Origin of the sequence: Achromobacter sp. B7 (genome assembly GCF_003600685.1) — a bacterium.
GTDB classification, from domain to species: Bacteria; Pseudomonadota; Gammaproteobacteria; order Burkholderiales; family Burkholderiaceae_B; genus Achromobacter; species Achromobacter spanius_B.
In genome coordinates this window covers 2,339,931-3,262,676 of the sequence record NZ_CP032084.1, presented here as the reverse complement: position 1 = coordinate 3,262,676, position 922,746 = coordinate 2,339,931, and the positions used below count along the sequence as shown (strand labels likewise).

Sequence of the window (922,746 nt, the reverse complement as noted above, 5' to 3'; positions counted from 1 at the left end):
TGGGCGGCGCCATTGGCGGGCTGGACTCCGCAGTCACCGGTCTGGACTCGGCAGTGGCTGGCCTGGACTCTGCGGTTTCCGGTTTGGACTCCGCGGTTTCGGGCTTGGACTCTGCGGTTTCTGGCCTGGACTCCGCAGTTGCCGGCCTGAGCAGCGGCAACATCGGCCCCTTTGTGTCGGACAACAGCGTGACGACGACGCAGGCCGTCGCGTCGGGCGCCGACGCGTCGGCGGGTGGCTTCGGGGCTTCGGCAACGGGCGCCGCGTCGACGGTCCTGGGCAATTCCGCGACGGATAACGCGGTGGCGGATTCGACTGTCCTGGGTCAAGGCGCGTCGATCACGGCGGGGCTGACGGGTTCTAACGTGGCGCTGGGTCAAGGTTCGATGGCAACGATCGGTGCCGAAACCGGCTACACCGCAATCGGACTGACGGCACCCCAAAGCTCCAGCGGTGAAGTGTCCCTTGGCTCGGCAGGTGCCGAACGCAAGATCACGAATCTTGCAGCGGGCAGCGCAGCCACCGATGCCGTGAACGTCGGTCAACTGACGGGCGTGTCGAACGCGGCAACGTCTGGTTTGAATACGCTGGGCATTAGCGTGGCATCCAACCTGGGCGGCGGATCGGCATTCGATCCGACGACCGGCTCGGTGACCGCGCCGGCCTACAGCGTGCAAGGCAATACGTACTCCAATTTGGGCAGCGCCATCGGCGGGCTGGACTCCGCGGTCACCGGTTTGGACTCCGCCGTTTCCGGCCTGGACTCGGCAGTGGCTGGCCTGGACTCCACTGTCTCCGGCCTGGACTCCGCAGTTGCGGGCCTGAGCAGCGGCAACGTTGGCCCCTTTGTGTCGGACAACAGCGTGACGACGGCGCAAGCCGTGGCCTCCGGCGCTGATGCGTCGGCGGGTGGCTTCGGGGCTTCGGCAAGCGGCGCCGCGTCGACCGTCTTGGGTAACTCTGCGACGGATAATGCCGTGGCCGGTTCAACCGTCCTGGGTCAAGGCGCGTCGATCACGGCGGGCCTGACGGGCTCTAACGTGGCGCTGGGTCAAGGTTCAACCGCAACGATCGGTGCTGAAATCGGCTACACCGCGATTGGCTTGTCGGCAGCCCAAAGCTCCAGCGGTGAAGTGTCCCTTGGTTCCGCAGGTGCCGAACGCAAGATCACCAACCTTGCAGCGGGCAGTGCGGCAACCGATGCGGTCAACGTCGGGCAACTGACGGGCGTGTCGAACGCAGCGACAGCGGGCTTGAACACGCTGGCCACCAGCGTGGCAACCGGCCTGGGCGGCGGATCGGCCTATGACCCGGTCACCGGTTCGATCAGCGCGCCCACCTACACCGTGCAGGGCAATACCTACACGACGTTGGGCAACGCAATCGGTGGGCTGGATGCCACCGTGTCGAACATCAGCAGCGGCAAGTCGGGGCCGTTTGTGGCGGACGCGTCGGTCACCACCGCGCAACCATTGGCAGCAGGCGCCAACAGCGCGGCGGGCGGCTTTGGCGCGCTGGCCACGGGTGCGGCATCGGTCGTGCTGGGCAACCAGGCTACCGACAACGGCGTGGCCAAATCCACGGTGCTGGGCCAGGGGGCGACCGTCAATGCCGGCTTGACCGGCGCCAACGTGGCCTTGGGCCAGGGGTCGGTGGTGTCGATGGGCGCGCAGAACGCGTATGTGGCCTTTGGCCTGGCGGGCACGATCAGCTCGGCGGGCGAAGTCTCGGTGGGCTCGCCGGGCAACCTGCGCAAGCTGACCAACGTGGCGCCGGGCAGCGACCTGACCGATGCGGTCAACGTGCGCCAATTGCAAACCGTGAATACGCGTCTGGCGCAGGTGAATACCGACGCCTTGATGTGGGACCCGTCGTCCAACGGTGGCGTGGGCGCCTACACGGCCGCGCACGGCAGCATCGGCGGACCCAGCATCATCACCAGCGTGGCGCCGGGCGTGCTCAGCGCAACCAGTTGGGATGCCGTGAACGGAGCGCAGCTGTTCGCCACCAACGAAGCGATGTCGGAGTTGACCACGACCGTAAACAACTTTGCGGGCACGGTTGACCCGACCACCAACGGTCAGGGCGTTCGTTACGAGCGCACCAACGACACCGGGATGACACCGAGCAACGCATTTGCAAGGGGACAGGGCTCGACCGCCATCGGCTACAACGCCCAGGCGGACGGCGCGGGCAGCCTGGCCTTGGGCGCCAACACGCAAGTCACTGTGGATGGCGGTATCGCCATCGGCGAAGGCTCCATCTCGGATCGGGCCGCCGTGACGCGCGCCGCGACACGCGCCGTGGCGCCGGGGGCGTTCTCGGTGGGCGCGCCAGGCATGCTGCGCCAGGTCATCAACGTGGCCGATGGCACACAAGCGCAGGACGCCGTGACGGTGCGCCAACTGCAAGGAGCCATCGCGTCGGTTGCAGTAACGGGCACCCAGTACTTCCACGCCAACAGCACGTTGGTGGATTCGTTGTCGGTGGGCACGGACGCCATCGCCGTCGGACCCGAAGCGGTGGTCAACGGGGACTCGGGCATCGGCATTGGGCTGGCGGCGGAAGTGGACAGCACTGCCACCAACGGCATTGCCATCGGGTCCTCCGCGCGATCCGCGCTGGACTCGGCCGTGGCCTTGGGCTCGTCGGCCCTGGCCGGGGGCTCGCAGTCGTTGGCCTTGGGCGCCTCGGCGAGCGCCGCGGGTGATCGCAGCGTGGCGCTGGGCGGCTCCGCCAGCGCCGCCGGGGATAACACCGTGGCGCTGGGCACTGGTGCGCAGGCATTGCAAGCGGGCGACGTGGCGCTGGGCGCCGATGCGGTGGCCGACATGGGCGCGGCGCCGGCCTACACCGGCAAGTACTCGGGCGTGTCCAACACCATCGCTGGCACGGTGTCCGTGGGCACGGCGGGCGCGGAACGCACCGTCAGCAACGTGGCCGACGCGCAAAACGCTACTGACGCCGTGAACCTGCGGCAGCTGGATGGCGCGGTGACGCAAGCCAACCTGTACACCGACCAGCAGATCGCCACCGTCAATAGCGGCTTGACGCAAGGCGGCAGCGGCATGTTCCAGGTGAACCAGGCCAGCGCCACACCGGCGCCCACGGCCACCGGCGCGGATGCCACCGCGGCCGGCGCGGGCGCCGTCGCCTCGGGTGACGGTAGCACCGCGTTGGGCAACGGCGCCGAAGCGCGTGGCGCCAACTCGGTGGCGCTGGGGGCGGGCAGTACCGACGGCGGACGTGCCAACGTCGTGTCCGTCGGGGCGGCCGGCAAGGAACGCCAGGTGACCAACGTGGCGGCCGGCACGGCGCAGACGGACGCGGTCAACGTGCAGCAGTTGGACGCGGCCAAGCAGGGCTCGGTGCAGTACGTCACCACGCCGGGCACGGGCGCGGTTGACTACTCGCGCGTCACGCTGGGCAACGGCGGGGCACCGGTCACGCTCAGCAACGTGGCCGATGGCGTCGACAACAACGACGCCGTCAACGTGCAGCAGTTGAACGCCGGGCTGGGCGGCGCGGTGCAGCAGTCCAACGCCTACACCGACGGCAAGTTCCAGAACCTGCGCAACGACGTCGATCGCTATCGCCGCGATGCGGCGGGCGGCACGGCCACGGCGTTGGCGGTGGCGGGTCTGGCGCAAGCCTACGCGCCGGGCCGGGGCATGTTCTCCATCGCCGGCAGCACGTACGACGGGCAGCAGGGCTTTGCGATGGGCTTGTCCACCGTGTCGGCCAGCGGCAATTGGGTCTACAAGCTGTCCGGTTCCACCAACACGCGCGGTACGTATGGCGCGGTGATCGGAGCGGGCTATCAGTGGTAAGGGAACGTCGGCTTGCCGGAACGATTTTCCGGCAAGCCGGTGGGCTTGTGCAGTGCTTGTGCCAATGCGGTGTTTATCTTTTCACAGTGAGGATTTATGCAACAACAAACTCTGATTTCTCGCGCCTTGCGCGTCGGCCTCTTCAGCGGCGCCCTGTTGCTGGCGGCGCCGGCGCTAGCGGCCGATCCGTCGCTGGACAGCGCGGTGACGGCGGCCCAGCAATGGGCGTCGATGTCGGATAGCGGCGCCACGGACAAGATGTGGAGCGCCAGCAGCGACATCATGAAAAAGAGCGTGGACAAGCAGGGCTGGTCCGAATACCTGAGCCAGTTGCGCAATGAAGTCGGCCGCCACACGAAGCGCGAGTGGCTACAGGTGGTGCGCGTGTCCGACCCGGCCGACCTGCCGCAAGGGCAATACGTGAACGTGATTTTTTCCACCAAGTTCCTCAATATGCCCGCCACCGAAACCGTATCGATGGTGGCCGGCAAGAACCGCTGGATACCGATGGGCTACGTGGTGCGCAAGATTGCACCGGATGGGCAAGCGCCCATGTAAGCCGGCGGCGCGCGCGGGGCGGTGCCTCGGGGATGCGCCCCGGGGCCAGCCCAGCCGGGCCAAGTTTGATTTGCGACAAGGCCCGCGTGTGCGCCGGACTCTAGACTGCCGGGCATGGAAACCTCTTCCCATCCCCTGGAACTGGTGGCGCCGGCCGGTAGCCTTGCGGCGCTGACCGCCGCATTGGATGCCGGCGCCGATACCGTCTATCTCGGCCTGCGCAACGCCACCAACGCCCGCAACTTCGCCGGGCTGAATTTCTCTGAAAACGACATACGCCTCGGCGTCGAGCTTGCGCATCGGCGCGGACGCCAGGTGCTGTTCGCCATCAACACCTTTGTGCAGGCGGGCAGGGCGGCCGAGTGGCACGCGGCGGTGGATGCCGCGCACGCCCTGGGCGCCGACGCCGTCATCATGGCCGACCCAGGCCTGTTGGCCTATGCCAGTGATCGCTATCCCGACCTGCGCCTGCACCTGTCAGTGCAAGGGTCGGCCACGCACGCCGACGCCATCGAACTGATGAAGGAACAATTCGGCATCCGCCGCGTGGTGTTGCCGCGCGTGCTGACCTTGTCGGAAGTGGCGCGCATCTGCGCCAACGTCAGCGTCGAAGTCGAAGTGTTCGGCTTTGGCAGCCTGTGCGTGATGGCCGAGGGCCGCTGCCTGCTGTCGTCGTACGCCACGGGCGATTCCCCCAACAACAAGGGCGTGTGCTCGCCCGCCCATGCAGTGCGCTGGGTGGAAGCGAACGGCCGCATGGACGCACGCTTGTCGGGCATTTTGATCGACCGCTACGAACCCGGCGAACCGGCCGCGTACCCCACGCTGTGCAAGGGGCGGTTTCAAGTTGATGGCCGCGACGATCATGCGCTGGAAGAACCCACCAGCCTGAACGCCATCGGCCTGTTGCCGCGCCTGGCGCAGATGGGCGTGCGCGCCATCAAGATCGAGGGCCGCCAGCGCAGCCCGGCCTATGTGGCGCAGGTGGTCGCCACACTGCGCGCCGCGCTGGACAGCGCGCAGGCCGACCCCGCGCGCTTTGCCCCGCTGGCCAAGTGGAACGCCTTGCTGGCGCGCCACGCGGAAGGATCCCAAGTCACACAAGGCGCATTTGAACGGCCATGGAAATGAATCCCAAGCAATATCAAATATCGGTCGGGCCGCTGCTGTACTACTGGACTCGGCGCGACACGCTGGACTTCTACGCCGCCTTGGCGGACGGCCCGGCTGACATTCTTTATGTGGGCGAAACCGTCTGTAGCCGCCGCCATGAATTGCGCGCGGACGACTGGCGCGACCTGGCGCACGACCTGCGCGCCGCAGGCAAGACGGTGGTGCTGTCGGGCCGCACCTTGATCGAGACGGGGGCGGAAGCCAGCGCCTTGAAGAAGCTGTGCGCGCAGGACGACTTCATGATCGAAGCGGGCGAGCTGGGCGCGGTGCGGCATCTGGCCGGGCGGCCATTTGTGGCGGGGCCGCACGTGAACGCGTATCACGGCGGCACGCTGCAATGGCTGGCGCAGCAGGGCGCCATGCGTTTTGTGGCGCCGCTGGAGATGGACGGCGAAACGTTGGCGCGGCTGCTGCAAGAGCGGCCCGTCGGGCTGGCCGCCGAAACGCTGGTGTGGGGTCGCATGGCGCTGGCGTTCTCGGCGCGCTGCTTTACCGCGCGGCATTTTCGCTTGAAGAAAGACGAGTGTGGCTTTCGCTGCATTGAGCATCCCGATGGCCTGGACATGCGCACGCGTGAATCGCGTGAATTTCTCAGCATCAACGGCATCCAGGTGCAGTCCGCCGCGTGCCTGGATCTACTGGCGCAGGCCAGCGAGCTGGCGCGGATGGGCGTCGACGTCTTGCGCGTCAATCCGCAGTCGGCCGGCACGCACGAGGCCATTGCCGCGCTGGATGCCATACGCCATGGCCAACCCGCGGGCACGGTGCTGCCACCGGCCGGCATGGGGCGATGCAACGGCTATTACCACGGCCGCTCGGGCATCGAACTGCTGGAGGCCACGGCATGACGGCGCCCGCGCACATTCCGGCCTTTCTGGCGGCGTTGGGGCGCCGCGTGCCGGCGCCGCTGGCGTCGTTGCACATGGCGGCGGGGCTGGAACTGGCGCGTCGCGTCAAGTGGCTGGCGCCACCCGCCGAACTGGACGGCCGTACTTTTGCCATCACCATCGACGACCTGGGCGTGCGTGCCGGCTTCTCGGTGCAAGGCGGCGCATTCCGCCCGGCCTGGACCCGCGCGCCGGCCGACCTGGAGCTGGGCGCGGTTTTGGCGGACCTGATCGGCATGGCGCGCGGCGACACCGATGCCGATACCCTGTTCTTTCAACGGCGCCTGCGGATATCCGGGGATACCGAACTAGGGTTGATCGTGAAGAACTGGCTGGACGCCGCGCCGCGCCCGGCCTGGATGCGGGCAGCAATATAAGGTCTCGGGCGGGCCTGAAAACCCGCTAAAACTAGGGGTTTCCACTCATTAGGCAAAGTAATTCAGAGGATAAGAAATAAGAATTTTTCTTATGGCGGGGCCGGGGCTATAACGATTGGCTGATAGACCTCAACCTACGTAAGAGAGATAAGCCATGAGGGGAAATTCCGTGACGGGCCACCAACCGGTGCGCGCGTCGACCGCCGCTTTTGTCGGCACCATGATCGAGTGGTACGACTTCTACATCTACGCCACTGCTGCCGCGCTGGTGTTCGGCAAGTTGTTCTTTCCGTCCGCGTCGGGCTTTTACGGCACCTTGGCCGCGTTCGGCACTTTTGCCGTGGGCTTTTTCGCGCGGCCGTTGGGCGGCGCGATCTTTGGCCACATCGGCGACAAGATCGGCCGCAAGAAATCCCTGGTGATCACCTTGGTGATGATGGGCTCGGTCACGGTGCTGATCGGCCTGTTGCCCACACACGCGTCCATCGGCGTCTGGGCGCCCGTGCTGTTGATCCTGCTGCGCATCGTGCAGGGCATTGCCGTGGGCGGTGAATGGGGCGGCGCGGTGCTGATGGCGGGCGAACATTCGCCGGACAAAAGCAAGCGCACGTTCTTTGCATCGTTTGCGCAGCTGGGCAGCCCGGCCGGGCTGATTTTGTCGATGCTGATGTTCAAGCTGGTCACCGGGCTGGATGACGAGGCGTTTCTCAGCTGGGGCTGGCGCGTGCCGTTCCTGTTCTCGGCCGTGTTGCTGGTGGTGGGGTTCGTGATCCGCCTGAGCGTGAACGAATCGCCCGACTTCGTGGCCGAGCAGGCCGCACAGGCCACGCGCGCCAAGTCCGCCGCGCTGGCCGGCGCCAAGCCCGCGCAGGCGCCGCTGGCACAGGTGCTGCGCGGCGCGCCGGGCCTGCTGGCGCTGGCCGTGGGCGCGAATGTGCTGGGCATTGCCGGCTTCTATTTCACCAACACGTTCATGATTGCCTACACCACGCAGTACGTGGGCCTGAACCGAGCGGTGATCCTGGACTGCCTGCTGGTGGTGTCGATCATGCAGTTCTTCATCACGCCGCTGTCGGCCTACATTGCCAGCCGCGTGGGCAACCTGCGCTTTCTGGGCGCCATGGCGTTTGCATCGATCTTCACGCCCTACGCGATGTTCAACCTGGTCGACCAGGGCTCGCTTACCAGTATTACGCTGGGGGTCGGCGTGGCGGTACTCTTCATGGGCGCCTACTACGCCGTTATCGCCGGCTACGTCAGCGACAGCTTTCCCACCCGCATCCGCTACACCGGTATTTCGATGGCATATCAGTTGTCGGGCGCCATCTTCGGTGGCTTGACGCCGCTGCTGGGTACGGTGCTGGCCGAGAATTTCAAGGGCCAGTGGTGGCCGCTGGCGCTGTTGTTCTCGGCGATTTCGTTGCTTTCCCTGGTTTCCGTCCTGCTGCTGGGCACTGTCGGCCAGCGCACCCAGAATTTTCAACTGAAGGATCAGCAAGCATGAAGGCATTTTTTCACGACGACCAGAAGCTGCATCATCCCGAGACCTATTTTTCACGCGGCAAGATGCGCACGCCGCAAGAAGTGCCGGCCCGCCTGGACGGCCTGGTGCAGGCGGCGCAGAAGCTGGGCTTTGACGTGCAGGCGCCGGCCGATCATGGCGCGGGCGCGCTGGCGGCGGTGCATTCGCTGGACTACCTGCGTTTTCTGCAGGACGCGCATGCCGACTGGATGAAGCTGCCGGGCGACTGGGGCGGCGAAGTGGTCTCGAACGTGTTCGTGCGCGAACCCAACGCCTTGCGTGGCGTGCTGGCCAAGGCCGGGCGTTACCTGGCGGACGGCAGCTGCCCCGTGGGCCCGCATACCTGGCAGTCGGCCTACTGGGCGGCGCAGTGCGCGGTGGCCGGCGCCGAAGCCTTGCTGGCCGGCGACCCGCACGCCTACGCCATCTGCCGCCCACCGGGCCACCATGCGCGGCGCGATGCGGCGGGTGGCTTTTGCTACCTGAACAACGCGGCCATCGCGGCGCAGCGGCTGACGTCGAAGTTTCCCCGCGTGGCCATCCTGGACACCGACATGCATCACGGGCAAGGCATCCAGGAGATCTTCTACGAACGCAACGACGTGTTGTACGTGTCGATTCACGGCGATCCTGAAAACTTCTACCCGGTGGTCGCGGGCTTTGAAGACGAGCGTGGCGCGGGCGCGGGCTACGGCTACAACATCAACCTGCCCATGCCGCACGGCTCCAGCGAAGCCGTGTTCTTTGACCGGCTGGCGCAGGCGCGCCGCGCCATCGAGCTATTCCAGCCGGACGCGCTGGTGCTGTCGCTGGGTTTCGACATTTTCGAGAAAGACCCGCAGGCCATGGTCAGCGTCACGGAAGACGGTTTCGAGCGCTTGGGCGGCGAGGTCGGCGCGCTGCGCCTGCCCACGCTGATCGTGCAGGAAGGCGGCTACTATATCGACGGATTGGAATCCAACGCGTCGCGCTTCTTCGCGGGGCTGACCGGCGTCTGAAACACGGGGCATCGGCGGGGCCGGCGTGGATTCCACCCGGCCTTTTTTTCGCCCTTGACCCCACGCCATGCCCCAGCCGCCCGTTCGCACTGTTCCGTCACAACCGCTTGCCCCCGAACGCATGGACTGGAACCTGCTGCGTACCTTCATGTTTGTCGTGCAAGAGCGCGGCGTGGGTCGCGCGGCGCAGGCGCTGCACCTGAGCCAGCCGGCCGTCAGCCAGGCGCTGAAGCGGCTTGAAGATGCAGTGGGTGGGCTGCTGCTGCACCGGCGCAACGGCGAATTCCGTCTGACCGGCCTGGGCGATGAAATCTACGCCATTGCCCGCGACATGTACGGCACGATGGCGCGCATTGAAAACGCCACCACCCAGGACCGCGCCGAAATTGCCGGTACGCTGCGGCTGCTGGTCATGAGCAAGGTGCAAAGCCCGGCCTACGACGATTTCCTGGCGCAGTTTCACCGGCGCTATCCCAAGATTGAATTCCACGTGGATGTGCTGCCCAGCGCCGCCATCCTGGACGCCCTGGCCAAGCGCGTGCCGGCCCTGGGCATCTGTCTGTGCCGCAAACCGGTTGACGCGTTGGAGCGGCGGCTGTTTCTGCGCCACCATTACGCGGTCGTCTGCGGCCGTCATCATCCGCTGTTCTCCAAGCCGCGCGTCAGCCTTGAAGACCTGATGGACCAGAACTTCGTGTGCTTCGCCAGCGACCAGATCGGCGATACGCTATCGCCCTTGACGATCTTTCGCGATCAGCAGGGGTTTACCGGTCGCATCGTGGGCACCTCGCCCAATATCGAAGAAATACGCCGCATGGTGGTGGCCGGCATCGGCCTGAGTTTCCTGCCGGAACATTTGATACGCCAGGATGTGATGAGCGGTGACCTGCGCCGGCTGCCGCCCGCGGAGTCGGTGGCCGAGATCGATGTGTTCCTGACCTGGCACAAGCAACGCAAGCTGAGCACGGTGGAAGTCGCGTACCTGAGCGCCTTCGACCGTTTCCTGAACCGCATCCCGCTGGATTCGCGCGCGGGGTGATGGCGCCGGGCCGCGGCGCGCCTGCCAAGCGCGGCTACCGAAGGCGCTAACCCGCGCGCGTTTCCATGCGCCGGGCCACGCGTGACAGCGCCAGGCTGGCGCCGAAATACAGCAGCGCCACCGCCAGGTAGACCTCAACGTGATAGGGCCGCCAGTCGGTGCCCGCGACCACCGCCTTGGCCGCGCCCAATACGTCGAAGACGCCGATGATGCTGACCAGCGAGGTGTCTTTTACCGCGCCCACGAACACGCCCAAGGCGGCCGGCGCGGCGATGCGGCGGGCTTGTGGCCAGATCACCGTGGCATAGGCCGTGAACGGCCGCATGCCCAGCGCGCGCGCCGCCATCATCTGGCCGGGCGGAATCGCTTGCAGTGCGCCGCGCAGCACCTCGGCCAACAGACACGCCGTATGCAGGGTCAGCGCGGCCAACGCCATGCTGAACTTGGACACGTTGCCGCCTAACAGCATGGGCAACACGAACGAGGCGAACAATAGTTGGGTCACCAGCGGCACGCCGCGCACCGCTTCGATCAGGCCGGCTGCCGCCATCGACCCGGCCCGGCTGCCGGACCGGCGCAGCAGCGCCAGCGCAAAGGCCAGCGGCACGGCGGCGGCCAGCGCGGCAATGGCCAGGATCAACGTGACCAGCAAGCCGCCCCAGCGTTGCGGCCCGATTGGCGTGCCGCCCCAGGGCCACCCGGACAAGGCGGAAACGGCGATGGCCAGCAGCGTCAGAAGTAATCCAGGCAGCAGTGCCGGCAGGAACTTCGGTGGCAGCTTGGGTAGCAGCTTGGGCAGAAACTTCGGCAGCCACTTCGGCAGCCACTTCGGCAGCAACGCCGGCAGCGAACCTGGCGTCCACCTTGGCTGCAACGCGGCGAGCGAGCCCAGCGGGTGCCCCGGCACCGACCCGACCCGGCGCGGGCGCGCGGCCAGGCCGCCTGCGCCCAGCGTCAGCGCGATGCCTGCGACCAGTGCCGCGCAGGCGACCAGCGCGGCGCTCCGGTCGCCCGGAGCCATCGTGCCAAAGACCAGCAGCGGCAGGTTTTGGCCCACGGCCGCCCAGCATGCGCCGGCGGCGCGCGCGCAGGCTTCGGGCTCGCCATGCCATACCGCGCCCAGCACGGCCCAGTCCAGCAACGCCCACGCCGCCATCGCAAGCGCAAGTGTGATTGCCACCGTCATGGCAAGCCGGAATCCGGCGACCAATGCCGCCGTGATTGCCGAGGCGTACGTCGCCCTTGTTGCCAAGGTCAATGGCGCGGTGATTGCCGATGCCAAGGCTTGCCGTGTTGCTGGCGCCGTCAGCCCGTTCAGCGCGACCTGGCCAAGCTTGCCACGCCTGCGTCGGTGGCCGTCCGTGGGGTTCCAGCGGGATCGGTCACCCAGGCGCGGCCCGTGCGTGTCGCCCGGACCATGCCGTGCGTGGCGCGCATTCCAGGCCGACAGGCCGCCGCCCACCAGCAGCGCCAAGCTCAGGTAAATGGCCAGCGCCAGCGCAATGCCTTCCAACGCCAGCCCCGTCTGCGTGATGACTGTGTTGATGACGGCCATCAATTCCTGGTAGCCGATGGCAATGGCCAAGGTGCTGTTCTTGATCAGCGCCAGGCATTGGTTGGCGTAAGGCGGCAGCGCCACCCGCACGGCATAGGGCGCAATCACCCGCTGCATCACGGCGCGCGGCGTCAAGCCCATGGCCTGGCCGGCTTCCACCAGCCCCAGCGGCACCGCGCGCACGGCGGCGCGCACGATGTCGGCGATGTAGGCGGCGTGAAAGACCACCAGCCCGATCAGCAGCGCCACGAACTCGATGCTGGGTTGCCAGCCGCCATGCAGCCCCAGGCCACGCTTGACCGGCAAGTCTATCTGCACGGCGGGCAGCAACGCCCAAGCGAACAGGACGGCGGCGGCCAACGCCGCATACACCGCGCGCGGGCAGGCGCGGCGTCGCGCCCAGGCGGCTAGCGCCAACGCGGCCAGCACCACGGCGGCATACGGCAAGCAGCCATGCAAGGCAGGCAAGGCCAAGCCCCGATTGGACAGCAATACGGACGGCAACGGCGACCAGGCTTGCCGTGCATCCGGCAGCCGCAACAGCAGCCCATACCAGACGAACAATTGCAGTAACACCGGCGTGTTGCGCAGCGGGGCGATGATGGCGGCTGCGGCGCGCGCCGCCAAGGCGTTTGCCGATAGCCGCATCAAGCCCAGCGCGATGCCCAGCAACGTCGCCAGCGCAATCGCCAGGACGGCCACGGTCAGCGTGTTGACCAGGCCCGCCGCGATCGACATCCAGTAAGGATCGTCAGGCGTGACGCTCAACAGGCTTTCCGAAATGCGAAAGCCCGACGGCTGAAGCAGGAAGCCGAATCCGCCTTGCACCCCGCGCGCGGCCTGTACGCCTTCGATGTGCGCCAGCAACACGGCGGCCATGCCGCCCAGCACCAGCGTCCATGCCAGCGTGGGCAGCCAGCGGCGCAGGAAGCCGGGCGGCGCAAAGGGAAGTGTGGTTGCAGTCATTGAAGTCTTGCCCATGCAAAAGGCGGGCCGGTGGCCCGCCCGCCGCGTTCAGTCCTTAGCGCTTCACTGGAATGGCGGCGAATACAGCAGGCCGCCCTTGTTCCATTGCGCATTCAGGCCACGGTCCAGTTTCAGCGGGGTGTTGGCGCCCAGGTTGCGGTCCCACACTTCGCCGTAATTGCCCACGGCCTTGATGGCGTTCTTGGCCCAGCTTTCGTCCAGGCCGAAGCTTTTGCCGATGCCCGGGTCCACGCCCAGCAGGCGGCGTACCTGTGCGTCGGTGCTTTGCGATTGGGCGTCGGCATTGGCCGACGTCACGCCCAGCTCTTCGGCGGCCACCAGCGCGTTGACCGTCCACCGCACAATGGCGGCCCAGTTGGGATCGTCCTGCCGAACGAAGGGGCCAAGCGGCGACTTGTTGATGCGTTCGGGCAGGATGACGAAGTCGTCCGGCTTGGCGGCGCGCGCCGCGCGGCTGGCGGCCAGCGTGGACGCGTCCGACAGGTACACGTCGCAGCGGCCGGCGTAGAACGCCTGTTCCAGTTCGACCAGGTTTTCAATCACCACTGGCCGATACGTCAGCTTGTTCTTCTTGAAGTAGTCGACCAGGTTCTGTTCATTGACGGTGCCCGGCTGCACGCAGACCTGCGCGCCTTCAAGCTCGGTGGCGCTTTTGACGCCCAGCTTGCGTGGCACCAGAAAACCCTGGCCGTCGTAGAACACGATGCCGGCCGACGCAATGCCCAGGCCCGCGTCACGGCTGGACGTGATGGTGGTGTTGCGGTTCAGTACGTCGATTTCGCCGGACTGTAGCGCGGGAAAGCGCTGCTGCGAACTCAACGGCACGAAGCGGGTTTTGTTCGCGTCGCCCAGCACGGCGGCGGCCAGCGCGCGGCACAGGTCGGCGTCCAGGCCGGTCCAGCGGCCGTCCTTGTTCGCAATCGACAAGCCCGCCGACCCTTGGCTGACGCCGCAAACCAGTTCGCCGCGCTTCTTGATGGTATCGACGGTGCCTGCCTGCGCCACGCCCGCGGCCAGCGCCACCGCCACGCCCGCCGTCTTCCAGAATTGAATCAATCGCATGCCGTTCCCGTATCGTATGTATGCAAGAAAGGCATGAATTCTAGGGGCGCGCCCGCGATATCCGAGCGACTGTATCGTCATATCAATATAAGAACTAAGCCTTATCCAGATGTGCATCGGGTCCCTAGAATTCGGCCATACCAAGTTGCAATCCACAGGAAGGCCGCGCATGAGCTGGCAGGACGAATTCAGGCAGTTATTTCCCATCACGCGTGACAAGGCCTACGCCAACATTGCCTACACCAGCCCGCTGTCGCCCAAGGTGGCCGATGCGGTGGCACAGTTTTTTGAGGGCATCACCCATGCCCGCAGCGACAAGCCGCAATGGCTGCGCGATGCCGATGCGTTGCGCGTGCGCCTGGCACGTCTGATCGGCGGCGACGCCCGGCGGCTGGCCTTCACCAAGAACACCACCGAAGGCTTGAACACCGTGGCGCAGGGCCTGGCCTGGCAACCCGGCGACAACCTGGTCGTGGATGATCAGGAACATCCCACCAATGCCTTGCCGTGGTTGAACCTGCGCCGCCACGGCGTGCAGGTGCGCGTGGCGGCGGCGACGTCGCATCGCTATACGGTGGACGATTTATGGCAGCACGTGGATGCGCGCACCCGTCTGATCGCGGTGTCATGGGTGCAGTACGGCACCGGCCTGCGTACCGACATTGCCGAGCTGGGCCGCCGCTGCGCGCAGCGCGGCATCTGGCTGGTGGTCGATGGCATCCAGGGGGCAGGGCTGCTGCGCGCGCGGGTAGACGAATGGCAGGTGGACGCCTTCGCCAGCGGCGCGCACAAGGGCATGCTGGGTCCGCTGGGCGTGGGCCTCTTGCATGTGTCGGAAAAATTGCTGGACGCGCTGGACCCGCTTTACGTGGGGCCATCGGGCGTCACTACCTTGGACAAGTCGGGCCTGCAATGGCAGGTGGGCGTGGCGGACGCGGGCGACGCGCGCCGTCTGGAAACGGGCAACCTCAACTACCCGGGCATCGCGGGTTGGGCGGGCGCGCTGGATCTGATCGAAGGCGCCGGCCCGGATCGCATCGAACCCTGGGTGCTGGAACTGTCGCACGCCTTGCACGACGGCTTGCGGGCGCAGGGGGTGGCCGTGGTATCGCCGTCCGACCCCGAATTGCGCAGCACCACAACGGCGTTGCGCGTGGCCGACCCGGCCGGCGCGCTGGCGCATTTGACGCGCGCCGGTGTGGTGGCCAGCGTGGTGGAGTATGGTTACGTGCGCTTGTCCGTCGGCGCCTATAACAATCACGCGGACATCGACCGTATCCTGAGCGCCACGCGCGCCTTGGCGGCCTGATCCGCAAACTCGAATCAACGACATTCCTGGAGAGACACATGACTGAACCGAAGAAGCCCAACTGGCGCCTGGAAACCGTGGCCGTGCATGGCGGCTACCGCCCCGACCCGACCACGCGCGCCGTCGCCGTGCCCATCTATCAAACCGTTGCCTACGCGTTCGATGACACGCAGCATGGCGCCGACCTGTTCGACCTGAAGGTGCCGGGCAACATCTATACCCGCATCATGAACCCCACGACCGACGTGCTGGAGCAGCGCGTGGCGGCCCTGGAAGGCGGCATTGCCGCGCTGGCGCTGGCCTCGGGCCAGTCGGCCGTGACCTATGCCATCCTGACCATCGCGGAAGCGGGCGACAACATCATTTCGTCCAGCACGCTGTATGGCGGCACCTACAACCTGTTCGCGCACACGCTGCCGCAATACGGCATCACCACGCGCTTTGCCAACCCCAGCGACCTGGCCGCCTTCGAAGCGCAAATCGATGACCGCACCAAGGCCATCTTCGCGGAATCGGTCGGCAACCCGCTGGGCAACATCACCGACATCGCCGCGCTGGCCGACGTCGCGCACCGCCATGGCCTGCCGCTGATCGTGGACAACACCGTGCCGTCGCCATACCTGCTGCGCCCCATCGAACACGGCGCCGACATCGTGGTGCAATCGCTGACCAAGTACCTGGGCGGCCACGGCACCAGCCTGGGCGGCGCCATCATTGATTCCGGCAAATTCCCGTGGGCCGAGCACAAGGCGCGCTTCAAGCGCCTGAACGAACCGGACGTGAGCTACCACGGCGTGGTCTACACCGAAGCATTCGGGCCGGCCGCCTACATCGGCCGCGCGCGCGTCGTGCCGCTGCGCAACACGGGCGCGGCGATCTCGCCGTTCAACTCGTTCCAGATTCTGCAAGGCATCGAAACGCTGGCGCTGCGCGTGGACCGTATCGTTGAAAACGCGGTCAAGGTGGCGAACTTCCTGCGTGAACATCCGAAGGTGGAATGGGTGAACTACGCGGGCCTGCCGGACCACCCCGACCACGCGCTGGCGCAGAAGTACCTGGGCGGCAAGGTGCCGGGCCTGTTCACCTTCGGCGTGAAGGGCGGCCGCGACGCGGGCGCGCGCTTCCAGGACGCGCTGCAACTGTTCACGCGCCTGGTCAACATCGGTGATTCCAAGTCGCTGGCGACCCACCCGGCATCCACCACGCACCGCCAGCTGAATCCCGAAGAGCTGCAAAAGGCAGGCGTGCGCGAAGAAACGGTGCGCTTGTCCATCGGCATCGAACACATCGACGACCTGATCGCCGATCTGGAACAAGCGTTGGCGCAGGTTTAAGCGCCGCCCGGCGGACGCTTGCGCAGGGCCGAGGGCGCAACGCCCTCGGTGCGCTGAAACACCCGGCTGAACGCCGCCTGAGATTGATAGCCCACCCGCTCCGCTGCATCCTGTATGCCCATGCGCTGGCTCAGATACCGGCGCGCCACGCGCATGCGCAGCAATTGCAGCAGCTGCGCGGGCGTGGTGCCGCTTTGCAGCGTGAAGCGTCGGTGGAACGTGGCCTTGGACATATGCAGGCGGTCGGCCATGTCCTGCATGCTCCAGGGCGCGGCGGGCTGCGCCAGGATGGCTTGCAGCAGGCTGGCCATGGCGGGGTCGCGCGCCAGCACGAACAGCCCGTAGGCCTGACGATCATGCACGGCCAGATGGCGCAGCATGAAGAAGATCAGCAGATCGGTCAGCCGTTCCAGCACCACGGGCGAGCCGCCCGGCGTGGGCGCGGTGTCGGCGGTTTCTGCCAGGATCAGGTCGAACACGCCGCGCGCCGTGCGAAAGCGCTCGTCCTGGGCGCGCAGCACCAGGTAGTCGGGCAGGGTGTCGGCCAACAGGTCGGCCAGCCCCGGCCGGAATTGGAAAAAGCCGCAGGCCAGGCCCGTGCCATCGGCCTGCCGGGGCAGCAGCGGCTCCATGGCGCGGCACAGCGCGGTGCCGGGCGCCACGGCATCAAGCGGCGTCAGCGCATGCGGAATATCCCGCAGGAAAAATATGCCGTCGCCGGCGGCAAGCGTCAGCGTGTCCAGCTCGGCGCCCTGGCCGTCATGCAGTGCAACGCGGCATTGGCCATGCAGAATCAGATGAAAGCTGGCGCGCGCGCGGCCGCTGGTGCTGGCGGACCAATTGCCGCAATACTGGCCCAGGTGATACAAGCTGGATTGCACTTCCAGGCTGGACAGAAGCAGCGCGTCGACGGCGGCTTGATCGGTAGGGGAGGCGTCGTTGGGCAAGGTCGGCAGGCGTGGCGGTGGCGAAGGTGGGGGCGGAGCTTGGGGGCGGTGCTGGTGACGGTAACTCGCAACTGATCTGGTCCAGTGACCGTCGCAGTTTCGGCTGGTTATAAGCGCATAGCTGAAAGTCGATAAGATCTAGCATCAAGTTGCGATCTTCGCGCATTGTCGCTTGTGGCCGGGCGCCCGCACAATATTGTTTTCAACCTTGTCTTGAACGACACCCAGGAGATCCACATGGCCCGTTTGCCCGTCCATACCGCGCAAAGCGCTCCCGAACCCACGCGCGCCGCGCTGGCCGCCGCGGAGCAGGGCGCGGGATACCTGTCCAATCTGCTGGGCGTGCTGGCCAATGCGCCGGTGGCGCTGGAAGCCTATCAAACCCTGTCGCAATTGAACGCGCGCGCCGGCCTTAGCTTGCAGGAACGCGAGGTGGTGCAACTGGTGGCGGGCACGCGTCACGGCTGCACGTTCTGCGTGGCGGGCCACACCGCCATCGCGCGCAACAAGGCGCGCTTGTCGCCCGAGGTTGTCGATGCGCTGCGGGCGCAAGGCGTGCTGCCCGACCAACGCCTGCAAGCGCTGGCGGCGTTCACCGAAGCGGTGATCGACACCCGCGGGCGCGTCAGCGACGACGCACTGCAAGCGCTGCGCGATGCCGGCTATACGGACGGCAACGCGCTGGAAGTAATTGTGGGCGTGGGGCTGGCCACCATCTGCAACTTTGGCAATAACCTGGCGCAGACCCCGCTGAACGAGCAGCTGCGTGACTACGCCTGGAGCGGCGCGTGATGGCGGCGCAAGCCTTGAACCCCGACGCAGGCCTGCGCCTGCCTGACGATCTGGCAGCGTGGCTGGCCGACCATGCCGACGCGCTGGACGACGGCACCCAGGACGCCGCCACCGTGCTGCCCAGGCTGGCGCGGGCCGGCATCTTTCGTATCGGCGTGCCGCAAGCGCAGGGCGGGCTGGCCGGTACGGACATTGGTGACGCCATCGAAGCCGTGTCGCAAGTGGCCGAGTATTCGGTCGCCAGCGCCTTCGTGGCGTGGGGTCAGCGTGTCTTTATCGAATACCTGTTGCGCAGTCCGAACGCGGGCTTGGCGCAACGTTGGTTGCCCGCGCTGTTGTCGGGCGAACAAGCCGGCGCCACCGCGCTGTCGAACGCGATGAAGTTCTTGTCGGGCATCGAATCGCTGCAAATCAGCGCGCGCGAATCCGAGGGCGCCTGGGTGCTGGACGGCCGCATGCCGTGGGTGACGAATCTGCGGCCCCAGGGCTTTCTGGTGGCGGCCGCCGTCAGCGCACCCGACGGCACGCCGGCCGTGGTGGCGTTGCCGCACGATATCGCGGGGCTGGTGCGCAGCCCCGACCTTTCCCTGATGGCCTTGCAGTCCAGCAACACGGCGGCGTTGGAGGTGCAGGGCGTGCGCATCGCTTCGGAGTGGCTGATCCACCCTGACGCGCGCCAATATCTGCCCGGCGCCCGGCCGGCTTTTGCGGGGCTGCAATGCGGCTTGTCCATCGGCCTGGCGCGGCGTGCCTTGCAGGCGGCGGCGCAAAGCGGGCAGGGGCAGGCGTCGCGGGGCATCCTCGGCGAACCCCTGGCGGCGTTGCGCGCGCAGGTGCAAGCCCAAAGCGCAAGCCTGATCGATGGGGTGCGCAGCGGGCGTTTCGTCACCGAGCCCTGGGCGTTGTTCGAGATCCGCATCGCGCTGGCCGAGGCCGCGCAGCAGGCGGTGCAACTGGAACTGCAAGCCAGCGGCGGCGCAGCGTATCTGACCAGTGCCGGCGCGGGGTTCGCCCGGCGGTGGCGCGAGGCGGCTTTCCTGCCCATCGTCACGCCCAGCCTGGTGCAGTTGAAAACCGAATTGGCCAAGCGCCAGGCCAAGCTGGCGGCCGAAGCGGCCGGGATCGCGGTATGACGGCGGCTGAGCCGCCGGTGAGCACGACGACGGGCGAGCGGCCGGGGCCCACGACGGCGGGCGAACTGCCTGTGCGTAGCCCCAAGGGCGCGCCGCCGCTGCACCTGACGGCGGGCGCGCCGCCGGTGTTGCAGGCGCGCGGCCTGGCCCTGCGCTACCCCGCCGCGCCGGCGCCGGTCTTTGAAGCGGTCGACCTGGACTTGGCGCGCGGCGAAGTGGTGGCGGTGCTGGGCGCCAGCGGCGCGGGCAAATCCAGTCTGCTGCGCGTGCTGGCGGGCTTGCAAGAGGCCACTGCCGGATCGCTGCTGATGGAAGGCGCGCCGCTGACTGGCGTGCACCCGCGCGTGGCGGTGGCGTTTCAAGACCCCAGCCTGCTGCCGTGGCTGTCCCTGGAACGCAATGTGGCGTTCGGGCTGGACTTCAAGCATCAACCGGCGTTGACGGACGCGCAGCGCCGCGCGCGCGTGGACCAGGCCATTGACGAAGTCGGCCTGTCGCATGCGCGGCACCTGCGCCCCGCGCAATTGTCCGGTGGCATGGCGCAGCGCACCGCCTTGGCGCGTTGCCTGGCGCGCCAGCCGTCGGTGTTGCTGCTGGACGAGCCGTTCGGCGCGCTTGACGAAGTCACGCTCGGCGACATGCAACTGCTGCTGCGCAAGGTGGTGGCAGATTTCCAGACCGCCGCCGTGCTGATCACCCACGATATCGACGAAGCGCTGGTGCTGGCTGACCGCATCGTGCTGCTGGGCGGCGCGCCCGGCCGCATCCTGGGCACCTGGCAGGTTGACCTGCCGCAGCCGCGCGCCGACCTGTTGCCTGAAATGGGCGCGCTGCGCCTTGAAATCCTGACCCGCTTGCGCAGTGCGCTGCGCGCGGGTCATGTTGCGTCTGTACCGGCCTGACCGGATTCCGATTCCCAAGCAAGGAGTATTTGATGTGCCTGGAACACATGTCGCGTCGCGACTGGTTGAAACTATCGGCCCTGCTGACGGCAGGTGGCGCAGCGTCCTTGCTGTCGGCGTTCAACGCCCGCGCGCAAACCGAGCCGGACGCGCCCGTGCGCATCGGCTATCTGCCCATTACCGACGCCGCGCCGCTACTGGTGGCGCATAACAATGGCCTGTTCGAGAAGGCCGGCGTCAAGGCAGAAAAGCCCACGCTGCTGCGCAGTTGGGCGCAGGTGATCGAAGCGTTTATTTCCGGGCAGGTCAACGTCGTGCATCTGCTGTCGCCCATGACCGTGTGGGCGCGCTTTGGCAGCCAGGTGCCGGCCAAGGTGGTGGCATGGAACCACGTGGGCGGGTCCGGCCTGACCGTGGCGCCTGCTGTCAACAGCGTCAAGGAACTAGGCGGCAAGACGGTCGCCATTCCGTTCTGGTATTCCATCCACAACGTCATGCTGCAATACCTGCTGCGCGAAAACGGCTTGACGCCGGTAGCGCGCAAGGACGGTTCGGCGGGCGCCAATGAGGTCAACCTGGTCGTCATGGCGCCCGCCGACATGCCGCCCGCGCTGGCGCAGAACCGCATTGCCGGCTACATCGTGGCCGAGCCGTTCAATGCGCTGGCCGAAACGCTGGGCGTGGGCAAGGTGCTGCGTTTTACCGGCGACGTCTGGCGCAACCACGCGTGCTGCGTGGTGTTCATGCACGAGCGTGACCTGGAACAGCGGCCGGCGTGGTCGCAAAAGGTGGTGGACGCCATCGTGCAGGCGCAGCTGTGGATTCGGGACCATCGGGCCGAGACGGCGCAACTGCTGTCCAAGGAAGGCATCAACCGCTACACGCCGCACGCCCTGCCGGCGCTGACCAAGGTGCTGGCGCCGCCCGCGTCCGACCGAGAGCAGTACCTGGCCAGCGGTGCCATTCGCCATGCCGATTGGGATGAGCGCCGGATCGACTTCCAGCCGTATCCCTTTCCCAGCTACACCGAAGAGCTGGTGCGCCGCCTGCGCGACACGGTGATCGAGGCCGACCGGGGCTTTCTTGCCGACCTGGACCCAGCCCGCGCGGCGCGCGAGTTGGTGGACGACCGCTACGTCAAGCGCGCCATCGAATCCGTGGGCGGCCTGAGCCGCTTCGGCTTTCCCGACGCCTACAGCCGGACTGAAATGGTGCAGGCGTGACGGCACGGGAATCGCTTGCCGGCGCGGCGGTAGACGGTATGGCACAACCGGCACAACCGGCACAACCGGCACAACCGGCACAACCGGCACAAACCGAGCACACCGAGCACACCGAGCGCACCGAGCGCACCGAGCGCACCGGGCACAGCGGGCACACCGGGCAAACCGAGCACACCGAGCGCACCGGGCAAACCGAGCACGCCGGGCAATCGCCACAATCGCCGTCCGTGGCATCCACGACGCGGGCCGGGCGGACGGTTCGCGCCGGGGCGGGATCCCTGGGCCTGGGCGCGCGATGCGCGCTGGGCCTGGGGGGCCTGGCTGCGCTGCTGGCGCTGTGGTGGCTGGGCACGGACGTGCTGTCGCCGGCCGGCGGCATGGCGCGGCGCTTTTCGCCGGGCGCCACATTCATCAGCCTGGCCGAATTGCTGACGGCGTCCGACCTGCCGATGCACATCCTGGTCAGCCTGCGGCGCATCGGCGTGGGCCTGGGGTTTGCGCTGGCCATCGGCGTGCCGCTGGGCCTGGCCATCGGCAGTTGGCGCCGCCTGGAAGCCACGGTGTCGCCCGCCATGCAGTTCCTGCGCATGATTTCGCCGCTGTCCTGGATGCCGATAGCCGTGATGGTGTTCGGCGTGGGCGACGATCCGGTCTATTTCCTCCTGACGTTCGCCGCCGTCTGGCCCATCGTGCTGAACACGGCGGCCGGCGTGCAGCAGCTGGACCCGCGCTGGTTACAGCTGGCGCAAAGTGTGGCGGCCACGCGTTGGGAGACCTTGCGCAGCGTGATCCTGCCCGGCGTGCTGGGCCACATCCTGACCGGCGTGCGCCTGGCCATCGGCATTTTGTGGATTGTGCTGGTGCCGTGCGAGATGCTGGGCGTGTCGGCGGGGATGGGGTATTTCATCCTGGACACGCGTGACCGGCTGGCCTATTCAGAACTGATGGCCATGGTGTTGATGATCGGCGTGCTGGGCTTTCTGCTGGACGCGGCGGCGCGCGGCTTGTATCGGTACTGGCGCGGATAGAGCGCAGGCAGGGCGCAGGCAGGGCGCAGGCAGGGCGCAGGTAGGGCGCAAGCAGGGCGTGGATAGGGCGCGGATAGGGGCGCAGCAAGCGATGCCACTGCGCGGCGGGGTCGGCGCCCGCCGCCTGTCACTTGCGCGCGTTCTTGCCCGGCGCCGGGCAGACCACGCCGCGCAACTTGCGTTGCACGGGGTCCCGGGCGACCGGCGCATTGTGAATGCCCGCCACGGGTATCGATTCCACCAGCGCGCCGGTGGCGTTGTTGCCGGCGTAGTGCTGGGTCTGCGTGACGGTGTAGGTGTTGGCGCTGCAATTCAAAATGATGGGCTGCGACACCGACGCGTAAGCCTGGCCGTTGGTCTCGGACACGCGCGGCTGCGCGTAAAACCAGGCCACGGTCACCGCCATCACCACCGGACGGTCGGACATGGGCGCGATGGACGCGCTGTCGTAGAACACACCGGGCATCGCTTGCGGGTCCAGCGGCGTCCAGACCGGGTCGCCGCCAAAGGTCATGCCGGATACGCCCAGGTCGCGCGGCACGATGTTGACGGCGCACGCGTCGGCGGGAATCGGATCGCCTTCGCGTACGGTCACCGCCGCGCAAACATCCGGCGCGACGGCTTTTGCGGGCTGCCCCCAGGCGGCTGCCCCGAAAACGAGCAGGGCTAGGGTAAGCGGGGCGAGCCTTGCAATCATGTCCGGGTTCCGTGTGTGGCCGATGCGGCGTAAGAGTATGTCACGCCAGTATAGAGAACGTTGCGCAACGCGCTATAGTTTCGCCCATTCTCCAAACGCCACCGGCCAAATGGTCGGTCTTCATCCCCAGTATGTGTTGTCGCCATGAACCTTAGACTGCTTGCCAGCGGCGTCGCCATCGCCGTCGCGGCGGTCTTGGGCTATGGCATCTACCAGTTGGTGCCGATGGGCCAGCCGTTGACCCGCAGCGAAGTCATCGGCGAACTTAACGGCTTGCCGCTGGCCTCGTCCTCGCGCGTATCGCTGCAACGGTTCGGTGAACGACAACTGTTGATTGGCCAGCGCCTGGTCGGCGCCAAGGACCTGGCCAACCTGGAACGCGCGCCGCTGCTGGACGCGCAACTGCCCGGCTACGACGCGCGCCAGCCCCCGCCCTGGCAACTGGCCGACACGCGCAACCTGATCTATGGCGGGCAGGGCACCGGCGTGTTCGAGCTGCTGGGGTCGGTGCGCGGGGATACCGGCGTCAGCGTGATCGGCGCGCCCGACGGCGGCACGCTGTATCTGGTGACCGCTGCGCCTTCGGCCGGGCAGGGCGAGTCGCCCTCCGGCTGGGACACCCTGCGGTCGGACGACCTGGGCAAGACCTGGACCTACGCGCCCGATGTCACGCTGGGCGGCTCGCGCCAGTACACCGTATTCCTGACCGGGCAGCGCGTCATCGCGCTGGAACGCCACGAATCCGGGCAGCGCCTTTTGGTCAGCGAAGATGGCGCCCGCCACTGGGCGGCCACGCGGCTGGACGATCAGGTCTGGCCCGACGCCAGCGCGTTCGATCGCGCGTTCCGCGAAGCCGCCGAACGGCCCGGCAATCCGCGCGCCGACGACCAGTTGGCCTACGACTGGTCGCTTTATCCGCTGGACGACACGCACGCCGTCGGCTGGAGCTGGCGCACGCGGGTCAGCCTGAATGCGTCCCACGGCAACGAAGTGCTGGAGACGCGGCGTTTCGAAGTGGAATTCCAGGACGGCGCACCGCCCGGCTTTCGCATCACGCAGGGCGTGCCGCCCGTGCCCGCGCCAGCGCCGGACGACCTGTACACGCGCGACCAGGCCGTGTTTCAGACCCAGGGCGACGCCATCTATGAACTGGACAAAGCGGATCGCTCATGGCGGCGCCGCGCGGTATCGCCCAGCGTGCAGGGCACGCCAAGCTGGATCGGCGACGCCTGGTTTGGCCCCAACGCGTGGGTCATCAAGACCTACGCGGACCATTTGTTGTCGTTCAACGAATACACCAAGACGTACTTCTATACGCGCGACCACGGCAAGACCTGGCGCCCGTTTCAAATGCCGCAGGATGTGGAAACCGGCCTGATCGGGCTGGACTTGTCCGGCGACGGCCTGTTGTCGCTGGCCGAGCGCGACGGCAAGACGGTCATCCGGCGGTATCCGCTGGACTAGGCGCAGGCCGGGCCGCGCTGGCAGGCGGGAAGGCTGGCTGGCGGGCAGGCAGGCACGAAGGCAGGCCGGCGGGCAGGAAGGCCGGCAGGCACGCAGGCCGGCAGGAGGGCAGGCAGGCAGGCTGATAGGCGTTTGGCCGTCGCGCTATCCCCGCCGATCTATCCCGCTATTGCTCCAGCACGTATTCCGGATACCGCTTGCAGATCTCGGCCACCTGGCTCAGCGTGCCCGACAGATGCTCGCGCAGCACGCGCTGCGCGCCGGCCGGGTCTTGCGCCACGATGGCGTCCAGCAGGCGTTGATGGTCGTCCATGATGCGTTCCGCCTTGCCGGCCTCGGGCAGATGCAGGCGGCGCAGGCGATCCAGGTGCCCGCTGTAGCGCTGCTCCAGTTCCCACAGGCTGTGCACGCCCGCCGCCGTGTGCATGTCGCGGTGAAACGCCTGATCGGCGTTGATGAACTGCTGGTATTGCCCGCTGGCGTGGCTGGCGTGCTGCAAGTCGATGCTGGCTTGCAGGCGCTGGTGCAGGATGGGGTCGGGCCGTTGCGCCAGCATGTGCACGATTTCAAGCTCCAGCGATTGCCGCAGGAAATGCGCCTGGCGGGCCGCCGGGATGTCGATGCGGCTGACCACCGTGGTGTGCTGCGGATAAATCTCCACCAGCGCCTCTTCGGCCAGCCGCATCAGCGCGTCACGAATCGGCGTCTGGCTCAGGCCATACGTTTCGGCCAGCGTCACGCGGGACAGGGGCGCGCCGGGGGCGAGCTCCAGCGACACGATCTGTTCGCGTAGATGTTCGAAGACCTGGGGCGCCGCGTGGCGCGAACGGTCCAGTCTTAGCTTGGGGCTTTGCATCGCTGGCCTGGCGGGGTACGGGGTAAAGCCCGCAGTGTAGCGGGTTTCCACCTAGCTGACGCACTAATGTATTAGTGTTTAAATGGCTCCATCCCCACCACGCCTTTCTTTATTTCCCCATGAAACGTACCTACGAAAGTCTGCGCAGCGCCGCCTGGATGGCCAAGGATGACCTGCGTTCGTTCGGCCACCGTTCACGCATGATGCAGATGGGCTACGGCCCGGACGACTGGGTCGGCCGGCCCATCATCGCCATCATCAACACCTGGTCGGACCTGAACCCCTGTCACAGCCACTTCAAGCAGCGCGTCGAAGACGTGAAGCGCGGCGTGTTCCAGGCGGGCGGCTTTCCGGTGGAGCTGCCGGCGATCTCGGTGTCGGAATCGTTCGTCAAGCCCACCACCATGCTGTATCGCAACTTCCTGGCCATGGAAACCGAAGAGCTGCTGCGCAGCCACCCGGTCGATGGCGCGGTGCTGATGGGCGGGTGCGACAAGACCACCCCGGGCCTGTTGATGGGCGCCATCAGCGCCGGGCTGCCGTGTGTGTACGTGCCCGCCGGCCCCATGCTGCGCGGCAACTGGAAGGGCAAGATACTGGGATCCGGCTCGGACGCCTGGAAGCTCTGGGACGAACGCCGCGCCGGCAAGATCACGCAAGAACAATGGACCGAAGTGGAAGGTGGCATCGCGCGCAGCTACGGCACCTGCATGACGATGGGCACGGCCAGCACCATGACGGCCATTGCCGAAGCCATCGGCATGACGCTGCCCGGCGCGTCGTCGATTCCGGCGGCTGACGTGAACCACATGCGCATGTCCGCCGAATGCGGCCGCCGTGTGGTGGAAATGGTCTGGGACGATCTGACCCCGCAGCGCATCCTGAACATGGCGTCGTTCAAGAACGCCATCAACGTGGCCATGGCCATGGGCTGCTCGACCAATGCCATCATCCACCTGGTGGCCATGTCGCGCCGCGCGGGCCACGCCGTCGGCCTGGAAGACTTTGATGCCGCCAGCCGCAAGGTGCCCGTCATTGCGAACATCCGGCCCAGCGGCGACACCTACCTGATGGAAGACTTCTATTACGCTGGCGGCCTGCCCGCGTTGATGACGCGCCTGGAAGGGCACCTGGACCTGTCGGCCATGACGGTGACGGGCAAGACGCTGGGCGAGAACATCGCGGGCGCCGAGGTCTATAACGATGACGTGATCCGCAAGCTGGACACCGCCATCTACGACGAAGGCGCGCTGGCGGTTTTGCGCGGCAACATTGCGCCGGACGGCTGCGTCATCAAGCCCAGCGCCTGCGCCCCGCAGTTCTTGCAGCACACCGGCCCCGCGCTGGTGTTCGACGACTACCCCAGCATGAAGGCGGCGGTCGATGACGAGAACCTGGACGTCACGCCCGAACACATCATGATCCTGCGCAATGCCGGCCCCCAAGGCGGCCCGGGCATGCCGGAATGGGGCATGCTGCCGATCCCGACCAAGCTGGTCAAGCAGGGCGTGCGCGACATGCTGCGCCTGTCTGATGCACGCATGAGCGGCACGAGCTACGGCGCCTGCATCCTGCACGCGGCGCCCGAGTCCTACGTGGGCGGCCCGCTGGCCTTCGTCAAGACGGGCGACCTGATCACCGTCGACGTGCCAGCGCGCAGCATCCACCTGAACATCAGCGACGAAGAACTGGCCGCGCGCCGCGCCGCCTGGACGCCGCCGCCCAAGCGCTATGAGCGCGGCTACGGCTGGATGTATTCCAAACACATCCTGCAAGCCAACGACGGCTGCGATTTTGACTTTCTGGAAACCGAATTCGGCGCACCCGTGCCGGAGCCCGAAATCTTCTAAGCGCAACGGCGGGCCACTGCCCGCCGCGCCGATCAGTTATCGCCTTTCATTTTTGCGAATTCATTCTTTGTGATTTCATTTTTGTGATTTCAATTTTGTTTTCCGCATTTTGCCCGGAGCCATCGTGTCCCAAATGAATCCCGAAACCCGTGCCCGCCTGTCCGGCATCAGCACGGCCACCCTGTGCACGGCGCTATTCAAGCGCGGCCTGCGCAACCAGTTCATCCAGGATGTGCGTCCGCTGAACGCCAACCTGCCCAACATGGTCGGCCCCGCGTTCACGCTGCGCTACATCCCGGCCCGCGAAGACCTGAACACCATCAAGGTGTTCGAAGACCGCTCGCACCCGCAGCGCGTGGCGGTTGAGACCTGCCCGGAAGGCGCGGTGCTGGTCATGGACAGCCGCAAGGACGCGCGCGCCGCGTCCGCCGGCTCCATCCTGGTGACGCGGCTGATGAAGCGTGGCGTGGCCGGCGTGGTGACCGACGGCGGCTTTCGGGATTCGCCTGAAATCGCCGAGCTGGGCTTTGCCGCGTATCACCAGCGCCCCTCGGCGCCTACCAACCTGACCTTGCACCAGGCGCTGGACATCAACGCGCCCATCGGTTGCGGCGACGTGGCTGTGTGGCCGGGCGACATCGTCGTGGGCGACCGCGAAGGCGTGGTGGTGATCCCCGCGCATCTGGCCGATGAAATCTCGGTCGAAGCCGTGGAAATGACCGCGTTCGAAGACTTCGTGACCAGCCAGGTGCAGCAGGGCGCGTCCATCCTGGGCCTGTACCCGCCCACCGACCTGGGCACCAAAGATAAATTCGCCGCCTGGCGCAAAGCGCAGGGGCGGTAAGCCAAAACACCAGGCCAAACACCAGGCCAAACCCTCAAGCCAAGGCCACCGAGCCTTGCCGCCGGCCATGCGGCCGGCGACCCCATACCTATAAGCAATAAATCAAGGCAGGAGACAAACCATGAACATGCAACGACGCAGTGCGTTGGCCGGGCTGCTGGCCGGCGCCGTCCTGGGCACGCTGGCCACCGCGGCAAGCGCCGCCGACTGGCCCGCGCAAAAGCCTATTTCCTATGTGGTGCCCTTTACCGTTGGCGGGTCCACCGACGTGGTGGGCCGCGTGCTGGCCCAGAAACTGGGCGACCGCCTGCACCAGAACGTGATCGTTGAAAACAAGCCCGGTGCGGCCGGCGGCATCGGCGCCACTTACGTGGCCAAGGCGGCGCCCGACGGCTACACCTTGTTCGGTGGCACCATCAGCACGCACGCCATCAACGCCAGCCTGTACAAGAACCTGAAGTACGACCCGGTCAAGGATTTCGAACCCGTTTCGCTGATCGCGTATCTGCCCAACGTGTTGCTGGTGGACCCGAACCTGGGCGTGAACTCGGTGGCCGATCTGATCGCGCTGCTCAAGCGCGACCCCGCCAAGCGTACGTTTGCCTCGTCCGGCGCGGGCACGTCCACCCATCTGGCGGGCGAATTGTTTTCCAGCATGATCGGGGTGCCGCTCACGCACGTGCCGTACAAGGGCACGCCGCCCGCCATGGTCGATGTGTCCTCGGGCGCGGTCACCTTCATGTTTGACCAGATGACCGCCGCGCTGCCGCTCTTGCAAACGGGCAAGCTCAAGCTGCTGGCCGTGACCACCAAGGACCGCATTTCGCTGGCGCCCAACGTGCCCACGATGCAGGAAGCCGGCGTGCCGGGCTTTCAGATGGCGTCCTGGCAGGCGGTGTACGCGCCCAAGGGCACGCCCAAGCCGATCCTGGACAAGCTGGCCGCCGAAATCGCCATCATCCTGAAAGAACCCGACGTGCAGGAAAAGCTGGGAAAGACCATGGGCATGGAACTGGTCGGCAGCACGCCCGACCAGTTGCGCGCCTTGATGGCCACCGAGATTCCGCGCTGGGCCGAAGTGGTGAAAAAATCTGGAGCGACGGTGGAATAAGCCGTATCAACGGATGGCAAAACGCCCACGGACGCGAAAGCGGCGTGGGCGTTTTTCTTGGGGCGGGACGTGGCCCCGGTCAGTTGATCTTGATATTGCGTTCCTTCACCAGCGTCTTCCACTGCGCCGTTTCCTTGGCCAGATGGTCGCGTAGCGCGTCCGGGGTGCTGCCGATCGATTCCGCGCCGATGGAATCCAGCGTCGCCTTGACCTTCGGTTCGGCCAGCGCGTTGCGCATGGCTTGGTTCAATTTCGCCACCACCTCAGGCTTGGTGCCGGCCGGCGCAAAGGCCGCAAACCACGGCATCAGTTCATAGCCCGCCACGCCGGCCTCCTGCATGGTGGGCACGTCGGGCAGGGCGGCCGAACGCTTGGCGGTGGTGACGCCCAGCGCGCGCAGCTTGCCCGTGGCGATGTGCGGCTTGGCCGACGTGATGCTATCGAACATGTAGTCCACCTGGCCGCCCAGCAAGTCGGCAACGGCCGGGCCGCTGCCCTTGTACGGCACGTGCAGCATGTCGACCCCGGTCATCGACACGAACAGTTCGCCCGCCAGATGAATCGATGTGCCGACCCCCGCCGACGCGTAGGTGTAGTGGTTGGGCTGCGCGCGGGCTTTGGTGATGACGTCCTGCACGCTGGTCGCGCCCGTGCGTGCCGGGTTGGTCACCAATACGTTGGGCACGACCGCCAGCAACGAGATCGGCGCAAAGTCCTTGATGGGGTCGTAGTTCAAATCCGCGTACAGCGCGGGGTTGACCGCCATGCCGTTGGCCACGATCAGGATCGTGTAGCCGTCCGGCTTGGCACGCGCGACGCTGGCCGCACCGATGTTGCCGCCCGCGCCCGCGCGGTTTTCCACGATGACCGAGGTATTGAGCTGCTTGCTCATCGATTCGCCCAACGTGCGCGCGATGCTGTCCATGGCGCCGCCGGGCGGGAACGGCACGACCCACTTGATGGGATGGTCGGGGTAGCTGTCGGCCAGCGCGGCCGACGCGCCGCTTATCAGCGACAGGGCCACGACGGCGCGGGCTAAGGGTTTGGTCACATGGCGCAGGCGCATGGTTGTCTCCAAGGTGCTTGGTTTATTCAGGACGCGCTCTTGTCGGGCGGCGCGGCTTTGTCTTTGTGTGGGCGGCCCCACGCTTGCTGGATTCATACTTTTCCAGCCGAAGGGCCAGCAATCTTCGCAGTATGGCTTGTGCTTTTCCTTGGCGTCCAAGACTATATGGGTTTCCATTCATACCTTTCCAGTCTAGGTGACCCATGCAACTGAGGCACTTGCGTTACTTTCAGGCCGTGGCGGAAGAGGGCAGCTTCACCCGCGCCGCCGCGCGTTTGCATATCGCCCAGCCGCCGCTTAGCCGTCAGATCCGCCAGTTTGAAGACGAGCTGGGCGTGGTGCTGTTCGAACGCACCACGCGCGCGCTGCGGCTGACCGAAGCCGGCCGCTTTCTGCTGGAACAGTCGCGGCTGTTGACCGCGCGCCTGGAAGAAGTGCTGGAAGGCACGCGCCGCCTGGGCCAGACCCAGCGCCGCTGGTTCGGCATCGGGTTTGTGCCGTCGACGCTGTATGGTTTTGTGCCGGAACTGATCCGCCAGCTGCGCAGCGCCGACCCGCAAGTGGAAGTGGGCCTGACCGAGATGACCAGCCTGCCGCAGATCGAAGCGTTGAAGGCCGGGCGCATCGACCTGGGCATCGGCCGCATCCTGCTGGATGACCCGGCCATCGAACGCCGGGTGCTGATGACCGAACCGCTGATGGCCGCCGTGCCCTTGCATCACCCCTTGGCGGGACTGGCCAGCGTGTCCGTTGACCGCCTGGCGCAAGAACCCTTCGTGCTGTATCCCGCGCGCCCTCGCCCGAACTTCGCGGATCACGTGCTGGGGCTGTTTCGCGCGGGCGGGCATGCGCTGCAAGTCGTGCAGGAGGCCAACGAATTGCAGACGGCAATCGGCCTGGTGGCCGCGGGTCTGGGCGTGTCCGTGGTGCCGGCGTCCGTGCAGCGTTTGCAGCGGCAGGACGTGGTGCACGTGCGCATCGAGGGGGACGGCTTCGTGTCGCCGGTTATCGCCAGCTATCGCAAGGACGACGGGTCGGAATTCCTGGCGCATGCGCTTGGGCTTGCACAGTCGCTGGCCGTGCAAGGCGCGGCGGACGCCTGACCGCTTTGCGCGCGTCAGAAGCTGACCGCCAGCCCCACTGAAAACCCCGACACGTTGTTGCCGAACACATAGCGGCCCACCAACCGCGTGCGGGTGATGATGACGTCATACGCGCTGGAATCAAGCTCCAGCCCGGCGCCCACCGACGTCAGCCTGTCAAACCCCAACACGCCGCGCTGGTCGCCCAGGAATTCCGAATGCGTCAGCTCCAGCACATAGCGCAAGGGGCGTTGCAGCAGGGTGATGCCCGTGGGTGCCCGGTAGCGTGCCCACAGGTTGGCCGATTGCGCGATGGCGCTGCCCTGCACGGCCGCCGAACTGGAAAAGCTCTGCAGGCGGATGTCCGAATAGCGCAGCTCTACGTCCACCTCGTAGCCCGGCCGGTAATGCTCGTAGTCCAGCATCAAGGACCCGCCCAGACCATAGGCGTTTAGCGATCCGCGGTCCAGGAAGGTGACGTCCTTGCCCGTCTGGCGGCCCACGTACCAGCTTGCCGCGCGCAGGTCGCTGGTGACGTTGCCCAGCGCAACGTTGAAGATGGGTCGCAGCTTCAACTCGTCGGTCAGCTTGAAGTCCCAACCGATGCCGCCGGTGGCCGACAGGCTGTTCCATTTGGTCGGGATGTTGCGCGACTCGGTGCCCTGGGTGGCCACGAAGGTGGGGTCGTAGCGGCTGCCGGCCAGCACCCCTTCCAGGTAGATCGGCACCGACTTTGAAATGGTGTCGCCGCCGCCCAGCTGCGTCATGAAAAATTCGCTGGACCCCGACGTGGACCCGCCGCCGCCAATGGACAGCGAACTGGTCGTGATGTCGGGCACGATGGAATACGACATCAAGGCCAGCACGCCGTTGGCGCGCTTTTGCAGATCGTCCTGCGTCAGGCGCAGCGTTTGCGCGCCTGCACCCGCGCCCACGACGCAAGCCACCGCCGCGACCACGCACGCCGACGCACGCGCCGACAGGGCGGGGGCGCGTGTCACGGGCGCGCCCCGGATGGCTCGCCGCCCATGGCCTGGCGCTGCGCCATCAGCAGGACGTCGCTTTGGTCGATGCGTATCACGCCGATGCGCGGAAATTCAAAGTCGACAATGATGTACAGCGCCGCCGTCATGACCAGCGCATAGATGATCTGGTGTAGCAGGGTGTCGCGATGCGCGCTGGCCAGGTTCAGGCCGATCAGGCAGGCGCACACCAGCGCCAGGAATCCCAGGAACACATACGTCATCGCGGGCGGGTGCACCTTCTGCGCGACGATTTGGGCCGAGGACACGTCGAACATGTCGTTGACGGCGCCGATGTAGGATGCCGCGAACGGCGGCACGGCGTTCCTGGCAGCCGCCATGGACGTCTTCCATATTTCGTTCTGCAAGGCCGACGCCTTGGCCGCGATGGCGTCGCGCTGATCCAGGTCGGCCACGTGCCGGTAGTAGTTGATGCGTTCGTCTACGTAGCGGCGAAACTGGTCGCGCAGCGGCGGCTGGTCGGGCGCGTTCAGCATATCGATGCGCAGCCACGCGGTGCCGATGGCGTTGACCTCTTGCACCAGCAGGTTGCGGCGGTCGGCCATGCGCTGGGCCGCGCCCGAAAAGGTGAAGGCGATCAGCAAGCCCAGCAACGCGAAGACCGACGCTTCGATCGCCGCCGAACCGGCGCGGCTTTTCTCGTCCATGTCGTGCCGATGGCCCAGGTAGCGGCCGACGCGGATCGCGCCAAGCAGAAGAAAGAAGAATACGGCTGCGCACAATGCCAGGATCAATGAATAGCTCACGTTGCCACCTTGCCTTCGGGGTTGGTTGTATGGACGTGCCGGGTATTCCATCGGGTAACGCGGTTGCGCCCGTTTTGTTTGGACGCGTACAAAGCCTGATCGGCGCAGGTAACGGCGGCTTGGGGCGATGCCGCGTCTTGTGGCCACAAGGCCAGCCCCACGGACACCGTCACCTGGCCCACGCCGGGCGGCATGTCGGTGCGCGCGACTCCCGCGCGGATGCGCTCGGCCGCGGCCATGGCCACGGCTTCGGCGGCGTCCGGAACGATCACCACGAACTCCTCGCCGCCCACCCGAAACGGCCGGTCTTGCTGGCGTACGCTGGCGCTCAACGTGCGCGCCAGTGCAATCAGGACCTGATCACCCGTGGGGTGGCCGTGGGTGTCGTTGATCTGCTTGAAATGGTCGACGTCCAGCGCAATGATCGCGAACGCGGTGCCCGCGGCCACCAGTTCATCCAGCCGCAAGCGCATGGCGCGTCGGTTCATCAGGCCGGTCATTGGGTCCGTCAGCGATTCCGTATTCAGCCTGCCGACTTCGTGCCGGTGCTGCGCCAGCCGGGCCGCCAGGGCGGTGCGCAAGGCATCGGCCTCGGCGTACCAGGCGCGGGGGCCGTTGGAGGTCAGCCCCGGGGCGTCGGCCGCGACGGGGGTGGCCAGCGCGCGGGTCAGGCGCGTCAGCGGGCGGGCGATGGCGTAGGCCAGGGCACTAACCGCAATCAAGGTCAGCAACACGGCGGGGATGGCCAGGCGCAGGGACTCGTACAGCAGCGCCTTCAACGGCGACAGCGCATGGTCCAACGGCCGCTGCACGACCACCGCCCATTTACCCTTGCCCAACGGCGCATAGCCGGTCAACAGGACATGGCCGTCGGCGTCTGTCACCTGAGCCGAGCCGGGGGCGGTCATGGTCGGCGTGCCGGCGGGGGTGTTGCCGGGCACGATGGCCAAGGGCGTGTTGGCGTCGCGGCTGTACAGCGCTTGGCCGGCGCTGTTCACCAGGTATACCTGGGTGCCGTCGGCATAGGGATGCTGGCCGATCAGCTTGTCGATCTGGCTGCCGCGTTCCAGGATCACCACGGCCGCAAGCGCGCCGCCATCGGGAAGGGGATTCACCAGCGTCAGCGTCGCGTGTCGGCCGTCGGGCTGGCCGTCGGGCTGACCGTCTGGTTGACAGCACGGGCGGACCCATTCGCCGATGCGATGTTCCGCAACGCGCAAATCGTTCAGGCTATTGATGGCGGCTAGCGTGCCAGGGCTGTTCGCGCCGCGCGCCGTGACCGTGCCCTGCGCGTCGGTCAGCAGCACGGCCGAAACGCCCTCGATCCTTGAGGCCAGGCGGGCAAGTTCGGTTTGCCGCTGCGCCCCGGACAGTTGGCCGGCCGTAAACGCGTCGGCGCCCACGTCCAGCTGACGGTGGACGGCGGCAAGGTACAGGGTGATGACTTCGGAGAGTTTCTGGGCGTACGCCCGGTTCGATTCCAGCGCGTTGCGCACGGCTTGCGCCTTCTGGACCTGGTAACCGGCGACCAACGCGTTGGCAAAGCCCACCGCTACGCTGAGTACGGCCAGCGCAATCAGGACCGCCAGCAAGCTCACTTTCCTTTGTGTCGCCATGTCGTTGGACAGTCCTGGTCTGCGGCCGCAGGATTCGGATGCGTTGCCGTTCCGGTGAATGGCGGCGCGGGCGGAATGGTGAAATCCGCGAATGCAGAATAACGAAGTCTCTTTGGTTTTTCCAGACTTTCAGTTTGTGGCCGTTGCTTTTTTCGGGCGTACGCCAAGAAACAGAAGGGAACCCGCAATGGCCGCGACCAGGCTGGGCAGGGCGCCAATCTGCAAGGAATCACTGATCGAACGCAGCCGGTCCACGCCGGTAAGCTGCAACATGAACACGAAGCCGTACAGCGCGCCGGCGCCGCATACGGCCGCGAACACCGGCCAGCTGGGCGCGGACCGCTTCAGCGCGCCCGCCGTCATGCCGCAACACAGGGCGGGCAGGCCGCCCAATAGATACGCCGCCCATACGCCTTCCAGGTTTTGCAGGCTGTCCGGAATTTTCACGACCAGCGGCACGACAGCCAGACCGATCAGGGGCCCGATGGCGGCATACAGCAGCCCACCGGTCACCACGCGCAATTCCAGCAGGCGATAGGGTTCGGCCGGGCGCGGGCGCGCGACCCGATAAATGAGGATGGCCGCAGTCATCACGGCGGGAAAACCGAGCAGGAATACATTCATCGCGCGATTGTTGCACGCGCCGTTTGCATCCGACCAGGGGCTTCAGGCGGCGATGGCCCAGGAGGTGTCGGGGCCGGGGCATTCCGGCAGCGCGATGTCGCTATGGCCCGGCCGCACCCACCGCACTCGCTCACGCGTTGCATCAATGCAGCCGCCTTCGGCGTACACCCCTTGCGGGTCGCGGATGCGCGCCATGCGCGACAACACGGCGGCGGTGGCGGCGGGGTCCGCCAGGGTCTGCCGCACCCGATCCTGCACGATCGCTTCGTCCATGCGCGGGGTGCCGGCGTCATCCCTGAACAGGCCATGGCGCCAGTGAAAAATCTCCACGCACTTGGACGTCAGGGTGTAGGGGCGGCCGCGTTCCCAGAAATTGTTGAACAGCCCGTTGCCCAGATAAAACACCCAGGACCCTTCAAAGCCTTCCACGTCGGACGAGGCCGCGTCGGGGTTGCGGAACCACAGGCGGTCGCCGGGAACATAGAAGCGTTGCGGCAGCGGCGCGTCCATCGACCCGTACTCGTGCAGGAACGCCTCATGAAAGCGCCCCGACATGACGGCGCGCGTTTCCCATTGGCGCTGAAGCCGGCGGCCAAGTTCAGGGTTGGCGTGCTGAAGTTCCTGCGCAATGCCCAGCACCGTCACGTACTCGGTGGCGCGATAGCAGGAAAACGCGTACCGCTGGCCCGACGCGTCGGGCTGGGTGGCCTTTTGCAGGCCCTGGATCAAGGACCGCCCGGGCAGCACGGTAAAGCCGCGCGCTTCGTCGTAGGTCCAGTAATCGTCCGGGCGCTCGGCGTGTTCGGTGTCGAAGGCCAGCGCGGTCTTGCGCGCGGCCTGCACGATGTAGCGGCGGATGCGCACCGCCGACTGCAATTCGGCTACATCGGGAAAGGTGAACGCCACCGGGCTGGCCAGCATGGCCAGCAGGATTTCGCAGTCCAGGTCGCCGTCATGGGTCTCGGTGCGCAAGCCCAGCTGCCGCGCAAACTGCGTGGTGTCATGGTCCGGGGCGTAGGCCCGCGCAAAGGCGTGGTGCAACCAGGCATGGGCGCCGGGCGAAGCGCCCGTCAAACCCGAACAGTTCGCTGCCTGACGCAGGCCGGCCTGCGCCAGGAACTGCGTCAACTCGTGCAGCGCGATGCCTGCGTGGTGAAAATCCGGGGACTCAATGCGTATCCCGCCCCGATGCTGGGAAACCAAAGCCTGCTGCAACAACCGCATGAACATCCAACCCGAAAAGCGGAATAAATTCCATGCGGAAATTGTAGGCAGGCGGGCTTAATAGCACCTGTACGAAAGCTGTATTGCAGCTGTATTGAAGCGGTATTGAAGCGGTATTGAAGCGGTATTGCCGCTGGGGGCAGCGGCATTGCCTTACTTCGCGACGTACCCCTTGCTGGCCGGGTCGAAGACATAGGCCGTGATGTCGGCCGCGCCCAGCTGACGCGTCTTGTTGGGGCCTGAAATCGTGGTGCCGCTGGGTTTGACGGTCACGGTGGGCATGTCCTGCTTGCCATCGTTGGAAAACACCAGCTCGCCCTTGCTGGACGTGCACGGCATGACGTCGCCGTCGGCGCAGGCCGCGCTGTTGTCCTCGCCGGTCAGCAGGCTGCCCACGTAGGTCCAGACGTGGCCGTCCTCTTCTTCCTTGAGCCGCTCGGGGTTGAAGACCAGCAGCGCGTAGCCGGTGCTGGTGATGCCATTGTCGAAATTGGTGGTGGGCACGGCCAGCAGCAGCTTGCCGGCGGGCGTGCGAAAGTCCAGCGGCTTGCGGCGCGTGTCCACGTCTTCGCCGCGTTCGTACGCGCCGAATTCCCCGATGGTGGGCTCCATGCCGCGAAACTTCCAGGGCCGTTCAGAAGCCGGGTCCGTCAGCACGAAGGTCGCTTCGGTCAGGTTGACCCGGGTGCCCGGGCCCACATCGTCTTCGCCCGGCTTGCCGTAGCGGTCCGCCGTGTCCCACGCAAAGCCGGTGTAGTAATGCGTACCCTCGGATTCGAAGGCGTGCCCGAACCAATACGTGGCGACACTGCCGTTGGCCACTTCGTATGTCGTCTCGCCCTTGCCGTCTACGTCGTAGATGGCGTACAGCATGGACGGCACATCCGGCGGCGCTACGCGGGCAGCGGCGGCTTGGGATATCGGGGCGGGCGCGTCGCTCGCGGCAACGGCGGGCGACGCCGCCAAGGCCACGCTGGCGGCGGCAAGCAAGCTCGCCAGGATGCTGCGAACGGGCAGGTTGGCCTTCGAAGAGGGTGTCATAAAGGTCGCGCTTTCCTTTTTGTTTTCTTGGAATGCAAAGGCGGGTCGGGCAGACGGCATGCCCACGCGGCAAGCCGGAAAACCACCATGCCCCACCGCGTGCGCTGGCGAGTATAAGGGCGCGTGTTTGCCCCTGGGCTTCACGATATTTCAGGTATTACGACACCGTTACATTTGGGTCGCGGCAGGCTGCGCGACGGCTAATCCGCACCGGATCGGGCGACGTAGGGCTCGGGGGTGGCGGACAGCACCGGTTCGGCGGCGTCGGTGCCTGGGACGACGTTGGTCAGGTCTTCGGTCATTTCGTGGTCCAGCGCGCCTTGCACCAGGTCTTCGGTGACGCGCATTTCCACGCCGGCCGGGGACATCTGCGCGGCGGCGGCGAAGGGGGCGACGGGGGCGGGGGCGGGGCGTTCGCCGCGTCGCCACACGAAGAAGGCCAGCAGGCCCAGGTTCAGGGCGGTAAAGCACCAGAACAGGCCGGCGGCGCCGAACTTGTCCATCACTTGTGAGATCGCAAGCGGGCTGAGGGCCGAGCCCAGCGAATTGATCAGCAGCAGGCCCTGGATCATGCGCACCAGCGCGTCGGCGGGCGCGCGGTCGGCGGCGTGGCTGACGGCTACCGGATAAATCGCGAACACGCCGCCGCCCAGCAAGAACAGCAGCACCATCAACAGCGGCGAGCCGGCGGGTAGCAGCAGGATCAGCAGGCTCAGGACGGTGCAGAACACCGCCAGGGCGATCAGCACCACCTGGCGGTCACGCAGGTCGGACCAACGGCCCACGGGATATTGCAGCACCATCGCGCCCAGGATCACCGCGCCCATCATCTTGCCCACATCGGCCACGTCCAGGCCGATGCGTTGCAGGTACAGCGGCAGCAGCGTGTATACGGCGGCAATCGCCACGCCGGAGCCGAAGCAACCCATCACGCCGGTGGGCGTCATGCGGATCAGATGCTGCGGCATCAGCGGTTCGACGCGTTCGACCAACGGCGAGATGCGCGGAATGATCACCATCGGCATGACGGACAAGGACGCCAGCAGGCCCGCGATCATGAAGGGCGCCATGTCGCCCAGCTGTGTGATGGCGCCCAGTTGCACCTGCCCCAGCATGCCGGAGCCATACAGCGCAATCATGTACAGCGCCAGCAGGCGGCCGCGCATCTTCGGGTCGCCGGCCAGCAGCAACCAGCTTTCCACCACCAAAAACACGCCCACGCAGGCCCAGCCGTTGATCAGGCGGAGCACAAACCAGGCGGTGGGGCCGTAGACCAGGCCCTGCAACAACACGGTGACGGCAATCAGCGACGCAAAGCTGCTGTAGGCGCGGATGTGGCCGATACGCACGATCAGGCGGTCGTTGAAGATCGCGCCCAAGGTCAGCCCGATAAAGTACGACGACGAGACCAGACCGATGACGGTGGCCGATTCACCGGCCGCGTCCAGGCGCAGGGAGGTCAGGGAGGAAATGAACGCGTTGCCGATACAGACAACGAACAGACCGAGTAGCGGCCCAAGGACTAGGGCCAACAACTGCCGAAACATGAAATTCTCGAGGCGGGGAGCTAAGCGATGCGGCCGGGGCGGCCGAAGGCGAGGAAGGAAGGGGCGGGGCGATTGTAGCGATATCGCCGTCCATCCGCTTGGCGGCGGCCACATCACCCCCCGGCCAGCACCGTTTGGCGAAATTCTTCCATCAACGGCGACCACGTCGTGCCGCGCCGGGAGATCAGGGCGATGCTGCGCCGTAGCGGCGGCCCCAGCGACACCGGCAACGCCACCACGTCGGCGCTTGCGGCCAGCGCGCTTTGCGGCAGCACGGCCAGCAGCTCGGCGTCGGCCAATATCTTCAGCGAGCCTTCGGAGAAATGTTCCACTTCCAACGCCGCTGCCGGCAACGCCAAGCCGGCTTCCGCGAAACGCGCGTCCAGCATCTGCCGCGCGACCGACGTCGGGCGCGGCAAGATCCAGCGTTGGCCCGCCAGGTCGCGCAGCGGGACGCGGGCCTTCGCGGCCAGGGGATGGCGCCTGCCTGCCGCGACGCACAGCGGGTCTTCAGCCATGATTTCGTGGTGCAGGGTAGGCGGGCCGTCGGCGTAGATCGGGGTCACGGCAAGGTCAAGCTTGCCGCTTTCCACTTGCGCGTTCAGATCGTCCGACAGGCCTTGCACCAGTTGTACGCGCAGCGCCGGCCGGCGCGGCAGTACGCGCTTGAGAACAGGCATGACCACGCTGTCCACCGTGGCGCCAGTGGCGCCGATGCGCAGCAAGCCGGCTTCGCCCACGCGCAGCTCCATGGCGTGGCGCACCGCGTCGCGGTACTCGGCCCACAGCCGCTTGGCGTGTTGCAAAAAAACCGTGCCTTCGGAGCTAAGCGCCAGGCCGCGGCCGTGCCGCTGCATCAGGGTCAGGCCGGTGTCGGCCTCCAGCCGCCGCAACGACTTGGACAGCGCCGGTTGGCTGACGCCGCACGCCGCCGCCGCGCGTTCCAGGTGGCCGTGCTCGACCGCAGCCAGGAAATACTCGATGTCGCGCAGGGATAGATTCATGAACGCCAGGAATTCGAGAACACACTTTTTGGAATATTACGCGCGGCGCCCGACCCTAGAATCCGGACATACCCCAGACCCGTACCCATAGAGAGCCGCGCGTATGCCGAACCGCCCCAACATCGTTTTGATCGTCGCCGACAACCTGGGCTGGGGCGAGCTGGGTTGCTACGGCGGCGGCGCATTGCGCGGCGCGCCCACGCCCAACATCGACCGCCTGGCCACCCAGGGGCTGCTGCTGCACAACTTCAACGTTGAAAGCGATTGCGTGCCGACGCGCTCGGCGTTGATGAGCGGGCGCCACCCCATCCGCACCGGCTGCCTGCAATCGGTGCCGCCCGGCCTGCCGCAAGGGCTGACCCGCGACGAAATCACGCTGGCGCAACAACTGTCCGGCCAAGGCTACGCCACCGCCCATTACGGCAAATGGCACTTGGGCGATATCCCGGGACGTTATCCGTCGGATCGCGGCTTTGACCATTGGTACGGCATTCCGCGCACCACCGACGAAAGCCAGTTCACGTCATCCATCGGCTTCGATCCCAGCGTGGCCGAGCTGCCCTACATCATGGAAGGCCGGGCCGGGCAGCCGTCCAGCAATGTGAAGCTGTATGACCTGGACAGCCGTCGTGGCATCGATGCGGACCTGGTGCAACACGCCCAGACCTTCATGCGCGACAACGCACACGCTGGCCGCCCCTTCTTCTTGTATCTGCCGCTGGTGCACCTGCACTTTCCCACGCTGCCGCACCCGGACTTCGCGGGGCGTACCGGCGCGGGCGACTTCGCCGATTCCATGGTGGAAATGGATCATCGCGTGGGCCAGGTCGTGGACGAGGTCGACCAGCTTGGCCTGGCCGAGAACACCGTGTTCATTTTTTGCAGCGACAACGGCCCGGAATATCGTCGGCCCTATCGCGGCACGGCCGGCCCCTGGAGCGGCACCTATCACACCGCCATGGAAGGCAGCCTGCGCGTGCCGTTCATCATCCGCTGGCCGGGCAAGGTCAAGCCGGGGCAAGTGTCGAACGAGATCGTGCACGTGACGGACCTGTACACGACCTTGTCGCACATCGGCGGGGCCACCGTGCCCACCGACCGGCCCATCGACGGCATCGACCAGACCGATTTTTTCACCGGCGCGCGCCCGGACTCGGCGCGGCAAGGCTTTCTGTTCTACATCAAGAACGAATTGCGCGCGGTGAAATGGCGCGACTGGAAGCTGCACTTTTATTGGGAGCCCGAGGTCAACGAAGGCAAGGGCAAGCTGGAATCTCCGTATCTGTTCAACCTGAAACAAGACCCCAAGGAAGAAAGCGATATCTTGATTTTCAATACCTGGGTGCTGGGCCCGATGCTCAAGATGGTGCAAGCCTTCAACGCGTCTTGCGCGCAGCACCCCAACACCACCCCCGGTCGGCCTGACGGGGAATGAACGGCCCGCGATAGACGGCGCCAAGCACAAGGGGAACTCATGAAATTCATCAGTCGTCGCGCCTTCACTCGTCGCGCCTACACTCGTCGCGCCATCGCGGGGGCGGGCCTGGCCTGCGCCGTGGCCTTGTCCGGGGCCGCTTCCGCTCAAGCCACGCTGCCCTGGCCGGGCAAACAGATCAACTGGATTGTGGGCTTCGTTCCCGGCGGCACCGCCGACGTGCTGACGCGGGTGGCCGCGCAAGACCTGGCGCAGCGTACGGGCCTGACGGTCGTGGTCGAGAACAAACCCGGCGCGTCCGGCGCCATCGCGCTTCAGATGGTGGCCCGAAGCAAGCCCGGGGACGGCTATCTGATTACCGTGCCTGGCCCGCTGATCTATCCCACGCCGCAGCCGGCCATCGGCAAGGAACTGGCGCCCGTGATGTTGATGGCGCAGGGGCCGATGGTGGTCGTCGGGCCGGCGCAGCACGCCTTGCCCGGATTGGCCGACGTGCTGGCCGATGCGCGTCGGCATCCTGAAAACTGGAGCTACGGCAGTTCCGGCAACGGCACCTCGCAACATCTGGCGGGCGAATTGCTGAATCAAACCGCGGGCACGCACATCGTGCATGTGCCGTACAAGGGGGGCGGGCAGGCCGTGTCGGATGTGGCGGGCGGCCAGATTCCGCTGGCCATCCTGGGGTCGTCGCCGGTATTGCCGCAGATCAAGGCCGGCACGCTCAAGGCCTATGCCGTGACCACGCGCGCGCGGCTCGACGCCTTGCCCGACGTGCCCACTGTGGCGGAATCCGGCTTTGCGGGATACGAAGCCAGCCAGTGGTTTTCGGTGGCCGCGTCGCCCGGGATCGACAAGGCGGTGCTGGACCAGTTGAACGCCGCCTTGCAGCAAACCGTGCAGTCCGCGGCGTTCAAGAGCGCGGTCGAGAACGCGGGCATGATTGCGGCGGGCGGCTCGCGCGCGGACTTGCAGCAGTTCATTGCAACCGACAGCGCCAAGTGGCAGAAGCTGCTGGACAGCGGAGCCATCAAGCTGGCGAACTGAGGCCGTTCGCCAAGCCGCAAGCGGGCGCAAGGCAGCGCCCGGTTGCGACTGCCGCGGTCACGGGCCTAACGCTGGCCCCCGCCGGTGCGCGGCTTGATGGCGGACAGGCGGATCAGTTTGATGCCCCGCGCCGCGTGATAGCCGTGGATCTCCTTCACATCCAGCTTGCGCATGAATTCGATGGTGTCTGAATCAATGACCTGGCCGGGCACCATGATGGGAAACCCGGGCGGATACGGGATGACGAAGTTCGCGGATACCAGCTCCGGGCCATTGGCCAGCCGGTCGTCCAGGGTGGGGCTGGTCAAGGGCAGGTACTCGCATTCCGCTTCGTCGTACGCAGCAAAAAACGCGGTGCGCATGTCGCCTTCCGCCGTGCTGCTGGCGGGATTATCGCGATAGCCATCGTGGAAGCGGCTGAAATTGGGCAAGCTGGGAACATCATGCATCAGCGCTTTGACCCTGGCGTCGAACTCCGGCCTGCCCGCACCGTTGTCGGCGCTGAGGCGGGCGTCGACGGCCTCTGAAATTTCAAGCAGCACCTTGATCAGCGCGGCGACATCACTGCGGGTGTTGTTGATATTGCTTTGCAGCAGCACGCTGTTGCGCGACGTCTTGTTCAATTGGATGTTGTATTTGGACGCCAGCAGATTCTTGAACGCCGTGCCATCGAACCCCGCCGTGCCGCACACCAGCGTGAGCCGGGTCGGGTCCAGGCAGAACTCGTCATCCTTCAGCGATTTCACGGCGGTCAGCCAGTTGGCCCCGGGTTGCAGGTAGTCGACAAAGCCGGATGCGCGGAATCCGTCCGGAATCATTTTGTCGGCGCCCAGCACGCTGAAGTATCGGGAAATCAGCGGGTGGCTCGCGACTTCGCGGCGGATGGCCAACGCGACTTCGATCGCGCGCATCACCAGTTCATAGCCTTCCAGCTCCATCTGGCGGCGGGCCACGTCCAGCGACGCAATGATCTGCGCATTCGGCGACGTCGAGGCATGGATGAACACGGCTTCGTGAAACGCGGAAATGTGATGTTCGTAGTCTTCGTCGCGAACCGCCACGATGGACCCTTGCCGCAGGCTGGACATCGATTTGTGTACCGAATCCGTTTCGTACACGCGTATCCGCATGGTTTCGGGGTTAGGCACCAGCTCACGCTCCAGCAGGCGCGAATCCTTCGGGTCCAGCTCGTCGCCCAACTCTCGCACCTGTGCCTGCCAGGCGGCCGTGGCGGCCGGGTCGTCGCGCCATTGTTGCAAGGCGGCCGCCGCGCCCATGGCCGTGCGCGGGCGCAGAAAGGGCGACCACCGGGCAAAGCCGAACCAGGCTTCGTCCCACAAAAAGATCAGGTCCGGCTTGATGGCCAGGCATTCGGCCATGACCCGGCGCGTGTTGTAGATGTGCCCGTCGAACGTGCAATTGGTCAGCGTCACCATGGCGACTTTGTCCAGCCGCCCTTCGGCCTTCAGGTCCAGCAAGGCCTGTTTGATGGTGCGTAGCGGCACCGCCCCATACATCGAATATTCCGTCATGGGAAAGGCTTCGACGTACAGCGGTTGCGCGCCGGACAGCACCATGCCGTAGTGGTGCGACTTGTGGCAGTTGCGGTCCACGATGACGATGTCGCCCGGCTTGGTCACCGCCTGATAAACCATCTTGTTGGAGGTCGACGTGCCGTTGGTCACGAAGTAGACGTGGTCGGCGCCCACGGCGCGCGCGAACTTCTCCTGCGCCACCTTGATGTTGCCCGTGGGCTCAAGCATGCTGTCCAACCCGCCGGTGGTCGCGGAGGTTTCGGCCAGGAACAGGTTCAGCCCGTAAAACTCGCCAAAGTCGCGGATCCAGTTGGATTTGATGATGGACTTGCCGCGCGCGATGGGCAGGGCGTGGAAGGTGCTGATGGGGCGGTTCGCATAGCGTTTCAGGTTGTCGAAATGCGGGGTGGCCTGGCGGTCTCGCACGCCTTCCAGAATGTTCAGGTGCACTTCCATGGGCTCTTCGGCCTCATAGAACACCCGGCGTATGCAGTCGGCGGCCGGGTCGCCGGCCAGTTGCTCGACCTTGCGATCCGTCAGCAGGTAGATATCCAGCTCGGGCCGGATGTTGGCGATGAAGCGGGCCAGCTTGACGCCCGCTTGCCGCGTGTCGTCCGGCTGCGTATCCAGATGCTGGTAGGCCGACAGAAAATCGCGCAGCAGCGGGGCCTCGTGGGTGGATGCAAAAGGCACGCCCTCGTAGATCACCACGGCTTCGATCTTGCCGTTCATGATCGTGGCAAGCAGGGCGTCTTCCACGCTGCCGACTAAAACGGGCTCATAGATCAAGCCATCGTCGGGTCGACGGAACTGACGGATCTCCTGGCAAATGGCTGCCGTGCGCGATGCCGACATCGGCGTGACGAACAGGGTTTCGAAATAGGGTTGACGCCCGCCGTTCTCGCCCAAGCCCGCGGGCAGGCGGTCGGGCGCGTCGTACGAGGCGTCCTCGGCCACGTTCCATTCGCCGGCGTCGTAGCGGTAGCTGCCCGACAGCATCGCATTGCTCATGCGCAGTATGAGGCGCGCCGCGCCCATGGCGTCGCCCTCGGCCAGGCGCTCGTCCAGTGCACGCAGCAGCTGCGCGCCGGGATAGGCAAAATAGGTTTCCATCGGGCGCAGCGCGGCCAGGGCCTCTTGCACGGCGGTGGCCGCGCTGCGCCCGTTGCCGCCACGCGCTTGCGCCGCCCAGGCCTGCGCCTTGGCGTTCATGTCGCGCCACCGATCCATGCGCGCGGCCGAATTCGAAAACAGATGGTCCAGATCGCTGCCGTTGGTTTGACGGTTCATCATGGTGTACCCCTGGCGTTGCAAGGCGCAAAGCGCCCCGCAAATACGGAGAAAACGAAAGAAGACGGAGATAGAGGCGGGCGTCTGGATGGGCGGCTTTCTCAGGAAAGCAGCATGATCACGATCATTCCCCAGATGGTCAGCAAGGTGTTGCCGACCGCGTAGGTGACCGTATAGCCCAGCCCCGGGACTTGGCTTTTGGCGGCTTCGCACACCATGCCGAGCGCGGCGGTGGTGGTGCGCGCGCCGGCGCAGATGCCCAGGATCAGCGCCGGATGAAAGCGAAACACAAATTTGGCCAACAACATGCCGACGACCAGCGGTACGGCCGTGGCGAAAATGCCCCACAGGAACAGGCTGATGCCCAGTTTCTGCAGGCCCGCCACAAAACCCGGCCCGGCGGATATGCCGACCACGGCAATAAACACGTTCAGCCCCACCGAATTCATGAACCACAGCGTGGGCTCGGGGATGCGTCCAAAGGTGGGATGAATGGCGCGAAACCAGCCGAACACAATGCCCGCGATCAACGCGCCACCCGCCGTGGACAGCGTCAGCGGGATGCCGCCCACATTGATCACGATCGCGCCGATCAGCGCGCCGGCGGTAATGGCCAGCGATACGAACGCCACATCGGTCACTGTTGTGGGCCGATCCACATAGCCCAATTCTTTCGCGGTGATATTGATGTCTTGCGTGCGCCCGACCACGGTAATGACGTCGCCCCGGTAGAGCTGCGTTTTGGGCAACACGGGAATTTGCGTTTCGGTGGGGCCGCGCCGGATCTTTTTAAGAAACACGCCGCGCGCGCCCGGCCACCGGGCCAATTCCTCCAGCCGTTTGCCGTCCACCTTTTTGTTCGAGACGTAAATATCCACGCCTTCGGTCTTGATGTTGAGCAGCTCGGGGTCTTCGACTTCGCGCCCGCTGGGCCCCAGCCGCAGAATCATCTGATCGCGCTTGCCGCCGATGACCACCACGTCGCCCGCCTGGATAAGCGTGGCCTGGTCCACTTCCATGATGTCGCCGTCACGCCGTATGCGTTCGATGAACGCGCGCACGCCTTCCCGGGTGCCGGCTTCAAGTTCGCCGACTGATTTGCCGATGAATGGGCTTTCGGGCGCCACGGAATAGGCCCGCATCTCGAATTCATGCCATTCGGTGGCGCCTTGCGCGGCCTCGCCCGCGCCCAGCATTTTTTCGTATTCCTTACAGGCCGCCACCAGATCGATGCCCAACAGCTTCGGGCCGATCTGCGCCAGGATGATGGCCGAGCCCACCGTGCCGAAAATGTAGGTCACCGCGTAGGCGATGGGCATGGCGTCCAGCAAGGCCTGGGTTTCTTCCGGCGACCGGCCCAGGCGGTTGATTGCGTCGGTGGCCAGCCCCATCGATGCCGAGATGGTTTGCGAGCCGGCCAGCAAGCCGGCCGCCGAGCCCAGGTCATACCCGGCAATGATCGCGGCGACGGCCGCGGCGCCTAGGGAAAGCAGCGCCATGACCACGGCAAAGATCGCCTGCGGCAGCCCGTCCTTGGCGATCCCCCGCACAAACTGCGGGCCAACCCCGTAGCCGACCGCGAACAGGAACATCAGGAAGAACACGGATTTGACGTTGGGCGAGATCTTCACACCCAGGATGCCGATGACGATGGCGACAAGCAAGGTCGCGGTCACTGCCCCAAGGCTGAATCCCTTGAAGCTCTTTCCCCCGATCCAGTAACCGATACCCAGTGCCAGGAAAATGGCGATTTCCGGATAAGCCTTAAGCGTAGAAACGAACCAGTCCATGGTCTTCTCCTCGAAGGGGCCACTCGATGATCTTGCTTCGTACAAACGCGGGCATACTGGCCCGCTGCGCTGCAACGGACGCGGCGGCGGGCACATCGGGCCAATCTAATCGGGGGAAAAAACAGGCGCCATACTCAAATTTGGGTATGGCGCGGGCGGGGCAGCGGGGGGGCGTTGTTGCGGGGCGGTCGGCGCGGGCGGCCGGGCGTCGCGAGGCGCGTGCGACGCTTGTGGGTTACTTCACCACGTAGTTGTTGGCTTCGGCTTCACCCGACCATTTGCGCAACGCCGCGATGAATTCCGGGCACACGTTGCCGTCCACGCTGGTGCTGGTAATGATGCTGTTTTCCATGCGCATCAGCACAGTGCATTCATACACGCGGGTGCGGTTTTGATAGTGGCCGGTGCTGTTGGTTTGAAAAACAGGCGTGGCCGCGGAGGTGTTGGTGGCCGGGATCATCCCTACTACTTGCTGGCTGGTCCCCGTGGTGACCCACTCCGTGTAGGGCGCGGCCTGGTAGTCGGACCATTCCAGTTCCATCGTGTTGCCTACAGCGCGCTTTTTAGACGGCTCGCCCAGGGCAGCGATGGCGTCATTGATGGACCGGCCCTCCATGTTCTTGGCCACGTTCACGCTGGGCGAGAACGACAGGCCCGACTTGAACACATTGCCCAGGGACGGCAAGCCCGAGCTACCGCCGTCAGGCATGGGCGCGCAGCCCGACAAGCCCAGGGCGGCGGCAATCAGGGTGGCCGGCAACAGCAGCGTTTTGCGGCGGGTCGAACAATGCAAGGGCGACGTCATGGTGGGCGGTCGGTGTTCCGTGGCAAAGGGTCCGGTCGGCCTGTGATGCCGGCGGGGAGTCGGGGGATAACGCAGTCTGATTGTTTCTCTTCGTGACAGGCGGCCGGTTGATGCGGGCAGGGCATCAAGCCGACGACGCCGTGCCAAGCATCGATACACGTAAGAAAAGTCCGACATTTTTACCGGAAAACGGGGCCAGCAATCTCATCACGGTATGTGAAATTTGTTACTCAATATGCCTGGAAGGCGGCAAATCAGGGGGACGGAGCCCGCGCGCTTCTTGCTAACATCGTCCCCGCTTCGCTTCCGCATTCCTCTCTTTCATTGACCATGACGATGATGCCTGCCCGCTTTCACCCCCTGATCCGCGCTGCATTCGCCGCTATCGCCTTGCTGGCCGGTTTGGCTGCAAGCCCCGCGTACGCCGACAAGCAGTTTGGCGGCGTCGCCACCGATGGCAATCACGACAAAACGTACTGGACCCTGCCCGAGGCGTCGCAAAAAGACGCCGAGGCCTCGTCGCTGGCCGAGTGCCGGCGCCAGGGCGGCAAGGACTGCAAGAAGCTGAACTGGTTTTCGGACAGCTGCCTGGCCTATGCGCGCAACTCGCGCCAGGACCTGTTTCCGGGCAACAGCGTGTCGTCCGAACTGGCCGCCAAGAAAGCCATGCGCCGCTGCACGGCAGGCAGCCCCGACGGCAAGTGCCGCCTGGTGTCGCTGCCGTATTGCGTGGGCCCCGGCTACAGCGCCGCCGACCTGCAAGGCGCCAAGCGCGCCAAGCCCGCCGATGTGGAAGCGTTGTCGGCCAAGGTCAATGACCGCCAATACTGGGGCGCCGTGGCCGAAGGCGCCGACGGCGGCCTGGTCTATTCGGACGGCTACCCGAAAGAAGACGACGCGGTCTCGACGCTGCTCAAGTGGGAAGAATGCAAGGACTGCCGCAAGGTGCTGACCTATAAGGACACCTGCGTCGGCATGGCTTGGGTGAAGGGCAGCGAAGGGCGCGGCACGCGCTTCACGGCGCTGAACCCCGACCCCGTTGCCGCGCGCGAGCAAGCGCGCAAGGAGTGCTCGGCCAAGACGGGCGCGCCGGCCTGCGTGGCAATGCTGCGCTGCTCGGGACGCGCCTACATCGACGGCTACCCGGGCGAAGACGTGAAGCCGAAGTAAGCAGCCGGCCCGAAGCAAGATATTACTTATCCAGCCACGGCGCTTCCTTCCACAGCTTCTGGAATTCCGCCTCGCCGTTCGTCAATTCGCCGGCATAGTCGGCGGGCGGCAGGTAGCGCAAGGGGGCGAACATTTCTTTCGCCTTGGCCTGGAACGCCGGATCATCGACCGTGCGCTTGACGGCGTCCGTCAGCTTCTCGCGCACCTCGGGCGGCAAGCCCTTCGGCGCCGCCAGGCCGCGCAGCGACGCCAGTTCAAAGTCATAGCCCTGTTCCTTGAAAGTCGGCACGTCGGGCAGCGCGGCGGATCGCGTCTTGCCCATCTGCCCCAGGAACCGCAGCGGCGTGCCGCCTTTCTGGTACTGCAAGGCCTCGCCCACGTTGATGGCGCCGATCGTGATTTCGCCACTGGCCAACGCGCCACGCACTTCGCCCGCGCCCTTGTACGGAATGTGGCTTAGCTTCGTGCCCGACGCTCGCTCAAAGCGCAGCATGGCCAGGTGGTCGTCGGACCCCGTGCCCGTCGTGCCCACGGTGACCTTGCCCGGGTTTTTCTTGGCGTAGGCCAACAGGTCCGCCAACGTTTTCAGCTCGTTATCGTTGCGCACGGTAAAGGCGCCCGGGTCATCGATCAAATTGCCCAACAGGTCATAGCTTTGCCACGTGAAGCTGGACTTGCGTTCGATGGGGATGGTCAGCAGGTTCGGCGTGTTGATAAAGCCGATGGTGTAGCCGTCCGGTTGCGCGCGGGCCAGTTCGGTAAAGCCGATGGCGCCGCCCGCGCCGGGGCGGTTCAGCACCACGATGCGCGCATCGTTGCCCAGGTACTTTTGAAGGAACGGCGCCATCATGCGCGCCACCAGGTCCGTGCCGCCGCCGGGGCCGTACGACACGATCAGATTGATGGGGTGTTCGGGGTAGCCGGCCGCTTGGGCGCCGGCCGAGTACAAGGTGGCGCCGGACAGCAGGGCGATGGACGCCGCCAGCGCGCGCAAGGTGCGGCGCTTGTTGTGGGGATATTGCATGGTGTCTCCTCTTGGGGTGGGTCGGCGGCTTGATGCCGCACTGTGTTTTTCAACGCCGCGCACGGTGTTTTTTCATATGCCGCGCACGGCGGGGTGCTACGACTGCAAGGCGGCAATCCGCGCGGCCGCTACCGGCCACACCTCGGGGTTGACCAGTTGCGGCGGACGCTCGCCGCGCAGCATGGCCGTCAATTGCTGCGCGGAAGACCGCGCCACATTGCGACGGGCCTCGTGCGTGACGCCCGCGGTATGAAAGGTGGCAACCACGTTCGGCAGCGCCAGCAGCGGCGCATCGCGCGGGGGCGGCTCTTGCTGCCAGACGTCCAGGCCCGCGCCGCGCAGGTGGCCGCCACGCAGCGCGTCGCACAGCGCGGCCTCGTCGTGGATGCCGCCACGCGCGGTGGATACGAACACTGCCTCCGGCTTCATGGCGGCGAAGGCGCGGGCATCGATCATGCCGCGCGTCGACGCGTCCAGCGGGCAGTGCAGCGACACGACGTCGGCCTGGGCCAGCAGGTCGGGCAAGGACACCGGTTCCGCGCCGCGTGCACGGATGGTGTCGGCGTCCAGCAGCGGATCATGCGCAATGACGCGCATGCCGAATCCTTGCGCAATGCGTGCCACCCGCGAGCCGATCTGGCCGATACCCACCAGCCCGATCACCGTGCCGTGAATTTCGTGGCCCATCAGATCCTCGCGTGAGAATCCGGTGTCGTGGCGCAGGCGTTGGTGCGATTCGACCACGCGGCGCTGCACGGCCAGCAGCAGCGCATAGGTATGCTCGGCCACCGAAGCGGCGTTGCCGCCCGCCTGGTTCACCACGGCAATGCCCGCTGCCGTGCAGGCGGGCACGTCCACGGTGTCGTAGCCGGCGCCGCCGGACGACACGCAAACCAGATCAGGGCATTGCGCAATCAGCTCCGCGTTGACGAACCACTGGCGCGGCAGTTCGTCCTTGGCAGCCGACACATGGTAGGCGTGGGCCGTGCGCAGGCTCGCCAGCGTGCGGGCGTCATCGCCGTGCGCGGGCAGCACCGATAAGGCTATGCCGGGTTCGGCGCCGACGATCTCGTCGAAGATCGGGTTCAGCCACAGGTCAAGGCGACACAGGCGTTTGGGGAAGTCTTGCGAGGGGGTACCGATATGCGGCATTGCACCTAGTCTCCGGTGGGCGGTCATCGTTTGAGGCGACTCTACGCGTGCGAACACCGGAGATAAAGCGAATAATTTTCTGATTCGTGCGCGACTTTTTCGAAACAGTGGTGTCGCGGTGTGGCTGTGCCACAGGGCCGCGCTACAGCATCCCGGCGGGCGCGCCGAAGTCCAGCGCGTCCTGCGCCAGCGCACGCAGGTTGGCCAGCATGGGCCGTGTGTCGTCGCGCCGCCATTGGAAGGTGTAGGGCAGGGGGCGTAGAGGCGGCAGGCCGGGCAGCGCGTACAGGTCGCCGCGTTGGATCATGATGCGCGCCCATGCCGTGGGCAGAAAGCCCAGGCCCAGCCCCTGCCGCAGCATCCCCGCGATGGCGCCCCAGCTGTTGCAGCACTGGGTGCGGCCGGGCGAGATGCCTTGCTCGGTCAGCCAGTCGTCCAGCATGCGGATCACGCCGGAGCTTTGCGGCTGCGTAATCAGCGTCAGCCCGGGCAGGTCGGCCACGGTCAGCGCGGTGGGGTCCGGCACCGCGCGCGGGGCGGCCACCCACTCGAACGACGCGCTGCCGATCAGGTGCGAGGCAATCGCCGCGCGCGAAGACGGCCCCGCGATCACGGCGAAATCCAGGTCGCCTTCTTCCAGGCCGCGTTCAACCAGTTCACCCACGCCCACATAGGGCTCGACCAGCAGGTTGGGATGTGCGCGCTGGATGTCGTCGATCAAGCGGGGCATCCACGTCATCGACGTCAGCTCGCCCGCGCCAAAGCGGCAGCGGCCGGAATAGGTCAGGTTGTTGCTGGCCTGCTGCATGAACTGGTCGGCGTTGCGTAGCAGGTCCTTGGCATGGGGAACCAGCTGTTCGCCCAAGGCCGTCAAGGTGGCGCTGCGCGCGCTGCGGCTGAACAGATCGGCGCCGATGGACGCTTCCAGTTCACCGATGCGCTTGGACAAAGACGACACCGAGATATTGAGCCGGTTGGCGGCGATTGCAAAGTTCTTGCAGGTGGCGGCCCAGTAAAAGGCTTCGAGTTGCTTGAGGGTCATGGCGGGGCTGGGGCAGGATCGGGTCGGCTTAAGGGCGAAGAAAAGTGTAATAAGCAATATCGATAAAGTCACTTTATTCAAACAAGCGCTGCGCCTATAGTCGTGCGCCATTGCCCAAACCACCGCGCGACGGCCGCTCCCGCAAGAGGCCCGCCGCCGCCAGGAGACCGCCATGCCCGACCCGTTGCGCCATCTGCTCTGCCTGCACGATTTCCAGGCAGCCGCAAAGAAGCGCCTGCCTGAACCGATCTATGCCTATGTGTCGGGCGCGGTGGAAGACGGGCAGTCCGAGCGCGGCAACCGGCAGGCCTTTGCGCACTACGGTTTCCGGCCCAAGGTGCTGGTGGACGTCTCGCAACGCTCCACACGCGCCACCGTGCTGGGCCGCGACTACGCCGCGCCCGTCGGTGTGGCGCCCATGGGCATCGCGGCCTTGTCCAGTTATCGCGGCGACATCGTGCTGGCGCGCGCCGCCGCTGCCGCCGACGTGCCCTGCATCATGAGCGGGTCGTCGCTGATCCGCTTGGAAGAAGTGATGCAGGCCGCGCCGGGCACCTGGTTCCAGGCATACCTGCCGGGCGATGACGCGCAGATCAGCGCCTTGGTCGACCGCGTTGCCGCCGCCGGCGTCACCACGCTGGTGCTGACCGTGGACACCCCCGTTGCCGCCAATCGCGAGAACAACGTACGCGCCGGCTTCTCCACGCCGTTGCGGCCCAGCGTGGGGTTGGCGTGGCAGGGGCTGACGCATCCGCGCTGGCTGTTCGGCACGTTTCTTCGCACGTTGTGGCGTCATGGCATGCCGCATTTTGAAAACAACTACGCCACGCGCGGCGCGCCGATTCTGTCGGCCAACGTGCTGCGCGATTTTTCAGATCGAGGCCATCTGAACTGGCGCCACGTGGCGGCCATCCGCCGCCGTTGGAAAGGGCAGATGGTCATCAAGGGCATCTTGCATCCCGACGACGCGGGCACCGCGAAGGCGCAGGGCATGGACGGCGTGATCGTGTCCAACCATGGCGGCCGTCAGCTGGATGGCAGCGTGTCGCCGCTGTTGGCGCTGCCCGCCGTGGTGGACGCCGCGGGCGGCATGGACGTGATGCTGGACAGCGGCGTGCGGCGCGGGTCCGACGTGCTCAAGGCCATCGCGCTGGGCGCGCGCTGCGTGTTCGTGGGGCGGCCGTTCAACTACGCGGCCACCGTGGCGGGGCAGCGGGGCGTGGCGCACGCCATCGATCTGATCGTGGAAGAAGTCAGGCGCAACATGGGCATGCTGGGCGTGGTGGCGTTGCGCGACGTGGTGCGCGACACGCTCGTGCGCTTGCCGCCGGGGCAAGACGGCGCGGGCGGCGACGGCGGGCAGGGCGGGTAGGGCGGCCGGTGCGGGCAGGGCGGTCAGTGCGGTCATTGCGGGCAGCGCCGCGACGGGGCCATGCGCACTTAGCCTAGAATGCCGGCACCCTGACTTTGCGCGGCTTCGTCCGCACTGCCGCTGTGTTCCGTTGTTCCTGCGTACTGGCGTGGCCTTGTTTGAAAATCTGGCGTCGCCGCGCGCTTGCCTGCTCTGTGGCGATGTCCGCCGTGATGGCCGCCATCGTGCCCGCCGTCGTGCAAGCGCAACCGGCCTCCAACGCCGACCATCTGAAAGCCGTTGAGCCCATCGGCGGCGATTTCGCGCTGCAAGGCTATCCAAAATCCCACCTGCGAACGATCCTGTATCGCGGCAAGATCTACCGGCCCTTGAACGCCTATGAGTTCGTGCACGTCAAGCCGCTGGGGCCCACCCAGGGCGGCCAGCCCATGCTGCTGGCGGTGTCCAACGACTTCATGGGCGTGGGCACGATCTTGATCGCGGTGCAAAACGGCACGCCGCTGGCGCGCGTGCTCAGTCCCACGGTGGACCTGCGCGACCCGGACATGGGCCTGGCGCAGCCCGGCCGGCAAGACGTGCTGCTTTTCACGGCGGGCGCGCGTGCGCTGGTGACCTCGACCGGGCAGGTGCTGTGGTTCGAGCACAAGCGCCCGAAGGAGTACATCCATTCGATCCCGTTGTTGGTGTCGGTGTCGCCGGACAACAGGCAGGGCGCGTTGCTGTTGGATAACCAGATCCGGCTGGCGCGCTTTGACGACGGTCCCTATGCCAGCGTGCCGTTCACCAAGGACCGGCAGGCCAAAGCGTTCGCCGGTCTGTGGGAAGAGAGTTCGCAAGCGGCCAAAAAGGCCTTGGACGCCGGCCAGCGCATCGACCAACGGCGGCTATACAACAACCTGAAAGCGGCATGGATCAATCAACATTTTGCATGGCGACAGGGCAAGGACGGCTGGCAGTTCACGGGGCTGGACCTGACGTCCGCGCCCCTGCCCGCACTGACCGCGCGGGAGCATTGACATGACGCACGTTGCAAAGCGATTGCTGCTGCAAGGCGTGGGCCTGCTTGCGGTATTGCTGTTGGCGGGATGCGCGGGCAGTGCCGCCCTCTACGAAGAGCATGTGCGCACCGAAGACGCCAACCCCAAGGATGTCGTCCTGACGCTGGACGTGACGTTCGCGCGCGCGCCCGATTTCGACCCGAAGCAAGATACCCGGGCAGGGCCGCCGCCGCACGTGGAATATTCCGGCGGCCCCAGCCTGGACGTGCCGTTCTATCAAAAGGGCATAGGCTTTGACCTGGGCGTGGTGGGCGACCCGCGCGCCTTGCTGGCCTTGCCGTATCCGTCGCCCGCCACGCGCACCACGTCGGCCAAATTAAAGATCTTCGGCGAACGGCGTAATGCCACGCTGTACCGCTTTGTCGTGCTGCCCCGCGCCGGCTGGAACAGCTACAACAGCTTCCAGGTGTCTTTCGCCATCAATGGCCGCCAAGAGGGCATGACGTTTGCCTACAGCGCCAAGGCGGTGTGCGACAACGCGTTCGACGTGACCACGCCCACCTATGGTTTCGGCATGTCGGTGTCCGCCAGATTGCCCGACGGCAAACCCGCTTGCCTGATGGCCTGCGACGCGCGGCCCGGCTACCTGGGCTATTGCGCGTTCGGCGCCGACGTGGAATCCATGTTGGTCCGTTGATGCGGGCCGGGCGGTCAGCCGCCCATGTCTTTCACCGCCCGTTCGATCAACCCTTGCAGCCAGGCCAGCGCCGCGTCCGTCGGCGCGCGCCGGCTGCTGATCATGTCGACGGCAAATGGGCCGGGGTCCACTTCCTGCGGCAAGGGCCGCAGGCTTAGGCTTTGCCCCGCCAGGCGCTGCGCCGCGCGGCGCGCCAATGTGGCGATCAAGTCCGTACCGGCCACGGCGTGGGGCAGGGCGACGATGTGTGCAAACGTGCATGCGACGCGGCGCTTGCGGCCCAGGCGTGCCAGGCCGGCGTCCACCACCCCGCGCGCGGAACCATCGTCGCTGGGCACGAACAGCGCGTGTGGCAAGGCGACGTAGCGTTCCAGGGTCAGCTTGCGGCCACGCAGGCCGGCATGCTGTTTATCGGCAATGCAGATGAAGGTTTCTTCGTATAGCCGCGTGGCGCGCATGCGCTTGGGCGGGCTCAGGTGCCCGCCGATGGCGATGTCGACGGTGCCGTTATCCAGTTGTTCGTAAATGGCGGCGCGGTCCAGGCGGGCGACGCGCAAGTCCACCGCGGGCGCTTCACGCCGCAGGCGCGCCACGATGTGCGGCACGAGCACCACGTCGGCATAGTCGCTGGCGGCCAGCGTAAAACGCCGCCCGTGCGCCGCACCCGGGTCAAACCCCACCCCTTGGGCCAGCGCGCGCCGGATCTGATCCAGCGCGCTGCTTACGGCGGGCATCAGCGCGATAGCGTGGTCCGTGGGCTGCATGCCGTCGGCGGTGCGCAGGAACAGTTCGTCGTTGAACAGGCGACGCAACCGGCCCAGCGCGCTGCTTACCGAAGGCTGTGCCCGGTGAATGCGCTGCCCGGCCAACGTCACGTTGCGGGTTTCGTACAGGGCTTCGAAAGCCACCAACAGGTTCAAGTCCACGGCAGATAGATTCATGCGGTCAATAGTACGTATAGCGGATATCGATTTCAACAATGGGTGCTGTCGCTTCTACCATGGTCTGCATGGACACAAAAAAAGGGAAGCAGGCATGGCAACCGTATTGATTACCGGCATTGAGCCGTTCGATGGCGAAACGCTTAACCCCTCGTGGGAGGCCGCGCGCCGCCTGGACGGGCAGACCGTGGCGGGCGCGCACTTGGTTGCGCGCCAACTGCCCTGCGTCATCGGCAAGGTGGTGGATCGCTTGCGCCAGGCAATCGATGACGTGCAGCCGGACGTGGTGATCTGCCTGGGGCAGGCGGGCGGTCGCGTGGACGTGTCGGTCGAGCGCGTGGCGATCAACGTGATCGATGCGCGCATCCCCGACAACGAGGGCCGCCAGCCCGTCGACGAGCCCATCGTGGCGGGCGGCCCGGCGGCCTATTTTTCCACCTTGCCCATCAAGGCCATCGTCCGCGACCTGCGCGCGGCCGGCATTCCCGCTTCGGTGTCGTCCACGGCGGGCACCTACAACTGCAACACCATCTTCTACGGCCTGGCGCATCTGATCGCCACGCAGCGGCCCGCGTTGCGCGGTGGCTTCGTGCACGTGCCTTACCTGCCCGAGATGGCCACGCGCCATCCCGGCGCGCCCAGCCTGGCGCTGGACGTGCTGGTGCAGGGGGTCAAGATCATGGTGGCCACGACGCTGGCGGTGTCGCAAGACATCAAGCTGGGCGCGGGCGCGCTGCACTAACCGACGGACATCAACATGAACACAACATTGGCAAACGCCGACACCTTTGCGCTGGACGGCACGCCGTTCCATCATCGCCGCGTGGTGGTGGACGGCTTGGGATACCACGTGGTGGAAGGGGGCACGGGGCCCGCGCTGATCTTGTTGGCGGGCTTTCCGCAAAGCTGGTACGCGTGGCGGCGCGTGATGCCGCTGCTGGCGCCGCACTTTCGCGTGTTCGCCGTAGACCTGCCTGGGCAGGGAGACTCCGACAAGCCGCTGGATGGCTACGATACGCGCACCGCCGGCGAACGCCTGCATGGCTTGTTCCACGCGATGGGCCTGACGCGCTATGCGCTGGCGGGGCACGATATCGGCGCGTGGATCGCGTACCCCTACGCCGCGCGCTATGCGCACGAGGTCGATCACGTGGTGCTGCTGGACGCGAACATTCCTGGCGTCACTCTGCCGCCCGCCATCGAGCTTGGCGCGGATAACTGGCGCAGCTGGCACTTCCTGTTCAACAGCGTTCCCGACTTGCCCGAAGCCTTGCTGGCCGGGCGCGAGCGCATCCTGATCGAATGGTTCTTCTCACGCAAGACGGCCAACAAGCCGGGCGTGTTCAGCCGTGCCGACATCGATGAATACGAACGCGTGTACCAGACCTTGGGGGGCTTGCGCGGCATGCTGGGCTACTACCGTGCTGAACCGGAAGACCGCGAGCAGAACCGCGCGCTGCGCGATACGCCGTTGACCGTGCCGGTGCTGGCGCTGGGCGGAGAACAGGGCAGCGCGCCCGGCCTGCACCGAGCGCTGCGGCCCCTGGCACGCGATCTTCAGGGCGGCGTGTTGGCCGATTGCGGCCACTATCTGCCCGAGGAACAACCGCGAGAATTGGCGCGGCGCATGTTGGCGTTCTTGACGGACAAGCGCGCCTAGCCGGGCTATTTTCACATTGCGTATCGGTATTTGTTGCGCGCCGGCGCCGCCCCTATCCTGAATTTTTGCAAACACACAGGGGCGGCAAATGAGCACACTGGAACACACGCGGCTGGACATCCGGCCGCTGTCGGTTTTTACGGGCGCCGAGATTCACGGCGTGGACCTGACGCAAGCGCTGACCGAAGACGAGGTCGAGCAGATCCGCGCGGCGCTGCTGCGCTGGAAGGTCGTTTTCTTTCGCGACCAACACATCGACCACGCCCAGCACCTGGCTTTTGCGCAGCGTTTTGGACGCCCGACGTCGGCGCATCCGTACGACGCGAATCCACCCGAAGGCTATCCCCAGATCCGCACGATTTCATCGCGGTCCACTACCGGGCGGCGCGGTGAACGCTGGCACACCGACGTAACGGGCGTGGTCAATCCGCCCGCCGGGTCCATCCTGCGCGCGGGCCGGCAAGTGCCTGCGTATGGCGGCGACACGATCTTCACCAATCTGGTGGCGGCTTACGAGCATTTATCGCCCGCGTTGCGCGCGCTGGCAGACGGCCTGTGGGCGCGCCACCAGTTTGGCGGCTACAACGGCGACTTCGACAACCAGACCGTCTATGCCCAACGGGTGCAGGCGAGCCCGCTGGTGTCCGAGCACCCGGTGGTGCGCGTGTTGCCCGAGACGGGCGAGCGCGCGCTGTTCGTGAACCCCGGCTTCACGCGGCGGATCAAGGACGTCAATGAAGAGGAAAGCCGCCATCTGCTGAACCTGTTCTTTGAAGAAATCACTCGGCCCGAATACACCGCGCGCTTCCGTTGGGAGCCCGGCAGCATTGCGTTCTGGGACAACCGTGCGACGGCCCACCAGGGGCCGGGTGACTTTGCTTATCTGGACACCGAGCGCGTGCTGTACCGCATCACGCTGGAGGGCGACGTGCCCGTGGGGGTGGACGGCCGGCATTCAACGGCGGTGCTGGGCAAGCCGTTCAGCGCGTTCGGCGCGGACTCGGGAGCCACGGCATGAGCAGCAAACGCAAATCCGCATGGCGCTTGGGGCTGGGTCTGGCGGCGGGCGTGGTGGTGGGCGCCGGCCTGTTGAGCAATTTTGCCGGGTCGGCGCCGGTGGCCTCGGAAGACGCCAACCGCTACCCGAACCGACCCGTCAAGATTGTGGTGCCGGTTGCGGCGGGCGGCAGCGCCGACAAGCTGGCGCGCACCCTGGCGCAAAAGCTGGGCGAGAAATGGCGCCAGAGCGTCGTCGTCGAAAACCAGCCGGGCGCCAGCAGCGCCATCGGCAACGCGGCCGTGGCGCATGCTCGCGGCGATGGCTACACGCTGCTATTGGCCGGCGACGCCTTGTCGCTCAATGCCTTGCAGGCCAGCGTGCCGTACGACCCGGTCAAGGACTTGCAGGGCGTGACCAAGGCCGTGGTGAACCCGCAGCTGCTGGTGGTTCGCCCCGGCCTGGGCGTGAAGACCTTTCAGGAGTTCGTGGCGCTGGTCAAGCAACGGCCCGGCGAGATTTCGCTGGCCTTGCCTGGCGGCACGGGCAGCTTGCAGCACCTGGCGGTGGAACTCTTGAACGAGCGCATGGGCGCGAAGACGAATCAAATCCCTTACCCAGGCGGCGGCCCGGCCACGCTGGACGTCTTGGGCGGGCACGTGGACGCGATGTTGATCACCTTGGCCGCCGCCACGGAAAACGTGCGCAGCGGCAAGCTGGTGGCGCTGGCCGTGACCACGCCGACGCGCTCTGGCGCGTTGCCCGACGTGCCCACCATGCAAGAGGCGGGGCTGCCCGACTACGCGGTGGAAAGCTGGCAGGGCTTGTCCGTGCCGGCATCCACGCCGCGCGCGGTGGTCGACCGGATCAACCGCGACGTCGTGGCGGTGCTGCGCGAGCCCGATACGGCGGCGTTGCTGGAAAACCTGGGCTTCACCATCGCCGCGACGGCGCCCGAAGCGGTGGACCAGACGGTGCGCGACGACATCGCAACTTACCGCCGCATCATCGCGTCGGCGGACGTGAAGCTGAAGTAGCGCGCAGCCGCGCCGCACGGACGCCGCCGCACGGACGCCGTCGCACGGATGCCGTCGCACGGATGCCGTCGCACGGATGCCGTCGCACGGACGCCGCCGCCCGGATGCCGTCCCCGCCCGGACCTTCCGCATATTGATATCTGAAAGTCTTCTTTGTCTTGCCGGCCTGGCGCCCGCAGCATGGACGCACGTTCACATCAACCGACAAGACAACAACATGACGATACGCAAAGCAGCCTCCCACCAGGCCGTCGGCATCGCCGGCGGCTACATCAGCCTCACCCTTACCCTGGCGCTGGCGCTTGCCGCCGGTGCGGCCCACGCCGACGCCACGCTGGACAAGATCAAGCAGCGCGGCACGGTCACCATCGGCGTGCTGGCCAACGGCGGCGTGTTCGGCTCGCTGGACCCGGCCACGCAGCAGCTGGTGGGCTGGAACCCCGAGCTGGCGCGTGAGCTTGCCAAGGGCCTGGGCGTGAAAGCCGAACTGGTGCAGGTGCAAACCGCGACCCGCACGCAATTCCTGATTTCGGGCAAGGTGGATCTGCTGATCGCCTCGATGGAGCTGAACCCGGAACGCGCCGAAATCCTGGGCTATGCGCCTACGCCGTTCTTTCGCGTGGGCGGCGCGGCGGCCACGCTGAAGACCAGCGGCATCGCCAAATGGGAAGACCTGCGCGGCAAGCCGGTGTGCGTGTCGCAAGGCAGCAGCTTCGCCAAGCCCTTGTCGTCGGACTATGGCGCGGTGGTCAAGGGCTACAAGAGCTCTTCCGATTCGCTGCTGGCGCTGCGCGGCGGCCAGTGCGTGGCGGCCGTCCACGACTCCACCTTGATCCATCCGCTGCTACGCAACAACCCGGAATGGGCCGACTACCACGCGCCCATCGCGACCGAGGTGCTGCCCGCCAATTCCGTGGTGTGGACGCGCAAGGGCGAAGCCGACACGATTGCCGCCGTCGACAAGGTGGTGCAGGACTGGCACCGCTCGGGTTGGCTGATTGCCACCGAAAAGCGGCTTGGCATCGAGCCCGCCCAACCCTTGTTGCAGGAACTGCACGCCAAAGCCAAGCAGGGCGGCTGAGCGCGCCTGAATACGGATCGGACATACGAAGATGAAGCATCTGGGCATGAGCAATTCGGGCAAGAACAACTGGGGCAAGAATAATTCGGACAACGCGGGTTCGGCGAAGTATCCCCGTGTTCGCACCAAGGGTGATGCCGGCAAACGCCCCGCGCTGCCGTCACGCGCCGCCATGGCGGTCGCGCTGGTCGCGGGCTTGGCGACCTTGGGCACGGCCGGCATTGCGCACGCCGACGCCACGCTGGACAAGATCAAGCAGCGCGGCAAGCTCGTGGTGGGGGTGGACGGCGCCAGCCCGCCGTTCGGCCTGCTGGACCCGGCCACCGGCAAGGTCGGCGGCTTTCAGACGGACCTGGGCGCGGACATCGCCAAGCGCCTGGGCGTCACACTAGAGACGGTGCCGGTCACCGCGTCCACGCGCGTGCAGTTCCTGCAAGCCGGCAAGGTGGATTTGCTGATCGCCAACATCCAATGGACCCAGGAACGCAGCGAAATCCTGAGCTACGCGCCCACGCCCTACAACCTGGTGGGCGGGGCGGCCATGGTGTCCAAGAAAAGCGGCATCAAGCGCTGGGAAGACCTGAAGGGCAAGGTGGCGTGCGTGTCGCAAGGCAGCAACTTCGCCAAGCCCTTGCAGGACACCTATGGCGCGGTGGTAAAGGGCCTGCGCAATATTCCGGAATCGTTGCTGGCGTTAAAGGGCGGCAGCTGCGACGCGTCGGTGCACATCCAACCGGCGCTTTATGAAACGCTGCACGGACCCAGCGCAGGGCAATGGAACGACTTTGAACTGGCGACGCAGGATCAATTGATTCCATCGCCCACGGTGATCTGGACGCGCCGCAACGAGGCCGACACGCGCGCCTTGGTGGACGGCGTGATCCGCGACTGGTTGACCACGGGCTTGCTGGTGCAAGCGGCCGAACGCTATGGCGTACCGGCCGATTACCTGAAGCAGGCCACCGCCCGGGCGCATGCCGGCCAATTCGACAGCGCGCCGCCCGAAGCCAACGCCAAGCCGTGACGCTCTGCCAGGACGGTAAGCAGTGCCCCCAACGCTTGACGCCTTCGGATCCTCCGACCGCAAAGGAAGTGACATGACCACGAACCTGTTCCCCGACGCCTTGTCGCGCCGCGCCCGCGGCGCCCAGCTGTCTCCCATTGCCGCCGCCGGCGCCCGCGCCGCGCGGTTGGCGGCCGAGGGCCGTTCCATCATCGTGCTGACCTCGGGTGAACCCGATTTCGACACGCCCGACGCCATCAAGCAGGCGGCTCGCGTCGCGATGGAACAGGGCCAGACCAAGTACACACCCACCGCGGGCACGGCGGCGTTGCGCCGCGCCGTGGCGCAAGGCTACCGCCAGCGAGACGACGTGGACGTGGACGCCTCCAACGTCATCGTTTCCAACGGCGGCAAGCAGGTGATCTACCTGGCGCTGAACGCCACGCTGGACGAGGGCGACGAGGTGATTGTGCCGGCCCCATACTGGCCCACGTTCCCGGACGCGGTGCGCATCAACGGCGGCCAGCCGGTGGTGGTGCCCACGCGCGCCGAACAGGGTTTCAAGCTGACGCCGCAGAGCTTGCGGCAAGCGATTACGCCGCGCACCAAATGGCTGGTCCTGAATTCTCCCGGCAACCCCTCGGGCGCGGTCTATACCGCTGACGAGCTGGCCGCGCTGGCCGCCGTGCTGCGCGACGCGCCGCATGTGCTGGTGCTGTGGGACGAGATGTACGAAGCGATCTGGTTCTTGCAGCCGCCCGTGTCCCTGCTGCGCGTGGCGCCTGATCTTGCCGGCCGCACGCTGGTGGTCAACGGCGTGTCCAAGGCGTATGCCATGACAGGCTGGCGCATTGGTTGGGGCACGGGGCCCACGCCGTTGATTCATGCACTGGAAGCCGTGCAGTCGCAGGTGTCGTCCGGCCCCAGCTCGTTGGGGCAGGCGGCGGCGCTGGCTGCGTTGCAAGGGGCGGCGGACGGCTTTGTGATAAATGCCAGGCACGCGTACGCCGCGCGTGCGCAGCGCGTGGTGGATGGCCTGGGTGCGGGGCCGGGCTTGCAGGTGCACGCGCCGCACGGCTCGTTCTTTGCATGGGTCGGCGTGGCGGGCCTGATTGGCGCGGTGCGGCCGGACGGGCGCCGCATCGAGCACGACGGTGACGTGGTCGACTGGCTGTTGGAGTCGGCGGGCGTGGCCGTCGTGCAGGGCAGCGCCTATGGCTTGTCGCCGTATTTGCGGCTGTCATTCGCGGCGTCCGACGCCGATATCAACGCGGCCATCGAACGTATCGGCCAGGCCGTCGCGACGTTGGCGCCGCAGGCATCGCTGGAGGCCGCCGCATGATGGAAAAGCTGTTGCAAGCGTGGGTTGATGTCTTCAAGCCGCTGGGCCTGAACTACAGCTTTGTGCAGGACCCGGGCGAGCTCTCGGCGTTCGGGCATGGCCTGTTGGTGACGCTGCAACTGTGCGCATGGACCATCCCCGTCAGCCTGTTGTTCGGCGTGCTGATCGCAGCGGGGCTGACCAGCGGCCGCCGATGGTTGGCGGCACCCTTGCAGGCCTTTGTTGAACTTACGCGCAACACCCCTACGCTGGTGCAGCTGTATTGCGCGTTCCTGGTGTTGAACATGCTGATCACGCAGAAGCTGGGCGGCGGCAATCCCATCACGCCGTTCGCCTGGGTGGTGATCGTGGTGGCGCTGCACAAGGGCGTGTTCCATGCGGAAGCGCTGCGCGCCGGCATCCAGACCGTGCCGTCGGTGACGATGGAGGCCGCGCGGTCGCTGGCGTTTACAAGGCGCCAGATCCTGACGCAGGTGCAACTGCCGCTGGCCGTGCGCTTTGCCTTGCCGGCGCTGGTCAACAACCTGGTGGACCTGGTGAAAATGACCGCCATCGCGTCGGCCATTGCGGTGGGTGACGTCACGTACGAATCGATCATGATCTGGTCGCATCGAGACAACGTGCTGGAACTGCTGCTGCTGATCCTGCTGTACTTCGGCTTGTTGACCTGGCTGGTCAGCGTGGCGGGCCGTCGCCTGGAAGACCGCCTGAGGATGCCCGGCTATGGCCAATGATCTTGCGTTCAAGGGCGCCGATGCCAAAGCGCCCGGCGTCGACGGACAGCAACGCCGCCGTCGGGCCACCGCCGGATTTTTGCCGGCGTTGTTGCCAGCATTGTTGCCCGCGTTGTTGCGCGACCCGTGGTTTTTGCTGTTGGTGGCCCTGGTCGCGCTGGGCTTGACCTGGGCCGTCACCGGCACCACGCCCGAAGCCGTGGCGGCGTTATGGCACTGGTCGCCCGCCTTGCTGCGTGGGCTGGCGATGAACATCCAGATCAGCCTGCTGGCGATGGCGCTGGGCACGCTGGTGGGGCTGGTGATCGGCGCGCTGTCGCTGTCGCCCTCATGGCTGTTGCGCAGGCTCACGCGCGCCTACGTCCTGCTGTTCCGTAACGCGCCGATTCTGGTGCTGGTGTATTTCACCACCTACGTGTTTCCGTTCGAACTGAACCTGGGCGGCTGGTATGTGCCGTTCCCCGATTGGATCAAGGTGGTGATCGGCCTGGGGCTGCCCGCCAGCGCCAATGTGGCCGAGATCTTCCGGGGCGCCATCCAGTCGATACCCAGCGCGCAGTGGGAAGCGGCGCAGTCGCTGGCGTTCAAGCGGACGCAGATTTTTCGCATGGTGGTATTGCCGCAGTGCGTGCGGCGCATGTTGCCGTCGTGGATGAACCTGATGGCCAGCATCACGATGAGCACCTCGCTGGCGTCCTTGGTAGGCGTGCACGACCTGGTGGATACCGCCACCGTCGCCAGCAACACGGTGGCGCGCAGCGACTTCACCATTCTTGTCTATTTCACGCTATTGGCGCTGTTTTTCGCCTATTGCTATCCCATCGCGCGTTGGACGCGGTACCTGGAACGACGCCATGAACATCATTGAACTGAATCCGCTGGTCAGCCTGCGCGACGTGCACCTGGCGTTTGGCGATACCGAAGTGCTGCGCGGCATCGACCTTGAAGTCAAGCAAGGGCAGGCGGTGTCGATCATCGGCCCGTCTGGGTCGGGCAAGTCCACCATCCTGCGTTGCATCACCGGCCTGTTGCGTGCGCAACGCGGCGCGATCCAGGTGGGTGGCGTGCGCGTGGACGGGCTGAAAACAGAATCCGACTTCATCGCCTTGAGAAAGCGCGTGGGCTTCGTGTTCCAGCAATACAACCTGTTCCCGCACCTTAGCGTGCTGGAAAACCTGGTGATCTCACCCGTGAAGGTGGCCGGGCTGCCGCGCGTGCAGGCCGAGGCCCGCGCGCGTGAACTGCTGGCCAAGGTGCGCATGGAACACAAGGAAGGCGCGTATCCCGGCGAACTCTCGGGCGGCCAGCAACAGCGGGTGGCCATCGCGCGCGCGCTGGCGCTGCAACCTGAGTTGATTTTGTTCGACGAGGTGACCTCGGCGCTGGACCCCGAAATGGTCGGCGAAGTGCTGACCGTGATTCGCGATCTGGTCCAGGACGGCATGACCTGCGTGCTGGTCACCCATGAAATGCGCTTTGCGCAAGAGGTGAGCGACACCGTGTACTTCACCGAAGCGGGCCGCATCGTGGAATCCGGCCCGCCGTCGCGCCTCTTCGGCGCGCCTGACAGCGACCGTACCCGCGCCTTCTTGCAGCGTTCGCTGGGCGCCTCGCCCGCCCGCCGGTCCACGTCGGATCCGATCGCGAACGCGCTGTCTTTCGACCCGCTGCGCCTGGCGGTGTAACCCACAAGGAATCTGATCATGACTTTCCCATCCGCCATGTTGGCAGGCCACCGAGAGGTGCGCGCATGAGCCTGGATCACGCCCACGTCCAAACCCGGCTGGTACACGCCGGCTCCCCCGCATTGACGCAGGGAGCGGGCCCGGTCAACGTGCCGGTCGTGCGCACCAGCACCGTGCGTTTTGCCGACACCGCCACGCAGGCCGCGCTTAACCAGCAACGCGCGGCGGGTGACCGCGTTGCCACCTACGGGCGCCACGGCCTGGACACGCACCAGGCGCTGGAAGAGGCGGTGGCCTTGCTGGAAGGCGGCTATCGAACGGTGCTGGCGCCGTCCGGCCTGGCCGCGATCACGTTGGTGCTGCTGGCGACGCTTGCGCCGGGCGATCACGCGCTGGTGGCCGATAGCGTGTATTCGCCGGTGCGCAAGGTCGACAAGTCCTTGCTTGCGCGCTATGGCATCGAAGTGGAATATTTTTCACCGGGGCAAGATGCGCTGGAACCGTTGATCCGGCCCAGCACGCGGCTGTTGTATCTGGAGTCGCCCAGCTCGCTGCTGTTCGAGGTGCTGGACTTGCCCGCGCTGGCGGCCACCGCGCGCCGTCATGGCCTGTGGGTGGCGGCCGACAACACCTGGAGCGGCGGCCTGTACTACCAGCCGTTGGCGCTGGGCGCGCACATCTCCATCCAGGCCGCCACCAAATACCTGGCCGGCCATTCGGATGTGATGATGGGCGTGGTCACCGTGGACAGCGCCGAACTGGCGCAACGGATTGGCGCGACTTACGACGCGCTGGGCTTGTCGGTGGGCGCGGACGACGCCTATCTGACGCTGCGTGGGCTGCGCACGCTGGACGTGCGCCTGGCGCGCCATCAAGTCAACGCGCTGGCCGTGGCGCAATACCTGGCCACGCACCCGGACGTGTCGCGCGTGTTTCATCCGGCCTTGCCCGAAGACCCTGGCCACGCGTTGTGGCGGCGAGACTTCAGCGGTGCAAGCGGCTTGGTGTCTTTTGCCTTCGATCACCCGGACCCGACGGCGGCATCGCGCTTCATCGACGCGTTGCAGTACTTTTCGATCGGCGCGTCCTGGGGCGGTTATGAAAGCCTGGCGCTGGAAGCCGCGCCGCAACGGCTGGCGGAACACAGCCTGTGGAAGCAGGTCCCTGGGCAGCAGTCCGTGGTGCGGCTGCACATCGGTCTGGAGAATCCGCAAGATTTGATCGGCGACCTGGAACGTGCGTTCAGCAGCACGCGCGAGGCGTTGCGACGCAGCGCCTGAGGCGGGCTGCAAACATCAGCGCAACGATAAAAAAACAGCTGCGCGTATTTGCTAATAAGCGGCGCGCTTTAAGGTTTCTGGCTATGTAGAAGCAATTACAACCTCTTTGTCCGGTTGTGCCTTCGGGTACTAAGATTTGCCCTGTTCCATGGCTGGCAGCAGGGCATGACTTCACTTCTTTCGATCGATTCGGTACAGCTTCCATTCCTGTCGCGCCGGCTTCACGCCGTGCGCGAGTTTTATCACCGCGTCATCGGCCTGGACGAGATGCCCGCGCGGGATGGCCAGCGCCTGCTTTTCTCTTTGGGCGACGCGACGCTGTCGCTATCTCCTGTCCAGGAGCTGAGCAGCGGCGTCAAGCCCGACTACCTGGCGCTGAAGACGCGCGCCTACGACGAGATCCTGGCGCGTCTGCGTCAGGCCGGGCACTTTCCGGTCTGTTCCAAGCCCGACGCATCGCCGCGCGTGATGTACGTAAAAGACCCGTCCGGCAATCAACTGGCCTTCCTGGGCTGAGGGCGCGCGATGAACTTTCAGCAACTACGTTCCGTGCGCGAAGCCGTGCGCCAGGACTTCAACCTGACTGACGTCTCGGAAAGCCTGCATACCTCGCAACCCGGTGTCAGCCGGCAGATTCGCGAGATTGAAGAGGAAGTGGGCGTCGACATTTTTGTGCGCTCGGGCAAGCGGCTGATCGGCCTGACGCCGCCCGGCGCGCTGATCTTGCCCTTGGTCGAACAAATCCTGCAATGTGCGGACAACATCCGGCATGCAGGCGCCGAATACGCCGATAGCCGGCAGGGCGTGCTGTCGATCGCGGCCACGCATTCGCAGGCGCGCTACGCCTTGCCGCCGGTCATCAAGGAATTTCGCCAGCGCTATCCGGACGTGGTGCTGCACCTGCATCAAGGCTCGCCCAAGCAGGTGTCTGAAATGCTGCTGGAAGGCGAGGCCGACATCGGCGTGGCAACCGAAGCCGTCGCCAACTATCCGGGGCTGGTCAACCTGCCGTGCTACCGCTGGAGCCACAGCATCATCGTGCCGCGCGGCCATCCGCTGGAAGGCCGGCACGACGGCATCAGCCTGTCGCAGTTGTCCCGCTATCCCATCATCACCTATGGCCAGGGCTACACCGGCCGCGCCCACATCGACGAAGCGTTTGCCCGGGCCGGCCTGACCCCGGACATCGTCATGACGGCCATGGACGCCGACGTGATCAAGACCTATGTAGAGCTGGAGCTGGGCGTGGGCATCGTGGCCGCCGTGGCCTGGGACCCCGAACGCGACACGCGGCTATGCGCCATCGACGCCCGCCACCTGTTCGAGATCAACCTGACCCGCCTGGCCATCCGCCGCGGCGCCTGGCTGCGCGGCTACGCATTCCACTTCATCGAGATGTTCGTCCCAACCCTGACGCGGGAAGTGGTGGAACGGGAGCTGAAGGGAGAGGGCTGAGGGGCTGTGCGGCTGACGTTTCGGTGAAAGCGGCTGAGCGTGCAGGGTCGATGCAGCGCCATGCGGCGCGGGCGTTGTCAACGCAGGAACGATACCAGCACCCAGGTGACGTCCTGGCCGTTCACTTGTGGCATGGGCGTCTGATAAGCGAACGTCCGGGGACCCGTGGGAAAGGCTTCGCAGGTCCATGTGCCCGGGTAGGGGCAAGGCTGGCCGGACCGTACGCGGGTTTTCGGGCTTGTGGCAGGGTCGTCCATCCAATGCCAGGTGATGGATTGCCCTTGATACCTGGGCAGCGCGCCGTGCCTGCCAACGACGCACAGTATTTCGCCCTTGTCGTCGCCTTGCCATAGGCCGGCGCGAGGCGCTGACTCACCGCTTTGGGCGCGGCGTGCGGGCTCGGGCAGCGGGTCACGTTGATCTATGTCCCGCTGCCAGATCACGCGGCCGTGCGATGGACTTTGTGAGATCGACGGAGCCGCTTCCCCAGCCTTGAAATAGCGCCGCGAACCGGTTTTTGCAAGGGTGTACCACCAGCCGTCCGACGGGATATCTTCGCCGACGAGGATGTGTGTGGGCGTGGGTTCGTTCGGCGCGGCCCCGGGCGTCCGGCCTCGAATTTCAGGCGTGGGCCAATCACTGTCGTCATCGAACCGGCCAAGCCAACGCTGCGTGTCGGAGCGATTGAAACGCTCATTCGGATCGCCATCCCATTCGCCCGAGCCCACCAGGTCCAGCAGGGGATGGCGGATACGGCGAAGCAAACGGTTGGCCAACACGGGAAGCTCGGGCACGCCGTTTTCGACGGGGTAGAGTTCCGGTTGCGGGCCAAGTTCGATCCACTGGCCGCAGTGCAACGAGTCGATGCGGATGCGGGGGTCGGCAAGGTGCGCGGCAACGTCGTCGCGCGATATCCCAAGCTTTTCGCGCCAGATGTCGGACAGGAAAAAGCCCCAGGTGGGGGGGCGGATGCCGGAGGGTAGTTCCGGTGTGAAAGTCATGCCGAACGTGTCGTCGGTGTCCAAACCATAGAAATGGGGCGTCAGCGCGCGATCCCACACGGCAACTTCGGACCGCATGCCGAACTCCAAGGGATTGGCTATCGCAAAGCCGCTGTAGACCTGAGCTGGCGACAGGAGCGTGATCGTTTGAATAACGAATTTTCGCCATGCGTCCTTATTGTCCAGCCACCACTGCCATCGAAAATACAATTGGATCGAAGAGTAGGCGCGGTCGTCGTCCCCCCAGTCTGACGTTCTCCATAGGTACGCAGCGTGGGTGGGCGAGCTCGCATGGTTCGCTTCGTCAGTGAAATTGACTGTAAACGCCTTGTCTACAGCGATCTTTCTCGCCCAATCGCGTAGGTCTCCAAGACGCGGCGACCCGTAACGATGGGGTCGAGACGTGCCTGGATGGGTTGCGACGGTATAGGGAAAGTCCAAGAGCCGTTCGAAAGCCTCGTGTATATCGATCATGTCCGTTGCGGTCTTTGAGGCCACTGCGGGATCGTACGTAAAGTAAAAGGTAATAAACGGCGTGATCGAGAGCTCGAATTGGCCATTATCGATTGCAGTGTTAGGCCATTTCTTCAAGTCGGCAATCATGCCCGCGAGGTCGTCATGTTCGATCAATGGATGGGCGGTACTCACTTTCCTCTCCTGGCCGGCTGCTTGCGGCTGTCCCCATCGTTTGTTGCGGCGGGACGATATCCCGTGCAATCTTCAGGTACCCGAAGGAGCGCGACCTTGTGGGGTTTATCGCCCATTAAATGGACGTAGTTCTTCATCTATTCCGGGTTAACCCAATCATTCGGAAACTTGATTTCCACAGCGGCAAACACGTTGCCGACGACAAACGGTTCCTGGCGGTATTCCACTATGACAAGGTCCGGTGCCAAGCTTCCTTTAGGGCGAGGCCAAAAAGGGAAGAACTCGCTGATGCGTTTCGGTCGTGTCGACGGGTTGCCCAGCATGGCGGCGTGAGACTTCCTGTCATAGTTCGGCTCCGCCTTCAACGGGCTTTGCCATCCCAGCAAATCGTCCACGACTTCAAACACCAGCGACGCGGTCGTTTGCTTCAACGCCACATCAATCGTGGTTTCGATGATCTCTCCGGGAATTTTCTTGCGTATTCGTCGCGGTACGGTCAGCGGAGATTTCAGCGCCCACTGGCATACCGTGCTGATCACCGGCCGAAACGGAATTTTTCGCTCGATATATTGTCGGTACGTGACGTTCTCGCTGCGTCCGCGCGATACCGTGCTGTTGCCACCCGTGCGCACGAACGTCGAACTCTTGATGTCGATTTCATCCTTCATCCCCTGAATCACGTCTTTCAAGATCGATTGCACTTCCTTTTTCCGCTGACCGATCTGCGCCAGGGTCTCGGCGGCTTCAATAGCGGTTTGTGCGGTCTCGTAGGCGGCATAGGCGCGATAAGCGCGGTAGCCCCAGATGAGAGCGGCGGCGACAGGGGCGGCCGTTGGGTTCTCCTGATGTGGGGACGCGGTCAATACCCAGGGGGTGTCCCGATGATTGAGTTGCGGGTTGGCCAATCGCTGCCGTCATCGAACCGGGCTAGCCAACGCCGGGTGTCGCGGCTATCGAAGTGCTTGCCGGGTTCTACGTCCCGAGGGCAGAAGCCGAGCAGATCCAGTCGCGGATGGCGGATCTTGCGCAGCAGGCGGTTGAGCACAGCGGGCAGCCTGGGCATGCCCTGTTGAACGGGATAGAGCTCCGGCCGCGGTCCCAGTTCGATCCATAGTCCGCAATCCAAGGGCTCGATACGGATAAGCGGGTCGGCAAGCTGGGCCGCCACTTCGTCGCGGGAGGCGCCGAGCTTCTCGCGCCAAATGTCAGACAGAAAGAAGCCCCAAGTGGGCGGGCGTATGCCGGACGGCAGTTCGGCTGCGCGCATCATGCCTGGCGGGTGGTCGATGTCCAGGCCGTAGAAATGCGGTGCAAGCGCCCGATTCAGGATGGCCGCTTGTGAGCGCATGCCAGGTCCCAAAGGGTTCGCGACTGCAAAGCCGCTATAGACCTGCGCGGGCGCCAGATACGCGATGCTCTCCAGCACAAACTGCCGCCACTCGTGCTGGTGGTCCAGCCACCACTGCCAACAAAAGTAAAACTGTAGAGATGAGTAATACGGCGCTTTCCCCGCGATGGCGGGTTCGCGGCGCAAATATGCAGAATGCCCGGGTGAAATCTGGTGGTTGTCCTGGTCCGTGAAGTTCACCGTGAACACTTGGTCAACCGGGCAACTGCGTGCCCACTCGTGCAGTTCCTCCAAGCGAATCGAGCCATATCTAAGCAGCCGCTCGGAACGGGGATGGGTAGCTGTCGTGTAAGGGTGTCCTAGAAGTCGCGCGAACGCATCTTGTACGTCGAGCATATCCAAGGTGGTCCGCAAGCTCTGGTCGGGCAAGTAATGAAGGTAGAAGGTGAGAAAGAAGCGAGGCCAAAGGGGAAATGAACCGTCATCAATGGCCATGCCAGGCCACGGCTTCAACGCATCAACCCTGCACGTCAGATCGTTATCGTTGAGCAAAGGAGGGCGTGTATTCATTTTTCGCTCCTGCGTGAATGTTGGGCCTAGGTGCTTGATGCGTGCGCCGGCCCGTGTCGATGACTACGCCGGGAATCTGTCGGCGTGTTCCCAGCCAACATGGGAAGCAGTCGCCGATGGGTTTGCGGAGTGCGGCCGGATCTCGAAGCATCGCTCGATCGGCGGTTCCGTTGTGGTTCGGTTTCGACTTCAATGGGCTCTTCCACGACAACAAGTTATCGGTAGCGTCGATAGATGGGCGATATAGGCGATGTAGGCGATATAGGCTGGATATCCGGGATATCCGGGATAGGCGCGATAGGCGCGATATTCGGGATAGGCGGGATACAGCGGTAGCCCCAGACGAAGGCGGCTGCGGCGGCGAATGCGGCCATGGCTTGTCTCCTAGCGTAAGAAAGAAACCAGCGCCCACGTCACGTCCTGCCCGTTCACTTGTGGCATGTGGGCTTGATAAGCGAACGTTTGCGGACCCGTTGGGTGTTCTTTGCAGGTCCACGTGCCGGGATAGGGGCATGGCCGCCCAGAGCGCACGCGGGCGGCGGCGCGTTGGGCGGTGTCGTGCATCCAGTGCCAGATAAGGGATCGGCCTTGATATGAGGGCAGCACCTCATGCTTGGCGACCACGCACAGGACTTCGCCTTTTTCGTCGCCACGCCATAGCCCCCCCCGTGGGGCCAGCTGACCGGTTTCGGCCTGGCGTGCCGCTTCGGCTTCGGGTGGGCGTTGATCGATGTCGCGTTGCCAGATGACGCGGCCGCGCGATGGGCCTTGATGGATGGCGGGCGCCGGCTCGCCCGCCTTGAAGTACTGGCGCGAGCCTGTCTTTGCCAGCGTGTACCACCAGCCGTCCGACGGGATGTCTTCGCCGACGACGACGTGGGTGGGGGTGGGTTCGGCAGGTGCCGGGCCAGGGGTGCGGCCTCGGATTTCAGGAGTTGGCCAATCACTGTCGTCGTCAAACCGGGCCAGCCAACGCTGCGTGTCGCGGCGATCGAAGCGCTCGTTGGGGTCGCCATCCCATTCGCCGGAGCCCACGAGATCGAGTTGCGGGTGCCGGATGCGGCGCAGCAGGTGGTTAAGCATGACGGGTAGTTCCGGCACACCTTCTTCGACGGGATACAGTTCCGGCTGCGGGCCAAGCTCTATCCATTGGCCGCAGCTGAGGGTGTCGATTCGGATGCGGGAATCGGAAAGCTGGGCAACAACCTCGTCGCGCGAGATGTCCAGCTTCTCGCGCCAAATGTCGGACAGAAAGAAGCCCCAGGTGGGCGGCCGTATGCCGGAGCCCAACTGCGCGGGGATATCCATGGCAAATGGATAATCGGTGTCCAATCCGAAAAAGTTAGGCGCCAGGGCCCGGTCCCACACCGCAACTTCGGAACGCATTCCAAATTCCAAAGGATTGGCCATAGCGAAGCCGCTATAGACCTGCGCCGGCATCAAGCGAGCGATGCTGTCGAGCACGAACTTTCGCCAGGCGTCCTTGTTGTCCAGCCACCAGCGCCACCGGAAGTAGAACTGAATCGACGAGTAATACTGCAACTGGTCACCAATGGTGGGTTCCCTCCACAGGTACGCCGAATGCGTGGGTGAGCTCTGGTGGTTCGCCTGGTCGGTAAAGTTCACTGTGAAGGCCTTATCCACCGGCGTCTTTCTGGCCCAGTCGCGCAGGTCGCCCAAACGAACCGAGCCGTACCGATGTGGTCTTTCCGAACTCGGGTGGGTGGCTATCGTGAAAGGCCGGCCGACCAGTCTTTCGAACGTTTCGTATACGTCCACCATGTCGAGCGTCGTGCGCAAATATTGTGCGGGGTCGTAATGGAAATAAAAGGTGAGAAACGGACTGATCGACAGCTCGAACGACCCATTGTCGATGGCGGTATTGGGCCAGTGTTTCAGGTCTTCGATCATGCCCGCCAGATCTTCGTCGCTGATCAAAGGATGGGTGGTACTCATTTTCCGCTCCTCGGTGAATGTCCGTGCTTCCCGCGCGTGCTGCCCCGGTCTGGGCGATACCCGGTGCAGTCCTCTGGTACGCGAAGTAGCGCCACCTTGTGGGTATCGCCATCCATCAGCCTGACGTAGCTTTTCATCTGTGCGGGCTTGGCCCAATCGTTAGGAAACTTGATTTCAACTGCCGCGAACACGTTGTCCACGTCAAACGGTTGCTGGCGGTATTCCACGATGACCAGATCCGGCGCCAAGCTTCCTCTAGGGCGCGGCCAGAATGGGAAGTACTGGCTGATGCGCTTCGGACGTGTGGAAGGCTCTCCCAGCATCGCCTTGTAAGACGTGCCGTCGTAATTCGGCTCTGCCTTCAACGGGCTTTGCCACGCCAACAAATCATCAACCACCTCAAACACTAACGACGCGGTGGTTTGTTTCAGCGCGATATCTATCGTGGTTTCAATAGCATCGCCCGGTATCTTCTTGCGTATGCGTCGGGGCACCGTCAACGGGGACTTCAGCGCCCATTGGCATACCGTGCTGATCACTGGCCGAAAGGGAATCTTGCGTTCGATGTACTGCCGGTACGTCACGTTTTCGCTACGTCCGCGCGACACGGTGATGTTGCCGCCCGTGCGCACGAACGTGGAGCTTTTGACGTCGATTTCTTCCTTCATGTTCTGGATCACGTCCTTAAGAATGGCTTGGACTTCCTTCTTGCGGTCATTGATCTGCGCCAAGGTTTCGGCGGCTTCGATGGTGGTTTGCGCCGCTTCGTGCGCGGCGTAGGCGCGATAGGCTCGGTAGCCCCAGACGAGGGCGGCTGCGGCGGCGGGGGCGGCCATGGCTTGTCTCCTAGCGTAAGAAAGAAACCAGTGCCCACGTCACGTCCTGCCCGTTCACTTGTGGCATGGGGGTTTGATAAGCGAAAGTTCTTGGACCCGTAGGGTGTTCTTCGCAGGTCCACGTGCCGGGATAGGGGCATGGCTGCCCAGAGCGCACGCGGGCGGCGGCGCGTTGGGCGGTGTCGTGCATCCAGTGCCAGATAAGGGATCGGCCTTGATATGAGGGCAGCACCTCATGCTTGGCGACCACGCACAGGACTTCGCCTTTTTCGTCGCCACGCCATTGACCGCCCCGTGGGGCCAACTGACCGGTTTCGGCCTGGCGCGCCGCTTCGGCTTCGGGTGGGCGTTGATCGATGTCGCGTTGCCAGATGACGCGGCCGCGCGATGGGCCTTGATGGATGGCCGGCGCCGGCTCGCCGGCCTTGAAGTACTGGCGCGAGCCTGTCTTTGCCAGCGTGTACCACCAGCCGTCCGACGGGATGTCTTCGCCGACGACGACATGGGTGGGGGTGGGTTCGGCAGGCGCCGGGCCCGGGGTGCGGCCTCGGATTTCAGGAGTTGGCCAATCACTGTCGTCGTCAAACCGGGCCAGCCAACGCTGCGTGTCGCGGCGATCGAAGCGCTCGTTGGGGTCGCCATCCCATTCGCCAGAGCCCACCAGGTCCAGCAAAGGATGGCGGATACGGCGAAGTAAACGGTTGGCCAACACGGGGAGCTCGGGCACACCGTCTTCGACGGGATAGAGTTCCGGTTGCGGGCCAAGTTCTATCCATTGGCCGCAGCTGAGGGTGTCGATTCGGATGCGGGAATCGGAAAGCTGGGCAACAACCTCGTCGCGCGAGATGTCCAGCTTCTCGCGCCAAATGTCGGACAGAAAGAAGCCCCAGGTGGGCGGGCGTATGCCGGCAGGCAGCTGTGGCATGAACGTCATGCCGAACGTGTCATCCGTGTCCAAGCCATAGAAATGCGGCGTCAGCGCCCGATCCCACACGGCCACCTCCGAGCGCATGCCAAACTCCAGCGGGTTCGCCATCGCAAAGCCGCTGTAGACCTGAGCCGGCTTTAACCGAGCGATGGCGTCAAGGACGAATTGCCGCCACGCCCCTTTGTTGGCCAACCACCAGCGCCATCGAAAATAGAGCTGAAGCGATGAATAGTTTTGGTCGCCACCGCCCCAGTCGGAAGCTCTCCATAGATATGCGCCATGGGTGGGCGAGCTTTTGTGTTCGGCTTCGTCCGTAAAGTTGACGGTGAAATTCTTGTCTACGGGAGTTTTCCGGGCCCAGTCTCGCAGTTCGCCCAGGCGCTCCGAGCCGTACCGATGGGGTCTTTCTGAACGCGGGTGTGTCGCGACCGTGTAAGGATGGCCTAACAGGCTTTCAAACGACTCGTGCACGTCGATCAGGTCCAGCGTTGTGCGCTGATATTGATCGCGGTCGTAGTTGAAATAGAAGGTGAGAAACGGGCTGACAGACAGTTCAAAAGACCCGTTGTGAATGGCAGTGTTTGGCCATTTCTTCAGGTCTTCGATCATGCCGGCCAGATCCTGATCGTCGATCAATGGGTGGGTAGTACTCATTTTCCGCTCCGGCTTGAATGGCCTGGCTTTGCGCCGGATGTGCGCGCCGAGCCGGAAGCTCCGGTGCAGTCTTCCGGTACTCGAAGCAGCACAACCTTTTGGACGTCGCCGCCCATCAGGCTGACGTAGTCCTTCATTTGGTCGCGCTTTACCCAGTCCTTCGGAAACTTGATTTCCACCGCCGCGAACACGTTGCCCACGTCAAACGGCTGCTGCCTGTATTCAACGATTACAAGATCCGGGGCCAGGCTGCCCTTAGGGCGGGGCCAGAAGGGGAATACCTCGCTGATGCGCTTCGGACGTGTGGAAGGCTCTCCCAGCATCGCCTTGTAAGACGTGCCGTCGTAGACCGGCTCCGCCTTGAGCGGGCTTTCCCATTTCAACAAGTCATCAACCACTTCAAACACCAACGACGCGGTGGTTTGTTTCAGTGCGATATCTATCGTGGTGTCGATGAATTCGCCCCGAATCTTCTTGCGCAGACGTCGGGGCACCGTCAACGGTGACTTCAGCGCCCATTGGCATACCGTGCTGATCACCGGCCGAAAGGGGATCCTGCGTTCGATGTATTGCCGGTAGGTCACGTGTTCGCTGCGTCCGCGCGACACGGTGCTGTTGCCGCCGGTGCGCACAAACGTGGAGCTTTTGACGTCGATTTCTTCCTTCATGTTCTGAATCGTGTCTTTAAGGATGGCTTGGACTTCCTTCTTGCGTTCATTGATTTGCGCCAAGGTTTGGGCGGTTTCAATGGCGGTTTGGGCCGTTTCGTGCGCGGCGTAGGCGCGATAGGCTCGGTAGCCCCAGACGAGGGCGGCTGCGGCGGCGGGGGCGGCCATCAGAGGTCTCCTTCAACGTGGGAATCCAGAAAGGCTTCGTCCATCGGTCCGTGCTCGGCGTGATGCGGATTGATGTTGTCGACACGCTCGGCGAGCTGCCCAGGGTCGTCTGGGATCTTCTGGTCCTCGCGCATGATCGTCTTGTAGGTCTGCACGTCGCGGGCGCGCGGGGTGTCCAGGAAATCCGTCGCGCCGTCGTTGTCGGTGGTGCCTTCCAGGAGCAGCGTGGCGCCTGTCATGACGCGGTACCGATAACGTTCGAACAGGCGGTTGTCGGTCTTGTGCAGGCGGAACCGGCCGGCGTAGTCGCCGGCGGCGACGTCGGGGGATTTGAAGACGGGCAGGGCGGCGCTTTGGCCGCCCGGGCCTGAGAAATTGTGCGAGGCGGCCTTCACCGTAAACGTGCCCGGCATGCCCAGCTCGATGTTGCCGTCGGCAATCTTGATCGTCGCCCCGCCGCACAACAGCGTGATGTGTTTGTCGGCGGCGATCAGCACGTGTTGTTGGCTGGACGTGATTTCCGCGCTTTGATCGGCCTGGATGCGAATGGCGTTGTGCTGCGCCTGTAGCAGCATTTCGCCTTGATGCGCGATCTGTCGCAGCGCGCCGCTTTGCGAGAACAGGCCTACATCGCCGCCCGCGTTCAGCACGATCTTGTCGCCCGCGCTGACCTGCTGATGCTGCTGCGCGACGCTGTCCACATTGCCCCCGGCCGACATCACGATGCCGGCCGGCGTGGCGGCGGCGATGCCGGCTGGCGCGCTTAGCGCGATGGCGCCAACGTCGCCTAGGCCGTTACCGTCCGACTGGTTGTTGGCGCCGTGGCCCAGGTCGCGCACCGCATCCGATAGTGACTGCTGCGGCTGGGCGTCGTGGGCGACGCCTTCATGCTTCTCGGCGTAATCCCCCAGGTTGCGGGCAAGTTCCAGCGCCGCTTGCAAAGCCGCTACGATATCGGATCTATCCAACTGCCCGCCCTTGGCGTGTAGTTGCGTCTCGGCCGTCAGCAACAGTCCCTTCGCCGCCCGCAGCGCTCCATGTTCGTCCGTGCGCAGTTCGAACCCTTCACCGCGAGCTTGCCCACCGCTTGGACGCGGATGGGTCAGATACCCCAGATGCAGCTGCGTGTCGCCGTGTTCGCTCATCAACGCCGCGCTGATCTGCGCGGACGTGTCATCCAAGCGCAATTCGTTGGCGCGATTGCCCCGGAATTCCTTGCTCTTGATGGTGTTCAGGACGTTGTGGCGCGGCAGTTCATAGGGCGGCAGATTGGTCGCCCGGAAAGTTCTGCCGATTATCAGCGGCTGGTCCGGGTCGCCGTTTGCGAATTGCACGATGACCTCTTGTCCGATGCGAGGTATCGCCATATGACCCCACTGCGCACCGGCCCAGTTCTGCGATACGCGAATCCAGCACGGGCTATGTTCGTTGTGCTTGCCTACGCGATCCCACGGGAATTGGACTTTGACGCGGCCCCAGTCGTCGCAATAGATTTCTTCATTGGGCGGGCCAACCACCGTCGCCATCTGGTGGCCGTCGATGCGGGGTTTGGGTAGGGGCTCGGGCTTCCAATCGACCTTGTCGGGAACCAGTTCAGCGGTGTAGCGGTATTGTGTGCCGTGCTCCGGGCGATATTCCGAGCGGTGCATCAGGCCTTCGCCCAGTCCGCCTTGCTGACCGTATTCGGCTCCGAACCCGTCTTCTTCCTGGCTGGCAGGCTGCACGCCCCGATGTTGCATCCGCACCGGTCGCCAACCGTGGTTCCAATCTTCGCGAGGATGACCGACAAGATCGAACGCCACGCCAGGAATCAAGCGCGCGTCATCCCCTTCGACCAGTGCAACGCGCGCATCGCGGCGGTGTCCCAGCAAACGGGCCAGGGTAAACGGCTGACCCGCCTCGTCGCGTTTGTAGCGGCCGGGGTAGTCGTAGCGTTCGTAGCGGGCATCCTGATGAGAAAGATCCGATGCAACCGGCGAATGTTCCTGGCTGTAGCGCGGATGCGTGTAGGTGTAGTCGCGCTGCGTCTGCACGGCGGTGCGCACGCGCTCGGCATAAGAAAACCGATGCAACGCGGGTTCTGCCTGATCGCCTCCCGGCATCGGGTTGTAAACCACCGGCCCGCCCGCGATCTCGCCGTGGATATAAACCCGGTCACCGTGAATCAAACGGTGCCCATGCTCCGAATGCGCATAGCGGTAGAAATAGCCTTCTTCTGCCGCCAGCCTGTCCAGAAACGCCAAGTCGGTGTCGCCGGCCTGCACACAGTATTCGCGCGGCAGGTGTTCCTGCGTCGTCACCTGTTCGTAATCGGTAATCCCCTGCCGTTTGATGACGTCAGCCAGGATCTCGGGCGCGGACAGATGCTGGTAGATGCGCCAATCGGAACACAGCGCGGCGCGCGCCAATGACGGTTCCAGCACCAGCCGATACCGCGTGCGCCGAAAGCCCGTGTCGCCCTGGACAAATTCGGTGACGACGCCGTGCACGTGCCGCACAGCCACCGCCCCGCGCCATATCGTGAAGAGCGCAGGCTGATCCAGCAACGCGCCGAAATCCACCGCGGGATCAAAGCTGGACAACTCCACGCATAGCCGATAGGTCTCGGACAGCGCTTCGTCCAGCGTGAATTCAATGACGTCGAATGCCGCGCCACTGGCGGGCGTAAAACTAAAACGAAAATCGTTCGCGTGCGATGACACAGGCGCCTCCGGACGAGTCAGGTTGACTGATCATCTTGCGCAGGCCGCCACCCGGCCGTCTATAGAACTTCTCTGATATTTCGGGCCGGGCGATTCCAGATAGGGCGCGCCGGAACCCGTGCGACAACGGTTCGCATATCCATAGACGCATTTCTACGTTGTCGGCGGCGCACGGGGCACGTAGCCTCAGCCATTCCCTTATCCGACACCGCGGGTCACCTCATGAGCACCTCTTACCAAACGGCCAGCCAAACTGCCAGCCAAACGGCCAGCCGAGCCGCCAGCCCGGCCACCGGCAAGCACACCGAGCGCGCGCAGGCCGTGCGCGAATTCATCGCCGACGTGCGCAAGCGCGTGCCCGACGCGGCACGCGCCTCGCCCCAGCAGCTGGCCGAGGCCGCCGCCTTGTTGCAGGCATTGGGCAGCCGACGCGACTTGTTTCCGGCAGAGGAATTTCCGCTGGTAGCGGACCGTCCCGGTACGCTGTACCGCCTGGCGGAAGACGTGGACGGCGGCTATGCGCTCTACCTGTCGCTGGGCGAGGCCGGCAAGGCCCAGCCGCCGCACGACCACACCACCTGGGCCATCATTGCCGGCGTGCACGGCAACGAGCGCAACGAGGTCTATCGCCGCGCGCCCACGGCCGACCCCTTGCGTGACGCGCTGACCCATGTGCGCCGCGTGGACGTGGGGCCGGGCAGTTCCATCGTGCTGGGGCCGAACGATGTGCACACCATTGAACTGATCGGCGACGAGGCCGGCGCGCACCTGCATTTCTACGGCCTGGCGCTGGACCGGCTGCACGGTCGGGTGGTGTTTGAAAGCACGGCCGGCGGCACGTACCGTACGTTCTCGCCGCCGGCCGCCATCTACCACGCGCGCGTGTCGCCCGACGCCTTGCAAGAGGCGCTGCGCGGTGACGCCGAGATCGCCGTGCTGGATGTGCGCGAGGCGGGCCGCTATGCCCGTCGCCATCTGCTGTACGCCGTGCCCGCGCCGCTATGGCGGCTTGAAGTGTTGGCCGACCGGCTGGTGCCCCGGCGCGACACCCGCATCGTGCTGGTGGACGACGACGAATCGCAGGCCCACCTGGCCGCCGCCAAGCTGACGCGTTTGGGTTGGTCGGACGTGTCCGTGCTGGCCGGCGGCACGGATGGCTGGGCGCGTGCCGGGCTGGAGGTGTTTACCGGAACCAACGTGCCCAGCAAGGCGTTCGGCGAAGTCATCGAACATGAAAAGCAAACGCCCTGGATCGATGTGGACGAGCTGCACGAACGCATCTCGCGCGGTGACGATATCGTCGTGGTCGATAGCCGCACGCCCGAGGAATTCCATCACTTCACGCTGCCGTTCTCGCACAGCCTGCCGGGCGCTGAACTGGTCTATCGCATCCGCGAGCTGGCGCCGGACCCGAACACGTTCGTGGTCGTCAATTGCGCGGGACGCACGCGCAGTATCGTGGGCGCGCAGACGCTGATCGACGCGGGCATTCCGAACCGGGTGGCCTCGTTGCGCAATGGCACGATGCAGTGGCTGCTGTCCGGGCGCGAGCTGGCCTATGGCCGCCACGCGGCCTTGCCCGAGCCGGGCGAAGCCGCGCGGGATGCGGCGCGGCAGCAGGCGCGCGACGTCGCGCAGCGCGCCGGCATCGGCTATGTGGATGCAGCGACCCTGCATGCCTTTGAGGCCGAGCAGGACACGCGCACGCTGTACAAGTTTGATGTGCGCACGCGCGAGGAATACGAAACGGGGCACCTGGAAGGCTGGCGCTGGGCGCCGGGCGGGCAACTGGTGCAGGCCACCGACGACTATCTGGCGACCCGCCGCGCGCGCGTGGTGCTGGCGGATTGGGATGGCGTGCGGGCGTTGACGACGGGCGCATGGTTGGCGCAACTGGGCGCGGTGGAAGTCTATCTGTATCAGCCGCCGGCGTGGGCCGCGCTGCAAAGCGGTTCCGAGCCGCGCCGTGTGTTGCGCCATCGGCCCGAGGCGGCCAGCGTGCGGCCACAGGCGCTGCGCGCGGCACTGGATGCGGATGAAGTGATTGTGTTTGACGTGGAATCGCGCGTGGCCTACGAGCGCGGCCATGTGCCGGGCGCGCGCTTTGCGGCGCCGGACAGATTGGCGCAGTTCCTGTCGCCCGACGATCATCGCACCGTGGTGTTGACGTCGTCCGACGGCGTGTTGGCCAGCGTGGTGGCCGCCGAATTGGCGTGGCGCGGCAAGCACGCGGTGCAGTATCTGCTGGGCGGAACCCGGGCCTGGAAGGCGCAGGGTTTGGCCTTGGACACCGGCGCGGCGGGTGTGCTGACCGGCGATGACGATCAGAGCATCAGCCCCTATCTTTTTGAAGACCTGTCGGCGCGCGACGAAGGATTTCGGGAGTACCTGGATTGGGAGTTGGGGCTGGTGGCGCAGCTGGAGCGCGACGGCAGCGAACACATCCGCTTGATTCCCGCTGCGCGATAAGGAGGGGGGCAAGCGAGGTAGCGCTACGCCCGCTATCTTTACCGGCGCGCGGGCGCTACGCCAGTTCCAGCCGGTTGCCGCCCATTGCCTTGGCACGGTACAGCGCGCGATCGGCCGCCGCCAGGCTGTCGGCCAGCGGCGGCACGTCACATTCGTAAGACGCCAGGCCGATGCTGACCGTGGCGCGGATTGCGCTGCGGTCGCCGGGTTCGGACGTGGATTCGGCGAAGCGCCGCGCGACCGTCTCACCCAGCGCTTGTGCGCGGCGCGCGTCGTCTCCCAGCAGCAAGGCGGCGAATTCCTCGCCACCGATGCGGGCCAGCAGTACGCCCGCTCCGGCCTCGCCCTGGGCGATATCGGCAAACGTCTTCAGCACCTGATCGCCGGCCTGATGGCCGTGGCGGTCGTTGATGGACTTGAAGTGGTCCAGGTCGAAGGCCAGCACCGCGGCCGGCTGCTGTGCGCCCTTGGTTCGCAGCAGCCGCGCGCCTTCCTCGAAGAACCAGCGGCGGTTGCCCAGGCGGGTCAGGTAGTCGGTCTGCGATTCGAGCAGCAGTTGCCCATGCGCTTCTTCGCGCACCAGCTTGAGCAACGCCATGGGCAGCAACACGGAATACAGCACGCCTTCGTACATCGTGATGCTGCTGGCCGCACCCTGCACGGACGCCCCGTGGCGGGCAACGAGCCAGGGCAGGATCAGCGCCCGAAAGGCGTAGAACAACGCATGGATGCCGGCGATGCCGACGACAAAGCGGCGCGGCGTCAGCGCCTTCATGGGCGTGCAGCGCCACATTTCCCAGGCGGTCAACGCGGACGCGATGGCGATGGGCGCCGCGCTGACGTAGGCCCAGACGAGGCCTTGCCAACGGGTCCCGGCGATGGCCCAGATCAACGCCATGACGACCAGCAATGCCACCGACCCGCCGCGATAGCGCCGGCCGTTGAAGGCGGCCACGCCTTGCAGCACAAGCAGATAGCCGCCAAGGATGACCAGGTTGCTTAAGGCCGGGCCCAGCCAGGCGGGCAGATACCCGCGCAGCACCACCCCGGTACAGCCGACGGCGATGGTGGCAAAGCCTGTGGCCAGCCGCCGCAGTTGTTTGCCGCGCTTGGCGTTGGTCCGGTGTTCCCAATAGGTCATGCCGGCGCTGGCAAGCAGCGTTCCGATGACTAGGAAATAAAGGGTGTAGAGATCGACGTGCATCCCGGCGGGTATCAGCGTAGTGCCGACACGTGTTGCCGACTGCGGGATTTTACGGGGAAAAAAAGCAGCGCCGACGGTTACATCACAGCCTGTTGCGCGGCCGCCAACAGGTCATCGGCATGCACCATCAGCTCGCGCACGAGGTACAGCTGCGGGTACTGATTCAACACGCCCGCCCACTGGGGCGATGTCAACAACGACTGCCAGACGGCTTGCAGCCCGCGTGTGTCGGCCGGCCGCCCTTGGGCAAGCTCGCTGGCGTAGGCGACGCTTGCGGGCGCGGATAGCAGTTGCATGCGGCAGGCGGCGTTAAGCAGGCGCGGCGCGGGGTCGGCCGGCGCGTCGCTGCAATACAGCACGGCGCCGGACAGGTCGGTGTCGCCGGTGGGCAAGGCGGCCAGGGACGCGCCGCGTATCGGCACGGGGCCCTGGTGGGTGTGAAACGGATACGTCATGCCCGGTTCGGCCTGTGCCAGGCGCGCAAGGCCGCGCAACAACCGGGCGAAGTCGGTGCTGGCGGCGTCCACGGAAGCCTTGGCTTCGACAAGCAGGCAGACGTCCCAGGCGGCGGGCTGGGCGGCGGGCGCGTTCCGCACGTTTGGCGCATCCACACGGCGCAGCAGCGCGGCGTCCCATTCGCTTTTGGCGCGGTCGGCATCGCCGGGCAATGCGGGCGGCACGCGCATTGACGTCACGACGCGGTAGGCGGCGTTGCCGTCCGGCCCCGCGTTGAGTCGGTCTGCCAGGGCTTGCAGCGCCTGTGAGGCGCGCGCTTCGACCGCCGCGCCGCGCTGCTGCGCGGCCACGCCTTGTGCCACGGCCCCGGGGCTGCCCGAGCGGGGGCCGTTGCGGTTCCATAACGCCTGGTAGCGCCGTACCCAGGAATCCAGGGCCAGCTCGTCCAGGCGTTGCAAGCGTTCCAATGCGGCGCCGTCGCGCAAGCGGGACAGGCTGCGCGCCAGGGCGGGGTCGTTGGTGGGGTCGGTGGCTGGGTCGGAGGCTGGGGCGTTGGCCGAGGCGTTGTCAGGGGCGGTGGCCGAGGCGTTGTCAGGGTCGTTAGCTGCGGTGTTGTCGGGGGCATTGGCCGGGCCGTCGGCAAGGTCTTTGCCTGGGTCGCTAGCTGTGCCCTGCAGCGATTCCAGTTGCGCCACCGCAGCCGCCAGCGCGGGCCAGGACGCGGCCGAGGCAGCCGCCTGAAGCCGGGCCAACACTGTGCGCAGCGCGCCCGCGGGCATGCGTTCCAGCTTGGCGGGGTGGGCGATGGCGTTGACGGCGGCGACTACGTCGCGTCGGTCGGCCTCGGCCCCAGCGGACAGGGATGCGTATTCGCGAACCTGCGGCGCCTGGTGGCGCAGCACCATCGCCTGGATGGCGGGGTCGCCCTGGTCAGGGCGCATGGCTTCATGGATCAGTTGCGCCAGCGCGTCGATAAAGCACTGCTTGACCGAGGCCGGCGGGGTGTCGGCGCGGGCCAAGGCCTGGCGGGCTTGGTCAATGGCCACGGCCAGGCGGGTCGCGCAATGGCGCTGTGACGACACGGTTGGGTCCGTGTCGCCGGCCAGGGTGGCCGGGACCCGATAACGTCGGGCGACGATGCGTAGCGTTTCGTCCAGCAAGGCGGGGCGCGGCGGCAAGGGCATGGGCGGCTAGGGCGATCGGGGCGTTTTTCTGATGGGGCGCCCGTAAGCCTAGCCTGTTGACGCCGCGCGCGCCAATCGCCACCCGGAAACCCGAAACCGGAACCCGAAACGCGGGCGGATCGCCTTGACCGCGCCCGCCGTCGATCACTTGAACAGCGCGGCGTTCTCTTCCAGCACGGTGTCGGCGCATTGCGCATCCAGGTTGCCGCCAGGCGCGCCGGCCACGCCGATGGCGCCGATCACGTTGCTGCCTGCCTTGACCGGCACGCCGCCGCCCAGCAGCAGAAAGCCCGGGATGTCGGTCAGGTTGGCGGCGCCGGGGTTCTTTTGCGCGTTTTCCATCATCGTCAGCGTGGGCGTCTTGGCCGACACCGCCGTGAAGGCCTTGGCGCGGCTGGCCTCGATCGTGTGCGGGCCGGCGTTGTCGGCGCGGGCAAAGGCCTTGAGCAGCCCGGCGCGGTCCACAACCGAAGCGCTGACGTTATAGCCCTTGGCCTGGCAGGCGGCGACGGTGGCGGTGGCCAGCTTCTGCGCATCGGCCATCGACAGGTTGCTTTCCGTCAGTACGGCAGCGTGGGCGGCGCCGGCAAAGGCCAGGGTGGACAACAGGGTGGCTAGGGTGACACGGTTCATGGTCTGCATCCTTTGATTTCAGAGCGTTCGGTAGGAGCAGTCAGTGTGGCCAAATCCGGCGTTGCGCGGTATACGCCCGACTACGCGCGCGCCTCCGTAGGGTTACGGAGGCCCTGGCGCGCTAGTCGAGCAGGGTGGCGTATTGGCGGATCAGTTGCGCCAGCGAGTCGGCTTCCAGCTTGGCGAAGACGTTGGCGCGATACGTTTCGACGGTGCGGGGCGACAAGTCGAATTCCCGTGCGATTTCCTTGTTGCTCATGCCGCGCACGATGCGTTCCAGCACCTCGTGTTCGCGGCCGGACAGGCGCGCCAGCCGGTCGGCGGCGGCCTGCGTCACGGCCAGCCTTTCCCGGCTGGCCACATGCGTGCGCACGGCGGCCTGCACCGCGTCCAGGAAGACATCGTCGTCCACCGGCTTTTGCAGGAACTCCATGGCGCCGCCCTTGAAGGCGCGGCGGCACAGGTCCACATTCGCGTGGCCGGTCAACATGACGACGGGCAGGTCGGACTGGTCGGCCAGGCGGCTCAGCACGTCCAGGCCGCTGATGCCGGGCATGCGGATGTCCAGCACGACGCAACCGATAGCGCTGGCGGGCAGCGCCGACAAAAAGGCCTGCGGGTCGGCAAAGCCGCTGCTGGCCAGGCCCACGCTGCGCAGCAGCAGCGCCAGCGCGTCGCGCACGGCGTCGTCGTCGTCCACCAGGTAGACCCGGGGTGACAGTTCGGGCGTGCGGTTGGGGGCAGGGTCGGGTGCGGGGTTCATGCGGGGCTCTTGTTGCAAGGCAGGCTGACGGTGAAACACGCGCCCGAGGGTTTGAGGTTGTGCGCGGCCACGCTGCCGTCCATCGACCCGGCCAGCGTTTCGCACAAGGCCAGCCCCAGGCCCATGCCTTGTGCCCGCGTGGTGTAGAACGGAGTGAACAGCCGCGGCAGTGCGTCGGCGGCAATGCCGGGGCCGTTGTCGCTGATGCTGAACCGGTAGACGTCGCCCGAGGCGCGGCTGTCCAGCCGGCCTTCCAGCTGGATCACTCGGGGGCCGTCAGTGCCGGCCAGCGCGTCGGCGGCGTTTTGCACCAGATTGTGCAGAATCTGTTCCAGTGCTACGCGGTCGCCCAGCGGCCGCGCGCCGGGGCTGGCGTTGTGCCAGACAACGCGAATGCCCTGCCGGGCGAGTTCGCTTTCCCGCAGAAAGCGTAGCGCGGCCACCAGCGCGTCGGGATCCAGCGCTTCGCGCCGCGCGGGCGGGCGGGGTTGGACCAGCGCGCGCATGCGGCTGATGATGTCGGCCGCGCGCTTGGCCTGCTCGGCGCTGGCCAAGAGGGCGTGGCGCACGGCGGGGCGCTCGTCCTCGTCGTCCAGCAGGCGTTGGGCGGCGCGCGTCTGCGCCAGGATGGCGGTCAGGGGCTGGTTCAATTCATGCGCGATGCCGGCGGCCATTTCGCCCAGCGTGCCCAGGCGCGCCATCGCGGCCAGCCGCGCCTGTTCCTGCTGGCGGCGGGCCTCGGCGCGGGAACGCTGCCATGCGGCGGCGCCGGCCACCAGCAGCGCGCTGGCAAGCGCCCACGCGGTCCATGCCGTCCAGGGCCAATAAGACGGCGTCAGGGTGCGGCTGCTGCGCATCTGAAACGGTTGGCTGGCCGCGCCCAGCGGCTTTTGCAGCGTCATGGGCAAGCCGCGCGCGTCCTCGGGCTGCTTGTCCAGCAGCGCTAGCGGGCGCTGATCCACCAGCAGGCTCAGGTTGCTGAGGTTGGGCGGGAAGTCGGCGGGCGGCACCAGTTGGCGGGCATCGATCAACAGGCTCCAGCTGGACGGCGCTATCAGCCAGTAGCGGGCGGCGTCCAGCGGCAATGTCACCGGCCGGCCCAACTGCGTGGCGCGCGTCACGGCGGCGGACAGATCCGGCGGCGGCGGCAGGCTGCCGGCCCACGCGCCATCGGCCAGATAGCCCAAGCCCAGCAGCTGCGGCATGGCCGGGTGCAGGCTGGGGTAAAGACGTTCGGGGGTGGGCGGATGCGACAGGGCCGTCAGCGTGGCCAGCACGGCCTCGTGCTGCACGGTCTTCTGGCTCAGCATGCGCTGGGCGATGCTGGTGCTTTGAAAGAAGCGGTCGTGCTGGTCCAGGTATTCCTGGCGGGCGATCCAGGCGGCGCCCAGCAAGAACAAAACGAGCCAGCAGAGGAGGGCGCGGGAGCGCGATAGGGGATTCACGCGTGAAATTATGCCTTGCGGCAAGCGCGCCCCGACATCCGTAGGGTTACGGAGGCGTGGGTTACGAAGGCAATGGCTTCGGGGGCGATGGCTACGGCGGCGACGGCTTCGGCGGCGATGGTCAGGGAGGCGATGGTTACGCAGGCGTCAGGCCGCGCGCTGGGGGGCATGGTCGCCGGTATCGGCCTGCGAGCTGGCCGACACCGCCATTTGATACAGCGCCGCCACCAGGTCCGACTGCGTCACCAGCCCCTGCAAGGTGCGCGAAGCGTCCAGCACCGGCACGCAATGCACGCTGTCCGACATGGGGCGGGCCAGTTCGATCACGGGTAGGCCGGGCGTGGCGAAGGGCACTTCGCTGCGCATGCAATCGGCCACCAGCAGTTCTTGGGCAGGGGTGCCGTCCGGCATGGCGACCAGCGGACGCGTCTTGCGCGCCAGCACGTCCGCCTGCGCGACCATGCCCGCGTAACGACCGGCTGCGTCCAGCACCGGCAAGGCTTGCAGCCGGTGCTTGTCGAACAGGCGTACGGCGTGGTCCAGCGGGGCGTGTTCCTGCACGGTGACGACGTCGCGCGACATGATGTCCGCGCACGAAACGTCGCCAAAGCGGCGTACGCTGGCGCGCAGCTCGGCGGCCAGCACGATGTCTTCCAGGTCTTCCTTGCTGATGTCCAGCAGTTCGCCGCGCTGCGCCAGGGCTTCGTCCAGGTCGGCGCGGGAAAAGCCCAGGCGGGTGCTGGGCGCGGCATCGCGTGTGTGGTGGCTTTGCGCGGGGTCGGCGTGGCGGCGCGGGTAGTTGCGCTTGAAGGCGCCGTTGAACGCCACGGCAATGCACAGCAGGATCAATGAATTCAAGCCCACGGGCCACAGGGCGAAGCCATAGCCCAGGGCGGCCACCGGCGGCCCGCCCAGCACGGCCGTCAACGCCACCGCGCCGCTGGGCGGATGCAGGCAGCGCAGGCTGAACATGGCGCCGATGGACAAGGCCACCGCCACGGCGGCCGCCACGCCTGGCACGGGAATCATCTGCGCGCAAAACACGCCGATCAGTGCCGACACCAGGTTGCCCGCCATGATGGACCAAGGCTGCGCCAGCGGGCTGGCCGGCGCGGCAAACAGCAGCACGGCCGATGCGCCCATGGGGGCGATAAACCAGGGGCTGGCCGCGCCCAGCGCGTGTCGCCCCACCCATTCCGTGCAGAACAGCCCGACCAGCGCGCCCAGCACGCCAACCAGCTTTTCGCGCCCGTTGACGCCCACCGGCGCTGGCGCGAATGCGCCCAGCCAGCGCTTTAATGCCACACCCAAAACGATCTCCTCGCGTGCTTGAAATATGTCGCGGGACGACAATTTATCACGCGGCGCGGTGTGGGCCGGTTATGAACTTATGGGCAGGGGCAGGCGGCAGGGGCGGCACAGGAGGCGCGCTCGCCCCTGGCGCCCGTTAAGCCGTGTCGTCGCCGATGCGCGCCAGCAGGCGGCCCAGCAAGGGCCGCATGGCGCGCAGTTCTTCCAGGTGCGAGGCCGACAGGCTTTCCAGCAAGCGTTCGGCCTTGGGCGTCAGAATGACTTCTACGCGGCGCCCATCTTCGGGATCCGCCTCGCGGCTGACCAGGTCCAGACGCGCCAGACGGCCGACCAGCTCGGCCGCCGTATGCGGCCGGATCAACAGTCGGTCGGCAATTTCACCGACATACAGGCCGCGCCGGTCGGGCGCGTTTTTGCGCGTGCCCTTGATGGCCAGCAGGGTTTGATGCTGCTGCGGCGTCAGCGCCAATTCGGCGGCGGCGCCTTCGCTGAACGCGGCGAACGTGCGCAGCGCGTAGCGAAAGTCGGCCAACAGCTCGTAGTCGGCGGGGGACAGCGGAGTGGGGGACGGAGACGTTTTCACAAGCGCAATTCTAATATATGTCGTGATACGATATAAATAAGTGAAACCGAACCCGTTCTTGCTCTCCCATGCCTTCATCGTCCACCCCTTCAGTGCCCGCAACATCGCGCGCGTCTGCCACCTTGCCGACGGTCGCGGCATCTACGACTTTCCCGACGTCTCCATTGTCCCCGCCGTCCCAAACGTCCCCAACGTCGCCACCGTCCGAAACGTCCCCACCGTCCCAATCGTCCCAATCGTCCCCGCCGTCCCCATCGTCCCCAACGTCTGGCCGCCCCGAACCCGGCGCATCCACCCGCGCCCACCGCCTGGGCGACTTCACCACTGACCGCCGCGTGGTGATGCTGATGGCGCTGGCCGTGCCGGTGGGCCTGGCCAGCGTGCTGGCCGCGTGGGCCTTGCTGCGGTTGATCGCCCTGTGCACCAACCTGGCCTACCACGGCCAGTTTTCCTTTGTCGACCAACCCATCACGACCGGTGCGCTGGGCTGGGCGTCCGTGGCCATTCCGGTCGTGGGCTGCCTGATCATCGGTTTGATGGCGCGGTACGGCTCCGAGAAGATTCGCGGCCACGGCATACCGGAAGCGATGGAAGCCATATTGATCGGCAAGAGCCGCATCCAGCCCAAAGTGGCGGTGCTCAAACCCGTGTCGTCCGCCGTGTCGATCGGCACCGGCGGGCCGTTCGGCGCGGAAGGGCCCATCATCATGACGGGCGGCGCCATCGGGTCGCTGCTGGCGCAAACCATCCACCTGGACGACGGCGAGCGCAAGACCTTGCTGGTGGCGGGCGCCGCCGCCGGCATGACGGCCATCTTCGCCACGCCGCTGGCCGCCATTCTGTTGGCGGTGGAATTGCTGCTGTTCGAGTGGAAGCCGCGCAGCTTCCTGCCGGTGGCGGTCGCGGCGCTGGTGGCCGCCGCCGCGCGCGCCTTCGTGCTGGATGCCGGGCCGATCTTTGCCTATGCCGGGGCCTTGTCCTTTACGCCGGGCCACCTGCTGGCGTGCGCGGCGGTCGGCGTGCTGGCCGGCCTGGGGTCGGGCGTGCTGACGTCCTTGGTGTACGCAGCCGAGGACCTGTTCGAAAAACTCCCTTTGCATTGGATGTGGTGGCCCGCGTTCGGCGGGCTGGCCATCGGCATCGGCGGCCTGATCGACCCGGCGGCACTGGGCGTGGGCTATGACAACATCCGCCACCTGCTGGCGGGCGACCTGGCGTTGCAAGCCGTGCTGGTGTTGCTGGCGGTCAAGGTGGCGATCTGGTCCATCGCGCTGGGCTCGGGCACCTCGGGCGGGGTGCTGGCGCCCTTGCTGATTTTTGGTGGGGCGCTGGGCGCGCTGGCCACGCCGTGGCTGCCGCAGGCCGATCCCGGTTTCTGGGCCCTGGTGGGCATGGCAGCCATGATGGGCGGCACCATGCGCGCGCCGCTGACCGCAACGCTGTTCGCCGTCGAACTCACCGGCAACCTGAGCGCGTTGTTGCCCGTGCTGGCGGCCTGCGTGTTCGCCTACGGCATGACGGTGCTGCTGTTGAAGCGGTCCATCCTGACCGAGAAAATCGCACGGCGCGGGCATCACGTCAGCCGTGAATACCATGTGGATCCCTTCGAACTGCTGCGCGCCGAAGCGGTGATGACGCATCCCGTTGAAACCTTCGCGGCAAGCATGACGGTGGGGCAGGCCATTGCCCATTTCACGACGCTGGGCCACGTGCATACCAGCTACCCGGTGGTGGACGACGATGGCGTGGTGGTAGGCACGGCGACCCGCGCGGATTCGCTGGCGTGGGCGTTGGATGAAGCCGAGGACACGCGCACCCTGGCCGATGCGCTGGCCGGGCGCGAGCCGGTGCTGGGGTATCCGGACGAACTGGCCAGCCGCATCGCCGACCGCATGGCGTTGTCTGGCGTGGGGCGAGTGCCAATTGTGGACCGCGCCAGCCACCGCTTGCTGGGGCTGGTGGGCCGGCGCGACCTGTTCCGCGCGCGGGCTCAACGGCTGCGCGATGAAACGCGGCGCACGGCGTATTTCCGCCGCGCTTGCTGACCGTTGCTGTGCTTTTGGACCGCCGCGCGCGTCCCGCTTTCGGACGCGTTTCCTGTTTTCAGACGCGCCTATCGCAGGCGGGCGCGCATCCCGCTTTCAGACGCCCCTTTCGCAGCTGCCCGCGCGTCCCGCTTTCAGACGCGCTACGTCGCTACGTGCCGCTTGCCGCCCGCAGTTGCCACAGTACGTCCAGCACATGCTGGGTTGACCGTTCCACTTTTTCGGCCCGATGCGCAATGCCCAGCGGCCGCCACAATGCCGGGCGCAGCGCGCGCATGATGATGCGCGCGTCCGCCTGTGGCGCGGTCGCTTCGTGCGGCAGCAGGGTCGCGCCGTAACCCGCCGCCACCAGGCTCTTGATGGCATCGTTGTAGTTGAGCTGGATGCGCGCGCGCGGGTTCAGCCCGGCGGCGGCAAACCATTCACCCGTCTGGCGCGACAGCCGCGTGGTGGCGTCATTCAGGATCAGCGGGCGGGTGGCCAGCCACGCGGGCGTGACGCGTGCCGGCGCGCTCCAGCCGGCCGGCAAAAACGCCATGACCGGATCACGCCGCCACGGCTTGATCACCAAGCCATCGATAGGCGGTTGCGGCAACGCCACCAGGCCCACGTCCAAGCTGCCATCGTTCAAGCGCTGCAAGGTTTCCTGCGACGTCAGTACCGCCACCTGCACGTCAATGCCGGGGTGATGCTTGCCCAGGGTTTCCAGCGCACGCGGCAGCAGATGCGCGATGGCGCCGGTGGATGCGCCCAGCCGTACGCGGCCGGACAAGCCCTGCACCTGGCGCTGCACATCATCCAGCGCTTGATCGGCTTCGGCCAGCAAGCGGCGCGCGCGTTCCAGCAGCGTGTCGCCGATGGCGGTGGCGCGCACCTGGCCACGCTTGCGCGTCAGCAGCGGCGCGCCCACGCGGGCTTCCAGGTCGGCCACGTGCAGGCTGACGGTGGGCGGCGCCAGGTGCAAGGCCCGCGCCGCCTCGGCGAAGGAACCCAGGTCGGCAATGGCAACCAGGGTGCGCAAGCGGTCTAGGCTTATTTCACGCATGAGGTGATCTTCCGTCGTTCAGAAAAGATGAATTTGACGGTCATGATATTCGACTTTTCTTATGCATGGCGCGGGTCGATGATACGGCTTGCACCCAGCCCCCATTCCTTTTCCTGACGGAGCAGCCATGACCCAACCCCTAGTCTTTATCGACGGCGACCAAGGCACGACCGGCCTGCAAATCCATGAACGTTTGAATGGCCGCACCGACCTGCGCCTGCTGACCTTGCCGGCCGCCGAGCGCAAAGACGCCGCTCGCCGCGCCGAAGCCATCAACGCCAGCGATGTGGCCATCCTGTGCCTGCCCGACGAGCCGGCGCGCCAGGCGGCCGCATCCGTCGTCAACCCCGCCGTGCGCGTGATCGACGCCAGTTCGGCGCATCGCACGACGCCGGGTTGGGTCTATGGGTTTCCGGAAATGGCGGCGGGCCAGGCCGACGCCATCGCGCGGGCCAAGCGGGTCAGCAACCCGGGTTGCTATCCCACCGGCGCCATCGCCTTGCTGCGGCCCTTGATCCAGGCGGGGCTGGTGCCCGCCGACTATCCGGCGGTGGTGCATGCCGTGTCGGGCTATTCGGGCGGCGGGCGCGCCAGTGTGGACGCGTACGAAGGCGCCGATGCGGCGTCCCAGCCCGCATTCCAGCTGTACGGCCTGGGCCTGGCGCACAAGCACACGCCCGAAATCGAAGCGCATGCCGGGCTGACGCAGCGGCCCGTGTTCGTGCCCGCTTATGGCGCGTTCCGCCAGGGCATTGTGCTGACGATTCCGCTGCAACTACGGTTGCTGCCCGCCAGCGTCACCATCGCGCAGCTGCATGACGCCTTGCAACAGCACTATGCGGACACAACGCACGTGCAAGTGGTGGCGCCGCAAGACGCCGCCACCCATACGAATCTGGATCCGCAAGCGCTGAACGGCACCAACGACCTGCGGCTGGCCGTCTATGGCAACGCGCAGCATGGACAGGTGTTGTTGACGGCCGTGTTTGACAACCTGGGCAAGGGCGCGTCCGGCGCGGCGGTGCAGAACCTGGACTTGATGCTGGCGGCGATGCGCTGAGGCCCGCTGCGCGGGATGGGGGCACGGGCTGCGCAGCCACTTTCAGTGACCGCGTAGCCTGGGCTTCGTCGCCAAGGCCACGCGGTTGGGGCAATGTTGCGGTGGCGACGCTTCTGTCGCGTCGTCAGTGCGGCGTGCTTGCCCCGCGCCTGCCTACCACTTCATTTCGCCCTTGGCGACCTTGGCGCTCAGTTCCAGCGACGCGGCGCCGCCCGCTTGCGGGTACTGCGCCTTCATGGCCGCGACCAGCGCCGCGCTGTCGGCGGCCTTGGCGGTTTGCGCGTCAAAGGCGCGGATATATCCCTGCGTGTAGCGCACCGATTCCAGCGTCAGCGGCGCGCCGGGAGCGTAGTGGCCGGGAATGACCGTGACCGGCTTGAGCGCTTCGATGTGTTGCAGCGTGGCCAGCCAGTCTTTATGCGACTGCGGCGTCTGCGTGTCCGCCATCCACACGTGCAGATTGCCGAACACCACAACGCCGCCCACCACTGCCTTTAGCGACGGAATCCACACATAGCTGCGATCAGGCTGCGCGCCGTCCAGGCCGGTGATTTCAAGCTGATGACCTTCCAGCGTGAGTGAGTTGCCAGCCAGGACCTGCGGGATCACGGCCTTGGCCGGCGCGTCCGCACCCAGCTTGGGACCCCAGAACGCCAATTTGCCATCAACGGTTTCCTTGATGTGCCGCACGGTCGGCTCAGTGGCAACAACGCGCACGCCCGGGAAGGCTTCCAACACGGTGTCCAGGCCGAAGTAGAAGTCAGGATCGCCGTGGCTGATGTAGATGGTGGTCAGCGTCTTGCCGCTGTCACGCACCATCGCCACCACCTTTTCCGCCTGCGACTTGCCAAATTGCGCATCAATCAAAATGGCATCGCGCTTGCCGGCGACCAGGACGGAAGACACCGGAAAGATGGCGTCGTTGCCCGGGTTGAAATGGGTCAGCGTCAGGTCCGTGCCGGCGGCGCGGGCGGGGGCATTCAGCACGGGGGCGATCAACAGCGCCAGCGCGGCGGTCTGTAGCAGGCGGCGTGCGAAAGGGAAGAGGGTCATTGCGGCTCGCAGGGTGGGATCAGGGAAGCGGCCAGTCTAGTGGCGTGAATCCCGTCGATCTATCCCTGTCTTTGCCAGAGTCTGTTGCGCGCTTCGAGCAGATCAGGCGCGGTCCGCCAAGGCGGCGTCCGGCGCGGCGTCGGCCAGCGTGGCCTGGACCTGCCGCCGCAGCCACATCGTGCCCGGGTCGCTCTCGAAGCGCGCATGCCAGTGCACGGTGACCGACAAGGGCGGCAGCGCAATCGGCAGCGGCCGGATCTCAAACGCCTTGTCGCGGTTGAACCAAAGCGCTGCGCGATGCGGCAGCGTCACGGTCAGATCGGTGCGCCGCACGATCTCGGCGGCGGCCGAGAAATGCGGCAGCGTCAGGTACGGCTGGCGTTGCAAGCCCGCTTCGCCCAGCACATCGTCCAGCAGCCGGTGGGCACTGGCGCGCGAGGCCACCAGGATGTGATCCAGCCGCTTGAACTGCCCGCGCGTCAAGCCCGCCGACAGCACGGGATGGCCGCGCCGCCCCATGCAGGCATAGCGTTCACTGAACAGGTCGGCGTGGCACGTATGGCGCGCCAGCCCGGCCAGGTTGCCAATGGCCAAGTCCACCTGGCCGTCCTTCAAAGCCTGCGGCAGTTGCTCCAGCGGAACCTCAAGCACCTCGACCCGCAGGCGCGGCGCCAAGGCGTGCACGCGTTCCATCAACGGCGGCAAAAACACCATTTCACCGATGTCCGACATCGACAGCCGAAACCGTCGGGTACTGGTGGCGGGGGTGAACTGTTGGCGCAGGCTGACCGCCTCGGCAAAGCTGTTCATGCCGCGTTCGATGGGGTCGGCCAACGCAAACGCCACCGGCGTGGGCTGCATGCCGGTGGCGGTGCGCACGAAAAGCGGGTCGTCAAACTGTTCGCGCAAACGGGCCAGCGCGTAGCTGACGGCCGGCTGAGTCAGGTTCAGCCGTTGCGCCGCGCGCGTCACGCTGCGCTCGTGCAGCACGGTCAGGAAAACCCGCATGAGATTCAAGTCGAAGTCCACGCATGCCCCTGATATCAATCGCATTTATAAGATAAATAATACCCATAAATTTGACACATAAATAGTTGATTCCTAGACTAATTTCACGCTACACACCGGCCGCGACGTGCCTGCACGCTGATGCGACCGCAACTACACAAGAGTGCAACAGGGGAACCGTCGTCATGCATGCGTTGACATTACCGTCGCTGTTGGTGGAACAGGCGGCCCGCTTGGGAGATCGCCTGTGGGTGCAGGCGCCGGGCGGTGCGTTGCGGTTTGGCGATGCGCCGGCGCATGCGGCAAGCTGGGCCGCGCGGCTGGCTGCCGCGGGCGTCAAGCGCGGCGATCGCGTGGGCCTCATGGCCGGCAACCGTCATGAGTTCCTGTCGATAGTGTTGGGTTGCGGCTGGCTGGGCGCGGTGGTGGTGCCCATCAACACCGCGTCGCGCGGCATGCAGTTGCAGCACATGTTGGGCAACAGCGGATGCGTGTTGTTGGTGGCGGACGCGGCGTCCTGTCCGGCCGTGGCGGCGCTGGCGTCGCTGTCGCACGCTGGGCAGCCGGCGCAACCAGTGCAACCCGTGCAGGACGCGCAACCCGCGCAACCCGCGCCTGCCGGTCGGCAACCCGCGCACGATGCGCCGTTGGCCCTGCGCGCGATCTGGTTGCTGGATCCCGCCGACCCCGATTGCCAATTGCCCGTACCCGCCAGCGCGCCGCCGCCGGCCCCGCACGCCGACACGCCGCCATTGCCTGCCGCCACGATCCAGCCGGGCGACATGCTGGCCATTCTGTATACGTCGGGCACGTCTGGCCCGTCCAAGGGCGTGTGCTGTCCGCACGCGCAGTTTTATTGGTGGGGCAAGATCGCCGCGCGCAATCTGGAAATCTCGGATGCCGACGTGCTCTACACCAGCCTGCCGCTGTTTCACACCAACGCCCTGAACGCCTGCTTCCAGGCGTTGGTGACGGGCGCGTCCATCATCTGCGACGAACGGTTTTCGGCCAGCCGTTATTTCGACCGCCTGCAAGCCACGGGCGCCACCGTCACGTATCTGTTGGGCGCCATGGTGCCGATGTTGCTGGCGCAAGAATCCCGCCCGTCAGAACGCGGACACCGCACGCGCATTGCCTTGGCGCCCGGCGTACCCGAACGTTTTCATGCCGTGTTCGCCGAGCGCACCGGCATGGCGTTGCTGGAAGGCTATGGGTCCACGGAAACCAACTTTGCATTGGGCGGCGTGCTGGCCGACCAGCGCGCGGGCACGATGGGCCGGGTGGCGCCGGAATTTGACGCCATCGTCGCCGACGACCATGACGCGCCCGTGCCGGATGGCGAACCGGGCGAACTGCTGCTGCGCGCGCGTCCGCCGTTTGCGATTGCCACCGGCTATTTCGGCATGCCCGACAAGACCGTCGAAGCCTGGCGCAACCTGTGGTTTCACACGGGCGACCGCGTCGTGCGCGATGCCGATGGCTATTTCCGCTTTCTAGACCGCATGAAAGACGCCATCCGCCGCCGGGGCGAGAACATTTCGTCGTACGAAGTGGAACAGGTGCTGCTGTCGCATCCCGCCGTCGCCACGGCGGCGGTGTACGCCGTGCGTTCCGAACTGGCCGAAGACGAAGTGATGGCCGCGCTGGTCTACAAGACCGGTCACGCGCCCACGCCCGAAGGCCTGCTTGATTTTTGCCAGCCCCGCATGCCGTATTTCGCCGTGCCGCGCTACGTGCGCGTGCTGGACGATCTGCCGCGCACCGAGAACGGCAAGGTCCGCAAGTTCCGTTTGCGGGAAGAAGGTATTACCGGCGACACCTGGGACAGGGATGCGGCCGGTTATCGCGTGGCGCGCTGACGCGCCATTCATCCATTCAAAAATCCAAGGGGCGGCAATGACGATGGCATACAAAGGGGCGGCGCTGTCCGCCGACGACGAAGCAAAGCGCAAGCGAACCCGGCGCGTCGTGGCGGCATCCGTCGCGGGCAACGCGATGGAGTGGTACGACTTTTTCATCTACGGCACGGCAGCCGCGCTGGTTTTCGGCGACCTGTTCTTCCCCAAGGGCACCGACCCCTTGCTGGGCACCATGGGCGCGTTCGCGGGCTTTGCCGTGGGATTTCTGGCGCGCCCGCTGGGCGGCGTGATCTTCGGCCACATCGGCGACCGCTACGGCCGCAAGCTGGCGTTGGAATGGACGCTGGGCCTGATGGGCGCGGCCACGTTCCTGATCGGGCTGTTGCCCACGTACGAGCAGATCGGCTTCTGGGCGCCGGTGGCGATGGTGGTGCTGCGCGTGTTGCAAGGCGCCGCGGCGGGCGGTGAGTGGGGCGGCGGCGTGTTGCTGATCAGCGAAGCCGTGGGCGGCAAGCGGCGCGGCTATTTTTCGTCGTTCAGTCAATTGGGCGTGGCGGGCGGCTTCGTGCTGTCGTCCGGCATTTTCATGCTGGCGCAGCAATTGCCCAAGGACATGTTCATGAGCTGGGGCTGGCGCCTGCCGTTCCTGCTTAGCGTGCTGATCTTTGGCGTAGGGCTGTACATCCGCAAGCACATTCCGGAAAGCGAGGAATTCGTGCAGGCCAAAAAAACGGCCAAGCGCGGCATGCCGGCCGTAGAGGTGTTTCGCCGCTATCCGCGTCAGGTGCTGACGGCGATGGGCTTGCGCGTGGCGGAAAACGGCGGCTCGTACATTTTCCTGGCCTTTGCCCTGGCCTACGGCAAGTTCCTGGGCATCTCGAATGATGTGATGCTGGGCGGCGTGCTGGTGTCCATGTTCATCGAACTGGGCACGCTGGTGTGGTTTGGCCATCTGTCCGACCGCATCGGGCGGCGCGCGGTGTATTTGATCGGGTCCGTCGGCCTGGTGCTGGTGGCGTTTCCTTTCTTCTGGATGGTGCAGACCAAAGAGCCCCTGTGGATTTTCCTGGCGTTCTTTTTGGGCAACACCGTGTGCCACGCCGCCATGATCGGCACGCAGCCCGCGTATTTTGCCGAGCTGTTCCCGGCCGAAGTGCGCTACACGGGCTTGGCGTTGGGGCATGAACTGGCGTCGGTGTTTGCCGGTGGCCTGTCGCCGTTGATTGCCATGGCGCTGCTGCGCAAATATGAATCGGCCACGCCCGTCGCGTGGTTTCTGGTGGGCATGGCGGCCATCACGGTGGTGACCTTGCTGCTGACCCGTAACCCGCCCAGGCAGGATACGGAATGAGCCCGGCCGGCACAGACGGGCCCGGCATCGTCGCGGTGGGCGAAACCCCCGCGCTGCGCCATCCCGACGCCGAGTGCACCACGGCGGGCTTGATGGCACAGGCGGTGGGGCAGGCGTTGCGCCACGCGGGCCTGTCGCCCGCCCAGGTGGATGGGCTGGGCGTGGCATCGTTCACGTTGCGGCCGGATCGCGCCATCGACCTGGCCTGGCAGCTGGGGCTGCGGCTTCACTGGTGCATGCAGGACGAACTGGGCGGCGCCAGCGCCATCAACCTGCTGCGGCAGGCGTGGCTGGCATTGCAAGCGGGGCAGGCGCGGACCATTGTGCTGGTGTCTGGTGACCATTTCACCGGCGCGGACTTCGCGCAGCTGGTGCGCGGATACAACCGCAGCGCGCAGGACTATCTCAGTCCGCTGGGTTGCCAGGGGCCCAATCCCTTGTTCGCAATGCTGACCCAGCGGCAGATGGCCCAAACGGGGCTGCGCCGCGAAGACTACGGCGCGCTGTGCGTTGCGCAGCGCGCCTGGGCCGCCGACAACCCCAACGCCGCTTATCGCGCGCCCTTGACGCTGGCGCAGTACCTGGACGCGCCGGTGGTGGCGCCACCGTTGGGGCGGCTGGATTGCGTGCCGGTTGTCAGCGGGGCCAGCGCCCTGCTCTTGCAGGCCCGGCCCACGGGTGTGCACCTGCGGCTGGTGTCCAGTGGCGCGCGCTATAACCACGACCAGCAGGAAGGCGACGGCCTGCAAACCGGCGTGGCCGAGCTGGCCGACGGGCTGTGGCAAGAGGCGGGAATGGGTCCCCAAGACATGGATGTGGTCAGCGTGTACGACGACTATCCGGCGATGGCCGTGGCGCAGCTTTGCGACCTGGGCTATGCCGACGCAAACGACTTGCCCGGGTTCATCGCCCGCCGTATCGCCACGCGCCAGTTGCCCGTGAACACGGCGGGCGGGCAGTTATCGGCCGGGCAGGCCGGGACGGCGGGCGGCATGCACGGCGTGGTCGAAGTGGCGCGGCAACTGTTGGGCCAAGCGGGTGCACGCCAATTGCCGGGCGCACGGCATGGCGTCGTCACCGGCTACGGCATGGTGCAGCTGCGCTACGGCATGTGCGCCAACGCCGCCGTGTTAAGCCGGGAGGAATCATGAGCCTGCATGTGCACGAATGCCGCGCTTGCGGCCATCGCGTCTATCCCGCCCGCCTGTGGTGCCCGGCGTGCGGCCACGACGGCGCCCAGGCGGTGGCGGTGAATGAGGGCGAGGTGCTGGCCTGGACGACGCAACCCAGTGCCGAGGAGGGCGCGGACACCGCCGTCGCCATTATCGGGACGGCGCGTGCACTGCCCGACGGGCCGGTGTTGGTGCTGCGGCTGCAAGACAGCCCGACGCATATCGGCCAGCGCCTGCGACTGTTCGAGCGCACGGTAGCCGGACGCGCGCTGCCTTGGGGGGCGCTGTAGGCATTCAGTCACCCGCGCCCGGCACATCGGCGGCGCGCGCGCTTGCTGCCCGCGTCGCCTCTACCCGCTGCGCCAGTGATGCAGCAGACAGCTCGCCCACGCGCACATCGATCACGCGCCCCTGGGCATCCAGGAACAGCGTGGCGGGCAGCCCGCGGTTGCTGAATTCGCGCGACGCTTCGGCGCCCGGGTCGATCAGCACGTTACGCAACGTCGGCGCATGGTCCTTCAAGAACCGCGTCACCTCGGGCTTGGCCTCGGCCTGGTTCAGAAAGACGAAGTTGACGTCCGGATTGGCGGCCTGCGCGGCGGCAAAGGCGGGCATCTCGCGACGGCAGGGCGGACACCAGCTGGCCCACAGGTTGATCACGGTAGGCTTGCCGCGAAAGTCGGACAGGTCGGCCATCGCGCCGTTCATGTTATGGACGAATATATCGGTCATCTCCGGATGCGCCTGCGGCGTGGGCGCCAGCCAGCGGCTGCCGCCGAGCCAGGTTGCGCTGGCCAGGGCCAACGCGCCCAGCAACGCCGCGCGCGGCGCGTGCCGGCGCAGCACCACGGCCAGCGCATAGACCCAGGCCGCCGCCAGCCCGGCCATGCCGTTCCAGCCGCCGTCGCGGATGTCCAGGATGTTGATGGGGTCGGGCAGGTAACTGTTTCGGTAGCGCCAGACGAAAGCCAGCCGGGCGACCAACAGCCCGATGATCAGCGCGCGCCACAAGACCGTGGACAGGCGCGCGGCCTCGTCTTGCCGGCGGTTGATCAAACGCGCCGCCACTATCGCGACAAGGCCGGCGGCAATCAACACCGCCAGTTCGGTGGGAAATACCAGGGGGCCGATACGGATGGCGGGGCTCATCCGTCGGCCTTGGCGGTCAGCGGGTGTTGCAAGGTAAAGCGGATTCGGTCGCCCGCGATGCGCAGCGCCTGGACGGCAGTGGTGCCGGGCAGCGGCATCGGGCCTTGCGCCACGAAGCCGTGGCCATCGATATCGCGCTGAAGGCGGTCGGCTGCGTCGTTCATACCGGAGGATGGCGCTGTGTCAGCCGGGTTGGCCGCGTCAGCCCGGTCGGCCGCGTCAGCCCCGGGCGCGTTCTGCGCCTCTTCGCGGGCGGCGAACAATGCCGCGTAGGGCGCGAAGTCGGGCATGGGCGTGAAGCTGCCTTCCATCACGGCGCCCGTGCCCGTGCTCACCTTTGCCACGCCGATGAGGCGACCGCCGTTGTCCTTGATGTTCAGTTGCATGCCTGTCCTCCGTGTGTATACCGTGGGCTCCGGGTGTTCCGGGTGTTCCGGGTGTTCCGGGTGTTCCGGGTGTTTCGAGTGTTCCCCGTGTTCCCCGCGTTCCCCGCAGCCCAGCCGCTCCAAGCGACCAAAGCCTAGCATGGCTTGCATTCCTTCCCGGCCCGCGCTGCCGCCTTGACATCTCGTTCCCACACCAATCCTGGCCGCCCCGGGCGCTTTCCGGCACGGTCTTGCAGTAACGCTAAAATGGCGGCTCGCGGCTGACCGGCCAGCCATTCCGGCATTCTTATTCCGGCATTCTTATTCTTACGCTTCGCACACCTGAACCCATGAAAAAACTGACTGCTGTTTTCCTCGTGTCCGCAACCACGATGCTGACCGCCTGCGGCCCCAGCGATGACGCCAAGCCGACCGCGGGCGCCCAAACGCCGGCCGTCGCCAAGAAGGTCGTGGTGGGCCTGGATGACAACTTTCCGCCCATGGGCTTTCGCGACGCCAGCAACCAGATCGTCGGTTTTGACATCGACATGGCCAAGGAAGCCAGCAAGCGCCTGGGCATCGAAGTCGAATTCAAGCCCATCGACTGGAGCGCCAAGGAAGCCGAGCTGAACGGCAAGCGCGTCGACGTTCTCTGGAACGGCCTGACCATCACCGAAGAGCGCAAGAAGAACATCAGCTTCACCGCGCCGTACATGGCCAACCACCAGATCATCATCGTGGGCACCGCATCGCCCATCAAGGTCAAGAACGACCTGGCCGGCAAGACGGTCGGCGCGCAGGACGGCAGCAGCGCCACGGACGCCATCGCCAAGGATCCGGTTGCCGCGCAGATCAAGGACGTGAAGAAGTTCGGTGACAACGTCACCGCGCTGATGGACCTGGCCGCCGGCCGCCTGGACGCCATCGTGGTGGACGAAGTGGTGGGCCGCTACCTGATCAGCAAGCGCGCGGGCGAATATCGCGTGCTGGAAGAAAACTTCGGCACCGAAGACTACGGCGTCGGCGTGCGCAAGGACGATACCGAGCTGCTGGGCAAGCTGGACAAGACGCTGGATTCGATGAAGCAGGACGGCACCGCCGGCCGCATCGCCACCCAGTGGTTCGGCGCCAACATCATCAAGTAAGCGGCGCGCGACCTCTCTTAAATGGACTACGTTCTCTCTCTGTTGGGGCCGATGGCGGAAGGCGCGAAAGTGACCTTGACGCTGTTTTTCATCACCTTGGCCCTGGCAGTGCCGCTGGGGTTGGTGCTGGCCCTGGCGCGCATTTCGAAGTGGCCGCTGCTTAGCAACCTGGTCAACGGCTACATCTGGCTCATGCGCGGCACGCCGCTCATGCTGCAAATGCTGTTCATCTACTTCGCCCTGCCTTTCGTGCCGGTGGTGGGCGTGCGGCTGCCGGACTTTCCGGCGGCCGTGGTGGCGTTTGCGCTGAACTACGCCGCGTACTTTGCCGAGATCTTCCGCGCGGGCATCCAGTCGGTGGACCGGGGCCAGTACGAAGGCAGCAAGGTGCTGGGCATGACCTATCTGCAAACGCTGCGCCGCATCGTGCTGCCGCAGATGGTGCAGCGCGTGTTGCCCCCGATGAGCAACGAAACCATCACGCTGGTCAAGGACACGTCGCTGATCTACGTGCTGGCGTTGAACGATATCCTGCGCACCGCGCGCGGCATCGTGCAGCGCGATTTCACCACCACGCCGTTCCTGGTGGCCGCCGCCTTTTATCTGCTCATGACGCTTGTCCTGACGTGGTTCTTCCAGCACATGGAAAAGCGCTATGCCAAATATGACCAGTAATCCGCCGCTTGCCGCGGGCACCGCCGGCACCCCCGGCGCCCGCCCGGTCATGATCCAGGCCACCCACATCACCAAGTCCTTTGGCGCCAACCGCGTGCTGGACAAGGTTTCGCTGACGCTGGGGCAGGGCGAGGTGGTGGCGGTGATCGGCCCGTCCGGCTCCGGCAAAAGCACCTTTCTGCGGTGCCTGAACCACCTTGAGACCATCGACGAAGGCAGTATCGAAGTCGAAGGCGAAGTGATGGCGCGCGCCGTTGACGGCGGCCGCAGCCACTACGCCAGCGACGCCGAGGTGCGGCGCATCTGCCGCAAGATGGGCATGGTGTTCCAGTCGTTCAATCTGTTCCCGCACATGACGGTGCTGCAAAACATCATCGAAGCGCCGATCACCGTCAAGGGCATGAGCAAGGCGCAGATCATCCCCAAGGCGGAAGAGCTGCTGCGCAAAGTCGGCCTGCTGAACAAGCGCGACAACTATCCCACGCGCCTGTCGGGCGGCCAGAAGCAGCGTGTTGCGATTGCCCGCGCGCTGGCCATGGAGCCCGACATCATGCTGTTCGACGAACCCACCTCGGCGCTGGACCCGGAACTGACGGGCGAAGTGCTGCGCACCATGAAGCAGCTGGCCGACGAACGCATGACCATGCTGGTCGTCACGCACGAAATGGGCTTTGCGCGCGAAGTGGCGCATCGCGTCATCTTCATGGACGAAGGCCGCATCGTCGAAGAAGCGCCGTCGGCCGCGTTCTTCAGTGCGCCGCAACACGCTCGCAGCCGGGAATTCCTGGCCCACATGCTGTAAGCAACGCCGGTGCGGGCATCGCGCCGCGCACCGGTACCGGAGGGGTGGATGCGCTCTGACATCATGCCGATGCTGCGATTGCGTGGCGTGTATAGCCAGCGCCTTGCCCCGGTCAGCCTGGATCTTGCCGGCGGCGAGTGCGGCGCCATTGTGGGCCCATCGGGTTCAGGCAAGTCGCTGCTGTTGCGCCAGGTCGCGGACCTGGACCCCGGCCATGGCGAGGTCGAACTGCTCGGCAGGCCGCGTTCGGCAATGCGCGGCCATGAATGGCGGCGTCAGGTCGTCTATTGCCAGGCCGAGGCAGGGTGGTGGGACGATCACGTCGCGCCGCATTTCACCGACCGCGCGCAGGCGCAACGCCTGATGCAGCCGCTGGGCCTGGCGCCCGAAAAGCTGGACGCCCTGGTCCACGAACTCTCCACTGGCGAAAGGCAGCGCCTGGCGCTGGTGCGCGCGTTGGCCCTACAGCCGCGCGTGCTGCTGCTGGATGAACCCACGGCGGCGCTGGACCAGGCCGCCACCGTCACCGTGGAAGCCGCGCTGCAACAGTTCCTGGACAGTGGCGGCGCCATGCTGATGGTGACGCACAATGCCGAGCAGGCCCGGCGGCTGGCGCGCCGGACGTGGCGCATGACCAACGGCCAGCTGGAGCCGCTATGGACGTGATCAAACTGCAAGCGCTGGACCTGGTCATTGCCTCGCTGCTGGTGCTGCTGTGCGCGGCAATTTCGTTCGCCCTGCGGCTGAACCTGCAACGTCAGGTCTTGTGGGCGGCGGTCCGTACCGTGGTGCAGCTGTTGCTGGTCGGCCATATCCTGCGCGTGGTGTTCGCGCATGCCACGCCGATGCTGACGGCGCTGGTGGTGGCGGTGATGATGGCGCTGGCCGCGCGCGAGGTGGCCGCCCGCCCCAAGGCGCGGCTGGCCGGGCATGGCAATGGTTGGGTCGGCACGCTGGCGGTGGCGGCCACCACCTTGATCACGGCCATGTTCATCCTGAGCACGGCGTTGCGGCCAGAACCCTGGTTCGACCCGCGCTACGCCATCGCGCTGGTGGGCATTGTGCTGGGCAGCGTGCTTAACGCCGCCAGCCTGGCGCTGGACGGCGTTCTTTCCGGCGTGCGCCGCGAAAAGCTCGCCATCGAGGCGCGGTTGGCTTTGGGCGCCACCCCGCATCAGGCGTTTTCGACGTTGCTGCGCGAATCGGTCCGGCGCGGCATTGTGCCCAGCGTCAATCAGATGTCGGCGGCCGGCATCATCACCTTGCCCGGCATCATGACCGGGCAGATCATCGCGGGCATGGACCCCATCGACGCCGCCAAATACCAGATCCTGCTGATGTTCCTGCTGTGCGGCGCCAGCGGCATGGCGGCCATGGGGGCAGCTTACGGCGCCATGCGCAGGCTGACGGACGAACGGGGACGCTTGCGGCTGGACCGCTTGTCGGCATCGAAATAGGGCAGCCAAGGCAGGCAGGGCGGCGTAATATTTCAGATCGGTTTAAGAAATTTCATGAGAACTCGACGCTACCCTTTTCATAATAGGTGCCATGTTGAGCCTTTCCGAACGTTTCTTACCCAGGACTTTCATGTCTTTTGAGTCTGGTTCGCCCCGCCTGGCGGGCGACTTTCCCAGCGCCTTTCCCCGCGCCTTTCCCCTTGCCGCGCACCCGTCGGCGCAGGATCACGCGGCATGAGCGCCGTGCTGACCCCCGCCGCCCGGTCTGTTCCGCGCGTGGCGACGCAAGCGTCCATTCCCGGCTGGCAAGTGCTGCTGGGCCTGGCCGTCTGGCTGGCCGCGTTGGCATGGGCGCGCTGGCTGACCTTGCCCGACGAAGGGCGCTACGCCGGCGTCGCCTGGGAGATGCTGCGCAGCCAGTCTCCCATGGTGCCGCTGCTGGACGGCATGCCATATTTTCACAAGCCGCCGTTGTATTACTGGCTGGCGCAAATCAGCTACGCCTTGTTCGGCGTGCATGAATTCAGCGCGCGCGTGCCGTCGTTGCTGGGCGCGTGGAGCGCGGGGGCGGGGCTGTATGCGTTCGTGTCGCGCTATCGCAATGTGGCGCAGGCGCGCTGGGCCGTCGTGATCCTGGGCTTGATGCCGCTGTTCTTTGGCGCGGCGCAGTTTGCCAACATGGACATGCTGGTTGCCAGCATGATCACGCTGTGCGTGCTGGCCGCCGCCGACACGGCTCTGCGGCGCGCCGACGGCCGGCCGTTTCGCGGCATGTCGATCGCAACCGGTGTGCTGGCCGCGCTGGCCGTGTTGGCCAAAGGGCTGATCGGGCTGGCGCTGCCCGGCGCAATCGTGCTGGCCTGGCTGCTGCTGCGGCGAGATTGGCGCGGCATGCGCGCCTTGCTGTGGGTGCCGGCCTTGCTGGCGTTCGCCGTGGTTGCCGTGCCGTGGTTCGCGCTGATGCAGATGAAGTTTCCCGGCTTCTACCATTACTTTTTCGTCTACCAGCACTTTGAACGCTTCGCGCAAAGCGGCTTCAACAATGCGCAGCCGATCTGGTTCTATGTGCCGATTGTGGTGGGGCTTGCCTTGCCGTGGTCGATCTGGGGCGCGGCGATTTTCACGCGCGCGTTCTGGCGTGACGCCGATCCGCATGGGCTGCGCCGGCTGATGGCGATCTGGATCGCGGTGGTGATGGTGTTCTTTTCCATCCCGCAATCGAAGCTGATCGGCTATGTGCTGCCGGTGTTTCCGCCGCTGGCATTCCTGATCAGTGAGCGCATCGCGCCCGCCTGGGCAGCCGGCAAGCGCCGGGGCGTGGGCATTGCCATCGTCGTGGCGGCCATCATCTGCTTGGGCGCGATCATCGTGGCATCCAACAACCCGCGCGGTAGCGTCGGCCCCACCATGAAAGAACTGCGCGGCGACATGCGGCCGCAAGACATGCAAGTGGCGCTGCATGCGTTGCCGTTTGATCTGGGCTTCTACACGAAGGCGTCCGAACCTTCCTGGATCGTCGATAACTGGAACGATCCCGAGATTCCCACGCGCGACAACTGGCGCAAGGAACTGTACGACGCGGCGGTGTTCGACCCGGTCGTCGGCAAGCGGGTATTGATTCAGAACGAAGATTTGACCGCGCGGCTTTGCGCGTCGGCTGATGGCACGCGTTTCTGGATCTGGGGCCGCGACGACGACGCCGGACGCTATCCCGCACTGAGCGGCGTGGCGCCGCGCCTGCCCGGCGCTACGCGCGCGGTCTGGCGGCTGGATATCGACACCGCTTTCCGCCAACGGATGTGCGGCGGCGCGCGCTGATCCGATACGCCCGATACGCCCGCTACCACTGCCTTGCACCCATAAAAAAGCCGGCAGCCTTACCAAGGCTGCCGGCTTTTTTGTGCCGGCGGCGAGCGCCGCCGGACAGTGACGCTTAGCCGATCGAGGCCAGCACCTGGTTCAGCGTGGCGCTGGGGCGCATGGCCTGGCTCGCCAGCGCTTCGTTGGGCTGGTAGTAGCCGCCGATATCCACCGGCTTGCCCTGCGCGGCCTTCAGTTCTTCAACGATCTTGCCTTCGTTTTCAGCAAAGGCGCCCGCCGCACCGGCGAACTGCGCAGCCAGCGCGCGGTCGTCGGTTTGCGCGGCCACGGCCTGGGCCCAGTACATGGCCAGGTAGAAGTGGCTGCCACGGTTGTCCAGGCCGCCGACCTTGCGGTCCGGCGACTTGTTCTCGTCCAGGAACTTGGCGGTTGCCTGATCCAGCGTCTTGGCCAGGATCTGGGCAGTCGGGTTCTTGTACGCGCGGCCCAGGTGGTCCAGGGATTCAGCCAACGCCATGAATTCGCCCAGCGAATCCCAGCGCAGGAAGCCTTCTTCCAGGAACTGCTGCACGTGCTTGGGGGCCGAGCCGCCCGCGCCCGTTTCGAACAGGCCGCCACCGGCAACCAGCGGAACGATCGACAGCATCTTGGCGCTGGTGCCCAGCTCCATGATGGGGAACAGGTCGGTCAGGTAGTCGCGCAGCACGTTGCCGGTAACCGAGATGGTGTCCAGGCCTTCGCGGATGCGCTTGACCGAGAACTTGGTCGCTTCAACCGGGTTCAGGATGCGCAGGTCCAGGCCGCTGGTGTCGTGGTCGTTCAGGTACTGCTTGACCTTGGCGATGACCTGGGCGTCGTGGGCGCGCTTTTCGTCCAGCCAGAAAACGGCCGGCGTCTTGCTGGCGCGGGCACGGGTAACGGCCAGCTTGACCCAATCCTGGATGGCGGCGTCCTTGGTCTGGCACATGCGCCACAGGTCGCCCGCTTCCACGGCTTGTTCCAGCAACACCTTGCCCGAGGCGTCGGTGACGCGCACGGTGCCCGATGCCGGGACGACGAAGGTCTTGTTGTGCGAACCGTATTCTTCGGCGGCTTGCGCCATCAGGCCGACGTTGGGCACGCTGCCCATCGTGACCGGATTGAAGGCGCCGTTCTTCTTGCAGTCGTCGATGACGGCCTGGTAGACGCCCGCGTAGCTGCGGTCGGGAATGACGGCCTTGGTGTCTTGCAGCTGGCCCTCGGCGTTCCACATCTTGCCCGAGTCGCGGATCATGGCCGGCATGGACGCATCGACGATGACGTCGCTGGGCACGTGCAGGTTGGTGATGCCCTTGTCGGAATTGACCATCGCCAGTTGCGGCAGGGTCTTGTAGGCGGCGTCGATGTCGGCGGTGATCGCGGCTTGCTGGTCAGCGGGCAGCGATTGGATCTTGGCGTACAGGTCGCCAATGCCGTTGTTGGGATCGAAACCGGCTTGCTTGAGCACGGCGGCGTGGCGGGCCAGCACATCCTTGTAGAACACGGATACCACGTGGCCGAAGATGACCGGGTCGGACACCTTCATCATCGTGGCCTTCAGGTGCACCGAGAACAGCACGCCGGTGGTCTTGGCGTCGTCGATCTGGGCTTGCAGGAAGGACTTGAGCTTGGCGGTCGACAGCACGGCGGCGTCGATGATCTCGCCGGCCTTGACCGGGGTCTTTTCCTTCAGGACCGTCTTGGTGCCGTCAGCGGCGGTCAGTTCGATCTTGACGTCGCCGGCCTCGGCGATCAGCGCCGACTTTTCGGTGCCGTAGAAGTCGCCGTCGGACATGTGAGCCACATGCGACTTCGAATCAGCCGACCAGGCGCCCATCTTGTGCGGGTGCTTGCGGGCGTAGTTCTTCACCGACAGCGGCGCGCGGCGGTCGGAGTTGCCTTCGCGCAGAACCGGGTTCACGGCGCTTCCCTTGACCTTGTCGTAGCGCGCTTTCACGTCGCGTTCGGTGTCGTTGGTGGGGGCGTCCGGGTAGTCGGGCAGCTTGTAGCCCTGGTCTTGCAGTTCCTTGATGGCCGCCTTCAGCTGGGGCATCGAGGCGCTGATGTTGGGCAGCTTGATGATGTTGGCTTCGGGCTTGACGGCCAGCGCGCCCAGTTCGGCCAGGGCGTCCGACAGCTTCTGGCTGTCTTCCAGGTAATCCGGGAACAGGGCGATGATGCGGCCGGCCAGGGAGATGTCGCGCGTTTCCACCGTGACGCCCGCGGGCTTGGCGAATGCCTGGACGATGGGCAGCAGCGAACGGGTTGCAAGGGCCGGCGCTTCATCGGTGAGGGTATAGATAATCTTCGGAGTAAGAGACATGATCCTTGAATCTGTTCGGCGCGTAGCGCTTTCGGCGCAAACCCGAACATGCTAAGCGGCGTACGCCGGTAGATGTTGTCGAGAGTGGGTTCGTATGGGCAGATGCGAAGCAGGCTCCGGATCCGCGCAAATTGGCGGTTGCCCGTCCTTTATTAATGAGCCGGTTTAACCGGTCATTCTGGAAGGTGCGAACTGCCACGAAGCCGGTATTGTAATACCGCGACACGCTTGACGCGCAGGGAAATCACCGATAAAGCCTGCGTTATGGGCTCGATATCGCATCAATACGGCCAGGATATGGCGCAAGGGCGCCGGGCCCGCAAGCCACCAGGCGGGCAATGACGCGAACGAGAGGGGCTCGGTGGCCCGCAGCACAAACCCCATATCGCCGTCAGGCCGCCGCGTCCGATTTGACAAATTCGCGCGCCCGGCGCAAGCTTTGCGCCATGAATTTCCCCGCCGTCCGCATTGCGCTGATTATTACCATCATTCCGAAAATGGTGGGTTAGCGCGCGACCGCAACAGTCACAGCCACCCGCCCCACGAGGCGGGTTTTTTGTGGCCGCCTCTGCCGGGCAAGTCTTCCCCAAAGCAGAGAACCCCCCCATGCAAACCGCTACCCCCGACACCGCATTCCAGCACGGCAACGCCTCGCCCATGGAATACCTGCGCCAGATTCTGACGGCCCGGGTGTACGACATTGCCCGCGAGACCGAGCTGGACCTGGCGCGCGGCCTGTCGACGCGGCTGAACAATACGGTCTACCTGAAGCGCGAAGACAACCAGCCGGTTTTTTCCTTCAAGGTGCGCGGCGCCTACAACAAGATGCGCAACACGCCGCAGGCCGCGCTGGACCGGGGCGTGATCACCGCGTCCGCCGGCAACCATGCGCAGGGCGTGGCCATTTCGGCGGCGCGACTGGGCGTGCGCGCCATCATCGTGGTGCCGCAAACCGCGCCGCGGGTGAAGGTGGACGCGGTGCGCGCACACGGCGGGCCCACCGTCACGGTGGTGCAGGCCGGCGATTCCTATAGCGACGCCTACGCCCATGCCCAAACGCTGGCGCAGCAACACGACATGACTTTCGTGCCCGCGTTTGACGACCCGTATGTCATCGCCGGGCAGGGCACCGTCGGCATGGAGATCCTGCGCCAGCACGCCGGCCCGCTGCACGCGGTGTTCGTGCCCATCGGCGGCGGCAGCCTGGCGGCCGGCGTGTCCGCCTATGTGAAGGCAGTGGACCCCAGCGTCAAGGTGATCGGCGTGCAGACCGAGGATTCCTGCGCGATGGCGCAGTCCATCAAGGCCGGCGCACGCGTCAACCTGGCCGAAGTCGGCCTGTTTTCCGACGGCACGGCGGTCAAGCTGGTGGGCGAGGAAACGTTCCGCCTGTGCCGCGAATACCTGGACGAAATCATCCTGGTGAATACCGACGCGGTGTGCGCGGCAATCAAGGACGTGTTCCTGGATACGCGCAGCGTGCTCGAGCCTGCGGGGGCGCTGGCGTTGGCGGGGCTGAAGCAATACGTTGAACGCGAAAACGCGCAGGGGCTGTCGATGGTGGCCGTGACGTCAGGCGCCAACATGAACTTCGATCGCATGCGCTTTGTGGCAGACCGTGCCGAAGTCGGCGAGGCGCGCGAAGCGGTGTTCGCCGTGACCGTGCCCGAGGAGCGCGGCAGCTTCCGGCGGTTCTGCCGCGTGTTGGGGCAGCGCAGCGTCACGGAGTTCAACTACCGGATTGCCGACGCGCACACCGCGCACATCTTTGTCAGCATGCAGATCGCGCGGCGTGGCGATGCCGCCGACATCATGGCGGCGCTGCAAGAGCAGGGGTTTTCGGTCAGTGACCTGACGTACAACGAGGTGTCCAAGCAGCACATCCGCTACATGGTGGGCGGCCGTTCGCCGCTGGCGGGCGGAGAGCGGCTGTTCCGCTTCGAGTTCCCCGAGCGCCCCGGCGCGCTGATGAAGTTCCTGTCCGAGATGGCGCCCAACTGGAATATCAGCCTGTTCCACTACCGCAACCAGGGCGCGGATTTCAGCTCGGCGCTGGTCGGCATCCAGGCCCCGCTGGCCGACAGCGCGGCGCTGGACGCCTTTCTGCGGCAACTGGGCTACGCGCATTTCGAGGAAACGGATAACGAGGCGTATCGGCAGTTTCTGATCTGAGGCGGGTAGGGCACGCGGCAGGTGCGAAGCGCTGCCGGGCCACCCTTCACGGCAACAGGGCGGGCCTTGGCCACGCGGCGGCGTCAGCCCCGTTTGCAGTTCGGCTTGGTCGGCAAGGTCACGCCGGGTTTCAGCTGCAACGTGGCGCGGCCCGCCGTCTGCGTCAATTGCAGCGTGGCCGCGCGCCAGGCGGGCACGTCGTCGAACAGCACGTCGCGCCTGGCCGAGGACGGGTACAGCGGGTCCGGCTGGTTGAATTCGATGGCCGGCAGGGCGGCGCACGTGTCCTTCACATCCAGGCGCGCCAGCTCCTGGCCGGTGGACAAACGCACCGCGCGAAACGCCAACGGCGTGTCTACAAACTTAACGACCTCCGGCACGATCCGCATGTCGCCCTGTGCGTCCTTGATGCGCGTTGCCGGCTCGACCACCACCACATCGCGGCCGGGCGGAATGGCCAGATAGACCACGTCGCCATCCACGTCCAGCAGCTTGCCCGCGCCCAGGTTGATGACCCCGGGGCGCGTGGCTCCTGCGCCCGTTGCTCCGGGCGCGGACCCGCCAGGTTTGACCGAGAGTTGCGCAGGCGCGAGCGACGCGTGCCGGATCATCACCGTTTCGGCCCACGCGGTTTCCACGCGTGTCCAGCCCGGCAGGCGCGCGTCTTCAAAGCGCGTGCCACTGGGTTTGTCGCGATCAGGCTGGCGGGACAAGGCCAGCCGGTTCACCCGCAGCGCGCCGTTGACCACCTGCAAGTGCGCCAGTGCCGCATCGGCGCTGGAGCTAGTGAAGTAGGCCAGCACCGCGTCCGTTTCCAACGCTCGCGCGTTGGCCGCGCAGAAGAACGCGTTGGCGGCCATGTTGCGGCCGTCGGGGTACAGCAGCTTGCCGACGTCTTTGCCGCACAGCTTGTTGCCCTGGAACGAAATGGTGGTGCTGCGCGTGTTCTGGCGCTGGCCGGTATTCCAGTCCCGCTGGCCGCCGGTAGTGATGTCGACGACAAGGCCATGGTTGTCGTAGATCACGCCGGCGCCGGCCGGCGCGGCAAGCAGGCTGAGAAAAAACGCCATGATGCGGCTTCTCGTCATTCGGCAGGTTCCCTGGGTGGCGTGCATGGTGACGCGTACCGGGGTGACTATATACCGCCTTCGATCCGGCGCCCGCGCTCCGTGACCCGGGTTTGCCACCTTCAGCCCGGCATGGTCCCGGCCGCTTACGCCGATAGCCAGCTGCCGTCGCCTTCGATCAGCGTGCCGCCGTGGCCGGTGGTATCGCCTTGGCGAGCCACCGGCTGTCCTTCCACTTTGGCCACTGCCGAGCCGGTGACGATCACCGCCCCGCAACTGATGCGGTCGCCCACCCGCGCGATGGGCCGGCCATTGACGGCGGCGCTGGACGCCCCGCTGACGATGGTGCCGGGGCCATGGAGGGGGCAGGAATGCGCGTGTCCGACTAGGGCGATGGGAGTCATGAATATTCCAGGTGGAAATCGATAAAGGGCGCAGTCAAACGGGGTCGCGGGGAGTAACCCGGGGCCGTTTGCGGCGGGTCAATGAAAACTTGGGCCGTGGCGGCGGCGAACCCGGCCGCACGACCCATCGATGTGCATTTTCCAGCAGCGCCGCACGAACGTCCGGCGGGTAGTCGTCGATGGTGGTCAACGGCGGGGTCGGCTTGCCGGGCAAGCCGGCTTCCCGAATGATCTTTGGCCAACGCGGACGCCAGCACAACATGAGCGACACCCAATGCCCCAGGCCGATAACCAGCAGGGCCGGAGATATCAATAGCATTCCAAGCCACGTCAGTGGGCCGCTGTGACGCAGGTACGGACCCAACGCCTCAAACTGCGCCGCGAAGGCGGGCCAAGGCAAAGGCAGGTGCGAACTCAGGCGCGGCGGGGATACCGCATCCAGACCGCCTTCATCCATGTAGCGGCGGATGTACTCCCATTCGGCTTTCATATCGAATTCGCTGACGCTCTTCTTGCCGACGAAAACCATGTTGGGAAAAGGCAGCGGGGAATAGGGCGGGTACCAGCCAACGACAAGGTTCACGCCGGGGACTGCATCGTGATGAATGTCATCCCAGGGCAGTACGGCGATACCGCCGCAACTGGGTGGGCGGTGCAGGTAGACCTGGCGGGTGATGCGGTTGAATCGGATGAGCAGGTGGCGGGACGTGAAGGATTCCAGGCGGGTGAAGCGGAAGAGGTATTTGAAGTAGATGTAGGGTGCGCCGAGGCTACCGATCAATAAAATGATCAGAAGAATCGTGTCGTCGTAATCCCAGGTTTCCCATGTCGATAGCGAAAATGACAAGCACATGAGGTCGATGCCCGCGATCGTCGGCAGCGAGAAGAATGCGGAGATTAATGTGATGAATCCTCGCTTTTCTTCCATAGCGCCGCAACGCATCTCGAGGATGGTATTGTCGCAGGCATATACCGGGCTTCTGGATTTGGCGTGGTCAGATCGCGCGGCACGCAATCGTGCATATTCCGCGACGAGTAGATCCTCATAAACCGGTTCCAAAGGCCTGCTGGCAAGGTCGTTCGGATTCTCATCCGCCTGTTCCTGCAGCCAGGCATCGGATTTGATGACGGAAAGCCACAAAATCCATTCCATCAGGTACATCAGATTATCTCCAGCAAGGCGCTGTACAAATCGGCTAACTCATTCTCCAGTGCGTTGTGCGGGCTGTTGCCTTGGTACTCGACGCCGCGATAGGTAGAGCGCTTGCACCATTTTTCTAGCGCGTCGTCATCAAAAACGGCTATAGCCAAGGTGGCGGCAATCCCAATCAACGTGCTGCGCAGAAGCAGACTACGCAATAGTGCGAGCATGGCGGGCCTTCCCAGGAATGAGGAAGCCCTTGCCGCCACGAGAAGGAGCGAGGTCAACGCGTATGATTTTCCTCCTCGCTCTGCCAGGATCTTCAGCATCGGACCGGCGGCGGCGAAGGCAATGCTGGATTGGCTGCCCACCATCGCAAAGGCCGCGGCAAATCTGAGGTAGTACGCAGACGTCAACCTTTTTTTTGCTTCTTGCCGTGATTGGTCTGCGTCCTTCCAGTCACACCCCATCAACACCACCCCACCCACCGCCGCCAACGCGCCACCTACCAGCTTCAGCTGCCCCAGAAAGACCGTCGCTCCCGTACCGGTGACGCCGGCGGCGCTGTAATGCTGCAATACCAACTCCGTCCCGGCCGCCAGTATTTCCGTCCCCGCAGCGCCGGCCAGCAGCCCATGGGCGATCAACTCCCCGGCGCCGCGTTCATCGTCGGGCATATCCCGCACCCGCATTGCAATCAACGCCGCTTCAAAGAACAGCAACCAACTGCTGGCGCGCAGCTTGTAAAAGTCGCTGCGATGGGCGTCCACAAGTTCGGTGGCAAATGCGAATCTGGTGTTCCGGCCAATCTGTGCGCGCAACTGCTTGGGATCCGTGCTACGCCCTAGTTTGGTCAGTTCGTCGATACGCAAGTTCGTGGCCCGCTTGCTGACGCTGGCCGCCAGCCAGCTTCGGGTGATGCCATGGAAGGCCCATTCCTTGCCGGTCGAGGCGTAGCGCAGGGATTGGCGGCCCAGGCTGGAGTACCAAGCCAGGGCGCCACCCGCCAGGTTCGTTTCGCCTGCAGCTGACAAGGCTTCGAACAACCCGTTCGCCTTGTCGAATAGATCAGCCAGATGTTGAACGGCGACGAACCCGGCCTGAACCTGCTGGATCATCCTGTCGTTAGACAGAATAGGATCACGCGCCTGGGTTTGCGCGTGAAGGCGCGCCGCGTCCAGCGTGCGTTGCAATTCCGCCTGAATCTCTGTTTGGTTCAGCGCAAAGCCGCGCATCGCCAGGTTGGCGCGGTCGGTCGGGTTTCCCGTCCACCATTGTTCGATCAGATCCGCCGTGCTCGCGCACCCGTCCGCGCCCAGCACGCACAAGCCCGTCTGGCCCGCAAAGCGCCAGCCGCTTGTCAGATCCCGGTCGTCGTAGACGTCCAGCGCGCTCAGCAGTTGTTCGCTGGTGAGCCATCGTTCGTGATCCTTGGCGCGCTTGACGCCGACGTTTTCGGCGGCCGCCGACACGGCGTCGAACGTCGTTAACTCCACGTCCATGTCTGCCACGCGCACCGCCTGCCCCGGTGTTGCCGGAGACAGATATTTGCTGTCGAACCTGCGCCGGTACTCACCGCTGTCCAGCTTCGCCTGCATCTTGGCGCGCATCGTGTCTTCGAACTGGGTGATGTACTGGTCTGCTTCGTTGTCCCAGCGTTCACGCTCGTCGTCGTTCAAGACCCAGTTACGGCCCACCGCCATGCCGGGGTCGTAAACCCTGGCGCGCTCGATATCGATGAAATGTTGGGCTTCCAGCGCCGCCGAGCGGGTTTCGAACTGCTGCTTGACGTCGATAAACGCCTGGGCCACCAAGACCTTGCGCTGGTTCTCGACGCCTTTGCCGTCCTTCTTGTCCAAGTACCGCTGCACGGCTTCATAGGCGTCGTTGCGCCAGCTATTGAGCTGCTGCGTGATCCCGATGGCGTCGTGGAGCACGATGCCAAAGCCGCGAGCACGGCGTGCGCTTTCCTTCAGATCCAGGGCGACGATTTGGCGCGCGTAGCGGTTCTCGGGATCGGAATAAAGCTGGCCTGCCAGGACCGACGCGGTGTCAGGCTGATCTTGTGCGATGGCGTCCGCCAGCGTGTCGTCGATGGTGCTGGGGTCCAGCACGTCCGGCGTACGCGAGCACGACATCAGCAGCTTTCGGATATCGAAGTTCTGTAGTTGATTGCGTAGCGGGCTGAAGCTGGATATCAAGTCCAGCATGCGCTTGGTCAAGGGATCGGGCGTGAACAGCGCGCGAAGTTCTTCAATGTCTTCGGGGGCTTTCAGGCACACGGTCCAGGCACCGGGGCCGCTTTCGGCCGGGCCGTGCAGATCGTGCACACGGGCTGTGGGTTCATGAATCGGCTCAAGAGCGTTGTGCTGGGGCGCATAGGGAAAGACACGCTTGAACAGACCGGTGTCATAGGTGCGATAGGCACTTTCGCAGAACCAGTCCTTCATGTAGCGCTTCGTGAACAGGTACAGATAGCCTCTGCGCATCGTGCGTACGGCGTAGCGCGCGTGCTTGCCCTGTAGCGGCGGAAAATTGGCGCCAAGGTGGGGCGGTAGCGCAGGCGCCAAGGTATCCAGGCCCGGGCCGGCGTCGGTCACAACGGCATAGCGCAGGGGCAAGATGGCGACTTCGCTCTTGCACGCGACCACGGCGCTGGGGCCCGCGTCGCAGCGCGTTTGATCAGCGATGCGGAGAATTTCCGGTACCAGGGATTCCAGACTGGGTTCGGTCGTCATGGTCGAAGCGGAAACACCCGCTACAGGAAGGCGTAAAACCCACCATGTTCCCTTGCATGCAGGCGTGTATCTATAGGAGGGTTACGAAATCGTGGCCAATCAGTGCTACGCGGCCCCTTCGGGATTTTTCCAGCCTCCCCATCGCCCGATTCGCTCGATTCGCCCTTGCAACCTACTTGCACCGTTCGCGGCGAGGCCACGTACCCGCCCAAAAAAATGCCGCCCTTCAAGGACGGCATTTCATGTCAGACGCGCACCGACGCCAGTCACGCTGATGAGAGGCGCCTCAGTGCAATATCTGGCTCAGGAACAGCTGTGTCCGCTCGTTCCGCGGGTTATCGAAGAACGCATCCGGGTTGTTCTGCTCGATGATTTCCCCGCGGTCCATGAAGATCACGCGGTTGGCGACCTTGCGCGCAAAGCCCATTTCGTGCGTCACGCAGATCATCGTCATGCCGCTTTCCTGGGCCAGCGTCACCATCACGTCCAGCACTTCCTTGACCATTTCGGGGTCCAGCGCCGAGGTGGGCTCGTCGAACAGCATGACCTTCGGGTTCATGCACAAGGATCGGGCAATCGCCACGCGCTGCTGCTGGCCGCCCGACAACTGGCCTGGAAACTTCTTGGCCTGATCGGGAATGCGCACGCGTTCCAGGTACTTCATCGCCGTGGCCTCGGCCTGTGCGCGCGGCTGTTTGAGCACCCACATGGGTCCCAGCGTCAGGTTCTCCAGCACCGTCAGGTGCGGAAACAGGTTGAAGTGCTGGAACACCATGCCCACTTCGCGGCGGATGGTCTCGATGTGCTTGAGGTCGTTGGTCAGCTCGGTGCCGTCAACAATGATCTGCCCTTGCTGGTGTTCTTCCAGCCGGTTGATGCAGCGGATCATGGTGGACTTGCCCGAGCCCGACGGGCCGCACACCACGATGCGTTCACCGGGCGCGACGTCCAGGTTGATGTTGCGCAGCACGTGGAATTGGCCGTACCACTTGTTCACGCCCTGCAATCGAATAATGGAATCCGACATGCTTGGTCTCCGTAAGGTTTACCGGGGGCTACGCGGCGCAATCAGCGCGCGTGCCCGGTGGCCAGGCGCTTTTCCAGCGCTTGACTGTATTTGGACATGGAATAGCAAAAGGCGAAGTAGATCAGCGAGATAAAGAGATAAGCCTCTACCCCGAAACCTCGCCACGCCGCGTCGGACAGGGCCGCCTTGGCCGCCAGCGTCAAATCGAAAATGCCGATGATGACAACCAGCGACGTGTCCTTGAACAGGCTGATGAAAATGCCGACGAGCGGCGGAATCACGATCTTCAGCGCTTGCGGCAGGATGATCTTGCGCATCTGCTGCCAGTAGTTCAGGCCCAGCGAATCGGCGCCTTCATACTGCCCCTTCGGAATGGCCTGCAAGCCGCCGCGCACCGTTTCCGCGATGTAGGCGGCGGCGAACATGATGATGGCGATCTGCGCGCGCAGCAGCTTGTCGATGGTGAAGCCTTCCGGCAGGAACAAGGGCAGCATCACCGACGACATGAACAGCAGGCTGATCAGCGGCACGCCGCGTATCAGTTCGATGTACACGACGCACAGCGCCTTGATGGCGGGCATTTTCGAACGCCGGCCCAGGGCCAGCATCACGCCGATAGGAAAGGCAAACGCAATGCCGAACGTGGCCAGGATCAGCGTCAACGGCAGGCCGCCCCAGCGCGAGTTCTCGACATAGGTCAGGCCGAACACGCCGCCCCACATCAACAGCGCCACGGCCGTCAGGCCGGCCGTCCAGATCAGCGCCAGCTTGCCATTCCAGAAGCGGCGCATGCCGCTGCACGCGATCACGCCAACCAGGATCAGCGTCGCGATCAGCGGCCGCCATTGCTCGTCGAACGGATAGGTGCCGAACAGAATCAGCCGGTGCTTTTCAACGATGAACGCCCAGCAGGCGCCGCCGACGGACGCGCGGCATTCCATGGCATTGGTGGCGGTGAAATTGGCCTTCAGGAAAGCCCATTCCACCAGCGCCGGCAACGACATCAACAAAAACCAGGCCAGCAGTACCGTGATCAGGATATTCAGCGGCGACGAAAACAGGCGCGACCGTACCCAGGCCCACGCGCCCACCTGGGTGCTGGGCGGGGGCAGGGCGTCGGTGAAGGAATGCGTAGTGCTGCTCATATCAACGCTCCACCAGCGCGATGCGCTTGTTGTACCAATTCATGAATATCGAGATCGACAGGCTGACCGTCAGGTAGGCGCCCATGATGATAAGGATGCCTTCGATGGCCTGGCCGGTCTGGTTCAGCGTGGTGTTCACGACCGACACGATGTCCGGATAGCCGATGGCAACCGCCAGCGAACTGTTCTTGAGCAGGTTCAGGTATTGGCTGGTCATCGGCGGGATGATCACGCGCAAGGCCTGCGGCAGCACCACCAGCCGCAGCACTTTCGCGCGTGGCAGGCCCAACGAACCGGCCGCTTCCCACTGGCCGTTGTTGACTGCCTGGATGCCCGAGCGCACCACTTCGGCGATGAACGCCGAGGTGTAGACGGTAAGACCCAGGAACAGGGCGACGAACTCCGGCGACAGCGTCAGCCCGCCGACGAAGTTGAAGCCCTTTAACGCCGGCATGTCCAACGTCAGCGATGCACCGCCCGCCAGCCAGCCCACGATGGGCAAGCCGATCAGCAAGCCGATGGCGGCGCGGCCCAACGGAAACGCGCGCCCCGTGGCTTCCTGGCGCTTGGTGCCCCAGTGGCCCAGGAACAGAATCGCCACGATGGCCAGCGCCAGGCCGCCCAGCACCCAGTCCAGCGACGCGCCTTCCAGCCCGGGCACTTTCAGGCCCCGGTTGGAAATGAACACGCCCGGCAAGGGGTTGTGCGCCTGGCGCGGGCCGGGCATGTTTTCGGTGATCAGCGCATACCAGAAGAACAGTTGCAGCAAGAGCGGCACGTTGCGCATCACCTCGACGTACACCGAGGTGATTTTCTTGACGAGCCAGTTCTTCGACAGGCGGCCGACGCCGATGAAAACGCCCAGTATCGTCGCGGCGACCAGCGCCAGCAGGCCCACGCGCAGCGTGTTCAACACGCCCACGAAGATCGCGCGGCCATAGGTGTCGGCCGGGCCGTAGGTGATGACGGATTCGCCAATCGCAAAGCCTGCCTCGCGGTCCAGGAAGCCGAACCCCGTGGCGATGTTGCGCATCGACAGGTTGTGCAGCGTGTTGTGCACCAGGAACCAGACACCGGCCCCGACCAGCGTCAGGGCCAGCACCTGGTAGACCAGCGCGCGCGTGGCCGGGTCGTTCCAGGAAACCCGGTGCGCGGGCCGCGGCGCCGGGGATAGCGCGGTGTGCTTGGCCACGACTTAGTCCGCCATCAAGACTTTGACGGCCGCTTCCAGGCGGTCCATGCCTTGTTCGATGACTTCGGTGGACGTCGCGAACGAGAACCGCACGTAGGGCGACAAGCCGTACGAGCCGCCGTCGATGACGGCAACGCCGGCTTCGCGCAGGAAGAACAGGCTGACGTCCAGGTCCGTCTTCAGTTCGCCGGCCGGGCCGGTGCGGCCGATCAGGCCTTGCACGTTGGCGTACACGTAGAAGGCGCCGTCGGGCATGGCGCACGAGATGCCGGGAATGGCGTTCAGGCGGCGCACGATCAGGTCGCGGCGCGCCTTGAAGATGTCGACCATCTGCGTCACGCTGGACTGGTCGCCTTCCAGGGCGGCCTGCGCGGCCACTTGCGAGATCGCGCTGGGGCACGAGGTGCTTTGCGACATGACCGTGCTCATGGCCTTGATCAGCTCGGCCGGGCCCGCGCCGTAGCCCACGCGCCAGCCCGTCATGGCGTAGGACTTGGACATGCCGTTGACGATCAGCGTGCGGCCGATCAGTTGCGGCTCGACCTGCACGGGCGAGGCGTGCGCCTGGCCGCTATAGCAGAAGGGTGCGTAGATTTCGTCGCTAAGAATCCAGACGTGCGGATGGCGCACCAGCACGTCGGTCAGCGCGCGCAGCTCGGCGGCGCTGTAGACGGCGCCGCTGGGGTTGCTGGGCGAATTCAGGATCAACCAGCGCGTGCGCGGCGTGATGGCGGCTTCCAGCGTGGCGGCGTCCAGCTTGAACCCTTGCGATTCCGGGCCGGTCACAACCACGGGCTTGCCTTCGTTCAGCAGCACCATGTCGGGGTAAGACACCCAGTACGGCGCGCACACGATCACTTCGTCGCCCGGTTCCAGGCTGGCCGTCAACGCGGCGCCGATGATCTGCTTGGCGCCCGCGCCCACGGTGATCTGGTCCATGCCGTAGGACACGCCCAGGCCTAGTTGCAGGCTGTTGGCGATGGCGCGGCGCAGGCCCACGGTGCCGTTCGGGCTGGTGTAGCGGATGTCGCCGCTGGCGATGGCGTCCTGGCCGGCGCGCGCGATGTGGGCGGGCGTCGGCATGTCGGGCTCGCCCAACGTGAAGTCGGCGATCTCGCGGCCCTGGCGGCGCAGTTCGTCGACGACGATCTTGGCGGCCATGCTGGGCGAGGGTTTGATCTGTTTCAGGCGGGCATTGACGATGCTGTTCATGATTACAACGTAAAAAGGGCAAACCAGGCCGTGCGATGGCCGGGCTTGCGGGTAAAGAGAAAAGCGGCTTTGCACCAGGGCGAAGTCGCGCAAGGGCGGGATGCCGCGACGGCGGGTATTGCCAGAGTGCGGTTGCGCCGTCGCTAAGGCAGAGCAGGTGGGGCTTAACGCACCGGCCAGCCGTACATCAGGCCGCCTTGCGTCCACTGCTTGTTCAGGCCGCGTTCCAGCTTCAGCGGGCTGTCCTTGCCCATGGCGCGGTCATAGCTTTCGCCGTAGTTGCCCACCTGCTTGATGATGTTGTAGGCCCACTTGTCGTCCAGCCCCAGGTTCTTGCCCATGCCCGGCGTCACGCCCAGGATGCGCTGCACGTTCGGGTTGGTGCTCTTGAGCATGTCGTCCACGTTCTTGGACGTGATGCCGTATTCCTCGGCTTCCAGCATCGCGTTCAGCGACCAGCGCACCACGTTGAACCACTGCTCGTCGCCCTGACGAACCATCGGGCCCAAGGGTTCCTTGGACAGATTTTCGGGCAGGATTTCCCAGTCTTCCGGCTTGGCCAGGCGCGTGCGCATGTTGGCGGCGGTGTTGGACTTGTCGTTGGTATAGGCATCGCAACGGCCCGATTCCAGCAGGCGGAAGTTCTCGTCGTAGTTTTCGACCAGCACGGGCTTGAACGTCAGGCCGCGGCTACGGAAGTAGTCGGCCAGGTTCAGCTCGGTGGTGGTGCCGGGCTGCACGCAGATCGTCGCGCCGTCCAGTTCCTTCACGGTTTTCACGTTCATCGACTTCTTGACGATCAGGCCCTGCGCGTCATAGAAGTTCACGCCCACGCCGATCAGGCCCAGCGTGGTGTCGCGGGTCAGCGTCTGCGTGGTGTTGCGCGACAGCATGTCGATTTCGCCGGACTGCAAGGCGGTGAACTTGGCTTGCGCGGTCAACACATTGCCCTTGACCTTGGAAGCGTCGCCGAACATGGCGGCCGCGACGGCGCGGCACATGTCCACGTCCAGCCCCGTCCATTCGCCCTTGCTGTCCAACACCGAGAAGCCGGGAATGCCGGCAAAGCCGCACTGCAAGAAACCCTTTTTCTTGACGGCATCGAACGTCACGCCGGCTTGCGCGCCAGAGGCGGCGCACAGCAAAGTCGCCGCAACGGCGGTGGTCAGAAACTTACGCATGAAGAATGCTCCTGGGGAGGGGTCGAAAACGCTTGGAATAAGCGAAAGGGAAAGCGGGGTCCGTCGCGCAGGCGCAGCCGATCGCCGGCCGGGGCCGGGCGGGTAGGGCACGCGAAGGCGCGAAGGAAAGGGAAGCGGGCCCGGAAGGGGCGCGGTTGACCGGCTCAGGCGCTCAGGTCAGGGGGTATGCCGATGGATACGCGTCGTGTAGCGCTGGAACGTCGTGCGTAGAGATAGGATCGGACTCATCGGCGGTACTTGTACAACGAGGGTCATAACGAAAGTCATGCTTGGACGGCGCTTGATCGGGGCTTGGGCCGGCAAAACCGGCATGCGCTCAATCCGTCAAGTCATGAGACGTATGATGGCAGCTGTCATACAAGCTAGCAAGTAAGGGGATTCCCGTAATTTCCGTGCCGGGCAGTGACAACGCCGGCACGGTTTCCCCTGGCGGGCGTTCTATTGCGCGGGCGCCTGCGACAGCAGCTTGCGGTATCGGGCGATGCTGTCGCCCAGGTGGCGGGCCATGGCGGCGCGCGCGGCGCCCGGGTCGCGGCGCATGATGGCGGTCAGGATGGCTTCGTGTTCGCGCACGTTGCGGGTTTCGTAGGTTTCGAGCTCTTCGGGGGTCTTGCCGCCGTGCTTGATGTTCAAGTCCAGCATGACGTCGCGCACCGCCGCGCGCAGCAGCGCGGGAAAGTGCGGGTTGTTGGACGCCTTGGCAATGGACAGGTGGAACTCGTAGTCGGCCTTGACGGCGGCTTCCATGTCGCGCGTGGCCCGGTTGAACGCGTCGAACGCTTCCACGATGCCGCTCAGGTCAGAGGCGCTGCGGCGCTCGGCCGCCAGGCCACAGGCTTCGACCTCAAGCCCGGCGCGCAACTCCATGATGTGCAGCGCCCAGCGCGGGTCGGTAGCGGGTTCGATGACAAAGTCGATGGGCTTTTCGCGGTCTTCGGTGACGAATACGCCGATGCCGGGCTTGCTGACCAACCGGCCGCTCAGGCGCATCGACGCAACCGCTTCGCGGATGACCGTGCGGCTGACGTTGAATTCATCGCACAGCGCATGTTCCGACGGCAGCTTGTCGCCGGCGCGATAGGTGCGGGCGTCCAGGCGCTTGTTCAGTTCCTGGATGACCACGTCTGTCAGGCGCGAACGCTGGCGGGGCCGGGCGGGAGTTTCCATCGTCTCTCTTATAAGGGTGGGGCAGTTGCAGCGGGCGTTAGGCCCGCGTCCGGAGCCGCAAGTGTACGCTTTCCGGGCATCGCGGCCGCTTGTACGAAGGGGCGATCGAGGTGGCGTTGAAGGCCCGGACAAGGCGCGGACCAGGGGCTTTCACGCCGACACGGCAACGGTAAGGACGTTCAGAACATCAGCCTGTATGACAACATACAGGCTGAGTATTCGGCAATGGCTCGTTGCGCGGGATGCGTAAGCAAAAAAAACGCCCTCAAACCAGAGGGCGTTCTTTCTCAGCCGAGCGGCGGGTACGTGGCCGCTTACTGCGGGCCAAGCTTCTTGATCAGGGCGTTAAGCATTTCCAGCTCTTCGCCGGTCAGGTCGGTCAGCGGCGCGCGCACCGGGCCGGCGTCGTGGCCGACCAGCTTGGCGCCAGCCTTGACGATGCTGACGGCGTAGCCGGCCTTGCGGTTGCGGATTTCCAGGTACGGCAGGAAGAAATCATCCAGCAAGCGGTTGGTGGTGTCGGAATCGCCTGCGGCAATGGCACGGTAGAAGTCCATGGCGGTCTTGGGCACGAAGTTGAAGACGGCCGACGAATACACCGGCACGCCCAGCGCGCGGTAGGCGGCGGCATAGACTTCAGCCGTGGGCAGGCCGCCCAGGTACGAAAAGCGGTCGCCCATCTTGCGGCGGATGCGCACCATGGCTTCGATGTCACCAATGCCGTCCTTGAAACCGACCAGGTTCGGGCAGCGTTCGGCCAGGCGTTCCAGGCTGTCGGCCGACAGGCGGGACTGGGCGCGGTTGTAGACGATGACGCCGATCTTGATGGACTTGCAGACTTCTTCCACGTGCGCGGCGATGCCGTCTTGCGAGGCTTCGGTCAGGTAGTGCGGCAGCAGCAGGATGCCCTTGGCGCCCTGGCGCTCGGCTTCTTGTGCGTAGGCGATGGCGGTGCGGGTGGGGCCGCCTGCACCGGCCAGGATCGGCACCTTGCCGGCGCAGGTCTGCACGGCGGTGCGGATGACGTCGGAATATTCCTGGGGCGCCAGGGAGAAGAACTCGCCAGTGCCGCCCGCAGCGAACAGCGCGGTGGCGCCATACGGGGCCAGCCATTCCAGGCGCGCGGCGTAGGTCTTGGCGTTGAAATCGCCGTTCTGGTCAAAGTCCGTCACGGGGAAGGACAGCAAACCTTCCGATACGATTTCTTTGAGTTCCTGGGGAGTCGTCATGCCTGTCATCCAATAAAAAAGGAGGGGGTAGAACCATGGGACGGCCTGGAAAAATCCTTGGCCTGGAGTAGATGTATGTCATCGTACAACATACAACCCGTTCGATGCAATGGCAGCGAAAATTCCATGTCGTCCCTATGAGACACCGCCTACAGAGGCACCCCGAATTCGGAATTACCCTAGATTGAAACGCGGTCCGCCAACGAAGTATTCTCCTTTCTCCATAAGTCGTACGACAACGTACAAGACTAGAAGAACCCCCTAGGAGACACGCTTGAAGGCATTCCCCCTGCTGCGCCGCACGTTCGCCGCTTTGGCCCTGACCACCCTGGCCGCCGCCTCGGCCCATGCCGCCGACGACTGGCCGCGCGCCAAGCCCATCACCTTGGTGGTGCCATTTGCAGCGGGTGGCACCTCGGACATTCTTGGGCGCCTCATCGCACAGGAACTCGGCGCCAGCCTGAGCCAGACCGTGCTGGTGGAAAACAAGGGCGGCGCGGGCGGAGTGCTGGGCGCCGACGCCGTCGCGCGCGCCAAGCCGGACGGCTACACGCTGCTGCTGGGCACCATCGCCACGCACGCCATCAACCCGTCGTTGTTGCCCGGCATCAACTACAACGCCGCCCGCGATTTTGCGCCGGTGATCTTGCTGGGCAGCATTTCGAACGTGCTGCTCGTCGGCGCAAACCAGCCGTACAAAACCGTGCAGGACGTGGTGGCGGCCGGCAAGGCCAACCCTGACACCATCGCGTTCGGCTCGGCCGGGCAAGGCACGTCGCAGCATCTTTCCGGCGAGGTGTTCAAGCAATTGACCGGGGCGCATCTGACGCATGTGCCGTATCGGGGCAGCGCGCCGGCCATCCAGGATTTGATCGGCGGCCAGATTCCCAGTTCGTTCGAAACCGCGCTGGTTGCCTTGCCCTACGTTCAAAGCGGCAAAGTGCGCGCGCTGGCAGTCACGTCCGCCAAGCGCACCGACGTCATGCCCGACGTGCCGACCATGCAGGAGGCGGGTGTCGCGGGCTTTGACGTCAGTAGCTGGCAGGCCATCTACGCGCCTGCCAACACGCCGCCCGCCGTTGTCGACCGATTGAACCAGACCATTGCGGCCATCATCGCCAAGCCCGAAGTCAACGCCAAGATGAAGGCGTTGGGCCTGGCCTACACGCCGAATACGCCCGCGCAATTCACGGCGTTCCAGACCGGTGAGCAGGCCAAATGGGCCAAGATCATCGCGGACGGCAAGCTGCGGGTTCAGTAAGGCAATCCAGCGGCAAAGCGGTGGCGCGGGGCGTAGTCGCGGCCCGCGTTTCGCCGCGCGGGCAGGGTGGATGGTTTCAGCTCTGTTCCACATGTTGAGACGCGTTCAAAACAGGTATAGTCCAGCGCTTAAGGCCGTTAGCCACGACCGCGCCTCGTTCATGTTCTGGGGCCGCCGCGTCGTCGGGCAGCGGCACTCGCCCCTACCTTGAACCGCCACCGCTACCATGCCGAAATCGTCGTCGCAGCCTGCCAACCGTTCTGCCTTTCCTCGGACTTTGTTGGTCGGATTCCTGACGGCCGCGCTAGCCACTTTGGTGATCGCCTTCGTCAATGTGCGGTCTACCGACAGCCGCACCGAAGCCGTCAAGGCAATGGACCGCAGCACGGAAACGTTGCGCCAGCTCAGCCTGTTCAATTCGGCCGTCAAGGATGCCGAGATCGGCCAGCGCGGGTACCTGCTTACGGGCGAACTGCCTTACCTGCAACCGTATTTGCGCGCGCTGCCGCTGATTGAACAGCGGCTGGCCATCATCAAGGCCGCCACGTCCGACGACCCTTCGCAGCGCCGCATCGTCAACGACATCGAAGGCATCACCCGCCAGAAACTCGAAGAGCTGCGCGAAACCATCGACATGCAAAAGGCCGGCAACGCGGAAGGCGCCATAGCCATGGTGCGTACCGACGCGGGCAAGGACGCGATGGACCGGCTGCGCGAGCTGGTCAGCGACCTTTATGCGCGGCAGATGGAAGAGCTGGCCGCTGGGCGCGACGCCTGGGCGTCGGCGGCCATCACGTCGGCCTATTACTCGTGGGGCGGCTCGATCCTGTTGCTGGCGCTGATTGCGCTGTCGGCCGGCATGACCGTGCGTGAATACCAGGCCAAGGCGCGGCAGTCGTGGGTTACCACCGGTTTGTCGGGTCTCAGCATGCGCTTGCAGGGCGACTTGCGCCTGGATGAAATCGGCAAGCGTTCGCTGGATTATCTGGCCGAGTACCTGGGCGCCGAGGTGGGCGCGGGCTACGTGGTGGATCGCGCCACCGGCGAACTTGAACTGTTCGGCGGGTTCGCCTTGCCCCCCGAGCGACTGGCACGCAAAATCTTGCCGGCTGAAGGGCTGACCGGCCAGGCCGTCACGTCGCGCCGCCTGTTGCATGTGCGCGACGTGCCGGCGAGCCATCTGGAATTGGCGTCCGCCGTGGGCCGTTCCAACCCGGCCGAACTGGTGCTGGCGCCGGCCATGATGAACGGCCGCGTCTACGCCGTAATCGAACTGGGCTTTAACCATCCGGTGGGTGAAGTGGAACGCGGCCTGCTGGAAGGCGCCTCGGAAATGCTGGCCTCGGCCATCCGCTCCGGCCAGGACCGTACCCGTCTGGAAGCGCTGCTGGAAGAAACCCAGCGCCAGGCCGAAGAGTTGCAAACGCAGCAGGAAGAACTGCGCGTCAGCAACGAAGAGCTTGAGCAGCAAAGCCGCATCCTGCAGGAATCGCAGGCGCGCATGGAATTGCAGCAGACCGAGCTTGAGCAGACCAATACCAACCTGGAAGCGCAAGCCGAACAACTGCTGCGGGTGCAGGGCGCGCTGACCGAGAAGGCCCGCCAACTGACGCAGGCCAGCCAGTTCAAGAGCGAGTTCCTGGCCAACATGAGCCACGAGCTGCGCACGCCGCTTAATTCCACGCTGATCCTGGCCAAGCTGCTGTCGGACAACAAGCCCGGCAACCTCAGCACCGAACAGGTCAAGTACGCGCAAACCATCTACGCCGCCGGCAGCGACCTGCTGACGCTGATCAACGACATCCTGGACCTGGCCAAGATCGAGGCCGGGCAGGCCACGATGGAAGTCGAGCAAGTGACCATCGCCTCGAACCTGCAACGCCTGCTGGAACCCCTGCGGCCGATGGCGCTGGAAAAGGGCCTGGCGCTGGAATTGGATATCGACTCCGCCGTCCCGCCGGCTATGCACACCGACCCCAAGCGCCTGGGCCAGGTGCTGAAGAACCTGTTGTCGAACGCGCTGAAATTCACCGAGCGCGGCACGGTGGCGCTGCGCGTTTCGCGCGCGGGCCGCGACCGCCTGCTTTTTGCGGTGCACGACACCGGCATCGGCGTGCCGGCCGAGCAGCAAGAACTGATCTTCGAAGCGTTCCGGCAGGCAGACGGCAGCACGCATCGCAAGTACGGCGGCACGGGGCTGGGGCTGTCGATCTCGCGCGATCTGGCCGAACTGCTGGGCGGCAAGCTGACCGTGGCCAGCACACCGGGGCAGGGCAGCGTTTTCACGCTGGAAGTGCCGGTGCGCCTGGAAAACGCGCCGCCGCCCGCGCAAACGCGTAGCAGCGTGGCGCCGTTTCCCCGCATCGCCAAGCCGGTGTGTGCCGCGGTCGAAACGCGGCAGTCGCCGGCGGCCGCCAAGGTGCCCGATACCCCCGCGCCCGCCGGCGACAGCGACAGCGCCCAGCCGGAACGCAGCATTCTCGTCATCGAGGACGACGAGCGCTTTGCCGGCATTCTTGCCGACCTGGCCCGCGAAATGGGCTTTGGCTGCCTGACGGCGCACACCGCCACCGACGGCCTGGAGCTTGCGACGCAAAAGCGCCCCAACGCCATCGTGCTGGACGTGAACTTGCCTGATTTTTCCGGGCTAGGCGTCCTGGATCAACTGAAACGCAACCCGCAAACGCGCCACATCCCCGTGCACGTGGTGTCGGTAGCGGACTACGCGCAGGAAGCCATGGGCCGGGGCGCCGTCGGCTACGCCCTCAAGCCCGTCAAGCGCGAAGAGCTGGTGGAAGCCTTGCGGCGCCTGGAAGCCAAGTTCACCCAACACGTGCGACGCGTGCTGGTGGTGGAAGACGACGACCGCCAACGCGAAAGCGTGCGCCAGCTGCTGGCGCGTAACGATGTCGAAATCGTGCCCGCCGCCACTGCTGCCGCGGCGCTGGAACTGCTGCGCGGCACCACGTTCGATTGCGTGGTGATGGACTTGAACCTGCCCGACATCAGCGGCTATGAGTTGCTGGAGCAGATGGCCGAGCAGGAAAGCGTGTCGTTTCCGCCGGTCATCGTGTACACGGGCCGCGCGCTGTCGCGCGATGAAGAGCAGCACCTGCGCCGTTTCTCGAAGTCCATCATCATCAAGGACGCGCGTTCGCCCGAACGCCTGCTGGACGAAGTGACGCTGTTCCTGCACCAGGTTGAAGCCGAACTGCCGCCCGAGCATCGCCAGATGCTGGAGCTGGCCCGCAGCCGCGATTCCACGCTGGAAGGCCGTACGGTGCTGGTGGTGGAAGACGACGTGCGCAACGTGTTCGCGCTGTCCAGCATTCTTGAACCCACCGGCCTGCGCGTGGAAATTGCGCGCAACGGCCGCGAGGCGCTGGATGCGCTGGAGCGCGCCGGTTCGGACGGCATGGCCGCGATCGACCTGGTTCTGATGGACATCATGATGCCGGAGATGGATGGCTACACGGCGATGCGTCACATCCGCAACCGGCCGGAATGGCGGCGCCTGCCGATCATTGCGCTGACCGCCAAGGCCATGAAGGACGACCAGGAGAAATGCCTGGCGGCCGGCGCCAACGACTACATCGCCAAGCCCCTTGATGTTGAACGCTTGCTGTCCCTGGTGCGCGTCTGGATGCGCAGCTAACGCCGCGTCCGCGCTTTTTTACGCTGAACACCACCATGCCTGCCTCTGCCAAAGCGCGTATTGCCGACATCGAGCAGCGTCTGCTGCTTGATGCCATCTACCACCACTACCACTACGATTTTCGGGAGTACGCGCAGGCGTCCCTGAAGCGGCGGCTGCAAACCGCGCTAACCCAATTCGGCTGCAAAACGCTATCGCAGTTGCAAGACCGCGTGCTGCATGAACCGGCGGTATTCACCGCGCTGTTGCAGTTCCTGACCGTGCAGGTCAGCGACATGTTTCGCGACCCCGGCTACTTTCAGGCGCTGCGCACCGAGGTCATTCCCATCCTGCGCACCTACCCGTCGATCAAAGTGTGGGTGGCCGGATGCAGCGCCGGCGAAGAGGTCTATTCGCTGGCCATCCTGTTGGCCGAAGAGGGCTTGCTGGACCGCGCGCTGATCTACGCCACCGACATCAACCCGCATGCGCTGCGCGCCGCCGAGCAAGGCGTGTTCGACCTGGACCGCGTAGCCGCGTTTTCCAGCAACCACGCGCGCTCGGGCGGGTTGAGCTCGCTGTCTGACTACTACACGGCCCGATACGGACGGGTGGTGTTCGACAAGCGGCTGCGCGAACACATGGTATTTTCCGATCACAGCCTGGCCACCGACAGCGTGTTCGCCGAAGTGCACTTGATATCGTGCCGCAACGTGCTTATCTACTTCGAGCGCGACTTGCAAAACCGCGCGCTGGGCTTGTTCCATGACGCACTGGTGCACCGCGGCTTTCTTGGCCTGGGCTCGCGCGAATCCCTGCGGTTCACGGGGCAGGCCGACAACTTTGACGACTTTGTGCTTGAAGAACGCATCTACCGCAAAAAGGCGGGGCTGTGAGCTCGGGCGCGCCGACCCTTCCGGCAAGCGCGGCGGCAAGCGCGGCGACAAGGACGCCGTCGGGCCCGTGGGACGCCATCGTCATCGGCGGCTCGTCGGGCGCGCTTGACGCGCTGAACGTGCTGATTCCCGCCTTGCCGGCGCGCCTGTGCGCGGCCGTGATCATCGTGCTGCATTTGCCGCGTGACCGACGCAGCCTGCTGGTGGATATTTTTCGTGAACGCTGCGCCTTGCCCGTGCTGGAGGCGGAAGATCAGCTTTGGATACAGCCGGGTCATCTGTACTTCGCGCCGCCGGATTACCACCTGTTGGTGGACCAGGGGCCGCGATTGGCGTTGTCGGTCGGCGCGCCCGTGTATTTTTCACGGCCGTCGATTGACGTCTTGTTCGATTCGGCTGCCGACTGCTATGGCGACCGGCTGATGGGCATCCTGCTGTCCGGCGCGAACGAGGACGGCGCGCAGGGCCTGGCTGCCATTCATGCCGCCGGCGGTCGCACCGTGGTGCAGTCGCCGTCGTCCGCCTCAATGCCCACCATGCCGCAAGCGGCGTTGGCCCGGCACGCGGTTGATGACCAATTGGCCCCCGACGAGATCGCCGCGATGCTTGCCCGCTTGCCGACGCAGCCCGCGCTGTAACCCTTACCCCCCGCTTTGACACCATGTTCCTGACATCTGCCAAACCGCAAGAAGAAAGAATCAAATGCCTGCTCGTCGACGACATTCCCGAAAATCTGATCGCGCTGGAAGCGCTGCTGCAAAATGAAAAGATCCAGGTGCTCAAGGCCCAATCCGGCCCCGAAGCGCTTGAACTGCTGCTGAACCACGGCGACGTCGCGCTGGCGCTGTTGGACGTGCAGATGCCCGACATGAACGGCTTCGAGCTGGCCGAACTGATCCGGGGCAGCGAGCGCACGCGCCACATTCCGCTGATCTTCATCACCGCCGGTTCGCGCGAACACAACTGGCAGTTTCGCGGCTATGAAAGCGGCGCCGTGGATTTTCTGTACAAGCCCATCGACCCGCACATGCTGCGCATGAAGGCAAACGTCTTTTTCGAGTTGCATGAGCGCAAGCGCGCGCTGGCGCAGCAGCTGGAAGAGCGCACCGAAGCCTTGCGCATCAACGAGATGTTCATGGCCGTGTTGAGCCATGACCTGCGCACGCCCTTGCAGTCGATCGTGATGGGGGCGTCCTTGTTGCAGCGGCAGACGGACCCCGGCCGCGTGGCGGGCCTGGCCCAGCGCATGTTGCAAAGCAGCGAGCGCATGGCGCGGTTGATCGAAGACCTGCTGGACGTTACGCGTATCCGGCAGGCGGGCGGCTTGACGCTGGCCTCGGCCCAGCAGCGCATGGATGCACTGGTGCGCCGCACCGTGGACGAAGCGCAGACGGGCCGGCCCGACCGGCAGATCGAATGCGAATTCGTGGGCGACATGGCGGGCGTCTGGGACGGCGACCGCCTGTGCCAGGTGTTTGCCAACCTGATCGGCAACGCCCTGCATCATGGCGACCGCGACATCCCGGTGCATGTGCACGCCGACGGCACAGTGGCCGACCGCGTCACGGTCACGGTCAGCAACGGCGGCACGATTCCACCGGCGTTGCTGCCGCACCTGTTCAATCCCTTTCGTAGCGGGGAGCGTCGGGCTGACAGCCACAACGGGCTGGGGCTAGGCTTGTTCATCGCGCAGCAGATCGTGCTGAGCCATCACGGCCGCATCGGCGCCGAATCGCGTAACGGCGTGACGCGCTTCCGGGTGGACCTGCCGCGCGACAGCCAGCGCGGCGCGCCGGCGTAGATCGAAGCCGGTGTAGATCGAAGGCGGTGCAGATCGAAGCCGGCGCAGATCTCACCCGGTGTAGATCGAACCCGGCGCGGACCAGACCCCGGCGTGGGTCAGAACTCGGCCGAGACCGACAGCAGCACCGTGCGCGGTGCGCCGACGGTCAAGCCTTCCCGCGCGGCCGACTGCCAGTAGTTCTTGTTGAACACGTTTTCCACCGTCGCTCGCACCACCATCGGCGTGCCGCTGGCGTTGAACGCGTAGCGCGCGCCCAGATCAAAGCGCGTCCAGCCGGGAATCGTCTGCGTGTTGCCCACGTCGACATACTGCTGGCTGGTGCGCAACATGCGCGCCGTGACGGTCAGGCCGGGCAGAAAGGGCGTGTCCCATTCCGCTGCCGCGTTGAACTGAAAGCGCGGCACGGCCGGCGCCCAGTTGCCATCATTGGCACCGCCTTCGGTGCGCGTCAGGCGCGCGTCGGTATAGGCCACGCCGCCCAGCAATCGCACGCCGGGCGCGGCGTCGCCTTGCACCAACAATTCCAGGCCGCGATTGCGCTGCTGTCCGTTGGATACGTAGCGGCGGGTGTCGGGGTCCAGAAAGCTGCTGGGTTTTTCGATCTGGAACGCGCTTAACGTCGTGGAGAATTCGCCAAAGTCGTATTTGCCGCCCACTTCGATCTGCTTGGCAATTTCTGGCGCGAACATTTCCCCCGCATTGACCGAGCCTTCGGGCGCGGTGCCGCCCTGGCTCAAGCCTTCGATGTAGTTACCGTATAGGGACAGGCGCTGGGTGGGGCGCACGGTCAATGCGAAGGCGGGCGTGACGGCCGACTTGGCATATTCCGACGTGCTGCGCCCGGTGGCGGCGTCAAAGTTGGTGGACTCGATGCGCTGGTGCCGAAAGCCCGCAATGACCTGCACGCGGTCATCCAGAAACGAGATCTTGTCGGCCAGCGCCACGCTGTACAGGCGCGACTCGCTGGTCTTGGGCAGGTCGCCCGGTCGCGCGATGTCCGGCTTGGGCAGGTCGGCCGGGTCGTACAGGTTTGAGAACACGGTGCGCGAACGGATGCGGGCCGACGAATAATCGATGTCCAGCGCGCTGGCGCTGATGGATGGCTCATGCTTGACGGCGCCGGTGTTAAAGCGCCCGCGCAGGCCGACTTCGCCTGTCTTGCTCAACAGGTTCTCGTTCAGCCGGGCCGGCACGGCGCCGATGTCGCCGTTGCCGTCCAGCATCAGCCAGCTGGTTTGCAGGCTTTCAAAGTCGTGCTTGCGCGCGCCGATGGCGCCGTACACCGTCCAGTCGGGCGTCAGGTCGTATTCGGCGCGCAGGGCGCCCGACCATTCCTTGGTCTTCCAATAGGTCCATGACGGAAAGAAGTTGCGGCGCGCGTCGGGCGCCGCGCCGATGTCCACGCCCGGCGGCGGCGGAAACAGCAAGCCGCTGCGCGCATCGGTGGTGCGGTTCTGATAGTTGATGTCGCCGTCCAGCCGGAAACGTTCGGCCTGGTAATCCAGGCCCAGGGCCACGGCGCCCAGGTTTTCCTTGGAGCCGTCTTGCGGCAGGTCGCCACCGCTGCCGGCCACGTTCAGGCGCACGCCGAACTGTTGGGTGTCGCCATAGCGGCGCGCCAGGTCGGCGTGCACGCCAAACTGCGAGTCGCCAATGTAGTTGACGGTGTAGCGGTTCAGCGGCTCGGCGCCGGCGCGCTTGGGCACCAGGTTGATCGCGCCGCCCACCGAACCGTACGGTGCCATGCCGTTGAGCAAGGCGTTGGGGCCGCGCAGCACTTCCACGCGTTCGACGCCGATCAGCGAACTGGCGTTGCGCGGCGACACGCCGTACAGGCCGTTGAACGACACGTCGTAGTTGAACAGGGTGAAGCCGCGGATATTGAATTCATCGCGTCCCGCGCCGCGTGAATACGTGTTGCGCACCGACGGGTCGTTGACCAGTACGTCGCCGATGTTCTGCGCCTGCTGGTCCTCGATCAGCTTGGACGTGTATTGCGTGGCGCTGAAGGGGGTGTCCATGTCGCTCATGTTGCCCAGCAGGCCGATGCGACCGCCGCTGGCCACCTGGCCGCCTGCGTAGACGGGGGGCAGGCCGGTGTCCACGGCGCTGCCCGTGACGGTGACGGCTTCCAGCGTGGTGGCGCCGGCGGCGGGCAGGGCGGACAGGCGGAACTGGTTGGGCGCCTCGCGCGTGGCGCGCAGGCCGGTGCCGGCCAATGCCTGGGTCAATGCATCGGCGCGTGTATAGCGGCCCCGCACGCCGCCGCTCAGGCGGCCGGCCAGCAGGTCGGGCGGCGCGGCCAGCAAGATGCCGGTTTCATTGGCCAGCCGGGTCAGCACCTGGCCCACCGGGGCGGCGGGGATGTCGAACGACCGCAGGTCGGCGGCGGGCGCCGACTGCGCATGCAAGGTCGGCGCCCAGGGGGCGAAGACGGCGGCGATGGCCAGCGCCAGCGCTGGCGCGGAGGGAAAGCGGTGAGACATGACGGAAACCTGTGCGCTCGTGCGAGGGGTCAATGAAGGAAGCGGGTGGAGAGGCAACGAAGCCGGCCAACGAAGCCGGCCAACGAAGCGGCCAACGAAGCGGGCTAACGAAGCGGCCAACGAAGCGGCCAACGAAGCGGCCAACGAAGCGGCCAACGAAGCGGCCAACGAAGCCGGACAACGAAGCCAGACAACGAAACGGACGTTGCTAGAACTCTTGCTTCCTAAATCGAACGACGCATCGAATTGCGGAACCGCATGCGTGAATATTTTTCAGGCGTCGCGTGCTTCGATGCTGATCCACCAAGGCAAGGGGCGTTGCAGGCGGATGGGCAGCACCGAGGCCAGCATGGCCAGCGCGCGGTCCACATCGGTAAGCGGATAGCTGCCGAAGACGGGCAGGCGGCCCAGCTCGGGCGACAAGCCCAGGTGCCCCGGGTGGTAGCGGCGCAGTTCGGCCACCACGTCGGACAGCGGCGTGCCATTGGCCAGCAGCAAGCCCCGGCGCCAGCTTTCACGGGCGGGGTCGGCCGGCATCAAAGGCTGCAAAGCGTCAGCGGTAAAGCGCGCCTGCTGGCCCGCGTTCACGACCTCGCTGGCGTCCGAGCGCAACAGGTTTACGCGCACCGCGCCGTCATACACCGCGACCAGCGTGCGCGCATCGCCCTGACTGACCGAAAAGCGCGTGCCCAGGGCTTGCACGCGGCCTTGGCCTGTTTCCACGAAGAACGGCCGCAGCGGGTCCTGGGCGGTATCGATCAGAATTTCGCCTGCCACCAGTTGCAGGCGGCGTTCGGTGTTGCGGTACGCCACATTGAACGCGCTTAGCGCATTGATCCAGACCGTCGTGCCGTCGGCCAGTGTCACCTGCCGGGTTTCGCCCACCCCGGCCTGGTATTCGTTGCCCCATAGCGTGGCCAACGCGGACAAGGGCGTCTGGCGCCATGCGGTCCAGCCGATCCACGACAGCCCCAGCGCGCCGGCCAGACCCAGCACCACCTGACGGCGACGACGGGGCGCATCGCTGCGCGCCTGGCGAAATGCCGTCACGGCGGCGTGACGGTCAGGGCTGGATTGCAAGGGGGTGAAACGCCGGTCGATACGTTCAACGTAGCTCCACGCTTGCCGCTGTTCGGCGCCCCGGTCCATCCATTGCCGCCATTGCTGCTGCTCGGCGGCGGACGCTTGCCCGGTGCGCAGACGCGCGTACCACTCGGCGGCTTCTTCCATGACGCGGTGCGACGGTTCGACAGCGGTCACGGCCGTCATGGCGATACGGGCGATACGGGCGATGCCGACAATGCAGGCAGTGCAGGCTTTGCAGGCAGTGCAGGCGTTGCGTGCGTTGCGGGCAGCGCGGGCAGTGCGGCGGCGGGAGCCGCAACGCGTTCCTCCGGTAGCCCGGCGGCCAGTCGCGCTTCCAGCTTCATGCAGCACAGCATGGCGCGCGCCACGTACTTGCGCACCATGCGCGCCGACACGTTCAGCGTGGCCGCCACCTCGTTATCGGTCATTTCGCACGCCACCGCCATGACGAATGCGTGCGCGACCTTGGGCGGCAGTTCGCGCAGCATCGTGTCGATTTCGCCCAGCGCTTCCAGGACCATCGCCTGGTCTTCGGCGGACGACACGGTGGGTTCGGGTTGGGTGGCCAGCGCGTCCAGCCAGGCTTGTTCCAGGCTGCGGCGGCGCCAAAGATCCACGCACATGCCGTTGGCCATCTTGCGCAGATAGCTGCGTGCTTGTTGGGGGCTGTCGAAATGGCAGGGGCGGGTCAACAGGCGCACAAAGGCGTCGTGCGCCAGGTCGGCCGCATCCGCCGCGTTGCCCAGGCGCCAGTTCACCCAGGCCAGCAACCAGTGATGATGGTTGCCGTACAGGTGTTCGAAGTCCGTGGACAAAGGGGGTGCAGCGCTCAAGGGTCCCGCCCGCTCACGACAGGTGTTGGCATTAATGCTAATGCGAACACTTATCAATTATTTACCGAGGGCAGATTATTGCGCGGCGCCGGGCGGCTTGGCAACCCGGGCAAAAACCAGTGTGGCGCGGGGGCGTCACGGCCCGAGGATGGAACACGGACCGGCGACTCGAAGCACCGGCCCGAACCACCGACCCGAACCACCGGCCCAAACCACCGGTCCGGACCACCGGCAACCCGCGTCCCGCGTTGCGCGGACGCGGGTTGCCGTTCTTCGCTAGCTCAAGCGGGCGTCAGCACGCCGTCGACCATGCGGGCGATCGACAGGGGGTTGGCGCGCTTGACGCCGTCGGGCAGCAGCGCGTCGGGCAGGTCCTGATAGCAGACCGGACGCAGGAAGCGGCGGATCGCCGTGGCGCCCACCGACGTCGAGGCCGGATTGGACGTGGCCGGGAACGGGCCGCCGTGCACCATGGCGTGGCTGACTTCGACGCCGGTCGGGTAGCCGTTGGCCAGGATGCGGCCGGCCTTGCGCTCCAGCACGGGCAACAAGGACTTGGCCTGGGCCACGTCGGCATCGTCCACGAACAGGGTGGCGGTCAACTGACCTTCCAGGTGCTCGGCCACGGCCGTCATCTGGGCCACGTCGCGGCAGCCGACCACCAGCGAGGCCGGGCCGAACACTTCGGCTTCCAGTTCGCGCGATGCCAGGAAGCGGTCGGCTTCGGTGCCGAACACCACCGCGCCCGCCGCGTTGGCGGCCGGCTTGGACGCTTCGCCACGGCCCAGGGTGGCCACGCTGGCGTGCTTGGCCAGCGCATCGGCGCCTTCCTGGTAGGCCGCGAAGATGCCCGGGGTCAGCATGGTGGCCGCGCCCTTGGCGGTGACCGCCTCGGCGGCGGCTTTACGGAAGCGGTCCAGCGCCGGGCCTTCAACGCCCACGACCAGGCCGGGGTTGGTGCAGAACTGGCCCACGCCCATGGCCAGCGAATCCACGAAGCCCTTGGCGATGGCTTCGGCGCGCGCTTCCAAAGCGGCCGGCATCAGGAACACGGGGTTGATGCTGGACATTTCGGCGTACACGGGAATCGGCACGGGGCGGGCGTTGGCGGCGGCAACCAGCGCCAGGCCGCCACGGCGCGAACCCGTGAAGCCCACGGCGGCAATGGCCGGGTGCGACACCAGCGCGGTGCCGATTTCGCTGCCGGCGCCAAACAGCAACGAGAACGTGCCTTCGGGCAAACCGTGCTTGGCGACAGCGGCCTGGATCACGCGGCCAACCATTTCCGAGGCGCCGGGATGCGCGTTGTGCGCCTTGACGATGACGGGGCAGCCGGCGGCCAGCGCCGACGCGGTGTCGCCGCCGGCCACCGAGAAGGCCAGCGGGAAGTTGCTGGCGCCGAACACGGCAACGGGACCCAAGGCCACGTTGGCCAGGCGCAGGTCGGCGCGCGGCAGCGGCTGGCGTTCGGGTTGTGCGGGGTCGATCGTGGCGTCCAGGAAGTAGCCGTCGCGCACGACCCGCGCAAACAGGCGCAGCTGGCCCACGGTGCGGCCGCGTTCGCCTTGCAGGCGGGCGACGGGCAGGCCGGTTTCCAGGTGCGTGCGTTCAATCAGTGCGTCGCCCAGCGCCAGGATGCCTTCGGCGATGCTTTCCAGGAACTGCGCGCGGGTTTCCAGCGGGGCGGCACGGTACGTGTCGAAGGCGGCGCGGGCCAGTTCGGCGGCGCGCGCAACGTCGTCGGACGAGCCGGCGGGGAAGGCCGGTTCCAGGCGTTCGCCCGTGGCCGGGTTGATGGCGTATTGCGCGGCGCCCGCGCCCAGGACGGCGGTCGAGCCGATCAGCATTTGGCCGGTCAGTGTCATGATGAATTCTCCGAAAAAAACGCCCCCGAGTCCGGGGGCTGATTGCAGTTCAGTCGGGCCGCTTACTGCGGGCCAAGCTTCTTGATCAGGGCGTTAAGCATTTCCATTTCTTCGCCGGTCAGGTCAGTCAGCGGCGCGCGCACCGGGCCGGCGTCGTGGCCGACCAGCTTGGCGCCGGCCTTGACGATGCTGACGGCGTAGCCGGCCTTGCGGTTGCGGATTTCCAGGTACGGCAGAAAGAAATCATCCAGCAAGCGGTTGGTGGTGTCCGAGTCCCCGGCAGCAATGGCGCGGTAGAAATCCATGGCGGTCTTGGGCACGAAGTTGAAGACGGCCGACGAATACACCGGCACGCCCAGCGCGCGGTAGGCGGCGGCATAGACTTCAGCCGTGGGCAGGCCGCCCAGGTACGAAAAGCGGTCGCCCATCTTGCGGCGGATGCGCACCATGGCTTCGATGTCACCAATGCCGTCCTTGAAACCGACCAGGTTCGGGCAGCGTTCGGCCAGGCGTTCCAGGCTGTCGGCCGACAGGCGGGACTGCGCGCGGTTGTAGACGATGACGCCGATCTTGATGGACTTGCAGACCTCTTCCACGTGCGCGGCGATGCCGTCTTGCGAGGCTTCGGTCAGGTAGTGGGGCAGCAGCAGGATGCCCTTGGCGCCCTGGCGCTCGGCTTCTTGTGCGTAGGCGATGGCGGTGCGGGTGGGGCCGCCGGCGCCGGCCAGGATCGGCACCTTGCCGGCGCAGGTCTGCACGGCGGTGCGGATGACGTCGGAATATTCCTGGGGCGCCAGGGAGAAGAACTCGCCAGTGCCGCCCGCGGCGAACAGCGCGGTGGCGCCATACGGGGCCAGCCATTCCAGGCGTGCGGCGTAGGTCTTGGCGTTGAAATCGCCGTTCTGGTCAAAGTCCGTCACGGGGAAGGACAGCAAACCTTCCGAAACAATTTCCTTGAGTTCCTGCGGGGTGGTCATAGCGCGATCGTCCGGTGTGGTCGCGCCCAGCCTGCTTGAGGGGGCTTGGCGCGAGGGGGGCGGTGGTGAAAAGGTAAGTCATCGTACAACACGTTTACACCCGTTTCAAGGGCGTCTGCTCTATGGTTTCACTTGTAGACAAGGGGAAACCCGAAATTTATTTTTGACCGCGTTCAAGGATATTCTCACGGTTGTACGATAACGTTTTGGATGCCGGATTTGCCTGCATCCCTATGCAAAAGGACTTTTCATGCAGGTTGCGCAACCCCAGGCGCCCGTGCTCATCAAGATACACGCGGATGACAACGTGGCCATCGTCGCCAATGAAGGCGGCTTGCCCGCCGGTACGGTGTTGCCCGATGGATTGCAGTTGGTGGACGCCGTGCCGCAAGGCCACAAGGTCGCGTTGCGCGATCTGGCCGAAGGCGATGCCGTGGTCCGCTACAACGTGGTGGTCGGTTACGCGGCCAAGGCCTTGCCGCGCGGCAGCTGGGTGAACGAACGCGTGACCACCATGCCGTCCGCGCGCACCTTGGAAGACCTGCCGGTGGGCACGCGCGTGACGCCGTTGCCGCCGCTGGAAGGCTATACGTTCGAAGGCTATCGCAATGCCGACGGCACCGTGGGCACGCGCAACATCCTGGCCATCAGCACCACCGTGCAATGCGTGCAGGGCGTGGTCGAACACGCCGTGGCGCGAATCCGCCAGGAACTGCTGCCGCGCTATCCCAACGTGGACGACGTGGTGGGCATCGAACACACCTACGGTTGCGGCGTGGCCATTGACGCGCCGGGCGCCGCCATCCCCATCCGCACGCTGCACAACATTGCGCGCAACCCGAACTTTGGCGGCACGTCCATGGTGGTCAGCCTGGGGTGCGAAAAGCTGCAACCCGAACGCTTGCTGGCCCCCAACGCCATTCCGATCCGCGCGGGCGAGGGCATGGGCAAAAGCGGTGATGACGTCGAAGGCGTCGACACCATCGTCTTGCAAGACGAAGAGAACGTGGGCTTTCAGTCGATGATCGACCTGATCATGCGCACCGCCGAACGCCATCTGCAAAAGCTGAACGCGCGGCGCCGCGAAACCTGCCCCGTGTCGGACCTGACGGTGGGCGTGCAGTGCGGTGGAAGCGACGCATTTTCGGGCGTCACGGCCAACCCCGCCGTGGGGTTCGCCACTGACCTGCTGGTGCGGGCGGGCGGCACCGTGATGTTTTCCGAGAACACCGAAGTGCGCGACGGCATCGACCAGCTGACCGCGCGCGCCGCCACGCCGGAAGTGGCCGACGCGCTGGTGCGCGAGATGGCCTGGTACGACGACTACCTGCAACGCGGCATGGCGGACCGCAGCGCCAACACCAGCCCGGGCAACAAGAAGGGCGGCTTATCGAACATCGTGGAAAAAGCGATGGGGTCGATCGTGAAGTCGGGCTCCTCGCCGATCCACGGCGTGTTGTCGCCCGGCAACCGGCTGACGCAAAAGGGCCTGATCTTTGCCGCCACGCCCGCCAGCGATTTCATTTGCGGCACGCTGCAACTGGCCGCGGGCATGAACCTGCACATCTTCACCACCGGGCGCGGCACGCCTTACGGCCTGGCGCAAGTGCCGGTGATCAAGGTGGCCACGCGCGACAGCCTGGCGCGGCGCTGGCACGACCTGATGGACGTGAACGCGGGGCGCATCGCCACCGGTCAGGCATCGATCGAAGACGTGGGCTGGGAACTGTTTCGCCTGATGCTGGACGTGGCCAGTGGCCGCCAGCAGACCTGTGCCGAAAAACTCAAGCTGCACAACGCCCTGGCGTTGTTCAACCCTGGGCCGGTGACTTGACGCGGCGCTGATCCGCGTCCAGGCCGGACCCTACGCTGACCGCATTGCCATCGCACTACACCGACAAGAGGAGACACCGATGGAGCATGCCCCCTTGGCCCAACCCGGCCGCCGTCGACTGCTGGGCGCCGCATTGGCGTTGGGACCGGCCGCGCTGGCCCAGGCGCAGTCGTTCAACTTCACGCCGCAGCAGCGCTACCCCGACCCGTCGGTGCGCATCCTGGACCCAGAGTTTTCCAAATACCGCATCTACAGCAGCAGCGTCGAGCAACTGGCCAGCGGCTTCCGTTGGCTGGAAGGCCCCGTCTGGGTGGGCGACGGCCGCTATCTGCTGGTGTCCGACATTCCCAATGACCGCATTCTGCGCTGGGACGAAACGACGGGCGCGATCAGCGTGTTTCGCCAACCGGCCAATTTCAGCAACGGGCTGGCGCGTGACCGCCAGGGGCGTCTGCTGGCCTGCGAACACTTGACGCGCCGGGTCACGCGCACCGACTACGACGGGTCCATCACCGTGCTGGCCGACGGCTATGACGGCAAGCGCCTGAATTCCCCCAACGACATCGTCTGCCAGCGCAACGGCGCCATCTGGTTCACCGACCCGCCGTTCGGTATCGGCGGGCATTGGGAAGGTGACAAGGGAAAGCCCGAACTGCCGCATGGCGTTTACCGCATCGACCCGGCCGACGGCCGTGTGACGCGCGCGCTGGACGATCTGGCCGGCCCCAATGGCCTGTGCTTTTCACCCGACGAAAAAATCCTTTATGTGGTCGAGTCGCGCCATCAACCGAACCGCGTGGTGTGGGCGTATGACGTGGGCGCGGACGGCGCCTTGTCGGGCAAGCGCGTGCATATCGACGCGCAAGGCCCCGGCGCCATCGACGGCATCAAGTGCGACGAAGACGGCAACCTGTGGTGCGGCTGGGGCAGCAATGGCGCGCCCAATGCCAAGTCCGAAGAGCTGGACGGCGTGATGGTGTTCAACCCCGCCGGCAAGCCTATCGGCCACATCCGGCTGCCGGAACGCTGCGCCAACCTGTGCTTTGGCGGCGCCAAGCGCAACCGCCTGTTCATGGCCAGCAGCCATTCGTTGTACGCGCTTTACGTGGAAACGCGCGGGGCGGCCTGAGTGCAGATGGGCTGAACGCAGGCCACTGAACGCAGGCCACTGAACGCAGGCCACTTTGATTTTCGTGCGCGGCGACGCAGGCGGGGCGCCGCGCCGGTATTACCCCAGAACACCTCAAACAGTGTGGAGACAGCATGGACGTAAGCAAGAGACATTTCCTGGGCGGCGCCGCGGCGCTATGCCTGTCGCCGCTGGTGCCGGCATGGGCGCAGCAAGCCGGCGCATCCGCCGGTGGCAATGCGGCGAACTGGCCCACGCGGCCGGTGCGCATCATCGTGCCTTACCCGCCCGGGGGCTCGTCGGACATCATCGCGCGCATCCTGGCGCCGCGCCTGTCCGACGCGCTCAAGCAGACGGTGGTCGTTGAAAACAAGCCCGGCGCCAACGGCAACCTGGGCGCGGGCCTGGTGGTGCAATCGGCGGCCGAAGGCCACACCGTGTTGTTGTGCGATGTGGGCGCGCTGGCAATCAGCCCGTCCGTATACACGAAGCTGTCGTTTGACCCGTCCAAGGACCTGCGCGCCGTCAGCATGCTGGCGTATTCGCCGCACGTGCTGGCCGTGCATCCCGACGTGCCGGCCAAGACGGTTCAAGAACTGGTGGACCTGTCGAAGAAGCAGCGGCTGAATTTTGCCGTGACGGCGATTGGCAGCGCGCCGCACCTGGCGGCCGTGGCCGTGCAGCAGGCCACCGGCGCGCAGTGGGAATACGTGCCGTACAAGGGCGGCTCGCAGGCGGTCACCGACACCATCGGGGGCCAGACGCAGATCATCATGAACGGCCTGCTGGCCACATTGCCGCACATCAAGGCCGGCAAGCTGCGCCCCATCGCCATTTCCAAGGGCGAACGCATGCAGCTGGTGCCCGATATCCCGACCATTTCCGAACAGGGCGTCAAGGGCTTTGAATCGGGCACGTGGCAAGGCGTGATGGCGCCGGTCACCACCACGGACCCGGTAGCCGAACGCCTGGCCGTGCTGCTGGCCCAGATCGTCAACCAGCCCGACGTGAAGGCGCAATTGAACGAGCAGGGCGCCGAGATCGTGACACGCAACCCGGCCGAGCTGACGCAGTTCTTCAACAGCGAACGCGCGCGTTGGGCCAAGGTCGTGAAAAGCGCGGATATCCGGCTGGATTGATCCGCGCGGGCGCGGGTGCTGGCCGGGTTGTTGGCTGGCTTGCTGGCCGCGGGTTGGCTGTGGGCTGGCGCGGGCGGTGCGAACTGCGCGCACCGCACGGACCGCACCGATCCCACGGGTTGCGAAGGCGGGGCGGATGGGCGCACACTCGTGCCAGGCTTACCCCGCATTCGTCATCCTCTGGAGCCACGATGAAAGCCCTGATCCTGGCCGCGTCCCTCGCGCTGGCGGCTGGCCCCGCGCCAGCGTGGGACGGCGTGCCCAGCGTCCCGCAACCCCCCGCCTCCGCGCGCACCTTGCCTGACACGTGCCTGGGCACGTCATGCCCGAAGACGGTTGATCCGAACCGCAGCGGGCAATCCTGCCTGGGCACCTCTTGTGGCGGCACCGGCTACCCGCCACCCGGCTCCCGCACCACGCCCGCCAACCCGCCGTGGAGTGGTCCGGCACAACCGAAACTGCCGCCGATGCCCTCGCGCTCGGGGCCGCCCGTTGGGCCATTGACGCCCGGCCCAGTGTTACCGCGTTAGTGTCGGCGACGCCCGCCGTGACACCATGTTGAAAAAATGCGTGACGATACTTGTTGCAGGGCAACACGGCCTGTTATCTTCCCGCCGATAACAAGATTGTTGCGTTTCTTTGCACCGGTCGCGACCCTGGGGAACCCATCCATGCCTGCCCGACTACGCCTTATGTCCGAGCCCGCCCCAGGGCCTGAACCCTTCTTGCTGGCTGCTGCCGCGCCCAAGCCCGCGCCGTCCACCGACGCCCTGGGATGTTCGGCCAGCAAGCTGGTCATCAACCAGCATTTCGAAGGCGGCGGGCTGACGTTTTATCGCAAGCGCACCGACAACGAACGCTTCGGCACCGTGGAGACGCCTGCGTCCGACCGGGGTTTTCTGGTGGGCGTGGCGATGCAGGGGGGCCACCGCCGCCGCATCCTGCAAGGCCAGCATGCAACGGCCCACGATTTCGACATCGGGTCGGTCTACATCCGCGACTTCAACGATGATTACCGCGCCGATCTGACCGGCGGTTTTGACTTTGTGCTGATTGAATTGCCGCGCGCCTTCATCGAACGGGTCAACGATGAAAAAGGCGGGTCCCGGGTCAGCAGCCTGCTGCCGCGCACGGGCAAGGGCGACCCCGTGCTGGCAAATCTATCGCAAGTATTGACAACGGTGCTGGCGCAGCCCGCGCCGGCCAACAGCTTGTTTGTGGAACACCTGAGCCTGACGATCGGTGCGCACCTGCTGGCGCATTACGGCGCCGGCGCCACGACCGGCTGGGAGCCCGCGGGCGGCACGCGCGTGCTGTCGCGCAAGCTGGAAGCGCGCGCCAAGGACATGTTGCTGTCGACCCTGCGCGAAGATTTGTCGATGACGGATATCGCCGAAGCCTGCAACCTGTCGCGCAGCTATTTCATCAAGGCCTTCCGCCAGACGGTAGGCACCACGCCACACCGATGGCTGCTTGAGCAGCGCGTGCAAAAGGCACAGGAATTGCTGCGGGTGCCGGGACAGTCGATTACCGACATCGCGCTGCTGTGCGGTTTTGCGGACCAGGCCCATTTGACACGCGTGTTCACCAGCGTGGTGGCCGTATCGCCGGGCGCTTGGCGCAAGGTGCACGCCTAGGGCGCCTGCCCGTTGTGCGATCATTGCTCTTTCGTACAAAGCAACACCCAAGTACGCAAGACCCACCGGCAGCCCGAAGCTATCTTGATAGCGTATCTTGCCGCTTTCTTCGGACTACCCGGACGTGAATCTCATGAATCGCCCAGCCATCGACCTTGCCTGCCGTCCGCCGGACTTGCCGGCCTTGCATGCGCAGGCGTTTCCCATGCTGACCGCCGCCCAGATCGCGCGGGCCACGCCTTACGGTGAACCCATGCTGGCGCCGGCCGGCAGCGTGCTGCTGCAAAGCGGCGGCCAGGAGGCCGCCTTTCACATCCTGCTGCAAGGCACGGTTGAAGTGCTGGAATGCGAGGCCGACGGCGCCATGCAAAGCCTGCTGGTGCATCGCGATGGCGAATTTACCGGCAGCCTGGACTTGTTCACCGACCGCCCCAATGCCGTCACGGCACGCGCCGCGTCGGACAGCCGGCTGCTGCGCCTGTCGCGCGAGGCCCTGGCGCGGCTGTTGCTGGCCGAACCCACGCTGGCGGACATCGTGCTGCGGGCGTTCATGCTGCGCCGGATCAGCTATTTGCGCCAGCGCCCGTATGGCGGCGCGATCCTGCGGTCGGCCATGGGGGTAGGGCGGGTGGACCCGGTGTTGGACCTGGCGGTTATCGGCGGCGGGCCGGCCGGGTTGGCGGCCGCCGCCTATGCCGCGTCCGAGGGGCTGCACACCTTGCTGGTGGGCGGTTCGCTGTGCGGGTCGCAAGCGCCGGGCGCCTACGCCTTGCCCGCCTTCCCGGGCACCCTCACGGGCTTGTGCGATGGCGGGCTGCTGCGCCGCGCCGAAACGCAAAGCCGCCATTTTGGATCGCACGTCATGCCGCAACGGCTGGCGACCGCGTTCGACAGCGCCAGCTATCCCTACCAGGTGTGGCTGGATGATGGCCAGGTGATCGAGGCGCGCAGCCTGATCGTGGCGACCGGCCTGGCCGAAGACGGATCGGGTCAGGGCAATACCGACTGGCTGGAGGGCTGCCTGGACACCGATGACCGGGGCCGCATCCACACCGGTCGCGCCGCCGCCGGCTCCATGCAGGCACGCGCCTATGAAAGCTCGCAGCCCGGCGTGTTCGCGGCCGGCTCGGTGCGCGCCGGCTGCGTGCCGCAAGTGCTGGCGGGCATCGCCGAAGGCGCGGCGGCGGTGCGCGTCGTGCACCGCTTCCTGGACGCCTCGGCGCACTAAGCCGGCGGCTTGGTCACTACGCCGGCGGTTCCGCCACCAAGCACGCGGCTCGGTCACTAAGCCGGCGGTTCCGCCACTAAGCCGGCGGCTCGGTCATCCAGCCGGCGGCCCGCCCCTCACACCGGCGGGTCTCCCGACCGTGGCCTTCAACCGGCCTGGCTGCCCCCGGCCTCCGATGTAGCCCCAGGTTTCCCCTGCCGCAAGTCCAGCGCCAGGAAATGATGCACCACCGGCTTTTCCGGCCCGATATGAAAGCGCTGGGCTTCGCCCTGCAAGTCGGCATCGGCCTGCGAGACGCGCTGATGTTGGCGCAAATGTTCCGCCCACGATTCCACCAGGAACCATTCCTGCACGCGCTCGGGTTCGCCGGTGTGCTCGGCCACGCCCCAGGCATAGGCGCCATCGCGCCGCCGTTCTTCCGCCACTGACTTGAGCGCGGCCAGGAACGCGGGGCGGTCCTGCACGCGGATGCGGTATTCGATCTGCACCATGACCGGTCCGCGATCGTGTTCCACCGGTGTGTCCAACAGCGGTTCGGGCCAATGGTTGGACGGGTCCAGATTCGCTTCGCCCTGCGGCAAGCGCATGCGGTGCAGCAGCACGCCCGCCACCAGCAGGCCCGCCGCGCCGGCCAGCAAGGTGGCCGGCACGCCGATCTCTTGCGCCAGCAGGCCCCAACCCAGGCTGCCCGCCGCCATGGCGCCGTTGAAAACCATCAGGTAGATGGCCAACCCACGGCCGCGCACCCAGTTCGGCAGGATGGCCTGCGCGACGCCGTTGAACGTTGTCAGCGCCACGATCCAGCCCATGCCCAGCAGCAACAGCAGCAGCACGGCGGCCCATTGCGGCGGCGCGAACGACAGCGCGGCCATCACGGCGGCGGCCACGACGGCGGCGGCCAGCACCAGGCCATCGGTGTTCAGGCGTGCGCGCAGACGCGGCAACACCACCGCGCCCAGGATCGCGCCCACGCCCACCGCGCCCAGCAGCACGCCATAGAAGCCGGCGCTGCCGCCCAACATGCGGCGCGCCACCAGCGGCAGCAACGCCCAGACCGAGCTGGCAAAGATGAAGAACACGGCCGCGCGCAGCAACACCACGTGCAGCTCGCGGCTGGCGCGCGCAAAGCGCACGCCCGCGCGGAAGGCGCCGAAGAACTGTTCCGACAAGCCGTCGTCCACTTTCTTGGGCCGCTTCCACCAGATCAGCGCGCCGATCACGAACACGTAGCTGAGCACGTCCGCGCCATAGGCGGCGGCCGCACCGAACGCGGCCAGCAGCAATCCGCCCACGGCCGGGCCCAACGCGCGGGCGATGTTGATGCCCAGCGAGTTCAAGCCCACGGCGGTTTTCAGTTCGGCCTTGGGCACCAGTTCGGGCACGATGGCCTGCCAGGTGGGGCCCATCAGCGCCGTGCCCACGCCGCCCAGGAAGGTCAGGGCGATCAAGGTTTCGACGGTCAGCGTGTTGGTCTTGGCCATCATCAGCAGGGTGAAGCTGACGCAGGCCAGCAGTACCTGGATGATGATCAGAAAGCGCCGCCGGTCCAGGATGTCGGACAGCACGCCGGCCGGAATGGCCAGCAGGAACACCGGCAAGGTGGCCGCCGTCTGCATCATGGCGACGGCGGCGGGGTTGGTGGACAGGTCGGTAACCAGCCACGCGCTGGCCACGTCGCGCATGAAACTGCCGATGTTGCCCAGGATGGTGGCGCCCCACAGCACGGCGAACAGCGTGTGCTTCAAGGGCGCCATGCCGCTCACGGCGGCGGCGGGCGGGGTGATGCGATCAGGTCCGGCCATGCAGGCGCTCCGTCAGGTCATGCCAGGCGACCAGGACGAACGCCCCGGCCAGCCCCAAGTGTTCATAGAACGCGTTCATTGTCATGAAGCGCGCGTCGGCGGGCGCTTGCCAGTAGCGGTTGGCCATCAGCGCCGCCACGGCGGTGAACAGCGCCAACGCCAGCGCGCCCAGCCAGCGCAGCCGCCCGGACAGGATCAGGGCGCTGGCGCCCAGTTCCAGCACGATAACGGCGACGGCGGCCGGCGCGGCGGGTTGCAGGCCAAAATGCGCCATCTCGGCCTGCGCGCCCGCAAAGTCCAGCAGCTTGACCAGCCCGCCCTGGATATAGGCGCCACAAAGCGCCAGCAGGGCCAGCCAGCGCACCGCCTTCGAGGTCAGCGGACGGGGCACGGTCATACCGCCCAGCACGCGCAACCGAGCGCGCCCCAAAAGCCTTTCAGGTCCGACACCGGCAGCTTGCTGGCCCAGGCGCCCGCATGCTGGTGGCCGTGCACATTGCAGTCGTTCGCGCAGGCGCAGCCGGCGGCCGCTTCGCGCAGCGAGGTCTGCAAGGGCTTGCCTTCGGTGTCTGCCCAGGCGCCGTAGCCGCCGAACAGGCGCGTGGGCGACCAGTCGGGCATGGCGGGCGGGGGGGCCGCGTCGTCATGGGCCGAGAATTCGCCCGCGCCCCACACCACCTTGCCGCCCACCACGGTGAGCAGGCTGCTGGTGTCGGCGATATCGGATTCCGGGCACGCGAAGAAGTCGCGATCGGGCACCACCAGGTCAGCCAATTGGCCCACGGCGATGCGGCCTTTCTTGCCTTGTTCGTTCGAGAACCAGGTGACGTTCTCCGTCCACATGCGCAGCGCGGCGTCGCGGTCCAGGCAGTTGCGTTGCGGCGTCAGGCGCATGCCGCCCACGGTCTTGCCGGTGATCAGCCAGGACAGCGACACCCACGGGTTGTAGGACGCGACGCGCGTGGCGTCGGTGCCGGCCGACACGTTGACGCCTTTCTCCAGCATGCGCTTGACGGGCGGGGTGGCCTCGGCCGCGCCGGCGCCGTAGCGTTCAACAAAATACTCGCCCTGGTAGGCCATGCGATGCTGCACGGCCACGCCGCCGCCCAGCGCCGCGATGCGGTCGATGGACTTTTCGGAAATGGTTTCCGCGTGGTCAAAGAACCAGTTCAGCCCGGCCAGCGGCACGTCGCGGTTGACGCGTTCAAACACATCCAGCGATCGGCTGATGGTTTCGTCATAGGTGGCGTGCATGCGCCATGGCCAGCGGTTCTGCGCCAGGATGCGCACCACTTCTTCCAATTCGCCTTCCATCTCGGGCCCCATCTCGGGGCGCGGCTGGCGGAAGTCTTCGAAGTCGGCGGCCGAGAACACCAGCATTTCACCCGCGCCGTTATGGCGGAAGTAGTCGGTGCCTTGCTTGTATTGCGACGTGGCCGTCCAGTTCAGGAAGTCTTCTTTTTCCTGCTTGGGCTTTTGCGTGAACAGGTTGTAGGCCAGGCGGATCGTCAGCTGGTTGGCGTCGGCCAATTGCTGAATCACCTGGTAGTCCTCGGGGTAATTCTGAAAACCGCCGCCCGCGTCGATGGCGCCGGTGACGCCCAGGCGGTTCAGTTCGCGCATGAAGTGGCGCGTGGAGTTGACCTGGTATTCCAGCGGCAGCTTGGGGCCCTTGGCCAAGGTGGCGTACAGGATCGACGCGTTGGGCTTGGCCAGCAGCAGGCCGGTGGGGTTGCCGACGGCATCGCGCACGATTTCGCCGCCCGGCGGGGCGGGCGTGGTCTTGTCGTAGCCCACCGCGCGCAAGGCGGCCGCGTTCAGCAGCGCGCGGTCGTACAGGTGCAGGATGAACACGGGCGTATCGGGCGCCACGGCGTTTAGTTCCTCGATGGTGGGCAGGCGTTTTTCGGCAAACTGGTGCTCGGTGAAGCCTCCCACCACGCGCACCCACTGCGGGGCGGGGGTAATGGCGACCTGACGGCGCAGCATGGCCATGGCGTCGGACAGGCTGCGCACGCCGTCCCAACGCAATTCCATGTTGTAGTTCAGGCCACCGCGGATGATGTGCAGGTGGTTGTCGATCAGGCCCGGCAGCACGCCGCGCCCGTTCAGCGCGATGACCTTTGTCGCGGGACCGGCCAGCGGCAGGATGTCGGCGGCGGCGCCCACGCGCGTGAAGCGGCCTTCGCGGATGGCGACGGCGTCGGCCACGGGGTTGGCCGGGTCCAGCGTGGTGAAGCGGCCCTGGTGCAGGATCAAATCGGGGGCTTGGGTGTCAACCATGGCGCTTGTCTCCACATGCATCGGCGGTTGTTTCAGAGGGGGCGGACGCCTTGGGGCAACTGGGCAGCTCGCCGAACATATGCGGCTTGACCTGCTCGTGCAGCCAGGACGTGCGCGTGGCAGGTTCAGCCATCATGCGCTTGACCAGCGGGGGAATCTGTTCGCCCGCCAGGATGCCCAGAAGGCCTACCAATGCAATGACCGGTGGCGCGGGCGAGCGCACGTTGAACAGCGCATAGATCACGCCGACCAACAGGCCAAGCGCCAGCGAAACAAGGTAGACCTTCATGGGCAGCTCCTATCAGGCTTCGTGCGCGTTGAACATGGACTTGGCGTAGATGATGCCCAGGCCATAGGCGCCGCCAAACTTCTTGGCGATGCCGGTGGTCATTTCATAGCTGTCGGTGCGCGCCCAGTCACGCTGCATTTCCAAGAGGTATTGCAGCGCGGTGATCGGCTGGCCGCCGGCTTGCACGATGCGTTCGATAGCGCGGTTGTGCGCTTCCACGGACACGTCGCCGCAAGCGTCGGTGATGACATAGACCTCAAAGCCCTGGTCCAGCGCCGACAGCGCCGGGCCGACGATGCACACGCTGGTCCACAAGCCGGCCAGCACGATGCGCTTCTTGCCGATTTCGTTGACCTGCTTGATGACGGCGGCGTCTTCCCAGGTGTTCATGGACGTGCGGTCCAGCAGGGCCTGGCCGGGGAACGGCGCGGTGACTTCGTCGAACATCGGGCCCGAAAAGCTCTTTTCGGCAACGGTGGTCAGGATGGTGGACGCCTTGAAACCGGCGGCGGCGTGCGCGACCAGCGCGGCGTTGTTGCGCAGCGTGATGGCGTCGATGGAATGGGTGGCGAACGCCATCTGCGACTGGAAGTCGATCATGATCAGCGTGTGGTCCTGCGGGGACAACAGCTTGGCGCCGGGTTTGGCGAAGGCGGTAACGGACATGGTGGGGCTCCTTGGGATGCCGTTTGGAAACCCCCGCAATGTGCCTGCGTTACGTAGCGATGTATTGAACGATTGTCCGGCGCTTTGAAGATTGTGGCTGCCCACGGCCCTGCGGTGCGGCGTTCCGGCGTTCCGGCGTCCCGGCGTCCCGGCGTTCCGACTTCCCGACTTCCCCGCGCCCCGGTGCGAGAGCCCTGTTGTGCGCGGAACAATTTTGCAATGGCTTGTAAAAAAGTCGCGCGGCGGCTTTGCGGCCATCGCACCGGTTTGGTGCCCGGCGCCGGATATCGGGCATGGCCGCGCGTCAAAGCGTGCGCCGGCGCCGCGCGCGGGGGTGGGTTTCAAGGGCGTCGGGGCGCTGCGCGGGCGCGCGGAACGCGGCTTTCGCGCTGGCACACATGTTGCTTGGTCATTGCATGGTTATGGCTTTTTCATTGTTTTTGCATTGCTTTTTCGTCGCACGCACAGGGCATGCGCATGACCTGTTCAACGCTTGCGTATTGCTGATTTATTTCATTGGCTTGTTGCTACTATCGACCGTCGTGCCCCGCCGGTAAATAGCGAACGGGCAGGGTGCGCCGCCCGGACGTGACCAGCGTGACCGCAGTGTGGAGATTTTCATGAAGCATCTCATCAAGCACGTGACCCGCTACCGCTATGCCGCCCCGGTCAACTACACCATCCAGACGCTGCGGCTGACGCCCCGGCGCGACGACCATCAACATGCCTTGCGATGGCAGATCCAGACCCCGGGCGAAATTCAGCCGCAGGTGGACGCGTATGGCAACGTCACCCACACGCTGACGCTGCACCGCACCCATAGCGAAATCGAGATCCATGCGGTGGGGCAGGTCGACATCCATCCGCTGGCGCAGGGCCGCGTGGGCGATGAAGACGAACGCCTGCCCGTCTACATCTATGGCGTGCCGACCGCGCTGACCCAATGCGACGATTCCATCCGCGCGTTCTGCCGGCGTGTGGTGCCGCGCGGCGTGCACAGCGCGGACGACGTGCTGATGCTTAGCGCCGCCATCCGCGAACACGTGGCGGTTCAACCCGGGCTGGGCGGCCCCGCCATGACCGCCCCGCAAGTGCTGGCCGCGCGGCGCGGCGGCAGCCAGGACCAGACCCATCTGCTGTTGGCGTGCGTGCGTGCCCTGGGCACGCCGGGCCGCTTTGTCAGCGGCTATTGGCACGAAGCCGGCGACGACGCCGCCAGCCACGGGTGGGCCGATGTCTGGCTGGCCGGGCACGGCTGGGTCAGCGTGGACGTGAGCCACGCCGCGTTTGCCTCCGACGGCCATTGCCGCCTGGCCGTTGGCCGCGACTACGAATCTGCCTCGCCCGTGCGCTGGCTGCACGGCGCGGCGGCCACGCTGTCGATGGACGTATCGGTACAGGTGCAGGTGCAATCAAGCCACTGATTCCTTTGATCTTCCCTTTGCGCCCCCGCGTTTGCTCCCCGCGCCCCCATAATCCAAGACGGCCACCGCCGACCCGGAGAAGGCTTTGACGATCCACGTAGCGCTCAAGCACGTCACGCAATACAACTATGACCGTCTGGTCAGCCTTTCCGCCCAGGTGCTGCGCCTGCGGCCCGCGCCGCACAGCCGCACACCCATCCTGTCGTACTCGCTGACGGTGGAGCCGGCCGAGCACTTCCTGAACTGGCAGCAGGACCCGTTCGCCAATTACCTGGCGCGGCTGAATTTTCCGAACAAAACGCGCGAATTCAAGATCACCGTGGACCTGGTCGCCGAAATGGCGGTCTACAACCCCTTTGACTTCTTTCTGGAACCCGACGCCGAGGAATTCCCCTTTACCTACGACGACGGGCTGGCGCGCGAACTGGCGCCGTACCTGATCCGCGACGTGGCCACGCCCCGGTTCGCGGAATTCTTGTCGCGCGTGGACAAGCGGCCGCAGCGCACCGTGGATTTCCTGGTGGGGTTGAACCAGCAGGTGCACAAAGAAATCAGCTACCTGATCCGCATGGAGCCCGGCGTGCAGACGCCGGAAGAAACGCTGGCGCGGGCGGCGGGATCGTGCCGCGATTCGGGTTGGCTGCTGGTGCAGGCGCTGCGCCACCTGGGGTTGGCGGCGCGTTTCGTGTCGGGCTACCTGATCCAGCTCAAGCCCGACGTGCGCGCGCTGGACGGCCCCAGCGGCGCGCAAACCGACTTTACGGATCTGCACGCGTGGTGCGAAGTCTATCTGCCGGGCGCCGGCTGGATCGGGCTGGACCCCACGTCCGGCCTGCTGGCGGGCGAAGGCCATATTCCGCTGGCCGCCACGCCCGAACCCGGCAGCGCCGCGCCGGTGACGGGCGCGGTCGACGAGGCCGAGGTGGAATTCACGCACACCATGTCGGTCACGCGGGTGTTCGAATCGCCGCGCGTCACCAAGCCGTATAGCGACGAGCAGTGGCGCGCCATCCTGGACCTGGGCGACAAGATCGATGACCGGCTGGACCACATGGACGTGCGCCTGACGATGGGGGGCGAGCCCACCTTCGTTTCGGTGTCCGACCGCGAAGGCGCGGAATGGAATACCGCCGCGCTGGGGCCCACCAAGCGCGGCTATGCGCTGGAACTCTTGAACCGCCTGCGCACGCGCTACGGCGGCAACGGCTTTGTGCACCTGGGGCAGGGCAAGTGGTATCCGGGCGAACAATTGCCGCGCTGGGCGCTATCGATCTATTGGCGCGCCGATGGCCAGCCGTGTTGGGACGACCCCACGCTGTTCGCCGACGAACGCCAGCGCAGCGCGTACACGGTGGCGGACGCCAAGCGCTTCGTCATGCGGCTGTGCGAGCGGCTTGAGGTGGACGCGGGCCATGTCGTGCCGGGGTATGAAGACGTCTTCTATTACCTGTGGCGCGAACGCCGGCTGCCGGCCAACGTGGACCCGTTCGATTCCCGGCTGGACGATGAAATGGAACGCGCGCGCCTGCGCCGCGTGTTCGAGCAGAAGCTGGATAGCATCGTCGGCTACGCGTTGCCGATCCAGGCGGGCGAGGGCGGGCCGTGGGTGTCCGGCCCCTGGTTCTTGCGCGACGAACGCATGTACCTGTTTCCCGGCGATTCGCCGATGGGCCTGCGCCTGCCGCTGGATTCGCTGCCCTGGGCGGCCGAGGCCGACGCGCCGGTGCTGACCGAGCGCGACCCCTTCGATGCGCGCCGTTCGCTGCCCGGGCCGTCGCAGCTGCTGGCACAGAGCCGCCGTATGGGGGCATCCGCAACGCCGGACGCCCACCCGCCCGCCAAGTTCGAATCCGCCGCCAACCTGACCCGCACCGCGATGTGCGTGGAAACGCGCAACGGCATCCTGTATGTGTTCATGCCGCCCTTGCCGCGCCTGGAAGATTACCTGGCGCTGGTGGCGCAGGTGGAAGGCACGGCGCGCGATCTGGGCGTGAAGATTGTGCTGGAAGGCTACCCGCCGCCGCGCGATCCCCGCCTGAAGGTGCTGGCGGTGACGCCCGACCCCGGCGTCATCGAAGTCAACATCCACCCGGCCGCCAATTGGGCCGAACTGGTCGACCACACGGAATTCCTGTACGAAACCGCCTTCGAGACCCGGCTGTCCACCGAAAAATTCATGGCCGACGGCCGCCACACCGGCACCGGCGGCGGCAACCACTTCGTGCTGGGCGGCGCCACGCCGGCCGATAGCCCCTTTCTGCGCCGCCCCGACGTGCTGGCCAGCCTGTTGGCGTACTGGGTCAACCATCCGTCTTTGTCGTACTTGTTTTCCGGGCTGTTCATCGGCCCCACCAGCCAGGCGCCGCGCATCGACGAGGCGCGCAACGACCAGGTTTACGAGCTGGAGCTGGCTTTTCAGGAAATCCACCGGCGCCGCGCCGAACAGGGCGAGCAGGTGCCGCCCTGGATGATCGACCGCGCGCTGCGCAATATCCTGGTCGACGTGACCGGCAATACGCACCGCTCGGAATTCTGCATCGACAAGCTGTATTCGCCCGACAGCGCCACCGGCCGCCTGGGCCTGCTGGAACTGCGCGCCTTTGAAATGCCGCCGCATGCGCGCATGAGCCTGGCCCAGCAGCTGCTGCTGCGCGGCCTGGTGGCGCATTTCTGGAAAACGCCCTATACCGCGCGCCTGACGCGCTGGGGCACCGAGCTGCATGACCGCTTCCTGCTGCCCACCTTTGTGAAGATGGATTTCGAGGACGTGCTGGCGGATCTTAACGAGGCGGGTTACAGCTTTGACGCCGCCTGGTTCGCGCCGCATTTCGAGTTCCGCTTCCCGCTGTTCGGGGACGTGGCGGCGCGCGGCATCCATCTGGAACTGCGCGGCGCGCTGGAACCCTGGCACGTAATGGGCGAAGAGGGCTCGTCCGCGGGCACGGTGCGTTACGTGGATTCGTCGTTGGAACGGGTGGAAATCCGGGTATCGGGCTTGAACGACAACCGCTATGTTGTCACGGTCAATGGCCGCGCGCTGCCCTTGCAGCCGACCGGCCGGGTGGGCGAGTACGTGGCGGGGGTGCGCTACAAGGCCTGGTCGCCGCCGTCGGCGCTGCATCCGACGATACCGGTGCATGTGCCTTTGACGGTGGACATTGTCGACACCTGGAATCAACGCTCATTGGGGGGCTGCAAATATCATGTCGCGCATCCGGGCGGGCTGAATCCGGAATCGTTCCCGGTCAATTCCTACGAGGCCGAGAGCCGGCGCCTGGCCCGGTTCGAGAAAATCGGGCACACGCCGGGCCGCATGGACGTGGCGCCGGCGCAAGTGGGCCGTGAATTTCCGTTCTCGCTGGATTTAAGGCACGATTGACCCCTTGTTGGAATTTGAACCCCGGCGCCCCCGTCGCCTCTTGAAGCCCCATGCCGCAATTTCTTTTTCAGACCGATCCGTCGCAGGATGTCGCATCCCTGGCGGTTCATGCGGCGCTGCCCGCGCGGCCTGGGCACTATGACGAACTGCGCGCGGCGCCCGATGCGTCGGGCGCGACGCAGCTGCGCGACCCGTGGCCCCAATTCTTCGAGCTCCTGGGCACCAGCGGCTTTGCCGACCTGGACCGGCGCGTGGACGGGGTGGCGCGGCAAATCCGCGAAAACGGCATCACCTACAACATCTACGCCGAAGCCAACGGGTCGGCTCGGCCATGGTCGCTGGACCTGCTGCCCTTTGTCATCAACGACACCGACTGGGCGGCCATCGAACAGGGGGTGTGCCAGCGCGCCAGCCTGTTGAACCGCGTGCTGGCCGATGTCTACGGCCCGCAAACCCTGCTGGCCGACAAGCTGATTCCGCCCGCGCTGGTGTTCGGCCATCCCGGTTATCTGCGGCCCTTGCGCGGCTACCAGCCGCCGGGCGGCACGTATCTGCACATTGCCGCGTTCGACCTGGCGCGCGCCAGCGATGGCGGCTGGTGGGTGGTGTCGCAACGTACACAAGCGCCATCCGGGCTGGGCTATCTGCTGGAAAACCGGCTGACCATTTCGGGCATGTTCCCCGAGGCGTTCAAGCAGTTGCGCGTGCAGCATCTGGCCACCAGCTACCGGCGGCTGATGGACATGCTGTACAAACTGAGCCCGGGCGGGCTGCCCGCGCACACGCCGCCGCGCATCGTGCTGCTGACCCCGGGGCCGTACAACGAAACCTATTTCGAGCAGACCTACCTGGCGCGCTATCTGGGCGTGACGCTGGTCGAAGGCGGCGACCTTGTCGTGCGCGACAAGATGCTTTACCTGAAAACGCTGCACGGGCTGGAACGCGTGCACGCGGTGCTGCGCCGCCTGGACGACGATTTTTGCGACCCGCTTGAGCTGCGTTCCGATTCCACGCTGGGCGTGCCGGGGCTGTTGCAGGTAATGCGCGCCGGCAACGTGCTGGTGGCCAATTCGCTGGGCGCGAGCTTCCTGGAGTCGCCCGCGATCAACGGCTTTTTGCCCGCCATCAGCCGCCGCCTGTTCGATGCCGATCTGCTGTTGCCGTCGCTGCCTTCGTGGTGGTGCGGCGAGGCCGCCGCGCGCGAACAGGCGTTGGCGAACCTGCCGGGCATGGTCATCAAATCCACCTACCCCAGCAATATGCGGGGCGGTTTCGAGCCGGTCATCGGGCGCGCCGTGCCGCCGTCCGACACCGCCGCGCTGCATGCGCGCATCGCCGACAACCCCGACGCCTACACCGTCCAGGAATATCTGCCCCTGTCGCAGGCGCCCAGCTGGAGTTCGGGCCACATCGTGCCGCGCGCGGCGATGCTGCGCGTCTTCGTCATCGCCGATGGCGAGGGCGGCTGGAACGTCCTGCCGGGCGGCCTGACGCGCATCGCCAGCCGCGAACAGCAGATTGTGTCGATGCAGCGCGGCGGCAGCAGCATGGACACGTGGGTGACCACGCGCGGCGCGGTGGACACATTTTCAATGCTGCCCGTGCAGTTGCGGCTGGAAGACATCGCCCCCGCGCATCGTCCCGTGTCCAGCCGCGCCGCCGAAAACCTGTTCTGGATGGGGCGCTACACCGAACGCGCGGAAAACGATGTACGCCTGGCCACGGTGGCGCTGACCTGGCTGAACAGCGATGAAGACAATGCCGGCGAACTGTTTGCCGCCGTCGACACGCTGTGCCGGCGCAGCGGGCTGGTGCCTGCCGCGCCCACCTTGTCGGCACGCATGTTCGAGTCGACGCTGGTGGCCCAACTGGTCAGCGACGAGGCGCAGGGCGGGGTGGCGCGCAACCTGGGCGCGCTGGCGTTTGCCGCCGGCCAGATCCGTGACCGCCTGTCGCCCGAGCATTGGCGGCTGGTGGTGACGGCGCATGAATGGTTCATGCGCATGGCGTCGGCGGGCAGGGGGCGCGATACCGCCGCGCCGCTTTCTGCCGCCGTTTCTGCCCCCGTTTCTGCGTCCGTTTCTGCCCCCGTTTCTCCGTCCATCTCTGCGTCCATCTCTGCGACCATTTCCGCGCCGGACGTCCTGCGCGGCTTGCGCAGCCTGGGCATGCAGCTGTCGGCCATCACCGGCTCGCAAACCGACCGCATGACGCGCGACGACGGCTGGCGCCTGTTGACCATCGGCCGGCAGATCGAACGTCTGGCCGCCATGGCCGGTCTGCTGGGCGAGCTGTTCCGCCGCAACGCGGTGCTGGGCGATAGCGGCTTCAACATGCTGCTGGACCTGTTTGACAGCAAGATCACGTATCGCGCCTATTACCCGGGGCGCCAGGAAGTGCCCGCGCTGCTGAATCTGTTGGTGCAAGAGCCCGCCAACCCGCGTTCACTGGCCTGTGTGCTGAGCGTGCTGCGCAAAGAACTGGCGCGGCTGCCCGATACCGTCGCGGGGCCGGGCAAGGACCTGGTGAACCTGCTGCCGTCGGAAGGGGTGGGCGTATCGTTGGCGGACCTTTGCCTACAGACCCAGGGCCTGTACGCGGGCGTGCTGACGTTGTGCACGCAGCTGGAACTGGCCGCCAGCAGCTTGTCCAACGAGATCAGCCTGCGATATTTCAGCCATGCGGCCGGCCATGACCAAACGCTTACCGCGTAATTTCCGAGGCATGCCGACATGAATGGGGTGACGCTGATCGTCGATCACGAAACCGCGTATCGCTACGATTCGCCGGTGGAACTGGCCCACCATCTGGGTTATCTGCGCCCGTTACACGACGCGTGGCAGGTGCTTGAGGCCTACGCGCTGGAGGTGACTCCCGTGCCGCCCGGCATCACCGAGGCCGTGGACGGCTTTGGCAACACGCGCTGCACCTTTGCGCTGTACGCGCCGCACGAGGCACTGACGGTGCGCGCCACCAGCCGCGTCACCGTCCATCCGCGCTTTGATGCGCTGGACGAAACACAGGGTTTGCCGTGGGAAGCCGCGGCGCAGCGCCTGCGCTACGACCCGGCCTCGCCCTACGCGCCCGAAGTCGAATTCACCTTCGCTTCTCCCTATGTTCCGCTGCATGCCGAGCTTCGGGCATACGGCTTGCTGTCGTTCACCCCGGGTCGCCCCGTGGCCGAGGCGGCGATGGAGCTAATGCACCGTATCCACGCGGATTTCACCTACCGGCCCGCGCACACCCAGGTGTCCACGCCGGTACTTGACGCGTTCCAGGAACGTATCGGCGTCTGCCAGGATTTTGCGCACGTGATGATCGGCTGCCTGCGCGCCCTGGGCTTGCCGGCGCGCTACGTCAGTGGCTACCTGATGTCGCAACCGCCGCCAGGCAAACCGCGCCTGATCGGCGCCGACGCCTCGCACGCCTGGGTGTCGGTGCACTGCGCGGGGGTGGACATCAATGGGGGTTGGATCGATCTGGATCCCACCAACGACGTGGTGCCGGGCACGGCGCATGTGGCGCTGGCGTATGGCCGCGACTATGGCGACGTTACGCCGTTGCGCGGCGTGATCCGGGGCGGCGGCCATGAATTGAATGTGCGCGTAACCGTCGCGCCCATAGACGAGTTTCCGACAGGGACTGATGCATGAGCTATTTCTTCGACGCGATCAACCGCCAACTGCGCGCCCCGAAACGCCAGCGCGTGCGGCATGCGCGCGCGAAGGCTTTTCAGTGCGTGTGCGGACAGCCCGTTTTCTTCAGCAATACCGAATGCCTGAACTGCCACCGGCAATTGGGTTTTGACCCGAAGCGCGGCCACGTGATCGCGCTGGACGATGCCCCCGGCGGCATCCTGCGCGAATCGGGCAAGGTGCGCGGCAAGACGTACAAGCGCTGCGGCAATTTCAGCCTGCCGGCGCTGTGCAACTGGCTGGTGCCCGCGCAGTCGCCCGACACGCTGTGCCTGGCCTGTAACCTGAACCGCACCATCCCCGATCTTTCCGTACCGGAGAACGGCCCGCTGTGGTTCAAGGTGGAAGCCGCCAAGCGCCAGATGATCGCCCAGGTGATGACGCTGGGTTTGCCCATCCGGCGCTCGGTGGCGCCTGACGACGGCGGCCTGGCGTTCGACCTGCTGGCGCCCGTCGATGACGGCACCCCCTTGCTGACCGGCCACGCGCAGGGGCTCATCACCATCAACATCCGCGAGGCCGACGACGCCTACCGGGTGAAGGTGCGTGAAGACATGCACGAGCCGTACCGCACGCTGCTGGGCCATTTTCGCCACGAGATCGGCCATTACTACTGGGACCAGCTGATTGCACCCGGCCCCTGGCTGGAACCGTTTCGACAAGTTTTCGGCGACGAACGCGCCGACTACGGCGAGGCCCTGCAACGCAACTACGAACAAGGCCCGCCCGCCGATTGGGAACTGCACTACATCAGCACCTACGCGTCGTGCCACCCATGGGAAGACTGGGCCGAAACCTGGGCGCATTACCTGCACATGATGGACACGCTGGATACCGCCATCAGCTTCGGCGTTACGCGCACCGCCGTCGAACAATCCTACGAGCCCTTCACCAAAGAAGCGCTGTACGACCCGGAAGACCCCGACGGCCAAGCGTTCCTGGATCTGGTCAACGCCTGGGTCGCCCTGACCGGCGTCCTGAACGAGCTGGCCCGCAGCATGGGCCAACGCGACTTCTACCCCTTCGTCCTGCCCGCAGACGTGATCGGCAAGCTTCAGTTCGTGCACCGGGTAGTGAAGGGCGCTTCGGCGGGGTGAGAGAGGCGGTGGGCGCGGAAAATAAGAGGCAAATGAGGCGGCAAATCAGCCAGCAAATGAAGCGACAAATGAAGCGGCAACTCAACCGGCAAAAAACATGGCCCGCCTGCTGGCTCTGGACTCCATGAAAGCCAAGATCAGCGCGGTCGTGCAGGTGGAAACCTCGCATGGCCGGTTGCGGAAAGGAGCCGCCTTGCCGATCTTGCTGCCCGCCCTGTATGGCGGGGTGGATGACGCTCCGTGACCGGACTGCACCAAGCGCTACGCCTGCCCGACTGGGTATGCATGGCGTCCATGCCCGTTGCCCAGGCCGCGGCGCACCTGCTTGCCGCCGTGGGCGATGAGGCCTTGGCGTGGCGCCAGGCAACCGGGGCGATGAGCCCCGGGCGGCGCGCCGAGTTCGTGGCGGGTCGGGTGTGTGCGTGGCGGGCGTTACTAGAGGCGAGGGCGAAGGAGGCGAGAGCGAAGGAGGCGGGGGACAAGGACGCGGGGGCGAAGGACACAGCGGCGAAGGACACAGGGGCGAAGGACACAGGGGCGAAGGACACAGGGGCGAAGGACACAGCGGCGACGGTTCGCGGGCCGGTGTTGCCCGTGCACGAGCGGTTGCCGGTGTGGCCGGCGGGGTGGTTGGGCAGCATCAGCCATAGCGGGGCGTGGGCGGTTGCGGCGGTGGCTTCGGAAGCGCGGTGCCAGGCGCTGGGGCTGGACTTGCAGGATCTGATCGCCCCGCAAACCGTGGCCGACGTGCAGCCGCTGGTGGCGACCGAGCGCGAGCTTGCCCGCATGGCGCCGGCGTGGGATCGCCGCCATGCGCTGACCTTATTGTTTTCCGCCAAGGAAGCGCTGTACAAGGCGCTGTATCCGCGCCTGCGCAGATTCCAGGATTTCGATGCCGCCGAATTGACGGCAATAAGCGCAAGCAGGGCCGAAGTGACGCTGACCCTGACCCGCGATTGGGATGACGTCGCTTGGCGGGCCGGGCAGGCGTTAAGCGTGCGCTACGCGTGGGCGGCCGAAGGGGTGCTGACGGCCTGCTGCGTGGCGGCGGGTGGGACGGCGGCGGGTGGGGCCGGCGGGGGCGTCTGAGCGCCCGCGGCTCCATTCGGCCGGCCCCGCCACGCCAGTCACACCGTCAGGCTGATCCAGGTCGTCTTCAAGTCCGAATATTTGTCGAGCGCGTGCAGGGACTTATCCCGGCCCGACCCCGATTGCTTGACGCCGCCGAACGGCACCGTGATGTCGCCATCGGCGTAGCAGTTGACCCAGACCAGACCCGCGCGCAGGCGGCGCGACAGGCGATGCGCGCGCGACAGGTTGGCCGTCCACAGGCCCGCGCCCAGTCCGTAGACCGAGTCGTTGGCCAGCGCAATGGCTTCGTCTTCGGAGCCGAAACGTTGCGCGGCCAGCACCGGGCCGAAAATTTCTTCGCGGACCAAGGCGGAATCCTGGTGCGCGCAATCGAAAATGGTGGGTTCGATGTAGTAGCCGCCCGTGTCGCTGCGCGCCTGCTTGCCGCCGATGCGCAACGTTGCGCCTTCGGACTGGCCGGCGGCAATGCGGTCCAGCACGCCCTGCATCTGGCGTTCGTCCACCATCGCGCCCATGGCGGTGGCCGGGTCCAGCGGGTCGCCCGGCTGCAACGTGGCCGCCACCGCCGCGACTTTTTCCATGAAGGCGTCGTAAATGCCGTCCTGCACGTACAGGCGCGACCCGGCGATGCACACTTCGCCCTGGTTCGAGAAGATGGCCAGCGCGGCGGCTTGCGCGGCGCGGTCCAGGTCTGGGCAGTCGTCAAACACGATGTGCGGCGACTTGCCGCCACATTCGAGCCACACCCGCTTCAAGTTCGATTCGCCCGCATAGCTCATGAAGCGCTTGCCCGTGGCGGTGGACCCGGTGAACGCCACGCAGTCCACGTCGGGGTGGCGGCCCAGCGCCTGCCCGGCCACGGCGCCCAGGCCCGGCACCACGTTGAAGACGCCGGCCGGAATGCCGGCTTGTTCCGCCAGCGCCGCCAACCGGATGGCCGATAGCGAGGCCTGTTCGGCCGGTTTCAGGATGACGCTGTTGCCCGCCGCCAGCGCGGGCGCCACTTTCCAGGCGGCCATCATCAGCGGGTAGTTCCACGGCACCACGGCGGCGACCACGCCCAGCGCTTCGCGCGTGATGGTGGCCAGCGCGTCCGGGCCGGTCGGGGCGATTTCGTCGTAGATCTTGTCGATGGCTTCGGCGTACCAGGCGTAGCAGCGCGCGGTCTCCGGCACATCGAAAGCCAGCGCGTCGCGGATGGGCTTGCCCATGTCCAGCGTTTCCAGCAGCGCCAGTTCTTCGGTGTGTTCGTCGATCAGGCGGGCCAGGCGCAGCAGGCGTTCCTTGCGTTGGCGCGGGGCCAGCTGGCTCCAGACGCCGGCTTCGAACGCGCGGCGCGCGGCGGCCACGGCGCGGTCTACATCCGCCTGGCCGCAAGCGGCCACGTCGGCCAGCCGGCGGCCGTCGATGGGGCTGGAGGCGGCGAACGTAGCGCCGTCGGCGGCGTCGCAGTAGGCGCCGTCGATGTAGGCGCGGCCGTCGATGCGCAGCGTGGCGGCGCGGTCATGCCAATAGGCGCGGTCGTGTTGGCTCATGCGGGTTCTCCGGAATGAAGGCGGGATGGGGGGGCGGAGGCGGCGGGCGTATCGCTGTGCGCGTTGGCGCGCGCAACCATCGCGTCCAGCAGCACGTTGCAGCCCGCTTCCAGGTCGGCGGGCTTGGCGTCTTCGATCTCGTTGTGGCTCACGCCATCCTTGCAGGGCACGAAGATCATGGCGGTGGGCGTGACGCTGGCCATGTAGACGGCGTCGTGGCCGGCGCCCGTCACGATGTCCATGGCGGCCAGGCCACGGCGCGTGGCGCCGTCGCGCACCTTTGCCACCAGGTCCGGGTCGAACGGGGTGGGCGGGAAGTACTGCACCTGCTTGACGTCAACGGTGACGCCGTGGCGTTCGGCTACGTCGGTGCACGCGGCCAGCCAGCGCGCGTCCATCTGCGTCAGCGTGGCTTCGTCTTCATGGCGCAGGTCCACGGTGAAGCGGACCTGACCGGGGATGACATTGCGCGAGCCCGGATGCGCGTGGATTTCGCCCACCGTGCCGCGCCCATGCGGTTGGTTGTCGTTGGCGATGCCGATCACCGCCTGCAACAGGAACGTGGCGGCGTACAGCGCGTCGCGGCGGATGGGCATGGGGGTCGGGCCGGCATGCATTTCCATGCCGGTGATCACCACGTCGTACCAGCGCACGCCCAGCGACCCGGTCACCACGCCGACCACTTTGTCTTCATGTTCCAGGATGGGGCCTTGTTCGATGTGCGCCTCGAAGTACGCGCCCACCGGCCGCCCGCCCACGGGGTCCGCGCCCGCGTAGCCGATGGCGGCCAGTTCGTCGGCCACCGACTTGCCGTCGTGGTCGCGCGCGTTCAGCGCCACTTCCAGCGGGAATTTACCGGCGAATACGCCGGAGCCCATCATCACGGGCAAAAAGCGCGAGCCTTCTTCGTTGGTCCAGATGGCCACTTCCAGCGGCGCCTCGGTGACGACGCCGTGGTCGTTCAGGCTGCGCATGACTTCCAGCCCGGCCAGCACGCCGTAGCAGCCGTCGAACTTGCCACCGGTGGGCTGCGTGTCGATGTGGCTGCCGGTCATGACGGGCGGCAGGTCGTTGTTGCGGCCGGCGCGGCGGGCAAAGATGTTGCCCACCTGGTCCACGCGCAGCGTCATGCCGGCCTCGCGCATCCAGCCGGTGACCAGGTCGCGGCCCTGGCCGTCCAGCGCGGTCAGCGCCAGCCGGCAGTTGCCGCCCTTGGGGGTGGCGCCGATCCGCGCCAGGTCCATCAGCGACTGCCACAGCCGCTGTCCGTTGATCGAAATCGTGCTTGTCATGGGTTCACGTCCTGTCAATGGCCATTGTTGGCGGAGTTCGGGTTGCCGTTGCCGCGCGCGATGCGGGCTTGCGCGGCTTGGCGGATGCCCATCAGCGTTTCGCCCGGGGCGATGCCGTTGGCGTCGTAGCGGATTTCCAGCAGCGCGGGCAGGCTTTCCTTATCGGCAAAGGCCAGCGCGCGTTCAAAAGCGGGTCCGAAATCTTCCGTGGTTTCCACGGCTTCACCATAACCGCCGTAGCCCCGGATGATCTGTGTAAAGTCGGGGTTTTCAAAGCCCAGCGCAATCGTGCGGGCGGGGAACTCGCGTTCCTGGTGGGCGCGGATGGTGCCCCAGATACTGTTGTTGAACACCAGCACGACCACGCCCAGCTTGTACTGCAAGGCCACGCCCAGTTCCTGCATGTTCATCTGAAAGCAGCCGTCACCCGCGTAGCACACCACGGTGCGGGCACGGTCTTGCAGCTTGGCCGAAATGGCGGCGGGCAGGCCGTAGCCCATCGACCCGACGGTGGGCGTCAGGCTGGTGCCCGGGCCGGTGTAGCGGCGATAGCGGTGCGGATACAGCGCGTAGTTGCCCGCGCCCACGGTGATGCAGGCGTTGGGCGGCACGTGCGCGTCCACGTAGGCGGCCGCCGCGTCCAGGCTCATCGGGCCGGGCGCGGGCAGCGGGGTCAGGCTGTCCACCAGTTGCTGATGCGCGATGCGCACGGCCTCGCCGCGCGGCTTGGCATGACCGGGCGCCAGGTCCGCCACGCTGGCGGCAAAGCTGGCCACGTCGGCCACGATGGCCTGCGTGGGCGAAAACACGCGACCCAGCTCGGCGGCGTCCGGGTAGACTTGGATCAACTTCTGGCGCGGCAGCGGGCTTTCGATGACGGTATAGCCTTCGGTCGTGGCTTCGCCCAGGCGCGTGCCCACGGCCAGCACCAGGTCGGCGTCCTTGACGCGCTGGCGCAGTTCCGGCGTCATCGCCCAGCCGACGTGGCCGGCGGCGTTGGGATGGCGCTGGTCAAAACACTCCAGGCGGCGCCACGCGGTGCCCACGGGCAGCTCGAAGCGTTCGGCAAAACCGGCAACCTGGTCGATGGCGGTCTGGTGCCAGCCATTGCCGCCCAGCAGCAGGAAGGGGCGTTCGGCGGCGTTCAGCAATTCGGTCATGCGCGTCAGATCGGCGGCGCCCGGGTGGCTGTGCACGCGCGGGTAGCGCGGCAGGTCCGCCACGCGGGCCGTGCCCCACAACGTGTCTTCTGGCAGCGCCAGCACCACGGGGCCGGGCCGGCCGCTGGTGGCGACGGCGAAGGCGCGCGAAATGAATTCGGGGATGCGGTCGGTGCGATCGATCTGCGCCACCCACTTGGCCATTTGCCCGAACATGCGGCGGTAATCGATCTCCTGGAAGGCTTCGCGTTCCATGAAGTCGTTGCCGACCTGGCCCACGAACAGGATCATCGGCGTGGAGTCCTGGTAGGCGGTGTGCACGCCGATGCTGGCGTTGGTGGCGCCCGGGCCGCGCGTGACGAAGCAGATGCCGGGTTCGCCCGTCAGCTTGCCATAGGCCTCGGCCATGTAGGCCGCGCCGCTTTCCTGGCGGCAGACCACGGGTTCGATGGCGTCGGTGTGTTCGTTCAGCGCGTCGATGCACGGCAGGTAGCTTTCGCCGGGAATCATGAACACGCGGCGCGCGCCATGGATGCGCAACTGCTGCATCAGGATTTGGCCGCCGTTGCGTTCGGGAAGTGCGGATGACGTCATGCAAGGTCTCCTTGTTGTGGCACGGCCTGCGCGCGGCGCTCGGCGGCCCATCGTTCGAATTGGTCGTGGCGCGCCAACAGGCGGCGCGCGGTGTTGTAGGTGGGCGGGTCGATGCGTTCGGCGTCGTGGCGGCCGGCGCGTTGCGCCTCGAAGCGCGCCACGCAGTCGCGCGCGGCGTCCACGTCTGGCGGGGCCGGAGTGAACACCTGGTGGATCAGGGGCACCTGTTCGGCCACCGTGGCGCATTTGGATTTCAGGCCCAGGCGGCGCGCCCAGCGCAGGTCCGCTTCCAGGGCGGGCAGGTCGCGGTAATTGAACGGGCAGTCGATCGGCACGCAGCCGGCGGCGGTGCAGTCCACCAGAAAGCGGGCGCGCACGGCGTGCAGTTCAATGCCGTCCTTGCCGCGCTCGGCGCCCAGGCTGGCCGTCAGGTCTTCGGCGGCCAGCAGGCAGGCGGACACGCGCGGGCTGGCGGTCAGGATGTCGTAGGCGCGCACCAGCCCCAGCGCCGATTCCAGCGTGGGCACGATCTCGGTACTGCCGGCGGGCAAGCCCAGTTCGGCTTCCAGCGCCGTGATGGCCTGATCCAGCGCAACGATCTGCGCGGCGCTTTCGGCGTGCGGCAGGAACACCGCATCCGGCGCGCCCGGCATCACGCCGCGCAGGTCGGCCAGCCCGTCGTCTTCCAGCTTGTTGATGCGCACGGCCGCCACGACGCCCTGCGCGCGGCACGTGGCAAACAAGGCCGCAATGCGTGGCCGGGCGGCGGGCCGTTCCACCGCCGCGGTGAATTCTTCCAGGTCGGCCACCAGCGCGTCCGTGCCGCTGGCCAGGCCCGAGGCCTGCGCGGCGGCGTCCATGCCGGGTACGAACATCCAGCTGCGGCGCAGCGCGGCGGGGCGGCGTAGATAGGTGTGGGTGGTCATTGCACGTGCCTCGGCAGGAACAGCACCAGTTCAGGAACAAACGTCAGCAGCAACATCACGCTGGTCATGGCCAGCATCATCCAGGACAGCGGGCGCAGCGTTTGCATCATGTTGATGCCGCCGATCTTGCAGGCGGCCATCAGGTCTACCCCGACCGGGGGCGTGTTGGCGCCGATGGCCATGTTGATGGACAGCAGAATGCCGAAATGCACCGGGTCGATGTTGTAGTGTGCCAGCACCGGCATCACCACGGGGGCCACGATGATGATGACGGGGATGGCCTCCATGAAGGTGCCCAGCAGCAGCAATACCACCGTCAGCACCAGCAGCACGGCCGTCTTGCTGTCGGTCCATTCCACCAGCAGGGTGGATAAGGCTTGCGGCACCTGTTCGGCCACCAGCACCCAGGCAAACAGGCCGGACGCGCCGATGATAAGCAGGATGGACGCGCTGCTTTCGCCGGTGGATTTCAGGTTGTCCCACAACGATTTCACGCTTAGCGTGCGGTACCAGAAAAAGCCGATCAACAGGGCGTAGACAATCGCGCTGGAGGCGGCTTCGGTGGCGGTGAAGATGCCGAAGCGGATGCCGCCGATGATCAGCACCGGCACCATCAGCGCGGGCAGCGCATCGATGGCCGCGGCGCGCAGTTCGCCCCAGGAAAACGGCTGGCCGCCCGCCCAGTTGTGCTTGCGCGACTGCCAGATGGCCACGCCGATCAAGGACAGGCCCAGCAGGATGCCGGGGATGATGCCGGCCACGAAGAGCTTGCCCACCGACGTATCGGTGATGGTGCCGTAGACGATCAGCACGATGCTGGGCGGGATGATGGTGGACGTGGCGCCCGCGCTGCCCACCAGCGCGCAGGAAAAGCCCTTGTCGTAACCGCTGCGCGCCATGGCGGGCAACAACAGGCTGCCGATGGCGACCACGTCGGCCACGCCCGAGCCGGACAGCGCGCCGAACATCAGGCAGGCCAGCACGGCCACGACCGCCAGGCCGCCCTTGATGTCGCCGACGATGGCGGCGCACAGGCGCACGATGCGCTGCGTCAGGCCGGCGCCGTTCATCAGCTGCGCGGCCAGGATGAACAGCGGAATCGCCAGCAGGGTGAAGCTGTCCAGCCCCACCACGTACTGCTGCGCCGCCACCATCATGGGCGCCGAGTCATACACGGCCAGATAGGCCAGGCACGACAGCACCAGGCCGAACGCGATGGGCATGTCGATCAACACGGTGATCGTAAACACGCCCATCAGGAAGAGAGCACCCGAAGACATCTTGTTATTCCTTTGCCGTGGCGGGGGTGGGCGCGAACAGCTGCGCCAGATGGACGACGATGGTGACCGCGCACGCAAACGGCAACGCCAGGTAGACCGTGCCGGCGGACACGTCCAGCGCGGGCAGCGTCTGGTCGCCCGTGAGTTCGGCCAGTTGCCAGCCCGCGTAGCCCAGCGCCGCCAGGCCCACGATGACCAGCAGCTGGTTCAGCCGCTCGAAGGCATTGAGCACGCGCGGGCTGCGCACCACGAAAGGCAGCAGGCCGGCCATCAGGTGAGAGCGTTCGTAGCTGCACGCCACGCCGCCGATGAAGGCCGACCACACCAGCACCAGGCGCGGCAATTCCTCGGCCCAGTGCGGCGTGGTGTGCGTGACAAAGCGCGAGAACACCACGTAAGAGATCAGGATCGCCAGCAAGGCCACCGCCAGGGCGGCAAAGGCCTTGCTGATGCCCGACAGGATGGCGGACAGTCGGTTGAGCATTACTGGGCCTCGCGGTACTTCTGCACAATCGCCATCAGCTCGGGGCCGTAGGTGACCGAGTAGGTCTTCCACACGGGCTGCACGGCGGCGGCAAAGGCGGCCTTGTCGACCTCGTTGACCTGCATGCCTTTTTCTTTGAGCTGGGCCACGAACTGCTGGTCGCCGTCGGTGATCATCTTGCGCTGGGCGTCGCGCCACTTGTCGGCGGCGGCCTGCACCACCTTCTTGTCATCGGCGGAAATGCGGTTCCAGACCGGCTTGGAAATGATCAGGTTGGCCGGGCCCCACACGTGACCCGTCAGCGACAGGTACTTCTGCACTTCAAAAAACGACGACGTGTAGATGATGGACAAGGGGTTCTCTTGCGCGTCGAACACCTTTTGCTGCAACGCCGAGTACAGCTCGCCAAAGGCCAGCGGGGCCGGGTTGGCGCCCAGCGCGGTAAAGGTGTCCAGGCGCATCTTGTCGGGCGTGACGCGGGTTTTCAGGCCGGTCAGGTCGGCGGGCTTGTTCACGGGGCCGCGATTGTTGGTCACGTGGCGAAAGCCGTTTTCCCACCACGAAATGATCGTCAGGTTCTTCTTGTCGGCCAGCTTGGCCAACGCCTCGCCCAGCTCGCCGTCATAGGCCTTGTAGGCTTGCTGCGACGACGACCACGTGTACGGCAGTTCCACCACGCCGAACTTCGGTTCAATCGGCTGCAACGAACCCGAGCCGATGATGGCGGCGCCCTGGCTACCGATCTGCAAGCCTTCCAGCATGGTCTTTTCGTTGCCCAGCTGGCCGCTGGGGAACAGCACGAAGTTGACGCGGCCGGCGGTCTTTTCCTTGACCTCGGCGGCAAAACCCTCGGCCGCCTTGTTCCAGCTGTGGCTGGGAGCCAGCACGTGGCCCAGCTTGATGTCCAGGGCATGGGCGGACAGCGGCGCAAAACCGGCCACGGCAAGCAGAGCGCCGCCGATCAGGGCGCGAAACGTTTGGGGAGCGTGGGTCATGAAGTAACTCCAGATGCAAGAGAGAAGTAGGGGTGGTGGGTTCAACAGGCGGCGGGGTGCGGCCCCGCTCAGTAGGATTGCGCCCGCATGGATGCGGGGTGGCCGGGCAGGGGGATACACGTACCGGTATCGGTCAGGCCGTTGTCTCCCACGGCCAGCACCTGCAAGGTTGCGTCCAGAAAATTGCCGACATACAGGTAGCGGCTGTCGGGGCTGAAGGCGATGCCTTCGGGCAAGGCGCCCACATCGATGGCGCCCGCGCGGGTGACGCGCAGGCCGTCGATGTGCAACAGCACGATCTGGCCGTGTGGATGGTGGAACCAGTCGGACGACGGGTTGTTGGAGCCCTGCACAATGGCCACGGCGGCGTGGCGGCCATCGGGGCTGATGGCGATGCCTTCGGGGCCGTCTTCCACCATGATGCGGTCGACGACGCGTGGCGGATCGCTTTGCAAATCCACCACGCTGATGGAATCGGCATGGCCGTCGGACGCCGTGGGGCTGCCCATGTCCACCACCAAGGCCAGCGCGCCATCGGGCGACACGACCAGGTTGAACGGCACCAGCCCGGTGGTCAGGTCTTCGGACGGATCGTGCGTGACGCGGGGCGTGGGGCCGGTGTCGTCGACGTGCAGCACGGCCAGCCGGTGCGTATCGGTTTTGACGACGTAGGCGCGGCGGCCATCGGCCGAGAACGACACGGCGACCACGGGCGTGCCCAGGTCGATTTCCCCGCAGACGGCCACGCGGCCATCGCGGATGGTCAGCACGGATACCGAGCAGCCGGCCTTGTTGGCGACGAGGGCCATCGTGCCCGCGCGGTTGATCGACAGGCCGGACGGTTGCAAGCCCACTTGCAGCGTCTGCACGATGGCCGGCGGCGTGGCGGTCAGGTCCACCACATACAGGTCACGGCCCGGGGTGGGCTGCCAGCCCTTGCTGTCGGCGCGTTCGGGCCACGCCATGGAATCGGCGATCAAGGCCAGGCGCTGGTCTGGCGTGACGGCCAGATTGACGGGCGGACCGAACAGCGAATTGGGTAGCGGCAGGGTGGCCACCAAGGCGGGCGCGGCGGGGTTGGCGGCGGCGTCGAAGATGCTGAGCGAGTCGCGGCCGGGCGCCAGGAAGCGGATCCGGCCGTCGTCCCAGGTGACTTTCTCGTCGTTGCCGACCAGCAGGTAATGCGGGGCGGGGGCAGGCGGTTGCGCGGCTGGCATCGGCGCGCTGCCGGGTGTGGCGGCCAGGGGCGTTGTCGCGGGGCTGGTCACGACAGGGCTGGTCATCACCTGGCTGGTCGTCACTGTGGTCGCGTGTGCGTTCATGCCGCCAGCTCCCGCGCTTCGGGCACGGCCAGCGTCGCGCCGATCAGTTGCCGGGTGTACGGGTGCTTGGGTGCAAAGTAAACCTGGTCCGCCGCGCCGCGCTCGACCACGCGGCCGCCTTGCAGCACGACGATCTCATCCGCAATGTGCTGCACCACCGCCAGGTTGTGGCTGATGAACAGATAGCCCAGGCCGCGTTCGCGTTGCAGTTCCATCAGCAGGTTCAGGATCTGCGCCTGCACGGAAACGTCCAGCGCGGAAGTGGGCTCATCGCAAATCAGCAGCTGGGGTTCCAGCATCAGCGCGCGGGCAATCGCCACGCGCTGGCGCTGGCCGCCCGACAGTTCACGCGGGTAGCGGCCGGCAAACGCGGGCACCAGCCCCACGGCGTCCATCATGCGGCGCACGGCCGCCGCCTGCGACGCGGCGTTGCCGATGCCATGCACGCGCAACGGCGCGGTCAGGATTTCGTTGATGGTGCGGCGCGGGTTCAGCGACGAATAGGGGTCCTGGAACACCATCTGGATGCGGCGTGCGCGGGCGCGGGCGGGCATGGCGGTCAGCGGCTTTCCGTCCAGCAACGCCTGCCCTTGGGTGGGCGCCAACAGGCCCAGCATCAGTTTGGCGATGGTGGACTTGCCGCTACCGGATTCACCGACCAGGCCGATGGTCTGGCCGGCGGGTACATGCAGGTCGATGTCATGCAGGATGCGCGGCGCGGGGCGGCGCGAGAACAGGCTGGCGCGGCCGTATTGGAACGACAGCGCGTCCAGGCGGATGCTGCCGGGCGCGGTGCTTGGCGGGGCGGTGGGCGCGCTGGTGGGCGGGGTGGCCGACGGCATGGCGGTGGCCTTGTTCATGGAAGTATTCATGCCAGGGCTCCTGCGCGCAGCGCGCCGGGTTTGACGCACAGGCAGCGGTGTTCGCCCTGCACGCGCGGGGCGATCGGCTGCGCGCAACGCGGTTCGGCCACCGGGCAACGATCCCGAAACGCGCAGCCCCGGATGGCGGTGTCCAGCGACGGCACGGCCCCGGCGATGGTCGGCAGGTCGGTATGCGGCGCGGTGCGGCCGGGTTGAGGGATGCAGTTCAACAGCATGGTGGTGTAGGGATGGCGCGGGTCCGCCAGCACCTCGGCCACGCTGCCGCCTTCGACGATGTCGCCCGCATACATGACGATGACGTGGTCGGCGATGCGCGCCACCAGCCCCATGTCATGCGAGATGAACACCATGCCCAGGCCGAACTCGGCCTGGATGTCGCGCAGCAGGTCCAGCAATTCGGCCTGCACGGTAACGTCCAGCGCGGTCGTGGGCTCGTCGGCAATCAGCAATTCCGGGCCGCACATCAGCGCCATGGCGATCATCACGCGCTGGCGCAGCCCGCCCGACAGCTCAAACGGATACTGGCGCATGCGTTCTTCCGGGTTGGTGATGCCGACCCGGCGCAGCAGGTATTGCGCGCGCTCGGCGGCCTGGCGGCGGCTGACGCGCTTGTGCCGGCGCATCACGTCGATCAGCTGCGTGCCAATCTGAAACACCGGGTTCAGCGACGTCATCGGATCCTGAAAGATCATGGCGATGCGCGCGCCGCGCAGTTCGGCCAGCTGGCGCGGCGTCAGCGTGGACAGGTCTTGCCCGGCGAACTCCAAGCGCGTCATGCGGCGGCGCGCGGCGGCGGGCAGCAGGTCCAGCAGCGCCAACGCCGTCAACGATTTGCCGCAGCCCGATTCGCCGACGATGCACAGCGTCTTGCCGCGTTCCAGCGTGAAGTCCACCGCGCGTACGACGTGCTTGGTGTGCGTGGCGGTATGGATGTCGATATACAGGTTTTCAACCCGCAGCAGGGGGTGGGACGTCGCAGTCATGGCCTCAGCCCTTTTTCATCTGGATGGCGCGCAGCGTTTCGCCCGCGCGGTTCACGCACAGCACCAGCACGAACAGCACGATGCTGGGGATGACCACCAGCGACGGCTGGAACAACATGTTTTCCTTGCCCTCGGCAATCATCAGGCCCAGCGACGGCATCGGCGCGGGCACGCCCAGCCCCAGGAATGACAACGACGCTTCCAGCGTGATGGCCATGGCCGCATCCACCGTGCCGATGATGAGCAGGTTGCCCACCAGGTTCGGCAGAATGTCGCGCCAGATGATTTGTAGAGGCGTGCAACCTTGCAGCCGCGACGCGGTGACGAATTCGGCGTTGCGCAGGCCGGCGGCCATGGTGCGCGCCACCAGGGCGTAGCGTTCCCACAGCAGCAGGCCCAGCACCAGCACCACCACGGTCAGCGATGCGCCCACCACCGACACCACCGCCAGCGCCACCAGGATGATGGGCAGCGCCAGGCGGGCGGTAATCAGAAACGACACGGCGCGGTCCACGGCGCCGCCGAAGTAGCCGGCGACCACCCCCAGGGTGGTGCCGATCAGCCCGCCCATCAGCGCGACCGACAAGCCGATCAGCGCCGACACCCGCACGCCGTACAGCGCGCGCGCCAACACGTCGCGGCCCAGCTGGTCGGTGCCCAGGATGTGGTTCCAGTCACCGCCCTCAGCCCACACGGGCTCTTGCAGACGCGCCAGCAGGTCTTGCGAATAGGGGTCGTGCGGGATCAGGTACGGGCCGATCAGGCCGGCCAGCACCAGCAGGGCCAGCACGGCCAGGCCAAGCAGTCGGCCGGCGCGCGCCAGACGGTCGCCGCGCGTGGCGGCGGGCAGGGAAGTCGCGGTAGCGGTCATAGCGGTATTCATCAGGCGGCTCGCACGCGGGGGTCCAGCCAACCGTTGACCAGGTCGGCAAGCAGGGTCAGCACGATGTAGATCAGCGCAAAGATCAGGATCAGTGCCTGCATCGTGGGGAAGTCGCCACGCAGGATGGACGTCCAGGCCAGCAGCCCGGCGCCATTGATGGCGAACACGGTTTCGATGACGACGGAGCCGGCCAGCAAAGTGCCCATCTGCGCCGCCGCCAGGGACACCAGCGGCCGCAGCGCGTTGCGCAGCGCGTACTTCAACACCACGCTGGCGCCGCCCAGGCCCATCGCACGCGCGGTGCGGATGTAGTCGGTGGCCAGCACGGTTTCCATTTCGGATTTCATCAGCCGCAGCATCGCGGGCATGGCGAACAGGCCCAGCGCCACCACCGGCATCACGTAGTGCTTCCACGTGTCAAAGCCCGAGGCGGGCAGCCATTGGTTGCGCACGCTGAACACGATGATGAGTAAAAACGCCAGGCAGAACGGCGGCATGGCCTGTGCGCAGGCGGATAGCAGCATGGTGGCGCGGTCCACCAGCGAGCCTTTGCGCAAGCCGGCCAGCACGCCCAGCGGTATCGCCAGCAGCAAGGCAAAGGCCATCGCGGCCAGGCCCAGTTTGGCGGTGGCGGGGAAATGCTGGCCCAGCAATTCGGCCACGGGGCGGCTGAAGTACAGGCTGTCGCCAAAATCACCGCGCACCACGCCCGCCAGCCAGCGGCCGTATTGCACCAGGATGGGATCGCCAAAGCCGTGCTGTTGCGACAGGCGGGCGGCGTCGGCCGCGCTGCCTTCACCGGCAAGGCGCGCGGCCGGGTTGCCGGACGCAAACACCAGCGAAAAGCTGATCAGCGATACGAACGCCACCAGCAGGGCGGCGACCAGCAAGCGGCGAAACAGGAATGCAATCATGGGTCAACCTATAGAGCTAGCGTCGGCTGGCGGCGGCGCATCGGCAAGCATCGACATGCCGCGGCTTGCGTCGGCGCGCGCCGTTCCGCCCAGGCGCATCAAGCGCCTGGATCGGACGGGCACAACGGTTGGAACAACGCCTGGGCGCGATGGCCGCCGGATCAGTTCCAGGTGGCCTTGTAGAAACGCGGAAACTCGTCGCCATCCACCGAGAAGTTCAGGTCCTTGGCCTGCACGGCGTTCAGCGAGTGGTTCCACAGCGGCACCCAGTACGCCTGGTCGGCCACGATCTTTTGCGCGGCGGCGTAGTTCTTCGCGCGCAGGTCCCGGTCGACCGACGTGTCGGCGGCTTCCAGGTACTTGATGACGTCCGGGTTGCGCGCCTGGTCGTCCGGGCCGCCACGGAAAAAGTTGCTGGTGGACAGCGCCGCGTCGGCAATGCCGTACGAGCCCCAGTTGGACGCCAGCATGGCGATCTTGCCGTCGCGCCAGTTGGTCATGGCGGCGCCGTATTGCTGTTCCACCAGGTTCACCTTGATGCCGGCCTGCGCCATTTGCGCGGCGGCCGCATCCAGGATGCTGCGCGGCGGGGCCGAGATCACCAGGTCCAGCGTGATGCCGTTGGGGTAGCCGGCCTGGGCCAGCAATTGCTTGGCACGGGCGGGGTCGAACTTGTAGGTCTGCACATCGGCCGAGCAACCGAACTGCGCCGGGTTGCAGGCGGCGTTGATGACCTTGGACGCGCCGCCGACCAGCGCCTTGCGGATGGCTTCGCGGTCGATGGCGTGGTTGATGGCCTGGCGCACTTCCTGCTTGGCCAGCGGCGATTTGCCGTCGTCAAAGCGCGGGTTCAGCGAGATATAGCTGATGCGCATGATGCTGCTGCTTTTCACGGCAACCGACGGCGTTTTCTCCATGCGCTTGGCCACGTCGGGCGGCACGCGCCAGATCCAGTCCAGGCCGCCGGACAGCAGCTCGGCGTACTGCGTGTTGGCGTCCGGCAGCACGCGCACCACCAGTTTCTGCACGGCGGGCTTGGCGCCGAAGTAATCGTCAAAGCGTTCGTACACGTAGCGGCTGCCGGGCTGGCTGTCGGTCAGGCGGTAGGGGCCGGTGCCGATGGGCTTGGCGCCCATGTCGGACTGGTTGGCCTCGTAGTACTTGCGCGGATAGATCGGCAGGTTTTCCGACAGCATTTCCAGCGCCAGCGGGTAGGGCGTCTTCATCTTGATGCGCACGGTGTCGTCGCCGACTTTTTCGGCGCGGGCAATCCAGGCCACCTGGTTCTGAAAGCGCGCCTTGTAGGTGTCGGACGACACCAGGTTCAGCGTGTACAGCACGTCGTCGATGGTCAACAGCGAACCGTCGTGAAATTTCACGTCGCGGCGAATCGGCAGGTCGATCGTGGTGTCGTCCACGAACTTGTAGCCGGTGGCGATGGAGGGGCCGAATTCACCCGTGTCCTGGTTTTTTTGCAGCAGGCCCGAAAACACCATGCGCGCCAGCGCCAGGCCGGGGCGGTCTGATTCCTTGTAGGCGTCCAGCGTGGCGGGCGCCGCGTCGAACGCGATGTTGAGGGAATTGTCGGCCTTGTTGGCCTGGGCGGCATGAGCGCCTAGCGCCAATAGCGCCGCGCTTATTACCTTCACGGTACGGGTCAGCTGCATGTTTTTCACCTTGAACTGTTTTTATGTGTGTGGACGACGGGTGCTGCGGGGACTGCGAATTCACGTTTCAACGGACAAGCCGATCCCCTTGCCGCGGGCGGCGCTATCTGCGCCGGCGGTGCTTGCACGGTCGGTAAGGGGAGAGGCCCGGGCGTCAGGCCATGGCGGGTTAGCGCGTTATGAGGTCATGGGCTCATCGAATCCCAACGTTGCCGAAATCTTCCCGCAGACGCGCCAGGATGCCGACCAGGTGGTCATGCATGGCGTGGCGCGCGCGGATGGGATCGCGGTCGACGATGGCCGCGAGGATGCGTTCGTGTTCTTTCTGCGCTTCGATCCACACCTTGGTGGTCACGAAGTGCTCTTCCAGACGGTGGAACACCGGGCTCAGAGTGCTCAGGTGCCAGATGTGCGAAATGGCGGCGGCCAGCGCGGCGTTGCCGCACGCCGCGCCGATGGCGCTATGGAAGGCGCGGTCGTGCACGCTGGGCGATTCGGTCAGCGACATGCCGTCGTGCGCGGCGCGGATGGCGGCAATCTGTGCGGGCGACGCTTTCTGTGCGGCCAGTGCCGCGCATTCCGGCTCGATCAGCAGGCGGGTTTCCAACAGGTCGAAGGGACCGATGTCGGTGGCTTCAGCGCTGCCCGCCGCACTATCGGCGGCCGTTGCCGGTGGCGTGGCCGCGTCACGCGCGTCGTGATATTGGCCGTCTTCGCGCGGGGCGCAGACGAACACGCCCGTGCCCACGCGCACATCCACATAGCCCTCGATTTCCAGGGCGATCAGCGCCTCGCGCACCGACGCCCGGCTCACTTGCAGCTGCTCGGCCAATTCCCGCTCGGCCGGCAGGCGGCCGCCAACGGGAAAGTGGCCCGCCTTGATGCGCGCGGCGATCTGGTCGGCAATCATGCGGTAAAGGCGGGTGGGGGCAACGGCCTGAAGGGAATTCATCGTGGCGTGAAAGTGGGTTCCGGGGGGTAGAGCGTAATAGGTCTGGGGCGGATGTGTCTTGGATAACGATTTGACGGGCTTCGGCTTCGGGTTTGGCTTCGGCTTCGGCTTCGGCTTCCGTTTCAGCTTCAGGGGCCGCGTGGGACGCGCCGGCCTCTGTTCGGCTGCCTGATGGTCCGGTGGTCAGGCCACTGGACGAAATGTACCGGAGCCAGACGCGCTTGGGAATGCGGGTGACCGCCTATTTGCCCGTTTTCAGGGAAAACCACTAGCGGGCTCATCGTTTATGCTTCGCGAAAATCTCCTTGAACCGCAGACCCTTACCCCTTCCATGACTGACTCCCGCTATCCCTCGCTTGCGCACTGGGGCGCGTTCACCGCCGTAGTGAAAGACGGGCGAGTCGTCGGCTGCGAGCCCTTTCATGCCGATGCCGCGCCGTCGCCCATGCTGGACTCCATCGCCGAAATGCAGCATTCGCCGTTGCGCGTGCAGCGGCCCGCGGTGCGCCGGGGCTGGCTGGCGGGCAACCGCGAGCGCGAAGGCGACGATTATGTGAAAGTGGAATGGGACCACGCGCTGGACCTGGTGGCGGGGGAGCTGGCTCGCGTCCGCGCGGAGCACGGACCCGGCGGTATCTTTGGCGGCTCGTATGGCTGGTCGTCGGCCGGTCGCGTCCACCACGCGCGCAGCTTGATCCGCCGGTTCCTGTTTCTAGGCGGCGGTTGCGTCGATCAGGTCGGCAACTACAGCTGGGGCGCGGCGCAATTCCTGTTGCCGCACGTCATCGGCACCTTCAGCCCGGTCAGCGGCGACGTTACCGACTGGGACAGCGTGCTGGCCAACACGCGCGTCATCGTGGCCTTTGGCGGCATCCCCACCAAGAACAGCCAGGTGACATCGGGCGGCGCGGGGCTGCACAACTTGCCGGCGTGGTTGGCCCGCGCGCAGGCGGCCGGCATCCGCCTGGTGGTGCTCAGCCCCACGCGCGCCGATGTGCCGGACGGCATCGCCGCCGAGTGGATCCCGATTCGGCCCAACACCGACACCGCGCTGATGCTGGCCATGGCGCACGCCTTGCTGGCCGAAGGGCGGCACGACGCGTCGTTTCTGGCCAGCCACTGTGTGGGCGCCGATACCTGGGCCGACTACCTGACGGGCGCGGCCGACGGCCAGCCCAAGGACGCGCAATGGGCGGCCGGCATCTGCGGTGTGCCGGCGCCCACCATCACCGCACTGGCGCGCGCCATCGTGGCGCAACGCAGCCTGTTGACGGCGGCGTGGTCGTTGCAACGCGCGCAACATGGCGAACAGCCGTACTGGGCCTTGATCGGGCTGGCCGCGTTGGCCGGTCAGATCGGTTTGCCGGGCGGGGGCTTTGCGTTCGGCCACGCGTCCTTGAACGGCATAGGCGAGCCGCGCCGGCGGGTGCCCGGCCCCGAAGTCCCGGTGCCGAAGAACCCGGCACAGTTGGCCATCCCCGCCGCGCGCATCGCCGACATGCTGCTGTCGCCCGGCCAGCCATATGACTTCAACGGCGCGCGCCACACGTATCCGGACATCAAGCTGATCTATTGGGCGGGCGGCAACCCGTTCCATCACCATCAGGACCAGAACCGCTTGCGGCAGGCGTGGACCAAGCCCGATACCGTGATCGTGCATGAATCGTGGTGGACACCCTTGGCGCGCCGCGCCGACATCGTGCTGCCCGCCACGACATCACTGGAACGCTGCGACGTGGGCGGCTCGTCGCGCGATCCCTACGTGTTCGCCATGCACCGCGCGGTGGCGCCGCAAGGGCAGGCGCGTAACGACTTCGGCATCTTCGCGGACCTGGCGCGGCGCGCGGGCTTTCACGAGGCCTACACGGCCGGGCGCGACGAAATGGGCTGGTGCCGCCACGTGTACGACGGCATGCGCGGGGGCTGCGCCGAGCGCGGCGTGACGTTGCCGCCCTTCGATGAATTCTGGGCGCGCGGCTACGCCGAGGTGCCCGCGCCCGACTCGCCGTACGTACTGTTCGAGGACTTTCGCCGCGACGCGCAAGCGCATCCGCTGCGCACGCCCAGCGGCAAGATCGAACTGGCCTCCGAGGTGGTGGCGGGCTTTGGCTACGCCGATTGCCCGGGGCATCCGGTGTGGCTGGCGCCATCGGAATGGCTGGGCGCGCCCGGTGCCGACAGGTGGCCGCTGCATCTGCTGACGAACCAGCCGCGCCATCGCCTGCACAGCCAGCTCGACCCGGCCGCGTTGTCGCGGTCAAGCAAGATCCAGGGCTGCGAGCCCATCTCGATGCACCCGGAGGACGCCGCCGCGCGGGGCATCGCCGACGGCGACCGCGTGCGTGTCTTCAATGCGCGGGGCGCCTGCCTGGCCGGCGTGCGGCTGGATGCCGGCATGCTGCCGGGCGTGGTGCAGATGTCCACCGGCGCGTGGTCCGACCCGGACGGCGATCTGGACCGGCACGGCAATCCGAATACGCTGACTGCCGACATCGGCACGTCGCGACTGACGCAGGGGTCCAGCGCGCAGACGGCGCTGGTGCAGGTTGAGGCTGCTCCGAACCTGGACCAGAACCTGGACCCGAACCCGAACCCAACCCTTGACGTGGCCGCGCCGCATCGCGCGTGGGAATTGCCCCGCATTTCGCCGGCGGCAGCATAGAAGCGTGCGCTGACGAACCCGATGATTTTGCGACCTTGATGACGTCTTGACCCTTATGACTTGAAGCGGCAGTCACCACCGCGTCAAGGATTTCCCAGGCATATCATTACAACGGCACGTTCTGATTTCTAGCGGCAAACTCCGGATTCCTAATTTACCGACCTGCGACATCGTGCCCCGCACTCGCATGTCTTTCTGATCCGGAGTGCACAATGAGCCGTCACCGCTACCAGGGCTTGGCCCTGGCCCTGTCAGCGTCCGTGTTGTCAGCGTCCGTGCTGTCGACGGCCGTGATGTCGGCGGCCCAGGCGGCCGACATCACGTTGGCGCTGGGCACCGAACCGTCAACGCTGGACCCGCAGACCGCGCAGGACGGTTCCGAGCGCGCCGTGTCGCGCAACATCTTCGAAACCCTGATCACTCGCACCGCCAAGGGCGAATTGGTGCCGCAACTGGCCACCGAGCTGCCGCGCCAGACCGGCGCGGACACCTGGGAAGTGACCCTGCGCCCCAAGCTCACATTCAGCGACGGCCAGCCGCTGGACGCGGCCGCCGTGGCCGCCAGCATCAACCGCATCGTCGACCCCAAGACCGCGTCGCGTCAGCGGCCGTTCTTTCTGGGCATCAAACGCGCCGAGGCGGTCGATGCCGTCACGGTGCGCGTGTTCACCAACGGCGCCGATCCCGCCTTGCCCGCGCGCCTGTCGTGGCTGACCATCGTGTCGCCCGCGGCCGCCGCCGACGGCAGCCTGGGCCAGAAGCCGGTGGGCAGCGGCCCGTACGTGTTGACGGAATGGGCCAAGGGCAACCGCATCGTGCTGTCCCGCAACCCGAACTACTGGAATCCGCAAGCGGTAGGCAACGTCGACCGCGCCACCTATCGGTTCGTGGCCGAGCCGGGCACGCGCCTGTCCGGCCTGCGCGCCGGCGACTTCGACTTCATCACCAACGTGTTGCCCGAGGACACCAAGCGCGTCGCCCGCGCCGTCACCCTGCAAGGCACCGACCTGCCGTTCGTGTCGCTGAACGCCTTGAAGGGGCTGACCCGCGATGTGCGCGTACGCCAGGCCTTGAACTACGCGGTGGACAAAGAGGCGCTGGCCAAGGACCTGTACGGCGGCTATGCGGCCGTCTCGCGCGGGCAGCTGCTGGCACCCGGCTGGTTCGGCTACGACGCCAGCATCCAGCCGTATCCCTATGACCCCGCGCGCGCCACCGAGCTGCTCAAGGCGGCGGGCGCCTATGGCAAGTCCATTGACCTGTACGCGCCGTCCGGCCGCTGGCTGAAAGACAAGGAACTGGCCGAGACCATCGCCGCCTACTGGGAGGCGGCCGGCCTGAAGGTGAATTTCCGCGTGCTGGCCTGGGCCGAATACCTGGAAGCCATCAACAAGAACCGCGTGCCCACCGAAGCGCAGATCAGCAGCAGCCATTCGAACCAGTTGCTGGACGCCGACCGCACCCTTAGCGCCTATTACGCCGACGGCGGCGTGGCCGCCGCCAACGACAACGCCGAGCTCAAGGGCCTGATCGACGCCGCCCGCCAGGAGGCTGACCCGGTCAAGCGCCAGGCGCTGTATACGCGCGCGCTGAAGATTGGCCGCGACGAAGCCTATCTGGTATTTCTTTTGGAAGGGGGCGAGATCTTCGGCTTGTCCAAGCGCATTGATTTTGCGCCGCGCGTTGATGGCCTGATTCCGCTGAAGGACATCCGTGTCACCCAGTAATCACAGCGGGCGCGGCTTGCCGCGCTTCTTGTTGGGCCGCTTCACGCAAGGCTTGCTGGTGGTGTTTGGCGTAACCACGATCGTGTTCATCGTGACGCGGTTGGTGGGCGACCCCGTCCAGGCCATGTTGCCGGTGGACGCGTCCGCCGCCGACCGTGCCGTGCTGGCGCGCGCGCTGGGCATGGACGGGCCCATCTGGGCGCAGTATCTGCACTACCTGCGCGACATCGCCTCGTTCGACTTCGGCAATTCCATCTGGCAGCAGCGGCCCGCCATGGACATCGTGCTGGAACGCCTGCCCAACACGCTGACGCTGTGCCTGGGCGCGCTGAGCCTGGCCATTGTGGTCGGCGTGCCGCTGGGCATCGTGGCCGCGCTGCGCCCCGGGCAGTGGGCCGACCGCATTTCCGTGGTGTTGAGTCTGGGCGGCCTGTCATTGCCGCAGTTCTGGCTGGGCCTGTTGCTGATCCTGCTGTTTGCAGTGACCTTGAACTGGTTGCCGTCATCGGGCGCCGAGGCGCCGGGCAGCGCCATCCTGCCCATGCTGACGCTGGCCTTGCCCGCGCTGGGCCGCATCGCCATGATGCTGCGTTCCGCCCTGATCGACGAATTGAATTCCCTGTACGTGCGTACCGCCCGCGCCAAGGGGTTGCGGTCCGGCCGCATCGTACTGGTGCACGCGCTTCGCAATGCCGCCGTGCCCACCGTGGCGCTGCTGGGATGGGAATTTGCCGGCATGCTGGCGGGCCACACCGTCGTCGTTGAAACCGTTTTTGCGTGGCCCGGCCTGGGCCAGACCGCCATCCAGGCCATCGAGCGCCAGGACCTGGTCCTGTTGCAGGCGGTGGTCTTCTTCATTGCGTTCCTGATCGTGCTTATCAACTTCTGCCTGGACATTGCGTACCGGCTGCTAGACCCCAGGATCGCGGTATGAGCAGCGTTCCGGCCTGGATGGGGAATGTGGCGCCCGCGCCCGACGCGCCGCGCACACGCGGCTGGCAGGCGCTGTCCGATCGGCAGCGCGGCTGGGTGCTGGCGGCGGCGCTGCTGCTACTGCTGGCGGTGGTGGCCATCGTGCTGCCCTGGCTGGCGCCATATGACCCGGCGGCCATCAAGCTGTCGGCGCGCCTGCGGCCCCCGGTCTGGGAAGCGCGCGGCACGGTCGCCAATCTGTTGGGCACCGACAACCTGGGCCGCGACGTCCTCAGCCGGATCCTGCACGGCGCGCGGCTGTCAATCCTGATCGGCGCGGCCGTGGTAGCCGTATCGGCAAGCTTTGGCGTGCTGGTCGGCCTGATTGCCGGGTTTGCCGGGGGGCGTGTGGACGCCGCCTTGATGCGCTGGGTTGATGTGCACGTGGCGTTTCCGGGCCTGCTGTTGTCGCTGGTGATCCTGGTGATCCTCGGCCCCGGGCCGGGCACAGTGATACTGGCACTAGCCTTGAACGGCTGGATGGTCTACGCGCGCCAGATCCGCAGCGTGGTGCTGTCCGTGCGCCAGCTGCCCTATATCGAAAGCGCCGAGATGATCGGCGCGCGCGCGGGCCGCATCCTGCTGCGCCACATCCTGCCCAACCTGGCAGCGCCGCTGATCACCTTGATGGTGCTGGAGTTTGCGCGCGTGGTGCTGGCGGAAGCAGCGCTGTCGTTCCTGGGCGTCGGGGTGCAGCCGCCCGCGGTGTCCTGGGGCCTGGACGTGGCCAACGGCCGCAATTACCTGACCAGCGCGTGGTGGCTAGCTACATTTCCGGGCTTGTCGATCGCGCTGACGGTGTTGATCGTCAACCTGGCCGCGAGCCGCTTGCGTCTGGCGCTGGACCCCCGCGAACGAGAAAAAGACTTTGCCCGCCGTCTGATTGCGAAGGTGCGTCGATGAGCGCGCGGCCCTTGCTACGCGTGCGCGACCTGCACGTGCAATTCCTGACCCGGCATGGCACCGTGAACGCCGTGGACGGCGTGTCGTTCGACCTGCATGCCGGGGAAACCTTGGCGCTGGTCGGAGAAAGCGGTTCCGGTAAAAGCGCCTGTGCGCTGGCCTTGATGGGCTTGACCACCTTGCCGGGCCGCGTGGCCGGCGGGCAGGTGTGGTTCGACGACATCGACCTGCTGGCTGCGCCGCCCCGGGTGCTGCAAGACCTGCGCGGCAATCGCATCGCCATGGTGTTTCAGGACCCCATGAGCGCGTTGAACCCGCTGTTGACCATCGGTACGCAGATCGACGAAGTGCTGCGGCGTCACACCAAGCTGGATGCCAGCCGCCGCCGCGCGCGCATCGTCGAGCTGCTGGCGCAGGTGGGCATACCCAAGCAGTCCGAGCGCCTGGGGCGGCTGCCGCACGAGTTCTCAGGCGGCCAGCGCCAGCGCATCCTGATTGCCATGGCGCTGGCCTGCGAGCCCCGGATTTTGATCGCGGACGAGCCCACGACGGCGCTGGACGTCACCATCCAGGCGCAGATCCTGGAACTGCTTGCCACGCTCAAGCAGCGGCTGGGGCTGGCCTTGTTGCTGGTCACGCATGACCTGGGCGTGGTGGCCAAGGTGGCCGACCGCGTCGCCGTCATGTACGCCGGCCGCCTGGTGGAACTGGCGGACGCCGACGCGCTGTACGCGGCGCCTGCGCACCCCTACACCGCGGGGCTGTTGCGCGCCACGCCGCGTCTGGACGACACGCGCCACCGCATGATCGCCATCGAAGGCGTGCCGCCGGATCTGCGCCAGCGTGCCCAGCACTGCGACTTTGCGCCACGTTGCCCGGCGGCGGATGCCGCGTGCGCGCGCCGCCCGCCGCTGCAAGACGTCGGCCAGGGGCGCTTGGCCGCTTGCGTGCGTCCGTATACGCCAGCTTGGACAAACGTGTGATGAATACCGCCTGATGAATAACGCCTGATGAGTATCACCTGATGAGTACCGCCTGATGAGCACCGCCTGATGAGCACCGCCCGATGAATACCCCCCAGTGAATTCCGCTCGATGACCGACGCCAACGTATTGCTACAGGCGCGCGACCTGCGCGTGCATTTTCCGGTGCGATCGGCCGGCTGGTTCGGCAAGCCCGTGCTGGCGCGGGCGGTCGATGGCGTGTCGCTGGACCTGGCGCGCGGTGAAACGCTGGGTCTGGTCGGCGAGTCCGGTTCCGGCAAGACCACCCTGGGGCGGGCCGTGCTGCGGCGCGCGCCGCTGGCCTCGGGCTCATTGCATTTCCGGGGCGAAGACATCACGCGCGCCGGCAACACGCAGCTGCGCCAGTTGCGGCGGCACATGCAGCTGGTGTTCCAGGACCCGTCCACCAGCCTGAACCCGCGCCACACCGTATTCGACGCCATTGCCGAACCGCTGATCGTGCACGGTTGGAGCGCGGGCCGGGACGCCTTGCGGCGGCGCGTCGCCCAGCTGATCGGCCAGGTCGGCCTGCCCGCCGATGCCGCGCAGCGGTATCCGCACGCGTTCTCGGGCGGCCAGCGACAGCGCGTGGGTATCGCGCGTGCCCTGGCCGTGCAGCCCGACTTGATCGTGGCGGACGAACCCGTGTCCGCGCTGGACGTATCGGTGCGCGCCCAGATCATCAACCTGTTCCAGGACCTGCAACAGGAACTGGGCCTGTCGTTCCTGCTGATCGCGCACGACCTGGCGGTGGTGCGGCACGTGTCGCATCGCATCGCCATCATGTATGCGGGGCAGATTGTCGAGACGGGCCCGCGTGATGACATCTATCAACGCCCCAGGCATCCGTATACCCGCGCGCTGCTGGCCGCCGTGCCGGAGCCGCGACGTGGGGCGGACGCGCAGCGCGAGCCCTATCGGGTCGCCCCAGGCGAGCCGCCCAGCCCGATGTCGCCACCTTCGGGCTGCCGCTATCACCCGCGCTGCCCGCTGGCCACGGAACGCTGCCGGCAGGAGGCCCCGCCGTTGTTGACGGGGGCGTCCGGCCCGCCTGCAGAGCCGGCCATCCCGGTCACCCCGACCGCGCCGGCCACGCCCCGGTCATCCGTCGCGCCCCATTCATCCGTCGCGCCCGCCCATGCCGTGGCGTGCTGGTTCGCCGACCAGATTCCTGCTACACCCTGATTCATTACTTTATTGGAGCGATATTCATGTCCGTGCAAGCCCTGGCCCCCGTTGACGCCGCCGATGCCGCCGCCGTGCGCGCCTGGTTCAAGGAACTGTCCGACCACGTGCAAGCGGTGGACTACGCTGCCGCCCGCCACCTGTTCGCCGAAGACTTCGTCGCCTTCGGCACCTACACCAACTTCGTCACCGGCCGCGACCACGCCGAAAAGACGCAGTGGCGCAACGTCTGGTTCACAATCGACGACTTCATCTGGCGCCTGGACGACGTGCAAACGCTCGTGTCGCCCGACCGCCTGTTCGCCGTCGGCATGGCCGTATGGGATTCCACCGGTTACCACCCCGACGGCAAACCCTTCGACCGCGTCGGCCGCGCAACCGTGTCGTTTGCGCGCGTAGCCATCGGCGACCCGTGGGTTGCCACCCACACGCATATGTCCTTGTTCCGCGACACCCCCAGCGTCTCGCACGGCAACAAGCCGGCACGCAGCTGAGGCAAGGATGCGGCGCGGGCCTGCGCCTGCGCATCCGGTGTTTTACCGCGACGGCGGATCGTCGGGCGGCGGATCGTCGTCCGGCGGCGTCCAGGGCCGGCCGTCTTCGTCAGTGCTAAGAAATTCATCCAGCGCCTTTTGATCGGCAGCGGCTTTTTCCGGGTTGCCCTGGTCAAAAGCGGAAGGCGGCCTGGGCGCGACGGCCAGGTAGCGCAGCCGCACCGACGCCACGATCGCGTCCCACAACTTGCCGGCTTCTTTGTCGCTTAAGGTTGCATCCACGCGGGGCGGGGGAGGCGGCCGCTTCCAAAGGGGAATCTCGTGCTTGTTCGGTACGAAGCGGGGCAGGGACCAACGGACAAGGTCGGGTTGGTCATCCGGACGGGCCGGCGGGGTAAGGGCGCCGCCGCCGCTCATCCGCATGTGAATAGACGGTTGAGTGAATGCGCGCTTGTCGCGATAGGTTTCGGCCAGGAATAGAAACGCGTGGTGATTGGTTTCGGTGAAGCCGAAGGCAAATTGTTCTGCTTGCATAGAGGCAAGAGTCAGCTTTCCCGCCCGCAAGGTGTTGTAGGCCATACCAGCCATCTGTTGTTTTGCGCGTGCCTGAAGGCCGGTCGATGGACTGGGCTGCAAGGCCGTAATGCGCGTTTCCAAGCTGACATTGGAACCGTCGATGAAAAATTCGATCACTCCGACCTCTTGATCGTGGTGGTCGCGGATGATGATGGGCCCAAGGCCAAAGCCAGGACCGGCGCTGAGTGGGTCGGAGATTTTGGTGATAGTTTTGGCCAGCGCCTGGATGCGGGCCTCTACGGGGGCCATGACGTTTTTGAAGGAGTCAGCCCTGATCAAGACATAGACGTCACCAACCAGAAGGTGAAGCTCATGGGTGTGGTAATTCTTCAGTTCGGGACTGTGAAAGAAGCGTAGCAATATTTGCGTTTCGCTCAACTGCATCTTGGCAAGCATCATCGAGCCGCCCGAATCATGATCGACGAGCGCGATCTGCGATGCCCTGTCGTTGACTGCATCCGCAAATCGGCCAGCGGACACTTCGGTGCCCAGAACCCGGACTTGGGCGGTTTTGAAATCGGTATCCAATCCGTAATACAGCGTCACGTAGCTGCTGGTGCTGTAAAGCCAGTTCGAAGGAAAATCAATCAAATGCCTGCCGAACACCCAGGTTTGAATGTCTGCGGTATCTGGAGTCACTGTTGTGTCCTTGCGAAGAAATAAATCATTGCTGCTTCCTATGATCCCGACGATCAGGAGTCCGGCAAAAAAGAAGCGCGATTTCATGACGGCTTCTTCGCCTGGGCAGCAATTTTCAGGACCCACTGAAGCGTGACAAGCTGAACCCGCTCGTCGTGGAATGGGCCTTCATGGTCAAAGCCTTGCATTTTCAGTTGTTCTCGAACTTCGCCACGTTCGACCTGATCGATCGGAGCACGGCCCGAACTCGTGGGTACTGTCCCGTCGCCGACGCCATCCTGCATGCCGCAGTGAAGTTCCCAATCGCTATATATCCGCGGTCCCTGGTCATGTGGCGTGGACGTATCTCCGACGAACTTTACTGAGGCGCGCCCAAGGGCACTATGCGGGCCCACGCGGACTATTGTGCGACCGCGGTGCTGAACATCGGTGTGCCGTGCCGTAATGAGCGATTCGATCGGAGCTGGTGCTCTTACGGTACCGGGCGACCGCAACCCTGGCCGTATGTTCCATCGGATGGTTTCGAAGCTTGGAAACTTAGCATCGGACCCATAGAGAACATAAGTGTTGGGATGGAAATACGTATTCAACTCGGCGTGGAATTCGCGGGCAAATTCGATAGCACGTTCGTAGAGGGTCCATTCAATAGCCGTGCCACCTGCCGGCGCCAGCCATTCCTCTTTTACCAAGCCCCACCACCGATGCCTTTCAAGGTAAATCGAGTCATACGGGCATTGATCAAGCGCTGGCATCGCGGACAGGGCGCGAGACTGGTTTTCGCGCAGCAGCTTCAGCCATCCCGGTGCGTATCGCGTGGTCGGCAGTAACTGCAACGCTCCGGGCGACTGGGCAAAAACCGCTGTTACTTCCTGACCGTTGCCGCCAATAACCAACGAAGCGCCGAAGCTCTCGTCTCGCATACCGACCTTGCACCGTCTGTAGGCCACGGGCGCACCGTTAGTCGGCATGACGCCGTGGACGATGCCGCAAATGGCGGTCTCCATGCCGGGCAGCGTGGCGCACATCCTGGCAATCAGGCCACCCATCGAATGCGTCACCAGCAAAACCTGTTTGCAGCGTTTTCCATACTGCTCCAGCAGCGTCTCAATGCGCTGCTTGAGTCGTCTGGCGGAATCGGCGTTTGACGCCAACCAGTTATACCCAAACGCGTGCACCGGCATATTGAATCGAACCCCGGCCAGCAGATCGTCTGTCGTCAACGGCTTGACGCCTTCAGTTTCGTCATCGATACGATCCATTCCGTTCAAGCCCGGCATAAAAACATCCACGCCAGGTTTCAATCGTCGATATGCGGCTTGCGGGTCTTCCCAGTGCTGGTCGTTCAGCTCCAGCGCATAGTTTTGATGGCGAGGAACAGTGGGGGAGTTCAGCACATGTTCCAGCCAGATCAAGAAGCGTTCGTAGCTGGCCTGTCCGACCTCGCCCCAGCCCCGCTCGCGATATCGCTTCATCAGGGCGGCCTTGCGTTCGGCGGGCAGCATTTGCTGGTTCTCTTGCACCATCCCCCACGGCACATTGGGAACGCCGCCCTGGTCATCGACCTCTACGCGGTCGGGGTGCAAGGTGGTCTGTCGGAAGCCGGCGTCTTTGGCCACCCATTGGGAGGCCAAGGGAGTCCGTAACCCCGCGAATCCATAATCAAGGGTCCAGACCTGTCGGGAATCCTGTCCGATGCGTTCGGGCACCGACTTCAAATTACTGCCCATCACCCCGGGAATAAAAATCACCGGCAGGATCAGATCCGGGCCGATACGCAGTTGCACGGGGTCGGTAATGTCGCAGTCGGTCAAAGTCCAGGTGAAGCACTGCTGTCCCCTGGCGTTGTAATGAAACGGCGCCACGCGTTCCTCTGGTGGGCCGGTGGCGGGTTGGTTGTCGGTCACTTTTTCCTCCATTTGATTGGCCTTTCTTTGACCGCGGGCCTTTACCCGGTCGCTTCAAGACGCTGACCACGCGAGAGGATTACCGCGCGGGCACGTCGTCGTCGGTAGGCGGCGTCCAGGGCCGGCCGTCTTCGTCGGTGCTAAGAAATTCATCCAGCGCCTTTTGATCGGCAGCGGCTTTTTCCGGGTTGCCCTGGTCAAAAGCGGAAGGCGGCTTGGGCGCGACGGCCAGGTAACGCAGCCGCACCGACGCCACGATCGCGTCCCACAACTTGCCGGCTTCTTTGTCGCTTAAGGTGGCATCCACGCGGGGCGGGGAAGGCGGCCGCTTCCAAAGGGGAATCTCGTGCTTGTCCGGTACGAAGCGGGGTAGGGACCAACGGACGAGGTCGGGTTGATAGTCAGGGCTTTGGACCTTCATGATGGTGCCGCCTCCCCGCAATCGCATGTTGATGGACGGCCAGGCAAACCCGGGGTTGTCACGATAGCTTTGCACGACGAACAGAAAGGCATGGTGATCCCCGTTCCGGTAGCTGAAGCCGCTTTGCTCGGACTCCATGCCGGCAAAGGTCGGCGCGCCGGAACGCAAGGAGTTGTAGCGGATGCCAGCAAGCGTTTGCTTTTCCTGTTCCTTCATGTTGATTCTTTCTTGCTCCTGGATCGCGCTTGTCGCGGCGTCCAGTTCGAGGTTTGTCCCGGGCGCGCGAAACTTCAACATCCCGATTTCCTGATCGTGGTGGTCGCGGATGATGACGGGCCCCAGCCCGAAGCCGGGGCCGGCGGTTTGTGGGTCGGAGATTTTGGTGATTGTTTTTGCTAGCGCCTGGATGCGGGCCTCTACGGGGGCCATGACGTTTTTAAAGGAGTCGGCCTTGATCAGGACATAGACGTCGCCGACCAGAAGGTGAAGCTCATGGGTGTGGTAATTCTTCAGTTCGGGACTGTGAAAGAAACGTAGCAATGTTTGCGTTTCACTCAACTTGATTTGAGCGAGCATCATTGATCCGCCCGCATCATGGTCTACGTTTCCGATCTGCGTTGATCTGTCCTCTACTGCATTCTTGAAGCGTTCAGCGGAAACTTCGGTGCCCAACACCCTGACTTCAACGGTTTTGAAATCGGTATGCAATCCGTAATACAGCGTGACGTAACTACCCGTGCTGTATATCCAGTCCGAAGGAAGGTCAATCAAATGCCTGCCGAACGCCCAGGTTCGAGTATCTGCGGGATGTGGAGCCAATGGTGTGTCCTTACCAAACAACGAAAGGTTGCTGCCTGCGATCAGCCCAATGATCAAAAGCCCGGCAGCCAAGAAGCGCGGGTTCATGACGGCTTCTTGGCCTGGGCCGCGATTTTCAAGATCCATTGAAGCGTGACGAGTTGAACCTGTTCCATCCGGAACGGACCTTCATGATCAAAGCCTTGCATTTTTAGCTGCTCCCGAACTTCGCCGCGTTCCGCCTGGTCAATCGGCGCACGGCCCGAACTTGTCGGTACCGTCCCGTCTCCCACTCCGTCCTGCATTGCACAGTGAATTTCCCAGTTGCTATATGTCGGCTTTCCGGGCGTTGACGTGCCGTCAACGTAGCTTGGCGAGGCGTTATTGAGGGCGCTACGACTGCGCACGTGGATGATGGTGCGACCGTCGTGCTGAACATCCGTGTGCCGCGCGTTGAAAATGGATTCGATCGGGGCGGCTGCCTGTGCGGTACCGGCCGCCCGCAAACCCGGGCGTATGTTCCACCGGATGGTTTCGAAGCTTGGATACTTCGCATCTGAACCATAGAAGACGTAGGTGTTGGGATGGAAGTAGGTATCCAGCTCTGCGTGAAATTCGCGGGCGAATTTAATAGCTCGCTCGTAGAGGGTCCACTCAATCGCCGTCCCACCTTTGGGCGCCAGCCATTCTTCCTTTACCAAGCCCCACCACCGATACCTCTCAAGATAAATCGCGTCATACGGGCATTGATCGAGCGCGGGCATCGCGGACAGGGTGCGAGATTGGTTCTCGCGCAGCAGTTTCAACCATCCCGGTGCGTATCGCGTGGTCGGCAGTAACTGCAACGCTCCGGGCGACTGGGCAAAAACCGCTGTTACTTCCTGACCGTTGCTGCCAATAACCAGCGAGGTACCGAAGCTCTCGTCCCGCATACCGACCTTGCATCGGCGGTACGCCACCGGGGCTCCGTTTGTCGGCATGACGCCGTGGACGATGCCGCAAATCGCGGACTCCATGCCGGGCAGAGTTGCGCACATTCTGGCAATCAAACCGCCCATTGAATGCGTCACCAGCAAGACCTGCTTGCAGCGGGATCCATACTGTTCCAGCAAGGTTTCAATGCGCTGCTTGAGTTTCTTGGCCGAATCGGTGTTCGACGCCAACCAGTTATATCCAAACGCATGCACCGGCATATTGAATCGAACCCCGGCCAGCAGATCGTCCGTTGTCAAGGGCTTGGTGCCGTCGTCTTCGTCGCCGTTGCGATCCGCCCCGTTCAATCGCGGCATAAACAAATCCATACCGGCTTTAAGCCGTCGATATGCGGCTGTGGGGTCTTCCCAGTGCTTGTCCTCGAGTTCAAGCGCATAGTTCAGGTGGCGGGGAACCGTCGGGGAATTCAGCACATGTTCCAACCAAATCAGAAAGCGTTCGTAGCTGGTCTGTCCGACTTCGCCCCAGCCCCGCTCGCGATATCGCCTCATCAGGGCGGCCTTGCGCTGAGCGGGTAGCAGCTGTTGGTCATCCTGCACCATCCCCCACGGCACGTTGGGTACGCCGCCCTCGTCATCCACTTGCACTCGGTCGGGATGCAAAAGGCTCTGCCGTATCCCTGCCTTCTGGCTGGCCCATTGGCCCAGCAACGGAGTGGGAACGCCCGCAAAACCATAATCTAGCCGCCATACAGATCTGGTTTTGTCGCTGTCCGGTTCGGGCACCGACTTCAAATTACTGCCCATCACCCCCGGAATAAAAATCACCGGCAGGATCAGATCCGGGCCGATACGCAGTTGCACGGGGTCGGTAATGTCGCAGTCGGTCAAAGTCCAGGTGAAGCACTGCTGCCCCCTGGCGTTGTAATGAAACGGCGCCACGCGTTCCTCTGGCGGGTCGGTGGCGGGTCTGGTCTCGGTCATTCTTCGGCCTTTGTCCATTCGATACGGACGCCGTCGCGGCGCATGTCGCGTTGCAGCGTCAGGTAGCCTTCGCTGTCCGTGCGGCCGGTGATGCGCGAGCCGTCGTTGCGGATCAGGGTGTAGGCAAGGTTGCAAGCGCGGGAACCGTCTTGCAGCGTGGCTTGAAAGCGGTCGTTAAAGGGGGTTGCGTCCCAGGTGTTGAACGTCATCGAGGCGCTGCTCGGCCCGGTGAAGTTGTGCCCCGCAGCCTTTACCGTCAGCTTGCCGGGCATCGAGAACTCGATATTCCCGTCGGCGATCTTGATGGCCGCGCCGCCACACAGCAACGTGATGTGCTTGTCGGCGGCGACCAGCACGTGTTGTTGGCTGGACGTGATTTCCGCGCTTTGATCGGCCTGGATGCGGATGGCGTTGTGCTGCGCCTGTAGCAGCATCGGGCCTTGGTGGGCGATGAGGCGCATGGCGCCGCCTTGCGAGAACAAGCCCAGGTCGCCGCCCGCGTTCAGCACGATCTTGTCGCCCGCGCTGACCTGCTGATGCTGCTGCGCGACGCTGTCCACATTGCCACCGGCCGACATCACGATGCCGGCCGGCGTGGCGGCGGCGATGCCGGCTGGGGCGCTTAGGCCGATGGCCCCTGCGTCGCCTTGGCCCGGGCCGTCCGACTGGTTGTTGGCGCCGTGGCCCAGGTCGCGCACAGCGTTCGATAGGGATTGCTGCGGCTGGGCGTCGTGGGCAACGCCTTCGTGTTGCGCTGCGTAGTCGCCCAGGTGGCGGGCTAGATCCAGCGCGGCTTGCAATGCCGCGACGATATCGGATCTATCCAACTGCCCGCCTTTGGCGTGCAGTTGCGTCTCGGCCGTCAGCAACAACCCCTTCGCCGCCCGCAGCGCTCCATGTTCATCCGTGCGCAGTTCGAACCCTTCACCGCGAGCTTGCCCACCGCTTGGACGCGGATGGGTCAGATACCCCAGATGCAGCTGCGTGTCGCCGTGTTCGCTCATCAACGCCGCGCTGATCTGTGCGGACGTGTCATCCAAGCGCAATTCGTTGGCGCGATTGCCCCGGAATTCCTTGCTCTTGATGGTGTTCAGGACGTTGTGGCGCGGCAGTTCATAGGGCGGCAAATTGGTCGCCCGGAAAGTTCTGCCGATTATCAGCGGCTGGTCCGGGTCGCCGTTTGCGAATTGCACGATGACCTCTTGTCCGATGCGAGGTATCGCCATGTGACCCCACTGCGCACCGGCCCAGTTCTGCGATACGCGAATCCAGCATGAGCTATGTTCGTTGTGCTCGCCTACGCGATCCCACGGGAATTGGACTTTGACGCGGCCCCACTCGTCGCAATAGATTTCTTCATTGGGCGGTCCGACCACCGTCGCCATCTGGTGGCCGTCGATGCGGGGTTTGGGTAAGGGCTCGGATTTCCAATCGACCTTGTCGGGCACCAGTTCAGCGGTGTAGCGGTATTGTGTGCCGTGCTCCGGGCGATATTCCGAGCGGTGCATCGGGCCATGATCCAGCCCGCCTTGCTGACCGTATTCGGCTCCGAACCCGTCTTCTTCCTGGCTGGCAGGCTGCACGCCCCGATGTTGCATCCGCACGGGTCGCCAACCATGGTTCCAGTCTTCACGAGGATGGCCCGCGAGATCGAACGCCACGCCAGGAATCAAGCGCGCGTCATCCCCTTCGACCAGTGCCACGCGCGCATCGCGGCGGCGGCCCAGTAAGCGCGTCTGGGTAAACGGCTGGCCCGCCTCGTCGCGTTTGTAGCGGCCGGGGTAGTCGTAACGTTCGTAGCGGGCATCCTGATGAGAAAGATCCGATGCAACCGGCGAATGTTCCTGGCTGTAGCGCGGATGCGTGTACGTGTAGTCGCGCTGCGTCTGGACGGCGGTGCGCACGCGCTCGGCATAAGAAAACCGATGCAACGCGGGTTCTGCCTGATCACCGCCCGGCATCGGGTTGTAAACCACCGGCCCGCCCGCGATCTCGCCGTGGATATAAATCCGGTCGCCATGAATCAAACGGTGCCCATGCTCCGAATGCGCATAGCGATAGAAATAGCCTTCCTCGGCCGCAAGCCTGTCGATAAACGCCAAGTCGGTGTCGCCGGCCTGCACGCAGTATTCGCGCGACAGGTATTCCTGCGTCGTCACCTGTTCGTAATCGGTAATCCCCTGCCGTTTGATGACGTCGGCCAGGATCTCGGGCACGGACAGGTGCTGGTAGATGCGCCAGTCGGAACACAGCGCGGCGCGCGCCAGTGACGGTTCGAGCACCACGCGATAGCGCGTGCGCCGAAAGCCCGTGTCGCCCTGGACCAATTCAGTGATGATGCCGTGCACATAGCGCACCGGCAGCGCACCGCGCCATATCGTGAACAGCGCGGGCTGATCCAGCAAGGCGCCGAAATCGACGGCAGGGTCAAAACTGGACAAGTCCACGCATAGCCGATAGGGCTCGGACAGGGCCTCGTCCAGCGTGAATTCAATAACGTCGAACGCCGCGCCGCTGGCGGTCGTGAACGTGAATCTGAACGTGGATGTGAGCGTGGGGCGCGGGTCGGACAGCCGTGGCACGGCGGTGCTCCTTTTCTGTCAGGCAAGATCGAATCCAGCATCTTGCCCAGCCACGAAAGGCGCTGTCCATGAGACGACTACGAAACTTAAGCTAACGCTCTGCTAGGCGGCCAAGTTGCGTTTGAGCGCGTGGACCAGGTCCGCGCGCGCTTCTTGCGCCTGGGCAAGCAGGCGCGTCATGCCGATAAAGCTGTGGGGCACGCCGGAATAGACCACCAGCATGGGCGCGGCGCCACTGGCGAACAGCTTGTTGGCCAGGTCCAGCGTGTCGTCCAGCAGGGGGTCCAGCGCGGCGGCTTGCAGGATCAACGGCGGCAGTCCGGCAACGTCGGCATGCAGCGGGGCCACGCCGGGGTCCGTCAATTGGGCGGCGTCGGCAACGTATTGGTCCCAGAACCAATCCAGCTTTTCCGTGGACAGCCCAAAGCGTCCGTCGCCAAACGATTCCTGCGACGGCGTATCGCGGCGGGCCGACAGCATGCCGTAGATGACCACGCCGGTCTTGATGAACGCATCGCCCTCATCGCGCAGGCGTTGCAGCGCGGCCAGCGTCAGGTTGCCGCCCGCCGATTCACCGCCCACGGCCAGGCGCTGCGCGTCCAGGCCCAGTGCCGGCGCTTCGTCGCGCAACCAGCGCAAGGCGCCCAGCACCTGTTCCAGTGCAACGGGGTAGCGCGCTTCGGGGGACAAGGCGTAGGACAGGCCGGCCGTGACGATGCCCGCGTCGGCCGCGATTTCGCGCTTCCAGCGGTCCAGCGTGTCCAGGTCGCCTTGCGCGAAGCCGCCACCGTGCAGGTGCAGGTACAAGGGCAGGGGCTTGTCGCTGGCGCCTTCGGGGTAGTACAGGCGCAGCGTGGCCGGCACCGGCAGATGATCCAGCCGATGTTCCACCACGCGGCCGACCGGTGGCGCGGGCTGGCTTAACCAGTGTTGATAGGCGCGGCTTTTTTTGCGGCATTCGGCGATGGGCGTTGTCAGCACGTTCGGCGTGCCGACGCCGTGTTGCTTGGCCAGGGCTTGCGCCGCCAGCACGTCGGGCGCCAGGGTGGGGATGGGGGATGAGCTCATGCAGTTACCAGTCGGGGGTGGGGCGGTGTCGCTTACCCGTGAAGGATACCAATGCCCGGAACCCGCGAGTATGACGCGGTTTGGCGGCCAACGGGGGCCGAAGCTGGGGCCGGCGGCGCGACATGGGCGGCCGTCGCGGCGGGCAGGGCAGGCGCGGCGGGCACGGCGGCCAATAGCGTGCGCGTGTAGGGGTGCGCCGGCTGGCGCCAGATGGTCTCGGGCGTTCCGTGTTCCACGATGCGGCCCTGGTTCATGACCATGACCCGGTCGCACAGATAACGCACCACGGCCAGATCGTGGGAGATGAACAGGTAGGACAGGCCCAGCTCGTTCTTCAAGTCGACCAACAGATTCAGTATCTGCGCCTGCACCGACACGTCCAGCGCCGACACGGGTTCGTCCAGCACTACCAGGGACGGGCGCGTGATCAGCGCGCGGGCGATGCCGATGCGTTGGCGCTGCCCGCCCGAGAACTCGTTGGGATAGCGTCTGGCCGCGTCGGCGGGCAAGCCGACGTTGTCAAGCATCCGAGCCACGTGCCGGCCTCGTTCGGCGCGGTCGCGCACGCCGTGCACCTTCAACACGGCGGCCAGGATGTCGTGCACGGTATGGCGCGGGTTCAATGAGGCGTAGGGGTCCTGGAACACCATCTGTATATGCCGCCGCGATGCTTTTAGCGCGCGTTGGGACAGGGCCAGCAGATCGGTGCCACGCAGCAGCGCCTGGCCGGTATGCGCGGGTGTCAGGCGCAGCAGCGTGCGCGACAGGCTGGATTTGCCGCTACCTGATTCGCCCACCAAACCCAGCGTTTCGCCGTGAGCGATATCGAAGGACACGTCATCGACCGCCAGCACGTCGACGCCTCGGCGTCCCGCATAGCGCGTGGTCAGGCCCCGCACGCTGAGCAGCGGCGCGGCGCTGTGCTGCCCGGTCGCACCGTGCGCTTGGCCAGCGCCCGTGGACGTGCGCAATGTGAAATGCGGTTCGCCATCGCCATGTCCATGACTGACCACGATCTCCGGCAGCCGTGCCTGACGGTAGTGCAGCCCGCCGCGCGCGTGTAGCGATGCGCCCAGCAGCCCCTGCGTATAGGGGTGCGACGGCGCGGCGAACAGTTGGACGGCCGGCGCTTCTTCCAGTTTTTTGCCACCGTGCATGACGAGGACACGATCGGCCCATTGCCGCACCACACCGAGATCGTGCGTGATCAGCAGCACGCTCATGCCCAGGTCGCGCCGCAGCTCGTCCAGCAATTGCAGGATCTGCGCCTGGATGGTGACGTCGAGCGCGGTGGTGGGCTCGTCGGCAATCAGCAGTTTCGGCCGGCAGGCGATAGCCATGGCGATCATTACACGCTGGCGTTGGCCGCCCGACAACTGCATCGGGTAGTCGTCGATGCGGCGTTCGGGGTCGGGGATGCGAACGCGCGCCAGCAGCTCCAGCGTGCGGTGGCGCAACGCGGTACGCCCGATGTCCTCGTGGCAACGGATGGCTTCGGCGATTTGCCGGCCGATGGTCAGCACCGGGTTCAGTGAGGTCATGGGCTCCTGGAAGATCATGGCGATGTCGCGGCCGCGCACCTGGCGCAGCTGCCGGTCCGGCAGGGCGGCCAGGTCCACGTCGTTGAACAGGATGCGGCCCTGCACCCGGCTGCCGGGCGCAAGCAGGCGCAGCACGGCCAGTGCCGTAGTCGACTTGCCGCAGCCGGATTCACCGACCAGCGCCAGCGTTTCGCCCGCCGCTACGTCAAAGCTCAAACCGTCGACGGCGCGGCGCTGCCCGTCGTCGGCGCGAAACGACACGGTCAGGTCTTGCACGCTTAAGAGCGCACGGGTGTCGGGGGGGTGGGACGTGCGTGTCATGCGGACAGCCTCGGGTTAAAGGCATCGTTCAAGGCGTCGCCCAGCAGGTTCAGCGACAACACGGTCAGCACGATGGACAGGCCGGGCAGGGCGGCCAGGTACCACGCGGTGCGCAGCATCTCGCGCGCGTCGCCGATCATGCTGCCCCAGGACACGGCGTTCGGATCGCCCATGTGCATGAACGACAGGGCGGATTCCATGAGGATGGCGTTGGCCACCAGCACCGAGGTCGTCACGATGACGGGCGGCAGCGCGTTGGGCAAAATTTCCAGCAGGGCGATGCGTGCGTGGCCAAAGCCGTTGCTGCGCGCGGCCAGCACGAATTCGGTTTCGCGCAGGGTCCGAAATTCAGCGCGAACCAGCCGCGCCACCACGGGCCACGAGGCCGCGCCGATCGATAGCGCGATGACGCCGACCGACGGGCGCCCGATGGCCACGATCACCACCACCAGCAAGAACGAAGGAATTGTTTGCAGCAGTTCGGTGACGCGCATCAGCACCACGTCCACCCAGCCGCCGAAGTAGCCGGCCGACGCGCCTACGGCAATGCCGATCGCCAAACTGAGCAGCGCGGCCGTCACGCCGACCGTCAACGACACGCGGGCGCCGTGCGCCAGGCCGGCCGCGATGTCGCGGCCCATCGTGTCGGTGCCCAGCCAGAACTCCGGGTCTTGACCGGGCCACTGGATCGGCGGACCGACCATGTCGAGCGGGTCGTGCGGAAACACCCAGGGCGCGGTAATGGCGGCGCACAGGATCAACAGCAACAGCACGCCGCCGACCACCGCGCCAGGGTTGGCCAGTAGCCGGCGCAGCGTGCGCGCACGGCGTGGGGGGCTCATGGCCAGGGCCAGGGGCGCGGGCGGCGGCAAAGACGGGGACGAGAAATCAGGCGGCATGAAATGAAGTGAAGGAAAGAGGGAACAAGGAACGTGGGCGAAGGCCCCAGGACCAAATACGAAGGACCCAAGGCCAAAGACCCACGGCCAAGGACCCAAGGCCAAGCAATGCATAGCGGCCAGGCGGCCAAGCGGCCAAACGCCAGAACGCCAGAACGCCAGAACGTCATCAGCCGACGCGAATGCGCGGATCCAGCAGCGTCTGCAACAGATCGACCAGAATGTTGGCCACGATCACCAGCAGCGAAGACAGCACCAGGATGCCCAGCAACACGACATAGTCGCGCGCCATGACCGACTCGTAGGCCAGGCGGCCCAGCCCGGGCCAGCTAAAGACCGTCTCGACTACCACCGCGCCGCCCAGCAGCGTGCCGAAGTTCAAGCCGGCAACGGTGGTAACCGGAATCAGCGCATTGCGCAGCACGTGCCGCAACGCCACGGCCGTGGGCGCGACGCCCTTGGCGTGCGCGGTGCGCACGAAGTCCTGCCGGCTGACCTCCAGCATGGCCGCGCGCGTCAGCCGCGCGAAGATGGCCACGTAGAAGCCCGCCAAGGCCAAGGTCGGCAGTACCAGGTGGCGCGCCACGTCCAGCAGGTGCGCCAGGCCGGTGGCGGGCGCGCCGATCGTCGACACCCCGCCCGGCGGCAGCCAACCCAGCTGCACGGAAAGCAGGATGATGGCCATCAGCCCCAGCCAGAAGCCCGGAGTGGAATACAGCAGCAACGCCGCCAGCGACAGCACGCGGTCCGGCCAGCGGCCCACAAAGGTGGCCATGACCGCGCCCAGCGTGATACCGGCGGCCAGCGCGCATCCCAACGCGCTGAACATCAGCAGCACCGTGTTGCCCAAGCGGCTGAAGATCAGGTCGGACACCGGCAGGTTGTAGCGCGGCGATATCCCCAGGTTCAGGCTGGCCAGATTGCCCAGGTAGGCGCCAAGTTGCTGCAACACCGGGCGGTCCAGCCCGAACTGGCTGCGCATGGCCGCCATGCCGGCTTCGGTGGCCGACCCGGACTCGGCCGCGATCACGTCGGCAGCATCGCCCGGCACGGCTTGCAGCAGGAAAAAACTCAGCAGGATGACCCCGATGACGGTCGGGATCGCCTGGACCAGGGACAAGCCCAGCGTGCGGGCGGCGCGTCGCGGGTTCATTGCAGGTAGACGTCCGCCAAGTTGGATTCCACGCCGTCGGCCGTCAGCGAATGGTCGTGCACACGCTGGTTGGCGATGGTGATGAATTCGGGCTGATACAGGTTCAGGTCGGGCACCTCGCGCGCGACGATCTGCTGAAAGTCCTTGAACAGCTGGACGCGCCGCGCGGGGTCGTTTTCAACGGCGGCGGCTTCCAGCAAGGCATCGACCTGCGGGTTCTGATAATGCGTGCCGTTGGAAAAAGGCACGCCCCGGATGAAGTTCCTGGACCAGTACAGCCGCTGCACGCCGACCGTGGGGTCGAACAGATTGCTGGCGCCATTGGTGGTGAAGGCGAAGTCGCGATCGGTATAGACGCGCTTGATGAAGGCCGAGGCGTCTTGCGAGCGCACCGTCACGGCGATGCCGGTGCGCGCCAGCGTCGTGCGCAGATAATCGGCCAGCCGTGCGCCGTCAGAGCCGATCGGGTTGTAGTCCAGCGGCACCCGAAAGCGCACGCCGTCCGGCCCCTTGGGGTAACCGGCTTCGTCCAGCAGCGCGTTGGCGCGCTTCAGGTCAAAGGCGTAAGGCGACGGCGTGGGGTCGTTATAGGCTTTCAGGCCGGGCGCAATCGGCGAATACGCCACCTGGCCCACGCCGTAGTTCACAACTTTCAGGATGACGTTGCGGTCGATGGCGTGGGCCACCGCCTGCCGCACTTTCTCGTTCTTGAAATGCGGCTCGTCCAGGTTGAATTCCAGCCGCGTCACGTTGTACGAATAGCTGTTGCCGCGCGTTTCGAACCGCAGTGACGGCACGGCTTTCAGGCGCGCCAGGTCGGCCAGTGGCACGGGCGTGCGGTAGCCCAGGTCCACGGTGCCGGTTTCAAACGCGATGGCGGCGGCGGCGGGGTCGGCCACCACGCGCACGATCAGGCGGTCGATATAGGGCTTGGGCTTGTCCCAGTAGTCCGGGTTGCGTTCATACACGATGTGGCTGCCGCGCACCCATTCCTTGAACTTGTACGGGCCGGTGCCGATGGGTGCGGAGATCGCCGGGTTGGTCAACGGGTCGGGGCCATCAAAGATGTGCTTGGGGATGATGGGCGTCTCGGTGGCGACGAAGGCGCGGATGAGGTAGGGCGCCGGCTTGGCCAGGCGCAGCACCACGGTGTGGTCGTCCGGCGTTTCGATGGCGGTGACGTTGGCGAACGTGTTGCGCCCGCGCGGGTGGATCTTCTTGAGCAGCCCGATAGAAAACGCGACGTCGGCGGCGGTGAACGGCTTGCCGTCATGCCATTTCACGCCTTGGCGTAGCGTGAAGGTGTAGACAGTGCCGTCGGGGCTGACCTGCCAGGCGGTGGCTAGTTGCGGCTGGGGATTCAAGTCGTAGTCGTACTTGAGCAGGCCTTCGGTGACCTTGGCGCTGACGCTGAGGATGGGCGTGGCGACGTTGCCCACCGTCACCAGCGCGGTCGGTTCGGAAGGCAATAGCAGGGTCAGCGTACCGCCCCGGGTGGGCTCGGCGTGCAGGGCGGGCGCAAAGGCAAGCAAGGCGCCGGCCAGCAGCAGGCCGAGACGGGCGCGTCGAGTCGTGGTGGCGATGCGGCGGGTGATGCGGGTCGCGATCCGGGTCGCGATCCGGGGGGAGCTTTGGGTCAACGTTGGGGTCAAGATCGGGCTCGGGGTCTGGTTCAAGGTCAGGTGCTGGGTCGGGATCGGGTTCTGTTTCGGTTTCGGGATCGGGATCGGTTTCCGGATCGGTTGCGGCGTCGGTGTCACGCTTGTGGCTCCCGGTAGGCCATGCGCGCCTGGTCGGCGCTGACCAGGCCGTCGCGCACATCGCGATCAATGCGCTCGGCGTCGCGGCCGGCGGGGTCGCCCAGTCCGCCGCCGCCGGGTGTTTGCACGACCAACCTTTCGCCGGGGGGAACCAGCTGTCGCCCCTTGGCGCGCAGTGTGGCGCCGCCGGCCAGGCCCAGTTGGCCGCCCGCGCCGGCGTGGCCGCCCAGCGCGCCGCGCGCCGGATGCACGACGCGGTCGAACGCGGCGGCAATGATCATGGCGGCTTGTGGGTCGGCGTGGCGCACCACGATGGTTTGGCCCAGCCCCCCGCGCTGCGTGCCGGGGCCGCCCGAGTCCGGCCGGTATTCCTTTTGTTCGAAGACCAGCGGGTTGGCGCTTTCCAGGATCTCAAGCGATACATTGCGCACGCCGCTGGGGTAGGACGTGACGGACAACCCGTCCTTGCCGGGCCGCGCACCGGTGCCGCCGGTCGAAAAACTGACGGCGTTAAAGCGCGGGCCGGCCAGCAGCGCTTCCTGCTGTTCGGGCGTGGCGCCCGCCAGGGGCTCGCCGCCGACCAGATGCAGGTTCCACAGCGACGACGCGCCCTCGGCCGGAACCTGATCCGCCCGGGCCTGGCGCAGCGCGCCAAAGACCACGTCGGGCAACATCTGCCCAATGATGTGGCGCGCCGTGACGGCGGCGGGAAAACGCGCATTCAGAATCGAGCCGTCGGGCGCCGCGACTTCGACGCACGACAGGGACCCCGCGTTGTTGGGCACGTCGGCGCCGATCAGGCAGCGCACGCCAAACGAGGTATAGGCGTCGGTGTAGGCCTTCACCACGTTGATGCCGCGCGCCACGCTGGGCGAGGTGCCGGCGAAGTCGATTCGGATCTTGTCGCGCGCGATGCTCACGCTGGCTTGCAAGGTGATCGGCGCGTCGTAGCCGTCGATAACAAGCGTGTTATGCCAGGTGCCTTGCGGCCATTGGGCGATGGCCTGGCGCATGGCGTTTTCGGACTGCTCGATGATGTAGCCGCCCAGGGCGTCCAGTCCGCCCAGCTCAAACTCCGTCAACAACGATTTCAGGCGGCGCCCGCCGATCGCGTTGCAGGCCACCAACGCGTACAGGTCGCCTTCCACCTGTTCGGGCTCGCGCACGTTGGCGCGAATAATGGCCAGCACGCCCGGGTCCACTTCGTGTTGATGGAAGAAGCGCAGGATGGGCAGGAACAGGCCTTCGTGATAGATCTCCAAACCGTCGGCACTGCTGCCGATGCCGCCGATATCGATCACGTGCAAGGTGGAGGCAAACAGCGCCACCAGCGCGCCATCGTGAAACACCGGCGTCACCATGGTCATGTCGAACAGGTGGCCGGTGCCTTTCCAGGGGTCGTTGGTCAGCAGCACGTCGCCATCCTTTAGCGATTCGGGCGGGAAGACGCGCAGAAAGTGTTTGACGGATTCGGCCATGGCGTTGACGTGCCCGGGCGTGCCGGTGACGGCTTGCGCGATCATGCGGCCATCGGGCAGGAACACGCCGGCGGACAGGTCGCCGGCTTCCCGCGTGGCGGTGCCGAAGGCGGATCGGATCAATACCTGCGCCTGCTCTTCCACGACGGACAGCAGGCGGTTCCATGCCAGTTGGAAACGGATGCGCTCTTGTGCCACGGGCGCGGCGGCGGTGGCCGGGTGCAAGCGGTCGGCTTGGGTGCTCATGATGTGTAGTCCTTGTCGGCGGCGTCGGCCTGGCGACGCTGGGCCGCACGGGTATCGTCCAGCACCAGCGAGCCCAGGCGGCTGCGGCGCGCGACGAAGCCGGGCGGCACGAAGGTGGTGGTTTCGTCTTCCACGACCAGCGCGGGGCCGGTCAGCGTCTGTTCGGGGTCCAGCGATTGGCGTTCGTAGACGGGGATGTCGATGCGGCGGCCCTGGGCGGCGTCGTACACCGGGCGCGTGCCTGCGACGCGCGCCGCCGTGCCCTGGCCGGCGGCAATGGGGTCGTGCGGCCGTGCGCGGCGCTGGCCGGCTTGCGCGGCTACGGACCAGCTCACGGCTTCGGGCGCCACGTGCGGCAGGCTGCGTCCATACAGTTCGGCGTAGCGCTGGGCGAAGGCCGCGGCTAGCCGGGCGCTGGCCGACTCGTCGAACGGTCCGTCCGGCAGGTCGACCGCAATTTCGTGCCCCTGGCCGCTGTAGCGCATGAATACCACCCGTTTGTGCGTCAAGGCGGTGTCCGGGGCGGCCCGGCGCACCACGGCGTCGACGCCGGCGGTCAGTTCGTCAAGCAGGCGCTGCACGGCGGCGTGGTCGATGCCATCGACGCGCTGGTGAAAGCTGCGAACGGCCTGATAGGCGATGGGCGCCCACAGGAAACCCACCGCCGATCCCACGCCGGCGGATTCCGGAATGATGACGCGCTCGATGCCCAGCTTGCGCGCCAGCGCCGCCGCATGCAGCGGCGCCGCGCCGCCAAAGGCGATAAGGGTGTGTTCTTCGGCCGTCTTGCCCAGCTCCGAGGCATGGACGCGCGCGGCGTTGGCCATGTTCTCGGTGACGACATCGATGATGGCCTGCGCGGCCTGCGGCGCATCCAGCTCGGCGGGCGTGGCCAGGTGCGCCTGAACGGCACGCTGCGCCAACTCGGGTTGCAGTTTGACCTTGCCCACCGCGAAACGGTCGGGCGTTACGTTGCCGATCACGGCGTGCGCATCGGTCACCGTGGGCAGTTCACCGCCGTTGCAGTAGGCGGCGGGGCCGGGCGCGGAACCCGCGCTGTCGGGGCCCACCTGCACCACGCCCAGGTGGTTGACGCGAGCGATGGAGCCGCCACCGGCGCCGATTTCCACCATCTCGATGACAGGTATGCGGATAGGCAGGCCGGAGCCTTTCAGGTGCCGGTGCACGCGGCCGAATTCAAAGCTGCGGCTGACCTGGGGTTCGAAGTCGTCGATGTAGCAGATCTTCGCGGTGGTGCCGCCCATGTCGAACGATAGCGCGCGCGCGGAGCCGGTCTGCTCGGCGATGTGCTGCGCCAGGATGGCGCCACCCGCCGGCCCCGATTCGACCAGGCGCACCGGTTCTTCCACCCCGGTTTGCAGCGTGGCGATGGCCCCGCCCGAGGTCATCAGAAACGGTTCGTCGCGCAAGCCGCGTTCGCGGGCCGCGTCGTTCAGCCGACGCAGATAGCCCGACACCTGCGGCTGCACATAGGCGTTGGCGCTGACGGTGGACAGGCGCGGATATTCGCGGATCTCGGCGCAGATGTCCGATGACAGCGACACCCACAGGCCCGGCGCGTGGGCCTGCAACAGCTCGCGGATGCGGCGTTCGTGGGCGGGGTAGGCGTAGCTGTGCAGCAGGCAGACCGCCACGCTTTCAATACGCGCGGCGATCAGTTCATGCGCCAGCGCGATGACCTGCGACTCGTCCAGCGGCGTCAGCACCTGCCCGCGCGCGTCGACCCGTTCGGTGACGCCATGGCGCCAGGGGCGGGGCACCAGCGGCTGGGGCTTGTCCAGGAAAATGTCGTATTGCGCGAAGCGGTCTTCCAGGCCGATCTCGACCAGATCCCGAAAGCCCGCCGTGGTCAGCAGGGCGGTGCGCGCGCCCTTGCGTTCAATCAGCGCATTGGTGGCCAGCGTGGTGCCCAGGATCAGCAAGCTGACGTCGGGCCAGCGCAGGCCCGCTACGCCCAGCAGTTCTTCAATGCCTTGCAGCACGGCCGTCTCCGGGGTGGCGGGCGTGGTCAGCAGCTTGGCGGACCAGCGGCGGTCGTCGCGTTCCAGAACGATGTCGGTAAACGTGCCGCCCACGTCGACGGCGACGCGCACGGGTGGGGCCTGGGGCTCCCGAAGGGAAATATCTGGCATGGGGTGACAGCAGGGCGCACGGTGCGCCATCGGCGTTGGAAGAACCCCAGATCCTAAGCAGTCACCGCGCGCACATGAACGATGATTTTCGAGTTTCGATATGCGGTTTGCGCGGCGCGGATGCGTCTGGCGGCCGGCTTGGCGCTATGATCGTTGCGTCTTTGGCCGGCTCCGGCGCCTTCCCGGAAATGCAACGCACGCAGGAAACTCACCGCATGAATGATCGTCTACACCAGACGCTGCTTCGGTTTGACCAGTACAACGGCACCGACCCCAATCTGTTCGCCTGGCAGGGCGAGACCTGTCCGCAGGAGCTATTCCTGGCGCAAAAGCTGCATGAATGGGTGATGAAGCTGGCGCCGGATGCGTCGGAACCGCTGGTGCTGGCCTCGCGCTGCCAGCACATCGGGCGCTGGGAAATCACGCGCAAGAGCTATCCCGACGGGCGCGTGGGTTACCTGACGTGGCGCAAGGCGCTGGCGCGGCATCATGCCGCCATCGCGGAAGGCATACTGCGCGACGCGGGCTACGCCGACGACGTGATCGACCGCGTGAGAACCATCGTGATGAAGCAGGGCATCAAGCAGGACGCCGACGTGCAGACCATGGAAAACGCCTTGTGCCTGGTGTTTTTGCAATACCAGTACGAAGCGTTCCATCCCGCGCATGGGGAGAAGATCGTGGAGATCTTGAGGAAGTCGTTGCAGAAAATGGACGCGGCGGGTCACCAGTGGGCGCTGACGCTGCCGTACAGCCCGACAGGGATGCGGTATCTGGAGCAGGCGCTGGCGGCCTGAGGCAAGGACGCATGCAAAAGCCCGGCCCGCGACGGATCGTTGCGGGCCGGGCTTTTTGCCGTCATCGGGCGATGTGGCCCGATGACGGTGTGACTCAGGACTGCGCGGGCTTGTCGGCGGACGAATCCGTGGACGAATCCGTGGACGAATCCGTGGCCGGCGAAGTCGGCTCGGCGGACGGTGCATCAGCCGCCGGGGTCGACGCATCGCTGGATGCATCCGGCGTGGCGGCGGGCGTTGCGGAGGCCGCGCTTTCAGTCGGAGTTGCAGGAGGAGTTGCAGCCGGAGTTGCAGCCGTCTCGGCCGGCGCTTGCGGGGCCGATTGCACCGGTGCGGCAACATCCGCCGTCACGGGCGCCGTCACGGGCGCAGGCACGGCGGCGTCACCGGTAGCGGCGTCACCGGTACCGGCGGCTGCCGCGGCTTCGGCTTTCTTGGCCTTGTTGCGCGCGGCGGCGTTCTTGGATGCGCTGCGCGAGGCCATGCGCTTGGCATGCTTGGCTTCGTTGGCCGTCACGACGCCCGAGGGTTCGCCGTTCAGGTCCACACGCGGCGCGTCCTCGACCATGCTGGCCCAATAGCGGCGGCCATCGCACCAGGTCTTGACCGCTTCCTTGATCTGCGCTTCGTCCAGTTGCAGCGTCTGGGCATGTTGCACCAAGTCTGCCAGCACGCCCAGCTTCAGCGGAAGCTTCGGCGAGGGGTTCTTGGGGAAGGCCTTGGGAAACTGGCGTTGCAAGCGCGAAATTGCGACCACGACCGGGTCCACGGGCGATTCGCGCCGGTCGGCGCGTTGCGGCCGCTGGCCCTTGTCGCCGCCCTGGGAACGGGCGTTCTTGTCACCGCCTTGCGGGCGCGGGCCCTTATCGCCTTGCGGACGCGGGCCTTTGCCGCCGCCGGGTGGGCGGGGGCCTTTGCCTGCGCCTTGCGGACGCGATTCTTTCTTGGGGGTCGGCTCTTCAGGCGCCTGCTTGGTGATCAAGGCCCGGATCGCGGCTAACTGTTCTAGTCCCATGTGCTACACAAAAAAAAGGTTGAGGCCGTGAGCATCAGCGCTCGGGCGGCTATCCCGACAGCACGACAAGCAGTGCCAGGGATAAAAGAATGCCGAACGCGGCCAGGGCAAACGGCAGTAGTAGAACATACACGCTGCGTTCTTGCCCTTGTCCGTGGGCCAAACCCGCCGCAATTGACATCCTGACGGGTGAAAAAAACCCCATCGACGTGCCTGAAACGTGTAACAGCGCTGCCGCTGCCGGCACATTCAGACCCGCGTGCAGGGCTAATGATAGCTGGGACGGCATGAACAGGCTGTTCGGCGCGTTGCCGCTGTTGGCCAGAATGCCGAAGGCGCCGGCAAGCAGCGGCGTGATCAGGATGGTCCAGTCCCGCAAGGCGGCGAACAGGCCGTCGGCATAGGCTTGCGAGATGCCGGCGCCGGCCAGCACCTCGGCCATCATGGCAAACAGAAAGACGGACATGACGGCATGCCGGCCGGTGCGCCAGGCCGCGCGCGCCTGCGCGGCCAGCGCGCCCGGCTGGCGCCGCCACACCGCCATGGCCAGCGCGCCGGCAACGAGCCAACTGCCGGCATGCAGAAACGGCATCCAGGCGGGCAGGTCGGCAAACGGCCGGATATCGGCCCAGGCGCCCAACGCGCGATTCAGCGTAGGAATGAGCCGCGTGGCCACCAGGCACGCAATCACCAGGATGTAGGGCAACGCGCGGCGGGCGGCCGCAAGCGCCTGGGTGCGATCGGGCCTGCGATCCAGCACGAAGCGCAGCACGATCAAGGGGCCGTAGGCGGCCAGCAGCGCCGTCTCGGGGCCCAACAGGGCTGTGGCGGCGCAAAGCGATGCCAGGCTGGTGACGATCCAGCCGGCTTCCCTGACGTGCTCGGCGGTGCCGACTTTAATGCCCGCAATGCGCGCCGTGCGCCAGAACAGCGTCATCCACACGGCCATCAACAAGGCCACCGCCACCATGCTGTACAACGCCAGCTGCGGGGCTGGAACGCGTGCGTAGGCGGACGCCAGCAAGGTGCCGCTGCCCATCGCGCCCCAAGGGATCAGCGTCTGGCTCAACAGCGCGAAGATCATGATGTCGCGGGGCTTGAGCCCCAGCGGGCGGATAAGCAGCACGGTGCCCAGCATGCCCACGCCAAAACCCGTAGCGGATTCGGCAAAAGGGCCGATCAGGAAACAGGCAAAGAACAAGCGCCGCCGACGCGCCAGCGGGTCGTTCAGTTCTGGAGGATGAACGGCAAAGCGATCACCGCCGGCCGGGGCCGGCTGCGTGGGCGAGGCCATCTGCCAGAACAACAAGCCGCCCAGGATGTAGGGCGTGATGATCCACCCGATCCACCCGCCGCGTTCCAGGGTCACCGCCAGCTGCGCGCCGGTGAAAGCGCCGGGCGCGGTACTCAGCGCTACCGCAATGGCGGCGAACAGTCCCAGCACCGCCGCCATCGTTGTGTTGACTCGCCCGCTGGCGATGGCAACGATCACGGTCAGCGCGGGCAGGGACCACAGCAGGTAGGTCATGGGAACGTGGGTGGGCGTAGGCCGCCTACGGCGCGGCCACTCGGGCCGGTGCGCGCAGCACGATCTGCGTGATTTCGGAAGGGCGGCCCAGGCGGACCGGAAAGCCCGGCCACAGCCCGGTGCCATTACTCACATATAACTGCATGCCGTTCACCTGATATAGGCCGGACACATAGCCCTCGTTGGCCAGTTGCGTCAGCAGGTGCGGTCCCAGGATCTGGCCACCATGCGTATGGCCGGACAGTTGCAGTCCGGCCCCGGCCTGGGCGTTCAGCGCCGCGCCTGGGGGGCGATGGCTCAGCAAAATGACCGGGTCGGTCTTGGGCACGCCCTGCAATGCCCGCGCCACGTCCGGCACGGGCTGGTCGTAGGCGGCCGCCATCTTGTCGGTAACGCCCGCCAGCACCAGGCGCTGTCCATTGGGCGTCAGCGTGACGTGGTCATTGAGCAGCAGGCGCAGGCCCAGCTTTTCGAAGGCGGGCAGCCAGCGCTGGTACTCGGCGTAGTACTCGTGGTTGCCGGGGATGGCGTACACGCCTTGTGGCGCGCGCAGGGCTTGCAGCGGCAGCACATCGGCCGCGCGCGCATCGGTCGTGCCGTCGACCAGATCCCCCGTGATGACGATAAGGTCCGGGTTCAGCGCATTGGTTTTCTTGACCACCGCGTCCATCCACGGCGCTTCCAGAAGGCGGCTGGCGTGCAGGTCGGTCAGTTGCACCAGCCGAAAGCCGTCCAGTTTGGGCGGCAGTTTGGGCAGGGCGATTTCCAGCGTTTTGACATCGGGCACGCGCACGGCCTGCCACACGCCAATGGCCGACAGCAGCGCAGCCGCCACCGCCGCACCCTGCGCCCAACCGCGCGCAGCCAGCAGCCCGCGACCCCGCTTGCGCGAGAACACGTAGACCACCACGCCCACCACGTCGCGCAGCAACAGCAGCATGGCCAGCAGCAGCAGGGCGCCAAAGGCCCAGCCCAGCGCCATCAGCAAGGTGGCGGGCACCTCGGGCGAGGCCATCGAGCCAAAGAAATTGCGCGTCACCAGATGGTGCTCGGCCACACCCAGCAACAACAGGGACAACGCCCCCTTGGCAGGGCGGGATAGCGACAGGGGCAGGACGAAACGCCAGATGACGTAAAGACTGATCAGTCCGGTAAAGACATGGAACACGAAGGGATTCCTACGGAAAACGACTGGAATAAGGGCCGAAGCCAGCGACATTATGCCGATGCGCCGGGTGCCGTGTTGGGTATGCCCACGGCGCGTAGGGACAAATTTGCGTCGTGGATTTATGTGGCATCCCCCGTGGCCGTCCCCCGTCGTAAATTCACAACAGCAAACGTATATGCGAATCAGTCGCATTACACTCCTTTCCCACAACGCAACCCGAAGTGGGAAAGGAAAGCAGCATGCAAGATCAAAGGCCGCTGGGCGGCAGCCCCCGTATTCATTCTTCCGACCGTCCTGCGTGGCGGCTGCGCCGCGCGTCGGCGCTGGTGTTGATGGCGCTGGCGTCCAGCGGCGCGGCGGCCCAGGCGCAGGACGGCGCCGTGGCCACCTTGCCCAGCGTGCAGGTGGTGGGCGACGGTGACCCCACCACCACGGAAGGGACGGGGTCCTACACGCCCCGCGCCACGGCGGCCGGCACGGGCATGGCCTTGACGCTGCGCGAGACACCGCAGTCGGTCACGGTGGTGACACGTCAGCGCATGGAAGACGAAGACATGCGGTCGCTGGCCGACGTCATGGCCAATACACCCGGTATCGCGGTGCAGAACTACGACAGCGAGCGCTATTCGTTCAGCTCGCGCGGGTTCGCCATCAGCAATTACCTGTACGACGGCGTGCCCACGGGCTTTGATAGCGGCTATGCGGCGGGCGAGTCGTCAATGGACACCATCATCTATGACCGCGTGGAAGTCGTGCGCGGCGCCACCGGCCTGCTGACCGGCGCCGGCAATCCGTCGGCGTCCATCAACCTGGTGCGCAAGCATGCCATCAGCCGCGAATTCAAGGCCGACATCAGCGTCAGCGCGGGCTCGTGGGACACCTATCGCGGCACGCTGGACCTTTCCACGCCGCTGAACAAGGACGGCAGCGTGCGCGGTCGCATCGTGTCCGCCTACCAGGACAACCACTCTTATCTGGACGACTACAAAAGCCAGAAGAAAGTGTTCTACGGCGTGGTCGACGCGGACATTACGTCGCGCACCACCTTCAGCGCCGGCTTCAATTACCAGGACAACAGCCCCAAGGGCAGCAGCTGGGGCGGCTTTCCGCTGTGGTACGCCGACAGCGGGCGCACCGACTGGAAGCGGTCGCTGAACACCGGGGCCGACTGGAGCTCCTGGGCCAGCACCACGACGGGCGGCTTCGCCAGCCTGGAGCATCGCTTTGACAATGATTGGCGGGTGCAGGCGGTGGCCTCGCATTCCAAGCACGAAATGGATGGCAAGCTGCTCTATCTGTACGGCTGGCCCGACCGCCAGACCGGCCTGGGCGTGAACGGGTCGCCCTCGTGGTACCTGGGCGACCGCAAGCAGAACAGCCTGGACATCAAGGCCACCGGCCCGTTCACCGCCTTTGGCCGCCGCCACGAAGCCGTGGTGGGCGCCAGCTTCACCCGCCAGTACGCCGACTTTGATTACCGCGCGGGCTTGAACGCCGCGCCGGTGGGCAACTTCTTTGACTGGGACGGCTCGTATCCGGAACCCGACTGGAGCGACACGGCGGTGACCGCCAGCCGCTACACCACCAAGCAGACGGGCTGGTACGGCGCGCTGCGCCTGAACCTGGCCGACCCGCTCAAGCTGATCGTCGGCGGCCGTTACAGCACCTGGAAAACGGATTCCGTGGGCTTTGGCGGTGGCGACCACACCGCGTTCGACAAGAACGCGTTCACGCCGTACGCGGGGCTGCTGTACGACATCAACGACAACTACACCGCCTACGTCAGCTACACCGGCATCTTCAACCCGCAAAGCTACCAGGACCGCAACGGCGGCTGGCTGGACCCGCTGGAAGGCAAATCCTACGAGGCCGGCGTCAAGGGCGAATTCCTGGAAGGCCGCTTGAACGCCAGCGCGGCGGTGTTCCAGGTGGAACAGGACAACGTGGCGCAGACCGACCCGGGTTACCTGGTGCCGGGTTCGATCAACCAGGCTTATCGGGCCGCACAAGGAACGCGCAGCCGGGGCTTTGACCTGGAAGTGTCCGGAGAAGTGACGCCGGGCTGGAACCTGGCGGCGGGCTGGTCGCACTGGACCGCGCGTGATGGCGACGGCGCGGCCATCCAGACCGACCAGCCGCGCACGCTGGTGCGCGTCTTCACCACCTACCAGTTGCCGGGCGACTGGAACCGGTTGACGGTGGGCGGCGGCGTGAACTGGCAAAGCGGCGTCTACACCATCGCCAGCGGCCCAAATGGCGACGAACGCGTGGGGCAGGGCAGCTACGCCATCACCAACCTGATGGCCCGCTACCGCTTCAACCGCAACCTGTCGGCGCAGCTGAACGTGAACAACCTGTTCGACCGCAAGTACTACAGCCAGGTCGGCTTCTACAGCCAGGGCGCGTGGGGCGCCGGCCGCAGCGCGATGGTGACGATGCGGTACCAGTACTGAGCGCGACCGGTACTGGGCGGGAGCAGTGGTAAACGGAAGCAGAAGTAAACGGCAGCAGAAGTAAACGGCAGCAGAAGTAAACGGCAGCCGTACCAAGCGTGACGGGGCTGGGCGCAGCGCGGCGGCTCCGTGGCGCGTCGCCTCCGCACTTGCCTCCGCACTCGCCGCCGCGCTTGCCTTCCCGCTACTCCGTCCTTCCCGCTACTCCGTCCTTCCCGCTACTCCGTCGCCAACAGCGCCACCGGCCCGTCTCGCAGCAGTTGGTCCAGCGCAAGTTCGCCGGCCCCGTTCACGCTGGGACGGCGGCCGGAAAGCACGTCGCGCAAGGCGTCCATGTCCGCGTCCACGTCTGCCGGCAGCGCCACGCGGGTGCCCTCCCAGTAGGCCGCTGCCTGCGCCGGTTTGCCCTGGGCGTAGCCGGCCAGCGCCATGGCGCACAGCCTGGGCGCCACGACCACCACACAGCGCCCGTCATGGCGGCGCAGGTACGCAATGACGTTCGCGGCGCGCGGGCCGTGCACCGCAAGCGGCGTGTAGTCGCCCAGGCGGAAAACGTCGGGGTGACGCGCCCGCAGCGCCAGCGCGCGCTGGATCAGTGACTGCTTGATGGCGCCACTGCGCCATGCCTGCGCGTCGGTGGCGATGGGCGTGTCAACGTGCCCTGCCAGCACGTCCGGGCGCGCGTCTTCCTGCAAGGTCGCGGTGGCATCCGTTGCATCGCCTTCCAAGGTGCCAGGCGGATTCGATTCGGCCAGCAGCGCCGCCCGCTCCGCGTAGTCCACCGGGCGGCGGTTGTCGGGATCGACCAGGCTGAAGTCCCACAGGTCCGCGCCCTGGTAAAGATCCGGCACGCCGGGCACCGTGTTGCGCAGCACCGTCTGGGTCAGGCTGTTCACAAGGCCCGCCGAAGCGATTTTCAGCGCCCAGGTGCCGATGTCTCGCAGCAGGGCCTGCCCGTCGCCGGGCTGTTGCAAGGCCTCGATGCATCGTCGGGCGGCGCCCTCGTAGTCGGCGTTCGGGTCCGTCCAACTGGTGTGCAGCTTGGCTTCGCGCAGGGCTTTTTCCTGCCACTGCGCGATGCGGCCAAGAAAGTCCGCAATGGCCTCGGGCTGTTCGCTTAGCCGCTCGGGTGACAACGACAGCGGCCACGCGCCCACCAGGCTTTGCAAAAGCAGGTAGCGGTCGGCGGGGGTGGGCGGCCCGGGTGGCGCCAGCCGGGCAATCCAGCCGTCCGCGGTGCGGCGCCACTCGTCGGGGATTTCAGACAGCACGGCCAGCCGGGCGCGCGTGTCTTCGCCGCGCTTGTGGTCGTGGGTGGCGGTGGCCAGCATGGCATGCGGGTGCGTGCCCGCACGCGCGGCGCACAGTGCATGGAACTCTTCAAGCGGCAGCGTGAACCGGGTCGGGCTGGAGCCCACTTCGTTGCGGGACAACAGCGGGCCGCGTCGGTAGAACAGCGTATCTTCCAAGGCTTTGGCGGCCAGGGGCGGCGTCAGCTGCTGGAACCGGCGCAAGGCCAGCGTGCGCGCCTCGGCCTGCTGGGAATCGGGGGCGTCCGCCGAGTCGGCGCCGGGGATTGCAGCCGCAGCCGCAGCCGGTGCGGGCGTGGCAGACGTTGAGGGCGTTGCGGACGTTGCAGACGTTGCAGACGTTGCGGGCGTTGCGGACTCGGACGGCGGCGTGCCCCCGCCCAGCCAGTGGTCCAACTGGTCCAGCAAGCGCAGGTCGGCCGACGCGTCGCCCAGCGCCGCGCGCGCCTGGTCCAGCGCGATGCGGCACCAGTGCGTATCGGCGGGGCTGCGGCCGCCGTCCTCTGCATAGGTGCGGTACACCGGGAATGCCGCCAGCAGCGCCGTCAGCACTCGGTCGATGGCGGGCTGGGTCCAATCGCGGGTTCGCGCATCCATGTGCGCGATGCGCGCCAGCGCCGTCACCAGCGCGAGCCTTTCGCTGGGGAAGTGGCGTGCCAGCATGCGGTGGCGGGCGTCGCGCAGTTGGGCCGGGGCATCGCGCGCGTCGCGGCTCAGGCTGGCCCAGAACTGTTCCAGCGGCGCCTGTGCCTGGGGGGCATGCAGCAGCGCGCCCACCTGGTCCATGAAGTCGTAGCCCGTGGTGCCGTGGGTGGGCCAATGCGGTTCCAGCGCTTCGTCGTCCGCCAGGATCTTCTCAATGACCAGATAGCCTTCGCCGGGCAGGCCGGCCTGGCTGCGGGCGTCGTCCGCCTCGCGCATGGCGCGGCGCAAGCGGCGCAGATAGGCACCGGGGCTGGCCAGGCCATCGATATGGTCGATGCGCAGGCCGTCCAGCACGCCTTCGCGGTACAAGCGCAACACCAGCGCATGCACGGCGTTGAACACGGCCTCGTCCTCCACGCGCACGCCCACCAGTTCGCTGATTTCAAAGAAGCGGCGCCAGTTGATGAGGTCGGGCGCGGTGCGCCACCAGGCCAGGCGGTAATGTTGGCGTTCCAGCAAGGCGTGCAGCCGCGCCTGGCCGGCCGCGCTGCCGGGGTCGCAGGCTGCGCACAAGGTGGCCGGGTCCCCGGTGGCCGAGCCGGGCGTTAGCGGCAACTGCTGGCCGCCGGCTTCGATATAGCTGGTGCCCGACTGCGCATCGTGCACCAGCCGGATGCCACCCGCTGCCAGGGTTTCGCTGTACGGGTCGGGCAGCACGGGCAGCAGCACCTTGCCGCGCAGCAGGGGGTCGGGCGCGTCCCAGTTGATGTCGAAGGTGCCGGCTTGCGCGCTTTGCCGGCCCAGCCGCAATACGTCGGCCCACCAGGCGTTGGACGCATGCGCGGCCATGTGATTGGGCACGATGTCGGCAATCAGGCCCATGCCGTGGGCGCGTGCCGCGTCTGCCAGCTTGCGCAGCGCGCTTTCGCCGCCCAGATCGTCACTGACGCGCTGGTGGTCGATAACGTCATAACCGTGCGTGGAGCCCGCCTTGGCCTGGGTGATGGGCGACAGGTACAAGTGGCTGACCCCCAACGCGGCGTAGTAGGGAAGCTGCCGGCGTGCGTCGTCCAGCGTGAAGTCGGCATGCAATTGCAGGCGCGCCGTGGCGCGGGGAATGCTGGGGGCGATGGGCGGGGCGACGGGCTTCATGAGCGGCCCCGCCTGGCGCGCACCGGACGCAGGCGCGCCTGGCTGGCGGGCGCGGTCAGGCAGTCGTCCACCGACAATGGCGCCCGTTGGCGCCAGTTGGGGTGTTCGTCGATGGTGCCGGGCAGGTTGGGCTGATCCAGCTGACCCGTCAGGTCTTCCAGCGTGACCAGCATCAGCGGGCAGGGCGTGGCGGCCACAAAGCCCAGCAGTTCGGCGCTGGGCGTCTGGCGGGGCAAGGGCCGGGTCGAGGCCGTGGGCGAGGACGCCTGTACCGAACGCCACAGCGTGGCGCGTTCTTCCAGGCGGCCGGATCGTTGGGCGGCTTCTTCCTGGCCGGGGCCCAGCAGGTTCAAGCGGGAGCGCCACAGAATATCCTGGGCGTGCCACCAGCCTTCCAAAGTCGGCAAATCGTGAGTCGTGGTCATGGCAACAGCGTGTTTGGGCCATTCCGAAGGGGGCAGGAAGGCCGGGGGGGCGGAAGGGGCGTCGGGCGTGTCGGACGGGTCGGAATTGTCGGATGTGTCGGATGTGTCGGAACTGTCGGAACTGTCGGAACTGTCGGAACTGTCGGAACTGTCGGAACCGTCGGAACCGTCGGAACCGTCGGGCGTGGCAGGGGCGCGCATGAACCACAGTACGTCCATGCCCAGCACGCCGTGTTCTTCCAGCAGCGCGTCAAAGCCTTCCGGCACCGTGCCCAGGTTTTCACCCACGATCAGCGCGCGATGCAGCCACGCTTCCAGGGCAGTCAGGCGCAGCAATTCGCGCAGCGGATAGCGCACATAGCCGCCGTCTTGGGGACCGGCGCCATCAGGGATCAGCCACATCCGGGCCATGCCCAGGATGTGGTCGATACGCAGGCCGCCCGCGTGGGCCAGGCAGGCTCGCAGCATGGCCAGAAACGCCGAATAGCCCGACTTCTGCAAGGCCGCGGGCGACAGCGCGGTCAGCCCCCAGCCCTGGCCCAGCGGGTTGTAGATATCCGGCGGCGCGCCCACGCTGGCGCGCTTGACCAGGTCGGCCTGGCGGCTCCATGCGTGGCTGCCCAGCGGGCTTGCGCCCACCGCCAGGTCCGCCACGATGCCCACGCGCATGCCCGCATCGCGGCCGGCATGCTGCGCCTGCTTCAGGCTGGCCGAGGCCAGCCACTGGGCAAACGCATGCGCGTCCACCTCTTGGGCATGCTGCGCGGCGAACTGTTGCGCGGCGGATGAGCGCGGGTCGCGCAGATCGGCCGGCCATTGCGTCCACGGCACGGGCGTGCCCGCCTCCAGGCTGTGCGCCGCGTGCAGCGCTTCAAACAGCGCGTGGTCACGCAGGTCTTGCCCGCCCGCGTTGCGGAAGGCGTCGTAGGCGCGGCGTTGTTCATCGCCGGCGGCCAGGGTGAAACGTTCATGCAGACGCCGCAGCAGCTGGTGCCGGAACCCGGCGGCCGCGGGCCAATCGATCAACGGCTGGGCATCCAGCGAGCGCAAGCGCGTGTGGGTCATCCCTGCCAGGGCATCGCGCACGGCGTCGGCGCCCAGGACGGCGGCGGGATCGGCGTACAAGGTGTTCAAGAACAGCCGGCTGGACGGCGAATACGGGCTGCACTGCGCCGCGTCGGCGGCAAACATGGCGTGCACGGGGCTGATCGCCAGCGCGTCCGCGCCCGCATTGCCGGCTGCCTCGGCCAAGTCGCGCAGCGCCCCAAAGTCGCCAAAGCCATGCGTGGCCTGCGTGGGATCGGGGTGGGGCCGGCGCAGGCTGTAGACCTGCACGGCCAGGCCCCAGGCGCGCGCGTCCCGCTCTTGCAGCAGCTCGTCCACGGAAGGCGCGCGGGCGGGCGCAACGGCAAGCGTCGTCACGCCGCTGGCCGTGTGCAGCGTGTAGTAGCCCGGCGTGGATGGGGCGCGCAACATTGGCGCGGTGCCGCCCGCCTGCGTGGGTCGGCCGGTACGTTGGTCTGCGCGCAGATCTGTGCGCTTGCCTGTGTGCTGGCCTGCACCTTGTCCTCCGCCTTGGCCGGCAGGCTGGTCCTCGGGCCGGTCAATGTTCTGGTCCGTCGTTTGGCCGGTGATGGCGGGCCCGGCCGGCGGTTCGATGCGATAAGCGCCGGCGCAGTTGCGTGGCAGAAACACGGCTTCACCGGTGACGGCGACCAGCATCGCGGGCAGGTGCGACTGCGATTGCATGTCGGCCAGCCTTTGTCGGCTGTCGCGAATATCCGCCTCGGACCCGGCGGGCAGGTCCATCGCGGCGAGCAGGGCGCGCAGCGTGTCGGGTGATACGCGTTGCGGGCGCTTGTCCGCGTCCGTCCAGTGTTCCGCGATACCGGCCTCGGCCGCCAACTCCGATAGCCCGGCGGGGGCGCCGGCGCTCATGCGGGCTCCTCCAGCAGCCATACCGTGCTTTCCGAGCACAGGTTGCCCTGGCACAACGCGTCGAACGCACCGGCGCGCGACTCAAACAGCAGCGCCGAAAACAAGGGCGCGGCCGACGCTTGTTGACGCGGCAGGGCCTCCGGCACGGGGCCCAGGTTGACGTACGCGGACAGCAGCGCGCCGTCCGCCAAACGCCACCTGGCATGCACGCTGTGTTCACCGACGGCACGCGCGAACACGGTCTTGGCGCCGTCCAGCCGCGGGGCGATGACGCGCTGGCGCATGTCCAGCAGCGCGCGGTAAAGGTCGCGCCACTGCTGCGCGTCGGGGCTGGCCTCGGGCGTCCAGGGGTTGCTCTGGTCCCAGGTGGTTTCGGCGTTGGGGTCGGGTACGGCCTCGCTGTTTGCGCCCGAAAACTCGGGGAAGGCGGCGAATTCGCGCTGACGACCCTCGCGTACCGCCGTGGCCAAGGCCGGGTCGGTATGGCTGGTGAAGTACAGGAACGGCGCGCGGCTGCCGGCTTCTTCGCCCATGAACACCAGCGGAATCTGCGGGGCCAGCAGTTGCAGCACGACGCCAGCGCGCAGCCGTTCCGTGGTTTCGGCCAGCAGGGTCAGCCGTTCGCCGCGCGCGCGGTTGCCGGTCTGATCATGATTTTGCAGGAACAGCACAAACGACGTGGGCGACAGGTGCGCGCTGGGCTCGCCACGGGCGGCGCCCTGGCGGTAGGGCGACGGCTGGCCTTGGTAGACCCAGCCTTCGCCCAGGCAGCGCGCCAGGGCCTGGGCGGGGCGGTCTGCGTAGTCGGCGTAATAGCCGCGCGATTCCCCCGTCAACAGGTGGTGCAGCACGTGATGCGCGTCGTCGTTCCATTGGGCGTCGTAGCCATCGGTCAGCAGGCTGGCGCGGTTGTCATCGTTTTCCAGTACCAGATGGATGTGGCGCTGCGCCGGAATCTGCCCGCGCACAAATTGCGCCAGCTCTACCAGCCATTCCGGGTCCGGGATAGCGTGCACCGCATCCAGGCGCAGGCCGTCAAAGCGGTATTCCGTGAGCCAGTACAACGCGTTCTCTTCGAAGTAGCGGCGCACGGGGGGCTGGCGAAAATCGATGGCCGACCCCCACGGCGTGGCCACGTCATCCCGAAAGAACGGGGCCGCGTACTGCGACAGGTAGTTGCCGTCCGGGCCGAAGTGGTTATAGACCACGTCCAGCATCACGCACAGGCCCAGCCCGTGCGCGGTGTCGATCAGGTTCTTCAGATCATCGGGCGTGCCGTAGGCCGTGTCCGGCGCATAGGGCAGCACGCCGTCATAGCCCCAGTTGCGCGGTCCGGGAAAGTCGGCAATCGGCATCAGCTCAATCACCGTAAAGCCCATGTCGGCCAGCTCGGGCAGCTTTTGCGTCAGGCCCGCAAAGCCGCCCGCCAGGCCGGCGTGCGCTTCGTAGATGACCGCTTCGCGCCACGGCCGGCCCATCCATGACGGGTGCCGCCACGGATAGCTGTCCGCGCCCACCACCACGCTGGCGTCGTGCACGTCGCCGTCTTGCAGGCGCGACGCCGGGTCGGGCGCCAGCAGGCCTGCGCCCAGGCGGTATTGATAACGCGTGCCCGCCGTGCAATCGACGTCCACCTGCACAAAGCCATCGGTCTCGGGATGCAGGGGGATGGGATCACGGCCGGGAATAACCAGCGCAAGGTCGGGCGGAGCGGAGGGGGCCCACAGGCGAAAACGCGTGCGGCCATCGGGCAGCGGCAGCGCGCCGTGGGTATACGGTTCGGGCAACACGGTCATGATCCATTTCCGGAGATGCAGGTAGCAGACAGCAGGACAAGGCTGTGCGCCTGTACGGTGATTTCGTTTTCGGTGACGGGCGCGGCGGGCACTTGCGTGGCCGAGTCCAGCTCTCGCAGCCAGGCTTGGCCGGGCTCGGGCAGGGTGAAGGTGGCGGGTTCGGCACCCGGGTTCATCAGCAGCAAAGTGATGTCCGCGCTGCCGTCCTCGCGCAGCGCCGCGCGCCGCACCGCCATCGTGCGTTGTTGCGGGTCATCCCACGCGCCCTGGTCGATGGGGCCGCCGTGCGTGTCGAACCAGCCGATCGCGCTGACGCCGGGGCACACTTCCTGCGCCGCGTCGCCAAAGCGGGCGGCGCGCAGGCTGGGGTGGTCGCGCCGCAGCGCCACCGCACGGGCGACAAACGTGCTCAGTGCGCGGCCTTCGTCGCTTTGCGCCTGCGTCCAGTCCAGCCACGACACGGGGCCGTCCTGGCAATAGGCGTTGTTGTTGCCGTCCTGGCTGTTGCCGAATTCATCGCCCGCCAACATCATCGGCGTGCCGTCCGACATGAACAGGGTTGCCAGCAGCGCCCGCTGCACGCGGCCGCGCGTTTCCAGAATGGCGGCGTCGTCGGTCGGGCCTTCAACGCCCCAGTTGTGGCTGTAGTTTTCCGAATGACCGTCGTTGCCGCCTTCGCCGTTGGCTTCGTTGTGGCTGCCGTCGTAGCTGACCACGTCCTGCGTGGTGAAGCCGTCGTGCGACGCGATGAAGTTGACGCTGGCCCAGGGGCGGCGGTGGCGGCGGTCGAAAACATCGCGCGACCCGCACAGCCGGGCCGCCATGTCGCCGCGCATGCCTTCGTCGCCGCGCCAGTAGCGGCGCACCGTGTCGCGGTAGCGGTCGTTCCATTCCGCCATGCCGGGCGGGTGGCTACCCAGTTGGTAGCCGTCCGGGCCGATGTCCCAGGGTTCCGAAATGAGCTTCACGCCGGCCAGCACCGGGTCCTGCAACAAGGCGTCGAAAAAGCCGGAGCCCGGGTCAAAGCCCGTGCCCTCGCGGCCCAGCGTCACGCCCAGGTCGAAGCGAAAGCCGTCCACGCCATACGACTGCGTCCAGTAGCGCAGTGAATCCGTCACCATCTGAAGCACGCGCGGGTGCGACAGGTTGACGGTGTTGCCGCAACCGGTGTCGTTGATGTAGTAGCGCTCTTCGCCCGGCATCAGGCGGTAGTAGCTGGCGTTGTCCAAGCCGCGCCACGACAGGGTGGGGCCCAGTTCGCTGCCTTCGCAGGTGTGGTTGTAGACCACGTCCAGTATCACTTCCAGCCCGGCGGCGTGCAGGCGGCGCACGGCCTGGCGCAGGTCGTTCGGGCCGCGTTGCAGATAGGTCGGTTCTGGCGCGAAGAACGACAGCGTGTTGTAGCCCCAGTAGTTGCGCAGCCCGCGTTCCAACAGGAAGCGGTCTTGCAGGAAGGCGTGCACGGGCAGTAGTTCGACGGCGGTGACGCCCAGGCGATGCAGATGTTCGATAAAGCGTGGGTCCGCCAGCGCGGCGCAGGTGCCGCGCAGCGGCGGGCGCAGGTCTTCGCGCTGCATCGACACGCCGCGCAGGTGCACTTCGTAGATCGTGGTGTCCGTCCACGGCGTGTCGGGCGCCTTGCTGTTGCCCCAGTTAAAGGGCACGTCTTCGGTCACCACCGCCTTGGCCATGGCCGGCGCGCTGTCGCGGCGGTCCATCGACAAATCGCCGCGCGCATGGTTCAGGCGGTACCCGAACAGCGCATCGCTCCAGCTGACCGGGCCGGTCAGCTGGCGGGCGTAGGGGTCCAGCAGCAGCTTGTGCGGGTTGAAGCGGTGGCCGTTGCGCGGGTCGTAAGGCCCATGGGCGCGATAGCCGTAGATCAAACCGGGCTGGGCATCGGGCAGGTAGCCGTGCCAGATTTCGTCGGTACATTCCGGCAGGTCGAAGCGTCGTAGTTCTTTGCGGCCGCGCGCATCGAACACGCACAGTTCGATCCGGGTGGCGTTCGCCGAGAACACGGCGAAATTCACGCCCAAGCCGTCACTGACGGCGCCCAGCGGATACGGCTTGCCGGAGGTAAGGCGGGTGAACTGAGTGGGGTCCATGGATTCAGCCTTCGTGCGTGAAGAACAAGGTGGCAAGAGGAGGTAGCGTCAGCGACAAGGATTGCGCGTGGCCGTGAGCGGGCTGATCGGCGGACTGCGCCGCGCCCTGGTTGCCTTGGCCCGAGCCGCCGTACCAACCGGCGTCGGTGTTCAGCGTTTCGGCCCAGCGCCCCGCCAGCGGCACGCCGACGCGGTAGCCGTGGCGGGTAACGGGGGTGAAGTTGCAGATGGCCAGCATGGTCGATGCGCCGCTGCGGCGCAGGAACGCGGCCACGCTGTTGTCGGCGTCGTCCATGACCAGCCACGCGAAGCCTTCGGGCTGGGCGTCCATTTCGTGCAGCGCGGGCGAATCGCGATACACGCGGTTCAGGTCCGCGACCAGGCGCTGCACGCCTTTATGGCCCGCGTCGTCCAGCAGGCTCCAGTTGATGGTGGCGTCGTGATTCCATTCGGCCGGCTGCGCCAGCTCGCCGCCCATGAACAGCAGCTTCTTGCCGGGATGCGCCCACATGAAGCCCAGGTAGGCGCGCAGGTTCGCCAGCTTGGTGCCATGGTCGCCCGGCATTTTGTTCAGCAGCGAGCCCTTGCCGTGCACCACTTCGTCATGCGACAGCGGCAGGATGAAGCGTTCGGAATAGGCGTAGGCCATGCCGAAGGTGATGTCGTGATGGTGATACTTGCGATACACGGGGTCTTCCTCCATGTAGCGCAGCGTGTCGTGCATCCACCCCATGTTCCATTTGTAGTGAAAGCCCAGGCCGCCCTCGGACACCGGCGCCGTCACGCCCGGCCATGCGGTGGATTCTTCGGCCACCACGATGGCGTCCGGCGCTTCGTGGCGTACGGTGCTGTTCAGGTCGCGCAGGAACGCCACGGCTTCCAGGTTCTCGCGGCCGCCGTACACGTTGGGAATCCACTCGCCGGCCTTGCGGCTGTAGTCGCGATAAAGCATCGAGGCCACCGCGTCCACGCGCAGGCCGTCGATATGGAATTGGCGCAGCCAGTGCACCGCGCTGGCGATCATGAACGCTTTGACTTCGGTGCGGCCCAGGTTGTAGACCAGCGTGTTCCAGTCGGGGTGATAGCCTTCGCGCGGATCGGCGTATTCATACAACGGCGTGCCGTCAAAGCGCGCCAGCCCATGCGCGTCGTTCGGAAAGTGCGCGGGCACCCAGTCCAGGATCACGCCCACGCCCATGGCGTGGCAGCGGTCCACGAAGCGGGCGAAGGCCGCCGGCGGGCCAAAGCGCGCCGACGGGGCAAACATGCCCAGCGGCTGGTAGCCCCAGGACCCGCCGAACGGGTATTCCATAATGGGCATCAATTCCACATGGGTGAAGCCCATGGCCTGCGCATAGGCCGGCAGCTTGTCGGCCAACTGGTCCCAGACGCAGCGCTCGTTGTCGGCGGCCACCCACGAGCCGGCCTGCACTTCGTAAATCGAAATGGGCGCGTCGGGCTGTTGGCGCGCGCCGCGCGATTGCATCCAGTCTTCGTCCGTCCAGACGTGGGGCGTGGGGTCGTCCACTACCGACGCGGTCGCGGGTGCGGCCTGCGCGCGCCGTGCCATGGGGTCGGCCTTGAACACGATGGCGCCCGCGCTATCGGTGATGGCGAACTTGTAGCAATCGCCGGCGCATACGCCGGGGATGAACAATTCCCACACGCCGGCGGCGTGGCGCAGGCGCATGGGGTGGCGGCGGCTGTCCCAGCTGTTGAAGTCGCCCACCACCGCGACGCGGCGCGCATTGGGCGCCCAGACCGCGCAACGCAGCCCGGACACGCCGTTCATTTCCACCAGGCGCGCGCCCAGCAAGTCCAGCGCAGCGCGCCAGTCCCCGCTGGACAAGGCGCCCAGGTCCGCGTCCGACAACACCGGCCCGAAGGCATACGGGTCCGCCGTCACCTGCTCCGTGCCGGGCCATTGGATGGCCAGTTGATAAGAGGCCGGGTCGCCGGGGCGGGCGCCGGGTGCGGCGCCGGTGTACAGGCCGTGTGCTTGTTCATGCAGGGGCGTCCGGGTGCCATCCGCGCTGATCACCGCCACCGCGTTGGCGCCGGGCAGCAGCGCGCGAACGGCGCCGTCATGCGGTCCCAGCACGGCGAAGGGGTCGGCGTGCTGGCCCCCGGCCAGGGCTTGCAGCGTGGCCGCGTCAACCTGGCCGGCGGGGGTGGAGGACGGCGGCAAGCCACCGTTGTCAGGAAGGCTCATCGTGTTTTTTCCTCGGCGCTGATCGCCGCATCTTGCAAGAGTTCTCGTGCCAGTCCGGTCAGGGCGCACAGCGGGATAGAGATCCAGTCCGGCCGGTGCGCGGCTTCGTAGCTAACTTCGTAAGCGGCTTTTTCCAGCTGAGCCAGCTTGAGCAGGGTGTCTTCCTGCGCGCCCGGCAGCGCAATAGCCGTGGACGCCGCTTCCTGGTAGCCCTGCAAGAAGGCCTCGACCGCGCGCGAGCCGAAGCGCGCCAGCAGCGTGTCACGCAGATCCTGCGGCACGCCCGGCGCGGCGGCCGAGTCGGCGGCCCCCGCGTTGGCGTCGGTGGGCGCACCGCCCATCGGGTCCGATCGCGCCACCGACGCGGCGGCGTAATCGAACGAGCGCAGCATGCCCGCCACGTCCTTGTACGGCGTGGTGATGTTGCGCCGGGCCTCCAGCGTCTGGATTGGTTCGCCTTCGAAGTCGATCAGGTAGGCGTCGGTCTGCGCCACCAGCACCTGGCCCAGGTGGAAGTCGCCATGCACGCGAATCAGCGGCGCGCCCACCAACGCCTGCGCCATCGTGTCCACCTGCTTGCGCAGCCGGTCGCGATGTTCAAACAGCCACTGCGCGCAAGCGTGCGACGGTGCTTCCAGGCGGTCCATCACCGCGCGCAGGTCCTCGTCGGCGCGGTCCAGTTGCCCGGCGATGCGCGTGGCGTGCGCCTGGGCATCCTCGGCGGTGGCCGTCTGCACCGGAAAGGCCGGGTCGTCCGTGGCTTGCGCCAGCGCGTTGTGCAGCTCGGCCAGACGGCGGCCGATGGTGCCGGCCATCACCGTGTAGCCTTCCAGGCTGGCTTCGAATTCCTCGGGGCTGTTGCCGCCCAGCAGGGCCGCGCCCAGCGTGCGTTTCAGGTAGTCCAGGGTCCACGTCCACGCATCGCCTTCGTTGCTGACGAAGGCGTGCATGACCGCCAGCGTGTGCGGCACCCCTTCGGCGTCCACGCGCACCACCTCGCCCAGCAGCGCGGGAATGTTGGCGTAGCCGGCGCGCGTCAGATGGCGCGACACCTCGACTTCCGGCGACACGCCGGGCTTCACATTGCGGATCAGCTTCAGGATGGCCTGGTTGGCCACGATCACCGAGCTATTCGATTGTTCGGCCCGAATCCACTGCAATTCGGGTTCCGTGCCAAAGTCCACGTCGGCCAGGCCGGGTTCGGGCAGGTAGCGGATGACGCCGGGTTTGTCGCCCGGCTTGCCGCCGTCGCGCCCGTCCAGTTCCTGCTTGGCGCGCAGCGCGTCGATCACGCCCAGCACAAAGCCGGGTTGCAGGAAGGCGTCGGCCAGCGTGCCCACTTCCGGGCCGCGCCGCACCCGCGCGATGGGGTATTGCACCTGCGCGGTTTCGTCCCACACCAACACGAACGGGGCTTGCACGCGCAGGCCGTCGTCTATGCCGTCTTCGGGTTCGACTTCGGCCCAGTAGAACTCGCCACCGGCGCTGCGGCCGCCGCCCATGCCCGCGCTGCTGGCGGCAAAGGGCGTGGCGTAGGCCAGGCGCGCGCGAGATGGCGCCTTCGACCCCGGGAACCAGCGCTGGCGCGCCAGGTACTCGGGCAGCACTTCGTTTTCCAGCACGTTGCGCGACGAGTCCGTCAGCGCGGCGCCACCGCGCGACTTCAACACCAGCGTCGTCAGCTCGGGCATCTGGGCGGGGCCGCTGGCATGCCATCCCGGCGGCGCGGCGTCCATGCTCAGGTCCATCCAGTAAAAGCCGTAGGGCGGCAAGGTCAGCAGATAGGGCAGTTCACCGATGGCCGGAAACGGCGTGCCGCCCAGCATTTCCACCGGCACGCGGCCGTTGAATTCCTGCAAGGGCAGTTCCACCGGCTGCGCCGCGTTCGACAGGTTAGCCACGCACAGGATGGTGGTGTCGTTCCACTGCCGCAAGTAAGCCAGGATCTTGCGATTGCCGGCCTGGATGAAGCGCAGCGTGCCCCGGCCAAACGCATGCGTCTGGCGGCGCTGCGCCAACATGCGGCGCGTCCAGTTCAGCAGCGAATGCGGGTCGCGTTGCTGGGCTTCGACGTTGACCGCCTCGTAGCCGTACAACGGCCCCATCAATACCGGCAGCGGCAGGCGCTCGGGGTCAGCGCGCGAAAAGCCGCCGTTGCGGTCCGGCGACCACTGCATCGGCGTGCGCACGCCGTCGCGGTCGCCCAGATGCACGTTGTCGCCCATGCCCAGTTCGTCGCCGTAGTACAGCACTGGCGTGCCGGGCATGGACAAGAGCAGGCTGTTCATCAGTTCGACGCGGCGGCGGTCGCGCTCCAGCAAGGGCGCCAGACGGCGGCGGATACCCAGGTTGATGCGCGCGCGCGGATCGGCGGCGTAGACGCTCCACAGGTAATCGCGTTCGCGGCTGGTCACCATTTCCAGCGTCAGCTCGTCGTGGTTGCGCAGGAAAATAGCCCACTGGCAGGTGTCCGGAATATCCGGCGTCTGGCGGATGATGTCGGTAATGGGAAAGCGGTCTTCCTGCGCGATGGCCATGTACATGCGCGGCATCAGCGGAAAGTGGAACGACATATGGCATTCGTCGCCCGCGCCGAAATACTCCTGCGCATCCTCGGGCCACTGGTTCGCTTCGGCCAACAACAGCCGGCCCGGGTATTCCTGGTCGATCACCGCGCGGATCTGCTTGAGCACCTGGTGCGTTTCGGGCAGGTTTTCGTTGTTGGTGCCTTCGCGTTCCACCAGGTACGGCACGGCGTCCAGCCGCAGCCCGTCCACGCCCATGTCCAGCCAATAGCGCATGACGGACAGCACTTCCTTGAGCACCTGCGGGTTGTCGTAGTTCAGGTCGGGCTGATGGGAATAGAAGCGATGCCAGAAGTAGGCATTAGCTTCGGGGTCCCACGTCCAGTTGGACTTTTCCGTGTCGCAAAAGATGATGCGCGTGCCGGCGTAGGCCTTGTCGTTGTCGGACCACACGTAGAAGTTGCGCGCCGCCGATCCCGGGCGCGAGGTGCGCGCCCGCTGAAACCAGCGGTGCTGGTCCGACGTGTGGTTGACCACCAGTTCGGTAATGACGCGCAGCCCGCGGGCGTGGGCTTCGCGGATCAGCTTGCGCACGTCGGCCACCGTGCCGTAGTCGGGATGCACCCCGCGATAGTCCGCGATGTCGTAGCCATCGTCGCGCCGGGGCGACGGGTAGAACGGCAGCAGCCAGATCGTGTTCACGCCCAGGCTGGCGATGTAATCCAACTTCATGATCAGGCCGGGCACGTCTCCCACCCCGTCGTCGTTCGAGTCGAAGAACGACTTCACATGCAGCTGATAGATAACGGCGTCCTTGTACCAAAGGCCGTCATCCTTGATGGGATTGGTTTCACTGATCATCGTGGGCTCCGGGCGTCAACCATGCAGGGACAGCCGCCAGACGCGATAGGGTTGGTCGGGGGACAGCGTCACGGTGCGCGTCGCGTCGCGCCAGGTCTCGTGGCTGTCCGTCAACAGGTCTTCGACTTCAAGATGAGCGGGCCTGGCGTCGCCGAACAACCAGAACGGCACCTCCAGATATGCGGTTTGCGGTTGGAAGGGGTCCAGGCTGATGACGGTAAGCACCACGTTGCCCAGACCCGGCGTGGCTTTGACAAAGGCCAGGACGCGGTCGTTGCCACTGCGCAGCGCGGTCAGCCCGCGATGCGTCTGCAAGGCCGGGTTGGCGCGGCGGATCTGGTTCAGCCGCGCGATCTCGGCGCGGATGTTGCCGGGCTGGCGCCAGTCGCGCGGGCGCAGTTCGTACTTTTCGGAATCCAGATATTCCTCTTTGCCCGGCACCGGCGCGGACTCGCACAGCTCGAAACCGCTGTACACGCCCCACAGGCCCGAGCCCATGGCGGCCAGCGCGGCGCGGATCAAGAATCCCGGCCGCCCCGACGTCTGCAAGAACACCGGGTTGATATCCGGCGTGTTCACAAAGAAGTGCGGGCGGAAAAAATCGGCCGGCGGCGGGTTGGAGATTTCTTCCAGATACGCCTGCAACTCGGCCCGCTCGTTGCGCCACGTGAAGTATGTGTACGACTGCGTGAAACCCACCTTGGCCAGGCGGTACATCATCTTGGGCCGGGTAAAGGCTTCAGACAGGAACAGCACATCGGGGTGCTGCCCGTGCACCTCGGCAATCAGCCATTGCCAGAAGGGCAGCGGCTTGGTGTGCGGGTTGTCCACGCGAAAGATCCGCACGCCCTTGTCCACCCAGAACAGCACCACGTCGCGCAGCGCGCGCCACAGCGCCAGCTTGCGCGCGCGGCGGGGCGGCGAGCCGTAGAACGACACGTTGACGATGTCCTGGTACTTCTTGGGCGGGTTCTCGGCGTAGCGGATGGAACCGTCGGGGCGCCATGAGAACCAATCGGGATGCGACTTCAACCAGGGATGGTCGGGCGAACACTGGATGGCAAAGTCCAGCGCCATTTCCATGCCGTGCTCGCGCGCGGCGCTGACCAGTCGCAGAAAATCATCCAGCGATCCCAGCTTGGGCTCGATGGCGTCATGGCCGCCGTCGGCCGACCCGATAGCGTACGGGCTGCCCACGTCGTCCGGCCCGGCGATCAGGCTGTTGTTCGGCCCCTTGCGATTGCGCAGGCCGATGGGGTGTATCGGCGGCAGGTACAGCACGTCAAAGCCCATTTCCTGAATGTCGGGCAGGCGCGCGATGACGTCGTCAAACGTGCCATGGCGGCCGGGCTCGCGGGCTTGCGACCGAGGAAACAATTCATACCAGGCGCTGTGGCAGGCTTGCGGGCGGTCGACCCAGACGGGATACGGGTCGGGCGTGACGGTTTCAAACGGGCGCGCGTCCAGTTCCCGCATCGCCTGCGCCAGCTCGGCGCCCAGCAGCAGCGCAATGTGCGCGTCGGTGGGTGCGATGTCGGCTTTGGCGCCGGGCAGGGCTTTCAACGCGGCCTTCACCACGGCCACGCTGTTGGCCGGATACGCGTGCTGGCTGGCGCGCTTGTCGGCTTCGCGCAGCAACAAGACGCCTTCGGACACTTCCAGGTGCACGTCCACTCCGGCCGCGTGCTTGACCTCCAGGTCATGGCGGTAGGTTTCCCAGACGTCGAACCACGCCGCCACCTGAAACTCGTGCGGCCCGATGCGGCGCGGTCGGAAGCTGGCTTGCCAGCGGTCGTTGGACAGCAGCTTGAGCGGCGTGCGCCGCCAGTTGGCTTCATCGGCGGCGCGCCAGCGGACTTCGCCCGCGATGCGGTCGTGGCCGTCCATCAGCAAGTCGGCCTGGACGGTGATGCGTTCGTGCACCGTGCACTTGATGGGGTGCGCGCCGTCGTCAACGGCGGGCGATACGCTTTCGATGGCGATGCGCAGGCCCGCGCCGCCTTCCGTGCGCGGCCCGGGATGGCGCGAGGCTTCGCGCACGGGCGGCATCGGCGTCACGGCCATCAGGGCGCAACCGCCCGCGGGCAGGGTGTCACCCGCCAGCAGGGGCGCGTCGGTCATGCGTTGGGGCAGGATGTCGCCAGGCGGCAGGCTGGACGCCACGGCGTCCCAATCGATGCGCGCCGGGGCGGCTTCGTTAGGGTTCAACGCCAGCACCGCCGTGGCGCCGTCGGGCTCATCGCGCAGCACCAGCGTGGCGCGGCCGTCGCGGCCGCCCAGCACACGCGGCGGGCCGGCAGGCGCGTCGCGCAGGCTGAGCCACTGGTTGATGTCCTGCAATTGGGGCGACGCGTCGATGTCGGCTTCCGCCGCCATCCACCCGTTGGCGGTAAAGGCGGCGGCCCACGCCAGCCGCGCATCGGCATGCGGCTTGTTCGGGGCGTCGCCGTGCAGCGGCGTCGTGCTGGCCAGCACCGGCGCCACGCGTTGCAGGCGCGAGGCTTCTTCGGCCAGCCAGGCGGATTTGTAATCCCACCACGGCAGGGAAGAAAACACGCCGTCGAAACCGGCGTCGCGCAGCGTGTCCAGCTGATGCGCCGTGAGCCCCGGCGTCCAGGCCAGGCAATGCGGGGCGGTGGCGTGTTGGCGCAGCGGGTCCAGCACGCCGCGCCAGCTGGTGGCGGGCAGGCGCTGGGGGGCTTCGAATACAAAGCCGGCCACGCCGGCTTGCATCCAGCGCGCCAGCCGCGCCGACCAGGCCTGCGCGAACTCCGGCGGCGGCTCGCCGGCCAGGGCCATGACGCCCCACGTGCTTACAGGCAGGCGGGGGTCGCGCGCCGGGTCGTCGGGCGGCGGCTGATACCAGCCGGGCGGCGCGGTGGTGGGCGTGGCGTCCACCGACACGCGGTCCAGCACCACGTGCAGCATCAAGGTCAGCCCTTGTGCGGCGGTGGCGCGCGAAAGGCGGGCGAGCCGTTCGGTAATGGGTTCGGTGCCGTCGCCGGTCGGGCTGGCGTCGGCGTCGATGGGCGCCAGGGTGTGCGCGTCGGCCGACCGGACCCAGGGCGGCGGAATCAACACGGCGTTGAATCCGGCGCGCTGGATACGGGCCAGCCGGGCATCCAGCGCGGCGTCGGCCGTTGCCGCCGGGGCGCCGTCCGGCAAACCCTGTGGCGCGTGGCAGATGCGCAACGCGGTGGGCGGGGAGGGGACGGGCTTGGGGGCAGCGGCCATGCGTGTGCGCCTTGTGATCAGATGGGCATCGGCATGGAGCCACGGGCTTGCCGGGTCCGCCGCTGGCGAGTGTCGGCCGACCGGGCCGGCGCGGGTTCCGCAACCGCTTGCTCTTGAACTTGCGCGCGGCCGGTCAGGGATTGCAGCAATTCTTCGTACGCGCCCACGGCACGCTGCCAGCTGAAGTCGGTGCTCATGGCATTGCGCTGCATGGCCCGCCACAGCATCGGGTGCTGGCGCAAGTGCATCGCGCGCGCCAGCGCAGCGGCCATGGCGTCGGGGTGGTCGCCGTCGAACAGCAGGCCGTTGGCGAACGCCATCGCCGTCAGGGGCGAATCCGAGCCGGGGTCTTCAATGGTGTCGGCCATGCCGCCCACGCGCGAGCCGATCGGCACGGTGCCGTAACGCATGGCGTACAGCGGCGTCAAGCCGAAGGGTTCGAAACGGCTGCCGTGCAGCAGGACGTCGCCACCGGCGTGCAGGCGATGCGCGCCCGCTTCGTTGTAGCCAATGCGCGTGGCGCAACGTTGGGGGTAGCGGTCGGCCAGCGCCTTCAAGGCGGTTTCCAGGCGACGGTCGCCCTGACCCAGGATGGCCACCTGCATTTCGGGGTGGGCATCCAGGGCGCGCGGCAAGGCTTCGGCCGCGACGTCGGCCATCTTCTGGTCGGTCAGGCGGCTGCCCATGACGACCAGCGTGGCTTGCGCATCCGGCGTCAGCCCGAATTCGCGTTGCAGCACCGTCTTGCACAGGCGCTTGTTGGCCAGATCGCCCGCGGTGTAGCGCAACGGGCCCAGATGCGGGTCGCGCGACGGGTCCCACAGGGCGGTGTCGATGCCGTTCGGAATGGCAATCAGGTCGCTCGCGCGCTCACGCAGCAGGCCGTCCAGGCCGCAGCCGAATGCCGGCGTCAGGATTTCACGCGCATAGGTGTGGCTGACGGTGGTGACGCGATCGGCATGGGCGATGCCGGCCTTCATGAAGTTCAGCTTGTTCCAGGCAACGGCGGCGTGCTCGCCCCGGTAGGCGGGCGGGATTCCATAGGCGGCGGCATCCTCTAGCGGGAACTGGCCTTGGAAAGCCATGTTGTGGATGGTCAAGACGGTTTTTACGTCCTGGATGCCGGCCTCGCGCATCAGCATCGGTGTCAAGGCTGCGTGCCAATCGTGCGCGTGCACCACATCGGGGCGCGCCAGGCCCGGCAGGCCGCGCGCAATACGCACGGCGGCGTGCGACAAGGCGGCGTAGCGCAGGCCGTTGTCAGGATGCTCCTGCCCGTCCTCATCCACATACAGGCCGGCGCGGTCGTACAGCGCATCGTTCTCAAGCAGCAGGAAAGACAGCTCGGACGTGGGGCACACGCCGGCCAGCAGGCGCGCGTCGCCGCCCGGCAGGTCTTCCAGCCGCGCCACTTCGCGCAAGCCGTCCAACTGCTTGGCCGCGCCTCGGTAGGCGGGCAGCAGGACGGTGGCGGGGATGCCTCGCTGGATCATCGCCCGCGTCATGCCGGTGATTGCATCGCCCAAGCCGCCCGTCTTTGCGAGCGGGAATGCTTCGGCAGCCACTATGAGAATTGTCGTCGCCATGCTTGTTGCTCCGGGGAAAGTCGGAGGGCCGCTGAAAAAGTGGGCCCGGTTCCGTAAGGCCGTCATATGCGCAAGTGGCGTGCCCAAGGGTGGGCCGCATAGGGAAAAGGCGGGCTTACCCTGGGGTGCGAGTCGTTGTTGCTGACGTTTGTAAATTTGGGAGCGGCGCAACAAACGCCGTCTTTACAGTCGCGGGGAACGGCGGTCGGGGACGGAGCCAGCGGGCCAGCCAGGCATGGCGATTGCGGCGCGCGCAGGCTCTGGTTTTTGCTGAACCGATTGAAGCAATAGAACCGACTGAACCGACCATAAGGAGCGTCAACTTGAAAACCGTTTCCGATTTTGTCCTCGCCCGCCTGGGCGAATGGGGCGTACAGCGCGTGTTCGGATATCCCGGCGATGGGATTAACGGCCTGATTGGCGCGTTTGGAAGAAACAGCGAACTGGAATTCATCCAGGCACGCCACGAGGAAGGGGCCGCGTTCATGGCCTGCGCCCATGCCAAGTTCACCGGGCAGGTGGGGGTGTGCATGGCCACCTCGGGCCCCGGCGCCATCCACCTGCTTAACGGCCTGTACGACGCCAAGATGGACCACCAGCCGGTGGTTGCCATCGTTGGCCAGCAAGCCCGCAGTTCGCTGGGTGGCGATTACCAGCAAGAGGTGGATCTGGTCAGCCTTTACAAGGACGTGGCGCACGACTTCGTGCACATGGTGACCTCGCCCGTGCAGGCGCGGCACATGATCGACCGCGCCATGCGTATCGCCATGGAGCGGCGCGGCGTGACCTGCCTGATCTTTCCCAATGATGTGCAAGACCTGGAAGCCGTGGAAACGCCGCCGCGCGAGCACGGCACCGTGCATACCGGCATTGGCCTGACCGCGCACGCCGCCGTGGCGCCCGAGGCCGCGCTGGATAACGCCGCGTCCATCCTGAACAGCGGCGAACGCGTGGCGATGCTGGTGGGCGCCGGCGCGCTGGACGCGGGCGACGAGGTGCGCGCCGTGGCCGAGCGGCTGGGCGCGGGCGTGGCCAAGGCGTTGCTGGGCAAGGCGGTGGTGCCGGACGAGCTGCCGTACGTGACGGGCGCCATCGGTCTGCTGGGCACGCAGCCCAGCTGGGAAATGATGAACGAATGCGACACCCTGTTGATGGTGGGCACGTCGTTTCCCTATGCCGAATTCCTGCCCAAGGAAGGGCAGGCGCGCGCGGTGCAGATCGACCTGGACGGGCGCAAGCTCAGCCTGCGGTATCCGGTGGAAGTGGGGCTGGTGGGCGATGCCCGCCTGACCTTGCAGGCGCTGTTGCCCAAGCTGCAACCCAAGACGTCGGACCGGTGGACCAAGAGCATTGAAAAGAAGGTGGCCCGGTGGCGCGAAACGGTGGTGTCGCGCGCCATGGTTGACGCCAAGGGCGTGAATCCGCAGCGCCCGTTCCTGGAGCTGTCCAGCCGGCTGCCGCCGCGTTGCATCGTCACCTGCGATTCCGGTTCGGCGGCCAACTGGTACGCCCGTGACGTGCATCTGCGCGAGGGCATGATGGGCTCGGTGTCGGGCGGGCTGGCCAGCATGGGTTGCGGCGTGCCTTACGCGGTGGCCGCCAAGCTGGCCCACCCCGGCCGGCCGGTGGTGGCGCTGGTGGGCGACGGCGCGATGCAGATGCTGGGCATCAATGAACTGATTACCATCGCGCACCGCTGGAAGGACTGGTCCGACCCGACGCTGGTGGTGCTGGTGCTGAACAACGGCGACCTGAACCTGGTGACGTGGGAACAACGCGTCATGGGCGCCGACCCGCGCTTTGGCGATTCGCAATGGCTGCCGCACTTTTCCTATGCGGATTACGGCCGCATGCTGGGGCTGGAGGGCATACGCGTGACGGACCCGGAGGAAGTCGGCCCCGCCTGGGACCGCGCGCTGTCGGCCGGCCGTCCCACGGTGCTGGAGGTGGTGACCGACCCCGAGGTGCCGCCGATGCCGCCGCACATTTCGGCCAAGCAGTTCAAGGCGTACATGACGGCGCTGCGCAAGGAAGACGCCGCCACGGGCGCCGCCGCGCTGCGCGCCACGATCAAGCAGTGGTGGGCCAGCTGAACGCGGCGTCGCGTATCGAGCATCGCGCAATGGATGTCGTCGCCGTGTCCGGGCAGCTGGGCACGGCGCTTGCGGAGTTGCCTGTCCCTACCACCAGTACGCAGGGCCCAAGCCCCGCAAAGGAGATAGAAGATGGAACAACATCAAACCAATATCGTCGGCGGCCCCAAGAGCAGCCCTGGCGGCCCCGGCCCCGAAGTCATGGCCGCCGGCACGCTGGAAGGCAATGACGTCTACAACTCGGCCGGCGAAGAGCTGGGGTCCATCAAGGACATCATGATTGACGTGCCGCGTGGTCGGGTCGCTTACGCGGTGCTGTCGCGAGGTGGCGTGCTGGGCATCGGCGACAAGCTGTTTGCCATTCCCTGGGCGGCCTTGACGCTGGATACCGACCGCAAGTGCTTCGTGCTGGACATCGACGAAGAAACCTTGAAGAACGCCCCGGGCTTCGACAAGGACAACTGGCCCAGCATGGCCGACGAAACGTGGGCGCGCAATCTGCACACGTACTACAAGCAGGACATCTACTGGTAAGGCGTATGGCCGGGCCTGGGTGCCCGGCCGTCGTGCATCACGGCACCGGCCGCGGATCTCCCATCCGCGCGCCGGTGACCATTTCAGTAACCCAGTTCACCAGGATTGCCGTGTAGGCACGCTGCGCGGATTTTTCCGTCAGCGCGTGGTCGGCGCCGTCGATGATGCGATGCGTCAGCGAATGCGAGCGCCGGAACGCCGACCGGTAACTCATGATGGTGGAGTGCGGGATGAAAGTGTCGTGTTCGGCTTCGACGATCAGCACGTCGCCGGCAAATTCGGTGCAGGCCTTCAGCGCCCGGTTCGATTCGGGCGCGACATAGCTATTGCGATAGGCGCGCAGCGTTTCCCGGTTCAACTGGTTTTTTGGCAGCAGCCATTCTTCGTCGCGATACAGCGCCGGCACGTGCAGCGCCAGCCAGCGCACGCGGCGCAGGCCGCTGAGCAGCGCCGCCAGGTAGCCGCCATAGCTGCTGCCCACCACCGCCACCGACCCCGAATCCAGAGACGGGTGCGACGCCAGCCGATCGTACGCCGCCATGACGTCGCGCAGATTATCCTCGCGCGTCACTTGCAGCTGCTGTTCACGCGTGGCGGCATGGCCGCGCAGGTCGAACGTCAGGCAGACGCAACCCAGCGCGGCGATGCCCTTGGCGCGCGCCAGGTCAAACTGCTGGCTGCCGCCCCAACCGTGGATGAACAACACGCCCGGCACCTTGTCTTCCGGTGTCAGAAACGTGCCGTCCAGTTGCTGCCCGTCGACCGACAAGGCGATGGGATCACTATGCGCCGCCATCGGCGTCCTCCTCCAACACGCCCGCCCACTTGCTGATGTGGCCCACGGCCGAATCCACGCCGTGATACACCAGGTGCTGCGGGATGGGGCGAGGTTCTTGTTCGCCATAACGCTCGCGGGTGGCGGCGCGCACCGACATCAGCGACGGCGACAACGCAAACGCCTGCATGGCCGCCAGTTCGGCCAGGCTGGCGCCACCTGCGCGCCAGGATTGTTCCAGCACGCCCGCGCGTGGCTGCCCGGACGGGCTTTGCCCAAACGCCACGTCGTAGTTGCGACGCGACGCCAGCAATTGCGGGTAGGCGGTAGACACGGCGGTGTCGTACTGGCAGGCCAGGGCCACGGCTTGGCGCTCGTGTTCGTTCAGGTCCAGCGCGCGCAGGTCGTCGAACCCGCCGCGCGCCACGCGCAGCACCGAGCCGCCGTAGACCGGTATGCCCTGGTTGTCGGGCGTGAGCGACTGCGTGCCCACGTACGAAATTTCCATCTTGCCCACGCGCGCCCAGCCCACGCTGTAGGTGGACACGTCTTGCAGGTCTTCTTCCAGCACCAGCCCCAGCCGGCGCATGACAAGCGGCCCTTGCTCGGCCAGCGCCGCGCGCAGTTCGTCGGCGTTGCGCACGACCACCTGGCCGCGCCCCGCCGTGGCATCGACGGGTTTAAGGCGTAGCGGCCCCTGGCGCAGCAGCTGCAAGCCCGCGGCTTCGGCATCGGCTACGGTGAACGCGGTGTAGCCGTTCAACACCACGTCGCGCAGGGCGTCGCCCAGCTCGTGCACCCAGGCTTTGGGGGCACGGGCCTGGGCGGTGACCAGGCCGTGGGTGATGGCCTTGCCCGCTACGAACGAATGCGGAGCCACGCCGCCGTACAGGTCGGCAGGGCGCGTAATGCCCAGGCGCGCCGCGCGTATCGCGCCGATGATGGTGCGGTCGGGCACGTAGTACGGAGGCGGCTCGTCGCGGTGCCGGGTGGGCCGGAAGTGGGGGTCGAAACGCCTGCCCAGCAAGGCCGCCAGGCGGGCGGCCATGGCCTCTTGTGAAGCAATCTCGTGTTCGGACGCAGTGGCGCGGCGCGGGTACGCCACCACCAGATCGGACGCTATCAGGGGCGGATTTTTCTTCATGGTCGGGGGTGCAGCAAGTCTTGTTCCCGGCCGGCCGGCGCATGCTTCTTGCGCCACGCGATGCGCGCTTCGAACAAGGGAAAGGCGGCCAGCGCCAGGCACATCGGCGCCAGTGCGTAGCAGGCGCGGTAAGCCAGCGCCGCGCCCAGCACTTCGGAATACGGCAGCCCGGGCGCCAGCACCGCCACGAAGATGGCTTCGGTGGTGCCCAGCCCACCCGGCACCCGGGTCAGCACCGCGGCGAAACTGGAACACAGCAAGATGCCCAGCACGACGGGGTAGGGCGCCTTGCCCTGCAACAGCACATAGGCGACGGCGCCCATGAACATCCATGACAGCCCGGCGAACACGCATTGCATGATCGCCATGCGCGCGCGTGGCAGCGTCACGCGCTGGCCCATCCACGTGGCCGACCGGCGCCGCGCGCGGGCGCATGCCCACACGTAGGCGGCCGCGCCCACCAGCATCACCGCGCCCAGCAGGCGCAGCACGCCGCTGCCCACGTCCCACCCTTGGGGCACCGGCAACGCGCCGCTGACGAACACCGCGCCGGCCACCCAGGCATACCCGATCCAGTTGGATGCAGCCGAGAACACCGCCACGCGCGTGGCTACCGCCTTGCGGCAGCCCAGCCGCGCGTACAGGCGCAGGCGCGCGCCCAGGCCGCCCACCAGCACGCCCAGGCTGAGGTTCAGCGCGTAGCTGACCATGGCCACGCCCAGCACCGTGGGCCAGCCTAGTTTGTGCCCGGTGTAGCGCTTGCCCAACAGGTCCAGCGCGGCGTAGCTCAGATAGCCCAGCACGACCAGGCCGCTGGCCATCAGGATGGCGTCGCGCGGTATGCGGCGCATGGCCTGCCACACTTGCGGCCAGTCCACCGACCGGCCGAAATAAAACAGCAGCGCGGCGACCACCGCCAGGATCAGCCATGGCAGCACTTTCTTGATGCGCGGCCAGCGGTGGCGCAAGGTGCGCATGAATGTCGTTCGATATACCCTCATGCGGTCTCACCTTCGTCGGGGGTGGGCGGCTTGATGGTTTGCAGGCGCGGCTTGTGGGCCGGCAGCGAACCCGCCCACGCCGGAAAGCGCCGCAAGAAGTGAAACACCACCACGCCCACCCAGAAGCGGCGCAGCGCCCGGGTGGACTTGGGGCCGCTGGGCACGGGCTTGCAGTCCTGGGCGATCAGGCGGTCCAGGCTTTCGCGCAGCGCGGCGTTCAGCGAGCGGTCGCGCACCACGACATTGGCTTCCAGGTTCAAGGCCAGGCTTAGCGGGTCCAGGTTGCTGGAGCCCACGGTGGACCAGTCGTCGTCCACGCAGGCCACCTTGCCATGCAGCGGGCGCTTGCAATATTCGTAGATTTCAACGCCCGCGTTCTTCAGGTAGTCGTACAGCATGGTCGCCGCCAGCCGCGCCACCAGCATGTCGGGTTCGCCTTGCAGCAGCAGGCGCACGCGCACGCCACGGCGCGCGGCCTTGGTCAGGTCGCGCAGCAGGTGGTAGCCGGGAAAGAAGTAGGCGTTGGCAATCAGCACGTCGCGCTTGGCGGCGCGCAGGCCGGCGCGGTAGTAGCGTTCGATGTCGGTGGTGTGGCCGTCGTTGTCGCGCACCACCAGGCGGCCGCCGCCGTCGCCCTCGGGCACCGACGCCGCGGCCGCGCGGCGCCAGCGGCGCGGCCGCTTGCGGTTCAGCGCCGAGCGGGCGTAATCGGCAATGTCCGCCGCCAGGGGCCCGTCGATGCGCACGGCATAGTCCTGCTTGGCCTCGGGGCCGAAGTCGGCCAGGTGGTCCGCCGAAAAGTTAATGCCCCCGATCATCGCGCACACGCCATCGATCGCCACGATCTTGCGGTGCATGCGACGGAACACGTTGGTGCGGATGCCCAGCAGGCGAGGGCGCGGGTCGAAGATATGCAGCCGTACCCCGGCTTCGGTCATTTCGCCGATGAATTCGGGCGTCAGCACATCGGAGCCATAGCCGTCCACCAGCAGGTCCACGCTGACGCCGCGCTTGGCAGCCGCGATCAGGGTCTGCTGCAATTGCCGCCCCACCTTGTCTTCAAACAAGATGAAGGTTTCGACCAGGACTTCGCGCTGGGCGGCGTCGATGGCCTCGAACGCGGCCGGAAAATAAGCCTCGCCGTTTTCCAGCAAGGTGTAGCGGTTGCCTTCCCGCCATCCCAGTTCACCGGCACTCATAACGCAATCTCCGCGGATAGGGGTACGTGGTCGGACAGGCGCGACCACACGCGCGAGGCCAGCGGCATCGGCCGCCAGTCGCGCACATTTCGAACATAGATGCGGTCAAGCCGCAGCAGCGGCCAACGCGCGGGAAAGGTGCGGGCCGGGCGGCCCAGGCGGCTGGTGAACACTTCCTCGGTGCCGCAGCCGGCCATCTGCCGGTTCGCCTTGCCGCGCCAATCGTTGAAGTCGCCGGCGATCAACAGCGGTTCGCCTTCGGGCACGTCGCGCGCCACCAGTTCGCACAGGCGGTTCATCTGCTGGCCGCGATGCTTTTCCAGCAGGCCCAGGTGTACGCAGATGGCGTGCACCGGCGCATCGCCCGGCACGCGCAGCACGCAGTGCAGCAGGCCACGGCCTTCATGGCCGTCCACGCTGACGTCATGATTCTCGTAGCGCTCGATGGGGTAGCGCGACAGGATCGCGTTGCCATGGTGGCCGGCCGGGTAGACGGCGTTGCGGCCGTAGGCGTAGTCCGACCACAGCGTGTCGGCCAGGAATTCGTACTGGGACAACGCCGGCCAGGCCTCTTGGTGCCGCTCGGCGTGCACCTGGTGTTCGCCCAGGACTTCCTGCAAGAACACCACATCGGGCGCGGCCAGGCGTAAGGCCTCGCGCAGGTCGTGCAGCATGAAACGCCGGTTGAAACTGGTGAATCCTTTATGGGTATTGACGGTCAGGACCGTCAGGCTCCGGCGGGATTCGTCGGTCGGGGCGGGCATGGACTCTCCGGAGGTGGTAGATCCGCACCCTGCGCAAGTTTCGTGCCTGAGCCCCTGCGCAGGCGGATTTTCATAGGGGAATCCTGTCCGGCGGGGCTCCCTCCTGGTCGCTTGCCGGACACGGAATTGCCCGCGCCGGTCAAAATTCCCCTGGCCCGCAGGGAGCGAACCGTGGCGGAAAAGCGGTGCCAGCGCCTGGCCGGGCAGGCATAAAAAGCGGATTCAGAATCTGTAAAAACAGGGTTGTGCACCGTTTTGGCCGGCGTCACAATCGACAACCTCAACCTGTATATCCGCCCAGTCGGCGCAAGGAGACCCCGCACTATGACGATTGCCCCTCAGCCCTTGGACGCGCGCGTCGTCACGGCCCTGTCGCGCATCACGACGGCCACGCTGACTACCGTGCTGTTGAAGAAAGGCCTGCGCAACGTATGGGTGCGCGGTGCGCGGCCGCTGGCGCCGGGCGCCACCCGTATCGTGGGACGCGCCTTCACGCTGCGCTTTGTGCCCGCGCGCGAAGACCTGGCGACCCCGGCATCGTGGGCCTCGCCCATTTCGACGCGCGTCGCCATTGAAGATATGCCCGAAGGTTGCATCGCCGTGGTCGATGCCATGGGGGTCACGGACGCCGGCATTTTTGGCGATATCCTGTGCGCCCGCATGCACAAGCGCGGCGTGGCGGCCTTGGTGACGGACGGCGTGGTGCGCGACCTGGAAGGCGTTGAAGGCACCGGGCTGCCGGTCTGGTGCGCCGGCGCGGCGGCGCCGCCTTCGGTGGCAGGGCTGACGTTTGTCGGCTGGCAGGAACCGGTGGGCTGCGGCGGCGTGGCGGTGTTTCCCAACGACGTCATCGTGCTGGACCGCGACGGCGCGGTGCTGATCCCGGCCGCGTTGCTGGACGAGGTGGTCGACATAGCCATCGAGCAGGAACGGCTGGAAGGCTGGATCATGCAGCAGGTCGAGGCGGGCGAAAAGTTGCCCGGCCTGTATCCGCCCAATCAAGAAAACCAGGCGAAGTACCAGGCCTGGCGGGAGCAGCAGGGCGGCAAGTAGCCGGCAGCGGAGTGCTACGGCGCTTCACTTTCCGCAGAGCGCCCGGCGAGGGTCAAGCCGGCTTCGGTTGAACCTCAGTCCAGCTTCGGGCGACTTCAGCCTGAGCAAAAAAGCCCGGAACGCGGCGGCTCTCGCCGTGCGTTCCGGGCCTGCCCTGCAGGTGTGCAAGCAGTGGCGGCGTACTAATTGCTGCCGCGGATGTTGCCCGCGACGCCACCGGCTATGCCGCCGATGGCGGCCCCGGTCCAGGCGCTGCCGCCCGCGATGGCGGCAATACCCGCGCCCGCCGCCGCGCCTATCGCCGCGCCGGACATGGTCCCTTGCTGCTTGGACGACATATTCGTGCAGGCCGCCAGCGCGCTGATCGCGACGCATACAAGAATCGATCGGATGACTTTCATGACGGCTCCTTCAAGGCTTGCGCTTGGCGCCAGGAATGACGATCTCAAACCACAGGGTTTCGATCACCGGCCGGTCCAGCCGCGACGGGTTCGCGGCGTACCAGCTGTCCAGCCCCTCGCGCACGGAATCCAGCGTGTGCGTTTGCAGCCCCTTGGCAAAACGGGGCACCAGCGTTTGGTTGTCGGGTGGCGCACGGCGTTCCTGGTACGCGCGTTCCACTTGCAGCAGGTTGGCGATCCCCAATAGGTAGGCCTTCTTGATGTTGGGGTCGGACTCCGACCAGTGCTTGCCGGTGACCATCGGGGCGGGGTCGGCGGATTGCGCCATGCTGGGCGCGGTGCACAGCGTAGACAGCGCGAAGGCTGCCGGACCTAACAGGTGTTTCACTTTCATCGCATCGCTCCTCGCGGGCTTAAAAGATCAAAAACAACCTTTGGACGCCGTCCGCAAGACAGAGCCGCAGCGGGCCTTGAGCGGAAATCGGCAACATCGAATTTATGCCCGAAGCCGGACGGCGGCAAGCAACGTTTGCAGGCGGGCCGGCGGGGCGGGTGTCGCGCAATCCCAAGACGGCGCGTAAAATTCCGCCAAGACGCCGGCGCCCGCCGGCGTTGTGGATTGGACGCATGCGCACCGGATCGCCCCGTCGTTTACCCCATTACCCGCGTTTTGCCACGGCCGCCCATTTCGGGCGGCTGTTGCTGCTGCTGTTGCTGGTGGCGCGGGCGTGGGTGCCGACCGGGTACATGCCCGACGCGCAGGCGCTACGCCAAGGCCGTCTGACCTTGGGCTTTTGCACGGCAGGCGGCAACGCGCTGGCGGCGTTGCAGGCGATGTCGTTACGGCAGGCGTCCACCGGTGGCCATCACGAGATGCACGGCCATCACGATCACCACGGTTCAGGGCAGGGCGATGATCGCGGCGCGGGCCAGGAATGTCCGTTTGGCCTGAGCGCGCATCAAATCCTGAACCTGCCGCCCTTGGCGGCGTTGGCGCCGGTGCTGCTGCTCTGGCTGGCGCAGCCCCCGCTGAAGGTGGACGGCCCGCGCCCGCCCATGCCCGCCACGGGCCCCCCGCTGGGCCCCCGGGCACCACCCTCGATAGACGGTTGACCTTGCACGCATGCGCCTTGCGCGCATGACCGTGGCCGCACTTTCGGTTCGATTTTTGCGGCCCGATCTTTGCGGCTAGTCTTGGCCCCCCGCCTGGGGCGGCCCCGTTTCCTATTCGAGAGTTCCCATGTCCACACAAACCCTGGATACCGCCGCCGCGCCCGCGCGCACGCGAACCGCGGCCCCCAGCGCTTTTCTGGCGCTGATCACGCGCCTGCATTTCTATATCGGCCTGTTCGTCGGCCCCTTCATCCTGGTGGCGGCTGTTACCGGCACGTTGTTCGTGCTGACCCCGCAGATCGAAAACCTGCTGTACGCGGACCAGCTGCGCACCGCCTCCACCGGCCCGGCGCAACCCTTGGCCAAACAGGTTGAAGCGGCGCAGGCCCACCTGGGCGCGGGCGGCCCTCGCTTGTTCGCCGTGCGCCCCGCGCCCACGCCGGGGGAAACCACGCGCGTCATGTTCACGCAGGCCGGCATGGGCGATTCGGAAAGCCGTGCGGTGTTCGTCGACCCCGTCACGTTGGCCATCAAGGGCGACATGATGGTCTACGGCACCAGCGGCACACTGCCGTTTCGCACCACGTTGGATTATCTGCACCGCAATCTGATGCTGGGCGAACTGGGGCGCAACTACAGCGAACTGGCCGCGTCCTGGATGTGGCTGGCCACGCTGGGCGGGCTGGTGCTGTGGTGGACGGGTCGCCGCCGCGCGGCGGCGACCCGCGCGCGCAGCCCGCGTCTGCGAGCGCGCCGTTGGCACACCGTGCTGGGCTTGTGGCTGGCGCTGGGGCTGATATTTTTGTCCGCCACGGGCTTGACGTGGTCGAACTGGGCGGGGGCACGCGTGGATCAGCTGCGCGCGCAACTGGGATGGATCACGCCGGCGATTTCGCTGAAGCTGCCGACGGCAGGGCAGGGAGCCGGGACGGGGGCAGAGGCCGCCTCCGGGCAGGCGTCCGGCGGGGATGAACACGCGCATCATCATGGCGGCATGCAGATGGCAGGGGCGATGTCGCCTACCGGTGCGTCCACCGAGGCGGCCGCGCCGATGAATGCGCCGATGAGTGCATCCACGCATGCGCCCATGAATGCCCCCTCAGACGTCGTCGCGCAGTTCGACCGCATCCTGCAAACGGCCCGGCAGGGTGGCATCGACAGCACGCAGCTGGAGATTCGTCCACCGCGTGGCGCCGGCCAGGCGTGGATGGTGCGTGAAGTCGACCGGTCCTGGCCGACCCAAGTCGACACCATCGCCATCGACCCCACCACCTACGCCATCACCAGCCGTGCCGACTTCGACACCTTTCCGCTGATCGCCAAGCTGATCCGCTGGGGCGTGGACATGCACATGGGCATCCTGTTCGGCTGGCCCAACCAGTTGTTGATGGGCGCCATCGGCCTGGCGCTATCGACCATGATCGTGCTGGGTTATCGCATGTGGTGGCTGCGCCCGCCGGCAGCGGGCGCGAATGGCCAAACGCTGACGCAGGCGTGGGCCGCGTTGGGCTGGCCGGCGCGGCTGGGCGCGCTGGCGGCGGCCGCCGTGCTGGGGTGGTGCCTGCCGGTAATGGGCGTCAGCCTGCTGGTGTTCCTGGTGATCGACGCGCTACGGTCGTGGCGCTTTCAATTGGCCACGCGGCGCGCGTAACTGGCCAGGACGATGCGCTCGGACTGCGCCAGGTAGTCCTTCAGCGCATCGGCCGCCTTGCCAAAATCTCCCGCTTCGACGCGTTGCAGAATCTGCTCGTTCATGTCGGCATACGGGGCGTGCAGGAATTCCGGGTCTTGCAGCAGGCCGAATACCAAGCGCAATTCGGCCAGCAGCAAGGCGAACATCGCGTTCAGGCGTTCGCTGTCGGCAAGTTCGACGATGGCCATGTGAAAGGCCATGTTGGCCGTGCCCACGCCCGCCCAATCCTGCCGCTCGCGACACGCCAGCGCGTCGTCCACCGCCTGCCGCATGCGTTGGCGGGCGGGGTGGTGCGGGTAGGCCTGGGCCAGCGCCTGGCATTCAATCATGCGCCGCACCCGGTAGATGTCGATAATGGACGCCATGCTGGGCACCGCCACCGCCACGCCACGGTTGGGCGCATAAGTCAGCAAGCCTTCCTTGGTCAGGTTGCGAAAGGCCTCGCGCAAAGTGTTGCGCGACACATCCAGCGATTGCGTCAGGGTTGCTTCCGATAGCCGCTGGCCCGGCATGAATTCACCATTGATCAAGCGGCGGCGAATCTGCTCGGTGACTTTGTCGGTCAGGGTCTGGTGCGCGTCGGAGGTGGTCATAGGCGGTTGGGGCAATTACCGATAGCCGCTTGGGCAAGTTTGATCTACCATACTAACCAATTTGTAGAACAATTGTGTAACTATCGTTCCACACTACAAGCGGGGCACCGTGCGGAAATCCGCCTGCCCGGCGTCCGTGGACTAAGGATAAGACATGGCTGGGATCGATTTGAACAGCGACCTGGGCGAAAGCCTGGGCGCATGGCGCATGGGCGACGACGCCGCGATGTTGGCGGTGGTGTCCAGCGCAAACGTGGCGTGCGGTTTCCATGCGGGCGACCCCGCGGGCATTCTGGCCACCCTGAAGTCCGCGCGCGATAACGGCGTGACGGTTGGGGCGCATGTGTCCTATCCCGATCTGTCCGGCTTTGGCCGCCGCAATATGGACGTGGCCAGCGCCGACCTGATCGCCGATGTCATCTACCAGATCGGCGCCTTGAAGGGGCTGGCCGCCGCCGCCGGCACCGACGTGCGCTACGTCAAGCCGCATGGTGCGCTATACAACACCATCGCGCACGATGCGCGCCAGGGTGACGACGTAATTGCCGCCATTCTGGAAATCGACCCCACGTTGGTCCTGGTGGGTCTGGCCGGCTCGCCCCTGCTGACGCGCGCCCGTGAACGCGGGTTGCGCGTGGTGGCCGAAGCCTTTGCCGACCGCGCGTACACGCCCAAGGGCGAGCTGGTATCGCGCCGCGAAAAGGGCGCCGTGCTGCATGACCCGCAAGCCGTGGCCGCGCGCATGCTGCGCCTGGTGCAAGAGGGCGTCATCGAAGCCATCGACGGCAGCCTGACGCGCGTGCAAGCCGATTCCATCTGCGTGCATGGCGACAGCCCCGGCGCGGTCGATATGGCGCGCGAACTGCGGCGCCAGCTTGAACAGTCGGGTGTCGCCATCCGGTCTTTCATTGACGCTGCCCCGGCACAATCCGCCTAGGAGGCCGTGTGCGTTTTCTGCCTGTAAACACCGACGCGCTACTGGTCGAACTGGACGATCTTGACCAGACGCTAGCGCTGTTCGCCGCGCTGCAAAACCGGCCCATTGCCGGCGTCACCGAAATGGTTCCCGCCGCGCGCACGGTGCTGGTCATCTTTCAACCCAGCCTGGTGTCGCGCGATGCGCTGATTGCCGACATCGGCTCCCGCGACACCACGGCTCACGTGGCGCGCGATGGCAAGCTGATCGAAATCCCCGTCCATTACAACGGCGAAGACCTGGACGAAGTCGCGCAGTTGCTGGGCATCACGCCGGACGAAGTTGTGCGCCGTCACACCGGCGGCACGTACAGCGTGGCCTTCACCGGCTTCGCACCCGGCTTCGCGTATCTCAGCGGCGGCGACCCCTCGCTGGACGTGCCGCGCCGCAAGACCCCGCGCACCCGTATCCCCGCGGGCGCCGTCGCATTGGCCGGCACATTCAGCGGCGTCTACCCGCAAGCCAGCCCCGGCGGCTGGCAGATCCTGGGCGTGACCCCGGTCCCCATGTGGGACTTATCGCGCGAGACGCCGGCGTTGCTGCAACCGGGGTATCGGGTGCGGTTCATTGATGCCGGGGCTTCAGCCGGAACTTCGACCGGGACTTTGACCGGAACTTCGACCGGCACTTCGACCGGAACTTTGACCGGGACTTCGACCGGAACCTCCGCCCAGGCTTCGTCCTCGACTTCCGCCGACGCGGCCGCCAGCGATTCCCGCGCCACACCCGCGCTGGAAGTCGTATCGCCCGGATTACAGGCCGTGTTTGAAGACTTGGGCCGGGCAGGGCAGGCGCGTCAGGGCGTGGCCGCGTCCGGCGCCATGGACCGGGGCGCACTGCGCGCCGCCAACCGCCTCGTGGGCAACGCGCCCGGCGAAGCCGCCATTGAAATCGTCTACGGCGGGTTCCAGCTGCGGGCGCACGGCCCCAGCGTCGTAGCCGTGACCGGCGCGCTTGGCGACGTCACGCTGCGCAATGCCGGCGGCACCACGTGGACGGCGAACACGTACCAGGCCATTGCGCTGGATGACGGCGACACGCTGACCCTGGGCCAGCCGTCCGCCGGCATTCGTTATTACCTGGCCGCGCGCGGCGGCTTCGACGTGCAACCGGTGCTGGGCAGCTGCTCAACCGACACCTTGGCCCACGTCGGCCCCGAGCCCTTGGCGGTGGGCGACCGCATCGGCATCCGGCCAGCCGGGCAGGGCGCCATCGTCGGTGCGCCCGAAATTGCCCCGGCGGATCTGCCGACAACCAACGTCGAGGTGGTGCTGGACGTGGTGTTGGGGCCGCGCACGGATTGGTGCGATGCCGAGGCGGTTGCGCTCTTGTCCCGCCAGGCCTGGACGGTGACGCCGCAGTCCAACCGCGTCGGCATCCGCTTGAACGGCGACGCGCCGCTGCAACGCGCCAACCACGCCGAACTGCCCAGCGAAGGCACCCGCAAAGGCTCCATCCAGGTGCCCGCCAGCGGCCAGCCGGTTCTGTTCCTGGCCGACCACCCCTTGACCGGCGGCTACCCCGTCATTGGCTCGGTGGCGCCGTGGCATCTGGACCGCGCCGCGCAAATTCCCATCGGCGCTCGCGTGCGCTTCAATCCCATTTCCGACTTCGTTCCGGTTGATGTTCCGGCCGTGTCCGTCAACCCGACCTAACTGAATCTGCCTGCCATGAAGAAAGTCCTGATTGCCAACCGTGGCGAGATCGCCGTCCGCATCATCCGCGCCTGCGCCGACTACGGCGTCAAATCCGTTGCGGTCTACGCCGACGCCGATTTCGACGCGCTGCACGCGCGCATGGCCGACGAGGCGTACGGGCTGGACGGCGACCGTCCCGCCGATTCTTATCTGAACATCGACAAGCTGCTGGACGTCGCGCGGCGCAGTGGCGCCGACGCCGTGCATCCCGGCTACGGCTTCCTGTCCGAAAGCCCCACCTTCGCGCGGGCTGTCATCGACGCCGGCTTGACGTGGATCGGCCCGTCGCCGGAAACCATCGAACGGCTGGGCGACAAGGTCCAGGCGCGCAAGATCGCGTTGGCGGTCGGAGCCCCGCTGGTCGCTGGCACGGCAGACCCGGTCAACGGCGCCGAAGACGTGCTGGCCTTCGCCAACGAACACGGCCTGCCGATTGCCGTTAAAGCCGCGTTTGGCGGGGGAGGCCGGGGCCTGAAAGTCGTGTGGCGCATGGAAGACGTGGCCGACCTGTACGAATCCGCCGTGCGCGAAGCCGTCACCGCGTTCGGTCGCGGCGAATGCTATGTGGAACAGTTCCTGGACCGGCCGCGCCACGTCGAAGCGCAAGTGGTGGCCGACAAGCACGGCAACGTCGTCGTCCTGGGCACACGCGATTGCTCGTTGCAACGGCGCAATCAGAAGCTGGTGGAAGAAGCGCCCGCGCCGTTCCTGACGGACGACCAGCGCCAACGCATCCACGCGTCCGCCCGCGACATCTGCGCCCACGCCGGCTATGTCGGCGCCGGCACCGTCGAATTCCTGCTGAGCGCATCGGGCGCGATTTCGTTCCTGGAGGTCAACACGCGCCTGCAAGTCGAACATCCGGTCACCGAGGAAACCTGCGGGCTGGATCTGGTTGTTGAGCAATTGCGCATCGCTGACGGTTTGCCGCTGTCGTTCACCACCGCGCCCGCGCCGCGCTGCCACGCCATCGAATTCCGTATCAACGCCGAAGACGTGGGCCGAGGCTTCCTGCCGTCGCCGGGCCGCATTGAGCAGTTTGCGCCGCCGACCGGACCGGGCGTGCGCGTGGACAGCGGCGTGGAGTCGGGTTCGACCATACCGGGCACGTTCGATTCGCTGTTGGCCAAGCTGATCGTCACCGGCGCCACCCGCGAACAGGCCATTGCGCGCGCCCGCCGCGCGCTGGCCGAATTCCGCATTGAAGGCGTGGCCACGGTCCTGCCGTTCCATCGCGCGGTGCTGGCGCATGACGACTTCCTGGGCGACGACACCGGCTTCAAGGTCCACACGCGCTGGATCGAAACCGACTTCGCCAACGACCTGGAGGCGGCAGTGCGCCCGACGCCGCTGGGCACGGTGACACTGCACCGGACCGCCGTCGAAATCGACGGCCGCCGCGTGTCCCTGGGCCTGCCGGCCGAACTGCTCCGAGGCCTGCAATCCGCCGGCGCGGCCGCAACGGCGGACGCAGGGCAGTCTGCCGGCAATGTCGCCAGCGCCGACAGCGTGCCGGCACCCATCGCGGGCACCATCCAAGCCTGGAAGGTGGAAGACGGCGCCACCGTCAAACAAGGCGAACTGATCGCCACGATGGAAGCCATGAAGATGGAAATGCAGGTGCTGGCGCATCGGGACGGCGTGCTCACACAGGAAGCAGCGCCGGGTAAGTCGGTGGCGGCCGGTGCGACGATTGGGCGGATTGAATAAGCGGAAGTCGGGTGTTTGAAAGAGAGGCTTGGACGTTGTCCAATGCCTCTTCTTTCGCCTTGGTGTATTACGCATAATGTATATTATGTAAAGTAAGAATTTGACCTGGTTCTGAATTCCGCCCCGTAACCGCACACCGCACCCTCTACATTCCGACACTTCAACAATTGTTGTAGTATCCGCGAATGGATAAAACCACCGCCGTCACTGTCTTCGAATCGCTGGCCTCCGGTGTCCGGCTGGACATCTTTCGCCTGTTGGTGCGCGCGGCGCCCGACGGCTGCGTGGCTGGCCAGATCGCGGCGGAACTTGACTTGCCCCCGACCAACCTGTCTTTTCACCTGAAGGCGTTGACGCAATCTCGTTTGCTGACCGTCGAACAGGAAGGACGCTACTTGCGCTATCGCGCCAACACCACCCTGATGTTCGGACTGGTTGATTACCTGACCGCCGAATGTTGCAGTGGCGTGGCGTGCGCCAAGTCGCACGACTTAACCGAACCTCACAGGACACCATGAACCCCGTCACCATCTATCACAACCCCAAGTGCGGCACCTCGCGCAACACCCTGGCGCTGATTCGCAACGCCGGCATCGAGCCGCAAGTCATCGAATATTTGAAGACGCCGCCGGATCGCGCAACGCTGGTCGATCTGATTTCCCGCGCCGGGCTGTCGGTAAGAGACGCGATCCGCCAGAAGGAATCGGCGTACCAAGCGCTGGGCCTGAATGACGAATCGCTGTCCGACGCGGCGCTGATCGATGCCATGCTTGAAAACCCCATCCTCATCAACCGGCCCTTTGTCGTCACCGCTGCGGGCGTGCGGCTGTGCCGGCCATCGGAACTGGTGCTGGACATTCTTGACCAGCCGCAGCGCGCCGCGTTCACCAAGGAAGACGGCGAAGTCGTGGTCGACGACAGCGGACGCCGCGTGCGCTAGACCGTCGCCAGGCTGTCGCGGCTGCGCGCCTGCCACCTGCCCTTCCCCATCCCGTTCAAACGGAGCTCTACCCTCGATGGACGACCGCTTGCCCGCTTCAAAGGAAGCCAATTACGCGTTGGACGACGCGTTGGACGACGCCCTGCCCGCGTTGGACGATGCCCTGCTGGACGTGCCCAGCCACGACAAGCTCTCCCTGGCCCATGGCGCCTCCCATCCGCCGCGCATCCTGTTGCTGTACGGCTCGCTGCGCGAGCGTTCTTACAGCCGGCTGCTGGTCGAAGAAGCCGCTCGCATTCTGAACCGATTGGGCGCCGAGACGCGCATTTTCGATCCGCGCGGCCTGCCGTTGCCGGACGGCGCGCCTGCCGATCATCCCAAGGTGGCCGAGCTGCGTGCGCTGTCGCTGTGGTCCGAAGGCCAGGTGTGGTGCAGCCCCGAACGCCACGGCACGTTGACCGGCGTCTTCAAGAGCCAGATCGACTGGCTGCCGCTGGAGACCGGCAGCGTGCGCCCCACGCAAGGCCGCACGTTGGCGGTCATGCAGGTGTCGGGCGGGTCGCAGTCTTTCAACGCGGTTAACGCGCTGCGCGTGCTGGGCCGCTGGATGCGGATGGTCACCATCCCCAACCAATCATCGGTGGCCAAGGCGTTCCAGGAATTTGACGATGCCGGGCGCATGAAGCCTTCCGCCTACTACGACCGCGTGGTCGACGTGATGGAAGAACTGGTCAAGTTCACCTTGCTGGTGCGCGACCGCAGCGACTACCTGACGGACCGGTACAGCGAACGCAAAGGCGTGGCCCAAGAGGTCGCGCGCTTGGCGCGCGAAGCAATGGCGCCTTGAAAACCTTGATCTTTGTCCAAGACTTTCGCCGGATGCAGGACTATATTCATCGAACAATTCGGTGACAGAGAGGGTCGCGGTATCCCGTCACCGCAGAGGTATCTTGATGGCCCGTTCCATCAACCACGTCGACAGCGCTTGCCCGGACCCATGCGCGCGCTGAACCCGAAGGAGCAAGATGCGCGCGATCAAGCTGACACTGGTTTTTTCCTTGCTGTTAGTCGCGCTGTTGTGGGCGCTGGCCGATTCCCGGTTGTGGGACGCATCAAGTCCTTATACGGTGCGCGCCGCGCTGATCCAGTTGTCCGGCTTGCTTGCCCTTGCCTGTATGAGCCTGGCGCTGGTGCTGGCGGCGCGCCCGCGCTGGCCCGAGCGACCGCTGGGCGGCCTGGACAAGATGTACCGGCTGCACAAATGGTTGGGCGTCGGCGCCCTATTCTTCTCGCTGCTGCACTGGTTGTTCAAGAACGGCTTTCGGCCCGCGATCCAGTGGGGCTGGTTCGAGCCCGGCGCCCGGCCGCCGCGCCAGCCCCCGGTTGATGTCGTCGACACGTTTCTGCATCGGTGGCGGCACGACGCGGAAGCGCTGGGCGAATGGGCGTTTTACGGTGTCGTGGTGTTGGTGGTGCTGGCGCTGCTGCGCTTTTTTCCCTATCGGCTGTTCTACAAGACGCATCGGATTATCGCGGCCCTATTCCTGGTGCTGGTCATGCATGCCGTGGTTCTGCTGGACTACGGCTACTGGACGCAGCCGGTGGGGTGGCTTGCCGCCGCACTGATGGCGGCCGGCAGCGTGGCCGCCGTGCTTTTGCTGCTGCGGGCCACCAACAGCGGGCGACAAGTGTGGGCGAAGGTGGTCGGCTTGACGCATTTTCCGGGGGTGGAATCGCTGGAAATCGAGTTGGAAACCAGCCCGGGGTGGCCGGGCCATCGTCCCGGCCAGTTCGTCTTTGCCATGTCGAATGCGTCGGAAGGCCCGCACCCTTATACGATTGCTTCCGCCTGGAAACCCCACGCGGCCCGCATCACCATCATCGCCAAGGCGCTGGGCGACCATACCCGCCGCTTGCCGCAAACCCTGAAACCGGGCCAGGCGGTACGCATCGAGGGCCCCTACGGCGACTTCACGTTTGACGACGGCATGCCCCGCCAGATCTGGGTGGCGGGCGGTATCGGCATCACGCCCTTCGTGGCCCGCATGGACGCGCTGGCCGATGCCAAGGCGAATGTCGATGCGAATGCCAACGGCAATGGCAACGGCAACGGCAACGGCAACTCCCACCCTGCCACGCCGCCAGCAATCGACCTGATTCACGTGACCACCGAAGTCGATGACGCCGCGCTTGCCCGGCTACGGGCGCGCGCCGAGGCAGCCGGTGTGCGGCTGCACCTATTGATTCGCGCGCGCGACGGCAGGCTCAATGGTGAAAGGCTGCGTGCGCTGGTGCCCGCATGGCGCGAGGCCAGCCTCTGGTTCTGTGGCCCCTCCGCATTGGGCGAGGCGCTACGCAAGGATCTGGCCGCCCACGGCTTCCCAGTCGCGCGTCATTTCCATTTCGAGCTGTATAGGATGCGTTAGCGCATTCGTCCGGGCGCCACCGAGGCCGGTGCCCGGTTATCAAAGGAAGCGCGTGACCGTGTGCCGCCGATCACGCCTCCTTTCCCGCCGCAGTCAATCGATCGCGGCGCCCGCCGTTTTCACCACTTTGCCCAGCCGCGTGTATTCCTCGGCGCCAAAGTCCGCCAGCGACTGGCGCGATGTGGGCGACGGGATGGCGCCGCGCGATTCCAGGGCCTTCTTGACCTCGGGCTGTTGCAGCGTGCGCTTGACCGCGGCGTTCAGCTTGTCCAGCACGGCGGGTGGCGTGCCTTTCGGCGCGTACAAGCCGTCCCAGGCGAAGAATTCATAACCCTTCACGCCCGCCTCGTTCATGGTTGGAATGCTCGGGTTGGACGCGACCCGTTCAGGCGTGGTGACGGCCAGCGCGCGCAATTTGCCGGCGGCAATCTGGCCCGACACGTTCGGCATGACGTCGATCAGGAACGAGATGCGTCCGCCCAGCAGGTCCGTCATGGCCGCGCCGCCGCCCTTGTAGGGGATGTGCATGACCTTGATGCCGGCCATCTGGTTCAGCAGTTCACAGGCAAGGTGCGACGACGTGCCGTTGCCGGCCGACCCACAGGTCAAGTCACCGGGGTGCGACTTGGCGTAGGCCAGCAACTGCTCCAGTGTCTTGAAACGGTCATCCGTGCCGTTTACGACCAGCGCGGCCGCAATGACGGTAAAGCGCGAGATCGGTTCGAAGTCGCTCGGAGTGTAGCCGGGAGATTTGTACAGCCAATGGTTGGTGGCCTGCGTGCCGTTGGTGCCGTACGACAGGGTGTAGCCATCCGGGTTGGCCCGCGCCGCGATGGAGGTGCCGATATTGCCGCCCGCGCCGGGGCGATTTTCCACGATGATGGACTGGCCAAGTTCACGCGATAGCGGTTCGGCCACCAGCCGCGCCAGCGTATCGCCGCCGCCGCCGGCCGCAAACGGCACGACCAATGTGATGGCGTGCGCGGGCCAGGCAGCCTGTTGGGCTACGGACTGAGTGAACGGTGCCGCTGCACAGGCGGCGGCCACCATGAAAATCAAGGGCTTAGAGGGTTTCACTGCTTGTCTCCTGTGGGGATATCGAACGCGCCTGCGCTTGGGGTTTAGGGATATCGGGCGCGCTGTTGTGATGCCGGTGTCAAACAAAGCGACAGCTGACCGAACCAAGTGGGCCGTAGTCCACATGGAACGTGTCGCCGGCGTCGGCAAAAACGGGCCGGGTGAACGAACCGCTAAGAATGATCTGGCCGGGTTCCAGCGACACGCCGTGTTCGCCCAGCTTGTTGGCCAGCCAAACCACGCCGTTGGCGGGATGGTTGAGCACGCCTGCGGCCAGGCCCGTTTCTTCAATCACGGCGTTGCGCGACATCATTGCGCCGACCCAGCGTAGGTCCATGTCGCCCACGCGCACCGGGCGGCCCCCCATTACCACGCCCGCATTGGCGGCGTTGTCGGCAATGGTGTCGAAGACCTTGCGGGGCCGCTTGGAATCGGGGTCGATCTGGTGCGACCGCGCATCAATGATCTCCAGCGCCGGAATCACGTAGCGCACCGCGTCCAACACGTCGAACAGGGTCACACCGGGGCCTTGCAGGGCGCGGTCAAGAATGAACGCGAGCTCGACTTCCACACGCGGCACGATGAAGCGGCCGCGCGGAATCTCGGCGCCGTCGGCGAACAACATGTCGTCAAGCAGTGCGCCGTAATCGGGCTCGTCGATCTGCGATGACAGCTGCATCGCACGCGAGGTCAACCCGATTTTGTGGCCGACCAGACGGCGGCCCGACGCAAGCTTGTGCGCGACCCATTCGCGCTGAATCGCGTAAGCGTCTGCAATGGTGATGTCGGGATGGTCCAGCGATAGCTGGCGCACCTGACGGCGGCTTTGCTCGGCTTCGTGCAGCCGTAGCGCCAGTGTTCTTATGGTTGTGGCATCCATTCATGTCTCCTTGGGGGCTGAATTTGTTTTTTCGTGCGTGGGAGGGTCGCCGGCTTACTCCGGTGGCAGATGGCGGCGGCTGCTCTTGTCGGCCAGGCGCCAGCCCTCTTTTGTTGCCACAAGCACGTCCTGGCACTCACGGATGGACACCAGTCTCGGTGCCCCGCCCTGCTCTTGCGGCACGCTTTCGTAGGCGGTCAGGAAGTAGCCCACCGTGGCGTGCGTGCGGTCCGTCGATACCAGCCGAAGGTTAGTGATGACATGGCAGGTGCTGCGCTCGGGCGCGCGGGCCTCCAGCGCCGCCAGGACTTCGTGCGGGCCACTAAGCTTGCGCCCCTGGCGCATCCAGACGCCGTCTTCGGCCATCAACGCGGCGGCGGCGTCATGGCGGCGGGTGTCCAGCGCATGAAAAAAACTCAGAACGACCGCTTCGCAGGCGGCTTTGATCGGCATGACTTCTGAAAGCGGTTCCATCTGGCTTCGGCTCCGTTAGCGGATTTCGGCATTGGCCAGCGGCACGTCGGGCCGCTGCAACAATGCGGGGTTCACAAGCGCACGTTGGGCGATCCACTTGCGTAGCTGCCGCAGATCGCGCGGCGCGTTCACGGTGACGGCTGCCACTACCCGACCGCCGCCGTCCAGCGCCACCGACACCAAGGCTCCCGCGTCCGTTTGCGGGCGCAGCACTTCGCTTGCGGCAAGCGCGGGAAAGCCCACGATTTGCACCATGGCGTCGTATTGTTCGGACCAGACTGCGCCGGTGGGCAGATACGGCGCGGGTTCGCCGAGCGCGGACAGGGCCGCCGCCGTGCCTTGGTCTTGCGCGTTTTGCCAGGACTCCAGGCGCATCGTTCCCCCGGCTTCAGCATGCGTGGACACCGCCACGTCGCCCGCCGCGTACACGTCTGGCGCAGAAGTGCGGCAGTATTGGTCGACCAGCACACCGCGCTGGCAGGCGATGCCGGCCTCGCGCGCCAAGGCATCATTGGCTTGCAGGCCCACGCCCAGCACCACGGCGTCGGCGACAAGGCGTTGCCCATCGGTCAGTTCGGCCAGGGGGTGGGAGCCAGTCAGCTCGGCTACGGACCGGGACTGGGACTGCGATTGGGACGGCCGCCCCGCTTGCGATTCACCTGGTTCGCGCAGCACCGCGCGCAGCCCCACGCCCAAACGAACGTCGACGCCCTGCGCGGCGTGCATCGCGGCCAAATGCGCGGACACGGCGGGAAGCACGCTGCGGGCGCATAGCCGATCGGCTTGTTCCAGTACGGTGACGCGGGTGCCGGCCTGGCGTGCCGTGGCGGCGACTTCCAGCCCGATCCATCCGCCACCCACGATCACGATGTGCTTGCCCGGCCCCAAGCAGGCGCGCAGGCGCAGCGCGTCGTCTCGGGTCCGCAGCACGTGGACGCCATGGGCGTCCGTAAAGGCCCCTGCGCCCTCGCCCCATGCCACGCCGGGCAGCGGCGGCACGATGGGCCGGCCGCCCATGCACAGGATCAGCTTGTCGTAGGCGATTGCGCCACCGTCGGACGTATCCACCTGCTTGTCCGCCAGCCGCAATCGCGTGGCGGCGATGCCTGGGCGAAAGGAAATATCCAGGGCTGCCAGGCGTTCGGCGGAGAACAATTCGGTGCTTTCGGGCGGCACACTGCCACTCAGTACCGCCTTGCTCAAGGGCGGGCGCTCGTAAGGCGCGTGCGCTTCGTCACCTAACAAGATGATGCGGCCTATGTAGCCCCGTTCGCGCAAGGTGGTGGCGGCCCAACCGCCCGCCTGCCCCGCGCCGACGATGACGATCGTGCCGGCGTTCACGGCGTTTGCGCCTTCAAATAAACCGTATCCGCCTCGACGCGGACCTCGTAGCGGCGCAGATCCGTGGTGACCGGCGGGCATTGCGGCTTGCCGGTGCGGATATCGAACACGCCCTGATGCAGCGGGCATTCAATCGTGCCGTCCTCCAGGTAGCCGTCGGCCAGGCTGGCGTTGCCATGCGGACATCGGTCCTGCGTGGCGCAGATTTCGTCGGGCAGCTTGTACAGGCAGACCGCGTCGCCCTCGTGCATCACGCGCAATGTGCCGGTGTCGGGCGAAATGTCCGCAATCCGTGCAACGGGTTTCCAGGTATCCATATCAAAGCCCCATCGCCTTGCGGTAATAGTCATAGAACGACCGGATCAGCACTTCGGTCACCATGTAGTCGGCCGGCTCGGTATCGCGCCCGCCCATCTCGACAATGCCGCGCGCCTCGGGGTATCCCGTGACGCCGATCTGCACCTGGTTCAGCATTTCGCTGTCGTCCATGGACACGAAGCCGGCCGGGCCCAGCAGATTGGCGTGCTTCAAGCGCAGCCGGGTCATTTCCTCGTCGTCATCCTCGTAGCCGTAATAGGTAAAGACCAACTCGTGCTCGGTTGGACTGCGGGGGATCACATGGCGCGTCTTGAGCGAATTGGCCTGGATGCCGAATTGTGCGGCGGGAAATACCCAGGCACCCCCTACGCGGCCTCGGTTGAATTCAGCTCGCGGGGTCACGGTCTCCAGGTCCAGCAGTTCCAGGTCGTCCCGAAAACGGCTCATTTCGGTGGTGGCTTCTGTCTTCTTCTTGCCTTCGTTGTGCGACACCATGACGCTATGCGCGCCGCCGCCCGTGGGGATGCACTCGGACTTGGAATCCGCGCGCCACAGGCCGAACGTGATGTAGAACGTGTGCAGCAAGGTGGCGTGGTACGGGTCTTTCAGGTTTTCCAGGTACATCTTCCAGTTGCTGGGAATCAACTGGCGGCTGTATCCCAGCAGCTTTAGCGGCTTGCCCGGCAGCATGTGGTCGATTTCGGCCAGCACTTCGGGGCCGCAATAGTCTTCAAAGCTGGGCGCTTCTTCGGAGAACGTGGCCCAGATGGACCCGCCTCGATTTACGCTGCGCAGCTTGCGGATGCCGTTCTGCTTGGGGTCGAAATCGCGCGGCATGCCGCCCTTGCCCATGGCGCCACGTCGGAACGGCACGCCTTGCAGGTTGCCGTGCAGATCGTAATTCCATTGGTGATACGGGCAGGTGAAGTCGGTGACGCGGCCGGTGTTCTGCCAGCAGATCTGCGCGCCGCGATGGGCGCAGCGGTTTTCCAGCACATTCACATCACCGGTTTCGGTACGCACCATGATGACCGGGCGGTTGCCGATCCAGTTGCGCTTGTAGCTGCCGGTCTCGGGCACTTCGCATTCCAGGCCCACGTAGTTCCAGGTCTGGCCCGCGAAGAACACGTCCATTTCTTTTTGAAAGATCGCGGGGTCGGTGTAGACCCAATTGGGAATACGCGTGTAGCCCTCTTTGGGCCAGCGGCGTTCCAGGTGAATGGGGGCCGTGGCAGCGGTGTCCAGCACGGCGGAATCGGAACAGGTCATGGCTTTTCCTTAGCAGATTCAGATGGGCACGATCAGCGACGTGCGCACGCGATAGTTGTCGTACACGCAGTCGCGGCGGCTGATCGCCAGGCCGTCGGGGGTGACGCACAGCACGTCCAGATAGCGCCCCACCATGTTCAAGGTGGGTTCGCGGTCGGACAGCGACTCCATCACGGCGAAGTTCGCTTGCGACACGATGTGGTCGCCCTGTAATTCCATGACGCGCACGCCACTAATGAAATGGCGCAGCGAACGCGGTTCGAACATGGTGGTTTCGCGCAGCGCGGTCACTCGGTCGCGGACCATGTTCTTGTTCATGCAATAGATCAGGCCCAGCGGCAGGCCGGCGTCGTGGTTCTCGCGAGACAACACGCGGTAATGGCAGTCTTCGGTGAAGAAGTCGGGCCACTCTTCAAGCCGGCCTTCGTCCAGGCAGAAGGCATAGTCGTCGTAGAAGTCCCGCAGTTGGGCGCGCAAGGCCGGCGCGTCGGACAGGTCAGTCAGAGTCATGGTGGATCCGGATGGCGTTGGATGAAAAGGCGCGGAGATGGCCGGGGTGTGGCGGTGCCCGGCAGTGTTTGACGACGACTGTCAGGACGCCGCGGCCAGCTGCGCGCGGTTGCTTTCAAAGCCGCTCTGGCTGCCCAGCGCCAGGATGGGTTCCTGCATGCGCTCCTGCCAGATCAGCGATTCCATGGCGATCTGCAGCGGGTGGTCCTGTACCGTCAGCGCGGACGTGGTCTCGGTACCGGAATGGTGCGAATGCATCGCCCAGCCGGGCGCCGACAGGATCAGGTCGCCCGCCTTCCAGTCCAGCCGCACGCCGTTGACCTTGCTGTAGCCGTTGCCGCGCAGGTAGTAGTTGATGGCCGACGAGCTGTGCCGATGCGGCACGTGGTGGTTGTCCGGCGGTGATGACGAGATGGTGGCGAAGAAACTGTGCGTGGTGCCGATGCGCCGCTCGGTTGCCGGGTTGTACAGCACGAACAGGCGGCGGCCGTTGTAGCCGCGTGCCATGTCTTCCACCGTCGGCAGATAGCGCGACACCGCCTGCCACGGCCAATGCAGCGCCTTGGATTCCAGCACGTCGATATCGATCAGCCATTCGTATCCCATCAGCCAGGCGCCCTCGGGCGTGATCTGTTCGCGCAGCGCCAGATCGCGCGAGCGAGCCGCGTCAGGGGCGCGGGGCGGCACGGGGCGGGTGTTGGCGTCCGCGGGCGGCACGTCGCCGTCAAACTCCTCGACGTAATGGATTTCCAGCTTTTCCAGTAACGGTGCGTTCGAATACGACAGCCGCACCCAAGGGGTCTTGCCCTCGTTGCGGTAAGCGTGCACCTGCATCGCGGGCGTGTTCCAGACGTCCCAGTGCCCCACGCGGATATCGCGCCCGGCCACCGTCGCGATGCCCTCGCCGCTGATACAGATTTCCAGCATGTTGGAGTTCTTGCGCAGGTTGTAGGTGCGTTCACCGGGGTTGACGACGTTGATGGTCACATCGGTACCTGGCGCCAGGCCCAGGCCGGGTGCGGTGGCCTGTGGGTGCGTAATGAGCGAGGCGCGGCGGCCGTTGTCGGGCCGGGGTGCGTCAATCAACCGCGCGATTTCCAGATCGATGTCCTCTTTCGGGATCACGATCGACGGCCACTTGTTTTGTTCGCGGGGGCTGGCCCCACTGACGTCGACGAACATGTTTGTTTCCTCTGTTTTGTTGATGGATCGGGATCAGGGCTGCGCCAGCAGCAGGTTTTCGCGGGTCTGCGGGGGCAGCGCCACGCCCAGGCCGTGTTCGCGGGCGTGCTCATAGACCACGCGCGCCATCGCCAGGTCGGACAGGCCCATCCCCATGCCCTTGAATATCGTCAGCCTCGCGTCCCTGGGTCGTGCCTTGCCGTCCGCCAGCCACTGGCCCAGCACCGACACGCTGTCCCACGGCGCGGCATCCGATCCAAAGCGTTCGCGCAGTTCGCGCGAGCCCTTGCGGGCGTTTTCAAGGTCGTCGACCACTACCTCGTCGGCCAGCTCGAACACGTCCTGGGCAAACTCGGCCTTGGCGGGCAGGATGGCGCCCACGGCGTTCAGGTGCCGGCAATCGGCCAACATGGCGGCATTGACGAACGGCTCGACGGCGCGGGTGATCAACGTGACGATGTCGCCGCCCTCCAGCGCGTGCTCAAGGCTTGGCGACTCCTGGACGTCGAACCCATACTTGCCCGCCATGCTGGCCACGAAGGCGCGGCGCTTGTCGGGGGTGGGGCTGTAGACGCGGACTCGTCGTAATGGACGCACCGCCGCCAGCGCAGCCAATTGCGTGACGGCCTGCGGGCCGGTGCCGATCAACGCGGCCCGCGTAGCGTCGGCCGGGGCCAGCGCCCGTGTGGCCACGCCGCTGATCGCCGCGGTGCGCAACATGCCCAGCGCCCGCGCTTCGATCACGGCGCGCAAGGTGCCGGTGTGCGCGTCGAACAGACTGAACAGCGACCCGCCGCCCGCCTTCGTGTGCACCCAGGTCTTGAAACCGGCGTAGCCGCCCTGCCCCGTCTGCACGGAACCCAATGCATGCATTGAGCTGCCGTCGCCCCAGGTGGCCAGTGTTTTGGGCAGGTTGCGGGCTTGCTCACGGGCTTGCGCCACCAGCATGCTGTGCAGCGCGTCGATGGCGCGGGGGATGTTCAACGCCGAGACGACGTCCCGCTCTGTCAGATACAGCAGCGCATCATTCATGCGCGTCTCCCGATGCATGGGCCGGTTCGTCGGCCACGGTGTTGACCAGCGTGCCCACGCCGGGAATGTCCACTTCCAAGGTGTCGCCCGCGGCCATGAATCGCGGCGGCTTGCGGCTGGAACCCACCCCTTCGGGCGTGCCGGTGGCGATGATGTCGCCCGGCGATAAAGGGGTGAATGCGCTGATGTAGGCGATCAATTCTGGAATGGGGAAGATCAGGTCCGACACGTCGCCCTGTTGCATCAGTTCGCCGTTCAACCGGGACCGCACCTGCAACCGGATCGGGTTGCCCACTTCGTCCGCCGTGACCAGCCACGGTCCGACGGCGCCGCTGCGTTCGAAGTTCTTGCCAGGCGTGACCTGCGCGTTGTGCTTTTGGAAGTCGCGCACCGAGTTTTCGGCCATGCAGGTGTAGCCGGCCACATGCGCCAGCGCGTCTGCGGCTGCAATGTGACGTCCACCGCGCCCGATTACCACGGCCAGTTCGCCCTCGTAGTCGAAGCGGTCGGAGGCGCGCGGCTTCCACACCGCCTGCCCATGGCCCACCACGCTATCCGCAAAGCGGACAAACAAGGACGGGTGCGCGGGAAGTTCGCGGCCGGCTTCGGCCACGTGGCGTCCGTAGTTCAGCCCGACGCACAAGATTTTGCGAGGGGCCGGCACGGGCGGCAGCCATTGCAGATCAGCCAAAGACCGGCGCGGCATGCCGTCGGCCTGTGCAGCGCCCGCGATCTGCTCCACGCCGGCTTCCAACGCCGCGATGACGTTGGGCCATACGTGAGTCAACACCACGACGTCGGGTCCCTGTACCACGCCCCAGGCTTGGCGCCCGGCATCCAGGAAGCTGATCAGCTTCATTTTGTCTCCTGTACGTTTGGCGGCTAAGGCATGCAGCGGAGTATCCCGTTGCATGCATTGGGCGGGTTATTTGCCCGCCTTCCGTTGTTTTTCCGAATTATTGCATGCAATTTTGAGGATTCGCAATACGCAATCTGTTCTTATCCGTCCGATTGCATGCAATTTTCTGGGTACACTTGAGCCCTTCCGACACTCTTCAGCCTTTGCCACCGCTCTATGGCCGCTCAGATCGATAAAGTCATTTCAGAACTTCGGGACATGGTGCTTTCGGGCGCGTTGCAGCCCGGCGAGCGTGTCGTGGAGTTGCAGTTCTCGGCGCGTCTGGGCGTTTCGCGCACCCCGCTGCGCATTGCCCTGACCGAACTTGAAAAAGAGGGCCTGCTTGAACGCTTGCCTTCGCGGGGTTTTCGCGTGCGGGCCTTTACCGTGGACGAGATCGGCGACGCCGTAGACGTGCGCGGCGTGCTGGAAGGGATGGCGGCGCGGCTGTTGGCTGAGCGCGGGGCTTCGCAAGAGGTGCTGGACCAACTGACGCAGGCGGTGGATGAAGGCCGCGCGCTGTTGGCCCCGGCGCGCCGCGACCCCAACACCACGGTCGACGCCCGCGCCTGGGGGCAAATCAACCGCCGGTTCCACGAAATCCTGTGCGCCGCCGCAGGCAATCGCGCCTTGTTATCGGCGCTCGAACACAACAACAAGACGCCGTTGGCAGGCCCCGCCGCGCTGACATTGCCGTCGACCCCTTCGCTGTTGGAAACGCCGTTTGTGCTGCGTGCGCAAGCCGATCACGAAGATCTGTTGCGCGCCATCTCGCGCCGCGAAGCGGTCCGCGCTGAAAATCTGATGCGCGAACACGCCTACCGAAGCCGGGAGAACAAACGCGTATTGCTGGAATCCCTGCGCGGCGCGTTGCCTGCGCAACCCCTGCTGGCCGACAGCAGCGCGTAGGCGGCCGGCGTCTATGCGCGCGCAGTCAAGCCCGGATCTGCGCGCGCATTTGAGACCGTATTTGAACTCGTATCTCAGGGGCCACACGGCCAGCCCCCCCACAGGCACGGCATTTGCTGCTTCCTCGGCATCGCCGCCCCAGCGCGGCTTACGCGTTGTCGCCACGATGTCGGATATTGCTGAAATTTTTGCGCTTCAAGCCGGGTTCGCGGAAATGATGGTCCGCGGCACCACCATGTATTGGGTGTTGTATGCGTTGCTGCGCATATCGGGGCGCCGCGACATGGGGTCGTTGGGCGTGGCGGACATGCTGGTGTTGGTGCTGGTGGCCGACGCGGCGGGTAATGCCATGTCGGGCGATTCTTATTCCATGGGCGACGGCATCATCGTCGTCACGACGATTGTCGGGTGGAGCTATCTGCTGGATCGCCTGTGCTATTACATCCCGCCCTTGCAGCGCTTTCTGGAACCGCAGCGTATCTGCCTGATCCGCGATGGCCGCATCCTTGTGGCGGGTTTGAAGCGCGAACACATCAGCCGGGGCGAATTGATGGAACAACTGCGCCTGAAAGGCGTGGGCGACATCAGCCGCGTCAAGCGCGCGTATCTGGAACCCACCGGTGAATTCAGCGTAATCAACCAGACCGAACACCCCGTGCCGGAAAATTCCACGCTTGAGGAATCCGAGAACAAGCCATGACGGCGGGAACGCGGTTTGCTGGATAGCACAAGGGTAGTTCTTATCAACGGCGCGTCGCGCCACCCCCTTGGGAGACGTACATGAAAACTCGCACCCTTACTGCCGCCCTGCTTTCGGTTGCCGCGATTGGCGTTGGCACCGCCGCTGTTGCGCAGCAGACTTCGCCCACCGCGCCCGCCGCGCCGATGGCCGCCGATTCCAAGCTGGACAGCAAAGACCGCGATTTTCTGGAAAATGCCGCACAGTCGGGTCATATGGAAGTGGAAGGCAGCAAGCTTGCCCTGCAGAAGTCGCAGAACGCTGAAATCAAGAGCTTTGCGCAGAAGATGATCGACGACCACGGCAAGGCCGGACAAAAGCTGGCCAGCCTGGCGAAGAGCAAGGGCTATGACGCGCCGACCGAGCCGTCGTTGATGCAGCAAGCCAAGCTGAAGACGCTGGGCATGCGCGACGACGGGTTTGACAAGGCCTATGCCGAAGGCGTGGGCGTGTCGGCGCACGAAGATGCGGTCAAGCTGTTTGAAGACGCATCCAAGAATGCCAAGGACCCGGAGGTCAAGCAGTTCGCGACCGAGACCCTGCCCACCTTGCAGCAGCATCTGCAAATGGCGAAGACGCTGGAACAAGGCGTGAAAAAGTAGCCTTGACGCCAGGCCGCTAGCCGCAGGCGGCAACCAGGAAAACCGGCACGGTCTGCCAAACGACCGCCAACGCCGACAACACGCACAACGCCCCGGTCAGCCAAGCGCGAAAGCGCGCGCCGTCCGGGGCGTTTTCACGTCTGGACCGGCGGGCCGCGTGGCGCGCGGCCGCCGCTATTGCCATCCACGCGGCGACGCTGGCGGCAATAATTACCCAGGACGACACTGGCAGGCCGGCCGCCTGCATCGCGAGCGCGGAAGCGGGCCGCGCGCATGCCAATGCGTTGACGATGTAGATACTTAGAAAGTGCACCATCCAGATGAGCGGGCCGGCAATCAGCAACAACAGGTCGCGGCCGAATGGCGAGGTCAGGCGCGGGGTCGGGGGCAGCTTCATCGCCCTACCCCACCAGCCGGGGAAAGGCGTGCATCAGCCCCAACCCCAACAGACCCTGTGCCACGGTGTAGTGCCACATCATCATCGTGGCGTGATAGCAGGCGCGCCGTGTGTAAGACAGCCTGCCCGCAACCGAGCGTGCCACCGTGAACGCGCCCATCGTCATGGCGATCAATGCAAAAAATGCCTGCAAGCCAGACACCGCGTACACGGCCGCCGCATAGGCAGAGGCCTGCGGCCGCAGCCCATGTGCCCAGTGTCCATGGAGCTCAAGCCCGGAGGCCACGCCCAGCAACACCGCGCCCGTTACCATGCCGGCCCTGAACAGGCCATGCTGTTTCACGCGCAGCCAATGCCCGCAGCGCGCCACCAGCGCGGAGCCGCCCAGCAGCAGGCAGGCGGATAGCACGGGGCGCCCCACGCCGGCCAGTTCCGCGACGTCCGGCCAGGCGCCGGGCGCCGTGGTCCACAGGAATAGATACGCAAAGCACAACGATCCGAAAATGCTGGCGCAGACGATCACCAGCAGCGTCATGGCCCAGCCGTAATGGGAAGCCGCGCCCGAGCACATCATCGGCACACGCTCGCTCGCCCCGATGTCTACGGGCGCGTAGTCCGGCCCGGTGTCGGCGTCCCACAACCAACGCCACAACGATGCCACTGCCAGCACGCCGCAGGCTGCTGCCAACGCATGCATCTTGAAGGTAAGCAGCAAGAAGAATCCTGCCGTGCCCAGGGCGGCCAACAGCGGCAACCATCCCGGGCCGGGCAGCGGCAACACGTAATCGGGCTGCGCGTCCACGGCGCTGGTCACCAGCGTTGAGCGCGTTCCCGATGGTGCGGAAGGCAAGAAATAGCGGCCAGCGGCCACATCGCGCGCCAGGCCAGGCTGGTCCCATAGAGGTTCGCGCGAGGTCACGCGTGGAATGCTGCGCACGCCATAGATTTCGCTGGGTAGCCATTCCAGCGTGCCCGCGTTCCAGACGTTGCCGGCGTTACGGCCGATGGCCGGGCGGAAGTTGCGCGCCAGGTCCCAGATGAACACCAGCACGCCGGCCGCGATCAGGTAGGCGCCCACGGTGGACACCATGTTAAGCAGGCCCCAGCCTTGGCTCTCGGCGTAGGTATAGACGCGGCGCGGCATGCCGGCCAGGCCCGTGAAATGCATGGGAAAAAACGTGACGTTAAAGCCCACGAACATCAACCAGAATGCCCAGCGCCCCAGGCGTTCGGACAAGGCGCGCCTGCTGACCAGCGGCGTCCAGAAATAGAACGCCGCGAACAGCGGGAACACCATCCCGCCGAACAGCACATAGTGCAAATGCGCGACGACGAAATACGAGTCGTGCGCTTGCAGGTCGAACGGAATCACGGCCACCATCACGCCGGTCAGTCCGCCCAGCACAAAGATGAAGAAGAACCCCAGGATGAACAGCATCGGCGTCTTTAAAGGCCGCAAGCGCAGCGCCGCCGCTATCGTCGCGATCCAGGCGAATACCTGGATGGCCGTGGGCACCGACACGGCCATGCTTGCCGCCGACGCAAAGCTTAGCGACAGCGCCGGGATGCCGGTGGCGAACATGTGGTGCACCCACAGGCCGAAGCTGAGAAACCCGGTGCCCACCACCGCCATGACCACCCAGCGGTAGCCCACCAGCGGCACGCCCGTCATGGCGGGCACCATCATCGACACCATGCCGGCGGCGGGCAGGAAGATGATGTAGACCTCGGGGTGGCCAAAGAACCAGAACAAGTGCTGCCACAGCAAGGGGTCGCCGCCGCGTTGCGTGATGAAGAACGGCATGTCGAAGGCGCGTTCCAGTTCCAGCAGCGCCGTGGCCACGATGACCGCGGGAAACGCAATGATGACCATGCCGCAAAACACCAGCATCACCCACGCAAAGATCGGCATCTTGTCCAGGCTCATGCCCGGCGCACGCGTGCGCAGAATACCCACGGCCAGTTCGATGGCCCCCGCGATGGCCGATATTTCGATGAAGCCGATGCCCAGCAGCCACAAGTCCGCGTTCATGGCGGGCGAATATTGCGAGCCGGTCAGCGGGGGGTACATGAACCAGCCGCCGTCGGGCGCCAGGCCAAAGAAGATGCTGCAAAAAAACACCAGCCCGCCCACCGCATAGGCCCAGTAGGCATAGGCCGACAGTCGGGGAAACGGCAGGTCGCGCGCGCCCAGCATGTTGGGCAACAACAATACGGCAATGGCTTCCACGGCGGGCACGGCGAACAGAAACATCATCACGGTGCCGTGCATGGTGAACAGCTGGTTGTACAGCGCGTGCCCGATCAGGTGGCTATCGGGCGCGGCCAATTGCGTGCGCATCAATAGCGCCAGTACGCCGGCTAACAGGAAGAAGAGAAAGGCCGTGGCGATATAAAGCAAGCCAATCGACGCGTTATCGACCACGGTAACCAGGCGCCAGCCACTGGGCCGCCACCACGCCCGCAACAGCGCGCCCTCTTCTTCCTGCGGGCGCGGCGAAGGATTGGGCAGCTTGGGGGTCAACAAGGCGCCCACGGGTGGCGCTTGTGGGGTGGCGGTCGCGGGGGGCTGGGCGTTATCGCTCACTTCAGGCTTTCCAGGTAGCGGGCCACGGCGCGCAGATCTTCGCCTGGCAGTTGGTTGAAGGACGGCATGGGGTTGCCCGGTTTGATGTGTTGGCTGTCGGCGATCCACCCGGCCAGCGCGCCTACGTTGTTAGGCAGCACACCGGCTGCCAGTGACAGGCGGCTGCCTACGTGGGTCAGGTCTGGGCCCAGCGCGCCCCGGGCCGCCGTGCCGCGCACGGTGTGGCATTGCGCGCACGCTTGCTGGAAGACTTGCGCGCCCTGATGCAGCGTGGGCGCGGACGCCTCGGCCGGCCGCACCTCAGCCGGCCGCGCCTCAGCCGGCCGCACCTGAGCCGGCCGCGCCTCAGCCGGCCGCGCCTGAGCCGGCCGCACCTCAGCCGGCCGCACCTCAGCCGGCCGCACCTGTGCGTCTTGCCATGCTTGGTACGCGTCGGGTTCCAACGCCACCACGTTGAACTTCATGTTGGCGTGTTGCGCGCCGCAATATTCGGCGCATTGCCCGGTAAACGTGCCTGCCGCCTGCGCGCGTACCCGCAGGCGGTTCACGCGGCCGGGAATCATGTCCAGCTTGCCCGCCAGTTCGGGCACCCAGAAGCTGTGGATGACGTTGTCGGAACTCAGCTCGAACTCAACCCATGCGCCAACGGGTATGCGAATGTCGTTGGCGGTGTCGAACAAGACGGCGCCCGACGCGTCGTGGTAGCGCACCCGCCACCACCAGAGTTCGCCCTTGACGGCGATGCGCACCGCAGGCTTGGCGCCGTCGCCGGCCATGGAAGGCCCTGTGCTCAACACGTAGACCAGCAACGCAGTCAGCGCGACTACCGGAAACGCGATGCCCGCGCCGACGATCAGCGCGGGGCTGGACAGACGCCGACGCGCGGCGGCCGGGCCAAACAGCGCCACGGCCACCAACGCGAACACCACCACGAAAATCGCCGTGGCGCCGATGAACAGGACTTGGCTGATGTCGGCAATGACATGCGCGCCGTCGCCTGCCGGCCCGCGCGAAATTGCAGCAGGCAAGCGCGTCCCGGCGGAATCCGCCTGCGCGGTGGCAAGCACGTAGGAAAGGATGGCGGCCATGCCGCGCGTCAGCATGTGGCATACCTGGGCAGCCTGTGGCATACCCTGGGGCCTTGCAACGCGTTGTATTTTCACGCTGCCGAACGCGGTGAGCGCGCGAGGTCAGCGTCGGGCGGCACGACACTTGCTGGCGGTTGGCAGGTATCTCAGCCGCTGGACGTCAGACCCTCTTGCGCCTTATCGCTCGCCCTCCCCTCATCCTGCTTGGCGCTGCCGCGCTGTCGTTGCTGGCGGCGTGCGGGGACGAGCGTCCGCCATTGGCGCAGAACCTGTCCGCTGACGCCCTGCCCAGCACTGCCAACGCGGCGCGCGGGCGGCAGCTGGTGTCCAACCACGGTTGCCTGGCCTGCCACGCCGTGCCGACGGTGCGCGGTCCGGCATCCGCCGTGGGGCCGCCCCTGGACAATCTGGGGCGTCAGGCCTATTTGACGGGGCTGCTGCCCAACACGCCCGCCAATCTGGTCCGCTGGTTGATGGACCCACCCGCCATCAATCCGCGCACCGCCATGCCGAACGTCGGCTTGAGCCAGGCCGAGGCCCAAGACATTGCGGCGTTCTTGCTGAGCTTGCCCAAGGGACAGGAGGCGCAATGAGACGCTGGCCACGTATCGCTGCCTGGTGTGTCGCCGCGTTGGCGGTTGCGGGCGCGGCGGTCGGCAGCGCGGTTGTCTACTTCGGCTGGTATGACGTCAGCGCCACCGGCCCGCACACCATGCCCGTCTACGCCCTGCTGGACGTGGCGTCCACGCGGTCGGTGAAGTTGCGGTCGGCGGATATCAAGGTCCCGGACCTGGACAGCCCGCAGCGCATACGGCGCGGCGATGCGCTGTACCGCGCGCATTGCGCGCAGTGCCACGGTGGGCCGGGCCAGGCGCCCGAACCCTATGCGCTGGGGCTGAATCCCCCGCCCCCGCCGCTGGTGACCAGCGCTCGGGAGCGTCCGGCGGCCGAGGTCTACTGGATCATTCGCCAGGGCATCAAGATGACCGGCATGCCGGCCTGGCAGTACCGCATGACGGACGAGCAGATTTGGGACGTGGTGGGATACCTGCGGGTGTTGCCGACGCTATCGGCGCAGCAATATCGCGACGCCGCACCGCCCGGTGACCCGGCTTCGGGCGCGGCGTCCTCCGCGTCGATTGCGCCTACAGAGGCGCGGCCAAGCGACGGGCGCGTGGGCGAAATGGGCGCAGGCGAAATGGGCGTAGGCAACATGCCCGCGGGCGACGTGCGCGTAGGCGAAATGGGCGTAGCCAACATGCCCGCAGGCGACGTGCGCGTAGGCGACGTGCGCGTAGACGACATGCGCACAGGCGACATGCGCCTGGGCGATGCCAAGGCCGGGCGCGATGCGTTGCAGCAGTATCTGTGCGTGACCTGCCACGCCGTCCCCGGCGTGCCGGGCGCGCGCCACTATGTTGGCCCGTCGCTGGATGGCATGGCGGACCGTTCGCGCATCGCCGGCGTTGTGCCGAATTCGCCTGATTCCATGCAGCAGTGGTTGCTGGACCCGCAACGTATCAAGCCGGGCACTGCCATGCCCGCCCTGGGCCTGCGGGAACAGGACGCGCGCGACATCGCGGCGTTTTTACAGACCCTGTCCAATGTTGAATAGCGTTGAATAGCGGGCAGGCGGCGGCTCAGACTTGCAACGCTTCCGCCCCCACCTGCAACAACTTTCGGTCGGCCACGCGCAGCGCCGTCAGCACGCCTCCCGTCACGCAGCCGGTGTCCAGGCAGGTGACGTCACGGCGTACCAATAACCCTAGCGTGGCCCAATGGCCGAACAGGATGGGGGTGTCGACGCAGGCCCGCCCGGGCACGTCGAACCACGGCAAGGTGCCTTGCGGCCAATGGCCCGGGGTGGCTTTGGCGCCCAGCGCCATGGCCCCATCGCGCGAGCACAGCCGCATGCGCGTGAACGCGCCTACGATGAACCGCAGCCGCGAGTCGCCATGCAGTTTTGGCGACCAGGCGCGCGGCGAGCCGCCGTGCAATGCGTGCATGACGGCCCGCCAGCGATCTCCGCGTAGCGGCGCCTGCGCTTCATCCGCCAGCGCCTGGGCGGTGCGCACGTCCCAGCTGGGGTAGATACCGGCGTGCACCAGCACATGGCCGGCTTCCATGTGCATCAGGGGCCGCTGACGCAGCCAGTGCAGCAGCTCGTCCGCGTCGGGGGAGGCGAACAGCTCATCCAATGTGTCCCGCCGCCCGGGGCGGATGCAGCCGGCAGCAATCCCCAGCGCGCGCAGGTCATGATTGCCCAGTACCACTGTGGCCCGTTCGCCCAGCGCCATGACGCGCCGCAATGTGGCGGCGGAATCCGGACCCCGGTTGATCAAGTCGCCCACGAACCACAGGCGGCAATGCGGGTCGTCGGCGATCTCGGGGCGTGCCAGCAAGGCGTCCAGCGAATCCACGCAGCCGTGCACGTCGCCGATCACCCAGATCGACGGCGCGTTCGGTGGTGCCTGGATGTCCATGTTTGCCCGCCGTCGCCACGAGTCCGTCAGGCGAAATCGCCCTCGCCCAACTGGATGGGGCCGTCGGCGGGCACCCCCTTTGCGCGTTGGGCGGCGTCTTGCAGCGCCTGGGCGGCGTTTTCGAACGCGTGCAGCAGTTCGGTGGCGGTGTCGTCCGCCGCGCCGAAGCGGCGCCGCAAGACGTCGCCCGAGATCTCAAATTGCCGCGTGACGCCGGCCGTTTCCATGTTGAACAGGACAGCGTCGCCTTGCGTGTGCGCACCGGTGGCTTTGGTGAATTTCATGGGGTCGATCCTCCTTGATCGTTAGGGCTGGGCAGATTGGTTGTTGCTTGTGGCGGGTGGCTTGTCGCGGGTTGCTGGCTTGTTGCTGGACTTGTTGCTTGGCGCGTATGGCTTGTGCCGGCCGCTGCGCTACCCGCCTTCGTCGGCCAGCCGCTTGGCGCGCGCCAGCGCCTTGACGATCGCCTGGTAGGCGGCGTCCCGGCTGTCGTGGCTGGGGCTGCGCAGCGCAAATGACGGATGGTAGGTGGCCAGCACCCGGCTGTTGCCGCGCGTCATCACGTGACCCATCGCGTCCTTCAACGTGCGCTTGGCGTCCTGCATGACGGCGCCCAGGGCCGTTGCGCCCAGCGCCACGATGACGCTGGGCCGGATGTCGTCCAGCTCTTGATCCAGCCAGTACGAACAGGCGCGAATCTCGACCTGCGCGGGCGACTTGTGCATGCGGCGCTTGCCGCGCAGCTGCCATTTGAAGTGCTTCACGGCGTTGGTCACATAGACGGCCTGGCGCTCTACCCCGGCTTCGGCCAAGGCCTTGTCCAGCAAGGCGCCGGCCGGGCCAACGAAAGGTAGCCCGGCCAGGTCTTCTTTGTCGCCGGGTTGTTCGCCGACCAGCATGATGCTTGCGCGGCGTCCGCCTTCGCCCCCCACCGCCTGCGTGGCGTTGCGCCACAGCCCGCAGCGCCGGCAGTCGTCCAGCGCGCGGGGCTGCTGATCGGGGTCGATGTCCCCGTCAGCGCCGTGGGTGGGGGTGGGCTCGGCGTTCATGGCGTGGCGCCGTTATTCCCGGCCGCCGCCAATGGCGGTGTCGCCGGTGGCGGTTGATTCCCCGGCGCCGCCCTTGCCCGCGATGCGGATGCGGTTGTCGACGTCTTGCACGCCCGCGCACGCGTCGGTGCAGTCTTCAATGCGGTGCTTGGTGCGGCGGTCCGGCGCGGTGCCTTCCAACGTGACGCGGCCATCGGTCACGCTGACCGACACGTCGCTGACGTCCAGACCGCTGTGCGCCAGGTATTCGCAGACGTTTTCGCGCACGCGCTCGTCGGACCGGGTGTAGCCCTTGGGGTCGGTGCGAAACGAGCCCCGGTCGCGCCAGGCGGTGGGCCCACGGTTGTAGCCGCCGCGTTCAGCCGTTTCGAAGGACACGCCGGTCTCGTCGCCCCAACGCGGGCGGTCGCCGTAGTAGCCGCCTTCTTCGTCGCCATACGACGTGGGGCCGGAGTAGGACGGGTTGCGCGAGCCATACACCTGTTCACGCTGGTAGGACGGGTCTTCGTTGCGAAACCCGCCGTAGCTGCTTTGGCCGGGGTCGGCGCTGCGGCTGCGCAGGCCGCCGCGCGACTCGCGTGCACCAGGCGCGGGCCGATTGCCATCGCCCTGGTAGCCGTACGAGGGTGCGGGGTCGTGCCAGGGTTCCTGGTCGCCCGCGCCCCGGTTGCCCCGCCCTTGGCCTTGCGAGCCGGGATTGCGATAGGGGTCACGATTGGGATCACGATATGGGTCGCCCTGCGAGCGCCCGCGCTGGTGGGCCTGGCGGTACGGATCACCCCGCCCGGCGTCGGCGCCCGGATCGCGTTCGAAGTCATCGTCATACCGGGGCGTGTACCTGGGGTCACGGTTCATTGTGAGTCTCCTGTGAAGGTGGGTCCTGCCTCGCACGAACCGGGGTGTGGCCCGTGCGGGCGCCTGCCGGGTACGCAGCAAGTGGTGTGCCGCGCAGCGGGGCAACATGCGTTGCGGGGTGCGCCCGGTCCCTTTCGGCTGCCGGGGCCGGCCGGTTTTTGGGGGGCTGCCCTGCCCGGCACTTCTTACAACGGCGGTAATAAGTGCCGGGTCGGCCGGGGGGATACGCGACGGCACGACGCGACGGCACGACGCGACGGGGCTCCGCGAGTGGGCCACGCGACTGGACTACACGACTGGACTACGCGCGTGGTGGCGTCCAGCCTATCGGCACCACGCTGCCGTGGACGCAGGCGGCCAATTGCTGTCCGCCATGCCCCGTCCGCCCCGTCCGCCCCGTCTGCCCCGCTTGCACGGACACGGCGTGGCCCCCTGTGAAATCCGAGAACGCCGGCAGCACGGTGACACCCGCTTGCAGCCAGAATGCGGGCCAATGGCGGGGCACGCCGGGCAATCGGGTTTTGGGATGCACGTGGCCCGCGATCACATGACGGCCTTGCGCGTCGGGCTTGGGCAGGTGCCGGAACAGAAACGGGCCGTCGGCCTGCTCGTCGCCCAGTTGTCGCATGCCCAGCGCATCGCCCTCCAGCGCGCGGTCGTGATTGCCGATCAGCACCGCCACGTCCAGCCCCGCGTGGGCGCGCCGCCATTGCGCCCAGTCCACACGCCAATCGGCCTGCGACATCGGCCCATGCAGCACATCTCCCACAATCCACAACTGCTGCGCGCCTGTGTCGTGGACCAGGCGCGTCAGCCGGTCCAGGTCGGCCTGCGTGGCGCCGCGCGGCACGGCGATACCGGCCTGCCGAAACACGTGGCCCTTGCCCAGATGCAGGTCGGCGATGACCAGCCGCGCGCGCGCCGGCCAATACAACGCGCGCTCGCCCAGCAGCAGCACCGGCTCGCCGGCCAGCGTCGTGGGCAAGGCGTGCGCCGAGGGGTCATCCTGCAATTCGGGCATAGCGTTTCTCTAGTTGGGCGGCCGCGCGCTTGACCCGGGCCTGCCAGGTTTCGGTACTGAGTTGCCCGCGCAGGCTTTCGGTCCACAGCGGAAACGACAGCGGCGTCAGCGCGCGCGGCGTGCACAGGTCCAGCGTACGCGTCTGGCAATCTTGCAACGCCGCCATCAGCCGGGGCGCTTCCAGCTGGTTGTCGAACACCTCGCGTTCGGCCTGCGCCAGCAAAAGATGGTCGGGATCGTAGCGGCGCAGCACGTCGTACAGCAGGCCGCTGGACGCCTGCACCTGGCGCAACGAACGGGCGGCCCTGCCCGGCAGCGACGGCGTCAGCAATCCGGCCACGCGGGCAATCTCGCGAAACTGCCGCCGCGCCAGTTCGCCCAGGTTCACGCCGTCGCGCAAATCAGCGGCCATGTGTTCGGGGCTGAGCAATTGGCGCAGCAAGGCGTCGTCCAGCAGCGCGGGCTCGGCCGACGTCAGCATCAGGCCGTAGTCATTGACCGTATAGGAAAAGGTATTGGGATGGCGCCGGCCCCAGCGCAGCGCCATCATGGCAGCCATGCCTTCGTGCACGGCGCGGCCCGCGAACGGGAACAGGAACAGATGCATGCCGCGCCGCGTGGCAATCTGTTCGGCCAGCAGGCGGCCCGGTGCCGGCAGCGCGCTGGCCTGGCGCTGGATGCGCAGCAGCGGCTCAACGGCGCGCATCTCGGGGTGATCGCCGGGATCGGCATACAGGCTTTGCACTTCGCGCGCCAACTGGGTGGACAGCGGCATGCGCCCGCCCTGCCACGTGGCCACCGGCCCGTCGCCGCCCTTGGCACGCCGCACGTAGGCCGTCATGCCTTCCAGCCGCGCAAGCTCCAGCGTGCGGCCGGCGAACTGGAAGCGGTCGCCGGGGCGCAGCCGGGCCAGAAAGCCCTCTTCCACCGACCCCAGGCTGCCGCCGCGCAGGTACTTCACCGACACCGCGCCGTCGGCCGTGATGGTGCCGATGGACAGCCGATGGCGCAGCGCGATGCGGCGGTCGTGCACGCGGTAGCAGCCGTCGTCGTCCTTTTCCACGCGGCGAAATTCCGGGTAGTTCGACAAGGCGCGGCCGCCCTGCACGATGAAGTCCAGCACAGCCTGCCAAGTGGGCGCGTCCAGGGCGGCATAGGCGTGCGTGCCGCGCACCTCTTCGTACAGTGCGTCCGCCTGGAAACCGCCGCCCAATGCCAGCGTGACGGCGTGCTGGGCCAGCACGTCAAGACTGCCACGCGGCGGGGGTCGCGACTCGATATCGCCGCGCGCGATGGCCTGGCGGGCGGCAGCGTATTCGACCAGTTCCAGCGCCTGCGCCGGCACGCACACCACATGGCCGGATTCGCCGGGCCGGTGCTTGGCGCGGCCGGCCCGTTGCAGCAGCCGGGCCACGCCTTTGGGGCTGCCCACCTGCAAGACCTGATCCACCGCCGGAAAATCCACGCCCAAGTCCAGGCTGGACGTGGCCACCACGCAGCGGATGCTGCCGTCGCGCAGGCCCTGTTCCGCGCGGGTGCGCAGCTTGGGGTCCAGCGAGCCGTGGTGCAGCGCCAGCGTGGCCGGGTCTTCGGGCCAGATCGATTCCAGCGCACGATGCCATAGCTCGGCCTGCGCGCGGGTGTTGGTGAACAGCAGGCTGGCGCGCACGTCGAACAGGCGCTTGTACACGCGCGCCAGTTGCGACAGGCCCAGATGCCCCGCCCACGGCAACGCGCCGCTGCGCTCGGGCAGCAAGGTGGACAGCGTCACCTTGCGCGGCCGTGCGCCGGACACCACTGCGCTGTTCGGCTGATGCGGCAACAACACGTCGCGCGCTTCATCCAGATTGCCCAGCGTGGCGGACAGGCCCCACATGCGCACGTCGGGCGACAGGCGCCGCAGGCGCGCCAAACACAGCTGCAACAACACGCCGCGCTTGTTGCCCAGCAGCTCGTGCCATTCATCCACCACGATGCACCGCAGCGCCCGAAAGCGCGACGACGCGTCCGCGTACGACAAGAGCAGCGCCAGGGATTCGGGGGTGATGACCAGCACATCGGCCTTGCCCTGGCGCGCCAGCCGTTTGTCGCGGGCGCTGGCGTCGCCGGTACGCAAGGCCACCGTCCAGCCCAGGTCCAGGTCCGCCACCGTGTCGGCCAGGGCGCGCGCCGTGTCGGTGGCCAGCGCCCGCAGCGGCGTCACCCACAGCACGCGCGGCCCCGCGCCGGCCGTGGGTGTGGCACCGGCCCGATCGGCCAGCGCTTGCAGCATCGGCCCGCCAAACGCCGCCAGCGTCTTGCCGCTGCCGGTGGGGGTATGCAACAGGCCGGATTCCCCTGCCAGGTAACGCTTCCAGGCCTCTTTCTGAAAAGCCGCCGGGCGCCAGCCGCGCGCTTTGAACCAGGCCGACAGCGGCGCGTCCCAGCCGCGCGGGGGTGCCGTCATCGCGCCAGCGCCTTCAGCGTGTCCAGCTGGTCGGCCTGATCCGCGGGCTTATCGCGCCGCCATCGAAGGATGCGCGGAAAGCGCACCGCCACGCCCGATTTATGGCGCTTGGACAAGTTGACGCCTTCAAACCCCAGTTCAAATACCTGCACCGGGTCCACCGAGCGCACGGGGCCAAAGCGTTCGCGCGTGTGCGCGCGCAGCCAGCGGTCCAGCTCCAGGATTTCCTTGTCGTCCAGGCCCGAGTAGGCCTTGGCGATGGGCACCAGCGCATCGCCCTGCCACAGGCCGAAGGTGTAGTCGGTGTACAGCGTGCTGCGGCGGCCATGGCCCGATTGGGCGTACAGCAAGACGGCGTCGATGGTCAGCGGTTCAATCTTCCACTTCCACCAGTCGCCGCGCCGGCGCCCGCTTTGGTACGGGGCCGACGCCCGCTTCAGCATGAAGCCTTCCACATCGCGTTCGCGCGATTCCATGCGCAAGGCGGCGGCCGCCTCCCAACTGGCGGGCGACACCGCCGGGGATAAGGACAGGCGCGGGTCGGGGTGTAGCCGCAGCAGCGTTTCCAGCATGGCGCGGCGTTCCGACTGGGGCCGGTCGCGCAGGTCGGCGCCGTCCAGCTCCAGCAGGTCATAAGCCAGCATGCGCACGGGCGCTTCCGCCAGCCACTTGGGGCCGGGCTTAAGCCGCTGGATGCGGGTTTGCAACGCGGAAAACGGCATCGGGCCGGCGGCGTCCTCCTGCCAGGCCAGCAGTTCGCCGTCCAGCACGCAGTCCACCCGCAAGGCGTGCGCGGCGGCCTCCACTTCGGGGAACCTTCCGTCCAGCCGCTCTTCCCCGCGCGACCACAGCGCCACTTCGCCATGGCGGCGAATGAGCTGGGCGCGGATGCCGTCCCACTTCCATTCGATCAACCAGTCGTCGATGGGGCCGAGCGTGGCCGGGTCCGCTTCCAGGGGCGAGGCCAGGAAGAACGGGTACGGCTGCTGGCGGTCGCCGGGCAGCGCCTCGGCGCTGAGCAGATCGCGCAGGAACGCCGGGCTGGGCGTCCATGTGCCCAGCATGCGCTGCGCGATCCGGGCGATGGGCACCCCCGACATTTCGGCCAGCGCCTGCTGCACCATGCGTTGCGACACGCCGACCCGTAGCGCGCCGGTCAGCATCTTGTTGAACACCAGCCTTTCCGACAACCCCATGCCGCGCCAGGCGGCCACGATGATGTCGCGGCGTTCGGACTCGTCGCGGTTGGCGATGGGCAGCAGCACTTCTTCGATCCAGTCGGCCAGGCCGCGCTCGGGGTCGGCATGGGCGGGGTCCGGGTCGGGCATCAACAAGGCCAGCGTTTCCGCCAGGTCACCGACCTGGTCGTAGCTGGCGTCCACCAGCCACGCCGGGGTATCCGAGGCGGCAGAGATCCACGCGCGCAATTCGGCCGACCCCGCGATCTTGCGTCGCGCGCTGGTGATCTTGCCGCCCGCCAGCAGGTACAGCGCCCATACGGCGTCGCGCGGCGGTGCGTCGCGAAAATACGTGACCAGCGCCGCCCGCTTGTCCAAGGTGGCGGTACTACGGTCCAGTTCCTGATACAGCGCTGCAAATCGCTTCATGCCGGGGTTGGCCTCCTGGGGGTGGGCTTCGCCGTGTTAGTCATCTTCGCCGTACTGGGTGGCCAGGGTTTCGGCCGCCGTACCGGTTTCGTTCAGGATGCGGACCAGTGCGTCCGTGTCGCCATGGGTGGCAATGACGCGGCGCGCGCCGGTCTCGCGGATGGTACGCAGCAAGGCCGGCCAGTCGGCGTGGTCCGACACGACAAAGCCCCGGTCCATGTTGCGCCGCCGACGGTTGCCACGCAGCCGCATCCAGCCGGACGCAAACCCATGCTGCGCCTTGCGAAAGCGCCGCAGCCAGCTGCTGCCAGCGGCGGACGGCGGCGCCAGGATCAGTTCACCGGCAAAGCCGGATCTGGCGACGTCGGCCGCGTCGGTGATTGCCGAGTCAATCACCAGGCGCGTGTCTGCCATGGCGATGCCGGCTTGGCGGTACACGTCGACCCCGGCCGCGATGGCGCCGTGCAGGTAGACGGGCCGGTCGATCCATGGGGCCAGCTCCGCCAACACGCGCTGCGCCTTGCCCAGCGCGTAGCAATACAGGATGGCGGCCTCGCCACGGGCCGCGCAATGGTCGCGCCATTGAACGATGTCGCGCGCCACGTCGGACGTATCGGGCCACCGGTAGATCGGCAGGCCGAAGGTGGCTTCGGTGATGAACGTGTCGCAGGGCACGACTTCGAATGGCGCGCACGTGGGGTCGGGCTGGCGCTTGTAGTCGCCCGACACCACCCATACCTGGCCGTCGACTTCGATGCGCACCTGGGCCGAGCCCAGCACGTGCCCCGCCGAATGCAAGGACACGCGGGCGTTGCCCAGCGTGAAGGTTTCGCCGTATTCATGCACGCGGTAATCCTGCTGCCCCAGCCGCCATTGCAGAATCGGCAAACCCTGCGCGCTGGTGTGATAGCAGCCCATGCCCGCGCGGGCGTGGTCGCCGTGGCCGTGCGTCAACACGGCGGTGTCCACCGGCCGCCAGGGGTCGATATAAAACCGGCCAGCCGGACAGTACAGGCCTTCAGGCCGTAGTTGCACGACGTCTTGCATCGAACGCCTCCGGGCATGAGTTGTGCTGATAACGGGGTTGTCTGTCTTTGTCACGATACTTCAAGAGGTCTTATGCGCACGAAGCACATCCTGCTGTTCCTGGTACTGGTTGTCGTTCTGTCCGTGGCGATGTCGATGGCGCCATGGTGACGTGAGCGGCGATGCGCGTGCGGGGCGCTAGCCGGTGCTGTCGCCCGCGCCCCAGCCGGCGCGCAGCGCGCTGGCAAAGCCGCCTTCCACACGCGAATGCGGGCGTGCACTGGTCACGACGCGAGGCACGTTCGACCAGGCGATGCGCGCCCCACCCTGCTGCAATCGGTCTACCAAGGCCTGGTCTTCGCTGCACGGCAGCGCATCAAAGCCCCCAATGCGTCGGTACGCCCACGCGGCCACGCCCAGGTTGGCGCCGTACACGTGGCGGTGGCCATCCTTATCCTGATAAGCCCTTTCAAACGCTTGTCGCGCGTGCTGCGCATGCACGCCGTGTTCGCTCCAGCCGGACACGCCGACCGTGCCGCAAACCACCTCTGCATTCAATGACAACTGATCCACCAGCCAGCGTGGCGACACGCGGGTATCCGCGTCGGTAAACGCCAGCCAACGCGCGCCCGCGCGCAGCAGGTGGCGGGCGCCCCGGGCGCGCGCCACGCCAACGTTACGCGCGTCAATTGCCAGGCAATGCACGGGATGGTGGCGCAGCCGTTCGGCCGTGCCGTCTACGCAGTGGTCCAGCACCACAACGATGCGCACCGCCTCGGCACGCAGTTCAGGGTGCTGCGCCGCGCGCAGCACGGCCCGCACACAGGCATCGATGTGCTGCTCTTCGTTATGCGCCGGAATACAGATACCGATCATGCGTCATCCTTTTGCTGTCGTTGCCAGCCGTTCAACAGGAAAACGTCTTCCCGGTGTTCGAACAGCGGCCTCATGCCGGGCAGCGAGCCCAGCGCCTGGTGCAAGGCGTCGGTGCCCTGCTGGCGGTCATCGAAGTCAAGCCGCAAATGGCAGGCAACCAGTTCCCCGCCGGGGGCGAGGCAACCGTCGATGCCTTGCAAGAACGCCGCCAGGGCGGTGTCGTCAAGGTAGTACCCCAGTTCGGACACGATGACGAGGTCGAAGCCGCCTTCAGGCACGGGCGGCCATTGGCGGGGCAGATACAGCGCCAGCGCCTCGACGTGGGCCATGCCCTGCTCCTGGATGCGTGCACGGCATCGTTCGATGGCGGTGCCGGCAAAATCCACGGCGCATACCTGCCCGCACCGGCCAGCCAGCGGCAGGGTCAGGTCGCCGTTGCCACAGCCCGGCTCGAAGGCATGCGCGTATTGCTCGCGGCCCAGCGAGGCCAGCAGCAATGCACGCTTGCGCCGTTCGTACCAGGCGCTGGCGATACGCCAAGGGTCGGGATGCTGCCGGTACAGGGCCTCGAAATGGTCCACGCCTACAGTTGCCATGGCGTCTGCTCCGTGCGCACGATTTGGCCCAGCGCGGCCTGGTCGCGTTCGGCGTGGCTTTGCCGGATGAACACCGGCAGGTCCGCCATCACCTGGGCAAAGCCGGCATCGCGGCACAACGGCCCGGCGCCCAAGGCCCGCCCTGCCCGGGTGATGACCTCGGTGGCGGCGGCTTCCACCGCCAGCCGCGCGCGGCCACAGGCCAGCGAGCAGGCGTCATGGGGGTTCGCATCGATGGCGGCGGCGGTCTCGCGCAGGACGGCACGCGCCTGGTCCAGCGCGACGTCGATCGCGCCCAGATGCGCCAAGCGGTGCGGGTCGGCGGACTGCGCCGGTGTTGCCGCCTGGACGGCGGCGGCGATCCGCGTCAGCGCGCCATACCAGCACGCCGCCACACCCGCGCCACCGTGCTGGAAGCCGGGTCTGTCCACGTACGCGCCGGGCGCGCCCACCGGCACACAGACGGCGTTGTTGAACACCACGTTCACGCTGGCCGATGCGCGCATGCCCACGGCTTGCCAGCCGTCTTTGGTGACGGTAACGCTAGGCTGGTCCATCGACACGGCGGCCAGGCAGGGCCGGCCGGCCTCGTCCCACGCGCTGACCAGGGCGTGGCTGACCGTGGCCGCCCCGGAACACCAGGCTTTCACGCCGCGCAGGCACGCGGTGGTGTAGGGGTCGAGGGTGTGGGGGTTCCCGCCCTCAGCCCCACCATGCAGGCTGACACGGAAGTCCGGCGGTTCGGCGCACCACACGCCCCAGATACTGCCCGGCGCGGCGAGATCCGCTGCGTTCAATTCGGCCAGAATCGCCAACGCGTCAGTGTGACCTTCAACCAGTTTGACCAGGCTCAGGTCGACGGCGGCCACCGCGGCCAAGGCCTGCCAGCGGGCCAGCGTTGCACCGTCACCCGGCAGCGGCAGCGGGTCATATCCCGCCTGTACCAGCAGGCGCAATGCCCGCCCGGGGTCGACCGGAGCGGTCAGTTCGCCAAGCAGTCGGGTGATTTGCGACGGCAATCTTGCGGCGCTCGTCATGAGGCCCCGCGCTTGAAACCCAGCGCGTCCATGGCCTGCCCCACGGATTGCGGCGCATAGTCGTCCCACGGCGCATTGGCGGCATCCAGCCGTTCGTGAATGTTGCTGATGGTCCAGTGCGCGCCGCTGGAAAGCTTGTCCAGTTCGTCCCATGCCACGGGCACCGACACGCCCAGGCCGGGCCGGGCGCGCGCCGACCAGGCCGACACGGTAGTGGCGCCAAAGCCGTTGCGCAGGTAGTCGACAAAGATCTTGCCCACGCGATTCTTCGGCCCGCTCTTGGACACGAATATCTGCGGCAACGTACGGGCCAGATGCACCACGATGGCTTGCGCGAATGACTTGATGGTGTCCCAGTCGTATTGGCGGCGCAGCGGCACGACGACGTGCAGGCCCTTGCCGCCGCTGGTTTTCAGCCAGCTTTGCAGGCCCAGTTCGTCCAGCATGGTGTGCACCAGCCGGGCGGCCTGCTGCATCGTCGCCCACTTCACCCCTTCGCCCGGGTCCAGGTCGAACAGGACACGGTCGGGCTTGTCGATGGCCGTTTTCACGGCATTCCAGGTATGGAATTCCACCACGTTCATCTGCACGGCCGACATGATGGCTTCAGGCGTGGGCACCTCCAGCAACGGCGGATGATCCGGGTCCAGCCGCTTGGGCAAGGGCTTGACGCCCGGCATCGCGGCTTCCAGGTGCTTCTGAAAGAACAGCTGCCCGTCGATGCCGGCGGGCGCGCGCAGGAAAGACACGGGGCGGCCCTTCAGATGTTCCAGCATCAGCGGGGCAACCAGCCCGTAATAGCGCGCCAGGTCCAGCTTGGTAAGTTTGGTGGACGGGTCGATCACGCGGTCCGGGTTGGTCAGCCGCGCGGGCTTGGCGCGCGTGGGCGCCACCGCCGTTGACCGGGCCGGCGCGGGAGCGGCAGTTGTCTTTGTGTTTGTCTGTGCTTTTGCCTTTGCCTCTGTCTTTGCCTGGCGCGCGCTTTTTTTGCCCGACGCGGACGCCGGCTCCTCCTTGGGCGGGGGCGACGGCCGTTCGCGTGTGATCTGGCGGGCGGGTTTATCCTGCCGCAGCCCTCGGAAGACGGAATGGCGGATATGCCCGCCGCTGGTCCATTCGCTGAACGAGACCTCGGCCACCAGCTCAGGCTTGACCCACTGCACGCCGCTGGCCTGCGCGCCACTGACCGTTTTTTTGTCGGTCTGGAGGGCGGCAAGCTGTTTGTGCAAGGTAAGCAGGCCCTGCGTATCAAAACCGGTGCCGACCTTGCCCGCATAGCGCAGCGAGCCATCGTCTTCATGCACCGCCAGCAACAGCGCACCCAGCCCTTCCCGGGAGCCCTGCGGCGCGGTGTACCCGACGATGACGAATTCCTGCCGCTGCGCGCACTTGATCTTCAGCCAGCTGTCCGTGCGCCGCGACACATAGGGCGCCGACGGCCGCTTGGCCATGATGCCTTCCAGCCCCATCTTGCAGGCCGAGGCCACCAGGTTCGACGGCGCTTCCTTGAAGGCCGCGCTAAAGCGCAGGTGGTCGTCGTCAGCGGTTTCCATCAGCTGCGCGAGCAGGTCGCGACGCACGGTCAGCGGTTCGTCGCGCAGGTCTCGCAAGCCGATATAGGGCAAGTCGAAGGCGTAAAAGACGATGTCGCCAGTGCGGTCGTTGTCGAACGCGTTTTGCAGCGCCTGAAAGCTGGGCACACCCTGCTCGTTCAGCACCACCACTTCGCCATCCACCCAGGCCCATTTGGCGGGAAGCTTGGCAAAGGCCTGGACGATGTGCGGCAGCTTGGCGCTCCAGTCGTGACCGTTGCGGGTGTATAGCCTGACCGAATCGCCCTCGATGCGCACCAGCAGCCGGTAGCCGTCGAACTTCAATTCGTACAGCCATTCGTCGGGGTTGGGCGGCATCCCCTCGACCAGCGTGGCCAATTGGGGCTTGAACGTGTCTGGCAAGTCGGACGGGCGGCCGGGCAGCCGGGCGTCGGCGGCGGAATCCGTGTCCGAACCTGGCTGCTGCGCGTCGGGCGTGGCCCGGCGAGCGGCGGGCTGGGTGGTGGCCGCGTTGTCACGCAGCGGCACCACGCTGTCCGGCATTTCGTCGACCACGCTGAATTCGCGTTCGGGGCGGGCATAGGCGTCGCGGTCTTTGATCAGCAGCCAGGGCGGCTGTTTGTCGCTTTCCTTGCCCTTCATGCGCACCAGCGCCCAGCGCCCCTGCATCTTTTTGCCTTGCAGGTCGAACTTCAGGTGGCCCTCGCGATACCCTTTGCGGGCGTCGCCCACGGGGGCCCACACGCCCTCGTCCCAGATGATGACTTTGCCGGCGCCGTACTGCCCTTCGGGTATCTGGCCTTCAAACTGGTTATAGGCAATGGGGTGGTCTTCGACCTGCACCGCCATGCGCTTGACCGACGGATCAAAGCACGGCCCCTTGGGCACCGCCCAGCTTTTCATGGCGCCATCCAGCTCCAGCCGAAAGTCGTAATGCAGCCGGCTGGCCCAATGCTTCTGGATCACAAACGCGCGCGCCTCCTCATTGGCCTGCCCGCCCTCCATCGGCTCGGAGGTCACCTGGAAATTGCGCTTTTGACGATAGGTTTTCAGGCTGTCGGCCATATCACGCCGCCTTGCGCGACCGGGCCGAGGTCTTCGCGCTCTTGGTGGTCTTCTTTGAGGCCGACTTTGAGGTCGACTTTGTGGCGGTCTTGGCGGAGGATTTGGCGGCGGTCTTCGCGGAGCTCTTCGATGGTGTCTTGCCCGACGCCGATTTCTTCGCGGCGGGCTTTTCCTTGTTGCCGTCCCCGGTCGTGTCGCCGGACTTCTTTGCCCCACCCTTCAGGCTGCGTTGCAGCAACTCCGTCAGGTCGATGACGTTATCCGCGTACGCGGGCGCTTCCTCTTGCGGCTCGATCACCGTTTCGGTCTTGCCGGCCTTCACCTTCTTGTCCACCAACTCCATGACGGCGGCCTTGAACTCGTCCTTGTATTGCTCCGGGTCCCATTTGCCCGCCATATCCTCGACCAGCATCTGCGCCATTTTCAATTCGCTGGCGCTCGGCGACATGGCCTTGGAGCCCGCCTTGGGCAGGTCCAGGTCGTCCATGGATTTGACCTCGTCGCCCCACCGCATGAGGTTCAGCACCAGCGCGTCGCCAGACGGGATCAGCGCGGCCAGATGCTGCTTGGTCTGGATCACTACCTTGGCGATGCCGATCTTGCCGGTCTTGGTCAGCGTGTCGCGCAGCAAGGCGTACACCTTCTGCCCTTTGTTGATGGGGGCGATGTAATAGGGGCGCTCCAGGTAGACGAACGGCACGTCGCCGGCATCCACAAATTGCTGGATCTCGATGGTTTGCGTGGTGCGCGGATAGGCGTCGTTGATTTCGTCAGGCGACAGGATGACGTACTGGCCGTCTTCGTATTCCACGCCCTTGACGATGTTGTCCTTGTCGATTTCCTTGCCGGTCCGCTTATTGATGCGCTTGTAGCCCACCGGGTCCATCGAGCGCTTGTCCAGCCAATCGAAATCCACGCCGGAGTCCGTGGTCGCCGTGTGCAGGCCGACCGGAATATGGACGAGGCCAAACGAAATTGCCCCTTTCCAGATGGTTCTAGTTGCCATGATCAGCTCCTCTTTTTTACGCCCATCTCAGCAAGTGGCGTGCCTGCACCCGCGCGTAAACAAAAGAAAAAGCAGAACGATTGTCGGGCCACGCAGCCATGTACAGGCTAGGTACAAGCCATGTACAGCCCTAGAAATTACTTTAACTATTTCACTTCAACAACATCATTTATTAACGTTGAATCAAAGGGTTATGCCTGGATTGTCAGGTGATTTCTACGCACCGGAATGCAGCTGTCGCCGCCCCAGCCCCCTCCGCAAGGGAAAACCCGCAGAAACTTTTTCTGCCACCGTCCAGTCGCAATTTGTTCTTGTTCAGGCAATTGTCAGGCGGGTTCAACGAGCCCGCTTCCGCCCCTTTTCCTAGAGGTTTCCATGACCCTGCCCTGCCCGCGTGTTGTGACGCCGCGTCCGCCCACATTCAGCGACGCGTGGGAGGTCAGGCAATGACCGGCTCCGCCAAGACCATCGACGGCGTCACGCCCGCCGGCTTGTCCGTCATGGACGCCACCGTCGTGCTGATTGGCGTGGTCGTGGGCATCGGCATCTTCGGCTTTCCGCCCCTGGTGGCCCAGCACGCCACCTCTGAAGCGATGTATATCGCGCTGTGGTGCGCGGGCGGGCTGGTGATGCTGGTGGGCGCGCTGTGCTATGCGGAACTGGGGTCCGCCTACCCCGGCGCGGGCGGCGAATACCTGTACCTGACTCGGGCCTGGGGCGCGCGCGTGGGGCTGATGTTCGCCTGGGCGCGGTGCACGGTGATCCAGACCGGCGCCATCGCGGTCGTGGCCTACATCTATGGCGACTACGCCCAACGCCTGATGCCGCTAGGCGCGCACGGGCCCGCCTTGCACGCGGCAATGTCCGTGGTGGCGCTGACCGCGCTGAACGTGGTGGGCACCCGCTATTCCAAACGGCTGCAATGGGTATTTACGGTGTTGACGCTGCTGGCGCTAAGCGCGGTGCTGGTGGCCAGCCTGTCGGCATCGGGCGGCGACACGGCGCCCTTGGCCGCCCCAACGGCGTTGGTGGGCAACCCGGCCGGGCTGATGGGCATGGGCATGGTGTTTGTGTTGCTGACCTACGGCGGCTGGAACGAAGCCGCTTATCTCAGCGGCGAACTGCGCGATCCGGGACGCAACATGAGCCGGGTACTGCTGATCGGCACCGCGGTGGTGACGGGCGCCTATGTGCTGACAAACCTGGCATTGCTGGAGATCTTCGGCTTGCAGGGCTTGCGCGATACCCCCGCGCTGGCCGCCGACGTCATGCAACTGGCCGCCGGCCCCTACGCCGCCGCGCTGCTCAGCCTGACGATCTGCGCCACGGCCTTGAGCACCATCAACGGCACCATCATTACCGGGGCACGGGTGTATTACGCGCTGGGTCGCGACGTGCCCAAGCTGCACGCGCTATCCGGCTGGAGCGCGCGCAATGAAACGCCGGTGGCCGCGCTGCTGGTACAGGGCGCGATCACGCTGGCGCTGGTGGGCTTGGGCGCGTTCAGCCAGAACAGCGTGCAGACGTTGGTGGCTTATACGGCGCCCGTGTTCTGGCTGTTCATGCTGCTGGTGGCTGCGTCCGTGTGGCGGTTGCGCCAGCGCGACCCGCAGCGCGCCCGGCCGTTCCGCGTGCCGCTATACCCCCTTCCCCCTTTGCTGCTGGGCCTGACCTGCGCCGGCCTGGTGGTGTCCAGCGCCGTGTACGCCGGCGCAGGCGCGCTGATCGGCCTGGCGGTGCTGGCGGCAGGTGTGCCGTTGCTGCATCTGCTCAAGCCGGCCCGCTTGCCGGGTTGATGACTTACGCCCTCTGACCGCTGACCTTTCGCCATCCGATCCACAAGGAGCCATCATGCAAGCCTCACCCCGCTCAGCCGTTTCCGTTCGCCGCTCGCCCCCCGCCGATGCCCAGGCCCGGTCACGATTGCGCCTGATTGCCACCGCCACCGCCATGGCGCTGTCCATCGCCTTCGCGGCGTCGGCACTGGCGCAGCCCGCTGCCAAGCCCGCAGGCCAGAACGCGCCGCAAGGCGCGTCCAAGGATGACTATGTGCCGGACGTGGGCCAGGACGGCAAGGACGTCATCTGGGTGCCCACGCCGCAGTCGCTGGTGGACAAGATGCTGGACATGGCCAAGGTGACGCCGCAGGACCGCTTGATGGATCTGGGTTCGGGCGATGGCCGCACCGTCATCACGGCCGCGCAGCGCGGGCTGACCGCGCAAGGTATTGAGTACAACCCCGACCTGGTGGAACTGTCGCGCCGCAATGCGCAACGCGCCGGCGTGGCCGACCGGGCCACGTTTGTCGCGGCCGACCTGTTCCAGACGGACCTGTCCAAAGCCGATGTCATCACCATGTTCCTGCTGTCCACCATCAATGAAAAGCTGCGCCCGACGCTGTTGCAGTTAAAGCCCGGCACGCGGGTGGTGTCCAACACGTTCCGCATGGGCGACTGGGAGCCGGACGCGTCCGAGACGGTCACCAAAGAATGCTCGACCTACTGCACGGCGCTGCTGTGGATCGTGCCGGCCAAGGTGGAGGGTAAATGGGAGGTCGACGGGCAGACGCTGCGCCTGACCCAGCGCTACCAAATGCTGTCCGGCAAGCTGGGTTCAAACGACATTTCGGACGCGCGGATGGATGGCAACGCCATCTCGTTCACCGTCAAGGGGGTGCGCTACAGCGGCCAGGTCAACGGCAAAACGATGAGCGGGACCGCTGACGGCAAGGGCGCATGGACGGCCAGGCGGGCATGATGGCGGCGCGGGTTTGACCCCGCGGCTTCTCATGCAATAGCATCCGTTGCATGAGAAGAGACAGCAAACTTTCCGGCGTGCTTCACGTCCTGCTTCATATGGCCGAGGCGCCCGGCCCGATGACGTCCGAAGACCTGGGCCGGGTGATGCAGACCAACCCGGTCGTTATCCGCCGCATCATGGCGGGGCTGCGCGACCAGCGGTTGGTCAGCTCTGAAAAAGGCCACGGCGGCGGCTGGACGCTGTCATGCGACTTCAACGCCGTGACCCTGCGTGACATCTATGAAGCGTTGGGCGCGCCGGAGATTTTCGCCATGGGCAACCGCAGCGAATCGCCGGGCTGCCTGGTGGAAGCCGCCGTGAACAAGGCACTGGACGGCGCATTTGAAGAAGCCGAAGCCTTGCTGATGGCGCGTTTTGGCGGCGTCACGCTGGCGGCGCTAAGCCGGGATTTTCACGAGGGCATGCTCAAGGATGGGCGCCAGGTGGATTGGCATGGGCCAACGGCGGGCTGACACTTACCGCCCGGCGCGCCACGCCGCCAAGGTGGATTCGACCAGCGCGATCTCCGTCGGCGCCATGCCGGCAGCCTCGTAATACCGGTGGCGCTCGGCCACTACGCTGCGCACCGCGTCCACGATGGACTGCGCGGCGGCCTCGGACCGCAGGCCAAAGCGGCGGTACTGCGTCAGGCAGTTGTCAAACGTGCTGTCGCGCCCGTGCTCGCCGATATGCAGGTAGTGGCGCGCCGAGCCTTCCTGCGTCACCACGTCAAAAAGCGGCGATAGCCGATAGGTGTGCGCGTTCTTGTCCTTCAGGAAACCCATGTTTTTCAGGTGGTCGTCGGTGTTGTGCACGGCCACGTTCAGCACCATGCGGGCGTATAGCTCTTTCAGGTCCTGCACGGGGTTGGACGAAATGCGGCGCGTCACGTCCGCCAGCCGCGCATAGGAATACGTTGCCCTGCCCTCCGGGCCATCCAGATCGCGTTTGCCGATGCGCACGGGCGGGCTGATCAACGATGCGCCGCTAAGAAAATGGCGGCGGGCCACGACCGGCGCGGCGCCAGGCGCCGGCGGCAGCAGCTCGCGGTCAAAGCGGTGCGTCAGCAGCACGGCGCCCAGATGCGTTTCGGTCAGCCGGATGTCCGGCACGGTCAGGCCGATGGCGCGAGCCATTTGAAGGTTGGCGAATTCGATACGCTGGCGGTCATAGGAATCGCCCCGGCGCGGAAACTTCGCGATCCACATTTCGCCGGCTTCGTCGCGCACGATGGTCTTGGGCCGTGCCCCGCCGATATCCCACGAACTGCCCAGGATGTCGCGGTACAGGCCCTTGGGCTTGACGCCCTGGTCGATGTCGGTCAGCAGATCGGCCAGGGATTCCAATTGGCTGACTTCGGGCAGGCGGTAGGTTTTGCGCATGTTGGGCGTCAACAGGCGCGCGCTGAAGAACAACGCCCCGACGCCCATGCCCCGGCCGCGCAGCAGCACTTCGTCTTCCGTGACCCGGGCGCCGGCCTTGTCCACCCGCATCACATTGCGGCCCCAGGCGTCGGGCGCGGCGTCGAAAATGGCGCCCAGCGTTTCATAGCGGCTTTCGGTGCGAAACGTGGTCTTGGCGTCGATCAGCGGCAGGTTCAAGGGGTCCAGCGCGAAGGCGCGGGCGTCGTTCACATACGACTGCACATAGGTGAATTCGGCAAAGAAAAGCGATTCTGATGAGTCGTCCAGCGTCAGTACGCCAGCCAGCACCGCTTCGCCGCGTATGTCGACGTAGACAAAGAGCTCGCTTTCTACCGATTTGAGTTTGCGGGCGCGTGCCATCCCGGGTGCGTCCTAAAGCTTGGACGGATCGGCGCGATGCGCGTGCAGCGCACCGCCGCTGCCCCGGCTTGGCCGCCGCAGCGCGTCCAGGCGCTTGCCCACGCCATCCTGCTCGGGGTCGCCCAACGCAAATACCTGCTCGCTGTAGCCGTATTGCAGCAGCGCTTCAATGGCCAGGGCCAGCGACACGCCGCCATCGCCGCGTTCCAGCCGCGCGACGGTGGCGCGCGACACGCCAAGCCGATCGGCCAACGCGCTTTCGGACTCCGCTCGGCGCAGGCGGGCGGTTCGGATATTGGCGCCCAGGCGTGCCAGCGCCTCGGCGGCGTCAAAACTGGGGGCTAGCTTCTTTTTCATGACGCAATAATAGAACCGCGCGCGCGGAAATGCACGATTAATAACGCATTCAATCGGCGTTTATGAATCATTAATAGCGCAAAAAGTAGACTTCTGCGCTGTTAACGATGCAATTCGTGAGGCCGAAACCCAGCCCTTACACCACCACCGCCTGGTCCAGCCGCAATGCCCCCCGCGCCGTGTCCAACGTCACCTGTGCACCTAGGGGAAGGGTCAGATTGGGGTCGCCATGGCCGCTGGGCCATGCGCCCAGGATCGGTATGTTGCGCGCCCGAAACTGCTCAAGGATCAGCGGGTACAGCAGGCCTTGCGCTTGATCGTCGTCCATGCGCACGCCGAGCCGCGTGAAATTGCCGACCAGCAAGCCCTTCACGCCATCAAACTTGCCCGCTGCCGCCAATTGCGCCAGCAGGCGGTCCACGCGCGGAATGGCTTCGTTGACGTCTTCGATGAACAGGATGGCGTCGCGCGTGTCGATGTCGTTGCGGGTGCCGGTAAGCGCGGCGATCAGCGCCAGGTTGCCGCCCACCAGCCTGCCGCTTGCCACGCCCGGCACCAGCTCGGTAGGCAGCGCGTCTTGCGGGGGCGCGATCCACGAGCCTGGTCCCATCTGCCCGCTGACCATCGCCCACAAATTGGATTCCGTGGGCTCGCGTTTGCCGGCCAAAAGATCCTGCGCCAGCATCGGCCCGTGAAACGTCACAAAGCCGGCATGGCGCTGGATGGCCAGGTGCAGCGCGGTGATGTCGCTATAGCCAATGAAGGGCTTGGCATGCCGACGCAGCAGCCCGTAATCCAGATGATTCAGCAGGCGCCACGAGCCAAAGCCGCCTTGCAGGCACCAAACGGCGCCCACGCCGGGATCGGCAAAGGCCGCGTGCAGGTCGGCCAGACGGTCGGCATCGCTGCCGGCCAGATATTCGTAGGGAGGGTCCAGGCGGGTGCGGCTGGCGGGCATGACCTGGGCGACAAAACCCCGGGCTTCCAGCCATTCGGCCGCATCGTCACTGGCATTGGTGGCGGCCGAGGCCGGCGCCACAATCGCCACCCGCGCGCCGGGCCGCAACGCGGGCACCGGCGTCGCGCCCTTGCCATTCGGGGGCGGTGGCGGCGTGGGCCGCTGCGAGGCCGGATTGGTCGGCGTGTGGCGGCCGCTGGGCGCGCGGCCGGCGCAACCGGCCAGCGCCAACGCCAACGCCGACAGGCACAGGGCCCCGCCCTGTTTCAAAAATCCGCGGCGTCGGGAATCGGCAGGGAACGGGGGCATGCCAGGCAGGGTCATGGTTGCGGTTCGCTTGTGCTGAGGCTGGCAGTGGCTTGCTGTGCTTGCTGTGCATTCAGTGCGTTCAGTGCGTTCGGTGTGTTCAGTGGTGCTTGCTGCGGCTTAAAACCGCTCGTAGTCCAGCCGATAACGCCACTGGCCGGCCGCCATGCCCGCCAGCGGCAGGCGGCCGATGCGGATGCGGCGTAGCTGCTGCAACTGCAAGCCGGCGGTATCGCACACATATTCGATAAAGCCCAGCGGCGGCGTCTTCAGTGCAAAGCGCAGATGGGTTTCGTTCTGCCAGCTGACCTTCATGGGCGTGGCGGCGCGGCCTTCAAAAGCCATGCCGCGTTGCAGGCGGGCCAGGTCGCTGTCGCTGAGTTTGCCCGTGACTTGCGCCACGTATTCCTGCTCGACCAGCTTGCCCTCTTCCATCAGCTTGCGCGACACCGCGTATTCCTGCGTGTAAACGACCAGACCGCTGGCCGCGCGCTCCAGCGGCGTGACGAGTTTCAGGCCGTTGAACATGCGTTTCAGATAGCGCCGGCCCGAGCGGTCGCCGGGCATCAGGTTCTTGGGAATGATCATGTCCAGCGCGGACCCGGGCTCGTTGTCGGCATAGGTGCCGGCCGGTTTGTGCACCAGCACCGTCACGGGCTTGATGTCTTCCAGCTTGGCGCCGGGCAACAGCGCAACGGTCTGGCCGGGGGCCACGCGCGCGCCGGGTTCTTCAACGGTCTTGCCATCCACGGCCACCCATCCGCCTTCGATATACCGTTCGGCGTCGCCGCGCGAGCAAGACAGATCCGCGGCCAGTCGCTTGGCCAGGCGTACGCTTTCGGTCATTGTTGCGGCCCCCGGGCGGCGGACGTAGCCGGGGTTTGAAGAAGGTGAAAACTGCTTGTGTAGGACAAAAGCGGGTGCATCGTCATGGGGTATTGCGCGGGGCGTTGCAAAAAAGCGGGCTGAGCGCCCGCCGTGTCAGGCAGATGTTACGCCTTTTCGCCGGCCGACCCCGCACGAGCCAGCACGTCGCCGGGCGCAGCGGCAGCCGTCGCAGCGGGAATGTCGATGGGCGTGGCGGGCGGCGGGACTTCGTCGATCCAGGCATTGAGCAAGGTCGAGGTCACCGCCAGGATCACCGGACCGATGAACAGGCCAACGATGCCAAACGCGACCATGCCGCCCAGCACGCCCGACAAGATCAGCAGCAAAGACAGGTTCACGCCGCGCTTGATCAGTATGGGCCGCAGCAGGTTGTCCAACATGGCTACCAGCAGCGCCCAGATCAGCAGCAACGTGGCGGCCAGCTTCATGTCATTTTGGAACAGCCAGATCACCCCGCCCAACATGGGCAGGAACGGGCCCAGTTGCGCCAGGCACAGCATCACCATCAGCGCGGTCAGGATGCCGGCGGCCGGCACCCCGGCAATCCACAGCCCTACCCCGCCCAGCACGGATTGCACCACGGCCGTCACCACGATACCCAGCGCCACGGCACGCACGGCGGCGCCGGCCAGCCGTACCGCCGCAACGCCGCGTTCGCCCGCCAGGCGGTTCGAGAATCGCTTGACGAATTCGGCCGCCGCGTCGCCCTGGCTATAAAGAATGCCGGCGATGACGATGGTGACCAGCATGTGCATGACGAACACGCCGACGATGGCCGCATGGCTCAATAGCCAGCGCGCCGCCATGGTCAGATAGGGTTCGAGCCGCGCCAGCAGGCCGCCCGCGCCGGCATCGGACAAGGTCTGCCATTCCTGCGCCAGCTTGGGGCCGGCCACCGGCACACTGCTGATCCAGCTGGGCGGCGCCAGCAAGGTGTAGTCGGGCAGGCTCTTGACGGCCGCCATGATCGCGCCGCTATGCTCTGCCAGCGTCGCAATCGCCTGATACAGCGGCAGCACGATGACGAACAGCAAAATCAGCAGCATGACGATTGTGGCCGCCCAGCGGCGTCCGCCGCAGCGCGCTTGCACCGCCCGCAGCACCGGCCACGTCGCCACCACGATGGTGGTCGCCCAGATCAGCCCCGGCAGGAACGGGCTAAGCACATAGAGGCTGCCGATCATCAGGGCGGAAAGAATGACAATCAGAAGCAGAATGCGGGCTAGATCAACCGTTGGACGTGGATTCACCCGATGCTCCCGGCAGGACGACTGAAGCGCCCCGCATGACGACGCATCGCTACGAATGGGCGGATGCCCGTGAGGCATCGTGGATACGTCTATCGGAATTTATCCCAAATTCATGCTGACTTACAGAGGCAATCGCACGGGTGGGAATGCAGCTTGCTAGGCAGCCGTTTGCCGCCGACGTTGGGTGGCGACGGCCCCGGATTGTCTGGCGGCCGCACCCGTGGCGGCATCTCTTTGGAGGTATGCCATGAGGCCCTTGACCCTTTTTGCCGTCATCCCCGCCGCGCTGCTGGCCGTGACGCTGACCGGCTGCACCGCGCGCAGTTCCTATAGTTCGACCCAGCAAGGCGCGCCGGCCATGCAGCGGGATCACGCCAACTACCATTCGGAGAACTTCGGCGAACCGGACAATACGCCGTTCCAGGGCACCTACCCCGGGCGGTAGTGGCGGGTAGCTGAAAGCGGGACGTCACGAGCGTCTTCGCAAGTCCGTCGCCAAGACTAGGCGGTCGGGCGCTTGAGCTGGGCGGCGTCGGCCATCAGATGGCGGGTCAGCTCGGCCAGTTGCTGGTCCTTTTGCTGCGATTGCGCGAGCAGCGTTCCCGCTTGCGCGTCGGACGCCGCCAAACGCGCCAAGAGCGCCTGCTCGTTCTGCCGGGCCGTTGCCAGCGCTTCCTGGGCGGAACTCAGCGCGCCCTGCAATGCGGCTTGGGCGGCCTCGCTGGCCGCTTGCGCGGTGGCGTACCGCGCCTGCCCAGCCATGGTTTCCGCCCGCGCGTCTTGCGCCGCCTTTTCGGCCATGCCTCTGGCCTCCTGCGCCTGACGCAATGCCGCCGTGTGTTGCTCCCCCTGTTTTTGCGCGGCCAACTGGGCCTCGTCCAGCCGCGATTGCAGCTTCTTTGCGGCGACGCGTTCGGCGTCCAATTCGTTCAGCCAGCGCTTTTCGTGCGCCGCATGGCGCGTTTGCAGCGCGTCCAACGCCTGCGCATGCACGCCTCGCATCTTTTCGGCTTCGGTCAGCAGCGTCTGCACCGCGCTTTGTGCGTCTTGCAACTGCCCGCGCGCCTGCTTGAGTTGTTCGTCGCGCTGGCGCACCGCTCGTTCGGCGGCCTGTAGCCGCTCTTCGGTGGCCGCCAGCTGGGCCGTTGCCACCCGTAGCCCCTCTTCCAGGTCTTTTTCACGATTCGCCAATTGCGCGTCGCGCTGCTGCAATTGTTCGGCTTGTTCGGCCAGCCGCTCCCCCTCGTCCGCCAGTTCCTGCCAGCGTTCGCGGTAAGCATCTGCCTGTTGCGCGCGGGCTTCGGCCAAAGCAGCTTCCCAGAAATGGGTGGCGGCTTGAGCAATGGGGTCGGGCACGGCGGGTGGCGCGGCAAACGCGCCGGGGTCCTTGATGCGGGCGCCCAAGGCGCGAAACCAGGTTTCCAGGTGCGGGCTGACGGTGTTGGGCGAGCCACGGCCGATTTTCTGCCGTACGCGCTCGATGGTGGGGCGCGCCCCTTCCAACAGCAGCGCATCCGCAGCGGTCCAGACGTCGTTTTGGGTGATTCCTGTGGCCATCGCCTTTTCCTCGTCATCGCCGCATTTCGCGCGGCGTCTCGGCTGAATTACTCACGATAATGGAACCTTATCGGGACCTATCCGGTCATGCTGTTAGATATCATACAGCATACATATGTATAAATACATATGACGGGGCGACAGGCTTCTGTGCAGGGAGCGGTGCAAAAAAGCCTCAAAAACCGCCTCTTCGCTCGAGCCAGAGGCCGCGCCGCGCCCGAAACCCGCCCGCTTCCGTATAGTGCTGAAGTCTTTCCCGTTTGCCGCCCCTGCCCGTTCCGATGTCGTTGAAATTGCTGGCTTCGCTGCCCCTGCTTGACCCGCACGCCCTGGATACCCAGGCGGACGCCGCCGTCCGCGGCCTGATGCGCGAAGGCAGTTCCGCCAACACGGCGGCCAGCTACCGGGCGGCGATCCGCTACTGGACCGCCTGGTTCGAACTGCGCTACGGCCAGCGCTTCGCCCTGCCCTTGCCCGAGGCGGCCGTCGTTCAGTTTGTGGTGGACCACGCGCAGCGCGCGACGGATCAAGGCTTGAAATGGGAGCTGCCCTTGGCGTTGGACCAGGAACTGGTGCGCTTGAAAGCCAAAGGCCGGCCAGGGCCTCCCAGCTTGAACACGCTGTTGCAACGCCTGTCGGTACTGTCGAAGGCGCACGAGCTGCACGGCTATCCCAACCCGTGCCGCGCGCCTTCCGTACGCGAGTTGCTGGCCAAGACGCGTCGCGCCTATGCCCGCCGGGGCATGGCGCCCGCCAAGAAAGCCGCCCTGACGCGCGAACCCTTGCAAGCCATGTTGGCCACCTGTGATGCGTCGCTGCGGGGCATGCGCGACCGCGCCCTGTTGCTGTTCGCCTGGGCCAGCGGCGGCCGCCGCCGATCCGAGGTGGTGCGGGCCACCGTTGAGAACGTGGTGCGCACGGCGGACGGCTATCTATATAGCCTGACCCAATCCAAGACCAATCAGGCAGGCGCCCGCCGTGCGGACGACCAAAAGCCCATTACCGGGTCCGCCGCCAAGGCGCTGGACGCCTGGCTTGCCGCCAGCGGCATCCGCCAGGGCCCGATTTTCCGGCGGGTACGGCGCGGCGACGTCGTGGGCGAACCGCTGGCCGCCGCCGCCGTGCGCGACATCGTGCTGGAACGCTGCAAGCTGGCTGGCCTGGATGGCGAGTTTTCGGCGCATAGCCTGCGGTCCGGCTTTGTCACCGAGGCGGGCCGGCAGAACGTGCCGCTGGGCGACACCATGGCAATGACCGGCCATGCCAGCGTTGCCACGGTCATGGGCTACTTCCGGGCCGGCGCCGCGGCCCACTCGCCGGCCGCCCGCCTGTTGGACGAACCGGACGTCAACGCCCTATAGATGCCCGCCGCTTTTGCCGTAAACCTCGGGTTGCGCTACCAGCCACCCGCATCGCGCGTCACCGCCGCGCCGTCGTTGCCCTGTCGTCCTTGTCCTTCCCTGATTCCCGCCTAACCAAAACTCCATGCGAATCAATCTACGCGGGCTTGTGCTTGCGCTTACCGTCCTTAGCGCCATCGCGGCCACTGCCAATGCCCTGTACGCCAGCTACCTGGTGCAGCGCGACCAGCTCATCACGAACACGCTGGAGTCCAACCGGGTCTACGCGGCCAAGCTCGCCGAAAGCACCACGAATTTTCTGAAGTCGGCCCAACAGCAGCTGGCCTACAGCGCGCGGCACCTGGCAACGCAGGTCGACGCGCCCGATGTGCTGGCCGCCGAAGTCGCGCGCTTGCAGGAACAGGCCAACGACTTCAACTCGGTCGGCGTCATCAGCGCGGACGGCACCCTGCTGGCCACCACCCAGACGTTCCGGAATTTTCTGGGCACCCGGCTGGACAGCCCGGGGACTCGCGCCGCGCTGCGCGCACGACAGCCGCTGATCAGCAAGCCGTATGTGTCAGTCGCCGGCAACATGCTGGTCAACCTGTCGCACCCCATCTATTCCAATGACGGCAAATACCTGGGCTACATTGCGGGCACCATCTACCTGCGCAACGACAGCGCGCTGCAACAGCTGCTGGGCAAGCATCATTACCTGGATGGTTCATATCTGTTCGTGGTAGATAGCGACGGCCACCTGATCTATCACGTCGACTCGACCCGGGTCGGCGAAAACGTGATGCGCAATCCGGTCGTCGCGGCCGTCACCCAAGGCAAAGCGGGCTCGCAACGCGTCGTCAACACCAAGGGCGTGGACATGCTGGCGGGCTACGCGCCCGAACCGCTAAGCGGATGGGGCATCATCGCGCAACGCCCCGCCGAGGTGACGCTGGAGCCGATATACGAACTGATCTGGGCATTGATCGGCTACGCGGCGCCCCTGGCCGTGGCGTTCCTGCTGGCCATCTGGTGGTGTGCCCGGCTGATCTCCCTGCCCCTGTCGCAACTGGCCACCAATGTGGAACACCACGACGTGGCCATCGCCATGCAGCGCGTGCAGTCGGTCAGGGCCTGGTACTTCGAGGCGGAACGGCTCAAGCGCGCGGTGATGTCCAGCATTTCAAGCCTGCAGGACAAAATCGGCAAGCTGAACCAGGCCAATATGACCGACCCGCTGACCGCGCTACGCAACCGGCGCGGCATGCAGGAGGCGGTGGACCATCTGCAAACCGCCGGCACGCCCTTCACGGTGGTGGCGCTGGACATCGACCACTTCAAGCGCGTGAACGATACCTACGGCCACCCCAAGGGCGACGAGGTGATACGCGGCATGGCCGACCTGATGCGGCAATGTTCGCGTCCGTCGGATGTGCTTTGCCGCAGCGGCGGGGAAGAATTCTTGATGCTGCTGCCGAATGTGGGCGTGAAAGAAGCGGCCAACGTGGCCGAGCGCCTGCGCAAGCACACGGCCGGCCAGCCTGTGTCCGGCGTGGGCGGCGTTACCGTGTCGGCCGGCGTGGCGCAATGGCGCACCTCTGTCGGCGATGTCGCGCAGGTTTTCCAGGCGGCCGACGCCGCGCTGTATGCGGCCAAGGCGGAAGGACGGAACCGGGTGGTTGTGCACGGCGCGTAAGGCGCCGGGCTTGCCCCGCCCCGCGAGGCCTCGCACCGGACCCAGGATGCGCAACGCATCCTGATTTGACTACCGTGTCTGCCGCGGTCGTTGTTTTCTTACGCTGATTTCGTCCTGCTTAAGGGCAAAGACGACATTCATGCTGCCCCCTGACAGTCATATTCGTAGTCGTCTTATTTGATTACGCGGCGACGCTCACCATAATGCGCCATGGTCATTGCGATGTTAATGACTAGCCGCTGACGGGCGAACGCGTTCCGGGTTTTTTCTGCGCTTGCCGTCGTGTTCACGCGGCGTTCTTTCCACGCGCTTTCCACGTCCTTAGCGACCCGCCTTTTGGCCGGCCGCCGGGGAGCCTTTTGTCCAACGCAACACAACATAAAACCAGGGGTACTCATGAAAGCAGCAAGCATCAAGCGCGGTGCGCTGGCCGTCGCATTGGCCGCCTTGACGGGCGGCATGGCCCACGCTTCCACCACCAGCGTCACGCTGTATGGCGTCATCGACCTAGGCCTGGCCTTCGAACGCCGGCATGACAACGCCGAAAGTGCGTCGCGCTCGCATGTGGGCATGCGCGACGGCACGCAATCCGGGTCACGCTGGGGCCTGCGCGGCGTCGAAGACCTGGGCAACGGCTACAGCGCCTTCTTCCGGCTTGAAAGCGGGTTTCACGCTTCGGATGGCACGCAGGCGCAAGGCCGGCTGTTCGGACGCTGGGCGTATCTGGGCCTGCGGGGTGATTTTGGGGAATTGCGCGCGGGACGCCAGCAGGTCCTCAGCGACAGCTGGGGCGGCATCGCCTCGCCATTCGGCACATCGTGGGGCGGCGCGTCGGCATCCGTCACGTCGGGCTACAACGACGGCGACTTCGGCACCGGCGGTCGCGTCAATAACGCCTTTATCTATCGCACGCCCGTCTGGGCGGGATGGCAGGCAGGCGTGGGCTACAGCTTTGAGGCGCACGACAACGATCAATTCTCCACCGCCAACCACGACCGCGTCTGGACCGCCGGCCTGCGTTATCGCGACGGGCCTTTGTCCACCGCGCTGACCTATGAGCATTTGAATCCGGACGCCAGCGTGCCGGGCAAGCTGACCTCGCGCAACGTACAGTTGGCCGCCGCGTATGACTTCGATTGGATGAAGTTGCATGCCGGCTACGGCAATCTGCGCAATCCGAACGTGGGGCCGTCGGCGGGCGTACGCCGCGTCAATACCTTCGTGGGCGGCGTCAGCGTTCCGGTCAGCGGCAGCAGCAAGGTGTTGGCTGCCTACCAGCGCGCCACCAGCTCGCACATCAAGGGCTGGGGCCTGGGCTACGAACATGATCTGTCCAAACGCACGAACTTCTACGCGCTGCTGGACCGCGTGGACCGCAACCAGTCCCATACCCTGCAATCAGTGGTGGGCATCCGCCACCACTTCTAAGCGCTACCCTGCCCGGCAGCCTGCCGGGCTTGGTTAACAGCGCTGCCCCAGCCGCGAAAGTGGCTGGGGCAGCGGGCTACAGCATGGCCGACAAGCGCGGGCGTTATTAGACCAGCATTGGCCAGTACGTGGGCGACAGGCATAGCCACATGTCGGCGCTCATGCCGTCGGGCTTGCGCTTGGGCAGGCCCGTGCGCCGTTTAAGGGTGTCGCCCCGGCACGCGAAGACGATGCTGTGCGCGCAAGACGTATCGCTGACTTCGATGACCGAGCCCAGGAACTGCTTCTTGATGCGACCCAGGTACGTGCTGAACTGAAAGTTCGAGGCATGGAAGTTGCACACCATCATGCCGTCGGGTGCCAGGGCGTTGAAGCAGGCTTCATAGAAGGCGTCGGTCGTCAGCTGCGTCGGCAGGCCATTGATGTCATAGCCATCGACCAGCACCGCGTCGTACTCGTTTTGATATTGCCGAATCAATTCCGCACCGTCGCCTTGCAGCACCGCAAAGCGGTCGTCGTCGCGCGGCACATGGAAGGAATCGCGCAAGGCGATGACATGCGGGTTGATTTCGTAGACGTCGATGCGCGCGGACGGCAGATGCTGGTAGCAGAATTTGGCCAACGATCCGCCGCCCAGCCCCACCATCGCGATGCGACGAGGGTTCGGGTTGAACAGCAAGAACGCCATCATGATCCGGGTGTATTCCAGATTGAGCGCCGCCGGGTCTTTCGTCCACATGCGGCTTTGGATCTCAGAGTGCGAAAACATCAATGACCGTGACGTCGACGTGGCATACACGAAAGGTCGGACTTGATGATTGCTCGAAGTGTTTTCAGGCATTCCAGGCTCACTGGCAAAGAGGTGATGCTGCGTGCGACGCTTGCGCCCAAACGAAAAGCCGCCGACGCGGCAAGGCGTTGACGGAAGTCGGGCAAAAGGGGGAAGAGAAAGTCGCGCGCTACACGTTCAAACGGCGCACACAAGGCGCGCCGTCTGGGTGTTTGCTAGGCAAGAACTACGCCCGCGTGGGCGGGCGCAGCTAGAAGAACTACTTGGATGACCGCGACGTATCGCTGTCTTCAGAGGTTTCGGAATCCGCGTCGATGGAATCGATTTCCGATTCCTTGTTCGCGTCAGGGGCCGTCCAGTTCAGGGGCGGAACCTCGAAGCGCCACTTTTTACCAACCAGTTGATGCGACATGAGCGTTCTCCTATGCGTGGGTGCGTGGCTTTCCCGCCAAAGCAATGCACCACGGGTTCAAGCGTGCCAAGAATGCCCGGTAATTGCGGGGGGTGCGCAAGGTACTGCGTGGTCTTGCGCGAGGTGCTACTGGATGGCTTAAGCAAAAACTGCTGTGTCAGCCGGGGCATTCAAACGGGGGCAATGCAAAACAAAAAGCAAAATAAGTTTGCCGGCCAAAAGTTCCTGCAACGGTTGTTTTTAGTTGTTCTTGGTTTTTTTCAGCGTTGGTTTATTTTGGCTGGCAATTAAAAGATCTTAACATATTTATCAGTGAAAAAGCAAGCAGATAGTGGGTTAAGCCATAAAGCTTGACGCTTGAGAATGACCGTTCTACAAATCCTGAATCCTATGCAGAATGATCGTTCTCCGTAATGAACTCCAGTTTGGACATGCCCTCTTCGACCCCCGCCGCCGCTGTCACCGCCCCCGAACCCATGACGCAGACGCAGGAACGGCTGCTGCGCGCCACCGAACATTTGATTTACCAAGGCGGCGTCCATGCCACCGGTATGGATCTCATCGTGAAGACCTCGGGCGTGGCGCGCAAGACGCTGTACAAGCACTATCCCAATAAGGACGCGCTGGTGGCCGCGGCGCTGGCCGCGCGCGATGAACGCTGGATGCAGTGGTTCGTTCACGCCACCACGCGGGCCGACGCGCCGCGCGACCGGCTGTTGTCCCTCTTCGACGCGCTGCAAGAATGGTTTGAATCCGACGGTTTTCGCGGGTGCGCCTTCATCAACGCGGCAGGCGAAATCAGCGATCCGGCCAATCCCATCCGCCAGGTATCGCGGCTGCACAAAGCCCGTTTGCTGGACCATGTACGCGGCCTGGCGCAACAGGCCGGCCTGGCCGACCCGGACGAAGCCGCGCGACAACTGCTGGTACTGATCGACGGCGCTATCGCCGTGGCGCTGGTCACGGGCGACGTGTCCGTGACCGCCACTGCGCAACGCGCCGCCGCCGCCCTTTTCCCCCCACAAGAGGTTCGCCCATGACATCCCAACCCAATGTCCGCCCGCCGCTGCCGCCTTTCACGCACCAGAGCGCCGTGCAAAAAGTCCGGCTGGCCGAAGACGGCTGGAACAGCCGCGACCCCGACAAGGTGGCGCTGGCCTATAGCCTGGACACGCAGTGGCGCAACCGCGCGGAATTCGTCAAGAACCGCGACGAGGCCCGCGCCTTCCTGGCGCGTAAATGGGCGAAAGAACTGGACTACCGCCTGATCAAGGAGCTGTGGGCCTACACCGGCAACCGCATCGCCGTGCGTTACGCCTATGAATGGCATGACGATTCCAGCAACTGGTTTCGCTCATACGGCAATGAAAACTGGGAGTTCGGCGAAGACGGGCTCATGACGCATCGTTACGCCTGCATCAACGACTTGCCGATCAAAGAAGCCGACCGAAAATTCCGCTGGCCGCTGGGCCGCCGTCCGGATGACCACCCCGGCTTATCCGAATTGGGGCTGTGACAAGATCATTGCGGGCGGGGCACCCGGGCGCCTGTCCCCCGGGCGCAATCCGCTACCCGCCCGCGCCCCTGCTCCATCGCAATCATTCATCGCAATCATTCATACGCCTTCAGCAACTTTCCCAGCAGGCGGCTCAGCTGCTCCTGTTCAGCCTGCGTCAACGGCGCCAGCACGTCGGCCTGATTTTTCAGGTGGGCCACCAGCGCCTCGTCGATCAGCTTGATGCCGGCGCGCGTCAGCATCACCAAGGTGGCGCGGCCGTCGTTGGGGCTGGGCGTGCGGGCCACCAGACCCGCCTTCTCCAGGCGGTCGATGCGGTTGGTCATGCTGCCCGACGAAATCATGGCGTCTTCGTAAAGCGCCGTCGGGGTCAGCGCGTACGGCTTGCCACTACGGCGCAACGTGGCCAACACATCGAATTCACCCGGCTGTAGGCCAAATTCAGCAAATAGCGGGTTGATGCGGTCGCGCGTGATCACCAACGCGCATTCGCCCAAACGCCCCAGCACACGCATCGTTGATACGTCCAGCTCGGGGCGTTCACGGTTCCATTGCTCGACGGCACGGCTTGCTCTGTCCACGGTTCTCTCTCTCCATTTATCTTGACGTCAAGATAAAATCCAAATATCTTGACGCCAAGATACTTTACCGGACGGCAATGGGGCAACTCCCGCCGCGCGTGCCGCCGGCCATGGAGCTGTTGTGTCATCGACTTATTTGAACGCCTGGCGCGTTGCCGCCATCATCCTGGTGGGCTTGAACCTGCGCCCCGTCCTGGCGTCCGTTCCCCCTTTGCTGGACCGGCTGCAAGCCGCTATTGCGCTATCCGACAGTGCGGCCGGCCTGTTGACGGCGCTGCCCGTATTGGTGATGGGCCTGGGCGCATTGAGTGTCGCGCCGCTGCGCCGCATGATGCGCGAACACCACGCCATCGCCGTCGGCGTAGCGCTGGTGATGGCGGCCACCGCATGCCGCCTGTGGGCCCATGAGGCCAACTTGATGTTGCTGACGGGCGTTATCGCCGGGCTGGGCATCGCGGTCACGCAGGCGCTGCTGCCCTACACCATCAAGGCGCAATTCTCGTCTGGCGTCAGCGCCATCATGGGCCTGTATTCCACCGCCATCATGGGCGGCGCGGCCGTGGCCAGCGTGGCTTCGCCCGTCCTGGCCGAGCGTGTGGGCTGGCCTCAGGCATTGGCGGCCTGGTCCGTGCCCGCGGCGGCGGCTTTGCTGTGCTGGCTGCTGGTGCACCGAGTTGGTACCGTCGCTCCGTTGGCGACGGACGCGACGAAGGCGGCGAAGGCGGCGAACGCGATGAACCCGACGAACGCGACGAAGGCGGCGAACGCGACGAACGCGGCGGGCCAACCGGCCTCCGGGCGTTCGCACCGGTGGTTGCTGGCGGTGTTCTTCGGCCTGGGCACCGGCGCCTACACGCTGGTGCTAGCCTGGCTGCCGCCCTATTACACGGCCTTGGGCTGGACGCCGGTGTCGGCCGGGCAATTGCTGGGCGCGGTGACGGTGGCCGAGATCGTGGCCGGCTTGCTGGTGTCGGCGGCAATCGGCCGGCTGCGCGACCGCCGGGTGGCGCTGTTTGCGGCCGTCGGTTTGCTGACGCTGGGTTTGTTGGGGCTGATTTTCGCGCCCGTCTTGCTGGCGTGGCCTGCCGCCGTGCTGGCCGGGCTGGGCATCGGCGCGCTGTTTCCGCTGTCGCTGATCGTCACGATGGACCATGCGTCCACGCCTGCACAGGCGGGTCGACTGGCCTCTTTCGTGCAGGGCGTGGGCTACTTGATCGCCGCCCTGTTCCCGTTCGTGGCGGGCGTGATCCGTCAGCATCTTTCAGGGCTGCGGCCGGCCTGGATGCTGATGGCCGGCATCTGCCTGATCTTGTTCGCCATCGCCGCGCGGCTGCGCCCGCCTCACGGGAACGGCAAGCCATGACGATATCAGCGCGGCGCCGCACTTCCCGGTCGGCGCGTGGTGCGGCGGACTAGTCGTCCGGCGTGATGGCGGGGTCGGCCAAGGGGTCGGCCAAAGGGCTTGCCAACCTGCCCGCGGTGGGGCCGTCAATATGGCCCAGCGGGCGCGTGGGATCCAGGCGGTCGCGCACGCGCTGCTTCAAGATCTTGGCGTCTGGGAAACCGCCATCGCCTTTTCTATCCCAGATCAGGTCGCCGTTGTAGGTGATCTGGAATATGCCACCGGTGCCGGGCTGCAATACCACTTCGCCCAGATCGGTGGAAAAGGTGGACAACAGTTCTTGCGCCATCCAGGCGGCACGCAGCAGCCACTGGCACTGGGTGCAGTAAAGGATGACGATGCGGGGTCGGAAGGCCGGTGTGCTCATGGCGAAATATTCTATGCCCGGCCTGGCAAAGTCGCCAGATGCACTTGCGTGCGTCTCCAAACACGTCCCACGCGCGCGCCACATGTGCTCCACATGCGCTCCACATGCGCTCCACATGCGCCCTACACGCGTCGCGCATGCATCCCACATCCGCCCCTGCTGCATGCGGCATTCATGGATAATGTCGGGTTTTCCCGGGTGTGCAATGCGCCCAGAGTCTTGCCATGAAGTCTGCTGCATCTTCCTCCAGCCAACGCTGGCTGATCGGCCTGTTGATGGGCCTGGTCACGCTCACGCCGATGGGCATCGATATCTACCTGCCTTCGCTGCCCGCCATGGCCGCCGGGTTTGGTGAACCCGTCAGCGCGTTGCAGGCCAGCATCACGCTGTTCATCTTCGCGGTGGGCCTGGGCCAGATGCTGATCGGGCCCTTGGCCGACCGCTATGGCAGGCGACCCGTCGCGCTGGGCGGCGCGTTGGCGTATCTGGCCGGATCGGCGCTGGGTGCGGCCGCGACATCCCTTGATGTGTTCTATGTGGCGCGGGTGATCCAGGGCCTGGGAGCCTGTTCGGCTTCACTGGTGGCTTTTGCGGCGGTGCGTGACCGTTTCAGCCCTGCCGTGGGCGCGCGCGTCTACAGCTATTTGAACGGAGCACTGTGCTCCGTGCCGGCGTTGGCGCCGATGCTGGGCGGCGCGCTGGCGGTGCATGCGGGCTGGCGCAGCACGTTTGTGTTCATGGTGCTGTTTGCGCTGGGCCTGATGGTGCTGTTGGCACGCCGCTTTGAAGAAACACGCGTGCCGCCCAGCGGCCCGCGCGGCGCGCTCTACAGCCTGCGCCGGTACCTGCCCATCGTGTCCAGCGGACGCTTCCTGTACTTCGCCATGTTCGGCATGGCGGGCATGGCAATGATCCTGGTGTTCGTATCGGCGGCGCCCGTGGTGTTGGTGCAGCAGTTGGGCTATTCCGAGCTGGGCTTCTCGGCCTGGTTCGGCGGCAATGCCGCCATCAACATCGCGGCGTTCTTCCTGGCGCCCACCTTCATTGCGCGCTTTGGGCGCCATACGATGGTGCGGGTCGGCATGGTTGCGCTGCTGCTGGCATCGGCCATGCATGCCGCCGCCTGGTGGTGGATACCGCAAGCGGCCTGGGTGTTCATGCTGCCGGTTGCCGTGCTGACGGTGGGCTTCTCGTTGGCCTTGGGGTCGGGCTTGAGCCTGGCGCTGGAGCCCTTCGCCGAACGCGCCGGCACGGCCGCCGCCGTGTATGGCTTGTTCCAGATGAGCGGGTCGGCCATTGTGGCCACCGTGTTGCTGGACACCGGCGTGGCGCCGCAAGCGGCGATGGCCCTGATCGGCGCGGTCATCGTCCTGCCCTTGCTCTTGCTGTCTCCCGCTATCGCGCGGCGGCTGCGCGGCTGAACCGACGCGCGGGGGCTTGCGCTAGTATCCAGGAATCGACTTTCCTGGAAACGACATGGCCCCGGATTCCCAGAACAACGACGCCCTGCTGTTGCGCATGTCGACCGACGGCGTGGTGACGCTGCGCCTGAACCGCCCCGCGCAATTCAACGCCTTGTCCGAAGGCTTGCTGACCGCCTTGCAGGAACAGATCGACGACTTGGCGGGCGACGCCACCGTGCGTTGCGTGGTGCTGGAATCCGCGGGCCGGGCCTTCTGCGCCGGCCACGATCTGCGCGAAATGCGCAGCCAGCCCAGCCTGGATTACTACCGTGCGCTGTTCCGCCAATGCAGCCGCGTCATGCAGGGTTTGCAGGCCTTGCCCGTGCCCGTCATCGCCAAGGTGCAAGGCATTGCGACGGCGGCCGGTTGCCAATTGGTCGCCAGTTGCGACCTGGCGGTGGCGGCCGACTCTGCGCGATTTGCCGTGTCCGGCATCAACGTGGGTCTGTTTTGTTCAACGCCGGCGGTGGCGCTCAGCCGCAATGTGTCGGCCAAGCGCGCCTTTGAAATGCTGGTCACTGCCCGCTTCATCGATGCCGCGCAGGCCAAGGAATGGGGCTTGATCAACGACGCCGTGCCCGAGGCCGAGCTGGACGCGCGCGTCAACGCCCTGGCGGCCGACATCCTGGCCAAGAGCCCCAGCGCCATCCGCTACGGCAAGCAGATGTTCTACAAGCAGCGCCAGATGGCCTTGGGCGATGCCTACGATTACGCGGGCGACGTCATGGCGCGCAACATGATGGAAGCGGACGCGTCCGAAGGCATCGACGCCTTCCTGCAAAAGCGCGCGCCACGCTGGCAGGCTTAGGCTTAGGCCAGAAAGGCCAGCGCCCAACCGCCCGCCGCCGCCAGCAACACCACCCACACGGCGGACCAGCGGGCATAGACCAGCAACGCGAACAGCAGCAAGGCAAGGCCGAAATCGGCCTTGTTCACAATGGCGCTGGTCCACACTGGGTCATACAGCGCGGCCAGCAAGATCCCGACGACGCTGGCGTTCACGCCGGCCAGCATGTTGCGCACGCCGGGCCGGCGCCGCAGGCTTTCCCAGAAAGGCAAGGCGCCCACGACCAGCAAGGCGCCCGGCAGAAAAATGGCGGCCAACAGCACCAGGCCGCCGACCCAGCCCGTCAGCGGGCCGGTGGACAATGCGCCCAGAAAAGCAGCGAAACCGAACAGCGGCCCGGGCATGGCTTGCGCTGCCCCGTACCCGGCCAGGAAGTCGGCGCTGGAAACCATGCCGCCGGACACCGCCGTTGATTCCAGCAGCGGCAGCACCACGTGCCCGCCGCCAAACACCAAAGCCCCCGCGCGATAAAACCCGGCAAGCTGCGCGGCCGCTGGCGAATCCGACATGGCCGCCCATATCGGCAAGCCCGCCAGCAATGCCACGAACAGGGTCAGCGCCACATAAGCGGCGCCGCGCGACACGGCGTCGGCAGGGTTGGCCAGGATCGGCCGGGGCGGCAATTGCAGCACGGCCACCCCCACGACGACACCCAGCAAGATGGCGCCGATCTGCCCCCACGCGCTGGGCAATACGACGGTAATCAAGGCGGCGGCCACGGCCAGGCCGGCGCGCGCGCGATCGGGACACAGTGTGCGGCCCATGCCCCACACGGCCTGGGCCACGATGGCCACCGCCGCGATCTTCAGGCCGTGTATGACGGCTGACCCCGACAGCCATCCAACATGCGCCAGGCCCATCGCAAAGCCGATCAGCGCAACGGCCGTGGGCAGCGTGAACGCCAGCCATGCGGCCAGCATGCCCATCCAGCCCGCACGGCGCAGGCCGATTGCCATGCCGACCTGGCTGCTTGCCGGCCCCGGCAGGAATTGGCACAAGGCGACCAGGTCGGAATAGGCGTAATCGTCCAGCCAATGGCGGCGGTCGACAAACTCCGTACGAAAGTAAGCCAGGTGCGCCACCGGACCACCGAACGAAGTCAGCCCCAGGCGCAGGAACACCAGAAAGACCTCCAGACAGGACCCGCGCGCCGCCTCCTCGCGTTCATGGGTGGCGGGCTTGTTTGCGACGTGTTCGTCGTGTGATGGGGGGTGCGGCATGAGGTGGCTTCTAAGTCGGTCGGGGCGCCGGGTTTCCGCCCCTGGATCAAGCTTATAGCCGGGGCGCGCGCGTGTTTCAAGGGCCAGGCTTGCCGCCCGCATGGCCTAGAACTAAACATCATTTATGGCACTTTCTGGCTGGACCAATCTACCGCATCCTACGGCTTCCTGATTCCCTTTCCCTAACAGCGTCTTAAAAGGTAGGCCTATGAGCCAGCGGTTGAATTACTTCCAGGTGTCCGCGGAACTGTCCAAGAAGTACATGGACTTCAGCGCGGCAATGAAAAAAGTGCCCGTCATCGAGGAGTTCGGCGATCTGGTCGATATCCGCGCGTCGCAAATCAATGGCTGCGGCTTTTGCCTGGACATGCACGTCAAGCAGGCCAAGCTGCACGGCGAACGCGAACTGCGTCTGCACCATGTGGCCATCTGGCGCGAATCGACATTGTTCTCGGCGCGCGAGCGGGCTGCGCTGGCATGGACCGAGGCGCTGACCACCCTGCCCCCGCATGGCGTACCCGACCCGGTGTACAGCCACGTGCGCGAGCAATTATCGGAAGCGGAAATCTCGGACCTGACCTTCCGTATCGTTGCCATCAACGGCTGGAACCGTTTGAACGTGGCGTTTCGTACCGTGCCCGGCTCGGCCGACGCCGCATTCGGGCTGGACAAGGCCGGGCTCAACTGAACGCTGGGCGCCGCCCTGCATACCTGCAAAGACCTCAAGGTCTGCAATAGGCGCCTATACCCACTACATCAACGCGCGGATTTGCAGGCCATAGTCGTACGCCTGACTCTCCGAAACGATATTGGTGAAGCCCAGCAGCAGGCCGGGTTGCGGATCCGGCAGCGTGGACCATCTGGACAGCGGGTGCGCGTACAGCCCCTGTTCCAACATGCGGGCGGCCAGCGGCTGATCGCGCTGCCCGGCGTCCATGCGCGCCACCAGATGCATGCCGCCCGGCTGAGGTTCGATCCGCATGCGCGAGCCCAGCGCCGCGCTCAGGCCCCGCGCGGTAGCCGTGCGCCGTTCGCTGTATAGGCGCCGCATGCGCTGGATGTGGCGGCCGAAATGCCCTTCGGTGATGAAGGCCGTCAAGATGGCTTGGTTGAACGCCGCCGCGCCGCCCGACAGCAGGCGGCTGATGCGGTCAAAGCGCGGTACCTGCGCCGGGGGCACCACCAGATATGCCAGCCGCATCCCGGGAAACAGCACCTTGCTGAACGACCCCGCATACAGCACCCGCCCCTGCGCATCCAGGCTTTTCAGCGCGGGCAGCGGGCGGCTGACGTAGCGGTATTCCCCGTCGTAATCGTCTTCCACAATCCAGGCCTGACGGCGTTCGGCCCAGTCCAGCAACGCTTGCCGCCGGGGCAACGACAAAGACATCGACAGCGGACTTTGGTGGGCGGGGGTCACCACCGCGGCCTGGGCCAGGTCTGCGCGCGCCAGGCCTTCCGCCACCATCAGGCCATCCGCGTCCACCGGTATCGGCACCGCCTCCAGGCCCGCCTGCGCCAACAGCGCTCGCGTGGGCGGATAGCCGGGGTCTTCCACCCACACACGATCGCCCGGCGTCAGCAGCGCCTGGATGATGAGTTGCATCGTGAAGTTGTAGCCGGACGTGATGTACACCTGGGCCGGCTGGCAATGAATGCCGCGCGCCACGCGCAGATAGGCGGCAAGCGCCGTGCGCAGGCTTGCCAGCCCATCGGCGGGCGGATAGGACAGGTCGGGCGCTTGCAGGCTGCGCAGTTCGCGCGCGCCCAATCGTGCCCACAACTTGCGCGGAAACGCGTCCAGCGCCGGGATGCCCATCTGAAACGGCAGGATGCGCGCCGGCCGATGCCAGCCGTGGTCGTCGTCTGCGGCCTGCACCGGGGCGACGGCGGCGGGTGCGGCGGCAAGGGGCTGCAAGTCAGGCGCGACGATGGTGCCGGCTTGGCCGCGCGCCTGGATGTAGCCCTCGGCGCTCAGCAGCGAATACGCCACTTCGATGGTGCCGCGCGCCACGCCCATTTCCTTGGCCAGCGCGCGAGCCGACGGAATGCGGTCGCCGGGCTTGAGCGTGCCCTCGGCGATGCCGCTGCGAAACCGCTCATAGACCTGCCGATACAGCGGGTCGGAATCGCCGGCGCGTAGCGGCGGCAAGGCATCGGGGCGGCTGATCATGGCATAGTCCAAAGTTCAATTTATGGCTCTTCAAATTATGGCATGGGGTTTCTACGATGACGGCTGACATTTGATGGCCCCCAACACTCCTATGCCGATTACCCATGCCATGACCGACCCCGACCTGAATCACATTGACACCGACGCCGACCTGCGCGCCTGCCTGCCCTTGATGCGCCAGTTGCGCCCACACCTTGCCCACGCCGACGACTTTGTCGCCCGCATCGACCGCATGCGCGGCCAGGGCTATCGGCTGCTTGCCGGTATCGACGCCGGACAGGCGGTGGCGCTGGCCGGCTACCGCTTCCAGGAAAACCTGATCTACGGACGTTTCGTGTACGTGGACGACCTGATCGTGGACGACACGCGTCGCGGCGGTCGCTGGGGCGCGCGCCTGTTGAGCGCCCTGGACGACATTGCGCGCCAGGCCGGTTGCGCCAAGCTGGTGCTGGATACGGGCCTTGCCAATTCCCTGGCCCAACGCTTTTACTTCCGCCAGGGTCTGCTAAGCACCGCCCTGCACTTTTCCAAGAACCTGGACGCCGTCACCGCATGAGCATTCTTCACATTCATTGCAGCCCGCGCGGCCGGGCATCGGAAAGCCACCGCTTGTCGCAACACATCATTGAACGGCTGCTCAGGGTGTCTGGCGATGCCGCGCCCGCCGTCATCGACATCGACGCTACCCGCCTGCCCAATGTCGATGACGATTACGCCGCCGCGTTGAGCTCGCCCGTGGACCCCGCCGACGACGTGCTGGCGCGCGGCGCGTTGCGCCAGTCCAGCGAACTGATCGACGCGTTGCGCCAGGCCAGCCACATCGTCATCGCCACGCCCATGCATAACTTCACGGTGTCGGCGGCGTTGAAAGTCTGGATCGATCACGTGGTGCGCGTGCGCAGCACGTTTCGCATCACGCCCGAGGGCAAGATCGGCAACTTGCCGGACCGGCCCGTGTATGTGGCGGTGTCGTCGGGGGGAGAATTCTCTGGCGAGGCGGCGCGCCAGCCGGACTTTCTGACGCCGTACCTGACGCATGTGCTGGGCACGATAGGCTTGAAGAACGTGACGTTTTTCTCGGTGCAGGGCACGGCGCGCGGCGACGCGGCATTGCAGGCCGCGCGCGCATCGGCCCAAGCCGCCATCGCCGCGCATCCCATGGCCGCCTAGTCCGTTCATCCCGTTGCCCGATCAGGCGCATCAGACGACCGGGCGCAACGTGGTGATTCTTCATAAGTGCTTGTTTACCAAGCCCTTTGGCCACGTCCGCCTATTTAATCGGGTCGCATTGACAGCGCGGAAACGCCGGCACTACGCTAGGCCGCACGCCAGGGCGCCCCATGTCCAAGCCCGCCGCCTTGGCCATCGGATCATCGGGCGCCAGACGTAGCAGCCCCTCCGAAGTTCCCTGCTGGAGACGCGTATGACCTGGCGCCAGCCCTTGTTTCGGGCATTGATCGTGCTTGCTCTATTCGTAGGACTGTCGCCGCCGTCCCAGGCCGCATGCAGCGACAAGAAAATATTGTCTCTGTCCGACGAGGGAAAATCGGTCAAGGCCATTGCCAAGGCCTGCAACATGGCGGCGGCGAAGGTGCGTGCCGTGGTGGAGGCCGATGACAATGCCGCCGACGACGTTGCGGCGGCCGCGCCCGTCGACGTGCCACGCAAGCTGCCTTCCGGTGCGGGCCTGGCCAGCTGCGACTGCCAGGGCACCGTGCCCTACGGCGACAAGGCGCCCGAACAACGCTGCCAAAGCGGCACGTCGATCGCTACCCCGTGCGCCGGCTACTGCCCGCCACGCGGCATCGCCCCGTGGCGCCGCGTGTGCAGTTAGCGGCAGTCGTGGCCGCCGGCATACCGACCCGCGCGGTCCGCGTTGCGGGCGTCACGGCGGGCACAGGTGTTCACAGGTCCGGCCGCGCATGCACTTGATGCAGGCGCAGGCCGTCGCGGCGGGTGATTTCGAAGGTCCATTCATGCATGCGGATCGTGTCGCCGGCATCGGGCAAGCGGCCCGCCGCGCGCAGCAGGCATCCGGCCAAGGTGGCATCGGGGTATTCGTCCACCAGGCCCGGGGTGTTCAGCAGCCGCGCGGCCTCGCCCACCGACAAGCCGCCTTCCAGCAACCACGAGCCGTCGGACAGCTGCAAGGCTTCGGGCTGGTCTTCGCTGTGCTCCGGCAGTTCGCCGCCCACGGCCGTCAAGACGTCCATCGGCGTGACCAGGCCTTCGCACACGCCGTGCTCGTCCACCACGATCAACATGTGGTCGCGCGAGGCGCGCAGCTCTTCAAGAATCTTCAACACCGGCGTGGTTTCCATGACGTAGCGCGGCTCGCGCGCCAGGTCCACCAGGTCGATAGGCCCGGGGTTGCGCAACAGCGGCATCACGTCCTTGAAATGCAGCACGCCCAATACATTGGACGCATCGCCCGCGCATAGCGGCAGACGCGAATGGCCGGTGGCGAATTTGCGCACCACCGCCTCGGGCGTGTCGGCCACATCCAGCCAGGTCATGTCGCCGCGCGGCACCATGATGGAACGCACGTCGTGCGCGCCTACCGACAGCACCCGTTCAATCATGGAGCTTTCCTCGGGCGCGAACGCGGGCTCGTCGCCCACACCATCCACCAGCGCCGCCATGTCGTCGGCCTGCTGACCGGGCTGGCCGGGCTGGCCGCTACGGCCGGCGCGCAGCAGGCGCAGAACCGCCTGCGCCGTGCGTTGGCGGCGGCCCAGCGCATGGGTTCCCTTCACGCGATTGCGCCGGGCCAACTGATTGCACAGCTCGATCAAGATGGAAAAGCCAATCGCCGCGTATAGATAGCCCTTCGGCACGTGGAAGTTCAGGCCTTCGGCGACCAGGCTGAAACCGATCATCAGCAACAGGCCCAGGCACAGGATGACCACGGTCGGGTGGCGGCCCACAAAGGCCATCAAGGGGCGGCTGGCCACCATCATCACGGCCATCGCGACCACCACGGCGATCATCATGATGCTCAGTTCCTGCACCATGCCCACGGCGGTAATCACCGAGTCCAGCGAGAACACGGCGTCCAGCACCACGATCTGCAAAATCACCTGCCAGAAGATGGCGTGCTGCGGCTTCTGGCCGGACTCATGGCCCGCGCTGCCCTCGACGCGTTCATGCAGTTCCATCGTGCCCTTGAACAGCAGGAACAGGCCGCCCAGGATCAGGATCAGGTCGCGCCCGGAGATCTCGCTGCCCAGCACGGTGAACAGCGGCTCGGTCAGCGTCACGACCCACGCGATGCTGGCCAGCAAGCCCAGCCGCATCACCAGCGCCAGGCTCAGCCCGATCAGGCGCGCGCGGTTGCGCTGCTCGGGCGGCAGCTTGTCGGCCAGGATGGCGATGAAGACCAGGTTGTCGATGCCCAGAACAATTTCAAGTACCACCAGCGTCGCCAGGCCAAGCCAGGCGGTGGGGTCGTTCATCCAGTCAAAAATCATTGTTGATCCGCAAGTGTCGGGTGGGCGCGCGAGATGGCGCCGCCCTGAGTAGGGAAAGCGTGGTCAATCAAGGGGGATTGGTTGCGGCCCGGCGGTGCGCGGCACGCTATTTGCGGCGTGGCGCGCGCGATGCAAGCCGGCTGAGCGCGCCGATGCAGTCGGGCGGCCGGTCTTGTGGCAGGAAGAAAAGGTGGGCGCCAAGGCGCCCTGCTAGGAGGCGGGTCTTCAGTCATAAAAGGCCGCGTCCGCGAGGCTGCTTGAGCAAACCTTTATCGCGTACACCGCCGAACTCTCGTTCTTACAGGAAGCTGAATGATACCTGAAAGTTGGATTCCCTCAGATGGCCGCAACCGCCCCGCGCGCAACGAGGCATGTTGCACAAGCCGCGTCTACACAGGCCGCGGCACGCGCCCCTGTCGCGCAAGCGGCAGACGCGACGGGGCCCGCGCAGCGGTGCGCGCCCCCTGCCAGATGGCTCAGCGGGTGTCCGCGCCGCCGCCCGAGCCGGACGTGGCGCCGGCCCCCGGCATGCCCGCGTTGTCGGGCGCGCCCGCCTTGCCGCCGGGCACCGGTTTGCCACTATGGGTGCCGGATGCGGGCGCCTTTTGGCGCGAATCCGGTTCGCCCTTGGGCGGGGCATTCGAATCCTTGGCGCCGCGATCGGGCTTCTTGGTGGTTTCTTCAGTCGACGGCATTTTTTTCTGGTCCTCGGATTGCGCGCCCGGCACCGGCTTGCCGATGGCATTGGCGGGCGCCGTCTTTTCGTCAGCGGTGGGCATGGGCATGGAAGGTGGCGGCGCCGCCTGCGCAACCAGGGTGGTTTGCGACGTTTGGGCGGTGGTGGCCTGCCAGGGCAGCGTCGCCAACATGGCGCACAGCAGTAGCAGTTTGTGGCTTTTCATCGTTGTCTCCCAGTTGAAAACAGTGACAAACTACGCGCCAGCGGATAACGATTTTGTACGGATCTCTTTGAACTCATGGGCAAGTAGCGTGCCTGCCCTGACACTGGAGTGATGCATGGACGATCAATCCCCTAAGGACTTACCCGCGGACGATCAGCCGGTTGCCGGCCGACGCGGCTTGCTCAAGGCCTTGGCCGTGGGCGTGCCCGGTGCGGCCTGGGCCGCCAAGGCGGTCGGCGCGCCGACCGCGCCAGCCCCGGCAGCGGGCAACCCCGAAGGCCAGGCGGCCATCTCGCCGTCCGCCCCTCGCACCCTGCAATTTTTCAACGCTGAGGAAGCGAAAACGATGGACGCCATCGCGGCGCGCCTGATCCCCGCCGATGAGCTGGGCCCCGGCGCCAAGGAAGCCGGCGTCACCTTCTTCATTGACGGACAACTGGCCGGTGCCTGGGGCGCGGGCAGCCAGTTCTACCGCCAGGGCCCCTTTGAAAAAGGCACGCCTGAACAGGGCTACCAGCTTTCTTTCACGCCCGCCGAAATGTTCCGGCGCGGACTGGCTGCGCTGGATGCCGCCGCGCGCAAACAAGACGGCAAACCTTACGCGGAACTCGACGAAGCCAGGCAGGACGCCTGGCTTCATGATTTGCAGGGCGGCAAGGCGGACTTCTCGCCCTTGCCTTCCGACGTGTTTTTCCAGGCCGTGCTGGATGCCACCATTGAAGGCTTTTTTTCCGATCCGCTTTACGGCGGCAACGCCGACATGGTCGGGTGGAAGCTGGTGGGCTTCCCCGGCGCCTATGCCTCGTTTTCCAACGACATCGAACGCCACGGCGTGATCTGGGCGGGCAAGCCCGTATCTATCGCGAACGCACGCGGACACACGATGAAACCGGGAGACCAGCATGGCTAAAACATTACCTCCCGTGGACGTCGCCATCATCGGCGGCGGCTGGACGGGGTCGATCATCGGCAAGGAACTGGCCGCCGCAAAACAAAAAGTGGTGGTGCTGGAACGGGGGCAGGCACGCTGGCCGTCGCCGGACTTCCAGGGGCCCAACGTCCACGATGAACTGAAGTACACGCGCCGCCACGAACTGCACCAGGACGCGGCCACCGAAACCTTCACGTTCCGCAATAACACCGACCAGAAGGCCCTGCCGATGCGGCGCTGGCAATTCGCCTACCCGGGCACGCACCTGGGCGGCGCGGGCAACCACTGGTCGGGCGCGTACTACCGCTTCGACCCCACCGACTTCCGCATCCGCAGCCACTACACCGAACGGTATGGCGCAAACATCTTCGACAAGGAACTGACCTGCCAGGACTGGCCGGTCAGCTACGACGAGCTGGAACCGTACTTCGACCGCTACGACTACCTGATCGGTGCGTCGGGTCAGGCGGGCAACATCAAGGGCCAGAAGCAGGAAGGCGGCAACCCCTTCGAACCGTGGCGCTCGCGCCCCTACCCCAACCCGCCGATGAAAGTGCCCTACGCCCCGGCCTTGTTCGGCGAAGCGGCGCGGGGGCTGGGCTATCACCCCTACGTGCAACCCTCGGCGCTCTGTACCCGCCCCTATGTCAATTCCGAAGGGCTGCACATGAGCGCGTGCGTGTATTGCGGCTTCTGTTCCAACTTCGGCTGTGAACATTTCGCCAAGGCCTCGCCCCAGGTGTGCATCCTGCCCGTGGCGCTGAAGATGGAGAACTTTGAAATCCGCACCGGCGCGCACGTGCTGCGCGTAGAGCTCACGCCCGACAAAAAGCGCGCGCGCGGCGTGACCTATGTAGACGCGGCGGGTGAAGAAGTGTTCCAGCCCGCCGAAATCGTGGTCCTGTGCGCGTTCGGCATCAATAACGTGCGGCTGTTGCTGTTGTCCGGCATCGGCAAACCGTACGACCCGGTCACCGACACCGGCGTGGTCGGCCGCAACTACACGCACCAGACCACGTCGGGCGTGAACCTGTTTTTTGACGAAGCCACCAACATCAACCCCTTCATGGGCGCGGGCGCGGTGGCCGTCACCATGGACGACTTCAGCGCCGACAATTTCGACCACGGCCCGCACGGGTTCGTGGGCGGCGGCTACTTGCAGATCCAGGTGGTCAGCGGCGCGCCCATCGGCTACCACCCCACGCCCAAGGGCACGCCGGCCTGGGGCGCCGACTGGAAGAAGGCCGTCAAGCGCTACTACAACCATTCCGCCTCCATCACCATCACCGGCTCCGCCCAACCCTGGCGCGGCGGCTACCTCAGCCTGGACCCCACCTACAAAGACGCCTGGGGCCTGCCGCTGTTGCGCGTCACGTACGATTTTCCGGACAACGACATCCGCATGTCGGCATTCCTGACGGGCAAGGGGGATGAAATCGGGAAGGCCATGAAGGGCGTCGTGCGCACCGAACCGGGTCCGCGCAAGCGTCCGTTCTCGGCCACCGCCTACCAGTCCACCCACCTGACCGGCGGCGCGGCCATGGGCGACAACCCGGAAACCAGCGTGGTCAACCGCTACGGGCAAAGCTGGGACGTGCCCAATGTGTTCGTGACCGGCGCGGCGCTGTTTCCGCAGAACTCGGGCTACAACCCGACGGGCACCGTGGGCGCCACCGCCTACTGGATCGTGGAAAAAATCAAGGCGGACTATCTGCGTTCGCCGGGACGGCTGGTGTGATCATGATTGAACATCGCAAAGGCATCTCTATCGCCGTGCTGCTGATCGTGGCGCCACCGCTGGTCACGCTGATCGCCACGGCCCACCAGATGATCGGCACCGGCGGCGACGGGCTGATCCGGGCCCGGGCCGTGACGGCATCGGCACCACCCGCCACGCAGGCGCCCGCCAGCGCACCGGCCGCCTCGGGCGCACCGGGCGCCACACCGGGCGCCACACCGGGCGCCACACCGGGCACAGCACCCGGCACGGCACCCGCGCCCACGGCCGCGGCCGCCCCGCCCAAGCCCCCGGCGCCCGTGCCAGGACGCAGCGCGCTGGACTTCAGCGCATCGCGCCCCGCATGGGAAACCTTTCTGCGCGATGCCGACCCGGCGGCCGGCAAGCAATTGGCGGCCAACGGCAAACCCGCCGCCGGTGTGCAAGCCTGCGTGGCCTGTCACGGCCAAGCCGGCATCACGCCGTCGGGCGGTATCTTTCCCAACCTGGCGGGCTTAAGCAGCGAATACCTGGCCAAGCAACTGGCCGATTTCCGCAGCGGCGCGCGAGTACAGCCCTTGATGAATACCGTGGCGCGCGCGTTGTCCGAGCAGGAAATCGGCCAGGTGGCAGCGTACTACGGCACGCTGGCCGGGCCGCCCATGCACGTGGGCGAGTTTGGCGGTGACGCCGCCCGCAAGCTGGACGTGCAAGGCGACGGCGCACGCGCCTTGCCCGCCTGCGCCAATTGCCACGGCCTGCGCGGCATGGGCGAAGGGCCGCTGATACCCAGGCTTGCCGGCCAATCGCGCGAGTACTTCACCGACCAGATGAACGCGTTTCGCAGCGGCTCGCGCCAAAACGATGACGTCGGGGTGATGCGCGCCTTTTCGCAACGCCTGACCGACGCCGAGATACAGGCGTTGGCGGCCTACTACGCGGGGCCGGCGCCTCAGCAACGGTAAGCGCCGCAGCTTGCCTTTCGCGGCGCCGGGGTGGCGGCGGGTGGCGGCGGGTTGCGGCGGGTTGCGGCAGGTTGCGGCAGGTTGCGGCAAGTTGCGGCAGGCTGCCGCAGGTTGCCGCAGGCGGCGGCCCCTTTGGCCGCCGCAACGCCCTACAAGCCCGTCCATGTACAATCCCCACCGCCGTGTCTGCAATGGACGCGGCGATCGCGTTACCGCGATCTTGGTGGACCCGGCATGCCGGGTGGCTCGGCCGGGCGCCTATCCCCCGGACAACTTCAAGCGACTTTGGGTGCGTGCCCGGAACTTACCGCATCGGCCCTGGGCACGATGACGCCCCACCGCTTGCTGACTTCAGGCTAGCTGAACCATGTTTTCGTTTTCCACGCTGCGCCGCGATTGGCTGTCCAATCCCCGCGCCGATATTCTTGCGGGCGTGCTCGTTGCGCTGGCACTGATCCCCGAGGCCATCGGCTTTTCCATCATTGCCGGCGTTGATCCCAGCGTGGGCTTGTACGCGTCGTTCTCGATCGCGTTGGTCATCGCCTTTGCCGGCGGTCGCCCCGCCATGATCTCGGCCGCCACCGCGGCCATCGCCGTGCTGGTCGTGCCGCTGGTGCGCGACCATGGCATCGCGTATCTGTTCGCGGCCTCGGTGCTGATGGGCGTGTTGCAGATCGTGGCGGGCCTGTTGCGCCTGGACCTGCTGATGCAGTACGTGTCGCGTTCGGTAGTCACCGGCTTCGTCAACGCGCTGGCCATCCTGATCTTCATGGCGCAGCTGCCGCAGCTGACCCACGTGACGTGGGTGGCGTATGCGATGGTGGCGGCGTCCCTGGCAATCATCTATGTGCTGCCGCGATTCACCAAGGTGATACCTTCGCCGCTGGTGGCCATCATCGCCATGACCGCGGTGTCCATCTATCTGGGGCTGGACGTCAACACGGTGGGCGACATGGGCAAGCTGCCTTCCGCCCTGCCCTCGTTCGCGCTGCCGGACGTGCCGTTCACGCTGGACACGCTGCGCATCATCCTGCCGTATTCGCTGACGATGGCGGCCGTGGGCTTGCTGGAATCGATGATGACCGCCCAGATCGTGGACGACATGACCGACACGTCCAGCGACAAGCGCCGCGAATGCAAGGGCCAGGGCATGGCCAACATCGTTACGGGCTTTCTGGGCGGCATGGGCGGCTGCGCGATGATCGGGCAGTCGGTCATCAACGTGCGTTCCGGCGGACGCACCCGTTTGTCCACCTTTGTGGCGGCAACGTTCCTGCTGTTTTTGATTGTGGTGCTGGGCCCGCTGGTGGCGCGCATTCCCATGCCGGCGCTGGTGGCGGTGATGATCATGGTGTCCATCGGTACGTTCAACTGGCGCTCGCTGCGCAACCTGACATCGCATCCCTGGCAATCGTCCGTGGTCATGCTGGCCACCGTTCTGGTGGTGGTGTGGACGCACGACCTGGCGCGCGGCGTGTTGACCGGCGTGGTGTTGAGCGGGCTGTTCTTCGCCGGCAAGGTCAAGGGCCTGCTGACGGTGACGTCACAGCGGGCAGACGACCGCGCCGCCCGCGTCTATCGCTACCAGGGCCAGGTGTTCTTTGCGTCGACGGGCCGGTTTGCCGATGCCATCGATTTCAACGATGACGCCCCGGCCGTCGTCATTGACCTTAGCGGCGCGCACTTCTGGGACATCTCAGCCGTGGATGCGCTGGAAAAAACCGTGGCCAAATTGCGGCGCGCGGGCAAGACGGTCGAGGTGATCGGCCTGAACGAGGCCAGCGCCACGATGGTCGGCAAGTACGCATCGCCGGCCCCGGGCTCGCACTGATCGCCTGGCTTAAGGGCTAAGCAGATCCGACAAGGCGTCGCCCAGTTCCTTGACGGCGCCCGTTACGCCTTCGGCGGCGCCTTCCGCGCCCACGCCGATCGCCCGGCCGAACCCGCGCGCCACTTGCGCGGCAAACCCTCGCGCGACCGAGAACTTCGGATTGTCCAGGCTGCCGCGTAGCGCGAATTCAAACCGCAACGCGCCCGTCTTGTCTTTCATGGCGGCCAGCACGGCCTTGCGCGGCAGGGAAAATACCGACCCGTCGCCCGTGAACTTCAGGTCGCGCAGCGCCACCGTGCCGGACGCGCGCAGGTCACGCTTGTCGATGGCGGTGGTCATGTCCAGGTCCATCGCGCCGGCGGCCAGCGTGCCCGCCCCGTTCTCGGACAGGTAGGGCGCGGCATGGCGGATGTCCATATTGCGCACCGCCACTTTCATGTTGGAATCCGTGCTGCCCAAGGCCACCCAACCTTGCGCGCGCACGGTGGATTCGCCGTTGCGGTTGTCTTGCACCGCCCCGCTGAATTCCAGGTCGCTATGCGACCCGTCGCCCGGGATGGCGATCGGGTTCAAGCGCGCCTGAACGTTCTTGAACGCGATGCGATGCGGCGGTTTGGACACGACCGCATCCAGGAAATCCAGGCGCCCGTCGCGCAGCACCAGGTCCGCGATGCGGATCGGCACGGGTCCGCGCGTGCGGCTTTCGCCCGAATGCAATGCGGTCTGCAAGGCCGGCGCAATCTGCATATCGTCGCCGCTGCGCACCACCGCAAAGTCAAAGCCTTCAACCAGCACGGTGTGGAACACGGCTTCGTGGCGCAGAAAAGCCGTCCATTCCGGTTCCAGCGTCACGCGCGTGGCGCTGGCCTTGTTCTGGCCGGCCGCACCCGGCACCACCACGTCTGTCAACACCACTTGCCGCAAGCCCACGCTGATGTCGCCCACCTGGCTGCGCGGCCCCAACAGACTGTAGATGCGCTGCTCGACCATGCGCGTCGCGGCAAACGCCAGTATCGCCACCAGGGCGACAAGCATCAGCAGCACGGCCAGCGTGGTGCCCAGGGCCGAACGCCGGCGCGGAGCTGGGGCGGGAATGCTCATGAAAGATCCTGTGTGGGCGAACGAAAGTACGCGCAAGCGCGCGGGCGCAACCAAGGCATGGTCAAAGATACGGCGACATTATTCAATGGTCGAAATGGATGATGGCAGCAATCCCGGCCGCCAAGCAAATGGCCCCGGCCTCGCCGTGGTTGCTGGCGGGGCCGGGGCCGTCGGGAGTCGCGCTTGCCGTACTGGGAAATCAAGACGCGGTCGAGACGCTAGCGCTGCGTCTTGTTTTGCTGTCCGGGGTTCTGGCCTTGCTGGCCCTGGCCCTTGTCAATTTGCTGACCGGGCTGCTGACCCGATTGCTGGCCCGGCTGTTGACCCGGCTGCTGCTTGTCACGCGAATTTTCCTGGGCCTGTTGCTTCTGCGGCTGCTTTTGCTGGTCGGGCTGGTTCTGGTTGGACATTGCGTGTCTCCTTTAGGGCGGAACGATTCCGCTGGACAGGAGTAGCAACTGGCGTGCCCAAACAACACCGCGCGCTGGATGTGGGGGGCAAAGTTTTGATGACCCTGATTGATTGGTGCCGGGCGCGGCAAGCGCCGCGGCCTGCCGGGGGACGGCCGCTCGGTAAGAATTACCGGCAGCTTCGATTACTGGGTGGTGACGCGCGCGCGCGAGGAAGGCTCGGCGTCGGCGCCGTCGAAGGCTTCGATCCACGAAGAGGCGTAGCTGGCGGAGGCGGCCAGCGGGGATATCCCGTCGCGCTGGGTGCGCAGGCGCACCATCAGCTCGTCCAACACCATGGGGCGGCCCAGCGCAAAGCCCTGTCCATAGCGGCAACCCGCCGCGCGCAAGGCCGGGATGTCGGCCACGTTCTCGACGCCTTCGGCCACCACGCGCCAGCCCATGCGCGTGGCAAGCTCGGCGGCGGTGCGCAGCACTTCAAAGGCCACCGCGCTGCGGCGCATGCGGGTCACGAAATATTGATCGATCTTGACTTCGGACAAGGGGATTGCAGACAGCAGCTTCAGCGACGCATGGCCGGTGCCAAAGTCATCCAGGCTGACTTCGCAACCGGCGTCCTCAAGCTTCATCAACGACGCGCGCAGCACGTCCAGTTCTTTGATGGGCTGGTCTTCGGTAAGCTCCACGCGCACCAGCGAGGCCGGCAACTCGGCGGCCTGGATGCGGTTAAGCAGAAAGTCCACGCAGCGCTCGTCCGACAAGGTCGTGGCCGGCGCGTTGATCGCCACGGGCACGGCAACGCCCATTCTGCGCATGGTCAGCAGCACATCGATGACGCGCAGGCACACGCGTTCGAACAACTGCTTGTCCAGGCCCATGCGATTGACGCCGGGGATGAATTCGGCGGGCATGACGACGCCCAGCCGCGGGTGTTGCCATCGCGCCAGCGCCTCTGCCGACACGATCTTGCCGGTCAGCAGATCCACCTGGGGCTGCAACAGCACGCGCAGCCCGTCCTTACCCGCAATCATGGCCGCGATTTCCTCATCGCTGACCACCGAGCCTGTGGAAGCCTCGTGATTCGGTGTCATGTCTACGCTCCTAGCGTGTTCCCGGATAAAGCCTGCGCTGTCCGGGCGCAGATAGAACACATTGGGACATGAGTATTCACTGTTGGCTTGCCGCAATCGGCGGGGTTAAATTCCACTGCGCGATCGCAAGTGTTTTTTTATGCCATTTTGCGCAATTGTTCCAGGCAAATTTGCGAGTATCTGGCAACGCATTCACATTTATGTAACCGTCCGTATATGCCGGCGCCTTGTCGACATGCTAGGGTTTGCATCCCTGGCCGGTTTGGCTTCCCCCTGCTGCGACTTCCCTTAGCGTGACAAAACTGCTTTCCCGTTGGCGCGCCTCGCTGCGCCACGTCCTGTGGCTGGACGCCCTGCAAGCCGCCGCGATCAGCGCGGCCCCCGTCATTCTTGCCGTGCTGGCGCATGAGCCCCGCCTGGGCTGGACGGCCATCGCGGCGTTCTGGGCCTGCTTTGGCGACCCCGGCGGGCCGCTACGCCAGCGCGCCGGCTCGATGCTCGCCCTGGGGTTGGTCGGCGCCCTGTTCTGCTTTCTGGCCAGCGCCAGCGCGGGGCACCTGTGGCTGCTGCTGCCCCTGACTTTCCTGTGCTGCACCCTCGGGGGACTCTTGCGGGTGCTGGGGCCCGCCGCCGCCATCGTCGGCACATTGTTGTCGGCCGGATTCGTGGTCGCCGCCGAACTGCCCGCGCCCACGCTGGCCGAAAGCCTGTCGTACACCCTGTTCTTCCTGGTTGGCGCCGTCTGGGCAATTTTGATGACCGCCCTGGTATGGCGGCGCCGTCCCTGGAAAGACGCGACGCACGCCGTGGCCCATTGCTATCGCGGGCTGGCCGACTTTGCCGATGCCCTGGCGCGCATGTATTCCGGCCTGACGCCCGCCGGCGGTCCGCAAGCCTGGACGGCCGTTACCAAGCCGCAACGCAGCGCGCAACGCGCTGCCCTGGAGGCGGCCCGCGTGCGCATCCGCGAAGTGCAGGACGCCCGGCCGTCGCGCCGTGCCCGCGCGCATCAACTGATGTATCTGCTGGACAGTGCCGAAGACAGCTTCATTGCGCTGGTGGCCGCGGCCGACCTGCTGGAGTCGAACGCACCGCGCTGGCTGGGGCGCAGCGCGGGCGCGCACCTGTCGCATGCCCTGCACCGCTACGCCAGCGTATGCAACGCCATCGCCAGCACCTCCGACGTCAGCGACGCCAAGCAGGCCGAATGCCTGCGCGAACGCCTGGCGCATTTCGCGGCGGGCTTGCATGACCTGCGGGGCGGCGCCATGGCGTACGCGCCGGATCTGGCGTCCGTCGTCCCGGTGCTGGACCGCATGCTGCACACGGCCCAGTCCGTCATGCAGGCCATGTTCGACCAGGGCGATGCGCCCACCGCGCCTGTCTCGTCGCCCGGCATGGGCAGCCGGGCACGCCAGGCCCTGCGTACGCTGCGCCAGAACATCGGCGTGGAATCAGACGCCTTTCGCCACGCCTGCCGCGTGGGCGTGGGCGCCACCATCGCGGTGGCCCTGTCCAAGACGTTTGCGGTGAATCACGGCTATTGGATGTCGTTGACGCTGGTTTTCATCCTGCAACCCTATTTCGCCACGACCTGGCAGCGCACGGTGGAACGGGTGATTGGCAGCGTGGCCGGCGCCATCGGCGCGTCGCTGCTGGGCTTGCTGCTTAGCACGCCGCTGTCCGTGGCCTTGGCCGTGCTGCCGATTGCGCTGGGCACGTTCGCCGCCCGCACCATCCATTACGCGCTGTTCACCTTCTTTTTGACGTCGCAGTTCGTTCTGGTCAGCCATATCCAGCAGCCGGAAATCTACGAACCCATGCTGGCCGCGCTACGTGCGTTCAACAGCGTGTTGGGTGGCGTGCTGGCGCTGCTGGTGGGTGTTTTGGTGTGGCCGGAAAAAGAGCCGCGCCAGTTGGCCGATGCGCTGACGCGCGCGCTGGAGCGGCATGCGGCCTACGCGCTGGCGCTGCTGCGCCAAAAGAGCAACGCGCCGTCCGCGCCCACCCAGGCGGATATCGTGGGGCTGCGGCGCCTGGCGTGCCTGTCTGCTGACAACGCCGAAGCGTCGTTGCAGCGCTTGCAACAAAACCCGGTGCACCGAGACCGCAAGGTCGACACCGCCGTGAACCTGTTGAACGCCATGCGCCGCATCACCGCCGCCGGCACCGTGTTGGAAATCCAGCCCGCCCTGCCGGCCGACGCGCCGGCGGCTGCCTCGGCGCTGCAAGACTACGCGCGCGTCCTGGCGCACGCCTTGCACCCGCAGGATGAGGCGCCGGGCGTTAGCGCCCGCCAGTTCGCGGTGCCCGCCGCAGTCACGGCGGCAGACCCCGCGCTGGCCGGCCCGCTGGACCGCATTGCGCAACAAGCGCGCCAGGTGCGCCAACTGCGCGATCGCATCGAAAAGGAATCAACGGCGTGACGCGCGCTTGCGCCGGACGCGGGAGATTGCCCACGGGTTGATGCGCGTCAATAGCAAGGCGGCAAGAAAGCGCAACCATGAAGGCATGGGACGCTTATCAAGGAGACCCGCCATGTACCGCCGCATTTCTGTACACCTGGACCACGGCTTCGACTGCAAACGCCGCACCGACCTGGCGCTGTCGCTGGCGCGCCGCCACCAGGCGGAGCTGGTGGGCATTTACGCCAGCGCCGCGCCGCCGCAGTATTACTACGGCGAATCCGTGCTGATGTCTCGCACGCTGGACGTCATGAAGCAATTGCAGGCGCAGAATCGCGACGCAGTGGAAAGCGCGTTCTTGGCCAGCGCTGCCGCATCCGATATTGCCGCCGTCGTCCGCGCGGGCGATGCCGCGCCCAGCGCCACCGTCGCGCTGCATGCGCGCACCAGCGACCTGGTCATCGTCAGCCAATTCAACCCTGACGATATCGAAGCCGCGCACGAAACCGAATTCGTCGAACAGATGTTGCTGACCACGGGGCGGCCCGTGCTGGTGCTGCCCTCAAGTGGCGAATTCAACGCCGTCGGCAACCGCGTGCTGGTTTGCTGGGATGGCAGCCGCGAAGCGGCCCGCGCCTTGGCCGACGCCACGCCCGTCTTGCGCCAAGCCGCAAGCCTGGTGATGTTGACCATGGAAGAAGGCACGGCGCCGTCCAAAGCCGGCGTGGTCGATTTCAACGACGTGGCCACGTACTGCGTGGCGCACGGCATGCCGGCACCTAGCCACGTGCGCCGCGATATCAAGGGCGTGGGCGTGGGCAGCACCATCCTGAACGCCGCCGCCGACCACAGCGCCGACCTGATCGTGATGGGCGCCTACGGCCACAGCAAGTTCCGCCAATGGGCCATGGGCGGCGCCACCGCGTCCATCCTCAAGAGCATGACCGTGCCGATCATGTTCTCGCACTGAGCGCGGACCGCGGCGGCGCTCAGGCCGCCTGGGCGTGTGCGTCCAGGACGGGCGTCAGCACGGGCTGACCGGCAAAGTGCGCCGTGGCGTTTTTCAGGAACAGCGCCACGGTTGCCGCGACCGCTTCGGGCGACCGCCCGGCGCTGTGCGGCGTCAGCACCACGTTGCCCAGCTTGAGCAGGGCCTGCGGGACCTGCGGCTCGCCGTCCACCACGTCCAGCCCCGCGCCCGCGATACCGCCGTCGGACAGCGCCGAGATCAGCGCGTCCGTGTCCACGACGCTGCCCCGCGCGATGTTGATCAGGTAGCCGTTCGGCCCCAGGGCTTGCAGCACTTGCGCGTCCACCAGGTGCCGTGTGCCCGCGCCGCCGGGCGTGGCGATGACCAGGAAGTCGGACGCCGCGGCAAGGTCGCGCGGGTTATCGAAATAGGTGTAGCCCGTTTCAGGACGCGCGCGCCGGTTGAAATAGCCGACCTGCATCCCGAAACCGTTTGCGCCGCGCCGCGCAATTTCCAGGCCGATGGTGCCCAAGCCCAGAATGCCCAGGCGCTTGCCCGTTACTTGCGGCCCCATGAAGCCGCTCCAGTGGCCTTGCCGCACCCAGGCGTCCGCCTGCGGCAGATGGCGCGCCACGCCCAGCAGCAGCGCCATGGCATGGTCGGCCACCGACACGGCGTTGGCGCCAGGGCCGTTGGTCACGATGATGCCGCGCGCATGGGCAGCGGCCAGGTCGATATTTTCATAACCGACGCCCAGCGAACAGACGAGTTCCAGCTTGGGCATGACCGCCATTTCGTCGGCCTTCAAACCCGTGGCGCCGCGCGTCAGAACGACGCGGATGTCCTGGCCGTGTTGGGCGATGGCGTCAGCGCGCGTCTGCGCGGTGGGGGCATAGACGGGCTGGAAGCCGCGCGCCTGGATCTCGGGCAGGTAGTCCTGCACGCTGTCGATCAAAATCAGCAAGGGGATGGTCATGTTGGCGTTGCCGGGTAGCGGGGTCTTGGAAGGACGGGCAAAAAAGCAGGCGAAGAAAGTCGGCCAAAGAGAAGTGGGCCAAAGAATGGCGGGCAAATCTTACGCCTGGCGTTGCCGTCGCGCCACCCGCCGTCCAGCCCTTGGCCACGCCCAAACGCAATGGCCCGGGGCGGCGATGCCACCCCGGGCCACATTGCAAGACCGTCATGTCCGAAGCGTTACCTTCGGCCGCGTCAAGCCCGGGCCTTTCAAGCCCGTAGCGTCAGGTTCGGACCGTTATATCCGTCCCATCAGCAGCATCACGATCAGCACGATCACGACAATGCCGAGCAGGCCGCTGGGGTAATAGCCCCAGCTTCGGCTGTGCGGCCACGCGGGCACGGCACCGATAAGCAGCAGGATCAGAATGATCAGCAGGATGGTCGACATAATGACTCCTCGTCGTTATTGATTTGCGTTGTTCTGGTTGGCGTTGTTCCGCGGCCGCCGCATCAGCGCTGGGGCGGCTCGATTTCCTTGACGGGCGGCGACAGCGGCGGCAGGTCCACTTCCGGCTGGTCGGTATCGGGGTCCACCGGCAAGTCTCCCGGCGGCGACCCGGGCGGAATGGGCTCCGGCTTGGGCGGCACGTGTAGATGCTGTGTGGCTTGCATGGCACTCTCCTGTAGGGACCGTTGCGCCACGCGCTTTGCTGCGCGCTGTGCAACGATCGATTCGCAGACGGTTGTCGCTGGCCCCTGTTCAGCAAGCGCCGTGCCCAAATCCCCTGCTGGCTGCCCGATGGCCGACTGATTCACGGGCACGGCGCTTGCTTCGGGACGCCCGTAAGGTTCCGGAGACAGCATGGACACCCGCAGCAACCCGCTTGCCGAGCCGGCCCCCGGCGCTGGCGACCCGCCCTTGGTCTACGTGGATGACACCCAGCCCGGCTACCGGCGGGTACGCGTCAACGGCAGCACCTTTCATTACCTTGATACCCACGGCAAGCGCATCACGGACGAGGCCGAGATCCAGCGCATTCACAAGCTGGTGATCCCGCCCGCGTACGAAGATGTGTGGATCTGCCCCCTGCCCCACGGGCATTTGCAGGCGACCGGGCGCGACGCGCGCGGCCGCAAACAATACCGGTATCACCCCGCCTGGGCGGCACTGCGCGATGCGGGTAAATACCAGAACCTGCTGGCCTTCGGACAGGCGCTGCCGCGCATCCGGCGGCGCGTGGCGCGCGACATGAAGGAACGCGGCCTGACGCAGAACAAGGTGATCGCCACCCTGGTGCGCTTGCTGGAAACCACACTGATACGCATCGGCGCCCGTGAGTACGCGCGGTCAAACAAGTCTTATGGCTTGACGACGCTGACGCGCCGCCACGCCACCGTGGCCGGCAGCAGCTTTCGTTTTCGCTTCGTGGGTAAAAGCGGCGTGCCACACGACGTGACGGTACGCGACCGCCGCGTGGCGCGCATCATCAAACGCTGCATGGAGATCCCCGGCCAGCAGCTGTTCCAGTATCTGGATGAAGACGGCGCCAAGCACCCCGTGGATTCCGGCGCGGTGAACGCGTATCTGCGCCAAGCGGGTGAAGGCGACTTCACGGCCAAGCATTACCGCACGTGGGCGGGGTCCGCGATGGCCTACGCGGCATTGCAGGCGCACCCCTTCGAGACCGCGACGCAAGCGCGTCAAACGGTTGCCGAGGTCATCAAGCAGGTGTCGAAGCGGCTGGCCAACACGCCCGCCGTATGCCGCGCCTGCTATGTGCACCCGGCGTTGCTTGAGGCCTATCTGGAGGGCCGGCTGCCGCCCAAGGCGCGCGCGCCGGATGGCCCGCGCGGGCTGCATGCGGATGAACGGCGCCTGCTTGAATTCCTGCGCAAGCTGCCGCCCATGGACGCGCCCGCGCCGCCCATGCCTTCAGAAGAGGTGTGAACGTGCATTCTTCGCGCGCGGCTGCGGCGCGTCACCATCGGCCCAGTTCGACTCGGTCTGGTTATCGACCACGGCACGCTTGTCGCGAGCGGCCTCGTCCGGCGTCGAGGCGTCTGGTTTCACCGGTTGTTTCGGCACATCGACGGGCCCGCGCGGCGGCAGTATCTTTGCGGTGTCCTGGGTGGCGTCCGCCTTGGGCGCAGAAGTGTCGGACGCTGCGTTCTCGGGTTTCGAATCGGATCGGGATTTCATGACTACCTCCTGTCTGGGTTCGAGCTTTCATGCTACGGCCGCGCGCCGCATCGAGGCACTGACAGTATCTTCAAATTGCAAGCGGATGTGCCCGGCCGGGCGCGGCCGCGCCTTTGCCAACCGCCATGGGCACTCACAAGGAGATGCAATGCGAGACCCAAACTTCGAGCAATGTGTGCAAGCCTGCTACGAATGCGCGGTGGCTTGCGACCAGTGCGCCGCGGCCAGCTTGGACGCCAATGCAGCGCGGATGAAGCGCTGCATTGCCTTGGCAACCGATTGCGCCGGGGTGTGCCGCTTGTGCGCCGCGATGCTGGCGCGCAACGGCGAATTTTCTACCGCGCTTTGTACGTTGTGCGCTTTGGTTTGCGACGCTTGCGCTCGCGCATGCGCGCCTTACCAAGACATGGAGCACTGCCAGATCTGCGCCGGCGCCTGCCTGGCGTGCACGCTGGCTTGTCAGGACATGCTCGAAGCTTGACGGCTTTGACACGCCACGGGGCCGCACGGGCAGGCCTCGGACCCGGCGCCCTTTTCGCCCGACTGCCAGGAGCTTTTCGATGGCCTCTACGAATACCCCTTTGCCTTCCGATTTTCCCGAGAACGGCCCGGACGATCGTGGAACGCGCAGACGCGCGCGCCATCCGGAAAGTTGGATCGACGAAATCGAAGCGACCTTGCGCGATGCCGACCCGGGCGATCTGGACGCGTTGAAGGCGCGCCTGTCGGATCAGCTGAACGCCACGCGGCGCAGCCTGCGCGATGCCTCGGATAATGCGGGGGATTTGATGCGGGAAACGCTGGACTGCACCGAAGAATACATCCACGCACGCCCGTGGCAAGCCATCGGGCTGGTGGCTGGCGCGGCGTTCCTTTTCGGCGTCATCGTGGGACGCCAGTAACCGCCGCGCCAACAGGGCTCAGGCCGGGCATCAGCCCGGCTTTTGGGCCTTGTCCTTGGCGTCGCCGTAAGCGGCCTGCGTCTTGCCGGCTACTTTTTGCGCCGTGCCTTTGAGCTCGGTAGACGTGCTACCGGTCGCCTTGCCAGCCACTTCCTTTACCTTGCCGGCGGCCTCTTCGACTCTGCCCTTTACCTGGTCCTTGTTCATGGCTCTCTCGCTTTCATCATGTTGATGTGTGCCCGGCGCCACGGTTGACGCCGGTACCGTTCCTACGCAAGCGCCGTGCCCAAACCATTTGGCGCAACAACAGGAACAGGGTTTGCTCCTGCGCGGGGCCAGGCGTGGAATTTCGCGCCATGACCATGACAGGAGCCCAGCCATGAGCAAACCCTCGACCCCGCCCCAAACCGGCGACCGCCCGCACCCCAATCCGCCCATGCCCGGCCAACATCTGGAAAAACCTGGCAATGAAGCCGACATGGTGCTCAAGCCCCAATACCAGGCGCCAGGCTACGAAGGCAGCGGCAAACTCAAAGACATGGTCGCCCTTGTCACCGGCGGCGACTCCGGCATCGGCCGAGCCGTCTGCGTGTTGTTTGCGCGCGAAGGCGCGGACGTCGCCGTGGTGTATCTGGACGAACATGAGGATGCAGAGGAAACCCGGCGCGTCGTCCAGGCCGAAGGCCGGCGCTGCGTGTTGATCCCGGGCGACGTGAAGGACGGCGCCTTTTGCAAAAGCGCCGTGGAGCAGACCGTGAAGGAATTCGGCAAGCTCGACATCCTGGTCAACAACGCGGCGTACCAGCAGCACATAGCCTCGCTGACCGACATCAGCGACGAGCAATGGGAAAAAACGCTGACCACCAATATCACCGGCTACTTTCGCATGGCGCGCGCAGCGCTGCCGCATCTGAAAACCGGTGCGTCGATCATCAACACCGGGTCGGTCACCGGCTTGCAAGGCAGCGCCAAACTACTGGACTACTCGTCGACCAAAGGCGCCATCCACGCCTTTACCCGGTCGCTGGCCGCCAACCTGGCATCACAGGGCATCCGTGTGAACGCCGTGGCGCCCGGACCGGTGTGGACCCCGCTGAACCCGGCGGACCAAAGCCCCGAGGCCATCAAAGAGTTCGGCAAAAAGACGGACCTTGGCCGCCCGGCCCAGCCCGAGGAAATTGCACCGGCCTATGTGTTCCTGGCCTCGCCCGTCTGCGCCAGCTACATCACCGGTATCGTGCTGCCCATCACGGGCAGCGCGGGCGACTGATCAGCGCGCGGGAAGATGCAGCAGGCCGCCCGCGGGCGGCCTGCTGTTTTTTTGATACGGCACGGAACATTCAAGGCGTGGGCGACGGCGCCTCGACGGTTTGCGGCGGCGTGAGCGGGTCGAAGTCCTGCCATTTTCCGTCTCGCCAACGGCCTTGGGCGCGTTCAATGTCTTGTCCACCAGACTCGCGCAACACCCGACGCGCCACCGATTCCTTCTCCGCGGTCACGTGCAACGCCAGCATCACCCCGGCCATGCGCACCACCGGGTGGGATTCCTGCACGACCGGCGTGCTGGGCGTCTTGCGCCGGCCTCGGCCCACGATCCACATGGCGCCGGCCAGCGCGCCGATATAAGCCCCGACACCGGCCGCCGCGATGATGATCAGCACAGGCGCGGACATCTGCGCGGCGATCATGCCACCCAGCAAGGCAAACACCAATCCCAACGCCGACGCGCCGGCCATCGCGCCCAGGTGGCCGCCCTTGGCGTCGGGGTCGGCCGCCCGATCCCCCCCAAGCGGATAGCGCGAATGCCCGCCTGCGGAATTGATATAGAACGTGTGGACGTCGTCTTCCGTAAAGCCTTCTTTGAACAGGTTTTGCGTGGCCACGGAGGCTTGGTCAAAGGTCTGGAATCTGGCGGCAACGATCAAGGACATAGCGTTCTCCCGTATGCGTACGCCCGCTGTCCAGCAACTTGCATACCCGAGGGGCCGCGGCACGCCACTTGCGAGGCCGGCCGAAGCGCGGCGTTGCCACGCGGCTGCGCCATCGCCTATTCAAGACTTACCGGAGACCGTCATGCCCCCTACCCCTGACATCCAATACCCCGACAACAGCGGCCGCCCCGATGTCGGACCCAGCGACACCTCGGACTCTGCCAGCGATGTGCCGCCGGGTCTGGCGCACACCGATAGCGACTCGCAATCCACCGGCGACCGCGAAAGCGTGGACCCGGACTTGCTGGACGACGATGCGGACGGCGATGACATCGCGCCCGATCACGTGACCGACGCTGACGACGCGGGCGTTTCGCGCTCGCCGCCTGACCCGGTTCGCAACGGAGGTTGACCCTGGGCAGTACCCACGCGCTGCGGGCGGCCTCTGCCCGCAGCCGCCCCTCACCGGAGCACGCGCACCATGGACATGTCGGGCCAGAGTGAAGATATTTCCGCAAGCGAAGAAGAAATTGCCGCGCGCCCGCTCGGCCGCCGACGCGATTTGTCGGGGCTGGATTGGGCAGCGCTGATCGCGGTGGTGGCCGGCGGTTTGAATTGCGGCCTGATCGCTGCCGTGAACCTGGATGTGATCGCCCGCGTCATTCCCAACGCCGCCGTCACGCGTGGCATCCAGGGCATCATCGGGCTGGCCGCGCTGCATTGCGTGGTGATGCTGTTCCGCTGGGCAGATGAAGCGGGCGAGCCCGGCGAGCCGGGCTAAGCCCGGCTTATTCAGTTGCCCGGCGGACGCTTACCCGGGTACTGGCCCCCTTCCTCGAATTCAGCGCCCTTGGTATTGGGTTTCTTGTCGGCGGGCCGCTTGGCGGGCTGCCGCTCTTTGCCGAAGCCGGGCTTGTCCGCGCCGAACTGCCCGCTGTCGTGGGCGGCTTCGGTATTGTCCTTGGGCTGGTTGGCCTGGGATTTTCCGGTCTCGGCGCCGGCGGCCTGATTGTCCTGCTTCATATCGTTCTTCATATCGTTGTGGGTCATGGGTAGCTCCGCGTTGACGTGATGGATATCGCCGCGCATCGATTGACGTCGGCGGATATCGCTGGAAATCGCCCACAGCCCGCGCAAGCGCCGTGCCTGACACGCCGGGAACGGGACTTGCTCTGGAGTCCGCAGGTCCGCCCCGTGTGGACCCTTACCCAAAGGAGTCAGTCATGAATCTGTCCAGAACCGTTTGCCCCGCTATCGCCTTGTGCCTGTCCGCCGTCGCCTTCCAGGCCTCCGCGCAAACCACCCAAGGCAGCTCTGCGCCCCTGCGCACGAACGATCAAATCGACAGCCAATACAAGATGGACAAAAAGGCTTGCGATGCGATGAAGGGCAACCAGAAGGACGTGTGTCAGAAGCAGGCGGAAGCCAACCGCGACAAGGCCCGCGCCGACGCCAAGGCCGGCAAGGAAAAGGCCGAGGCCAACCATGACGCGGCCAAGACCAAGAGCGACGCCGATTACAAGGTGGGCAAGGAAAAATGCGATGCCATGTCCGGCAACGCCAAGGACGCTTGCATGGCGGATCTGAAGACCCGCCACAACAAGTAAACCGCCAGTCGGTCAGGCCGCGTCCCTGGAATCGCGCTGGCCGGCGTCTTCGCCGGGCAGCGCGAAGCCGGCCGCGGCATATTCTTCAAGTCGGTTGTAAAGCGTCTTGGGGCTGATGCCCAGCATCATCGCGGCCTGCTTCTTCACGCCGTTGCAGCGTTCAAGCGTCGCGAGGATCAGGCGGCGGTCCGCCTCGGCCAGCGTCTCGCCCACCGGCACGCTGACTTCTCCGCCCACGGGTTCACCCGCCGGCGACACGTGCGGGGCCAGCATGTCCACCCCCAGCACATCCCCATCAGCCATGATGAAGGCACGGCGCACAAAGTTCTTGAGCTCGCGCACGTTGCCCGGCCATTCATACTGCTTGAGTATTTCGGACGCCTCGGGCGAGAAGTATTTGTTCCTGCCCGACTCCTGGTTCTGCGCCTGCAGAAAGCGGCGCGCCAGCAGCAGGATGTCGTCGCCCCGTTCGCGCAGCGGCGGCAGTTCAATCGGGAATACGCTCAGGCGGTAATAAAGATCTTCGCGCAGCTTGCCTTCTTGCACCGCCTGTTCGGGATTGCGGTTGGTGGCCGCAACGATGCGGATGTCGCAGCTGATCTCGCGGTTGGTGCCCACGCGCATGAACTGCCCGGTTTCAAGCACGCGCAGCAGCTTGACCTGTAGGTCCAGCGGCATTTCCGTGACTTCGTCCAGGAACAATGTGCCGCCGTCGGCGCGTTCGAAATAGCCCTTGTGCTGGCGGTCGGCGCCGGTAAAGCTGCCCCGCTCGTGGCCGAACATTTCGCTTTCGATCAGGTTGGGCGAAATCGCCCCACAGTTGACCGCAATGAACGGGCGCTGGCGACGCGCGCTGAGTTCGTGGATGGCGTGGGCAGCAAGCTCTTTGCCGGTGCCGCTTTCGCCGATCAGCAGTGTCGTCACATTGGTGGGCGCCACCCGGCCGATCTGGTGGTACAGCTGCACCATGCGTTCCGACTCACCATACAGCTTGCCGAAACGGCCGGGCTCTTCGAAGGGCATGCCGGGCAGTTCGCCACCGGCGTTCGTAACGACTCGCGTCAGAATTTCGTTCAGCCGTTCCATGCAGATCGGCTTGACGAGAAAATCGCTGGCGCCCAGACGCAACGCCTGGACGGCGTAATCCACCGTGCCGTGCCCCGTCATCACCACGACTTCGGCGCTGGCCACGGCCGCATTCTTGAAAATGTCCATGCCGTTGCCACCAGGCAAGCGGACATCGGTCAACACCAGATCCGGCGCTTGCCGTTCCAGCTGTATCAGCGCATCTTTCACGCTTCCTGCCACTGCCACCGAAAAGCCGCTATCGCGACCCATTTCGGCCAGTGTTTCCCGTATCGCGTCGTCGTCATCGACGACAAGCAGATGAGGCATGAGTTCTCCTGTTGCCGGTGCGCGGTCATCAATCAGCGCGCGCGTTTATCACTGTGAGGATAGACACTCTGGAGCCATAATGCGTAAATAATCGATACTGTCCACTAAAGTTTTCGAATACTTGCAACTGGTCGCAGTCGGGCTACAAACGTACCACTACGATTGTGCTGTCGCGTAAGGCCCCGGCGGCCCGAGGTATCTTTATGGCAAATCGCACCACCGCGCGGCGCGACACTGCGCCCGCGTCTTCGGTCGTCCCCATGGACGTCACCGGCATGTCTGCTGTCATGCAGAAATTGGCAACCCAGTTGCAGCTGGCGGCGGCCACCGACGCCAGCGTATTCATCGTGGGAGAAAGCGGCGCGGGCAAAGAAATCATTGCCCGCGCAATCCATGACGCCAGCGAACGGCGCGCCGCGCCGTTTGTCGCCGTGAACTGCGGCGCCATCAGCGGCACGCTGGCCCATGCCGAATTGTTCGGCCACGAGAAAGGCAGTTTTACCGGTGCGGTTGCGCAGAACGCGGGCTATTTTGAGTACGCCAGCGGCGGCACCTTATTCCTGGACGAAGTCACCGAGATGCCGCCCGACATGCAAGTGCATTTCTTGCGTGTGCTGGAAGCGGGAACGTATCAGCGCGTGGGCGGCACCGACCTGCTTCGCGCAAACGTGCGCATCATCTGCGCCAGCAACCGCGACCCCGCGGCCTCGGTGGCCGACGGCAGGTTGCGCCAGGACTTCCTGCATCGCCTGCTGGTCATCCCCCTTCGGGTACCGCCGCTGCGCGAACGCGGCGATGACGCGCTGATCCTGGCGCAGCGCTTCCTGGACGGTCTGAACGCGCAATATCAAACCGAGAAAACGTTTTCGAAGCGCATGCTGGACGCCATCGCCCAGCATGACTGGCCGGGCAATGTGCGCGAACTGCGTAACGTTGTGCAGCGCGCCTTCATTTTGTCGGACACGCAGCTGGACACCAACCTGCTGGCCCGCCCTGCCACCAGCCAGCACGCCGAGATGCGCGAAGGCGCGATGAACTTTCCGGTGGGCATGCCTTTGGGCCAGGCGCAGCGCGCCTTCATCCTGGCGACGCTGGCCCACCACGGGGGTGACAAGCGTCTGGCGGCCGACACCTTGGGCGTCAGCTTGAAAACCCTGTACAACCGTCTGGACGTCTACGAAAAAGAAGGTTTGTCGGGAGGCTGAGCAGTTCTTACCGTCGGCTTGTAATACGGTCGCTGCGACAGGGCCGCAAGCCTCGCGCCTACGCCCGAAAATCGACCTGGCACGGATCTTGCATGTGTCCTAGGATGCGCCGCCCTTCGGCGGCTTTCATCCAGGAGACTCGATTGGGCCACCCCTCGCAAGAATTGCGCCTGCGCCAACAAATGACGCTTGCGCCGCGCTTGCAGCAGTCTGTCAAGCTGCTGCAGATGTCGGCGCTTGAATTCACGACCGCGGTGGAACACGCGCTTGCCACCAACCCCTTTCTGGAAGATGGCGACGAGCAGGACACCGAACCGCTGCCAAACGGCGATTCCATCAAACCCGGCAATTACGGGGACGAGCCGTCGGCCATGGCCGACGCCGCCCCGCCCTCGCCATCCGAGGCCGATGAGCCTTTGCCTGACGCCCCTTCCTATTCCGGCGACTATCCTACCCAGCTGACGGGCGGTGGCGACGGCAAGGACATGGGGCAATGGGTCTGCGCATCGGTATCGATGCGCGAGCGCCTGTCCGCGGACTTGGGCAACTATCACCTGGAACCGCGCGACCGCCTGCTGGCCGAATTCATTATCGACGCGCTGGACGACGACGGCTACCTGCGCGTGCCGCTGATGAGCCTGTGCGATCCGGAGCACGCCGGTTTCAGCCCGCCGCCAGACGAAGGCGAATGGACGGCCGCCCTGCGCCTGGTGCAGCAGCTGGACGCGCCGGGCCTTGCGGCGCGAGACCTGACCGAATGCCTGTCGCTGCAATTGGCGGCGGCGCAGTCGGTCGAACCCCACGTGCGCGACCTGGCCTTGCGCATCGTGCGCGAGCATCTGGACCGCCTGGGCAAGAACGATTGCGTCGGGCTGCGCCGTTTGCTGGGCTGCACCGATGAGCAAGTGCGCGAAGCGTGCGCGCTGATCCGCAGCCTGGATCCCAAGCCGGGGTCGCGCTACAGCGCTGAAGCGCCGGTGTACGTGGTGCCCGACGTGTTTGTGGACAAATGGCATTCGCGCTGGCGCGTGCTGCCCAACCGCCACGCCATGCCGCAGGCACGGCTACATCGCACGTACGCCGACCTGTTCCGCCGCGCCCGCCTGGATGACCGCAGTCCGATGGCGCAAGAGCTTCAGGAGGCGCGCTGGCTGGTGCGCAACGTGGAACAGCGCTACACGACCATCCAGCGCGTGGCCGAGGCTATCGTCAAGCGTCAGCAGACGTTCTTTGAATATGGCGAAGTGGCGTTGCGGCCGCTGATGCTGCGCGAAGTGGCGGATGATCTGGACATGCACGAATCCACCGTGTCACGCGCCACCGTCGGCAAGTACATGGTGACTCCGCGCGGCGTCTTTGAATTTCGCCACTTCTTTTCGCGCGAGCTGGCCACGGAATCGGGCGGCTCGTGCTCGGCCGCGGCGGTCCGCGCGCTGATCAAGGAAATGGTGGATGCCGAGGACCCGACCATGCCGCTGTCCGACGTTGCCCTGACGCAGCAACTGGCCGCCAGCGGGATCTTGCTGGCACGGCGCACGGTGTCCAAGTATCGCGGGCAATTGCGGGTGCCGCCGGCGGAATTGCGCCGTCAGCATTAAGAGGCGGTCGCCACGCAAGCGGTCGTGCAGGCCGCAGCGTGCGCCTGCTGGAAGCCACGCGATAACACGCGATAACACGCGATACATACCGGCCACGCTTCCTGGAAGCCGTGGCCGGTTTGCTAAAAAATGGTGTTTCAGTTTGCCGGTTCGCATAAAAAAGAAGGCTTCCCGTGGGAAGCCTTCTGCTCGAACGGCGCGACGGCGGTAGTCAAGACCGCCGTCAACGTCAGCCGTTACTTCGAGCCGCCAGTGTTCGGATAGCCCGGAGGCGGCGTGGCGCCTGCGCCCGGCGTGCGGGGCACGTTGTCGTTGGCTTCACGAGGACGCTTCGGCGTTTCGTCGGAGTGCTTCTTGCCCGACGACATGGTGCCGCTTTGGTGAGTGGCGGGCGGCTTGGTCCCGGTCGAAGGCGTCGCGTTGGGCGCCGGAGCCATCTGGCCCGGAGGCTGTGCGCGGTTCGGCTGCGCGGCGGTGGCGTCATTCGGCGTGGAGGACGGCGTGGTCGGGTTGGCCGATTGGGCCATTACCGCGCCGGCAGACGTCAAACCGGCTGCCAATACGAAAGCGCAAGTCAAAGCACGAGATTTCATAGTCAGACTCCTTTGTGGAAAAGCCCAGACCTATGAGCAAGCTGCGTTCCCGCCCCGCTTTCCCACCGGGCTTTTTCCTTGCGGCACCGCTACTCGCCTGGTCTGTTGCCAGACCGGGTATTTTTTACCGGCGATTGCAGTGGGGACATGCAGTGGGGACATGCAGCGGGGGACAGCAGCCCGGTGGCGAGGCCGCGCACGCCACCGGGCCGGTGTGACTACGCCGGACGAGCGTTCTCTGCGTCTGCGCGGGACTCATCAAGCATCCGCTGCACACGTTCACCCAGGACTTCAAGCGAAAACGGTTTCACGATGAGCTCGATGCCGTGCTCCAGAAAGCCCCCGCCCCGCGCCGCGCTTTCGGCGTAGCCCGTCATCAGCAAGACTTTCAACCCCGGGTGCGCGGCGCGCGCCGCATCGGCCAGTTGGCGGCCATTCAGGGCAGGCAGCCCCACGTCCGTCACCAGCAAGTCCATGTCGTGGGTATGCAGGACCAGTTCCAGCCCCGCCTCCCCGTCGGCGGCCGTCAACACCTGCATGCCAAGTTCAGCCAGGCATTCGCGCACCATCTCGCGCACATTGGCGTCGTCTTCCACCACCACCACCACCGACGGATTCGCGGCATCCTGGGCGCGGTGCGCGGCGGGTTCGTGGCGCAGCGTGGCGTCGGGCGCGCCTTCATAGCGGGGCAGCAGCAGCCGGACGGTCGTGCCCTGGCCCACGCTGCTTTCAAGCGTGGCCGTACCGCCCGCCTGCTTGGCAAAGCCGTAGATCATGGACAAACCCAGGCCGGTGCCCTCGCCCAGCGGCTTGGTGGTGAAGAAGGGGTCGAACGCGTGGGCCAACACGTCTGGCGGCATGCCGCAACCCACGTCGCTGACCGACACTTCCACGAATTGCCCCGGGCTGATGCCGGGAAACGGACGGAGCGTGGTTTCGTCCAGGTGCGTATTGCTGGCGGCCACGGTCAGCGTGCCGCCATTGGGCATGGCGTCGCAGGCGTTGATGACCAGGTTGAGCAGCGCATTTTCAAACTGGTTCCGGTCGCAACTGACCGTCCACAGATCGGGTTGCAGATTGAATTGCAGCTGCACCCGTTCGCCGGTGTAGCGATGGAACAGGTCGGCCATCGATTGCAACGTGGGCGCCACGCTGAAGGGCTTGGGGTCAATGGGTTGGCGCCGCGAAAACGTCAGCAGCCGCTGGGTCAGGTGCGCGGCCCGGTTCGCGGAATCCATCGCCACGGTGATGAAGCGCTGGGCCTGCTCCGGCGTGCCGGCGGCGAGCTTGCGCTGGATCAGGTACAAGGCGCCCGTGATGCCCTGAAGCATGTTGTTGAAGTCGTGCGCGATGCCGCCGGTCAAGCGGCCCACGGCTTCCATTTTTTGAGACTGCCGCAGCGCCTGTTCGGTGTCGCGCAGCGTTTCGGCCTGCACCTTCAAATCCGTGTCGTCGCGCCCGGTCATGTAAAGGCTGTCTTGCGACCAGGACATGCTCCAGGTAATCCACCGATACGTACCCTCGCGCGTCAGCAGCCGGTTTTCCATATGGCGCACGGCCTGCGTCGGGTTGCCCTGGGCGGCCTGCGCAATCGCCGCGCGCGTGGCGGCCTGGTCGTCCGGGTGGATCAATTCGGTCAGCCCCATGGACAGAAACTGTTCCGGCGTCCAGCCCAGGATGGGCCGCACGGCCGGGTTGACGCTGACGAAACGATCCTGCCCGTCCACCACCGCCAGCAACTCGGGCGACAAGCGCCAGATCCGGTCGCGTTCCGCGATGGCGTCCTCCACGCGCTGCTCCAGCGTGCGGGCGTATTGCGAGCGCTCGACCGCGTCGCACAAACGTTCGGATACCTCTTCGATGAAGGCAATGTCGCCCGGCTTGAGCCGGCTGCCTGCCTGCGGGCGTACCCACAGTGCCCCGTCCTGCCGACCCCAGCGGCGCATGGGCACCACGATGGCGGACGGCCGAACTTCACCATTCTGTTCGGCCACCATGGGTTGCAAATGCGCCGTGCGCCCCTTGCGCATCGCCGCCTGGAATTCTTCACCGAGCTGCTCGGGCGACAGCGCTTCGCGCGTTGCCAGGTCAGACTCGGACCGCCAACAAGCGGACAGCGTTGCCGGCTCGGTGTCGCCCGGCCAGTCCACCACGGCGACCAAACCCAGCGCCAGGTGCTGGCCCAGCCCCGCGCAAGCCGCATATTCGATCTCTGCCTGATGGTGCAATTCGCGCATGCGGTCCACCAGCGACAACAGGAAATTCTTGCGATGTTGTCCTTCCCAGAGTTCGGTTTCAGCGGCCTTGCGGGCCGTCACATCCAGGAACAACGCCATCATGCAATCATCGCCGTCCTTGCGGGCGCGGGCCTCGTACCACGCCTCTTTGGGCCCGGGCACGGCAAATTCAAACTGGGTGGGCTGCCCGGTTTCCACGACCTGGGCGAAGGCGTCCATGATCTGGCCCGGCACGCCGGGGATCATTTCGCGCAGCGTATGGCCCAGCGTGTCGCCCTCTTTCATGCCGCTTTGACGTTCAAAGGCCGGGTTGACCTCTAAAAAGCGGAAGTCCACGATGCGGCCGCTTTCGTCGCGCAACGCCTCGCTAAGAAAGAAGGCCTCTTGCATGCCGTCGAACATGGCGCGCCAGCGCTCGCCGCTGGCGCGCAGGGCGGCTTCGGTCAGGTGCCTTTCAATGGCCAGCGCGGCGCTGCGCGTCACCAGCGCAATGGCGTCGATGTCATGGGCGGACGGCGAGCGCGCCACCCCGTAGTAATTCGAAAACACACCCAGCAGGCGCCCGTCCGGCGCCTTGATGGGCGTGGACCAGCAGGCGCGCAGTCCGTGCGCCAGGGCCAGCTCACGCCAGGGCTCCCAGTCCGGGTGCGACGCAATATCCTCGGCGTACACGGGGTTGCCCGTGTACGCCGCGGTGCCCCACGAGGCCATGTTCGGGCCAATGGCGGTGCGCTGCACTGCCACGCTGAACTCGGGCGGCAAACTGGGAGCGGCGGTGTGCACCAGATATTTTCCGGTGTCATCCACCAGCGCAATGGCGGCCCGCAGCTGTACGCTGGACTGGGCCTCGATGGCGTGCAGTACGTGCTCCAACACGTGCGCAAGCGGCATACCGGCCGCAATGCGCTGCAACATAATCCGTTCATCTTCCAGACGGGCGAGCGTATCGGTCCACGGGAGGGATACGCGATCCTGCTTCTTCAACATTTCTGCCCCTTTACCAGCCAGTACTGTATTGCGGGGCCCCGCCGCGATGGCGAAACCCAAGGTAACGCAACGCTACCGATCCTGCCCCGTCCGGCGCCTCGGGTTTGTCCACCTGGCGCACTGATCGCTGTGCGCGCGTTATGCATGTGATGATCCCGCACCCGCCAGTATGCGCCGTCGCGCCAGCATCCGGCTTGGCTAGTGGAGGATACGCGCGGCGCAGGCGGTCATCAATCCGGCGCAATGAGACGCCTTCTTTTTTGCGGCACGTCGGCCGGCTCCCCGACGACAAGGGAAATCCATTACTGACGCGTCCCGATGGCTTAAATATGATCGACAGACCATATCGGCACGGCAACCCGCCCCGGGTCTGCAATAGACGTTCGCGTCAGAACGCCGCGCGCCTTTCGCTCCGGTCGCGGCCGGCAAGCGGACTCCACGAGATGAGCGCCCGATGCCGAATTCGACCGAACTTCTGCGCGATATCCACGAAACCAACCTGATGTACCTGTTGCTGCTGCAACGCATGGCGCGCACCTGCGACGCCACGACGCTGGCCGGCATGCAGATGTCTCCGCGCGCCTGTCAGTGGCTGGCCGATCTGGAGCCGCACGCGCTGACCCGGCTGGCGCGCAGCAGCGTGCTGCTGGCACAGCTGAACGTAGCGCCGCACCTGCTGCTGTCTGCGCTGAGCCGAGGCATGGACGCAACGCTGGCCGCCCGTGGCGAGGCGGCGGCCATCCCGCCGCAAGCGGCGTTCAAGACCGAGGTTTGACGGCTTGGCGCGGGCCGTTTGCGGCCAGCCGAAGGCGCCGGGCCAGAATTGACCCGATCGAGCCAAATCTGGCCCACTCTAAGCCATTGATTCATAGATGCTTATTTTTTATCGAGCCAGATTTGGCCTGATTCGTGGGAAAAACTCGGGAATTCGAGCCCCATCGGCTGGTGCACGCTTGACGTAAGCCTCCTGATTTTTACGCAAGTCGATGATCTGAAAGGCTTTATTTTGTTGGCTCGTGGCTTGGCACGGATGTTGCATCAGCCCTGCCATGGCCCACTCATCCGACCTGCGTTTTACCTTCGTGCCCGCTGCCCGTGGCGTGGCGTTCGACGTTATTGAATTCACGCTGGACGAGGCGCTGTCCGAGACCTATCGGTTGGACCTTGAACTATCCAGCTTCGACCCCGCCATCGACTTTGGCGCGCTGCTGGATCAAACAGCGTTGTTCACGCTATGGCGGGGCGATGCGCCCGTGCGCCACGTGCACGGCATCGTCACGGCCTTCGAGCAAGGCGACACCGGCTTTCGGCGCACGCGTTACCGCGCCGTGGTCGAACCGTCGCTGGCGCGCGCGGCGCTGTGTTCGGATTGGCGCATCTACCAGCAACTGTCCGTGCCGGAAATTTTGGCCGATGTCTTCAAGCGCCATGGCATTACCGACTACGAACAGGTCACCACCAACCACCACCTGGTGCGCGAATACTGCGTGCAGGCCGGCGAAACCGATCTGGATTTCGTGGCGCGCCTGGCCGCCGAAGAGGGCTACTTTCACCGCTACGCCCATACCGAAAATTCCCACCGCCTGATCCACGGCGACCGCATCTACATCCATGGCGAGATCGCCGGCGGGCCGGTCCTCTACAACCCCACGCCAGGCGGCGATCAACACCAGCCCGCATTGCATCGCTTCGTCTACACCGAACAGCTACGTACCGCCCGCCAGACGCAACGCGACTACACCTACACACACCCGCAGTACGACCAGGAACACACGCACGTCGCCGCCGACCTGCAACACCAAGACGGCCGCTACGAGCGCTACGACTACCCCGGCCGCTACAAGCGCGACGAGGCAGGCAAACCCTTCACGCAAAGCCGCCTGCTGGGCTTGCGCCGCGATGCGCGCATGGCCCAGGTGCACGGCGACGATGCGCGACTGATTCCCGGCGTGGCGTTCGACCTGACCGGCCACCCGCGTGATGACTGGAATCACGGCTGGCGCCCAGTGCGCATGCGCCACCACGGCATCCAGCACAGCAGCCAGGAAGAAGACGGCGCGGGCGCTGAACAAGGCACGCGCTACGGCTACACCGCCGACATCGTGCCCGACAAGGTCGATTGGAAACCCGCGCCCAGCCGCAAGCCGCTAGTGGACGGCCCGCAGATCGCCAGCGTGGTCGGCCCGCCCAATGAAGAAATCTATTGCGACGAATTCGGCCGCATCAAGGTGCAGTTTCCGTGGGACCGGCTGGGGCAGAACAACGAACACAGCTCGTGCTGGATCCGCGTGTCGCAAAATTGGGCGGGCGCGGGCTGGGGCCACATGGCCATCCCGCGCATCGGCCAGGAAGTCATCGTCAGCTTTCTGGATGGCGATAGCTCGCAGCCGATCGTCACGGGCAGAACGCACCGGTCGATCAACCCGCCGCCCTACGAGCTGCCGCGCCACAAAACGCGCATGACGATCAAAAGCCAGACCCACAAGGGCGAGGGCTATAACGAGCTGCGCTTTGAAGACGAACGGGATCAGGAAGAGATCTACGTTCACGCGCAAAAAGACCAGAACATCCACGTCAACCACAACGAGACCACCTTCGTCGGCAACGACCGCAGCGAACAGGTCGAGCATGACGAAACCATCACCATCGGCCACGACCGCAGCGAATCGGTGGGCAGCGATGAACAAGTCCACATCGGCCAGGACCGCCGCCACACCATCGGCCAGGACGACTTCCTGACCATCGACCGCAACCACACCATCGCCACCGGCCGCGACCGCACGGAAGACGTGGGCAACAACCGGCGCGACAAGACGGTGGCCAATCACTGGATCGAAACGGGCGGGCATGTGGAACATAAGGTCCAGGGGCATTTTCAGGTACATGCGGGCGAGCGGATCGAGGGCAAGACGGTGACACTGGAATTGCAGGCGGCGCAAAGCGTGGTCATCAAGGGGCCGGGCGGCACCATCAACATCGACGATTCGGGCATCACGCTGGACGCAGGCGCCCTTGTATTCAAAGGGCCCATCAATCAGCAATCCGGCGCAGCCAGCGGCCCGTCGATGGCGGGCGCCGCTACCCCGGGGCTTGCCATGGACCTGCTCTGCGCATTGCGCGCCGACGGCACCTGCCCGCGTGTGCCCTGCCCTTGCGGCATGCAAGGAGCCTGACGATGTCCTTCCCGGAACATGCCGGCTGGCCCCGTCAAACCGTCCGCGTCGTGCAAGCGCCCAGCATGGACAGCCTGGCCGACGATCGCGCGAGCGCGGATACGGATTCTTGCCCTGGCTACGGCTCTGCCTCTGCCTGGCTTTGGTTGGATGGCGCACAGTCTGCCACGCTGGAACACGAGGTGTCGTCATTGCAGTCCGGCGTGGATCGTCACTGGTTATGGCGCGGCACCGATTGGGAATACCAGCCGCCGGGGTATCGCCATGGTCCGTTGCTGACGCCCGTCACCGCGCCGCTGCTGCAAGCTTTTATTGACGATTGGGCCCCCAGGCAAATGGGTGTGCTGTTGTTTGCCGGCGATGACGCGCCGGCAAGTGCACACTTGAAGCACCTGCGTCTGATGCGGGCGCCCGATGGCTTGCCCATGCGATTCAACCTGACGGCCACGCGCCAGTTGGAAGAGCTTTGCGAAGGTCTGCCTGCCGATCGCTTGGCGCAATTGCTGGGGCCGATACAAAGGCTGATCTGGCGCACCGCCGACGACGCGGGCGCGCTATGGCTGCAAGCCGATGTTCCTGTTCCGAATGAAACCGCGCCCGACCCTAGGGGCTTTGCGTTGTCGGCGGCTGAGGAAGACGCGGTCAACCGCGCCAGCTTTGCCTGCTTCATGCGCGAGGCCGTGCGCCGCCACGTGCCTGCCGATATGGTGACCAAGCACCCGGCCGCCCACGCCAAGCTGCTGCATCAGATCGCGCTGTTTACCGACGAAGCCGGGCTGATCAACCTGCGGCTCGAACGCGACATTCATCACTACATCGAATTGCGCCTCTACTTTCCCCAATTGCCATTCGAGAAAGATGCCGAATTGCGCGCCAATCTGGCCCGCCGCGACGAATCCGGGCTGTTGCGCCTGAACCACGCTGAACACCGCTTGAACACGATCACCGCCGCGATGGCATCAGGAACGCAATCATGATTCATCTGCAATGTCCCAAGGCGCTGCAACCGCCCCACCCCAGCGCCAAGATACTGGGCAAGGCGATATCCCCGCCGCCTTGCCAGCGTGGCATCCCCTTGTATCCCTTGCGCTATGGCATCACGGACAAGCCCTTTGATGCCAAGGTGTTCCCTACGCTAAGTACCGTCGGCTATCCGGCGTTGAGCGAGGGCAAAGCCTACGGCTTGCGGGTACTGCGGCCACGCAGCTATGTCTACCTGTTTGTGCGCCAGAGCGGACGCATGTGGACGATCCACTATCAGGTCACAGACAACATCCGCTTCGCGCCTATCTGGTGGACCGAAGCCGACTACAAAGGCGACGTGCCGGGCCGCGCGGCCGTACCGGACGAAACGGGCGCAGCGCGCTACCTGCTTGCGCCTCCTGACCTGCAAGACGAGACCGTGCATGTCATGGTCAGCGACACGCTACTGAGCCACGCCGCGCTATGGGCCATTGAAAACAACAAAGAAACTTGGCGCAGCCTGCTGGCCACCCCCGTAAAAATTGCGGGCGGCAAGCAAGCGCACGTCTTTCCCGCTACCTTGCTGCCAGAAGTCCGCGAGCTGTCCCAGACCGTGCTGCGCCAGTATCCCTGGAGTGAAAGCCGGCCACACACCGACGGCGTCCTGTCCACCCAGAACGCCATGACGGCCGCGACGCGGCCCCGCACGGACATCCAACCCCAAGCCGTTGTCGTGCAGGATCTGGCCGGGATGCTAAGTGAATTGAACATGCTGGTGGGCAGCAGGCTGGCGGATTTGCAGACCTACGGCGCCGACGCGGCTCACAAGCTGCGGGTGTCCCAGATGATCGATCAGTTGGGCAATCTGGCCGGCGATGAGGCCGGACACCAAACCCTCCGAAATGACCCTATCGGCAGCGCCATGGGGCCGGGTATCACCGGCCCGGACGTCCTGGCCTCTCGCGACCGCGCCAACCAGGCGCGCCTGGCCGCGTACCGCAAGCGCACTATGCACGCTCGAAATGCCGCACGCGCCCACTTCGTCGAACACCACCCCAAGCAGCTGCAAGCGCACGCCGACGACGTCGTCCGTGCCGCCGCCGATCTTTGGGCGTTGTTCAACAGCCAGCGCAAAGCCTACGACGCCATCGTCGACGTGCACGCGCCCGACACCCAGGGCTATCTGGACCTGCGCTGCCTTGCGGGGCACACCCTGCCCGCCCTGATCCACTGCACAGCCGGCAAGGACTTCTTGCTGGCGCAAGTCGAACCCGACGGCCCGGTGGGCTTATTGCAAAAAGCCGTGCTGGGCGCGCCGGAAGTCGTCAGCTACGCCAAGCTGGCCAGCGGCACCGTCCGCCAGGCAGCGGTCAATGCGTCCTTGGCCGCGCTGCAAAAAGTGCTGGAGACGCTACCGGCGGACGGCGCATCCAGTCAGCTGAGCGTGATGCTGGGCGCCTTGGTCGCGCACGGCCAATTGAAATCGCCCGGCGCATTCTGGACCAGTGTGTACCGCCCGATCATGGAAGTGCTGGACGGCGCCCTGGCGCGCGCCCACGACGTACCGCTGCGCGAAGTGGGCAATTGGGTGCGAAACAGCATGGGCCTCACCGGCGTCAACGGCTTTCGTCCACAGACCGTCGACCGCGCCGTGCAGACCCTTGTCACCTTGTATGACACCGAAGACGTGCAGGAGCGCGTGGAGCAATGCCGAAAATTGCCCGGGCGCTTGCGCTTCTGGCACAACCCCCCGCCTGGCGCTAGGCGGCGTCGCGGCGTTCGCCACGGTCTACAGCGCGGGCGAAGCATTCAAGGCGCTGGGGCGTGAGGATGGATTGACTTTGGGGAATGCGCTGAATGCGACTGGCAAGGTTTTGGGGGTGGGCGCGGCTGGGGCGACGATGACGAGGTTTTGGTTCGAGAAACAGCGGGACTTGGCGAAGGTGCGGGGGGAGACGGGGGTGGCTGCTGCGTTTGATGGGGCGGCCAAGAAGTGGGAATTGCGAGCGATTGGGGTGGCTGCTGTGGCCGCAATCGCGATTGGCGCAAAGGACTGGTGGCAGGCCGCCGTGCAAGAGCGCGGCCAAGTGGCGACCATCAGCTTCGTCAGTGGCTCAGTGCAATTTGCCGCTGGGGGGATTGGCTTCTTGCACCTGTGGGGAAAATTACGTCCTTGGGAGGTAAATAGATTGGCCAGATCAAGCTCATTACTGTTGAAAGGCACAACTGGAGTGGCTCGGCTTAACTCCGGCACGATCGGGTGGATCCTTCTTGGAATCGAAGCGCTTTATCTAGGCCTTCGCCACCTCCACCAAACCACGGTCGACGAGGCGAGGGTCGAGACATGGATCCGACGTAGCGTATGGGGCATGCCAGGCGGGCTTGAGCCCTTTGCTAGCGATGAAGAAGAGCTGCAAGAATTCCATCGCTTGTTCCAGGCGCCCAGCATGCAAAACGACATCGACGTAATGAAGGTCTTGGCTCCTTCCCTCAAATCGGGGCTAGCGACGGTATTAGGAGTGCCGGACGACGTCCGTTCGGTTTCCGTCTTCTTGCCAGGATGGCGGTCGCAAATCAGCCAGTACTCGATCAGCCAGCAGCAGGCCCCGCGCCTGGGCGAGTTCTCAGGCCGCGAGGTGCGTTACGACGACCCGGACCGAGTGACCGTGATAAACGGTGTCGGCGTCGTCAAAATTGCCACGAACGCCCTGTTCGGCACGACGACGGTGAACTATCGCCCCAATGGTTTCACGGACGCCGACTACGAGATGGAGGCCAGCTCGTCATGGTGAAAAAGCTTCGCGCCATCGACCCCGCCACCATCCCGGACGCCGCAGTCGAATTCAAGCGTCAATGCGCACGTCTCGACGAAAGCTTGTATTTCGCCGCCCTGCCCGACATTCGCTACGCCATGGATCCGGAGCAGCTATGGCTGACCGAAGACGTGTCCGATCCAGAGCAGTTCAACGAGCAATATATTGAGCCGCGCATGGAAGGGCAGATTACCTTTCTGCTGCAACTGTCGACGCTTGGCGTGTCCATGTCCGTGACCATCGTGTTCATTCTGGCCCCCCTGTTCGGGGAGTACCAGCACAAGGGCGCCCTCATCTGTATTCCTTTTTTACTGATGGCGGCGGCGGGTTTATGGTTAGGAACCAATTCTGCCATGTCGCGCATCCGATTTAATCGGCAAGCGCAATTGGTGCACGTCTCTTATGGCGATACGGTGCTGCACTTGCCATGGCGCGATGTGCGGCCCTACACCGAATTCGGGCACGGTTACACGCTACGCTTATGTTTCCCGCAGCCTTATCTTGAGACGATGCAAATGCCGTCCCAGGATCCCGAGAGCATCAGAAAGAGTAAAAGGCCGTTTATCGTCGGAGGCGACTTTGACGTGCATGATCAGACGTTCTTCGACAAGAACCTTCACCGGCTGGAGTTCATCCGCCGCTATATGGAGCACGGGCTGAAGGCAATTCAAGCCGACCCAAAATTTGTCGAGCAAGGCCTTGTCCGTAAACCCACCGGTGACAACAACGTCACCAGAACGGGCGGATGGAGCGATATCTTCAACATCTACGACATCCTCTTCAACCTCTTCACCCTCAAGCCTCTTCTCGACCGCTGGATCAAACACAAAGCCAGCACCTTTCGCTGGCCAGAAGAAGTCGAACGCCTATGCACCCCGGGCGCCGACCTATCCGCCTACGACACGCGCCCCGTCAAGTCCAGCGCCCGCTACTTCTATCGCTACGCTGGAATGGACAAGGGTGTGATCTTTGTGGATCACAAGGGGCGGCAGGTTCAGCCGCGCAATCAAGCCGGTTGACCGGCGTCCCCGCGACGTGCGCCGCTGGTGCGCCAGGCCAGGCCGGCGCTGATGGCCAATGCCAATGCCAACAAACCGCCGGCCATCGCGGCCACGCCCGGCCATTGCTGGGCCGCCCAGAAGTGGCCGCCCCAGGCGCCCAGCACGCTGGACCCCACGTAATACACCAGCAGGTACAGCGATGCAGCCAGTGCCTTGTAGCCTCGGGCCATCTGGCCCACCCAGCCGCTGGCGACCGCATGCGCCGCGAAAAAGCCGAAGGTAAACACCACGATACCGGCGATCAGGATGGGCAAGGAGTCCGACAAGGTCAGCAGCAACCCCGCCAAGGCCAGGCCTGTGGCGGCGGACAGCATGGCGCCCCGGCCGTGGCGGTCGGCAAGGCGGCCGAAAAACGTCGAGGCAAAGATGCCGACCAGATACACGACGAAGATGAAGCCGATGAAGGTCTGGCTTAGCGAAAACGGCGGCAGCAGCAGGCGGAAGCCCACGTAGTTGTAGACCGTGACAAACGCGCCCATCAGCAGGCCGCCCATGGCGAACAACGCGCATAAGGACCCGTTCTTCAGGTGCGCGCCGACACCGGCCCGCACATCGCCCAACACACCGGCCCAGCCACGCCCGCGTTGCGGCGTGAAGCGGCGCGAGGCGGGCAGCAACCACATGAACAGCGCCGCGGCCACGATGCCCACGACCCCCAGCGTGCCCATCGCGGCGCGCCAGCCAAAGTGATCCGAGACCAGCCCGGTGATGACGCGGCCGGACAGCCCGCCAAACGCGCTTCCGCTGATATACAGGCCCATCACGAAGCCCAGCGTGTCCGGTTCGACTTCCTCGGCCAGGTAGGCCATGGCGACGGCGGGGACGCCGCCCATCGCCACGCCTTGCAGCGCGCGCAGCGCCAGCAGGCTGTGCCAGTCGGGCGCCACGGCCGCGATGGTGCCCAGCGCGGCGGAAGCCAGCAACGACCAGGCCATGACGCGCTTGCGCGGCAATGCTTGGGAGAACAGGCCAACAAAGAAGATCGCGATCGCCAGCAAGCCGGTGCACAAGGACAGGACCAGGCTGCTTTGCGCGGGCGACACGCCGAAGGCGCCAGTGAACAGCGGCATCAGCGGCTGCACGCAATACAACAGCGAAAACGTGGAAAAGCCGGCTGCGAACAAGGCCCATTGCGCGCGATGCAGTTCTGGCGTGCCGCGCGCCAGGTAAGGGGCGGGCGTGGGAGTGGGAGAACTGGCGCTAGGGGCAGACATGGGAAATCTCTGAAAGACAAGCGGGCGACGCGCCCGCAGACCAAAAGTAGACTTTTCGCCTTGATATGTCCAATATATGAAACCCCTACCGTCCATACTTTAAAACGATGGAATTACGACATCTGCGCTATTTCACGGCGGTGGCCGAAGAATTGCATTTCACGCGGGCAGCGGCGCGCCTGGGAATTGGCCAGCCGCCGTTGAGCCAGCAGATTCAGCAGCTGGAACGGGAAATCGGCACACCGCTATTTCTCCGGCTTCCCCGCGGCATCGAGATGACCGAAGCCGGCGCCCAGTTCCTGGAAGACGCCCGCGCCATTCTTGCCAGCGCCGACCGCGCGATAGACACGGCCCGGCGGCTGGGACGAGGCGAGCGCGGCGCGATTACCGTGGGCTTTACGGCATCGGCCGTATTCCACCCGTACCTGCCTCGCGCCATTCGCGCTTATCGCGACCGCTATCCCGACGTGCGCATCACCTTGACGGAAAGCAACACCATTTCACTGCTGCGCGGGCTGCGCGTGGGCGAGGTAGACATCGCCTTTGTACGGCCGCCCTACCTGCTGGACGCGGAGTTCGAATCCGAACGCGTCCTGGACGAACCCATGCTGGTCGCCCTGCCCCCCGATCACGCCTTAAGCCGCCGCCGCAGCGTACCGATTGCGGCGCTGGCCGATGAGGACTTCGTGCTGTACCCGCGCCCCATCGGCGCCGGCCTGTACGACGCCATCCAGTCCGCCTGCCAGCGCGCGGGCTTTGCACCGCGCGTCATTCAAGAGGCGCCGCAAATGGCGTCCATCGTCAGCTTGGTGGCAGCCGGCGTCGGCATTTCCATCGTGCCCGCCGCCATGCGCCACATGGGCGCGCAGGGCATTGAGTATCGCCCCATCAAGGGCGACGCCCCCCACGCTTTGCTGGACATGGCCTACCGCCGCCATGACCGCTCCATGGCCGCAGGCAACGCCGTGTCGTTGCTGCGCCAACTGGCCCATCCCGAACGCGCGCAGCCGGCCGCATCGCCGCCGTAGTGCCCTGTCGCGTTTGTCATCTTCTGTAAAGCCCGCGCCTTGGACACCAGAGTAAATTGCGCTACCGCTGATCCGTCCCTGAGCCGGGACGCAGCTTCAGATATCAACCTTTTCAAAGGTGAACCCGTGCGACGTACTCTCCTGGCCTTGGCCCTTGCAACGATTCCCGGCTTGGGCGCAGCCGCCGCGCTGACCTCCGCCATCGGCGCGGTGACGGTCTATCAGGACCGCGCGGTCGTCACGCGCTCGGCCACCAGCGAGTTGGCGGCGGGCGAGCATGAGCTGACCCTGGAAAACCTGCCGGCATCGTTGCAGGAGAATTCCCTGCAAGTGTCGGCCAAAAGCACCGGCCAGGCTTCGTTGCTGGACGTCAAGGTGCGCGACGCCTTCAACGCCGACACGGCCAACGAACGCGTTCGCGCCTTGCAAGAGCAGGTGCGCAAGCTGGAAGCCCAGATGGCCGAGCTGGATGACGAGGCCGCCGTGCTGGACAACCAGCGCGAGCTGGTCTTGATGATGCAGCGCGGCGCCACCGAACCCTCCAAGGACAGCGCCCGGCTGACCTTGGAAGAACTCAAGGCCATCCAGACGCTTAGCGCGGACAGCCTGGCCAAGGCACTGGCCGGATTGCGTCAGGTCGCAACGCGCAAAGAAGCATTGGAACGCGAGCTTGCCGCATTGCAAAACCAGCTGAACGTGGTGCAAGGCCAGATGAGCCGCCGCACCAAGACCGTTACGTTGCGGGTCAACCTGGCGCGTGCGGGCAAGGTCGACCTGGCAGTGTCGTACGCCGTCGGCGGCGCGCGCTGGACGCCTGCCTATGACGCCCGCCTGCGTCCCGCCGACCGGAGCGTGGATCTGGGTTACTTCGGCGTCATTCGCCAGAATTCCGGCGAAGACTGGAACAACGTCAAGTTGACGTTGTCCACTGCCCGGCCCGCCTTGGGCGGTGGCGCGCCGACCTTGCAACCGTGGATTATCGATGTGGCCGCCCCACCGCCTCCGCCGCCGCGCCCCATCGCCGCGCCCGCGCCTGCCGTATCCAGCGAAATGGCCATGAAGCGCGCGCCGCGCGGCGCCAGCCAGGCCTATGCCGAAAGCGCACAGGCCGACGTCATGCCGGAACCGATCGACGTGCGCACCGCGCAGGTACAAAACGAGGCCACCAGCGCCTCGTTCCAGATCCAGAACCCGGCCACGCTTCCCTCGGACAACTCTACCCAGCGCGTGGCGATCGCAACCGCCAAGCTGCCGGCCACCCTGCAATATCAATCCACGCCCGCGCTGCGCGAAGCGGTATTCCTGACGGCGCAGGCCAGCAACAACACCGATTTTCCGTTCCTGGCCGGCCCGCTCAACACCTTCCTGGACGACGCGTTTGTCGCGTCCAGCGCCATGAAGGCGGTGATGCCGGGCGAAAAGGTCGAACTGGCGATGGGCGCCGACGACGGCATCTCGATCAAGCGCCAGCTGGTCAACCGCTACACCGAAAGCACGGGTTTTTCGAGCAGCGGCAAGCGGGTGACGTACGAATACAAGATCACGGTCAAGAACAACAAGGCCACCAAGGAACAGGTGTCGTTCAAGGACCGCCTGCCCGTCTCGCGCAACGAGAAAATCGTCGTCAAGCTGCTCTCGCCCGCCGACCGCGACATCAAGCGCGAAGAAGACGGCAAGCTGGTCTGGAATTGGGACCTTGAACCGGGCAAATCGCGCGAGACCGTTCTGAAGTTCTCGATCGACTATCCCGGCGACATCGACGTGTCCGGCATCTGATTGCCCCGCCCGCCGCCGGCCGCTTCAGTGCTGGCGGCAGAATTCGATGAACGCTTGCTGCTCCAGGGGGATGGACAGGCCATAGCCCTGGGCCACGTCGCAACCCAGCTCGCGCAGCAGTTGCAGGTCGCGTTCCTGCTCGACCCCTTCGGCGACCACGCGCCGGCCCAGCACCCGGCCCATTTCGATGGCCGCGGCCACCACCGCGCGCGATGCGGCTTCGCGGTGCATGTGGACGATAAAGTCCCGGTCGATCTTGAGTTCTGTAAAAGGCATGGCGGAAAACAGCCGCATCGAGGCGATGCCCGCGCCGAAGTCGTCCATGGCCAGTTCAAAGCCGCGCACGCGCAGCAGATTCAACGCGGAAGACAGCGCCAGCCAATCGTTGACGGGCTCGTCCTCGGTCAGTTCGATCTTGATCAAGCGCGCCGGCAGTCCCGCCTGCGCTACGCGCTTTTCCAGCACGGCCGGCATATCGCGAGAACACAGCGTGGACGCCGATGCGTTAATGGCGATGGGCACGGCGATGCCTTCGGCGTGCAGCGTTTTCTGCACCTCCAGCACGCGATCCGTCACGCGCAGAAACAGCATGCGATCCATGCCCAGGCGATGCGCGGCCGGCACAAAATCCACGGCGGATATGGCGCCCAGCTCGGGATGATCCCAACGCGACAGCGCTTCGGCGGCCAGCACCTTGCCGGTGGACAGGCTCATTTGCGGTTGCAACACCACGCTCATGCCCACGCCCGTGATCAAGGCCCGGCCAAGTTCGGCCTCGACCACTTCGCGGCGGATGGATGGGTGCTGGGGCGTCGTCACGTCCTCGGCGGCAAGCCCGGCCTTGATGGCCTGGTGCATGGCCGTGCGGGATACCGGCTTGGACAGCGCCTGCGCCGACGGGCAGCCGGCTTGCAGCGCCAGCCGTACATGTGACTGCAACAGCTCTTCGCTCAGGCTGCTGATCCAGATGATGGGAGGCATGCTTTTTAGCCGGCCCACATCCACCAGGCGCCGCAATTCGTTGGGCATGTGGGTGCCGTCGCCGTCGCTCATCACGATGTCGCTGATGACCAGGTCGTAGTACTGCCGGCTTAACGCGCTGACCGCTTCCGTGCTGCTGCCCAATCCGGCAACCCGCCGATATCCCAACGCCAGCAGCATGTTCTGCAGATAAGCGCGTTCAACGGGGTGATCTTCAACGAGAAGAATTCGTCGAGCGGCTCCGGCGTCGGTTTTTGGCATTCGTTTTCGTCCTAGCTTATAGGTCGAGCCCTGGCAGGCGGCCGCTGGTTCTGTTCGGGTTCCCATGCTACGGCATTCACTTGCGCTCTGTCGTCGGCGGCAAAGGGCTAAGGCAATTTCCGGGCCGATAGGCGTAGGTTTAAGAACACCCTGGCCGCAATTGCCTCGTCCCGTTGTCCACGCACAACGCACCGGCTCGTCCAGACGGACGCCGCCCCGCCGCCCGGGGGTGGGCGCGCGGGTGCGATAATGGCCGCCTTTACGCATCTTGCGCAGCTTGCGCAACCACGGCACGGAGCTTCCCTTGACCCGCATTGACGACCCCCAGCACGACCGCGAGGTCGGCACGGCCGACTCGACCCAGGACAACACGCGCACCGACGACACCCGCATCAGCGCCGTTCGTCCCCTGATTTCGCCCGCGCTCCTGCAGGACGAACTGCCCGTATCCACCGCTATCCAGACGCTGGTCGAGGAAAGCCGCGCGCAGATCGCCAACGTGCTGCACGGCCGCGACGACCGCCTGCTGATCGTCGTGGGCCCCTGCTCCATTCACGACCATGGCCAGGCCATGGACTACGCGCGCCAGTTGCGCGCCGCCGTCGATCAGCACAAGAAAGACCTGCTGATCGTCATGCGCGTGTACTTTGAAAAGCCGCGCACCACGGTGGGCTGGAAGGGTTACATCAACGATCCGCGCCTGGATGGCAGCTTCCGCATCAACGAGGGCCTGCGCCGCGCGCGCGAACTGTTGCTGGACATCAGCGGCCTGGGTTTGCCGATTGCCACCGAATTCCTGGACTTGCTCAGCCCGCAGTACATCGCTGACCTGATCGCCTGGGGCGCCATCGGCGCGCGCACCACCGAAAGCCCCAGCCACCGCCAGCTGAGCTCAGGCCTGAGCTGCCCGCTGGGGTTCAAGAATGGTACCGACGGCGGCGTGCAGATCGCAGCCGACGCCATGGTTGCCGCCAGTGCCAAGCACGCGTTCATGGGCATGACCAAGATGGGCATGGCCGCCATTTTCGAGACGCGCGGCAACCAGGACACGCATGTGATTTTGCGCGGCGGCAAGCAAGGCCCCAACTATGACGCAGCCAGCGTCGACGCCTGTTGCGCCGCCCTGCGCGCCGCCGGCCAGCGCGAACAGGTCATGATCGACTGCTCGCACGCCAACTCCAACAAGTCGCACCTGCGCCAGATCGACGTGGCCAACGACATCGCCGCGCAGCTGGCGCAAGGCGATGCGCGCATCACCGGCGTCATGATCGAAAGCCATCTGGAAGAAGGCCGCCAGGATCTGAAGCCCGGCCAACCGCTGCGCCGTGGTGTGTCGATCACCGACGCCTGCCTGGGCTGGAGCCAGACCGAACCGGTGCTGGAAACGCTGGCACAGGCGGTGCGCCAGCGCCGTTTGAAAGTGGCCGGTACGGCGTAAACACACGCCCACGGGGGGGGGCCGTCAACGCGACTGCCCTGCCCCACCGCCACCCCTGCCGCTTGCTTAGCGGCGCAATGCGTAAGGCGCGGGGTCCATGTCTGGCGTCTGGCCGGTGATCAGGCTGGCAAGCAGCTTGCCGGTCACCGGGCCCAACGTGAAGCCATGATGCGCGTGGCCGAAGGCCATCCACAACCCCTTATGCCCAGGCGCGGGGCCGATCACCGGCCTCATGTCCGGCATGCAAGGCCGGCAACCCATCCACGGTTCCTGCTCCACCGCCGCGCCCAGGGGCAGCAATTGCCCAGCCAATACCCGCGTACGCTGGATCTGGATGGGCGACGGCGGCGCATCCCGATGCGCAAACTCGGCCCCCGTGGTCAGTCGCACGCCCCGCGTCATCGGCGTCACCACAAAACCGCTGTCGATGTCCGCCACCGGATGCGACAACGTTGCGCCCGCGTCCAGCGCAAAGTGCTGGTGATAGCCGCGCTTGACCGCCATGGGAATGCGGTAGCCCAACGGCCGCAGAATATCCAGCGACCACGGGCCCATCGCCACCACTACATCGCGCGCCTGGATCCGGCCGTCATCGGCCTGCACCTGCCAACGCCCGGCGCCCGAGCCCTGAAGGGTGCGGGCGTCGCCGCGTACCAGTTGCCCGCCCCGTTGTTGAAACAGCGCCGCGTAGCCGCGCGTGACGGCGCCGGGATCCGACACGTTGACGGGGTCCAGCCAATGCACGGCACCCACCGCCCGCGCCGACAGGGACGGCTCCAGCGCCGTCAAGGCCTGCCGGTCCAGCACGCGGTAGTTCAGCGCATACGGCGCCAGCGCCTCGGCGTCGGCGATTGCCTGCGCCAGGCCGGCTTCGGTGCGCGCGGCGTCAATCCAGCCATTGCGGCGAAACAGCGGCGCCAGATTCGCGTCGTCTTTCAGCGCGTCGTGCTCGGCCACGCTGCGCTCGATCAGCGGCAGCATCGCCTCGGCCGCACGCGCCAGCCGCGTTGGCGACGAATGCCACCAATAACGCAGCAGCCATGGCGCAATGCGCGGCAGAAAGCGCACGTGGTAGCTGACGTCGGGCGTGTTGTTGCGGGCATAGCGCCACAGGCTGCGCCAATCCCTGGGAAAGGCGTACGGAATCACGCTGGCCCGTTCAATCAGGCCCGCGTTGCCATAGCTGGTTTCTTCGCCCGGCCCCTTTCGGTCCAGCAGCACCACCGAACGGCCGCGCGCCAAAAGATGCAGGGCCGTACTGACGCCGACAATGCCAGCGCCCAGAACCACAACGTCTGTTTTCATGCGCCGAATTCTGCGCTTGCGCCCCCATGTTCGGCAAGCGACGCGCATCGTAGAATCGCGCTCGTCGCTCCCCTCATCAAATTCCCGCTGCTTCGGCAAACATCTGAAACAATTGGTATCATGCGCGTCGGCATGGCCGCGTTGACCGTACGCGCCAGCCTCTTCAGATTGCCGGACGCCGTTGTCCGGGCCGCCACTTTCAAGTCAGGTATGGACAGCTCTCCCCTTATTCCCGCCGCCCTTTCCGTATCGCGCCACAGCGTATTCATCTACACCGAAGAACAGCGCGGCAACCAGCTGGTTGAATCCCCGGTCATCGGCATGCTGTCCGATATTTCCGGCTCCGAAAAACTGCTGGTGGTGCAAGACCCGCACAGCGGCTTGAAGTTCATCTACCGTGTGGATCACGAAAGCAGCAATCTGGACGCCGCCGCCATTACGGAACACGAGCCCGCGGCGTTCGACGGCAAGACCTCGGTGCAGATCAACGCCATGTCGTACCGCCTGGGCAGCGCCGAGAGCGCGATGAAATTGCTGCGGGGCAAAACGCAATGGATCCAGGACAAGGGATCGGTGTTGTCGGTGTTGCTGCAAAATGCGGCCGCCCGCAAGACCCGTTTCGCCTCGGCGCGCATCGAGCGCGACCGCATGCGCAAGGTGCCGGCGGGCGTGCCGATCGAATACCTGCCTACATAAATCGGATGGCGCCAGCCGGTCGCGCCTTATCCACAATTTCTGTGGATAAGGCAGCCGCCGATGCAAGGCGGGCGGCCTTTTGGGGGATGCGCAACGGGCTGCGCAAAGTTTGATCAGGCACGGTTTTGGCGCCGCCCGGATGGCATCCGCCAAGTTTGCCGCGCCGCCGCAACGTCGTTGGTGATATTCTCCGCAGGCGCCACGATACGAAACGTATCTGGCCGGCCACGTGCCCGCGCAAGCGGACTCTTTTCCCAAAACAGATAGCCACAGCATGTCAGCAGCCACCCGCGTGCTTGCCCTTGGATCGCGTCACGTGCGTACGCCGGCGCGTACCCCGCCGTGACCATTATCGTTGTCGACGATCACGGTGACTGGCGCGACACCATCGTCGAGACCATCCAGGACCTGGGGCTGGACAAAGCCATCCTGACCGCGGGATCGCTGGCCGAACTGGACCAACTGCTGCTGACCGTCACGCCGGGCATCCTCGTGCTGGACGCCATGCTGCCCGACGGCGACGCCTTCACCCGCATTGCGCATCTGCGGACCTGCTATCCATCGATGGGCATCATCATGCTGACCGGCCGCCTGCTCAGCGAAGACAAGGTGTCCGGCCTGAGCCTGGGCGCCGACCATTATCTGACCAAGCCCGTCAACCTGGCCGAACTGGGCGCCACCCTGGTGTCGTTGTCGCGGCGGCTGCGCGTGGTGCCCGCAACAGGCATGCACGATGCCGAATCCGATGCGTGGCGTTTTGATCCCTCGCGCCGCACGCTGGTTTCGCCCGAGCGCGTCTGCGTGGACATCACCGACACCGAATGCCGCTTGATCGGCGCGCTGATCCAGGCCGCGCCACTGCCGCTATCACGCGGGCGGCTGGTCGAAGCGCTAGGCGCCAGCGTCGACGCCTACGACACCCACAGGCTGGACGCCCACATGCATCGCCTGCGCCGCAAACTGCGCGCGCTGGCGGGCGGCGACATGGGCATCCGCACCGTGTACGGCGTAGGCTATGTCTGCACCACGCCCGTGCAGGTCGTGGGCAATTCCAAACCCTGAGCCGATCCTTCCCGATTTCATGACTTCTGCCATCCGCCCCCGCCGCTCCGTCCTCTACATGCCCGGCGCCAACGCGCGTGCGCTGGACAAGGCCCGCAGCCTGGACGCCGACGCGTTGATTCTTGACCTGGAAGACGCCGTCGCGCCCGATGCCAAGGCCCAGGCGCGCGTGCAAGTGGCCGCGGCGCTGACGGCGGGCGGCTATGGCCGGCGCGAGTGCATCGTGCGCATCAACGCGCTGGACACGCCCTGGGGGCTGTACGATGTAGCAGCCATTGCGCGAGCGGGCGCTGACGCCGTGCTGCTGCCGAAGGTGCAATCCTCCGCGCAGCTGCACGCCCTGGCCGACGCGCTGGATGCCGCCGGCGCGCCGCCGGATCTGCCGCTGTGGGCCATGGCCGAGACGCCGCTGGGCTTTCTGCGCCTGGACGCCATTGCGGCCGGCCACCCCAGGCTGGCCGCCATCGTGGTCGGCACGTCGGACCTGGTCAAGGACCTGCACGCGCGCCACACCCCGGGCCGCGAAGAAACATTGCTGGCGCGGTCGATGGCCGTCATGGCCGCGCGGGCCCACGGCCTGGCGGTGCTGGACGGCGTGCATCTGGACTTACACGACGACGCCGGTTACGCCGCCACCTGCCGCCAGGGGCGCGACCAGGGGTTCGACGGCAAGACGCTGATTCATCCCAAGCAGATCGCGGCCGCCAACGCGGCGTTTGCACCGACCGACGATGAAGTGGCGCTTGCCCACAAGCGCCTGGACGCGTGGCGCGCCGCCCAGGCCCAAGGCTTGGGCGTGGCCGTGGTGGACGGGGCGCTGGTTGAAAACCTGCATGCGCAAGAGGCCGAGCGCGTCTTGGCTTTGGCTGCCGCCATCGCGGGCGCATAGCCCGCTTCTGACGACCCAAAGCCAGCACGCGGGCAATATGCTGCTGTTTTGCCGCAACAATCAGAGCAAAACACGTCTGAATCCTGCCAGGATCCCGCTCGAATCCTGCTCACGGCACAGCGCCGGCTGCGCCAAGGCGCGCGGCCCGGTACAATAGCGCCCACGATTGGACGACGCCCCTACCCTGGGGCGTGTCTTTTTTCTATTCGCGCCCGCTGTCCTGCCGCTGTTTGGTTATTGTCTTGCCGATGTTTTGTCGCTGCCTTTGGCCGCGGCGCCGGCCACCCAGGCATTTGCGCGCGAACTCGCCCGGTTCCCTTTTTTGCGCCGCCCCTTGTGGCGGGAGCCACGCCGCGCGCTTGCCGCGCCACCCCCCTGCCCCAAGATTCATGATCCGCTTCCAACAAGTTTCACTCATGCGCGGCGTCAAGCCCTTGCTCGACAAGGTCGACCTGCTCTTGAACCCCGGCGACAAGATCGGCCTGATCGGCGCCAACGGCGCCGGCAAGTCCAGCCTGTTCGGCCTGTTGCGCGGCACGCTGCACGCGGACCAGGGCGACCTGGACTACCCGTCCAGCTGGCGCATGGCCTACGTGGCGCAGGAAACCCCCGCGCTGGACCGCCCCGCCATCGAATACGCGATTGACGGCGACGTCACCTTGCGCAAGCTGGAAGCCGAACTTGCCGCCTTGGAAGCCGAACCGGAAAGCGCCGAAAACGGCCTGCGCATGGGCGACATCTACGCCGCGCTGGCCGACGCAGATGCCTACACCGTGCACTCGCGCGCCGAACAACTGCTGACCGGACTGGGCTTCACGCAAGAACAGATGCACCTGCCGCTGACCAGTTTTTCCGGCGGCTGGCGCATGCGCCTGAACCTGGCGCAAGCGCTGATGTGCCCGTCCGACCTGCTGTTGCTGGACGAGCCCACCAACCACTTGGACCTGGACGCCATCATCTGGCTGGAAGACTGGCTCAAGCGCTATGCCGGCACGCTGATCGTCATCTCGCACGATCGCGACTTCCTGGACGGCGTGGTCAACGTCATCGTCCATATCGACGAACGCAAACTGCGCCGCTACTCGGGCAACTATTCGTCGTTTGAACGCCAGCGCGCCGCGCAACTGGAATTGGCGCAAGGCATGATGGAAAAGCAGATGCGCCAACGCTCGCACCTGCAATCCTTTATCGACCGCTTCAAGGCCCAGGCCAGCAAGGCACGCCAGGCGCAAAGCCGCATCAAGGCGCTGGCCCGCATGGAAGAGATGGCGCCCCTGCGTGCCGCCGCCGAATTCTCGTTTGAATTCCGCGAGCCGCTGCGCGCGCCCAACCCCTTGCTGACCATGGACAAGGTCAGCGCGGGCTACCGCGTGGAATGCGAAGACACGCAGGCCGTGTCCGACAAGATCATCGTGTCCGGCATCAACTTTTCGTTGCAAGCCGGGCAACGCATCGGCTTGCTGGGCATCAACGGCGCGGGCAAGTCCACGTTCATCAAGACCATCGCCGGCGACCTCACCACGTTGGCCGGCGACACGCAATTCAACAAGGGCCTGTCCATCGGCTACTTTGCCCAGCACCAGGTCGAAATGCTGCGCCACGACGAATCGCCGCTGTGGCACATGACGAAGCTGGCGCCCACGGTGCGCGAACAGGAACTGCGCAACTTCCTGGGCAGCTTCAACTTCAACGGCAACATGGCCACCAGCTCGATCGCGCCGTTCTCCGGCGGTGAAAAGGCGCGCCTGGCGTTGGCGCTGATCGTCTGGCAGCGCCCCAACCTCTTGCTGCTTGACGAGCCCACCAACCACCTGGATCTGGAAACGCGTGAAGCGCTGACTACCGCGCTGGCGCAATTCGAAGGCACCTTGATGCTCGTATCCCACGACCGCCACCTGCTGCGCGCCACCACCGATGAGTTCATCATCGTGGCCGACGGCGCCGTGCGTCCGTTCGATGGCGACCTGGACGACTACAAGGACTGGCTCTACAAAACCAAACTGGCCGCCAAAGCCGCCTGATCGCGATACAATCCCGCGAATTGCCCGCACGCGTCCTTGATGCGTCGTTTGCGAGGCGGCCTTCAACCCCGTCCCGCTGTCCGCGGGACGCGTTTTTTCAGCGCTCGTAGATGACGATCAAAGAACAACTATTTCTCGCCAGCCAGTATCTTGCGCCCCATCACCTGGTGTCGCGCTTCTTCGGATACGCCTCAGACTGCCGGGAACCCGCGGTCAAGAACTGGATGATTTCGCGCTTTGTCCGCAAGTATGGCGTCGACATGCGCGAAGCGCTGCAAGAAGACCCGTTGGCCTACGACTGCTTCAATGACTTCTTCACGCGCGCGCTGAAAGACGACGCTCGCCCGCTGGACGACGAACCCGGTTCCGTGCTCTGTCCGGCCGACGGCGCGATCAGCCAGTTGGGCGCCATCGAGCAAGGCCGCATTTTCCAGGCCAAAGGCCACAGCTACGGCCTGGTTGACCTGCTGGGCGGCGACGTTGAGCGAGCCGCGCCGTTTCAAGGTGGCGAATTTGCCACGGTCTACCTGTCGCCCAAGGACTATCACCGCGTGCACATGCCGGTGGCCGGCACGCTGCGCGAAATGATCCATGTGCCTGGCCGCTTGTTCTCGGTCAACCCACTGACGGCGCGCAACGTGCCGCGCCTGTTCGCGCGCAACGAACGCGTGGTCTGCATCTTTGATACCGAGCATGGTCCGATGGCGCTGGTGCTGGTGGGTGCGATGATCGTTGCGTCGATCGAAACCGTGTGGGCCGGCCTGGTCACGCCCTATAAGCGCCGAGTAAAAGCGGTGCGCTATGACGCCGCCGCGCGCGCGCCGATTCATCTGGAAAAAGGCGCGGAAATGGGCCGGTTCAAGCTGGGGTCCACCGCCATCGTATTGTTCGGCCCGGACCAGATCCGGTGGGCCGACACGCCGTCGGTGCTGGGCCCGGTGCGCATGGGCGAACTGCTGGCCCTGCCCAAGCATCGTTGAATGCGCTGACCCTGGCCGGGTCATTCATTAAAAGCGAATAAGTTCGTCGCCTTTTATTCGCTTTTCGCAGTCATGCTGCGTCGGTAGATTACGGACTTTCCCAGGTCCAGTCTTTCTTCCGACGCCCTACTGCCATGACGACATCCACGCTGACTATGACTCCTGCCGACACCTCGGCGGGCAACGCAGCCACGACCTCGGCCGCTCCGCCCGCCCCATCGGCGGCGACTGCCGCACAGCCGCTGCCGCGCGCGCTGGCCCGAATGCTGTCGTTGGACGATTTTGAAGCCGCTGCGCGCCGACGCCTGCCCCGCCCCATCTTCGGCTACGTGGCGGGCGCGGCGGAAGACAATCAATCCCTGCACGACAACCGACGCGCGTTCGCGCAATACGGTTTTGCGCCGCGTGTGTTGGTCGACGTGTCGAAGCGCACGCAGCGCACCGAGTTGTTCGGACGCAGCTACGACTCGCCTTTCGGCATTGCGCCGATGGGCATCAGCGCGCTGTCGGCCTATCGCGGCGACGTGGTGCTGGCCCGCGCCGCGCGCGACGCCGGCATTCCGGCCATTCTCAGCGGCACCTCGCTGATCCCCTTGGAAGCAGTCATCCAGCAAGCGCCGGGCACCTGGTTCCAGGCCTATCTGCCGGGCGATCCGGCCAAGATCGACGCGCTGGTCGAACGCGCCCGGCGCGCCGGCTACGAGACCTTGGTGCTGACTGTGGATATTCCAGTGTCCGCGAACCGAGAAAACAATGTCCGCACCGGTTTCTCTACGCCGCTCAAGCCCAGCTTGCGATTGGCGTGGGACGGCCTGACCCGGCCGCGCTGGCTGGCGGGCACGTTCCTGCGCACGCTGATGGCGCACGGCATGCCGCACTTTGAAAACTCGTTCGCCACGCGCGGCGCGCCAATCGTATCCGCGTCGGTATTGCGCGACTTCACCGCGCGCGATCACCTCAGCTGGCAGCATGTGGCCCGCATCCGGCGGCAATGGCCGGGCACCTTGATCATCAAGGGCATCCTGCATCCGCAAGATGCGGCGCTGGCCCGGCAGCATGGCGTGGACGGCGTGATCGTGTCCAACCATGGCGGACGCCAACTGGATGGCGCGATCTCGCCGCTGCGCGCGCTGCCCGGCGTGGTGGACGCGGCGGGTGACATGACCGTGATGATGGATAGCGGCGTGCGGCGCGGCGGCGATGTGCTCAAGGCCCTGGCGCTGGGTGCGCGCTTCGTGTTCGTGGGCAGGCCGTTCAACTACGCGGCGGCGGTGGGTGGCCAGGCCGGTGTCGCCCACGCCATCAATCTTTTGCGCGCCGAAGTGGACCGCAACATGGCAATGCTGGGCATCAATAGCGTGCACGAGATGAACGCGGGCTTGCTGTGGCGCGACGCAACGGCTGCCGGCGCGTCCTAAGCCCGCGGCCCGGCATAGAATGGCGTTTCCCTTGCCCGCCCCGCGCCCGCCGTGTCCCTACGCCAATCCTCGTTCTTCCTGCGCTTTTTGACCCTGGGCGCCCTGGCCCATGTCTATGTGGGCGCGCGCCTGATTCCCGACGCGCAACTGTCCGCCGCCGGCGCCGCCGCCGCCATCATCGGCTTGCTGCTGTCGTGCATCCTGATTCCGTTGGGCATGCTGGCCCGCTCTTCCATCAACCCGCCCTGGGGCGACCGCATTGCATGGGTCGGCCTCTTGGCGATGGGGCTGTTTTCGTCCCTGTTCGTGCTGACCGTCATTCGCGACGCGGCATTGCTGGTGACCTGGGGTGTGGCGTGGCTGGCTAATGCCGACCTGCCCTGGCCCGACGTGCGGCGCTACAGTGCGTGGACGGTGGCCGGGCTGGCATTGGCGGGCACGCTTGTCGGCTTCTACAACGCGCGCAGCCGGGCGCGGGTGGTCGATGTGGACGTCCCCATCGACGGCCTGCCGCAAGACCTGGACGGGTTCACCATCGTGCAGATCAGCGATGTCCACGTCGGGCCCACCATCAAGAAACGCTATGTGCAAGCCATCGTGGATGGCGTCAACGAATTGCTGCCGGACATGGTCGCCATCACCGGCGATGTGGTGGACGGCAGCGTCGAGCATCTGTCCGATCAGGCCAGCCCGCTAGGAACCTTGCGCGCCCCCTACGGCGTATACCTGGTGACCGGAAACCATGAATACTATTCAGGCGCCACGGCCTGGATTGCCGAATTTCGGCGCATGGGACTGCGGGTGTTGTTGAACGAGCATGCCGTTATTCACCCCTCGGGCCTGCCCGTGGTGGTGGCGGGCGTAACGGACTACAGCGCCGGTGCGTTCGATCCGCAGCAGCGCAGCAACCCCAAAGCCGCGCTGGCAGGCGCGCCGCCCGATGCCTGCGCCCGCATCCTGTTGGCGCATCAACCGCGCAGCGCCGCCGCCGCGCAACCGCTGGGCTATCACTTGCAGTTGTCGGGCCACACTCATGGCGGCCAGTTCTTTCCGTGGGGTTTCTTCGTGCGCTTTCAGCAGCCCTACACGGCGGGGCTGCATCGCCTGGGCAAGATGTGGGTGTACACCAGCCGGGGCACGGGATACTGGGGCCCGCCCAAGCGGCTGGGCGCGCCGTCCGAAATCACGCGGCTACGGCTGCGGGTGGCGCGGCCGGCGTAGTGAGCCTCGGCCGTCAGCTTCGGCAGTCACGTTTGACCGTCACGTTTGGCCGCTCCGTTCCGCCGTCACGTTCCGCCGTCCCGTTCTGCCGTCCCGTCCCGCCTTCACGTTCTGCCAGCGCGCGCGCTCCCCCCCCTGCACGCCGCCCTCTCCCGGTGCTTCCTAGTCCGCCACTTCCGCCGCGTTGTCGGGCAGCGGCCCGCGTTCCAGATAGCTGGTCAGCGCGATATCGCTGGTGGTGTTGGTGATGCCGTCTATCTGATGGATGCGCGCCAGCAGTAATTCCAGCGCCTGCGTGTCGCGCACCCGCACTTTCAACAGCATGGCGCTCTTGCCGGTGATGGTGTGGATCTCTTCCACCTCGGTCAGTTCGGCCAGGCCCAGCACCTGCTGCGTAATGCTCCAGTTGGCGGTGTCCACATGCACGAAAGCCAGCAATGGTCGGCCAATACGCGCGCCGTCCAGGCGGGCCGCGATGCCTTTGATCAGCCCGTCGCGCTTCAAGCGCTTGACGCGTTCATGCACGGCCGGGGCGGAAAGGTTCAATAACTTGCCCAGTTCGGCGTAACTGGGGGTAGCGTCGCCAGCCAGCAGCGTTAATAGTTTTCTGTCGCGATCGTCTAGGTCTGGCATCGGAATCAAGTTCTGCCTTACGGCATTCGAACTTTTATGGAATAAGGAGTTATCGGCGTAAACCCTTATTTTATTCCAATAAAATTCGGCGCATGCAAAATCCTGGCAATCAAACTTCGAAGCAGGCGTCGCCCGTACCCGCACTGATGTTCGCCGTCAGCGTGGTCGGGTCGAACGGCCTGGCGCTCAGTCCGATACTGACCGATGTGGCGCAGTCCTTTTCGACTTCGGCGTTAACCATCAGCACCGCCATTTCGGCCTACGGCGCAGCCACCGCCGCCAGCGCCTTCTTCCTGGCGGGTCGCATCGACCGCATCGGCATCCGCCGTTCGCTGCTGGGCGCAATGCTGGTGCTGATTGCCGCCCTGCTGCTTTCCGCCACGGCGCCGCACTGGCTGGTGCTGACCGCCGCGCAAGCCTTGGCCGGCGCCGCCGCCGGGGTGATTCTGCCCGCCGCCTACGGGTCGGCGTCGCTGGTGGCGCCTGCGGGCCAAGAGGCGCGCACCTTGGGCCGCGTGATCGCGGGGTGGTCGGTGTCGCTGGTGGCGGGCGTGCCCTTGTCCGCGCTGATCTCGGATGCCGTCGGCTGGCGTGCCACCTATGGCACGTTGGCGCTGTGCGCCACGATTGCGCTGCTTGGCCTGCGCAAGCTGCCCGAGCGTCGCGTGCAGAACGCCGCGCCGCTACGCTTGTCGCGGCTGCTGGCGCCGCTGTCCTATCGCGATGTGCCGGTGCTGTTGTTGGCCTGCCTGGCGTTCTCGTCCGCGTTCTATGGCGTGTACGCGTTTCTGGCCGACCACGTCCGGGCCTTGCTGGCGCTGTCGGCCGGTCAGGTCGGCTTCATTGCCTTCGCCTATGGCGCGGGCTTCATGCTGGCGGGTTTTGCCGGCGCGCCGCTGATCGAAAGGTTGGGACCGCGCCGCGCGTTGCCGCTGGCCCTGGCCACGATTGCCTTGGTGTATCTGGTGTTGCTGCCCGCCGCTCACGCGTTGGCGGCGGTGTTGGCGCTTGCCGTGCTGTGGGGCGCGGCCTCGCAGATCAGCCTGAACCTGCTGGTGTTGCTGCTGTCTCGCGCCCGGCCGGACGAGCGCGGCGCCGTGCTGGGCTTGAACACCTGCACCACCTACCTGGGCGCCAGCGTGGGGACGGCGGTGGCCGGCACGCTGTACACGCATATGGGCTTTGAAGCACTGGGCCTGTGCGCAGCGGCCGCCGTGGGCGTGGCAGCGCTGGGTTTGCACTGGCGCCTGAACGGGCGGCGCGCAGGTCGGCGCGAGGCTGCGGCGTAGGCGGCAGACGGGCTGCCACGCGGTCTGCGACCCAAGGGGCCACACAAGCCACACGAGCCACACGAGCCACACCAGCCACACAAGCCACACAAGCGGCCCCCGGGCAGCCGCGCAGGCCACCTTTTACCAGGGGAAGCTGATCAGGTCGCCGTAAAGACGCTTCAGGGTCGTTTTGACCTCGGGCGAGTTCTGGTAGATCGAAATGAATTTCAACAGGCGCGGGTCCTGCGCCTTGTCGGGCGTGGTCACCCAGCGGATGGCGTAGCGGCGGATGCTGGCCGGGTCCGTATTGTCGAACGCCAGCCCGTCCTTTTCGTTCAGCCCGGCCTGCTTGGCAAACGTGGTGTACGTCACCGAGGCCGTCACGTCGTCAAAGGTGCGGGCCGACTGCGAGCCTTCAATCTGCACGAACTTCAAGCGCTTGGGGTTGGCCACCACGTCTTGCAACGTGGCCTGGTGCGCCACGCCCGGGGTCAGCTGGATCAGCCCGATCGACTCCAGCAGCAATAAGGCGCGGCCGGTATTGACGGGGTCGTTGGGCACGGCAATGGTGGCGCCGTCGGGCACCGTGTCGCCCTTTTTCAGCTTCTTCGAGAACAGGCCGATGGTGGTCGAATAGCCATAGGCAATCGGCGTCAGGTTGGCGCCCCGGCGCTGGTTGAACAGTTGCAGGAATGGCTCGTGCTGAAAGAAGTTTGCATCCACCGAGCCGTCGGCCACGGCAATGTTGGGCAACACCCAGTCGTTGAATTCCACCAGCTTCACGTCCAGGCCTTCTTTCTTGGCCTGGGCAATGGCAATTTCAGTGGCTTCATTGGCCACGCTGGGAATGACGCCAATGCGCAAGGGCTTTTCCTGGGCGGCGGCGGTGGCGCACAGCACCACGGACAAAGCCGCCACGGTAGCGCCGCGCGTCAACGTTGAAAGCAAGGAATGCAAAAGCATGAGAGCCATCCAGAAGTCATGAAGAATCGGCCGGCGTGATCGGTATCGACGTGACGGCGCAGGCGCTATTGTGCAGCAGCCGGCCAAGGCGCGCGTTACTATCCGCCATGATGAACCCCACCGGAGTCCACCACTTGCACACCCCCGCCAGCTTGCCCACCCAAATCACCCTGATCGGCGCGCCTACCGACATCGGCGCGGGCGCACGCGGCGCGTCGATGGGCCCCGAGGCCCTGCGGGTTGCCAACCTGGGCCCCGTCATCGAAGCACAGGGTTTTGAAGTGATCGATCGCGGCAACCTTTACGGCCCGGCCAACCCGTGGCTGCCTCCGGAAAACGGCTATCGGCATCTGGAGGAAGTGGCGGCCTGGAACCAGGTGGTACACGATGCCGTCTATGCCGAACTGACGCTGAACCGCCTGCCGATTCTGCTGGGCGGCGATCACTGCTTAGGCATCGGGTCCATCAGCGCCGTGGCGCGCCATTGCCGCGAGTCCGGCAAAAAGCTGCGCGTTTTATGGCTGGATGCGCACGCGGATTTCAACACACATGCGCTCACGCCCACAGGCAATATCCACGGCATGCCGGTGGCCTGCCTGTGTGGGTACGGACCGGCGCAGATCACGGGCATGTCCGGTCAGACGCCCGATATCGAAGCCGGCTGGGTCCGCCAGATCGGCATACGCAGCGTGGACCAGGGCGAGAAGCGCCTGGTGCACGAAGCCGGCCTGGAAGTGTTCGACATGCGCTATCTGGACGAAATGGGCATGCGCGCCACCATGGAAACCGCCCTGGCCGGGCTGGATGCCGACACCCATCTGCACGTGAGCTTTGACGTCGATTTTCTTGACCCCGACATCGCGCCCGGCGTGGGCACAACGGTGCCCGGCGGCCCCACCTACCGCGAAGCGCAGCTGTGCATGGAAATGATTGCCGACACCGGCCTGATGCGCTCGCTGGACGTGGTGGAGCTGAACCCCGCGCTGGACGTGCGCAACAAGACGGCCGAAGTCGCGGTGGACTTGATCGAAAGCCTATTCGGTAAATCGACGTTGATGCGCCGGGGCAGCTGAGGCCCGCCGCCTGGCGCATCCCTGTTGGTGCGCCGCTGCTGGTGCGCCGCTGCTGGTGCGCACGCTGCCGGCAGCCCGGATGTACACCCCCCGCTGCTAACACTCCCTACCCCGCGCGCGCCCGCCTGATGGCGTCGGCCGCGTCCGTCAGATACGCCAGGTTCTGATCCCGCCGTTCCCACACGCGCGGGGTCGGGCCGGCCATGCACAGCGCGTACCATTCCCCGCCCAGATCCAGCGCCACGGCAAGGCCCGTCAGGTCAGCCACGCTTTCACCCACGTTGGCCGCCCAACCGCGCGTCTGCACTTGCAGAATGTCTGCCAGCAAGGCGTCGCGCGTGGTCAAGGTGCGTTCCGTGTGGCTGGCGTAGCTGACGCTGGCCAAGACGCTGTCGCGCTCGGCGGGCGGCAGGCGCGCCAGCACCGCCTTGGCCACCGCGCTGGTGTGCAGCGGCCGGCGCTCGCCGGGGCGCGCGGCGTAATGCACCGGTTGCGTGGATTCCACCACGTCCAGGAACACCACGGCGCCATCCTGGATCTTGCCCAGCATGACCGTCTCATTGGCCGCGTCGCGCAATGCCAGCAGATGCGGCCGGACCTGTTCCAGCCAGGGGTCACCCGCCTGTATCAGCGCGCTCATTGCTTGCAGCCGCGCCGTGGGGTAATAGCCGCCGCGCCGCCGCACTTCGTACAGATAGCCGCGCGCCACCAACGTGCGCACAAGCGCCAGGCAACTGGACATGGGCGCGCCCAGCCCTTGCGCCAATTCGGTTAGCGGCATGGGCCGGCGCGCCTGCGCAAAAAGCTCGATCAAGTCCAGCGTGCGGGCTACAAGTTTCACTTCCATGGTGGCGACCCCTGTGCGGATTTACCGTCGCAAAAAGTGCAAATCTGCTAGGTATTCCACTATGTTGACTTTTCATATGGGCGAACCTAAATTCTTGCACAGGAATTATCTTTCACCAATAGGAATTCCTTTTCAGCCGGCCAGAGGTCCGGCTGCCCGTCAGCGGTACCGCGTCAACACCAAAAATTCAAACCATACGGCCCGGCAAAGGGTCGGGGAGACAGACAGATGCGTATCAAACCCCTGTTGGCGGCCCTGGCCGCCACGATGGCCGCGTGCGCGGCCCATGCCCAGTCGGATGTCGTGCGCCTTGGCGTGTCCAATGACCGTTCGGGCATTTACTCGGACCTGGGCGGGCTGGGTTCCGAAATGGCCGTGCGGATGGCGGTCGAGGATTTCAACGGCAAGGTCGCTGGCAAGACCGTCGAAGTCGTGGGTGCGGACAATCAGAACAAGGCCGATGTGGCCTCGGCACTGGTGCGGCGATGGTTTGACACGCAGGGCCTGGTTGCCGTGGTGGACGGCGGCGCCAGCTCGGCCGGCTTGGCGGCCCAGGGCGTGGCTCGCGAAAAAGGCGGCACGGCGCTGATCAGCGGCGGGTTTGCCGGAGACTTTAGCGGCAAGCAATGCAGCAACCTCAGCACGCAATGGGCGCCGGACACCTACGCGCTTGCCAACGCCGTGGTCAAAAGCGTGGTCGAGGGCGGCGGCAAGTCCTGGTACTTCATCACCACCGACTACGTATTCGGCAAGTCCCTGGAAAGCAACGCCAGCCGCTTCGTGCAGGACGCGGGCGGCAAGGTGATCGGCAGTACGCGCCACCCGCTGGGGGCCATGGATTTTGCATCGTTCCTGGTGCAGGCGCAGGCATCGAAGGCGGACGTCGTGGGGCTGGCTAGCGCGGGCGGCGACCTGGTCAACCTGATCAAGCAGGCGCAGGAATTTGGGCTGACAGGCGGCAAGCAGCGCCTGCTGACGTTCCTGACCTTCATCAACGACGTGCAAGCCATGGGCTTGCCGGTAGCGCAAGGGCTGACCTTTCCCACCGGCTTTTATTGGGACGCCGACGACGACACCCGCGCCTGGACGCAGCGCTGGCAGAAAAAGATGGGCGTGACGCGCCCGCCTTCCATCGTGCAGGCGCTGAGCTACGTGGCCACCACCCACTATTTGCAGGCCGCCCAGGCGGCGGGCACCTTCGAAGGCGCCGCGGTCAACAAGAAGATGCGCGAATTGCCCATCACCACCAAGCTCATCAAGAACGCCCGCATCCGCCCCGAAGACGGGCGCGTCATCATGGACCTGTATCTGGTCGAAGTGAAAAAGCCCGCCGAATCCAAGTACCCCGGCGACTTCTACCGCATCCTGTCCACCGTGCCGGGCGACAAGGTATTCGTATCCCTGGCCGACAGCGAATGCCCCCTGGTAAAAAAGTGAATATCGTTCCCCCGCGCCCGGGTGTAGTCTGCTGGCTATAAAAAACCACGAAGGAGACCTTTCCATGAAGTGCTATTGCGTTGTGAACTTTCGCGAACCCTTGCAGGAAATGGACGCACCCACGCCGACCCCGCAAGGCACGCAGGTGCTGTTGAAGGTTCGCGCCGCAGGGGTGTGCCACAGCGATATCCACTTGTGGGAAGGCGGCTACGACCTGGGCCAGGGGCGCACCCTGGCGCTGAAAGATCGCGGCGTGTCGCTGCCGCTGACCATGGGCCATGAGACCGTGGGTAGCGTGGCGGCCGCCGGACCCGACGCGCAGGGCCTGTCCAGCGACAAGAATTACCTGGTGTACCCGTGGATCGGCTGCGGAAAATGCGCACCGTGCCAGGCGGGCATGGAGAACCATTGCAGCGCGCCGGCCTGCCTGGGCGTGCATCGCGCCGGCGGCTACGCCGACCACATCCTGGTGCCGCACCCCAAATACCTGATCGACATCGGCGACCTGGAACCGGCACAGATCGCCCCCTATGCCTGCTCGGGCCTGACCACTTATTCCGCGCTGAAGAAGATCGGCGCGGACGTATACCGCGAACATCCCGTGGTGATCTTCGGCGCGGGCGGCCTGGGCTTGATGAGCCTGACACTGATCAAGGCCCTGGGCGGCGCCGGCGCCATCGTGGTCGATATCGACCCGGCCAAGCGCCAGGCGGCCCTGGACGCCGGCGCGCTGGCCGCCATTGATGGCGCCGCGCCCGACGCCGCGCAGCAAATCATCAAGGCCGCCGGGGGCAAGCCGGTGCAGGCCGCTATCGATTTGGTTGGCGCGCCCGCCACGACGTCGCTGGCGTTCGACTTCCTGACCAAGGGCGGCAAGCTGATCATCGTGGGCCTGTTCGGCGGCGCATCGTCGTGGCCCATCGCGCTGATTCCAATGAAGGCCATGTCCATCATCGGCAGCTACGTCGGCAACCTGGCCGAATTGCAAGAGCTGATGGAACTGGTGCGCGCGGGCAAGGTGCCGCCGATGCCGGTGCACCGCCACGCCTTGGCCGAGGCCGACAGCGTGCTGGCCGCGCTGCGGGCCGGCAAGGTGGTCGGCCGCGCGGTGTTGACCAACGATTGACGGGCTGGCCGCGCCATGAAAAAGGGAGCCCCGGGGCTCCCATTTTTTTGCGGCTAGGCACCGTTCACGCCGCTTTCAAGCGCGGGTCATAAACGAAACGTTCGCGACGCACCACCACGATGTTCTCCGCGTCCGGGTGCGCCGGGTTGATCAGCAGATTGCAGTCGGGCACCCCGCGATACGGCACGATCGCGCTGGGCAGCTCCAGCACTGCGGACACGCCGGATGCGACCCAGTTGTCGCCCACCGTCTGCGAGGCCTCGGCAAACGGCACCGCTTCCCAGAACGGATAGTTGCGCTGCAACTGATCCACCGTGAGCACCTGGCGCGCATCATGCACGGCGCGTGGCACCGCCACTTCAATCAGGTAACGGTTGGCCTGCTCGGATGCGCGCGCGGCAAAATGCACCACGGTTTCCAGCACCGCCAGCGCCACGCTGGCCGACGTGTACACCACCGCCGTGCCGGGGCTGTTGTAGCGCCCGCCCACCGCTGCCGCCCCCGCGCCGCTCAGGTCGTCAGCGCGGTATTTTCCCGCCGTGGTGCCAATGCGCCACAGCGAAATGAAGTCGCTCATGCGTACACGCCCGCCGCTGCCCGGGCCAGGGTGTCCTCCACGATCCGGCTGCTGGCGTCGGACGTCAGCAGCGACAAGGGCTTGACGTTGCCCAGCGCGGGCACCGGCGTGTTCAGCCATTGCACCGCTTCTTCATCGCTGCCCAGCACCTGTCGCGCCACACGCGCCACCCGGGCCACGCGCGCCAGGCGGTCGGATTCCCCCAACGGCAGCATCTGCCCTTCGCGGGTCCAACGCGACAGCGACGCCGCTTTGACTTCGGTAATGGCCATGATTTCGGACTTGGGCACCTGAAGGAAATCGGCCGCGTCGTCCACCATCTGCGCAGGCAGGCCGCGCCGCACATCGCGCGCCATATCGCTCAGCGGGCTATCCACCAATTCCTGGAACAACTGCTTGGCGCGCGGCACGGCGCGGCGCGGCGGCCGGGCCGACGAGGCGTCACGCTTTTCGGCGGATTTTCCGGTAATGGACAGGGTCATGTTGCGCTCCGGTTGGCGGCTGGGCGGACAGCGGGCGCCGCTCAAAGTCAAACAAAGATATTCCAAACAGAATTTATAATATCTCATTTGGAATTCGTGTCGCAAGGGCCAAATGCGCCGCTGTTCTGCCGGGCATGCACCGCATTTGGGCATATCATAGGCGGCGTTACACACGAACAACGATAAGGATTGGCAATGACGGACCGGCAGCTGACGATACTTGCGGCGCTTAATCTCATGGTGGCGGTGGGCGCGGGCGCGTTTGGCGCGCATGGTCTGAAGCGGATGCTGACGCCCGAGCTGCTGTCCGTCTGGCAGACCGGTGTGCTGTATCACCTGGTGCATGCGCTGGGCTTGTTCGTTATCGCGCTCCTGGGCGCACGCTTTGGGTCGCCGCTGCTGTCCGCTGCGGGGCTGGTGATGTTCGTGGGCATCGTGCTGTTTTCGGGCAGCCTCTACACGCTGTCGCTGACGGGCATCCACTGGCTGGGGGCCGTCACGCCGCTGGGCGGCACCGCGTTCCTGGCCGCATGGGCCATGGTGGCTTTGGCCGCCTATCGCGCCCAGGGCTGAACACGCCAAGCCATTTCGCTGCGCGCCCGGGTTTATCGCGTTTTTAAGCGGCGCGGTTTTCTACCCCCGGTTTTTACCCGTTTTTCTCTAACGGCGGCAGGAAGCGCCGCCTTTGCAGGTTTCCGATGTCTTCCTCGACTGTATTGCCCGCCGCCCGGGAACACTCCGCCTTTGCAGGCATCGCCTGCGTGGTGGGCGGCATCTTCTTTCTTACTCTCAGCGACGCCAACGCCAAATGGCTGGGCGCCCACTACAACCCACTTCAGATCCTGTTCCTGCGCGCCCTGATCGCGCTGCCCTTCGTCACCGCGCTGGCTTTGTGGCTGGGTGGGCGCCGCGTCATGCGCACCGCGCATCCCGGCTTGCATCTGCTGCGCGGCGCAATCAACGTCGTGTCGGCCTGTTGTTTCTACCTGGGCTTGCGCGCACTGCCCCTGGCCGAAGCCACCGCCATCGCATTTGCCGCGCCCTTGTTCGTGACGGCGCTGTCCGTGCTGATCCTGAAAGAGCGCGTCGACGGCAAGCGCTGGCTGGCGGTGCTGGCCGGCTTCGTGGGCGTGCTGATCGTGGTGCGCCCGGGCTCGGATGCCTTTCAGGCGGCCACGCTGTATCCGCTGACCACAGCCTTGCTATACGCCGTCATGATGATTACCGCGCGCGGCATCAGCCGCGCCGAAGGCATGTTGACAACCACGTTCTATATCGTGCTTGGGCAATTGATTTGTAGCGCGGTGGGCTTGCCGTGGGTGTGGCAGACGCCGGCCGCCGAACACCTGCCCTACTTCGGCGGCATCGCGCTTTTCAGCACATTGGGGCTGGCATTGATCACGCAGGGTTTCCGGATCGGGCCGGCATCGGTCGTTGCGCCGTTCGACTACACCGGTCTGATCTGGGCCACGATCCTGGGGTGGATCTTCTGGCGCGAAGCCCCCGACGCCTACGCTTATCTGGGCGCGCTGATCATCGCCGGCAGCGGCGTGTACATCGCAGTGCGCGAAGCCCGCGCCAAGGGCCGGCGGCGCGGCAAGGCCTGATAGGCCCGGCGCCGCGCGTTTCTTCAAGATTCGGCGGCCCCGCCACCCGGCCATCAACCCAGCGGTGCGACGCGCTATTCGGTCGGCGCCGGGAAATGCCGCCGCAGCACCCGCGCCACATTGGGTTCCTGCGCGGCCTGTCGCGCCACGGACGTCAACGCCGGGCATTCGGCCTGGAACCATGCCTGCCCCGGCCGCCAGTGCGTCATGACCGTCACATACAGGTCCAGCGCCGAGAAGCGCCGCCCCAGCATATGCGGCGCACCGGCCTGCTGCTCCAGCTCTTTCCACAACTCGGCGCGCCGCGTATGGATGCGTTCCCGCAGCAGATCCGCCCCGGCGCCTTCGCCCGCCCATTGCGCGGGAATGTCGCCATAGGTGAACGTCGGGTATACCGCGGCGACCAGCCGCAACAGCAGATTCAGGAAATGCGCTCGCTCGGGCTTGTCGGCGGCCGGCACCAGGCCCGCTTGCGGCGCCACATCGTGCAGATGCAGGATCATCGCGGCGCTTTCCGTCATGACCTCGCCTTCGGGCGTGATCAGCGTAGGCACCTGTCCCAGCGGGTTCAGGGCAAGCAAGCGGTCGCGCTCGGGGCCGGGCTTCAGGTACGGCACGTCCGTCAGCGTGTGCGGCACATTGGCCAGCACCAGCGCCATTTCCACAATGGCCGACCCGCAGCCGGCTGACCCGATCAATTCGTACGTCTTCATCGCTTACCCTCCTGATTGCGCTGGCGCTATCCGCAGCAGTTGCCCCGGCGATGCGTCCGTCAACACATACACATAACCGTCCGGCCCTTGCCGCACGTCACGTATGCGGCTCTTGCGATCCACCAGCAGCCATTCCTGGCCCACGACGCGGTTGCCGTCCAGCGTCAGGCGGATCAAATTCTGATTGCGCAGCGCGCCGATAAAGACGGAATGCTTCCAGGCCGGAAAGCGGTCGGCGTTGTAGAACGCCATGCCGCTGATAGCGGGTGACTTGGCCCACCAGAACAGCGGCGGCTCGGTGCCCGGCGCGGTCTCGCCCTTGGCCTCGGGGATGGGCTGGCCCGAATAGTTGATGCCGTAAGTCGCCAGCGGCCAGCCATAGTTCTTGCCCGGCTGCACCACATTGATTTCATCGCCGCCGCGCGGGCCGTGTTCGTTTACCCAAAGCTCGCCGGTCCAGGGGTTCATCGCCATGCCCTGCGGGTTGCGATGCCCATACGACCAGATTTCCGGCCGCGCCCCGGTCTTGCCCACGAAGGGGTTGTCGTCGGGCACCGAACCATCCAGCGTCAGGCGCACGATCTTGCCTTGCAGCTTGTCCAGGTCCTGCGCCGTGGGGCGCTGGTTGTTCTCGCCCAGCGAGATGAACAGGTGGCCTTTGCCGTCAAACACCAGGCGCGACCCAAAATGCAGACCCGAGGATAGCTTGGGCGCCTGCCGGAACAGCACCTTGAAGTCTTCCAGCGCGGTCGCATCGTCGGACAGCCGGCCACGGCCCACGGCGGTGCCGCTTTTATCACCGTCGGACTCGGCATACGACAAGTACACGTAGCGATCCTTAGCGAAGTCGGGCGACAGCGCCACGTCCAGCAAACCACCCTGCCCGCGCGCCGCCACGTTGGGCACGCCCGCCAGCGGCTTGGACAACCCGCCCGGCGTGCGCAACAGACGCAGATTGCCGGGCCGTTCGGTGATCAGCACGCCGCCGCCATCGGGCAGGAAAGCCAATGCCCAAGGATGATCCAGCCCACCGACAACCGCCGTCACGTTCGCCGGCACCGACGCGGGCTCCTGCGCGGCGCGAGCGGGCGTTGCGGCCCAGATGGCGCCGGCCAGTATCAACGTGGAGAAAGCAAAATAGGGAATCGCGCGCGAGCTTGCGGCGGTGCGTGACTGCATGGACATCTCCGGCGGCAACGAGTGGGAATGCGGGCGCGGGTGGCATGACAAGTTGGCGCCAAGCGCGCCGGGGGTGGCGTACCATAGCGCCCAAGGACGGGGGCCCGCCCGTTCTTTCGTTCAGGAGACCCGATCACATGAAACTTTACTACATGCCCGGCGCGTGTTCGCTCGCTTCCCATATTGTTCTGGAGTGGGTGGGCAAGCCCTATGAAACGCATCAATTGAGCCGCGAAGCGCTCAAGGGGCCCGACTTTCTGAAGGTGAATCCGCTGGGCGCCGTGCCCGCATTGAGCGACGGTGACTGGACCCTTACGCAGAACGTAGCCATCCTGGAATACATCGCCGAGCAGGCCCCGCAGGCCAAGTTGCTGGGCGACGGCAGCGCGCGCTCGCGCGCCGATGTCCGCCGTTGGCTGGGCTTCATCAATTCCGACATCCACAAGACCTTCTCGATGATCTTTGGCGCGTCTCGCTTCCTGGGCGATGAAGCCGCGCAGAAAGAGCTGGCGGGCTCGGCGTCCAAGCTGCTGACCAAGCTGTTCGCGCAGCTGGATGCACAATTGGCCGGCAAGCCGTATCTGGCGGGCGACGCGCCTTCCATCGCCGATGCCTATCTGTACGTGGTGCTGCGCTGGGCGCGCGCCAAGGAAATCGACCTGGCCGGCCAGGACAATCTGGCGGCGTTTGAAAAGCGCATGGAAGCCGACAAGGGCGTCCAGGCCGCATTGAAGGCCGAAGGGCTGGCGTAATCTCAAGTCCGCGGTCCTGCGTCCGGCGTCCTGCGTCCGGCGTCCTGCGTACCGCGCCCTGCGAGCCCCGCACCGCGCCGGAAACACTCCGCGCTTGCTTTGAACCCGCCGACAACGGACGCATTCACTGCGTGTCGGCGGCGCTTTCCAGCTCCAGCGTTTTTTTCACCGCCGCCAAAAACCTGCGCGCCAGCAGCGGCGGCGCGCTCAGGTTCGAATGCGTGGCCCAGATTTCAACGCTGGCCTCGGGCGCGATCGGCCGCAGCACCATGTGCGCGGACTGCTCGGGCGATACGCACCACGCGTCCACCAGCGCCGGCCCCAACCCCTGCTGTACGAACGAACACGCCGTCACCGGCGAATGCACTTCTATGGCGGCGGCATGGCGTGGCCCTGCGCCAAAAAAAGTGACCAGCGCTCGGCCCAGCGGCGTGTCGCGCGGATAGCCGATCCACGCGGCGGATGAAAAATCCTCGGGATGCACCACGTTGTGGCTGGCCAGCGGGTGCGCGGCGGGCATCACGCACACCACGGGAACACGCGCCAGCCGCACCGACGTCAAATTGGGATGATCGGGCGGCTGCATGGAAATGCCGATGTCCGCCTGGCCCGACAAAAAGTACGCCGCCAGTTCGTCGAACGTCACGCTGCGGTAGTCCACCCGGGCGTCCGCATTACGGCCGCGAAAGCGCTCAAGCGCCATCGGAATCAGCCGCTGCCCAAAGCTGGCGCTGGCCACGATCTTCAACATGCCCGCGCCGGATTGACCCAGGCTGGCGGCAAGGTCGTTCACGCGCTGGATGCCGCCATACACCTGCTCTACTTCCGCATACAGCCGCCGCGCTTCAGCCGTGGGCGACAAGCGGCTCTTGACGCGTTCAAACAAGCGATAGCCCAGCCGGCTTTCCGTCAGCGCCAGCACGCGGCTGACGGCCGGCTGCGACACATGCAGCATGCGGCCCGCGCCGCTGATCGAGCCGGCCATCATGATCGCCCGGAAGACCTCGATCTGACGCAGGTTCAACGGCCGCCCCGCGCTGGGTCCGACCTCGTCCGCATAGCCGTCCGCAACCATTTTTTCTTCCCCTTATCGATAACGGCGGATTATAGGATTGCCACATTTTTCGATGATGCAGCGCCGCAACGCGGGTGTAATCTGCGCCCGTCACCACAACAAAACAAGGGGAATACCACCATGCATCGTCAATTTATCCGCAGCCTTTGCGCGCTGGCCGTCAGCGCCACACTGGTGGCCACCGCATCGGCCGCCAACGGCTATCCCGACAAGCCCATCACGTTCGTCGTGCCGTCCGCCGCCGGCGGTTCGCCCGATGTGCTGTCGCGCCTGATCACCACCCAGATCGCCAAGGACACCGGCGCCACGATGGTGATCGAAAACCGTCCCGGCGCGGCCGGCAACATCGGCATTGCGCTGGTCAAGCGCGCCGCCCCGGACGGCTACACGGTGGGCTACGGCAACATCAACACGCTGGCGGTTAACCGCTCGCTGTTCAAGCGCCTGCCCTACGACGTCGACCAGGACCTGACGCCGGTCGCGCATATGTTCGACCTGTACAACGCGCTGATCGTGCCGGCCGAATCGCCCGTCAAAAGCGTGCAAGACCTGATCGACCGCGCGCGCAAGGAACCGGGCCGCTTGTCGTATGGCGCGTCGGGCGTGGGCACCACCGGCCACATGGGCGGCGAACTGTTCAAGAGCATGGCCAAGCTGGACGTCATGTTCATCCCGTACAACGGCGGCCCCGCCGCCATTCAGGACTTGCTGGGCGGTCGCCTGGACTACCTGTTCGTCAACACGTCCGAAGCCGCACCGCTGGTCAAGAGCGGCAAGGTGCGAGCCATCGGCGTCAGCAGCCTGAAGCGCCTGGCGCTGATGCCTGATGTGCCCACGCTGGACGAATCCGGCCTGAAGGGCTATGAAACGGTGGCCTGGGGCGGCGTGGTGGCGCCCAAGGGTACGCCGGCCGACGTCGTTACCAAGCTGAACGCCGCCATCCAGAAAGCCCTGGCCGCACCCGACGTTCGCACCGGCCTGGCCACGCTGGGCGCCGAACCGGCAACGGGCTCGCCGGAAGAGTTCAAGCAGTTGATCGACCGTGAAACCGCCAAGTGGCAGAAGATCATCGACACTGCCGGCATCGAGAAACTGGACTAAGCCTTCATGACGCAGCACACCTTGCAGGCAGACTTCATCGTGGCCGGCGCCACGCTTATCGACGGTTCGGGCGCGCCCGCCCGCCAGGGCGACGTGGCCGTGCTGGGCGAACGCATCGTGGCCGTGGGCAGCTTTGCCCACCCTGCGGGGGTGCCGGTCATCGATGGCCGGGGCCAGGTGCTGGCGCCCGGCTTCATCGATTCCCACACCCACGATGACGGCTACCTGCTGGCGCACCCCGACATGCTGCCCAAGGTGTCGCAGGGCATCACCACGGTGGTGACCGGCAACTGCGGCATCAGCCTGGCGCCGTTGGAATGCGACAGCATTCCCCAGCCGCTGGACCTGCTGGGGCCGCCCGAGCTGTTCCGCTTTGGTACGTTTCGCGCGTGGATGGACGCCTTGCGCGACACGCCCGCCGCCGTGAACGTCATTGCGCTGGTGGGCCACACCACCTTGCGCGTGGCCGTCATGGACGACACGTCGCGCCCCGCCGACGACGCTGAGCGCGCCGCCATGCGGGCGCTGCTGCAAGAAGCGCTGGACGCGGGCGCCTTCGGCGTGTCGACGGGAACGTTCTATCCGCCCGCCAGCGCCGCGCCCACCGACGAAATCATCGACGTGTGCCGGCCTTTGCTTCCCGCGCATAATGCGGGCCGGCGCGGCCTGTACGCCACCCACCTGCGCGACGAGGCCGACCATATCGTGCCCGCCATGCAAGAAGCGCTGCTGATCGGCCGTGAACTGGACTGCCGCGTGGTCTTCTCGCACCACAAGCTGGCCGGCGAACGCAACCATGGCCGCACGCGCGAAACGCTGGACCTGATCAACCGCGCCGCCGCCAATCAGCCCGTTTGCCTGGACTGCCATCCCTACCCCGCCACGTCCACGATGCTGCGCCTGGACCGCGCGCGGCTGGCCAGCCGCACGATGATCACGTGGTCCAAAGGCTACCCCGACGCCACGGGCCGCGACTTCAGCGACGTCATGCAAGAGCTGGGCCTAGACGACGAGGCCGCCGTGGCGCGCCTGGCTCCCGCTGGCGCCATCTACTTTTTGATGGACCCCGCCGACGTCAACCGCATTTTTGCGCATCCGCTGACGATGGTCGGTTCGGACGGCCTGCCGTTCGATCCGCACCCGCACCCCCGCCAATGGGGCACCTTTACCAATGTGCTGCGCACGATGGTGCGCGAACAGCAGCTGCTGTCGCTGGAAGCCGCCATCCACAAGATGACCGGTCTGGCGGCTGACCAATATGGCATCGCCGAACGCGGTCTGCTGCGCCAGGGGTATCATGCTGACCTGGTGCTGTTCGATCCTGCCACGGTAACGGATGTGGCCACGTTTTCAGCTCCCATTCAGGCAAGCCAGGGCATCCACGCGGTGTGGGTCAATGGCCGCCAGGTGTGGGATGGGGAACGGACCACCACGCAACGCCCGGGCCAGGTTTTGACGCCCGGTGATGCCTTAGCCCGGAGTGTATAAAGTGAAGACGTTTTCCCAGGGGTGCTACCTGGGTGTATTGGGCGGTATGGGTCCCATGGCCGGCGCGGCCTTTGCCCTACGCCTGGCGGCGCTGACGCCCGCCGCGATTGACCAGCAGCACATCCCCACGCTGCTGCGCAACGATCCCCGCATTCCCGACCGGTCCAGCGCCTACATGGCCGGCGGCGAAAGCCCCCTGCCCCATATGATCGAAGGCGTGCGCTTTCTGGAACAGGCGGGCGCCCAACTGATCGCCATCCCCTGCAACACGGCGCATCTCTGGTACCACGACATCGCGGCCGCCACCGGCGTACCGGTGCTGCACATCATCCAGGCCGTGATCGACGACCTGCGCCGCCTGGGCTTGCCGGGCGGGCGTATCGGGCTGATGGGCACGGCTGCTACGTTGAAGCTGGGCCTGTACCAGAAGCACCTGCTGGCGCAAGGCTACGAGTGCATCGTGCCGGATGACGACGAGGTCGAACGCTATTGCATGGGTTCGATTCGCGCCGTCAAAGGCAACCGCCTGGAAGACGCGTTCGCGCCCGCCGCGGAATGCATCGCCCGCCTGAAAGCGCGCGGCGCCGACGCCGTGGTGCTGGGCTGCACTGAACTGCCGCTGGCCGTGCCGCACGCGCTGCGCGCCAGTCTGGGCGTGACGCTGACGGACTCCATCGACGCCTTGGCCCGCGCCGCCATCGCGCACTATGAAGCGGATCTGGCCAAGCAGCTGATCGCGGCCTGACCGGAACGGGCGGAAAAAAAAGCGCATCTTTCGATGCGCCCGAATTTCCCTTCGCGGGGAATGTGTCAACGCGGTTCTTATCCGCCCAGGTACGCCTTGCGGACTTGATCGTTGACCAGCAAATTGGCGCCCGTGTCTTGCAACACGACGCGGCCGTTTTCAAGCACATAACCGCGATCGGCCACGCCCAGCGCCTTGTTCGCGTTCTGCTCCACCAGGAATACCGTCACGCCCTGCTCGCGGATTTCGCGGATGATGTCGAAAATCTGCGCAATCACCAGCGGCGCGAGCCCCAGCGTGGGCTCGTCCAGCAGCAGCAGGCGCGGGCGCGTCATCAAGGCGCGGCCGATCGCCAGCATCTGCTGCTCGCCGCCCGACATCAGCCCGGCGCGCTGGGCCGAACGCTCTTTCAAACGCGGGAACAGGCCGTAGACGTGATCGATGCCCTCTTCGATTTCAGCGCGCTTGGAAAAAAAGCCGCCCATCATCAGGTTTTCAGCAACGGTCAGGTCCTTGAACACGCGCCGGCCTTCAGGCGAAATGGCGATGCCATTGCGCATGATGTGGTGCGTGTCCTTGTGGGTGATGTCCTCGCCTTCGAACGTGATCTTGCCTTCACGCGCGCGCGGGTTGCCGCAGACCGTCATCAACAGCGTCGTCTTGCCGGCGCCGTTAGCGCCGATCAAGGTGACGATTTCGCCCTTGTTGACCTCTACCGACACGCCGTTCAACGCCTGGATGGCCCCGTAAAAGGTGTGTATGTTTTCCAGCTTAAGCATCATTCCTCCCCCAGGTACGCTTTGATGACGCGCTCGTCGTTGCGCACCTGCTCGGGGGTGCCGGTGGTGATCGGCTTACCGTGTTCCATGACCAGGATACGGTCGGAAATGCCCATGATCAGGCTCATGTCGTGCTCGATCAGCAGCACCGCCACGCCGAACTCGCGGCGCAACTGGTCAATCAGCGATTGCAGATCGCGCTTTTCCTGTGGGTTCAGGCCGGCTGCCGGTTCATCCAGCATCAACAGACGTGGCTTGGTGATCATGCAGCGCGCGATTTCCAGACGGCGCTGGTGGCCATAGGCCAGGTTGCCCGCTTCGCGGTTGGCGAATTCGCGCAAACCCATGAAGTCCAGCCACTGCGCCGCGCGCGACAGCGCTTCGGCTTCCGACTGTCGATAGCCCTTGAGCTTCAACAAGCCCGGCAGCAGCCGCGATTCCACCTGCGTGTGCTGTGCCACCAGCAGGTTTTCCAGCACGGTCAGCTGCTTGAACAGGCGCACGTTCTGAAACGTGCGCACCAGGCCATGGCGCGCCACCTTGTGGCTGGGCAAACCGGTGATCGGCTTCCCGTCCATGATGATGTCGCCGGCCGTGGGCGCATAGAAGCCGCCCACGCAGTTGAACACCGTGGTCTTGCCGGCCCCGTTGGGGCCGATGATGGCGAAGACCTCGTCGGATTGGACTTCAAACCCCACGCTGTCCACGGCCAACAGGCCGCCGAACCGCATGGTGAGCCCGGATACTTTCAGCAATGCCTCGCTCATTTAGACAGCTCCACGTGGGGACGCTTCATGGGCAACAACCCCTGCGGACGCCACATCATCATCAACACCATCACCAAGCCGAACATCAGCATCCGGTACTCGGCGAACTCGCGCGCCAGCTCGGGCAGCACGGTCAGCAGGATGGCCGCCAGAATCACACCCACCTGCGAGCCCATGCCGCCCAGCACCACAATGGCCAGGATCAACGCGGATTCGATGAAGGTGAAGGATTCCGGGTTCACCATGCCCTGGCGAGCGGCAAAAAACGCCCCGCCAAAACCGGCGAACGTCGCGCCCAGCGTGAAGGCAGACAGCTTGATGCGCGTGGGGTTGAGCCCCAGCGAGCGGCACGCGATCTCGTCTTCGCGCAGCGCTTCCCAGGCGCGTCCGACCGGCATGCGGATCAAACGCGTGGAAACGAACAACGTAATCAGGGCCAGCAGCAACGCCATCATGTACAGATAGATGACCATGTGCTGGTTCTGGAACGTCAGGCCGAAAAAGTCGTGGAACGTGGTGCCGCCTTCGGTGCTGGCGCGACGCGTCATTTCCAAGCCGAACACCGTGGGCTTCGGAATGCCGGAAATGCCGTCCGGGCCGCCGGTCAGCGTGTTCAGGTTGATGAGCAGCAGCCGGATCATTTCACCGAAACCCAGCGTCACGATGGCCAGGTAATCGCCCCGCAACCGCAGCACCGGAAAGCCCAGCACGAAGCCGAACAAGGCCGCCATCGCGCCCGAGAACGGCAGCGCTTCCCAGAAGCTCCAGCCGCCCCAGTGATACAGCAAGGCGTAGGTGTACGCGCCCACGGCATAAAAGCCCACGAAGCCCAGATCCAGCAGCCCCGCAAAGCCCACCACGATGTTCAGGCCCAGGCCCAACATCACGTAGATCAGCACCAGGGTCGCGATGTCGACCGAGCTGCGTCCCGCGAAGAATGGCCAGATGACCGCGATGGCAAGCAGCAACAGCGCCAGCCCCTTGTGGCTCTTGGCGGGCGCCGACGGCAGTGTCGGCAGGCCCGTCTTGAGCTTCTGGAACGGAATGGCGATCCACGGGCGCAGCATCTGGAACACAAACACCACGGCCGCGGCAAGGGCCACCAGGCCCCAGTGCGATTCCATCGACGTGCGCGCACCCTGACGAATCAGTTGCAGGCCAAACACCGGAGTCACGATGACCGCCGTCAGCACGGCCGCCATCGTGGCGTTTTTAATATTGTTTTTGGACATCAGACTTTTTCCACCTCAGGTTTGCCCAACAGCCCGGTGGGACGGAACAACAGAATCAGGACCAGCAGCGAAAACGCCACGATGTCCTTGTACTGTGACGAGATATAGGCAGCCGCGAAGGTCTCGGCCAGGCCCAGCAGCACGCCGCCCAGCATCGCGCCGGGGATGCTGCCGATGCCGCCCAGCACCGCCGCCGTAAAGGCCTTGATGCCGGCCAGAAAGCCGATGAACGGGTTGAGCTTGCCGATGGTGATGGCGATCAGCACACCGCCCACCGCCGCCAGGATCGCGCCCATCACGAACGTGAACGAGATCACGCGGTTGGTGTCGATGCCCAGCAGGTTGGCCATGTGCATGTCTTGCGAGCAGGCGCGCGACGCGCGGCCCATGCGCGAATACTTGATGAACAGCGTCAGGCCGATCATCAGCACCACCGTCACGACGATGATCATGATGCGCGAATACGGCACCGTCACGTCGAAGTCGGATCCCATGTGGAACTGCACGGCGCCGGATACCAGCGAGGGCACGGCCATGTCGCGCGCACCTTGGCCCAGGGCCACCCAGTTCTGCAAGAAGATCGACATCCCGATTGCCGAGATCAGCGCCACCAGGCGGGGGCTGCCTCGTACGGGGCGGTACGCCACGCGTTCGACCGAGAAGCCGTAGATGCCGGTCACGGTAATGGCCACAAGCAGCATGGCGGCAATGATGAACGGCACCGGCAGCCCGCTATTGGTGCCGATGGACGTCAAGGTGACCAGGCCGACATAGGCGCCGATCATATAGATTTCGCCGTGGGCGAAGTTGATCATACCGATGATGCCGTAGACCATTGTGTAGCCGATGGCGATCAACGCGTAGATCGCGCCCAGAGACAATCCGTTGAAGAATTGCTGGGTAAGTTGGGGTATGAGGTCAGACATTATTCTCTTGCTCCAAATGGTTCCGGCCCCGGTGAGAAGACCCGGAGCCGGAAACCTGGGCGTATTTTATAAGGGCCTGTGGTCACCGCTTGCCGGCCGCACAGCGCTTTTGGCGCATCGCTACGCGGATTACGGCACAACGAAGACGACAGGCCCTACACGCCGGCACCGTGCCGGCGGGATCGCGAGTTTACAGCTGGGTCTTCTTTCCGTCCTTGTCCCACTTGTAGACGGCGAATTCGAAGTTCTTCAAATCGCCCTTGGCGTCGTATTCGACCTTGCCGATGCCGGTATTGAACGTGGTCTTGTGCATGTAGTCCGCGACCTTGGCGGGATCTTCGCCCACGGCGTTGATGCTGTCGGCCAGGATCTGCACGGCGGCGTACGCGGGCATCTGGAAGGCGCCGTCCGGATCGCGCTTGGCGTCCTTGAAGGCCTTGACGATGCTTTCGTTGCCGGGCAGCTTGGTGAAGTCAGCCGGCAGCGTGACCAAGAGGCCCTCGATGGCCGGGCCGGCAATCGCCACCAGATCCTGGTTGGCGGTGCCTTCCGGACCCATGAACTGAACCTTCAGGCCCTGTTCCCGCGATTGGCGCAGCAGCAGGCCCAGTTCGGGGTGGTAGCCGCCGAAGTAGACCAGGTCCACCCCCGCCGACTTCAGTTTCGTGATGATGGCCGAGTAATCGCTGTCGCCAACGTTGATGCCTTCGAACATCGCCACGTTGACGTTCTGCTTGGCCAGCGCGTCCTTCACTTGCGTGGCCACGCCCGAGCCGTACGTCTGCTTGTCGTGCAGCACGGCAACCTTTTGCGGCTTCAGCGTCTTGGCGATGTACGCGGCGGCGTACGGGCCTTGCTGGTCGTCGCGGCCGATCGTGCGGAAGAAGAAATGCGGCTTGATGGTGTCGGTAACCAGCGGCGACGTGGCGCCCGGGGTGATGCCGACAATGCCCTCTTCCTCGTAGACCTTCACGGCGGCCACGGTCACGCCCGAGCAAGCGTGGGCCACGGCGAACTTGGCGCCGGAGTTGACCACGCGGTTGGCGGCCGGAACGGCCTGCTTGGGTTCGCAACCGTCGTCGATCAGGATGGGTTCAAGCTTCTTGCCCTTGACCCCGCCCTTGGCGTTGATGGTTTCAATGGCGGTCAGGGCGCCGGCCTGGATCTGGTCACCGTATTGGGTGTTGGGGCCGGTCATAGGCTGGGGAATGCCAATCTTGATCGTGTCGGCGGCGTGCGCGGCGCCAGCCAAGGCAAGTGCCCCAAGCGCCATGGCAACCGGGGTAAGGCGATTCAGAAACTTCATGCGGAGTTCTCCAGCGAGGTTTTGAGCGGCTCTGATCGAAACGGTTAGTCGGGTGGATACCCCGCAATCCGTATCGCGCGTCGCCGGCTTCTTGGGCAAAAACACGGTGTGGGCGGTATTCTGGAAGCAAGCCGCCATACTGTCACTGCGTGTAATCCCCAATATTTAGCGCCAAACGTTTAATCGTGACGGATCAGTTTTGCAAGCCCATGAAATCGCTGGGAAAATCACGGAATTTACAGGCGGGACAGGGTCTGCTTCGCGCCACCGCTGCCGCTCACCGATATATGAATAATCATTAATACAGCGTTCGAATCAGGCGGGGTCTCGCATTTAAATACACTGCTTACGCCGGACTTACGAATAATGATTATCCGGTTAATAAAAAAGCGCGTATGGCAAGCGGAGAAACCGCTGTCCATACGCCCTTTTTTTGGCACTGCGAACCGACGTTGCGATCCGGCCCGTTACCTTCAGGCGTTGGCCGGCCGGGCCAGGTTCCACATCAGCGCACGGAACGGCGCCAACATGCTGATATTGACCACCAGCTTGATGGCCAGATCGCCCATCAGCCAGGTCGTCCAGGGCGCCCCCGTGGCGGCGAACGCCACGCTGAAGAACACCACCGTATCCAGAATGGCGCCCAACACGCCCGACACCAGCGGCGCGCGCCACCAGCGTTGGTCGCGCAAGCGGTCAAACACCTGGATGTCAACCAGCTGCGCGCAGATGTAAGCCAGGCCGGACGCCAGCGCAATGCGCGGCGAGGCCACCCAGAACGACACCACCAACGCGGCCGCAAAGCCGAACCAGACCACGCGCCGCGCGGCGCCCGGGCCAAAACGGCGGTTCAGTACGTCGGTCACCAGGAAGGCGATGGGGTACGACAGCCCGCCCCACGTCAACCAATCGTTTAGCGGCACCTGCACCAGAATGTTGGAGCCCACCACCACCAGCAGCATGCACAACACGGCGATGCCGAATTGCGTGCGGCTCATGGCGGGAAAGCCCCGGCTTGCCTTGATCATTTCCCAAATTCCTCTGCCAGCTCGCCCGACCGGCGGGCCGCGGCGGCCATGGCGTCTTCAACGATGCCGGTAAACCCCGCCGCGCCGAATGCCGCCAGCGCCGCCGCCGTGGTGCCGCCCTTGGACGTAACGCGCTCGCGCAGCACGGACAAGGGTTCGTCAGATTCCGCCGCAAGCTTGGTAGCGCCGGCCAGCGTGCCCAAGGCCAACTGCTTGGCTTGCGCTTCGGTCAGACCGACTTTCAAGCCGCCGGACACCAGGGCTTCCAGGAACAGGAACACATAGGCCGGCCCGCTGCCCGACAACGCGGTCACGCCGTCCAGCGCGGCGTCGTCGGCCACCCACACCACCTGCCCCACGCTGGACAGCAACTGCGCAGCCAGTTCGCGGTCGGCCTCACCCACGCCGTCCAGCGCGGCCAGGCCCGTCATGCCGGCGCCCACCAGCGCGGGCGTATTGGGCATGCAGCGCACCAGCCGCTTGAACGGCGCGTCGGGCGTGCCGAGCCAGCCGGCCAGCGTGTCGGCGCGAATGCCAGCGGCAACGCTTACCACCAAGGTGTCGTCCCGAAGCCACTGACGTGTGGAAGCCACAACATCTTTCATGTTCTGTGGCTTGACCGCGAACACCCAAACGACGCACCGCGCCAGGGCCTCGTCGGGAGCCACCGAGGTGGTCATGCCGCGCGCCTGCCACGCCGCGTGGCTATCCTTATTAATGTCAATGACATGGATGTTCCCGGCGGGGCATACTTTGCCGGCAAGACCGGAGGCCAAAGCGGCCGCCATATTGCCGCCGCCAATGAACGCAATCGAAAGTTCGTTTTTCATAGCGCAGCATTGTAATCGGTCAACTACGTTGGGGAAAAAAAAGAAAATGTTCGTTCGCGCCTGAAACGCGCAATTTGACAGGCGTTTGGAGTGATGTGAAAGTCACGGTTTTGTCACAAACAATTCATAAGGTGTCGTGTTTTCCGTGTCCGGACTACCCGGTCACAACACGCCCATCAGGAGGAACTTCACCATGCGATCACACCGTATTGCTTTAACCTTCGCCGCCGTCATGGCTGCGTTCGCGGGCGCGTCCGCGCATGCCGCCACCGAGATCCAGTTCTGGCACTCGATGGAAGGCGCCCTGGGCGACCGCGTCAACGGTCTGGTTGACGAGTTCAACAAGAAGAACCCTGACTACCAGGTCAAGGCGATCTACAAGGGCAACTACGGCGAATCCATGAATGCCGGCATCGCCGCGTTCCGCGCCGGCAATGCGCCGGACATCCTCCAAGTGTTCGAAGTCGGCACCGCCACGATGATGTACGCCAAGGGCGCCATCAAGCCGGTCCAACAGATGTCGGAAGAAGTCGGCAACCCGATCGATCCGAAGGAATTCATCGGCGCCGTGGCCGGCTACTACTCGTCGGCCGACGGCAAGCTGGTGTCGATGCCCTTCAACAGCTCGACGGTTGTCTTCTACTACAACAAGGACGCCTTCAAGAAGGCCGGCCTGGACGCCGACAAGCCGCCCAAGACCTGGGAAGAGCTGGCCGCCGCCGGTCAGAAGCTCAAGGCCGCCGGCCAGGAATGTGGCTACACCACGTCGTGGCCGTCGTGGGTTCAACTGGAAACGTTCTCGGCCTGGCATAACGTGCCGTACGCCACCAAGGACAACGGTTTCGGTGGCCTGGACGCCCGCATCGCGATCAACACCCCGCTGCACGTGCGCCATCTGGAAAACCTGGCCAAGCTGGGCAAGGAAGGCATCTTCATGTACGGCGGTCGCGGCGACGAGCCGAACTCGCTGTTCATCAGCGGCAAGTGCGCCATGATCACCGGTTCGTCGGGCCTGCGCGCCAACATCGCCAAGAACGCCAAGTTCGAATTCGGCACTTCCACCGTGCCCTACTACGCCGACGTGCAAGGCGCCCCGCAGAACACCATCATCGGCGGCGCTTCGCTGTGGGTCTTCGCCAACAAGAAGCCGGAAACCTACAAGGGCGTGACCGCGTTCTTCAAGTTCCTGGCCAGCCCGGAAATCGCCGCTCGCTGGCACCAGCAGACCGGCTACGTGCCGGTCACCAAGGCCGCCTACGAACTGACCAAGAAAGACGGCTTCTATGAAAAGAACCCGGGTACCGAAGTTGGCGTCAAGCAGCTGAACGTTGAAACCACCGCGCAATCGCGTGGTTTGCGCCTGGGCTTCCTGCCGCAGATCCGCGAAATCGAAGACGCTGAAATCGAACGCATCGTGTCCGGCAAGGTTGCGGCCAAGGACGGCGCCGAGAACATCGTCAAGCGCGGCAACGAGTTGCTGGAAAAGTTCGAGAAGAGTGTAAAGTAGCGCCCTTTCCGGGATTCCGTCAGTCGATTGCCTTCGCGCATTTCTCAAGCGTGACAATGACTTAACGGCCAATCCGGATACGAGCGCAAGGCTTAAAGCCCTGGTTTTTTTAGGGCTTTAAGCCTATCGTATTTTTATGAAAGCGGTTTCAAGCGGCGGTTAATCCAACCGCCGCTTTTCTGTACCTTGGGTACCCCCTATGGAAAAACGCGTTGTATTCGGGCATAAGACCCTGCCCTATCTGCTGCTTCTGCCGCAGCTGATCATTACCGTGGTCTTCTTTTTCCTGCCCGCCGGACAAGCCATGTGGCAGTCCATGCGGTTGGAAGACGCCTTCGGTTTGTCGTCCGAGTTCGTCGGCCTCGACAACTTCATGGAACTGTTCTCGCAACAGGCCTACCTTGATTCCTTCCGTGTCACCGCCGTGTTCTCGGTGCTGGTGGCCGTTGTCGGTCTGGGCGTGTCCTTGCTGCTGGCCGTCATGGCCGACCGCGTGATCCGCGGCGCGGGGCTCTACAAGACCCTTCTGATCTGGCCTTACGCCGTGGCGCCCGCCGTGGTCGGCGTGCTGTGGCTGTTCATGTTTTCGCCTTCCGTGGGCATTCTGGCTGTCGCGCTGCGCAAGTCCGGCGTGGACTGGAACCCGCGCCTGGACGGCAACCAGGCCATGATGCTGGTGCTTGTCGCCGCCGTCTGGAAGCAGATCTCGTACAACTTCCTGTTCTTCCTGGCAGGCCTGCAATCGATTCCGCGCTCGCTCATCGAAGCCGCCGCGATCGACGGCGCCAGCCCGGCGCGCCGCTTCTGGAGCATCGTGTTCCCGCTGCTGTCGCCCACCACGTTCTTCCTGCTGGTGGTCAACATCATCTATGCCTTCTTCGACACCTTCGCCGTTGTGGACACCACGACGCAAGGCGGTCCCGGCACGTCGACCTCGATCCTGGTCTACAAGGTGTACAGCGACGGTTTCCGTGGCCTGGACCTGGGTTCGTCCGCTGCCCAGTCGGTCATCTTGATGTTCATTGTGGTTGCCTTGACGGTCGTACAGTTCCGCTACGTCGACCGCAAAGTGCAGTATTGATTTTGTTCGAGGCTAATAACAATGGTTGAACGCCGTCCCTGGCTGGATATTCTGGCCCACTTCATTCTGCTCTGCGGCGTGGCGATGGTGGCATTTCCGCTTTACATCACTTTCGTCGCGTCCACGCAGACTGCTCAGGAAGTGGCGCAAGCGCCGATGTCGCTGATTCCCGGCCCGCACTTTGTCGATAACTACATGCAGGCGCTGTTCGGCGGCTCGTCCGGCGGTTCGTCGGGCGCGCCCGTCGGCCGCATGATGTACGTCAGCCTGATCATGGCGTTGTCGATTTCCATCGGCAAGATCGCGATCTCGCTGCTGTCGGCTTTCGCGGTCGTGTACTTCCGCTTCCCCGGCCGCATGTTCTTTTTCTGGATGATCTTCGTCACGCTGATGCTGCCCGTCGAAGTCCGGATCGCGCCCACCTACAAAGTGGTGGCAGACCTGGGGCTGCTCAATAGCTACGCCGGTCTGACGTTGCCGCTGATCGCCTCGGCCACCGCCACTTTCCTGTTCCGCCAGTTCTTCCTGACGGTGCCGGACGAGCTCATCGAAGCCGCGCGCATCGACGGCGCGGGCCCCGTGCGGTTCTTCTTCGACGTCCTGCTGCCGCTGTCCAAGACCAGCATCGCCGCCCTCTTCGTGATCCAGTTCATCTACGGCTGGAACCAATACTTGTGGCCGCTGCTCATCACCACGCAGGAAGACATGTACCCCGTCGTCATCGGCATCAAGCGGATGATCAGCGGCGGCGACAGCGTGACCGAATGGAACATCACCATGGCCACCGCCATGCTGGCCATGATTCCGCCGGCGCTCGTCGTCATCCTGATGCAGAAATGGTTCGTCAAGGGTCTGGTCGACACTGAAAAGTGACGCTTGCCCGCCCTCGCCTACCCGAACACGACTCCGAACACGAATAAACATGGCTACTCTCAGCTTCCGTAACGTCAAGAAAACCTATGCCGGTAATGTGCCGGTCATCCATGGCATCGACATGGATGTCAAAGACGGCGAATTCATCGTCATCGTCGGCCCGTCCGGCTGCGGCAAATCCACGCTGATGCGCATGGTGGCCGGCCTCGAAACCGTGACCAGCGGCGACATCGTCATCGACGACAAGGTCGTCAACAACCTGGAACCCGCCGAACGCGACATCGCGATGGTGTTCCAGAACTACGCGCTCTACCCGCACATGACCGTGTTTGAAAACATGGCCTATGGCTTGAAGATCCGCAAGTTCTCCAAGGACGAGATCAAAAAGCGCGTGGACATCGCCGCGCAGATTCTTGAACTGGGCCACCTGCTGGACCGCCGCCCGCGCGCGCTGTCCGGCGGCCAGCGCCAACGCGTGGCCATGGGCCGCGCCATCGTGCGTGAACCCAAGGTGTTCCTGTTTGACGAACCGTTGTCGAACCTGGATGCCAAGCTGCGCGTGGCGATGCGCCTTGAAATCATGAAGCTGCACCGCCGCCTGGGCACGACCAGCCTGTACGTGACGCACGATCAGGTCGAAGCCATGACCTTGGCGCACCGCATGATCGTCATGTACCAAGGCGTGCCCGAGCAGATCGGCACGCCGATGGAAGTGTTCGAAAAGCCCGCCTCGACGTTCGTGGCTGGCTTCATCGGCTCGCCCCCGATGAACTTGATGGAAGTACAGGTGGCAGGCGACGGTACCGTGCAGACGGCCGACGGCACGCCGCTGGAAATCTCGCCGCTGCAAGTGCCCTCGCAAGTACGCGGCCGCAAGATCATCATGGGCATGCGTCCGGAGCACATGCTGCTGAACACGCAAGGCGTGCCGGCCGAAGTCGAAATGGTCGAGACGCTGGGTTCGGAACAGCTGGTGCACTGCCGCTGCGGCAAGACCACGCTGGTCGTGCGCTGCACGACGCGCCAATTGTCGGAGTCGTCCGCCAAGGTGGGCAACCGCGTCAACGTCGGCCCGGACGGCCGCCACCCGCTGCACTGGTTCGAAGCCGACACCGGTCGCCGCGTACAGGGGCTGTAAGCCTATCGGGGCGCGCCCCCGGCCGGCCATTCGGCCGCCGCGTTCCCCCGCCTGCCCGGCAATAAAAAAACGGACCGCACACCTTTTATGGCTTGCGGTCCGTTTTCTTATGCAGCGGCGGGCTTGCGCCCGCCCGCGCATGACTTCCCGGTATTACTTGCCGGGTATTACTTATAGACGGTCTTGGAACCGTCCTTGTGCCAGGTGAACACCTCGAACTGGAAGTTCGTCAGGTCGCCCTGCTTGTTCCACGACACCTTGCCGATCGGCGTGTCGAAGGAATTGGCGTGCAGGTACTTGGCAACCTTGGTCGGGTCGTCGCTACCGGCGCCCTTGATGCCGTCGGCAATGACCTGGGTGGCCGTGTAAGCCGTCATCTGGAACGCGCCACCCGCGTTGCGCTTCTTGGCTTCAAACGCCTTGACGATGTCTGCGTTGGCGGCGTTCTGGGTAAAGTCGGCCGGCAGGGTCAGCAACATGCCTTCGACGGCATCGCCGGCAATGGCGTTGATGTCCGGGTTGCCCGCGCCTTCCGGACCCATCCACTTGGCCTTCACGCCTTGCTCGGCGGCCTGGCGCAGCAACAGGCCCATTTCGGGGTGGTAGCCGCCGTAGTAGACGAAGTCCACGCCTTGGGCCTTGAGCTTGGTGATGACGGCCGAGTAGTCGCTGTCGCCGGCATTGACGCCTTCGAAAATCGCGACGGGCACGCCGCCCTTTTCCAGGTCGTTCTTGACGGCGGTGGCGATGCCCTGGCCATACGACTGCTTGTCGTGCAGCACGGCGGCCTTCTTCGGCTTGATCTTTTCCAGCACGAACTTGGCGGCGGCGGGACCTTGCTGGTCATCGCGGCCGATGGTGCGGAAGATGAACTCGTAGTTCTTGCCGTCGGTGACCGCAGGCGCCGTGGCCGACGGCGTCACCATGACCACGCCTTCGTTGTTATAGATATCAGCGGCAGCGATGGTCGCGCCCGAGCACACGTGGCCCACCACGAAACCGATCTTGCTGTTCACGACGCGGTTCGCGGCAACCGGGCCTTGCTTGGGCTCGCAGCCGTCGTCGATCACCACGGCTTCCAGCTTCTTGCCGTTGACGCCGCCCGCGGCGTTGATGCGTTCAATGGCGGTATCCACCCCTTCGCGGACCATGTCGCCATATTGCGTAACGGCGCCCGTGGTGGGGCCGACCACGCCGATCTTGATGGTTTGCGCGTGCGCTCCCGCGGCAAACGTCAGGCCAGCGGCGACTCCCAGCGCCGCGATGACCGGGGTCAGACGAAATACTGGCTTCATGAGTGGACTCCTTTAATCGCTTTAATCATTGGTTTTCGTAGCGGGCGGACGCCGGATACCAATAAGTTCACGCCCCGCCACGGTGCTTTTGCACGGCAAGCATACACCGAAAAAATGCGGGTTTTATGCCCATCCGGCCCGACTTCCGGCGGGGTCCGGGCGCGGTGGTGCCGCATCGTGCAAAGCCTTCTTCGATACGCGGCGCCTGCTTCAGCCCGGGCAACGTTTGATAGAAAGGGCTGCCTTCCGGTAGGGCTACGTCGGACAGGCAGGCCGCATTCCGGCCTGGCCTGGCCTTATACCCGGTGCGGTATATGCAAAAGACGATTTATTCGTTTGAGTTACAAGCGCCGCGCGGCAAGATGGCCGCCATGAGACTCCAACCGATCATCGTCCCCGGATGGAAAAACTCCGGACCCGAGCACTGGCAATCCCGCTGGGCAGCCACGCTGCCCCATGCCGTGCGCATCGAACAACGCGACTGGGAAAACCCGTCGCCCGCCGAATGGGTGTCCACGCTGGCCGCCGAAGTCGACCGCGCGCGCAGCCCCGTCCTGCTGGTCGCGCACAGCCTGGGCTGCCTGATCAGCGCCTCCCTGCCCATCCCCCTGCGCGCCAAAGTCGCCGGCGCGCTGCTGGTCGCCCCGGCCGACGTCGAACGCCCCGACGCCCCCGCCTGCCTGCGCGCCTTCGCACCTATCCCCCGCCAACCCCTGCCCTTTCAAAGCGTGGTCGTGGCCAGCGACGACGACCCCTACTGCCGATTGGAACGCGCGCGCAAGTTTGCCGAGGATTGGGGTAGCCGGGTCGTGGTGCTTTCGGGTGCGGGGCATATCAACGCGGAAAGCGGGCTGGAGGAATGGCCGCAGGGGTTGAAGATTTTTGGGGCGCTGAGACGCCGGGCGTCCTGGAGGATCCCGACGCCGGCGAAGAGAATCCCGCCGGTGCCGGCGTGTGGGATATTTTGAACTTGCCTTGATAGATAGACGTAGGTGGTTCGCGGGAAAGCCACGTAACAAAACGGCACAGAATGAACACGGCCGCCAGTAGGCGGCCGTTTGTGGTCCCGATTCGGCTTTTGTCAGACTTGCTGGACGGCTATGTCCGTCCGATCAAATCCCCAAGAGATCCGATGTGGAGCTTACTGCAGCAAGCTCCGCAGCATCCATGCATTCTTTTCATGCACATCCAGACGCTGCGTCAGCAGATCAGCCGTGGGCTGGTCGTTAGCCGCATCGGCCTTCTCAAAAGCCGAACGTGCCGTCTTGGCGACCGACTCATTGCCGCTAACCAAAAGGCGGACCATTTCCAGCGCTTCCGGCACCGATTCAGGTTCGGCAATCGACGACAGCTTGGAATATTCGCGGTACGTGCCCGGCGCGTAGTGGCCCAGGGCGCGGATGCGTTCCGCGATGCTGTCCAGCGCGGTCCACTCTTCCGTGTACTGCGTCATGAACATCTGGTGCAGGGTGTTGAACATGGGCCCCGTGACGTTCCAGTGGAAGTTGTGCGTCATCAGGTACAGCGTGTACGAGTCGGCCAGCAGCTTGGACAATTCGCCGGCGACGGCCGCGCGGTCCTTGTCCGAAATGCCGATGTTGATGCGCGGAACGCTCGGGGTCTTCTTGGGGGACTTGGCCATTGCTAGCTCCTATTGGGAAAAGTACGAAAGAAGGATACCACTGCAAAGATGATGAAATGGCGGGGAATCCGCATAAAACAAGGGCTTGCGGGCCGCCGCTTTGACCCTGCGCAAATGTGCCGCAAGGGGCCGCGGACGGCGCTACGGCGCTACGGCGCTACGGCGGTAAGGCGGTAAGGCGGCGACGCGGGCACGGCGCCAGGCAAAAGATCAGTCCTGCACCGCCGCCGCCTCGTCAGACAGCATCTTCACGCCCGGCAACTCGCACTCGTACACCGCTTGCGCCAAGGCTTCGATGGCGGCCAGGCGTGGGAAGCTGCGGCGCCACGCCAGGACGACGCGGCGCTCGGGCACGTGGCCGTCGAACGGAAGATAGCGCAGCAGGCTGTTGCTGGGCGGATGCTCGGGGACGGCGGTGATCGGCAACACGGTCACGCCGATGCCTGCGGCCACCATGTGGCGGATCGTCTCCAGCGATGAGCCCTCGAAGGTGCGCTGGATGCCATCGCTGGCCGCCGAGAACCGCGACAGTTCGGGACAGACCTCCAGCACCTGGTCACGAAAGCAGTGACCGCTGCCCAGCAGCAACATCGTCTGCTGCTTCAGGTCCTGCGCATCGATGGATTTTCTTTGCGCCAGTTCGTGGTCATTGGGTACCGCGACGATGAAGGGTTCGTCGTACAACGGCTGCATCACCAAGCCCGCCTCGGGCAGCGGCAGCGCCATGATGGCGCAGTCGATTTCGCCCTGGCGCAGCAGTTCCACCAGACGCACGGTGAAGTTCTCTTGCAGCAGCAATGGCATCTGCGGCGTGCGGCCGATTTGCACGGGGACGAGCTTGGGCAGCAAGTACGGGCCGATGGTATGAATCACGCCGACGCGCAACGGCCCGGCCAGCGGGTCGTGGCCTTGCCGCGCGATCTCTTTGATGCTGGCGCTTTCTTCCAGCACCTTCTGGGCTTGCGCGACGATGCGTTGGCCGATGGGGGTAACACCGACCTCGGCGCCACCGCGCTCGAACAGCGTCACGCCCAGCTCGTCTTCCAGCTTGCGTATCGCGACCGACAGCGTGGGCTGGCTGACGAAACAGGCTTCGGCCGCCCGCCCGAAATGGCGTTCACGCGCGACGGCGACGATGTACTTGAGTTCGGTGAGAGTCATGGTGGACTGCGCCCCCGGAAGTTACGCGCGGGCCTTGGGGCCGGCGCTTGAATGAGTCAGGTGTAGGACGGGCCGCATCGCATCAGGTCCGCAGGAAGTCTTCGCGGCCGCGCATCCAGCGGGCCAGGTGCGCCTGGACGGCGGCGGGATGTTCGGCGCGCAACCACACCGCGGCATCGCGCGCGTCTTCCGCGATAGAGGCATCGGTTTCCAGGTCGGCAAAGCGCAGCAGCGCCATGCCCGATTGGCGCGTACCCAGGAACTCGCCAGGGCCGCGCTGTTCCAGGTCGCGCCGGGCAATCTCGAAGCCGTCCGACGTTTCAAACATGGCACGCAGGCGTTCGCGCGCAACCTGGGACAACGGGGTCTGGTACAGCAGCACACAAACCGATTCAGCGGTACCGCGCCCTACCCGCCCGCGCAGCTGGTGCAACTGCGCCAGCCCGAATCGTTCGGCGTGTTCAATGACCATCAGCGAGGCGTTGGGCACGTCCACACCCACTTCGATGACGGTGGTGGCGACAAGCAGGTCCACTTCGCCTTCGCGAAATGCCTGCATGACGGCGGCCTTTTCCGCTTGCGGCAAGCGGCCGTGAACCAGGCCGATGCGCAAATCGGGAAGGTCGACCCGCATGCCTTCGTAGGTGTCCACCGCCGTTTGCAATTCCAGCGCTTCGCTTTCTTCGACCAACGGACATACCCAATACACTTGTTGGCCGCCGCGAGCCGCCTGGGCGACGTGGGCGATGACTTCTTCGCGCCGCGCGTCCGACACCAGCTTGGTCAACACAGGCGTGCGGCCGGGCGGAAGTTCGTCAATGACGGACACGTCAAGGTCGGCAAAGAACGTCATGGCCAGCGTGCGCGGAATGGGCGTGGCGCTCATGTTCAGCTGATGCGGCACGATGCGGCCGCGCACGGTTTCGCCCTTCTTGGTCAGCGCAAGGCGCTGCCCCACGCCAAAGCGGTGCTGCTCGTCAACAATAGATAGACCCAGTCGATGAAATTCAACGTGGTCTTGAATAATGGCCTGGGTGCCGACGACCAGTTGCACGCTGCCGTCAGCCGCAGCAGCGGCGGCCTCGCGGCGCGCCTTGGCGGTCAAGCTGCCACTAAGCCACGCGACGTTCACGCCCAGCGGCTGCAACCACGACACCAGCTTGTGAAAGTGCTGCTCGGCCAGGATTTCTGTGGGGGCCATCAGCGCAACCTGCGCCCCGCCCGCGATGGCCTGCGCGGCGGCAATGGCGGCGACCACGGTTTTACCGCTACCCACATCGCCTTGCAGCAAACGGTGCATGGGATAGGGCTTGGCCAGGTCGGCCGAGATTTCCTGCACGACGCGTTCTTGTGCGGCGGTCAATTTGAACGGCAAATTCGCGTACAGCTTGGCGACCAGGCCACCCGGCTCATTGCGCACGGGCAGCGATTCCGCTTCCTTGATGCGACGGGCGGCGCGCGCGGCGGCCAGCGACAACTGCTGGGCTAGTAATTCATCAAACTTGATGCGGCGCCATGCGGGATGCACGCGGTCCAGCAGCGCCTGTTCCGATTCGCCTTGCGCGGGGGTGTGCAGCGCACGAATGGCGGGCTCGAACGGCGGCAGGTCGTAGCGTTCAAGCGCTTCGGGCGGCAAGGTGTCGGACAGGTCGGCGCGGTCCAGCGCCTGGGCGATGGCGCGGCGCAACGTCAGTTGCGGCAGGCCTTCGGTGGTGGGATACACAGGCGTCAGGGCCGTGGGCAAAGGCGCGTCGGCATTGGTCATGCGCGGGTGCACCATCTGGCGCCCGAACAGGTTGCTGCGCACTTCGCCCCGGGCGCGCAGGCGCTTGCCCACGCTGATCTGCTTTTGCTGGCTGGGGTAGAAGTTCAGCCAGCGCAATTGGATTTCGCCGGTCTCGTCCGCCAGCGTGGCAGTAAGTTGGCGCCGAGGCCGGTACTGGACCTCGGACTTGGTGATCTCGCCTTCGACCTGCCCGGCATAACCGGGCCGCAAGGCGCTGATGGGGACAACGCGGGTCTCGTCTTCGTAGCGCAGTGGCAGATGCAGCACGAAGTCCTCGGGCAGCACCAGACCCAGATTCCGAAGCTTGCGCTCGGTATCCGTCATCGGTTTGCCGGCGCCGTTCTTATCGGCGCCGGGTCGCTTGGAAGCCACGGCCGCGGCCGGCATCAAGAAACGAACCTCGGAATGCTGCGTACGGGGCCGCCTTACAGAACCATGATGGCTTCGACTTCAAACTGCGCGCCCTTGGGCAGGCTGGCCACGCCAATCGTCGAGCGGGCCGGGAACGGCTGCGGAATGATCTCGGCCATGATGGAATTGGCGGCGGTGAATTTGCCCAGGTCGGTCAGGAACAAGGTCAGCTTGACGACGTTGTCCAGCGTGCCGCCGGCTTCGGTGATTACGGCCTGCATGTTGGCGAAGGCCTGACGCACTTGCGCGTCGAAGTTTTCAGAGACCAGATCGCCCGTGCCCGGCTCCAGGCCGATCTGGCCCGACAAGTAGACAGTCTTGGTGCCGGTAACGGCAACCGCTTGCGAGTAAGGGCCAACGGCGGCGGGCGCTGCGTCGGTATGGATGATTTGCTTGCTCATGGGCGGAATCCTTCGGTTGACGGATAGAAAGCTACAACTATCGAAGTTTATCCAGCAATAGACATTTGCGAAAGTGGCCGGATGACGCAGGCACGGACGAAATCCGGTTTCATGCAGACGGCTGATGGCCGGCCCCGCCAATATCGCCGCGATGCGCGATCAGCAAGTCGGCCAGCGCCTGCGCCGCAACCGACAGGCTGCGGCCACGGCGCTGCACCAGGTACAGCGGCCGGGTCAATGCGCGACCCGCCAGAGGCACCACGCGCAAGTCATTGCTGGCAAAGTGAAAAAGCGTCATGGCGGGCACAACGCATACGCCCAGGCCGGCACGGACCAGGCCGGTCACAGTGGCCAGATGCTCGACTTCAAATACTGGCAAGGGCGCGTCGGCACCGAACGCTTCGTCCAGATGTTTGCGCACACTGCTGCCGCGCGCAAGCTGGATGACGGGGTATTTTGCGATATCGCGCAGCCGGACGCGGGGCTGGGTCGCCAGCGGGTGGTCGGCCCGGCACACCAGGAAGTAGCGGTCGGCGTGCAGGAATTCGCTGTCCAGGTCGGTCATGTCGGCGCGCCGCGATGCCAGGGCGAAATCCACTTGCCCGCTTTGGACCATGTCCAGGCACGGGTCCAGCAAGGCATCGCGCAGATCCACCACGATACCGGGGTGTGCTTGCCCAAAGCGCGCCAGCAGGCCCGGCAACCAGCCCGCCGCCAGCGACGGCAGCGCGGCCAAGGCAACCCGGCCGCGTCGACGCGCCGCATGGTCCCGCATGTCTTCCATGACCAGGTCCATATCCGCCAGCAGTCGGCGGGCCGAGGCGTCCAGCACCCGCCCTTCGGCGGTCAATTCGACGTGGCGGGTATTGCGGTCGAACAGCCGCAGGCCGGCGCTGTCTTCCAGCTGGCGGATCAGGGCGCTGAACGCCGGCTGCGTCAGGTGGCAGCGCTGGGCTGCGCGCGTGAAATGGCGTTCGTCGGCCAGGGCGACAAACGCGCGTAACTGCCGGGCGGATAGATTCATGGCTTTTCTCTATCAATTGATCCGATCTTTCTATTTTACGGATGATGGGCGCATGCCTATAGTGGCTTGACATCGCAAGGCCCGACTGGACCCCCTATGCCTCAATCTCCCCTGCTTATCGGCTGCGCCTCTGGCTTTTCCGGCGACCGCAGCGACGGCGCCGCCGCCGTGGTGCGCACGTTGGCCGCCCAGGGCGGCGGCACGCTGATCTTCGAAACACTGGCCGAGCGCACGCTGGCGCTGGCGCAACTGGCACGCAACGACGACCCCAATCGCGGCTACGAGCCGCTGCTGGACGACCTGGTGTCGCCCGTGCTGGCCGACTGCCTGCGCCATGGCATCAACATTGTCAGCAACTTTGGCGCGGCCAACCCGGAAGCCGCCGCCCGGCGCATTGCCGCCATTGCGCGCGAACAGGGCCTGCCCACGCCGCGCATCGCCGTCGTCTACGGCGATGCGTTGAACACGCCGGAGCAACGTGCGCTGCTACAAGAGCGGCTGGGCGACGCGCTGACGGGACACGATGTCGTCAGCGCAACCGCCTATCTGGGGGCCACCGAGATCGCGCAAGCGCTGATGGCCGGCGCCCAGATCGTCGTGGCGGGCCGTGTGGCGGACCCTTCGTTGACGCTGGGCCCCGCCCTGGCTCACTTTGGCTGGGACGCGGCGGACTGGCCGCGCCTGGGTCGCGCCACCATGGCCGGCCACATGTTGGAGTGCGGCTTGCAAGTGACGGGCGGCTATTTCTGCGTGCCCGGTTTGAAAGAAGTGCCCGACGTGCACGCGGCGGGCTTTCCGATTGCGCAAATCCATGCCGACGGGGAATTCGTCATCAGCAAGGCGGATGGCACGGGCGGCGCCGTGGACGCGCGCACGGTGAAGGAACAACTGCTGTACGAAGTCCACGACCCGGCGCGCTACCTGACACCCGATGTGGTGGCGGACCTGAGCCAGGCTCGCGTTGTGGAACTGGGCGGCAACCGCGTCGCGGTGCACGGCATTACGGGCCACGCCCGCCCGGACGAGCTCAAGGTCAACGTCTGCTACCGAGGCGGCTGGTTGGCCGAAGCCGAGATTTCCTACGCGGGTGTGCAAGCGGAAGCCCGCGCGCGTCTGGCAGCGGACATCGTGCAAAAGCGGCTTGGGTCCGGCTTCACTCTACGCGCCGACCTGATCGGCGCGATCAGCATCCTGGGCGATGACGCGGGCGAAATGCGGCGCTCCCTGCCCGACTCGCATGCGCGCGACGTGCGCCTGCGCCTGGCTGGCGAACACGCCGACCGCGCCCAAGCCGAACGCATCCTGCGCGAAGTGACCGCGTTGTACACCTGCGGCCCGGCTGGCGGCGGCGGCGTGCGCACCGCGTTGCGCCCGCGTCTGAACATGGTGTCCTGCACCATCGCCCGCGATGCCGTGCACAGCGGCTGGACTTTCCTGGAGGCCATCGCGCCATGAATTCTTCCCACATGCAGGCCGTGCCGCTGTACCGCCTGGCCCATAGCCGTTCGGGCGACAAGGGCGACATCTCGAACCTGAGCCTGATCGCCTGGGACCCGGAGTGCTACGACGTGCTGGTGTCCCAAGTGACTGAAGCGCGCGTGGCCGAGTGGTTTGCGTATCGCCACCCCGCGCGCGTCACGCGCTATCTGCTGCCGACATTGCACGCCATGAATTTCGTACTGGAAGGCGTGCTGGACGGCGGTGTAAACGATGCCCTGAACCTGGACACGCACGGCAAGAGCCTGTCTTTTCGATTGCTGGACCTGACGGTGGAGGTCAGCCCTGAACTGGCACGCCGGCTGCCAGACGTACCCGGTGACCGCCCAGCGGCCGCCTGATTTTTCCACCCCTTATAAAAAAAGCATCACAGGAGACACAACATGCGAATTTCATCGAAGGGCCGCCTGGCCTTGTTGCTGGCCGCCGCCCTGCCCCTGACCGCGCTGGCCCAGTCGTTCCCCACCAAGCCGATCACGTTCATCGTGCCCTTTGCGGCCGGCAGCGCCACCGACCAGATCGGCCGCGCGATTGGCCAGGGTGTCACCGAGCAGACCGGTCAGGCGGTCGTCATTGAAAACAAGCCGGGTGCCAGCGCAATGATCGGCGCCGCGGCGGGCGCGCGCGCCGCGCCCGACGGCTACACCGTACTCATCACCACCAACACCACGCACGCCGCCAACGAACATCTGTACAAATCGCTGACCTACCAGCCGGTCAAGGACTTTGCGCCGATCTCGCTATTGGGCAAAGGCGGCCAGATCATGGTGGTGAACCCCAATTCGCAGGCCAAGACGGTGGGAGACTTCCTGGCGCAAGCCAAGAAGTCACCGGGCAAGCTGAGTTTTGGCAGCGGCAGCTCCAGCAGCCGGATCGCAGGCGAACTGTTGCAGCAGATGGCGGGCGTGCAGCTGCTGCATGTGCCGTACAAGAGCAACCCGCTGGCGGTCACCGACCTGCTGGGCGGCCAGATCGACATGATGATCACCGACACCGCTACCGGCCTGCCGCAGGTCAAGTCGGGCAAATTGCGCGCGCTGGGCGTGACGGGCACCGCGCGTTCGCCGTTGGCGCCCGACGTGCCGACGATTGCGGAAGCCGGTGTGCCGGGTTACGAAATGGGCTATTGGTTCGCGGCCTATGCGCCGGCCGGCACGCCGCCCGATGTCGTCAAGCGTCTGAACGAATTGCTGGTGAAGGCCACCAAGACCAAGCCGGCCCAGCAGTTCTACGCACAGACGGGGACCGACGCCGCCACGTCCACGCCGGACGAGCTGGCAGCCTTCCAGCAAGCGGAATCGAAGAAGTGGGGCGACATCATCAAAAAGGCCGGCATTCAACCGGAATGATCTCCGCCGTCTCCGCCTGACGAACATAAAAAAGCCCCATCGCATGCGATGGGGCTTTTTACTGCCGCAATACGGTGACTTATTTGTCCACGAATGCGCGTTCAACTACGTAGTCACCCGGCTGACCCACGCCCGGCGACACGGTGAAGCCGCGCTTGTCCAGCATGGCGCTGATGTCGGCCAGCATATGCGGGCTACCGCAGATCATGGCGCGATCGGTTTCCGGATTGATCTGGGGGATGCCGATGTCATCGCACAGTTTGCCGTTTTCCATCAGCTCGGTGATGCGGCCCTGGTTGCGGAACGGCTCGCGCGTGACGGTGGGGTAATACACCAGCTTTTCGCGCACGACATCGCCGAAGAATTCATTGTTCGGCAGTTCTTTCTCAATGAAGTCGGCGTAGGCCAGTTCGCTGACCCAACGCACGCCATGCACCAGAATGACCTTGTCGAAGCGTTCGTAGATGTCCGGGTCTTTGATGATGCTCATGAATGGCGCCAGGCCGGTGCCCGTGCCGAACAGGAACAGATGCTTGCCGGGCTTGAGGTCGTCGACGACCAGCGTGCCAACCGGCTTGCGGCTGACCAGGATGGTGTCGCCTTCTTTCAGATGCTGCAGCCGCGACGTCAGCGGGCCGTTTTGCACCTTGATGCTGAGAAATTCGAGGTTTTCTTCGTAGTTGGCGCTGGCGATACTGTAGGCACGCAGCAGCGGCTTGCCTTCAACTTCCAGGCCGATCATGACGAAGTGGCCGTTGTGGAACCGCAAGGCCGCGTCACGCGTCGTGGTGAAGGAGAACAGGGTGTCGTTCCAGTGGTGCACGCTAAGTACGCGCTCTGTGTTGAAAGCAGCCATGTCGGAATTCGCTTATTAGGGTTGTCCCTATTCTACAGGTCTTGTTGGGAACTTGTCTCATTATTCCGTAATACGCTTATGACGTATTGATAGGAATCAAGGCTGGAACAGTGCCGCTTACGAAGAGTTGAACGCGTCTTTGCTTCCTGTTATTGTCGCGTTCTCAGTTGATAATCATTTTCGTTAGCAGACTGTTTTAAGCAGCGGAAAGGCTTGCAAGACCCTGCCCTTTCCGTTGCAGCCCTAGCCGGAGTTTCCCGACATGACCAAGCGTCCCCAATTGAATTCGCTGCTGCGCGCCCTGGCGCTGGCCGGCGCCGCCGCCTTCACCGTATCGGCCAACGCCGCGGAAGAAGTCAGCCTGTATACCACCCGGGAACCCAAGCTGATCCAACCGTTGCTGGACGCCTTCACCAAGGAAAGCGGCATCAAGGTCAACACGGTATTCGTCAAGGACGGCCTGCTGGAACGCGTCAAGGCCGAAGGCGCCAAGTCGCCCGCCGACGTGCTGATGACCGTGGACATCGGCAACTTGCTGGACCTGGTTGACGGCGGCGTGACGCAATCGATCAAGTCGCAAACCCTGGAATCCGTGATTCCCGCCAATCTGCGCGGCGCCGACGGCAAGTGGTACGCCCTGTCGTTGCGCGACCGCGTGCTGTACGTGGAAAAGGATTTGAAGTTGGAATCTTTCCGCTACGAAGACCTGGCCGATCCGAAGTGGAAGGGCAAGGTCTGCATCCGTTCGGGTCAGCATCCCTACAACACCGCCATGGTCGCCTCCATGATCGCGCATGACGGCGCCGAGGCCACTGAAAAATGGCTGCGTGGCGTCAAGGCCAACCTGGCCCGCAAGGCAGCCGGTGGCGACCGCGACGTGGCGCGTGACATCCTGGGCGGCATTTGCGATATCGGCCTGGCCAACGCCTACTACGTCGGCCACATGAAGAACGCCGAACCCGGCACCGACGCCCGCAAATGGGGCGACGCCATCAAGGTCATCCGCCCCACGTTCGCCAGCGAAAAAAGCGGTGGCACGCACGTGAACGTCAGCGGCGCCGCCGTGGCCGCGCACGCGCCCAACAAGGCCAACGCCATCAAGCTGCTGGATTTCCTGGTATCCGAACCGGCCCAGGCACTGTATGCCCAGGCCAATTACGAATACCCCGTGCGCAAGGGCGTGAAGCTGGACCCGGTCATCGCCAGCTTTGGTGAATTGAAGGTGGATCCCCTGCCCCTGACCGAAATCGCCAAGCATCGCAAACAAGCCAGCGAATTGGTCGACAAGGTCGGCTTCGACAACTGATCCCTGGATGGCCGCCTGACGCCACAAGCGTCCGGTGGCCATCGAACAGTATTGGGCCTGTTCCCTTTTTTGAAGGGAACAGGCCTTGCCATTGATGCCATCAACGTTGAAGCATGCACACTGAATCTTTGCCCCGGCCGATGCGTCTGCGCTGGACCGAACGCGGCGCCGGCTGGCTGGCGGGCGCGGGCCTGATTGCCCTGGCCGTCCTGGCCCCGGTGCTGACGCTGGGCTGGTGGGCGCTGGGCGGGGAACTTTCGCACTGGCAGCATCTGGCCAGCTACGTGCTGCCGCAGGCGCTTGCGAACACGGCCATTCTGCTTGCCGGGGTGGGCGTGGTCGTTACGCTATTGGGGACGGGCGCCGCCTGGCTGGTGACCGCTTACGACTTCCCCACGCGTCGCGTGCTGACCTGGGCGCTGCTGCTGCCGCTGGCGGTGCCCACCTACATCATCGCGTTCGCCTACCTGGATCTGCTGCACCCCATTGGCCCCATCCAGACCGCCATCCGAGCGCTGCTGGGCTATGACAGCCCGCGCCAGTTCCGCTTGCCCGACCTGCGTTCCATCTATGGCGCGATTTTCGTGCTGGGCTTCGTGCTGTACCCCTACGTCTACCTCAGCACCCGCGTGATGTTCATGACGCAGGCGGCCAGTCTGCTGGAAGCCGCGCGCACGCTGGGCGCCGGCCGCATCGCCGTGTTCTGCCGCGTGGCCTTGCCGCTGGCACGGCCCGCCATCGTGGTCGGCGTGAGCCTGGCGCTACTGGAAACGCTGAACGACATCGGCGCCTCGGAATTCCTGGGCGTGCAGACCTTGACCGTCTCGGTCTATACCACCTGGGTCACGCGCTCCGACTTGGCCGGCGCGGCGCAGATCGCCCTGACCATGCTGGCCATCGTGATCGGCCTGATCCTGCTGGAACGGCACGGCCGCAAACGCCAGCGTTATGCCAACACGCAGCGCATGCGCCCGATGCAGCCGCGCCGCCTGCGTGGCCCGGCCGCCGCCGTCGCCACGCTGCTGGGGTGGATACCCGTGGTGCTGGGCTTTGTGGCGCCCGCGCTTTATCTGATCGTGGAAACCTATAAGCGCCTGGACCAGGTCGGTGGCGTATCGGACCAGCTCATTAACGGCCTGTCGAACACGCTGATCGTGGCGTTCAGCGCCACCATCGTCACATTGCTATGCGGCCTGATCGTGGCGTGGGCGGGGCGCACCCTGCGCGAAAGCGCCGGCTTCAACCCCGGCCGCGCCTGCGCGCGCATTGCCAGCCTGGGCTACGCCGTGCCGGGCACCGTGCTGGCCATTGGCCTGCTGACGCCGTTCGTTTGGATCGACACGGCGGTGGCCAAGGTCTTTGGCGGAACGGGCCTGTTCCTGATGGGTTCCATGGCGGCGCTGGTGTGCGCATATGTGATCCGCTTCCTGGCCATTTCGACCGGCGCGCTGGAAGCCGGACTCGCCCGCATTCCGCCTTCGCTGGAACAGGCGTCGCGCCTGTTGGGCGAGACCTCCGGCGGCACGCTGCGCCGCGTGCACTTGCCGCTGCTGCGCCCCGCCCTGGCGGCCAGCGCGCTGCTGGTGTTCGTGGACGCCATGAAAGAACTGCCCGCCACCCTGCTGCTGCGCCCCATGAATTTCGACACGCTGGCCACCTGGCTCTACGCCGAAGCCGCGCGCGGCACGTACGAGGAAGGCGCCGTCGCGGCGCTGGCAATCGTGCTGGCCGGCCTTCTGCCCGTCATCCTGCTGGCGCGCACCAATCTGAAAATGGGACATTGATCATCGTGCCCGATCTGCTAGAAATCGAACATCTTTCCCTGGCCTACGACACGCCCAAGGGCCTGAAGCCCGTGGTGCAAGACCTGTCACTGGGCCTGCCTGTCGGGCATATCGGCTGCCTGCTGGGTGAATCGGGCTGCGGCAAAACGACCGTGCTGCGTGCCATTGCCGGCTTCGAGCCGGTGCGCGCGGGCCGCATCCTGCTGGACGGCACCGTCATTTCGTCGGCCACCGAACAGGTCGCGCCCGAGCACCGGCGCGTGGGCATGATGTTCCAGGATTACGCTCTGTTCCCGCATCTGACCGTGGCGCTGAATGTGGCTTTTGGCCTGCGCAAGCTACCGCGTGCCGAGCGTGCGCGGCGCGTCGAAGAAATGCTGGAACTGGTGGGCCTGGCCCACGCCGCCGCCAGCTATCCGCATGAAATCTCGGGCGGGCAGCAGCAGCGGGTAGCGCTGGCGCGCGCGCTGGCGCCCTCGCCCGACCTGTTGTTGCTGGATGAACCGTTTTCAAACCTGGATGTGGACACGCGCGAACGCCTGGCGTTTGAAGTGCGCGACATCCTGAAAACGACCGGCCACACGGCCATCCTCGTCACGCACAACCAGGCGGAAGCCTTCGCTATTGCCGACCGCATCGGCGTCATGACGCGGGGCAGCATCGCGCAATGGGACACCCCATACAACCTGCACCATCAGCCCAGCAACGATTTCGTGCGCGACTTCATCCGCCGCGAAGCGTTGGAAGAACAGCGCGAGCAGGCTTTCGCCCGCGGGCGCTGATTTCCATTCTGCATTTCCATCCCGCATTCGGCGCGCAGTCGTGGCGACACGCGTCGGCGCTTAGTCCGCCGACAGCTTCACCTTTTGCGACAGCGCCTTGAACGACTCGTACTGGCTGGCGGTCAGGCGTTGCACTTCTTCCGGCGTCGAGCCATAGGGCATGAAGCCAGCTTGCTCGAGCTTGTCCTTGACTTCGGGCAACGCCAACGCCCACTGGAAAGCTTCGCTTAAGGCGCGCGTGGCTTCCGGCGACATGTTCGCCGGGCCGTACACGGCGAACCAGGGGTCGACCACCGCACCCGAGTACCCGAGTTCGGCCAGCGTCGGCACGTCCGGCAACGCGGGCGCGCGCTTGCTGCCCGTAACCGCCAGCGGGTGCACCTTGCCGGACTTGATGTGCGGCAGGGACGCCGGCAGGTTGTCGAACATCACAGGCAAGTGCCCGCCCAGCAAATCGTTCAGCGCCTGCGCGCTGCCCTTGTACGGAATGTGCTGCATGCCCGCGCCAGTCAGCTGGTCGAACATCACGCCGGCCAGATGCATGGACGTGCCCGTGCCCGGCGTGCCGAACGACGTGCCCGGATGCTGCTTGGCGTAGGCGACCAGATCCTTCACGCTGTCGACCTTCAAGGCCGGGCCCGTTTCCAGCACCACGGACGACGCGCCCAACATGCTGACGCCCGTGAAGTCCTTGGTGGGATCGAACGGCATCTTCGGATAGACGAAGGGGTTCAACGCGTTGGTCGAAATGGCGCCGAACCCGATCGTGTAGCCGTCCGGCGCGGCCTTGGCCACCGCGTCCATGCCGATATTGCCGCCCGCGCCGGGGCGGTTTTCAACAATGACGGGTTGCCCCAGTTTTTCGGCGACCTTCTGGCCCGCCGTGCGCGCCACCAAATCGGTAGTGCCGCCGGCCGTGTACGGCACGATGAAGGTGATGGGCTTGGCCGGGTAGCCCGCGGCCACCGCCACGGACGCGCCGTGCACCAGCGCCAGCGCGGCCACGCCGCGCACCAGATTGAACGTATAGCGATGCATGTGTCTCCATCCTGTTGTTGTCAAAGATTGGAGGCGCATCATACTGCCGCGCAGGGCTTGCGCGGCAGGGGCGTCGAGACTATTTGCGACGTCTATTCGCGACGTCTATTCGCGATGACTTTCCGCGACGACTACGCGGTCAGGCGCGCGGTTCGGGCAGCGGGATGAATTCCGTCTCGTCGCCAGGCACGACCTGGTCGAAACGGGTGCGTTGCCAATCCTGCTTGGCTTGCTCGATCCGGTCCTTGCTGCTGGACACGAAGTTCCACCAGACATAGCGCGGACCATCCAGCGGCTCGCCGCCAATGACGGCGAAGCGGGCTGCCGTGATGGCGCGGATCTGAACCGGCCGGCCGGGCGCAAAGACCACCAGGCGCCCGCTTTCGAACACCTGCCCGTCCACTTCGACCGTGCCTTGCGCCAGATACGCCGCACGCTCTTCGTATTCCGCCGGCAGCACCGTCGTGGCGCCCGCCTGCAACTGCAGGTCGCCATAGAACAGCGGCGACAGGGTCTTGACCGACGACGTCTTGCCAAACAGCGAGCCCGCCACCACTTGCGCACGCACGCCCTCGCCTTCGATCACCGGCTGGGCATCCAGGCCGTAGTGCGTGAAGCCGGGGTCCGTCTCTTCGTACTTGGTGGGCAGGCCAACCCAGATTTGCAGGCCACAGAGGCGTTGCGGCGCCAGGCGCGCTTCGGGCGACGAACGCTCGGAGTGCACGATGCCGCGCCCTGCCGTCATCCAGTTCACTTCGCCCGGAAGAATGGTTTTGGTATTGCCCGCGCCGTCGCGGTGCACCATCGAGCCTTCGTACAGATAGGTGACGGTAGACAGGCCAATATGCGGATGCGGCCGCACATCAATGCCAGACCCCACGTCGAAATCGGCGGGACCCATGTGGTCCAGAAAAACAAACGGACCAACCGTGCGACGCTGCGCCGACGGGATGGCGCGGCGGACGGAAAAACCGCCCAGGTCGGTGGTGCGCGGCACAACGACGGTTTCGATCTGGCTTTCGCCGGCTTCAGACAAGGTGGACATGGTGCAGTACTCCGCATGAATAGGCCAAGGGCCATGTTAAGGCCCAGCGGCCTTGTCAAAACAAATCGCCGGGCGGAATCCACTTCCGCCCGGCGCTCAAGGCTTACGCCAGGTCAAACACCAGCACTTCGGCGTTCTTGCCGCCGGACAGCTCGACACGGGTTTCGTCCGTGATCGCCACGGCGTCGCCGCCGGACAGTTCAACGCCGTTGACCGTCACGCTGCCACGCGCCACGTGCACCCAGGCGCGCCGGCCGGCCGCCAACGTCAGCGTGGCCGATTCGTCGCCATCAAACAGACCGCCGTAAAGGCGCGCGTCTTGATGAATCTTCATCGACCCGTCATCACCATCCGGCGACACCAGGGCTTGCAGGCGGCCACGCTTTTGCGCATCGCTGAATTCGCGCTCTTCGTATTCCGGGGCAATACCGGTGACGTTGGGCTCGATCCAGATTTGCAGCATGTGCGTTTCGGCATCCGACAGCGGATTGAACTCGGAGTGCATCACGCCACGCCCGGCGCTCATGCGCTGCACATTGCCAGGCTTGATGGTCGAGCCGCTGCCCATGCTGTCCTTGTGGGCGATGGCGCCATCCAGCACATAGGTAATGATTTCCATGTCGCGATGGCCGTGGGTGCCAAAACCGCGAGCGGCGGCGATGCGGTCATCGTTGATCACGCGCAGCGAGCCAAAGCCCATGTGGGCGGGATCGTAGTAGTTGGCGAATGAAAAGGTATGAAAAGAATCCAGCCATCCGTGGTTGGCATGACCCCGTTCGTTAGCGCGGCGAATCGTAAGCATTGTGGACTCCTGTTTCAATAATATGAATGGTTGTAGGGGTGCGGGCCTGGCTTCTTGCTGTTGCCTGTGTGCTGCATCCCTGGCATGAGTGATATTCTGCGCGCGCTGGAACCGCCGTTTGGCGCTATATTTTGACGAGATCATTCAACTTTTTTGAACGCCCCTGGCGATGCCCCTCATGCAGCCCATTACCCCCGAATTGCTCATCCTGGTGGACGCCATTGCCCGTCATGGCAGCTTTGCCAAGGCGGCGCGCGAGTTGGGCAAAGTGCCCTCGGCCGTTACTTATTCCATCCGCAAGCTGGAAGACGGGCTGGATGTGCTGTTGTTCGATCGCTCGGGCCACCGCGCGCTGCTGACGCCGGCCGGCGAAACGCTGCTGAAAGATGGCCGGCACGTGTTGCAGTCGCTGGACGACCTGGCGTGCCGCGTCAAACGCATCGCCACGGGCTGGGAAGTGGAATTGCGGATTGCGGTCAGCGCCGTACTGCCCTGGCGGCCGTTGTATGACCTGATCGAGGAATTCCAGACGCTGGAAAGCGCGACGACGCTGCGTTTTTCCAGCGAAGTGCTAAGTGGAAACTGGGACGCCTTGACGTCGGGCCGCGCCGACCTGGTGATAGGCGCCGGCGCCAATGCCGAGCCCACGGGGCCGTATCGGTCGCAAGCCATCGGCACGACGCAGTTTGCGTTCTGCGTGGCCGCGCATCACCCCTTGGCGTCGTTGCCGCAGCCCCTAAGCCGGGGCGACATCACGCAATACTGTGCCGTGGTGGTCGCGGATACGTCACGCAACCTGCCGCCGCAATCGCGCGGCATTCTGGCCGACCAAGCCACGCTGGTGATGCCGTCGATGCAGGCCAAGATCGACGCGCAGGTGCGCGGGCTGGGTTGCGGCTACTTGCCGATGACGATGGCGGCGCCGTACTTGTCGCAAGGCTTGCTGGTGGTGTGCGAAACCGATGAGGGGATGTCGCTGACCGAGCACGTGGCCTACGCCTGGCGCGCGGAAGCGCCGGGTGAAGCGCTGAAGTGGTGGTTGCAGAAGCTGAAGTCGCCGCGATTGTGCGAAAGCCTGCTGGGGCTGGGGTAGCGGGTGAAGCGGTGAAGGGATGAAGGGTGACGGGGGTGACGGGGGTGACGGGCTGGCGTCCGCGCCACATCACGCCCCGTCACATCACTCGTCCTCAATACCCAGTTCGCGCAGTTTGCGCGTGATGGTGTTGCGGCCAATTCCCAGCCGCGACGCCGCTTCCACGCGGCGGCCCCGGCTGGCGTCCAGCGCGCTTTGCAGCAGGATTTTTTCAAACTGGCGGGTCAGCGTTGCCATGACCGCCGGCTCGCCGCGCTCCAAACGATACTGGGCATCGCGCAGCAAGGAGTCCTGCCAGTTGCGCGGCGCGCCGTCGTCCACGCCCTGCCCCTGCCCGGCCTGCACCACGGTACCAATACCCGAGATGGGCGCGGCCGGACGCAGCGGCGCCATCGCGGGCTGTTGCTGCTGATGTTCCAGTGCGCGGATTTCCGGCGGAAGATCTTGCCGATCCACCGTCTGCCCGGGCGCCATCACCGTCAGCCAATGGCAAAAGTTTTCCAGCTGGCGCACGTTGCCGGGAAAGTCGAACTTGGTCAGCACGGCCAAGGCGTCCGGGGTCAAGCGCTTGACCGGCACGCCCAGCGTACGGGCGCTGGCGGTCAGGAAATGTTGTGCCAGCGCCGGGATGTCTTCGACCCGCTCGCGCAAAGGCGGCAGACGCAGGCGGATCACGTTCAGACGGTGGAACAAGTCTTCGCGGAACAAGCCCTGCTCAACCCGTTGCTCCAGCGGCTGGTGGGTCGCTGCCACGATGCGCACGTCCACGCGCACCGGCTGCGCGCCGCCGACGCGATAGAAGCTGCCTTCGGCCAGCACACGCAGCAATCGCGTCTGCAATTCGATCGGCATATCGCCGATTTCATCCAGGAACAGCGTGCCGCCATGCGCTTCTTCGAAGCGGCCACGACGCAGGTTGTTGGCGCCAGTAAAAGCGCCGCGCTCGTGGCCGAACAGTTCGGCTTCCAGCAGATCACGCGGAATGGCCGCCGCGTTCAGCGCCACGAAGGGGCCGCTGGCACGCACGCCGTGGCCATGCAGCGCACGGGCCACCAGTTCCTTGCCCGTGCCCGATTCGCCGGTGATCAACACCGTCACTTTGGACTGGGCCAGCCGGCCAATGGCGCGGAACACTTCCTGCATTGCCGTCGATGACGACTGCGTCATCATCCAGCGTTCGTTGTTCTGCGCGGACTCGCCCTGCCCTTCGGGCGTTTCGGGCTGCGCGGATTCCTGCATGGCGCGTTGAATCAGCGCCACCGCCTCGTTCACGTCGAACGGCTTGGCCAGGTAGTCGAACGCGCCGCCCTGGAAGGCGGACACGGTACTGTCCAGATCGGCAAACGCGGTCATCACAATGACCGGCAGGCCGGGGTGGCGTTCCTTCAGTTGGCGCAACAGCTCCAGGCCGTTGCCGCCTGGCATGCGGATATCGGAGACCAAGGCGACGGGCGTTTCGCGCGACAGCGCTTCCAGCACATCAGCCGATTGGGAAAAACTACGGGTGGGGACACCAGCGCGGGCCAGGGCCTTTTCGAGGACCCAGCGGATGGCCTGGTCGTCGTCGACGATCCATACGGGTTTCATCAGTGTGCGGGCTCCATCGGTAGGACCAGGCGAAACTCGGTACGCCCGGGTCGGGATTCAAATTCGATGATGCCGCCGTGCTGTTGCACGAAGTCCTGGGCAAGGCTCAAGCCCAGCCCGGTACCGCCGGCCCTGGCCGTGACCAACGGGTGGAAAATGCGGTCGCGGATGTGGTCCGGCACGCCGGGACCGTTATCGATAATGGACAGCACCAGCGCCAGCCGATGCTGCCGATGGGCCAGCATGACCTGGCGGGCCACGCGGGTGCGCAGCGTTACCACGCCGGGCTCCGTCTGCGGCCCCTGCGGGCGCGCGACCAACTCTTGTGCGGCATTGCGGGCCACGTTCAGCACCGCCTGCATCAAGCGGGCCGCATCGCCCTTCAAATCAGGCACCGACGCGTCGTAGTCACGCAGGATCGTCACGTCGTTGCGGAATTCAGCCTGGATCAGGGCGCAGACGCGCTCGCAGATCTCGTGGATGTTCACCGGCCGCGCGTTCAGCGGCACACGTTGCGGGCCGCTCAATCGGTCCACCAGCGCCTGCAAGCGATCGGCTTCGGAAATAATGACTTGGGTGTATTCGGCCAGCGCTGCGCTGGGCAGCTCGGCTTCGAGCAATTGCGCGGCGCCGCGCAAACCGCCCAAGGGGTTCTTCACTTCATGCGCCAGGTTGCGCAGCAGTTCACGATGCGCTTCGATCTCGTCAACCAGGCGATGGTTGCGGTCAGCCAGCACGCGCTGTTCTATCTCGCGCGTCTCGATCAATACCGGCCAGCGTTGACCGGTCAGCCCCACCGTGGTGACGGCGACTTCGACAGATTCGGCGGCGCGGCGCAACGAGGCCAATTGCCTGACGTCGGCGTACCTGCCGGCAGCGGCGCGGTCGATGGAGGACTGGATGTTTTCTGGGGTGTCGAACAGCGTGGCGGCGGAGTGCCCGCAGAGTTGCTTGCGCGAGCGGCCGAACAGATCTTCGGCGGCGGCGTTGGCATACTCAATGTGACCGCGCTCGTTGACCAGGAAAACGGACGTGGCAAGCAGATCGAGAGCTTCTACATTCATTTTTCAACGTACCCGAATGACAGGGGAAAAGCGGAACGCGCCCGCGACGGCGGCGCCGGAACCCGGCGCCCTGCCCGCCAGGCGTGACGCCTGGCGGACAAACCGTCGAGCCGCGACCTGGTGGTGCGCGATGTGTGGGCCCTGGTTTCTGCCGCCATCATCGCGCTCCCCCCCGCCACAGCCTCTAAACGATCAGAGGCTGTAGTACATGTCGAATTCGACCGGGTGCGTGGTCATGCGCAGACGGTTCACATCGCCCATCTTCAGGTCGATGTAGGCGTTGAGCATGTCGTTGCTGAACACGCCACCGCGGGTCAGGAATTCGCGATCGGCGTCCAGGGCTTCCAGCGCTTGTTCCAGCGAGGAGCACACGGTCGGGATCTTTGCGTCTTCTTCCGGCGGCAGGTCGTACAGGTTCTTGTCGGCCGGATCGCCCGGGTGGATCTTGTTCTGCACGCCGTCCAGGCCGGCCATCATCAGCGCCGAGAACGCCAGGTACGGGTTGGCCAGGGGGTCCGGGAAACGCGCTTCGACGCGGCGGCCCTTCGGGTTGCCGACGTACGGAATGCGGATCGAAGCCGAGCGGTTGCGGGCCGAGTAAGCCAGCTTGACCGGGGCTTCGTAGTGCGGAACCAGACGCTTGTACGAGTTCGTGCCCGGGTTGGTGATGGCGTTCAGGGCGCGGGCGTGCTTGATGATGCCGCCGATGTAGTACAGGGCGAATTCCGACAGGCCGGCGTAGCCATTGCCCGCGAACAGGTTCTGGCCATCCTTCCAGATGGATTGGTGCACGTGCATGCCGGAACCGTTGTCGCCAACGATGGGCTTGGGCATGAACGTGGCGGTCTTGCCGTAAGCGTGGGCAACGTTGTGCACCACGTACTTGACGATCTGCGTCCAGTCGGCGCGCTGAACCAGCGTGCTGAACTTGGTGCCGATTTCCAGCTGGCCGGCGCCGGCCACTTCATGGTGGTGCACTTCAACCGGCACGCCCATTTGTTCCATCAGCAGGCACATTTCCGAACGCATGTCCTGGAACGAATCAACCGGGGGAACGGGGAAGTAGCCACCCTTGACGGCGGGACGATGGCCGGTGTTGCCGCCTTCGAATTCCAGGCCGGTCGACCACGAGGCTTCTTCGGACTTGATCTTGACGAACGTGCCCGACATGTCGGTGTTCCACGTCACGCCGTCGAACACGAAGAATTCGGGTTCCGGACCAAAGTAGGCGGTGTCGCCCAGGCCGGAGGACTTCAGGTAGGCTTCGGCGCGCTTGGCCAGCGAACGCGGGTCGCGGTCATAGCCCTTCAGGTCCGACGGCTCGACGACGTCGCACGACAGGATCAGGGTCGGCTCTTCGCGGAACGGGTCCAGGTTGCCGGTGGCGCAATCGGGGATGAGCAGCATGTCGGAAGCTTCGATACCCTTCCAACCCGGAATCGACGAACCGTCGAAAGCCTGGCCGCTTTCCAGCTTGTCTTCATCGATCTGGCTGGTGGGCACGGACACGTGGTGCTCACGGCCAACCGTATCGGTAAAGCGGAAATCCACGAATTTGACTTCGTTATCGGCGATCTGTTTCAGGACGTCTTTCGGGCTTGCCATGTCATCTCCATTAGATAAAAGGGTCGAGGGCTTTGCCGCTCGACTGGCATAAAGAGGGAAGCAATAAGCGTGCCAGGTTTTACCCCAGGGATTCCCAGGGGAAGGCTGCACGGTCACGGAAAAATGTAGCACCGGTATGGTGCAAAGCGTGGGGCATGATTGCCCCGTTTTGGTGCAAAAGCAACTACAGGAACATTTCCTGCAGGTCGTTCAAGAAGCGCCACCCCAAGGGCGTAGCCTTCAAACGCGTCGGGTCCGGGTCCAGCAAGCCCCGTTTCGAGGCTGCCTCCAATTGGTGCGCGATGGCGGCAAGCGACAAACCGGTGCGTTCGTTGAACGTTGTGGTGGGCACGCCCTCTTTCAGGCGCAGTGCATTGAGCATGAACTCAAAGGGCAGCTCGTCCGGCCCGACCTGGCGGCTTTCGGCCAGATGACTGCCGTCGCGCGCCATGGCCGCCTGCATCCAGGAATCCGGGTTGCGCAACCGCGCCTCGCGCACGATACGGTCATGAAATGACAGCTTGCCGTGCGCGCCCGGGCCAATGCCCAGGTAGTCGCCAAATTCCCAGTAGTTCATGTTGTGGCGGCACCGCGCGCCCGGCCGCGCGTAGGCCGACACTTCGTATCGGGCCAACCCCGCCGCCGCCAGTTCGGCTTCAACGGCGTCTTGCATGGCGGCGCTGGTGTCGTCGTCGGGCAATTCAGCGGGCGGAAATTTTGCGAAGACGGTGTTCGGCTCCATCGTCAGGTGGTACAGCGACAGGTGTTCCGTGCCAAACGAAATGGCATGGCGCAGGTCTGCCACACAGGCGTCCAGCGTCTGGCCCGGCAAGGCGAACATCATGTCCAGGTTCACGCGCGAGACCGCGCGCTGGGCCATGTCGATCGCCGCCCGAGCCTGCGCGGCGTCGTGGATGCGGCCCAGCTTCTTTAGCTGCGCGTCGTCAAAGCTCTGGATGCCCAACGAAAAGCGGGTGACGCCGCTGGCGGCATAGTCGCGAAACCGGCTGGCTTCGGCCGTGCCGGGGTTGGCTTCCATGGTGATTTCGGCGTCGGGCCACAGGTTCAGACAGGCGCGCAACATGGCCAGCAGTTCGTCCAACCCCGCCGACGACAGCAGGCTGGGCGTGCCGCCTCCGATGAAAACGGACACGACCTGCCGGCCCCAGATGGACGGCAACGCCTGTTCAAGGTCGCTGCGCAGAGCGTCCAGATAGGCGCGTTCCGGGATTTCGCCGGGCGCGGCGTGGGAATTGAAGTCGCAATACGGGCATTTGCGCACGCACCAGGGCACGTGCACATAGAGGGAAAGCGGGGGCAGGCTGGTCAGCGTCGCGCCCGCGGGGACACGGACGCGCGACGGCGACGCGCCCATGTCGTTGCGGATGGGAATAGTGATGGACATGCGGTTTCGCTTAAGCGCCTAGGCGTGGCTAAGCTTGCTCAACAATTCGCGCAGCGCGCGGGCGCGGTGGCTGACGCGGTTCTTTTCTTCGGGGTCCAGTGACGCCGCGGTCAGTGCCATATCGGGCAGATAGAAGTGCGGGTCGTAGCCAAAGCCATTCGCCCCTTCCGGCACGTCGATGATTTCGCCATGCCACAACCCCTCTCCGATGATCGGGCAAGGGTCGTTTTCGGAACGCACCAAAGCCAGCACGGCCACATACCAGGCGCGGCGGTCGGTAACCCCGGCCAAGTTCTGTACCAGCAGGGCATTGTTCGCTTGGTCTGATTTTTCGCCCCCATGCATCTTGGCGTAGCGGGCCGAATACACGCCGGGCGCGGCATCCAGCGCGGCGACGCACAGGCCAGAGTCGTCGGCCAACGCCGGCAGCCCGGTCAGGCGGCTGGCGTGCCGTGCTTTGGCCAAGGCGTTTTCAACAAAGGTGACGTGGGGCTCTTCGGCTTCGGGCACGCCCAGGTCGCCTTGGGGCACCAGTTCGATGCCGAGCGGCGCAAACAAGGCGGAAAATTCGCGCAGCTTGCCGGGGTTGTTGGACGCCAGCACGATACGACGCAGGGATTCGGGAATCTTGGGGGAAGTCATAGCGCAAATTGTATAGGGCGCAAGGGGTACGCGGCGGCTGTCGCCACTGCGCCGCGTCGGCAAGCAAAGCAAGGGGAAATCTCGGTTGACAGCTATGTAACAGCGGCTGAATATGGCGCGTCGCCGGTAGCGGCAACAACGCAGACATATTTTGTTGTCAACATGACGAATCTTGTCACTGAACGTATCTGACGCCCCCGGCGATGACTTCCCTACAAGCTATGCCACGGCAGGCCACGGCCCGCACGCCCCACTCCATGCCGGGCGATGCGCCCGCACCCGTCGGCCTGGCCGGCATCTTGCGTGACCGCCTGCTGCGGCCACGCTATCAACCGGTGGTGGATCTGTCCCACAGCCGCATCTATGGGCATGAAAGCCTGATCCGCGGCCCTGCCGACACCGCCCTGCACTTTCCCGATGCCTTGTTTGCCGAAGCCCGCCGACGCGGACTGCACCCGCAACTGGAACTGGCCAGTTTTCGGGCGGGCGCCCAGGGTTTTCAGGACGCCCCCGGCAAGCTGTTCCTGAACCTGTCGGGGTCGGCGCTGATCCATTTCTGGACGCTGTGGGGCGCCGACATGCCCGAGCGGCTGCTGAAAGATTGCGCCCTGCCCGCCTCCAGCATCATCGTCGAACTCACGGAACAGGACCCGCTGTCAGACCACATGAGCGAACTGGGCAGCGCGTTTGCCTGCCTGCGCGAACACGGCATGCGCATCGCGCTGGACGACTACGGCGTGGGCAATTCCAATTTGCAGCTGTGGTCGGAAATGCAGCCGGACCTGGTCAAGATCGACCGCTACTTCTTCGATGGCATCGGCCACGACGACCGCAAGCAAAGCATGGTGCGCGCCATTCTGAAAGTGGCGCAGCACCTGGGCACCGCGATCGTCGCCGAAGGCATTGAAACCGCCGAGGACCTGGCCATGGTGCGCGAGCTGGATATCCGCTATGCGCAGGGCTGGTTCCTGGGCCGCCCGGAAGAAACGTTGCTGACCGAACTGACGCCGCCGCTGCGCGACTCGTTGCGCGCGCGCAGCTCGGCGCCCCTGTCGCAGCGCGCAGCGGGCGGCACCGCGGCCAGCCTGCGCGTGGAAGCGCCGGCCGCGCTGCTGGACAAGCACACGAACGATGACGTGCACCGGCTGTTTATCGAACACAAGACCATGCATGCCGTGGCGGTGGTGGACGCCGAAAACCGCCCCGTCGGCATCATCAACCGCCGCGATTTTTCCGAACATTATGCGCAGCGCTACACGCGCGAACTGTTCGGCCGCGACCGTTGCTCCACCTTCATGAATGCCGAACCGGTACTGGTGGACCTGAACGTGTCCATCGACCAGCTCAGCCATGTGCTGATCTCGGAAGACCAGCGCTACCTGATGGACGGCCTGATCATTACGCGCGACGGCCGCTACGACGGTCTGGCTACCGGCGAGACCCTGGTGCGTTCGGTGACCGAAATGCGAATCGAGGCTGCGCGCTACGCCAACCCGCTGACCTCGCTGCCGGGCAACATCCCCATCAGCCGCCACATCGCCACGTTGCTGGAAGACGCCGCCGACTTCACCGTCTGCTATGGCGACCTGAATAACTTCAAGCCGTTCAACGACGTCTACGGCTACTGGCGCGGCGACGACATGATCATGCTGACCGCCGAAGTCATCAAGCAGCATTGCGACCCGCTGCGAGACTTTGTCGGACACGTGGGCGGCGACGATTTCGTGGTGCTGTTTCGCAGCGCCGATTGGGCTGAACGCGTCCAGCGCATCATCGCCGAATTCAACGAACAGGCCACGGCGCTGTACGACGACCAAGGCCGCCATAACGGCGGCATCGAGGCCGAAGACCGCTACGGCGTGCCGCGCTTCTTCCCGTTCGTGACCTTGGGCGTGGGCGCGTTGACCGTTACGCCGTCGCTATGCGAGCGCATCCGCCCGGAAGACATCGCGTCGGCTGCCGCGCACGTCAAGCACAAGGTCAAGCATGGGAACCTGTCGCTGGTGATCGAGCGCTACAGCGGCGGCATCCTGTCCCAGCTGTCCGATTAATTCGCCCACGGACGCCTCGACGGCGGTGGCATTGCGCACAGCCTGTTCGATCTGGAACACGGCCACCGCGCGGCGCAGCCCTTGCGCCTGGCTTTCCAAGGCGGCTGCCGCAGCCGCCGTTTGCTCGACCATGGCGGCGTTTTCTTGCGTAGACCGTTCAATGTCCGCCACCGCGTCGTTCACTGAGGCGATCCCGGCGGCCTGCTCGGCCGTCGCGCTGGAAATCTCGGCGACGATCTGGGTCACGCGATCCACCGACACCACCATGTCACGCATGGTGTCGCCCGCCAGATTCACCTGGCGCACGCCGGCCTGGACACGCAGGGCCGAGTCGTCGATCAAGCCCTTGATTTCCTTGGCGGCCTGCGCGCTGCGTTGCGCCGGTGAACGCACTTCGCCCGCGACCACAGCGAACCCCTTGCCCTGCTCGCCCGCGCGTGCCGCCTCAACCGCCGCGTTCAACGCCAGGATGTTGGTCTGAAAGGCAATGCTGTCGACCACGCCCACGATTTCGCCGATGCGGCGCGCGCTGTCCGCAATGCCTTGCATGCTTTGCACCACTTCATCCACCGCGCGGCCGCCCTGCTTGGCCAGTTGCGTGGCGCTTTGCGCTTGCCGGCTGGCCAGGTCGGCGTTGCCTGCCGTGACCTGCACGGTGTGCGCCAACTGCGTCATATTGGCGGCGGCCTCCTGCAACGAACCGGCCTGGCGCGCGGTGCGGTCCGACATATCGGCCCCACCCGCCGCGATCTCGCCCGAGCCGGTATGGATCTCTTCGACACCCCGGCGCACGGAGGCCACCGCCGCCGACAGCCCCGTTTGCATGCGGCGCATCGCCGAATACAGCACGCCGATCTCGTTGTCGCCGCGCATGGCAATGGCGCCCGTCAGATCGCCGTCGGCGATGCGGTCAAAATGCGCGCCGGCTTCGTTCAGCGGGCGCAGGATGCCGCGCCGAAACGCCAAGCGGATCAGCACGGCCAGCAGCAACACCACGGCCAATACGGCGGCGGCCACCGCGCTTACCCGCTCCAGCGTGCGGCTGGCATCGGCCACGGCGGCCTGGCCCTGCTCGCGCGCATAGAGCTGGTATCCGTCCGCCTGCTTCACGTAGGCCGCGCCGCTGGCGGGCAGCACCTTGTCCACCAACCGGTTGACCTCGATCCCGTTCCAGCCCTGGATGGCGCTGAGCATGGGCGCCAAGGTCTGGTCGGCGAACGCGGCGTGGGCGGCCAGCATCTGGTCGAACAGCGCACCGCCTGCCGCGCTGGTGTCCGGGTTGGCACGCAGGCGCGCCAGGCTGGCGCCGGCCTGCTTGAGCAGCGCGTCCGCCTGCGCCAGCGATGCGTTGCGCGCGTCTTCAAGCCCGCCTTCCATGCCGGTCTTGGCGTCGGTCAACGCCGCGCGTGCCTGGAACAGCCGGCTGGTCAGTTCGGCCAGGTCACTGGCGCGTTCCACGCTGCCCCGGCCCAAGGCTTCGATATCCGCCCGGTTCTCGCGCAGGACGGCGATGCCGGCGCCGGCCGCTATGGCAAACAGCAGCACGAATAACGCCAGAATGGCCGATACCGCCGTGGTGACCCTGAGATTTTTACGCATATCCATCCATCTATAACCAGGCGCCCTGGGGCGCAGTGCCTCGGATTATGGACAAGCAGTTTGGCAATTTCTTGACACAACTGCCGGGGCCGCCGCCCGATGGGCGAACGCACGCCCGTCATGAATGCGCTTTTGCGAACAGGAACCCCGTATTAAGCAATTGTGAATTGGCAGCACCGCGCCCATGCGGCACATTCGATACTGAACCGAACCATCCCTTTGCCTATCACAGCAGCCCTATGCCCCACGCCTCACACGACTATCAGGACATCCGCGAAGCCGTGCGCGACCTTTGCGCGCAATTCCCGTCAGAGTATTTCCGCAAGATCGATGAAGAACGCGGCTACCCCGAAGACTTTGTTCGCGCACTGACCGAGGCCGGCTGGCTGGCCGCGCTGATCCCGCAGGAATACGGCGGTTCGGGCCTGGGGCTGACCGAAGCGTCGGTCATCATGGAAGAAATCAACCGCAGCGGCGGCAACTCCGGCGCCTGCCACGGCCAGATGTACAACATGGGCACCTTGCTGCGTCACGGGTCCGAGGCGCAAAAGCGCGAATACCTGCCGCGCATCGCAGCCGGCGAGCTGCGCCTGCAATCGATGGGCGTTACCGAACCCACCACCGGCACCGACACCACCAAGATCAAGACCACCGCCGTGCGCCGTGGCGACCGCTACGTCATCAACGGCCAGAAAGTCTGGATCTCGCGCGTGCAGCATTCCGACCTGATGATCCTGCTGGCGCGCACCACGCCGCTGGACCAGGTGACCCGAAAGTCCGAAGGCATGTCGATCTTTCTGGTGGACCTGCATCATGCCGTCAAGCATGGCATGACGATCCGGCCGATTCCGAACATGGTCAATCACGAGACCAATGAACTGTTCTTCGACAACCTGGAAATTCCCGTCGAAAACCTGATCGGCGAAGAAGGCAAAGGCTTCAAGTACATCCTGGACGGCCTGAACGCCGAACGCACGCTGATCGCCGCCGAGTGCATCGGCGACGGCTATTGGTTCGTGGACAAGGTCACCGCCTACGCCAAGGAACGCATGGTGTTCGGCCGCCCCATCGGGCAGAACCAGGGCGTGCAGTTTCCCATCGCGCGCGCCCACATCAACGTCGAAGCCGCCAGCCTGATGCGCTATGAAGCCTGCCGCCTGTTCGACGCGCACCAGCCTTGCGGCGCGCAGGCCAACATGGCCAAGCTGCTGGCCGCCGACGCATCGTGGGAAGCAGCCAACGCCTGCCTGCAATTTCACGGCGGTTTCGGCTTTGCCACCGAGTACGACGTGGAACGCAAATTCCGCGAGACGCGGCTGTACCAGGTGGCGCCGATTTCGACGAACCTGATCCTGTCCTACGTCGCCGAACACATCCTGGGTCTGCCCCGCTCGTTCTGACCCGACGCCACCACCAACTGCCCCGGACCATGACCGCCGCCAACGACACGCCCCACCTTAGCGCCGAGCTTGCCGCCTTTGCGGCCAACCTGCGCTACGAAGACATCCCCGCGCCCGTATTGCGCCGCGCCGAAGACCTGCTGCTGGATTGCCTGGCGTCGATACTTGCCGGCGCCTCCGCGCGCGCGGTGCAAGCCATCGACCGCTACGCCGCCACCATGGGCCCGACCGACGGCCCCAGCGAAGTTCTGATCACGCGGCGCCGCACCACGCCCTTGTTCGCCGCCATGGTGAACGCGGCCGCCGCCCACGTGGTGGAGCAGGACGACGTGCACAATGGCTCGGTGTTCCACCCTGCCGCCGTGGTGTTTCCGCCGGCGTTGGCCGTGGCCCAGGCCCTGGGTAGTTCGGGGCGCGACGTGCTGGTGGCCGCCGTGGCCGGCTACGAAGTCGGCATTCGCGTGGGGGAATTTTTAGGACGTTCGCACTACAAGATCTTCCACACGACGGGCACGGCCGGCACCCTGGCCGCCGCCGTCACCACCGGCCGCTTGCTGAAGCTGACGCCTGAACAGATGCTGCATGCGTTGGGTTCGGCGGGCACGCAGGCCGCCGGGCTGTGGGAATTTTTGCGCGATGCCGCCGACTCCAAACAACTGCACACGGCCAAGGCGGCGGCGGACGGCATCACCGCCGCCTATCTGGCGCGCGAGGGCTTCACGGGCGCGCGCCACATCCTGGAAGGTCCGCAGGGGATGGCGGCCGGCATGTCGTCCGACGCGGACCCGTCCAAGCTGTGCGACCGCCTGGGCGAACGCTGGGCGCTGGCCGAAACCTCATTCAAGTTCCATGCGTCGTGCCGTCATACGCACCCGGCAGCGGATGCGCTGCAACAGGTGCTGCGCGAACACAAGCTGGCAGAATCCGACGTGGCGCGCGTGGTGGCGCATGTGCATCAAGGCGCCATCGACGTGCTGGGGCCCGTCGTCAACCCGCAGACGGTGCATCAGTCCAAGTTTTCGATGGGAACGGTGCTGGGCCTCATCGCCCGCCAGGGGCGCGCCGGGCTGGCTGAATTTGATGCCGGCCTGGATGACCCGGCCGTGGCGGCATTCCGGGGCAAGGTCGAGATGGTGCTGGACGAGGAAGTGGACAAGGCTTATCCGCAACGCTGGATCGGCAAGGTCACCGTCACCACGCAAGATGGCCGCACGCTGCAAGGCCGCGTTGACGAGCCGAAGGGCGACCCGGGCAACACCTTGAGCCGCGCGGAAATCGAGGACAAGACGCTAAGCCTGGGCCGCTACGCCGACGCGGCAACGGAAGCCGAACTGCGCACGCTGATCGCGTCGATCTGGGGCTTGGAGAAAACTGACAAGCTTGGCGCGTTGCTGCCCGGCTGAGACGGGCGGGAACCGGTACCGGTATGCCCGCCTACTTATGGGATCCGCGCAGGCTTTGCCCGGATCCCTTTTCACGACAGCTGCTTACACCAACGCCGCGCGCTGGGCACGGACCAGGCTGGCGATGCCGTTTTCGGCCAGCACCAGCATGGTGTCCAATTCGGCGCGGGTGAACGTGGCGCCTTCGCCGGTGCCCTGCACTTCAACAAAGGCCCCGCTGCCCGTCATGATGACGTTGACGTCGGCATCGCACGCGGAATCTTCCTGGTAGTCCAGGTCCAGCACTGAACGCCCTTGCACCAAGCCCACCGACACGGCGGCAACCGCATCGCGGATCGGGTTGACGGCCAGGTCGCCACGCTTCATCAGCAAGGCGACGGCATCGGCCGCCGCCACCCACGCGCCGGTAATGCTGGCACAGCGCGTGCCGCCGTCGGCTTGCAACACGTCGCAATCCAGATGCAGCGTGCGTTCGCCCAGTGCGCGCATGTCGAAGACGGCGCGCAGGCTGCGGCCGATCAGGCGTTGGATTTCCTGTGTGCGGCCACTTTGCTTGCCACGGGCCGCCTCGCGGTCGCCACGCGTATGGGTGGCGCGCGGCAGCATGCCGTATTCCGCCGTGACCCAGCCTTCGCCCTTGCCCTTCAGGAACGGCGGTACTTTTTCCAGCACGCTGGCGGTACACAGCACGTGGGTGTCGCCGGCCTTGACCAGCACCGAGCCTTCGGCATAGCGCGTAAAGCCGCGTTCCAGGCTGAACGGCCGCAGTTCGTCTACAGCGCGGCCGGACGGACGGGCGATGGTGGGCGTAGTGGTCACAAGCAAACTCCAGTCTAGATATTGGTTCGCGGCATTGTACGGGCAGGCGCCGCAGGAAATTCCCGCTTGGAGTATCCTGCCGCGATATATCCGGTTGAAAACACAGACCCGCCCCCCTTTACCGGGGCGCTGCGGGCCCCGGCGCAACCGGCTCTTACCCAAGCTTTATCAGGACACGACCATGATTCGCAGCATGACCGCATTCGGCAACGCCCGAGCAGACCTAGAACAAGGCACGCTTGCCATTGAACTGCGCAGCGTCAACAGCCGCTTCCTTGATTTGTATTTCCGCTTGCCCGACGAGTTGCGGCACGTTGAAACGCCGCTGCGCGAACTGCTGACCGCCAACCTGGCGCGCGGCAAGGTCGAGATCCGGGTGTCATTCACGCGCAACGCCAGCACCGACCTGTCCAAGCTGGACCCGACGTGGCTGGAAAGCCTGGCCGAGCAGTTGCAGGCCGCCCGCCGCATCGTTCCCGACATCGCGCCCCCCCGGCTGGTGGAATTATTCAACTGGCCCGGCCAACGCGGCAACGACGCGTTGGACCCGCAGGTGTGGGGCGCGGCCTGCCTGCAAGCGGCGCAGCAAGCGCTGACCCAATTGCAGGAGGGCCGCGCGCGCGAAGGCGAACGCCTGGCGGGCATGATGCGCGAATGCGCCGACGGCGTCGCCCGCGTGGTCGACATCGTGCAGGCGCATCTGCCGCAACTGCTGTCGGACCACCGCGACAAGCTGGCCGCCAAGCTTCGCGAAAGTGTGGAATCGGCCTTCCCTGGCGGCTTCACGCACATCTCGGGCACCGAGCTGTCCGAACGCCTGTCGCAAGAAGCCAACCTGTTTGCCTTGCGTATCGACGTTGCGGAAGAACTGTCGCGGCTGCGTTCGCACCTGGAAGAATTGCGTCACCTGCTGACCGACGGCGGCGGCAAGTCCGCATCGGGTAAGAAAAACGCCGGCAGCGCGGGCAAGCGCCTGGATTTTCTGTTCCAGGAAATGAACCGCGAAGCCAATACGCTGGGTTCCAAGGCAGGCAGCATGGAGGTCACCCGCGCCGCCATGGACCTGAAACTGCTGATCGAACAGATGCGCGAACAGGCGCAGAACATCGAATAAGCCATGGCGGTTTGATGCGATCCGGGGGGCCGCGCAAGCGGCCTCTTTGCATTCCAGACTTTTCCTATAGGGTCGGCCGCAAGGGCGTGTTGTCATGGGGGGTTTACGTCAAGGCTGTATTCCAAGGCTGTATCCATTAGGAAGCCCCATGTTCCGCAAGACCTTTCTGCCGCCCGTCGCCAACCTGCTGGCCTTCGAAGCAGTCGCCCGGCGCAACAGCGTGTCGCGCGCGGCGGACGAACTTCACCTGACCCAAAGCGCCGTATCGCGCCAGATCCACCAGCTTGAAACCCAGCTGGGCGTGACGATGTTCCACCGCGTGCGCCAGCGCGTGGTCCTAAGCGATGCCGGCCGCGCCTACGCGTCCGAGGTGCGCATCCTGTTGCACCAGCTGTCAGAAGCCACCCGCCGCACCATGGCCTGCACGCGCCGCGACCAGCTCAATCTGGCGGTGCTGCCCACGCTGGGCACCCGCTGGCTGATTCCGCGCCTGGGGGATTTCATGGCCCGCAAGCCCGAAGTCACCATCAACTTCACGTCGCGCACCCTGCCCTTTGAGTTCTCGCAAGAGCCGTTTGACGCGGCCATCCATTTCGGCGCGCCTTACTGGGCCGGCGCCGTGTGCGAGTACCTGATGCACGAAGAGGTCATCGCCGTCAGCAGCCCGCGCTATCAACGCTTGCACGGTATCCGGCACATCGCGGACTTGTCCAACGTCGTGCTGCTGCACCAGACGTCCCGCCCCGCACAATGGGCCTCGTGGTTTGACCAACACGGCGCCAGCGCGGCGCGCGCCATGCAGGGCCCTCAGTTCGAGCAGGCATCCATGCTGGCGCAAGCGGCCGCCTCCAGCTTGGGCGCGGCCTTGTTGCCGCGCTTTCTGGTGGAACGCGAACTGGACACCGGCGAACTCATCCAGCTGTTTCCCCAAGCGCTCAGCAGCGCCGACGCCTACTACTTCGTCTATCCCCATACCCAGGCCGAATCGCCGCTGGTGCGCGAATTTGGCGCCTGGATGCTGGAGCAGTGCCGCGTGGCGCCGTAAGCGCCGCCCCACCCGGTGGGCAGGTTGGCGCCACACGCGCAGGGGCTTGCGCCGCTGCACAGAAGCCGTCAAGCTGCCGCTAAGCCGAACTGGCCCTGGATACAAAACGGGACTACAAGCCTTGCAACGCGTCGTCATCATTGGCGGAGGTGCCGTTGGCAGCTCTATCGCCTACTTTCTAAGCCAAACTCCGGACGCTTTTGACGTCACGGTGCTGGAACGTGACCCGACGTACGCCCAGGCTTCGTCCGCGCTATCGGCCAGTTCCATTCGTCAGCAGTTCTCGACGCCCGTCAATATCGGCATGTCGCAAATGGGCATTGCGTTCCTGCGCGACCTGGCCGCTACCTTGTATGTGGACGATCCGGCGCCCGATATCGGCTTGACCGAGCCCGGCTATCTGTACCTGGCCAGCGCCGCCGGCTGCGCCACGCTGCGTAGCAACTACGACACGCAGCGCTCGCAAGGCGTCGACGTCGCCTTGCTCGAGCCGGTTCAATTGCAAGCGCGATTCCCGTGGCTCAATACTGCCGACTTGGCGCTGGGCGCGCTGGGCTTGTCCGGCGAAGGCTGGTTCGATGGCTACGGGTTGATGCAGGCGCTACGCAAGAAGGCGATCGCGCAAGGCGCAACGTACCGGCGCGCGCAAGCGGTGGGCTTGCTGCGCGACGGCGCACGCGTGAACGGGGTTTGGACAAGCGACGGCGCCGCGCTGCCCTGCGATGTGGCCGTCAACGCGGCAGGCCCGTGGGCGGCACGCGTGGCCCAATGGGCTGGCATAGCGTTGCCCGTGCGCGCCCGCCGGCGTACCGTGTTCAGCTTCAGCTGCCCGCAGGCGCTGCCGCACTGCCCCTTGCTGATCGACCCGTCGGGCATCTGGTTTCGTCCGGACGGCGACAAATTTCTGTGCGGTTATTCGCCTGACGCCGCGGACGACGCCGACGACTTGCCGCTTGACGCCCAGCTCGATGCGTTCGACAACCACGTCTGGCCAGCGCTTGCGGCCCGGGTGCCCGCGTTCGAGGCCGTGCGCGTGCGCAGCGCCTGGGCCGGTTATTACGAAATGAACGTGTTCGACCACAACGCCATCATCGGCGCCCATCCCGATTGCCCCAACCTGTATTTCGCCAACGGCTTTTCCGGCCATGGGCTTCAGCAAGCGCCCGCTACCGGACGAGGCATCGCAGAGCTGCTACGGTACGGCGCCTACCGCAGCCTGGACTTGTCTCCCTTGTCGTTCCAGCGCGTTCTGGACAACCGCCCCCTGCTTGAAAAGAACATCATCTAAGGGCGATTGTCCTGGGGCAAGGAGCGACTAACGCGCCTCGCCTGCCGCCGGTTCGCCTCGCAAGGCGGAATCCAGATATTCGCTGCGCGCCCGCGCATCCGGGAAACGCATGTCGCGGTAGCTGATGAAACGCGAGCCGCGCGTCACGCGATACCCCAGCCAGATCAACAGGAACAGCGGGATGCCGATATACGTGGCCACCACGCCGCCCCAGTCAATACGGTCCTGCAGGAACGCCTGGTAGTTCTGGCCCAGCGTGATGATCAGGCACAGTACAAAGGCAAAAATCGGACCGAAGGGAAAGAACGGCGACACGTACGGCAGGTCAGCCAGGCTGTGACCTTGTTTGACGTAGCCACGCCGGAACCGGTAATGACTGATGGCGATGCCCAGCCAGGCGATGAAACCCGTCATGCCCGAGGTGTTCAGCAGCCAGATGTAGACCGCGTTCGGGCTGAAGATAAACGTGAAGAAGCACAAGGCGGCCACGACGGTGGTCGCCAGCAGCGCCCACAGCGGGACGCCGTTACGCGAAATGCGACCAAAAATGCGCGGTGCCTTGCCCTCGCGGGCCAAGCTGTACAGCATGCGCGTGGCGGCGTACATGCCCGAATTGCCCGCGGACAGCACCGAAGTGAGCACCACGGCGTTCATGACGGAGGCCGCGCCCAGCAAGCCCGCGCGTTCGAAGATCAGCGCGAACGGACTGACGCTGATGTCTTCGACATCGTTACGCAGCAGGTGCGGATCGGTGTACGGGATCAGCAGGCCGATCACCAGGATGGCCATGACGTAGAACAGCAGGATGCGCCAGAAAACCTGGCGCACGGCGCGCGGCAGGTTGCGCGCGGGGTCCTTGGATTCGCCCGCGGCAATGCCGATCAATTCGGTGCCCTGGAACGAAAAGCCCACCACCATCGCCACGCCGATCAGTGCGGCAAAGCCGCCCGCGAAGGGCGCGTCGCCCACCGTCCAATTCGCCAACCCTCCCGTTTCGCCGCCACGGATGATGCCCAGCAGCATCATCACGCCCATCGCGACGAAACCCAGCACCGCCACGACCTTGATCAGCGCGAACCAGAATTCCGCTTCGCCGAAACCGCGCGCCGACATCGCGTTCAGGCCGAAGGTGATGGCCAAAAACAAGGCGCTCCAGTAGAAGCCGGGCACGTCGGGAAACCAGTAGGCCATGACCAGCTGCGCCGCCACCAGGTCCACGGCCACCGTCACTGCCCAGTTGTACCAATAGTTCCAGCCCAGCGCGAAGCCGAAACCGTCTTCGACGTAGCGCGCGCCATAGGTGGAGAACGAGCCCGACACGGGCATGGCGGCGGCCAGTTCGCCCAGGCTGGTCATCAGAAAATAGACCATGACGCCGATCAGCACATAGCCCAGCAGCGCACCGCCGGGGCCGGCGCGCGCAATGGTGGCGCCGGACGCCACGAACAGGCCGGTGCCGATGGACCCGCCCACCGCGATCATTGTCAGATGGCGCGCGGACAAGGTGCGCCGCAGTTCCGAAGGCGGGTTCGCCTTCGCTGCGCGCGTGCCGCCAGAGCGGCGATCATCGTGTTCCGATGGAGCCAAAATGCATTCCTTCACGTCTTGAAGGCGTCCGCGCGGACATCTCGCGAAAGCCTGGGATTACCGAGCAACGCGCGAGAATAGCGCAAACGGGCTCGCCTCGAAAAATGGCGGCCGTTTGGGGACGGATCGCGACTACTGGAAGGCCGTTTCCATGAAGGTGCGCAGCTTGCGGGAATGCAGGCGTTCCGGCGGCATGTCCCGCAGGCGCTCCAGGGCGCGGATGCCAATTTCAAGATGCTGGTTGACCTGCCGGCGATAGAACACGCTGGCCATTCCGGGCAGTTTTAGTTCGCCATGCAGGGGCTTGTCTGACACGCACAGTAACGTGCCATACGGCACCCGGAAGCGGAAACCGTTGGCGGCAATGGTGGCCGATTCCATGTCCAGCGCAATCGCCCGCGACTGCGCAAAACGTTCCACCAGTTCAACGTGGTCGCGCAGTTCCCAGTTGCGATTGTCGATGGTGGCCACGGTGCCTGTACGCATGATGCGCTTCAAGTCCCAGCCCGACAGCCCCGCCACTTCCTGCACCGCCTGTTCCAGCGCCACCTGCACTTCGGCCAGCGCGGGCACCGGCACCCAGGTGGGCAGATCGGCATCCAGCACATGGTCTTCGCGGACATAGCCGTGCGCCAGCACGTAGTCGCCTAAACGCTGGGAATCCCGCAGGCCGGCGCAATGGCCCAGCATCAGCCAGGCATGCGGACGCAGCACGGCAATGTGGTCGGTGATGGTCTTGGCGTTGGACGGACCCACGCCGATATTGACCAGCGTGATGCCGGAATGGTCGCCGCGCACCAGGTGATAGGCGGGCATTTGCGGCAGGCGCACGCCCTGGCCTTCGTCGCCCGGGCCGTTTTCGCCGCGCCGGGTAATACGGTTGCCGGGCTCTACCAGCATCTCGTAGTCCTCGTTGCCGCTGGCCATCAGCGCACGGGCGCGCGCGCAGAATTCGTCGACGTAGAACTGGTAATTGGTGAACAGCACAAAGTTCTGAAAATGCGCCGGCGCGGTTGACGTGTAGTGCTGCAAACGGTGCAAAGAGTAGTCAACGCGCTGGGCGGTGAACGGAGCAAGCGGCTTGGGCTCGCCGTTCTTGCCGCGCCAGGAACCGTTGACGATGGCGTCGTCGGTAACGGCCAAGTCGGGCACGTCAAACAGGTCGCGTAGCGGACGCTTTAAGGCTTCAAGGTGCTCGCCCTCGACATACGCGCCTTCCGGGAAGGCGAAATGCAGCGGGATGGGCGAATCGGACTCGCCGACTTCGACCGCGACGCGATGGTTTTGCAGCAGCTGGCCGACCTGCTCGATCAGGTAGTCGCGAAACAGTTCGGGCTGGGTAATGGTGGTTTGGTAGATGCCGGGTTCGGCCACGTGGCCGTACGACAAGCGAGTGTCGATGGGGTCGTAGGTTTCCACCACGATACGGATCGCCGGGTAGTAGGCCCGCGCACGCTCAGGCGCGGTGCCGCTGCCTTCCTTCGCGCCCTCGTTGGCGCCTTCCTTTGCGCCTTCCTTTGCGTGCTCTTTCGCCCCTTCCTTCAGCACCTCGCGAAATGCCGCCCGCAGGAATGCCGTGTTGCGCGCGTAGATCTCGGCCAGCCGGGCGACGGCGGCGCGGGCGTCCTGAAAGGGTTCAAAGGGCAAGGCATCGGGCCGGTTCATGGAAGACACGGGGTGTACTGCATTCATCATTGAGCTCTGCTCCGCTTCTTATCTGTCTTATCGGTTTGCTCGGCGCCCGGGGTCTGTCAGGCCCGCCAGCGCCGATGCGGTCGATTATGCCCGAGGCGTTCGCGCATGAAGCGTCATATTTGCCACTGCCCTGCCCGGGCGGGGCCGGTCACCGCGTCCAGCCGAAATTGCTGCGCCCGTTACATCGGTTCCCGGGCGGAAAGTAACGACAACGCACCGATAATGCTGCATTGCACTACAAATGTAATGAAACTTTATTCCATTATAATTCAACGGCTTCCGTGGCTTGCGTGGCCCGGGACGCCCCCTTTCCGCCGGCTTGCCCCCGTTAGGCAAAGCCATGCCGCCTACTCCGATTTTTGAAGTGACGTAATGACTCCGCCCACGCGAAAAGTCCGATTTGCCAGTTTCCGCATTCCCGTTTTCCTGTCAGCCCCCCTCTTTGCACTGACCCTTTCGTGGCTGCCCAACGCCGCCCAGGCGTCACTGCCCACCGAACAAGCCCGCCCGACGCTTAGCGGCCTGCGCCTGGCGCAAGAGCCCACCGTTCCCACCCTGAGTGAACGCGTCGTGCAGGCCGGCCTGGACGCCATTGGCACCCCGTACAGCTGGGGTGGCGATGACGCCGAAGGTTTTGATTGCAGCGGCCTGGTGCTGTACGTATTCCGCGAAATCGCCGGTCTTGAACTGCCCCGCACGGCGCGTGCCCAGCGCAGCGAAGGCAAATCCGTGCCCAACAAAAAAGAACTGCGTCCCGGCGACCTGGTATTTTTTGCCACGCGCGGTCGCGGCGTCACCTCGCACGTCGGCATCTATATTGGCCAGAACAAATTCGTTCATGCTCCCCGCCGTGGCACGAAAGTGCGCGTTGACGAGATGAAGAACCCGTACTGGACGAAGCGCTACGTTGGCGCCCGCCGTTATCTGGACACCACGCAAGGCCAGATGCTGGCCCAGGCGTCGCGATAAATCTCGCCAAACCGCGGACGAAAAAAAGGCGCCTGCCGGGCGCCTGACGATCAGGGGTAAGCCAAGCAGCCCGTCGGGAATTTCCCGACAGGCTGTTCCGCATTCAGCCCCGGCCCACGAAGGGCATGTTGGTGGCCATGATGGTCATGAACTGCACATTCGCGTCCAGCGGCAGGCGCGCCATGGCGGCAACGGCCTGCGCCACGTGCGCGACGTCCATGCGCGGTTCGACCTTGGTGCTGCCGTCGGCCTGCAAGATGCCGTTGGCCATGCGCTCGGTCATGTCGGTGGCGGCATTGCCGATGTCGATCTGCCCGCAGGCGATGCCATACGGCCGGCAATCCAGCGAAATCGATTTGGTCAGGCCGGTCACGGCGTGCTTGGTTGCCGTGTAGGCAATCGAGAACGGACGCGGCGCATGCGCCGAAATCGACCCGTTGTTAATAATGCGACCGCCCTGCGGCGTTTGCCCCTTCATCACGCGGATAGCCGCTTGCGCGCACAGGAACATGCCGGTCAGATTGGTGTCGACGACTTCGCGCCACACCGACACGGGCAGTTCTTCGATAGGCATGGCGGGCGCGCCGCGGCCGGCATTGTTAAACAGCACATCCAGCCGGCCATATTCACGCTGCGTCGTGTCGAAAAGATCACGCACCGCATGCTCGTCCGAGACGTCGGTCGGCACCACCAGCGCTCGCACGCCGTCTTCGCCCGCCGCCGTGCGGGTAGCTTCCAGCGGGTCGCGGCGGCGTCCCGCCAGCACGACGCGATAGCCCTGCGCCAGAAATTCCAGCGCCACGGCGCGGCCAATTCCCGTCCCTGCACCGGTTACCAGGGCCACGCGTGGTGGTTCGATCTCGTTTGCGTGCATCGGATTCTCCTTGTTATCAATCGGCGAGATGCTACCGCAATCATTAGCGCGATGCTGCAAGCAAAGTTTCCAAACCAGACACAGTTCCGGCTCGGTTCCTGCGAGAGGAAGCGAGTGGAAGACGCGCGCGCAATCAGACAAATGCGCAGATCTGTCACAAGTCTTTATATAATCTGCGGCAATTAGCTTATTACCCATAGTCAATAACAATATCGGAGCAGGCAACCATGACCCCACGGTCTTTACCCGCCGCGTTGCTCTTGAGTCTGACGGGCGTTGCTGCCGCACAGGCGCAGGGCGCGGCTGGTCCCGACGGCAAGCAGATCAGTATGCAAGGCGCGAACGGCGCGCCTGCCTGTGTGACCTGTCACGGCGCACGCGGTGAAGGCAACCCCGCTGCGGGGTTCCCGCAGTTGGCGGGCATCGGCGCCAAGTATCTGACCGAACAACTGCAAGCCATGGCTAACGGGTCGCGAGTAAGCCCGGTCATGGCGGCAACCGCCAAGGCGCTGAACGCCGAGCAGCAGGCGGCGGTGGCGCGCTATTACGCGTCATTGCCCTCGCCTTTGAACATCGACCGTTTGGCGGCCACGGCGATGAATCCCGTAACGCCGGCCGACACGGGGGCCTGGTTGGCGACGCGTGGGGCGTGGGACAAAAACGTCCCGGCCTGTAATCAGTGCCACGGCCCCGGCGGCATCGGCGTGGGCGAGAATTTCCCTGGTCTGGCCGGCCAGCCGGCCGCGTACATCGCGGGTCAATTGCGGGCCTGGCGCCAAGGTCAACGCCCGCCCGGACCGCTTGCCTTGATGCCGGCGGTGGCAACACGGCTGACCGATGCCGAAATCGATGCCGTTTCGGCCTACTACGCCGGCCTGCCCAAGGCCGCTGATTTACTGGCCGCGCAAGCACCGGCCGTGCCGGGAGCCCGCCCATGACGCCTGTATCCACCCGGACTGCCACGTCCGACAACGTGCGCGAAGCCGCCGTCAAGGCCGAGTCGGCCATCACGTCCGGCGCCATCACGTCGGGCGCAATTCGCCGCGCCGTGCTTGCGGGCGCCGCCGCGCTGGGGCTGCTTGCCGCCGCAAATGCGCCGGCCGCCGAACCGCGCCCGGCCTTCACACCGCCCTCGGCATCGTCGCTGCCCGACACCGAATTCGGCAAGATCGTGCGCCAAGGCGAGCAGATTTTCCTGCACACCCCGCAAATGGCAGGCAAATTCGTGGGCAACGACCTGACCTGCGCCAGCTGCCATCTGGATGCCGGCCGCCGCCCGGACTCGGCGCCGATGTGGGCCGCGTACGTGCTGTATCCGGCCTATCGCGCCAAGAACGAACACGTCAACACGCTTGCGGAACGCCTGCAGGGCTGCTTTCGTTTCAGCATGAACGGCAAGGCCCCGGCGGCGGACGATTCCACGCTGGTCGCGTTGCAAAGCTACATGTTCTGGCTGGCCAGCAAAGCGCCCACGGGCGTCGTCCTGCAAGGCCAGGGATATCGCAAACTGCCCGCGCCGGCGCAGAAGGCCGACTACGTGCGCGGCAGCGAGGTCTATGGGCAGTACTGTGCGGTTTGCCATGGCGCAGAAGGCCAGGGCCAAAAGAACGGCAAGCACTGGGTCTTCCCGGCGTTGTGGGGCGCCGATTCGTTTAACTGGGGCGCGGGCATGCACCAGATCGGCAACGCGGCCGGCTTCATCAAGGCCAACATGCCGCTGGGGCAAGCCGGCATGCTGAGCGACCAAGAAGCCTGGGACGTGGCCTACTTCATGAATGCGCACGAACGGCCGCAAGACCCGCGTTACAAGGATTCGGTTGCGGCAACCCGGGCCAAATACCATGACTCCGACGACTCGCTTTACGGCATCGAAGTCAACGGGCACCTGTTGGGTAGCGATTCCCCGGCACCGGGCGGCAAGTTGATCCAGGCGGCGACCAAACCGGCCAGCTAGGCTGGTCCAGGCGCCACCGCAACGGCGATCAGGCGGCGTGACAGCGGGTTTTCCCCTGCCCTGCCGTCTGATTTGCTAGACTTCCGGTCTTAGCATCACACGCCGGTCTTTATTCATGTACGCCAATCCCGGAAACGTCTTCATGGTCGTCGCCCCCAGCGGCGCGGGCAAATCCAGCCTGGTGAAGGCCTTGCTAGCGCAAGACCCTTCCATCGAACTTTCCATCTCGTGCACCACGCGCGCGCCTCGCCCCGGCGAAGAAGACGGCCGCGAATATCGCTTTGTCTCGACGGACGATTTCAAAGAGATGCGCGACGGGCAAAACCTGCTGGAATGGGCCGAAGTACATGGTAATTTTTACGGTACGCCGCGCGACCGTATCGACACCGCAACGCGCGAAGGCCGCGACGTGCTGCTGGAAATCGATTGGCAAGGCGCGCGTCAGGTAAAGCAGCGTTTTCCGGGCGCAATCGGCATTTTCGTGCTGCCGCCGTCGATCGAAGAATTGGAAAGCCGCTTGAAGGCGCGGGGCCAGGATGCGCCGCAAGTGATCGCGCGGCGGCTCATGGCGGCGGGCGGCGAAATCGCCCACGCGCCTGAATGCGAATATGTTATTATTAATCAAGAATTTAGCGTAGCCTTGTCGGAGCTGATACAAATCGTCAGTGCCGCAAGGCTGCGCTTTTCGTCTCAGGCCGCCCGGCACGCTCAGTTGTTCTCGCAACTTGGCATCCCTGCCGAGCATTGAGCCGACTGCATTCTCCCTATCATCCATCAGCACCAGGTGTCCTAATGGCTCGCATCACTGTCGAAGACTGTCTGAATCAAATCCCCAATCGTTTCAAGCTCACGCTGGCCGCGACGTATCGCGCCCGCGAGTTGGCGCAAGGCCATGCCCCGCGCCTGGACAGCAAAGACAAGCCCACGGTCACTGCACTGCGCGAAATCGCGGGCGGCCTAACCGGCGTGGAAATGCTGCGTAAAGTTCCCACCTGATAGTCTCGGGGGGCGGCAAGTATGGCTTTTCCCGGGCTGAAGTACGCTTCATCTGGTCTGCTTGCCGCGCTACGTGCCGGCTCCCGTCTTGGGCGCCGCACGGGTAAGAAAGGCAAAAACCCCGCTACGCCACCGTCCGTCGCCGCGCAAGAAGCGGCGGACGCGACCGCCTCGCCGGTCGCTTCGCTGGCACCGCTGACCGAAATCATCGGCAGCTATCTCGATCCCAAAGATGTAGAGCGCGTGCGCGAAGCCTATCGCTTCGCGGACCAGGCACACCTGGGCCAGTTCCGCGCCAGCGGTTCGCCCTACATCTCGCATCCCATCGCCGTCACGGAAATCTGCGCAGGCTGGAAGCTCGACGTCAACGCGTTGTCGGCCGCCCTGCTGCATGACGTGATGGAAGATCAGGGCATCGCCAAGCACGAGCTTGCCGAAAAATTCGGCCCTGAAGTTGCCGAGCTGGTTGATGGGCTGTCCAAGCTGGACCGCCTGGACTTCGCCACCAAGGCCGAGCAGCAGGCCGAGAGCTTTCGCAAGATGCTGCTGGCGATGGCGCGCGATGTGCGCGTCATCCTCATCAAGCTGGCCGACCGCCTGCACAACATGCGCACGCTGGACGCGGTCAACCCCGAAAAGCGCCGGCGCATCGCACGCGAAACGCTGGATATTTACGCGCCCATTGCCCATCGCCTGGGCCTGAACCTGCTGTTCCGCGAATTGCAGGACCTGTGTTTCGCGGCGATGTACCCGAACCGTTATCAGGTGCTGTACAAGGCCGTGCTGGCCGCGCGCGGCAACCGGCGCGAAGTCATCACCAAAATTGCCGATTCGGTGCGGGCGTCGCTGCCCGCCGCCGGCATCGAAGCCGAAGTTACCGGCCGCGAGAAAACGCTTTATGGCATCTACCGCAAAATGGTGGACCAGAAAAAATCGTTTTCCGACGTGCTGGATATCTATGGCTTTCGCGTCATCGTGCACACGCTGCCCGAGTGCTATCTGGCGCTAGGTACGCTGCATCAGCTGTATCGCCCGGTGCCCGGCAAGTTCAAGGACTACATCGCCATCCCGAAGGTGAACGGCTATCAGTCGCTGCACACCACGCTGGTTGGCCCGTACGGCACGCCGGTGGAATTCCAGTTCCGCACGCGCGACATGCATCATGTGGCCGAAGAAGGCGTGGCGTCGCACTGGCTGTACAAGGGCGCCGACCTGACGCTGAACGACCTGCAAAAGCGCACGCACCAATGGCTGCAATCGCTGCTGGACATTCAAAGCCAGACGGGCGATTCCGGCGAATTCCTTGAGCACGTCAAGGTCGACCTGTTCCCGGACGCGGTCTACGTGTTCACGCCGCGCGGCAAGATCATTTCGCTGCCCCGTGGCGCAACGCCGGTGGACTTTGCCTACGCCATCCACACGGACATCGGCAACCAGGCCGTGGCGGCCAAGGTCAACGGCGAATTCGTGCCGCTGCGCACTGAACTCAATAGCGGCGACACGGTGGAAATCGTGACCTCGCCGGCCTCGCGCCCCAACGCGCAGTGGCTCAATTACGTGCGCACCGGCCGCGCCCGTTCCGAAATCCGCCATTACCTGCGTACCGTCAAGTACGAGGAATCCGTGGCGTTCGGCGAACGGCTGCTAAGCCAGGCGCTGCAAGAACTGCACATGCCGATGCCGGCAACCGACGACCCGGCCTGGCAAAAACTGGCGCGCAGCACGGGCGCAAGCTCGCGCGAAGAGATCCTGGCCGATATCGGGCTGGGCAAGCGACTGGCCGCCGTGGTGGCCCGCCGCTTCGCGCCTGAACATCAACTGGTTGCCACCACTGCGGCGGCAGTTGACGAACTGACCTCGGCGCGCAGCGCGCCCATCCTGATCCAGGGCAACGAAGGCCAGGCCGTGCAGTTGGCGCCTTGCTGCGGCCCGCTGCCCGGCGACCCCATCGTGGCCGGCATGCGCATGGGTCACGGGCTGGTGGTGCATACCGCCGACTGCCCGGTCGCCATGCGCCAGCGCCTGCGCGAACCCGAACGCTGGATCAATGTGGCCTGGGACGCGCACACGGCCAAGCACCTGGCCACCCGCCTGGACATCATCACCCGCAACGAACGCGGCGTGCTTGGCCGACTGGCGGCGGAAGTCACCGCCGCCGACGCCAACATCATGCACGTAACCATGCACGATGACGCGGTGTCCACGGTGTCTCTGCACCTGACCATCCAGGTCGACAGCCGCAAGCATCTGGCGCAGGTCATCCGCGCCATCCGGCATGTGCCGCAAGTGCAGAAGATCGTCCGGGTAAAGGGTTGAAGCCGGACCCACACCGCACGACATAAAAAAACCGGCAGATGCCGGTTTTTTTATGTGCGCTGAATGCTGAATGCTAAATGGCTCTCGCGTAGCAACTCGGGCTTTCGAACTTTCAGGCGGCGCCTGGGCAGCCATTCGCCATGCTGAATTCGCAATTCCCGCGCCGTCCCACCGCAACCGCCATCAGGCCACGTGTTGCAGAAAGTCCTTCAAGCGTTGGCTGGGCGGGTTGCTGAGCAGTTCAGCCGGCGGGCCGTCGTGCGCGATTTTGCCGGCGTCGATGAAGATCAAGCGGCTGCCCACCTTGCGCGCAAATTCCATCTCGTGCGTGACGACCACCATCGTCATGCCCTCTTCCGCCAGGTCGCGCATCACTTTCAGCACTTCGTGACGCAGTTCCGGGTCCAACGCCGAGGTGGGTTCGTCGAACAGCATCAGCTTGGGTTTGATGGCCAATGCACGTGCGATGGCCACGCGTTGCTGCTGCCCACCGGATAGCTCGGACGGAAAGTGGTTCATGCGTTCGGCCAAGCCCACCTTGTCCAGCAAGCCTATCGCCAGCTCGCGCGCTTCGTCGCGACTTTGGCCACGCGTGTGCACGGGGCCGAACATCACGTTTTGCAGCGCGGTCATTTGCGGGAAGAGGTTGAACTGCTGAAACACCATGCCCGCTTCACGGCGAATTTCGCGCACCTGCGCGGCGTCGCCCTTGACGCTCAGGCCATCGACCAGAAGATCGCCATCGTTGATGGTTTCCAGTACGTTGATGCACCGCAGGAAGGTGGACTTGCCCGAACCCGACGGCCCCACCACCACCACGACCTCGCCCGCATCGATGTTCAGCGAGATGCCGTTCAGCACCATCGATTCGCCGAAGTTCTTGGTGACGTTATGAAATTCAACCATGCTCATAATATGCGCATCCTTCTTTCCACCATATGCAGCGTCAGCGCCATCAGGCCGGTCAGGATCAGGTAGACGATCGCCACGGCGGACCAGATTTCGACGGCGCGGAAGTTGCTGGCCATGATTTCCTGGCCCTGGCGCGTCAGTTCAGCCACGCCGATCACGATGAACAGCGAGGAATCCTTCAAGCTGATGATGCACTGGTTGCCCAGCGGCGGGATCATGCGGCGAAATGCCACCGGTCCGATGATGTGGAACAAGATCTTGTGAAACGGCAGGCCCATTGCCTGCCCGGCTTCCTTCAGCCCCTTGTGCACCGACAACAGCGCGCCGCGCACGATTTCAGAAATATAGGCGCCCGAGTTGATGATCAATGTGACGATGGCCGCCCATTCCGCGTCCACCCGGATATCGGCAAGCAACGGCAAGGCAAAGTAGATGAACATCACCTGCACGACAATCGGCGTGCCGCGAATGACCGCCACATAAACCTGCGCGATGACCGACAGGACAATATTGCCGTAGGCCCGCGTCACGCCCGACAGCGCGCCCAGCAGAAAACCACCAAACAAACCCCAGAACGTGATCTTGATGGTCATCAGCGTACCCTCAAGCAGATTGGGTAACGCGCCCTCGATTACAGTCCAGTCAAACTCCACGATCTTCCCCCCAAGGCACCGACAGGCGCCGCATCATGGCGGCGCCGCGCGCGGGCAATTTCCACGGGCGGCGCCAAAAACACCTATCTGCTTACGGCTTCTTGCCGAACCACTTTTCGTAGATGGCGTCGTACTGGCCGTTGGCCTTCAGTGCGGCCAGCGCCTTGTTCACCTGCGGCACCAGTTCGCTGCCCTTGGGGAAGGCGATACCGTAGAAGTCGCCGCTCTTGACCGAGCCCACGACCTTCACGCGGCCCTTGCCGGCCGAGTTGGCGTAGTACTGCACGTTGGGGGTGTCGTGCACGGCGGCATCGACCCGGCCGGTGGCCAGTTCAAGGTAGGCGTTGTCGATGTTGGGGAACAGCTTCAACTTGGCGTCCGGCACCTGCGCTTTCAGGAAGTCGACGGTGGCGGTGCCCGTCTTGACGGCGACGGTCTTGCCGGCCAGGGACTTGGCGTCCTTGATGTCGGTGTTCTTTTCGCTGACCAGAATGGCCAGGCCGCTTTCATAGTAGGGGTCGGAGAAGTCGATGACTTTCTTGCGGTCGTCGCGGATCGTGATGCCCGCCAGCGCAGCGTCGATATTCTTGGTTTGCAGGCCCGGGATGATGCCGTTGAAGTCCATCGGCTGAAGCTTGTACTTCAGCTTGAGTTCCTTGGCGATCGCGGCCCACAGGTCTACGTCAAAGCCCACGTAGGTATTGCCCTGCTTGAACTCGAACGGCACGAAAGCGGTATCGGTGGCCACCACCAATTCCTTGCCTTGGGCTTGCGCGCCGGAGGCAGCGCCGAACATGGCCACGGACAGGCCGACCAAGGCGGCGGCGACTTTACGTTTGATCATGAAACTCTCCTCTTGGGGACCGTCGGCACCCCGGGGTTGTTGTAGGGGCATGATTCCTGGGCGGCGCCGGGGTCTCCGGCGCGGCTTATCGGCGATCTTAACGCATCCGTCCCCACCCGGCAGAGCTTAGAAAAATTACAATCCGCATGACACCCCGGAGAATCCCCATGCCCTACAAATATGTACGCATTGCCGGAAACCGGCGTCAGGTCGGCCTGGCGCTGGGCAAGTTGGCCCGCCCGCTGATGTCGGTCTACCTGGCGCAAAGCAGCACCTGGGAAGCGCTGCGGCGCTGGCGCGATCATCGATACGTGGAAGAATTGGCCCAGCATGCGCAGACGGCGCTGCCGGCAATATGGGAAGAACTGGAAGGCATGGCGGAAGGGCTGCGCATGCCGGTCCAGGACGTGCTGCTCTGGAACTGCCGTGGCGATCTCTTGCACAGCACGAACGACGGTTGCACGACCGTCGCGTTAAAAGGCGCGGACGGCGCCCGGTGGATCGGCCACAACGAAGACGGCGACCCCTATCTGTATGGACGTTGCCATCTGGTCGACGTGGCGCTGGACGACGCGCCCGGCTACGTCAGCTTTTATTACCCGGGGTCGTTGCCCGGCCACACTTTCGGCGCCAACCGCGCGGGGCTCGTCCAGACCATCAACAACCTGCGCACCCGCCAACGCCATCCCGGCGTGCCGCGCATGTTCCTGGCGCGCGCGGTGCTGGACTGCGCCACATTGGACGAGGCCCTTGCGCTGCTGCGCGACCTGCCCCATTCCGGCGGCTTTCACCACACGCTGGGCAGCGCAACCGACCCGCGACTGATCAGCGCCGAAGTGACCCCGGGCGCGGTGTCGGTGCTGGACATCGGCACGCGCTACGGCCATGCCAACCATATGATTCACGCCAAGACCCGGGCGCAACCCCAGGTGGTGACCGAGTCATCGCGCGACCGGCAGAACAGAATCGAAGGCATCGTGGACGGCTGGTCGCCGCAGACCGGCAGCGCGGACCTGTTGGCCGCGCTGCACGATACGCTGGGCGCCCTGCCCATCCTGCGCACGGACGCCGCGGATCCGGACGGCGAAAACACACTGGCCACCGCCGTGTTCGAAATCCGCGACGATGACGTGACGCTGCGCGTCTATGACCGTCGCACGATGGCGGACATTGCGTTGGATGTGATGTCAGAGCCGGAATGACCCGGCTCTGTAGTCGGCGCCATCACCCCCCCCGCCATCACACCGCGCCGTAGCCTCCGCCCCCGGGGGTTTCGACAACGAAGATGTCGCCCGGATGCAGCTGGGCGCTGTCTTGCGGGCCAAGCTCTTGAATCGTGCCGTCCACCCGTTCGATCAAGTTACGGCCCATCGCGCCCGGTTGCCCGCCCGCCAGACCAAACGGCGCGTAGCGGCGGTTGTTGGACAGGATGGCCGCCGTCATGTCTTCCAGGAAACGGATCCGGCGCACGCCGCCCTCGCCGCCCGGATAGCGCCCCGCCCCGCCCGAACCCTTGCGGATTTCGTAAGACTCAAGCCGCACCGGGAACCGGAATTCCAGCACTTCGGGGTCCGTCAGGCGCGAATTGGTCATGTGCGCCTGGACCACCGACGTGCCGGCGAAGCCTTCGTCGTGCGGGCCCGCCGCGTCGATGCGAACCGGCCCCGCACCCGTACCGCCCGAGATGGTCTCGTAATACTGATGACGCGCGTTGCCGAAGGTGAAGTTGTTCATCGTGCCCTGGCTGGCCGCCAGCACGCCCAACGCACCATACAGCGCGTTCACGATGCACATCGACGTTTCCACGTTGCCCGCCACCACCGAGGCCGGCGGGTTGGGACGCAGCATCGAGCCTTCCGGCAAGATGATCGACAGCGGCGCCAGGCAGCCGTCGTTCAGCGGGATGTCGTCGTTAACCATCGTGCGGAACACATACAGCACCGCCGCCACGGCAATCGCGCCGGGTGCGTTGAAGTTATTGTCCAGCTGCGGCGACGTGCCGGTGAAATCGACCACCGCGCTGCGTGCCTGCGTGTCCACCTTGACGGCCACGCGGATCACCGCGCCGTTGTCCAGCGGGTATTCGTAGCTGCCGTCTTTCAGCACCGAAATCACCCGGCGCACCGCTTCTTCGGCGTTGTCCTGCACGTGGCCCATGTAGGCGCGCACAACGTCCAGCCCGAAGTGGTCGCACATGCGCAGCAGCTCTTGCACGCCCTTTTCATTGGCGGCGATCTGCGCGTGCATGTCGGCGATGTTCTGATCCGGATTGCGCGCGGGCCAACGGCCCGAGCCCAGGATGTCGCGCGCGGCCTGATCGCGGAATTCGCCGTTCTTGACCAACTGGAAATTGGTGAACAGCACGCCCTCGTCTTCCACCGTCTTGGAGTCCGGCGGCATGGAGCCCGGCGTGGTGCCGCCGATATCCGCGTGGTGACCACGCGAACCGACGTAGAACAGGATCTCGCGGCCGGCGTGATCGAACACCGGCGTGATGACCGTCACGTCGGGCAAGTGCGTGCCGCCATGGTAAGGATCGTTCACCACATAGGCATCGCCCGGCATCATGCGCCCGGCGTTGGCGTTCATCACCGTGCGCACCGACTCGCCCATCGACCCCAGGTGCACCGGCATGTGCGGCGCGTTGGCGATCAGGCGGGCCTGCGAATCGAAAATGGCGCAAGAAAAGTCCAGCCGTTCCTTGATGTTCACCGAGTACGCCGTGTTCTGCAGGCGGTAGCCCATCTGCTCGGCAATCGACATGAACAGGTTGTTGAACACCTCCAGCATGACCGGATCCGCTTGCGTGCCGATGCTGCGACGATCCGCGCGCGCTTCGATGCGGCGGATCACGAAATGGTCTTGCGACGTCAATTCCGCTTGCCAGCCCGGTTCCACCACCGTGGTCTGGTTGGGCTCGGAGATGATGGCGGGGCCCGTCACCACGTCACCGCCCGCCATGTCTTCGCGCACGTACAGCGGCGTGTCACGCCACTCGCCCGCGCTGTACATGCTGACGACTCGGCGGGCCGCCAAGGCGCCGTCGCGGGTACGCGGCACGGCCGCTTCGCTGACTCGTTCGCCGCCGCCCGTGGCTTCCACCGAAATGGTCTCCACGACCAATTCGCGGTTGGGCATCAAGAAGGAATAGCGCTGGCGATAGGCGGCCTCGAAGTCGCTGCGTGCCTGCTCCAGCGTGGAAAACGCCACTTCCAGCGCGGTGTCGGTGCCGCGATATTTCAGATGCAGACGGCGTTGCACGGAGATATCGCCGTCGGGCACATGCTGGCGGCGCAGTTCGCCCACGGCTTGTCCGGCCAGCACATCCAGTTCGTCCTGAAGCTCGCCCATCAGGCCGGCGTCCAGCACCTTTTCAACGGTCTTTTGGCGCATGTCGGTCTGGTCGGCCAAGCCCATGCCGTAGGCAGACAACACGCCGCCCAGCGGATGCGCAAACACCGTCGTCATGCCCAAGGCGTCGGCCACCAGGCAGGCGTGCTGGCCGCCGGCGCCGCCAAACACCGTCAAGGCGTATTCCGTGACGTCGTGGCCGCGCTGCACCGAAATGCGCTTGATGGCTTCCGCCATGTTGCCCACGGCAATTTCCAGGAAGCCTTCCGCCAATTGCTCCGGCGTCATCTCGCGGCCAGTGGCCGTGCGCACTTCGTCGGCCATCGCGGTGAAGCGCGAGACCACCGCGTCGCGGTCCAGCGCTTCATTCGCGTCGGGGCCGAACACATTGGGAAAGAAGTCGGGCTGGATCTTGCCCAACAGCACGTTGCAGTCCGTCACGGCCAGGGGGCCGCCACGGCGATAGCAGACGGGGCCGGGGTTGGCGCCCGCCGAATCCGGGCCGACGCGCAGGCGCGCGCCGTCGAAATGCAGGATGGACCCGCCGCCTGCTGCCACCGTGTGGATGCTCATCATGGGCGCGCGCATGCGCACGCCGGCGACCTGGGTTTCGAATTCGCGTTCGAATTCGCCCGCGTAGTGCGACACGTCGGTCGACGTGCCACCCATGTCAAAGCCGATGACCTTGGGAAACCCGGCGATCTCGCTGGTGCGCACCATGCCGACGATGCCGCCGGCCGGGCCGGACAAAATGGCGTCCTTGCCGCGGAAACGGTGCGCGTCCGTCAGGCCGCCGCTCGATTGCATGAACATCAGGCGGATGCCGGGCAGTTCGCCCGCCACCTGATCCACATAGCGCTTCAAGATGGGTGACAGATACGCGTCGACCACCGTCGTGTCGCCGCGCGACACGAACTTGATCAGCGGGCTGACCTCGTGCGAGGCCGACACCTGGGTGAAGCCCACTTCGCGGGCGATGCGCGCCGCGCGCTGCTCGTGGTCCGTGGCGTGCCAGGCGTGCATGAACACGATGGCCACGGCGCGGATGCCGCTGTCATAGGCGGCTTGCATGCCGGCCCGCAAGCCGGCTTCGTCCAGGTCGCGAATGACTTCGCCGTCCGCGGCCACGCGCTCATCGGCTTCAACGACGGATTCGTAAAGCATTTCGGGCAGCACGACGTTGCGGTCGAACAGCCGGGGCCGGTTCTGATACGCAATGCGCAGCGCATCGCGGAACCCGCGCGTGGTCACCAGCAGCGTGCGTTCGCCCTTGCGTTCCAGCAAGGCGTTGGTGGCCACCGTCGTGCCCATCTTCACGCATTCAACCTGGTCCACGGGCACCGGCTGTCCGGGCGCCACACCCAGCAGCTTGCGGATGCCGGCCACGGCCGCGTCGCGATACTGCTCGGGGTTTTCCGACAGCATCTTTGCCGTGGTGGTGGTGCCGTCGGGGCGGCGCGCCACGATATCGGTGAAGGTGCCCCCACGATCGATCCAGAATTGCCACTTCTTCATGCGTAATCCTTGAAAACAAACGGCCACGGCGGGTGCCGCCGCGGTCGGGTTGCGGTGTGCCGGGCCAGGCCCGATCAGGTTCAGAGTGAGGTTGCCGCCCTTGCGGCCTGGTCGTACAGGCCGGACAGCGAGCGCAAGGCGTGGGCCAATTGGCGGCTGAAATCCAGCCCGCCCCCGCCCGGCCCATCCAGGCCGGACGTCAGGCATTGTTCGCGGATGTCGCCGTAGCGCTTGAGGATGTCCGCGCCGTCGGGCGTAACGCTGTAGAAAACTTCCTTGCTGTTGCGTTCGCCCTTGACCACACCCAGCCGCTCCAGCTTTTTCAACGCATAGCTGACGATGTGCGTGTCTTCGACATTGAGCGTGAAGCAGATGTCCGCCAGCTTCTTGGCGCGTTGCCGGTGGTAGACGTGGTGAAACACCATGACGTCGGTGGGCGTCAGGTCCGGCAGGCCGGCGGCTGCCATGCAGCGCACCGTCCAGCGGTCAAAGGCGTGGCTGGCGATCATCAGGCCGAATTCGACCTCGGACAAATCGGGCGCGCTGCCGCCAGCCAAGTGGGCTGACGAGGCGATCAACGTGGGGCTCATGGAACGCTCAAGCCAAGTTTATATGGATGAAATACTAATAATTTATGTGTATTTCATCCATAAAAAATATGACCTGGACGGCCAAAAACGGCCGTAAACGGCCATTTCAAGGGAAATCCCCTAGCGGTTCGAACGTTCCAGCGGGGGGAACGTGGGCACTGGGCCGCCGTTATGACGCCGCTAGACACCTTTATGACGCCGCTATGACACCGTTATGGCGCCGTCCAGCCCTGCGGCAGATTGGCCCGGATCAGCCAGCCGGCAATCGAAATGCGCGGCGCGATGTCCGGCATGGGGTCGCCGGGGCCGAACCAGCGCGCATCGGCAATCTCGTCTTCCTGCACGCGGATGTCACCCGACACGTAGTCGGCGGTGAACGCCACCATCAGCGAATGCGGAAAGGGCCAGGGCTGGCTGCCGAAGTACTGCAGGTTGCCGACCTTCAGGCCGACTTCCTCGAAGACTTCGCGGTGCACGGTCTCTTCGATGCTCTCGCCGGGTTCGACAAAACCGGCCAGCGCCGTATAGCGCGAAGTCGCGGTCGTGGTGTGCCGCGCCAGCAGGATGCTGTCGCCTTTACGGATCAGCACCATCATGGCGGGCGAAATGCGCGGGTACACGGAAAAGCCGCAGGCGGGGCAGCGCAGGCAGAACTCGTGCGGCACGCGCTCGGCGGGCGTGCCGCAGGCGCCGCAGAACCGGTGCGTGCGAGCCCATTCGGCGATTTGATACGCCCGGCCGGCCAGGGCCATGCGTTCATCGTCCAGCACGCCGAACAGCGAACGCAGCTTCTTGAACGCGTAACCCTCGGGCGCTTCAAGCGTGGGATCCACGTGCGCCGTGCGATACGGCGAATCGGGTACGGACCAGATGGCTTGCAAGGCCGGCGACGCCAGACCGATGCGTTCGCACAACGCCAAATCCGGCAACACGCTGGACGCTTCTTCGACCAGCAATTCATCACGGCGGAAAACGAAATTCACTAGAGCCTCTGCAGCACGCTTCGATCCCGCAATCTTAGAAGAAAAATCGGTGCGTAAAGGTGTCGCGGACGGTACGCGCGCAAAGTTTTAGCCTTCAACGATGTGTCGCGTCCGGGCCTAGGATTAACCCGTAAAACCCCATTTTTTGTGCGCGTTGTTGCCGCGCAGCACCATAGAATGGCACGGCTTTTAGGCCGCGCGTCATCCGCGCAGCAGTCTCTTTCAAGAATGCCTATCGGGCAAAACCCGTCTTCACCATTCGCACAGAAGGACCTTCCATGTACAAGAAAATCTCATTGCTGGCCGGCAGCATCGTCCTGGCGTTCAGCGCGGGCGCACAGGCCCAAACCAAATGGGACCTGCCCAGCGCCTACCCCGCCAGCAACTTCCACGTTGAAAACCTGACCACGTTCATCAAGGACGTGGACACGCTGTCGCAAGGCAAGCTGAAGATCCAGCTGCACAACAACGCCTCGCTGTACAAGGCGCCGGAAATCAAGCGCGCGGTGCAAGGCAACCAGGCACAGATCGGCGAAATCCTGCTGACCAACTTCGCCAACGAAGACCCGATCTACGAACTGGACGGCCTGCCCTTCCTGGCCACCGGCTACGAAGCCTCGTTCAAGCTGTACCAGGCGCAAAAACCCTTCCTGGAAAAGAAGCTGGCCTCGCAAGGCATGACGCTGCTGTACGCCGTGGCGTGGCCGCCCCAAGGCATCTTCGCCAACAAGGACATCAAGCAGATCAGCGACATGAAGGGCCTGAAGTGGCGCGCCTACAGCCCCGTCACCGCCAAGATCGCCGAACTGGTCGGCGCGCAGCCGGTCACGGTGCAGCAGGCGGAACTGGCTCAGGCGCTGGCTACCGGCGTGATCGATTCGTACATGTCGTCGGCCTCGACCGGCTACGACACCAAGACGTACGAGTACATCAAGAAGTTCTACGACACGCAGGCCTGGCTGCCCAAGAACGCCATCATCGTCAACAAGAAGGCGTTTGACGCGCTGGACCCGGCTACGCAAGACGCCTTGAAGAAGGCCGCCGCGCAAGCCGAGGAACGCGGCTGGAAGCTGTCGCAGGAAAAGAACAAGTGGTATCAGGAAGAGCTGGCCAAGAACGGCATGGAAACCATCAAGCCGACCGTGGAACTGAAGGAAGGCCTGTCGGTGATCGGCAAGCGCATGCTGGATGATTGGCTGAAGAAGGCAGGCGCCGACGGCCAGGCCATGATCGACGCCTACAAGAAGCAGTGATCTTTTTATGCGCCGCTTTCTAGATGGTCTTTACGGCGCGGCCGGCCTGTTGGCCGGCTTGTGCACGATCGGCGTTCTGGTCTCGGTGCTGGCGGCGATCATCGCCCGCCAGCTCAGCCTGAACATTCCTGGCACCGATGCGTACGCAGGTTACTTCATGGCCGCGGCGGGTTTCCTGGCGTTATCCAGCACGTTCAAGCACGGCGAACACATCCGGGTCACGCTGTTGCTCAATTCGTTGGCACCGGCGGGCAGTCGCCGCCTGGACATTTTTGCGCTGGCTGTGGGCTCGCTGCTGGCCTCGGCCTTTGCCTTCTTCAGCATCAAGCTGACGTACGACTCCTGGCTGTACAACGACATCTCCACGTCCAACGACGCCACGCCGCTCTGGATTCCGCAGATCAGCATGGCGGTGGGCACGGTGTTGTTCCTGGTCGCCCTTGTCGACGAATTGATCCGTCGTTCACGCGGCGTGGCCGCCGCTACTTCGCAGCAAACCCATGAATGAACTTCTTGTCATCACCCTATTGGTCGTTTCGATCTTCGCGCTGTTGGGTTGCGGGGTCTGGGTCGGCCTGACGCTGGCAGGCACGGCGTGGATCGGCATGGAGATTTTCTCCAGCCGTCCGGCCGGCGACGCCATGGCCGTCACCATCTGGGGCGCTTCGTCCAGCTGGACGCTGACCGCCCTGCCCTTGTTCCTGTGGATGGGCGAAATCCTGTTTCGCACGCGCTTGTCCGAAGACCTGTTCAAGGGTCTGGCGCCGTGGCTGAACCGATTGCCGGGTCGGCTGCTGCACACCAATGTGATCGGTTGCGCGATTTTCGCGGCGGTGTCGGGCTCCAGCGCGGCGACGTGCGCGACGGTCGGCAAAATGACCATTCCCGAACTGACGCGCCGTGGCTACCCCGAAGACAAGATCCTGGGCACGCTGTCGGGCGCGGGCACGCTGGGCCTGTTGATTCCGCCTTCGATCATCATGATCGTGTACGGCGTGGCGGCCGACGTGTCGATCGCCAAGCTGTTCATCGCGGGCATCTTCCCCGGCATCGTGCTTGCGCTGTTGTTCATGGGCTATATCGGCTGGTGGGCCATCCGCAACCCCGGGCAGGTGCCGGCGGCGGACCCCGGCATGTCGTTCATGCAGAAGCTGTCGCAATCGCGCCACCTGATTCCGGTCATGGTGCTGATCGGCGCGGTGCTCGGCTCCATCTACAGCGGCATCGCCACCGCCACGGAAGCGGCGGCGGTGGGCGTGGTGGGCGCACTGCTGTTGTCGGCGCTGCAAGGCTCGCTGAACCGCTCGACGTTCATGCAATCGCTGCTGGGCGCCACCCGGCTGTACTGCATGATCGCGCTGATCCTGGCCGGCGCACAGTTCCTGACGCTGGCAATGGGCTATATCGGCCTGCCGCGCGCGTTGGCGGAATGGATCGGCGGACTGGGCTTGTCGCAGTTCGGCCTTATCATGGCGCTGATGGTCTTCTTTGTGGTGCTGGGCTGCTTCCTGGACGGCATTTCCATCGTGGTGCTGACCATGGGCGTGCTGTTGCCGACGGTGCAGGCTGCCGGCATCGACCTGATCTGGTTCGGCATCTTCATCGTTTTCGTGGTGGAAATGGCACAAATCACGCCGCCGGTGGGCTTCAACCTGTTCGTGCTGTCCGGCATGAGCGGGCGTGAATTGCCTTACATCGCGCGGGCGTCAATGCCCATGTTCCTGCTGATGATTGTGGCGGTGCTGCTGCTGTATTTCATTCCGGGCATTGCCACATGGCTGCCCTTGCACATGACGCTGTGACGCTATGACGCTGTAATGCCGTGATGTCGCTGCCTGGACACCCGGGCACGACCTTCAAGAACCCCGGTCCTGGACCGGGGTTTTTTTTTGGAACCATCGCACCATTATCCCGGCGCGCGACTATTTTTTTGATCTGTAAACCAGGGAAAACGCCAAAAACAATTTGGCCCTGCACATCCCGTAACTTTTTTAGAATCCCCAGGCGCTGCCCCCTTGCACCAGTTTGGCGCAATGCCGTGGCAGCCAACCTTTTGGGCCAATGCTCCGGACCCGCGCTGCCATCAAGCAGCGTCGGTGCAACGGCCCAACGTCGGACGATCCGCCCGGCGCGGTCAACCCGGCCACAAGCCAGGTCACACACTACAAAACAGCTACACAGGAGGAGTCCTCAGTGAAACGCATCACTCTTACGCTCGCCGCCGCAGGCCTGGGCCTGGCCGCGGGCGCCGCATCGGCGGAAACCAGCGTCACCCTGTACGGCATCGCCGACGTCAGCATCCGCTACCTGAGCACCAGCGCCGGCAGCGTGGGCGAAGACGGCAGCCGTGTGTCGATGGAAAACGGCGCCATCTCGAACAGCCGCTGGGGCCTGCGCGGCTCGGAAGACCTGGGCAACGGCAACCGTGCCTTCTTCCGCCTGGAAAACGGCTTCAACATGCAGAACGGCAATTCGTCGGCCACGGGCAAGACGTTCGGCCGCCTGGCCTACGTGGGCCTGGACGGCGGCAACATCGGCCAACTGACGCTGGGTCTGCAAAACACGCCGATGTTCGACCTGCTGGCCGACTACTTCGATCCGCTGACCGTGGGTAACTACGATCAGAACGCCTGGTTGCCCGCCGCGATGTCGCGCGTGCGCACCAACAACATGACCAAGTATTCCAACACCATCGGCGACCTGTCGTTGGCGTTGTCGTGGGCCAACGGCGAAAGCTGGGAAGACCACAAGGCCGGCCAGCAATACGGCGCCAGCCTGCGCTACATGATCGGCAAGCTGGGTCTGGGCGCGGCCTACCAGCAGACCTACGACGGCCTGGATTCCGACCTGCGCCAGCGCGTGTGGAACCTGAACGCGTCCTACCAGTTTGAAACCACCAAGGTGTTCGCCGGCTACTTCAATGGCCGCGACGAAACGGGCTGGGTCAACGCCGTCATGGGCGGCACCACCACCGCCAGCCTGGACCGCAAGGACAACGGCTATTTCGTGGGCGCCACGTGGCAAGCCACGCCGCGCTGGGCCATTACCGGCGCGGGCTACTACGACCAAAGCAAGAACGTGGTCGAAGACGGCGACAAGGGCAAGCGTTACGCCCTGGTCGCGGTGGCCGAATATTCGCTGTCCAAGCGCTCGCAGGTGTACGGCACGGTGGACTGGAACAAGGTCAGCAGCGCCGCCAGCGACGAAATCGCCGGCAAGAACCACCAGATCGGCGCCGCCGTGGGCTTCCGCCACATTTTCTAAGCGGCACGCAGGTCGGGCGTTTTCGAAACGCCCGATGCACAAATCAGACCCACAAACCCAAAAGCCCCATCGCAGCGCACAGGCTGCGATGGGGTTTTTGTTTACAGCATCGCCATCCGGCTGTTGACCAGATCGGTCACCAGCATGTGCCCCGGCGCATGCGTGATGCAGAACTCCGGACGCACCGACGACACCACCGATTGCGGCGTGACGCCGCAGGCCCAGAACACGGGCATTTCGCCCGGCCGGATTTCGACCGCGTCGCCGTAGTCGGGCTGGTTGATGTCGGCAATGCCGATCAGCGCCGGGTCGCCAATATGCACGGGTGCGCCGTGCACCGACGGAAAGCGCGAGGTGACCTGGATGGCGCGGATGGCATCCGCCGCCTTCAAGGGGCGCATAGACACCACCAGAGGCCCGCTGAAGGCGCCAGCCGGATGCGTCGGGATGTTGGTGCGGTACATCGGCACGTTGCAGCCTTGCTCGATATGACGCACCGGCAAGCCGTTATCCAGCATGGCCTCTTCGAACGAAAACGAGCATCCAATCAGGAACGACACCAGATCGTCGCGCCAGATATCGCGCACGTCGGTGGGTTCGGCCACCAGCTCGCCGTTCTTCCAGACTCGGTAGCGCGGGATGTCGGTGCGGATGTCGATGTCTGCACCCAGTTCCGGCAGCGCCGGGTTACCGGGTTCGGACATGGCCAGCAACGGGCAAGGCTTGGGGTTGCGCTGGCAGAAATGCAGGAAGTCCGCTGCCAGCGCGCGCGGCAGGATGGCCAGGTTGGCCTGGACGTGGCCCGGCGCCAGATTGGCCGTGGGGCCGGTCAGGCGCCCGCTGCGCGCGTCCAGACGCGCCTGGCGGGCCAGTTGGACACTATTGCGTACGACGTCGACGGGCGACATGAAAAATCCTCTTGATGCAGTTGTGAAGCACCGGGCGATCAGTGCCCGGCAAGCAGCGCCTCGATGGCCAGGCCGACGGCCAGGATGCGGCGGTCGGCGCCGTTGCTGCCGGCGATCATCAAGCCCACGGGGGCCGTATCCGGGGCATGGCAAGGCAGCGACAGCGCGCAGCCATCCAGGAAGTTGATCAGCGTGGGGTTGCGCAGAATCAGGCCATTGGCCGCGTAATAGGCTTCGTCGGAAGCGACCAGGTCGGCCACCGCCGGCGCCACGATGGGCGTGGTCGGCATGATGAGCGCGTCGTAGCCGGCAATGCGGCGATCCACCGCCGCCACCCACGCTTCGCGCGCATCCAGCAAATCGAGGTAATCCGCGGCGCTCATGTCCTGGCCACGCATGATGCGCGAGACCACGCGCGGGTCGTAGCGCTTGCCGGCGCGCGCGATCAGGTCGCGGTGCCAGGCCCAGGCTTCGGCCGCCGTGAAGCCGCCCTTGCTGTTGATGCCGCCAACCTCGGCGAACTCCGGAATGGCGATTTCGTCGACCAGCGCGCCGGCTTCCTTCAGCCGGGCCACGGCCGCGGCGAAACTGTCCGCCACGTGCTTGTCCATGGCGTCCAGCGCCAGCGTGGTGGGCACGGCCAGGCGCAGGCCGCGCAGCGCCATGGCTTCGGGCACGGGGCCGCCGTCGCCTGACAGAATGGCGTCCAGCTCGGCGCAGCAACGCACGCTGGCGGCGATGGGGCCGATGGAATCCAGGTTGGCCGACAAGGGCAGCACGCCCTGCATCGACACGCGCCAGGCGCTGGGCTTGAAGCCCGTCAGGCCGCACAGCGCGGCCGGAATGCGCACCGAGCCACCGGTGTCGGAACCAATGCCGGCCACGGCCATGCCGTCGGCCACGGACACCGCCGCGCCCGAGGACGAGCCGCCCGGAATGCGGCCGGTGGCGCGGTCGTACGGGTTCAGCGGCGTGCCGTAGTGCGGGTTGATGCCCAGGCCCGAATACGCGAATTCGGTCATGTTGGTGCGGCCGATGATGACGGCGCCGGCCGCGATCAGGCGCTGCACGACGTCGGCGTTGGCGTCAGCCGCCGGTTCGCCTTCGCGCGCGACCGAGCCGGCCATGGTGGTTTCGCCTTCGATGTCGAACAGGTCCTTGATGCTGATCGGCAGCCCTTCCACCGCCGAACGCACGATGCCCGCCGCCCGCAGGGTGTCGGAGGCGCGCGCCTGCGCCAATGCCGACTCGGCATACAGCTTGGTGAAAACGCGGGCGCCCTCGCCCGCCGCATCCTGCGCGCGCGCCAGCGCCAGTTCGGTCAGCGCGACCGAGCTGGTACGGCCCTCGTTCAGGGCCAAGGTCAGATCATTCAAGGTCGAAACCATCATTGTCCTCGTGCCGCCTAGCGGCGTAAAAGTGCCGACAGGCGCAGCCTGAATAGGCGCGCCCGGCGTTCAATGCCATGCAGAAACGGAATCAGGCCACCACGGGCAGCGATTCGACATGATAGCGATGGCTGATCGTGCGTTGGCGGCGCGGATCGAACAATTCCATGGTGAAGTCCGCCGCGGCGCGGATGCCGCCGATGGCGCCCACGGTGCCGCAGGTCATGCCCGCGCCTTGCGGCAGCACGGCGGCGCCGCCGGTGTAGCCGGCAATCAGGTCCTGCGGCGTGCGCAGCGTGGACAGCGGGCCTTCCTGGTACAGCACCTTTTCACCGTTTTCGACGATGTACGAGCGGATGACCAATTCGTCCCAGTAGTCGGCCACGTCGGCCAGGCGCCAGGCTTCGCTTGCCACGGGCTTCACGCAGACCTGCTTGGACATGGCGACGCTGACGGTTTCCAGCTTGCGGTCGGTATGGTCCGACGCGATGCTGACGTACATCTCGCCGTCCACGGCGAACACGAACGTTTCCACTTCGCCCGACGAATCCTCGCCCACGGCCTGCACTTGCGTGGCCTGGGTCAGCTGGTTGTCGGCAATGCGGTAGTACAGCGGCACGCTGGTCGGGCGCGGCACGCCGATGGCGGCGAGCTCTTCGATGTGGTGCTCGATGGCGGCCATGTCGCGTCCGGCCCAGCCGGCCACGATCAGGGTGTTGAAGTCCACTTCCACCTGGCGGGGATTGGCGTCGTCGATCTTGAATACGGCTTTCATATCAGTCCTGCGGAAATAACGGGTGGGAAACGGTGCGGCCGCTGTGGGCCACACCCGGTTCAAACAAAAAGTCTTTTCAATCAATCAATCAATCAATTGATCAATCCATCGATCAATTGATCATTCCATTAACCAAACACGCGCGGCAACCACAGCGCGAAGTCCGGCCAGAACGCCAGCAACCCCAGCATCACGAACATGGCGGCCACGAACGGCAGGCTGCCGATGATGACGGCGCTCATCGAGCCGTTCTTGCGCAGGCTTTGCACCACGAACAGGTTCAGGCCCACGGGCGGCGTGATCAACGCGGCTTCAACCAGGATGATGATGACGATGCCCAGCCAGATCGGGTCGTAGCCCAGCGCGATCATGATGGGCGCCACGATGGGAATCGTCGTGATCATCATGGACAGCGTTTCCATGAAGCAGCCCAGCACCAGGTAGAAGATCACCACGATCAGCAGCATCCACCCCGGCGACAAGCCCAGGCCGGTGATCGACTTGGTCAGCGCATCCGTCAGGCCGGTGGCCGACATGATGAAGTTCAGGAAGCTGGCCGCGATGACGATCAGCATGATCATCGCCGTGGACCGCATCGTGCCTTCCATCACTTCGCGCAGCATCTTCCAGGACAGCCGGCGGAACCAGGCGGCCAGGATGAAGGCGCCCAGCACGCCCAGCGCGGCGGCTTCCGTCGGCGTGGCAAGGCCGGCGTAGATGGAACCGACCACCAGGAAGAAGATGCCCATGGGCGGCGCCAGGTGCACCAGGCTGGCAAGACGCTGGCCCCAGGTTGCATGGATCTTCTTGCCGCCCCAGGACGGCTTGGCCACGCAAGCCACGACCACCGTCAGCATGAACAACGCGGCCATCGCAAAGCCGGGGATGATGCCGGCCAGGTACAGCTTGGGCACGGACGAATTCGTCAGCACGCCATAGATGACCAGGTTGATGGACGGCGGAATCAGGATGCCCAACGTACCGCCCGCGGCCAGGCTGCCCAGGAACAGCGGCTCGTTGTAGCCATACTTGCGGATCTGCGGAATGGCCACGGTGCCGACGGTGGCGGCGGTTGCCACGCTGGAACCCGAGGTTGCCGAGAACAAGGTGGACGCGCCGATGTTCGCGTGCATCAAGCCGCCCGGCAACCACGACAGCCACAGGCTCATCGCGCTATACATGCGTTCGGCAAAGCCCGCGCGCAGCAGCACTTCGCCCAGCATGATGAACAGCGGAATCGCCACCAGCAGGAACTCGTTGTTCGAGCTCCAGGAAATTTCACCGATGGCACGCGACAGCGGCAACATCGAAAAGAGCGGGTCCAGGATCAGACCCAACACGCCAAGCGCGGCGCCCACGGGAATGGACAGCCCGATCAGCACCAGCAACAACGTCAATGCGGTGGAAATCATGCTGCGTCTCCCTTGACCATGCGCTCGCCGGCGGCGGCTTCTTCTTCAGCTTCTTCTTGCGCGGAACGCACGCCGCAGATCTGCTTGACCAGTTCGATGTCGCCCGTGACCAGCGCGGCGGAGGCGCGCGCCAGCATCAAGGCCACCGTGATGCACATCCAGGCCAGGCCCAACAGCCACAAACCTTGGGGCACCCACAGCGGCGTGGCCAGCGGGGTGTTGGCGGCGGACTTCTGGGCCCATGAGGTCTGCACCACGTCGTAGGCGTAGTACGTCAGGAACACCATGAAGACGGCCAGCGACACCATGGAAATCCAGTCGAGCACGGCCGACAGGCGCACCGGCAGGTATTGATAAAGCACGTCAACACGCACGTTGGCGCGTTGCAACGTGGCGAACGCCAGCGCCCAGGACGTGCTGATGGCAAACGCGTAGCTGGACAACTCGTCGGCGCCACCGGTGGTGAAACCCAGGAATTTGCGGGCCAGCACGTCGAACGAGATCAGCAGCACGCTGGCCACCGTCAACGCGCCGCCGGCCCATACGGCCACGCGCGAAAAACTCTCGGCGCGCCGCAACAGGCCGCCCAGCAGGCGGAAGTGTTCGGTTTGGGTCATGGATAGAACCTCTGCGGGCTAGCGCCCGGTATGACTTGCGGAAAAGCGCGCCGCCGCGCGATGCGGCGGCGCTGTCCAGCGCTTACTTGCTGGCGGTCAGGCCCAGCGTCTTGCCGATGGTGGCGTTGAAGTCCTTCACGCACTGTGCCGAGCAACGGGCGGCCCACTTGGGCAACACGGCTTCTTGCGCAACCTTCTTGAGCAGCGCGCGGTCGGCATCCGACGGTTGCACCAGAACCATCTTGCCCTTGACCGGGAACGGGCAAGCGGCGGCGCCGGTGTTGCAGTCATAGCCTTCCTGCGTCTGGCGGGCAGCGGCTTCCCAGATGTTGTCCACCAGCGTCTTCACGTTGGCTTGCAGGAACGTGCGCACGGCGGGGTCCAGCTTGTCCCAGGCCTTTTGGTTGACGGCGTGGATCTGCTGGTTCCAGTTGATCGGCAGCGCCACCAGGTGGGTGGACACTTCGTACCACTTGGCCGAGTAGCCCGACAACGATCCGGTGATGGCGCAATCGACCACCTTGTTTTGCAGCGCCGGCACCACTTCACCGAAGGCCATCGTCACGCTGGAACCGCCCAGCGCTTCAACGAATTCGGCCGTGGTGCGGCTGCTGGTGCGAACCTTCTTGCCCTTGATGTCGGCCAGGCCCTTGATGTCCGCGTTGCAGAACAGCACCTGGGCGGGATAGGTCGAGATGCCCAGCAGCTTGACGTTGTTGCCTTCGCCGTAGAGCTTGGCGTAGACGGGCTCGAACGCGTCGGTCACGGCGCGCGCGGTCTTGACGTCGGGGGCCAGGCCGGCCAGGTCGATGGCTTCGTTGATGGGGTTGTCGCTGGCGAAATACGACAGCGTGGCGGTGCCGAATTCAATCACGCCTTGCGACATCAGGCGCAGCAACTCGGGGCCCTTCAGGCCCATTTCGTTGAAGCCCTTGATTTCCGCCGTGACCTGGCCCTTGGACAGCTCGGGAATGGTCTTCGTCCAGAACGGCTTTTCGTAGTCGTTATAGGCGGTCAGGTTGGACAGGCCTCCCACGACCTTCAACTGGGTTTTGGGCAGGTCCTGTGCGTGGACGGCGCCGGCAAGCATGCTGGCGGCGACGGCTGCAAAAACAAGAGACTTCTTCATGGACAAAACTCCTGGCTGGCGGGATGGTCTGTCGCGCGCGGGATCCCGTTACCCGTGTCGCGCGCGGTTTGGTTCAGGTAATCAGGCGCGAAGATCGCGTGCGAGGCGCGGCCGAGGGCTGGGCGCCAAGGTCCGGAATAGGCTCGAAAGATGGTTCATGCTTTTCCCCCGCACTGTGTATCCAGGCGTTGCATTTTTGCTGTTTCGCCATTGCATCGTCCGTGGCGGCAAGCGTCCAATCGTATGTTGCGATGTGGGGGTATAAATATTTCTTGGGTCTCGCCGAATCGTTGTCGGGCCGTTTACGCAAACGACGGCCTGGCGCGGCTTTTCAGGCGGTTGGGCAGGCGGGGACGGGTGTCCGGCTGCCCGGAACGCGGGATGGCTCCGTGCCCCCTCTGGGGGAAAACACCTAGGCGGGAATGCCGTCTCCGGCCTGCGCCGCGACCTTTTGCGCCATCTGCGCAATCACCCTGACCGCGTGGCTATCCGGCCCCTGCACCCAGGTTGCGGTAAAGCTCAGTTCAGGCAAGGGGTCGGCCTGCACACGCAGAATGCGCAGTTCGCCCCGCGCCAGTTCCTTGCCCAGGAACACCGGCGCGATCACGCTGGTGCCGATGCCGTCCTGCGTCATTCGGACCACCATGGACATGGACGCACTGCCATACATACGCGGCGAGGCCACGCCCGCGCGCGTCAGCATGTCGCGCACGACCCGGTACGGCGAGCTGTTGGACGGATACGTGATGATGGGCAGCTTGCCGATGCGTTCCAGCGTCAGCGGCTCGGGGCCGAGGTCCAGCGTGGGGCTGGCCACCCAGGCCAGCGGGTAGCTGCACAGCGGCAGGTTTTCGACACGGGCCTCAAGCACCGGCCCCATCAGGAACGCCAGGTCGATCTGGCGCGACATCAGGTGCGGGCGCAACACGTGGGTGGTATCCACTTCGATCTCGAGCACCAGCGCGGGATAGGTGGAATGGATCAGTTCGATCAGCGTGGGCAGCCACGTCTGCACGATGGTTTCCGCCACGCCGATACGCACCGTGCCGGTCATGACGTTCTGCTCGCGCGCCGCCTCGAACATATCGCGCCGCACTTGCAGCATGCGTTCGGCGTGCGACAGCAGTTCGTGGCCCTTGGCGGTCAGCTTGACGCCGCGCGCGTCGCGCTCGAACAGCCGCACGCCCAGGTCTGCTTCCAGCGAGGCGATGCGCTGCGACACGGCAGGTTGCGTGGTGTTGAGCTTGTCGGACGCGGCGCGAAAGCTGCCCAGCGTGGCGACCCAAAAAAAAGTTTCGACGTTACGTAGTTCGATCATTGGCCTGTTCCCCCGGCGCGATGAGCGTATCATGGCAGCCGCCCATTTCCCCATCAGGAGCCCGTCCATGCCCCCGGCCGATCCAGGTCGCCCACAAGCCCCCGCGCCCGCCTCGCGCGGCCCGCTCGTCGGGATCTTGCTGCTGGTGCTATCGATGTGGACGCTGTCCTGTCTGGACGCCAGCGGAAAGTGGGTCATGAACGCGGGCGTGCCGCTGCTGGTGCTGTCGTGGTTCCGTTACGTGGTGCACCTGATCCTGGTGCTGGCGCTGGTGTTGCCGGCGCGCGGGCTGCGTGTGCTGCGCAGCAACAAGCCGCGCGAACAACTGATACGCGGCGGCTCCATGTTCCTGGCCACGCTGATGTTCTTCACGACGCTCAGCTACATTCCGCAGGCTGAGGCCACGGCCATCAACTTCCTGGCGCCCCTGCTGGTGCTGTCCCTGGCACCCTGGATCCTGAAAGAGCCCGCCCGCCTGTCGCGCTTCGTGGCGGCGGGCATCGCGTTTATCGGCGTCATCATCGTGATCCGCCCCGGCGGCGGGCTGCATCCCATCGGCACCATTTTTGGCCTGCTGACCGCGTGCTGCTTTGCCGCTCAGTTCATCGCCACGCGGCGCGTGGCGGGCGATGACCCGTTCACGTCCTTGATCTGGAGCGGCGCGGTGGGCACCGCCTGCCTCACGCTGACCCTGCCTTTCGTGTTGCCGGCCGCCCTGCCCGTTTTGCAATCGTTGTCCACATTCGATTGGTTCTTGCTGATTTCGACCGGCCTGACGGGCGGGGTTGGACATCTATTCCAGATTGCCGCCTACCGCCGCGCCCCGGCATCCACGCTTGCGCCCTTCATCTACCTGCAAATCATCAGCGCCACCTCGGTGGGCTGGCTGGTCTGGGGACACTTTCCCGACCCGCTTACCTGGTTGGGTATCGCGATCATCTGCGCCAGCGGCATTGGCATCGGCCTGATCGAATGGCGGCGTAGCATGGCGATCAGCGCCGCGGCGGCCCGCGCGGGCGCCCGCTAAGCGCGGGCCTTTCCTGCCCACCCCGCCCCGCCCGCCAGCGCGCGCCAAGCCGCTCCCGTACAATGCTCGACGCTTTTTGCGCTTTGGCGCATCGGCTTTCCCGGCATCCGGCATTTCCCCGAACGAGGTCTTCATGATCATCAAGCCCCGCGTGCGCGGCTTTATCTGCGTTACCACCCACCCCGTAGGCTGCGAGGCCAACGTCAACAAGCAGATCGACTACGTCCGGGCGCAAGGACCCATCGCCGGGGGCCCCAAGCGCGTGCTGGTGCTGGGCGCGTCCACCGGATATGGACTGGCGGCGCGCATCAGCGCGGCCTTCGGCTGTGGCGCGGAAACGCTGGGCGTTTTCTTCGAACGCCCGGCAGAGGCCGCCAAGGCTGGCACGCCGGGCTGGTACAACACCGCCGCATTCCACAAGGCGGCCCAGGCGCACGGCCTGGCGGCGCAAAGCATCAATGGCGACGCGTTCTCGGACGAGATCAAGCAAAAGACCATTGCCGCCATCAAGGCAGGCATGGGCCAGGTTGACCAGGTCATCTACAGCCTGGCCGCCCCGCGCCGCACGCACCCCAAGACGGGCCAGGTGTTCAACTCCACGCTCAAACCCATCGGCCACGCCGTGAACTTGCGCGGCCTGGACACCGACCGCGAAGTCGTCAAGGAGTCCGTGCTGGAGCCGGCCACTCAAGCCGAGATCGACGCCACCGTGGCCGTGATGGGCGGTGAAGACTGGCAGATGTGGATCGACGCATTGCTTGAAGCGGGCGTGCTGGCCGAAGGGGCCACGACCACCGCGTTCACCTACCTGGGCGAAAAGATCACCCACGACATCTATTGGAACGGCTCGATCGGCGCCGCCAAGAAAGACCTGGACGACAAGGTGCTGGATATCCGCGCCAAGCTGGCCGCGCGCGGCGGCGACGCCCGGGTGTCGGTGCTGAAAGCGGTGGTCACGCAGGCCAGCTCGGCCATCCCGATGATGCCGCTGTACCTGTCGCTGTTGTTCAAGACCATGAAAGAGCAAGGCACGCACGAAGGCTGCATCGAACAGGTGTATGGCCTGTACCGCGACAGCCTGTGCAGCGACACGCCGATCCTGGACGCCCAGGGCCGCCTGCGCGCCGACTACAAGGAACTTGATCCGAAGGTTCAAGAAGCCGTGCAGGCGCTTTGGCACCAGGTCACCAGCGACAACATCTATCAGCTGACTGACTTTGCCGGCTACAAGCAGGAATTCCTGCGCCTGTTCGGTTTCGAGATCGATGGCGTGGACTACGAGGCCGACGTTGACCCCGCCGTGGAAATACGCGGCCTGATCTGATCAGGGGCGTTCAGTGCGCGCGCCGGCCGTGCTACGGCCGCGCGCATCGCATCACAGATACTCCAGTGTGACCAGCCGGTGCGGCACATCGCGCGCACCGCCCCTGCCAGGCAAGGGCTGCAATGCCTTCGTGCTGACCTTGACGACGCTGTCGGTCGCGGTGGCCGGGCGGCCGGCGGCAGCCGCACAGACGATGCGCGGCGTGGTCCGCGCAGCTTCGCGCGACGGGCTGGCCTGGCAACGGGTGGGTTCGACAATCATGCCGGAGAACCGGATGATGCCCCCCGCGGCGCTGACCGCCATGGGGGCAAGCATGGCGGCGACAAACACAACAAACGCTGAACAACGAATCATCATGGCGGCTCCAGGGCGTTGGCAACGTCTGGCAAGCGCGTTTGCCCGCCAGAGGGCACTCCCCAGACATCACCTTGGTATCCCCTTGGCATCGCGGCGCGTATCGCAATGCGCCGTTTTCAATTCCATGTCTCGGTTGTCAATCAGACTACTCTGAAGATTTTTTCGTATCAATTTGGATTAAGTCTAAAAACGCCGCTTACTTCGCCTTTTTCGTCAGGATCTCTAATAAGCGGTCCAATCCGCCCTCGTCGATGGCCACATTGACGACCTGGCGCACGGCGGGCTTGGCCCGATACCCGACGGACAGCCCGGCGGCGCGCATCATCGGCAGGTCATTCGCGCCGTCTCCCACCGCGATCGCGCGGTCCAGCCCTACCCCGCGCTGCGCGCACACCTGCTCCAGTTTGCGGCGCTTTTCCTCGCCGTCGCAGATATCGCCCCACGGCTGCGCAAGCAGCCTGCCGGTCAGTTTCCCGTCGACCACCTCCAGCACATTGGCGCGCACGTCGTCCAACCCCAGCCGGGCGCGCAGCCGGTCGGTGAAACAGGTGAAGCCGCCGGTGACCAGCAGGCAGGTCAAGCCCGCCGCCTTGCAGGCCGCGATCAAGGTTTCAACGCCGGGATTGATGCGTACGCGTTCGTCGTAGACCTTATCCAGCCAGGCTTGCGGCATCCCGGCCAGCAAGGCGACGCGATCGCGCAGGCTTTGCTTGTAGTCCACCAGGTCTCCGCGCATGGCGGCTTCGGTCAGCGCCGCCACCTCGGCCTTCTTGCCCATCAGGTCCGCCATTTCATCCAGCGTTTCGATGGAAATCAGCGTGGAGTCCATGTCAAACGCAATGACCTGGTAGTCGGACAGGGACAACGGCGGCGTGATGCCGCGCCAATGCAAGCCGGGTACGGCGGACGATTCAAACATGGGTGCCTCGGTTCAGGTGAAGGTGGGCAGGCTGGGCGATTGCGCGCACAGCCACGCGATGAACAGCTGCGCGGCGGCGGCGGCCGGGCCGTCCTGACGGTACAGCGCGTGGATGCCGGCGTTGGGCAGATGGGGCTGCTCGAACAAGGGGCGCAATCGATCGGCGCGTATATCGTCTTCAAGCAGGCACCACGGCGCCAGCGCGATGCCCAGGTCGTTCATGGCCGCCTGCATGCACAGGAATTGGTGGTCGAACACAGGCCCGGGCAATTGCGGCGGCACATCCACCTTGGCCAGCGCGAACCAGCGGGGCCAGTGGTCCATGCCGCCCGATATCTTCAGCAGCGGATGGCCCAGGCAATCGGCGGGCGCCCGCAAGCGGTTGCGCTCGATAAAGCGCGGCGAGGCCACGGGCACGTGAAAGTCGTCCAGGCAGTGCACGCATGCCAGCTCGGAATGCGCCATGAAGCCGTGCCGGATCAACACGTCGCTGCCCGTGTCGCCACCCCGGTCCAGATAAGGACGGGCCTGTGTCGTCAGCTGTACATCGATGCCGGGGTGCTGGCCCTGGAAGGTGGACAGGCGCGGGATCAGCCACTTCATGGTCAGCGACGGCGTGGCGCACACGCGCAGCACGCCACCATAGGCGGGCGCCTTGAATTTGGCCGTGGCGGCGGCGATGCGTTCCAGGCTGGCCTGCACTTCAGGAAAATATGCCTGCGCGCCCGGCAGCAACGCCACGCCACGCGCCTCGCGGGCGAACAGCGGCTGCCCCAGATAGTCTTCAAGCACGCGTATCTGCTGGCTGACCGCGCTGTGCGTAATGCTGAGTTCATCGGCAGCGGCCGTGAAGCTGCGCAGCCGCGCCGCGGCTTCGAACACGCGCAGGGCTTTGAGCGGCGGCAGGATTTGCCCCGCCATTTCAGCGGCCGCCCGCCCGCACGCCCGCCGGGCGCCAGTGTGTGCTGCTCTTTCCCACGATTTCCCTTGTCGTCTAATTATTGGCGGCGTGGCCGGGCCACACCTGTCCTGTTCTGTTCTGCCGCATTCTATGGGATAGCGGCGTGGCCGACCTCTTAGAAAATCTAACGCCATGCCTTAAAAAACACTGCTGGTCGCGGCCGGGGCGCGTTCCTATGATGCCGGGAACCCAAGCAGGAACTGACATGGCATCGATTACGGTAGACGGCATCGCCAAGACATTTGGCGGACAGCAGGTGTTGAGCAATTTGTCACTGCACATACCCGACGGCGCGTTCTACACGCTGCTGGGACCCAGCGGCTGCGGCAAAACCACCTTGCTGCGCTGCATTGCGGGCTTTTATGCGCCCGATGGCGGCCGCCTGCTGTTCGACCAGGACGATGTGACACACGTGTCCGCGCACCGCCGCGACATCGGCATGGTGTTCCAGGACTATGCGCTATTCCCGGACAAGACCGCGTTCGACAACGTGGCATATGGGCTACGCGCCCGGGGCGTTGCCCGCGCCGAGATCACGCGGCGCGCGAACCAGGCGTTGGACAACGTCGGCCTGCTGGCACTGGCTGACCGCTACCCCGCCCAGATGAGCGGCGGCCAACGCCAGCGCGTGGCGCTGGCACGCGCGCTGGTGATCCGGCCGCGCGTGCTGCTAATGGATGAACCGCTGTCCAACCTGGACGCCAAGATGCGTTTGCAGATGCGCGACGTCATCCTGGACCTGGTGCGGGAAGCGGGCATCACCACCGTATTTGTTACGCATGACCAGGAAGAAGCGCTGGCCATGTCGGACCGCATCGCCATCATGGACCACGGCAACATTGCACAACTGGGCACGCCGGAAGACCTGTACGGCACGCCGGTCAACGCCTACGTGGCCGACTTCATCGGGTCGGCCAACGTCATCCCGGTGCCCGCGCAAACCGGGCTGGCCGGCGCCCCGCAAGGGCATGTGCGCTATGAACTGTGCGGGCAGGGCTTTGATGGGATGCAAGGCAGCGCGCGGCTGGATGCCCACGGCGTGCTGATCGCGCGCCCCGAAGAGCTGGCGCTGATGGCCCCCACGCCCTACGTGCCCAATACGCTGCCCGGCAAGGTGCTGCGCCGCCAATACCTGGGCTTCAAGACCGCCTACCGCATCGCGCTGGACAACGGCACGGAGATCCGCGTCGAGCTGCACGCCGGCAACATGGTGGCGCAGTTCCAGCCCGGCGAGTCGGTGCAGGTGCTGATCCCCGCCGACAGCCGCGTCGTCAACGCCTGAGGACGCGCGCGCCATGAAAATCAAATGGTGGCCCTGGGGCATCCTGACCGCGATCAGCCTGGTCCTGCTTCTTTTCTTTGTGCTGTATCCGCTGGGAGTGCTGTTCGGCAACAGCATCACGGGTCAGGATGGCGGCTTCACGCTGGACGGCTTCAAGGCGTTGCTGGCCGATTCGCAATACCTGGAGGCGTTCGGCAACACGCTGATCCTGGGCCTGGCCGTCACTACCTGCACCGTGCTGGTGGGCGTGCCGTTCGCGTACCTGGTGGCGCGCTACGACTTTCCGTTGAAGAACCTTGTCGCGATCCTGCCGGTGCTGACCATCGTGATTCCCGAGATCATCGTGGGCCAGTCCTGGCTGCTGCTGTTGGGCAATAACGGCTTGTTGACCAATCTGCTGGGCGACGTGGGTATTTCGCTGCCATCGTTCTACGGCTGGACGGGCATGGTGTTTTCCATGACGCTCGTCTACTACACCTACATTTACCTGGGCGTGCTGGCCGCGTTGCGCGGCTTTGACGGACAGCTTGAAGAAGCGGGCCTCAGCCTGGGCACGCCGCCGTTGTTGACGCGCTTGCGCGTACTGGTGCCGGTGCTGCTGCCCGCCGTGCTGGTCAACGCGCTGGTGGTGTTCACGCTGGTGGTGGGCAACTTTGCGTTGGCGATGCTGTTGGGCAGCCGCGTGCCGCTGTTGTCGGTCATGACGTACAACACCTTCGTCAGCGAAATGGGCGGCAGCCCCACGCTGCAAAGCGCCATGTCGGTCGTGTCGATTGCCATCGTGGCCATCGTGCTTTTTTTTCAGAAGCGCGTGGTGGAACGCAAGGTCTACACCATGACGCAGGGCCGCGCGCCGGCCGCCGTGCGGGTGCGTTCCTGGACGGCGGTGCTGTACGCGGGTGGCGTGGGCCTGGTGATCCTGGTGTCGATGTTGCCGCTGATCATCGTGTTCATCGCCGCGTTCACCAAGACCAGCGGGCCGGTCATGCAATGGGGCCAGTGGTCGCTGGCCAGCATGCAGCGCGCGCTGCACGGGGCGCCCGAACCGATCCTGAATTCGCTGAAGTTCGCCTCCCTGGCGACGGTGTTGGGCGTGGCGTTCGCGGTGCTGGTCAGCTACCTGACGATCAAGAAACGCAGCGCCTTCACGCAGGTGCTGGACTACATCGTGGTGCTGCCGCTGACGATTTCGGGCACGGTGCTGGGCATTGCGCTGGTGCAGACGTTCAACACGGGCTGGCTGGTGCTGGCGGGCACCGCCGGCATCATGGTGCTGTGCTACACGGTGCGACGCCTGCCGTTCGCGGTACGCAACGCGTCGTCCGTGCTGTTCAACATTCCAGATTCCATCGAAGAGGCGTCGATCAGCCTGGGCGTGTCGCCGCTGATGACGTTTTTCAAGGTGATCCTGCCCGCCATGAAGGCATCGATCATTTCCGCCGCCATCCTGATGTGGCTGACGACCATCTCGGAACTGTCCGCGTCCATCGTGGCCTATAGCGGCGGCCTGGAAACCATGCCGATCGCCATCTTCCGCCAGGTTGACGGCGGCAGGCTGGGCATGGCGTCGGCCTATGGCGCGGCGCTGGTCACGGTGATCGTGCTGCCCATCATCGTGTCGGTCAAGGCGTTTCGCATCAAGCTGTTCTCCGGCAAATAACCCCCTAAAGCTCTAAAGGTTACCCATGCAAATCAAGCACTTGATCCAGACCAGCCTGTTGGCGGCCACCCTGGCCGCCGGCGCGGCGCACGCCCAGAACGTCGTGCTGTATTCGTCGAACAATACGGAAACCATCGAGACCGCCTTGGACGCGGTCAAAAAGAAGAGCCCCAAGCTGAACGTGCAGCCCGTCACCGGCGGCACCGGCACGATGATGAAGCGTATCGAAGCCGAATCGCAGAACCCGCGCGGCGACCTTTTCTGGAGCGGCGGTTTTGGCACGCTGGGCGCGTATCGCCAGCAGTTGCAGCCCTACCGTTCGGCGGACCTGGACAAGATTCCGGCCGAGTTCCGTGGCCCGGACGACCTGTGGGTGGGCACGAACGTGCACGTGATGGTGATGATGGTCAACGAACGCCAGTTGAAAGGCCTGCCCGCGCCGGCCACCTGGTCGGACCTGATGCAGCCGCAGTGGAAGAACAAGTTTGCGATTACCGATCCGTCGAAAAGCGGCACGGCGTACATGCTGGTGTACGGGCTGTACAAGCAATTCGGTCAGCCCGGGCTGGACAAGATCGCCGCCAATGCCGTCGTTACCGCGTCGTCAGGAACCACCTACAAGGGCGTGGCGGCGGGCGAATATGCGGTAGGCATGACGCTGGAATACGCGGCGCAGGAATACGTGGCGGGCGGGCAAAAAGAGATCAAGCTGGTCTACCCGACCGAGGGCAGCTACCTGGCGCCCGAAGGCATGTTCATCATCAAGGGCGCCAAGAACCTGGACGCGGCCAAGGCGCTGTACGACGGCTTGCTCAGCAAGGAATCGCAGGAAGCGCAGCTGGTGAAGAACTTTCGCCGCCCGACCCGCACGGACGTGGCCGTGGCCAGCCTGACCACCCTGCCCGACCTGGCGTCGATCAAGATCTTCCCGGTCAGCCAGGAAGCGGCCGCCACCGAGTACGAAGCGGTGGTTGCAGCGTGGAACCAGGCGGTGTCGAAGGCCAAGTAAGGCAAGGCCGGGGCCGGGGCCGGGGCCGCCCGGGCGCGTCAGTCGCCCTGCACCATCCGGCCCGCCGCCAACACCAGTTGGCGTGCGCAGCGCGCGGCCAATTGCGGGTCGTGCGTGACCAGCACCAGCGTGGTGCCGTGTTCGCGGTGCAGGTCGAACATCAAATCGATGACGGTGACGCCCGTGGCGGCGTCCAGGCTGCCGGTGGGCTCGTCGGCAAACAGCAGGTCGGGCTCAACCACGAAGGCGCGCGCCAGCGACACGCGCTGTTGTTCGCCGCCCGACAGCGTGCGCGGGTAATGGTGCAAGCGCGCACCCAGGCCCACGCGTTCCAGCATGGCCTGGGCCGGTTCGCGCGCGGGTTGGCCCGCCAACTCCAGCGGCAGCATCACGTTTTCCAGCGCCGTCAGGTTGGGCAACAGCTGGAATGACTGAAAGACAAAGCCCACATGGTTCGCCCGCAAGCGCGCGCGGCCGTCTTCGTCCAGCGCGAACAGGTCCTGCCCGGCCAGATGGACGCTGCCGACGCTGGGAACATCCAGCCCGGCCAACAGTCCCAGCAACGTAGACTTGCCCGAGCCGGAACTTCCGGTGATTGCCACGGCGCTGCCCGCCTGGACCGTAAAATCAATGCCTTCCAGGATAGAAAGCGTCCCGCCGGCATCGGCGACCCGCTTGCCCAGCCCTTTCACCTCGATCGAATTCTTGCTATCCATGCGCCTATTTTCCCTTCTGCGTCTTACGTCCGCCCTGAGTCTCGCCGTCATGGCGCTTCCCGCCCACGCTCAGACCGCCGTGCCAGCCCAGGGTTCCGCGCCTCGCACGGTACTGGTGGTGGGCGACAGCCTGGCCGCCGAATACGGTATCAAGCGCGGCACGGGCTGGGTGCCGCTGCTGGGGGCGCGGGTTTCCGAACAATACCCTAAGTACCAGGTCGTCAATGCCAGCATCAGCGGCGACACCACCAGCGGTGGCGTGGCGCGCTTGCCGGCACTGCTGCGCCAGCATGCGCCGGCCGTCGTGGTGCTGGAACTGGGGTCGAACGATGCGCTGCGTGGTTTGTCGCTGACGATGACTGAACAAAACCTGCGCACCATGGCGCAGGCTGCCAAGCAAGCCGAGGCCAAGGTCGTGATCGTGGGCATGCAGATCCCGCCCAACTACGGCCGGGACTACTCGCAACGCTTTGCGCAGTTGTTTTCCACGGTTGCCAAAAATGAAAACGCCCGGCTGGTGCCATTCCTGATGGAGGGAATGGCAACAAACCGGGCGATGTTCCAGGCTGACGGCATCCACCCTAACGAGGATGCACAGGCCCAATTGCTGGACAACGTGTGGCCGACGTTACAGCCACTCTTGAACTAAAAACCTAAGGGCCGGGGCCTTACCGACCAGGCCCCGGGTGCTGACGGATCAGCCCGCTGCCTGCGGCTGATCGCCGCGAATGACGTCGGCGGCGCTGGGCAGCACCTGCACCTTGTACTGTTCGCGCAGCATCTTGAGCAGCGCTTCGATTTCAGCCTGACCCAGGCCGCCCGACAACTGCTGCGCCAGACGGTCCTTGGCGGTAGCGTCGACCGAACCGGCTTCAACCTTTTCCAGGCGAACCAGCGTGTAGTCGGCGCCCGATTGCACACCGGTGTAACCCGGCAGCGGCGTGGACGGCAGACGCATCGCGGCATCCACCACCGGCTGCGGCAAGTCCTTGGGGTCCTGGCGCGAAATTGTCACGGCGGGCGAGAAGCCTTCCGGCGCGGCGGCCGGGTTGGCCTTGTCGGCCGCCAGCGCGGCTTCGCCGGCTTTCTTGGCGGCTTCGGCCGAACGCTCTTGCAGCAGGCGGGCGCGGATGGAATCGCTGACCTTGTCCAACACAGGCACGTGGGCCGGTTCGATGTTGGCCACGCGCACCGCCATCATGACGGCGGGCGACAGTTCGATCACACCCGAGTTCTGCTTTTCACGCAGCACTTCGGCCGAGAACAGCGCTTGGCGAACGCGCGGGTTGTCCAGCAGCTCGGCATCCGGGCTGTCCGCGGCGGAGCCGGGGCCGGCCTTGTCGGCGGGCAGCAGGCCTTCGCGGGTGACGCCCGAGGCGGTGCGCAGCTTCAGGCCCACCGCGTCGGCGGCCGGTTGCAGGCTGTCGCGCTGGTCGTAGACCTGCTTGTTCAGCTGGCTGGCCATTTCCGAAAAGTGCACGGCGGCCAGTTGCTTGCGCACTTCGCCGGTGATCTGGTCCTTGACCTCGGCCAGCGGCTTGATGGCGGCGGGCTGGATCTCGGTGACCTTGACGATGTGCAGGCCGGCCGGGCTTTCAACCACGCCGGACACCTGGTCCTTGGTTTGGCTGAAAATGGCCTTTTCCAGCGGGCCGGACAACATGCCCGGCGCCAACCAGCCCAGGTCGCCGCCCTTGGCGGCAGAGCCCGCATCCTGCGAATTCTTGGTGGCCAGTTCGGCGAACTTGGCCGGATCGGCGGCGGCTTGCTTGGCCAGATCTTCGGCCTTGGCGCGCGCAGCCTTGCGAGCATCTTCCGAGGCGCCAGGAGCCAGCTCGATCATGATGTGGCTGGCGCGACGGCGTTCCGGCTGGCCGAAGCGGTTCTTGTTTTGCTCGTAATAGGCCGTCAGGTCTTCGTCCTTGACCTGGATGCCCTGCGTGGCGGCGGCTTCGTCCAGCACCAGATATTGCACCTGGACCTGTTCGGGAATTTGCAGCTGCTGCTTGTTGGCGTCGTACCAGGCCTGGATATCGGCCGGCGTCACGGTCACTTGCGAGCGATAGTCTTCGGCGGCGAAGCGGCGCAATTGCACGGTGCGCTGTTGCGTCAACGCCGATTCCAGCGAGGCGACCACTTCGGCGGGTGCGCGGGCCGATTGGCCCACCGGGTCCAGCACGCGGCCCACGGCCAGATCGCGGCGCAGACCGGCTTCGAACGAGGTCGGCGACATGCCCTGCGCGGCCAGCACCTGGCGATAACGCTCGGGCGAGAAGCGGCCGTTGTCCTGGACTTCGGGAATCGCGGCGATGGTGTTGCGCAGCGTTTCGTCCGACACGTTAAAGCGGTTGTCCACGGCAACGTTGGCCAGCAAACGCTGATTGATCAGCTGGTTCAGCAGGCCTTCGCGCAAGGCGGGCGTGTCGGAGACGGCCGGGTCAAAGCGGGCGCCCTGACGCTGACGCATCTGCTCAAGCTGGTTGCGGTGCGCCTGATCAAACTCGGCGCGAGAAATCGGCTGGCCAGCGACCGTGGCCAGCTCCGGCTCTTTGCGCATGAAGCTGTCATAGCCTTGAATTCCGACCAGGAAGAAGGACGGCACAATCAGAAGCAGCAGGATGAGCTGCATCCAGCGCCGATGGCTGCGAATAAATTCGAACATGGAATCCCTGTTGCCGCGCTTCGGGGGTGTCCACCCAAAGCCGCACGAAAACGCAAAAGAAAACGCAAAAAAAAGGGCGAACTTGATTCGCCCTATTCCCATACCGGTTATTACCGGATCAGCGGGCGGATTTTAGCATTTCTCACTTGCATCGGGCCTTTAGATTCTCTTCAGGTTTATCCCGGCAGGGCGTGGACCGGCCGCTTCCCACCGAAGCGCCGCACCGTCAACCCGGGAAATTCCCGTTTCCGCCCCCCGTGGCCACCCGTATCTTGCCCCGTGGGGCCAGCCGATCACCGTGCCACGCCCCGACGCCGGCCGTTCGCCGACGCCCTTTCCTGTGCAACTTTATAAAGGGTTCCATCAATGCCGCTTACCTCTTTCCGCCAGCACGTCCTGCCCGCCTGCCTGGCTCTCGCCTTCCTGGGCGGGGCGCACGGGGCGCTGGCCGCGCCGGTGGCCGCCGTGCACGACGCTGCCAAAGCCCAGCAACAAGCCATGCTGGACACCATGCGCGACCTGGTCAACATTGAATCGGGCAGCAAGGACGTGGAAGGCGTCGAACGCATCGCCGAATTGATCCGCGACCGCCTGAAGGCGCTGGGCGGCACGGTAGAGATCATTCCCGCCACCGATGTGTTCCGCCTGGACGACACGCCGGAAAAGGTCGGCCCGATGGTGCATGCCGAGTTCAAGGGCAGCGGCACCAAGAAGATCATGCTGATCGCCCACATGGACACCGTCTACCGCAACGGCATGCTGAAAGACCAGCCGTTCCGCGTTGACGGCGACAAGGCCTACGGGCTGGGCATTGCCGACGACAAGCACGGCGTGGCGACGATCATCCACACGCTGACGATGCTGCAAAAGCTGGGATTTAAAGATTTCGGCACGCTGACCGTGCTGATCAACGGCGACGAAGAGATCAGCTCGCCTGGCGCGCGCAGCACCATCACGCGGCTGGGTGCGGACCAGGACGCGGTGTTTTCGTTTGAAGGCGGCGGCACCGAGCCCCGCCTGACCCTGGCCACCAGTGGTATCGGCGCGGCATACCTGACGGTGCAAGGCAAGACCTCGCACGCGGGCGCGCGGCCCGAGGGCGGCGTCAACGCGCTCTATGAATTGGCGCACCAACTGCTGCAACTGGACAAGCTGTCCAAACCCGAAGAAGGCTTGAAGCTGAATTGGACGGTGGCGCAGGCCGGCACCAATCGCAATGTGATCCCGGGCCAGGCCACCGCGCAGGCCGATGCGCGCGCCTTGCGCGTGTCCGACTTTGACGCCCTGGCGAAAACGCTGGAAGAACGCGTACAGAAAAAACTGCTGCCCGAATCGAAGGTCAGCGTGAAGTTCGAAGTACGCCGCCCGCCGCTGGAAGCCACCGACGCATCGCGCGCTTTGGCTCAGCATGGCGTCAAGGTCTACCAGGAACTGGACCTGCCGTTGAAGGTGGTGGACCGGGCCAGCGGCGGCGGCACGGACGCGGCGTTCGCGGCGTTGAAGGCGCGCGGCCCGGTCGTTGAAGGCATGGGCTTGAGCGGCTTCGGTGCGCATTCGAATGACGCGGAATACATTCAGATCAACAGCATCGTGCCGCGCCTGTACCTGGCCAGCCGGATGATCATGGATGTGTCCCAGGGCAAAGTGGCGCCCAAGTAAAAAGGGGCCACCCCGCCGCAGCGCCTGGCTGGCGCCCAGCGGCGGGGCCCAGCGCCGAATCGCCCCCCAAGAAGGAGTATCCTTGCAACCCTGTCCCCAAGAACCCCAAGCATCACCAACATGACCGCAAATCTACCCTCCTGGCCCTATTCCCGTTACATCGCGCATCGCGGCGGCGGTCGTCTGGCGCCGGAGAACACCTTGGCCGCCATGCGCGTGGGCGCCGAGCACGGTTTCACGATGTTCGAATACGACGTCAAACTGAGCCGCGACAACGTGCTGGTGCTGATGCACGACGACGACGTCGACCGCACCTCGAACGGCACCGGCCCGGCCGCCGCCAAGACCTACAGCGAACTGGCGCAACTGGATTTCGGCAGCTGGCACTCGGCCGCTTACGCGGGCGAGCCCCTGCCCACCTTCGCCGCCGTGGCCCGCTACACCGTGGCCAACGGCATTGCCAGCAACGTTGAAATCAAACCGTGCCCGGGCCGCGAAGCCGAAACCGGCGCCGCCGTGGCACTGGCCTGCAAGCAGCTGTGGCAAGGCGCAAGCGTGCCCCCGCTGCTGTCTTCGTTCGCTGAAGAAGCACTGCAAGCGGCGCTGGAAGCCGCCCCCGAACTGCCGCGCGCCCTGCTGGTGGAAAAGGTGCCCGCCGACTGGCGCGAACGCCTTGCCAAATACAAGTGCGTTGCGCTGAACATCAACCAAAAAGACGCAACCCGCGAATTGATCGACGCCGTGCACGCCGCCGGCTATCGAATCGCGGCCTGGACCGTCAATGACCCCGAACGCGCCCGCTCGCTGCTGGACTGGGGCATCGACGGCATTTTCACCGACGAGCTGGCCGCGATCCGGCCGGCCAACTGAGGCAGAACGCCCCGTGTTCAGTTATCGCCACGCCTTTCACGCCGGCAACCACGCCGACGTGCTCAAGCACGCCATCCTGGTCCACACCCTGGACTACTTCAACAAAAAAGACGCGCCCTACTGGGTCGTGGACACCCACGCCGGCGCCGGCCTGTACAACCTGGAAAGCGACTGGGCAAACAAGACCTCGGAATTCGAGGAAGGCATTGGCCGCCTGTGGGAAGCCAAGGACCTGCCGCCGCTGCTGGCCGACTACGTCGCCCGCATTCGCGACTACAACACCAATGGCCGCTTGAAGCGCTATCCCGGCTCGCCGTGGCTGGCGCTGGATGTGATGCGCCCGTCCGACCGCCTGCGCCTGTTTGAAATGCACCCGACCGAAATCGACACGCTGGTCGTCAACCTGGAACACCAGGGCCGCACGGCGCAACGCCAGACCACGATTTATGGCGATGACGGCTTCGAAGGCGTGAAGGCCTTGCTGCCCCCGCCCACGCGGCGCGGCATGGTGCTGATCGACCCGTCGTACGAAGACAAGCACGACTATCGCCGCACCCTGATCACCGTGAAGGAATGCATCAAGCGCTTCGCCACCGGCACCATCGCTGTCTGGTACCCGCTGGTGCAGCGTCGCGAAGCCAGCGAAATGGCGCGTCACTTTGAAAACTTGAAGGTCAAGAGCTGGCTGCATGCCACGCTGACCGTCAAGAAAGCCACCATCGACGGCTATGGCCTGCATGGCAGCGGCATGTTCCTGATCAACCCGCCGTGGACGCTGCACGAAGGCCTGAAGCAAGCCATGCCCTACCTTGCCCGCGAACTGGGCCAGGACGAACGCGCGGGCTTCACCTTGCAGTACCGCGAAAACCCGTTCCCAGTGCCGAAGAAGCAATCGGACGACTAAGTCGACCAAGGCGACCAAGACCAGGTCGGCTACGTCGACCCGGTCTTCGGCGACCGGAAAAAAAGGCCCGATCCTGATGGATCGGGCCTTTCTCATTCAGGGGCCGCCGCCCCTGCTTCGCACAGTTAAACCGTTTCTTGTTCCTGCGTTTCGCTGCACACGGACTCACGGGCGGCAGCCAGCTTGGCGGCCGCGTCGCGCAGCGCAGTGCGCAGGCCCTCTTCAATGACGGGGTGGTAGAACGGCATTTCCAGCATGCGCGCCACCGTCAGTTCCTGCTGCACCGCCCAGGCCAGCAGGTGGCCAATGTGCTCGGCGCTGGGGCCGACCATTTCAGCGCCCAGGAAACGGCCCGTGGCAATGTCGGCGTACACGTGCAGCAGGCCCCTGTTCTTGAGCATGACGCGTGAACGGCCCTGGTCGCTGAAGTCCACCTCGCCGACCACGAACGTGCCGGGGATAAGACGGCCATAACCCTGCCCCGCCAACGCAATCTGCGGGTCCGAGAACACCACCGCCAGCGGCGCGCGGCGCAGCCCGTTTTGCAGATCGGGGAAGCGCGCGGCGTTTTCGCCGGCGATGCGGCCTTCGTCCGCGGCTTCGTGCAGCAACGGCGCGTCGGCGTTGGCGTCACCCGCGATGAAGATGGCGGAATCACCGGCCTGCATCGTTTCGCGGTTGAACACCGGCACGCCGTGCACGTTCAGTTCCAACGACGTGTTCTCCAGGCCCAGACCGTCCACGTTGGCGCGGCGGCCGGTGGCGACCAGCGCGTAGTCAAAGCGTTCGATGCGTTCGGCGTTATCCAGCGTGACGTAGCGCACTTCCACTTCGTCGCCCACCCGCGTGGTCTCCAGCACCCGGGCATCCGGGTCCAGATAGAACTCGCGTTGGAAGATCTTGCGGGCGCTTTGGCGGACCTGCGGATCGCTGATGCCACCCAGGCTGCCGCTGACGCCGAACACGCGTACATCGACACCCAGCCGCGCCAGCGCCTGGCCCAGTTCCAGCCCGATCACGCCGGGGCCGAACACCGCCACGCGGCGCGGCAGGTCGTCCCACGCAAAGACGTCGTCGTTCACCACCAGGCGGTCGCCCAGCGCGCGGAAAGGCGGCGGAACCGACGGCCGCGAACCCGTGGCGATCACCACGCGGGATGCATGTACCTCGGTGTGATCGTCGATCCGCAGCACGGTATCCGAGACAAAGCGGGCATAGCCACGCAGCTTGTCCTCTGCAGGAATGTTCTCGACGCCATCCAGCACAAAGCCCACGAAGCGGCCCCGTTCGCGTTTGACGCGATCCATGACTTCCGCGCCGTCCACCGTGATTTCACCGCCCACGTGCACGCCAAAGGCGTCGGTGTGCGCGGCGTTGTGCGCCGCTTCGGCGGCGGCGATCAACAGCTTGGAAGGCATGCAGCCCACGCGGGCGCAAGTCGTGCCGTAGGGGCCGCCTTCGATCAGCAGGGCGCGCTTGCCCGCCGCCTTTGCGGCGCGATAAGCGGCCAGACCAGCCGTGCCGGCCCCAATGATGGCGATATCGGTATGCAGAGTTTTCATGACTGTGGTTCCCCTGTTGCGGGTAGCAAGGTTTCTAAAGGCGAGTTCCGCCTTGTTGCGCATCCTTGGGACGAACACCGTCCGGCGACGCCGCTTCGGGGTCGCAAAAGGAATGCAGTAAGGGTGCGTAAAAAGGGAAGCTCGGGCCGGTGCGGGCCAGGCGGTCTTTCGGCTACCGCCTGCCCTCACCGGCCGGGCACGGGGGGCTACCCCTGCCCGGCTGCTTTGGGCGGTTGCCCGAAGCCCTTAGGCGAAGTGCGCCTTCAGGTCTTCCAGGCCGCCGATCAGCGTGCCGTTGATGAACACCTGGGGCGCGGTGCCCTTGCCCGACACGGCGCCGATCACACGACCGCGCACCTTGTTTTCCAGCGGGATTTCGATCGGGGCGTAGCCCTTTTCGTCCAGCAGTGCCTTGGCTTCCACGCAGAACGGGCAGCCCGGCTTGGAGAACACGACCACCTGGTCAGGCTTCTTGGCCGTCGGAGCAACGTGCGCCAGCATGGTGTCGGCGTCCGACACTTCAAACGGGTCGCCTTCCTTTTCCGGTTCGATGAACATCTTTTGCACGACGCCGTCCTTGACCAGCATCGAATAGCGCCAGCTGCGCTTGCCGAAGCCCAGGTCGCTCTTGTCGACCAGCATGCCCATGCCTTCGGTGAAAGCGCCGTTGCCGTCAGGCAGCAAGGTGATGTTGGCCGATTCCTGGTCCTTGGCCCATTCGTTCATCACGAAGGTGTCGTTGACCGACACGCACACAATGCTGTCGACGCCGGCGTTGAAGAACGCGGGGGCCAGTTCGTTGTAGCGCGGCAAGTGGGTGGACGAGCAGGTCGGCGTGAAAGCGCCGGGAAGCGAGAAGACGACAACCGTCTTGTTCTTGAACAGATCGTCGGTCGTGACCTTCTTCCACGTGTTGTCCTCGCGGACGGGGAACGTTACGTTCGGGACACGTTGGCCTTCGCGGTTTTGCAGCATTCAAATCTCTCCTTGGGTAGCGGTAGCGGGGTTTGTTTAACCACCATGGAAAGAATGATAAATGCCGGCTATCAATTAATCAAATTTAATAAACTTAATTGATCGATAGTTTTCTGCAATCAGACATTGAGAATCGAAAAGCGGTTTCTATCATAACCGCCCTTCGTTGGCTCAGTGGCTTAGACCCGGGCAGGCTCGTAGCCGGCGTCGCGGATGGCGGCTTCTACCTTGTCGGCCTGGTCCGTGCCGGACACCGTGACGCGGTGCGTCGGCAGGTCGACGGTAACGGTGGCCCCAGGTGCCGCTTGCGTCACCGCGCCGGTGATCGTCTTGACGCAGTGGCCGCAGGTCATATCCGGGACTTGGAATTCGATGCTCATGGTGGTTCTCCGTAAAGTCAGGGGCGGCGCGCAACAGATTTCGCACGCCATGCTTCGCAGCTTAAACATTCCCATCATGACAAGGTCAAGCGTAAAATCCGCCTTGACCTTCCCACCATGGGAAGGATGAAACTGCAAGCTCCCCTCCAATCAGAGAACAGCCATGAGCGTTGCCAGCCCCTCCTCCACTCAGTTGGAACTTGCCATTGAAGGCATGACCTGCGCGTCGTGCGTCAAACGCGTGGAAAAGGCCCTGACCCAGGTGCCCGGCGTGGCCCAGGCGCAGGTCAACCTCGCCACCGAGCGCGCGCTGGTGTCGTTTGATGCCAATGCCGCGCAGCCGCAGGCGCTGGTGGATGCCGTTGTGAAGATGGGCTACGAAGCCCGGCCCATCGCCGCCCAGGACGACCATGCCGAACGCCAATCGCAAGCGCGCGATGCCGAAGCCCAGCGTCTGCAACGGGCATTCACCGTGGCGCTGGTGCTGACGTTGCCCGTCTTCCTGCTGGAAATGGGATCGCACCTGATTCCCGCCATGCACCATTGGGTGCTGGGCACGATCGGCCAGCAAAATAGCTGGCTGTTGCAGTTTGCGTTGACGACCGCCGTGCTGGTCTGGCCCGGCCGTCACTTCTTCACCAAGGGCTTTACGGCGCTGTGGCGGCGGGCGCCCGAGATGAATTCGCTGGTGGCGCTGGGCGCCGGCGCCGCGTGGGGCTATTCCGTGGTGGCAACGTTCGCGCCCGGCTGGCTGCCCGAGGCGGCACGCAACGTCTATTTCGAAGCGGCGGCAGTCATCGTCACGCTGATTCTGCTGGGCCGCATGCTGGAAGCGCGCGCCAAGGGCAAGACCGGCGCGGCCATCAAGCGCTTGATCGGCTTGCAGCCGCGCACGGCGCGGGTCATGCGTGACGGGCAGGCCTTTGATGTCGAGATCGAAAAGGTCAAGACGGGCGACGTCGTCATAGTGCGCCCCGGCGAAAAGATCCCGCTGGACGGCGACATCATCGAAGGCAATTCGTATGTGGATGAATCGATGCTGACGGGTGAGCCCGTCCCGGTCGAAAAGCAGCCAGGCATGCAAGCCACCGGCGGCACGTTGAACACGTCGGGCAGCTTCACGCTGCGCGTGACGCATACCGGCGCCGACACGATGCTGGCCCGCATCATCCGCATGGTTGAAGCCGCCCAGGGCGCGCGTCTGCCCATCCAGGCGTTGGTCGATCAGGTCACCGCTTGGTTCGTGCCGGCCGTGATGGCGGCCGCCCTGCTCACCTTCCTGACCTGGTTCTTCCTTGGCCCCACGCCCGCGTTGTCGCACGCGCTGGTCAATGCGGTGGCGGTGCTGATCATCGCCTGCCCCTGCGCGATGGGGCTGGCCACGCCCACGTCCATCATGGTGGGCACCGGGCGCGCGGCCGACATGGGCGTGCTGTTCCGCCAGGGCGACGCCTTGCAGACCCTGCGCGACGTCAACGTGGTGGCGTTTGACAAGACCGGCACGCTGACGCTGGGCAAGCCGACGATGACCGAATTGACGCCGGCCGCCGGATACGCCGAACACGACGTCCTGCAATGGGTGGCGTCGGTGCAGGCGCGTTCCGAGCATCCCATCGCGCTGGCCATTGTGGCGGCCGCCAAGGATCGCAACATGGCGCTGCTGCCCGCCGATGGCTTTGCCGCCATTACCGGCGCAGGCGTGGAAGCTGCCGTGGCGGGCCACAAGATTTTGGCGGGCGCGGCGCGGCTGATGGCCGAACGCGGCGTGGATGTCAGCGTATTTGGCGCGCAGGCCGCCGATTGGGGTAACGAAGGCAAGACCCCGATCTACGTGGCGGTCGACGGCAAGGCCGCAGCCATGATGGCCGTGACCGACCCGATCAAGCCGTCCGCCGTGTCAGCCATTGCCGCGCTGCATGCGCAGGGCTTGAAGACCGCGATGATCACCGGCGACAACCGCTACACCGCGGCCGCCGTTGCGCGTCAACTGGGCATTGATGAGGTGCGCGCCGAAGTGCTGCCGGACGGCAAGGTGCAGGCGATTGAAACGCTGCGCAAAGGCGGCCGCAAGGTCGCCTTCGTGGGCGACGGCATCAACGACGCACCGGCCCTTGCCGCCGCCGATACCGGCATTGCCATCGGCACGGGCACGGACGTGGCCATCGAGGCGGCCTCGGTCGTGTTGATGGCCGACGACCTGCACGGCGTGCCCAACGCCATCGCGCTCAGCCGCGCCACGCTGGCCAATATCCGGCAGAACCTGTTCTGGGCGTTTGCGTACAACGCCGCGCTGATCCCGCTGGCTGCCGGCGCCTTGTACCCCGCCTTCGGCCTGTCGCTGTCGCCCATCTTTGCCGCCGGTGCCATGGCCCTGTCCAGCGTCTTCGTGCTGGGCAACGCGTTGCGCTTGAAAGCGTTCCGGCCGCGCACCGCTCACGTTTGATACCAGGAGCCTGACCATGAATATCGGCGAAGCCGCAAAAAGCTCGGGCATCTCGGCCAAGATGATCCGGTACTACGAAAGCATCGGGTTGATCGGGCCGGCGGTGCGCACGGATTCCGGCTACCGGGTCTACAGCGACCACGACCTGCACACGCTGCGCTTTGTGCGCCGCGCGCGTGACCTTGGCTTCTCTGTTGAGCAAATGAACGAGTTGCTGGCGCTATGGAAGGACCGCAGCCGCGCCAGCGCGGACGTCAAGCGCATTGCGCTGGAGCATGTGCAGGAGCTTGAGCGCAAGGCCGAAGCCCTGCACGACATGGCCGCCACGCTCAAGCATCTGGCGCAGAACTGCCACGGAGACGACCGGCCCGATTGCCCCATCCTGGAAACGCTGGGGCGCTCGCACTAGCAGCGCCGCCCCTGCCCGCACTGGCGCCTATCAGTCTTTTACTGGCGCGACGGGTTCCGCGACGGTGTCGGCGTCGGCTTGCGCAACGTCGGCTTCGGGGGCTTGCCCGACAACGCCCGCTTCGGCAGCCTCGGCGGCAACGCGCGCGTGGTACGCATCGGTTGCCGCTTGCTTGGCGGCCGCTTTTTCAGCGGCGGCAAGCGCCTTGGCCTCTTCTGCCGCGATGGCGTCGGCTTCGGCCTGGATGGCGCGCTGGCGTGCGCGTTCCTTGACTTCGGCCACGCCCTCGGCGTCCAACGATTCGAACACCGCAATCGATTCCACATGGCCCGTGTGCGGGAACATGTTGATGACGCCGGCGCTCTTCAATTCATAGCCCCCTTCGTGCACCAGAATGGCCGCGTCGCGCGCCAACGTGGCCGGGTTACAGGACACGTAGACGATGCGGCGCGGGCGCTCTTGCACGGACAATTCCGCCAGTGCCTGCGACACGGCGTGCGCGCCTTCGCGCGGCGGGTCGATCAGCATGCGGTCGAAATAGCCCAGGCTGCGCAGCCAGTGGGCGTCGACCTCGAACAGGTTCAAGGTGGCAAAGCTGGTGCGTTCGGCCAGGCCATGGCGCGCCGCCGCGTCAAATGCGCGATCAGTCAGTGCCTTGCTGCCTTCCACGCCCACGGCTTCGCGGCCCTGGGTTGCCAGCGGCAAGGTGAAGTTGCCCAGGCCACAGAACAGGTCGGCGACGCGGTCGGTGGGCTGCACGTCCAGCAACTTGAGCGCACGCGAGACCATCGCGCGGTTGATGGCGTGGTTGACCTGCGTGAAATCGGTGGGCCGATACGGCATGCGCAGGCCGAATTCGGGCATGGTGTACGACAGCGTGTCGGCATGCTCGCGCTCTAGCGGGTGCACCGTTTCCGGGCCCTTGGCCTGCAACCACCACTGCACGTCGTGCTTGGCGGCAAAGGCGCGCAGGATGGCGATATCGCCGTCGGTCAGGGGTAGCAGATGGCGCAGCACCAGCGCCGTCACACCTTCACCCAACGACACCTCGATTTGCGGCATGCGGTCAGGCGCCGACATTGAGCCGATCATCTCGCGCAGCGGCAACAGCAGGTCGCTGACGTGGCGCGGCAGCACATGGCATTCGCGCATGTCGGCCACATAGCTGCTTTTACGTTCGTGAAAGCCCACCAGCACCCCGCCCTTCTTGGGCACGACGCGCACCGACAGGCGCGCGCGGTAGCGATAGCCCCAGGTGGGGCCTTGCAGCGGCGGCAGGATGAGCGCGGGGCGCAGCTTGCCGACGTGCCAGAAGGTATCTTCCAGCGACCGTTGCTTGATGGCCACTTGCGTGCTGGGTTCCAGGTGCTGCATGGCGCAGCCGCCACAGACCCCGAAGTGCGGGCAGCGCGGCTGGACGCGTTGCGACGACGGGCGCATGACCTCGTCCACGCGGGCGATTTCGTAGGATGGCTTGCGGCGCAGCGTTACGGTGGTGACCCGTTCACCCGGCAGCGCGCCTTCCACGAACACGACTTTGCCGTCGCGGCGGGCGATTCCCCTGGCTTCCAGATCCAGGGACTCAATACTCAAAACGTCTGACATCTCACGCAGTCCAGAATTACACGCAACCCATGATTGTAGAAGGACTGCGCCCATTCCCGGAAATGGTCTTTGACGGGGCCGGAAGGCCGTGGCGGACGGCCCGGTGCACCAAGGTGCGCCGTCAAGCCGTCCGCGTGATGTCGGCGCAAGTCGATTGCCACCACAACGCCGTCATGGCGGCCAATGCTGCCGCGGCTCCCGCCAGCGGCAACACGGGCAGTCGTGCCCAGGCGATGGTCAGGCTGCCCAGCCCGCCGCCCACAGCGGTGCCCAGGTTGAAAGAGGCGATGTTCAAGCCCGCCGCCACCGCCGTGAACGCCGGCACGTAATGCTGGGCCTGTTTGAGCAGTCGCAGCGTCAGCACGGTCACGATGCAAAAGAACACCAAGCCCAGCGCCCCCGCCAGCGCCAGCACGGCCCAAGACGACGCGCGGAACTGGAACAGGGCCAGCATGGTTGCCACCAGGGCCGCCAATGCCAGCATGGCGGCGCGGTCGGGGTCCATGCGGTCCGCGAGATACCCGCCCAGCAGATTGCCGCCGATGGAAAACAGGCCGAACAGCAGCATGGCCGTGCTAAGTTGCCGCACGCCGGCCCCGGTGACCTGCAACAGGTAGGGCGACACGTAGGTGAAAAAGCAGAACGTCGCCACGCTGACCAGCGCACCGACGCCGGCCGTCATCAACATGCGCGGGTGGGCAATGGCGCGCAAGCCTGCGGCCATGCCGGAGCCGGCTTGGGGTCGCGGCGGGACGCTGCCCCGTCGGCTTGGCCCCTGGCCTGCCAATTGCCCCGGCTGTGAGCCCGCCTGTGAGCCCGGCTGTGAGCCCGGCTGTGAGCCCGACTGTGAGCCCGACTGTGCATCCGGCTGCGGCGGAGTTGACCGACCCGGCATGCAACACAGCAGCCCGCCCAGCCCAACCAAGGCCAACACACCAATCGCCAGGAACACCAGGCGCCAGGACCACAAGCTGCCCAGGAACGTGCCCAGCGGCACGCCAAGCGCCAGCGCCACGGTCAGGCCGATCCACACGACGGCGACGGCGCGGCCCGCGCGTGCCGGCTCCACCAGCCGCGTCGCCGCGTCCGACGCCACGGCCATGAAGACACCATGCGCCAAGCCGACGGCGAAACGCACGCCCAGCAAGACGGGCAGCGTCGCTGACACGCTCATCAAGCCGCTGCCCACTGCCAATATCGCCATCGCGCAGGCCAGAATGCGGCGGTCTCGCCAGTGCGCCACCCACGCAGTCAGGAGCGGTGCGCCGATAGCAGCGCCAAAAGCGTAGGCCGCGATCGCCGTGCCCACCGCTTCAATGCGGGCGTGCAGGCTATCGGCCATCGCAGACACCAGGCCCGCGACAACAAACTCCGACAGGCCAAAAGCGAAGGTGCAAACAGAGAAGAGATAGACGGCGATGGGCATGAGGCTTCCGGGCTCGACAATGACAGTTGCCGAGCTTAGGGCGCCGCCCACTATTCGAAAAATATCTTATTCATGCACGAATAAGACTGTGTACGTCTTGATGGTTTTACTCGCGCTGCGCGTCTTGCGTAACTGAACGGACAACGTCCAGCAGGCGGTCCCGCACCGGAGAATCCCGCGCGGGATTCCACGCCATCAACAGTTCCACCTGCAACAAGGCAGCCGGCGCATCGGTCGCCAGTGGCCGAAACACCACGTCGGCGCGCCCCGCCTGAGCGACCGATGTGGGCAGCAACGCCACCCCGAAACCCGCCGCGACCAGCGCCGCCACGGTCTGCAACTGGCGCGCTTCCTGCGCCACCCGGGGAACAAAGCCGGCCGTCTGGCAAAGCTGGATCAACTGATCGTGAAACCCTTGGCCCAGCCGTCGGGGCGACGCCACAAAGTCCTCGTCTTTCAATGCAGCCAGCTCGACCACCGCGCGCGCTTGCAGGGGATGCCCGGCGGGCAAGGCCACTTGGATGGGTTCTTGCAGCAGCGATTCAAATCGCAGGCTGGGCGTCGTGGTACCGGGCGGCCGCATGAAGCCGATATCGGCGTGGCCGGCCTCAAGCGCCAGCACCTGCTCTTGCGTGGTGGCCTCTTGCAGCGTGAAGGCCACGGCGGGATGCGCGCCACGGAAGTCCCGCAACGCGCGCAATAACGTGGGATACGGCGCAATGTTGATGAACGCCAGCGTCAGATGGCCGTCCATGCCTTGGGCGACGCGCCGCGTGTGGGCGACGCCGTCGTCCAGCGCGTCCAGAATGCTGCGTGCCGATTGCAGGAACGCCGCGCCGGCCGGGGTCAGCGCCACGCTGCGATTGGTACGTACAAACAGGGCCGCGCCGATCTCCGCTTCCAGCCGGCGGATAGCCTGACTGAGCGGCGGCTGCGCCATGTGCAGGCGCTGCGCCGCGCGATTGAAGTGCAGGGTTTCCGCCACGGCGACAAATTGCCGCAACAAACGGGTTTCGATCATCAAGACGCCCAGGATATTGTTCTGACGCCGTGAGTATATTTTTATCCTGGGCGCGGATCAGTCCAGCTCGGCGCGAGAAAACAGATCTTGAATCAGCTTTTTGTCTTCGCACGCAGCCTTGAACGCCAGGGCGAAGGCCTTAAGCGCTTCGCTATCGGACGAATAAGCGCAGAACGTATCGGCTTCCGGATCGAAATCGATCGACTCATCCAGGTCCGGCTGTTTCTCGGTCAGAAAAACGACCGCCAGCGAGGTCCAGTCGTAGCCCGTCCCCAGGAAACCCTCTACCCTTCTGCGGCGGAAAACTTCTTCCTTGTATTCCCCGACATTCAGGCTTACCGAGAAGTTGCCTTCGTATTCCATCCAGGAAAAAGGCTTGATTGCTTCTTCGAAATCGATAGTCACTGCGCTCAAAGCTCCTTGAATCGCCGGCCGCCAACAATAGCGGCCGGGCTGATGCGCGGAACGTGCCCGCCGCATCTTGTGCGCGCCCATTAGAGGCAATTATTGCGATGTGTGCAACGCGCGCGATTTTTGCCCCGACCTGGGGCGCGCGTGCCGGCCCGCCTGACAGCCCCGCTGCAACCGCTCAAAAGGGCGCGGGCCAACGATAAAAAAAGGGGGAATTGAAGGGGACTGCCCCATCAGGCAGTCTCCATCAATCCCCCCAAACGCCGGCGCCCATCAAAGCGCCGCCACGGATTACCGATCAGAACGTACGTGCCACCGAGAACACCGCACCCAGTCGGCCGGACGGGTGGCCGTACTTGGTGGGCAGCCAGTTGTCCTTGGTGGCGCCCACGGCCGCCAGCCCCAGCACCCAGCCCTTGATGTCCTTGGTGACGCCCAGCTTGTAGTCCACGTAGTGGCCGATGGAGTCGCCGTCCATGTTTGTTTGGTTCTTCAGCTTTTGATAGCCCAGGTGTCCCAGCAGGCCCCAGCCATCGCCCAGGTCGAACGTGGCGGTGCCGTCCAGGTACCACGTACCCTTGCTGTCGGGCGTGCTGAAAAAGTCGCTGGGCGTGTAGGAATACTTCAGCGAGTAGTTGCCGTAGGACGCGCCCAGGTAGAGGTCGGTGTTGTTGTAGTTACCGCCCTTGGGCGAGCTGGAACCGGGGTAGTAGTAATGCAGCACGCCGGCGTCCAGCGTGAAGCCGCCGCCCACGTCGCCCTTCCAGCCGCCGTAGAAATCCATTTCCAGGTTGCCGTCGGTAAACACGAAGTCGGAGACGTTGGAGTTCCAGTTGCCCAGGTAGAAGCCCGAACTATGGGTCAGGTCGATGCCAACTTGCACGGCGGGCCGGAAGTCGGTCTGGGAATAGCCGCGGAAGCGATAGTCGCTGGCGATGGTGGCGTTACCGCTAAGAGAAAAACCGCCTCCAAGATCGGTGGGTTCGGCCTGGGCCGTCGAGGCGAAACAAGCGGCAAGCGCAAAAGGCAAGGCTAGCAACGTCTTCTTCATGGTGCGGAGTCCTGATCGGATTTAACGAGGAGGAGGACGGCCGTTGGCGCATCCGTCTGGCCGGCTTTGCTGCGGTAGGTGCCGGCTCTATTCCCTTCAAGCAATGTCCATGCCAGGTTTCATTCGGGTGACAAACCGCTGGCTGCAAGCTGATAGACAGGCTGGTGCGCCCGCCCGGGGCGTCCTGCACCGCCCGTCATGGTTCAAGATGGCGCGCTGCGTGCACTACAAGCGGGCAAGCGCCCACATGACAACGGCGCGCCATGCATCAAGTTGGGGCACGGGACGTAGCGTCGAAATCAAGCAGAGCCGAATCAAGCTGAGCCGAAATCAGCAGGGTTGAATCCTGGTAGAGTCGAATCCAAGCCCAATAAAAAACCCCGGCACGCCGCGTGGCGTGTCGGGGTTGGTCTTGCCCGCGTCCACCCCACAAAGGCGGCGGACGGGACTGGCTTAGTTAGCCGAGGGCGCGGGCGGCGGAGGTGCATCCGCACCGGCCGCAGGAGGCGGCGGCATACCCGGCTTGCCCTTGCCGTGGCGCCCTTCCATCTTGGCGTGACGTTCCTGCATCTTGGCTTCGCGGTCCTTGACCATCTTGGTCACCTGGCCGCGCTGCGTGTCGTTCAGGCTGTCCCACACCGCCAGCCATTGGTCACGCACCTGCTTGGCTTGCGGGCCGAACGCGTCGTGCGACTGCTCGGACTGCGCCGCCAGCGCGCGCGGGTCCAGCTTGCCGCTGTCCAGTTGCGACTTGAGCAGGTCGTGGCGCTTGGCGCCGGCGGCGCGCATCGCCTCGTGCAGGCTGCGCTGGCCGTCCTGCGCGGTCTTGAACAGCGCTTGTTGCTTGTCGTCCAACTTCAGCTGGTCGACCTGCGCCTTGGAAACCGGACCCAGGCCCGGGATGAACAATCCGTCGCGCATGCCCTTGTGGAACTCGCCACCACGCGGGCCTTGGTGATGCATGGCGGCCGGGCCACCGTCGGCCGGCGCCGGGGGTGCAGCCATGGCGGAGCCAGCCACCAAACCGCCCGTCGCGGCGACAAAAGCAAGAGCGGCCAAATTGGAGCGAATAGCGAATCGGGACATGTGTGTCTCCTGAAAGTGAAGAAAGCGAGGCCATTGTGCTGTCGGCCCAGTTTCAACCGGGTTTCGCCGTCGCGTTCCATGTTTCAGTCGATTGCGTGCGTGCCAGACGTGAAAACGGAGCCTTGGAAGGCTCCGTTCTGATCCTGATCCACCACGCCGAAGCTCGCCTCGGGGCGGCGCCGGGTGGCGTCAGGTAGCGTCCCACGCCGCCATGTATTCCTTCCAGTGCGGTGCGTCGCTGGCGGACAGCGTATCGCGCACCAGGGCGATCTCGGCGTCATACGCCGTGCGGTCCAGCTCGCCACGCAGGAAGCGAAAGCGGCAGTACACCAGCCAGGTGTTGACGACGTCGGTTTCGCAATAGGCGCGGACCTCGTCGGCGCGGCCGGTGTGCCATGCTTCCCAGACCTTGCTGCCGTCCATGCCCAGCTTGCCGGGAAAGCCGCACAGCTTGGCCAGGTCGTCCAGCGGCGCGTTGGCGCGGCCGTTGTACTTGGCCAGCACGTCCATCAAATCCAGATGCCGCGTGTGATAACGGGCAATGTAGTTGTTGAACTTGAAATCGCGGTCTTCTTCGCCCATGTCCCAATAGCGGGGCGCGGGCACGCCCAGGATCAGGCTGCGGTAGTGCAGCACGGGCAGGTCGAAACCCGAGCCATTCCAGCTGATGAGCTTGGGCGTATAGCGTTCGATCGTCTTGAAGAAGCCGGCCAGCAAGGCGGCTTCAGGGTCGTCCGCCTGGCCCAGCGTCTTGACGCGAAAGCCTTGGTCGTCGCGGAACACACAGCCCACCACCGCAACCTTGTGCAGATGCAGCGGCAGGAAATCGTGCCCGACGGCTTCGCGGCGCGCGGCCAGCGCGCGTTCCACCACTTCCAGGTCCGAGACCTCTTGGCCCCAGCCGTTGAGCTTGCGCAGCCCATCGGCATCGGGGATGGTTTCAAGGTCGAATACCAGGGTGGGCGTCATCGCGTGGGCAGGTACTGCATCGGGTCGACCGGCGTGCCTTGGCGACGGATTTCAAAGTGCAGGCGCGGCGACGTAGTGTCGCTTTGGCCAAGTTCGGCGATCTTGGCGCCGCGCTTGACGTTCTGGCCCGTCTTCACGAGCAGCGCGCGGTTGTGCGCGTAAGCGGTAATGAAGCCGTTCTGGTGTTCAACGATGATCAGGTTGCCCAAGCCGCGCACGCCGTTGCCGCTGTACTTGACCAGGCCATCCGCCGCGGCGGTGATCGGGTCGCCCAGCGCGCCGGAAATGTCGATGCCCTTGCTGCTGGCGTTAAAGGTCTGCACGATGGCGCCGCTGGCCGGCCATGCCCAGTTGATGACGCTGGCGTCCGCCGCGCGCGGGGCGGGCTTGACGTCGACCGGCGCGGGCGCGGGCGTTGCATCGGGCGGCGGCGTGGTCGTCGTGGCAGCGGGGGTTTCCGGCTGGTCAAGCGGACGCGGTTGCGGCTTGACGCTGGCGATCGGTGCGGGCTGCGCGCCCGTGCTGGAGCCGCCGGACATCTTCAGCACCTGGCCGACTGAGATCTGGTTGGGGTCGCTGAGGTTATTCCAGCGCTTGACGCTTTCGATATCCACGTTGTTGGCGCGGGCGATCTTGTAAAGCGTGTCGCCCGGCTTGACCACATAGCTGCCACCGGGCTGAGCCGTTGACGCTGGCTGTCCGGCGGTCATGTCGACCACCGGAGCGCGAGTTCCTTTTGATGCGCAGCCGGCCAAAATAGCCAGGCTGAGTGCCCCCACGATAAAGAGCGGGCGGCGCAGGCGCGTCATGGACGCGCCCATAGTCATATCGGTCAGTTGCGACTGCCCGTTGAGCATACGTTTCTCCTGTTTGCTCAAGATTGTATTCCGGCGCGTAGCGGCACAAAGCGCACGGCCTCTAATTCAGTGCGTTTCCAGCTGGCCGCGCCGGTGCGTTCGATCAGCACCAAGCGCTGGTTCGTGCCCCCTTCGGGAGCGATCAGGCGTCCGCCCGGCGCCAGCTGCGTAAGCAGCGCTTGCGGAATGGCCAGGCCAGCGGCAGCCACAACGATAGCATCGAACGGCGCCACGCCGGGCAGGCCCAGCGTGCCGTCGCCATAGATCAGGCGGATGCGCGTAGTCAGCCGCAAGGCGCGTAAATGCTCGCGCGCAAGCTCGTAAAGACCACGGATGCGTTCAATGGAATGGACCTCGCGCACGAACTGCGCGAGCACTGCCGCTTGATAGCCGCAACCCGCGCCCACTTCCAACACGCGGGTCGGCGCGCGGTCTTCGCAAGCCGCCGCGATCATGCGCGCGACCACCCACGGTTGCGAGATGGTTTGTGAATGGCCGATGGGCAACGCGGCGTCTTCGTACGCGCGGCTGGCCAGTGCTTCGTCGACAAACAGATGACGCGGCACGGCGGCCATGGCGTTCAAGACGCGCTCGTCGGTGATGCCCTGGCCCCGCAGGCGCTGCACCATCGCCTGGCGCAGTCGGTCCGAATTCAAGCCAAGATTGTTTCCCGCCGCAGGCGCCGGCGCCTGGGTCTGGCGGGGCAGCGTGGCGGCTGAAATACGGGTGTTGCTGTTGGTGGCCGTGACGCCGGGGCTGAGGCGACCCGAGTCGTAGCGGGCCGGGCTGGGCCGGCCGGGCACGGCCTGCGAGACATCGGGTTGGCTTACGCGTTTGCGCATAACGGCTCCGCCCAGGTTCTGATTTCGTCCAGCTGGCTGTGCTGGGTCAGGTCCAGCCGCAAGGGCGTGACCGATACCGTGCCCTGCTCCACCGCATGGAAATCGGTGCCGGGCGTGGCGTCGGCCGCCAGGCCGACCGGGCCGATCCAGTACACCGTGTCGCCATAAGGCGTGGTGGTGCGCACGACGGGCTGCGAGGGATGCCGCTTGCCCAAACGCGTAACCGCGAAGCCGTGCAGGTCTTCAAAGCGGCGGTTCGGGATATTCACATTTAGCAGCACGGGCGCGGCCAGCGGTTGGGCCAGATGGCGTTCCACCACCTGGCGGGCCGCGCGCGCGGCTGACTCGATGTGTTCCCAGCCCTTTTCCGCCAACGAAAACGCAATGGCGGGAATGCCGAACAGATAGCCTTCGCTAGCGGCGGCCACCGTGCCGGAATACAAGGTGTCGTCGCCCATGTTGGCGCCGTTGTTGATGCCGGACACGACCAGGTCGGGCCGGGTATCCATCAAGCCGGTCAGCGCCACGTGCACGCAATCGGACGGCGTGCCATTGACGGCGATGAAGCCGTTCGAGGCCGTGCGCACGGACAAGGGGCGGTTCAAGGTCAGGGAATTGGAAGCGCCGCTGTGGTTGGTCTCGGGCGCAACGACGGTGAGATCGCCCAGGCCTTGCAGCGCCGCTACCAGCGCTTCGAGCCCAGGGGCCGAATAACCATCATCGTTCGAAACCAGAATTCGCATTGTGCATCCGAAAGAAAATAAAACGCGGAAGGACGTGTCGGATTGTACCGTCCGCCGTCCCGCCCTGTATGACTGCGTGCAACCACGGGGCTTGGACGCCACGCTCGATAACCCGTAGCCAGGGGTGGCGCGCGGCGCGGTAGAATCCGCGCCATTACGACAACAACGGACTCCCTTTCCATGGCGATTACCGAACCCTCCCTGGCGTTCACCGCCGCGCTCATCCTGCTGGCTTACCTGATCGGCTCCGTGCCGTTCGCCGTGGTCGTCAGCAAGCTGATGGGGCTGCAGGACCCTCGCAGCTACGGGTCCAAGAACCCGGGCGCGACCAATGTGCTGCGTACCGGCAACAAGACGGCCGCCGCGCTGACCTTGCTGGGCGACGCGGCCAAGGGTTGGTTCGCCATCTGGCTGGCCGAAAGACTGGCCCCCGGCATCGCGCCGGCCGGTCTGGCGCTGGTGGCGCTGGCCGCTTTCGTGGGCCACCTGTATCCGGTTTTTCTCGGTTTCAAGGGCGGCAAGGGCGTGGCAACGGCGCTGGGTGTGCTGGTCGCGATCCAGCCCTGGCTGGCCGTGGCCACCGCCGCCACCTGGCTGATCGTTGCCGTGTTCTTCCGGTATTCGTCGCTGGCTTCGCTGGTGGCGGCATTCTTCGCGCCGGTCTACTACGTGTTCGGCTCGGGCCTGGCCTGGTACGCGCAGCCGGCCATGGGCGTGGCGCTGGCGGTGATCGGCGTGCTGCTGTTCTATCGTCACCGCGCCAACATCACGCGCCTGGTCCAGGGCACCGAAAGCAAGATCGGCGGCAAGAAAAAGCCCGGTTGATCAGGCAATATCGGCAAGATCCCAGCGGGGTTTGACCGTGAAGCTGTGCGCATCGGCGTCCAGTTTCACCAGCCCGGCCTTGACCCTTTCAGCCGCCGCGAAGGCGATCATCGCGCCGTTATCGGTGCACAGTTCCAAGGGCGGAAAATACGCCTGGGCCCGCAAGGGCTTGAGCGCCGCGGCCAATTTGGCCCGCAACAACTGATTGGCCCCCACGCCGCCGGCCACCACCAGACGGCGCAATCCCGTCTGCTTCAACGCCTTGATTGCCTTGGCGGCCAATACGTCCACGATCGCGCCCTGAGTCGCCGCCGCCAGGTCGGCCCGCGTCTGCCCGTCCAGCCCGCCCGCCTTTTCCGCCGCCTTCACGCGGGTCAGCACGGCGGTTTTCAAACCGCTGAAACTGAAGTCCAGGTCACCGCTGTGCAACATGGGGCGCGGCAGGTCGAAACGGCTGGCATCGCCCTGCCCCGCCAGCTTTGCCAGCGCCGGGCCGCCGGGATAGCCCAGGCCCATCAGCTTGGCCGATTTGTCGAAGGCTTCGCCCGCGGCGTCGTCCAGCGTTTCGCCCAGCAGTTCGTAGCGTCCCACGCCGTCCACCCGCATCAGCTGCGTATGGCCGCCGGACACCAGCAACGCCACAAAAGGAAAGTCGGGGCGCGGGTCGGCCAACATGGGCGACAGCAGGTGGCCTTCCAGGTGATGGATGCCGATGGCCGGCAAATGCCGTGACCACGCGAAGGACTGCGCCACGCTGGCGCCTACCAGCAAGGCGCCGGCCAAGCCCGGCCCGGCCGTATAGGCCACCGCGCCGATATCCGACATTTGCAGGCCCGCGTCTTGCAGCACCTGGCGAGTCAAGGGAACCACGCGCCGGATATGGTCGCGCGAGGCAAGTTCGGGCACCACGCCACCATATTCCTGGTGCATGGCGATCTGGGTATGCAGCGCGTGCGCCAGCAGACCGCGTTCCGTACAGACGGCTGCGACACCGGTTTCGTCGCAGGAGCTTTCAAAGCCGAGGATAATCATGGCGGCAGAGTTTACAACTGATGCGAAAATACGCGAGTTTTGAAATGGTGCGGCACCTGTGGGGCGCCGCCTACAACAACCGACAAGCCTGCAAACACACTGGGGACTGGAATGCTGGAGAAGTTATTCAAGCTGCGTGAACACGGCACGAACGCGCGCACCGAGATCGTGGCCGGTCTGACGACGTTCCTGACGATGTCCTACATCATCTTCGTCAATCCGGACATCCTGTCGTCCACCGGCATGGACCGCGATGCTGTCTTCGTGGCCACCTGCCTGGCGGCCGCGCTGGGTTCGCTGGTGATGGCATTGATCGCCAACTGGCCGATCGGCATGGCGCCCGGCATGGGCCTGAACGCCTTCTTCGCGTTCACCGTCGTCAAGACCATGGGCTACACCTGGGAACAAGCGCTGGGCGCCGTGTTCATTTCGGGCGTGATCTTCTTGATCCTGACGATATCGGGCATCCGCGTCTGGCTGGTCAAAGGCATTCCGCATTCCCTGCGCAGCGCGATTGCGGCGGGCATCGGGCTGTTTTTGGCAATTATCGCGCTGTCCAGCGCCGGCATCGTGGTTGCCCACCCGGCCACCAAGGTTTCCCTGGGTAACTTGACCACCCACGGCCCGCTGTTCGCCATCCTGGGCTTTTTCATCATTGCGTCGCTGGATGCGTTGCGCGTGCGCGGCGCCATCCTGATCGGCATCATCGTGGTCACCGTGCTGTCGATGGCGCTGGGCTACAACGAGTTCAAGGGCATCTTCTCGGCCCCGCCCAGCCTGGCACCCACCTTCCTGAAACTGGACGTCATGGGCGCGCTGCACAGCGGTTTCGTGCACGTGATCCTGGTGTTCGTGCTGGTTGAAGTGTTCGACGCGACCGGCACGCTGGTGGGCGTGGCCAAGCGCGCCGGCCTGGTCCCCGAAGGCCGGCCCAACCGCCTGGGCCGCGCTCTGTTCGCGGACAGCACCGCCATCGTCGCCGGCTCGGCCCTGGGCACCAGCAGCACCACGGCCTTCGTGGAAAGCGCATCGGGTGTGCAGGCCGGCGGCCGTACCGGCATGACCGCACTGGTCGTGGCGCTGCTGTTCCTGGCCGCCCTGTTCATCTCGCCGCTGGCCGGCGCCGTCCCCGCCTACGCCACCGCGCCCGCCCTGCTCTACGTGGCCGGCCTGATGATGCGCGAACTGATCGATATCGACTGGAACGAAGTCACCGAAGCGACCCCGGCCGCGCTGACCGCACTGGTCATGCCGTTCACGTACTCGATCGCCAACGGCATCGCCTTCGGCTTCATCAGCTATGTGGTCCTCAAAACCGCCACGGGCAAGGTCCGCGACGTGCACCCGGCCACGTGGCTGGTGGCCGTGCTGTTCGTGATCCGGTACGCGTTCTTTCCGGAATAGCGTGGTGCAATGGCGGGCATAGCGCCCGCCAATACAACCCGCCCGGCCGCAAGGTTGCTGCCTGCTTCGGTTGAATTCGTCGATACACTCCCCATGTATCTCGTATGGAGTTCACCTTGCGCCCTATCCGCTTTGTCCCCGTGTTGCCGTCCTGTCGTGCCGTTGCCTTGAACCAGGAGACGTCCGCATGAGCGCCCTTGCCCGCATCCCGTTTTCGGTCCTGGATTTGGCCCCGATAGTTCAGGGCCGCGATGCCGCGGACGCGTTTCGCAACACCGTGGCGGTGGCCCAGCACGTTGAGAAGCTGGGATACAACCGCTTCTGGTTGGCCGAGCACCACAACATCAACGGCATCGCTTCCAGCGCGACGGCCGTGCTGATCGGCCATGTGGCCGGACACACGAGCACGCTGCGCGTTGGCTCCGGCGGCATCATGTTGCCCAACCACGCGCCGTTGATCATTGCCGAGCAGTTCGGCACCCTTGAAACGCTTTACCCCGGCCGCATTGACCTGGGCCTGGGCCGCGCGCCCGGTAGCGATGGCGCCACGCAGCACGCGCTGCGCCGTGGCCCCCGCAGCGGCCTGGAATTTCCGGCGCTGGTGGAAGAATTGCGCGGCTTCCTGGCGGCTTCCCGCCCTGGGCAGCCCGTGCGCGCCATTCCCGGCGAAGGGCTGGACATTCCGATCTGGCTGCTGGGTTCCAGCGATTTCAGCGCCCGCCTGGCTGCCGAATTGGGCCTGCCGTTTTCGTTTGCGGGGCATTTCTCGCCCGAAGGCATGGCGGCCATGCGCCTGTACCGGCACCTGTTCAAGCCGTCGGCCACGCTGTCGCGTCCTTACGCGATGATCGGCGTGCCGGTCGTGGCGGCCGAAACCGATGAAGCCGCCCGGCGCCAGGCGACCACGCAGCAGCTTAAATTCCTGTCTTTGGTACGCGGCCACCGCCTGCAATTGCAGCCGCCGGTCGACAACATGGATGGTTTGTGGAACGAATGGGAGCGTGAGGCGGTCAATCAAAGATTGGGCGCTTCCATCGTGGGCGGGCCGGACACCGTCAAGCGGCGGCTGGAGGCCCTGGTGGCCGAAACCGAGGCCGACGAAGTCATGATCGTGTCCGACTTCTTCGATATCGCGGATCGCCTGCGCTCTTTCGAGATCGTCGCGTCGTTGAAGAACGATGCCGGCGTCTCTACAAAAACTGCGGTCTAAGCACCGCTGACTGCGCTCTCCACTGCGCCAACCATTGCGACGCTGCCATCGCCGGCTCTACTATTACGCCAGAGCGCGTGGCACATAAAGCGTCGCCGAATCAGGCCGGGGCAGGCACACCCCGGATCTCGACACCGACTTTTTGCGCCGCGCTCCGCGGCAAGGATCCAAAATGAGTATTGTTGAACTCACCAAAGAAAGCTTCCAGGACGCCATCACGCCGGACGGTACCCTGATCGTCGACTTCTGGGCTCCGTGGTGCGGCCCGTGCCGTGGCTTTGCTCCAGTTTTTGAGCAGGCCGCGACCGAGCACACCGATGTCACGTTCGCCAAGGTGAACACCGACGTCGAGCAGGAACTGGCTGGCGCCCTGGGAATCCGCTCGATTCCCACGCTGATGGTCTTCCGTGAGAAAGTCCTGCTGTTCTCGCAACCCGGCGCCTTGTCGGGCGGGCAGCTCAACGAGCTGCTGGCCAAGATCAAGGAGGTGGACATGGAAAAGGTCCACCAGGAAATCGCCGCGGCGCAAGACAGCCAGAACGCGTAAATGACAAAGGGGCCCCACAGCGGGCCCCTTTCCGTTGGGGTGCGCGGTCTATTCGGCGGCTCAGGACACGAGCTCCCACGCCGAGCGTCCGCGCGTGATGTTGGCGACAGTGACCTCGAGGTCACCCAGCGCGCTGCGCGGCACGACGAAGCACAGCGACACGCCGTCCGGGTTGAAGTCTTCCTGTTGCACCACCGCCCCGGCTTGCGCCAGGCGCGACTTCAACAACGCCAATTCCGCGAAACCGCAGGTGCATGTCACCGTGGCAAGATCCACGATTTCGGTACGCTGCCCCAGGCGCAGGCAATTGGCGGCGCAACCGCCATAGGCCCGCACCAGCCCGCCCGCGCCCAGCTTGATGCCGCCATACCAGCGCACCACCAGCACCGCCACGCGGTCCATGTCCTGCCCTTCAATGGCTTGCAGGATGGGGCGGCCGGCCGTGCCGCCGGGCTCGCCATCGTCGTTGAACCGATATTCCTGCCCAATGCGATAGGCCCAGCAATTGTGGGTGGCCTCGGGATCACTGTGTTCGGCAAAGAAACGCATCGCCTCGTCCACGGTGGCAACCGGGGCGGCGTAGGCGACAAAGCGGCTTTTCTTGATGTCTTCCTGATACGAGCAGGAAGCGGTCAACGTGTGCGTCATGCCCGGCATTGTAAGTGCTGGGCCAGGGCCCGCCGCTAGCCGTGGCAGTCGGGCACTTCCTGGTCAAGATAGACGTCGAAGGCCACATCGCGCGCCCATTTCGCGGTCATCGCCTTCCAGGCGCCAGCTTCGCTCCAGGCGCGCATTTCGTTCGCCATCCAGGCCCGGCTGACCGTGTCCGAGGCGGGCAGCAGCCACACCCGTTCACGGGTCTCGCCGTCGGCGGCAAGCGTTGACGAGAACTTCTTCCACTCTGGAAAGCGCACCAGCGGTTCCCAAACGGCGTCATCCACCAGCCCGACGTCGCAAGCGCCTTCGCGCACCGCTACCAGCGCATCGGACGGCACGCGGTACGTGCGCACCGCCGCGCCCCAGCTTGCCGCCAGGGATCGGGCGTGGGTGTCCGCTTCGGCCATGCAGACGGTGTGCCCCTTTGCGTCGGCCGGCTTGCGCAGGCGGGTGTCGCTGCGTATCACCGCCTTGGGGCGCGCGCGGTAGCCCGTGGGTTGCACGGCGACGGTAGCCGGCGCGGGCTGGGCGTCGGCATCATCGGCCAGCACCACGTCCACTTTCCCGGCCGCCAGTGCCGCGTCGGCCTCATCCGCCGTCACCTGTTGCAAACGGACGGGCAGCTTCAGGCTGGCGCCCAGGCGTTCGGCCATGTTCGCGTCCAGCCCGTCGGGCGTACGGATCTTGGCGCCGGCCACGGGCGGCGGCGCCAGATACGGCACGCCCACCACCAGTTCCCCGCGCGCATGGGCTGCGGTAAAGGGGGCCGGCTGGGCATGCGCCGCGCTTGTGCCGACCAGCAGCATGCATGCTGTGGTCAGGGCAAGGCGGCGCAAGAGTCGCGTGGGCTGAAACATGGGCTGGAACTTGAACTAAGGCTGGGACTTTGGCTTTGGACTTGGGTTTGGACTTGGGTTTGGACTTGGGTTTGGACTGCCATGCTGGCTGATCGGCAACCTTGAATTCAGGCGCCAATACTCAGCCAATACTCAGTCAAACGTACTGATACCGAAGCAGACGGTGCTTCAGGTTTTCAAGCACAAACTGGTCGATCAGCGCGGCCAGGACGGCAATGACCAGGATGTTCGTCATCACGCCCGTCATGTCGGCGATTTCGCCCGAGTACGCCAGCGAACGTCCCAGGCCCTTGCCGAAACCGATCAGCATTTCAGCCGAGATCAGCGCGCGCCAGGCGTTGCCGAAGGCCAGCTGCGCGCCGGTGATCAGTTCGGGCATGACGGCGGGCAGGTACACCCGCTTGACCAGGCCCCACCGCGTCGCGCCCATCACGCGCGCGGCCGACACATGCACACGCTGCACGGATTCGGTGGCGTTCATGACACTGAGCGCGGCGGGAAAAAACGCCGACAGCGCGACCACGACGATGATGGGCGTGTTGCCAAAGCCCATCACGATCAGGAACAGCGGCACCCAGGCGATAGAAGGAATCGATTGCAGGATGACGATGGCGCTGCGCAGCACTTCGCGAAAGAAGAACAGCACGGCGGCCACCAGGCCGAAACCGATCCCTGCCACCAGCGCCAGTCCGTAGCCCGCGCCCAGCCGGCCCAGCGTGCCCATCAGGCTTTGATGGAACGACTGCTTGCCCAGGTCCTCGAACAGGCGCTGGACCACGGCCGGCACGCCCGGCATCAGGAAATCAGGCAAGGCGAACGCCGCCAGCTGCCACAACAACAGAATGAACAGGACGCCCAAAACGCCCGCAAGATGCTTGCGGGCGCCGGTCACTCGGGTAGACGAGCTCAAAGTTTGCGCGCCTCTTGCCAGGACAGATCAACAATGCTGGACACGTCGTACGGCTTGCCGTCACGCGTTTTCAGCGACCCCTGGGCTTGCAGGATATCGGCGATTTCCTGCATGCGCGCCGTGTCTTTCTGCGTAAGCTTGGGCGTGAAGACCTGGGTGCTGATGGCCTCGGCGATCACCGTTTCGCGCGGCAGCTCGCCCCGCGACAGCGTCTTGAGCGTAGGCTCGGCAATGAAGTACGACGCGATCAGCTTGGACGCCTGCGCCGGCTCTTTCTGCAGCAGCGTAATGGCCTGGTTCTGCGCGTCCAACGCCTTCCAGACATCGTCCTTGCGCTTGGCCAGCGTCTCACCGGAGGTGATCACCACCATGCACGGGAACGGCCAGGCCTGGCCCACTTCGTAGATCTGCTTGACCGGCGCCACCAGTTGCGCGATGCGGTCATAGGGCTCGAACAGGAAGGCCGCGTCCACGCGTTTGCCCACCAGCGACTGCACGGCAACGGCCGGGCTGACGCCCATGATGTTGACGTCGTCGGCGCTAAGGTTGCCCTGCTTGAGCACCACGCCCTTCAACACCACGTCGGCCGTGCTGCCTTCGGCTTGCGAGGCCAGCGTCTTGCCCTTCAGGCCGGCGATGTCCTTGATGCCGGAATCGTCGCGCACGATCAGCGAGTGATAGCCCTGCTGCGCGCCGCCCACCACTTTCAGGTCGGCGCCCTTGGAGGCCCACGCGACAGCGTTGGTGAAGCCCAGGACGCCGATATCCAGCTGACCGCCGACGATGGCCTTGATGAGATCGGTGCCGGACTTGAATTCGATCAGCTCGGAATCCAGTCCCGCGTTCTTATAAAAACCGCCCTCTTGCGCGACGATGGCTTGCGCGTCGTCCATGACGCGCAGATAGCCCACGCGGAATTTTTCGGCGGCCATCGCGGGGGCCGCGGCCAGCAGCGCGGCCGCTAGCGGCAGGGACAGCCATTGCTTCAATTTCATGGGTAAAGCTCCAGGGAATTCAAAGGTGGCGGCGCGAAAACGCCGCGACGGATAAGGATGGGTTCAAGCCAGGATGGGTCAGGCAGCCAGCGCCATGTCGGCATGGGCTTGCGAGCCGTCCACGGCGATGCCAAGCAGGCGCAGGATCTCGCGCTTTTCAGCGGCCAGGTCAGACAGGTCGTGCGTCTTGGCACGATGCGCCAGGTTGAATTCGCGCAACACACGCGCCGGACGCGGGCTGAAGACCACAATGCGGTCGGCCAGGAACAGCGCTTCGTCGACATCGTGCGTAACCAGCAGGACGGTAGGCTTTTCCTGGGCGATCAGCTGGCGCAGCACGTCTTGCAGGCTAAGGCGGGTCAGCGCGTCAAGCGCGCCGAACGGCTCGTCCATCAGCATGGTTTGGGGCTGGGCGATGAAGGCGCGCGCCAGTGCAGCGCGTTGCCGCATGCCGCCGGACACCTGATGCGGATAGTAGTGTTCGAAGCCGGCAAGGCTGACGCGCGCCAGCCATTGGCGAGCGCCTTCGCGGGCGCGCTTCTTGGGGATGTTTTGAAATTCCAGCGCCAACGCCACGTTGTCTTCCAGCGTCAGCCACGGGTACAGCGCGTGTTCCTGGAATACCAGCGTGCGGCTGGGGTGCGGGCCGGACACGGGCTTGCCGTCGGCCAGGACGCGACCCTGCGTGGGCTGTTCCAGGCCCGCCGCCAGGTGCAGCAGCGTGGACTTGCCGCAGCCAGAGGGGCCGACCAGGGCGACGAGTTCACCGGGCTTGATGTCGCTGGTGAAGTCGTCCACCACGGGCAGGTCGCCGAAGTGCTTGTGGACGTGATCGAAGGTCAGGTTCATGGAACGAATCGTGGGCGCGCGTGAAGACGAGGCCTAAATCTAACAATTCGTTATATGAATTCAAACGATCAATATTGAATGTCTTTAAAGCTTCCCGTTATATGAATAAAGACAGGAAGGCCTAGCGGGTTGCGGTCTGGGCGACGGCTTGCCGGCTGGCGTGGCGTTGCAGCCCGTACGCAATCACAAACCCGATCGCCACCGCCAGGGCGGCGGACAGGAAGATAGGCGGGTAGCCATAGCCGCTGGAGATATAGCCGGCGATGGGGCCGGTGACGCCCAGCGCCAAGTCCAGAAACGCCGAATAGGCACCCAGCGCCGCGCCTCGGCTGCCCGCCGGCACGCGCGCCACCGCTTCGACGCCGATGGCAGGGAAAATCAACGCGAACCCGCATCCCGTCAACGCGGCGCCCAGCAGCGCGGCCGTAGGATTGGGCGCGAGCCACAGCAACAGCAGGCCCGCCGCTTCCACCAGGAAGGAAACCTGCGCCACGCGAAAACCGCCATAGCGCGTAATGGTGCCGGCAAACAGCAGCCGCACCCCGATGAACGCGCACCCGAAGGCGCTGAGCGCGTGGGCCGCGCCTTCCCAGGACATGCTGGTGTAGTAAAGCGCCACGAAGGCAGCCAGGGTGCCGAAACCGACCGACCCCAGCCCCAGCGCCATGCCGTGCGGGAAGACGCGCAGCACCACGCTCTTGAAGGCCATCCGGTGGCCGCCGACGATAGACACCGCCGCGCGGCTGACGGCCAGCCCCAAGCCCCCCAGACCCAGCAGCAACACCGCCCCGCCCAGCGCGCCCATGCTCCATTCCCGCTCAAGCGTCACGCCCAGCGGTGCGCCCAGCGCCAAGCCGCCATACGTGCAGATGCCGTTCCACGAGATGACGCGCGCCGTGTGCAGCGGCCCGACCCGCGCGATGGCCCACGTGGCCGACCCCGTGCCCACCCAGCTTTCCCCGAACCCCAACGCCAGCCGGCTGACGATGATTGCCGTCATGCTCAACCAGGCGCTACGTTCGAAGGCATAGGCCAGCAGCAGGAAAACGCCGCTTGCCGCGCAGGCAATCATGCCGATCACGACGGTTTGCTTCGGGCCCACCGTGTCCGCCATGCGCCCGGCGTGCGAGCGGCTGAGCAAGGTGGCCACGTACTGCACGCTGATCGCCAGCCCGGCCAGCACCGTGCCATAGCCCAGTTTGTCGTGCACATAACCGGGCAACACCGCCAGCGGCAAGCCGATGGCCAGGTAGCAGATGAAGGTGAAGAAGGCGATAGCGACGATGCGAAACGTCAGCGCGTACGTGCTGATCGGCGCGCCGTCCGGCGTGCTGTGCGGTGTGGGGGACATTGGTCTGGAAAAAAAAATGCCTGGCCGAGCGGCTCAGGGTAAACCCGATGATAGCGCAATCAATATTGCAGCTTGCTGAACAGCGGCACGGCTGAAAACAACGCGGCGCGCCCCGAGAGGCGCGCCGTGATGGACGGGATGGGTGGCTGACACGTCGGCCAACGTCAGGCCGACATGCCTCCCAGCGGGCTCAGGCTTCGATGCCGCGCGATTCCAGATAGTCTTCGTAGCCGCCGCGGTAATCGATGATCTCGCCCGAGGGCAGGATTTCGATCACGCGGGTAGCCAGGCCGGACACGAATTCGCGGTCATGCGACACGAACACCAGCGTGCCCTCGTACTTTTCCAACGCGAACTGAAGCGATTCGATCGATTCCATGTCCAGGTGGTTGGTGGGCTCGTCCAGCAGCATGACGTTGTGCCGGCCCAGCATCAGGCGGCCGAAGGTCATGCGGTTCTTTTCGCCGCCGGACAGCACCTTGGGCGCCTTGGGCAGGTCGTCCGCCGAGAACAGCAGGCGGCCCAGCACCGAACGGATCGACTGGTCGTCGTCGCCCGGCTGGCGATGGTCGCCCATCCAGTCCAGCAAGTTGATGTCGGTTTGCAGGAATTGGTCGGAAACGTCCTGCGCCATGTAGCCCAGGTCGGCATTATCGGACCATTTCACCGAGCCTGAATCCGGTTGCAGTTCCGTGGCCAGCAAGCGCAGCAAGGTGGTCTTGCCCACGCCGTTGGCGCCGATGATGGCGATTTTTTCGCCCGCGTCCACCATTGCCGAGAACTTGGTGATGACCGGCGCGTCGTAGGCCTTGGTCAGGTTTTCGACCGTGACCGCCAGGCGGTGCATGACCTTGTTCTGTTCAAAGCGGATGTACGGGTTCTGGCGCGACGACGGCTTGACCACGACCTGGTCCGCCTTGATGCGGTCGATCTGCTTCAAGCGCGAGGTGGCCTGGCGCGACTTGGACTTGTTGGCGGCAAAGCGGCGAACGAAGTCTTGCAGTTCGGCGACGCGTTCCTTGGCCTTGGCGTTGTTGGACACCAGGCGCTCGCGGGCCTGCGTCGAAGCCAGCATGTAGTCGTCGTAGTTGCCCGCGTAGATGCGGATTTCGCCATAGTCCACGTCGGCCATGTGCGTGCACACCTGGTTCAGGAAGTGGCGGTCGTGGCTGATGATGATCATCGTGCTCTGGTAGCTGTTGAGCACGTTTTCCAACCAGCGGATGGTGTTGATATCCAGGTTGTTGGTGGGCTCGTCCAGCAGCAGGACGTCGGGGTTCGAGAACAGCGCCTGCGCCAGCAGCACGCGCAGCTTCCAGCCCGGGGCCACTTCGCGCATGGGCAGGTTGTGCTGGTCCACGGCGATTTCCAGGCCCAGCAGCAGTTCACCGGCGCGCGCTTCGGCGGTGTAGCCGTCGTACTCGGCGAACTTGGCTTCCAGGTCGGCCGCGCGCATGTAGTCGTCTTCGGTGGCTTCCGGGTTCGCGTAGATAGCGTCGCGCTCGGACATGGCGGCCCACATTTCGGTGTGGCCCATCATGACGACGTCCAGCACGCGCAGGTCTTCGAACGCGAACTGGTCCTGGCGCAGCTTGCCCAGGCGCACGCCCGGCTCCAGCGACACGTTGCCGCCGGACGCTTCGAGGTCGCCGCCGATGATCTTCATGAACGTCGACTTACCGGACCCATTGGCCCCGATCAGCCCGTACCGGTTGCCTTCCCCGAACTTGACGCTGACGTTCTCGAAAAGGGGCTTGGGACCGAACTGGATGGTGAGATTGGCTGTGGATATCACGGTATTTTGAGTCTGTAGGCGTCCGAAGACGCATGCGAGGAAACCCGATAGTGTAGCAAACGGGCGCTCGCCTGCCCGGATCAGTGGTGGTGTTCGTCCAGCACCAGATGGGCCAGGCCCTTCTCGGTGGCGATGCCGACCTTCTGGCCGATGGGCAGCGTGGCCTTGGTGGCCACATGGCCGTACGGCAGGCCCGTAATCACCGGCACCTTGACCGTCTTGCGTAGCCACGCCACCACTTCGTGCAGGTCGTAACCCTTGTCGTGCGGGGCCAGCTTGTAGTCGGTGAAACGGCCCAGCACGATGGCCTTTTGCTTGGCCAGCACACCGGCCTGCGCCAGCTGGATCAGCATGCGTTCAACGCGATACGGGTGTTCGGCCACGTCTTCCAGAAACAGGATGCCACCGCGCACCTTCGGGAAATACGGGGTGCCGACCAAGGACGCCACCATGGCCAGGTTGCCGCCCCACAGGATGCCGCGGGCGTCCACCGGGTCGGCGTCCTGGGTTTCGAAGCTAAGGATTTCCAGCTCGCCGCGCATGACTTCGCCGAACAGGGCTTCGGTCAGGTCGTCGACCTTTTTGCCGCCAAAGTCCGCCACGGCGGTGGCGCCGCTGTAGCTGACGGCGCCCGTCTTGGCCAGCAGCGCCAAGTTGAAAGCCGTGAAGTCGCTCATGCCGACAAAGCGCTTGCCGCTGTCGGCCATGGCCGTCCAGTCGATCTGGTCCAGCAGGCGGCCCATGCCGTAGCCGCCGCGCGTGACCATGACGATGGGCAGCTTTTGCTTGGTGGCGCGCACCAGGCTGGCGGCGCGCTGCGCGTCGGTGCCCGCGAAACGCTGATGCACCGCATAGGCGCTGCGGTCCACCGCCGTCTTGAAGCCTTGCTGCTGCAAGCGTTCACGCGCCAATTCAACCGTGGCGGGGTCGCGTACGGCGGAGGACGGCGAGATCAGGTAGATGCCGCGGGCGTCCGGCATGACTTGCCCGTCTGCATGATCGTGGCTGTGATCGTGACCACAGTCCTCGCCGCAGGCGAGCCCATGGTCATGATCGTGGGCGGCGGCCGCCGAGGTAGCCGCCTTTTTGGAGGCGGATTTGGCGGGTTTGCGGGTGCTCATGCGATGGATTCCTTGGCGCGGCGTTCACGGAAAAACCGGCGCAGCAAATCGCCGCAAGGTTCCGCCAGCACGCCGCCGGTGACTGAAGTGTGATGGTTGAGTTTCGGCACGGCGCCCACGTCCAGCACGCTGCCGCAGGCGCCGGTCTTGGGGTCGTAGGCGCCGAAGACGACGCGAGCCAGTCGCGCGTGCAGCATGGCGCCGATGCACATGACGCACGGTTCCAGCGTGACGTAGACGGTGATGCCGGGCAAACGGTAATTTTCCAGGCGCCGCGCCGCGTTGCGCAGCGCCACGATTTCGGCGTGGGCGGTGGGGTCGTGGTCAATGATGGTGCGGTTATAGCCGCGCCCCAGGATTTCGCCTTGCGCGGAAACCACCAGCGCGCCCACGGGTACTTCGCCGATGTCATAAGCGGCCTGGGCTTCTTGCAGCGCCAGTTCGATGTAGCGCGCGTCTTCGGCCGTCCAGGCGGGCACTGCCGCCAGCGGGCCGGCCTCAACCACGGTACACCCGTGACTTCAGGGCGATGCGGCCGGCCAGGCTGGTCACGGCTTCTTCAAGCCACTGATACAGCTCGGCTTCTTCGTCGTAGCGGGCCTGGTTCAGGTTGGACACGCGGCCTTCTTCGATAAAGCCCCAGGCGCGGCTGCGTTTGTCGCGGTGCTTGGGGTCCCAGACGCCAAAGGCGAAGCCGCCCGCGCGGCGGATCAGCGAAAAGCAAGGGATGTCGGTGTAGCCATCGCCCACGAACACCATCTGGTCGAACGGCACGCGCAGCCGGTCTTCGGGCACTTTGCGGTTGACCTCGAAGGGCTTGTTGCGAAAGTCGCGGCCGATGATGCCTTTCTGAATGTGGAACAGATAACGCGTCTTGTCGGTGAAGCTGACGATGCGGCGCGGGAAGGTGATGCCGCCATCGTCGCCGTAGACGAATTCGGAAGCCCAGATTTCGGTGAACTCGTGCGCGATGGGCGTCGAGCGGACCACGTCGCCGATGCCGCTTGAGATCAGGTAGAACTCCAGCTGGACCTGCGGCTGCTCGGCGCGCACCGCCGCGCGCAGCCTGGAAAACAAGGTGGGCACGCCATCATGCAGATCCAGCCTGGCGCCCCACTCTTTCAGGCGCTGCTGCGTGATCAGGCCGTGCTTGCCGGCCTGCGACAGCTGGATCATCTTGTAGAGATAGGCGGGCACCGGGTCCCAGTCTTGCTTGGACAGCAAGGGGTCGACCTCGTCCTTCCAGAACGAGGCCGTGTCCACGCCGATGCTTTCCAGGAAACCGGACGTGCTGTCCGAGGCCAGCGTGTCGTCGAAGTCGAAAATCAGGGCAATGACGTCGGACATGGGTGCGTGATGGGGGCAAGCGTAAAAGCGCGCAAGGCGCAACAGCCGCCATTTTGCCTGAATGTGGCGGCTGTTGCGCCTCGGCCGGGCCGATAGGCTTGCGGCGCGCGCTGATCAGCGCATCGGCGCACCCGGCGCCGCAGGCGGCGGCGCCATGCCGGGGGATGTGGCCGGCGGCATCGCACCGGTCGACGGCATGGTGCCGGCGGGCGGGACAGTGCTGGCGGGCGGGACCGTGCCGGCCGGCACCTGGATCACCGTTTCACGCAGCACGCCACCGCCCTGCACGCTGCCGCGCACGTTGGTGGGCGAAGTCATCTGGGTCAGGCAATCCTGGCGCGAGCCCGCGGGCAGGCGGTTGCAGCGATCCACCATGTTTTGCTGAAGCTGGTCGGAAGAGCCGTCCTTCAGGTTCTGGCGCAGGGCTTCATCGCGCGCCGCACCGGCTTCGCGCATGCAGGTCGTGCGGTCTTGGTTGGTCTTGCCGTTTTTGCAGTTCGCCACGTCCTGCTCGTACTGGGACTGGATGGCAGCGCGGCCGATCGCATCTGCCGCGTGGACCGCCCCCGCAGCCAGCATCAAGCCTGCCGCGCAAAGGGATGCCGCAAGGCGTTTCGTATGCATGGGTCGTACGTTCATGGCCAGCTCCTTACTAGAATTGAACCGAGATTGAACCGAAAGCGGTGCCGTCTTCAGTACCGCTGCGCCGCTTGTTGAAAACCACTATCCCACGACTGTGCGCCGGGCACATGACCAGCGACGTGATTTCGTAAGGTTACGTTTCAAGCCCGCTTCAAGCCCCCCGCCGCCCCGCTGTCGCCGCACAAAGAAAAACAGGGGCGGTTGGCCCCTGTCAGTGATATTGCCGCGTTGCAGCACGATTTCCGGCGTTCACATGCCGTGTCGCTTGTTACAGCCTTAGCGCGCGTCCTGGTCCGCGTCGGCCTTCGTCAGGCGATGACGATAGGTGGCCGCACGCATCAGCAACATGGCGGTCACGGGCGACGAAACCACCAGCAGCAAGGTGATGATGACCTCGTGAAAAACCGGTCGCGCGGACCACGCCGAAAACACCAGGATGGAGGACAGCAGCACGCAGGCGCAGCCCAGCGTGTTGCCCAGCGTGGGCGCATGGATGCGCGCATAGAAGCTGCGAAAGCGCAGCAGCCCGGCCGAACCGGTCAGCGCCAACAGCCCGCCCAGCACCAGCAGCACGCAGGCGGGGATGCCGGCCCACAAGGGAATGGCGGCGTTCATCATGGCTCGATGACCTCGCCGCGCAACAAGAAACGCGCCATCGCCGTGGACCCTACAAAACCGAACAGCGCAATCAGCAGCGCAATGTCGAAATAGAGCGAGGAGCCGGACCGGATGCCGAAGACCAGCATCATCAGCATGCCGTTGATATACAGGGTGTCCAGCGCCAGCACGCGGTCTTGCGCGGTGGGGCCGCGCAACAGGCGGATGGTGGCGCACACCATGCCCAGCGCAAAGCACACCAGGGCGAAGGATGCCGCCCAATACAGTGCGGTATTTATCGTCATTCAAACATCTCCATCAACGGGCGCTCGTAGCGCTGCTGCACCAGGTCGACCCAGTGCTGCTCGTTTTGCAGGTCCAGCACGTGTAGCTTCAGGCGGTGGTCGGCGGTCAGGTCCACCCAGACCGTGCCCGGCGTGTAGGTCACGATGCAAGCCAGCATCGCCAGCCCGTGCGGGTCGCGCATGGTCAGCGGAATCATGATGAAGCCGGGTGAAAATTCATTGCGCCGGGGGCTCAGGATCAGCTTGGCCACGGCGATGTTGGACCGGATGATGTCCGCCGTCACGTGCAGGAAAAGCGGCACGGCCTTCCACAGACGACGCGGGCGCGCGTGCAGCGGGCGCAGGCGCGAGGCCGCCCACGTGAACCACAAGGCCAGCGCGGCGCCCAGCGCAATCTGGCCGGCCGACAGGCTTTCATTCAGCACCAGCCACAAGACAAACAGGAAAACGGGCAGGAACAGGAAGTAAACGCGGCGCATCAGCTTCCCCCTTTCAGGCCGCGCACGGTTTGCGCGGACATGACGGCTTCGATGTAGGACTTGGGTTGGTCCAGCGAGCGCGCCGCGTCGTCAAGATAGGCCGACACCGGGCCCGCGCCCGCCGCCAGGCCCACGCACAACAGCAACAGCACGGCAACCGGCCCGGCTTCGATCAGGCGCAAGCGCGGCGTGCTGCGGTCGTCGCTGGCCCAGAAGACGCGAATGCCGGTGCGCCCCAGCCCCACCAGGCCCGCCAGCCCGGAGACGAGCACGGCGGCAACCAAAATCCATGCGTCCATCGGCGGCGCCGATTCCGTGGCGGCGGACACGGCCGCCGACAACAGCGAGAACTTGGCCACGAAGCCGGACAGTGGCGGCAGGCCGGTCACCAGCAAGGCGCAGCAGATGAACGCCAGCCCCAGAAAGGCCATGGCCGCCGGAATGGCCACGCCGACCACATCGTCGGACCGGTTGACCGACGTGGGGTCGTCCAGGTCGAACGCGTCCAACGTCACGGCCAGCACGTTGGCGCCAAAGCTGCGGGTGCGTTCGATCAATTCGGCCAAGAGGAAAAACGCGCCGGTCGTCAGGACGGAACTAAGCAGGTAGAACAGCGCGGGGCCGGTCAGCGTGACGCCGGGCATGCCCAACGCGGTCAACAAGGTGCCGGCCGAGACGATCACGCAATAGCCCACGATCTTTTCCAGTTGCTGGGTCGCCAGCAACCCCAGCGCGCCGAACAGCAGCGTGGCCAGTCCGGCCGCGAACATCCAGTCCAGGCTGAACGCGGCGGGCGCGCCCGACGGTAGCAGCAGCGAGCCGATACGCAGCAGCGCATAGATGCCGACCTTGGTCATGATGGAGAACATGGCGGCAATGGGCGCGCTGGCCGACCCGTAACCCTTGACCAGCCAGAAGTTCAGCGGCCAGGCGCCGGCCTTGACCAGGAAAGCGATGCCCAGGATGGCCGCCCCGGCCTCGAACAGCATGCGTTCGGCGCCCGTCAGGTTGCCGGCGCGCAAGGCCAGGTCCGCCATGTTCAGCGTGCCGGTCACGCCATAGATCAGCGCAATGCTGATCAACAGCAGGAACGACGCCACCAGGTTCACGGCAATGTATTGCAGGCCGGCGCTGACGCGCGCCACGCCCGAGCCGTGCAGCAGCAAGCCATAGGACGCCGCCAGCAGCACCTCGAAGAAGACGAACAGGTTGAACAGGTCGCCGGTCAGGAAGGCGCCGTTCAGGCCCATCAACAGGAATTGGAACAGCGAATGGAAATGCACCCCGGCGCGGTCCCAGCGGGCCAGCGAATAGGTCAACGTGGCCAGGCCCAGCACGGCCGTCAGCGTCAGCATCACCGCCGCCAGCCGGTCCACGACCAGCACGATGCCGAAGGGCGCGGGCCAGTCGCCCACCAGATAAACGCCCACACCTTGCGGCCAGACGCCCGGCACGCCGCCGCCCGCGACCACCAGCAAGGCGATGGCGGCTGCCAGCTGGGCCAACGTGGACGCCATGGAAATTGCCCCGCGCGCATAACGGCTGGTGTCGGCCAGCAGCAGCATGGCCGCGCCGGCAAACAACGGCACGATGATGGGCAGGACAGGAAGATGTTGCAGCCAGAAACTCAAGATTGGGACTCCCGTCCATCGACGTGGTCGGTGCCGGTCAGGCCGCGCGAGGCCAACAGCACCACCAGGAACAGCGCGGTGGTGGCAAAGCCGATCACAATAGCCGTCAGCACCAGCGCCTGCGGCAGCGGGTCGGCGTACCAGGACGGGTCATGCGCCATGCCCGGGTCGATGACAGGCGGACGAGCCGACGTAAGACGGCCCATGCCGAAAATGAACAGGTTCACCGCGTAGGAAACCAGCGACAGGCCCATGATGAACTGGAAGGTACGCGGCCGCAGCAGCAGCCAGACTCCCGAGCCCGCCAACACGCCGATCGCGATGGCATAAATCAATTCCATCAGGCTTCCCCTGTTTGTATGGCGGCCGCCTGCATCTCGGCGGCGGCCTTGCGTTGCGCGCGCAGCGATTGGTGGGCCAGCGCCACCAGCACCAGCACCGTAGAGCCGACCACCAGCATGTACACGCCCAGGTCGAACAGCAGCACGCTGGACAAATGCACATGGCCGATCAGCGGCAGCGCCACGTCCCAGGCCAGCGCGGCCAGGAACGGCTTGTAGGCCAGCCATGCGGTCACGGCGGCGATGCCGGCGGCCAGCAGGCCGATGCCGATCCAATTCTGCGGATTCAGGCGGCTGCGCGATTCCACCCAGTACACGCCGCCCACCATGTATTGCAGGATGACGGCGGTGGCGAAGATCAGGCCGCCCACGAATCCCCCGCCCGGCTGGTTATGGCCGCGCAGCAGGAAATACACGGAAATCAACGCGGCGGTGGGCAGCAGCAGGCGCACCAGCACGGTGGGCACCATCATCGAGCCGCTGGGCACCAGGGATTTGATGTCCGGCGCGGCCGGCACGCCGCCGTCCTGCTCTTGCTGCTGGCGAGGCAGGTCCGCGCTTTCGGCGGCGGGGCGGAAGCGGCGCAGCAGTGCGTAGACCGTCAGCGCCACGATGCCCAGCACCGTGATTTCGCCAAAGGTGTCAAAGCCGCGGAAGTCCACCAGGATGACGTTCACCACGTTGGTACCGCCGCCGTCGGGCAGCGCGCGGTCAACGAAGAAGGACGAAATCGTGTCGCCTTGCGGGCGCACCAGCACCGCATACGCCAGCGCGGCCATGCCGGTGCCGGCAGCGGTGGCCAGCAGCAGATCCCGCAGCCGGCGGCCGCGAGCCAGCAGCGTGGCCTTCAGGGGCTCTTCGTCGTCCTTCGCGATCCGGCGCGGCAGCCAGCGCAGGCCCAGCAGCAACAGCACCACCGTCACCACCTCCACCGACAACTGGGTCAGCGCCAGGTCAGGCGCGGAAAACCAGACGAACGTCAGGCAGGTGATCAGCCCCGCGCCGCCCGCCAGCGCCAGGGACGCCAGACGGTGGTACTTGGCCTGATACGCCGCACCCAGCGCGCACGCGCCGCCCACCAGCCACAGCAAGGCAAACGCCGGGTCCACGGGCGTCATGCGGCCGGTGCCTTCCAGCCACCCGCCCGCGCGCAGCGGCAGCCAGGCCACGAACAACGAGCCCAGCACGATCAACAGCATCTGCACTTGCAAACGCGACGAGGCCACCCAGCGCAGCAGCCACGCGGCCGCCACGCTGGAGCCGTCCAGCAGCGCTTCGAACGTGCGCCGCCCGTCCAGCCGGTAGATGAAGGGAACGCGGCCCGGGTTGGCGCGCTGGTGCGCACGCAGAACCAGGTACAGCAGCACGCCCGCCGTCGTCGCCACCATGCTCATTACCAGCGGCAGATTCACGCCGTGCCAGACGGCCAGACTGTATTCGGGCATGTTTGCGCCCAGGATGCTCTGCGCGGCGGTCGCCAGGAAAGGGCCGACCGTCAGGCTGGGCACGATACCCACCAACAAGCACATGAACACCAGCAAGGCACTGGGGAACAACATCCAGCCGGGGGGCTCGTGCGGGGCGCGCGGCAGGTCCGTGGCCGGGGGGCCGAAGAACACCTGAAGGATGAAACGCAGCGAATACGCCACGCTGAACGCGCCGGCGATCGTGGCCAGCAACGGCAGGCCGACCTGGGTCCAGCGGTCGCCGCTGACAAAGGTGGTTTCCGCGAAGAACATTTCCTTGGACAGGAAGCCGTTCAACAGGGGCACGCCCGCCATCGACGCGGCCGCCACCATGGCCAACGTGGCGGTGATCGGCATGGCTTTGTACAGGCCGGACAGCCGGCTGAGGTCGCGCGTGCCGGTTTCGTGGTCCACCACCCCCGCCGCCATGAACAGCGACGCTTTGAACGTGGCGTGGTTGATCATGTGGAAGATGGCGGCCACCAGGGCCAATTCACTGTTCAGCCCCAGCAGCAACGTGATCAGGCCCAGGTGGCTGATGGTGGAATACGCCAGCACGCCCTTCATGTCCTGCTGGAAGATGGCCGCGTAGGCGCCCAGCACCAACGTGATCAGCCCTGCCCCGCCGATCACCCAGAACCATTGGTCGGTGCCGGCCAGCACCGGCCAGAAGCGCGCCAGCAGGAATACGCCTGCCTTCACCATGGTGGCCGAGTGCAGGTAGGCGGACACGGGCGTCGGCGCCGCCATTGCGTTGGGCAGCCAGAAATGGAACGGGAACTGGGCGCTTTTGGTCAGCGCCCCCAGAGCCACCAGGACCAGCACGGCGGGATACCACGGGTCGGCGCGCACCAGGTCGCCGGAGGCCAGCACGCGGTCCATGTCGTAACTGCCCACGATATGGCCCAGGATCAGTACGCCGGCCAACAGGCACAGGCCCCCCGCGCCCGTCACCGTCAACGCCATGCGCGCGCCGCGCCGGGCGTCCAGGCGGTGGTGCCAATAGGCGATCAGCATGAAGGAAGCCAGGCTGGTCATTTCCCAGAACATGACCAACTGGATCAGGTTGCCGGACAACACCACGCCCAGCATGGCGGCCATGAAGGCCAGGAAAAACGAGAAAAAGCGCGGGACCGGGTCTTCCGGCGACATGTAGTAGCGCGCATACAGCACAACCAGCGCGCCCATGCCGGAAACGATCAAGGCGAACAGCCAGGCGTAGCCGTCCATGCGCAATGTAAATTGCAGGCCCAGGGCAGGCGCCCAGGGCATGTCGGCGCGGATCACGCCGCCGTTGGCCACGTCGGGGTACAGGCTGGCTATCAAGATCACACAGGCCAGCGCGATAAGGCCGGCCAACCACGCCTCGGCATTGCGGGCGTTGGAAGGCAGCAGCGCGGCGCACAGGCTGCCGGCAAACGGCAGAGCGAGGATCAGGATCAGCGACATGGCGTTCCGAGAATGTCCGGGCCCCCTCCCGCCAGCACGTGGCAGCGAAAGACGAAACAGACCGGGGATTGAAAGACGGACGGAACCCTGGCCCGGTGCGTCGCTGCACTACACGTTGCCCCGCGGGGACATCAACCAACGCCCCATTGAACGGCGCAGACAGAAACAAACGCAATAGCTTTCTTGCAGGACAGGCCAAGAATCTCCCCCGAAAAATATCAGATTCTTGTAAGTTATGCAGAACTTTATGCATTTACCCGGCTAATGACGGCACGATGACTGCGCAATCATTGCGCATTGAAAAACGGGATGAAAACGTTCATGTTGTTGTCAGGCTTGGGATTTTCGCCGAATTGCCGGCATGTTCCGGCAATGTCAAAGGGGCCAAAAAAAGTTTTCGGGCCCTACAGGGTGAATCCTGAGTTGACCGTAGGGGGATTCCTGTGTGGAATTGCGCCCACGAAGCATCGACCAAGCCAGCATCCAGGCAAGGCACGCTTCACCGACGCCGGCCCAAGAAGCCGGTCGGCTCGGAACAACAATATGGAGAAGACTCTTGACCGTGCTGTCTCATGCCAAGGCCGTCCTGGCCGCCGCCATTGCAGGCGTCTGCTTTAGTTCGTCGGCCCTGGCCGCCGACCCCTACCCCAACAAACCCATCCGCCTGATCGTGCCTTTTGCCGCTGGCGGCACCACCGACATCGTGGCGCGCATCGTTGCCGAAGGCCTGGGCCGCGAACTGGGCCAGGCTGTCGTGGTGGAAAACCGGGGCGGCGGCGGCGGCTCGATCGGCGCCGACGCGCTGGTGCGTTCGGCCCCGGACGGCTACACGCTGGGTGTGGCCACCGTCAGCACGATGGCCACCAACCCGGCCACCAACCCGAAAAACCCCTACAACCCGCTCAAGGACTTCACGCCGATCACCAACCTGGTGAACGTGCCGAACGTGCTGACGGTGAACCCGGCGGTGCCCGCCAAGACGCTGGCTGAATTCATCACCCTGCTCAAGGCCAACCCGGGCAAGTACAGCTACGCATCGTCCGGCGCGGGCGGCATCGGCCATCTGGACGGCGAACTGTTCAAGTCGCTGACCAAGACAGATATGGTGCACGTGCCCTATCGCGGCTCGGGTCCGGCGCTGAACGACGTCATCGCCGGCCAAGTCAACGCCCAGTTCGACAACCTGCCGTCTTCGATGCCGCACATCCAGGCGGGCAAGCTGCGCGCGCTGGCCGTGGCCGCCCCCAAGCGCCTACCCGCGCTGCCCGATGTGCCGACGTTCAAGGAAGGCGGCCTGCCAGAAATGGACAACATGGCCTGGTACGGGCTGGTGGCCCCGGCCGGCACGCCGCCGGCCGTGGTCGAGCGCGTGCACGCGGCGGCCGTGAAGGCGCTGCAAGACCCGAAGATTGTCCAGCGCCTGGCCGATGGCGGATCGTTGGTGGACGGCAATACTCCCGCCCAATACGCCGACCAGATCAAGCGTGAACTGGAACTGCGCCAGCGCATCGCCAAGGAACGCAATATCGTTTCGACGAACTGATCGCCCGCGCGGCAAGCTGCCCCCGGTTTCGGGGACAGCTTGCCGACTTGACTAGCGATGCCCGGGTGTTAGCATCTGCCCCCGTGCGATCCAATTTTTCTCCCCTCCCTCCCGCTGCCTGCGTTCTCTGCGCCCTGCGCTCGACTTTGTTGAGCTCGCAGGAAGTCGCCGCGCGTTCCGCCTACGCGCGCTCCAAGCCCGGCTGATTCCCCGGCTTTCCCGCTATCCCAATTTTTGATTCCGGCCTGCCGCCGGCGGCTTTGCACATCCGTGCCGATGCCGTGGCGCGCGCCGGCGTACGCCCTGCCGCGTGGCCGGGCGCAACGCTCGTCTCATGAATCTTCGTCGCTTGCCTCTTGGCGGGCGGCCCGGCCACGCATAGATCTTCATCCAGCGCCATGCAACTCACCAAAAAATTCGTCAAAGCCAAGAACCCCTGCGCGGGCGGCTACAAGTGGTTTATCCGCGATCACAACGGCCAGGGGGATTACCAGGCCGTGCTTGACGCCCTGGTCGCCGATGGCCGCATCAGCGACGCCAACTGGCTGCTGGATCAGTTTGGCCCGACCGATGCCGTGCTCAGGCTGGACTCGCTTGATGCCAGCGCCATCGTCTTCGCGGGCACGCTGGAAATTCGCATGGGCATCAATGTGGACACGGTGGTGCGCGCCGGGCGCAGCATCATCACGGGCGGCGGCATCCGCGCCGGAGAAACCATCATGGCGGGCGAAAACATCACGGCCGCCGCCAATATCGCAAGCAGTGGCGAGATCCACGCGGGCGGCGACATCAGCGCCGACTGGGGCATCGAATCCGCCTCGCGCCTGGAATGCCGTGGCAACGTGCGCGCCAAATGGGACATCTGCGCGGGCCAGGACCTGGCCGTCACCGGCCACTTGCACGCCGGCCAGGACGTGCGCGCGCAAGGCGCCATCCAATGTGGTCAGGGAATCAAGGCGGGCGGCGATGTACGCGCCGACCACGCCATCAACGCCACCTCGGGCATTCAGGCGGGCGGGGCCATTCACTGCGGCGACCACCTGGCCTCGGGCTGGGGCATGATCGCCGGCGCAGACATCCGCGCCGACGGCTCCATCCGCGCCGGTGAAGGCGTGCGCGCGGACGGCGTCATCCAGGCCGGCGACGGCCACGGGGTCTACGCGGGCCTGAGCGTCCGACTGGATGCCTGGTCGGTATGCGCCCGCGTCGTGGCCAAGGAACGGCCCGCGCAGTTGGTCAGCGGCTACTGGGCCGGGCAGGATGCCGGGGGTGGCGTGGACGAGGCGGAGGTGGCCGCCAGCGTGGGCGCCGATGGCGGTGTCGGAACTGTGGCGGCGCCGGCTGCGGATTCCGTCGCCGGGACGGGTGCGGGTTCCGTTGCGGGGTCCGCCGTCGCCGGGACGGTCGCGGGGACGGGTGCAGGTTCCATTGCAGGTTCCATCGCATCCGCCCCTCCCCGCTCCCGTCCGGTTAGCGTCGCGCTGGCCTGATGTTTGGGGCCGGATGCCGCAGCACCAGCATCAGCCCCAGCAAGATTGCCCCCATGCCGGCAAGGCTCAACGCCGACAGGCGGTTGCCCAGCACCAGATAGTCCAGCGCAGCCGTGCCTGCCGGCACCAGATAGAACAGGCTGGTGACGTTCACCAGGTTGCCGGCCTGGATCAGGCGATAGAACAGAAGCGTCGCGCCCACCGAAATCACCAGGCCCATCCACAGCAGCGGCAGGATCAGCCCGATGCTCCATTGCGCCGTCAGCGGCTGGAACGGGGCAAACAGCAGGCACAGCGCCAGGCTTACCGCGTACTGCAACGGCATGACGTCCAGCGGCGGCTGCTCGATGCGCTTTTGCAGCATGGCGCCCAGCGTCATGCTGCCCAGCGCCGCGAACGCGAAGCCCATGCCCGCCACGGAAAAGCGCGCCATGCCGATGCTCTGGTACACCACCATTACCAGCCCGGCCAAGGCCAGCAGCAGCCCCGCGATGCGGGCCTTGTCAAAGCGCCGCTCCATGACCGCCAAGGTCAGGATGGGTTGCGCACCCAGCAACGTGGCCAGTACCCCCGGCGTGATGCCGTGGTCCAGCGCCAGCAGATAGCAGATGGAATAAACACCGATCAGCAGCAGGCCCGTTGCCGCGACGCTGCCGCGCGTGCCCGGCGCGGGCAACCATCGTTTGCGCCGCCACGCCACCAGCCCCAACACGGATAAGGCCAGCACAAAGCGCAGCAACAGGAAGGCAAAGGCCGACGCGTGCGACAGCCCCCATTTGGCGAAGATCGCGCCGCCGCTCCACAGCAGCACGAACAAGGTTGTGGAGCCGTAGGCGGCCCAGGTATTTCGATTCAGAGACATGTTTACACCTGTCAAGGTAAGCACAGGCTCCAGACCGGCAGTCCTTCCGTGTATCGCTTGGCGATGGCGTTGCGATGCGATGCGATGGCGGGGCGATGGCGAGGCGATGGCAATTGCCATGGCCATCACCTGTCGCACTCGCGTGCGATCGGGATCGCGATCGCTACGGCCGCTAGCTTGGCCAAATCGGCCACGCGCGGGTCAACCGCGACGTACGCGGCCGACTCGCGCACGCATCAAGCGTACGGATGGACTGACGATGATTGAGAACTGGAGCCGGGAATGGCGGATCGGCAATCAGCCGAACACGACCACGGCTGGCGGGTTCGCGGCCCGGACCACGCCGACGGGCGGCGAGGCAGGCGGGAATACCGGCGGCGAAACTACCGCGCGAACGACCGCTGAGACGACCGGCGAAATGACAGCCGAAATGACAGGCGGAACGACGGGGGAAATGACGGAAGAAAAGAGAGGAAAAGCGGTCGCCGAAGTAGCAGGCGACGAAATAGCAGGCGACGAAATGGCGGACGACGGAACAGCCGGCGACGAGATAGTCAGCGACGAAGCAGCCAGCGACGAAGCAGCCGACGACGAAGCACCCAGCGACGAGACAGCCGGTGACGATACGGGAAACCGCGCGCGGGAATATCCGCGGCCTGCCCCATGCTTCCTGCGCCAACCCATGCTGGCGTGCGCGACGGCAGCGGCAGTCGCCACGGCAGAGGCACCGACAAGGGTTTCGAAGGACGGCTTGAAGGCAGGCATTCGCGCAGGCTACCGACCGTTGCTTTTGCCGTCAATAGGCGCGCGCGACGCAAGCCTGTCCCAATACCCCCCCCAAAGACGCCGGTTCCTGGATCGCCCCCCTCAGGCGCCGATGCGCCGCTGCTCCACCCCCATGTCGCGCCAGGCCTCGCCGTGGCAGGTGAACATCAGGATCTGATGGCGGGTGGCCGCATCGAACAAGGCGCGCTTCATGAAATCGCGGCGGGCGTCGTCGGTGTGCACCAGCGCGTCATCCAGCAACAGCAAGGTGGGCCGACCGGCTTCGCGAAGCAAGTCCGCATAGGCGAATCGCGCCAGAATGCCCAGCTGCTCGCGCGTGCCGAAACTTAGCGCATCCAGCAGGTCTTCGCCCTGCTCTCGGCGTAGCGCCGTGGGCAGCAACGCGTCGTCCAAGCGCAACGCCGCGTCTGGAAACAGCAGCGCCAGATAATGGTTCAGGCGGCGAGCCAGGGGCGCCTGCAAACGTTGCGTGGCCGCAGCACGCTTGTCGGTCAGCAGTTTTTGCAGCAGGTCCAGCGCAGCGGCGCGGCGTGCCAATTCATCGCGCCGACGCGCCAGCCGTTCGCATGCGGCGGTGGCTTCCGACAAGCGTTCGCCCAGCCCCTGCGCGCCCGCCTGATCCAGCTTGCCCTGCAACTGAAGAATGTCGCCGTGACGCTTGTGCTGCGCGTCGCGTTCGATGGCCGCCGATTTTTCATAGCGTTGTACGTCTTGCTCGGCCAACTCGGGCCGGTGGTCCGCCAAGGCGGCCTGGGCCTCGCGCACCCGGCGGTCCAGGTCGTCGTGCGCGCTGCGCGCTTCAGCCAGACGGCCGGCACGCGCTTGACGCTGTTCGGCGCGCTCGGCCGACTGCATATCGGTGGCGCGCGCGGCGGCCTGCCCTTCCAGCAATTGCGCGCGTGCCAGGTCGGCGTCCAGCGCGCGTTGCGCCGCCGCCAACGACGCGTCCGCCTGCGCGACCACCGCTGTCGCGTCGCGCAGCGCCTGGGTCGCGGCAGGCAGATCGTCTTGACCGGTGCCCGCCACCGCCGGCAACTTGGCCAGCCGCTCTTGCAACGCCACGCGGCGAGCCAGGGCCTCGTCACGCTGCCCACGCAATACATCCAGCCCCTTGGGCGCGTGGATGGCCAGCGTCTTGCGCATGCCGTCAAGCTCGCGCTGCAAGGCCGTATAGCGCGCGTGGCGCTGCTCGGCATCGGCCAGCGTTGCCACGCCCAGACGTTCCAGTAAACCATTCCAGGCGGATTGCAGCCCGCCAAGCTCACGCTGAAGCGCCGGCAGATCCTGGCCGCCCGGCTCGATGCGGAAACTGCCCACACCGGGCAGATCGATGTCAGCGGCAGCCGTCAGCAGCACCTGCCCCGCGCCGCTGATGGCGCGGCCGTCCATGCTGGCCTCACGCCCGGCTTCCAGCTGGTACGACAAACGCGTCGCCACCGCTTGCTGGCGCAGTTGCAGGTTGGCCAGTTCACGTTCGGCTTTGCGCAGCGCGTCGATATCGCCATCGGCAATCTCAATGCGCAACGCCTCGGTCTTCAGCGTCGAGCCTTGTTCGATCAGGGTGGTTACGGCGCGTAGTGCGTCGTCCAGCCGCTCGATTTCGGCGTTCAATTGGCCAAGCTGATGCTCCAGGTCGCGCCGATCAGCCACGGCTTGAACCGCCGCCACGCGCAGGCGGGCCGCATCCAGCGCGGCGGCGTGCGCCTGCTGTTGCTGCTGCGCCCGCACAAGCGGCGCCTGGGCGGCATCGACGCGGGCGCGCGCGGCCTGGGCTTCCTTGACCAGCGCGTGATGGTCGGCTTCGTCTTGTTGGTCACGCCGCACCTGGTCTTGCAGCAAGGCCAGCGTTTGCACCGCCTGGGCCTGCTCGCGGCGCAGGCCTTCCAGCGCTTCGCGCTGTTTTGCCGCCGCGGCCAGCCGGGCGCGCGCGTCAGTGGCGCGCGCTTCAAAGTCCTTCCAGGGTTCAGTGGCCTGGGCGCGCTCGTGATCGCGGCGCAGGCTGGCCAGGCGGTCGACATCGGCGTTCAGTTGCGCCATGGCCTGGGCGCAGTCGTCGCGCTCGGACGTGGCGCGCGCCAACGCGTCCTCGGCCTCTTTATAAATGCCCTTGGGGCGACCATTGCGCGCGTCCAGCAAGGCGGCGCGTTCCGCCGACACGCGTTCAAACAGGCGGTCGCCATCCGTGGCCGTCAGCTCGCCTGACAGTTGCGTCAAGGCGTCGCGCAGATGCGTGCCGGCGTAAGACGCGGCGGCTTGCAGGTTGTGGCCGTCTCCTTGCTGTATCCACAGCAAACCGGGGATGCCGGCCAGATCCGGCTTGCTTTGTCCCCTGCCCGGCAGCTCAAACCCCAGCAGCGCCGCCAGGGCGTTTTCGGCCTCTTCGCCATCCAGGCGCTGAGCCCCATCGTCGATCAGCAATTCACAGCGCGCACGCGACAGGAACTGCTTTTTCAGCACGTACTGATGCCCGCCATGCGCGAACGACAGCTCAACGGTTGGCCGCGCGCCGGACTCGCCGTGGGGCGCCAGATCGGCCACCTTGCTGGTGCTGTAGCGTTCCAGGAACGCCGCCCGTATGGCCGCCGCCACCGTGCTTTTACCGGCCTCGTTTGCACCCACGAACAGGTTCAAGCCGTCTTGCAGCCCATCCAGAACCAAGGGCTGGCGGAACTTGCGAAATTCTTCAAGCGCGATACGGGACAGCTTCATTTGGCGGCTCCCGTGGCGCTTTCGCGTTGAAATCTTAGTAGTAGCCGCAGGGCCTCGGCGGCAATGGCGGCTTGTTCGCCGTCCGCCTGCAAGGCCTGTAGTTGCGCGGCTACTTCGCCCACGTACCCACTTGCGCCAAGCTCGGCCAAATCCGCCTGGTCAGGCTCCAGCCGCAAGCCGGACAAGTCGGGCAACAGTGCGCGCACCTGGGCGGCGGCCTGGTCCATGGCGCGTTGCAGCGCGTCCCAGGTTTCCATGTTGACGTGCCCTTGCACATCCAGGCGAAGCACGTCTTCGGCGCGCAAGGCCGACAATTTTTCAGCCAGCGCGTGCGCGTCGGACGGCAGGCTGATGGTCTCGGCCCACGCCGACCAGCGGTATTTGCCGATGGCCACGCGTTCCACCACGGGTGTGGCGCCCGGTGTATCGATGCGCACGTCCAGCACGTAGCCGGGCTCGTTGTTGCGAAAGCGGTCTTGTTCCGGCGTGCCGGCATACCAGGTGCGGGTATCGATAGCCAAACAACCGTGCCAGTCACCCAGCGCCAGATAGTCCAGGCGGGCGCGCGCGGCGCGGTCAGGCGCGATGGGGTTGGTGGCGTCGATGGTGTCGGGCAAGCGGCCCGCCACGCTGCCATGCGCCAGGCCTACGCGCACGCGCCCAGGTTCGGTATCCAGGAAATCGAACGCCTGCGTGACGTCGTCGTAGGTATGGCGTTGCGTCAGCGGCGCGGCCAGCACCGCCACGTTGATGTCGGGCAGGTCGACCACGCCGATTTGCGTGGGTACGTGCACGTTCGCGGGGATGCAGTCCAGCTGCGCCGCGCGGCTCCAGACGCTGTCGGCCAAGGCCGCGTCGTGGTTGCCGGCGATCATGACCCAGGGGCCGGCATAGGCCGTCATGGCGGCGAACAGGCGGCGGATGGTGCGGTCGGAAACGCCTTGCGTGTCGAAGACGTCGCCCGCGACCAGTACGGCATCGACGCCGCGTTCGGTGGCCAGCGCGGCGAGGCGCGCCACCACGTCGAAACGCGCCTCGGCCAGCAAGGCGGCGTCGTCGGTTTCAAATTGGCCGTACTGACGGCCGATCTGCCAATCGGCGGTATGCAGGAAATGAGTCATGCGGCGATTTTGGCATAAGCCGGCGCACATCAAAAAAGCACAATGCCAAATTGATCACGCCGCATGATCACATCAACGGGCGCCTGCCCACTGATTCTTGCGATGGCCCGTTCGCCCGGGCCGAGCGACCCTCAGGCGCCCTTGCCGCCTAGCACCAACGACGGGTTGGACGACGCGCCGCGCTCGTAGCGCGACAAGCCCAGCCCGTCGGTGCTGATGGCGGGCCGCTGGCCCATGACCTGGTCGGCCACCAGCTTGCCGGAGCCGCAAGCCATGGTCCAGCCCAGCGTGCCGTGGCCGGTGTTCAGGAACAGGTTGCCGTAGCGGGTCGGCCCGACGATGGGAGTGCTGTCCGGCGTCATCGGGCGCAAGCCCGTCCAGAATTCCGCCTGCGCCACATGGCCGCTATCGGGGAACAGGTCGTTGACGACCAATTCAAGCGTCTTGCGGCGCGCGTCTTTCAGGCGCAAGTCGAAGCCGGACAATTCCGCCATGCCGCCCACGCGGATGCGGTCATCGAAGCGGGTCACGGCGATCTTGTAGGTTTCGTCCAGGATGGTGGACACCGGCGCGGCGGCGTCATCCTTCATGGGGATGGTCAGCGAATAGCCCTTGACGGGGTACACCGGCAAGTCCAGGCCCAGCGGTTCAAGCAAGCCTCGCGTGTAGCTGCCGAAGGCGGCCACGTAGCGGTCGGCCGTCAGCACGTCGTTACCCACGCGCACGCCCGTGATCTGGCCGCCCGCGACGTTCAGACCGGAAACGGTCTGGTTGTAGCGAAAGTCCACGCCCAGCGCCGCGGCCATCTCGGCCAGGCGCGTGGTGAACAGGCGGCAGTCGCCGGTTTCATCATTGGGCAGCCGCAAGCCGCCAGCCAGCTTATGGATCGAGCGCGCCAGGGCGGGCTCGGCCGTGACCAGGCGATTGCGGTCCAGCAGCTCGTACGGCACGCCCACTTCTTCCAGCACGGCGATGTCGCGGCGGGCGGCTTCCAGCTGCGCGTCGGTGCGAAACAGCTGCAACGTGCCACGCGTGCGCTCTTCGTAATGGATGCCGGTGGACGCGCGCAATTCGCGCAGGCAGTCGCGGCTGTATTCGGCCAGGCGCAGCATGCGCTCTTTATTGATGGAATACCGGTCGGCCGAACAGTTGGCCAGCATGGCCGCCATCCATTTCAGCTGATACAGGCTGCCGTCCAGGCGAATGGCCAACGGCGCATGTTTCTTGAACAACCACTTGATGGCTTTCAGGGGAATGCCGGGCGCCGCCCACGGCGTGGAATAGCCCGGCGATACCTGGCCGGCGTTGGCATAGCTGGTTTCCTGGGCGGCGGCGGGCTGGCGGTCCAGGACCGTTACCCGGGCGCCCTGACGGGCCAGGTAATACGCGGTGGTGGTGCCGATTACGCCACTGCCTAGGACGATCACATGCATGATTCTTTCCGTATTTGGATTTGCTCAGTAATTTCGGTAGTCTATGGGCCTCCTCGCAGTGAAAAGCACTGATTATTTTGCTTTGGCAGAGCTTTTTCTCGGGCACCCCCTCTTTTTTGATCGCCAAAAGTGAAATGCGCGAGCTAGATAGAATTGACCTGAAAATCCTGGAAATCCTGCAACGCGAAGGCCGCATTTCCGTCACGGATCTGGCCGAGCGGGTCAGCCTGTCGGCCACGCCTTGTTCAGACCGGGTAAAACGGATGGAGCGCGAAGGCGTGATCACGGGTTACCATGCGCGCGTCAATCCGGCGGCGCTGGGCAAGAACCTGCTGGTCTTCCTGGAAATCAAGCTGTCCGCCAAGTCGGGCGACGTGTTCGACAAGGTCAAGAAAGAACTGCTGTACGTGCCGGAAGTGATGGAATGCCATCTGGTGTCCGGCGATTTCGACTACCTGGTGAAGGCCCGGCTGACCGAGATGAATGAATACCGTCGACTGCTGGGCGAGATCCTTAAACGCCTGCCGGCGTCGGCGGAATCGCGCAGCTATGTCGTCATGGAAGAAATCAAGGAAACCTTGTATCTGCCCGTGGATCGCTAGCCGTTCGGCGCGGCTGACCGGCGTGGCGCATACCCGTGTGGTGCCGGCCGGCACGGCCCTGCCTGGCATGCGGTTTGTTACGGGCGCGCGCATCGGCGGCTGCTATGCTGGCGGCCCTCCGACTCGCGCCGCTGGCCCTGTCCGACCCCAATTCTTTAGTCCCTGCCTATGACTCGTCTCTACAAATACTTTTTCCGTGGCCTGATCACCGTCCTGCCGCTGGCCCTGACCATCTACCTGCTGTACATCTTCCTGGCGTGGACGGAAGCCGTGGCGCTGACGTTCCTGCGCCCGTTCATTGGCGGGTTCTACGTGCCGGGCATGGGCCTGGCCCTGGGCATCCTGGGGATTCTGGCGATCGGCTATCTGGTGTCCAAGCAACGTGTGCAGCGGTTCTTGACCGTGGTGGAAATGCCCTTCACCAACCTGCCGGTGGTCAAAAGCATTTATTCGTCGCTAAAGAGCTTTGCCGATTATTTTTCGCCCAGCTCCAAGAACACGGCGCAACAGGTGGTGATTCTGCGCTTGCCGGGACAACAACTGGAACTGGTGGGCCTGGTGACCCGCCGCAGCATGGAAGGCCTGCCCGAAGGATTCACGCAGGGCGACCGCGTGGCCGTTTATCTGCCGATGGGCTACATGATCGGGGGCTACACGGTGTTTGTGCCGCAAGATTGGGTGCAGCCCATTGATATGTCGGTCGAAGAAGCCATGCGTTCGTCGCTGATCGCCTGGATGGCGCGCGCCGAACACCCCCGCCCCGCTGCGCCTACAGTCGTCGAGCCCACCGTCGCGCCGGACGCAGCTGAAGCGTTCGGAGCCGGTACGCCGGCAGCCCGTACGCCCGAAGCCGGTATGCCCGAAGCCGGTACGCCCGAAGCCGGTATGCCCGCCGCCGACGCCCCGCCCGCTGGCGGCCCTCGCTGAATCGCCCTACTTCCTGATACGCGCAATCCATGCCCTTGATCGAATTCACGCTTGCCGAAGGCAGCCCCTATATTGAAATCAACCAGCTCTTGAAAGCCACCGGCGTTTGCGACAGCGGCGGCGCGGGCAAGATGATGGTGGCCGACGGCCACGTCAGCGTGGGCGGCGTGGTTGAAACCCGCAAGACCGCGAAAATCCGTGGCGGCCAGATCGTCACCATCGGCGACATCCGCATCGTGGTGCGCGCCCCGCAAGCGCCCGCCCCCGACGCCTGAGCCGCACCTTTTCCCTACCCCGCCACACCGCGAGCCCTCATGAAATTCAAGATGTCCCAGAACTCCATCTTTGCCGTCCTGCTACGTTCGCCGTGGTGGATGAGCGCGGGGGTGGCGGTGGTGTTAAGCGCGGGTGGCTTTGCCGCCTTGCCGCTGGAATATGCCGCGATGGGCGTCTTCGCGGCGGTGCCGTTCGCGGTGATTGCGATCATGGCTGCCTACAAGCAACTGCGCGCGCCGTCGGGCACGCGCGTGCAAGCCGTGGCCGAAGCCGCGGCCGCCATGACCTGGGCCGACTTTGCCAACACCGTCGAAGCCGGATTCAAGCGCGACGGCTGCGAGGTCCAACGCCTGCAAACGCCGGGTGCGGACTTTGCGTTAAGCAAGGACGGCCACGTGGCCATCGTCAGCGCCAAGCGCTGGAAGGCCGCCCGCGTGGGCGTTGAACCCCTGCGCGAACTGCAAGCCGCGCGTGAAAAGCGCGGGGCGCGCGAAGCCATCTACATTGCACTGGGCGACGTGTCGGACAACGCCTGGGCCTACGCCAAGGCGCAAGGCGTGTCGCTGATGACGGCGCCCGAACTGACCAAGTTGCTGCGCGACTTGAAAACCTGAGCCCGCCCAGGCCTTTCATTACCATCCGGACCTTGCAATGATCTACCGCATCCTGGCCGACCTGGTCCTAGTCGCGCATGGGCTTTTTGTCGCCTTCGTGGTGTTTGGCGGCATGCTGGCCTTGTGGCGGCCGCGCATGGCCTACTGGCACCTGCCCGCCCTGGCCTGGGGCGCGGTGGTGGTCGGCATGGGGCTGATCTGCCCGCTGACGCCGCTGGAGGTGTCGCTGCGCCAGCAAGCCGGGCAGGAAGGCTATGCGGGCGGCTTCATCGAACACTACCTGCTTGGCGTCATCTATCCCGAAGGCATCACGCGCGACACGCAGATGATGCTGGCAGCCGTGCTGATCATCGGCAACATCGTCATCTACACCCTCTGGGCGCGCCGACGCCGCCGCGCCACCGCGCGCGCATAAAGCCTATGCGCGCCTATGAGCGTGTATGAGCCCGCACGAACCCGCACGAACCCGCACGAACCGCATGACCGAGCCTATCGACATGAACCCGACGCCCCAATCCGACAACGCCCCCGCCGACCCTTCCGGCCTGATCCGCGCCTTTGACGCCGACGGACGTGAAGTGCTGATCACGCGCGATGAATGGCGCGACAAGGTATTGCCGGGCGCCATCGAACAGCGCTGGAACGATGCCGACGCGTTGGCGGCGTTGATCATCCAATCCTTGAACGACGACTTCATCGATGACATGGTCGGCCCCGCCGAACGGCTGGTGCAACTGGACCAGAACACCGAGCGCGCCGTGGTGTTGCAAGCCATCGTCTACCTGAAGCAAGGCCGCCTGGACGACAGCGAGCGCGTGTTGACGGACTTCTGCGCGCGGCACGGTGACACCGGCATCGTGCTGACGAACCTGGCGAAGGTGCACGCCGAACGTGGCGACGACGACAAGACGCTGGACACCTTGTGGCGCGCCCTGCAACGGGACCCCAACCAGGACAACGGCCTGGGCTGGTACGAAGCCATTCATCGCGACGTGGGCGGAGACGCGGCCGGCGTGGGCGCCATGCAGCGGGTTGCGGCCCTGCCCGGCAGCTGGCGCGCGCGCTTGTGGCTGGCACGCGGCGAATTGGGCGCGCACAACTATGCAGGCGCGCTGGCCCTGTATCGGGAAGCGCTGGCGCAAGCGGGCGAGCCGGTGCCTGGAGACCTGCTCATGCAGATGACGGGCGACCTGGGCAATGCGGGACGCATTCCCGATATCGTGCAACTGGCCGCCCCGCACTATCGTGCCGCGGTGCACGGCCCGCAGGTCGGCAATAACTTGATCAAGGCCTACTTGCTGCTGGGCCAGCCCGACCCCGCCCGCCATATTCTGGATGCGCTGCACGCATTGGGGCAGCCGGAATGGAAGGAACACCTGGCATATTGGGATGCGGAACTGGCCCGGCTGCAAGCACAGCGCGGCGCCAGCGGCAGCGCCCCCTGACAGGGTGGTGACGGTGTGGTGACGGTGTCTTGTCGGGGTCTTGTCGGGCTCTTGTCGGCTTTCGCGGGACGCGACCGGCAGCGGCAACATCCCCGCGCGCCCCGCTTACCCTACAGCCCGCGCGCAATCACCAGGCGCTGGATATCGCTGGTGCCTTCGTAGATCTGGCAAACGCGTACGTCTCGATAGATGCGTTCGACCGGAAAGTCCTTCAGATAGCCGTATCCGCCCAACGTTTGAATGGCGGCGGAACACACTTTTTCGGCCATCTCGGATGCGAACAGTTTCGCCATCGACGCTTCCATCAGCGCCGGCCTGCCCGCTTCGCGCAGCGCCGCCGCGTGCAATACCATCTGGCGCGCCGCGTGCAGCTGCGTCGCCATGTCCGCCAAGCGGAACGACACCGCCTGATGTTCGAAGATAGGTTTGCCGAAAGCCTGGCGCTCGCGTGCGTAGTCGCGCGCGCATTCGAACGCGGCGCGCGCCATGCCTACCGATTGCGACGCAATGCCGATGCGGCCGCCTTCCAGATTGGCCAGCGCGATCTTGTAGCCCTCGCCTTCCGCGCCCAAGCGGTAGGCGGCCGGAATGCGCATGTCTTCAAAGGCGATGTGGCAGGTGTCCGACGCGTGCTGGCCCAGCTTGTCTTCCACGCGCAGCACCTGGTATCCCGGTGTGTCGGTGGGCACGATGAACGCGGATATGCCGCGCTTGCCCGCGTCCGGATCGGTAACGGCGAAAACGATGACCGTCTGCCCGCTTTTGCCGGACGTAATGAATTGCTTGGCGCCGTTCAGGATGTAGTCGTCGCCATCGCGGCGCGCGCGCGTGCGCAGGCTGCTGGCGTCTGAACCGGCTTGCGGCTCGGTCAGCGCAAACCCGCCGATGTGCTCGCCGCTTGCCAAGGGGCGCAGGAACTGGTCTTTCTGCGCGTCCGTGCCGAACTTAAGAATGGGCATGCACGCCACCGAATTGTGCACGCTCATGATGGTGGAACACGCGCCGCTGCCCGCTGCGATTTCCTCTAGCGCCACCGCGTAGGACACATAGCCGCTGGCGTTGCCGTCCCACTCTTCCGGCACGAGCATGCCGAAGAATCCCAGCTGCGCCATTTCCTGGATGGCGTCGGCGGGATAGTGGTGATCGCGGTCCCAGTGTTCGGCATGGGGCGCCAGCCGTTCCTGCGCAAAGCGGCGCGCCATATCCTGAATACTGAGCTGCTCTTCGTTCAACAACATGTTTTGTCTCCTGGGGTGGCCGTGGCACGCGGGCGCCGGATGGGCGCCGGGTGTCTTAGTTTTACGCGCCGCGCGGGGGATGGGGCGCGGCTTGGAATCGAGAATACACCGTCCGTGGGCGCGGGCGAGCCAGTTCTGGCGGATCGATTCGGCATCAAAGAACATTTCAGATTGCGTGAAATCCGATTGCCGCTTTATCATGCAACTTATTAAGTATCTTGATAACCACCAATAAGGAATTCGCTGATGGATTACGACGTCATCATCGTGGGCGGCAGCTTTGCCGGCCTGTCCGCCGCCATGCAATTGGCGCGCGCCAGAAGACGCATTGTGCTGATCGACGGCGGCCAGCCCCGTAACCGCTTCGCCGCGCATTCGCACGGCTTTCTGGGCCAGGACGGCAAGGCCCCGCACGACATCGTGCAACAAGCGCGCGAACAGCTGGCGCAATATCCCAGCGTGACATTCGTGGACGGCGACGCGCTCAATGCCGGCGGCGAATCGGGTCGCTTTGAAGTCCTGATGGCCGACGGCCAGCCGTTGCGGGCCAAACGCCTGATCCTGGCCACCGGCCTGCGCGACGAATTGCCCGGCGTGCCCGGCTTGCAGGAACGCTGGGGGCAGACGGTCCTGCATTGCCCCTATTGCCACGGCTATGAAACGGCCGATCGGCCGCTGGGCGTAATGGCGGCGCACCCCATGTCCGCGCATCAGGCCGTGCTGCTGCCCGACTGGGGCCCCACCACGTACTTCACGCAAGGCCAGTTTGAACCGGACGCGGAACAAGCCGCCTTGATGGCCAAGCGCGGCGTGCGCATCGAACGCAGCCCCATCGTTGAATTGATGGGCGCATCCCCCCGCCTGGACGCCGTGAAGCTGGCCGACGGCCGACGCCTGGCCATCCACGCGCTGTTCGTCGCCAGCAAAACGCACATGGCCAGCCCGCTGGCCATGCAGCTAGGCTGCGCCTTTAACGATGGCCCGTTGGGGCCGATCATTGGCGTGGACGACCTGCGCCAGACCTCGGTGCCCGGCGTCTTCGCCGCAGGCGACGCCGCCATCCCCATGAGCAACGCCACGCTGGCCAGTGCGTCGGGAGTGATGGCGGGCGTGTGCGCGCATCGGTCGCTGGTGATGGAATAAGCGGGCATTAGCTGCCCAGCACGCCGCAAGCGGTGCTGCGCAGTACGGGATGCAGGGGCGCGGTCAAACGAACGGGAAGGAAAAACCGGGTACACGCAGTACCGGTATTCGGACTTGCCTTGTTGCGGCGGCGCTAAGGCAGAACAATGCGCGCTCACCATGAATATCAGGATGGCTTCGAATGCGTATTTCGTTCTTGCACACCATTGACGGCAACCGGGCCGTATTTGAGCATGCGGCAGCCCAGGCGGGCATGAATGCCGCGCAGTTGCGCCACGATGTGCGCCCAGATCTGCGGCAAGCCATCGACCAAGGGTTGGCAACGGATGGCGCGTTGCGCGATGCCATCCGCGACGCAGTACAGAACCTGGCCACCGATGCGGACGCCGTCCTCGTCACGTGTGCCACGCTGGGGCCGGTGATTGACCAGATGCCCGACTTTCCAGTGCCGGTGATCCGCGCCGACGTGGCGCTGGCCATGGCGGCCACCCGCGATGGCGGATATATCGTCGTGCTTTGCGCGGCCCCTTCCGCCGTGGACGCCAACCGGATGCTGTTCGAGCGCCATGCCAAGGCCAGCGGGGCAACGGTGGCCGTGCACGTGGTACCGCAGGCATGGGCGCTGTTCCAGGGCGGCGATATGCCGGCCTGCCTGCAAGCCTGCGCAAGCGCGGCGCAACAGGCCTATGAGCAAGGCGCCGACGTGGTGGCGTTTGCACATCCGTGGATGGCCGACGCCGCGGCGATGGTGCAGGGACAACGCCTGCCCCTGGACGCGGCACGGGCGGGTTTGCAGGCCGCGTTGCAACTGCCCACCCGCTCAAGCAACATCGCCCACGGATAAGCGCTACGGCCATCCGTGGGCGATGCTTGCCGCCCTGCCCCCTTACCGGACCTTGCCCTCCTTCCAGGCCGCCAGCAGCTTTTCATACGGAATGGTCTCGCCCTTGGGCTTTTCGTTGGCCAGCTTTTTCCACGGCGCGTGCTGGTCCGACAGCCACTTGGACGGGTCGCTCTTGGCGTTCAGCTTGGGCGCGCATTGCGCCATCCCCGCCCGCTCCAGGCGCGCCATCACCTGATCCATCTCGTTGGCCAGGTTGTCCATGGCGGCCTGCGGCGTTTTTTCGCCGGTGACCGCCGTGGCCACGTTCTTCCACCACAGCTGCGCCAGCTTCGGGTAGTCGGGCACGTTGTTGCCGGTGGGCGTCCATGCCACGCGTGCCGGGCTGCGATAGAACTCGATCAGCCCGCCGTAGTTGGGCGCGTTCTTGGTGAAGAACTCGCTGTGGATATCGCTGTCGCGAATGAAGGTCAGGCCCGTGATGGATTTTTTCAAGGACACCGATTTCGACGTGACGAACTGCGCGTACAGCCAGGCGGCGGCCATCTTGTCGGGGTTGGTGGACTTGAAGAACGTCCACGAGCCCACGTCCTGATAGCCGTTCTGCATGCCGTCCTTCCAGTACGGGCCATAGGGCGACGGCGCCATGCGCCATTTCGGCGTGCCGTCCTCGTTCACGACCGGCAGGCCCTTCTTGGTCATGTCGGCGGTAAAGGCCGTGTACCAGAAGATCTGCTGGGCGATCTGGCCCTGGGCGGGTACCGGACCGGATTCCGAAAAGGTCATGCCCATGGCTTGTTGCGGCGCGTACTTTTTCATCCAGTCGATGTACTTGGTCAGCGCGTAAACGGCGGCCGGGCTGTTGGTGGCGCCGCCCCGCGAGACCGATGCGCCTACCGGCGTGCACTTGTCGTCGGCCACGCGGATGCCCCATTCGTCCACCGGCATGCCGTTGGGCAGGCCCTTGTCGGCCGCGCCCGCCATCGATAGCCATGCATCGGTAAAGCGCCATCCCAGCGACGGGTCTTTCTTGCCGTAGTCCATGTGCCCATAGACCTTCTTGCCGTCGATTTCCTTAACGTCGTTCGAGAAGAAATCGGCAATGTCTTCGTAGGCAGACCAATTGGTGGGCACGCCCAGGTCATAGCCGTACTTGGCCTTGAACTTGTCCTTCAAGTCCTGCCGGGCGAACCAGTCGGCGCGAAACCAATAGACGTTGGCAAACTGCTGGTCGGGCAATTGGTACAGCTTGCCGTCGGGCGCGGTCGTGAACTTGGTGCCGATGAAGTCCTTGATGTCCAGGTCGGGGTTGGTCCATTCCTTGCCCGCGCCGGCCATGTAGTCCGACAGCGGCAGGATGGCGCCGTAGCGGTAGTGCGTGCCGATCAAGTCCGAATCGGAAATCCAGCCGTCGTAGATGGACTTTCCCGACTGCATCGACGTCTGCAATTTTTCAACAACATCGCCCTCCTGGATGAGATCGTGGTTGACCTTGATGCCGGTGATTTCACTGAACGCCTTGGCCAGCGTCTTGGATTCGTACTCGTGCGTGGTGATGGTTTCCGACACCACGCTGATCTCGTTGACGCCCTTGGCACGAAGCTTGGCCGCCGCGTCCATGAACCACTTCATTTCGGCCATCTGCTGGTCTTTGGACAGCGTGGAAGGCTGGAACTCGGAATCCACCCACTTCTTCGCTTCCGGCTCGCCGGCCCAAGCCCCTGATGTTCCGATCAGGGCGATAGCGGCCGCCATGGCGTGCATGCGCAATTTCATGACCTGTCTCCTCGAATACCCTTCCCCTTATGTTCTGCTGCGGACCTCTGGCCGGGGAAGATGCGGGCCCGTAGTCCTTCAAAACCTTCCATCCCGATTCGGCAGGGGTCGGTGCGCCCCTTCAGCCTTTTCTCATGATGAATGCCAGCAACAGCATGGACGCCACAAAGCTGATCCACACCGATGGCGGCTCATCCAGCGAAAACCATTCCACCGCCTTTTGGCCAAACCCCAGGAACGCCAGGTTCAGCCAGGCCGCGGCCATCAGGCCGATAAACAGCCTGTCGCCACGTGTGGTGCGCAGCGGCAGAAAGCCCTTGCGTTCGACCGTGGGCGATTTCAATTCCCACACCGTCATGCCCACCAGCATCAGCACGATGCAGGAAAAGAACACGGCGACGGGGGTGGTCCAAACCATCCAGCTGAACATGGCGGCCCCCTTCTACACGCGGCCCATCGCGAAACCCTTCGCGATGTAGTGGCGCACGAACCAGATGACGATGCCCCCCGGCACGATGGTCAGCACACCCGCTGCCGCCAGCACGCCCCAGTCCATGCCCGAGGCGGACACGGTGCGCGTCATGGTGGCCACGATGGGCTTGGCGTTGACCGAGGTCAGCGTGCGCGCCAACAGCAATTCCACCCAGCTGAACATGAAGCAGAAAAACGCCGCCACGCCCACGCCGGACTTGATCAGCGGCAGGAAGATCGTCAGGAAAAAGCGCGGGAAGGAATAGCCGTCCACATAGGCGGTTTCGTCGATTTCACGCGGTACGCCGGACATGAAGCCTTCCAGGATCCACACCGCCAGCGGCACGTTGAACACCAGGTGCGCCAGCGCCACGGCCAGGTGCGTGTCCATCAGCCCGAACGAGCTGTACAGCTGGAAGAACGGCAACAGGAACACGGCGGGCGGCGTCATGCGGTTGGTCAGCAGCCAGAAGAACACGTGCTTGTCGCCGATGAAGCGATAGCGCGAAAACGCATAGGCCGCAGGCAGCGCGACGGCCAGCGAAATCACCGTGTTGATGACGACGTAGATCAACGAATTGATGTAGCCCGAATACCAGGCCGGGTCCGTGAAGATGGTGCGGTAATGCTCGAACGTGAAGTCGCGCGGCCACAGCGTCAGCGTGCTGACGATTTCGGTATTGGTCTTGAACGACATGTTCAGCATCCAATACAGCGGCAGGATGGCGAACACCAGGTAAAGCAGCAGGAAGGCGGAACGCCACCAGGTGGACGAGTCACGCATGGGTCGCCTCCTCGTCGGCGCTGCCGGCCGTGCCCGCGCGCTGCATCCAGTTGTAGAGGATGAAGCACAGCAGCAGGATGATTAAAAAGTAGATGATCGAAAACGCCGCGGCGGGGCCCAGGTCGAACTGGCCCACGGCCTTTTGCGTCAGGTATTGCGACAGGAACGTCGTGGCGTTGCCGGGGCCGCCGCCCGTCAGCACGAAAGGTTCGGTGTAGATCATGAAGCTGTCCATGAAGCGCAGCAGCACGGCAATCATCAGCACGCCGCGCATCTTGGGCAGCTGGATGTAGCGGAACACCGCCAGCCGCGACGCGCCGTCGATGCGCGCGGCCTGGTAGTAGGCATCGGGAATGGCGCGCAGGCCCGCATAGCACAGCAGCGCTACCAGCGGCGTCCAGTGCCACACGTCCATTACCAGCACCGTCACCCAGGCGTCCACGTCGTTGCCGGTGTAGTTGTAGTCCACCCCCAGCCACGACAGCGTCGCGCCCAGCAGCCCGATGTCGGTGCGGCCGAACACCTGCCAGATGGTGCCCACTACGTTCCACGGAATCAGCAGCGACAGCGCAATGATGACCAGCACGGCCGACGCGCGCCAGCCGCCGGCCGGCATGGACAGCGCCAGCAAGATGCCCAACGGGATTTCAATGGCCAGCACCGCCAGCGAAAACCCGATCTGGCGAAACAAGGCGCCGTGCAGTTCTTCGTCTTGCAGCACGGCGGCAAACCACTCCGTGCCGACGAACACGCGGCGTTCGGGCGAGATGATGTCCTGCACCGAATAGTTGACGATGGTCATCAACGGCAGGATGGCCGAGAACGCCACGCACAGCACCACGGGCAGAACCAGGAACCAGGCCCGGTGATCGATAGGCTTCATGGGATCAGCACCTCGTCGCGATAAAAACAGGTGTGCGGGTTCAGCACCGACAGCCAGACGGTGCCGCCGGCGGCCACCGGCACGATGTTGCTGCCCAGCCGGGCGCGCACGGGCGTGCCTTCAAAATCGGCCACCAGCAAGGTGTAGGTGCCCACGTCCTGCACGCGGTCGACGCGCATGGCCAGCGCGCCCGGCGCGTTGGCTTGCTCCACCCGCAGGTATTCGGGGCGCACGCCCAGCTTGATGGCGCCCGTGCCCGCCAGCTTTGTCGCAAGCTGCGGCGCGGCGCCTGGCACGCGCGTGTGGCCGACCCACAGCGCGTCATCGCGCCATTGCGCGGGCAGGAAGTTCATGCCCGGCGAACCGATGAAGTGCCCGACAAAGGTATGCGCCGGCCGTTGGAACAGGTCGTCGGCGCTGCCGACCTGCACGGCGCGGCCACGCGCCATCACCATCACCTGGTCGGCAAAGGTCAGCGCCTCGGTCTGATCGTGCGTCACGTAGATCAGTGTCAGCTTGAATTCGTGATGGATTTCCTTGAGCTTGCGCCGCAGTTCCCACTTCAGCTGCGGGTCGATCACCGTCAAGGGTTCGTCGAACAGAATGGCCGACACGTCGCTGCGCACCAGCCCGCGACCCAGCGAAATCTTCTGCTTGGCATCGGCCGTGAGGCCGCTGGCACGGCGGTCCAGCACATGCGACATCTCAAGCATTTCGGCGATGCGGCCCACGCGTTCGCGGATGCGCTCGGGTGGCACGCCCCGATTGCGCAACGGAAACGCCAGGTTGTCCGCCACCGTCATCGTGTCGTAGACCACGGGAAACTGGAACACCTGCGCGATGTTGCGCGCCTGCGGGCTCTTGGCGGTAACGTCCTTGCCGTCGAACAAAATGCGCCCATGCGACGGCCGCAGCAAGCCCGACACGCAGTTCAGCAGCGTGGTCTTGCCGCAGCCCGACGGCCCCAGCAAGGCATAGGCCCCGCCATCGCGAAAGGTGAAGGTCAGCGGCAGCAGCGCGTAGTCATCATCGGCCTTGGGGTCGGCCACATAGGAATGGGAAAGGTCCAGCTCGATCTGCGCCATCAGGCCGCCTCCCCCGCGCCGGCGGGTTGGCGCGGCGCGGCCAGCAAGGCGCCGCCGGCATCAAAGGCGTAGGTTTGGGCCGGGTCAAAATACAGCTGCACGCGTTCGTCCAGCGTGTAGCGGTGCACACCGGGCAGTTGCGCCACCACGTCGCCCGCTGCCGTGCTGGCGTGTACAAAAGTGTCCGAGCCGGAAATTTCGGCCAGCTTCACCACGCCGGGCAGGCTGATGTGGCCGGGGCGCGGCTCCACGTCCAGCGCCCCCGCGCGCAGGCCCGCCGTGATGTCGGCGCCCGCGTTGCCGGGCAGCGCGCGGTCCACGGCCAACTGGCCTTGCAGGAGGAAACCGGCGTCAGTGCGCCGCGCGGCAAACAGATTCATGGGCGGGTCGCTGAAGGCGCGGGCCACGCGGATGGAGTTGGGGCGGTGGAATACCTGTGCGGTGGGGCCGTATTGCAGCAGTTCGCCAGCGTCCAGCACCGCCGTGTGGCCGCCCAGCAACAGGGCTTCGCCCGGTTCGGTGGTGGCGTAGACGACCGTGGAGCGCCCTTCGGCGAACAATTCCGAAAGCTCGTCGCGCAATTCCTCGCGCAGCTTGTAGTCCAGGTTGACCAGGGGCTCGTCCAGCAGGATCAGCGGCGCGTCCTTGACCAGCGCCCGGGCCAACGCCACGCGTTGCTGCTGGCCGCCGGACAATTCCGACGGATAGCGGGCCAGCAGATGGTCGATATGCAGCCGCGCCGCCATGGCGCGGACTTTTTCGCCGATGTCCTTTTCGCCGCGCAGCGTCAAGGGCGAGGCAATGTTGTCGTAGACCGACATCGACGGGTAATTGATGAACTGCTGGTAGACCATCGCCACGTTGCGCTGGCGCACCGGAACGCCGGTAACGTCGGCGCCATCGACCAGCACGCGGCCTTCGGTGGGCCGGTCCAGCCCGGCCATGATGCGCATCAGCGACGTCTTTCCCGCCAGGGTCACCCCCAGCAGCACCGTCATGGCGCCTGGCACGGGCGCCAGGCTCATAGGAGTCAGGTGCGTTTGCGAGCCAGCCCGCAAGGCAATCCTGTCCAAGGTCAGCTGCATGGTGTCTCCTCTACCTACTTATACGTCCCTGTTTTTTTCAACGGACTTCGGTAATCGGTACAGCGTTCCAACCGCAGCGCGCGAACGCGCCACGCAATGAGCATACTCTTTCAGACGGCTTTCGTTTTTTGTGCGTTTTACTCAAGAAGCGAACAAAAAACAATCTTGCACTGCGGCATTATTTTTCGCTTTTGTTGTTTTATCATGCGAACATGACACTGAATCCACGACAAAGCGCCTTGGTCGAAATGGTGCGAGCCCAGGGCTCGGCCACGATCGAAGAGCTTGCCAAACGTTTTGACGTCACGCTGCAAACCGTGCGGCGCGACGTCAACATCCTTTCCGAAGCCGGCATGCTGTCGCGCTTTCATGGCGGCGTGCGCATCGAAGCGTCGACCATCGAGAACATTGCCTACCGCAAGCGCCAGGGGCTGCACGCCGCCGGTAAGCAGCGTATTGCCGAAGCGGTGGCGCGCGCCGTGCCGGACGGCTGTTCGCTGATCCTGAATATCGGCACCACCACCGAGGCCATCGCGCGCGCCCTGCTGCGCCATCGCGGCCTGCGCGTCATTACCAACAACCTGCACGTGGCGGACATCCTGTCGGACAACCCGGACTGCGAAGTCATCGTGGCCGGCGGCGTGGTGCGGTCGCGCGACCGTGGCATCGTGGGCGAAGCCACCATGGATTTCATCCGCCAGTTCAAGGTCGATATCGGCCTGATCGGCATTTCGGGCATCGAAGCCGACGGCACGCTGCGCGATTACGACTTCCGCGAGGTGCGCGTGGCCCGGACCATCATCGAGCAATCGCGGGAAGTGTGGCTGGCGGCCGACAGCAGCAAGTTCAAGCGCCAGGCGATGGTGGAACTGGCGCACATTTCGCAGATCGACCGCTTCTTTACCGACGCGCATCCGCAAGAACCGCTGGCCCAGGTGCTGCTGGATTCGGGCGTGCGCTGCGAAGTGGCGGCGGCACCTCATGCAGCCAACGCGGCCGGCGCGCCCGACACTTCCAGCACGTCCAACGCGGCCGGCGCGCAAGACTCCACGAACACCTCGGCACCCAACGCTTGAAAAAACGCGCGGGACCCGGGCTCATCCCCCGCCACCCGCGCTTCGCACGAAACCACCCTGCTTTTACCTGGCGGCCCCGCCGCGACAACTTATGAACCAACCCCTAGCCAACGTCACTCCGCCCGATCGCAACCGCCTGCTGTCCACCTTGGACAACACGCCGTCCTGGGACGTCATCGTCATCGGCGGCGGCGCCACGGGCCTGGGCACCGCCGTGGACGCGGCATCGCGCGGTTACCGCACGTTGCTGATCGAAGGCGCGGACTTTGCCAAGGGCACGTCCAGCAAGGCAACCAAGCTGGTGCACGGCGGCGTGCGCTACCTGGCGCAGGGCAACGTCAGCCTGGTGCGAGAAGCGCTGCACGAACGCGGCCTTTTGAACCGCAACGCGCCGCATCTGGTGTGGCCGCTGGGCTTTGTGGTGCCCGCCTACAACCTATTCGACCAGCCCTTCTACGGCATCGGCCTGAAGATGTACGACATGCTGGCGGGCAAGCTGAACCTGGCGCCCAGCCGCTGGTTGTCGCGCCGTGACACCCTGGCGAACGCGCCGACGCTGGCTGAAAAGGTCAACGGGCGCGGGCTGAAGGGCGGCGTGCTGTATTACGACGGCCAGTTCGATGACGCGCGCCTGGCGATGAGCCTGATGCGCACGCTGTTCGACCTGGGCGGCACGGCGGTCAACTACGTGCGCGCCACCGGCCTGACCACCTCCCACGGCAAGGTCGACGGCGTGACCGCGCAGGACGTGATCGGCGGCGCCAGCTTTTCGCTGCGCGCGCGCTGCGTGATCAACGCCACCGGCGTGTGGGTGGATGCGGTGCGCCGCATGGAAGACAAGAACGCGGCCACGATGGTGGCGCCCAGCCAGGGCGTGCACCTGACCTTGCCGCGCGAATTCCTGCCGGGCAATCGCGCCATCCTGATCCCCAAGACCGACGACGGCCGCGTGCTGTTCGTGGTGCCATGGAACGGCCACACCATCGTGGGCACCACCGACACGCCGCGTGGCGACCTGCCGCTGGACCCGCAAGCCGGTGCGCAGGACGTGGACTTCATCCTGAACACGGCGGCGCGCTACCTCAGCCGCAAACCCACGCGCGATGACGTCACCAGCGTGTGGGCGGGCTTGCGTCCGCTGGTCAAGGCCACCGGCGAGGCCGCCACCAAGCAGCTGTCGCGCGAGCACACCATCCTGGTGTCCAACGCCGGCTTGGTGACGGTGACGGGCGGCAAGTGGACCACCTACCGCCGCATGGCGCAGGACGTGGTGGACACCGCGATCCAGCATCAGTTGCTGACGCAGGCGTCGTGCCGCACCGAGTCCTTGCCGTTGCATGGCGCGTCCGGGCTGGCGCCGTCGCAGGAACACGCGGGCACGCCGGACAGCTATTACGGCAGCGATCTGGCCACGTTGAAGGCCCTGCCGGGTGCCGAGCGCATGCTGGTCAAGGCCAGCGGGCTGTCCGAGGCGCATGTGCGCTTTGCGGCGCGTTTTGAATTGGCGCGCAGCGCCGAAGACGTGCTGGCGCGTCGCAACCGCGCGCTGTTCCTGGACGCGGAAGCCGCGATGCTGGCCGCCCCCGAAGTGGCCCGCATCCTGGCCGAAGAACTGGGCCACGACGCGGCCTGGCAACAACGCACGTTGCAGGAACTGGCGGTCGTTGCCGCGACGTATCGGCTGTAGAACGGGTGGGTGGCCGGGGCGCAAAGCACGCCCCGCGCCCGCCCTTGCGCCAACTTTGCGCCAACTTTGCGCCAACTTTGCGCCAACTTTGCGCCGCCTTGACGCAGCTTTACGGCACTTTCAGCCGGCTGTGCTGAATCATGGTTTCGAATACGCGCAGCAGGTCGGGGTCGCATTTTGCGCCGGCCTCGCGATGCAGGATGGCCATGATTTCAGCGTGCGAGCGCGCCGGATGATAAGGGCGTGTATCCCCCAGCGCATCGTAGGAATCCGCCAGCGAAATGATGCGCGACAACATCGGAATCGCGTGGTGCGCCAGCCCCGCGGGATACCCGGACCCATCAAAATGTTCGTGATGGTGGCGTACGGCCTGCGCGATGAGCTCGCGCTGCGGGATATCGCTGTGCATGAGGATGTCGGCGCCCACCGTGGCGTGCGCTTTCATGATGTCCCAATCGTCTTTTTCCAACCTGTGCGGGGCGTACAGCACGCGGTCGGGGGTGCCGATCTTGCCCACGTCGTGCAGGCGCGCGGCAACCGCCACCGCCCGCTGCTCGTCTTGCGTCAAACCACACGCCTGGGCCAACGCCACGCTTAGGGCAACCACGCGGTCGCAGTGCCGGCCGGTGGCCGGGTCTCGCGCCTGCATGGCCGCGAACAATGCGGCCTCGCAGGAACCTGAATCTAGGGGTACGTCTGGGGGCATCAAGGAAGGCGCGGCACCGGGTTGGGACGCCGCATTTGTATCGGAAAGTCGCAATTCTGACACAATGTGCCCCGCCCCTGACCAAGCAGCCGACGGGCGTACAAGCGGCGCAGATCAAAGCTTTGGCCAGGAGCGGCCCCGGCCCGCGCCGCTTACCGGACGATTTCAGCGCTTGAGCCGCTCCAGCAGGGCCTCGGCGACCGCCACCGACGACGCCGGATTCTGCCCCGTGACCAGCAAGCCATCGCAAATCACGTACGGCTGCCAGTCCGGGCCACGGCTGTACACGCCGCCCAAACGCGTGAGTTCGTCTTCGACCAAAAACGGCACCACGTCGGTCAATTGCACCGCCGCTTCCTCGCTATTGGTAAAGCCCGTGACCTGACGCCCCTGCACCAGCGGCTTGCCGTCGGCCGTCTTGGCATGGCGCAGCACGCCGGGCGCATGGCACACGGCCGATACCGGCTTGCCCGCCGCCAGCATGGTTTCGATCAAGGCAACGGACTTGGTGTCTTCCGCCAGATCCCACAGCGGGCCGTGGCCGCCGGGATAGAACACTGCGTCGTAATCTGCGGCCTGCATGTCGGCCAGCCGCTGCGTGTTGGCCAGCACGCGCTGGGCTTCGGCGTCCTGGCGAAAGCGGCGCGTGGCGTCGGTCTGGGCGTCGGGGTCGTCGCTCTTGGGGTCCAGCGGCGGCTGACCGCCCTTGGGCGAGGCCAGCGTCACTTCCGCGCCCGCGTCCAAAAACGCGTAATAAGGCGCGGCAAACTCTTCCAGCCAGAAGCCCGTCTTGCGGCCGGTGTTGCCCAGCGTGTCGTGGGATGTCAGCACGATTAGAATTTTCATGTTGCGCTCCGTTTGATTGCGCGCTTATTCGTCCGGGCCGACGCGCACGATGCGCTTGCCCGCGTTTTCGCCCTTGAGCAGGCCGATCAGGCCGCGCGGCGCGTTCTCAAGCCCGTCGACCACGTCTTCGCGGTACTTGATGCGGCCTTGCGCGATCAGGCCTTCCATGGCCTCGCGGAATTCGCCATAGCGATGCGCGTATTCGTTGAAGATGATGAAGCCCTGCACCTTCAGGCGCTTGGTCAGGATGGTGCGCATCAACAGCGCCAGGCGGTCGGGGCCGTCGGGCAGGCTGGTGGCGTTGTAGGCCGAGATCAAGCCGCAGACCGGCACGCGCGCGCGTGGGTTCAACAGCGGCAGCACGGCATCGAACACCGCGCCGCCCACGTTTTCGAAATAGACGTCGATGCCTTGCGGCACGGCACGCGCCAGTCGGCCGGCCAGGTCGGGCGCCTTGTGGTCCAGGCAGTCGTCAAAGCCGAGTTCGTCCACCACGTAGCGGCATTTGTCCGCGCCGCCGGCAATGCCCACGACCTTGCAGCCGTGGATTTTGGCGATCTGCCCCACCACCGCGCCCACCGCGCCGCTGGCCGCGGCCACCACCACGGTTTCGCCCGCCTTGGGTTGCCCAATGTCCAGAAGGCCCATGTAGCCGGTGAAGCCGGGCATGCCGAGCACCCCCAACGAATACGACGGATGCTGCGGCTTGGCGCCCAGGCGCAGCAGGCCCGTGCCGTCGGACACCGCGTAGTCCTGCCAACCGGACTGCGCAAGCACCCATTCGCCGGCCTTGAATTCGGGGTGGTTGGACGCCTGCACGCGGCAGACCGTGCCGCCCACCATGGGCTGGCCGATCTGGACGGGTTCGGCGTAGGAAGGCGCGTCGCTCATGCGGCCGCGCATATAGGGGTCAAGCGACAAGTAGACCGTGCGCAGCAGCACCTGGCCGGGGCCGGGTTGCGGCACGTCGCCTGTTTCCAGGCGGAAATCGTTGTCGGTGGGTTCGCCGTGCGGGCGTGCGGCAAGCACGATGCGGCGGTTGATTGACGAGGATTGCGTCATTGAAGTCCAGCCTCCTGGGGAAGCCGCCCAAGGTCTTGCAGGCAATGCCCGGGGCAGCAAGATGGGGAACCGAGCCATTACACCATCGATGTCGGCCGACCTGCTTCGTAACCCTGATGCTCGCCCCTCCTTTTAATTAATTAAAAGCTTAATTAAACTGCGCGACATGAACAAATCGCTGTCCACGTCTGCCCCCTCCTCCGTTGACGCGCCGCGCGCGCGCCGCCCCGGCCGCCCGGCGCGACCCGATGCCGCCGCCATGCGCGAACAATTGCTGGACATCGCCACGGGCCTGTTCGCGGCCCAGGGCGTGGCCGCCACCACCATCGCGCACATCGCCCAGCGCGCGGCCGTCACGCCGGCCATGCTGCATTACTACTTCAAAAGCCGCGACCAATTGATCGACGCCGTGGTGCTTGAGCGCGTCGTGCCGGTGATCGGTTTTGTGTGGTCGCCCGTCCCGCTGGCGTCGGATGCCAAAGGCGGCGACGCCGATAGTGGCGACGACGGCAAGTCTACGAAGCCGGCGCCTGCCGCAAGCCCCGACCCGGCCGCTGCCGCGCGCGGCTACCTGGTGGAAATCGTGAAGCGCATCGTGCAAAGCGCCACCGACCGGCCCTGGCTGCCCGCGCTGTGGATCCATGAAGTGGTCAACGAAGGCGGTCAACTGCGAGAACGCGTACTGCCTCATGTCCCCACCGAACGCCTGGCCGCTTTCGCCGCCGTGATCGGTCAGGCGCAGCAACGCGGCGCCATCACGCCGGGCGTCGAGCCGCGCCTGGTGTTTTTGTCCATCCTGGGCCTGACGCTGTTGCCTCTTGCCACGTCGAACCTGTGGCGCCGCCTGTGGCAGGGCAACCCGCCCATGCAGGCCATTGATACCGACGCGATCGCGGACCACGCCATCGCCATGCTGACCGGCGGCCTGTTCTCGCCGCCCGCCCAACCCGCCGACGCGACCTGACCATGCCCACCCTGCGCCCCCGCCCTGCCCTTTTTCGTATCGCTTTCGCCCTGCCGACGCTGGCGCTCGCGCTGCTGGCCGGCTGCGGCCAGGACGCCGCGCCGTTCTACCAAGGCTATGTGGAAGGCGACTACGTTTATGTGGCGTCGTCCGAAGCGGGCCGCCTGGACGCGCTGACCGTCAAGCGCGGGCAACAGGTGGACGCCAACGCGCCGCTGTTCGCGCTGGAGGCCACGCGCGAACGCGCCGCCCGCGACCAGGCCAGCGCGCAGCTTGCCGCCGCCATCGCGCAACTGGAAGACATCGGCACGGGCAAGCGCCCGGCGGAAATCGATGTCAGCCGCGCGCAGCTGGCGCAGGCCGAGGCCGCCAGCCGGCGATCCGCCGCGCAACTGCAACGCGATAACGCCCAGTTTCGCGTCGGCGGCATCGCCCGTGCGCAATTGGATGACAGCCGCGAACAAGCGCAGTCGGACGCCGCCCGCGTGCGCGAATTGCGCGCGCAGCTGGAAGTGGCCAACCTGCCGGGGCGCGAGGATCAGCGCGTGGCCCAGGCGGCCACGGTTGAAGCGGCCCGCGCCACGTTGGCCCAGGCCGACTGGACGCTTGCTCAAAAACAACTGGCCGCGCCGGCGGCCGGCCGCGTGTTCGACACGATGTACCGCGTGGGCGAATGGGTGCCGGCGGGCAGCCCCGTGGTCAGCCTGCTGCCGCCCGGCAACATCAAGGTGCGCTTTTTCGTACCCGAAACCGTGGTCGGCTCGTTAAAAGCGGGCCAACAAGCCAGCCTGCGCTGCGACGGCTGCGGCGATCCGATACCCGTGCATATCGACTACGTGTCGGACCAGGCCGAATACACGCCGCCCGTCATCTACAGCCGCGAAAACCGCAGCAAGCTGGTGTACATGGTGGAAGCGCGCCCGACGCCCGACGCGGCGGCGCGGCTGCATCCCGGCCAGCCGGTCGAGGCCACGCTGCAATGACCGCGCCCCCCAACCACCCCGCTGATCACCCCGCCGACCTTCAGCCGGCCGCGCCCGATTCCGGCAAGGCCGTGATCGACGTGCGAGGCTTGAACAAACGCTTTGGCAACAAGCACGTCGTCAACGATGTATCGCTGCGCGTGCAGGAAGGCGAGATCTTCGGCTTCCTGGGCCCCAATGGCAGCGGCAAGACCACCTGCATCCGCTTGATGTGCGGCCTGCTGACGCCGGATTCCGGCAGCGGCACCTGCCTGGGCTACGACATTGTGAAAGACAGCGCGCAGATCAAGCGCCATGTCGGCTACATGACGCAGAAGTTCTCGTACTGGGACGATCTGACGATCCGCGAAAACCTGGATTTTGTGGCGCGCATGTACGACATGCCGCAACGCCGCCAGACCGTGGACCGCGCGCTGGAAGACCTGGGCCTGCACAGCCGCGCCAACCAGCTGACCGGATCGTTGTCGGGCGGCTGGAAGCAGCGGATGGCGCTGGCCGCCTGCCTGCTGCACGAACCGCGCCTGCTGTTGCTGGACGAACCGACGGCGGGCGTGGACCCCACCGCGCGGCGCGACTTCTGGGAACAGCTGCACGAATTGGCGGCGCGCGGCATCTCGGTGCTGGTCAGCACGCACTACATGGACGAGGCCGAACGCTGCCACAAGCTGGCCTATATCTCGTACGGCAAGCTGCTGACGCAAGGCACCGCCGAGCAGGTGATTGCCGAGCAACGGCTATCCACCTGGGCCATCCATGGTCACAACCTGGTGCCGCTGGGCCAACGCCTGCGCAGCGCGCCGGGCGTGGACCAGACGGTGGCGTTCGGGTCGGCGCTGCACGTCAGCGGCCAGAACGCCGAGCTGCTGGAACGCACCTTGCGGGACGCGATACGCGGCCAGGGCCTGCGTCTGGAACGCATCGACACCAGCCTGGAAGACGTGTTCATCTTTTTGATGAACCGGTCCACTGACAACTTCGCGAGCCCCGCATGATGCGCCATCTGCAAGGCTTTTCGTGGGCGCGCTGGTGGAGCATGGTGCTGAAGGAATTCTTGCAGTTGCGCCGTGACCGCATCACCTTCGGCATGATCGTGGGCCTGCCCATCATGCAGTTGGCGCTGTTCGGCTACGCCATCAACACCGACCCCAAGCAGATGCCCACGGCCGTCATCACGGCCGACCACAGCCCGTTCACGCGCAGCTTCATCGCGGCGATGAAATCGTCGGACTACTTCCACATCACCGAAGAACTGCGCGACGAAGAAGCCGGCCGCGCCGCGCTGGCGCAGGGCCGCGTGCTGTTCGTGGTGACCATACCGCCGGATTTTTCCCGCAGCCTGCTGCGCGGCGAACGGCCGGCGCTGCTGATCGAAGCCGACGCCACCGACCCCATGGCCACCGGCATGGCGATTGGCGCGGCCACGCAGCTGACGCAAGCCGTGGCGCAAAAGGACCTGACCGGCCCGCTGGCCAAGCTGGCGGGGGGGCAACCCCCTTTCGACGTGCGCGTGCACCGGCTTTACAACGAAGAGCAGATCTCGCAATACAACACCGTGCCCGGGCTGATGGGTGTGATCCTGACGATGACGTTGGTGATGATGACGGGCCTGGCCATGACGCGCGAACGCGAGCGCGGCACCATGGAAAACCTGCTGTCGATGCCGGTGCGCCCGCTTGAGGTCATGACCGGCAAGATCGTGCCGTACATCGCCATCGGGCTGATCCAGGCCACGATCATCCTACTGGCCGCGCACTTCGTTTTCCATGTGCCGATCCTGGGCAGCCTGCTGTCGGTGTATCTTGCGGCGCTGCTGTTCGTGGCGGCCAACCTGACGGTGGGCATCACGCTGTCGTCGCTGGCGCAGAACCAGTTGCAGGCCATGCAGCTGACCATGTTTTATTTTCTGCCCAACATGCTGCTGTCCGGATTCATGTTCCCGTTTCAGGGCATGCCCATGTGGGCGCAGTACCTGGGCAACCTGCTGCCGCTGACGCACTTCAACCGGCTGATCCGCGGCATCCTGCTCAAGGGCAACGGCTGGTGGGATCTGTGGCCCAGCATCTGGCCGCTGATGCTGTTCACCGCGGTCGTGATGACCGCCGCCGTGAAGTTCTACCGCCGCACTCTGGATTGACGCGCCATGCCACGTTTTCCCCGTCCCTTTATGGTTTTTCGTTTGCGTGCGGTGGTGCTGGCGATGCCGCCGGCGGCGATCAGCCTGTTGGCCTTGACCACCACCGGCTGCACCGTCGGGCCTGATTTCACTTCACCGAACCCGCCCGCCGTGGCTTCCTACACGGCCGATGACAACGCGCAACGCGCCACTAGCGCACAACGCCTGCAACCCGGCGCGGACATTCCCGCGCAATGGTGGCGGCTGTTCGGTTCGGACGCGCTGGACCAGTTGGTGCGGCAGGCGCTTGAAGCCAGCCCCACGCTGGCCCAGGCGCGCGCCACGCTGCGGCAGGCTACCGAAGAGCTGGACGCCGAAACCGGCGGCAGGCTGCTGCCGTCGGCCGATGCCAACCTGTCCGCCACGCGGCAAAAGGTGGACCCGTCGGCGTTCGGCGTGCCGGTGACGCAGCCGCCTGCGCCCTTCACGCTGTACAACGCGTCAATCGACGTGTCCTACACGCTGGACGTCTTTGGCGGCAACCGGCGCGCGCTGGAAGGCCTGGCGGCGCAGGTGAATTACCAGGCCCACGAATTGCAAGCCGCGCGCATGTCGCTGGCGGCCAACGTAGTAACCGCCGCCATCCGCCAGGCTGACCTGTCCGAGCGCCTGGCCGCCACCCGCGACCTGCTGGACGCCCAGCAGCGCCAGCAGGACATCATGCGGCAACGCGTGGCGCTGGGCGGCGTGGCCGAGGCCGATTTGCGCAACCAGGAAGTGCTGGTGGCGCAAACCCGCGCCACGCTGCCACCGCTGGAAAAGCAGCTGTCGCAGACCACGCATCAGCTGGCCGTGTACCTGGGCGAGCCGCCCGCCGCGCTGCGTACGCCGCCCCTGCGCCTGGCGGAGCTGACCTTGCCGCCCGACATTCCCACCGGCGTGCCCTCCGCGCTGACGCGCCAGCGGCCGGACATTCTTGCCGCCGAGGCGCTGTGGCACAAGGCGTCGGCGGACGTGGGCGTGGCCACCGCCAACCAGTATCCGCAGTTCACACTCACCGCCAGTTTCGGTTCCCAGCGCACGCGCGCGGGCGATCTATCGGACGGCGTGAATGTATGGAGCCTTGGGCTGGGGCTGGTGCAACCGCTGTTTCGCGGCGGCGAACTGCGCGCGCGCAAGCGTGCGGCCGAAGCGGGTTACGAAGCGGCGGCTGCCGCCTACCGCCAAACGGTGCTGGACGGCTTCCGCCAGGTGGCCGACGCGCTGCGCGCCGTGCAGACCGACGCGGACGCGTTCAACGCCTACGACGACGCGTGGCGTCGCGCGGACGACGCGCTGCGCATTGCGCAAGGCCGCTTTCAGGCGGGCGGCATCAGCCACCAAAGCCTGCTGGATAGTCAACGCCAACTGCTGCAAACCCGCATCGCGCGCAGCGAAGCCGATGCGGCACGCTACGCCGACACGGCGGCGCTGTTGCAGGCGTTGGGCGGTGGCTGGTGGAACGAGCCACAAAACCCGTAGAGCGGTTTTAACGCGGCCGCAGGGCCCTTTTATGCACCGTTCGGGTGCGGTTTCGGGCCGTTTTAACACCTGTTGTTCAACCCCCTGTCAGGGGGCGGAGCGCGCCAATACGCCCTGGCGCGCGATTCAAACATTGTTTGGTCCACACCGGGGCGCGCGCCGTGTTGCTGCCGGGCAATCATGTCTGAGAATTCGGGTACGAAAGTGGCGTTGAGCGGGGTTAGGAAACCCTTGTTTTCGTAGCATCATGCATGCGCTGAAGCTGCAAAGATCACTACGATTCATGAACGACCTACTAGACCTGATCGTCTTCTCACCCGATCCCGACCAACGCGCGCGCCGCAGCGACGAACTGGCCGACATGGGTTTCTCGCCCCGCCGGTGCGAGGATTCCAACGGCCTGTTTCGCCTGTTTCAGGCGCGCCGTACGCCGTTGCTGGTGATGGAAGCCGAGCTGACCGATCTTTGCATGGCGGTTGCGGGCCTGCGCGCCATGGACACCACCGCCGGCATCATCGCCGTGTCCAACTTCGATTCGCCCGAAAACCGCATCCTGGGCCTGCACTGCGGCGCCGACGCGTGTTTTCAGCACGACGTGGCCACCGCCGAGATCGCCGCCGCGCTGCAAGCCCTGGTGCGGCGCGTACCCGCCACCGGCCGCCGCCCCATGGCGGCCGACGCCGAACCCCGCTTCGCTGCCACACCCGCGGCGCCCGCCGCGCCCGAACCTCCCGGCAAGTGGCAGTTTCTGGACGCCGCCTGGACGTTGGTCAGCCCGCAAGGCACGCGCTTGTCGCTGACCTTGGCCGAACGCGAATTCCTGCTCAGGTTGACGACGTCGGCCGACAAGCGGCTGCCGCGTGGCGACGCGTCCGGCTCGGACGCCCAGGCGGGCCGAGAATCGGTGCGCCGCACCGACGTGGTGGTCAGCCGCTTGCGGCGCAAGGCGCAGGACGTGAACGTAGAGCTGCCGATTCGCACCGTGTGGGGCTGGGGCTACGCCTTCACCGGCGAAATCTGACCCCGGCGCGGGCGTATCATGCGACTGCGGGGCGGGTGCGCCAAGCCCGGGCCCGCCGTCCATCCCCACCCCCTTTGCCGCCATCGATATGGAAGTCTTTGAACGCCTGCAAGCCCTGCTGGCCCAGCACCAGGCCCGCCATCGCCTGATCCACCACCCCGCCGCCGGCCGCTCGGTCGAAGTGGCCGCCATCCGTGGCACCGAAGTCAGCCAGGGCGCCAAGGCGCTGGTCTGCCGGGTGAAGATCTCGTCAAACCTGCGCAAGAACGTCCTGGCCGTGTTTCCGGCCGACAAACAGGCCGACCTGGACGCCATCGCGCGCGCGGCGGGCGGCAAGAAGGCATCGCTGGCCTCGCAGGAACTGGCCCGCGAACTTACCGGCTGCGAAATCGGCGCCATCCCGCCCTTCTCGTTCAACCCCGACCTGCACCTGCTGGTGGACCCCAGCCTGCGCAGCCGCCACGACGAAATCGTGTTCAACGCAGGGCGCCTGGACGCATCCATCCTGCTGAACACGGAAGACTACTTCCGGCTGGCGGCGCCCGACGTCGCGCCGCTGATCAAGCCCTGACGCCCCGCCATGAGGCCACCGTGTCCCGCCCCCTGACCCGCCACGGCGCGCGCGGCGCCAACATGCGCTGGCTGATGAGCCTGGCACACATGGAGCCTTCGCCCGTCAGCCGCTGGGTGGCGCTGCGCGCAGCGCTGGCCATCGGCCTGCCCTGCGCCGTGGGGCTGGCACTGGGCCAAGGCGCGGCCGCCGCGCTGGTGGCGCTGGGCGCGCTGCCCGCCATCACGGGCGACAACGGCGGCCCGTATCGCAACCGCGCCTTGTCCATCGGCTGCACCGTGCTGGGCGGCGCGCTGGGTTACCTGCTGGGCAACCTGGTAGCCGGCCACGGGCTGTGGACATCGGCCGCCATGACGGTGCTGGTGCTGATTGCCAGCCTGATCGGCACCTTCAACAACATCGCGGCGGTAGCCACGCTGCAATTCGCGGTGTACGTCATCGTCGGCTCCAGCCTGACGTCCACCCTGCCGCCGTGGCTGCCGTCCGTGCTGGTCGGCACGGGCGGGCTGTTCGGCCTGGGGTTGACGCTGGTGGGCTGGGTCATCAACCCGATCGCCCCGGAACGCGCCGCCGTCGCGCTGGCCTACCGCAAGCTGGCCGCCTTGTTTGCCGCCATCGGCACGTCGCGCACGATGATCGCGCGGCGCGACATGGAAGCGGCCATGACCACCGCGTACGACACCGTGTTGGCGGCACGCGGGCGCGCCGCCGGCCCATCGCCGCGCCTGGCCCGGCTGGCGGCCCAATTGCAAGCCTGCACCCCGCTGACCAATGCCGCCCTGGCGCTGGCGCGTGCGGGGCGCCCGGTGCCGCCCACCTGCGCGCGCGTGATGAACCACCTGGCCGACCGTGTCGAAAACGACCGCGAGCCCGCCCCGGATGACGACATCGCCGCCTTGCGCCAGGCCGGCATGCCCCAGCTGGCGGATGCCCTGGCCCAGGCGCTGCCCCTGATGCAAGGGGTCAAGCCGGCTGACGTGGACCCGCTGGATGGCTTGACGCCCGCGCCGCCGCGCACGCCGTGGCGCGTGCTGGCCCGCACCTATCGCCCCGGCCCGACCACCGTGCGTTACCTGGTCCGGCTGGGCCTGTGCCTGATCGCGGCGGAAGCCGTGGCGCTGGCCGCATCGCTGCCGCGTTCGTACTGGGTGCCGCTCATCGTCGTGGTGATCTTCAAGCCGAACTTTGGCTCGGTATTTGCCCGCGCGCTGCAAAGCTGTGGCGGCAGCGTGGTGGGCGTGGCCATCAGCGCCACCGTGCTGGCCGTGGACCAGAACGGCGTCGCCAGCCTGTTGACGGTGGCGGTGCTGGCGTCGTTGCTGCCGTGGTCCATCCGGCGCAACTACGGCTTGTTTTCCGCCATTCTGGTGCCGATTCTGATGCTGTTGATCGGGGCCTTGCAGCCAGGCTCGTGGGCCATCGCGCTGGCCCGGCTGATCGACGTGGGCGTGGCCGCCGGCATCGTGTTGCTGGTGGGCTATCTGCCCTGGATACGCATCGAACGCAACAACCTGGACCACGCGGTTTCCGCCGCGATGGACACACTGGCCGCCTACGTCAACACCGTGTTCCAGGCGGACGCCGCCAACCGCCATGCGTTGCGCGCGCGGGCCTACGCCAGCTTGTCGGACCTGCGCATTGCCTTGCAACGGGGCTTGTCCGAGCCCCGCCTGGTCAGCCGCAGGGCGCTGGCGTGGTGGCCGGTTGAGGTCGCATTGGAACGCGTGGCCAACGCGGTGTCCGACACCGCCTGGTCGCTGCCGCCCGGCCAGCCCGCGCCCACTGCCGCCCAGGTCGGGCTGCTTGCGCAGGCCTTGCATGCGCTAAGCGTGGCGGTGGCCAACGGCACGCCGCCGCCGGACGCCGCCATCACCGCGCCAACGCCCGCCCTGGCCGACGTGGCCGCCGAGATCGAGAACCTGCGCGCCGCGCTGACTGGCCCGGAATTTGCTGCAACGACGCCGGGCGTGCGCCCACCCCACCCAACTTCCCACCAGGTTTGAACCATGTGTCTTGCCGTATTGGCCCTGCACGCCTTGTCGGGCATTCCCGTTTTGATCGCCGCCAACCGCGACGAATTCCACGCGCGACCCACGCATCCGATAGCGCAATGGGCTGATGCGCCCACCGTCTACGCGGGCCGTGACGGCTTGGCGGGAGGCACCTGGATGGGCGTGACCACGCGCGGGCGCTTTGCACTGGTGACCAACTATCGCGAACCGGGCAAACACCTGAACCCGGCCCCGTCGCGCGGAGCGCTGGTTGAAGACTATCTGCGTGGCGACGAGCCGCCCGATGTTTACCTGGCCCGCACGCATGAATCGGACCAGGCGTATAACGGCTTCAACCTGATCGTGGGCGACACGCGCCAGGCCTGGTACCTGAGCAACCGCGACGGCCCGCCACGCCCGCTTGACCCCGGCATCTACGCCTTGTCGAACCATTTGCTGGATACGCCCTGGCCCAAGCTCGCCCGGACCAAGACGGCGTTTACCGATGTGCTGGGCCGCTCGCCGCAACCCGATCTGCCGGCCTTGTTCGACGCGCTGGCCGACCGCCAGACCGCCACGGACGATGACATGCCCGCCACCGGCCTGCCGCCCGACCGCGAAAGGCTGTTGAGCAGCCCGTTCATCGTCAGCCCCGACTACGGAACGCGCAGTTCCAGCGTGCTGGTTCTGTTCGACGGGGGCTCGGGCCAGCTGGACGAACGCCGCTTTTCACCTGACGGCACGCTTAGCGGCGAAAGCCGCCTGGCGTTCGACTGGAAAGCTTGAGCGCGCGGGGATATGCTGGCCGGGCCGGCCAGCCGCGCGGCGGAAACAATCGGTTGATCTTGCAGACGCACCGCTGCGAACTCCTTGCCGGCGCCCAGGTCGAAACGTACTCGTCCACTTCAGGAGAATCAGATGAACAAACGCATTGAACGCTGCACCATGTCGGCCATGATGGCGCTGGGCAGCATGGCGATTGCGGGCGTGTTGTCGACGGCGCAGGCTGCGCTGCCGGCGGTCCAACACCAGGGCTCGGTGCAGTACATCAGCGGCGGTATCGGCATTGATGAATCGGAAGCCATGAAGGCCGCCGCCAAGGATTACCCGCTGTCGCTGACTTTCGCGGCGCAGCGCGAGGGCAAGGCCGACTACGTGGCCAGCGTGGCCGTGGTCATCCGCGATGCACAAGGCAAGGAAGTCTTGAAGACCACGGCCGAAGGCCCGTACATGCTGATCAAGCTACCCGCGGGCACCTACAAGGTCTCGGCAACGTACGAAGGCCGCGCGCAAGAGCGCGAAGTGAACGTGCAGGGCGCGGGCAGCGGGCGCGCGGTATTTGAATGGAAGTGATGGTCTGGAAGTGATGGCCCCCGTCACGACCAGCCCCCCCCCGCTCAGACGCCGGAAAACAGGATCGCGATGACAAAGCCCACGCTGATCGTCCACACCACCGAACGCAGCGCGCCCCAGCCTGCCAGGTACATCGCCAGATAACCCAGACGCACGCCCAACCAGCACGCCATCAACGTGGCGACGTGCGCGGGCGGCGCCTGCGTGTACAGCGCGAACAGCACGGCCGCGTAGAAGAACGGCAGCGATTCAAACGTATTGATCTGGGCGGCATTGGCGCGCGCGCGCCATCCTTCCTGACGCGCCAGCCAGGCCCGGGGGTCGTTGTTGTCGAACTTCTGCCCGCCCGCCTTCGCCACAATTGTTGAGACGAACGGCAAAATGGCCGCCGCCAACATCAACCACGCAATCATCTTCATATCGACTCCTGTTGCGGCCACGTGAACCGGGCCGGATACGGGGCGGGCACGTCGCCGCCGCTGCGGCATGGTCGCCCGAATGCGGCTAAATGAAAAGGCCGGTGTTGGCCGGTGCAGCGTTGCGCGGGTTCTTAGTGCCATGTCGCGCTTACCCGCCGGCTCGGGCCTTACACTTTGCGCTCCGCATTCCCCGCCCTAACGCATTCATGCCTTTGTATAGTCCGTGGCCCGCCCTGTTCCTTGCCGCCTTGATGCTTTGGCCGCCCGCCACGCGGCGCTGGGCGCTGGTGCCGTTGGCGGTGGCCTGGGCGTGGGCGTGCAAGGATGGAGTGATCGAGCCGGTGGCGCTGGCCGCGCCCGCGCTGTTGGCTTTGGCCGCCGTCTGCATCAGGCCGACTTTCCAGGCCAATTCCCCCGCCACGCCCCCGCCCGCCCTGCGCCTTTTCGGCCATCTACTGTTCGTGCTGCTGGCCGCCGCGCTTTTTCTGCATCTGATACCGGGCTTTCACAACCCGCAAGTCATCGCGCCCGCCCCGCTTAGCGCGGATGCCGTGGCGTTTGGCATGTACTTGAATCTGGATAAACCGCTGGTCGCGTTCTGGGTGATCTTGGTGTTGGCGCCGCCCATGGTGGGCGGCTACGTGGGCGGCTACGTGGGCGCGGACGCGAGCCGCGTTGTCGGCAGCGACGCCCGAAGCTATGCGGGCGGCAATGCGGGGGGCATTGCCGTCCACATAGTCGGCCGGACTTTGGCGGCAGCGCTGCTGGCGTGCGCGGCGGCCGTGCTGGTCTGCCTGGGCCTTGCGCTGGCGCTGGGCGTGGTGGGCTGGGCGCCCAAGTGGCCCGACACCGGTTGGATCTGGCTGATCAATAACGCGCTGCTGGTGACGGTGGCCGAGGAAGCGCTGTTTCGCGGCTATGTGCAGCAGCAACTGGCCACGTGTTGGAGGAATCGGCGTTGGGGCGGCTGGGCGGCATTGGGTGTTGCCGCGCTGCTGTTCGGGCTGGCGCACTTTGCCGGCGGCTGGCAATGGATGTTGCTGGCCACGATGGCCGGCGTGGCTTACGGCGTCGCCTATCGCTACGGTGGCCTGGCAGCGGCGGTGCTGGCGCACCTGGGCCTGAACGCCGCGCACTTCGGGCTGTTTACCTACCCGATGCGCGCGGTGTTCTAGCCGTCCCGCGCCTGAGGCGTTGACCGCCCCGGGTGATGGTCCGGGGGATGGCGCGGGGGGATGGCGCGGGGGGATGACGCGGATGTAGGCGCGGGCAGCGCAACAGCGCAACCTGCACCGGGACTTACGGCAGCGCCGGGTAGTCCGTGTAGCCGGTGGCGCCCTGCGCGTAGAACGTGGACGGTACCGGCGTGTTCAGCGGCGCATTCAGTTCAAAGCGTCGCGCCAGGTCCGGATTGGCGATGTACGGCACGCCAAAAGCCACAGCGTCGGCGCGCCCCGCTTCGATGGCCGCTTCGGCCGATTCGCGCGTGTAGCCCTCGTTGGCGATATACACGCCCCCGAACGCGGCCTTCATGCGCGGGCCCAGGCTGTCTTGGCCTTCATGCTCGCGCACGCACACGAACGCAATGCCGCGCTTGCCCAGCTCGGTGGCCACGTACAGGAAGGTCGCGGCGGGGTCCGAATCGCCCATGGTGTGCGCGTCGCCGCGCGGCGACAGGTGCACGCCCACGCGGTCGGCGCCCCAGACGGCCACGCAGGCATCGACCACTTCCAGCAGCAGGCGGGCGCGGTTTTCCAGCGATCCGCCGTACTGGTCGGTGCGGTGGTTGGTGCTGTCCTGCAAGAACTGGTCCAGCAGATAGCCGTTGGCGGCGTGCACTTCAACGCCGTCGAAACCGGCTTCCATGGCCATTTGGGCGCCGTGACGGTAGGCGTCGACCACGCCTGCCAGTTCGGCCGTTTCCAGCGCGCGCGGGGTGACATAGGCGCGCTTGGGGCGCACGTGGCTGACGTGGCCCTCGGCGGCAATGGCGCTGGGCGCAACGGGCAGCTCGCCATTCAAGAAGATCGGGTCGGAAATGCGGCCCACGTGCCACAGCTGGGCCACCATCAGGCTGCCCTTGTCGTGGACGGCGGCGGTGACTTTGCGCCAACCCTTCACTTGCTCGGGCGACCACAGGCCCGGGGTGTCGGCATAGCCCACGCCTTGCGGCGTCACCGCGGTGGCCTCCGACAAGATCAGGCCGGCGCCCGCGCGCTGGGTGTAGTACTCGACCATCAGGTCGTTGGGGACGCGGCCTTCGCTGGCGCGCTGGCGCGTCAGGGGGGCCATGACAATACGGTTGCGCAGGGTCAACGCGCCGACGCGCAGGGGTTCAAACAGCTTGCTCATGAAGTTCCTACATATCCTGGTTCAACTGCCGCAGGAATGCGGCAATCACAACTTCATTGCGACGGAAAAAGACCCACTGCCCCACCTTGGTCGACGTAATCAGGCCCGCGCGCTGCAACACCGCCAGGTGCGAGGACACGGTTGACTGCGACAAGCCGCAGCGGTCGTCGATGTGGCCCGCGCACACCCCGTGTTCGAAGGTGTGGCCCGGACGTTCCTCGAAGTACGCATGCGGCGTCTTCAGCCACGCAAGAATGTCGCGCCGCACCGGATTGGCCAACGCCTTGATGATGGCGTCGGCATCAATGCCGGGCTCTGCGCCGGTCTGGCCTGCGGACGATGCGGAAGCGGAAGCGGGTTGGGTCATATTGGTATATCGCAATTTATCGAATCTTAAATCGAAGAAGTTCGATATGAAGTCATGCCCCTTCGGGCAACAAGGTTTTGCGGCTTTGTTTTTGCTTAATCGCCCTGCACGCGGCCCCGCAGGCGCTTGACCTCGCCGTGCAGCACTTTGCGCTGCACGCGGCGGCGTTGCGATGAGCGGGTGGGCTTGGTGGCGCGGCGCGGTTTGTCGACCTGGATGGCGTTGCGCACCAGCGTCACCAGCCGTTCGATGGCTTCGGCCCGGTTCTTTTCCTGGCTGCGAAACGACTGCGACTTGATGACGATGACACCGTCTTTCGAGATGCGGTGATCGCTGACGGCGCACAGCGCGTCCTGCACCTCTTGCGGCAGATGCGAGGCCCGCACGTCAAAGCGCAGGTGGACGGCGCTGGACACCTTGTTGACGTTCTGGCCGCCCGCGCCCTGGGCGCGGATCATGCTGAACGTCAGGTCGCGTTCGTCGATATACAGGGAATCTTGGACATGAAACATAGGCCGGGAGTCTATACCAAGTAAAATATTCCGCTTTTGCCCGATTCTGATGCTGACCCTGGGTGGCTAGCAACCCCTAGCCAGCAACCTCTATGACCTACACCGCCAAAGAAATCTTCAAGACCCTGCAAGGCGAAGGCGCCCATGCAGGCCGCGCGGCGGTATTTTGCCGGTTTGCGGGGTGCAACCTGTGGACCGGCCGCGAAAGCGACCGCGCCAGCGCCGCCTGCACGTTCTGCGACACCGACTTCATCGGTACCGACGGCGAAGGCGGTGGCAAATTTGCCACGCCGGACCTGCTGGCCGACACCATTGCCGCCACGTGGGGCCCCGGCACCGAAGACCGCTACGTGGTCTTCACCGGCGGCGAACCGCTGCTGCAACTGGACGCGGCGCTACTGACCGCCATCCACGCACGCGGCTTTACCGTGGCCATCGAAACCAACGGCACCGTCAAGCCGCCCGCCGGCATTGACTGGATCTGTGTCAGCCCCAAGGGCACCGCGCCCATCGTCATTGACCGCGGCCATGAATTGAAGCTGGTCTACCCGCAGCTGAACGCCCTGCCCGAGACCTTTGCGCACCTGGATTTCGAACACTTTTTCCTGCAACCCATGGACGGCCCCGCGCGCGTGGCCAACACCGAGAAGGCCGTTCAGTACTGTATGCAGCATCCGCAATGGCGGCTGAGTTTGCAGACCCACAAATACATAGGCATTCCATGATTTACCCCCACGCGCGGCGGACCGCGCGATGATTTCCGTGACCCGCAGGCTGGAATTCGACGCCGGCCACCGCATCCCCGACCACCGCAGCCAGTGCCGCAATCTGCATGGCCACCGCTATGTGCTTGAAATCACCCTGACGGGCGACGTGGTGCAGGCGCCGGGCGAATCCGACAACGGCATGTTGATGGATTTTTCCGAGATCAAGCACATCGCCAAGACCCACATCGTGGATGTCTGGGATCACGCCTTTCTGGTGTTCGAGGGCGATGCCGCCGTGCGCGGTTTTCTGGATACCCTGCCCGACCACAAGACCGTGGTGCTGGACCGCATCCCCACGGCCGAGAACCTGGCCAAGATCGTCTTCGACACGCTGGCCCCGCACTACCACGGCCACTATGGCGCCGACCTGCGCCTGACCCGCGTGCGCCTGTACGAAACGCCCAACTGCTGGGCGGACTGCGCGGCGTAATCCGCCCCGGTCATTGTCCGACTGAATGGCCTGGGGCCGCCTTTGCGGCCCCATTTTTCCGCCCATGGAAAAGTCCGCACTGATCTGACCGATTGGAAAAATCAATGGAGATATTCGCCATATTCAATTATTAGTAAGCTAATAGATAGGATACAATCGATTTCCATGAACACTCCTTCCGACTCCCAACTCATGGCCACCACCGCCAACCTGATGGTGCTGTCCCGGGCCTATCGTGGCGCTGCCGACAAGGCGCTGGCCGACTACGGTTTGTCGCAGGCCACCGCCTGGCCGGTCATCCTGGCCGGCCGCCTGGGAGACGGCGTGCGCCAGGGCGCGCTGGCCGAGGCGCTGGGCGTCGAGGGCCCGTCCCTGGTTCGCGTGCTGGATCAATTGGTGGCCGCCGGCCTGATGGAACGCCGCGAAGACACCCATGACCGCCGTGCCAAAACCCTGCATTTGACCGAAGCCGGCCATGCGCTGCGGGCTCAGGTCGAAAACGTGCTGGTGGAACTGCGCCGGCGTCTGTTCAACGGCGTCAGCGAATCCGACCTGCAAGCCTGTCTGCGCGTATTTGACGCGCTGAGTGTGTCGCTGGGACGCGGCGCCGGGGCCCATCAACAGGACAACGCATCGTGAAATTGCCGAACGTCCGCGAAACCATTTTTTCGCTCAAGAGCTACCTAAGCGCCATCATGGCGCTTTATCTGGCCTACAGCATTGGTTTGCCGCGTCCGTTCTGGGCGATGACCACCGCCTATGTCGTGGCGCAGCCCTGGTCGGGCGCGGTGCGTTCCAAGGCGCTGTACCGGCTGGTCGGCACGTTTGCCGGGTCGGCCGCCACCGTCTACATGGTGCCGCGCCTGTCGAATTCGCCCGTCGTCATGACGGCCGCCATGGTGATGTGGGTAGGCGCCTGCCTGTACATGTCGGTGCTGGACCGCACGCCCCGGTCGTACCTGTTCATGCTGGCCGGTTACACCGCCGCCATGATCGGGTTTCCCAGCGTGACGGACCCGTCGCTGGTGTTCGACACGGCCTTGGCCCGCGTGGAAGAGATCAGCCTGGGCATCGTGTGCGCCACGCTGGTCCACAGCATTGTGCTGCCGCGTGGCCTGGCGCCCGCGCTGACGCTGCAACTGGACAAGGCCGTGCGCGACGCCCGCAACTGGATGCACGACACGCTAAGCGGCAAAACCGCCGAACAGCGCGACCGCGATCGCCGCGTGCTGGCCAACGACATCACCCAGCTGCGCCTGCTGTCCACCCATGTGCCGTTCGACACCAGCAACCTGCGCTGGACGTCCGGCGCGGTGCGCGCGATGCAAGACCAGATTTCGGCGTTGACGCCGGCCGTCTCGGCCGTGGAAGACCGCCTGCGCGCGCTTCAGGCCAATGACCAGCCCTTGCCCGACACGGTGTCCGCGCTGCTGAACGATATTTCAGAATGGATCAACGCCGGCGCCCAGGCCTCGCACGACACCGCCGTGCAACTGCGCGCGGCCGTCTCGCATGCCACGCCCGCCATCGACAGCCATTCCACCTGGCGCGACGCCCTGCTGGCCAGCCTGATGACGCGGCTGCGCGAACTGATCGATACCTACGACGAATGCCTGGCGCTGCGCCGCGAAATCCACGCCGGCCTGAAAGGCGCGCCACGGCGCGGGTCGATGCGGGGCGGGATGCACCACGCCCGCCCTGCCCGCGCCCCCAACGCCGCGCTGCACCGCGACCACGGCATGGCGCTGCTGTCGGCACTGGCTGCGGGCGTGGCCATTTCGGTGTGCTGCGCATTCTGGATCGGCACGGCCTGGAGCAACGGCGCCACGGCCGCGTTGATGGCCGCCATCTTCAGCTGCTTCTTTGCGTCGCAGGACAACCCGGTGCCCGGCATCATGCAGTTCCTGACCTACACGGTGTATTCGATTCCGCTGTCGGCGCTGTACCTGCTGGGCATCATGCCCGCCATACATTCGTTTGAAATGCTGGCGCTGTCGATGCTGCCCACCGCCTTCGTGTTGGGCATTTTCATCGCGCGCCCCGCCAGCACCGGCAAGGCCATGGCGATGCTGTTCGGCTTTTTGGGCACCATGGCGCTGCAAGACACCAACACCGCCGACATCGTGTCGTTTATCGATACGCAGGTGGCGCAGTGCATGGGCGTGGCCACGGCGGCCATCATCGCCGCCATCTTCCGCACGGTCAGCGCCGACTGGAGCGCCCGCCGCATCCAGGCCGCCAACTGGAAAGAACTGGCCACGCTGGCCAGCTCGCCGCGCGCGCCGTCGCGCCATACCTACACCGCCCGCATGCTGGATCGCATCGGCCTGTTGCAGCCGCGCCTGGCGCTGGCCGAGCGGCCCGACGACCTGGTTGCCGCCGACGCGTTGAAGGACCTGCGCGTGGGCCGCGACATCACCGAATTGCAACGGGCGCGTCGTCATCTGCCGATGGCCGAGGCCACGATCCAGCCGGTGCTGAACAGCCTGGCGCAGTTTTTCCGCGCGCGCTCGGCATGGCGCGTGGGGGAAAAGACGCCGGAGTTCCTGGCGCAGATCGACCGCGCGCTATCCAGCGTGGCCGCCACGCCGCAAGGGGTGGCCGCGCGTGACCGCGCGGTGGTGGCGCTGGTGGGCATCCGCCGCGCGTTCTTTCCCGACGCCCCCGACTACCAACCCGCCCATCCCACCATGGAGGGCCACGCATCATGATCGGCGAATTCAATCTGTACGGCATTTACTTCCCCTGGCTGCTGGTGCTGGGCGTGGTCACGCTGGGCGTGGCCTGGGCCTTGCGCCGCGTGCTGGCGCGCATCGGACTGTATCGCCTGGTGTGGCACCCCGCGCTTTTTGATCTGGCGCTGTTCGTGGTGCTGCTGTATGGCGTGTCGCTCATTTCCCCTTATTTTCTTCAGAGATAGGTATGAAACTTCCCAACGCCCTTCGCCCTGCCGCCATCGGCAAGTTCGCGGTGACGGCCATCGTCGTCGCTGCCGCGGCCTACGCCGGCTGGCAGTTGTGGGTGCACTATGAAGTCGAGCCCTGGACGCGTGACGGCCGGGTCAAGGCCTACGTGGTGCAAGTGGCGCCCGACGTATCCGGACTGGTGACCAGCGTGCCCGTGCACGACAACCAGGACGTCAAGGCGGGCGACTTGCTGTTTGAAATTGACCGTGCCCGCTTCCAGCTGGCGTTTGATCAGGCGCAAGCGTCGGTGCGGTCGCAACAGGTGGCGCATGACCAGGCGCTGCGCGACGCCAAGCGCAACCGATCGCTGGGCCAGTTGGTGGCCGCCGAAGCCGTCGAGCAAAGCCAGACCAAGGTGCAGCAGACCGAGGCCGCGCTGGCGCAGGCGCAGGTGCAATTGAACACGGCGCGCCTGAACCTGGAACGCAGCCGCGTGGTGGCCGCCAGCGATGGCCGCATCACCAACCTGGATCTGCGCGCGGGGTCGTACGCCACGGCGGGCCGCGGCGTGATGGCGCTGGTGGACGCGGGCTCGTTCTACGTCGAAGGCTACTTCGAAGAAACCAAGCTACCCGGCATCCACGAAGGCGCACCCGTCACGGTGACGCTGATGGGCGATTCGCGCCACATCCGAGGCCACGTCGAAAGCATCGCGATGGGCATTGCCGACCGCGACCGCAGCACCGGCGCCAACCTGCTGCCCAACGTGAACCCGACCTTCAACTGGGTGCGCCTGGCGCAGCGCATTCCGGTGCGCGTAAAGATCGACGACGTGCCCGAGGGCGTGCGACTGGTCGCCGGCCAGACCGCCACCGTGTCGGTGGACCCCACGCCCGCACCGCGGCAAGCCGCCGCCGACACCGCCAACCGCTGACCCCCGCACCGCGCGCCCATCAACCCTTCTTTCTTCTCATATCAACGCCAAGCCGTAGCTGCCATGAACACCAAATTTCTTCTGCCGTTGACGCTGGCCATTGCGCTGGCCGGATGCACCACCGTGGGCCCTGATTACCAGGTGCCCGCCGCGTCGGTCGCCCAGCGACAGAGCGCGGCCGCCCCCTTCGTCGAGGCAGGCTCCAAGGTGTTTGCACAGGAAGCGGTGACCGGCCATTGGTGGCGTCTGTATAACGATCCCGTGCTGGACGGGCTGGTGGAAAAGGCACTGTCCGCCAACACCGACCTGCGCGTGGCCAGCGCCAATCTGGAGCGTGCCCAGGCCGCCGTGCAGGAATCGCAGGCGCAGCAACAACCCGGCATCGGCGTGAATGCGTCGCCCACGTTCGGCCATGTGTCCGGCTTGCAGGAGCTGCAACCCGGGATCGACCCGCCCAACCACTGGGCCTATTCCGCGGGCGCCAGCGTGTCGTACCAGCTGGACCTGTTCGGCCAGATCCGCCGCGCCATCGAAGCCGCCACCGGCGATGCGCAAGCCGCCCAGGCCGCTTACGATGCCACCCGCGTGACCGTGGCCGCCGAAACCGCGCGCGCCTACGCCAACATGTGCGCGGCGGGCATGCAGCTGGCCTCGGCCCAGCACTCCGTGCAGGTGCAAAAGGAATCGCTGGACGCGGTCAGCCGCTTGCAGCGCGCCGGCCGGGGCACCACGCTGGACGTAACGCGCGCCCGCAGCCAGCTGGAACAATTGCAGGCCAACCTGCCGCCCTTCCAGGCGCAGCAGCGCACGGCGCTGTACCGCCTGGCCGCGCTGACGGGACAAACGCCGAACGACATCCCCGCGTCTTTGCTGCAATGCGCCGCCGCGCCGCGCCTGACCAGCACCATCCCCGTGGGCGATGGCGCCGAGCTGCTGCGCCGCCGCCCCGATATTCGCCAGGCCGAACGCACGCTGGCGGCGGCTACCGCGCGCATCGGCGTGGCCACCGCCGACCTGTATCCCAAAGTCACGCTGGGCCTGTCCGCCGCGTCGGGCGGCCCGACCGCCATGTTCGGCGACCGGGGCACGTTCAGCTGGAGCGTGGGTCCGCTGATCTCGTGGACCCTGCCGAACACGGGCGCGGTGCAGGCCCGCATCGCCGAAGCCGAAGCCAGCACGAAGGCGGCGGTGGCGCGCTTTGACGCCACGGTGCTGAACGCGCTGCGCGAAACGGAAAGCGCGCTGGTGGTCTACGCCCGCCAGCTGGACCGTGACGCCGCCTTGCGCGCCGCCCGCGACCAAAGCGCCGAAGCTGCCTCGCAAGCGCGCCGCCTGTTCCAGTACGGCAAGACGGATTACCTGACCGTGCTGGACGCCGAACGTACGTTGGCCACCAACGAAAGCGCCCTGGCCGCCTCGCAAGCCGAACTTAGCAGCGACCAGATCGCCGTTTTCCTGGCCTTGGGCGGCGGCTGGGAAAAGTAGCCCGACGCGCCTCTCGCACCAAGGCCCCGCCTGGCAGGCGGCGGCTTTCCAAAGCGCCCGACCGGGCGCTTTTTTTCGTCCTGTCCCGGCCGGCCGGAAGCACGCCGAGCCAGCGCCGGGCCGCGATGCCCATCCCGATTCGCCACGTCCATCAAATCCATTTCCATAATATGGATGGATCATTGCCGTACGGCTTTTCGCGCCCGTAGAATCCGGCGTATACCTACATCAAGCTACGAGACAAGCTGGGGCTCCCGCCCTTCGCCTTCGCCCCGCCGGGCAGCAACGCGATAAAACAAAATCCATAATATGGAATCACAAAGCACGACGATCGACGCCAGTGTGCTCGACAGCATCACCAAGCTCGGCAGCGCGGACGCCGGCCGCGTGGTCATCGCCGGGTCCCACGGCGGACGCTATGCCGCCTATTGTGCCGCGCGCGGCCGGGTGCGGGCGGTGATCCTGAACGACGCCGGCTTGGGGCTGCGGCAAGCGGGCATTGCCGGCCTGTCGGACCTGCAACGCTGGGGCGTGCCCGCCGCCACCGCCGACTATCAAAGTTGCCGCATCGGCGACGGCGCGGACATGCTGCGCCACGGCGTCATCAGCCATGTCAATTTACGGGCGCAGGCCCTGGGCTGCGTGCCCGGCATGCGCGTGGCCGAGGCCGCCGCGCGGTTGGCCCTGTCGTCAGCCGTTTACCCGCTGCCCACGTTGCAAAACGAGTCCCGCATGGTGTTGCGGGCGGCGGCCGATGGCACGCCACAAGTCATCGGCGCGGACTCCGTATCGCTGCTGGATCAACGCGACGATGGCCGCATTGCCGTCACGGCATCGCACGGCGAACGCCTGGCCGGCCTGCAAACCGACGGCGTCAAGGCCGCGCCCCGGCTGGTCACCTTCAACGATGCCGGCATGGGCCGTGACGGCGCGGGCACCGGCCGGCTGCCGCTGTTGCAGCAGCGCGGTATCGCCGCGTTGACCGTGTCGGCCGATAGCGCCTGCATTGGCGATGCGCGCTCCTGCTACGAAGAAGGCGTGATCTCGTCAGCCAACGCGCGCGCCCGCGATCTGGGCGGCCGCGTCGGCACCCCACTGAAAACCTTTATCGATGCCCTGCTCAACGGGCGCGCCAACACTTAAGACTCAGGAGCACACCTCGCATGTCGGAAAAACTGGAAATCACGGGCGGCGAAGCCATCGCACGCATGTTCGCCGCGCACGATGTCGGCTTGATGTTCGGCATGGGCGGCTTTCAGCTGCTGCCGTTCTACGACGCCGTGCGTCGCCTGAACCTGAACCATCACCTGATCAACGACGAGCGCTGCGCCGTGTTCGCGGCCGACGCCTACACCAAGGTCAGCGGGAGGCCCGGCGTGTGCGACGCCACGCTGGGGCCGGGCGCCACGAATCTGGTCACCGGCCTGGCCGAAGCCTTCAACGCCGGCACGCCGCTGGTGGCGCTGGTGGGCGATTCGCACCGTCTGCATTCGTGGAAGAACATGACGCAGGAAGCGCGCCAGCTGGAAGTGCTGCGGCCGGTGGTGAAAGATGTGCTGCGCATCGAGATGATCGAGCGCATTCCGGAATTGGTACGGCGCGCCTTCGCCGTCGCCACCAGCGGACGCCCCGGCCCCGTGGTGCTGGACGTGCCCGAAGACATCGCACACGCGGTCCACGCCTTTGATGCCGACGCGTTCTACGCCAGCGCCAACACCCGCCGCGCGCCGGCGCTGCGCTGCCGTCCCGACGCGGACGACCTGGCGCAAGCCGCCAGCATGCTGGCCGGCGCCGCGCGGCCCTTGATGCTGTGCGGCGGTGGCGTGCACATCAGCGACGCCGCGTCGGCAGTGCAGGCCTTCGCGCAGCGCTTCAACATCCCGGTGGCCCACACCATGAGCGGCAAGGGCGCCATCGCGTGCAACGACCCGCTTAACGCCGGCCTGTTCGGCCGCTACAGCCGCATCGCCAACGACTTCATCGCCAAGGCCGATTGCGTGTTCGTGGTGGGCTGCAAGCTGGGCGAAGTGGCCACGCGCCGCTACGAGCTGTTGAGCGCCGGCGCCCCCGTCATTCATCTGGACATCGTGGCCGAGGAATTTGACCGCACGACCACGCCCGCCCTGCGTCTGTGGGGCGACGCCCGCGCCACGCTGCAAGAGCTGGCCCAGCGCATGGCCGACCAGCCGCTGCAAACGGACCGCCAAGCCTACGCGGACGAAGTCGGCCAGGCGATGCACACGTGGCGCGAGTCCGTGCAGGGCAAGCTGACGTCGCCGGATAGCCCCATCGGCATGGCGCGACTGATGCACGAGATCAACGCAACGCTGCCCGAAGACGGCATCCTGGTGGCGGACGGCGGCTTTGCCGCGCACTGGGGCGGCCTGCTGTTCGACACCAAGCGCGCCGGGCGCGGCTTCGTGCCGGACCGGGGCTTTGCGTCCATCGGCTACGGCATTCCCGGCGCGATCGGCGCCGCGGCCGCCGCGCCGGGTCGGCAAGTCATCAGCCTGACCGGGGACGGCGGCTGCAATATGTCGCTGGGCGAATTGGAAACGGCGGTGCGCATGGGCCTGGCCTTCACGCTGGTGGTGGTGAACAACGCGGCGTCCGGGTATATCAAGGCGCTTCAGCATCTGATGTACGGCAGCGGCAGCTATCAATCGTCGGACCTGGTGGAAACCAACTACGCCAATGTGGCGCGCGCGCTGGGCTGCAACGGCATCCGCGTGGAAGACCCCGCCGACATCCAGGCGGCGTTGGCCAGCGCGTACGCCTGCAAGGACCGCCCCACCATCCTGGACGTTGTGGTGACGCGAGACCCGGCGCACATGCTGCCAGGGGTGGACAGCCGCGCGGCGAAGATCAAGCCCGGCGACCGCATCGCATGATCTTCGGCCTGGGCACACGGCGGAACGCAGATAGCAGAACGCACACAGCAGAACGCAGGTAGCAGAACGCAGGTAGCAGCCACCCCGTAGCGGACACACAGGCCGGCACAAGGCCTGGTATCCGCGCAAATGCCGGACGCACAACAATATCAAGCAAGGAGACAACATCATGAAGAGAAGAACCTGGATCACCCTGGCGGCCGCGGCCCTTGCCGTATCGCTGTCGGGCGCGGCCGCCGCGCAGTCCAACTACCCCGACCGCCCCGTGCGGCTGATCGTGCCGTTCCCGCCGGGCGGCACGTCCGACGTGGTGGGCCGCATCTTTGCCGAAGCGCTGGGCAAGCAGTTGGGCCAGCCGGTGGTGGTGGAAAACCGGGGCGGCGCGGGCGGCACGGTAGGCACGCGCGCGGTGGCGTCCGCCGCGCCCGACGGCTACACGCTGCTGCTGGGCACATCCAGTACCAACGGCACCAACTCGGCCGTGTACCAGAACCTGCCCTACGACGCCGTCAAGGACTTCACTCCCGTCACGCAGATCATCCGTGTGCCGGGCGTGATCGTCGTCAACAAGAACTTTCCGGCCAAGGACTACGCGCAGTTCTTTGCGCTGGTCAAGGGCGCGCCGGGCAAGTATTCGTATGCGTCATCCGGCAACGGCGGCGCCACGCACATGGCCATGGAGTACTACAAATCGCTGTCGGGCCTGGACATGATGCACGTGCCGTATCGCGGCACGGGGCCGGCCTTGAACGACGTCATCGCCGGGCAGGTGCCGATACTGTGGGACACCGCCGCCTCGTCCATGGCTCACATCCAGTCGGGCAACCTGCGGGCCATCGTGGTGGCGGCCAAGGCGCGCCTGCCGCAACTGCCCGACGTGCCCACCTTTGCCGAAGTGGGCCTGCCGGATTACGACGCCGAAATGTGGAACGGCCTGCTGGCCCCGGCCGGCCTGCCCAAGGATGTGTTGGCCAAGCTGAACGACGCATCGCGCAAGGCGCTGGCCGACCCCGACGTACAGGCCAAGTACGCGGGCGTGGGCGCCTATGTGGTGGCGGACAAGCCGGATGCGTTCGGCGCGATGATCCAGGCGGACGTGTCCAAGTGGAAGAAGGTGGCCGACTTCGCCCACATCTCGGTGCAATGACATGGGACAACGCGTCAAGGACAAGGTAGCGCTGGTGTTCGGCGCGGGGTCGTCGGGGCCGGGATGGGGCAACGGCAAGGCCGCCGCCGCCCTCTACGCACGCGAAGGGGCACGCGTGTACGCGGTGGATGTGCGGGCAGAGGCCGCCCAGGAAACCGAACGCGTCATCCAGGCCGAAGGCGGGCAGTGCCGCGCGCTGGTGGCCGACGTGACGCAGTCGGCGCAGATCCAGGCCGTGGTGGCGCGGGTGCTGGACGAGGCCGGCCGCATCGACATCCTGCACAACAATGTGGGCATTACGGAAATGGGCGATCCCATCGAGGCGTCAGAGGAAAGCTGGCATCGGGTGCTGGACACCAACCTGACCGGCGTGTTCCTGACCTGCAAGCACGTGCTGCCGGCCATGCTGGCGCAAGGCGGCGGCTGCATCGTCAACATTTCGTCGCTGGCCTCGATTCAGGTCAACACCTATCCGTACACGTCCTACTACGCGGCCAAGGCGGGGCTGAACCACCTGACCCGGTCGCTGGCGGTGCGCTACGCGCCGGACAATATCCGCGTCAACGCGGTGCTGCCCGGCGTGATCGATACGCCGCTGATCTACCAGCAGATTGCCGGCCAGTTCCAGGATGTGGAGGAAATGCGCCGCCGCCGCAACGCCGCCAGCCCGATGGGCCGGATGGGCGACGCCTGGGACGTGGCGCATGCCGCCCTGTTCCTGGCCAGCGACGAGGCCAAATACATCACCGGCGTGTGCTTGCCGGTCGATGGCGGCAAGGCGTGCGCGGGGCGATAGCCGGGGTTGTGGCGCGGGGTGGGGTTGTGGCTGGGGCTGTGGCTGGGGCTGTGGCTGTAGCTGTAGCTGTAGCTGTGGTTGTGGTTGTGGTTGTGGTTGTGGCTGTGGTTGTGGTTGTGCCTGGGGTCGGGGCTGTGGTTGTGGCTGGGGCTGCGACCTGCCTGCGCTCAGGCGCGCGGCAGCAGATCCGCCGACAGTTCGGACGCGGCGCGTTGCAACGCGGCCACCACATCATGCAGCCGTGCCCCCGACAGCCGCGAGCGGATCGCCGCCACGCTCAGCGCGGCCACCACATTCTGTTCACGGTCGAATACCGGCACCCCCACGCCCAGCATGTCGGGGATGATGCGCCCCGGGTTCAGCGCATACCCCTGCTTGCGCGCGGCGGCGATGTCCTCGCGCAGCATGTCGGTGGACGGCAGGTCGGGCGCGGTGGTGGCGTCGTAACGAGCCAGCACGCGGTCGATATCGTCATTGGGCAAAAACGCCAGCAGCGCCAGGCTGCCCGCCCCCACGCCCAGCGGCCGCCGGTGGCCCACTTCCAGGGTCAGGATCTTGATGGGAAAGTCGCCCGTCTTGCGGTCCACGCACACCGCTTCGTGGCCCGAGCGCACCGATAGAAAGCTGGTATCGCCCGTAGACTGCGCCAGCCGCAACACGGCCGATTCGGCGATGGCCTTGATGCCATGGCGGCTTTCGGCAGCCAGGCCCAGGATGTAAGACTCGCGCCCCAGGCTATAGGTCTTTAGCTTGGGGTTCAGCGACAGGAAACCCTCTTGCAGCAAGGCCGACAGCATGCGGTGCGCGGTGGGCGGCGTCAGGCCGATGTCGCGCACGACATCGCTCAAGCCCACGCCACGCGCGGGCGCGGCGCCCACGTATTTCAACAGGCGCAGCACCCGGAAAATGCTTTGTGCGCCGCCCACCGAATCGGCGGCGCGCGGCGAGGCCGGCACGGAAGAACGCGCGGTGCTCATCGCGCGATCAGTGCAGCGTAGTGCCGTCGGGCGGCGTCTGGTTCAGGCCCAGCGCCGCTTCCCAGCTGCGCAGCGGCACGCAGGTCTGCAAGCGGACAATGGCGCGTTCGATCAACGCAGGATGCAGTTCATGGCCGACGTGGCTGGCGATATCGATAGTGGAATCGCCATGCAGCGCCTCCAGCCGCGCCTGGGCCGCCTGGATGTGGGACACGTTCATGATCGGGTCGTCGGCGCCATGCAGCAGGTGCAAGGTGGTGAATTGCGGGGCGGTCTTGGGCAATTGGGCATAGCGCCCCGAAAACGCAATGATGCGGCCGGCCATGCCGTCATGGGCCTGCACCAGTTCCAGCGCCATGATCGCGCCCTGCGAAAAGCCCGCGATCGCCGTGTCCGACTGCAATAGTTTGAAGCGGGCCTGCGCCTGGCGCACATAGGCTTCCAGGGGCGGCATGGCCGCCGCCACGCGTTCGGCGCGATTATCTTCGGTCACGCCGCGCACCGAAAACCACTGGCGCCCGGCGTTGCCGCCGTCAAAGGGCTCGAAACCTTGGGGCACCAGCACCGCCGCCGTCGGAAAGGCCGCGCGCACGGCCTGGGCCAAGGGCCGCAGGTTATCGGGCGACCCGCCCACGCCGTGCAGCAGGATGAACAACTGGCGCACGTCGACGCCCGCCTCGGGTAGGAATTCAAGAGATTCGGTAGATGCCATGAAACTGCTCCGTGCTGGCCCGGGCCGCTGGACTGCGCCGCGATGGCCGCATTGTAAAATGCGCGGCTTTACCGGTGGCGGCCTGCTTGGCGTTGGCGGCCGCGTGGCGACCGGTTGACGGTCGCCTGGCTGCCTGGTCGCCTGGTCGCCTGGTCGCCACCAGCGTGACCAGACCCCGCCCACCCCTTGCCTGAATGCCGCCACGGCGGCCCCTTGACCCCCGCAATGCAAACACAAACCCCCGATTCTGGCGCGACTCCCGCTAGCCGGAATCAGCTGCACCGCGTGCTCAAGGCGCGCCACCTGACGATGATAGCGCTGGGCGGAGCCATCGGCACCGGCCTGTTCGTGGCCTCGGGCGCGGCCATCGCGCAAGCCGGCCCGGGCGGCGCCCTGCTCGTCTACCTGGTGATCGGCCTGATGGTCTACTTCATCATGACCAGCCTGGGCGAGCTTGCCACCTTCATGCCGGTGTCCGGGTCGTTCTGCACCTATGCGTCGCGCTATGTAGACCCCGGCTTTGGCTTCGCGCTGGGATGGAATTTCTGGATCAGCTGGGCCACGGTCGTCGCCGTGGACGTGGTGGCCGCCCAATTGGTCATGGCGTACTGGCTGCCGGACACGCCGGGCTGGATATGGAGCGTGGCCTTTTTGGCACTGACCTTCGGGCTGAACGCGTTTTCGGCGCGCAGCTTCGGCGAGGCCGAATACTGGTTCGCCATCATCAAGGTGGTGGCGGTGCTGTGCTTTATCGCCGTCGGGCTGGGCATGCTGGTGGGCATCATCCACAGCGGCGATCAGGTCGGCCTGGTGAACTGGACCATCGGCGATGCGCCCTTCGTGGGCAACGCGGCCACCTGGGTCGGCGTGGCCATGGTGGTGGCCTATTCCTTCCAGGGCACCGAACTGGTGGGCGTGGCCGCCGGCGAATCCGAAAACCCGCGCCGCAACGTGCCGCGCGCCATCAACAACGTGTTCTGGCGCATCCTGCTTTTCTATGTGCTGGCCATTCTGATCATCGGCCTGCTGCTGCCCTATACCGACCCGCAACTGCTGCGCAACGAAGTGGAAGACATCGCCGTCAGCCCCTTCACGCTGGTGTTCCAGCATGCCGGCCTGCTGTCGGCCGCCACCGTGATGAACGCGGTGATCCTGACGTCGGTGCTGTCGGCGGGCAATTCGGGCATGTACGCCGCCACCCGCATGCTGTTCAACATGGCGGCCGAGGGCCAGGCGCCCGCGCTGTTCAAGCGGCTGACGCCTGGCGGCGTGCCGCTATACGCGCTGCTGGCCACCACGGCACTGGCCTGCCTGTGCCTGTTCAGCGTGGTCTACAGCCCCAAGGCCGTCTATATCTGGCTGCTGAATTTTGCGGGCATGACGGAATTCATCGTCTGGTTAAGCATCGCGATCAGCCATTACCGCTTTCGCCAGGGCTACGTGCGGCACGGCTACGACACGGCCGACCTGCCCTACAAGGCCGGCCTGTTCCCGTTTGGGCCGGTGCTGGCCTTTGTGCTGTGCCTGGTGGTGACGCTGGGCCAGAACTACCAGGCGTTCTTGCAGGATCGCATCGACTGGATCGGGGTGGTGTCCACGTATCTGGCCATTCCGCTGTTCCTGGCGCTGTGGATCGGGCATCGCGTGGTGAAGAAATCGCGCTGGGTGCGCTACGGCGACATGCGCTTTTACGGGCTGGATCTGGATCGGGGATAGGCCTGGCCGGACGGGCCGACACCCGAAAAGGGTGACAAAAGGGCAGCAAAGGGATCACCGAAGGGCGACAAAAAGGAAGCTACAATACTGTATATTCATACAGTAATGATGACTCCTGAACGCATCCATCCCGCGTTGTGGCGCGCCACCCAGTTGGCTAAAGGCGCCGCGCGCAACCTGCCTACCGGGCACGCTTCGCTTTCCGCCGAGCTGCCGGACGGCGGCTGGCCGCTGGGGTCTCTTATCGAACTGTTGACGCCGCATCCGGGCGTGGGCGAAATCCGCCTGCTGCGCCCGGCGCTGGCCCAGCTGGAAACGCGCCGCCCCATTGCGCTGGTCCAGCCGCCGCACGTGCCCCACATCGCCAGCTGGATGAGCTGGCGGCTGGACCCCCGGCAATTGCTGTGGGTGGCGCCGCAAAAACCCGTCGACACCCTGTGGGCAACGGAACAAATCCTGAAAAACGGCAGTTGCGGCGCCCTGATCTGCTGGTTGCCGCACGTGCGCCCCGAATCCCTGCGCCGCCTGCATCTGGCGGCCCAGGCCAGCGACCTGCTGTTCATTGCCATCCGCCCGGCCAGCGCCGCGCAAAACGCCACCCCCGCCCCGTTGCGGCTGGCGCTTGCGCCGGCCCCGGGCGGTTTATCCGTTCATATTCTGAAGCGCCGGGGGCCTGTCTGCGACACCCCGCTGTACGTGGGCCTGGAGCCCGGCGCGCTTACGCCGTCTTCTCCCCGCCATGCGCCTCTGGATCGCCGCCTTCCTGCGCTGCCTGCCGCTGGACGTACTACGCCCGCACTGGCCGCATGAGGGGCACGCGTTCGCCGTCCTGGACCAGGAACGCGTTGCCGCCCTCACCCCAGCCGCCCGCCAGGCCGGCGTCAAACCGGGCATGCGCCGCGCCGGCGCGGCCGTTATCGCCCCCCAGGTCGAGCTCTTGCCCCGCCAGCCCCAAGCCGAAGCCGACACCCTGCACGGCGCGGCGCTGGCGCTGCTGCAATACACCCCTGAAATTGCCCTGGGCGATGCCGACACCGTGCTGTTGAACGTGGGCGCCAGCCTGATGTTCTTTGGCGGCCCGCGCGCGCTTGCCCGGCGCATACGCGCCACCCTGCAAGCGCTGGACCTGCGCGTGTCGCTGGGCATGGCGCCCACGGCCCGGGGCGCCTGGCTGCTGGCGCATCGGGCCGGCCGCCGCATGCCCCGGCGCACGCTCACCCTGCCCACGCTGGCCCGCCGGCTGGACGCCCTGCCAGTGGCGCTGCTGCCCCAGGCGCAGGCGCGGCTGGACTGGCTGGGCGACATCGGCTGCCATACCCTGGCCGACCTGCGCGCCCTGCCGCGCGCCGGCCTGCAACGGCGCAGCGCGCCCGACCTTCTGCCGGCCCTGGACGCCGCCTATGGCCAGGCGCCCGAACTGTATCGCTGGATCGAACCGCCCAACCAGTTTTCCCGGCGCATCGAACTCATGGACTACGTCGAGCACACCGACGCCGTGCTGGCAGTGGCGCGCCGCCTGGCCGAGCAGCTGGGCGGCTGGCTTACCGCCCGGCAACTGGCGGTGCGCCGCGTGGTGCTCTGCATGGAACACGAACGCGGCCGCCATGCCCGCCCGCCCACCGAACTGGAACTGGCGCTGGCGCAGCCGGTCTGGCAGGCGCCGCAGATCTTGCACCTGCTGCGCGAAAAGCTGAACCACGTCACGCTGGAAGCGCCCGTCATCGCCGTATCGCTGCTGGCGCCCGACACCGTGGAACAGCCCGCCGTCAGCACCACCTTGTTTCCCGAGCCCGGCGGCACCGCGGCCGACCACGCCCGGCTGCTGGATCTGCTGGTGGCCCGGCTGGGTCGCGACCAGGTGCGCCATGCCCATCCCACGCCCGACCACCGCCCCGAAGCCGCCAATTCCTGGGGCGATGCGCTGGCCACCCCGCGCCCGCCCCAGCCCCTGCCGCCCTTGCTTGACCGCCCCTTCTGGCTGCTGGAAACGCCGCTGGCCTTGAAGCTGTCGGGTCATCGCCCCCAGTACGGCGGCCAGCCGCTGCGGCTGGTGCGCGGGCCGGAACGCATCGAAAGCGGCTGGTGGGACCCGGCCCTGACCGTGCGCGATTACTTCGTTGCCGAAGACGCGGCGGCGGCGCGCTACTGGATCTACCGCGAACGCGACGCCGAACACGCGCGCTGGTTCCTGCACGGGCTGTACGCTTAAGGCCGGCCCATGCAAGACGATCCCTACGACCCGTCCGACCCGGCCGACCCCGCCGACCCCGCCGCGTTGGCCACCCTGCCCGGCTACGCCGAGCTGCAATGCCAGTCGAACTTTTCCTTCCTGCAAGGCGCCTCGCACCCGGAAGAACTGGTCGCGCGCGCGGCGGAACTCGGCTACGCCGCGCTGGCGCTGACCGACGAATGCTCGCTGGCCGGCGTGGTTCGCGCCCACATGGAGGCCAAGACCCAGAAGCTGCCGCTGATCATCGGCGCCACGTTCCAGCTGCGCGCCGCGCCCGACGCCGCCCCGCTGGGCCTGACCCTGCTGGCGCAAACCCGCGAAGGCTACGGCAACCTGTCCGAACTCATCACGCTGGCCCGCACCCGCGCCCCCAAGGGCGAATACCGGCTGGCCCCCGAAGACCTGACCCACCCGCCCAAGGGCTACGAACACCTGCGCCAGTTACCGGAATGCCTGGCCATCCTGACGCCCGCCTACGGTACCGACGCCGACCGCCTGGCCGAGCAGGCGCGCTGGCTGGCACGCGTGTTTGCCAACCGCGCCTGGGTCGGCTTGAACCTGCTGTACCGGTCGCGCGACGACCAGCACCGCGCCGCCGTCGAACACGCCGCCCGCCAGGCCGAGCTGCCCGTCGTAGCGGTGGGCCAGGTGCAGATGCATGTGCGGTCGCGCAAGCCCCTGCACGACACGCTGGCCGGCATCCGCACCCGCCAGACCGTCGCCCAGTGCGGCTACGAATTGTCCGAAAATGCCGAGCAGCATCTGCGCACCCGCATGCGCCTGGCCAACCTGTATCCGCCCGACGCGCTGGCGCAGACCTTGGTGGTGGCGCGCCGCTGCGCGTTTTCGCTGGACGAACTGCGCTACGAATACCCCGACGAGGTCGTGCCGCCCGGCCACACGCCCGCCTCTTATCTGCGCCAGGAAACCCTGGCCGGCGCCGCCCGCCGCTTTCCTGCCGGCGTCCCGGAAAACGTCGAAGCCCAGATCGAAAAAGAACTCGACCTGATCGGCGAGCTGCACTACGAAGCGTATTTCCTGACCGTCTACGACATCGTCCAGTACGCGCGCAGCCAGGGCATCCTGTGCCAGGGCCGGGGGTCCGCCGCCAACTCCGCCGTCTGTTATTGCCTGGGCATCACCGCCGTCGATCCGGCCCGAGGCAACAACCTGTTTGAACGTTTCATCAGCAAGGAACGCAACGAACCTCCCGACATCGACGTGGACTTCGAACACCAGCGCCGTGAAGAAGTCATCCAATACATCTACGACAAATACGGACGCGACCGCGCCGCCCTGACCGCCGTGGTCATTTCGTACCGGCCGCGCAGTGTGTTGCGCGACACCGGCAGCGCGCTGGGCGTGGACCTGGGCGTCATCGACGCGGTGGCGCGCGCCCATCAATGGTGGGACGGCAAAAAGGAAATGCTGCGCACGCTGGGCACCTGCGGGCTGGACCCGGAATCGCGCGTGGCGCGGCAATGGGCGTCGCTGGCGCAAACCATGATGGGCTTTCCACGCCACCTGTCGCAGCATCCCGGCGGCTTTGTGATTTCACGCGGCAAGCTGTCGCGGCTGGTGCCCATTGAAAACGCCGCCATGCAGGACCGCAGCGTCGTGCAATGGGACAAAGACGACCTGGACGCGCTGAAACTGCTGAAAGTGGACGTGCTGGCGCTGGGCATGCTGTCCGCCCTGCGCCGCACGCTGGAACTGGCCGGCCAGCGCCGGGGCCGGCCGCTGGCGCTGCAAGACATACCCGAAGGCGACGAAGCCACCTACGACATGATCTGCGAGGCCGACACGGTGGGCGTGTTCCAGATCGAATCACGCGCGCAGATGACGATGCTGCCCCGCCTGCGTCCGCGCAAATACTACGACCTGGTCGTGCAGGTGGCCATCGTGCGCCCCGGCCCGATCCAGGGCGGCATGGTCCACCCCTACCTGCGCCGCCGCCAGGGCAAGGAAGCCGAAACCTATCCCAGCGAGAAGGTCCGAGGCGTGCTCAGCCGCACCATGGGCGTGCCGATCTTCCAGGAACAGGTGATGCAGATTGCCGTGGTGGCCGCCGGCTTCACCCCGGGCGAGGCCGACCAGTTGCGCCGCTCCATGGCCGCCTGGAAACGCAAGGGCGGCGTGGACAAATTCCGCATCAAGCTGGTGGGTGGCCTGCTGGCGCACGGCTACAAGCTGGAATTCGCCGAAGCGCTGTTCCGGCAGGTCGAGGGGTTTGGCGAATACGGGTTCCCGGAAAGCCATGCCGCCAGCTTCGCCCTGCTGGCGTACTTCAGTTCCTGGCTCAAGCGCCACGAACCCGAGGCCTTCCTGGCCGCCCTGCTCAATTCCCAACCCATGGGGTTCTACGCCCCCGCCCAACTGGTGCAGGACGCCCGCCGCCACGGCGTCTGTGTGCTGCCCGCCGACGTCACCGTCAGCGGCTGGGAATCCGCGTTGGAAACCCTGCCCGCCGACCACCCCGGCGCCCAGCGCCGCCCCCGCCCGCATTCGCCGCCTGCCGACCAGGCGCGCCCGGCCGTGCGGCTGGGTTTGAACTTGCTGCAAGGCATGCGCGAAGACGCCGCCCGGCGCATCGAACAGGCGCGCGCACAGGCGCCCTTTGCCGACACCGGCGACCTGGCCCGCCGCGCCACCCTGAACCGCCACGACCTGAACGTGCTGGCCGCCGGCGACGCGCTGCGCACGCTGGCCGGCCACCGCCGCCAAGCCAGCTGGGAAGCCGCCGCCAGCGTACAAAGCCGCGACCTGCTGCGCGACGCCGCCATCGTCGAAACGCAGGCCCCCCAGCTGTCGGCCCCGTCCGAAAGCCAGACCGTGGCCGCCGATTACCGCAGCCTGGGCCTGACGCTGCACAGCCACCCGGTCGCGCTGCTACGCCCCCAACTGGCCGCTCGCAACTTCCAACCCGCCGAGGTCCTGAACGGCTACCCCGACAAACGCGTCGCCCGCGCCTGCGGCATCGTCACCGTGCGCCAACGGCCACAAACCTCCAAGGGCGTCATCTTCGTAACCCTGGAAGACGAAACCGGCCCCGTCAACGTCGTCGTCCGTCCCGACCTGATCGAACGCCAACGCCGCGAACTACTCGGGGCCAAACTGCTGGGCGTCTACGGCACCTGGCAAAGCGTCGACGGCATCCGCCACCTGATCGCCCAACGCCTGGTGGACCTGTCCGACCTGCTGGGCGGCCTGGCGGCGCATAGCCGGAATTTTCATTGACGTCACCCGCTTGTCAAGCCCTCGAATCGGCATGCCCACGGGGCAAACCGACGCCAAAACCGATCGGATTTCCGGTGCTCGCTGATCCCTGATTACAGCGCGCCACGGCTGGTCTATCATGGCTTTTTCGTCGTCGAGTAGTTGTAAGGAGCTTTACATGATCCGCAAGCTGATCCCTTTCCTTCTGATTGCCAGCCTGACCGCATGCGCCAATACCGGGACGTCTTCGTCCGGCGCGTCGTCGGCATCCAGCTCCTCCAGCGCGTCTTCCTCTTCCGGCGCATCCAGCGCGTCCGGTGGCTCTACTTTCGGCGGCTCATCCTATGGCGGGTCGGCAGGCGGCTCGGCCATGCCGGGCTACGGCACCAAGACTTGCGATGCGGCCGCGCTGCAATCGCAGATCGGCCAAAAGGCCACGACCTCTACCATGGAAGACCTGCGTACCCGCAGCGGCAGCAGCACGGCGCGCATTTTGCGCCCCGGTCAACTCGTGACCATGGAATACAACGCCACCCGCTTGAACCTGATCGTGGATGACAAAGACGTCATGACCGCGATTCGCTGCGGCTGATCCGGCGGCATCCAAGGCAAGACGGCGCCGGCCGTCGCGCCCATCCCCGTCCCATTCCTCGCCATCCCCGCCCCTGCGGGCCGCCTCAGGCTGCGGGCGGCGTGGGTGGCACGTGGGGCAGGAATGCCCCCGCCACTTCGAACGCGCATTCCTCGCGCGCAATGTCGATCACCCGCGACACGATCGGGTTGACGATGTTTTTCTTGTGCACCGCGTAGTAATTGATCGTGGGCAGATCGGGCTGCACATTCAACTGGCACAGCGCGCCGCGCTCGACCAGCGGCGCAAAGTAGGCGCCAGGCAGATAGCTGATGCCCAGCCCCAGCATCGTCAACTGCGCCATCATCCCCAGGCTGTTGCAGGTCAACACCCGCTTGACGGGCAAACCCTGTTCCGCGAACCAGGCGTCATACAGATGCGACAGCGCGGAGTTGGTCGGCTGCGAAATCACCGGATACGGCGCCAGGTCCTGGGGTGACAAGCGCGCCTGGAAATCAATGTCCAGCGCGGGGCTGGCCATCCAGACGTTGGTGACGGCGCCCAGGTGCGTGCAGTCGTACTGGTAGCTCCAAAAAGGCCCCGGCATGATGGCCAGGTCCAACTGGTCTTGTTCCAGCCGTTCGTACAGCGTGATGCCACCGTCGATCTCGGGCATCAGCTGCACGCGCGGATAGCGCTGGCTGATCTGGTTGATCAGCCGCGCCAGCCAGGTCATGCCGACCAGTTCGGTCACGCCCAGCCGCACCACGCCTTCGAAACTGGCGGGGTCGGCCATGTTCTGGACGATGCGGCTGTTCAGGTCCAGCATCTCGCGCGCCAGTTCGAACAGCTTGCGGCCTTGCGGCGTCATCACCAGTTTCTTGGCGCGCCGCTCGAACAAGGGCGAGCCCGCAAAGGCTTCGAGTTCGCCCACCCGCTTGGCCACCGCCGATTGGGTCGTGTGCAGTTTTCGGGAAGATGCGCTGAAGCTGCCAAGTTCGGAGCTCCAGTAAAAAGCCTCTAGCTGTTTAAGGGTGTACATCGCGGCGGTCGAGGCGAAACGCATGGAAACCCTCACATTACCATCGCGGCAGGCGGCGCTAGCCGCGCGGATGCAGGATGTCGGCCAGGAAGCGCTGCGCGCGCGGATGAGACGGCGCGCTGAAAAAGCGCTCGGGCGTGTCCACCTCCAGGATCTCGCCGCCATCCATGAAAACGACGCGGTCGCAGACGTCGCGCGCGAAACCCATTTCGTGTGTCACGCAGACCATCGTCATGCCGTCCTTGGCCAAGCCCTTCATCACCTGCAACACCTCGCCCACCATTTCCGGGTCCAGCGCGCTGGTCGGCTCGTCGAACAACATCACCGGCGGCTGCAACGCCAACGCACGGGCAATCGCCACGCGTTGCTGCTGACCACCCGACAGCGAACCCGGATAGGCATCGATCTTGTTCAACAGCCCGACCCGTTCCAGCAAGGCACGCGCCAGTTCCACCGCCTGCTTGCGCGGCTGCTTGCGGATGTTGACCGGCGCGAAGATCACGTTTTCCAGCACGCTCATGTGCGGAAACAGGTTGAACTGCTGAAACACGAAACCGATCTTCTGGCGCAGCGCATTCAGGTTGGCGCCCTTTTGGTAGATGTCGGCCCCATCGATCAGGATGCGGCCTTTTTCGATGGGTTCCAGCCGGTTCACCGTGCGGATCATCGTCGACTTGCCCGAACCCGACGGCCCGCACACCACCAGCACTTCACCACGCGCTACCGACAGGTCGACATCCTTGAGCACGTGATGGTCGCCATACCACTTGTTCACTTTTTCAAGCTTGATCATGATTCTTTCCGTTAAGCCATGGCGCGCGAGCGGCGGATATGCAGGTCCAGCCAGCTCAAGCCGCGGCTCAGGCTGAAGCACACCAGGAAATAGATGATGGCCAGGATGCCGAACACTTGCAGCGGCTGCGTCAGCACCAGGTTGTTGATCTGGTTGGCGGCAAACGTCAGTTCATTGACGCTGATGACGTAGCCCAGCGACGTTTCCTTGATCGTGGACACGAACTGACTGGTCATGCTGGGCAACACGTTAAACAGCGCCTGCGGCAGCACCACCTTGCGCATCGTGGTCCAGTAACCCACGCCCAGCGACCGGGACGCCTCGATCTGGCCGCGCGGCACCGCCTCGATGCCAGACCGGATCACCTCCGACAGATAGGCGCTTTCGTAGACGACCAGCGCAAAAATCAGCGTCCAGAAACCGCTGACCACCTGCCCCGTCAGCTTGGGCACCACGAAGTACGCCCAGAAGATCAGCATCAGCAGCGGCATGCCGCGCACCATGTTGACCAGCGCCTTGCTGGCAACGCGCAGCGGGCCGAACGGGCTGACACGGGCCAGCGCAATCAGCAGCGCCAGCGGCAAGGACATCAGCAGCCCCAGCGCCGCCAGAATCAGCGTCAGCGCCAGACCGCCCAGGGGCCCGTTGGGGTATTGGCCGACCAGCAGCGTCGGCCAGTATTGCGACAGCAGATCAAGCACCGTGGCCTCCGCGATTCAAACGATAACGGGCGTAGATGCGCGACCCCACCGCCATGATCAGGAACGATCCCAGCAGGTACATGATCGTTGCCGCGCCGAAGGTGGCGAAGGTGCGATAGGTTTCGTTTTCGATCTCGCGCGCCTGGTAGGTCAGTTCCATCACGCCGATCGCCATCGCGACGCTGGTGTTCTTGAACAGCAGCAACGCGCGGCCGACCAAGGGCGGAATGGAAATGCGCAGCGCCTGCGGCACGATCACGAAGCGCATGCATTGCAGGTAGCTCGCGCCCAGCGCGCGCGCCGCCTCGAACTGGGTCCACGGTATGGCGCGCAGGCCGCTGCGGATGTCCTCGGCGATGTACGCGGCCGAGCCCAGCGCCAGCGCAATCGCCGCCAGCGACATCTCGGCGTTGTGATCGTAGAGCCACATTCGCAGCCCTTCGGGCAGCAGCTCGGGCATGCCGAAATACCAGAACAATACCTGCACCAACAGCGGCACGTTGCGGTGGTATTCGACATACGCGTCCACCACCCAGCGGCACGGCGCCAGGTTGGTGGCGCGCACCACCACCAGCGTCACCGCGATGGCGAAGGCCATGACCCACGCAACGAAGAACAGTTGCACGGTGACCACCATGCCGCTGAACAGCAGCTGGTATTGGGAAGCGTCTAGCAGGCTCATAAAGCGTCGGCCCCTGGCGGTTGCGCGGGCATCAGCCGGCGATGGGGCCGATCTTGAAACCGCGCTCCAGCTTGTAGGGGGTGGTCGGGCCGAACCACTTGTCGAACAGCTTGGCGGCCGCGCCCGAGCTTTCGGCTTCGTCCAGGGCCTGGTTCACCGTTTGCAGCATGCGCGGCTCGGACTTGCGCACGCCCAGGCCCCAGGGTTCGTCGAACACCGACTTGGCAATCACGCTGACGGGCGCCGTGGGCGGGCTTTGCAGCACCAGCCGCACCAGCACCAGTTCAGAGGCAAACTGCGCGTCCACCTTCTTTTGCTGCAAGGCCAGATACGTAGCCGAACTGTCGCCATAACCGATCACCTGCGACTTGTTCAGGATGCGCTTGATCTCGCGTTCCGAGCTGGAACCCTTGGTGGCGCCGATGCGGCGGCCGTTCAGCGCGTCAATCGAATCAAAGCCCGAATCCTTGCGCACCAGCAGCTTTTGCGGGCTGACGTAGTAGGCGTGGCTGAACGCGATCTGTTCGGCGCGATCCGGCGAATAACCCAGGTTGGCGGCCAGGATGTCCACGCGCCCTTCGTTCAGCTCCGGCACGCGCGCCGCCACCGACAGCAGCTTGTAGCTGATCTTCACGCCCAGCTTGTCGGCAACCAGTTTGCACACGTCCACGTCATAGCCCACCAACTGGCGCGTGGCGCCGTCCTGGAAGCTGAACGGCTGCGACGTGCCCAGCGTGCCGCAAACCAGTTCGCCGCGCGCCTTGATGTCGTCGACCTGATCTGCTTGCGCGGCAGCGCCGACGGCCAACGTGGCCAGGCCCAGGCAAGCTGCAAAAAAAGTATGACGTTTCATGGATGATTCCCCTTGTATGTTGTGTTGGTCAAACGGCATTCACGACAGCTTGGCGCAGGCCTCGCGGATCGCGGCACATCCTTGCTTGATATCGTCCATCGACGCCGCGAACGACAAACGGAACGTGCCCGGCGCGCCATAGGCGTTGCCGTCGATCACGGCCACGCCCGCTTCGCGCAGCAGGTAGTGCGTCAAGTCGGTGTCGGTGGCGATCACCTCGCCCGAGGGCGTCTTCTTGCCCAGCAGGCCCGAGCAATCCGGGAACACATAGAACGCGCCTTGCGGCACCACGATGGTCAGCCCCGGCGCGCCGGACAGCTCGGCCACGGCCAGGTCGCGGCGTTGCTGGAAGATGCGCGCAAATTCCGCCACACAATCCTGCGGACCGGACAGCGCTTCCAGCGCCGCCGCCTGGCTGACGGACGACGCGCCGGACGTGCTTTGCGATTGCAGTATCGCCATCGCCTTGATCAATTCGTCGGGCCCGGCGCCATAGCCGATGCGCCAGCCCGTCATGGCGTACGCCTTGGACACGCCGTTGACCACCAGCGTGCGGTCAGCCAGCTCGGGCGCCACCTGCAACGGATGCACCGTCGGTTCACCCGTGAAATTCAGGCGGGCGTAGATGTCGTCCGTCATCAACCACACGTGCGGATGGCGCTTGAGCACATCGGTCAACCCGCGCAATTCCTCGGCGGTATAGACCGACCCCGTGGGGTTGCTGGGCGCGTTCATCATCAGCCACTTGGTGCGCGGCGTGATGGCGGCTTCCAGCGCCAGCGGCGTGACCTTGTAGTCCGACGCGGGAGACGTCGTCACCGCCACCGGCACGCCGCCATTGACCAGCACCATATCCGGGTACGACACCCAGAACGGGGCGGGAATCAGAACCTCGTCGCCGTCATTGAGCGTGGCAGCCAGACCATTGAAAATCACTTGCTTGGCGCCGGTGCTGACGATGATCCGCGCCACGGGATAGTCCACGCCGGTCGCATCCAGCAACTGCGCGCGCGCGGCCCGGCGCAACGCCACGGTGCCCTGCGCGGGCGGGTACTTGGTTTCGCCCCGGTTCATCGCGGCGGTGGCCGCCTGGCGGATATGTTCGGGCGTTGAAAAATCAGGCTCGCCTATGGTCAGGTCGATAATGCGACGGCCCTGTTCGCGCAGCTGCGCAATGATGGCGCGCGCGGCAACGCTGGGCGACAGCTTGATGCGCTTGATGCGGTCGGCAATGATGCTCATTGTGCACCCCCGGTTTTTTCAAGAATGGTCTTGGCCAACCAGGGTTTGGTGTACGTGCCCGCGCGCAGCTTTTCCTTGGCGACGGCTTCGTCGGCTTCTTTCTTTTGCGCCAATGCCAGCACGGCGGCCGCGTGTTCGGCGGGAATCACCACCACGCCATCGGCATCGCCCACGACGACATCCCCGGCGTGGACCACCTGCCCGCCGACCGATACCGCCACATTGATTTCGCCCGGGCCGTCCTTGTAGGGGCCTTTGTGCGCAACGCCGCGCGCGAAGCAGCCGAATTCACCCTGGCCGAAGACGTCCACATCGCGCACCGCGCCGTCGATGACAAAGCCCGCGATGCCGCGCGACTGCGCATCCATCATCATCAGTTCGCCGACCAGCGCGTTGCTGGTGTCGCCGGCGCCATCGACCACGATGACGTCGCCTGCCCCGCCCATGGAAATTGCCTGATGGATCATCAGGTTATCGCCCGGCCGCGTCTTCACGGTCAGCGCCAGGCCGACCATGCGGCGCGTGCCGCCGTGCATCGGACGCAAGTCCGCCACGCCGTAAAGGCGGTTCATGCAGTCGCTGATCTGGGCCGAGCCGATATCGGCAAAGCCGGCCAGTACGTCGGCGGCCACGGCCGGGGCCGACCGGGAAAGAATGCGAAATCCGATGGGAGTCATAAGAAAGTCGATGGGGGTGGATGCGTCTAGCGGTTAAGCGAATACGCATTACAAGGCCCCGGCCGCCTTTCCTCAAAACGATATAAATTCCCAGCCGGCCACGAATTTTTTTCTTATATCCGGACGTTAAGGGTTATCCCTTCCCCTGATCAACCCGGGCCAATCCCCGTCAATCATCCCCGCCGTTGCTCGCGCCCCGCGCCTCGGACAGCGCGATCGTCAGGTGCATGACCTTCTTTTTCAGCTGATCGCGTTCTTCGGTCACGCGCGCCAACACCCCGCGCAGGCGGGCCACTTCGGCGGGCAGATCCGCGATGTGCTCGATGGGGACTTCGGGCGGGGCTTCGCGCGGCGGCGGGGCCTTGGCCAGACGCACTTCGCGGGCGGCCTGTTGCAGCTCTTTCTTGCCGCCGGCCACCGCTGCGGCCTGACGCTCGGGCGGCAACGAGGCCACCGCCGCCGCCGCGTTGATCGAAATGGCGCCCTCTTTCACGGCGCGCACCAGTTCGGGCGCGGCGTCCTTCTGGATTTTTTCGATCTGGCCCAGCGTATTGCTGCTGATGCGCGCGGCGCGCGCCAATGCCTGGCGGCTGGGCACGGGCGGCGTCCACGAGATATTGGGCGGCAGGCGCGGCGCGCCATCCACGCTGGGCGGCGCGTCGGATTCGTCCCAGGGCGGGGACCCGTCCTCCGCTTCGCCTTCCGGCGGCGTCGCGGCTTCCGGCGGCGTGCGCGCCAGCAGGATTTCTTTTTTGCGCAGCGCCAGCACGCCGCGCTGAAAGTCCGACACGCTGCGTCGGCCCAGGTGGTTTTCAATCATCCACAGGTGCACGTCTTCCATCGACTTGAACGTGGTGTTCTGACGCGTCTGAAATTCGATGCCGTGCTTCTTGCACAAGGCATAACGGTTGTGGCCGTCCACCAGCAGGTCGCCCCACAGCACCAGCGCGTCGCGGCACCCCTCGGCAAGCAGGCTGCGCTCCAGTGCCTCGTGCTCGTCTTCGGTCAAAGGGTCTATATAGGCGCGCAGGCCCTCGTCAATCCTGATTTCCATGGTGTCCAATTGGTTTATCTTGCCAAGCAGTGCTACGTCAGCCCCTGGCCACGCAGCAGATCCTGAACCGCCGCCAGCCGTGCCACCGGGTCCGCAAGGCCCAGCAGCCGGGCCTTGTCGTCCGGCGGCAAGGGCAGCAGTTCGCACCAGCGATCCGCCACCCAGCCGCTGTCGTCCAGCCGGAACGGCGGCGCAAGCGGCATCCTGTCTGGCGGCACGCCCTCTTGCTGCCATTGCGCCACCAGCCGTCCCAAGGCATCGGCACTGGGCTGCATGGACGCCGGCACGGGCGTGGGCGGGTCGTCGGCGATGGGCTCGGTCTGGCCCATCCACAGGCCGTATTTTGCCACCTTGCTGGACAACAGCCGGAACCGGCTGCCGCCAATACAGCGCACTTGCAGCAACGCGGGCATGGGCGCCTCCCACGCCACCACGCGCGCCAGCGTGCCGACCGGAGCCAGGGTCTCAACGCCCTCTGGCGAACGCACTTCGCTACCAGCCAGCAAACCCACCACGCCAAACTCGCTGCCCTCCGCGATGCAGCGGCGGATCATATCCAGATAGCGCACCTCGAAGATGCGCAGGTGCAGCACGCCGGCGGGAAACAGCGCGTTGGATAAGGGAAACAGCGGAATCAGCGCCATGGCCGGCTCCTATTTGATGTCGAAGGCGGCGTCCACCGGCACCTGCATGGCCGTCACCATGGCGTTGGTCTGCGCCGCCATGCCGATCACCGCCAGCAATTCGGCGTGCTGGCCGGGGGTCATTCCCTTGGCCTTGGCGGACGCCGTATGCGAATGCACGCAGTAAGAGCAGCCGTTGGCCGTGGACACGGCAATGTAGATCATCTCGCGCACCACAGGCGGCAGTTCGCCCTCGGCGACCATGACCTGTTTAAGCTGCGACCACACGCGCTGCAATTGCGCCGGGTCGTTGGCCAGCGCGCGCCAGAAGTTGTTCACGAAGTCCGACTTGCGCGTGGATCGGATGTCTTCAAACACCGCCCACGCTTCGGGGCTTTTGCGGACCTCGTCGTCCGTCAGCAGTTTTACCGTGCTCATGTCGCCATTCCTTTATGAAGCCGCCCGGCATCCTTCCCAACCGGCTACAGTGCGTAGGTTGCCGGGCCGTGCGGTATTGCGGGTCGGGCCTTCCATCATAGTGCGACGGCGTTTCTTGCAGCTGTCCGCCGTAGAACCAGGAACCATCATGCCCCAGCTATCCGCCTATCTCAGCTTTGACGGCAACTGCGCCGACGCCATGCGCTTTTACGAGCGTGTGCTGGGCGGACGCCTTGACGCCCTGATCCGCTACGCCGACGCGCCCGCCGATGCCGCCATGCCCGCCCTGTCCCCCGAGGACGCCGACCGCATCATGGTCGCCCGGCTGGCGCTGGACGAGCAGACGCTGCTGGGCAGCGACGCCACCAGCGGCCACCCGTACACAGGCAAGAAAGGCATGGCGCTGGCGCTGCTGTACCCGACAGTGTCGGATGCCCAGCGGGTATTTGACCAACTGGCCGAAGGCGGCAACGTGACCATGCCGCTGCAAAAAACGTTCTGGGCCGAGGCATACGGCGCGCTGGTGGACCGCTACGGTACGCGCTGGATGGTCAGCGGCGGCAAGATGACGCACTGATCCGCAAAAGCGCGCAGGCGGACGCACCGGCCCACGTGGCCTTTGATAAGTTTTGCAATTGCCCGCCGAGCCTTGCAGTACTCTGGCAGCGCGCCTTTTTACAGGAAGCGCCCGCCATGACTTTTCTAGCCAGCGCCACGCTGCTTCGCCGCCGAGACGGCCATGAAGCCCGCGTCACCTTCGTCGAGCTGTTCTTTGACCTGGTCTACGTCTTTGCCGTCACCCAGCTCTCGCACAGCCTGCTGCATGACCTGACCTTGATGGGCGCGGTGCACGCGCTGGTGCTGTGGTTCGCCGTCTGGCTGGGATGGCAGTACACGTGCTGGGTCACCAACTGGTTCGACCCCGACGCCATCCCCATGCGCGTCATGCTGTTCGCGGTGATGCTGGTCGGCCTGATCGCCGCCGCCGTGCTGCCGGACGCGTTCGGGGAAAACGGGCTGATCTTCGCCATCTGCTATGCCTTGATCCAGGTCGGGCGCACGGTGTTCATCGTGCTGCACCTGGGGCGCAACCATCCGCTGGCCGACAACTTCCGCCGCATGCTGGGCTGGCTGTGCATCTCGGCGGTGTTGTGGATCGCGGGCGGCCTGGCCTCCGGCGAAGCGCGCCTGGCGCTGTGGATACTGGCCGTGGCCTGCGAATATATTTCGCCCATGTTCGGGTTCCGGCTGCCCGGCCTGGGCCGCTCTTACACCAGCGACTGGACCATCGAGGGCGGCCATATTGCCGAACGCTGCCAGCTGTTCGTCATCGTGGCGCTGGGCGAAACGTTGTTGATCACGGGCGCCACGCTGGGCGGCCGTGGCCATTGGGACATCCCCACGCTGATCGCGCTGCTGGCCGCCTTCCTGGGAACGGCCGCCATGTGGTGGGTGTATTTCGACACCAGCAGCAAGGACGGCAGCCACGCCATCGTGCATTCCAGCGACCCGGGCCGCATGGGCGCCATCTTCCACTATGTGCACGTGATTTTGATCGCGGGCGTGATCGTGTCGGCGGTGGCCAACGAATTGGTCATCCTGCACCCCGATGGCCGCATCACCACGCCGGCGGCCGCCGCATTGCTGGGCGGGCCGGCGCTGTACCTGCTGGGCAACGGCATCTACAAGACGGTGGTGTACGCGCGCTTTCCGTTATCGCACCTGGCCGGGCTGGTGTTGCTGGCGGTGCTGGCGCCGGTGTCTACCGTTACCGACAACCTGATGGTGGGCGGGCTGACCACGCTGATCATGGTGTTGGTGGCCGTGTGGGAAAGCGTGTCGCGGCGCCGGGCGGCCTCGCCCGTCACCGTGTAGCCGTCCGGTGCGCGAGCACTGGCGGGGCCTTGCGACGAAGCTGTCGCCGCACAGACCCGCGCGTCCGCCGATGCCGCAACGCAGCGTCACACGCCCGGGCGATGCAGCGCCAGCACCTCGTGCAGCGACTGCGCCGCGCGTTGCAGCACCGGCACGGCGCGCAGCAAGTCATCCAGCATCACGCGCGCCGTGGGCGCGTGGCAGGCCACCGCCGCCACCACGCGGTCCTCGGCGTCTCTTATCGGCACCGCCACCGCGCTCATGCCGCGCACGAATTCCTCGTTATCGATGCCGATGCCGCGCGCGGCCAGGCGTTCCAGTTCCTCGTCCAGCTTCGTCGGGTCCGTGAAGGTGCGCGGCGTGTTGCGCGTCAGCGGCAGCCGCGCCAGCACCCGGCCTCGTTCCAGCCGGCTCATTGACGCCAGAAACAGCTTGCCGCTGGCGGTGCAGTGCATCGGCACATGGCTGCCCACCGCGAAGAACAGCCGCAGGGGCTCCGACGTTTCCACGCGTTCCATATAGACCACGCGGTCGCCGTCAGGCGCGGTCAAGTTGCAGGTCTCGCCAAGCGTGCCCACCAGCTGGGCCAGCACGGCACGGCAGGCACGGGTGAACGCCGAGGCGCTCAGCGTGGCCAGCGCCAGCGATGTGGCTTGCGGCCCCGGCACATAGCCCTGCTCGGTCGGCGTGGCCGCCACGAAGCCGGCGCGCTGCATCGCCGCCAGCAAGCGCATCAAGGTGGTCTTGGGCATGTCCAGCCGCTGTGCCAGCTGCGCCAACGTGGGTGGATGCTGGGCGCGCGCAAGATGGTCCAGCACCAGCAACGCCCGTAACGAGCGCGCGGCCTCTTGCTGTTGATGTTGGTGCTGCTGTTGCTGGTGCCCGGACGCCGGCTGCCCGGACGCCGGATGCCCGGACGCCGACGGCTCCGGCGCCGATGCTGCACTGCGATTTTGAAACCGAAGTTGCATGTTCCGTTCCATTTGTCCGCCCCCACGCGTGTTGTGCTTTGTTGTACGCGCCCGCTTCCTAGAATCGCCACAGATGCCAGCCGGGTGCGCAACGCAAACCGGCCGGATCAAACCAGTATATAAGTGCGTCCCGCCGCGACAAGCAGGGAAAACGCGCCGTCACCATTGCTTGCGAACACGGTGACGTCAGTCGCGACGGCGATGCGACGACAGGGAGACAAGGCGATATGTCCGATACCGTGGATGTCATCGTGGTGGGCGCCGGCTCGGCCGGATGTGTGATGGCCAATCGGCTTAGCGCCAATGGCGCGCACGCCGTCTGCCTGCTGGAAGCGGGCCCCCGGGATACCTACCCGTGGATCCACATCCCCATCGGCTACGGCAAGACCATGTTCCACAAAGTGGTGAACTGGGGCTACTACACCGACCCCGATCCCAACATGCTGGGCCGGCGCATCTACTGGCCGCGCGGCCGCACGCTTGGCGGCTCCAGCGCCATCAACGGCCTGATCTACATTCGTGGCCAGCGCGCCGACTACGACGCCTGGGAACGCGCGGGCAACCCCGGCTGGGGCTGGGACGACTGCCTGCCCTACTTTCGCAAACTGGAAGACAACGACCTGGGCGCGGGGCCGACCCGGGGCGTGAACGGCCCCTTGAGCGCCACGTCCATCAAGACGCCCCACCCGCTGGTCGAAGCGATGATCGCCGCCGCGCGGACCATGGGCGTGCCCCCCGTGCAGGACTTCAACACGGGCGAGCAAGAAGGCGTGGGCTACTACCAGCTGACCACGCGGCGCGGCCGCCGCTGCTCCACCGCCGTGGCCTATCTGCGGCCCGCGCGGGACCGGCCCAATCTGCGCGTGGAAACCGATGCGCATGCCATGGCCATCCTGTTCGAAGGCGGACGCGCCTGCGGGGTGCGATACCGGCAAGGCGGGCAAGTGCGCACGCTGCGCGCGAGGCGCGAAGTGGTGCTGTGCGCGGGCGCGCTGCAATCGCCCCAGCTGCTGCAACTGTCCGGCGTGGGCTCGGCCGCGCTGCTGCGCCAGTTCGGCATCCGCGTCGTGCGCGACCTGCCCGGCGTGGGCGAAAACCTGCAAGACCATCTTCAGATCCGCCTGATCTACGAAACCACCCGGCCCATCACCACCAACGACCAGCTGCGCAGCCTGCACGGGCGCGTGGGCATGGGCTTGCAATGGCTGCTGTTCCGAAGCGGCCCGCTGGCGGTCGGCATCAATCAGGGCGGACTGTTCTGCCGGGTCGACCCCGCCAGCCGCACGCCGGACACGCAATACCACTTCGCCACCTTGTCCGCCGACATGGCCGGCGGCAAGGTGCACCCCTTTTCCGGATGCACGTATTCGGTCTGCCAGTTGCGCCCGTCATCGCGCGGTTACGTGCGGCTGCGCGCGGCCGACCCGTTCGAACCGCCGTCGATGCAACCCAACTACCTGTCCACGGAATTGGACCGCCGCATGACCGTGGCCGCCGTCAAGCATGCGCGGCTATTGGCGGCAACCGAACCGCTGGCGTCGCTGATGAAGCGCGAATTCCGGCCCGGCCCCAACGTACGCACCGACGACGAGATCCTGCATTTCTGCCGCGAATACGGCGCCACCATCTTTCACCCATCGGGCACCGCCAAGATGGGTCCGCGCAGCGACCCGCTGGCGGTGGTTGACGAACGCCTGCGCGTGCACGGCGTGCAGGGCCTGCGGGTGGTGGACTGTTCGGTGATGCCCACGCTGGTATCGGGCAACACCAACGCGCCCGTGGTGATGTTGGCCGAACGCGCGGCGGATTTCATGCTGGAGGATTTCAAGCTGGCGCGGCGGCGGGCGGATCTGGTCGCGGCTTGATGTACTGGCGGCTTGCTGTACTGGCGGCTGATTTTGCGGCCGCGCGTTTTAAGCAATCAACAAGGATGTGAACGACGAACCTGAAGTCAGACCGGCACGCGGGCGACAACAGAAGCGCCCCCGCCTTCACCAAAGGAGACTGCAATGTCCAAGCAAAACGAAGCCGCGGTACGCAAGGTCGTCACCGCATCGTTGATCGGCGCCACCATCGAGTGGTACGACTTCTTTCTTTACGGTGTCGTGGCGGGCATCGTGTTCAACAAGCTGTACTTCCCCACGGGCGACCCGCTGGTATCCACCATGCTGGCCTACACCACCTTCGCGGTGGGCTTTGTGACGCGGCCGCTGGGCGGGCTGATCTTCGGCCACTTTGGCGACCGCATCGGGCGCAAGAGCATGCTGGTGATGACGCTGATGATCATGGGCGTGTCCACCTTCCTGATCGGCCTGGTGCCCACCTACGAAACCATCGGGCTATGGGCGCCCATCCTGTTGCTGCTGCTGCGCGTGTTCCAGGGCATCGGCCTGGGCGGCGAATGGGGCGGCGCGGTGTTGATGGCCTATGAATACGCGCCACCGGGCAAAAAGGGATTTTACGCGTCGCTGCCGCAGATCGGTCTGGCGATCGGCCTGTGCCTGGCCTCGGGCACCGTGGCGCTCTTGTCCACCTTGCTGACCGACGAACAGTTCATGGCCTGGGGCTGGCGCGTCGCCTTCCTGGCGTCCGCCGCCATGGTGATGGTGGGCATGTACATCCGGCTGAACATCAAGGAAACGCCCGAGTTCACGGCGGTCAAGGCCAACAATGCCGAAAGCCGCATTCCGTTTTTCGACATGCTCAAGCGTTACCCGGGCAACGTCTTCAAAGGCATGGGCGCGCGGTATATCGACGGCGTGTTCTTTAACGTGTTCGGCGTGTTTTCGATTTCGTACCTGACGCAAACCGTGCAGATCACGCGCACCGAGGCGCTGACGGGTGTGATGGCCGCCGCGCTGGTGATGTGCTTTTTCATTCCGTTCTTCGGCCGCCTGTCCGACCGCATCGGTCGCACCCGCGTGTACTTCTGGGGCTCGCTGATTACCGCGCTGGCGTCCTTCCCCGGCTTCTGGCTGATGCTGAACAGCCAGGGCAGCGTCATGCTGATCTGGCTGGCCATCATCATCCCGTTCGGCATCTTCTACGCCGCCGTGTACGGCCCCGAGGCAGCGCTGTTCTGCGAGCTGTTCGACGCCAAGGTCCGCTACACCGGAATTTCGTTCGTGTATCAGTTCTCGGGTATCTTCGCGTCCGGCATCACGCCCATCATCGCCACCGCGCTGCTCAAGACGGGCGGCGGGCAGCCGTGGCTGATCTGCCTGTACGTGCTGTTCGCCGGCGCGGTCTCGGCATGGTGCGCGTGGCTGATCGGACGCGGCAAGCCGGTGACCGAAGCCACCGGCAACACGGCGCCGCCGATTCCCGGCGCGGGATGGCGCAAGGCGTGAGGACAGGCCGCCTGGGATACGGTCGACCCAGGCGGCCTGATTGCGTTGCCTACCGCACAGCGGGGTCGGCGCTGGTGGCCGCCGCCCCGCCGGCGCCGGCATGCGGCGCCTGCACGCCGGGCCAGCCGCCGCCCAGCGCCTTGAACAAGGTCGCCAGCGCAATCTGCCGCTGCGTGCTGATGTCGATGTACGTCAACTGGTCGGTGAAGGCGCTGCGCTGCGCATCCAGATAGCGCAGATGGCTGTCGACGCCGCCGCGATACCGCGCTTCAGACAAGCGCATCGCTTCCTGGCTGGACTCGGCCAAGGCGCGGCGCGACGCGGCCTCGCGTTGCAGGGTGTCGGTGGCGGCCAGGGCATCGGCCACTTCCTTGAATGCCGTCTGGATGGTGGCTTCGTACTTGGCCACCGCGATGTCCTTGCGCACCGTCGCCAGGTCCAGGTTGGCCACATTGCGCCCGCCCGAGAAGATCGGCAAGGTGATCTGCGGCATGAACGACCACGCGCGCTGCCCGCCGTCGAACAAATTGGACAGGTCCGCGCTGGACGAGCCGTACAGGCCGGTCAGCGTGATGCTGGGAAAGAACGCCGCGCGCGCCGCGCCGATGCTGGCATTGCGCGAGCGCAGTTCGTGTTCGGCGGCCAGAATGTCCGGCCGGCGCTCCAGCAATTCGGACGGCGCGCCCGCCGCGATGTCCTGCACCAACACGTTGGACGTGGCCAGCTGCGCGGGCAGATACGGGCGCAGGTCGTTCACGCCCACCAACAGGCCCAGCGCGTTGCCTGCCTGGCGCACTTCGCGTTCCATGCGCTCGCGTTCGGCGCGCGCCTGCTCGGTCAGGCCCAGCGCTTCCTGATAATCCAGCGCCGTGGCGGTGCCGGCTTCGCGCCGCTTGACGATCAGGTTGAGCGACGCCTCGCGGCTGGCCAGCGTTTGTTCGGTGAGCTGCATCTTGCGCATCGCGCTGTCACGCGTCAGATACGCCTGGATCACCTCGGCCACCAGGCTGATGCGCGTAGCGTGCGCGGATTCCTCGGTGGCCAGATACGTTTGCAGCGCCGCATCCGACAGGCTGCGCACACGGCCAAACAGGTCGATCTCGAACGAGGTCAGCCCGATGCCGGCCTGATAGCTGCTCTGCACGGCGGAATTGCCCGTGCTGTTCAGGTCGCCCGGCACCCGCTGGCGCGTGCCCGACCCTTGCGCGTTGATACCCGGCAGCCGGTCGGCGCGCTCGATGCGGTACTGCGCCCGGGCCGCTTCGATATTCAGCACCGCCTGGCGCAGGTCACGGTTGTTGTCCAATGCCAGGGCCACCAGCTGCCGCAACGCATCGTCGGTGACGAAAGTCTGCCAATCCAGCGTGCCGGCGGCTGAGGGGGCGGCATTGGCCGAAACCCCGTCCGATGCCTGGCCAGCCGGGTTCCCGTCAGCCGGGAACTGGGTCGGAATCGGCGCGTCCGGCCGTTGGTAGACCGGCGCCATCGAGCACCCGGCCAGCGCCGCCGTCAAGAGCAGCGCGCCCAGGCTGCGGGGATAAAAAGTTTGCATCATCACGTTCACTCCTGGGTCGCGCGCTGGGCGGGCAAGGCGTCCGGGGCGGGCTGCCCACCTTTCTTGCGCAGCAGCGACAGCACCCAGACAAAGAAAATGGGCACGAAAATCACACCCAGCAAGGTGGCGGTCAGCATGCCGCCGATCACGCCCACGCCCAGGGCGCGCTGGCTGGCCGCGCCCGCACCGCTGGCCAGCGCCAGCGGCACCACGCCCAGGATGAACGCCAGCGACGTCATCACGATGGGGCGAAAACGCAGCTTGGCGGCCTGGATGGCGGCGTCCGCCAGCGAGTGACCCTGTTCAAGCAGGCTCTTGGCAAACTCCACGATCAGGATCGCGTTCTTGGCCGCCAGGCCGATGATGGTGATCAGGCCCACCTTGAAGTACACGTCGTTGGACATGCCCAGCACCGTCACCGCCAACACCGAACCCAGCGCGCCGATCGGCACGATCAGCATCACGGATGCCGGAATGGCCCAGCTTTCGTACAGCGCGACCATCAGCAGGAACACCACCAGGAACGCCAGCGCAAACAACATGGGCGCCTGCGCCCCGGCAAACTTTTCCTGATAGGACAAGCCCGTCCATTCGTAGCCGATGCCATTGGGCAATTCGGAAACGATCTTTTCAATGACGGCCATGGCCTCGCCCGTGCTGTGCCCCGGCATCGCGTCACCCGCGATCTTGAACGCCGGGTAGCCGTTGTAGCGGGAAATCTGCACCGGGCCGTTTTCCCAATCGGTCTTGACGAAGGCCGACAAGGGCACCATGCCGCCCGACTTGTTCGGCACGTTCAGCATCAGGATGCTTTCGGGCGTCATGCGGTCGCGCACGTCGGCCTGCACCACCACGCGCTGCAAGCGCCCGGCGTTGGCAAAGTCGTTGACGGTTGCCGAGCCATAAGCGGACGAAATCGCGGTGCTGATCGTGTCAAAGCCCACGCCCAGCGCCTCGGCCTTCTGGCGGTCAATGTCCAGGCGCAACTGCGGCGCGTCGGCCAGGCCTTCCATCATGGCGTACGCGATAACAGGCGAACTGTTGGCCTTGGCCAGCAGCTGGTTGCGCGCATCGGTCAGCGCCTGGCGTCCCAGCCCGCCCCGGTCTTGCAGGCGCAGCGCAAACCCGCCCGAATTACCCAGGCCGTCGATGGGCGGCGGGTTCACCGCCATGATCGAGCCGTCGTCAATCGCCGCGAAGCGCTGGTTCACGCTTGCGGCCACATCGGACGCGGCTTGGCCCTTGCCACGCTCGGACCAGTCCTTCAGCGTGGGAAAGGCAATGCCCGCGTTCTGGCCGGTGCCCGAAAAGCTGAAGCCCATCACGGTGAAGGCGTCGCCCATTGCGTCCAGCGACATCAGGTGCTGCTCGACGTCCGCCACGACCTTGTCGGTGCGCTTGTAGGTGGCGCCCGGGGGCAATTGCACGTCCACGATGACGTAGCCCTGGTCTTCGGCCGGCACGAAGGATTCCGGCACGCGCACATACAGCACGGCCAGCACCGCCACGATCGCGACGTAGATCACCATATAGCGGCCGGTGCGCTTGACCAGGCGCGAGTTCAAGGCTTCGAAGCGGCCGGTCAGGCGGTTGAACATGCGGTTGAAGCCGCCAAAGAAGCCCTTCTTTTCTTCGTGGTGCCCCTTGGGGATGGGCTTGAGGAACGTGGCGCACAGGGCGGGCGTAAAGGTCAGCGCCAAGAAGCCCGAGAACAGGATCGACACCGCCAACGACAGCGAAAACTGTTGGTAGATCACGCCGACCGAACCGCTCATGAAGGCCAGCGGCAGGAACACGGCGGACAACACCAACGTGATACCGACGATGGCGCCCGACACCTGCTCCATCGCCTTGATGGTGGCCTCACGCGGCGGCAGGCCCTCTTCGGCCATGATGCGTTCCACGTTTTCGACCACCACGATGGCGTCGTCCACCAGGATGCCGATGGCCAGCACCATGCCGAACATCGTCATCATGTTGACCGAGAAGCCCAGCACCGACATCACCGCGAACGTGCCCAGCAGGCACACCGGTACGACGATGGTGGGAATCAGCGTGTAGCGGAAATTCTGCAAGAACAGGAACATCACCAGGAACACCAGCACCATGGCTTCCAGCAAGGTGTGCACCACCTTGGTGATAGCCACGCTGACGAACTGCGACGTATCGAACGGCACCGAGAATTCAACGTCCTCGGGAAACGAGGCGGACAATTCCTGCAAGCGCGCCTTCACGGCCTTGACCGTGTCGATGGCGTTGGCGCCCGGGGCCAGCTGCACCGCCGCGCCCACCGACTTCTTGCCGTTCAAGCGGGTTTCAAAGTCATAGCTCTGGCGACCGACTTCCAGCCGCGCCACGTCCGCCAGATGCACCACCGAGCCGTCCGCGTTCGCGCGCAGCACAATGTTGCCGAACTCTTCCGGCGAATCCAGCATGCCCTTCACCGCCAGCGTGGCCGTCAGCTCTTGCTCCGGCGACCCCGGGCGGCTGCCAAAACTGCCGGCCGGCACCTGCACGTTTTGCGCCGCGATGGCCGCATTGACGTCCGCCACCGACAGGCCCACGCCCAGCAGCTTCTGCGGGTCGATCCACACGCGCATGGCCGCTTCGGCGCCAAAGAACTGCACCTTGCCCACGCCTTTGACACGGCGAATTTCGTTGTTGATGTGGCGCGCGGCGTAGTCGGACAAGCCCACCACGTCCTTGTGCGCGTCTTCGCCCTTGTACGTCAGGGCGTAGATCATCAGGAAGTTCGAGCTGGCCTGCTCCACCTGCAAGCCCTGCTGCGTCACGGCCGACGGCAGGCGCGCTTCGGCCTTCTTGATGCGGTTCTGCACGTCCACCTGCGCCAGGTCCGGGTCCATGCCCGGTTCGAAGGTCACGGTGATTTCAGCGCTGCCGCTGGAACTGCTGGACGACTCGTAATACAGCATGTTCTTGGCGCCGTTCAGCTCTTCTTCGATGACGCTGGTCACCGAATCGACCAGCACCGAAGCCGACGCGCCGGGATAGGTGGCGGCAATCGTCACCTGGGGTGGCGCCACCACCGGAAACTGCGAGACCGGGAGCGACGGAATCGCCAACAGGCCCGCCAGCGAAATGAAGATGGCCACCACCCATGCAAAATTGGGGCGGCCAATAAAAAACTTGGACATGATTTACCTTTGGGTATGCACGCGGGGCACGGGCGGCTGCTTAGTTCGCGGCCGGGGCGGAAGCCGGGTCTGTAGCCGGCTTTGCGGCCGCGACGCGTGCTTGTTCGGCCGCCGGCGCCACGCTGACTTTCTGGCCCGGCACGGCGGCCGACGCGCCGCCCACGATGACGCGGTCACCCGCCGCCAGACCGTCGACGATGTGCCAGTCCGAGCCGCGCATCGTGCCAGTCTGCACGGGGCGCGATTCCACCACGTCGTCCTTGCCCACCAACATCACCTGCGGCTTGCCGTCGGTGCTGCGCGTGACCGCGCGCTGCGGCACCAGGATGGCGTTGGGGTCCACGCCCTGCTGTGTTTCCACCCGCACATACATGCCGGGCAACAGCAACACATCGGGGTTGGCGAACTCGCCGCGCACCGACACCTGGCCGGTTGTTCGGTCCACAGCGATATCCGAGAACAGCAGCTTGCCGCTGCGTTTCTGGTCCGTACCGTCGACAGTGATCGAGATGCTTGCGCCCTCGCCCTGCCCCAGGCTGCCGTTCTGCAACGCCGCCCGCATGCGCAGCATGTCGGCCACGGGCTGGTTGAAGTCGACGTAGATGGGGTCCAGCTGCTGGATCTTTGCCATGACGGTGGCTTCGTTCTGGCCGACCAGCGCGCCTTCAGTCACCTGCGCCCGGCCGATGCGGCCGGAAATCGGCGCCTTGACGGTGGCGTAATCCAGGTTCAGCTGGGCGGTTTCGACATCGGCCTGCGCGGACCGGCGCGCGGCCTGCGCGCTTTTCAGCGTGGTGGTGGCGGTGTCGAAGTCCTGCTGGCTGACGGCTTCGATCTTCACCAGCGGCGTATAGCGTTTCAGGATGGCTTGCGCGTCGGCCACGGCGGCATCGGCCTTGGCCAGTTCGCCCTGGGCGCGCGACAGCGCGGCCTTGAACGGCGCCGGGTCAATGCGGAACAGCACGTCGCCCGCCTTCACATCCGCGCCTTCCTCGAAGTTGCGCGACAGCACAATGCCGGCCACGCGGGCACGCACTTCGGCCACGCGCACCGGCTCCACGCGACCCGGCAAGGTGCTGGACAGCGCGTAGCGCTGCGGTTGCACCTGCACCACCTGCACCGCGCGTGGCGTGTCGGCCTGGGCTTGGCTGGGGTTTTCACCGCCGCAACCGGCCAGGCCCAAGGCCATCGCCAACACCGAACCCAATACCGTCAAGGGCAAGCGCCGCTTCAATTGATTCTTCATTTTTTACCTTGCGCCCCGCGGCACTGTTTTTTCACCAAGCTGCGGATGCTACCTGAACGATTGATTTGAATCAATAAAGATTCATTTGATTATCAAAAGATCATTAAGAAGGTTTTAAAAGGCCTGACTTGTCAAAATCGCAAAAGTTTGCACAAGCTGAATCTCGCATGCTCCAATACGCGGCAATGGGGATTGGACACACAGACAGGGGCGAACAATGGCGGACGAAGCTGGGCAAGGGCACGAGCGGTTTTTAGTGGCGTTGGCATTGGCGATGGTGGACCAGCCGCGCGCCACGTTGCAGGAACTGGCCAAGGCCGTGGGCGTCAGCAAGGCGACGCTATACCGCTTCTGTCAGACGCGGGACCAACTGGTCCTGCGGCTTACCACGCATTGCGCGCACGTCATGAAGAAGGCGTTGGCGGATTCGCATCTGGATACCGCGCCGCCGCGCGAGGCGTTGCACGCGCTGATCCACCAGAACATGGCGCACAAGGAACTGACTGCGTTCCTGATGTACAACTGGAAGCCCGACAACGAGCAGCAGCCCGACATCATGAACAGCTGGTCGGGCTACCAGGAATCGCTGGATGCGTTCTTTTTGCGCGGGCAGCGCGAAGGCGCCTTCCGCGTGGACATCACGGCGGCGGCGCTGACGGAAATGTTCATTGGCGTGCTGACCAGCATGGTGGACGCCGAACGACGCGGGCGCGTCGCGCGGCTGGGCATTGCGTCCGTGGTCGAGCAGATGATGCTGCACGGCATCGCCGGCGAACCGGTGCGCGCACCGGTTGCGGCAGCGCCGGCCTGATCAGGCGCCGGCGACGGGGCGACCGAAGAACGGGTAGTTCGGGTCGTTGTAGCCGTGGCTGGACGCGTGGCCCGGAATGACCCAGCCGTCTACGACAGCTTCGTCTTCGGGCGTGATGGTGACGTCCAGCGCGGCGTAATAGTCTTCCATTTGCGCCAACGTGCGCGGGCCGGCGATCACGCCGGTGATGATCGGATTCGCCAACACCCAGGCGGTGGCAAAATGGCCCGGCTGCACGCCGCGCGTGGCGCTGTGCTGCACCAGCTGCTGGGCGATCTGTAGCGACTCTTCACGAAATTCCGTGGCCAGCATGCGGCGGTCTCCACGCCCGGCGCGGGTATCGGCGGCAGGCGCCTGGCCCGGCAGATACTTGCCCGTGAGCACGCCGCGCGCGATGGGGCTGTAGGGCACGACGCCCAGCCCGTAGTGCTTGCACGCGGGCAAGATTTCAACTTCCGGGCCGCGGTTCAGCATGTTGTAGTACGGCTGGCACACCACCGGCTGCGGCACGCCCATCTTTTCGCATAGCCGCATCACCTCGGCAATGCGCCATCCCCGGAAGTTCGACAGGCCAAAACTGCGCAGCTTGCCCGCGCGGATCAGGTCGCCCAGCGCCCACAGCGCTTCTTCCAGGTTTTCTTCGTGAAAGTCGCGGTGCAGGTACAGGATGTCCATGAAATCCGTGCCCATGCGCGTCAGGCTTTGCTCAACGCCGCGCATCAGCCACTGACGCGAATAATGCGAGTGGTTCGGGCCCTTGCCCACCACGTTGCCGATCTTGCTGGCCAGCACCCAGTCGTGGCGCTGCCCTTGCAGCAGCTTGCCCACCACCTGTTCCGAGCGGCCTTCGTTGTAGACGTCGGCCGTATCGATGAAGTTCACCCCATGGTCACGCGCCGACGCAACGATGCGCGCGGCCTCGTCGTCCGGCGTTTGTTCGCCGAACATCATGGTGCCCAGGCACAGGGGCGAAACGCGCAGGTTGCTGGAACCCAGACGGCGGTATTTCATGGGGCGATTCCTTTCTGATCAATGAAGTCGACGCGGATGAAGTCGACGCGGCGCGAACCCGGTGGCGGCGGTTCGCGCGGCGTTTATCCTACACCTGCGTTTCCTTGTCCGCATCCACCGCCGCCAGGATCTTGCCGAACAGTGCATCCGCGTGGGCGGAATTAAGCCAGCGCACAATCACCACCATCTTGCGTTCCGGTTCCACCCACGTGAACGAGCTGCCCGCGCCCACGCCGAAGAAGCTTGTGGCCGGCACGCTGGGAAACACGCGGCCTTGATCGTTCAGCCAGATCAGGTAGCCGTAATACGGCGCGATGGCGCATGGCGTGCGCATCGCCTGAATCCATTCGCGCGACAAGATCTGCTTGCCGTTGGCCTGGCCGTCGTTCAGCAGCATCTGGCCGATCAGCGCCTGGTCGCGCGCGCTGATGGACATGCCGCCGCCCCAATGCGAACCACCCGGCACGGACGGCATGCGCTGGCCGTCGATCTCGACCCAGGCGGTGTCGTAGCCCACCCATTGCCAATCTTCGCTGGCGCCGATGGGGCGCGTGACGGCTTCGCGGAACACGTCGGGCAAGGGCTTGCGGAACAGGTGCAGCAGCGCGTACGACAACTGGTTGATGCGCACGTCGTTGTATTCCCAATACGTGCCGGGGCGCTGCAAGGGGCGCGCATCGCCCTTCTTGCCATCGGGCGGCACGCCGAAGGTCACGGCGCGATAGCGATCGGCCTGGTCGGACACGCCGAAGCGTTCGCCTTCCCATTCGCTGGTCTGTTGCAGCAGGTGGCGCCAGGTGATGTCAGCGTTCTGGCCTTCATCGAAGCCGATGCCCGGCACGCGCTTGCCCACGGGTTCGTCCACGTCGGGCAACAGGCCACGGTCATGCGCCACGCCCGCCAGGATCGCCAGGTACAGCTTGGCCACGCTGAAGGTCAGGTCGGCGCGTTCGGGCTCGCCCCATTCGGCCACCGTCTTGCCGTCCACCACCACCACGCCCGACACCGGGCCACGGTCGTGGATGGGACCCAGCAGGCGGTTCCAGGGCGGCGGGTCGTTCAGGTGCACGCCAAAGTTGCCCTTGACGCTGCGGTCCCAGGTGGATTCGTGTTCATTGGCGAATTGGATCGCCTGCTGCATCAGCGTGTTCATGGTTTCCCTCGTCGTTGTGTTTGTCTTGGTCTTAAGCCGCCACGCCATCCGGGGCGCGCGCCAGGAATTCCATCGCGGCCCGCACGCCGCCCGCCTGGTGCGGTACTCCGGCGGCGGCCAGCCCCATTTCAACGCCGGCCAGCGTGCCGCACAGCGTCAAGTCATTGAAGTGGCCCAGATGCCCAATGCGGAAAATGCGGTCGGACAGCTTGCCCAGGCCCTGCCCCAGCGACATATCGAAGCGTTCAAGAATGACCTTGCGCAACGCGTCGGCGCCATGGCCTTCGGGCATCATCACGGCGGTCAGCGCGGGGCTGTGGGCAGCCGGGTCCAGGCTTAACAGTTCCAGCCCCCACGCGGCCACCGCCAGCCGCGTCGCGCGGGCATGGCGTTCGTGGCGCGCGAAGACACGCGGCAAGCCCTCGGCCTGCAACATGGCCAGCGCTTCGTGCAGGCCATACAGCAGATTGGTCGACGGCGTGTAGGGGAAATAGCCCTTGGCATTGGCCGTCAGCATTTCGCGCCAATCCCAATACGAACGGGGCAGCCGGGCGGTATCGGCGGCGGCCAGCGCGCGCGCGCTGACGGCGTTGAACGCCAGGCCGGGCGGCAGCATCAAGCCCTTTTGCGAGCCGGCCACGGTAACGTCCACGCCCCATTCATCGTGGCGGTAATCGATGGAGCCCAAGGACGATATCGTGTCCACCATCAGCAACGCGGGATGCGCGGCGCGGTCGATCGCGGCGCGCACGGCGGCAATGTTGCTGGTGACGCCGGTGGACGTTTCGTTATGCACCACGCACACCGCCTTGATGCGCTGCTGCGTGTCTTCGGCCAGCCGCGCGCCGATCACGTCGGGGTCCACGGGGTGGCGCCAGTCGCTTTCGATGTAGTCCACGTCCAGGCCCAGCCGGCCCGCCAGCTTCTTCCACAAGCTGGCGAAGTGGCCGGTTTCCACCATCAACACGCGGTCGCCGGGCGACAGCGTGTTGACCAGCGCGGCTTCCCAGGCGCCGGTACCCGACGACGGAAAAATCACCACGGGCGACTGCGTCTGGAAAACGGCTTTGGACCCTTCCAACACGGCGCGGCCCAGCTCGCCAAACTCGGGGCCACGATGGTCGATGGTGGGTTGATCTATGGCGCGCAAGACGCGGTCGGGCACGTTGGTCGGCCCCGGAATCTGCAAGAAGTGCCGGCCGGACAAATGGGAATTCAGGGAAAGCATGCGTAGCCCCACAGTGGAATTATTTGTATACCAACGAAAGATGCGCGGCGATTCAAACGGCTTTTGACACAGCCCCGGCCGAGCAGGCGGACTTGCGGCATGCGCCACTCTATCCCATTGTTTTTGCACCGATAACCTAGGGTATACACCCATGATTGAAGTCGCTGCGCGGGGTTTATAGTCTAAAAAAATTCGGGGAAAAGTTGGTATACCAATGAGCAGCAATCCTAGCCTCTTGCCGGATCTGGCCGGGTCGGCGCATGCCGATTCCGCCCTGCCCGACGCGCCGCCGCAAGGGGCCGTGTCGCCGGCGCCGCGCGTTGCCGGCAACGGCCGCACGCTGCCCGGGGCCGTCGCCGGGGCGCTGCGCGAACGCATCATCCAAGGGGAATTCCCCCCCGGCTCCCGCCTGAACGAACGCGCGCTGTGCGACCTGTTGGGCGTGTCCCGCACACCGATGCGCGAAGCGTTTCGCGTGCTGGCGGCCGAGGGCCTGGTGCAGATCGAACCGAACCGTGGCGCGCAGGTGGTGGCGCTGTCGGAAGCCAATATCCGTGAAGCGTTTGAAGTGATCGGCGGGCTCGAAGCCATGTCGTGCCGGCTGGCGTGCGAACGCGCCACCGATCTTGAAATTGCCGAGATCCGCGCGCTGACCTACGAAATGATGGCCAGCCACGCGCGCCATGACCTGCCCACGTACTTTCGCACCAACCGCGAAATTCACGAACGCATCAGCCTGGCCTCGCACAACAGCCTGCTCAAGCAGCTGTACGACGCGCAGAACGCGCGCATCCAGAACCTGCGGTTCGTGTCGAACGAGAACCGCCAGAAATGGGATCTGGCCATGCGCGAACACATCGACATGGCCGAGGCCCTGGACGCGCGCGACGCCGACCGGCTGGCCGGCATCATGCGGCAGCACTTGCAGCGCAAGTGCGAGGCCGCGCTGAAAAGCATCAACGCCGATGCAAGCATCAACGCCAATGCGGCGCCCAAGACCGCGCCGTCGTCCGACTCCGGTTGAGCCTGCCCTCCCAGCGCAAGGACGATAACGATAAAACCAGGGTGGCGCGGCCCGGAGCGAGATGATGGATACGCAGTACATGTAGTGCCTTCCACAGGAGCCTTCACCATGGCTGATAGTCGCTTCACACCTGCCTCACCCGCCCGACCCCGCACCCACCGCGTCACTGCCGCCGCCCCACTACGCGCGGCCGTCGCCGCCGCCCTCTTCGCCTGCGCCGGCCTTGCCGCCCAGCCCGCGCTGGCGGGCAAGAAAGACGACACCTTGCGCATGGCGTACGACCAGGCGCCCGAAAGCGTCGACCCGTACTTCAACAACGTGCGTATCGGCGTCATCATCGCCGCCAACGTCTGGGACACGCTGCTGTACCGCGACCCCGTCACCAACGAGTACAAGGGGCAGCTGGCCAAAAGCTGGAAGCAAATCGACGACAAGACCATGGAATTCGAATTGCGCGAAGGCGTGAAATTCCATAACGGCGAAGAGTTCGATGCCGACTCGGTGGTGTACACGCTGAACTACGTGGCAGACCCGAAGAACAAAGCGGTCACGCAGCAGAACGTGTCGTGGATCGACAAGGTTGAAAAAATCGACAAATACAAGGTGCGCCTGACCACCAAGGAGCCCTTCCCTGGCGCCAAGGAATACCTGTCCACCACCGCCGCCATCCACCCCGCCAAGTACTACCAGGAAGTCGGCCCCAAGGGCATGAACGCCAAGCCGGTGGGCTCGGGCCCGTACAAGGTGGTGGACTATCAGCCCGGCAAATCCATCACGCTGGAACGCAACACCGACTACTTCAAGGACTCGCCCAAGGCGCAGCCGAAGATCGGCAAGGTGGTCATCCGCTTCATCCCCGACCGCCAGACGCAGATGGCCGAAGTCATCTCGGGCGGCGAAGACCTGATCATGAGCGTGCCCAAGGACCAGGCCGAACAGCTGGGCCAGATGCCCAACCTGCAAATGGTTACCGGCAACACCATGCGTATCGTGTTCATGCAGATGAACATCCAGGACGGCACCCCCGCGCCGCAACTGAAAGACGAGCGCGTGCGCAAGGCCATCATCCACGCCATCGACCGCGAATCCATGTTGAAAAACATCGTGGGCGAAGGCGGCGGGCTGATCAACACCATCTGCACGCCCTCGCAAGTGGGTTGCACGCAAGACGGCGCGCCCACCTACAAGTACGACCCGGCGCTGGCCAAGAAGCTGCTGGCCGATGCGGGCTACGCCAATGGCTTTGACATCGACATCGTGGCCTACCGCGAGCGCAACCAGACCGAAGCCATCATCAACTACCTGCAAGCCGTGGGCATCCGCGCCAAGCTCAACTTCTTGCAGTACGCCGCCATGCGCGACATGATCCGCGCCAACAAGGCGTCGCTGACCCACCAGACCTGGGGTTCCAACCTGGTCAACGACGTGTCGGCGTCCACCCCCGTGTACTTCGCCTTCGGCAATGACGACATCACGCGCGACCCCAAGGTGCGCGACCTGCTCAACAAGGGCGACCACACCATCGACAGCGAGGCGCGCAAGGCCGCCTACAAAGAAGCGCTGGACCTGATCGCGCAAAAGGCCTACGCGGTGCCGCTGTGGACGCTGCCCGCCTACTACGTCGCCACCAAGGACGTGAACTTCAAGCCGTATTCCGACGAACTGGTCCGCTTCTGGGACATGAGCTGGAAGTAGCCACGCGGGAAGTCACGCGCGGGGTAACGCCGGGCGGGCGCCACGCCCGTCCGGCGGGCTGAAACGTTAGAGGAAGTCCTATGCTTTATTTCACGATCAGGCGCCTGGGCCTGGCGGCGCTGGTGGCGCTGACCGTATCGATCCTGGCGTTCCTGCTGCTGCATCTGTCGGGCGACCCGGCGCTGGCGCTGGCCGGCGAAGGCGCGCGTCAGGCCGATATCGACATGATCCGCAAGACCTACGGGCTGGACCGGCCGCTGGTGGTGCAATACGCCGACTGGCTGTGGCACATCATGCAGGGCGATTTCGGCACGTCGGTGTACTTCAAGACCGAGGCCGGGCCGTTGATTCTGTCCAAGCTCAAAACCACCTTGCTGCTGGGCATGGGCGCGCTGGGCTTTGCGCTGCTGGTGTCGATTCCGCTGGGCGTGCTGGCCGCCATTTACAAGGGCAGCGTGATCGACCGCGTGTGCCTGGCGATTGCCGTGCTGGGCCAGGCGCTGCCAAACTTTTTCTTTGCGCTGATTTTGATCATGCTGTTTTCGATATCGCTGCGCATCCTGCCGGTGTCGGGCAGCGGCACCTGGCAGCATTTCGTGATGCCCGCGATTGCGCTGGGCTACTACGTGGCGCCGGCCTTCATGCGACTGATACGCGCCGGCATGATCGAAGTGCTGGGCGCGGACTACATCCGCACCGCCCGCGCCAAGGGACTGCCCGCGCGCAAGATCATCTTCAAGCACGCACTGCGCAACGCCATCGTGCCGGTTGTGGCGCTGGCCGCCGTGCAGCTGGGCTACCTGCTGGGCGGCTCGGTCGTCATCGAAACCATCTTCGCGCTGGACGGCCTGGGCTATCTGGCCTACCAGAGCATTACGTACAAGGACTATCCGGTGATGCAGCTGATTGTGCTGCTGCTGTCCGTGCTGTACGTGCTGCTGACGCTAGCCGCCGATATCGCCAACGCGTGGCTCGATCCGCGCATCCGGGTGTCCTGACATGACCACGCCTATTCTCACTCCCTCCGTTCCGGGCGCGCCCGCCGCAGCCGCGATGGAACTGTCCGCATCCACCTTGCGCTGGCGCAGGCTGCGCCGCAACAAGGCGCTGCTGGCCGGTGGCGGCATCCTGCTCATCATCGTGCTGATCGCGCTGCTGGCGCCGTGGATTTCCCCGCACGACCCGTACTTTCAGGACCTGGCCTACCGCACCGCGCCGCCCGTCTGGTACGCCAAGGGCACGTGGCTGCATCCGCTGGGCACCGACCAGCTGGGCCGCGACTATCTGTCTCGCCTGTTCTACGGCGCGCGCATTTCGCTGTTGATCGGCGTCAGCGTGGCGTTGATATCCGGAATCATCGGCACCGCCATGGGCATGGCCGCCGGCTACTTCGGCGGCAAGGTCGACATGACCGTGTCGTTCCTGATCACGACCCGTTTGTCCATGCCCGTGATCCTGGTGGCGCTGGCCACGGTGGCCATCGTCGGTGGTTCGCTGTGGGTGGTGATCCTGGTGCTGGGCTTTTTGAAATGGGACCGCTACGCCGTGGTCATGCGCAGCGCCACGCAGCAGGTGCGATCGCTGGAATACGTGGCGGCGGCGCAGGCGGCTGGCGCGTCCACGTGGCGCATCGTGTGGGGCGAAGTGCTGCCCAACGTGGTGCCGCAGCTGATCGTGATTGCCACGCTGGAAGCGGCCAGCGCCATCTTGCTGGAAGCCTCGCTGTCGTTCCTGGGCCTGGGCGTGCAGCCGCCGCTGCCGTCCTGGGGGCTGATGATTTCCGAAGCCAAGGCGTACATGTTCTTTTCGTTCTGGCTGATCGCCATTCCGGGTTCGGCGCTGGCGGTGTTGATCTTTGCGATCAACCTGGCCGGCGATGGGCTGCATCAACTGCTGACGCCTGAAGAGAGGGCCTGACCATGGCCGACAAAGAAATTGTGCTGGACGTGCAAGGGCTGACGGTCGACATCGCCACGCCGCGCGGGCCGCTGCACGCGGTGCGCGACGTGTCGTTCCAGGTCAAGCGCGGCGAAACGCTGTGCCTGGTGGGCGAATCGGGCTGCGGCAAATCGATGACGTCGCTGGCCATCATGGGCCTGCTGCCCAAGGCGGCCAAACGCACGACACGCCGGTTGGCGGTGCTGGGCGAAGACCTGTCCACCGCGCGCAGCCGCCGCATCAATGCGCTGCGCGGCAGCAAGATGGCGATGATTTTCCAGGAACCGATGACGGCGCTGAACCCCGCCTACGCCATCGGCGAGCAACTGACCGAACACTACATCCACCACCGCCATGCCAGCCAGCAACAGGCGCGCGACCGCGCGGTGGAACTGCTGGAAAAGGTGGGCATCGCATCGGCCGGACAACGGCTGACGCAATATCCGCACCAGCTTTCCGGCGGCCTGCGCCAGCGCGTGATGATAGCCATGGCGCTGATGTGCGGCCCGGAACTGCTGATTGCCGATGAGCCCAGCACGGCGCTGGACGTCACCATCCAGGCGCAGATCCTGCGCTTGCTGGCGGACTTGCAGGCCGAGCTTGGCATTGCCATGGTGCTGATCACCCACGACCTGGGCGTGGTGGCGCGCATTGCACAGCAGGTGGCGGTGATGTATGCGGGGCAGATCGTCGAGGAAGGCCCGGTCAAGGACATCTTCGCCACGCCGCGCCATCCCTATACAGAGGGCTTGCTGGGCTGTATCCCCGTGCCCGGCCGCACCCCGCCCGGCGAATCGCTGGGCACGATACCCGGCGTGGTGCCGTCATTGGTGGGCGAGCTGCGCGGCTGCGCCTTTGCCGACCGTTGCCGCTACGTGCAGCCGCAATGCCGCGACACCGTGCCCGTGCACGGCCAGCCGCCGCATCAACAATGGCGCTGCATCCGCGTTGAAGAAGGAGTCCTGGCATGAGCGCGCTGTTGCAAGCCGAAGCCGTCAGCCGGCAATTTTCGATCCGTTCGGGCATGTTCCGGCCGCGCAGCACGCTGCACGCCGTCAACGGCGTGGACCTGGCCGTGGAACGCGGCGCGGTGCTGGGCATCGTGGGCGAATCGGGCTGCGGAAAATCCACACTGGCCCGCATGCTGCTGGGCCTGACGCCGCCCAGCGACGGCGCCATCAAGCTGGACGGGCAAGACATCCGGCAGATGGACCGCCGCGCGCTGGCGCGCCGGGTGCAGCCGATTTTCCAGGACCCGTATTCGTCCTTGAACCCGCGCCGGTCCATCGCGTCCATCGTGTCGCTGCCGCTGGAGGTGCACGGCATCGCCAACCCCAAGATGCACAAGGCCATCGAGATGCTGGAACGCGTGGGCCTGCCGCCCCGGCTGGCGCACAACACGCCGGGGCAGCTGTCCGGCGGCCAGCGCCAGCGCGTGGCGATTGCGCGCGCGCTGGTCATGAACCCGGAAATCGTCATCTGCGACGAGCCGACGTCCGCGCTGGACGTATCCGTGCAAGCGCAGATCATGAACCTGCTGATGGAACTGCGGCGCGAGTTCAACCTGACGTATGTGTTCATCAGCCATAACCTGGCGGTGGTCGAACACATCGCCACGCATGTGGCGGTGATGTACCTGGGGCGTGTGGTGGAATCGGCGCCCACGGCCAAGTTGTTTCACGACCCGCACCATCCCTATACGCAGGCCTTGCTGGCGTCGGTGCTGACGCCCGAACCGGGCCTGGGCATTCCGGACATGGGCTTGGGCCTGTCGTTCCCCGACCCCTTGCATCCGCCGCCCGGTTGCCCGTTTCACCCACGTTGCCAACACGCCATGCCGCAATGCAAGGTGGAGCGGCCCGCGCTGACGCTGCGTGACGGGTCCGTGGTGGCTTGCCATCTGTATCCTGAATCCGGCGCTGCATCGACCGCGGCATCTGCTTCCATTTCTAGTGCGGCTTCCCTTTCCTCTTCAATTCCCAACTCCACCGGAGCCCGATCATGACCCGCGAGCAAGCCATCGCCCAAGCAGAACAGTGTTTTGATTCGGGCGCCTTCCGCGCCCTGCTGGCGCGGCGCCTGGCGCTGCCCACCGAAAGCCAGAACCCCGAGCGCGCCGCCGTGCTGGCCGACTACCTGGAATCCGAGATCCGCCCGGCCTTCGAGGCGATGGGATTCACCTGCCGCACCCTGACGCACCCCAAGGCGCTGGCGCCCTTCCTGTACGCCGAGCGCATCGAAGACGCCGCCCTGCCGACCGTGCTGGGCTATGGCCACGGCGACGTCATCCGTGGGTTGGAAAAGGAATGGAAGGAAGGATTGACGCCCTGGGCGCTGACCGAAGCCGAAGGCCGCTGGTATGGCCGGGGCATTGCCGACAACAAGGGGCAGCACACCATCAACATGGAAGCGCTGCGGCTGGTGCTGCAAGCGCGCGGCAAGCTGGGCTTCAACGCCAAGTATCTGATTGAAATGGGCGAAGAGACGGGCTCGATGGGCTTGCGCGAACTGTGCGCCGACCATCGCGACATGCTGGCGGCCGACTTGCTGATTGCATCCGACGGCCCGCGTCTTGCCCCCCAGCGCCCCACCATCTTCCTGGGCGCGCGCGGCAGCCTGAACGTTGATCTGTCTATCGAGGCACGGGCCGGCGGCCACCATTCGGGTAACTGGGGTGGGCTGATTTCCAACCCCGGCATTCAGCTGGCGCACGCCATATCGACCATCGTGTCGCCCACCGGGCAGATCCGTATTCCGGAATGGGTGCCGACCGAACTACCCGCCGCCGTGCGCCGCGCCTTGGCCGACTGCCAGGTGGACGGCGGCGCCGACGGCCCCGAGATCGAACCGGACTGGGGCGAGCCCGGCCTGTCGCCCGCCGAGCGCGTCTTCGGCTGGTGCTCGTTTGAAGTGTTGGCCTACAAGACCGGCAACCCGGAAACGCCCGTCAACGCCATCCCGCCGCGCGCCTGGGCACGTTGCCAGCTGCGCTTTGTGGTCGGCGTGGACCCGGACGACCTGATCCCGGCCCTGCGCCGGCATCTGGACAGCCACGGCTTTTCGATGGTCAAGATTGCGCTGACGCGCGAATCCATGTTCCGCGCCACGCGCATCGATCCGGACGATGCCTGGGTGCAATGGGCGGTGGATTCGCTGGAACGCACGTCGGGCCAGAAGACGGCGCTGCTGCCCAATCTGGGCGGTTCGTTGCCCAACGACATCTTCACGGATGTGCTGGGCCTGCGCACGATCTGGGTGCCGCATTCCTACCCCGGTTGCTCACAGCACGCGCCCAACGAACACCTGCCGCCCGAACTGCTGCGCCAGGCGCTGGGGTTGATGACGGGCCTGTACTGGGACCTGGGCGCGGGCGACACGCCACCGCTGTCGCGCTGAGGTTTTCCGAGGCTGGGCGCGGGGCGGGCTTGAAGCGGGCTTGGGGCGGGCTTGGGGTTGGGCTTCGGGTGGGCCGCGCGTTACTTCCCCGTTCGCAGGAAATCGATGAACCGCCGCACCTTGGCGCTGACGTGGCGGGTGTCGGGATAGACGGCGTGCACCGGCTGGCGCGGCAACGTGTACGACGGCATCACCCGCTGCAACGTGCCACGGGCCAGGGGCTCTTCCAGCAACCAATCCGGCAAGGCGGCCACGCCGCAGCCGGCCTCGGCAAAGGCCAGCAACGCCGACGCCGTGTCCGCATGCGCCACAGGCGCCACGCGCAACGCGTGGTCGCGCCCCTTGCTGTCCGTCAGCCGCCAATGGTCGATGCGACCCGGCCGGTTGGCCAGCCAAGGCAAGGCGGCCAACGCCGGGAGCGAGCGCGGAGCGCCATGTTCGGCCAGCAGCGCCGGGCTGGCCACCAACAGCAGCCTGAATTCGCCGATGCGCGTGGCGCGGTAGCTGGAGTCCGCCAGCGCCCCCACGCGGATCGCCACATCCAGGCGTTCGCCGATCAGATCCGCTTGCGTGGAGCTGGCCTGGTAACCCACCCGAAGCGCCGGGTGCAAACGCGCGAACGCCGCCAGCGCGGGCACGACGACACGGTTGCCGTAGTCCACCGAGGCCGTCACGCGCAAGCTGCCCGATAAAGCCGCCTGGCCGGATCTTGCCTGGTCCACGGCCGCGTCCGCGTCTTGCAGCAGGCGCACACAGTCAGCATGAAAGCCCTCGCCTGCCTGCGTCAGCGCCAACCGGCGCGTGCTGCGCGTCAAGAGCGCCACGCCCAATTCCTGTTCCAGCTGCTTGACATTGAAGCTGACGACGGCCTTGGTCGTGCCCAACGCATCGGCGGCCGCCGTGAACGAGCCGGCATCGACCACGGCGACGAACATCGACAGACGATTCAGATTGATCATGGCCCGCTTCATTGTCAAAAAAAGACGAACAGTATATCGGCCCACAGGCGGTGTTTCCGCGACATCGAAATTTCTAGAATGGCGTTCTTTGTTGATTACACGGCGTTATTCATGACCGACCTGTCTACCCCTAGCCTGCGCCTGGCGCTGGACGCCCACGCCCGCATCGAGCAATGGATCGGCAACGCCGATACCCCGCCGCCGGTGCTGGCCGCCCTGCTGGACGCCTTTGCGCCCGAGTTCAGCATGATTACCGCAGACGGGCAGCGGCTGCCGCCCGGCGCCCTGCCCGCCTTGTTCGCCGGACTGCGCGGCTTGCGCCCCGACTTGAAGATCCAGATCGACGAGCTGGCCGTGCGCCATGCGGACGCCGGCGCGGCGCTGTTGACGTATCGCGAACGCCACGCCTGGAACGGCGGCGCCACACAGCGGCGCGCCAGCGCGCTGTTCATGGCGGGCGCCGATGGGCAGCCGCAATGGGCGCATCTGCATGAGACCTGGGCCTGACGGGGGGCTATATCCCCGGCGCCTATTCCTCGGCGCCTATTCCCTTGGAGGCTATATCCCCGGCAGCTATAAACAAGCGGCAAATAAATCGTTGGCGGGCGCCACGCGATTCTTTAGAGTCCAACGCCTTCGCCCGCCTCAACACGGGGTGCGGGCCTATCCCAACGAGCCGCTGTCATGCCTACCCGATTCCAAGCCGTACGCCGCACCACCCTGACTACCTTGGCCCTGTCCCTGGCGCTGGCCGGCGCCGGCGCCGCGCACGCCGAACAGCGCGTTGTCCGCATCGTCGTGCCCTACGGCACGGGCGCGGTGCAGGACACCATTGCACGCGCCATCGGCGACGAACTGGGTCAGGCGTTGGGCGCTTCCATCGTGGTGGAAAACCGCGCGGGCGCGGGCGGCACGGTGGGCACCTCGCAGGTGGCGCGCGCCACCCCCGACGGCAACACCCTGGTGCTGGCCGCCGCCAGCCACAACATTGCCGGCTATCTGTACAAGAACCTGAGCTACGACCCCTACAAAGACTTCACCGGCGTGGCGTACCTGGGCAACACCGGCTACATCATCCTGGCGTCCTCCAGCCTGAACGCGAAGACCACCGCCGACTTCATCCAGGCCATCAAGGCCAAACCCGGCGCGTACGACTATGCCTCGGCCGGCAACGGCAGCGCGTCGCACCTGGGCATGGCGTCGTTCCTGGCCGCCTCGGGCGCGCAGATGCAGCACATTCCCATGAAGTCCACCGGCGACGCCGTCACCGAACTGCTGGCCGGCCGCGTCCAGGCCGTCACCGCCGCCACCATCGGCGTAACCGCCTATCGCAACGACCCGCGCGTGACGTTCCTGGCCTACACGGGCAAGACCCGCTCGCGCTTCGCGCCCGACCTGCCCACTGTCGCCGAAAGCGGCCTGCCCGGCTACGCCTTCGATTCCTGGCTGGGACTGCTGGCGCCCGCCGGCCTGCCCGCCGCCGAACGCGACAAGATCAACGCGGCGGTGAACAAGGTATTGGCGGACCCGAAGGTGCAGGCGCGCCTGGCCTCGTTGGGGGTGGAGGCCGACGCCAAGACGCTCGCGCAGTTTCAGGATCTGCTGAAGGCGGATTGGGAAGCGGCGGGCAAGTTGGTCGCGGCCTCGGGCGCTCGGGTGGAATGACGGCGGGCGCGGGGCGGCGCACTGCCCGGCGCCGCCACCGCGAATGCCAGGACAATCCCCTTGCACGCGCACAGAGCCAGGTGTGACTGTGGCCCCAAAAAAACCGGGGCCGATAAAAACGGGCGCCAAAAAAAAGCCCCCGTCAGGAGGCTGGTCGTTGATGCCGGATGCCATCGAGCAGCAGCCGGGTAATGAATTCCGCTATCGCATGCTGCTGGGGCGCATCCGGCATCTGGCGCGTGAAGCGTTCGATGATGCCCATCAAGGACTGCGCCAACCAGTCGGGGGATATTTCGGGCCGGAACAGGCCGGCCTGCTGCTCGGCGCGGACGTTGTCGGCAATCATCGTCACCAGCTCATCCTTGAGCGCTTCCGCCTCGGCCACCTGGAAGAAACCGATGCGTGTCAGGTTGGAGTCTTCCTGCAAGATGCCCAGCAAACGCAGCACGCCGCCCTGGATGCGCTCGGCCAATTCGGCGCCTTCCAGTCCGGCGGGCAAGCGCGCTTCGGTAATCGCCTGGCGCAAGCGTTGCGCGAACATGCCGACCAGTTCATCGTAGGCCGCTTGCTTGCTGGAAAAGTACTGGTAGAACACCGGCTGCGTCACGCTGGCGCGAGCCACGATGTCGCTGATACGCGTGTGCTGGAAACCGCGCTCCGCGAACTCGGCCGCGGCAACTTCAAGTAGCTGTAGGCGGGTGCGTTCGCCTTTGGTAAGACGTTTGTCTTGCGGTGTAGAAAGGGGTCGTGCCGTAATCATCGCGAGAAAGTACACCGCTTCCCCGCTTTTCGCCACTGAATCGTTTTGAAGTCAGTTGAAATCCCCGTAGCTTTTGCAACAACTTTTGGTGCCCGCGCAGCAGTAAAGTAACGCTATCGCCGTGTGCATATTGACCGTAATCCCGCGCGCGGCGGACAGGAGCAAGATCATGAAACGGTTTACAGGCCGGATGCGTGTCGTAGCGTTGGCGCTTGCCGTGGCAAGTGCGCCCGTGATGGCGGGCGGACACGGCGGCGGCTGGGGTGGCGGCGGTGGTGGATACCACGGCGGCGGCTATCACGGCGGTTACTACGGTGGTAATAATTACCACCACCACGGCGGTGGCGGCGGCAGCTCGGCCGGATGGTGGGTCGGCGGCGCCTTTGCGCTGGCGGCGGTGGGCCTGTTGCTGGCGGCCGATTCCGGCCCGACCTACGCACAAACCAGCGTCTACGCGTCGCCCGGCGTGGCCTACACCAGCCCGGTGTACGGCGCGCCGGTCTACGCGGCGCCGCCGGTGTATTCGGCCCCGCTGACGTCCGCGCCGCTGTACGCCGAGCCGCCCGTTGCCTATGCGCAACCCGAGCCGCAATACAAGCCGGTGCAGTACGAAGCAGCGCCCAAGGTCAGTTCGGCGCAGGCCAATGCCACGGCCGAATGCCAGCGCTGGGCCATGAACCAAAGCGGGTACGACCCGGCCACCATCACGCAATGGACCACGCAAGTCATGGTGGACACCTACAACCATTCGCTGGATTCGTGCATGAGCAGCCGGGGCTACCGCGCCAACTGATGCCGCTTTCCGGGTAATCCCGATTGTCCCCGCGCGCCGGCCTGCACACACTGCATGCCGGCGCGTTGCTTTACCGCGCCGTCGACATCCGCGGCGACCCAGCCGCGACACCAAGGGGAAGCCATGTTGAATTTCAAGCGGCTTGCGGGGCTTTGCGCATTCAGCGCGGCCTGCGCCGTCTCATCCACCGCCCTGGCCCAGGCCGACGCCAAGCCACAGGCGCTGACCATCGTCGTGCCTTACGGGGCGGGCGGCATCGTGGACAACACCGCGCGCGCGTTTGCCCAGAAGCTGGCCACGGAACTGGCGCGGCCGGTCGTCGTTGAAAACCGGGGCGGCGCGGGCGGCATGATCGGCATGAATACCGTTGCCCGCGCCCACGACGAGAACACGCTGGGCTTTACCGCCGTCAGCCCGGTTACGCTGTCGCCGCACGTGATGAAGACGCTGTATGACCCCTTGAAGGACCTGGCGCCGGTGGCCGCCGTGATGTATTCGCCGGTGTACCTGGTGGGCGGGCCGAAGTTCACGGGCAAGAATTTCAAGGACATGGTGGACCAGGCCAAGGCGGACCCGGACGGTTTGTCGCTGGCGACGGCGGGCGTGGGGTCGCTGGGGCATTTGATGCTGGAACAGATCAACGGGCAGGCCAAGGTGCGCATCACGCACGTGCCCTACAAGGGCATGGCGCAGATGGTGCCCGATGCGCTGGGCGGGCAATTCACGCTGATGCTGGTCAACGCGTCGGCCCCCGTCAATACGCTGATCCAGGAAGGCAAGCTGAAGCTGCTGGCCGTGGGATCGCCCAAGCGGTTGCCGGGCTGGCCCGAGACGCCGACCTTTGCCGAACTGGGCTACCCGATGGCGAACATGACGTCCACCTTCGGCTTTTTTGCGCCGGCATCCACCAGCGCGGAGTTTCGGCAGCGCATGAACGCGGTGATCAACAAGGTGGCGGCCATGCCCGACATCAGCAAGCCGCTGACGGATGCGCTGAACATCATGTCGCCGGGCAGCGTCGAGCAATTCGCGTCCCAGGTGCAACGCGAATACGTGGACAACGGCAAGATCGTGAAGGCGGCGAACATCCGCGCGGAATAGGCGGGGAAAGAACGCGGAAAAAATCCCGAACCTATGCCGAACGCATGCCGAACGCATGCCGAACATATGCCGAGGAATTGCGGCATACGCGCCGCAACGGCGGCCACCTCGCGCATGCATGGCGGACCGCTCAGCGCCGCCAACCTCGCCAGATGAAGGCCACGCCGGCGGCCAGCAGCAAAGTCGCCGGCAGTATCCAGACAAAGCCGGACGACGTGTAGACCACCTGCTCGACCGGATCGTAGTAGCGGCCCAGCTCATTGAAGTCCCACTTCCAGTAGAACGCGTACCAGGCGTAAAAGAAGAATGCGGACAGGGCCAGGCACAGCACGGCGGCAAGGCGCGGCAGTGGACGTGACGATCGTGATGAATGCGACGATCGCGATGAATGTAAGGGCTGCGAAGAGCGCGACGAATTCGACCGACGCGGCCAATTCGACCAAAGCGACGAATTCCACCAAAGCGACCGACGCCCAGCGGCGGCTTGCGTTGCGCTGGAATCGCTGCCGGCTTGCGTTCCGAGCCGTTTGCGGGATGCGCGGACAGCTGAGGCCGCCACCAACCCCACCAACATCACCAACGCCAGCCCTCCCAGCAGCACCAGAACGCCAACGCTAGCCCACATCCCGGGCCTCCAGCTGTGCCAGCCACGCCTGGGCGTCCGCCCATTGCTTTTCGCTGAAGACGCGCACGCCGGCGCGGGTCAGCAATTGAGCTGTGACGCCCACGCCGGATTGGCGCCGGCCAGCAAAATGACCGTCGTAGACATAGCCGCTGCCGCAAGACGGGCTGCCTTCCTTCAAGACGGCAATGCGAATGCCGTGTTGCCGGGCAAGCGCCAGCGCGGCATGGGCGCCCTGCACGAAAGGCACCGTGACATCCTGCCCCGTTACCGCGATGACGCGCGCGCCGCTGGCCAACACGTCGGCGGCACGCTTGCCCGCTTCGATTTCAGCGGGCGGGCGCGGCACGGGCATGCCGCCCGCCACCTCCGGGCAGACGGGCACGACCCGGCCTTCGTCGCGCCAGCGCGCCAGCACCGCGTCACCGTGAGGCACCCCGCGCCCGTCGTAGCGCACGGGGTTGCCCAACAGGCACGAACTGATGAGCACATATTGCATGGGCAAGCCCCAGGCTGACGATGACGCCCTGACGAATCAGGACGCCGAGTCGTCCGACTTGCGCGTGCGGCGCGTACGGCTGGCCGACTTGGCGGGCGCGGCATCCGCGTCGGCCGGGGCGGCGTTATCGGCCGACTGCGCCGCGCGCTTGCCGGCGGGCTTGGCTGCCGTTTTTGCTGCGGTTTTGGAGGCCGACTTCGTTGCGGTCTTGGCTGCGGTTTTTGTTGCGGTCTTAGTTGCGGTGCCGGTTGCGGTCCCGGTTGCGGTTTTGGACGGCGTCTTCGTTGCCGTCTTGGCTGCGGACTTGGCTGCCGTATCGCTTGCCGTATCGCTTGCCGTGTGGCTTGCCTTACCGGCGGCCTTGTCCAACGCCGTCTCAGCCGTCGTATCGGCCGCTGACTTGCCCGCCGACTTGGCCGGCGTCTTCGCTGCCGACTTGGCGGCAGGCTTGGCTTGCGGCTTGGACGATTCCGATGCGGAAGCGGACGTGGGCGCAGCCGGTTCGGTGATCCGGCGCAGCACGGCGCCCTCGAACGGGTCGGTGACCTTGGCCGGCGCCTTGTTGCCCGGCTCGCGGCGCGCCTCGGCGGGCGCTTCAACAAACGTCCACTCGGCAATGTTCACGGCCGGCAGCGGTTGGCGTGCTTGCGGCAACGGCGTCGGCATGGGCGGCAGGCGCGACGGCTGCACAGGCTTGGACGCCTGGGCACGGGCCAGCGCATCGGCGCGCATGGCGTCAACCTTGGCGGCTTCACGAGCGGCGGCTTGCGCGGCTTGCTCGGCGGCGGCGGCGGTTGCGGCAGTGGCCGCTGCCGCGGTGGCCGCAGCAGCGGCGGCGTCGGCGGCCTTGGCAGTATTGGCCTGGACGTCGTCCGACGGGTTCCCCGGCGACGATTCGCCCACCGCCGACTCACTGGCCAGGGCGTTTACGTGCGTGCCGTGACGGGCGCGATCGCGCCCACGGTCTCGGCCACGATCGCGTCCGCGATCTCGCCCGCCTTCGCGTCCGCCACGGCCCCGATCGCGCTCACCGTGGCGTTCACCCTCGCGCTCACCCTCACGCGTGGCGACGGGGGCTTGCTCGGTAGTGGACGCATCATCCTCTGTGGACACACCCGCCACCGGCGAAGCCTGCGGCGCGGCAAACGTTTCATCGGCGTCGGCGGCAACGGGCGAGGCCGAATCGGCGTCAAACGAAGCAGACTCGTCCTGCGCCAGCGTCTCACCGCCGGCATCGTTGGCGCCCTGCTCGGCCGAATAGCCGGTGCCACGGCCCGACCGGCGGCCCCCGCGCGATTTGCGCGATGACCGGGATTGGGACTGAGATTCTTCCTGGGCGGCGTCGCCTTGCGCGTCGTCGGCATCCGCCACGGCAGCCTGGCGCGATGGCGCGTTGCGCGCACCGTTGCCATTGGCCGCGCGGTTCACCGGCGGCGCGGCGTCGATGCTGTCGCGATACACGTACGTGCCCGATTTTTCTTCGCGGCCCACGTCCAGCAAGCCGCGCGATTGCGCTTCATCCAGCAGGTTGCCGAAGGCGCGAAAGCCGTAGTACGACTCGTTGAAATCCGGCTTGCGGCGCTTTAGCGCATCTTTCAGCGCCGACGCCCAGATCTTGCCGCTGTCGCCGCGTTCGGCCATCAGCGCTTCGAAGGTCTCGACGACCATGTCGACGGCCTGGGTCTTGCGGGCTTCCAGTTCTTCCTTGCGGCGAATCTCTTCGTCAGGCGTGCGGCGCTGCGCGGCGCCTGCGGCGGCGCCCCCGCGATTGTCGCGGCGAGCGTCGGCGGTGCGCTGGCCTTCGCGCGCCAGGTCGTCATAGAAGATGAATTCGTCGCAGTTGGCGATCAGCAGGTCCGACGTGGATTGCTTGACGCCCACGCCGATCACCTTCTTGTTGTTCTCGCGCAGCTTGGACACCAGCGGCGAAAAGTCGGAATCGCCGCTGATGATCACGAAGGTGTTGACGTGCGATTTGGTGTAGCAGAAGTCCAGCGCGTCCACGACCAGCCGGATATCGGCCGAATTCTTGCCCGATTGGCGCACGTGCGGAATTTCGATCAGCTCGAAGTTCGCCTCGTGCATGGGGGCCTTGAATTCCTTGTAGCGTTCCCAGTCGCAATAGGCCTTTTTGACCACGATGCTGCCCTTGAGCAGCAGCCGTTCCAGCACGGGCCGGATGTCGAACTTCTGGTATTTGGTGTCCCGCACACCCAGCGCCACGTTCTCGAAGTCGCAGAAAAGCGCCATGCTGACGTTTTCGTTGGGGGTAGTCATTTTCTTCTCCAAAGCCGCGGCGGCCACGTGCTTCGGGCCGCCAGATAGCGCTCATGATATACATATCCGGCTTCACCCCCCCGCCTTGGCGCAATTTTCCCCACGCGCCGCCTCGACCCGACCCTATTTTCAACGCGGCCGATCAGGTTCCTGACAGCATCCCTTAAGCCGGCGCTTACCGGCCCTTTCCCCCCGCTTTCCGGTGGATTGACTCGGCCGCGCGCTGGCTAGAATTCCCGACAATCCGGCATTCCGGCTCGGCGTGCCATTCCCTTCGGGCAAGATCCATGAATCCGTCTACCCTCATCGGCGCCGCCGTCGGCCTGCTTACCCTTGTCATCGTCGTGGCGCTGTCCGCTACCGACGCCAGCATGTACCTGAACCTGCCCGGCCTGGCCATCGTGCTGGGCGGCACCTGCGCGGCGCTCTTCATCGCCTATCCGCTGCCGGAAGTGCTGCGTATCTTCAAGCTGGTGCGCACCGTGTTCCGCAACGACCAGCACGATCAGCAACGCGACATCGAAGAGCTGGTGTCGATGGCGCAACTGTGGATGAACACGGATGTGCACAAGGTCGAGCAGGAACTGAAGAAGGTGTCGAACCCGTTTCTGCGTACGGGCGTGCAGCTGATTATCGACAACACCCCCGAAGACCAGATCATTGAAGTGCTGCAATGGCGCGTGGCGCGGTTGCGCGCCCGCGAGCAGGCCGAAGCGCAGATGTTCCGCGTCTTGGCCACGTTCGCGCCCGCCTTCGGCATGCTGGGCACGCTGGTGGCGCTGATCAATCTGATGGCCGTGCTGGGCGACGGCAGCATGACGATGATCGGCCAGCATCTGGCCGTGGGGCTGATGACGACGTTCTACGGCATCTTGCTGGCCAACCTGATCTGCAAGCCCATCGCGCTGAAGCTGGAACGCCGCACCGCCCGCCGCGTCGAATCCATGAACATGGTGCTGCAAGGCATCTCGATGATGTGCGAGAAGCGCGGCCCGGCCATGGTGCGCGAAACGCTCAATTCGTTCGTGCTGCACGTTGAAGACGAAATCTATGACGGCGGCCAGGGCGCAGCCAAGGCCAAGGCCAAGACGGAAGGCCAGGTCAAGCCGGTCCCCGCGTCCACCCAAGCCGCCGCGCAGCCCGTGTCCATCACCCGTCCGGCCGCCGTGCGTCAATGAGCCTGATTTCACCTTCCCTGGCGCAGCGGATCGAACAGGCCCGCCAGGCCCAACTGCGCGCCCAGAAAGCGGCGGACAACAGCGGCTGGCGCCCCAGCAAAAGCGACCGCAAGGACCGCTACGCGCGCTGGCACGTGGACGAAACGCCGGAGCAAGACGCCGAGAACTGGCTGCTGAGCTATCTGGACCTGATCACCCTGCTGCTGGCGATGCTGGTGGTGATGCTGGCCGTCTCGCGCCTGCATGGCCAGCCGACGGAAGCATCGGGCAAGCCGATTGAATTGGTGGGCACGCTGGCCACGGCCGGGCTGCCCAAGTACGACGGCGAATACGCCGAGTTCGACGCCGTCGCCATTCCGGCCAGCTGGGCCGAGCCGCCCGCCCCTGCCGCCACGGCTGACGCCGCCCCCGCCGAGGACGGCGAGAAAGTGGCCGATGCCGCGCCGCCGCTGAAGGCGCCGTCCAAGGAATCGTTGGGCCTGGGCGACCTGGCCAAGTCGGTGGACGTGATCATCAACGAGCAGTCGGTCAGCTTCCGCATCAGCAATGAATTGCTGTTCCCGTCCGGCCAGGCCACGCTGAGCCCGTCCGGTCTGGACGTGATCAAGCGCCTGGCCACCATCCTGAACAAGAACGCGTACCAGGTGTCGGTGGAAGGCCATAGCGACCCGGTGCCGATCCAGACGCGCCAGTTCGCCTCGAACTGGGAACTGTCCAGCAGTCGCGCCACCAGCGTGCTGCGCGAGCTGGTGCGCGACGGCGTGGCCGCCGACCGCCTGCGCGCGGTGGGCTATGCCGAAACGCGGCCCATCGAATCGAACGACACGCCGGCCGGCCGCGCCGCCAACCGCCGCGTCGAGCTGATCATGGACATTGCGCCCAAGCAGATCGCCGCCAAGGCCGCGCCGTCTTCGGCGCCGGCGACCGGGGAAAAGGCGGCAACGGCTGCGACGGTGCCCGCTGCCAAAGCGGCCGCGCCTCAGCCGGCCGCACCTATGCCGGTCGCACCTAAGCCGGCCGCGCCTATGCCGGTCGCACCCAAGCCGGCCGCGCCTATGCCGGTCGCACCCAAGCCGGCCGCCACGGCGGACAGCGCAGCCGCGCGATCCTGAGCGTGTCTTGTCAAAGAAAAACCGGCCCAGCCGGTTTTTTTTGCCATTGATTCCCCGGCGCCAAGGCTGACAAAAGCCTCACGCCCTGGGGTGGCGTGGCGCCGCGCGGCGGCGTTAAGCTCGCCCCATCGGCCTGTCGGCCAGAACCGGGAAAAACCATGTCCTATATGTTGCTGATCGTCGAACCCGTGGGCCAACGTGCCCAGCGCACCCCCGACGAAGGCCGCGAGGCCTACGCGCAAATGGTGCGCTATGCCGAAGACCTGAAAGGCCGGGGCCTGCTGGTCAGCGCCGAATCGCTGAAGTCAGAATCCGAAAGCGTCCGGCTACAGGTCCGCAACGGCGAGCGGTCCTTGATGGACGGCCCGTTTGCCGAAGCCAAGGAAATGATCGGCGGCTTTTTCCTGCTGACGGTGGACACGCGCGAAGAAGCGTTGGCCCTGGCGGCCGAGTGCCCGGCGGCCGAATGGGCCACGGTGGAAGTCCGGGAGCTTGGGCCGTGTTTCATGTGAACACGCAGTGTCGTCATTACGACACCCCCACCATTTGCACGAATGACTGCACTTACATAAACTGCATGCATCGAATGCATATGGACGTAACGCATCATGCCTATGTTGACTGTCAGGAACATCTCCGACGAAGTGCACCGCGCGCTGCGCGTGCGGGCGGCCCAGCATGGCCGCAGCACCGAAGCCGAGGTGCGCGCCATTCTGGAAGATGCCGTCAAGCCTGAAGGGCGGGTCAAGCTGGGTTCGCTGCTTGCGCGTATTGGCAACCAAGCCAAACTGACCGACCAGGAAGCCGCCCTGTTCGACCAACGCGACAAAACGCCTGCCGCGCCGCCGAGGTTCGAATGATTCTGCTGGATACCAACGTCATCTCCGAGCCGCTGCGCCAGGCGCCATCCGATGCCGTCATTGCCTGGATCGACAGGCAGCCGCTGGAAACCCTGTTTCTATCGGCGGTCACGGTTGCCGAATTGCGTTTTGGCGTGGCCTGCATGGCTGCCGGCAAACGCCGCAACGTCTTGCAAGACAGCCTGGAGCAACAAGTGTTGGCGTTATTTGCCGGGCGCGTGCTGTCTTTCGACACCGCCGCAAGCCAGCAATATGCGGCTTTAATGGCGCGTGCGCGGGCCTCGGGTCAGGCAATTGCCGCGGCGGATGGATACATCGCCGCCACCGCCGCTGCGCACGGCATGAGCGTCGCCACGCGGGACGTGGCGCCTTTTACGGCGGCGGGCGCTTCAGTGATCGATCCCTGGCAGTCGTAGCGCGTCAGCAATTGCCTTTCTTGGCTTGCCCCGGCGGACAGAAGCCGCCCCGGCCGCCGCCGTCATGCGGATCAACCACCACGGACCCGCTGGGGGTGTAAACGGCGCAGCCGGACAGCAGCGAAACCAGCAAGGCAAAACTACAGAGCATTCTCATATCGATATTCAAGGCAAGGGGTTTGAAACGCTGGCAGTGTATGGGGACAGGCTGCAACCAGGGCTGCACCTTGGTAACAAGCTGTTGATCCTGGTAGTTACCCGAATATTTGCGGATTGATGTCGATCGATGTCGATTTGAAGGAACGCCGTTCGTCGTCTTGATACCCACCCCATCAAGGAGAGACCCATGCGTTTCATGATCCTCGTCCGGGCAACGCCCGACAGCGAAACCGGCATGATGCCCGACGAAAGCCTGCTGGCCTCGATGCTGGCGTACCACGAAGCCTTGGCCAAGGCCGGCGTGCTGCTCGATGCCAACGGCCTGCACCCCACGTCCAAAGGTTGGCGCGTACAGTACTTGGACGGCCAGCGCCAGGTCATCGACGGGCCCTTCGCGGAAACGAAGGAATTGATTGCCGGCTACACCCTGATTCAAGTGCGCTCGCGCGAGGAAGCAATGCAATGGGCGCTGCGCTTTCCGCAGCCCTTTCCCGGCCAACGCTGCGAGATTGAAGTGCGCCAACTTTTTGAGCTGGACGAATTCGAACCCAGCAAGGAAGTGGAACGCTTTCGTGACTTGACCGGCCCCACCCGCTGACCCCGCCTTTGATCCCACCGCCCCTTCCCGGAGACCCCCCCATGCCCAAGAAGATATTCGTCAACCTCGCCATCGGCGACATGCAGAAATCGCAAGCCTTTTTCAAGCAACTGGGCTTCAGCTTCAATCCGCAGTTCACCAACGACCAGGGCGCCTGCATGGTCATCAGCGACGACATCTACGCCATGTTGCTGACGCGCGATTTCTTCAAGGGCTTCACCAGCAAGCCGCTGGTTGACGCCACCAAGGCAACGGAAGTGCTGCTCTGCCTGTCTTGCGACAGCCGCGCCGAAGTTGATGACCTGGTGGCCCGCGCCGTGGCCGCCGGCGGCACCGCGCCGCGCGAACCGCAGGACCACGGCTTCATGTACGGGCACGGCTTCGAGGACCTGGACGGCCATATCTGGGAGCTGGTCTACATGGAGCCCGGCCACGTCGAGCAATCCGGCCAAACCGACAAAGCCGACCAAACCGACAAAACCGATCAGACCGGACAGGCATGACACAAGCGGCCACGCATCGCGCTATCGAGGCGGTCTGGCGGATCGAGGCCGCCAGCGTCATCGCCGGCGTCGCGCGGCTGGTGCGCGACGTCGGGCTGGCCGAAGAACTGGCGCAGGATGCGCTGGTGGCCGCCCTGGAACGCTGGCCCGACACCGGCGTGCCGGACAACCCGGGAGCCTGGCTGATGACGACCGCAAAAAACCGCGCCCGCGACCGCTTGCGGCTGGACGCGCTGCACACCCGCAAGCACGAGCAGATCGGCCACGAACTTGAAGCCTTGCAGGCAGACGTGGAGCCCGACTTTGTCGATGCGCTGGACGCCGCGCGCCAGGACGATATCGGCGACGACCTGCTGCGCCTGCTGTTCACCGCCTGCCACCCGGTGCTGTCCACCGACGCGCGCGTGGCATTGACGTTGCGGCTGCTGGGCGGGCTGTCCACCGCCGAGATCGCCCGCGCGTTCCTGGCGTCGGAATCCACCATTGCGCAGCGCATCGTGCGCGCCAAGCGCAACCTCACGGCGGCCAACGTGCCGTTTGAAGTCCCCGCCGCGCAAGACCGCGGGGCGCGCCTGGCCTCTGTGCTGGAAGTCATATACCTGATCTTCAATGAAGGTTATTCGGCCACGTCCGGCGACCACTGGATGCGCCCGGCGCTGTGCGACGAGGCGCTGCGCCTGGGGCGCATCCTGGCCGAACTGAGCCCGGACGAGGCCGAGGTGCACGGGTTGGCGGCATTGATGGAACTGCAAGCCTCGCGCCTGCACGCGCGCACGGACGCCCAGGGCCGGCCCGTCCTGCTGATGGACCAGGACCGCGCCCGCTGGGACCCCTTGCTGATCCGGCGCGGGCTGGCCGCCCTGGCCCGCGCCGCCGCGCTGGGCGGACTGCCCGGCCCTTACGTCCTGCAAGCCGAACTTGCCGCCTGCCACGCGCGCGCGGCAACGCCCGGCGACACCGACTGGCCGCGCATCGTTGCGCTATACGACGCGCTGGTGCAGTTGGTGCCCTCGCCCGTGGTCGCGCTGAACCGCGCCGTGGCTGTGGGCATGGCGTTCGGGCCACAAGCGGCGCTGGATCTGGTCGACGCGCTGGCCGGCGAGCCCGCGCTGGCCAACTACCACTGGCTGCCCAGCGTGCGCGGCGACCTGCTGGCCAAATTAGGCCGCAAAGCAGAAGCGCACGGAGAATTCGAGCGCGCGGCAGGCATGACGCGCAATGCTCGCGAACGCGAACTGCTGCTGGGGCGCGCGAAAGCGATGCGGGAATAGCCGCTTTGTCTTTGTCTTCGACTTTGGCTCGGGCTTCGACTTTGGCTTCGGCTTCGGCTTCGGCCTCGGCTACAGCTTCGACTTCGACTTCGACTTCGACTTCGACTTCGACTTCGACTCCGGCTTCAACTTCGACTTCGGCTCCGACTTCCCCTTGGCCCGGGGCTTGCATTGGCTTCATACACGCCGACGCATCCACCGATTCCGGACCGTGCTTAAATCCGAAGCATGGCTTCCCCGCTTGCCGCCTCCCCGTCTTCCCCCACGCTCGACGCCCCCGCGCTGACGGGCGTGCCGGCGGCGTTCGATCATCCCAATGACCGCGCCGAATTCCGCCGCGCCGCGCATCTGTCCGGCGTGGAGCTGTACCGCGCGCACATCATCCGCCACGCCTTCGAACCCCACACGCACGAAGCCTATGGACTGGGCGCCATCGAATCCGGCGTCGAACGCTTCCGGTATCGCGGTGCGGACCACCTGGCGCCTTCGGGCTCGGTCGTGCTGATGAACCCCGACGAACTGCACACCGGCCGCGCCGAAACGGTGGGCGGCTGGCGCTATCGCATGGCGTACATCGACCCCGACGTGGTGGCGCGGGTATCTGGCGAAAGCGGCTGGTGGTTCAACGCGGCCGTCGGCCATGACGCGGCCAGCGCGCAGCGCGTCACCGCCCTGCTCGACTGTTTATGGCAGGCACATGAACCGCTGGCTTTCGACAGCGCGCTGTATACGCTGGTCTATGAATTCCGCCGTCACGCCCGGGTGCCGAATAACGCGCCGACCGAGGGCGCGCCGCGTTTTGCGCCCGTCATCGACTATCTGCGGGCAAACCTGTCGCGCCGCTTGACGCTGGACGAGCTGGCGGCGGTGGCCGGACTCAGCCCCTTTCATTTCCTGCGACGCTTTCAGTCGCACTATCACGCCACGCCGCAGCAGATGCTGATGGCACTGCGGCTGTTCGAAGCCAAGCGCCTGTTGGCCGATGGCATTGCGCCGGCACAGGTGGCGCTGGCAGCGGGTCTGACCGACCAGGCGCATTTGACCCGGTCATTTTCACGCCGCTACGGCGTGACGCCCGCCCGCTATCAGAAGCAGGTGCGCCGATAGGCAGGCGCGCGCCCACCTTCGAATCCGGAACAGGATAAGGACCCACCGCAAGCGCCAAGCGCCCAGCGGCTGCGCGCACGCGCCGGCCGCACCGCAATCTGGTACAAGATTTACCGGCCCGCCCTGGCTAGACTGCCCCATCGATACGCAGGAGAGCTAGGCATGTGGGCAGGAACCCTTTACGCGCTGGCCGCGGGCTTGATGTGGGGGCTGGTATTCGTGGGGCCATTGTTGCTGCCGGAATATCCGGCCGCGCTGCAATCGGTGGCGCGCTACCTGGCCTTTGGCCTGATTGCGCTGCCGCTGGCATGGCTGGACCGCAACCGGCTGCGGCAACTGCGCCGTGCCGACTGGATCGAGGCGCTGAAACTGGCCGCCATCGGCAACCTGCTGTACTACCTGTGCCTGGCCAGCGCCATCCAACGCGCGGGCGGCCCCGTGCCCACGATGATCATCGGCACGCTGCCGGTCGTGATTGCCGTGTGCGCCAACCTGCGTAACGCGCGCCGCGACGGCAAACTGCCGTGGAAGCGGCTGGCCCCCTCGCTGGCCTTGATCGCGTTCGGCATCGGCTGCGTCAACCAGGTAGAGCTGCAAGCGTTGCGCCAGGACGCGGATGCCGACTTGTCGCGCTACGCAGTGGGCGCCCTGCTGGCGCTGGTGGCCGTCGCGTGCTGGACTTGGTATCCGCTGCGCAATGCCGACTGGCTGCGGTCGCACCCAGACCGCAGCCCCAGCACCTGGGCCACCGCGCAAGGGCTGGCGACGTTGCCACTGGCGCTGGCGGGCTACGGGCTGCTGTGGATCGGCATGGCCGCCGCCGATAGCGGCTTTGACATGCCGCTGGGTCCCAACCCGGAACGCTTCCTGGGCTTGATGATTGCCATCGGGCTGTTCGCCTCCTGGCTGGGCACGCTGTGCTGGAACGAAGCCAGCCAGCGCTTGCCCACCGCGCTGGCCGGCCAGCTCATCGTCTTCGAAACGCTGGCCGCGCTGGCGTACGCCTTCATCCTGCGCGGCACGATGCCGCAGCCGCTGACAATGGTGGGCATCGCGTGCCTGATCGTGGGCGTGTTGCGCGCGGTGCGCGTCAAGCCGGTGCCGGTCCCCGTGGCGCTATAGCGGGTTCTGCACGCGCACAAGTCGCTCAGCATCAGCTTCAGCATGCAAAACGCAGCCTGCACGGGATGGGCTTTGATAGGCGCCTACAAGCGTGCCGCACGCACGCGCCGCAACGCGGCCGCGATCAACACGCCGCCCAGGCCCGCCGCCAGCACGATGGTCGACGCCGCGCTCCATCCGTAGCGGTCGATCACGCCGCCCACGGTGACCGGCCCGATCACCTGCCCCAGGTTGCTTCCCTGCATCACCAGCCCGACCGACGCCGCCGTCAACGCCGGACGCGGCGCGACCAGCGGCGCCGTGCCCAGCAAGGTGGCGGGGATCAGGCCACCGACTGCCGAGAACAGTACGCACAGCAGAAAGGTCGGCATGGCCGGCAGCACGGAACGGAAAATCAATAGCGCCACCACGCCCATCGTCACGCTGGCGCAGGCAATCAAGGTGGATCGCCGCCAGCCGCGCGCCAGCAGCACGCCCGCGCCCAGGTTGCCGACGATGTTGGCGGCGCTGGCGATGGCGCTGTACAGGCCTGCCTGGGCCAGCGTCAGGCCAAGCTGATCCATCAGCAGCACCGGCAGGAAGGTGAACAGTGCGAAGAACATCAGGCTGTAGAGCGTGAACGACAAGGCCAGCAGCACCGGCCCGGCCGCGCTCAGCGTATCAACGGTATCCTGCCGCATGCCGCGCCAGGACAAGGGCGCGGGCGCAGCAGCTTGCCCAGCCGGCAGCAGCGCGGCCACGCTGGCCAGCGACACGATCACTGCCGCGCCCGCGCACCACCAAACTGCCTGCCAGTGCTCGAACGCCTGCGAGGCCAGCATGGCAATGGCCATGCCGGTGGGCATGTAGCAGCTCCAGAGAGCAAAGGCAAAATCCCGACCGGACGCCGACACCAGGCGCTGCAAGGCGGCCGGGCCGGCCACGGTAATCATCAGAAAACCCAGGCCTTCGACCACGCGGGACGCCAGCAATAGCGGGTAGCTGGGCGCGATGGCGCCCATGGCCGTGCCCAGCGCCGTGGCCAACAAGCCCAGCAGCAGCATGCGGCGCGCGCCGAAACGCGCGATCACGCCGCCGGCGGCGATGCCTCCCACGACGCCTAATAGGGAAAACACGGCGGTCAGCGTGCCGATTGACGCCAGATCCAGGCCCATGTCCTGGCGCAACAGCGGCGCGGCAATGATGACCTTGCCCACCTGTAGCGACGCCACCACGCCCGCGCCCACAATGGCCCCCACGCCGGCCCAACGGGTTTCAACCTGGTTCATGCCTGCCTCATTACCCATGCGAAGGCGCCAGCATGCCCGCCCCGCGCGATCTTGAGAAGTGATTATTTTTCGATGAGAATGATCGACGGAATAGATCAAGCTTCCCGATTTAACCGGACTGAAGCGAAGCGAACCGAACCGAACCCGCCACCGGCCCGCCCGATGATAGATGCCCTGACCCTGGACCAATTGCGTGTGTTCGTCGCCGTGGCCGATGCCGGCAGCTTTCGCGCGGCCGCGCGCAGCCTGTCCCGCGTGCAGTCGGCGGTCAGCCACGCCATTGCGAATATGGAACAGCAATTGGGCGTGACGTTGTTCGACCGCGCCGGCCATCGCCCCGTGATGACGCCCCAAGGCCAGGCGCTGCTGGCCAACGCGCGCGACATCCTGCTGCGGGTGGACGCCATGCGCGCTCGTGCTCAGGGTATGGGCACGGGGGTCGAACTGGAACTGTCACTGGTCGTGGACACCTTGTTTCCCATTGCCGACGTGGGCGCGGCGCTGAAGGCCATGCGCGCCACCTATCCCACAGTGGCCACGCGCGTGGCGGTCTTGCCGCTGGGCGGTCCCGTCGAGGCGCTGCTGTCGGGCAGCCATACGCTTGGGATCATTGCGGGCGAGCACTTCCGCCATCCACGGATCGCCGTGCAGGCCTTGTCGTCGGTGCAGATGGTGGCGGTGGTCGGCGCCGGCCATCCTTTGGCGCGCAAAGTGGTGGGCTACCGGATGGGCAACGCGATGGGCAACGCGGCGGGCCACGCAGCCGGCGACTTGGCTAGCAACCTGGCTAGCAACCCGGCTAGCAACCCGAGTGGCAACCCGGCTAGCAACCCGGCGGGCAACGCCATGCTGGGCGCCCCGGAATTGGCCGACCACTTGCAGATCGTGCAATCCGACTCGTCCGGCTTAAGTGAAGGACGCGACTTTGCCGTGTTGTCGCCGCAGACCTGCCGCGTGAGCGGCCAGGACACCAAACACGCACTGATCTTGTCGGGCCTGGGCTGGGGCCGTCTGCCGCTGTGGCAGGTAGAGCGCGACCTGGCCGAAGGCCGGCTGGTGCGCCTGCCCACGCACAGCCTGGGACGCGGCAGCCAGGTTGAGACCGAGACGTACCTGGCGCACCGCATCGACATGCCGTTGGGTCCCGCCGCCCGCGCCTTTGCCGATGCGCTGCACCACCCCCTCTAAGCGCCGCGCGCGGGCGGCTGTGCGTAGCTGACGCCCATGCCGGCCCGCACGTCGTTCTGTATGCCATACGGCGCAATCGGATAGCGCAAGCCGTTGGCGGCCAGTGCCTTCATGCCTTCGATGGCAATGGGCAGGTAGCGCGGCGGCAGGGCCATCAGCATCTCTTCGTCGGGCACGCCGCCGTAGCGGCGTTCCGCAAAACAGGGCAAGGACAAGCTGGGTTCACCCGTGGCCAGCGCCCGGCCCCAGGAGTCGGCACAGGCGGTCTCGCCCACCACGCTCCAGTCAAAGCGCCGGTAGTTCTTCCACTGCAAGCCGTTGATAAGAATGATCATCTGCCCGGGCGTGGCGTAGATCAGGCAGATGTCGGGCGGGTTGAGCCGGCCCGATGCCAGCGGCGACACCACCAGCCCGCGATACTTGCCCGCCGGCACACAGGACAAGGCTTCCTGGCGTGCCCGCGCATCGGCTTCGGTGGCGTGCCACACGCCCACGTAATCCTTGCCGCTTTTCCAGTCTTCGTCTTGTGGCCCCAGCCCGATCACGGCGCGGCATTGCGCACCGACCAGATCGTTGCCGGTGATGCCCACCGTCCACCCCAGCCGCGCGGCCATGCCCACGATTTGATCCGTGGTGTGCGTGGCTTGCGGCCGGCGCAATCCCTTGATGCCGGCCATGTCGGCCTCGTCTTCGAACAGCTTCATGCCGATGACGGTGGTCTTCAAGCGCAGCAGCTTGTTCAGGTCGTCCACCAGTTGCGGCCAGTTCATGGCCGCGTTTGTTGTTGTCTCTTCCATATCCGTCCTTGGGACTGTTGTGTTTGGCGCATCAAGTTTGGTGCATTGGGTTTGGCGCATCGACGTTGGTGGCGATCCGCTTATCCGTCGCAGCTTAAAGGCAAACACGCATCAGCGCGCCGCAAGCATGTGGCAAATTCGGCACGCATGACGACCACGATCATCAGGAAAAGGCCTCAGGGCAAAGGCGTGGGCACAGGCGCGAGTAAAGGCGCGGACAAAGGCACGGACAAAGGCGCAGGCGCGCGCCGGTCCTCCTGTTGGGATCGCAACATTGCAAACAAGGCCTGAACCGGCGCGCTGTCGGCCGCTTGCGCCGATGCCGCCAGCCCGAACGACCGGTACAAGGGCTGCGCCAGCCGCAGCACGCGCAGGCCGCGACGGTTTTCAGGCAGGGTCAGCGCGGGCACCAGCGCCACGCCCACGCCTTCACGCACCAGCGCAAAGGCGCTGCTCCAGTCGCGCACCGTGGCGCGCACGTCATCGATGGCAAGGCCGGCGTCCTGCGCCACGCTCTGCGCGTGCACGCTGCATCCGCCTGTAGCCAGCACGAAAGGCTGCGCCGCCAGCGCCGCCAGGTCCACGGCGTTACCCGCGCGGGCCAGCGGATGCGCGGCGGGCAGCACGGCCATCCATTCGTCTTGGCCAAGCGGACACACGTGCCGCCCGGGCGCGGCGTTCAGCACCACGCCCGCATCCACGGTGCCCGCCGCCAGCAGGGCTTCGACTTCGTCATCCGAGGCTTCAAGCGACACCACGTCGATGCCCGGATGCTGCTGCCGAAAACGCCGCAGGACCGGCCGCAGGATGGTGGAAAACACCATCGGAAAACTGGCCAGGCGCAACGTACCGCGCGCCGTGCCGCACGCGTCTTGCGCCATATTTTGAATGCGCCCCAGCGCATCCAGCATGGCCCGCGCCTCGTCCGCCACCCGCAGGCCCAATGCCGTGGGCAGCGTCTGCCGACGGTCGCGCGTGAACAGCGGCGCACCCAGCATGTCTTCCAGATTGGCGATGGCCTGGCTGGCGCCGGACTGGGTCATGCCCACGTCGGCCGCCGCGTGCGTGATGTTGCCGGCGTCCACCACGGCCAACACCAGCCGCCAGTGCATCAGGTTCATCATGGCATCAGCTCTGCTTATTTCACATTTTTGAAGAAGTAATTTTACGCATGCCTGGTGCGGCCTCATGCTTGCCCCTCTTGCTGAACCGAAGGACCGACCGATGAAGCTGTACTACGCCCCCGACACCTGCTCGCTGTCGCCGCACATCGTGCTGCGCGAGCTGGATCTGCCCTTTACCCTGGTGCGGGTGAACAACCAAACCAAGCGCACCGAGGACGGCGACGACTTCCTGGCGATCAACCCGAAGGGCTACGTTGCCGCGCTGCAACGGGACGACGGGCAAGTGCTGACCGAAGGACCGGCCATCGTGCAATATCTGGCCGACCTGAACCCGCAAGCCGGGCTGGCGCCGCCCAACGGCACCTGGGACCGCAGCCGCTTGCAGGAATGGCTTAACTTCATCAGCACCGAAATCCATGGCGGCTTTGGCCCGCTGTTCAACCGGGCCCTGCCCGCCGAGGCGCGCCAGTGGTGGCAGGCCCGGGTGGAAAAGCGGCTGGATTATCTGGCGGGCGTTTTGCAATCTGTGCCCTTCCTGCTTGGCGACCGCTTTGGCGTGGCCGACGCTTACCTGTATGCCGTGCTGCGATGGGCCCGGTTTTTTGACATCGATCTGGCGGGCCGACCCGTGCTGGCTGACTATATGGCGCGCATTGAAATGCGGCCGAGTGTGCAGGCGGCGCTGGCGGCCGAAGGCATCGCCCGCGCAGTTTGACGGACGATGTGGCGCGCCGTGTCATGCCAGCGCGATGTGCCGTGTAATGTGCCGGATTAACGGGCCGGGACTCGCACATCAGCGAAACGCATCCACGCCCCGCATCAGCGCCGCCGCCATGGTGGGCTGGCGCAACTGCTCCAGCCACCATTTCAGCGCGCGGCCCTCGTGACTGCCGCGCCATGCCAGGTACAGCATGTTCGGTTCACGCGGTGTCTCGGTGGCCATTTCCAATAATTCCCCGCGCGCCAGCAACGACGCCACACGGTGGCGCGGCACCCAGCCTATGCCCAGGCCGTCGCGCTGCGCCAGGATCTTTGCGCGCATGCTGGGCACGGCCAGCACCGGCTGACCGCTGACCCGGCCATAGCCGCGCGCCGCCGCCCCGCGCGACGTGTCCGCCACCACCACCGCGCGGTACTGCTGAATCTGGTCCTGCCGCAAGGGCGTTTTCAGCTTGGCCAGGGGATGGCGCGGCGCCACCGCGAACAACCATTCCATTGCCCCCAATTGCGCCCACTGAAGATTCGGCATAGCTTGGGGCTCGTTCGTCGCTCCCACAATCAGGTCGGCCCGGCCTTCACGCAGCGCCTCCCACGTGCCGCCCAGCACCTCATGCGTCAAGCGCAGGCTCACCCCGGAATCCAGGCGATCAAACGCATGTATCAACGGCGACATCAATTCAAATTCCAGGATCTCGTCGCTGACGATATGCAGCCGATCTTCCCAACCGCTGGCTACCTGCTTGACGCGTTGCGTCAGCCGGGACACGTCCAGCATCAGCCGCGCGGCTTCGTCCGCCAGCAGCTGCCCGGCGGGCGTCAGTTGCAGCCGATAGCGGCGGCGGTCGAACAGCAGCGCGTCAAAGCGTTCTTCCAGCTGGCGGGCCGCGTGCGACACGGACGATGGCGCTCGGCCAAGCTTTACCGCCGCGCGAGACAGGCTGCCGCTGTCCCGGATGGCTTCCAGCAGCGCCAGTTCATGGGCGGTCAACATGTGCGATTCCTTCGAACGTGTTCGTTCGAAAGATGGTACGACAAAGCGCCGCCCCAGGCGCAACATGGCTACACCTTATCGAACGACTCCCAAGGAGATCACCATGAACCGTTTTGAACACAAGACCGTATTGGTCACCGGCGGCACCAGCGGCATCGGCCTGGCGGCAGCGCAAGCGTTTGCGGCCGAAGGCGCCCGCGTCATCGTCACGGGCCGCGACGAAGCCGCGCTGCAAACCGCGCGGGCCACGCTGGGCGGCAACACGCTGGCCATCCGCAATGTGGCCGGCGCGCCGGGCGCCTCGGCTGCGCTGGCCCAGGCGCTGAAAGACGCGGACGTGCGGCTGGACGCCGTTTTCGTCAACGCCGGCATTGCCAAGTTTGCGACCTTGGCCGAGGCCACCGAAGACCTGTGGGACCAAACTTTCAACACCAACATCAAGGGCGTGTTCTTTCAGCTACAGGCCTTGGACCCGCTGTTGAACCCGGGCGCGTCCATCGTGCTGAACGGCTCGATCAACGCCCACATCGGCATGCCGGCCTCCAGTATCTACGCCGCCAGCAAGGCCGCGCTGATCTCGCTGGCCAAGACGCTGTCGGCCGAGCTGCTGCCCCGAGGCATCCGCGTGAACGTGGTCAGCCCCGGCCCGATCGCGACCCCCATCTACGGCAAGCTGGGCCTGGACGCAGCCACCCTGGAAAAGACGGCCGCCGGCATCCAGGCGCAGATCCCGCTGGGCCGCTTCGGCACACCGCAGGAACTGGCTTCGACCGTATTGCATCTGGCGGCGCCGGAATCCGCGTTTATCGTGGGCACCGAAATCATCGTGGATGGCGGCATGAGCCAGCTTTGAACGCAGCCGCTACGGCCCGACCGACCGCAGTGCGCGCTTGCACAGGCGTTCGGTCGCGGCGGTCGGCGTGCCCGCCAGCCGCCGTGCGCATACCTCGCGCACCCAGGCGGGCCGGTTTTTGCTGGCGTCACACCGATTGGCAAGTGACGATATTGACACTGCCGGTGATCCGGACTGAACGGGGCCGCTATCATCCCGTTGTCATCCGTCTTCCACACTGCGCCATGTTCCCTATCCCGCTTGTCCGTCTGATGCTTGCCGCACTGGCGCTGATCGCATCGCCCCCCTACGTTGAGGCGGCCGGTGCCGCGGCGGCCGGTGCCGTGGCGGCCAATGCCGCGGCGGCCGCACCCGCCGAAACCCGCTTACGCACCGTCTACGTCGGCACGCTTGAAGGCGCGGGCGAGGTGGTGATGGAATTGGAGGGTCAAGGGTCGGACGGCAGCCCCGTGACGGGCCGGTATTTCTATCCGAAGAACGGCGTCGACATCCCCTTGCAAGGCACGCCCGAAGCCCTGGCAGAACCCCGGCTGTTTTATGAACTACAGGAAGCGGGCATCGCCCCGGACGCCAAGGCCGCCGCAGCCGCCACCTGGCAAGGGCACCGCGACGCCGACGGGTATCGCGGCCACTGGGTCGATACCCGCACGGGCAAACAACGCGCCTTCGCGCTGCGCCGCGTGGCGCAGTACGATCCTCGCGCGCTGGCGCCGGGCAGCGGGCAGGCCGTTACCGATGCGATCAGCGGCGGTATGGGCAGCGGCATCGATCACGGCGTAAGCATCAACGCCAACAACGCCCCCTACGAAACCTTGAAGCTGGCCGGCCACGCCCTGCCGGTCGGCGCTGACAGCGGCACGGGCGCCGTCGCCTACCGCATGTGGCGCGACCCCCGCACACAGTTCAGCTACCCGCGCCTGAGCCGCCACCCCGATCCTCAGGTGATGGCCCGCGTCAACGCGCTGCTTGAACAGCGCCACTGGCAGATGAGCCTGGCGGCGCTGGCTTGCAAGGCGTCTGCCTACACCAACGACAATCCGGCCGCCGGCACGCTGGGCAGCTATGACGAGGAAGCCATCACCGTGCAATGGCTATCCACCGCGCTGATGACCGTGACCGAATCCGGCAGCCTGTACTGCGGCGGCGCGCACCCCAACAACCATTTCGAGCCCTACACCTTCGACCTGCTTCAAGGCAAATACCTGGATTGGAACCGCGTGCTGGATGCGTACGTGCCGGGCGAAAACGGATGGCGCGAAGCCAGCCCCGCGCTGCTTGCCTTGATCGACAAGGCCCGCGCGCCGCAAGCCGACATGAAGATCGAGGGCGGTGACGATGATTCGCTGAAGGAATGCTCGGACCTCTGGCCCAGCTACCTGGCCTTGGGAACCGAGGCGCCGGGCGTGCTGACCTTGTCGGTATCCGGCGTGGGCCACGCGATGGGCGTGTGCCTGGGCACGCACGCCACGGTGCCGTTCAAGGACCTGACGCCGTATCTGGCGCCGGGTGGGAAGGCGTATCTGGTGCGCGAGTAAGCGCGGGCAAAGGGTCGGCAAGGCATGGGCATGGCAATGCACGGCAAAGCGCCGGCAATGCGCCGACACAGCGCCGAAACAGCGCCGAGACAGCGTCGGCACATTCCGCCACCGCACGGATCGTCCGGCCTAGCGATACAGCACCGTGGGCAGCCACATGCCGATGCCCGGGAACACGTACAACAGGAAAATCGCCACTACCTGGATCCCCATGAACGGCATCATGCCCAGGAAGATCTGGTTCAACGTCACGTGCGGCGGCGAGACGCCCTTTAGATAGAAGGCCGACATGGCCACGGGCGGCGACAGAAAGGCGGTTTGCAGGTTCAGCGCCACCAGCAGGCCGAAGAACAGCGGGTCGATACCAAAGGCATTCAACAGGGGCACGAAGATGGGCATGAAGATGACGATGATCTCGGTCCACTCCAGCGGCCAGCCCAGCAGAAAGATGATGACCTGCGCCAGCAACAGGAACTGAATCGGCGTCAAGCCCAGCGACAGCACCCATTCTTCGATGATGCGCTGGCCGCCCAGCAGCGCGAACGCGGCGGAAAAGATCGACGAGCCCACGAACAGCCAGCACACCATCGCGGTGGTCTTGGCGGTGAGGAATACGGATTCGCGCAGCACGGGCAGGTTCAGCCGGCGGTAGGCCAAGGCGAGCAAGGCGCCGCCCATGGCCCCCATGGCGGCCGCTTCGCTGGGGGTGGCAAGGCCGAACGCGATCGAGCCCAGCACGGCGGCAATCATCACTGCCAAAGGAAAGAACGAGCCCATCAACATCTTGAAGATTTCCAGCCGCGCCCACGTCAGGGCGGCATAGAACACGGCCAGCACCACCGCGCAGACGGCGACGAATATCCAAAACCCGGTGGGTGCGGGGCGGGACGCAGAGGCGGACGAGTCCGCGGCGCCGGGCGATGGCGGTTCCACCAATTGACCAGCGGAAGGCTGCGCCGACCCGCCGATGGGTGGCTCCGCCAGTCCCCCGACGGGTGGCTCCGCCAGTCCCCCGACGGGTGGCTCTGCCAGTCCCCCGACGGGTGGCTCCGCCAATCCCCCGCCCGGCGGCTCTGCCAAGCCGTCCGCGCCGGGCTCGCTCAGGCCGGAATCAAACCCGCCCGACCCCAACTGCAATTCCGCCGGAATGTCGTATTCCACGATCGGACGCGTCACGCCGTGATGCACCACGGCCACCAACAATACCGTCAGCGCCAGCGGCGCCAACACCGTGACCAGGTTGCGCAGCATGAAGCCGAACGGCACCCCGTGATTGCGCCGGCCCTTGAACAGCGCCGCCACCATGCCCGACAACGCGCGCGTGTAGCCGGCGGCGGCCAGCGTCTTGGCTTCGGGCGACAGCGGCACGCCGCGTTCGCTGACGGGCAGCGGCGGCGCCATGTCGGGACGCAGCTTGGCCACCAGGATCACATACAGCATGTACAGGCCGGCCAGCATGATGCCGGGAAACAGCGCGCCCGCGTACAGCTGCACCACCGACACGCCGGTGGTCGCGCCGTAGACGATGAGCATCACCGACGGCGGCAGCAAGATGCCCAGGCAGCCGCCCGCCGTGATCGACCCCGCCGTCAGGCGCACGCTGTAGCCCGCCTTCAACATGGCGGGCATGGCCAGCAGCCCCATCAGTGTCACCACCGCGCCGACGATGCCGGTGGCCGTGGCGAAGATCGCGCACGTGGCCAGCGTGGCAACCGCCAGCGCGCCCGGCAGGCGCGCCAGCGCCAGATGCATGGACCGGAACAACTTTTCGATCAGGTTGGCGCGTTCGACCAGGTACCCCATGAACACGAACAGCGGAATCGAAATCAGCGAATCGTTGGTCATCGTGGCGTACGTGCGCTGCACCATCAGGTCCAGCGTCTGCCCCACCGACCGACCCGCGTCGGCGCTTTGCATGTAGTACGCCAGGAAGGTGAACAGCACGCCCATGCCCATCAGCGTGAACGCCGTGGGAAAGCCCAGCATGATCGCCACCACGATCAGCGCCAGCATCAACAGCCCGATGTGCCCCGTGGTCAGTTCGCCCCACGGCGTCAGGAACGCGATCATCAGCAGCACGATTCCGATGCACGACAAGCCGAACCACAAGGCCTTGTGAATTTTCATCGGCGCGGCTCCCCGGGCGGGGTCACGTAGCGGTCAAGCTGGACGATGTCTTCGTCTTTGACGTGCACCATTTTCTTGAGCTTGTCCACGTCCACTTCCTCGACATCTTCCTCGCGCGATGGCCACGCCCCGCGTTGCAGGCACAGCACGCAACGCAGCACCTCGGCCACGCCTTGCAGCAGCAACACCGCGCCCGCCACGGGGATGAACGCCTTGAACGGATAGATGGGTGGCCCGTTGGCCATCAGCGAGGAATGCTCGCCGATGGCGATGGAGTAGCCGGCGTAATACCAGCCCGCCCAGACCAGCGCGATGGCGCCGGGAAAGAAGAACACCAGGTACAGCAGCACGTCCAACCCCGCCTGCACGCGCGGCGGCAGAAAGCCGTAGAGAATGTCGCCGCGCACGTGGCCGTTCTTGGCCAGCGTGTAGGCGCCGGCCATCATGAAGAGCACGCCGTAATACATCATCTGCATGTCGAACGCCCACGCGCTGGGTTGGTTCAGCAGATACCGCGCCGCCACCTCCCAGCACACGTGCAGGGTCAGCACAACGATCAGCCAGGCAAAGGTCTTGCCGACGATGGTGGAGACGCGGTCGATCAGGCGGATAAGACGAAGCATCGAGGGGCCTGGGATAAGGTCAGGCCGGCTTGCTGGTGCGCGAAAAATAATGGTTGTAGGCCATCCGGTAGTTGACCGAGGTATCCCCGTGCCAACGCCCCACCCGCTCAGCAAACGCGCGCTGCGAATCCAGCACTTTCTTGAACAGCGGATTCTCGGCGGAACGCTTGGCGATCATCTCGTCCCAGATCTTCAACTGCTGCTGCAAGATGGCGTCCGGCGTCTTGTAGAACTTGACGTTGTGTTCCTTCTGCAGCTTGATGTAGTCCTGCGAATAGCGGTTTGCCGCCTTCCACGACATATCGGCGCTGCTGGCCTGCGCCGCGTAGCTAAGCACGTGCTTCAAGTGCGGCGGCAGCGAGTCGTACTTGGCCTTGTTGAACAGCACTTCAAACTGCTCCGCGCTTTGGTGAAAGCTTTGCAGCATGCAGATCTTGGACACGTCTTGAAAGCCTAGCGCCAGGTCGGACGACGCGTTGTTGAACTCGGCGCCATCGAGCAGCCCGCGATCCAGCGCCGGCACGATTTCGCCGCCGGGCAAGGCGTTCACCGCCGCGCCCATGGCCGTGTACATGTCGATGGCCAGGCCCACCGTGCGGAACTTCACGCCCTTGACGTCTTCCACCTTGGTGACCGGGCGCTTGAACCATCCAAACGGCTGCGTCGGCATCGGGCCGTACATCAACGACACCACGTTCACGCCCATGGCCTTCTGGATTTCGGTCAGCAATTCCTTGCCGCCGCCGTATTCATGCCAGGCCAGCAACATGTTGGCATCCATGCCGAATGACGGCCCCGAGCCCCACAGCGCCACGGCCGTGTTCTTGCCGTACCAATAGGCCACGACGCCGTGCCCGCCGTCCAGCGTGCCGGCCGATACCGCGTCCAGCAGGTCGAACGCCTTGACCACCGCGCCGGCCGGCAAGACTTCGATCTTCAACTGGCCGCCGGCCATGTCGTTGACCTTTTGCGCATAGTCGCGCGCGAACTCGTGAAAGATGTCGTTGGCGGGCCAGGTGCTTTGGAACCGCAATGAAACCGGCGCATTCTGCGCCCGCGTGACGGCAGGGAAACCCAGTGCGGCGGCGCCGGCGACGGCAGCGCCCGAGATGAACTTGCGGCGGGGCTTTGTGACGTGTTGCATGGCTACTTGTCTCCTTGGTGGACTACATGGACCAGCGTGTAGTAACTGCACCTGCGGGGGACGCGGGGAAACGCCTGCTGCGAGCTTCCCGGTGTCGGGGCTACGACTGCGTTGCAACTTTGTGCTGATTAAACCTTCCTGACTAACGGCTGACAATCAGCTGTTTGTCAGGACTTACCCTAGCCGAATGACCTAGCGCGTTTGGTCGCAATAAAGCAAGCGCGCCGCCATGTGCGGACATGGCGGCGCGCGGGCAAGAACGCCGTTCGGCGTGCGGGTGAATCAGGTCGGGCGGCGCACGGCGCGCACCTTGCCCGCGTTGCCGCCGCCGCAGAAAAAGCGGTCGGCGCCGTCGGATTCCAAACCCGACACGCCCACGCCTTCGGGCATGTCGATGCTTTCCAGCACGGCGCCCGTGTCGGGCTCAAGACGCCGCAATTCGCGTGCGTTTTCTTCCCAGGTGCCGTGCCACAGCTGGCCGTCCACCCACGTGACGCCGGTCACGTAGCGGTTGGAATCGATGGTGCGCAGGACGCGGCCCGTCTCCGGGTCCACCTGGTGGATCTTGCGTTGTTGGTACTGCCCGACCCACAACGAGCCGTCGGCCCAGGCCATGCCCGAGTCATCGCCGCCGCCCGGCGCGGGAATGCTTGCCAGCACCTTGCCGCTGACCGGGTCCAGCTTCTGTATTTTTCCTTCGGCGATCTGATAGAGATGCTTGCCGTCGAAGGCCGTGCCGGCGTTGGCCACGACGTCCAGCGTGCGCAGGGTTTCGCCGGACTCGGGGTCCAGCGCAATCAGCATTTCGCCCAGCGCGACCCACACATGGCGACCGTCGTAGCTGACGCCATGCACGGCGTCGGCACCGGGGAACGGGCCGTATTCACGGACGATTTCAGCTTGGCTTCGTTTCATGGTTGCTTCCTTGAAAGAGGGGAAACTTCATCCTACTGACCGGGCATGAGAGTGGGGAGTAACAAGCTTGTCGTGAACGCCGGCACGCTGGGCGTCGTCCAGCGGCGCGCCCTGCCGTGGCCCAGCGGCAGCACCTGGCCCGACGCGGCCAGCGCATCCAGCGCCCGCTGCACGGTGCGCTGACTGGCGCCCAGCGCCAGCGCCAGGGCCGAGCTGGACCAGGCCTGGCCGTCAACCAGGCAAGCCAGCACTGCGGCATGATCCCGGTCGGCCACGTCGACCGGACGCGCCAGCACGATGACGCCCAGATCGGCGTGGGGTCGCAGCGCAAAGCCGTCACGCGTGGCGGTCACCGCCGCCAATGGCCGCAACGCGGTCCGCAAGCGTCCGATTTCCACACGCAGGCGGGCGCGATGCGAATCGTCTTGAAAGCCGGTGCGAAAAGCGCGGGCAATCAGGAATTCGCGGCTGACGTCGTGTGGCCAGCCCTGGGCAAGCAACCGCGCCAAGGCAAACAGAATCGGGCGGCTGGCCAAAGGCACGATCCGTTCGCCTTGCCGCACGGCATTGCGGCACGCGTCGATGATCAGCGCCGGGGACGCCAGCAGCGCCTCGGCGTCAGCCAGCGTCAGGTCGCGCGTGCCGTCCGGCGTGACGTGACGGGCGGCCACCGCATGCAGCGCCTGCACGGCGTGGTCCACTTCGGCCACCAAGGCGGGCACGCCGGCCTGGCGCGCGGCGTGCTCGGCACGGGCCAGCGCCGCTGCGGCGTCGTGCGCGCGCACCCGGCGCAGCGCGATGCCGCCCGCGATCAATTCGTGGATCGCGCGGGACGCGGCAGGCATGGCCGGGGCGTCCACGCCGGCCAGGGCCCGGTCGGCTTCGTCCAGGCGACCCAGCAGCAATAGCCGCCGCGCCTGCAAGTAGGCGGCGTGCGCCGCGTTGACGGGGTCGCCGTGGACGGACAAGGCGGTGCGAGCGGCGGCCAGCGACTTTTCGGGCCACGCCAGATCGCGCGAGGCCAAGGCCACTTCGGCTTCGGCCACGATGCAACGGGCGCGCGCGGCCGGGTTCGCTGGCCCGAATGCACGCGCGGCCTTGCGCAACAGCGCGTTGGCCCGGGCGAAGTCGCCCAGTTGCGCCATGGCGATGCCGCGCAAGGCCAGCGCCGGGGCATCGTCACGCAGCGACACCTGGTTCAGCGCCGTCAATGGGTCGCCGGCGGCCAAGGCACGCGCCGCGCGGGTGATCGGCAAATCGATGGAGTGCTCAGGCAACTGGAGTTTCCCTGTATGGGCTTGGGCTTGGGCTTGGGCCTTGGCTTCGGCTTTGGCCTTGGCATTGGCCTCGGTCTCGCCTGGGTCCGGGCTTCGGCCTTGGCTTCGGCCGCGCACCAATCTACCACCGCTTTCCGTGGCCTGATCTTCTGCTCCGCCAGCCCCGGCCCTGCCGCCGCCGCCCGCCCCCTGCCGCCCTGCCGGCCCGCGCCTTCGGCCCAGGCGCGACGCTGGTGGCAAGCACGACGCGTGCGTGGGGGCAAGGGATGCGACCCCATTTACATGGTCACCATGGTTCCCCCACCCTTGGGCGGCCCGCCAGCGTGTAAACTCCCCCCTTTTTGACTCTGGTGGTATGTTGCAAGCCCCACAGCGCACAGGTTTAAGCGGCCCGACGCTCATTCGCTTGCTGACTCGCCTGACGGATGTCGACGTTCCGGAATCCAGGCAATCGTTGTCCGACCATTTGAGCCAGTGGCTTGGTTGGACGGACGCGATCGCACTGTCCGCGGCCCTGAACACGAGCCCGCCGGTGATCGCCCCCGGCGCGCGCATGTTCGGTAGCGCCGAAGAGCGGGAATGCGCGCGCGTGCGCACGACGCTGGCAGACGCCATCGCCAGCGACACGGCAGCCACAAGCGCCAAGCGGATCGTGCCGGGACAGGCGCCGGCCAAGAAGTCGGCAGCCGTCGAGCAGGCCGAGGCCGATTACTCGAATTTTCGCCAGCGCTACCTGTCGTTGCAGCACACGATGGAAACCAGCGTAGGCAACTTGCGCAGCCGTCTGCGCGGAATGGTTGCGGCCAAAAATGGCGAGATGACCCGTCTGGCCGTGGTGGACGCCATCATGGACCGGGCGCTGCTGCCCAAGGAACGCGCGCTGTTCGGCGCGATCCCCAAGCTTTTGCAGGGGCATTTCGAGCGCTTGCGGCTGGCCGAGGCGGCGGCGTTGGCGCCCGTGGATGCACCCGTGGATGCGTCTGTGGATGCGCCCGTGGACGCACCCGCTGCCGAAGCCGACGCTGCACCGCCCACCGATGGCGCCGCCAAGCTGGAGGACGGCAACGGCAAGGCGCCCGCGCCGGCAACCGCAACACCGCCTGTCACCCCCGGCGCCTGGCTGGACGTTTTCCGCAAGGATATGCGCAGCGTCCTGCTTGCCGAATTGGATGTTCGACTACAACCGGTCGAAGGGCTGCTTGCCGCCCTTCGCGCCAGCTAACCAGGACACCATGTCCAAGACTCTGATCAATTTCGTTGTATTTGTGGCCGGCTTGGCCGTTGTGGGCTGGATTGGCGCGGGCTATGCGGGGACGAACCCGCTGGCGCTGGCCGTGACGCTGCTGATCGGCGTCTGCTATCTGGCGGGCGCTTGGGAACTGCTGCGGTATCAGCAGGCCACCAGCGGGCTGGCGCGCGCCAGCACATCGCTGAACGAACCGCCTGCCAGCCTTGCCTCGTGGCTGGACCAATTACCGGCCAGCCTGCGCAACGCCGTCCGGCTGCGCGTGGAAGGCGAACGGGTGGGTTTGCCCGGCCCGGCGCTGGCCCCGTATCTGGTCGGCCTGCTGGTTTTGCTGGGCATGCTGGGCACCTTTTTAGGCATGGTCGTGACGCTGCGCGGCACCGGCATGGCCTTGGAAAGCGCCACTGACCTGGGCGCCATCCGCGCCTCCCTCGCCGCGCCGGTCAAGGGCCTGGGCTTTGCGTTCGGCACCTCGATTGCCGGCGTAGCCACATCCGCCATGCTGGGCCTGCTGGCCGCGCTGTGCCGCCGCGAACGCGTGCAGGCCGCGCAGCTGCTTGACGCCAAGATCGCCACCACGCTGCGCGTGTACTCGCAAAGCTATCAGCGCGAAGAATCGTTCAAGCTGCTGCAACGCCAGGCCGAAGTCATGCAGCGCCAGGCCGAAGCCATGCCCACGCTGGTTGACCGCCTGCAAGCCATGATGCAGGGCATGGAACAGCAGACGCGTTCCCTGAACGAACGCCAGTTGGCCAGCCAGGACGCGTTCCAGGGCAAAGCCGAGGCGGCGTACGCCCGCCTGGCTGCCGTCATGGAGCAGTCCATGAAAGAAGGCGTGGCCGAAAGCGCGCGCTCTGCCGGCGTGGCCTTGCAGCCAGTGGTGCAAGCCACGATGGAAAGCCTGTCGCGCGAAACCGCCAGCCTGCAAGACACCGTGGCCCAGGCCGTGCAGCAGCAACTGAGCAGCCTGACCTCGGGCTTCCAGGCGTCCACCAGCAATGTGGCCGACATCTGGAACCAGGCGCTGGCCGGCCAGCAACGCGCCAGCGAGACGCTGGCGCAAGATCTGCGTGCCTCGCTGGACCGCTTTGCCGAAACCTTTGAACAGCGCTCGGCCGCCTTGCTGGACGGTGTGTCGGCGCGGCTGGAAGCGTCGTCGGGCAACCTGTCCGAGGCCTGGACGGCGGCGTTGTCGCGCCAGGAACACGTCAGCGAAAAGCTGGCGGGCGACAATCTGCAAGCGCTGACGGCTGCCGCCGCCAGCTTCGAAAAACACTCGGCATCGCTGTTGCGCACACTGAACGATTCGCACAGCTTGCTGCAATCGGAACTGGCCTCGCGTGACCAACAACGCCTGGCCGCCTGGACCGAAACGCTGGGCGCCATGGGCGCCACGCTGCGCCAGGAATGGGAGCAGGCCGGCACGCAAGCCGCCACCCGGCAACAGGCCATCAGCGACACGCTGGCGCAGACCGTGCGCGACATCAACGCCCAGGCCGCCGCGCAAGCCAGCGTGCTGGAAGCGGTGTCGGCCCGCATGGAAGCCGCCGCCAATAACGTGTCTGACCGCTGGAACACTGCCCTGGATCGCCAGAGCGAAGTGGCCGAAAAGCTGGCTGCCGACAACCAACAAGCCCTGACCACCGCCGCCGCCGCCTTCGAGCAGCATTCTGCATCGCTGCTGCGCACGCTGGACCAGTCGCATGCGGAACTGCAAGCGGCGTTGGCGTCCAAGGACGAAGCGCGTCTGGCCGCCTGGACCGAATCGCTTGCCGCTACGGCTGCCACGTTGCGCGCTGAATGGGAACAGGCCGGTGCGCAGACCGCGACTCGGCAGGAAGCCATCAGCGCCGCGCTGGCCGGCACCGCGCGCGACATCGGCGCGCAAGCCCAAGCGCAGGCGCAGCTGCTGCAAAACGTATCGACCCGCCTGGAATCCGCCGCCAACAGCGTGTCGGACCGCTGGAACACCGCGCTGGATCGCCACAGCGAAGTGGCCGAAAAGCTGGCCGCCGACAACCAACAAGCCTTGACGACCGCCGCCGCTGCGTTCGAGCAGCATTCGGCATCGCTGCTGCAAAAGCTGGATCAGTCGCACGCCGATCTGCAAACGGCGCTGGCCGTCAAGGACCACGAACGCCTGGCCGCCTGGACCGGCACGCTGACCGCCATGGCGGCCACGTTGGGGCAGGAATGGAAGGCCGCGGGCGACCATACCGTGGCGCGCCAGCAGGAGATCAGCGATGCGCTGGCGCTGACGGCGCTGGACGTCACCGGCCAGACCGAAGCGCAGGCGCGCCTGCTGGAAAGCGTATCTGCCCGCCTGGAAACCGCCGCCAGCAGCGTGACGCAGGCGTGGACCGAGGCGCAGGCGCGCCAGGAACAGGTCAGCGCCAAGCTGGCCGCCGACAACCAGCAAGCCCTGACGAGCGCCGCCGCCACGTTCGAGCAGCACGGCGCATCGCTGCTGCAAAAGCTGGATCAATCGCACGCCGATCTGCAAGCCGCGCTGGCGTCCAAGGACGAAGCGCGCCTGGCTGCCTGGACCGGCAAGCTGGCCGCGCTGGCCGATGCGCTGGGCCAGGAATGGGAATTGGCGGGCGCGCAGGCCGCCACCCGCCAGCAGGAATTGGCGCAGGCGCTGGCGCACACCACGCAAACCCTCACGGCGCAGGCCGAGGCGCAGGCAAGCGTGCTGGAAACCGCGTCCACCCGCCTGGAGACAGCGGCAAGCCAGGTCACCCAGGCCTGGACGGACGCCCAGACGCGCCAGGAGCAGGTCAACCAGCAACTGGCCGACGGCAACCAGCAGGCGCTGGAGGCCGCCGCCGCCACGTTTGAACAGCATTCGGCATCGTTGCTGCAAACGCTGGACCAATCCCACGCCGATCTGCAAGCGGCGCTGGCCGCCAAGGACGAAGAACGCTTGGCCGCGTGGACCGGCAAGCTGGCCGCCGTTGCCGACACGCTGGCGCAAACCGCCAACGACATCACCGCGCAAACGCAGGCGCATGCCAGCGAAACCATCACCGAAATCGGCCGATTGGTGCAAGCCGCATCGGAAGCGCCCAAGGCCGCCGCCGACGTCATCGGCGAACTGCGCCAGAAGCTTTCCGACAGCATGGTGCGCGACAACGACATGCTGCAAGAGCGCAACCGCCTCTTGGAAACGCTGGACACGCTGCTTAACGCCGTCAACCACACCGCCGCCGAACAGCGCACGGCCGTGGACGCGCTGGTGGCCTCGTCGGCCGAGCTGCTGGAACGCGTGGGCACGCAGTTCACCGACCGCGTCCAAGCCGAGACCGGCAAGCTGACCGATGTGGCTGCGGCAGTGACCAGCAGCGCCGTGGAAGTGGCCAGCCTGGGCGAATCGTTCGGCGCGGCGGTGCAGCTGTTCGGCGAGTCCAACGACAAGCTGGTGGCGCACCTGCAACGCATCGAAGCGGCGCTGGACAAGTCCATCGCGCGCGGCGACGAGCAACTGTCCTACTACGTGGCGCAGGCGCGCGAAGTGGTGGACCTGAGCCTGATGTCGCAAAAGCAGATCATTGAAAACCTGCAACAGCTGGCCACCCAGCGCGCCACCGCCGGAGAGCAGATCGCATGAGCGAGGACATCGACGGCGGCGTCGAAGCCTCCGCACCGGCCTGGGCCGTCTTCGGCGACTTGATGTCGGTGCTGCTGGGCGCGTTCGTGCTGATTCTGGTCAGCGTGATCGGCGTGCAGCTGCAACTGTCGACGCAACTGGAAGAAGAGGTCAAGCAACGCCAGGAAGAAACGCAGCGGCGCGAAACGCTGGAGCAGGCGCTGGCGGGGCCGCTGGCCGCCGGCCGCGTGACCTTGATCAACGGCCGCATCGGCATCAGCGGCAGCGTGCTGTTTGCCTTGAACTCGGACCAGTTGCAGCCCGAAGGGCGCGAGGTCTTGAAGACACTGATCGAACCGCTGGCCGCGTACCTGAAGACGCACGACGAAATCCTGATGGTCAGCGGCTACACCGACGACCAGCAGGTGCGCGAAGGCAACCGCCGCTTTGCGGACAACTGGGACTTGTCGGCGCAGCGCGCGCTGACGGTCACGCGCGCGTTGATCGACGAAGGCGTGCCGTCCGCCACCGTGTTCGCCGCCGCCTTTGGGTCCGAGCAGCCGGTGGCGTCGAACGCCGACGAAGCCGGCCGCGCCAAGAACCGCCGCGTGGAAATCACGCCCATCCCCAAGCCGTCCAATGAGCCGGGAAAGCCGCGTGAACAGTAACGACGATATCGGCGGCGCGGTGGATGCCGTGAATGGCGTGGACGGCGTGGACGCGGCGGATGCCGTGGACTCGGTCGATGCCGTCCAGGCCGCCCACGCCGTGGATACCGCGGGCGCCGCCGACGCGGCGGACGCAGCGGGCGTTGACGTGCCCACGCTGGCGGCACAAGCCACCCTGGACGCCTGGGGCGACAGCGGTGCCGACCGCCTCGACCCGGTGCGCTTTCGCTTTCTTCAAGCCATGGCGCGGCGCACCGCCCCCCTGCAAGGCCTTGCCCGCCAACAGCTGGAGGACAAGTTGGACACGCATCTGCGCGCTTATGCGCAGCTGCTGGAGGCAGTGGAGCCGGACGCTTCGACGATGGATTCGGCCGAGGCATCGCCTGCCGCCTCTGCCACCCCCCAAACCGCCCCCGCCGCGCTGACCGAGCTGCTGGCCTACCTGACGTACCCCGACGCCCCGGACAACGACCCGACCTGGGACCGCGATGCGCTTGGCCTGCGCGAGGCGTATCCCGACGTGCAGATGCTGGAGTATTTTCGCGGTGTCTGGTCGCGCGTCAGCGCCGACCGGCAGGTGCGCCAGTCGCAAGAGCAGGTGCACAAGAACGCCGGTCCGCTCAATTCCAACCAGCTGGTGCACCGCGCACTCTCGCTCATGCGCGAGTTGTCGCCCGGTTACCTGCAACAGTTCCTGTCGTACACGGACGCGCTGATGTGGATGGAACAGATCCACGCGGCCACGGCGCCCGCGCCCAAGGAAAGCACGCGCTCGGGCGCCGCGAAAAAGACCTCGCGGGCCAAGGCGCGGCAAGGCTAGCCCGTGCGCCCGGGTTGCCGGCCCTGCCTATAATTAAGCCCATCCGTATCCGGCCACCCCGTCCGGCCACCCATCGCCCCCACCCGCTTTGACGGCCCCGTCGCCGTGCCTCATGTCCACCTTGCCTATCCGTGTGCTGTCGATCATCCCCCCGATGACCCAGCTCAATACGCCCTACCCCTCCACCGCCTATCTGACCGGCTTTTTGCGGTCGCGAGGGGTCACTGCCTATCAGGAAGACCTGGCGCTTGCGCTGGTGTTGCGCCTGTTGTCGGGCGACGGCCTGCGCGCCGTGGCGGACCGGATCGCCACGTTGCCGCTTGAAAAGCACACGCCCGCCATCCAGGCGTTCGTGGCGATGCAGCCGCGCTACCTGGCCACCATCGGCCCGACCATCGCGTTTTTGCAAGGCCGCGATTCCACGCTGGCGCACCGCATCGTGGGCCGTAACTTTCTGCCGGAAGGCCCGCGTTTCAGCACCTTGGACGTCTATATGGACGAAGACGGTGGCGACCCGCTGGGCTGGGCGTTCGGCGCCTTGGGGCTGCAAGATCGGGCCAAGCACCTGGCCACGCTGTACCTGAATGACCTGGCGGATGTGCTGCGCGACGCGGTGGACTCGCGCTTTGAATTCGTGCGCTACGCCGAATCGCTGGCCGGCAGCCAACCCACGTTCGACCCTTTGGCCAACGCCCTGGCCGGCGCGCCCACGCTGGTGGACGACACGTTGCACGGCCTGACGATCGACGCCCTGGCCCGCCATCAGCCAACGATGGTGCTGCTGTCGGTGCCGTTTCCGGGCGCGGTATACGCGGCGTTCCGCATTGCGCAAACCATCAAGGCGCAGGACCCGGGCATCATCACCGTGCTGGGCGGCGGCTTCGTCAACACCGAACTGCGCGAACTGAAAGACCCGCGCGTGTTCGACTACTTCGACTTCGTCAGCCTGGACGCCGGCGAACGCCCGTTGCTGGCGCTGCTGGAACACGTGCAAGGCAAGCGCTCGCGCCAGCGTCTGGTGCGCACGTTTCTGCGCGACAAGGACAGCGGCGCCGTCCAATACGTGAACCTGGTCGAACCGGACGTGGCCTTTGCCGAAGTCGGCACGCCCACGTGGGACGGCCTGCCGCTGGACCGCTACCTGTCGCTGCTGGACATGCTGAACCCCATGCACCGCCTCTGGAGCGACGGGCGCTGGAACAAGCTGACCGTGGCGCATGGCTGCTACTGGAAAAAGTGCAGCTTCTGCGACGTCAGCCTGGACTACATCGGCCGTTACGAGGGCGCATCCGCCTCGGTGCTGGCCGACCGCATCGAAGCCATCGTGCAAGAAACCGGGCAAACCGGTTTCCATTTCGTGGACGAAGCCGCGCCGCCCAAATCGCTGAAGGCGCTGGCCACCGAACTCATCGACCGCAACGCGGGCATTTCGTGGTGGGGCAATATCCGCTTTGAAAAAACGTTCAGCCCGGAATTGTGCGAACTGCTGGCCGACAGCGGTTGCATTGCAGTGTCGGGCGGGCTGGAAGTGGCGTCCGACCGCTTGTTGAACCTGATGAAGAAAGGCGTGTCGGTGGATCAGGTGGCGCGCGTCACGCGGGCGTTTTCCGACGCCGGCATCCTGGTGCACGCCTACCTGATGTACGGCTTTCCCACGCAAACGGTGCAAGACACCGTGGACGCGCTGGAATACGTGCGCCAGCTGTTCGCCAACGACTGCATCCAAAGCGGCTTCTTCCACCGCTTTGCCTGTACGGTGCATTCGCCGGTGGGCAAGAACCCCGAGGAATACGGCGTCACGCTGCAACCCCTGCCGCCCGTCACGTTCGCCAAGAACGACATCGGCTTTCATGACCCCACGGGCGTGGACCACGACGCGCTGGGCCGCGCGCTGAAAAAAGCCATCTACAACTTCATGCATGGCATCGGCCTGGACGAAGACGTGCGTACGTGGTTCCCATTCAAGGTGCCCAAGACCACCGTGTCGAAAAACCGCATCGCCCGCGCGCTCAGCCAGCAAGGCTGAAGCCGGGGCGAACGCCGGCCAGGGCTGGCTCCGGGTGGCTTCGGTTTGCTCCGCTTTGCCCGGGTTGCCCCGTTTGCCCCGTTTGCCCCGTTTGCCCCGTTTGCACGTGATCGTCGCGCGCAGTACTATACGATCCATATACAAACCATATACGGATCGTTCCTTCATGGGCCTCGTCAAAATTTCCGAGCAGATGCATGAGAATCTGCGTGTCGCCAGCAGCGCGCTCAGCCGCTCGATCAATTCCCAAGCTGAACACTGGATGCGCATCGGCATGCTGTCCGAGCTTTACCCTGAGATGTGCCACGCGGACATCTGCCAGTTGCTGATCCGCATCGAACAAAGCGAAGGCTTCACGATTGCATCGCTGTCCCGGCGCACGCCGGACGCCGCCCAGGAGGTTGCGTAAATGGCGCGCAAGGTTTCCATCAAATCCGCCGCTGATATCGCCATGGCCCGCAAGGCAGGCGCCATGGCGGCCGAAGTGCTGCACATGATCGGCGAACACGTGCGCCCCGGCGTCACCACCGACGAGCTCGACCGCATCTGCAACGAATACATCGTCAACGTGTTGAAGGCCATTCCGGCCAACGTCGGTTACCACGGCTTTCCGAAAACAATCTGCGCGTCGGTCAACCACGTCATCTGCCACGGCATCCCGTCGGCCAAGGTGCTGAAAAACGGCGACATCCTGAACATCGACGTGGCCGTCATCAAGGATGGCTGGTTTGGCGACACCAGCCGCATGTACTACGTGGGCCAGCCCAGCCCCTTGGCGCGCCGCCTGGTCAACACCACGTACGAAGCCACGCGCGCCGGCATCATGGCCGTCAAGCCCGGCGCCACGCTGGGCGACATCGGCCACGCCATCCAGACGGTGGCGCATCGCGAACACTTCAGCATCGTGCGCGAATATTGCGGCCACGGCATCGGCCAGATCTATCACGACGAGCCGCAAGTGCTGCACTACGGCCGCCCCGGCGAAGGGCTGGTATTGCAACCCGGCATGATGTTCACGATCGAACCGATGATCAACGCCGGCAAGCCGGCCACCAAGCAGTTGCCGGACGGCTGGACGGTGGTCACCAAAGACCGCTCGCTGTCGGCGCAATGGGAACACATGGTGGTTGTGACCGACACCGGCTACGAGGTACTGACGCCCTGGCCCGACGGCTACGGCGACTATCCGCCGATACCCTGACGGGAAGTGTGACCGTTGCGGCGGGCCGGGCGGCCTGTCGCCCCAACGTCGCGGGGTCCATGGCAAGGACCGGAGTGCAGGCCATCAAGGGCACGATCATGATCGTGCCCTTGCCGTTTCCGGCGCGATTGCAGCCCCCTGCCCCATTCCTTCATGCCCGTCCCGCCCGTCCTGTCTTCCCTGCCCGCCGCCTTTCGCCGCTTGGCCGCGTCCAACCTGGCCGCCCAGTTTTCCGAACAGATGGCATTGGCCGCTGCCCCGTTGGTGGCGGTTTTGACGCTGGGCGCCACGGCCGCGCAGACCGGCGCGCTGCAAGCGGCGCAGACCTTGCCGTTTCTGCTGCTGTCGCTGCCGGCGGGCGTCCTGGCCGACCGGATGTCGCGCAAGGCGCTGATGACGGGGGCCGAATGCGTGCGCGCGGCCAGCCTGTTGGTCTTGCTGGCGCTGCTTTGGATGGGCGCGCTGAACCTGACGTGGCTGGCGGCGCTGGGTTTCCTGGGTGCAGTGGGCACCGTGGCGTACAACGTATCGGCCCCGGCGCTGGTGCCGCGCCTGGTGCCGGCACGTGACCTGGCCAACGCCAACCGCTGGCTGGAGTTGGCGCGCAGCTGCGCGTTCTCGGCCGGGCCGGCTGCGGGCGGCGCGCTGGTGGGCTGGATGGGCGCGCCCATCGCCTATGTGCTGGCCACCACCTTGTCGCTGCTGGCGGCGGTGTGCCTGGCGGGCTTACCGCAAGAGGCGGGGTCTGATGCAGGGGCGCCTGCCCGGGATGCGCCGCCCGTTGCCGCCCCCTTGCGCCCCGGCATCCTGGCGCAATTGCGCGAAGGCGCTGCGTTTGTCACGGCACATGCATTGCTGCGTCCCGTGCTGATCACCGCCGTGTTCTTCAACACCGCCTGGTTCATCCTGCAAGCCGTGTACGTGGCGTACGCCATCGACCGGCTGGGCCTGAGCGCCACGGGCGTGGGCATCACGCTGGGCGTGTATGGCGCCGGCATGCTGGCCGGTGCGTTGGCGGCGCCGTGGCTGGCGCGCCGGCTGAGCTTCGGCGCGATGATCGCGGCCGGGCCGTTGACGGCGTTGGTGGCAAGCGGCATCTTGCTGACCACCCTGGCCTACCCGTCCGGCGTGTGGGCGGCCCTGGGGTTCTTTCTGTTCGGCGCGGGCCCGATTCTGTGGACGATCACCACCACCACGCTGCGCCAGGCCGTCACGCCCAATGCGCTGTTGGGCCGCGTGTCGGCGGTGATCCTGACCGCCACGTTCGGCGCCCGCCCGGTCGGCGCGCTGATCGGCGCGGGCCTGGCGGCGCGCGTGGGGGTCGAAGCGTGCCTGTGGGCGTCCACGGCGGGGTTCGTGATTCAGTTCCTGGTGCTGTTCGCGTCGCCGGTGTTGCGGCTGCGCAGTCAGCCGGAAAGCGTCGGCGCGGGCGCCTAGCGCGGCGTTGCCATCAGGCGGGCGGGCTGGCCGACCCGGCGTTACGACGAATGCCACGCGGGCTGGATGGCTGGCTGGTGGCTGGTGGCTGGCTGGCTGGCCGGACGTTACGACGAATGCCACGCGGGCTGTTGCGGTCGTCGGTGGGCGTTTCTGTATCTGGCGGGGCACGCCACGGCCCGTTAGACTCGCCCCTGTCCGCGCGCCGGCAAGCCGATGGCATACCCCCTTAGTTGCCTCTCACTTCATTTGCCCTCACTTCATCTGCGCCCACTTCATTTGCGCCCACTTCATTTGCGCCCACTTCATCTGCGCCCACTTCATCTGCGCCCACTTCATTTGCGCTGCCCCCACCAATACGCCGCCCCCGCATGATGCTGAAAATTCTAGGTAAAGCTTCGTCCATCAACGTGCGCAAAGTGCTTTGGACCTGTGCTGAATTGAACCTGCCTTTCATCCGCGAAGATTGGGGCGCGGGCTTTCGGCCCACCAGCGACCCGGAATTTCTGGCGCTGAACCCGAACGGCATGGTGCCCGTCATTGAAGACGGCGACTTCGTGCTGTGGGAGTCCAACAGCATCATCCGCTACCTGGCGGCGCAATATGGCGGCGATGCGCTCTACCCCGCCAATCCCAAGACACGCGCCCGCGTGGACCAATGGATGGACTGGCAGGCTACTGACCTGAACCGGTCATGGAGCTACGCTTTCATGGCGCTGGCGCGGCATTCCCAGGCACACCAGGACGCGGCAAGCATCGACGCCTCGCGCCGGGCATGGGCGTTCTATATGGGGATACTGGACGCGCGACTGGCGGCGACCAAGGCCTACGTCGCGGGCGATGCATTCACGCTGGCGGACATCGCCATCGCCTTATCCGTCAACCGCTGGTTCGCCACGCCCTTCGCTTTGCCGTCCCTGGCGCCGAACGCCGCAGCGCCCGCTGCTACGACCGCTGCACCGTCCGCCGCACCGTCCGCCGCACCGACCGCCACACCGACCACGACGCCGCCCGCCTCGCTGTCCGCCGCGGCGTCATTGCCTGCCTTCGACAAACCCGCGCTGCCTGCGGTGCAGGCCTACTACGATCGCCTGACCGAGCGCGACGGCTATCGGCTGTACGGCCGCAACGGCCTGGCCTGACCCTGGCAGGCGGGCGACGCCGCGCCCGCACGCCCTGTCCGCACGCCCCGCCCTGACGCCCTGTCCGCGCTACTTCACCACGCCGCAAACCAGTCGGCCGCCTCCGCCGCCCAAGGGCGCCGGGGTGTCGCTGTAGTTGTCGCCGCCCACGTGCACCATCACCGCATGCTTTTTCACGTCGGCCAGCTTCAGATGCGGCGCCACCACGGCTTTTTTGGCGGTGCCATCGGCGGCCACCACGATGAAAGGCAGATCGCCTTGATGGCCGTCGGTGGCCATGGGGCCCTTGTGCGCCTTGGTGCCCTTGGGGTCCAGGTGCCCGCCCGCCGCGCCGCCGGGCGCCATCTTGTCGTTCACCATGCCTGGCATGCACGAGCCTTTTTCATGCACTTGAAACCCATGCTCGCCGGGCGGCAGGCCTTTCAGGTGGGGCGTGATCTGCAAGCCGCCCTTGGTGTCCTTCAGGGAAATCGTGCCGGCGCTTTTGCCCAGGCCATCGGCAGTCAGGAACGACATCGTGACGTCTTCGGCCAAGGCCGCGCTGGATGCGCCCGCCAACGTCAGGCCCGCGACCAGCATCGAGATTTTCTTCATGAAGTGCCTCCTGGAATCATGCACGCAAGGTGCGAATGCCCAGCCACGGCGACCGTGCCGCCTGGCCGATGGCGCAGAAAACAATAGCACCGGCGCGCCAACGCACGCCAGCACTCTTCCTTCCTGATACAAGCCATCAGGCTTGTTAACGATTCAGCAGCAGCACCAATGCGTGCAACGCCACGCCGATCAAGCCGCCCACCAGCGTGCCGTTGAAACGGATGTATTGCAGATCGCGGCCCACGCTCAGTTCCAGTTCATCGACCAGATGGCGTTCGTCCCAGTTCTTGACCGTGCGCGAGATGTGCTCCGTCACGCCGATGCGCAGCCGCCCGGTCAGCCGCCGCGCGCTGCCCAGCACGTGGCTGTTGATGGCTTCGCGCAGGCCGGGGTCTTCGGCCAGCTTGCGGCCCAGTGCCAGCAACGCGCTTTCAAGGTGAGCCGCCAGCGCCGAGCCTTCGTCGGACAGATCGCGCCGCAGCGCCGCATGGATGTCATCCCACAAACCTTGCACGTATTCCTGCACCTTGGGGTGATCAATGGCGCGCTGCTTCAGTTCTTCAACCTGGGCGGACAAGGCCGGGTCGGCCTTCAGGCGTTCGATGTAGTTCAACACCCACGCCTCGTAGTCGCGGCGCACGGGATGGTCGGGTTCGGACAGCACGTCGCGCAGCTCGTCCATCAACGCCATCGCCAGCCGGTCCGCCAGGTTGTCGGCGATGCCGTCCACCGACTTCACCGCGTTCACGGCCGCGATGATGCGCGGCCATTCCTTGCGCGCGAATTTCACCAACAGCGTCGACGCGCGATCCTTGACCTCGTCCTGGCCCAGATAGCCGCCCAGCCGTTCCATAGCGGCATCCAGCAATTCCTGATGGCGGCCGTCGCGCGTCAGCAAGCCCAGCACTTCGCCCACCGTGCCCGCCGCGTCCCAACGGCGCAGGTTCTTCACGACGAATTCCTGGATCACGCCGCGAACGGCGTGGTCGTCCAGCATGTCCAGCGTTTGCAGCGCCACGCGGCGCGCGCCGTCGCTCAAGGCCTGCGCCTGCCTGGGCCGCACCAGCCAGCGTGACAGCCGCGCGGCGGGATCAAAGACGCGCAGCTTTTCCATCAAGGTGTCCGGGTCCAGGAAGTGGTCGCGCACGAACACCGCCAGGTTGTCGCCGATGCGGTCTTTGTTGCTGGGGATGATGGCGGTGTGCGGGATGGGCAGGCCCAGCGGGCGGCGAAACAGCGCCACCACCGCGAACCAGTCGGCCAGCGCGCCCACGGTGGCGGCTTCACAGAACGCCCGCACCCAGGCCCACGCGCCTTGTCCGCCCATGACGTGGCTGGTGATGAAGCCGCACACCATGGCCACCAGCAACGCCAGCGCGGCGATTTTCATGCGCCGCAATTGTGTGCGGCGCACATCGGAAGCCAGGGACGAATGCGTGGCGAACGCGGCGGCGGGCGAGGAAGTTTCGGGCATGACGGTTCCGGCGTGGCGAGGCGTCAGCATACCAACAGCGCTATTCGCCCAGGAACTCCGACACGGCCTCCAGCCCTTCGATATGGTCGGCCACCACCTTCGCGATAAAGGCGATGGGCACGGACAGCAGCGTGCCCCAGATGCCCCACAACCAGGTGAACAGCAGCAGCATCATGAACACCGCCACCGAGTTCATCCGGGCAATGCGGCCCGACATCCACGTGGTGACCAGCACGCCGATCAGCAAGGCGATCACAACCGAACTGCCCGCCACCTGAAGCGCCGGCCCGATCTCGCCGAACTGAATCAAGGCGGCCACTCCCGTGCCCACCGCCGTCAGCAGCGGGCCGAAGTACGGAACGATGTGCAGCGCGCCCGCCACCACGGCCCAGGTGGCGGCGTTTTCCAGGCCCAGCAGCCGAAACGCCCCCCACGACAGCACGCCCAGCGCCACATTGGTCACCAGCATCATCGCCATATACATGTGGATAGAGCTGTTGATCTGGTCCAGCATGTGCACGCTGATCTTTTTCTGCGACAAGGTCTTGCCCGCCACCTTGACGAACTTGCGCTTGAACGCGTTGCCCGACAGCAGCAGGAAGAACACCAGGAACACGCTCATCGTCGCCTGGCCCAGGAAGGTGGCCAGGCCCTTGGAGCCCCACAGCAGGAATTCGCTGAATCCCGCGTCCGACTTCGTCACCACAACCTGGCGGCCGGGCGGGATGCCGCCGGTTTCCTGCAGCACGCTGGCCGCGCCCTTGATGCGTTCGATGATGGAGCCGTCGCCGCTGGCAAAGCCGCCCAGCGTGCGCGAGATCTTGCCCGAGATCTCGGGCAAGGCGTCCACGATGGAAGTGACCTGGCTTTGCGTGGCATACACCAGCCCGGCCAGGCCGAAGGCGATCACGGCCATCAGGATGACGATGCCGATGGGACGCGGCACGCGGACGCGCTCCATCAGCGCGACGGCCGGGTCCAGCGCATACGAGACCACGATGGCCATGACCACCGGCACGATGAATTCCTGCGCCATCTTCAGTGAGAACAGCACGGCCAGCACGGTCAGCGTGGTCAGACAGGCGCCGCGGGCCCAGACGTGCGTGACGTCAGGCGCGGGCTCGGGGACGATGCCGGCGTCCTGGACCGTGGCTTTTTCGTCCGAGGCACGATCATCCGGCCCCGACTTTTCCGCCGCGCGTTCTTCGGGTGATTTTGGCTCGGCCGCGCCGGCCGCAACCGCCACGGCCTTCGCCTGGGCGGCGCCCGCTGCGGGGCCTGCCGTGTCAGGCACTGTGGTGTCGCGCGTGCGGTCCCGCGCGCTGTCCTGCGTGCCGTCCCGCGTGCCATCCCGCGTGTCATCCCGCGTGTTGTCACGCGTGTTGTCCGGCATCTTGTTCGCCGGTGTCGCGCTATCCATCCCGCCCCCACTTTCCGTTTTTTGGTTGAGGTGGTCAGCAAGTATCGTGCCCGGCGCTTGTCAGCCCTTCACCGCCAGCAGGCCGGCCTGCCCTTCGTGACTGCGCTGCGCGCGTTCCAGGATGAATTCGATCAGCATCGAAATCGCGCGCGGATGGTGTCGGTTGGGCATGTACAGCATATACATGCCGCGTCCAAAAATGCTTAAACGCCATGGTGTCAGCACCGGCAGCAGTTCGCCCCGCGCAATGTCGTCGTGCACCACGTAATCGGGCACCACGCCCACGCCCAGCCCGGCCCGGATGGCATCGCGCAGAAATGCGTAGTTGCGGGAAATCACCGTCGGTTCCAGCACCACGTGCTGGCGCGGCTGGCCGTCGTAATACGCCGATAGCCGCAGCGGCCTGCCGATCACGGCGGCGCTGATGACCGGCAGTTGCGCCAGGTCTTCCGGGCGTTCGGGCAAGCCTCGGGCGTCGGCATAGGTCTGGGACGCGCATGCCACGTAGCGCACCAGGCCCAATTCGCGCGCCACCAGGTTTTGCGGAGGCTCGGACATGATCCGCACCGCGATATCGACCTCGTCGCGCAGCAGATCGTCCACGCTGTTCTCGAACAGCACGTCCAGCACGATGTCGGGATAGGCCGCCTTGAATTCCAGCAGCCAGGGCGTCATCACGAATTGCCCGTAGCCACTGGGCACGCTCAGCCGCACCTTGCCCTGCGGCGTCTTGCCCAGCGTATCGACGGCTTCGCGCGCCGCCACCAGCTCGTCCTGAATGCTGCGGCCATGTTGATACAGCTTCAGGCCGATCTCGGTGGCCTCAACGTGCCGGGTCGTGCGCCGCACCAGCTGCATGCCCACCGACCGTTCCAGCTGGTTCAGGTGATAGCTGACGTTGGCGCGCGTCATCTTGAGCCTGCGCGCCGCTTCGCTCAGGTTGCCGGCGTCCAGGATGTCGACCAGCAAGGTCAGGGATTTGGTGTCCATGGTGTCTCCTTGCGCGGCATTGTCAAATTTTATTATCCGTAGTGTCAATTCCAGATGTCATTGTCAAGACATCTTTACTGCGAAAGAATAAAGAAATAAGAGATCAGCGATACGCGACAAGCGATCAGCGATAAGCCGTTACCGGCTTGCCCAGGCGCCGCCCCGGCGGACGCCTTACCGGAGACAAGGACCCCATGACGGACAGCAGCACTGCCGGCGCCGCCCACGCGCGCCGCGACGAAGACATCCTGGTCATCACCCTGGACCACCCTCCCGTGAACGCCCTGAGCGCCGATGTGCGCCGCGACCTGTCCGACGCCATCCAGGCAGGCCAGGCCGATACATCCGTACGCGCCATTCTGTTGGTGGGCGCGGGCAAGAACTTCATCGCGGGCGCCGACATCCGCGAATTCGGCAAACCGCCCAGGCCGCCCGCGCTGCCCGACGTGTGCAACCACATTGAGGCCAGCACCAAGCCCGTCGTCGCCGTGCTGCATGGCGCGGCGTTGGGCGGCGGCCTGGAAGTCGCGTTGGCCGCGCACTACCGCGTGGCGCTGGCCAGCGCCAAGCTGGGCTTGCCCGAAGTGAACCTGGGCCTGTTGCCCGGCGCCGGCGGCACGCAGCGCACGCCCCGCCTGATTGGCGCGGCGGCGGCACTGGACCTGATGCTGTCCGGCAAGCACCTGTCAGCCGACGCCGCTTTGCGTGCGGGCTTGGTGGATACACTGGCCGACGGCGACGACGCCTTGGCGGCCGGGCTGGCCTACACCCGCCAACTGTTGGCGCAGGGCGCCGGCCCGCGCCGCAGCCGCGACGCCACCGCCGCGCTGGCCGACAAGGCCGCCGCGCTGGCCCAAGCCGCCGCCGCCGGCGAACGCGTCGCCCAGACCCTACGCGGTTTGTATTCCCCCGCGAAGATCGTCGAAGCCGTGCGCGCCGCCATCGAACAACCGTTTGACGAGGGCCTGCGTACCGAACGCGCCTTGTTCCTGCAATGCCGGGACAGCCCGCAACGCGCCGGCCTGGTGCACGCCTTTTTTGCCGAACGCGAAACCACCAAAATCCCCGAACTGAAGGAAGCCAAGCCGCGCCGCCTGGACAAGATCGGCGTGGTGGGCGGCGGCACGATGGGCGCCGGCATTGCCGTGTCGGTGCTGGACGCGGGCTTGCCGGTGGTCATGGTGGAACAGGACGACGCCGCGCTGGAACGGGGTCGCGCCCGCGTGGCGCAGGTCTACGACCGACTGGTGAAAAACGGCCGCATCAGTGCGCAGGAACGCGATGCGCGGCTGGCGCGCCTGACCGGCGCCACCACCTACGATGCGCTGGACGATGCAGACCTGATCATCGAGGCGGTGTTCGAGGACATGGACGTCAAGCTGGCCGTCTTCGCGCAGCTGGACCGCGTGGCCAAGCTCGGCGCGGTGCTGGCCACGAACACGTCTTACCTGGATATCAACCGCATCGCCTCGGCCACGCGCGGCCCGGCCGACGTGCTGGGCCTGCACTTCTTTTCACCGGCCAACATCATGAAGCTGCTGGAAATCGTGGTGGGCGAACATACCGCCCCCGACACGGTGGCCACCGGCTTCGAATTGGCGCGCCGCCTGCGCAAGACGCCGGTGCGCGCCGGCGTGTGCGACGGCTTCATTGGCAACCGCATCCTGGCCGTCTACCGCCAGGCCGCCGACATGATGATGGAAGACGGCGCGTCGCCCTATGACATCGACGCCGCCGCGCGCGAATTCGGCTACCCGATGGGCCCGTATCAAATGGCGGACCTGGCGGGCGGCGACATCGGCTGGGCCACGCGCAAGCGCCGCGCCGCCACCCGCGACCCGGCGCTGCGCTATGTGCAGATCCCGGACCGCCTGTGCGAACGCGGCTGGTTCGGCCAGAAAACGGGCCGGGGCTTCTACCAATATCTCGACGGCGCGCGCGTGGGCACGCCGGACCCCGAGGTGCTGGCCATCATCGACGAAGAACGCCGCCGCGCCGGCGTTACGCCACGCGCCTTTACCCACGAGGACATCCTGCGCCGGTATCTGGCCGCCATGGTCAACGAGGCGGCCAACGTGCTGCACGAAGGCATCGCGCTGCGGCCGTCGGACGTGGACGTGGTGTTTCTGTCCGGCTACGGCTTTCCGCGCCATCGCGGCGGCCCGATGCACTACGCCGACAGCGTGGGCGCGGCGCAGGTGCTGGCCGACATCCGCGCCTTTGCCAAGGAAGACCCGGCGTTCTGGAAGCCGTCGCCCTTGCTGGTTCGCCTGGCCGAATCCGGCGGCACCTTCGCCAGCTTGAACCAAGGCGCTTGAACGCGGGGCAAACCATGCAAGCCCTGATCGCCACCCAGGATCGCCGCGCCAGGCCGCTGCACCGGATCGCAGCCACTTAGCACGGCTGCCTGATCCCGGCCCCTTACTTTTTACTGGAACTCTTATGCGCGAAGCCGTCATCGTCTCTACCGCCCGCACCCCCATCACCAAGGCGGGGCGCGGCGAATTCAACCAGATTGCCGGGCCCACGCTGGCCGCGCACGCGGTGCGCGCCGCCGTTGAACGCGCCGGCATCGACCCCGCGATGATCGAAGACGCCTTCATCGGCTGCGGCTACCCGGAAGGCGCCACCGGCCGCAACATCGGCCGCCAAGCCGTCATCCGCGCGGGCCTGCCCGTCAGCGTGGGCGGCGCCACCATCAACCGTTATTGCGCGTCGGGCCTGCAAGCCATTGCGTCGGCCGCCGGCCGCATCGTGATGGACGGCGCGCCGGCCGTGATCGCGGGCGGCGTGGAATTGGTGTCCCAGATTCGCACTCGCGATGACGGCGTCAGCGGCATGGACCCGTGGATTCTGGCCAACAAGCCCGAGCTTTACCTGCCCATGATCGAAACGGCCGACATCGTGGCCGCGCGCTACGGCATCAGCCGCGAAGCGCAAGACCGCTTTGCCGCGCAAAGCCAGGCGCGCACCGAAGCCGCACAGGCCGCCGGCCGCTATCGCGAAGAAATCATCGCCGTCACCACCACCATGTCCGTCACCGACCGCGCCACCGGCGTGGTCAGCGAACGCGAAGTCACCGTGGACCAGGACACCTGCAACCGCCCCGGCACCACCTACGAAGCCCTGGCGGGCCTTGCACCCGTGCGTGGCGAAGGCCAGTTCGTCACGGCCGGCAACGCGTCGCAGCTGTCCGACGGCGCCGCCGCCTGCGTGCTGATGGAAGCGGCCGAGGCGCAGCGCGCCGGCATCCGCCCGCTGGGCGCGTTCCGGGGCCTGGCCATTGCCGGCTGCGAGCCCGACGAAATGGGCATCGGCCCCGTCTACGCCGTGCCCAAGCTGCTGGCGCGCCACGGCTTGAAGGTCCAGGACATCGACCTGTGGGAACTGAACGAGGCGTTTGCGTCGCAAGCGCTGTATTGCCAGGAAAAGCTCGGCATCCCCATGGACCGCCTGAACGTGGACGGTGGCTCCATCGCGCTGGGCCACCCGTTTGGCGTCACCGGCGCGCGCCTGGCCGGCCATGTACTGATCGAAGGCCGCCGCCGTGGCGCCCGCTACGCCGTGGTCACCATGTGCATCGGCGGCGGCATGGGCGCGGCCGGCCTGTTTGAAATCTATGCTTGATATCGCCTGAGGATAGTCATGGACCTGGAATTCACCCCCGAAGAAAATGCCTTTCGCGACGACGTGCGCGCGTTCCTGGCGGCCAAGCTGCCGCGCCGCCTGTCCGACAAGGTCAACCTGGGCAAGCTGCTGACCAAGGACGACATGGTCCAGTGGCACGCCATCCTGAATGAACAAGGCTGGCTGGCCACGCACTGGCCCGTGCAATACGGCGGCACCGGCTGGAGCGCCACGCAGAAGTACATCTTTGACAACGAATGCGCGCTGGCCGCCGCCCCGCGCATCGTGCCCTTCGGCCTGAGCATGCTGGGGCCGGTGCTGATCAAGTACGGCAACGACGCGCAGCGCCAGTACTGGCTGCCCCGCATCCTGGACGGCAGCGACTGGTGGTGCCAGGGCTATTCGGAACCGGGCGCGGGGTCCGACCTGGCCTCGGTCAAGACCACGGCGGTGCGCGATGGCGATCACTACATCGTCAATGGGCAGAAGACGTGGACCACGCTGGGCCAGTACGCCAACATGATCTTCTGCCTGGTACGCACGTCGCAGGAAGGCCGGCGCCAGGAAGGCATCAGCTTTTTGCTGATCGACATGAACAGCCCCGGCATTGAAGTGCGCCCCATCATCACGCTGGACGGCGAACACGAAGTCAACGAGGTGTTCTTCTCGGACGTGCGCGTGCCGGTGGCCAACCTGGTGGGCGAAGAAAACCGTGGCTGGACCTGCGCCAAGTACCTGCTTACCTACGAACGCACCAACATTGCCGGCGTGGGCCAGTCCACCGCCGCGCTGGAACGCTTGAAGGCCGTGGCCGCCAAGCAAAAAAAGAACGGCCGCCCCCTGGCCGAAGACCCGGACTTTGCCGCCCGACTGGCGCGCGTGGAAATTGAATTGGCCAACATGCGCACCACCAACCTGCGCGTGGTGGCGGCGGTGGCAGGCGGGGGTGCACCGGGCGCGGAAAGCTCCATGCTGAAGATACGCGGCACGCAGATCCGCCAGGAAATCACGGCGTTGAACCGCCGCGCAATGGGCCCGTACGCGCGCCCCTTCGTGCCCGAAGCGCTGCATGACGGCTATGAGGCCGCCCCCATCGGCCCCGAAGGCGCCGACAGCGCCGCCGCGCAGTACTTCAACAACCGCAAGCTGTCGATCTTCGGCGGCTCCAACGAAATTCAAAAGAACATCATTTCCAAGATGATCCTGGGACTGTAAGGGCCGGCCATGAACTTTGAACATACCGAAGACCGGCGCATGCTTTCCGACATGCTGCGCCGCTTTGTCACCGAGCAGTACGACTTTGCGACCCGCGAACGCAATGCCCAATCGCCCCAAGGCTATAGCGAGCAGTTCTGGCGCCGTTATGCCGAGCTGGGCGCGATCGGCGCCTTGTTCACCGAAGCCGACGGCGGCTTGGGCGGCGCGGGCTTCGATATCTCCGTCGTCTTCGAGGCCTTGGGGCGCGGCTTGGTTGTTGAGCCCTTTCTGGACGCTTTGATGGTGGGCAGCGCGATTGCCGCCGCCGGCACGCCCGCCCAGCGCGAAGCGGTGGACGGCCTGATCGCGGGCAGCATCACGGCCGCGCTGGCGCAGGCCGAACCGGACTCGGGCTACGAACTGTCGCGCGTCAGCACGCGCGCCGAACGGTCAGGCGAGGGCTGGGTGCTGAACGGCGCCAAGGCCGTTGTCACGGCGGGTGAACATGCCGACCTGTTCCTGGTGTCGGCGCGCACTTCGGGCGCGCAAGACGACGAAGCGGGCATCAGCCTGTTCCTGGTCAGCGCGGGCACGGCCGGGCTGGGCGTGCGCGGCTATGGCTTGATCGACGGCGGGCGCGCGGCGGAAGTCACGCTGGACAACGTCAAGCTGGGTCCCGAGGCGCTGCTGGGCGATGTGGATGCGGGCCATGCGGTGCTGGAACGCGCCGTGGGGCGCGGCATCCTGGCGCTGTGCGCCGAAGCCGTGGGCGCGATGGACTGCGCCCGCGACGCCACCTTGGAATACTTGCGCACGCGGCGCCAGTTCGGCACGCCTATCGGCAGCTTCCAGGCCTTGCAGCACCGCATGGCGGATGTCTTGCTGGAAATCGAACAGGCGCGCTCGGCCGTCATCAACGCCGCCGCCGCGCTGGACCACCCGGACCGCGCCACCCGCGAACGCGCGCTGTCCGCCGCCAAGTTCACCATCGGCCGCATCGGCACCCTGGTGGCCGAAGAAAGCATCCAGCTGCATGGCGGCATCGGCATGACCTGGGAATTGCCGCTGGCCCACTACGCCAAGCGCCTCGTCATGATCGACCACCAACTGGGCGACGAAGACCACCACCTGCGCCGCTACATCGCGCTGGCACAGGCGTGAACGGAGGCCGGCACACCATGACGCAGGTCCACGCCGCCCCGCCCCTGTCGCCGCCATTCTCGGCGCCGTTTCCCGTGCGCAGCGCCGCCGACGTGCAGCGCCTGCAAGCGCGGCCGCTGGCGGAAACGCTGACGGTGCAAAGCACCTACGAGATCTTCCGCAACTCGGCCGCGGCCTTCGGCGACAAGACCGCGCTGACCTTCCTGCGATCCGCCGACCCGGACGACGAGGCCATCCGCTGGAGCTACCGCGACTTGCTGGCCGGCATCCACCAGACGGCCAACCTGCTGCACGACCTGGGCGTGCGCGCGGATGACGCCGTGGCGGTCATGCTGCCCGGCTGCCTGGAATACCACCTGGCGCTGTGGGGCGGCGAGGCGGCGGGCATCGTCCAGCCGCTGAACCCGATGCTGACCGAAGACAAGCTCGCGTCCCTGATGACGGCGGCGCGCGCCAAGGTGCTGATCGCCTACGGCGCCGAGGCCGAATGCGAGATGTGGACCAAGGCCCTGCGCCTGCGCGACCGCGTACCGACCTTGCAGACGATCCTGCGCGTGGCGCCCCACACCGAAGCGCTGTCCGACCGGCCCGCCCTGCCCGATTACGCGCTGGACTTCAACGCCAACCGGTCCGCGCAACCCGCCAGCCGCCTGCTTAGCGAACGCGTTATTCGCGCCAGCGACGTGGCGGCGTATTTCCACACGGGCGGCACCACCGGCGCGCCCAAGTTGGCCATCCACACGCACGCCAACCAGGTCTTTACCGCCTGGGCCGCCGTGCAGTTGCAGAACGCCGGACCGACGGACGTGGTCATCAACGGCTATCCGCTTTTTCACGTGGCGGGCGTGTTGCCGGCGTCGCTGGCGGCCTTGTCGGCGGGCGTGGAAACCGTCATCCCAACGCCCATGTTGCTGCGCAACCGCGAGGTGCTGCGCAACTACTGGCGGCTGGTGGAAAAGCACCGCGCGACCTCGCTGCAAGGCGTGCCGACGATTTTGGCGGCCCTGGCAGACATACCGTTGGCCGGCGCCGATATCTCATCGCTACGCTATTGCCGCACGGGCGCCGCGCCCTTGCCCGCTGAACTGGCCGCGCGCTTCAAGCGGCTGTTCGGCTTGCAGGTAAACGAAAGCCTGGGCATGACGGAAATGGCGGGCATATCGTCCATCACCCCGCCCGGCTCGGTATTCCCGGTCAATTGCGTGGGTTACCCGCTGCCTTACGTGCAGGTACGCATCGTGGGGCTGGACGTGCCCTCGGGCCAGGCCGCGCGCGACTTGCCGCCCGGCACGCCGGGCATGGTGCTGTTCAAGGCACCCAATGTGATCCCCGGCTTTCTGGACCCGGAAGACACCGCCCGCGCCTTCACGGAAGACGGCTGGCTGATCAGCGGCGACGTCGGCTTCATGGACGACGAAGGCCGGCTACACCTGCAAGGCCGCGCCAAGGACCTGATCATCCGGGGCGGCCACAACATCGATCCCAAGACCATCGAAGACGCCCTGGCCACGCACCCCGGCGTGCACCTGTGCGCGGCGGTCGGCGCGCCGGACGCCTACGCCGGCGAGCTGCCCGTGGCCTTCGTCACGCTGATGGACGGCATGCAGGTCACGGAGGCCGAACTGGTTGCCTACGCCGCCGCCCATGTGGACGAAGGCCCGGCGCGGCCCAAGCGCGTGATCGTGCTGGACGCCATGCCCATGACCAATGTGGGCAAGATCTACAAACCCGATTTGCGCCGCCTGGCCACTGCCGTCTCGGTAGAGGCCGTGGTGGCGCGCACCCTGCAAGCGGCCGGCCTGACGGAAGACAGCAAGATCTTCCGCGTGCTGGCCGATGCACAACCGGATGTCGCCGTCCAGGCGGACGCCGACGCGCCCACGCCGCTGAAGGAGCAGCTGCGCGAGGCGTTGGCGCGATTGCCGGTCAAGGTGGCCTTGCGCGACTGAACCGACGCCGCCCCCCCGCCCTTTCAGCGACAACCGACGACCGACCACAACACACCACAACAACACCACAGGAGACAACCCATGCTGAAGATGCCTTTGCGCCGCGCCTGCCTGGGCGCATTGCTGCTTGCCGCCGTTGGCGCCGCCGTGCCGCTGGCCGCCAGCGCGCAAGCCGCTTTTCCCACCAAGCCCATCACCCTGATCGTGCCGTTCCCGGCCGGGGGCTCGACCGACCGCCACCTGCGCATCGTGGCGCAGGACGCCTCCAAGTACCTGGGGCAACCGGTCATCGTGGAAAACCGTCCCGGCGCGGGCGGCACGCTGGGCACGGCCACCATGGCGCGCACCGCCAAGCCCGACGGCTACACGATCGCGCTGTACACGCTGGCTATGCTGCGCATGCCCTACATGCAGAAAAGCAGCTGGGACCCGATCAACGACTTCAGCTTCATCATCGGGCTGTCGGGCTATACGTTCGGCTTCACCGTGCGCTCGGATTCGCCGTACAAGACGTTCAACGAATACATCGAGGCGGCTCGCAAGGCGCCGGGCACCATCGACTACGGCTCCACGGGCATCGGCTCGTCGCCGCATCTGCTGATTGAAGAAATCGCCATCAACGCCAAGGTCAAGCTGAACCACGTGCCGTTCAAGGGCAACGCCGACATGCAGCAGGCGCTGCTGGGCGGCCACGTCATGGCGCAAAGCGACGCCACGGGCTGGGACCAGTTCGTGGACTCGGGCAAGATGCGGCTACTGGTGACCTTTGGCGAAAAGCGCACCACGCGCTGGCCCGACGTGCCCACGGCGCAAGAGCTGGGCTACAAGGTCGTGTCCACGTCACCATATGGGTTGGCCGGCCCCAAGGGCATGGACCCGGCCGTGGTCAAGACCTTGCACGATGCGTTCAAGAAAGCGCTGTTCGACCAGGCCAGCATGGACGTGATGAAGCAGCTGAACCAGGAGCCGGCCTATCGCAACAGCGAAGACTACAAGGCGTGGGCGCAGGCGACCTATGTGAAGGAAAAGGGCTTGATCGAATACCTGGGTCTGATGGCCAAGGACTGACCGCCTGGGCGGTGCGCGTGGGGATAAGGCTGCGCGCACCGCGGTATGGCGGCCTTTGGGGGCAAAGGGTATGGAAGCACAACGCGCGCCCGGACCCGGTTTTGCATCCGCGCTTTGTATGCAAAAAATGTTTGTCTTTCCTGTCCGGCTTTTTGATAGACTGGCTGCCCGAAGATTTTGCCCTGCGGCCGCCGCAGCCGCGTCCCATGACCCAGGAAGTTTCCACAGACCCCAGCGCCGACGATATTGCCCGCGAAGTTTCCGCCGCCATCGTGGCGCACAAGCTTCCGCCCGGCACCCGGCTGCGTGAAGAGGCGCTGGCGCGGGTCTACAAGGTCAGCCGCACCAAGATCCGCGCCGCCCTGCTGATGCTGTCCAAGGACAAGCTGATCAATATCGTTCCGGACAAGGGCGCGTTCGTCAGCAAGCCCGATGCGAACGAAGCGCGCGAGGTCTACGCCGTGCGCCGCATCCTGGAAGCCGCGCTGGCCAAGGAATTCGTGGCGCGCGCCACGGCTGCCGATTACCGCCGCATTGACGCCCATCTGGCCGAAGAACGCGCGGCGCTTGAAGCCGGCGACGTGCAAAAGCGCAACCAGCTGCTGGGCCATTTCCACATCCTGCTGGCCGAAGCCGTGGGCAATTCGGTGCTGACCGGCATGCTGCGCGAGCTGTCGGCGCGCAGTGCCGTGATTACCGTGCTGTACCAAAGTTCGCACGATGCCAGTTGCTCGTCGCAAGAGCACCACGCCTTCATCGAGGCGGCCCGCGCGGGCAACACCGAACGCGCCTGCGCGCTGATGGACGAGCATCTGGAACACGTGCAGACAGCGCTGAACTTCACCGACGACAGCCAGGGCGGCAGCGATCTGGTGACGGCGTTGCTTAGCTAAAGCCTGTTTCCAAGGCCGTCTCCCAGCTACGCCGCCCGCTTAGTTCGGCACGGCGGTTCAGCCTTCGAACTGGTGGTAGACCTTGGCGATGACCTTCCAGCCGCCATCGATCTTGATCAACGTCAGAAAGTCGTTGTAATCCGCGCCGATCGCGTCCTTCTCCATATCAACACGCACCACGGCCGTGGTCGGCGTGATTGCCAGCACGTCCAGGCGCGTGGCGATATCAGGCGCCCGACCATTCTTCTTCACAAAATCGAACAGGTTGCCGATGGGGCCACCCAGCAGCGCACCGTTGGTGAATCCGTACATCACGGCGTCGGGATGAAAGGCTTGAGCAACGCCTTCGGCGCTGCCAAGACGCAGGCCATCGACGTATATCTGGGCGACTGCGATAACGGCATCGTAGTCTTGGGTCGCGACGGGTTTGATGTTCTTGCTCATGATGTTGTCCTTTGAGTCGGGGTGGGAAAAAGCAGGTGAAGGGAAGGAACGACGGAAGGGAAGGAACGACGGTCCGCTCAATACGAACCGTTGGGCCAATCGATGTAGCCCTTCGCGCCGCCGCCGTAATACGATTCGCGCGGCGCGACCGTCAGCTCCGCGCCACGACGCAGGCGCTCGACTAGGTCCGGATTGCCGATAAACAGCCGACCGAAAGCCACGGCACCGATCTTTCCCTGTGCGCGCCGCTTGATGGCCATTTCCAGGTCATAGTTGTTATTGCCGATGAAAGGCCCGGCAAAGAGTCCGCTCAGCGCGTCCAGATCCACACCGGCGGGCACCTCCCGCGACGTGGCGGTCGCGCCTTCCACAACATGCAGATAGGCCAGGCCAAACCGGTTCAGTTGCTTGATCAAATACCCGTACATCGCCATCACGTTGCTGTCGGGCGGCGTGTTGCCCGCATCCGGCGTCACTGGCGATAGCCGGATGCCGACCCTGTCGCTACCCCAGATGTTGACGACGGCCTCGGTGACTTCCAGCGTCAGGCGCGCTCGGTTTTCGATCGAGCCGCCGTAACGATCGGTGCGATGGTTGGTGGAGTCGCGCAGGAACTGATCCAGCAGATAGCTATTGGCGGCGTGGACTTCCACCCCGTCGAAACCGGCACGTAGAGCATTCATCGCCGCGATCTTGTATTGCTGGATGATCCCGGCGATTTCCTCGGTTTCCAGTGCGCGGGGCATGGAAACCGGTACAAAGCCGTCGACCGTATACGTGTTGCCTTCCGCCGGAATGGCCGAGGGCGCGACAGGGGCTTGGCCATCGGGTTGCAGCTGCACACTGGAAAAGCGGCCCACATGCCAAAGCTGGCTGACGATCGTGCCGCCAGCGGCGTGCACCGCATCGGTGACTTTCTTCCAGCCCGCTACCTGTTCGTCGTTCCATATGCCGGGCGTCGCGGCATAGCCGCGGCCTTGGGCAGAAATATTCGTCGCCTCGCCAATGATCAGTCCGGCTCCTGCGCGTTGTGCGTAGTAGGTGGCGTGCAATTCGTGCGGGACGCCGTCCTCGCCGTAGCGGCTGCGGGTGACAGGCGCCATAACAATCCGGTTGCTCAGTTCAATCGCCCCAAAGCGTGCGGGAGAAAACAAATCGGTGCGCGTGCTGTTATCAGTCATGGGGCATAGGTCATAAGTCATAAGTCATAAGTCGTGGGATATGGCCGCGGAAAATAGTTGACCAGTCGTCTACAAAGCAGCCAAAAAAAACTACCCGACCAGACGTTGGGTAGTTGCGAAAGCGGTATCGAAAGGCGTGGTGGCTTTGTTCAGCTTGGCAAGAAGCGACGCGCCAAGCCAAAGCTCGTAAAGCGACTGGGCCAGAGCCTCGGCCGGCACGGCTGACGTGATCGAGCCATCGTCCTGCCCTAGCCGCACACAGCGTGAGATCCGTTCAATGATCGCGTCTGTCCCGCGTTGAAGGACGATGCGCATGTCCTCGGAAAGGTCGCACATCTCGGGGCCTAACTTGACCACCAGGCATTTATCGTCCGGCAGGTCCGTGCCTTGCGTGTCAGCCCAGTATTTGAAGTAGCCCAGCAATCGCTCTGCGCCGGAGCCATCCGCTGCCAGCAGGCCGTCCACCGTCCGCAGATAGTCGGCAAAGTACTCGTCCAACAACGCCTGGCCGAATTCCCCCTTCGACTTGAAGTAGTAGTAGAACGAACCTTTTGGTACCCCCGCCGCCGCCACTACCTCGGCCAGGCCGACGGCGGTGTAGCCCTTTTGGGTCATCAGGGCTCGGGTCACATCAAGAATGTGCTGGCGCGTCTCTGCTGCTGGCTTTTTCATTTTGCGAGTGTACAGAAAAAACCGACCAGTCGTCTAGGTTTGTGTAACGACCGCGCGGCGTACGGGGTCGTCAGGTCAGCCAGCGCGAAGCGGCACCGTCATTCGAACGCCTTTTTCTTCCACAGCTCCCATGGCCGGCCCATCACGCCGGCCATCATCTCGTCGGCCATTGAGGCTTCGGCGTCCGACAAAAAGGTGATTTCACCGTTCAGCCCGATAGCCTTCTGCTGAAGCGAAGCGTTCATTTCGGTATAGACGGCGCGATAGACGGCCACTGGCAGGCCGTTGCCCACGGTGACAAAGCCGTGCCCTCGCATCAGCGCTACGTGGCTTTGTTTCAGCGAACTGGCAAGCTCTCGACCGTGGTCGCGATTGCGTACCAGCATGTCGGTATCGCCGAAGCAACAGCGGATGTCGAAGACCGGCGCGCCTGCGCCCAGGAAACCGGCCATATGGTAAATCGGCCGCAACCGCACGTTGGAACCCGCAAAGGGAATGACGGAGGGGGAATGGCTGTGCACCACCGCCTGCACGTCGGGCCGCGCGCGATAGATTTCGCCGTGTATATACCGTTCCAAGTATGGCTTGCGCGTGTCAGCGCCAACGGGCTCGGAGTCCTCGTTGAACTGCATGATGTCGTCGGCCGTCACCAATTCGGGAGCAAGCGAGCGCGACAACAGGAAATGGCCCGGGTTGTCGGGATGACGCACGCTGACATGTCCGAACCCATCCAGAACGCCGAAACGGGCCAGGATGCGGTTGGCTACGACCAAGTCTTCGATGAGGGCATTGATGGGCGATTTGTCGTTCATAAGGGCTCCTTTGATTGCCGGGATCCGACTATTGGTCGAGCGAAATGTTGGCCTTCCTTGCCACGGCTCCATACAGTTCGATATCCGAGTCCAGCTGCCGCGCCATGGCCGCGCCCCCCGTTTCCGAGGTTTCGTAGTAGCGCTCGTGGAACTCCTTGCGCACCGCCGGATCCGCCATGGTGGCGACGACGGCATCCTGGAATTTTTCCTTCACGGCCGCAGGCAGACCCTGCGGGGCGAACAAGCCGAACCACACGGAGATGTCCAGTTCGCCGAAAGGCGCGGTCTCGGCGATGGCGGGCACGTCGGGAAGGAACGAGGCCCGGTTTTTAGAGGCCACGGCGATCAGCCTTAACTTGCCCGCTTGGGCGTGCGGCGCCAGGTTCGGGATGGTGCTCATCAGGATAGGCACCTGGTTGCCCAGGCCATCGTTGATCGCCGGGGCGCAACCCTTGTAGGGCACGTGTACCAAATCCAGCTGCGCCATCCGCTTGAACGACTCTCCAGCGAAATGCTGAGGCGTGCCGTTGCCACATGACGAGTAGCTCAGCTTGGTACTGTTCTGCCGGATATAGCTGACCAGTTCCGGTACGTTGTTCGCGGCGATTGCCGGGTTCACGCCCAAGGCGACCGGTGCCGAAACCAGCAAGGAAATCGGTGCAAGGTTCTTTTTTACATCCGGCGTGCCGCGCATCGTCAGGGCCGCGTTGATGGTAAGCGTGCTGTTCGTCAGCAAGAAGGTATAGCCGTCGGGCGTGCCTCGCGCGACCTGGTTGGCACCGATGTTGCCCGATGCGCCCGGCTTGTTGTCCACGATCACCGTCTGCCCTCCCAGATGGGCTGGCAGCTTGGCGGCGATTAACCGCGCCACGACATCGGCGCCTCCACCCGCCGCGAATGGCACCACTACCGTGATCGGCCGGTTGGGATAGGAGTCATCCGCCCTGGCCGCCGCAAAACCTAGCATCAAAAAACAGGAACTGAGCGCGCACAAGCGCCTGACGAGCGTTGGATGTCGCACGTTTTGTCTCCGTTATGAGTTTTTATGTGCAGCTATTGTCGGCAGGCGGGCATGGCGTTTCCAATGAAATTATCTTATTAGCCATGCCATTTTTTGTATGGCTTGAGCTCGCTTCGACCGCCATCGAACCGAGCTCGCATCACCCCAGCAATTGCCCCATCCGTTCCTGCAACCAAACCTCGGTCGCGCTTAACGTTGCCCCTTGGAGCCACAGCGCGCGCACCGACAGCATCGGCAAGGACAGGCCCGCGCACGGCACGCGCGCCAGCGTGCGGCGAAAGCTTTCGTATTCCGCGATGTTCAGCGGCAGGATCGCCCAGCCCAGCTCGTCCGCCACCATGCCGGCGATGCTGTAGAAGCTGTCCGTGCGCCACACCGTCGGGCTCAGCACCACCTCTTCCACGCCTTCCATCTGCATCACCAGTTGCCGATAGCGGGCCAGATCGCTGCGCGTGACCTCTGCCAGTTCGGTCAGCGGATGCCCCGACGCCACGAACACCGCCTGCGCCACATTGCCCAGGTAACGGTGCGCGAACGCGCTGCCCGGGTCGCCCCGGTCAAAGTGGAACGCGAGGCTGGCGCGGCCTTGCTGCACGTAGTCGGCCACCTCGGTGGCGGTGCCGTTCAGCTGCGTTAATTCCAGGGCGGGAAAGCGGTCGGCCACTTCGACCACCAGCGCGCCCAGCACCTGATACGGCAGCGCTTCGTCCAGCGCGATCGACAGGCGGGCATCCTGCCCGGCGGCAAACGACAGCGCCCGCTGGTCCAGCCCGCCCGCCTGCCGCAGCAGTTCGCGCGCTTCTTGCAGCATGACTTCGCCGGCGGGCGTCAGGGTGGCGTTGCGGCGCGACCGGTCGAACAGTTCCACACCCAGATCCGCCTCCAGCAGGCCCACCGAGGTGCTGATGGCGGACTGTGCCCGCCCCAGCCCGCGCGCCGCCGCCGAGAAAGAGCCGGCGTCGGCCGCCGCGACGAAATGCCGAAGTTGGTCCAGGGTCCATTGCATGAGCGCCTCCTTAATTCATCTATTTTATAGATGGAATCAAACTTTTTAAGGCAAATAAACAGATAGATAATGCGTGCCTTGCGCTTGGCAGCCGCCCTTGCGGCGCAACAACCCAAGCGTGGATTCAAAGGGAGTAGAACTATGCAGCGGACTCATTCGAACGCTGTCGCCACGGCCGATCCGCGCCGTTGGCTGGTGCTGGGCATTGTGTCCATCGCCTTGTTATTGATCGTGGTGGACATGACGGTGCTGTACACCGCCCTGCCCCGGCTGACGCACGAGCTGGGCGTCACAGCGTCGGAAAAATTGTGGATCGTGAACGTGTATGGCCTGGTGGTGTCGGGCCTGCTGCTGGGCATGGGCACGCTGGGCGACCGGCTGGGCCACAAGCGTCTGTTCATGATGGGGCTGGTGGTGTTTGGCGTGGCTTCGCTGGCAGCGGCGTATTCGCCGGCCGCCGCCCCGCTGATCGCGGCGCGCGTGCTGCTGGCCGTGGGCGCCGCCATGATGATGCCCGCCACGCTGTCCATCATCCGGCTGACTTTCGCGCAAGAGCGCGAGCGCGCCATGGCGATCGGCATCTGGGCCTCGGTGGCCTCGGGCGGCGCGGCGCTGGGGCCGGTGGTGGGCGGGGTGCTGCTGGAGCATTTCTGGTGGGGGTCGGTGTTCCTGATCAACGTGCCGATTGTGCTGCTGGCGCTGCCGCTGGCCTGGCGGCTCATTCCGGCCAGCCGCCCCGCCACCGCGCGGCCGTGGGACCTGACCGGGTCGCTGCAAGTCATGGCCGGCTTGATCCTGTGCGCCTATGCGCTAAAGGAACTGGGCCGCGCGTCCACGTCGTGGCTGCATGCGGGCCTGGCCTGCGCCGCCGGGGTCGCGATGCTGACGGTGTTCGTGCGCCGCCAGCGCCGCCGGCCTTATCCGCTGATCGACTTTGCCATCTTCCGCAACGCCACCTTCAGCTCGGGCGTCGCCGCCGCGCTGTTCGCCGGCGCCGCGCTGCTGGGCCTGGAACTGGTCTTCAGCCAGCGCTTGCAGCTGGTGCTGGGCATGTCGCCCATCCAGGCCGCGCTGTTCATCCTGCCGCTGCCGCTGGCCGCTTTCGTGGCCGGCCCCGTGGCGGGATGGCTGCTGGCCTACGTGCGCGGACCTCGGCTGATGTTCCTGTCGCTGGCCGTCTCGGCGGCGGGCATGGGCGCGTACCTGCTGTGCTATGACGGCGCCGTGCTGCCGCAGATGGTCAGCCTGAGCGTGCTGGGGCTGGGTATCGGTGCAACGATGACGGCGGCGTCCAGCTCCATCATGCAAAGCGCCACGCCGGAACGCGCGGGCATGGCGGCATCGATTGAGGAAGTGTCGTACGAGCTGGGTGGTGCGCTGGGCGTGACGCTGATGGGGTCCATCCTGTCGGGCGTGTACGCCAACACGCTGGACGTGCCGCCGGCGTTGGCAGCAGCCCCCGCACTGCGCGACAGCCTGGACGAAGCGTTGATCGTGGCCGAAGGCCTGCCCACCGACCTGGCAGCCACGCTGACCGAGTTGGCCCGGACGGCGTTCGACACGGGCTACGCCGCGGTCATCGCCACCGCCACGGTCATGCTGGTGGCCACCGCCGCGTTCGTGCTGCTGAACCGGTCGCGGCGGCAGGCGGTGGCTGCGTAAGGTGGCTGCGTAAGGTGGCTGCGTAAGGTGGCTGCGTATGTGGCTGCGTATGTGGCTACGTATGTGGCTGCGTATGGTGGCGCAACCCGTCCCCTGCCCCCTAAGCATCCAAGCGCTCAGCGCGTGCGAAACGCGTTGTCCATGTCCGCGATCAGGTCTTCTTCGTGCTCCAGCCCGATCGAAATGCGGATCAGCCCTTCCGACACGCCCGCCGCCTCGCGTTCGGCGGCCGGCACGCCGGAATGGGTGGTGGACGCGGGATGGCACACCAGCGATTCCGTGCCGCCCAGGCTCACGGCCGACTTGAACAGATGCAGCGCGTTGATGAAGCGGAAGGCGCGTTCGCGGCCACCGTCCAGCACGAACGCAAACGTCGAGCCAGGCCCCGTGCACTGCCGCTTGTAGACTTCCTGATAGGCGCGATCCGCAATCATCTCGGGATGAAAAAGCGTGACCTTTTCGTAGGGGTTGCCGGCCAGCCATTGCGCCACCTTGGTCGCCGTGCGCGCGGCCTGCTTCATGCGCAGCACCACGGTTTCCATCGACCGCGTAATCATCCAGCACGAATGCGGGTCCAGCTGCGAACCGAACGCGCTGCGTATCGCGCGCACCTTCTTGATCAGGTCCTTGCTGCCCGTCACCGCGCCCGCCACCAGGTCGCTGTGACCGCCCACGTATTTCGTCAGCGAATACACGCACAGGTCCACGCCATGCTCGGCCGGCTTTTGGAAGATGGGCCCCAGCAGCGTGTTGTCGCACACCGAGACCGGGCGATAGCCGTGCCGCGTTTCGAAGGCGTCCAGCTCGTTCTTCATGCCTTCGAAATCGATCAGCGCGTTGGTGGGGTTGGCGGGCGTTTCCACGTAGAAGACGCGCACCGGCCCCTTGGCCGCCGCCGCTTCCAGCGCCGCGCGCATGTGCTTGGGCGACAGCCCGTCCTGAATGGGGTGCGAGCCAATACCCCATTCCGGGAAAATCTTGGCAATCAGGGTTTCCGTGCCGCCGTATAGCGGCAGCGATTGCACCAATTGGTCGCCCGGGCGCAAAAAGGCCATCAGCACGGCGCTGATTGCGGCCATGCCACTGGCCGTCACGGCCGCCGCCTCGGACCCGTCCAGCAGGGCCAGCCGGTCTTCCACGATTTCCAGGTTGGGATGGTTGAAGCGGCTATAGACCAGCCCGGCGGATTCGCCCTGGGGCAAGGGTTTGCGGCCCGACACCAGGTCGAAAAACGCCGCGCCGTCCTCGGCGGACCGGAAGGCAAAGGTGGACGTCAGGAATACCGGCGGCTTGACCGCCCCTTCGGACAGGAAGGGGTCGTAGCCGTACGACATCATCTGCGTTTCCGCATGCAGCGGACGGCCAAAGATATCTTTCTTGTGATAGGTCGAATACGTCATGGTGTGCCTCTTTCTTCGGGGTTCCAGCCGACCGGGCAGGCGCGTGTCGCATGCTGCGACGATAGCGCCAGCCGCCTCGGGATGTCTTGCAGTATTAATGAGAAATACTGATGAGAAACTTTGTTTCCCATTCGCACTTGTCCCTGAAAGACACTGCCTTGTTACATCAACTGGACGCGATCGATTGGAAAACCATGAAAATCCGTCCGGAAGATGGCCGGCTCAGCAAGGCCGAGCAGGCCGCCCGCGTGTCGCTATCGGCCCTCGCCCTGCTGGAAACGGTTAACGCGCCTGGAGCGCCTTGCGCGCATGAAGCAAAGTCGTCAACCCCGCTTCACCTGTCGCGGCGCCTAGGCAGGCGCTTGCATCTGCCCGGGAACGACGCGGTTGCGGCCGTCGCGCTTGGCTTGGTAAAGGCCGCGATCGGCCACCTGGATCAGGTCGGTGCAGGGTTGGTCGGCCACCGGAGTGGCCGTGGCCGTCCCGATACTGACGGTCAGCCAAGGGCCCGAACCCGTGTCCTTTTGCGGAATCTGCATGGCCTCGACGGCGCGCCGCAGTTTCTCGGCCGCCAGCCTGGCGCTGCCCGCCGGCGAGCCTGGCAGCACCAGCGCAAATTCTTCGCCGCCAAAACGGGCGGCCAGGTCGGTGGACCGGTCGCAGCTGGCGAAGATGGTGTTGGCCACGCGCTTGAGCGCCTCGTCGCCCGCGATGTGGCCATAGGTGTCGTTGTAGGCCTTGAAGTGGTCCACATCGATCATCAACATGCTGATTTCGCGTTGGTCGCGACGCGCGCGTTGCCATTCGGCATTCAGGTATTCGTCGAAATACCGGCGGTTGCCCAGGCCCGTCAGCCCGTCCGAATTGGTCAGGCGGCGCAACTCCATATTGCTTTCCAGCAGCTGCTGCTGGCTTTGGCGCAGCGCCTGGTAGGCCTCGTCGCGCTGCACCAGCGCCAGGTACGAACGCGAGTGATAGCGGATGCGCGCAACCAGTTCGATGGCGTCCGGCAGCTTGACCAGATAGTCATTGGCGCCGGCGGAAAACGCCGCGCTTTTGATGGCTGCGTCTTCCTTGGTGGACAGCACGATGATGGGAATGTCGCGCGTCACCGGATGGCTGCGGTATTCCTTGACCAGGCTCAGCCCGTCCACGCCCGGCAGCACCAGGTCTTGCAGGATCACGGTGGGCCGCGTCTGGATCGCCACCGTCAGCGCTTTGTACGGGTCCGAGCAATAGTGGAAATCGATGTTCCCTTCCGTGGCCAGCGCCCTCCGGATCGCTTCGCCGACCATCACCTGATCGTCAACCAGCAGCACCATGGCTGCGTGCGCGTTCAGGTCGGCCGAGGCTGCGCTGTCGAAAGGTGGGTGCATGGTAAGTCCTTGATGTCGAACGGGATCGAGCGCTCAGGCCAAGGCCTGAATCAAGCGCGGCGCGATCTGGTCCAATGGTTTGATTTCCACCGCGGCCTGCATGGCGGCGGCCGCCTTGGGCATGCCGTAGACGGCACTGGTGGCTTGGTCTTGCGCGATGGTCAGGCAGCCCCGCTCGCGCATGGCCTTCAAGCCACGCGCGCCGTCCTGGCCCATGCCGGTCAGCAGCACGCCAACCGCCGTGCCGCGCCAATGCTGCGCCACGCTGTGAAAGAACACGTCAATGGAAGGCCGATACAGGCTTTCTTTTGGGTCTTGCGTGTAGCGCAGCGTGCCGTCGGGCAGCAGATGCAGATGGTCGTCCGTGCCCGCCAGCAAGATCTGGCCGGGCATCGGCCGTTCGCCCTCGCGCACCAGCCTGACGGGCAGCTGCACCTGGTCGTTCAGCCAGTCCGCCATGCCTGCCGCGAACGAGGCATCCACGTGCTGCACCAGCACGATGCCGGCGGGAAAATCCAGCGGCAGGTCGCCTAGCAGCTGGGCCAATGTGGCCGGGCCGCCCGCCGAGGCGCCGATCACCAGCAGGCGTTGCGCGTCGGCACGCGCCGCCCATTTGGGCACGGGCGTCAGCGTGGGCCGGTTGCCATAGCGCCCGATCAGCCAGCCGATGTTGCGAATCTTGCGCAGCAAGGGCGCGGCGGCGGCACGCATGTCGCCGCCGCTGACCACCGGCGTGTCCACCGCGTCCAGCGCGCCGTGGCCCATGGCGTCGAACACCCGCGCCGTATGGCGGGCGACGTCCACCGTCACCACCACGATGGCGCACGGCGTTTCCGCCATGATGCGGCGCGTGGCCTCTACCCCGTCCATGACGGGCATGATGAGGTCCATCAAGACCACGTCGGGCCGGTCGCGCGCGCATTGCGCCACGGCTTCTTCGCCGTTTGACGCCACCCACGCCACTTCCAGCCCCGGTTCCAGCGCGATGGCGCGGCGCAGGGTTTCAACCGCCATCTGCATATCGTTGACGATGCCGATTCTCACGTCAGTGCCTTCCCGATCAAGTCCTCGACGGCGTCCAACAGCGCGTCATCGTGGAAGCTGCCCTTGGCCAGATAGTAATCAGCGCCGGCGTCCAGCCCGCGCCGCCTGTCTTCTTCGCGATCCTTATACGACACCACCATCACCGGCAAGCCCTGCAGCTTGGGGTCGGCCTTGATGCGCGACACCAGTTCGATGCCGTCCATGCGCGGCATGTCCACATCGGTCACGACCAGGTCGAAATCCTCGCCGCGCAGCATGTTCCAGCCATCCATGCCGTCCACCGCCACGGCCACGTCGAAGCCCCGGTTCACCAGCAGCTTGCGTTCCAGCTCGCGCACGGTCAGGGAATCGTCCACCACCAGCACGCGCTTGCGGCGCCGCTCCTGGGCGATGGGGCCACCGCCGTCCACCCGCGCCAGCCGCCCGCCTTCGATCAGCTTTTGTACCGACAGCAGCATGTCTTCCACGTCCAGGATCAATAGCGGCGTGCCGTCGTCCATCAGCGCGCCCGCCATCACGTCCTGCACTTTGCCCAGCCGGGGGTCCAGCGCTTGCACCACCAGCGTGCGCTCGCCGACGTAGCGGTCAACGGCGATGCCGTACCGCTTATCGTGGTCGCCCACGACCACCACGGCCATGGACTCGGTCGAGGGCGCGGGCTCGCCGCCCCGCAGGATCTGCCGCGCGGACACCAGGCCCACCTGCCGGCCCATGAAGCGAAAGTGCTGGTGCCCTTCCAGCTGCTCGATCTCTTGCGAGCGCACCTGCAAGGCATGGCTGACATAGGCCAGCGGAAACGCGTAGATGTCGCCTTGCACCTCGACCAGCAGGCTGCGCACCACCGATAGGGACAGCGGCATTTCCAGCACGAAACGCGTGCCCTGCCCGGTCGTCTGGTGCACACGCACGGCGCCGCGCAGCTGGCGCACCATGGTCTGGACCACGTCCAGCCCCACGCCGCGTCCTGAAATTTCAGTGACTTCGCCGCGCGTGCTGAAGCCGGACAGAAACAGGAATTCCAGCAGCTCGGCTTCGCTTAGACGGGCGGCCGTTTCCGCCGTGGTCAGCTTGCGCTGCACGACTTCAACGCGTAGCCGATCCAGCGAAATGCCGGAGCCGTCATCGCTCAGTTCAATCACCAGCATGCCGGCCGAATGGCGCGCCGACAGCCGGATCAAGCCTTCGGGCGGCTTGCCGACGTCCATGCGGTCCATCGGCATTTCAATGCCATGATCCACGGCGTTGCGCAGCAGGTGCATCAGCGGCGCGTCCAGTTTTTCCAGGATGTCTCGGTCCACCTGCGTGGCGTCGCCGTCTATTTCCAGCCGCACCTGCTTGCCCAGCGATCGGCCCAGGTCGCGCACCATGCGCGCCATGCCGCCCACGCCGTCGGCAAACGGGCGCATGCGGCACGTCAGCGCGGTGTCGTACAAGCGCTGCGCCAGATGGCTCATGCGCCAGCCGAATTCATCCACTTCATTGGTGCGTTCAATCAGTTCCTGCTGGCATTGGTCCACGATGCGCTGCGCGTCGTCCAGCGCCGCCTGGGCGCGCGCGTCCAGCTGCTGTCCGGCCAGGGCGCTGCGCACGCCGTCCAGCGCTTGCGCGGCGCCCGCCTGCATGCGCCGCAGCCGCAACATGGACGCGCCAAACGGCCCGACCCAATGCGATTCCACCAGCGTTTCGCTGGACAGGCCCAGCAATTTATTGAGCGTGTCGGCCGTGACGCGCAGCACGCGTTCGCCTTCGGAGAGCCCCTGGTCGGAGCTGCGGCGCACCGGCGCCGGGGTGGGCGATGCGGGCGAACCCGGCACGCCCAATGGCATCGGATCGGGCGACCTCGGCGGCGTTGCCGTCAGCGGCTCGTCCTCGACGCGCTTGATGGGCGGCAGGAAATCCGACGGCCGGGGCGCACGCGGCGGCACGGCCGGCGGCGCGTTGGGCGCGCTGCTCAGGCGCACCACCACCTCGTCGATTTCGCCGCCCAGCTCCGCGCCCGGCGTAGCGACCCGCTGCAACAAATCGGTGCCCAGCAGCAAGGCGTCGATATCGTCTGCCTGCAAGCGCAACCGCCCTTCCTGCGCGGCCACCAGGCAATCTTCCATGGCGTGCGCGATGCGGACGGCCGGGTGCAGGTCCACGATGCGCGCGGCCCCTTTCAGCGAATGCGCCGCCCGCATGCAGGCTTCCAGCTGCGCCGCCGAGGTGGGGTCGTGTTCCAGCGCCAACAGGCCGTTGTTCAACACCTGCACCTGGGTGCGGGTCTCAAGCTGAAACAGCTCAAGCAGCGAGGCGTCGCGCATTTCGTCCGGGTTCACGCCAGACTCCGTTCCAAAGCTTGCATCAACTGGGTTTCGTCCAGCACGCCCACGCTGCGGCTGCCGCAGCGCTGCACCCCGCGCGAATATTTCAGGCCCGCGCCCTGCACCGTCGACGGCAGCGGTTCCAGCCGGTCCAGGTCGACGGCGTGTATCCCTTCCACCTCGTCCACCGGCAACACCACGGCCCGGCCCGCGCCGCCGAAGATCAACATGCGCGCGGCGCCCGAGCGTTCGCGCACATCCAGCGGGGCCGGCGTCATGTCCAGCCCCAACAAACGCGCCAGCGACACGCAGACGGTCAAGGTGCCGCGCACATTGGTCACGCCCAACACTGCCGGGTCGCGGCGATGGGGCAGCGCCAGAATGCCGCGCGTGCCGGCCACTTCGTCCAGCGCGCGCGTCGGCAGGCCCAGCCATTCGCGGCCCAGCCGGAAGACCAGCAGCGAAGACATCTGAACGTCTTCATGGGGTTTGTCGTGGTCGGCGTCTGGCGAATCACCATCAAACGCGTCCATCTGCGGCGGCAGGCGGTCCAGGATGCGTTTGGCGGCGGCGGCGTAGACGGGGCAATTGCGGCAATGCACGTGCTCGGGCAATTGCGGGCAGGTTTTGTCGCCCCGGATGCCGATGCGGTTCCAGCAGTCGTCCACGTCGGACAGCAGCGCGATGGGTTCAACCACGTCTGGCCTCCTGTCGCGCCGCGCGCGCTTGCAGGCGGCGCGCGCCTTCGATATCGCCCGCCGACGCGATCAGCGCGGCCAGGTGCAGCAGCGCCTCGCGGTGGGTGGGGTCCAGGTACAGCGCCTTGCGGTAGGACGCCTGCGCCTCGCGCGAGTCGCCCGCCGCATCCTGCAACAGGCCAAGCAGATGCAGCGCGTCGGCGCTGACGCCGTGGATGTCGATATGCGCGCGGCACTGCGCCAGCGCGTCTTGCACGCGGCCCCGGTCGGCCAGCGCGGCGATCTGGCGCAGGGAAGCGTCGGCGCTGGGGGATGGGCTGGTGGATGTGCTGGATGTACTGGTCGATGCGCCGGTCGCCGCGCTGGGCGATGCCTGCCAGCTAGCGGCGTTTGTCGCCCCCGACGTCGACCCGGACGTCGACCCGGACGTCGCGGTCGGGCCGGCCACGGATGAGCGCATCGGCGACGCCCCCGAAGCGGGCGGAATCGCCGCATGCGGCACCGGCAGGTGTCCGGTTGGGACCTGCGCCACCGGCCGTCGGGGCGGCGTCCACGCGTGCACGATCGGCCGGGACGCCGCGGGCATATCGGCTTGGGGCGGCATGGCTTGATTACGGAAGGCGAACGAGCGCGCCATTGCCACCGACGGCAGGCGGCGCGCGGTCAGCAAGCTGGTTTCAGCCGGACCCACGAAGATGACGCCGTCGGCGCGCGTGAAGCGCCGCAGCACCTGCACCGCGCGCTCCTGAGTCGGCCCGTCGAAATAGATCAGCAGGTTGCGGCAGAACACGAAGTCATACGGCGACGTGCCCAGCAGCAACTGGCTGTCGAACACGTTGCCCTGCCGAAAGCACACGCGTTCCCGCACCTGCGCGGATAGTTGATGGCCGTCGGCCGTCTCGGCAAAGTGGCGGTCGCGGTACGCCAGGTCGTCGCCGCGAAACGAGTTGCGCCCATACACGGCGCGTTGCGCAAACTGGACCATGCGTTCGCTGATGTCCACGGCATCGATCTGGAAACGCGCAGCGGGCACCCCGGCGTCCAGCAAGGCCATGGCAATGGAATACGGTTCTTCGCCGCTGGAACACGGCATGCTCAACACGCGCAGCACGCGGTCATCGGGCGCGCCCGCCGCGAAAAGGCGTTCACGCGCCAGCGCGGCCATCGCCGTCTGCGATTCCGGATACCGAAAGAACCAGGTCTCGGGCACGATCACGGCTTCGATCAGCTGCTGCATCTCGGCCGGCGTGGTGTGCAGGCGCGTCAGGTAATCGTGTTCGTCGGCCACGCCCGCCGCGCCCATCCGATGGCGCACGGCGCGTTCAACGGCGGCCTTGCCGATGGAGCCGCTATCCAGCCCCATCTTGCGTTTGAGCAAGGCGCTGAATTCGTCGACCAGCATCATGGCGTGATCTCCCGGTCCGCCGGGTACAGCATCGCGCGCACGGACGGCGGCAGCAGTTCGTTCACGCCCACCGCCTGCACCATGCCGCGCCCGTCGTTCAGCACGGGCCCCAGGTAGCGCGCATTGGCGTTATCCAGCGCAAACGGCTGGAACGCGGCGGGGTCGTAATGCACGGTTTCGGTGGCCTGTTCCAGGATCAGGCCCAGCACATGCTCGGCCGCCGACCCGGCCGCCCGATAGCGCACCAGCGCCAGGCGGGTGCTGGTCACGCGCGCCGCGTCGGCGTGGCCGGCCAGCGCGCTCATGTCGATGGCGGGCACCGCCGCGCCGCGCCATTGCAACAAGCCCGCCACCCACGACGGGGCGCCCGGCACTTGCTTGAAGACGCGCAGGCCCAGCACCTCGATCACATCTCCCGCGTCCAGCGCATAGCGGTCGCCGCCGATGCGGAACAGCAGATACAGCCGCCTGGCCGCCGCGTTGGCGGCGACGCTGGGCTTGGGCAAGGACGCAGTTTCCAGCATGGAAGAATCAGATCTTGAAGCGCGACACGCCGCTGCGCAGGTCGTTGGCCACCAGCGTCAGTTCTTCGATGGCCAGGCTGGACTGACGCAGCGATTCCACCGTTTGCTGGGCCGCATCGCTCAATTGCTGCAAGGCCTGGTTGATCTGCTCGGCGCCCGTGGCCTGCGCCTGCATGCCTTCGTTGACCATCTGCACGCGCGGCGCCAGCGTCTGCACCTGCTGGATGATCTGCGACAGCTGATCGCCCACCTGCTGCATGTCGGCCATGCCCCGGCGCACTTCTTCCGAGAACTTGTCCATGCCCATCACACCGGCCGACACCGACGACTGGATCTCGCGCACCATCTGTTCGATATCGTAGGTGGCCACGGCGGTCTGGTCGGCCAGACGGCGGATCTCGGTGGCCACCACCACAAAGCCTCGGCCGTATTCGCCGGCCTTCTCGGCTTCAATCGCCGCGTTCAGGGAAAGCAGATTCGTCTGGTCCGCCACTTTCGTGATCGTCGTAACCACCTGCGTGATATTGCCGGCCTTCTCGTTCAGGATGGCCAGCTTGGCGTTGACCGAACCCGCCGCGCCCACCACGTTGCGCATCGTGTCTTCCATGCGCGCCAGGCCCACCTGCCCGCTGCCCGCCAGCGACGCCGTCTGCTCGGCCGCGCTGGACACTTCCGTCATGGTGCGCACCAATTCGCGCGAGGTCGCCGAGATTTCGCGCGAGGTTGCGCCGATCTCGGTCGTGGTGGCCGCCACTTCGGAAGCCGTGGCTTGCTGCTGCTTGGAGGTGGCGGCGATTTCCGTGACCGAGGTCGCGACCTGCACGGCCGAGCGCTGCGTCTTGCCCACCAGGCCGGTCAGCTCATCGACCATGCCGTTGAAGCCGGTTTCGATAGCGTTGAATTCGTCTTTGCGGGCCAGCGACAAGCGGCGGGTCAGGTCACCCCCGCCGGTCGATTCCAGCGTCTTGACGATGTCGCGCATGGGGTTGGCGATGGCGCGCATCAGCAAGAAGCCGCACACCAGCGCCGCCGCGATGGCGAACGCCAGCGACACCAGCATGCCGACTTCGGCCGAATCCACGGCGGACTTGATGCTGACGGCGGCATCATCGGCCTGCTTCTTGTTTTCGGCCACCATCTTGGCCAGGATGTCGCGCCCTTTGTAGAAGGCGGGCCGCAGTTCGTTCTTGACCCGCATGCGCGATACAAGCGGATCGGCCGTCGCCGCCAGGATGTCGGCGCGGATGCGTTTGTATTCCTGCAAGTCTTTTTCAAAATCCGCGAACATCGCGCGGTCGTCGTCGCGCGCAATTGTGCGGCGGTAGAAATCGACGTTCTCTTGCAGCTGCTGATCGTTCTTGGGCAGCGTTTCCAGCGTGGCGCGGCGCTCTTGCTCGGTGTCGCTGTTAAAGGCGTCTTGCACCACGACAAAGCCCGCGAACCACGACGCCCGGATCGACGTGCTGTAGTAAATGCCCGGCACGGCATCGGTGTTGATCATCACCACTTCGTCTTCGATGTGCAGCAGGCGCCGGTAATCCACCACCACCATCAAGGCCATGATGGCCAGGATCACCATGAAGCTGGCCAAGATGCGCTGGCGAAGAGTCAGATTATTCATACTGGAAGACCTTTGTGGTGGTGCCACACGACAACGCCCGACCCTGAACCCATGACAGGATGTGGGGAATTTGGCTGATTATTGCAAAGCCCGGTCCACCCAGCCATGAAAAACTAGGGAAATCCCCGCAAAAATGGGGCATTCGTCAGAAAAAAGCAAAGATCGCTTACAAAGCTTGTCTTTTCTGGATGACGGTGCGTAGCGCGGTTGGGGCGCGGCGTGGGGCCGGTCAGGCCCCTATGGCGGCACGGGGGCACGGGGGCACGGGGGCCGGCGCCGGGGCCGACCGGCAGTTCCCGCGCCTACGTCGACGCGGACCACAGCGCAGCAGGCGGATACGCGGCAACCCAATCGCAGGCCTCGTCGTACGCCTGGGCCAGGCGCAACACGTCCAGGTCCGCTTGCGGCGGCCCGATCAGCTGCATGCCCATCGGCAGGCCGTCAGGGCTGAAGCCCACCGGCACGCTGATGACCGGGCAGCCGGCCAGCGTCCACGGCGTGACGGTTTCCATCCAGCGGTGATAGGTGTCCATGGGGCGCCCGTCGATGTGCTTGGGCCAATCCAGCGTGGCGTCAAAGGGGAACACCTGCGCGGACGGCACCGCCAGAAAGTCCACGTCTTCGAACATGCGCAGCACCGTCTGGTACCACGCGCTGCGTTCCTGCGTGGCCTGATAGACATCCAGCGCCGTCATGCCGTCCAGGCCTTCCACTTCCCAGATCAGCGCCGGCTTGACCAGCTTGCGCGTGGCTGGGTCCTGCACCAACGCCTGGAACTGCCCGCCCACCATCAGGTGGCGATGCGTCAACCACATGCGCCACAGCCGGTCGCCGGCGAACGGCACGTCGTAATCCACCACGTCGCAGCCCACGGTGTCCAGCGTGGCCAGGCCCTGCGCGCACACGTCAAGAATGCCCGGCTCCATTGGCAGATAGCCCTTCCAGTCACTCAACCACCCCACGCGCTTGCCGCGCATATCCGCATCCAGCGCGGCAGTGAACTGCGCCGGGTCGTCACGCAAGGACAAGGGCGAACGCTTGTCATAGCCAGCCAGAACGGACAGCAGCATTGCAACGTCGCGCGGGGTGCGACCCATGGGGCCTTCGTAGGACAGCTGTTTCAAAAACACTTCGGGCGACGGCCCAAACGGCACGCGCCCCGCCGACGGCCGCATGCCGTACACGTTGCAGAACGCCGCGGGGTTGCGCAGCGATCCGCCAAAGTCGCTGCCGTCGGCCACCGGCAGCATGCGCGCGGCCAGCGCTGCCGCCGCGCCGCCGCTGCTGCCGCCGGCCGTCTTGGTGGGGTTGTAGGGGTTGCCCGTGGTGCCATAGACCGGGTTGTACGTGTGCGAGCCCAGCCCGAATTCCGGCACGTTGGTGCGGCCGATGAAGATGGCGCCCGCCGCGCGCATGCGCTCGACGATGATCGAATCGTGCTGCGTAACCTGGTCTTTGTAGACCAGCGAGCCCATCGACGTGACCATGCCGCGCACGGCGGTCAGGTCCTTGGGCGCCTGGGGCATGCCGTGCATCCAGCCCAGCCACTGGCCGGCATCCAGCTGCGCATCGCGTTCAGCGGCCTCGCGCAGCAGTTCATCGGCATCGCGGCGCGCGACGATGGCATTGACCTTGGGATTGACCTTGTCGATATGCGCCAGATAGGCGCGCATGACCTCGACACAGGAGAGCTCGCGGCGTCGGATCGCGTCCGACAAGGCATGCGCCGACATGGCGACGATGGGGTTCAGGCTGGCGGCGTCGGCCGGCGTGGCGAGAGGCATGCGAGAGGCTCCGGAGGATCGTGATGGTTGTCACACTGGCAGGCAGTGCCAGTGCGCCCAGGCCACATACTACGCAACCTGGGCGGGCGCAGGCCAGCGCCGCTACGGAAACAAATGCTGCGCCAGGTGGTCAATGAACACGCGCAGCTTGGGCGACGCCTGACGGCTGGCGGGCCACAACGCCCACATCGTGCCGCCGCCGCGCGTGCGGTCTTCCATCACCACGTGCAACTGCCCCGCCGCCAGCTCGCGGCGGATCGTAAAGTCCGGCAAGCAGGCAATGCCCTGCCCGCCCACGGCAAGCGCAATCCGCATTTCCACGCTGTTGCACACCAGCGTCAACGGCAGCTCGGGCGCCTGCGCGTCCGGCCCCAGCTTGAACGGCCATTTTTCCAGGCGGCCCGTGGCGGGATAGCGGTAATGCAGGCAGGCGTGGCCCAGCAGATCGGCGGCGCGTTTGGGCGTGCCGTGCTGACGCAGATAGTCGGGCGAAGCCGCCAGCACCCGGCGGAACGGGCCCAGGCGGCGGCGCTTCAGGCCGGAGTCTTCCATGTCGCCAGTGCGGACCACGGCGTCGTAGCCTTCGCCTATGACATCGACCATGCGGTCGGTGAAGTCCAGGTCCAGCTCCACAAGCGGGTATTGCCGCATGAAGCTGGCCACGGCGGCGTCAAACAGGCCGCTGTAGCGAGGCAGGCTCACGCGCAGCTTGCCCTGCGGCGCGTCCGAGGCGGCGGAAAGTTCCAGCTCTGCCGCTTCGACCTCGGCCAGGATGCGGCGGCAGCGATCCAGAAATTTTTCGCCTTCCGGCGTCAGCGCAAGTTGGCGTGTGCTGCGGTGAAACAGGCGCACCTTCAGGCGCGCTTCCATTCGCGCGATGCTCTTGCCCACCGCCGACGGCGACACCCCCAGCGCGCGCCCTGCCTCGGCAAAGCTGCCCGCTTGCGCCACCAGCACAAACACCCCTATGCCGCTAAGGCTATCCATTTGACGCACTCCAATACGGACATAGGTGTCCGGAATGTCGGGAATCCTAGCCTATTTTTCTTTTATGTATCGCGCCCTAAGCTGGCCGTCCTTTCGTTTTCCCTGGCGCGTTCCATGCCCACCCACGACCATTTACCCCCTTACCGCCGCTGGCTGCAATTGCTGTCGGCCTGCCTGACCGCACTGCTGATTCCGCTGTGCTTTACCGGCCCCGCCGTGGTGCTGCCGTCCATCAGTCACGACCTGGGCGGCACGCCCGTGCAACTGAATTGGATCTTGAACGGCTACATCCTGGCGTACGGCAGCGTCATCATGGTGTCGGGCAGCCTGACCGACCTGTACGGGCCGCGACGCGTATGGCTGCTGGGCCTGGTGGGCTTTTGCGTCACGACCTTCGCCATTGCCTTCGTGCCGACAACGGGCTGGATCAACTTGCTGCGCCTGATGCAGGGCGTGGGTGGCGCGGCCGCTTTCGCCGCCGCCATGTCGTCGCTGGCGCCGCTTTTCCACGGCGTGGCGCGCACCCGCGCGTTCAGCCTGCTGGGCACCACGTTTGGCGTGGGCCTGTCGTTCGGGCCGCTGGCCGCCGGCTGGATGGTGGACGCGGCCGGTTGGCAGTGGGTGTTCCTGGCTACCGGTGCGGTGGGCGTGTTGGGCGCCGCCATGGTCGCCGTCAGCGTGCGTCCCACGGCGCGCGCCGTGCAAGGCCGGCTCGACTGGCCGGGCGCCATCAGTTTTACCGGCGCGCTGGGGCTGTTCACCTACGGCATCCTGCTGGCGCCCGAAGCGGGCTGGACGGACACGCACGTCCTGGCCGCGCTGCTGGCGTCCGTGCTGCTGGCCGTGGCCTTCGTGCGCATTGAACGGCGGGTAGCTCGACCCATGCTGGACTTGCGCCTGTTCCGCAGCCCGCGCTTTGTCGGCGTGCAGGTGCTGGCGGCATCCCCCGCGTTCCTGTTCATTGTGCTGGTCGCGCTGCTGCCCGGCCGCTTTATCGGCATCGACGGCCATAGCGCGCTGCAAGCAGGGCAACTGATGATCGGCCTGGCCGCGCCTTTGCTGGTCGTGCCTTTCGTGGCCGCGTTGCTGACACGCTGGTTCCGGCCGGGCGTGCTGTCGGCCCTGGGGTTGTTGGCGGTGGCGGCGGGTTTGGTATGGCTGGCCGGCATCCTGGACACCGGCACGGCGGCGCTCTGGATGCCGATGCTGTTGATCGGGTGTGGCATCGGTTTGCCGTGGGGGTTGATGGACGCAATGGCGGTCAGCGTGGTCGACGCCCGCAACGTCGGCATGGCGACCGGCATTTTCAATACGGTGCGCGTGTCGGCGGACGGCGTGGCCATCGCCGTGGTCGGCGCGCTGCTGGCGTTGCTGATCCAGACGCAGTTGACGGTGGCGATGCCCGAGGCACAGGCCTTGGCCGCGGCCGCCAACCGCGCGGCGCTGGGGCAGTTGGACGACGCGGCGGCGCGGCTGCCGGCATCCCTGACCGATGCGCTGCCGCTGCTGCATCACGCCTACGACAACGCGTTTCGCCACGTCTTGCATGCCTTGGCCGTCATCGCGGTGCTGACCGCGCTGGCGATAACGCTGCTGCTGGGCCGTCGTGATCCGGTTGCCGCGCCGCTCAGTCCACCCGCCACCAGCTAGGCAGCAGGCCGCGCACCTTCGCGCGGCGGTAACGGTCGTCGATCAGGTGGACCGTGCCCACATCGTTTTCGGTGCGGATAACGCGGCCGGCCGCCTGCACCACCTTTTGCATCCCGGGATACAGGTAGGTGTAGTCGTAGCCGTTTTCCTCGCCGTAGCGCTGGTCCATTGCCCGCTTCATGTTTTCGTTCACGGGGTTGACCTGCGGCAAGCCCAGCGTGGCGATGAACGCGCCGATCAGCCGCTTGCCCGGCAGGTCCACCCCTTCCGAGAACGCGCCGCCCAGCACCGCAAAACCCACGCCCTGCCCTGTTTCGGTGAAGCGCGCCAGGAAGGCCGCCCGGCCCGCCTCGTCCATGCCGGGCGTCTGCAACCAGATCGGCACGGCAGGATGGCGCTCGCGCATCAGGTCGGACACCTGCCGCAAGTAGTCAAAACTGCTGAGAAAGCCCAGGTAATTGCCCGGTCGTTCGGCGTACTGCGTGGCAATCAGGTCGACGATGGGCGCCAGCGAGCGCTCGCGGTCGCGATAGCGGGTGGACACGTTGCCCACCACCCGCACCGCCAACTGTTCGGCCTGGAACGGCGCGGCCACGTCGATCCAGGGCGTGTCGCGCGGCAAGCCCAGCGTGTCGCGATAGAACTGCTGCGGGCTTAACGTGCCGGAAAACAGCACCGTGGCATGCGCCGCGGCGTAGCGCGCCGCCAGATACGGGGCGGGTATCACGTTGCGCACGCACAGGGTCGACGGCCGGGTCTTGGCGCTGGCCACGCCCACGTCAGACAGCGTCACGTCGAACAAGGCGTGCGAACCGAACTGTTCCGCCAGTCGCATGAATTGCAGCGCCTGGAAGTAGAAGGTCAACACCGGGTCGTCTTGCGGCAAGGGGGTTTGGCCCATGTATTCCATGATGGCGCCCACCGCTTTCTGCACCGCCGACAGCACACCGGCCGCCACCGCGTCGTACGCCTGATAGCGTTCCGCCTGCTTCTTGTTCAGCGCATTCCAGGACCGCTGCAAGCCATCCAGCGGCTTTTTCAATTCCTTGGGCGCGGCATAACGCGCCGCCGACAGCGACGCCTGATCCAGCTCACCCGTGTACATGCGACGTGCCCGGTCGACCAAGTTGTGCGCCTCGTCCACCAGCACCGCCACTTTCCATTGATAGGCCTGCGTCATGGCGTACAACATGGCCGACGCGTCGTAGTAATAGTTGTAGTCGCCCACCACCACATCGCTCCAGCGGATCAGCTCTTGCGACAGGTAATACGGGCAAACGCGGTGATCCCGGGCAACGGCTCGCACCGTGGGCGCATCCAGCCGTGCGTGCTGCACCGCCGCCTCGCGCGCTTGGGGCAGGCGGTCATAGAAGCCTTGCGCCAAGGGGCAGGAATCCCCGTGGCACGCCAAATCCGGATGCTCGCAGGTCTTGTCGCGCGCTTGCAGATCCAGCACGCGCAGGCCGGGCGCGGCGGGTTGCGCGTTGACGGTGTCCAGCGCTTGAACGGCCAGCGCCCTGCCCGAGCCCTTGGCCGCCAGGAAGAAAATCTTGTCCAGGCCGGTGCCGGGGCTGGCTTTGAGCAACGGAAAAATCGTGCCAAGCGTCTTGCCGATACCGGTGGGCGCCTGCGCCATCAGGCAACGGCCGTCGCGCGCGGTGCGGTACACGGCCACGGCCAGGTCGCGCTGCCCGGCACGGAATTCGCCATGGGGAAACGCCAGTTTTTCCAGCGCCGCGTCGCGGGCCTGCCGATGCGCCAGTTCGGTCTTGGCCCACGCCAGGAAACGGTTGCACTGTTCCTGGAAGAACGCGCGCAACGCGGCGGCGTCATGCGTTTCGGTCAGCACCGTTTCTTCTTCGGTAACCACGTTGAAGTACACCAGCGCCACGCGCACCTGCTCCAGCCCGCGAGATTCACACAGCAGATGCCCATAGACCCGCGCCTGCGCCCAGTGCACCGCGCGGTGGTTGTCGCGCACGCTGTCCAACTGGCCGCGATACGTCTTGACCTCTTCAAGCTGGTTCAAGACCGGGTCAAAACCATCGGCGCGCCCGCGCACCAGCAGGCCCTCGTGCTGGCCGGACAAAGACACTTCGGTCTCGTACTGCGGGCCGCGCCGCCCCGTCACCACCGAGTGCCCGGCCATACCCTCCAGGCCGGTCGGCGCGGGGGTAAAGCGCAAGTCCAGGTCGCCGGCCCGCGCCGTGAATTCGCACAGCGCGCGCACCGCCACGGCATAGCTCATGCCGCGCCCTCCTGCCAGCTGACGTGGCATACGCGCACCGGCATGCCGTGCGACACGCAGTATTGCAACCACCGAATCTGGTTGTCTTGCAGCTTGTCGCCCGGGCCTTTTACTTCGATGAGTTCATAGCGGCGCTGCGCCGGCCAAAAGCGGATCAGGTCCGGCAAGCCGGATCGGTTGGTCTTGACGTCGCGCAGCAGGCGCGTGAAAACCAGCTTCAGGTGCGCGGGGGGCAGGCAATCCAGCGCCAGCGTCAGCAAGGTTTCTGACAAGGCGCCCCAGAACACAAACGGCGATTGCACGCCGGCTTTATCGGCGTAGCGCTGCAAGATCACGTCGCGATATTCGGGCGTGTCCAGTTGCGCCAGACAGTCGGCGAACAGGTCTTGGCGGCGCAGGTAAAAATCAGGCGCGTCCAGGTCGGCCGGGCCGCGTTGGAACGGATGAAAGAACGCGCCCGGCAATGGCGCGAACACGGCTGGCCAGCACAGCAGGCCGAACAGGGAATTAAGCAGCGCGTTTTCCACGTAGTGCACGGGCGCGTCGTCTTGATGCAGGTGGTCGCGCGTGATGAATTCAACCGAAGCCGGCGTCGCCGGCCGTTGCAGCGTCAGATCGGTGCGCGGCACGGCAGGGACGGGTGGGCGGGCCGGCCGGCCCTGCCCCACCGCCCGATACAGGCGCGGCAACATGCGCGCCACGCGCTGGCTTTCTTCTTCGCTTTCCGGTGCGTCGCGCGCTTGCAGCGCCAGGGTCAGCGCCTGGTCATACCGCGCCATGCGCTCGTGCACGCGGATGCGGCGATGGCGCGCGCCGGGGTACGCGCATTGCTCATAGGCGGCTTGCGCCGTGGGCCAGTCGCGGGCGCGTTCACATGCCTGCCCGATGCGCAGCAGCACCTTGGCGCGGCGCTTTTCCAGCCAGGGGTTCTGGCTGACACAGCCGTGTACTCGGGCCAGCAGGGCAGGCATGTTCGCGCCTTCTTCCAAGGCCGTCCGGCAGGCGTGCAACGCCAGATAAGCGTCTACGTCCGCCCGCGTCTGGAACGCGCGGGACGAGGCATCAAACGGTACGGTTTCATACTGGAAGACGCCCAGGTCAGCCAACACGAATTCCGACCAGTCCTGGTGCAGATTGCCGAAGAACATCAGGCGCAAGCGTTCGCACAAGTCGCCGACCATGACGCGCCAGACGGGTTCTTGCGCAACGGGGTTCCATTCGGAGTAAGGCCGGGGCGCGGCGCGCACGGCACGCAGCGCGATCAGCAGATCGGCTTTGCGCGCGGTGGGTCTGAGGCTGGCGAAGTGATGCGGGCCTGTGCTTGGGCCGCAATTTGATTCCGAATTTGAGCCCGGATTCGATTCCGGATTTGATCCCGGATTTGATCCCGGATTTGATTCCGGATTTGAGCCCGACTTTGAGCCCGAACTTGCGCCGAAAAACAGCCGGCAAAGCTCGGGCTTGGTATGCAGGTCAAACAATTCATCCAGCGTCATCGGCGCTGCGGCATCCAGCCAGCCCAGCGCGGCAAGCGGCGCGGCGGCGCCGACCGCGTTGCCGATTTCCTCGTAAACCAGGCGGCTGGCCCGAAACCAAGGCCCACGGCGCATCAGCATGCGCGCCATCAACGCCTGCGAAGCTTGCGGCAAGGCCTGGAAGTCTGCCAGGAAACGGCGTTCGTCGGCGTCTAGCAGGTCGGCGTAGCGGTCGCCGACCCACGCCAGGGCGCAGAGAAAATTGTGCAGGTAGTAGTAGCGGTGCGGGGGAAACATCGGCCGGGCCGGATAGCTGTGGTTTTATCCAGTAATCATAGCAGGCGGCCCGGCGTTGCACCGGGACATTCTTGCGTCGCTTCTTAGCCCTGCGCGTGCGTCACGATGGTCAGCCCTTCCTGCGGACCGGGCTCGACAAAATAGGCGGTGATGGCGTCGTACTGCGCATCCGATGTGGAAAATGCGTGCGTACCGGACGCGTTGCGCGCGCGCAACCGTGCTTTGCACAGCGCATCCGACGCGCGCAAGTAGTGCAACTGGTGCGGGCAACCCGCTTGCCGCGCCACGTCCAGCAGCCATTGCCGGCCCGCCAGCGTATTGGCCGGAAAGTCCAGCACCACGGATACCCCTGCCCCTACCAATGCCGCCACATGGCTACCCATGGCGTTGCGCAGCCTATCCGCGCAGCGGGCGTAGTCCGCGATGCCCAGGACCTCGCCGGGATACAAAGCCGCCAGCCACGCATCTTCGCTGATCAGCACCGTATGGGGTTGCGCGGCAAGCTGCGCGGCCAAGGTGGACTTGCCGGCGGCAATCTTGCCGCACAGAAAATGCAGGGTGGCAGGCGTGAAGGACGGGCTTCGGGCCTGAGCTTCGGTTTGAGCTGCGGCTTCGGCCTGGAGTTGGGCAGGGGTTTGGGCGGGGGTCGGGGACGGCGGCGTCATGCAAGGCTCTCCTGGGAAATCCATGCCTGGCGAGCCAACAAACAACCCGCCGGTTGGCGGGTTTATGTGGCGATGTACCGATGCGCGCTAACCCACCTTGGTGACAAGGCGGCTAATAATCACGGCGAACGCGTTCAGGGTTTGGCGCATGGGCACAACAGTGCGCCTGGCGCGCTTTGTTGTCAATGGCCGCTCCGAAAAGCGGCCACTTCCCACACTGCCTTAGCGCGCCGGCTGCGCTGCCGCGCCGACGTCCTTGCGGACCTTGGCTACGTCGGCCGCGCTGACCGCCGCGCCCTTGTTGCCCCAGCTGGAGCGCACAAAGGTCACCACGTCGGCTACTTCCTTGTCTGTCATGCGCCAGTCAAAGCCCGGCATGGCGTAGGCGGTCGGGGCCGCCGTCGTGCCCGGCATCTGCGCGCCCTTGAGCACGATGTGGATCAGCGACGTGGGGTCCGCCGAATTCACCGTCGAGCTCAGCGCCAACTGCGGGAACGTTTCCGTGTAGCCCTTGCCCGTGCTGCGATGGCAGGCCGCGCAGTTGTTCAGGAAGGCCATGGCGCCGTCGCCCTTGTCCTTGCCGGTACGCAGCGCTTGCGCCACGGTCTCGTCATAGGCCAGGGGCTTGGTGGCGGCGTCCTTGTTCACCGGCGGCAAGCTCTTCAGATACACGGCGATGGCGTTCAGGTCGTCATCGGTCAGGTGCTGCGTGCTGTCCTGCACCACCTGTGCCATGCCGCCGAACGCGGCCGAATGGCCGTTGCGCCCGGACTTCAGGAAGACGGCGATGTCTTCCTTGGTCCAGCTGCCCAGGCCGTCGACCATGTCGCCACGCAGGTTCTTGGCCAGCCAGCCTTCGACCACGCCGCCCGACAGGAAGGCCGAGCCGTCCGCGTCGCTCAGCGCCTTTTCCTGCAAGGCAAAACCGCGCGGGGTGTGGCAGGTGCTGCAATGGCCCAGGCCTTCAACCAGGTACTGGCCGCGCAGCAGTGCCGCGCGGTCCGCGCCCTTCAGGTCGCTGGCGGCCGGGCCGTTCACGACATCCGGCGCGAACATCCAGCGCCACACCGTCAGCGGCCAACGCATCGACATGGGCCACGAAATATCCGTGTCCTTGTTTTCCTGCTTGACCGGCTCGACCCCGTGCATGAAGTACGCGTACAGCGCCTTCACATCCTCGGGCGTGACCTTGGCGTACGCGGTGTAAGGCATGGCCGGATACAGCGAATGGCCGTCCTTGGCCTTGCCGTGGCGCACGGCCTGGTCGAAGTCCTCGTACGTGTAGTTGCCGATGCCGGTTTCTTTGTCGGGCGTGATGTTGGTCGAATAGATCGTGCCAAGCGGCGATTCAATGCCCAGGCCGCCGGCAAAGGGCTTGCCGCCCCCAGCCGTGTGGCAGGCAATGCAATCGCCGGCGCGCGACAGGTATTCGCCCTGCTTGATCATCTGCGCGTCGTTCGAGGCCGGCGTGCCGTCCGCCGCAAAAGCGGCGCTGGCGACCAGGGCCGAGAAGGCCGCAACAATGGTTTGCTTGAACATTGTTCCGTCTCCTTAAGCCTGGACCAGCGGGCCGGGGTTCTTCAAGTACTGATCGCGGATCGCCTGCGCGGCCCAATAGGCCAAGGCGCCCACCAGCCCGGTCGGGTTGTAGCCCATGTTCTGCGGGAACACGCAGGCCCCCATCACGAACACGTTCGGCACATCCCAGCTTTGCAGGTACTTGTTGACCACGCTTTCCTTGGGGTTCGAGCCCATGATCGCGCCGCCGGTGTTGTGCGTGCTTTGGTAGACGCGCGTGTCATAGCGCGCGCCCTTCTTGCGCACCGCCACGAAGTGCTTTTCCGGATTCATGGCCTTGGCCACGGTTTCCATGCGCTTGCCCATGTAGCCCAGCATGTCGAATTCGTTGTCGTGCCAGTCGAACGTCATGCGCAGCAGCGGTTGGCCGAAGGCATCCTTGTACGTCGGGTCCAGCGACAGATAGGCGTCGCGGTACGACATCACCGAGCCCGAGATGCCGATCGTCATGAAGCGCTGGTACGCGTCTTGCACCCCGGCCTTCCAGGCCGTGCCCCACGACGGCGTGCCCGGCGTGGTGGGCGTCTGCTTGATCGGACGACCGCCGTAACGCACGTGGCGAATGCTGGCGCCACCCACGAAACCCAGCGGGCCGTGATCGAATTGGTCGCCGTTCAGGTCGTCCATGCCGACGCCGCCCGCGCCCGTGCCCACGAAGGGGTTCAGTTGCGTGCCCTTGGGCAGCAGCACGTTGACCGCGCCGTTCATCTGGTAGGCGTAGTTCTTGCCGACCACGCCTTCGTTGGTCTTGGGGTCATACGGCTTGCCGATACCCGACAGCAGCAGCAAACGCACGTTGTGCATTTGATACGCCGACAGGATCACCAGGTCGGCCGGCTGGTCGATCTCTTGGCCCTGGGCGTCGATATACGTCACGCCGATGGCCTTCTTGCCGGTCGAATCCAGATTGACCTTGATGACTTGCGAATGCGTGCGCAGTTCGAAGTTGGTCTTCTTCAGCAGCACCGGCAGAATCGTCGTCTGCGGCGATGCCTTGGAATACATGTAGCAGCCGTAGTTTTCGCAGAAGCCGCAAAAATTACAGGGGCCCAGGCGCACGCCGTACGGGTTGGTGTATGGGCCGGACGCGTTGGCGGCAGGCGCGGGATACGGGTTGAAGCCCACTTCGCGCGCGGCCTTTTCAAACAACTGCGCGCCGTAGGTGGTGGTCAGCGGGGGCAGCGGAAATTCCTTGCTGCGCTTGCCTTCCAGCGGATTGCCGCCTTCCACGATCTTGCCGTTCAGGTTGCCGGCCTTGCCCGACGTGCCGCACACGTATTCGAACTTGGAGAAGTACGGTTCCAGTTCGTCGTAGGTCACGCCGAAGTCCTGGATGGTCATGCCTTCCGGGATGAAGTTCTTGCCATAGCGCGTTTCGTAGCGCGTGCGCAGTTCCAGTTCTTCGGGCAGCACGCGGTAGTGCATGCCGTTCCAGTGGAAGCCCGCGCCGCCCACGCCAGTGCCCAGCAGGAACGAACCATTTTGCCGATACGGCACGGCCACATCGTCCACGCCGTGGCGGATGGTCACGGTTTCTTTCGACAGGTCCTGGAACAGCTTGCCACGCACCGAATAGGCCAGCTCGTCGATCACCTTGGGGTATTCGGCGTCCTTGGGGGTGTCCTGCATGCCGCCGCGTTCCAGCGCCAGCACGTGCAGGCCGGCTTCGGTCAGCTCTTGGCCCAGGATCGCGCCAGTCCAGCCGAACCCGACCAGGACCGCATCAACTTTGTCTTTCTTGATTGCCATGATTGATTACCCCTTTTCCCCAGAAATCGACACGGGGCCATAGGGGTACTTGACGTTGGGCTGGTCGGCCCAGTCCATGTAGTCGGCGCGCGCGCCGGGAAAGCCCACCATCTTCCAGCCCACCATGTTCTTGTTGCCGCCGTAGATCGGGTCGGCAAAGAAGCCTTCTTTGGTGTTGGAAAGCAGAAAGCTGAAGAAGGTCGATGCGGGAACGGTTTCCAGCTTGATCTTGTTGCCTTGCAGGTCTTTCAGGATCTGTTCCTGCAAGGCCTTGTCCAGCTCGGCATACACCTTGCCGTGCGTTTTCACGCACCAGGCATTGCAGGCTTCGATGCCGTGGCGATAGACCTCGCGCGGGTTTTGGTTCAGCTGATAGCCCAGTTCAGGCACCTGGTCGGTGTGGAACGGGCCCTGCATGTACCAGAGCTTGCCGTGGCCGAACGGCGTTTCCATTTGACGGTCGATGAATTCGGGCACACCGGCTTCAATCGCGCCAGGACCGTATTGGTCGGCGGGGATCAGGTGATCCACCGCGGCAACGATGAAGTCCCATTCGGGCTTGGTGAAATAGGTGGGCTCGTAGGGCTTGGCGGGCGCGGCGGTCTTGGTGTCCGCAGCGTTGGTACAGCCGGTGGTCAGTGCACCAACCGCCAATGTCGACGCCGGCACGATAGCCAACGCCTGAAGAAACCGACGACGCGGCTTTGCATCATCTGTCATAGACATCTCCGTGAATTTTCCAAGTTGTCCTAGCGCGCTACCGAACATGAACCCTGGAAACACGAACTGCCGAGCTAGTGACAACACGCTCTGTACTTACAGAAACAAGCTGAACCTTCTCTTCATGGGGGACGCAAGAGAAGGTGCTGCATTATGCGCCTATTCAGGCATCTGATCTGCTCATTGGAGCGGATCAGATCAAAATTCTTGACATGGAAAAGTCTTTTGCTTTAAGGACAAAGTAAGAAGTCCGAAAATGCGGGCTTTTCTGACAACTGGGTGAACGGATTCTGTATATTCCGCGCATGGAACACCACGGATGGCAGGCATGAACGACAAGACCAAGATCTGGAAAAGTTCGACGACAACGCGCAGCTGGAGTTCCACAACGAACTTGACGCCCGAGCAGCAGGCAAGCATCGAAGAACTGTTGGGCGGCGCGCCGGGCAGCGTCAGCGTTCAAGAAAAATGGAGCTACGCCGGCACGGAAAACGGCGAAGCCTTCAAGGTCGATATCGACAACGGCGCGGTCACCGTCAACGGCCGGCACTACGACAGCCTGGACGAAGTCCCGCGCGCCACCCGCGAACGCATCGAGGCGCTACGCGACGGCGAAGGCATGAAAGGCCTGTGGGACATGCTGAAAAATGCCGGGGTGCAGATTGAAGATATGCCTGGTGATCACGTTGCGCGCACTGGCAAACCCGCGTTCACGATTGAGACGGACGGTGATGGCGCGGGTGCGATAGCGGCAACGTCTGCGCCGGTGGCTGACGTGCCGGACGCCGCTGACACCGGCAGGCCCCCAAGCACTGCCGCGGCGCAGGGCGCGCGCGTCGAGATGGACCCCGCCGCGTCTCCCGGCGCCGTGCCCAAAAGCGGCGGCCTGCGGCGCGCGCTTTTAATCGGCATCGCCGTGGGCTTGGCGCTTTGGGTGGCGCGGGCGTTGAATGTGTTTTAGGGCGATTGCCGTCGCGCGACACGACACGAGTGCTTTGCGTCCGCCAATGCATCACGCACGGACTATTTGATCAGGCGCATGCCGGTGGCTTTTGCCGCCTTCACGTCAAACGTCGCCGTGTATTCACACAGCGCCTCGTGTCCGGTGCGCTTGATCAGACAATCGGCAAATTCCGCTGTGGAGGCGGCGTACAAACGCACTGCCTTCCATACCGTCTCGCATTGGTATCCAGGCCGATCATCGCGCTGACTTGCCCTGCTCGGCGATGGCGTCGTTCATCTCTTGAATCGTGACGGGTTTGCGTGGTTTCGCGATGATGCCTTTGAGCGCCGTAACCGAGTACGTTGCCGGCACCATTTCGTAACGGCCGCTTGCCTCGTTTAGAACAAACTCGATTCTGTCGCCAGTCGACAAGCCCAGACGGTTCCGTACATCGACCGGAATGGTGATCTGGCCCTTGGAAGTCAAGGTGGCGGAAGGCATTGGCTAGCTCCTTGGAAGTGCGCCTTACCATAATGTAAGGCACGCGCTTGCGCAAGGCCGCGCCATCGGATTGCAGCAACCCTATGCGCCCCGTCACCCGCGCCGCGCGTAGCACCCCAAGAACATCTCCACCGCCGAATCCGCCACGCGCTTGCGCTCGGTGGCGCTCAATGGCGGTTGCCCCAGCGTGACTTGCGGCCAGAACGCAAAGCTCTTGACCAGCCCCTGCAACTGGTGGCCGGCGAACTCGGGGTCCACGTCCATTAGCCGCCCGTCCTGGATCGCCGCGCGTATCCACGCCGTTTCGCCGCCCTCTTTTTCGCCCATGCGGCACACGATGGCCTGGGCGCGTTCGGGGGAATGGATGATTTCGGCCATGGCCACGCGCGCCAGATCGATGAAGTTGGGGTCCGCCAGCAGGTCCAGCTTTTGCATCAGCAACTGCCGCAACTGCTGATCCAGCGCCACGTCGGGCTGATAGGCCAGCGAAACGCTGTCCGCACTCGTGGCCCAGAGCTCTTCAAGAATCAACGAGAACAGCGTTTCCTTGCTGGGGAAATGGTTGTAGACGGTGCGCTTGGAAACCCCCGCCGCCGCCGCGATGCGATCCATGCTGGTGGCCTCAAACCCGGCCGACCGAAACTCTTCCACCGCCGCGCGCACGATGGCTTGGCGTTTGCGGTCAGTGAGGCGGGTCGGGGGGCTGGACATGAAAAGGCTCGGCTTTTTGGAAGGTGGAATAGGCGGACGGAATGCGCGGACGGAATACGCGGACGGAATGCGCGGACGGAATACGCGGACGGAATGCGCGGATCGGAGTGCGAAAAATTTTACACTGATCGGTGTACTTTTCAGAAAAACAAAACTACACTGCGCAGTGTAATTTTTTTGCCCCCTGGAACCCGCCGTGACCGCCCTCACCTCCTGCCCCACTGCCCAGCCCCGCTATCCGCAGTCGCCCCAACACCACGAGGGCCGTTTTAGAAACCCCTTGCCGCGCCCGTCGCTGGGCTTCTGGCAAGGCGTGAAACTGATGTGGACGTTCTTCTTTGCCAAGCCGCGCGGCACGGTCCCCGAGCAAGCCATTCCCGTGCGCCCCCTCACCCTGGCCGACCTGCAAGCCGCGCCCGACCGCAGCCTGTACCGCCTGGGCCACTCCACCATCCTCTTGAAACTGCGCGGCCGCTTCTGGCTGACCGACCCGGTGTTCTCCAAGCGCGCCTCGCCCGTGCAATGGGCCGGCCCCGCGCGCTTTCACGCCCCGCCCATTTCCATCGAAGACCTGCCGCCCATTGCCGGCGTGATCCTGTCGCACAACCACTACGACCACCTGGACCGCGCCGCCATCGACAAGCTGGCCGCCAAGACCGCCCGCTTCATCACCCCGTTGGGCGTGGGCGACCAGCTGATCGCCTGGGGCGTGGACCCGGCGCGCGTCGAACAACTGGACTGGTGGCAATCCACCGACGTCGACGGCCTTCGACTAACCGCCACGCCGGCCCAGCACTTTTCGGGACGCGGCCTGACCGACTCCGACCGCAGCCTGTGGGCCTCGTGGGTCATCCAGGACGCCGACCTGCGCGTCTTCTTCAGCGGCGACAGCGGCTACTTCGACGGCTTCAAAACCATCGGCGACACCTACGGCCCTTTCGACCTGACGCTGATGGAAACCGGCGCCTATGACAAGCGCTGGGCCTTCGTACACATGCAGCCCGAAGAAACCCTGCAAGCCCACCTGGACCTGCGCGGCCGCTGGTTGCTGCCCATTCATAACGGCACATTCGATCTGGCGCTGCACGCATGGGAAGACCCGTTTGAACGCATTGCCGCGCTGGCAGCGGCCAAAGGCGTCGCGCTGACGACGCCGGTCATGGGGGAACGGGTGGCGATAGAGACCCCGGAGGTGGGTTCCCCCTGGTGGCGAATCGGCGACGCCGCCGCCTGATCGCTCCAGTACAATCCCGCGTTTGGCGACGTTGTGATCGCCCACCTTCTGGACCCGAAGCATGTTGCGACTGACCGAAATCAAGCTGCCGTTGAACCACACGCCCGAGGAATTGCCCGCCGCGATTCTCAAGAAACTGGGCATACCGGCCAGCGACCTGCACGGCTTCACCATTTTTTTGCGCAGTTACGACGCGCGCAAAAAGCACAATATCCTGCTGACCTACACGCTGGATATCGACGTGGAAAACGAGGCCGCGCTGCTTGCGCGCTTTCATGACGACCGCCACGTCAAGCCTACGCCCGACACCGAATACAAATTCGTCGCCCAGGCGCCCGCCACGCTGACCAAGCGCCCCATCGTCATCGGCACCGGCCCCTGTGGCCTGTTCGCCGGCCTAGTGCTGGCGCAGATGGGGTTCAAGCCCATCATTCTGGAACGCGGCAAGGCGGTGCGGGAACGCACCAAGGACACCTGGGGCCTGTGGCGCAAGCGCATCTTGAACCCCGAGTCCAACGTGCAGTTCGGCGAAGGCGGCGCGGGCACGTTTTCGGATGGCAAGCTGTACAGCCAGATCAAAGACCCCAAGCACTACGGCGAAAAAGTCCTGAAGGAATTCGTGCTGGCCGGCGCACCGGAAGAAATCCTGTACGTCAGCAAGCCGCACATCGGCACGTTCCGGCTGGTGGGCATGGTGGAAGTCATGCGCGACACCATCACCAAGCTGGGCGGCGAAGTGCGCTTTTCCAGCAAGGTGGAAACGCTGCATCGCGAAAACGGCCAGGTCACCGGCGTCACGCTGGCCAGTGGCGAGCACATCGAAGCCGACCACGTGGTGCTGGCCATCGGCCACAGCGCGCGCGACACGTTCCAGATGCTGCACGAGCAAGGCGTGTTCATGGAAGCCAAGCCTTTCTCGATCGGCTTCCGTATCGAACACCCGCAGTCGCTGATCGACAAGGCGCGCTTTGGCCCCAGCGCCGGCCACCCCATCCTGGGCGCGGCCGATTACAAGCTGGTGCATCACGCCAGCAACGGGCGGTCGGTCTATAGCTTTTGCATGTGCCCGGGCGGCACGGTGGTGGCCGCCACGTCGGAGCCGAACCGCGTCGTCACCAACGGCATGAGCCAGTATTCGCGCAACGAACGCAATGCCAACGCCGGCATCGTGGTCGGGATTTCGCCCGAAGAAGACTACCCGGAACACGTGCTGGCCGGCGTGGACTTCCAGCGCAAGTGGGAATCACAGGCCTTTGTGCTGGGCGGCGAAACGTACAGCGCGCCCGGCCAGTTGGTGGGCGACTTCATCGCGGGCAAGGCGTCCACGGAATTCGGGTCCGTGCTGCCGTCGTACACGCCCGGCGTGCACCTGACCGACCTGGCCACCGCGCTACCCGACTTTGCGATCACGGCCATCCGCGAAGCGCTGCCCGCGTTCGACAAGAGCATCAAGGGCTTCGGCATGCACGACGCCGTGCTGACCGGCGTGGAAACGCGCACGTCGTCGCCCGTGCGCATCAAGCGCGACAACGACACGCTGCAAAGCCTGAATACCAAGGGACTGTTCCCGGCCGGCGAAGGCGCCGGTTATGCGGGCGGAATCTTGTCGGCGGGCGTGGACGGCATCAAGATTGCCGAAGCCGTCGCGCTGAGCATCATGGGCCGCCAAGGCTGAGGCCGGACAGCCACGGCTGAGGCCGAATAGCCAAAGCTAAGGCCGAATAGCCAAAGCTAAGGCCGAATAGCCAAAGCTAAGGCCGGATAGCTAAGCCCTCCGAGCCAAAGCCCCCCCGCACGTCAAAGCCCCCACGACAAAGGGCGCCAGACAGCAAGGTTGACCTTGCTGCCCGGCGCCCTTTTTTCGCACTGAATCGGGGTGGGCACCCCGATCCCCCTTAGAACGACATCTCAGGCGTGGGCGCCGCGGGTGCCTTGGACTCCTCCGGCAGCTGCGCCACGGTGGCGTCGGTGGTCAGGATCAGGCCCGCGATAGACGCCGCGTTCTGCAACGCGGTGCGCGTCACCTTGGTCGGGTCGACCACGCCCAGGTCCACCAGGTCGCCATAGTTGCCGGTGGCGGCGTCATAGCCGTAGTTTCCCTTGCCTTCCAGCACCTTGGCCACAATCACCGAGGGCTCGTCGCCGGCGTTCGTGACGATGGCGCGCAACGGCGCCTCCAGCGCGCGCAACACGATGCGGATGCCGGCGTCCTGATCGGCGTTGGCGCCCTTCAAGCCGTGAATGGCCGTGCGCGCCCGCAGCAACGCCACGCCGCCCCCGGGCACAATGCCCTCTTCGACCGCCGCGCGCGTGGCGTGCAGCGCGTCGTCCACGCGGTCCTTCTTCTCTTTCATCTCGACCTCGGTCGCGGCGCCCACCTTGATGACCGCCACCCCGCCCGCCAGCTTCGCCACGCGCTCCTGGAGCTTTTCGCGGTCGTAGTCGCTGGTGGCCTCGTCCGCCTGTTTGCGCAGGACCGCCACGCGCGCCTGGATGTCCGCCTGCTTGCCCGCGCCACCGATGATGACCGACTCTTCTTTGCGGACCTCGACGCGCTGCGCGTTGCCCAGCTGTTCCAGCGTGGTCTTTTCCAGCTGCATGCCGGTCTCGTCCGAGATCACCGTGGCGCCCGTCAGGATGGCGATATCTTCCAGCATCGCGCGGCGGCGGTCGCCAAAGCCTGGGGCCTTGACCGCCACCACCTTCAGCACGCCGCGAATCGAGTTCACGACCAAGGTGGCCAGCGCTTCACCGTCCACATCCTCGGCCACAATCATCAACGGCTTGCCCGCCTTGGCGGCAATTTCCAGCACCGGCAGCAGATCGCGAATGTTCGAGATCTTTTTGTCATGCAGCAGCACCAGCGGCTCGTCCAGCTGCGCCACCTGCTTCTCGGGGTCGGTCACGAAATACGGGCTGAGGTAGCCACGGTCAAACTGCATGCCCTCGACCACATCCAGTTCGTTGTCCAGCGACTTGCCGTCTTCCACCGTGATGACGCCCTCGCGGCCCACCTTGTCCATGGCCTTGGCGATGATCTGGCCGATGGTCTCGTCGGAATTGGCCGACAAGGACGCGACCTGCGCAATTTCCTTGCTGGTCGAGATGGGCTTGGAAAGATCCTTCAGCTTGTCCACCACCGCCTGCACCGCCTGGTCCACGCCCCGCTTCAGGTCCATGGGGTTCATGCCCGAGGCCACATACTTCATGCCCTCTTGCACGATGGCCTGCGCCAGCACGGTGGCGGTGGTGGTGCCGTCGCCCGCCACGTCGGCCGTCTTCGAGGCCACTTGCTTGACGATCTGCGCACCCATGTTTTCGAACTTGTCCTTCAGCTCGATTTCCTTGGCGACAGACACGCCGTCCTTCGTGATGGTGGGCGCGCCGAAGCTGCGTTCCAGCAGTACGTTGCGGCCCTTCGGACCCAGCGTGACCTTGACGGCGTCGGCCAGAATGTTGACGCCCTTCACCACGCGGGCGCGCGCGTTATCGTGAAATTGAATGTCCTTGGCACTCATTTCTAAGGCTCCTGCTATTTCTTGGGTAGATTCCTGATAGCGGCTCGGGCAAGCGCGTTATGCCGCTTTCTTGAACGTGTCGCGTGTGGGTTCCAGCACCGCCAGCACGTCGTCTTCGCGCATGACCAAGAGTTCCTGGCCGTCGACCTTGACGGTCTGCCCGGCGTATTTTCCGAACAGGACGTGGTCACCCACTTTAAGTTGCAACTTCTGCACGGCGCCGTCGCGACCGACCTTGCCGCTACCGACCGCCACGACTTCGCCCTGCTCGGGCTTTTCCGCCGCGGAATCGGGAATCACGATGCCGGATGCGGTCTTGCGTTCCTGTTCGATGCGCTTGACGATTACCCGGTCATAGAGGGGACGGATCTTCATGACTCAATCTCCTGAACAATTCAGATCACCAAACACTGCGCCTTCGCGGGCGCGCATCAGGATTTATGGGCAGGGCCGCGCAAGTTCAAGACCCGCAAATTGAATCAAATTGCATCAGGGACGTGCATCACCGACGTACATCACCGACGTGCATCACCGACGAGCATCACCGACGAGCATCACCGCAGACCCAGATGCCGACCGCCTTTCCCAGCCGAAACGTCACGCGCTTTTGCAGCTGGGCGGCGGGCGCGGCATGCACGGGACACGGTTGCGTACGGCCGCCCTCGGCGTCCACCGTGGCGTCATCCGCGTCCGTCTGATTCCAGATGCCGTTCTTGCGCGGCCGGAACATCCAGCGCAGATATCCCTTGCGCGCGGCCAGCTCCATCAGCGCCGAATGATCCGGCGCCTCCAGCGCAACGCGTTCCTGCCCGCCGGGCAGATCGGAATAGTCGGCAAACGCCCGACGGCAAGCCACGGCTTCTTCCAGCGGCGCATTCAGGCGGCACCAACCGGGATGCGCCACGCGTTCCACGTCCCAGGCGCCCAAGCGCCATCCGGCTTCGAGCACCGCTTCATCGATTTCGGCGTAGTGGTTCCAGCGCTGATTCAACTGCAAGGCCGACGCCGCCACCGCCCGCAGCGGCTGTGCAATCGCCGTCCGGTCAGGCTTGAAGCCATGCCAGTGCAGCGTCAACAAAATGGGGGTGTCTGCCTTTTGCACCGCGCTGGCGCTGACCGCATACAGCGGCAGGCCCAGCGCGGCGATGTGCGTGTGGATAGTCGTGAATATGTCCATGGGATCTCCGTTAGCCAAAAGCGGATTTCGCGTGGGGTCATGCCCATCGAACCAACGTGTCGAATGAATTTATCGCGTCTTCACAAGGCGCTCAACCGGCGGGGAAAGGCGCATCGTGCCACGGCCGTTCAACGCCGCCCGCGGGCCACCACCCGCGCTAAAAATCCGCAATTTTTCCCGCCGCCTTGATTGAAGAATTCAATCGCCCCCTCTCTTGAAACCCGCAAACCCGATGCCACATTTGCGCTATGGCGGGGCAGCGCAGCGTAGACACCCCATGCCGCCAAGCCCTACGCCCGTCTGAACCAGACCTTATCGGGAGACGAACATGGCAACTTATCCATTTTTCGATAGCGGCATCAGTTCCGCCCTGGACACCCTGCAACAGCTGGACAAAATCCTGCGATCCTCGACCGCGCCTTCCAACCTGCGGTCCACGGCACGCGGCGACTTTCCGCCCGTGAACGTAGGCGCGTGCGCCGACTCGATTGAAGTCGTGGCGTTTGTGCCCGGCGTAGACCCGGACGCGCTTGAAGTCACCATGGAAAAAGGCCTGCTGACCATTTCGGGTGAACGCCGCGAAGAAGAACCTTCCGGGCAAACCACCCTGTATGCACGCGAACGCGCGCGCGGCCGATTCAGCCGCGTGGTGGAACTGCCTGCCGACGCCGATCCAGAGAACATCCAGGCGCGCTACACCGACGGCTGCCTTTGCATTTCGATCGGCAAACGCGAGTCCGCCAAGCCGCGTTTGATTTCCATCCAATGAACACTGGCCGACGACACAGGAGGATCATCATGGAAGAACGCAACCAACTAGCCGCCACGCGCGGCTCGGAATCCCTGGCCAAGGTCGCTGACGACACCAACCGCCCCGCCACCCTGCCCGCCGTGGACATCTACGAGAACGCCACGGGCATTACGCTCTTGGCCGACCTGCCCGGCGTGTCCAAGGACAGGCTGTCGATCAAGGTGCAGTCGAACGAATTGCTGATCGAAGGCGAAGCCGCGGTGCAGGTGCCGGCCGAGGTGCGGCTGGTGCATAACGAACTGCGCGAACCGCTGTTCCGCCGCAGCTTCACGCTGGGCCACGATCTGGACAAGGACAACATCACCGCCAACTTGAAGCACGGCGTGCTGACCTTGCAGATTCCGCGACTGCGCGAGGCGCAGCCCCGCAAGATCTCTGTCACCGTGACTTGATCGGCAGGCTTGAAACGTTGCGCCCGGTGTATGCCGGGCGCGTTCGCGTTTTAGCCACCATGTGGGGGAGGCCTTATGGAGCATTCCGTCATCACGCAGTATCGCGGCTACGTCCTTAGCGTACGTGCCATCCCGTTGCGCGCGCTGGAAAAACCAGGCTCTTTGCCGGCCGGTTTCATTTCGCTTGTGCAGGTGGTGCGATGCACCGACATCCTGGTTGACTGGTGCATGCCGTGCCCGCACACGCCCTGGGAAACCCCCGCCGAGGCGTTGCGCGAAGGCACGCAGTATCTGCAACGGCTGATCAACACGGGCGCGATCGGACTTGGCGCGCCGATGCTTCAATAGACGAGGCTTGGGCACCAAGACGTCGCTTGCGCACCCACGACCGCAAAGATGGGCGGGCATGTCGGCACCGACGCCCGCCCATCGTCGCCTCAGGCTGCCTGATAGCGCGCGGCCGCGCTGGCCATCTTGATGTCGCCCAACAGCGCTTGGCGCGCCCCGTCCAGGGCATCCCAGCGCGACGCCTCATGCAGCGGCGGGATCGTCACCGTCTCGCGGCGGTCAAATCCGACCAACGCCGCATCCACCAATTCACCCACGTCCATCACTTCCGGCAGCGCATTGATATCGATGCCCGCGCGTTGCCAGATCTCGGTGCGCGTGGCGGCGGGCAGCACCGCCTGCACATAGACGCCAGCGGGCGCCAGCTCTTCATGCAAGGCCTGCGACAAGAACAACATATAGGCCTTGGTGGCGCCATACACCGCCATGCCGAACTGCGGCATGAAGCCCACCACCGACCCCACATTCACGATGGCGCCGGTGCCGGCCCGCACCAGGCGCGGCGCGATGGCGCTGGCCAACCGCGTGGGCGCGGTCGTGTTCAGCGCCACCAATTGGCCGGCCGCCTGGGGCGTCTGCGCCACAAAGTTGCCGGTCTGCGCAGCGCCCGCGTTGTTGATCAGGATCTGGATGCGGGCATCATCGCGCAGCCGGGCCTCGACGGCTTCAATGTCGTCATTGCGCGTCAGGTCGGCCGCCAGCACGTCAACCGCCACGCCATGGTCCTGCCGCAGGCGCGCAGCCAGCGTCTCCAGTCGGGTCAGGTCGCGCGCCACCAGCACCAGGTCGTGGCCGCGCCGCGCAAAGCGCTCGGCATAGGTTGCGCCTATGCCCGAGGACGCACCGGTAATCAAAACAGTAGAGGAATTCATTTTGCAGTTCTCGTTTTAAGTCCGCGGATGACACGCCGCGAAAACGGCGATAGCCCGCCAATCAGCGCGCGTCGGCCAGCGCCGGGTAGTCGATATAGCCTTGTGCGCCGCCGCCATACAGCGTGGCGGGGTCCAGCTGCGCCAGCGCAGCGCCCGTCTTCAGGCGCTGCACCAGATCGGGGTTGGCGATGAACGGACGGCCGAATGCAAACAGGTCGGCATGGCCCTGGGCAAGCTGGGTGGCGGCCAGGTCCAGCGAATACCCGTTGTTGGCGATATAGGTGTTCGTAAAGCGCCTGCGCAGCGAACCGTAGTCGAACGGCGCCACATCACGCGGCCCGCCCGTCGCGCCCTCCACCACGTGCAGGTAGACCACGCCCAACGCATTGAGCTGGTCAGCGATGTAGTCGTACTGCGCCTGCGGGTCGCTGCACGTAATGCCGTTGGCCGGCGACACCGGCGAAATGCGCACGCCGGTACGGTCGGCGCCCACCTCGTTGGCCACCGCCTGCGTCACCTCCAGCAACAGCCGCGCACGGTTCTGCACCGAACCGCCGTACGCGTCGTCGCGATGGTTCGCGCCGTCCTTGGCGAATTGCTCAAGCAGATAGCCGTTGGCGCCGTGGATTTCCACGCCATCGAAACCCGCCGCAATGGCGTTCGCGGCTGCTTGGCGAAAGTCGTCGACGATGCCGGGCAGCTCGTCCAGCGCCAAGGCGCGCGGCATCGACACCGGCTCAAAGCCATTGTTGACAAACGTCTTGGTCTCGGCGCGGATGGCGGACGGCGCGACGGGCGCGGCGCCGTTCTCTTGCAGGTCCACGTGCGACACGCGGCCCACATGCCACAGCTGAAGGAATATCTTGCCGCCCTTGGCATGCACGGCCTGCGTCACTTGCTGCCAGCCTTCGACCTGCGCTGCCGTGTAAATACCCGGCGTGTCCTGATACCCCTGCCCTTGCTGCGAGATCTGCGTCGCCTCGGCAATCAACAAACCCGCCGAAGCGCGCTGGGCGTAATACGTCGCGGCATGGCGGCTGGGCACAAAGCCCGCTTCGGCGCGATTGCGCGTCAGCGGCGCCATCACGATGCGGTTGGAAAGCGTCAGGGTTCCTAAGGTGTAGGGCTGGAACAAAGCGTTGTCGGTCATGGTCGGGTTCCATAAATAGGGGTTGATTGCGGTGCGCAAGGCGGTGGCCTTGGGCTGATCGCGGCAGGGCCAGGTCCGGATTACGGTCCGGGCCGGGCGGCCAACGGCATTAATGATGATGATCAACATCTAAACCGTCAAGTACTTTGATGATGATCGACATCAATGTATATTTGTCACCTGCACATGGCATTAACAGACTGGCACGCGCGGGCGTGTCATCCAACGAGGTTGCAAAAATGAGGGTCACCAAGGCTCAGGCGCAGGCAAACCGGGCGCACATTGTCGAGACCGCATCGACCCTGTTTCGAGAACGCGGGTACGACGGCGTGGGCGTGGCCGAACTGATGGCCGCTGCCGGCTTTACCCACGGCGGGTTCTACAAGCACTTCCGCTCCAAGGCCGACCTGATGGCCGAAACGGCCGCGTCTGGGTTGTCGCAATCCCTGGCGATGACGGGCGACATGGACCCCGCCAAGTTCGTCAACATCTACCTGTCCCGCGCCCATCGCGACGGCCGCAGCGCGGGCTGCACCATGGCCGCCCTGTGCGGCGACGCCGCGCGCCAGTCCGACGACGTCAAGACCACCTTTGCCGCAGGCATCGAGAACATGCTGGCGGCGTTGGCCAAGGACGACGTTGCGCCGCAAGATTCGGGCCTGAACGCGGACCCGGATTCGGGTGCGCATTCGGGTGCGCATTCGGGTGCGAATTCAAACCCCGATTCAAATCCGAACATAGACCCGTCTTTATCCGCCAAGCGCGCGCGCGCCAAGCGCATCGATTTGCTGGCCCACGTGATCGGCGCCGTCGCGCTGTCGCGGGCCTGCCCTGATGACTCGCCGCTGGCCGACGAAATCCTCGAAGCCTGTCGCAGTGAATTGCTGGCGTCCCTGGCTTCGGAATCCCCCCGCTGATTTTTCCTTATTCACGCCTGCCACGCCCACCGACGGAGCAAACCAACATGGCCGTGCACTACCTGGAAGACCTGACCCCCGGACAACGCTTCATCGGCACCGCCCGCGTGCGCGTCACGCGCGAACGCATCAAGGCCTTCGCCAAGGAATTCGACCCGCAGCCGTTCCATCTTGATGAAGACGCGGCCAACGTCACGCTGTTCAAAGGCCTGGCCGCCAGCGGCTGGCACACCGCCGCGCTGACCATGCAACTGCTGGTCGCCAGCGACTTCAAACCCGCCGGCGGCATCATCGGCGCGGGCGTGGAAGAAATGCGCTGGCCGCTGCCGGTGCGTCCGGACGACGAGTTGCGGATAGAAAGCGAGGTGCTGGAAGTGCGGCCATCGAAAACCCGGCCGGAACAGGGCTTGGTGAAAGCGCGCACCACCACCTTAAATCAGAAAGATGAAGTGGTGCAGGTGTTTGTGAGCAATTTGGTGGTGAAGAGTCGCGGGGGGTGATGACCGGCGTTTGCGCGGGGCGGGCTGGCAGCGTCTTCCCCCCGCTCACCCCTGCTCCACCGCCAACGCAAAGTACGCCGCTGCCCCCGCGTCCGTGCCGCGTGTCAACACCGCCCGCACTTGCACCGTTAGCCAGCGGCCATCCTTGCCGCGCATCTTTGCGCCAAACGCGGCGGTGGGCCTGCCGTGCAGCATCTTCTTCAGGCGCGCGCCGCCATCGGCCAGCAGCCCGGCCAGGCCATCGCCCAGCAGCGCTTTCGGGTCGGCCCCCAGCATCCTCGCCAGCGCCCCATTGACGGATTCGCAGCGCAGGTTGGCGTCCAGCAGCGCCATGCCTTGCGACGTCAGCTCAAACACCGCTTCAAAGCGCGCCTGCTGATCGCGCAGGGATTGCTCGGCCAGCTTGCGGGCGGTGTTGTCCATGCTGATGCCGATCACCTTGACGATGCGTCCGTCAAAGTCGCGCACGGGCGTGGCGCGTGAGGAAATCCAGCGCAGGGCGCCATCCGGCTGGATCACGCGAAAGTCGAATTCGTGCGCGTTGCCGGTGCGCAGGGATTCGTCGTAGACGGCCTGCATCATGGCAACGTCGTCGGGGTGCACGTGCAACCAGAAGCTGTCGTTGCTGACAATGCGCCAACCGTATACGGCTTGGACGTTGGGCGAGTAGCTGACGTCGTCCGTGATCAGGTTCCATTCCCACGTAACGATGCGCGCGCCCTCTTGCGCCAGCTTCATGCGCGCTTCGCTTTCCATGATGTCGGCCATGTAGCGGCGGCGCGTATCCGTCATGGGGATGTCCACGGCGCTTGCTGCACCGGCCTCTTCCCGCGCTTGCTCGCCGTATCGCAGCCAGATCCAGTTCACCCCCAGAAACGCCGCCAGCTTGCGCAGCTTTTCGTAGTCGATCTCGCCGCCCTTCGTCCATTTATGGACGGCGGGGCGCGAGACATTCAGCGCGCCGGCCACGGCTTGCAGCGTCAGTTGCTTGTGTTCAAGCAGCTCTTTCAAGCGGAACGCAAAGCTGTCTTCTTTCATGACGACCGTGTCCAGCCGACACAGCGAAAACAAAAACCACCCGTTACAAACGCGCCGTTTTCCGATTGAAGCTTGTGCATGGGCAAGGTTCTTCCTACAGTCCGGGTCAATCATTGGGTTAATCAATGGTTAATGTAAACCGCTGGTTAACACACGACAAGATACCGCGCGCAACGACGCAAGGAAGGAGACAACGTGAAAATAGCCGCGCCACGCCGCGACGGGTTCCTGACGCTTTGCACACTTACCGCCGTGCTGCTCACCGTCATCGCCATGGTCCTCTGGCCCATGCAAGCCGCCGCCACCGCGGCCGATCTATTCGACTGGACCACGCGTTCATTCGGCTCGCTGATCCAGGTGTTTGTCTTCGGCTGCGTCATCGCCTGCATTGGCCTGGCGTTCAGCAAATACGGCAACGTGCGCCTCGGTGACAGCAAGCCCGAATACTCGACGCTGTCCTGGATCTTCATGTTCATCTGTGCCGGCATGGGCTCGTCGACGCTGTATTGGGGCGTGATGGAGTGGGCCTACTACTACCAAACGCCCGGGCTCAACGTCGCGTCGGGCACGCGCGAGGCCCTGGAAACCAGCATCAGCTATTCGTTTTTCCACTGGGGGTTAAGCGCGTGGGCGGTATACGCCCTGCCCTCGCTGGCCATGGCCTACCACTTTCATGTGCGCAAGAAGGCGGGGCTGAACCTGGCATCTATCCTCCAAGCGATAACGGGTTTTCGTGCGACGGGTCCCGTCGGCCGTCTGGCGGACCTGATCTTCCTGCTGACGATGTTCGGCGCGCTGACGGTGTCCATTGCGCTGACGGCATCCACCTTCACGCGCGGCCTGACCAGCCTGGTCGGCACGCCCGACACCTTCGCCATGCAGGTGATCGTGATCGTCGGCGTGTCCGCGCTGTTTTCGGCCAGCGCCTATATCGGCATCGCCAGCGGCATGAAGCGCCTGAGCCATCTGGTCTGTTGGGGCGCGCTGCTGCTGGCTGCCGTCGTGCTGGTCGTGGGCCCCACGCAGTTTTCCGGCAACAACATCGTCAATGGCCTGGGCCTGATGCTGCAAAACTACGTCCGCATGAGCCTGTTCACCGACCCCGCCGGCGACGGGGCCTTCAACCGCGGTTGGACGGTGTTCTATTGGCTGTGGTGGGTGTCGTATTCGCCGGGCGTGGCCATGTTTGTGGCGCGCGTTTCCAAGGGCCGCAAGATCAAGGAAGTGATCTATGCGCTGCTGCTTGGCGGCAGCGCCGGATGCTGGTTCTTCTTCGGCGCGCTGGAAAGCTATTCAATGCACCAGTTCATGACGGGCGCCATCGACGTGCCCCGCGTCTTGCAGGAACAAGGCGGCGAAACGGCAGTGGAAATGCTGCTAAGCGTGCTGCCGGCCGGCAAGCTGTTTTTGGCGCTGTACCTGGCAACCATGCTGGTCTTTCTGGCCGCCCACGTCGACGCCGTGGCCTACGCCGTCGCCGCCACCACCACGCGCAACCTGTCGGAAGGCGAAGACCCCACGCCCGCCAGCCGCGTCTTCTGGTGCATTGCACTGACGCTGGTCCCGCTGGCAATGCTGTTCACCAAGGCGTCTTTGGAAACGATGAAAACGGCCGTGGTGCTGACCGCCATCCCCTTTGTCTTCATTCTGGGCATCAAGCTGTTCGGCCTGTTCCGCTGGTTGATGCAGGACTACGGAGATATCCCGGCGCATCAGATTGAATCGCCCACCCAACCGGCCTTTGTTCCCAGGAGAGCATCATGAACCGCATCCCCAAGCTGCCCGCCGACTTCAACGCCGACGAAGAAAACGCCTGGACGCTGCCCGCCCCGTATTACACCCAGGACGCCGTCTTCCAGTACGAGCAGGAAAAGATCTTTGCCCACAGCTGGATCTGCGTGGCCCACCGTAGCGAATTGGCCGAGCCCAACGACTACGTAACGCGCGACATCATCGGTGAAAGCATCATTGTGCTGCGCGACCGCGACGGCATCCTGCGCGCGTTCTACAACGTGTGCCCGCATCGCGGCCACCAACTGTTGCAAGGCAGCGGCAAAGCCAAAAACGTCATCACCTGTCCGTACCACGCCTGGACGTTCAAGCTGGATGGCGAGCTGGCCTTCGCCCGCAACTGCGACAACGTGCCCAACTTTGACCGGGACAAGGCCACGCTGGTCCCGATCAAGGTCGAAGAAGCCGCGGGCTTTGTCTTCATCAACCTGAACCCGCGCGCGGGGTCGGTAGAAGACCAACTCCCCGGCTTCGAAGCCCGCCTGCGCGCCGCCTGCCCGGTGGTGGACACCCTGCAACTGGCCGCGCGCTTCGTCACCGAAACTCCCGCCAATTGGAAGTCCATCGTCGACAACTACCTGGAGTGCTATCACTGCGGCCCGGTGCACCCCAGCTTTGCGGACTCTGTCCAGGTCGACAAATACACCCACACGATGCACGGCAACTGGACGTTGCAATTCGGCCTGGCGAAATCGTCCGAAAAATCCTTCAAGGTCGATGCCTCGGTGAAGGACCCCAGCTTTGCAGGCTTCTGGGCCTGGCCCTGCACGATGTTCAACGTGCCACCGGGCGCCGACTTCATGACCGTCATCTACGAATTTCCCGCCAGCGCGGGCGTCACGTTGCAGCACTACGACATTTACTTTCTGAACAAGGAATTGACCGAGGAACAGCAGAAGCTGGTGGACTGGTATCGCGACGTTTTTCGGCCTGAAGACCTGCGACTGGTGGAAAGCGTGCAGAAGGGATTGAAGTCGCGCGGCTATCGCGGGCAAGGCCGCATCATGGTCGACCGCCAGCGCAGCGGAATCAGCGAGCACGGCATCGTGCATTTTCATCGCAAGCTGGCCACGGAATACCAGGAAGCCTTGTCTGCCGACACTTCCCCGCCCGCGCTCCATCGCGCCACGGCGCGAGCATGAGCACCATCAGCACCATGAGCAGCCTGAGCACCACCAGCACCGCCAGCACCCTTGGCGCCCAAGCGGCCCTGCTCGTGCGCGTCGCGCGCATCGAGCACGTCACCCCGCTGGTCAAGCGCTACACGCTGGAGGCCATGGACGGCGGCGCGTTGCCGCCCTTCACGGGCGGCAGCCACATCATCGTGCAGCTGCGCGACGGCAGTCGCCATTACAACAACGCTTACTCGCTGATGAGTTCGCCCAACGCCCTTGGCAACTACCAGATCGGCGTGCGGCGCGAAACGCCGTCCAAAGGCGGGTCTGCCTTTATGCATGACAAGGTGGCCGAAGGCGACGCACTCTACATCACCGCGCCCAACAACTTGTTTGCACTGGACGAGGCCGCCCGCCACCACGTCCTGATCGCTGGCGGCATCGGCATCACCCCATTCATGTCGCAGTTGCATGACCTGCTCCGGTGCGGTGGTTCGTACGAACTGCACTACGCCTATCGCGCTGACGAACACGGCGCCTTTCGGGACGAGCTTGCCCGGCTCTGCGGGAATGGCGTCCGTTTCTATGTCGACAGCAAAGGCCAGCGCATGGATCTGGCGGGCCTGCTGGGCGGCATGGAACCTGGCGCGCACGCCTACGTATGCGGCCCCCCCTCACTGATCGATGCCGTGCGCGGCGCCGCGCAAGCAGTCGGAATCGAGTCAGCGCGCGTGCACGTCGAACAATTCGCCGCGCCCAAGCAAACCGGCGGCGCTTTCACGGTGGTGCTGGCCAAGTCCGGCAAGACCGTGGAGGTGGCCGCCGGCGAGTCCATCCTGAACGCCATCGAGCGCGACAGCACCGTGCCGGTGGATTGCCTGTGCCGCGAGGGCGTGTGCGGCACCTGTGAGACCCGCATTCTGGAAGGCGAAGCCGAACACGCCGACCAATATCTCAGCAACGCGGAAAAGGCCGCGCAAAAGACGATGCTGATTTGCGTGTCCAGCGCCAAGGGCAGCAGGCTCGTGCTGGATTTATAAGGCAGCGCCGCCCGGACAGCCTCAACACGTCACCGCCCGCGCGGCCAGCTTTCGTAGAAAAATTCCAGGCCATCGCCCGATGCCGGGTTTATTGCGGGGAGCCCACCGCGTTGTCCGGCTTTGCCATCAACGCGGGCGGGCGTCATCAAGCAAGGCCAGCGCGGGCCGAACCAGACCACGCAGCAACTCCGGTTCCGGCCGCGAGCGCGCCAGCACGCGCAGGCCCATCAGCAAGCCGAGCAGCATGCGCGCAAGGTCATCCGCCGGCTGCGTGGCGTTGATCGTGCCGGCTTGCTGGCCCGCCTGCACGCAGCGCAGGAAGAAAGCCTCCATATCCCGCAGCACAAGCGCCAGCGCCTCTTGGAACTCGGCATCGTGCGCAGACAACTCCAGCGCCGAGTTCACGATCATGCAGCCCTTGCGCTGCTCGTCCGCCAACGATAGTTCGATGATCTCGTCAAAGAACGCGCCGATGGCCTCGCGGGGTGTCATTTGCGATTCAAAACGCCTGACCCGTTCGCAAAAGCCGCGCTCGACGTAATGCGCGAGCGCCCGCTGGTACAGCCGGCGCTTGTCGCCAAACGTGTTGTACAAGCTCGGGCCCACGATGCCCATGGCAGCGGCCAGATCACGCACCGACGTGGCTTCGTAACCGCGCGACCAGAAGCATTCGATAGCGGCATCAAGCGCCGCCGCTTCGTCAAACTCTTTGGGGCGCGCCATGTGCAACCCTACGCGGCTGTGTCGTGCAACAAACAGACGATGGTGACGTCATCCTATTACGCTCGTTCTGGATCTTCATTTCAAACCGCTCGCGACGACGCAGGCGCGAAATTTGAGGGGAACAAGGCCCGCTTGGTCTCGTCGTCGTTGACGGTTTTCCATTGGTGGCTTTTGCTGAGCGCCCGGGCGCGCGCAACCGCCGGGCGTGCATCCACGCCGGCGAACCAGCGCTTCAATTCCGGAAACGGCGCCAGCGGATCTTCCGAGCCCTTGCGCACGCGCGAGGCCCGATCAAGCCAGCCCCACGCCGAAATATCCGCGATGGTGTAGCAGTTACCCACGATGAATTCGCGCCCCTTCAGATGCTCGTCCAGCACCTGATAGTGCCGGTCGGCTTCGCGGCGGTAACGGTTGACCGCGTAGTCCAGACCATCCGGCGCGGCAAACTGAAAGTGCACCGCCTGACCGGAAAACGGACCCAGGCCGGACGCAATGAACAGCAGCCACGACAGCAGCTCAGGCCGATCTTCCGGCGTGCCCGTAAGCTGGCCGGTCTTGTCGGCTAGATAGATCAGGATGGCCGTCGAGTCGAACACGCGCGCTTCCTTGCCGCCAGGGCCGTCAGTGTCAACAATGGCCGGCACCTTGCCGTTCGGGTTGATGGCCCGAAACGCCGGCGTGTGCTGCTCGCCTTTGCTGGTGTCGACCGGCACGGCTTCGTACTCCAGCCCGGTCTCTTCCAGGAAAAGCGCGATCTTTGCGGGGTTAGGCGTCGGATGAAAGTAAAAACGGATCATGGCTGTTGTCTCGCTGTCGTGGTGGTCGATGGGACTGCTGCTTTGCGCTTGGGACGGGCCGCCAGCAGCACGCCGCCAACGACGGCAAGAAGGGCAATGCCCTCTTCCCACGACGGCAGCTCGCCCAGGACGGGAATGGCGGTCAGCGCGGCAACCGCCGGGATCAAGGCAATGATGGCCGTGGCGGCGGACGGCCCCAGCAGCGCAACGGATCGGTTGAAGGACACGATGGCCACGCCGCTCATCAAGACGCCTTGGTAAAACGCCTGCAAAGCAATTTCGCCGGCCGACGCCAAACCAAGGCGGCTGAGGCCGGCAACCAGGTAGATCGGCAGAAACAGCACGGCCGACCAGAAGCAGATCAACGCCGCGGCCTGCACCGGCGTCAGCGCGCTGCGCCGAAACAGCAGCGTATAGACGGCCCACATCGCGGCGGCAGTAATCAGCGCCAGGATCCCCACGGGGTTCGCCACCCCGTGCGCCGAGGCGCCGCCGGCAATCATGCAGACCAATCCGATGACGATGGCCAGATACCCCAGCCAGCGGCCCCAGCCCTGCTTTTCTTTCAGGAAGACCCAGGCAAAAAGCCCGACAAAAACGGGCATCAATGTCGGCGCGACTGCCGCCGCCCGCCCGGCTGACGTGAGCTGTAGTCCCAGAGCTACCGCCAGGACAAAAGGCATGCCCCACAGACAGGCGTACAACAGTCCTTCACCCCATTGTTTGCCGGATATGCGCCCGGAACCCCGCAGCAGCACCGGAAAAAGAATCACAGCGCCGATACCGAACCGCAGCGCGGTGACATCCCACAAGCGCAGTTCGCGCGTCACGCTAAAGCGCGTCACCACAAACCAGCCGGCAAAGATCAACACGCTGAGGCCCGCCCAACAGAGTCCGTGGAGAGTCTTGCGGGAGGGTCGCGGAAGATGGGGGACGGGAACGGGTCCGACGGGGGCATCCTGGACGGGGTCGGCAAGTTGCGTCATGCGGTGGCCTTCCGTGGGGCAAGCGGTTTGACGAAGGCACGTGCGTGGCAGGTACCCGAGAACGTCCGGGGATTTTATATCGATCGCCATAAAACATGCCAGCGTTGATATTTGCGCTGGGCACATGAACGGCTAACGCCGCGTCGCGGCGTCAGCAAAGGCGGACAAATCGCGGTTGAAACGCTCGGCCTCCTCCAGAAAGGGAGCGTGCCCCGAGTCTGCGTAGAACTTGCCGATGGCGCCGGCGTTCAAGGCCTTGGCGCGATTGAAGGACGGTTGGGGCTGCACCAACGCATCACGCGCGCCATAAATCAACAACAGCGGCTTATGCATGGCCCCCAAGCCCTTGGGCGCATTCAGCGACATACCATGCACGGCGTTCTGCATGCTCTGGGAAGCCATGGCGGCATTGGCCAGCAAACGCTGGAACGTCCGCGCGTCAGGCTGGGTGGCAAAGCACAGGGCCACAAATTCGCGTTCAGCATCGAGATGCGTCTTGAGATCTGGCGATGCCATTCCTTTGTAAGCATGCGGCTGCGACACGATTTGTTCCGGTTTCAGTTCGATGACACCCCCCACGTACACAGCACCGCCGATTTTCTCGTCACCATAGGCAGCCAGATAATTCGTGGTAACTGCCGCGCCTAGCGACCATCCCACCAAGACGGGCTGCCGGGCGCCTGACCCCGCAATCACCGCAGCCAGATCATCCGCCCAACGGCGTCCATCACGGTAGGCATCGGCACGCTCAGGTTGCCCGGACAGGCCATGCCCCCGCATATCGAAAGTGATCAGGCGGTACCGCTGCAACTGAGGGCTGTTGACCTGCTTTTCCCAGCTAAGGTGGCTGCCAAGCAAACCGTGAATAAAGATGATGGGCTGACCGTTCGGGTCACCGGCCTCTTGCACCGCGATGCGCACGCCATCAGGCGCCGTCACTGTGTATGGATCTACTGCGGCCCGCGCCAGCGTGGATAGAACCATCAGGGCCATTGCGGCAAACCCCTTGCGCCAATGGATGAAAGCGCTGAAAGACATCATGTTGAAGCTCCTTCGAATGGAAAGAGCCCAGGCTAAAGCCTGACATTAGTGTCACAGTCAAGCACTAGGTGATAAGGTTCGATCCATGAATAAAACTGAGTCCACCACCCTGCTGAAGATCGGCGCGCTGGCGCAAGCAACCGGCGTCAGCGTACGTTCGATTCGTCACTACGATCAGCACGGCTTGCTTGCGTCAACGCGTGCCCAGAATGGCTACCGCGCCTTTGACGCAGTGGCCGTCACTCAGGTCAAGCAGATTCAGCGATTGATCGCCACCGGCTTCAGTTTGGAAGAAATTCGCAGCTTTCCGGGTTGCATGTTGCTGATTGAAGGGGCGAAGGCATGCGCGGATATGAAGGATGCGAAGCGCAAACGGCTGGCGATCTTGGAGAAGCAGATAGCGGCGCTGGAAAGACAGCGCCAGCGGTTGCGAGGCATGCTGATCGAGGGGGGCAGGCACGAGTGAGCCTTCGGCTTTCGTTTATTGCGACATCCAGATCTTCGATGCCTGCGTACTCTACCCCGCGCCGCTGCGTGACTTTCTAATGTAGCTGCGACTGTCAGCACGATTCCGTGCCCGCTGGAGTCGCGACATTCACTGTAGCGCTACCGTGATTGTCCATTGGCTTCTTGCGCCACAGCGGTCGGCGCGTCGGTGCCCGGGTGGCGGGCCAGTTCGATGAATGCCCGCACGTAATCAATGGCGCTGTCCGCTTCGCGCGCACCCAGAAAAATCTGCTTGGCGATGCCGCGTACGCCCAGCCGCACCGGCACCACCTCCATCCGCGCCGCGTATTCCTCGACCAGCCAGCGCGGCAGAGCGGCCACACCGCGTCCGCTAGCCACCATCTGCACCATGATGTCGGTGGTTTCGATGGCTTTGTGGCGCTTGGGCGTGACGCCTGCCGGCAGCAGGAACTGGTTGTAGATGTCCAGCCGCTCGATGTCCACGGGGTAGCTGATCAACACTTCCTGCGTCAGCTGTTGCGGCTTCACGTACGCAGCCGTTGCCAGGCGGTGGCCCTTGGGCACGACCAGCACCTGCTCGTAGTCGAACACAGGCTCGAACTTCAGGCCCGGCTTGAACAGCGGGTCGGGCGTCACCAGCAGGTCGATCTCGTACCCGAACAGCGCGCCGATCCCGCCGAACTGGAACTTCTGCTTGACGTCCACATCCACGTCGGGCCACGCCGCCAGATACGGTGAAACCACCTTCAGCAACCATTGATAGCAAGGGTGGCATTCCATGCCGATGCGCAGCGCGCCGCGTTCGCCCTGCGCGAACTGGCCCAGTCGCTCTTCGGCCAGGTCCAGCTGCGGCAACACGCGGTTCGCCACCGCCAGCAGGTATTGGCCGGCCTGGGTGAGGCGCAGGCTTCGCCCTTCACGCAGCCAGACGTCGGTGCCCAGCTGCACTTCCAGCTTCTTCATGCTGTGGCTAAGGGCCGACTGGGTCAGGTTCAACACGCCCGCAGCGGCCGTCAACGACCCTTGCTTTTCGACCTGCTGGACGATGCTGAGGTGGATGCGTTCAAGCATTCAGATGATTCCTGCTCATGGATAGGTGAAATAAAACCATTTTACTTCATCGTTACCCTCCTCTAGCATGCGGTTCCAGCTTGATGCTGCAACTGCACAAAGACAGATGCCGCGCCGGGCAGCTCTATTCATGTGAAGCAAAGATGACACGTCCACTCCGTCTAGTCGCAGTTTCCGGCGGACTGCAACGCCCCTCGAAGTCAGCGGCCCTGGCAGAACACCTGCTGGACCTGATCGCCGACCATATTCCGTGCGAACAACACCTGGTTGAACTGGGTGAGCTCGCCCCGCAACTGGCCGGCGCCGTCTGGCGCTCTCAATTGCCCGACACGGTGGAGCGCGAGCTTGGCGCGGTCGAACAAGCGGACGTCCTGGTGGTGACAACCCCGGTCTACCGAGGCTCGTACACGGGGCTGTTCAAGCACTTCTTCGACTTCATCCATCAAGACGCCCTCATCGACAAGCCCGTCCTGTTGGCGGCCACCGGGGGCAGCGAACGCCATGCCCTGATCATCGATCACCAGTTGCGGCCCTTGTTCAGCTTCTTCCAGGCGCGCACCTTGCCGCTGGGCGTCTACGCGACCGACAAGGATTTTGCCGACTACCGCCTGCACGACATGGCCCTGATCGAACGGGCCAGACTGGCGGTCCAGCGCGCGTTGCCCTTAATCGAATTGATGCGCCATCCAAGCACCGCCGCCGCACAAGAACCGGTAGCAGCCTGAAGCAAAACCCATTCAACGCCGCCCGCAGCGGCCATAGCGTCCGTCGCCTGGCGGCAGCCGGCTTCGTATTCCATTCGCCAAAATCAGCACACCATCACCATGAGCAACGCGTTCACTTTCAACATCAAGAGCATTCCTTTTGATGAAAATTATCAGCCGTCCGACAACACGCGCATCACGACCAACTTCGCCAATCTGGCGCGGGGCGCGAGTCGCCAACAGAACCTTCGCAACACGCTGAAGATGATCGACAGGCGCTTCAATAGTCTGGCGCATTGGGACAACCCCAAGGCAGATCGCTACACGGTCGAACTTGAAATCATCTCGGTTGAAATGAACATTGCCGCCAACGGCGGCAGTGATGCGTTTCCGCTGATTGAAATCTTGAAGACCAATATCGTCGACCGCCACAACAACGAACGCATCGATGGGATCGTCGGCAATAACTTCTCTTCGTACGTGCGCGACTACGACTTCAGCGTGCTTTTGCAAGAGCACAACAAGAACAAATCCAGCTTTAGCTCGCCTGACGGTTTCGGCGACTTGCACGGCAAGCTGTTCAAGCACTTTGTCAGTTCCAGCGCCTACAAAGAACAGTTCAGCAAGCCGCCGGTTATTTGCATCAGCGCCTCAAGCAGCAAGACGTACCTGCGTACTGAAAATCAGCACCCCATCCTGGGCGTTGAATATCAGCAAAGCGAATTCTCGCCAACGGACCAGTACTTCGAAAAAATGGGCTTGCAGGTCCGTTACTTCATGCCCCCGGGCAGCGCCGCGCCATTGGCCTTTTACTTTCAGGGCGACCTGCTTGGCCACTACACGAACCTTGAGCTGATCAGCATCATCAGCACGATGGAAACGTTCCAGAAGATCTACCGCCCCGAGATCTACAACGCCAATTCCGCCGCGGGCAAGGTCTATCAACCGAGCCTGAAGAATCAGGATTACTCGCTGACACAGATCGTCTATGACCGCGATGAGCGCAGCCAGCTTGCCGTGAAGCAGGGAAAGTTCACGGAAGAGCACTTCATCAAACCCTACAAGCACGTGCTGGAAAGCTGGGCCGCCAACTACGCGCACTAATCACTCAGATAACACACGAGACCAACTGATCATGAAAAAACTACTGCCCACCTCCACCGCCGGCAGCCTGCCCAAGCCCTCGTGGCTTGCACAGCCTGAAAAACTTTGGTCGCCTTGGAAACTGCAAGACGAAGAGCTGGTCGAGGGCAAACAAGACGCCTTGCGCCTGGCGCTGCAAGAACAACAGCATGCGGGCATTGATATCGTCAGCGACGGCGAGCAAACCCGTCAGCACTTTGTCACGACGTTCATCGAGCATCTCGACGGCGTCGATTTCGAAAAGCGCGAAACCGTTCGAATCCGTGATCGCTATGACGCCAGCGTGCCGACCGTGGTGGGCGCCGTCAGCCGTCAAAAGCCGGTGTTTGTTGAAGACGCCAAGTTCCTGCGCCAGCAAACCAAGCAACCCATCAAATGGGCGCTGCCAGGCCCCATGACGATGATCGACACGCTGTACGACGCCCACTACAAGAGCCGCGAAAAACTGGCCTGGGAATTCGCCAAGATCCTGAACCAGGAAGCCCGCGAACTGGAAGCCGCAGGCGTGGACATCATCCAATTCGATGAGCCGGCATTCAACGTGTTCTTCGACGAAGTCAACGACTGGGGCATCGCCACGCTGGAACGGGCGATTGAAGGCCTGAAATGCGAAACCGCTGTGCACATCTGCTACGGCTACGGCATCAAGGCCAACACCGACTGGAAGAAGACGCTGGGGTCCGAGTGGCGTCAGTACGAGGAATCGTTCCCCAAGCTGCAAAAATCCAATATCGACATCATCTCGCTGGAATGCCACAACTCGCACGTGCCGATCGATCTGCTTGAACTGGTTCGCGGCAAGAAGGTGATGGTCGGCGCCATCGACGTGGCAAGCGATAAGGTGGAAACGCCCGAAGAAGTGGCCAATACGCTGAGAAAGGCGCTGAAGTTTGTGGATGCCGACAAGCTGTATCCGTGCACGAACTGCGGCATGGCGCCGTTGTCGCGGGCTATTGCGAAGGGCAAGCTGCTGGCTTTGAGCGAAGGCGCGGAAATCGTTCGCAAGGAACTGTTGGGCTGATACTGAGCTGCACCATGGAGTCAGACTGCATTTTTGCGCTGGCATCGGTGAAATTGCAGTCTGACTCCTTATTTCTTATTTCTCTACTGTTCCTTCAGCCCCAATGACTTCATCAATGGGACGAACAATTTCTTCTCGTCCTGCACACGCGCGGTGTAGTCGGCCACGCTCAGCGGTAGCGCCTCGGCGCCGGCGTCCAGGAATCGCGCCTTGATCTCCGGCCTCGCCAGCACCTTGTTGATTTCGCCGTTCATGCGATCAACCACATCATCGCGGGTGCCAGCGGCGGCATACACGCCGAACAGGCTGTCCGCGAAAACGCCGTCAATGCCCGCCTCAGAAAAGGTTCGTATGTCCGGCGCCACGGCGGCCCGTTGCCGGCTCGCCACCGCCAGCACCTTCAGCTTGCCCGCTTGCACCATGGGGAAGACCGTGGCCGGTCCAAACGCAAAGTCGATCTGGCCCGCGGCCAGGTCTTGTATCGCCGGCGCCACGCCGCGATATGGCGCATGGGTGGCCTGCATGCCGGTAGCCTGCTTGAGCAGCTCGCCAGCCAGATGCGGCGTCGTGCCGTTGCCGGCCGACCCGTAGTTAAGCGGATTGGGCTGCTTGCGCGCGTATTCGACGAACGCTTCAAGCGTGTCGACGCCCAGCGAGGACCGGACAAACAGGAACAACTGGCTGTTGGCCAACAAGGCAACCGGCCGCAAGTCCCGCTGCGGATCGAACGGCATGCTGGTGAACGTCAGCGGGTTGACCGATTCGGTGGTCGATGGATTGAGCAAGAAGGTATGGTTGTCTCCGCCGTTACGCACCACCTCGGCGCCCGCCACGTTGCCGCCCGCCCCGCCCCGATTCTCCACGATAACGGTCTGCTTCAAGCCCTCGGCCAAATGCGGCTGAACCGTGCGCGCCAGCACGTCGACCAGCCCGCCAGGGGCCAATCCCACAACCAGACGCACCGGCTTGGTCGGCCAGGCCTGAGGCGCCGTTTGCGCCTGGCTGCCCGTCGCCCAGCCAGTCAGCGCCAGCATCATCACGGCCAGGCAATGTCTACGCAACAGCATCCGATTCTCCTTCTGGGCCGCCACCGCGCGATCCTGCGTACGGTGCGTCAGGTGCCGCACCCCGGTGAACCACCTTGATGCCTCATCGCGGCGGAGCCCTGCATCTGGCGCTTATTCTTCACAAAAGTTTAAGCATAAAGAATCCCGGATAACCCTAGTTTGCGGGGTAGGAGTGGGCGAGGCTTGGCGAGATTGCTTTGGTTCGAACAAAAAAAAGGGAGGACTCGAATTCGAGCCTCCCATTCTTATTGCAAGGTTCACCGGCAAGCGGCTTAGCTGATCAGCAACAGCCGCTGACCGTTGACTTGGCGTACTTATTTAATATCAATACATGCTGTCCATATGCGCTCGCCAGCGGTAGCGCCCCCAAAGACGTTACTCCCACTCGATCATCAACAAGCCGTCCAAACCCGCATGGTTAAAGGACTTGGCTGTGATCGACATGGGTCTATACCGTCGCTTTTACCGTCATAAACGCAGATCTTTTGCTGGCGCGGGAGATGGAGCGATTCGTGAGGGAGCGACGTTTTTGACTTCATCATCAATCCAGCCAAAGGATACCGAAGAACGTCGCAGCTTGTCATTACTAGGTGTCATTTTCTGCTCGAATCTCGCGTGTGGCTCCAGCGAGACCCAGGTGACTCGGGCAACGTGATCAACTGCGCTTGAACCAGATCCTGTGTTGGCGTCGACGACACCGGCTGCTCACACGGCGTCCGCCCAATCCATTGGCCTGTGCCGTTGGCCGTTCAAACCCTCCGAATCGCGCCGAGCCAGCGCTCCATCACGAAAATCACGACGGTGTGCGATGCATGGACAGCCAAACGCGCCTCAGACGCCACGATTCTGGGCGGTTCGACGCCGCGTCCATGTGCCGACCCAATGTGAGTCCTGTAAGCGCCAACGCCATCGACGATGGAAGCAAGGCCTTGCAAGATTCTTTTTTGGTCATCTTGCAGGGTGCGGTCAATGTTCAGGCCAAGATGCTGCTGCACCACTTTCCAAAGCGGGCCGATGGTCTGAACGGTTGGCATATCCAACTGGCGCGTCTCGATGTAGGTCTTGCACAGCGCCTCAATGATGGCGCTGGATGCCGTGATCGCCGCGTGCGGATCGCGATCAACTTGCGAGATGGCACGTTCGAACTCTGCTTCGATGGACGAAAAGTCGCCCGCCTTGAAAAAATCTGCGAGTGACTTTGCAGCCGGGCTCGCCTCGGCCAGAGTGATGAACCCGTTCATCTGATAGGTCAACTGGTTCTTGGACAAGCTGGCTCGGATGCGCTCCTGGCCGGGGCCAATCTTCTGATTCCAGTCGTTGGGCTCCAGGTCCATGAACTTCTGGATGACCTGGCCAAGCACTAGCATGGGATCGGCGGTGGGATCATCGTTGCAGCGTCGAAGCCAACTGCTGCACTTCGTTTCGCAGTTTCCTTCGGGCACGCTACCCGGAGCACCACTCTCCATAAACAGGGAGTTCAGTGTTGAGTGGCTGTAGTAGTGCTCGGCGAGAACAGACGAAACGGCACCAATGACGGAGTTCGGAATCTTGGTCGTCATGCCTCTTCCCTACTCTGGTCACGACGATGACCGTGGCAGCAAAGGCCAGTCTTCCGGCACCAGTGCTGGGGGCTTCGTCCAAGGCTGCTCAACCAAAGCATCCTGGAACCATTGATCTCGAAGGTTCGCGTGTTCGGTAACGATGAGCTGAAAGCCTGGCACGTCATCCTGCGTGAATTTCAGCAACAGTTCGAATAATCGGCGCACCGCCGCCAGATCGGCGTCCGCTTCCGTTTTCTGAACAGACCCATCGGCTTCCTGATAGACCTTCTCCGACGGGAAATAAACTTGGGTTGGCTGGTCAATAAGCAGAAACTGAGGAATCGGGCAGTTGTTCTTCGCGGCGAAGAGATGCAGAGCCAACAATGCTGAGAGGTGATACGCCAGATGGTTCTCACCGCCGCCAGTTCGACTCATCGGTACCGGACGGTCTGGCCGATCAAAGACGATGGTGAGATGGTTGAGATCGAGCCGCGCAGGGAAGGCGCTGAACTCCGCTTCGAAGGTCTCTATGTAACGTGACACCTGCGCCGAGATGTTGTTCAAGATGGAAATCAGTCGGTCATGGCTGTCGTCGGCGCCAACTTTCTTCTCCAGTTCTTCGACCTTGAACTTAAGGCGGCGCTGTTCTGCCTCACGCGAAGCAAGCTCCGCATTGGGGACGAGGTTCTCTAGAAACAAGCTAACGCGACCTACGACCCGCGCAGCTGCATTGTTGCGCGTCCCCATTTGCGCAATCACCTCATTCGCGGCGATCGCCGCTGAAAGCTCGGCTTCCTTGCTCTTGATTGCGTCTACGACTTCTCGCACCTTGTCATCCTGTTCGGTCAGGTAGGCCTCCAGCTTGGGGCGTTGCCCGGCCACGATGCTCATCTCCTCGTCGAGCGTCGTCAATTCGTCGAGGAGCATTTTCGCAACAGGAGACTCCAAAGCCAGATTCGCTTCGCAGAATGGCCATTGCCATTCACCCGTCTCAGGATTTTTGGGAAGAGCCTTGATGGAAGCGAGCCGATCTTTCTGTTCCAGCGCCTCGCTCTCAAAACCACCAGCCTGCTTCGAAAACAGGCGGGCGGCATCAATCTTGGACTGAACCTCGCGTCGATCCTTGCGTAGCTGGCCGATCTCTTCTTCGAGCCGAGATACTCGGTGACCATCGTCCTCGGGAACCGAGGCTGGCTTCCATTCCAAGGCAGTACGCAAGGCGTCGATCACGCCATCCACCCCAGCCTGTTGGTTCTCCAGCCCGATGATGCCGACCGTCTTGGCCTCTGAGAAAAGACCGATACCCTTCTGCTGGGACGTGTCTATCGCGTCGCGGGCTTGCTCCAATAGCTTTGCATTGAGCTTCAGTTCTCGCTGGGCAGCGCGCAGCTTGACTTCCAGTTCGTACCGATCGCTGGAGGAAATGCCGAGAAGTATCGGCAGCGTGTCACGGATCGCCTGTGACTGAAACCCTTCATTCTGGCGATAGAAGAGCTGATCCTTATTAGCGACAATTCCTTGTTTCTGGAACAGGTAATAGTAGGTGTGCTTGACGTTCGCGTCGTAGCTCACTCGGCTGTGCTCGATCGCGACATCGGTTCGGTTTTCAGGAATGCCGAGCAACCGTGACAACAGTGCAACCACCGCATCGTCATCGGTGTTGACCACTAGATCCTTGAAGTCAGGGACTGCCAGCTGATTTCCCCGTCGCTGCATGGCGGTGCTGCAACTCGTCCCCCCGGCAGTTGGCGTGGGCTTCGCGATCAAGACCTGTTCCTGGGGAAACTGATAGATCACAGCGAACCAAGCCACTTTGTCGCGAATGATGCCTTCGGGGACATTGAAGGTCGAGCGCCCCATGCAGTATTCAACAATCTCAGAGAGTGCTGATTTTCCGGTAGAGGAGCGTCCGGTGATGACGTTCAGGCCATCCACCTTGAACTGAAGATCTCGACGCTGGCCATCGTGGCTGTAGATGTGAATCGACTTGATCTTCATGGGCGTATTCCAAAGGTCGTGTACACCGTCACGCGGTCTGCGATGCGGGCAAATTCTTTTCCAACGATACGTGCGACACGCTGGCAGGAAACGGATTCTTCAGTCCCTGTCACAGACTTTCGAACCCGGCCCGATACGGTCTTCAACCGGCCATCCTGCGATACGTCAAAGCATCCCCGCTCCATCAGCAAGCCGAAGGCCTCCAGTGCGAATGGCAACATGTCGCTGGTCCGCTCGGCGAAGCCAACCAGGAGTTGAGGATTCTTCTCGACGATCTTCAGCAGATAGCTGCGAGAGTTTCCCGAGATCACTTGACGAGCGTCTTTCTGCAGACACAGTGGCAACACGAGCAGCGCGAGAGAAAAAGGCATGCCATCCGGGTTCTCTTCCTCATAGCCCAGCAATGCCCTGAACAACACAAGGCCACAGAAGGCTGGATTGAAAAGATTTCTGACTTCGAATGGCCGTTGATCCCATCGCTTCATTCCGCAGCCCCCAACACCTGACCGACACGGTCGAGGAAGCGAGGGTGCCAGTAGACCCTTGGAAGCGGCCGGCTGTTGGCAAGAATATGAAATCCGCCACGGACCACGTAGGGTTCGGTCACGCGCTCCCGGATGCGAAGCGTGCTGCTGTTGCCACTCTCCAGGTCAACCCAGCGATACAGTGCTTTGCCTGCGTCCAGAAGAACCGCATCGGCGCTTTCGTCATCGAGCTCTTCGAACACCACATCCCGATAGCGGCTCCATTCATCGACAAGGCGGTCTTCGTACTCTTCCATTTCGCCCGAAATCAGGAGGCTCTCGCGAGCCCAGGAAGATCGCTGCTCGAAAGCCCGGTAATAATCCAGGATAGCGTTGCGGATGCGGTTGGAGGCAACACCAATTTCTCGCAGTTGCACAACGAAAAGCCGTGGATCGTTGTCTGCGTCGATTTCTCCAGCCGGCACCTTGCCTCTGAATGTGATCGGGAGGTTGTCTGATTTGTACTCCTCGGAAAATGAGGAAAGCTTGTCTGAGACCTCGTAGCCGAAGATTGGCTCGGTGCGCTTTCCGACCAGCAGATTGACGATGGTGTCATTCCACCAACCTTCGAGACGCTCAAAGATGGCATCTCGGTTGTCACGTTGGATGCTGCGCATGTGCTGGTCTTTGATGATTGATGGCACATCCTCGATGCGAGGTCCGCCATCAAAGATCACGATGCGCGAGAGAAAATCTTCTTTCTCGTCGTCGTTGAGCTTGTGAAACTCTTCGGCGATTGAACTGATGAGTTTCGATTCGGTCTTGGCAAGGACATCGGACGCGACTTGTGACAGCGACGTAGTTCCGCCGCTTTCCGAAGGCGCTTCCAACAGGAAGCGCTGTAAGAAGGACGTGCTTGAAACAGTGCCGGTCGAAAACAAAAAGAAGCGAAGGCTGGCCTCACTACGTCCATCGCGGTTGTAGCGGGCCAGCCAGATTCGGACCGACTTCCAGAAATCCGTGGATAGGTCCGTCAGGCGATCACCAACCCCTTTGTGCTTGAGAGAGGCCAGGGTCTTGACACCATTCTTGTCGATGAAGTCAAGGTCATCATCCTTTTCAATCAGGATCGACGTACTCTCCGGCAGTTGCAAAAGCCTCAGCAGACCGAAGCGAGGCTGATAGATGTACCCCAAGCCTTGCTCGCCCGCGGCGTATTGATCGGCGGAAGCCCCTGCCATGCTCAAGTCTCCATGTCGTTTTCCCTATAGCCTCGCCCCCAAGTCCCTTGGGGTGGCCTTGGAGCATAGTAACAAATAGATTCCTCCATCCAGCGTCAGTCCACAAGTACTGACGTCACGAAGATAGGGCCACCTGTAGTGCATCGTTGCGCATCTCGCTGTCTGGCATGTAGGCGTTGCCCTGTGCCCCATACCAATTGACGACCATGCGGCTTTGACCCTTAGGCACATCCAGCCCTGACGGCCCTGCGCGCCTCGCTTGAGGTGGTCAAGGACGCACGGTACCGCGATGCGACGGCGGCCATCTTGGCGCATAACCCTCTGGGTGGGCATCTTGAGCCCAACAGCACCAGCATGGCATGACTCAGAAAATCAGGGCACATTGACGCTGCCAGAGTTGCCATGCAGGACCACACTATCGCTGTGGGATACGCGACGGCATCATTTCCCAAGCAACGTCTCCGTAAGCCTGGGGACTTCACCTCATTCTCTTACTCGCACCTTGGAGCAACTTGGGCGTCGCACGAAACCCACGGCATATCTCCTGCTTTGTCCCCAAGTGCATGTAATCTTTGCCGATAAACGAAAGGACGCAAAAGACCACGCTATGACAGCTCCTGCCCAAATTGACACCACCAGCTTGCTGACCATATTGGGCGTTATCGCCGCAGTGTGGGCACTGATCTCGCCTGCCAGCAGACTTCGACTTCGCTTCTGCATGACCTGGGCGGATTGGATTGTCGGCGGCGCGGTCTTTCTCATCATCCACTATTTGGTATTTGCGCCTGCTTTGGAAAAGCTCGGGCTGTACTACAGCGCGGGGCCGTGGAAATGGGGGCTCGATAGTTCGAGCGCGGTCTATCTGCTCCTTCTCTCTGTCGTCTTCTACTTTTTCTGGCGGACGAGATCTCCCACGCTGGTCCGGGGAAGAATCCGCGTCTTTCGTGAATTGATTGAAAACTTGCATCTCACCAAGCGCTACGACGAGCTGGTGTTGCTGGTCGAACCACAACTGCCGAAGCTGATTCTCCTGACCAAGCAGCAGTCGCTGCTTGCCGGTTGGGTTGATCGTCTCCATCCGCCCAACATTGACATGGCCGCACTCTTGCGCGGGGAAACACCTCGTGCAAGGCCGGCTTGGCGGCAGCGCTGGAGTGCCGCGCTGCAATCTTTGAAGTCCTGGATATTGACGCGTGACGAAGCCAGCACGCAGGCCCGCGAAGTCCTCTTAAATCTGGTCACCTCTCCCGAGCTGACCATCCACCTGGCCATGGCCCACCCGCACTTCGGCCTCAAGCTCCTTGAAGCTGACGAGGCGATACGCTCTGATTTTATCGAGCACTACATGGATGCACTACTTGATGCGCCAGGTAGCCGTCTTTATGTCGAACTGAAGAACAATCAGAATCTGAATGGTGGGAGTCGCCTGTTCCTGCCGAAGAACAACCGACTGCTTCACTTCTTTTTTTCCGATGCCGCTGCGGCGCTAAAGAATGGCCTGGACAAGGCTATTGGCGACGCGGTATGCCGGCGACTGGATGAAGATCGCAAACTGGTCGAAAAGCTCAACGAATCCTTGGGCTCCTACTACGACGCAGGGAGATTCCGTTGCCCGATCAATTCGGGCATAACGCTCTTTGAGATCATGGTTCACGAGGGCATCCACCAGGGTCTGCAAGACCATATGTGGCTGCACTATTTCGGGCACTTCGCGGAAAAGATCCTGAAGCAGATGTCTGTGCCACCTGACGAAGAGGCCTATCAGGAATGGCCGACGCCGTTTCACTATCTTCTCTACCGCATGGTCAACGTCGCCACAGATTGGGCCGAACAGTGCGCGCGCATCGATGATTCAGAGATTCCAGAGGCCACGCGTACCGCCGATGGCTTTGACCGGCACTACATTTCAAAAGAAGCCACCAAGGTGCTTGGCACTATGCTGGAAGACATCATTCCAAGCGAAAAACTTTCTGCATCGTTCAAGACCTATCTGCTGGAAGTTGCCATTCGCAGTCACATCAAGCTTCAGCGTGACCACAAGCTGGCTGACGTTGCATCCTCGTTCATGACCGCCGTGATCCGGGGCGCGGCTTCTCCGACAGAAGCCTCCTATCGGGTTGAGCTTCGGAATGTGTTCGGCCGAATGGACCACAGGATGAGACACGAAGCGGCGCAATTCGAGGAAGCCCTGGACGCTTCGCTTGCATGATGTCCAAGATGCATAGCATTTAGCGCGTCAGCGCGAGCCTCTTGGCGCCCGAGGGCCGGAAGTTGAAGCATCAAAGCCTGCGCTGCGAACATTAGCAGTCGGCACGACTTGATTGAGGCCGTAGCCTGTCCGCTCATCCCCTTCGGAGATGAGCCGCATGATGGCCTCGTGCAGGTCGCGCGACACCGACGTGCCAGCGTCCGTGTCACGAAAGAAACGCATCGTGGCGCCAGCCACAATATCGGCCAATTGCAGGCCGATCGCCTGGTGCGACTGAGAAAAATCGATGCTGGCCTCTTCCTCAAACCGATAGTCAGACTGTGGCGTGTAGGGCAGGTCCATGGTGCTGCCCAGGTGTTCGGCGGTGGCCTTGCCCTGACGCAGGATGCTCTCCACCTCGAACTGCTGGTCATGCACTAGCCGGAGGCCAGCCAATCGCCGGCCATAGTAGCGATTCATTCGGGCGTAGATGTTCGTGAAGGACGTGAGGTTGGGTAGCATCCAAACCTGCTTTGAATGCTTGTTGATATCGGGAGGCGGAAGAAACCGCCGCCAGGGCTCGCCTTGAGCATCACTTAGCTCCCGGTACTCGGTCTCGGCCATCTCAACCATGTGGCCGATGCCCTGGGCGATTTGCACTGCCGCTCCCTCATAGTTCGATTGTTTCGCCATTTCGCGCAGGCTCGCGAACAACGCACGAAGTGTCGCGTCATCTGGCGTCTGGCAGGACGCGACGAACGTGTCCAGTACGTGCTCTGACGCGTGGAAATGCAGGAAATCGGCAACTGTGTTTCTGAGGAAGTGCAGCTCGACCGACTCCGGGTAGCCGAGACAGGGTGGGAGAAGCTGGAACGACGTGATGCTCATGCAGATGAAGTAACGCTTGTCGACCAGCTCAACGAAAAGAGGCGCCGGGCGGTCCAGTAAGGCGTTAATCACGTCAGCGGAAAACTTTGGCTTGGAGACCAGTGACTTCGACTTGAGTTCACCAGGAGCAACGCGGTGGCGACTTCGCAGTTCACTGACGAGGCCTCCCCAATCATGGCCATCTTCAAGTCCGACGCCGGCCAATGCAAAGTAAGGCTGGCCTTTGAAGTCATAGCCATTACCGCTGTTGATCATGTCGCCGCTGTGGCCGCTTTCATCGATATAGATGGTGGTCATGGTGCCGGCAATGTTCTCCGCAATAGGATTTTCTTCACATCTGCAATATCTTTTGACGTCTCCGGCCAAGAGTACACGGCCGGCCGCGCTGTCGTGCTGCGCATCGAGCCACCTACGGCGTCTCGCCCCATTCGGGCTTCCATCGTTCCCTCACTCTGCTCGGCTGACGCCTCCGGCCCGTTGATTCGGACCTGCGCGCTGCGCTTGCCGAAGAACGGGTGTGTACGGTGGACGGTATGTGGGGCGGTCTTGCTGTTCCCTTCACCGTATCACGGCGTTCTCGCCGTCAAGGGCTTCGCGCCTTTGGCACTTGCGGCCGTGGCCGTCTCCGACCCCTGACTGCTTGCGCTGCGCCGTGCTGCAGCCGGTTCCGGGCAATTCCGCCCGAGCAACTGGAGCACGATCATGTCGCAACTTTCCTTGTCACTCGATTCTTCCCTGCTGGTGCGTGACGACCAGGGGCGTTACCTCATGACGACCGCCGACCAGATCTTGGAAGCCGCACGACAAATCATCGACCAGAAGATCAGACGCGGCGCCTCGTTCACGTCGCCGAGCGAGGTCAAGGACTATCTGAAGGCCAAGCTCTCTGGCTACGAGCGCGAAGTGTTTGCCGTGATGCTGATGGATACCAAGCATTGCCTGATTGAGGACGTCGAACTGTTCCAGGGCACCATCGACCAGGCGGCAGTTTATCCACGCGAGGTGGTGAAGCTGGCCATGCAGCACAACGCGGCGGCCATGATCATTAGCCACAACCATCCGAGCGGGAACCCAGAGCCTTCGCGGGCCGACGAACTGCTGACCAAGCGCCTCAAGGAGGCACTTGCGCTGGTGGACGTGCGCGTTCTGGACCACATCATTGTGGCGGGCAACGACGCGACATCGTTCGCTGAGAGGGGCCTGATCTGATGCATGGGGGCTTTGCCCCCTTTTTTTGCTGTGCCCTGTGTGTCGGTCGCCGGCCTTCGGGCATGCCTCCAGAGGATTGGCCGGCAGCCCATCCCTGCCGCGCGTTGCTTGGCGCCCCTGAAAGCCGCCGAACAGGCTGCGCCTGATCGGCCCGAAACGAAGTCACCGAAGGGCCCCGTCGGCGGCTACTTGGCTCCGTCGCGTTCACGCTGACGGAGCCGCTTCACGTAGGGGCCATCGACCAGATCGTCGGCGCCCAGGTCCAACACACAGCTCGCCAAGGTAGCGAGCGTGTTGTCGGTGACCTTGAAATCGTTGGGCAGTTGGCCGTGGTTGCGCCCCCTGTTCTCGTCGATGGCTGCGAGCAGCGCCTTGATGAAATCCGCGCGGGACGGACGCGACGCCATGGTGGCGGCCGCGGTCAAGGGGTCTGTGGCTTCAATGACCGCGCCCTCGGCATCGGCGGCCAGCTCTTGCAGGAAGTCGCTCAGCGACGGCCAATACTTCAAATCGAACTGGCCGTGAAGAGCGTCGAGGCGCTCCTGGACATACGACGTGAAAAGGTAGTTGCGCTTGGCCGCCGCCTCGATCACATCGCACACGTGGTAGTGGGTGTCGGTGCTGAAGCCAGAGGTGTTGTGCAGATCGGAACGCTGCTGCAGCAGACCGGCCAGCTCTGCCGCCTTCCTCGCAATCTGCTGGTTGACGTTGCCGAGATCGCCTCGTGCGGTACGCGCCTGCGCGATCTTCTCCGGGCTCCAGAATGCGGCGGTGCTGAGGACAAGCCCTAGAAAGACCTGCAGCGCATGCGGATGTGCGTGGAGCTTGCCGTGCAGTTCCTCATAGGCCTCGGTGAGCTCGATGCCACGAGCAAGCAGTCGATCGGCAACGGCATTTTCACTGGGCAGGATGCGGTGCTCGACGTTGTAGCGCTTCCCCTCGATGAGGATGTTTTCGCAGATCTGCTTCGGATTATCGGATTGGAGTGCGCTCATGGCCGGTCTTTGATAGTGAACATGGCTGGTAGCGTATTTGACCAAGCCACTTCTGTCGGTACCCCAGTGCGCGTCATCGAACGGATGCTCAGGTACCCGGATACCGACCTAAGTCTGGACGTCCCCGGCCAAGAAGGCGGCCGGGCGCGCTGTCGTGCTGCGCATCGAGCCACCCTGCCCTGCGGTCCTGGCGTCTCGCCCCTTTCGGGCTTCCATCGTTCCCTCGCTCCGCTCGGCTGATGCCTTCGGCCCGGCGACCAGCTTCGGGCCTGCGCACTTCGCTTGCGTGCGGTCGGCACAAAGGGATGGCCGTTGCCTGTCCAGCCGTCTTCCTTGAACTCATCACCTTCTTCGCGACTGTAGCCCGCGGCCATGTGCCGTCAAGGCGCGCAGGGCCGTGTCCTCTGCAGCGCCTGCGGACCGCACCAACCCTGCGCTTGCCTCCTTGACGGCCCCCGTCCACAGGCTCCCTTCCGTCGCGGGCGATGAACTCAGGAAAGACGGTGGCAACGAGGCCAACCGGGTTCTTCGTGCCGACCGCACCGAACAGCCGAAAGGCTGGGCTCCGAATCTAGGAATCCGGTGAGGTTTCTTCAACAGCCAACTTTGTCAGGAGAAAGACCATGCAACTTGCTTCCCGCTTCGCTTCCCGTTCGCCAGTGCTGCGCTCGGAACGTCCTTTGTCGGATGACCAAATCCGCGCGGTGGCCCCGTCCATCTTTGCGGACGCCCCGCACGAAAGCCGCTCGGATCGTTACAGCTACATCCCCACCGCCACCGTGCTGAAGGAACTGCGCGGGGAAGGCTTCAAACCTTTGATGGTGTGCCAGACCCGCGTGCGCAACGACGACCGCCGCGACTACACCAAGTACATGATCCGGCTGCGCCACGCCAGCCAGATCAACGGCCGTGAGGCCAACGAAATCATCCTGCTGAACTTGCATGACGGCACCAGTAGCTATCAGATGCGCGCTGGAATGTTCCGCTTCGTGTGCCAAACCGGCCTGGTCTGCGACGACACCGTGGCGGACGTGCGCATACCCCACAAGGGCGACGTGGCCGCACATGTCATCGAAGGCGCTTACGCAGTCCTGCACGGTTGACCGGGCGCAGGAATCCCGCGACGCCATGCAGACCATCGCACTGGACGCCGGGGAATCGGAAGTGTTCGCCCGCGCTGCGCTGGCCTTGAAGTACAACGACGACAAGCCCGCGCCCATCACGGAAAGCCAAATCCTAATGCCGCGCCGCGAACGGTCGCCGCCAAGCCACCCGACAGGCCCAGGATCACTTCGTCGTCGCCCACTTGCTTGCGTCTCTATTGGCAAGTTGCATGGTTGATCCAATACTCTCAAAAATCGTTCACTTGATCGATTTCTGCTATGCAAACGCGAGAGGCACCCTGTTTGCCGAAAAAGTAGAGCCGCGCCTTCTTCTTGACGATCTTAATGAAGTCGAGTGTTGTCTTGCCCAGTTGCACTGTTGAAATCGCGCCGTCCTATGTGCCCGAGCTCATCAGATTACCAAACCGAGCAGCACTAGTAAGCCGAACGAACTTCTCTTCTTTGCAAGTCGTCAGGAAACCGAGGTAAATCCCGGAACCTCCATAAATTTTCGCGGTAATAATACGCAATTGCGTTCAAGGTTTCCCGACTCAGCGCTCGGTTCTTTCTGGCTTGGCGCCCATCCGGAATCCAATTTCCGCTTTCCCCCAGGTATGCCGCAAGAAGGCCGACCTGTTTGGATTGGCAATTTTTTAGCAATCGCCCATAAGATCTTTTTATTAGGTCTGCGGGCAGCATATCCACGAAGACCTCTCTCGGTTCCCGAACGCGCCCACTTTCTGCATCAATGACGTCCACGGCATGCATGGATCGCCACGCTTTCATCGGGCTACTGTCCGAAACGATCAGATGGGCAACTCCCACAAACGGAAAACCATGTCGAACCATGCCGTTTGCTTGCGAGAATCCGAAGTCATTAGGCGACTTGCCCTGAGCGTGAAACTTGGCGCGCACAATCTTGACTTCAACCGCTAGCGTCTGAGCTACCAGTAAATGATCACCTACATAAGGAATGATCAAAAGATCGATATCTCCAGGAAAGGACATCGCAGGCAATATGTCTCGAGATGGGACTGTCGTCGCGATCATCACCCCGCTATCAAGTCTCACCTTGTCGAAAAAAGAAGGCATGAGCTGTCTATAGCAATTACCAAACAGCACTGATTGACAGGCAAACCAAACACAGAGCCTCTGCTCGTCGTCTTGCTCCATAACCGACTTAGGCACAAAAAAAACCGGGGCACCATCCGCATCTCGCGGTGGTCTCCCCGGCATTTTCATTCGCACGTTAATTACCTAAAACGCCCAACTCACTCCCACTCAATCGTCGCCGGCGGCTTGCTCGACACGTCATAAACCACGCGGTTAATCCCGCGCACTTCATTAATGATCCGCGAAGAAACGCGAGCCAGCAGCGGGTGCGGCAGCGGCGCCCAGTCAGCGGTCATGAAGTCAAACGTCTGCACGGCACGCAAGGCCACAACGTACTCATAAGTCCGTCCATCGCCCATCACGCCCACCGACTTCACCGGCAGGAACACGGCAAACGCTTGCGAGGTCAGCTCGTACCAAGTCAGACCACTAGCCTCATCCTTGGTGTTCCGCAATTCTTCAATGAAGATCGCATCCGCACGGCGCAGCAGTTCAGCATATTCATGCTTCACTTCGCCCAGGATCCGAACACCCAGACCCGGACCCGGGAACGGGTGGCGGTAGACCATCTGCGGCGGCAAACCCAACGCAACGCCCAGTTCGCGGACTTCGTCCTTGAACAGTTCGCGCAGGGGTTCCAGCAGTTGCAGGTTCAGCGTGTCCGGCAGGCCGCCCACGTTGTGGTGCGACTTGATGGACGTGGCCTTGCCCGTCTTGGCGCCGGCGGATTCGATGACGTCGGGGTAGATCGTGCCCTGGGCCAGCCACTTGGCGCTTTGCTGTTTGCCGGCTTGTTCCTGGAACACTTCGACGAATTCGCGGCCGATGATCTTGCGCTTGGCTTCGGGGTCCGCAACGCCAGACAGCTTGCCCATGAATTGGGCGGTGGCGTCGACGTGAATGATCTTCACGCCCATGTTTTCGGCGAAGGTCTGCATGACCTGCTTGCCTTCGTCCAGGCGCAACAGGCCGTGGTCGACGAACACGCAGGTGAGCTGGTCGCCGATGGCCTTGTGGATCAGGGCAGCGGCCACCGAGGAGTCCACGCCGCCGGACAGGCCCAGGATGACTTCGTCGGTGCCGACTTGCTCGCGGATGCGGGCGACGGCTTCGGCGACGTAGTCGGGCATGTTCCAGTCGCCCTGGCATTCGCAGATCTCGTTCACAAAGCGGGCCAGCATGGCCTTGCCTTGGACGGTGTGCGTGACTTCGGGGTGGAACTGAACGGCGTAGAAGCGGCGTTCTTCGTCGGCCATGCCGGCGATGGGGCACGACGGCGTGGACGCCATCAGTTTGAAGCCCGGGGGCAGCTCGGTGACCTTGTCGCCGTGGCTCATCCAGACCTTCAGCATGCCGTGGCCTTCGGGGGTGGTGAAGTCGTCCAGGCCTTCCAGCAGCTTGGTGTGGCCGTGGGCGCGCACTTCGGCGTAGCCGAATTCGCGGTGGTCCGAGAAGCTGACCACGCCGCCCAGTTGCTGCGCCATGGACTGCATGCCGTAGCAGATGCCCAGCACCGGCACGCCCAGTTCGAACACGGCGTGCGGCACGCGCATCGAGCCTTCTTCGTACGCGGATGCGTGGCTGCCGGACAGAATGATGCCCTTCAAGCCCTGCGCCATTTGGTCGCGCACGAAGGCGTCGTCGACGTCGCCCGGGTGCACTTCGGAATAGACGCCGGCTTCGCGGACGCGGCGGGCAATCAGTTGGGTGACTTGCGAACCGTAATCAAGAATGAGGATGCGCTGGTGCATTGAGCTCTACCGATTAAATAAAACCGCACCGGCAGAACCGCGATTGTTAATGCGATTCTGCCGGTGCGTGATGCATGACATTGTAGTTGACTGTACGGATCAGTCGGCGCGGTAGTTAGGCGCTTCCTTGGTGATCTGCACGTCGTGTACGTGGGACTCGCGCACGCCGGCGGAGGTGATCTCCACGAATTCGGCCTTGGTGCGCATGTCGTCAATGGTGGCGGCGCCGCAGTAGCCCATCGAGGCGCGGATGCCGCCGACCAATTGGTAAATGATGGCCAGCACGCTGCCCTTGTAGGGGACGCGGCCTTCGATGCCTTCGGGGACGAGCTTGTCGGCGTTGTTGGCCGGGTCCTGGAAGTAGCGGTCAGCCGAGCCGTCCGTCATGGCGCCCAGGCTGCCCATACCGCGGTACGACTTGTACGAGCGGCCTTGGAACAACACGACTTCGCCCGGGGCTTCTTCCGTGCCGGCGAACATGCCGCCCATCATGCACGAGAACGCGCCGGCGGCCAGCGCCTTGGCGACGTCGCCCGAGTAGCGGATGCCGCCGTCGGCGATCAGCGGAACGCCCGTGCCTTCCAGCGCCTTGGCCACTTCGGAAATGGCATGGATCTGCGGCACGCCCACACCGGCGACGATACGCGTGGTGCAGATGGAGCCGGGGCCGATACCGACCTTGACGCCATCGGCGCCGTACTCGACCAGCGCGCGCGCGGCGGCAGCGGTGGCGATGTTGCCGCCGATGACTTCAACCTTGGGGTAGTTCTGCTTGACCCAGCGCACGCCTTCCAGCACGCCCTTGGAGTGGCCGTGCGCGGTGTCGACGATCAGGACGTCAACGCCAGCGGCAACCAGCTTTTCCACGCGTTCTTCAGTGCCCGCGCCCACGCCAACCGCTGCGCCAACGCGCAACTGGCCTTGGCCGTCTTTGCTGGCCATCGGATGTTCGGTGTTCTTGACGATGTCTTTGACGGTGGCCAGGCCACGCAGCTCAAAGCCGTCGTTCACGATCAGCACGCGTTCCAGACGGTGCTTGTGCATCAGCGCCTGGGCCTCGTCCAGCGTGGCGCCTTCCTTCATGGTGACCAGGCGTTCCTGCGGCGTCATGATGTTGCGCAGGGGTTGATCCAGGTTTTCTTCAAAACGCAGATCGCGATTGGTCACGATGCCGACCAGCTTGCGGCCTTCAACGACCGGCAGACCCGAAATGCCATGCTGGCGCTGCAACGCAATGGCGTCGCGCACTTTCATTTGGGGGGTGACGGTGACCGGATCGATCACGATGCCGAATTCGTGGCGCTTGACGCGAGCCACTTCACGGGCTTGCTGATCGGCGGTCAAATTCTTGTGAATGATGCCGATGCCACCTTCTTGGGCCATGGCGATAGCCAGGCGCGACTCGGTGACGGTGTCCATGGCGGCGGACACAAGGGGAATATTCAGGCTGATATTGCGGGTCAGGCGGGTGGCCAGGGAGGTGTCGCGCGGCAACACCTCGGAATACGCAGGCACCAACAACACATCGTCGAAGGTGAGCGCTTTTTGAACGAGACGCATGGGTAACTCCGGGCGCAAAGCAAGATTATACGCCGCCCGCTGATTTTTTCTAGGTGTCTACCCTAGGTTTATGCAGGGTTTTTTACAGGGTACGGCGCAGCTAGGCCGGCACGCATGGGCGCCGGAATCAGTGCCCGGGTTATAGCCCCGACTCATGAATCCCACAACTATTTTTACCCGGGCGTTATTGACATGTTATTTTTACCCGGGTCATAATTGCACCACGTTTCCGCCGCCGTTTCACAAAAGGCGTTGGACGCATCCAAGCCGATATTGGCCACCGGAACCCATACGCCATGACTGTCTCTGACCACTCGCCCACCCCCACCTACACCGCCTTTGAAGACCACCGAATACTTGCCGCCGGGCCGCTGGCCGACGTGGCGCTTGCCGTCAAGCGCGCCATGGACGCCGATGCGGCGCAAGCGCTGCTTGTCTATCAAGACGGCAGCGGCACGCAGACGGACCTGAACCTGTCCGGTTCCGACGCGCAGGTTGCCGACCGCTACCGTTCGCCCGATGGCGCGGCGGCCGTTGGCGCGGCGGCCGCTGGCGCGCCCCCCGAATCGAACGAGATCTCCGACAGCGCCGCCCTGGCGCCGCGCGGGCGCGGCCGGCCCAAGCTGGGCGTGGTGGCGCGCGAAGTCACGCTGTTGCCCAGGCATTGGGAATGGCTGGGCGCGCAGCCGGGCGGCGCGTCGGTGGTGTTGCGCAAGCTGGTGGAACAGGCTCGCCGTGACAACGACGCGCAAGGTCGGCAACGTCAGCGCCAGGAAGCCGCGTACCGGTTCATGGCCAGTATGGCCGGCAACCTGCCCGGCTTTGAAGAAGCCACCCGCGCGCTGTACGCCGATGACCGCGACCGCTACGCGCAATGTGTCGCCGCGTGGCCGGAAGACGTGCGCGGCTACGCGATGGGCCTGGCGTGGGATGCGCCGACGACGCCCCGGCCGCAGCCCTAGTCGCCGCCCCAGCAGCAGCCATAAAGGTAAAAAAAGCCATCAAGTTTCTGTACGATTCGGTTTTCGTCCTTCGCCCTTCTTGAACCGGAAAACACAGGCATGCCACAACTTGTATTGCTGCTCTTGGGAGTCCCCTATCTGCGCAAGCGTTGGAAGGGCCTGTTCGCGGCCGGGTTGTTTTTCTTGGTCGCGGGCATCTTCGTTTTCATCGACGCGCTGGACAACGCGCTGTACTTTCCGCTGAACGCCTTCGCCATCCTCTTCATCATCGAAGGGCTGGCCACGCTGATGATCGCGTCCAGCGGCGTGGGCGGGCAGCGTGTGCTGCGCTATGTGAAAGGGCTGTTCGTGCTGCTGGCCGGCAGCTTGATATTGGCGGGCCACCACCACGGGCACTTTGCCCTATCGATGATTTTTGGCGCCTTGTTCCTGACCGACGGCGTATTGCAGTGCCTGGCCGCGTATGTGGTGCGCTACCAGCGTTGGCGCTACGCCTTTGCGGGGGGCATTGCAGAAATCCTGCTGGCCATTTTCTTCTTCCAGCCCTACCCCACCAACTATGTCGGCACGCTGCCGTATTGCGTGGGACTGTTCCTGGGAATCGCGGGCCTGAAGCTGCTGTGGCTGGCGCGGCGCGTCAGGCACCTGGCATCGAACCCGGCGTTCGCCTCCAACCCGTCGCCGGACTTCATGCCGTCGGAGCCCGCTTCTGCGGCGGCTTCACAGGCAGGGTCGACACTGGCGCCCCGCCCCCTTGGCCCCACCATGTGGGATGGCCCGCCCGCCGACTCCGAGCCCGCGCTGACGGTACACGTGTGGACGCCGTCCGGCTCGGCCAAGGCGCAAACACGCAACCTTCCGCTGGTGGACCGCTACATTGCGGCCGTGGACGTCAACGGCGTCATCTCGACCGGGCACGCCGCCCTGGAATCGCCGGAAGGCATCTACATCAGCCTGTACCCGCGCGACGAAATCGACCGCTCGCCCGATGAATTCGGCAACCTGCTGCGCGCCACCGCCGAAAACGATATCCCCGGCGTGTATCAACCCGACTACCCCACGGAATCCAAGGCCTGGTGCCCGTCGACCGTGCGCGTGCGGTTTCGCAATTACGACGCGCAGAAGCTGGCCGATTTCTGGCAGCAGTATCGCCAGGACAGCACCTACAACCTGACTCACCGCAACTGCTCAAGCTCGGTTGCCCGGGCGCTGGATGCCGCGCTGGACGGCGTGGTGGGACGGCTGCATGGCAGCCAGGCCGGCTGGCGCGTATTGCTGCGTCTGCTGTTGACGCCGGAACTGTGGGTGGCCTCGCAGATTCGTAAACGTGCCCTGACGATGGCCTGGACGCCCGGGCTGACGCTGGACTACGCGCGCGCCATGAGCATGCTGGCCGACCCCCGGCCGTTCGGCTGGTGGAAAATGTCGCAAGCGGCGCTGCGCCAGATCGGACAGCTGCGCGCGCGCTGGCGCGACCAGGATCGCGACGCCGCCACGCGCCGCCCGCCCGCGCAAGGGTGAAGGCCCGCGGCTGGCAGAACGCCCCGCGCACAGCGGCACGCATTGCGTTTTAATGGACCTGTATTTTCAACCCAAGGTGCATCATGTCCATCTCCAAGAACTTCCTGTTGTACGACGGAGACTGCCCCTTCTGCTCGAACTACGTGCGGATGCTGCAATTGCAGAAAGCGGTGGGGCCGATCGACCTGCTGAACATGCGCGACCACTCCGACCTGGCCGTGGCCTACAAGGCGCAAGGCTACGACTTGAACCAGGGCATGCTGCTGCACCTGGACGGGCAAGACTACTGGGGCGCCGATTGCATCAACCGGCTGGCCCTGATCAGCACCAGCAACGACCTGTTCAACAGCGTGAACGCCGCCGTGTTCCGCAACCCCTGCCTGTCCACGGCGTTGTACCCGTTCATGCGTACCGGCCGTAGTTTGGCGTTGACGCTGCTGGGCAAGCGCAAGATGCAGCTGTAGGCACGGCGGCCTACGGCGCGCGGCGCCCCGCCCCATCCACCCCCACCACGCGTTCCAGAAACGCGTCCAGCGCGGGATTGTCATGCTGGGCGTGCCACGCCAAATACATATCCGCGTAAAGGTCGCGCTGGCCGATCGGACGAAACTCCACGCCTTCAAAGCGCAGTTCACGCGCGGAATCCGGCACGATGCCCACGCCCAGCCCCGCCCGCACCAGCGCCAGCAAGGTATGGGTTTGCCCCGCGCGCTGCACATAGTCCGGTTGCACATCGGCCAGCCCAAACGCGCCCACGATACGGTCGTAAAAATACTTGCCATCACGCGGCGAATACAGCACGAAGGGCTGCCCTTGCAACAAGCGCAGCGGCACGGTCTCGTGTTCGCATAACGGCGATCCCACGGGCAAGGCCAGCACCAGCGGCTCGCGCTCGACCAAACGCGATTCAATGCCCGCCTGCTGCGGCACGCTGCGCGCCAGAATCGCGTCAAGTTCGCGCGCCACCAGCAAGCGCGCCAGATCGGTGCTAACCGTTTCGCGCAGCTGGATTTCAACATCGGCCAGCAGCTTGCGCGCCCGCATGATCATCGACGGCATCAAGCGGTAGGACGCCACGGCGGTAAAGCCCAGGGTGATATGCCCGGCCTCGCCGCCCGAGGTGCGCCTCGCCGTGGCGGCGGCACGTGCCGAGAACTCCAGCAAATGACGCGCATCGCGCAGAAAGCGGCGTCCGGCGGCACTTAGCAACACCTGCCGGCTGTTGCGCTCGAACAGCGTCACGCCCAGGTCCTGCTCCAGCAACTGGATCTGGCGCGACAGCGGCGGCTGCGTCATGCATAGCCGTTCGGCCGCGCGGCCGAAGTGCAATTCCTCGGCTACCGCAATGAAACACTCGAGCTGACGAAACTCCATCGATTCAATCCTTGAATTGATCAATGCTATTTATAGCTCGAACGGCTATCCATCGAAAGCCGTTTCTATACTCGCAAAAAATGGCCGCACGACGGCATCAGGGATCCAAAGGAGCATCACCGCAGCACGGTAATTTTTCGCGGCGCAAGCCGTTTCCCACCCCAAAAAGAGAAAAGATATGGAGACAACCCCCATCGCACGCCACCGCGTCCGGCTCATCGCCGCGGCGCTGGCCCTGACCGCCACCGCCGCATTGCCGTTCAGCGCGCAGGCCGCCGGGTACCCCGAGCGCCCGATCAACCTGATCGTGCCTTTTTCACCGGGCGGCGGCACCGACATCTCGGCGCGCCTGTTGGCGGCGGCGTTGGGCGACAAGCTGGCGTCGTCCGTGGTGGTGGACAACCGCCCCGGCGCGGGCGGCCAGATCGCCGCCGATCTGGTGGCGCGTTCGCCCGCCGACGGCTACACCCTGCTGTTCGCCAATTCGGGCATGCTGGCGATCAATCCGTGGATCTACAAACTGCATTCGGACCCGGCCACCGCCTTCGCCCCCGTGTCGCTCTTTTCGGACCTGCCCTTCGTGCTGGTCGTGCCCACCACCCTGCCCGCCAAGAATGTGGGCGAGCTGGTCAAGCTGGCCAAGGCGGAACCTGGCAAGCACACGTTCGCCAGCTCGGGCACGGGCGGCGCGCCGCACCTGTCCGGCGAAATCTTCCAACAGGCCACGGGCGTGGACCTGATGCACGTGCCGTACAAAGGCGGCGGCCCCGCCATGACCGACCTGATGGCCGGCCGCGTCGACATGCTGTTTGCGTCCGTACTGGAAACCATGCCCTACGTCACCGGCGGCAAGCTGCGCGCGCTGGCTGTCACGGGCGCCACGCGTTCGCCCGCCATGCCCGACGTGCCCACGATCGATGAGGCGGGCGTGAAGAACGCGCAATCCGGCTCGTGGACCGCCGTGCTGGCGCCTGCCGGCACGCCGCCCGCCGTGATCGAAAAGCTGTCGCAAGCCATTCGCGACGTGGCCAACGATCCGGTCATGAAGACCAAGCTGGAATCGCAAGGCGCCGTCGCGCACGGTTCCACCCCGCAGCAGTTGCAAGAGCTGGCCGCCAGCGAACGCGCGCGCTATGGGCAGATCATCAAGACCCGTAATATCCAGACCAATTGATCGTTGACCGGCCCGATGTTCGGGCCGGTCGCTTTCATTTAGCCATTTTCTTTCAGCCTTTCCAATAAGCCGCATCCATGACAGATTCCACGCCCTCCTCCGCCCCGCACCTGTTGATGGTCGGCCCATTGCTGCCCGATCTGGTCGCCGACCTGGAATCGCGCTATCACGTGCATCGCCTGTGGGAAGCCGCCGACGCCGATGCGCTGCTGCGTGAACACGGCGCCAACATACGCGGCATCGCCACCAGCGGACGCTTTGGTGCTACCGCCGACCTGATCAACGCGCTGCCCGCGCTGGAAGGCATTTTCAGTTTTGGCGTGGGATACGACACGATAGACCTGGCGGCAGCCCGCGAACGCGGCGTGGTCGTCACCAACACTCCCGGCGTGCTGGACGCCTGCGTCGCCGACACGGCGTTGGCCTTGATGCTGGCCGCCCCGCGCCGCATCGCCCAAGCCGATCGCTTCGTGCGCGCCGGCCGTTGGCCCAACGAAGGCTTTCCGCTGGGCACCCGCATGAGCGGCAAGCGCTGCGGCATCGTGGGGCTGGGCAATATCGGTTTGCAGATCGCCCGCCGCGCCGCCGCCTTCGACATGCAAATTCTGTACACCAACCGCAAGCCGCGCGCGGATGCGCCGGCGGAATACCGTTACGTGCCGGACATCGAAACGCTGGCCGCGCAGTGCGAATTCCTGGTGCTGGCGGTGCCCGGTGGCGGCGCCACGCAGCACATGGTGAACGCGCGTGTCTTGGAAGCGCTGGGCCCCGATGGGTGGCTCATCAATATCGCGCGCGGCACGGTCGTGGACGAGGCCGCGCTGGTCAGCGCCCTGGAAGGCAAGCGGATTGCGGGAGCCGGGCTGGACGTGTTCGAACATGAACCCAAGACCCCGGCCGCCCTGCACGCCATGGACAACGTGGTGCTGTTGCCCCACATCGCCAGCGGCACGCACGAAACCCGCCGCGCCATGGCCGAGTTGATGGTGGCCAATCTGGACGGCTGGTTTCGGGAAGAAAAGGTGCTGACGCGGGTGGTGTAAAGCCCGCCCTACTCGCTAACCCATTGCAAGTCTGGTGACGGCGCGCCTTCCTGGTGGAAATGCAGCAGCGCCGCCCTCGCCATGTCGCGGTCCACGCATTGGTATTGCTGGTAGCTGCCCGCCTGCCCGCCCACCACCACTTCCTGGTCGTGGTCTTCGGACCGCGACGGGTCGACCAGCGTATAGATGCGCGCGTCGTCATCCAGCGTGATGGACACGACAAACGCGCCATCGCCGCCCCCGATCGCCATGACGGTGTCGTCTTCCGTCACGAAGGCGATGGAACTGTATTGCGCGCCGTCCAGCTGGTCCAGCGCGGCCAGCGTATCGGCGTGGGTCGGGTCGTCGCGTTCGCTGACGGCGACGCGTTCGCCCAGACGGCGTTCTTCAATCAGTTTTTTTATTTTCACAGCGTTGATGCCCCCTTGATATTGGCGCCTGGCCACCCGCATGGGCCGGCGCCGGTTCGTTGCCCCATTAAAACGGGACGCGAAAGCAAGCAGTCTACCGGCATTAACGCGTGCCGGCGCAAGCTATGGTTTATGCCAGAATGGCGCCATGAAATTGATCATCACCGCCGCCATTTTGCTATTGGCCACCGTGGCATCCGTGGTTTATCGGGTGGCCCGACGCAGCCCGGATGACACCGGCCACCGCATACGCAGCGATATTTTCGCGGGCGGCTTGATGTTTGCGTTCATCGCGCCCGCCATTGGCGGCATCGCCGTCACGCTGGTTCTCAGCGTGCTGTCGCAAACGCCCCAAAACCTGATGATCATGGTCTTTGGCCTGCCCTGGTTTTATCTGTTTGGCGTCATTCCCGCGCTGCTGTGCGGCATCGTGGCCGGCGCGCTACGGCCGGTGCAATCAAACTGGAAAGCCTTGGGCAAGATAGCGCTGGTCGGCCTGGTCTTTGGAATGGGTGCATTCCTGCCGTTCTCCGGCCGCGACGCCGCCGTGCGCGACATGGTGTTTCCGTTATTTGTGGGTGGCCTGCCGGGGATGCTTGCCGGTTTTCTTTGTGCCTACTGGTATTACGGCAAACCCGGCAGCGTGCGTCCGGCTAACGCAGAGGCGTCGCAAACGGCGTGACGTAAAGGGAGTGACCTAAACGGGGTAACGCAAACGGGGTAACGCAAACGACGTCGCGCCCCCGGGTGCAATGACCCAGCGGGGCGCGACTGAAACCGGCCGCTGATCAGCGGTCTTCGCGCTGCTCCTGCTCTTCCGCTGCCGCCACATCTTCCAGCTTTACCGTCTGCGTACAGCCATTGGCTGCCGCGCATTGACCGGGCTGCTGCGAGCTTTTCACGCATTCGGCAAATGCCAGCGCGGCGTCCACCGTGGCGAAATGGTACGAATGGCCGTCCGCGAATGCCACCTTTCCTTCTACCGAACAGTCCATGACGTCTCCAGCTGATTGGATTCGTCCCCATAGCCGAAAGGCCAGCGACGCTTATTTGGTTCGGGTGTCGGCTTCTCGTTATTCATGATGGACTCCTAGTTTCGAATATCTAAATCCTATCGTTGGAGTCGTAACACCGATGTAAGGGATCGAAAACAAGCCCTTCAATAGGGGGGAACCCTCGCTCGGCTGGCGAGCTATCGGCGGGCAGCGCCGCGTCTGGCTTCAGTGATTTTCCTTCGCATGGTTGACCGTGTACTTGGGGATGTCGACCGTCACGTCCTCATCGCCGACGATGGCCTGGCAGCTTAGACGTGACTGCGGCTCGACTCCCCAGGCGCGGTCCAGCAGGTCTTCTTCGCCCTCTTCCACTTCATTCAGCGCATCGAAACCGCTGCGCACGATGCAGTGGCATGTCGTGCAGGCGCGGCTTTGTTCGCACGCGTGTTCAATGGCTATTCCGTGGTCCAGCAGCGCGTCGCAAAGCGACGTTCCCGCGGGAACGTCCAGCTCTGCGCCGGCGGGAGCAAGATCGGGATGGGGAAGAACGGTGATTTTTGGCATAGGGCCCGCCTTATTGGGTGGTCTTGGAACATTCAAACCAGGACCCCCAGCCTAAAGATGCCCACGCTGGCAAGGTCAAGCGCCGGCCAGCCAAAACAATTGTTAAGTCCACACGGGTTACCGCGTCAGAACACAGTTATCGCCGCACAATGATTGCGCACGAATTCTCTGGACATTTGTCCTTTGGGAGAAACCTATGTGCGACTGTGCTGATTGCCTGACTGCTTCCACGCTGGACAACCCCCGCCGCCGCCTGCTGTTGGGCGCGGCGGGTCTGGCGGCTTTTGGCGCGACGGGCTGGGCGGAAACCGCCTATGCCGAAGTCCCGTCGAATGACATTGGTGGCGAAGAGGCGTTGAAACGACTGCTGGCCGGCAACGCCCGGTATGCGGCCAACAAACCCAATATGCGGGACTTTTCAGCGGGCCGGGCGGCTCGCGTCAAAACGCAGAAACCGATTGCCGCGATACTCAGTTGTTCGGATTCCCGGGTGGCGCCGGAATTGGCCTTTGACCAGAACCCGGGCGATGTATTCATCGTTCGCGTGGCGGGAAACTTCGTCAATGACGATGGCTTGGCCAGTTTTGAATATGCCGCCAAGTTTCTGAACGTGCCGCTGATCGTGGTGCTGGGCCATAACAATTGCGGCGCGGTGGATGCCACGGTAAAGGTGCTGAAAGAAAACGCCGAGCTGCCCGGCCATCTGCCCGAACTGGTCAACGCCATCAAGCCCGCCGTTGAACGCGCCAGCAAGGGCGAACCGAAAAACCTGCTGGCCGCCGCCATCGCTGAAAACGTCCGCTTGGCCGTCCAGCGATTACAGAGCGCGCAGCCGGTGTTGAAAAGCATGGTCGAGCAAAAGAAGCTGATGGTGGCGGGCGGCGTGTACGACTTGGCCAGTGGGAAGGTGACGCTGGTTTGATCGCGCGCGCTGATGGTTCAGCCTCATCCGTGTGGGCACGGTCGCGGCCTTCCTCGGTTGGAAGGCCGCGACCGGATAGCAAGGAATGACGAAGAAAGGAATGACGGCCCGCAGTGCCTGGGTCCTTATTCCCTTACTGCTTCGTCGCCAACGGATGCTGGAAGAAAAACCGCAGCATCTCTTGCGTGGCATCCGGGCCAGAAGCATCCGTGTACGAGCCCTTGGGCGACCCGCCTGCCCAGGCATGGCCCGCGCCGTGCACCACCCAATATTCCGCCACCACCTTGCCCGATGCGTCCATATATACGCGCTTGGTGCTGTCGCGCCCCCGGTTAGCGCCCGCCACACGCTGGCTTTGGACCTGGGCATTCGCCCCGGCGCTGGCGGCCACGACCGCATCGCCATTGCTCGGATGCACGGTGGCGTCGCGGTCGCCGTGAAAGACAATCGTCGGCACCGGCGTGCCGGACGCCGCGCCGGGGCGCACGCCGATCCCCTTCATGGCGGACAAGGCCGACGGCAGATCCGTGGCCGCGCCCGCCGCCAGGCCGGAATGCACGCCGGCGGCTGCATACAGCTGCGGATAGGTGTTGGCCAAAATCGCGGCCATCGCGCCGCCTGCTGACAAACCCGCCACGTACACACGGCGCGGGTCGATGCCATATTCGGCGATGACGTGGCGCGTCATGTCGGCCAAGATCGACGGCTCGCCTTTGCCAGCCTGCTGGTGATTGTGCTTGAACCAGTTCCAGCACTTTTGCGGATTGGTCTCGCGCGGCTGCACCGGATACAGCACATAGAAACCTTGCTTGCGCGCGGCCTCATTCATCGCGGTGCCGGCGGCAAAGTCGTCGGCATCCTGCGTGCAGCCGTGCAGCATCACAACCAGCGGCCGAGCTTGCCCGTTTGCACCGGGCGGCACATACAGCTTGTAGGCCCGCTGGCCGGCGCTATTGCGAAACGAGCCGGCCGTGAAGTAATCACCCGGCGTGGCCGAAGATTCGCCGGGCGCCCGGGGCGTGGCGGGGGTGTGGGGGTTTTGCCCGACGTCGTCGTCCCGAGCCCGGGACGGCGCGGGGGTGGAATGGGAGCCGGAGTCAGACGACGCGGCAGCGCTTACCGTCGACGCAGGAACCTCACGCGCCTCGACATCAATGACATCGGCCTCGTCATAGCGCGGCGAAGCAGATGCCGCCGTGGGCGACGCGCCCATCAAGGCGGCCTGGATGGCGGCGGTGGCCGCGGCCAGGTTGCCGGACCGGGTAAGGCGCGTGGCGTGGCTCATCAACTGCTGAAAATCTGGATGCATGGAGTGACCTTTAAAGCGGCAATAACGTGTCAGCGGATGCGCTGACGCAGGGCGGCCTTGACTGCGGGGCTGGCGTGCAACGCGCCCAGCACCGTCACGGATTCAATCGTGGCAAGCGCCAATTCGGGCGTGACGTCGGGCGCGATGGTCGCCAGCCCCAGGATTCGGATCTGCAACATCTGGCCCGCAGCCTGCACCGCCAGCAAGTCGTCGGCCGTGTAGTGCTGAATGCCCAGCACCAAGGTTTTTCGACTGACCGCCTGCCGCACCGCGTCGCCATGGGCGGCAAGCTGGTTGCGGATTGCGGTGCGGATCAGGTCGGTACGGTTGGCGTAGAAGCCTTCCTGGACCAGAAGATCGATCTGCCCCAGGTCGACATAACCGAGGTTGATCGTGATCTTTTCGTCCGAAGGCTTAGGGGCGGAAGCGAGGCTTGGAGGGCGAGGAGGCATGGACGGAATCTTAAAACCATCCAAGTGGATGGCCTATGGATGTTTCAATTTGACGGACTTTCCCGCCACACCCGCGCATTCGCTCCGTCCCTAAGCCCTTGAAATAACGCGGAGTTATGAAAAAGCATAAGGAAATCCCCTATTAGGGAATTTGCTTATGCCTTTTAACTATTTGCTGCGCGCATACTTGCCGGGCAAGAATTCGCCCTGAGCATAAAGCAACACAGATGGAACTTCGCCAACTCGAGGCCTTCGCGGCCGTCATGTCTACAGGTAGCGTCACCGCTGCCGGGCGCCTGCTTGGGCGCTCGCAGCCGGCCATCAGCCGCCTGTTGCAAGAGCTGGAAGCTGAGATCGGCTATGCCCTGTTCAACCGCAGCGGACCGCGCGTCACGCCTACCGAACAGGGCTTTCTGCTGTATGACGACGTAGAACGCGCGCTGGCCGGCTTGCAGCAGATTCGCAGCCGCGCCGAAGAAATTGCGCGGGGCCAAGCCAAGCCGCTGCTGCTGGCGGCAACGTCGGCGCTGGCCGCTGGCCTGCTGCCCGACGCGCTCAAGCGCATCGAATCCCAAACCGGCGCCACGCGCGTGCAAGTGCGCAGCGCCTCGCCCGAACGCGTGGTGCACGCGGTGCTGACCGGCGCCGCGCAACTGGGCGCCACCAGCTTGCCGCTGGAGCATCGCGGCTTGACGGTGCATTGGATTGCCCAAGCCCCCTGCGTCGTGGCACTGCGCGACGACGATCCGCTGGCCGCGCACGACGTGGTGCCCGTTCATCTTCTAGCCGGCCGCCGCCTGATCACCATGGCCAACCCGTACCGGCTGCGTCGCCGCCTGGACGCCGCGCTGGCGCCGGACGGCAATGCGCCGGGCACCATCGAAACCAATTCGTCCGTCAACGCCCTGGCCGTCGTGCGCGCCGGGCTGGGCGTGTCGGTGCTGGAACCGATCACCGCTTACGGCGTCCCGATGCCGGGCGTGGCGATCCGCCCCATCGACCTGGACATTCCTTTTTTCTTCGGGGTCATCACCCCGCAATCGCAACCGCAATCGCAACCGTTGACGCCCGCCTGCCAGGCCATGGCCGACGCCCTGGCCGAAGCCGCCGCCGCCCTGCTGCCCGGTTTTGTGCTGCACGACGCCTGCGAACACGCGGCGCTGTTGCAGTCGATCTACGGTGATGACGCCCCTGTTTTGGACACCCCCACACTATGAATCTGCCCATTGCCACCCCGCCGCAAGGCCTGGATGCGCTGGAAGCGCGTCTGCGGCAAGACCTGTCCTGGCTGGAAATTCCCGCCAAGAACTGGGTTGCGCCCCGTCTGGTTGATGGACAACAGGTACTGGACGTTGTCGTCATCGGCGGCGGCATGGCCGGCCTGGCCGCGGCCGCGTCGTTGACGCACCTGGGCATCACCGCGCCCATCTTCGACCAGGCGCCCGAAGGCTACGAAGGCCCGTGGGCCACCACCGCCCGCATGGAAACGCTGCGTAGTCCCAAGCAGCTGACCGGCCCCGCGCTGGGCTTGCCCGCGCTGACGTTCCGCGCCTGGTTCGAAGCGCAATTCGGCACCGCCGAATGGGACGCGCTGGACAAGATTCCGCGCCTGCAATGGATGGACTACCTGCGCTGGTATCGCCGCGTGCTGAACCTGGACGTGCGCAACAAGCATCGCGTGCTGTCCGTGCAACCCCGCGCCGACCGCCTGGTGCAACTGGACATCGAATCGCCCGCCGGGCGCAGCACCGTGCTGGCCCGCCGCGTGGTGCTGGCCACCGGCCGCGACGGCCTGGGCGGCGCCTATGTGCCTGACTTTGCCAAGAAACTGCCGCGCGACCGCTGGGCGCATTCGTCCGACGTGATGGACTACGCCACGCTGGCCGGCAAGCGCGTCGGCGTCGTGGGCGCGGGCGCGTCCGCCATGGACAGCGCAGGCACGGCGCTGGAAGCCGGCGCCGCCAGCGTCGACCTGCTGATCCGCCGCAACGACATCCCGCGCGTGAACAAGGGCAAAGGCGCGGGCAACCCCGGCCTGACCCACGGCCACCTGACCCTGCCCGACGAATGGAAGTGGAAGATCCGCCACTACATCAACGCCGCGCAAGTGCCGCCCCCGCGCGGCAGCACCTTGCGCGTGTCGCGCTTCCCGAACGCCCGCTTCAACCTGGGCTGTGGCGTGCAAGACCTGGCCTTGGTCGGCGACGACATCCACGTCACCACGCCCAAGGGCGTGTTCGTGCTGGACTTCCTGATCTTCTCGACAGGCTTTCGTATCGACTGGACCGTGCGCCCGGAATTCGCCCCGCTGGCGCCCCACGTGCGCAACTGGGGCGACCGGTTCACCCCGCCCCCCGGCGAAGAAGACCAGGAACTGCATGACTCCCCCGACCTGGGCGCCGTCTTTGAATTGCAAGAAAAAGTGCCCGGCGCCTGCCCGGGCCTGGACCGCGTGCACTGCTTTTCCTACCCCGCCGCGCTGACCCAAGGCACGGTCTCGGGCGACATCCCCGCCATCAGCGACGGCGCCAAGCGCCTGGCGCAAGGCATCGCCGGCCTGTTCTACCGCGAAGACGTCGAAACGTACTACGCCAACATGGAAGCGTTTTCCGAACCGGAAGTGTTCGGCGATGAATGGACGCCGGCCCGGCCGCCCGCGGCAATCGCCACCCCGGCCTCGCAAGCGGAGACCACGCAATGACCGGTTGGTTGATACGCCGTGTCGCGCAAGCGGCGGTGGTGGTGTTGCTGATGACGCTGATCGTCTTCGTGGGCCTGCACGCCATCGGCAACCCCGTGGACATCCTGATCGGCCAGGACGTAGACCAGGTGGACCGCGCCCGCATCATCGCGGAACTGGGCCTGGACAAGCCGCTGTGGCAGCAATACCTGGGCTTTCTGAACGGGGCGCTGCATGGCAACCTGGGCAACAGCTTCGTCTACAACATCCCCGCGATTGAACTGGTGATCCAGCGCCTGCCCGCCACGCTGGAACTGGCGATCAGCGCGCTGCTGCTGGCCGTCATCATCGGCCTGCCGCTGGGCTTGATTGCCGGCCTGTACCCCGACAGCCGCTTTTCCAAAATGATCATGGCCGGCAGCATCGTCGGCTTCTCGCTGCCCACCTTCTGGGTGGCGCTGATGCTCATCATGACGTTCAGCGTGTCACTCGGCTGGCTGCCCGCCAGCGGCCGGGGGCAGACGGTGGAATTCCTGGGCTTTCAGTGGTCGTGGCTCACCGCCGACGGCTGGCGCCACTTGATCTTGCCCGCGCTGAACCTGTCGCTGTTCAAGATTTCGCTTGTCATCCGCCTAACCCGCGCCGGCGTGCGCGACGTGATTCCGCTGGACTTCGTGAAGTTCGCGCGTGCCAAGGGCTTGTCGCCGTTTCGCGTGGTCTGTGTACACGTGCTGCGCAACACGATGATCCCGCTGGTGACGGTGCTGGGCCTGGAGCTGGGTTCGACGATTGCGTTCGCCGTCATCACGGAAAGCATTTTCTCGTGGCCCGGCGCCGGCAAGCTGATCCTGGACAGCCTGAACGCGCTGGACCGCCCCGTCATCGTCGCCTACCTGATCGTGGTGGTGTGCCTGTTCGTTACGCTGAACCTGATCGTCGACATTCTTTATAAAGTGCTGGACCCCCGGGTACGGCTGGAGGGCTCGGCATGAGCACCACTGCAACCCCTGACAAGGTTCCGGCCCTACGCCGCGAATCGCCCTGGCGCCGCAACCTGACCGAATTCCTGTCGTCCAAGACGGCGGTATTCGGCCTGGCCGTGGCCACCCTGCTGATCCTGGCCGCCATCTTCGCGCCGTGGATCTCGCCGCAGAACCCGTACGACCTGCTGCAAATCGACGTGCTGGATTCCCGCATGCCGCCGGGCTCCATGAACGGCCTGGACACCTTCCACTACTGGCTGGGCACCGACGGCCAGGGCCGCGACTTGCTGTCCGGCATTCTGTACGGCCTGCGCATCAGCTTGATGGTGGGCGTGGGCTCGGCCGTTATCGCCGGCATCGTCGGCACGCTGCTGGGCCTGCTTGCCGCCTACGCGGGCGGCAAGGTTGATGCCTTCATCATGCGGCTGGTCGACCTGATTCTGTCGTTCCCGTCCATCCTGGTGGCCATGATGATCCTGGCCTACCTGGGCAAGGGCGTGGGCAACGTGGTGCTGACGCTGGTGATTCTGGAATGGGCCTATTACGCCCGCACCGCGCGCGGCCAGGCCCTGGTGGAACGCCGCCGTGAATACGTCGAAGCCGCCCGCTGCCTGGACATTCCCAACTGGCGGATCATGTTGAAGCACATCCTGCCCAACTGCCTGCCGCCGCTGATTGTGATTGGCACCTTGCAGATCGCGCGCGCCATCACACTGGAGGCCACCTTGAGCTTTCTGGGCCTGGGCGTGCCGGTGACCGAACCGTCGCTGGGCCTGCTGATTTCCAACGGCTTTCAATACATGCTGTCCGGCGAATACTGGATCAGCTTCTACCCCGGCATCGCGCTGCTGATCACCATCGTCGCCATCAATCTGGTGGGCGACCGCCTGCGCGACGTGCTGAACCCAAGGACTCACAAATGACCGACCGCACCGCTTTCGCTGGCGCGCCGGCCACGCTTGAAGTGCGCAACCTGCGCACGCACTTTCATACCCGCGCGGGCGTGCTGCCCGCCGTGGACGGCGTATCGTTCACGCTGGAGCGCGGCAAGATCCTGGGCCTGGTCGGTGAATCCGGCTCGGGCAAATCCGTGACGGGCTTTTCCATCATGGGTCTGGTCGACGCGCCGGGCCGCATCGTCGGCGGAGAAATCCTGTTCCAGGGCCGCGACCTGACCAAGCTGGCCCCGCGTGAACTGCGCAAGTTGCAAGGCAACCGCATCGCCATGATCTTCCAAGATCCGATGATGACGCTGAACCCCGTCTTGCGGGTGGATGTGCAGATGATCGAAACCGTGCGCGCGCATAACAAGATGAGCAAGGCACAAGCCCGCACGCTGGCCCGCGACACGCTGGGCATGATGGGCATCCCCAGCCCCGAAGAACGCTTGCTGGCCTACCCGCACCAACTGTCCGGCGGCATGCGCCAGCGCGTGGCCATTGCCATCGCCATGCTGCACCGCCCTGACCTGATCATTGCCGACGAACCCACCACCGCGCTGGACGTCACCATCCAGGCGCAGATTCTGTCTGAAGTGCAGAAGCTCGCGCAGCAGCACGGCACCAGCCTGATCTGGATTACGCATGATCTGTCGGTCGTGGCAGGCTTGGCCGATGACGTGGCCGTGATGTACGCCGGCCGCATCGTTGAACATGGCAAGGTCGACGACGTGCTTGACCGCCCGCAGCACCCCTACACCGTCGGCCTGATCGACAGCCTGCCCAGCAATAACCAACGCGGCCAGCGCCTGCGCCAGATTCCCGGCATGACGCCCAACCTGCTGCACCTGCCCGCCGGCTGCGCATTTTCGGCGCGCTGCTCGCGCGCCACCGCCGCCTGTGGCCAGCAACCCGGCATCACGCAAGCCCTGCCCGAACACGATGTGCGCTGCTTCCATCCGACTATCCAGATCCACAACGAGGTGACGGCATGACTGTATCCGCCGCCCCCACGCCGCTGATTGACCTTTCTCAAGTCAGCAAGCGCTTTGGCGAAAAAAAGGTCGGCGCAGCCGGCCGCGCCATGCAAAAGCTGGGCTTGTCCAAGCCGCCCGCCATCACGCGCGCGGTCGACAACGTGGACCTGATCGTGAACCCCGGCGAAGTCGTCGGCCTGGTTGGTGAATCCGGTTGCGGCAAATCCACGCTGGGCCGCATCGCCGCCGGCTTGTTGACGCCGTCTGGCGGTGAAGTCCGCATCAACGGCGTGCGCCCGTCCGACATGAACTCGGCCGCCGCCCACGCCGCGCGCCTGACCGTGCAGATGATTTTCCAGGACCCCTACGCCAGCCTCAACCCGCGCCTGCGCGTGGACGAGATCGTGGGCGAAGCGGCCCGCATCCACGGCCTGGTCGACAACGCGGGCTTTGACGACTACGTCAGCGCCCAACTGGAACGTGCGGGGCTCGACCCTGCCCTGCGCCAACGCTATCCGCACCAATTCAGCGGCGGCCAGCGCCAGCGCATCGGCATCGCCCGCGCGCTAGCCGTGCAGCCGTCCATGCTGGTGTGCGACGAAGCCGTGGCCGCGCTGGACGTGTCCATTCAAGCCCAGATCCTGAACCTGTTCATGGACCTGCGCGAAGAACTGAACCTGACGTATCTGTTCATCAGCCATGACCTGGGCGTGGTGGAACACCTGTCTGACCGCGTCGTCATCATGTACCTGGGCCGCGTCGTGGAAACGGCCACGGTGGACGAAGTGTTCCAGCGCCCCAACCACCCGTACACGCAAGCGCTGCTGGCGGAAATTCCCAGCCTGAAGTCCCGCCACAAGATCTTTACCGCGATCAAAGGCGAGATTCCCAGCCCGCTGAACCCGCCCGGCGGCTGCCATTTTCATCCGCGATGTCCGCATGCGATGCCGCGCTGCAAGACCGAAGTTCCCACGTTGAAGGGAATCGCCATCAACCATTTAAGCGCCTGTCATTTGAACGACATGGCCTGAACCTAATTGGCCGCATTGTCCTGAATTCCTTCAGTGGCGCTAATGACAACGCAGCCTTCGGAACACTTAACTCGTTCCCCCCCTACCAAGGACCCCGAACATGAAACGCTTGATTCTTTCGACCCTGACCGCCGCCATCCTCGGCTCCTCTGCCGCCGCGTCCGCCGACAACCTGTCGATCGGTTTCGCCGACCCGCTGTCGTCCCTGGACCCGCAGCTGAACAACCACGCCGGCGACCGCTCGGTGGCCCTGCACTTCTGGGACCTGCTGATCGAGAACAAGTGGAACAAGCTGCAACCCGGCCTGGCCGTCAGCTGGAAACCGCTGGACCCCACCACCTGGGAATTCAAGCTGCGTGAAGGCGTCAAGTGGCAAGACGGCACGCCGTTTACCGCCGACGACCTGATCTATTCCTACACCCGCGCGCGCGCCGTGCCGGGCAGCGTGGCAACGTACGCCGGCTACCTGCGCACCATCGACACGATGACCGCCAAGGACCCGCTGACCCTTATCGTCAAGACCAAAGCGCCCAACCCCGACCTGCCGCTGAACCTGGCATCCGTGCACGTCGTCAGCAAGCACGTCGGTGAAAAGTCCACCACCGAAGACTACAACTCGGGCAAGGCCATGGTTGGCACCGGCCCGTACAAGTTCGTGTCCTACACCCCCGGCGACCGCGTCATCATGGAACGCAACGACGGCTACTGGGGCGAGAAGGCCACGTGGGACAAGGTCAACTACCGCTACATCAACAACGCCGCCTCGCGCACCGCCGCCCTGTTGGCCGGTGACGTGGACGTGATCGACAAGGTGTCGGTGTCGGACCTGGCCAAGCTGCAAAAGGCCCCGAACATCGCGGTGTACCCGTACGACGGCCTGCGCGTCATGATCCTGCAACCCAGCTTCAACCCCGCGCCCAACCAGTACATCACCGACAACAACGGCAAGCCGCTGGACAAGAACCCGCTGCTGGACCTGCGCGTGCGTCAGGCGCTGAACCTGGCCATCAACCGCAAGGCCATTTCGGACCGCATCCTGCAAGGCGCGGCCACCGAAGCCAACCAGTGGATGCCCAAGGGCACCTTCGGCTACAACCCCGACGTCAAAGACATCCCCAACGACGTCGCGCAAGCCAAGAAGCTGCTGGCCGAAGCGGGCTTTCCCGACGGCTTCAAGCTGACCATGCACGTGCCCAACGACCGCTACCCGCAAGGCCCGGAAACCGCCCAAGCCGTGGCGCAGTTCTGGACCCGCGTCGGCGTCAAGACCCAAGTGGAAGTGGTGCCATGGGCCGTGTACTCGGGCCGCGCCAACAAGAACGAATTCGCCGTCAGCATGCTGGCGTGGGGCAACGGCACGGGTGAAGCCAGCTACGCGCTGGTCAACATCCTGGCCACCGTCGACGCCAAGAAGGGCCTGGGCGCGTCCAACTGGGGCCACTACACCAACCCCAAGGTAGACGCCGCGCTGGAACAGTCCACGTCGGAATTCGATGTGGCCAAGCGTGAAGCCATCCTGCGCGACTCGGTCAAGCTGGTGTCCGACGACGTCGGCATCATCCCGCTGTTCCACTACAAGAACATCTGGGCCACCAAGAAGGGCTTGAAGGTGACGCCGATGACCAGCGACCGCACGGCCGCCATGATGGTCACCAAAGAACCCGCCGCCGCGGCCGGTAAATAAGCCATGGCGCCGACCCTGACCATCACCCCCGCGGACGCCTTGATCGACGTGCCGCGCCAGATCCGGGTGGAAAACGTGGCACCCGGCCAAACGGTGCATCTCACCGCGCGCACCCGCCGCAACGGCGTGCTGTGGCAAGCCCAGGCCGCCTACACGGCGGGCGAAGACGGCGTGGTCGACCTGACCCGCGACGCGCCCGTCTCGGGCGACTACACCGGTTTGTCGCCGATGGGCCTGATCTGGTCGCAAGCCCCCGTGGACTCGCCCAGCCGCGAACACTTCAACCACCCGGTGACCGATGCTTTGGTTACCGATGTGGTTGCGCGTGTGGGTGCGGTTGAACGCGGTGCTGAAGGCGGTGCTGATGCCGGCGTTGTAGCCGGCGCTGTGGCCGACATGCAGGCCCAGGCCACGTTCACACAACGCTTGGCGCTGGACGGCGTTACCCGCCACGAGGTCCGCGAAGAAGGCTTGGTCGGCACGCTGTACCTGCCGGCAGGCAGCAAGCCCGGTTCGCACCCCGCCGTCATGATCCTGAACGGCTCGGGCGGCGGCATCAACGAACCGCGCGCGGCGCTATACGCATCGCGCGGCTACGCCGCCTTTGCGCTGGCGTACTTCAAAGCGCCGGGCCTGTCCGACTATATCTCGAACACCCCGCTGGAATACTTCCAGACCGGCCTGCGCTGGCTGCGCAAAAAGGTTCAGCCCAAGCACGACTTCGTCGCCATCAGCGGCCAATCGCGCGGCGGTGAACTCGTGCTGTTGCTGGGCGCAACCTTTCCCAAGGAAGTGTCCGCCGTCGTCGCCTACGTACCCGGCGCCGTCGTCCACAGCGGCCAGAACGCCTGCGACCCCAAGATCGGCCGCGAAGGCCCGACCTGGCTGCTGGGCGGCAAGCCCATCCCCCACGTCTGGGAAAACAACCGCACCGCCACGTGGGCGCCGTTTGACGAAGGCCCGTCGCCGCATCGTCACGAAAAAGCCATCCTGACCGCACTGCAAGACCCCGACGCCGTCGCCCGCGCCCGCATTCGCGTGGAAGACATCGAAGGCCCGGTCATGCTGCTGTCCGGCACCGACGATGGCTCGTGGCCGTCCAGCCTGTACTCGAAGATGGTGCAGGACAAGCTCGTTGAAGTGAAACACCCCTACCCCGTCGAATGGCTCGACTACGAAAACGGCGGCCACTCGATCCTGTTCCCGTACGTGCCCACCACCCAGCTTGTCTACGCCCACCCCGTGTCGGGCAAGATCAGCACCAGCGGCGGGAATCCAAAAGACAACGCACGCGCCGACCAGGAATCGTGGGAAGGCGTGAAGAAGTTTTTGGACGCGGCGGTGAAGGCGCGGGCGGCTGCGGTTGGTTCGGCTGGCCCGGATCCGGTTCGTTCGGATTCCGCAAGCTCGCAATCGGCTGCCGCACATTCGGCAAGCACTTCCGGCAACGCCGGCTGATCAGACACCAAGGAGAACATCCCCATGGCACAACAACCCATCGTCTATGACGCCGTCAATGATCTGGTCGACAAGCTCGTCGGCCTGACGCCCGGCAGCAAAACTTTTGAAGTCCGCCACCAACGCGAAAAAGTCGCCGCCGCCACCCAAGGCAGCTATGACGCACTGTTCGACCCGGCACTGCCCGGCTTGTCGCTGGCCGAACGCCTGCTGGTCGCGCTGTACGCCACCCGCATCAGCCCGTCGCCGCTGCTGGCCTCGCACTACCGCGCCCGCTTGGCGGAAACGGACGCAGCCCCCGCCGACATCGCCGTCGCAGAATCCGGCAAGCCGTCAGACGCCTCCACCCCGCGCCTGGCTGCCGTGTTGGAATTCACGCGCAAGCTGATCGAAAACCCCGTCGAAGGCGACGAAGCCGCGCTGAAGACCCTGCCCGCAGCAGGCGTCTCCACGCCCGCGGTAGTCACCCTGTCGCAACTGATCGCCTTCCTGTCGTACCAGACCCGTCTGGTCGCGGGCTTGATCGCGATGAAAGACCTGGAAGGCCAAGCCCCCCGCGCCGCCGCCGTCCCGCCCGCGCCCTTCGAACCCAACACCGCCGCCACCGAACCCGGCGCCGTCATCAAGGCCCACGGCTTCACCAACGAAGTGCTGGAGTGGAAGGCATGGCTCGACGTCGTCAACGTCGACACCGCCACCCCGGAACAAGTCGCCGTCCTGGAAGAAAGCCACCCCAAGGCCAAGGTCTCGGACTACTACCTGTTCCTGGTCCACCAACCGGAAATCCTGCGCCAGCGCTCCACCGCCTTCAACGCCATCATGTACGCCCCAGGCGGCCTGTCGCGCGCCGAACGCGAGCTGGGCTCCACGGTCGTCTCGCGTGTGAACGGCTGCGTGTACTGCGCATCCGTCCACGCGCAGCGCTTCGAACAACTGGCCAAGCGCAATGAAGTGATCGCGCAAGTGTTCGAAGACCCCTACACCGCCGGCACCACGGCGCGTGAACTGGCGATTGCCCAGTTCTCAATCCAGATCACCGAGGCCCAGGCCGACGTCAACGCCAACAGCATCCAGGCATTGAAGGATGCGGGCTTGAGCGAAGGCGAAGTGCTGGACCTGCTGCACTCGGACGCCATCTTCGCCTGGGCAAATCGTTTGATGCTGAACCTGGGCGAACCGGTTTTTGCCACCGTAGGCTAAGACCCGCTTTACCGCCGCCCTGCGGCCACGTCAGCGTTTTCGTTAAACTGACGCTTTCCGCGCCACTACGCGCCCCGCCACTAGCGGGGCGCTTTGCCTTCCCCATGTCAGAAAAAAACCACGACATCCGCCCCGGCCAGTCCGTCGAACTCCTCAAAGCCCTGCACATCCTGACCCGCGACGGCAAGATGAACCAGGACAGCCGCCGTAAGCTGAAACAGGTCTATCACCTGTTTCAGTTCATCGAGCCGCTGCTGAAAGACGTCCAACAAGAACGCGGTGCGGTGACGCTTGCGGACCATGGGGCGGGTAAGTCGTATCTGGGGTTTATTCTGTATGACTTGTTCTTTAAGGAACAGAAGGATGCCGTCGGGAATGGGTCCCATATTTATGGGATCGAGACGCGCGAGGAACTGGTGAAGTCGTCAGAGGAACTGGCGAAGCGGCTGGGGTTTGCCGGGATGTCGTTCTTGAATCTGTCTGTGGCGGAATCGATTACTTCGGATAAGTTGCCGGCGACGATTGATGTTGTCACCGCATTGCACGCTTGTAATACGGCAACGGATGATGCGATTCACTTTGCGTTGGAGAAGAAAGCCAAGTACATCGTGGTTGTGCCTTGCTGCCAGGCGGAAGTGGCTTCGGTGCTAAGGAAGAATAAGAGCAAGGCGCTGGCTGATCCGCTGGCGGAGATTTGGCGGCATCCGCTGCATACGCGGGAATTTGGAAGCCAGATTACGAATGTGCTGCGGTGTTTGCAACTTGAAGCGCATGGGTATCAGGTTAGCGTGACGGAGTTGGTCGGGTGGGAGCATTCGATGAAGAATGAATTGATCATTGCGCAGTACAAGGATTTGCCGACTCGGAAGCCTGCGGAGAGGCTGACGGAGATGTTGGAGAGGATTGGGTTGCAGGAGTTGAAGGATCGGTTTTTTGTGCCGGTGGCTGCATGAATATGACGAAGGGCTCTGCGGAGCCCTTTGTGCTTTTTGACCGTCGTTTGGGGCGAGACAAAAACGTCACGCGCATCGTTGCGGCTTCCATAGCGTTCCGCCGTATACTCGCCCTGCGGTCACACCAATGACCGTCCGGTTTGACAGCTGGAAATGACAAAAGGCGGACTGCCGCTGCAATAGCGGCATTTTTACGTCCGTAGGCCGACGCACGTCCCTGCTATGGGCGGGCCTTGGCTGGGGCACGCTCGCGTGCGCCGGTTTCTTTTGTCACCGGTCTGTCAACCCGGCCTTGCGCCCGCCCACCCCGATTGACAGCGGGGAGCGGGTCTAACGACAAAAGAGGCTGCTATGAACGATCACCCCTATACCTATGACCGCTGGGCAACGCCGGATGATCCGGAGTTTGCTGTTGTGCGGATGGATAATTTGAGGAAGATGGAGCGGGCTTGCCAAGGGATTTGGGCGATTGCTCGGATTGTGGGGAATGGGGTAAATGAGCCGGGGGCTTCGGGTGCGCAGCCATTAAGTATTTGGGTATTGTCGAACTTAATTGGTAGCGTAGAGAGTCTTTGCAATCACCTAGCGGACCTTGTAGCGGTCGCAATTGATGAACCATTGCCAAATCTAACACAGTCGGCGACGTCGACAGCACCAGTTAAATAGAAGGTGCCCGGATCGAGCCGATATATACAGTGTCGGCTTGTCCTTAAAATCTGTGTCCAGCGCAGCTAAATCGGCGACCGATCCAAAGCTGACATTTTTCCCGGAGTCAGTCGACCAAACTTCTCGAGTCTGCTCTCGCACTGTTGGCGTCCACACGGATCCGACCACCTAAATCAGAAGGTAAACGTATACAACCGACGCGCCTCATCCATCAGGGCACGTGGGTACAGGTCAAAACTCGTTTGATCCTTTTTGTGGGACAAGCTCTTTGGGTCTAAGCAGGCTTATGAGTTCTCGATCACCCGCTTGTCCCGAAACAGTGGCCAACACCCAACCCGATAGTTCGTCATAGTCAGCCGGCTGCAACTTAAGTCTTTCCGTACCAAGAGCGAACGCAAATTCAGAGATAGCCTCCCCCTGCTGCTTTGTTCGAGACGTAAACATTTTCTTCAGAAGCAATACCATGTACCGGCTTTCTGTCGGCATTGACGAATAGTCAAGTTCGGAAGGGTAGGCTTGCCGCAAGATAGCGGCTTGGATAATCCCGTCATTGTATCGATTGAAATTTTGGGGGTCGAGCACGACCTGCTGGAACGCATCTGAAGATAAGCGCTGATCGTCGGACGCGAATTCCTCTGTTCTCGCCCGCTGCAGAATCGCACCTATTGTGACTAGCACCATTGGCGCATGCTGAGCGCCCTCGGTATAGGGGCACCTCCAGAAAGCGAAGTCCGGCCGAAGCCTCAACCGATGATCTCCAACTACAAGGCTAGGTAGCAGAGCATCTTCCACCAGCCCACCTTGTCGGCGAGGATTCCACCGATATTCAAGCGCATCAGCACGCGCGTCTCGGACTCGAATAGCATCCTCCTCGTCCCGGAATGATCGTTGAAGAGCAGCACCGATAGCCAGAGTGTGATGGCAATCAAAGAAACAAGTATTATCTTTGGTTTGCGTCAAATTGCGCTTCAAAAATGATGCATCGGAGCTGGATTCACAGATTTGAATTCCGGCGAGATACGTCTTGGCTCCAGTATGGGCTGCACGCAAATCGCGGGAGACGCCAAGCAGGAGAGAACCTTTGCTGATCACTGCTGCTACAACTAGAAGCGCTCGTTCAGGATGGAGCGATTCGATCGCCAAGTCGAGATTAGAGCTAGAGCGCACGCCCCAGGGTAAAGAAATCGACATCTCCGCAAGGTAGGTCGCGCACATTTCAGCCATCTCTCTACTAGCGGAGTCATCCTGAAACACGATGCCCTGTACGGATACTGGAACATTGGCTCGCAGCTGCTTGTGAAGCCAAGCTATGAACGGCGGTGATTCATTTAGCATACGACCGCGAATGAGATGGGCGCGGCGCTGTCCCTGTTCGTCCAACCCGTTAATTGAGAGAATAGGTCGATCGCAGAAATCCTCTGCAAATTTTGCCGCCTTTTCGCAGCGATGGGCCTTTAGCGCCAACGTAATCTTTTTAGGAAGAATCTGCTCCGGATGAAATCGTTCGCCGTATATACGAAGAGGCCGAACTCCGTCCACGGGGTTGGTACCGTCTTTCCAGGAGGATGGACGCGGAAGCCTGCACAAAGCCGTTTCGGCATCTCGTGCATCCTGAAACGTCAATAGCGTCACGACGTCGTCATTCCTGCAATGTGTGTGCGAAACCCATCTTCGCTGCAAAGACATAGAGGACGATGCAGAAATAATGCAAAAAAAGGTCTTATGAGGCGGAATCTCGATATTATGAATTCCACCGTGCGAATGGAAACTAATAATCTGCGGGCTTCCCCTATTTAATTTGTAGAGCATTTCCCGGAGCGAATAAGCAATCGCCGAAATGGCCATAGAGTCAACAAAAATAACCTTCAAATGCTCAATGCTCATTCTTGACAACAATGCGAACGCCAAGAAATCAACAGACGCGCTTGTCGATAGCGCCTCTTCAGTCCTCAAGAAATGGCTGGATTTTTCGCCTGAGGGTTTTACAAACTCGAATCCCGAAGGAGCCCGAACGACCGCCCTTCCGTCAGCAAAAACTGTTTCTATGCCACGAGATAGAATACTCGGAAATACGTCTAGCAAGTGGTCCAAGGTACACAAGCTCTTTGTCGATACAGAGGATTCCATCCCGATTACCTGTACTGGCCGGCATGTTATATCGACGACCACGAGATGCAAGCTGGTCTTGCCCCTGAATCGATAAACGCTTTGTCGAATCTTCGCCGTAGAAAGCATCGCGAGTGCTTCAGCACTGTCGCTTTGCAAGCAGACGACCAAGACGCCGTCTGGATAGAGGACTCCTTGCGCCGCTTCGTTTAATGCCGTGGCAAAGTCGGCGACGGACGATGTCCCTGGGTGCTTGAAGATCACCTCAAACGTTGCTCCGGATGGGTGCTCCCAATCATACGAAAACAGGACGCTCATTATCGTCCCCGCGACAAAGGAATCGCTATCGTATATGACGCTCCGGGTATTGTAGGAAGCTGAGGACGCTCCAAATGCCACGGCTCGGGTAAGAACTTCGTGGTATCAGGCTTAGAGAAGTCTTGATGCAAAAAGAGGCGGCCAGTACGTAATGAAAGAAATGCGCCCAGTGCTTTTAATGCTTCAAGCGAGGAGTTAAGCCCTTGGCCAAATCCCCGAGATTGCTTTGTAGTCGCGTGCATCTCAAAACACGCTTTGACGTAATCGAGCTCCTGATCGATTGAAATAACATGCAGATCGGCTGGAGATACATGCTGAGCAGCCCACCTTTTGGCGAGCCCAGGACCCGTATCGTAGACGGTCACCTCGAGCATACGTGTCGCCACGAGTGGTGTAATAGTAGACTCCCGACGAGGCCTCATCTTCTCGAACCGTCTCAGGTTCTCTTCCGCGGACGGAGGACGACCTTTTTTTTGCATTGAAGACCAAGCAAGGTACCGGCTCAGGGGGCCGCTATCGTCCCCGGATTCAGTTTTCCTAGCCCGGTATTCGAATGTTCGCATAAATATCCCCCGGATATTTCCAGAAGGAAAGGCAAGTCCGCTCTCATCGAATCTAGCGTGATCGTGAGTATTAGCGAAAAGCTCCTCAATGAGAGTGCTGAGGTACTCTAACTTCTCGTCCGAAATACCACGCAGGGCTAAGGGCTCGAATGACTCAATCATCTGCCGCGTCAGCGTCTGAAAATCATCCGACTTGCGCAGCGTCGCAGCCTCTCGTTGGCTATAAAGAGGAAGCAGAAATTCGTTTGCGGCGCCCTGAAAACAACATAGATGTGCGCCTCTACTCCCGTTAGTGTCGCGAAATCTCGATGACTGCATCGCCATAAGAGTCGGAATAAGGTACTTACGAAGTGCGGGTGACGACGCAGAGAAATCTAATGCTCCGACTGCGCTTGCCGCAAAGTACAAGGCCGCACAACCGTGCGGCTCTAATGCTAGTTTCGTTAGTACTGTACTAGAAGGCGTTCCTACAATCTTCAGTTGGCGTGTAGAGCTATGTCGGGACCATTTCGCGAGACACTGTATTAGCATTCCGCTCATTGCGAACCGTCCGCCGTCCAGAAATCGAGATGGCACAGAAAATTCATTCGCGATCGCGCCAGGTATCGACTCAACCACCTCGAGCAGATGTGTGTAATTTAAATCACGCGGAATGGATATCATTCGACCCTCGGTAAAGAACGCACTCTGCAATCTAGAAGCACATGGCCGCACGAGGAGGCCTGCCCTCTTAACTTCGTCTACGCGGAGATGAAAAGCAAGAACTTCTTCATTTTCGCATCTTTATATCCATCATTTATGAACTTTCTAACACTCGACTTGAAGCCATCCCCAATCGCATAGAACGTATCCACCTCCTTCTCCGCGCTAATGGTTAGGTAACCAGCAGCCAGAAGCTTCTGAAACGCCCTCGCCTTTAGACCCAAGATTCTGTTCGAAAACCGAATATGAACTTTATTATTATCCCTAAATCCACTATTCCTATAGAAACTAGAGAGAAATTGGATGGCTTCGTCCACCAACATCCTATCGCTAATATCCGAGGCCTGGCTCAGCATAGCCAGTGATTCCGCCAAATCTCCAATACTGCACGTAGCTTGATCTATCTTACCCTTCAAGAGGTTTGAATTTCGATAGACATCGTTGTGACAACCTATAAACTCGGTGTATATAAAACTTGAGGAATCAAAATCGGAGGCCAAAAATTTTGGATAATTCTTAAACCTGCTATTGATTACATTAGTATTTGAAAAATCAAAAGCTGGCAAATCACCCTTGATGTACAACCCCTCGATAGCTCCTTCTTTCGACTTATAAATAGATTTTACATCTTGAGTAAAAGTTTCCTTTGTCGAATTTTTAATTAAAAAAATCAACAGAAGGATATTCTCTATAGCCCCAATATAGACACCCCTATCAATTGGAGACAACTGACCTTTCAATACAAATTTGTAATTTTCAATCAACTTCTCGGCCGTCTCAGAAAACTCCGGCCTCCTTGTTTTAAAGAACTTAACTATATCCCTGATCTCTGTAGATTCAATACTGGGACGCGCCAGACTTCGGGCAAAACTGGCTCCAAACTCGATATCAGTTAAACCCTGAAGCAATTTAATTGAATTTAGGTATGAATGCAAAAAATCATACTTGAACTTTGCATCCCTGTCTCCCGCCTTTATTAAAGGATGCTTCTTAATCAAATCTGCCAATCCCTTCCCATTATCGCCATAAAACCCATCGACGGCTTCTTGAACCTTTGAAAATTCCCAGCACTCCCCGTGCTCCTGGTTTAAGAAAGCGAACAGTTCCACATAGTCCGACGGCTCAATATTAAACCCATGGCGAACCTTCTCTCTTTCAAATATGGAATAAATAATGTGGTCAGTTATTTCATTTAAGGATGGATACGGCGTCAAGGAAAGATTCAACTCGAACCCGGGCGAATCGCCACTTTCCTCTAAACTTTCCTCAAAAATATTGGCGATTACGTCCACAAAAAATGGAACAATTCTGTTTTCGGACTGAAAAAGACTGGAATTCACCTTTCTCATTATTTTCGAGCAAATATCCTCCATATCCCCAAACGCTGCAAACCTCCTTCTCAGATATTTTGTGCAATTTTTTTCCTTAAAACCGAGAAGCTCATAACTCTTAAAGCCCAATCTATCGAGATCATTTCTCTTGATTAGAGTCGTATCGCGTGTCGTCAACAGTACTCGCCCGTACCCCAATTCCGTATGGTGCGAAGATATAGAGTCAAGAAATGAACGAAGGTTAAAACTCTCTTTGAATATTGAAGTCAGCTCATCCAAGCCATCAATAATAATTGCAATATTTCCGCTAACAATGGAAAGATCAAAAGTTTTTTTGTCGAATAAGTTTGTGTGCTTTAAGTGCTTAGCCTGCAATACATAGACATCATAAATATCTACAATCTCGGGAGGCATTGCGTTAGTGGACTCTACATACTTCCGAATATCTTCTGAACGAATCAGTATTGTTAGGACGTTATTGCTGTGCTGGGTTATAAGGGCTTTGGCCAGAGATAGTGATAGGGACGTTTTACCAATTCCCCCACCTCCTATCACCAGCTGTGGCGAACAACCCGTTTCGTTCATAAGCTCCGTCAATAGATGATCGACGGCCGACTCGTACACGTTTTCGTCCGATTTCAGCTCCTGAGTCGTATAGAAATCGATAGCATCTGGAGGCTGCACTGATTTAAAGCTCTCGTCTATACAATAGCTCCACACATATTCATCATAAGTCAACTCAGTAAGATTTAATTTTCGCTGAGCGAGCGCAGAACTCTTCTCCGCCAAAAGTTTATCTATCGAAACTGTATTTTTTCTCTTTTCTTTTGGTCGGAGAATGGTAAGGTTGGAGATGTTTATATCTCTCTGCACAATGAGTTCTGCGGCCCTGCCCAACGTCTGAGAGATATTGACATTATTGTGCAATGCCAAAATATGTACCGTTGTTGGAGTTTTAGTTTCCCAAAGCTCGAATTTTATTCGATTGGAGGAAGAGAAATCGGTCCCTTCCTGTTCTGTGATTAGACATTTTCTATTTCTGGCACCTATTCCGATAATGTCTGCTGCTTTCGTCAGCTGATAAACTTTTAGGTCACTCGCAGTTGCTTGCTTTGCAGGACGTTTGTATTTCGGCTTTTCCTTCAACTTACTGATCAACGTCGAGATGCTATGAGGAAAGGCGCAGTCATCGGTGAAGTCAACATAAAAATGGCCCGCTAAGTATGTAGGTGTACTATCCTTTTCTCTCAACACCACAATACTATTAGTTCGCTTGGTTTCCAGCAGACTTGCCCAATGCCTTGCACTATTTAGATAAGTTTCTATTCCCACCCCCCCCTCTCGACCATTTGCCTTCTTAAAATAATTTTCTGTCGCCACTACAATTGTAAAGTCAGCTTGCGCAACAGACTCCTCCATAAATAGATTCTTATCAATAAACGAATCCAAGTCATATCCATCCCAGACTACGTGGAAATCGTGCAATCGCTCAAGCTCTTCAGCCAGTTTCGAGACCCACTGTTGGTGCTCATCCGAATCCCAGCTATAAGATATAAAAACTTTTTTTTGTTCCATATACAATCCAATTTATTTCAAATTTCGTATTATCCGAAGCTAAATTCCGGCTCGACGCCATTAAGAAGATAAGAACTTATGAGTTACGAGTTTTTTTATTTGCATCTGCCGTAATGCGAATCAAAACCTCTTCTAAAAACCTTCTAGCTTAAGTTTTTTAATATAAATTAAAGAGAGTTCCTAACTTGGGCCGATAGAATTGGGAGATTCGTTGGCGCACTCAATTTAGATTCGGGTCCCGCACAGAAAGGCAAGGCAGTCAGCTTATCGACTCAAGGGATATTCTGCCCTGAGAACTTTTAAAGTTTCAAAACCTCCCGAGCCAGCACCTCCGTGCAAGCCTCTCCCGCCTTCGCCAAATATCCCTTCAACATCCCAGCCCCGTTCTCCAGCAACTGATCCTTCGTCGGCGGGTTCTTGTCATCCCCCTGCACCCCTGCGCAGGCCGATTCGGCCACGACAGTCTTCGTCGCCGCATCAATCAGCCGCAACCTTGCCGTATAGCTGACCCGGTAATGCGCCCAATCCGTCGGGTAGTAATTGAACATCCACGTCAGCGTCTTCACGTCCAAAACATAATCGCCGCCTGGACTGGCGGCGACTACCGTTGCGACATCATCTTTAGCGGCCACGCCAGATGCATTCACAGCCGTCGTGTTCTTCAAGCTGGCTAGCTTGCTTTGCAGTCCGGCAGAGATCGCAATCGCTGGATCTTCGATGCCGTTTTCTTTCACGATGGTATTGCCCTCCGTGACCATGGCGGCAGCGCCAAGCATCGCGAATGCAGCCTTGCCAGCGGTAAAGGCAGTGAAGTCGGGCTGGCCGTAGCGGGAGGAAACGATGGATTTTCCTTCCAGCTTGCTCAGGGAATCTTGGGAGATCGGTGCGTGCTTGACGGTCGTGCAAGCGCCGAGGGAGAGGACAACTGCTGCTGCGATAGTGATACGGAACATCAACATCTCGTTCTAAGGTTGCAGGATAGAAACTCTCTATCTCGGAAAGCGCTTATGCGCGCGTTCCTCCGAGTCCCGACCGATGATGCGGATTGTGCTGTCCCGTGCTTGGGCTGCTCTTGCGGTGTGATGCCCGCCGACCTTGCCAAAGCTGATGCACAAGCAAACCGCAAATGACAACTTGGCTTAACGAATCGATGCTGATCGCGTTACCCTGAAGCAAGACTTCAGGGGCCAAGGTCGGCCAAAGATTCTAAATGTTACCTTAGTTACTAACTTTGATCTACGGCAGATCTAAGGCTCCATGCAGGCGGCCATACATAAGCAGATATCGATCTGATGCTTGCGCTCGCTCTTTTCTTAATGTGAATGTCCCGACGCGAGGGCCTCAATACCCTCCAAGCTTTCCTCTCATTTCCCCTCCACCCGCCCCCACCTCCCCGCAATCCCCCCCGCCGCCGCCTTCATCCTCTCCACCACCATCCCAAACCTCTCCACCCCCAACCTCTCCGCCATCGCCGTCACCGTAATCGCCCCCAGCGCCACCCCTCCCTCCGTCAACACCGGCACCGCCACCGCGCTAGTCCCCGGCATCAGCCCGGCCGCCGCATGCGCAATCCCCTCCCTTCTCGCCACTTCAACCCGCGCAATCACATCCTCCACCCGCTCCCCCATTACCTCCAGCCTGGCCGCATTCCCCCGCACCAACTCCACGCTCTCCTCCCTTCCCAAACTCGCCAACAACGCCACCCCCGACACTCCCACGCCCAACGGCCGTCTAACCCCCACCTCAATCGACAGCACCTGTATCGGATGCCTGCCCGTCCGCCGCCCAATACATATCGAATCGTGCCCATGTCGAATACTCAAAAACACCGTATCCCCCACCTGATCGGCCAGCTCGCTCATATACGGGTCCGCCAGCGTCAGCAGCGGAAAGCGCCGCGTCCTGGCAAGCCCCAGCAAACTGATCTCTTGCCCGATCAAATACCGTCGCGTTTCTGCATCCTGTTCAACCGCGCCCTCTTGCACCAGCGTCTTCAGCAGGCGATGCACGGTGGGCCGATTCAAGCCGGACATGCGTTCCAGATCCACCAGCCTTACCCCCCGCTCTTGTCCGCACGCAATTAGCCGCAGCAGCGCCAAGGCTCTGCGTACGGTCTGCGCGCCGGATGCGCTTTTATCTTCTGATTCGCTCACGTGGCCTCCGGTTTGATAATGGATTTGGGCGTCTGCTGAATACCGCGCTTGGTGACGATGGGGCCTAGCGATGCGTAGTTGGGGCCGCCGATGCGGCAGATGGGGCGTAGTAATGCCGAATCGATCTTGCCGTCTTGCAGCAGGCCATCGCGTATATGGAACATCACCACTTCGCCCACGAAGAACTCCGCGCCGGTGTCGCCAAACGGGGTGACGCTATGAAAGCGGCATTCCAGGCTGATGGGCGCGGCGGCAAGTCTGGGCGTTGCGATAACGGCGCCGGGAAGTACGCTTAAACCCAGCACGTCGACTTCGCTGACTTCGGGCGGGTGTTCTTGGGCGCTGTCGTGCAGGGGATCAAGCAAGGTTTCGTCGGCGACGTTGACGACGAAGTGGCGGTTGGCCAGGATGTTCTCGGCGGTGTCTTTGCGTTTGCCGGCTTTGCGGCCGATGTTGACGCCGATCATGGGGGGTTTGTTTGAGACGAAGGTGTAGCAGCTGAACGGCGCCAGGTTGACGCCGCCGTGGGCGTTGACGCTGCTGATCCAGGCGATGGGCCGGGGCACGACGATGCCGCTCATCAGGCGGTAGGTTTGCTCGGGGTTCAGGTCGCTGGCGGGAAAGTGCATGGTGGGTCTGGCTCCGTAGTCCGGATATTGAACATTCAACAATGAATAAAACCGCGTGCGCAATAGGCGCCCAGGGTAATTCTGCGGCGAAACGCGGTCATGCCAAAAGCTGTCCGCAATACAACCTGCCAAAAGAGTCCAACATCCGGAACTTTTCTTGAAATTCGGATTGTTCAGCGGCGCGGGAATTTCTAGAGTGTCGTCAAACACAACAAACAAAACGTGATGACACGACCAGGAGACAAACCATGCATCGCAATGCGCTTCGCGCCTGCGCCACGGTGGCGCTGACCGTTCTGACTTCCATGGCGCACGCCGCGTGGCCCGAGAAACCCGTGAAGATCGTGGTGCCCTATCCGCCGGGCGGCAATGTGGATGTGGCGGCGCGGCTGATTGCGCCGGGTTTGCAGGCGGCGTTTGGGCAGCCGTTTATTGTCGAGAACAAGCCGGGTGCGGGCGGGATGATTGCCGGTGAGCAGGTGGCGCGGTCCGAGCCCGATGGCTACACCTTGTTCATGGCGGCGAACGGGCCGCTGCTGTTCTCGCCGCTGATTTTCAAGCGGGATGCGTACAAGTGGGATCGGGACTTTGCGCCGATCAGTTCGGTGTCGTACACGCCGCTGGTGTTGCAGGTGAAGCCGAGCTTGCCGGCGAAGACGCTGGCTGAGTTGCTGGCGCTGGCGAAGAAGGAGCCGGGCAAGCTGAACATGGCGTCTCCGGGTGCGGGGACCACGAATCATCTGGTCAGCGAGCTGTTGCAGTCGTTGACGGGCGCGCGTTGGACGACGGCGCAGTACAAGGGCAACGCGCCGGCCACGACCGATCTGTTGGGCGGGCAGGTGGATTTCAACTTTGATCAGATTTCGGTGGCGCTGCCGTATGTGAAGGAAGGCCGCTTGCGCGCCTTGGCGGTGACGACGGCCAAGCGCGTGCCGTCGATGCCGGACGTGCCGACGTTTGCGGAAGCGGGTGTGCAGGGCATGGAGGCGGCCACGTTTACCGGGCTGCTTGCGCCGAAGGGCACGCCGCCGGATGTGCAGAAGCGCTTGAGCGAGGCGCTGACCAAGATTCTGGCGCAGCCGACGATCATTCAGCGTTTTGATGAGCTGGGCGCCGAGGCGCGCGGCAGCTCGCCCGAGGAATTCACGCGCTATCTGGCAGCGGAAGACGCGCGCTGGACGCCGATCATCAAGCGTGCGGGCATCACGGCGAACTAAGGGCAGACCACCGCCGCCGGACCGCAGCCTGGCCTGACCCGCCAGCAGCCACGCCCAGAAAACCGAACGCATCGCGGCCTTGCCTGGTCATGGCCGCGATGCCGCCCCACCCTCTTCTTTCCAAACGGAACCCGCCATGAGCAGACGCAGCATTTACGCCGAAGGCTTCAGCCACAAGAACCCCATTCCGGCCGCGTGCCGGATTGGGCCCATGCTGTATTCGGGCAGCATCCAAGGCACCGACCCCGCCACGGGCGCGTACGGCGCGACGTTGGAGCGCCAGTGCGAACTGATGTTCGACCACGTGCGGCGCATTGTGGAAGCGGGCGGCGGCTCGCTGGATCACATCGCGAAGATGACGGTGTGGATGCGCGACCGCAGCCAGCGCGCGGCGCTGAATGCGGTGTGGCTGCAAGCGTTTCCGGATGCGGAGAACCGCCCGGCGCGGCACACGATGCAGGCGGATCTGGATGGCGACAAGCTGATCGAATGCGATTTTGTGGCCGTGATCGGGTAAGGGAGACAGACGATGACTCAAAGCCAAATGACTCAGGGCCAAATGAATCAAAGCCAAAGTTCGCAGAATCAAGCCGTGCAGAATTCAGCATCGAAGCATCAAGCCCCGCAATATTCCCCCTCGCAGTACCAACCCTTTAATCCCCGCCCCACTGCGCCCGCTACCCGGCTACCGCCTAAGGCCTGCGATAGCCAGTTTCACGTATTCGGCTCCGCAGACCGTTACCCGGTTCGCCCCGGCGCGGCGTACGAGATGCCCAGCGCCACCATCGAGACCGCGCTGGGCCTGCACCGCCTGCTGGGCATCGAGCGCGGCGTGATCGTGCAGGCCACCACCTACGGGGCGGATCACCAGGTGGTGCTGGACGGCCTGGCCGCCGCCGGCCCGTCGTATCGCGGTTGCGCGAATGCGGTGGTGCTGGCCGAGCGTGACGACGCCTACATTCAGAAGCTGCACGATGCGGGCGTGCGCGGGGCGCGTTTTACGCGGCAGGGCTTGGGCATCAGCATGGCGCCCGCCGTGTTTGACCGCGCCATTGCGCGCATTCGTGAACTGGGTTGGTACGCCAAGTTCCAGCCAGAGCCCGACGGCATGATGGCGCAGGCGGCGCAGTTTGAACGGTTGGATATTCCGGTGCTGCTGGATCACATGGGGCGCGCCGATCCCACTGCGGGCGCGGCGGACCCGACTCGGCAGTTGCTGGAATCGTTGCTACCTCGCGGCAACTTCTGGGTGATGTTGTCGTTGACGGAAAAGATCTCACGCAGCGGTCCCCCTTGGGACGATGTGACGCCGCTTGCGCAAGCGCTGATCGCCGCCAACCCCGACCGCGTGATGTGGGGCAGCGACTGGCCACATCCCGTCTCCACCAAGCCCACGCCCGACGAGGGCCAGTTGGTGGACCAGTTGGCGCGTTATGCGGGCGACGCCGCGACGCTTAAGAAAATCCTGGTGGACAACCCCGCTCGCTTGTTTGGATTCGACGAATGAAACTGCTGACTTATACGCATGAAGGCCGCACGCACTTTGGTGCGTTGCGCGGCCAGGACCAGATCGTGGCCTTGGATCAACATGGCCATGGTTATGACAGCCTGCGCGCTGCGCTGGAAGCCGATGCCCTGCCCGCGCTGGCCGAATTGGCGGACTCGCTTCCCGCCACGCACAAGCTGAACGAAGTGCGGCTGTTGCCGCCGATTCCTTCGCCAGAAAAAATCATCTGCGTCGGCGTGAACTACGGCAAGCGCAACGAAGAATATAAAGACGGCAGCGCGCCGCCCGCCTACCCCAGCGTGTTCCCGCGCTTTCCGGGTTCGTTCGTGGGCCATGGCGAACCCTTGCTTCGCCCCCCGGAATCCGAGCAACTGGATTACGAAGGCGAGATCGCCATCATCATCGGCAAGGCCGGCCGCCGCATTGCCGCCGAAGACGCCTGGAGCCACGTCGCGGGCCTGACCTGCCTGAACGAAGGCACGGTGCGCGACTGGATCAAGCACGGCAAGTTCAACGTAACGCAGGGCAAGAACTTTGACGCGAGCGGGTCCATGGGGCCGTGGATAGTAACGGCCGACGAGTTCGATCCCACCGCGCCGTTGACGGTGACCACGCGCGTGAACGGCGAACTGCGCCAGCAAGACGCCACCGACAACCTGATGTTTCCATTCGCGGAACTGATCCGCTACATCTCCATCTGGACCACGCTGCAACCCGGCGATGTGATCTCGACCGGCACACCGATTGGCGCGGGCGTGCGCTTCACGCCGCCGCGCTTTTTGAAGCCGGGCGATGTGGTTGAAGTCGAAGTGGCCGGCATCGGCGTGTTGTCCAACCCCGTGGCCGACGAAGTCGCCGCGCACTGATCAGGAGCCTTCCATGCTTAACGACGAAGACCGCGCCCGCGCCGCCAGCCTGCTGCTTGAAGCCGAGCGCAGCGGCGTGCCCACCACGCAGCTTGACAAGGCGTTCCCCGGTATTGAGATTGCCGATGCGTATGCCATCCAGCAACGCAATATCGACCAGAAGATTGCCGACGGCGCCAAGCTGCGCGGCCACAAGATCGGCCTGACGTCCAAGGCGATGCAAAGCACCGTCGGTATCGACGAGCCGGACTACGGCCATTTGCTGGACACGATGTTCTTTCAAGATGGGCAGACCATTCCCACCGACAAGCTGATCGTGCCGCGCGTGGAAGTCGAGCTGGCTTTCGTGCTGGGCAAGCCCTTGCGAGGCCCGGATGTGAGCCTGTTCGACGTGCTGGATGCTACGGATTACGTGGTGCCGGCGCTGGAACTGATCGACGGCCGCAGTAAATACCCGCGCCGCATTGTGGACAACATTGCTGATAACGCCGCGTGCGCCGGCATCGTGCTGGGCGGCCGGCCGGTGCGGCCGATGGATATTGATCTGCGCTGGGTCGGCGCCCTACTGCTGAAAAATGGCGTGATCGAAGAATCGGGTGTGTCGGCGGCGGTGCTGGGGCATCCGGCGTTGGGTATTGCGTGGTTGGCGAACAAGCTTGCGCAGCACGACGCCGGGCTGGAAGCCGGGCACATCGTGCTGGCGGGGTCCTTCACACGCACCGTTGCGGTCAAACGCGGCGATACGCTGCATGCGGACTACGGCAAGCTGGGCAGCATCTCGGTGCACTTCTCATAAGGCGGCGCGCATGGAACTCCCCATCAATACGTTTAAACGCGCGCTGCGTGAACAGCGTCATCAAACCGGGCTGTGGGTCACGCTTGGGAATGCGAACAGTACCGAACTGGTCGCGGCCAGCGGCTTTGATTGGCTGCTGCTGGATACCGAGCACACGCCCGTGGTGCTGCCGACGGTAATGGCGCAGTTGCAGGCGGCTGGCGCGTATAAGAGCCATCCGGTGGTGCGCCCGTCTTGGAATGACAAGGTGCAGATCAAACAGTATCTGGATATCGGCGCGCAGACCTTGTTGCTGCCGTATATGCAGAACGCGGACGAGGCGCAAAGCGCGGTGGCGGGTATGCGTTATGCGCCGCGCGGCGTGCGGGGCGTTAGCGGCACGATGCGCGCAACGCGGTATGGGCGTGTGGCGGACTATATGCGCCGTTGCGAAGAGGAATTGTGTTTGCTAGTGCAGGCCGAGACGGGCGAAGCGCTGGAGAACCTAGACGCCATCATTGCAGTGGATGGCGTCGATGGGGTGTTTATCGGCCCCGCGGATCTGGCTGCCAGCTTGGGATATCCCGGCGAGCCGCAGCATCCGAAGGTGGTGGCCGAAGTGGAACGCGCCATTCGGCGGGTACGCGCGGCAGGCAAGGCGCCGGGCGTGTTGACGGGCGATGAGGCGCTGGCGCGGCGCTATATCGAGGCAGGGAGTTTGTTTACGGCGGTCGGCGTGGACGCGGCGATCTTGGTGCGGCATTGCGATGCGTTGGCGGAACGGTTCGCGGGTATCTAAGGCGGGTGTTTATCGGCACGGCGATCTTGTCTGCCTCGTTCTGGGCGGAGCAAACCCGCTGGGCCACATTTGGCCCGATCAAGCCAAATTTGACCCGCTATAACTCATTGATAAAGCACTGCTAATTTTTAAACGGGCCAGATATGGCCCGTTTTGCGTTGGAAATTCCGGCAATTCCGGGTGATTGGCGCAACGCAGCGCGGGCGGCGTCGCGAAAATAGCCCATAAGTCATTGATAGCGTTGACGGTTTTACTTTTCTCTGTCGGCATGGCACGGATATTGCATTAGTCCTCACAGCACTTCGTTTTGAAAGCGCCGGGTCGATTCATTTACGACGCTGGGCGCTACTGAATGGCGTGACGTGCTTTACACGCCGAATTGATCTCGGAGTTGATGATGAGTTCGCATGCAAGCTCTTTCGCCCACCAGGCTCGGCTGGCGGTGTTGGAAACGATGGCGGTGCCAGCAGGTACTTGCCGCGCTTGCGAGCGCAGCGGAATGCCGATCTTGTTGCTGCGCGATGCGCCATTGCCGCCAAGATCCTCGCCGTCTCGGACATCTTCGTCGCCGTCGTCCCCCTTCGATCCCGAACAAGACCGCGTACGCATCGATATGCAGCCGGGCAACTATCGCCTACTGCGCGAAGGGTTTGTGTATGTGCTGCTGGATCAGGAAATCTGGCACGCGTACCAAGTCACCGCCGACGGGCACATGCGCCAATATGACCCGTACCGAATACCGGAGGGCACTCCCCGCCCCTTGTCCAAGGCTTGCACGGGTGTAGGGCACGACGTGCGCGCTTCGTTCATACACGTCGACACCAAGGCCTACAAGGAAGCGTGGATCGCGTTCTCGCAAGATCGGTGGCCTGAGCCGGTGTTGGATGCCTACAAGGCGCAGACGGCGCCATCCGCGCGGTTCTTGAAAGTGGATCTGACGACGTTGCGAGAAACGCCCCAAACGGTATTGCACGGGTTGAAATTCGCCGATGGGTTTCTGACCGATCGCGTGTGGGAATACCGTTACGACGGCGAGGATTTCGGCAGCCGGCATGCGGTGCGTACACGTACCCCCAGGTTTGTGCCGATAAATGATTACGTCGACGACATCGCAAAGACGCAAGGCCTGCCGCAAGGTGTGCCGGTATTGGCGTTGCCCGATCCGGTGGGCGCGGTGTTGGAATTCAATCAACAACGCCATTTGCTGATTAACGACCGGCTCGCATGGGCGGGCAATGCCGAACGGCAGTATCTGCTGTTTACATCGGCGGCGCTGGTGCAGATCAGAGAGTTGGAGAAGACCTGGGCACACACCCAAGCGGTACAGGAAGTCGAAAAACAGACCGAATACCGCCGACAACATAATGACCATCCGGTGCTGGGCACGCGTTCCCACTTGCCGCCGGTGGATGTCCCACGCGAAACGGAGATCGCAGCCAGGCGCATCACGGCTGAGTATCACGAACGCCTGGAACAACGCTACAGCGAGCCGCGTCGCAAGCAGTTTCAGGACATGCACGATAAGGAATGGCAGCGCAGGCAAGGACTGATAGATACGATGGCGGCCCGCTATGTCGCATGGCTGCAATCCCTGGCCTGGCTGCGCATCGCGCGATACGACTACTCGGCTACCGATCCGCACTCGGCAGCGGCGTACACCAAGATGGTGGCGGCCTGCCTGGACGGCGGCCCCAGCGAAGCGCCCCCCGTTGATGGCGCCGATCTTGGTCCCACGCAGCAGCTGTGGAAGGCCTTGCTGGAAAACCCCGACAGCATTCTGTACCAGGCGCTACTAGCCAAGAACGCACGCCTGCTTGAAGGCCTGCGTCCCACTTTTACGGAAGGCTTCAAGGCCAATGATTCCGGCAAGCTGTATGCCGCAATCAAAGACGTGATGGCCTCGCAAGAAGGCGAGATGTACCTACGCAGCAGCGTGAAAGACGCGGTGGGCCAACTGCAAGGCGCGATGATCAACGCGATGTTGACGATGGACGCACGGGGGCAAGAACAGCTTTTACCCGTGGCCGCCACCGTGCATCAAGCCGCCCTGCTGCTATGCGAGCGCGTCCAAATGCTGCGCGTTCAGATCGAACTGACGCTGGGCGAGTATCAGGAATTACTCACCCAACAGATGCGCCAGGAATACGACAAGGCCGCAAAGGAAACCGGCAAGAAGGCTCGCGCGCTGATATTCAGCGGCATGCTGACCCTGCCGGGTCCGGCACAGAACCACATATTCAAAGCCACGTTCTGGGTGGCGGATACCGCTGAAGGACTGAAAAATAAGCTAACTGCAATGTCCAACGCCACGGCGGAGACCCTGGAAGGCGGTTGGCGCAGCGTGGTGGTGGGCATTGGCGGCCTGGAACCGAAGGCACATGCAATAGCCGGGCAACTACGGACCACTGCTGCGGATGCAAAGCTACGGGCGCATACCGCCTTTGTTGGAATACGCGGGATGGCGAACTTGGATTTGGCGTTGTCCATGGGCGCGTTGTTCTTTCAGCAAGATGGGCTGGCAAGAAGCCTGCAAGACCTGGAGCGCGTGATGGGAGACAAATACCCAGAAGCCATGGCGGGCGTGGCGGCAAGCGCAGTGGGGGTGGTGGGCGTCAGCATTGAAGCGACGGGGTTGGGAATAAGAAGCGTGGCCCGGGCGATGGAGAAAGCCGCTGTCGCTGAAGTACGCGCGGTGAATGCGTTGACGCTGGGCAAAGGGATGATTCGCTTTGGCGGCGTGACAAGTGCTCTGTCGGGTGTGGTTGAGGGGGTGCAGTTAGGACTGGCGTCTTGGCGCGCGCATGCGTCGGGAGATGCATCGGCAAGCAAACTCTTCTTTCGTGCGGCAGCTATCTCTATTGCGGCTGGCCTACTTGGGGGAACTGCCGCATCCCTTGGTGCGACTTCGCTTCTTGGACCTCTAGGTTTAGCAATTGCGCTCGGTATGGTGGCCTATGCCATATCGGTGGAAGCTAAAAAAAACCAGTCGAATTCAATCGAACAATGGGTGCGCCGCTGCTATTTTGGGAACCATGATGAAACGCCTTCGATTTGGTGGAACACGGCTAGAACGCTGTACAGCATCCCCCCATACTCAAGCGAAAGTGTAGAGATTGAGAAAACCAGTGCGGCCATTGCAGACAAAGAAATCGCAATCGGAGCTCTGAATGCTGCCCTATTGGGCGTGGTGACGGATTTCGAATTTTCTTTTGCGCCGCGACTATCGATTGCCCCCGCGATAGGCGCTGGCATGCAATGGGGGACTGTCCTCTCATACTCCGTCGAACTCCCCAGCTGGATTCCCGGACGGTCGGGCTATGCCATGTACCTGGCGGTGAAGCGCCATTCACCTGAGCAAATCGTAATCGCCGAACAGCAGAATTCCGCGGCTATCGCGGCAACAACTGCTATCCCAAGGCGTCCGGGCTATCAACTCGACGACGGCTCAATACGCCGACCCACAAGTGCCGATCCAAGAATCGCAGATTCGCTATTGTTGGACATCGGTGAGACGGAGATCGAATACGCGACATTGAAAATCAAATACTGGCCAGATATCGCTGACCCGGAAGCCTATGCGGAACTCACCGCTGTCGCCATTCGTTAGTACACACAGAAAGGATCGAGTGGCTTGCACAATCGCGAACCCTTTTTCCGAGAGAGGCCAGAATTGACATCGCAGCAAAGAAGCCCTAATCACAGCACTCCTGCTCTGGACAAGCCATATCGCGGGTGGGTGCGGGATCTGCAATTGCCGGATGATTCAGCAGCGTCGCCCAAGCGGAACACTCCGATACCGGTCGTTAACTCAATGAACGGAATCTACCTCGAATTGAGCCGGCGCAATACCATGCGTGGACTTTTGCTTTTCCTGGCCATCTTCCCATTCATCTGGATGTTCTTCGCGATACCCCTTCTGCTGATAAGAAAACCGGATCTGTCATATTTTCTTATGGATATCCCCTGTTTTCTAATGGCGCTTTGGATAACGGCATTGACTGTTCGCATAGACATATCCACGCCGAGCGACGAGCCGATTCGGTTTAATCGCCTTCGTCGAAATGTTTACGTAAATAGCTTCCACCATATTTGGTGGAAACCTTGGTCGCGATGGCACGTCACCACAAAGGTCTACCCCTGGCAGCATCTGCGCGCCGAAGTCTGGAGCCAACGCGGCGCCACCGGGCAAGGCGGCTTGATCTTCACGTGGGGTGTATCCATCGCCGTCGTCAAACCCGGCACGAACCAAGTCATTGATCGCTTTCCGTTAAGCGTCGGGCAAGACGAGGGCAGCTCGTGGGATTACGTCCGTGCCTACATGCAGCACGGACCCGACGCATTGCCTCCCGTCGACACGTTCAACGATCCGGACGAAGTGCCGCCCTACAACCTTGCGCTGCGTCTTGCGCCTAAAGTCAGGTGGCCGGCTCAAATGGATGCGGAGTCGCGTAGTGGACCAGGGTAGAAAGCAAAAAGGGCCTTTATCGAGCCGTCAACGCGCAGATCCGACAATTTGTTCCCAAAGATACACTCGACCCAGGCCGCACCCAAGTGACTAGAAAATTCCCAGCTTTGAATCAAACGTGCGCAGGATGGCAGCGCGACTTGCCGCAGCCCGCTGAAGAATTTACCTCTGAAGTTCGATCTCATTCTCAGCCAGTCATTAACGCGTTGGATGGAGCTTTCCTGGAGATATCTCGTCGCTCTACGAAGATGCGCGGCCTGATGCTTTTCATATCGGGTTTTGGCTTTTTTTTACTGGCGGATTCTGTACCCCGCCTACATGCTTGGTGGACCGTTGGGAGTGGCAGTCCCGTCACGCCGATAGGGACGTTTCTCGTGGATGTGATCCTTATATTCTTCTGCGTTCGCATTGACACTGCTATTCCCCGTGACGAACCCATCCGCTTCAATCGCTTGCGCCGCAAGGTCTACGTCTACAGCTTCCACTACATATTGTGGAACCCCTTCGCCCGCTGGTACGTCACAACCCGCGCCTACAACTGGGACGATCTTCGCGCCGAAGCCTGGCGCCAACGCGGCGCCACCGCGCAAGGCGGTTTGATCTTCACGTGGGGCGTATCCATCGCCGTCGTCAAACCCGGCACGAACCAGGTCATTGATCGCTTCCCCCTAAGCGTGGGCCAGGATGAGGGCAGCTCGTGGGATTACGTTCGTGCCTACATGCAGCACGGGCCCGACGCATTGCCTCCCGTGGAGACGTTCAACGATCCGGACGAAGTGCCGCCCTACAACCTTGCGCTGCGTCTTGCGCCTAAAGTCAGGTGGCCGGCTCAAATGGATGCGGAGTCGCGTAGTGGATCTAGCTAGAACGATGAAAATCCCGATATCAATGCCCGCGCCCGTCGCGGCGCCCAAATTCGCCTTGATCGTAGCGGTCCAGTCACAGAATTAACGCGACGTTTGTTCGTAATCGCAGAGAGGATCAACTGGCTTGCACAATCGCGAACCCTTTTTCCGAGAGAGGCCAGAATTGACATCGCAGCAAAGAAGCCCTAATCACAGCACTCCTGCTCTGGACAAGCCATATCGCGGGCGGGTGCGGGATCTGCAATTGCCGGATGATTCAGCAGCGTCGCCCAAGCGGAACACTCCGATACCGGTCGTTAACTCAATGAACGGAATCTACCTCGAATTGAGCCGGCGCAATACCATGCGTGGACTTTTGCTTTTCCTGGCCATCTTCCCATTCATCTGGATGTTCTTCGCGATACCCTTTCTGCTGATAAGAAAACCGGATCTGTCATATTTTCTTATGGATATCCCCTGTTTTCTAATGGCGCTTTGGATAACGGCATTGACTGTTCGCATAGACATATCCACACCGAGCGACGAGCCGATTCGGTTTAATCGCCTTCGTCGAAATGTCTACGTAAATAGCTTCCACCATATTTGGTGGAAACCTTGGTCGCGATGGCACGTCACCACAAAGGTCTACCCCTGGCAGCATCTGCGCGCCGAAGTCTGGCGCCAACGCGGCGCCACCGCGCAAGGCGGTCTGATCTTCACGTGGGGCGTATCCATCGCCATCGTCAAACCCGGCACGAACCAGGTCATTGATCGCTTCCCCCTAAGCGTGGGCCAGGATGAGGGTAGCTCCTGGGATTACGTCCGTGCCTACATGCAGCACGGACCCGACGCATTGCCTCCCGTCGAGACGTTCAACGATCCAGACCAAGTGCCGCCCTACAACCTTGCGCTGCGTCTTGCGCCTAAAGTCCGGTGGCCGGCGCAAATCGACGCGGAGTCGCGTAGTGCGCCTAGATAGAAAGATGGAAACCTTGATACCGGGTTCCGCGCCAGTGACCGCGCCGAAATTCGCACCTAGCTTGGCGTCCAAGTCAACTCACTTGCACAACCGCTAAAGCTGTCTGAATAACGCGGTCCGACACTTTTTTAGCTGGACATTTGTAAACTGTCTAGCTGCCTTGTTTCCGTCGCCTCGTGCTAAAAAATACAGTCCCGTCCGGAACCTGATATCGATGACGCCACTACCGAAGCGGTATGCCGCGGTGAAACTGCCCGCCTTGTGGAGCCCCCGCCCATGAGCATCCTAGACACCCTCGTGCCCGCCCGCAGCGCGTTGTTGGTCATGCATTATCAGACCGACATCATCAACCTGTTCCCTTCTGTCGCGCCCACCTTGCTAGCGAATACGCGCGCGCTTTGCGACGCGGCACGGCGGCAAGGGATCAAAATCTATTTCGGCCAGATTCGGTTCAGTCCGGGCTATCCCGAAGTCAGTCCGCTAAACAAGAACGGGCGAGGCATCAAGCAACTTGGCCTTTTCACCGGCGACCAGATTTCCCCTGAATTGGGCCGGCAGCCCGACGAGCCGATCATCATCGCGCATCGCGCCAGCGTGTTTTTTGGTACGGACCTTGAATTGCGGCTATCGGCACAAGGCATCGATACGCTGCTGATGGTGGGCATTGCGTCCACTGGCGTGATGCTGTCGTCGATTGCGCATGCCAGCGACGCAGACTACCGATTGTTTACCGTCAAAGACTGCTGCTACGACCCGGATTCGATTGTGCACGAGCACCTGTTTTCCACCGCGTTCGCGTCGCGCACCACCGTGCTGTCGCTGGTTGACGTGTTGGCGTTGCTGACGTAGCGCGCAGGCCCGCGAACGGCGGCACCCCATGGACGCCGCGCGACGACATTGCGGTGTAAATCACTTGGCCGGCGCAAATATCACTTTGACCGGGTTGTCCGCCTTATACGAAGCGGAACGCGGCCCGGACTTTGGATCAAATCCGGGATGCCATGCCCGAAGCTCCGCCTCCGACAACCATTCCAGTTGCAGTTGATCGTCGGGCGCATACGACTGGAACTGCGCCAACGCATTCACCGCAGACTGGCAGTTTTCTGATACGCCGGACTTCAGGACCGAGACCTGGGTTTGCGAAGTCGATGACATGGCGCCGGGCTCAGCGCATTTGCGAACTTCTACGTGGTATTGGCCCTGCGGCGAAGGCAGATCCACAATGATTTTGTTTGGACCGCATCCCGCCAAGAGCGCGGTCGATAAAGCGAAGAGTGCAGAACTTTTTATCATTAAGCTACCTTGAACTTTTCAATGGATTCAGACGGCAAATAACACTTCTGGAAATGCTGCCTGACACCTTTATCACAAGATGGGTGATGCCACCCTGCCCGCCCTCACAAATGCCGGTGGCTCCACACCATTGCCTGGCCCGTAAGATCACCGATCAACTCTGCGATGCCATGCGCGTCTTCTTCGGCCAGCCCTTCCATGCGTACCATCCGAAAACCCATTGCCAAGCTGTAGCGCCAGTCGAGCTCCAGAATTCGATAATCGATGCCGTTTTGTTCGCAATGCCATTTCGCGGCCGGGTCCTTGTACGCTGCGCCGATAAAATCCACGTGCGAATCAAACGGCGGCATGGCTCCCAGCGGTTGATTCGATCCGGGCAGGCAGGGCTCCGACAGGTTTTCACCGACGGCAACGCTCGGATTCGGGCCATCAAACGCCAGCAGCATCAGCGGGAAATTTCGTGGGTCCTGGTCATGGGCGGCGCGGGTGTCGGCGCCTAGGTACGGACGCGCGGCCGGGCCCAGGCAGTATTGCGGGCTGTGCCAGTCGCTGCTTTCGTAGTCTTCGAAAAGCGGATCGGGGGTAATGCCGTGTTGCGCCAACAGGGCCAGTGTTTCTTCCAAGGTGTCGTCGTACCGAATTGGCAGGTCGGCGGGCAGATAGCCGGCCTGTATGTAGCGCGCCACCAGTGCGCCGGTTGACCAAACGCCTTCCGGATTTTGATAAGAGCCTTCGTTCAAGCCGGCCAGCCCGAATACCAGGTTGGAAATGGCGCGATACGGCATTTGCTTGCCTCGCGGTTCCAGCACATAACCGCCTTTCAGCAGTTGCGCTTGCAGCGCGCGCCAATCCGGCGGTGGCAAATGAAAGTCGCGCGGGCAAATGAATTGGTGGTGTTCAGACATTGATCGGTGCGCTTATTAGCTAGGGACTAAGGATGACGTTGCAGCGTATGCCAGGTCTCGCGGGCCACAGCCAGCCGCAAAAGTCTAAATGAAAATCCAGGATGAACGGCGCGCGTGATCGGCATAAACTTGCCACCATGCCTACATCGTCAGACCTCTTTGCCCCGCCCAAAAAGCAGCTTGCTGCGCGCCAGAATTCGCTGCTGTGGGTGCTAGAGCCGCTGGGGCGCGACGCCAATTATCAACGACGGAAGATGTTTGGCTGCGATGCCGCGTATCTGGATGGCGCGCTGTATTTGGTGGTGGCCGACCGTGATGAGCCTTGGAATGGCGTCATGGTATGCACTTCGCGCGAGCGTCATGCGGCGCTGTGCGAAGAGATGCCGAGCCTGTTGCCGCACCCCGTGCTGGGCAAGTGGCTGTATCTACCGCAGTCGAATGATGCGTTTGAGGCGCTGGCCTCACATCTGGCGGCGCTGTCACTGGCGCGCGACCCGCGTTTGGGGGTGGTGCCCAAACCGCGCAAGTCACGCCGGAAATCATGGCGGTCGGACGAATAGGCGGCGCGGTAGGCGCACGGGCGCTGGAACTGTCCTGACCGGGGATGCGCGCCGGGCCAGTCTTGCCCGGCAGCCGGGCCCCGCGCGTTTGGGCTTAAGCGATACCTGTCGGGCCATATTTGGCTCGATCGAGCCAAATATGGCCCGCCGTAAGTCGTTGATAAGGCGGCGCTTAGTTTTTATCGGGCCAAAACTGGCTCGGTTCTCGTTAAAAACCCCGTCAATTTCAAATCGCAGGCATTGCACCACGCTGACTGCCACACACGATACGTTCGTAAGCTATTGATAGCGTTGAGGCTTTTGTGCCGGCGCCGCGCATGGCATGGATATTGCATTAGCCCTGGCAGCACTTCTTTTTGAAAGGCGCCCTGCCCTAGTGGCCGCGCCGCGCAACCAGGACAACGCTATGCCTACGCACGCACTTTGCCGCTGTCCGGCTTCTTGCCGGATGCCGCCACGATGACATCGTTTGCGGCTTTGCTTGCCCGGTCCCGAAACGCCGACCAGGGCTTTTATCTGTTGATCGATCCCCAGGCTGATCGCGCCGACGATAGCCCCTTGCATCCCGACAAGCTGCTGGCGCGGTTTGCAGCGGAGGCTATCGCGCCCGTTTTGCGTGCGGACCTGGCACACGACACGTCCGCCTGTCCCAAGCTGATCACGTTGGCTGAAGCGGGCCAGCGGTTCGATCGGGACGTGCTGCGCCTGACGGTCAACACCGCGCTGGCCGAGCCCATCGGCGGCAAGCGCATGGTGTGCGGTTGGCTGAACAGCCCTTCGCCTTTGGCTGTATTGGCCGAGGACCTGGCGCAGCGCTGCCTGGTGCCCGATCAGGATGCGCAGCGCGTCATACCCCTATTCGAACCGTTGCGGCTGGAGTTGTTGGCCGTCAGTTTGCGCGAGCGCATGGGCTCGTGGTTGAACCCCATCACGCAGTGGATCGTGCCGAACAGCGCGGGCCGCTTGTTGCAGCTGCGCAGCCACAACAACACGCCGACGCCGATTTTCGACACGGCGGACATGAACGCGCAGCACCTGGCGCCGCTGGTGGGCAACGTGTTGACCGCGTGGAAGCGGCTGGCCGATCAGCCGATGCCAGCCGACGCGCGCGCGCTGGCGCCCTTAATGCAGGACAAGCCCGGCCCCGCCACGCACGCGGCTGCCAAGGTCTTGTCGCATCTACGGCGCACCCATGCGCTGGGGCTGCGCAACGCCTCGGACCGCGTGACCTTTGCCTTGAAGCATCTGATGGTGCACCCGCATCTGGAAACGCACCCACGTATTCAGCAGTGCATTCAAGAGGCGGTGGCCGGCAAGGCTCGGCTACTGGATTCTTTTGCGGCGCTGGATACTGCGGAATGGCGCGACGTGCTTTACACCCTGAACAGAGTGCGGAGTTAACGATGAGTTCAAATGCCGATTCTTTCGCCTATCAGGCGCGGCTGGCGGTGTACCTAGGTGGAAATTCGCGCCCAGGTTCGGGTCGTTGAATGACCCCGCAGCTTGTCGGGCATCCCCTGCCTTCCACCGCCACCCCAAAATAAACAAGCCCCACACGGGGGCTTGTTTTAATTGTGTTCACTCAACCTCAGCAGCAGCCGATTCGCTTCTTGCCGCCGTATCGCGCGTCCTGGCGTTCGCGGAAGAAGGCTTCGTAGGTCATCGGCTCCTGGTCCGGGTGGGTGCGCCGCATGTGCTCGACATAGGTTTCGTAGTCGGGCACGCCGACCATCAACCGTAGCGTTTGGCCCAGGTAGCGGCCGGCGGCGCCGGCTGCCGAGGTCATGTTGCTGAACAGCATGCGGCGTCTCCGTTGGGGGTCAGTCGGCGCCGGCGGCGGCCGGCAACGCTTCGTACGGCGTCTCGCGGGACGTCGGCTTGTTCTCGGCGCGGGCGCGCTGCACCGACTTCACACCGAACACCACGATGCTGATCACCACGAACATGAAGATCGCGCACAGGCCGGCGTTGATGTAGTCGTTGACCACGACCCGCGACATTTCCTTGAGCGAATGCGCGGGTGCCAGCACATTGCCTTGCGCGATGGCGGCGTTGTACTTGTTGGCGTGGGCCAGGAAGCTGACGCGCGGATCGGCATGGAACAGCTTCTGCCAGCCGGCGGTCAGCGTGCACGCCAGCAACCACAGCGTGGGCAGGATCGTGACCCAGGCGTAGCGGTCGCGCTTCATCTTGAACAGCACCACGGTGCCCAGCGTCAGCGCAATGGCGGCCAGCATCTGGTTGGCGATGCCGAACAGCGGCCACAAGGTGTTGATGCCGCCCAGCGGATCGACCACGCCCTGGTACAGGAAGTAGCCCCAGGCCGCCACGCACAAGCCGGTGGCGATCAGGTTGGCGGGCAGCGAATCGGTGCGCTTGAGCGAAGGCGCGAAAGTGCCCAGCAAGTCTTGCAGCATGAAGCGGCCGGCGCGCGTGCCCGCGTCGACGGCGGTCAGGATGAACAGCGCTTCGAACAGGATGGCAAAGTGGTACCAGAACGCCATCATGCCCGGGCCGCCAATGGCCTGATGCAGAATGTGCGCCATGCCGACGGCCAGCGTGGGCGCCCCGCCCGCGCGCGAAATGATGGTGCTTTCGCCGACGTCCTTGGCGGTCTGGATGAGGTCTTGCGGCGTGACCACGAAGCCCCAGCTGGAGACCACTTGTGCAACCTGGTCTGGCGTGGTGCCGATGACGGCGGCCGGACTGTTCATGGCGTAGTAGATGCCCGGCTCGATCACGCAAGCCGCAACCAGCGCCATGATGGCCACGAAGGATTCCATCAGCATGCCGCCGTAGCCGATGTAGCGGGCCTGCATTTCGTTTTCGATGAGCTTGGGCGTGGTGCCCGAGGCGATCAGCGCATGAAAGCCCGACACCGCGCCGCAGGCGATGGTGATGAACAGGAACGGGAACAGGTTGCCCGACCAGACCGGGCCGGTGCCGTCCACGAACTGCGTCAGCGCGGGCATCTTCAGTTCCGGCGCCACGACCACGATGCCGATCGCCAGGCCAAGAATCGTGCCGATCTTCAGGAAGGTGGACAGGTAGTCGCGCGGGGCCAGCAGCAGCCACACGGGCAGCACGGCGGCGATGAAGCCGTAGACGATCAGGATCCAGGTCAGGCCCTTGCCGTCGAAATCGAACATGGGGCCGATCACCGGGTGGGCGGCCACGTCCTGACCGAAGGTGATGGCGGCCATCAGACCGACGAAGCCGATGATGGAGACCTCGCCGATCTTGCCCGGGCGGATGTAGCGCAGGTACACGCCCATGAACAGCGCGATGGGGATGGTGGCGGCTACCGTGAAGGTGCCCCACGGCGAATGCGTCAACGCCTTCACCACGATCAGCGCCAGCACGGCCAGGATGATGACCATGATCATGAACGCGCCAAACAGCGCGATCACGCCGGGGATCTTGCCCAGCTCGGACTTGACCAGGTCACCCAGTGAACGGCCGTCGCGGCGGGTCGAGATGAACAGGATGGTGAAGTCCTGCACGGCGCCGGCGAACACCACGCCCGCCAGAATCCACAGCATGCCCGGCAGATAACCCATCTGCGCGGCCAGCACCGGGCCCACCAAGGGGCCGGCGCCGGCAATGGCGGCAAAGTGGTGGCCGAACAGCACGTGCTTATTAGTAGGCACGTAGTCCAGGCCGTCGTTGTACTTCCAGGCCGGCGTCATGCGCGAGGCATCCAGCTGGAACACGTTCTTTGCGATGAAGCGGCTGTAGTAGCGGTATGCGATCAGGTAGACGCAGACGGCGGCAATTACCACCCAAAGCGCGTTGATGGTCTCTCCTCTGGCCAGCGCCACGGTGCCCAGCGCAAACGCGCCCAGTACCGCAACCGCCAGCCAGACCAGGTGCTGACCCAGTCCCTTACTGCTGGTTTGCATAAGTGCTCCTCTTGCCTCCCGCCATGCTTGTGGCGTGAAACGCTTTTTTCGTCTCGCGGAAGGCAGACTCATTGTTGTGGGGTGGCGGGTGCGCAAGCGCCCGCGCTGCGTCCTGCTGGACGCGGGCGTTAGTATTTCGTTTTGCCCCCCCGCCAACAAGCGCGGAACTACGCAATCCGGGTACGTATTACTACGCAATGCGCCGCAACATAAAATGGCGGAATCCGGTGAATCCTCGCTGTTAATCAACATCCTCCGTCAGGCCGCCCCAATGCGGCGGCGCACCAATCACCCCTTAGACAGAATTCCCATGAAGCTGCGCTTGAAGATCCTGCTGCTGGCAGCGGTGCCGTTGCTGGTGGCCTTGGCCGCCATCACCGTGGCCGTCTACGTGCAGGGCTTGCAGCTGGCCCAGCGCGAAAAGCAGGTGGTGGAAAGCGCCTGGCTGGCCAGCAAGGAAAGCGAGTTGCGCCACTATGTCAGCCTGGCCTACAGCGCCGTGGCGCCGTTGCAGGCCACGGGCGACGACGAAGCCACACGCCAGAAAGCGCTGGAACTGCTGGCGCAGATGGAGTTCGGCCACGATGGCTATTTCTTCGTCTACGACCTGCAAGGCAAGAACCTGATGCACCCGCGCCAGCCCGAGCTGGTGGGGCAAGACCTCTGGAACCTGCGCGACACGCGCGGGCAAGCCGTCATCCAGAACCTGTTGGCGGCCGCGCGCCAGGGCGGGCAGCAAGGCGAGGTGGTGCATTACCTGTGGGAAAAGCCGTCCACGCACCAGACCGTGGAAAAGCTGGGCTATGTGGTCGTGCTGGACCGCTGGGGCTGGATGCTGGGCACCGGCATCTATCTGGATGACGTGGAGCAGGCCCTGGTGCGTATCGATGCCGCCGCGCAGGCCAACATCCGCAGCATGTTCGCCTGGGTGGCGGGCATTGCCGTGGTGTCGATCCTGTTTGTGGCGGCCTGTGGGTTGGCGCTGAACATCAGCGACCACCGGCAGTCCGACGCCAAGCTGCGCCTGATGGCCCAACAGGTGGTGCGGTCGCAGGAGGACGAGCGCGCGCGCCTGTCGCGCGAGCTGCATGACGGCATCAGCCAGGTGCTCGTGTCCATCAAGCTATCGGTGGAAGCCGCCCGGGAAAGATTACGGCAGGCGCCGCCGGCCGAACCCCAGGCCCATGCCCATATCGACAAGCCGCTGGGCGGCGCGCTGGACCGGCTGAACACGGCGGTGGGCGAAGTGCGGCGCATTTCGCATAACCTGCGCCCCACCCTGCTGGACGACCTGGGCCTGCCCGCCGCGCTGGAACATCTGGGCAGGGAATTCGCCATTCCCAGCACGGACGGCGCGCCGCCGCTGGCCGTGCGCCTGTCCACCACCGGCCAGCCTGTGAAGCTGCCGGACGCCTACGCCACCGCGCTGTTCCGCGTGACGCAGGAAGCGCTGACCAACGTGATCCGCCATGCCCGCGCCACGCGCGCCGACATGACGCTGGCCTATTCGGCGCACGATCTGCGCCTGACCATCACCGACGATGGGCGCGGTTTTGACTATGCACAGGTGCAGGAAGACCCGCGACGCGGCATCGGGCTGCGCAATATGCGCGAACGCCTGAACGCGCTGTCGGGCAACCTGAGTTTTCATTCCAGCCAGCAAGGCACCACCTTGCAGGCCTGGCTGCCGCTGCCCCCGGCCGCCCTTCCCCCGACCGCCCCTCCCCCGACCGCACCTCCCCCTTCAACGAGCCCCGCATGAATTCCACGCCCGACGCCATTCGACTGTTGCTGGTTGACGACCACCCGCTGGTACGCGACGGCCTGCGGTTGCGGCTGGAAACCGTGCCCCGTCTTCAGGTCGTGGGCGAAGCCGGCAACGCCGCCGCCGCGCTGGCATTCCTGGCCGCGTGCCAGGCCGAAGCCCCGCTTGGCGACACCCTGCCCCACCTGGCGCTGATGGACCTGAACATGCCGGGCGGCGGCGGGCTGGAACTGACGGCGCAGCTGCACGAACGCTATCCGCAGATTGCCGTCCTGGTGCTGACCATGCACGACAACCCGGAATACATGGTGCAGGCGGTCAAGGCCGGGGCGCGCGGCTATCTGCTCAAGGATGAGCCGGCCGAGGAAATCGTGACGGCGATCAGCGCCGTGATGGAAGGCCGCAGCTATTTCAGCGCGTCCGTCGCGGTGCGTTTGTCGCAGGCCAGCGCACCGGCCACCCTGCTGACGCAACGGGAACGCGACGTGCTTCGCCACATCGCCACCGGCCAGGCCAACAAGCAGATCGCGCACGCGCTGGGCCTGTCGGTGCGCACCGTGGAAACGCACCGCTTGAACATCAAGCGCAAGCTGGGTATCGACGGGCAGGCCGAACTGATCAAGTACGCGGTGGAAAACCGGGGGGTTTGACGAGCGTACCGAAGGCTGGGCCGGGCGTCGCATGAATGCGGCTTTTACCTTGCCCTGACCCACCTATGAACCGCCCATGGCGTGGGGTTACCCATGATTGCAAGCGCGCGCTGCGGTAGACTTGCCTGCATTCCCGCGTCGCCGACGCGGCACGCGACAATGCCACGATGAACGTGTTGCCCCTGGAGTCCCCCATGTCATTGGAAAAGAACTACACCGCCATTCTCGAAGCGCTAGGGGAAGACCCAAGCCGCGAAGGGCTGGCCGATACGCCCGCCCGCGCGGCCAAGGCCATGCGCCACCTGTGCCGGGGCTACGCGCAGAACCTGGACGAAATCGTGAACGGCGCGCTGTTCACGTCCGATACGCGCGAAATTGTCCTGGTCAAGAACATCGAACTGTATTCGCTGTGTGAACACCACATGCTGCCCTTCATCGGCAAGGCGCACGTGGCGTATCTGCCGGCGGGCAAGGTGCTGGGCCTGTCCAAGGTGGCCCGCATCGTTGAAATGTACGCGCGCCGCTTGCAGATCCAGGAAAACCTCAGCCGCCAGGTGGCCGAGGCCGTGCAGAAGGTGACCGGCGCGGCCGGCGTGGCCGTGGTGATCGAAGCGCAGCACATGTGCATGATGATGCGCGGCGTTGAAAAGCAGAATTCGTCCATGGTCACGTCCGTGATGCTGGGCGAATTTCATGACAACCCGTCGACCCGCGCCGAATTCCTCAGCCTGATCCGCTGATCGTTCCAGCACGCCACAACGGGCGGTGCGGCCAAGCTGGCTGCACCGCCCGTTTCACTTGGCATTGAATCCGCGGAGATAGCACCCGCCGACGTCCTTGCTCGGTGGATTGCGCGATGGCATTTCGCGCCCATCGCCTCGTTTTGCAGCGTCTGCGCGCACCCGCCCGGATATCCGCCTGAATTGGCGGAATCGACCGGCGTATCACGGGCAATTGAAACGCCCCAAATCCCCACCGCAAGCCTCCGTTTTCAAGCGAACGGAGGGCGCCGACGCGTTCTACATTGAAGTCATTCGCAGCCCCCTCACAATCATTACGCTGCGAACCGCGGCCTAGCCATCGGAGCCGCCACAGCCTCCGAAAGCGAACGTCGTGAGATGTCTAGTTGTTGTTTGAAGTTGCAGTCGTCGCAGCAAAAAACGGTGTCGTCGCCTTCCCCCCCCCGATCTGACACACCGTTCGCAGCAGCTTTACCCCGACCGGCCTGCCGGTCGGGGCATTTTTAAGACTCTTCCAATTCACAAGAGCGTTATTAGCCGTCAGCATGACGGGTCGCCTGGCGTGCACGCTTCATCGCTGCAATCGTTGCGCCAGTCCGTTTGCACAAGACCGCCAATTTGCAGGTTCGCGCCTTGGCGCGGCCCCGCAAGCCAGCGGCGTCCATTCGATGCAGCAACCCATGAAAGTCCTCGTAATCGACAATGACAAGACCTCGGCGGAAGCACTGAGCCATACGCTTGCCGAGCAAGGCCAGATCGTCCACATTGCCACCGATGGAGTAAGCGGCCTACGCATTGCAAAAACATTTCCGTATGACCTGATCCTGCTTGATGTGCAGCTACCCGTGATGGACGGTTTCACCGTGCTGCGGGAACTGCGCAAGGAAAGCAATGTGCCGGTGCTGATAGTCTCGGCGCGCGACGAACTGCAAGCCCGCGTGCAAGGCTTGAGCGAAGGCGCGGACGACTACCTGGCCAAGCCCTATGCCACCTGCGAGCTGGTCGCGCGCATGAAGGCGATCAACCGGCGATCCTCACCGGCCGACGAGCCCAGCACGCAACACGTCTTGCGCGTGGGCGATCTTGAACTGCAACTGCTAAGCCGCAAGGCCTTGCGCGAAGGCCAACGCATCCGGCTGACCGCGATTGAATTCGCGTTGCTTGAACGGCTGATGCGCAAGCATGGCGAAGTGCAGTCGCGCATGAACCTGGCGGCGCACGTGTGGGGCATCAACTTTGACCGTGGCACCAACGCCATCGACGTGGCCGTGCGCAGGCTGCGCATGAAAATGGACGACCCCTTCAGTTCGCGCCTGCTGCACACCGTCTGGGGCCTGGGCTACGTCCTGGAACAACGCGACCCGCCCTACTGATTAATGCGCGCCGCGCTCACGCCCGGCGCGCATCGGCTCATGCGTCACATCATCATCGCGCCACGCTCCTCGCGGACCGTGGCGCGCGGCCGCAGGTAACGGCCCTTGCCCGGTTCGCCTTGCACCTGGCTGCCGTCATACACCAGTTCGCCACGGCGCCACGTGCCAAACACATGCACGGTGTAGGGCCGGCCGAACGCCTGCTCAGGCTGCGCCGCCGACCGCCCGGGCGCCAGCACGACGAAGTCCGCGTCCTTGCCGATATCGAACGAGCCCTTGCGGTCGTCCAGCAGGAAATGTTCGGCGGGCTTTTGCGACAGCAGTCGGACCACGAGCGTGGGCGACAGGCCGCGCGATTCGCAGCCGGACCACAGCGCGGGCAAAAGCAGGTCGGGCCCGTAGTCCACCGTGGGGGCCGAGTCATCACCGGCGTCGTCGCCGCGCGCCTGGTATCCGCTGGACACGAAGGTGCACATGTCGGTGGCCAGCCGCCGCCACAGGGCGTCGACCTCGACACTGGGACGCAGCAAGGGGTAGTCGTCGGCTGATCCGCCAAACTGCTGCATCGCATCTTCGGTGCTCATGACCAGGCTGCGCAGGCTAGTCTCGATGGTGACCCAGTGCCCGGCCTGGCGGTAGCGGGCGCACATGGCATAGCCTTCTTCGGACCACACATCCGCCGCCTGCATGCGCACCCCGGCCGCCGCGCCGACGCGGCACAGCAGGCGCGTGGTCAAGCCTTCGATCAGGGGCAGGTTGGCGCGGGCCAGCACTTCCCGGCCCGCCCGGCCGGCATCCAGCAAGCGCCGCGCGTTACGGCTGGCCGTCAGCCGCGCGTGGTTGTGCATGCTGCACGCCAGGCCGAAGCGCGCAATGCCCTGAAAAGCCTGCAATAAATCGCTTTCGTGATGGGCAAAGCGGTTGCGTTCGTGCTCGAACGTGGGAATGGAAAAGGCGCACACACCACCGCTGGCCAGAGCGTCAGCGGCATCCAGGCCGTGCTGGGTGTTGACGGTGCCCGCCACCGCCACGTCCACATGCGCCTCACGCCCGATGCGCGAGACCATCGCATCCAGCTGCGCGCGGCTGGCGACCACCTCGGCGTGTTCGTAAGGCATGTCCACCAGCGTGGTCACGCCGCCCGCGGCTGCCGCCCGGGAGGCGCGGCGGATGCCGCAACCATCGGCCCAACCGCCGATATATGTACGGCTGTCGACGGCGCCCGGTAGCACCCACAAGCCGCGCGCGTCCACCAAATCCCGCGCGGCCGGCGGGCTGTGGCTGCCCATTGCCGCGATCTTGCCGTCCATGATCCCCAACCAGCCGTCTTCCAGAATGCTATCGGCGTTGACCAGCGAACCGCGTATCACCATGTCGAAATCGCTCATTGTTTTCTTCTTGTCGTGAGGGCACGCGGCCGACCGGCTGCCCGGCTTTGCGCACGTGCGTAGCGTTGATCGACCGCTGGCCTATCCCCACGGAACCGGCCAGCGGATACTACCGGGCGGGCGCCAGATCCTCCTTCCGGCGCCGCTTCGTCAGAACACCTGCCAATCGTCCTGCACGGCCGCACCCAGGCCCGCCGGCGCGGGCGCCGATGCCGGGCGCTGCAACGCCACGCGCTTGCGCGGCGCCCCCGCCCGGGCCGGGTTCGTCTGGTTTGCCGTGGATGCATTCGACACACGCGCATCGGGCATGTCGATGACCACGCGCGGCGATACGGTGAAGACGGCGACGGTTTGCGCCAGACCTTCGGCCTGGTCGCGCAGCGCGCGCGCCGATGCGGCGGCCTGCTCGACCAGCGCCGCGTTCTGTTGCGTGGCCTCGTCCATGCTGGACACGGCCAGGTTCACCTGGTCGATGCCTTGGGCCTGCTCGCTGGATGCCGCGGCAATTTCACCCATGATGTCGGTCACCCGGTGCACGGCGCTTTCGATTTCGCGCATCGTTTCGCCGGCCAGCGCCACCTGCTGCGCGCCCGCCTGCACCCGGCCGGCCGAGTCGGCGATCAGCTGCTTGATCTCGCGCGCGGCCAGCGCGCTGCGTTGCGCCAGCGCCCGCACTTCACCGGCCACCACGGCAAACCCCTTGCCCTGGTCCCCCGCGCGCGCCGCTTCCACGGCCGCGTTCAGCGCCAGGATGTTGGTTTGAAACGCAATGCCGTCGATGACCGACACGATGTGCGTGATCTTGGCCGAACTGGCGCTGATGTCCTGCATGGTGCCGACCACGTCGGCCACCACCGCCGCGCCCCGCCCCGCCACCTGCGACGCGCCTTCCGCCAGCTGGTTGGCGCGCAGCGCGTTGTCGGCGTTTTCCTTGACGGTTACCGCCAGCCGGCCCATCGACAGCGCCGTTTCTTCCAAGGTAGCGGCTTGCTGTTCGGTACGCGACGACAGCAGCACATTGCCTTCGGCGATGTCGCGCGTTCCGTGGCTGATCTGGTGCACGCTTTGGCGGACGGCGGCGACCGTCTTGGCCAGGCTGGCCTGCATGCGTTGCAGGCCAAGAAAAAGTTGACCCATTTCATTGTGCGATTTGATCTCGATCGGGTTGGTCAGATTGCCGTCGGCGATGCTTTGAAAATGCGCGCCGGCGCGCAGCAAGGGGCGTAACACCGAGCGGCTGACAAACAGCGCCGCGCCGATACTGAGCAACACGGCCACGGCAAGCAGCGCCGCGATCAGCGTATTGGCGCGCACGTGCTGGGTGGCGGCGGCTTCGACAAAGCCGTTGGTCTGGGCGTCGACATAGCGCAGATAGCCGGCCACTTCGTGGTCGAACGCCAGGTGGGCGCCCTGCACCGCGTCCATCTGCAAGGCGAACGCCCGGGCGTCCTGGCCGCGCATGGATTCGAACTGTTCGGCGGCCAACGAGTCGTAAAGCTTGAACGCGGCCGCCACCGGGGCCGCTTTTTCCTGCAACGCGGGCGCGCGCACCTCGCTGGCGAACGCATCGAACCGCTCGCGCGAGCGCCGCCACAGGTCTTCGGCACGCGCGGCGTCGGCATCGCTTTCCGTGATGCGGCCGACCTGCCGGTTGATCATCGCGGCGTCCATCGCCAGGCGCGCGCGCAGCATCAGGGTGTAGGCCTCGTAGACGGGCACGACGCGCATTGAATAGGCTTCGTTGACCTGGCCCAGCTTGGCGTTGCTGGAGCGTGTGTCCAGCCAGGCCGCGCCGTTGGCGACCAGCATGCCGGTGAAGAACAGCGCAAGCAAAATGCCCAGACAGCTGCGGACTTTCAAGTGAGTGAACATACGACCTCGAAGGAATTCATGACCCCGGGGCAGCAACGCGCGCCAGCGGGGACTGAGGGCCTGGGGTGTCCACCGCGCCCGCTGGGTCGGACGAAACGAATGTATCCCAGCGCCTCCGACAAATCGTTAACAAATGAATGACATTTCCGTCACCGCGAAAGCGATGCTTTGGTGCTATCGACGAGCGCTGGCGCGGGCCTCGGGCATTTGGCCGATAGCCGCTGGACGATGCCGGGAACCACCATGGGCACATCCCGCCCGCGCGCGGCTCGGGTCGCCGCTTTGGCACCTACTGAACCGCCCATCTGGACCTAGCGTTCTGGCCCTATCCGGGCAAACTGGCACCAGGCCGCACCGGCACAAAGCCGGTCGCGTCGGGGCGCGGCCCACTCTCTTTCGGAGATCACCATGAACGCGATTTACCGCCTCATCCGCCGCTGCACCCTGGCCGGCCTTGCCGCTGCGCTGGTGGCCGCGCCCGCTTACGCCCAGACCAAGCTGGTGGTGGGCTATCAACAGATCGTGGGCCCGTTTTTGTCGTCCATTGCCGATGGCAGTTTCGATGCCGCATTAAAAGAAGCCGGGTACCAGGTCGACTGGCGGCAGTTCACGTCCGGTGGGGATATTTCGACGGCGCTGGCCTCGGGCAATGTGCCGGTGGGGGTGCTGGGGTCGACCGGCATCACATCGGCCGCCACGCGCGGCGTGGACCTGCAACTGTTCTGGATCCTGGACAACATCGGCAAGTCCGAAGCACTGGTGGCGCGTAACGGCTCGGGCATCAACAGCACGGCTGATTTGAAGGGCAAGCGGGTGGCGACGCCGTTTGTATCGACGTCGCACTTTCACCTGTTGGTGGGCCTGGACCAGGTATGGAAGATCAACCCGCGCGACGTGCGAATCCTGAACATGCAGCCGCCACAGATCGTGGCCGCCTGGCAGCGCGGCGACATCGACGCCGCCTACGTCTGGCCGCCCGCGCTGACCGAAATTGAAAAGACCGGCAAAGTGATTGCCGATTCCGAAGCCATCGGCCGCGCCAGCGTGCCTACGTTCGACGGCATCGTCGTGGACCGCGCCTGGGCCGCGAAGAACCCGAAGTTCATGGCCGCCTTCACCGGCGTGCTGGCCAAGTCCTATGCCGACTACCAGGCCAACGGCGCCAAGTGGACGGCCGATTCGCCGCAGGTCAAAGGCATCGTGCGGCTGATCGGCGGCAAGCCGGACGACATCATCGGCGCGCTCAAGCTGCTGGTGTTCCCGACCGCGCAAGAGCAGGCGTCGCCGACATGGCTGGGTGGCGGCAAGGAATCCGGCGCGGTGCGCGCGCTGGACGCCAGCGCCAAGTTCCTGAAGGACCAGAAGCAGATCGACCGGGCGCTGACCGACTACAGCCCGCACGTGACCGACCAGTACGCGAAGGCGGCGGCCAAGTAGGTAGCCCGGCTGTCTTCGGAAAGGACGCCCGCCTAGACGCGGGCGTCCCGTTACAAGGGGAATCCGCATGAACCACCCGACCCTGCCCGCCGCCCAGGCGCTGCGCGCGGACCATGTCAGCGTCACTTATCCCGGCTTGCACGACAGCGGGCCGGTCATCGCGCTGCAAGACGTCAACCTGACCATCGAGCCCGGCGAGTTCGTCGTGGCGCTGGGCGCGTCGGGCTGCGGCAAGACCACCTTGCTTAGCCTGCTTGCCGGCTTTCTGTCCCCTACCGAAGGGCAGATCACGCTAGGCGGGCGGCCCATCATTGGCCCGGGCGCCGACCGGGGCGTGGTGTTCCAGAAGCACGCCCTGCTGCCTTGGCTGAACGTGCTGGAGAACACGGAATTCGGCCTGAAGCTGCAAGGCGTGGACAAGGAAACGCGGCGCGCCCGCGCGCGCCGCAACCTGGAATTGGTGGGCTTGCAGGACTTTCACCGTCACATGATCTACCAGCTGTCCGGCGGCATGCAGCAGCGCGTGGGCATTGCGCGCGCGCTGACCTGCGACCCCGCCATGCTGCTGATGGACGAACCCATGGCGGCGCTGGACGCGCTGACGCGTGAAACCATCCAGGAACTGCTGCTGGATATCTGGCGCCAGACCAACAAGATGTTCTTCTTCATTACCCATAGCGTGGAAGAGGCGCTGTTCCTGGGATCGCGGCTCATCGTCATGTCGCCGCGCCCGGGGCGCATCACGCACACCTTCACGCCGGACTTCAACCGGCGCTACCTGGAGACCCGCGATGGCCGCCGCATCAAATCCAGCCCCGACTTCATCGCCATGCGCGAGCAAGTCCTTGGCATCATCTACGGCGACGAGCTTGCCGCCCACGAGCCCGCCCGCGAGCCGGCCCATGCGTGAACCGCGCGGGGGCCGCAAGCCGGCCGCCCCCGGCAAGGTCTATGGCGCCCCCGGCGCGGGCTACAGCGGCCACATCAGCCTGATCACCAGCATTGCGCTGGTGGCGCTGTGGTTCCTGGTGACCAGCACCGGCTGGGTCAAGCCGCTGTTCCTGCCGTCGCCCTTTGCCGTGTACGACAAGTTCGTGTCGGCCATGACCGACGGCGTGGCCAATTCCACCTTGGCCGAACACGCCATGGCCAGCCTGACACGTGTGTTCTCGGCATTTTTCCTGGCCTGCATCACGGCGGTGCCGGTCGGCATCCTGATGGGTGTCAACCGCTACGCGCGCGGCATTTTCGACCCACCCATCGAGTTCTACCGCCCCCTGCCGCCGTTGGCGTACCTGCCGCTGATCATCATCTGGTTCGGCATCGGGGAATTTCCGAAGATCCTGCTGATTTATCTGGCGATCTTTGCACCCATGGCGATCGCGGCGCGCGCCGGGGTGCGGTCGGTATCCATCGAACAGATCCATGCGGCCTACGCCATGGGCGGCACGCCGATGCAGATCGTGTGGCACGTGATCCTGAAGGCGGCCATGCCCGAGATTTTCACGGGCCTGCGCATCGGCATCGGCGTGGGGTGGACCACGCTGGTGGCCGCTGAAATGGTGGCAGCGGACCGGGGCCTGGGCTTCATGGTGCTGAACGCCGCGCAGTTTCTGGCCAGCGACATCGTCATCATGGGCATCATCGTGATCGGCGTATTCGCCTTCGCCTTCGATCTGCTGGTGCGGTATGTGGAGAAATTTGCCATCCCCTGGAAGGGACGCATCTAGCCGCGCGGGCCGATGTGGCGGGCTGATGGCGCGGCCCCGATTGCCCTGCCCGGCCGCTGCACTCGCCCGGCAGGGCAATCCCCCATTCCGCCCCAAAGGGGCGTCCTCTATCCTACCTACCGGATCGCGCGGCGGCCCTTGCCTTGAGGCCCCGCGCCGCCATCACAAGGAGCCGTCATGTCCAGCCAGGCCGCGATGCAAAAGCCTGTGATGTGGGAACGCCTGTTCGAACGGGAAAGCGCGCCCAACCTCAGCCTGCAAGGCCGCGTGCGCCAGATGCTGGTGTCGGCCATTCTTAGCGGGCACCTGCCGCCCGGCATGCCGGTGCCGTCCAGCCGCCAGTTGGCCGACCAGCTTTGCATTGCGCGCAACACGGTGGTTTTTGCGTACCAGCAGCTGGTCAGCGAAGGGTATCTGGTGTCGCGCCAACGTAGCGGCCATTTCGTTTGCGATTCGGTGATGCAGGGGCATTCGGGGTCGGTGCCCGACCCGACCGCCGCCATGCTGGACGTTGAGGCCCCGCAACGCGTGCGCTGGGACGAGCGCTTGCGCTTTCGGCCATCGCAACAGCGCAATATCACCAAGCCGCAAGACTGGCAGAAGCAGCCCTACCCGTTTGTGTACGGCCAGTTCGACGCAGACCTGTTTCCCACCGCCGAATGGCGCGAATGCTGCATCAAGGCGCTGTCGGTACTGGACATCCGCAGCTGGGCGCCCGACCTGATCACGCACGACGACCCCGCGCTGATCGAACAGATCCGCACGCAGGTATTGCCGCGCCGGGGCGTGTGGGCGGATGCCGAAGAAATCGTGATCACCGTGGGTGCGCAGCACGCGCTGTATCTGCTGGCGGACCTGCTGGTCAACGAAGACACCGTGGTCGGCATGGAAGACCCCGGCTACCCCGACGCCCGCAACATCTTTGCCAGCCATACGCGCCACTTGCTGCCGATGCCGGTGGACGAAGGCGGGCTGTGCACGGGCACGCATCTGCTGGGCTGCGACTATGTGTTTGTGACGCCGGGGCATCAATGCCCCACCACCGTCACGCTGTCGATGGAACGCCGCGAAACCCTGCTGGCCTTGGCGCGACAGGCCGACAGCATGATTATCGAAGACGACTTCGAAAGCGAAAGCCGCTGGGGCGAAGGCGCGATTCCGGCGCTGAAAAGCCAGGACCGTGACGGGCGGGTGATCTATGTCGGCAGCCTGGCGAAGTCGTTCGCGCCAGGCCTGCGCATCGGCTATATCGTTGCCCCGCGCGAGCTGACCCGCGAACTGCGCGCGCTGCGCCGGCTTATGCTGCGGCACCCGTCCGCGTACATCCAGCGCGCGTTTTCGCTATTCATTTCGCTGGGCCATCACCATTCGCTGCTGCGCAAACAGTCGCAAGCGTATCAACGGCGCGGCGCGGAACTGGCGCACGCGCTGGCCCGGCACCTGCCGGACTTCACGCCCACGCCCATCACGGGGTCGTCGTCGTGCTGGCTGCAAGGCCCACCCTGGCTGAACGCGGCGCAGCTGTCCGAGGCGGCGCTGGCCGAGGGCGTGGTGGTGGAACCGGGCGACGTCTTTTTCATGAACGGGGCCGACGCGCCCCGCAACTTCCTGCGCGTGGGATTCACGTCGATACGGCCCGAACTGATCGAACCGGGCATCGCAAAACTGGCGCAGGTGGTGCGCCGGTATCGGCTGCGGGCGGCGGCGTAGGCGCGGGGCGCGTTCGGCACGCGGTTCAGGTGGCACGCTACGGGGGCCCGCCACCGATGCACGACACCTGTGCACGCTACAGATGCTCGTCCCGCAGGTGATACCAGCGATACAGCAGCCCCTGCCCCAGCCGCCTGAACGGGGCGAACAGGTGCCCGGGCAGCGGTGAATCGTAGATGGGCAGGTTCCAGGGCGCGCCGTCCTGGCCCATCATCCGCTGGGCCAGCCGCTTGCCGGCCTGGGCCGAGAACGCCACCCCGTTGCCGCCGTAGCCAAAGGCGTAGTACACGGGCTGGGACGGGTCGGGCTGCGTTACGCGCGGCATCATGTCGTGGCTGACGTCGACCCAACCCCACCACGAATACGCCACCTCGACATCACGCAGCGACGGAAACTTGCGCGCCAGCCCCTCGCGCAGCAAGGCCAGGTGACGCGGGTGCTGGGCGTCGGCGCCGCGCAAGGCGCTACGGCTGCCGATCTGCATGCGGCCGTCGGGCAGCAGGCGGTAATAGAAACGCAAGGTGCGGGTGTCGGTGATGAACACGGTGCTTTTCAGGCCGGCGGCCGCGCGCTCAGCGTCCGAGAGCACACGCGTCACCATGGAATTGGACAGCACCGGCATGATGCGATTGTCCAGCAGCGGGTTGACGCCCTGCGCCGTGTAGCCGCCGGTGGCAAACGCCACGCGGCGCGCACGCACTACACCCGCCGGGGTTTGCAGGGCGATGGCGCCATTGTCGCGGCGCCAGCCCAGCACCGGGCTGGACGGATGCACGCGCACGCCCAGCGCGCGCGCCTGGCGTAAATAGCCATACGCCAGCTTCAAGGGATGCACGCCCACGCCGTCGGGCTCGTGCATGGCTCCGACGGCCTCGTGATCGTGCACATAGCGTTCACGCAACTCGCCCTGGCTGAGCATGCGAGCGTCGTAGCCAAACACCTCGCGCATGACGCGCGCCTCGTTCGCCAGGAACGCCATCTTCTTCTGCCGATGCGCGGTGTACAGATGCCCGCCGGGCTGCGCGTCGCAATCGACCTGGGCCACGAGGCTTTTCCAGTATTCGAACCCTTCGCGGATTTCGGCGTCCAGGCGCTTGGCGGTATCCATGCCCCAGCGGCCGATCCATTGCGACCGGTACAGACGCCCGGAGGCATTCTGCCCCTGCCCGCCATTGCGGCTGGTGCAGCCCCACACCGCGCGGTTGGCGTCCAGCATCAGCGCGCGCACGCCGAAGTCGCGCGCCAGCGTCAGCGCGGCGGACAGGCCCGTGAAGCCGGAACCCACAATCACCACATCGGCATCCACGTCGCCCTGGATGGGGCCATCGTCTTCGGGCGGTGCGCCCGCGGTGGCGACCCAGTAGGTGGGCGCGTAGTCCTGCCCCTGGCCGGGTGGCGACACCAGCGGGTCGTACGTGGGGTTGTAGGCGTTCACGCGTGCGGCGGCGGCCGGGGCCGGGCGCGTAGTGTCGAAGGACATTTGGGTATCCATGCGCGTCTCACGCCCGGGCGGGCAAGGCGGGCCGCTGCTTGCGGAACGCGTTCTTCACGCGGATCTTGCCGTCTTGAAAGGTGAAGATATCGACCATGTCGGCCTCGACGCGCGTGCCGTCGGCCGCCGTTCCCGTGAACGTGCATTCCGACACGCCACGATCGCCCGCCACCCAATGCCGGCCGTTGTTCCATTGCGCATCCGGGAAGTTCTTCCAGGCCGCCGCGAAGGCCGTGCGGACGGCTTCCGCCCCCGTGTGCCGGCTGCCGCAGGCGTCCGGTCCGCCGACGGTCTCGAACACGCAGTCTTGCGTCATGAAGCGCATCAGCGCGTCGATATCGTGGCGGTTCCAGGCGGCCGCGAATTCGGCCAGCATGTCGGCGGTGACGGTGTTTGGCATTGCCTGCTCCCTGTGTCGAAATACCCGTCGCAAAGCGCGCGCGGGCGTCTGGACTCAAGGTACGTGGCGGGGGTGGCAGGGTCTAGAACCAGACGCGGCAAATCGCTTGCACCAGAATTTTCCGGGTTCAAGCGTCGCGTGCTGCCAGCAAGGCACGGGCGTGCAGCACCGCGATGGCGCAGCTGTTGACGCGCGCCTGCACGGAGTCGGACCGGCTGGTCAGCAGCACCGGCACGCGCGTGCCCAGTACCAGCCCGGCGGTGTCCGCGCCGGCCAGCCAGGTCAGCTCCTTGTAGAGCATGTTGCCCGCTTCGATGTCGGGCGCCAGCAGGATGTCGGCGTCGCCCGCCACGCGCGACACAATGCCCTTTTCGTGCGCCGCCTGTCGCGAAATGGCGTTGTCGAACGCCAGCGGGCCATCGATGTCGCCGCCACGTATCTGCTGGCGGTCGGCCATCTTGGACAGGGCCGCCGCGTCCAGCGTGGCGGGCATGGCGGGGTTGACGGATTCCGTGGCGCACAACACCGCCACCTTGGGCCGGCCGATGCCCAGCGCTTGCGCCAGGTCGATGGCGTTTTGCGCGATGTCGGCCTTTTCCATCAGCGTGGGCGCGATGTTGACCGCCGCGTCCGTCAGGATGAACAGCTTGGCGTAGGCGGCAACGCCCATCACAAAGGCATGGCTGACGCGCCGGCTCGTGCGCAAACCGGATTCGCGCGACACCACGGCGGCCATGAAGTGTTCGGTATGCAGGCTGCCCTTCATCAACATCTGCACGGCGCCGTCGCGCGCCAGCCCCGCCGCCGTCTGCGCGGCCAGGCATTCGTCATCCGGTGTGTCGACGATGTCGAAGTCGCCCGGCCGCAAGCCCGCCTGTGCCAAGCGGTCAAGCAGCTTGCGCGCCGGCCCCACCAGCACGGGCTCGATATGGCCGGCGCGCTGCGCCTGCACGGCGGCATCCAGACTGGAGGCCGACATGGGGTACGCCACCGCCGTGCGCAAGCGGCCCGCCGACAGCGCGGCATCGCGCAGCGGCGCGAACAATTGATCGCTAGCCATACGGCGGGCTCCTGGTCTCTGGCGGCGGCTGGCCCTAACGCCCAACCGGATCGATCGGCAACGGCACCTCGCCCGCCTGGAACGGCTGGTTGACGTAGCGCTTGTACTTGTCCAGAAAGCGCACGGGCTGCTTCAGCGCGTCGCGTCGGAACGGATCGCCCAGCTCTTGGCTGACCATCATTTCCAGCACCGTGGTCTTGCCTTCGGACTGCGCCTGGCACGCCGCCTGCAACGCCGCGCCCACCTGGTCCGCGTGTTCGACGCGGATGCCCTCGGCGCCCATGGCGCGCGCCAGCTCGGAAAAATTCGGGTTCAGCAGATTGCTGCCCACGAAGCGGCGGCCATAGAAGTCCACCTGGTTTTTCTTTTCCGCGCCCCACTGGCCGTTGTGGAACACCACGGCCGTGACCGGGATCTTTTCGCGCACGCAGGTCAGCAATTCCTGAAAGCTCATGCACCACGCGCCGTCGCCCACATAGGCCACGGCCGGGCGGTCCGGGCGGCCCAGCTTGGCGCCGATCAACGCGGGCAGCGCGTAGCCGCAGTTGCCGAAGCTCATGGCGGCCAGCATGGAGTTCGGCTCGTCAAAGCGCAGATAGCTGTTGGACACCGAGCAGATGTTGCCGATGTCGGTGGACACCATGACATGCTTGGGCATCGCGCGTTCCAGCTCGCGCAGCATGCGCCGTGGGTGCATGCGGCCGCCGCCTTGTTCGATGATGTCCAGGCTCCAGTCGTCGCGTTCGTGCGACCAGCCATCCAGCTCGGCTTCCCAGGCGGCCTTTTGCGAGGCGATGTCGTCACCGCGCGCGGCCTTGGTGCGCACGCAAGCGACGTCACGCGACTTCAGCTTTTCGGTCAGCGCGGCGGCGGCGGGCCTGGCGTCGCCGCAGATGCCGACCGACACGGGCCGCACCAGCCCCAGCATGCGGTGGTCGGCATCCACCTGAATGATGCGCGCGCCCTGCGGCCAGTAGTCCAGGCCGTGCTGCGGCAAGGTGCCGAACGGCCCCAGCCGCGTGCCCAGCGCCAGCACGACGTCGGCTTGCGACAGCAGCTTCATGCCGGCCTTGGCCCCTTGATAGCCCAGCGGGCCGCACCACAGCGGGTGGCTCGCGGGAAAGGCGTCGTTGTGCAGATAGCTGGTAACGACCGGCGCGCCCAGCAGTTCGGCCAAGGCGACGCATTCCGCCTGGCCCTCGGAAAACAGCACGCCGCCGCCCGCCACGATGACCGGGAATTTGGCCTCGGCCAGCAGCCGCGCCGCCGCTTCCAGGTCTTCTTCGGCGCCCGGCCCCCGGCGCACGCGGCGCGGTTCGGGGATGGCCACATCGATCTCGCCGTAGAAATAATCGCGCGGGATGTTCAGCTGCGTCGGGCCGCGTTCGGCCATCGCGTTGTCAAAGGCCTTGGCGGTGAATTCCGCCATGCGATCCGGCCGGTTCACGTGCGCCTGGTACTTGGTGATGCGCGAAAAAATGGGCAGCTGCTCGGTTTCCTGAAAACCGCCCAGGCCCATGCCGGCCGTGCCGGTTTCGGGGGTGATCGCCACGACGGGGCTGTGCGCCCAGTACGCCGCCGCCACGCCGGTGACGAAGTTGGTGATGCCCGGCCCGTTCTGGGCGATGCACACGCCGTGGCGGCCGGTCACGCGCGAATAGCCGTCGGCCATGTGGGCGGCGCCCTGCTCGTGCACGGTCGGCACGAAGCGGATGCCGGCGGCGGGGAACAAGTCCAGCGCGTCCATGAAGGCCGAACCCACAATGCCGAATACGTCCTTGACGCCCTGCGCGACCAACGTTTCAACGAACGCTTCACTGGGGGTCATGTGTTGCTTGCTGCTCATGGTGTGTCTCCTGGCAGGCCGGCGCTGTGGGAGGTGGCACGCGGGGCGGTTGCCCGCATCGTGCTTGCATCGTGGCCGGGGTGAATCGATACTGCCGGAGAAATCCCGCGTTTCCCATCCCACTGCGTTCCATTTTCTGCAAAATCCGTACGACGATGGCGCCCTGGCAGCTGAATCTTCAAATATTGAAAGATGAAAGACGAATCCTCTGCCGCGCTGCGCGCGCTGACCCTCTTGGAACAGGTAGCCCGGTCCGACGCGCCGGTGTCGCTGGCGGCCCTGACCGACGCGACGGGCCTGCCCAAGCCCTCGGTGCTGCGCATCCTGACGCGGCTGGTCGACGCCGGGATGCTGCTGCGCGAACCCGCCGGCAAAAGCTATGTCAGCGGCCCCCGGCTTAGCGCCCTGGCCCGCGAGACGCTGCTTAATTCCCCCTTGCGCGGTGAACGCCATCGCATCCTGGACAGCCTGGTCGACGAAATCGGCGAAACCTGTAACTGCACCATGCTGGATGGCGACGAAGTCATTTACCTGGACCGCGTGGAAACCGCCTGGCCGCTGCGGGTGAACCTGCAAACGGGCTCGCGCGTGCCGCTGCATTGTTCGGCCAGCGGCAAGCTGTTTCTGGCGCACATGCGGCGCGAGGCGCGCGCGCGCCTGCTGGCCGCCGCGCCCCTGCCGCGTTACACGCCGAACACGTTGTGCGAGGTGGGCGCGCTGGAAAACGAGTTGCGGGCCATCAAGAAGGAAGGCGCCAGCTTTGACCGCGAGGAATTCCTGCTGGGCATCGTCTGCATGGCCGTGCCGATCCTGCGTGGCTCGCGGGTGATCGCCGCCGTGGCGCTGCACGCGCCGGTGGCCCGCTTGTCCATCGACGGGGCGCGCGGCTGGCTGCCCCGCATGCAAGAGGCCGCCCGCGCGCTGGCCGGCACCTACGACGCTGAAGGGTAGCGGCGGGGCTAGCGGCACAGCGGGCGGCTGGGCTGGGGCTGGGGCTGGGCTGGGCTCGGTTGGGCTGGGCTGGACTGGGTTGGGCTGGGCTGGACTGGGCTGGACTGGGCTGTGGGGCTGTGGGGCTGGGGCTGTGGGGCTGGGGCTGTGGGGCTGGGGCTGTGGCCAGGGCCAGGGCTGCGGGCTAGGGTCCGCCCACTCCAGGGCTTACACTGTCGGTCGACTTCGTTTTTTCGCGGTTTTTGCGAACCGCCCTATTGTGACCAACACGCCCTTTTCTACCCTTCCCCTTCTGCCCGCCCTGCTTGATAACCTGCAAAGCCTGGGGTTTGAGCAAATGACGCCTATCCAGGCGCAAAGCCTGCCGCTGATCCTGGAAGGCCGCGACATCATCGCGCAAGCCAAGACCGGCAGCGGCAAGACCGCGGCGTTTGGCCTGGGCGTGCTGCAAAAGCTGGACCCCACCCGCCTGGCGCCGCAAGCGTTGCTGGTGTGCCCCACCCGCGAATTGGCCGACCAGGTTGCCCAGGAACTGCGCCGCCTGGCGCGCCTGATTCCCAACGTGAAGATCTTGACGCTGTGCGGCGGCGCCCCTGCCCGCCCCCAAGCCGAATCGCTGGCGCGCGGCGCGCATCTGGTGGTGGGCACGCCCGGCCGTATCCAGGACCATCTGGAACGCGGCAGCCTGGACCTGGCCGGCCTGACCACGCTGGTGCTGGACGAAGCCGACCGCATGGTCGACATGGGCTTCTACGACGACATCGTGGCCATTGCCTCGCACTGCCCCACCAAGCGCCAGACGCTGCTGTTCTCGGCCACCTACCCCGACAACATCCGCAAGCTCAGCGCGCGGTTTCTGCGCAACCCCGCCGAGGTCAAGGTCGAGGCGCAGCACGACGCCAGCCGCATCGAACAGATCTTCTTTGAAATCGACGAAAAAGACCGCCTGGACGCCGTGGCCCGCCTGTTGGCGCATTACCGCCCCGTGTCCACGCTGGCGTTCTGCAACACCAAGGTCCGCAGCCACGATCTGGTGGAACGCCTGCAAGCCGACGGCATCAGCGCACAGGCGCTCAATGGCGACCTGGAACAGCGCGAACGCGACGAGATCCTGATCCAGTTCGCCAACCAGAGCTGCGCCGTGCTGGTGGCGACCGACGTGGCGGCCCGTGGCCTGGACATCCAGAACCTGGGCGCCGTCATCAACGTGGACGTCACCAAGGACACCGAAGTGCACGTGCACCGCATCGGCCGCAGCGGCCGGGGCGATCAGAAAGGTTTGGCGCTAAGCCTGTGTTCGCCCGACGAGATGCGCTGGGCCAACCTGGTTGAGCAATACCAGGGCTCGCCCTTGAAGTGGGGCGACATCAAATCGCTGAAACCCAAGGCCGACCGCCCCTTGCGTGCGCCCATGGTCACGCTGTGCATCCAGGGCGGCAAGAAAGACAAGTTGCGCCCGGGCGACCTGCTGGGCGCCCTGACCGGCGACGGCGGGCTGACGTTTGAACAGGTGGGCAAGATCAACATCACGGAATTCAACGCCTACGTGGCGCTGGACCGCCAGATTGCCAAGCAGGCGTTTTCGCGCGTGTCCAACAGCAACATCAAGGGCCGGCGCTTCCGTATGCGCTTTCTTGAGGAATTCTGATTATTGGCAGGGTTCGATACGCCCGGTGGTACCGCCAGCAATTACCGCCAGGACGTGACGAAAGCTTGATGATTTTGCAGGGCATTTGCCATAATGGCGCCGCTTGACGCAGCCGCCCCGTCGGATGCGCGGCGGTGTGGGCTTGGAACCAATGGTTCGCGGTGGGTTCCAACGTAGCCTTGTCCTCCTTTAACCATCACAAGAGAAATTCACCATGATCAAGTCCGACGATACCGGCAAGCTGATCCTGCGCCTGGCTTTGGGCATTCTGATTCTGCTGCACGGCTTGTCCAAACTGATGGGCAATGGCGTTACCGGCATCAGCGGCATGCTGTCTTCGCACGGCCTGCCGGGCTTTCTTGCCTATGGCGTCTACGTGGGCGAGATCATCGCGCCCGTTCTGCTCATCGTTGGCGTGTACACGCGCCTGGGTGGCCTGATCATCGCCATCAATATGGTGGTTGCCATCTTGCTGGCGCACACCGGGCAGCTCAGCAGCATGACGAACAATGGCGGCTGGGCACTGGAACTGCAAGGCATGTTCCTGTTCACCGCGCTGGCGCTGGCCTTCATGGGCGCCGGCCGTTTCAGCCTGGCCGGCAACGGCGGACGCTGGAACTGATCGCCTCCACTGCCGCCATCGCCGTTACGCGGCGTGACGCGGCGTGACGCAAAACGGGGTCGCCATGGCGGCCCCGTTCTTTTTTCCGCAACGTTTGATACCAACGACATGCGCCGTCACGCAGGCGCAAACATCGGTCACGCGAAAGCTGTTTCGGATCGATTACAAGAGGCGAACGACTGCCATCCGGTATGGCCTAATCCTTACCAGCGCACCAAGGGCGTATGACACGCCTGGCGCAGGTAGGGAGTCAAGAACATGAAGAAGCGCCTTTTGTTGATGATGGTGATCGCCAGCACGCTGACCGGATGCGTCGTGGTGCCGGCCCGCCCGGCGTACTATCGCCCCGCGCCGGTGTATTACACGCCGCACTATTACTACCCGGCGTATCCCGCGCCGCATTACTACTACCGCGGTTATTGACCGTCGCCGTCGACGCGTCCTGAAGGAACTGCCATGACGCCCCTAGCCCGGATTTCCCGCCTGCGGCCTGCCGCCGCCCATATCGCTCTTGCCGTGTCCTTGCTGGCGACGGGCAGCGCCGCCGTGGCGCAAACCTACGACGCCCCGCCGCCCCCGCCGGGAGCGCCCGCCGCTCCTGACTACGATGGCGGCGACCCGGCATCCGCGAATCTTGCGCTGGTGGACCGCAGCCCGGAACCGCCGCCGCCCTTGCCCCAGTATGTGCAGCCGCCTGCCCCGGCCGACGGCTATCTGTGGGTGCCAGGCTACTGGAGCCGCAACCGCTACGGATTTTTCTGGGTGCCCGGCGCCTGGGTGCTGGCGCCCTATAACGGCGCCTTGTGGACGCCCGGATACTGGGGGTTCTCCAATGGGCTGTACATATGGAGCCCCGGTTACTGGGGCCCCCACGTGGGATTCTATGGCGGCATCAACTATGGCTTCGGCTATGTCGGGCTGGGCTATGTGGGCGGTTACTGGAAGCGCGACCGCTTCTACTACAACCGCTCGGTGACGAACGTAAACGTCACGCGGGTCACCAACGTCTACAACCACACCGTGGTCGTCAACAACATCGACAACCGCCGCGTCAGTTATCACGGCGGGCCGAACGGCATCCGGCGCGCGGCGGACCCGCGCGAGCTGGCCGCCCGCAACGACCGCCATGCGCCGCCGACCGACATACAGCGCAACTACGTGCGCGAAGCGGGCAATAACCGCGCGCAGTTCTACGACCACAACAAGGGCCGCCCGCCGCAGGCGTTTGTGGATCACCCCGATAACGGTCGCGGGCCACAGGGTGGGCGACCGGGCGGCGACAACAACCGCCCCGACCCGAATCGCGGGAATCCGAATCGGCCGGACCACGGCCGAGGCCCGGGCCAGACCGTGGTCGGGACGCAGGCGCAACGGGATGTGCAGCAGCGGGATGTAGAGCGGGTCCAGCAACAGATTCAACAGCGAAATTCGCAACGGGATCAGCAGCAGCGAGACCAACAGCAACGCGATCGCCAGCAGCGAGACGTGCAGCAGCGGGATGTAGAGCGGGTTCAGCAGCAGATTCAACAGCGAAATCCGCAAGGGGATCAGCAGCAGCGGGATCAGCAGCAGCGGGACCAACAGCAACGCGACCGCCAGCAGCGAGACGTGCAGCAGCGGGATGTAGAGCGGGTTCAGCAGCAGATTCAACAGCGCGATCAGCAGCAGCGGAATCAGCAGCAGCGCGATCAACAGCAGCGCCAGCAGCAGCAAGATCGCGAACAACAACAAGTGCGCCAGCAACAGGCGCGCGAACAGCAGCAGCAACAGCAACAACAGGCCCGCCAGCAGCAGGCCCGCGACCAACAGCAGCAACAAGCCCGCCAGCAGCAGGCCCGTGAACAGCAGCAAGGCCGTCAGCAGCAGGCGCGTGAACAACAGGCGCGTGAGCAGCAGCAGCAACAAGCTCGCCAACAACAAGGCCGCGAACAGCAGCAGGCGCGGCAACAGCAGGCGCGTGAACAGCCGCAGCGGCAGCCGGGCGGTGGCGGCGATGGCGGCGGCCGAGGCGGTGGCCCTAACCGTGACTGAACTGGACCCTGGGCCGCGCGCGGACTACAGTAGGCCACTTGCCGCCCACCGCCGCGCGCCCAACGATTGATTATTGGAGACTTCCATGAAGCGCCTTGTTTCTAGCCTGATGCTCTGCGGCCTGCTGGCCGCCGCATCCGCCCACGCCGCCTTGAACGTCGGGGCGCCCGCGCCCGACTTCAGCACCGACGCCTCGCTGGGCGGCAAGGTCTTCACGTTCAAGTTGAACGACGCGCTAAAGCAAGGCCCGGTCGTCCTGTATTTCTTTCCCGCCGCCTTCACGCAGGGCTGCACCATCGAAGCGCACAACTTTGCCGAAGCCACCGACGAATACAAGTCGCTGGGCGCCACCGTCATTGGCGTATCGACGGACAACATCGACACGCTGAACAAATTCTCGGTCAGTGAATGCCGTGGCAAGTTCGCCGTGGCGGCGGATGCCGATGGCAAGATCATGAAGTCGTATGACGCCGTGCACGACAAGCGCCCGGAATACGCACAGCGGATTTCCTACGTGATTTCGCCGCAGGGCAAAATCCTGTACGAATTCACCGACATGAACCCCGAGTCGCACGTGACGAACACCATGCGCGCGCTGCGCGACTGGAAGGCCAAGCAGGAAAAAACCAAGTAAGAGGCGACTTCCGCAAGCCAGAAAAAAAGGCGCCAAACGGCGCCTTCGTTATTTTCCGGCCATCAGCGCGGAACGTCCTACGTGTTAAACGGCCACACGGTCGGATGCGTGCCCGGCGGACTTGACGGGCGGGTCCAACGGGCGGGCGTTTCCGAAAAGCGCGCGCCATGACGCAGGGCTACCAGCTCGCCAAAGCCCGACGCCTCCGTTTCCAGCAAACCGTCAAAGTCCGGCATGCGGCAGTCCAGCCCGCCTTCCACCCTGCCCATCCCGCGCAACCAATGCGCCGTCTGCGCCAGCGACACGCGCACGTGCCAGCTGCCGCCTTCCGTTGCTTGGCGCGCCAACGCCACCTGCGCGCCAAACGCCATCAGGTAGCCCGAGGCATGGTCAAGAATCTGCATCGGCAGGGGCTTGGGCGCTTCCTGGCCAGCTGCCTGCGCTTCGGCGTGGTTGAAGCCCGTGGCGGTCTGCACGAGCGAATCGAAGCCCCGGCGGTTGGCCCACGGGCCCACGTTGCCATAGGCCGATAGCGACACATACACGATGCCCGGGCGGATACGCGCGGCGTCTTCCGGCCCGAAGCCCAGCGCCGCCATCCCGCCCGGCCGATAGCCCTGTACAAACACGTGGGCGCTGCGCAGCAGGTTGCCCAGCGCGATGCGGCCGTCGGCCGTGTCCAGGTCAGCCAGCACCGAGAGCTTGCCCCGGCTGGTGTCGATGATGTTGTCGATGTTGGGCAACTGCGGCGAGTTCACCAGCATCACGTCGGCGCCATAAGCCGCCAGCGCCCGGCCACACACGGGGCCGGCGATGATGCGCGTCAGGTCCAGCACGCGAATGTCTTTCAGCGGCCGGGCGTCGTGCCCATACTTGGGCAAGGGACGCGGGTCGGCATCGCCGATGCGCTCAATGGTCATCAAGGGTTGCGCCGCCACGGCCTGGCCCTGCGGATGGCGGTCCCATTCGTCAAAGCTGCGCATCGCGGCAACCACCAGGCCCGCGTCGGCGGCCACCTGTTCAAAGTCCAGCGCTTTCCAGCGGCTCAACGCCGCCTGGACCGCGTCGCGCGTAGTGCCCTCTCCGACGGGACAGCCCAACAGGGCCAACGCGCCGTCTCGATGGTGCGCAAAGTTGGCATGGATGCGCACCCAGCCCCCGTCACCGCACTGGTAGACGCCGCTGATCGGGTCCCAGATATTGGGCGTGACGCCGTTGATGGTGAAGTGGCTGCGGCATTCCTGCGCCGCGTGCAGCATGTCTACGCTGACCTGCTGGCGCGAGCCGCCTCGCAGATACCAGAGTTCAGCCGCTGCCAGCGCTGCGGCGGCCATGCTGGCTTGCGCGGCCGTCCCCACAGCGAACGAAGACGGCAACACCGGTTCGGCGCCCGTCAGCATCACGTGGTCGAGGGATTCGTCGGGTAAATCGAAAGAACGCCACAACTTTTGCAGGACGTCGCGCGATGTCGTGGCGGCGGATGTGCGTCCCCGTAGAAAGGACGGGCGAAGGTCCATCAGATTTCCCATAGCGTTCAACTTTTTTTCAGTCGTTGAATCGATTACATGGCGGCGGCCCAGGCGCGTCAATACAAACCTCGCGCCAGCGTGTTTCATGGTTTGACCGCTACACGTCGTCTGAACCGGTTTGCCGCCTGTGCCCGGACGCCGCCCGGCCTCCCCCGCTGCCCGGGCGAACGGCGCATCCCGCATGCCGTGTGCAATGCCGGCTGGCGACGCCGGATTCCGTCACGCCGCGCCGTCACATCTACTCGTAGTTTTTACATCGTCTTCCATGCGCCGGGCCAATATAGAATGCCAGCCTCGACGCAGGGCATCGCCCTTCGCCCACTTTTTGCCTGGGATCGCCCTCCATGAATACGCTGCTCTGGCTGCGCACCGACCTGCGCATGCACGACAACCCCGCGCTGGCGGCTGCCCGTGAAAACGGAACGGTGACCGCGCTGTTCCTGGCCGCGCCCGAACAGTGGCGCCAGCATGGCGACGCGCCGGCCAAGGTGGATTTCTGGTTGCGCAACCTGCGTGACCTGTCGCGCGATCTGGGCGAACGCGGCATTCCGCTGAAGCTGCTGACGGTGTCGGACTGGAGCAACGCGCCCCAGGCGATTGCTGATTTCTGCCAGGCGCACGGCATTTCCCAAGTGCACGCCAACACCGAATGGGCGATCAACGAACGCCGCCGCGACGCCGCCGTGGCCGCCGCGCTGGACGGCATCGGCGTGGATTGGACGCTGCATCACGGCGCGACCCTGCTGCGGCCCGGCACGGTTACCACCGGCAAGGGCGATTGTTATCGCGTGTACACGCCCTATGCGCGCACCTGCCGCGAACGGCTGCGCACGGCGCCGGTGGTAGCGGTGCCCGCCCCACGCCCGCAAACCCCGCCCGATTGGACGGCCGACCCGCTGCCGGACGCCTTCGACGGCTTCGCCGCGCCCAGTGACGCGGTGCGCACGCTATGGCCCGCCGGCGAAACTGCCGCGGGAGACCGGCTGGACGCCTTCACCGACGGCATCATCGACGCCTATAAGGACGAACGCGATTTTCCGTCCTTGCCCGCCACCAGTTGCTTGTCGCCTTATCTGGCGGCAGGCGTACTGTCGCCCGGCCAGGCGCTGCGCGCGGCGCTGGCGTCCAATCACGGCGAGCTCGATAGCGGCAAGGCGGGCGCGGCGACATGGATCAACGAACTGCTGTGGCGCGAGTTCTATCAGCATCTGCTGGCTGCCTACCCCTCGCTGTCCATGCATCAGCCGATGAAGCCGGAGACCGCCGCCGTGCCGTGGCGGGACGCGCCGGATGACCTGCAAGCGTGGCAGCAAGGCCGGACCGGTATTCCGATCGTGGACGCGGCCATGCGCCAATTGCTGGCGCTGGGCTGGATGCACAACCGGCTGCGCATGGTCACCGCCATGTTCCTGTCGAAAAACCTGTTGATCGACTGGCGGCTGGGCGAAGCGTGGTTCATGTCGCAGCTGGTGGATGGCGACCTGGCCGCCAACAACGGCGGCTGGCAATGGAGCGCGTCAACGGGCGCCGACGCCGTGCCGTACTTCCGCGTCTTCAACCCGCTATCGCAATCGCGCCGCTTCGATCCGCGCGGCGTGTTCCTGCGCGAATGGCTGCCCGAACTGGCCGACCTGGACGACAAGGCCATCCACGACCCCAGCCCGATGGAACGTGCGGCGGCGGGCTATCCGATGCCGATCGTCGACCTGGCGCAAAGCCGCTTGCGTGCGTTGGAAGCGTTTGGGAATTTGCCGGCGGTGGGGTGAATGCGATCAAGCGCGGCGCGCGGCGGATCACGAACCCGCCGCCGCCTGCTTGTCCAGGCGCTTGATGAAGACCTGCAATTCCTTTTCGACCTGCTTGTCGCCGCGCGCCTGGGCGGCCGCCACGCCCCGGTCCCACGCTGCGCGCGCCTGTTCTACGTCGCCCCGCCCCAGGCAAGCCTTGCCCAGCCATTTCCAAGCGACGGAATACGCGGGGTCGAACGCCAACGCCGCGCGCAAATGGGTTTCGGCTTTTTCAAAGCTGTCTTGTTCGGCATAGGCCTTGCCCAGCGAAAATCGCAGCAACATATTGTCGGTGCCCTTGGCCAACATCGCCTCCAGGCGTTCGATCATTCCTTCCATCGGCGTGCTCCTGCTTTCGTCTTGTGCATCGTCTTGTGCAGCGTTATTGACTGCAAGCGGCCATGATAGGACGACGTGCCGCCAAGCGCCGCAATGGCCCCAGCCCGCGCCGGGTCGGCAGCGAACTGAAAATTGCGGTTTCCGCGCGTTTCAGGACTGCCCGGCGCGGGAATGTTCGGAGGATTATCCTGTCACACCGCTTATTGCCCTTTCAGGGTCTTGCTTCATGATGCGATCACGAATGCTGCTGACCAACGTCGTGCCAATGCTGTGCCTGGCGCTGGCGAGCGTGGCAGCGGCGGCTGCTTCCCCTGCCGCGGCCACTGCCCCGCAAGAAGACACCCGCGCGTATGAAGCCGCCCTGGTCAACCGCATCACTTGGGGCGCCACGCCCGCCGAGCTGGCTCGCATCCGCGAGATGGGCGCGCAGCGCTACGTGCATGCGCAGTTGCACCCGGACGCCCAGGCGCGGTTGCCCGCCGAGGTGCAGTCGGCCATCGATGCACTGCCCATCAACCAGGAAACCGAACAGGACGCCCAGGCGCGGCAGCGCAAGCTGCGACAAGACGCGCGCGATCTGGATCCCCAGGCCAAGCTGCAAGCGCAGCGCGACGCACGCGCGATATCGCGGCAGCGCGCCCAGGACGCCGCCAGCCGCGCCGTGTGGCGCGCGCTGTATTCGCCCGCCCCCTTGCAGGAACAGATGACATGGTTCTGGATGAACCACTTCAATGTGTTCGCGGGCAAAGGCGACGTGGGCACGTATCTGCCGCAATACGAAGAGCAAGCCATTCGCCCACACGCGCTGGGCAAATTCCGCGACATGCTGCGCGCCACCGTCAGGTCGCCCGCCATGCTGGTGTACCTGGACAACACGCGCAATGTGGCGGGGCACATCAACGAGAACTATGCGCGCGAAATCATGGAGCTGCACACACTGGGCGTGGGTGGCGGCTATACGCAAAAAGACGTGCAGGAACTGGCGCGCATCCTGACCGGCCTGGGCGTGCATAACAGCGACAAGCCACCCAAGGTCAAACCCGAATTGCGCGCCGGGCTGGTCCAACAGGGGCTGTTTTTGTTCAACCCCGCGCGCCACGATAGCGGCGACAAGGTGTTCCTGGGCCACACCATTCGCGGCGGCGGCCTGGACGAAGTCGATCAAGCCATCGACCTGCTGGCGCGCCACCCGTCCACGGCGCGCTTTGTCAGCACCAAACTGGCCGCGTACTTCGTGGGGGAATCGCCGCCGCCCGCGTTGGTGGCGCGCATGGCCAAAACCTTTCAGGCCCAAGATGGCGACATCGCGGCAACGCTGCAAACGATGATCGCCTCGCCGGAGTTCGCCAAGTCCTTGAAGACCGGCGTGTTCAAGGACCCGGTGCATTACGTGTTTTCTGCTTTGCGATTGACCTATGCCGACATGCCGCCCATCCGCAATCCCAAGGCGGTGTTGTCGATGCTGCAACAGATGGGCCAGGGCATGTACCAACGCCCCACGCCCGACGGCTATCCGATGTCGCAATCTGACTGGGCGGGTTCGGGGCAGATGACACAACGGTTTGAAATTGCGCGCGCCATTGCCGCCGCACCGCAGCCGTTTTATCGCACGACAGAGGCCCCGGAGCCGGTCGCGCTGCCCAAGGCGACGCCGCTGCTGGATGCCAACCCGGATCTGTTGCGCGTCCTGTCGCCCGCAACGCGCCAGGCCGTGGGCCAGGCCCGAAAACCCGTGGATGCCAATACCTACCTGCTGGCCTCGCCAGAATTCATGCGCCGCTAGGAGAACGCGATGGACCGCCGCCGCTTGCTTCAAATGATGGCCACCGCCCCGCTGCTGCTGGGCGGCAGCCGCTTGTATGCGGCGCCCGCCGCGTCGGGCAACCGCCTGCTGGTCGTCTTCATGCGCGGCGCGTACGACGCCGCCAGCCTGCTGGTGCCCACGTCCAGCGACTTCTATTACGAGTCGCGCCCCAGCATTGCCATCGCCCGGCCCGGCTCAGGCGATGGCGCCGCCCTGCCGCTGGCCGATGGCTGGGGCCTGCACCCGGCGCTGGCCGATAGCCTGCTGCCGTTCTACCGCAACAAACAGCTGGCTTTTGTCCCGTTTGCCGGCACCGAGGACCTGACCCGCAGCCACTTCGAAACGCAGAACAGCATCGAGCTGGGCCAAGGCGCCCGCAAGGATGGCAACTACCGATCCGGGTTTCTGAACCGCTTGACGTTGGCCCTGGGCGCCAACGGTTCGCACCCCGCCGCGTTCACGTCCGATGTGCCGCAAATTTTGCGTGGCGATGCCCGCGTGCCCAACGTGGACCTGGGCGGAGCGAACAGAAAATCCCGCTTGAGCGACGCCGACAACCGCGCCATTGCCGCGATGTACCGCGACACGGACCTGCACGCGGCCGTGGACGAAGGCCAGCGCGTCATGGGCGCCACCCGGCAGGAACTGGACGCCGAAATGCAGGCCGCGAACGGCAACGCCGTGTCGACCGACAAGTTGGAAAAGGAAATCCGCCGCATCGCCCGCTTCATGACCGACCGCTACAACGTCGGGTTTGTGGATGTGGGCGGCTGGGACACGCACGTCGGCCAGGGCGCCGCCACGGGTGCCTTGGCCGGCCGGCTGGGGCAGTTGGGGCGCGCGCTGGCGGCCTATGCCGACGCGATGGGGCCGGCCTGGGGCCAGACCACCGTCGTGGTCATCAGCGAGTTTGGCCGCACGTTTCGCGAAAACGGCAACAAGGGCACGGACCACGGTCACGGCACCGTCTATTGGGTGATGGGCGGCAACGTGCGCGGTGGCCGGATTGCCGGACGCCAGGTCCCTGTCCGCCACGACACCCTGTTCCAGGACCGCGACTACCCTGTTCTGAACGAATACCGCGCCGTTTTCGCGGGCCTGTTCGCGCGCTTGTACGGGCTGGACAAAGCCCGCCTGGCGCAGGTATTCCCGGGTGTGGCCCCCGTGGATATCGGATTGGTCTGATACCCCGGCGTGCGCACGCGGCGCTACACTCCACGAGCCAATTGGCGCACCGACGCGCCCGCGTCGCAACGCCCGACACAGGAGCCCGCATGAGCACGATTTTCGATTTCACCGCCCGCGATATTCACGGGGTGGATCAATCCCTGGACACGTATCGCGGCCGCGTGCTGCTGGTCGTCAATGTGGCGTCCAAGTGCGGCTTCACGCCGCAATACGCGGGGCTGGAAGAGCTGTACCGTTCGTTCCGTGACGACGGCTTCACGGTGTTGGGCTTTCCGTGCGACCAATTCGGTCACCAGGAACCGGGCGACGAAGCCGAGATCCGTAATTTCTGCGCCACGCAGTACGACATCAGCTTTCCGCTGTTTGCCAAGATCGACGTCAATGGGGCCGACGCCCATCCGCTGTACCGCTGGCTCAAGGGCGAAAAGCCCGGCGTCTTCGGCACCGAAGGCATCAAGTGGAATTTCACCAAATTCCTGGTGGGCCGCGATGGCCAGGTCATCAAGCGCTACGCGCCCACCGACACGCCGGCGGGTTTGAAGGACGACGTGGCGCGGGCGTTGTCGGCCCCGGTGTAAGGGCTGGGAGTAGGCGGCTAGGACTACTCGGCTGGGACGACGCCCTTAGCGCAACGGCGGCAGGCGGCGGCGCACCGTATGCGCCTTGACGATGGCGGTGTTGGTTTCGGCGAACTCCGTCACGCGTTCCAGGATGCCGTCCAGATGCGAGATCGACCGCAGCACCACACGGGCGATAAAGCAGTCGTCGCCCGTGACCTTGTCGCACTCGACGAATTCCGGGATTTCCTCGATCAAGCCTTCCACGTGACGCAGCTGACCCGGCAGCGGCCGGATGCGCACGATGGCTTCCAGCGTGTAGCCCAGCGCCACCGGGTCCACATCCAGCGTGTAGGCGCGGATGACGCCGGATTCCTCCAGGCGCCGCAGCCGGTCCGCCACGCTAGGCGCCGACATGCCTACCTGCCGAGCCAGGTCGGCCGTGGTGGTCCGCGCGTTGGCCGCCAGGGTCTGCACCAGGCGGCGATCAATACCATCCAGTACCGGGTTTTCGTTTTTTAGGTCGTTCTGCATAAATTTCACCTAAATGAAGGTTGGCGGATGAAAGCGCCACGCATTCATCATATAACCGCATCGATGCGCCTGGGATAATTTCTCCATCAAGAACGTGGCCAGACGGCCGATGGAGACCCCCTCATGACCCCCGCATCAGAACGCCTTGGCCTGGCGCAAATGGCCGCCGCCATGACCTTATCCGGCACCCTGGGCGTGTTTGTCCTGGAATCCGGTCAAAGCGCCTGGAACGTCGTTTTCTTTCGCTGCCTGTTCGGGGCCATGGCGCTGTTCATCTATTGCTGGTCGCGCGGCCTGCTCAAGCCCGGCCTGTTCACGCGCAAGACGCTGTTCCTGGCGCTGGTGGCCGGCGCCGCGCTGGTCATGAATTGGGTCTTGCTGTTCTCGGCCTACCGGCTGGCGTCCATTTCCCTGGCCACCGCGGTCTACAACGTGCAGCCCTTCTTTTTGATCGGGCTGGGCGTGCTGTTCCTGGGCGAACGCCCGTCACGCGGCAAGCTGGCGTGGTCCGTCGTGGCGTTTGCCGGCCTGCTGCTGGTGCTGCGCCTGACGGACACGCACGCGGGCGGCCAGGCCTATCTGTCGGGCCTGCTGCTGGGCCTGGGCGCGGCCGCGCTGTATGGCGTGACGGCGGTCATCGTCAAGCGCTTGAAGGGCGTGCCGCCGCAGGTGCTGGCGCTGGTTCAGGTGACGCTGGGCGCCGTGATGCTGCTGCCGATGGCGGATTTCAGCGCCGTCCCGACCGCGCCGCTGCAATGGGGCTATCTGGTGGCGCTGGGGTTGGTGCATACGTGCCTGATGTACATCCTGATGTATTCGGCCATCCAGAAGCTGCCGACCACGTCCACCGCCGCGCTCAGCTTCATCTACCCCGCCGTGGCCATCCTGCTGGACCTGGTCGTCTATGGCCAACGCATGGAACCCATGCAGGTGGTGGGCGTGGCGATGATCTTCGTGGCCGCCGCCGGCGTCAGCCTGAACTGGACGTGGCGGCTGCCGGGCGGGTCCCACCGGGTGGTGTAAGGCGCGGGGTTTGGGGGCCGCCAAGAAACCCGCCCCCGGCCCCGGTTATTCGGGGCCGGCGACAATGCCTGCCGCTATCATGGCCTTCCACCCGCCGGCACGGCCGGCGGCGCCTTGATTCCCAGGACGCACCCCATGATCGATCTCTATTACTGGACCACCCCCAACGGCCACAAGATCACGCTGTTCCTTGAAGAAACCGGCCTGCCCTACAAGATCCACCCGGTGAACATCAGCCGCGGCGATCAGTTCAAACCCGAATTTTTGGCCATCGCGCCCAACAACCGCATCCCTGCCATCGTCGACCAGCAACCGGCCGACGGCGGCGCGCCCTTGTCGCTGTTCGAGTCGGGCGCCATCCTGCTGTATCTGGCCGAAAAGACCGGGCAGTTCCTGCCGGCCGACCTGCGCGGCCGCGCGGAAGTGTCGCAATGGCTGTTCTGGCAAATGGGCGGCCTTGGCCCCATGGCCGGCCAGAATCATCACTTCTCGGGCTACGCGCAAGAGCGCATCCCCTACGCCATCGACCGCTACGTCAAGGAAACCAACCGCTTGTACGGCGTGCTGAACAAGCGTCTGGCCGACCGCGAATTCGTGGCGGGCGACTACTCCATCGCCGATATGGCGGCCTACCCGTGGATCGTGCCGCATGCCAAGCAGGGTCAGGACCTGAACGACTTCCCGCATCTGCAACGCTGGTTCAACGCCATCGCGCAACGCCCCGCCACGCAGCGCGCGTACGCGTTGGCCGACAGCGTCAATACCACGCCCTCCATCAGCGATGAGGAATCGCGCCGCATTCTGTTCGGCCAGACCGCGCAGAACCTTGCCCGCTAGCCAGGAGCCCTGCGATGTCCGATCCGCAATTGGTCTTTCGCCGCGCGCGCCAGGAAGACCTGCCGCACATCGTGGCCCTGTTGGCCGACGATGAGCTGGGCGCCAAGCGCGAAGACGCCTCGGTGCCGCTGAACCCGCGCTACACGGCTGCCTTCGCCGCCATCGCGCAGGATTCCAACCAGTTCCTTGCCGTGGTTGAGCAAGGTCCACACCTGGTCGGCTGTTTGCAGTTATCGTTCATACCCGGCTTGTCGCGGTTGGGCCTGTGGCGCGGCCAGATCGAAAGCGTGCGCATCGCCTCGTCGGCGCGCGGCCAGGGTCTGGGTCGGGCCATGTTCGAATGGGCCATCGACCAGTGCCGCGCCCAGGGCTGCGGCCTGGTCCAGCTGACGACCGACCGCGCGCGCCCCGATGCGCGCCGGTTCTACGAAAGCCTGGGCTTTACGGCCAGCCACGACGGCATGAAGCTGAACCTGTAGTTTTTGTTCATTGATTTCGCAAGGAGCGCCCATGCATGGCGAATACAAAGTCCCCGGCGGCAAATTGGTTGTCGCGGATCTGGAAGTGCGCGACGGCCGCCTGGCCAACGTACGCATCAGCGGCGACTTCTTTCTAGAGCCGCCCGAAGCGCTGGAAGCCATCAACAGCGGCTTGAACGGCATGCCGGCCGATGCCGGCGAACTGGAATTGGCGGTGGCGGTGCAATCCGCCCTGCCCGCCGATGCCGAACTGTTCGGCTTTTCGGCCGAAGCCGTGGCCGTGGTGCTGCGGAGGGCGCTTGCATGACGCGCACCGACTGGAACGATTACGACTGGCAATTGATCCACGAAGGCCCGCAGGCGCCGTCGCTGCACATGGCGCTGGACGCCGTCATTACCGATGAAGTGGGCGCGGGCCAGCGCCCGCCCACGCTGCGCATCTGGGAATGGGCGGCGCCCGCCGTCGTTATCGGCCGTTTCCAATCGCTGAAAAACGAAGTGGACCCCGACGGCGCCAAGCGCCACGGCATTGAAGTCGTGCGCCGCGTCAGCGGTGGCGGTGCGATGTTCATCGAACCGGGCAACTCCATTACCTATTCGCTAAGCGCGCCGCAAGCCCTGGTGCACGGCATGAGCTTCCAGGAATCCTATGCATTCCTGGACGCCTGGGTTTTGACGGCGTTACAGGGCCTGGGCATCAAGGCCTGGTATCAACCCCTGAACGACATCGCGTCCGACATCGGCAAGATTGGCGGCGCGGCGCAAGCCCGACGTGCGGGCGCGGTGCTGCACCACGTGACCATGTCGTACGACATCGACGCCGATAAAATGGTCGAGGTCTTGCGCATTGGCCGCGAGAAACTGTCCGACAAAGGCACCACCAGCGCGAAGAAACGCGTGGACCCGCTGCGCACGCAGACCGGTCTGGCGCGCGAAGTCATCATCGAGCGCATGCTGGAAACTTTTGCCGGCATGCATCGTCTGACTCCGGGGCAAATCGGCAGCGACACGCTGGCGCGCGCCCAGCAGCAAGCCGATGAAAAGTTCTCGACGCCCGAGTGGACGGGCGTGGTGCCTTGACGGCAAGATCTTGATTTTGTGGAGGTAGTTCAATGCGTCGCACATTCACGCCGCCAGGCGGGATAAGCGGTCTGATCCTGGGCGCGGCCTTGTTGGCGCTGGCCGGCTGCGGCAGCACGCCGCCTGCCAACATCACCCTGGCCGCGCCCGCTTCGACCACCCCGGAAAAAGTGGGCGACCTGTCCACCGAGCGGATCAAATGGGCGTCGAACAAACCGGGCTGCGAAGGCGACTGCCCGCGCATTGAAATCGACAGCGTGGCGTTTCCGGGCATACCCAAATTGACGGCGTTGGTGGACCACGTGCTGGCCTACATGACCGGCACCGATGCCAATCGGCGTGGCCCCTACAACACGCTGTCGGAATACACCCAATACTTCTGGTCGACCGCGCGCGCCCGCGACGCCACGTATTTCAAGGCGTCGGTGAAAGACACGGTGGGCGACATCGTGGCGATTGAATTGCACACCGAGCAATTTTTGACCGGCGCCGCGCACGGCATTCCGGCCACGCAGTATTTGAACTGGGAGCGTTCGCGCGGCCGCGTCATGAGTCTGGATGAAGCGTTGATCCCAGGCCGGCGCGCGGAATACGTTGCGGCCTTGCAGCGCGCGCATGCCAAATGGCTGACGGGCAACCCCGACGCCAAGCGCGATCCGGCCGCCTACAACAAGATGTGGCCCTTCCAGGAAAGCGACAACTTTGCGTTGACGCGCGACGGCATCGTCGTCAAATACGACGCCTATTCGATTGCGCCCTACTCGCACGGCGAACCGGAACTAAGCATCCCTTATGCCGACCTGCGCGGCATCCTGAAGCCGGAACTGCTGCCCACGTCATAGGCCAATGCCAAGACCGGCAACGGGCGCATGGCCCAATGCCGGTCAAGGATGCGTGCTCAGCGCGGCGCAAGGCCTTGTGCAGGCCGAGGTTCGGGTGAGCGGACTGAGAGTGGAGCTAGGGAGGTGGCCGCTTTTTTCGCGTCTGTGGCCGGGTAAGACGCCCAGTCCGCTCAATGCAACCGCGGCAAGAACGGGCCGGCGGCGCGCGTCGCGCGCGCGTCGCCGGCCTGCCGCGATGGCTTAGAAGCGGTGGCGCACGCCCACGATGCCGACGGTGCTCTTGACGCCGTCAACAAACGCGAAGTCGGTCGCGTACGAACCCAGCGCGTACAGGTTGGTGCGCTTGGACAGGTTGTACGTGTAGCCGATGCTGTAGACGTTCATCGTCGAATCGTTGCCGGCGGTCAGCGGGTTGCCGTTCGGGTCGGCACGCTGCCACGACGCCAGGATGCTGCTGGCGCCCAACGGCACGGTCAGGCCGACCAGGTACGAATTGGCCTTGAAGCCGGACACGGCAACGTTGGTGCCGAAGCTGCTGGCCGTGGGGCTGCCGCTGCCGAACGAGTTGATGCTTTGGCCGGTGAACCAGCCGTCGCGCGTCTGGCCAAAGCCCAAGGCCAGCTTGACGACTTCGAAGTCGTAGGCGGCGGCGATGGACCAGGACTTGGGCGTGGCATCCGTGCCCAGCTGGTTGGCCGGGTTCAGTTGGTCGTACGTGGCGGCGACGTTCAGCGGGCCGTTCACGTAACGCAGGCCGGTCGTGATGGCGCGCGTGTTGTCAGCAGTCTTGAAGCCGGTTTGGGCGGCGGTCGTGTCGGACGCGTTGAACGAGTAGCCCACGCCAAACTGGAAGCCGCTGAACGACGGGGTCGAATACTGGACCATGTTGTCGTAGCGGACGGTGTTGGCGGCGCTGAAGGCCACGCCCACGTTAGCTTGGCCATAGCTGCCCGAGAACGGGTCGATCGAGGCCAGGTACTTGGATGCGATGTTGGTCTGGCGGCCGAATTCCAGCAGGCCCCACGAATCGGCCTTCAGGCCGACGGTGGCTTGGCGGCCGAACAGGCGACCGCTTTGGCCGGATTGGCCGTTGCCCGAATTGAAGCCGCTTTCCAGCGTGAACACGGCAGACAGGCCATCGCCCAGGTCTTCGGCGCCACGCAGGCCCCAACGCGAGCCGCTCGACACGCCGTTAACCATGCCGACCTTGGATTCGTGATAACCGTCGCCCTTGATGCGCTGGTAGCCGATACCGGTGTCGATCAGGCCATACAGCGTTACCGAGGTTTCCGCTTGGGCCACGCCGGTGACGGCGGCCAGGAGCGCGGTTGCGAGCAGAGTCTTTTTCATTACATATTCCCTTTGATTGAACATACCCAGGCCGCGTGCCGGCTTGCTGGGCAAGCGGCGCATGGCGCATGGCAGGAACGAATTCTAGGGACGCTATGTGTCAGAAAATGATGCGGTACGGCTAGTGGCCCCGATTCGCGAAAAAAAAGCCCCACTGTGGTCAGCGCTCCACAACCGGAAAGAATGCCGGTGCGGCCACGAGCACGTCACCAGAGCATGTTATGAAGGGCGCACTGGCAATGCAATCACGGCATCACCGAGCGTGGTTCGGCGCGGGTTGGAGTGTTGTTTCGGCGCAGTTTCGACCTGGGTTTGGGCGTCGACTCAAGCGTCGCTTCGTCCCTTAACGCGGACCTTTCAGCGGCAGCAGGCGGCGGTAGCCCGGCGGCAGTGGCTCGGCCGCGTGTTGGCTTACGGCGCGGGCCAGGCGTTGTTCCAACTCGGGCGGGAACGGCGTGGCGCGACGCGTGTTCAGGTCCACATGCAAGGACAGCTGCTCCATGGTGGCGGCCAGGTAGCCGTCGCGGGTCTGGGTCAGTTCCATCAGGCAGAGCACCCGCTTGTTATCCGATTCCAGCAAGCGCACGCGCAGCATCAGCGGGTCACCGGCCAGCACTTCGCGCAGATAGGCCACGTGCACGTTCATGGTGTAGATGCCGCAGCGCGTGGCCTCGGTGTAGTCCAGCCCCACGCCCACCTGCCCCAGCAGCTCAAAGCCCACACGATCGAAGATGCCGACATAGTGCGCGGCGTTCAAATGGCCATACGCGTCGATCCAGGCGGGGTCCACGGTCAGTGTCGTGGACGGCAGGGCTTGAGTCATGAAGGTCTCCGGGTGGCGAAAGGGGGAAGTGTCGATGAGCGGCGGCGGCCGCGACCGGCCTGGGTACGGGCTCAGCTCGGGTATAGGCCTGGACCTTGGCGTGGACCTTGGTCTGGGTCGGGGCTCGGCTTTGAGCTTGGGCTCCAGCTCCGGCACATTCTATTCAGATTGCGCCGGCCATGCCCCAATGGAAATCGCCCCTTGCGGGGCGATTTCTCTTTTTGTCTGCCTCGGCCTCCTCGGCGCCGCGTCAATGACGCCACGCCGATTCAGTCATCACGGATACAGGCCGCGCACCTGGCGCGCTTGCAGGATGCGCGTGCAAGCCACGATGAACGCGGCGGTGCGCAGCGTTACCTTGTGTTCCTTGGCCACCTGCGACACCGCGCTATAGGCTTCGCGCATGATGCGTTCCAGGCGCTGGTTGATCTCTTCTTCGCTCCAGAAGAAGCTGGAGAAGTCCTGCACCCATTCAAAGTACGACACCGTCACGCCGCCGGCGTTGGCCAGCACGTCCGGCACCACATACACGCCGTGTTCGAACAGGATGTCGTCCGCTTCCGGGGTGGTGGGGCCGTTGGCGCCTTCCACCACGACCTTGGCGCGCACCTTGGCGGCGTTGTCGGCGGTAATCTGGCTTTCCAGTGCGGCCGGGATCAGGAATTCGGTTTCCAGCGTCCAGAACTCGTCCTTGTCCAGCGCCTGACCACCCGAGAAGCCGCCCACGCCGCCATGTTGCGACACGTGCGACAGCAGCTTGTGGACGTCCAGACCGGCGGGGTTGTGCACGGTACCGGTGTGATCCTGGGCGGCAATGACCTTGGCGCCGGCTTCATGGAACAGACGGGCAGCGGTGCCGCCCACGTTGCCAAAGCCTTGCACGACCACGCGCGCCTTGGACACGTCGATGTTCAGGTCGCGAGCGGCTTCGCACGCCACCACGAACACACCACGGCCGGTGGCTTCGACACGGCCCAGGCTGCCGCCCAGCGCGATCGGCTTGCCGGTGACCACGCCCGTGGCGGTGGCGCCTTCGTTCATGGAATAGGTGTCCATCATCCACGCCATGGCCTGGGCGTTGGTGCCGACGTCGGGGGCGGGAATGTCTTTGGACGGCCCGATGATGACGCCGATTTCGCTGGTGTAGCGGCGCGTCATGCGTTCCAGTTCGGATTGCGACAACGTGCGCGGGTCAACGCGGATGCCACCCTTGGCGCCGCCATAAGGCAGGTTCACGGCGGCGTTCTTGACCGACATCCATGCGGCCAATGCCATCACTTCGGAGAGCGTCACGTCTTGGTGGAAACGCACACCGCCCTTGCCCGGGCCGCGCGACACGTTGTGCTGCACGCGATAGCCTTCAAAGTGCGCGATGGTGCCGTTATCGAGTTCGATCGGCACATCGACGATCAAGGCGCGCTTGGGACGCTTCAGCGTCTCGACCCACCGACCCAAGGTGCCGAGGTACGGGGTGACCCGGTCGACTTGTTGCAGGTAATTACCCCAGGGGCCGAGGTCATCGGCATTCAGATAAGACGGCAAGGCATGGGTGGGAGTGTGAGACATGAGCATGATCTCCTGACAAAGTTGCGCCATTTTATCCACGAAAACTATAGCGTCCCTATTTAAAACCTAAATATTTTTAATGGGGACGCATAGCTGTGGCGGATACCGTACGGGTCACGAGCCCGGCTCGAAAACTGACCTATCCTAAGCCGCGAACGCGCACGCGTCCAGCCTCGGTCAACCGCAAGCCGCGCCGGCCGGGCGTTACCGGAACAGCGATGAAAAAAGGGGCAGCCCCGTTCAGGACTGCCCCCCTTTCACCGCGCACCTCTTCACGGCGCCATCAGCTGCCAGGCCAATCGCGCCGCCGCGCGCGCGCCATGGCCGTCCACGTCAAAGCGCGGGCTGTACTCAGCCATGTCGGCCACCCGCAGCTTGCCGCTGGCCTTCACGCGCAGCACGATTTCCTCAACAACGGCCATCGGCACCCCGTAAGGCGCGGGCGCGGACACGCCGGGCATCGCCGCCGCCGGCAACACGTCCAGGTCGATGGTCAGGTACACGTGGCGCGCGCGCGCGAGCAACGCGTCCACGTTGGCCAGCCGAGCTTCCAGATGGCGCTCCTGCATGTCGCGGTCTTCTACCCACACGGCCCCCACCTCGGCGGCACGGGCGTACAACGCCGGCGTGTTCGCCAGCCGCGAGACGCCCAGGCAGGCATATTGCAGCGCCCGCCCCTCGGCTTCGCAGTAGCGCGCGATCTGGTCAAAGGGCGTGCCGGAACTTCCCGGGCGGCCGGTACGCAGGTCGAAGTGCGCATCCAGGTTCAGGACCAGCACGGGTTCGGTGTCGCCACGGGCTTGCAGCCAACGCGCCAAACCCTGGAAAGTGCCCCAGGCAATTTCATGCCCGCCGCCCAACACCAACGGGCGGGCGCCCTGCCCCAGCAGTTCCGCCACGCGCAGGCCCAGGCGTTCTTGCGCGTCTTCCAGCGCATCGCCCTGGCACACCACATCGCCGCCATCCAGCAGCCGGGCAAGCCCATGCGCCGGCAAGCCGGCCAGGAATTTGCGGATGCCCGCCGGCCCTTCGGCCGCGCCGACACGCCCCTGGTTACGCGCCACGCCCGCGTCGCAAGCAAACCCCAGCAGGACGGGTTCGCCCTTGTTTGCCTGGCCGGCTTCCGCCTGAACGATGTGCGCCAAGCGACGCGTGTCGCCCTCTTCGGCGCTGTCGTCGCGCGCCTTCCACACGTTCTGATCCAGCTGTGCCGCGCTCATGCCGCCGTCCCCTGACTCAATACCGCTTGCAGGAATTCACGGGTGCGAGCCTCGCGCGGTTCAGTAAAGATCACTTCGGGCGGGCCGGATTCCAGGATCACCCCGCCATCCATCACCGCCACCACGTCGGCCACATCGCGCGCGAAACCCATTTCGTGCGTGACGACCATCATGGTCATGCCTTCACGCGCCAGCAGTTTCATCACCTGCAGCACTTCGCCCACCAGTTCGGGGTCTAGCGCCGAGGTCGGCTCGTCGAACAACATGACCTTAGGCTGCATGGCCAGCGCGCGCGCAATGGCCACGCGCTGCTTCTGCCCACCCGACAGGCTGGCCGGCATGGCCGCCATTTTCTGCACCAGCCCCACCTTTTTCAGCAGGTCTTCGGCCAGCGCATTGGCCTGGTCGCGCCCCATGCCCCGCAGCGTGCGCGGCCCCACGGTAACGTTATCCAGCACGGACAGGTGCGGAAACAGGTTGAAGCTCTGGAACACCATGCCCACCTGCATGCGCAGCTGGTTCAGCGCGGCCTCGGGCAGCAGCGTGCCGTGGTCCAGCAAGGTCTGGCCGCAGATGTCCACGGTGCCCGCCTCGGCCACCTCCAGGCCGTTGCAGCAACGCAGCAGCGTGCTTTTGCCCGACCCGCTGGGGCCGATCACCACGACTACCTGCGACGGCAGCACGTCAAAGTCGATACCCTTGAGCACGGCATGCTCGCCGTAGGATTTTTCCAGGCCGCGGATGCGGATCATTTCCTGCGGATTGCCTAGCGGGTTCATTGCACCATCCCTCCGGCGCGCAGGTGCTTTTCAACCCTGCGCAAAATCAACATGGCGGCGGTGGTCAGCACCAGGTAGATCAAGGCCACCACCAGATAGGTCTCCAGCGACCGATACGACACGCTGATGATCTTCTGCCCTTCGTGCATCAGGTCGTGAATGGTCAGCAGCGACACCAGCGCCGAATTCTTGATCAGCGCGATGAACTCGTTGCCCAGCGGCGGAATCATGCGCACGACCGCCTGCGGCAGGATGATGATGCGCATGGCCTGGCCGGACGACATGCCCAGCGAACGCGCGGCCTCAGTCTGGCCACGGTCCACCGACTGAATGGCGCCGCGCACGATTTCCGACACGTAGGCGCCCGAATACATGCCCAGGCCCAGCACGCCGCAAGCGAACGCGGGCAAGGTCACGCCAAACTGCGGCAGACCAAAGAACCAGATAAACAGCTGCACCAGCAACGGCGTACCGCGAAAGAACAGCAGATAAACGCTGCACAGGTTGTAGATGACGTAGCGCTTGGGGTTGAGCCGGCCGACGCCGACCAACAGGCCCATGACACAGCCCAGCAGCAAGGCGCCGGCGGTTACCTCCACGGTAACCACCGCGCCCCGCATCAGGCTGTCGAAGTCGGCGAAGACGGGGGCGAATTCCAGGTTCATTTCTTGGGCGCCTCGAACCACTTGTTCACGATGGCCTGGTAGCTGCCGTCCGCCTTCAGCTTTTTCAGGGCGGCGTTCAAATCACGGGTCAGCTCGGGCTTGCTCTTGGGCACGGCGATGCCGTAGTCCTCGGTCGTCACCTGGTCGTCCAGCACGGTCAGGCCGGAGGTGCTTTGGGCGAACAGCTTGGCGGCGGGCTTGCCCGTCACGGCGGCGTCGGCGCGGCCGATCTGCACCAGGTTGAACATTTCCTGGTTCTTCTCGACTTCCACGCGCTGCACGGCCGGCAGGTGCTCTTTCAGGTAGTTGACCGACTTCGTGCCCACCTGCACCGACACCTTGCGGCCGTCCAGGTCCTTGAGCGTCTTGATGGGGCTATCAGTCTTGGTCAGCACGACCAGGCCGCCGGCGTAGTACGGGTCGGTGAAGTCCACCACCTTGCTGCGCTCGGGCGTGATGTAGATGGCGGACACGGCGATGTCGGCACGGCCGGCTTGCAAGGCGGGGATCAGGCCCTTGAAATCGATGTCGATCCACTCGACCTTCTTGCCCATGGCGCCGGCCAGCGCTTCGACCAGCTCGATGTCAAAGCCGGTGCGCTTGCCGTCCTTGACGAACTCCATCGGCGGGAACGTGGCGTCGGTAACGGCGCGGATGGTTTCCTGGGCATGCGCCGCGCCGGCGCTCCAGGCAAGGCCCAGCGTCAGGGCGGCGGTCAACAATGTGCGGCGAGTAGTCATGGTGAGTCCTATGCGAATGGGTACGGCGGTGAGTACGGCTAGAGGGATGCGGCGGAACAGGCGGCTAAAAGGGCCGGCCCGCGGATGCGGCGGAGCAGGCGGCCAAGGGGACGGCTAAACGAAACGGCTGGGGCGACAGTGCAACGACATATTCGATTGGGATCGGGCGGCAGCGCTCGGTCAGAGGCTCTTTAGTGGACCTTCAGGCGGTCGGAAATGCGGCGCGCCGCAGCCACGGTCATGGCGATCAGCGCGTCGGGCCGTTGCGCCGCGCGCGTGGACGGCGCCATCAAGGTGATGGAGGCCACGGCCTGATTGGGCCGCTGGAATATCGGGACGCTTACGCCCCACACGCCGGCATCCACTTCGCTATCGGTGACGGCATAGCCCTGCCCGCGTATCCGTTCCAGCTCGTCTTCCAGGCGGGACGGGTCCACCCCGGCTTCGTCGGCCAGATAGGCCAAGGCGGCTTGCAGACGGCCCAGCGGCATGAAGGCCAACAATGACTTGGCGGATGCGCCGCGCGCCAATGGCAGGCCGCGTCCCTTGGTGAACGAACAGCGCAGCGGGTGCTGGCTTTCGATCATGTCCAGGCACACGGCCTGATCCTTCACGGCGACCAGCAAACCGATGGTCTCGCCGGATGCGGCAGCCAGCGTCGCCATGTCGGGCTGCGCTTCGTGTATCAAAAAGGAAGACTGGTCAAAGCCCCACGCCAGTTGAACGCAGAGCGGCCCCGGGCCGTATTCGCCCTCGTGCTCGGCCACAAAGCCCCAGCGCTTGAGCAAGGCAACCTGGCGATACAGCGTACTTTGGGCCAGCCCGGTTTTGTCGGCCAGCGCGGCGATCGTCAACGGGCCATCGTGCCGGGCCAGCGTGGCCAACACGTACAGGACACGATCCGCGCCCGGCCCTACCGATGGTTCCGACATCCACTCTGCTCCCGCCAATAAGGAGCCGAGATTATCAATTCATGGTGGTTCTTATTTGATTTTTTCCCGAAGAATGAGAATAAGCAGGGAAAACCCCAGATAAGTACGAAAAAAAAGACCGCAATGCGGTCTTTTTGATGTGTCCCTATCAGGGGGGAAAGGGGCAACAGCGCATTGCGATGGCTGGGCGCCCTGCGTCCTGCCTGTTTACGGTGCGGCAGGGGTGTCGTAGTTGTTCAGCTTGACGCCGGACACCCCGCCCACGCTGGGTGCGGCGGCCGGGGCCGAGGCACTGCCAGCGGGTGCCGGAGCCCCGGCCGCCGGCGCGGCGCCCGGCGCAACGCCCATCGACGCGCCAGACGTTTCCCCAGCCGGCTGCGCGGCACCTTGCGCGCTACCCTGCGCGGCGGCATCCGCGCCCGTCGCGGCATCGGCCTCTACCGGCGCGGGGCTGGCCGCGCGGCGCGCGCGCTTGGCCTCGTCCGCCTGGGCCACCTTCGTGGTCAGGTACGTCGCCACCGCCGCCGACTTGCCGTTGCGCGCCCAGTCAGCAGCGCTTTGGCTCTTCAGGTCGCGCGTGGTGACGTCCGCCCCCGCCTTGATCAGCAGATCGACCATTTCTCGGTTGCCGCCCAACGCCGCCATCATCAGGGGCGTTTCACCGCCCGGCGCTGGCGCGTTCACCATGGCTTTCTTGCCCAGCAGCATGCGCGCCATTTCCATCTGCCCCTTGGACGCGGCGTAGTGCAGCGGCGTCCAGCCCAGCCGATTGACCTGGGCGCCCCGGGCGATCAGCTTTTTGGCGCGTTCGGTCTGGCCGGCAATGGCCAGGTACATCAGCGGCGTTTCGCCGGCCGGATTCTCGGCGTTCACGTCCGTGCGCTTGTCGGCCGCAATCACGTCAAACACCTTCCAGGCGCCGTCGACCACCGCGCGCATCAGGGCGGGTTGCCCGTTTTGGTAGCGCACATTGGGGTCGGCCCCCTGCGCCAGCAGGTCCTTGACGTCGTCCGGGTAATCGTTGGCCACGTACACCCACCAATCGCCCGGGTTGGCGGCGTCGGCCACGGGGGCCGCGCAGGCACCGAAGGCGATGGCCAGCGCCAACAGCGCGCCTCGGCATTGCGACAGGACTGGGCGGAAAGTCGGTGTGCGGGCGGTCATGGCTATCCTGGATGGAAAGGAACGAGGGTTAGGTGGGCGGCGGCCTGAAGGCCGGGTTTCTGGCCTGGCCGATGGTGTGCATTCAAACCGTATGTCTTTGAACGGTATGTCTTTGAACGGTATGTCTTTGCGCACCGCCCTTACTGTTTACTGCTTCCTGCTTACTGCTTACTTCTTACTGCTTACTTCTTGATCTTGCCGAACAGCTTGAAGAAGTTCTCCGTGGACGCCCGCGCCACGTCGGCCACCGGGATGCCTCGCAGGTCCGCAATCTTTTCGGCCACGTGGATCACCTTGGACGGGTCATTCAGCTTGCCGCGATACGGCACCGGCGCCAGGTACGGGGAATCGGTTTCGATCAGCAGGCGGTCCAGCGGCACCTTGCTGGCCACTTCGTGCACGATCTGCGCGTTTTTGAACGTGACGATGCCCGACAACGAAATGTAGAAATTCTGGTCCAGCGCGGCCTGGGCCACTTCCCAGGTTTCGGTGAAACAGTGCATCACGCCGCCCACCTCGGCTGCCTTTTCTTCCTTGAGCATGCGCACCGTGTCTTCGGCGGATGAGCGCGTGTGCACGATCAGCGGCAAGCCGGTGTCGCGCGCGGCGCGGATATGCCGGCGAAAGCGTTCGCGCTGCCAATCCAGCGGTTCGGACAAACGGTAGTAATCCAGCCCGGTTTCGCCGATGGCCACCACCTTGGGGTGTCGCGACAAGCGCGCCAGCTCTTCGGGCGACGGATCGGGCGTGTCTTCGTAATCGGGGTGCACGCCCACCGAGGCCCACAGGTTGGGCTGGGGTTCCACCAGCGACATCAGGCCGGGCCATTCGGGCATGTTGACGCTGACGACCAGCGCGTGGCTGACCTGGTTGGCGGCCATGCGCTCAAGAATGGCTGGCAGATCGGCGGCCAGTTCAGGAAAATTCAAATGACAGTGCGAATCGACGTACATGATGTGACTACATAAAGTGATCGCGGCGCGGCCGCTGCGAAAGGAAATCGCGACAGGCAAAGCGCCGCTGAATCAGGGACTTACGCCTGGCAGGATAGCACCACGCGTTGCAGGGTGGCGTGCGCGAAAAGCTTGGCGTTCAGCGGGTGGGTGGCCAGCGCGCGCTGCCGCGTCAGCCAGCGCGCCGCCTCGGCCACGCGGGCCGTGTTCATGCGCGCGGCCACCTTGGCCACGCCCGCGCCCAACGCCGGAAAGTACCGCACGGGCGCGCCGGCGCTGGCCAGCATCAGATCCGTATACAGGCGCTGCAAGGCGTCGATCCATTCCGTGGCCGGCACCTTTTCCAGCGTTTCGGCCATCGTGCCGACATCGGGCGCCTGCCCCTGCGCCAAGGGGTTGATCAGTTGCGACAGCCAAGGCGGGCAAGGCGTATCGCCCGCCTGCGCCAGCCGCAACGCAGCCAGCGGCGCGCCGCCCGCGGCCGCCAGCCATTCCCGCGCCGGCTCTACGTTCTGCGCACGCAGCCATTGCAGCGCGGTATCGGGGTCGGGCGCCGGCAAGGGCAAGCGCCGGCAGCGCGATACCAGCGTGGGCAGCAGGCGGTCAGGCGCATCGGCAACCAGCAGGAAAACGGTATGGGGAGGCGGTTCTTCCAGCACCTTGAGCAAGGCGTTGGAAGACACAACGTTCAGCGCGTGCGCCGGGTACAGCAGCGCCACGCGCCATCCGCCCCGGTGCGTGGCGGTGTTGAACCAGGACTCCAGCGACCGGATCTGGTCGATGCGAATTTCCTTGGACGGGGCTCGCTTGGCCGCGCCCGAAGTCGGTTCGGCGTCCTCGGCAGGCTCGGCGGCGTCCGCGCCCTCTTCCACGGCCACGGCTTCGGGGCGGATGCGGCGCAGATCGGGGTGGTTGCCGCTGGCAAACCAGGCACAGGCGGCGCAGTGGCCGCAGGCCAGGCCGTTATCGGGGGTTTCGCACAGCAGGCTGGCAGCGGCGGCAATCGCGAAATCCAGCTTGCCGATGCCGGCCAGGCCGTGCACCAGCCAGGCGTGCGCAAAGCGGTCGCGGTTGCCCAGCCAGGCACGCGCCGTCTCCATTTGCCACGGCAGGAACTGGGGCGCGCTCATGTCGTCGCGGCCAGCAACGCCCGCAGCCCGGCTTCCAGTTCCGTGCGGATCTGCGCGATGGACTGGGTGGAGTCGATGATGTGGATGCGGTCGGGGTTAGCCTGGGCGCGGGCGTGATACGCCTGCCGGGTGCGCTCGAAGAAGGCAGCGCCTTCGCGTTCGAAGCGGTCGGGCTCGCGCGCATCGGCCAGCCGGGCGCGCGCCACTTCCAGGGGAACGTCGAACAGCCAGGTGCGATCGGGTTGGCCCGCGTGCATCCATTGTTCCAGCACGGCGACCCGCTCGGCGCCCAACTCGCGGCCGCCGCCCTGGTAGGCGTAAGTGGCGTCGGTATAGCGGTCGCACACCACCCAGGCGCCACGCGCCAGCGCCGGTTCGATGACTTGCCGCACATGTTCGCAGCGCGCCGCGAACATCAGCAGGGTTTCGGTATCCAGGCTCATCTGATCGGTCAGTACCAGCGCGCGCAGCTTTTCGCCCAGGGGCGTGCCGCCCGGCTCGCGCGTGGAGACCACGTCCAGCCCCTGGCTGCGCAGGAAGTCCGCGATCCAGTCGGTATGCGTGCTTTTGCCGGCGCCGTCCACGCCCTCCAGCGTAATGAAGCGTCCGCGAGAGGTCATTGGTCTTGTCCTTCAGGTGTGTCGGTTTCGGAGTCCGTCGCCGCGCCGGGGCCGTCCGGCACGGTGACGGGCGCGGTGGCCGGGGGGGTCGCGGGCGTCAACGCGGGGCTCGGCGTAGGCGTCGGGGTCGGGGTCGGGGTCGGGCGGGCGCCCTGGCCCAGGATGTAGCGCGACACGTTGCGATTGTGGCCGGACAGGTTCTCGGAAAATTCGCTGGTGCCATTGCCGCGCGACACGAAGAACAGATACTTGTGTTGCTCGGGCTGCACCGCCGCCAGCAGCGCCGCCCTGCCCGCCGCCGCGATGGGCGTGGGCGGCAGGCCGGGTCGCGTGTAGGTATTCCACGGCGTATCGGTCTGCAAATCACGCTTGCGGATACGGCCCTGGTAGGCGTCGCCCATGCCGTAGATCACAGTGGGGTCGGTTTGCAACAGCATGCCGATCTTCAGGCGGTTGGTGAACACGCCGGACACACGGCGGCGGTCCGGCCCGTGCCCCGTTTCCTTTTCGATGATGGACGCCAGCACCAGGGCCTCGTAAGGCGTGGCCACGGGCAGGTCCGCCTGCCGCTTGGCCCAGGTGTCCTGCAAAATGCGCTGGCCTTCCTGATAGGAACGGCGCAGCAGGTCGTAGTCGGTGCTGCCCGGGGTAAAGATGTAGGTGTCGGGAAAGAACAGCCCTTCGGGGTGCTTGATATCGGAACCCAGGCGCGTCATCAACTCTTCGTCGCTGACTTCGCCCAGCGTCTGCTTGACGTCGGGGTGCTCGCGCAGCGCCTGGCGGATCTGGCGGAACGTCCAGCCCTCAAGAAAGGTGATCTGGCGCTGGGTCATGTCGCCCCGCGCCATGCGTTCCAGCAGTTGCCAGGGCGAGTCGCCATTGATGGCCTGATAGCCGCCGGCCTTCAGCAGTTTGTCCTGCTCGGACAGGCGCGCCATCCAGACAAAACCGGGCTCCCAGATGGGCACGCCCACGGCGTTCAGCGCGCGCGCGACCGTGCGCGGGCTACTGCCCGGGTCCACCACAAAGTCGATTCTGTCGGCGGGTAGATGCATGGGTCGATGCATCCAGCTCCAGGCGGCGCCAACCGCTGCGGCGGCGGCGATCACGATCAGCAGGAATGACCACAAGACGTAAAAACGGAGTCGCTTCTTCATAAGTCCCAGAAGTTTAATGGATCGCGCGGACCTGTCGTGGCAAAACCGGGGCCAGACGTTACGGGGCGGCCCTTTGCGCGGCGTGGGCAAGGGGCCAATGACGCGGTGAAGGCGGCTATCATCTGCACTTTGATGACGTGATCACACCGCCGCCATGCACGCTTTCTATTCTTCGATTCCTGCCAGCGCCGAAGGTTGCGCGACGGGTGCCCCGTCCGCTCCGTGCGCGCCGCTGGATGATTTTCTGGTCTTCAGCGCGTCCGGCGCCGACGCACTTCCTTTCCTGCACGGCCAACTGACGCAAGACGTTACCGGCCTGCCGCTGGACACCGCCCGCCTGGCGGGCTACTGCACGGCCAAGGGCCGCCTTCTGGCCACCCTGGTCATGTGGCGCGCCGCCCCCGGCGCCGACGACGCCCCGCAACTGTATGGGCTGGTCCGCCGCGACCTTTCCGAAGCGTTGCTCAAGCGCCTGTCCATGTTCGTGCTGCGCGCCAAGGTCAAGCTGGCCGCAACCGCCTTGAACGTGGCGGGTGTGCAGGCCACCACCGAACAAGCTGCCGCCCTGGAAGCCGTAACTGGCGCCCTGCCGCGAGCGCCGTGGCAGCGCGTGGACCTGCCGTCGGGCACCTGGATCGCCGCCCCGTCGGCCGATACCCGCCTGCGCTGGTGGTGGATTGCTTCGGACGAACAACTGGCCCAGTCTTCGGCATTGGCCGGCGCGCTAAGCCTGGCGCCCGCTACGCATTGGCAGGTGGCTGATCTTGCCGCGGGCATTCCGTGGATTGCCTCGGCGACGCAGGACGTATTCATCCCGCAGACCGTCAACCTGGAGCTGGTTCAGGGCGTGAGCTTCACCAAGGGCTGTTACCCGGGCCAGGAAGTGGTGGCGCGCAGCCATTACCGTGGCACCGTGAAGCGGCGCATGGCGTACGGCACCATTGATCAGGCCGGCGAGCAAGCGGGCGGGCAAAGCGCGGCGCTGGCCGGCGTGGACGTGTTCGACGCCACCCAGCCGGGCGAGCCCATCGGCCGCGTCGTGGATGCCGCCAGCGAAGCCGGCGTGGCTTCAGTGCTGTTCGAAACCACGCTTGCCGCGCTGCCCCAGGGGGACCTGCGCCTGGGCGCCGAGGACGGCCCGCGCATCACGGTTGGGCCGCTGCCGTATTCCATTACGCCGTAAGTTAAGGCGGACGCGTTAAGGCGGACGCGGACGCGCGCCAGGGCCGGCGGCGCGTTGCTGCAATACGCCGTGGCAAGCGGACGCGGGCGCGCTTAGCGCCGTGGCAACCGGACGCGGGCCTGCTTTGCGCCGCCGCGTGTCCCACATAACGTCAAACCGCCGTCCCACATAACGTCAGACCGCCACCCCGAACAGCGCGCCGACGCCTGCCGTTGCCGCCATTGCAAAAGCGCCCAACAGCGTCACGCGTAGCGCGGCGGGCCCCTTGGGCGCCCCGCCCGCCTGCGCGGCCAGCGTGCCCAAGCCGGCCAGACAGAGCACCGACGCGCCGATTACCCAGCCGATCAGTTGCGGCACCGGCGCCACCACGGCCACGACCAAAGGCAGCGCCGCGCCGCCCGCGAACGACGCGGCGGACGCCACAGCCGCCTGCACGGGCCGCGCGCGGTTATGAACGGAAATGCCTAGTTCATCGCGCGCATGCGCGTCCAGCGCGTCATGGCGGGTCAGTTGCCGCGCCACCTGCGTCGCCAGCTGCCGGGTCAAGCCCCGGTCTACATAGATATCGATCAGTTCGGCAAGCTCTTCTTCCGAGTTGCCCTTCAGCGAGCGCTGTTCCATCCGCAGGTCCGCCGCTTCGGTGTCGGCCTGTGACCGGACGGACACGTATTCGCCGGCCGCCATCGATAAGGCGCCAGCCACCAGCCCCGCCAGGCCCGACGTCAGGATTGCGCCATGCGAGGCCTGCGCGGCGGCCACCCCGGTGATCAGGCTGGCGGTAGACACGATGCCGTCATTGGCGCCCAGCACGGCGGCACGCAGCCAGTTGCTGCGGAAAATTCGGTGATGTTCTTTGGCTGGCATTACCCGGTACCCATGCAACGCGTGACAAGCGCGACACGCACCTGCCCCATGAAAGGGCCAGGCGCGTGGCGCGCCGGAGTCATCGCGGTGTCACGCGCACCGCGGTGAGCAAGCCTATCACGCAAAGCGTGGCTTGCTCACCTTCGTAGGCATGTACTTCCACCTGGCAGATCGACAGACGTTTGCCCGGCTTGACCACGCGGCCGCTGGCCACGTAGCGGTCGCCCTTGGCGGGCGCCAGGAAGTTCATCTTGAACTCCGAGGTCAGTACGTCTTCACCCGGGCCAAACAGCGTGTAGGCGGCGTAACCGCCCGCGCTGTCGGCAATTGTGGTGGAAATGCCGGCGTGCAGAAAGCCGTTTTGCTGGCAAAGGTCGGCCCGGTAAGGCAGCCCGATGTCCACCCTGCCCGGCTCCACCACATCCAGCCGCGCGCCCAGCAGCCGCATGACGGTCTGCTGGTCGAAGCTGGCCTTGACCCGCGCGGCGGGATCAGCCGACGCTTGCGGCGCGGCCATGTCAGTCTTGCTCGCGCTTGACCAGGTTGACGATGCTGGAGAAATCCAGCTTGCCCGAGCCGCCCGCGCTATGCAGCGAATACAGGTTGCGGGCCAGTTCGCCCAGCGGGATTGAGGCGCGCGTGGACAGCGCGGCCTCGGCGGCCAGGCCCAGGTCCTTCAGCATCAGGTCCACGCCGAAACCGCCGGCGTACCCCTTGGACGCGGGCGCATGGTCCATCACGCCCGGCCACGGGTTGTAGAGTTCGGTCGCCCAGTTGCGGCCCGAGCTCTTGGCGATGATGTCCGACAGCACCTTGGGGTCCAGCCCGTTGGCCACGCCCAGCGCCAGGGCCTCGGACGTACCAGCCATCAGGATGCCGAGCAGCATGTTGTTGCAGATCTTGGCCACCTGGCCCGCGCCGCCGGGGCCGGCATGAAAGATGTTCTTGCCCATTTTTTCCAGCACGGGCCGGGCGCGTTCCAGGGCGGCCGCGGGGCCGCCCACAATGAACGTCAGCGTGCCCGCCGCCGCGCCCGCCGTGCCGCCGGAGACCGGCGCGTCGATCATGGCAATGCCACGCGCCTCGGCGGCCTGCGCCACCTTGCGCGCCGTGTCCGGCGCGATGGTGCTGCAATCGATGACCAGCGCGCTGGCCGAAATCTTGCCCAGCAGGTCTTGATCCAGGTACAGCCCTTCGACGTGCTTGCTGGCGGGCAGCATGGTCACGACGACGTCCGCGCCCTTGACCGCTTCCGCCGCCGATGCCGCGGCGCTGGCGCCGGCATCGGTCAGCAGCTTCACCGCTGCCGGCACCAGGTCAAAGACCGTCAGGCTATGTCCGGCCTTGATCAGATTCAATGCCATGGGCGCGCCCATGTTGCCCAAACCGATAAACGCGATACTGCTCATGATGTTTTGTCTCCTGGTGCTATGGCTATGGCTTGCTATTGCTATTGCTATTGCTATTGCTGTTGTTCTTGCTTTAGGTATGGATTCATCGTGACCTGCATGACGGGCGCGGCTCGTCTATCGGGATACGCGGGTACGCGAGGCTACGCGCAGGTTCCTCGGCGGGGTATGCGCGGCACACCGACCCGCGCGTACGGGCCGGCCGAGGCAATCAGCGCCCTTCCTGTCCCAGGTCGGCCAAGGGATGCGGCTCGCCCTCGCGCCAGGGTTCCTCGAAAAACTTTTGCACCCAGGCGTCGGTTGCGACGTCGATCACTGCGGGGTTCCAGCGCGGCTTCTTGTCCTTGTCGATCAGCAAGGCGCGGATGCCCTCGGCAAAATCACCATGGGCCGTGCACGCCAGCGCCGCGATGTATTCGGCGCGGAACACGTCGTCCAGCGAGCGCAGGCGCATGCGCTGCTGCAAGGCGAAGGCCAGGCGCACCGAACCGGGGGAACCGGCCAGCATGGTCGTCGCGGCGCGCGCCAGCCAGGGGTCTTCATGGTCTTTCAGCAGCGCCAGTTCTTCGTAGATCTCGTCCAGCCGGTTGCCCGTGCACAGGTTGTTGATCAGGAACGAATGCTGGCGCAGGTGGCCGGGTTCCAGCGGCGTTTGCGGTTCCAGCGCGGTGAGCGCGCGGCGCAGCAGGCCGTCGTTGATGGAGCGCGGCGCCATGGCCTCGTCCGAGGCGCCGGCCGGCTTGCCCGCCCACGGCTGTTCTTCCAGCGACGCCAGCAAGCGCGGCCAGTCGGCGTGATTCAGGCGGAAGTCCGCCAGGCCCGCAAAGAACGCGTCCGCCGTGTTCATCTGCGCGCCGGTCAGCGCCAGGAACAGGCCGATGCGGCCCGGCATGCGGTTCAACAGCCAGCTGCCGCCCACGTCCGGGAACAGGCCGATCGAGACTTCCGGCATCGCCAGGCGCGAACTTTCGCTGACAACGCGATGGCTGGCGCCCATCATCAGGCCGATGCCGCCGCCCATGACGATGCCGTGGCCCCAGCACAGCACGGGTTTCGGATACGTGTGAATGCGGTAGTCCAGCCGATATTCGTGCTCGAAGAAGCGGCGCGCGTAGGCGTTGCTCCAGCCGCTTTTACCCGCGTTTTCGGTCATGCTGCGGTACAGGCCGTGCAGGTCGCCGCCCGCGCAGAAAGCCTTTTCGCCCGCGCCTTGCAAGACCACCAGGGCCACGCCCGGATCGCGCGCCCATTGGTCCAGGCGCTCTGCCAGCAAGTCCACCATTTCCAGCGACAGGCCGTTCAGGGTTTGCGGCGCGTTCAGCGTCGCAATCCCGAACCGCATGCCGTTCGCCGCGCTTCTTTCTTCGAACAACACCGGTGCATTCATCTTATGTCGGCTCCTTTTTCCAACAATTGGCGGGCAATGATCACGCGCATGATCTCGTTGGTGCCCTCCAGAATCTGATGAACGCGAGTATCGCGCACCAGACGCTCCAAGGGATAGTCCTTCAAGTATCCGTAACCGCCATGAATCTGTTGCGCGTCCAGGCAGATCTGGAAGCCCATGTCGGTAGCGAAGCGCTTGGCCATGGCGCAATAGGTGGCCGCGTCCGGCGCGCCGCCGTCCAGCTTGCAGGCCGCCAGCCGCACCATCTGGCGTGCCGCCACCAGGTGGGTGGCCATGTCCGCCAGCTTGAACTGCAGCGCCTGGAATTCCGCCAGGCGGCGGTTGAACTGCCGGCGTTCGTCCATGTAGCGGCGGGCCGCGTCCAGCGCGCCCTGGGCCGCGCCCACCGAGCAAGTGCCAATATTGATGCGCCCGCCGTCCAGGCCCTTCATGGCGATCTTGAAGCCTTCGCCTTCCTGGCCCAGCAGGTTGGCGGCCGGCACGCGGACGTTTTCAAAAGTGATGGGGCGGGTGGACTGGCTGTTCCAACCCATTTTTTCTTCTTTGCGGCCGTAGCTGATGCCCGGGCTGTCGGCGGGCACGGCAAACGCGCTGATACCGCCCGCCCCCTCGCCGCCCGTGCGTGCCATGACGACCAGCAGGTCCGTGTCGCCCCCGCCCGAAATGAACGCCTTGGCGCCGTTCAGCACGTAGTCATCACCCTGGCGCTGCGCGCGCGTGGACAGGGACGCGGCGTCCGACCCGGCGCCCGGTTCGGTCAGGCAGTAAGAAGCCAGTTTCTGGCCGCTGGCCAAGAGCGGGCCCCAAGCCTCCCGCAGGGCGGACTGGCCCCATTTTCCGACCATCCAGGTGGCCATGTTGTGTATCGTCAGGAACGCAGTCGTGGACGGGTCCACGGCGGCCATTTCCTCGAACACCAGGGTGGCGTCCAGGCGCGGCAGGCCCAGGCCGCCAATTTCTTCGCTGGCGTAGATGGCGCAAAAGCCCATTTCGCCCGCCCGGGCGAAGGCCTCGCGCGGAAAAATGCCTTCAGCGTCCCAGCGCGCGGCGTGAGGGGCCAGTTCGCCCTCGGCGTAGTCGCGGGCGGCTTGCGCAAACGCGCGCTGCTCGTCGGTCAGTTCCAAGTCCACAGCCTGTCTCCTGTTGGTGTCGGTATTGTCTGTTGGCGTTGCGGGTCGTCTCGTGAACGCCCGCCCATCGCCGTGGCAAGATGGATTCTGGCATGACGTTAACGTAAACGTAAATATGAAACCGCGTTTATGTTACGCCGGATGCCGGGGCGGTATTTGTCTTGTTGGTGACAATGTCCGGCGGCGCCGGCCTGCCCCGAGAGCAGCCTGCGGAAGGTGGCCTGCACAAGGCGGCCTGCACAAAGCGGCCTACAGAAAGCGGCCTACAGCAAGCCCGCGGGCCGAACCCGGCCGTTCTTGGCCGTCTTGGTCCGACGGTGTTCGGCGCGGCGGCGGCGCGATTCCTTGGGGTCGAAGCTCAGGCCCCGGTAGATTTCGACGCGGTCGCCCTCGGCCAGCCGGGATTGCGGTTCGGCGGCGCGGCCAAACACGCCCACCCCGCGTTCCCAGGGCTGCACCACCGGAAAGGCCTGCGCAAACCCACTGGCCGCCAGCGCGTCCGCTACCGTGGCACCGTCAGGCAGACGCAGTTCGCGCAGCCACACGTGGCCGGGCAAGGCATAGCAAACGCTGACGTTCAGCAACGCCGCCTCAGACGGCTCATTCGCCATATTTGGCCTGCGCCCGCTTGGTGAAGGAATCAATAAAGCTGGTGGCAATGCGGTTGAATACCGGCCCCACCACCATTTCCAGCGCGCGGTTCGAAAACGCGTATTCCATGGTGAACAGGACTTTGCAGGCATCTTCGGCCAGCGCCTGGAATTCCCAGTGCCCGACCAGGCTGGAGAACGGGCCATCCACCAGTTCCAGGTCGATCCGGTCGGGATAGACGTGGGTATTGCGCGTGGTGAAGCGCTGCTTCATGCCCGCGAAACTGATCAGGATAGAGGCCTGCATGCCATGTTCGTCGCGGCTTTGCACCTCGGCCCCGCCGCACCACGGCATGAACTCGGGGTACTTCTCCACGTCGGCAACCAGGTCGAACATCTGGGCGGCGCTGTAAGGCACCAGGACGGATCGTTGTACTTTGTGCATCGACTATCGCAAATGGCTAGAATGGCAAGATTTTACCGGCACCGCGCAACATGAGCCTAATGTGGCGCTTTGCAGCCCGCAAATTGCCGTTATGAGCAAAAAAGGCGTTATGCGCAAAAAGGCGTTATGAGCATTATCGACAACCGCAAGGCCACGCACGACTATTTCATCGAAGACCGCTATGAAGCCGGCCTTGTCCTGCAAGGCTGGGAAGTCAAAGCGATTCGCGACGGCCGCGTGCAGCTCAAGGAAAGCTACGTCATCGTACGCGATGGTGAACTGTACCTGCTGGGCATGCACGTCAGCCCGCTGCCCACGGCGTCCACCCACATCCACCCCGATGCCATGCGCACGCGCAAGCTGCTGCTCAAGGCCGAAGAAATCAGCAAGCTGATCGGCAAGGTCGAGCAGCGCGGCTACACGCTGGTGCCGCTGAACCTGCACTACAAGAATGGCCGCATCAAGCTGGACTTCGCGCTGGGCCGGGGCAAGAAGCTGTTCGACAAGCGCGACACCGCCCGCGAAAAAGACTGGCAGCGCGAGAAAGAACGCATCATGAAGCACGACACGCGCGCACCCCGCAAAGACAAAGACGATTGATTCAGGCCGCGGCCGGCATGACCAGGCGCTCTGCCTGCTCGGCCGGCCCCACGATGCGGTTGCGCCCCGCCGCCTTGGCGGCATAGAGCTTGCGGTCGGCGCGTTCGAAAAACACTTGCAGGTTTTCGCCGGGCACCCATTCGGCCACGCCCGCGCTGAACGTGTACGAAATGGTGCTGCCGCCATGCGCGCAAGGCGTGCGCCGCACGGAATCGAGCAAGCGCGCCGCCACATCCAGCACGGCGTCGCCGCGCATATCCGGAAACAACACCCCGAACTCCTCACCGCCCACGCGCCCGACATGGTCGCCCGTGCGCAAGGTGGCGGTGGCCAGCAGGCCAAAATGGCGCAGCACGGCATCGCCCGCCACATGGCCATGCGTGTCGTTGATGCGCTTGAAATGGTCGATATCCAATAGCAGCAGGGTCAGCGGACGCCGCGTGCGCAGCGCCTGCGCGCAATAGCGTTCGGCCTGCAACCACCACGCCTTGCGCGACATCAGACCCGTCAGGAAATCGGTGTTGGCCTCTTGCTCGCGGTCGGCCAGCATGCGGTCGTGGATGATCATGATGGTGCCCAGCGTCAGGCACGGCATGATCAGCACGCCCAGCGTCAGGAAGGCGATGTTCCAGACGTTCGGCTCCGTCAAGGATTCGGGCAGCGCCAGGTCCAGCGCGTAGATCGCGGCCCGCAACGCACAGACGGCGGCCGAGATCAGCGCCACGGTCCACACGAAGCGATAGCTGTAGCGCGAACGATGCACCGGCATGTTGCGCTGGACGGTGACCGCCACCGCAATCAGAAAGCCCATTTGCAGCAGCGACATCGCCACGATGCGCGGGCCGATGCGCCAGTCCACATACGTATAGGCCAGCAACACCACCAGCGCCACCAGGCATGCCAGCGTCATCAGGTGCTTGGGCACGCTAAGCCCCAGCAAGCGCCGCACGCCCGAGTAATAGGAAAACAGCGCCAGGCCCACGGCCGCGTTGGGCACCACAACCGACACCAGCCAGGGCGCCGATGTGTTCTGAAGCGCAAACGTAAAAAACGCCAACAGCGTAAGCAAGTTGGCGCGTATGGTTTCGCGGATGCCGGCCATGCCGCTGCGAGCCAGCGACCCCAGCACGCAGAGCGATAGCACCCCCGCCAGTGCTGCTATCAGAAGCAAATTAACGGGAGCGATCATGGGCGGCGCGCCGCTAGGCGCGGTATCAGGTGTTGCGCGTGGACTTCACGATGGTCATGGCCGAGGCGATCATGCCGCCCACGTCGGACATGTTGGCCGGCAGGATCAGCGTGTTGCCTTCCTTGGCCACGTTGGCGAATGCCTCGACGTAGCGCTCGGCCACCTTCAGGTTCACCGCTTCCATGCCGCCCGGCTGACGCACGGCATCGGCCACTTGGGTAATGGCCTTGGCGGTGGCTTCGGCAATGGCCAGCACCGCGGCGGCCTCGCCCTGGGCCTGGTTGATCTGTGCCTGCTTCTCGCCTTCGGAGCGGGCAATGGCGGCTTCACGTTCGCCGGTGGCGATGTTGATCTGTTCCTGGCGGCGGCCTTCCGAGGCCGCGATCAGCGCGCGCTTTTCACGTTCGGCGGTGATCTGCGCCTGCATCGAACGCAGGATTTCGTTGGGCGGCGTCAAATCCTTGATCTCGTAGCGCAGTACCTTCACGCCCCAGTTCAGTGCGGCTTCGTCCAGCGACGACACGATGTTGCTGTTGATCGAATCGCGTTCTTCGAACGTGCGGTCCAGTTCCATCTTGCCGATGACCGAGCGCAAGGTGGTCTGCGCCAGCTGCGTGATGGCCGAAATATAGTTCGACGAACCATACGATGCGCGCATCGGGTCGGTCACCTGGAAATACAGCACGCCGTCCACTTGCAGCTGCGTGTTGTCACGCGTGATGCAGACCTGGCTGGGCACGTCCAGCGGTATTTCCTTTAGCGAATGCTTGTAGGACACGCGTTCGATGAAGGGGATGACAAAACCGGCACCCGGCGACAAGACACGGTCGAACTTGCCCAGGCGTTCGACCACCCAGGCGTGCTGTTGCGGCACGATGGCGATCGACTTGATGACGATCAGGATCGCCAGCGCGACGACGACGAGCAGGACGATAGTGGATGTATCGATCATGATTGAAACCTCTTCTGAGTTAATGCGATGGCGTCGGACAACAAGCCCCCGACGCCTGCTGCGGGCCGCGCGAGGCGCGAGCCGGTCTTACCTGGTTGAACCCGGCGCACCCGTAGGCTTGAGCACCAGGGTCGAGCCACGCAGTTCGGTAATGGTGTGTTCTCCGGCGTGGGGCGCGTGCCCTGGGGCCAGCTCGGCCTGCCAGTGGGCGCCGCGATACCAGACACGCGCCGTGCGCTGTTCGGACCACGATTCCACGGAAACCGTCTGGCCGATGTCCAGGTTCACGTCGGCGTTGCGCGCCGAATTGACCTCGCGCTTTTTCAGCACGCGCGTCTTGCGCAGCGCCAACAGGCCCAGCATCAAGACCACGCCGCACGCCACCAATTGCCATTCAAGCCCAGTGCCAAGCCACGCGGCAGCGCCGGCCGCCGCCAGCCCCAGGGCCACCAGCAGCAAATAGAAAGTACCCGTCGCCAACTCCCCGATAAGGGCCAGCGCGGCCAGTCCCAGCCAGATCCACATAGTCTTAACGTCGCCTGAAAGGATGATTCGTGAGCGGATTGTACGTATTTCCGGGACGTAACGGGAAAGCCCGTTGGCCTCGGTCCCGGCGGCGCTGGATTATGATGTGCGCCTGACGCGACGATCCCACCCGGATGGCCCGCGTCCGCCTTTTCAAGCACATCGATCCATGACCGCTGCAACACCTTCCGCCCTACCCGTCCTGATTCTGCATACCGGCGATCCGGACGACACGCTTAAAAGCCAGTTCGGCGGCTATGCCGAACAACTGACCCAGGCCGCCGGCCTGACGGCCGACGCGGTTGAAATCGTTGCCGTGCACGAAGGCCAGCGCCCACAATCGCCGGCGCGCTATCGCGCCGCGCTGATCACCGGATCGCCCGCCATGGTTACCGATAAGGAACCCTGGAGCGAAGACACGGCCGCCTGGCTGCGCGAGGCCGCCGCCGCCGAGCTGCCCATGTTCGGCGTGTGCTACGGCCACCAGTTGCTGGCTTATGCGCTGGGCGGCAAGGTGGGCTACAACCCGGCCGGCCGCGAAGTCGGCACGCAAACCGTCGAGCTGCTGCCGCCGGCCTCGGGCGACAAGTTGCTGGCCGGCCTGCCCGGCACGTTTCCCGCCCAGATGCTGCATGCCCAGACCGTGTTGCAGCCGCCGCCCGGCTCGGCCGTACTGGCGCGCTCGGACCTGGACGAACACCAGATGATCCGCATCGGCCGCAATGTGTTTTCGACCCAGTTCCATCCCGAATTTGGCCCCGACTTCATTCGCGCCCACCTGGATCGCTATGGCCGACGTTACGCGGCGGAAAACCTGGACCTTCCGGACCTGACCGCGAACGTGCGCGCCACGCCCGTGGCCGGGGGGCTGCTGCGCCGCTTCCTGGACGCTTACGCGCCGGCCTGAACGGCGGCGCGCAACATCCGGAGTGCGGGGCGAGTCGGCAACTGAGACCATGAACCTAAAGCGCAATCCATTACGCGCATGTCAGGAGTCTTCGATGAGCCCCATCGCCGCCGCAAGCAAGCAGCCGCCCGCCGCAGCCGCAGCCGCAGCCGGTTTAAGCAAACAGCTAGTAAGCAAACAGCTTGTAAGCAAACAGCTTGTAAGCAAAGAGCTGTTAAGCAAACAGCATGCCGCCGTCGTCGAACGCGCCTGCCGCGCCCTTGAGGCCGAGCAGCCGCCCGACCTGTCCACGCTGGCCGAACAAGCCGGCATGAGCCGCTTTCACTTTCACCGCGTATTCAAGGCAGCCACCGGCATCACGCCCAAGGCCTACGCCAACGCGCTGCGCGCCGCCCGCGCACGCCAGCAACTGGAAAGCAGCGCCAGCGTCACCGACGCGATGTACGACGCCGGCTTCAACTCCAGCGGCCGGTTCTACGAAGCCGCCCCGGCCATCCTGGGCATGACGCCCACCGCCTTTCGCAAGAACGGCGAAGGCCTCGACATCCGCTTCGCCGTGGCGCAGTGCTCGCTGGGCGCCTTGCTGGTGGCGGCCACCGGCACGGGCATCTGCGACATTTCGCTGGACGCCGATCCGGAACACCTGGTCCGCAACCTGCAAGACCGCTTCAAGGCCGCCCGCCTGATCGGGGCGGATGCCCAGTTTGAGACCTGGGTGGCCGCCGTGGTGAGCTTCGTCGAAGACCCGTCGCGCGGGCTGGACCTGCCGCTGGACGTGCGCGGCACCGCCTTTCAGCGCCGGGTATGGGAAGCACTGCGCGACATTCCGGTGGGCACCACGGTCACCTACACGCAAGTGGCCGAACGCATCGGTGCGCCCCGCGCCGTGCGGGCGGTGGCGCGCGCCTGCGCCACCAACTCCATTGCGCTGGCCATCCCGTGCCACCGCGTGGTGCGCACGGACGGGTCCATGGCGGGTTACCGCTGGGGCATCGACCGCAAGCGGGAATTGATCGCGCGGGAATTGAAAGCGGCGTAGCACTCCCGCCCCCCGCGTCGTTCGCCAAAGAAAAAACCCCGCATCCTGATCGGACGCGGGGTTTTTTATTGGAACGGGCCAGGCGCTTATTGCTTGGCCAGACGCTGCCAGGTGTCGACAACCGTATCCGGGTTGAGCGACATCGACAGGATGCCTTCGTCCTTGAGCCATTGCGCGAAGTCGGGGTGGTCGCTGGGGCCTTGGCCGCAGATGCCCACGTACTTGTTGGCGGCCAGGCAAGCCTTGATCGCGCGGCGCAGCATGAACTTCACGGCTTCGTCGCGTTCATCGAAGTCGGCAGCCAGGAGCTCCATGCCGGAATCGCGGTCCAGGCCCAGCGTGAGCTGGGTCATGTCGTTGGAACCGATCGAGAAGCCGTCGAAGAATTGCAGGAATTCGTCGGCCAGGATGGCGTTGGACGGCACTTCGCACATCATGATCAGCTTCAGGCCGTTTTCACCGCGAGCCAGGCCATGCTTGGCCAGCAGGTTCACGACCTTTTCGGCCTGACCCAGCGTGCGCACGAACGGCACCATGATTTCAACGTTGGTCAGGCCCATGTCGTCGCGAACCTTCTTGAGCGCTTCGCATTCCATGCGGAAGCACTCGGCGAAGTCCTCGGCGATGTAGCGCGAAGCGCCACGGAAGCCCAGCATGGGGTTCTCTTCCTCGGGCTCGTAGCGCGAACCGCCCACCAGCTTGCGATATTCGTTGGACTTGAAGTCCGACATGCGCACGATGACCGGCTTCGGGTAGAACGCAGCGGCAATCGTCGCCACGCCTTCGGCCATCTTTTCAACGAAGAACGCGCGCGGGCTGGCGTGCCCACGGGCAGCCGATTCAACGGCCTTCTTCAGTTCGCCGTCCACGTTCGGGTAGTCCAGGACTGCCTTCGGGTGGATGCCGATGTTGTTGTTGATGATGAATTCCAGACGCGCCAGGCCGACGCCGCCGTTGGGAATTTGCGCAAAGTCGAACGCCAGCTGGGGGTTGCCCACGTTCATCATGATCTTCAGATCGATGGCGGGCATTTCGCCACGGCGCACTTCTTCGACTTCGGTTTCGATCAGGCCGTCATAGATGCGGCCTTCGTCGCCTTCCGCGCAAGACACGGTCACGGCCTGGCCTTCCTTGAGCAGGTCGGTGGCGTTGCCGCAACCCACCACAGCCGGAATGCCCAGTTCGCGCGCAATGATCGCCGCGTGGCAGGTACGGCCGCCACGGTTCGTGACGATGGCCGAGGCGCGCTTCATCACGGGTTCCCAGTTGGGATCGGTCATGTCGGTGACCAGCACATCGCCCGGCTGGACCTTGTCCATGTCGGAGATGTCGCCCACCACGCGCACGGGGCCGGCGCCGATCTTCTGGCCGATCGCGCGGCCGGTAATCAGGACCTGGCCGGTGGCCTTCAGGCGGTAACGCTGCTGCACGTCGTTCACGCCCTGCTGCGACTTCACCGTTTCCGGGCGCGCTTGCAGGATGTAGATCTTGCCGTCAACGCCGTCACGGCCCCATTCGATGTCCATCGGGCGCTTGTAGTGCTGCTCGATGATGACGGCGTAGCGAGCCAGTTCGTTGACTTCGTCGTCGGTCAGCGAATAGCGGTTGCGCTCGGACACGGGCACGTCAACGGTACGCACCGCGCGGCCTTCCGGACGCTCGGGGTCGAATTCCATCTTGATCAGCTTGGAACCGATGCGGCGGCCGACGATGGGGAACTTGCCTTGGGCCAGCGTGGGCTTGAAGACGTAGAACTCGTCGGGGTTGACGGCGCCTTGCACGACGGTTTCGCCCAGGCCGTAGGACGAGGTGATGAACACCACGTCTTCAAAGCCCGATTCGGTGTCGATGGTGAACATGACCCCGGCGCTGCCCTTGTCGGAACGCACCATGCGCTGGATGCCGGCCGACAGCGCCACATCGGCGTGGGCGTAGCCCTTGTGCACGCGATAGGAAATCGCGCGGTCGTTGTACAGCGAGGCGAACACGTGGCGGATCTTGTCCAGCACGTCGTCGATGCCCACAACGTTCAGGAAGGTTTCCTGCTGGCCGGCGAAGGACGCATCGGGCAGGTCTTCCGCCGTGGCGGACGAGCGCACGGCAAACGAGCCCTTGCCGTCAGCGTCGAGCTTGGCAAAGGCTTCGCGGATTTGTGCTTCGAATTCGGCCGAGAACGGCGCTTCGACGATCCATTGGCGGATCTGCGCGCCGGCGGTGGCCAGCTCGCGCACGTCTTCGGGGTTCAGCGTCGTCAGGCGTTCAGCGATGCGCTTGTCAAGGCCCGAGGCCTTCAGAAAATCACGGAAGGCGTCGGCGGTCGTGGCAAAGCCGCCCGGCACGCGGACGCCCGCGCCAGACAGCTGGCTGATCATTTCGCCTAGTGATGCGTTCTTGCCTCCTACCGAGTCCACGTCCGTCATGCGGAGCTGCTCGAACAAAACAACATACGACATTGAAGTCACCTTTTACAATGGAATGAAAGCGAGTTAGGTCAAAGCACGAAACAAGCACAAAAACTGCTTTTTTCAGACGCTGACCAAACTGGCCTTGGACCGCCCTTGGGGTGACTTATAGGGGCCTGATTGTACTCGGTGGAGTACCCTGGGCTATCTGACTGGTTGGAATTTTTTACACATGACATCTACCCCGATCGCACGCACGGTATACATCGTTTCCGACAGTACCGGCATCACCGCCGAGACCTTCAGCCAGTCGGTGCTGTCCCAGTTCGAAGAGGTGGAATTCAAGCCGATTCGGCTGCCGTTCGTCGACACCCTGGAAAAGGCCGCCGAAGTCGCCATGCGCATCGACCGCAGCGCCCTGGAAGCCGGTGTGCCCCCGATTGTGTTCAGCACCTTGGTCAACCCCGAGATCCTGGCGCGTGTTCGCCAGGCGAACGGCATCTTCATGGACCTGTTCGGCACCTTCGTCAGCCATATCGAGCAAGCGCTGGGCCTGAAGTCCAGCCATTCGATCGGCCGGTCGCACATGCAGGCCAATTCCGAAAAGTACCGCAACCGTATCGACGCCATCAACTTCAGCCTGGCCCACGACGACGGCCAGTTCGTCAACCAGCTGGACCAGGCGGACGTCATCCTGGTGGGCGTGTCGCGCTGCGGCAAGACCCCCACCAGCCTGTACCTGGCGATGCAGTACGCCATCAAGGCCGCCAACTTCCCGCTGACGCCGGACGATTTCGAACGCGGCACCCTGCCCTCGACCATCGCCCCGCACCGCGCCAAGCTGTTCGGCCTGTCGATCCAGCCCGAGCGCCTGGCGGAAGTTCGCAACGAACGCCGCCCCAACAGCCGCTATTCCCAGCTGGAACAATGCCGCTACGAAGTGGCGGAAGCCGAACGGATGATGCGCCGTGAAGGCATTTCGTGGCTGTCCAGCACCACCAAATCGATTGAAGAAATCGCGACGACGGTGTTGCAGGAAGTGGGCCTGGATCGGGGCTAAAAAAAATTGGGCGCACCAATGGTGCGCCCAAGCTTGGCCCATTCAAAAGATGGGCGTGGGTCAGAAGCCCGGCATCCGCTCGGGACTTGCCGCGCCCCAATACCGCAGGCCACGCATCTCGTTTTCGGCGAGTTCTGGCGGGTCGACCAGTTGCATCGACAACTTGCCCACGGCGCCGGTGGCGCCGTATACCTCGGCCATGACGCGCACATAACGCGTCTGCCCCGGGTCCAGCATGAAGCTCACGCCGTCGCCCGTCCAATGCAGGTTGGTGACCACATAGCTGCCGGCAGGTCGGTCAACAAAGAAAAAGCTGCCCGGCTTGTTGCGGCCGACCACAACATCATTGACGCGCAGTTTCTGCTGCGCCGCCGCCAGGTTGGTGGGCTGCGGCTGATAGAAATAGATCCGCCCATTGCCTTCCGCGATCGGGGGCAAGCGCCCATGCAATGCATCAAACTTCGGGCCCGCGCATCCGGCCAGCAACACGGCGACGGCAACTGCCGCCACACCCTTGATCCACGACTTCATTGACGCATCTCCACAGGCAAAGTGACGGGACGAGACAGCGCCATATAAGCGCTTTCGCCCGGCAGGTAAAAACCCAGCAGCTTGCCGGATGACGCCACCAGATAAGCCTCACCCTGCCGTCGGGTCTGAATGGTGAACAAGCCGCCCATCGAACGGTAGACGTCGCCTTGCGGCAACGCCCCGACGCGGCGCCACTGCGACGCCGCGGGCAAGGTCACGCTGCTGTCGTTCGGCAAGGCCGCGATGACGACGCGCGACAGCTGGATGGTGTGGACCGGGTCGGCAGAGGCCACGGGCGTCATGCCGACTTTCTGCGTGCTGACCGACATGCACGCGTTCAGTGCAAGCGCGCAGGTGGAAGCCAATAGCAGCGCCCGGCCGACGTGTGCCACACGTGTCACACCCGCCCGCGCCATCCATGCCTTCAGTTTCGGAACCGGCGATGCCGCCATAGCCATCTCGCAGAAATTTAAAGCGTGAAGTATATGAGTGCGACCGGATTTTACAAAACGTGCAGCTTCAATAACGCACGGACAGGCGGTCGTGCCGGCCTGCGGTCCAATAGCGCAGGCGACTTGAAATCGCCTTCATGTTTGGGCCTGTTTGTTCGTCCGCTTGTTCGTCCGCTTGTTCGTCCGCTTGTTCGTCCGCTGGATTCTCCGCTGGATCGTCCGCGTGCCGTCGGTGCAACGTATTTGCGCCAGGCTCGCGTCTTAAGCAAGGCGCGAGTATAAGCGGGGCCGGATCAACGAATCGGCTCAAAAAAGGGACGAAAAATGACGGCTGCGTCAGTATTCCGCGCGGGCAAGCGCTTGGCGCCGCTGCTCGAACAGGCAGATCGCGGCAGCCGCGCCGACGTTCAGGGACTCGACGGCGGCCATGTCGTGGGGGATGCAGACCTTGAGCCGGGCGGCGGCAAGCAAAGCGGGATCCACGCCCTGGCCCTCGTGCCCGAAGACCCAGGCGCACCGGGCCGGCAACGCGCCTTCGTACAGGTTCTGCGCGCCTTCCAGGGCGGTCGCTACCAGCGGCACGCGCAGGCTGGGCAACAAGGCGGGCAGGTCAACGTGTTCGTGGATGGCCAGCGCGAAGTGCGCGCCTTGGCCGCTGCGCAGGACCTTGGGCGACCACGCGGCGGCGGTACCCGTTGCCAGGAACACACGTTTCACGCCCGCCGCCGCGCAGGTGCGCAGCAGCGTGCCGACGTTGCCGGGGTCTTGGATACGGTCGAACAGCACGCAGTTTTCGTCGATGTCGGCCGGCAATTCCAACGGCGTGGGAGTGACCAGAAAGGCCACGCCCTGCGCGCTTTCCACGCTGGCCAGCGACTGCATCAGGCGCGCGTCCAGCGCCAGGCAGCGGGCGTCGGGAACCGCGGCTGCCAATGCAGCGATATCGGGTTGCGCCAGGCGATCCACATCGAAGATGGCCTGGTCCGGCGCATCGTGGTGCTGCAACCAGGCCTGGCACAGGTGCACGCCGTCCAGCAACACGGGCGCGCCGCGCTTGCCGGCCGTGCCGGCCAGTTTGGCCAAGGCCTTGACCGCCGGATTGTCGCGGGAACTGATGTGCTTCATGACGCCAGGCCAAACGCTTTGATCGGAGCGAAGCTGCGGCGGTGTTCCGCGCAAGGGCCGTGTTCGCGCAGCATTTGCAGGTGCAGCGCGGTGCCGTAGCCCTTGTGCTGGTCGAAGGCGTATTGCGGATACAGGCTGTGCAGGCGCACCAGATCGGCATCGCGCGCGGTCTTGGCCAGGATGGAGGCAGCGGAAATTGCCGGCACCAGCGCATCGCCCTTGATGACCGTCTGCACGGTGCAACCCAGCTTGGGCGCCTGGTTGCCGTCCACCAAGGCCAGTTGCGCGGGCAAGGACAAGCCCTGCACCGCCCGTTGCATGGCCAGCATCGTGGCCCGCAGGATGTTCAGGGTATCGATTTCCTGCACGCTGGCAGTGGCAACGCACCAGGCCAGGGCGTATTCCTGGATCTCAAGCGCCAGCGCCTCGCGGGTGGCGGCTTTAAGCACCTTGGAATCGGCCAGCCCATCAATGGGCCGCGCCGGGTTCAGGATCACCGCCGCGGCATAGACCGCGCCGGCAAGCGGGCCACGGCCCGCCTCGTCCACGCCCGCCGTCACCATGGCGGGTTGCACGGGGGCCGCGAACAATTCAGGCTGCTCCACCCGCCACCTCCAGAATCGCCTGAGCCGCCAGGGCCGGCGTGTCGCGCAGCAATTCCTGGTGCATGGCGGTAAAGCGGGCCTCGACGCGGGCGATCAGCGCATCGTCGGTCAAGGACGCCCAGGTCGCCTCGGCCAGCTTTTCGGGCGTTGCGTCGTCTTGCAGCAATTCAGGCACCGCGAAATCGCGCAACAGCACATTGGGCAGGCCCACCCACGGCAGGTAAGGCCGCTGCTGCCCCGACTTCCACGTCATGATGCGGCGCATCCAGGGCGACAACACGTACGAAATCACCATGGGGCGCTTGTACAGCGCCGTTTCCAACGTGGCCGTGCCGCTGGCCACCAACACCGCGTTGGCCGCTTCCATCACGGACCATGCCACGGGCGCCTTGCGATCGCCGCCGGCGCCATGCAGGTCGTCGGCGGTAATGCAGCGAAGGCCGGGCACCGGGTGCTGAGCCAGAATCGCCTGGAATTCGGCGCGGCGCTGGTCGTTAACCATCGGCACGACGCACTGCAGGGCGGGATCTTTCTTCATCAACAGCTGGGCAGCCTGCAAAAAGCGCGGCGCCAGCAGGCGGATTTCGGACGAACGGCTACCGGGCAAAATCGCCAGCACGCGCGCGTTCGGGTCGATGCCCAGGCTTGCGCGCGCGGCGGCGCGGTCCGGCTGCATCGGGATGGCGCCGGCAAGCGGGTGGCCCACGTAGGTGACCGGAATGTTTTCCTTGCGGTAGATCTCTTCCTCGAACGGGAAAAGCACCAGCATGTGCGACACGGATTCACGGATCTTATGAATGCGTTCGTAGCGCCACGCCCAGATGGACGGGCCGACGAAATGCACCGTAGGGGTACCGGCCAGGCGTAGCTGATGTTCCAGCCGCAGGTTGAAGTCGGGGGCATCGATGCCCACGAAGACCTTGGGCGGCTCGGCCAGCCAGCGGCGCTTGACGTCGCGATAGGTGCTCAGCAAGCTGGGCAGGCGCTTGAGCGCATCGACGTAGCCGAACACGGTCAGCGCGTGCATGGGATGCCAGGCGTCAAATTCGCGGGCCTGCATTTGCGGGCCGCCGATGCCTTCGCACTGCACGCTGGCATCGCGGGCTTGCAGACCGGCAATGATCCGACCGGCCAGCAAGTCGCCCGAAGGCTCGCCGGCCACCATGCCGATCCGAGTGTTCATGGGCGAATGATGCCGCGCGAGGCGACGTCCAGGAAATCCAGCAGCGTTTGCAGATGCTCGGCCGCTTCGGGAATTTCTTGTTGGCGCTTGTGCAATTCAGCGCGCGCGGCGTCCAGCGGCAAACCACGGCGGTAGATGATCTTGTAGGCTTCGCGCAGGGCCGAAATCATCACGGGGGTAAAGCCGCGACGCTTCAGGCCTTCGACGTTGATGCCCACCGGCCGGCACGGGTTGCCCGCCGCCAGCACGAACGGCGGCGAATCCTGCATCAACGAGCTGTTGCCGCCCGTCATGGTGTGCGCGCCCACGCGGGCAAACTGGTGCACGCCGGTCAGGCCGCCGATGATGGCCCAGTCGCCCACATGCACGTGGCCGCCCAGCTGCACCGAGTTGGCCAGAATGGTGTGGCTGCCGACGTGGCAGTCATGCGCCACGTGCACATACGCCATGATCCAGTTGTCACTGCCCAGCGTCGTTTCGCCGCCATCTTGGACGGTGCCCGTGTTCAGCGTGACAAATTCGCGCACGGTATTGCGGTCGCCGATCGTCAGGCGCGTCTTTTCACCGGCGTACTTCTTGTCTTGCGGCATGCCGCCGATCGAGCAGTAGCGGTAAAAACGATTGTCGCGCCCGATGGTCGTGACGCCGTCAACCATGCAGTAGGGGCCGATTTCGGTCCCTGCTCCGATGGTGACGTCTGGCCCCACCATTGCGAACGGGCCGATTACGGCGCTCGGGTCAATTTTTGCCGCCGGATCAACGACTGCGGTGGGATGGATGTTTCCTGCCATTTACTCTTCCAGGCTGCGAATCGCGCACATCAGCTTGGCGGACGCCACTTCTTGTCCGTCGACCGTCGCGCGCGCGGCGTACTTACAGATGCTGCGGCTCAGACGTTCGGCTTCGACTTCGATGCGCAGTTGATCACCCGGCACCACGGGGCGGCGGAAGCGCGCGCCGTCGACGCCGACCAGATAGTAGGCCGTCTTGGAGCTATCGCATTTGAGGCCGCCGTTTTCGTCCGTGAACGAGAACAGTGCCGAAGCTTGCGCCATGGCTTCCACGATGAGCACGCCCGGCATCACCGGATGGTGGGGGAAGTGGCCGTTGAAAAACGGTTCATTGATCGAGACATTCTTGATGGCGACAATAGACTTGCCGGGCACCATTTCGACGACGCGATCAATCAGCAGCATCGGATAACGATGCGGCAGCCTCTCCATGATCCCCTTGATGTCGAGTTCCATTTTTCTATGCTTTCCTGCGAGATGAAATAATTTTGGCGCGTGCACGCCCAGGCGGCAATTGCGCGCTCTAGTCTTTTTCCAGCGTGCGCACGCGGCGGCGCAGTTGCGCCAACTGTTGTATCACGGCGGCGTTGCGCTGCCAGTCGCCATGCTCGGCATACGGGAACACCCCGGTATAGCGGCCTGGCTTGGTGATGCTGGAGGTGACCGCCGTGCCACCCGAGATGTGCACGTCGTCGCCCAGGGTCAAATGGCCCGACAGCATCGCGGCGCCGCCGATGGTGCAGCGTTCGCCAATGGTGGTGGAGCCGGCGATGCCGACGCACGCCGCCACGGCGGTATGCGCGCCGATGCGCACGTTGTGCGCCACCATGATCTGGTTGTCCAGCTTGACGCCGTCCGACACCACGGTGTCGTCCAAGGCGCCGCGGTCGACGGTGGTGTTGGCCCCGATTTCGACATCGTTGCCCACGGACACGCCGCCCAGCTGGGGAATCTTGCCCCAGGCGCCCTGCCCCAGCGTCGGGTCCGGCGCAAAGCCGAAACCGTCGGCGCCCAGCACGGCGCCGCTGTGAATGATGGCCCGCTCGCCCACTTTCACGCCTTCGTAAAGGGTGACATGTGCGTGCAGGCGGCTGCCCGCACCAATGGACGAGCCCACTCCGACCACGCAGCCCGGTCCCAGGACCGTGTCGCGACCGATGCGGGCGCCCGCCTCGACCACGCAATTGGGGCCGATACGCACGCCCTCTTCAAGGACGGCGTCGGGCGCAACAACAGCGGACGGATGCGTGGAACCCGGCAACGCAGGACGACGCGCCGCGTCGAACCATTGGGCCACACGGGCATACAGCAGATAGGGATGTTTGCAGACGACCAGCGCAAAGGGCGGCCGATCGGCGCCCTGGGCTTCCAGCGCCTCGGCCACGTCGGCCGAGACGATGACCGCCCCGGCTTGCGTGGTGGTCAGTTGGCTCTGGTAGCGGGGGTTGGCCAGGAACGTGATTTCCTGGCTACCCGCCGAAGACAGCGTCCCGATACCGCAGACCTTGAAAGGTTCCGCGCCCTGGGGCGCGCTGATGCGCCAGTCCATACCCTGGGTATTGGCGGCGCTCAACAGTGCTTCAAGAGTCGGCGCGCGAGCAAGATCCAGTAAAACCGGCATGGTGTGACGGGTGCTGCTTACTTGCCCAGGCTCTGAATCACCTTGTCGGTGATGTCGATGCGCGGGTTGACCGTCACGGCGTCCTGGATGATCAGGTCGTAGCTTTCTTGCTCGGCGATGCGCTTGATGGCCTCGTTGGCCTTCGTGACGATGCCCGAGAACTCTTCATTGCGGCGGCGGTTGAAGTCTTCCTGGAATTCACGACGCTTGCGTTGCAGGTCGGTATCCAGGTTGGACAGTTCGCGCTGGCGCTTGACGCGGTCGGATTCCGACAGAACCGGAGCGTCCTTGTCGAACTTCTCGGCTTGCGAACGCAGGCTGTTGTTCAGGCGCTGGAGCTCGTCGTCGCGCTTCTTGAATTCGGCTTCGATCTTGCTTTGCGCCGTCTTGGCCGGGCCCGATTCACGCAGGATCCGCTCGGTGTTGACGAAGCCGATCTTGGTGTTTTGAGCCTGCGCGGGAATCGCAGCAGCCGAACCGAGAATGAGAGCACCCACCAGGGCAATGGAGCCGCCCAGCTTGCCACGGCGCTTGGCGCGCGGCGTATTCGATGATTTAAGTGCGAAATCAGACATCATGAAAATCTCACCTTCCAGTAAGGCAAAGCCAAAGTGTGTATTGTGCCACTAAACAGCAAGGGAGCCGGGCCATGGGGCCCCTCCCTTGTTTTCAAGCGTAACGGCGCGCTTAGAAACCGGTACCGATCTGGAACTGGAAGCTTTGCTTGTCGTCACCCTGCTTGGAGTTCAGCGGACGCGCGTAAGACAGCTGCAACGGTCCCATCGGCGACTGCCACGACAGGCCGACACCCGCCGAGAAACGCCAGCCGCAAGGATCCTCGACCTCGGTGTTATTGCGGCCGCGGGTGCAGCTCAGACCACTGCCAGCAGCGACCTGGCCTGCATCGCTGAAGATGAACCAACGCAGCGTGCGGTCCTTGGTGGCGCCCGGGAACGGCAGATACAACTGCGCGTTGGCCACGACACGACGCGTACCGCCCAGGTAATCGCCGGTCAGCGTATCGCGCGGACCCAGCGACGACCCTTCATACCCGCGAACGGTGCCGATACCGCCGGCATACACGTTCTTGATGACGGGGTAATTCTTGCTGCCGTAGCTGTTGCCCCAATCGACCATGCCGTTCAAGGCCAGCGTGTACGAGCCACCCAGCGGCACGAAGTACTGCTGTTGGCCGGTCAACATCGTGTATTGCAGGTCGACGGTGGATACGTCGGCCTTCAGGCGCGTGTACGAGCCCTTGGTCGGCGCCAGCGCGCTGTCACGCGTGTCCTTGGACCAGCCGGTGCTGAAGATGACCGCGTTCGTCGAATCGCCGTACTGACTTACGAAGTCGCGGTAGGCCTGCGGCGAGTTCGTGAACAGGTCGATCTGGTTGTGTTCGTAGTTGGCCCCCAGGAAGATCCGGTCGTATTCCGAAATGGGAATGCCGAAGTTCATGCCCAGGCCGAGCGCCTTGACGCGGTAGTCGCCGTCGTTGTTGTTCCAGGGCTCGGTCACGCGGTAGTACGCGGACGTCGTGCGGCTGATGCCTTCCTTGGTCCAGTACGGGTCGGTGTGCGACAGCACGACCGCGCGGTTCGTCTTGCTGGTGTTCAATTGCAGCGTCAGGTTGGTGCCGCTGCCGAAAACGTTGTCTTCGCTGATACCGGCCGACAGAATCGCCTTTTCGGATGAACCGTAGCCCACGCCCAGGTTGATCATGCCGGTGGGCTTTTCTTTCACGTCCACGTTCACATCGACCTGGTCGGGCGAACCGGGGACGGGATCGGTCTTGACGTTGACGTCGCTGAAATAACCCAGGCGGTCGACGCGGTCGCGGGACGTCTTGATGTCCTTGGCGTCGTACCAGGCAGCTTCCTGCTGGCGCATTTCGCGGCGCACGACTTCGTCGCGCGTGCGGGTGTTGCCACCGATCTGGATGCGGCGCACGTACACACGGCGGCTCGGGTCGACGTAGAACGTCAGGTCGGCTTCGTGCTTGGCGCGGTCCAGCTGCGGATTCGGGTTGACGTTGGCGAAGGCGTAGCCCAATTCGCCCAGGTAGTCGGTAATGGCCTTGGCCGAGTCGTTGGCCTTGGCGGCCGAGAACGTCTCGTTGGGCTTGGTCTGCACCAGGGCGTTGATTTCCTTGTCCAGGCCCAGCAGGTTGCCGGCCAGCTTCACGCTGCGCACCTTGTAGGGCTCGCCTTCGTGAACGGTAATCGTAATGCGGATGTCTTTGCGGTCAGGCGAAATGGTGACCTGCGGGGGCTCGACCGTGAACTCCAGGTAACCCTGGTCCAGGTAGAACGAACGCAGGCGCTCAAGGTCGCCTTCCAGCTTTTCGCGGGAATACTTGTCGGTATCGGTGTACCAGGTCAACCAGCCCGGCGTCGTCAGCTTGAACTCGTCAAGCAGGTCGCTTTCCGAGAAGGCCTTGTTGCCGACGAAGCGGATTTCCTGGATGCGGGCAACCGACCCTTCAAACACGTCGAAGCTCACGCCCACGCGGTTACGCGGCAGCGGCGTCACGGTAGAGGTGACTTCAACGCCGTACTTGCCCTTGGACAGGTATTGCTGCTTCAGTTCGTATTCCGCGCGCTCGAGCATCGAGCGATCGAAAATGCGGCCTTCGGCGAAACCGACCTGCCCCAGCGACGTGGTGATCGCCTTGGAGTCGAATTCGCGCATGCCGTTGAAGTTGACAGAGGCGATGGTCGGGCGCTCTTGCACGACGACCACCACGACGTTGTTGTCCGTCTGGATTTGCACGTCGGTGAAAAAGCCCGTGCCGTACAGGCGACGGATGGCTTCGGTGGCCTCTTCTTCGGTGAATTTCTCGCCCACCTTGACGGGGAGATAACCGAAGACGGTGCCGGCGTCAGTCCGTTGAATACCCTCTACGCGGATATCCCGCACGACAAAAGGGTCGAAGGCTTGGGCCATGGCCGGCAGCATTAATGCGGCGATGAGACCCGGCAGTACACCCTTTTTGTGATGAAACATCCGGCGAAAAGACATCCTTGAGTATCCTCGGTCGTGCAAATGGCGGGGGATTTTATGCTAAATCGCGTTTACGTGAATAAACGCGTGAAATCGTTGAACAGCGCAAGGCCCATCAGGCCTGCCAATAAACCTATGCCGGCGCGCTGTCCGATATCGATCCACCTCGCTGGCGGCGGGCTACCCCGCACAATTTCGACGAGATAGTACAGCAGATGGCCGCCGTCCAGCATAGGAATGGGCAGCAAATTTAGTACGCCCAGGCTGATACTGATCAAGGCAATATAGGCGATATACGCAACAATGCCGATCCGGGCGGTCTGGCCGGCGTAGTCGGCGATGGTGACCGGGCCGCTGACGTTGCGCCACGAGACATCGCCGGTGACCATGCGGCCCATCATGCGCAGCGAGAACCAGGCGGTATCCCAGGTGCGGACGGCACCGCGCCATACGCTTTCGAACAGGCCATAGCGAACGGTGACCATCGGCACGTCGCCGCCCAGTTGCACGCCCAAGCGGCCGATTTCCTGGCCGTTGACCGTTTCAGCGCGCGGCGTCACGTTCAGCGAAATATTGGCGCCATCGCGCAGCAGGGTCAGCGTCAGCGTCTGCCCGGCGCTTTGCTGGATCTGCTTGATGACCGAGCCCGTTTCCGGCGTGGGCTGGCCGTTGATGGCCACGATCAGGTCACCGGTACGCATGCCCGCCGCCTGCCCTTCGCCGCCGTCGTTCACGGCGCGCACGCCGGGCTTGGGCTGGGCCAGGCGGATGCCGGCAGCGGCCAGGGGATCGCCCGAGGACGGGTCCATGGCGTTGGGCGGCAGATTGAGCTCGCGTTGCTGGACGGCGCCGGACGGGGTGCTTACTTCGATCAGCGCGCGGCCGCCGGTGGACATGACGTCCATCAGGCGCCAGCGGGCGTCGGACCACGAGGCAATTTCCTGGCCATCCACGGCCAGGATGCGGTCGCCCGCAAGCAGGCCGGCATTTGCAGCGGGCGTCTCGGCAGCGGGTTGGGCGATGATGGCCTGCGGTTCGTCCGTGCCGGCCATGTTCAGGCCGGCGTACAGGAAGACCGCCAGGATCAGGTTGAAGATGGGGCCCGCGGCAACGATGGCAATGCGCTTGCCCACGGATTTGTTGTTGAAGGCGCTGGCGGCCTCGGCCGGGCTGGCCCCGGCGGGCGCGTCGTCCTGCATTTTGACGTAGCCGCCCAGCGGCAACGCCGAAACGGCCCATTCGGTGCCGTTTTTATCCGTGCGACGCAAGATGACCTTGCCAAAGCCCAGCGAAAACCGCAGCACCTTGACGCCGCAAAGCCGAGCCACCCAATAGTGCCCCAGCTCATGGAAGGTGATCAGGGAGCCAAGCGCTACCGCAAAGGCCAGCAGGGTGAAAAGCATCGGGATCGGGATCTAGGGAATCAGAAGCAAGCGGGGCCAGCCATCAGGCCAGCCCAAGGTTACCGGCGAAGATGCGCGCGTCGGCATCCAGCGCCAGCACTTCGTCAAGACTGTTGAGCGTAACAGATGCCCGGGCGGCTTGCCACTCCAGGGTGGCTTCAATGACGCGCGCGATCCAGGTGTAGGGAAGGCGGCCATCCAGGAATGCCGCCACGGCGACTTCGTTGGCGGCGTTCAGCGCCACGCAGGCGCCCTGCCCGGCCCGCAGCGCGGCAAAAGACAGCCCCAGGCAGGGAAAGCGAGCCAGATCGGGCTTTTCGAAATCCAGCCGGCCCAGACGCGTCAGGTCCAGCGGGCCCACGCCGCTGGCCAGGCGGTCGGGAAAGCCCAGCCCGTAGGCGATGGGCGTGCGCATGTCGGGCTGCCCCAGCTGCGCCAACACCGAACCGTCGTCGTATTCGACCATCGAATGCACGACGCTTTGCGGGTGCACCACGACTTCGATGCGATCGGCCGGCATGGCGAACAGCCAATGCGCCTCGATCACTTCCAGGCCTTTGTTCAGCATGGTGGCCGAGTCCACCGAGATCTTGCGGCCCATGCTCCAGTTGGGATGGGCGCATGCCTGGGCGGGCGTCACATCGTGCAGGTCTTCAAGGTCGCGTCCGCGGAACGGGCCGCCAGAGGCCGTCAGAAGCAGACGGCGCACGCCCGGGGCGGGTGCATCGGGCGCTTGCGCCCGCCCGCCGTGAGGCAGGCATTGGAAAATGGCGTTGTGCTCGCTGTCGATGGGCAGCAGCTCGGCGCCGTGGTCGCGGATGGCCTGCATGAACAAGGACCCGGCCGCGACCAGGGCTTCCTTGTTGGCCAGCAACACGCGCTTGCCGCTGCGGGCAGCCGCCAGCGCGGCGGGCAAACCGGCAGCGCCGACGATGGCGGCCATGACCGAATCGCATTCCGGGTCGGCCGCGGTGTCCGCCAGCGCCTGGGCGCCGACGCGGATTTCGGGCATCGGCTGCTTGCCTGTCCAGGCGGCGGTGAATTGCTTGCGCGCCGCGTCATCCGGCACCACGACAACAGCGGCGCCGCTGGCCTGGGCCTGTTGCGCCAAGCGTTCCATCCGGCTGTACGCGGACAGCGCATAAACCGCCAGCCGATCGGGGTGGCGGGCAATCACATCCAGCGTGCTTTCACCGATCGACCCGGTCGACCCCAGCACGACGACGCGTTGAAAAGCCGTCAAAACAACACTCCAGACAAAAGTAGCGCAAACGGCGCAACCGGAAGAATCGCATCGATGCGGTCATAGACCCCGCCGTGGCCGGGCAGCAGCGTGCTGGAATCCTTGCGGCCGGCGCGGCGCTTGAGCAGCGATTCGAACAGGTCGCCAACAATGGACACCACGCCCAGCAAGGCGGCAATGGGCAGCGCCAGCCAGAAGCTCCAGCGTTCAACCAGCGCATGTCCGAACGAGCCGTCCCACAGGCTGGACAAGCCGATCCAGATCACGGCGCCCAACACGCCGGCAACGGCGCCCTCGATGGTCTTGCCCGGGCTGACCCGAGGAGCCAGTTTACGCTTGCCGAATGCACGGCCGGCGAAATAAGCGGCAATGTCGGCCACCCAAACCAGCGCCAGCAGCGACACCACGAACCCCGCGCCGCGCGCGATGAACATCTGCGCCAGCACCGCCCAGGCCGCAAACGCGGCGGGCACCGAGAAGACGGACCAGCCCAGGCTGGCAGGCGATGCGTCGGAACGGCCCTGGATTACGGCCGTGAAGCCGCCCAACAACCAGACGGCCGCCACGGCCGGCACCACATAGCGCAACACCCAAGTAGGGTCGCGCCAGCCCACGCCGTTGCCCGCCAGCCAGGCCGACGCCAGCGCCAGCATGCCGCAAAACAGCAGCACGGCGACGCCGATGGCAATCAGGGGGGACGGGGGCTGGGGCAGCGTCAAGCGCAGCCATTCCCAGTTGGCGCACGCGGCGGCCAGGGCCAGCAAGGCAACAAACCACCAGGGATTCGCGCTGATCATCGCGGCGGCCAGAATGGCCAACAGGATGACGGCGGTAACGATACGCTGGCCCAACATATGACGGTCTCCTCGTGTGCTGCTCTGGAAAGACACGCTTGTCGCGGTCTGCTTACTGCGCCCCGGTTTCGCTGACTTGCGCGCTGGTGCGGCCGAAGCGGCGTTCGCGGGTGCGATACCAGTCAAACGCCGCCTGCAATTCGGCGGCGCCGAAATCCGGCCAATAGCGATCCGTGAAGTAGAACTCCGCGTAGGCCATCTGCCAGATCAGGAAATTGGAAATGCGCTGCTCGCCGCCGGTGCGGATGAACAGGTCGGGCTCGGGCGCCCAGGACATCGACAGGTGCCGGGCCAGCCGCTCTTCGTCGACGCGCTCGGGGTGGGCGGCCAGCTCGGGCTCGGCCGCGAGCATGGCGCGCGTGGCTTGAAGAATGTCCCAGCGGCCGCCGTAGTTGGCCGCCACCGTCAGGTGCAAGCGGTCGTTGTGGGCGGTGCGTGCCTGCGCGGCCAGGATCAGCTCTTGCAAGCGGGGTTCGAACGCGCTGAGGTCGCCGATGACGTGCAAGCGCACGCCCTGCTCGTCGAGCTTGCCGATTTCGCGTTCAAGCGCCTGCACGAACAGGCGCATCAGCAGCGAGACTTCCTCGGCGGGCCGGCGCCAATTTTCAGAGCTGAACGCAAACAGCGTCAGATAGCGCACGCCCGCGCGACCGCAAGCTTCAACCACTCGGCGTACCGCCTGCACGCCCTTGGCGTGGCCGGCCGTGCGAGGCAGCAGCCGTCGCGTGGCCCATCGCCCGTTGCCGTCCATGATGATGGCCACGTGTTCTGGGATGTCGCGAGTATCGGGAACCGCCTGGGTCGAACTGGTTGCCATGGATGTGGGACTTAAGCGCGGAAAGCCGGCCAATATCGAAACTACGGGAGAAAAACCTGCGCCGTCATTCCATTGCTGCGTAAGGGTGCTGCGAAGCAATGGTAAGGACGGCGCATGGGCAAGAAAATCCTGACGCCGGGGCGATACGGCCAAGCCGCTCGCCCCGAAGTAATCACGGATTATACGGTCATGATTTCCGCTTCTTTCTGGACGACCATCTTGTCGATGTCGGCCACGGCGCGATCGGTCAGCTTCTGGACATCGTCCTGCGCACGACGTTCGTCGTCCTCGGAGATTTCCTTGTCCTTGACCAGCTTCTTCAGGGCTTCGTTCGCTTCACGACGCAGGTTGCGCACGGCGATCTTGGCGTCTTCGCCTTCGCTGCGCACAACCTTGGTCAGATCGCGGCGGCGCTCTTCGGTCAGGGCGGGCATCGGCACACGGATGGTATCGCCCATCGAGATCGGGTTCAGGCCCAGATCCGATTCACGGATGGCCTTTTCGATCGGGCCGGCCATGTGCTTTTCGTAGGGCTGCACGCTGATGGTGCGGGCGTCCACGAGGTTCACGTTGGCGACCTGGCCGACCGGAACCGGCGAGCCGTAGTACTCGACCTGCACGTGGTCCAGGATGCCGGTGTGGGCGCGGCCCGTCCGGATCTTGCCCAGGTTGATCTTGAGCGTATCAAGCGACTTGGCCATCCTGGCTTCGGCGGATTTGCGAATTTCTGCTGCGCTCATGGAATTTCCTTTTCTTTAAACGTGTACCAACGTGCCTTCGTCTTCGCCGCTGACCACTCGCTTGAGCGCGCCGGACTTATTGATCGAAAACACTTTGATCGGCAGTTTCTGGTCACGGCACAGTGCGAAGGCCGTGGCGTCCATGACTTCCAGACGGCGCACGATCGCTTCATCGAAGCTGATCCGCGAATAACGCGTCGCGGTGGGATCCTTGTTGGGATCCGCACTGTAGATGCCGTCCACTTTAGTGGCTTTCAACACGATCTCCGCGCCGATTTCCGCGCCACGCAAGGCGGCGGCGGTGTCGGTCGTGAAGAAGGGGTTGCCCGTGCCCGCGGCGAAGATGACGACCTTGCCCTCTTCGAGGTAGCGCAAAGCCTTCGGGCGGATGTAGGGTTCGACGACCTGATCGATGTTCAGGGCGGATTGTACGCGGGTGTCGATGCCCTTGTGCTTCAGCGCGTCTTGCAGGGCAAGCGCGTTCATGATGGTGGCCATCATGCCCATGTAGTCGGCGGTGGCGCGGTCCATGCCCTGCGCACCCGGGGCGACGCCACGGAAAATGTTACCTCCGCCAATGACGATGGCCAGTTCGACGCCCGTGGCGGCGACTTCGGCGATCTCATCGGTCATGCGGACGATGGTGGAACGATTGATGCCAAAAGCATCCTCGCCCATCAGCGCCTCGCCGGAAAGTTTGAGAAGAACCCGTTTGTATGCTCTGCTGCTCATAGGTGATATCCCGAAGAACAATCCGACGAAAGTGTATGACAAGAATGAGGGTGACCCTCAAAGCCCCAGGGCCGGCTATCTGCCGGGCGCTGCTGCACCCGAACCGGCCCCTCGGCGTAAAAAGGCCGGACTAGAATTTAATCTAGTGCCGGCCTTTAAGCACTACCCCAGAAGGTTAGGCGGCGCCGGCGGCGGCGGCGGCAACCTCAGCGGCGAAGTCGCTGGTCTTCTTCTCAATACCTTCGCCGACAACGAACAGCACGAACTTGCTGATCGAAGCGCCATTGGCCTTCAGATGCTGTTCGACCGTGTGCTTGTCGTTCTTGACGAAAGGTTGCGACAACAAGGTCACTTCCTTCAAGAACTTGGCGACCGAACCTTCAACCATCTTGGCGACGATGTCAGCCGGCTTGCCGGATTCGGCGGCCTTCTGCTCGGCAACCGAACGCTCGGCGGCGATGTCGGCCGGGTTCACGCCGTCGGCGTTCAGGGCCTTGGGCTTGGTGGCGGCGATGTGCATCGCCAGGTCCTTGCCCACTTCTTCGGCGCCGGTGTATTCCACCAACACGCCGATCTTGCCGCCGTGCACGTAGCTGGCCAGCGAGTTCGGCGTTTCGATGCGCTCGAAGCGGCGGATCGAGATGTTTTCGCCGATCTTGCCGATCAGGGCGGTACGGGTCGTTTCAACGGTGCCTTCACCGAACGGCAGGGCCGACAGAGCGGCGACGTCGGCCGGGTTCTGCGTGGCAACCAGTTCAGCCAGCTTGTTCACGAAGCCGACGAAGTCGTCGTTCTTGGCAACGAAGTCGGTTTCGCAGTTGATTTCGACCACGGCGCCTTGCTTGGCGTCGGCGGAGATGAACAGACCGATCAGGCCCTCGGCGGTGACGCGGGCAGCGGCCTTGCTGGCCTTGTTGCCCAGCTTGACGCGCAGGATTTCCTCGGCACGAGCCAGGTCGCCTTCGGCTTCCGTCAAGGCCTTCTTGCACTCCATCATGGGCGCGTCGGTCTTCTCGCGCAGTTCCTTGACCAGGGCAGCGGTAATTTCAGCCATGTTTGCTCCAATTTTGCTAAGACACGCCCCGGCTCGCCGGGGCAGTGATTTGATTCGATGGGACGCCCGCCAGTGGCGGGCCAGGAAGATGGGAGCCCACCTTCGCAGTGCCGGCGAGGCGGGAGCGGTTCTGTTTCAAAAGCCGCTCCCGGACACTAACCGCCGGACATGACAACAGGCTTAGGCCTGGTTGTCCTGCACTTCAACGAACTCTTCCTGACCTTCGCCTTGCTCTTCGACCAGACCATTAATGTTCTGTTCGCGGCCTTCCAGCACGGCGTCGGCGATGCCCTTGGCGTACAGCGCGATGGCCTTGGCCGAGTCATCGTTACCGGGGATGACGTAGTCGATACCGTCCGGCGAGTGGTTGGTATCAACCACGGCGACGACGGGGATACCCAGCGTCTTGGCTTCGGCGATGGCGATCTTGTGGTAGCCGACGTCGATGACGAACATGGCGTCAGGCAGACCGTTCATGTCCTTGATGCCGCCGATCGACTTGTTCAGCTTGTCCAGTTCGCGTTGGAACAGCAGACCTTCCTTCTTGATCATGCGCTCGGCGCCGCCTTCGGCGACGACGACTTCCATGTCCTTCAGGCGCTTGACCGAGGTCTTGACCGTCTTGAAGTTGGTCAGCATGCCGCCGAGCCAGCGGGCGTCGACGAAGGGCATGCCGCAACGAGCGGCTTCAGAGGCGACCAGCTCGCGAGCAGCGCGCTTGGTGCCGACAAACAGGATGTTGCCGCCGCGAGCAGCGATCTGCTTCACGAACTTGGTGGCTTCCTGGTACTTATCAACCGTCTTTTCCAGGTTGATGATGTGAATCTTGTTGCGGTGACCGAAGATGTACGGAGCCATCTTGGGGTTCCAGTAACGGGTCTGGTGACCAAAGTGGACACCCGCTTCCAGCATTTCGCGCATCAAAGACATGTAATTCTCCAAGGGTTGGTTTCTTGCGCCGCACCTGCATCAGCATCTGGCTGACACCCTGGGTGGTGAGACGCGCGATTTCCCGCAACATGCGGGATGGACAAAATTTTAACCGGGCCGACCGATCACTGTCGCAATAAAACTACTGCTTCCGCGATAAACCCAGACGACCGACACGACCAGAGCCTTGCACTACACACTTGTTCCCGCTTGTTCTGCACAAGCAGGCGCTGAGCCAGACCCTCCAGGAAATTCCTGGAAGTTTCCGGGGTTCAGCGCACCCGGACTTGTTTTGTTGGCAGCGAAATCCAGCTCTTCGCAGTCAGGCTCAACGCCATCTTGCGCATCAGACCACCAGGGCATTTCTTAAAAAAACCCGAAGGTTTTCAAGAACTTAATCTGGCGTCCATACCGAACCTGCATCGCCGCTCAAAAACATGACCGGGCGTACAAGCACGCCGTGCCCCGGTTTTGCTGATTTCAAATACCCACACAAATCCTGCGTGGCCCCTTTCGCACCTTGCGCTCTTTCAGTACCTGGCAACCTGCCCGATTTCGCTCCACAACCTTCGCTTGCGGTGAAACTTCAGGGCATGCTGCCGATCTCATGAAAGATCGTTCGGGGCAAAGAGACTGGCAAAACTCATGCGGCGCATCTTCGACCACCGCTGCCAGGATCGGCTCTTGCCGTTACCCAGTTACGGTAACAGTACTGTTACCAGCACTACTACCACTGCTGCTACCGGTATCACTACCGATGGCTCCCCAAAATTTTAGGGAAGCCTATAATTCTACTATTCTTTCAAGCAGACATTCAAGCGAGAGATCGTCAAGTTACTCCATGGGCACAATTACCAATCCGGCCGACCTGGCCAAGATGCGCGCCGCCTGCCAGGACGCCGCCAAAGTCCTCGACTTCATCACCCCCTACGTCAAGCCGGGGGTCACCACCGGCGAGCTGGATCGCCTCTGCCTGGAATACCTGACTGACGAATTGAAGGTCAAGTCCGCCACGGTGGGCTACGCCCCGCCCGGCTACCCGCCCTTCACCGGCGCCATCTGCACGTCCGTGAACCACCAGGTGTGCCACGGCATCCCGGGCGACAAGGTCCTGAAAAATGGGGACTCTCTCAATATTGACGTCACCATCATCAAAGACGGCTGGTTCGGCGACACCAGCCGCATGTACCCCGTGGGCGAACAGTCGATCTTGTCGCGCCGCCTGACCGAAATCACCTTCGAATGCATGTGGAAGGGAATTCAGCAGGTCAAGAACGGCGCCACCCTGGGCGACGTGGGCAACGCCATCCAGAAGCATGCAGAATCCAACGGCTTTTCGGTGGTGCGTGAATTCTGCGGCCACGGCATCGGCCAGCGCTTCCATGAAGATCCGCAAGTGCTGCATTATGGCAAGCCCGGCACCGGCGTGAAACTGGAAACGGGCATGTTGTTCACCATTGAACCCATGATCAATGCCGGCCGCCGCGAAATCCGCCAGCTGGCCGATGGCTGGACGGTGGTCACGCGCGACCACAGCCTGTCCGCTCAATGGGAACACGCGGTCTGCGTCACGGAAACCGGCTATGAAGTGCTGACGCTGTCGCCCGGCATGCCGCCCCCGCCGGCGTTCATCACCGAGCCCATCGTCATCCCCGCCGTGTAACGCATCGCCGCCCGCCCATGACCGCCGAATTCCTGAGCTCCCTGCGCGAACGCATCCAGCAGTCCCGGCGCGCCGCGGTGGCGCAGTTTCGCGAACACGAGCGCCCGGACACCCTGCTGTCTGAATTGCGGCGCATCGTGGACGCCGCGCTGCGCGACCTGGTCAAGCACTATCCGCTGCCGCTGGGCGCCACGCTGGCCGCGGTGGGCGGTTATGGCCGGGGCGAACTGTATCCGCATTCCGACGTCGACCTGCTGATCCTGTTGCCGCACGCCCCCACGCGGGAAGAAGAAACGGCGATTGAACGGCTGGTGGCGTCGCTGTGGGACTTGGGCCTGGAGCCAGGCCACAGCGTGCGCACCATTGAAGACTGCGAGCGCGAGGCCGACGCTGACATCACCGTGGAAACGGCGCTGCTGGAATCGCGCTGGCTGGCGGGCAGCCGCATCCTGATGCGCAAGTTCGACGCGGCCACCAAGTCGCGGCTGGATCCGCGCGCCTTCTTCCAGGCCAAGCGGGTCGAGATGCAGCAGCGCCATGCGCGCTATCACGACACGCCCTACGCGCTGGAACCGAATTGCAAGGAATCGCCCGGCGGCCTGCGCGACTTGCAAGTGATTCTGTGGATGGCGCGCGCGGCGGGTTTTGGCGACAGCTGGCGGTCGGTTGCGCAAGCGGGCCTGTTGACCTCATCCGAGGCGCGCGACCTGCGCAAGGCCGAACAGGCGTTCAAACGCCTGCGCATTGAATTGCATCTGCTGTCGAACCGCCGCGAGGACCGCGTGCTGTTCGACTTGCAGCCGGCGCTGGCCGAGGTCTACGGCATTCATGCCACCGCCACGCGGCGCGGCAGCGAACTGCTGATGCAGCGCTACTACTGGGCAGCGCGGCTGGTGACGCAGCTGAACGGCATCCTGGTGCAGAACATCGAAGAACGGCTGTTTCCGCGCCCCGATAGCGACGCGCGCGATATCGACGACGATTTCCGCAACCTGCGCGACCGCCTGGACATCATTCGCGACGACGGTTTCGAACGCAACCCCACCCTGCTGCTGCGCGCCTTCCTGGTGATGCAGCAGCACCCCGAACTGACCGGCATGTCGGCGCGCACGCTGCGCGCCATCTGGCATTCGCGCCATCGCATCGACGCGCAGTTCCGACGCAACCCGGTCAACCGCAAGCTGTTCCTGCAAATTCTTCAGCAGCCGCGCGGCATCGTGCACGAGCTGCGGCGCATGACGATGCTGAACATCCTGCCCCGCTACCTGCCGGTGTTTCGCCGCATTGTGGGCCAGATGCAGCACGACCTTTTCCACGCCTACACGGTGGACCAGCACACGCTGGCCGTGGTGCGCAACCTGCGCCGCTTCACCATGCCCGAGCACGCGCAGGAATATCCGCTGGCCAGCCAGCTGATTGCCGGGCTGGACCGGCACTGGCTGCTGTACGTAGCCGCGCTGTTTCACGACATCGCCAAAGGCCGGGGCGGCGACCACTCCGAATTGGGCGCCCGCGAAGTGCGCAAGTTTGCGCAAGACCACGGCATGGACCCGGAAGACGCCAAGCTGGTGGAATTCCTGGTGCGCCAGCACCTGCTGATGTCGGCCGTGGCGCAAAAGCGTGACCTTTCCGACCCGGCGGTGGTGCAGGAATTTGCCAGCACGGTCAAAGACGAACGCCATCTGACGGCGCTCTATCTGCTGACGGTGGCCGACATCCGGGGCACCAGCCCCAAGGTGTGGAACGCCTGGAAGGGCAAGCTGCTGGAAGACCTGTACAAGTTGACGCTGGCCGCATTGGGCGGCGCCCACGCGGACGCGCACACGGTGCTGACCGAACGCAAGGAAGAAGCGGCCCGCCTGACGCGCCGGGCCGGCCTGCGCGACGACGCCCGCGAGGCCTTCTGGAACCAGCTGGACGTGGCCTATTTCCTGCGCCACGACGCTTCCGACATTGCCTGGCACACGCGCCACCTGTATCACCAGGTGGCTCCCGCGCAAGCCGTGGTCAAAGCGCGCCCCACCGAGCAAGGCGAAGGTTTGCAGATCATGGTCTACACGCGCGATGCGCCGGACCTGTTCGTGGCGATCTGCGGGTACTTCGACGCCAAGAGCCTGTCTATTCAGGACGCGCGCATCCACACCACCCGCCATGGCTGGGCGCTGGACAGCTTTATCGTGCTGCTGCCCGAAGGCGCCAGCGACCTGCGCGCGCAAGCCACGCTGGTGGAACACGAACTGGCCGAACGTCTGAAAGACCCGCAGGCGGCCGCGCAGGCGCAGCCCAACCGGGGCGGCTATTACGGCCGCAACCGGCAATCGCGCGTGTCGCGGGTATTTCCCGTCATGCCGCAGGCTGAACTGCAACCGGACGAGCGCAGCACGTCGTGGCGCCTGTCCGTCACGGCCACCGACCGCCCTGGCCTGCTGCACGCTTTGGCGCGCGTGTTCGCGCGGCACGAAATCAACCTCTTGATGGCCAAGATCATGACGCTGGGTGACCGCGTGGAAGACGTCTTCATCGTGGACGGATCCACCTTGGCCCGCCCCCGCAGCCAGATGCAGTTTGAACGCGACATCCTGGATGCGCTGGCCGGCGACGAGGCGCAACAGCGGGTCGCTTGATCTGACCGCAGCCGCGGCATCGCCAGACGGCACCCGGACCGCATACAATCCGGGTTTTCGGCCACGCGATGCCCGCCCTCATGCAGCTCAACGACTATCTGCGCGTCTTTGGCAGCAGCTTCTTTTTTGCGCTGGCCACGCTCTTGCCCTTCCTGAACCCGCCCGCCATCGCGCCGATCTTCCTGTCGCTGACCGAAGGCGCCTCGTCGGCCACGCGCGTGGTGCTGGCCAAACGCGTGGCTATCAACGTGTGCCTGATGCTGGTCGTGGCCATGGTGGCCGGCAACGTGCTGCTCAGTTTCTTCGGCATTTCGTTGTCGATCGTGCGCGTGGGTGGCGGCATGCTGGTGATTGCCAGCGCCTGGCGGCTGGTGAATTCGCCGGATGCCGATACCGAGCGCGTGGCCCGCATGGCCGAATCGTTTACGCCTGAAATGGCCAAGGCGCGCGCGTTCTACCCGTTAACCTTCCCCATCAGCTGCGGCCCGGGCTCGATTGCCGCCGCCATCACCGTGGGCGTGTCGCTGCGCGACCAGAACCATGTGCTGAGCCTGGTACGCCTGGGCGGCTCGATTCCCGGCATCATCGCCGTGTCGCTGACCCTGTATATCTGCCTGCGCTTTGCCGCCCAGATGCTGCACCGGCTGGGCGACAACGGCACGGCCGTGTTCATGCGGCTGTCCGCCTTCATCATGCTGTGCCTGGGCGTACAAATCTTCTGGGAAGGCGCGCGCGACCTGATGCTGGGTTTGTTGACGCAGGTGATGCAACCAATTCCGGTTCCCAAAGCCTAAGCGTTGGCCGGGCCGCGTGCCCGCATCGACCAATCTCAAGACAAGCTAAAAAAAATGACTACCCGCTCTGAACGCCTGCTACGCCTGATTGCCCTGTTTTGCTTCGGCGCCGTTGGCGTGGCCCTGATTTCACAACACGTCTTTGACATGCCGCCCTGCGCCTGGTGCGTGCTGCAACGCCTGATCTATCTGGTGATCGGGGTGGTGGCGCTGGTGGGCGGTTTTGGTGGCGGCCGTGCGCTCACCCGCATTGCCGGCGCGCTGGCGGCGCTGTTGTCGTTGTCCGGCGTGGTGGCGGCCTGGTACCAGTACACCGTGGCGGCCAACATGCTGTCGTGCGACCAGACGTTTGCCGACCGCTTCATGACGGGCATCGGCCTGGAAGGCAACGTGCCCTGGGTGTTCGGCATTTTCGCCACCTGCATGGACGCCAAGGTGCCGGTGCTGGGCATCGAATACGCCCTGTGGAGCCTGGCGCTTTTCGTGATCCTGTTCTTCATGGCGCTGCCGGTGGTCTTCGGGCGCGCGCCTGCTCGCTCGGCGCTGTGACTACCCTGAAATTTCTTACCGGCTATCCGGAACCCCTGCTCGTCCAGGCCCAGACGCTGCTTGAGCGCGGCAAGCTGGGCGACGCCCTGCTTGCGCGCTACCCGGATGGGCCGCACGACATCCGCACCGACCGCGCGCTTTACCAGTACGTGACCGACCTGAAGAACACGTATCTGCGCAATGGCGACCAGATCAACAAGGTGGCGTACGACAGCAAGATTCATGTGATCCAGCACGCGCTGGGCCAGCACACGTACATCTCGCGCGTGCAGGGCGGGAAATTGCGCGCCAAGCACGAGATCCGGGTGGCGACGCTATTCAAGACCGTGCCCGCGCAGTTCCTGAAAATGATCACCGTGCATGAGTTGGCGCACTTGAAAGAGAAGGACCATAACAAGGCCTTCTACAACCTGTGCCTGCGCATGGAACCGCACTACCACCAATACGAATTTGATCTGCGGCTGTATCTGACGCATCTGGAAGCCACCCGCGAAACGCTGTGGGCGCCGGTTGGCTGAAGGTCAGGCAGCGTAGCTTTACAACAAATTGGTCGTACCAGTTTCGCTTGGCAATATCGCGAATTAAACGAATCTTCCCGCGAGATTGAGCGGCGATTCTTGGGTATCATTGCCTCCGGCGCCTGATTGGCATGCGCCGCCGCCCGCAAGGGACGGCAAATTGGTCGTACCAATATCCAATGCGTCTGTCAGACCAAGTCGCTGAAAAGCTGTTATCCCTGATCCAGGCCCGCAACATCGCGCCGGGTGGAAGGCTGCCGGCCGAGCGCGGCTTGGCGCAAAGCCTGGGCGTGTCACGAACCGCCTTGCGTGAGGCCATCCAGAAGCTGTCCAGCCACGGCATCCTGATCAGCCGCGTCGGCGCCGGCACGTTTTTGGCGGCCGACGCGCATCAATGGCCGCAGGAATCAATGTCGCCGTTGGCCGCGCTGATGCAGCACGATCCGCAGTACCGCTATGACGTGCTGGAAACGCGCTGCGCGCTGGAAACCAGCACCGCCAGCTACGCGGCGCAACGCGCCACCGATGCGGACAAGGCCAAGATCCAGCGCTGCTTCGATCAGATGGTCGACTACCAGCAACGCGGCAATGCCGAGCTCTCGGCCCACGCCGACGCGCAGTTTCACCTGGCCATTGCCGAAGCCTCGCACAACCTGGTGCTGCTGCAAGTCATGCGCGGGCTGTTCGACCTGATGCTGTCCACCGTGGCGCAAAACCGCCGCATCATGGTCATCCAGGACAGCCCGTCCTCGCACGACAAGCTGACCCATCAACATCAGGCGCTGATGCAAAGCATTTTTGATGGCGACGCCGACCAGGCGCGCGCCGTCATCGGCCAGCACCTGGACTACATCCGCGCCACGCTCGTCAAAATGGACGAAGACGCCGCCCGGCGCGACCGCGCCGCCCGCCTGCCCTCCCCGACCCCGCCCTCGCCCCAACCATGACGCCTGCCTCCGCCCCGGACACCGACACCGACACCGGCACCGAATTGCTGACCCAACTGCGCGCCGTGGTCGGCAACGCGCATGTACTGACCGGCGATGCGGCCACGCGCCGCTTTCGTCGCGGCCATCGCACGGGCGAAGGCCGTGTGCTTGCGGTGGTACGCCCCGCCAGCTTGCTGGAGCAATGGCGTGTGCTGCAAGCCGTGGTGCAAGCGGGGCGCATCGTCATCATGCAGGCCGCCAACACCGGGCTGACCGGCGGGTCCACGCCCGATGGCGATCAGTACGACCGCGAGATCGTGCTGATCAGCACGCTGCGCATTCCGGGGGTGCAGGTGATCCGCGACGGGCGGCAGGTGGTGTGCCTGCCCGGCGCCACGCTGGACCGGCTGGAGCAGACGCTGGCGCCGCTGGGCCGCGAACCGCATTCGGTGATCGGGTCGTCCTGCATTGGGGCGTCGGTGCTAGGCGGCGTATGCAACAACTCGGGCGGCGCCTTGCTCCGGCGCGGGCCCGCGTATACCGAACTGGCGCTGTACGCGCGGCTGGACCAAGACGGTTCGCTTAACCTGGTCAACCATCTGGGCATCGACCTGGGCCAGACGCCCGAAGAGATCCTGACCCGTTTGCAGGCCGGCGACTATGGTCCCGGCGATATCAGCGATGACGTGGGCGCGGCGTCAGACCCCAACTATGCCGACCATGTGCGCCAGATTGACGCCCCCACGCCGGCGCGCTTCAATGCGGACCCCTCACGCCTGCACGAGGCATCCGGCTCGGCCGGCCGCGTGTGCCTGTTCGCGGTGCGGCTGGACACGTTCGAGCGCGAACCCAGCACGGTGTTTTATATCGGCAGCAACCTGCCCGATGACCTGACCGCCGTGCGCCGCGAGCTGCTGGCCAATCTTCCACGGCTGCCCATCGCGGGCGAATACATCCATCGCGACGCATTCGATATCGGCGCGCGCTATGGCAAAGACGTGTTTTTGCTGATCGACAAACTGGGCACCGCCCGCGTACCCAAGGCCTTTGCCATCAAGAGCCGGCTGGACGGCATGGCGGAACGGCTGGGCCTGCCAGGCCTGATCGACCGCGCGATACAGGCCGCTGTGGCGCTGCTGCCGAATCATCTTCCGCGCCGCATGCGCGACTACCGCGACCACTACGAACACCACCTGCTGCTGCGCGTGTCCAACGATACGGTCGAGGCCACGCGCGCGTTTTTGACGAAGCACTTCGCGGGGCGCAAGGACGCCGCATTCTTTGAATGCGACGCCGAAGAAGGACGCAAGGCCTTCCTGCACCGCTTTGCCATCGCGGGCGCGGCAATCCGCTATCGCGACACGCATCGCTCAACGGTGCAGGACATCGTGCCGCTGGACATCGCGTTGCGCCGCAATGACCGGGAATGGGTCGAGACCCTGCCGGCCGACATGGAACGCGACATCGTGCACAAGCTGTATTACGGGCACTTTTTCTGCCACGTGTTTCACCAGGACTACATCGTGCGCAAGGGCGTCGACCCGGTCGCGATGGAGCATCGCATGTGGGCGTTGCTGGACGCGCGGCAGGCGGAATATCCGGCCGAGCACAACGTGGGGCACTTGTATGTTGCCAAGCCGGCGCTGGCTGCGTTCTATCGGGAACTGGACCCAACCAACACGTTCAACCCGGGCATCGGGCACACGTCAAAACTGTTGAATTGGGGCGCCTGCTGCGGCCAGCAAGGGTTGCCGGCCGCTTACCGCGGCCAAGAGGATGGCCGCGGCGCGCAGGGGTAGATCAGGCGTCGTTGGCGGCGTAGCCCATGTTGAATTGCAAGCCGCTGGCGCCTTCGTCCTGGCCGGGTTCGGCGCGCGACTGACCCAGGCGGGCCAGGTATTCGGCGGTGATGTCGCCCGTGACGTATTCGCCGTCGAAGCACGAAGCCTCAAAGCGCTGCATCTTGGGGTTCAGGTCACGCACCGACTGCTGCATGTCGGACAGATCCTGGTAGATCAACGAATCGGCGCCAATGGCGCGGGCGATTTCTTCGTCGCTGCGGCCGGTGGCGATCAGTTCCGATTGCGTAGGCATGTCGATGCCGTACACGTTCGGGAATCGCACCGGAGGCGCGGCGGACGCGAAGTACACCTTGTTGGCGCCGGCGGCGCGCGCCATGTCGACGATTTCGCGGCTGGTGGTGCCGCGCACGATGGAGTCATCAACCAGCAGCACGTTCTTGCCCTTGAATTCCATGCCGATGGCATTGAGCTTCTGGCGCACGGACTTACGGCGCACGGCCTGGCCCGGCATGATGAACGTGCGGCCCACGTAGCGATTCTTGATGAGCCCTTCGCGGTAGTCCAGGTTCAGGCGCGCGGCCAGCTGCATGGCGGCGGGACGCGAGGAATCCGGAATCGGCATGACGACGTCGATGTCGCCCAGGCGCATGTTGCGCGCGACCTTGTCGGCCAGGTACTCGCCCATGCGCAGGCGGGCGTCGTAGACCGACACGCCGTCGATCAGCGAATCCGGACGCGCGAAGTACACGTATTCGAAAATGCAGGGCACCAGTTGCGGGTTCTCGGCGCACTGGCGGCTGACGAAGCGGCCGTCCAGGTCGACGAACACGGCTTCGCCGGGCTCGACGTCGCGCACGAAGACAAAGCCGCTGCCTTCCAGCGCCACGGATTCCGAGGCCACCATCCATTCAACGCCTTCGTCGGTTTCCATGCGGCCGATACACAACGGGCGGATGCCGTTGGGGTCGCGGAAGGCCAGCAGGCCGTAACCGGAAATCTGCGCCACGACGGCGTAGGCGCCACGCACGCGCTTATGCACGGCCGACACCGCACGGAAGATCGCGTCGTCGTCTAGCGACACACCGTTGGCCGAGGATTGCAGCTCGTGCGCAAGCACGTTCAGCAGCACTTCGGAATCGGAATTCGTGTTGATGTGGCGACGGTCGACGCGGTACAGCGATTCACGCAGTTCACGCCAGTTGGTCAGGTTGCCGTTGTGGGCAAACATGATGCCGAACGGGGCGTTGACGTAGAACGGCTGGGCCTCTTCCTCGCTGGCGCTGGAGCCCGCGGTGGGATAGCGGACCTGGCCGACGCCGGACGTACCGGGCAACGAACGCATGTTGCGCGTACGGAAAACGTCGCGCACCAGGCCGTGAGCCTTGTACATATTGAATTGGTTGCCTTGCGACGTCGCGATGCCCGCGGCGTCCTGCCCGCGATGCTGCAACAACAGCAAGCTGTCATAGAGCAGCTGGTTGACCGGCCCGCGCCCGATGACCCCTACGATTCCACACATGGTGAGATTTCCTGGTTGATTTGAAGCTAATCAATACGGCAGCCAAGTCGCCAAAGACGGCGGCAGCCACGTTTTGATATGTTTGATGGCCTCGATGGCCGAATGCGAAAACATGGCGTCCTTCCACCACGACTCTTGGGGCAGCGGCGTGTAGCCGGCAGCGGCCACCAACGCCAGCACGATCAGCAGACCACGGGCCAGCCCGAACATTCCGCCCAGGCCGTGATCGGCCGGGCTGAGTCCGGTACTGCGGATCAAGGCGGCTAGCGTCATGTTGACCAAACCCACACCGAGCAGCACTAGGATGAACACCACGGCGTATGAGACTCCCATGCGCAGCAGCGTCGTTTCAATATAGGGCTCTAGCCACGTATACACCGTGGGACCCCACCATATCGCGGCCACGAAGGCCAGCAGATAGGCGACCAGCGACAGCACCTCTTTGAGCAGGCCGCGCACCAGGCCCAGCACACCCGAGACCGCCAGGATGGCCAGCACGACGAAGTCGAAACCGGTCACTATTGGGCGGCGATAAAACCATTGTCATAGCCCAAGGTGCGCAAACGCGCCTGGGCCGCCTGTGCCGCTTCGCGAGAGGGGAACGGCCCCACGCGCAAACGGTACTGCTGCTTGCCTCCGATGGAGGCTTGTTCAACAAATGCGTTGGTGACGCCCGCCTGATGCAGCTTGGCGCGACGCGATTGGGCGTCTTCCGACGTGGTGTACGCCGCGATCTGCAACACGAAATTGCCCTTGGCGGCAGGCTTGGGCGCGGCGGCCGGCGCCGAAGCAGCCGGTGCCGCGCGCCCTTCCAGCAGCGCCAAAGCGCGCGCGCCGTCATCGGAACGCGTGTCGGGCTTGGCGGGGGTAGCCGGTTTGGCTTCCGGCTTGGCCTCGGGCTTGGGTTCCGGCTTGGGCTTGGCTTCGGGCTTGGGCGGCACCAGTGGCGGCGTGACCTGCACGGTGGTTCCTTGCGCGCTGGACGCCGTCGCGGCGGGCGGCGTGGAGGTCACGGCAGGCGGCGTGGGCACCGGGGTTTCGGTAGGCGCGGTGCCCGTGGCGGCGCCATTGGCGGCAGCTGCGCCCGACGCGGCCGTGCCGGACCCGGCGGCCTGCGGCTCGCTTACCTGCGGTTGGAAGGGTGTGTTGCGGTCCGGCACGCGGATGGGAATGTTGTCGGCAACCGGCACCGGTTGCGAATCAAGCACCATGGGCAGGATGATGACCGCCGCCAGCACCAAGGCGACGGCGCCTGCCAACCTGCGCCGCGCACGGCCGCGCAGCTGCGCAGCCTGAACCTCGCTAGGCACTGCCGCCCGTTTAGAGGACTGCGCCTGGTCGGCAGGATCTTTGCGATTGAAAAAACCCATGGAAGAGAATTCCTTGCGGCGCCTTGCGGCAATATGGCGGCGGGCCGCCATGTCCCGTTTTGCCTATGCCTTGCGACCCAGAGCCTGCAAAACCGAGGCCACGGTGAGAAACGACCCAAACACGACGATTCTATCATTCTCGACCGCCCGTTCGCGCGCCGCCGCGTAGGCTTGCGCGGGATCGTCGAAGGCGGCGATGCTGGGGCTTTCCGCCCCCGCGGGCGATGGCGGCAAGGCGGCGGCCACCTTGTCGGCCAGCGCCTGGCCCGACGTGCCGCGCGGCCCCGGCAGCCCTGCGCAATACCAGTGGTCGATGCGGGAGCCCAGCTTGGCGATGACGCCGGCCAGGTCCTTGTCGTTCAGCATGCCGAACACCGCGTGGGTGTACGGATGAAAGCCCATGTTGTCCAGGTTCTGCGCCAGCACGGCCGCGGCATGCGGGTTGTGCGCCACATCCAGGATCACCGACGGCTGACCGGGCAGAATCTGGAAGCGGCCCGGCAGCGAGGCTTGCAGCAGCCCAAGCCGCACCGCCTGCTGCTGCACCGGCAGCCGGTCGCGCACCGATTCCAGCGCGGCCAGCGCGGCGGACGCGTTCAGCAGCTGGTTGGCCCCGCGCAGCGCCGGATACGCCAGCGCACTGCGGCGCTGTTCGCGCCCGCCATACGCCCATTGCTGGCGGTCGCCGGAATAGTTGTAGTCGCGCCCGAACAGCCAGAGATCCGCGCCGATTTTTTCAACGTGGTCCAGCAGCGATTGCGGGGGCACCGGATCGCTGCAAATGGCGGGGCGGCCGGCGCGATAGATGTGGGCCTTTTCGAAGCCGATTTTTTCGCGGGTGTCGCCCAGCCAGTCGGTGTGGTCAAGGTCTACGCTGGTGACGATGGCGCAATCGGCGTCGACGATGTTGACGGCGTCCAGCCGCCCGCCCAGCCCCACTTCCAGCACGATGGCGTCCAGCCGCGTTTGCGAGAACAGCCGCAAGATGGCCAGCGTGGTGAATTCAAAGTAGGTCAGCGAAACCTCGCCCCGCGCCGCTTCGACCGCCTGGAACTGCGCGATCAGCTCGGCGTCCGAGGCGATCTGGCCGTTGACGCGGGCCCGTTCGTTGAAGTCGATCAGGTGGGGCGACGTGTACAGCCCGACCTTGTAGCCGGCAGCCAGCAGGATGGCTTCAAGCATGGCACAGGTGGACCCCTTGCCGTTGGTGCCGCCCACCACGAACTTCACGCCCGACAGCTCAAGCCCCATGCGGGTGGCCACGTCGCGCACGCGGTCCAGGCCCATGTCGATCGCGGTGGCGTGTATGGATTCCAGGTACTGGAGCCAGTCGGACAGGGTGGCGGAAGCGTCAGGCGAAGAAACGGGGGACATGTCGGGGCCGAGAGAGGAGATCAGCCCAGGATTTTAGCAGCCGGTGCCCGGTGTTTTCCCTAATCCCCTAGGGCGCGCCACGGTATCGGTTCCGAAAAAGCGCTTGCCGATGTTTTTCGCATACGTGAAAATGAATTTACGTATGAAAACTTAGACGGACGAACATGACGCAATCTTCACCCCCCCGCTGGCTGGTTCGCGAAGCCGACATCCCCGGCTATCACCCCGCCAATCACACCGGCACCTTGAACCGCCGGCTGATCAGCCCCGACACGGTCGGCGCGCGCGGCGTGGAAGTGCTGCTGGGCGTGATTGAAAAAGGCCAGGGCGCGCTGCCGCATGCGCATCCGGGCATCGAACAGGTCTGTTATCTGCTGTCCGGCACCGCGCGCGCGCAGGTGGCGGACGAAACGGCCGACATGGTGGCGGGCGACTGCTGCTACTTCCCGCCCGACATCCCCCACGTATTTACCGTGACCAGCGACGAGCCCGCCAGGCTGCTGGTGATCTACACCCCTCCGTACGAAGAATCCCCCGACCGCGTGATCCGGGACTTTCCGGCGCCCTCGCCCGCCGCCTGACGCGGCGCGGCACCAGGCAGCGGACGCAGAGCCGCGCTTGCATTCCTATCTATAAAAACTGGAGACAACCCATGCACCCCTTCCGTCTATTCGGTACCGCCCTGCTCAGCGGCGCGGCATTGTTGGCCGCGCCCCTGGCGCAGGCGGCCGACTACCCCAACAAACCCATTACGTTGATCGTGCCGTTCCCGGCCGGTTCAGGCACCGATGCCGTCGGCCGCATCTTCGGGCAGGAGCTGTCGACCATCCTGGGCCAACAGATCGTCGTCGAGAACAAGCCCGGCGCCAACGCGACCATCGCGGCCAGCTATGTGGCGCGCGCCAAGCCGGACGGCTACACCTTGTTCGTCACCACCAATACGTCGCACTCGGCCGCCCCCTGGCTGATGAAGAACGTGTCCTACGACCCCGTCAAGGATTTCACGCCCATCGCGCGCGGCGGCAACCTGCCTTTCATCCTGGTCGTAAACCCGAAACGGCCCTGGAAGAACGTGGCCGAACTGGTGGCTGACGCGAAGAAGAACCCCGGCCGCATCACCTATGCCAGCGGCAACAGCACGGGCATCGTCGCGGGCGCAACGCTGGCCGACCGCGCCAAGATCGACATCCTGCACGTGCCGTACAAGGGCACGCCGCAGGGGCTGACCGACGTGGTCGGCGGCCAGGTGGATTTCATGTTCACCGACCTGGCTTCCGGCCTGCCGTTCGTGCAGTCCGGCCAACTGCGGGCCCTGGCCGTGTCCACCGCCGAGCGCAGCGCCATCGTGCCGGACCTGCCGTCCATGGCCGAGGCGGGCGTGAAGGACTTTGACCTGAATTCCTGGAACGGCTATTTCGGCCCGGCCGGCCTGCCGCCCGAGGTGGTCGCCAAGTTGAACGCCGCGATCAACAAAGTGGTGGCCAATCCCGACGTGAAGAAGCGCCTGGCGGGCCTGGGTTTCGACGCCTTCTCGGGTACGCCGCAGGACTTCGCCACGTTCGTCAGCGAACAGCGCGACCTGTGGGGCAAGCTGATCAAAGACGCGGGGATCCAACAACAATGACGCCGCATTCATCCACTGATGCCGCCGCCGGCGGCCCGCTTGCCGGGGTGCGCATCCTGGACCTGAGCTCGGTCGTGATGGGCCCTTACGCCACCCAGACGCTGGCGGACCTGGGCGCGGACGTTATCAAGGTGGAATCGCCCGCGGGCGACAACATGCGCGCCGTGGGCCCCATGCGCAATCCGGGCATGGGCCACTTGTACCTGCACCTGAACCGCAACAAGCGGTCCATCGTGCTGGACCTGAAGACGCCCGAGGGCCTGGCGGCTTGCTTGAAGCTGGCGGAAAGCTGCGACGCCCTGCTCTACAACATCCGGCCCCAAGCCATGGCGCGGCTGGGCTTGTCGTACGAGGCGGTGGCCGCGCGCAACCCGCGCATCGTTTATCTGGGCGCCTACGGGTTTGGCGAGGCCGGCCCCTACGCCGGCCGGCCCGCGTACGACGACCTGATCCAGGGGCAGACGGGCATCGCGGCGCTGTCGGCCCAGCAAAGCGGCGACGTGCCGCGCTATGCGCCGCTGACGCTGGCGGACCGCGCGGTGGGCCTGCACGTAGGCATCGCCCTGGTGTCGGCCGTGCTGCACGCCAAGACCACGGGGCGCGGCCAACAGGTCGAGATCCCGATGTTTGAAGGCATGGCGCATCTGGTGCTGGGCGATCACCTTGGCGGGGCGACCTTTGAACCGCCTCTGGGACCCACCGGCTACGCCCGGCTGCTGGCGCCGCACCGCCGGCCCTACGCCACGGCCGACGGTTATCTGTGCCTGCTGATCTACAACGACAAGCATTGGCGCAACTTCTTCAAGCTGATCGAGCAGCCGGAATTGGCCCAGGACCCGCGCTTTTGCACGCATGGCGCGCGGGCGGCGCACATCAGCGAGGTCTACGCCTTCGTGGCAGACGTGATTCGCACCCGCTCCACGGACCACTGGCTGGCAGCGATGGCGGGGGCCGACATCCCGGCCTCGCAGTTGTACACGGTGGACGACCTGCTGCAAGACGAGCACCTGGCCGCCACCGACTTCATCTGCCACATCGACCACCCCAGCGAAGGCCCGCTGCGCACCCCCGCGCCGCTGGGCCATTACCAAGGCACGCCGACATCGCTGCGCCGGCCCGCCCCCCGGCTGGGCGAGCACAGCCGCGAGGTGCTGGCGCAGGCCGGCTACGACGACGCCCGGATCGACGACCTGCTCGCCCGTGGCATTACCCAGGACGGAAACGACTGATGGACTTTGCTTTCACCCCCGACCAATTGGCGCTGCGCGACGCCGTTTCGCGCATCTGTGACCGCTACCCCGACGAATACTGGCTGGAACGCGACCGCGAAGGCGGCTTTCCCGAGCCGCTGCATGCCGATCTGGCCCGCGACGGCTGGCTGGGCATCGCCATGCCGCAGGAATACGGTGGCGCCGGCCTGGGCATGACAGAGGCCGCGCTGATGATGCAGACCATCGCCGCGTCCGGCGCGGGTTTTACCGGCGCGTCCGCCGTGCACATGAACATCTTCGGGCTGAATCCGGTGGTGGTCTTCGGCAGTGACGAACAACGCAGCCGCTGGCTGGAACCGCTGATCGCCGGCCGCGAAAAAGCCTGCTTCGCCGTGACCGAGCCCGATGCCGGGCTGGACACCACCAAGCTGTCGACCCGGGCGGTGCGCCAGGGCGATGAATACGTGGTGCATGGGCGCAAGATCTGGATATCGACGGCGCAGGTTGCCACCAAAATGCTGCTGCTGGCGCGCACCACGCCGTTGTCCGAGGTAGACAAACCCACCCAGGGCCTGTCGCTGTTCTATACGGACCTGGACCGCGAAAAGATCGAGGTGCGTGAAATCGAGAAAATGGGGCGCAAGGCCGTGGACTCGAACATGCTGTTCATCGACGGCCTGCGCATCCCGGTGGCCGACCGCATTGGCGAAGAAGGCCGAGGCTTTGAATACATCCTGCACGGCTTGAACCCCGAACGCATCCTGATCGCGGCGGAAGCCGTGGGCATTGGCCGCGCGGCGCTGGACCGGGCGGTGAAGTATGCGGGCGAACGCACCGTGTTCGGCCGCCCCATCGGCCAGAACCAGGGTATCCAGCACCCGCTTGCGCAAGCCTGGATGCAGCTGGAGGCCGCCGACCTGATGGTGTTCAAGGCCGCCAGCCTGTACGACGCCGGCCTGCCCTGCGGCCCCTACGCCAACACGGCCAAATACCTGGCGGCCGAAGCCGGCTACAACGCCTGCCAGACGGCGGTGATGACGCTGGGCGGCATGGGCTACGCCAAGGAATACCACGTGGAACGGCTGCTGCGCGAAAGCTTCATTCCGCGCATTGCGCCCGTCAGCCCGCAGCTGATCATGTGCTTTATCGCCGAAAAGGTGCTGGGGCTGCCGAAGTCGTATTAAGGATCAGGGCGGGGCCCGCGCCCCGTCAGGCCTGCTGTTCCAGGGCCGTGCAGGCCGCCCGCAGGATGCGCGCATACGCCTCTTGCTGCGGCTCGATCCGGTAGATCGGGCCGCCCACCGAAATCGCATAGTGCTCGCCCGACAGCGTGACGGGCCACGCAATGGCGCCCACGTCGGCGATCGATTCCCCACTGTTCATGAACCAGCCGCGTTGCCGCGAGCGCTGAAGATCAGCTTCCAGTGCCTCGGCGGTGACCAGCGTGCGCTCGTTGTAGCGCGTCATCGGCGTGCCGGCCAGGACGGCATGGCGCACGGATTCGTCCATCAGCGACATCAAGGCCTTGCCCAGCGAATTGGCATGTACGTCCTTGAACTCGCCGGCAACGGGCGCGTATCGGATGGTATGTGGCGAATCCAGCACGTCCAGATAGACCACGCGGCCGTCCTGCGTCAGCTTGGCAAAAACAACGGTTTCGCGGGTAGCGTCGCGCAATTCGGCCAGGCTGGGGTAGACGCGATCCAGCACGGGGTCGGCACGCGCGATGCGTTGCGCCATGGCCAGCAGCCGGCCGGTGGGGTAGTACCCCTGGCGCCGCCCCGTTTCGTACAGGTAGCCCAGCCCGGTCAAGGTGCGGATCAGCGCCAGGCAGCTGGACACCGGCACATCCAGCAGACGGGCCAGCTCCGACAAGGGCAACGCGCGCTTTTCGCGGGCAAAGGTTTCGATGATTTCGATGACTCGCAGCGCCGTCTTGACACTCATTGCCCGATCCAAACTGATTAGCACGTGAAAGACCCAGCCCCGCCGGGGGCTAAAGTTCCCTGCAAAGGTGCCGTAATCGTAGCTGAGAATTCCCTGAAAACAGCGCGTTCCTCCGAGACGCCCACATCGCCGCTGGAGTGATCATGGCCGTAACCCCCCTAGCCCCCGCTACGTTCGCACCCGTTGCGCCCGTGTTGGCCCCCGTCGCAGCCGAACCGGCTGTGAGCGTGACGCCCGCGGCCGCCGCCACGAACAGCGGCGCCTCCGACAGTGCCACGTCGGACCAATCAGATTCGCAGAAGCTGCCGCTGGACAAGGCGCTGGACGAAATCAACGACCAGATGAAGGCGTGGTCGACTCAGCTTCAGTTCGAGATAGACCCGAACGTGCATCAGGTGGTGGTGTCGGTGGTGGACGCGGAATCGGGCGATGTCATTCGCACGATCCCCAGCGAAACCGTGCTGAAAATCGCCAAAATGATCGTGAACATGCAAGGCAACGGCATCAAGACTTCCGCGTAGGTGACCCTTTAAAACGGTGTTTTCCATGCAAGTTGGCGCCATTTCGTGAGGGAAACCCCGAATTAGGCCCGCCTTATGCCCTTACCCGGCCAATCGCCGGCATCATATTTTTGACAGAATCGCATCGCTAGGAAGGAATTTCACATGGCTTCTATTACCAACCTTGGGTCCGTGTCCGGCTTGCCGCTGGAAAAGATCCTGTCGGACCTGCAAGACGCCGAGACGAAAAAGCTGTCGGTCTACACGACCCGCGCCGAAAGCTACCAAACCCGTATCGACGCTTACTCGCAGCTGCAAAGCGCGTTGGAAGCCCTTCAGTCGTCTGCCGCCGTGCTGGGCAAGACCGAAACGATGGCTGCCATCAAGGGCAGCGTGACCGGCGGTTCCGCCCTGACGGCCACCGTGGCCGCGGAAGGCGCGGTGGCTGGCGAGTACACCATCGAAGTGAAAAACCTGGCGCGTGCCCAAAGCCTGCAATCGTCGGCCATTGCCGACCGCACGGCCCAGAACGGCGCCACCGGCACGTTTGAAATCGAACTGGCCGACGGCACCAAGCGTACCGTCGACCTGAAAGACGACACGTCGCTGAACGGGATCGTCAAAGCCATCAACGCCGATGACAAGACCGGCCTGCGCGCCACGGTCATCAACGACGGCAATGGCAACAACTTCCTGATGCTGACCGCGCGCGACACGGGCGAGAAGGCTTCGGTCAAGTCCATCACCGTCAACGGCGACCAGTCGCTGAAAGACATCCTGACCTTCAGCACCGACGCCGGCGGTGTCACCAGCGGCATGACGGCCACCAAGGGCCAGGACGCCGAAGTCATCATCAACGGCATCCCGGTCAAGAGCGGTTCGAACAACATTTCGACCGCCATCGACGGCATCACGTTGAACCTGGCTGAAAAGACGGACGCCGACAAGCCGATCACGCTGAAGCTGGAAGCCGACACCTCGGTCGCCAGCAAGGCCGTGCAGGACTTCGTCACCAAGTACAAGACGCTGCAAACCACGATCAAGAACCTGACGTCGTTCGACGCCAAGGCCGCCACCAACCAGCCGCTGACCGGCGACGGTACGACGCGTTCGATCCAATCCGCCCTGTCCGGCGCGCTGCAAGGCGTCTTGGGCAACGGCACGCTGAAATCGCTGGCCGACCTGGGCATCACCACGGATGCCACCGCCCGCGAATTGAAGCTGGACACGACCAAGCTGACCAAGGCCCTGACGGAAAACCCGGCAGACGTCACCAAGCTGCTGACCGGCGAAAACGGCCTGGCCAAGAACATCGACGCCGCCCTCAAAGACGTGCTGGGTTCGACGGGTTCGCTCAAGACCCGCCAGGACGGCTTGGCCAAGTCCATCACTGCCGTGGATGCGCAGAAGGCACGCGCCAAAGCGTCCAGCGACGCTGAAATCGAACGGATGCGCTCGCAGTTTGTTGCGCTGGACACCTTCTACATGAAGATGCAAAGCACAGGCGCGTACCTGACCCAGCAGTTTGAGGCAATGAATAAGTCCAACAAGTAACTTATAGAAGATGCATTAAATGACGTATGCCGCCCGACGGCCCTCAGGGTCTTATTCTGTTCGTTCCTACGCCGATATCGGTCTGGAAACGCAAGTCCTGGGCGCAAGCCCGGAGCGGCTGATCACCCTGCTGTATCTGGGTGCGCGGGCGGCCATCGGGCAGGCACGTATCCATTTGAACGAAGGCCGGATCGCCGAGCGCGGCGCCGCCATCTCGAAAGCGATCAAGATCGTCGATGAAGGTCTGAAGACGGGGCTTAATATGGAGGCCGGCGGCGATATTGCCGCCAACCTCGCCCTGCTGTACGACTACATCATCCGCACGCTGCTGACGGCGAACCTGAAGGCGGATGCCGAACAGCTGGATATTGCCGACCGCCTGCTGGCCGACCTGGCCGAGGCTTGGCAGACTTCCATCGACCGGCCTGCCGGCGGCATGGAGCCGTAATGGCCAGAACCATGTCCCTAGCCAGCCTGCGCACGCCCGAGATTTCCATGACGTCCCTTACCCAGTCCCCTCCCTCCATCCTGGAAAACTACCAGGAGATTGCCGACATCACGGGGGAAATGCTTTCCGCCGCCAAGGCCGGCGACTGGGACCTGGCCATGGTGCACGGCCAGCAATACTGCGAACGCGTCGAACGCCTGCGTCAGACCGAACAAAAGGCGCCGCTGGACGAAGCCACGCGCGCCATGAAGTACGACCTGCTGGTGCGCATCCTGGAAAACGACGCGCTGACGCGTGATCTGGCCATTCCTCAACTGGCCCGCCTGGGCGAACTGCTGGGGCGCATGAAGCGCCAGCAGACGCTGCTGTCGGCCTACGGATACCAGCAGGCGCCTGAAGAATGAGCGTCGGTCCCGCCGCACTCGGTAACGTCCTGGTGCAGCGGTTGGACGCCGTGCTTGGCACGACGATGTCCGCCGCGAATGCCAACCAGGTTTCAGGCGCCCGGCCGGACGCCGTCAGCCAGCCTGGCGGCCCGGAAAAGCCCGGGTCGTCGGACGGGTCCACCCGCGATCCCCGGCAAGGCATACAAACTGGCGGCGCCCGAGGCGACCGCCAGAATACCGTTGTCGACGCCAAGACCGCCGCCGCGCTGGCGCTGGCCGCGCGCGGGCTGGTCACCAGTAGCGACACCACCGCGTCCGCGCCGACCACGCTGGGCACCACCGCCCGCACGATTCTTGCCTTGCTGGCGCAATTTCCGGAGGCCGCGCCCGCCGTCCAGGGACGCGCCCCGCTGTGGAACGCCAATGGCGGCGCGGCGGAGCAAGCCCCCGCCCAAGCCGGATCCCAACCCGCGCCCCCGAACGGCCCGGCCGCCCAGCCCGGACAAGCCGCGCAGACGTTGCCGGGCGCCCCGCAGACGGGCGCTGCCGCGAACACAGCCGCCCCCTCCGCCACCCCTTCCGCCGCGACGGCCGGCGCAGATGCGGCCGCCGGCACCAAGGCCGGCCGCCCCGCCGGCCACGCCGACACGGCTGCCACGCGCGGCGCCGACGCCGCGGCCCATGCCGCGCTTGCCGCCGGGGGCCCGTCGGCACGCCTGCTGGGGCAGGCGCTGCGCCAGGCCTTGCAGACCAGCGGACTGTTCTACGAATCGCACCTGACCGACATGGTGTTCGGCCGCACCAACCCGGACGCGCTGCAAAAAGAGCCGCAGGCCAACCTGACCAAAGACCCCGCCCAGCAGAACGCGATGCTGGCGCGCAACCGCGCCGATGCGCCCGCCGCCAACCGCGCGGCCGGTGGTGGCGACGCGGCAACCGGCGCCGGCTCGTCCAGCGGCCCGGCACCCGGCACGCCCGTGACGGGCATCCACCAGGATCTAACCGTGCTGGTGCGCCAACAGTTGGACGTGCTGGCCAACCAGTCGCTGACCTGGCAAGGCGAAGCCTGGCCCGGCACGCCGATGGAATGGGAAGTAGAACGCGACCCCTACGGCGGCGATCCCGATTCGGCCACGCCCACCTGGGCCACGCGCTTGAAGCTGGACCTGCCGCGCCTGGGGCTGGTGGACGCCCGCCTGAATCTGGCAGGCGACCAGATCGTCCTGCAACTGGTCGCGCCGCTGGCCGCCGGTGAAATCAACGATGCGTCCGACCAGTTGCGCTCGCGCCTGTTGGCCGCCGGCCTGACGCTGAGCAACCTGGCGGTCAGCGTGACCGACCCGCGCCCCGTCATCCCGACCGACTTCTGATGAGCAACATCTCCTATTCCGAGGACGGCGGCCAAATTGGTGGCCCAAATGCCGGCCCCAATGCCGGCCCCAACGCCAACCGCAATGCCGCCGTCGCCATTTCCTACGACGACAAGGACGGCGCGCCCCGCGTGGTGGCCAAGGGCTACGGCCAGCTTGCCGACACCATCGTGCGCGCCGCCGAGGAAAACGGCCTGTATGTGCATGAGTCCCGGGAATTGGTCGGCTTGCTCATGCAAGTGGATCTGGACGCACATATTCCTCCCCAACTGTACGTAGCGGTGGCAGAATTGCTGGCCTGGCTGTATCGCCTGGAATCGCGCGAGCTTCCCCAAGCGGCGCCGCCCGCCTGACCCCACTTTCTAAGGACCACCATCGTGTTGGAAGCCAGCGACCCGGAATTCCTGCTGACCCGGCCGGAAGACATGCGTTCCGCCCTGTTCGAGCTGACGCACCCCGACAGCCACATCCTGGTACGCGACGCCGCCGACCGCGAGATGGCGGTGCTGGTGCTGGGCGCCGACAAGCAGACGCGCCAGTTCTTCTGGCGGCCCCGGGACTACGCCGGCGCCGACTTCGAACAGTCGGACAGCATGGGGTTGTTAAGCGGCACGACGTTCCACTTCCACGCCACCGCCTATGGCGGCGTGCAGATCCGCTTTCGCGTGCAGCGCCCCGAGGTTATTCATTTCGATGACGGCAGCGCGGCGTTGATGTCACCGTTTCCCGATCGCCTGGCCCGCATCCAGCGACGCAAGATGTTCCGCGCCTCGCTGGTTACCGGCGCGGGGCAATGCCAGGCCACGTGGCTGCCCGAACCCAAGGCCCGCCCCTTTAGCTTCACCGTGCGCGATATTTCCGTTGACGGCGTGGGCCTGCGCGCCGGGCTGGCCGTGCCCGCCCTGCCCGAGCGCGGCACCGTCATGGAAGACGTGCAGCTGGACTTCGGCGATCTGGGCAAGCTCAGCGCTAACCTGGAAGTGCGCAACGTCTACCCGATTTCCGGCCAGCCGATGGTCCAGCCCGACAGCCCGGACGAAGCGCCGCGGCATTTGTCGCTGACCGGCGAACCGCCGATGAGCCACGTGGGCGCGGTGTTCCTGAACCTGGACGCGCGCCAGGAAAACTGGCTGCAAAAAGTGGTGTGGCGTCTGGAGAAAGGCGCGCAGCGCAACTGACGCGGCAGCCCCGCGCCAAAAAGCAAAAAGGCCTTTCCAGTGGAAAGGCCTTTTCAAATCGACGCCGCCGTTAGACGACTTACCCGGCTTACCCGGCTTACCCGCCTTACACGGCCATCGACGAGATTTCCTTGTAGGCCGCAACCAGCTTGTTGCGCACCTGCACCGCCGTCTGAAAGCCAAGGCTGGCTTTCTGCATGTCGATGATCACATCGTTGAGCGAAATATCGGGCGCGCCCATTTCAAAGGCCTTCGCCTGCGCCGACGAGGCGTTCTGCGCCGACGTCACGCGGCGGATCGAGCGCTGCAACTCGGCGGCAAAACCGTCGGGCTGGCCGACCGATTCTCCGGCGGCCAGATTGCCGGTTTCCGCCTTGCTTACGACGGTGCGCATCTGCTGGAGCATGCTTTCGATGCCGTTCAAGCCTGATACAGCCATTACCTGATTCCTTGCTGGTGGGGCGATTCGCCAATGTTGCCGCAAAGCGTACCGCCGATCGCGCGCACCCATAGCGATTAAAAACCGCCAAAAACCCCGACATTTCAACGAATGCCCATAGCCGGGGCCGGATCCGCCCATTCGCTATCGACATAGAGGATAAGTAACGCCAAAAACCGGCTGTTTTCATCGATTGGGATTGTCGACCCAACGGCAATAATCCAGGCTCTCCCCAGACCAGAAGCACGTTGCATGTGTAATCTGCCCTACCCAGACATGAAGTCCTTTTCCTTGCGCCGCGCAGCCAGCGGGAGCCGTCGATGAATCAGCAGGCCACTCTGAGTTCGTCGCTGCTGGCGAAGTTCCCTGTGCTGGAAAAGGTCCGCGCACTGCCCAAGCCCGTCTTGCTTGGCGCGGCGGCCGCCGTCGTCGCGCTGATCATCGCCGCGGTGATGTGGAGCAGCGAGCCCAAGTACAAGGTCCTGTTCTCGAACCTGGACGACCGCGACGGCGGTGCCATCGTTACGGCCCTGGGCACCATGAACGTGCCCTACCGCTACAACGAGACGGGCACCGCGCTGCTGGTGCCGGCCGACCGCGTCTACGACGCCCGGCTGCAACTGGCGTCGCAAGGCTTGCCGCGCGGCGGTTCCGTCGGCTTCGAGCTGATGGACAACGCCCGCTTCGGCGCCAGCCAGTTCGCGGAACAGATCAACTACCAGCGCGGTCTGGAAGGCGAGCTGGCCCGTTCGATCGAAGCCATGAATACCGTGCAGCACGCCCGCGTGCACCTGGCCATGCCGCGCCAGTCGCTGTTCGTGCGTGAACGCCAGGCGCCCACCGCGTCCGTGCTGCTGAATGTCTACCCGGGCCGCAGCCTGAGCGACGCGCAGGTCTCGGCGATTTCGTGGCTGGTGGCTTCCAGCGTGCCCGAGCTGACCGCCGAAAACGTCTCCATCGTCGATCAGAACGGCCGCCTGCTGTCCGCGCCGCTGGGCGAAGGACGCGGCATGGACGCCGACCAGATGCGCTTCGTGCGCGAAATGGAACAGCGCACCGTCGAACGCATCCTGACGATCCTGAACCCCTTGGTCGGCCCCGGCAACGTGCACGCCCAAGCCAGCGCCGACGTGGACTTCGCCCGCCGCGAAGAAACCTCCGAGGTCTACCGCCCGAACCAGGAACCTGGCCAGGCCGCCGTGCGCAGCCAGCAAACCAGCGATTCCACCCAGCGCGGCGTCAGCCCCGCTCAGGGCGTGCCGGGTGCATTGTCGAACCAGGCGCCTCCGAACGCGCAAGCGCCGTTGACCAACCCGCCCGCGCAGCAGCCGCCGCGCCCGGGCCAGCCGCCCGCCGCGGCCGGTGCCCAGCAACAGCAGCAACAACAACAGCAGACCGGCACCCAGGCGGCCACGGCCAATCTGAACGAGCGCCGCGACGCCACCACCAACTATGAAGTGGACCGCACCATCAGCCACATCAAGCAGCCGGTGGGCAACCTGAAGCGCCTGTCGGTGGCTGTGGTGGTGAACTACATCCGCGACAAGGACGGCGAGCCGCAAGCCCTGCCGCCCGAAGAACTGAACAAGCTGACCAACCTGGTTCGTGAAGCCATGGGCTATTCCGAAACGCGTGGCGACTCGCTGAACCTGGTCAACAGCCAGTTCAACGATGGCCCGCCGCCGCTGCCGATGTGGCGCGATCCGGAAATGATTGCCCTGTTCAAGACGATCCTGGCGTGGCTGGTAGGTCTGGTGGTTGCGTTCTGGCTGTATCGCAAGATTCGCCGCTCGGTCACCGAGTACCTGTACCCGCCGGTGGATCCGGAAATGGCTGAAGCCGAGCGTCAGGAAGCCGCTCGCGAGGCCCAGGACGCCGCCCGCACCAAGGAACTCAGCCGTTACGAAGACAACCTGGAACGCGCCCGCACGATGGCCAACAAGGATCCGCGCGCCGTCGCGATGGTTCTGCGCACCTGGATGAGCAAAGATGAAAAATGATTCCACTCCGATGGACGGCATGACGCGCAGCGCCGTCCTGATGATGTCGCTGGGCGAAGACGCCGCAGCCGAGGTCTTCAAGTACCTGAGCGCGCGTGAAGTGCAGCAGGTGGGCGCGGCGATGGCCAGCCTGAAGCAGGTCACGCGCAACGACGTGGCCGTGGTGCTGGAAGAATTCCGCCAGGAAGCCGACCAGTTCATGGCCGTCACCCTGGGTTCGGACGACTACATCCGCAGCGTGCTGACCAAGGCGCTGGGCAGCGACCGCGCGGCCGGCCTGATCGAAGACATTCTGGAAGCCGGCGACGGCGGCAGCGGCATCGACGCGCTGAACTGGCTGGACCCGAACACCGTGGCCGAACTGATCGGCGACGAGCACCCGCAGATCATCGCAACGATCCTGGTGCACCTGGAGCGCGACCGCGCGGCCGGCGTGCTGGCCTTGTTGACCGACCGCCTGCGCAACGACGTCATGCTGCGCATCGCCACGTTTGGCGGCGTGCAGCCGGCGGCCTTGTCCGAGCTGACCGAAGTGCTCAATTCCGTGCTGGCCGGCCAAGGCGCCAAGCGCAGCAAGATGGGCGGCGTGCGCACCGCGGCCGAGATCCTGAACATGATGAATTCCTCGGACGAGGAAACCGTCGTGGCCAGCCTGCGCGAACGCGACAACGACCTGGCGCAGAAGATCATCGACGAGATGTTCGTGTTCGACAATCTGCTCGACGTCGAAGACCGCGCCATCCAGCTCATCCTCAAGGAAATCGACAACGACACGCTCATGGTCGCGCTCAAGGGTGCCCAGGAAGAGCTGCGTGCGAAGTTCCTGCGCAACATGTCCAGCCGTGCCGCCGAAATGCTGCGCGAGGACCTGGAAGCGCAAGGCCCGATCCGCATGTCGAAGGTGGAAGGCGAGCAGAAGAAGATCCTGCAAATCGCCCGCCGCCTGGCCGAGAGCGGCCAGATCGTGCTGGGCAATTCCGGAGACGACGCGTATGTCTGAAGCGGACAACGGCGCGACGACGCTCATCTCGCGCAGTGCCGCCTGGCGGCGCTGGCAGATGCTGTCGTTCGACGAGCCGGCGACCGTCGAAGCGGAGCCCGAACCGGAACCCGATCCCGGTCCGGACCCCGCGGTAGTGATGGCGCAACTGCGCGCCCAGGCCATGGCCGAAGGTCGCGAGGAAGGCTACGCGCAGGGCCATGCGGCCGGCGTTGAAGCCGGCCAGCAGGCGGGCCACGAAGCAGGGTACGCCGCGGGCCGCGAAGCGGGTTACGCCGATGGGCTGGCCCAGGCGCGCCAGCAAGGCGCGGAGGAAGCGCAGCGCTTGAACGCGCTGGTGCAAGCCTGCGCCGCGTCCGTGGGCGCGCTGGAAGAAAAGATGGGCCAGAGCCTGCTGACGCTGGCGCTGGACATTGCGCAGCAGGTCGTGCGCACCACCCTGTCCGAACAACCCGACACCGTGATTGCCGCCGTGCGCGATGTGCTGCACATCAACCCGTCGGCCGGCGGCCAGATGCGATTGTGGGCCAACCCCGAAGACATCGAGCTGATCCGCCTGCACCTGGCGGACGAACTGAAAGAAGGCCATTGGCGCGTGCTGGCCGATGAGTCCATCGCGCGCGGCGGCTGCCGTGCCGAAACGCCTTTTGGCGATATCGACGCCACCTTGCAAACCCGCTGGCGCCGCGTGGCGGCCTCGCTGGGCCGCAACGTGTCGTGGGAGGACCCGGCGTGAACGGCGATCAGGCTTCGGCGCAGACCGCCCAACCCACCGTGCCCGCGACCTCCGCGAGCACGGTGCCGGTGCTGGACCGCTGGAAGACGCAGCTGGAGATCGGTTCGATCCGCGCGGCGTCCACCGACCCCTGGCTGGTCAGCGGCAAAATCACCCGCGCCACCGGTCTGGTGCTGCATGCCACCGGCCTGCGCCTGCCCGTGGGCGCGGCCGCCCGCATTGAAATCGCGCGCGGCCACGATCACTGGGCCGATGCCGAAGTGGTGGGCTTTGATGGCCACACCCTGTACCTGATGCCGCAAGCCGATATTTCCGGCCTGCCGCCCGGCGCGCGCGTCGTGCCCGGCGAGCCGCCCGTGCAACGCGCAATTCCGCTGCCGCGCAAGGCCGAATTGAATGGCAATGCCAAGCCGCAGCTGGGACGCCACCTGCCCGTGGGCAACGCGCTGCTGGGCCGCGTGCTGGACGGCGCGGGCCGCCCGCTGGACGGGCTGGGCCCGCTGACCGGCGCCGAACTCGCGCCCTTGTCCGCGCTGCCCATCAACCCCTTGTCGCGCGCGCCGATCGACACCGTGCTGGACACGGGCGTGCGCGCCATCAACGGTTTGTTGACGGTGGGACGCGGCCAGCGCATGGGCCTGTTCGCCGGTTCGGGCGTGGGTAAATCCGTGTTGCTGGGCATGATGGCCCGCTACACCAAGGCCGACGTCATCGTCGTGGGCCTGATCGGCGAACGCGGCCGCGAAGTCAAGGAATTCATCGAACACAACTTGGGCCCCGAGGGCCTGGCGCGCTCGGTCGTCGTGGCCGCGCCCGCCGACGTGTCCGCGCTGCTGCGCCTGCAAGGCGCGGCCTATGCCACCCGCCTGGCCGAGCATTTTCGCGATCAGGGGCTGGACGTCTTGCTGATCATGGATTCGCTGACGCGCTACGCCATGGCCCAACGCGAAATCGCGCTGGCCATCGGCGAGCCGCCCGCCACCAAGGGCTACCCGCCGTCGGTGTTCGCCAAGCTGCCGATGCTGGTAGAACGCGCCGGCATGGGTGCACCGGGGCCGTCCGGCAAGGCCGGTTCCATCACGGCGTTCTACACGGTGTTGGCCGAAGGCGACGACCAGCAAGACCCCATCGCCGATTCGGCCCGCGCCATTTTGGACGGCCACGTAGTGCTGTCGCGCCATCTGGCCGAAGCCGGCCACTACCCCGCCATCGATATCGAGGCGTCGATCTCGCGCGCTATGACGTCGCTGATCACGCCGCAGCAATTCGCCGTGGTGCGTCGCTTCAAGCAGAACCTGTCGCGCTACCAGCGCAACCGCGACCTGATCGCGGTGGGCGCCTACGCGGCGGGCAACGATCCGCAGCTGGACGAAGCCATCGCCCGCTATCCGCGCCTGGAAGCCTTCTTGCAGCAAGACATCGGCGAGAACATCGGCTACGACGAAGCCGTCAACCAGTTGCGCGCCAGTTTCGAGTTAAGGGACACCTATGCCTAGCCAATTGCCCTTGGACATGTTGATCAACCTGGCCAAGGAAAGCACGGACGAAGCCGCGCGCCTGTTGGGCCGCCTCAGCGCCGAACGCACCAACGCCGAGCGCCAGCTGGGTATGTTGAGCGACTATCGCCAGGACTACCTGGAACGTCTGCAACAGGCCATGACGACCGGCATGTCGGCCAGCGATTGCCACAACTACCAGCGCTTTATCGGCACCCTGGACGACGCCATCGGCCAGCAGCAGGCGGTGTTGCGCCAGGCCGATGACAACCTGGCCAAGGGCCGCCAGTACTGGCAACAGGAAAAGCGCAAGCTCAGCTCGTACGACGCCCTGGCGCAGCGCGAACTGCGCGCGCAGGCCGTCGTGGAATCGCGCCGCGAACAACGCGCCAATGATGAATATTCCGCCCGCCTGGTCCAGCGCCAGGCCGGGATGCATTAAGCAATACCTAACAGGAAGCCCCAGATGACCGCTCCCCTGCCCTTGCCCACCGTCGCGCCTTTTGCGCCCACGTCCATCGCCGACGCGCTGGGTGCCAAGTCCGCACCCGCGAACAAGAAAGGCCCGAGCTTTTCCGACGTGCTGGCCCAGCAGCGCCCGAAGCCGTCCGCCGATTCGCGCCCCGCGAACAACGGCGCCAAAACGCCCGCCAAGAATGCAAACACCGGTGACGCTGGCAACGACGCCGCCGGCAAGGCCGAATCGGCCGCCTCGGGCGCCATCGACGAAGCCGTGAAGACCGCCACGTCGGCCGAAGCCGGCGCGCTGGCCGTGGCCGCCGCGCAGCAGCCGGTTGCCGCGCTGCCGCAGCAAACGCTGGAACTGGCGGCGCAGGCCGCCGAACAGGTGCAGCTGGCACGCGGCACCGCCGAGTCCGCCGCCACCGCGATGAGCAACGGCGCAGCCATCCTGACCGCCGCGCTGACCGCCGCCGATGCACCCGCCACCCCGCGCACGCCGGTTGCCGCCACCGCCGTCCAGGCCGAAGCTGCCCTTGCCGCCGCCGCGCGCGACGCCCAGGCCGCGCAACCCATCCTGACCAGCGCCGTCAAACCGGGCAGCGCCGTGCCCCCGGTAGCGGACGCCGCGCCGGCCGCCAAGCCCGCCGCGCCCACCACGGCCAAGGCCGATGCGCCGCGTCTGGCGCCCGAGATCCCCTTGCCGCGCGTGGCGCGCGACACGCACGCCGCTGCCGCCGAGCACACGACGACGTTGCCCGCCCACACCGAAGAGGAATTGACGGCCGCCCTGAACAGCACCGCGCCGCAATTCCAGGCGCCGCAACATGGCGCCACGCCGCAGGACAACCTGGCCCAGGCGCTTGCCGCCGCCAGCCAGCGCCAGGCCGCGCCGGTCGTGAACCAAGCTGCCATCGCTCCGCCGGCCGTACCGCTGGTGATGCAGGTCGCCACGCCCGTTGGCGGCACGCATTGGGGCACCGAGCTGGGCCAGCAGGTCGTCATGATGAGCACCAACGCACGCCAGGGCATGCAGACCGCCGAGTTGCGCCTGGACCCGCCCGACCTGGGCCCCTTGCGCGTCAGCCTGAACCTGTCGGATGGCGTGGCCAGCGCGTCGTTCGTGTCGGCGCATGCCTCCGTGCGCCAGGCCATCGAAACCGCGATCCCGCAACTGCAACAGGCGCTGGGGCAAGCCGGTATCTCGCTGGGCCAGACCAGCGTGGGCGAGCAGGCCGCGCAGCAGGAATTCGCACAGCAACAAGGCAATGGCGGATCGCATCGGCAGTCGGGCAATGGATCGGCGGTCGCCGAGGCATCGGCCGATATCGCCGCGCCCACCGTGACGGTGTCGCGCAACGCCAACGCACTGGTCGACACCTTTGCCTGATAAACACGCGGCCCGCGACCGGCAACGGAAGCGGGCGGTGCAGCAATAGCTTGAGATACGCGGCTTTCGCCCTGTTTTTCGCCTCCAAGGCGAGACGCACTTTGGGGCAGAATGCTTTCATCCACTAAGAATCCGTTTTCACCAGCGGCTTAATACGCATCGAAACCGAGATGGCGACTACCAAACCTATTACCGCGCCGTCGGGCGCCAAGAAATCCGGCGGCATCGGCGTCCTTCGCCTGCTGCTGGGCCTTCTGGTCCTGCTCATCGTTGCAGGCGCCAGCGCCGGCGCAACCTGGTTCATCACGCAGCGCATGCAGCAACCGCCCGCCGGCGCTGCCGTGCAATTGGGCGTGGGCCAGGTGCCCGGCGGCCAGCCCGGCCAACCCGGCCAGCCGGGTCAGCCCGGCCAAGGCCCGCAAGCCACCCCGACCACGTTTGTTGCGCCGCCCGCCGGCCCCATCGCCGTGCCCGCGCCGATCTTCGTGCCCATCGAAGCATTCACCGTCACGCTGCAAAACGCCGACACCGAACGCATCATGCACGTGGGCCTGACCCTGCGCGTCAGCGACGAGCAGACCCGCACGCGCCTGGAAAAGTACATGCCTGAAGTGCGCAGCCGCATCCTGATGGTGCTGTCGTCGCAATCGCCCACCGGCGTGCAGACCCAGCAAGGCAAGACCGACATGGCCAACGCGATCAAGGTCGCGGTCAACCGTCCGTTCTCGCCGTTGCCCGACGGCCAGTATGTCACCGACGTACTGTTCACGGCGTTCGTGGTGCAATAAGTATGGCCTACGAGGCATTTCTTTCGCAGGACGAAGTCGATGCGCTGCTTGCCGGCGTTACCGGCGAGAGCGATAGCAAGTCGGCGGCCGCGAACTCCAATGATGGCGCGCGTGCCTACGACCTGAGCTCGCCCGAGCGCGTCGTGCGCCGCCGCATGCAGACGCTGGAGCTCATCAACGAACGCTTTGCGCGGCATATGCGCAACGTGCTGTTGAACTTCATGCGCCGCAGCGCCGACATTACCGTCGGCTCGATCAAGATCCAGAAGTACGCGGACTTTGAACGCAACCTGCCCGTGCCCAGCAATCTGAACATGATTCAGATGAAGCCGCTGCGTGGCACGGCGCTGTTCACGTATGACCCGAACCTGGTGTTCCTGGTTATCGACAGCCTGTTCGGTGGCGATGGCCGCTACCACACGCGCGTCGAAGGCCGGGACTTCACCACGACCGAGCAGCGCATCATCCGGCGCCTGCTCAACCTGACCCTGGAAAGCTACGGCAAGTCCTGGGACCCCGTCTATCCGATCGAATTCGAGTACGTGCGCTCGGAGATGCACACCAAGTTCGCCAGCATCACCGGCAACAATGAAGTGGTGGTCGTCACCTCGTTCCATATCGAATTCGGCGCGACCGGCGGCGACCTGAACATCTGCCTGCCCTATTCCATGATCGAGCCGGTGCGCGATCTGCTGACGCGGCCGCTGCAGGAAACCACGCTGGAAGAAGTTGACCAGCGCTGGTCGCAGCAGCTGTCGCGCCAGGTGCGCAGCGCCGATATCGACGTGGTGGCGGAATTTGCGCGCATCCCGTCCTCGATCCGCGAACTGATGAATTTGAAGGTGGGCGACGTCCTTCCCGTGGACGTGCCCGAGACCATCATTGCCAATGTGGATGGCGTGCCGCTGATGGAATGCGGCTACGGCGTCTTCAACGGCCAGTACGCGCTACGCGTACAGAACATGTTTACCTACGATACCGATTCAAACGAGGCCCCCGACCATGACTGACAAGAACGAGCCTGGCTCCGGCTCGTCCCCGGCCGACGACTGGGCCGACGCGCTCGCCGAACAATCCCGCGCCAACCCGCCCACGCAAGCCGACGGCTTAAAGCCGCAGGACGACTGGGCGGCCGCGATGGCTGAACAAACCGCCTCGGCGCCCGCTCCCGCTGCTGCGGCACCGGCGCCCGCGCCGGCACCGGCTGCTCCCGCACCGGCCGCTGCCCCCGCTGCCCCCGCCGCGCAATCGGCGGCGCAGTCGGTGTTCAAGCCGCTGGCCGGCGCCACAAGCGGCACCGGTACCGACATCGACCTGATCATGGACGTTCCCGTCCAGTTGACGGTTGAACTGGGACGCACCCGCCTGACCATCAAGAACCTGCTCCAGCTGGGCCAGGGTTCCGTGGTCGAGCTGGACGGCCTGGCCGGCGAGCCGATGGACATCTTCGTGAACGGCTACCTCATCGCCCAAGGCGAAGTCGTGGTTGTGGAAGACAAGTACGGCATCCGCCTGACCGACATCATTACCCCGTCCGAGCGGATCAACCGCTTGAACAACCGCCGCTAGCAGTCCGGCGCCATGACTGAATCCGCCCTGCTGCGCGTCATCATCGGCCTGGTGCTGGTGGTGGCCGCCATCCTGGTATCGGCCTGGCTGGCGCGGCGGGCCGGATTGACCCAGCGCGGCGGCGGCAACCTGCTCAAGCAAGTGGCCAGCCTGCCCGTTGGGACGCGCCAAAGCATCGTCGTCGTTGAAATCGACAACACCTGGCTGGTGGTGGGCGTAGGCCCGAACCAGCTCACCACGCTGCATACCCTGCCCGCCGGCCAGATGCCGGAGGGTTCGCCCTTGCCCGCCGCGGCCTTCGCGGCCAAGCTGGGCCAGGCGCTCAAGCGCCGCTAGCGCGACACGCGCATCTTTGCGACACCCATGAGCTTTCTCTCTCGCACGACACTCCTGCCTGCTCGCCCGCGCGCGCTGCCCCTGCTGGCCGCCGCCGCGGTGCTGGGCCTGGCCCTCTTTCCCGCCGGAGTCGTCGCCCAGGCCACCCTGCCCGCCCTGACGGCCACCCCCGGCCCCAACGGCTCGGAGACGTATTCGCTCAGCATGCAGACGATGCTGCTGATGACGTCCTTGTCGTTCCTGCCGGCCGCCTTGCTGATGATGACGGGCTTCACCCGCATCATCATCGTGCTGGGCCTGTTGCGTAGCGCGATGGGCACGGCGATGTCGCCGCCCAACCATGTGCTGATCGGGCTGGCGCTGTTCCTGACCTTCTATACGATGTCGCCGGTGTTCGACAAGATCTACGCCGACGCCTACAAGCCCTTGTCCGAAGGGTCGATCCAGTTCGAAACCGCCGTGGAACGCGCCGCCGGTCCGCTGCGTACGTTCATGCTGCACCAGACCCGCGAGAACGATCTGTCGCTGTTCGCCAACCTGGCCAAGCAGCCCGCGCTGGAAGACCCGTCGCAGGTGCCCTTGCGCATCCTGGTGCCCGCCTTCATCACCAGCGAATTGAAGACGGCGTTCCAGATCGGCTTCACGATCTTCATCCCGTTCCTGATCATCGACCTGGTGGTGGCCAGCGTGCTGATGGCGCTGGGCATGATGATGGTGCCGCCCGTGACCGTGGCGCTGCCGTTCAAGCTGATGCTGTTCGTGCTGGCCGATGGCTGGAACCTGCTGATGGGCTCTCTGGCCCAGAGCTTCTACCAATAACGCCGGAGCAATCGCCATGACCGCGGAAACCGTCATGACCATGGCCTACCAGGCGATGAAGATCGTCCTGGCGATGGCCGGCCCGCTGCTGCTGGTGGTGCTGGTGGTGGGCCTGGTCATCAGCATCTTCCAGGCCGCCACGCAGATCAACGAAATGACGCTGTCGTTCATTCCGAAGCTGCTGGCCATGTGCGGCGTGCTGGTGCTGCTGGGCCCGTGGCTCATCGGCGTCATGGTCGACTACATCCGGCAGCTGATCGGCCAGATTCCCATGCTGGTGTCCTGAGCGGCCCGCGCCGCCCGGCCCCGGACGTCTCCCCATGATCGCCTTCACGCTCGAACAGCTCAACGGCTGGATCGGCCAGTTTCTCTGGCCCTTCGTGCGTATCCTGGCGCTGATCGGCACCGCGCCGCTGTTCTCGGAATCCGCCGTTCCCGTCAAGGTGAAGGTCGGCCTGTCTTTCGTGCTGGCCGTGGCGGTAAGCCCCGCGCTGGACCCCATGCCGCCGATCTCACCGGGCTCGTATGCCGGGCTGTGGATGGTGATGCAGCAGGTGCTGATCGGCATCGCCATGGGCTTCACGATGCGCATCGTGTTCGCCGCCGTGCAGACGGCTGGCGAATTCGTCGGCCTGCAAATGGGCTTGTCGTTCGCCTCGTTCTTCGACCCCAGCGCCGGCGCCAACACCGCTGTGCTGTCGCGCCTGTTCAACATGGTGGCCATGCTGACCTTCCTGGCCCTGGACGGCCACCTGCTGGTGCTGGCCGCCCTGGTGCGATCCTTCGACACGCTGCCGGTCGCGGCGATCCAGCTGCACCAGAACGGCTGGGGCGTCGTGGTGGAATGGGGCAAGACCGTCTTCGTCTCCGGCCTGCTGCTGGCACTGCCGCTGATTTGCGCGCTGCTGACCATCAACCTGGCGATGGGCATCCTGAACCGCGCCGCCCAGCAACTGTCCGTGTTCTCGGTCGGCTTTCCGGTCACGCTCATCATCGGCGTCACCGTGCTGACGGTGGTGCTTCCCCACGCGGGACCGTTCCTGGAAACGCTATTCGAATCCGGGTTGGGCGCAATGAGCCGCGTGGTGGATGCGTTGGCGGGCCGGTAGGGCCTTGACCCTGTGATGCTGGCGGGTTGGTAGGACTGCGCCGCGCCGTCGCACTTCCAGATGCCAAGCCAGGGGCAAGGCGTACCGGACGCCGCCGTCACCCCGTGCTCGCATTGCCCTGGCTTGACGACGCGCCCGCCGCGCCGGGACGCAGGCGAATGGATTCGACGATCGCGTCCCATAACGCCACGGCTTCAGCGTCCGATGCAAACGCGGGTGGTGGCGCGTTGCCTTGGTTGTCGCGGTTGCGCTCCAGGACGCCCAACTGCGCGGCTAGATTGGGCTCGGTGATCGAGTCATCCTTGCCCTGCGATTCCCAGGTAAAAGAGTAAAGCCGCTGTCCTTCCTGGCTGCCCGCCGTGGCGTATTCCTCCGCCTGGATCGGGCCGATGTTGCGCTCGCCTTTGCGCAAGGTGGTCATGCCCGCGACTAGCTTGGCAACGCCCATCAGGAAGCCGCCCATCCTTTCCAGCAAGCGGTTTTCTTCGGCGCCAGTGCTGGAGCGGAATAGAAATTGCGCGCCGGGATGGTTGGGAAAGGTCACGCCAATTCGAAAGCTCTCGACTTGAAACGCGCTGCCCGCGATGAAGCCGCCGTCGATGCAGAAGCCGGGGTCGGTCGGGATTTCCAGCGGTTCGCGTGAACGCAGGTTGCTGGTCCAGGTCTTTGCGCGTTGCATCGCGCGCTCTTCGCGGTCAGGTGATATCGGAACTTTTAGGCGGAAGACTCGGCCGGCAGGCTCAGCAACAGCGTAGGTGTCTAGAAGATACGCCTCGTCGCTAAAGTCCACGTACCAAGAATAAAGACCCGTTGAGGTCGGGCTAAGCGCAACGCGACGAACGAACATGGTCCCACCTGATCTCAAGTGAGGTTGCGCTTTCAATTCACGCTCTCGAACATTAATGACGTCATCAAGCGCCGATGCCGGACCTTTGAGTGATTCCAGCTGGATACCCCACAGCTTATAACTTGGCCTAACGACAGCATCCGGTGGAAGGTCGATAACATACCGACCAAAGCAGTGCGTGATCCATCCTTCTTTGTTCACGGTGGAACTCCGGGATGGGGTCGGGAAAGCGGTGCAACCGGACAGCGCCAGGGAAGCCGCCACGCCAGCAGCAATCGATGCTCGAAACACGGGATTCATATCGCTGCCTATCAGAACGCTTTGACCAGCCGCCACGGCACTACACGCCCGTCGACCAGCGGCAGGATCTGGCCATGCATGAAGGTCTGCTCAGGTTCCTGCGCCGCGCCGTCGCACTTCCAGATGCCAGGCCAGGGGCAAGGCGTACCGGACGCCGCCGTCATCCCCGTGCTCGGATTGCCCTGGCTTGACGACGCGCCCGCCGCGCCGGGGCGCAAGCGAATCGATTCGACGATCGCGTCCCATAACGCCACGGCCTCCGCGTCCGATGCAAACGCGGGCGGTGGCGGGTTGCCTTGGTTGTCGCGGTTGCGCTCCAGGACGCCCAGTTGTGCGGCTAGATTCGGCTCGGTGATCGAGTCATCCTTGCCTTGCGATTCCCAGGTAAAGGAGTAAAGCCGCTGCCCTTCCTGGCTGCCCGCCGTGGCGTATTCCTCGGCCTGGATCGGGCCGATGTTGCGCTCGCCTTTGCGCAAGGTGGTCATGCCCGCGACTAGCTTGGCAACGCCCATCAGGAAGCCGCCCATCCTTTCCAGCAAGCGATTTTCTTCGGCGCCGGTGCTGGAGCGGAATAGAAACTGCGCCCCGGGATGGTTGGGAAAGGTCACGCCAATTCGAAAGCTCTCCACTTGGAATGCGCTGCCGGCGATGAAGGCGCCGTCGATGCAGAAGCCGGGGTCGGTCGGCATTTCCAGCGGTTCGCGTGAACGTAGGTTGCTGGTCCAGTTTCTTACGTACCCAAAAGTCATCTCTTCGCGATCGGGCGATACAAGATGCTCCAACCGCAAAATCCGTCCCGCCGGCTGCGCCACCGCATAGGTCTCAAGGCGATAGGCCTCCAAACTGTAGTCCGCGTACCAGGAAGAGAGTCCCATCGCGTCGGGACCGAAGGCTATGCGACGTAAGAACAAACTGCCGTTACTCTTTTGATGCGGCTGTGCCTTGAGATCACGCTCTCTTGCAGCAAGGACCTCGCCAAGTGCAGAAGCCCGTTCTGTCATCCACTTCAGCGGGTCACCCCACAGCCTGTAACTGGGTCTGATAACTGCATTCGCAGGAAGGTCGATCACATACCGACCAAAGCAGTGAGTGATCCATCCTTCTTTGTTCACGGTGGAACTCCGGGATGGGGTCGGGAAAGCGGTGCAGCCGGACAAAGCCAAGGAAGCCGCCACGCCAGCAGCAATCAATGCTCGAAACACAGAATTCATATCGCTGCCTATCAGAACGCTTTGACCAGCCGCCACGGCACTACACGCCCGTCGACCAGCGGCAGAATCTGGCCATGCATGAAGGTCCGATCAGGTTCCTGCGCCGCGCCGTCGCACTTCCAGATGCCAGGCCAGGGGCAAGGCGTGCCGGACACCGCCGTCATCCCCGTGCTCGCATTGCCCTGGCTTGACGAGGCGCCCGCCGCGCCGGGACGCAGGCGAATGGATTCGACGATCGCGTCCCATAACGCCACGGCTTCAGCGTCCGATGCAAACGCGGGCGGTGGCGGGTTGCCTTGGTTGTCGCGGTTGCGCTCCAGGACGCCCAGTTGTGCGGCTAGATTCGGCTCGGTGATCGAGTCATCCTTGCCTTGCGATTCCCAGGTAAAAGAGTAAAGCCGCTGTCCTTCCTGGCTGCCCGCCGTGGCGTATTCCTCGGCCTGGATCGGGCCGATGTTGCGCTCGCCTTTGCGCAAGGTGGTCATGCCCGCGACTAGCTTGGCAACGCCCATCAGGAAGCCGCCCATCCTTTCCAGCAAGCGGTTTTCTTCGGCGCCAGTGCTGGAGCGGAATAGAAATTGCGCGCCGGGATGGTTGGGAAAGGTCACGCCCACCTCGAAGTCTTCGACTTGGAATGCGCTGCCGGCGATGAAGGCGCCGTCGATGCAGAAGCCGGGGTCGGTCGGGATTTCCAGCGGTTCGCGTGAACGCAGGTTGCTGGTCCAGTTCCTTACGTACCCAAAAGTCATCTCTTCGCGATCGGGCGATACAAGATGTTCCAACCGCAAAATCCGTCCCGCCGGTTGTGCCACCGCATAGATCTCAAGGCGATAGGCCTCCAAACTGTAGTCCGCGTACCAGGAAGAGAGTCCCATCGCGTCGGGACCGAAGGCAATGCGACGTAAGAACAAACTGCCGTTATTTTTGTGATGTGGCTGTGCCTTGAGGTCGCGTTCTCGTGCAACAACAACGTCTGCGAAGGCTGAAGCCGGTTCTGTCGTCCACTTCAGCGGGTCACCCCACAGCCTGTAACTGGGTCTGATAACTGCATTCGCAGGAAGGTCGATCACATACCGACCAAAGCAGTGCGTGATCCATCCATCTTTGTTCACGGTCGAACTCCGGGATTGGGTTGAGAAAGCGGTGCAGCCGGAAAGAACCAAGGAAGTCGCGACGCCGCCCGCAATCAATGCGCGAGACATGCGGTTCATGTCTGTTCCTTATCAGAAGGGTGCCAATCTGCAAGTTGCGCGATTTTGATCACACCGAATATCGCGGCCCATTGAGCACGTTCGTCGACGTAGCTATCCGCATGCTCATAGCCCATCGCCTTGTTGTATTCGCCAGTACCCTTACTGCCTTGCCTGAAGCTGGCTTTGATACCGCTTCTTCCCGGTATCCGGCCAGAATCTGTTGAAACGGTTCCGTCTCCTCCACTGCCATGTGTGTCCTGCCCCTGCTCCGTCCAGGGTGGTGTAGTGGGGATCAATGTGGGCAGCTTCCGTTCGAACAGTCCTTGGTAACTGCCATTGCCGTCATCACGAGGTTTGGCACCAAAAATTTCCATTGGAGCAGGGTCACCTTGCCAGATAATCTCGCGCCAGCTATGCAAGCCATCATCGGCGCCATAGTGCGCATAGGTTTCGGGGTGGTAGCCTGCGGCCGATAATGCTTGTTGAAACGCCCCTACCCTGCTCAACATCAACTCAAAGGGCACTCGAGGTCCGGAAGGCGCTTTGGAATCTCGTGACTTCTCCAACATATTCAAGTACTTCGTGTTCTGCTCCGGCACCAAGCCATACCACGCTTCGGTTTTATAAATTTCTTCGTACGGATTCCCGCGTTGCGGATAGGCGCGGGGAACACCGGCTGCGTCTTTCAACACCTGCCCCTTGGCATCGCGCAGGAACAGCCATGGCATGCCGCCTCGGTGCTGCGTCGTGGGTAGCAATTCCAGGCCGCCCGGCGAACGCCCCACGACTGCGGTGACCTCGCCGGCGTTGGATCCCAGGATGATCTGAACCGCGCCTTCGTAACCGCAGCGCATGTGGTGATAGGCTGCCGGTGCGCCGCTGGCGGGCTGCACGCCGTGGACTACGCCCAGCACGCGGTCGTACCCCTGCAACTGAGTCAGCGCGCGGCTGACGATGCCGCCCATCGAGTGCGTGACCAGGATCACCTTCATGCTGTCGGCCTGTTCGGCGCTGATCCCGCCTTCTTCGCGGTAATGGGCTAGCACCGTGTTTTCGATGTAGTCGCGGATGTCTGCTGCGGAATCCGCATTGGATTGCAGCCAGTTGTAGCCGCCGCACCAGACGTCGAACTGGTATTTGCCGGCGTGCATTAATTCGCCTTCCGTCAGCGCGGTGACCTGGCCCCGTTCCTCGCCGTATTCCGCGGGGTCGCGCAGGCTTTCTTCGTTCCACCACTTTTGAATTTTTCGCGCACGATAGATGTTGTCCAGCAGTTGTTCCAGGCGGGCCAGGAACGGGTGGTAGTACATCTTGTGAGCGCTGCCCCACCCCCGTCGTCGTGCCGCGTCGGCGTTTAGCCCAGAATCGCCCAGACTGATCGGGCCGCTGCCGTCCACCTCGACGGCCGCCGGATCCAGCAGCTTCTGACGCACCTTTGGACCCCGACTCCACCAGGTGAAGATCGCAGCAATCAGCCCGAAAATATCGGCGATTGAAAAGCTGGTATTTGGCGGTTGCCATACCGACGCCTTGGTCGCTTTATTGCGCAAATTCGTACCCATGATCCCGGGCAGAAACACCACCGGTATCGGCGCCGGCACGGAGCAAAGCAGCACCTTGTCGCGCTTGTCTTCTGTCGGCGTCAGGCGTGTTGAATACACTCGCCGGCCCAGGTCGTCGCGTGTACACGGAATCAGCACCTCGTCATCGGGCAGCATCGGCTTCATGCGTTTTCCTTGCGATTGTCTTGTGCGTCGGAATCAGCCGACACGGTGCGCATGCTGACCAGATCCATCAACAGATCCTGCTGCATGGGCAGGCGGCCCTGGGCGTCGGTGACCACCTGAAAGATGGCGCCGTCACCCCGGCGCAATTCCACCTTGGTGTGCGCCAGCGGCTCTAGGCTGGCGGCGTCTCGCACAACGTAGGCGTCGTCGAACGGGGTTGCGTCCCAGGTGTTGAATTCCATTGACGCGCTGCTTGGCCCCGAAAAAACGTGCTGCGCTGCCTTCACCGTAAACGTGCCCGGCATGCCCAGTTCGATGTTGCCGTCGGCAATCTTGATCGTCGCCCCGCCGCACAACAGCGTGATGTGTTTGTCGGCGGCGATCAGCACGTGTTGTTGGCTGGACGTGATTTCCGCGCTTTGATCGGCCTGGATGCGAATGGCGTTGTGCTGCGCCTGTAGCAGCATTTCGCCTTGATGCGCGATCTGTCGCAGCGCACCGCCTTGCGAGAACAGGCCTACATCGCCGCCCGCGTTCAGCACGATCTTGTCGCCCGCGCTGACCTGCTGATGCTGTTGCGCGACGCTGTCCACATTGCCACCGGCCGACAATACGATGCCTGCCGGCGTGGCGGCGGCGATGCCGGCTGGGGCGCTTAGGCCGATGGCGCCAACGTCGCCTAGGCCGCTCCCGTCCGACTGGTTGTTGGCGCCGTGGCCCAGGTCGCGCACCGCATCCGACAGGGTTTGCTGCGGCCGGGCGTCGTGGGCAACGCCTTCGTGCTTCTGGGCGTAATCCCCCAGGTTGCGGGCAAGTTCCAGCGCCGCTTGCAAAGCCGCGACGATATCGGATCTATCCAACTGCCCGCCCTTGGCGTGCAGTTGCGTCTCGGCCGTCAGCAACAACCCCTTCCCCGCCCGCAGCGCTCCATGTTCGTCCGTGCGCAGTTCGAACCCTTCACCGCGAGCTTGCCCACCGCTTGGACGCGGATGCGTCAGATACCCCAGATGCAGCTGCGTGTCGCCGTGTTCGCTCATCAACGCCGCGCTGATCTGCGCGGACGTGTCATCCAAGCGCAATTCGTTGGCGCGATTGCCCCGGAATTCCTTGCTCTTGATCGTGTTCAGGACGTTGTGCCGTGGCAATTCATACGGCGGCAGATTGGTCGCCCGGAAAGTTCTGCCGATTATCAGCGGCTGGTCCGGGTCGCCGTTTGCGAATTGCACGATGACCTCTTGTCCGATGCGAGGTATCGCCATGTGGCCCCACTGCGCACCGGCCCAGTTCTGCGATACGCGAATCCAGCACGAGCTATGTTCGTTGTGCTCGCCTACGCGATCCCACGGGAATTGGACTTTGACGCGGCCCCAGTCGTCGCAATAGATTTCTTCATTGGGCGGGCCAACCACCGTCGCCATCTGGTGGCCGTCGATACGCGGCTTGGGTAAGGGCTCGGGCTTCCAATCGACCTTGTCGGGCACCAGTTCAGCGGTGTAGCGATACTGCGTCCCCTCCTGCGATCCCGATCCTTCTTCTTCCTGGCTCGACGGCTGCACGCCCCGATGTTGCATCCGCACGGGTCGCCAACCGTGGTTCCAATCTTCGCGAGGATGACCGACAAGATCGAACGCCACGCCAGGAATCAAGCGCGCGTCATCCCCTTCGACCACCGCCACGCGCGCATCGCGGCGGCGGCCCAGTAAGCGCGTCTGGGTAAACGGCTGGCCCGCCTCGTCGCGTTTGTAGCGGCCGGGGTAGTCGTAACGTTCGTAGCGGGCATCCTGATGAGAAAGATCCGATGCAACCGGCGAATGTTCCTGGCTATAGCGCGGATGCGTGTAGGTGTAGTCGCGCTGAGTCTGCACGGCGGTGCGCACGCGCTCGGCATAAGAAAACCGATGCAACGCCGGTTCTGCCTGATCACCCCCCGGCATCGGGTTGTAAACCACCGGCCCGCCCGCGATCTCGCCGTGGATATAAATCCGGTCGCCATGAATCAATCGGTGCCCATGCTCCGAATGCGCATAGCGATAGAAATAGCCTTCCTCGGCCGCCAGCCTGTCGATAAACGCCAAGTCGGTGTCGCCGGCCTGCACGCAATATTCGCGCGGCAGGTGTTCCTGCGTCGTCACCTGTTCGTAGTCGGTAATCCCCTGCCGCTTGATGACGTCAGCCAGGATCTCGGGCGCGGACAGATGCTGGTAGATGCGCCAATCGGAACACAGCGCGGCGCGCGCCAAAGACGGTTCCAGCACCAGCCGATACCGCGTGCGCCGAAAGCCCGTGTCGCCTTGAACGAATTCGGTGACGACGCCGTGCACGTGCCGCATAGCCACCGCCCCGCGCCATATCGTGAACAGCGCGGGCTGATCCAGCAAGGCGCCGAAATCCACCGCGGGATCAAAGCTGGACAACTCCACGCATAGCCGATACGTCTCGGACAGCGCCTCGTCCAGCGTGAATTCAATGACGTCGAATGCCGCGCCACTGGCGGGCGTGAACGTAAAACGATAAATGTGCGCCTGCAAAGACACTGGCCCCTCCAGGACGAATCCAATGAGAGGGGCCAGTGTGCGCAGCGTAGGCGCCGCGCGTCTATAGGAGGCTTACGAAAAAGGCTACGGCTGCCCTGTCAGGCGGAAGACGCGAATCGTCTCGCGCAGCGCGCCGGACTGCGTGCCCAGCTGCATCACCGCACCGCCCAGTTCCTGCACCAGCGCCGTGTTCTGCACGGTCATCACGTCCATCTGCGACACGGCGGTATCGACCTGCTCGATGCCGCTGGACTGCTCTTGGGACGCTTGCGAGATCTCGCCGATGATGTCGGTGACCCGATTGACGGCGGCCACGATTTCTTCCATCGTCGCGCCCGCCTGCTCGGCTTGCGCCGAACCTTCCGACACGCGGTCCACGGAATCCTCAATTAGCCCCTTGATCTCCTTGGCGGCCTGCGCGCTCTTTTGCGCCAGGCTGCGCACTTCGCCCGCCACCACCGCGAAGCCCTTGCCGGTTTCGCCGGCGCGGGCCGCTTCCACGGCAGCGTTCAACGCCAGGATGTTGGTCTGGAACGCAATGCCCTCGATGATGCTGACGATGTCGGCGATCTTGCGCGAGCTGGCCGAAATGCCGTGCATGGTGTCCACCACCTGACCCACCGCCACGCCACCGCGCCGCGCCACGTCCATGCTGCTGGCGGCCAATTGGTTGGCTTGACGTGCGTTGTCCGCGTTCTGGCGCACGGTCGACGTCAGCTGCTCCATGCTGGCGGCCGTCTGCTGCAAGGAAGACGCCTGCCCTTCCGTGCGGCCGGCCAGTTCCTGGTTGCCGCGCGCGATGTGCACGGCCGCATGCGTCGTGCCCTCAATGCCGCGATAGACGTCCTGCGCGATGCCGATCAGGCTCTTGCGCATGACTTCCAGCGAGAACTTCAAGCTGCCGACTTCGTCATCCGAGTCCGCGATGATCTGCGTGGTGAGATTGCCGGCGGCAACCTGGCGCGCCATGTTGGCGGCATCCTGCATCGGGTCCAGCAGCGACCGCGACAAGCTCCAGCCCATGCCGAAAATGGCCATCACGCCCAACGCGATCACCCCGCAACCCAGGCCGGCGCCCCACACGCCCAAGCTGTCCCAATTGGCGTGCAGGCCATAGGCGCCCGCGCCCGCCACGATGCCCGCGGACACCAGGGCATGACGGAACATACGGCTGCGCACGCTGCGCCGGAACGGAAACGCGATCACGTCCAAGCCACGCCGCCAACCAGCGCGCACCGGCCGTCCGCGCTTGATGCGGACGCCGCGTGCCGTGCCTTCGCGGATGCGGGCGTAGAGATCTTCTGCCATCTCGATCTGTTCGTCGGACGGGCGCACGCGCACGGACGAATACGCCACCACTTCGTCGTTCTCGACGATGGGCGTGGCGTTGGCCAGCACCCAGTAGTAGCCACCGTCCTTGCGACGATTCTTGACCAGGCCCAACCACGACTCGCCGGCTTCCAGCGTTTCCCACAGATCTGCGTAGGCTTCGGGCGGCATGTCGGGATGGCGCACGATGTTGTGCGGCTTGCCGATCAGTTCTTCGCGGGTAAATCCGCTGACTTCGACAAAAGCCGGGTTCGCGTAAACGATGCGGCCCTTGGTGTCGGTGCGCGAGATCAGGTACTGATCCTCGCGCAGCTTGGTTTCCACATCGTTGATGGGTAGGTTTACGCGCACAGCTAGTCTCCAGTGACATCTATAGAGCAGCGAATGATTAGCAGCGAGCAAACCGGCCGTAACGCCCCGGATAAACCTGTCCCCGCCCGGTTTGTCTGATGGACGCGCCGCGAGCGCCGCCCTATCGTCAAACACTGTTCACCGCCCTTCCCCAGGCGTTATTGTTATTAACGGACTTATTTTCGAAAACTTAACGTGCGTATTAATTCGCCGCTTGGGCGCGGGCACGTCGGAGCATGGCGACGTCGCAGCATGGCGACGTCACAGCATTGCAACGTCACGACATTGCATCGTGACGCCATCCAGCATGACGTTCCCGCCGAGGCGTGCCCCGGCGGGAAGTCGGTGGCGATCAGCCCTGCGTCAACGTCGGCGACGCGTAGCCGCTGAGTTGATGCGCGGGCACTTCAATGACTTCGCCCGCGTTGATCTTGAACACGGCCACGGCTTCGGCCAGGCGATGCGCCTGATCTTGCAGCGAACCGGCGGCAGCCGCCGCTTCTTCCACCAGCGCCGCGTTCTGCTGCGTCACTTCATCCATCTGCGAGACGGCGCGGTTAACCTGGTCGATGCCGCTGGACTGCTCTTCCGATGCGGCCGAGATCTCGCCCATGATGTCCGTCACGCGCTTCACCGAGGCCACGATTTCCTGCATCGTTGCACCGGCGCGTTCCACCTGCTGCGAACCCGCGCCAACCTTGTGCACCGAGTCTTCGATCAAGCCCTTGATTTCTTTGGCGGCCTGCGCGCTGCGCTGGGCCAACGAGCGCACTTCGCCCGCCACCACCGCAAAGCCCTTGCCTTGCTCGCCGGCACGCGCCGCTTCCACGGCGGCGTTCAGCGCCAGGATGTTGGTCTGGAATGCAATGCCATCGATGACGGACACGATTTCGGAAATCTTGCGCGAGCTGGCGGAAATGCCCTGCATCGTGCTGACCACTTCCGACACCGCCGAACCACCGCGCTCGGCCACGTCCGACGCGCTGGCGGCCAATTGATTGGCCTGGCGCGCGTTGTCGGCGTTCTGCTTCACGGTAGATGCCAGTTCTTCCATCGAGGCGGCGGTTTCTTCCAGCGATGCCGCCTGCTCTTCCGTGCGGCTGGACAAGTCCGTGTTGCCGGCCGCGATCTCGCGCGAACCCACGG

818 protein-coding genes, 10 pseudogenes and 1 other annotated feature (2 of these 829 running past the window's edge) are annotated in these 922,746 nt (G+C 65.0%); of the genes and pseudogenes, 396 read left to right on the top strand and 432 right to left on the bottom strand.

The window, feature by feature from the left end; translation table 11 throughout:
* From DVB37_RS14640 to DVB37_RS14605, 8 genes are all read left to right on the top strand, one after another.
* On the top strand, positions 1-3,830 hold the 3' portion of the coding sequence (locus DVB37_RS14640) for an ESPR-type extended signal peptide-containing protein (protein WP_162941217.1). It extends 7,834 nt beyond the left edge of the window; the window shows 3,830 of its 11,664 coding nt (coding positions 7,835-11,664); its start codon lies beyond the left edge, outside the window; the stop codon is at positions 3,828-3,830.
* Positions 3,831-3,926: 96 nt separating this feature from the next.
* The gene (locus DVB37_RS14635; RefSeq protein ID WP_104145796.1) at positions 3,927-4,388 is read left to right on the top strand and encodes a DUF4019 domain-containing protein; all 462 of its coding nucleotides are present in this window, start codon (positions 3,927-3,929) and stop codon (positions 4,386-4,388) included.
* A gap of 114 nt (positions 4,389-4,502) precedes the next feature.
* On the top strand, positions 4,503-5,519 hold the full coding sequence (locus DVB37_RS14630; RefSeq protein ID WP_120155901.1) for a peptidase U32 family protein: 1,017 nt from the start codon (positions 4,503-4,505) through the stop codon (positions 5,517-5,519).
* Positions 5,516-6,409, top strand: coding sequence for a U32 family peptidase (locus DVB37_RS14625; RefSeq protein WP_046806744.1), 894 nt, complete (start codon positions 5,516-5,518; stop codon positions 6,407-6,409). The genes DVB37_RS14630 and DVB37_RS14625 overlap by 4 nt, the downstream gene beginning before the upstream one ends.
* Positions 6,406-6,825, top strand: coding sequence for an SCP2 domain-containing protein (locus tag DVB37_RS14620; protein WP_120155899.1), 420 nt, complete (start codon positions 6,406-6,408; stop codon positions 6,823-6,825). The genes DVB37_RS14625 and DVB37_RS14620 overlap by 4 nt, the downstream gene beginning before the upstream one ends.
* Positions 6,826-6,979: 154 nt before the next feature.
* On the top strand, positions 6,980-8,329 hold the full coding sequence (locus DVB37_RS14615; RefSeq protein ID WP_046806718.1) for an MFS transporter: 1,350 nt from the start codon (positions 6,980-6,982) through the stop codon (positions 8,327-8,329).
* Positions 8,326-9,345: a histone deacetylase family protein gene (locus tag DVB37_RS14610; RefSeq protein WP_120155897.1), complete on the top strand. Its 1,020-nt coding sequence runs from the start codon at positions 8,326-8,328 to the stop codon at positions 9,343-9,345. The genes DVB37_RS14615 and DVB37_RS14610 overlap by 4 nt, the downstream gene beginning before the upstream one ends.
* A gap of 67 nt (positions 9,346-9,412) precedes the next feature.
* Positions 9,413-10,384, top strand: coding sequence for a LysR family transcriptional regulator (locus tag DVB37_RS14605; RefSeq protein WP_104145800.1), 972 nt, complete (start codon positions 9,413-9,415; stop codon positions 10,382-10,384).
* A 46-nt stretch (positions 10,385-10,430) separates the two neighbouring features.
* Here DVB37_RS14605 and DVB37_RS28675 read toward each other — a convergent pair whose 3' ends face one another.
* A complete protein-coding gene (locus DVB37_RS28675) occupies positions 10,431-12,905 on the bottom strand; it encodes an ABC transporter permease subunit (protein ID WP_240433875.1) in 2,475 nt (824 codons plus the stop codon).
* Between the two features lie 63 nt (positions 12,906-12,968).
* Positions 12,969-13,988, bottom strand: a complete 1,020-nt coding sequence (locus tag DVB37_RS14590; protein ID WP_120155895.1) for an amino acid ABC transporter substrate-binding protein — start codon at positions 13,986-13,988, stop codon at positions 12,969-12,971.
* 169 nt (positions 13,989-14,157) lie between these two features.
* On the opposite strand from DVB37_RS14590, the gene DVB37_RS14585 reads away from it, so the two are divergent.
* Positions 14,158-15,297, top strand: a complete 1,140-nt coding sequence (locus DVB37_RS14585) for an aminotransferase class V-fold PLP-dependent enzyme (RefSeq protein WP_120155893.1) — start codon at positions 14,158-14,160, stop codon at positions 15,295-15,297.
* A 38-nt stretch (positions 15,298-15,335) separates the two neighbouring features.
* A complete protein-coding gene (locus DVB37_RS14580; protein WP_046806723.1) occupies positions 15,336-16,631 on the top strand; it encodes an O-acetylhomoserine aminocarboxypropyltransferase/cysteine synthase family protein in 1,296 nt (431 codons plus the stop codon).
* Here the strand turns inward: DVB37_RS14580 and DVB37_RS14575 are convergent.
* Complete coding sequence (locus DVB37_RS14575; RefSeq protein WP_120155890.1) at positions 16,628-17,578, bottom strand: AraC family transcriptional regulator; 951 nt, start codon at positions 17,576-17,578, stop codon at positions 16,628-16,630. The genes DVB37_RS14580 and DVB37_RS14575 overlap by 4 nt on opposite strands.
* Positions 17,579-17,815: 237 nt before the next feature.
* Here DVB37_RS14575 and DVB37_RS14570 point away from each other — a divergent pair, with 237 nt between their 5' ends.
* The 5 genes from DVB37_RS14570 to DVB37_RS14550 all read left to right on the top strand — a co-directional run bounded on the left by DVB37_RS14570 (position 17,816) and on the right by DVB37_RS14550 (position 22,656).
* Positions 17,816-18,370 carry a carboxymuconolactone decarboxylase family protein gene (locus DVB37_RS14570; protein ID WP_120157503.1) on the top strand — a complete coding sequence of 185 codons (555 nt, stop codon included), beginning with the start codon at positions 17,816-17,818 and terminating at the stop codon, positions 18,368-18,370.
* Complete coding sequence (locus tag DVB37_RS14565; protein ID WP_120155888.1) at positions 18,370-19,503, top strand: acyl-CoA dehydrogenase family protein; 1,134 nt, start codon at positions 18,370-18,372, stop codon at positions 19,501-19,503. The genes DVB37_RS14570 and DVB37_RS14565 overlap by 1 nt, the downstream gene beginning before the upstream one ends.
* A gap of 104 nt (positions 19,504-19,607) precedes the next feature.
* Positions 19,608-20,405 (top strand): ABC transporter ATP-binding protein, encoded by a 798-nt coding sequence (locus DVB37_RS14560; protein WP_120157502.1) that lies wholly within the window; start codon positions 19,608-19,610, stop codon positions 20,403-20,405.
* Between the two features lie 32 nt (positions 20,406-20,437).
* On the top strand, positions 20,438-21,628 hold the full coding sequence (locus tag DVB37_RS14555; protein WP_046806726.1) for an ABC transporter substrate-binding protein: 1,191 nt from the start codon (positions 20,438-20,440) through the stop codon (positions 21,626-21,628).
* Positions 21,629-21,855: 227 nt separating this feature from the next.
* On the top strand, positions 21,856-22,656 hold the full coding sequence (locus tag DVB37_RS14550; protein ID WP_371683141.1) for an ABC transporter permease: 801 nt from the start codon (positions 21,856-21,858) through the stop codon (positions 22,654-22,656).
* A gap of 127 nt (positions 22,657-22,783) precedes the next feature.
* Here DVB37_RS14550 and DVB37_RS14545 read toward each other — a convergent pair whose 3' ends face one another.
* Positions 22,784-23,353 (bottom strand): surface-adhesin E family protein, encoded by a 570-nt coding sequence (locus DVB37_RS14545; RefSeq protein ID WP_104145806.1) that lies wholly within the window; start codon positions 23,351-23,353, stop codon positions 22,784-22,786.
* A gap of 144 nt (positions 23,354-23,497) precedes the next feature.
* Here DVB37_RS14545 and DVB37_RS14540 point away from each other — a divergent pair, with 144 nt between their 5' ends.
* The gene (locus DVB37_RS14540) at positions 23,498-24,817 is read left to right on the top strand and encodes a hypothetical protein (protein ID WP_104145807.1); all 1,320 of its coding nucleotides are present in this window, start codon (positions 23,498-23,500) and stop codon (positions 24,815-24,817) included.
* A 166-nt stretch (positions 24,818-24,983) separates the two neighbouring features.
* Here the strand turns inward: DVB37_RS14540 and DVB37_RS14535 are convergent, their stop codons facing one another.
* Entirely contained in the window at positions 24,984-25,673 is a 690-nt protein-coding gene (locus tag DVB37_RS14535; RefSeq protein ID WP_046806730.1) for a GntR family transcriptional regulator, read from the bottom strand.
* A gap of 119 nt (positions 25,674-25,792) precedes the next feature.
* Between DVB37_RS14535 and araD the strand changes: the two genes are divergently transcribed.
* The 3 genes from araD (at position 25,793) to DVB37_RS14520 (ending at position 29,478) form a co-directional block, all read left to right on the top strand.
* On the top strand, positions 25,793-27,523 hold the full coding sequence (araD, locus tag DVB37_RS14530; protein WP_046806731.1) for an L-arabinonate dehydratase: 1,731 nt from the start codon (positions 25,793-25,795) through the stop codon (positions 27,521-27,523).
* A gap of 133 nt (positions 27,524-27,656) precedes the next feature.
* Positions 27,657-28,367, top strand: coding sequence for a ribonuclease activity regulator RraA (locus tag DVB37_RS14525; protein ID WP_120155885.1), 711 nt, complete (start codon positions 27,657-27,659; stop codon positions 28,365-28,367).
* A 121-nt stretch (positions 28,368-28,488) separates the two neighbouring features.
* Complete coding sequence (locus DVB37_RS14520; protein WP_120155883.1) at positions 28,489-29,478, top strand: tripartite tricarboxylate transporter substrate binding protein; 990 nt, start codon at positions 28,489-28,491, stop codon at positions 29,476-29,478.
* A gap of 79 nt (positions 29,479-29,557) precedes the next feature.
* Here DVB37_RS14520 and DVB37_RS14515 read toward each other — a convergent pair whose 3' ends face one another.
* Complete coding sequence (locus DVB37_RS14515) at positions 29,558-30,544, bottom strand: tripartite tricarboxylate transporter substrate binding protein (protein WP_120155881.1); 987 nt, start codon at positions 30,542-30,544, stop codon at positions 29,558-29,560.
* A 203-nt stretch (positions 30,545-30,747) separates the two neighbouring features.
* Here DVB37_RS14515 and DVB37_RS14510 point away from each other — a divergent pair, with 203 nt between their 5' ends.
* Positions 30,748-31,647 carry a LysR family transcriptional regulator gene (locus tag DVB37_RS14510; RefSeq protein ID WP_104145810.1) on the top strand — a complete coding sequence of 300 codons (900 nt, stop codon included), beginning with the start codon at positions 30,748-30,750 and terminating at the stop codon, positions 31,645-31,647.
* Positions 31,648-31,661: 14 nt separating this feature from the next.
* On the opposite strand, the gene DVB37_RS14505 is transcribed toward DVB37_RS14510, so the two are convergent.
* From DVB37_RS14505 to DVB37_RS14470, 8 genes are all read right to left on the bottom strand, one after another.
* Positions 31,662-32,585: a hypothetical protein gene (locus DVB37_RS14505; protein ID WP_162941330.1), complete on the bottom strand. Its 924-nt coding sequence runs from the start codon at positions 32,583-32,585 to the stop codon at positions 31,662-31,664.
* Positions 32,586-32,623: 38 nt separating this feature from the next.
* Complete coding sequence (locus DVB37_RS14500) at positions 32,624-33,415, bottom strand: hypothetical protein (RefSeq protein ID WP_104145812.1); 792 nt, start codon at positions 33,413-33,415, stop codon at positions 32,624-32,626.
* Positions 33,412-35,013 (bottom strand): sensor domain-containing diguanylate cyclase, encoded by a 1,602-nt coding sequence (locus tag DVB37_RS14495; protein WP_240434147.1) that lies wholly within the window; start codon positions 35,011-35,013, stop codon positions 33,412-33,414. Before DVB37_RS14495 ends, DVB37_RS14500 begins: the two co-directional genes overlap by 4 nt.
* Positions 35,014-35,160: 147 nt before the next feature.
* On the bottom strand, positions 35,161-35,655 hold the full coding sequence (locus DVB37_RS14490) for a hypothetical protein (RefSeq protein ID WP_120155877.1): 495 nt from the start codon (positions 35,653-35,655) through the stop codon (positions 35,161-35,163).
* A 42-nt stretch (positions 35,656-35,697) separates the two neighbouring features.
* Positions 35,698-36,885, bottom strand: a complete 1,188-nt coding sequence (locus tag DVB37_RS14485) for a hypothetical protein (protein ID WP_104145814.1) — start codon at positions 36,883-36,885, stop codon at positions 35,698-35,700.
* A 147-nt stretch (positions 36,886-37,032) separates the two neighbouring features.
* Positions 37,033-37,920, bottom strand: a complete 888-nt coding sequence (locus DVB37_RS14480) for a hypothetical protein (RefSeq protein ID WP_120157501.1) — start codon at positions 37,918-37,920, stop codon at positions 37,033-37,035.
* A gap of 200 nt (positions 37,921-38,120) precedes the next feature.
* Positions 38,121-39,467, bottom strand: coding sequence for an MFS transporter (locus tag DVB37_RS14475; RefSeq protein ID WP_120155875.1), 1,347 nt, complete (start codon positions 39,465-39,467; stop codon positions 38,121-38,123).
* Between the two features lie 113 nt (positions 39,468-39,580).
* On the bottom strand, positions 39,581-40,471 hold the full coding sequence (locus tag DVB37_RS14470; protein WP_120155873.1) for a LysR family transcriptional regulator: 891 nt from the start codon (positions 40,469-40,471) through the stop codon (positions 39,581-39,583).
* A gap of 103 nt (positions 40,472-40,574) precedes the next feature.
* Here DVB37_RS14470 and DVB37_RS14465 point away from each other — a divergent pair, with 103 nt between their 5' ends.
* Both DVB37_RS14465 and DVB37_RS14460 read left to right on the top strand, forming a co-directional pair.
* The gene (locus tag DVB37_RS14465; protein ID WP_120155871.1) at positions 40,575-41,906 is read left to right on the top strand and encodes an arylsulfatase; all 1,332 of its coding nucleotides are present in this window, start codon (positions 40,575-40,577) and stop codon (positions 41,904-41,906) included.
* Between the two features lie 39 nt (positions 41,907-41,945).
* The gene (locus tag DVB37_RS14460; protein ID WP_120155869.1) at positions 41,946-42,950 is read left to right on the top strand and encodes a tripartite tricarboxylate transporter substrate binding protein; all 1,005 of its coding nucleotides are present in this window, start codon (positions 41,946-41,948) and stop codon (positions 42,948-42,950) included.
* A 65-nt stretch (positions 42,951-43,015) separates the two neighbouring features.
* Here the strand turns inward: DVB37_RS14460 and DVB37_RS14455 are convergent, their stop codons facing one another.
* From DVB37_RS14455 to DVB37_RS14445, 3 genes are all read right to left on the bottom strand, one after another.
* Positions 43,016-45,778, bottom strand: a complete 2,763-nt coding sequence (locus DVB37_RS14455; RefSeq protein WP_223265047.1) for a beta-eliminating lyase-related protein — start codon at positions 45,776-45,778, stop codon at positions 43,016-43,018.
* A 98-nt stretch (positions 45,779-45,876) separates the two neighbouring features.
* A complete protein-coding gene (gene aspT, locus DVB37_RS14450; RefSeq protein ID WP_046807913.1) occupies positions 45,877-47,565 on the bottom strand; it encodes an aspartate-alanine antiporter in 1,689 nt (562 codons plus the stop codon).
* A gap of 235 nt (positions 47,566-47,800) precedes the next feature.
* On the bottom strand, positions 47,801-48,370 hold the full coding sequence (locus DVB37_RS14445) for a hypothetical protein (protein WP_046807940.1): 570 nt from the start codon (positions 48,368-48,370) through the stop codon (positions 47,801-47,803).
* Between the two features lie 330 nt (positions 48,371-48,700).
* Between DVB37_RS14445 and DVB37_RS14440 the strand changes: the two genes are divergently transcribed.
* The gene (locus tag DVB37_RS14440; RefSeq protein ID WP_223265048.1) at positions 48,701-49,540 is read left to right on the top strand and encodes a DUF4189 domain-containing protein; all 840 of its coding nucleotides are present in this window, start codon (positions 48,701-48,703) and stop codon (positions 49,538-49,540) included.
* A gap of 22 nt (positions 49,541-49,562) precedes the next feature.
* On the opposite strand, the gene DVB37_RS14435 is transcribed toward DVB37_RS14440, so the two are convergent.
* The 3 genes from DVB37_RS14435 to DVB37_RS14425 all read right to left on the bottom strand — a co-directional run bounded on the left by DVB37_RS14435 (position 49,563) and on the right by DVB37_RS14425 (position 52,758).
* Positions 49,563-50,564, bottom strand: a complete 1,002-nt coding sequence (locus DVB37_RS14435; protein ID WP_120155867.1) for a tripartite tricarboxylate transporter substrate binding protein — start codon at positions 50,562-50,564, stop codon at positions 49,563-49,565.
* 96 nt (positions 50,565-50,660) lie between these two features.
* Positions 50,661-51,716, bottom strand: coding sequence for a hydroxyacid dehydrogenase (locus DVB37_RS14430; RefSeq protein ID WP_120155865.1), 1,056 nt, complete (start codon positions 51,714-51,716; stop codon positions 50,661-50,663).
* 142 nt (positions 51,717-51,858) lie between these two features.
* A complete protein-coding gene (locus tag DVB37_RS14425) occupies positions 51,859-52,758 on the bottom strand; it encodes a LysR family transcriptional regulator (protein ID WP_120155863.1) in 900 nt (299 codons plus the stop codon).
* A gap of 172 nt (positions 52,759-52,930) precedes the next feature.
* On the opposite strand from DVB37_RS14425, the gene DVB37_RS14420 reads away from it, so the two are divergent.
* The 3 genes from DVB37_RS14420 (at position 52,931) to DVB37_RS14410 (ending at position 55,825) form a co-directional block, all read left to right on the top strand.
* Positions 52,931-54,130 carry an alpha-hydroxy acid oxidase gene (locus DVB37_RS14420; protein ID WP_120155861.1) on the top strand — a complete coding sequence of 400 codons (1,200 nt, stop codon included), beginning with the start codon at positions 52,931-52,933 and terminating at the stop codon, positions 54,128-54,130.
* A 158-nt stretch (positions 54,131-54,288) separates the two neighbouring features.
* A complete protein-coding gene (locus DVB37_RS14415) occupies positions 54,289-55,146 on the top strand; it encodes a hypothetical protein (protein ID WP_240433874.1) in 858 nt (285 codons plus the stop codon).
* A gap of 1 nt (position 55,147) precedes the next feature.
* A complete protein-coding gene (locus tag DVB37_RS14410; protein ID WP_120155859.1) occupies positions 55,148-55,825 on the top strand; it encodes a hypothetical protein in 678 nt (225 codons plus the stop codon).
* 14 nt (positions 55,826-55,839) lie between these two features.
* Here DVB37_RS14410 and DVB37_RS14405 read toward each other — a convergent pair whose 3' ends face one another.
* Positions 55,840-56,766 carry a LysR family transcriptional regulator gene (locus tag DVB37_RS14405; RefSeq protein ID WP_120155857.1) on the bottom strand — a complete coding sequence of 309 codons (927 nt, stop codon included), beginning with the start codon at positions 56,764-56,766 and terminating at the stop codon, positions 55,840-55,842.
* Positions 56,767-56,860: 94 nt separating this feature from the next.
* On the opposite strand from DVB37_RS14405, the gene pcp reads away from it, so the two are divergent.
* The 13 genes from pcp (at position 56,861) to DVB37_RS14340 (ending at position 69,040) form a co-directional block, all read left to right on the top strand.
* Positions 56,861-57,508: a pyroglutamyl-peptidase I gene (pcp, locus tag DVB37_RS14400; protein WP_046807690.1), complete on the top strand. Its 648-nt coding sequence runs from the start codon at positions 56,861-56,863 to the stop codon at positions 57,506-57,508.
* 15 nt (positions 57,509-57,523) lie between these two features.
* Positions 57,524-58,426 (top strand): alpha/beta fold hydrolase, encoded by a 903-nt coding sequence (locus DVB37_RS14395; protein ID WP_120155855.1) that lies wholly within the window; start codon positions 57,524-57,526, stop codon positions 58,424-58,426.
* Positions 58,427-58,514: 88 nt separating this feature from the next.
* Entirely contained in the window at positions 58,515-59,444 is a 930-nt protein-coding gene (locus tag DVB37_RS14390) for a TauD/TfdA family dioxygenase (protein WP_120155853.1), read from the top strand.
* Positions 59,441-60,460 (top strand): tripartite tricarboxylate transporter substrate binding protein, encoded by a 1,020-nt coding sequence (locus tag DVB37_RS14385; RefSeq protein ID WP_104145828.1) that lies wholly within the window; start codon positions 59,441-59,443, stop codon positions 60,458-60,460. Before DVB37_RS14390 ends, DVB37_RS14385 begins: the two co-directional genes overlap by 4 nt.
* Before the next feature lie 217 nt (positions 60,461-60,677).
* Positions 60,678-61,541 carry a transporter substrate-binding domain-containing protein gene (locus tag DVB37_RS14380; RefSeq protein WP_120155850.1) on the top strand — a complete coding sequence of 288 codons (864 nt, stop codon included), beginning with the start codon at positions 60,678-60,680 and terminating at the stop codon, positions 61,539-61,541.
* Between the two features lie 172 nt (positions 61,542-61,713).
* A complete protein-coding gene (locus tag DVB37_RS14375; protein ID WP_120157499.1) occupies positions 61,714-62,565 on the top strand; it encodes a transporter substrate-binding domain-containing protein in 852 nt (283 codons plus the stop codon).
* Positions 62,566-62,638: 73 nt separating this feature from the next.
* A complete protein-coding gene (locus DVB37_RS14370) occupies positions 62,639-63,886 on the top strand; it encodes an aminotransferase class I/II-fold pyridoxal phosphate-dependent enzyme (protein ID WP_120155848.1) in 1,248 nt (415 codons plus the stop codon).
* A complete protein-coding gene (locus tag DVB37_RS14365) occupies positions 63,883-64,620 on the top strand; it encodes an amino acid ABC transporter permease (RefSeq protein WP_120155845.1) in 738 nt (245 codons plus the stop codon). The genes DVB37_RS14370 and DVB37_RS14365 overlap by 4 nt, the downstream gene beginning before the upstream one ends.
* Positions 64,610-65,488 (top strand): amino acid ABC transporter permease, encoded by an 879-nt coding sequence (locus DVB37_RS14360; protein WP_120155843.1) that lies wholly within the window; start codon positions 64,610-64,612, stop codon positions 65,486-65,488. Before DVB37_RS14365 ends, DVB37_RS14360 begins: the two co-directional genes overlap by 11 nt.
* Positions 65,475-66,305, top strand: a complete 831-nt coding sequence (locus tag DVB37_RS14355; RefSeq protein ID WP_120155841.1) for an amino acid ABC transporter ATP-binding protein — start codon at positions 65,475-65,477, stop codon at positions 66,303-66,305. The genes DVB37_RS14360 and DVB37_RS14355 overlap by 14 nt, the downstream gene beginning before the upstream one ends.
* A 65-nt stretch (positions 66,306-66,370) precedes the next feature.
* On the top strand, positions 66,371-67,585 hold the full coding sequence (metC, locus tag DVB37_RS14350; protein WP_120155839.1) for a cystathionine beta-lyase: 1,215 nt from the start codon (positions 66,371-66,373) through the stop codon (positions 67,583-67,585).
* A 165-nt stretch (positions 67,586-67,750) separates the two neighbouring features.
* Positions 67,751-68,101 carry a VOC family protein gene (locus DVB37_RS14345; protein WP_046807698.1) on the top strand — a complete coding sequence of 117 codons (351 nt, stop codon included), beginning with the start codon at positions 67,751-67,753 and terminating at the stop codon, positions 68,099-68,101.
* Between the two features lie 9 nt (positions 68,102-68,110).
* Positions 68,111-69,040 carry a CysB family HTH-type transcriptional regulator gene (locus tag DVB37_RS14340; protein ID WP_120155836.1) on the top strand — a complete coding sequence of 310 codons (930 nt, stop codon included), beginning with the start codon at positions 68,111-68,113 and terminating at the stop codon, positions 69,038-69,040.
* 77 nt (positions 69,041-69,117) lie between these two features.
* Here DVB37_RS14340 and DVB37_RS14335 read toward each other — a convergent pair whose 3' ends face one another.
* The 8 genes from DVB37_RS14335 to DVB37_RS14300 all read right to left on the bottom strand — a co-directional run bounded on the left by DVB37_RS14335 (position 69,118) and on the right by DVB37_RS14300 (position 80,519).
* Complete coding sequence (locus tag DVB37_RS14335; RefSeq protein ID WP_205571562.1) at positions 69,118-70,689, bottom strand: type VI immunity family protein; 1,572 nt, start codon at positions 70,687-70,689, stop codon at positions 69,118-69,120.
* Positions 70,690-70,826: 137 nt separating this feature from the next.
* Positions 70,827-71,594 (bottom strand): VRR-NUC domain-containing protein, encoded by a 768-nt coding sequence (locus DVB37_RS14330; protein ID WP_205571561.1) that lies wholly within the window; start codon positions 71,592-71,594, stop codon positions 70,827-70,829.
* Positions 71,549-72,607, bottom strand: a complete 1,059-nt coding sequence (locus DVB37_RS14325) for a type VI immunity family protein (protein ID WP_120155834.1) — start codon at positions 72,605-72,607, stop codon at positions 71,549-71,551. The genes DVB37_RS14330 and DVB37_RS14325 overlap by 46 nt, the downstream gene beginning before the upstream one ends.
* 384 nt (positions 72,608-72,991) lie before the next feature.
* Positions 72,992-74,563 carry a type VI immunity family protein gene (locus DVB37_RS14320; protein ID WP_120155832.1) on the bottom strand — a complete coding sequence of 524 codons (1,572 nt, stop codon included), beginning with the start codon at positions 74,561-74,563 and terminating at the stop codon, positions 72,992-72,994.
* The gene (locus DVB37_RS14315) at positions 74,560-75,399 is read right to left on the bottom strand and encodes a VRR-NUC domain-containing protein (protein WP_120155830.1); all 840 of its coding nucleotides are present in this window, start codon (positions 75,397-75,399) and stop codon (positions 74,560-74,562) included. The genes DVB37_RS14320 and DVB37_RS14315 overlap by 4 nt, the downstream gene beginning before the upstream one ends.
* 10 nt (positions 75,400-75,409) lie before the next feature.
* Positions 75,410-76,981: a type VI immunity family protein gene (locus DVB37_RS14310; protein WP_120155828.1), complete on the bottom strand. Its 1,572-nt coding sequence runs from the start codon at positions 76,979-76,981 to the stop codon at positions 75,410-75,412.
* Positions 76,978-77,817 (bottom strand): VRR-NUC domain-containing protein, encoded by an 840-nt coding sequence (locus DVB37_RS14305; RefSeq protein WP_120155825.1) that lies wholly within the window; start codon positions 77,815-77,817, stop codon positions 76,978-76,980. Before DVB37_RS14305 ends, DVB37_RS14310 begins: the two co-directional genes overlap by 4 nt.
* Positions 77,817-80,519: a type VI secretion system Vgr family protein gene (locus tag DVB37_RS14300; RefSeq protein WP_120155823.1), complete on the bottom strand. Its 2,703-nt coding sequence runs from the start codon at positions 80,517-80,519 to the stop codon at positions 77,817-77,819. Before DVB37_RS14300 ends, DVB37_RS14305 begins: the two co-directional genes overlap by 1 nt.
* A gap of 222 nt (positions 80,520-80,741) precedes the next feature.
* On the opposite strand from DVB37_RS14300, the gene DVB37_RS14295 reads away from it, so the two are divergent.
* A complete protein-coding gene (locus DVB37_RS14295) occupies positions 80,742-82,988 on the top strand; it encodes a rhodanese-like domain-containing protein (protein ID WP_120155821.1) in 2,247 nt (748 codons plus the stop codon).
* 55 nt (positions 82,989-83,043) lie between these two features.
* On the opposite strand, the gene DVB37_RS14290 is transcribed toward DVB37_RS14295, so the two are convergent.
* From DVB37_RS14290 to DVB37_RS28940, 8 genes are all read right to left on the bottom strand, one after another.
* Positions 83,044-84,192 carry a diguanylate cyclase gene (locus DVB37_RS14290; RefSeq protein ID WP_120155819.1) on the bottom strand — a complete coding sequence of 383 codons (1,149 nt, stop codon included), beginning with the start codon at positions 84,190-84,192 and terminating at the stop codon, positions 83,044-83,046.
* 77 nt (positions 84,193-84,269) lie between these two features.
* Positions 84,270-85,832, bottom strand: a complete 1,563-nt coding sequence (locus DVB37_RS14285) for a 3-deoxy-D-arabino-heptulosonate 7-phosphate synthase (protein WP_205571560.1) — start codon at positions 85,830-85,832, stop codon at positions 84,270-84,272.
* A 144-nt stretch (positions 85,833-85,976) separates the two neighbouring features.
* Positions 85,977-86,465, bottom strand: coding sequence for a heme-binding protein (locus tag DVB37_RS14280; protein WP_120157497.1), 489 nt, complete (start codon positions 86,463-86,465; stop codon positions 85,977-85,979).
* Positions 86,466-86,586: 121 nt separating this feature from the next.
* Entirely contained in the window at positions 86,587-87,228 is a 642-nt protein-coding gene (locus DVB37_RS14275) for a response regulator transcription factor (RefSeq protein ID WP_120155817.1), read from the bottom strand.
* Positions 87,225-88,673, bottom strand: a complete 1,449-nt coding sequence (locus DVB37_RS14270; RefSeq protein ID WP_120155815.1) for a sensor histidine kinase — start codon at positions 88,671-88,673, stop codon at positions 87,225-87,227. Before DVB37_RS14270 ends, DVB37_RS14275 begins: the two co-directional genes overlap by 4 nt.
* 147 nt (positions 88,674-88,820) lie before the next feature.
* Positions 88,821-89,984, bottom strand: a complete 1,164-nt coding sequence (locus tag DVB37_RS14265) for an HPP family protein (RefSeq protein WP_120155813.1) — start codon at positions 89,982-89,984, stop codon at positions 88,821-88,823.
* Between the two features lie 136 nt (positions 89,985-90,120).
* Positions 90,121-90,567 carry a MarR family winged helix-turn-helix transcriptional regulator gene (locus tag DVB37_RS14260; RefSeq protein WP_104145926.1) on the bottom strand — a complete coding sequence of 149 codons (447 nt, stop codon included), beginning with the start codon at positions 90,565-90,567 and terminating at the stop codon, positions 90,121-90,123.
* A 141-nt stretch (positions 90,568-90,708) separates the two neighbouring features.
* Positions 90,709-90,822 (bottom strand): hypothetical protein, encoded by a 114-nt coding sequence (locus tag DVB37_RS28940; RefSeq protein ID WP_371683140.1) that lies wholly within the window; start codon positions 90,820-90,822, stop codon positions 90,709-90,711.
* Positions 90,823-90,908: 86 nt separating this feature from the next.
* Between DVB37_RS28940 and DVB37_RS14250 the strand changes: the two genes are divergently transcribed.
* On the top strand, positions 90,909-92,612 hold the full coding sequence (locus tag DVB37_RS14250) for a chloride channel protein (RefSeq protein WP_120155808.1): 1,704 nt from the start codon (positions 90,909-90,911) through the stop codon (positions 92,610-92,612).
* Positions 92,613-92,763: 151 nt separating this feature from the next.
* Here the strand turns inward: DVB37_RS14250 and DVB37_RS14245 are convergent, their stop codons facing one another.
* Positions 92,764-93,657: a LysR family transcriptional regulator gene (locus DVB37_RS14245; protein WP_046807310.1), complete on the bottom strand. Its 894-nt coding sequence runs from the start codon at positions 93,655-93,657 to the stop codon at positions 92,764-92,766.
* A gap of 127 nt (positions 93,658-93,784) precedes the next feature.
* Here DVB37_RS14245 and argC point away from each other — a divergent pair, with 127 nt between their 5' ends.
* Entirely contained in the window at positions 93,785-94,717 is a 933-nt protein-coding gene (argC, locus tag DVB37_RS14240; RefSeq protein ID WP_120155806.1) for an N-acetyl-gamma-glutamyl-phosphate reductase, read from the top strand.
* A 153-nt stretch (positions 94,718-94,870) separates the two neighbouring features.
* Here argC and DVB37_RS14235 read toward each other — a convergent pair whose 3' ends face one another.
* A complete protein-coding gene (locus tag DVB37_RS14235; protein ID WP_120155804.1) occupies positions 94,871-95,770 on the bottom strand; it encodes an MBL fold metallo-hydrolase in 900 nt (299 codons plus the stop codon).
* Positions 95,771-95,872: 102 nt separating this feature from the next.
* Positions 95,873-96,799 carry a LysR family transcriptional regulator gene (locus DVB37_RS14230; protein ID WP_223265061.1) on the bottom strand — a complete coding sequence of 309 codons (927 nt, stop codon included), beginning with the start codon at positions 96,797-96,799 and terminating at the stop codon, positions 95,873-95,875.
* 164 nt (positions 96,800-96,963) lie between these two features.
* On the opposite strand from DVB37_RS14230, the gene DVB37_RS14225 reads away from it, so the two are divergent.
* The 4 genes from DVB37_RS14225 to DVB37_RS14210 are packed head-to-tail and all read left to right on the top strand — an operon-like array spanning position 96,964 to position 101,450.
* Positions 96,964-98,637: an AMP-binding protein gene (locus DVB37_RS14225; RefSeq protein ID WP_120155802.1), complete on the top strand. Its 1,674-nt coding sequence runs from the start codon at positions 96,964-96,966 to the stop codon at positions 98,635-98,637.
* 37 nt (positions 98,638-98,674) lie between these two features.
* Entirely contained in the window at positions 98,675-99,988 is a 1,314-nt protein-coding gene (locus DVB37_RS14220) for an MFS transporter (RefSeq protein ID WP_046807305.1), read from the top strand.
* Positions 99,985-101,139 (top strand): thiolase family protein, encoded by a 1,155-nt coding sequence (locus tag DVB37_RS14215; RefSeq protein WP_120155800.1) that lies wholly within the window; start codon positions 99,985-99,987, stop codon positions 101,137-101,139. The genes DVB37_RS14220 and DVB37_RS14215 overlap by 4 nt, the downstream gene beginning before the upstream one ends.
* The gene (locus DVB37_RS14210; protein ID WP_120155797.1) at positions 101,136-101,450 is read left to right on the top strand and encodes a Zn-ribbon domain-containing OB-fold protein; all 315 of its coding nucleotides are present in this window, start codon (positions 101,136-101,138) and stop codon (positions 101,448-101,450) included. The genes DVB37_RS14215 and DVB37_RS14210 overlap by 4 nt, the downstream gene beginning before the upstream one ends.
* 4 nt (positions 101,451-101,454) lie before the next feature.
* Here DVB37_RS14210 and DVB37_RS14205 read toward each other — a convergent pair whose 3' ends face one another.
* Both DVB37_RS14205 and DVB37_RS14200 read right to left on the bottom strand, forming a co-directional pair.
* Complete coding sequence (locus DVB37_RS14205) at positions 101,455-102,309, bottom strand: TlpA disulfide reductase family protein (RefSeq protein ID WP_120155795.1); 855 nt, start codon at positions 102,307-102,309, stop codon at positions 101,455-101,457.
* Positions 102,306-102,695, bottom strand: coding sequence for a hypothetical protein (locus DVB37_RS14200; protein ID WP_120155793.1), 390 nt, complete (start codon positions 102,693-102,695; stop codon positions 102,306-102,308). The genes DVB37_RS14205 and DVB37_RS14200 overlap by 4 nt, the downstream gene beginning before the upstream one ends.
* A gap of 329 nt (positions 102,696-103,024) precedes the next feature.
* Here DVB37_RS14200 and DVB37_RS14190 point away from each other — a divergent pair, with 329 nt between their 5' ends.
* The 6 genes from DVB37_RS14190 (at position 103,025) to DVB37_RS14165 (ending at position 108,571) form a co-directional block, all read left to right on the top strand.
* Positions 103,025-103,819, top strand: a complete 795-nt coding sequence (locus DVB37_RS14190; protein ID WP_046807300.1) for an amino acid ABC transporter substrate-binding protein — start codon at positions 103,025-103,027, stop codon at positions 103,817-103,819.
* A gap of 21 nt (positions 103,820-103,840) precedes the next feature.
* The gene (locus DVB37_RS14185; protein WP_006219374.1) at positions 103,841-104,494 is read left to right on the top strand and encodes an amino acid ABC transporter permease; all 654 of its coding nucleotides are present in this window, start codon (positions 103,841-103,843) and stop codon (positions 104,492-104,494) included.
* A gap of 49 nt (positions 104,495-104,543) precedes the next feature.
* Positions 104,544-105,296, top strand: a complete 753-nt coding sequence (locus tag DVB37_RS14180) for an amino acid ABC transporter ATP-binding protein (protein WP_046807336.1) — start codon at positions 104,544-104,546, stop codon at positions 105,294-105,296.
* A 48-nt stretch (positions 105,297-105,344) separates the two neighbouring features.
* Positions 105,345-105,962 (top strand): ATP-binding cassette domain-containing protein, encoded by a 618-nt coding sequence (locus DVB37_RS14175; protein ID WP_240433872.1) that lies wholly within the window; start codon positions 105,345-105,347, stop codon positions 105,960-105,962.
* Positions 105,953-106,753, top strand: coding sequence for an iron export ABC transporter permease subunit FetB (gene fetB, locus DVB37_RS14170; RefSeq protein WP_120155791.1), 801 nt, complete (start codon positions 105,953-105,955; stop codon positions 106,751-106,753). The genes DVB37_RS14175 and fetB overlap by 10 nt, the downstream gene beginning before the upstream one ends.
* Positions 106,754-106,987: 234 nt before the next feature.
* Positions 106,988-108,571, top strand: a complete 1,584-nt coding sequence (locus DVB37_RS14165) for a glycosyltransferase family 39 protein (RefSeq protein WP_120155788.1) — start codon at positions 106,988-106,990, stop codon at positions 108,569-108,571.
* A gap of 115 nt (positions 108,572-108,686) precedes the next feature.
* On the opposite strand, the gene DVB37_RS14160 is transcribed toward DVB37_RS14165, so the two are convergent.
* Positions 108,687-110,915 (bottom strand): NADP-dependent isocitrate dehydrogenase, encoded by a 2,229-nt coding sequence (locus DVB37_RS14160; RefSeq protein WP_120155786.1) that lies wholly within the window; start codon positions 110,913-110,915, stop codon positions 108,687-108,689.
* A gap of 606 nt (positions 110,916-111,521) precedes the next feature.
* Here DVB37_RS14160 and ilvA point away from each other — a divergent pair.
* The gene (ilvA, locus tag DVB37_RS14155; RefSeq protein WP_082134651.1) at positions 111,522-113,087 is read left to right on the top strand and encodes a threonine ammonia-lyase, biosynthetic; all 1,566 of its coding nucleotides are present in this window, start codon (positions 111,522-111,524) and stop codon (positions 113,085-113,087) included.
* 83 nt (positions 113,088-113,170) lie between these two features.
* On the opposite strand, the gene DVB37_RS14150 is transcribed toward ilvA, so the two are convergent.
* The 11 genes from DVB37_RS14150 to kdgD (DVB37_RS14100) all read right to left on the bottom strand — a co-directional run bounded on the left by DVB37_RS14150 (position 113,171) and on the right by kdgD (DVB37_RS14100) (position 126,611).
* The gene (locus tag DVB37_RS14150) at positions 113,171-114,157 is read right to left on the bottom strand and encodes a hypothetical protein (RefSeq protein ID WP_240433871.1); all 987 of its coding nucleotides are present in this window, start codon (positions 114,155-114,157) and stop codon (positions 113,171-113,173) included.
* Positions 114,158-114,300: 143 nt separating this feature from the next.
* Complete coding sequence (locus DVB37_RS14145) at positions 114,301-114,558, bottom strand: PAAR domain-containing protein (protein WP_120155782.1); 258 nt, start codon at positions 114,556-114,558, stop codon at positions 114,301-114,303.
* 34 nt (positions 114,559-114,592) lie between these two features.
* Positions 114,593-115,720, bottom strand: coding sequence for a hypothetical protein (locus tag DVB37_RS14140; RefSeq protein ID WP_120155780.1), 1,128 nt, complete (start codon positions 115,718-115,720; stop codon positions 114,593-114,595).
* On the bottom strand, positions 115,720-118,437 hold the full coding sequence (locus DVB37_RS14135; RefSeq protein WP_120155778.1) for a T6SS effector BTH_I2691 family protein: 2,718 nt from the start codon (positions 118,435-118,437) through the stop codon (positions 115,720-115,722). The genes DVB37_RS14140 and DVB37_RS14135 overlap by 1 nt, the downstream gene beginning before the upstream one ends.
* A gap of 286 nt (positions 118,438-118,723) precedes the next feature.
* Positions 118,724-119,464, bottom strand: a complete 741-nt coding sequence (locus DVB37_RS14130; RefSeq protein WP_046807050.1) for an amino acid ABC transporter ATP-binding protein — start codon at positions 119,462-119,464, stop codon at positions 118,724-118,726.
* A gap of 41 nt (positions 119,465-119,505) precedes the next feature.
* Positions 119,506-120,609, bottom strand: a complete 1,104-nt coding sequence (locus DVB37_RS14125; RefSeq protein ID WP_046807051.1) for an amino acid ABC transporter permease — start codon at positions 120,607-120,609, stop codon at positions 119,506-119,508.
* A 1-nt stretch (position 120,610) separates the two neighbouring features.
* Positions 120,611-121,801, bottom strand: a complete 1,191-nt coding sequence (locus tag DVB37_RS14120; protein ID WP_120155776.1) for an amino acid ABC transporter permease — start codon at positions 121,799-121,801, stop codon at positions 120,611-120,613.
* A gap of 3 nt (positions 121,802-121,804) precedes the next feature.
* Positions 121,805-123,013: an aminotransferase class I/II-fold pyridoxal phosphate-dependent enzyme gene (locus tag DVB37_RS14115; RefSeq protein WP_046807053.1), complete on the bottom strand. Its 1,209-nt coding sequence runs from the start codon at positions 123,011-123,013 to the stop codon at positions 121,805-121,807.
* A gap of 164 nt (positions 123,014-123,177) precedes the next feature.
* Positions 123,178-124,194: an amino acid ABC transporter substrate-binding protein gene (locus DVB37_RS14110; RefSeq protein WP_046807054.1), complete on the bottom strand. Its 1,017-nt coding sequence runs from the start codon at positions 124,192-124,194 to the stop codon at positions 123,178-123,180.
* 459 nt (positions 124,195-124,653) lie between these two features.
* Positions 124,654-125,382, bottom strand: a complete 729-nt coding sequence (locus DVB37_RS14105; protein WP_046807055.1) for a FadR/GntR family transcriptional regulator — start codon at positions 125,380-125,382, stop codon at positions 124,654-124,656.
* Positions 125,383-125,696: 314 nt separating this feature from the next.
* Positions 125,697-126,611 carry a 5-dehydro-4-deoxyglucarate dehydratase gene (gene kdgD / locus DVB37_RS14100; protein WP_046807056.1) on the bottom strand — a complete coding sequence of 305 codons (915 nt, stop codon included), beginning with the start codon at positions 126,609-126,611 and terminating at the stop codon, positions 125,697-125,699.
* A 274-nt stretch (positions 126,612-126,885) separates the two neighbouring features.
* Between kdgD (DVB37_RS14100) and DVB37_RS14095 the strand changes: the two genes are divergently transcribed.
* The 5 genes from DVB37_RS14095 to DVB37_RS14075 all read left to right on the top strand — a co-directional run bounded on the left by DVB37_RS14095 (position 126,886) and on the right by DVB37_RS14075 (position 134,203).
* A complete protein-coding gene (locus DVB37_RS14095) occupies positions 126,886-127,872 on the top strand; it encodes a tripartite tricarboxylate transporter substrate binding protein (protein ID WP_082134632.1) in 987 nt (328 codons plus the stop codon).
* Positions 127,873-128,098: 226 nt separating this feature from the next.
* Positions 128,099-131,527: a response regulator gene (locus DVB37_RS14090; protein ID WP_120155774.1), complete on the top strand. Its 3,429-nt coding sequence runs from the start codon at positions 128,099-128,101 to the stop codon at positions 131,525-131,527.
* A 35-nt stretch (positions 131,528-131,562) separates the two neighbouring features.
* A complete protein-coding gene (locus DVB37_RS14085; RefSeq protein WP_046807058.1) occupies positions 131,563-132,402 on the top strand; it encodes a protein-glutamate O-methyltransferase CheR in 840 nt (279 codons plus the stop codon).
* A complete protein-coding gene (locus tag DVB37_RS14080; protein ID WP_120155772.1) occupies positions 132,399-133,040 on the top strand; it encodes a chemotaxis protein CheB in 642 nt (213 codons plus the stop codon). The genes DVB37_RS14085 and DVB37_RS14080 overlap by 4 nt, the downstream gene beginning before the upstream one ends.
* Before the next feature lie 23 nt (positions 133,041-133,063).
* Positions 133,064-134,203: a hybrid sensor histidine kinase/response regulator gene (locus tag DVB37_RS14075; RefSeq protein ID WP_046807060.1), complete on the top strand. Its 1,140-nt coding sequence runs from the start codon at positions 133,064-133,066 to the stop codon at positions 134,201-134,203.
* A 98-nt stretch (positions 134,204-134,301) separates the two neighbouring features.
* Here DVB37_RS14075 and DVB37_RS14070 read toward each other — a convergent pair whose 3' ends face one another.
* From DVB37_RS14070 to kdgD (DVB37_RS14050), 5 genes and pseudogenes are all read right to left on the bottom strand, one after another.
* Positions 134,302-136,692 (bottom strand): TonB-dependent receptor, encoded by a 2,391-nt coding sequence (locus DVB37_RS14070; protein ID WP_120155770.1) that lies wholly within the window; start codon positions 136,690-136,692, stop codon positions 134,302-134,304.
* 273 nt (positions 136,693-136,965) lie between these two features.
* Entirely contained in the window at positions 136,966-137,961 is a 996-nt protein-coding gene (locus tag DVB37_RS14065) for a FecR family protein (RefSeq protein ID WP_120155768.1), read from the bottom strand.
* Between the two features lie 110 nt (positions 137,962-138,071).
* Positions 138,072-138,593: pseudogene (locus DVB37_RS14060) on the bottom strand (sigma-70 family RNA polymerase sigma factor); the annotation flags it as partial.
* A gap of 299 nt (positions 138,594-138,892) precedes the next feature.
* Positions 138,893-140,476: an aldehyde dehydrogenase (NADP(+)) gene (locus DVB37_RS14055; RefSeq protein ID WP_104145781.1), complete on the bottom strand. Its 1,584-nt coding sequence runs from the start codon at positions 140,474-140,476 to the stop codon at positions 138,893-138,895.
* Positions 140,477-140,538: 62 nt separating this feature from the next.
* Positions 140,539-141,453 carry a 5-dehydro-4-deoxyglucarate dehydratase gene (gene kdgD / locus DVB37_RS14050; protein WP_104145789.1) on the bottom strand — a complete coding sequence of 305 codons (915 nt, stop codon included), beginning with the start codon at positions 141,451-141,453 and terminating at the stop codon, positions 140,539-140,541.
* 250 nt (positions 141,454-141,703) lie between these two features.
* On the opposite strand from kdgD (DVB37_RS14050), the gene garD reads away from it, so the two are divergent.
* From garD to DVB37_RS14020, 5 genes are all read left to right on the top strand, one after another.
* On the top strand, positions 141,704-143,287 hold the full coding sequence (gene garD, locus DVB37_RS14045) for a galactarate dehydratase (RefSeq protein WP_104145779.1): 1,584 nt from the start codon (positions 141,704-141,706) through the stop codon (positions 143,285-143,287).
* Positions 143,288-143,366: 79 nt separating this feature from the next.
* Positions 143,367-144,416 (top strand): SMP-30/gluconolactonase/LRE family protein, encoded by a 1,050-nt coding sequence (locus DVB37_RS14040; protein WP_120155766.1) that lies wholly within the window; start codon positions 143,367-143,369, stop codon positions 144,414-144,416.
* A gap of 134 nt (positions 144,417-144,550) precedes the next feature.
* On the top strand, positions 144,551-145,555 hold the full coding sequence (locus DVB37_RS14035; RefSeq protein WP_046807067.1) for a tripartite tricarboxylate transporter substrate binding protein: 1,005 nt from the start codon (positions 144,551-144,553) through the stop codon (positions 145,553-145,555).
* Positions 145,556-146,226: 671 nt separating this feature from the next.
* Positions 146,227-147,192, top strand: coding sequence for a helix-turn-helix transcriptional regulator (locus DVB37_RS14025; RefSeq protein ID WP_240434119.1), 966 nt, complete (start codon positions 146,227-146,229; stop codon positions 147,190-147,192).
* A gap of 133 nt (positions 147,193-147,325) precedes the next feature.
* Positions 147,326-148,420, top strand: a complete 1,095-nt coding sequence (locus DVB37_RS14020; RefSeq protein WP_120157495.1) for a Crp/Fnr family transcriptional regulator — start codon at positions 147,326-147,328, stop codon at positions 148,418-148,420.
* Between the two features lie 146 nt (positions 148,421-148,566).
* On the opposite strand, the gene DVB37_RS14015 is transcribed toward DVB37_RS14020, so the two are convergent.
* The 5 genes from DVB37_RS14015 to DVB37_RS13995 are packed head-to-tail and all read right to left on the bottom strand — an operon-like array spanning position 148,567 to position 153,460.
* On the bottom strand, positions 148,567-150,222 hold the full coding sequence (locus tag DVB37_RS14015; protein ID WP_120155759.1) for an MFS transporter: 1,656 nt from the start codon (positions 150,220-150,222) through the stop codon (positions 148,567-148,569).
* Positions 150,209-150,619: a DoxX family protein gene (locus DVB37_RS14010; RefSeq protein ID WP_046807082.1), complete on the bottom strand. Its 411-nt coding sequence runs from the start codon at positions 150,617-150,619 to the stop codon at positions 150,209-150,211. The genes DVB37_RS14015 and DVB37_RS14010 overlap by 14 nt, the downstream gene beginning before the upstream one ends.
* The gene (locus tag DVB37_RS14005) at positions 150,616-152,505 is read right to left on the bottom strand and encodes an amidohydrolase (RefSeq protein ID WP_046807070.1); all 1,890 of its coding nucleotides are present in this window, start codon (positions 152,503-152,505) and stop codon (positions 150,616-150,618) included. Before DVB37_RS14005 ends, DVB37_RS14010 begins: the two co-directional genes overlap by 4 nt.
* A complete protein-coding gene (locus DVB37_RS14000) occupies positions 152,498-152,794 on the bottom strand; it encodes a XapX domain-containing protein (protein WP_046807071.1) in 297 nt (98 codons plus the stop codon). The genes DVB37_RS14005 and DVB37_RS14000 overlap by 8 nt, the downstream gene beginning before the upstream one ends.
* A gap of 12 nt (positions 152,795-152,806) precedes the next feature.
* Positions 152,807-153,460, bottom strand: a complete 654-nt coding sequence (locus DVB37_RS13995; RefSeq protein WP_046807072.1) for a hydrolase — start codon at positions 153,458-153,460, stop codon at positions 152,807-152,809.
* A gap of 620 nt (positions 153,461-154,080) precedes the next feature.
* Here DVB37_RS13995 and DVB37_RS13990 point away from each other — a divergent pair.
* From DVB37_RS13990 to DVB37_RS28375, 7 genes are all read left to right on the top strand, one after another.
* A complete protein-coding gene (locus DVB37_RS13990) occupies positions 154,081-154,884 on the top strand; it encodes a transglutaminase family protein (RefSeq protein WP_046807073.1) in 804 nt (267 codons plus the stop codon).
* A gap of 85 nt (positions 154,885-154,969) precedes the next feature.
* A complete protein-coding gene (locus DVB37_RS13985; protein ID WP_120155757.1) occupies positions 154,970-158,263 on the top strand; it encodes a DUF2126 domain-containing protein in 3,294 nt (1,097 codons plus the stop codon).
* A 50-nt stretch (positions 158,264-158,313) separates the two neighbouring features.
* Entirely contained in the window at positions 158,314-160,977 is a 2,664-nt protein-coding gene (locus DVB37_RS13980) for a circularly permuted type 2 ATP-grasp protein (RefSeq protein ID WP_120155755.1), read from the top strand.
* 18 nt (positions 160,978-160,995) lie between these two features.
* On the top strand, positions 160,996-161,916 hold the full coding sequence (locus tag DVB37_RS13975) for a transglutaminase family protein (protein ID WP_104145771.1): 921 nt from the start codon (positions 160,996-160,998) through the stop codon (positions 161,914-161,916).
* The gene (locus DVB37_RS13970) at positions 161,913-163,055 is read left to right on the top strand and encodes a putative zinc-binding metallopeptidase (RefSeq protein ID WP_046807077.1); all 1,143 of its coding nucleotides are present in this window, start codon (positions 161,913-161,915) and stop codon (positions 163,053-163,055) included. Before DVB37_RS13975 ends, DVB37_RS13970 begins: the two co-directional genes overlap by 4 nt.
* Before the next feature lie 97 nt (positions 163,056-163,152).
* The gene (locus DVB37_RS28380; RefSeq protein WP_162941133.1) at positions 163,153-163,299 is read left to right on the top strand and encodes a hypothetical protein; all 147 of its coding nucleotides are present in this window, start codon (positions 163,153-163,155) and stop codon (positions 163,297-163,299) included.
* Positions 163,300-163,649: 350 nt separating this feature from the next.
* Positions 163,650-164,144: a 4'-phosphopantetheinyl transferase gene (locus tag DVB37_RS28375; RefSeq protein WP_162941216.1), complete on the top strand. Its 495-nt coding sequence runs from the start codon at positions 163,650-163,652 to the stop codon at positions 164,142-164,144.
* Positions 164,145-164,182: 38 nt separating this feature from the next.
* Here DVB37_RS28375 and DVB37_RS13960 read toward each other — a convergent pair whose 3' ends face one another.
* The 14 genes from DVB37_RS13960 to DVB37_RS13895 all read right to left on the bottom strand — a co-directional run bounded on the left by DVB37_RS13960 (position 164,183) and on the right by DVB37_RS13895 (position 180,018).
* Complete coding sequence (locus DVB37_RS13960) at positions 164,183-165,682, bottom strand: aldehyde dehydrogenase (protein ID WP_104145768.1); 1,500 nt, start codon at positions 165,680-165,682, stop codon at positions 164,183-164,185.
* A complete protein-coding gene (locus DVB37_RS13955; protein ID WP_120155751.1) occupies positions 165,679-166,974 on the bottom strand; it encodes a Zn-dependent hydrolase in 1,296 nt (431 codons plus the stop codon). Before DVB37_RS13955 ends, DVB37_RS13960 begins: the two co-directional genes overlap by 4 nt.
* Before the next feature lie 14 nt (positions 166,975-166,988).
* Positions 166,989-168,728: a thiamine pyrophosphate-binding protein gene (locus DVB37_RS13950; protein ID WP_120155749.1), complete on the bottom strand. Its 1,740-nt coding sequence runs from the start codon at positions 168,726-168,728 to the stop codon at positions 166,989-166,991.
* A complete protein-coding gene (locus DVB37_RS13945) occupies positions 168,725-169,654 on the bottom strand; it encodes a CoA ester lyase (protein WP_120155746.1) in 930 nt (309 codons plus the stop codon). Before DVB37_RS13945 ends, DVB37_RS13950 begins: the two co-directional genes overlap by 4 nt.
* Positions 169,651-170,934 carry a TRAP transporter large permease gene (locus DVB37_RS13940; RefSeq protein ID WP_046807328.1) on the bottom strand — a complete coding sequence of 428 codons (1,284 nt, stop codon included), beginning with the start codon at positions 170,932-170,934 and terminating at the stop codon, positions 169,651-169,653. Before DVB37_RS13940 ends, DVB37_RS13945 begins: the two co-directional genes overlap by 4 nt.
* A gap of 4 nt (positions 170,935-170,938) precedes the next feature.
* Positions 170,939-171,418 carry a TRAP transporter small permease gene (locus tag DVB37_RS13935; RefSeq protein ID WP_046807327.1) on the bottom strand — a complete coding sequence of 160 codons (480 nt, stop codon included), beginning with the start codon at positions 171,416-171,418 and terminating at the stop codon, positions 170,939-170,941.
* Positions 171,418-172,413 carry a DctP family TRAP transporter solute-binding subunit gene (locus DVB37_RS13930; RefSeq protein WP_046807326.1) on the bottom strand — a complete coding sequence of 332 codons (996 nt, stop codon included), beginning with the start codon at positions 172,411-172,413 and terminating at the stop codon, positions 171,418-171,420. Before DVB37_RS13930 ends, DVB37_RS13935 begins: the two co-directional genes overlap by 1 nt.
* 68 nt (positions 172,414-172,481) lie before the next feature.
* A complete protein-coding gene (locus DVB37_RS13925; protein WP_240434118.1) occupies positions 172,482-173,735 on the bottom strand; it encodes a YncE family protein in 1,254 nt (417 codons plus the stop codon).
* Positions 173,732-174,577: an ATP-binding cassette domain-containing protein gene (locus DVB37_RS13920; RefSeq protein WP_120157493.1), complete on the bottom strand. Its 846-nt coding sequence runs from the start codon at positions 174,575-174,577 to the stop codon at positions 173,732-173,734. Before DVB37_RS13920 ends, DVB37_RS13925 begins: the two co-directional genes overlap by 4 nt.
* A 26-nt stretch (positions 174,578-174,603) precedes the next feature.
* A complete protein-coding gene (locus tag DVB37_RS13915; RefSeq protein WP_120155744.1) occupies positions 174,604-175,602 on the bottom strand; it encodes an ABC transporter ATP-binding protein in 999 nt (332 codons plus the stop codon).
* 4 nt (positions 175,603-175,606) lie between these two features.
* Positions 175,607-176,473, bottom strand: coding sequence for an ABC transporter permease (locus DVB37_RS13910; protein ID WP_223265039.1), 867 nt, complete (start codon positions 176,471-176,473; stop codon positions 175,607-175,609).
* 11 nt (positions 176,474-176,484) lie between these two features.
* Positions 176,485-177,399, bottom strand: a complete 915-nt coding sequence (locus DVB37_RS13905; RefSeq protein WP_120155742.1) for an ABC transporter permease — start codon at positions 177,397-177,399, stop codon at positions 176,485-176,487.
* A 161-nt stretch (positions 177,400-177,560) separates the two neighbouring features.
* On the bottom strand, positions 177,561-179,066 hold the full coding sequence (locus DVB37_RS13900; protein ID WP_046807322.1) for an ABC transporter substrate-binding protein: 1,506 nt from the start codon (positions 179,064-179,066) through the stop codon (positions 177,561-177,563).
* A 193-nt stretch (positions 179,067-179,259) separates the two neighbouring features.
* Positions 179,260-180,018 (bottom strand): FadR/GntR family transcriptional regulator, encoded by a 759-nt coding sequence (locus DVB37_RS13895; protein WP_104145760.1) that lies wholly within the window; start codon positions 180,016-180,018, stop codon positions 179,260-179,262.
* A 331-nt stretch (positions 180,019-180,349) separates the two neighbouring features.
* Here DVB37_RS13895 and DVB37_RS13890 point away from each other — a divergent pair, with 331 nt between their 5' ends.
* From DVB37_RS13890 to DVB37_RS13860, 7 genes are all read left to right on the top strand, one after another.
* Positions 180,350-182,680, top strand: a complete 2,331-nt coding sequence (locus tag DVB37_RS13890; RefSeq protein ID WP_120155740.1) for a molybdopterin-dependent oxidoreductase — start codon at positions 180,350-180,352, stop codon at positions 182,678-182,680.
* Positions 182,681-182,892: 212 nt separating this feature from the next.
* A complete protein-coding gene (locus DVB37_RS13885) occupies positions 182,893-184,407 on the top strand; it encodes an ABC transporter substrate-binding protein (RefSeq protein WP_120155738.1) in 1,515 nt (504 codons plus the stop codon).
* Positions 184,394-185,341, top strand: a complete 948-nt coding sequence (locus DVB37_RS13880) for an ABC transporter permease (RefSeq protein WP_223265038.1) — start codon at positions 184,394-184,396, stop codon at positions 185,339-185,341. Before DVB37_RS13885 ends, DVB37_RS13880 begins: the two co-directional genes overlap by 14 nt.
* The gene (locus DVB37_RS13875; RefSeq protein WP_240434116.1) at positions 185,338-186,282 is read left to right on the top strand and encodes an ABC transporter permease; all 945 of its coding nucleotides are present in this window, start codon (positions 185,338-185,340) and stop codon (positions 186,280-186,282) included. The genes DVB37_RS13880 and DVB37_RS13875 overlap by 4 nt, the downstream gene beginning before the upstream one ends.
* On the top strand, positions 186,279-187,265 hold the full coding sequence (locus DVB37_RS13870) for an ABC transporter ATP-binding protein (protein WP_120155735.1): 987 nt from the start codon (positions 186,279-186,281) through the stop codon (positions 187,263-187,265). The genes DVB37_RS13875 and DVB37_RS13870 overlap by 4 nt, the downstream gene beginning before the upstream one ends.
* Positions 187,266-187,376: 111 nt before the next feature.
* Positions 187,377-188,471, top strand: coding sequence for an ABC transporter ATP-binding protein (locus tag DVB37_RS13865; protein ID WP_120155733.1), 1,095 nt, complete (start codon positions 187,377-187,379; stop codon positions 188,469-188,471).
* A gap of 26 nt (positions 188,472-188,497) precedes the next feature.
* Complete coding sequence (locus DVB37_RS13860) at positions 188,498-188,965, top strand: nuclear transport factor 2 family protein (protein WP_120155730.1); 468 nt, start codon at positions 188,498-188,500, stop codon at positions 188,963-188,965.
* Between the two features lie 42 nt (positions 188,966-189,007).
* Here the strand turns inward: DVB37_RS13860 and DVB37_RS13855 are convergent, their stop codons facing one another.
* The 12 genes from DVB37_RS13855 to DVB37_RS13795 form a co-directional block, all read right to left on the bottom strand.
* Positions 189,008-190,267, bottom strand: coding sequence for a T6SS immunity protein Tli4 family protein (locus DVB37_RS13855; RefSeq protein ID WP_162941215.1), 1,260 nt, complete (start codon positions 190,265-190,267; stop codon positions 189,008-189,010).
* The gene (locus DVB37_RS13850) at positions 190,264-192,096 is read right to left on the bottom strand and encodes an alpha/beta hydrolase (RefSeq protein WP_120155723.1); all 1,833 of its coding nucleotides are present in this window, start codon (positions 192,094-192,096) and stop codon (positions 190,264-190,266) included. Before DVB37_RS13850 ends, DVB37_RS13855 begins: the two co-directional genes overlap by 4 nt.
* A gap of 67 nt (positions 192,097-192,163) precedes the next feature.
* On the bottom strand, positions 192,164-193,411 hold the full coding sequence (locus DVB37_RS13845) for a T6SS immunity protein Tli4 family protein (protein WP_162941214.1): 1,248 nt from the start codon (positions 193,409-193,411) through the stop codon (positions 192,164-192,166).
* Positions 193,408-195,219, bottom strand: coding sequence for an alpha/beta hydrolase (locus DVB37_RS13840; RefSeq protein WP_120155718.1), 1,812 nt, complete (start codon positions 195,217-195,219; stop codon positions 193,408-193,410). The genes DVB37_RS13845 and DVB37_RS13840 overlap by 4 nt, the downstream gene beginning before the upstream one ends.
* Positions 195,216-197,801 carry a type VI secretion system Vgr family protein gene (locus tag DVB37_RS13835; RefSeq protein ID WP_205571614.1) on the bottom strand — a complete coding sequence of 862 codons (2,586 nt, stop codon included), beginning with the start codon at positions 197,799-197,801 and terminating at the stop codon, positions 195,216-195,218. The genes DVB37_RS13840 and DVB37_RS13835 overlap by 4 nt, the downstream gene beginning before the upstream one ends.
* 102 nt (positions 197,802-197,903) lie before the next feature.
* Positions 197,904-198,869 (bottom strand): alpha/beta hydrolase, encoded by a 966-nt coding sequence (locus DVB37_RS13830; protein ID WP_120155716.1) that lies wholly within the window; start codon positions 198,867-198,869, stop codon positions 197,904-197,906.
* Positions 198,870-198,901: 32 nt separating this feature from the next.
* Positions 198,902-200,731, bottom strand: coding sequence for an ABC transporter ATP-binding protein (locus DVB37_RS13825; RefSeq protein ID WP_120155713.1), 1,830 nt, complete (start codon positions 200,729-200,731; stop codon positions 198,902-198,904).
* A complete protein-coding gene (locus tag DVB37_RS13820; RefSeq protein ID WP_104145539.1) occupies positions 200,728-201,573 on the bottom strand; it encodes an ABC transporter permease in 846 nt (281 codons plus the stop codon). Before DVB37_RS13820 ends, DVB37_RS13825 begins: the two co-directional genes overlap by 4 nt.
* 226 nt (positions 201,574-201,799) lie before the next feature.
* Complete coding sequence (locus DVB37_RS13815; protein ID WP_120155711.1) at positions 201,800-202,783, bottom strand: ABC transporter permease; 984 nt, start codon at positions 202,781-202,783, stop codon at positions 201,800-201,802.
* Positions 202,780-204,366 carry an ABC transporter substrate-binding protein gene (locus DVB37_RS13810; RefSeq protein WP_120157490.1) on the bottom strand — a complete coding sequence of 529 codons (1,587 nt, stop codon included), beginning with the start codon at positions 204,364-204,366 and terminating at the stop codon, positions 202,780-202,782. The genes DVB37_RS13815 and DVB37_RS13810 overlap by 4 nt, the downstream gene beginning before the upstream one ends.
* Before the next feature lie 173 nt (positions 204,367-204,539).
* Positions 204,540-206,267, bottom strand: a complete 1,728-nt coding sequence (locus tag DVB37_RS13800; RefSeq protein ID WP_120155707.1) for a hydantoinase B/oxoprolinase family protein — start codon at positions 206,265-206,267, stop codon at positions 204,540-204,542.
* The gene (locus DVB37_RS13795; RefSeq protein WP_240434114.1) at positions 206,264-208,381 is read right to left on the bottom strand and encodes a hydantoinase/oxoprolinase family protein; all 2,118 of its coding nucleotides are present in this window, start codon (positions 208,379-208,381) and stop codon (positions 206,264-206,266) included. The genes DVB37_RS13800 and DVB37_RS13795 overlap by 4 nt, the downstream gene beginning before the upstream one ends.
* Positions 208,382-208,635: 254 nt before the next feature.
* On the opposite strand from DVB37_RS13795, the gene DVB37_RS13790 reads away from it, so the two are divergent.
* Positions 208,636-209,217 (top strand): DUF4202 domain-containing protein, encoded by a 582-nt coding sequence (locus tag DVB37_RS13790; protein WP_046807778.1) that lies wholly within the window; start codon positions 208,636-208,638, stop codon positions 209,215-209,217.
* A gap of 94 nt (positions 209,218-209,311) precedes the next feature.
* On the opposite strand, the gene DVB37_RS13785 is transcribed toward DVB37_RS13790, so the two are convergent.
* Genes DVB37_RS13785 through DVB37_RS13775 form a run of 3 tightly spaced genes read right to left on the bottom strand, consistent with a single transcriptional unit; the run spans position 209,312 to position 212,928 of the window.
* Complete coding sequence (locus DVB37_RS13785; RefSeq protein ID WP_240434113.1) at positions 209,312-210,232, bottom strand: ProQ/FinO family protein; 921 nt, start codon at positions 210,230-210,232, stop codon at positions 209,312-209,314.
* Between the two features lie 49 nt (positions 210,233-210,281).
* Positions 210,282-211,760, bottom strand: a complete 1,479-nt coding sequence (locus DVB37_RS13780) for a hypothetical protein (RefSeq protein WP_120155698.1) — start codon at positions 211,758-211,760, stop codon at positions 210,282-210,284.
* 25 nt (positions 211,761-211,785) lie between these two features.
* Complete coding sequence (locus DVB37_RS13775) at positions 211,786-212,928, bottom strand: metallophosphoesterase (protein ID WP_120155696.1); 1,143 nt, start codon at positions 212,926-212,928, stop codon at positions 211,786-211,788.
* Between the two features lie 239 nt (positions 212,929-213,167).
* On the opposite strand from DVB37_RS13775, the gene fhuE reads away from it, so the two are divergent.
* Positions 213,168-215,381, top strand: a complete 2,214-nt coding sequence (gene fhuE / locus DVB37_RS13770; protein ID WP_205571613.1) for a ferric-rhodotorulic acid/ferric-coprogen receptor FhuE — start codon at positions 213,168-213,170, stop codon at positions 215,379-215,381.
* A 218-nt stretch (positions 215,382-215,599) separates the two neighbouring features.
* Here fhuE and treY read toward each other — a convergent pair whose 3' ends face one another.
* The 8 genes from treY to glgA are packed head-to-tail and all read right to left on the bottom strand — an operon-like array spanning position 215,600 to position 235,173.
* Positions 215,600-218,488: a malto-oligosyltrehalose synthase gene (treY, locus tag DVB37_RS13765; protein ID WP_120155692.1), complete on the bottom strand. Its 2,889-nt coding sequence runs from the start codon at positions 218,486-218,488 to the stop codon at positions 215,600-215,602.
* The gene (gene malQ, locus DVB37_RS13760) at positions 218,485-220,851 is read right to left on the bottom strand and encodes a 4-alpha-glucanotransferase (RefSeq protein WP_240434112.1); all 2,367 of its coding nucleotides are present in this window, start codon (positions 220,849-220,851) and stop codon (positions 218,485-218,487) included. The genes treY and malQ overlap by 4 nt, the downstream gene beginning before the upstream one ends.
* Positions 220,848-222,647 carry a malto-oligosyltrehalose trehalohydrolase gene (treZ, locus tag DVB37_RS13755; protein ID WP_120155688.1) on the bottom strand — a complete coding sequence of 600 codons (1,800 nt, stop codon included), beginning with the start codon at positions 222,645-222,647 and terminating at the stop codon, positions 220,848-220,850. The genes malQ and treZ overlap by 4 nt, the downstream gene beginning before the upstream one ends.
* Positions 222,644-224,755: a glycogen debranching protein GlgX gene (gene glgX / locus DVB37_RS13750; RefSeq protein WP_120155686.1), complete on the bottom strand. Its 2,112-nt coding sequence runs from the start codon at positions 224,753-224,755 to the stop codon at positions 222,644-222,646. Before glgX ends, treZ begins: the two co-directional genes overlap by 4 nt.
* A gap of 4 nt (positions 224,756-224,759) precedes the next feature.
* Positions 224,760-226,967 carry a 1,4-alpha-glucan branching protein GlgB gene (gene glgB, locus DVB37_RS13745; protein WP_120155683.1) on the bottom strand — a complete coding sequence of 736 codons (2,208 nt, stop codon included), beginning with the start codon at positions 226,965-226,967 and terminating at the stop codon, positions 224,760-224,762.
* Positions 226,964-230,353 (bottom strand): maltose alpha-D-glucosyltransferase, encoded by a 3,390-nt coding sequence (treS, locus tag DVB37_RS13740; protein WP_120155681.1) that lies wholly within the window; start codon positions 230,351-230,353, stop codon positions 226,964-226,966. The genes glgB and treS overlap by 4 nt, the downstream gene beginning before the upstream one ends.
* A 15-nt stretch (positions 230,354-230,368) precedes the next feature.
* Positions 230,369-233,587: an alpha-1,4-glucan--maltose-1-phosphate maltosyltransferase gene (locus tag DVB37_RS13735; protein ID WP_120155678.1), complete on the bottom strand. Its 3,219-nt coding sequence runs from the start codon at positions 233,585-233,587 to the stop codon at positions 230,369-230,371.
* 17 nt (positions 233,588-233,604) lie between these two features.
* A complete protein-coding gene (gene glgA / locus DVB37_RS13730) occupies positions 233,605-235,173 on the bottom strand; it encodes a glycogen synthase GlgA (RefSeq protein WP_120155676.1) in 1,569 nt (522 codons plus the stop codon).
* A 323-nt stretch (positions 235,174-235,496) separates the two neighbouring features.
* Between glgA and DVB37_RS13725 the strand changes: the two genes are divergently transcribed.
* Positions 235,497-237,266, top strand: a complete 1,770-nt coding sequence (locus DVB37_RS13725; RefSeq protein ID WP_104145451.1) for a thiamine pyrophosphate-requiring protein — start codon at positions 235,497-235,499, stop codon at positions 237,264-237,266.
* A 132-nt stretch (positions 237,267-237,398) separates the two neighbouring features.
* Positions 237,399-237,800, top strand: a complete 402-nt coding sequence (locus DVB37_RS13720; RefSeq protein ID WP_120155673.1) for a PRC-barrel domain-containing protein — start codon at positions 237,399-237,401, stop codon at positions 237,798-237,800.
* A gap of 37 nt (positions 237,801-237,837) precedes the next feature.
* Here the strand turns inward: DVB37_RS13720 and DVB37_RS13715 are convergent, their stop codons facing one another.
* The 5 genes from DVB37_RS13715 to DVB37_RS13695 are packed head-to-tail and all read right to left on the bottom strand — an operon-like array spanning position 237,838 to position 242,683.
* Entirely contained in the window at positions 237,838-238,596 is a 759-nt protein-coding gene (locus DVB37_RS13715; RefSeq protein ID WP_046805719.1) for a S9 family peptidase, read from the bottom strand.
* Positions 238,583-239,719 carry a DUF3182 family protein gene (locus DVB37_RS13710; protein ID WP_120155671.1) on the bottom strand — a complete coding sequence of 379 codons (1,137 nt, stop codon included), beginning with the start codon at positions 239,717-239,719 and terminating at the stop codon, positions 238,583-238,585. The genes DVB37_RS13715 and DVB37_RS13710 overlap by 14 nt, the downstream gene beginning before the upstream one ends.
* The gene (locus DVB37_RS13705; protein ID WP_104145454.1) at positions 239,716-240,720 is read right to left on the bottom strand and encodes a lysylphosphatidylglycerol synthase domain-containing protein; all 1,005 of its coding nucleotides are present in this window, start codon (positions 240,718-240,720) and stop codon (positions 239,716-239,718) included. Before DVB37_RS13705 ends, DVB37_RS13710 begins: the two co-directional genes overlap by 4 nt.
* Positions 240,717-241,919: a cardiolipin synthase ClsB gene (clsB, locus tag DVB37_RS13700; protein ID WP_104145455.1), complete on the bottom strand. Its 1,203-nt coding sequence runs from the start codon at positions 241,917-241,919 to the stop codon at positions 240,717-240,719. Before clsB ends, DVB37_RS13705 begins: the two co-directional genes overlap by 4 nt.
* Positions 241,916-242,683, bottom strand: coding sequence for an endonuclease/exonuclease/phosphatase family protein (locus DVB37_RS13695; RefSeq protein WP_046805715.1), 768 nt, complete (start codon positions 242,681-242,683; stop codon positions 241,916-241,918). The genes clsB and DVB37_RS13695 overlap by 4 nt, the downstream gene beginning before the upstream one ends.
* A 324-nt stretch (positions 242,684-243,007) precedes the next feature.
* Between DVB37_RS13695 and DVB37_RS13690 the strand changes: the two genes are divergently transcribed.
* Positions 243,008-243,736: a ribonuclease activity regulator RraA gene (locus tag DVB37_RS13690; protein WP_120155668.1), complete on the top strand. Its 729-nt coding sequence runs from the start codon at positions 243,008-243,010 to the stop codon at positions 243,734-243,736.
* Positions 243,737-243,918: 182 nt separating this feature from the next.
* Here the strand turns inward: DVB37_RS13690 and DVB37_RS13685 are convergent, their stop codons facing one another.
* Positions 243,919-244,137 carry a YMGG-like glycine zipper-containing protein gene (locus DVB37_RS13685; RefSeq protein ID WP_046805713.1) on the bottom strand — a complete coding sequence of 73 codons (219 nt, stop codon included), beginning with the start codon at positions 244,135-244,137 and terminating at the stop codon, positions 243,919-243,921.
* Between the two features lie 10 nt (positions 244,138-244,147).
* Positions 244,148-244,531, bottom strand: a complete 384-nt coding sequence (locus DVB37_RS13680) for a hypothetical protein (RefSeq protein WP_082134535.1) — start codon at positions 244,529-244,531, stop codon at positions 244,148-244,150.
* Positions 244,532-244,764: 233 nt separating this feature from the next.
* Here DVB37_RS13680 and DVB37_RS13675 point away from each other — a divergent pair, with 233 nt between their 5' ends.
* Both DVB37_RS13675 and DVB37_RS13670 read left to right on the top strand, forming a co-directional pair.
* Positions 244,765-245,250 (top strand): DUF2946 family protein, encoded by a 486-nt coding sequence (locus DVB37_RS13675; RefSeq protein WP_162941213.1) that lies wholly within the window; start codon positions 244,765-244,767, stop codon positions 245,248-245,250.
* Between the two features lie 127 nt (positions 245,251-245,377).
* Complete coding sequence (locus tag DVB37_RS13670; protein ID WP_120155662.1) at positions 245,378-246,901, top strand: PepSY domain-containing protein; 1,524 nt, start codon at positions 245,378-245,380, stop codon at positions 246,899-246,901.
* Here the strand turns inward: DVB37_RS13670 and DVB37_RS13665 are convergent.
* Positions 246,877-247,536 carry a GntR family transcriptional regulator gene (locus DVB37_RS13665; RefSeq protein ID WP_046805711.1) on the bottom strand — a complete coding sequence of 220 codons (660 nt, stop codon included), beginning with the start codon at positions 247,534-247,536 and terminating at the stop codon, positions 246,877-246,879. The genes DVB37_RS13670 and DVB37_RS13665 overlap by 25 nt on opposite strands.
* 154 nt (positions 247,537-247,690) lie before the next feature.
* Here DVB37_RS13665 and DVB37_RS13660 point away from each other — a divergent pair, with 154 nt between their 5' ends.
* From DVB37_RS13660 to DVB37_RS13630, 7 genes are all read left to right on the top strand, one after another.
* Entirely contained in the window at positions 247,691-248,473 is a 783-nt protein-coding gene (locus DVB37_RS13660; RefSeq protein WP_120155660.1) for a LamB/YcsF family protein, read from the top strand.
* Positions 248,474-248,481: 8 nt separating this feature from the next.
* Entirely contained in the window at positions 248,482-250,167 is a 1,686-nt protein-coding gene (locus tag DVB37_RS13655) for a 5-oxoprolinase/urea amidolyase family protein (protein WP_120155658.1), read from the top strand.
* Positions 250,168-250,182: 15 nt separating this feature from the next.
* Positions 250,183-251,919 (top strand): biotin carboxylase N-terminal domain-containing protein, encoded by a 1,737-nt coding sequence (locus DVB37_RS13650; RefSeq protein ID WP_120155655.1) that lies wholly within the window; start codon positions 250,183-250,185, stop codon positions 251,917-251,919.
* Between the two features lie 185 nt (positions 251,920-252,104).
* Positions 252,105-252,437, top strand: coding sequence for a helix-turn-helix transcriptional regulator (locus DVB37_RS13645; RefSeq protein WP_120155653.1), 333 nt, complete (start codon positions 252,105-252,107; stop codon positions 252,435-252,437).
* Positions 252,434-252,859, top strand: coding sequence for an arsenate reductase (glutaredoxin) (gene arsC, locus DVB37_RS13640; protein WP_120155650.1), 426 nt, complete (start codon positions 252,434-252,436; stop codon positions 252,857-252,859). Before DVB37_RS13645 ends, arsC begins: the two co-directional genes overlap by 4 nt.
* A gap of 76 nt (positions 252,860-252,935) precedes the next feature.
* Complete coding sequence (gene arsH / locus DVB37_RS13635; protein ID WP_371683135.1) at positions 252,936-253,706, top strand: arsenical resistance protein ArsH; 771 nt, start codon at positions 252,936-252,938, stop codon at positions 253,704-253,706.
* A 178-nt stretch (positions 253,707-253,884) separates the two neighbouring features.
* Positions 253,885-255,285: a ferric reductase-like transmembrane domain-containing protein gene (locus DVB37_RS13630; protein ID WP_120155648.1), complete on the top strand. Its 1,401-nt coding sequence runs from the start codon at positions 253,885-253,887 to the stop codon at positions 255,283-255,285.
* A gap of 93 nt (positions 255,286-255,378) precedes the next feature.
* Here the strand turns inward: DVB37_RS13630 and DVB37_RS13625 are convergent, their stop codons facing one another.
* From DVB37_RS13625 to DVB37_RS13580, 10 genes are all read right to left on the bottom strand, one after another.
* Positions 255,379-256,335 (bottom strand): tripartite tricarboxylate transporter substrate binding protein, encoded by a 957-nt coding sequence (locus tag DVB37_RS13625; protein ID WP_120157487.1) that lies wholly within the window; start codon positions 256,333-256,335, stop codon positions 255,379-255,381.
* Between the two features lie 106 nt (positions 256,336-256,441).
* On the bottom strand, positions 256,442-257,242 hold the full coding sequence (hpaH, locus tag DVB37_RS13620) for a 2-oxo-hept-4-ene-1,7-dioate hydratase (RefSeq protein WP_104145477.1): 801 nt from the start codon (positions 257,240-257,242) through the stop codon (positions 256,442-256,444).
* Between the two features lie 54 nt (positions 257,243-257,296).
* Positions 257,297-257,716: a nuclear transport factor 2 family protein gene (locus DVB37_RS13615; protein WP_104145478.1), complete on the bottom strand. Its 420-nt coding sequence runs from the start codon at positions 257,714-257,716 to the stop codon at positions 257,297-257,299.
* A gap of 15 nt (positions 257,717-257,731) precedes the next feature.
* Positions 257,732-259,057 (bottom strand): NAD(P)/FAD-dependent oxidoreductase, encoded by a 1,326-nt coding sequence (locus tag DVB37_RS13610; protein ID WP_104145479.1) that lies wholly within the window; start codon positions 259,055-259,057, stop codon positions 257,732-257,734.
* Positions 259,054-259,374, bottom strand: coding sequence for a non-heme iron oxygenase ferredoxin subunit (locus tag DVB37_RS13605; RefSeq protein WP_104145480.1), 321 nt, complete (start codon positions 259,372-259,374; stop codon positions 259,054-259,056). The genes DVB37_RS13610 and DVB37_RS13605 overlap by 4 nt, the downstream gene beginning before the upstream one ends.
* 1 nt (position 259,375) lies before the next feature.
* Positions 259,376-260,644, bottom strand: a complete 1,269-nt coding sequence (locus DVB37_RS13600; RefSeq protein ID WP_104145481.1) for an aromatic ring-hydroxylating dioxygenase subunit alpha — start codon at positions 260,642-260,644, stop codon at positions 259,376-259,378.
* An 18-nt stretch (positions 260,645-260,662) separates the two neighbouring features.
* Entirely contained in the window at positions 260,663-261,154 is a 492-nt protein-coding gene (locus DVB37_RS13595; protein ID WP_120155645.1) for an aromatic-ring-hydroxylating dioxygenase subunit beta, read from the bottom strand.
* A gap of 81 nt (positions 261,155-261,235) precedes the next feature.
* On the bottom strand, positions 261,236-262,336 hold the full coding sequence (locus tag DVB37_RS13590; RefSeq protein WP_120155643.1) for a cupin domain-containing protein: 1,101 nt from the start codon (positions 262,334-262,336) through the stop codon (positions 261,236-261,238).
* A 33-nt stretch (positions 262,337-262,369) separates the two neighbouring features.
* A complete protein-coding gene (locus DVB37_RS13585) occupies positions 262,370-263,368 on the bottom strand; it encodes an ornithine cyclodeaminase family protein (RefSeq protein WP_120155639.1) in 999 nt (332 codons plus the stop codon).
* A complete protein-coding gene (locus tag DVB37_RS13580) occupies positions 263,361-264,227 on the bottom strand; it encodes a fumarylacetoacetate hydrolase family protein (protein ID WP_120155637.1) in 867 nt (288 codons plus the stop codon). Before DVB37_RS13580 ends, DVB37_RS13585 begins: the two co-directional genes overlap by 8 nt.
* 216 nt (positions 264,228-264,443) lie before the next feature.
* Here DVB37_RS13580 and DVB37_RS13575 point away from each other — a divergent pair, with 216 nt between their 5' ends.
* From DVB37_RS13575 to DVB37_RS13565, 3 genes are all read left to right on the top strand, one after another.
* The gene (locus DVB37_RS13575) at positions 264,444-265,175 is read left to right on the top strand and encodes a GntR family transcriptional regulator (protein ID WP_104145486.1); all 732 of its coding nucleotides are present in this window, start codon (positions 264,444-264,446) and stop codon (positions 265,173-265,175) included.
* Between the two features lie 214 nt (positions 265,176-265,389).
* Entirely contained in the window at positions 265,390-265,875 is a 486-nt protein-coding gene (locus DVB37_RS13570; RefSeq protein WP_240434111.1) for a DUF421 domain-containing protein, read from the top strand.
* A gap of 80 nt (positions 265,876-265,955) precedes the next feature.
* Positions 265,956-266,516, top strand: coding sequence for a DUF4142 domain-containing protein (locus tag DVB37_RS13565; RefSeq protein WP_120155632.1), 561 nt, complete (start codon positions 265,956-265,958; stop codon positions 266,514-266,516).
* A 16-nt stretch (positions 266,517-266,532) separates the two neighbouring features.
* Here DVB37_RS13565 and DVB37_RS13560 read toward each other — a convergent pair whose 3' ends face one another.
* Genes DVB37_RS13560 through DVB37_RS13550 form a run of 3 tightly spaced genes read right to left on the bottom strand, consistent with a single transcriptional unit; the run spans position 266,533 to position 270,630 of the window.
* Positions 266,533-266,913 (bottom strand): hypothetical protein, encoded by a 381-nt coding sequence (locus tag DVB37_RS13560; RefSeq protein WP_120155630.1) that lies wholly within the window; start codon positions 266,911-266,913, stop codon positions 266,533-266,535.
* A 4-nt stretch (positions 266,914-266,917) separates the two neighbouring features.
* The gene (locus DVB37_RS13555) at positions 266,918-269,449 is read right to left on the bottom strand and encodes a cbb3-type cytochrome c oxidase subunit I (protein ID WP_120157486.1); all 2,532 of its coding nucleotides are present in this window, start codon (positions 269,447-269,449) and stop codon (positions 266,918-266,920) included.
* Between the two features lie 47 nt (positions 269,450-269,496).
* Positions 269,497-270,630 (bottom strand): c-type cytochrome, encoded by a 1,134-nt coding sequence (locus tag DVB37_RS13550; protein WP_240434110.1) that lies wholly within the window; start codon positions 270,628-270,630, stop codon positions 269,497-269,499.
* A 128-nt stretch (positions 270,631-270,758) separates the two neighbouring features.
* Here DVB37_RS13550 and DVB37_RS13545 point away from each other — a divergent pair, with 128 nt between their 5' ends.
* Together DVB37_RS13545 and DVB37_RS28670 are read left to right on the top strand one after the other, a co-directional pair.
* Positions 270,759-271,181 carry a cytochrome c family protein gene (locus tag DVB37_RS13545; protein ID WP_120155627.1) on the top strand — a complete coding sequence of 141 codons (423 nt, stop codon included), beginning with the start codon at positions 270,759-270,761 and terminating at the stop codon, positions 271,179-271,181.
* Entirely contained in the window at positions 271,178-272,203 is a 1,026-nt protein-coding gene (locus tag DVB37_RS28670; protein ID WP_240434109.1) for a c-type cytochrome, read from the top strand. Before DVB37_RS13545 ends, DVB37_RS28670 begins: the two co-directional genes overlap by 4 nt.
* A 25-nt stretch (positions 272,204-272,228) precedes the next feature.
* Here DVB37_RS28670 and DVB37_RS13530 read toward each other — a convergent pair whose 3' ends face one another.
* From DVB37_RS13530 to DVB37_RS13470, 13 genes are all read right to left on the bottom strand, one after another.
* Positions 272,229-273,071, bottom strand: a complete 843-nt coding sequence (locus DVB37_RS13530; RefSeq protein ID WP_120155625.1) for a symmetrical bis(5'-nucleosyl)-tetraphosphatase — start codon at positions 273,069-273,071, stop codon at positions 272,229-272,231.
* Between the two features lie 26 nt (positions 273,072-273,097).
* The gene (locus DVB37_RS13525) at positions 273,098-273,355 is read right to left on the bottom strand and encodes a DUF1488 family protein (RefSeq protein WP_046805685.1); all 258 of its coding nucleotides are present in this window, start codon (positions 273,353-273,355) and stop codon (positions 273,098-273,100) included.
* 129 nt (positions 273,356-273,484) lie between these two features.
* Positions 273,485-274,120 carry a UdgX family uracil-DNA binding protein gene (locus tag DVB37_RS13520; protein WP_120155623.1) on the bottom strand — a complete coding sequence of 212 codons (636 nt, stop codon included), beginning with the start codon at positions 274,118-274,120 and terminating at the stop codon, positions 273,485-273,487.
* A gap of 12 nt (positions 274,121-274,132) precedes the next feature.
* The gene (locus tag DVB37_RS13515; RefSeq protein ID WP_046805683.1) at positions 274,133-274,975 is read right to left on the bottom strand and encodes a BON domain-containing protein; all 843 of its coding nucleotides are present in this window, start codon (positions 274,973-274,975) and stop codon (positions 274,133-274,135) included.
* A gap of 301 nt (positions 274,976-275,276) precedes the next feature.
* Complete coding sequence (pdeM, locus tag DVB37_RS13510; RefSeq protein ID WP_120155621.1) at positions 275,277-275,996, bottom strand: ligase-associated DNA damage response endonuclease PdeM; 720 nt, start codon at positions 275,994-275,996, stop codon at positions 275,277-275,279.
* Positions 275,977-278,442: a ligase-associated DNA damage response DEXH box helicase gene (locus tag DVB37_RS13505; RefSeq protein ID WP_120155619.1), complete on the bottom strand. Its 2,466-nt coding sequence runs from the start codon at positions 278,440-278,442 to the stop codon at positions 275,977-275,979. The genes pdeM and DVB37_RS13505 overlap by 20 nt, the downstream gene beginning before the upstream one ends.
* Positions 278,439-280,049 (bottom strand): ATP-dependent DNA ligase, encoded by a 1,611-nt coding sequence (locus tag DVB37_RS13500; RefSeq protein WP_120155616.1) that lies wholly within the window; start codon positions 280,047-280,049, stop codon positions 278,439-278,441. Before DVB37_RS13500 ends, DVB37_RS13505 begins: the two co-directional genes overlap by 4 nt.
* 36 nt (positions 280,050-280,085) lie before the next feature.
* Positions 280,086-281,096 carry a ligase-associated DNA damage response exonuclease gene (locus DVB37_RS13495; RefSeq protein ID WP_104145494.1) on the bottom strand — a complete coding sequence of 337 codons (1,011 nt, stop codon included), beginning with the start codon at positions 281,094-281,096 and terminating at the stop codon, positions 280,086-280,088.
* Between the two features lie 177 nt (positions 281,097-281,273).
* Complete coding sequence (locus DVB37_RS13490) at positions 281,274-281,951, bottom strand: glycosyltransferase family 2 protein (RefSeq protein ID WP_120155613.1); 678 nt, start codon at positions 281,949-281,951, stop codon at positions 281,274-281,276.
* On the bottom strand, positions 281,948-282,547 hold the full coding sequence (locus tag DVB37_RS13485) for a bifunctional 2-polyprenyl-6-hydroxyphenol methylase/3-demethylubiquinol 3-O-methyltransferase UbiG (protein WP_120155611.1): 600 nt from the start codon (positions 282,545-282,547) through the stop codon (positions 281,948-281,950). Before DVB37_RS13485 ends, DVB37_RS13490 begins: the two co-directional genes overlap by 4 nt.
* A complete protein-coding gene (locus tag DVB37_RS13480; protein WP_240434108.1) occupies positions 282,535-283,584 on the bottom strand; it encodes an acyl-CoA dehydrogenase in 1,050 nt (349 codons plus the stop codon). The genes DVB37_RS13485 and DVB37_RS13480 overlap by 13 nt, the downstream gene beginning before the upstream one ends.
* Positions 283,581-286,202, bottom strand: coding sequence for a DNA ligase D (ligD, locus tag DVB37_RS13475; protein ID WP_120155606.1), 2,622 nt, complete (start codon positions 286,200-286,202; stop codon positions 283,581-283,583). The genes DVB37_RS13480 and ligD overlap by 4 nt, the downstream gene beginning before the upstream one ends.
* Before the next feature lies 1 nt (position 286,203).
* Positions 286,204-287,208, bottom strand: coding sequence for a Ku protein (locus tag DVB37_RS13470; protein ID WP_120155604.1), 1,005 nt, complete (start codon positions 287,206-287,208; stop codon positions 286,204-286,206).
* A gap of 446 nt (positions 287,209-287,654) precedes the next feature.
* Between DVB37_RS13470 and DVB37_RS13465 the strand changes: the two genes are divergently transcribed.
* The 3 genes from DVB37_RS13465 to DVB37_RS13455 are packed head-to-tail and all read left to right on the top strand — an operon-like array spanning position 287,655 to position 290,480.
* Positions 287,655-289,004 (top strand): APC family permease, encoded by a 1,350-nt coding sequence (locus tag DVB37_RS13465; RefSeq protein ID WP_120155600.1) that lies wholly within the window; start codon positions 287,655-287,657, stop codon positions 289,002-289,004.
* Positions 289,005-289,059: 55 nt separating this feature from the next.
* On the top strand, positions 289,060-289,965 hold the full coding sequence (locus DVB37_RS13460; protein WP_205571612.1) for a cyclopropane-fatty-acyl-phospholipid synthase family protein: 906 nt from the start codon (positions 289,060-289,062) through the stop codon (positions 289,963-289,965).
* 50 nt (positions 289,966-290,015) lie between these two features.
* Positions 290,016-290,480 carry an Rrf2 family transcriptional regulator gene (locus DVB37_RS13455; protein WP_104145501.1) on the top strand — a complete coding sequence of 155 codons (465 nt, stop codon included), beginning with the start codon at positions 290,016-290,018 and terminating at the stop codon, positions 290,478-290,480.
* Positions 290,481-290,483: 3 nt separating this feature from the next.
* On the opposite strand, the gene DVB37_RS13450 is transcribed toward DVB37_RS13455, so the two are convergent.
* The 5 genes from DVB37_RS13450 to ydiK form a co-directional block, all read right to left on the bottom strand.
* Positions 290,484-291,791, bottom strand: coding sequence for a type II toxin-antitoxin system HipA family toxin (locus DVB37_RS13450; protein WP_120155597.1), 1,308 nt, complete (start codon positions 291,789-291,791; stop codon positions 290,484-290,486).
* Between the two features lie 12 nt (positions 291,792-291,803).
* A complete protein-coding gene (locus DVB37_RS13445) occupies positions 291,804-292,148 on the bottom strand; it encodes a helix-turn-helix transcriptional regulator (protein WP_046805671.1) in 345 nt (114 codons plus the stop codon).
* Between the two features lie 136 nt (positions 292,149-292,284).
* Complete coding sequence (locus DVB37_RS13440) at positions 292,285-293,223, bottom strand: LD-carboxypeptidase (RefSeq protein WP_120157482.1); 939 nt, start codon at positions 293,221-293,223, stop codon at positions 292,285-292,287.
* A gap of 309 nt (positions 293,224-293,532) precedes the next feature.
* Positions 293,533-294,258, bottom strand: coding sequence for an RNA pseudouridine synthase (locus tag DVB37_RS13435; protein ID WP_120155595.1), 726 nt, complete (start codon positions 294,256-294,258; stop codon positions 293,533-293,535).
* A 146-nt stretch (positions 294,259-294,404) separates the two neighbouring features.
* Entirely contained in the window at positions 294,405-295,550 is a 1,146-nt protein-coding gene (gene ydiK / locus DVB37_RS13430; protein ID WP_240434107.1) for an AI-2E family transporter YdiK, read from the bottom strand.
* 247 nt (positions 295,551-295,797) lie between these two features.
* On the opposite strand from ydiK, the gene DVB37_RS13425 reads away from it, so the two are divergent.
* Positions 295,798-295,995 carry a hypothetical protein gene (locus DVB37_RS13425; protein ID WP_120155590.1) on the top strand — a complete coding sequence of 66 codons (198 nt, stop codon included), beginning with the start codon at positions 295,798-295,800 and terminating at the stop codon, positions 295,993-295,995.
* Positions 295,996-296,051: 56 nt separating this feature from the next.
* Here the strand turns inward: DVB37_RS13425 and DVB37_RS13420 are convergent, their stop codons facing one another.
* Positions 296,052-297,107, bottom strand: coding sequence for a DNA-binding protein (locus DVB37_RS13420; protein ID WP_120155588.1), 1,056 nt, complete (start codon positions 297,105-297,107; stop codon positions 296,052-296,054).
* A gap of 281 nt (positions 297,108-297,388) precedes the next feature.
* Between DVB37_RS13420 and DVB37_RS13415 the strand changes: the two genes are divergently transcribed.
* The 3 genes from DVB37_RS13415 (at position 297,389) to DVB37_RS13405 (ending at position 301,571) form a co-directional block, all read left to right on the top strand.
* Positions 297,389-298,468 (top strand): site-specific integrase, encoded by a 1,080-nt coding sequence (locus DVB37_RS13415; RefSeq protein WP_120155585.1) that lies wholly within the window; start codon positions 297,389-297,391, stop codon positions 298,466-298,468.
* A 124-nt stretch (positions 298,469-298,592) separates the two neighbouring features.
* Positions 298,593-300,143, top strand: a complete 1,551-nt coding sequence (locus DVB37_RS13410; protein ID WP_120155581.1) for a sensor domain-containing diguanylate cyclase — start codon at positions 298,593-298,595, stop codon at positions 300,141-300,143.
* Between the two features lie 396 nt (positions 300,144-300,539).
* Complete coding sequence (locus tag DVB37_RS13405) at positions 300,540-301,571, top strand: porin (RefSeq protein WP_120155579.1); 1,032 nt, start codon at positions 300,540-300,542, stop codon at positions 301,569-301,571.
* A 106-nt stretch (positions 301,572-301,677) separates the two neighbouring features.
* Here DVB37_RS13405 and DVB37_RS13400 read toward each other — a convergent pair whose 3' ends face one another.
* Together DVB37_RS13400 and DVB37_RS28365 are read right to left on the bottom strand one after the other, a co-directional pair.
* Positions 301,678-302,310, bottom strand: a complete 633-nt coding sequence (locus DVB37_RS13400) for a fused MFS/spermidine synthase (RefSeq protein WP_240434106.1) — start codon at positions 302,308-302,310, stop codon at positions 301,678-301,680.
* Positions 302,311-302,620: 310 nt separating this feature from the next.
* Positions 302,621-302,773 (bottom strand): hypothetical protein, encoded by a 153-nt coding sequence (locus tag DVB37_RS28365; RefSeq protein WP_162941212.1) that lies wholly within the window; start codon positions 302,771-302,773, stop codon positions 302,621-302,623.
* Positions 302,774-303,204: 431 nt separating this feature from the next.
* Between DVB37_RS28365 and DVB37_RS13395 the strand changes: the two genes are divergently transcribed.
* Both DVB37_RS13395 and DVB37_RS13390 read left to right on the top strand, forming a co-directional pair.
* The gene (locus DVB37_RS13395) at positions 303,205-303,813 is read left to right on the top strand and encodes a TetR/AcrR family transcriptional regulator (RefSeq protein WP_120157481.1); all 609 of its coding nucleotides are present in this window, start codon (positions 303,205-303,207) and stop codon (positions 303,811-303,813) included.
* Positions 303,810-304,289: a nuclear transport factor 2 family protein gene (locus DVB37_RS13390; protein ID WP_120155576.1), complete on the top strand. Its 480-nt coding sequence runs from the start codon at positions 303,810-303,812 to the stop codon at positions 304,287-304,289. The genes DVB37_RS13395 and DVB37_RS13390 overlap by 4 nt, the downstream gene beginning before the upstream one ends.
* Before the next feature lie 95 nt (positions 304,290-304,384).
* Here DVB37_RS13390 and DVB37_RS13385 read toward each other — a convergent pair whose 3' ends face one another.
* Complete coding sequence (locus tag DVB37_RS13385) at positions 304,385-304,870, bottom strand: MarR family winged helix-turn-helix transcriptional regulator (RefSeq protein WP_120155574.1); 486 nt, start codon at positions 304,868-304,870, stop codon at positions 304,385-304,387.
* 121 nt (positions 304,871-304,991) lie between these two features.
* On the opposite strand from DVB37_RS13385, the gene DVB37_RS13380 reads away from it, so the two are divergent.
* Positions 304,992-306,233 carry an MFS transporter gene (locus tag DVB37_RS13380; protein ID WP_120155571.1) on the top strand — a complete coding sequence of 414 codons (1,242 nt, stop codon included), beginning with the start codon at positions 304,992-304,994 and terminating at the stop codon, positions 306,231-306,233.
* Positions 306,234-306,282: 49 nt separating this feature from the next.
* Here the strand turns inward: DVB37_RS13380 and DVB37_RS13375 are convergent, their stop codons facing one another.
* Positions 306,283-306,639 (bottom strand): SelT/SelW/SelH family protein, encoded by a 357-nt coding sequence (locus tag DVB37_RS13375; protein ID WP_120155569.1) that lies wholly within the window; start codon positions 306,637-306,639, stop codon positions 306,283-306,285.
* A 224-nt stretch (positions 306,640-306,863) separates the two neighbouring features.
* Between DVB37_RS13375 and DVB37_RS13370 the strand changes: the two genes are divergently transcribed.
* Together DVB37_RS13370 and DVB37_RS13365 are read left to right on the top strand one after the other, a co-directional pair.
* Positions 306,864-308,060 carry a multidrug effflux MFS transporter gene (locus tag DVB37_RS13370; protein WP_120155566.1) on the top strand — a complete coding sequence of 399 codons (1,197 nt, stop codon included), beginning with the start codon at positions 306,864-306,866 and terminating at the stop codon, positions 308,058-308,060.
* A gap of 55 nt (positions 308,061-308,115) precedes the next feature.
* Positions 308,116-308,910 carry an enoyl-CoA hydratase gene (locus DVB37_RS13365; RefSeq protein WP_120155563.1) on the top strand — a complete coding sequence of 265 codons (795 nt, stop codon included), beginning with the start codon at positions 308,116-308,118 and terminating at the stop codon, positions 308,908-308,910.
* Positions 308,911-308,912: 2 nt separating this feature from the next.
* Here DVB37_RS13365 and chrA read toward each other — a convergent pair whose 3' ends face one another.
* The gene (chrA, locus tag DVB37_RS13360; RefSeq protein WP_104145518.1) at positions 308,913-310,169 is read right to left on the bottom strand and encodes a chromate efflux transporter; all 1,257 of its coding nucleotides are present in this window, start codon (positions 310,167-310,169) and stop codon (positions 308,913-308,915) included.
* 208 nt (positions 310,170-310,377) lie between these two features.
* On the opposite strand from chrA, the gene DVB37_RS13355 reads away from it, so the two are divergent.
* A complete protein-coding gene (locus DVB37_RS13355) occupies positions 310,378-310,857 on the top strand; it encodes a carboxymuconolactone decarboxylase family protein (RefSeq protein WP_104145519.1) in 480 nt (159 codons plus the stop codon).
* A gap of 63 nt (positions 310,858-310,920) precedes the next feature.
* Here the strand turns inward: DVB37_RS13355 and DVB37_RS13350 are convergent, their stop codons facing one another.
* Complete coding sequence (locus tag DVB37_RS13350) at positions 310,921-312,342, bottom strand: PLP-dependent aminotransferase family protein (RefSeq protein WP_120157480.1); 1,422 nt, start codon at positions 312,340-312,342, stop codon at positions 310,921-310,923.
* A gap of 109 nt (positions 312,343-312,451) precedes the next feature.
* Here DVB37_RS13350 and DVB37_RS13345 point away from each other — a divergent pair, with 109 nt between their 5' ends.
* From DVB37_RS13345 to DVB37_RS13335, 3 genes are all read left to right on the top strand, one after another.
* The gene (locus tag DVB37_RS13345) at positions 312,452-312,898 is read left to right on the top strand and encodes a GNAT family N-acetyltransferase (RefSeq protein WP_104145520.1); all 447 of its coding nucleotides are present in this window, start codon (positions 312,452-312,454) and stop codon (positions 312,896-312,898) included.
* A complete protein-coding gene (locus tag DVB37_RS13340; RefSeq protein WP_120155561.1) occupies positions 312,895-313,512 on the top strand; it encodes an FMN-dependent NADH-azoreductase in 618 nt (205 codons plus the stop codon). Before DVB37_RS13345 ends, DVB37_RS13340 begins: the two co-directional genes overlap by 4 nt.
* 253 nt (positions 313,513-313,765) lie before the next feature.
* Positions 313,766-314,176 (top strand): hypothetical protein, encoded by a 411-nt coding sequence (locus DVB37_RS13335; RefSeq protein ID WP_046805653.1) that lies wholly within the window; start codon positions 313,766-313,768, stop codon positions 314,174-314,176.
* Between the two features lie 70 nt (positions 314,177-314,246).
* Here DVB37_RS13335 and DVB37_RS13330 read toward each other — a convergent pair whose 3' ends face one another.
* Both DVB37_RS13330 and DVB37_RS13325 read right to left on the bottom strand, forming a co-directional pair.
* Entirely contained in the window at positions 314,247-315,812 is a 1,566-nt protein-coding gene (locus DVB37_RS13330) for a TerC family protein (RefSeq protein ID WP_046805652.1), read from the bottom strand.
* A 476-nt stretch (positions 315,813-316,288) separates the two neighbouring features.
* Entirely contained in the window at positions 316,289-316,714 is a 426-nt protein-coding gene (locus DVB37_RS13325; RefSeq protein WP_046805651.1) for a hypothetical protein, read from the bottom strand.
* Positions 316,715-316,829: 115 nt separating this feature from the next.
* On the opposite strand from DVB37_RS13325, the gene DVB37_RS13320 reads away from it, so the two are divergent.
* The 4 genes from DVB37_RS13320 (at position 316,830) to DVB37_RS13305 (ending at position 322,158) form a co-directional block, all read left to right on the top strand.
* On the top strand, positions 316,830-317,624 hold the full coding sequence (locus DVB37_RS13320) for a gluconate 2-dehydrogenase subunit 3 family protein (RefSeq protein ID WP_120155558.1): 795 nt from the start codon (positions 316,830-316,832) through the stop codon (positions 317,622-317,624).
* The gene (locus DVB37_RS13315; protein ID WP_120155554.1) at positions 317,617-319,383 is read left to right on the top strand and encodes a GMC family oxidoreductase; all 1,767 of its coding nucleotides are present in this window, start codon (positions 317,617-317,619) and stop codon (positions 319,381-319,383) included. Before DVB37_RS13320 ends, DVB37_RS13315 begins: the two co-directional genes overlap by 8 nt.
* A 2-nt stretch (positions 319,384-319,385) precedes the next feature.
* Complete coding sequence (locus DVB37_RS13310; RefSeq protein ID WP_120155551.1) at positions 319,386-320,327, top strand: c-type cytochrome; 942 nt, start codon at positions 319,386-319,388, stop codon at positions 320,325-320,327.
* A gap of 222 nt (positions 320,328-320,549) precedes the next feature.
* Positions 320,550-320,602: a sequence feature (sul1 is cis-regulatory element that is thought to sense ions involved in sulfur or methionine metabolism; They are found in Alphaproteobacteria), on the top strand.
* A 92-nt stretch (positions 320,603-320,694) separates the two neighbouring features.
* A complete protein-coding gene (locus tag DVB37_RS13305; protein WP_120155549.1) occupies positions 320,695-322,158 on the top strand; it encodes a SulP family inorganic anion transporter in 1,464 nt (487 codons plus the stop codon).
* Positions 322,159-322,167: 9 nt separating this feature from the next.
* Here DVB37_RS13305 and DVB37_RS13300 read toward each other — a convergent pair whose 3' ends face one another.
* Positions 322,168-323,259 carry a DUF748 domain-containing protein gene (locus DVB37_RS13300; RefSeq protein ID WP_120155546.1) on the bottom strand — a complete coding sequence of 364 codons (1,092 nt, stop codon included), beginning with the start codon at positions 323,257-323,259 and terminating at the stop codon, positions 322,168-322,170.
* A gap of 98 nt (positions 323,260-323,357) precedes the next feature.
* Between DVB37_RS13300 and DVB37_RS28360 the strand changes: the two genes are divergently transcribed.
* A complete protein-coding gene (locus DVB37_RS28360; RefSeq protein ID WP_162941211.1) occupies positions 323,358-323,714 on the top strand; it encodes a hypothetical protein in 357 nt (118 codons plus the stop codon).
* Between the two features lie 140 nt (positions 323,715-323,854).
* Here the strand turns inward: DVB37_RS28360 and DVB37_RS13290 are convergent, their stop codons facing one another.
* On the bottom strand, positions 323,855-324,760 hold the full coding sequence (locus tag DVB37_RS13290; RefSeq protein WP_046807602.1) for an EAL domain-containing protein: 906 nt from the start codon (positions 324,758-324,760) through the stop codon (positions 323,855-323,857).
* A 293-nt stretch (positions 324,761-325,053) separates the two neighbouring features.
* Here DVB37_RS13290 and DVB37_RS13285 point away from each other — a divergent pair, with 293 nt between their 5' ends.
* Both DVB37_RS13285 and DVB37_RS13280 read left to right on the top strand, forming a co-directional pair.
* Positions 325,054-327,186, top strand: coding sequence for an FUSC family protein (locus DVB37_RS13285; RefSeq protein WP_120155543.1), 2,133 nt, complete (start codon positions 325,054-325,056; stop codon positions 327,184-327,186).
* Between the two features lie 112 nt (positions 327,187-327,298).
* Positions 327,299-328,135: a universal stress protein gene (locus tag DVB37_RS13280; RefSeq protein ID WP_120155541.1), complete on the top strand. Its 837-nt coding sequence runs from the start codon at positions 327,299-327,301 to the stop codon at positions 328,133-328,135.
* A gap of 19 nt (positions 328,136-328,154) precedes the next feature.
* Here the strand turns inward: DVB37_RS13280 and DVB37_RS13275 are convergent, their stop codons facing one another.
* The 3 genes from DVB37_RS13275 to DVB37_RS28355 form a co-directional block, all read right to left on the bottom strand.
* The gene (locus DVB37_RS13275) at positions 328,155-329,111 is read right to left on the bottom strand and encodes a 2-hydroxyacid dehydrogenase (protein ID WP_120155538.1); all 957 of its coding nucleotides are present in this window, start codon (positions 329,109-329,111) and stop codon (positions 328,155-328,157) included.
* A 276-nt stretch (positions 329,112-329,387) separates the two neighbouring features.
* A complete protein-coding gene (locus DVB37_RS13270; protein WP_006219570.1) occupies positions 329,388-329,540 on the bottom strand; it encodes a DUF3309 domain-containing protein in 153 nt (50 codons plus the stop codon).
* Positions 329,541-329,602: 62 nt separating this feature from the next.
* Positions 329,603-329,764 carry a hypothetical protein gene (locus DVB37_RS28355; RefSeq protein ID WP_162941210.1) on the bottom strand — a complete coding sequence of 54 codons (162 nt, stop codon included), beginning with the start codon at positions 329,762-329,764 and terminating at the stop codon, positions 329,603-329,605.
* Positions 329,765-329,954: 190 nt separating this feature from the next.
* Between DVB37_RS28355 and DVB37_RS13265 the strand changes: the two genes are divergently transcribed.
* Complete coding sequence (locus DVB37_RS13265; RefSeq protein ID WP_120155536.1) at positions 329,955-331,040, top strand: DNA topoisomerase IB; 1,086 nt, start codon at positions 329,955-329,957, stop codon at positions 331,038-331,040.
* Here the strand turns inward: DVB37_RS13265 and DVB37_RS13260 are convergent.
* Positions 331,026-331,292: a hypothetical protein gene (locus DVB37_RS13260; RefSeq protein WP_046807597.1), complete on the bottom strand. Its 267-nt coding sequence runs from the start codon at positions 331,290-331,292 to the stop codon at positions 331,026-331,028. The two genes, DVB37_RS13265 and DVB37_RS13260, sit on opposite strands and share 15 nt — an antisense overlap.
* 186 nt (positions 331,293-331,478) lie before the next feature.
* On the bottom strand, positions 331,479-331,616 hold the full coding sequence (locus DVB37_RS28935) for a hypothetical protein (protein WP_205571611.1): 138 nt from the start codon (positions 331,614-331,616) through the stop codon (positions 331,479-331,481).
* Between the two features lie 236 nt (positions 331,617-331,852).
* On the opposite strand from DVB37_RS28935, the gene DVB37_RS13250 reads away from it, so the two are divergent.
* Entirely contained in the window at positions 331,853-332,194 is a 342-nt protein-coding gene (locus tag DVB37_RS13250) for a YqjD family protein (protein WP_046807596.1), read from the top strand.
* Positions 332,195-332,224: 30 nt separating this feature from the next.
* Here the strand turns inward: DVB37_RS13250 and DVB37_RS13245 are convergent, their stop codons facing one another.
* Positions 332,225-332,401: a CsbD family protein gene (locus tag DVB37_RS13245; protein WP_046807595.1), complete on the bottom strand. Its 177-nt coding sequence runs from the start codon at positions 332,399-332,401 to the stop codon at positions 332,225-332,227.
* A 172-nt stretch (positions 332,402-332,573) separates the two neighbouring features.
* Here DVB37_RS13245 and DVB37_RS13240 point away from each other — a divergent pair, with 172 nt between their 5' ends.
* On the top strand, positions 332,574-333,464 hold the full coding sequence (locus DVB37_RS13240) for an SDR family oxidoreductase (protein ID WP_120155533.1): 891 nt from the start codon (positions 332,574-332,576) through the stop codon (positions 333,462-333,464).
* Between the two features lie 70 nt (positions 333,465-333,534).
* Here DVB37_RS13240 and DVB37_RS13235 read toward each other — a convergent pair whose 3' ends face one another.
* Positions 333,535-334,125: a hypothetical protein gene (locus tag DVB37_RS13235; RefSeq protein WP_104145534.1), complete on the bottom strand. Its 591-nt coding sequence runs from the start codon at positions 334,123-334,125 to the stop codon at positions 333,535-333,537.
* Between the two features lie 142 nt (positions 334,126-334,267).
* Here DVB37_RS13235 and DVB37_RS13230 point away from each other — a divergent pair, with 142 nt between their 5' ends.
* Together DVB37_RS13230 and DVB37_RS13225 are read left to right on the top strand one after the other, a co-directional pair.
* A complete protein-coding gene (locus DVB37_RS13230; protein WP_120155531.1) occupies positions 334,268-334,537 on the top strand; it encodes a hypothetical protein in 270 nt (89 codons plus the stop codon).
* Positions 334,538-334,606: 69 nt separating this feature from the next.
* Entirely contained in the window at positions 334,607-334,906 is a 300-nt protein-coding gene (locus tag DVB37_RS13225) for a DUF378 domain-containing protein (protein WP_046807591.1), read from the top strand.
* An 11-nt stretch (positions 334,907-334,917) separates the two neighbouring features.
* Here DVB37_RS13225 and DVB37_RS13220 read toward each other — a convergent pair whose 3' ends face one another.
* Positions 334,918-335,175, bottom strand: a complete 258-nt coding sequence (locus tag DVB37_RS13220; RefSeq protein WP_223265008.1) for a hypothetical protein — start codon at positions 335,173-335,175, stop codon at positions 334,918-334,920.
* Positions 335,176-335,348: 173 nt separating this feature from the next.
* On the opposite strand from DVB37_RS13220, the gene DVB37_RS13215 reads away from it, so the two are divergent.
* Positions 335,349-335,732 carry a hypothetical protein gene (locus tag DVB37_RS13215; RefSeq protein WP_052946137.1) on the top strand — a complete coding sequence of 128 codons (384 nt, stop codon included), beginning with the start codon at positions 335,349-335,351 and terminating at the stop codon, positions 335,730-335,732.
* Between the two features lie 12 nt (positions 335,733-335,744).
* Here the strand turns inward: DVB37_RS13215 and DVB37_RS13210 are convergent, their stop codons facing one another.
* Positions 335,745-337,127, bottom strand: a complete 1,383-nt coding sequence (locus DVB37_RS13210) for a sigma-54 dependent transcriptional regulator (protein WP_046807590.1) — start codon at positions 337,125-337,127, stop codon at positions 335,745-335,747.
* 260 nt (positions 337,128-337,387) lie between these two features.
* On the opposite strand from DVB37_RS13210, the gene DVB37_RS13205 reads away from it, so the two are divergent.
* Together DVB37_RS13205 and DVB37_RS13200 are read left to right on the top strand one after the other, a co-directional pair.
* Positions 337,388-338,332 carry a sigma-54-dependent Fis family transcriptional regulator gene (locus DVB37_RS13205; RefSeq protein ID WP_120157479.1) on the top strand — a complete coding sequence of 315 codons (945 nt, stop codon included), beginning with the start codon at positions 337,388-337,390 and terminating at the stop codon, positions 338,330-338,332.
* Positions 338,333-338,436: 104 nt separating this feature from the next.
* Positions 338,437-339,930 (top strand): RNA polymerase factor sigma-54, encoded by a 1,494-nt coding sequence (locus DVB37_RS13200; RefSeq protein ID WP_162941209.1) that lies wholly within the window; start codon positions 338,437-338,439, stop codon positions 339,928-339,930.
* Between the two features lie 236 nt (positions 339,931-340,166).
* On the opposite strand, the gene DVB37_RS13195 is transcribed toward DVB37_RS13200, so the two are convergent.
* Both DVB37_RS13195 and DVB37_RS13190 read right to left on the bottom strand, forming a co-directional pair.
* Positions 340,167-340,523, bottom strand: a complete 357-nt coding sequence (locus DVB37_RS13195; protein ID WP_046807588.1) for a hypothetical protein — start codon at positions 340,521-340,523, stop codon at positions 340,167-340,169.
* A 218-nt stretch (positions 340,524-340,741) separates the two neighbouring features.
* Positions 340,742-343,747, bottom strand: coding sequence for a PAS domain S-box protein (locus tag DVB37_RS13190; RefSeq protein ID WP_120155527.1), 3,006 nt, complete (start codon positions 343,745-343,747; stop codon positions 340,742-340,744).
* A gap of 454 nt (positions 343,748-344,201) precedes the next feature.
* On the opposite strand from DVB37_RS13190, the gene DVB37_RS13185 reads away from it, so the two are divergent.
* The 6 genes from DVB37_RS13185 to DVB37_RS13160 all read left to right on the top strand — a co-directional run bounded on the left by DVB37_RS13185 (position 344,202) and on the right by DVB37_RS13160 (position 351,715).
* Positions 344,202-344,522 (top strand): flagellar transcriptional regulator FlhD, encoded by a 321-nt coding sequence (locus tag DVB37_RS13185; RefSeq protein WP_120155524.1) that lies wholly within the window; start codon positions 344,202-344,204, stop codon positions 344,520-344,522.
* A 274-nt stretch (positions 344,523-344,796) separates the two neighbouring features.
* Positions 344,797-346,920 carry a type VI secretion system Vgr family protein gene (locus tag DVB37_RS13180; protein ID WP_120155522.1) on the top strand — a complete coding sequence of 708 codons (2,124 nt, stop codon included), beginning with the start codon at positions 344,797-344,799 and terminating at the stop codon, positions 346,918-346,920.
* Positions 346,921-346,922: 2 nt separating this feature from the next.
* On the top strand, positions 346,923-347,897 hold the full coding sequence (locus DVB37_RS13175; protein WP_120155519.1) for a hypothetical protein: 975 nt from the start codon (positions 346,923-346,925) through the stop codon (positions 347,895-347,897).
* Positions 347,894-349,711 carry a toxin VasX gene (locus tag DVB37_RS13170; protein ID WP_120155517.1) on the top strand — a complete coding sequence of 606 codons (1,818 nt, stop codon included), beginning with the start codon at positions 347,894-347,896 and terminating at the stop codon, positions 349,709-349,711. Before DVB37_RS13175 ends, DVB37_RS13170 begins: the two co-directional genes overlap by 4 nt.
* Positions 349,712-349,718: 7 nt before the next feature.
* Positions 349,719-350,675 (top strand): hypothetical protein, encoded by a 957-nt coding sequence (locus DVB37_RS13165; RefSeq protein WP_162941208.1) that lies wholly within the window; start codon positions 349,719-349,721, stop codon positions 350,673-350,675.
* The gene (locus DVB37_RS13160) at positions 350,669-351,715 is read left to right on the top strand and encodes a hypothetical protein (RefSeq protein ID WP_120155511.1); all 1,047 of its coding nucleotides are present in this window, start codon (positions 350,669-350,671) and stop codon (positions 351,713-351,715) included. The genes DVB37_RS13165 and DVB37_RS13160 overlap by 7 nt, the downstream gene beginning before the upstream one ends.
* On the opposite strand, the gene DVB37_RS13155 is transcribed toward DVB37_RS13160, so the two are convergent.
* A complete protein-coding gene (locus DVB37_RS13155; protein ID WP_120155509.1) occupies positions 351,703-352,971 on the bottom strand; it encodes an MFS transporter in 1,269 nt (422 codons plus the stop codon). The two genes, DVB37_RS13160 and DVB37_RS13155, sit on opposite strands and share 13 nt — an antisense overlap.
* Before the next feature lie 107 nt (positions 352,972-353,078).
* On the opposite strand from DVB37_RS13155, the gene DVB37_RS13150 reads away from it, so the two are divergent.
* Together DVB37_RS13150 and DVB37_RS13145 are read left to right on the top strand one after the other, a co-directional pair.
* Positions 353,079-353,999: a LysR family transcriptional regulator gene (locus tag DVB37_RS13150; RefSeq protein ID WP_104143951.1), complete on the top strand. Its 921-nt coding sequence runs from the start codon at positions 353,079-353,081 to the stop codon at positions 353,997-353,999.
* Between the two features lie 126 nt (positions 354,000-354,125).
* Complete coding sequence (locus tag DVB37_RS13145) at positions 354,126-355,775, top strand: mucoidy inhibitor MuiA family protein (RefSeq protein ID WP_240434104.1); 1,650 nt, start codon at positions 354,126-354,128, stop codon at positions 355,773-355,775.
* A gap of 24 nt (positions 355,776-355,799) precedes the next feature.
* On the opposite strand, the gene DVB37_RS13140 is transcribed toward DVB37_RS13145, so the two are convergent.
* Positions 355,800-357,017: an EAL domain-containing protein gene (locus DVB37_RS13140; RefSeq protein ID WP_120155504.1), complete on the bottom strand. Its 1,218-nt coding sequence runs from the start codon at positions 357,015-357,017 to the stop codon at positions 355,800-355,802.
* A gap of 304 nt (positions 357,018-357,321) precedes the next feature.
* On the opposite strand from DVB37_RS13140, the gene DVB37_RS13135 reads away from it, so the two are divergent.
* The gene (locus DVB37_RS13135) at positions 357,322-358,455 is read left to right on the top strand and encodes a 3-deoxy-7-phosphoheptulonate synthase (RefSeq protein WP_120155501.1); all 1,134 of its coding nucleotides are present in this window, start codon (positions 357,322-357,324) and stop codon (positions 358,453-358,455) included.
* Positions 358,456-358,521: 66 nt separating this feature from the next.
* On the opposite strand, the gene DVB37_RS13130 is transcribed toward DVB37_RS13135, so the two are convergent.
* Positions 358,522-359,760: an FAD-binding oxidoreductase gene (locus tag DVB37_RS13130; RefSeq protein WP_120155498.1), complete on the bottom strand. Its 1,239-nt coding sequence runs from the start codon at positions 359,758-359,760 to the stop codon at positions 358,522-358,524.
* Positions 359,761-359,970: 210 nt separating this feature from the next.
* On the opposite strand from DVB37_RS13130, the gene DVB37_RS13125 reads away from it, so the two are divergent.
* The 7 genes from DVB37_RS13125 to DVB37_RS13095 all read left to right on the top strand — a co-directional run bounded on the left by DVB37_RS13125 (position 359,971) and on the right by DVB37_RS13095 (position 368,047).
* Positions 359,971-360,456, top strand: a complete 486-nt coding sequence (locus DVB37_RS13125; protein WP_046806321.1) for a hypothetical protein — start codon at positions 359,971-359,973, stop codon at positions 360,454-360,456.
* Between the two features lie 342 nt (positions 360,457-360,798).
* Positions 360,799-361,518 carry a response regulator transcription factor gene (locus DVB37_RS13120; RefSeq protein WP_046806276.1) on the top strand — a complete coding sequence of 240 codons (720 nt, stop codon included), beginning with the start codon at positions 360,799-360,801 and terminating at the stop codon, positions 361,516-361,518.
* 19 nt (positions 361,519-361,537) lie between these two features.
* Positions 361,538-362,407 carry a CoA ester lyase gene (locus tag DVB37_RS13115; protein WP_120155494.1) on the top strand — a complete coding sequence of 290 codons (870 nt, stop codon included), beginning with the start codon at positions 361,538-361,540 and terminating at the stop codon, positions 362,405-362,407.
* A gap of 389 nt (positions 362,408-362,796) precedes the next feature.
* Complete coding sequence (locus DVB37_RS13110; RefSeq protein WP_120155490.1) at positions 362,797-364,428, top strand: ATP-binding cassette domain-containing protein; 1,632 nt, start codon at positions 362,797-362,799, stop codon at positions 364,426-364,428.
* Positions 364,429-364,538: 110 nt separating this feature from the next.
* Complete coding sequence (gene asd / locus DVB37_RS13105; protein ID WP_120155488.1) at positions 364,539-365,408, top strand: archaetidylserine decarboxylase; 870 nt, start codon at positions 364,539-364,541, stop codon at positions 365,406-365,408.
* A gap of 263 nt (positions 365,409-365,671) precedes the next feature.
* Positions 365,672-366,826, top strand: coding sequence for an alpha-hydroxy acid oxidase (locus DVB37_RS13100; RefSeq protein WP_162941326.1), 1,155 nt, complete (start codon positions 365,672-365,674; stop codon positions 366,824-366,826).
* 51 nt (positions 366,827-366,877) lie between these two features.
* On the top strand, positions 366,878-368,047 hold the full coding sequence (locus DVB37_RS13095; RefSeq protein ID WP_120155482.1) for a metallophosphoesterase: 1,170 nt from the start codon (positions 366,878-366,880) through the stop codon (positions 368,045-368,047).
* Positions 368,048-368,209: 162 nt separating this feature from the next.
* On the opposite strand, the gene DVB37_RS13090 is transcribed toward DVB37_RS13095, so the two are convergent.
* The gene (locus tag DVB37_RS13090) at positions 368,210-368,680 is read right to left on the bottom strand and encodes an Lrp/AsnC family transcriptional regulator (RefSeq protein WP_046806281.1); all 471 of its coding nucleotides are present in this window, start codon (positions 368,678-368,680) and stop codon (positions 368,210-368,212) included.
* 92 nt (positions 368,681-368,772) lie between these two features.
* Between DVB37_RS13090 and DVB37_RS13085 the strand changes: the two genes are divergently transcribed.
* Positions 368,773-369,969 (top strand): MFS transporter, encoded by a 1,197-nt coding sequence (locus tag DVB37_RS13085; RefSeq protein WP_120155479.1) that lies wholly within the window; start codon positions 368,773-368,775, stop codon positions 369,967-369,969.
* Between the two features lie 123 nt (positions 369,970-370,092).
* Here DVB37_RS13085 and DVB37_RS13080 read toward each other — a convergent pair whose 3' ends face one another.
* Positions 370,093-370,914, bottom strand: coding sequence for a MetQ/NlpA family ABC transporter substrate-binding protein (locus DVB37_RS13080; RefSeq protein ID WP_120155476.1), 822 nt, complete (start codon positions 370,912-370,914; stop codon positions 370,093-370,095).
* A 107-nt stretch (positions 370,915-371,021) separates the two neighbouring features.
* On the opposite strand from DVB37_RS13080, the gene rocF reads away from it, so the two are divergent.
* Positions 371,022-371,987, top strand: coding sequence for an arginase (rocF, locus tag DVB37_RS13075; protein ID WP_185975346.1), 966 nt, complete (start codon positions 371,022-371,024; stop codon positions 371,985-371,987).
* A 106-nt stretch (positions 371,988-372,093) separates the two neighbouring features.
* On the opposite strand, the gene DVB37_RS13070 is transcribed toward rocF, so the two are convergent.
* A complete protein-coding gene (locus DVB37_RS13070) occupies positions 372,094-372,834 on the bottom strand; it encodes an IclR family transcriptional regulator (RefSeq protein WP_104143938.1) in 741 nt (246 codons plus the stop codon).
* Positions 372,835-373,062: 228 nt separating this feature from the next.
* Here DVB37_RS13070 and DVB37_RS13065 point away from each other — a divergent pair, with 228 nt between their 5' ends.
* Complete coding sequence (locus tag DVB37_RS13065; RefSeq protein ID WP_046806284.1) at positions 373,063-374,271, top strand: ABC transporter substrate-binding protein; 1,209 nt, start codon at positions 373,063-373,065, stop codon at positions 374,269-374,271.
* Positions 374,272-374,335: 64 nt separating this feature from the next.
* The gene (locus tag DVB37_RS13060; RefSeq protein WP_120155474.1) at positions 374,336-375,397 is read left to right on the top strand and encodes an alcohol dehydrogenase; all 1,062 of its coding nucleotides are present in this window, start codon (positions 374,336-374,338) and stop codon (positions 375,395-375,397) included.
* A gap of 64 nt (positions 375,398-375,461) precedes the next feature.
* Here DVB37_RS13060 and DVB37_RS13055 read toward each other — a convergent pair whose 3' ends face one another.
* The gene (locus tag DVB37_RS13055; RefSeq protein ID WP_120155471.1) at positions 375,462-375,974 is read right to left on the bottom strand and encodes an RES family NAD+ phosphorylase; all 513 of its coding nucleotides are present in this window, start codon (positions 375,972-375,974) and stop codon (positions 375,462-375,464) included.
* The gene (locus DVB37_RS13050) at positions 375,971-376,456 is read right to left on the bottom strand and encodes an antitoxin Xre/MbcA/ParS toxin-binding domain-containing protein (protein ID WP_046806287.1); all 486 of its coding nucleotides are present in this window, start codon (positions 376,454-376,456) and stop codon (positions 375,971-375,973) included. Before DVB37_RS13050 ends, DVB37_RS13055 begins: the two co-directional genes overlap by 4 nt.
* Positions 376,457-376,651: 195 nt before the next feature.
* On the opposite strand from DVB37_RS13050, the gene DVB37_RS13045 reads away from it, so the two are divergent.
* On the top strand, positions 376,652-377,029 hold the full coding sequence (locus DVB37_RS13045) for a DUF423 domain-containing protein (protein ID WP_104143935.1): 378 nt from the start codon (positions 376,652-376,654) through the stop codon (positions 377,027-377,029).
* A 125-nt stretch (positions 377,030-377,154) separates the two neighbouring features.
* Positions 377,155-378,063 (top strand): DMT family transporter, encoded by a 909-nt coding sequence (locus DVB37_RS13040; RefSeq protein ID WP_046806289.1) that lies wholly within the window; start codon positions 377,155-377,157, stop codon positions 378,061-378,063.
* A gap of 74 nt (positions 378,064-378,137) precedes the next feature.
* Here the strand turns inward: DVB37_RS13040 and DVB37_RS13035 are convergent, their stop codons facing one another.
* Together DVB37_RS13035 and DVB37_RS13030 are read right to left on the bottom strand one after the other, a co-directional pair.
* The gene (locus DVB37_RS13035; RefSeq protein ID WP_104143934.1) at positions 378,138-378,776 is read right to left on the bottom strand and encodes a glutathione S-transferase family protein; all 639 of its coding nucleotides are present in this window, start codon (positions 378,774-378,776) and stop codon (positions 378,138-378,140) included.
* A 3-nt stretch (positions 378,777-378,779) separates the two neighbouring features.
* Positions 378,780-379,955 carry a PQQ-dependent sugar dehydrogenase gene (locus DVB37_RS13030; protein ID WP_120155469.1) on the bottom strand — a complete coding sequence of 392 codons (1,176 nt, stop codon included), beginning with the start codon at positions 379,953-379,955 and terminating at the stop codon, positions 378,780-378,782.
* 137 nt (positions 379,956-380,092) lie between these two features.
* On the opposite strand from DVB37_RS13030, the gene DVB37_RS13025 reads away from it, so the two are divergent.
* Positions 380,093-380,707: a glutathione S-transferase family protein gene (locus tag DVB37_RS13025; RefSeq protein ID WP_104143932.1), complete on the top strand. Its 615-nt coding sequence runs from the start codon at positions 380,093-380,095 to the stop codon at positions 380,705-380,707.
* A gap of 124 nt (positions 380,708-380,831) precedes the next feature.
* Here the strand turns inward: DVB37_RS13025 and DVB37_RS13020 are convergent, their stop codons facing one another.
* Complete coding sequence (locus tag DVB37_RS13020) at positions 380,832-381,782, bottom strand: LysR family transcriptional regulator (protein ID WP_120155466.1); 951 nt, start codon at positions 381,780-381,782, stop codon at positions 380,832-380,834.
* 120 nt (positions 381,783-381,902) lie between these two features.
* Between DVB37_RS13020 and DVB37_RS13015 the strand changes: the two genes are divergently transcribed.
* From DVB37_RS13015 to DVB37_RS13005, 3 genes are read left to right on the top strand one after another with little or no spacing between them, the layout of a single operon-like run.
* A complete protein-coding gene (locus DVB37_RS13015; protein ID WP_120155464.1) occupies positions 381,903-382,883 on the top strand; it encodes a tripartite tricarboxylate transporter substrate binding protein in 981 nt (326 codons plus the stop codon).
* A 6-nt stretch (positions 382,884-382,889) separates the two neighbouring features.
* A complete protein-coding gene (locus tag DVB37_RS13010; protein ID WP_120155460.1) occupies positions 382,890-384,371 on the top strand; it encodes an amidohydrolase family protein in 1,482 nt (493 codons plus the stop codon).
* Positions 384,372-384,426: 55 nt separating this feature from the next.
* Entirely contained in the window at positions 384,427-385,116 is a 690-nt protein-coding gene (locus tag DVB37_RS13005; protein ID WP_371683139.1) for an aspartate/glutamate racemase family protein, read from the top strand.
* Between the two features lie 77 nt (positions 385,117-385,193).
* On the opposite strand, the gene DVB37_RS13000 is transcribed toward DVB37_RS13005, so the two are convergent.
* From DVB37_RS13000 to proC, 7 genes are all read right to left on the bottom strand, one after another.
* Entirely contained in the window at positions 385,194-385,895 is a 702-nt protein-coding gene (locus DVB37_RS13000) for an ABC transporter ATP-binding protein (RefSeq protein ID WP_046806297.1), read from the bottom strand.
* A complete protein-coding gene (gene livG, locus DVB37_RS12995) occupies positions 385,895-386,662 on the bottom strand; it encodes a high-affinity branched-chain amino acid ABC transporter ATP-binding protein LivG (protein WP_046806298.1) in 768 nt (255 codons plus the stop codon). Before livG ends, DVB37_RS13000 begins: the two co-directional genes overlap by 1 nt.
* Entirely contained in the window at positions 386,659-387,894 is a 1,236-nt protein-coding gene (locus DVB37_RS12990) for a high-affinity branched-chain amino acid ABC transporter permease LivM (RefSeq protein ID WP_162941207.1), read from the bottom strand. The genes livG and DVB37_RS12990 overlap by 4 nt, the downstream gene beginning before the upstream one ends.
* Positions 387,894-388,820, bottom strand: coding sequence for a high-affinity branched-chain amino acid ABC transporter permease LivH (livH, locus tag DVB37_RS12985; RefSeq protein ID WP_050728699.1), 927 nt, complete (start codon positions 388,818-388,820; stop codon positions 387,894-387,896). Before livH ends, DVB37_RS12990 begins: the two co-directional genes overlap by 1 nt.
* A gap of 190 nt (positions 388,821-389,010) precedes the next feature.
* On the bottom strand, positions 389,011-390,126 hold the full coding sequence (locus DVB37_RS12980; RefSeq protein ID WP_046806300.1) for a high-affinity branched-chain amino acid ABC transporter substrate-binding protein: 1,116 nt from the start codon (positions 390,124-390,126) through the stop codon (positions 389,011-389,013).
* A gap of 473 nt (positions 390,127-390,599) precedes the next feature.
* Positions 390,600-391,154 carry a queuosine precursor transporter gene (locus DVB37_RS12975; RefSeq protein WP_046806301.1) on the bottom strand — a complete coding sequence of 185 codons (555 nt, stop codon included), beginning with the start codon at positions 391,152-391,154 and terminating at the stop codon, positions 390,600-390,602.
* Positions 391,151-391,984 carry a pyrroline-5-carboxylate reductase gene (gene proC, locus DVB37_RS12970; protein WP_120155457.1) on the bottom strand — a complete coding sequence of 278 codons (834 nt, stop codon included), beginning with the start codon at positions 391,982-391,984 and terminating at the stop codon, positions 391,151-391,153. Before proC ends, DVB37_RS12975 begins: the two co-directional genes overlap by 4 nt.
* Positions 391,985-392,177: 193 nt before the next feature.
* Between proC and ugpB the strand changes: the two genes are divergently transcribed.
* From ugpB to DVB37_RS12950, 4 genes are all read left to right on the top strand, one after another.
* Positions 392,178-393,491 carry a sn-glycerol-3-phosphate ABC transporter substrate-binding protein UgpB gene (ugpB, locus tag DVB37_RS12965; RefSeq protein ID WP_046806303.1) on the top strand — a complete coding sequence of 438 codons (1,314 nt, stop codon included), beginning with the start codon at positions 392,178-392,180 and terminating at the stop codon, positions 393,489-393,491.
* A gap of 199 nt (positions 393,492-393,690) precedes the next feature.
* Positions 393,691-394,572 (top strand): sn-glycerol-3-phosphate ABC transporter permease UgpA, encoded by an 882-nt coding sequence (ugpA, locus tag DVB37_RS12960; protein ID WP_046806304.1) that lies wholly within the window; start codon positions 393,691-393,693, stop codon positions 394,570-394,572.
* A gap of 21 nt (positions 394,573-394,593) precedes the next feature.
* A complete protein-coding gene (gene ugpE / locus DVB37_RS12955; protein WP_046806305.1) occupies positions 394,594-395,445 on the top strand; it encodes a sn-glycerol-3-phosphate ABC transporter permease UgpE in 852 nt (283 codons plus the stop codon).
* A 49-nt stretch (positions 395,446-395,494) separates the two neighbouring features.
* The gene (locus DVB37_RS12950; protein WP_046806306.1) at positions 395,495-396,583 is read left to right on the top strand and encodes a sn-glycerol-3-phosphate import ATP-binding protein UgpC; all 1,089 of its coding nucleotides are present in this window, start codon (positions 395,495-395,497) and stop codon (positions 396,581-396,583) included.
* A 167-nt stretch (positions 396,584-396,750) separates the two neighbouring features.
* Here DVB37_RS12950 and DVB37_RS12945 read toward each other — a convergent pair whose 3' ends face one another.
* On the bottom strand, positions 396,751-397,878 hold the full coding sequence (locus tag DVB37_RS12945; RefSeq protein ID WP_046806307.1) for a branched-chain amino acid ABC transporter substrate-binding protein: 1,128 nt from the start codon (positions 397,876-397,878) through the stop codon (positions 396,751-396,753).
* A 371-nt stretch (positions 397,879-398,249) separates the two neighbouring features.
* Here DVB37_RS12945 and DVB37_RS12940 point away from each other — a divergent pair, with 371 nt between their 5' ends.
* Entirely contained in the window at positions 398,250-398,846 is a 597-nt protein-coding gene (locus DVB37_RS12940) for an alpha/beta hydrolase (RefSeq protein ID WP_120157478.1), read from the top strand.
* A 173-nt stretch (positions 398,847-399,019) separates the two neighbouring features.
* Here the strand turns inward: DVB37_RS12940 and DVB37_RS12935 are convergent, their stop codons facing one another.
* The 5 genes from DVB37_RS12935 to DVB37_RS12915 all read right to left on the bottom strand — a co-directional run bounded on the left by DVB37_RS12935 (position 399,020) and on the right by DVB37_RS12915 (position 404,303).
* Positions 399,020-399,520 carry a Dps family protein gene (locus DVB37_RS12935; RefSeq protein ID WP_104143923.1) on the bottom strand — a complete coding sequence of 167 codons (501 nt, stop codon included), beginning with the start codon at positions 399,518-399,520 and terminating at the stop codon, positions 399,020-399,022.
* A gap of 210 nt (positions 399,521-399,730) precedes the next feature.
* The gene (locus DVB37_RS12930; protein WP_046804921.1) at positions 399,731-400,681 is read right to left on the bottom strand and encodes a LysR substrate-binding domain-containing protein; all 951 of its coding nucleotides are present in this window, start codon (positions 400,679-400,681) and stop codon (positions 399,731-399,733) included.
* Positions 400,682-400,763: 82 nt separating this feature from the next.
* Positions 400,764-402,854 (bottom strand): ATP-dependent DNA helicase RecG, encoded by a 2,091-nt coding sequence (recG, locus tag DVB37_RS12925; RefSeq protein WP_046804922.1) that lies wholly within the window; start codon positions 402,852-402,854, stop codon positions 400,764-400,766.
* 38 nt (positions 402,855-402,892) lie between these two features.
* Complete coding sequence (locus DVB37_RS12920) at positions 402,893-403,279, bottom strand: Rid family detoxifying hydrolase (protein WP_046804923.1); 387 nt, start codon at positions 403,277-403,279, stop codon at positions 402,893-402,895.
* Positions 403,280-403,388: 109 nt separating this feature from the next.
* Positions 403,389-404,303, bottom strand: coding sequence for a LysR family transcriptional regulator (locus tag DVB37_RS12915; protein WP_046804924.1), 915 nt, complete (start codon positions 404,301-404,303; stop codon positions 403,389-403,391).
* A gap of 96 nt (positions 404,304-404,399) precedes the next feature.
* Here DVB37_RS12915 and DVB37_RS12910 point away from each other — a divergent pair, with 96 nt between their 5' ends.
* The 3 genes from DVB37_RS12910 to DVB37_RS12900 are packed head-to-tail and all read left to right on the top strand — an operon-like array spanning position 404,400 to position 407,149.
* Positions 404,400-405,758, top strand: a complete 1,359-nt coding sequence (locus DVB37_RS12910; RefSeq protein ID WP_046804925.1) for an acyclic terpene utilization AtuA family protein — start codon at positions 404,400-404,402, stop codon at positions 405,756-405,758.
* Complete coding sequence (locus tag DVB37_RS12905; RefSeq protein WP_104143921.1) at positions 405,755-406,141, top strand: hypothetical protein; 387 nt, start codon at positions 405,755-405,757, stop codon at positions 406,139-406,141. Before DVB37_RS12910 ends, DVB37_RS12905 begins: the two co-directional genes overlap by 4 nt.
* A gap of 42 nt (positions 406,142-406,183) precedes the next feature.
* Complete coding sequence (locus tag DVB37_RS12900) at positions 406,184-407,149, top strand: tripartite tricarboxylate transporter substrate binding protein (RefSeq protein ID WP_104143920.1); 966 nt, start codon at positions 406,184-406,186, stop codon at positions 407,147-407,149.
* A gap of 79 nt (positions 407,150-407,228) precedes the next feature.
* On the opposite strand, the gene DVB37_RS12895 is transcribed toward DVB37_RS12900, so the two are convergent.
* Positions 407,229-408,005, bottom strand: a complete 777-nt coding sequence (locus DVB37_RS12895; RefSeq protein WP_006219651.1) for a ferredoxin--NADP reductase — start codon at positions 408,003-408,005, stop codon at positions 407,229-407,231.
* A 262-nt stretch (positions 408,006-408,267) separates the two neighbouring features.
* Between DVB37_RS12895 and DVB37_RS12890 the strand changes: the two genes are divergently transcribed.
* From DVB37_RS12890 to DVB37_RS12880, 3 genes are all read left to right on the top strand, one after another.
* Positions 408,268-409,311, top strand: coding sequence for a Fe(3+) ABC transporter substrate-binding protein (locus DVB37_RS12890; protein ID WP_120155454.1), 1,044 nt, complete (start codon positions 408,268-408,270; stop codon positions 409,309-409,311).
* Between the two features lie 113 nt (positions 409,312-409,424).
* Positions 409,425-411,095: an iron ABC transporter permease gene (locus DVB37_RS12885; RefSeq protein WP_120155452.1), complete on the top strand. Its 1,671-nt coding sequence runs from the start codon at positions 409,425-409,427 to the stop codon at positions 411,093-411,095.
* A 5-nt stretch (positions 411,096-411,100) separates the two neighbouring features.
* Positions 411,101-411,877, top strand: coding sequence for an ABC transporter ATP-binding protein (locus DVB37_RS12880; RefSeq protein ID WP_104143983.1), 777 nt, complete (start codon positions 411,101-411,103; stop codon positions 411,875-411,877).
* A 60-nt stretch (positions 411,878-411,937) separates the two neighbouring features.
* On the opposite strand, the gene DVB37_RS12875 is transcribed toward DVB37_RS12880, so the two are convergent.
* From DVB37_RS12875 to DVB37_RS12865, 3 genes are all read right to left on the bottom strand, one after another.
* Positions 411,938-412,915 (bottom strand): tripartite tricarboxylate transporter substrate binding protein, encoded by a 978-nt coding sequence (locus DVB37_RS12875; RefSeq protein ID WP_120155449.1) that lies wholly within the window; start codon positions 412,913-412,915, stop codon positions 411,938-411,940.
* A gap of 139 nt (positions 412,916-413,054) precedes the next feature.
* Positions 413,055-413,960: a pirin family protein gene (locus tag DVB37_RS12870; RefSeq protein ID WP_046804932.1), complete on the bottom strand. Its 906-nt coding sequence runs from the start codon at positions 413,958-413,960 to the stop codon at positions 413,055-413,057.
* A gap of 103 nt (positions 413,961-414,063) precedes the next feature.
* The gene (locus tag DVB37_RS12865) at positions 414,064-414,762 is read right to left on the bottom strand and encodes a pirin family protein (RefSeq protein WP_046804933.1); all 699 of its coding nucleotides are present in this window, start codon (positions 414,760-414,762) and stop codon (positions 414,064-414,066) included.
* A gap of 178 nt (positions 414,763-414,940) precedes the next feature.
* On the opposite strand from DVB37_RS12865, the gene DVB37_RS12860 reads away from it, so the two are divergent.
* Entirely contained in the window at positions 414,941-415,855 is a 915-nt protein-coding gene (locus DVB37_RS12860; RefSeq protein WP_046804934.1) for a LysR family transcriptional regulator, read from the top strand.
* An 84-nt stretch (positions 415,856-415,939) separates the two neighbouring features.
* Here DVB37_RS12860 and ntrC read toward each other — a convergent pair whose 3' ends face one another.
* The 5 genes from ntrC to rdgB form a co-directional block, all read right to left on the bottom strand.
* A complete protein-coding gene (ntrC, locus tag DVB37_RS12855; RefSeq protein ID WP_046804935.1) occupies positions 415,940-417,442 on the bottom strand; it encodes a nitrogen regulation protein NR(I) in 1,503 nt (500 codons plus the stop codon).
* Complete coding sequence (gene glnL / locus DVB37_RS12850; protein ID WP_046804936.1) at positions 417,442-418,506, bottom strand: nitrogen regulation protein NR(II); 1,065 nt, start codon at positions 418,504-418,506, stop codon at positions 417,442-417,444. The genes ntrC and glnL overlap by 1 nt, the downstream gene beginning before the upstream one ends.
* Before the next feature lie 192 nt (positions 418,507-418,698).
* Positions 418,699-420,111 (bottom strand): type I glutamate--ammonia ligase, encoded by a 1,413-nt coding sequence (gene glnA, locus DVB37_RS12845; protein WP_006219661.1) that lies wholly within the window; start codon positions 420,109-420,111, stop codon positions 418,699-418,701.
* Positions 420,112-420,295: 184 nt separating this feature from the next.
* Positions 420,296-421,516, bottom strand: coding sequence for a radical SAM family heme chaperone HemW (gene hemW, locus DVB37_RS12840; RefSeq protein WP_046804937.1), 1,221 nt, complete (start codon positions 421,514-421,516; stop codon positions 420,296-420,298).
* Positions 421,517-421,534: 18 nt separating this feature from the next.
* A complete protein-coding gene (gene rdgB, locus DVB37_RS12835) occupies positions 421,535-422,158 on the bottom strand; it encodes an RdgB/HAM1 family non-canonical purine NTP pyrophosphatase (RefSeq protein ID WP_120155447.1) in 624 nt (207 codons plus the stop codon).
* A gap of 203 nt (positions 422,159-422,361) precedes the next feature.
* Here rdgB and DVB37_RS12830 point away from each other — a divergent pair, with 203 nt between their 5' ends.
* Positions 422,362-424,209: an EAL domain-containing protein gene (locus DVB37_RS12830; RefSeq protein ID WP_370638764.1), complete on the top strand. Its 1,848-nt coding sequence runs from the start codon at positions 422,362-422,364 to the stop codon at positions 424,207-424,209.
* Positions 424,210-424,422: 213 nt separating this feature from the next.
* Here the strand turns inward: DVB37_RS12830 and DVB37_RS12825 are convergent.
* Positions 424,423-425,808 (bottom strand): annotated as a pseudogene (locus DVB37_RS12825) (methyl-accepting chemotaxis protein); the annotation flags it as partial.
* A gap of 239 nt (positions 425,809-426,047) precedes the next feature.
* On the opposite strand from DVB37_RS12825, the gene DVB37_RS12820 reads away from it, so the two are divergent.
* Positions 426,048-427,208 (top strand): acyl-CoA dehydrogenase family protein, encoded by a 1,161-nt coding sequence (locus DVB37_RS12820; RefSeq protein ID WP_104143913.1) that lies wholly within the window; start codon positions 426,048-426,050, stop codon positions 427,206-427,208.
* Between the two features lie 29 nt (positions 427,209-427,237).
* Positions 427,238-428,611 (top strand): MmgE/PrpD family protein, encoded by a 1,374-nt coding sequence (locus tag DVB37_RS12815; RefSeq protein ID WP_120155442.1) that lies wholly within the window; start codon positions 427,238-427,240, stop codon positions 428,609-428,611.
* Positions 428,612-428,695: 84 nt separating this feature from the next.
* Here the strand turns inward: DVB37_RS12815 and rph are convergent, their stop codons facing one another.
* Positions 428,696-429,430: a ribonuclease PH gene (gene rph, locus DVB37_RS12810; RefSeq protein WP_046804942.1), complete on the bottom strand. Its 735-nt coding sequence runs from the start codon at positions 429,428-429,430 to the stop codon at positions 428,696-428,698.
* Positions 429,431-429,611: 181 nt separating this feature from the next.
* On the opposite strand from rph, the gene DVB37_RS12805 reads away from it, so the two are divergent.
* From DVB37_RS12805 to DVB37_RS12795, 3 genes are all read left to right on the top strand, one after another.
* Positions 429,612-430,544 (top strand): YicC/YloC family endoribonuclease, encoded by a 933-nt coding sequence (locus DVB37_RS12805; RefSeq protein WP_046804943.1) that lies wholly within the window; start codon positions 429,612-429,614, stop codon positions 430,542-430,544.
* A 148-nt stretch (positions 430,545-430,692) separates the two neighbouring features.
* Positions 430,693-431,589, top strand: a complete 897-nt coding sequence (locus tag DVB37_RS12800) for a LysR family transcriptional regulator (RefSeq protein ID WP_046804944.1) — start codon at positions 430,693-430,695, stop codon at positions 431,587-431,589.
* Between the two features lie 121 nt (positions 431,590-431,710).
* Positions 431,711-432,877 carry an FAD-binding oxidoreductase gene (locus DVB37_RS12795; protein ID WP_046804945.1) on the top strand — a complete coding sequence of 389 codons (1,167 nt, stop codon included), beginning with the start codon at positions 431,711-431,713 and terminating at the stop codon, positions 432,875-432,877.
* A 27-nt stretch (positions 432,878-432,904) separates the two neighbouring features.
* On the opposite strand, the gene DVB37_RS12790 is transcribed toward DVB37_RS12795, so the two are convergent.
* Together DVB37_RS12790 and DVB37_RS12785 are read right to left on the bottom strand one after the other, a co-directional pair.
* A complete protein-coding gene (locus tag DVB37_RS12790; RefSeq protein WP_104143982.1) occupies positions 432,905-434,392 on the bottom strand; it encodes an amino acid permease in 1,488 nt (495 codons plus the stop codon).
* A 204-nt stretch (positions 434,393-434,596) separates the two neighbouring features.
* The gene (locus DVB37_RS12785) at positions 434,597-436,159 is read right to left on the bottom strand and encodes an AMP nucleosidase (RefSeq protein ID WP_371683134.1); all 1,563 of its coding nucleotides are present in this window, start codon (positions 436,157-436,159) and stop codon (positions 434,597-434,599) included.
* A 372-nt stretch (positions 436,160-436,531) separates the two neighbouring features.
* On the opposite strand from DVB37_RS12785, the gene DVB37_RS12780 reads away from it, so the two are divergent.
* Positions 436,532-437,128: a C40 family peptidase gene (locus DVB37_RS12780; protein ID WP_046804947.1), complete on the top strand. Its 597-nt coding sequence runs from the start codon at positions 436,532-436,534 to the stop codon at positions 437,126-437,128.
* Between the two features lie 103 nt (positions 437,129-437,231).
* On the opposite strand, the gene DVB37_RS12775 is transcribed toward DVB37_RS12780, so the two are convergent.
* Complete coding sequence (locus DVB37_RS12775; RefSeq protein ID WP_046804948.1) at positions 437,232-438,002, bottom strand: SDR family oxidoreductase; 771 nt, start codon at positions 438,000-438,002, stop codon at positions 437,232-437,234.
* Between the two features lie 227 nt (positions 438,003-438,229).
* Here DVB37_RS12775 and DVB37_RS12770 point away from each other — a divergent pair, with 227 nt between their 5' ends.
* The 5 genes from DVB37_RS12770 to DVB37_RS12750 all read left to right on the top strand — a co-directional run bounded on the left by DVB37_RS12770 (position 438,230) and on the right by DVB37_RS12750 (position 443,268).
* Positions 438,230-438,940 carry a c-type cytochrome gene (locus DVB37_RS12770; protein WP_120155438.1) on the top strand — a complete coding sequence of 237 codons (711 nt, stop codon included), beginning with the start codon at positions 438,230-438,232 and terminating at the stop codon, positions 438,938-438,940.
* Positions 438,937-439,956: a c-type cytochrome gene (locus DVB37_RS12765; protein ID WP_371683133.1), complete on the top strand. Its 1,020-nt coding sequence runs from the start codon at positions 438,937-438,939 to the stop codon at positions 439,954-439,956. Before DVB37_RS12770 ends, DVB37_RS12765 begins: the two co-directional genes overlap by 4 nt.
* 115 nt (positions 439,957-440,071) lie before the next feature.
* The gene (gene gmk, locus DVB37_RS12760; protein ID WP_082134487.1) at positions 440,072-440,704 is read left to right on the top strand and encodes a guanylate kinase; all 633 of its coding nucleotides are present in this window, start codon (positions 440,072-440,074) and stop codon (positions 440,702-440,704) included.
* Between the two features lie 44 nt (positions 440,705-440,748).
* Positions 440,749-440,952 carry a DNA-directed RNA polymerase subunit omega gene (gene rpoZ, locus DVB37_RS12755; protein ID WP_006219679.1) on the top strand — a complete coding sequence of 68 codons (204 nt, stop codon included), beginning with the start codon at positions 440,749-440,751 and terminating at the stop codon, positions 440,950-440,952.
* Between the two features lie 21 nt (positions 440,953-440,973).
* Positions 440,974-443,268, top strand: a complete 2,295-nt coding sequence (locus tag DVB37_RS12750) for a bifunctional (p)ppGpp synthetase/guanosine-3',5'-bis(diphosphate) 3'-pyrophosphohydrolase (protein WP_046804951.1) — start codon at positions 440,974-440,976, stop codon at positions 443,266-443,268.
* Positions 443,269-443,451: 183 nt separating this feature from the next.
* Here DVB37_RS12750 and glnQ read toward each other — a convergent pair whose 3' ends face one another.
* The 3 genes from glnQ to glnH all read right to left on the bottom strand — a co-directional run bounded on the left by glnQ (position 443,452) and on the right by glnH (position 445,677).
* A complete protein-coding gene (gene glnQ / locus DVB37_RS12745) occupies positions 443,452-444,180 on the bottom strand; it encodes a glutamine ABC transporter ATP-binding protein GlnQ (RefSeq protein WP_046804952.1) in 729 nt (242 codons plus the stop codon).
* The gene (glnP, locus tag DVB37_RS12740; RefSeq protein ID WP_046804953.1) at positions 444,177-444,833 is read right to left on the bottom strand and encodes a glutamine ABC transporter permease GlnP; all 657 of its coding nucleotides are present in this window, start codon (positions 444,831-444,833) and stop codon (positions 444,177-444,179) included. Before glnP ends, glnQ begins: the two co-directional genes overlap by 4 nt.
* Positions 444,834-444,924: 91 nt before the next feature.
* Positions 444,925-445,677 carry a glutamine ABC transporter substrate-binding protein GlnH gene (gene glnH / locus DVB37_RS12735; RefSeq protein WP_046804954.1) on the bottom strand — a complete coding sequence of 251 codons (753 nt, stop codon included), beginning with the start codon at positions 445,675-445,677 and terminating at the stop codon, positions 444,925-444,927.
* A gap of 167 nt (positions 445,678-445,844) precedes the next feature.
* On the opposite strand from glnH, the gene DVB37_RS12730 reads away from it, so the two are divergent.
* On the top strand, positions 445,845-446,879 hold the full coding sequence (locus DVB37_RS12730; RefSeq protein WP_120155435.1) for a C45 family peptidase: 1,035 nt from the start codon (positions 445,845-445,847) through the stop codon (positions 446,877-446,879).
* Between the two features lie 37 nt (positions 446,880-446,916).
* Here DVB37_RS12730 and DVB37_RS12725 read toward each other — a convergent pair whose 3' ends face one another.
* From DVB37_RS12725 to nudC, 3 genes are all read right to left on the bottom strand, one after another.
* Positions 446,917-450,543 carry a hydantoinase B/oxoprolinase family protein gene (locus DVB37_RS12725; protein WP_120155433.1) on the bottom strand — a complete coding sequence of 1,209 codons (3,627 nt, stop codon included), beginning with the start codon at positions 450,541-450,543 and terminating at the stop codon, positions 446,917-446,919.
* Positions 450,544-450,623: 80 nt separating this feature from the next.
* A complete protein-coding gene (locus tag DVB37_RS12720) occupies positions 450,624-451,133 on the bottom strand; it encodes a winged helix DNA-binding protein (protein WP_046804957.1) in 510 nt (169 codons plus the stop codon).
* A gap of 212 nt (positions 451,134-451,345) precedes the next feature.
* Complete coding sequence (gene nudC, locus DVB37_RS12715; protein ID WP_120155431.1) at positions 451,346-452,116, bottom strand: NAD(+) diphosphatase; 771 nt, start codon at positions 452,114-452,116, stop codon at positions 451,346-451,348.
* A gap of 278 nt (positions 452,117-452,394) precedes the next feature.
* Here nudC and DVB37_RS12710 point away from each other — a divergent pair, with 278 nt between their 5' ends.
* The 4 genes from DVB37_RS12710 (at position 452,395) to DVB37_RS12695 (ending at position 456,633) form a co-directional block, all read left to right on the top strand.
* Complete coding sequence (locus DVB37_RS12710) at positions 452,395-453,369, top strand: TRAP transporter substrate-binding protein (RefSeq protein WP_104143906.1); 975 nt, start codon at positions 452,395-452,397, stop codon at positions 453,367-453,369.
* A 7-nt stretch (positions 453,370-453,376) separates the two neighbouring features.
* On the top strand, positions 453,377-453,877 hold the full coding sequence (locus DVB37_RS12705) for a TRAP transporter small permease (RefSeq protein WP_046804960.1): 501 nt from the start codon (positions 453,377-453,379) through the stop codon (positions 453,875-453,877).
* On the top strand, positions 453,870-455,171 hold the full coding sequence (locus tag DVB37_RS12700; protein WP_104143905.1) for a TRAP transporter large permease: 1,302 nt from the start codon (positions 453,870-453,872) through the stop codon (positions 455,169-455,171). Before DVB37_RS12705 ends, DVB37_RS12700 begins: the two co-directional genes overlap by 8 nt.
* 391 nt (positions 455,172-455,562) lie before the next feature.
* Positions 455,563-456,633 (top strand): porin, encoded by a 1,071-nt coding sequence (locus DVB37_RS12695; RefSeq protein ID WP_046804962.1) that lies wholly within the window; start codon positions 455,563-455,565, stop codon positions 456,631-456,633.
* 101 nt (positions 456,634-456,734) lie between these two features.
* On the opposite strand, the gene DVB37_RS12690 is transcribed toward DVB37_RS12695, so the two are convergent.
* The 7 genes from DVB37_RS12690 to DVB37_RS12660 form a co-directional block, all read right to left on the bottom strand.
* Positions 456,735-457,541, bottom strand: a complete 807-nt coding sequence (locus DVB37_RS12690) for a putative hydro-lyase (RefSeq protein WP_104143903.1) — start codon at positions 457,539-457,541, stop codon at positions 456,735-456,737.
* Positions 457,542-457,579: 38 nt separating this feature from the next.
* The gene (locus tag DVB37_RS12685) at positions 457,580-458,929 is read right to left on the bottom strand and encodes an amidase (RefSeq protein WP_120157475.1); all 1,350 of its coding nucleotides are present in this window, start codon (positions 458,927-458,929) and stop codon (positions 457,580-457,582) included.
* 91 nt (positions 458,930-459,020) lie between these two features.
* On the bottom strand, positions 459,021-459,704 hold the full coding sequence (locus tag DVB37_RS12680; protein ID WP_046804964.1) for a DUF2848 domain-containing protein: 684 nt from the start codon (positions 459,702-459,704) through the stop codon (positions 459,021-459,023).
* Between the two features lie 128 nt (positions 459,705-459,832).
* On the bottom strand, positions 459,833-461,116 hold the full coding sequence (locus DVB37_RS12675) for a TRAP transporter large permease (protein ID WP_120155428.1): 1,284 nt from the start codon (positions 461,114-461,116) through the stop codon (positions 459,833-459,835).
* Positions 461,113-461,733 (bottom strand): TRAP transporter small permease subunit, encoded by a 621-nt coding sequence (locus DVB37_RS12670; RefSeq protein ID WP_046804966.1) that lies wholly within the window; start codon positions 461,731-461,733, stop codon positions 461,113-461,115. Before DVB37_RS12670 ends, DVB37_RS12675 begins: the two co-directional genes overlap by 4 nt.
* Positions 461,734-461,815: 82 nt before the next feature.
* On the bottom strand, positions 461,816-462,862 hold the full coding sequence (locus DVB37_RS12665) for a TRAP transporter substrate-binding protein (RefSeq protein WP_046804967.1): 1,047 nt from the start codon (positions 462,860-462,862) through the stop codon (positions 461,816-461,818).
* Between the two features lie 412 nt (positions 462,863-463,274).
* Positions 463,275-464,180 carry a LysR family transcriptional regulator gene (locus DVB37_RS12660; protein WP_046804968.1) on the bottom strand — a complete coding sequence of 302 codons (906 nt, stop codon included), beginning with the start codon at positions 464,178-464,180 and terminating at the stop codon, positions 463,275-463,277.
* Positions 464,181-464,247: 67 nt separating this feature from the next.
* On the opposite strand from DVB37_RS12660, the gene DVB37_RS12655 reads away from it, so the two are divergent.
* Together DVB37_RS12655 and fabV are read left to right on the top strand one after the other, a co-directional pair.
* A complete protein-coding gene (locus tag DVB37_RS12655; RefSeq protein ID WP_120155425.1) occupies positions 464,248-465,207 on the top strand; it encodes a DMT family transporter in 960 nt (319 codons plus the stop codon).
* Positions 465,208-465,340: 133 nt separating this feature from the next.
* A complete protein-coding gene (gene fabV, locus DVB37_RS12650) occupies positions 465,341-466,531 on the top strand; it encodes an enoyl-ACP reductase FabV (RefSeq protein WP_120155423.1) in 1,191 nt (396 codons plus the stop codon).
* Positions 466,532-466,582: 51 nt separating this feature from the next.
* On the opposite strand, the gene DVB37_RS12645 is transcribed toward fabV, so the two are convergent.
* The 3 genes from DVB37_RS12645 to DVB37_RS12635 form a co-directional block, all read right to left on the bottom strand.
* Positions 466,583-466,888 (bottom strand): hypothetical protein, encoded by a 306-nt coding sequence (locus tag DVB37_RS12645; protein WP_046804970.1) that lies wholly within the window; start codon positions 466,886-466,888, stop codon positions 466,583-466,585.
* Positions 466,889-467,084: 196 nt separating this feature from the next.
* Positions 467,085-467,807, bottom strand: coding sequence for a phosphoserine phosphatase SerB (gene serB / locus DVB37_RS12640; RefSeq protein WP_120155420.1), 723 nt, complete (start codon positions 467,805-467,807; stop codon positions 467,085-467,087).
* A 12-nt stretch (positions 467,808-467,819) separates the two neighbouring features.
* Entirely contained in the window at positions 467,820-468,728 is a 909-nt protein-coding gene (locus tag DVB37_RS12635) for a LysR substrate-binding domain-containing protein (RefSeq protein WP_120155417.1), read from the bottom strand.
* Positions 468,729-468,973: 245 nt separating this feature from the next.
* Between DVB37_RS12635 and DVB37_RS12630 the strand changes: the two genes are divergently transcribed.
* The 3 genes from DVB37_RS12630 to DVB37_RS12620 are packed head-to-tail and all read left to right on the top strand — an operon-like array spanning position 468,974 to position 472,719.
* Positions 468,974-470,050 carry an ABC transporter ATP-binding protein gene (locus DVB37_RS12630; protein ID WP_120155415.1) on the top strand — a complete coding sequence of 359 codons (1,077 nt, stop codon included), beginning with the start codon at positions 468,974-468,976 and terminating at the stop codon, positions 470,048-470,050.
* 13 nt (positions 470,051-470,063) lie between these two features.
* On the top strand, positions 470,064-471,710 hold the full coding sequence (locus DVB37_RS12625) for an iron ABC transporter permease (RefSeq protein WP_120155413.1): 1,647 nt from the start codon (positions 470,064-470,066) through the stop codon (positions 471,708-471,710).
* A gap of 25 nt (positions 471,711-471,735) precedes the next feature.
* Positions 471,736-472,719 (top strand): ABC transporter substrate-binding protein, encoded by a 984-nt coding sequence (locus DVB37_RS12620; protein WP_120155411.1) that lies wholly within the window; start codon positions 471,736-471,738, stop codon positions 472,717-472,719.
* A 38-nt stretch (positions 472,720-472,757) separates the two neighbouring features.
* On the opposite strand, the gene DVB37_RS12615 is transcribed toward DVB37_RS12620, so the two are convergent.
* On the bottom strand, positions 472,758-473,435 hold the full coding sequence (locus DVB37_RS12615) for an ABC transporter ATP-binding protein (protein ID WP_046804971.1): 678 nt from the start codon (positions 473,433-473,435) through the stop codon (positions 472,758-472,760).
* Between DVB37_RS12615 and DVB37_RS12610 the strand changes: the two genes are divergently transcribed.
* Positions 473,434-474,084, top strand: a complete 651-nt coding sequence (locus DVB37_RS12610) for an arylesterase (protein ID WP_162941205.1) — start codon at positions 473,434-473,436, stop codon at positions 474,082-474,084. The genes DVB37_RS12615 and DVB37_RS12610 overlap by 2 nt on opposite strands.
* Before the next feature lie 48 nt (positions 474,085-474,132).
* Here DVB37_RS12610 and DVB37_RS12605 read toward each other — a convergent pair whose 3' ends face one another.
* Complete coding sequence (locus DVB37_RS12605) at positions 474,133-476,097, bottom strand: SurA N-terminal domain-containing protein (protein WP_046804973.1); 1,965 nt, start codon at positions 476,095-476,097, stop codon at positions 474,133-474,135.
* 366 nt (positions 476,098-476,463) lie between these two features.
* Between DVB37_RS12605 and DVB37_RS12600 the strand changes: the two genes are divergently transcribed.
* The 3 genes from DVB37_RS12600 to DVB37_RS12590 all read left to right on the top strand — a co-directional run bounded on the left by DVB37_RS12600 (position 476,464) and on the right by DVB37_RS12590 (position 479,530).
* On the top strand, positions 476,464-477,756 hold the full coding sequence (locus tag DVB37_RS12600; RefSeq protein WP_120155406.1) for a M20/M25/M40 family metallo-hydrolase: 1,293 nt from the start codon (positions 476,464-476,466) through the stop codon (positions 477,754-477,756).
* 120 nt (positions 477,757-477,876) lie between these two features.
* Positions 477,877-478,626: a glycerophosphodiester phosphodiesterase gene (gene ugpQ, locus DVB37_RS12595; RefSeq protein ID WP_120155404.1), complete on the top strand. Its 750-nt coding sequence runs from the start codon at positions 477,877-477,879 to the stop codon at positions 478,624-478,626.
* 13 nt (positions 478,627-478,639) lie between these two features.
* A complete protein-coding gene (locus tag DVB37_RS12590) occupies positions 478,640-479,530 on the top strand; it encodes a 23S rRNA (adenine(2030)-N(6))-methyltransferase RlmJ (RefSeq protein ID WP_046804976.1) in 891 nt (296 codons plus the stop codon).
* 125 nt (positions 479,531-479,655) lie between these two features.
* Here DVB37_RS12590 and DVB37_RS12585 read toward each other — a convergent pair whose 3' ends face one another.
* The 3 genes from DVB37_RS12585 to DVB37_RS12575 all read right to left on the bottom strand — a co-directional run bounded on the left by DVB37_RS12585 (position 479,656) and on the right by DVB37_RS12575 (position 482,447).
* The gene (locus DVB37_RS12585; RefSeq protein ID WP_046804977.1) at positions 479,656-481,092 is read right to left on the bottom strand and encodes a dihydrolipoyl dehydrogenase; all 1,437 of its coding nucleotides are present in this window, start codon (positions 481,090-481,092) and stop codon (positions 479,656-479,658) included.
* Positions 481,093-481,338: 246 nt separating this feature from the next.
* Positions 481,339-482,067: a glutathione peroxidase gene (locus DVB37_RS12580; RefSeq protein ID WP_046804978.1), complete on the bottom strand. Its 729-nt coding sequence runs from the start codon at positions 482,065-482,067 to the stop codon at positions 481,339-481,341.
* 179 nt (positions 482,068-482,246) lie between these two features.
* On the bottom strand, positions 482,247-482,447 hold the full coding sequence (locus tag DVB37_RS12575; protein ID WP_120155402.1) for a heavy-metal-associated domain-containing protein: 201 nt from the start codon (positions 482,445-482,447) through the stop codon (positions 482,247-482,249).
* 163 nt (positions 482,448-482,610) lie between these two features.
* Here DVB37_RS12575 and DVB37_RS12570 point away from each other — a divergent pair, with 163 nt between their 5' ends.
* Both DVB37_RS12570 and cueR read left to right on the top strand, forming a co-directional pair.
* Complete coding sequence (locus DVB37_RS12570) at positions 482,611-484,890, top strand: heavy metal translocating P-type ATPase (protein ID WP_120155399.1); 2,280 nt, start codon at positions 482,611-482,613, stop codon at positions 484,888-484,890.
* 16 nt (positions 484,891-484,906) lie between these two features.
* Positions 484,907-485,299: a Cu(I)-responsive transcriptional regulator gene (cueR, locus tag DVB37_RS12565; protein ID WP_046804981.1), complete on the top strand. Its 393-nt coding sequence runs from the start codon at positions 484,907-484,909 to the stop codon at positions 485,297-485,299.
* Between the two features lie 30 nt (positions 485,300-485,329).
* Here the strand turns inward: cueR and rlmD are convergent, their stop codons facing one another.
* The 10 genes from rlmD to surE form a co-directional block, all read right to left on the bottom strand.
* Entirely contained in the window at positions 485,330-486,904 is a 1,575-nt protein-coding gene (gene rlmD, locus DVB37_RS12560) for a 23S rRNA (uracil(1939)-C(5))-methyltransferase RlmD (RefSeq protein WP_240434102.1), read from the bottom strand.
* 121 nt (positions 486,905-487,025) lie between these two features.
* Complete coding sequence (locus DVB37_RS12555; protein ID WP_120155397.1) at positions 487,026-488,330, bottom strand: MFS transporter; 1,305 nt, start codon at positions 488,328-488,330, stop codon at positions 487,026-487,028.
* Positions 488,331-488,436: 106 nt separating this feature from the next.
* On the bottom strand, positions 488,437-489,351 hold the full coding sequence (locus DVB37_RS12550; protein WP_120155395.1) for a LysR substrate-binding domain-containing protein: 915 nt from the start codon (positions 489,349-489,351) through the stop codon (positions 488,437-488,439).
* 57 nt (positions 489,352-489,408) lie between these two features.
* A complete protein-coding gene (locus DVB37_RS12545) occupies positions 489,409-489,756 on the bottom strand; it encodes an Imm51 family immunity protein (protein WP_240434101.1) in 348 nt (115 codons plus the stop codon).
* A 304-nt stretch (positions 489,757-490,060) separates the two neighbouring features.
* Positions 490,061-490,813: a TorF family putative porin gene (locus tag DVB37_RS12540; RefSeq protein ID WP_104143884.1), complete on the bottom strand. Its 753-nt coding sequence runs from the start codon at positions 490,811-490,813 to the stop codon at positions 490,061-490,063.
* Positions 490,814-491,266: 453 nt separating this feature from the next.
* Positions 491,267-491,899: a hypothetical protein gene (locus DVB37_RS12535; RefSeq protein ID WP_046804986.1), complete on the bottom strand. Its 633-nt coding sequence runs from the start codon at positions 491,897-491,899 to the stop codon at positions 491,267-491,269.
* A 189-nt stretch (positions 491,900-492,088) separates the two neighbouring features.
* Positions 492,089-492,868, bottom strand: coding sequence for a 3'-5' exonuclease (locus DVB37_RS12530; protein WP_046804987.1), 780 nt, complete (start codon positions 492,866-492,868; stop codon positions 492,089-492,091).
* Positions 492,865-493,725 carry a peptidoglycan DD-metalloendopeptidase family protein gene (locus DVB37_RS12525; RefSeq protein ID WP_046804988.1) on the bottom strand — a complete coding sequence of 287 codons (861 nt, stop codon included), beginning with the start codon at positions 493,723-493,725 and terminating at the stop codon, positions 492,865-492,867. Before DVB37_RS12525 ends, DVB37_RS12530 begins: the two co-directional genes overlap by 4 nt.
* Positions 493,726-493,742: 17 nt before the next feature.
* Positions 493,743-494,567, bottom strand: a complete 825-nt coding sequence (locus DVB37_RS12520; protein WP_046804989.1) for a protein-L-isoaspartate(D-aspartate) O-methyltransferase — start codon at positions 494,565-494,567, stop codon at positions 493,743-493,745.
* Positions 494,552-495,310 carry a 5'/3'-nucleotidase SurE gene (surE, locus tag DVB37_RS12515; RefSeq protein ID WP_046804990.1) on the bottom strand — a complete coding sequence of 253 codons (759 nt, stop codon included), beginning with the start codon at positions 495,308-495,310 and terminating at the stop codon, positions 494,552-494,554. The genes DVB37_RS12520 and surE overlap by 16 nt, the downstream gene beginning before the upstream one ends.
* A gap of 180 nt (positions 495,311-495,490) precedes the next feature.
* On the opposite strand from surE, the gene plsY reads away from it, so the two are divergent.
* Positions 495,491-496,135: a glycerol-3-phosphate 1-O-acyltransferase PlsY gene (gene plsY / locus DVB37_RS12510; protein ID WP_046804991.1), complete on the top strand. Its 645-nt coding sequence runs from the start codon at positions 495,491-495,493 to the stop codon at positions 496,133-496,135.
* Here the strand turns inward: plsY and tsaD are convergent, their stop codons facing one another.
* Positions 496,136-497,167 carry a tRNA (adenosine(37)-N6)-threonylcarbamoyltransferase complex transferase subunit TsaD gene (gene tsaD / locus DVB37_RS12505; RefSeq protein ID WP_120155393.1) on the bottom strand — a complete coding sequence of 344 codons (1,032 nt, stop codon included), beginning with the start codon at positions 497,165-497,167 and terminating at the stop codon, positions 496,136-496,138.
* 111 nt (positions 497,168-497,278) lie between these two features.
* Here tsaD and DVB37_RS12500 point away from each other — a divergent pair, with 111 nt between their 5' ends.
* The 3 genes from DVB37_RS12500 (at position 497,279) to DVB37_RS12490 (ending at position 500,328) form a co-directional block, all read left to right on the top strand.
* Positions 497,279-498,571 carry an NCS2 family permease gene (locus DVB37_RS12500; RefSeq protein ID WP_046804993.1) on the top strand — a complete coding sequence of 431 codons (1,293 nt, stop codon included), beginning with the start codon at positions 497,279-497,281 and terminating at the stop codon, positions 498,569-498,571.
* A gap of 187 nt (positions 498,572-498,758) precedes the next feature.
* Positions 498,759-499,781: an LLM class flavin-dependent oxidoreductase gene (locus DVB37_RS12495; RefSeq protein WP_046804994.1), complete on the top strand. Its 1,023-nt coding sequence runs from the start codon at positions 498,759-498,761 to the stop codon at positions 499,779-499,781.
* Positions 499,782-499,953: 172 nt separating this feature from the next.
* On the top strand, positions 499,954-500,328 hold the full coding sequence (locus DVB37_RS12490; RefSeq protein WP_006219735.1) for a co-chaperone YbbN: 375 nt from the start codon (positions 499,954-499,956) through the stop codon (positions 500,326-500,328).
* Between the two features lie 60 nt (positions 500,329-500,388).
* Here DVB37_RS12490 and DVB37_RS12485 read toward each other — a convergent pair whose 3' ends face one another.
* From DVB37_RS12485 to DVB37_RS12405, 17 genes are all read right to left on the bottom strand, one after another.
* Positions 500,389-500,976, bottom strand: coding sequence for a YigZ family protein (locus DVB37_RS12485; protein ID WP_120157473.1), 588 nt, complete (start codon positions 500,974-500,976; stop codon positions 500,389-500,391).
* 35 nt (positions 500,977-501,011) lie between these two features.
* Positions 501,012-501,842, bottom strand: a complete 831-nt coding sequence (locus DVB37_RS12480; protein ID WP_120155391.1) for a transporter substrate-binding domain-containing protein — start codon at positions 501,840-501,842, stop codon at positions 501,012-501,014.
* A gap of 136 nt (positions 501,843-501,978) precedes the next feature.
* A complete protein-coding gene (locus tag DVB37_RS12475; RefSeq protein ID WP_046804996.1) occupies positions 501,979-502,752 on the bottom strand; it encodes an ABC transporter permease in 774 nt (257 codons plus the stop codon).
* Positions 502,749-503,747 (bottom strand): ABC transporter substrate-binding protein, encoded by a 999-nt coding sequence (locus tag DVB37_RS12470; RefSeq protein ID WP_046804997.1) that lies wholly within the window; start codon positions 503,745-503,747, stop codon positions 502,749-502,751. The genes DVB37_RS12475 and DVB37_RS12470 overlap by 4 nt, the downstream gene beginning before the upstream one ends.
* Positions 503,748-503,825: 78 nt before the next feature.
* Entirely contained in the window at positions 503,826-504,596 is a 771-nt protein-coding gene (locus DVB37_RS12465) for an ABC transporter ATP-binding protein (RefSeq protein ID WP_046804998.1), read from the bottom strand.
* A gap of 121 nt (positions 504,597-504,717) precedes the next feature.
* Positions 504,718-505,947 carry an MFS transporter gene (locus DVB37_RS12460; protein WP_120155388.1) on the bottom strand — a complete coding sequence of 410 codons (1,230 nt, stop codon included), beginning with the start codon at positions 505,945-505,947 and terminating at the stop codon, positions 504,718-504,720.
* A 190-nt stretch (positions 505,948-506,137) separates the two neighbouring features.
* A complete protein-coding gene (locus DVB37_RS12455) occupies positions 506,138-507,742 on the bottom strand; it encodes an ABC-F family ATPase (protein WP_046805000.1) in 1,605 nt (534 codons plus the stop codon).
* Between the two features lie 80 nt (positions 507,743-507,822).
* Positions 507,823-508,863, bottom strand: a complete 1,041-nt coding sequence (locus tag DVB37_RS12450; protein WP_120155386.1) for an LD-carboxypeptidase — start codon at positions 508,861-508,863, stop codon at positions 507,823-507,825.
* Entirely contained in the window at positions 508,860-509,351 is a 492-nt protein-coding gene (gene tadA, locus DVB37_RS12445; RefSeq protein ID WP_046805039.1) for a tRNA adenosine(34) deaminase TadA, read from the bottom strand. Before tadA ends, DVB37_RS12450 begins: the two co-directional genes overlap by 4 nt.
* A 10-nt stretch (positions 509,352-509,361) precedes the next feature.
* Positions 509,362-510,210, bottom strand: coding sequence for an HAD family hydrolase (locus DVB37_RS12440; protein ID WP_046805002.1), 849 nt, complete (start codon positions 510,208-510,210; stop codon positions 509,362-509,364).
* Between the two features lie 114 nt (positions 510,211-510,324).
* Complete coding sequence (locus DVB37_RS12435; protein WP_240434100.1) at positions 510,325-510,849, bottom strand: hypothetical protein; 525 nt, start codon at positions 510,847-510,849, stop codon at positions 510,325-510,327.
* Positions 510,850-511,128: 279 nt separating this feature from the next.
* Entirely contained in the window at positions 511,129-511,470 is a 342-nt protein-coding gene (gene mnhG / locus DVB37_RS12430) for a monovalent cation/H(+) antiporter subunit G (protein WP_046805004.1), read from the bottom strand.
* Complete coding sequence (locus DVB37_RS12425; RefSeq protein ID WP_046805005.1) at positions 511,467-511,754, bottom strand: K+/H+ antiporter subunit F; 288 nt, start codon at positions 511,752-511,754, stop codon at positions 511,467-511,469. The genes mnhG and DVB37_RS12425 overlap by 4 nt, the downstream gene beginning before the upstream one ends.
* Positions 511,751-512,233 carry a Na+/H+ antiporter subunit E gene (locus DVB37_RS12420; RefSeq protein ID WP_046805006.1) on the bottom strand — a complete coding sequence of 161 codons (483 nt, stop codon included), beginning with the start codon at positions 512,231-512,233 and terminating at the stop codon, positions 511,751-511,753. Before DVB37_RS12420 ends, DVB37_RS12425 begins: the two co-directional genes overlap by 4 nt.
* The gene (locus DVB37_RS12415) at positions 512,233-513,864 is read right to left on the bottom strand and encodes a monovalent cation/H+ antiporter subunit D (protein WP_046805007.1); all 1,632 of its coding nucleotides are present in this window, start codon (positions 513,862-513,864) and stop codon (positions 512,233-512,235) included. The genes DVB37_RS12420 and DVB37_RS12415 overlap by 1 nt, the downstream gene beginning before the upstream one ends.
* Entirely contained in the window at positions 513,861-514,205 is a 345-nt protein-coding gene (locus DVB37_RS12410) for a Na+/H+ antiporter subunit C (protein ID WP_046805008.1), read from the bottom strand. Before DVB37_RS12410 ends, DVB37_RS12415 begins: the two co-directional genes overlap by 4 nt.
* Entirely contained in the window at positions 514,205-517,120 is a 2,916-nt protein-coding gene (locus DVB37_RS12405; protein WP_046805009.1) for a monovalent cation/H+ antiporter subunit A, read from the bottom strand. Before DVB37_RS12405 ends, DVB37_RS12410 begins: the two co-directional genes overlap by 1 nt.
* 556 nt (positions 517,121-517,676) lie before the next feature.
* Between DVB37_RS12405 and DVB37_RS12400 the strand changes: the two genes are divergently transcribed.
* Both DVB37_RS12400 and DVB37_RS12395 read left to right on the top strand, forming a co-directional pair.
* Positions 517,677-518,663, top strand: coding sequence for a tripartite tricarboxylate transporter substrate binding protein (locus DVB37_RS12400; protein WP_046805010.1), 987 nt, complete (start codon positions 517,677-517,679; stop codon positions 518,661-518,663).
* A 398-nt stretch (positions 518,664-519,061) separates the two neighbouring features.
* A pseudogene (locus DVB37_RS12395) lies at positions 519,062-519,928 on the top strand (hypothetical protein); the annotation flags it as partial.
* Positions 519,929-520,133: 205 nt separating this feature from the next.
* Here the strand turns inward: DVB37_RS12395 and DVB37_RS12390 are convergent.
* On the bottom strand, positions 520,134-521,015 hold the full coding sequence (locus tag DVB37_RS12390; protein WP_120155382.1) for a DMT family transporter: 882 nt from the start codon (positions 521,013-521,015) through the stop codon (positions 520,134-520,136).
* Positions 521,016-521,274: 259 nt separating this feature from the next.
* Here DVB37_RS12390 and DVB37_RS28350 point away from each other — a divergent pair, with 259 nt between their 5' ends.
* A complete protein-coding gene (locus DVB37_RS28350; protein ID WP_162941204.1) occupies positions 521,275-521,958 on the top strand; it encodes a hypothetical protein in 684 nt (227 codons plus the stop codon).
* Here the strand turns inward: DVB37_RS28350 and DVB37_RS12385 are convergent.
* The 3 genes from DVB37_RS12385 to DVB37_RS12375 form a co-directional block, all read right to left on the bottom strand.
* Entirely contained in the window at positions 521,883-524,510 is a 2,628-nt protein-coding gene (locus tag DVB37_RS12385) for an AAA family ATPase (RefSeq protein WP_120155380.1), read from the bottom strand. The two genes, DVB37_RS28350 and DVB37_RS12385, sit on opposite strands and share 76 nt — an antisense overlap.
* A complete protein-coding gene (locus DVB37_RS12380; RefSeq protein WP_120155378.1) occupies positions 524,507-525,631 on the bottom strand; it encodes a DNA repair exonuclease in 1,125 nt (374 codons plus the stop codon). The genes DVB37_RS12385 and DVB37_RS12380 overlap by 4 nt, the downstream gene beginning before the upstream one ends.
* A 131-nt stretch (positions 525,632-525,762) precedes the next feature.
* On the bottom strand, positions 525,763-527,064 hold the full coding sequence (locus DVB37_RS12375; RefSeq protein ID WP_046805014.1) for a D-amino acid dehydrogenase: 1,302 nt from the start codon (positions 527,062-527,064) through the stop codon (positions 525,763-525,765).
* Positions 527,065-527,198: 134 nt separating this feature from the next.
* Here DVB37_RS12375 and DVB37_RS12370 point away from each other — a divergent pair, with 134 nt between their 5' ends.
* From DVB37_RS12370 to DVB37_RS12345, 6 genes are all read left to right on the top strand, one after another.
* Complete coding sequence (locus DVB37_RS12370) at positions 527,199-527,666, top strand: winged helix-turn-helix transcriptional regulator (RefSeq protein WP_046805042.1); 468 nt, start codon at positions 527,199-527,201, stop codon at positions 527,664-527,666.
* 168 nt (positions 527,667-527,834) lie between these two features.
* On the top strand, positions 527,835-528,593 hold the full coding sequence (locus DVB37_RS12365) for a DUF502 domain-containing protein (RefSeq protein ID WP_240434099.1): 759 nt from the start codon (positions 527,835-527,837) through the stop codon (positions 528,591-528,593).
* A 29-nt stretch (positions 528,594-528,622) separates the two neighbouring features.
* On the top strand, positions 528,623-528,868 hold the full coding sequence (locus DVB37_RS12360; RefSeq protein WP_046805016.1) for an RNA-binding S4 domain-containing protein: 246 nt from the start codon (positions 528,623-528,625) through the stop codon (positions 528,866-528,868).
* Positions 528,869-528,907: 39 nt separating this feature from the next.
* Positions 528,908-529,483, top strand: coding sequence for a restriction endonuclease (locus DVB37_RS12355; RefSeq protein WP_046805017.1), 576 nt, complete (start codon positions 528,908-528,910; stop codon positions 529,481-529,483).
* A 37-nt stretch (positions 529,484-529,520) separates the two neighbouring features.
* Positions 529,521-529,898 carry a DUF2784 domain-containing protein gene (locus DVB37_RS12350; RefSeq protein ID WP_120155376.1) on the top strand — a complete coding sequence of 126 codons (378 nt, stop codon included), beginning with the start codon at positions 529,521-529,523 and terminating at the stop codon, positions 529,896-529,898.
* Positions 529,899-529,923: 25 nt separating this feature from the next.
* Entirely contained in the window at positions 529,924-530,928 is a 1,005-nt protein-coding gene (locus DVB37_RS12345) for a lipopolysaccharide assembly protein LapB (protein ID WP_240434098.1), read from the top strand.
* 110 nt (positions 530,929-531,038) lie between these two features.
* Here the strand turns inward: DVB37_RS12345 and DVB37_RS12340 are convergent, their stop codons facing one another.
* The gene (locus DVB37_RS12340) at positions 531,039-532,166 is read right to left on the bottom strand and encodes an acyl-CoA dehydrogenase family protein (RefSeq protein ID WP_046805019.1); all 1,128 of its coding nucleotides are present in this window, start codon (positions 532,164-532,166) and stop codon (positions 531,039-531,041) included.
* Positions 532,167-532,412: 246 nt separating this feature from the next.
* Between DVB37_RS12340 and DVB37_RS12335 the strand changes: the two genes are divergently transcribed.
* On the top strand, positions 532,413-533,309 hold the full coding sequence (locus DVB37_RS12335) for an NAD(P)/FAD-dependent oxidoreductase (RefSeq protein ID WP_120155374.1): 897 nt from the start codon (positions 532,413-532,415) through the stop codon (positions 533,307-533,309).
* A 181-nt stretch (positions 533,310-533,490) separates the two neighbouring features.
* Positions 533,491-534,153 (top strand): arylsulfatase, encoded by a 663-nt coding sequence (locus tag DVB37_RS12330; protein WP_120155372.1) that lies wholly within the window; start codon positions 533,491-533,493, stop codon positions 534,151-534,153.
* 42 nt (positions 534,154-534,195) lie between these two features.
* Here the strand turns inward: DVB37_RS12330 and DVB37_RS12325 are convergent, their stop codons facing one another.
* The 6 genes from DVB37_RS12325 to DVB37_RS12300 all read right to left on the bottom strand — a co-directional run bounded on the left by DVB37_RS12325 (position 534,196) and on the right by DVB37_RS12300 (position 540,234).
* Complete coding sequence (locus DVB37_RS12325) at positions 534,196-535,926, bottom strand: ABC transporter substrate-binding protein (protein WP_046805022.1); 1,731 nt, start codon at positions 535,924-535,926, stop codon at positions 534,196-534,198.
* A 121-nt stretch (positions 535,927-536,047) separates the two neighbouring features.
* Positions 536,048-536,356 (bottom strand): DUF2160 domain-containing protein, encoded by a 309-nt coding sequence (locus tag DVB37_RS12320; RefSeq protein ID WP_046805023.1) that lies wholly within the window; start codon positions 536,354-536,356, stop codon positions 536,048-536,050.
* A 12-nt stretch (positions 536,357-536,368) separates the two neighbouring features.
* Positions 536,369-537,181: a carbohydrate ABC transporter permease gene (locus tag DVB37_RS12315; RefSeq protein WP_120155370.1), complete on the bottom strand. Its 813-nt coding sequence runs from the start codon at positions 537,179-537,181 to the stop codon at positions 536,369-536,371.
* Positions 537,174-538,064, bottom strand: a complete 891-nt coding sequence (locus DVB37_RS12310; protein ID WP_046805025.1) for a carbohydrate ABC transporter permease — start codon at positions 538,062-538,064, stop codon at positions 537,174-537,176. The genes DVB37_RS12315 and DVB37_RS12310 overlap by 8 nt, the downstream gene beginning before the upstream one ends.
* Positions 538,061-539,149 carry an ABC transporter ATP-binding protein gene (locus DVB37_RS12305; RefSeq protein ID WP_120155367.1) on the bottom strand — a complete coding sequence of 363 codons (1,089 nt, stop codon included), beginning with the start codon at positions 539,147-539,149 and terminating at the stop codon, positions 538,061-538,063. Before DVB37_RS12305 ends, DVB37_RS12310 begins: the two co-directional genes overlap by 4 nt.
* Positions 539,149-540,234, bottom strand: a complete 1,086-nt coding sequence (locus tag DVB37_RS12300) for an ABC transporter ATP-binding protein (protein WP_120155365.1) — start codon at positions 540,232-540,234, stop codon at positions 539,149-539,151. The genes DVB37_RS12305 and DVB37_RS12300 overlap by 1 nt, the downstream gene beginning before the upstream one ends.
* A 212-nt stretch (positions 540,235-540,446) precedes the next feature.
* On the opposite strand from DVB37_RS12300, the gene DVB37_RS12295 reads away from it, so the two are divergent.
* Positions 540,447-541,310 (top strand): DeoR/GlpR family DNA-binding transcription regulator, encoded by an 864-nt coding sequence (locus DVB37_RS12295; protein ID WP_046805044.1) that lies wholly within the window; start codon positions 540,447-540,449, stop codon positions 541,308-541,310.
* Between the two features lie 91 nt (positions 541,311-541,401).
* On the top strand, positions 541,402-542,997 hold the full coding sequence (locus DVB37_RS12290; protein WP_120155363.1) for a glycerol-3-phosphate dehydrogenase/oxidase: 1,596 nt from the start codon (positions 541,402-541,404) through the stop codon (positions 542,995-542,997).
* A 109-nt stretch (positions 542,998-543,106) separates the two neighbouring features.
* Here DVB37_RS12290 and DVB37_RS12285 read toward each other — a convergent pair whose 3' ends face one another.
* From DVB37_RS12285 to DVB37_RS12275, 3 genes are all read right to left on the bottom strand, one after another.
* Entirely contained in the window at positions 543,107-543,703 is a 597-nt protein-coding gene (locus tag DVB37_RS12285) for an HD-GYP domain-containing protein (RefSeq protein WP_120155361.1), read from the bottom strand.
* A 165-nt stretch (positions 543,704-543,868) separates the two neighbouring features.
* Positions 543,869-544,549, bottom strand: a complete 681-nt coding sequence (locus DVB37_RS12280) for a type 1 glutamine amidotransferase domain-containing protein (protein WP_046805030.1) — start codon at positions 544,547-544,549, stop codon at positions 543,869-543,871.
* A 24-nt stretch (positions 544,550-544,573) separates the two neighbouring features.
* Entirely contained in the window at positions 544,574-545,611 is a 1,038-nt protein-coding gene (locus tag DVB37_RS12275) for an NADP-dependent oxidoreductase (protein WP_046805031.1), read from the bottom strand.
* Between the two features lie 166 nt (positions 545,612-545,777).
* On the opposite strand from DVB37_RS12275, the gene DVB37_RS12270 reads away from it, so the two are divergent.
* The 10 genes from DVB37_RS12270 (at position 545,778) to DVB37_RS12225 (ending at position 556,128) form a co-directional block, all read left to right on the top strand.
* A complete protein-coding gene (locus tag DVB37_RS12270) occupies positions 545,778-546,575 on the top strand; it encodes a TetR/AcrR family transcriptional regulator (RefSeq protein ID WP_162941203.1) in 798 nt (265 codons plus the stop codon).
* A 2-nt stretch (positions 546,576-546,577) separates the two neighbouring features.
* Positions 546,578-547,558 carry an HlyD family secretion protein gene (locus DVB37_RS12265; RefSeq protein WP_120155359.1) on the top strand — a complete coding sequence of 327 codons (981 nt, stop codon included), beginning with the start codon at positions 546,578-546,580 and terminating at the stop codon, positions 547,556-547,558.
* A complete protein-coding gene (locus DVB37_RS12260; RefSeq protein WP_240434097.1) occupies positions 547,555-548,550 on the top strand; it encodes an ABC transporter ATP-binding protein in 996 nt (331 codons plus the stop codon). Before DVB37_RS12265 ends, DVB37_RS12260 begins: the two co-directional genes overlap by 4 nt.
* Positions 548,547-549,692: an ABC transporter permease gene (locus tag DVB37_RS12255; RefSeq protein ID WP_104143866.1), complete on the top strand. Its 1,146-nt coding sequence runs from the start codon at positions 548,547-548,549 to the stop codon at positions 549,690-549,692. The genes DVB37_RS12260 and DVB37_RS12255 overlap by 4 nt, the downstream gene beginning before the upstream one ends.
* A gap of 6 nt (positions 549,693-549,698) precedes the next feature.
* Positions 549,699-551,192: an efflux transporter outer membrane subunit gene (locus tag DVB37_RS12250; protein ID WP_371683132.1), complete on the top strand. Its 1,494-nt coding sequence runs from the start codon at positions 549,699-549,701 to the stop codon at positions 551,190-551,192.
* A gap of 283 nt (positions 551,193-551,475) precedes the next feature.
* A complete protein-coding gene (locus DVB37_RS12245; RefSeq protein WP_120157469.1) occupies positions 551,476-552,213 on the top strand; it encodes a response regulator transcription factor in 738 nt (245 codons plus the stop codon).
* Positions 552,214-552,301: 88 nt separating this feature from the next.
* On the top strand, positions 552,302-552,784 hold the full coding sequence (locus DVB37_RS12240; protein WP_046807890.1) for a YbaK/prolyl-tRNA synthetase associated domain-containing protein: 483 nt from the start codon (positions 552,302-552,304) through the stop codon (positions 552,782-552,784).
* A 20-nt stretch (positions 552,785-552,804) separates the two neighbouring features.
* On the top strand, positions 552,805-554,787 hold the full coding sequence (locus DVB37_RS12235; protein ID WP_240434096.1) for an FUSC family protein: 1,983 nt from the start codon (positions 552,805-552,807) through the stop codon (positions 554,785-554,787).
* A 3-nt stretch (positions 554,788-554,790) separates the two neighbouring features.
* Entirely contained in the window at positions 554,791-555,561 is a 771-nt protein-coding gene (locus DVB37_RS12230) for an NRDE family protein (protein WP_104143865.1), read from the top strand.
* A 132-nt stretch (positions 555,562-555,693) separates the two neighbouring features.
* On the top strand, positions 555,694-556,128 hold the full coding sequence (locus DVB37_RS12225; protein ID WP_120155357.1) for a carboxypeptidase-like regulatory domain-containing protein: 435 nt from the start codon (positions 555,694-555,696) through the stop codon (positions 556,126-556,128).
* Between the two features lie 44 nt (positions 556,129-556,172).
* Here the strand turns inward: DVB37_RS12225 and DVB37_RS12220 are convergent, their stop codons facing one another.
* Positions 556,173-556,547, bottom strand: coding sequence for an MAPEG family protein (locus DVB37_RS12220; protein ID WP_046807893.1), 375 nt, complete (start codon positions 556,545-556,547; stop codon positions 556,173-556,175).
* A gap of 206 nt (positions 556,548-556,753) precedes the next feature.
* Between DVB37_RS12220 and DVB37_RS12215 the strand changes: the two genes are divergently transcribed.
* Positions 556,754-557,722 (top strand): CPBP family intramembrane glutamic endopeptidase, encoded by a 969-nt coding sequence (locus DVB37_RS12215; protein ID WP_120155355.1) that lies wholly within the window; start codon positions 556,754-556,756, stop codon positions 557,720-557,722.
* A gap of 124 nt (positions 557,723-557,846) precedes the next feature.
* Here DVB37_RS12215 and DVB37_RS12210 read toward each other — a convergent pair whose 3' ends face one another.
* From DVB37_RS12210 to arfB, 3 genes are all read right to left on the bottom strand, one after another.
* Positions 557,847-558,899: an alkene reductase gene (locus DVB37_RS12210; RefSeq protein ID WP_120155353.1), complete on the bottom strand. Its 1,053-nt coding sequence runs from the start codon at positions 558,897-558,899 to the stop codon at positions 557,847-557,849.
* A 7-nt stretch (positions 558,900-558,906) separates the two neighbouring features.
* Entirely contained in the window at positions 558,907-559,266 is a 360-nt protein-coding gene (locus DVB37_RS12205; protein ID WP_046807867.1) for a helix-turn-helix transcriptional regulator, read from the bottom strand.
* A 95-nt stretch (positions 559,267-559,361) separates the two neighbouring features.
* Positions 559,362-559,778 carry an alternative ribosome rescue aminoacyl-tRNA hydrolase ArfB gene (gene arfB / locus DVB37_RS12200; protein ID WP_046807866.1) on the bottom strand — a complete coding sequence of 139 codons (417 nt, stop codon included), beginning with the start codon at positions 559,776-559,778 and terminating at the stop codon, positions 559,362-559,364.
* A gap of 92 nt (positions 559,779-559,870) precedes the next feature.
* Between arfB and queE the strand changes: the two genes are divergently transcribed.
* From queE to DVB37_RS12145, 11 genes are all read left to right on the top strand, one after another.
* Positions 559,871-560,503, top strand: a complete 633-nt coding sequence (queE, locus tag DVB37_RS12195) for a 7-carboxy-7-deazaguanine synthase (protein WP_104143859.1) — start codon at positions 559,871-559,873, stop codon at positions 560,501-560,503.
* Positions 560,504-560,531: 28 nt separating this feature from the next.
* Positions 560,532-560,975 carry a 6-carboxytetrahydropterin synthase QueD gene (gene queD / locus DVB37_RS12190; protein ID WP_046807864.1) on the top strand — a complete coding sequence of 148 codons (444 nt, stop codon included), beginning with the start codon at positions 560,532-560,534 and terminating at the stop codon, positions 560,973-560,975.
* Positions 560,976-561,140: 165 nt separating this feature from the next.
* On the top strand, positions 561,141-561,614 hold the full coding sequence (locus DVB37_RS12185) for a MarR family winged helix-turn-helix transcriptional regulator (protein ID WP_046807863.1): 474 nt from the start codon (positions 561,141-561,143) through the stop codon (positions 561,612-561,614).
* On the top strand, positions 561,611-563,686 hold the full coding sequence (locus tag DVB37_RS12180; protein WP_046807862.1) for an FUSC family protein: 2,076 nt from the start codon (positions 561,611-561,613) through the stop codon (positions 563,684-563,686). Before DVB37_RS12185 ends, DVB37_RS12180 begins: the two co-directional genes overlap by 4 nt.
* Positions 563,683-563,895: a DUF1656 domain-containing protein gene (locus DVB37_RS12175; RefSeq protein WP_046807861.1), complete on the top strand. Its 213-nt coding sequence runs from the start codon at positions 563,683-563,685 to the stop codon at positions 563,893-563,895. Before DVB37_RS12180 ends, DVB37_RS12175 begins: the two co-directional genes overlap by 4 nt.
* Positions 563,896-563,897: 2 nt before the next feature.
* A complete protein-coding gene (locus tag DVB37_RS12170) occupies positions 563,898-564,815 on the top strand; it encodes an HlyD family secretion protein (RefSeq protein WP_046807860.1) in 918 nt (305 codons plus the stop codon).
* Positions 564,816-564,878: 63 nt separating this feature from the next.
* A complete protein-coding gene (locus tag DVB37_RS12165; RefSeq protein WP_104143855.1) occupies positions 564,879-566,300 on the top strand; it encodes an efflux transporter outer membrane subunit in 1,422 nt (473 codons plus the stop codon).
* Positions 566,301-566,609: 309 nt separating this feature from the next.
* Positions 566,610-567,443: a hypothetical protein gene (locus DVB37_RS12160; RefSeq protein WP_120155350.1), complete on the top strand. Its 834-nt coding sequence runs from the start codon at positions 566,610-566,612 to the stop codon at positions 567,441-567,443.
* 20 nt (positions 567,444-567,463) lie between these two features.
* On the top strand, positions 567,464-569,191 hold the full coding sequence (locus tag DVB37_RS12155; RefSeq protein WP_104143852.1) for a thiamine pyrophosphate-binding protein: 1,728 nt from the start codon (positions 567,464-567,466) through the stop codon (positions 569,189-569,191).
* A 169-nt stretch (positions 569,192-569,360) separates the two neighbouring features.
* Positions 569,361-570,338, top strand: coding sequence for a tripartite tricarboxylate transporter substrate binding protein (locus DVB37_RS12150; protein ID WP_104143850.1), 978 nt, complete (start codon positions 569,361-569,363; stop codon positions 570,336-570,338).
* Position 570,339: 1 nt separating this feature from the next.
* Positions 570,340-571,134, top strand: coding sequence for an SDR family NAD(P)-dependent oxidoreductase (locus tag DVB37_RS12145; RefSeq protein ID WP_046807855.1), 795 nt, complete (start codon positions 570,340-570,342; stop codon positions 571,132-571,134).
* Positions 571,135-571,301: 167 nt separating this feature from the next.
* Here the strand turns inward: DVB37_RS12145 and DVB37_RS12135 are convergent, their stop codons facing one another.
* Positions 571,302-572,111, bottom strand: coding sequence for an IclR family transcriptional regulator (locus DVB37_RS12135; RefSeq protein WP_046807854.1), 810 nt, complete (start codon positions 572,109-572,111; stop codon positions 571,302-571,304).
* 7 nt (positions 572,112-572,118) lie between these two features.
* Positions 572,119-572,823, bottom strand: coding sequence for an esterase (gene ypfH / locus DVB37_RS12130; protein WP_046807853.1), 705 nt, complete (start codon positions 572,821-572,823; stop codon positions 572,119-572,121).
* A 225-nt stretch (positions 572,824-573,048) separates the two neighbouring features.
* Here ypfH and DVB37_RS12125 point away from each other — a divergent pair, with 225 nt between their 5' ends.
* From DVB37_RS12125 to DVB37_RS12105, 5 genes are all read left to right on the top strand, one after another.
* The gene (locus DVB37_RS12125) at positions 573,049-574,539 is read left to right on the top strand and encodes an amino acid permease (RefSeq protein ID WP_120155348.1); all 1,491 of its coding nucleotides are present in this window, start codon (positions 573,049-573,051) and stop codon (positions 574,537-574,539) included.
* Between the two features lie 105 nt (positions 574,540-574,644).
* Positions 574,645-575,349, top strand: coding sequence for a translesion DNA synthesis-associated protein ImuA (gene imuA, locus DVB37_RS12120; RefSeq protein WP_046807200.1), 705 nt, complete (start codon positions 574,645-574,647; stop codon positions 575,347-575,349).
* The gene (locus DVB37_RS12115) at positions 575,279-576,748 is read left to right on the top strand and encodes a DNA polymerase Y family protein (RefSeq protein WP_104143847.1); all 1,470 of its coding nucleotides are present in this window, start codon (positions 575,279-575,281) and stop codon (positions 576,746-576,748) included. The genes imuA and DVB37_RS12115 overlap by 71 nt, the downstream gene beginning before the upstream one ends.
* 9 nt (positions 576,749-576,757) lie before the next feature.
* A complete protein-coding gene (locus DVB37_RS12110) occupies positions 576,758-580,006 on the top strand; it encodes an error-prone DNA polymerase (RefSeq protein WP_240434095.1) in 3,249 nt (1,082 codons plus the stop codon).
* 157 nt (positions 580,007-580,163) lie between these two features.
* Positions 580,164-580,577, top strand: coding sequence for an I78 family peptidase inhibitor (locus DVB37_RS12105; protein ID WP_046807203.1), 414 nt, complete (start codon positions 580,164-580,166; stop codon positions 580,575-580,577).
* 85 nt (positions 580,578-580,662) lie between these two features.
* On the opposite strand, the gene DVB37_RS12100 is transcribed toward DVB37_RS12105, so the two are convergent.
* From DVB37_RS12100 to DVB37_RS12055, 10 genes are all read right to left on the bottom strand, one after another.
* Complete coding sequence (locus DVB37_RS12100) at positions 580,663-581,622, bottom strand: LysR family transcriptional regulator (RefSeq protein ID WP_104143846.1); 960 nt, start codon at positions 581,620-581,622, stop codon at positions 580,663-580,665.
* A 34-nt stretch (positions 581,623-581,656) separates the two neighbouring features.
* On the bottom strand, positions 581,657-582,391 hold the full coding sequence (locus DVB37_RS12095) for an amino acid ABC transporter ATP-binding protein (RefSeq protein ID WP_046807204.1): 735 nt from the start codon (positions 582,389-582,391) through the stop codon (positions 581,657-581,659).
* 11 nt (positions 582,392-582,402) lie between these two features.
* The gene (locus tag DVB37_RS12090) at positions 582,403-583,092 is read right to left on the bottom strand and encodes an amino acid ABC transporter permease (RefSeq protein WP_120155346.1); all 690 of its coding nucleotides are present in this window, start codon (positions 583,090-583,092) and stop codon (positions 582,403-582,405) included.
* Positions 583,085-583,774: an amino acid ABC transporter permease gene (locus DVB37_RS12085; RefSeq protein ID WP_046807206.1), complete on the bottom strand. Its 690-nt coding sequence runs from the start codon at positions 583,772-583,774 to the stop codon at positions 583,085-583,087. Before DVB37_RS12085 ends, DVB37_RS12090 begins: the two co-directional genes overlap by 8 nt.
* A gap of 31 nt (positions 583,775-583,805) precedes the next feature.
* Positions 583,806-584,627 (bottom strand): ABC transporter substrate-binding protein, encoded by an 822-nt coding sequence (locus tag DVB37_RS12080; protein ID WP_162941202.1) that lies wholly within the window; start codon positions 584,625-584,627, stop codon positions 583,806-583,808.
* Between the two features lie 39 nt (positions 584,628-584,666).
* Entirely contained in the window at positions 584,667-585,869 is a 1,203-nt protein-coding gene (locus DVB37_RS12075; protein ID WP_120155344.1) for an aminotransferase class I/II-fold pyridoxal phosphate-dependent enzyme, read from the bottom strand.
* Positions 585,866-586,546 carry an RraA family protein gene (locus DVB37_RS12070; protein ID WP_046807208.1) on the bottom strand — a complete coding sequence of 227 codons (681 nt, stop codon included), beginning with the start codon at positions 586,544-586,546 and terminating at the stop codon, positions 585,866-585,868. Before DVB37_RS12070 ends, DVB37_RS12075 begins: the two co-directional genes overlap by 4 nt.
* 169 nt (positions 586,547-586,715) lie before the next feature.
* Entirely contained in the window at positions 586,716-587,600 is an 885-nt protein-coding gene (locus tag DVB37_RS12065; protein WP_046807231.1) for a hypothetical protein, read from the bottom strand.
* 32 nt (positions 587,601-587,632) lie between these two features.
* The gene (locus DVB37_RS12060; RefSeq protein WP_046807209.1) at positions 587,633-588,244 is read right to left on the bottom strand and encodes an LON peptidase substrate-binding domain-containing protein; all 612 of its coding nucleotides are present in this window, start codon (positions 588,242-588,244) and stop codon (positions 587,633-587,635) included.
* A 9-nt stretch (positions 588,245-588,253) separates the two neighbouring features.
* Positions 588,254-588,661 carry a carboxymuconolactone decarboxylase family protein gene (locus tag DVB37_RS12055; protein ID WP_120155341.1) on the bottom strand — a complete coding sequence of 136 codons (408 nt, stop codon included), beginning with the start codon at positions 588,659-588,661 and terminating at the stop codon, positions 588,254-588,256.
* 148 nt (positions 588,662-588,809) lie between these two features.
* Between DVB37_RS12055 and DVB37_RS12050 the strand changes: the two genes are divergently transcribed.
* Positions 588,810-589,238, top strand: a complete 429-nt coding sequence (locus DVB37_RS12050) for a VOC family protein (protein ID WP_046807211.1) — start codon at positions 588,810-588,812, stop codon at positions 589,236-589,238.
* 116 nt (positions 589,239-589,354) lie between these two features.
* The gene (locus tag DVB37_RS12045) at positions 589,355-590,536 is read left to right on the top strand and encodes a low temperature requirement protein A (protein ID WP_120155339.1); all 1,182 of its coding nucleotides are present in this window, start codon (positions 589,355-589,357) and stop codon (positions 590,534-590,536) included.
* Positions 590,537-590,622: 86 nt separating this feature from the next.
* Here the strand turns inward: DVB37_RS12045 and DVB37_RS12040 are convergent, their stop codons facing one another.
* Positions 590,623-591,519 carry an IclR family transcriptional regulator gene (locus tag DVB37_RS12040; RefSeq protein WP_120155328.1) on the bottom strand — a complete coding sequence of 299 codons (897 nt, stop codon included), beginning with the start codon at positions 591,517-591,519 and terminating at the stop codon, positions 590,623-590,625.
* A gap of 215 nt (positions 591,520-591,734) precedes the next feature.
* Between DVB37_RS12040 and DVB37_RS12035 the strand changes: the two genes are divergently transcribed.
* The gene (locus DVB37_RS12035) at positions 591,735-593,372 is read left to right on the top strand and encodes a GMC family oxidoreductase (protein ID WP_120155326.1); all 1,638 of its coding nucleotides are present in this window, start codon (positions 591,735-591,737) and stop codon (positions 593,370-593,372) included.
* A 144-nt stretch (positions 593,373-593,516) separates the two neighbouring features.
* Positions 593,517-594,857: an MFS transporter gene (locus DVB37_RS12030; protein ID WP_120155324.1), complete on the top strand. Its 1,341-nt coding sequence runs from the start codon at positions 593,517-593,519 to the stop codon at positions 594,855-594,857.
* A gap of 49 nt (positions 594,858-594,906) precedes the next feature.
* Here the strand turns inward: DVB37_RS12030 and DVB37_RS12025 are convergent, their stop codons facing one another.
* From DVB37_RS12025 to DVB37_RS12015, 3 genes are read right to left on the bottom strand one after another with little or no spacing between them, the layout of a single operon-like run.
* Positions 594,907-596,412, bottom strand: a complete 1,506-nt coding sequence (locus tag DVB37_RS12025; protein ID WP_120155321.1) for an efflux transporter outer membrane subunit — start codon at positions 596,410-596,412, stop codon at positions 594,907-594,909.
* Positions 596,413-596,417: 5 nt separating this feature from the next.
* Positions 596,418-599,567 carry an efflux RND transporter permease subunit gene (locus DVB37_RS12020; protein WP_046807217.1) on the bottom strand — a complete coding sequence of 1,050 codons (3,150 nt, stop codon included), beginning with the start codon at positions 599,565-599,567 and terminating at the stop codon, positions 596,418-596,420.
* 40 nt (positions 599,568-599,607) lie between these two features.
* On the bottom strand, positions 599,608-600,813 hold the full coding sequence (locus DVB37_RS12015; RefSeq protein ID WP_120155318.1) for an efflux RND transporter periplasmic adaptor subunit: 1,206 nt from the start codon (positions 600,811-600,813) through the stop codon (positions 599,608-599,610).
* 217 nt (positions 600,814-601,030) lie between these two features.
* Between DVB37_RS12015 and DVB37_RS12010 the strand changes: the two genes are divergently transcribed.
* Positions 601,031-601,624, top strand: a complete 594-nt coding sequence (locus tag DVB37_RS12010; RefSeq protein WP_120155316.1) for a TetR/AcrR family transcriptional regulator — start codon at positions 601,031-601,033, stop codon at positions 601,622-601,624.
* On the opposite strand, the gene DVB37_RS12005 is transcribed toward DVB37_RS12010, so the two are convergent.
* The 3 genes from DVB37_RS12005 to DVB37_RS11995 form a co-directional block, all read right to left on the bottom strand.
* Complete coding sequence (locus DVB37_RS12005; RefSeq protein WP_120155314.1) at positions 601,625-602,635, bottom strand: aldo/keto reductase; 1,011 nt, start codon at positions 602,633-602,635, stop codon at positions 601,625-601,627.
* An 88-nt stretch (positions 602,636-602,723) separates the two neighbouring features.
* Positions 602,724-603,788, bottom strand: a complete 1,065-nt coding sequence (locus DVB37_RS12000; RefSeq protein WP_046807221.1) for a serine hydrolase — start codon at positions 603,786-603,788, stop codon at positions 602,724-602,726.
* A gap of 31 nt (positions 603,789-603,819) precedes the next feature.
* Complete coding sequence (locus tag DVB37_RS11995; RefSeq protein WP_120155312.1) at positions 603,820-605,016, bottom strand: alanine--glyoxylate aminotransferase family protein; 1,197 nt, start codon at positions 605,014-605,016, stop codon at positions 603,820-603,822.
* 214 nt (positions 605,017-605,230) lie between these two features.
* Between DVB37_RS11995 and DVB37_RS11990 the strand changes: the two genes are divergently transcribed.
* From DVB37_RS11990 to DVB37_RS11960, 7 genes are all read left to right on the top strand, one after another.
* A complete protein-coding gene (locus DVB37_RS11990) occupies positions 605,231-606,040 on the top strand; it encodes a GntR family transcriptional regulator (RefSeq protein ID WP_240434094.1) in 810 nt (269 codons plus the stop codon).
* 108 nt (positions 606,041-606,148) lie between these two features.
* On the top strand, positions 606,149-607,735 hold the full coding sequence (locus DVB37_RS11985; RefSeq protein ID WP_046807224.1) for an ABC transporter substrate-binding protein: 1,587 nt from the start codon (positions 606,149-606,151) through the stop codon (positions 607,733-607,735).
* 80 nt (positions 607,736-607,815) lie between these two features.
* Positions 607,816-608,733, top strand: a complete 918-nt coding sequence (locus DVB37_RS11980) for an ABC transporter permease (RefSeq protein WP_046807225.1) — start codon at positions 607,816-607,818, stop codon at positions 608,731-608,733.
* A gap of 1 nt (position 608,734) precedes the next feature.
* Entirely contained in the window at positions 608,735-609,652 is a 918-nt protein-coding gene (locus DVB37_RS11975; protein WP_120155310.1) for an ABC transporter permease, read from the top strand.
* A 2-nt stretch (positions 609,653-609,654) separates the two neighbouring features.
* On the top strand, positions 609,655-610,644 hold the full coding sequence (locus DVB37_RS11970) for an ABC transporter ATP-binding protein (protein ID WP_046807226.1): 990 nt from the start codon (positions 609,655-609,657) through the stop codon (positions 610,642-610,644).
* Complete coding sequence (locus DVB37_RS11965; RefSeq protein WP_046807227.1) at positions 610,641-611,678, top strand: ABC transporter ATP-binding protein; 1,038 nt, start codon at positions 610,641-610,643, stop codon at positions 611,676-611,678. The genes DVB37_RS11970 and DVB37_RS11965 overlap by 4 nt, the downstream gene beginning before the upstream one ends.
* Positions 611,675-613,069 (top strand): M20 family metallopeptidase, encoded by a 1,395-nt coding sequence (locus tag DVB37_RS11960; protein ID WP_104143822.1) that lies wholly within the window; start codon positions 611,675-611,677, stop codon positions 613,067-613,069. The genes DVB37_RS11965 and DVB37_RS11960 overlap by 4 nt, the downstream gene beginning before the upstream one ends.
* 80 nt (positions 613,070-613,149) lie before the next feature.
* Here DVB37_RS11960 and DVB37_RS11955 read toward each other — a convergent pair whose 3' ends face one another.
* On the bottom strand, positions 613,150-614,028 hold the full coding sequence (locus DVB37_RS11955) for a LysR family transcriptional regulator (RefSeq protein WP_120155308.1): 879 nt from the start codon (positions 614,026-614,028) through the stop codon (positions 613,150-613,152).
* 111 nt (positions 614,029-614,139) lie between these two features.
* Here DVB37_RS11955 and DVB37_RS11950 point away from each other — a divergent pair, with 111 nt between their 5' ends.
* Complete coding sequence (locus DVB37_RS11950) at positions 614,140-614,535, top strand: hypothetical protein (RefSeq protein WP_120157465.1); 396 nt, start codon at positions 614,140-614,142, stop codon at positions 614,533-614,535.
* A gap of 177 nt (positions 614,536-614,712) precedes the next feature.
* Positions 614,713-615,693, top strand: a complete 981-nt coding sequence (locus tag DVB37_RS11945) for a tripartite tricarboxylate transporter substrate-binding protein (protein ID WP_120155306.1) — start codon at positions 614,713-614,715, stop codon at positions 615,691-615,693.
* 142 nt (positions 615,694-615,835) lie between these two features.
* Here DVB37_RS11945 and DVB37_RS11940 read toward each other — a convergent pair whose 3' ends face one another.
* Complete coding sequence (locus tag DVB37_RS11940) at positions 615,836-616,327, bottom strand: TetR/AcrR family transcriptional regulator (RefSeq protein ID WP_240434143.1); 492 nt, start codon at positions 616,325-616,327, stop codon at positions 615,836-615,838.
* A 295-nt stretch (positions 616,328-616,622) separates the two neighbouring features.
* Here DVB37_RS11940 and DVB37_RS11935 point away from each other — a divergent pair, with 295 nt between their 5' ends.
* Together DVB37_RS11935 and DVB37_RS11930 are read left to right on the top strand one after the other, a co-directional pair.
* Complete coding sequence (locus DVB37_RS11935) at positions 616,623-617,246, top strand: hypothetical protein (RefSeq protein ID WP_120155302.1); 624 nt, start codon at positions 616,623-616,625, stop codon at positions 617,244-617,246.
* A 123-nt stretch (positions 617,247-617,369) separates the two neighbouring features.
* Positions 617,370-618,347, top strand: a complete 978-nt coding sequence (locus tag DVB37_RS11930; protein ID WP_046807507.1) for a tripartite tricarboxylate transporter substrate binding protein — start codon at positions 617,370-617,372, stop codon at positions 618,345-618,347.
* A 130-nt stretch (positions 618,348-618,477) separates the two neighbouring features.
* On the opposite strand, the gene DVB37_RS11925 is transcribed toward DVB37_RS11930, so the two are convergent.
* The 3 genes and pseudogenes from DVB37_RS11925 to DVB37_RS28655 all read right to left on the bottom strand — a co-directional run.
* On the bottom strand, positions 618,478-618,678 hold the full coding sequence (locus tag DVB37_RS11925) for a hypothetical protein (protein ID WP_223264826.1): 201 nt from the start codon (positions 618,676-618,678) through the stop codon (positions 618,478-618,480).
* Between the two features lie 283 nt (positions 618,679-618,961).
* A complete protein-coding gene (locus DVB37_RS11920) occupies positions 618,962-619,468 on the bottom strand; it encodes a DUF523 domain-containing protein (protein WP_120155300.1) in 507 nt (168 codons plus the stop codon).
* 1,071 nt (positions 619,469-620,539) lie between these two features.
* Positions 620,540-621,745: pseudogene (locus DVB37_RS28655) on the bottom strand (NYN domain-containing protein); the annotation flags it as partial.
* A gap of 287 nt (positions 621,746-622,032) precedes the next feature.
* On the opposite strand from DVB37_RS28655, the gene DVB37_RS11910 reads away from it, so the two are divergent.
* The 11 genes from DVB37_RS11910 (at position 622,033) to DVB37_RS11855 (ending at position 630,071) form a co-directional block, all read left to right on the top strand.
* Entirely contained in the window at positions 622,033-622,923 is an 891-nt protein-coding gene (locus tag DVB37_RS11910; RefSeq protein WP_046807505.1) for a motility protein A, read from the top strand.
* Positions 622,920-624,035 carry an OmpA family protein gene (locus DVB37_RS11905; protein WP_240434093.1) on the top strand — a complete coding sequence of 372 codons (1,116 nt, stop codon included), beginning with the start codon at positions 622,920-622,922 and terminating at the stop codon, positions 624,033-624,035. The genes DVB37_RS11910 and DVB37_RS11905 overlap by 4 nt, the downstream gene beginning before the upstream one ends.
* 158 nt (positions 624,036-624,193) lie before the next feature.
* Positions 624,194-624,547, top strand: coding sequence for a YciI family protein (locus DVB37_RS11895; protein ID WP_120155297.1), 354 nt, complete (start codon positions 624,194-624,196; stop codon positions 624,545-624,547).
* Positions 624,548-624,643: 96 nt separating this feature from the next.
* Positions 624,644-624,895 (top strand): Arc family DNA-binding protein, encoded by a 252-nt coding sequence (locus DVB37_RS11890; protein WP_046807503.1) that lies wholly within the window; start codon positions 624,644-624,646, stop codon positions 624,893-624,895.
* Entirely contained in the window at positions 624,892-625,311 is a 420-nt protein-coding gene (locus tag DVB37_RS11885; protein ID WP_120155295.1) for a type II toxin-antitoxin system VapC family toxin, read from the top strand. Before DVB37_RS11890 ends, DVB37_RS11885 begins: the two co-directional genes overlap by 4 nt.
* Before the next feature lie 346 nt (positions 625,312-625,657).
* Complete coding sequence (locus DVB37_RS11880) at positions 625,658-626,068, top strand: YciI family protein (RefSeq protein WP_104143811.1); 411 nt, start codon at positions 625,658-625,660, stop codon at positions 626,066-626,068.
* 41 nt (positions 626,069-626,109) lie between these two features.
* Positions 626,110-626,571: a VOC family protein gene (locus DVB37_RS11875; protein WP_120155292.1), complete on the top strand. Its 462-nt coding sequence runs from the start codon at positions 626,110-626,112 to the stop codon at positions 626,569-626,571.
* Complete coding sequence (locus DVB37_RS11870; RefSeq protein ID WP_120155290.1) at positions 626,568-627,842, top strand: RNA polymerase sigma factor; 1,275 nt, start codon at positions 626,568-626,570, stop codon at positions 627,840-627,842. The genes DVB37_RS11875 and DVB37_RS11870 overlap by 4 nt, the downstream gene beginning before the upstream one ends.
* On the top strand, positions 627,790-628,128 hold the full coding sequence (locus tag DVB37_RS11865; protein ID WP_120155287.1) for a hypothetical protein: 339 nt from the start codon (positions 627,790-627,792) through the stop codon (positions 628,126-628,128). Before DVB37_RS11870 ends, DVB37_RS11865 begins: the two co-directional genes overlap by 53 nt.
* Entirely contained in the window at positions 628,071-628,949 is an 879-nt protein-coding gene (locus DVB37_RS11860) for an AraC family transcriptional regulator (protein WP_240434092.1), read from the top strand. The genes DVB37_RS11865 and DVB37_RS11860 overlap by 58 nt, the downstream gene beginning before the upstream one ends.
* Before the next feature lie 162 nt (positions 628,950-629,111).
* Positions 629,112-630,071: a DMT family transporter gene (locus tag DVB37_RS11855; RefSeq protein WP_120155285.1), complete on the top strand. Its 960-nt coding sequence runs from the start codon at positions 629,112-629,114 to the stop codon at positions 630,069-630,071.
* 83 nt (positions 630,072-630,154) lie between these two features.
* Here DVB37_RS11855 and DVB37_RS11850 read toward each other — a convergent pair whose 3' ends face one another.
* Complete coding sequence (locus tag DVB37_RS11850) at positions 630,155-631,339, bottom strand: CynX/NimT family MFS transporter (RefSeq protein WP_120155283.1); 1,185 nt, start codon at positions 631,337-631,339, stop codon at positions 630,155-630,157.
* 162 nt (positions 631,340-631,501) lie between these two features.
* Between DVB37_RS11850 and DVB37_RS11845 the strand changes: the two genes are divergently transcribed.
* Positions 631,502-632,527, top strand: a complete 1,026-nt coding sequence (locus tag DVB37_RS11845; protein WP_120155281.1) for a LysR family transcriptional regulator — start codon at positions 631,502-631,504, stop codon at positions 632,525-632,527.
* On the opposite strand, the gene DVB37_RS11840 is transcribed toward DVB37_RS11845, so the two are convergent.
* Together DVB37_RS11840 and DVB37_RS11835 are read right to left on the bottom strand one after the other, a co-directional pair.
* On the bottom strand, positions 632,524-633,324 hold the full coding sequence (locus DVB37_RS11840) for a DUF169 domain-containing protein (protein WP_120155279.1): 801 nt from the start codon (positions 633,322-633,324) through the stop codon (positions 632,524-632,526). The genes DVB37_RS11845 and DVB37_RS11840 overlap by 4 nt on opposite strands.
* Before the next feature lie 176 nt (positions 633,325-633,500).
* A complete protein-coding gene (locus tag DVB37_RS11835; protein WP_120155277.1) occupies positions 633,501-634,448 on the bottom strand; it encodes a LysR family transcriptional regulator in 948 nt (315 codons plus the stop codon).
* Between the two features lie 100 nt (positions 634,449-634,548).
* Between DVB37_RS11835 and gstA the strand changes: the two genes are divergently transcribed.
* Positions 634,549-635,163, top strand: coding sequence for a glutathione transferase GstA (gene gstA / locus DVB37_RS11830; protein ID WP_046807493.1), 615 nt, complete (start codon positions 634,549-634,551; stop codon positions 635,161-635,163).
* 78 nt (positions 635,164-635,241) lie between these two features.
* On the opposite strand, the gene DVB37_RS11825 is transcribed toward gstA, so the two are convergent.
* The gene (locus DVB37_RS11825; protein ID WP_120155274.1) at positions 635,242-636,159 is read right to left on the bottom strand and encodes a LysR family transcriptional regulator; all 918 of its coding nucleotides are present in this window, start codon (positions 636,157-636,159) and stop codon (positions 635,242-635,244) included.
* 103 nt (positions 636,160-636,262) lie between these two features.
* On the opposite strand from DVB37_RS11825, the gene DVB37_RS11820 reads away from it, so the two are divergent.
* Positions 636,263-637,012 carry an SDR family oxidoreductase gene (locus DVB37_RS11820; protein WP_104143799.1) on the top strand — a complete coding sequence of 250 codons (750 nt, stop codon included), beginning with the start codon at positions 636,263-636,265 and terminating at the stop codon, positions 637,010-637,012.
* A gap of 251 nt (positions 637,013-637,263) precedes the next feature.
* Positions 637,264-638,547: a hypothetical protein gene (locus tag DVB37_RS11815; protein WP_240434091.1), complete on the top strand. Its 1,284-nt coding sequence runs from the start codon at positions 637,264-637,266 to the stop codon at positions 638,545-638,547.
* Positions 638,548-638,676: 129 nt separating this feature from the next.
* Here the strand turns inward: DVB37_RS11815 and DVB37_RS11810 are convergent, their stop codons facing one another.
* The 5 genes from DVB37_RS11810 to DVB37_RS11790 all read right to left on the bottom strand — a co-directional run bounded on the left by DVB37_RS11810 (position 638,677) and on the right by DVB37_RS11790 (position 644,618).
* Positions 638,677-640,674 (bottom strand): TRAP transporter large permease subunit, encoded by a 1,998-nt coding sequence (locus DVB37_RS11810; protein WP_120155270.1) that lies wholly within the window; start codon positions 640,672-640,674, stop codon positions 638,677-638,679.
* Positions 640,671-641,297: a TRAP transporter small permease subunit gene (locus DVB37_RS11805; protein WP_120155268.1), complete on the bottom strand. Its 627-nt coding sequence runs from the start codon at positions 641,295-641,297 to the stop codon at positions 640,671-640,673. Before DVB37_RS11805 ends, DVB37_RS11810 begins: the two co-directional genes overlap by 4 nt.
* 19 nt (positions 641,298-641,316) lie before the next feature.
* Positions 641,317-642,441, bottom strand: coding sequence for a TRAP transporter substrate-binding protein (locus DVB37_RS11800; RefSeq protein ID WP_046807489.1), 1,125 nt, complete (start codon positions 642,439-642,441; stop codon positions 641,317-641,319).
* A 282-nt stretch (positions 642,442-642,723) separates the two neighbouring features.
* Positions 642,724-643,356 carry a DUF5074 domain-containing protein gene (locus tag DVB37_RS11795; protein WP_120155266.1) on the bottom strand — a complete coding sequence of 211 codons (633 nt, stop codon included), beginning with the start codon at positions 643,354-643,356 and terminating at the stop codon, positions 642,724-642,726.
* Positions 643,357-643,388: 32 nt separating this feature from the next.
* Positions 643,389-644,618: a helix-turn-helix domain-containing protein gene (locus DVB37_RS11790; protein WP_120157463.1), complete on the bottom strand. Its 1,230-nt coding sequence runs from the start codon at positions 644,616-644,618 to the stop codon at positions 643,389-643,391.
* Between the two features lie 370 nt (positions 644,619-644,988).
* Between DVB37_RS11790 and DVB37_RS11785 the strand changes: the two genes are divergently transcribed.
* From DVB37_RS11785 to DVB37_RS11750, 8 genes are all read left to right on the top strand, one after another.
* A complete protein-coding gene (locus tag DVB37_RS11785) occupies positions 644,989-645,855 on the top strand; it encodes a DUF3348 domain-containing protein (protein WP_120155264.1) in 867 nt (288 codons plus the stop codon).
* Between the two features lie 10 nt (positions 645,856-645,865).
* Complete coding sequence (locus DVB37_RS11780; RefSeq protein ID WP_240434090.1) at positions 645,866-649,489, top strand: DUF802 domain-containing protein; 3,624 nt, start codon at positions 645,866-645,868, stop codon at positions 649,487-649,489.
* Positions 649,486-650,136: an OmpA family protein gene (locus DVB37_RS11775; protein WP_046805914.1), complete on the top strand. Its 651-nt coding sequence runs from the start codon at positions 649,486-649,488 to the stop codon at positions 650,134-650,136. The genes DVB37_RS11780 and DVB37_RS11775 overlap by 4 nt, the downstream gene beginning before the upstream one ends.
* A 148-nt stretch (positions 650,137-650,284) precedes the next feature.
* Positions 650,285-650,956: a DUF2894 domain-containing protein gene (locus DVB37_RS11770; protein ID WP_371683138.1), complete on the top strand. Its 672-nt coding sequence runs from the start codon at positions 650,285-650,287 to the stop codon at positions 650,954-650,956.
* 112 nt (positions 650,957-651,068) lie between these two features.
* Positions 651,069-652,982, top strand: a complete 1,914-nt coding sequence (locus tag DVB37_RS11765) for a radical SAM protein (RefSeq protein WP_120155257.1) — start codon at positions 651,069-651,071, stop codon at positions 652,980-652,982.
* 166 nt (positions 652,983-653,148) lie between these two features.
* Complete coding sequence (locus DVB37_RS11760) at positions 653,149-653,391, top strand: ParD-like family protein (protein ID WP_046805912.1); 243 nt, start codon at positions 653,149-653,151, stop codon at positions 653,389-653,391.
* Complete coding sequence (map, locus tag DVB37_RS11755; protein ID WP_046805911.1) at positions 653,392-654,183, top strand: type I methionyl aminopeptidase; 792 nt, start codon at positions 653,392-653,394, stop codon at positions 654,181-654,183.
* 153 nt (positions 654,184-654,336) lie between these two features.
* Positions 654,337-655,620: an MFS transporter gene (locus DVB37_RS11750; protein ID WP_240434088.1), complete on the top strand. Its 1,284-nt coding sequence runs from the start codon at positions 654,337-654,339 to the stop codon at positions 655,618-655,620.
* A gap of 229 nt (positions 655,621-655,849) precedes the next feature.
* Here the strand turns inward: DVB37_RS11750 and DVB37_RS28345 are convergent, their stop codons facing one another.
* Positions 655,850-656,026 carry a hypothetical protein gene (locus DVB37_RS28345; RefSeq protein WP_162941132.1) on the bottom strand — a complete coding sequence of 59 codons (177 nt, stop codon included), beginning with the start codon at positions 656,024-656,026 and terminating at the stop codon, positions 655,850-655,852.
* Between DVB37_RS28345 and DVB37_RS11745 the strand changes: the two are divergent.
* Positions 655,995-656,522: pseudogene (locus DVB37_RS11745) on the top strand (glutathione S-transferase family protein); the annotation flags it as partial. The gene DVB37_RS28345 and the pseudogene DVB37_RS11745 overlap by 32 nt on opposite strands.
* A 309-nt stretch (positions 656,523-656,831) precedes the next feature.
* Here the strand turns inward: DVB37_RS11745 and sodC are convergent.
* The 4 genes from sodC to DVB37_RS11720 form a co-directional block, all read right to left on the bottom strand.
* Positions 656,832-657,356, bottom strand: coding sequence for a superoxide dismutase family protein (sodC, locus tag DVB37_RS11735; RefSeq protein WP_120155254.1), 525 nt, complete (start codon positions 657,354-657,356; stop codon positions 656,832-656,834).
* A gap of 145 nt (positions 657,357-657,501) precedes the next feature.
* Positions 657,502-658,746: a DUF445 domain-containing protein gene (locus DVB37_RS11730; protein ID WP_120157461.1), complete on the bottom strand. Its 1,245-nt coding sequence runs from the start codon at positions 658,744-658,746 to the stop codon at positions 657,502-657,504.
* Between the two features lie 124 nt (positions 658,747-658,870).
* A complete protein-coding gene (locus DVB37_RS11725) occupies positions 658,871-660,223 on the bottom strand; it encodes an AI-2E family transporter (RefSeq protein WP_082134549.1) in 1,353 nt (450 codons plus the stop codon).
* 87 nt (positions 660,224-660,310) lie between these two features.
* Positions 660,311-661,240 (bottom strand): LysR family transcriptional regulator, encoded by a 930-nt coding sequence (locus DVB37_RS11720; RefSeq protein ID WP_104143790.1) that lies wholly within the window; start codon positions 661,238-661,240, stop codon positions 660,311-660,313.
* Positions 661,241-661,434: 194 nt separating this feature from the next.
* Here DVB37_RS11720 and DVB37_RS11715 point away from each other — a divergent pair, with 194 nt between their 5' ends.
* From DVB37_RS11715 to DVB37_RS11685, 7 genes are all read left to right on the top strand, one after another.
* A complete protein-coding gene (locus DVB37_RS11715) occupies positions 661,435-663,558 on the top strand; it encodes a 3-hydroxyacyl-CoA dehydrogenase NAD-binding domain-containing protein (protein ID WP_120155252.1) in 2,124 nt (707 codons plus the stop codon).
* Between the two features lie 124 nt (positions 663,559-663,682).
* Positions 663,683-664,867 carry an acetyl-CoA C-acyltransferase gene (locus tag DVB37_RS11710; RefSeq protein WP_104143787.1) on the top strand — a complete coding sequence of 395 codons (1,185 nt, stop codon included), beginning with the start codon at positions 663,683-663,685 and terminating at the stop codon, positions 664,865-664,867.
* 18 nt (positions 664,868-664,885) lie between these two features.
* Positions 664,886-666,082, top strand: coding sequence for an acyl-CoA dehydrogenase family protein (locus tag DVB37_RS11705; RefSeq protein ID WP_120155249.1), 1,197 nt, complete (start codon positions 664,886-664,888; stop codon positions 666,080-666,082).
* 9 nt (positions 666,083-666,091) lie between these two features.
* Positions 666,092-667,225, top strand: coding sequence for an acyl-CoA dehydrogenase family protein (locus DVB37_RS11700; protein ID WP_120155247.1), 1,134 nt, complete (start codon positions 666,092-666,094; stop codon positions 667,223-667,225).
* A gap of 17 nt (positions 667,226-667,242) precedes the next feature.
* The gene (locus tag DVB37_RS11695) at positions 667,243-669,174 is read left to right on the top strand and encodes an acyl-CoA synthetase (protein ID WP_120155245.1); all 1,932 of its coding nucleotides are present in this window, start codon (positions 667,243-667,245) and stop codon (positions 669,172-669,174) included.
* A gap of 81 nt (positions 669,175-669,255) precedes the next feature.
* Positions 669,256-670,242 carry a tripartite tricarboxylate transporter substrate binding protein gene (locus tag DVB37_RS11690; protein WP_046805901.1) on the top strand — a complete coding sequence of 329 codons (987 nt, stop codon included), beginning with the start codon at positions 669,256-669,258 and terminating at the stop codon, positions 670,240-670,242.
* Between the two features lie 206 nt (positions 670,243-670,448).
* Positions 670,449-671,135: a GntR family transcriptional regulator gene (locus DVB37_RS11685; RefSeq protein WP_046805930.1), complete on the top strand. Its 687-nt coding sequence runs from the start codon at positions 670,449-670,451 to the stop codon at positions 671,133-671,135.
* A 57-nt stretch (positions 671,136-671,192) separates the two neighbouring features.
* Here DVB37_RS11685 and DVB37_RS11680 read toward each other — a convergent pair whose 3' ends face one another.
* From DVB37_RS11680 to DVB37_RS11655, 6 genes are all read right to left on the bottom strand, one after another.
* Entirely contained in the window at positions 671,193-671,579 is a 387-nt protein-coding gene (locus DVB37_RS11680) for a nuclear transport factor 2 family protein (RefSeq protein ID WP_120155243.1), read from the bottom strand.
* Between the two features lie 77 nt (positions 671,580-671,656).
* Positions 671,657-672,760: an alkene reductase gene (locus DVB37_RS11675; RefSeq protein WP_104143780.1), complete on the bottom strand. Its 1,104-nt coding sequence runs from the start codon at positions 672,758-672,760 to the stop codon at positions 671,657-671,659.
* A gap of 90 nt (positions 672,761-672,850) precedes the next feature.
* Positions 672,851-673,432 (bottom strand): TetR/AcrR family transcriptional regulator, encoded by a 582-nt coding sequence (locus DVB37_RS11670; protein WP_120155242.1) that lies wholly within the window; start codon positions 673,430-673,432, stop codon positions 672,851-672,853.
* 98 nt (positions 673,433-673,530) lie between these two features.
* Positions 673,531-674,244, bottom strand: a complete 714-nt coding sequence (locus DVB37_RS11665; protein WP_120155239.1) for a class II aldolase/adducin family protein — start codon at positions 674,242-674,244, stop codon at positions 673,531-673,533.
* Between the two features lie 28 nt (positions 674,245-674,272).
* Complete coding sequence (locus tag DVB37_RS11660; RefSeq protein WP_120155237.1) at positions 674,273-675,265, bottom strand: tripartite tricarboxylate transporter substrate binding protein; 993 nt, start codon at positions 675,263-675,265, stop codon at positions 674,273-674,275.
* A gap of 139 nt (positions 675,266-675,404) precedes the next feature.
* Positions 675,405-676,271: a LysR family transcriptional regulator gene (locus tag DVB37_RS11655; protein WP_120155235.1), complete on the bottom strand. Its 867-nt coding sequence runs from the start codon at positions 676,269-676,271 to the stop codon at positions 675,405-675,407.
* A 141-nt stretch (positions 676,272-676,412) separates the two neighbouring features.
* Between DVB37_RS11655 and DVB37_RS11650 the strand changes: the two genes are divergently transcribed.
* On the top strand, positions 676,413-677,933 hold the full coding sequence (locus tag DVB37_RS11650) for an MFS transporter (RefSeq protein ID WP_120155233.1): 1,521 nt from the start codon (positions 676,413-676,415) through the stop codon (positions 677,931-677,933).
* 116 nt (positions 677,934-678,049) lie between these two features.
* On the opposite strand, the gene DVB37_RS11645 is transcribed toward DVB37_RS11650, so the two are convergent.
* The 10 genes from DVB37_RS11645 to DVB37_RS11595 all read right to left on the bottom strand — a co-directional run bounded on the left by DVB37_RS11645 (position 678,050) and on the right by DVB37_RS11595 (position 691,075).
* Entirely contained in the window at positions 678,050-679,333 is a 1,284-nt protein-coding gene (locus DVB37_RS11645; RefSeq protein ID WP_046805898.1) for a cystathionine gamma-synthase family protein, read from the bottom strand.
* Positions 679,334-679,683: 350 nt separating this feature from the next.
* Entirely contained in the window at positions 679,684-680,709 is a 1,026-nt protein-coding gene (locus DVB37_RS11635; RefSeq protein WP_120155231.1) for a diguanylate cyclase, read from the bottom strand.
* Between the two features lie 33 nt (positions 680,710-680,742).
* Positions 680,743-681,753 (bottom strand): chemotaxis response regulator protein-glutamate methylesterase, encoded by a 1,011-nt coding sequence (locus tag DVB37_RS11630; protein ID WP_120155229.1) that lies wholly within the window; start codon positions 681,751-681,753, stop codon positions 680,743-680,745.
* Complete coding sequence (locus DVB37_RS11625) at positions 681,750-684,071, bottom strand: hybrid sensor histidine kinase/response regulator (RefSeq protein ID WP_120155227.1); 2,322 nt, start codon at positions 684,069-684,071, stop codon at positions 681,750-681,752. Before DVB37_RS11625 ends, DVB37_RS11630 begins: the two co-directional genes overlap by 4 nt.
* The gene (locus DVB37_RS11620) at positions 684,068-684,754 is read right to left on the bottom strand and encodes a chemotaxis protein CheW (RefSeq protein ID WP_120155224.1); all 687 of its coding nucleotides are present in this window, start codon (positions 684,752-684,754) and stop codon (positions 684,068-684,070) included. The genes DVB37_RS11625 and DVB37_RS11620 overlap by 4 nt, the downstream gene beginning before the upstream one ends.
* Positions 684,747-686,159 carry a protein-glutamate O-methyltransferase CheR gene (locus tag DVB37_RS11615; protein WP_120155222.1) on the bottom strand — a complete coding sequence of 471 codons (1,413 nt, stop codon included), beginning with the start codon at positions 686,157-686,159 and terminating at the stop codon, positions 684,747-684,749. The genes DVB37_RS11620 and DVB37_RS11615 overlap by 8 nt, the downstream gene beginning before the upstream one ends.
* Positions 686,156-686,683, bottom strand: coding sequence for a chemotaxis protein CheW (locus DVB37_RS11610; protein ID WP_120155219.1), 528 nt, complete (start codon positions 686,681-686,683; stop codon positions 686,156-686,158). Before DVB37_RS11610 ends, DVB37_RS11615 begins: the two co-directional genes overlap by 4 nt.
* 7 nt (positions 686,684-686,690) lie before the next feature.
* On the bottom strand, positions 686,691-688,304 hold the full coding sequence (locus DVB37_RS11605) for a methyl-accepting chemotaxis protein (protein ID WP_120155217.1): 1,614 nt from the start codon (positions 688,302-688,304) through the stop codon (positions 686,691-686,693).
* 302 nt (positions 688,305-688,606) lie between these two features.
* Positions 688,607-690,088, bottom strand: coding sequence for an amidase (locus tag DVB37_RS11600; protein WP_120155215.1), 1,482 nt, complete (start codon positions 690,086-690,088; stop codon positions 688,607-688,609).
* A 102-nt stretch (positions 690,089-690,190) separates the two neighbouring features.
* On the bottom strand, positions 690,191-691,075 hold the full coding sequence (locus tag DVB37_RS11595; RefSeq protein ID WP_046805889.1) for a LysR family transcriptional regulator: 885 nt from the start codon (positions 691,073-691,075) through the stop codon (positions 690,191-690,193).
* Between the two features lie 114 nt (positions 691,076-691,189).
* Here DVB37_RS11595 and DVB37_RS11590 point away from each other — a divergent pair, with 114 nt between their 5' ends.
* Positions 691,190-692,725, top strand: a complete 1,536-nt coding sequence (locus tag DVB37_RS11590; protein ID WP_104143757.1) for an MFS transporter — start codon at positions 691,190-691,192, stop codon at positions 692,723-692,725.
* Here the strand turns inward: DVB37_RS11590 and DVB37_RS11585 are convergent.
* From DVB37_RS11585 to DVB37_RS11560, 6 genes are all read right to left on the bottom strand, one after another.
* On the bottom strand, positions 692,703-694,973 hold the full coding sequence (locus DVB37_RS11585) for an ATP-dependent DNA helicase (protein ID WP_120155213.1): 2,271 nt from the start codon (positions 694,971-694,973) through the stop codon (positions 692,703-692,705). The genes DVB37_RS11590 and DVB37_RS11585 overlap by 23 nt on opposite strands.
* Positions 694,970-696,745, bottom strand: coding sequence for a VRR-NUC domain-containing protein (locus DVB37_RS11580; RefSeq protein ID WP_120155211.1), 1,776 nt, complete (start codon positions 696,743-696,745; stop codon positions 694,970-694,972). The genes DVB37_RS11585 and DVB37_RS11580 overlap by 4 nt, the downstream gene beginning before the upstream one ends.
* A gap of 83 nt (positions 696,746-696,828) precedes the next feature.
* Positions 696,829-697,410 (bottom strand): ATP-binding protein, encoded by a 582-nt coding sequence (locus DVB37_RS11575; protein ID WP_120155209.1) that lies wholly within the window; start codon positions 697,408-697,410, stop codon positions 696,829-696,831.
* Between the two features lie 222 nt (positions 697,411-697,632).
* On the bottom strand, positions 697,633-698,949 hold the full coding sequence (locus tag DVB37_RS11570; RefSeq protein ID WP_046805885.1) for a cytochrome c: 1,317 nt from the start codon (positions 698,947-698,949) through the stop codon (positions 697,633-697,635).
* 12 nt (positions 698,950-698,961) lie between these two features.
* The gene (locus DVB37_RS11565; protein ID WP_046805884.1) at positions 698,962-700,737 is read right to left on the bottom strand and encodes a GMC family oxidoreductase; all 1,776 of its coding nucleotides are present in this window, start codon (positions 700,735-700,737) and stop codon (positions 698,962-698,964) included.
* Positions 700,738-700,743: 6 nt separating this feature from the next.
* Positions 700,744-701,457: a gluconate 2-dehydrogenase subunit 3 family protein gene (locus DVB37_RS11560; protein WP_046805883.1), complete on the bottom strand. Its 714-nt coding sequence runs from the start codon at positions 701,455-701,457 to the stop codon at positions 700,744-700,746.
* Positions 701,458-701,785: 328 nt separating this feature from the next.
* Here DVB37_RS11560 and DVB37_RS11555 point away from each other — a divergent pair, with 328 nt between their 5' ends.
* On the top strand, positions 701,786-702,418 hold the full coding sequence (locus DVB37_RS11555; protein WP_046805928.1) for a hypothetical protein: 633 nt from the start codon (positions 701,786-701,788) through the stop codon (positions 702,416-702,418).
* A 62-nt stretch (positions 702,419-702,480) separates the two neighbouring features.
* On the opposite strand, the gene DVB37_RS28840 is transcribed toward DVB37_RS11555, so the two are convergent.
* The 3 genes from DVB37_RS28840 to DVB37_RS11540 form a co-directional block, all read right to left on the bottom strand.
* The gene (locus DVB37_RS28840) at positions 702,481-702,612 is read right to left on the bottom strand and encodes a hypothetical protein (protein ID WP_256374252.1); all 132 of its coding nucleotides are present in this window, start codon (positions 702,610-702,612) and stop codon (positions 702,481-702,483) included.
* A 43-nt stretch (positions 702,613-702,655) separates the two neighbouring features.
* Positions 702,656-702,901: an AbrB/MazE/SpoVT family DNA-binding domain-containing protein gene (locus DVB37_RS11545; RefSeq protein ID WP_120155207.1), complete on the bottom strand. Its 246-nt coding sequence runs from the start codon at positions 702,899-702,901 to the stop codon at positions 702,656-702,658.
* Between the two features lie 93 nt (positions 702,902-702,994).
* Complete coding sequence (locus tag DVB37_RS11540) at positions 702,995-703,612, bottom strand: TetR/AcrR family transcriptional regulator (protein WP_046805881.1); 618 nt, start codon at positions 703,610-703,612, stop codon at positions 702,995-702,997.
* Positions 703,613-703,808: 196 nt separating this feature from the next.
* Here DVB37_RS11540 and DVB37_RS11535 point away from each other — a divergent pair, with 196 nt between their 5' ends.
* Together DVB37_RS11535 and DVB37_RS11530 are read left to right on the top strand one after the other, a co-directional pair.
* A complete protein-coding gene (locus DVB37_RS11535) occupies positions 703,809-704,846 on the top strand; it encodes an MBL fold metallo-hydrolase (protein ID WP_120155205.1) in 1,038 nt (345 codons plus the stop codon).
* 61 nt (positions 704,847-704,907) lie between these two features.
* Positions 704,908-706,521: an NAD(P)/FAD-dependent oxidoreductase gene (locus tag DVB37_RS11530; RefSeq protein ID WP_120155203.1), complete on the top strand. Its 1,614-nt coding sequence runs from the start codon at positions 704,908-704,910 to the stop codon at positions 706,519-706,521.
* A 220-nt stretch (positions 706,522-706,741) separates the two neighbouring features.
* Here the strand turns inward: DVB37_RS11530 and groL are convergent, their stop codons facing one another.
* The 3 genes from groL to DVB37_RS11515 form a co-directional block, all read right to left on the bottom strand.
* Entirely contained in the window at positions 706,742-708,364 is a 1,623-nt protein-coding gene (gene groL, locus DVB37_RS11525) for a chaperonin GroEL (RefSeq protein ID WP_120155201.1), read from the bottom strand.
* Between the two features lie 57 nt (positions 708,365-708,421).
* Complete coding sequence (gene groES / locus DVB37_RS11520) at positions 708,422-708,739, bottom strand: co-chaperone GroES (RefSeq protein WP_104143747.1); 318 nt, start codon at positions 708,737-708,739, stop codon at positions 708,422-708,424.
* Between the two features lie 166 nt (positions 708,740-708,905).
* Positions 708,906-709,541 (bottom strand): diguanylate cyclase, encoded by a 636-nt coding sequence (locus tag DVB37_RS11515; protein ID WP_120155199.1) that lies wholly within the window; start codon positions 709,539-709,541, stop codon positions 708,906-708,908.
* A gap of 328 nt (positions 709,542-709,869) precedes the next feature.
* On the opposite strand from DVB37_RS11515, the gene DVB37_RS11510 reads away from it, so the two are divergent.
* The 3 genes from DVB37_RS11510 to DVB37_RS11500 all read left to right on the top strand — a co-directional run bounded on the left by DVB37_RS11510 (position 709,870) and on the right by DVB37_RS11500 (position 711,092).
* Entirely contained in the window at positions 709,870-710,310 is a 441-nt protein-coding gene (locus DVB37_RS11510; RefSeq protein WP_046805876.1) for an Hsp20/alpha crystallin family protein, read from the top strand.
* Positions 710,311-710,339: 29 nt separating this feature from the next.
* Complete coding sequence (locus tag DVB37_RS11505) at positions 710,340-710,744, top strand: Hsp20/alpha crystallin family protein (protein ID WP_104143745.1); 405 nt, start codon at positions 710,340-710,342, stop codon at positions 710,742-710,744.
* 75 nt (positions 710,745-710,819) lie between these two features.
* Entirely contained in the window at positions 710,820-711,092 is a 273-nt protein-coding gene (locus DVB37_RS11500) for a hypothetical protein (RefSeq protein WP_046805874.1), read from the top strand.
* A gap of 89 nt (positions 711,093-711,181) precedes the next feature.
* On the opposite strand, the gene DVB37_RS11495 is transcribed toward DVB37_RS11500, so the two are convergent.
* Both DVB37_RS11495 and DVB37_RS11490 read right to left on the bottom strand, forming a co-directional pair.
* Positions 711,182-711,964, bottom strand: a complete 783-nt coding sequence (locus DVB37_RS11495) for an SDR family oxidoreductase (RefSeq protein ID WP_046805873.1) — start codon at positions 711,962-711,964, stop codon at positions 711,182-711,184.
* A gap of 61 nt (positions 711,965-712,025) precedes the next feature.
* Positions 712,026-713,114 (bottom strand): alkene reductase, encoded by a 1,089-nt coding sequence (locus tag DVB37_RS11490; protein ID WP_120157460.1) that lies wholly within the window; start codon positions 713,112-713,114, stop codon positions 712,026-712,028.
* 239 nt (positions 713,115-713,353) lie between these two features.
* Between DVB37_RS11490 and DVB37_RS11485 the strand changes: the two genes are divergently transcribed.
* Both DVB37_RS11485 and DVB37_RS11480 read left to right on the top strand, forming a co-directional pair.
* Positions 713,354-714,031, top strand: coding sequence for a TetR/AcrR family transcriptional regulator (locus DVB37_RS11485; RefSeq protein WP_120155197.1), 678 nt, complete (start codon positions 713,354-713,356; stop codon positions 714,029-714,031).
* A gap of 47 nt (positions 714,032-714,078) precedes the next feature.
* Entirely contained in the window at positions 714,079-714,531 is a 453-nt protein-coding gene (locus tag DVB37_RS11480; RefSeq protein WP_046805872.1) for a MaoC family dehydratase, read from the top strand.
* A 45-nt stretch (positions 714,532-714,576) separates the two neighbouring features.
* Here the strand turns inward: DVB37_RS11480 and DVB37_RS28930 are convergent.
* The 3 pseudogenes from DVB37_RS28930 to DVB37_RS28920 all read right to left on the bottom strand — a co-directional run.
* Positions 714,577-714,855: pseudogene (locus DVB37_RS28930) on the bottom strand (PAS domain-containing protein); the annotation flags it as partial.
* A gap of 120 nt (positions 714,856-714,975) precedes the next feature.
* Positions 714,976-715,323 (bottom strand): annotated as a pseudogene (locus tag DVB37_RS28925) (PAS domain-containing protein); the annotation flags it as partial.
* Between the two features lie 117 nt (positions 715,324-715,440).
* Positions 715,441-715,569 (bottom strand): annotated as a pseudogene (locus DVB37_RS28920) (sensor box protein); the annotation flags it as partial.
* Positions 715,570-715,764: 195 nt separating this feature from the next.
* On the opposite strand from DVB37_RS28920, the gene DVB37_RS11470 reads away from it, so the two are divergent.
* Genes DVB37_RS11470 through DVB37_RS11460 form a run of 3 tightly spaced genes read left to right on the top strand, consistent with a single transcriptional unit; the run spans position 715,765 to position 719,515 of the window.
* Complete coding sequence (locus DVB37_RS11470; protein ID WP_120155195.1) at positions 715,765-717,333, top strand: BCCT family transporter; 1,569 nt, start codon at positions 715,765-715,767, stop codon at positions 717,331-717,333.
* Positions 717,330-718,502, top strand: coding sequence for an aromatic ring-hydroxylating dioxygenase subunit alpha (locus DVB37_RS11465; RefSeq protein WP_120155193.1), 1,173 nt, complete (start codon positions 717,330-717,332; stop codon positions 718,500-718,502). Before DVB37_RS11470 ends, DVB37_RS11465 begins: the two co-directional genes overlap by 4 nt.
* Entirely contained in the window at positions 718,499-719,515 is a 1,017-nt protein-coding gene (locus DVB37_RS11460; protein ID WP_305782045.1) for a PDR/VanB family oxidoreductase, read from the top strand. The genes DVB37_RS11465 and DVB37_RS11460 overlap by 4 nt, the downstream gene beginning before the upstream one ends.
* A 126-nt stretch (positions 719,516-719,641) precedes the next feature.
* On the opposite strand, the gene DVB37_RS11455 is transcribed toward DVB37_RS11460, so the two are convergent.
* The 4 genes from DVB37_RS11455 to DVB37_RS11440 all read right to left on the bottom strand — a co-directional run bounded on the left by DVB37_RS11455 (position 719,642) and on the right by DVB37_RS11440 (position 723,059).
* On the bottom strand, positions 719,642-720,238 hold the full coding sequence (locus DVB37_RS11455; RefSeq protein WP_046805869.1) for a TetR/AcrR family transcriptional regulator: 597 nt from the start codon (positions 720,236-720,238) through the stop codon (positions 719,642-719,644).
* Positions 720,239-720,318: 80 nt separating this feature from the next.
* Entirely contained in the window at positions 720,319-721,035 is a 717-nt protein-coding gene (locus DVB37_RS11450; RefSeq protein WP_104143734.1) for a glutathione S-transferase family protein, read from the bottom strand.
* The gene (locus DVB37_RS11445; RefSeq protein ID WP_120155191.1) at positions 721,032-722,021 is read right to left on the bottom strand and encodes a DMT family transporter; all 990 of its coding nucleotides are present in this window, start codon (positions 722,019-722,021) and stop codon (positions 721,032-721,034) included. The genes DVB37_RS11450 and DVB37_RS11445 overlap by 4 nt, the downstream gene beginning before the upstream one ends.
* 132 nt (positions 722,022-722,153) lie before the next feature.
* Positions 722,154-723,059, bottom strand: a complete 906-nt coding sequence (locus DVB37_RS11440; protein WP_120157457.1) for an alpha/beta fold hydrolase — start codon at positions 723,057-723,059, stop codon at positions 722,154-722,156.
* An 88-nt stretch (positions 723,060-723,147) separates the two neighbouring features.
* Here DVB37_RS11440 and DVB37_RS11435 point away from each other — a divergent pair, with 88 nt between their 5' ends.
* Positions 723,148-723,528 carry a MerR family transcriptional regulator gene (locus DVB37_RS11435; protein WP_120155188.1) on the top strand — a complete coding sequence of 127 codons (381 nt, stop codon included), beginning with the start codon at positions 723,148-723,150 and terminating at the stop codon, positions 723,526-723,528.
* A gap of 25 nt (positions 723,529-723,553) precedes the next feature.
* Positions 723,554-723,661: pseudogene (locus DVB37_RS28650) on the top strand (PIN domain-containing protein); the annotation flags it as partial.
* Positions 723,662-723,668: 7 nt separating this feature from the next.
* Here DVB37_RS28650 and DVB37_RS11425 read toward each other — a convergent pair.
* Positions 723,669-724,601 carry a LysR family transcriptional regulator gene (locus tag DVB37_RS11425; RefSeq protein ID WP_120155185.1) on the bottom strand — a complete coding sequence of 311 codons (933 nt, stop codon included), beginning with the start codon at positions 724,599-724,601 and terminating at the stop codon, positions 723,669-723,671.
* A gap of 143 nt (positions 724,602-724,744) precedes the next feature.
* On the opposite strand from DVB37_RS11425, the gene msuE reads away from it, so the two are divergent.
* From msuE to DVB37_RS11410, 3 genes are all read left to right on the top strand, one after another.
* The gene (gene msuE / locus DVB37_RS11420) at positions 724,745-725,326 is read left to right on the top strand and encodes an FMN reductase (protein ID WP_104143730.1); all 582 of its coding nucleotides are present in this window, start codon (positions 724,745-724,747) and stop codon (positions 725,324-725,326) included.
* A gap of 99 nt (positions 725,327-725,425) precedes the next feature.
* Complete coding sequence (locus DVB37_RS11415; RefSeq protein ID WP_120155183.1) at positions 725,426-726,409, top strand: DUF1852 domain-containing protein; 984 nt, start codon at positions 725,426-725,428, stop codon at positions 726,407-726,409.
* A gap of 31 nt (positions 726,410-726,440) precedes the next feature.
* Positions 726,441-727,469 (top strand): methionine synthase, encoded by a 1,029-nt coding sequence (locus DVB37_RS11410; RefSeq protein WP_046805863.1) that lies wholly within the window; start codon positions 726,441-726,443, stop codon positions 727,467-727,469.
* Positions 727,470-727,552: 83 nt separating this feature from the next.
* On the opposite strand, the gene DVB37_RS11405 is transcribed toward DVB37_RS11410, so the two are convergent.
* From DVB37_RS11405 to DVB37_RS11385, 5 genes are all read right to left on the bottom strand, one after another.
* Positions 727,553-728,536 (bottom strand): tripartite tricarboxylate transporter substrate binding protein, encoded by a 984-nt coding sequence (locus DVB37_RS11405; RefSeq protein ID WP_120155181.1) that lies wholly within the window; start codon positions 728,534-728,536, stop codon positions 727,553-727,555.
* Positions 728,537-729,285: 749 nt separating this feature from the next.
* Entirely contained in the window at positions 729,286-730,095 is an 810-nt protein-coding gene (locus DVB37_RS11400) for an abortive infection family protein (protein WP_162941200.1), read from the bottom strand.
* An 18-nt stretch (positions 730,096-730,113) separates the two neighbouring features.
* Positions 730,114-732,075, bottom strand: a complete 1,962-nt coding sequence (locus DVB37_RS11395; protein ID WP_120155179.1) for a DUF3732 domain-containing protein — start codon at positions 732,073-732,075, stop codon at positions 730,114-730,116.
* Entirely contained in the window at positions 732,072-732,560 is a 489-nt protein-coding gene (locus tag DVB37_RS11390; RefSeq protein WP_120155177.1) for a three component ABC system middle component, read from the bottom strand. The genes DVB37_RS11395 and DVB37_RS11390 overlap by 4 nt, the downstream gene beginning before the upstream one ends.
* Positions 732,557-733,780 carry an ABC-three component system protein gene (locus DVB37_RS11385; RefSeq protein ID WP_120155175.1) on the bottom strand — a complete coding sequence of 408 codons (1,224 nt, stop codon included), beginning with the start codon at positions 733,778-733,780 and terminating at the stop codon, positions 732,557-732,559. The genes DVB37_RS11390 and DVB37_RS11385 overlap by 4 nt, the downstream gene beginning before the upstream one ends.
* 607 nt (positions 733,781-734,387) lie before the next feature.
* Between DVB37_RS11385 and DVB37_RS11380 the strand changes: the two genes are divergently transcribed.
* Positions 734,388-735,989, top strand: a complete 1,602-nt coding sequence (locus DVB37_RS11380) for a hypothetical protein (protein ID WP_162941199.1) — start codon at positions 734,388-734,390, stop codon at positions 735,987-735,989.
* Positions 735,990-736,016: 27 nt separating this feature from the next.
* Here the strand turns inward: DVB37_RS11380 and DVB37_RS11375 are convergent, their stop codons facing one another.
* On the bottom strand, positions 736,017-737,153 hold the full coding sequence (locus DVB37_RS11375; RefSeq protein ID WP_120155173.1) for a DUF3800 domain-containing protein: 1,137 nt from the start codon (positions 737,151-737,153) through the stop codon (positions 736,017-736,019).
* 405 nt (positions 737,154-737,558) lie between these two features.
* Here DVB37_RS11375 and radC point away from each other — a divergent pair, with 405 nt between their 5' ends.
* Positions 737,559-738,065, top strand: a complete 507-nt coding sequence (radC, locus tag DVB37_RS11370; RefSeq protein WP_120155171.1) for a DNA repair protein RadC — start codon at positions 737,559-737,561, stop codon at positions 738,063-738,065.
* A gap of 185 nt (positions 738,066-738,250) precedes the next feature.
* On the opposite strand, the gene DVB37_RS11365 is transcribed toward radC, so the two are convergent.
* The gene (locus DVB37_RS11365) at positions 738,251-739,060 is read right to left on the bottom strand and encodes a hypothetical protein (protein ID WP_120155169.1); all 810 of its coding nucleotides are present in this window, start codon (positions 739,058-739,060) and stop codon (positions 738,251-738,253) included.
* A 623-nt stretch (positions 739,061-739,683) separates the two neighbouring features.
* Between DVB37_RS11365 and DVB37_RS11360 the strand changes: the two are divergent.
* A pseudogene (locus tag DVB37_RS11360) lies at positions 739,684-740,311 on the top strand (DUF932 domain-containing protein); the annotation flags it as partial.
* A gap of 287 nt (positions 740,312-740,598) precedes the next feature.
* Here the strand turns inward: DVB37_RS11360 and DVB37_RS28340 are convergent.
* The 3 genes from DVB37_RS28340 to guaB all read right to left on the bottom strand — a co-directional run bounded on the left by DVB37_RS28340 (position 740,599) and on the right by guaB (position 744,587).
* On the bottom strand, positions 740,599-741,336 hold the full coding sequence (locus DVB37_RS28340) for a hypothetical protein (protein ID WP_162941198.1): 738 nt from the start codon (positions 741,334-741,336) through the stop codon (positions 740,599-740,601).
* 98 nt (positions 741,337-741,434) lie between these two features.
* Positions 741,435-743,027, bottom strand: coding sequence for a glutamine-hydrolyzing GMP synthase (guaA, locus tag DVB37_RS11355; protein ID WP_120155167.1), 1,593 nt, complete (start codon positions 743,025-743,027; stop codon positions 741,435-741,437).
* A gap of 99 nt (positions 743,028-743,126) precedes the next feature.
* On the bottom strand, positions 743,127-744,587 hold the full coding sequence (gene guaB, locus DVB37_RS11350) for an IMP dehydrogenase (protein WP_046805860.1): 1,461 nt from the start codon (positions 744,585-744,587) through the stop codon (positions 743,127-743,129).
* Between the two features lie 296 nt (positions 744,588-744,883).
* On the opposite strand from guaB, the gene DVB37_RS11345 reads away from it, so the two are divergent.
* The 3 genes from DVB37_RS11345 (at position 744,884) to DVB37_RS11335 (ending at position 747,534) form a co-directional block, all read left to right on the top strand.
* Positions 744,884-745,549, top strand: coding sequence for a DUF2239 family protein (locus tag DVB37_RS11345; RefSeq protein WP_120155165.1), 666 nt, complete (start codon positions 744,884-744,886; stop codon positions 745,547-745,549).
* A 99-nt stretch (positions 745,550-745,648) separates the two neighbouring features.
* On the top strand, positions 745,649-747,070 hold the full coding sequence (locus DVB37_RS11340; RefSeq protein WP_104143722.1) for an HdeD family acid-resistance protein: 1,422 nt from the start codon (positions 745,649-745,651) through the stop codon (positions 747,068-747,070).
* An 83-nt stretch (positions 747,071-747,153) separates the two neighbouring features.
* Positions 747,154-747,534 (top strand): DCC1-like thiol-disulfide oxidoreductase family protein, encoded by a 381-nt coding sequence (locus DVB37_RS11335; RefSeq protein ID WP_120155163.1) that lies wholly within the window; start codon positions 747,154-747,156, stop codon positions 747,532-747,534.
* Positions 747,535-747,544: 10 nt separating this feature from the next.
* On the opposite strand, the gene DVB37_RS11330 is transcribed toward DVB37_RS11335, so the two are convergent.
* A complete protein-coding gene (locus DVB37_RS11330; protein WP_104143721.1) occupies positions 747,545-748,444 on the bottom strand; it encodes a LysR family transcriptional regulator in 900 nt (299 codons plus the stop codon).
* A 178-nt stretch (positions 748,445-748,622) separates the two neighbouring features.
* On the opposite strand from DVB37_RS11330, the gene DVB37_RS11325 reads away from it, so the two are divergent.
* Both DVB37_RS11325 and DVB37_RS11320 read left to right on the top strand, forming a co-directional pair.
* A complete protein-coding gene (locus DVB37_RS11325) occupies positions 748,623-749,618 on the top strand; it encodes a tripartite tricarboxylate transporter substrate binding protein (RefSeq protein ID WP_104143719.1) in 996 nt (331 codons plus the stop codon).
* A gap of 77 nt (positions 749,619-749,695) precedes the next feature.
* Positions 749,696-750,661 (top strand): 2-hydroxyacid dehydrogenase, encoded by a 966-nt coding sequence (locus DVB37_RS11320; protein WP_120155161.1) that lies wholly within the window; start codon positions 749,696-749,698, stop codon positions 750,659-750,661.
* 8 nt (positions 750,662-750,669) lie between these two features.
* On the opposite strand, the gene DVB37_RS11315 is transcribed toward DVB37_RS11320, so the two are convergent.
* Positions 750,670-751,071 (bottom strand): Imm1 family immunity protein, encoded by a 402-nt coding sequence (locus tag DVB37_RS11315; RefSeq protein WP_120157454.1) that lies wholly within the window; start codon positions 751,069-751,071, stop codon positions 750,670-750,672.
* 148 nt (positions 751,072-751,219) lie between these two features.
* Here DVB37_RS11315 and DVB37_RS11310 point away from each other — a divergent pair, with 148 nt between their 5' ends.
* Positions 751,220-751,753, top strand: coding sequence for a hypothetical protein (locus DVB37_RS11310; RefSeq protein ID WP_120155159.1), 534 nt, complete (start codon positions 751,220-751,222; stop codon positions 751,751-751,753).
* A 106-nt stretch (positions 751,754-751,859) separates the two neighbouring features.
* On the opposite strand, the gene DVB37_RS11305 is transcribed toward DVB37_RS11310, so the two are convergent.
* Both DVB37_RS11305 and fdx read right to left on the bottom strand, forming a co-directional pair.
* A complete protein-coding gene (locus DVB37_RS11305) occupies positions 751,860-752,066 on the bottom strand; it encodes a hypothetical protein (RefSeq protein WP_046805853.1) in 207 nt (68 codons plus the stop codon).
* 225 nt (positions 752,067-752,291) lie between these two features.
* Positions 752,292-752,630: an ISC system 2Fe-2S type ferredoxin gene (gene fdx, locus DVB37_RS11300; protein WP_046805852.1), complete on the bottom strand. Its 339-nt coding sequence runs from the start codon at positions 752,628-752,630 to the stop codon at positions 752,292-752,294.
* A gap of 196 nt (positions 752,631-752,826) precedes the next feature.
* Between fdx and DVB37_RS11295 the strand changes: the two genes are divergently transcribed.
* Entirely contained in the window at positions 752,827-753,552 is a 726-nt protein-coding gene (locus tag DVB37_RS11295; protein ID WP_120155156.1) for a carbonic anhydrase, read from the top strand.
* Positions 753,553-753,685: 133 nt separating this feature from the next.
* On the opposite strand, the gene DVB37_RS11290 is transcribed toward DVB37_RS11295, so the two are convergent.
* Positions 753,686-754,861 (bottom strand): PHB depolymerase family esterase, encoded by a 1,176-nt coding sequence (locus DVB37_RS11290; RefSeq protein ID WP_120155154.1) that lies wholly within the window; start codon positions 754,859-754,861, stop codon positions 753,686-753,688.
* A 29-nt stretch (positions 754,862-754,890) separates the two neighbouring features.
* The gene (locus DVB37_RS11285; RefSeq protein WP_046805916.1) at positions 754,891-755,313 is read right to left on the bottom strand and encodes a CopG family transcriptional regulator; all 423 of its coding nucleotides are present in this window, start codon (positions 755,311-755,313) and stop codon (positions 754,891-754,893) included.
* A gap of 227 nt (positions 755,314-755,540) precedes the next feature.
* On the opposite strand from DVB37_RS11285, the gene DVB37_RS11280 reads away from it, so the two are divergent.
* The 11 genes from DVB37_RS11280 to DVB37_RS11230 all read left to right on the top strand — a co-directional run bounded on the left by DVB37_RS11280 (position 755,541) and on the right by DVB37_RS11230 (position 767,883).
* Positions 755,541-756,530, top strand: coding sequence for a LysR family transcriptional regulator (locus DVB37_RS11280; protein WP_120155152.1), 990 nt, complete (start codon positions 755,541-755,543; stop codon positions 756,528-756,530).
* Positions 756,527-758,014, top strand: a complete 1,488-nt coding sequence (locus tag DVB37_RS11275; protein WP_120155150.1) for an NAD(P)/FAD-dependent oxidoreductase — start codon at positions 756,527-756,529, stop codon at positions 758,012-758,014. The genes DVB37_RS11280 and DVB37_RS11275 overlap by 4 nt, the downstream gene beginning before the upstream one ends.
* Entirely contained in the window at positions 758,011-758,985 is a 975-nt protein-coding gene (locus DVB37_RS11270) for an ABC transporter permease (RefSeq protein ID WP_120155148.1), read from the top strand. Before DVB37_RS11275 ends, DVB37_RS11270 begins: the two co-directional genes overlap by 4 nt.
* Complete coding sequence (locus DVB37_RS11265; RefSeq protein ID WP_104143709.1) at positions 758,982-759,899, top strand: ABC transporter permease; 918 nt, start codon at positions 758,982-758,984, stop codon at positions 759,897-759,899. Before DVB37_RS11270 ends, DVB37_RS11265 begins: the two co-directional genes overlap by 4 nt.
* Entirely contained in the window at positions 759,896-760,909 is a 1,014-nt protein-coding gene (locus tag DVB37_RS11260) for an ABC transporter ATP-binding protein (RefSeq protein ID WP_120155145.1), read from the top strand. Before DVB37_RS11265 ends, DVB37_RS11260 begins: the two co-directional genes overlap by 4 nt.
* Positions 760,906-761,922: an ABC transporter ATP-binding protein gene (locus DVB37_RS11255; RefSeq protein WP_120155143.1), complete on the top strand. Its 1,017-nt coding sequence runs from the start codon at positions 760,906-760,908 to the stop codon at positions 761,920-761,922. Before DVB37_RS11260 ends, DVB37_RS11255 begins: the two co-directional genes overlap by 4 nt.
* 100 nt (positions 761,923-762,022) lie before the next feature.
* On the top strand, positions 762,023-763,606 hold the full coding sequence (locus DVB37_RS11250; protein WP_120155141.1) for an ABC transporter substrate-binding protein: 1,584 nt from the start codon (positions 762,023-762,025) through the stop codon (positions 763,604-763,606).
* A 3-nt stretch (positions 763,607-763,609) separates the two neighbouring features.
* Positions 763,610-765,064 carry an acyl-CoA thioesterase/bile acid-CoA:amino acid N-acyltransferase family protein gene (locus DVB37_RS11245; protein ID WP_120155139.1) on the top strand — a complete coding sequence of 485 codons (1,455 nt, stop codon included), beginning with the start codon at positions 763,610-763,612 and terminating at the stop codon, positions 765,062-765,064.
* Positions 765,065-765,088: 24 nt separating this feature from the next.
* Positions 765,089-766,264, top strand: coding sequence for a CMD domain protein (locus DVB37_RS11240; RefSeq protein ID WP_120155136.1), 1,176 nt, complete (start codon positions 765,089-765,091; stop codon positions 766,262-766,264).
* Between the two features lie 104 nt (positions 766,265-766,368).
* Entirely contained in the window at positions 766,369-767,217 is an 849-nt protein-coding gene (locus tag DVB37_RS11235) for an SAM-dependent methyltransferase (RefSeq protein ID WP_120155134.1), read from the top strand.
* A gap of 351 nt (positions 767,218-767,568) precedes the next feature.
* The gene (locus tag DVB37_RS11230) at positions 767,569-767,883 is read left to right on the top strand and encodes a hypothetical protein (protein WP_120155132.1); all 315 of its coding nucleotides are present in this window, start codon (positions 767,569-767,571) and stop codon (positions 767,881-767,883) included.
* Positions 767,884-768,114: 231 nt separating this feature from the next.
* On the opposite strand, the gene DVB37_RS28335 is transcribed toward DVB37_RS11230, so the two are convergent.
* The 5 genes from DVB37_RS28335 to DVB37_RS11205 form a co-directional block, all read right to left on the bottom strand.
* A complete protein-coding gene (locus tag DVB37_RS28335; protein WP_162941197.1) occupies positions 768,115-770,307 on the bottom strand; it encodes a hypothetical protein in 2,193 nt (730 codons plus the stop codon).
* Positions 770,308-771,610: 1,303 nt separating this feature from the next.
* On the bottom strand, positions 771,611-774,478 hold the full coding sequence (locus DVB37_RS11220) for a toll/interleukin-1 receptor domain-containing protein (protein WP_162941196.1): 2,868 nt from the start codon (positions 774,476-774,478) through the stop codon (positions 771,611-771,613).
* A gap of 299 nt (positions 774,479-774,777) precedes the next feature.
* Positions 774,778-775,431: a hypothetical protein gene (locus DVB37_RS11215; protein WP_162941195.1), complete on the bottom strand. Its 654-nt coding sequence runs from the start codon at positions 775,429-775,431 to the stop codon at positions 774,778-774,780.
* A gap of 411 nt (positions 775,432-775,842) precedes the next feature.
* A complete protein-coding gene (locus tag DVB37_RS11210; RefSeq protein WP_120155124.1) occupies positions 775,843-776,631 on the bottom strand; it encodes an IclR family transcriptional regulator in 789 nt (262 codons plus the stop codon).
* Entirely contained in the window at positions 776,628-777,260 is a 633-nt protein-coding gene (locus DVB37_RS11205) for a flavin reductase family protein (protein WP_120155121.1), read from the bottom strand. The genes DVB37_RS11210 and DVB37_RS11205 overlap by 4 nt, the downstream gene beginning before the upstream one ends.
* Positions 777,261-777,508: 248 nt before the next feature.
* On the opposite strand from DVB37_RS11205, the gene DVB37_RS11200 reads away from it, so the two are divergent.
* From DVB37_RS11200 to DVB37_RS11145, 11 genes are all read left to right on the top strand, one after another.
* Positions 777,509-778,477, top strand: coding sequence for a tripartite tricarboxylate transporter substrate binding protein (locus DVB37_RS11200; protein ID WP_120155119.1), 969 nt, complete (start codon positions 777,509-777,511; stop codon positions 778,475-778,477).
* A 136-nt stretch (positions 778,478-778,613) separates the two neighbouring features.
* On the top strand, positions 778,614-778,994 hold the full coding sequence (locus DVB37_RS11195) for a RidA family protein (RefSeq protein ID WP_120155117.1): 381 nt from the start codon (positions 778,614-778,616) through the stop codon (positions 778,992-778,994).
* Between the two features lie 42 nt (positions 778,995-779,036).
* Positions 779,037-779,984: an amidohydrolase gene (locus DVB37_RS11190; RefSeq protein ID WP_371683131.1), complete on the top strand. Its 948-nt coding sequence runs from the start codon at positions 779,037-779,039 to the stop codon at positions 779,982-779,984.
* Entirely contained in the window at positions 779,981-780,850 is an 870-nt protein-coding gene (locus DVB37_RS11185; RefSeq protein WP_120155115.1) for a fumarylacetoacetate hydrolase family protein, read from the top strand. The genes DVB37_RS11190 and DVB37_RS11185 overlap by 4 nt, the downstream gene beginning before the upstream one ends.
* A gap of 13 nt (positions 780,851-780,863) precedes the next feature.
* Positions 780,864-781,646 (top strand): 2-oxo-hept-4-ene-1,7-dioate hydratase, encoded by a 783-nt coding sequence (gene hpaH, locus DVB37_RS11180; protein WP_120155113.1) that lies wholly within the window; start codon positions 780,864-780,866, stop codon positions 781,644-781,646.
* Between the two features lie 10 nt (positions 781,647-781,656).
* A complete protein-coding gene (locus tag DVB37_RS11175) occupies positions 781,657-782,424 on the top strand; it encodes an aldolase/citrate lyase family protein (RefSeq protein ID WP_120155110.1) in 768 nt (255 codons plus the stop codon).
* A 499-nt stretch (positions 782,425-782,923) separates the two neighbouring features.
* Positions 782,924-786,031 carry a T6SS effector BTH_I2691 family protein gene (locus DVB37_RS11165; RefSeq protein WP_162941194.1) on the top strand — a complete coding sequence of 1,036 codons (3,108 nt, stop codon included), beginning with the start codon at positions 782,924-782,926 and terminating at the stop codon, positions 786,029-786,031.
* A gap of 204 nt (positions 786,032-786,235) precedes the next feature.
* Positions 786,236-786,889, top strand: a complete 654-nt coding sequence (locus DVB37_RS11160) for a DUF6708 domain-containing protein (RefSeq protein WP_240434087.1) — start codon at positions 786,236-786,238, stop codon at positions 786,887-786,889.
* 374 nt (positions 786,890-787,263) lie between these two features.
* On the top strand, positions 787,264-787,755 hold the full coding sequence (locus tag DVB37_RS11155; protein WP_240434086.1) for a DUF6708 domain-containing protein: 492 nt from the start codon (positions 787,264-787,266) through the stop codon (positions 787,753-787,755).
* A gap of 304 nt (positions 787,756-788,059) precedes the next feature.
* Positions 788,060-788,713 carry a DUF6708 domain-containing protein gene (locus DVB37_RS11150; protein ID WP_240434085.1) on the top strand — a complete coding sequence of 218 codons (654 nt, stop codon included), beginning with the start codon at positions 788,060-788,062 and terminating at the stop codon, positions 788,711-788,713.
* 276 nt (positions 788,714-788,989) lie between these two features.
* Positions 788,990-789,562, top strand: coding sequence for an isochorismatase family cysteine hydrolase (locus tag DVB37_RS11145; protein WP_120155104.1), 573 nt, complete (start codon positions 788,990-788,992; stop codon positions 789,560-789,562).
* Between the two features lie 60 nt (positions 789,563-789,622).
* Here the strand turns inward: DVB37_RS11145 and DVB37_RS28645 are convergent, their stop codons facing one another.
* Complete coding sequence (locus tag DVB37_RS28645; RefSeq protein ID WP_223265025.1) at positions 789,623-789,868, bottom strand: hypothetical protein; 246 nt, start codon at positions 789,866-789,868, stop codon at positions 789,623-789,625.
* Positions 789,869-790,110: 242 nt separating this feature from the next.
* Complete coding sequence (locus DVB37_RS11135) at positions 790,111-790,911, bottom strand: hypothetical protein (protein WP_120155102.1); 801 nt, start codon at positions 790,909-790,911, stop codon at positions 790,111-790,113.
* A gap of 137 nt (positions 790,912-791,048) precedes the next feature.
* On the opposite strand from DVB37_RS11135, the gene DVB37_RS11130 reads away from it, so the two are divergent.
* Positions 791,049-791,471, top strand: coding sequence for a hypothetical protein (locus tag DVB37_RS11130; protein WP_120157449.1), 423 nt, complete (start codon positions 791,049-791,051; stop codon positions 791,469-791,471).
* 459 nt (positions 791,472-791,930) lie between these two features.
* Positions 791,931-792,872, top strand: coding sequence for a hypothetical protein (locus DVB37_RS11125; RefSeq protein ID WP_162941193.1), 942 nt, complete (start codon positions 791,931-791,933; stop codon positions 792,870-792,872).
* A 187-nt stretch (positions 792,873-793,059) separates the two neighbouring features.
* Here the strand turns inward: DVB37_RS11125 and DVB37_RS11120 are convergent, their stop codons facing one another.
* Both DVB37_RS11120 and DVB37_RS11115 read right to left on the bottom strand, forming a co-directional pair.
* Entirely contained in the window at positions 793,060-793,272 is a 213-nt protein-coding gene (locus DVB37_RS11120) for a YbdD/YjiX family protein (protein ID WP_104145677.1), read from the bottom strand.
* 19 nt (positions 793,273-793,291) lie between these two features.
* Positions 793,292-795,373 carry a carbon starvation CstA family protein gene (locus tag DVB37_RS11115; RefSeq protein ID WP_120155097.1) on the bottom strand — a complete coding sequence of 694 codons (2,082 nt, stop codon included), beginning with the start codon at positions 795,371-795,373 and terminating at the stop codon, positions 793,292-793,294.
* 310 nt (positions 795,374-795,683) lie between these two features.
* Between DVB37_RS11115 and DVB37_RS11110 the strand changes: the two genes are divergently transcribed.
* The 4 genes from DVB37_RS11110 to DVB37_RS11095 all read left to right on the top strand — a co-directional run bounded on the left by DVB37_RS11110 (position 795,684) and on the right by DVB37_RS11095 (position 799,901).
* On the top strand, positions 795,684-797,135 hold the full coding sequence (locus DVB37_RS11110) for a cache domain-containing protein (protein WP_120155095.1): 1,452 nt from the start codon (positions 795,684-795,686) through the stop codon (positions 797,133-797,135).
* Positions 797,132-797,788 (top strand): response regulator transcription factor, encoded by a 657-nt coding sequence (locus DVB37_RS11105; RefSeq protein ID WP_046806847.1) that lies wholly within the window; start codon positions 797,132-797,134, stop codon positions 797,786-797,788. The genes DVB37_RS11110 and DVB37_RS11105 overlap by 4 nt, the downstream gene beginning before the upstream one ends.
* A 194-nt stretch (positions 797,789-797,982) precedes the next feature.
* Entirely contained in the window at positions 797,983-798,528 is a 546-nt protein-coding gene (folE, locus tag DVB37_RS11100) for a GTP cyclohydrolase I FolE (protein WP_006219193.1), read from the top strand.
* 680 nt (positions 798,529-799,208) lie between these two features.
* The gene (locus DVB37_RS11095) at positions 799,209-799,901 is read left to right on the top strand and encodes a response regulator transcription factor (RefSeq protein ID WP_046806862.1); all 693 of its coding nucleotides are present in this window, start codon (positions 799,209-799,211) and stop codon (positions 799,899-799,901) included.
* A 44-nt stretch (positions 799,902-799,945) separates the two neighbouring features.
* Here the strand turns inward: DVB37_RS11095 and DVB37_RS11090 are convergent, their stop codons facing one another.
* Entirely contained in the window at positions 799,946-801,289 is a 1,344-nt protein-coding gene (locus DVB37_RS11090) for an amidohydrolase family protein (RefSeq protein WP_046806846.1), read from the bottom strand.
* A 150-nt stretch (positions 801,290-801,439) separates the two neighbouring features.
* Positions 801,440-803,161, bottom strand: coding sequence for a methyl-accepting chemotaxis protein (locus DVB37_RS28875; protein WP_120155093.1), 1,722 nt, complete (start codon positions 803,159-803,161; stop codon positions 801,440-801,442).
* 408 nt (positions 803,162-803,569) lie between these two features.
* Between DVB37_RS28875 and tauA the strand changes: the two genes are divergently transcribed.
* The 4 genes from tauA (at position 803,570) to DVB37_RS11065 (ending at position 808,038) form a co-directional block, all read left to right on the top strand.
* The gene (gene tauA, locus DVB37_RS11080) at positions 803,570-804,598 is read left to right on the top strand and encodes a taurine ABC transporter substrate-binding protein (RefSeq protein WP_120155091.1); all 1,029 of its coding nucleotides are present in this window, start codon (positions 803,570-803,572) and stop codon (positions 804,596-804,598) included.
* A gap of 67 nt (positions 804,599-804,665) precedes the next feature.
* Entirely contained in the window at positions 804,666-805,508 is an 843-nt protein-coding gene (locus tag DVB37_RS11075) for a taurine ABC transporter ATP-binding protein (RefSeq protein ID WP_046806843.1), read from the top strand.
* Positions 805,501-806,328 (top strand): ABC transporter permease subunit, encoded by an 828-nt coding sequence (locus tag DVB37_RS11070; protein WP_104145673.1) that lies wholly within the window; start codon positions 805,501-805,503, stop codon positions 806,326-806,328. Before DVB37_RS11075 ends, DVB37_RS11070 begins: the two co-directional genes overlap by 8 nt.
* Before the next feature lie 177 nt (positions 806,329-806,505).
* Positions 806,506-808,038: a PLP-dependent aminotransferase family protein gene (locus tag DVB37_RS11065; RefSeq protein ID WP_120155089.1), complete on the top strand. Its 1,533-nt coding sequence runs from the start codon at positions 806,506-806,508 to the stop codon at positions 808,036-808,038.
* A gap of 76 nt (positions 808,039-808,114) precedes the next feature.
* On the opposite strand, the gene DVB37_RS11060 is transcribed toward DVB37_RS11065, so the two are convergent.
* The 4 genes from DVB37_RS11060 to xsc all read right to left on the bottom strand — a co-directional run bounded on the left by DVB37_RS11060 (position 808,115) and on the right by xsc (position 812,836).
* Positions 808,115-809,518 carry an NAD(P)/FAD-dependent oxidoreductase gene (locus tag DVB37_RS11060; RefSeq protein WP_371683130.1) on the bottom strand — a complete coding sequence of 468 codons (1,404 nt, stop codon included), beginning with the start codon at positions 809,516-809,518 and terminating at the stop codon, positions 808,115-808,117.
* A gap of 19 nt (positions 809,519-809,537) precedes the next feature.
* Entirely contained in the window at positions 809,538-809,930 is a 393-nt protein-coding gene (locus DVB37_RS11055) for a nuclear transport factor 2 family protein (protein ID WP_120155085.1), read from the bottom strand.
* A gap of 127 nt (positions 809,931-810,057) precedes the next feature.
* Positions 810,058-810,990, bottom strand: coding sequence for a bifunctional enoyl-CoA hydratase/phosphate acetyltransferase (locus tag DVB37_RS11050; RefSeq protein WP_120155083.1), 933 nt, complete (start codon positions 810,988-810,990; stop codon positions 810,058-810,060).
* Positions 810,991-811,024: 34 nt separating this feature from the next.
* Positions 811,025-812,836, bottom strand: a complete 1,812-nt coding sequence (gene xsc, locus DVB37_RS11045) for a sulfoacetaldehyde acetyltransferase (protein WP_120155081.1) — start codon at positions 812,834-812,836, stop codon at positions 811,025-811,027.
* 192 nt (positions 812,837-813,028) lie between these two features.
* Between xsc and DVB37_RS11040 the strand changes: the two genes are divergently transcribed.
* The 6 genes from DVB37_RS11040 (at position 813,029) to DVB37_RS11020 (ending at position 818,722) form a co-directional block, all read left to right on the top strand.
* Complete coding sequence (locus DVB37_RS11040) at positions 813,029-813,787, top strand: IclR family transcriptional regulator (protein ID WP_046806837.1); 759 nt, start codon at positions 813,029-813,031, stop codon at positions 813,785-813,787.
* Positions 813,788-814,046: 259 nt separating this feature from the next.
* On the top strand, positions 814,047-815,435 hold the full coding sequence (gene dbpA, locus DVB37_RS11035; RefSeq protein WP_046806836.1) for an ATP-dependent RNA helicase DbpA: 1,389 nt from the start codon (positions 814,047-814,049) through the stop codon (positions 815,433-815,435).
* Positions 815,436-815,649: 214 nt separating this feature from the next.
* Positions 815,650-816,057 (top strand): DoxX family protein, encoded by a 408-nt coding sequence (locus DVB37_RS11030; protein WP_046806835.1) that lies wholly within the window; start codon positions 815,650-815,652, stop codon positions 816,055-816,057.
* A 258-nt stretch (positions 816,058-816,315) separates the two neighbouring features.
* Positions 816,316-816,480 (top strand): hypothetical protein, encoded by a 165-nt coding sequence (locus DVB37_RS28330; RefSeq protein WP_162941192.1) that lies wholly within the window; start codon positions 816,316-816,318, stop codon positions 816,478-816,480.
* 33 nt (positions 816,481-816,513) lie between these two features.
* Positions 816,514-818,088, top strand: a complete 1,575-nt coding sequence (locus DVB37_RS11025) for a BcpO-related WXXGXW repeat protein (protein WP_120155079.1) — start codon at positions 816,514-816,516, stop codon at positions 818,086-818,088.
* Between the two features lie 85 nt (positions 818,089-818,173).
* Positions 818,174-818,722 (top strand): peroxiredoxin, encoded by a 549-nt coding sequence (locus DVB37_RS11020; protein ID WP_104145666.1) that lies wholly within the window; start codon positions 818,174-818,176, stop codon positions 818,720-818,722.
* Between the two features lie 77 nt (positions 818,723-818,799).
* Here the strand turns inward: DVB37_RS11020 and DVB37_RS11015 are convergent, their stop codons facing one another.
* Positions 818,800-820,251, bottom strand: a complete 1,452-nt coding sequence (locus tag DVB37_RS11015; RefSeq protein WP_120157448.1) for a CoA transferase — start codon at positions 820,249-820,251, stop codon at positions 818,800-818,802.
* Between the two features lie 344 nt (positions 820,252-820,595).
* Between DVB37_RS11015 and phrB the strand changes: the two genes are divergently transcribed.
* Complete coding sequence (gene phrB, locus DVB37_RS11010) at positions 820,596-822,017, top strand: deoxyribodipyrimidine photo-lyase (RefSeq protein ID WP_120155077.1); 1,422 nt, start codon at positions 820,596-820,598, stop codon at positions 822,015-822,017.
* A 27-nt stretch (positions 822,018-822,044) separates the two neighbouring features.
* Here the strand turns inward: phrB and DVB37_RS11005 are convergent, their stop codons facing one another.
* Positions 822,045-822,377 carry a tetratricopeptide repeat protein gene (locus DVB37_RS11005; protein ID WP_082134614.1) on the bottom strand — a complete coding sequence of 111 codons (333 nt, stop codon included), beginning with the start codon at positions 822,375-822,377 and terminating at the stop codon, positions 822,045-822,047.
* A 226-nt stretch (positions 822,378-822,603) separates the two neighbouring features.
* Between DVB37_RS11005 and DVB37_RS11000 the strand changes: the two genes are divergently transcribed.
* The 3 genes from DVB37_RS11000 to DVB37_RS10990 all read left to right on the top strand — a co-directional run bounded on the left by DVB37_RS11000 (position 822,604) and on the right by DVB37_RS10990 (position 825,947).
* The gene (locus tag DVB37_RS11000) at positions 822,604-824,160 is read left to right on the top strand and encodes a DUF1800 domain-containing protein (RefSeq protein ID WP_120155075.1); all 1,557 of its coding nucleotides are present in this window, start codon (positions 822,604-822,606) and stop codon (positions 824,158-824,160) included.
* Between the two features lie 9 nt (positions 824,161-824,169).
* Positions 824,170-825,366: a DUF1501 domain-containing protein gene (locus DVB37_RS10995; RefSeq protein ID WP_046806831.1), complete on the top strand. Its 1,197-nt coding sequence runs from the start codon at positions 824,170-824,172 to the stop codon at positions 825,364-825,366.
* A gap of 89 nt (positions 825,367-825,455) precedes the next feature.
* On the top strand, positions 825,456-825,947 hold the full coding sequence (locus DVB37_RS10990) for a glutathione peroxidase (protein WP_120155072.1): 492 nt from the start codon (positions 825,456-825,458) through the stop codon (positions 825,945-825,947).
* Positions 825,948-825,992: 45 nt separating this feature from the next.
* Here the strand turns inward: DVB37_RS10990 and DVB37_RS10985 are convergent, their stop codons facing one another.
* A complete protein-coding gene (locus DVB37_RS10985; RefSeq protein WP_046806829.1) occupies positions 825,993-826,460 on the bottom strand; it encodes an Lrp/AsnC family transcriptional regulator in 468 nt (155 codons plus the stop codon).
* A 123-nt stretch (positions 826,461-826,583) separates the two neighbouring features.
* On the opposite strand from DVB37_RS10985, the gene DVB37_RS10980 reads away from it, so the two are divergent.
* The 6 genes from DVB37_RS10980 (at position 826,584) to DVB37_RS10955 (ending at position 830,721) form a co-directional block, all read left to right on the top strand.
* On the top strand, positions 826,584-827,483 hold the full coding sequence (locus tag DVB37_RS10980) for a DMT family transporter (protein ID WP_120155070.1): 900 nt from the start codon (positions 826,584-826,586) through the stop codon (positions 827,481-827,483).
* 135 nt (positions 827,484-827,618) lie between these two features.
* Positions 827,619-828,320, top strand: a complete 702-nt coding sequence (locus DVB37_RS10975; protein ID WP_120155068.1) for a glutathione S-transferase N-terminal domain-containing protein — start codon at positions 827,619-827,621, stop codon at positions 828,318-828,320.
* Positions 828,321-828,334: 14 nt separating this feature from the next.
* Positions 828,335-828,799, top strand: a complete 465-nt coding sequence (locus DVB37_RS10970) for a GNAT family N-acetyltransferase (RefSeq protein WP_046806826.1) — start codon at positions 828,335-828,337, stop codon at positions 828,797-828,799.
* 31 nt (positions 828,800-828,830) lie between these two features.
* Positions 828,831-829,106, top strand: a complete 276-nt coding sequence (locus tag DVB37_RS10965) for a lipoate protein ligase C-terminal domain-containing protein (protein WP_046806825.1) — start codon at positions 828,831-828,833, stop codon at positions 829,104-829,106.
* Positions 829,103-829,879, top strand: coding sequence for a biotin/lipoate A/B protein ligase family protein (locus DVB37_RS10960; protein WP_120155065.1), 777 nt, complete (start codon positions 829,103-829,105; stop codon positions 829,877-829,879). The genes DVB37_RS10965 and DVB37_RS10960 overlap by 4 nt, the downstream gene beginning before the upstream one ends.
* Before the next feature lie 32 nt (positions 829,880-829,911).
* A complete protein-coding gene (locus DVB37_RS10955) occupies positions 829,912-830,721 on the top strand; it encodes an RsiV family protein (protein ID WP_046806823.1) in 810 nt (269 codons plus the stop codon).
* A gap of 240 nt (positions 830,722-830,961) precedes the next feature.
* On the opposite strand, the gene DVB37_RS10950 is transcribed toward DVB37_RS10955, so the two are convergent.
* From DVB37_RS10950 to mltG, 13 genes are all read right to left on the bottom strand, one after another.
* A complete protein-coding gene (locus DVB37_RS10950) occupies positions 830,962-832,071 on the bottom strand; it encodes a porin (RefSeq protein WP_046806857.1) in 1,110 nt (369 codons plus the stop codon).
* Positions 832,072-832,414: 343 nt separating this feature from the next.
* A complete protein-coding gene (locus DVB37_RS10945) occupies positions 832,415-832,894 on the bottom strand; it encodes a thioesterase family protein (protein WP_120155063.1) in 480 nt (159 codons plus the stop codon).
* 276 nt (positions 832,895-833,170) lie between these two features.
* A complete protein-coding gene (locus tag DVB37_RS10940; RefSeq protein WP_104145655.1) occupies positions 833,171-834,460 on the bottom strand; it encodes a Glu/Leu/Phe/Val dehydrogenase in 1,290 nt (429 codons plus the stop codon).
* Positions 834,461-834,732: 272 nt separating this feature from the next.
* Complete coding sequence (gene hutG, locus DVB37_RS10935; RefSeq protein ID WP_120155061.1) at positions 834,733-835,680, bottom strand: formimidoylglutamase; 948 nt, start codon at positions 835,678-835,680, stop codon at positions 834,733-834,735.
* Positions 835,677-836,459, bottom strand: coding sequence for an amino acid ABC transporter ATP-binding protein (locus tag DVB37_RS10930; protein WP_046806819.1), 783 nt, complete (start codon positions 836,457-836,459; stop codon positions 835,677-835,679). The genes hutG and DVB37_RS10930 overlap by 4 nt, the downstream gene beginning before the upstream one ends.
* Positions 836,456-837,124 (bottom strand): amino acid ABC transporter permease, encoded by a 669-nt coding sequence (locus tag DVB37_RS10925; protein WP_046806818.1) that lies wholly within the window; start codon positions 837,122-837,124, stop codon positions 836,456-836,458. Before DVB37_RS10925 ends, DVB37_RS10930 begins: the two co-directional genes overlap by 4 nt.
* On the bottom strand, positions 837,121-837,864 hold the full coding sequence (locus tag DVB37_RS10920; protein WP_120155059.1) for a transporter substrate-binding domain-containing protein: 744 nt from the start codon (positions 837,862-837,864) through the stop codon (positions 837,121-837,123). The genes DVB37_RS10925 and DVB37_RS10920 overlap by 4 nt, the downstream gene beginning before the upstream one ends.
* A 191-nt stretch (positions 837,865-838,055) precedes the next feature.
* Positions 838,056-838,796: an IclR family transcriptional regulator gene (locus tag DVB37_RS10915; protein WP_120155056.1), complete on the bottom strand. Its 741-nt coding sequence runs from the start codon at positions 838,794-838,796 to the stop codon at positions 838,056-838,058.
* A 207-nt stretch (positions 838,797-839,003) separates the two neighbouring features.
* A complete protein-coding gene (locus DVB37_RS10910; protein WP_120155054.1) occupies positions 839,004-839,960 on the bottom strand; it encodes an ankyrin repeat domain-containing protein in 957 nt (318 codons plus the stop codon).
* A 182-nt stretch (positions 839,961-840,142) separates the two neighbouring features.
* Positions 840,143-840,913, bottom strand: a complete 771-nt coding sequence (locus DVB37_RS10905) for a TatD family hydrolase (RefSeq protein WP_120155052.1) — start codon at positions 840,911-840,913, stop codon at positions 840,143-840,145.
* Positions 840,914-840,993: 80 nt separating this feature from the next.
* Positions 840,994-842,043 carry a DNA polymerase III subunit delta' gene (gene holB / locus DVB37_RS10900; RefSeq protein WP_046806813.1) on the bottom strand — a complete coding sequence of 350 codons (1,050 nt, stop codon included), beginning with the start codon at positions 842,041-842,043 and terminating at the stop codon, positions 840,994-840,996.
* Positions 842,040-842,663 carry a dTMP kinase gene (tmk, locus tag DVB37_RS10895; RefSeq protein ID WP_120155050.1) on the bottom strand — a complete coding sequence of 208 codons (624 nt, stop codon included), beginning with the start codon at positions 842,661-842,663 and terminating at the stop codon, positions 842,040-842,042. Before tmk ends, holB begins: the two co-directional genes overlap by 4 nt.
* Positions 842,660-843,820 carry an endolytic transglycosylase MltG gene (mltG, locus tag DVB37_RS10890; RefSeq protein WP_120155047.1) on the bottom strand — a complete coding sequence of 387 codons (1,161 nt, stop codon included), beginning with the start codon at positions 843,818-843,820 and terminating at the stop codon, positions 842,660-842,662. Before mltG ends, tmk begins: the two co-directional genes overlap by 4 nt.
* 154 nt (positions 843,821-843,974) lie before the next feature.
* On the opposite strand from mltG, the gene DVB37_RS10885 reads away from it, so the two are divergent.
* Positions 843,975-845,003: a folate-binding protein YgfZ gene (locus DVB37_RS10885; protein ID WP_120155045.1), complete on the top strand. Its 1,029-nt coding sequence runs from the start codon at positions 843,975-843,977 to the stop codon at positions 845,001-845,003.
* Positions 845,004-845,177: 174 nt separating this feature from the next.
* Here DVB37_RS10885 and DVB37_RS10880 read toward each other — a convergent pair whose 3' ends face one another.
* The 7 genes from DVB37_RS10880 to DVB37_RS10850 form a co-directional block, all read right to left on the bottom strand.
* Positions 845,178-845,867: a VIT family protein gene (locus DVB37_RS10880; protein ID WP_046807161.1), complete on the bottom strand. Its 690-nt coding sequence runs from the start codon at positions 845,865-845,867 to the stop codon at positions 845,178-845,180.
* Between the two features lie 79 nt (positions 845,868-845,946).
* On the bottom strand, positions 845,947-846,384 hold the full coding sequence (locus DVB37_RS10875; RefSeq protein WP_104145648.1) for a PaaI family thioesterase: 438 nt from the start codon (positions 846,382-846,384) through the stop codon (positions 845,947-845,949).
* A gap of 1 nt (position 846,385) precedes the next feature.
* Positions 846,386-847,276, bottom strand: a complete 891-nt coding sequence (gene mmsB / locus DVB37_RS10870) for a 3-hydroxyisobutyrate dehydrogenase (RefSeq protein ID WP_120155043.1) — start codon at positions 847,274-847,276, stop codon at positions 846,386-846,388.
* Between the two features lie 211 nt (positions 847,277-847,487).
* A complete protein-coding gene (locus DVB37_RS10865; RefSeq protein WP_046807164.1) occupies positions 847,488-848,663 on the bottom strand; it encodes an enoyl-CoA hydratase/isomerase family protein in 1,176 nt (391 codons plus the stop codon).
* Positions 848,660-849,814, bottom strand: coding sequence for an acyl-CoA dehydrogenase family protein (locus DVB37_RS10860; protein ID WP_120155040.1), 1,155 nt, complete (start codon positions 849,812-849,814; stop codon positions 848,660-848,662). Before DVB37_RS10860 ends, DVB37_RS10865 begins: the two co-directional genes overlap by 4 nt.
* Before the next feature lie 263 nt (positions 849,815-850,077).
* Positions 850,078-850,425, bottom strand: a complete 348-nt coding sequence (locus DVB37_RS10855) for an RnfH family protein (RefSeq protein WP_046807166.1) — start codon at positions 850,423-850,425, stop codon at positions 850,078-850,080.
* The gene (locus DVB37_RS10850; RefSeq protein WP_046807167.1) at positions 850,415-850,849 is read right to left on the bottom strand and encodes a type II toxin-antitoxin system RatA family toxin; all 435 of its coding nucleotides are present in this window, start codon (positions 850,847-850,849) and stop codon (positions 850,415-850,417) included. Before DVB37_RS10850 ends, DVB37_RS10855 begins: the two co-directional genes overlap by 11 nt.
* A gap of 126 nt (positions 850,850-850,975) precedes the next feature.
* On the opposite strand from DVB37_RS10850, the gene smpB reads away from it, so the two are divergent.
* The gene (smpB, locus tag DVB37_RS10845; protein WP_006223414.1) at positions 850,976-851,449 is read left to right on the top strand and encodes an SsrA-binding protein SmpB; all 474 of its coding nucleotides are present in this window, start codon (positions 850,976-850,978) and stop codon (positions 851,447-851,449) included.
* Between the two features lies 1 nt (position 851,450).
* Here smpB and DVB37_RS10840 read toward each other — a convergent pair whose 3' ends face one another.
* The 3 genes from DVB37_RS10840 to DVB37_RS10830 form a co-directional block, all read right to left on the bottom strand.
* Positions 851,451-852,638: a GGDEF domain-containing protein gene (locus DVB37_RS10840; protein ID WP_120155038.1), complete on the bottom strand. Its 1,188-nt coding sequence runs from the start codon at positions 852,636-852,638 to the stop codon at positions 851,451-851,453.
* A gap of 25 nt (positions 852,639-852,663) precedes the next feature.
* Positions 852,664-853,590: an SPFH domain-containing protein gene (locus DVB37_RS10835; RefSeq protein ID WP_046807169.1), complete on the bottom strand. Its 927-nt coding sequence runs from the start codon at positions 853,588-853,590 to the stop codon at positions 852,664-852,666.
* A gap of 87 nt (positions 853,591-853,677) precedes the next feature.
* A complete protein-coding gene (locus DVB37_RS10830) occupies positions 853,678-854,115 on the bottom strand; it encodes an NfeD family protein (RefSeq protein ID WP_046807170.1) in 438 nt (145 codons plus the stop codon).
* Positions 854,116-854,284: 169 nt separating this feature from the next.
* On the opposite strand from DVB37_RS10830, the gene DVB37_RS10825 reads away from it, so the two are divergent.
* Both DVB37_RS10825 and DVB37_RS10820 read left to right on the top strand, forming a co-directional pair.
* Positions 854,285-855,022, top strand: coding sequence for a glutamine amidotransferase (locus DVB37_RS10825; protein WP_120155036.1), 738 nt, complete (start codon positions 854,285-854,287; stop codon positions 855,020-855,022).
* A gap of 94 nt (positions 855,023-855,116) precedes the next feature.
* Positions 855,117-856,061: a bifunctional transcriptional activator/DNA repair enzyme AdaA gene (locus tag DVB37_RS10820; protein ID WP_240434084.1), complete on the top strand. Its 945-nt coding sequence runs from the start codon at positions 855,117-855,119 to the stop codon at positions 856,059-856,061.
* Between the two features lie 86 nt (positions 856,062-856,147).
* Here the strand turns inward: DVB37_RS10820 and ppsA are convergent, their stop codons facing one another.
* On the bottom strand, positions 856,148-858,514 hold the full coding sequence (gene ppsA, locus DVB37_RS10815) for a phosphoenolpyruvate synthase (protein WP_104145645.1): 2,367 nt from the start codon (positions 858,512-858,514) through the stop codon (positions 856,148-856,150).
* Between the two features lie 181 nt (positions 858,515-858,695).
* Between ppsA and DVB37_RS10810 the strand changes: the two genes are divergently transcribed.
* On the top strand, positions 858,696-859,523 hold the full coding sequence (locus DVB37_RS10810; RefSeq protein ID WP_046807173.1) for a pyruvate, water dikinase regulatory protein: 828 nt from the start codon (positions 858,696-858,698) through the stop codon (positions 859,521-859,523).
* Positions 859,524-859,583: 60 nt separating this feature from the next.
* Here DVB37_RS10810 and DVB37_RS10805 read toward each other — a convergent pair whose 3' ends face one another.
* The 18 genes from DVB37_RS10805 to rpsB all read right to left on the bottom strand — a co-directional run bounded on the left by DVB37_RS10805 (position 859,584) and on the right by rpsB (position 876,607).
* Positions 859,584-860,054, bottom strand: a complete 471-nt coding sequence (locus DVB37_RS10805; RefSeq protein WP_046807174.1) for a DUF2846 domain-containing protein — start codon at positions 860,052-860,054, stop codon at positions 859,584-859,586.
* On the bottom strand, positions 860,051-860,455 hold the full coding sequence (locus tag DVB37_RS10800; RefSeq protein ID WP_240434083.1) for a hypothetical protein: 405 nt from the start codon (positions 860,453-860,455) through the stop codon (positions 860,051-860,053). Before DVB37_RS10800 ends, DVB37_RS10805 begins: the two co-directional genes overlap by 4 nt.
* A gap of 387 nt (positions 860,456-860,842) precedes the next feature.
* Positions 860,843-861,631: an RNA methyltransferase gene (locus tag DVB37_RS10795; protein ID WP_120155033.1), complete on the bottom strand. Its 789-nt coding sequence runs from the start codon at positions 861,629-861,631 to the stop codon at positions 860,843-860,845.
* On the bottom strand, positions 861,628-862,236 hold the full coding sequence (gene rnhB / locus DVB37_RS10790; RefSeq protein WP_371683129.1) for a ribonuclease HII: 609 nt from the start codon (positions 862,234-862,236) through the stop codon (positions 861,628-861,630). The genes DVB37_RS10795 and rnhB overlap by 4 nt, the downstream gene beginning before the upstream one ends.
* On the bottom strand, positions 862,223-863,419 hold the full coding sequence (gene lpxB, locus DVB37_RS10785; protein WP_046807177.1) for a lipid-A-disaccharide synthase: 1,197 nt from the start codon (positions 863,417-863,419) through the stop codon (positions 862,223-862,225). The genes rnhB and lpxB overlap by 14 nt, the downstream gene beginning before the upstream one ends.
* On the bottom strand, positions 863,416-864,210 hold the full coding sequence (gene lpxA / locus DVB37_RS10780; RefSeq protein WP_104145642.1) for an acyl-ACP--UDP-N-acetylglucosamine O-acyltransferase: 795 nt from the start codon (positions 864,208-864,210) through the stop codon (positions 863,416-863,418). The genes lpxB and lpxA overlap by 4 nt, the downstream gene beginning before the upstream one ends.
* Complete coding sequence (gene fabZ / locus DVB37_RS10775) at positions 864,211-864,666, bottom strand: 3-hydroxyacyl-ACP dehydratase FabZ (protein WP_006219108.1); 456 nt, start codon at positions 864,664-864,666, stop codon at positions 864,211-864,213.
* Between the two features lie 67 nt (positions 864,667-864,733).
* The gene (gene lpxD, locus DVB37_RS10770; RefSeq protein ID WP_120155031.1) at positions 864,734-865,831 is read right to left on the bottom strand and encodes a UDP-3-O-(3-hydroxymyristoyl)glucosamine N-acyltransferase; all 1,098 of its coding nucleotides are present in this window, start codon (positions 865,829-865,831) and stop codon (positions 864,734-864,736) included.
* Between the two features lie 17 nt (positions 865,832-865,848).
* Positions 865,849-866,409, bottom strand: a complete 561-nt coding sequence (locus tag DVB37_RS10765; protein ID WP_046807180.1) for an OmpH family outer membrane protein — start codon at positions 866,407-866,409, stop codon at positions 865,849-865,851.
* Between the two features lie 109 nt (positions 866,410-866,518).
* A complete protein-coding gene (bamA, locus tag DVB37_RS10760) occupies positions 866,519-868,852 on the bottom strand; it encodes an outer membrane protein assembly factor BamA (RefSeq protein ID WP_046807181.1) in 2,334 nt (777 codons plus the stop codon).
* A gap of 53 nt (positions 868,853-868,905) precedes the next feature.
* Positions 868,906-870,237 (bottom strand): RIP metalloprotease RseP, encoded by a 1,332-nt coding sequence (rseP, locus tag DVB37_RS10755; protein ID WP_046807182.1) that lies wholly within the window; start codon positions 870,235-870,237, stop codon positions 868,906-868,908.
* 43 nt (positions 870,238-870,280) lie between these two features.
* Positions 870,281-871,480, bottom strand: a complete 1,200-nt coding sequence (locus tag DVB37_RS10750; RefSeq protein ID WP_120155029.1) for a 1-deoxy-D-xylulose-5-phosphate reductoisomerase — start codon at positions 871,478-871,480, stop codon at positions 870,281-870,283.
* Positions 871,477-872,334, bottom strand: coding sequence for a phosphatidate cytidylyltransferase (locus tag DVB37_RS10745; protein WP_046807184.1), 858 nt, complete (start codon positions 872,332-872,334; stop codon positions 871,477-871,479). Before DVB37_RS10745 ends, DVB37_RS10750 begins: the two co-directional genes overlap by 4 nt.
* Before the next feature lie 52 nt (positions 872,335-872,386).
* The gene (uppS, locus tag DVB37_RS10740) at positions 872,387-873,151 is read right to left on the bottom strand and encodes a polyprenyl diphosphate synthase (RefSeq protein WP_046807185.1); all 765 of its coding nucleotides are present in this window, start codon (positions 873,149-873,151) and stop codon (positions 872,387-872,389) included.
* A gap of 179 nt (positions 873,152-873,330) precedes the next feature.
* Positions 873,331-873,891: a ribosome recycling factor gene (gene frr / locus DVB37_RS10735; RefSeq protein ID WP_046807186.1), complete on the bottom strand. Its 561-nt coding sequence runs from the start codon at positions 873,889-873,891 to the stop codon at positions 873,331-873,333.
* Positions 873,892-873,906: 15 nt separating this feature from the next.
* A complete protein-coding gene (gene pyrH / locus DVB37_RS10730; RefSeq protein WP_046807187.1) occupies positions 873,907-874,623 on the bottom strand; it encodes a UMP kinase in 717 nt (238 codons plus the stop codon).
* A gap of 175 nt (positions 874,624-874,798) precedes the next feature.
* Positions 874,799-875,677 (bottom strand): translation elongation factor Ts, encoded by an 879-nt coding sequence (gene tsf / locus DVB37_RS10725; protein WP_046807188.1) that lies wholly within the window; start codon positions 875,675-875,677, stop codon positions 874,799-874,801.
* Positions 875,678-875,857: 180 nt separating this feature from the next.
* Positions 875,858-876,607 (bottom strand): 30S ribosomal protein S2, encoded by a 750-nt coding sequence (gene rpsB, locus DVB37_RS10720; RefSeq protein ID WP_046807189.1) that lies wholly within the window; start codon positions 876,605-876,607, stop codon positions 875,858-875,860.
* Between the two features lie 841 nt (positions 876,608-877,448).
* Here rpsB and map (DVB37_RS10715) point away from each other — a divergent pair.
* From map (DVB37_RS10715) to dld, 7 genes are all read left to right on the top strand, one after another.
* The gene (map, locus tag DVB37_RS10715) at positions 877,449-878,270 is read left to right on the top strand and encodes a type I methionyl aminopeptidase (protein ID WP_046807190.1); all 822 of its coding nucleotides are present in this window, start codon (positions 877,449-877,451) and stop codon (positions 878,268-878,270) included.
* Between the two features lie 17 nt (positions 878,271-878,287).
* A complete protein-coding gene (locus tag DVB37_RS10710; protein WP_120155027.1) occupies positions 878,288-880,894 on the top strand; it encodes a [protein-PII] uridylyltransferase in 2,607 nt (868 codons plus the stop codon).
* An 80-nt stretch (positions 880,895-880,974) separates the two neighbouring features.
* Positions 880,975-881,688 (top strand): MarC family protein, encoded by a 714-nt coding sequence (locus DVB37_RS10705; protein WP_046807192.1) that lies wholly within the window; start codon positions 880,975-880,977, stop codon positions 881,686-881,688.
* A gap of 54 nt (positions 881,689-881,742) precedes the next feature.
* Positions 881,743-882,237, top strand: a complete 495-nt coding sequence (locus tag DVB37_RS10700; RefSeq protein WP_046807197.1) for a disulfide bond formation protein B — start codon at positions 881,743-881,745, stop codon at positions 882,235-882,237.
* Positions 882,234-882,755 (top strand): M48 family metallopeptidase, encoded by a 522-nt coding sequence (locus DVB37_RS10695; protein ID WP_046807193.1) that lies wholly within the window; start codon positions 882,234-882,236, stop codon positions 882,753-882,755. Before DVB37_RS10700 ends, DVB37_RS10695 begins: the two co-directional genes overlap by 4 nt.
* A gap of 179 nt (positions 882,756-882,934) precedes the next feature.
* Entirely contained in the window at positions 882,935-883,702 is a 768-nt protein-coding gene (gene lldR, locus DVB37_RS10690; protein WP_104145686.1) for a transcriptional regulator LldR, read from the top strand.
* On the top strand, positions 883,699-885,483 hold the full coding sequence (gene dld / locus DVB37_RS10685; RefSeq protein ID WP_120155024.1) for a D-lactate dehydrogenase: 1,785 nt from the start codon (positions 883,699-883,701) through the stop codon (positions 885,481-885,483). The genes lldR and dld overlap by 4 nt, the downstream gene beginning before the upstream one ends.
* Position 885,484: 1 nt before the next feature.
* Here dld and purF read toward each other — a convergent pair whose 3' ends face one another.
* The 4 genes from purF to folC form a co-directional block, all read right to left on the bottom strand.
* Positions 885,485-887,005, bottom strand: coding sequence for an amidophosphoribosyltransferase (purF, locus tag DVB37_RS10680; protein ID WP_120155022.1), 1,521 nt, complete (start codon positions 887,003-887,005; stop codon positions 885,485-885,487).
* Positions 887,006-887,035: 30 nt separating this feature from the next.
* Positions 887,036-887,524 (bottom strand): CvpA family protein, encoded by a 489-nt coding sequence (locus DVB37_RS10675; protein WP_120155020.1) that lies wholly within the window; start codon positions 887,522-887,524, stop codon positions 887,036-887,038.
* Positions 887,524-888,375 carry an SPOR domain-containing protein gene (locus DVB37_RS10670; protein ID WP_120157445.1) on the bottom strand — a complete coding sequence of 284 codons (852 nt, stop codon included), beginning with the start codon at positions 888,373-888,375 and terminating at the stop codon, positions 887,524-887,526. The genes DVB37_RS10675 and DVB37_RS10670 overlap by 1 nt, the downstream gene beginning before the upstream one ends.
* A gap of 63 nt (positions 888,376-888,438) precedes the next feature.
* Positions 888,439-889,749 carry a bifunctional tetrahydrofolate synthase/dihydrofolate synthase gene (folC, locus tag DVB37_RS10665; RefSeq protein WP_046807458.1) on the bottom strand — a complete coding sequence of 437 codons (1,311 nt, stop codon included), beginning with the start codon at positions 889,747-889,749 and terminating at the stop codon, positions 888,439-888,441.
* A gap of 164 nt (positions 889,750-889,913) precedes the next feature.
* Here folC and DVB37_RS10660 point away from each other — a divergent pair, with 164 nt between their 5' ends.
* The 4 genes from DVB37_RS10660 to DVB37_RS10645 all read left to right on the top strand — a co-directional run bounded on the left by DVB37_RS10660 (position 889,914) and on the right by DVB37_RS10645 (position 893,768).
* Entirely contained in the window at positions 889,914-890,330 is a 417-nt protein-coding gene (locus DVB37_RS10660; RefSeq protein WP_046807459.1) for a cupin domain-containing protein, read from the top strand.
* 71 nt (positions 890,331-890,401) lie between these two features.
* Entirely contained in the window at positions 890,402-891,373 is a 972-nt protein-coding gene (locus DVB37_RS10655; protein ID WP_046807460.1) for a tripartite tricarboxylate transporter substrate binding protein, read from the top strand.
* Positions 891,370-892,602 (top strand): CaiB/BaiF CoA-transferase family protein, encoded by a 1,233-nt coding sequence (locus DVB37_RS10650; protein WP_120155019.1) that lies wholly within the window; start codon positions 891,370-891,372, stop codon positions 892,600-892,602. The genes DVB37_RS10655 and DVB37_RS10650 overlap by 4 nt, the downstream gene beginning before the upstream one ends.
* Complete coding sequence (locus DVB37_RS10645) at positions 892,602-893,768, top strand: acyl-CoA dehydrogenase family protein (RefSeq protein ID WP_046807462.1); 1,167 nt, start codon at positions 892,602-892,604, stop codon at positions 893,766-893,768. The genes DVB37_RS10650 and DVB37_RS10645 overlap by 1 nt, the downstream gene beginning before the upstream one ends.
* Before the next feature lie 25 nt (positions 893,769-893,793).
* Here DVB37_RS10645 and DVB37_RS10640 read toward each other — a convergent pair whose 3' ends face one another.
* Positions 893,794-894,531, bottom strand: a complete 738-nt coding sequence (locus tag DVB37_RS10640) for an IclR family transcriptional regulator (RefSeq protein ID WP_120155017.1) — start codon at positions 894,529-894,531, stop codon at positions 893,794-893,796.
* Between the two features lie 143 nt (positions 894,532-894,674).
* Here DVB37_RS10640 and DVB37_RS10635 point away from each other — a divergent pair, with 143 nt between their 5' ends.
* The 7 genes from DVB37_RS10635 (at position 894,675) to DVB37_RS10605 (ending at position 899,967) form a co-directional block, all read left to right on the top strand.
* Positions 894,675-895,052, top strand: coding sequence for a flagellar protein FlaG (locus DVB37_RS10635; protein WP_046807464.1), 378 nt, complete (start codon positions 894,675-894,677; stop codon positions 895,050-895,052).
* A gap of 144 nt (positions 895,053-895,196) precedes the next feature.
* The gene (gene fliD / locus DVB37_RS10630; RefSeq protein WP_046807465.1) at positions 895,197-896,585 is read left to right on the top strand and encodes a flagellar filament capping protein FliD; all 1,389 of its coding nucleotides are present in this window, start codon (positions 895,197-895,199) and stop codon (positions 896,583-896,585) included.
* 19 nt (positions 896,586-896,604) lie between these two features.
* Complete coding sequence (gene fliS, locus DVB37_RS10625; RefSeq protein ID WP_046807466.1) at positions 896,605-897,033, top strand: flagellar export chaperone FliS; 429 nt, start codon at positions 896,605-896,607, stop codon at positions 897,031-897,033.
* Positions 897,034-897,080: 47 nt separating this feature from the next.
* On the top strand, positions 897,081-897,437 hold the full coding sequence (locus DVB37_RS10620) for a flagellar protein FliT (protein ID WP_104145683.1): 357 nt from the start codon (positions 897,081-897,083) through the stop codon (positions 897,435-897,437).
* Positions 897,434-898,789 (top strand): flagellar hook-length control protein FliK, encoded by a 1,356-nt coding sequence (locus DVB37_RS10615; RefSeq protein ID WP_120155015.1) that lies wholly within the window; start codon positions 897,434-897,436, stop codon positions 898,787-898,789. Before DVB37_RS10620 ends, DVB37_RS10615 begins: the two co-directional genes overlap by 4 nt.
* Complete coding sequence (locus tag DVB37_RS10610) at positions 898,789-899,142, top strand: EscU/YscU/HrcU family type III secretion system export apparatus switch protein (RefSeq protein WP_240434082.1); 354 nt, start codon at positions 898,789-898,791, stop codon at positions 899,140-899,142. Before DVB37_RS10615 ends, DVB37_RS10610 begins: the two co-directional genes overlap by 1 nt.
* A gap of 24 nt (positions 899,143-899,166) precedes the next feature.
* Positions 899,167-899,967, top strand: a complete 801-nt coding sequence (locus DVB37_RS10605; RefSeq protein ID WP_104145631.1) for a flagellar brake protein — start codon at positions 899,167-899,169, stop codon at positions 899,965-899,967.
* Between the two features lie 106 nt (positions 899,968-900,073).
* Here the strand turns inward: DVB37_RS10605 and fliE are convergent, their stop codons facing one another.
* The gene (fliE, locus tag DVB37_RS10600; protein ID WP_046807469.1) at positions 900,074-900,406 is read right to left on the bottom strand and encodes a flagellar hook-basal body complex protein FliE; all 333 of its coding nucleotides are present in this window, start codon (positions 900,404-900,406) and stop codon (positions 900,074-900,076) included.
* 320 nt (positions 900,407-900,726) lie between these two features.
* Here fliE and fliF point away from each other — a divergent pair, with 320 nt between their 5' ends.
* The 13 genes from fliF (at position 900,727) to fliR (ending at position 912,108) form a co-directional block, all read left to right on the top strand.
* A complete protein-coding gene (fliF, locus tag DVB37_RS10595; protein ID WP_120155013.1) occupies positions 900,727-902,406 on the top strand; it encodes a flagellar basal-body MS-ring/collar protein FliF in 1,680 nt (559 codons plus the stop codon).
* Positions 902,396-903,406, top strand: a complete 1,011-nt coding sequence (gene fliG, locus DVB37_RS10590; RefSeq protein WP_039883173.1) for a flagellar motor switch protein FliG — start codon at positions 902,396-902,398, stop codon at positions 903,404-903,406. The genes fliF and fliG overlap by 11 nt, the downstream gene beginning before the upstream one ends.
* Positions 903,399-904,142: a flagellar assembly protein FliH gene (gene fliH / locus DVB37_RS10585; protein ID WP_120155011.1), complete on the top strand. Its 744-nt coding sequence runs from the start codon at positions 903,399-903,401 to the stop codon at positions 904,140-904,142. Before fliG ends, fliH begins: the two co-directional genes overlap by 8 nt.
* A gap of 62 nt (positions 904,143-904,204) precedes the next feature.
* On the top strand, positions 904,205-905,638 hold the full coding sequence (fliI, locus tag DVB37_RS10580) for a flagellar protein export ATPase FliI (RefSeq protein WP_162941321.1): 1,434 nt from the start codon (positions 904,205-904,207) through the stop codon (positions 905,636-905,638).
* Positions 905,631-906,080: a flagellar export protein FliJ gene (fliJ, locus tag DVB37_RS10575; protein WP_046807473.1), complete on the top strand. Its 450-nt coding sequence runs from the start codon at positions 905,631-905,633 to the stop codon at positions 906,078-906,080. Before fliI ends, fliJ begins: the two co-directional genes overlap by 8 nt.
* A 24-nt stretch (positions 906,081-906,104) precedes the next feature.
* Positions 906,105-907,487: a flagellar hook-length control protein FliK gene (locus DVB37_RS10570; RefSeq protein WP_120155009.1), complete on the top strand. Its 1,383-nt coding sequence runs from the start codon at positions 906,105-906,107 to the stop codon at positions 907,485-907,487.
* A gap of 170 nt (positions 907,488-907,657) precedes the next feature.
* Positions 907,658-908,275 carry a flagellar basal body-associated FliL family protein gene (locus DVB37_RS10565; RefSeq protein ID WP_104145628.1) on the top strand — a complete coding sequence of 206 codons (618 nt, stop codon included), beginning with the start codon at positions 907,658-907,660 and terminating at the stop codon, positions 908,273-908,275.
* 2 nt (positions 908,276-908,277) lie between these two features.
* Entirely contained in the window at positions 908,278-909,285 is a 1,008-nt protein-coding gene (gene fliM, locus DVB37_RS10560; protein WP_046807476.1) for a flagellar motor switch protein FliM, read from the top strand.
* The gene (gene fliN, locus DVB37_RS10555; RefSeq protein WP_046807477.1) at positions 909,278-909,844 is read left to right on the top strand and encodes a flagellar motor switch protein FliN; all 567 of its coding nucleotides are present in this window, start codon (positions 909,278-909,280) and stop codon (positions 909,842-909,844) included. Before fliM ends, fliN begins: the two co-directional genes overlap by 8 nt.
* Before the next feature lie 12 nt (positions 909,845-909,856).
* Complete coding sequence (gene fliO / locus DVB37_RS10550; protein ID WP_120155007.1) at positions 909,857-910,180, top strand: flagellar biosynthetic protein FliO; 324 nt, start codon at positions 909,857-909,859, stop codon at positions 910,178-910,180.
* A 27-nt stretch (positions 910,181-910,207) separates the two neighbouring features.
* The gene (fliP, locus tag DVB37_RS10545) at positions 910,208-910,999 is read left to right on the top strand and encodes a flagellar type III secretion system pore protein FliP (RefSeq protein ID WP_120155006.1); all 792 of its coding nucleotides are present in this window, start codon (positions 910,208-910,210) and stop codon (positions 910,997-910,999) included.
* A gap of 16 nt (positions 911,000-911,015) precedes the next feature.
* Positions 911,016-911,285, top strand: coding sequence for a flagellar biosynthesis protein FliQ (fliQ, locus tag DVB37_RS10540; RefSeq protein ID WP_006219058.1), 270 nt, complete (start codon positions 911,016-911,018; stop codon positions 911,283-911,285).
* 34 nt (positions 911,286-911,319) lie between these two features.
* Positions 911,320-912,108 (top strand): flagellar biosynthetic protein FliR, encoded by a 789-nt coding sequence (gene fliR, locus DVB37_RS10535; RefSeq protein ID WP_046807478.1) that lies wholly within the window; start codon positions 911,320-911,322, stop codon positions 912,106-912,108.
* Positions 912,109-912,205: 97 nt separating this feature from the next.
* Here the strand turns inward: fliR and DVB37_RS28635 are convergent, their stop codons facing one another.
* The 7 genes from DVB37_RS28635 to DVB37_RS10500 all read right to left on the bottom strand — a co-directional run.
* Positions 912,206-913,156 (bottom strand): T6SS immunity protein Tli4 family protein, encoded by a 951-nt coding sequence (locus DVB37_RS28635; protein ID WP_162941191.1) that lies wholly within the window; start codon positions 913,154-913,156, stop codon positions 912,206-912,208.
* 110 nt (positions 913,157-913,266) lie between these two features.
* A complete protein-coding gene (locus tag DVB37_RS28320) occupies positions 913,267-914,367 on the bottom strand; it encodes a T6SS immunity protein Tli4 family protein (protein WP_162941190.1) in 1,101 nt (366 codons plus the stop codon).
* A gap of 110 nt (positions 914,368-914,477) precedes the next feature.
* Positions 914,478-915,677, bottom strand: a complete 1,200-nt coding sequence (locus DVB37_RS28630) for a T6SS immunity protein Tli4 family protein (RefSeq protein WP_162941189.1) — start codon at positions 915,675-915,677, stop codon at positions 914,478-914,480.
* Positions 915,674-917,386: a triacylglycerol lipase gene (locus tag DVB37_RS10515; protein ID WP_120155002.1), complete on the bottom strand. Its 1,713-nt coding sequence runs from the start codon at positions 917,384-917,386 to the stop codon at positions 915,674-915,676. The genes DVB37_RS28630 and DVB37_RS10515 overlap by 4 nt, the downstream gene beginning before the upstream one ends.
* Positions 917,383-919,920, bottom strand: a complete 2,538-nt coding sequence (locus tag DVB37_RS10510; RefSeq protein WP_120155001.1) for a type VI secretion system Vgr family protein — start codon at positions 919,918-919,920, stop codon at positions 917,383-917,385. The genes DVB37_RS10515 and DVB37_RS10510 overlap by 4 nt, the downstream gene beginning before the upstream one ends.
* A gap of 84 nt (positions 919,921-920,004) precedes the next feature.
* Positions 920,005-921,600 (bottom strand): PAS domain-containing methyl-accepting chemotaxis protein, encoded by a 1,596-nt coding sequence (locus DVB37_RS10505; protein ID WP_120155000.1) that lies wholly within the window; start codon positions 921,598-921,600, stop codon positions 920,005-920,007.
* 352 nt (positions 921,601-921,952) lie between these two features.
* Positions 921,953-922,746 carry the 3' end of a methyl-accepting chemotaxis protein gene (locus DVB37_RS10500; RefSeq protein WP_046807734.1) on the bottom strand. Its footprint extends 937 nt past the window's final position, so only the last 794 of its 1,731 coding nucleotides appear in the window; its start codon lies beyond the right edge, outside the window; its stop codon occupies positions 921,953-921,955.

Coding starts and splice junctions, on each gene's coding strand:
- DVB37_RS12875 (WP_120155449.1), bottom strand. CDS start 412,915: ATGCATCGCTATACGTTCAATCTGGTGCGCGGCGTGGCCGCGCTGGCG.
- rocF (WP_185975346.1), top strand. CDS start 371,022: ATGATGAACCCCACCGGAGTCCACCACTTGCACACCCCCGCCAGCTTG.
- DVB37_RS11555 (WP_046805928.1), top strand. CDS start 701,786: ATGAACGACAAGACCAAGATCTGGAAAAGTTCGACGACAACGCGCAGC.
- DVB37_RS13345 (WP_104145520.1), top strand. CDS start 312,452: ATGACCGACCCCGACCTGAATCACATTGACACCGACGCCGACCTGCGC.
- DVB37_RS14115 (WP_046807053.1), bottom strand. CDS start 123,013: ATGAACAGCATCGTCAATGCCCGCCTGAAACAGATCAAACCCTCGCCC.
- DVB37_RS11145 (WP_120155104.1), top strand. CDS start 788,990: ATGAGCATCCTAGACACCCTCGTGCCCGCCCGCAGCGCGTTGTTGGTC.
- DVB37_RS13970 (WP_046807077.1), top strand. CDS start 161,913: ATGAGCTATTTCTTCGACGCGATCAACCGCCAACTGCGCGCCCCGAAA.
- DVB37_RS11190 (WP_371683131.1), top strand. CDS start 779,037: ATGAATCAAAGCCAAAGTTCGCAGAATCAAGCCGTGCAGAATTCAGCA.
- DVB37_RS14125 (WP_046807051.1), bottom strand. CDS start 120,609: ATGAGCAGCACTACGCATTCCTTCACCGACGCCCTGCCCCCGCCCAGC.
- DVB37_RS11565 (WP_046805884.1), bottom strand. CDS start 700,737: ATGGCAATCAAGAAAGACAAAGTTGATGCGGTCCTGGTCGGGTTCGGC.
- DVB37_RS11130 (WP_120157449.1), top strand. CDS start 791,049: ATGCCTACATCGTCAGACCTCTTTGCCCCGCCCAAAAAGCAGCTTGCT.
- DVB37_RS14375 (WP_120157499.1), top strand. CDS start 61,714: ATGGCGGTCGCGCTGGTCGCGGGCTTGGCGACCTTGGGCACGGCCGGC.
- DVB37_RS12525 (WP_046804988.1), bottom strand. CDS start 493,725: ATGCTCAACGGGCAGTCGCAACTGACCGATATGACTATGGGCGCGTCC.
- DVB37_RS13170 (WP_120155517.1), top strand. CDS start 347,894: ATGATTCATCTGCAATGTCCCAAGGCGCTGCAACCGCCCCACCCCAGC.
- holB (WP_046806813.1), bottom strand. CDS start 842,043: ATGAGCGCGCCCCAGTTCCTGCCGTGGCAAATGGAGACGGCGCGTGCC.
- DVB37_RS11655 (WP_120155235.1), bottom strand. CDS start 676,271: ATGCAATGGACCCTGGACCAACTTCGGCATTTCGTCGCGGCGGCCGAC.
- DVB37_RS10835 (WP_046807169.1), bottom strand. CDS start 853,590: ATGATCGATACATCCACTATCGTCCTGCTCGTCGTCGTCGCGCTGGCG.
- DVB37_RS12555 (WP_120155397.1), bottom strand. CDS start 488,330: ATGCCCATCGCCGTCTATCTCTTCTCTGTTTGCACCTTCGCTTTTGGC.
- msuE (WP_104143730.1), top strand. CDS start 724,745: ATGACACGTCCACTCCGTCTAGTCGCAGTTTCCGGCGGACTGCAACGC.
- DVB37_RS13935 (WP_046807327.1), bottom strand. CDS start 171,418: ATGCTCAACCGACTGTCCGCCATCCTGTCGGGCATCAGCAAGGCCTTT.
- DVB37_RS11345 (WP_120155165.1), top strand. CDS start 744,884: ATGACTGTCTCTGACCACTCGCCCACCCCCACCTACACCGCCTTTGAA.
- queD (WP_046807864.1), top strand. CDS start 560,532: ATGATTTCCGTGACCCGCAGGCTGGAATTCGACGCCGGCCACCGCATC.
- DVB37_RS11245 (WP_120155139.1), top strand. CDS start 763,610: ATGGCGCCGACCCTGACCATCACCCCCGCGGACGCCTTGATCGACGTG.
- DVB37_RS11205 (WP_120155121.1), bottom strand. CDS start 777,260: ATGCACTTTCCCGCCAGCGACCTGAACCCCGAGCAAACCTACCGCCTG.
- rlmD (WP_240434102.1), bottom strand. CDS start 486,904: ATGTCAGACGTTTTGAGTATTGAGTCCCTGGATCTGGAAGCCAGGGGA.
- DVB37_RS11600 (WP_120155215.1), bottom strand. CDS start 690,088: ATGCCTCTCGCCACGCCGGCCGACGCCGCCAGCCTGAACCCCATCGTC.
- fliQ (WP_006219058.1), top strand. CDS start 911,016: ATGACCGCGGAAACCGTCATGACCATGGCCTACCAGGCGATGAAGATC.
- DVB37_RS10985 (WP_046806829.1), bottom strand. CDS start 826,460: ATGCAGAACGACCTAAAAAACGAAAACCCGGTACTGGATGGTATTGAT.
- DVB37_RS12065 (WP_046807231.1), bottom strand. CDS start 587,600: ATGGAAATCAGGATTGACGAGGGCCTGCGCGCCTATATAGACCCTTTG.
- DVB37_RS12385 (WP_120155380.1), bottom strand. CDS start 524,510: ATGAAGCTGTCCCGTATCGCGCTTGAAGAATTTCGCAAGTTCCGCCAG.
- DVB37_RS10885 (WP_120155045.1), top strand. CDS start 843,975: ATGCACGCTTTCTATTCTTCGATTCCTGCCAGCGCCGAAGGTTGCGCG.
- DVB37_RS13470 (WP_120155604.1), bottom strand. CDS start 287,208: ATGGCAACTAGAACCATCTGGAAAGGGGCAATTTCGTTTGGCCTCGTC.
- DVB37_RS11995 (WP_120155312.1), bottom strand. CDS start 605,016: ATGCTTTCCCTGAATTCCCATTTGTCCGGCCGGCACTTCTTGCAGATT.
- DVB37_RS12060 (WP_046807209.1), bottom strand. CDS start 588,244: ATGGCGCTGATTCCGCTGTTTCCCTTATCCAACGCGCTGTTTCCCGCC.
- DVB37_RS13625 (WP_120157487.1), bottom strand. CDS start 256,335: ATGGTGGCCGCCGCCTGTGCAGCGGCACCGTTCACTCAGTCCGTAGCC.
- DVB37_RS12270 (WP_162941203.1), top strand. CDS start 545,778: ATGAACAAATCGCTGTCCACGTCTGCCCCCTCCTCCGTTGACGCGCCG.
- DVB37_RS12730 (WP_120155435.1), top strand. CDS start 445,845: ATGCCCTACAAATATGTACGCATTGCCGGAAACCGGCGTCAGGTCGGC.
- DVB37_RS28355 (WP_162941210.1), bottom strand. CDS start 329,764: ATGCAAGCCACACAGCATCTACACGTGCCGCCCAAGCCGGAGCCCATT.
- mmsB (WP_120155043.1), bottom strand. CDS start 847,276: ATGAGCAGTATCGCGTTTATCGGTTTGGGCAACATGGGCGCGCCCATG.
- DVB37_RS13950 (WP_120155749.1), bottom strand. CDS start 168,728: ATGACGTCATCCGCACTTCCCGAACGCAACGGCGGCCAAATCCTGATG.
- metC (WP_120155839.1), top strand. CDS start 66,371: ATGAGCCTGGATCACGCCCACGTCCAAACCCGGCTGGTACACGCCGGC.
- DVB37_RS11135 (WP_120155102.1), bottom strand. CDS start 790,911: ATGTCTGAACACCACCAATTCATTTGCCCGCGCGACTTTCATTTGCCA.
- DVB37_RS13905 (WP_120155742.1), bottom strand. CDS start 177,399: ATGATTGCATTCCTGTTTCGCCGCTTGCTGGTCGCCGCCCTGCTGGTG.
- DVB37_RS13235 (WP_104145534.1), bottom strand. CDS start 334,125: ATGTCCTTGATCGTTGCCGCCAGATTCCAGACCTTTGACCAAGCCTCC.
- dld (WP_120155024.1), top strand. CDS start 883,699: ATGACGCCTGCCTCCGCCCCGGACACCGACACCGACACCGGCACCGAA.
- DVB37_RS14535 (WP_046806730.1), bottom strand. CDS start 25,673: ATGCAAAGCCCCAAGCTAAGACTGGACCGTTCGCGCCACGCGGCGCCC.
- glnL (WP_046804936.1), bottom strand. CDS start 418,506: ATGAATGTAGAAGCTCTCGATCTGCTTGCCACGTCCGTTTTCCTGGTC.
- DVB37_RS14440 (WP_223265048.1), top strand. CDS start 48,701: ATGACGATGATGCCTGCCCGCTTTCACCCCCTGATCCGCGCTGCATTC.
- DVB37_RS13240 (WP_120155533.1), top strand. CDS start 332,574: ATGAGCAAACCCTCGACCCCGCCCCAAACCGGCGACCGCCCGCACCCC.
- DVB37_RS13330 (WP_046805652.1), bottom strand. CDS start 315,812: ATGATTTTTGACTGGATGAACGACCCCACCGCCTGGCTTGGCCTGGCG.
- DVB37_RS14105 (WP_046807055.1), bottom strand. CDS start 125,382: ATGGAAACTCCCGCCCGGCCCCGCCAGCGTTCGCGCCTGACAGACGTG.
- DVB37_RS13975 (WP_104145771.1), top strand. CDS start 160,996: ATGAATGGGGTGACGCTGATCGTCGATCACGAAACCGCGTATCGCTAC.
- DVB37_RS11265 (WP_104143709.1), top strand. CDS start 758,982: ATGAGCACCACTGCAACCCCTGACAAGGTTCCGGCCCTACGCCGCGAA.
- DVB37_RS13830 (WP_120155716.1), bottom strand. CDS start 198,869: ATGAGCTCATCCCCCATCCCCACCCTGGCGCCCGACGTGCTGGCGGCG.
- DVB37_RS11725 (WP_082134549.1), bottom strand. CDS start 660,223: ATGCCGGACAACACGCGTGACAACACGCGGGATGACACGCGGGATGGC.
- DVB37_RS13030 (WP_120155469.1), bottom strand. CDS start 379,955: ATGCAGTCACGCACCGCCGCAAGCTCGCGCGCGATTCCCTATTTTGCT.
- DVB37_RS10635 (WP_046807464.1), top strand. CDS start 894,675: ATGGCCGTAACCCCCCTAGCCCCCGCTACGTTCGCACCCGTTGCGCCC.
- DVB37_RS14385 (WP_104145828.1), top strand. CDS start 59,441: ATGAGCAGCAAACGCAAATCCGCATGGCGCTTGGGGCTGGGTCTGGCG.
- DVB37_RS13650 (WP_120155655.1), top strand. CDS start 250,183: ATGAAGAAAGTCCTGATTGCCAACCGTGGCGAGATCGCCGTCCGCATC.
- DVB37_RS12145 (WP_046807855.1), top strand. CDS start 570,340: ATGGGACAACGCGTCAAGGACAAGGTAGCGCTGGTGTTCGGCGCGGGG.
- kdgD (WP_104145789.1), bottom strand. CDS start 141,453: ATGACCACCCCGCAGGAACTCAAGGAAATTGTTTCGGAAGGTTTGCTG.
- DVB37_RS13685 (WP_046805713.1), bottom strand. CDS start 244,137: ATGAAAGTCATCCGATCGATTCTTGTATGCGTCGCGATCAGCGCGCTG.
- DVB37_RS11375 (WP_120155173.1), bottom strand. CDS start 737,153: ATGACCACCATCTATATCGATGAAAGCGGCCACAGCGGCGACATGATC.
- DVB37_RS10910 (WP_120155054.1), bottom strand. CDS start 839,960: ATGACCGCCCGCACACCGACTTTCCGCCCAGTCCTGTCGCAATGCCGA.
- DVB37_RS12075 (WP_120155344.1), bottom strand. CDS start 585,869: ATGAGCATCATTGCCGACCGCATCAAGCGCATCAAGCTGTCGCCCAGC.
- DVB37_RS12830 (WP_370638764.1), top strand. CDS start 422,362: ATGACTTCCCTACAAGCTATGCCACGGCAGGCCACGGCCCGCACGCCC.
- DVB37_RS11220 (WP_162941196.1), bottom strand. CDS start 774,478: ATGGAACAAAAAAAAGTTTTTATATCTTATAGCTGGGATTCGGATGAG.
- glgB (WP_120155683.1), bottom strand. CDS start 226,967: ATGAGCCTTCCTGACAACGGTGGCTTGCCGCCGTCCTCCACCCCCGCC.
- DVB37_RS14295 (WP_120155821.1), top strand. CDS start 80,742: ATGAGCACCTCTTACCAAACGGCCAGCCAAACTGCCAGCCAAACGGCC.
- DVB37_RS12940 (WP_120157478.1), top strand. CDS start 398,250: ATGAGACTCCAACCGATCATCGTCCCCGGATGGAAAAACTCCGGACCC.
- DVB37_RS14145 (WP_120155782.1), bottom strand. CDS start 114,558: ATGACTCCCATCGCCCTAGTCGGACACGCGCATTCCTGCCCCCTCCAT.
- treY (WP_120155692.1), bottom strand. CDS start 218,488: ATGAAGCCCGTCGCCCCGCCCATCGCCCCCAGCATTCCCCGCGCCACG.
- DVB37_RS14390 (WP_120155853.1), top strand. CDS start 58,515: ATGAGCACACTGGAACACACGCGGCTGGACATCCGGCCGCTGTCGGTT.
- fliD (WP_046807465.1), top strand. CDS start 895,197: ATGGCTTCTATTACCAACCTTGGGTCCGTGTCCGGCTTGCCGCTGGAA.
- DVB37_RS11125 (WP_162941193.1), top strand. CDS start 791,931: ATGACATCGTTTGCGGCTTTGCTTGCCCGGTCCCGAAACGCCGACCAG.
- DVB37_RS28630 (WP_162941189.1), bottom strand. CDS start 915,677: ATGAACCGCATGTCTCGCGCATTGATTGCGGGCGGCGTCGCGACTTCC.
- DVB37_RS13115 (WP_120155494.1), top strand. CDS start 361,538: ATGACTTCTGCCATCCGCCCCCGCCGCTCCGTCCTCTACATGCCCGGC.
- DVB37_RS13925 (WP_240434118.1), bottom strand. CDS start 173,735: ATGAACGCACACGCGACCACAGTGACGACCAGCCAGGTGATGACCAGC.
- DVB37_RS14360 (WP_120155843.1), top strand. CDS start 64,610: ATGGCCAATGATCTTGCGTTCAAGGGCGCCGATGCCAAAGCGCCCGGC.
- DVB37_RS13335 (WP_046805653.1), top strand. CDS start 313,766: ATGACCTGGCGCCAGCCCTTGTTTCGGGCATTGATCGTGCTTGCTCTA.
- DVB37_RS10865 (WP_046807164.1), bottom strand. CDS start 848,663: ATGAATGCACCGGTGTTGTTCGAAGAAAGAAGCGCGGCGAACGGCATG.
- queE (WP_104143859.1), top strand. CDS start 559,871: ATGACCTACACCGCCAAAGAAATCTTCAAGACCCTGCAAGGCGAAGGC.
- DVB37_RS12375 (WP_046805014.1), bottom strand. CDS start 527,064: ATGCATGTGATCGTCCTAGGCAGTGGCGTAATCGGCACCACCACCGCG.
- DVB37_RS13960 (WP_104145768.1), bottom strand. CDS start 165,682: ATGAGCCAACACGACCGCGCCTATTGGCATGACCGCGCCGCCACGCTG.
- DVB37_RS12520 (WP_046804989.1), bottom strand. CDS start 494,567: ATGCGCAAACGCGTAAGCCAACCCGATGTCTCGCAGGCCGTGCCCGGC.
- DVB37_RS10610 (WP_240434082.1), top strand. CDS start 898,789: ATGAGCAACATCTCCTATTCCGAGGACGGCGGCCAAATTGGTGGCCCA.
- DVB37_RS14135 (WP_120155778.1), bottom strand. CDS start 118,437: ATGACGACCGAACCCAGTCTGGAATCCCTGGTACCGGAAATTCTCCGC.
- DVB37_RS11780 (WP_240434090.1), top strand. CDS start 645,866: ATGTCCAAGACTCTGATCAATTTCGTTGTATTTGTGGCCGGCTTGGCC.
- DVB37_RS12425 (WP_046805005.1), bottom strand. CDS start 511,754: ATGACGATAAATACCGCACTGTATTGGGCGGCATCCTTCGCCCTGGTG.
- DVB37_RS11465 (WP_120155193.1), top strand. CDS start 717,330: ATGAACCGCATCCCCAAGCTGCCCGCCGACTTCAACGCCGACGAAGAA.
- DVB37_RS12605 (WP_046804973.1), bottom strand. CDS start 476,097: ATGTTCGAATTTATTCGCAGCCATCGGCGCTGGATGCAGCTCATCCTG.
- DVB37_RS13025 (WP_104143932.1), top strand. CDS start 380,093: ATGAAACTTTACTACATGCCCGGCGCGTGTTCGCTCGCTTCCCATATT.
- fdx (WP_046805852.1), bottom strand. CDS start 752,630: ATGCCAAAAATCACCGTTCTTCCCCATCCCGATCTTGCTCCCGCCGGC.
- DVB37_RS12070 (WP_046807208.1), bottom strand. CDS start 586,546: ATGACTCCCATCGGATTTCGCATTCTTTCCCGGTCGGCCCCGGCCGTG.
- DVB37_RS11710 (WP_104143787.1), top strand. CDS start 663,683: ATGCGCGAAGCCGTCATCGTCTCTACCGCCCGCACCCCCATCACCAAG.
- DVB37_RS11260 (WP_120155145.1), top strand. CDS start 759,896: ATGACCGACCGCACCGCTTTCGCTGGCGCGCCGGCCACGCTTGAAGTG.
- DVB37_RS12365 (WP_240434099.1), top strand. CDS start 527,835: ATGACTCGTCTCTACAAATACTTTTTCCGTGGCCTGATCACCGTCCTG.
- fhuE (WP_205571613.1), top strand. CDS start 213,168: ATGCAAGATCAAAGGCCGCTGGGCGGCAGCCCCCGTATTCATTCTTCC.
- DVB37_RS12285 (WP_120155361.1), bottom strand. CDS start 543,703: ATGCCCCCAGACGTACCCCTAGATTCAGGTTCCTGCGAGGCCGCATTG.
- ppsA (WP_104145645.1), bottom strand. CDS start 858,514: ATGTCGTATGTTGTTTTGTTCGAGCAGCTCCGCATGACGGACGTGGAC.
- DVB37_RS12265 (WP_120155359.1), top strand. CDS start 546,578: ATGCCCACCCTGCGCCCCCGCCCTGCCCTTTTTCGTATCGCTTTCGCC.
- DVB37_RS11340 (WP_104143722.1), top strand. CDS start 745,649: ATGCCACAACTTGTATTGCTGCTCTTGGGAGTCCCCTATCTGCGCAAG.
- DVB37_RS11320 (WP_120155161.1), top strand. CDS start 749,696: ATGACAGATTCCACGCCCTCCTCCGCCCCGCACCTGTTGATGGTCGGC.
- DVB37_RS13395 (WP_120157481.1), top strand. CDS start 303,205: ATGCCCTCTTCGACCCCCGCCGCCGCTGTCACCGCCCCCGAACCCATG.
- DVB37_RS13465 (WP_120155600.1), top strand. CDS start 287,655: ATGACCGGCTCCGCCAAGACCATCGACGGCGTCACGCCCGCCGGCTTG.
- DVB37_RS12240 (WP_046807890.1), top strand. CDS start 552,302: ATGGAAGTCTTTGAACGCCTGCAAGCCCTGCTGGCCCAGCACCAGGCC.
- DVB37_RS14220 (WP_046807305.1), top strand. CDS start 98,675: ATGACGATGGCATACAAAGGGGCGGCGCTGTCCGCCGACGACGAAGCA.
- DVB37_RS14140 (WP_120155780.1), bottom strand. CDS start 115,720: ATGTACCTGATGGAATGGATTTTGTGGCTTTCCGTCATCAAATCCGAT.
- DVB37_RS13410 (WP_120155581.1), top strand. CDS start 298,593: ATGCGAATCAATCTACGCGGGCTTGTGCTTGCGCTTACCGTCCTTAGC.
- DVB37_RS13690 (WP_120155668.1), top strand. CDS start 243,008: ATGACGATTGCCCCTCAGCCCTTGGACGCGCGCGTCGTCACGGCCCTG.
- DVB37_RS11560 (WP_046805883.1), bottom strand. CDS start 701,457: ATGACAGATGATGCAAAGCCGCGTCGTCGGTTTCTTCAGGCGTTGGCT.
- DVB37_RS11605 (WP_120155217.1), bottom strand. CDS start 688,304: ATGAATAATCTGACTCTTCGCCAGCGCATCTTGGCCAGCTTCATGGTG.
- fabV (WP_120155423.1), top strand. CDS start 465,341: ATGATCATCAAGCCCCGCGTGCGCGGCTTTATCTGCGTTACCACCCAC.
- DVB37_RS10980 (WP_120155070.1), top strand. CDS start 826,584: ATGACCCCCGCATCAGAACGCCTTGGCCTGGCGCAAATGGCCGCCGCC.
- DVB37_RS12725 (WP_120155433.1), bottom strand. CDS start 450,543: ATGAAGAAGTGGCAATTCTGGATCGATCGTGGGGGCACCTTCACCGAT.
- DVB37_RS13290 (WP_046807602.1), bottom strand. CDS start 324,760: ATGACACCGAATCACGAGGCTTCCACAGGCTCGGTGGTCAGCGATGAG.
- clsB (WP_104145455.1), bottom strand. CDS start 241,919: ATGAGTGCCGGTGAACTGGGATGGCGGGAAGGCAACCGCTACACCTTG.
- DVB37_RS14085 (WP_046807058.1), top strand. CDS start 131,563: ATGCCTGCCTCTGCCAAAGCGCGTATTGCCGACATCGAGCAGCGTCTG.
- DVB37_RS11820 (WP_104143799.1), top strand. CDS start 636,263: ATGAACCGTTTTGAACACAAGACCGTATTGGTCACCGGCGGCACCAGC.
- DVB37_RS12540 (WP_104143884.1), bottom strand. CDS start 490,813: ATGAAGAAGACGTTGCTAGCCTTGCCTTTTGCGCTTGCCGCTTGTTTC.
- DVB37_RS13275 (WP_120155538.1), bottom strand. CDS start 329,111: ATGACCATCCCCTTGCTGATTTTGATCGACAGCGTGCAGGACTACCTG.
- DVB37_RS12895 (WP_006219651.1), bottom strand. CDS start 408,005: ATGGCTGCTTTCAACACAGAGCGCGTACTTAGCGTGCACCACTGGAAC.
- DVB37_RS13500 (WP_120155616.1), bottom strand. CDS start 280,049: ATGAAGCGATTTGCAGCGCTGTATCAGGAACTGGACCGTAGTACCGCC.
- folE (WP_006219193.1), top strand. CDS start 797,983: ATGTCATTGGAAAAGAACTACACCGCCATTCTCGAAGCGCTAGGGGAA.
- ilvA (WP_082134651.1), top strand. CDS start 111,522: ATGCAAACCGCTACCCCCGACACCGCATTCCAGCACGGCAACGCCTCG.
- DVB37_RS11875 (WP_120155292.1), top strand. CDS start 626,110: ATGCCCAAGAAGATATTCGTCAACCTCGCCATCGGCGACATGCAGAAA.
- DVB37_RS10640 (WP_120155017.1), bottom strand. CDS start 894,531: ATGAGTGTCAAGACGGCGCTGCGAGTCATCGAAATCATCGAAACCTTT.
- DVB37_RS12005 (WP_120155314.1), bottom strand. CDS start 602,635: ATGAAATACCGCCGTCTGGGTTCCAGCAACCTGCGCGTTTCGCCCCTG.
- DVB37_RS13515 (WP_046805683.1), bottom strand. CDS start 274,975: ATGAACCGTGACCCCAGGTACACGCCCCGGTATGACGATGACTTCGAA.
- fliG (WP_039883173.1), top strand. CDS start 902,396: ATGAAAAATGATTCCACTCCGATGGACGGCATGACGCGCAGCGCCGTC.
- DVB37_RS13150 (WP_104143951.1), top strand. CDS start 353,079: ATGGAATTACGACATCTGCGCTATTTCACGGCGGTGGCCGAAGAATTG.
- DVB37_RS28345 (WP_162941132.1), bottom strand. CDS start 656,026: ATGGACGAAGCTTTACCTAGAATTTTCAGCATCATGCGGGGGCGGCGT.
- DVB37_RS13200 (WP_162941209.1), top strand. CDS start 338,437: ATGCGCCGCCCTTCGGCGGCTTTCATCCAGGAGACTCGATTGGGCCAC.
- DVB37_RS13940 (WP_046807328.1), bottom strand. CDS start 170,934: ATGTCTTCGGGTGCTCTCTTCCTGATGGGCGTGTTTACGATCACCGTG.
- DVB37_RS11670 (WP_120155242.1), bottom strand. CDS start 673,432: ATGAAAAAGCCAGCAGCAGAGACGCGCCAGCACATTCTTGATGTGACC.
- DVB37_RS11390 (WP_120155177.1), bottom strand. CDS start 732,560: ATGAAGCGATGGGATCAACGGCCATTCGAAGTCAGAAATCTTTTCAAT.
- fliS (WP_046807466.1), top strand. CDS start 896,605: ATGACGTATGCCGCCCGACGGCCCTCAGGGTCTTATTCTGTTCGTTCC.
- DVB37_RS13525 (WP_046805685.1), bottom strand. CDS start 273,355: ATGAAATTCACCAAAGCCACCGGTGCGCACACGCAAGGCGACGCTGTC.
- DVB37_RS10840 (WP_120155038.1), bottom strand. CDS start 852,638: ATGATCGCTCCCGTTAATTTGCTTCTGATAGCAGCACTGGCGGGGGTG.
- DVB37_RS14005 (WP_046807070.1), bottom strand. CDS start 152,505: ATGGTTGACACCCAAGCCCCCGATTTGATCCTGCACCAGGGCCGCTTC.
- DVB37_RS28365 (WP_162941212.1), bottom strand. CDS start 302,773: ATGTCGCATCAACTGGTTGGTAAAAAGTGGCGCTTCGAGGTTCCGCCC.
- glgX (WP_120155686.1), bottom strand. CDS start 224,755: ATGGACCCCACTCAGTTCACCCGCCTTACCTCCGGCAAGCCGTATCCG.
- DVB37_RS12025 (WP_120155321.1), bottom strand. CDS start 596,412: ATGATGCAAACTTTTTATCCCCGCAGCCTGGGCGCGCTGCTCTTGACG.
- DVB37_RS12275 (WP_046805031.1), bottom strand. CDS start 545,611: ATGACGCAATCCTCGTCAATCAACCGCCGCATCGTGCTTGCCGCACGC.
- DVB37_RS12110 (WP_240434095.1), top strand. CDS start 576,758: ATGCAAGACGATCCCTACGACCCGTCCGACCCGGCCGACCCCGCCGAC.
- DVB37_RS11040 (WP_046806837.1), top strand. CDS start 813,029: ATGAAAGACGAATCCTCTGCCGCGCTGCGCGCGCTGACCCTCTTGGAA.
- DVB37_RS11580 (WP_120155211.1), bottom strand. CDS start 696,745: ATGTTTCCCCCGCACCGCTACTACTACCTGCACAATTTTCTCTGCGCC.
- DVB37_RS13825 (WP_120155713.1), bottom strand. CDS start 200,731: ATGACACGCACGTCCCACCCCCCCGACACCCGTGCGCTCTTAAGCGTG.
- DVB37_RS11305 (WP_046805853.1), bottom strand. CDS start 752,066: ATGGACTGTTCGGTAGAAGGAAAGGTGGCATTCGCGGACGGCCATTCG.
- DVB37_RS13300 (WP_120155546.1), bottom strand. CDS start 323,259: ATGAGCATTCCCGCCCCAGCTCCGCGCCGGCGTTCGGCCCTGGGCACC.
- DVB37_RS12805 (WP_046804943.1), top strand. CDS start 429,612: ATGATTCGCAGCATGACCGCATTCGGCAACGCCCGAGCAGACCTAGAA.
- DVB37_RS13590 (WP_120155643.1), bottom strand. CDS start 262,336: ATGTTCGTCGACGTCAGTGGGGCCAGCCCCCGCGAACAAAACAAGTGG.
- DVB37_RS13480 (WP_240434108.1), bottom strand. CDS start 283,584: ATGACGAGCGCCGCAAGATTGCCGTCGCAAATCACCCGACTGCTTGGC.
- argC (WP_120155806.1), top strand. CDS start 93,785: ATGACCCAACCCCTAGTCTTTATCGACGGCGACCAAGGCACGACCGGC.
- DVB37_RS14590 (WP_120155895.1), bottom strand. CDS start 13,988: ATGCGATTGATTCAATTCTGGAAGACGGCGGGCGTGGCGGTGGCGCTG.
- DVB37_RS14185 (WP_006219374.1), top strand. CDS start 103,841: ATGGACTACGTTCTCTCTCTGTTGGGGCCGATGGCGGAAGGCGCGAAA.
- DVB37_RS11385 (WP_120155175.1), bottom strand. CDS start 733,780: ATGGCAGGGGCTTCCGCCGATCAATACGCCGCGGGCGAGCAAGGCTTG.
- DVB37_RS10940 (WP_104145655.1), bottom strand. CDS start 834,460: ATGTCTCACACTCCCACCCATGCCTTGCCGTCTTATCTGAATGCCGAT.
- DVB37_RS13280 (WP_120155541.1), top strand. CDS start 327,299: ATGTACCGCCGCATTTCTGTACACCTGGACCACGGCTTCGACTGCAAA.
- DVB37_RS14275 (WP_120155817.1), bottom strand. CDS start 87,228: ATGAACCCCGCACCCGACCCTGCCCCCAACCGCACGCCCGAACTGTCA.
- DVB37_RS12720 (WP_046804957.1), bottom strand. CDS start 451,133: ATGAGCCCCACGTTGATCGCCTCGTCAGCCCACTTGGCTGGCGGCAGC.
- DVB37_RS13885 (WP_120155738.1), top strand. CDS start 182,893: ATGAGCCGTCACCGCTACCAGGGCTTGGCCCTGGCCCTGTCAGCGTCC.
- DVB37_RS14520 (WP_120155883.1), top strand. CDS start 28,489: ATGAACATGCAACGACGCAGTGCGTTGGCCGGGCTGCTGGCCGGCGCC.
- DVB37_RS13615 (WP_104145478.1), bottom strand. CDS start 257,716: ATGGAACCGCTTTCAGAAGTCATGCCGATCAAAGCCGCCTGCGAAGCG.
- ugpA (WP_046806304.1), top strand. CDS start 393,691: ATGGAAAAACGCGTTGTATTCGGGCATAAGACCCTGCCCTATCTGCTG.
- DVB37_RS14475 (WP_120155875.1), bottom strand. CDS start 39,467: ATGTTTCGGCAGTTGTTGGCCCTAGTCCTTGGGCCGCTACTCGGTCTG.
- DVB37_RS11195 (WP_120155117.1), top strand. CDS start 778,614: ATGAGCAGACGCAGCATTTACGCCGAAGGCTTCAGCCACAAGAACCCC.
- DVB37_RS28645 (WP_223265025.1), bottom strand. CDS start 789,868: ATGTCATCGACTTCGCAAACCCAGGTCTCGGTCCTGAAGTCCGGCGTA.
- DVB37_RS12865 (WP_046804933.1), bottom strand. CDS start 414,762: ATGCTTACGATTCGCCGCGCTAACGAACGGGGTCATGCCAACCACGGA.
- DVB37_RS10660 (WP_046807459.1), top strand. CDS start 889,914: ATGACGCAATCTTCACCCCCCCGCTGGCTGGTTCGCGAAGCCGACATC.
- rpoZ (WP_006219679.1), top strand. CDS start 440,749: ATGGCTCGCATCACTGTCGAAGACTGTCTGAATCAAATCCCCAATCGT.
- DVB37_RS13860 (WP_120155730.1), top strand. CDS start 188,498: ATGTCCGTGCAAGCCCTGGCCCCCGTTGACGCCGCCGATGCCGCCGCC.
- DVB37_RS13160 (WP_120155511.1), top strand. CDS start 350,669: ATGGTGAAAAAGCTTCGCGCCATCGACCCCGCCACCATCCCGGACGCC.
- DVB37_RS13325 (WP_046805651.1), bottom strand. CDS start 316,714: ATGAAAAGCCACAAACTGCTACTGCTGTGCGCCATGTTGGCGACGCTG.
- DVB37_RS11715 (WP_120155252.1), top strand. CDS start 661,435: ATGACGGACAGCAGCACTGCCGGCGCCGCCCACGCGCGCCGCGACGAA.
- DVB37_RS10515 (WP_120155002.1), bottom strand. CDS start 917,386: ATGAAGCCGATGCTGCCCGATGACGAGGTGCTGATTCCGTGTACACGC.
- DVB37_RS14445 (WP_046807940.1), bottom strand. CDS start 48,370: ATGACGTCGCCCTTGCATTGTTCGACCCGCCGCAAAACGCTGCTGTTG.
- DVB37_RS13855 (WP_162941215.1), bottom strand. CDS start 190,267: ATGAAATCGCGCTTCTTTTTTGCCGGACTCCTGATCGTCGGGATCATA.
- DVB37_RS11870 (WP_120155290.1), top strand. CDS start 626,568: ATGACACAAGCGGCCACGCATCGCGCTATCGAGGCGGTCTGGCGGATC.
- DVB37_RS11860 (WP_240434092.1), top strand. CDS start 628,071: ATGGCTTCCCCGCTTGCCGCCTCCCCGTCTTCCCCCACGCTCGACGCC.
- DVB37_RS11325 (WP_104143719.1), top strand. CDS start 748,623: ATGGAGACAACCCCCATCGCACGCCACCGCGTCCGGCTCATCGCCGCG.
- DVB37_RS12390 (WP_120155382.1), bottom strand. CDS start 521,015: ATGTCTCTGAATCGAAATACCTGGGCCGCCTACGGCTCCACAACCTTG.
- DVB37_RS11075 (WP_046806843.1), top strand. CDS start 804,666: ATGAACCACCCGACCCTGCCCGCCGCCCAGGCGCTGCGCGCGGACCAT.
- rpsB (WP_046807189.1), bottom strand. CDS start 876,607: ATGTCTTTGATGCGCGAAATGCTGGAAGCGGGTGTCCACTTTGGTCAC.
- pcp (WP_046807690.1), top strand. CDS start 56,861: ATGGCAACCGTATTGATTACCGGCATTGAGCCGTTCGATGGCGAAACG.
- DVB37_RS13090 (WP_046806281.1), bottom strand. CDS start 368,680: ATGCCAGACCTAGACGATCGCGACAGAAAACTATTAACGCTGCTGGCT.
- DVB37_RS13080 (WP_120155476.1), bottom strand. CDS start 370,914: ATGCTTTTGCATTCCTTGCTTTCAACGTTGACGCGCGGCGCTACCGTG.
- DVB37_RS13895 (WP_104145760.1), bottom strand. CDS start 180,018: ATGAATTCCCTTCAGGCCGTTGCCCCCACCCGCCTTTACCGCATGATT.
- DVB37_RS14290 (WP_120155819.1), bottom strand. CDS start 84,192: ATGCACGTCGATCTCTACACCCTTTATTTCCTAGTCATCGGAACGCTG.
- DVB37_RS12910 (WP_046804925.1), top strand. CDS start 404,400: ATGCCTCAATCTCCCCTGCTTATCGGCTGCGCCTCTGGCTTTTCCGGC.
- DVB37_RS12225 (WP_120155357.1), top strand. CDS start 555,694: ATGAACAAACGCATTGAACGCTGCACCATGTCGGCCATGATGGCGCTG.
- DVB37_RS13850 (WP_120155723.1), bottom strand. CDS start 192,096: ATGGAGGAAAAAGTGACCGACAACCAACCCGCCACCGGCCCACCAGAG.
- DVB37_RS13585 (WP_120155639.1), bottom strand. CDS start 263,368: ATGAATGATGCGCTGCTGTATCTGACAGAGCGGGACGTCGTCTCGGCG.
- DVB37_RS14430 (WP_120155865.1), bottom strand. CDS start 51,716: ATGCCGCATATCGGTACCCCCTCGCAAGACTTCCCCAAACGCCTGTGT.
- DVB37_RS12355 (WP_046805017.1), top strand. CDS start 528,908: ATGAAATTCAAGATGTCCCAGAACTCCATCTTTGCCGTCCTGCTACGT.
- DVB37_RS13050 (WP_046806287.1), bottom strand. CDS start 376,456: ATGACCCTGTCCATTACCGGAAAATCCGCCGAAAAGCGTGACGCCTCG.
- DVB37_RS10930 (WP_046806819.1), bottom strand. CDS start 836,459: ATGAACCCGCTAGGCAATCCGCAGGAAATGATCCGCATCCGCGGCCTG.
- DVB37_RS13250 (WP_046807596.1), top strand. CDS start 331,853: ATGGCCTCTACGAATACCCCTTTGCCTTCCGATTTTCCCGAGAACGGC.
- DVB37_RS11455 (WP_046805869.1), bottom strand. CDS start 720,238: ATGGCGCGCCCCAAAGAGTTTGACGAAGCGGCGGCGCTTGATGCCGCT.
- DVB37_RS11425 (WP_120155185.1), bottom strand. CDS start 724,601: ATGCTTGAACGCATCCACCTCAGCATCGTCCAGCAGGTCGAAAAGCAA.
- DVB37_RS13350 (WP_120157480.1), bottom strand. CDS start 312,342: ATGATCAGCCGCCCCGATGCCTTGCCGCCGCTACGCGCCGGCGATTCC.
- DVB37_RS11930 (WP_046807507.1), top strand. CDS start 617,370: ATGTTGAATTTCAAGCGGCTTGCGGGGCTTTGCGCATTCAGCGCGGCC.
- DVB37_RS11005 (WP_082134614.1), bottom strand. CDS start 822,377: ATGGAAGGAATGATCGAACGCCTGGAGGCGATGTTGGCCAAGGGCACC.
- fliN (WP_046807477.1), top strand. CDS start 909,278: ATGACTGACAAGAACGAGCCTGGCTCCGGCTCGTCCCCGGCCGACGAC.
- serB (WP_120155420.1), bottom strand. CDS start 467,807: ATGTTTGAATCGTCCGCCGTACCCGGCTTGCATTGGCGCGGCATCACG.
- DVB37_RS10855 (WP_046807166.1), bottom strand. CDS start 850,425: ATGGCGAATGAGCCGTCTGAGGCGGCGTTGCTGAACGTCAGCGTTTGC.
- DVB37_RS14150 (WP_240433871.1), bottom strand. CDS start 114,157: ATGGCGTTTTTTCTCAGCCTGCTTGCCGCGCCGGCCGGCGCCGGCGTG.
- DVB37_RS14510 (WP_104145810.1), top strand. CDS start 30,748: ATGCAACTGAGGCACTTGCGTTACTTTCAGGCCGTGGCGGAAGAGGGC.
- DVB37_RS10825 (WP_120155036.1), top strand. CDS start 854,285: ATGACCGCTGCAACACCTTCCGCCCTACCCGTCCTGATTCTGCATACC.
- DVB37_RS14090 (WP_120155774.1), top strand. CDS start 128,099: ATGCCGAAATCGTCGTCGCAGCCTGCCAACCGTTCTGCCTTTCCTCGG.
- DVB37_RS12050 (WP_046807211.1), top strand. CDS start 588,810: ATGCCCCAGCTATCCGCCTATCTCAGCTTTGACGGCAACTGCGCCGAC.
- DVB37_RS13990 (WP_046807073.1), top strand. CDS start 154,081: ATGAAGCATCTCATCAAGCACGTGACCCGCTACCGCTATGCCGCCCCG.
- DVB37_RS11665 (WP_120155239.1), bottom strand. CDS start 674,244: ATGAACGACAAATCGCCCATCAATGCCCTCATCGAAGACTTGGTCGTA.
- DVB37_RS11200 (WP_120155119.1), top strand. CDS start 777,509: ATGCATCGCAATGCGCTTCGCGCCTGCGCCACGGTGGCGCTGACCGTT.
- DVB37_RS14580 (WP_046806723.1), top strand. CDS start 15,336: ATGACTGAACCGAAGAAGCCCAACTGGCGCCTGGAAACCGTGGCCGTG.
- DVB37_RS12775 (WP_046804948.1), bottom strand. CDS start 438,002: ATGCACGCAAACGAGATCGAACCACCACGCGTGGCCCTGGTAACCGGT.
- DVB37_RS12950 (WP_046806306.1), top strand. CDS start 395,495: ATGGCTACTCTCAGCTTCCGTAACGTCAAGAAAACCTATGCCGGTAAT.
- DVB37_RS14460 (WP_120155869.1), top strand. CDS start 41,946: ATGAAATTCATCAGTCGTCGCGCCTTCACTCGTCGCGCCTACACTCGT.
- DVB37_RS11165 (WP_162941194.1), top strand. CDS start 782,924: ATGCCGATCTTGTTGCTGCGCGATGCGCCATTGCCGCCAAGATCCTCG.
- DVB37_RS11730 (WP_120157461.1), bottom strand. CDS start 658,746: ATGAAAATCGCCGCGCTGGCGTTGCTGGTGGCCATGGTGTGCGGCTTC.
- DVB37_RS11920 (WP_120155300.1), bottom strand. CDS start 619,468: ATGCAATATGTGCTCATCAGTTCGTGCCTGTTGGGCAACCCCGTGCGC.
- DVB37_RS13070 (WP_104143938.1), bottom strand. CDS start 372,834: ATGGAAGTGAAACTTGTAGCCCGCACGCTGGACTTGATCGAGCTTTTT.
- DVB37_RS13035 (WP_104143934.1), bottom strand. CDS start 378,776: ATGAAGACGTACGAATTGATCGGGTCAGCCGGCTGCGGGTCGGCCATT.
- DVB37_RS13415 (WP_120155585.1), top strand. CDS start 297,389: ATGTCGTTGAAATTGCTGGCTTCGCTGCCCCTGCTTGACCCGCACGCC.
- DVB37_RS10960 (WP_120155065.1), top strand. CDS start 829,103: ATGACGCGCACCGACTGGAACGATTACGACTGGCAATTGATCCACGAA.
- DVB37_RS10705 (WP_046807192.1), top strand. CDS start 880,975: ATGCAGCTCAACGACTATCTGCGCGTCTTTGGCAGCAGCTTCTTTTTT.
- arfB (WP_046807866.1), bottom strand. CDS start 559,778: ATGTTTCATGTCCAAGATTCCCTGTATATCGACGAACGCGACCTGACG.
- DVB37_RS11395 (WP_120155179.1), bottom strand. CDS start 732,075: ATGAAGATCAAGTCGATTCACATCTACAGCCACGATGGCCAGCGTCGA.
- DVB37_RS14165 (WP_120155788.1), top strand. CDS start 106,988: ATGAGCGCCGTGCTGACCCCCGCCGCCCGGTCTGTTCCGCGCGTGGCG.
- DVB37_RS13195 (WP_046807588.1), bottom strand. CDS start 340,523: ATGAAATCTCGTGCTTTGACTTGCGCTTTCGTATTGGCAGCCGGTTTG.
- DVB37_RS12765 (WP_371683133.1), top strand. CDS start 438,937: ATGACGCCTGTATCCACCCGGACTGCCACGTCCGACAACGTGCGCGAA.
- DVB37_RS10965 (WP_046806825.1), top strand. CDS start 828,831: ATGCATGGCGAATACAAAGTCCCCGGCGGCAAATTGGTTGTCGCGGAT.
- DVB37_RS14200 (WP_120155793.1), bottom strand. CDS start 102,695: ATGCAACTGAACATCAAGGACAACGGCGGTCGCCTCATCGGCGTGGCA.
- DVB37_RS13945 (WP_120155746.1), bottom strand. CDS start 169,654: ATGACCACCCACACCTATCTACGCCGCCCCGCCGCGCTGCGCCGCAGC.
- DVB37_RS13020 (WP_120155466.1), bottom strand. CDS start 381,782: ATGGTTGCGGACGGCTATGCGGACGAGGTCGGACCCAGCGCGGGGCGG.
- hemW (WP_046804937.1), bottom strand. CDS start 421,516: ATGTCCATCACTATTCCCATCCGCAACGACATGGGCGCGTCGCCGTCG.
- DVB37_RS14285 (WP_205571560.1), bottom strand. CDS start 85,832: ATGCCCTTGCCGCCGCGCCCCGCCTTGCTGGACGAAACGCTACGCATC.
- DVB37_RS12580 (WP_046804978.1), bottom strand. CDS start 482,067: ATGCTGCAAAACCGCGAAGGCCAACGTGTCCCGAACGTAACGTTCCCC.
- DVB37_RS13735 (WP_120155678.1), bottom strand. CDS start 233,587: ATGGCCGCTGCCCCCAAGCCCGTCCCCTCCCCGCCCACCGCGTTGCGC.
- DVB37_RS13915 (WP_120155744.1), bottom strand. CDS start 175,602: ATGACTGCGACGTCCCACCCCCTGCTGCGGGTTGAAAACCTGTATATC.
- DVB37_RS11865 (WP_120155287.1), top strand. CDS start 627,790: ATGCTCGCGAACGCGAACTGCTGCTGGGGCGCGCGAAAGCGATGCGGG.
- DVB37_RS13645 (WP_120155653.1), top strand. CDS start 252,105: ATGGATAAAACCACCGCCGTCACTGTCTTCGAATCGCTGGCCTCCGGT.
- DVB37_RS10805 (WP_046807174.1), bottom strand. CDS start 860,054: ATGAAGTCGTGGATCAAGGGTGTGGCGGCAGTTGCCGTCGCCGTGTTG.
- DVB37_RS12175 (WP_046807861.1), top strand. CDS start 563,683: ATGATCGGCGAATTCAATCTGTACGGCATTTACTTCCCCTGGCTGCTG.
- DVB37_RS11935 (WP_120155302.1), top strand. CDS start 616,623: ATGAAACGGTTTACAGGCCGGATGCGTGTCGTAGCGTTGGCGCTTGCC.
- DVB37_RS13605 (WP_104145480.1), bottom strand. CDS start 259,374: ATGGATACCTGGAAACCCGTTGCACGGATTGCGGACATTTCGCCCGAC.
- DVB37_RS13320 (WP_120155558.1), top strand. CDS start 316,830: ATGGACGATCAATCCCCTAAGGACTTACCCGCGGACGATCAGCCGGTT.
- groL (WP_120155201.1), bottom strand. CDS start 708,364: ATGAGTGCCAAGGACATTCAATTTCACGATAACGCGCGCGCCCGCGTG.
- DVB37_RS11575 (WP_120155209.1), bottom strand. CDS start 697,410: ATGACGCCGCCGTCCCCGACCCCCGCCCAAACCCCTGCCCAACTCCAG.
- DVB37_RS12245 (WP_120157469.1), top strand. CDS start 551,476: ATGAACGACCTACTAGACCTGATCGTCTTCTCACCCGATCCCGACCAA.
- DVB37_RS14235 (WP_120155804.1), bottom strand. CDS start 95,770: ATGACCCTCTTCCCTTTCGCACGCCGCCTGCTACAGACCGCCGCGCTG.
- DVB37_RS11065 (WP_120155089.1), top strand. CDS start 806,506: ATGTCCAGCCAGGCCGCGATGCAAAAGCCTGTGATGTGGGAACGCCTG.
- DVB37_RS11115 (WP_120155097.1), bottom strand. CDS start 795,373: ATGCAAACCAGCAGTAAGGGACTGGGTCAGCACCTGGTCTGGCTGGCG.
- arsH (WP_371683135.1), top strand. CDS start 252,936: ATGGACGACCGCTTGCCCGCTTCAAAGGAAGCCAATTACGCGTTGGAC.
- DVB37_RS12670 (WP_046804966.1), bottom strand. CDS start 461,733: ATGACCCAAACCGAACACTTCCGCCTGCTGGGCGGCCTGTTGCGGCGC.
- DVB37_RS14315 (WP_120155830.1), bottom strand. CDS start 75,399: ATGGCCGCCCCCGCCGCCGCAGCCGCCCTCGTCTGGGGCTACCGAGCC.
- DVB37_RS13520 (WP_120155623.1), bottom strand. CDS start 274,120: ATGAACGCCGAGCCCACCCCCACCCACGGCGCTGACGGGGACATCGAC.
- tauA (WP_120155091.1), top strand. CDS start 803,570: ATGAACGCGATTTACCGCCTCATCCGCCGCTGCACCCTGGCCGGCCTT.
- DVB37_RS13815 (WP_120155711.1), bottom strand. CDS start 202,783: ATGAACCCGCGACGCGCCGCCCGCACGCTGGGCTTGTCCCTGGTCCAG.
- DVB37_RS14525 (WP_120155885.1), top strand. CDS start 27,657: ATGAATCCCGAAACCCGTGCCCGCCTGTCCGGCATCAGCACGGCCACC.
- DVB37_RS12610 (WP_162941205.1), top strand. CDS start 473,434: ATGCGCCTATTTTCCCTTCTGCGTCTTACGTCCGCCCTGAGTCTCGCC.
- DVB37_RS11635 (WP_120155231.1), bottom strand. CDS start 680,709: ATGCACCCACCTTTCGACAGCGCAGCCTCGGCCGACCTGAACGCGCAC.
- DVB37_RS28675 (WP_240433875.1), bottom strand. CDS start 12,905: ATGACTGCAACCACACTTCCCTTTGCGCCGCCCGGCTTCCTGCGCCGC.
- pyrH (WP_046807187.1), bottom strand. CDS start 874,623: ATGAGCAGCAGAGCATACAAACGGGTTCTTCTCAAACTTTCCGGCGAG.
- DVB37_RS14160 (WP_120155786.1), bottom strand. CDS start 110,915: ATGTCTCTTACTCCGAAGATTATCTATACCCTCACCGATGAAGCGCCG.
- DVB37_RS14210 (WP_120155797.1), top strand. CDS start 101,136: ATGAGCCTGCATGTGCACGAATGCCGCGCTTGCGGCCATCGCGTCTAT.
- DVB37_RS11765 (WP_120155257.1), top strand. CDS start 651,069: ATGTCCACCTTGCCTATCCGTGTGCTGTCGATCATCCCCCCGATGACC.
- DVB37_RS13695 (WP_046805715.1), bottom strand. CDS start 242,683: ATGCCCGCCCCGACCGACGAATCCCGCCGGAGCCTGACGGTCCTGACC.
- DVB37_RS12350 (WP_120155376.1), top strand. CDS start 529,521: ATGATCTACCGCATCCTGGCCGACCTGGTCCTAGTCGCGCATGGGCTT.
- DVB37_RS11610 (WP_120155219.1), bottom strand. CDS start 686,683: ATGCTGGAAACTGCGTCCTTGCCCAAGCCCAGCGTCGCCGCCAACGCG.
- DVB37_RS11835 (WP_120155277.1), bottom strand. CDS start 634,448: ATGATGAACCTGATGCACTGGCGGCTGGTGTTGGCCGTGGTGGACGCC.
- malQ (WP_240434112.1), bottom strand. CDS start 220,851: ATGAGCGCCGGCGCCCCCGCCGGGCTATCGGAGTTGGCGGCCGAGGCC.
- tsaD (WP_120155393.1), bottom strand. CDS start 497,167: ATGATTATCCTCGGCTTTGAAAGCTCCTGCGACGAAACCGGTGTCGCA.
- DVB37_RS10955 (WP_046806823.1), top strand. CDS start 829,912: ATGCGTCGCACATTCACGCCGCCAGGCGGGATAAGCGGTCTGATCCTG.
- DVB37_RS13045 (WP_104143935.1), top strand. CDS start 376,652: ATGACGGACCGGCAGCTGACGATACTTGCGGCGCTTAATCTCATGGTG.
- DVB37_RS14515 (WP_120155881.1), bottom strand. CDS start 30,544: ATGCGCCTGCGCCATGTGACCAAACCCTTAGCCCGCGCCGTCGTGGCC.
- DVB37_RS12440 (WP_046805002.1), bottom strand. CDS start 510,210: ATGTCCGACGTCATTGCCCTGATTTTCGACTTCGACGACACGCTGGCC.
- DVB37_RS10915 (WP_120155056.1), bottom strand. CDS start 838,796: ATGTCGGAACCATCGGTAGGGCCGGGCGCGGATCGTGTCCTGTACGTG.
- DVB37_RS12935 (WP_104143923.1), bottom strand. CDS start 399,520: ATGGCCAAGTCCCCCAAGAAGACCCCGAGCGTTCCGCGCATCAACATC.
- DVB37_RS14615 (WP_046806718.1), top strand. CDS start 6,980: ATGAGGGGAAATTCCGTGACGGGCCACCAACCGGTGCGCGCGTCGACC.
- DVB37_RS13245 (WP_046807595.1), bottom strand. CDS start 332,401: ATGAACAAGGACCAGGTAAAGGGCAGAGTCGAAGAGGCCGCCGGCAAG.
- DVB37_RS12260 (WP_240434097.1), top strand. CDS start 547,555: ATGACCGCGCCCCCCAACCACCCCGCTGATCACCCCGCCGACCTTCAG.
- DVB37_RS14610 (WP_120155897.1), top strand. CDS start 8,326: ATGAAGGCATTTTTTCACGACGACCAGAAGCTGCATCATCCCGAGACC.
- DVB37_RS14190 (WP_046807300.1), top strand. CDS start 103,025: ATGAAAAAACTGACTGCTGTTTTCCTCGTGTCCGCAACCACGATGCTG.
- DVB37_RS10650 (WP_120155019.1), top strand. CDS start 891,370: ATGACGCCGCATTCATCCACTGATGCCGCCGCCGGCGGCCCGCTTGCC.
- DVB37_RS14055 (WP_104145781.1), bottom strand. CDS start 140,476: ATGACACTGACCGGCCAAATGCTGATCGGCTCGACCGCCGTCCTGGGC.
- DVB37_RS12185 (WP_046807863.1), top strand. CDS start 561,141: ATGAACACTCCTTCCGACTCCCAACTCATGGCCACCACCGCCAACCTG.
- DVB37_RS11840 (WP_120155279.1), bottom strand. CDS start 633,324: ATGGAAGAGACAACAACAAACGCGGCCATGAACTGGCCGCAACTGGTG.
- DVB37_RS12625 (WP_120155413.1), top strand. CDS start 470,064: ATGAAAATCAAATGGTGGCCCTGGGGCATCCTGACCGCGATCAGCCTG.
- tsf (WP_046807188.1), bottom strand. CDS start 875,677: ATGGCTGAAATTACCGCTGCCCTGGTCAAGGAACTGCGCGAGAAGACC.
- DVB37_RS12915 (WP_046804924.1), bottom strand. CDS start 404,303: ATGAATCTATCCGCCCGGCAGTTACGCGCGTTTGTCGCCCTGGCCGAC.
- DVB37_RS11855 (WP_120155285.1), top strand. CDS start 629,112: ATGTGGGCAGGAACCCTTTACGCGCTGGCCGCGGGCTTGATGTGGGGG.
- DVB37_RS12380 (WP_120155378.1), bottom strand. CDS start 525,631: ATGACTCATTTCCTGCATACCGCCGATTGGCAGATCGGCCGTCAGTAC.
- aspT (WP_046807913.1), bottom strand. CDS start 47,565: ATGGACTGGTTCGTTTCTACGCTTAAGGCTTATCCGGAAATCGCCATT.
- DVB37_RS14280 (WP_120157497.1), bottom strand. CDS start 86,465: ATGAACCGTGTCACCCTAGCCACCCTGTTGTCCACCCTGGCCTTTGCC.
- DVB37_RS10615 (WP_120155015.1), top strand. CDS start 897,434: ATGAGCGTCGGTCCCGCCGCACTCGGTAACGTCCTGGTGCAGCGGTTG.
- DVB37_RS13550 (WP_240434110.1), bottom strand. CDS start 270,630: ATGCCACAGGCTGCCCAGGTATGCCACATGCTGACGCGCGGCATGGCC.
- DVB37_RS14040 (WP_120155766.1), top strand. CDS start 143,367: ATGGAGCATGCCCCCTTGGCCCAACCCGGCCGCCGTCGACTGCTGGGC.
- DVB37_RS12705 (WP_046804960.1), top strand. CDS start 453,377: ATGCGCCGCTTTCTAGATGGTCTTTACGGCGCGGCCGGCCTGTTGGCC.
- DVB37_RS14540 (WP_104145807.1), top strand. CDS start 23,498: ATGAACCTTAGACTGCTTGCCAGCGGCGTCGCCATCGCCGTCGCGGCG.
- glnA (WP_006219661.1), bottom strand. CDS start 420,111: ATGGCAAGCCCGAAAGACGTCCTGAAACAGATCGCCGATAACGAAGTC.
- DVB37_RS14635 (WP_104145796.1), top strand. CDS start 3,927: ATGCAACAACAAACTCTGATTTCTCGCGCCTTGCGCGTCGGCCTCTTC.
- DVB37_RS11490 (WP_120157460.1), bottom strand. CDS start 713,114: ATGACCGACAACGCTTTGTTCCAGCCCTACACCTTAGGAACCCTGACG.
- fliF (WP_120155013.1), top strand. CDS start 900,727: ATGAATCAGCAGGCCACTCTGAGTTCGTCGCTGCTGGCGAAGTTCCCT.
- DVB37_RS13445 (WP_046805671.1), bottom strand. CDS start 292,148: ATGAAAAAGAAGCTAGCCCCCAGTTTTGACGCCGCCGAGGCGCTGGCA.
- DVB37_RS14605 (WP_104145800.1), top strand. CDS start 9,413: ATGCCCCAGCCGCCCGTTCGCACTGTTCCGTCACAACCGCTTGCCCCC.
- fliP (WP_120155006.1), top strand. CDS start 910,208: ATGAGCTTTCTCTCTCGCACGACACTCCTGCCTGCTCGCCCGCGCGCG.
- DVB37_RS14245 (WP_046807310.1), bottom strand. CDS start 93,657: ATGCGTGAAATAAGCCTAGACCGCTTGCGCACCCTGGTTGCCATTGCC.
- DVB37_RS12460 (WP_120155388.1), bottom strand. CDS start 505,947: ATGTCCCCCACACCGCACAGCACGCCGGACGGCGCGCCGATCAGCACG.
- proC (WP_120155457.1), bottom strand. CDS start 391,984: ATGAAAAACGAACTTTCGATTGCGTTCATTGGCGGCGGCAATATGGCG.
- DVB37_RS11400 (WP_162941200.1), bottom strand. CDS start 730,095: ATGACGACCAAGATTCCGAACTCCGTCATTGGTGCCGTTTCGTCTGTT.
- DVB37_RS28330 (WP_162941192.1), top strand. CDS start 816,316: ATGAAGAAGCGCCTTTTGTTGATGATGGTGATCGCCAGCACGCTGACC.
- DVB37_RS10820 (WP_240434084.1), top strand. CDS start 855,117: ATGAGCCCCATCGCCGCCGCAAGCAAGCAGCCGCCCGCCGCAGCCGCA.
- DVB37_RS13420 (WP_120155588.1), bottom strand. CDS start 297,107: ATGGCCACAGGAATCACCCAAAACGACGTCTGGACCGCTGCGGATGCG.
- DVB37_RS12250 (WP_371683132.1), top strand. CDS start 549,699: ATGCCACGTTTTCCCCGTCCCTTTATGGTTTTTCGTTTGCGTGCGGTG.
- DVB37_RS10795 (WP_120155033.1), bottom strand. CDS start 861,631: ATGAAGCACATCAGTTCCCGCGACAATCCGGCGGTCAAGGCCTTGGCC.
- DVB37_RS13870 (WP_120155735.1), top strand. CDS start 186,279: ATGAGCGCGCGGCCCTTGCTACGCGTGCGCGACCTGCACGTGCAATTC.
- DVB37_RS14410 (WP_120155859.1), top strand. CDS start 55,148: ATGACGCACGTTGCAAAGCGATTGCTGCTGCAAGGCGTGGGCCTGCTT.
- DVB37_RS13800 (WP_120155707.1), bottom strand. CDS start 206,267: ATGAGCACCCAAGCCGACCGCTTGCACCCGGCCACCGCCGCCGCGCCC.
- DVB37_RS12700 (WP_104143905.1), top strand. CDS start 453,870: ATGAATGAACTTCTTGTCATCACCCTATTGGTCGTTTCGATCTTCGCG.
- ugpB (WP_046806303.1), top strand. CDS start 392,178: ATGCGATCACACCGTATTGCTTTAACCTTCGCCGCCGTCATGGCTGCG.
- DVB37_RS28380 (WP_162941133.1), top strand. CDS start 163,153: ATGGCCCGCCTGCTGGCTCTGGACTCCATGAAAGCCAAGATCAGCGCG.
- DVB37_RS12360 (WP_046805016.1), top strand. CDS start 528,623: ATGCCCTTGATCGAATTCACGCTTGCCGAAGGCAGCCCCTATATTGAA.
- DVB37_RS14470 (WP_120155873.1), bottom strand. CDS start 40,471: ATGAATCTATCCCTGCGCGACATCGAGTATTTCCTGGCTGCGGTCGAG.
- DVB37_RS13180 (WP_120155522.1), top strand. CDS start 344,797: ATGGCCCACTCATCCGACCTGCGTTTTACCTTCGTGCCCGCTGCCCGT.
- DVB37_RS10645 (WP_046807462.1), top strand. CDS start 892,602: ATGGACTTTGCTTTCACCCCCGACCAATTGGCGCTGCGCGACGCCGTT.
- DVB37_RS13455 (WP_104145501.1), top strand. CDS start 290,016: ATGAGAAGAGACAGCAAACTTTCCGGCGTGCTTCACGTCCTGCTTCAT.
- DVB37_RS13225 (WP_046807591.1), top strand. CDS start 334,607: ATGGACATGTCGGGCCAGAGTGAAGATATTTCCGCAAGCGAAGAAGAA.
- fliO (WP_120155007.1), top strand. CDS start 909,857: ATGACTGAATCCGCCCTGCTGCGCGTCATCATCGGCCTGGTGCTGGTG.
- DVB37_RS13580 (WP_120155637.1), bottom strand. CDS start 264,227: ATGAAGCTGATCAGCTTCCTGGATGCCGGGCGCCAAGCCTGGGGCGTG.
- DVB37_RS13715 (WP_046805719.1), bottom strand. CDS start 238,596: ATGGCGGCGCATAGTGATCCCATCGCCTTGTCGGTCGACGGGCAGCAA.
- DVB37_RS12115 (WP_104143847.1), top strand. CDS start 575,279: ATGCGCCTCTGGATCGCCGCCTTCCTGCGCTGCCTGCCGCTGGACGTA.
- DVB37_RS11285 (WP_046805916.1), bottom strand. CDS start 755,313: ATGCCTCCTCGCCCTCCAAGCCTCGCTTCCGCCCCTAAGCCTTCGGAC.
- DVB37_RS12690 (WP_104143903.1), bottom strand. CDS start 457,541: ATGTCGCCCGTCGACGTCGTACGCAATAGTGTCCAACTGGCCCGCCAG.
- groES (WP_104143747.1), bottom strand. CDS start 708,739: ATGAAGATCCGTCCCCTCTATGACCGGGTAATCGTCAAGCGCATCGAA.
- DVB37_RS11775 (WP_046805914.1), top strand. CDS start 649,486: ATGAGCGAGGACATCGACGGCGGCGTCGAAGCCTCCGCACCGGCCTGG.
- lldR (WP_104145686.1), top strand. CDS start 882,935: ATGCGTCTGTCAGACCAAGTCGCTGAAAAGCTGTTATCCCTGATCCAG.
- DVB37_RS11255 (WP_120155143.1), top strand. CDS start 760,906: ATGACTGTATCCGCCGCCCCCACGCCGCTGATTGACCTTTCTCAAGTC.
- DVB37_RS12920 (WP_046804923.1), bottom strand. CDS start 403,279: ATGAGCAAGCAAATCATCCATACCGACGCAGCGCCCGCCGCCGTTGGC.
- DVB37_RS11450 (WP_104143734.1), bottom strand. CDS start 721,035: ATGATCCGTTTTTACTTTCATCCGACGCCTAACCCCGCAAAGATCGCG.
- DVB37_RS14015 (WP_120155759.1), bottom strand. CDS start 150,222: ATGGCCGGACCTGATCGCATCACCCCGCCCGCCGCCGCCGTGAGCGGC.
- DVB37_RS13665 (WP_046805711.1), bottom strand. CDS start 247,536: ATGACCACCTCCGACGCGCACCAGACCCTGACCGACAAAGTCACCGAG.
- DVB37_RS12000 (WP_046807221.1), bottom strand. CDS start 603,788: ATGAACACGCTGATGCAGCAGGCGATCCAATTCGCCAATGAACACGAA.
- DVB37_RS13490 (WP_120155613.1), bottom strand. CDS start 281,951: ATGATCGGTATCTGTATTCCGGCGCATAACGAAGAGCAGCACATCGAT.
- DVB37_RS13125 (WP_046806321.1), top strand. CDS start 359,971: ATGGACAGCTCTCCCCTTATTCCCGCCGCCCTTTCCGTATCGCGCCAC.
- DVB37_RS11910 (WP_046807505.1), top strand. CDS start 622,033: ATGAATCCGTCTACCCTCATCGGCGCCGCCGTCGGCCTGCTTACCCTT.
- hutG (WP_120155061.1), bottom strand. CDS start 835,680: ATGAGCGCGGCACAGCTGGATCAGAACGTGTGGAAGGCGCGCGACGAC.
- rdgB (WP_120155447.1), bottom strand. CDS start 422,158: ATGACTTCCCCCAAGATTCCCGAATCCCTGCGTCGTATCGTGCTGGCG.
- DVB37_RS12330 (WP_120155372.1), top strand. CDS start 533,491: ATGCGTATTTCGTTCTTGCACACCATTGACGGCAACCGGGCCGTATTT.
- DVB37_RS14305 (WP_120155825.1), bottom strand. CDS start 77,817: ATGGCCGCCCCCGCCGCCGCAGCCGCCCTCGTCTGGGGCTACCGAGCC.
- DVB37_RS12900 (WP_104143920.1), top strand. CDS start 406,184: ATGCGAATTTCATCGAAGGGCCGCCTGGCCTTGTTGCTGGCCGCCGCC.
- DVB37_RS11280 (WP_120155152.1), top strand. CDS start 755,541: ATGGAACTTCGCCAACTCGAGGCCTTCGCGGCCGTCATGTCTACAGGT.
- DVB37_RS11215 (WP_162941195.1), bottom strand. CDS start 775,431: ATGTTCCGTATCACTATCGCAGCAGCAGTTGTCCTCTCCCTCGGCGCT.
- DVB37_RS14110 (WP_046807054.1), bottom strand. CDS start 124,194: ATGCGTAAGTTTCTGACCACCGCCGTTGCGGCGACTTTGCTGTGCGCC.
- DVB37_RS28350 (WP_162941204.1), top strand. CDS start 521,275: ATGATTGAGAACTGGAGCCGGGAATGGCGGATCGGCAATCAGCCGAAC.
- glnQ (WP_046804952.1), bottom strand. CDS start 444,180: ATGAGCATGGTTGAATTTCATAACGTCACCAAGAACTTCGGCGAATCG.
- map (WP_046807190.1), top strand. CDS start 877,449: ATGGGCACAATTACCAATCCGGCCGACCTGGCCAAGATGCGCGCCGCC.
- DVB37_RS14070 (WP_120155770.1), bottom strand. CDS start 136,692: ATGTCTCACCGCTTTCCCTCCGCGCCAGCGCTGGCGCTGGCCATCGCC.
- DVB37_RS14310 (WP_120155828.1), bottom strand. CDS start 76,981: ATGAGTACTACCCACCCATTGATCGACGATCAGGATCTGGCCGGCATG.
- DVB37_RS13270 (WP_006219570.1), bottom strand. CDS start 329,540: ATGTCGACCATCCTGCTGATCATTCTGATCCTGCTGCTTATCGGTGCC.
- DVB37_RS13790 (WP_046807778.1), top strand. CDS start 208,636: ATGAATGATCGTCTACACCAGACGCTGCTTCGGTTTGACCAGTACAAC.
- DVB37_RS12660 (WP_046804968.1), bottom strand. CDS start 464,180: ATGATCGAACTACGTAACGTCGAAACTTTTTTTTGGGTCGCCACGCTG.
- DVB37_RS28875 (WP_120155093.1), bottom strand. CDS start 803,161: ATGTTCACTCACTTGAAAGTCCGCAGCTGTCTGGGCATTTTGCTTGCG.
- DVB37_RS13230 (WP_120155531.1), top strand. CDS start 334,268: ATGCCCCCTACCCCTGACATCCAATACCCCGACAACAGCGGCCGCCCC.
- DVB37_RS13675 (WP_162941213.1), top strand. CDS start 244,765: ATGCGCACCGGATCGCCCCGTCGTTTACCCCATTACCCGCGTTTTGCC.
- DVB37_RS12860 (WP_046804934.1), top strand. CDS start 414,941: ATGCAGCCCATTACCCCCGAATTGCTCATCCTGGTGGACGCCATTGCC.
- DVB37_RS13205 (WP_120157479.1), top strand. CDS start 337,388: ATGGACGTCACCGGCATGTCTGCTGTCATGCAGAAATTGGCAACCCAG.
- DVB37_RS11500 (WP_046805874.1), top strand. CDS start 710,820: ATGGAGCATTCCGTCATCACGCAGTATCGCGGCTACGTCCTTAGCGTA.
- DVB37_RS13530 (WP_120155625.1), bottom strand. CDS start 273,071: ATGGACATCCAGGCACCACCGAACGCGCCGTCGATCTGGGTGATCGGC.
- DVB37_RS12535 (WP_046804986.1), bottom strand. CDS start 491,899: ATGTCCCGATTCGCTATTCGCTCCAATTTGGCCGCTCTTGCTTTTGTC.
- DVB37_RS11850 (WP_120155283.1), bottom strand. CDS start 631,339: ATGAACCAGGTTGAAACCCGTTGGGCCGGCGTGGGGGCCATTGTGGGC.
- DVB37_RS14630 (WP_120155901.1), top strand. CDS start 4,503: ATGGAAACCTCTTCCCATCCCCTGGAACTGGTGGCGCCGGCCGGTAGC.
- DVB37_RS13845 (WP_162941214.1), bottom strand. CDS start 193,411: ATGAACCCGCGCTTCTTGGCTGCCGGGCTTTTGATCATTGGGCTGATC.
- DVB37_RS12045 (WP_120155339.1), top strand. CDS start 589,355: ATGACTTTTCTAGCCAGCGCCACGCTGCTTCGCCGCCGAGACGGCCAT.
- DVB37_RS13495 (WP_104145494.1), bottom strand. CDS start 281,096: ATGCAAGACGTCGTGCAACTACGGCCTGAAGGCCTGTACTGTCCGGCT.
- DVB37_RS12630 (WP_120155415.1), top strand. CDS start 468,974: ATGGCATCGATTACGGTAGACGGCATCGCCAAGACATTTGGCGGACAG.
- DVB37_RS13865 (WP_120155733.1), top strand. CDS start 187,377: ATGACCGACGCCAACGTATTGCTACAGGCGCGCGACCTGCGCGTGCAT.
- lpxD (WP_120155031.1), bottom strand. CDS start 865,831: ATGCCGGTTTTACTGGATCTTGCTCGCGCGCCGACTCTTGAAGCACTG.
- DVB37_RS11585 (WP_120155213.1), bottom strand. CDS start 694,973: ATGAGCTATGCCGTGGCGGTGCGCGCGCTGTGCGAATTCACGGCGCGG.
- DVB37_RS13175 (WP_120155519.1), top strand. CDS start 346,923: ATGTCCTTCCCGGAACATGCCGGCTGGCCCCGTCAAACCGTCCGCGTC.
- DVB37_RS11380 (WP_162941199.1), top strand. CDS start 734,388: ATGACAGCTCCTGCCCAAATTGACACCACCAGCTTGCTGACCATATTG.
- DVB37_RS12620 (WP_120155411.1), top strand. CDS start 471,736: ATGCAAATCAAGCACTTGATCCAGACCAGCCTGTTGGCGGCCACCCTG.
- treS (WP_120155681.1), bottom strand. CDS start 230,353: ATGATCAGTGAAACCAATCCCATCAAGGATGACGGCCTTTGGTACAAG.
- DVB37_RS12325 (WP_046805022.1), bottom strand. CDS start 535,926: ATGAAATTGCGCATGCACGCCATGGCGGCCGCTATCGCCCTGATCGGA.
- DVB37_RS12710 (WP_104143906.1), top strand. CDS start 452,395: ATGTACAAGAAAATCTCATTGCTGGCCGGCAGCATCGTCCTGGCGTTC.
- sodC (WP_120155254.1), bottom strand. CDS start 657,356: ATGAAGAAAATCTCGATGCTGGTCGCGGGCCTGACGTTGGCGGGCGCA.
- DVB37_RS12125 (WP_120155348.1), top strand. CDS start 573,049: ATGCAAACACAAACCCCCGATTCTGGCGCGACTCCCGCTAGCCGGAAT.
- DVB37_RS12170 (WP_046807860.1), top strand. CDS start 563,898: ATGAAACTTCCCAACGCCCTTCGCCCTGCCGCCATCGGCAAGTTCGCG.
- DVB37_RS12655 (WP_120155425.1), top strand. CDS start 464,248: ATGCCCCCGGCCGATCCAGGTCGCCCACAAGCCCCCGCGCCCGCCTCG.
- DVB37_RS12785 (WP_371683134.1), bottom strand. CDS start 436,159: ATGATGAATGCAGTACACCCCGTGTCTTCCATGAACCGGCCCGATGCC.
- DVB37_RS11965 (WP_046807227.1), top strand. CDS start 610,641: ATGAGCGCGCTGTTGCAAGCCGAAGCCGTCAGCCGGCAATTTTCGATC.
- DVB37_RS11415 (WP_120155183.1), top strand. CDS start 725,426: ATGAGCAACGCGTTCACTTTCAACATCAAGAGCATTCCTTTTGATGAA.
- DVB37_RS12480 (WP_120155391.1), bottom strand. CDS start 501,842: ATGTTTCAGCCCACGCGACTCTTGCGCCGCCTTGCCCTGACCACAGCA.
- DVB37_RS11825 (WP_120155274.1), bottom strand. CDS start 636,159: ATGTTGACCGCCCATGAACTGGCGCTGCTGGAAGCCATCCGGGACAGC.
- DVB37_RS28340 (WP_162941198.1), bottom strand. CDS start 741,336: ATGGAGCAAGACGACGAGCAGAGGCTCTGTGTTTGGTTTGCCTGTCAA.
- DVB37_RS11000 (WP_120155075.1), top strand. CDS start 822,604: ATGATGCGATCACGAATGCTGCTGACCAACGTCGTGCCAATGCTGTGC.
- DVB37_RS12885 (WP_120155452.1), top strand. CDS start 409,425: ATGCACACTGAATCTTTGCCCCGGCCGATGCGTCTGCGCTGGACCGAA.
- DVB37_RS11760 (WP_046805912.1), top strand. CDS start 653,149: ATGGGCCTCGTCAAAATTTCCGAGCAGATGCATGAGAATCTGCGTGTC.
- arsC (WP_120155650.1), top strand. CDS start 252,434: ATGAACCCCGTCACCATCTATCACAACCCCAAGTGCGGCACCTCGCGC.
- DVB37_RS12335 (WP_120155374.1), top strand. CDS start 532,413: ATGGATTACGACGTCATCATCGTGGGCGGCAGCTTTGCCGGCCTGTCC.
- DVB37_RS11950 (WP_120157465.1), top strand. CDS start 614,140: ATGACCGACCTGTCTACCCCTAGCCTGCGCCTGGCGCTGGACGCCCAC.
- DVB37_RS10925 (WP_046806818.1), bottom strand. CDS start 837,124: ATGAACCTGGAATTCGCCCCCGTCTTCGCCGACTTCGACAGCCTGATG.
- DVB37_RS13910 (WP_223265039.1), bottom strand. CDS start 176,473: ATGACCGCTACCGCGACTTCCCTGCCCGCCGCCACGCGCGGCGACCGT.
- DVB37_RS13570 (WP_240434111.1), top strand. CDS start 265,390: ATGATGGTCCGCGGCACCACCATGTATTGGGTGTTGTATGCGTTGCTG.
- DVB37_RS11750 (WP_240434088.1), top strand. CDS start 654,337: ATGCCCGTCCCGCCCGTCCTGTCTTCCCTGCCCGCCGCCTTTCGCCGC.
- DVB37_RS14555 (WP_046806726.1), top strand. CDS start 20,438: ATGTGCCTGGAACACATGTCGCGTCGCGACTGGTTGAAACTATCGGCC.
- DVB37_RS11095 (WP_046806862.1), top strand. CDS start 799,209: ATGAAAGTCCTCGTAATCGACAATGACAAGACCTCGGCGGAAGCACTG.
- DVB37_RS11480 (WP_046805872.1), top strand. CDS start 714,079: ATGGCCGTGCACTACCTGGAAGACCTGACCCCCGGACAACGCTTCATC.
- DVB37_RS13190 (WP_120155527.1), bottom strand. CDS start 343,747: ATGTTGAAGAAGCAGGATCGCGTATCCCTCCCGTGGACCGATACGCTC.
- DVB37_RS12315 (WP_120155370.1), bottom strand. CDS start 537,181: ATGCGTGACTCGTCCACCTGGTGGCGTTCCGCCTTCCTGCTGCTTTAC.
- DVB37_RS11885 (WP_120155295.1), top strand. CDS start 624,892: ATGATTCTGCTGGATACCAACGTCATCTCCGAGCCGCTGCGCCAGGCG.
- DVB37_RS14250 (WP_120155808.1), top strand. CDS start 90,909: ATGCTGATGGCGCTGGCCGTGCCGGTGGGCCTGGCCAGCGTGCTGGCC.
- DVB37_RS12485 (WP_120157473.1), bottom strand. CDS start 500,976: ATGACGCACACGTTGACCGCTTCCTGCTCGTATCAGGAAGACATCAAG.
- gmk (WP_082134487.1), top strand. CDS start 440,072: ATGTACGCCAATCCCGGAAACGTCTTCATGGTCGTCGCCCCCAGCGGC.
- radC (WP_120155171.1), top strand. CDS start 737,559: ATGTCGCAACTTTCCTTGTCACTCGATTCTTCCCTGCTGGTGCGTGAC.
- DVB37_RS11680 (WP_120155243.1), bottom strand. CDS start 671,579: ATGAGCAAGAACATCAAACCCGTCGCGACCCAAGACTACGATGCCGTT.
- DVB37_RS14205 (WP_120155795.1), bottom strand. CDS start 102,309: ATGAGCCCCGCCATCCGTATCGGCCCCCTGGTATTTCCCACCGAACTG.
- DVB37_RS12280 (WP_046805030.1), bottom strand. CDS start 544,549: ATGAAAATTCTAATCGTGCTGACATCCCACGACACGCTGGGCAACACC.
- DVB37_RS12435 (WP_240434100.1), bottom strand. CDS start 510,849: ATGAACGTACGACCCATGCATACGAAACGCCTTGCGGCATCCCTTTGC.
- DVB37_RS14325 (WP_120155834.1), bottom strand. CDS start 72,607: ATGAATACACGCCCTCCTTTGCTCAACGATAACGATCTGACGTGCAGG.
- DVB37_RS13060 (WP_120155474.1), top strand. CDS start 374,336: ATGAAGTGCTATTGCGTTGTGAACTTTCGCGAACCCTTGCAGGAAATG.
- DVB37_RS13185 (WP_120155524.1), top strand. CDS start 344,202: ATGCCGAATTCGACCGAACTTCTGCGCGATATCCACGAAACCAACCTG.
- DVB37_RS12035 (WP_120155326.1), top strand. CDS start 591,735: ATGTCCGATACCGTGGATGTCATCGTGGTGGGCGCCGGCTCGGCCGGA.
- DVB37_RS13920 (WP_120157493.1), bottom strand. CDS start 174,577: ATGCCGTCGGCCACCCCGCCCACCAGCGCGCCCACCGCCCCGCCAAGC.
- DVB37_RS14180 (WP_046807336.1), top strand. CDS start 104,544: ATGATCCAGGCCACCCACATCACCAAGTCCTTTGGCGCCAACCGCGTG.
- DVB37_RS13505 (WP_120155619.1), bottom strand. CDS start 278,442: ATGACGGCACCCCCGCGCGGCTGGGACGCGCCGCTGTCGGCCTGGTTC.
- DVB37_RS13720 (WP_120155673.1), top strand. CDS start 237,399: ATGGAACAACATCAAACCAATATCGTCGGCGGCCCCAAGAGCAGCCCT.
- DVB37_RS13710 (WP_120155671.1), bottom strand. CDS start 239,719: ATGAAGAAAAATCCGCCCCTGATAGCGTCCGATCTGGTGGTGGCGTAC.
- mnhG (WP_046805004.1), bottom strand. CDS start 511,470: ATGATGAACGCCGCCATTCCCTTGTGGGCCGGCATCCCCGCCTGCGTG.
- araD (WP_046806731.1), top strand. CDS start 25,793: ATGAAACGTACCTACGAAAGTCTGCGCAGCGCCGCCTGGATGGCCAAG.
- DVB37_RS12370 (WP_046805042.1), top strand. CDS start 527,199: ATGCGCGAGCTAGATAGAATTGACCTGAAAATCCTGGAAATCCTGCAA.
- DVB37_RS11650 (WP_120155233.1), top strand. CDS start 676,413: ATGCAGCGGACTCATTCGAACGCTGTCGCCACGGCCGATCCGCGCCGT.
- DVB37_RS11105 (WP_046806847.1), top strand. CDS start 797,132: ATGAATTCCACGCCCGACGCCATTCGACTGTTGCTGGTTGACGACCAC.
- lpxA (WP_104145642.1), bottom strand. CDS start 864,210: ATGGCAGGAAACATCCATCCCACCGCAGTCGTTGATCCGGCGGCAAAA.
- DVB37_RS12450 (WP_120155386.1), bottom strand. CDS start 508,863: ATGAGCACCCGCAAACCCGCCAAATCCGCCTCCAAAAAGGCGGCTACC.
- DVB37_RS14370 (WP_120155848.1), top strand. CDS start 62,639: ATGACCACGAACCTGTTCCCCGACGCCTTGTCGCGCCGCGCCCGCGGC.
- DVB37_RS14000 (WP_046807071.1), bottom strand. CDS start 152,794: ATGAAGGTCTACCTTGTTTCGCTGGCGCTTGGCCTGTTGGTCGGCGTG.
- DVB37_RS14035 (WP_046807067.1), top strand. CDS start 144,551: ATGGACGTAAGCAAGAGACATTTCCTGGGCGGCGCCGCGGCGCTATGC.
- DVB37_RS11250 (WP_120155141.1), top strand. CDS start 762,023: ATGAAACGCTTGATTCTTTCGACCCTGACCGCCGCCATCCTCGGCTCC.
- DVB37_RS12975 (WP_046806301.1), bottom strand. CDS start 391,154: ATGATCAAGGCAAGCCGGGGCTTTCCCGCCATGAGCCGCACGCAATTC.
- DVB37_RS11815 (WP_240434091.1), top strand. CDS start 637,264: ATGCTTGCCGCACTGGCGCTGATCGCATCGCCCCCCTACGTTGAGGCG.
- fetB (WP_120155791.1), top strand. CDS start 105,953: ATGGACGTGATCAAACTGCAAGCGCTGGACCTGGTCATTGCCTCGCTG.
- DVB37_RS14455 (WP_223265047.1), bottom strand. CDS start 45,778: ATGATGAACCGTCAAACCAACGGCAGCGATCTGGACCATCTGTTTTCG.
- DVB37_RS13670 (WP_120155662.1), top strand. CDS start 245,378: ATGTCCACACAAACCCTGGATACCGCCGCCGCGCCCGCGCGCACGCGA.
- DVB37_RS10745 (WP_046807184.1), bottom strand. CDS start 872,334: ATGTTGGGCCAGCGTATCGTTACCGCCGTCATCCTGTTGGCCATTCTG.
- DVB37_RS13425 (WP_120155590.1), top strand. CDS start 295,798: ATGAGGCCCTTGACCCTTTTTGCCGTCATCCCCGCCGCGCTGCTGGCC.
- DVB37_RS10620 (WP_104145683.1), top strand. CDS start 897,081: ATGACGTCCCTTACCCAGTCCCCTCCCTCCATCCTGGAAAACTACCAG.
- DVB37_RS14025 (WP_240434119.1), top strand. CDS start 146,227: ATGCCTGCCCGACTACGCCTTATGTCCGAGCCCGCCCCAGGGCCTGAA.
- DVB37_RS10945 (WP_120155063.1), bottom strand. CDS start 832,894: ATGACTCAAGCCCTGCCGTCCACGACACTGACCGTGGACCCCGCCTGG.
- DVB37_RS11030 (WP_046806835.1), top strand. CDS start 815,650: ATGATCAAGTCCGACGATACCGGCAAGCTGATCCTGCGCCTGGCTTTG.
- DVB37_RS11230 (WP_120155132.1), top strand. CDS start 767,569: ATGAACGATCACCCCTATACCTATGACCGCTGGGCAACGCCGGATGAT.
- DVB37_RS11160 (WP_240434087.1), top strand. CDS start 786,236: ATGAACGGAATCTACCTCGAATTGAGCCGGCGCAATACCATGCGTGGA.
- DVB37_RS13890 (WP_120155740.1), top strand. CDS start 180,350: ATGACTGACTCCCGCTATCCCTCGCTTGCGCACTGGGGCGCGTTCACC.
- DVB37_RS11435 (WP_120155188.1), top strand. CDS start 723,148: ATGAATAAAACTGAGTCCACCACCCTGCTGAAGATCGGCGCGCTGGCG.
- DVB37_RS11810 (WP_120155270.1), bottom strand. CDS start 640,674: ATGAAAATTCACAAGGCCTTGTGGTTCGGCTTGTCGTGCATCGGAATC.
- DVB37_RS11690 (WP_046805901.1), top strand. CDS start 669,256: ATGCTGAAGATGCCTTTGCGCCGCGCCTGCCTGGGCGCATTGCTGCTT.
- DVB37_RS12585 (WP_046804977.1), bottom strand. CDS start 481,092: ATGAAAACTCTGCATACCGATATCGCCATCATTGGGGCCGGCACGGCT.
- DVB37_RS12410 (WP_046805008.1), bottom strand. CDS start 514,205: ATGGAATTGATTTATGCCATCGCGATCGGCGTGTTGGCGGGCTCGGGA.
- DVB37_RS14175 (WP_240433872.1), top strand. CDS start 105,345: ATGCGCTCTGACATCATGCCGATGCTGCGATTGCGTGGCGTGTATAGC.
- DVB37_RS11185 (WP_120155115.1), top strand. CDS start 779,981: ATGAAACTGCTGACTTATACGCATGAAGGCCGCACGCACTTTGGTGCG.
- DVB37_RS12305 (WP_120155367.1), bottom strand. CDS start 539,149: ATGGCGCAGATCGAGCTGGACCTTTCCCATTCCTATGTGGCCGACCCC.
- DVB37_RS13785 (WP_240434113.1), bottom strand. CDS start 210,232: ATGGGACTAGAACAGTTAGCCGCGATCCGGGCCTTGATCACCAAGCAG.
- DVB37_RS11070 (WP_104145673.1), top strand. CDS start 805,501: ATGCGTGAACCGCGCGGGGGCCGCAAGCCGGCCGCCCCCGGCAAGGTC.
- DVB37_RS13575 (WP_104145486.1), top strand. CDS start 264,444: ATGGCCGCTCAGATCGATAAAGTCATTTCAGAACTTCGGGACATGGTG.
- DVB37_RS13995 (WP_046807072.1), bottom strand. CDS start 153,460: ATGTCCGTTACCGCCTTCGCCAAACCCGGCGCCAAGCTGTTGTCCCCG.
- DVB37_RS11845 (WP_120155281.1), top strand. CDS start 631,502: ATGATAGATGCCCTGACCCTGGACCAATTGCGTGTGTTCGTCGCCGTG.
- DVB37_RS13600 (WP_104145481.1), bottom strand. CDS start 260,644: ATGACCTGTTCCGATTCCGCCGTGCTGGACACCGCTGCCACGGCCCCC.
- DVB37_RS11975 (WP_120155310.1), top strand. CDS start 608,735: ATGACCACGCCTATTCTCACTCCCTCCGTTCCGGGCGCGCCCGCCGCA.
- DVB37_RS12015 (WP_120155318.1), bottom strand. CDS start 600,813: ATGAAGAATCAATTGAAGCGGCGCTTGCCCTTGACGGTATTGGGTTCG.
- DVB37_RS12420 (WP_046805006.1), bottom strand. CDS start 512,233: ATGCGCCGCGTTTACTTCCTGTTCCTGCCCGTTTTCCTGTTTGTCTTG.
- DVB37_RS12495 (WP_046804994.1), top strand. CDS start 498,759: ATGAGCGCCCTTGCCCGCATCCCGTTTTCGGTCCTGGATTTGGCCCCG.
- DVB37_RS13705 (WP_104145454.1), bottom strand. CDS start 240,720: ATGAGGGTATATCGAACGACATTCATGCGCACCTTGCGCCACCGCTGG.
- DVB37_RS10850 (WP_046807167.1), bottom strand. CDS start 850,849: ATGCACAAAGTACAACGATCCGTCCTGGTGCCTTACAGCGCCGCCCAG.
- ntrC (WP_046804935.1), bottom strand. CDS start 417,442: ATGAAACCCGTATGGATCGTCGACGACGACCAGGCCATCCGCTGGGTC.
- bamA (WP_046807181.1), bottom strand. CDS start 868,852: ATGTCTTTTCGCCGGATGTTTCATCACAAAAAGGGTGTACTGCCGGGT.
- DVB37_RS12030 (WP_120155324.1), top strand. CDS start 593,517: ATGTCCAAGCAAAACGAAGCCGCGGTACGCAAGGTCGTCACCGCATCG.
- DVB37_RS13900 (WP_046807322.1), bottom strand. CDS start 179,066: ATGCAGCTGACCCGTACCGTGAAGGTAATAAGCGCGGCGCTATTGGCG.
- DVB37_RS28335 (WP_162941197.1), bottom strand. CDS start 770,307: ATGAGCGTCCTGTTTTCGTATGATTGGGAGCACCCATCCGGAGCAACG.
- DVB37_RS11310 (WP_120155159.1), top strand. CDS start 751,220: ATGAAATTGATCATCACCGCCGCCATTTTGCTATTGGCCACCGTGGCA.
- DVB37_RS28360 (WP_162941211.1), top strand. CDS start 323,358: ATGATGGCAGCAATCCCGGCCGCCAAGCAAATGGCCCCGGCCTCGCCG.
- DVB37_RS11025 (WP_120155079.1), top strand. CDS start 816,514: ATGACGCCCCTAGCCCGGATTTCCCGCCTGCGGCCTGCCGCCGCCCAT.
- DVB37_RS11990 (WP_240434094.1), top strand. CDS start 605,231: ATGAGCAGCAATCCTAGCCTCTTGCCGGATCTGGCCGGGTCGGCGCAT.
- DVB37_RS11985 (WP_046807224.1), top strand. CDS start 606,149: ATGGCTGATAGTCGCTTCACACCTGCCTCACCCGCCCGACCCCGCACC.
- DVB37_RS12685 (WP_120157475.1), bottom strand. CDS start 458,929: ATGGTTTCGACCTTGAATGATCTGACCTTGGCCCTGAACGAGGGCCGT.
- DVB37_RS11515 (WP_120155199.1), bottom strand. CDS start 709,541: ATGGACATATTCACGACTATCCACACGCACATCGCCGCGCTGGGCCTG.
- DVB37_RS13435 (WP_120155595.1), bottom strand. CDS start 294,258: ATGACCGAAAGCGTACGCCTGGCCAAGCGACTGGCCGCGGATCTGTCT.
- DVB37_RS14570 (WP_120157503.1), top strand. CDS start 17,816: ATGGCCCGTTTGCCCGTCCATACCGCGCAAAGCGCTCCCGAACCCACG.
- DVB37_RS12780 (WP_046804947.1), top strand. CDS start 436,532: ATGACTCCGCCCACGCGAAAAGTCCGATTTGCCAGTTTCCGCATTCCC.
- DVB37_RS14465 (WP_120155871.1), top strand. CDS start 40,575: ATGCCGAACCGCCCCAACATCGTTTTGATCGTCGCCGACAACCTGGGC.
- DVB37_RS11895 (WP_120155297.1), top strand. CDS start 624,194: ATGTCCTATATGTTGCTGATCGTCGAACCCGTGGGCCAACGTGCCCAG.
- DVB37_RS11295 (WP_120155156.1), top strand. CDS start 752,827: ATGTGCGACTGTGCTGATTGCCTGACTGCTTCCACGCTGGACAACCCC.
- DVB37_RS12255 (WP_104143866.1), top strand. CDS start 548,547: ATGATGCGCCATCTGCAAGGCTTTTCGTGGGCGCGCTGGTGGAGCATG.
- DVB37_RS14565 (WP_120155888.1), top strand. CDS start 18,370: ATGGCGGCGCAAGCCTTGAACCCCGACGCAGGCCTGCGCCTGCCTGAC.
- hpaH (WP_120155113.1), top strand. CDS start 780,864: ATGCTTAACGACGAAGACCGCGCCCGCGCCGCCAGCCTGCTGCTTGAA.
- tmk (WP_120155050.1), bottom strand. CDS start 842,663: ATGACCTCTCGCGGACGCTTCATTACGCTGGAGGGCGTGGACGGCGCC.
- DVB37_RS12815 (WP_120155442.1), top strand. CDS start 427,238: ATGACCGCCGCCAACGACACGCCCCACCTTAGCGCCGAGCTTGCCGCC.
- DVB37_RS13820 (WP_104145539.1), bottom strand. CDS start 201,573: ATGAGCCCCCCACGCCGTGCGCGCACGCTGCGCCGGCTACTGGCCAAC.
- DVB37_RS14065 (WP_120155768.1), bottom strand. CDS start 137,961: ATGACGGCCGTGACCGCTGTCGAACCGTCGCACCGCGTCATGGAAGAA.
- DVB37_RS11700 (WP_120155247.1), top strand. CDS start 666,092: ATGAACTTTGAACATACCGAAGACCGGCGCATGCTTTCCGACATGCTG.
- DVB37_RS12100 (WP_104143846.1), bottom strand. CDS start 581,622: ATGCGTTTCGCCTCGACCGCCGCGATGTACACCCTTAAACAGCTAGAG.
- uppS (WP_046807185.1), bottom strand. CDS start 873,151: ATGGCAACCAGTTCGACCCAGGCGGTTCCCGATACTCGCGACATCCCA.
- DVB37_RS11785 (WP_120155264.1), top strand. CDS start 644,989: ATGTTGCAAGCCCCACAGCGCACAGGTTTAAGCGGCCCGACGCTCATT.
- DVB37_RS12095 (WP_046807204.1), bottom strand. CDS start 582,391: ATGATCAAGCTTGAAAAAGTGAACAAGTGGTATGGCGACCATCACGTG.
- chrA (WP_104145518.1), bottom strand. CDS start 310,169: ATGCCGCACCCCCCATCACACGACGAACACGTCGCAAACAAGCCCGCC.
- DVB37_RS13015 (WP_120155464.1), top strand. CDS start 381,903: ATGCATCGTCAATTTATCCGCAGCCTTTGCGCGCTGGCCGTCAGCGCC.
- DVB37_RS12080 (WP_162941202.1), bottom strand. CDS start 584,627: ATGAAACGTCATACTTTTTTTGCAGCTTGCCTGGGCCTGGCCACGTTG.
- DVB37_RS14380 (WP_120155850.1), top strand. CDS start 60,678: ATGACGATACGCAAAGCAGCCTCCCACCAGGCCGTCGGCATCGCCGGC.
- DVB37_RS13040 (WP_046806289.1), top strand. CDS start 377,155: ATGTCTTCCTCGACTGTATTGCCCGCCGCCCGGGAACACTCCGCCTTT.
- glnH (WP_046804954.1), bottom strand. CDS start 445,677: ATGATCAAACGTAAAGTCGCCGCCGCCTTGGTCGGCCTGTCCGTGGCC.
- DVB37_RS12680 (WP_046804964.1), bottom strand. CDS start 459,704: ATGAAAGCCGTATTCAAGATCGACGACGCCAATCCCCGCCAGGTGGAA.
- DVB37_RS10710 (WP_120155027.1), top strand. CDS start 878,288: ATGACCGCCGAATTCCTGAGCTCCCTGCGCGAACGCATCCAGCAGTCC.
- DVB37_RS11540 (WP_046805881.1), bottom strand. CDS start 703,612: ATGTCCAGCCCCCCGACCCGCCTCACTGACCGCAAACGCCAAGCCATC.
- DVB37_RS12085 (WP_046807206.1), bottom strand. CDS start 583,774: ATGAGCCTGCTAGACGCTTCCCAATACCAGCTGCTGTTCAGCGGCATG.
- DVB37_RS12340 (WP_046805019.1), bottom strand. CDS start 532,166: ATGTTGTTGAACGAAGAGCAGCTCAGTATTCAGGATATGGCGCGCCGC.
- fliJ (WP_046807473.1), top strand. CDS start 905,631: ATGCCTAGCCAATTGCCCTTGGACATGTTGATCAACCTGGCCAAGGAA.
- DVB37_RS14585 (WP_120155893.1), top strand. CDS start 14,158: ATGAGCTGGCAGGACGAATTCAGGCAGTTATTTCCCATCACGCGTGAC.
- DVB37_RS11720 (WP_104143790.1), bottom strand. CDS start 661,240: ATGGACACCAAATCCCTGACCTTGCTGGTCGACATCCTGGACGCCGGC.
- DVB37_RS13005 (WP_371683139.1), top strand. CDS start 384,427: ATGGCCGGCGCGGCCTTTGCCCTACGCCTGGCGGCGCTGACGCCCGCC.
- DVB37_RS13055 (WP_120155471.1), bottom strand. CDS start 375,974: ATGAGCGACTTCATTTCGCTGTGGCGCATTGGCACCACGGCGGGAAAA.
- DVB37_RS11405 (WP_120155181.1), bottom strand. CDS start 728,536: ATGCTGTTGCGTAGACATTGCCTGGCCGTGATGATGCTGGCGCTGACT.
- ypfH (WP_046807853.1), bottom strand. CDS start 572,823: ATGGCATCTACCGAATCTCTTGAATTCCTACCCGAGGCGGGCGTCGAC.
- DVB37_RS10880 (WP_046807161.1), bottom strand. CDS start 845,867: ATGCCAGCCAAAGAACATCACCGAATTTTCCGCAGCAACTGGCTGCGT.
- DVB37_RS11275 (WP_120155150.1), top strand. CDS start 756,527: ATGAATCTGCCCATTGCCACCCCGCCGCAAGGCCTGGATGCGCTGGAA.
- DVB37_RS12980 (WP_046806300.1), bottom strand. CDS start 390,126: ATGAAGTTTCTGAATCGCCTTACCCCGGTTGCCATGGCGCTTGGGGCA.
- DVB37_RS11020 (WP_104145666.1), top strand. CDS start 818,174: ATGAAGCGCCTTGTTTCTAGCCTGATGCTCTGCGGCCTGCTGGCCGCC.
- DVB37_RS10830 (WP_046807170.1), bottom strand. CDS start 854,115: ATGTGGATCTGGCTGGGACTGGCCGCGCTGGCCCTTATCGGGGAGTTG.
- plsY (WP_046804991.1), top strand. CDS start 495,491: ATGGCGATTACCGAACCCTCCCTGGCGTTCACCGCCGCGCTCATCCTG.
- DVB37_RS11290 (WP_120155154.1), bottom strand. CDS start 754,861: ATGCATCCAGATTTTCAGCAGTTGATGAGCCACGCCACGCGCCTTACC.
- DVB37_RS11485 (WP_120155197.1), top strand. CDS start 713,354: ATGAGGGTCACCAAGGCTCAGGCGCAGGCAAACCGGGCGCACATTGTC.
- DVB37_RS11945 (WP_120155306.1), top strand. CDS start 614,713: ATGCCTACCCGATTCCAAGCCGTACGCCGCACCACCCTGACTACCTTG.
- glgA (WP_120155676.1), bottom strand. CDS start 235,173: ATGGCGACGACAATTCTCATAGTGGCTGCCGAAGCATTCCCGCTCGCA.
- DVB37_RS14485 (WP_104145814.1), bottom strand. CDS start 36,885: ATGTTCATGCGGTTGTTGCAGCAGGCTTTGGTTTCCCAGCATCGGGGC.
- DVB37_RS14425 (WP_120155863.1), bottom strand. CDS start 52,758: ATGACCCTCAAGCAACTCGAAGCCTTTTACTGGGCCGCCACCTGCAAG.
- DVB37_RS11595 (WP_046805889.1), bottom strand. CDS start 691,075: ATGGATAGCCTTAGCGGCATAGGGGTGTTTGTGCTGGTGGCGCAAGCG.
- DVB37_RS11445 (WP_120155191.1), bottom strand. CDS start 722,021: ATGACGCAACTTGCCGACCCCGTCCAGGATGCCCCCGTCGGACCCGTT.
- DVB37_RS13980 (WP_120155755.1), top strand. CDS start 158,314: ATGCCGCAATTTCTTTTTCAGACCGATCCGTCGCAGGATGTCGCATCC.
- DVB37_RS14020 (WP_120157495.1), top strand. CDS start 147,326: ATGAATCGCCCAGCCATCGACCTTGCCTGCCGTCCGCCGGACTTGCCG.
- DVB37_RS13875 (WP_240434116.1), top strand. CDS start 185,338: ATGAGCAGCGTTCCGGCCTGGATGGGGAATGTGGCGCCCGCGCCCGAC.
- DVB37_RS13930 (WP_046807326.1), bottom strand. CDS start 172,413: ATGACCCACGCTCCCCAAACGTTTCGCGCCCTGATCGGCGGCGCTCTG.
- DVB37_RS11960 (WP_104143822.1), top strand. CDS start 611,675: ATGACCCGCGAGCAAGCCATCGCCCAAGCAGAACAGTGTTTTGATTCG.
- DVB37_RS13840 (WP_120155718.1), bottom strand. CDS start 195,219: ATGACCGAGACCAGACCCGCCACCGACCCGCCAGAGGAACGCGTGGCG.
- DVB37_RS14010 (WP_046807082.1), bottom strand. CDS start 150,619: ATGACCGTGCCCCGTCCGCTGACCTCGAAGGCGGTGCGCTGGCTGGCC.
- DVB37_RS12645 (WP_046804970.1), bottom strand. CDS start 466,888: ATGATGATTCGTTGTTCAGCGTTTGTTGTGTTTGTCGCCGCCATGCTT.
- DVB37_RS13085 (WP_120155479.1), top strand. CDS start 368,773: ATGCAAAATCCTGGCAATCAAACTTCGAAGCAGGCGTCGCCCGTACCC.
- DVB37_RS10920 (WP_120155059.1), bottom strand. CDS start 837,864: ATGACTACTCGCCGCACATTGTTGACCGCCGCCCTGACGCTGGGCCTT.
- DVB37_RS11495 (WP_046805873.1), bottom strand. CDS start 711,964: ATGAATTCCTCTACTGTTTTGATTACCGGTGCGTCCTCGGGCATAGGC.
- phrB (WP_120155077.1), top strand. CDS start 820,596: ATGAATACGCTGCTCTGGCTGCGCACCGACCTGCGCATGCACGACAAC.
- DVB37_RS13310 (WP_120155551.1), top strand. CDS start 319,386: ATGATTGAACATCGCAAAGGCATCTCTATCGCCGTGCTGCTGATCGTG.
- surE (WP_046804990.1), bottom strand. CDS start 495,310: ATGCGAATTCTGGTTTCGAACGATGATGGTTATTCGGCCCCTGGGCTC.
- smpB (WP_006223414.1), top strand. CDS start 850,976: ATGAGCATTATCGACAACCGCAAGGCCACGCACGACTATTTCATCGAA.
- DVB37_RS13565 (WP_120155632.1), top strand. CDS start 265,956: ATGAAAACTCGCACCCTTACTGCCGCCCTGCTTTCGGTTGCCGCGATT.
- DVB37_RS11530 (WP_120155203.1), top strand. CDS start 704,908: ATGTTGCGACTGACCGAAATCAAGCTGCCGTTGAACCACACGCCCGAG.
- DVB37_RS13450 (WP_120155597.1), bottom strand. CDS start 291,791: ATGGCACGCGCCCGCAAACTCAAATCGGTAGAAAGCGAGCTCTTTGTC.
- ugpQ (WP_120155404.1), top strand. CDS start 477,877: ATGACCGCAAATCTACCCTCCTGGCCCTATTCCCGTTACATCGCGCAT.
- DVB37_RS12675 (WP_120155428.1), bottom strand. CDS start 461,116: ATGATTTCCACCGCATTGACGTTGTTGCTGGTGCTGATCGGGCTGTCC.
- DVB37_RS13390 (WP_120155576.1), top strand. CDS start 303,810: ATGACATCCCAACCCAATGTCCGCCCGCCGCTGCCGCCTTTCACGCAC.
- DVB37_RS14345 (WP_046807698.1), top strand. CDS start 67,751: ATGACTTCACTTCTTTCGATCGATTCGGTACAGCTTCCATTCCTGTCG.
- DVB37_RS12295 (WP_046805044.1), top strand. CDS start 540,447: ATGACACTGAATCCACGACAAAGCGCCTTGGTCGAAATGGTGCGAGCC.
- DVB37_RS12010 (WP_120155316.1), top strand. CDS start 601,031: ATGGCGGACGAAGCTGGGCAAGGGCACGAGCGGTTTTTAGTGGCGTTG.
- DVB37_RS12500 (WP_046804993.1), top strand. CDS start 497,279: ATGCTGGAGAAGTTATTCAAGCTGCGTGAACACGGCACGAACGCGCGC.
- DVB37_RS14355 (WP_120155841.1), top strand. CDS start 65,475: ATGAACATCATTGAACTGAATCCGCTGGTCAGCCTGCGCGACGTGCAC.
- DVB37_RS14435 (WP_120155867.1), bottom strand. CDS start 50,564: ATGCAATATCCCCACAACAAGCGCCGCACCTTGCGCGCGCTGGCGGCG.
- DVB37_RS10950 (WP_046806857.1), bottom strand. CDS start 832,071: ATGAAAAAGACTCTGCTCGCAACCGCGCTCCTGGCCGCCGTCACCGGC.
- DVB37_RS14075 (WP_046807060.1), top strand. CDS start 133,064: ATGTTCCTGACATCTGCCAAACCGCAAGAAGAAAGAATCAAATGCCTG.
- DVB37_RS12205 (WP_046807867.1), bottom strand. CDS start 559,266: ATGACCCAACCCGCTTCCGCTTCCGCATCGTCCGCAGGCCAGACCGGC.
- DVB37_RS13315 (WP_120155554.1), top strand. CDS start 317,617: ATGGCTAAAACATTACCTCCCGTGGACGTCGCCATCATCGGCGGCGGC.
- DVB37_RS13340 (WP_120155561.1), top strand. CDS start 312,895: ATGAGCATTCTTCACATTCATTGCAGCCCGCGCGGCCGGGCATCGGAA.
- DVB37_RS10565 (WP_104145628.1), top strand. CDS start 907,658: ATGGCGACTACCAAACCTATTACCGCGCCGTCGGGCGCCAAGAAATCC.
- DVB37_RS11235 (WP_120155134.1), top strand. CDS start 766,369: ATGTCAGAAAAAAACCACGACATCCGCCCCGGCCAGTCCGTCGAACTC.
- DVB37_RS12600 (WP_120155406.1), top strand. CDS start 476,464: ATGCCGCTTACCTCTTTCCGCCAGCACGTCCTGCCCGCCTGCCTGGCT.
- DVB37_RS11590 (WP_104143757.1), top strand. CDS start 691,190: ATGCCCACCCACGACCATTTACCCCCTTACCGCCGCTGGCTGCAATTG.
- DVB37_RS14420 (WP_120155861.1), top strand. CDS start 52,931: ATGCCCGACCCGTTGCGCCATCTGCTCTGCCTGCACGATTTCCAGGCA.
- DVB37_RS13595 (WP_120155645.1), bottom strand. CDS start 261,154: ATGACTCTGACTGACCTGTCCGACGCGCCGGCCTTGCGCGCCCAACTG.
- DVB37_RS13265 (WP_120155536.1), top strand. CDS start 329,955: ATGGACACCCGCAGCAACCCGCTTGCCGAGCCGGCCCCCGGCGCTGGC.
- frr (WP_046807186.1), bottom strand. CDS start 873,891: ATGAGCGCAGCAGAAATTCGCAAATCCGCCGAAGCCAGGATGGCCAAG.
- DVB37_RS12750 (WP_046804951.1), top strand. CDS start 440,974: ATGGCTTTTCCCGGGCTGAAGTACGCTTCATCTGGTCTGCTTGCCGCG.
- livH (WP_050728699.1), bottom strand. CDS start 388,820: ATGTCTGACCTCATACCCCAACTTACCCAGCAATTCTTCAACGGATTG.
- DVB37_RS12210 (WP_120155353.1), bottom strand. CDS start 558,899: ATGAGCAAGCTGTTTGAACCCCTGCGCGTCGGCGCGTTGACCCTGCGC.
- DVB37_RS13155 (WP_120155509.1), bottom strand. CDS start 352,971: ATGTCTGCCCCTAGCGCCAGTTCTCCCACTCCCACGCCCGCCCCTTAC.
- DVB37_RS11685 (WP_046805930.1), top strand. CDS start 670,449: ATGACCCAGGAAGTTTCCACAGACCCCAGCGCCGACGATATTGCCCGC.
- DVB37_RS14365 (WP_120155845.1), top strand. CDS start 63,883: ATGATGGAAAAGCTGTTGCAAGCGTGGGTTGATGTCTTCAAGCCGCTG.
- DVB37_RS13110 (WP_120155490.1), top strand. CDS start 362,797: ATGATCCGCTTCCAACAAGTTTCACTCATGCGCGGCGTCAAGCCCTTG.
- DVB37_RS14620 (WP_120155899.1), top strand. CDS start 6,406: ATGACGGCGCCCGCGCACATTCCGGCCTTTCTGGCGGCGTTGGGGCGC.
- DVB37_RS11615 (WP_120155222.1), bottom strand. CDS start 686,159: ATGATGCTGGTCGACGAATTCAGCGCCTTGCTCAAACGCAAGATGGGG.
- DVB37_RS12530 (WP_046804987.1), bottom strand. CDS start 492,868: ATGACGCCCACCCTGGTATTCGACCTTGAAACCATCCCCGATGCCGAT.
- DVB37_RS14225 (WP_120155802.1), top strand. CDS start 96,964: ATGCATGCGTTGACATTACCGTCGCTGTTGGTGGAACAGGCGGCCCGC.
- DVB37_RS13680 (WP_082134535.1), bottom strand. CDS start 244,531: ATGAAAGTGAAACACCTGTTAGGTCCGGCAGCCTTCGCGCTGTCTACG.
- DVB37_RS11335 (WP_120155163.1), top strand. CDS start 747,154: ATGTCCATCTCCAAGAACTTCCTGTTGTACGACGGAGACTGCCCCTTC.
- DVB37_RS11365 (WP_120155169.1), bottom strand. CDS start 739,060: ATGAGCGCACTCCAATCCGATAATCCGAAGCAGATCTGCGAAAACATC.
- DVB37_RS12310 (WP_046805025.1), bottom strand. CDS start 538,064: ATGAAGCCTATCGATCACCGGGCCTGGTTCCTGGTTCTGCCCGTGGTG.
- DVB37_RS13560 (WP_120155630.1), bottom strand. CDS start 266,913: ATGAAGCTGCCCCCGACCCCGCGCCTGACCTCGCCATTCGGCCGCGAC.
- DVB37_RS11410 (WP_046805863.1), top strand. CDS start 726,441: ATGAAAAAACTACTGCCCACCTCCACCGCCGGCAGCCTGCCCAAGCCC.
- DVB37_RS11705 (WP_120155249.1), top strand. CDS start 664,886: ATGGACCTGGAATTCACCCCCGAAGAAAATGCCTTTCGCGACGACGTG.
- DVB37_RS13220 (WP_223265008.1), bottom strand. CDS start 335,175: ATGACCCACAACGATATGAAGAACGATATGAAGCAGGACAATCAGGCC.
- DVB37_RS13215 (WP_052946137.1), top strand. CDS start 335,349: ATGAATCTGTCCAGAACCGTTTGCCCCGCTATCGCCTTGTGCCTGTCC.
- recG (WP_046804922.1), bottom strand. CDS start 402,854: ATGCCGGCCGCGGCCGTGGCTTCCAAGCGACCCGGCGCCGATAAGAAC.
- lpxB (WP_046807177.1), bottom strand. CDS start 863,419: ATGAACACTCGGATCGGCATGGTGGCCGGCGAGCCTTCGGGCGACTTG.
- DVB37_RS11060 (WP_371683130.1), bottom strand. CDS start 809,518: ATGTCCTTCGACACTACGCGCCCGGCCCCGGCCGCCGCCGCACGCGTG.
- DVB37_RS13000 (WP_046806297.1), bottom strand. CDS start 385,895: ATGCTTAAGCTGGAAAACATACACACCTTTTACGGGGCCATCCAGGCG.
- DVB37_RS12155 (WP_104143852.1), top strand. CDS start 567,464: ATGTCGGAAAAACTGGAAATCACGGGCGGCGAAGCCATCGCACGCATG.
- DVB37_RS12405 (WP_046805009.1), bottom strand. CDS start 517,120: ATGTCGCTGATCCTGATCCTCGCTCTGCCGTTTGCCGGCAGCCTGTGC.
- DVB37_RS12550 (WP_120155395.1), bottom strand. CDS start 489,351: ATGATCGAAACCCGTTTGTTGCGGCAATTTGTCGCCGTGGCGGAAACC.
- DVB37_RS14490 (WP_120155877.1), bottom strand. CDS start 35,655: ATGAATGTATTCCTGCTCGGTTTTCCCGCCGTGATGACTGCGGCCATC.
- DVB37_RS12890 (WP_120155454.1), top strand. CDS start 408,268: ATGACCAAGCGTCCCCAATTGAATTCGCTGCTGCGCGCCCTGGCGCTG.
- DVB37_RS13065 (WP_046806284.1), top strand. CDS start 373,063: ATGCGTATCAAACCCCTGTTGGCGGCCCTGGCCGCCACGATGGCCGCG.
- DVB37_RS11675 (WP_104143780.1), bottom strand. CDS start 672,760: ATGACTGATAACAGCACGCGCACCGATTTGTTTTCTCCCGCACGCTTT.
- DVB37_RS10970 (WP_046806826.1), top strand. CDS start 828,335: ATGTCCGATCCGCAATTGGTCTTTCGCCGCGCGCGCCAGGAAGACCTG.
- DVB37_RS11545 (WP_120155207.1), bottom strand. CDS start 702,901: ATGCCTTCCGCCACCTTGACTTCCAAGGGCCAGATCACCATTCCGGTC.
- DVB37_RS11795 (WP_120155266.1), bottom strand. CDS start 643,356: ATGAAACGAAGCCAAGCTGAAATCGTCCGTGAATACGGCCCGTTCCCC.
- DVB37_RS14130 (WP_046807050.1), bottom strand. CDS start 119,464: ATGTCGGATTCCATTATTCGATTGCAGGGCGTGAACAAGTGGTACGGC.
- DVB37_RS10655 (WP_046807460.1), top strand. CDS start 890,402: ATGCACCCCTTCCGTCTATTCGGTACCGCCCTGCTCAGCGGCGCGGCA.
- DVB37_RS12665 (WP_046804967.1), bottom strand. CDS start 462,862: ATGAAGAAGTCTCTTGTTTTTGCAGCCGTCGCCGCCAGCATGCTTGCC.
- fliR (WP_046807478.1), top strand. CDS start 911,320: ATGATCGCCTTCACGCTCGAACAGCTCAACGGCTGGATCGGCCAGTTT.
- guaB (WP_046805860.1), bottom strand. CDS start 744,587: ATGCGTCTCGTTCAAAAAGCGCTCACCTTCGACGATGTGTTGTTGGTG.
- DVB37_RS10570 (WP_120155009.1), top strand. CDS start 906,105: ATGACCGCTCCCCTGCCCTTGCCCACCGTCGCGCCTTTTGCGCCCACG.
- DVB37_RS12220 (WP_046807893.1), bottom strand. CDS start 556,547: ATGAAGATGATTGCGTGGTTGATGTTGGCGGCGGCCATTTTGCCGTTC.
- DVB37_RS11050 (WP_120155083.1), bottom strand. CDS start 810,990: ATGGCTAGCGATCAATTGTTCGCGCCGCTGCGCGATGCCGCGCTGTCG.
- DVB37_RS12820 (WP_104143913.1), top strand. CDS start 426,048: ATGCCCCACGCCTCACACGACTATCAGGACATCCGCGAAGCCGTGCGC.
- DVB37_RS13485 (WP_120155611.1), bottom strand. CDS start 282,547: ATGGCAACTGTAGGCGTGGACCATTTCGAGGCCCTGTACCGGCAGCAT.
- DVB37_RS13305 (WP_120155549.1), top strand. CDS start 320,695: ATGTTTTCGTTTTCCACGCTGCGCCGCGATTGGCTGTCCAATCCCCGC.
- DVB37_RS11510 (WP_046805876.1), top strand. CDS start 709,870: ATGGCAACTTATCCATTTTTCGATAGCGGCATCAGTTCCGCCCTGGAC.
- DVB37_RS12150 (WP_104143850.1), top strand. CDS start 569,361: ATGAAGAGAAGAACCTGGATCACCCTGGCGGCCGCGGCCCTTGCCGTA.
- DVB37_RS12770 (WP_120155438.1), top strand. CDS start 438,230: ATGACCCCACGGTCTTTACCCGCCGCGTTGCTCTTGAGTCTGACGGGC.
- DVB37_RS12800 (WP_046804944.1), top strand. CDS start 430,693: ATGTTCCGCAAGACCTTTCTGCCGCCCGTCGCCAACCTGCTGGCCTTC.
- DVB37_RS12290 (WP_120155363.1), top strand. CDS start 541,402: ATGAACCAACCCCTAGCCAACGTCACTCCGCCCGATCGCAACCGCCTG.
- DVB37_RS10995 (WP_046806831.1), top strand. CDS start 824,170: ATGGACCGCCGCCGCTTGCTTCAAATGATGGCCACCGCCCCGCTGCTG.
- DVB37_RS12165 (WP_104143855.1), top strand. CDS start 564,879: ATGAACACCAAATTTCTTCTGCCGTTGACGCTGGCCATTGCGCTGGCC.
- xsc (WP_120155081.1), bottom strand. CDS start 812,836: ATGAGCAGCAAGCAACACATGACCCCCAGTGAAGCGTTCGTTGAAACG.
- DVB37_RS10700 (WP_046807197.1), top strand. CDS start 881,743: ATGACTACCCGCTCTGAACGCCTGCTACGCCTGATTGCCCTGTTTTGC.
- DVB37_RS12930 (WP_046804921.1), bottom strand. CDS start 400,681: ATGACTCTCACCGAACTCAAGTACATCGTCGCCGTCGCGCGTGAACGC.
- DVB37_RS28670 (WP_240434109.1), top strand. CDS start 271,178: ATGAGACGCTGGCCACGTATCGCTGCCTGGTGTGTCGCCGCGTTGGCG.
- DVB37_RS11905 (WP_240434093.1), top strand. CDS start 622,920: ATGAGCCTGATTTCACCTTCCCTGGCGCAGCGGATCGAACAGGCCCGC.
- DVB37_RS13630 (WP_120155648.1), top strand. CDS start 253,885: ATGCGCGCGATCAAGCTGACACTGGTTTTTTCCTTGCTGTTAGTCGCG.
- kdgD (WP_046807056.1), bottom strand. CDS start 126,611: ATGACGACTCCCCAGGAACTCAAAGAAATCGTATCGGAAGGTTTGCTG.
- DVB37_RS11120 (WP_104145677.1), bottom strand. CDS start 793,272: ATGCTGTTCAGCAACATGACCTCGGCAGCCGGCGCCGCCGGCCGCTAC.
- treZ (WP_120155688.1), bottom strand. CDS start 222,647: ATGACCGTGTTGCCCGAACCGTATACCCACGGCGCGCTGCCGCTGCCC.
- DVB37_RS11055 (WP_120155085.1), bottom strand. CDS start 809,930: ATGCCAAACACCGTCACCGCCGACATGCTGGCCGAATTCGCGGCCGCC.
- rseP (WP_046807182.1), bottom strand. CDS start 870,237: ATGCTTTTCACCCTGCTGGCCTTTGCGGTAGCGCTTGGCTCCCTGATC.
- DVB37_RS11570 (WP_046805885.1), bottom strand. CDS start 698,949: ATGTTCAAGCAAACCATTGTTGCGGCCTTCTCGGCCCTGGTCGCCAGC.
- DVB37_RS14320 (WP_120155832.1), bottom strand. CDS start 74,563: ATGAGTACCACCCATCCTTTGATCAGCGACGAAGATCTGGCGGGCATG.
- DVB37_RS12040 (WP_120155328.1), bottom strand. CDS start 591,519: ATGGAACGGAACATGCAACTTCGGTTTCAAAATCGCAGTGCAGCATCG.
- DVB37_RS13260 (WP_046807597.1), bottom strand. CDS start 331,292: ATGAAATCCCGATCCGATTCGAAACCCGAGAACGCAGCGTCCGACACT.
- mltG (WP_120155047.1), bottom strand. CDS start 843,820: ATGAAGAAGCGACTCCGTTTTTACGTCTTGTGGTCATTCCTGCTGATC.
- DVB37_RS10975 (WP_120155068.1), top strand. CDS start 827,619: ATGATCGATCTCTATTACTGGACCACCCCCAACGGCCACAAGATCACG.
- DVB37_RS12470 (WP_046804997.1), bottom strand. CDS start 503,747: ATGAAATTGAAGCAATGGCTGTCCCTGCCGCTAGCGGCCGCGCTGCTG.
- DVB37_RS10905 (WP_120155052.1), bottom strand. CDS start 840,913: ATGTACGTCGATTCGCACTGTCATTTGAATTTTCCTGAACTGGCCGCC.
- DVB37_RS11150 (WP_240434085.1), top strand. CDS start 788,060: ATGAACGGAATCTACCTCGAATTGAGCCGGCGCAATACCATGCGTGGA.
- DVB37_RS12215 (WP_120155355.1), top strand. CDS start 556,754: ATGCCTTTGTATAGTCCGTGGCCCGCCCTGTTCCTTGCCGCCTTGATG.
- DVB37_RS11505 (WP_104143745.1), top strand. CDS start 710,340: ATGGAAGAACGCAACCAACTAGCCGCCACGCGCGGCTCGGAATCCCTG.
- asd (WP_120155488.1), top strand. CDS start 364,539: ATGACGATCAAAGAACAACTATTTCTCGCCAGCCAGTATCTTGCGCCC.
- DVB37_RS13370 (WP_120155566.1), top strand. CDS start 306,864: ATGAAGTCTGCTGCATCTTCCTCCAGCCAACGCTGGCTGATCGGCCTG.
- DVB37_RS10765 (WP_046807180.1), bottom strand. CDS start 866,409: ATGATGTCTGATTTCGCACTTAAATCATCGAATACGCCGCGCGCCAAG.
- DVB37_RS28940 (WP_371683140.1), bottom strand. CDS start 90,822: ATGGGGACGGCGGGGACGATTGGGACGATTGGGACGGTGGGGACGTTT.
- fliH (WP_120155011.1), top strand. CDS start 903,399: ATGTCTGAAGCGGACAACGGCGCGACGACGCTCATCTCGCGCAGTGCC.
- DVB37_RS13010 (WP_120155460.1), top strand. CDS start 382,890: ATGACGCAGCACACCTTGCAGGCAGACTTCATCGTGGCCGGCGCCACG.
- DVB37_RS14395 (WP_120155855.1), top strand. CDS start 57,524: ATGAACACAACATTGGCAAACGCCGACACCTTTGCGCTGGACGGCACG.
- DVB37_RS12105 (WP_046807203.1), top strand. CDS start 580,164: ATGATCCGCAAGCTGATCCCTTTCCTTCTGATTGCCAGCCTGACCGCA.
- ligD (WP_120155606.1), bottom strand. CDS start 286,202: ATGGCCGACAGCCTGAAAACCTATCGTCAAAAGCGCAATTTCCAGGTG.
- DVB37_RS12575 (WP_120155402.1), bottom strand. CDS start 482,447: ATGAGCATCGAATTCCAAGTCCCGGATATGACCTGCGGCCACTGCGTC.
- imuA (WP_046807200.1), top strand. CDS start 574,645: ATGATGACTCCTGAACGCATCCATCCCGCGTTGTGGCGCGCCACCCAG.
- DVB37_RS11015 (WP_120157448.1), bottom strand. CDS start 820,251: ATGGGAAATCTGATGGACCTTCGCCCGTCCTTTCTACGGGGACGCACA.
- DVB37_RS13405 (WP_120155579.1), top strand. CDS start 300,540: ATGAAAGCAGCAAGCATCAAGCGCGGTGCGCTGGCCGTCGCATTGGCC.
- DVB37_RS11440 (WP_120157457.1), bottom strand. CDS start 723,059: ATGTCTTTCAGCGCTTTCATCCATTGGCGCAAGGGGTTTGCCGCAATG.
- fabZ (WP_006219108.1), bottom strand. CDS start 864,666: ATGGAACTCGACATCAAGGGGATCATGGAGAGGCTGCCGCATCGTTAT.
- DVB37_RS13660 (WP_120155660.1), top strand. CDS start 247,691: ATGGCTGGGATCGATTTGAACAGCGACCTGGGCGAAAGCCTGGGCGCA.
- fliM (WP_046807476.1), top strand. CDS start 908,278: ATGGCCTACGAGGCATTTCTTTCGCAGGACGAAGTCGATGCGCTGCTT.
- livG (WP_046806298.1), bottom strand. CDS start 386,662: ATGAGCGAGGCATTGCTGAAAGTATCCGGGCTCACCATGCGGTTCGGC.
- fliE (WP_046807469.1), bottom strand. CDS start 900,406: ATGGCTGTATCAGGCTTGAACGGCATCGAAAGCATGCTCCAGCAGATG.
- DVB37_RS11175 (WP_120155110.1), top strand. CDS start 781,657: ATGGAACTCCCCATCAATACGTTTAAACGCGCGCTGCGTGAACAGCGT.
- DVB37_RS12905 (WP_104143921.1), top strand. CDS start 405,755: ATGAATTCTTCCCACATGCAGGCCGTGCCGCTGTACCGCCTGGCCCAT.
- DVB37_RS12615 (WP_046804971.1), bottom strand. CDS start 473,435: ATGGATAGCAAGAATTCGATCGAGGTGAAAGGGCTGGGCAAGCGGGTC.
- hpaH (WP_104145477.1), bottom strand. CDS start 257,242: ATGGATGCCACAACCATAAGAACACTGGCGCTACGGCTGCACGAAGCC.
- map (WP_046805911.1), top strand. CDS start 653,392: ATGGCGCGCAAGGTTTCCATCAAATCCGCCGCTGATATCGCCATGGCC.
- DVB37_RS12990 (WP_162941207.1), bottom strand. CDS start 387,894: ATGTCCAAAAACAATATTAAAAACGCCACGATGGCGGCCGTGCTGACG.
- DVB37_RS12570 (WP_120155399.1), top strand. CDS start 482,611: ATGAGCGTTGCCAGCCCCTCCTCCACTCAGTTGGAACTTGCCATTGAA.
- cueR (WP_046804981.1), top strand. CDS start 484,907: ATGAATATCGGCGAAGCCGCAAAAAGCTCGGGCATCTCGGCCAAGATG.
- DVB37_RS11805 (WP_120155268.1), bottom strand. CDS start 641,297: ATGCTTCGTCTTATCCGCCTGATCGACCGCGTCTCCACCATCGTCGGC.
- DVB37_RS13130 (WP_120155498.1), bottom strand. CDS start 359,760: ATGAAAACAGACGTTGTGGTTCTGGGCGCTGGCATTGTCGGCGTCAGT.
- DVB37_RS14480 (WP_120157501.1), bottom strand. CDS start 37,920: ATGACACCCTCTTCGAAGGCCAACCTGCCCGTTCGCAGCATCCTGGCG.
- ugpE (WP_046806305.1), top strand. CDS start 394,594: ATGGTTGAACGCCGTCCCTGGCTGGATATTCTGGCCCACTTCATTCTG.
- DVB37_RS12300 (WP_120155365.1), bottom strand. CDS start 540,234: ATGCAGCTGACCTTGGACAGGATTGCCTTGCGGGCTGGCTCGCAAACG.
- DVB37_RS14340 (WP_120155836.1), top strand. CDS start 68,111: ATGAACTTTCAGCAACTACGTTCCGTGCGCGAAGCCGTGCGCCAGGAC.
- DVB37_RS13365 (WP_120155563.1), top strand. CDS start 308,116: ATGGCCCCGGATTCCCAGAACAACGACGCCCTGCTGTTGCGCATGTCG.
- DVB37_RS11800 (WP_046807489.1), bottom strand. CDS start 642,441: ATGCAACACGTCACAAAGCCCCGCCGCAAGTTCATCTCGGGCGCTGCC.
- guaA (WP_120155167.1), bottom strand. CDS start 743,027: ATGCACCAGCGCATCCTCATTCTTGATTACGGTTCGCAAGTCACCCAA.
- DVB37_RS11980 (WP_046807225.1), top strand. CDS start 607,816: ATGCTTTATTTCACGATCAGGCGCCTGGGCCTGGCGGCGCTGGTGGCG.
- DVB37_RS11330 (WP_104143721.1), bottom strand. CDS start 748,444: ATGGAGTTTCGTCAGCTCGAGTGTTTCATTGCGGTAGCCGAGGAATTG.
- DVB37_RS11460 (WP_305782045.1), top strand. CDS start 718,499: ATGAGCACCATCAGCACCATGAGCAGCCTGAGCACCACCAGCACCGCC.
- DVB37_RS11970 (WP_046807226.1), top strand. CDS start 609,655: ATGGCCGACAAAGAAATTGTGCTGGACGTGCAAGGGCTGACGGTCGAC.
- DVB37_RS11955 (WP_120155308.1), bottom strand. CDS start 614,028: ATGATCAATCTGAATCGTCTGTCGATGTTCGTCGCCGTGGTCGATGCC.
- DVB37_RS10810 (WP_046807173.1), top strand. CDS start 858,696: ATGACATCTACCCCGATCGCACGCACGGTATACATCGTTTCCGACAGT.
- DVB37_RS11240 (WP_120155136.1), top strand. CDS start 765,089: ATGGCACAACAACCCATCGTCTATGACGCCGTCAATGATCTGGTCGAC.
- DVB37_RS10670 (WP_120157445.1), bottom strand. CDS start 888,375: ATGGGTTTTTTCAATCGCAAAGATCCTGCCGACCAGGCGCAGTCCTCT.
- DVB37_RS12945 (WP_046806307.1), bottom strand. CDS start 397,878: ATGAAGCCAGTATTTCGTCTGACCCCGGTCATCGCGGCGCTGGGAGTC.
- DVB37_RS12320 (WP_046805023.1), bottom strand. CDS start 536,356: ATGTTCAGCTGGATGGTTTGGACCACCCCCGTCGCCGTGTTCTTTTCC.
- DVB37_RS11695 (WP_120155245.1), top strand. CDS start 667,243: ATGACGCAGGTCCACGCCGCCCCGCCCCTGTCGCCGCCATTCTCGGCG.
- DVB37_RS12230 (WP_104143865.1), top strand. CDS start 554,791: ATGTGTCTTGCCGTATTGGCCCTGCACGCCTTGTCGGGCATTCCCGTT.
- DVB37_RS13140 (WP_120155504.1), bottom strand. CDS start 357,017: ATGCCAAAAACCGACGCCGGAGCCGCTCGACGAATTCTTCTCGTTGAA.
- DVB37_RS11090 (WP_046806846.1), bottom strand. CDS start 801,289: ATGAGCGATTTCGACATGGTGATACGCGGTTCGCTGGTCAACGCCGAT.
- DVB37_RS11270 (WP_120155148.1), top strand. CDS start 758,011: ATGACCGGTTGGTTGATACGCCGTGTCGCGCAAGCGGCGGTGGTGGTG.
- folC (WP_046807458.1), bottom strand. CDS start 889,749: ATGTCCCCCGTTTCTTCGCCTGACGCTTCCGCCACCCTGTCCGACTGG.
- DVB37_RS12135 (WP_046807854.1), bottom strand. CDS start 572,111: ATGAGCACCGCGCGTTCTTCCGTGCCGGCCTCGCCGCGCGCCGCCGAT.
- purF (WP_120155022.1), bottom strand. CDS start 887,005: ATGTGTGGAATCGTAGGGGTCATCGGGCGCGGGCCGGTCAACCAGCTG.
- DVB37_RS13210 (WP_046807590.1), bottom strand. CDS start 337,127: ATGCCTCATCTGCTTGTCGTCGATGACGACGACGCGATACGGGAAACA.
- DVB37_RS14545 (WP_104145806.1), bottom strand. CDS start 23,353: ATGATTGCAAGGCTCGCCCCGCTTACCCTAGCCCTGCTCGTTTTCGGG.
- DVB37_RS12635 (WP_120155417.1), bottom strand. CDS start 468,728: ATGGCGGGGCAAATCCTGCCGCCGCTCAAAGCCCTGCGCGTGTTCGAA.
- DVB37_RS12870 (WP_046804932.1), bottom strand. CDS start 413,960: ATGTCCACCTTGTCTGAAGCCGGCGAAAGCCAGATCGAAACCGTCGTT.
- DVB37_RS12160 (WP_120155350.1), top strand. CDS start 566,610: ATGGAATCACAAAGCACGACGATCGACGCCAGTGTGCTCGACAGCATC.
- DVB37_RS11110 (WP_120155095.1), top strand. CDS start 795,684: ATGAAGCTGCGCTTGAAGATCCTGCTGCTGGCAGCGGTGCCGTTGCTG.
- DVB37_RS13460 (WP_205571612.1), top strand. CDS start 289,060: ATGCAAGCCTCACCCCGCTCAGCCGTTTCCGTTCGCCGCTCGCCCCCC.
- DVB37_RS12020 (WP_046807217.1), bottom strand. CDS start 599,567: ATGTCCAAGTTTTTTATTGGCCGCCCCAATTTTGCATGGGTGGTGGCC.
- DVB37_RS11890 (WP_046807503.1), top strand. CDS start 624,644: ATGCCTATGTTGACTGTCAGGAACATCTCCGACGAAGTGCACCGCGCG.
- gstA (WP_046807493.1), top strand. CDS start 634,549: ATGAAGCTGTACTACGCCCCCGACACCTGCTCGCTGTCGCCGCACATC.
- DVB37_RS13355 (WP_104145519.1), top strand. CDS start 310,378: ATGAGCCAGCGGTTGAATTACTTCCAGGTGTCCGCGGAACTGTCCAAG.
- DVB37_RS12465 (WP_046804998.1), bottom strand. CDS start 504,596: ATGAACCTGACCTTCGATCACGTCCACAAGCACTTCGGCGACCTGCCC.
- DVB37_RS13375 (WP_120155569.1), bottom strand. CDS start 306,639: ATGAGCACACCGGCCTTCCGACCCCGCATCGTCATCCTTTACTGCACC.
- DVB37_RS12055 (WP_120155341.1), bottom strand. CDS start 588,661: ATGAGCACGGTAAAACTGCTGACGGACGACGAGGTCCGCAAAAGCCCC.
- pdeM (WP_120155621.1), bottom strand. CDS start 275,996: ATGCCCGAATTGCAGGATGACCCCTCGGCGCACGCCTTGCCCACGACG.
- DVB37_RS14625 (WP_046806744.1), top strand. CDS start 5,516: ATGAATCCCAAGCAATATCAAATATCGGTCGGGCCGCTGCTGTACTAC.
- DVB37_RS13955 (WP_120155751.1), bottom strand. CDS start 166,974: ATGACAAGCACGATTTCGATCAACGGACAGCGGCTGTGGCAGTCGCTG.
- DVB37_RS13100 (WP_162941326.1), top strand. CDS start 365,672: ATGCTGTCGTTGGACGATTTTGAAGCCGCTGCGCGCCGACGCCTGCCC.
- DVB37_RS14405 (WP_120155857.1), bottom strand. CDS start 56,766: ATGAATCTATCTGCCGTGGACTTGAACCTGTTGGTGGCTTTCGAAGCC.
- DVB37_RS12345 (WP_240434098.1), top strand. CDS start 529,924: ATGAGCCCGCACGAACCCGCACGAACCCGCACGAACCGCATGACCGAG.
- DVB37_RS12490 (WP_006219735.1), top strand. CDS start 499,954: ATGAGTATTGTTGAACTCACCAAAGAAAGCTTCCAGGACGCCATCACG.
- DVB37_RS13780 (WP_120155698.1), bottom strand. CDS start 211,760: ATGACCTACCTGCTGTGGTCCCTGCCCGCGCTGACCGTGATCGTTGCC.
- DVB37_RS13400 (WP_240434106.1), bottom strand. CDS start 302,310: ATGTGGACGAAAGACCCGGCGGCGCTCAATCTGGAATACACCCGGATC.
- DVB37_RS11645 (WP_046805898.1), bottom strand. CDS start 679,333: ATGACGTATTCGACCTATCACAAGAAAGATATCTTTGGCCGTCCGCTG.
- garD (WP_104145779.1), top strand. CDS start 141,704: ATGCAGGTTGCGCAACCCCAGGCGCCCGTGCTCATCAAGATACACGCG.
- DVB37_RS14215 (WP_120155800.1), top strand. CDS start 99,985: ATGAGCCCGGCCGGCACAGACGGGCCCGGCATCGTCGCGGTGGGCGAA.
- DVB37_RS10875 (WP_104145648.1), bottom strand. CDS start 846,384: ATGGCCGCGCCGCAAGCGTCGGCTGATCCCGCCGCGCGGGTCAAGGCC.
- DVB37_RS11880 (WP_104143811.1), top strand. CDS start 625,658: ATGCGTTTCATGATCCTCGTCCGGGCAACGCCCGACAGCGAAACCGGC.
- DVB37_RS10990 (WP_120155072.1), top strand. CDS start 825,456: ATGAGCACGATTTTCGATTTCACCGCCCGCGATATTCACGGGGTGGAT.